The sequence below is a fragment of the Salinigranum rubrum genome, from assembly GCF_002906575.1.
GTDB lineage: Archaea > Halobacteriota > Halobacteria > Halobacteriales > Haloferacaceae > Salinigranum > Salinigranum rubrum.
Genome location: NZ_CP026309.1, coordinates 1017721 through 1926917, shown reverse-complemented (window position 1 = coordinate 1926917; position 909197 = coordinate 1017721). Strand labels below are relative to the sequence as shown.

General features: G+C 66.9%; 894 protein-coding genes, 7 tRNA genes, 1 other RNA gene and 63 pseudogenes (2 of these 965 only partly in view). 492 read left to right on the top strand and 473 right to left on the bottom strand.

The window, feature by feature from the left end; genetic code table 11:
- A protein-coding gene (locus C2R22_RS09520; RefSeq protein WP_103425544.1) for a DedA family protein crosses the window boundary here: on the top strand, positions 1-298 show its 3' end. It extends 320 nt beyond the left edge of the window; the window shows 298 of its 618 coding nt (coding positions 321-618); the start codon falls outside the window, past its left edge; the stop codon is at positions 296-298.
- A gap of 30 nt (positions 299-328) precedes the next feature.
- On the opposite strand, the pseudogene C2R22_RS09515 reads toward C2R22_RS09520, so the two are convergent.
- Together C2R22_RS09515 and C2R22_RS09510 are read right to left on the bottom strand one after the other, a co-directional pair.
- Positions 329-975 (bottom strand): annotated as a pseudogene (locus tag C2R22_RS09515) (metalloprotease).
- Complete coding sequence (locus tag C2R22_RS09510) at positions 972-2645, bottom strand: TraB/GumN family protein (RefSeq protein WP_103425543.1); 1674 nt, start codon at positions 2643-2645, stop codon at positions 972-974. Before C2R22_RS09510 ends, C2R22_RS09515 begins: the two are co-directional and overlap by 4 nt.
- Positions 2646-2717: 72 nt before the next feature.
- On the opposite strand from C2R22_RS09510, the pseudogene C2R22_RS09505 reads away from it, so the two are divergent.
- The 5 genes and pseudogenes from C2R22_RS09505 (at position 2718) to C2R22_RS09485 (ending at position 6619) form a co-directional block, all read left to right on the top strand.
- Positions 2718-4057, top strand: a pseudogene (locus C2R22_RS09505) (glycerate kinase type-2 family protein).
- A gap of 60 nt (positions 4058-4117) precedes the next feature.
- Positions 4118-4729 carry an ArsR/SmtB family transcription factor gene (locus tag C2R22_RS09500; protein ID WP_103425542.1) on the top strand — a complete coding sequence of 204 codons (612 nt, stop codon included), beginning with the start codon at positions 4118-4120 and terminating at the stop codon, positions 4727-4729.
- A 315-nt stretch (positions 4730-5044) separates the two neighbouring features.
- Positions 5045-5503 carry a bifunctional nuclease family protein gene (locus C2R22_RS09495; protein ID WP_103425541.1) on the top strand — a complete coding sequence of 153 codons (459 nt, stop codon included), beginning with the start codon at positions 5045-5047 and terminating at the stop codon, positions 5501-5503.
- A 50-nt stretch (positions 5504-5553) separates the two neighbouring features.
- Positions 5554-6108 (top strand): NUDIX domain-containing protein, encoded by a 555-nt coding sequence (locus C2R22_RS09490; protein ID WP_103425540.1) that lies wholly within the window; start codon positions 5554-5556, stop codon positions 6106-6108.
- Between the two features lie 25 nt (positions 6109-6133).
- A complete protein-coding gene (locus tag C2R22_RS09485; RefSeq protein WP_103425539.1) occupies positions 6134-6619 on the top strand; it encodes an acyl-CoA thioesterase in 486 nt (161 codons plus the stop codon).
- Here the strand turns inward: C2R22_RS09485 and C2R22_RS09480 are convergent, their stop codons facing one another.
- A complete protein-coding gene (locus tag C2R22_RS09480) occupies positions 6620-7765 on the bottom strand; it encodes a S1C family serine protease (RefSeq protein WP_103425538.1) in 1146 nt (381 codons plus the stop codon).
- 384 nt (positions 7766-8149) lie between these two features.
- Here C2R22_RS09480 and C2R22_RS09475 point away from each other — a divergent pair, with 384 nt between their 5' ends.
- The 10 genes and pseudogenes from C2R22_RS09475 (at position 8150) to dhaM (ending at position 18322) form a co-directional block, all read left to right on the top strand.
- Entirely contained in the window at positions 8150-8602 is a 453-nt protein-coding gene (locus C2R22_RS09475) for a hypothetical protein (protein ID WP_103425537.1), read from the top strand.
- Positions 8603-8688: 86 nt separating this feature from the next.
- Positions 8689-8949, top strand: a complete 261-nt coding sequence (locus C2R22_RS09470; protein ID WP_103425536.1) for an MTH865 family protein — start codon at positions 8689-8691, stop codon at positions 8947-8949.
- A gap of 61 nt (positions 8950-9010) precedes the next feature.
- Positions 9011-9616, top strand: coding sequence for a hypothetical protein (locus C2R22_RS09465; protein ID WP_103425535.1), 606 nt, complete (start codon positions 9011-9013; stop codon positions 9614-9616).
- 153 nt (positions 9617-9769) lie between these two features.
- Positions 9770-11236 carry a DUF4397 domain-containing protein gene (locus C2R22_RS09460; protein WP_103425534.1) on the top strand — a complete coding sequence of 489 codons (1467 nt, stop codon included), beginning with the start codon at positions 9770-9772 and terminating at the stop codon, positions 11234-11236.
- Between the two features lie 7 nt (positions 11237-11243).
- Entirely contained in the window at positions 11244-11576 is a 333-nt protein-coding gene (locus tag C2R22_RS09455) for an ArsR/SmtB family transcription factor (protein WP_103425533.1), read from the top strand.
- Positions 11577-11623: 47 nt separating this feature from the next.
- Entirely contained in the window at positions 11624-12859 is a 1236-nt protein-coding gene (locus C2R22_RS09450; RefSeq protein ID WP_103425532.1) for a hypothetical protein, read from the top strand.
- Between the two features lie 60 nt (positions 12860-12919).
- Positions 12920-16080: pseudogene (gene ileS, locus C2R22_RS09445) on the top strand (isoleucine--tRNA ligase).
- Positions 16081-16176: 96 nt separating this feature from the next.
- Entirely contained in the window at positions 16177-17178 is a 1002-nt protein-coding gene (dhaK, locus tag C2R22_RS09440; RefSeq protein ID WP_103425531.1) for a dihydroxyacetone kinase subunit DhaK, read from the top strand.
- Positions 17179-17222: 44 nt separating this feature from the next.
- Positions 17223-17938 (top strand): annotated as a pseudogene (gene dhaL, locus C2R22_RS09435) (dihydroxyacetone kinase subunit DhaL).
- Complete coding sequence (gene dhaM / locus C2R22_RS09430; RefSeq protein ID WP_103425530.1) at positions 17939-18322, top strand: dihydroxyacetone kinase phosphoryl donor subunit DhaM; 384 nt, start codon at positions 17939-17941, stop codon at positions 18320-18322.
- 20 nt (positions 18323-18342) lie between these two features.
- Here dhaM and ptsH1 read toward each other — a convergent pair whose 3' ends face one another.
- Positions 18343-18609, bottom strand: coding sequence for a phosphocarrier protein HPr (gene ptsH1, locus C2R22_RS09425; RefSeq protein ID WP_103425529.1), 267 nt, complete (start codon positions 18607-18609; stop codon positions 18343-18345).
- Positions 18610-18821: 212 nt separating this feature from the next.
- Between ptsH1 and C2R22_RS09420 the strand changes: the two genes are divergently transcribed.
- Together C2R22_RS09420 and C2R22_RS09415 are read left to right on the top strand one after the other, a co-directional pair.
- Positions 18822-20066, top strand: a complete 1245-nt coding sequence (locus C2R22_RS09420; RefSeq protein WP_103425528.1) for an FAD-dependent oxidoreductase — start codon at positions 18822-18824, stop codon at positions 20064-20066.
- Between the two features lie 90 nt (positions 20067-20156).
- The gene (locus tag C2R22_RS09415) at positions 20157-20384 is read left to right on the top strand and encodes a HalOD1 output domain-containing protein (protein WP_103425527.1); all 228 of its coding nucleotides are present in this window, start codon (positions 20157-20159) and stop codon (positions 20382-20384) included.
- A 34-nt stretch (positions 20385-20418) separates the two neighbouring features.
- Here the strand turns inward: C2R22_RS09415 and C2R22_RS09410 are convergent, their stop codons facing one another.
- From C2R22_RS09410 to glpA, 3 genes are read right to left on the bottom strand one after another with little or no spacing between them, the layout of a single operon-like run.
- A complete protein-coding gene (locus C2R22_RS09410) occupies positions 20419-21714 on the bottom strand; it encodes an anaerobic glycerol-3-phosphate dehydrogenase subunit C (RefSeq protein ID WP_103425526.1) in 1296 nt (431 codons plus the stop codon).
- Positions 21711-22976, bottom strand: a complete 1266-nt coding sequence (glpB, locus tag C2R22_RS09405) for a glycerol-3-phosphate dehydrogenase subunit GlpB (protein WP_103427631.1) — start codon at positions 22974-22976, stop codon at positions 21711-21713. The genes C2R22_RS09410 and glpB overlap by 4 nt, the downstream gene beginning before the upstream one ends.
- Positions 22966-24699, bottom strand: coding sequence for an anaerobic glycerol-3-phosphate dehydrogenase subunit GlpA (glpA, locus tag C2R22_RS09400; RefSeq protein ID WP_103425525.1), 1734 nt, complete (start codon positions 24697-24699; stop codon positions 22966-22968). Before glpA ends, glpB begins: the two co-directional genes overlap by 11 nt.
- A gap of 381 nt (positions 24700-25080) precedes the next feature.
- Between glpA and glpK the strand changes: the two genes are divergently transcribed.
- The 6 genes from glpK to C2R22_RS09375 all read left to right on the top strand — a co-directional run bounded on the left by glpK (position 25081) and on the right by C2R22_RS09375 (position 30927).
- Positions 25081-26619 carry a glycerol kinase GlpK gene (gene glpK, locus C2R22_RS09395; protein ID WP_103425524.1) on the top strand — a complete coding sequence of 513 codons (1539 nt, stop codon included), beginning with the start codon at positions 25081-25083 and terminating at the stop codon, positions 26617-26619.
- A gap of 3 nt (positions 26620-26622) precedes the next feature.
- Positions 26623-27714: a hypothetical protein gene (locus C2R22_RS09390; protein ID WP_103425523.1), complete on the top strand. Its 1092-nt coding sequence runs from the start codon at positions 26623-26625 to the stop codon at positions 27712-27714.
- 130 nt (positions 27715-27844) lie between these two features.
- The gene (locus C2R22_RS09385) at positions 27845-29035 is read left to right on the top strand and encodes a Cdc6/Cdc18 family protein (protein WP_103425522.1); all 1191 of its coding nucleotides are present in this window, start codon (positions 27845-27847) and stop codon (positions 29033-29035) included.
- A 134-nt stretch (positions 29036-29169) separates the two neighbouring features.
- Positions 29170-29319 (top strand): hypothetical protein, encoded by a 150-nt coding sequence (locus C2R22_RS25000; protein WP_162562439.1) that lies wholly within the window; start codon positions 29170-29172, stop codon positions 29317-29319.
- Positions 29320-29461: 142 nt separating this feature from the next.
- Positions 29462-30130 (top strand): helix-turn-helix domain-containing protein, encoded by a 669-nt coding sequence (locus C2R22_RS09380; RefSeq protein WP_103425521.1) that lies wholly within the window; start codon positions 29462-29464, stop codon positions 30128-30130.
- Between the two features lie 128 nt (positions 30131-30258).
- Positions 30259-30927 carry a phosphoglycolate phosphatase gene (locus C2R22_RS09375; protein ID WP_103425520.1) on the top strand — a complete coding sequence of 223 codons (669 nt, stop codon included), beginning with the start codon at positions 30259-30261 and terminating at the stop codon, positions 30925-30927.
- A gap of 8 nt (positions 30928-30935) precedes the next feature.
- Here the strand turns inward: C2R22_RS09375 and cutA are convergent, their stop codons facing one another.
- Positions 30936-31268 carry a divalent-cation tolerance protein CutA gene (gene cutA / locus C2R22_RS09370; protein ID WP_103425519.1) on the bottom strand — a complete coding sequence of 111 codons (333 nt, stop codon included), beginning with the start codon at positions 31266-31268 and terminating at the stop codon, positions 30936-30938.
- Positions 31268-31453 (bottom strand): HEWD family protein, encoded by a 186-nt coding sequence (locus C2R22_RS09365; protein WP_103425518.1) that lies wholly within the window; start codon positions 31451-31453, stop codon positions 31268-31270. The genes cutA and C2R22_RS09365 overlap by 1 nt, the downstream gene beginning before the upstream one ends.
- Before the next feature lie 82 nt (positions 31454-31535).
- Here C2R22_RS09365 and C2R22_RS09360 point away from each other — a divergent pair, with 82 nt between their 5' ends.
- Both C2R22_RS09360 and C2R22_RS09355 read left to right on the top strand, forming a co-directional pair.
- Positions 31536-32096 carry a class I SAM-dependent methyltransferase gene (locus C2R22_RS09360; RefSeq protein ID WP_103425517.1) on the top strand — a complete coding sequence of 187 codons (561 nt, stop codon included), beginning with the start codon at positions 31536-31538 and terminating at the stop codon, positions 32094-32096.
- A 163-nt stretch (positions 32097-32259) separates the two neighbouring features.
- Positions 32260-32415, top strand: a complete 156-nt coding sequence (locus C2R22_RS09355; RefSeq protein ID WP_103425516.1) for a rubrerythrin-like domain-containing protein — start codon at positions 32260-32262, stop codon at positions 32413-32415.
- A 116-nt stretch (positions 32416-32531) separates the two neighbouring features.
- Here C2R22_RS09355 and C2R22_RS09350 read toward each other — a convergent pair whose 3' ends face one another.
- The 3 genes from C2R22_RS09350 to aglM form a co-directional block, all read right to left on the bottom strand.
- Positions 32532-33509: a DUF368 domain-containing protein gene (locus tag C2R22_RS09350; protein ID WP_103425515.1), complete on the bottom strand. Its 978-nt coding sequence runs from the start codon at positions 33507-33509 to the stop codon at positions 32532-32534.
- Positions 33510-33513: 4 nt separating this feature from the next.
- Positions 33514-36759, bottom strand: a complete 3246-nt coding sequence (locus C2R22_RS09345) for an oligosaccharyl transferase, archaeosortase A system-associated (RefSeq protein WP_103425514.1) — start codon at positions 36757-36759, stop codon at positions 33514-33516.
- A gap of 147 nt (positions 36760-36906) precedes the next feature.
- Positions 36907-38211 (bottom strand): UDP-glucose 6-dehydrogenase AglM, encoded by a 1305-nt coding sequence (gene aglM / locus C2R22_RS09340; RefSeq protein ID WP_103425513.1) that lies wholly within the window; start codon positions 38209-38211, stop codon positions 36907-36909.
- A gap of 118 nt (positions 38212-38329) precedes the next feature.
- On the opposite strand from aglM, the gene aglG reads away from it, so the two are divergent.
- From aglG to C2R22_RS09315, 5 genes are all read left to right on the top strand, one after another.
- Positions 38330-39253 (top strand): glucosyl-dolichyl phosphate glucuronosyltransferase, encoded by a 924-nt coding sequence (gene aglG, locus C2R22_RS09335; RefSeq protein ID WP_103425512.1) that lies wholly within the window; start codon positions 38330-38332, stop codon positions 39251-39253.
- Between the two features lie 50 nt (positions 39254-39303).
- Positions 39304-40434 (top strand): glycosyltransferase, encoded by a 1131-nt coding sequence (locus C2R22_RS09330; RefSeq protein ID WP_103425511.1) that lies wholly within the window; start codon positions 39304-39306, stop codon positions 40432-40434.
- A 66-nt stretch (positions 40435-40500) separates the two neighbouring features.
- The gene (locus C2R22_RS09325; protein WP_103425510.1) at positions 40501-41892 is read left to right on the top strand and encodes a glycosyltransferase family protein; all 1392 of its coding nucleotides are present in this window, start codon (positions 40501-40503) and stop codon (positions 41890-41892) included.
- A gap of 187 nt (positions 41893-42079) precedes the next feature.
- Entirely contained in the window at positions 42080-42625 is a 546-nt protein-coding gene (locus C2R22_RS09320; protein WP_103425509.1) for an acyltransferase, read from the top strand.
- Between the two features lie 77 nt (positions 42626-42702).
- Complete coding sequence (locus tag C2R22_RS09315) at positions 42703-43680, top strand: alkaline phosphatase family protein (protein WP_103425508.1); 978 nt, start codon at positions 42703-42705, stop codon at positions 43678-43680.
- 58 nt (positions 43681-43738) lie between these two features.
- Here C2R22_RS09315 and C2R22_RS09310 read toward each other — a convergent pair whose 3' ends face one another.
- Positions 43739-44749, bottom strand: coding sequence for a glycosyltransferase (locus tag C2R22_RS09310; protein WP_281259277.1), 1011 nt, complete (start codon positions 44747-44749; stop codon positions 43739-43741).
- Between the two features lie 182 nt (positions 44750-44931).
- Here C2R22_RS09310 and C2R22_RS09305 point away from each other — a divergent pair, with 182 nt between their 5' ends.
- The 6 genes from C2R22_RS09305 (at position 44932) to C2R22_RS09280 (ending at position 51405) form a co-directional block, all read left to right on the top strand.
- Positions 44932-46347 carry an oligosaccharide flippase family protein gene (locus C2R22_RS09305; RefSeq protein ID WP_103425506.1) on the top strand — a complete coding sequence of 472 codons (1416 nt, stop codon included), beginning with the start codon at positions 44932-44934 and terminating at the stop codon, positions 46345-46347.
- A gap of 81 nt (positions 46348-46428) precedes the next feature.
- Positions 46429-47412: a GDP-mannose 4,6-dehydratase gene (locus tag C2R22_RS09300; RefSeq protein ID WP_103425505.1), complete on the top strand. Its 984-nt coding sequence runs from the start codon at positions 46429-46431 to the stop codon at positions 47410-47412.
- A gap of 80 nt (positions 47413-47492) precedes the next feature.
- A complete protein-coding gene (locus C2R22_RS09295) occupies positions 47493-48368 on the top strand; it encodes an SDR family oxidoreductase (protein WP_162562437.1) in 876 nt (291 codons plus the stop codon).
- Positions 48368-49057, top strand: coding sequence for a glycosyltransferase family 2 protein (locus C2R22_RS09290; RefSeq protein ID WP_103425504.1), 690 nt, complete (start codon positions 48368-48370; stop codon positions 49055-49057). Before C2R22_RS09295 ends, C2R22_RS09290 begins: the two co-directional genes overlap by 1 nt.
- A 162-nt stretch (positions 49058-49219) precedes the next feature.
- On the top strand, positions 49220-50572 hold the full coding sequence (locus C2R22_RS09285; protein ID WP_103425503.1) for a DUF4910 domain-containing protein: 1353 nt from the start codon (positions 49220-49222) through the stop codon (positions 50570-50572).
- Positions 50569-51405, top strand: coding sequence for a methionyl-tRNA formyltransferase (locus C2R22_RS09280; protein WP_103425502.1), 837 nt, complete (start codon positions 50569-50571; stop codon positions 51403-51405). Before C2R22_RS09285 ends, C2R22_RS09280 begins: the two co-directional genes overlap by 4 nt.
- 161 nt (positions 51406-51566) lie before the next feature.
- Here C2R22_RS09280 and C2R22_RS09275 read toward each other — a convergent pair whose 3' ends face one another.
- Positions 51567-52217, bottom strand: a complete 651-nt coding sequence (locus C2R22_RS09275; protein WP_103425501.1) for a pseudaminic acid biosynthesis-associated methylase — start codon at positions 52215-52217, stop codon at positions 51567-51569.
- A 186-nt stretch (positions 52218-52403) separates the two neighbouring features.
- On the opposite strand from C2R22_RS09275, the gene C2R22_RS09270 reads away from it, so the two are divergent.
- From C2R22_RS09270 to C2R22_RS27425, 4 genes are all read left to right on the top strand, one after another.
- Positions 52404-52727 (top strand): cytidylyltransferase domain-containing protein, encoded by a 324-nt coding sequence (locus C2R22_RS09270; protein WP_103425500.1) that lies wholly within the window; start codon positions 52404-52406, stop codon positions 52725-52727.
- Positions 52728-52738: 11 nt separating this feature from the next.
- Positions 52739-53149, top strand: a complete 411-nt coding sequence (locus C2R22_RS09265; RefSeq protein ID WP_103425499.1) for a glycosyltransferase family protein — start codon at positions 52739-52741, stop codon at positions 53147-53149.
- A 193-nt stretch (positions 53150-53342) separates the two neighbouring features.
- Complete coding sequence (locus C2R22_RS09260; protein WP_103425498.1) at positions 53343-54314, top strand: N-acetylneuraminate synthase family protein; 972 nt, start codon at positions 53343-53345, stop codon at positions 54312-54314.
- A 17-nt stretch (positions 54315-54331) separates the two neighbouring features.
- A complete protein-coding gene (locus tag C2R22_RS27425) occupies positions 54332-54400 on the top strand; it encodes an SAF domain-containing protein (protein ID WP_394342390.1) in 69 nt (22 codons plus the stop codon).
- Positions 54401-54558: 158 nt separating this feature from the next.
- Here C2R22_RS27425 and C2R22_RS09255 read toward each other — a convergent pair whose 3' ends face one another.
- The 4 genes from C2R22_RS09255 to glmU form a co-directional block, all read right to left on the bottom strand.
- Positions 54559-55500: a dTDP-glucose 4,6-dehydratase gene (locus tag C2R22_RS09255; protein ID WP_103425497.1), complete on the bottom strand. Its 942-nt coding sequence runs from the start codon at positions 55498-55500 to the stop codon at positions 54559-54561.
- Complete coding sequence (locus C2R22_RS09250; RefSeq protein WP_103425496.1) at positions 55497-56525, bottom strand: SDR family NAD(P)-dependent oxidoreductase; 1029 nt, start codon at positions 56523-56525, stop codon at positions 55497-55499. Before C2R22_RS09250 ends, C2R22_RS09255 begins: the two co-directional genes overlap by 4 nt.
- Positions 56526-56594: 69 nt before the next feature.
- Positions 56595-58397: a glutamine--fructose-6-phosphate transaminase (isomerizing) gene (gene glmS, locus C2R22_RS09245; RefSeq protein ID WP_103425495.1), complete on the bottom strand. Its 1803-nt coding sequence runs from the start codon at positions 58395-58397 to the stop codon at positions 56595-56597.
- Between the two features lie 2 nt (positions 58398-58399).
- Complete coding sequence (glmU, locus tag C2R22_RS09240; protein ID WP_103425494.1) at positions 58400-59557, bottom strand: bifunctional sugar-1-phosphate nucleotidylyltransferase/acetyltransferase; 1158 nt, start codon at positions 59555-59557, stop codon at positions 58400-58402.
- 147 nt (positions 59558-59704) lie between these two features.
- Here glmU and aglJ point away from each other — a divergent pair, with 147 nt between their 5' ends.
- A complete protein-coding gene (gene aglJ / locus C2R22_RS09235) occupies positions 59705-60634 on the top strand; it encodes an S-layer glycoprotein N-glycosyltransferase AglJ (RefSeq protein WP_103425493.1) in 930 nt (309 codons plus the stop codon).
- A 62-nt stretch (positions 60635-60696) separates the two neighbouring features.
- Here the strand turns inward: aglJ and C2R22_RS09230 are convergent, their stop codons facing one another.
- Positions 60697-61020, bottom strand: coding sequence for a DUF5789 family protein (locus tag C2R22_RS09230; RefSeq protein ID WP_103427629.1), 324 nt, complete (start codon positions 61018-61020; stop codon positions 60697-60699).
- 226 nt (positions 61021-61246) lie between these two features.
- Between C2R22_RS09230 and C2R22_RS09225 the strand changes: the two genes are divergently transcribed.
- A complete protein-coding gene (locus tag C2R22_RS09225) occupies positions 61247-61456 on the top strand; it encodes a ribbon-helix-helix domain-containing protein (RefSeq protein WP_103425492.1) in 210 nt (69 codons plus the stop codon).
- 21 nt (positions 61457-61477) lie between these two features.
- Here C2R22_RS09225 and C2R22_RS09220 read toward each other — a convergent pair whose 3' ends face one another.
- Entirely contained in the window at positions 61478-61951 is a 474-nt protein-coding gene (locus C2R22_RS09220) for a hypothetical protein (RefSeq protein WP_394342389.1), read from the bottom strand.
- Between the two features lie 85 nt (positions 61952-62036).
- Positions 62037-62762: a hypothetical protein gene (locus tag C2R22_RS09215; protein WP_103425491.1), complete on the bottom strand. Its 726-nt coding sequence runs from the start codon at positions 62760-62762 to the stop codon at positions 62037-62039.
- Between the two features lie 138 nt (positions 62763-62900).
- On the opposite strand from C2R22_RS09215, the gene C2R22_RS09210 reads away from it, so the two are divergent.
- Positions 62901-63587, top strand: coding sequence for a VOC family protein (locus C2R22_RS09210; RefSeq protein WP_103427627.1), 687 nt, complete (start codon positions 62901-62903; stop codon positions 63585-63587).
- 48 nt (positions 63588-63635) lie between these two features.
- Positions 63636-64118 (top strand): cupin domain-containing protein, encoded by a 483-nt coding sequence (locus tag C2R22_RS09205; protein ID WP_103425490.1) that lies wholly within the window; start codon positions 63636-63638, stop codon positions 64116-64118.
- A 240-nt stretch (positions 64119-64358) separates the two neighbouring features.
- Here the strand turns inward: C2R22_RS09205 and C2R22_RS09200 are convergent.
- A pseudogene (locus C2R22_RS09200) lies at positions 64359-64648 on the bottom strand (DUF5779 family protein).
- 360 nt (positions 64649-65008) lie between these two features.
- Between C2R22_RS09200 and C2R22_RS09195 the strand changes: the two are divergent.
- From C2R22_RS09195 to C2R22_RS09160, 8 genes are all read left to right on the top strand, one after another.
- Complete coding sequence (locus tag C2R22_RS09195) at positions 65009-66268, top strand: LeuA family protein (protein WP_103427626.1); 1260 nt, start codon at positions 65009-65011, stop codon at positions 66266-66268.
- Positions 66269-66601: 333 nt separating this feature from the next.
- Entirely contained in the window at positions 66602-68419 is a 1818-nt protein-coding gene (gene ilvB, locus C2R22_RS09190; RefSeq protein WP_103425489.1) for a biosynthetic-type acetolactate synthase large subunit, read from the top strand.
- Positions 68420-68421: 2 nt separating this feature from the next.
- On the top strand, positions 68422-69081 hold the full coding sequence (ilvN, locus tag C2R22_RS09185; RefSeq protein ID WP_103425488.1) for an acetolactate synthase small subunit: 660 nt from the start codon (positions 68422-68424) through the stop codon (positions 69079-69081).
- 50 nt (positions 69082-69131) lie between these two features.
- Positions 69132-70202, top strand: coding sequence for a ketol-acid reductoisomerase (gene ilvC / locus C2R22_RS09180; RefSeq protein ID WP_103425487.1), 1071 nt, complete (start codon positions 69132-69134; stop codon positions 70200-70202).
- Between the two features lies 1 nt (position 70203).
- Positions 70204-70494, top strand: a complete 291-nt coding sequence (locus C2R22_RS26255; protein WP_245902953.1) for a hypothetical protein — start codon at positions 70204-70206, stop codon at positions 70492-70494.
- A complete protein-coding gene (gene leuC, locus C2R22_RS09170) occupies positions 70487-71908 on the top strand; it encodes a 3-isopropylmalate dehydratase large subunit (RefSeq protein ID WP_103425486.1) in 1422 nt (473 codons plus the stop codon). Before C2R22_RS26255 ends, leuC begins: the two co-directional genes overlap by 8 nt.
- Entirely contained in the window at positions 71905-72522 is a 618-nt protein-coding gene (leuD, locus tag C2R22_RS09165) for a 3-isopropylmalate dehydratase small subunit (RefSeq protein ID WP_103425485.1), read from the top strand. Before leuC ends, leuD begins: the two co-directional genes overlap by 4 nt.
- A gap of 518 nt (positions 72523-73040) precedes the next feature.
- Positions 73041-73805: a helix-turn-helix domain-containing protein gene (locus C2R22_RS09160; protein ID WP_103425484.1), complete on the top strand. Its 765-nt coding sequence runs from the start codon at positions 73041-73043 to the stop codon at positions 73803-73805.
- Positions 73806-73839: 34 nt separating this feature from the next.
- Here C2R22_RS09160 and C2R22_RS09155 read toward each other — a convergent pair whose 3' ends face one another.
- Positions 73840-74913 (bottom strand): transcription initiation factor IIB, encoded by a 1074-nt coding sequence (locus C2R22_RS09155; protein ID WP_103425483.1) that lies wholly within the window; start codon positions 74911-74913, stop codon positions 73840-73842.
- Positions 74914-75069: 156 nt separating this feature from the next.
- Between C2R22_RS09155 and yciH the strand changes: the two genes are divergently transcribed.
- Entirely contained in the window at positions 75070-75369 is a 300-nt protein-coding gene (gene yciH / locus C2R22_RS09150; RefSeq protein ID WP_103425482.1) for a stress response translation initiation inhibitor YciH, read from the top strand.
- A 52-nt stretch (positions 75370-75421) separates the two neighbouring features.
- Here yciH and C2R22_RS09145 read toward each other — a convergent pair whose 3' ends face one another.
- Entirely contained in the window at positions 75422-75766 is a 345-nt protein-coding gene (locus C2R22_RS09145) for a hypothetical protein (RefSeq protein WP_103425481.1), read from the bottom strand.
- Between the two features lie 169 nt (positions 75767-75935).
- Here C2R22_RS09145 and C2R22_RS09140 point away from each other — a divergent pair, with 169 nt between their 5' ends.
- From C2R22_RS09140 to C2R22_RS25595, 7 genes and pseudogenes are all read left to right on the top strand, one after another.
- A complete protein-coding gene (locus C2R22_RS09140; RefSeq protein WP_103425480.1) occupies positions 75936-76916 on the top strand; it encodes an isocitrate/isopropylmalate family dehydrogenase in 981 nt (326 codons plus the stop codon).
- Between the two features lie 120 nt (positions 76917-77036).
- Positions 77037-77798: an HTH-type transcriptional regulator GlpR gene (glpR, locus tag C2R22_RS09135; RefSeq protein WP_103425479.1), complete on the top strand. Its 762-nt coding sequence runs from the start codon at positions 77037-77039 to the stop codon at positions 77796-77798.
- Between the two features lie 286 nt (positions 77799-78084).
- Positions 78085-79215, top strand: coding sequence for a PTS fructose transporter subunit IIC (locus C2R22_RS09130; protein ID WP_103425478.1), 1131 nt, complete (start codon positions 78085-78087; stop codon positions 79213-79215).
- A 102-nt stretch (positions 79216-79317) separates the two neighbouring features.
- Positions 79318-79791, top strand: a complete 474-nt coding sequence (locus C2R22_RS09125) for a PTS sugar transporter subunit IIA (RefSeq protein WP_281259274.1) — start codon at positions 79318-79320, stop codon at positions 79789-79791.
- Positions 79788-81505 (top strand): annotated as a pseudogene (ptsP, locus tag C2R22_RS09120) (phosphoenolpyruvate--protein phosphotransferase). Before C2R22_RS09125 ends, ptsP begins: the two are co-directional and overlap by 4 nt.
- Positions 81502-81960, top strand: a complete 459-nt coding sequence (locus C2R22_RS09115; protein ID WP_103425477.1) for a PTS fructose transporter subunit IIB — start codon at positions 81502-81504, stop codon at positions 81958-81960. Before ptsP ends, C2R22_RS09115 begins: the two are co-directional and overlap by 4 nt.
- A gap of 91 nt (positions 81961-82051) precedes the next feature.
- The gene (locus C2R22_RS25595; RefSeq protein ID WP_173862789.1) at positions 82052-82201 is read left to right on the top strand and encodes a DUF7557 family protein; all 150 of its coding nucleotides are present in this window, start codon (positions 82052-82054) and stop codon (positions 82199-82201) included.
- Here the strand turns inward: C2R22_RS25595 and C2R22_RS09110 are convergent.
- A complete protein-coding gene (locus C2R22_RS09110; protein ID WP_103425476.1) occupies positions 82198-82638 on the bottom strand; it encodes a DUF5799 family protein in 441 nt (146 codons plus the stop codon). The two genes, C2R22_RS25595 and C2R22_RS09110, sit on opposite strands and share 4 nt — an antisense overlap.
- A gap of 104 nt (positions 82639-82742) precedes the next feature.
- Between C2R22_RS09110 and C2R22_RS09105 the strand changes: the two genes are divergently transcribed.
- The 3 genes from C2R22_RS09105 to C2R22_RS09095 all read left to right on the top strand — a co-directional run bounded on the left by C2R22_RS09105 (position 82743) and on the right by C2R22_RS09095 (position 85841).
- Positions 82743-83984, top strand: coding sequence for an HAD family hydrolase (locus C2R22_RS09105; protein ID WP_103425475.1), 1242 nt, complete (start codon positions 82743-82745; stop codon positions 83982-83984).
- Positions 83985-84047: 63 nt separating this feature from the next.
- On the top strand, positions 84048-84449 hold the full coding sequence (locus C2R22_RS09100) for a luciferase domain-containing protein (protein WP_103425474.1): 402 nt from the start codon (positions 84048-84050) through the stop codon (positions 84447-84449).
- Between the two features lie 153 nt (positions 84450-84602).
- Positions 84603-85841: a mandelate racemase/muconate lactonizing enzyme family protein gene (locus C2R22_RS09095; RefSeq protein ID WP_103425473.1), complete on the top strand. Its 1239-nt coding sequence runs from the start codon at positions 84603-84605 to the stop codon at positions 85839-85841.
- A gap of 248 nt (positions 85842-86089) precedes the next feature.
- Here the strand turns inward: C2R22_RS09095 and C2R22_RS09090 are convergent, their stop codons facing one another.
- The 8 genes and pseudogenes from C2R22_RS09090 to C2R22_RS09060 form a co-directional block, all read right to left on the bottom strand.
- Positions 86090-88081, bottom strand: coding sequence for a KAP family P-loop NTPase fold protein (locus C2R22_RS09090; protein WP_162562436.1), 1992 nt, complete (start codon positions 88079-88081; stop codon positions 86090-86092).
- A gap of 72 nt (positions 88082-88153) precedes the next feature.
- On the bottom strand, positions 88154-89329 hold the full coding sequence (gene galK / locus C2R22_RS09085) for a galactokinase (RefSeq protein WP_103425471.1): 1176 nt from the start codon (positions 89327-89329) through the stop codon (positions 88154-88156).
- A 51-nt stretch (positions 89330-89380) separates the two neighbouring features.
- Positions 89381-89986 carry a hypothetical protein gene (locus C2R22_RS09080; RefSeq protein ID WP_103425470.1) on the bottom strand — a complete coding sequence of 202 codons (606 nt, stop codon included), beginning with the start codon at positions 89984-89986 and terminating at the stop codon, positions 89381-89383.
- Positions 89986-90456 carry a DUF3179 domain-containing (seleno)protein gene (locus tag C2R22_RS27420; RefSeq protein ID WP_394342388.1) on the bottom strand — a complete coding sequence of 157 codons (471 nt, stop codon included), beginning with the start codon at positions 90454-90456 and terminating at the stop codon, positions 89986-89988. Before C2R22_RS27420 ends, C2R22_RS09080 begins: the two co-directional genes overlap by 1 nt.
- Positions 90450-91160 (bottom strand): annotated as a pseudogene (locus C2R22_RS27415) (DUF3179 domain-containing (seleno)protein); the annotation flags it as partial. The gene C2R22_RS27420 and the pseudogene C2R22_RS27415, both read right to left, overlap by 7 nt.
- Before the next feature lie 69 nt (positions 91161-91229).
- Entirely contained in the window at positions 91230-91763 is a 534-nt protein-coding gene (locus C2R22_RS09070) for an MOSC domain-containing protein (RefSeq protein ID WP_103425469.1), read from the bottom strand.
- Positions 91764-91843: 80 nt separating this feature from the next.
- Positions 91844-93526: a histidine kinase N-terminal 7TM domain-containing protein gene (locus C2R22_RS09065; RefSeq protein WP_103425468.1), complete on the bottom strand. Its 1683-nt coding sequence runs from the start codon at positions 93524-93526 to the stop codon at positions 91844-91846.
- Between the two features lie 96 nt (positions 93527-93622).
- On the bottom strand, positions 93623-94255 hold the full coding sequence (locus C2R22_RS09060) for a rubrerythrin family protein (protein WP_103425467.1): 633 nt from the start codon (positions 94253-94255) through the stop codon (positions 93623-93625).
- Between the two features lie 130 nt (positions 94256-94385).
- Here C2R22_RS09060 and C2R22_RS09055 point away from each other — a divergent pair, with 130 nt between their 5' ends.
- A complete protein-coding gene (locus C2R22_RS09055) occupies positions 94386-95561 on the top strand; it encodes an MBL fold metallo-hydrolase (RefSeq protein WP_103425466.1) in 1176 nt (391 codons plus the stop codon).
- A gap of 57 nt (positions 95562-95618) precedes the next feature.
- On the opposite strand, the gene C2R22_RS09050 is transcribed toward C2R22_RS09055, so the two are convergent.
- A complete protein-coding gene (locus tag C2R22_RS09050; protein ID WP_103425465.1) occupies positions 95619-95948 on the bottom strand; it encodes a 2Fe-2S iron-sulfur cluster-binding protein in 330 nt (109 codons plus the stop codon).
- 33 nt (positions 95949-95981) lie between these two features.
- Positions 95982-96461: a universal stress protein gene (locus C2R22_RS09045; protein WP_103425464.1), complete on the bottom strand. Its 480-nt coding sequence runs from the start codon at positions 96459-96461 to the stop codon at positions 95982-95984.
- Between the two features lie 116 nt (positions 96462-96577).
- Between C2R22_RS09045 and C2R22_RS09040 the strand changes: the two genes are divergently transcribed.
- The gene (locus tag C2R22_RS09040) at positions 96578-98164 is read left to right on the top strand and encodes a flippase activity-associated protein Agl23 (RefSeq protein ID WP_103425463.1); all 1587 of its coding nucleotides are present in this window, start codon (positions 96578-96580) and stop codon (positions 98162-98164) included.
- Positions 98165-98185: 21 nt separating this feature from the next.
- Here C2R22_RS09040 and C2R22_RS09035 read toward each other — a convergent pair whose 3' ends face one another.
- Positions 98186-99139: a transcription initiation factor IIB gene (locus C2R22_RS09035; protein WP_103425462.1), complete on the bottom strand. Its 954-nt coding sequence runs from the start codon at positions 99137-99139 to the stop codon at positions 98186-98188.
- A 443-nt stretch (positions 99140-99582) separates the two neighbouring features.
- Between C2R22_RS09035 and C2R22_RS09030 the strand changes: the two genes are divergently transcribed.
- Positions 99583-100221, top strand: coding sequence for an METTL5 family protein (locus C2R22_RS09030; protein ID WP_103425461.1), 639 nt, complete (start codon positions 99583-99585; stop codon positions 100219-100221).
- Here the strand turns inward: C2R22_RS09030 and C2R22_RS09025 are convergent.
- The 3 genes from C2R22_RS09025 to C2R22_RS09015 all read right to left on the bottom strand — a co-directional run bounded on the left by C2R22_RS09025 (position 100218) and on the right by C2R22_RS09015 (position 102595).
- Positions 100218-101888 (bottom strand): rhomboid family intramembrane serine protease, encoded by a 1671-nt coding sequence (locus C2R22_RS09025; RefSeq protein ID WP_103425460.1) that lies wholly within the window; start codon positions 101886-101888, stop codon positions 100218-100220. The two genes, C2R22_RS09030 and C2R22_RS09025, sit on opposite strands and share 4 nt — an antisense overlap.
- A 72-nt stretch (positions 101889-101960) precedes the next feature.
- A complete protein-coding gene (locus tag C2R22_RS09020) occupies positions 101961-102239 on the bottom strand; it encodes a UPF0058 family protein (protein ID WP_103425459.1) in 279 nt (92 codons plus the stop codon).
- Positions 102240-102385: 146 nt separating this feature from the next.
- A complete protein-coding gene (locus tag C2R22_RS09015; RefSeq protein WP_103425458.1) occupies positions 102386-102595 on the bottom strand; it encodes a ribbon-helix-helix domain-containing protein in 210 nt (69 codons plus the stop codon).
- Between the two features lie 138 nt (positions 102596-102733).
- On the opposite strand from C2R22_RS09015, the gene C2R22_RS09010 reads away from it, so the two are divergent.
- Together C2R22_RS09010 and C2R22_RS09005 are read left to right on the top strand one after the other, a co-directional pair.
- The gene (locus tag C2R22_RS09010) at positions 102734-103324 is read left to right on the top strand and encodes a sulfite oxidase-like oxidoreductase (protein ID WP_103425457.1); all 591 of its coding nucleotides are present in this window, start codon (positions 102734-102736) and stop codon (positions 103322-103324) included.
- A gap of 59 nt (positions 103325-103383) precedes the next feature.
- Positions 103384-104718, top strand: a complete 1335-nt coding sequence (locus tag C2R22_RS09005) for an isochorismate synthase (protein WP_103425456.1) — start codon at positions 103384-103386, stop codon at positions 104716-104718.
- Positions 104719-104837: 119 nt separating this feature from the next.
- Here C2R22_RS09005 and C2R22_RS09000 read toward each other — a convergent pair whose 3' ends face one another.
- A complete protein-coding gene (locus tag C2R22_RS09000; RefSeq protein WP_103425455.1) occupies positions 104838-105347 on the bottom strand; it encodes an HTH domain-containing protein in 510 nt (169 codons plus the stop codon).
- 134 nt (positions 105348-105481) lie between these two features.
- Here C2R22_RS09000 and menD point away from each other — a divergent pair, with 134 nt between their 5' ends.
- Positions 105482-107239 (top strand): 2-succinyl-5-enolpyruvyl-6-hydroxy-3-cyclohexene-1-carboxylic-acid synthase, encoded by a 1758-nt coding sequence (gene menD, locus C2R22_RS08995; protein WP_103425454.1) that lies wholly within the window; start codon positions 105482-105484, stop codon positions 107237-107239.
- A gap of 343 nt (positions 107240-107582) precedes the next feature.
- Here the strand turns inward: menD and C2R22_RS25860 are convergent, their stop codons facing one another.
- Positions 107583-107834: a cupin domain-containing protein gene (locus tag C2R22_RS25860; protein ID WP_216824816.1), complete on the bottom strand. Its 252-nt coding sequence runs from the start codon at positions 107832-107834 to the stop codon at positions 107583-107585.
- Between the two features lie 174 nt (positions 107835-108008).
- Entirely contained in the window at positions 108009-108962 is a 954-nt protein-coding gene (locus tag C2R22_RS08985; protein ID WP_103427624.1) for a nucleoside hydrolase, read from the bottom strand.
- Positions 108963-109095: 133 nt separating this feature from the next.
- On the opposite strand from C2R22_RS08985, the gene C2R22_RS08980 reads away from it, so the two are divergent.
- A complete protein-coding gene (locus tag C2R22_RS08980) occupies positions 109096-110025 on the top strand; it encodes a PfkB family carbohydrate kinase (RefSeq protein WP_103425453.1) in 930 nt (309 codons plus the stop codon).
- A gap of 173 nt (positions 110026-110198) precedes the next feature.
- Here C2R22_RS08980 and C2R22_RS08975 read toward each other — a convergent pair whose 3' ends face one another.
- Positions 110199-111047, bottom strand: a complete 849-nt coding sequence (locus C2R22_RS08975; RefSeq protein WP_103425452.1) for a hypothetical protein — start codon at positions 111045-111047, stop codon at positions 110199-110201.
- Between the two features lie 492 nt (positions 111048-111539).
- On the opposite strand from C2R22_RS08975, the gene C2R22_RS08970 reads away from it, so the two are divergent.
- Positions 111540-112889, top strand: a complete 1350-nt coding sequence (locus tag C2R22_RS08970; RefSeq protein ID WP_162562435.1) for an ATP-binding protein — start codon at positions 111540-111542, stop codon at positions 112887-112889.
- A 39-nt stretch (positions 112890-112928) separates the two neighbouring features.
- Here C2R22_RS08970 and pyrI read toward each other — a convergent pair whose 3' ends face one another.
- Both pyrI and pyrB read right to left on the bottom strand, forming a co-directional pair.
- Positions 112929-113399, bottom strand: a complete 471-nt coding sequence (gene pyrI, locus C2R22_RS08965; protein ID WP_103425450.1) for an aspartate carbamoyltransferase regulatory subunit — start codon at positions 113397-113399, stop codon at positions 112929-112931.
- The gene (gene pyrB / locus C2R22_RS08960) at positions 113396-114316 is read right to left on the bottom strand and encodes an aspartate carbamoyltransferase (RefSeq protein ID WP_103425449.1); all 921 of its coding nucleotides are present in this window, start codon (positions 114314-114316) and stop codon (positions 113396-113398) included. Before pyrB ends, pyrI begins: the two co-directional genes overlap by 4 nt.
- 154 nt (positions 114317-114470) lie before the next feature.
- Here pyrB and C2R22_RS25590 point away from each other — a divergent pair, with 154 nt between their 5' ends.
- Entirely contained in the window at positions 114471-115355 is an 885-nt protein-coding gene (locus tag C2R22_RS25590; protein ID WP_173862758.1) for a hypothetical protein, read from the top strand.
- A 249-nt stretch (positions 115356-115604) separates the two neighbouring features.
- A complete protein-coding gene (locus tag C2R22_RS08950; RefSeq protein ID WP_162562434.1) occupies positions 115605-115763 on the top strand; it encodes a hypothetical protein in 159 nt (52 codons plus the stop codon).
- Positions 115764-115826: 63 nt separating this feature from the next.
- Here the strand turns inward: C2R22_RS08950 and C2R22_RS08945 are convergent, their stop codons facing one another.
- Together C2R22_RS08945 and C2R22_RS08940 are read right to left on the bottom strand one after the other, a co-directional pair.
- Positions 115827-117083, bottom strand: a complete 1257-nt coding sequence (locus C2R22_RS08945) for a Glu/Leu/Phe/Val family dehydrogenase (protein ID WP_103425446.1) — start codon at positions 117081-117083, stop codon at positions 115827-115829.
- Positions 117084-117198: 115 nt separating this feature from the next.
- Positions 117199-118059 carry an HpcH/HpaI aldolase/citrate lyase family protein gene (locus C2R22_RS08940; RefSeq protein ID WP_103425445.1) on the bottom strand — a complete coding sequence of 287 codons (861 nt, stop codon included), beginning with the start codon at positions 118057-118059 and terminating at the stop codon, positions 117199-117201.
- Positions 118060-118137: 78 nt separating this feature from the next.
- Between C2R22_RS08940 and C2R22_RS08935 the strand changes: the two genes are divergently transcribed.
- On the top strand, positions 118138-118605 hold the full coding sequence (locus C2R22_RS08935; RefSeq protein WP_103425444.1) for a MaoC family dehydratase: 468 nt from the start codon (positions 118138-118140) through the stop codon (positions 118603-118605).
- Here the strand turns inward: C2R22_RS08935 and C2R22_RS08930 are convergent.
- The 6 genes and pseudogenes from C2R22_RS08930 to C2R22_RS08910 form a co-directional block, all read right to left on the bottom strand.
- Positions 118602-118961: a DUF5658 family protein gene (locus C2R22_RS08930; RefSeq protein WP_103425443.1), complete on the bottom strand. Its 360-nt coding sequence runs from the start codon at positions 118959-118961 to the stop codon at positions 118602-118604. The two genes, C2R22_RS08935 and C2R22_RS08930, sit on opposite strands and share 4 nt — an antisense overlap.
- Positions 118962-119207: 246 nt before the next feature.
- Positions 119208-120946: pseudogene (locus C2R22_RS08925) on the bottom strand (acyl-CoA carboxylase subunit beta).
- Between the two features lie 160 nt (positions 120947-121106).
- On the bottom strand, positions 121107-121238 hold the full coding sequence (locus C2R22_RS26910) for a hypothetical protein (RefSeq protein WP_281259273.1): 132 nt from the start codon (positions 121236-121238) through the stop codon (positions 121107-121109).
- The gene (locus tag C2R22_RS08920; RefSeq protein WP_245902950.1) at positions 121235-121690 is read right to left on the bottom strand and encodes an AAA family ATPase; all 456 of its coding nucleotides are present in this window, start codon (positions 121688-121690) and stop codon (positions 121235-121237) included. Before C2R22_RS08920 ends, C2R22_RS26910 begins: the two co-directional genes overlap by 4 nt.
- Complete coding sequence (locus tag C2R22_RS08915) at positions 121690-121974, bottom strand: DUF5789 family protein (protein ID WP_103425442.1); 285 nt, start codon at positions 121972-121974, stop codon at positions 121690-121692. Before C2R22_RS08915 ends, C2R22_RS08920 begins: the two co-directional genes overlap by 1 nt.
- Before the next feature lie 389 nt (positions 121975-122363).
- Positions 122364-123248, bottom strand: coding sequence for a class 1 fructose-bisphosphatase (locus tag C2R22_RS08910; RefSeq protein ID WP_103425441.1), 885 nt, complete (start codon positions 123246-123248; stop codon positions 122364-122366).
- A 356-nt stretch (positions 123249-123604) separates the two neighbouring features.
- Here C2R22_RS08910 and C2R22_RS08905 point away from each other — a divergent pair, with 356 nt between their 5' ends.
- The 5 genes from C2R22_RS08905 (at position 123605) to C2R22_RS08885 (ending at position 128843) form a co-directional block, all read left to right on the top strand.
- Positions 123605-125803: an AAA family ATPase gene (locus C2R22_RS08905; RefSeq protein WP_103425440.1), complete on the top strand. Its 2199-nt coding sequence runs from the start codon at positions 123605-123607 to the stop codon at positions 125801-125803.
- Positions 125804-125912: 109 nt separating this feature from the next.
- Positions 125913-126218: a hypothetical protein gene (locus C2R22_RS08900; protein ID WP_103425439.1), complete on the top strand. Its 306-nt coding sequence runs from the start codon at positions 125913-125915 to the stop codon at positions 126216-126218.
- A gap of 217 nt (positions 126219-126435) precedes the next feature.
- Positions 126436-126843, top strand: a complete 408-nt coding sequence (locus C2R22_RS08895) for a DUF7522 family protein (RefSeq protein ID WP_103425438.1) — start codon at positions 126436-126438, stop codon at positions 126841-126843.
- 270 nt (positions 126844-127113) lie between these two features.
- Positions 127114-128091, top strand: a complete 978-nt coding sequence (locus C2R22_RS08890; RefSeq protein WP_103425437.1) for a histidine kinase N-terminal 7TM domain-containing protein — start codon at positions 127114-127116, stop codon at positions 128089-128091.
- On the top strand, positions 128088-128843 hold the full coding sequence (locus C2R22_RS08885; RefSeq protein WP_173862757.1) for a sensor histidine kinase: 756 nt from the start codon (positions 128088-128090) through the stop codon (positions 128841-128843). Before C2R22_RS08890 ends, C2R22_RS08885 begins: the two co-directional genes overlap by 4 nt.
- A gap of 94 nt (positions 128844-128937) precedes the next feature.
- On the opposite strand, the pseudogene C2R22_RS08880 reads toward C2R22_RS08885, so the two are convergent.
- Positions 128938-131786, bottom strand: a pseudogene (locus C2R22_RS08880) (DEAD/DEAH box helicase).
- 205 nt (positions 131787-131991) lie between these two features.
- Between C2R22_RS08880 and C2R22_RS24990 the strand changes: the two are divergent.
- On the top strand, positions 131992-132168 hold the full coding sequence (locus tag C2R22_RS24990; protein WP_162562433.1) for a hypothetical protein: 177 nt from the start codon (positions 131992-131994) through the stop codon (positions 132166-132168).
- A 690-nt stretch (positions 132169-132858) separates the two neighbouring features.
- On the opposite strand, the gene C2R22_RS08870 is transcribed toward C2R22_RS24990, so the two are convergent.
- Genes C2R22_RS08870 through C2R22_RS08855 form a run of 4 tightly spaced genes read right to left on the bottom strand, consistent with a single transcriptional unit; the run spans position 132859 to position 137497 of the window.
- On the bottom strand, positions 132859-133638 hold the full coding sequence (locus tag C2R22_RS08870; protein ID WP_103425434.1) for a metallophosphoesterase: 780 nt from the start codon (positions 133636-133638) through the stop codon (positions 132859-132861).
- Positions 133639-135597 (bottom strand): hypothetical protein, encoded by a 1959-nt coding sequence (locus tag C2R22_RS08865; RefSeq protein WP_245902949.1) that lies wholly within the window; start codon positions 135595-135597, stop codon positions 133639-133641.
- Positions 135594-136889: a Single-stranded DNA binding protein gene (locus tag C2R22_RS08860; protein ID WP_103425433.1), complete on the bottom strand. Its 1296-nt coding sequence runs from the start codon at positions 136887-136889 to the stop codon at positions 135594-135596. The genes C2R22_RS08865 and C2R22_RS08860 overlap by 4 nt, the downstream gene beginning before the upstream one ends.
- Before the next feature lie 59 nt (positions 136890-136948).
- Positions 136949-137497 carry a hypothetical protein gene (locus C2R22_RS08855; protein ID WP_103425432.1) on the bottom strand — a complete coding sequence of 183 codons (549 nt, stop codon included), beginning with the start codon at positions 137495-137497 and terminating at the stop codon, positions 136949-136951.
- Between the two features lie 176 nt (positions 137498-137673).
- Here C2R22_RS08855 and C2R22_RS08850 point away from each other — a divergent pair, with 176 nt between their 5' ends.
- Positions 137674-138063: a DUF7510 family protein gene (locus C2R22_RS08850; RefSeq protein ID WP_103425431.1), complete on the top strand. Its 390-nt coding sequence runs from the start codon at positions 137674-137676 to the stop codon at positions 138061-138063.
- 41 nt (positions 138064-138104) lie between these two features.
- Here the strand turns inward: C2R22_RS08850 and C2R22_RS08845 are convergent, their stop codons facing one another.
- Entirely contained in the window at positions 138105-139148 is a 1044-nt protein-coding gene (locus C2R22_RS08845; protein WP_103425430.1) for a glycosyltransferase family 4 protein, read from the bottom strand.
- A 611-nt stretch (positions 139149-139759) separates the two neighbouring features.
- On the opposite strand from C2R22_RS08845, the gene C2R22_RS08840 reads away from it, so the two are divergent.
- Positions 139760-140437, top strand: a complete 678-nt coding sequence (locus C2R22_RS08840; RefSeq protein WP_103425429.1) for a 2,5-diamino-6-(ribosylamino)-4(3H)-pyrimidinone 5'-phosphate reductase — start codon at positions 139760-139762, stop codon at positions 140435-140437.
- A gap of 104 nt (positions 140438-140541) precedes the next feature.
- Positions 140542-140874 carry a thioredoxin gene (gene trxA, locus C2R22_RS08835; RefSeq protein WP_103425428.1) on the top strand — a complete coding sequence of 111 codons (333 nt, stop codon included), beginning with the start codon at positions 140542-140544 and terminating at the stop codon, positions 140872-140874.
- A 45-nt stretch (positions 140875-140919) separates the two neighbouring features.
- Here the strand turns inward: trxA (C2R22_RS08835) and C2R22_RS24985 are convergent, their stop codons facing one another.
- The gene (locus tag C2R22_RS24985) at positions 140920-141069 is read right to left on the bottom strand and encodes a hypothetical protein (protein ID WP_162562432.1); all 150 of its coding nucleotides are present in this window, start codon (positions 141067-141069) and stop codon (positions 140920-140922) included.
- A gap of 92 nt (positions 141070-141161) precedes the next feature.
- Positions 141162-141473: a NifU family protein gene (locus tag C2R22_RS08830; RefSeq protein WP_103425427.1), complete on the bottom strand. Its 312-nt coding sequence runs from the start codon at positions 141471-141473 to the stop codon at positions 141162-141164.
- Positions 141474-142039: 566 nt separating this feature from the next.
- Here C2R22_RS08830 and C2R22_RS08825 point away from each other — a divergent pair.
- Entirely contained in the window at positions 142040-142765 is a 726-nt protein-coding gene (locus tag C2R22_RS08825) for a ribosome assembly factor SBDS (RefSeq protein WP_103425426.1), read from the top strand.
- A gap of 34 nt (positions 142766-142799) precedes the next feature.
- Positions 142800-143003: a hypothetical protein gene (locus tag C2R22_RS08820; RefSeq protein WP_103425425.1), complete on the top strand. Its 204-nt coding sequence runs from the start codon at positions 142800-142802 to the stop codon at positions 143001-143003.
- A gap of 67 nt (positions 143004-143070) precedes the next feature.
- Here the strand turns inward: C2R22_RS08820 and C2R22_RS08815 are convergent, their stop codons facing one another.
- Complete coding sequence (locus tag C2R22_RS08815; RefSeq protein ID WP_103425424.1) at positions 143071-143388, bottom strand: FUN14 domain-containing protein; 318 nt, start codon at positions 143386-143388, stop codon at positions 143071-143073.
- A 225-nt stretch (positions 143389-143613) separates the two neighbouring features.
- On the opposite strand from C2R22_RS08815, the gene hflX reads away from it, so the two are divergent.
- A complete protein-coding gene (gene hflX, locus C2R22_RS08810; protein ID WP_103425423.1) occupies positions 143614-144915 on the top strand; it encodes a GTPase HflX in 1302 nt (433 codons plus the stop codon).
- Between the two features lie 28 nt (positions 144916-144943).
- Here hflX and C2R22_RS08805 read toward each other — a convergent pair whose 3' ends face one another.
- The 3 genes from C2R22_RS08805 to C2R22_RS08795 are packed head-to-tail and all read right to left on the bottom strand — an operon-like array spanning position 144944 to position 148142.
- Complete coding sequence (locus C2R22_RS08805; RefSeq protein ID WP_103425422.1) at positions 144944-146137, bottom strand: outer membrane protein assembly factor BamB family protein; 1194 nt, start codon at positions 146135-146137, stop codon at positions 144944-144946.
- A 39-nt stretch (positions 146138-146176) separates the two neighbouring features.
- Positions 146177-146707, bottom strand: a complete 531-nt coding sequence (gene moaC / locus C2R22_RS08800; RefSeq protein WP_103427622.1) for a cyclic pyranopterin monophosphate synthase MoaC — start codon at positions 146705-146707, stop codon at positions 146177-146179.
- The gene (locus C2R22_RS08795) at positions 146700-148142 is read right to left on the bottom strand and encodes an NAD(P)H-hydrate dehydratase (RefSeq protein ID WP_103425421.1); all 1443 of its coding nucleotides are present in this window, start codon (positions 148140-148142) and stop codon (positions 146700-146702) included. The genes moaC and C2R22_RS08795 overlap by 8 nt, the downstream gene beginning before the upstream one ends.
- 121 nt (positions 148143-148263) lie before the next feature.
- Here C2R22_RS08795 and C2R22_RS08790 point away from each other — a divergent pair, with 121 nt between their 5' ends.
- From C2R22_RS08790 to C2R22_RS08780, 3 genes and pseudogenes are all read left to right on the top strand, one after another.
- The gene (locus tag C2R22_RS08790; RefSeq protein ID WP_103425420.1) at positions 148264-149454 is read left to right on the top strand and encodes an MFS transporter; all 1191 of its coding nucleotides are present in this window, start codon (positions 148264-148266) and stop codon (positions 149452-149454) included.
- A 103-nt stretch (positions 149455-149557) separates the two neighbouring features.
- On the top strand, positions 149558-149944 hold the full coding sequence (locus C2R22_RS08785; protein ID WP_103425419.1) for a hypothetical protein: 387 nt from the start codon (positions 149558-149560) through the stop codon (positions 149942-149944).
- A 96-nt stretch (positions 149945-150040) separates the two neighbouring features.
- A pseudogene (locus C2R22_RS08780) lies at positions 150041-152379 on the top strand (ATP-dependent DNA helicase).
- Between the two features lie 50 nt (positions 152380-152429).
- On the opposite strand, the gene C2R22_RS08775 reads toward C2R22_RS08780, so the two are convergent.
- A complete protein-coding gene (locus C2R22_RS08775; protein WP_103425418.1) occupies positions 152430-152624 on the bottom strand; it encodes a DUF7576 family protein in 195 nt (64 codons plus the stop codon).
- 207 nt (positions 152625-152831) lie between these two features.
- Between C2R22_RS08775 and C2R22_RS08770 the strand changes: the two genes are divergently transcribed.
- Positions 152832-153023, top strand: coding sequence for a DUF7511 domain-containing protein (locus tag C2R22_RS08770; protein WP_103425417.1), 192 nt, complete (start codon positions 152832-152834; stop codon positions 153021-153023).
- On the opposite strand, the gene C2R22_RS27410 is transcribed toward C2R22_RS08770, so the two are convergent.
- The 13 genes from C2R22_RS27410 to mce form a co-directional block, all read right to left on the bottom strand.
- A complete protein-coding gene (locus C2R22_RS27410; protein WP_103425416.1) occupies positions 152954-153208 on the bottom strand; it encodes a DUF1059 domain-containing protein in 255 nt (84 codons plus the stop codon). The genes C2R22_RS08770 and C2R22_RS27410 overlap by 70 nt on opposite strands.
- Before the next feature lie 119 nt (positions 153209-153327).
- Entirely contained in the window at positions 153328-155052 is a 1725-nt protein-coding gene (locus tag C2R22_RS08760) for a MutS-related protein (protein ID WP_103425415.1), read from the bottom strand.
- A 122-nt stretch (positions 155053-155174) separates the two neighbouring features.
- Positions 155175-155420 (bottom strand): UPF0058 family protein, encoded by a 246-nt coding sequence (locus tag C2R22_RS08755; protein WP_103425414.1) that lies wholly within the window; start codon positions 155418-155420, stop codon positions 155175-155177.
- A gap of 76 nt (positions 155421-155496) precedes the next feature.
- Positions 155497-155895: a helix-turn-helix domain-containing protein gene (locus C2R22_RS08750; RefSeq protein WP_103425413.1), complete on the bottom strand. Its 399-nt coding sequence runs from the start codon at positions 155893-155895 to the stop codon at positions 155497-155499.
- A gap of 70 nt (positions 155896-155965) precedes the next feature.
- Positions 155966-156775, bottom strand: coding sequence for an N-acyl homoserine lactonase family protein (locus C2R22_RS08745; RefSeq protein WP_103425412.1), 810 nt, complete (start codon positions 156773-156775; stop codon positions 155966-155968).
- Between the two features lie 416 nt (positions 156776-157191).
- Entirely contained in the window at positions 157192-158085 is an 894-nt protein-coding gene (locus C2R22_RS08740) for a dihydrodipicolinate synthase family protein (RefSeq protein WP_103425411.1), read from the bottom strand.
- 62 nt (positions 158086-158147) lie between these two features.
- The gene (locus C2R22_RS08735; protein ID WP_103425410.1) at positions 158148-158960 is read right to left on the bottom strand and encodes an SDR family NAD(P)-dependent oxidoreductase; all 813 of its coding nucleotides are present in this window, start codon (positions 158958-158960) and stop codon (positions 158148-158150) included.
- A gap of 37 nt (positions 158961-158997) precedes the next feature.
- Positions 158998-160239, bottom strand: coding sequence for an MFS transporter (locus tag C2R22_RS08730; RefSeq protein WP_103425409.1), 1242 nt, complete (start codon positions 160237-160239; stop codon positions 158998-159000).
- Between the two features lie 64 nt (positions 160240-160303).
- Positions 160304-161452 carry an acyl-CoA dehydrogenase family protein gene (locus tag C2R22_RS08725; RefSeq protein WP_103425408.1) on the bottom strand — a complete coding sequence of 383 codons (1149 nt, stop codon included), beginning with the start codon at positions 161450-161452 and terminating at the stop codon, positions 160304-160306.
- Positions 161453-161650: 198 nt separating this feature from the next.
- Positions 161651-161950, bottom strand: a complete 300-nt coding sequence (locus C2R22_RS08720) for a hypothetical protein (RefSeq protein WP_103425407.1) — start codon at positions 161948-161950, stop codon at positions 161651-161653.
- Positions 161951-162210: 260 nt separating this feature from the next.
- A complete protein-coding gene (locus C2R22_RS08715; RefSeq protein ID WP_103425406.1) occupies positions 162211-163863 on the bottom strand; it encodes a long-chain fatty acid--CoA ligase in 1653 nt (550 codons plus the stop codon).
- A 65-nt stretch (positions 163864-163928) separates the two neighbouring features.
- A complete protein-coding gene (menE, locus tag C2R22_RS08710; RefSeq protein ID WP_103425405.1) occupies positions 163929-166013 on the bottom strand; it encodes an o-succinylbenzoate--CoA ligase in 2085 nt (694 codons plus the stop codon).
- A gap of 179 nt (positions 166014-166192) precedes the next feature.
- Positions 166193-166576, bottom strand: a complete 384-nt coding sequence (gene mce / locus C2R22_RS08705) for a methylmalonyl-CoA epimerase (protein WP_103425404.1) — start codon at positions 166574-166576, stop codon at positions 166193-166195.
- Positions 166577-166689: 113 nt separating this feature from the next.
- On the opposite strand from mce, the gene C2R22_RS24980 reads away from it, so the two are divergent.
- Positions 166690-166875, top strand: coding sequence for a hypothetical protein (locus tag C2R22_RS24980; protein WP_162562430.1), 186 nt, complete (start codon positions 166690-166692; stop codon positions 166873-166875).
- A 72-nt stretch (positions 166876-166947) separates the two neighbouring features.
- On the opposite strand, the gene C2R22_RS08700 is transcribed toward C2R22_RS24980, so the two are convergent.
- The gene (locus tag C2R22_RS08700; protein WP_103425403.1) at positions 166948-168627 is read right to left on the bottom strand and encodes an acyl-CoA mutase large subunit family protein; all 1680 of its coding nucleotides are present in this window, start codon (positions 168625-168627) and stop codon (positions 166948-166950) included.
- A 130-nt stretch (positions 168628-168757) separates the two neighbouring features.
- On the bottom strand, positions 168758-168886 hold the full coding sequence (locus C2R22_RS26905) for a hypothetical protein (RefSeq protein WP_281259272.1): 129 nt from the start codon (positions 168884-168886) through the stop codon (positions 168758-168760).
- A gap of 176 nt (positions 168887-169062) precedes the next feature.
- Between C2R22_RS26905 and C2R22_RS08695 the strand changes: the two genes are divergently transcribed.
- The 5 genes from C2R22_RS08695 to C2R22_RS08675 all read left to right on the top strand — a co-directional run bounded on the left by C2R22_RS08695 (position 169063) and on the right by C2R22_RS08675 (position 172428).
- Positions 169063-169737: an O-methyltransferase gene (locus C2R22_RS08695; protein WP_245902947.1), complete on the top strand. Its 675-nt coding sequence runs from the start codon at positions 169063-169065 to the stop codon at positions 169735-169737.
- Positions 169738-169789: 52 nt separating this feature from the next.
- Complete coding sequence (locus tag C2R22_RS08690) at positions 169790-170563, top strand: creatininase family protein (protein ID WP_103425402.1); 774 nt, start codon at positions 169790-169792, stop codon at positions 170561-170563.
- A gap of 57 nt (positions 170564-170620) precedes the next feature.
- The gene (locus tag C2R22_RS08685; protein ID WP_103425401.1) at positions 170621-171007 is read left to right on the top strand and encodes a nascent polypeptide-associated complex protein; all 387 of its coding nucleotides are present in this window, start codon (positions 170621-170623) and stop codon (positions 171005-171007) included.
- An 11-nt stretch (positions 171008-171018) separates the two neighbouring features.
- On the top strand, positions 171019-171750 hold the full coding sequence (locus C2R22_RS08680) for a methyltransferase domain-containing protein (RefSeq protein WP_103427620.1): 732 nt from the start codon (positions 171019-171021) through the stop codon (positions 171748-171750).
- 120 nt (positions 171751-171870) lie between these two features.
- Positions 171871-172428, top strand: coding sequence for a DM13 domain-containing protein (locus C2R22_RS08675; RefSeq protein WP_103425400.1), 558 nt, complete (start codon positions 171871-171873; stop codon positions 172426-172428).
- A gap of 269 nt (positions 172429-172697) precedes the next feature.
- Here C2R22_RS08675 and C2R22_RS08670 read toward each other — a convergent pair whose 3' ends face one another.
- From C2R22_RS08670 to C2R22_RS08645, 8 genes and pseudogenes are all read right to left on the bottom strand, one after another.
- Positions 172698-173939: an alkaline phosphatase D family protein gene (locus tag C2R22_RS08670; RefSeq protein WP_281259271.1), complete on the bottom strand. Its 1242-nt coding sequence runs from the start codon at positions 173937-173939 to the stop codon at positions 172698-172700.
- A pseudogene (locus tag C2R22_RS26900) lies at positions 173882-174178 on the bottom strand (PhoD-like phosphatase N-terminal domain-containing protein); the annotation flags it as partial. The gene C2R22_RS08670 and the pseudogene C2R22_RS26900, both read right to left, overlap by 58 nt.
- On the bottom strand, positions 174124-174453 hold the full coding sequence (locus C2R22_RS26250; RefSeq protein WP_245902946.1) for a hypothetical protein: 330 nt from the start codon (positions 174451-174453) through the stop codon (positions 174124-174126). The gene C2R22_RS26250 and the pseudogene C2R22_RS26900, both read right to left, overlap by 55 nt.
- 51 nt (positions 174454-174504) lie before the next feature.
- Positions 174505-175092, bottom strand: a complete 588-nt coding sequence (locus C2R22_RS08665) for a DUF6517 family protein (RefSeq protein WP_103425399.1) — start codon at positions 175090-175092, stop codon at positions 174505-174507.
- Positions 175089-175679, bottom strand: coding sequence for a hypothetical protein (locus C2R22_RS08660; RefSeq protein ID WP_103425398.1), 591 nt, complete (start codon positions 175677-175679; stop codon positions 175089-175091). The genes C2R22_RS08665 and C2R22_RS08660 overlap by 4 nt, the downstream gene beginning before the upstream one ends.
- A gap of 1 nt (position 175680) precedes the next feature.
- The gene (locus C2R22_RS08655) at positions 175681-176007 is read right to left on the bottom strand and encodes an RPA12/RPB9/RPC11 RNA polymerase family protein (RefSeq protein WP_103425397.1); all 327 of its coding nucleotides are present in this window, start codon (positions 176005-176007) and stop codon (positions 175681-175683) included.
- 146 nt (positions 176008-176153) lie between these two features.
- Positions 176154-176378, bottom strand: a complete 225-nt coding sequence (locus tag C2R22_RS08650) for a DUF5789 family protein (protein WP_103425396.1) — start codon at positions 176376-176378, stop codon at positions 176154-176156.
- 94 nt (positions 176379-176472) lie between these two features.
- Complete coding sequence (locus C2R22_RS08645) at positions 176473-176736, bottom strand: DUF5789 family protein (protein WP_103425395.1); 264 nt, start codon at positions 176734-176736, stop codon at positions 176473-176475.
- A 126-nt stretch (positions 176737-176862) separates the two neighbouring features.
- Between C2R22_RS08645 and C2R22_RS08640 the strand changes: the two genes are divergently transcribed.
- On the top strand, positions 176863-178128 hold the full coding sequence (locus C2R22_RS08640) for an MFS transporter (RefSeq protein ID WP_103425394.1): 1266 nt from the start codon (positions 176863-176865) through the stop codon (positions 178126-178128).
- Between the two features lie 74 nt (positions 178129-178202).
- On the opposite strand, the gene C2R22_RS08635 is transcribed toward C2R22_RS08640, so the two are convergent.
- Complete coding sequence (locus C2R22_RS08635; protein WP_103425393.1) at positions 178203-178988, bottom strand: enoyl-CoA hydratase/isomerase family protein; 786 nt, start codon at positions 178986-178988, stop codon at positions 178203-178205.
- A 492-nt stretch (positions 178989-179480) separates the two neighbouring features.
- Here C2R22_RS08635 and C2R22_RS08630 point away from each other — a divergent pair, with 492 nt between their 5' ends.
- Positions 179481-180014 carry a DUF5797 family protein gene (locus C2R22_RS08630; protein WP_103425392.1) on the top strand — a complete coding sequence of 178 codons (534 nt, stop codon included), beginning with the start codon at positions 179481-179483 and terminating at the stop codon, positions 180012-180014.
- Here the strand turns inward: C2R22_RS08630 and C2R22_RS08625 are convergent, their stop codons facing one another.
- Positions 180015-180992: a DUF5787 family protein gene (locus C2R22_RS08625; protein ID WP_103425391.1), complete on the bottom strand. Its 978-nt coding sequence runs from the start codon at positions 180990-180992 to the stop codon at positions 180015-180017.
- Between the two features lie 3 nt (positions 180993-180995).
- Positions 180996-181451 carry a bis(5'-nucleosyl)-tetraphosphatase gene (locus C2R22_RS08620; protein ID WP_103425390.1) on the bottom strand — a complete coding sequence of 152 codons (456 nt, stop codon included), beginning with the start codon at positions 181449-181451 and terminating at the stop codon, positions 180996-180998.
- Positions 181452-181697: 246 nt separating this feature from the next.
- Between C2R22_RS08620 and C2R22_RS08615 the strand changes: the two genes are divergently transcribed.
- Positions 181698-182030, top strand: a complete 333-nt coding sequence (locus tag C2R22_RS08615) for an uS10/mL48 family ribosomal protein (protein ID WP_103425389.1) — start codon at positions 181698-181700, stop codon at positions 182028-182030.
- A 107-nt stretch (positions 182031-182137) separates the two neighbouring features.
- Here the strand turns inward: C2R22_RS08615 and C2R22_RS08610 are convergent, their stop codons facing one another.
- The 3 genes from C2R22_RS08610 to C2R22_RS24975 all read right to left on the bottom strand — a co-directional run bounded on the left by C2R22_RS08610 (position 182138) and on the right by C2R22_RS24975 (position 184739).
- Positions 182138-182398, bottom strand: coding sequence for a DUF7513 family protein (locus tag C2R22_RS08610; RefSeq protein ID WP_103425388.1), 261 nt, complete (start codon positions 182396-182398; stop codon positions 182138-182140).
- Between the two features lie 7 nt (positions 182399-182405).
- Positions 182406-183935: a Na+/H+ antiporter NhaC family protein gene (locus C2R22_RS08605; protein WP_103425387.1), complete on the bottom strand. Its 1530-nt coding sequence runs from the start codon at positions 183933-183935 to the stop codon at positions 182406-182408.
- A gap of 123 nt (positions 183936-184058) precedes the next feature.
- Complete coding sequence (locus tag C2R22_RS24975; RefSeq protein ID WP_162562429.1) at positions 184059-184739, bottom strand: helix-hairpin-helix domain-containing protein; 681 nt, start codon at positions 184737-184739, stop codon at positions 184059-184061.
- 85 nt (positions 184740-184824) lie between these two features.
- On the opposite strand from C2R22_RS24975, the gene C2R22_RS08595 reads away from it, so the two are divergent.
- A complete protein-coding gene (locus tag C2R22_RS08595; RefSeq protein ID WP_103425386.1) occupies positions 184825-186090 on the top strand; it encodes an amidohydrolase in 1266 nt (421 codons plus the stop codon).
- Positions 186091-186133: 43 nt separating this feature from the next.
- Here the strand turns inward: C2R22_RS08595 and C2R22_RS08590 are convergent, their stop codons facing one another.
- The 7 genes and pseudogenes from C2R22_RS08590 to C2R22_RS08560 form a co-directional block, all read right to left on the bottom strand.
- Entirely contained in the window at positions 186134-187243 is a 1110-nt protein-coding gene (locus C2R22_RS08590) for a sodium:phosphate symporter (RefSeq protein ID WP_103425385.1), read from the bottom strand.
- Between the two features lie 57 nt (positions 187244-187300).
- Positions 187301-188667: pseudogene (locus tag C2R22_RS08585) on the bottom strand (geranylgeranyl reductase family protein).
- Between the two features lie 521 nt (positions 188668-189188).
- Positions 189189-190261 (bottom strand): annotated as a pseudogene (locus C2R22_RS26245) (ABC transporter permease).
- Positions 190254-191500: pseudogene (locus tag C2R22_RS25850) on the bottom strand (ABC transporter permease). Before C2R22_RS25850 ends, C2R22_RS26245 begins: the two co-directional pseudogenes overlap by 8 nt.
- Positions 191497-193091 (bottom strand): annotated as a pseudogene (locus C2R22_RS08570) (ABC transporter ATP-binding protein). Before C2R22_RS08570 ends, C2R22_RS25850 begins: the two co-directional pseudogenes overlap by 4 nt.
- A gap of 735 nt (positions 193092-193826) precedes the next feature.
- Positions 193827-195026 carry a BMP family lipoprotein gene (locus tag C2R22_RS08565; protein ID WP_173862788.1) on the bottom strand — a complete coding sequence of 400 codons (1200 nt, stop codon included), beginning with the start codon at positions 195024-195026 and terminating at the stop codon, positions 193827-193829.
- A gap of 65 nt (positions 195027-195091) precedes the next feature.
- Entirely contained in the window at positions 195092-196456 is a 1365-nt protein-coding gene (locus C2R22_RS08560) for a phosphopentomutase/phosphoglucosamine mutase (protein ID WP_103425384.1), read from the bottom strand.
- 197 nt (positions 196457-196653) lie between these two features.
- Here C2R22_RS08560 and C2R22_RS08555 point away from each other — a divergent pair, with 197 nt between their 5' ends.
- Positions 196654-196947 carry an acylphosphatase gene (locus tag C2R22_RS08555; RefSeq protein WP_103425383.1) on the top strand — a complete coding sequence of 98 codons (294 nt, stop codon included), beginning with the start codon at positions 196654-196656 and terminating at the stop codon, positions 196945-196947.
- A 4-nt stretch (positions 196948-196951) separates the two neighbouring features.
- Here C2R22_RS08555 and C2R22_RS08550 read toward each other — a convergent pair whose 3' ends face one another.
- From C2R22_RS08550 to C2R22_RS08540, 3 genes are all read right to left on the bottom strand, one after another.
- The gene (locus C2R22_RS08550; RefSeq protein WP_162562428.1) at positions 196952-197626 is read right to left on the bottom strand and encodes a DICT sensory domain-containing protein; all 675 of its coding nucleotides are present in this window, start codon (positions 197624-197626) and stop codon (positions 196952-196954) included.
- A 57-nt stretch (positions 197627-197683) separates the two neighbouring features.
- Positions 197684-198142, bottom strand: coding sequence for a hypothetical protein (locus C2R22_RS08545; RefSeq protein WP_103425381.1), 459 nt, complete (start codon positions 198140-198142; stop codon positions 197684-197686).
- A gap of 241 nt (positions 198143-198383) precedes the next feature.
- Complete coding sequence (locus C2R22_RS08540) at positions 198384-199130, bottom strand: DUF429 domain-containing protein (RefSeq protein WP_245902945.1); 747 nt, start codon at positions 199128-199130, stop codon at positions 198384-198386.
- Positions 199131-199269: 139 nt separating this feature from the next.
- Here C2R22_RS08540 and C2R22_RS08535 point away from each other — a divergent pair, with 139 nt between their 5' ends.
- Positions 199270-200082, top strand: coding sequence for a BtpA/SgcQ family protein (locus C2R22_RS08535; RefSeq protein ID WP_162562427.1), 813 nt, complete (start codon positions 199270-199272; stop codon positions 200080-200082).
- Between the two features lie 280 nt (positions 200083-200362).
- Here C2R22_RS08535 and C2R22_RS08530 read toward each other — a convergent pair.
- The 3 genes and pseudogenes from C2R22_RS08530 to C2R22_RS26895 all read right to left on the bottom strand — a co-directional run.
- Positions 200363-201493: pseudogene (locus tag C2R22_RS08530) on the bottom strand (NAD(P)/FAD-dependent oxidoreductase); the annotation flags it as partial.
- A 130-nt stretch (positions 201494-201623) separates the two neighbouring features.
- The gene (mvaD, locus tag C2R22_RS08525) at positions 201624-202595 is read right to left on the bottom strand and encodes a phosphomevalonate decarboxylase MvaD (RefSeq protein ID WP_103427615.1); all 972 of its coding nucleotides are present in this window, start codon (positions 202593-202595) and stop codon (positions 201624-201626) included.
- Positions 202596-202720: 125 nt separating this feature from the next.
- Positions 202721-202855 carry a hypothetical protein gene (locus C2R22_RS26895; RefSeq protein ID WP_281259270.1) on the bottom strand — a complete coding sequence of 45 codons (135 nt, stop codon included), beginning with the start codon at positions 202853-202855 and terminating at the stop codon, positions 202721-202723.
- Between the two features lie 63 nt (positions 202856-202918).
- Here C2R22_RS26895 and C2R22_RS08520 point away from each other — a divergent pair, with 63 nt between their 5' ends.
- Positions 202919-203365 (top strand): SRPBCC family protein, encoded by a 447-nt coding sequence (locus C2R22_RS08520; RefSeq protein WP_103425379.1) that lies wholly within the window; start codon positions 202919-202921, stop codon positions 203363-203365.
- Between the two features lies 1 nt (position 203366).
- On the opposite strand, the gene C2R22_RS08515 is transcribed toward C2R22_RS08520, so the two are convergent.
- The 3 genes from C2R22_RS08515 to C2R22_RS08505 all read right to left on the bottom strand — a co-directional run bounded on the left by C2R22_RS08515 (position 203367) and on the right by C2R22_RS08505 (position 205688).
- Entirely contained in the window at positions 203367-203951 is a 585-nt protein-coding gene (locus C2R22_RS08515; RefSeq protein WP_103425378.1) for a flavin reductase family protein, read from the bottom strand.
- A gap of 132 nt (positions 203952-204083) precedes the next feature.
- Entirely contained in the window at positions 204084-204563 is a 480-nt protein-coding gene (locus tag C2R22_RS08510; RefSeq protein WP_103425377.1) for a DoxX family protein, read from the bottom strand.
- 102 nt (positions 204564-204665) lie between these two features.
- A complete protein-coding gene (locus C2R22_RS08505) occupies positions 204666-205688 on the bottom strand; it encodes a hypothetical protein (RefSeq protein WP_103425376.1) in 1023 nt (340 codons plus the stop codon).
- Positions 205689-205914: 226 nt separating this feature from the next.
- On the opposite strand from C2R22_RS08505, the gene C2R22_RS26240 reads away from it, so the two are divergent.
- Both C2R22_RS26240 and C2R22_RS08495 read left to right on the top strand, forming a co-directional pair.
- Positions 205915-206568 (top strand): winged helix-turn-helix domain-containing protein, encoded by a 654-nt coding sequence (locus C2R22_RS26240; protein ID WP_245902944.1) that lies wholly within the window; start codon positions 205915-205917, stop codon positions 206566-206568.
- A gap of 298 nt (positions 206569-206866) precedes the next feature.
- A complete protein-coding gene (locus C2R22_RS08495) occupies positions 206867-207472 on the top strand; it encodes a VOC family protein (RefSeq protein ID WP_103425375.1) in 606 nt (201 codons plus the stop codon).
- Positions 207473-207929: 457 nt separating this feature from the next.
- Here the strand turns inward: C2R22_RS08495 and C2R22_RS08490 are convergent, their stop codons facing one another.
- Complete coding sequence (locus C2R22_RS08490; protein WP_103425374.1) at positions 207930-208472, bottom strand: response regulator; 543 nt, start codon at positions 208470-208472, stop codon at positions 207930-207932.
- Between the two features lie 196 nt (positions 208473-208668).
- The gene (locus C2R22_RS08485) at positions 208669-211743 is read right to left on the bottom strand and encodes a PAS domain S-box protein (protein WP_162562426.1); all 3075 of its coding nucleotides are present in this window, start codon (positions 211741-211743) and stop codon (positions 208669-208671) included.
- Positions 211744-211886: 143 nt separating this feature from the next.
- Here C2R22_RS08485 and C2R22_RS08480 point away from each other — a divergent pair, with 143 nt between their 5' ends.
- On the top strand, positions 211887-212132 hold the full coding sequence (locus tag C2R22_RS08480) for a hypothetical protein (RefSeq protein WP_216824813.1): 246 nt from the start codon (positions 211887-211889) through the stop codon (positions 212130-212132).
- Between the two features lie 248 nt (positions 212133-212380).
- Here the strand turns inward: C2R22_RS08480 and C2R22_RS08475 are convergent.
- Positions 212381-212455, bottom strand: a tRNA-Arg gene (locus C2R22_RS08475).
- A 320-nt stretch (positions 212456-212775) separates the two neighbouring features.
- Here C2R22_RS08475 and C2R22_RS08470 point away from each other — a divergent pair.
- Positions 212776-213381: an RAD55 family ATPase gene (locus C2R22_RS08470; RefSeq protein WP_103425372.1), complete on the top strand. Its 606-nt coding sequence runs from the start codon at positions 212776-212778 to the stop codon at positions 213379-213381.
- Positions 213382-213452: 71 nt separating this feature from the next.
- Entirely contained in the window at positions 213453-213875 is a 423-nt protein-coding gene (locus C2R22_RS08465) for a CoA-binding protein (RefSeq protein ID WP_103425371.1), read from the top strand.
- A 129-nt stretch (positions 213876-214004) separates the two neighbouring features.
- On the opposite strand, the pseudogene C2R22_RS27155 reads toward C2R22_RS08465, so the two are convergent.
- The 4 genes and pseudogenes from C2R22_RS27155 to C2R22_RS08445 form a co-directional block, all read right to left on the bottom strand.
- A pseudogene (locus tag C2R22_RS27155) lies at positions 214005-214325 on the bottom strand (DUF5798 family protein); the annotation flags it as partial.
- Between the two features lie 50 nt (positions 214326-214375).
- Positions 214376-215433: pseudogene (locus tag C2R22_RS08455) on the bottom strand (ABC transporter permease).
- Positions 215426-217230: pseudogene (locus C2R22_RS08450) on the bottom strand (PrsW family intramembrane metalloprotease). The pseudogenes C2R22_RS08455 and C2R22_RS08450 overlap by 8 nt, the downstream one beginning before the upstream one ends.
- The gene (locus tag C2R22_RS08445; protein WP_103425369.1) at positions 217227-218126 is read right to left on the bottom strand and encodes an ABC transporter ATP-binding protein; all 900 of its coding nucleotides are present in this window, start codon (positions 218124-218126) and stop codon (positions 217227-217229) included. Before C2R22_RS08445 ends, C2R22_RS08450 begins: the two are co-directional and overlap by 4 nt.
- 150 nt (positions 218127-218276) lie before the next feature.
- Between C2R22_RS08445 and C2R22_RS24970 the strand changes: the two genes are divergently transcribed.
- The gene (locus C2R22_RS24970) at positions 218277-218432 is read left to right on the top strand and encodes a hypothetical protein (protein ID WP_162562425.1); all 156 of its coding nucleotides are present in this window, start codon (positions 218277-218279) and stop codon (positions 218430-218432) included.
- Positions 218433-218508: 76 nt separating this feature from the next.
- Here C2R22_RS24970 and fba read toward each other — a convergent pair whose 3' ends face one another.
- From fba to C2R22_RS08430, 3 genes are all read right to left on the bottom strand, one after another.
- Complete coding sequence (gene fba / locus C2R22_RS08440) at positions 218509-219501, bottom strand: class II fructose-bisphosphate aldolase (RefSeq protein WP_103425368.1); 993 nt, start codon at positions 219499-219501, stop codon at positions 218509-218511.
- A 235-nt stretch (positions 219502-219736) separates the two neighbouring features.
- Complete coding sequence (locus C2R22_RS08435) at positions 219737-220162, bottom strand: CBS domain-containing protein (protein WP_216824812.1); 426 nt, start codon at positions 220160-220162, stop codon at positions 219737-219739.
- Between the two features lie 167 nt (positions 220163-220329).
- Entirely contained in the window at positions 220330-221190 is an 861-nt protein-coding gene (locus C2R22_RS08430) for a 3-hydroxyacyl-CoA dehydrogenase family protein (protein ID WP_103425366.1), read from the bottom strand.
- A gap of 205 nt (positions 221191-221395) precedes the next feature.
- Here C2R22_RS08430 and C2R22_RS26890 point away from each other — a divergent pair, with 205 nt between their 5' ends.
- Positions 221396-221530 (top strand): DUF7128 family protein, encoded by a 135-nt coding sequence (locus C2R22_RS26890; RefSeq protein WP_268951685.1) that lies wholly within the window; start codon positions 221396-221398, stop codon positions 221528-221530.
- A gap of 57 nt (positions 221531-221587) precedes the next feature.
- On the opposite strand, the gene C2R22_RS08425 is transcribed toward C2R22_RS26890, so the two are convergent.
- Both C2R22_RS08425 and C2R22_RS08420 read right to left on the bottom strand, forming a co-directional pair.
- A complete protein-coding gene (locus tag C2R22_RS08425; protein ID WP_103425365.1) occupies positions 221588-221821 on the bottom strand; it encodes a DUF7508 domain-containing protein in 234 nt (77 codons plus the stop codon).
- Entirely contained in the window at positions 221818-222300 is a 483-nt protein-coding gene (locus C2R22_RS08420) for a DUF5796 family protein (protein ID WP_103425364.1), read from the bottom strand. The genes C2R22_RS08425 and C2R22_RS08420 overlap by 4 nt, the downstream gene beginning before the upstream one ends.
- Positions 222301-222407: 107 nt before the next feature.
- Here C2R22_RS08420 and C2R22_RS08415 point away from each other — a divergent pair, with 107 nt between their 5' ends.
- Genes C2R22_RS08415 through C2R22_RS08405 form a run of 3 tightly spaced genes read left to right on the top strand, consistent with a single transcriptional unit; the run spans position 222408 to position 224293 of the window.
- Entirely contained in the window at positions 222408-223283 is an 876-nt protein-coding gene (locus C2R22_RS08415) for a shikimate kinase (RefSeq protein ID WP_103425363.1), read from the top strand.
- A gap of 37 nt (positions 223284-223320) precedes the next feature.
- Positions 223321-223611: a chorismate mutase gene (locus C2R22_RS08410; protein WP_103425362.1), complete on the top strand. Its 291-nt coding sequence runs from the start codon at positions 223321-223323 to the stop codon at positions 223609-223611.
- A gap of 49 nt (positions 223612-223660) precedes the next feature.
- On the top strand, positions 223661-224293 hold the full coding sequence (locus tag C2R22_RS08405; protein ID WP_103425361.1) for a LysE family translocator: 633 nt from the start codon (positions 223661-223663) through the stop codon (positions 224291-224293).
- 148 nt (positions 224294-224441) lie between these two features.
- Here C2R22_RS08405 and C2R22_RS08400 read toward each other — a convergent pair whose 3' ends face one another.
- Complete coding sequence (locus tag C2R22_RS08400) at positions 224442-224837, bottom strand: CopG family ribbon-helix-helix protein (protein WP_103425360.1); 396 nt, start codon at positions 224835-224837, stop codon at positions 224442-224444.
- A 106-nt stretch (positions 224838-224943) separates the two neighbouring features.
- Here C2R22_RS08400 and C2R22_RS08395 point away from each other — a divergent pair, with 106 nt between their 5' ends.
- The 3 genes from C2R22_RS08395 to C2R22_RS08385 all read left to right on the top strand — a co-directional run bounded on the left by C2R22_RS08395 (position 224944) and on the right by C2R22_RS08385 (position 227864).
- A complete protein-coding gene (locus C2R22_RS08395; RefSeq protein WP_103425359.1) occupies positions 224944-225837 on the top strand; it encodes a hypothetical protein in 894 nt (297 codons plus the stop codon).
- A 321-nt stretch (positions 225838-226158) separates the two neighbouring features.
- On the top strand, positions 226159-227259 hold the full coding sequence (locus C2R22_RS08390) for a CNNM domain-containing protein (protein ID WP_103425358.1): 1101 nt from the start codon (positions 226159-226161) through the stop codon (positions 227257-227259).
- Between the two features lie 47 nt (positions 227260-227306).
- Entirely contained in the window at positions 227307-227864 is a 558-nt protein-coding gene (locus C2R22_RS08385) for a sugar O-acetyltransferase (protein ID WP_103425357.1), read from the top strand.
- A 48-nt stretch (positions 227865-227912) separates the two neighbouring features.
- On the opposite strand, the gene C2R22_RS08380 is transcribed toward C2R22_RS08385, so the two are convergent.
- From C2R22_RS08380 to C2R22_RS08355, 6 genes are all read right to left on the bottom strand, one after another.
- Positions 227913-228503: an arsinothricin resistance N-acetyltransferase ArsN1 family B gene (locus C2R22_RS08380; RefSeq protein ID WP_103425356.1), complete on the bottom strand. Its 591-nt coding sequence runs from the start codon at positions 228501-228503 to the stop codon at positions 227913-227915.
- A gap of 1 nt (position 228504) precedes the next feature.
- Positions 228505-229281 carry a 5'/3'-nucleotidase SurE gene (gene surE, locus C2R22_RS08375; RefSeq protein ID WP_103425355.1) on the bottom strand — a complete coding sequence of 259 codons (777 nt, stop codon included), beginning with the start codon at positions 229279-229281 and terminating at the stop codon, positions 228505-228507.
- 59 nt (positions 229282-229340) lie between these two features.
- Complete coding sequence (locus C2R22_RS08370; protein ID WP_103425354.1) at positions 229341-230360, bottom strand: hypothetical protein; 1020 nt, start codon at positions 230358-230360, stop codon at positions 229341-229343.
- 146 nt (positions 230361-230506) lie between these two features.
- Entirely contained in the window at positions 230507-231922 is a 1416-nt protein-coding gene (locus tag C2R22_RS08365; RefSeq protein WP_103425353.1) for a small ribosomal subunit Rsm22 family protein, read from the bottom strand.
- Complete coding sequence (locus C2R22_RS08360; RefSeq protein WP_103425352.1) at positions 231919-232716, bottom strand: prephenate dehydrogenase/arogenate dehydrogenase family protein; 798 nt, start codon at positions 232714-232716, stop codon at positions 231919-231921. The genes C2R22_RS08365 and C2R22_RS08360 overlap by 4 nt, the downstream gene beginning before the upstream one ends.
- Before the next feature lie 97 nt (positions 232717-232813).
- The gene (locus C2R22_RS08355) at positions 232814-233335 is read right to left on the bottom strand and encodes a hypothetical protein (RefSeq protein WP_162562424.1); all 522 of its coding nucleotides are present in this window, start codon (positions 233333-233335) and stop codon (positions 232814-232816) included.
- 194 nt (positions 233336-233529) lie between these two features.
- On the opposite strand from C2R22_RS08355, the gene C2R22_RS08350 reads away from it, so the two are divergent.
- Positions 233530-234027, top strand: coding sequence for a hypothetical protein (locus C2R22_RS08350; RefSeq protein WP_103425350.1), 498 nt, complete (start codon positions 233530-233532; stop codon positions 234025-234027).
- On the opposite strand, the gene C2R22_RS08345 is transcribed toward C2R22_RS08350, so the two are convergent.
- A complete protein-coding gene (locus C2R22_RS08345) occupies positions 234003-235178 on the bottom strand; it encodes a M24 family metallopeptidase (protein WP_103425349.1) in 1176 nt (391 codons plus the stop codon). The genes C2R22_RS08350 and C2R22_RS08345 overlap by 25 nt on opposite strands.
- Positions 235179-235220: 42 nt before the next feature.
- The gene (locus C2R22_RS08340; protein ID WP_103425348.1) at positions 235221-235646 is read right to left on the bottom strand and encodes a CBS domain-containing protein; all 426 of its coding nucleotides are present in this window, start codon (positions 235644-235646) and stop codon (positions 235221-235223) included.
- A gap of 127 nt (positions 235647-235773) precedes the next feature.
- On the opposite strand from C2R22_RS08340, the gene aroA reads away from it, so the two are divergent.
- The gene (gene aroA, locus C2R22_RS08335; RefSeq protein WP_103425347.1) at positions 235774-237060 is read left to right on the top strand and encodes a 3-phosphoshikimate 1-carboxyvinyltransferase; all 1287 of its coding nucleotides are present in this window, start codon (positions 235774-235776) and stop codon (positions 237058-237060) included.
- A 545-nt stretch (positions 237061-237605) separates the two neighbouring features.
- Here the strand turns inward: aroA and C2R22_RS08330 are convergent.
- The gene (locus C2R22_RS08330) at positions 237606-238088 is read right to left on the bottom strand and encodes a DUF6653 family protein (protein ID WP_103425346.1); all 483 of its coding nucleotides are present in this window, start codon (positions 238086-238088) and stop codon (positions 237606-237608) included.
- A 105-nt stretch (positions 238089-238193) separates the two neighbouring features.
- Between C2R22_RS08330 and aroC the strand changes: the two genes are divergently transcribed.
- The 6 genes from aroC (at position 238194) to C2R22_RS08300 (ending at position 246374) form a co-directional block, all read left to right on the top strand.
- Positions 238194-239345: a chorismate synthase gene (gene aroC / locus C2R22_RS08325; RefSeq protein WP_103425345.1), complete on the top strand. Its 1152-nt coding sequence runs from the start codon at positions 238194-238196 to the stop codon at positions 239343-239345.
- Positions 239346-239649: 304 nt separating this feature from the next.
- A complete protein-coding gene (locus tag C2R22_RS08320; RefSeq protein ID WP_103425344.1) occupies positions 239650-241542 on the top strand; it encodes a 2-oxoacid:acceptor oxidoreductase subunit alpha in 1893 nt (630 codons plus the stop codon).
- Between the two features lie 2 nt (positions 241543-241544).
- Positions 241545-242483, top strand: a complete 939-nt coding sequence (locus tag C2R22_RS08315) for a thiamine pyrophosphate-dependent enzyme (protein ID WP_103425343.1) — start codon at positions 241545-241547, stop codon at positions 242481-242483.
- 155 nt (positions 242484-242638) lie between these two features.
- Complete coding sequence (gene lrpA1, locus C2R22_RS08310; RefSeq protein WP_103425342.1) at positions 242639-243067, top strand: HTH-type transcriptional regulator LrpA1; 429 nt, start codon at positions 242639-242641, stop codon at positions 243065-243067.
- Positions 243068-243166: 99 nt separating this feature from the next.
- Positions 243167-244447: a DNA polymerase IV gene (gene dinB / locus C2R22_RS08305; RefSeq protein WP_103425341.1), complete on the top strand. Its 1281-nt coding sequence runs from the start codon at positions 243167-243169 to the stop codon at positions 244445-244447.
- A 73-nt stretch (positions 244448-244520) separates the two neighbouring features.
- Entirely contained in the window at positions 244521-246374 is a 1854-nt protein-coding gene (locus tag C2R22_RS08300) for an ATP-binding protein (protein ID WP_103425340.1), read from the top strand.
- A 102-nt stretch (positions 246375-246476) separates the two neighbouring features.
- Here the strand turns inward: C2R22_RS08300 and tpiA are convergent, their stop codons facing one another.
- The 7 genes and pseudogenes from tpiA to hisC all read right to left on the bottom strand — a co-directional run bounded on the left by tpiA (position 246477) and on the right by hisC (position 251679).
- A complete protein-coding gene (gene tpiA, locus C2R22_RS08295) occupies positions 246477-247121 on the bottom strand; it encodes a triose-phosphate isomerase (RefSeq protein ID WP_103425339.1) in 645 nt (214 codons plus the stop codon).
- Positions 247122-247299: 178 nt separating this feature from the next.
- The gene (locus C2R22_RS24965) at positions 247300-247443 is read right to left on the bottom strand and encodes a hypothetical protein (RefSeq protein WP_162562423.1); all 144 of its coding nucleotides are present in this window, start codon (positions 247441-247443) and stop codon (positions 247300-247302) included.
- 48 nt (positions 247444-247491) lie between these two features.
- Positions 247492-248550: a carbon-nitrogen hydrolase family protein gene (locus tag C2R22_RS08290; protein WP_216824811.1), complete on the bottom strand. Its 1059-nt coding sequence runs from the start codon at positions 248548-248550 to the stop codon at positions 247492-247494.
- 71 nt (positions 248551-248621) lie between these two features.
- On the bottom strand, positions 248622-249158 hold the full coding sequence (locus C2R22_RS08285; RefSeq protein ID WP_103425338.1) for a multiprotein bridging factor aMBF1: 537 nt from the start codon (positions 249156-249158) through the stop codon (positions 248622-248624).
- 320 nt (positions 249159-249478) lie between these two features.
- Positions 249479-250083: pseudogene (locus C2R22_RS08280) on the bottom strand (CDP-alcohol phosphatidyltransferase family protein).
- The gene (locus tag C2R22_RS08275; RefSeq protein WP_103425337.1) at positions 250080-250598 is read right to left on the bottom strand and encodes an adenylate kinase family protein; all 519 of its coding nucleotides are present in this window, start codon (positions 250596-250598) and stop codon (positions 250080-250082) included. The pseudogene C2R22_RS08280 and the gene C2R22_RS08275 overlap by 4 nt, the downstream one beginning before the upstream one ends.
- Positions 250595-251679, bottom strand: a pseudogene (gene hisC, locus C2R22_RS08270) (histidinol-phosphate transaminase). Before hisC ends, C2R22_RS08275 begins: the two are co-directional and overlap by 4 nt.
- Positions 251680-252160: 481 nt before the next feature.
- Here hisC and C2R22_RS08265 point away from each other — a divergent pair.
- Complete coding sequence (locus tag C2R22_RS08265; RefSeq protein ID WP_103425336.1) at positions 252161-252841, top strand: helix-turn-helix domain-containing protein; 681 nt, start codon at positions 252161-252163, stop codon at positions 252839-252841.
- 21 nt (positions 252842-252862) lie between these two features.
- On the opposite strand, the gene C2R22_RS08260 is transcribed toward C2R22_RS08265, so the two are convergent.
- From C2R22_RS08260 to C2R22_RS08235, 5 genes are all read right to left on the bottom strand, one after another.
- The gene (locus C2R22_RS08260; RefSeq protein WP_103425335.1) at positions 252863-254443 is read right to left on the bottom strand and encodes a GMC family oxidoreductase; all 1581 of its coding nucleotides are present in this window, start codon (positions 254441-254443) and stop codon (positions 252863-252865) included.
- On the bottom strand, positions 254436-255011 hold the full coding sequence (locus C2R22_RS08255) for a gluconate 2-dehydrogenase subunit 3 family protein (RefSeq protein WP_103425334.1): 576 nt from the start codon (positions 255009-255011) through the stop codon (positions 254436-254438). Before C2R22_RS08255 ends, C2R22_RS08260 begins: the two co-directional genes overlap by 8 nt.
- Positions 255012-255046: 35 nt before the next feature.
- On the bottom strand, positions 255047-256234 hold the full coding sequence (locus C2R22_RS08250) for a GNAT family N-acetyltransferase (protein ID WP_103425333.1): 1188 nt from the start codon (positions 256232-256234) through the stop codon (positions 255047-255049).
- A gap of 534 nt (positions 256235-256768) precedes the next feature.
- Positions 256769-257611, bottom strand: a complete 843-nt coding sequence (locus C2R22_RS08240; RefSeq protein ID WP_103425331.1) for a GNAT family N-acetyltransferase — start codon at positions 257609-257611, stop codon at positions 256769-256771.
- Positions 257608-257892, bottom strand: coding sequence for a hypothetical protein (locus C2R22_RS08235; protein WP_162562422.1), 285 nt, complete (start codon positions 257890-257892; stop codon positions 257608-257610). The genes C2R22_RS08240 and C2R22_RS08235 overlap by 4 nt, the downstream gene beginning before the upstream one ends.
- A 547-nt stretch (positions 257893-258439) precedes the next feature.
- On the opposite strand from C2R22_RS08235, the gene C2R22_RS24675 reads away from it, so the two are divergent.
- From C2R22_RS24675 to C2R22_RS08200, 9 genes and pseudogenes are all read left to right on the top strand, one after another.
- A complete protein-coding gene (locus C2R22_RS24675) occupies positions 258440-258535 on the top strand; it encodes a lasso RiPP family leader peptide-containing protein (protein WP_109745693.1) in 96 nt (31 codons plus the stop codon).
- Between the two features lie 212 nt (positions 258536-258747).
- Positions 258748-258843 (top strand): lasso RiPP family leader peptide-containing protein, encoded by a 96-nt coding sequence (locus C2R22_RS25845; protein WP_216824810.1) that lies wholly within the window; start codon positions 258748-258750, stop codon positions 258841-258843.
- A gap of 1546 nt (positions 258844-260389) precedes the next feature.
- On the top strand, positions 260390-261325 hold the full coding sequence (locus tag C2R22_RS08230; protein WP_103425329.1) for an HPr kinase/phosphorylase: 936 nt from the start codon (positions 260390-260392) through the stop codon (positions 261323-261325).
- Complete coding sequence (locus C2R22_RS08225; RefSeq protein WP_103425328.1) at positions 261322-262626, top strand: nucleotidyltransferase domain-containing protein; 1305 nt, start codon at positions 261322-261324, stop codon at positions 262624-262626. Before C2R22_RS08230 ends, C2R22_RS08225 begins: the two co-directional genes overlap by 4 nt.
- On the top strand, positions 262623-264491 hold the full coding sequence (locus C2R22_RS08220) for an ABC transporter ATP-binding protein (RefSeq protein ID WP_245902943.1): 1869 nt from the start codon (positions 262623-262625) through the stop codon (positions 264489-264491). Before C2R22_RS08225 ends, C2R22_RS08220 begins: the two co-directional genes overlap by 4 nt.
- A 79-nt stretch (positions 264492-264570) precedes the next feature.
- On the top strand, positions 264571-264861 hold the full coding sequence (locus tag C2R22_RS08215) for a PqqD family protein (protein ID WP_103425327.1): 291 nt from the start codon (positions 264571-264573) through the stop codon (positions 264859-264861).
- Between the two features lie 22 nt (positions 264862-264883).
- Positions 264884-265363, top strand: coding sequence for a lasso peptide biosynthesis B2 protein (locus C2R22_RS08210; RefSeq protein WP_162562421.1), 480 nt, complete (start codon positions 264884-264886; stop codon positions 265361-265363).
- Positions 265364-265422: 59 nt separating this feature from the next.
- Positions 265423-266276: pseudogene (locus C2R22_RS08205) on the top strand (3-keto-5-aminohexanoate cleavage protein).
- A 130-nt stretch (positions 266277-266406) separates the two neighbouring features.
- On the top strand, positions 266407-266733 hold the full coding sequence (locus C2R22_RS08200) for a hypothetical protein (protein ID WP_103425325.1): 327 nt from the start codon (positions 266407-266409) through the stop codon (positions 266731-266733).
- Between the two features lie 104 nt (positions 266734-266837).
- Here the strand turns inward: C2R22_RS08200 and C2R22_RS08195 are convergent, their stop codons facing one another.
- The gene (locus C2R22_RS08195; protein ID WP_103425324.1) at positions 266838-267335 is read right to left on the bottom strand and encodes a Zn-ribbon domain-containing OB-fold protein; all 498 of its coding nucleotides are present in this window, start codon (positions 267333-267335) and stop codon (positions 266838-266840) included.
- Complete coding sequence (locus C2R22_RS08190) at positions 267332-268510, bottom strand: thiolase C-terminal domain-containing protein (RefSeq protein ID WP_103425323.1); 1179 nt, start codon at positions 268508-268510, stop codon at positions 267332-267334. Before C2R22_RS08190 ends, C2R22_RS08195 begins: the two co-directional genes overlap by 4 nt.
- 129 nt (positions 268511-268639) lie before the next feature.
- Between C2R22_RS08190 and C2R22_RS08185 the strand changes: the two are divergent.
- From C2R22_RS08185 to C2R22_RS08175, 3 genes and pseudogenes are all read left to right on the top strand, one after another.
- A pseudogene (locus C2R22_RS08185) lies at positions 268640-269361 on the top strand (metal-dependent hydrolase).
- Between the two features lie 130 nt (positions 269362-269491).
- Positions 269492-269881 (top strand): annotated as a pseudogene (locus tag C2R22_RS08180) (SRPBCC family protein); the annotation flags it as partial.
- 109 nt (positions 269882-269990) lie between these two features.
- Positions 269991-271691, top strand: a complete 1701-nt coding sequence (locus C2R22_RS08175; protein ID WP_103425321.1) for a sensor histidine kinase — start codon at positions 269991-269993, stop codon at positions 271689-271691.
- A 181-nt stretch (positions 271692-271872) separates the two neighbouring features.
- Here the strand turns inward: C2R22_RS08175 and C2R22_RS08170 are convergent, their stop codons facing one another.
- Positions 271873-276228, bottom strand: a complete 4356-nt coding sequence (locus tag C2R22_RS08170; protein ID WP_162562420.1) for a PKD domain-containing protein — start codon at positions 276226-276228, stop codon at positions 271873-271875.
- Positions 276229-276518: 290 nt separating this feature from the next.
- Between C2R22_RS08170 and C2R22_RS08165 the strand changes: the two genes are divergently transcribed.
- Positions 276519-276938, top strand: coding sequence for an OsmC family protein (locus tag C2R22_RS08165; RefSeq protein ID WP_103425319.1), 420 nt, complete (start codon positions 276519-276521; stop codon positions 276936-276938).
- A 104-nt stretch (positions 276939-277042) separates the two neighbouring features.
- Entirely contained in the window at positions 277043-277450 is a 408-nt protein-coding gene (locus tag C2R22_RS08160; RefSeq protein WP_103425318.1) for an OsmC family protein, read from the top strand.
- A 105-nt stretch (positions 277451-277555) separates the two neighbouring features.
- Here C2R22_RS08160 and C2R22_RS25585 read toward each other — a convergent pair whose 3' ends face one another.
- Together C2R22_RS25585 and C2R22_RS08155 are read right to left on the bottom strand one after the other, a co-directional pair.
- Positions 277556-277696: a hypothetical protein gene (locus C2R22_RS25585; RefSeq protein ID WP_173862787.1), complete on the bottom strand. Its 141-nt coding sequence runs from the start codon at positions 277694-277696 to the stop codon at positions 277556-277558.
- A gap of 257 nt (positions 277697-277953) precedes the next feature.
- Positions 277954-278739, bottom strand: a complete 786-nt coding sequence (locus C2R22_RS08155) for an HAD-IIA family hydrolase (protein WP_103425317.1) — start codon at positions 278737-278739, stop codon at positions 277954-277956.
- 118 nt (positions 278740-278857) lie between these two features.
- Between C2R22_RS08155 and C2R22_RS08150 the strand changes: the two genes are divergently transcribed.
- Positions 278858-279145: a hypothetical protein gene (locus C2R22_RS08150; protein WP_103425316.1), complete on the top strand. Its 288-nt coding sequence runs from the start codon at positions 278858-278860 to the stop codon at positions 279143-279145.
- Between the two features lie 71 nt (positions 279146-279216).
- Entirely contained in the window at positions 279217-280008 is a 792-nt protein-coding gene (locus C2R22_RS08145) for a GTP cyclohydrolase III (RefSeq protein ID WP_103425315.1), read from the top strand.
- 44 nt (positions 280009-280052) lie between these two features.
- Here the strand turns inward: C2R22_RS08145 and C2R22_RS08140 are convergent, their stop codons facing one another.
- Positions 280053-281426, bottom strand: coding sequence for a right-handed parallel beta-helix repeat-containing protein (locus tag C2R22_RS08140; protein WP_103425314.1), 1374 nt, complete (start codon positions 281424-281426; stop codon positions 280053-280055).
- Positions 281427-281782: 356 nt separating this feature from the next.
- Positions 281783-282265: a hypothetical protein gene (locus C2R22_RS08135; RefSeq protein WP_103425313.1), complete on the bottom strand. Its 483-nt coding sequence runs from the start codon at positions 282263-282265 to the stop codon at positions 281783-281785.
- Positions 282266-282758: 493 nt separating this feature from the next.
- Between C2R22_RS08135 and C2R22_RS08130 the strand changes: the two genes are divergently transcribed.
- Positions 282759-283775 (top strand): tyrosine-type recombinase/integrase, encoded by a 1017-nt coding sequence (locus C2R22_RS08130; protein ID WP_103425312.1) that lies wholly within the window; start codon positions 282759-282761, stop codon positions 283773-283775.
- Between the two features lie 856 nt (positions 283776-284631).
- Here the strand turns inward: C2R22_RS08130 and C2R22_RS08125 are convergent.
- The 4 genes from C2R22_RS08125 to C2R22_RS08110 form a co-directional block, all read right to left on the bottom strand.
- A tRNA-Trp gene (locus C2R22_RS08125) sits at positions 284632-284808 on the bottom strand.
- Positions 284809-284854: 46 nt separating this feature from the next.
- Positions 284855-285079, bottom strand: a complete 225-nt coding sequence (locus C2R22_RS08120) for a DUF5795 family protein (RefSeq protein WP_103425311.1) — start codon at positions 285077-285079, stop codon at positions 284855-284857.
- A gap of 89 nt (positions 285080-285168) precedes the next feature.
- Entirely contained in the window at positions 285169-285561 is a 393-nt protein-coding gene (locus C2R22_RS08115) for a secondary thiamine-phosphate synthase enzyme YjbQ (RefSeq protein ID WP_103425310.1), read from the bottom strand.
- 472 nt (positions 285562-286033) lie between these two features.
- On the bottom strand, positions 286034-286960 hold the full coding sequence (locus C2R22_RS08110) for a DUF5794 domain-containing protein (RefSeq protein WP_103425309.1): 927 nt from the start codon (positions 286958-286960) through the stop codon (positions 286034-286036).
- 546 nt (positions 286961-287506) lie between these two features.
- Here C2R22_RS08110 and guaB point away from each other — a divergent pair.
- From guaB to C2R22_RS08090, 3 genes and pseudogenes are all read left to right on the top strand, one after another.
- Positions 287507-288997: an IMP dehydrogenase gene (gene guaB, locus C2R22_RS08100; RefSeq protein WP_103425307.1), complete on the top strand. Its 1491-nt coding sequence runs from the start codon at positions 287507-287509 to the stop codon at positions 288995-288997.
- Positions 288998-289088: 91 nt separating this feature from the next.
- Positions 289089-290169: pseudogene (locus tag C2R22_RS08095) on the top strand (TrmB family transcriptional regulator).
- Between the two features lie 198 nt (positions 290170-290367).
- The gene (locus C2R22_RS08090) at positions 290368-290973 is read left to right on the top strand and encodes a HalX domain-containing protein (RefSeq protein ID WP_103425306.1); all 606 of its coding nucleotides are present in this window, start codon (positions 290368-290370) and stop codon (positions 290971-290973) included.
- A gap of 49 nt (positions 290974-291022) precedes the next feature.
- On the opposite strand, the gene C2R22_RS08085 is transcribed toward C2R22_RS08090, so the two are convergent.
- Together C2R22_RS08085 and C2R22_RS08080 are read right to left on the bottom strand one after the other, a co-directional pair.
- Positions 291023-292174 carry a pyridoxal phosphate-dependent aminotransferase gene (locus C2R22_RS08085; protein ID WP_103425305.1) on the bottom strand — a complete coding sequence of 384 codons (1152 nt, stop codon included), beginning with the start codon at positions 292172-292174 and terminating at the stop codon, positions 291023-291025.
- Positions 292171-292659, bottom strand: coding sequence for an Lrp/AsnC family transcriptional regulator (locus C2R22_RS08080; protein ID WP_103425304.1), 489 nt, complete (start codon positions 292657-292659; stop codon positions 292171-292173). Before C2R22_RS08080 ends, C2R22_RS08085 begins: the two co-directional genes overlap by 4 nt.
- 144 nt (positions 292660-292803) lie before the next feature.
- Between C2R22_RS08080 and C2R22_RS08075 the strand changes: the two genes are divergently transcribed.
- The gene (locus C2R22_RS08075) at positions 292804-293448 is read left to right on the top strand and encodes a TVP38/TMEM64 family protein (RefSeq protein ID WP_103425303.1); all 645 of its coding nucleotides are present in this window, start codon (positions 292804-292806) and stop codon (positions 293446-293448) included.
- Positions 293449-293541: 93 nt separating this feature from the next.
- Here C2R22_RS08075 and C2R22_RS08070 read toward each other — a convergent pair whose 3' ends face one another.
- From C2R22_RS08070 to C2R22_RS08045, 6 genes are read right to left on the bottom strand one after another with little or no spacing between them, the layout of a single operon-like run.
- The gene (locus C2R22_RS08070) at positions 293542-295476 is read right to left on the bottom strand and encodes a DUF2079 domain-containing protein (RefSeq protein WP_103425302.1); all 1935 of its coding nucleotides are present in this window, start codon (positions 295474-295476) and stop codon (positions 293542-293544) included.
- A gap of 54 nt (positions 295477-295530) precedes the next feature.
- The gene (locus C2R22_RS08065) at positions 295531-296907 is read right to left on the bottom strand and encodes a sulfatase (protein WP_103425301.1); all 1377 of its coding nucleotides are present in this window, start codon (positions 296905-296907) and stop codon (positions 295531-295533) included.
- Positions 296904-298847, bottom strand: a complete 1944-nt coding sequence (locus C2R22_RS08060) for a DUF2079 domain-containing protein (protein ID WP_245903005.1) — start codon at positions 298845-298847, stop codon at positions 296904-296906. The genes C2R22_RS08065 and C2R22_RS08060 overlap by 4 nt, the downstream gene beginning before the upstream one ends.
- Entirely contained in the window at positions 298793-299974 is a 1182-nt protein-coding gene (locus C2R22_RS08055) for a GtrA family protein (RefSeq protein WP_103425299.1), read from the bottom strand. The genes C2R22_RS08060 and C2R22_RS08055 overlap by 55 nt, the downstream gene beginning before the upstream one ends.
- Positions 299971-301134, bottom strand: coding sequence for a glycosyltransferase family 4 protein (locus tag C2R22_RS08050; protein WP_103425298.1), 1164 nt, complete (start codon positions 301132-301134; stop codon positions 299971-299973). The genes C2R22_RS08055 and C2R22_RS08050 overlap by 4 nt, the downstream gene beginning before the upstream one ends.
- A complete protein-coding gene (locus C2R22_RS08045) occupies positions 301131-301922 on the bottom strand; it encodes a polyprenol monophosphomannose synthase (protein ID WP_103425297.1) in 792 nt (263 codons plus the stop codon). Before C2R22_RS08045 ends, C2R22_RS08050 begins: the two co-directional genes overlap by 4 nt.
- 210 nt (positions 301923-302132) lie before the next feature.
- Here C2R22_RS08045 and C2R22_RS08040 point away from each other — a divergent pair, with 210 nt between their 5' ends.
- Genes C2R22_RS08040 through C2R22_RS08015 form a run of 6 tightly spaced genes read left to right on the top strand, consistent with a single transcriptional unit; the run spans position 302133 to position 309855 of the window.
- On the top strand, positions 302133-303935 hold the full coding sequence (locus tag C2R22_RS08040) for a vWA domain-containing protein (protein ID WP_103425296.1): 1803 nt from the start codon (positions 302133-302135) through the stop codon (positions 303933-303935).
- A complete protein-coding gene (locus C2R22_RS08035; protein WP_103425295.1) occupies positions 303935-306310 on the top strand; it encodes a VWA domain-containing protein in 2376 nt (791 codons plus the stop codon). The genes C2R22_RS08040 and C2R22_RS08035 overlap by 1 nt, the downstream gene beginning before the upstream one ends.
- Positions 306307-306942: a uroporphyrinogen-III C-methyltransferase gene (locus tag C2R22_RS08030; RefSeq protein WP_103425294.1), complete on the top strand. Its 636-nt coding sequence runs from the start codon at positions 306307-306309 to the stop codon at positions 306940-306942. The genes C2R22_RS08035 and C2R22_RS08030 overlap by 4 nt, the downstream gene beginning before the upstream one ends.
- Positions 306942-308024, top strand: coding sequence for a DUF7502 family protein (locus C2R22_RS08025; protein WP_103425293.1), 1083 nt, complete (start codon positions 306942-306944; stop codon positions 308022-308024). Before C2R22_RS08030 ends, C2R22_RS08025 begins: the two co-directional genes overlap by 1 nt.
- A 1-nt stretch (position 308025) precedes the next feature.
- Positions 308026-308967, top strand: coding sequence for an AAA family ATPase (locus C2R22_RS08020; RefSeq protein WP_103425292.1), 942 nt, complete (start codon positions 308026-308028; stop codon positions 308965-308967).
- A 27-nt stretch (positions 308968-308994) separates the two neighbouring features.
- Positions 308995-309855 (top strand): DUF58 domain-containing protein, encoded by an 861-nt coding sequence (locus tag C2R22_RS08015; RefSeq protein ID WP_103425291.1) that lies wholly within the window; start codon positions 308995-308997, stop codon positions 309853-309855.
- Between the two features lie 653 nt (positions 309856-310508).
- On the opposite strand, the gene C2R22_RS08010 is transcribed toward C2R22_RS08015, so the two are convergent.
- From C2R22_RS08010 to C2R22_RS08000, 3 genes are all read right to left on the bottom strand, one after another.
- Entirely contained in the window at positions 310509-311939 is a 1431-nt protein-coding gene (locus C2R22_RS08010) for a dihydroorotase (RefSeq protein ID WP_103425290.1), read from the bottom strand.
- A 197-nt stretch (positions 311940-312136) separates the two neighbouring features.
- A complete protein-coding gene (locus tag C2R22_RS08005) occupies positions 312137-312580 on the bottom strand; it encodes a hypothetical protein (protein ID WP_103425289.1) in 444 nt (147 codons plus the stop codon).
- A 95-nt stretch (positions 312581-312675) separates the two neighbouring features.
- Positions 312676-314214, bottom strand: a complete 1539-nt coding sequence (locus C2R22_RS08000; protein ID WP_173862785.1) for a uracil-xanthine permease family protein — start codon at positions 314212-314214, stop codon at positions 312676-312678.
- Between the two features lie 223 nt (positions 314215-314437).
- Between C2R22_RS08000 and C2R22_RS07995 the strand changes: the two genes are divergently transcribed.
- The gene (locus tag C2R22_RS07995; protein ID WP_103425288.1) at positions 314438-316411 is read left to right on the top strand and encodes a CocE/NonD family hydrolase; all 1974 of its coding nucleotides are present in this window, start codon (positions 314438-314440) and stop codon (positions 316409-316411) included.
- 229 nt (positions 316412-316640) lie between these two features.
- Here the strand turns inward: C2R22_RS07995 and C2R22_RS26230 are convergent, their stop codons facing one another.
- The 7 genes from C2R22_RS26230 to C2R22_RS07965 form a co-directional block, all read right to left on the bottom strand.
- On the bottom strand, positions 316641-316946 hold the full coding sequence (locus C2R22_RS26230) for an FAD binding domain-containing protein (RefSeq protein WP_245902938.1): 306 nt from the start codon (positions 316944-316946) through the stop codon (positions 316641-316643).
- Positions 316943-317536 (bottom strand): FAD binding domain-containing protein, encoded by a 594-nt coding sequence (locus C2R22_RS07990; protein WP_245902936.1) that lies wholly within the window; start codon positions 317534-317536, stop codon positions 316943-316945. The genes C2R22_RS26230 and C2R22_RS07990 overlap by 4 nt, the downstream gene beginning before the upstream one ends.
- On the bottom strand, positions 317533-320004 hold the full coding sequence (locus C2R22_RS07985) for a xanthine dehydrogenase family protein molybdopterin-binding subunit (RefSeq protein ID WP_103425287.1): 2472 nt from the start codon (positions 320002-320004) through the stop codon (positions 317533-317535). Before C2R22_RS07985 ends, C2R22_RS07990 begins: the two co-directional genes overlap by 4 nt.
- Complete coding sequence (locus C2R22_RS07980; RefSeq protein ID WP_103425286.1) at positions 320004-320528, bottom strand: (2Fe-2S)-binding protein; 525 nt, start codon at positions 320526-320528, stop codon at positions 320004-320006. The genes C2R22_RS07985 and C2R22_RS07980 overlap by 1 nt, the downstream gene beginning before the upstream one ends.
- Positions 320529-320631: 103 nt before the next feature.
- Positions 320632-321849 carry a CaiB/BaiF CoA transferase family protein gene (locus tag C2R22_RS07975; protein WP_103425285.1) on the bottom strand — a complete coding sequence of 406 codons (1218 nt, stop codon included), beginning with the start codon at positions 321847-321849 and terminating at the stop codon, positions 320632-320634.
- Positions 321850-321925: 76 nt separating this feature from the next.
- A complete protein-coding gene (locus tag C2R22_RS07970) occupies positions 321926-323068 on the bottom strand; it encodes an MFS transporter (protein WP_245902935.1) in 1143 nt (380 codons plus the stop codon).
- An 8-nt stretch (positions 323069-323076) separates the two neighbouring features.
- Positions 323077-324120, bottom strand: a complete 1044-nt coding sequence (locus tag C2R22_RS07965) for an alcohol dehydrogenase catalytic domain-containing protein (protein WP_103425283.1) — start codon at positions 324118-324120, stop codon at positions 323077-323079.
- An 82-nt stretch (positions 324121-324202) separates the two neighbouring features.
- On the opposite strand from C2R22_RS07965, the pseudogene C2R22_RS07960 reads away from it, so the two are divergent.
- Positions 324203-325578: pseudogene (locus C2R22_RS07960) on the top strand (uracil-xanthine permease family protein).
- Positions 325579-325633: 55 nt separating this feature from the next.
- Here the strand turns inward: C2R22_RS07960 and codB are convergent.
- Positions 325634-327025, bottom strand: a complete 1392-nt coding sequence (gene codB, locus C2R22_RS07955) for a cytosine permease (RefSeq protein ID WP_103425282.1) — start codon at positions 327023-327025, stop codon at positions 325634-325636.
- A gap of 154 nt (positions 327026-327179) precedes the next feature.
- On the opposite strand from codB, the gene C2R22_RS07950 reads away from it, so the two are divergent.
- Positions 327180-328460: a cytosine deaminase gene (locus C2R22_RS07950; protein WP_103425281.1), complete on the top strand. Its 1281-nt coding sequence runs from the start codon at positions 327180-327182 to the stop codon at positions 328458-328460.
- A gap of 29 nt (positions 328461-328489) precedes the next feature.
- Here the strand turns inward: C2R22_RS07950 and C2R22_RS07945 are convergent, their stop codons facing one another.
- Positions 328490-329254, bottom strand: a complete 765-nt coding sequence (locus C2R22_RS07945; RefSeq protein WP_103425280.1) for a cyclase family protein — start codon at positions 329252-329254, stop codon at positions 328490-328492.
- Between the two features lie 370 nt (positions 329255-329624).
- Here C2R22_RS07945 and C2R22_RS07940 point away from each other — a divergent pair, with 370 nt between their 5' ends.
- A complete protein-coding gene (locus C2R22_RS07940; protein WP_103425279.1) occupies positions 329625-330395 on the top strand; it encodes an IclR family transcriptional regulator in 771 nt (256 codons plus the stop codon).
- Between the two features lie 308 nt (positions 330396-330703).
- Here the strand turns inward: C2R22_RS07940 and C2R22_RS07935 are convergent, their stop codons facing one another.
- Both C2R22_RS07935 and C2R22_RS07930 read right to left on the bottom strand, forming a co-directional pair.
- Positions 330704-331483, bottom strand: coding sequence for a metal-sulfur cluster assembly factor (locus C2R22_RS07935; protein WP_103425278.1), 780 nt, complete (start codon positions 331481-331483; stop codon positions 330704-330706).
- Positions 331483-332540: pseudogene (locus C2R22_RS07930) on the bottom strand (amidohydrolase family protein). Before C2R22_RS07930 ends, C2R22_RS07935 begins: the two are co-directional and overlap by 1 nt.
- A gap of 180 nt (positions 332541-332720) precedes the next feature.
- Between C2R22_RS07930 and C2R22_RS07925 the strand changes: the two are divergent.
- From C2R22_RS07925 to C2R22_RS07910, 4 genes are all read left to right on the top strand, one after another.
- Positions 332721-333764 carry an NAD(P)-dependent alcohol dehydrogenase gene (locus tag C2R22_RS07925; protein ID WP_103425277.1) on the top strand — a complete coding sequence of 348 codons (1044 nt, stop codon included), beginning with the start codon at positions 332721-332723 and terminating at the stop codon, positions 333762-333764.
- A gap of 50 nt (positions 333765-333814) precedes the next feature.
- Complete coding sequence (locus C2R22_RS07920; protein WP_103425276.1) at positions 333815-334372, top strand: thioredoxin family protein; 558 nt, start codon at positions 333815-333817, stop codon at positions 334370-334372.
- A 61-nt stretch (positions 334373-334433) separates the two neighbouring features.
- The gene (locus tag C2R22_RS07915; RefSeq protein WP_103425275.1) at positions 334434-334928 is read left to right on the top strand and encodes a metal-dependent hydrolase; all 495 of its coding nucleotides are present in this window, start codon (positions 334434-334436) and stop codon (positions 334926-334928) included.
- A 639-nt stretch (positions 334929-335567) separates the two neighbouring features.
- On the top strand, positions 335568-336146 hold the full coding sequence (locus tag C2R22_RS07910) for a peroxidase-related enzyme (protein ID WP_173862829.1): 579 nt from the start codon (positions 335568-335570) through the stop codon (positions 336144-336146).
- Between the two features lie 27 nt (positions 336147-336173).
- Here C2R22_RS07910 and C2R22_RS07905 read toward each other — a convergent pair.
- Positions 336174-337677, bottom strand: a pseudogene (locus tag C2R22_RS07905) (cryptochrome/photolyase family protein).
- A gap of 137 nt (positions 337678-337814) precedes the next feature.
- On the opposite strand from C2R22_RS07905, the gene C2R22_RS07900 reads away from it, so the two are divergent.
- Together C2R22_RS07900 and C2R22_RS07895 are read left to right on the top strand one after the other, a co-directional pair.
- A complete protein-coding gene (locus C2R22_RS07900; RefSeq protein ID WP_103425273.1) occupies positions 337815-338417 on the top strand; it encodes a response regulator transcription factor in 603 nt (200 codons plus the stop codon).
- A gap of 48 nt (positions 338418-338465) precedes the next feature.
- Entirely contained in the window at positions 338466-338819 is a 354-nt protein-coding gene (locus tag C2R22_RS07895; protein ID WP_103425272.1) for a hypothetical protein, read from the top strand.
- Here C2R22_RS07895 and C2R22_RS27260 read toward each other — a convergent pair.
- The 3 genes and pseudogenes from C2R22_RS27260 to C2R22_RS07885 form a co-directional block, all read right to left on the bottom strand.
- Positions 338816-339334 (bottom strand): AMP-binding enzyme, encoded by a 519-nt coding sequence (locus tag C2R22_RS27260; protein WP_343125784.1) that lies wholly within the window; start codon positions 339332-339334, stop codon positions 338816-338818. The two genes, C2R22_RS07895 and C2R22_RS27260, sit on opposite strands and share 4 nt — an antisense overlap.
- Positions 339311-340437, bottom strand: a pseudogene (locus C2R22_RS07890) (AMP-binding protein); the annotation flags it as partial. The pseudogene C2R22_RS07890 and the gene C2R22_RS27260, both read right to left, overlap by 24 nt.
- An 87-nt stretch (positions 340438-340524) precedes the next feature.
- Positions 340525-341625 (bottom strand): bactofilin family protein, encoded by a 1101-nt coding sequence (locus C2R22_RS07885; protein ID WP_245902927.1) that lies wholly within the window; start codon positions 341623-341625, stop codon positions 340525-340527.
- Between the two features lie 199 nt (positions 341626-341824).
- Between C2R22_RS07885 and C2R22_RS07880 the strand changes: the two genes are divergently transcribed.
- Positions 341825-342799, top strand: a complete 975-nt coding sequence (locus tag C2R22_RS07880; RefSeq protein WP_103425270.1) for an aldo/keto reductase — start codon at positions 341825-341827, stop codon at positions 342797-342799.
- A 24-nt stretch (positions 342800-342823) separates the two neighbouring features.
- Here C2R22_RS07880 and C2R22_RS07875 read toward each other — a convergent pair.
- From C2R22_RS07875 to C2R22_RS07860, 4 genes and pseudogenes are all read right to left on the bottom strand, one after another.
- A pseudogene (locus tag C2R22_RS07875) lies at positions 342824-343539 on the bottom strand (class I SAM-dependent methyltransferase).
- A gap of 72 nt (positions 343540-343611) precedes the next feature.
- A pseudogene (locus C2R22_RS07870) lies at positions 343612-344804 on the bottom strand (MFS transporter).
- 47 nt (positions 344805-344851) lie between these two features.
- Positions 344852-345910, bottom strand: coding sequence for an iron transporter (locus C2R22_RS07865; protein WP_103427613.1), 1059 nt, complete (start codon positions 345908-345910; stop codon positions 344852-344854).
- 5 nt (positions 345911-345915) lie between these two features.
- Positions 345916-346593, bottom strand: coding sequence for an SCO family protein (locus tag C2R22_RS07860; RefSeq protein WP_103425269.1), 678 nt, complete (start codon positions 346591-346593; stop codon positions 345916-345918).
- 98 nt (positions 346594-346691) lie between these two features.
- On the opposite strand from C2R22_RS07860, the gene C2R22_RS07855 reads away from it, so the two are divergent.
- Both C2R22_RS07855 and C2R22_RS07850 read left to right on the top strand, forming a co-directional pair.
- A complete protein-coding gene (locus C2R22_RS07855) occupies positions 346692-347963 on the top strand; it encodes a DUF7405 family protein (protein ID WP_103425268.1) in 1272 nt (423 codons plus the stop codon).
- Between the two features lie 106 nt (positions 347964-348069).
- On the top strand, positions 348070-348294 hold the full coding sequence (locus tag C2R22_RS07850; protein ID WP_103425267.1) for a hypothetical protein: 225 nt from the start codon (positions 348070-348072) through the stop codon (positions 348292-348294).
- Between the two features lie 11 nt (positions 348295-348305).
- On the opposite strand, the gene C2R22_RS07845 is transcribed toward C2R22_RS07850, so the two are convergent.
- The 3 genes from C2R22_RS07845 to C2R22_RS07835 form a co-directional block, all read right to left on the bottom strand.
- Positions 348306-349493, bottom strand: a complete 1188-nt coding sequence (locus tag C2R22_RS07845; RefSeq protein ID WP_245902926.1) for a mechanosensitive ion channel family protein — start codon at positions 349491-349493, stop codon at positions 348306-348308.
- Between the two features lie 250 nt (positions 349494-349743).
- Complete coding sequence (locus C2R22_RS07840; RefSeq protein ID WP_103425266.1) at positions 349744-350196, bottom strand: RNA-binding protein; 453 nt, start codon at positions 350194-350196, stop codon at positions 349744-349746.
- A 2-nt stretch (positions 350197-350198) separates the two neighbouring features.
- Positions 350199-350393 (bottom strand): DUF1918 domain-containing protein, encoded by a 195-nt coding sequence (locus C2R22_RS07835; protein WP_103425265.1) that lies wholly within the window; start codon positions 350391-350393, stop codon positions 350199-350201.
- Positions 350394-350491: 98 nt separating this feature from the next.
- Between C2R22_RS07835 and C2R22_RS07830 the strand changes: the two genes are divergently transcribed.
- The gene (locus C2R22_RS07830) at positions 350492-350977 is read left to right on the top strand and encodes a dihydrofolate reductase (RefSeq protein ID WP_103425264.1); all 486 of its coding nucleotides are present in this window, start codon (positions 350492-350494) and stop codon (positions 350975-350977) included.
- A 13-nt stretch (positions 350978-350990) separates the two neighbouring features.
- On the opposite strand, the gene C2R22_RS07825 is transcribed toward C2R22_RS07830, so the two are convergent.
- The gene (locus C2R22_RS07825; protein ID WP_103425263.1) at positions 350991-351329 is read right to left on the bottom strand and encodes a 2Fe-2S iron-sulfur cluster-binding protein; all 339 of its coding nucleotides are present in this window, start codon (positions 351327-351329) and stop codon (positions 350991-350993) included.
- Positions 351330-351412: 83 nt separating this feature from the next.
- Here C2R22_RS07825 and C2R22_RS07820 point away from each other — a divergent pair, with 83 nt between their 5' ends.
- The 6 genes from C2R22_RS07820 to C2R22_RS07795 all read left to right on the top strand — a co-directional run bounded on the left by C2R22_RS07820 (position 351413) and on the right by C2R22_RS07795 (position 356840).
- A complete protein-coding gene (locus C2R22_RS07820) occupies positions 351413-352057 on the top strand; it encodes a DsbA family protein (protein WP_103425262.1) in 645 nt (214 codons plus the stop codon).
- Between the two features lie 112 nt (positions 352058-352169).
- Entirely contained in the window at positions 352170-352682 is a 513-nt protein-coding gene (locus C2R22_RS07815; protein ID WP_103425261.1) for a TlpA family protein disulfide reductase, read from the top strand.
- A complete protein-coding gene (locus C2R22_RS07810; protein ID WP_103425260.1) occupies positions 352682-353362 on the top strand; it encodes a cytochrome c biogenesis CcdA family protein in 681 nt (226 codons plus the stop codon). Before C2R22_RS07815 ends, C2R22_RS07810 begins: the two co-directional genes overlap by 1 nt.
- A 238-nt stretch (positions 353363-353600) precedes the next feature.
- Positions 353601-354923: an outer membrane protein assembly factor BamB family protein gene (locus tag C2R22_RS07805; protein ID WP_245902925.1), complete on the top strand. Its 1323-nt coding sequence runs from the start codon at positions 353601-353603 to the stop codon at positions 354921-354923.
- 373 nt (positions 354924-355296) lie between these two features.
- Positions 355297-355539, top strand: a complete 243-nt coding sequence (locus tag C2R22_RS07800) for a hypothetical protein (RefSeq protein ID WP_162562419.1) — start codon at positions 355297-355299, stop codon at positions 355537-355539.
- Positions 355512-356840, top strand: coding sequence for a hypothetical protein (locus C2R22_RS07795; protein ID WP_103425258.1), 1329 nt, complete (start codon positions 355512-355514; stop codon positions 356838-356840). Before C2R22_RS07800 ends, C2R22_RS07795 begins: the two co-directional genes overlap by 28 nt.
- Before the next feature lie 36 nt (positions 356841-356876).
- Here C2R22_RS07795 and C2R22_RS07790 read toward each other — a convergent pair whose 3' ends face one another.
- Positions 356877-357356, bottom strand: coding sequence for a chemotaxis protein CheW (locus C2R22_RS07790; protein WP_103425257.1), 480 nt, complete (start codon positions 357354-357356; stop codon positions 356877-356879).
- A gap of 212 nt (positions 357357-357568) precedes the next feature.
- Here C2R22_RS07790 and cheB point away from each other — a divergent pair, with 212 nt between their 5' ends.
- From cheB to C2R22_RS07770, 4 genes are read left to right on the top strand one after another with little or no spacing between them, the layout of a single operon-like run.
- A complete protein-coding gene (cheB, locus tag C2R22_RS07785) occupies positions 357569-358648 on the top strand; it encodes a chemotaxis-specific protein-glutamate methyltransferase CheB (protein ID WP_103425256.1) in 1080 nt (359 codons plus the stop codon).
- 1 nt (position 358649) lies between these two features.
- Positions 358650-360860: a chemotaxis protein CheA gene (locus C2R22_RS07780; protein WP_103425255.1), complete on the top strand. Its 2211-nt coding sequence runs from the start codon at positions 358650-358652 to the stop codon at positions 360858-360860.
- A complete protein-coding gene (locus C2R22_RS07775; protein WP_103425254.1) occupies positions 360860-361669 on the top strand; it encodes a CheR family methyltransferase in 810 nt (269 codons plus the stop codon). Before C2R22_RS07780 ends, C2R22_RS07775 begins: the two co-directional genes overlap by 1 nt.
- 1 nt (position 361670) lies before the next feature.
- Positions 361671-362534 carry a CheF family chemotaxis protein gene (locus tag C2R22_RS07770; RefSeq protein ID WP_103425253.1) on the top strand — a complete coding sequence of 288 codons (864 nt, stop codon included), beginning with the start codon at positions 361671-361673 and terminating at the stop codon, positions 362532-362534.
- Between the two features lie 64 nt (positions 362535-362598).
- Here the strand turns inward: C2R22_RS07770 and C2R22_RS07765 are convergent, their stop codons facing one another.
- The 8 genes and pseudogenes from C2R22_RS07765 to C2R22_RS07730 form a co-directional block, all read right to left on the bottom strand.
- Entirely contained in the window at positions 362599-363912 is a 1314-nt protein-coding gene (locus C2R22_RS07765) for a hydroxyacid-oxoacid transhydrogenase (protein WP_103425252.1), read from the bottom strand.
- A gap of 269 nt (positions 363913-364181) precedes the next feature.
- A complete protein-coding gene (locus C2R22_RS07760; RefSeq protein WP_103425251.1) occupies positions 364182-365222 on the bottom strand; it encodes a CheF family chemotaxis protein in 1041 nt (346 codons plus the stop codon).
- A complete protein-coding gene (flaJ, locus tag C2R22_RS07755) occupies positions 365219-366880 on the bottom strand; it encodes an archaellar assembly protein FlaJ (RefSeq protein WP_394342387.1) in 1662 nt (553 codons plus the stop codon). Before flaJ ends, C2R22_RS07760 begins: the two co-directional genes overlap by 4 nt.
- A gap of 84 nt (positions 366881-366964) precedes the next feature.
- Entirely contained in the window at positions 366965-368647 is a 1683-nt protein-coding gene (locus tag C2R22_RS07750) for a type II/IV secretion system ATPase subunit (RefSeq protein ID WP_103425249.1), read from the bottom strand.
- Positions 368647-369392 (bottom strand): annotated as a pseudogene (locus tag C2R22_RS07745) (ATPase domain-containing protein). The gene C2R22_RS07750 and the pseudogene C2R22_RS07745 overlap by 1 nt, the downstream one beginning before the upstream one ends.
- Before the next feature lies 1 nt (position 369393).
- Positions 369394-369843 (bottom strand): flagellar protein G, encoded by a 450-nt coding sequence (locus tag C2R22_RS07740; protein ID WP_103425248.1) that lies wholly within the window; start codon positions 369841-369843, stop codon positions 369394-369396.
- Position 369844: 1 nt separating this feature from the next.
- Positions 369845-370279, bottom strand: a complete 435-nt coding sequence (locus tag C2R22_RS07735; protein ID WP_103427610.1) for a fla cluster protein FlaF — start codon at positions 370277-370279, stop codon at positions 369845-369847.
- The gene (locus tag C2R22_RS07730) at positions 370263-372200 is read right to left on the bottom strand and encodes a FlaD/FlaE family flagellar protein (RefSeq protein ID WP_245902924.1); all 1938 of its coding nucleotides are present in this window, start codon (positions 372198-372200) and stop codon (positions 370263-370265) included. The genes C2R22_RS07735 and C2R22_RS07730 overlap by 17 nt, the downstream gene beginning before the upstream one ends.
- A gap of 59 nt (positions 372201-372259) precedes the next feature.
- On the opposite strand from C2R22_RS07730, the gene C2R22_RS07725 reads away from it, so the two are divergent.
- The gene (locus C2R22_RS07725; protein WP_103425247.1) at positions 372260-373009 is read left to right on the top strand and encodes an RAD55 family ATPase; all 750 of its coding nucleotides are present in this window, start codon (positions 372260-372262) and stop codon (positions 373007-373009) included.
- A 304-nt stretch (positions 373010-373313) separates the two neighbouring features.
- Here the strand turns inward: C2R22_RS07725 and C2R22_RS07720 are convergent, their stop codons facing one another.
- The 3 genes from C2R22_RS07720 to C2R22_RS07710 all read right to left on the bottom strand — a co-directional run bounded on the left by C2R22_RS07720 (position 373314) and on the right by C2R22_RS07710 (position 375128).
- Positions 373314-373901: an archaellin/type IV pilin N-terminal domain-containing protein gene (locus C2R22_RS07720; protein WP_103425246.1), complete on the bottom strand. Its 588-nt coding sequence runs from the start codon at positions 373899-373901 to the stop codon at positions 373314-373316.
- Positions 373902-373907: 6 nt separating this feature from the next.
- The gene (locus C2R22_RS07715; protein ID WP_103425245.1) at positions 373908-374471 is read right to left on the bottom strand and encodes an archaellin/type IV pilin N-terminal domain-containing protein; all 564 of its coding nucleotides are present in this window, start codon (positions 374469-374471) and stop codon (positions 373908-373910) included.
- 315 nt (positions 374472-374786) lie between these two features.
- Entirely contained in the window at positions 374787-375128 is a 342-nt protein-coding gene (locus C2R22_RS07710) for an ArsR/SmtB family transcription factor (protein ID WP_103425244.1), read from the bottom strand.
- A gap of 154 nt (positions 375129-375282) precedes the next feature.
- Between C2R22_RS07710 and C2R22_RS07705 the strand changes: the two genes are divergently transcribed.
- The 7 genes from C2R22_RS07705 (at position 375283) to C2R22_RS07670 (ending at position 380637) form a co-directional block, all read left to right on the top strand.
- Positions 375283-375834 carry a DUF7500 family protein gene (locus tag C2R22_RS07705; RefSeq protein ID WP_103425243.1) on the top strand — a complete coding sequence of 184 codons (552 nt, stop codon included), beginning with the start codon at positions 375283-375285 and terminating at the stop codon, positions 375832-375834.
- A gap of 77 nt (positions 375835-375911) precedes the next feature.
- Entirely contained in the window at positions 375912-376280 is a 369-nt protein-coding gene (cheY, locus tag C2R22_RS07700; RefSeq protein ID WP_103425242.1) for a chemotaxis protein CheY, read from the top strand.
- Positions 376277-377461 (top strand): chemotaxis protein CheC, encoded by a 1185-nt coding sequence (locus C2R22_RS07695; protein WP_103425241.1) that lies wholly within the window; start codon positions 376277-376279, stop codon positions 377459-377461. The genes cheY and C2R22_RS07695 overlap by 4 nt, the downstream gene beginning before the upstream one ends.
- Positions 377461-377967: a chemotaxis protein CheD gene (locus tag C2R22_RS07690; RefSeq protein WP_103425240.1), complete on the top strand. Its 507-nt coding sequence runs from the start codon at positions 377461-377463 to the stop codon at positions 377965-377967. The genes C2R22_RS07695 and C2R22_RS07690 overlap by 1 nt, the downstream gene beginning before the upstream one ends.
- A gap of 425 nt (positions 377968-378392) precedes the next feature.
- The gene (locus C2R22_RS27405; RefSeq protein WP_103425238.1) at positions 378393-378686 is read left to right on the top strand and encodes a FlaD/FlaE family flagellar protein; all 294 of its coding nucleotides are present in this window, start codon (positions 378393-378395) and stop codon (positions 378684-378686) included.
- A 25-nt stretch (positions 378687-378711) separates the two neighbouring features.
- A complete protein-coding gene (locus C2R22_RS07675; protein ID WP_103425237.1) occupies positions 378712-379836 on the top strand; it encodes a cell division FtsA domain-containing protein in 1125 nt (374 codons plus the stop codon).
- Between the two features lie 12 nt (positions 379837-379848).
- On the top strand, positions 379849-380637 hold the full coding sequence (locus C2R22_RS07670; RefSeq protein WP_103425236.1) for a hypothetical protein: 789 nt from the start codon (positions 379849-379851) through the stop codon (positions 380635-380637).
- A gap of 10 nt (positions 380638-380647) precedes the next feature.
- Here the strand turns inward: C2R22_RS07670 and C2R22_RS07665 are convergent, their stop codons facing one another.
- A complete protein-coding gene (locus C2R22_RS07665) occupies positions 380648-381616 on the bottom strand; it encodes a carbohydrate kinase family protein (RefSeq protein ID WP_103425235.1) in 969 nt (322 codons plus the stop codon).
- 103 nt (positions 381617-381719) lie between these two features.
- On the opposite strand from C2R22_RS07665, the gene C2R22_RS07660 reads away from it, so the two are divergent.
- On the top strand, positions 381720-382091 hold the full coding sequence (locus C2R22_RS07660) for a hypothetical protein (protein WP_103425234.1): 372 nt from the start codon (positions 381720-381722) through the stop codon (positions 382089-382091).
- Between the two features lie 17 nt (positions 382092-382108).
- Here C2R22_RS07660 and C2R22_RS07655 read toward each other — a convergent pair whose 3' ends face one another.
- Both C2R22_RS07655 and C2R22_RS07650 read right to left on the bottom strand, forming a co-directional pair.
- Complete coding sequence (locus tag C2R22_RS07655) at positions 382109-384217, bottom strand: histidine kinase N-terminal 7TM domain-containing protein (RefSeq protein ID WP_103425233.1); 2109 nt, start codon at positions 384215-384217, stop codon at positions 382109-382111.
- A 192-nt stretch (positions 384218-384409) separates the two neighbouring features.
- Positions 384410-385549 (bottom strand): acyl-CoA dehydrogenase family protein, encoded by a 1140-nt coding sequence (locus tag C2R22_RS07650; protein WP_103425232.1) that lies wholly within the window; start codon positions 385547-385549, stop codon positions 384410-384412.
- Between the two features lie 445 nt (positions 385550-385994).
- On the opposite strand from C2R22_RS07650, the gene C2R22_RS07645 reads away from it, so the two are divergent.
- Complete coding sequence (locus C2R22_RS07645) at positions 385995-386792, top strand: RIO1 family regulatory kinase/ATPase domain-containing protein (protein ID WP_103425231.1); 798 nt, start codon at positions 385995-385997, stop codon at positions 386790-386792.
- A gap of 15 nt (positions 386793-386807) precedes the next feature.
- Here C2R22_RS07645 and C2R22_RS07640 read toward each other — a convergent pair whose 3' ends face one another.
- Positions 386808-387590, bottom strand: coding sequence for a beta-ketoacyl-ACP reductase (locus tag C2R22_RS07640; RefSeq protein ID WP_103425230.1), 783 nt, complete (start codon positions 387588-387590; stop codon positions 386808-386810).
- A 72-nt stretch (positions 387591-387662) separates the two neighbouring features.
- Between C2R22_RS07640 and C2R22_RS07635 the strand changes: the two genes are divergently transcribed.
- A complete protein-coding gene (locus tag C2R22_RS07635; protein ID WP_245902923.1) occupies positions 387663-388643 on the top strand; it encodes a hypothetical protein in 981 nt (326 codons plus the stop codon).
- Positions 388644-388667: 24 nt separating this feature from the next.
- A pseudogene (locus C2R22_RS26205) lies at positions 388668-388811 on the top strand (Hsp20 family protein); the annotation flags it as partial.
- Between the two features lie 111 nt (positions 388812-388922).
- On the opposite strand, the gene C2R22_RS07625 reads toward C2R22_RS26205, so the two are convergent.
- Positions 388923-389273, bottom strand: coding sequence for a DUF4112 domain-containing protein (locus C2R22_RS07625; protein WP_103425229.1), 351 nt, complete (start codon positions 389271-389273; stop codon positions 388923-388925).
- Positions 389274-389430: 157 nt separating this feature from the next.
- Here C2R22_RS07625 and C2R22_RS07620 point away from each other — a divergent pair, with 157 nt between their 5' ends.
- Positions 389431-389922, top strand: a complete 492-nt coding sequence (locus C2R22_RS07620) for a molybdopterin-dependent oxidoreductase (RefSeq protein WP_103425228.1) — start codon at positions 389431-389433, stop codon at positions 389920-389922.
- Between the two features lie 42 nt (positions 389923-389964).
- Here the strand turns inward: C2R22_RS07620 and C2R22_RS07615 are convergent, their stop codons facing one another.
- The 5 genes and pseudogenes from C2R22_RS07615 to C2R22_RS07595 all read right to left on the bottom strand — a co-directional run bounded on the left by C2R22_RS07615 (position 389965) and on the right by C2R22_RS07595 (position 394973).
- On the bottom strand, positions 389965-390675 hold the full coding sequence (locus C2R22_RS07615) for an ABC transporter ATP-binding protein (RefSeq protein ID WP_173862784.1): 711 nt from the start codon (positions 390673-390675) through the stop codon (positions 389965-389967).
- The gene (locus tag C2R22_RS07610) at positions 390672-391490 is read right to left on the bottom strand and encodes an ABC transporter ATP-binding protein (RefSeq protein WP_103425226.1); all 819 of its coding nucleotides are present in this window, start codon (positions 391488-391490) and stop codon (positions 390672-390674) included. Before C2R22_RS07610 ends, C2R22_RS07615 begins: the two co-directional genes overlap by 4 nt.
- A 2-nt stretch (positions 391491-391492) precedes the next feature.
- A pseudogene (locus tag C2R22_RS07605) lies at positions 391493-392574 on the bottom strand (branched-chain amino acid ABC transporter permease).
- Positions 392571-393521 carry a branched-chain amino acid ABC transporter permease gene (locus tag C2R22_RS07600; protein WP_103425224.1) on the bottom strand — a complete coding sequence of 317 codons (951 nt, stop codon included), beginning with the start codon at positions 393519-393521 and terminating at the stop codon, positions 392571-392573. Before C2R22_RS07600 ends, C2R22_RS07605 begins: the two are co-directional and overlap by 4 nt.
- 78 nt (positions 393522-393599) lie before the next feature.
- A complete protein-coding gene (locus C2R22_RS07595) occupies positions 393600-394973 on the bottom strand; it encodes an ABC transporter substrate-binding protein (RefSeq protein ID WP_103425223.1) in 1374 nt (457 codons plus the stop codon).
- A 188-nt stretch (positions 394974-395161) separates the two neighbouring features.
- Here C2R22_RS07595 and C2R22_RS07590 point away from each other — a divergent pair, with 188 nt between their 5' ends.
- Complete coding sequence (locus C2R22_RS07590) at positions 395162-395998, top strand: proline dehydrogenase family protein (protein WP_103425222.1); 837 nt, start codon at positions 395162-395164, stop codon at positions 395996-395998.
- A gap of 127 nt (positions 395999-396125) precedes the next feature.
- Here C2R22_RS07590 and katG read toward each other — a convergent pair whose 3' ends face one another.
- Positions 396126-398270, bottom strand: a complete 2145-nt coding sequence (katG, locus tag C2R22_RS07585) for a catalase/peroxidase HPI (protein WP_103425221.1) — start codon at positions 398268-398270, stop codon at positions 396126-396128.
- A gap of 290 nt (positions 398271-398560) precedes the next feature.
- Positions 398561-399277: a helix-turn-helix domain-containing protein gene (locus C2R22_RS07580; protein WP_103425220.1), complete on the bottom strand. Its 717-nt coding sequence runs from the start codon at positions 399275-399277 to the stop codon at positions 398561-398563.
- A 119-nt stretch (positions 399278-399396) separates the two neighbouring features.
- Here C2R22_RS07580 and C2R22_RS07575 point away from each other — a divergent pair, with 119 nt between their 5' ends.
- A complete protein-coding gene (locus C2R22_RS07575) occupies positions 399397-400923 on the top strand; it encodes an aldehyde dehydrogenase family protein (RefSeq protein WP_103425219.1) in 1527 nt (508 codons plus the stop codon).
- A 599-nt stretch (positions 400924-401522) separates the two neighbouring features.
- Here C2R22_RS07575 and C2R22_RS07570 read toward each other — a convergent pair.
- The 4 genes from C2R22_RS07570 to C2R22_RS07555 form a co-directional block, all read right to left on the bottom strand.
- Positions 401523-402332 (bottom strand): nitrilase-related carbon-nitrogen hydrolase, encoded by an 810-nt coding sequence (locus C2R22_RS07570; protein WP_103425218.1) that lies wholly within the window; start codon positions 402330-402332, stop codon positions 401523-401525.
- A gap of 1 nt (position 402333) precedes the next feature.
- On the bottom strand, positions 402334-402768 hold the full coding sequence (locus C2R22_RS07565) for an SRPBCC family protein (RefSeq protein WP_103425217.1): 435 nt from the start codon (positions 402766-402768) through the stop codon (positions 402334-402336).
- A gap of 196 nt (positions 402769-402964) precedes the next feature.
- Positions 402965-403189: a DUF7123 family protein gene (locus C2R22_RS07560; RefSeq protein WP_103425216.1), complete on the bottom strand. Its 225-nt coding sequence runs from the start codon at positions 403187-403189 to the stop codon at positions 402965-402967.
- A gap of 67 nt (positions 403190-403256) precedes the next feature.
- Complete coding sequence (locus C2R22_RS07555) at positions 403257-403436, bottom strand: DUF7525 family protein (protein ID WP_103425215.1); 180 nt, start codon at positions 403434-403436, stop codon at positions 403257-403259.
- 101 nt (positions 403437-403537) lie between these two features.
- On the opposite strand from C2R22_RS07555, the gene C2R22_RS07550 reads away from it, so the two are divergent.
- Both C2R22_RS07550 and C2R22_RS07545 read left to right on the top strand, forming a co-directional pair.
- Complete coding sequence (locus tag C2R22_RS07550) at positions 403538-404809, top strand: LEA type 2 family protein (protein WP_103425214.1); 1272 nt, start codon at positions 403538-403540, stop codon at positions 404807-404809.
- Between the two features lie 70 nt (positions 404810-404879).
- Positions 404880-405461 carry a hypothetical protein gene (locus tag C2R22_RS07545; RefSeq protein WP_103425213.1) on the top strand — a complete coding sequence of 194 codons (582 nt, stop codon included), beginning with the start codon at positions 404880-404882 and terminating at the stop codon, positions 405459-405461.
- Positions 405462-405500: 39 nt separating this feature from the next.
- Here C2R22_RS07545 and C2R22_RS07540 read toward each other — a convergent pair whose 3' ends face one another.
- Both C2R22_RS07540 and C2R22_RS07535 read right to left on the bottom strand, forming a co-directional pair.
- Complete coding sequence (locus tag C2R22_RS07540; RefSeq protein WP_103425212.1) at positions 405501-406532, bottom strand: phosphate signaling complex PhoU family protein; 1032 nt, start codon at positions 406530-406532, stop codon at positions 405501-405503.
- A gap of 157 nt (positions 406533-406689) precedes the next feature.
- Positions 406690-407757, bottom strand: a complete 1068-nt coding sequence (locus C2R22_RS07535; RefSeq protein ID WP_103425211.1) for an ATP-NAD kinase family protein — start codon at positions 407755-407757, stop codon at positions 406690-406692.
- Between the two features lie 110 nt (positions 407758-407867).
- On the opposite strand from C2R22_RS07535, the gene C2R22_RS26885 reads away from it, so the two are divergent.
- Positions 407868-407990, top strand: a complete 123-nt coding sequence (locus C2R22_RS26885) for a hypothetical protein (RefSeq protein ID WP_281259269.1) — start codon at positions 407868-407870, stop codon at positions 407988-407990.
- Here C2R22_RS26885 and C2R22_RS07530 read toward each other — a convergent pair whose 3' ends face one another.
- From C2R22_RS07530 to C2R22_RS07475, 10 genes are all read right to left on the bottom strand, one after another.
- Positions 407991-408698, bottom strand: coding sequence for a competence/damage-inducible protein A (locus tag C2R22_RS07530; protein WP_103425210.1), 708 nt, complete (start codon positions 408696-408698; stop codon positions 407991-407993).
- 82 nt (positions 408699-408780) lie between these two features.
- Positions 408781-409128 carry a TrmB family transcriptional regulator gene (locus C2R22_RS07525; RefSeq protein ID WP_103425209.1) on the bottom strand — a complete coding sequence of 116 codons (348 nt, stop codon included), beginning with the start codon at positions 409126-409128 and terminating at the stop codon, positions 408781-408783.
- Positions 409129-409524: 396 nt separating this feature from the next.
- Positions 409525-410301, bottom strand: a complete 777-nt coding sequence (locus tag C2R22_RS07520) for a DUF5803 family protein (RefSeq protein ID WP_103425208.1) — start codon at positions 410299-410301, stop codon at positions 409525-409527.
- A gap of 15 nt (positions 410302-410316) precedes the next feature.
- A complete protein-coding gene (locus C2R22_RS07515) occupies positions 410317-410988 on the bottom strand; it encodes a DUF2110 family protein (protein WP_103425207.1) in 672 nt (223 codons plus the stop codon).
- The gene (locus C2R22_RS07510) at positions 410988-411512 is read right to left on the bottom strand and encodes a transcription factor (protein ID WP_103425206.1); all 525 of its coding nucleotides are present in this window, start codon (positions 411510-411512) and stop codon (positions 410988-410990) included. Before C2R22_RS07510 ends, C2R22_RS07515 begins: the two co-directional genes overlap by 1 nt.
- A gap of 68 nt (positions 411513-411580) precedes the next feature.
- A complete protein-coding gene (locus tag C2R22_RS07505) occupies positions 411581-412102 on the bottom strand; it encodes a hypothetical protein (RefSeq protein ID WP_103425205.1) in 522 nt (173 codons plus the stop codon).
- A gap of 165 nt (positions 412103-412267) precedes the next feature.
- The gene (locus C2R22_RS07500) at positions 412268-414064 is read right to left on the bottom strand and encodes a cation:proton antiporter (protein ID WP_103425204.1); all 1797 of its coding nucleotides are present in this window, start codon (positions 414062-414064) and stop codon (positions 412268-412270) included.
- Between the two features lie 221 nt (positions 414065-414285).
- Entirely contained in the window at positions 414286-415542 is a 1257-nt protein-coding gene (locus tag C2R22_RS07495; protein ID WP_103425203.1) for an ABC transporter substrate-binding protein, read from the bottom strand.
- 648 nt (positions 415543-416190) lie between these two features.
- Positions 416191-416763: a tRNA (cytidine(56)-2'-O)-methyltransferase gene (locus tag C2R22_RS07480; RefSeq protein WP_103425201.1), complete on the bottom strand. Its 573-nt coding sequence runs from the start codon at positions 416761-416763 to the stop codon at positions 416191-416193.
- Between the two features lie 23 nt (positions 416764-416786).
- Entirely contained in the window at positions 416787-417533 is a 747-nt protein-coding gene (locus C2R22_RS07475; RefSeq protein WP_162562417.1) for a DICT sensory domain-containing protein, read from the bottom strand.
- Positions 417534-417631: 98 nt separating this feature from the next.
- Between C2R22_RS07475 and C2R22_RS07470 the strand changes: the two genes are divergently transcribed.
- The 3 genes from C2R22_RS07470 (at position 417632) to C2R22_RS07460 (ending at position 419729) form a co-directional block, all read left to right on the top strand.
- Entirely contained in the window at positions 417632-418579 is a 948-nt protein-coding gene (locus tag C2R22_RS07470; RefSeq protein WP_103425199.1) for an NAD-dependent epimerase/dehydratase family protein, read from the top strand.
- Positions 418580-418634: 55 nt separating this feature from the next.
- Complete coding sequence (locus C2R22_RS07465; protein WP_103425198.1) at positions 418635-419447, top strand: DUF2797 domain-containing protein; 813 nt, start codon at positions 418635-418637, stop codon at positions 419445-419447.
- A gap of 87 nt (positions 419448-419534) precedes the next feature.
- On the top strand, positions 419535-419729 hold the full coding sequence (locus tag C2R22_RS07460) for a DUF5786 family protein (RefSeq protein WP_103425197.1): 195 nt from the start codon (positions 419535-419537) through the stop codon (positions 419727-419729).
- A 58-nt stretch (positions 419730-419787) separates the two neighbouring features.
- Here the strand turns inward: C2R22_RS07460 and C2R22_RS07455 are convergent, their stop codons facing one another.
- The 11 genes from C2R22_RS07455 to C2R22_RS07405 form a co-directional block, all read right to left on the bottom strand.
- The gene (locus C2R22_RS07455; RefSeq protein WP_245902922.1) at positions 419788-421479 is read right to left on the bottom strand and encodes a DUF7289 family protein; all 1692 of its coding nucleotides are present in this window, start codon (positions 421477-421479) and stop codon (positions 419788-419790) included.
- A gap of 3 nt (positions 421480-421482) precedes the next feature.
- Positions 421483-422232: a DUF7289 family protein gene (locus tag C2R22_RS07450; protein ID WP_103425196.1), complete on the bottom strand. Its 750-nt coding sequence runs from the start codon at positions 422230-422232 to the stop codon at positions 421483-421485.
- Complete coding sequence (locus tag C2R22_RS07445; protein ID WP_103425195.1) at positions 422232-422777, bottom strand: DUF7266 family protein; 546 nt, start codon at positions 422775-422777, stop codon at positions 422232-422234. The genes C2R22_RS07450 and C2R22_RS07445 overlap by 1 nt, the downstream gene beginning before the upstream one ends.
- Positions 422774-423871, bottom strand: a complete 1098-nt coding sequence (locus C2R22_RS07440) for a DUF7261 family protein (RefSeq protein ID WP_162562415.1) — start codon at positions 423869-423871, stop codon at positions 422774-422776. Before C2R22_RS07440 ends, C2R22_RS07445 begins: the two co-directional genes overlap by 4 nt.
- Positions 423859-424491, bottom strand: a complete 633-nt coding sequence (locus C2R22_RS07435) for a DUF7288 family protein (RefSeq protein ID WP_103425193.1) — start codon at positions 424489-424491, stop codon at positions 423859-423861. Before C2R22_RS07435 ends, C2R22_RS07440 begins: the two co-directional genes overlap by 13 nt.
- Before the next feature lie 3 nt (positions 424492-424494).
- The gene (locus C2R22_RS07430; RefSeq protein WP_103425192.1) at positions 424495-424971 is read right to left on the bottom strand and encodes a DUF7287 family protein; all 477 of its coding nucleotides are present in this window, start codon (positions 424969-424971) and stop codon (positions 424495-424497) included.
- Positions 424972-425018: 47 nt separating this feature from the next.
- On the bottom strand, positions 425019-427046 hold the full coding sequence (locus tag C2R22_RS07425; protein ID WP_103425191.1) for a type II secretion system F family protein: 2028 nt from the start codon (positions 427044-427046) through the stop codon (positions 425019-425021).
- Positions 427043-429772 (bottom strand): type II/IV secretion system ATPase subunit, encoded by a 2730-nt coding sequence (locus tag C2R22_RS07420; protein WP_103425190.1) that lies wholly within the window; start codon positions 429770-429772, stop codon positions 427043-427045. Before C2R22_RS07420 ends, C2R22_RS07425 begins: the two co-directional genes overlap by 4 nt.
- Before the next feature lie 807 nt (positions 429773-430579).
- A tRNA-Arg gene (locus C2R22_RS07415) sits at positions 430580-430652 on the bottom strand.
- Between the two features lie 78 nt (positions 430653-430730).
- On the bottom strand, positions 430731-431030 hold the full coding sequence (locus C2R22_RS07410; RefSeq protein WP_103425189.1) for a Sec-independent protein translocase subunit TatA/TatB: 300 nt from the start codon (positions 431028-431030) through the stop codon (positions 430731-430733).
- A gap of 148 nt (positions 431031-431178) precedes the next feature.
- The gene (locus C2R22_RS07405) at positions 431179-432348 is read right to left on the bottom strand and encodes a sensor histidine kinase (RefSeq protein ID WP_245902921.1); all 1170 of its coding nucleotides are present in this window, start codon (positions 432346-432348) and stop codon (positions 431179-431181) included.
- 260 nt (positions 432349-432608) lie between these two features.
- On the opposite strand from C2R22_RS07405, the gene C2R22_RS07400 reads away from it, so the two are divergent.
- Entirely contained in the window at positions 432609-433088 is a 480-nt protein-coding gene (locus tag C2R22_RS07400) for a redoxin domain-containing protein (protein ID WP_103425187.1), read from the top strand.
- A 76-nt stretch (positions 433089-433164) separates the two neighbouring features.
- On the top strand, positions 433165-433968 hold the full coding sequence (locus tag C2R22_RS07395; RefSeq protein ID WP_103425186.1) for an HD domain-containing protein: 804 nt from the start codon (positions 433165-433167) through the stop codon (positions 433966-433968).
- 107 nt (positions 433969-434075) lie between these two features.
- Here the strand turns inward: C2R22_RS07395 and C2R22_RS07390 are convergent, their stop codons facing one another.
- From C2R22_RS07390 to C2R22_RS07380, 3 genes and pseudogenes are all read right to left on the bottom strand, one after another.
- Complete coding sequence (locus tag C2R22_RS07390; RefSeq protein ID WP_103425185.1) at positions 434076-434981, bottom strand: mechanosensitive ion channel family protein; 906 nt, start codon at positions 434979-434981, stop codon at positions 434076-434078.
- Positions 434978-435225, bottom strand: a pseudogene (locus C2R22_RS07385) (YhbY family RNA-binding protein). Before C2R22_RS07385 ends, C2R22_RS07390 begins: the two are co-directional and overlap by 4 nt.
- A 107-nt stretch (positions 435226-435332) precedes the next feature.
- Positions 435333-435608: a ribonuclease P protein component 4 gene (locus C2R22_RS07380; protein ID WP_103425184.1), complete on the bottom strand. Its 276-nt coding sequence runs from the start codon at positions 435606-435608 to the stop codon at positions 435333-435335.
- A gap of 104 nt (positions 435609-435712) precedes the next feature.
- Here C2R22_RS07380 and C2R22_RS07375 point away from each other — a divergent pair, with 104 nt between their 5' ends.
- Both C2R22_RS07375 and C2R22_RS07370 read left to right on the top strand, forming a co-directional pair.
- Positions 435713-436771, top strand: coding sequence for a glycosyltransferase family 4 protein (locus C2R22_RS07375; RefSeq protein ID WP_103425183.1), 1059 nt, complete (start codon positions 435713-435715; stop codon positions 436769-436771).
- Positions 436772-436851: 80 nt separating this feature from the next.
- Complete coding sequence (locus C2R22_RS07370; RefSeq protein WP_103425182.1) at positions 436852-437985, top strand: glycosyltransferase; 1134 nt, start codon at positions 436852-436854, stop codon at positions 437983-437985.
- A 60-nt stretch (positions 437986-438045) separates the two neighbouring features.
- On the opposite strand, the gene C2R22_RS07365 is transcribed toward C2R22_RS07370, so the two are convergent.
- Positions 438046-438540, bottom strand: a complete 495-nt coding sequence (locus C2R22_RS07365) for a hypothetical protein (protein ID WP_103425181.1) — start codon at positions 438538-438540, stop codon at positions 438046-438048.
- 91 nt (positions 438541-438631) lie between these two features.
- Between C2R22_RS07365 and C2R22_RS07360 the strand changes: the two genes are divergently transcribed.
- Positions 438632-439615 (top strand): hypothetical protein, encoded by a 984-nt coding sequence (locus C2R22_RS07360; protein ID WP_103425180.1) that lies wholly within the window; start codon positions 438632-438634, stop codon positions 439613-439615.
- 89 nt (positions 439616-439704) lie between these two features.
- Here the strand turns inward: C2R22_RS07360 and C2R22_RS07355 are convergent, their stop codons facing one another.
- The gene (locus C2R22_RS07355; protein WP_103425179.1) at positions 439705-440343 is read right to left on the bottom strand and encodes an NAD(P)-dependent oxidoreductase; all 639 of its coding nucleotides are present in this window, start codon (positions 440341-440343) and stop codon (positions 439705-439707) included.
- A gap of 121 nt (positions 440344-440464) precedes the next feature.
- On the opposite strand from C2R22_RS07355, the gene C2R22_RS07350 reads away from it, so the two are divergent.
- Positions 440465-440797 (top strand): winged helix-turn-helix transcriptional regulator, encoded by a 333-nt coding sequence (locus C2R22_RS07350; RefSeq protein WP_103425178.1) that lies wholly within the window; start codon positions 440465-440467, stop codon positions 440795-440797.
- A 164-nt stretch (positions 440798-440961) separates the two neighbouring features.
- Positions 440962-441357 (top strand): hypothetical protein, encoded by a 396-nt coding sequence (locus C2R22_RS07345; RefSeq protein ID WP_162562414.1) that lies wholly within the window; start codon positions 440962-440964, stop codon positions 441355-441357.
- Between the two features lie 187 nt (positions 441358-441544).
- On the opposite strand, the gene C2R22_RS07340 is transcribed toward C2R22_RS07345, so the two are convergent.
- Together C2R22_RS07340 and C2R22_RS07335 are read right to left on the bottom strand one after the other, a co-directional pair.
- A tRNA-Ala gene (locus C2R22_RS07340) sits at positions 441545-441616 on the bottom strand.
- A gap of 84 nt (positions 441617-441700) precedes the next feature.
- Positions 441701-441985 (bottom strand): hypothetical protein, encoded by a 285-nt coding sequence (locus C2R22_RS07335; protein WP_103425176.1) that lies wholly within the window; start codon positions 441983-441985, stop codon positions 441701-441703.
- Positions 441986-442204: 219 nt separating this feature from the next.
- Here C2R22_RS07335 and C2R22_RS07330 point away from each other — a divergent pair, with 219 nt between their 5' ends.
- The 4 genes from C2R22_RS07330 to C2R22_RS07315 are packed head-to-tail and all read left to right on the top strand — an operon-like array spanning position 442205 to position 444865.
- Positions 442205-442669 (top strand): 30S ribosomal protein S15, encoded by a 465-nt coding sequence (locus tag C2R22_RS07330; protein ID WP_103425175.1) that lies wholly within the window; start codon positions 442205-442207, stop codon positions 442667-442669.
- Positions 442670-443863 (top strand): exonuclease RecJ, encoded by a 1194-nt coding sequence (locus tag C2R22_RS07325; RefSeq protein WP_103425174.1) that lies wholly within the window; start codon positions 442670-442672, stop codon positions 443861-443863.
- The gene (locus tag C2R22_RS07320; RefSeq protein ID WP_103425173.1) at positions 443860-444222 is read left to right on the top strand and encodes a KEOPS complex subunit Pcc1; all 363 of its coding nucleotides are present in this window, start codon (positions 443860-443862) and stop codon (positions 444220-444222) included. The genes C2R22_RS07325 and C2R22_RS07320 overlap by 4 nt, the downstream gene beginning before the upstream one ends.
- Positions 444215-444865: a 30S ribosomal protein S3ae gene (locus C2R22_RS07315; protein ID WP_103425172.1), complete on the top strand. Its 651-nt coding sequence runs from the start codon at positions 444215-444217 to the stop codon at positions 444863-444865. The genes C2R22_RS07320 and C2R22_RS07315 overlap by 8 nt, the downstream gene beginning before the upstream one ends.
- Positions 444866-445285: 420 nt before the next feature.
- Here C2R22_RS07315 and C2R22_RS07310 read toward each other — a convergent pair whose 3' ends face one another.
- Positions 445286-445726: a plastocyanin/azurin family copper-binding protein gene (locus C2R22_RS07310; protein ID WP_103425171.1), complete on the bottom strand. Its 441-nt coding sequence runs from the start codon at positions 445724-445726 to the stop codon at positions 445286-445288.
- 121 nt (positions 445727-445847) lie between these two features.
- Here C2R22_RS07310 and C2R22_RS07305 point away from each other — a divergent pair, with 121 nt between their 5' ends.
- A complete protein-coding gene (locus C2R22_RS07305) occupies positions 445848-446528 on the top strand; it encodes a protein sorting system archaetidylserine synthase (protein WP_103425170.1) in 681 nt (226 codons plus the stop codon).
- Between the two features lie 15 nt (positions 446529-446543).
- On the opposite strand, the gene C2R22_RS07300 is transcribed toward C2R22_RS07305, so the two are convergent.
- Both C2R22_RS07300 and C2R22_RS07295 read right to left on the bottom strand, forming a co-directional pair.
- Positions 446544-446819 carry a DUF7111 family protein gene (locus C2R22_RS07300; protein WP_103425169.1) on the bottom strand — a complete coding sequence of 92 codons (276 nt, stop codon included), beginning with the start codon at positions 446817-446819 and terminating at the stop codon, positions 446544-446546.
- Positions 446820-446876: 57 nt separating this feature from the next.
- The gene (locus tag C2R22_RS07295; protein WP_103425168.1) at positions 446877-448022 is read right to left on the bottom strand and encodes an acyl-CoA dehydrogenase; all 1146 of its coding nucleotides are present in this window, start codon (positions 448020-448022) and stop codon (positions 446877-446879) included.
- 175 nt (positions 448023-448197) lie between these two features.
- Here C2R22_RS07295 and C2R22_RS07290 point away from each other — a divergent pair, with 175 nt between their 5' ends.
- Positions 448198-449274 carry a phytoene/squalene synthase family protein gene (locus tag C2R22_RS07290; RefSeq protein WP_103425167.1) on the top strand — a complete coding sequence of 359 codons (1077 nt, stop codon included), beginning with the start codon at positions 448198-448200 and terminating at the stop codon, positions 449272-449274.
- A 124-nt stretch (positions 449275-449398) separates the two neighbouring features.
- Complete coding sequence (locus tag C2R22_RS07285) at positions 449399-449752, top strand: hypothetical protein (protein ID WP_103427606.1); 354 nt, start codon at positions 449399-449401, stop codon at positions 449750-449752.
- A 97-nt stretch (positions 449753-449849) separates the two neighbouring features.
- Here C2R22_RS07285 and C2R22_RS07280 read toward each other — a convergent pair whose 3' ends face one another.
- Together C2R22_RS07280 and C2R22_RS07275 are read right to left on the bottom strand one after the other, a co-directional pair.
- A complete protein-coding gene (locus tag C2R22_RS07280) occupies positions 449850-450191 on the bottom strand; it encodes a DUF7410 domain-containing protein (protein ID WP_216824809.1) in 342 nt (113 codons plus the stop codon).
- Positions 450192-450208: 17 nt separating this feature from the next.
- Positions 450209-451528: a hypothetical protein gene (locus C2R22_RS07275; protein WP_103427604.1), complete on the bottom strand. Its 1320-nt coding sequence runs from the start codon at positions 451526-451528 to the stop codon at positions 450209-450211.
- Positions 451529-451718: 190 nt separating this feature from the next.
- Between C2R22_RS07275 and C2R22_RS07270 the strand changes: the two genes are divergently transcribed.
- Complete coding sequence (locus C2R22_RS07270; RefSeq protein ID WP_103425166.1) at positions 451719-452576, top strand: cytochrome c oxidase subunit 3; 858 nt, start codon at positions 451719-451721, stop codon at positions 452574-452576.
- 208 nt (positions 452577-452784) lie between these two features.
- Here the strand turns inward: C2R22_RS07270 and C2R22_RS07265 are convergent, their stop codons facing one another.
- Both C2R22_RS07265 and C2R22_RS07260 read right to left on the bottom strand, forming a co-directional pair.
- A complete protein-coding gene (locus tag C2R22_RS07265) occupies positions 452785-453939 on the bottom strand; it encodes a sensor histidine kinase (RefSeq protein WP_103425165.1) in 1155 nt (384 codons plus the stop codon).
- 146 nt (positions 453940-454085) lie between these two features.
- Positions 454086-454304, bottom strand: coding sequence for a hypothetical protein (locus C2R22_RS07260; protein WP_103425164.1), 219 nt, complete (start codon positions 454302-454304; stop codon positions 454086-454088).
- Positions 454305-454499: 195 nt separating this feature from the next.
- Between C2R22_RS07260 and C2R22_RS07255 the strand changes: the two genes are divergently transcribed.
- The 3 genes from C2R22_RS07255 (at position 454500) to C2R22_RS07245 (ending at position 457872) form a co-directional block, all read left to right on the top strand.
- Entirely contained in the window at positions 454500-454859 is a 360-nt protein-coding gene (locus tag C2R22_RS07255) for a hypothetical protein (protein WP_103425163.1), read from the top strand.
- A gap of 24 nt (positions 454860-454883) precedes the next feature.
- A complete protein-coding gene (locus C2R22_RS07250) occupies positions 454884-455132 on the top strand; it encodes a CDGSH iron-sulfur domain-containing protein (protein WP_103425162.1) in 249 nt (82 codons plus the stop codon).
- Positions 455133-455259: 127 nt separating this feature from the next.
- Positions 455260-457872, top strand: a complete 2613-nt coding sequence (locus C2R22_RS07245; RefSeq protein WP_103425161.1) for a DUF7527 domain-containing protein — start codon at positions 455260-455262, stop codon at positions 457870-457872.
- Between the two features lie 61 nt (positions 457873-457933).
- Here C2R22_RS07245 and C2R22_RS07240 read toward each other — a convergent pair whose 3' ends face one another.
- Positions 457934-458239, bottom strand: a complete 306-nt coding sequence (locus C2R22_RS07240; protein WP_103425160.1) for a hypothetical protein — start codon at positions 458237-458239, stop codon at positions 457934-457936.
- Positions 458240-458469: 230 nt separating this feature from the next.
- Between C2R22_RS07240 and C2R22_RS07235 the strand changes: the two genes are divergently transcribed.
- A complete protein-coding gene (locus C2R22_RS07235) occupies positions 458470-459801 on the top strand; it encodes an adenylosuccinate synthase (protein ID WP_103425159.1) in 1332 nt (443 codons plus the stop codon).
- A 12-nt stretch (positions 459802-459813) separates the two neighbouring features.
- Here C2R22_RS07235 and C2R22_RS07230 read toward each other — a convergent pair whose 3' ends face one another.
- Positions 459814-460203, bottom strand: a complete 390-nt coding sequence (locus C2R22_RS07230; RefSeq protein ID WP_103425158.1) for a group I truncated hemoglobin — start codon at positions 460201-460203, stop codon at positions 459814-459816.
- A gap of 100 nt (positions 460204-460303) precedes the next feature.
- Between C2R22_RS07230 and C2R22_RS07225 the strand changes: the two genes are divergently transcribed.
- Both C2R22_RS07225 and C2R22_RS07220 read left to right on the top strand, forming a co-directional pair.
- Complete coding sequence (locus tag C2R22_RS07225) at positions 460304-460489, top strand: methytransferase partner Trm112 (protein WP_103425157.1); 186 nt, start codon at positions 460304-460306, stop codon at positions 460487-460489.
- Between the two features lie 135 nt (positions 460490-460624).
- Complete coding sequence (locus C2R22_RS07220) at positions 460625-461206, top strand: DUF7524 family protein (RefSeq protein ID WP_103425156.1); 582 nt, start codon at positions 460625-460627, stop codon at positions 461204-461206.
- A gap of 6 nt (positions 461207-461212) precedes the next feature.
- Here C2R22_RS07220 and C2R22_RS07215 read toward each other — a convergent pair whose 3' ends face one another.
- Positions 461213-462310, bottom strand: coding sequence for a DR2241 family protein (locus tag C2R22_RS07215; RefSeq protein WP_103427603.1), 1098 nt, complete (start codon positions 462308-462310; stop codon positions 461213-461215).
- 508 nt (positions 462311-462818) lie between these two features.
- Here C2R22_RS07215 and C2R22_RS07210 point away from each other — a divergent pair.
- From C2R22_RS07210 to C2R22_RS07200, 3 genes and pseudogenes are all read left to right on the top strand, one after another.
- On the top strand, positions 462819-464018 hold the full coding sequence (locus C2R22_RS07210; RefSeq protein ID WP_103425155.1) for an outer membrane lipoprotein-sorting protein: 1200 nt from the start codon (positions 462819-462821) through the stop codon (positions 464016-464018).
- Between the two features lie 63 nt (positions 464019-464081).
- A pseudogene (locus C2R22_RS07205) lies at positions 464082-464452 on the top strand (ArsR/SmtB family transcription factor).
- A 1-nt stretch (position 464453) separates the two neighbouring features.
- Positions 464454-464764 (top strand): annotated as a pseudogene (locus C2R22_RS07200) (DUF7521 family protein).
- 28 nt (positions 464765-464792) lie between these two features.
- On the opposite strand, the pseudogene C2R22_RS07195 reads toward C2R22_RS07200, so the two are convergent.
- Positions 464793-465670: pseudogene (locus tag C2R22_RS07195) on the bottom strand (CbiX/SirB N-terminal domain-containing protein).
- Positions 465671-465791: 121 nt separating this feature from the next.
- Between C2R22_RS07195 and C2R22_RS07190 the strand changes: the two are divergent.
- From C2R22_RS07190 to cysS, 4 genes are all read left to right on the top strand, one after another.
- Positions 465792-466298, top strand: a complete 507-nt coding sequence (locus tag C2R22_RS07190; RefSeq protein ID WP_103425154.1) for a DUF7523 family protein — start codon at positions 465792-465794, stop codon at positions 466296-466298.
- Positions 466299-466375: 77 nt separating this feature from the next.
- Entirely contained in the window at positions 466376-466936 is a 561-nt protein-coding gene (locus C2R22_RS26200; protein WP_245902919.1) for a protoglobin domain-containing protein, read from the top strand.
- Complete coding sequence (locus C2R22_RS07185) at positions 466915-468117, top strand: methyl-accepting chemotaxis protein (protein WP_245902917.1); 1203 nt, start codon at positions 466915-466917, stop codon at positions 468115-468117. Before C2R22_RS26200 ends, C2R22_RS07185 begins: the two co-directional genes overlap by 22 nt.
- A gap of 491 nt (positions 468118-468608) precedes the next feature.
- Positions 468609-470087: a cysteine--tRNA ligase gene (cysS, locus tag C2R22_RS07180; RefSeq protein ID WP_103425153.1), complete on the top strand. Its 1479-nt coding sequence runs from the start codon at positions 468609-468611 to the stop codon at positions 470085-470087.
- A 67-nt stretch (positions 470088-470154) separates the two neighbouring features.
- Here cysS and C2R22_RS07175 read toward each other — a convergent pair whose 3' ends face one another.
- The 3 genes from C2R22_RS07175 to C2R22_RS07165 form a co-directional block, all read right to left on the bottom strand.
- On the bottom strand, positions 470155-470466 hold the full coding sequence (locus tag C2R22_RS07175; RefSeq protein WP_103425152.1) for a hypothetical protein: 312 nt from the start codon (positions 470464-470466) through the stop codon (positions 470155-470157).
- A 100-nt stretch (positions 470467-470566) separates the two neighbouring features.
- Complete coding sequence (locus C2R22_RS07170) at positions 470567-470842, bottom strand: ArsR/SmtB family transcription factor (RefSeq protein WP_103425151.1); 276 nt, start codon at positions 470840-470842, stop codon at positions 470567-470569.
- Between the two features lie 84 nt (positions 470843-470926).
- The gene (locus tag C2R22_RS07165) at positions 470927-471208 is read right to left on the bottom strand and encodes a DUF357 domain-containing protein (protein ID WP_103425150.1); all 282 of its coding nucleotides are present in this window, start codon (positions 471206-471208) and stop codon (positions 470927-470929) included.
- A gap of 207 nt (positions 471209-471415) precedes the next feature.
- Between C2R22_RS07165 and C2R22_RS07160 the strand changes: the two genes are divergently transcribed.
- Together C2R22_RS07160 and C2R22_RS07155 are read left to right on the top strand one after the other, a co-directional pair.
- Entirely contained in the window at positions 471416-472495 is a 1080-nt protein-coding gene (locus tag C2R22_RS07160) for an NAD(P)/FAD-dependent oxidoreductase (RefSeq protein ID WP_103425149.1), read from the top strand.
- A gap of 624 nt (positions 472496-473119) precedes the next feature.
- Positions 473120-473404: a DUF7545 family protein gene (locus C2R22_RS07155; protein ID WP_103425148.1), complete on the top strand. Its 285-nt coding sequence runs from the start codon at positions 473120-473122 to the stop codon at positions 473402-473404.
- A gap of 236 nt (positions 473405-473640) precedes the next feature.
- Here the strand turns inward: C2R22_RS07155 and C2R22_RS24955 are convergent, their stop codons facing one another.
- Positions 473641-473799: a hypothetical protein gene (locus tag C2R22_RS24955; protein WP_162562413.1), complete on the bottom strand. Its 159-nt coding sequence runs from the start codon at positions 473797-473799 to the stop codon at positions 473641-473643.
- Positions 473800-473960: 161 nt separating this feature from the next.
- Between C2R22_RS24955 and C2R22_RS07150 the strand changes: the two genes are divergently transcribed.
- Positions 473961-474950 (top strand): ring-cleaving dioxygenase, encoded by a 990-nt coding sequence (locus tag C2R22_RS07150; RefSeq protein WP_103425147.1) that lies wholly within the window; start codon positions 473961-473963, stop codon positions 474948-474950.
- Positions 474951-474981: 31 nt separating this feature from the next.
- Here C2R22_RS07150 and C2R22_RS07145 read toward each other — a convergent pair whose 3' ends face one another.
- The gene (locus tag C2R22_RS07145) at positions 474982-475824 is read right to left on the bottom strand and encodes a ZIP family metal transporter (protein WP_103425146.1); all 843 of its coding nucleotides are present in this window, start codon (positions 475822-475824) and stop codon (positions 474982-474984) included.
- A gap of 95 nt (positions 475825-475919) precedes the next feature.
- Positions 475920-477080 (bottom strand): tubulin/FtsZ family protein, encoded by a 1161-nt coding sequence (locus C2R22_RS07140; protein WP_103425145.1) that lies wholly within the window; start codon positions 477078-477080, stop codon positions 475920-475922.
- Between the two features lie 129 nt (positions 477081-477209).
- Here C2R22_RS07140 and C2R22_RS07135 point away from each other — a divergent pair, with 129 nt between their 5' ends.
- Complete coding sequence (locus C2R22_RS07135; RefSeq protein ID WP_103425144.1) at positions 477210-477491, top strand: hypothetical protein; 282 nt, start codon at positions 477210-477212, stop codon at positions 477489-477491.
- On the opposite strand, the gene C2R22_RS07130 is transcribed toward C2R22_RS07135, so the two are convergent.
- Both C2R22_RS07130 and btuC read right to left on the bottom strand, forming a co-directional pair.
- Positions 477455-478801, bottom strand: a complete 1347-nt coding sequence (locus C2R22_RS07130; RefSeq protein WP_103425143.1) for a heme ABC transporter ATP-binding protein — start codon at positions 478799-478801, stop codon at positions 477455-477457. The genes C2R22_RS07135 and C2R22_RS07130 overlap by 37 nt on opposite strands.
- On the bottom strand, positions 478798-479817 hold the full coding sequence (gene btuC, locus C2R22_RS07125) for a vitamin B12 ABC transporter permease BtuC (protein WP_103427602.1): 1020 nt from the start codon (positions 479815-479817) through the stop codon (positions 478798-478800). The genes C2R22_RS07130 and btuC overlap by 4 nt, the downstream gene beginning before the upstream one ends.
- Positions 479818-479963: 146 nt before the next feature.
- On the opposite strand from btuC, the gene srp19 reads away from it, so the two are divergent.
- From srp19 to C2R22_RS07110, 3 genes are read left to right on the top strand one after another with little or no spacing between them, the layout of a single operon-like run.
- Positions 479964-480242 carry a signal recognition particle subunit SRP19 gene (gene srp19, locus C2R22_RS07120; protein ID WP_103425142.1) on the top strand — a complete coding sequence of 93 codons (279 nt, stop codon included), beginning with the start codon at positions 479964-479966 and terminating at the stop codon, positions 480240-480242.
- A gap of 19 nt (positions 480243-480261) precedes the next feature.
- Positions 480262-480486 carry an H/ACA ribonucleoprotein complex subunit GAR1 gene (locus C2R22_RS07115; RefSeq protein WP_103425141.1) on the top strand — a complete coding sequence of 75 codons (225 nt, stop codon included), beginning with the start codon at positions 480262-480264 and terminating at the stop codon, positions 480484-480486.
- A 55-nt stretch (positions 480487-480541) separates the two neighbouring features.
- Positions 480542-481570 (top strand): presenilin family intramembrane aspartyl protease PSH, encoded by a 1029-nt coding sequence (locus C2R22_RS07110; protein WP_103425140.1) that lies wholly within the window; start codon positions 480542-480544, stop codon positions 481568-481570.
- Positions 481571-481730: 160 nt separating this feature from the next.
- Here C2R22_RS07110 and C2R22_RS07105 read toward each other — a convergent pair whose 3' ends face one another.
- The gene (locus C2R22_RS07105) at positions 481731-482213 is read right to left on the bottom strand and encodes a PUA domain-containing protein (protein WP_103425139.1); all 483 of its coding nucleotides are present in this window, start codon (positions 482211-482213) and stop codon (positions 481731-481733) included.
- A 118-nt stretch (positions 482214-482331) separates the two neighbouring features.
- Between C2R22_RS07105 and C2R22_RS25580 the strand changes: the two genes are divergently transcribed.
- Positions 482332-482502, top strand: a complete 171-nt coding sequence (locus C2R22_RS25580; protein ID WP_173862783.1) for a hypothetical protein — start codon at positions 482332-482334, stop codon at positions 482500-482502.
- Between the two features lie 94 nt (positions 482503-482596).
- Here the strand turns inward: C2R22_RS25580 and C2R22_RS07100 are convergent, their stop codons facing one another.
- Entirely contained in the window at positions 482597-483094 is a 498-nt protein-coding gene (locus C2R22_RS07100) for a LabA-like NYN domain-containing protein (protein WP_103425138.1), read from the bottom strand.
- A gap of 844 nt (positions 483095-483938) precedes the next feature.
- Here C2R22_RS07100 and dapA point away from each other — a divergent pair.
- The 10 genes from dapA to psmA all read left to right on the top strand — a co-directional run bounded on the left by dapA (position 483939) and on the right by psmA (position 492528).
- Complete coding sequence (gene dapA, locus C2R22_RS07095; RefSeq protein WP_103425137.1) at positions 483939-484853, top strand: 4-hydroxy-tetrahydrodipicolinate synthase; 915 nt, start codon at positions 483939-483941, stop codon at positions 484851-484853.
- A complete protein-coding gene (gene dapB, locus C2R22_RS07090; protein ID WP_103425136.1) occupies positions 484850-485689 on the top strand; it encodes a 4-hydroxy-tetrahydrodipicolinate reductase in 840 nt (279 codons plus the stop codon). Before dapA ends, dapB begins: the two co-directional genes overlap by 4 nt.
- 9 nt (positions 485690-485698) lie before the next feature.
- The gene (locus tag C2R22_RS07085) at positions 485699-486541 is read left to right on the top strand and encodes a 2,3,4,5-tetrahydropyridine-2,6-dicarboxylate N-succinyltransferase (protein ID WP_103425135.1); all 843 of its coding nucleotides are present in this window, start codon (positions 485699-485701) and stop codon (positions 486539-486541) included.
- A complete protein-coding gene (lysA, locus tag C2R22_RS07080; protein ID WP_103425134.1) occupies positions 486538-487818 on the top strand; it encodes a diaminopimelate decarboxylase in 1281 nt (426 codons plus the stop codon). Before C2R22_RS07085 ends, lysA begins: the two co-directional genes overlap by 4 nt.
- The gene (gene dapF / locus C2R22_RS07075; protein WP_103425133.1) at positions 487815-488681 is read left to right on the top strand and encodes a diaminopimelate epimerase; all 867 of its coding nucleotides are present in this window, start codon (positions 487815-487817) and stop codon (positions 488679-488681) included. The genes lysA and dapF overlap by 4 nt, the downstream gene beginning before the upstream one ends.
- The gene (locus C2R22_RS07070; RefSeq protein ID WP_103425132.1) at positions 488678-489787 is read left to right on the top strand and encodes a M20 family metallopeptidase; all 1110 of its coding nucleotides are present in this window, start codon (positions 488678-488680) and stop codon (positions 489785-489787) included. Before dapF ends, C2R22_RS07070 begins: the two co-directional genes overlap by 4 nt.
- A gap of 127 nt (positions 489788-489914) precedes the next feature.
- The gene (locus tag C2R22_RS07065) at positions 489915-490634 is read left to right on the top strand and encodes an RNase P subunit p30 family protein (protein WP_103425131.1); all 720 of its coding nucleotides are present in this window, start codon (positions 489915-489917) and stop codon (positions 490632-490634) included.
- Positions 490618-491238 (top strand): class I SAM-dependent methyltransferase, encoded by a 621-nt coding sequence (locus C2R22_RS07060; RefSeq protein ID WP_103425130.1) that lies wholly within the window; start codon positions 490618-490620, stop codon positions 491236-491238. The genes C2R22_RS07065 and C2R22_RS07060 overlap by 17 nt, the downstream gene beginning before the upstream one ends.
- A 21-nt stretch (positions 491239-491259) precedes the next feature.
- Complete coding sequence (locus C2R22_RS07055) at positions 491260-491739, top strand: Rpp14/Pop5 family protein (RefSeq protein WP_103425129.1); 480 nt, start codon at positions 491260-491262, stop codon at positions 491737-491739.
- 27 nt (positions 491740-491766) lie between these two features.
- Positions 491767-492528: an archaeal proteasome endopeptidase complex subunit alpha gene (gene psmA, locus C2R22_RS07050; protein WP_103425128.1), complete on the top strand. Its 762-nt coding sequence runs from the start codon at positions 491767-491769 to the stop codon at positions 492526-492528.
- Positions 492529-492731: 203 nt separating this feature from the next.
- Here psmA and C2R22_RS07045 read toward each other — a convergent pair whose 3' ends face one another.
- From C2R22_RS07045 to purH, 6 genes and pseudogenes are all read right to left on the bottom strand, one after another.
- Positions 492732-493091 carry a helix-turn-helix transcriptional regulator gene (locus C2R22_RS07045; protein WP_103425127.1) on the bottom strand — a complete coding sequence of 120 codons (360 nt, stop codon included), beginning with the start codon at positions 493089-493091 and terminating at the stop codon, positions 492732-492734.
- A 25-nt stretch (positions 493092-493116) separates the two neighbouring features.
- Positions 493117-493904 (bottom strand): annotated as a pseudogene (locus tag C2R22_RS07040) (NRDE family protein).
- Between the two features lie 193 nt (positions 493905-494097).
- Positions 494098-496611 (bottom strand): dihydropteroate synthase, encoded by a 2514-nt coding sequence (gene folP, locus C2R22_RS07035; protein ID WP_103425126.1) that lies wholly within the window; start codon positions 496609-496611, stop codon positions 494098-494100.
- A gap of 100 nt (positions 496612-496711) precedes the next feature.
- Positions 496712-497149: a universal stress protein gene (locus C2R22_RS07030; protein ID WP_103425125.1), complete on the bottom strand. Its 438-nt coding sequence runs from the start codon at positions 497147-497149 to the stop codon at positions 496712-496714.
- 127 nt (positions 497150-497276) lie between these two features.
- The gene (locus C2R22_RS07025) at positions 497277-497822 is read right to left on the bottom strand and encodes a universal stress protein (RefSeq protein WP_103425124.1); all 546 of its coding nucleotides are present in this window, start codon (positions 497820-497822) and stop codon (positions 497277-497279) included.
- Positions 497823-498110: 288 nt separating this feature from the next.
- Positions 498111-499685, bottom strand: a complete 1575-nt coding sequence (gene purH, locus C2R22_RS07020) for a bifunctional phosphoribosylaminoimidazolecarboxamide formyltransferase/IMP cyclohydrolase (protein WP_103425123.1) — start codon at positions 499683-499685, stop codon at positions 498111-498113.
- 168 nt (positions 499686-499853) lie between these two features.
- On the opposite strand from purH, the gene purB reads away from it, so the two are divergent.
- The 5 genes and pseudogenes from purB to C2R22_RS06995 all read left to right on the top strand — a co-directional run bounded on the left by purB (position 499854) and on the right by C2R22_RS06995 (position 504474).
- Positions 499854-501308, top strand: coding sequence for an adenylosuccinate lyase (gene purB / locus C2R22_RS07015; protein WP_103425122.1), 1455 nt, complete (start codon positions 499854-499856; stop codon positions 501306-501308).
- A gap of 264 nt (positions 501309-501572) precedes the next feature.
- Positions 501573-502642: pseudogene (locus tag C2R22_RS07010) on the top strand (glucose 1-dehydrogenase).
- Positions 502629-503279 (top strand): transcriptional regulator GfcR, encoded by a 651-nt coding sequence (gene gfcR / locus C2R22_RS07005; protein ID WP_103425121.1) that lies wholly within the window; start codon positions 502629-502631, stop codon positions 503277-503279. The pseudogene C2R22_RS07010 and the gene gfcR overlap by 14 nt, the downstream one beginning before the upstream one ends.
- A gap of 118 nt (positions 503280-503397) precedes the next feature.
- Positions 503398-503739, top strand: coding sequence for a glutaredoxin family protein (locus tag C2R22_RS07000; RefSeq protein WP_103425120.1), 342 nt, complete (start codon positions 503398-503400; stop codon positions 503737-503739).
- Positions 503740-503910: 171 nt separating this feature from the next.
- Positions 503911-504474: a DUF7110 family protein gene (locus tag C2R22_RS06995; protein ID WP_103425119.1), complete on the top strand. Its 564-nt coding sequence runs from the start codon at positions 503911-503913 to the stop codon at positions 504472-504474.
- Between the two features lie 767 nt (positions 504475-505241).
- On the opposite strand, the gene C2R22_RS06990 is transcribed toward C2R22_RS06995, so the two are convergent.
- The 3 genes from C2R22_RS06990 to C2R22_RS06980 are packed head-to-tail and all read right to left on the bottom strand — an operon-like array spanning position 505242 to position 508067.
- Complete coding sequence (locus C2R22_RS06990; protein ID WP_103425118.1) at positions 505242-506918, bottom strand: GMC family oxidoreductase; 1677 nt, start codon at positions 506916-506918, stop codon at positions 505242-505244.
- The gene (locus C2R22_RS06985; protein WP_103425117.1) at positions 506915-507523 is read right to left on the bottom strand and encodes a gluconate 2-dehydrogenase subunit 3 family protein; all 609 of its coding nucleotides are present in this window, start codon (positions 507521-507523) and stop codon (positions 506915-506917) included. Before C2R22_RS06985 ends, C2R22_RS06990 begins: the two co-directional genes overlap by 4 nt.
- Entirely contained in the window at positions 507516-508067 is a 552-nt protein-coding gene (locus tag C2R22_RS06980; RefSeq protein WP_162562412.1) for a hypothetical protein, read from the bottom strand. The genes C2R22_RS06985 and C2R22_RS06980 overlap by 8 nt, the downstream gene beginning before the upstream one ends.
- A gap of 200 nt (positions 508068-508267) precedes the next feature.
- Here C2R22_RS06980 and C2R22_RS06970 point away from each other — a divergent pair, with 200 nt between their 5' ends.
- The 5 genes from C2R22_RS06970 (at position 508268) to C2R22_RS06955 (ending at position 512254) form a co-directional block, all read left to right on the top strand.
- Complete coding sequence (locus tag C2R22_RS06970) at positions 508268-508486, top strand: hypothetical protein (RefSeq protein ID WP_103425114.1); 219 nt, start codon at positions 508268-508270, stop codon at positions 508484-508486.
- 551 nt (positions 508487-509037) lie between these two features.
- The gene (locus C2R22_RS06965; protein ID WP_103425113.1) at positions 509038-510003 is read left to right on the top strand and encodes a phosphoadenosine phosphosulfate reductase family protein; all 966 of its coding nucleotides are present in this window, start codon (positions 509038-509040) and stop codon (positions 510001-510003) included.
- Between the two features lie 270 nt (positions 510004-510273).
- Entirely contained in the window at positions 510274-511221 is a 948-nt protein-coding gene (locus C2R22_RS06960; RefSeq protein ID WP_103425112.1) for a phosphoadenosine phosphosulfate reductase family protein, read from the top strand.
- Positions 511222-511338: 117 nt separating this feature from the next.
- A complete protein-coding gene (locus tag C2R22_RS24950) occupies positions 511339-511488 on the top strand; it encodes a hypothetical protein (RefSeq protein ID WP_162562411.1) in 150 nt (49 codons plus the stop codon).
- A 49-nt stretch (positions 511489-511537) separates the two neighbouring features.
- The gene (locus C2R22_RS06955) at positions 511538-512254 is read left to right on the top strand and encodes a diphthine--ammonia ligase (protein WP_103425111.1); all 717 of its coding nucleotides are present in this window, start codon (positions 511538-511540) and stop codon (positions 512252-512254) included.
- Positions 512255-512999: 745 nt separating this feature from the next.
- Here C2R22_RS06955 and coxB (C2R22_RS27400) read toward each other — a convergent pair.
- Positions 513000-513736: pseudogene (gene coxB / locus C2R22_RS27400) on the bottom strand (cytochrome c oxidase subunit II).
- 179 nt (positions 513737-513915) lie between these two features.
- On the opposite strand from coxB (C2R22_RS27400), the pseudogene C2R22_RS06945 reads away from it, so the two are divergent.
- Positions 513916-516191 (top strand): annotated as a pseudogene (locus C2R22_RS06945) (DUF6789 family protein).
- 2 nt (positions 516192-516193) lie between these two features.
- Positions 516194-516772 (top strand): hypothetical protein, encoded by a 579-nt coding sequence (locus C2R22_RS06940; protein ID WP_216824805.1) that lies wholly within the window; start codon positions 516194-516196, stop codon positions 516770-516772.
- Between the two features lies 1 nt (position 516773).
- Here C2R22_RS06940 and C2R22_RS06935 read toward each other — a convergent pair whose 3' ends face one another.
- From C2R22_RS06935 to C2R22_RS06920, 4 genes are all read right to left on the bottom strand, one after another.
- Entirely contained in the window at positions 516774-517595 is an 822-nt protein-coding gene (locus C2R22_RS06935; RefSeq protein ID WP_103425110.1) for a cytochrome c oxidase subunit 3, read from the bottom strand.
- A 58-nt stretch (positions 517596-517653) separates the two neighbouring features.
- Positions 517654-517893 carry a DUF7123 family protein gene (locus tag C2R22_RS06930; RefSeq protein ID WP_103425109.1) on the bottom strand — a complete coding sequence of 80 codons (240 nt, stop codon included), beginning with the start codon at positions 517891-517893 and terminating at the stop codon, positions 517654-517656.
- Positions 517890-518156 (bottom strand): hypothetical protein, encoded by a 267-nt coding sequence (locus C2R22_RS06925; protein ID WP_103425108.1) that lies wholly within the window; start codon positions 518154-518156, stop codon positions 517890-517892. Before C2R22_RS06925 ends, C2R22_RS06930 begins: the two co-directional genes overlap by 4 nt.
- A gap of 216 nt (positions 518157-518372) precedes the next feature.
- The gene (locus C2R22_RS06920; RefSeq protein ID WP_103425107.1) at positions 518373-519338 is read right to left on the bottom strand and encodes a sugar phosphate nucleotidyltransferase; all 966 of its coding nucleotides are present in this window, start codon (positions 519336-519338) and stop codon (positions 518373-518375) included.
- A gap of 201 nt (positions 519339-519539) precedes the next feature.
- On the opposite strand from C2R22_RS06920, the gene C2R22_RS06915 reads away from it, so the two are divergent.
- The 9 genes and pseudogenes from C2R22_RS06915 to C2R22_RS06875 all read left to right on the top strand — a co-directional run bounded on the left by C2R22_RS06915 (position 519540) and on the right by C2R22_RS06875 (position 529417).
- Positions 519540-519827, top strand: a complete 288-nt coding sequence (locus C2R22_RS06915) for a transcriptional regulator (protein WP_103425106.1) — start codon at positions 519540-519542, stop codon at positions 519825-519827.
- Between the two features lie 444 nt (positions 519828-520271).
- Positions 520272-520838 (top strand): hypoxanthine/guanine phosphoribosyltransferase, encoded by a 567-nt coding sequence (gene hpt / locus C2R22_RS06910; protein WP_103425105.1) that lies wholly within the window; start codon positions 520272-520274, stop codon positions 520836-520838.
- A gap of 149 nt (positions 520839-520987) precedes the next feature.
- Positions 520988-522910 (top strand): ABC transporter substrate-binding protein, encoded by a 1923-nt coding sequence (locus C2R22_RS06905; protein ID WP_103425104.1) that lies wholly within the window; start codon positions 520988-520990, stop codon positions 522908-522910.
- Between the two features lie 25 nt (positions 522911-522935).
- Positions 522936-523909 (top strand): annotated as a pseudogene (locus tag C2R22_RS06900) (ABC transporter permease).
- Positions 523909-525144: an ABC transporter permease gene (locus C2R22_RS06895; RefSeq protein WP_103425103.1), complete on the top strand. Its 1236-nt coding sequence runs from the start codon at positions 523909-523911 to the stop codon at positions 525142-525144. Before C2R22_RS06900 ends, C2R22_RS06895 begins: the two are co-directional and overlap by 1 nt.
- The gene (locus C2R22_RS06890) at positions 525141-526214 is read left to right on the top strand and encodes an ABC transporter ATP-binding protein (protein ID WP_103425102.1); all 1074 of its coding nucleotides are present in this window, start codon (positions 525141-525143) and stop codon (positions 526212-526214) included. Before C2R22_RS06895 ends, C2R22_RS06890 begins: the two co-directional genes overlap by 4 nt.
- Positions 526214-527521, top strand: coding sequence for an ABC transporter ATP-binding protein (locus C2R22_RS06885; protein WP_103425101.1), 1308 nt, complete (start codon positions 526214-526216; stop codon positions 527519-527521). Before C2R22_RS06890 ends, C2R22_RS06885 begins: the two co-directional genes overlap by 1 nt.
- Positions 527522-527657: 136 nt before the next feature.
- The gene (locus C2R22_RS06880; RefSeq protein WP_103425100.1) at positions 527658-528401 is read left to right on the top strand and encodes a DUF4396 domain-containing protein; all 744 of its coding nucleotides are present in this window, start codon (positions 527658-527660) and stop codon (positions 528399-528401) included.
- Between the two features lie 323 nt (positions 528402-528724).
- Positions 528725-529417, top strand: coding sequence for a type 1 glutamine amidotransferase domain-containing protein (locus C2R22_RS06875; protein WP_103425099.1), 693 nt, complete (start codon positions 528725-528727; stop codon positions 529415-529417).
- Positions 529418-529434: 17 nt separating this feature from the next.
- Here C2R22_RS06875 and C2R22_RS06870 read toward each other — a convergent pair whose 3' ends face one another.
- Entirely contained in the window at positions 529435-529689 is a 255-nt protein-coding gene (locus C2R22_RS06870) for a hypothetical protein (RefSeq protein WP_103425098.1), read from the bottom strand.
- Positions 529690-529848: 159 nt separating this feature from the next.
- Between C2R22_RS06870 and mbhE the strand changes: the two are divergent.
- The 7 genes and pseudogenes from mbhE (at position 529849) to mnhG (ending at position 536135) form a co-directional block, all read left to right on the top strand.
- A pseudogene (gene mbhE / locus C2R22_RS27140) lies at positions 529849-532237 on the top strand (hydrogen gas-evolving membrane-bound hydrogenase subunit E).
- Between the two features lie 68 nt (positions 532238-532305).
- On the top strand, positions 532306-532782 hold the full coding sequence (locus C2R22_RS06860) for an MnhB domain-containing protein (protein WP_103427601.1): 477 nt from the start codon (positions 532306-532308) through the stop codon (positions 532780-532782).
- Entirely contained in the window at positions 532779-533165 is a 387-nt protein-coding gene (locus tag C2R22_RS06855; RefSeq protein WP_103425097.1) for a sodium:proton antiporter, read from the top strand. The genes C2R22_RS06860 and C2R22_RS06855 overlap by 4 nt, the downstream gene beginning before the upstream one ends.
- A pseudogene (locus C2R22_RS06850) lies at positions 533162-534852 on the top strand (complex I subunit 5 family protein). Before C2R22_RS06855 ends, C2R22_RS06850 begins: the two are co-directional and overlap by 4 nt.
- Positions 534849-535436, top strand: a complete 588-nt coding sequence (locus C2R22_RS06845) for a Na+/H+ antiporter subunit E (protein WP_103425096.1) — start codon at positions 534849-534851, stop codon at positions 535434-535436. Before C2R22_RS06850 ends, C2R22_RS06845 begins: the two are co-directional and overlap by 4 nt.
- Positions 535426-535716 (top strand): monovalent cation/H+ antiporter complex subunit F, encoded by a 291-nt coding sequence (locus tag C2R22_RS06840; RefSeq protein WP_103425095.1) that lies wholly within the window; start codon positions 535426-535428, stop codon positions 535714-535716. The genes C2R22_RS06845 and C2R22_RS06840 overlap by 11 nt, the downstream gene beginning before the upstream one ends.
- Entirely contained in the window at positions 535713-536135 is a 423-nt protein-coding gene (gene mnhG / locus C2R22_RS06835; RefSeq protein ID WP_103425094.1) for a monovalent cation/H(+) antiporter subunit G, read from the top strand. The genes C2R22_RS06840 and mnhG overlap by 4 nt, the downstream gene beginning before the upstream one ends.
- 374 nt (positions 536136-536509) lie before the next feature.
- Here the strand turns inward: mnhG and C2R22_RS06830 are convergent, their stop codons facing one another.
- Together C2R22_RS06830 and C2R22_RS06825 are read right to left on the bottom strand one after the other, a co-directional pair.
- Positions 536510-537472 (bottom strand): NADP-dependent oxidoreductase, encoded by a 963-nt coding sequence (locus C2R22_RS06830; RefSeq protein WP_103425093.1) that lies wholly within the window; start codon positions 537470-537472, stop codon positions 536510-536512.
- Positions 537469-538083, bottom strand: a complete 615-nt coding sequence (locus C2R22_RS06825) for an NADPH-dependent FMN reductase (protein WP_103425092.1) — start codon at positions 538081-538083, stop codon at positions 537469-537471. Before C2R22_RS06825 ends, C2R22_RS06830 begins: the two co-directional genes overlap by 4 nt.
- A 170-nt stretch (positions 538084-538253) precedes the next feature.
- Between C2R22_RS06825 and C2R22_RS06820 the strand changes: the two genes are divergently transcribed.
- The 3 genes from C2R22_RS06820 (at position 538254) to C2R22_RS06810 (ending at position 541363) form a co-directional block, all read left to right on the top strand.
- A complete protein-coding gene (locus C2R22_RS06820; RefSeq protein WP_103425091.1) occupies positions 538254-539177 on the top strand; it encodes a DUF7351 domain-containing protein in 924 nt (307 codons plus the stop codon).
- Between the two features lie 124 nt (positions 539178-539301).
- Positions 539302-540306 (top strand): NAD(P)H-dependent flavin oxidoreductase, encoded by a 1005-nt coding sequence (locus C2R22_RS06815; protein WP_103425090.1) that lies wholly within the window; start codon positions 539302-539304, stop codon positions 540304-540306.
- A 250-nt stretch (positions 540307-540556) separates the two neighbouring features.
- Positions 540557-541363, top strand: a complete 807-nt coding sequence (locus C2R22_RS06810) for an FkbM family methyltransferase (RefSeq protein ID WP_103425089.1) — start codon at positions 540557-540559, stop codon at positions 541361-541363.
- A 277-nt stretch (positions 541364-541640) separates the two neighbouring features.
- Here C2R22_RS06810 and coaBC read toward each other — a convergent pair whose 3' ends face one another.
- Positions 541641-542810: a bifunctional phosphopantothenoylcysteine decarboxylase/phosphopantothenate--cysteine ligase CoaBC gene (gene coaBC / locus C2R22_RS06805; RefSeq protein ID WP_103425088.1), complete on the bottom strand. Its 1170-nt coding sequence runs from the start codon at positions 542808-542810 to the stop codon at positions 541641-541643.
- A 108-nt stretch (positions 542811-542918) separates the two neighbouring features.
- Here coaBC and C2R22_RS24945 point away from each other — a divergent pair, with 108 nt between their 5' ends.
- The gene (locus C2R22_RS24945; protein WP_162562410.1) at positions 542919-543413 is read left to right on the top strand and encodes a hypothetical protein; all 495 of its coding nucleotides are present in this window, start codon (positions 542919-542921) and stop codon (positions 543411-543413) included.
- A complete protein-coding gene (locus C2R22_RS06800; protein WP_162562409.1) occupies positions 543410-544123 on the top strand; it encodes an outer membrane protein assembly factor BamB family protein in 714 nt (237 codons plus the stop codon). Before C2R22_RS24945 ends, C2R22_RS06800 begins: the two co-directional genes overlap by 4 nt.
- Positions 544124-544152: 29 nt before the next feature.
- Here C2R22_RS06800 and C2R22_RS06795 read toward each other — a convergent pair whose 3' ends face one another.
- The gene (locus C2R22_RS06795; RefSeq protein ID WP_103425086.1) at positions 544153-544941 is read right to left on the bottom strand and encodes an FAD-binding protein; all 789 of its coding nucleotides are present in this window, start codon (positions 544939-544941) and stop codon (positions 544153-544155) included.
- A gap of 504 nt (positions 544942-545445) precedes the next feature.
- On the opposite strand from C2R22_RS06795, the gene C2R22_RS06790 reads away from it, so the two are divergent.
- Both C2R22_RS06790 and trkA read left to right on the top strand, forming a co-directional pair.
- Entirely contained in the window at positions 545446-545979 is a 534-nt protein-coding gene (locus C2R22_RS06790; protein ID WP_103425085.1) for a type II toxin-antitoxin system RatA family toxin, read from the top strand.
- Between the two features lie 120 nt (positions 545980-546099).
- Positions 546100-547436 (top strand): annotated as a pseudogene (gene trkA, locus C2R22_RS06785) (Trk system potassium transporter TrkA).
- A 68-nt stretch (positions 547437-547504) separates the two neighbouring features.
- Here the strand turns inward: trkA and C2R22_RS06780 are convergent.
- Positions 547505-548821 carry a globin-coupled sensor protein gene (locus C2R22_RS06780; protein ID WP_245902996.1) on the bottom strand — a complete coding sequence of 439 codons (1317 nt, stop codon included), beginning with the start codon at positions 548819-548821 and terminating at the stop codon, positions 547505-547507.
- A gap of 389 nt (positions 548822-549210) precedes the next feature.
- Between C2R22_RS06780 and C2R22_RS06775 the strand changes: the two genes are divergently transcribed.
- The 4 genes and pseudogenes from C2R22_RS06775 (at position 549211) to C2R22_RS06760 (ending at position 554846) form a co-directional block, all read left to right on the top strand.
- Positions 549211-549837 (top strand): helix-turn-helix domain-containing protein, encoded by a 627-nt coding sequence (locus C2R22_RS06775; protein ID WP_162562408.1) that lies wholly within the window; start codon positions 549211-549213, stop codon positions 549835-549837.
- A gap of 95 nt (positions 549838-549932) precedes the next feature.
- A pseudogene (locus C2R22_RS06770) lies at positions 549933-551536 on the top strand (TrkH family potassium uptake protein).
- A 228-nt stretch (positions 551537-551764) separates the two neighbouring features.
- Positions 551765-554179, top strand: coding sequence for a PKD domain-containing protein (locus C2R22_RS06765; RefSeq protein WP_162562407.1), 2415 nt, complete (start codon positions 551765-551767; stop codon positions 554177-554179).
- A 226-nt stretch (positions 554180-554405) separates the two neighbouring features.
- Positions 554406-554846 carry a hypothetical protein gene (locus C2R22_RS06760; protein ID WP_103425081.1) on the top strand — a complete coding sequence of 147 codons (441 nt, stop codon included), beginning with the start codon at positions 554406-554408 and terminating at the stop codon, positions 554844-554846.
- Between the two features lie 99 nt (positions 554847-554945).
- On the opposite strand, the pseudogene C2R22_RS06755 reads toward C2R22_RS06760, so the two are convergent.
- A pseudogene (locus C2R22_RS06755) lies at positions 554946-556489 on the bottom strand (TrkH family potassium uptake protein).
- Positions 556490-556673: 184 nt separating this feature from the next.
- Between C2R22_RS06755 and C2R22_RS06750 the strand changes: the two are divergent.
- From C2R22_RS06750 to C2R22_RS24940, 3 genes are all read left to right on the top strand, one after another.
- Positions 556674-558065: an APC family permease gene (locus C2R22_RS06750; RefSeq protein ID WP_103425080.1), complete on the top strand. Its 1392-nt coding sequence runs from the start codon at positions 556674-556676 to the stop codon at positions 558063-558065.
- Between the two features lie 13 nt (positions 558066-558078).
- Positions 558079-558765: a potassium channel family protein gene (locus C2R22_RS06745; protein ID WP_103425079.1), complete on the top strand. Its 687-nt coding sequence runs from the start codon at positions 558079-558081 to the stop codon at positions 558763-558765.
- Between the two features lie 151 nt (positions 558766-558916).
- Positions 558917-559090, top strand: a complete 174-nt coding sequence (locus tag C2R22_RS24940; protein ID WP_162562406.1) for a hypothetical protein — start codon at positions 558917-558919, stop codon at positions 559088-559090.
- A gap of 43 nt (positions 559091-559133) precedes the next feature.
- Here C2R22_RS24940 and arsN2 read toward each other — a convergent pair whose 3' ends face one another.
- Together arsN2 and C2R22_RS06735 are read right to left on the bottom strand one after the other, a co-directional pair.
- Complete coding sequence (gene arsN2, locus C2R22_RS06740) at positions 559134-559589, bottom strand: arsenic resistance N-acetyltransferase ArsN2 (protein WP_173862782.1); 456 nt, start codon at positions 559587-559589, stop codon at positions 559134-559136.
- Positions 559590-559621: 32 nt separating this feature from the next.
- The gene (locus C2R22_RS06735; RefSeq protein WP_103427599.1) at positions 559622-560641 is read right to left on the bottom strand and encodes an alcohol dehydrogenase catalytic domain-containing protein; all 1020 of its coding nucleotides are present in this window, start codon (positions 560639-560641) and stop codon (positions 559622-559624) included.
- Between the two features lie 163 nt (positions 560642-560804).
- Between C2R22_RS06735 and C2R22_RS06730 the strand changes: the two genes are divergently transcribed.
- Positions 560805-561269 (top strand): pyridoxamine 5'-phosphate oxidase family protein, encoded by a 465-nt coding sequence (locus C2R22_RS06730; protein ID WP_103425078.1) that lies wholly within the window; start codon positions 560805-560807, stop codon positions 561267-561269.
- Positions 561270-561328: 59 nt separating this feature from the next.
- Here the strand turns inward: C2R22_RS06730 and gatA are convergent, their stop codons facing one another.
- The 4 genes and pseudogenes from gatA to C2R22_RS06710 all read right to left on the bottom strand — a co-directional run bounded on the left by gatA (position 561329) and on the right by C2R22_RS06710 (position 564751).
- Positions 561329-562597, bottom strand: coding sequence for an Asp-tRNA(Asn)/Glu-tRNA(Gln) amidotransferase subunit GatA (gatA, locus tag C2R22_RS06725; protein ID WP_103425077.1), 1269 nt, complete (start codon positions 562595-562597; stop codon positions 561329-561331).
- Positions 562598-562876 (bottom strand): Asp-tRNA(Asn)/Glu-tRNA(Gln) amidotransferase subunit GatC, encoded by a 279-nt coding sequence (gene gatC, locus C2R22_RS06720; RefSeq protein ID WP_103425076.1) that lies wholly within the window; start codon positions 562874-562876, stop codon positions 562598-562600.
- Between the two features lie 217 nt (positions 562877-563093).
- Positions 563094-563780 (bottom strand): annotated as a pseudogene (locus C2R22_RS27395) (HpcH/HpaI aldolase family protein); the annotation flags it as partial.
- A complete protein-coding gene (locus tag C2R22_RS06710) occupies positions 563777-564751 on the bottom strand; it encodes a hydroxyacid dehydrogenase (RefSeq protein WP_103425075.1) in 975 nt (324 codons plus the stop codon). The pseudogene C2R22_RS27395 and the gene C2R22_RS06710, both read right to left, overlap by 4 nt.
- Positions 564752-565049: 298 nt before the next feature.
- On the opposite strand from C2R22_RS06710, the gene C2R22_RS06705 reads away from it, so the two are divergent.
- Positions 565050-566051 (top strand): transcription initiation factor IIB, encoded by a 1002-nt coding sequence (locus tag C2R22_RS06705; protein WP_103425074.1) that lies wholly within the window; start codon positions 565050-565052, stop codon positions 566049-566051.
- Here C2R22_RS06705 and C2R22_RS06700 read toward each other — a convergent pair.
- Positions 566048-566872 carry a DUF429 domain-containing protein gene (locus C2R22_RS06700; protein ID WP_103425073.1) on the bottom strand — a complete coding sequence of 275 codons (825 nt, stop codon included), beginning with the start codon at positions 566870-566872 and terminating at the stop codon, positions 566048-566050. The genes C2R22_RS06705 and C2R22_RS06700 overlap by 4 nt on opposite strands.
- A gap of 78 nt (positions 566873-566950) precedes the next feature.
- Between C2R22_RS06700 and C2R22_RS06695 the strand changes: the two genes are divergently transcribed.
- On the top strand, positions 566951-567142 hold the full coding sequence (locus tag C2R22_RS06695) for an SPW repeat domain-containing protein (RefSeq protein WP_103425072.1): 192 nt from the start codon (positions 566951-566953) through the stop codon (positions 567140-567142).
- Positions 567143-567182: 40 nt separating this feature from the next.
- Positions 567183-567656: an NUDIX hydrolase gene (locus tag C2R22_RS06690; RefSeq protein ID WP_103425071.1), complete on the top strand. Its 474-nt coding sequence runs from the start codon at positions 567183-567185 to the stop codon at positions 567654-567656.
- A gap of 8 nt (positions 567657-567664) precedes the next feature.
- On the opposite strand, the gene C2R22_RS06685 is transcribed toward C2R22_RS06690, so the two are convergent.
- From C2R22_RS06685 to C2R22_RS06670, 4 genes are read right to left on the bottom strand one after another with little or no spacing between them, the layout of a single operon-like run.
- Entirely contained in the window at positions 567665-568483 is an 819-nt protein-coding gene (locus tag C2R22_RS06685) for an energy-coupling factor ABC transporter ATP-binding protein (protein ID WP_103425070.1), read from the bottom strand.
- The gene (gene cbiQ, locus C2R22_RS06680) at positions 568480-569301 is read right to left on the bottom strand and encodes a cobalt ECF transporter T component CbiQ (protein ID WP_162562405.1); all 822 of its coding nucleotides are present in this window, start codon (positions 569299-569301) and stop codon (positions 568480-568482) included. Before cbiQ ends, C2R22_RS06685 begins: the two co-directional genes overlap by 4 nt.
- Positions 569285-569602: a PDGLE domain-containing protein gene (locus tag C2R22_RS06675; protein ID WP_103425068.1), complete on the bottom strand. Its 318-nt coding sequence runs from the start codon at positions 569600-569602 to the stop codon at positions 569285-569287. The genes cbiQ and C2R22_RS06675 overlap by 17 nt, the downstream gene beginning before the upstream one ends.
- Positions 569599-570264 (bottom strand): energy-coupling factor ABC transporter permease, encoded by a 666-nt coding sequence (locus C2R22_RS06670; RefSeq protein ID WP_103425067.1) that lies wholly within the window; start codon positions 570262-570264, stop codon positions 569599-569601. The genes C2R22_RS06675 and C2R22_RS06670 overlap by 4 nt, the downstream gene beginning before the upstream one ends.
- A gap of 209 nt (positions 570265-570473) precedes the next feature.
- Here C2R22_RS06670 and nikR point away from each other — a divergent pair, with 209 nt between their 5' ends.
- Entirely contained in the window at positions 570474-570980 is a 507-nt protein-coding gene (nikR, locus tag C2R22_RS06665; protein ID WP_103425066.1) for a nickel-responsive transcriptional regulator NikR, read from the top strand.
- Positions 570981-571004: 24 nt separating this feature from the next.
- Here nikR and C2R22_RS06660 read toward each other — a convergent pair.
- From C2R22_RS06660 to C2R22_RS06650, 3 genes and pseudogenes are all read right to left on the bottom strand, one after another.
- Positions 571005-572155: pseudogene (locus C2R22_RS06660) on the bottom strand (asparagine synthase-related protein).
- A gap of 38 nt (positions 572156-572193) precedes the next feature.
- On the bottom strand, positions 572194-572877 hold the full coding sequence (locus C2R22_RS06655) for a PHP domain-containing protein (protein ID WP_103425065.1): 684 nt from the start codon (positions 572875-572877) through the stop codon (positions 572194-572196).
- Positions 572878-572985: 108 nt separating this feature from the next.
- Positions 572986-573186, bottom strand: a complete 201-nt coding sequence (locus tag C2R22_RS06650) for a hypothetical protein (protein ID WP_103425064.1) — start codon at positions 573184-573186, stop codon at positions 572986-572988.
- A gap of 416 nt (positions 573187-573602) precedes the next feature.
- Here C2R22_RS06650 and C2R22_RS06645 point away from each other — a divergent pair, with 416 nt between their 5' ends.
- Positions 573603-574685 (top strand): LeuA family protein, encoded by a 1083-nt coding sequence (locus C2R22_RS06645; RefSeq protein WP_103425063.1) that lies wholly within the window; start codon positions 573603-573605, stop codon positions 574683-574685.
- A gap of 35 nt (positions 574686-574720) precedes the next feature.
- Here the strand turns inward: C2R22_RS06645 and C2R22_RS06640 are convergent, their stop codons facing one another.
- Complete coding sequence (locus C2R22_RS06640) at positions 574721-575596, bottom strand: halocarboxylic acid dehydrogenase DehI family protein (protein WP_245902910.1); 876 nt, start codon at positions 575594-575596, stop codon at positions 574721-574723.
- A 167-nt stretch (positions 575597-575763) separates the two neighbouring features.
- On the opposite strand from C2R22_RS06640, the gene purL reads away from it, so the two are divergent.
- Positions 575764-577878, top strand: a complete 2115-nt coding sequence (gene purL, locus C2R22_RS06635; RefSeq protein ID WP_103425062.1) for a phosphoribosylformylglycinamidine synthase subunit PurL — start codon at positions 575764-575766, stop codon at positions 577876-577878.
- A 200-nt stretch (positions 577879-578078) separates the two neighbouring features.
- Here the strand turns inward: purL and C2R22_RS06630 are convergent, their stop codons facing one another.
- Entirely contained in the window at positions 578079-578309 is a 231-nt protein-coding gene (locus tag C2R22_RS06630; RefSeq protein ID WP_103425061.1) for a DUF7550 family protein, read from the bottom strand.
- Positions 578310-578531: 222 nt separating this feature from the next.
- On the opposite strand from C2R22_RS06630, the gene C2R22_RS06625 reads away from it, so the two are divergent.
- The 3 genes from C2R22_RS06625 (at position 578532) to hisF (ending at position 583505) form a co-directional block, all read left to right on the top strand.
- Entirely contained in the window at positions 578532-580307 is a 1776-nt protein-coding gene (locus tag C2R22_RS06625; RefSeq protein WP_103425060.1) for a glycoside hydrolase family 13 protein, read from the top strand.
- 90 nt (positions 580308-580397) lie between these two features.
- Positions 580398-582170, top strand: coding sequence for an alpha-glucosidase (locus C2R22_RS06620; RefSeq protein WP_103425059.1), 1773 nt, complete (start codon positions 580398-580400; stop codon positions 582168-582170).
- 516 nt (positions 582171-582686) lie between these two features.
- Positions 582687-583505, top strand: coding sequence for an imidazole glycerol phosphate synthase subunit HisF (gene hisF, locus C2R22_RS06615; protein WP_103425058.1), 819 nt, complete (start codon positions 582687-582689; stop codon positions 583503-583505).
- Positions 583506-583523: 18 nt separating this feature from the next.
- Here hisF and C2R22_RS06610 read toward each other — a convergent pair whose 3' ends face one another.
- The 5 genes from C2R22_RS06610 to C2R22_RS06590 all read right to left on the bottom strand — a co-directional run bounded on the left by C2R22_RS06610 (position 583524) and on the right by C2R22_RS06590 (position 587850).
- Positions 583524-584594: a lysylphosphatidylglycerol synthase transmembrane domain-containing protein gene (locus C2R22_RS06610; protein ID WP_103425057.1), complete on the bottom strand. Its 1071-nt coding sequence runs from the start codon at positions 584592-584594 to the stop codon at positions 583524-583526.
- Between the two features lie 163 nt (positions 584595-584757).
- Positions 584758-585042, bottom strand: coding sequence for a DNA-directed RNA polymerase subunit L (locus C2R22_RS06605; protein WP_103427597.1), 285 nt, complete (start codon positions 585040-585042; stop codon positions 584758-584760).
- Between the two features lie 94 nt (positions 585043-585136).
- Positions 585137-586150, bottom strand: coding sequence for an MBL fold metallo-hydrolase (locus C2R22_RS06600; protein ID WP_103425056.1), 1014 nt, complete (start codon positions 586148-586150; stop codon positions 585137-585139).
- Between the two features lie 448 nt (positions 586151-586598).
- Complete coding sequence (locus tag C2R22_RS06595) at positions 586599-587228, bottom strand: uracil-DNA glycosylase family protein (RefSeq protein ID WP_245902909.1); 630 nt, start codon at positions 587226-587228, stop codon at positions 586599-586601.
- 130 nt (positions 587229-587358) lie between these two features.
- Positions 587359-587850, bottom strand: a complete 492-nt coding sequence (locus C2R22_RS06590) for a DUF5793 family protein (protein WP_103425055.1) — start codon at positions 587848-587850, stop codon at positions 587359-587361.
- A gap of 86 nt (positions 587851-587936) precedes the next feature.
- Here C2R22_RS06590 and C2R22_RS06585 point away from each other — a divergent pair, with 86 nt between their 5' ends.
- From C2R22_RS06585 to C2R22_RS06550, 8 genes are all read left to right on the top strand, one after another.
- Positions 587937-588440 carry a DUF7549 family protein gene (locus tag C2R22_RS06585; protein ID WP_103425054.1) on the top strand — a complete coding sequence of 168 codons (504 nt, stop codon included), beginning with the start codon at positions 587937-587939 and terminating at the stop codon, positions 588438-588440.
- An 86-nt stretch (positions 588441-588526) separates the two neighbouring features.
- Positions 588527-590188 carry a type II/IV secretion system ATPase subunit gene (locus C2R22_RS06580; RefSeq protein ID WP_103427595.1) on the top strand — a complete coding sequence of 554 codons (1662 nt, stop codon included), beginning with the start codon at positions 588527-588529 and terminating at the stop codon, positions 590186-590188.
- A gap of 2 nt (positions 590189-590190) precedes the next feature.
- Entirely contained in the window at positions 590191-592338 is a 2148-nt protein-coding gene (locus C2R22_RS06575) for a type II secretion system F family protein (protein WP_103425053.1), read from the top strand.
- Between the two features lie 58 nt (positions 592339-592396).
- Positions 592397-593071, top strand: coding sequence for a class I SAM-dependent methyltransferase (locus tag C2R22_RS06570; RefSeq protein WP_103425052.1), 675 nt, complete (start codon positions 592397-592399; stop codon positions 593069-593071).
- A gap of 146 nt (positions 593072-593217) precedes the next feature.
- Positions 593218-594234, top strand: coding sequence for an NAD(P)/FAD-dependent oxidoreductase (locus tag C2R22_RS06565; protein ID WP_103425051.1), 1017 nt, complete (start codon positions 593218-593220; stop codon positions 594232-594234).
- A 410-nt stretch (positions 594235-594644) separates the two neighbouring features.
- Positions 594645-594715: transfer RNA gene (locus C2R22_RS06560), tRNA-Gly, on the top strand.
- Between the two features lie 218 nt (positions 594716-594933).
- Entirely contained in the window at positions 594934-595389 is a 456-nt protein-coding gene (locus C2R22_RS06555) for a hypothetical protein (protein ID WP_103425050.1), read from the top strand.
- A 51-nt stretch (positions 595390-595440) separates the two neighbouring features.
- Positions 595441-596124 (top strand): carbonic anhydrase, encoded by a 684-nt coding sequence (locus C2R22_RS06550; RefSeq protein WP_103425049.1) that lies wholly within the window; start codon positions 595441-595443, stop codon positions 596122-596124.
- A gap of 47 nt (positions 596125-596171) precedes the next feature.
- On the opposite strand, the gene C2R22_RS06545 is transcribed toward C2R22_RS06550, so the two are convergent.
- The gene (locus C2R22_RS06545) at positions 596172-596825 is read right to left on the bottom strand and encodes a bifunctional 4-hydroxy-2-oxoglutarate aldolase/2-dehydro-3-deoxy-phosphogluconate aldolase (protein WP_103425048.1); all 654 of its coding nucleotides are present in this window, start codon (positions 596823-596825) and stop codon (positions 596172-596174) included.
- A 599-nt stretch (positions 596826-597424) separates the two neighbouring features.
- Between C2R22_RS06545 and C2R22_RS06540 the strand changes: the two genes are divergently transcribed.
- Positions 597425-598462: a S1C family serine protease gene (locus C2R22_RS06540; protein WP_103425047.1), complete on the top strand. Its 1038-nt coding sequence runs from the start codon at positions 597425-597427 to the stop codon at positions 598460-598462.
- Between the two features lie 93 nt (positions 598463-598555).
- The gene (locus C2R22_RS06535) at positions 598556-599932 is read left to right on the top strand and encodes a hypothetical protein (RefSeq protein ID WP_103425046.1); all 1377 of its coding nucleotides are present in this window, start codon (positions 598556-598558) and stop codon (positions 599930-599932) included.
- A gap of 10 nt (positions 599933-599942) precedes the next feature.
- On the opposite strand, the gene C2R22_RS06530 is transcribed toward C2R22_RS06535, so the two are convergent.
- The 5 genes from C2R22_RS06530 to C2R22_RS06510 form a co-directional block, all read right to left on the bottom strand.
- Positions 599943-600698, bottom strand: coding sequence for an ABC transporter permease (locus C2R22_RS06530; protein WP_103425045.1), 756 nt, complete (start codon positions 600696-600698; stop codon positions 599943-599945).
- Positions 600695-601726 carry an ABC transporter ATP-binding protein gene (locus C2R22_RS06525; protein WP_103425044.1) on the bottom strand — a complete coding sequence of 344 codons (1032 nt, stop codon included), beginning with the start codon at positions 601724-601726 and terminating at the stop codon, positions 600695-600697. The genes C2R22_RS06530 and C2R22_RS06525 overlap by 4 nt, the downstream gene beginning before the upstream one ends.
- Before the next feature lie 204 nt (positions 601727-601930).
- The gene (locus C2R22_RS06520) at positions 601931-602917 is read right to left on the bottom strand and encodes a phosphatase PAP2 family protein (RefSeq protein ID WP_103425043.1); all 987 of its coding nucleotides are present in this window, start codon (positions 602915-602917) and stop codon (positions 601931-601933) included.
- Between the two features lie 210 nt (positions 602918-603127).
- Positions 603128-603715 carry a methyltransferase family protein gene (locus tag C2R22_RS06515; protein WP_103425042.1) on the bottom strand — a complete coding sequence of 196 codons (588 nt, stop codon included), beginning with the start codon at positions 603713-603715 and terminating at the stop codon, positions 603128-603130.
- A 117-nt stretch (positions 603716-603832) separates the two neighbouring features.
- On the bottom strand, positions 603833-604864 hold the full coding sequence (locus C2R22_RS06510) for a Gfo/Idh/MocA family protein (RefSeq protein ID WP_103425041.1): 1032 nt from the start codon (positions 604862-604864) through the stop codon (positions 603833-603835).
- Between the two features lie 112 nt (positions 604865-604976).
- On the opposite strand from C2R22_RS06510, the gene C2R22_RS06505 reads away from it, so the two are divergent.
- The gene (locus C2R22_RS06505) at positions 604977-606005 is read left to right on the top strand and encodes an aldo/keto reductase (protein ID WP_216824803.1); all 1029 of its coding nucleotides are present in this window, start codon (positions 604977-604979) and stop codon (positions 606003-606005) included.
- A 246-nt stretch (positions 606006-606251) separates the two neighbouring features.
- Here C2R22_RS06505 and C2R22_RS06500 read toward each other — a convergent pair whose 3' ends face one another.
- The 5 genes from C2R22_RS06500 to C2R22_RS06480 all read right to left on the bottom strand — a co-directional run bounded on the left by C2R22_RS06500 (position 606252) and on the right by C2R22_RS06480 (position 609871).
- Positions 606252-606743: a hypothetical protein gene (locus C2R22_RS06500; RefSeq protein WP_245902907.1), complete on the bottom strand. Its 492-nt coding sequence runs from the start codon at positions 606741-606743 to the stop codon at positions 606252-606254.
- Positions 606744-606826: 83 nt separating this feature from the next.
- Complete coding sequence (locus tag C2R22_RS06495) at positions 606827-607057, bottom strand: SelT/SelW/SelH family protein (protein WP_103425040.1); 231 nt, start codon at positions 607055-607057, stop codon at positions 606827-606829.
- 55 nt (positions 607058-607112) lie between these two features.
- Positions 607113-607595 carry a DUF6789 family protein gene (locus tag C2R22_RS06490; RefSeq protein WP_103425039.1) on the bottom strand — a complete coding sequence of 161 codons (483 nt, stop codon included), beginning with the start codon at positions 607593-607595 and terminating at the stop codon, positions 607113-607115.
- Positions 607596-607697: 102 nt separating this feature from the next.
- Complete coding sequence (locus C2R22_RS06485) at positions 607698-608402, bottom strand: DUF7546 family protein (RefSeq protein ID WP_103425038.1); 705 nt, start codon at positions 608400-608402, stop codon at positions 607698-607700.
- 23 nt (positions 608403-608425) lie between these two features.
- Positions 608426-609871 (bottom strand): heme o synthase, encoded by a 1446-nt coding sequence (locus tag C2R22_RS06480; RefSeq protein ID WP_245902906.1) that lies wholly within the window; start codon positions 609869-609871, stop codon positions 608426-608428.
- A gap of 173 nt (positions 609872-610044) precedes the next feature.
- Here C2R22_RS06480 and coxB (C2R22_RS06475) point away from each other — a divergent pair, with 173 nt between their 5' ends.
- A complete protein-coding gene (gene coxB, locus C2R22_RS06475) occupies positions 610045-610941 on the top strand; it encodes a cytochrome c oxidase subunit II (RefSeq protein WP_103425037.1) in 897 nt (298 codons plus the stop codon).
- Positions 610942-611081: 140 nt separating this feature from the next.
- Here coxB (C2R22_RS06475) and C2R22_RS06470 read toward each other — a convergent pair whose 3' ends face one another.
- Both C2R22_RS06470 and C2R22_RS06465 read right to left on the bottom strand, forming a co-directional pair.
- Positions 611082-611519 (bottom strand): adenylyltransferase/cytidyltransferase family protein, encoded by a 438-nt coding sequence (locus C2R22_RS06470; protein WP_103425036.1) that lies wholly within the window; start codon positions 611517-611519, stop codon positions 611082-611084.
- Positions 611516-611986, bottom strand: a complete 471-nt coding sequence (locus C2R22_RS06465) for a Mov34/MPN/PAD-1 family protein (RefSeq protein WP_103425035.1) — start codon at positions 611984-611986, stop codon at positions 611516-611518. Before C2R22_RS06465 ends, C2R22_RS06470 begins: the two co-directional genes overlap by 4 nt.
- Before the next feature lie 137 nt (positions 611987-612123).
- Here C2R22_RS06465 and C2R22_RS06460 point away from each other — a divergent pair, with 137 nt between their 5' ends.
- Positions 612124-614037 (top strand): DHH family phosphoesterase, encoded by a 1914-nt coding sequence (locus C2R22_RS06460; RefSeq protein ID WP_103425034.1) that lies wholly within the window; start codon positions 612124-612126, stop codon positions 614035-614037.
- A gap of 233 nt (positions 614038-614270) precedes the next feature.
- On the opposite strand, the gene C2R22_RS06455 is transcribed toward C2R22_RS06460, so the two are convergent.
- Entirely contained in the window at positions 614271-616091 is a 1821-nt protein-coding gene (locus C2R22_RS06455) for a phospholipase D-like domain-containing protein (RefSeq protein ID WP_245902904.1), read from the bottom strand.
- Between the two features lie 69 nt (positions 616092-616160).
- Complete coding sequence (locus C2R22_RS06450; protein ID WP_103425033.1) at positions 616161-617678, bottom strand: HEAT repeat domain-containing protein; 1518 nt, start codon at positions 617676-617678, stop codon at positions 616161-616163.
- 395 nt (positions 617679-618073) lie between these two features.
- Between C2R22_RS06450 and C2R22_RS26870 the strand changes: the two genes are divergently transcribed.
- Both C2R22_RS26870 and dpsA read left to right on the top strand, forming a co-directional pair.
- A complete protein-coding gene (locus tag C2R22_RS26870) occupies positions 618074-618208 on the top strand; it encodes a hypothetical protein (RefSeq protein WP_281259265.1) in 135 nt (44 codons plus the stop codon).
- 428 nt (positions 618209-618636) lie between these two features.
- Positions 618637-619185, top strand: coding sequence for a DNA starvation/stationary phase protection protein DpsA (gene dpsA / locus C2R22_RS06445; protein WP_103425032.1), 549 nt, complete (start codon positions 618637-618639; stop codon positions 619183-619185).
- Between the two features lie 94 nt (positions 619186-619279).
- Here dpsA and C2R22_RS06440 read toward each other — a convergent pair whose 3' ends face one another.
- Complete coding sequence (locus tag C2R22_RS06440; RefSeq protein WP_103425031.1) at positions 619280-619459, bottom strand: hypothetical protein; 180 nt, start codon at positions 619457-619459, stop codon at positions 619280-619282.
- Between the two features lie 93 nt (positions 619460-619552).
- On the opposite strand from C2R22_RS06440, the gene C2R22_RS06435 reads away from it, so the two are divergent.
- Positions 619553-620638 carry an NADH:flavin oxidoreductase/NADH oxidase gene (locus C2R22_RS06435; RefSeq protein WP_103425030.1) on the top strand — a complete coding sequence of 362 codons (1086 nt, stop codon included), beginning with the start codon at positions 619553-619555 and terminating at the stop codon, positions 620636-620638.
- A 179-nt stretch (positions 620639-620817) separates the two neighbouring features.
- Entirely contained in the window at positions 620818-621573 is a 756-nt protein-coding gene (locus C2R22_RS06430; RefSeq protein ID WP_216824802.1) for a DUF7547 family protein, read from the top strand.
- 85 nt (positions 621574-621658) lie between these two features.
- On the opposite strand, the gene C2R22_RS06425 is transcribed toward C2R22_RS06430, so the two are convergent.
- The 6 genes from C2R22_RS06425 to C2R22_RS06400 form a co-directional block, all read right to left on the bottom strand.
- A complete protein-coding gene (locus tag C2R22_RS06425) occupies positions 621659-621898 on the bottom strand; it encodes a helix-turn-helix domain-containing protein (protein WP_103425029.1) in 240 nt (79 codons plus the stop codon).
- Between the two features lie 148 nt (positions 621899-622046).
- Positions 622047-622790 carry a beta-ketoacyl-ACP reductase gene (locus tag C2R22_RS06420; RefSeq protein ID WP_103427592.1) on the bottom strand — a complete coding sequence of 248 codons (744 nt, stop codon included), beginning with the start codon at positions 622788-622790 and terminating at the stop codon, positions 622047-622049.
- A 199-nt stretch (positions 622791-622989) separates the two neighbouring features.
- Complete coding sequence (gene phaC / locus C2R22_RS06415) at positions 622990-624420, bottom strand: class III poly(R)-hydroxyalkanoic acid synthase subunit PhaC (protein WP_103425028.1); 1431 nt, start codon at positions 624418-624420, stop codon at positions 622990-622992.
- On the bottom strand, positions 624417-624965 hold the full coding sequence (locus C2R22_RS06410) for a poly(R)-hydroxyalkanoic acid synthase subunit (protein WP_103425027.1): 549 nt from the start codon (positions 624963-624965) through the stop codon (positions 624417-624419). Before C2R22_RS06410 ends, phaC begins: the two co-directional genes overlap by 4 nt.
- 43 nt (positions 624966-625008) lie before the next feature.
- Complete coding sequence (locus C2R22_RS06405; RefSeq protein ID WP_103425026.1) at positions 625009-625461, bottom strand: hypothetical protein; 453 nt, start codon at positions 625459-625461, stop codon at positions 625009-625011.
- A gap of 6 nt (positions 625462-625467) precedes the next feature.
- On the bottom strand, positions 625468-625776 hold the full coding sequence (locus C2R22_RS06400) for an AbrB/MazE/SpoVT family DNA-binding domain-containing protein (protein WP_103425025.1): 309 nt from the start codon (positions 625774-625776) through the stop codon (positions 625468-625470).
- Positions 625777-626028: 252 nt separating this feature from the next.
- Here C2R22_RS06400 and C2R22_RS06395 point away from each other — a divergent pair, with 252 nt between their 5' ends.
- Positions 626029-626571 carry a MaoC family dehydratase gene (locus tag C2R22_RS06395; protein ID WP_245902902.1) on the top strand — a complete coding sequence of 181 codons (543 nt, stop codon included), beginning with the start codon at positions 626029-626031 and terminating at the stop codon, positions 626569-626571.
- Positions 626572-626804: 233 nt separating this feature from the next.
- The gene (locus tag C2R22_RS06390; protein ID WP_103425023.1) at positions 626805-627215 is read left to right on the top strand and encodes an HTH domain-containing protein; all 411 of its coding nucleotides are present in this window, start codon (positions 626805-626807) and stop codon (positions 627213-627215) included.
- Positions 627216-627288: 73 nt separating this feature from the next.
- Here C2R22_RS06390 and C2R22_RS26865 read toward each other — a convergent pair whose 3' ends face one another.
- Together C2R22_RS26865 and C2R22_RS06380 are read right to left on the bottom strand one after the other, a co-directional pair.
- Positions 627289-627648, bottom strand: a complete 360-nt coding sequence (locus C2R22_RS26865; protein WP_216824835.1) for an OB-fold domain-containing protein — start codon at positions 627646-627648, stop codon at positions 627289-627291.
- 31 nt (positions 627649-627679) lie between these two features.
- Positions 627680-628830 (bottom strand): annotated as a pseudogene (locus tag C2R22_RS06380) (thiolase family protein).
- Between the two features lie 116 nt (positions 628831-628946).
- Here C2R22_RS06380 and C2R22_RS06375 point away from each other — a divergent pair.
- Together C2R22_RS06375 and ffs are read left to right on the top strand one after the other, a co-directional pair.
- Positions 628947-629354: a DUF7548 family protein gene (locus C2R22_RS06375; RefSeq protein WP_103425021.1), complete on the top strand. Its 408-nt coding sequence runs from the start codon at positions 628947-628949 to the stop codon at positions 629352-629354.
- A gap of 62 nt (positions 629355-629416) precedes the next feature.
- Positions 629417-629727: signal recognition particle sRNA (gene ffs / locus C2R22_RS06370), an RNA gene on the top strand.
- 477 nt (positions 629728-630204) lie between these two features.
- Here ffs and C2R22_RS27390 read toward each other — a convergent pair.
- Both C2R22_RS27390 and C2R22_RS06360 read right to left on the bottom strand, forming a co-directional pair.
- Positions 630205-632550 carry a PH domain-containing protein gene (locus tag C2R22_RS27390; protein ID WP_394342384.1) on the bottom strand — a complete coding sequence of 782 codons (2346 nt, stop codon included), beginning with the start codon at positions 632548-632550 and terminating at the stop codon, positions 630205-630207.
- 2 nt (positions 632551-632552) lie between these two features.
- A complete protein-coding gene (locus tag C2R22_RS06360; RefSeq protein WP_173862781.1) occupies positions 632553-633017 on the bottom strand; it encodes a PH domain-containing protein in 465 nt (154 codons plus the stop codon).
- A gap of 405 nt (positions 633018-633422) precedes the next feature.
- Between C2R22_RS06360 and C2R22_RS06355 the strand changes: the two genes are divergently transcribed.
- On the top strand, positions 633423-633899 hold the full coding sequence (locus tag C2R22_RS06355) for a YbaK/EbsC family protein (protein WP_103425020.1): 477 nt from the start codon (positions 633423-633425) through the stop codon (positions 633897-633899).
- A gap of 526 nt (positions 633900-634425) precedes the next feature.
- Here C2R22_RS06355 and C2R22_RS06350 read toward each other — a convergent pair.
- Positions 634426-634830, bottom strand: coding sequence for a hypothetical protein (locus C2R22_RS06350; RefSeq protein ID WP_103425019.1), 405 nt, complete (start codon positions 634828-634830; stop codon positions 634426-634428).
- Between the two features lie 45 nt (positions 634831-634875).
- Here C2R22_RS06350 and C2R22_RS06345 point away from each other — a divergent pair, with 45 nt between their 5' ends.
- The 4 genes from C2R22_RS06345 to C2R22_RS06330 all read left to right on the top strand — a co-directional run bounded on the left by C2R22_RS06345 (position 634876) and on the right by C2R22_RS06330 (position 638977).
- Entirely contained in the window at positions 634876-635289 is a 414-nt protein-coding gene (locus tag C2R22_RS06345) for a hypothetical protein (protein WP_103425018.1), read from the top strand.
- Between the two features lie 41 nt (positions 635290-635330).
- Positions 635331-635678, top strand: coding sequence for a hypothetical protein (locus tag C2R22_RS06340; protein WP_245902900.1), 348 nt, complete (start codon positions 635331-635333; stop codon positions 635676-635678).
- 66 nt (positions 635679-635744) lie between these two features.
- A complete protein-coding gene (locus C2R22_RS06335; RefSeq protein ID WP_103425017.1) occupies positions 635745-637883 on the top strand; it encodes an acetate--CoA ligase family protein in 2139 nt (712 codons plus the stop codon).
- Complete coding sequence (locus C2R22_RS06330; RefSeq protein ID WP_103425016.1) at positions 637880-638977, top strand: phosphotransacetylase family protein; 1098 nt, start codon at positions 637880-637882, stop codon at positions 638975-638977. The genes C2R22_RS06335 and C2R22_RS06330 overlap by 4 nt, the downstream gene beginning before the upstream one ends.
- 7 nt (positions 638978-638984) lie before the next feature.
- Here the strand turns inward: C2R22_RS06330 and C2R22_RS06325 are convergent, their stop codons facing one another.
- Positions 638985-640109: a serine hydrolase domain-containing protein gene (locus C2R22_RS06325; RefSeq protein WP_103425015.1), complete on the bottom strand. Its 1125-nt coding sequence runs from the start codon at positions 640107-640109 to the stop codon at positions 638985-638987.
- Positions 640110-640285: 176 nt separating this feature from the next.
- Between C2R22_RS06325 and C2R22_RS24935 the strand changes: the two genes are divergently transcribed.
- Both C2R22_RS24935 and C2R22_RS06320 read left to right on the top strand, forming a co-directional pair.
- Positions 640286-640426, top strand: coding sequence for a hypothetical protein (locus C2R22_RS24935; RefSeq protein ID WP_162562404.1), 141 nt, complete (start codon positions 640286-640288; stop codon positions 640424-640426).
- A 242-nt stretch (positions 640427-640668) separates the two neighbouring features.
- Positions 640669-642015 carry an MFS transporter gene (locus C2R22_RS06320; protein WP_103425014.1) on the top strand — a complete coding sequence of 449 codons (1347 nt, stop codon included), beginning with the start codon at positions 640669-640671 and terminating at the stop codon, positions 642013-642015.
- On the opposite strand, the gene C2R22_RS06315 is transcribed toward C2R22_RS06320, so the two are convergent.
- Positions 642016-643128 carry a M24 family metallopeptidase gene (locus C2R22_RS06315; protein WP_394342382.1) on the bottom strand — a complete coding sequence of 371 codons (1113 nt, stop codon included), beginning with the start codon at positions 643126-643128 and terminating at the stop codon, positions 642016-642018. It lies immediately after the preceding gene.
- A 186-nt stretch (positions 643129-643314) separates the two neighbouring features.
- Here C2R22_RS06315 and C2R22_RS06310 point away from each other — a divergent pair, with 186 nt between their 5' ends.
- Positions 643315-644295, top strand: coding sequence for a DUF7544 domain-containing protein (locus tag C2R22_RS06310; RefSeq protein ID WP_103425013.1), 981 nt, complete (start codon positions 643315-643317; stop codon positions 644293-644295).
- 19 nt (positions 644296-644314) lie between these two features.
- Here the strand turns inward: C2R22_RS06310 and C2R22_RS06305 are convergent, their stop codons facing one another.
- Positions 644315-644806: an MOSC domain-containing protein gene (locus C2R22_RS06305; RefSeq protein WP_103425012.1), complete on the bottom strand. Its 492-nt coding sequence runs from the start codon at positions 644804-644806 to the stop codon at positions 644315-644317.
- A 252-nt stretch (positions 644807-645058) separates the two neighbouring features.
- On the opposite strand from C2R22_RS06305, the gene C2R22_RS25575 reads away from it, so the two are divergent.
- On the top strand, positions 645059-645196 hold the full coding sequence (locus C2R22_RS25575) for a hypothetical protein (RefSeq protein WP_173862780.1): 138 nt from the start codon (positions 645059-645061) through the stop codon (positions 645194-645196).
- Positions 645197-645255: 59 nt separating this feature from the next.
- Positions 645256-645492 (top strand): DUF7543 family protein, encoded by a 237-nt coding sequence (locus tag C2R22_RS06300; protein WP_103425011.1) that lies wholly within the window; start codon positions 645256-645258, stop codon positions 645490-645492.
- A 7-nt stretch (positions 645493-645499) separates the two neighbouring features.
- On the opposite strand, the gene C2R22_RS06295 is transcribed toward C2R22_RS06300, so the two are convergent.
- The 18 genes and pseudogenes from C2R22_RS06295 to C2R22_RS06210 form a co-directional block, all read right to left on the bottom strand.
- Positions 645500-646282, bottom strand: a complete 783-nt coding sequence (locus C2R22_RS06295; RefSeq protein ID WP_103425010.1) for a CBS pair associated ParBc domain-containing protein — start codon at positions 646280-646282, stop codon at positions 645500-645502.
- 57 nt (positions 646283-646339) lie between these two features.
- A complete protein-coding gene (locus tag C2R22_RS06290; protein ID WP_103427588.1) occupies positions 646340-647806 on the bottom strand; it encodes a DHH family phosphoesterase in 1467 nt (488 codons plus the stop codon).
- A 192-nt stretch (positions 647807-647998) separates the two neighbouring features.
- Entirely contained in the window at positions 647999-648427 is a 429-nt protein-coding gene (locus tag C2R22_RS06285; protein WP_162562403.1) for an ester cyclase, read from the bottom strand.
- Positions 648428-648531: 104 nt separating this feature from the next.
- Positions 648532-648777 (bottom strand): hypothetical protein, encoded by a 246-nt coding sequence (locus C2R22_RS24930; RefSeq protein ID WP_162562402.1) that lies wholly within the window; start codon positions 648775-648777, stop codon positions 648532-648534.
- 217 nt (positions 648778-648994) lie between these two features.
- Positions 648995-650524, bottom strand: coding sequence for an NADH-quinone oxidoreductase subunit N (locus C2R22_RS06275; protein WP_103425007.1), 1530 nt, complete (start codon positions 650522-650524; stop codon positions 648995-648997).
- Positions 650525-652048: a complex I subunit 4 family protein gene (locus tag C2R22_RS06270; protein WP_103425006.1), complete on the bottom strand. Its 1524-nt coding sequence runs from the start codon at positions 652046-652048 to the stop codon at positions 650525-650527.
- On the bottom strand, positions 652045-654066 hold the full coding sequence (gene nuoL / locus C2R22_RS06265; RefSeq protein WP_103425005.1) for an NADH-quinone oxidoreductase subunit L: 2022 nt from the start codon (positions 654064-654066) through the stop codon (positions 652045-652047). The genes C2R22_RS06270 and nuoL overlap by 4 nt, the downstream gene beginning before the upstream one ends.
- Before the next feature lies 1 nt (position 654067).
- Positions 654068-654369 (bottom strand): annotated as a pseudogene (gene nuoK / locus C2R22_RS06260) (NADH-quinone oxidoreductase subunit NuoK).
- Positions 654369-654791 (bottom strand): NADH-quinone oxidoreductase subunit J family protein, encoded by a 423-nt coding sequence (locus C2R22_RS06255; protein WP_103425004.1) that lies wholly within the window; start codon positions 654789-654791, stop codon positions 654369-654371. Before C2R22_RS06255 ends, nuoK begins: the two are co-directional and overlap by 1 nt.
- The gene (locus C2R22_RS06250; RefSeq protein ID WP_103425003.1) at positions 654788-655072 is read right to left on the bottom strand and encodes an NADH-quinone oxidoreductase subunit J; all 285 of its coding nucleotides are present in this window, start codon (positions 655070-655072) and stop codon (positions 654788-654790) included. The genes C2R22_RS06255 and C2R22_RS06250 overlap by 4 nt, the downstream gene beginning before the upstream one ends.
- Positions 655073-655125: 53 nt before the next feature.
- Positions 655126-655587 (bottom strand): NuoI/complex I 23 kDa subunit family protein, encoded by a 462-nt coding sequence (locus C2R22_RS06245; protein ID WP_103425002.1) that lies wholly within the window; start codon positions 655585-655587, stop codon positions 655126-655128.
- 1 nt (position 655588) lies between these two features.
- Complete coding sequence (locus tag C2R22_RS06240) at positions 655589-656608, bottom strand: complex I subunit 1/NuoH family protein (protein ID WP_216824834.1); 1020 nt, start codon at positions 656606-656608, stop codon at positions 655589-655591.
- 148 nt (positions 656609-656756) lie between these two features.
- Positions 656757-658432, bottom strand: a pseudogene (locus C2R22_RS06235) (NADH-quinone oxidoreductase subunit D).
- Positions 658429-659130 (bottom strand): NADH-quinone oxidoreductase subunit B, encoded by a 702-nt coding sequence (locus C2R22_RS06230; RefSeq protein WP_103425000.1) that lies wholly within the window; start codon positions 659128-659130, stop codon positions 658429-658431. The pseudogene C2R22_RS06235 and the gene C2R22_RS06230 overlap by 4 nt, the downstream one beginning before the upstream one ends.
- On the bottom strand, positions 659127-659543 hold the full coding sequence (locus tag C2R22_RS06225; RefSeq protein ID WP_103424999.1) for an NADH-quinone oxidoreductase subunit A: 417 nt from the start codon (positions 659541-659543) through the stop codon (positions 659127-659129). The genes C2R22_RS06230 and C2R22_RS06225 overlap by 4 nt, the downstream gene beginning before the upstream one ends.
- Positions 659544-659715: 172 nt before the next feature.
- A complete protein-coding gene (gene purE / locus C2R22_RS06220; protein ID WP_103424998.1) occupies positions 659716-660339 on the bottom strand; it encodes a 5-(carboxyamino)imidazole ribonucleotide mutase in 624 nt (207 codons plus the stop codon).
- Positions 660340-660400: 61 nt separating this feature from the next.
- Positions 660401-661573 (bottom strand): 5-(carboxyamino)imidazole ribonucleotide synthase, encoded by a 1173-nt coding sequence (locus tag C2R22_RS06215; protein WP_109745692.1) that lies wholly within the window; start codon positions 661571-661573, stop codon positions 660401-660403.
- An 86-nt stretch (positions 661574-661659) separates the two neighbouring features.
- Positions 661660-663414 (bottom strand): flippase activity-associated protein Agl23, encoded by a 1755-nt coding sequence (locus tag C2R22_RS06210; RefSeq protein ID WP_103424997.1) that lies wholly within the window; start codon positions 663412-663414, stop codon positions 661660-661662.
- A 156-nt stretch (positions 663415-663570) separates the two neighbouring features.
- Here C2R22_RS06210 and C2R22_RS06205 point away from each other — a divergent pair, with 156 nt between their 5' ends.
- The 3 genes from C2R22_RS06205 to C2R22_RS06195 all read left to right on the top strand — a co-directional run bounded on the left by C2R22_RS06205 (position 663571) and on the right by C2R22_RS06195 (position 666351).
- A complete protein-coding gene (locus C2R22_RS06205) occupies positions 663571-664647 on the top strand; it encodes a 2,3-butanediol dehydrogenase (protein ID WP_103424996.1) in 1077 nt (358 codons plus the stop codon).
- 124 nt (positions 664648-664771) lie between these two features.
- Positions 664772-665176, top strand: a complete 405-nt coding sequence (ribH, locus tag C2R22_RS06200) for a 6,7-dimethyl-8-ribityllumazine synthase (RefSeq protein ID WP_103424995.1) — start codon at positions 664772-664774, stop codon at positions 665174-665176.
- Complete coding sequence (locus tag C2R22_RS06195) at positions 665173-666351, top strand: pyridoxal phosphate-dependent aminotransferase (protein WP_103424994.1); 1179 nt, start codon at positions 665173-665175, stop codon at positions 666349-666351. The genes ribH and C2R22_RS06195 overlap by 4 nt, the downstream gene beginning before the upstream one ends.
- 511 nt (positions 666352-666862) lie before the next feature.
- On the opposite strand, the gene C2R22_RS06190 is transcribed toward C2R22_RS06195, so the two are convergent.
- On the bottom strand, positions 666863-668128 hold the full coding sequence (locus tag C2R22_RS06190) for a hypothetical protein (protein WP_103424993.1): 1266 nt from the start codon (positions 668126-668128) through the stop codon (positions 666863-666865).
- A gap of 119 nt (positions 668129-668247) precedes the next feature.
- Between C2R22_RS06190 and C2R22_RS06185 the strand changes: the two genes are divergently transcribed.
- Complete coding sequence (locus tag C2R22_RS06185; RefSeq protein ID WP_103424992.1) at positions 668248-670248, top strand: DEAD/DEAH box helicase; 2001 nt, start codon at positions 668248-668250, stop codon at positions 670246-670248.
- Positions 670249-670281: 33 nt separating this feature from the next.
- Positions 670282-671202: a sodium:calcium antiporter gene (locus C2R22_RS06180; protein WP_103424991.1), complete on the top strand. Its 921-nt coding sequence runs from the start codon at positions 670282-670284 to the stop codon at positions 671200-671202.
- 324 nt (positions 671203-671526) lie between these two features.
- On the opposite strand, the gene C2R22_RS06175 is transcribed toward C2R22_RS06180, so the two are convergent.
- The 9 genes from C2R22_RS06175 to C2R22_RS06135 all read right to left on the bottom strand — a co-directional run bounded on the left by C2R22_RS06175 (position 671527) and on the right by C2R22_RS06135 (position 678343).
- Positions 671527-672474: a ribose 1,5-bisphosphate isomerase gene (locus C2R22_RS06175; RefSeq protein WP_394342381.1), complete on the bottom strand. Its 948-nt coding sequence runs from the start codon at positions 672472-672474 to the stop codon at positions 671527-671529.
- Between the two features lie 41 nt (positions 672475-672515).
- Positions 672516-673994, bottom strand: a complete 1479-nt coding sequence (locus tag C2R22_RS06170; protein WP_103424990.1) for an AMP phosphorylase — start codon at positions 673992-673994, stop codon at positions 672516-672518.
- A 70-nt stretch (positions 673995-674064) separates the two neighbouring features.
- Complete coding sequence (gene trxA / locus C2R22_RS06165) at positions 674065-674490, bottom strand: thioredoxin (protein ID WP_103424989.1); 426 nt, start codon at positions 674488-674490, stop codon at positions 674065-674067.
- Positions 674491-674564: 74 nt separating this feature from the next.
- A complete protein-coding gene (locus tag C2R22_RS06160; RefSeq protein WP_103424988.1) occupies positions 674565-674858 on the bottom strand; it encodes a DUF7521 family protein in 294 nt (97 codons plus the stop codon).
- Positions 674859-675233, bottom strand: a complete 375-nt coding sequence (locus C2R22_RS06155) for a winged helix-turn-helix domain-containing protein (RefSeq protein WP_103424987.1) — start codon at positions 675231-675233, stop codon at positions 674859-674861.
- A gap of 62 nt (positions 675234-675295) precedes the next feature.
- Entirely contained in the window at positions 675296-676621 is a 1326-nt protein-coding gene (locus C2R22_RS06150; protein ID WP_103424986.1) for an oxidoreductase, read from the bottom strand.
- 212 nt (positions 676622-676833) lie between these two features.
- Positions 676834-677442 (bottom strand): beta-class carbonic anhydrase, encoded by a 609-nt coding sequence (locus C2R22_RS06145; protein WP_103424985.1) that lies wholly within the window; start codon positions 677440-677442, stop codon positions 676834-676836.
- A 77-nt stretch (positions 677443-677519) separates the two neighbouring features.
- The gene (locus C2R22_RS06140; protein ID WP_103424984.1) at positions 677520-677798 is read right to left on the bottom strand and encodes a hypothetical protein; all 279 of its coding nucleotides are present in this window, start codon (positions 677796-677798) and stop codon (positions 677520-677522) included.
- Positions 677799-677830: 32 nt separating this feature from the next.
- Positions 677831-678343, bottom strand: a complete 513-nt coding sequence (locus C2R22_RS06135; protein WP_103424983.1) for a macro domain-containing protein — start codon at positions 678341-678343, stop codon at positions 677831-677833.
- A gap of 255 nt (positions 678344-678598) precedes the next feature.
- Here C2R22_RS06135 and C2R22_RS06130 point away from each other — a divergent pair, with 255 nt between their 5' ends.
- The 6 genes and pseudogenes from C2R22_RS06130 to C2R22_RS06110 form a co-directional block, all read left to right on the top strand.
- Positions 678599-679303 carry a YqjF family protein gene (locus tag C2R22_RS06130; protein WP_103424982.1) on the top strand — a complete coding sequence of 235 codons (705 nt, stop codon included), beginning with the start codon at positions 678599-678601 and terminating at the stop codon, positions 679301-679303.
- Positions 679304-679363: 60 nt separating this feature from the next.
- A complete protein-coding gene (locus C2R22_RS06125; RefSeq protein ID WP_103424981.1) occupies positions 679364-679810 on the top strand; it encodes a transporter in 447 nt (148 codons plus the stop codon).
- Positions 679811-679925: 115 nt separating this feature from the next.
- A complete protein-coding gene (locus C2R22_RS26860) occupies positions 679926-680048 on the top strand; it encodes a hypothetical protein (RefSeq protein WP_281259262.1) in 123 nt (40 codons plus the stop codon).
- Entirely contained in the window at positions 680045-681028 is a 984-nt protein-coding gene (locus C2R22_RS06120) for a metallophosphoesterase family protein (RefSeq protein WP_103424980.1), read from the top strand. Before C2R22_RS26860 ends, C2R22_RS06120 begins: the two co-directional genes overlap by 4 nt.
- Positions 681019-681801, top strand: coding sequence for a DUF7260 family protein (locus tag C2R22_RS06115; protein ID WP_103424979.1), 783 nt, complete (start codon positions 681019-681021; stop codon positions 681799-681801). The genes C2R22_RS06120 and C2R22_RS06115 overlap by 10 nt, the downstream gene beginning before the upstream one ends.
- 72 nt (positions 681802-681873) lie before the next feature.
- Positions 681874-682248 (top strand): annotated as a pseudogene (locus C2R22_RS06110) (TrkA C-terminal domain-containing protein); the annotation flags it as partial.
- Between the two features lie 6 nt (positions 682249-682254).
- On the opposite strand, the gene C2R22_RS06105 reads toward C2R22_RS06110, so the two are convergent.
- Positions 682255-682686 carry a universal stress protein gene (locus C2R22_RS06105; protein ID WP_103424977.1) on the bottom strand — a complete coding sequence of 144 codons (432 nt, stop codon included), beginning with the start codon at positions 682684-682686 and terminating at the stop codon, positions 682255-682257.
- 149 nt (positions 682687-682835) lie between these two features.
- Here C2R22_RS06105 and C2R22_RS06100 point away from each other — a divergent pair, with 149 nt between their 5' ends.
- Positions 682836-683381 (top strand): universal stress protein, encoded by a 546-nt coding sequence (locus tag C2R22_RS06100; RefSeq protein ID WP_103424976.1) that lies wholly within the window; start codon positions 682836-682838, stop codon positions 683379-683381.
- 27 nt (positions 683382-683408) lie between these two features.
- Complete coding sequence (locus C2R22_RS06095; protein WP_103424975.1) at positions 683409-683849, top strand: pyridoxamine 5'-phosphate oxidase family protein; 441 nt, start codon at positions 683409-683411, stop codon at positions 683847-683849.
- Here C2R22_RS06095 and fdhF read toward each other — a convergent pair.
- Together fdhF and C2R22_RS06085 are read right to left on the bottom strand one after the other, a co-directional pair.
- The gene (gene fdhF, locus C2R22_RS06090; protein WP_103424974.1) at positions 683846-685912 is read right to left on the bottom strand and encodes a formate dehydrogenase subunit alpha; all 2067 of its coding nucleotides are present in this window, start codon (positions 685910-685912) and stop codon (positions 683846-683848) included. The two genes, C2R22_RS06095 and fdhF, sit on opposite strands and share 4 nt — an antisense overlap.
- Positions 685913-686011: 99 nt before the next feature.
- Entirely contained in the window at positions 686012-686716 is a 705-nt protein-coding gene (locus tag C2R22_RS06085) for a TVP38/TMEM64 family protein (protein WP_103424973.1), read from the bottom strand.
- A 180-nt stretch (positions 686717-686896) separates the two neighbouring features.
- On the opposite strand from C2R22_RS06085, the pseudogene C2R22_RS27385 reads away from it, so the two are divergent.
- From C2R22_RS27385 to C2R22_RS06005, 17 genes and pseudogenes are all read left to right on the top strand, one after another.
- Positions 686897-687034 (top strand): annotated as a pseudogene (locus tag C2R22_RS27385) (hypothetical protein); the annotation flags it as partial.
- A gap of 86 nt (positions 687035-687120) precedes the next feature.
- Positions 687121-688116 carry a class I SAM-dependent methyltransferase gene (locus C2R22_RS06080; RefSeq protein ID WP_103424972.1) on the top strand — a complete coding sequence of 332 codons (996 nt, stop codon included), beginning with the start codon at positions 687121-687123 and terminating at the stop codon, positions 688114-688116.
- Positions 688117-688172: 56 nt separating this feature from the next.
- A tRNA-Thr gene (locus C2R22_RS06075) sits at positions 688173-688245 on the top strand.
- Positions 688246-688368: 123 nt separating this feature from the next.
- Positions 688369-688587, top strand: a complete 219-nt coding sequence (locus C2R22_RS06070; RefSeq protein WP_162562305.1) for a hypothetical protein — start codon at positions 688369-688371, stop codon at positions 688585-688587.
- Entirely contained in the window at positions 688584-688946 is a 363-nt protein-coding gene (locus tag C2R22_RS06065; RefSeq protein ID WP_103424970.1) for a hypothetical protein, read from the top strand. The genes C2R22_RS06070 and C2R22_RS06065 overlap by 4 nt, the downstream gene beginning before the upstream one ends.
- Positions 688943-692524, top strand: a complete 3582-nt coding sequence (locus C2R22_RS06060) for a hypothetical protein (protein ID WP_216824801.1) — start codon at positions 688943-688945, stop codon at positions 692522-692524. The genes C2R22_RS06065 and C2R22_RS06060 overlap by 4 nt, the downstream gene beginning before the upstream one ends.
- Positions 692521-692793 (top strand): hypothetical protein, encoded by a 273-nt coding sequence (locus tag C2R22_RS06055; RefSeq protein WP_103424969.1) that lies wholly within the window; start codon positions 692521-692523, stop codon positions 692791-692793. The genes C2R22_RS06060 and C2R22_RS06055 overlap by 4 nt, the downstream gene beginning before the upstream one ends.
- An 89-nt stretch (positions 692794-692882) precedes the next feature.
- Positions 692883-693563: a hypothetical protein gene (locus tag C2R22_RS06050; RefSeq protein WP_103424968.1), complete on the top strand. Its 681-nt coding sequence runs from the start codon at positions 692883-692885 to the stop codon at positions 693561-693563.
- A gap of 395 nt (positions 693564-693958) precedes the next feature.
- A complete protein-coding gene (locus C2R22_RS06045) occupies positions 693959-694222 on the top strand; it encodes a hypothetical protein (RefSeq protein ID WP_103424967.1) in 264 nt (87 codons plus the stop codon).
- 2 nt (positions 694223-694224) lie between these two features.
- Positions 694225-694452: a hypothetical protein gene (locus C2R22_RS06040; protein ID WP_103424966.1), complete on the top strand. Its 228-nt coding sequence runs from the start codon at positions 694225-694227 to the stop codon at positions 694450-694452.
- 3 nt (positions 694453-694455) lie between these two features.
- Positions 694456-694986, top strand: coding sequence for a C2H2-type zinc finger protein (locus C2R22_RS06035; protein WP_103424965.1), 531 nt, complete (start codon positions 694456-694458; stop codon positions 694984-694986).
- The gene (locus C2R22_RS06030; RefSeq protein ID WP_103424964.1) at positions 694983-695201 is read left to right on the top strand and encodes a hypothetical protein; all 219 of its coding nucleotides are present in this window, start codon (positions 694983-694985) and stop codon (positions 695199-695201) included. Before C2R22_RS06035 ends, C2R22_RS06030 begins: the two co-directional genes overlap by 4 nt.
- A gap of 12 nt (positions 695202-695213) precedes the next feature.
- Positions 695214-695468: a hypothetical protein gene (locus C2R22_RS06025; RefSeq protein WP_103424963.1), complete on the top strand. Its 255-nt coding sequence runs from the start codon at positions 695214-695216 to the stop codon at positions 695466-695468.
- Positions 695458-695817 carry a hypothetical protein gene (locus C2R22_RS06020; protein WP_103424962.1) on the top strand — a complete coding sequence of 120 codons (360 nt, stop codon included), beginning with the start codon at positions 695458-695460 and terminating at the stop codon, positions 695815-695817. Before C2R22_RS06025 ends, C2R22_RS06020 begins: the two co-directional genes overlap by 11 nt.
- On the top strand, positions 695814-696911 hold the full coding sequence (locus C2R22_RS06015) for a hypothetical protein (protein ID WP_103424961.1): 1098 nt from the start codon (positions 695814-695816) through the stop codon (positions 696909-696911). The genes C2R22_RS06020 and C2R22_RS06015 overlap by 4 nt, the downstream gene beginning before the upstream one ends.
- A 106-nt stretch (positions 696912-697017) precedes the next feature.
- Positions 697018-697356, top strand: a complete 339-nt coding sequence (locus C2R22_RS06010) for a hypothetical protein (RefSeq protein ID WP_103424960.1) — start codon at positions 697018-697020, stop codon at positions 697354-697356.
- Complete coding sequence (locus C2R22_RS06005; protein WP_103424959.1) at positions 697353-697967, top strand: hypothetical protein; 615 nt, start codon at positions 697353-697355, stop codon at positions 697965-697967. The genes C2R22_RS06010 and C2R22_RS06005 overlap by 4 nt, the downstream gene beginning before the upstream one ends.
- A gap of 21 nt (positions 697968-697988) precedes the next feature.
- Here C2R22_RS06005 and C2R22_RS06000 read toward each other — a convergent pair whose 3' ends face one another.
- Together C2R22_RS06000 and C2R22_RS05995 are read right to left on the bottom strand one after the other, a co-directional pair.
- Positions 697989-698786, bottom strand: coding sequence for a hypothetical protein (locus tag C2R22_RS06000; RefSeq protein WP_162562401.1), 798 nt, complete (start codon positions 698784-698786; stop codon positions 697989-697991).
- Positions 698783-699121 (bottom strand): hypothetical protein, encoded by a 339-nt coding sequence (locus C2R22_RS05995; RefSeq protein WP_103424957.1) that lies wholly within the window; start codon positions 699119-699121, stop codon positions 698783-698785. Before C2R22_RS05995 ends, C2R22_RS06000 begins: the two co-directional genes overlap by 4 nt.
- Before the next feature lie 177 nt (positions 699122-699298).
- Between C2R22_RS05995 and C2R22_RS05990 the strand changes: the two genes are divergently transcribed.
- From C2R22_RS05990 to C2R22_RS05860, 27 genes are all read left to right on the top strand, one after another.
- Positions 699299-700831 carry an AAA family ATPase gene (locus tag C2R22_RS05990; RefSeq protein WP_103424956.1) on the top strand — a complete coding sequence of 511 codons (1533 nt, stop codon included), beginning with the start codon at positions 699299-699301 and terminating at the stop codon, positions 700829-700831.
- Complete coding sequence (locus C2R22_RS05985) at positions 700828-702417, top strand: hypothetical protein (RefSeq protein ID WP_103424955.1); 1590 nt, start codon at positions 700828-700830, stop codon at positions 702415-702417. The genes C2R22_RS05990 and C2R22_RS05985 overlap by 4 nt, the downstream gene beginning before the upstream one ends.
- Before the next feature lie 159 nt (positions 702418-702576).
- Positions 702577-703395, top strand: a complete 819-nt coding sequence (locus C2R22_RS05980; RefSeq protein WP_103424954.1) for a hypothetical protein — start codon at positions 702577-702579, stop codon at positions 703393-703395.
- 108 nt (positions 703396-703503) lie between these two features.
- On the top strand, positions 703504-704352 hold the full coding sequence (locus C2R22_RS05975) for a structural protein (protein WP_103424953.1): 849 nt from the start codon (positions 703504-703506) through the stop codon (positions 704350-704352).
- A gap of 9 nt (positions 704353-704361) precedes the next feature.
- Positions 704362-705909, top strand: coding sequence for a hypothetical protein (locus C2R22_RS05970; protein WP_162562400.1), 1548 nt, complete (start codon positions 704362-704364; stop codon positions 705907-705909).
- Positions 705909-706367: a hypothetical protein gene (locus C2R22_RS05965; RefSeq protein ID WP_103424951.1), complete on the top strand. Its 459-nt coding sequence runs from the start codon at positions 705909-705911 to the stop codon at positions 706365-706367. Before C2R22_RS05970 ends, C2R22_RS05965 begins: the two co-directional genes overlap by 1 nt.
- A 30-nt stretch (positions 706368-706397) precedes the next feature.
- Complete coding sequence (locus C2R22_RS05960; protein ID WP_103424950.1) at positions 706398-707531, top strand: hypothetical protein; 1134 nt, start codon at positions 706398-706400, stop codon at positions 707529-707531.
- Complete coding sequence (locus C2R22_RS05955; protein ID WP_162562399.1) at positions 707456-707887, top strand: hypothetical protein; 432 nt, start codon at positions 707456-707458, stop codon at positions 707885-707887. Before C2R22_RS05960 ends, C2R22_RS05955 begins: the two co-directional genes overlap by 76 nt.
- An 18-nt stretch (positions 707888-707905) precedes the next feature.
- On the top strand, positions 707906-708280 hold the full coding sequence (locus C2R22_RS05950; protein WP_103424948.1) for a hypothetical protein: 375 nt from the start codon (positions 707906-707908) through the stop codon (positions 708278-708280).
- A complete protein-coding gene (locus C2R22_RS05945) occupies positions 708280-708672 on the top strand; it encodes a hypothetical protein (RefSeq protein WP_103424947.1) in 393 nt (130 codons plus the stop codon). Before C2R22_RS05950 ends, C2R22_RS05945 begins: the two co-directional genes overlap by 1 nt.
- A 3-nt stretch (positions 708673-708675) precedes the next feature.
- A complete protein-coding gene (locus C2R22_RS05940) occupies positions 708676-709377 on the top strand; it encodes a BppU family phage baseplate upper protein (protein WP_103424946.1) in 702 nt (233 codons plus the stop codon).
- 2 nt (positions 709378-709379) lie between these two features.
- Positions 709380-709562 (top strand): hypothetical protein, encoded by a 183-nt coding sequence (locus tag C2R22_RS05935; RefSeq protein ID WP_103424945.1) that lies wholly within the window; start codon positions 709380-709382, stop codon positions 709560-709562.
- Positions 709563-709955 carry a hypothetical protein gene (locus C2R22_RS05930; RefSeq protein WP_103424944.1) on the top strand — a complete coding sequence of 131 codons (393 nt, stop codon included), beginning with the start codon at positions 709563-709565 and terminating at the stop codon, positions 709953-709955.
- Positions 709956-709961: 6 nt separating this feature from the next.
- The gene (locus C2R22_RS05925) at positions 709962-710429 is read left to right on the top strand and encodes an HK97-gp10 family putative phage morphogenesis protein (RefSeq protein ID WP_103424943.1); all 468 of its coding nucleotides are present in this window, start codon (positions 709962-709964) and stop codon (positions 710427-710429) included.
- Entirely contained in the window at positions 710429-710902 is a 474-nt protein-coding gene (locus C2R22_RS05920) for a hypothetical protein (protein WP_103424942.1), read from the top strand. Before C2R22_RS05925 ends, C2R22_RS05920 begins: the two co-directional genes overlap by 1 nt.
- Before the next feature lie 67 nt (positions 710903-710969).
- Positions 710970-711461, top strand: a complete 492-nt coding sequence (locus C2R22_RS05915) for a hypothetical protein (protein WP_103424941.1) — start codon at positions 710970-710972, stop codon at positions 711459-711461.
- A 3-nt stretch (positions 711462-711464) separates the two neighbouring features.
- Positions 711465-711956 carry a hypothetical protein gene (locus C2R22_RS24925; protein WP_162562398.1) on the top strand — a complete coding sequence of 164 codons (492 nt, stop codon included), beginning with the start codon at positions 711465-711467 and terminating at the stop codon, positions 711954-711956.
- A 157-nt stretch (positions 711957-712113) separates the two neighbouring features.
- On the top strand, positions 712114-714735 hold the full coding sequence (locus C2R22_RS05905; RefSeq protein WP_103424939.1) for a hypothetical protein: 2622 nt from the start codon (positions 712114-712116) through the stop codon (positions 714733-714735).
- Positions 714699-715298: a hypothetical protein gene (locus C2R22_RS05900; protein WP_103424938.1), complete on the top strand. Its 600-nt coding sequence runs from the start codon at positions 714699-714701 to the stop codon at positions 715296-715298. The genes C2R22_RS05905 and C2R22_RS05900 overlap by 37 nt, the downstream gene beginning before the upstream one ends.
- A 12-nt stretch (positions 715299-715310) precedes the next feature.
- Positions 715311-715913 carry a hypothetical protein gene (locus C2R22_RS05895; protein WP_103424937.1) on the top strand — a complete coding sequence of 201 codons (603 nt, stop codon included), beginning with the start codon at positions 715311-715313 and terminating at the stop codon, positions 715911-715913.
- Between the two features lie 8 nt (positions 715914-715921).
- A complete protein-coding gene (locus C2R22_RS05890) occupies positions 715922-716770 on the top strand; it encodes a hypothetical protein (RefSeq protein ID WP_103424936.1) in 849 nt (282 codons plus the stop codon).
- Positions 716770-717999 carry a hypothetical protein gene (locus C2R22_RS05885; RefSeq protein WP_103424935.1) on the top strand — a complete coding sequence of 410 codons (1230 nt, stop codon included), beginning with the start codon at positions 716770-716772 and terminating at the stop codon, positions 717997-717999. The genes C2R22_RS05890 and C2R22_RS05885 overlap by 1 nt, the downstream gene beginning before the upstream one ends.
- The gene (locus C2R22_RS05880) at positions 718000-719097 is read left to right on the top strand and encodes a hypothetical protein (protein ID WP_103424934.1); all 1098 of its coding nucleotides are present in this window, start codon (positions 718000-718002) and stop codon (positions 719095-719097) included.
- Positions 719097-719735: a hypothetical protein gene (locus C2R22_RS05875; protein WP_103424933.1), complete on the top strand. Its 639-nt coding sequence runs from the start codon at positions 719097-719099 to the stop codon at positions 719733-719735. The genes C2R22_RS05880 and C2R22_RS05875 overlap by 1 nt, the downstream gene beginning before the upstream one ends.
- 5 nt (positions 719736-719740) lie before the next feature.
- A complete protein-coding gene (locus C2R22_RS05870; protein WP_103424932.1) occupies positions 719741-720052 on the top strand; it encodes a hypothetical protein in 312 nt (103 codons plus the stop codon).
- Between the two features lie 75 nt (positions 720053-720127).
- Positions 720128-722137, top strand: a complete 2010-nt coding sequence (locus tag C2R22_RS05865; RefSeq protein ID WP_103424931.1) for a hypothetical protein — start codon at positions 720128-720130, stop codon at positions 722135-722137.
- A gap of 654 nt (positions 722138-722791) precedes the next feature.
- Positions 722792-723001: a hypothetical protein gene (locus C2R22_RS05860; protein WP_103424930.1), complete on the top strand. Its 210-nt coding sequence runs from the start codon at positions 722792-722794 to the stop codon at positions 722999-723001.
- Positions 723002-723184: 183 nt separating this feature from the next.
- Here C2R22_RS05860 and C2R22_RS05855 read toward each other — a convergent pair whose 3' ends face one another.
- Positions 723185-723418: a hypothetical protein gene (locus C2R22_RS05855; RefSeq protein ID WP_103424929.1), complete on the bottom strand. Its 234-nt coding sequence runs from the start codon at positions 723416-723418 to the stop codon at positions 723185-723187.
- 275 nt (positions 723419-723693) lie between these two features.
- On the opposite strand from C2R22_RS05855, the gene C2R22_RS05850 reads away from it, so the two are divergent.
- A complete protein-coding gene (locus tag C2R22_RS05850; protein ID WP_162562397.1) occupies positions 723694-724383 on the top strand; it encodes a hypothetical protein in 690 nt (229 codons plus the stop codon).
- Between the two features lie 277 nt (positions 724384-724660).
- On the opposite strand, the gene C2R22_RS24920 is transcribed toward C2R22_RS05850, so the two are convergent.
- Both C2R22_RS24920 and C2R22_RS05845 read right to left on the bottom strand, forming a co-directional pair.
- Positions 724661-724834, bottom strand: a complete 174-nt coding sequence (locus C2R22_RS24920) for a hypothetical protein (RefSeq protein WP_162562396.1) — start codon at positions 724832-724834, stop codon at positions 724661-724663.
- A 1-nt stretch (position 724835) separates the two neighbouring features.
- Positions 724836-725171 (bottom strand): hypothetical protein, encoded by a 336-nt coding sequence (locus C2R22_RS05845; protein WP_103424927.1) that lies wholly within the window; start codon positions 725169-725171, stop codon positions 724836-724838.
- A gap of 225 nt (positions 725172-725396) precedes the next feature.
- Between C2R22_RS05845 and C2R22_RS24915 the strand changes: the two genes are divergently transcribed.
- On the top strand, positions 725397-726143 hold the full coding sequence (locus C2R22_RS24915) for a hypothetical protein (RefSeq protein ID WP_162562395.1): 747 nt from the start codon (positions 725397-725399) through the stop codon (positions 726141-726143).
- Between the two features lie 12 nt (positions 726144-726155).
- Here the strand turns inward: C2R22_RS24915 and C2R22_RS05840 are convergent, their stop codons facing one another.
- The 4 genes from C2R22_RS05840 to C2R22_RS26165 form a co-directional block, all read right to left on the bottom strand.
- Complete coding sequence (locus tag C2R22_RS05840) at positions 726156-727964, bottom strand: hypothetical protein (RefSeq protein ID WP_103424926.1); 1809 nt, start codon at positions 727962-727964, stop codon at positions 726156-726158.
- 190 nt (positions 727965-728154) lie between these two features.
- On the bottom strand, positions 728155-728400 hold the full coding sequence (locus tag C2R22_RS05835; protein WP_103424925.1) for a hypothetical protein: 246 nt from the start codon (positions 728398-728400) through the stop codon (positions 728155-728157).
- Positions 728401-728565: 165 nt separating this feature from the next.
- Positions 728566-728910, bottom strand: a complete 345-nt coding sequence (locus C2R22_RS05830; RefSeq protein WP_103424924.1) for a hypothetical protein — start codon at positions 728908-728910, stop codon at positions 728566-728568.
- Between the two features lie 319 nt (positions 728911-729229).
- Positions 729230-729439, bottom strand: a complete 210-nt coding sequence (locus tag C2R22_RS26165; RefSeq protein WP_103424923.1) for a hypothetical protein — start codon at positions 729437-729439, stop codon at positions 729230-729232.
- Between the two features lie 213 nt (positions 729440-729652).
- On the opposite strand from C2R22_RS26165, the gene C2R22_RS05820 reads away from it, so the two are divergent.
- From C2R22_RS05820 to C2R22_RS05790, 7 genes are all read left to right on the top strand, one after another.
- Complete coding sequence (locus C2R22_RS05820) at positions 729653-729931, top strand: hypothetical protein (protein ID WP_103424922.1); 279 nt, start codon at positions 729653-729655, stop codon at positions 729929-729931.
- Positions 729928-730245 carry a hypothetical protein gene (locus C2R22_RS05815; protein WP_103424921.1) on the top strand — a complete coding sequence of 106 codons (318 nt, stop codon included), beginning with the start codon at positions 729928-729930 and terminating at the stop codon, positions 730243-730245. Before C2R22_RS05820 ends, C2R22_RS05815 begins: the two co-directional genes overlap by 4 nt.
- A 163-nt stretch (positions 730246-730408) precedes the next feature.
- Positions 730409-730699 (top strand): hypothetical protein, encoded by a 291-nt coding sequence (locus C2R22_RS05810; RefSeq protein WP_103424920.1) that lies wholly within the window; start codon positions 730409-730411, stop codon positions 730697-730699.
- Positions 730692-731153 (top strand): hypothetical protein, encoded by a 462-nt coding sequence (locus C2R22_RS05805; RefSeq protein WP_162562394.1) that lies wholly within the window; start codon positions 730692-730694, stop codon positions 731151-731153. The genes C2R22_RS05810 and C2R22_RS05805 overlap by 8 nt, the downstream gene beginning before the upstream one ends.
- The gene (locus tag C2R22_RS05800) at positions 731146-731343 is read left to right on the top strand and encodes a hypothetical protein (RefSeq protein ID WP_103424918.1); all 198 of its coding nucleotides are present in this window, start codon (positions 731146-731148) and stop codon (positions 731341-731343) included. The genes C2R22_RS05805 and C2R22_RS05800 overlap by 8 nt, the downstream gene beginning before the upstream one ends.
- Positions 731340-731828 (top strand): hypothetical protein, encoded by a 489-nt coding sequence (locus C2R22_RS05795; RefSeq protein ID WP_103424917.1) that lies wholly within the window; start codon positions 731340-731342, stop codon positions 731826-731828. Before C2R22_RS05800 ends, C2R22_RS05795 begins: the two co-directional genes overlap by 4 nt.
- A 59-nt stretch (positions 731829-731887) precedes the next feature.
- Positions 731888-732322, top strand: a complete 435-nt coding sequence (locus tag C2R22_RS05790) for a PH domain-containing protein (protein WP_103424916.1) — start codon at positions 731888-731890, stop codon at positions 732320-732322.
- Positions 732323-732336: 14 nt separating this feature from the next.
- Here C2R22_RS05790 and C2R22_RS05785 read toward each other — a convergent pair whose 3' ends face one another.
- Complete coding sequence (locus C2R22_RS05785; protein WP_103424915.1) at positions 732337-733134, bottom strand: FxLYD domain-containing protein; 798 nt, start codon at positions 733132-733134, stop codon at positions 732337-732339.
- Positions 733135-733307: 173 nt separating this feature from the next.
- Between C2R22_RS05785 and C2R22_RS05780 the strand changes: the two genes are divergently transcribed.
- Positions 733308-733568: a hypothetical protein gene (locus C2R22_RS05780; RefSeq protein ID WP_216824800.1), complete on the top strand. Its 261-nt coding sequence runs from the start codon at positions 733308-733310 to the stop codon at positions 733566-733568.
- 1 nt (position 733569) lies between these two features.
- Here C2R22_RS05780 and C2R22_RS05775 read toward each other — a convergent pair whose 3' ends face one another.
- Positions 733570-733755: a ribbon-helix-helix protein, CopG family gene (locus C2R22_RS05775; RefSeq protein WP_103424914.1), complete on the bottom strand. Its 186-nt coding sequence runs from the start codon at positions 733753-733755 to the stop codon at positions 733570-733572.
- Between the two features lie 160 nt (positions 733756-733915).
- Between C2R22_RS05775 and C2R22_RS05770 the strand changes: the two genes are divergently transcribed.
- The 9 genes from C2R22_RS05770 to C2R22_RS25825 all read left to right on the top strand — a co-directional run bounded on the left by C2R22_RS05770 (position 733916) and on the right by C2R22_RS25825 (position 738687).
- Positions 733916-734113 (top strand): ribbon-helix-helix domain-containing protein, encoded by a 198-nt coding sequence (locus C2R22_RS05770; protein ID WP_103424913.1) that lies wholly within the window; start codon positions 733916-733918, stop codon positions 734111-734113.
- A 73-nt stretch (positions 734114-734186) separates the two neighbouring features.
- Positions 734187-735467, top strand: coding sequence for a PadR family transcriptional regulator (locus C2R22_RS27380; protein ID WP_394342380.1), 1281 nt, complete (start codon positions 734187-734189; stop codon positions 735465-735467).
- Entirely contained in the window at positions 735467-735646 is a 180-nt protein-coding gene (locus C2R22_RS05760; protein WP_103424912.1) for a hypothetical protein, read from the top strand. Before C2R22_RS27380 ends, C2R22_RS05760 begins: the two co-directional genes overlap by 1 nt.
- Positions 735643-736167 carry a hypothetical protein gene (locus C2R22_RS25830; protein WP_216824799.1) on the top strand — a complete coding sequence of 175 codons (525 nt, stop codon included), beginning with the start codon at positions 735643-735645 and terminating at the stop codon, positions 736165-736167. The genes C2R22_RS05760 and C2R22_RS25830 overlap by 4 nt, the downstream gene beginning before the upstream one ends.
- 97 nt (positions 736168-736264) lie before the next feature.
- The gene (locus C2R22_RS24910; protein WP_162562393.1) at positions 736265-736435 is read left to right on the top strand and encodes a hypothetical protein; all 171 of its coding nucleotides are present in this window, start codon (positions 736265-736267) and stop codon (positions 736433-736435) included.
- A complete protein-coding gene (locus C2R22_RS05750; RefSeq protein WP_103424911.1) occupies positions 736436-736615 on the top strand; it encodes a hypothetical protein in 180 nt (59 codons plus the stop codon). It abuts the gene before it with no gap.
- The gene (locus tag C2R22_RS24905) at positions 736615-736791 is read left to right on the top strand and encodes a hypothetical protein (protein WP_162562392.1); all 177 of its coding nucleotides are present in this window, start codon (positions 736615-736617) and stop codon (positions 736789-736791) included. Before C2R22_RS05750 ends, C2R22_RS24905 begins: the two co-directional genes overlap by 1 nt.
- Before the next feature lie 168 nt (positions 736792-736959).
- A complete protein-coding gene (locus tag C2R22_RS05745; RefSeq protein ID WP_103424910.1) occupies positions 736960-737187 on the top strand; it encodes a hypothetical protein in 228 nt (75 codons plus the stop codon).
- The gene (locus C2R22_RS25825) at positions 737188-738687 is read left to right on the top strand and encodes a ParB/RepB/Spo0J family partition protein (RefSeq protein WP_216824798.1); all 1500 of its coding nucleotides are present in this window, start codon (positions 737188-737190) and stop codon (positions 738685-738687) included.
- 130 nt (positions 738688-738817) lie between these two features.
- Here the strand turns inward: C2R22_RS25825 and C2R22_RS05730 are convergent, their stop codons facing one another.
- Positions 738818-740119 (bottom strand): tyrosine-type recombinase/integrase, encoded by a 1302-nt coding sequence (locus tag C2R22_RS05730; RefSeq protein ID WP_103424908.1) that lies wholly within the window; start codon positions 740117-740119, stop codon positions 738818-738820.
- A 133-nt stretch (positions 740120-740252) separates the two neighbouring features.
- Between C2R22_RS05730 and C2R22_RS27660 the strand changes: the two genes are divergently transcribed.
- From C2R22_RS27660 to C2R22_RS05685, 8 genes are all read left to right on the top strand, one after another.
- A complete protein-coding gene (locus tag C2R22_RS27660; protein ID WP_103427582.1) occupies positions 740253-740474 on the top strand; it encodes a DUF7563 family protein in 222 nt (73 codons plus the stop codon).
- A 130-nt stretch (positions 740475-740604) separates the two neighbouring features.
- Positions 740605-741177 (top strand): DUF488 family protein, N3 subclade, encoded by a 573-nt coding sequence (locus tag C2R22_RS05720; protein WP_103424907.1) that lies wholly within the window; start codon positions 740605-740607, stop codon positions 741175-741177.
- A 426-nt stretch (positions 741178-741603) separates the two neighbouring features.
- Positions 741604-743286 carry a DUF7845 domain-containing protein gene (locus C2R22_RS05715; RefSeq protein ID WP_103424906.1) on the top strand — a complete coding sequence of 561 codons (1683 nt, stop codon included), beginning with the start codon at positions 741604-741606 and terminating at the stop codon, positions 743284-743286.
- A 555-nt stretch (positions 743287-743841) separates the two neighbouring features.
- Complete coding sequence (locus tag C2R22_RS25820) at positions 743842-744162, top strand: hypothetical protein (RefSeq protein WP_216824797.1); 321 nt, start codon at positions 743842-743844, stop codon at positions 744160-744162.
- Between the two features lie 274 nt (positions 744163-744436).
- Positions 744437-745243, top strand: a complete 807-nt coding sequence (locus C2R22_RS24900; RefSeq protein ID WP_162562391.1) for a hypothetical protein — start codon at positions 744437-744439, stop codon at positions 745241-745243.
- Positions 745244-745861: 618 nt separating this feature from the next.
- Positions 745862-746518 (top strand): TrmB family transcriptional regulator, encoded by a 657-nt coding sequence (locus C2R22_RS05695; protein WP_162562390.1) that lies wholly within the window; start codon positions 745862-745864, stop codon positions 746516-746518.
- A gap of 113 nt (positions 746519-746631) precedes the next feature.
- Entirely contained in the window at positions 746632-746901 is a 270-nt protein-coding gene (locus C2R22_RS05690) for a type II toxin-antitoxin system HicB family antitoxin (RefSeq protein ID WP_103424902.1), read from the top strand.
- Between the two features lie 3 nt (positions 746902-746904).
- A complete protein-coding gene (locus C2R22_RS05685) occupies positions 746905-747156 on the top strand; it encodes a type II toxin-antitoxin system HicA family toxin (protein WP_103424901.1) in 252 nt (83 codons plus the stop codon).
- A gap of 147 nt (positions 747157-747303) precedes the next feature.
- On the opposite strand, the gene C2R22_RS24895 is transcribed toward C2R22_RS05685, so the two are convergent.
- Positions 747304-747636, bottom strand: coding sequence for a hypothetical protein (locus C2R22_RS24895; protein WP_162562389.1), 333 nt, complete (start codon positions 747634-747636; stop codon positions 747304-747306).
- A 218-nt stretch (positions 747637-747854) separates the two neighbouring features.
- Here C2R22_RS24895 and C2R22_RS05680 point away from each other — a divergent pair, with 218 nt between their 5' ends.
- Positions 747855-748532 (top strand): hypothetical protein, encoded by a 678-nt coding sequence (locus tag C2R22_RS05680; RefSeq protein ID WP_103424900.1) that lies wholly within the window; start codon positions 747855-747857, stop codon positions 748530-748532.
- A 47-nt stretch (positions 748533-748579) separates the two neighbouring features.
- On the opposite strand, the gene C2R22_RS05675 is transcribed toward C2R22_RS05680, so the two are convergent.
- Positions 748580-749398 carry a DUF429 domain-containing protein gene (locus tag C2R22_RS05675; RefSeq protein ID WP_103424899.1) on the bottom strand — a complete coding sequence of 273 codons (819 nt, stop codon included), beginning with the start codon at positions 749396-749398 and terminating at the stop codon, positions 748580-748582.
- A gap of 75 nt (positions 749399-749473) precedes the next feature.
- Here C2R22_RS05675 and C2R22_RS05670 point away from each other — a divergent pair, with 75 nt between their 5' ends.
- Entirely contained in the window at positions 749474-750256 is a 783-nt protein-coding gene (locus C2R22_RS05670; RefSeq protein ID WP_103424898.1) for a hypothetical protein, read from the top strand.
- Between the two features lie 2 nt (positions 750257-750258).
- On the opposite strand, the gene C2R22_RS24890 is transcribed toward C2R22_RS05670, so the two are convergent.
- A complete protein-coding gene (locus tag C2R22_RS24890) occupies positions 750259-750912 on the bottom strand; it encodes a hypothetical protein (protein WP_162562388.1) in 654 nt (217 codons plus the stop codon).
- Positions 750909-751172, bottom strand: a complete 264-nt coding sequence (locus C2R22_RS27375) for a winged helix-turn-helix domain-containing protein (RefSeq protein WP_103424897.1) — start codon at positions 751170-751172, stop codon at positions 750909-750911. Before C2R22_RS27375 ends, C2R22_RS24890 begins: the two co-directional genes overlap by 4 nt.
- Before the next feature lie 663 nt (positions 751173-751835).
- Here C2R22_RS27375 and C2R22_RS05655 point away from each other — a divergent pair.
- Complete coding sequence (locus C2R22_RS05655) at positions 751836-752036, top strand: hypothetical protein (RefSeq protein WP_103424895.1); 201 nt, start codon at positions 751836-751838, stop codon at positions 752034-752036.
- Between the two features lie 11 nt (positions 752037-752047).
- Here the strand turns inward: C2R22_RS05655 and C2R22_RS05650 are convergent, their stop codons facing one another.
- Positions 752048-753346 carry a site-specific integrase gene (locus C2R22_RS05650; RefSeq protein ID WP_245902897.1) on the bottom strand — a complete coding sequence of 433 codons (1299 nt, stop codon included), beginning with the start codon at positions 753344-753346 and terminating at the stop codon, positions 752048-752050.
- A 341-nt stretch (positions 753347-753687) separates the two neighbouring features.
- On the opposite strand from C2R22_RS05650, the gene C2R22_RS05645 reads away from it, so the two are divergent.
- From C2R22_RS05645 to C2R22_RS05630, 4 genes are all read left to right on the top strand, one after another.
- Complete coding sequence (locus C2R22_RS05645) at positions 753688-754059, top strand: hypothetical protein (protein ID WP_103424893.1); 372 nt, start codon at positions 753688-753690, stop codon at positions 754057-754059.
- Positions 754060-754337: 278 nt separating this feature from the next.
- Complete coding sequence (locus C2R22_RS05640) at positions 754338-754745, top strand: CBS domain-containing protein (RefSeq protein ID WP_103424892.1); 408 nt, start codon at positions 754338-754340, stop codon at positions 754743-754745.
- Between the two features lie 92 nt (positions 754746-754837).
- Positions 754838-755638 (top strand): diphthine synthase, encoded by an 801-nt coding sequence (dph5, locus tag C2R22_RS05635; RefSeq protein ID WP_103424891.1) that lies wholly within the window; start codon positions 754838-754840, stop codon positions 755636-755638.
- Positions 755639-755824: 186 nt separating this feature from the next.
- Positions 755825-756235: an EamA family transporter gene (locus tag C2R22_RS05630; protein ID WP_103424890.1), complete on the top strand. Its 411-nt coding sequence runs from the start codon at positions 755825-755827 to the stop codon at positions 756233-756235.
- A 15-nt stretch (positions 756236-756250) separates the two neighbouring features.
- Here the strand turns inward: C2R22_RS05630 and artA are convergent, their stop codons facing one another.
- The 7 genes and pseudogenes from artA to C2R22_RS05595 all read right to left on the bottom strand — a co-directional run bounded on the left by artA (position 756251) and on the right by C2R22_RS05595 (position 761286).
- Positions 756251-757195 carry an archaeosortase A gene (gene artA, locus C2R22_RS05625; RefSeq protein ID WP_103424889.1) on the bottom strand — a complete coding sequence of 315 codons (945 nt, stop codon included), beginning with the start codon at positions 757193-757195 and terminating at the stop codon, positions 756251-756253.
- Between the two features lie 180 nt (positions 757196-757375).
- Complete coding sequence (locus tag C2R22_RS05620) at positions 757376-758167, bottom strand: VOC family protein (protein WP_103424888.1); 792 nt, start codon at positions 758165-758167, stop codon at positions 757376-757378.
- Positions 758168-758298: 131 nt separating this feature from the next.
- Positions 758299-758781, bottom strand: a complete 483-nt coding sequence (locus C2R22_RS26155; protein WP_245902895.1) for a DUF5816 domain-containing protein — start codon at positions 758779-758781, stop codon at positions 758299-758301.
- Positions 758782-758801: 20 nt separating this feature from the next.
- Positions 758802-759047, bottom strand: a pseudogene (locus C2R22_RS27370) (GNAT family N-acetyltransferase); the annotation flags it as partial.
- 78 nt (positions 759048-759125) lie between these two features.
- On the bottom strand, positions 759126-759515 hold the full coding sequence (locus tag C2R22_RS05605) for a DUF7130 family rubredoxin-like protein (protein ID WP_103424885.1): 390 nt from the start codon (positions 759513-759515) through the stop codon (positions 759126-759128).
- Positions 759516-759612: 97 nt separating this feature from the next.
- Complete coding sequence (locus C2R22_RS05600; protein ID WP_103424884.1) at positions 759613-760068, bottom strand: TIGR04206 family protein; 456 nt, start codon at positions 760066-760068, stop codon at positions 759613-759615.
- A gap of 105 nt (positions 760069-760173) precedes the next feature.
- Positions 760174-761286 carry an OBG GTPase family GTP-binding protein gene (locus C2R22_RS05595; RefSeq protein ID WP_103424883.1) on the bottom strand — a complete coding sequence of 371 codons (1113 nt, stop codon included), beginning with the start codon at positions 761284-761286 and terminating at the stop codon, positions 760174-760176.
- Positions 761287-761803: 517 nt separating this feature from the next.
- Between C2R22_RS05595 and C2R22_RS05590 the strand changes: the two genes are divergently transcribed.
- The 6 genes and pseudogenes from C2R22_RS05590 to C2R22_RS05565 all read left to right on the top strand — a co-directional run bounded on the left by C2R22_RS05590 (position 761804) and on the right by C2R22_RS05565 (position 766490).
- A complete protein-coding gene (locus C2R22_RS05590; protein ID WP_103424882.1) occupies positions 761804-762169 on the top strand; it encodes a DUF7541 family protein in 366 nt (121 codons plus the stop codon).
- Between the two features lie 77 nt (positions 762170-762246).
- Positions 762247-762609, top strand: a complete 363-nt coding sequence (locus C2R22_RS05585; protein ID WP_103424881.1) for a DUF6684 family protein — start codon at positions 762247-762249, stop codon at positions 762607-762609.
- Positions 762610-762908: 299 nt separating this feature from the next.
- A pseudogene (ctaD, locus tag C2R22_RS05580) lies at positions 762909-764650 on the top strand (cytochrome c oxidase subunit I).
- Positions 764651-764805: 155 nt separating this feature from the next.
- The gene (locus C2R22_RS05575) at positions 764806-765453 is read left to right on the top strand and encodes a hypothetical protein (protein ID WP_216824796.1); all 648 of its coding nucleotides are present in this window, start codon (positions 764806-764808) and stop codon (positions 765451-765453) included.
- Positions 765454-765654: 201 nt separating this feature from the next.
- On the top strand, positions 765655-766062 hold the full coding sequence (locus C2R22_RS05570) for a DUF7520 family protein (RefSeq protein WP_216824795.1): 408 nt from the start codon (positions 765655-765657) through the stop codon (positions 766060-766062).
- Positions 766063-766088: 26 nt separating this feature from the next.
- Positions 766089-766490 (top strand): universal stress protein, encoded by a 402-nt coding sequence (locus C2R22_RS05565; RefSeq protein WP_103424880.1) that lies wholly within the window; start codon positions 766089-766091, stop codon positions 766488-766490.
- Between the two features lie 139 nt (positions 766491-766629).
- Here the strand turns inward: C2R22_RS05565 and C2R22_RS05560 are convergent, their stop codons facing one another.
- The 7 genes from C2R22_RS05560 to C2R22_RS05530 all read right to left on the bottom strand — a co-directional run bounded on the left by C2R22_RS05560 (position 766630) and on the right by C2R22_RS05530 (position 773472).
- Positions 766630-767469, bottom strand: coding sequence for a thioredoxin family protein (locus C2R22_RS05560; protein WP_103424879.1), 840 nt, complete (start codon positions 767467-767469; stop codon positions 766630-766632).
- Positions 767470-767471: 2 nt separating this feature from the next.
- A complete protein-coding gene (locus C2R22_RS05555) occupies positions 767472-768227 on the bottom strand; it encodes an ABC transporter ATP-binding protein (protein ID WP_245902893.1) in 756 nt (251 codons plus the stop codon).
- Complete coding sequence (locus C2R22_RS05550) at positions 768224-768982, bottom strand: ABC transporter ATP-binding protein (protein ID WP_103424878.1); 759 nt, start codon at positions 768980-768982, stop codon at positions 768224-768226. The genes C2R22_RS05555 and C2R22_RS05550 overlap by 4 nt, the downstream gene beginning before the upstream one ends.
- On the bottom strand, positions 768979-770145 hold the full coding sequence (locus tag C2R22_RS05545; protein ID WP_103424877.1) for a branched-chain amino acid ABC transporter permease: 1167 nt from the start codon (positions 770143-770145) through the stop codon (positions 768979-768981). Before C2R22_RS05545 ends, C2R22_RS05550 begins: the two co-directional genes overlap by 4 nt.
- On the bottom strand, positions 770142-771095 hold the full coding sequence (locus tag C2R22_RS05540) for a branched-chain amino acid ABC transporter permease (RefSeq protein ID WP_103424876.1): 954 nt from the start codon (positions 771093-771095) through the stop codon (positions 770142-770144). Before C2R22_RS05540 ends, C2R22_RS05545 begins: the two co-directional genes overlap by 4 nt.
- A gap of 108 nt (positions 771096-771203) precedes the next feature.
- Complete coding sequence (locus tag C2R22_RS05535; protein ID WP_103424875.1) at positions 771204-772655, bottom strand: substrate-binding protein; 1452 nt, start codon at positions 772653-772655, stop codon at positions 771204-771206.
- A 130-nt stretch (positions 772656-772785) separates the two neighbouring features.
- Positions 772786-773472, bottom strand: a complete 687-nt coding sequence (locus tag C2R22_RS05530) for a haloacid dehalogenase type II (protein WP_103424874.1) — start codon at positions 773470-773472, stop codon at positions 772786-772788.
- Between the two features lie 121 nt (positions 773473-773593).
- Between C2R22_RS05530 and C2R22_RS05525 the strand changes: the two genes are divergently transcribed.
- The 3 genes from C2R22_RS05525 to C2R22_RS05515 all read left to right on the top strand — a co-directional run bounded on the left by C2R22_RS05525 (position 773594) and on the right by C2R22_RS05515 (position 777500).
- The gene (locus C2R22_RS05525) at positions 773594-774343 is read left to right on the top strand and encodes a GNAT family N-acetyltransferase (RefSeq protein WP_103424873.1); all 750 of its coding nucleotides are present in this window, start codon (positions 773594-773596) and stop codon (positions 774341-774343) included.
- A gap of 115 nt (positions 774344-774458) precedes the next feature.
- The gene (locus tag C2R22_RS05520; protein WP_103424872.1) at positions 774459-775880 is read left to right on the top strand and encodes a P-loop NTPase; all 1422 of its coding nucleotides are present in this window, start codon (positions 774459-774461) and stop codon (positions 775878-775880) included.
- 162 nt (positions 775881-776042) lie between these two features.
- Positions 776043-777500: an AAA family ATPase gene (locus C2R22_RS05515; protein WP_162562387.1), complete on the top strand. Its 1458-nt coding sequence runs from the start codon at positions 776043-776045 to the stop codon at positions 777498-777500.
- Positions 777501-777795: 295 nt separating this feature from the next.
- Here the strand turns inward: C2R22_RS05515 and C2R22_RS05510 are convergent, their stop codons facing one another.
- Positions 777796-779406 carry a long-chain-fatty-acid--CoA ligase gene (locus C2R22_RS05510; RefSeq protein ID WP_103424870.1) on the bottom strand — a complete coding sequence of 537 codons (1611 nt, stop codon included), beginning with the start codon at positions 779404-779406 and terminating at the stop codon, positions 777796-777798.
- 71 nt (positions 779407-779477) lie between these two features.
- A complete protein-coding gene (locus C2R22_RS05505) occupies positions 779478-779786 on the bottom strand; it encodes a HalOD1 output domain-containing protein (RefSeq protein ID WP_103424869.1) in 309 nt (102 codons plus the stop codon).
- A gap of 260 nt (positions 779787-780046) precedes the next feature.
- Between C2R22_RS05505 and C2R22_RS05500 the strand changes: the two genes are divergently transcribed.
- Positions 780047-780298 carry a hypothetical protein gene (locus C2R22_RS05500; RefSeq protein ID WP_103424868.1) on the top strand — a complete coding sequence of 84 codons (252 nt, stop codon included), beginning with the start codon at positions 780047-780049 and terminating at the stop codon, positions 780296-780298.
- Between the two features lie 128 nt (positions 780299-780426).
- On the opposite strand, the gene acs is transcribed toward C2R22_RS05500, so the two are convergent.
- Together acs and C2R22_RS05490 are read right to left on the bottom strand one after the other, a co-directional pair.
- A complete protein-coding gene (gene acs, locus C2R22_RS05495; protein ID WP_103424867.1) occupies positions 780427-782421 on the bottom strand; it encodes an acetate--CoA ligase in 1995 nt (664 codons plus the stop codon).
- Between the two features lie 150 nt (positions 782422-782571).
- Positions 782572-784272, bottom strand: a complete 1701-nt coding sequence (locus C2R22_RS05490) for an acyl-CoA mutase large subunit family protein (RefSeq protein ID WP_103424866.1) — start codon at positions 784270-784272, stop codon at positions 782572-782574.
- Positions 784273-784293: 21 nt separating this feature from the next.
- Between C2R22_RS05490 and C2R22_RS05485 the strand changes: the two genes are divergently transcribed.
- The gene (locus C2R22_RS05485; protein ID WP_103424865.1) at positions 784294-784599 is read left to right on the top strand and encodes a hypothetical protein; all 306 of its coding nucleotides are present in this window, start codon (positions 784294-784296) and stop codon (positions 784597-784599) included.
- A gap of 157 nt (positions 784600-784756) precedes the next feature.
- On the opposite strand, the gene C2R22_RS05480 is transcribed toward C2R22_RS05485, so the two are convergent.
- The gene (locus C2R22_RS05480; RefSeq protein ID WP_103424864.1) at positions 784757-785407 is read right to left on the bottom strand and encodes an FAD-dependent oxidoreductase; all 651 of its coding nucleotides are present in this window, start codon (positions 785405-785407) and stop codon (positions 784757-784759) included.
- Positions 785408-785597: 190 nt separating this feature from the next.
- Here C2R22_RS05480 and C2R22_RS05475 point away from each other — a divergent pair, with 190 nt between their 5' ends.
- Positions 785598-787361, top strand: a complete 1764-nt coding sequence (locus C2R22_RS05475; protein ID WP_103424863.1) for a 2-oxoacid:acceptor oxidoreductase subunit alpha — start codon at positions 785598-785600, stop codon at positions 787359-787361.
- Positions 787358-788219: pseudogene (locus tag C2R22_RS05470) on the top strand (2-oxoacid:ferredoxin oxidoreductase subunit beta). The gene C2R22_RS05475 and the pseudogene C2R22_RS05470 overlap by 4 nt, the downstream one beginning before the upstream one ends.
- A 97-nt stretch (positions 788220-788316) precedes the next feature.
- Here C2R22_RS05470 and C2R22_RS05465 read toward each other — a convergent pair.
- The 3 genes from C2R22_RS05465 to C2R22_RS05455 all read right to left on the bottom strand — a co-directional run bounded on the left by C2R22_RS05465 (position 788317) and on the right by C2R22_RS05455 (position 790724).
- Positions 788317-789066, bottom strand: coding sequence for a DUF6517 family protein (locus C2R22_RS05465; RefSeq protein ID WP_103424862.1), 750 nt, complete (start codon positions 789064-789066; stop codon positions 788317-788319).
- A gap of 109 nt (positions 789067-789175) precedes the next feature.
- The gene (locus C2R22_RS05460) at positions 789176-789361 is read right to left on the bottom strand and encodes a hypothetical protein (protein ID WP_103424861.1); all 186 of its coding nucleotides are present in this window, start codon (positions 789359-789361) and stop codon (positions 789176-789178) included.
- A 130-nt stretch (positions 789362-789491) separates the two neighbouring features.
- The gene (locus C2R22_RS05455) at positions 789492-790724 is read right to left on the bottom strand and encodes a digeranylgeranylglycerophospholipid reductase (RefSeq protein WP_103424860.1); all 1233 of its coding nucleotides are present in this window, start codon (positions 790722-790724) and stop codon (positions 789492-789494) included.
- Between the two features lie 194 nt (positions 790725-790918).
- Here C2R22_RS05455 and C2R22_RS05450 point away from each other — a divergent pair, with 194 nt between their 5' ends.
- Positions 790919-791704 carry an aldo/keto reductase gene (locus C2R22_RS05450; RefSeq protein ID WP_103427580.1) on the top strand — a complete coding sequence of 262 codons (786 nt, stop codon included), beginning with the start codon at positions 790919-790921 and terminating at the stop codon, positions 791702-791704.
- A 52-nt stretch (positions 791705-791756) separates the two neighbouring features.
- A complete protein-coding gene (locus C2R22_RS05445) occupies positions 791757-791954 on the top strand; it encodes a DUF7333 family protein (RefSeq protein WP_103424859.1) in 198 nt (65 codons plus the stop codon).
- Positions 791955-791974: 20 nt separating this feature from the next.
- Here C2R22_RS05445 and C2R22_RS05440 read toward each other — a convergent pair whose 3' ends face one another.
- Complete coding sequence (locus C2R22_RS05440; RefSeq protein ID WP_103424858.1) at positions 791975-793108, bottom strand: DUF373 family protein; 1134 nt, start codon at positions 793106-793108, stop codon at positions 791975-791977.
- A gap of 212 nt (positions 793109-793320) precedes the next feature.
- Positions 793321-794057: pseudogene (locus C2R22_RS05435) on the bottom strand (ThuA domain-containing protein).
- 102 nt (positions 794058-794159) lie between these two features.
- On the opposite strand from C2R22_RS05435, the gene C2R22_RS05430 reads away from it, so the two are divergent.
- Both C2R22_RS05430 and C2R22_RS05425 read left to right on the top strand, forming a co-directional pair.
- The gene (locus C2R22_RS05430; protein WP_103424857.1) at positions 794160-794519 is read left to right on the top strand and encodes a hypothetical protein; all 360 of its coding nucleotides are present in this window, start codon (positions 794160-794162) and stop codon (positions 794517-794519) included.
- A 49-nt stretch (positions 794520-794568) separates the two neighbouring features.
- Entirely contained in the window at positions 794569-795081 is a 513-nt protein-coding gene (locus C2R22_RS05425; protein WP_103424856.1) for a halocyanin domain-containing protein, read from the top strand.
- A gap of 14 nt (positions 795082-795095) precedes the next feature.
- Here C2R22_RS05425 and C2R22_RS05420 read toward each other — a convergent pair whose 3' ends face one another.
- From C2R22_RS05420 to C2R22_RS05405, 5 genes are all read right to left on the bottom strand, one after another.
- Positions 795096-796145: a mandelate racemase/muconate lactonizing enzyme family protein gene (locus tag C2R22_RS05420; protein ID WP_103424855.1), complete on the bottom strand. Its 1050-nt coding sequence runs from the start codon at positions 796143-796145 to the stop codon at positions 795096-795098.
- A gap of 4 nt (positions 796146-796149) precedes the next feature.
- Positions 796150-797091 (bottom strand): 1,4-dihydroxy-2-naphthoate polyprenyltransferase, encoded by a 942-nt coding sequence (locus C2R22_RS05415; RefSeq protein WP_103424854.1) that lies wholly within the window; start codon positions 797089-797091, stop codon positions 796150-796152.
- A 49-nt stretch (positions 797092-797140) separates the two neighbouring features.
- Positions 797141-797287: a DUF7563 family protein gene (locus C2R22_RS25570; RefSeq protein WP_173862779.1), complete on the bottom strand. Its 147-nt coding sequence runs from the start codon at positions 797285-797287 to the stop codon at positions 797141-797143.
- A gap of 418 nt (positions 797288-797705) precedes the next feature.
- Positions 797706-798608, bottom strand: coding sequence for a 1,4-dihydroxy-2-naphthoyl-CoA synthase (locus C2R22_RS05410; RefSeq protein ID WP_103424853.1), 903 nt, complete (start codon positions 798606-798608; stop codon positions 797706-797708).
- A gap of 56 nt (positions 798609-798664) precedes the next feature.
- Entirely contained in the window at positions 798665-799129 is a 465-nt protein-coding gene (locus C2R22_RS05405) for a hypothetical protein (protein WP_103424852.1), read from the bottom strand.
- 294 nt (positions 799130-799423) lie between these two features.
- On the opposite strand from C2R22_RS05405, the gene C2R22_RS05400 reads away from it, so the two are divergent.
- On the top strand, positions 799424-799843 hold the full coding sequence (locus C2R22_RS05400; protein WP_103424851.1) for a RidA family protein: 420 nt from the start codon (positions 799424-799426) through the stop codon (positions 799841-799843).
- A gap of 4 nt (positions 799844-799847) precedes the next feature.
- On the opposite strand, the gene sppA is transcribed toward C2R22_RS05400, so the two are convergent.
- Together sppA and C2R22_RS05390 are read right to left on the bottom strand one after the other, a co-directional pair.
- Positions 799848-800855 carry a signal peptide peptidase SppA gene (gene sppA, locus C2R22_RS05395; RefSeq protein ID WP_103424850.1) on the bottom strand — a complete coding sequence of 336 codons (1008 nt, stop codon included), beginning with the start codon at positions 800853-800855 and terminating at the stop codon, positions 799848-799850.
- A 63-nt stretch (positions 800856-800918) separates the two neighbouring features.
- Positions 800919-801842, bottom strand: coding sequence for a coiled-coil protein (locus tag C2R22_RS05390; RefSeq protein WP_103424849.1), 924 nt, complete (start codon positions 801840-801842; stop codon positions 800919-800921).
- A gap of 355 nt (positions 801843-802197) precedes the next feature.
- Here C2R22_RS05390 and C2R22_RS05385 point away from each other — a divergent pair, with 355 nt between their 5' ends.
- Complete coding sequence (locus C2R22_RS05385; protein WP_103424848.1) at positions 802198-802626, top strand: DUF371 domain-containing protein; 429 nt, start codon at positions 802198-802200, stop codon at positions 802624-802626.
- A gap of 10 nt (positions 802627-802636) precedes the next feature.
- Here C2R22_RS05385 and C2R22_RS05380 read toward each other — a convergent pair whose 3' ends face one another.
- A complete protein-coding gene (locus tag C2R22_RS05380; RefSeq protein WP_103424847.1) occupies positions 802637-803950 on the bottom strand; it encodes a cytochrome P450 in 1314 nt (437 codons plus the stop codon).
- 89 nt (positions 803951-804039) lie between these two features.
- Between C2R22_RS05380 and C2R22_RS05375 the strand changes: the two genes are divergently transcribed.
- Both C2R22_RS05375 and C2R22_RS05370 read left to right on the top strand, forming a co-directional pair.
- Positions 804040-804519: an FKBP-type peptidyl-prolyl cis-trans isomerase gene (locus tag C2R22_RS05375; RefSeq protein WP_103424846.1), complete on the top strand. Its 480-nt coding sequence runs from the start codon at positions 804040-804042 to the stop codon at positions 804517-804519.
- A 57-nt stretch (positions 804520-804576) separates the two neighbouring features.
- A complete protein-coding gene (locus tag C2R22_RS05370) occupies positions 804577-804945 on the top strand; it encodes a 4a-hydroxytetrahydrobiopterin dehydratase (protein WP_103424845.1) in 369 nt (122 codons plus the stop codon).
- Between the two features lie 5 nt (positions 804946-804950).
- On the opposite strand, the gene C2R22_RS05365 is transcribed toward C2R22_RS05370, so the two are convergent.
- The 5 genes from C2R22_RS05365 to pyk all read right to left on the bottom strand — a co-directional run bounded on the left by C2R22_RS05365 (position 804951) and on the right by pyk (position 809835).
- A complete protein-coding gene (locus C2R22_RS05365) occupies positions 804951-805565 on the bottom strand; it encodes an NfeD family protein (RefSeq protein WP_103424844.1) in 615 nt (204 codons plus the stop codon).
- A 63-nt stretch (positions 805566-805628) separates the two neighbouring features.
- On the bottom strand, positions 805629-806960 hold the full coding sequence (locus C2R22_RS05360) for a hypothetical protein (RefSeq protein WP_103424843.1): 1332 nt from the start codon (positions 806958-806960) through the stop codon (positions 805629-805631).
- A complete protein-coding gene (locus C2R22_RS05355) occupies positions 806957-807601 on the bottom strand; it encodes a hypothetical protein (protein ID WP_216824794.1) in 645 nt (214 codons plus the stop codon). Before C2R22_RS05355 ends, C2R22_RS05360 begins: the two co-directional genes overlap by 4 nt.
- Positions 807602-807704: 103 nt before the next feature.
- Positions 807705-807977 carry a DUF7312 domain-containing protein gene (locus C2R22_RS05350; RefSeq protein ID WP_245902891.1) on the bottom strand — a complete coding sequence of 91 codons (273 nt, stop codon included), beginning with the start codon at positions 807975-807977 and terminating at the stop codon, positions 807705-807707.
- Between the two features lie 76 nt (positions 807978-808053).
- Positions 808054-809835, bottom strand: a complete 1782-nt coding sequence (gene pyk / locus C2R22_RS05345; protein ID WP_103424841.1) for a pyruvate kinase — start codon at positions 809833-809835, stop codon at positions 808054-808056.
- Between the two features lie 138 nt (positions 809836-809973).
- On the opposite strand from pyk, the gene C2R22_RS05340 reads away from it, so the two are divergent.
- A complete protein-coding gene (locus C2R22_RS05340) occupies positions 809974-810750 on the top strand; it encodes a cytochrome b family protein (protein ID WP_103424840.1) in 777 nt (258 codons plus the stop codon).
- Between the two features lie 12 nt (positions 810751-810762).
- Here the strand turns inward: C2R22_RS05340 and metG are convergent, their stop codons facing one another.
- The 3 genes from metG to C2R22_RS05325 all read right to left on the bottom strand — a co-directional run bounded on the left by metG (position 810763) and on the right by C2R22_RS05325 (position 815057).
- Entirely contained in the window at positions 810763-812829 is a 2067-nt protein-coding gene (gene metG / locus C2R22_RS05335; RefSeq protein WP_103424839.1) for a methionine--tRNA ligase, read from the bottom strand.
- A gap of 59 nt (positions 812830-812888) precedes the next feature.
- Positions 812889-814418: an ATP-binding response regulator gene (locus C2R22_RS05330; protein ID WP_103424838.1), complete on the bottom strand. Its 1530-nt coding sequence runs from the start codon at positions 814416-814418 to the stop codon at positions 812889-812891.
- 66 nt (positions 814419-814484) lie between these two features.
- Positions 814485-815057: a YqaA family protein gene (locus C2R22_RS05325; protein WP_103424837.1), complete on the bottom strand. Its 573-nt coding sequence runs from the start codon at positions 815055-815057 to the stop codon at positions 814485-814487.
- Positions 815058-815298: 241 nt separating this feature from the next.
- Between C2R22_RS05325 and C2R22_RS05320 the strand changes: the two genes are divergently transcribed.
- Positions 815299-816654 (top strand): ATP-binding protein, encoded by a 1356-nt coding sequence (locus C2R22_RS05320; RefSeq protein WP_103424836.1) that lies wholly within the window; start codon positions 815299-815301, stop codon positions 816652-816654.
- 157 nt (positions 816655-816811) lie between these two features.
- Here the strand turns inward: C2R22_RS05320 and ppsA are convergent, their stop codons facing one another.
- Together ppsA and C2R22_RS05310 are read right to left on the bottom strand one after the other, a co-directional pair.
- Positions 816812-819124 (bottom strand): phosphoenolpyruvate synthase, encoded by a 2313-nt coding sequence (ppsA, locus tag C2R22_RS05315; protein WP_103424835.1) that lies wholly within the window; start codon positions 819122-819124, stop codon positions 816812-816814.
- A gap of 81 nt (positions 819125-819205) precedes the next feature.
- Complete coding sequence (locus tag C2R22_RS05310) at positions 819206-819457, bottom strand: hypothetical protein (RefSeq protein WP_103427578.1); 252 nt, start codon at positions 819455-819457, stop codon at positions 819206-819208.
- 187 nt (positions 819458-819644) lie between these two features.
- On the opposite strand from C2R22_RS05310, the gene C2R22_RS05305 reads away from it, so the two are divergent.
- Entirely contained in the window at positions 819645-820268 is a 624-nt protein-coding gene (locus C2R22_RS05305) for a J domain-containing protein (RefSeq protein ID WP_103424834.1), read from the top strand.
- 139 nt (positions 820269-820407) lie between these two features.
- Here C2R22_RS05305 and C2R22_RS05300 read toward each other — a convergent pair whose 3' ends face one another.
- The gene (locus C2R22_RS05300) at positions 820408-821202 is read right to left on the bottom strand and encodes a DUF7839 domain-containing protein (RefSeq protein ID WP_103424833.1); all 795 of its coding nucleotides are present in this window, start codon (positions 821200-821202) and stop codon (positions 820408-820410) included.
- A 90-nt stretch (positions 821203-821292) separates the two neighbouring features.
- Here C2R22_RS05300 and C2R22_RS05295 point away from each other — a divergent pair, with 90 nt between their 5' ends.
- The 3 genes from C2R22_RS05295 to pdhA all read left to right on the top strand — a co-directional run bounded on the left by C2R22_RS05295 (position 821293) and on the right by pdhA (position 823862).
- Entirely contained in the window at positions 821293-822009 is a 717-nt protein-coding gene (locus tag C2R22_RS05295; protein WP_245902890.1) for a metallophosphoesterase, read from the top strand.
- A gap of 188 nt (positions 822010-822197) precedes the next feature.
- A complete protein-coding gene (locus tag C2R22_RS05290) occupies positions 822198-822698 on the top strand; it encodes a GNAT family N-acetyltransferase (protein ID WP_103424832.1) in 501 nt (166 codons plus the stop codon).
- A 78-nt stretch (positions 822699-822776) separates the two neighbouring features.
- Positions 822777-823862, top strand: coding sequence for a pyruvate dehydrogenase (acetyl-transferring) E1 component subunit alpha (gene pdhA, locus C2R22_RS05285; protein WP_103424831.1), 1086 nt, complete (start codon positions 822777-822779; stop codon positions 823860-823862).
- A gap of 43 nt (positions 823863-823905) precedes the next feature.
- Here the strand turns inward: pdhA and C2R22_RS05280 are convergent, their stop codons facing one another.
- Positions 823906-825183 carry an NAD(P)/FAD-dependent oxidoreductase gene (locus tag C2R22_RS05280; RefSeq protein WP_103424830.1) on the bottom strand — a complete coding sequence of 426 codons (1278 nt, stop codon included), beginning with the start codon at positions 825181-825183 and terminating at the stop codon, positions 823906-823908.
- 116 nt (positions 825184-825299) lie between these two features.
- A complete protein-coding gene (locus C2R22_RS05275) occupies positions 825300-825494 on the bottom strand; it encodes a cold-shock protein (protein ID WP_103424829.1) in 195 nt (64 codons plus the stop codon).
- A gap of 195 nt (positions 825495-825689) precedes the next feature.
- On the opposite strand from C2R22_RS05275, the gene C2R22_RS05270 reads away from it, so the two are divergent.
- The 7 genes from C2R22_RS05270 (at position 825690) to C2R22_RS05240 (ending at position 832607) form a co-directional block, all read left to right on the top strand.
- Complete coding sequence (locus C2R22_RS05270; protein WP_103424828.1) at positions 825690-826850, top strand: threonine synthase; 1161 nt, start codon at positions 825690-825692, stop codon at positions 826848-826850.
- A gap of 99 nt (positions 826851-826949) precedes the next feature.
- Entirely contained in the window at positions 826950-827651 is a 702-nt protein-coding gene (locus C2R22_RS05265) for a metal-dependent transcriptional regulator (RefSeq protein WP_103427576.1), read from the top strand.
- A complete protein-coding gene (locus C2R22_RS05260; RefSeq protein ID WP_103424827.1) occupies positions 827651-828376 on the top strand; it encodes a TMEM165/GDT1 family protein in 726 nt (241 codons plus the stop codon). Before C2R22_RS05265 ends, C2R22_RS05260 begins: the two co-directional genes overlap by 1 nt.
- Before the next feature lie 97 nt (positions 828377-828473).
- Positions 828474-829130, top strand: coding sequence for a LysE family translocator (locus tag C2R22_RS05255; protein WP_103427575.1), 657 nt, complete (start codon positions 828474-828476; stop codon positions 829128-829130).
- 84 nt (positions 829131-829214) lie between these two features.
- Positions 829215-830270: an NAD(P)-dependent glycerol-1-phosphate dehydrogenase gene (locus C2R22_RS05250; protein ID WP_103424826.1), complete on the top strand. Its 1056-nt coding sequence runs from the start codon at positions 829215-829217 to the stop codon at positions 830268-830270.
- Positions 830271-830532: 262 nt separating this feature from the next.
- Complete coding sequence (locus C2R22_RS05245; RefSeq protein WP_103424825.1) at positions 830533-831150, top strand: DUF420 domain-containing protein; 618 nt, start codon at positions 830533-830535, stop codon at positions 831148-831150.
- A gap of 389 nt (positions 831151-831539) precedes the next feature.
- Positions 831540-832607: a glycosyltransferase gene (locus tag C2R22_RS05240; protein WP_103424824.1), complete on the top strand. Its 1068-nt coding sequence runs from the start codon at positions 831540-831542 to the stop codon at positions 832605-832607.
- Positions 832608-832643: 36 nt separating this feature from the next.
- Here C2R22_RS05240 and C2R22_RS05235 read toward each other — a convergent pair whose 3' ends face one another.
- Both C2R22_RS05235 and C2R22_RS05230 read right to left on the bottom strand, forming a co-directional pair.
- The gene (locus C2R22_RS05235; RefSeq protein ID WP_394342386.1) at positions 832644-833255 is read right to left on the bottom strand and encodes a halocyanin domain-containing protein; all 612 of its coding nucleotides are present in this window, start codon (positions 833253-833255) and stop codon (positions 832644-832646) included.
- A 107-nt stretch (positions 833256-833362) separates the two neighbouring features.
- The gene (locus tag C2R22_RS05230; RefSeq protein WP_103424822.1) at positions 833363-834421 is read right to left on the bottom strand and encodes a M42 family metallopeptidase; all 1059 of its coding nucleotides are present in this window, start codon (positions 834419-834421) and stop codon (positions 833363-833365) included.
- A gap of 231 nt (positions 834422-834652) precedes the next feature.
- On the opposite strand from C2R22_RS05230, the gene C2R22_RS05225 reads away from it, so the two are divergent.
- From C2R22_RS05225 to C2R22_RS05210, 4 genes and pseudogenes are all read left to right on the top strand, one after another.
- The gene (locus C2R22_RS05225) at positions 834653-835543 is read left to right on the top strand and encodes a GAF domain-containing protein (protein ID WP_162562385.1); all 891 of its coding nucleotides are present in this window, start codon (positions 834653-834655) and stop codon (positions 835541-835543) included.
- The gene (locus C2R22_RS05220) at positions 835540-836226 is read left to right on the top strand and encodes a DUF7504 family protein (RefSeq protein ID WP_103424820.1); all 687 of its coding nucleotides are present in this window, start codon (positions 835540-835542) and stop codon (positions 836224-836226) included. The genes C2R22_RS05225 and C2R22_RS05220 overlap by 4 nt, the downstream gene beginning before the upstream one ends.
- 51 nt (positions 836227-836277) lie before the next feature.
- Entirely contained in the window at positions 836278-836535 is a 258-nt protein-coding gene (locus tag C2R22_RS05215) for an MTH865 family protein (RefSeq protein ID WP_103424819.1), read from the top strand.
- A 425-nt stretch (positions 836536-836960) separates the two neighbouring features.
- Positions 836961-838828, top strand: a pseudogene (locus C2R22_RS05210) (S9 family peptidase).
- A 129-nt stretch (positions 838829-838957) separates the two neighbouring features.
- On the opposite strand, the gene C2R22_RS05205 reads toward C2R22_RS05210, so the two are convergent.
- Positions 838958-839662 carry a DUF4013 domain-containing protein gene (locus tag C2R22_RS05205; RefSeq protein WP_103424818.1) on the bottom strand — a complete coding sequence of 235 codons (705 nt, stop codon included), beginning with the start codon at positions 839660-839662 and terminating at the stop codon, positions 838958-838960.
- A gap of 63 nt (positions 839663-839725) precedes the next feature.
- A complete protein-coding gene (locus tag C2R22_RS05200) occupies positions 839726-840154 on the bottom strand; it encodes an RDD family protein (protein WP_216824793.1) in 429 nt (142 codons plus the stop codon).
- 115 nt (positions 840155-840269) lie between these two features.
- Between C2R22_RS05200 and C2R22_RS05195 the strand changes: the two genes are divergently transcribed.
- Together C2R22_RS05195 and meaB are read left to right on the top strand one after the other, a co-directional pair.
- Positions 840270-840686, top strand: a complete 417-nt coding sequence (locus C2R22_RS05195; protein ID WP_103424817.1) for a cobalamin B12-binding domain-containing protein — start codon at positions 840270-840272, stop codon at positions 840684-840686.
- A gap of 2 nt (positions 840687-840688) precedes the next feature.
- The gene (gene meaB, locus C2R22_RS05190; RefSeq protein WP_103424816.1) at positions 840689-841750 is read left to right on the top strand and encodes a methylmalonyl Co-A mutase-associated GTPase MeaB; all 1062 of its coding nucleotides are present in this window, start codon (positions 840689-840691) and stop codon (positions 841748-841750) included.
- A 28-nt stretch (positions 841751-841778) separates the two neighbouring features.
- Here the strand turns inward: meaB and C2R22_RS05185 are convergent, their stop codons facing one another.
- From C2R22_RS05185 to C2R22_RS05170, 4 genes are all read right to left on the bottom strand, one after another.
- Positions 841779-842429, bottom strand: coding sequence for a hypothetical protein (locus C2R22_RS05185; RefSeq protein ID WP_103424815.1), 651 nt, complete (start codon positions 842427-842429; stop codon positions 841779-841781).
- 75 nt (positions 842430-842504) lie between these two features.
- Positions 842505-844232: a b(o/a)3-type cytochrome-c oxidase subunit 1 gene (locus tag C2R22_RS05180; protein ID WP_103424814.1), complete on the bottom strand. Its 1728-nt coding sequence runs from the start codon at positions 844230-844232 to the stop codon at positions 842505-842507.
- A complete protein-coding gene (locus C2R22_RS05175; protein WP_103424813.1) occupies positions 844232-844807 on the bottom strand; it encodes a cytochrome c oxidase subunit II in 576 nt (191 codons plus the stop codon). The genes C2R22_RS05180 and C2R22_RS05175 overlap by 1 nt, the downstream gene beginning before the upstream one ends.
- 1 nt (position 844808) lies before the next feature.
- The gene (locus C2R22_RS05170; RefSeq protein WP_103424812.1) at positions 844809-845996 is read right to left on the bottom strand and encodes a halocyanin domain-containing protein; all 1188 of its coding nucleotides are present in this window, start codon (positions 845994-845996) and stop codon (positions 844809-844811) included.
- 223 nt (positions 845997-846219) lie between these two features.
- Here C2R22_RS05170 and C2R22_RS05165 point away from each other — a divergent pair, with 223 nt between their 5' ends.
- The 5 genes from C2R22_RS05165 (at position 846220) to C2R22_RS05145 (ending at position 851395) form a co-directional block, all read left to right on the top strand.
- Positions 846220-846417 (top strand): hypothetical protein, encoded by a 198-nt coding sequence (locus C2R22_RS05165; protein ID WP_103424811.1) that lies wholly within the window; start codon positions 846220-846222, stop codon positions 846415-846417.
- A gap of 6 nt (positions 846418-846423) precedes the next feature.
- The gene (locus C2R22_RS05160; protein WP_103424810.1) at positions 846424-847230 is read left to right on the top strand and encodes a sulfite exporter TauE/SafE family protein; all 807 of its coding nucleotides are present in this window, start codon (positions 846424-846426) and stop codon (positions 847228-847230) included.
- A 3-nt stretch (positions 847231-847233) separates the two neighbouring features.
- The gene (locus C2R22_RS05155) at positions 847234-849672 is read left to right on the top strand and encodes a heavy metal translocating P-type ATPase (protein ID WP_103424809.1); all 2439 of its coding nucleotides are present in this window, start codon (positions 847234-847236) and stop codon (positions 849670-849672) included.
- The gene (locus tag C2R22_RS05150; protein ID WP_103424808.1) at positions 849669-850361 is read left to right on the top strand and encodes a DUF7546 family protein; all 693 of its coding nucleotides are present in this window, start codon (positions 849669-849671) and stop codon (positions 850359-850361) included. The genes C2R22_RS05155 and C2R22_RS05150 overlap by 4 nt, the downstream gene beginning before the upstream one ends.
- 83 nt (positions 850362-850444) lie before the next feature.
- Positions 850445-851395 (top strand): alpha/beta fold hydrolase, encoded by a 951-nt coding sequence (locus tag C2R22_RS05145; RefSeq protein ID WP_103427573.1) that lies wholly within the window; start codon positions 850445-850447, stop codon positions 851393-851395.
- 33 nt (positions 851396-851428) lie between these two features.
- Here C2R22_RS05145 and C2R22_RS05140 read toward each other — a convergent pair whose 3' ends face one another.
- A complete protein-coding gene (locus C2R22_RS05140) occupies positions 851429-851812 on the bottom strand; it encodes a Zn-ribbon domain-containing OB-fold protein (RefSeq protein WP_103424807.1) in 384 nt (127 codons plus the stop codon).
- On the bottom strand, positions 851809-852972 hold the full coding sequence (locus C2R22_RS05135; RefSeq protein ID WP_103424806.1) for a thiolase C-terminal domain-containing protein: 1164 nt from the start codon (positions 852970-852972) through the stop codon (positions 851809-851811). The genes C2R22_RS05140 and C2R22_RS05135 overlap by 4 nt, the downstream gene beginning before the upstream one ends.
- Before the next feature lie 280 nt (positions 852973-853252).
- Between C2R22_RS05135 and C2R22_RS05130 the strand changes: the two genes are divergently transcribed.
- The 3 genes from C2R22_RS05130 to C2R22_RS05120 all read left to right on the top strand — a co-directional run bounded on the left by C2R22_RS05130 (position 853253) and on the right by C2R22_RS05120 (position 855953).
- Positions 853253-854548 carry a M28 family peptidase gene (locus C2R22_RS05130; protein WP_103424805.1) on the top strand — a complete coding sequence of 432 codons (1296 nt, stop codon included), beginning with the start codon at positions 853253-853255 and terminating at the stop codon, positions 854546-854548.
- Positions 854549-854759: 211 nt separating this feature from the next.
- Complete coding sequence (locus tag C2R22_RS05125; protein ID WP_103427572.1) at positions 854760-855482, top strand: NAD(+)/NADH kinase; 723 nt, start codon at positions 854760-854762, stop codon at positions 855480-855482.
- A gap of 24 nt (positions 855483-855506) precedes the next feature.
- A complete protein-coding gene (locus tag C2R22_RS05120; protein ID WP_103424804.1) occupies positions 855507-855953 on the top strand; it encodes a DUF7313 family protein in 447 nt (148 codons plus the stop codon).
- 555 nt (positions 855954-856508) lie between these two features.
- Here C2R22_RS05120 and C2R22_RS05115 read toward each other — a convergent pair.
- The 7 genes and pseudogenes from C2R22_RS05115 to C2R22_RS05085 form a co-directional block, all read right to left on the bottom strand.
- Positions 856509-856784 carry a DUF7314 family protein gene (locus C2R22_RS05115; protein ID WP_103424803.1) on the bottom strand — a complete coding sequence of 92 codons (276 nt, stop codon included), beginning with the start codon at positions 856782-856784 and terminating at the stop codon, positions 856509-856511.
- On the bottom strand, positions 856777-857202 hold the full coding sequence (locus tag C2R22_RS05110; protein ID WP_103424802.1) for a DUF7315 family membrane protein: 426 nt from the start codon (positions 857200-857202) through the stop codon (positions 856777-856779). Before C2R22_RS05110 ends, C2R22_RS05115 begins: the two co-directional genes overlap by 8 nt.
- An 81-nt stretch (positions 857203-857283) precedes the next feature.
- A pseudogene (locus C2R22_RS05105) lies at positions 857284-858062 on the bottom strand (cytochrome bc complex cytochrome b subunit).
- Positions 858063-858071: 9 nt separating this feature from the next.
- A complete protein-coding gene (locus C2R22_RS05100) occupies positions 858072-858869 on the bottom strand; it encodes a cytochrome b (RefSeq protein WP_103424801.1) in 798 nt (265 codons plus the stop codon).
- A 2-nt stretch (positions 858870-858871) separates the two neighbouring features.
- Positions 858872-859258, bottom strand: coding sequence for a DUF7318 family protein (locus tag C2R22_RS05095; protein ID WP_103424800.1), 387 nt, complete (start codon positions 859256-859258; stop codon positions 858872-858874).
- Positions 859258-859911 carry a halocyanin domain-containing protein gene (locus C2R22_RS05090; protein ID WP_103424799.1) on the bottom strand — a complete coding sequence of 218 codons (654 nt, stop codon included), beginning with the start codon at positions 859909-859911 and terminating at the stop codon, positions 859258-859260. Before C2R22_RS05090 ends, C2R22_RS05095 begins: the two co-directional genes overlap by 1 nt.
- 73 nt (positions 859912-859984) lie before the next feature.
- Positions 859985-860941 carry a DUF7319 domain-containing protein gene (locus C2R22_RS05085; protein WP_245902889.1) on the bottom strand — a complete coding sequence of 319 codons (957 nt, stop codon included), beginning with the start codon at positions 860939-860941 and terminating at the stop codon, positions 859985-859987.
- Between the two features lie 115 nt (positions 860942-861056).
- On the opposite strand from C2R22_RS05085, the gene C2R22_RS05080 reads away from it, so the two are divergent.
- The 8 genes and pseudogenes from C2R22_RS05080 to C2R22_RS26145 all read left to right on the top strand — a co-directional run bounded on the left by C2R22_RS05080 (position 861057) and on the right by C2R22_RS26145 (position 867936).
- Positions 861057-861398 (top strand): hypothetical protein, encoded by a 342-nt coding sequence (locus tag C2R22_RS05080; RefSeq protein ID WP_103424798.1) that lies wholly within the window; start codon positions 861057-861059, stop codon positions 861396-861398.
- A 253-nt stretch (positions 861399-861651) separates the two neighbouring features.
- Positions 861652-862215 (top strand): ABC transporter ATP-binding protein, encoded by a 564-nt coding sequence (locus C2R22_RS24885; RefSeq protein WP_103424797.1) that lies wholly within the window; start codon positions 861652-861654, stop codon positions 862213-862215.
- Positions 862188-863459: an ABC transporter ATP-binding protein gene (locus C2R22_RS05070; protein ID WP_103424796.1), complete on the top strand. Its 1272-nt coding sequence runs from the start codon at positions 862188-862190 to the stop codon at positions 863457-863459. Before C2R22_RS24885 ends, C2R22_RS05070 begins: the two co-directional genes overlap by 28 nt.
- 156 nt (positions 863460-863615) lie before the next feature.
- Positions 863616-863894, top strand: a complete 279-nt coding sequence (locus C2R22_RS05065) for a PqqD family protein (protein ID WP_103424795.1) — start codon at positions 863616-863618, stop codon at positions 863892-863894.
- Positions 863891-864373, top strand: coding sequence for a lasso peptide biosynthesis B2 protein (locus C2R22_RS05060; protein WP_103424794.1), 483 nt, complete (start codon positions 863891-863893; stop codon positions 864371-864373). Before C2R22_RS05065 ends, C2R22_RS05060 begins: the two co-directional genes overlap by 4 nt.
- An 822-nt stretch (positions 864374-865195) precedes the next feature.
- Positions 865196-866167: a serine/threonine protein kinase gene (locus C2R22_RS05055; protein ID WP_162562384.1), complete on the top strand. Its 972-nt coding sequence runs from the start codon at positions 865196-865198 to the stop codon at positions 866165-866167.
- Positions 866167-867021, top strand: a pseudogene (locus C2R22_RS26150) (nucleotidyltransferase domain-containing protein); the annotation flags it as partial. The gene C2R22_RS05055 and the pseudogene C2R22_RS26150, both read left to right, overlap by 1 nt.
- Before the next feature lie 423 nt (positions 867022-867444).
- Entirely contained in the window at positions 867445-867936 is a 492-nt protein-coding gene (locus C2R22_RS26145) for a DUF7321 family protein (protein WP_245902985.1), read from the top strand.
- 513 nt (positions 867937-868449) lie between these two features.
- On the opposite strand, the gene nth is transcribed toward C2R22_RS26145, so the two are convergent.
- Positions 868450-869133 (bottom strand): endonuclease III, encoded by a 684-nt coding sequence (nth, locus tag C2R22_RS05045; RefSeq protein WP_103424791.1) that lies wholly within the window; start codon positions 869131-869133, stop codon positions 868450-868452.
- Positions 869134-869216: 83 nt separating this feature from the next.
- Here nth and C2R22_RS25565 point away from each other — a divergent pair, with 83 nt between their 5' ends.
- Positions 869217-869363, top strand: a complete 147-nt coding sequence (locus C2R22_RS25565) for a hypothetical protein (protein WP_173862778.1) — start codon at positions 869217-869219, stop codon at positions 869361-869363.
- Between the two features lie 227 nt (positions 869364-869590).
- Here the strand turns inward: C2R22_RS25565 and C2R22_RS05040 are convergent, their stop codons facing one another.
- The gene (locus C2R22_RS05040; protein WP_103424790.1) at positions 869591-870190 is read right to left on the bottom strand and encodes a DJ-1/PfpI family protein; all 600 of its coding nucleotides are present in this window, start codon (positions 870188-870190) and stop codon (positions 869591-869593) included.
- A gap of 65 nt (positions 870191-870255) precedes the next feature.
- On the opposite strand from C2R22_RS05040, the gene C2R22_RS05035 reads away from it, so the two are divergent.
- Positions 870256-870492: a hypothetical protein gene (locus tag C2R22_RS05035; protein ID WP_103424789.1), complete on the top strand. Its 237-nt coding sequence runs from the start codon at positions 870256-870258 to the stop codon at positions 870490-870492.
- 190 nt (positions 870493-870682) lie between these two features.
- Here the strand turns inward: C2R22_RS05035 and pan1 are convergent, their stop codons facing one another.
- Complete coding sequence (gene pan1, locus C2R22_RS05030) at positions 870683-871900, bottom strand: proteasome-activating nucleotidase Pan1 (RefSeq protein ID WP_103424788.1); 1218 nt, start codon at positions 871898-871900, stop codon at positions 870683-870685.
- Positions 871901-872096: 196 nt separating this feature from the next.
- On the opposite strand from pan1, the gene C2R22_RS05025 reads away from it, so the two are divergent.
- From C2R22_RS05025 to rad50, 4 genes are all read left to right on the top strand, one after another.
- Positions 872097-872360 carry a MarR family transcriptional regulator gene (locus tag C2R22_RS05025; RefSeq protein ID WP_103424787.1) on the top strand — a complete coding sequence of 88 codons (264 nt, stop codon included), beginning with the start codon at positions 872097-872099 and terminating at the stop codon, positions 872358-872360.
- A 134-nt stretch (positions 872361-872494) separates the two neighbouring features.
- Positions 872495-872815 carry a hypothetical protein gene (locus C2R22_RS05020; RefSeq protein WP_103424786.1) on the top strand — a complete coding sequence of 107 codons (321 nt, stop codon included), beginning with the start codon at positions 872495-872497 and terminating at the stop codon, positions 872813-872815.
- Positions 872816-872924: 109 nt separating this feature from the next.
- The gene (gene mre11 / locus C2R22_RS05015) at positions 872925-874349 is read left to right on the top strand and encodes a DNA double-strand break repair protein Mre11 (protein WP_103424785.1); all 1425 of its coding nucleotides are present in this window, start codon (positions 872925-872927) and stop codon (positions 874347-874349) included.
- Positions 874346-877021, top strand: a complete 2676-nt coding sequence (rad50, locus tag C2R22_RS05010) for a DNA double-strand break repair ATPase Rad50 (RefSeq protein ID WP_103424784.1) — start codon at positions 874346-874348, stop codon at positions 877019-877021. Before mre11 ends, rad50 begins: the two co-directional genes overlap by 4 nt.
- 7 nt (positions 877022-877028) lie before the next feature.
- Here rad50 and C2R22_RS05005 read toward each other — a convergent pair whose 3' ends face one another.
- The 3 genes and pseudogenes from C2R22_RS05005 to C2R22_RS27655 all read right to left on the bottom strand — a co-directional run.
- Positions 877029-877451 carry a DUF7346 family protein gene (locus C2R22_RS05005; RefSeq protein WP_103424783.1) on the bottom strand — a complete coding sequence of 141 codons (423 nt, stop codon included), beginning with the start codon at positions 877449-877451 and terminating at the stop codon, positions 877029-877031.
- Positions 877452-877476: 25 nt separating this feature from the next.
- On the bottom strand, positions 877477-877953 hold the full coding sequence (locus C2R22_RS05000; RefSeq protein ID WP_216824792.1) for a DUF7322 domain-containing protein: 477 nt from the start codon (positions 877951-877953) through the stop codon (positions 877477-877479).
- A gap of 78 nt (positions 877954-878031) precedes the next feature.
- Positions 878032-878103: pseudogene (locus C2R22_RS27655) on the bottom strand (DUF7331 family protein); the annotation flags it as partial.
- Between the two features lie 174 nt (positions 878104-878277).
- On the opposite strand from C2R22_RS27655, the gene C2R22_RS04995 reads away from it, so the two are divergent.
- Positions 878278-879315 (top strand): tyrosine-type recombinase/integrase, encoded by a 1038-nt coding sequence (locus C2R22_RS04995; RefSeq protein ID WP_162562383.1) that lies wholly within the window; start codon positions 878278-878280, stop codon positions 879313-879315.
- Positions 879316-879469: 154 nt separating this feature from the next.
- Here C2R22_RS04995 and C2R22_RS04990 read toward each other — a convergent pair whose 3' ends face one another.
- Together C2R22_RS04990 and C2R22_RS04985 are read right to left on the bottom strand one after the other, a co-directional pair.
- A complete protein-coding gene (locus C2R22_RS04990; RefSeq protein WP_103424781.1) occupies positions 879470-880459 on the bottom strand; it encodes a hypothetical protein in 990 nt (329 codons plus the stop codon).
- Positions 880460-881960: 1501 nt separating this feature from the next.
- Positions 881961-882266, bottom strand: a complete 306-nt coding sequence (locus C2R22_RS04985; protein WP_103424780.1) for a hypothetical protein — start codon at positions 882264-882266, stop codon at positions 881961-881963.
- A gap of 706 nt (positions 882267-882972) precedes the next feature.
- Between C2R22_RS04985 and C2R22_RS04980 the strand changes: the two genes are divergently transcribed.
- A complete protein-coding gene (locus C2R22_RS04980; RefSeq protein ID WP_103424779.1) occupies positions 882973-884562 on the top strand; it encodes a DUF4209 domain-containing protein in 1590 nt (529 codons plus the stop codon).
- A gap of 241 nt (positions 884563-884803) precedes the next feature.
- Here C2R22_RS04980 and C2R22_RS27365 read toward each other — a convergent pair whose 3' ends face one another.
- A complete protein-coding gene (locus C2R22_RS27365; RefSeq protein WP_109745689.1) occupies positions 884804-885673 on the bottom strand; it encodes a VRR-NUC domain-containing protein in 870 nt (289 codons plus the stop codon).
- Positions 885674-886326: 653 nt separating this feature from the next.
- On the bottom strand, positions 886327-887367 hold the full coding sequence (locus C2R22_RS24880) for a hypothetical protein (protein ID WP_162562382.1): 1041 nt from the start codon (positions 887365-887367) through the stop codon (positions 886327-886329).
- 710 nt (positions 887368-888077) lie between these two features.
- On the opposite strand from C2R22_RS24880, the gene C2R22_RS24875 reads away from it, so the two are divergent.
- The gene (locus C2R22_RS24875) at positions 888078-888806 is read left to right on the top strand and encodes a hypothetical protein (protein ID WP_162562381.1); all 729 of its coding nucleotides are present in this window, start codon (positions 888078-888080) and stop codon (positions 888804-888806) included.
- Between the two features lie 79 nt (positions 888807-888885).
- A complete protein-coding gene (locus C2R22_RS24870; RefSeq protein WP_162562380.1) occupies positions 888886-890220 on the top strand; it encodes a hypothetical protein in 1335 nt (444 codons plus the stop codon).
- Positions 890221-891127: 907 nt separating this feature from the next.
- Here C2R22_RS24870 and C2R22_RS24865 read toward each other — a convergent pair.
- Positions 891128-891295 (bottom strand): DUF7331 family protein, encoded by a 168-nt coding sequence (locus C2R22_RS24865; protein ID WP_162562304.1) that lies wholly within the window; start codon positions 891293-891295, stop codon positions 891128-891130.
- Between the two features lie 135 nt (positions 891296-891430).
- Here C2R22_RS24865 and C2R22_RS04955 point away from each other — a divergent pair, with 135 nt between their 5' ends.
- The 4 genes from C2R22_RS04955 to sufD all read left to right on the top strand — a co-directional run bounded on the left by C2R22_RS04955 (position 891431) and on the right by sufD (position 897930).
- A complete protein-coding gene (locus tag C2R22_RS04955; protein WP_103424774.1) occupies positions 891431-894142 on the top strand; it encodes a DNA-directed DNA polymerase in 2712 nt (903 codons plus the stop codon).
- A gap of 218 nt (positions 894143-894360) precedes the next feature.
- Positions 894361-895269, top strand: coding sequence for an ABC transporter ATP-binding protein (locus C2R22_RS04950; protein ID WP_103424773.1), 909 nt, complete (start codon positions 894361-894363; stop codon positions 895267-895269).
- A gap of 14 nt (positions 895270-895283) precedes the next feature.
- Complete coding sequence (gene sufB, locus C2R22_RS04945) at positions 895284-896714, top strand: Fe-S cluster assembly protein SufB (RefSeq protein ID WP_103424772.1); 1431 nt, start codon at positions 895284-895286, stop codon at positions 896712-896714.
- A 1-nt stretch (position 896715) separates the two neighbouring features.
- On the top strand, positions 896716-897930 hold the full coding sequence (gene sufD / locus C2R22_RS04940; RefSeq protein ID WP_103424771.1) for a Fe-S cluster assembly protein SufD: 1215 nt from the start codon (positions 896716-896718) through the stop codon (positions 897928-897930).
- Between the two features lie 90 nt (positions 897931-898020).
- On the opposite strand, the gene C2R22_RS26140 is transcribed toward sufD, so the two are convergent.
- The 3 genes from C2R22_RS26140 to C2R22_RS04930 form a co-directional block, all read right to left on the bottom strand.
- On the bottom strand, positions 898021-898455 hold the full coding sequence (locus tag C2R22_RS26140) for a PAS domain-containing protein (RefSeq protein ID WP_245902888.1): 435 nt from the start codon (positions 898453-898455) through the stop codon (positions 898021-898023).
- A complete protein-coding gene (locus tag C2R22_RS26135) occupies positions 898452-898799 on the bottom strand; it encodes a response regulator (RefSeq protein ID WP_245902887.1) in 348 nt (115 codons plus the stop codon). The genes C2R22_RS26140 and C2R22_RS26135 overlap by 4 nt, the downstream gene beginning before the upstream one ends.
- A 311-nt stretch (positions 898800-899110) precedes the next feature.
- On the bottom strand, positions 899111-899485 hold the full coding sequence (locus C2R22_RS04930) for a DUF7344 domain-containing protein (protein WP_103424770.1): 375 nt from the start codon (positions 899483-899485) through the stop codon (positions 899111-899113).
- Positions 899486-899731: 246 nt separating this feature from the next.
- Between C2R22_RS04930 and C2R22_RS04925 the strand changes: the two genes are divergently transcribed.
- Positions 899732-900208, top strand: a complete 477-nt coding sequence (locus C2R22_RS04925) for an Lrp/AsnC family transcriptional regulator (RefSeq protein ID WP_103424769.1) — start codon at positions 899732-899734, stop codon at positions 900206-900208.
- A gap of 31 nt (positions 900209-900239) precedes the next feature.
- On the opposite strand, the gene C2R22_RS04920 is transcribed toward C2R22_RS04925, so the two are convergent.
- From C2R22_RS04920 to C2R22_RS04905, 4 genes are all read right to left on the bottom strand, one after another.
- On the bottom strand, positions 900240-901913 hold the full coding sequence (locus C2R22_RS04920) for an alpha-amylase family protein (protein ID WP_103424768.1): 1674 nt from the start codon (positions 901911-901913) through the stop codon (positions 900240-900242).
- A gap of 96 nt (positions 901914-902009) precedes the next feature.
- Positions 902010-902264: a hypothetical protein gene (locus tag C2R22_RS04915; protein ID WP_103424767.1), complete on the bottom strand. Its 255-nt coding sequence runs from the start codon at positions 902262-902264 to the stop codon at positions 902010-902012.
- Between the two features lie 284 nt (positions 902265-902548).
- The gene (locus C2R22_RS04910) at positions 902549-902878 is read right to left on the bottom strand and encodes a DUF3006 domain-containing protein (protein ID WP_103424766.1); all 330 of its coding nucleotides are present in this window, start codon (positions 902876-902878) and stop codon (positions 902549-902551) included.
- Positions 902878-904290, bottom strand: coding sequence for a lamin tail domain-containing protein (locus C2R22_RS04905; protein ID WP_103424765.1), 1413 nt, complete (start codon positions 904288-904290; stop codon positions 902878-902880). Before C2R22_RS04905 ends, C2R22_RS04910 begins: the two co-directional genes overlap by 1 nt.
- A 168-nt stretch (positions 904291-904458) precedes the next feature.
- On the opposite strand from C2R22_RS04905, the gene C2R22_RS04900 reads away from it, so the two are divergent.
- The 3 genes from C2R22_RS04900 (at position 904459) to C2R22_RS04890 (ending at position 905673) form a co-directional block, all read left to right on the top strand.
- Positions 904459-904944, top strand: coding sequence for a rubrerythrin (locus tag C2R22_RS04900; RefSeq protein WP_103424764.1), 486 nt, complete (start codon positions 904459-904461; stop codon positions 904942-904944).
- Positions 904945-905041: 97 nt separating this feature from the next.
- Complete coding sequence (locus C2R22_RS04895) at positions 905042-905476, top strand: metal-dependent transcriptional regulator (RefSeq protein WP_103424763.1); 435 nt, start codon at positions 905042-905044, stop codon at positions 905474-905476.
- A 124-nt stretch (positions 905477-905600) separates the two neighbouring features.
- Positions 905601-905673: transfer RNA gene (locus C2R22_RS04890), tRNA-Gln, on the top strand.
- Between the two features lie 199 nt (positions 905674-905872).
- On the opposite strand, the gene C2R22_RS04885 is transcribed toward C2R22_RS04890, so the two are convergent.
- The 4 genes from C2R22_RS04885 to C2R22_RS04870 all read right to left on the bottom strand — a co-directional run.
- Positions 905873-906739: a type II CAAX endopeptidase family protein gene (locus C2R22_RS04885; RefSeq protein ID WP_245902886.1), complete on the bottom strand. Its 867-nt coding sequence runs from the start codon at positions 906737-906739 to the stop codon at positions 905873-905875.
- Between the two features lie 212 nt (positions 906740-906951).
- The gene (locus C2R22_RS04880; protein ID WP_103424762.1) at positions 906952-907977 is read right to left on the bottom strand and encodes a DHH family phosphoesterase; all 1026 of its coding nucleotides are present in this window, start codon (positions 907975-907977) and stop codon (positions 906952-906954) included.
- A gap of 159 nt (positions 907978-908136) precedes the next feature.
- Positions 908137-908448 (bottom strand): non-histone chromosomal MC1 family protein, encoded by a 312-nt coding sequence (locus tag C2R22_RS04875; RefSeq protein ID WP_103424761.1) that lies wholly within the window; start codon positions 908446-908448, stop codon positions 908137-908139.
- Between the two features lie 122 nt (positions 908449-908570).
- A protein-coding gene (locus tag C2R22_RS04870) for an alanyl-tRNA editing protein (protein ID WP_103424760.1) crosses the window boundary here: on the bottom strand, positions 908571-909197 show its 3' portion. Its footprint extends 102 nt past the window's final position; 627 of the gene's 729 nt are visible here — the last part of the coding sequence; the start codon falls outside the window, past its right edge — the gene reads right to left on this strand; it ends in the stop codon at positions 908571-908573.

Here is a 909197-nt window from a genome sequence, read left to right as displayed (position 1 = left end):
GTGGGGTCAATCGTCGGTGCTGTGGGGGCGATTCTTCCCCGTGCTCCGCTCCGTCATCTCGATACCGGCCGGGTTCGCTGGGATGAGCCCGGCGCGATTCGGCGTCTTCACCGCGGTCGGAACGGTCGGCTTCTACGCGGCGACCGGCGGACTGGTCTACTACGGCCGACAGGAGTCGTTCTTCGCGACGGCCCTCGCGTTCGCGGGTGACAGGCCGGGCCTCACCGTCGTCGGGTTCCTCGTGGCGCTTGGCGCCGGAGTGCTCGCCGAGCGGTGGCGTCGGACGCGACGGGAATGACGGCGAACACGTCACCCCCACTGCGACGGGTCAGCCGCCGAAGCCCACGCCGAACACGAACACGACGAGGACGGTGACGAGCACGCTCGGCACGAACACGGCGACGAACACGACCGTACTCCAGTCCAGCACGGTCCGGCCGTCGAGCGCGCCGAACGGCAGCATGTTGAACGCCGCGAGGAAGAGGTTTATCGCCACGCCCCTGGAGCCGACGAGTTCGAGGAAGCCGCTGCCGGCGAGGGCTCCGGCGAGGAAGACGGGGACGAACACGACGGCGAGCGCGAGGTTCACCGCGGGACCGGCCAGCGCGATGAGGCCGTGTTCTTTGTCTGATAAGACGCCGCGGTGGTAGACGGCGCCGGGTGCGGCGAAGATGAAGCCGGCGAGCGCGCTCACGACGGCGAGAAAGAGCATGCCGTAGTCGGCGCGGAACTCCGCGACCTGACCGAAGCGGACGGCGACCACCTTGTGAGCGAGTTCGTGGAGGAGGAATCCCAGTCCCGCAGTCAGGAGGCTCACGACGACGGCGGCGGCGAAGCCCCCCGAGAGAGCAGCGCCACGAGGCCGCCACCGCCCCCGGCGAAGAAGACGGCGAACGCCACGCCGAGTGCGACCCACGCGAGCGCGAGGTCACGGAGTTCGCGGTCCGAGAAGGTCAGGGCGTCTCCCACGCTCACGAGACGGCCCTCCAGAGGAGGTCGGCGCTGTTAGCCGCCCCGTCGAGCATCAGTCGGGTGACGGCGTCGACACCTCCCAGGTCGGCCGCGAACAGCGGCAGGACGTACGCGACGAACAGGAGGCTCGCGACGATGCTGCCGATGTTCGTCAGGGCGACGATCATGATGAGTCGGAACAGCGGGACGTCGAACATGTCGGAGACTATCTCCCGAATCGAACGCGTCTCGTCCGCGAGGAGTTCGTTGAGTCGGCCGATGTCGGCCACGTTCACGGGAGCGTGTCGCAGTTCCATGTACCCCGTGAACCATCCCGGCGCGAGTAACGGGTTGACGGAGGTGAGCCACGCGACCGCACCGCCGACGGCCGCCGAAAGCCACCGCGCGCCAGCCAGTTTGGCCCCCGCGGCGGCGAAGAGGCCGTTGATGAGGAACCACGCGGCGAACACCCGGAGGAGGAAGCCGTTGCGCACCCCGGCCATCGCCAGGAGGACGAAGAAGCCGACGAAGACGACCGAGAGGCCGACGCCGACAATCTTGCCCCACGGGATTCCCCGCTTCTGCGGCACGCCGACGAGCGACTCCATCGGCGGGAGCGTCTCCGGGCGTTCGAGATACGACTCGATGCCGGCGCGGTGGCCCGCGCCGACGACGGCGACGACGTGTGCGCCGTTCTGCCGGAGCGCCACCAACTGGTGGGCGATGTACGCGTCGCGCTCGTCGATGAGCGCCTCCGCGCCGCCCGGCGAGAAGGCGCGGAACTCCTCCATCATCACGCTCACCACGTCGGCGTCGGTGAGGTCTTCGACGTCGAACTCCTCGACGTCCTCGTACGTGCCGAGGCCGAGACGGTACGCGACGAGTCCACAGAGGCCGCCAGCGGTGACGCCGACGGCGATGCCGATGGCGAGGCTCCCGACGGCGCTGACGAGGAAGGGGCTCAGGCGGTCGACCAGCGGGGCCGCCAGGCCGAGGCCGACGCCGCCGACGAGGCCGACGGCGAGGCCCCCACCGAGTCCGACGACCAGCGCGTCGTCGCCGTCGGTAAAGCCCTCCGCGAGCGTCTGGAGCGCCAGTCCAGCGGCGACGGCGAGGATCACCCCGCCGGTCACGCGACCGAGTACGAACGGGGTGATACCGAGCGAGCCCCCGAAGAGGCCGACGAGCGGTCCGACGAGCACCCCGGCCAGGAGACCGACCACGACGCCGACGGCGCGGGCGTCGGAGACGCCGAAGGCGAGGCCGCCGGCCATGCGGAACTTCTCGACGACGGACATCCGCGCCCAGAAGCGCTGGATGGTGGTCTGGATGTCTCGGTCGACCAGGGCGACGTCGATTCCCTCCTCCTCCGCGGTGTCGACTGCGGCGAGCATGTCGGCGCCCGGCGAGATGTCGAACTTCTCGCCCAACTGGGCCTGAACATATGAGAGCATCCAGTAGGCGATGAACTGAAACACGGTGTTGCCCGAGAGGAGGTCGCTCGGCTCGATGTCGTCCGGGGTACCACCTCTCATCTGCCGATAGCGCCCCTCGTCGAGTTCGACGGCGACGACGTCCGGACGCTCGGCCCGAATCGTCTCTTCGACCTCGGCCACGCTCTCTTTTGAGACGTGGGCGGTCCCGACGACCTGCACCCGTCCGTTCTGCGGAGAGGGGGCCGCGTCCTGACTCATTGCCCGCTTTTTCCGTCGGCGACTCATACGCTTGTCGGTACTTTATTATCGACTGGGAGTGGCCCGCATAGCATGAACCTCACAGCGCACGCCCCGACCGAGCGCCACGAGGTGGCACTCGCCTGTCTCCGGGCCGGTATCGAGGCCGCCCACCCCGAACGCGTCCTGGAGTCCTCGCTCCGTCTCGACGGGGACGCTCTCGCCGTCGGGGAGGCCGTCTACGACCTCTCGGGGTTCGAGCGGTGCGTCGTGGTCGGTGGCGGGAAGGCCGCCGCGGGCGTCGCCGAGGCCCTCGAACGGGTCCTCGGCGACCGCATCGACGCGGGGCGGTCGTCACCTACGACCCCGGGGCGGGGAAGAGAATCGAACACCTCCCCGGCGACCACCCGGTCCCCTCCCAACGGGGCGTCGAGAGCACCCGGCGGGTCGTCGACCTGCTCGAAGACGCCGACGAGGAGACGCTCGTGCTCTGCGTCGTCACCGGCGGCGCGAGCGCGCTCTTACCCGCGCCGGCGGAGGGAATCACGCTCTCGGCCCTGCAGGAGACGACCGAGCGACTGCTGGAGAGCGGCGCCGACATCGGCGAGATGAACGCCGTCCGCAAGCACCTCTCGACGCTCAAAGGGGGTGGGCTGGCCCGCCTCGCCGCCCCCGCCGCCGTGGTGTCGCTCGTCTTCTCCGACGTGGTCGGTAACGACCTGAGCGTCATCGCCTCCGGCCCGACGGTCCCCGACGGGACGACGTACGACGACGCGCTCGCCGTGCTCGAGCGCTACGACATTTCGGCCCCCGAGTCGGTGCGGGAACGACTCGAACGGGGGAGAAACGGAGAGATAGCGGAGACGCCGAAGCCGGGCGACCCGGTCTTCGACCGCGTCGACGACCACGTCCTGGCCGACGGCTTCACGGCGCTCTCCGCCGCCCGCGAGGAGGCCGAGACCCAGGGGTTCGAGTCGCTCGTCCTCTCCTCGCGGGTTCGCGGCGAGGCCCGGGAGGCGGCGAAGACCCACGTCGCCGTCGGCGAGGAGGTGCTGGCGACCGGAGAACCGCTCGACCCGCCCGCCGTCGTCCTCTCCGGTGGCGAGACCACCGTGACGGTTCGGGGCGACGGCGAGGGGGGCCCGAACCTGGAGTACGCCCTCTCGGCGGCGGTGGAACTCTCCGAGAGTGACCTGGGACACGCCGTCCTCGCGGCTGTCGACACCGACGGCAAGGACGGCGGGACGGAGGTTGCGGGCGCCATCGTCGACGAACGGACCCTCGAAGCGAGAGCGGACAGAGAGGCGGCCCGCGACGCGCTCGGCCGGAACGACGCCCTGCCGGCGCTCGACGACCGCGACTGCGTCATCCGGACGGGACCGACGGGGACGAACGTCAACGACCTGCGGGTGCTCGTCCTCGAACGGGAGTGACCCGACCACGACGGGCGCGCTGACCAACAAGATTGTGTCCTCCGCGGTAGTACGGGGGGTATGGCCCGCCTCCTGCCCTCCCTCTCCTCGTCGGCATCCGACGACGCCTCGCCGCGCGTCATCGGCCTCGACTCGGCCGACGCCGACGACCTCATCGGTGCGCTCTCCTCGCGGACCGCCCGTCGAATCCTCGCCGCGCTCCACGAGGAACCCGCGTCCGCCTCCGAAATCGCCGCCCAGGTCGACAGTTCGCTCCAGAACGTCCAGTACCACCTCGGCCGGATGGAAGAGGCCGGCCTCGTCGAGGTCCTCGAAACGGTGTACTCCGAGAAGGGCCGGGAGATGAAGGTGTACACGCCGAGCGACAAGCCGCTCGTCGTCGTGGCGGCGCGCGAATCGGAGACCAGCGGCCTCCGCGACGCCCTGACGCGCCTTCTGGGCGCGGTCGGGGTGCTCGGCCTCGTCAGCCTGCTCGTCCAGTTCCTCCTCGGGAGGGAATCCGCAGGGGGCGCGGCGATGAGCGCCGACAGCGCCGAGGGCGCCCGAATCGCGGCCGAGACCACCACCGCGGCCGCCGCGACCGGCCTCCCGCCGGGGCTGCTCTTCTTCCTCGGCGGACTGGTCGTCATCCTCGGGACGTTCGTCGTCTGGTGGATCCGAACGCGACGGTGAGAGGGTATCCGCGCGCCGAGCGAACGACTCGTTGCGTCGTGGTCGAAGCACTGCCGGGGCCACCGGAGCGAACAGCGCGGGACGCGTCGCGTCTCGCTGTCCATGTGCCGCGGGCGTGGCCGCGCCGCAGACGAAACGAGTGAGCGAGTCGGGTGGGGAGTGAGGCTTCGTCACCGCGCCCGTGTCCCGTACTGTCGTCCCGGACCCTCACAACTCCTCTCGTCCGCCACGATCACGACTGCGACGTCCGCCCGTCGAACGACCCACATCGGGCGCGGGAGTAGCTATTCATACCTACACGCCAAAGGGACCGCTATGAATCACGAGGCCGAGGTCAAGGGTATCGGCGTCGGCATGAGCGACGACGGGTCGAACGTGCCCGCGGTTATCCTCTCGGCGCGCGACGAGTTCCTTCCGATCGTCATCACGGCGGACCAGGCACAGGCAATCCAGCTCGCGCTCTCGGGCGAACCGTTCGAGCGACCGCTCACACACGACCTGCTGGTCGACATGATCACCGAGTTCGGCGGCGCCATCGACTCCGTCCGCATCGACGACCTCGCGGACGGCACGTTCTACGCGAAGGTCGACGCCGAGCGGTACGAGGACGGCGAGCCACGCAAGTTCGTCTTCGACGCCCGCCCCTCCGACGCCATCGCGCTCTCGGTGCGAGTCGACTGCCCCATCATGGTCTCCGACAGCGTCCTCGACGCGGCCGGCCAGCCCCCCTCGCAGTTCGACATCGAGGACGACGAGGACGACTTCGCCCGCTGAACTCCCGTCGAGACCGAACCCGAACCCGAACCCGAACCCGAACCCGAACCGTGACCGCCGTCGACCCCTCCTTCTGCCCGGCCTGTGGAATCACCCTCGAAACGCGTCCGGTCGAGGGACGCGACCGAGCGTACTGTCCGACCTGTGCGGAGGTCGTCTGGCGAAACCCCGTCCCCACCGCCGCCGCGGCCGTCGTCGACGAGAGTCAGAACCCACCGGCGGTGCTTCTCGTTCGTCGAGCACAGCCGCCCGACGCGGGCGAGTGGGGTCTCCCGGCCGGCTTCGTCGAGCACGGCGAACACCCGCGCGATGCCGCCGCGCGCGAACTCCGCGAGGAGACGGGCCTCCGAGTCGACCCCGGCACGCTCGCGCTGTTCGACGTCGACGACCTCGTCCACCCGAGCGACCGCCACCTCGTGAGCATCGCCTACGCCGTCTCCCGAGACGGGACGACCGGCGACCCGGTCGCCGGCAGCGACGCGCGCGATGCCCGGTTCTGGACGCTCGACGCCCTCGCCACGGCCGGGGAGACGCTCCGAGCGTTCGACCGCGAGCGCGTCCGAGGGGCGATGGACGCCGTATCCTGCCCCGAAGGTCACGTTTGAGTACCGGCCGCCCAACGCCCCATCCATGAGCGACGAGACCGCGACGCTGGCGGAGTCTCACACCGAGATGACCGAGTACCTCCTCCCGAACGACACGAACGACCTCGGTCGGGCGCTGGGCGGGGCGGTCCTCCACTGGATGGACATCTGCGGCGCCATCGCAGCGATGCGTTTCTCGAACAGACAGGTGGTGACGGCGTCGATGGACCACGTCGACTTCATCTCGCCCATCGACCTCGGCGAGGTGGCCGTCATCGAGGGCTACGTGTTCGACGTCGGCCGGACGAGCATCGACGTGAAGGTCGACGTCCGCGCGGAGAACCCCCGCAGCGACGACACCCGGAAGACGACAACCTCGTTTTTCACGTTCGTCGCTCTCGACGAGGAGGGGACGCCGACCCAGGTCCCCCGTCTCGACTGCCCGACGGAGGCCGAGACGGAACTCCGCGAGGACGCGCGTTCCGAACGGCGGGCACAACTGGAGGCCGTCATCGAGCGGATGGAGGAGTGATTACTCGGGGGCCGGACGCGCGCCGAGTTCGAACGAGACCGTCCGCTCTTCCCCATCGCGCAGAACTCGGACGTCGAGCGTGTCACCTGGCTCGGTCCGAATAGCGAGGTGAGTGGCCAGCGCGCCCTGACTCGGCGTCGGGCGACCGTCGAGCGCGAGGACCACGTCGCCGCCGACGGGGACGCGCTGGCCGAGCGCGGTCGCCTCCCGCTGGCTTCCCTGCAGGACTCCGGCAGCGGGTCCGTCGGGGAGCACGCTCGCGACGAGGACGCCCTGAACCCGGTCGAGGTCGTTCGCCTGCGCGACCGACGGAACGACGTCGAGCAGGCGGACGCCCATGTACGCGTGTTCGTACGCGCCGCGCTCGATCAGCGCGGGGACCACCCGCCGGGTCAGCGCCGCGCTGACGCCGAAGTTGACGTTCTCTCCCTGGCCGGAGTTGATGACGGCGACGACCTCCCCGCCCAGCGAGACGAGCGGCCCGCCGGAGTTGCCGGGGTTCACCGCCGCGTCGGTCTGGACGGCGTCGGGGATGCTGAAGCCGCTCTGGCTCGGAAGCGAGCGGTCGACGCCGCTTACGACCCCCGCCGACACCGACCCGCCGAGGCTGAAGGGCGCGCCGAGCGCGACCACCTGCGTCCCGATGGGTGGCTCCTCGTCGACGAGCGCGAGCGGCGGAGCCGTCTCCGGCGCGTCGACGCGGAGGACCGCGAGGTCGCTGTAGACGTCCGTGCCCCTGAGTTCGGCTTCGGCCCAGGTGCCGTCGTGAAACCGCACGCGAACGGTCCGGCCCCCGTCGACGACGTGCTGGTTCGTGACGACGTGAGAGCCGTCGGGAAAAACGAAGCCCGAGCCCTGTCCCAGCGGACCACCGGGGCCGTAGACGCGGACGAGCACCACGGAGGGGATGGTCTCCTCGTAGACGGCGGTGTAGGTGTCCTCGGCGACCGGTGCGCGCTGGGCGGCGCTCGCGGGGGTCGGGGACGGCGCGGGCGTACCGGGCGCGTCGGTCTCGGACCCCCCGGGCGTCGTGGTCTCGGTCGTTCGACTCGGTGCCGAGCAGCCCGCGAGGCTCGCGCCCCCGGCGGCGACGAGTGCGAGCAGTTCTCGGCGGGAGGCAGAGGGACCGGGCGGGTCGGAGGCCATCTCCTTCGAGGGGAAGGGGTCGTCGGCGATGAGCCTTGGGTTGTGATGCGGCTGGTGGGTCGTGCAGTGAGTATCCACCTCGGGAGCTACGAGCGGAGTCGTCGGTATCGCGATGAGTGGAGTCGTCGGTACGGGTGCGGTGAGAACAGAGACGACCGCACGACACGCGGACGCGGCGGACCACAGCCTCTTGCCCCCCCAACCGGTGCGGCCGGGACGGAGACCGGCCGCGGCCACCGGAGCGAACAGTCGCTCCGAGCCTTCGTGCTGTAGACGTCACTCGTCACGACCACACAGGGATCCACAGTTCGTGAATCGCTCATCCCCACGTTGTCCTCTCCCACGAGAGACACCCTTTACTCCCGCCACCACTCACGTCCAGCCATGCTCGACGTACCCACGCCGGAGCCACCGACGCTCAGACAGGTCGACCCGAACGAGTACGAGGACGCCGAGGTCGGCGGCGACGACTACCACCGCGACGACCTCGAACGGTTCCTCCACGAGGGCGCGTGGGAGGAGGCGTTCGAGGAGTGGGCCGCCACCGCTGATCTGTCGGAAGACGAGTGGGCCATCGCCGAGGACCTCGATCTGGTCTCCCGATTCGACTTCTTCTGGGACTCGTTCGCGGACAGGGTGGGGTACCACGCGCCCGGTCTCCCAGAGGACTGGAAGGAGCGGGAACTCCACCCCGAACTGACATCGTGGGGCCAGGTGTCGGGTATCAACGCCGGCCTGACCGAACTGGGACAGGTCGTCTGCGACGTCCTGAAAGACGAGTACGTCGATTGGGAGTCCGAGTACGAGGCGCCCGACGACCTCCCCGACTTCTCGTAACGAGTCGTCTGACGGGCGCAAGACGGATATCGAGCCTGACAATTCGAGCGTCGTGTTTATCCGCTCGTTCGCTGCACCGACGGGTGATGACCGACACAGCCTCGACAACCCCCCTCCGAGCGCAACTCTTCGAGACCTTCGACCCCGCGACGTTCCCCGTGCAACGACCGGTGGAACTCCTCCCCGTTATGGTGGACGGACGGGACGTGTTCGTGGCCGACGACCGCGAGTTCGCCGCGCTCGAACTCGCGCTCACCGTCGGCGAATACCTCCAGTTCCCCTACGAGGCCGCGGACGACCTCGTCGACGACATCGTCACCGCGCTCGGGCGGCCGATGCGGGGATAGTCGCCCGGCGCGAGGCCGTCCACCGCCAGCGTTTTCCCTCGGTTCGTCGAACCTCGGGTCGATGCGCCGCCGTGCCCTCCTCTCCAGCGCCGCCCTCGGTCTCGCCGCGACTACCGGCTGTCTCGGAGACGTCCGTCACACCGTCTCGGGGGACATCCGCCACGAACACGCCCGCCTCACCGTCCACCCGGCCAGCACACGCTTCGTCCGCGGTGGGCTCACCGCCGGCTCCGACGACCGGTTCCGCGCGTGGCTGTTCCCCGAAGCACCGCCCGACGACCAGACCGTCTTCACCGACGCCCGCGGGGCCGAAGAACAGCGCGAGTGGGACGACGAGGTCCACAGCGAGAACTACGACGCGGGCTTTACCCTCCTCATGCAGTCGCGGAGCCCCCGCGCGAACCCACACCAGGCCGAGCCGACCTTCCCGGACGACCCGGCGTGGACTGGCTGGCGTCGAGCACAGTTCCCGTTCGAGTTCGTGACGCGGGACCTCGACCCCGACATCGTGCCCGACGCCGACCGGGTCGTGAGCACCTACCTCGGCTACTTCACCGCCGGGACCACTCCCACGACGGGGACCGTCGCCGTCCACGAAGAGGTCGACGGGGTGGGGATGGGCACGCTCATCGAGGAGGTCGAGACGCGCCGGTGGCATCCACCGTAGCGGCTCCGAACCTCGGAGTTCGGGACACTCTTTGAAGAGCGACTGTAGTGCACAGAGAACCACGTGACGTCAGCGGGCTGCAATGGTGGTCAGAGGTGGGTGGAATTTGGGAAAAGCCTCTTTATTACATCATCCTCCGACGCGGATGTGGTTATGACAGACAAGTCACGCAGAGACGTGCTTCGCACGCTCGGGGGAGTTGCAGTCGTCGGCGGGCTCGCGGGATGCTCGTCGAATCAGAGTGGTTCCGGAGGCTCAGCGGGCGGGGAGTCGACGGCGACCGGGACACCGATGTCGACGGCGACCGAGATGGACACCGAGGCCGAGACGGAAACCGCGACGGAGGAGTCGGCGACGGCGATGCTCCGCGTGGCGCACCTCTCGCCCGACGCGCCGAACGTCGACGTCTCCGTGGACGGCTCCGTCGTCCTAGAGGACGTCGCGTTCGGTGCCGTCAGTAGCTATCTCGACGTACCCGTCGGCACCCGGACGGTAACCATCACCGCGGCGGGCGACCCCTCGACCGTCGCGTTCGAGGGCGACCTCGACGTCACGGAGGGGGCGTTCACGGTCGCCGCCGTCGGCGAACTCACCGAAGAGACGTTCCAGCCGCTCGTCCTCTCGGACGAGAACACGGTCCCGGCCGACGACACCGCGCGCGTCCGCGTCGTCCACGCCTCGCCGGACGCGCCCGCGGTCGACATCACGGCCGGCGGGAACGCCCTGTTCGACGGCGTCTCCTTCCAGGGGTCGGGCTACACCGAAGTCCCCGCGGGGACGTACACGCTGAACGTCCGCGGCGACACGGAGTCGAACGACGGCGACGCGGTGGCGTCGTTCGACGTCGAACTCAACGGGGGGACGGTGTACACCGTCTTCGCCGCCGGCTACCTCTCGCCGGACGACGAACCCGCCGACACGGCCTTCCAGCCCATCGCGACGGTCGACGCCGGGGCGGGCGGCGGCGGCATCGTCCAGGGAATGGGTGACGGCGGCATGAGCAGCGACGTCTCGCTGCGCGTGGCGCACCTCTCGCCCGACGCGCCGAACGTCGACGTTCTCGTCGACGGCTCGGCCGTCTTGGAGGACGTCCCCTTCGGAGCCGTCAGCGACTATCTGTCGCTCTCGGCGGGGTCGTACCAGGTGACGATTCAGGCCGCGGGCGATTCGAGCACCGTCGTGTTCGACCAGTCGCTCGACCTCGAACCGGGAGCGTACACCGCCGCAGCGCTCGGAGAACTGGAAGCGGACGCGGAGAACGGCTTCATGGTCCAGCTGTTCTCCGACGGCACCTCCGCGCCCGGGTCGGACATGTCCCGCATCACGCTGGTCCACGCCTCGCCGGACGCGCCCGCGGTCGACGTCACGGTCGAGTCCTCCGGCGACGTTCTCGTCGACGGGGCGGCGTTCGGCGACGCCGCGACGGTCGAGGTGCCCGCGGGGTCGTACACGCTCGAAGTGCGCGGCGACACGGAGTCGAACGACGGCGACGTGGTCACGACGTTCGACGTGACCGTCGAGGGCGGGACGGCGTACACCGCGTTCGCCCAGGGCTACCTCACGCCCGACGACGAGCCCACGTCCGCGAGCTTCGACCTGGGCGTCGTCGCCAACAACTGACCTGACCATGTCACAACCGACACACGCGGTCCGCGTTCGAGCCACCCCTGATCAGGCGAGAGAGCGACTTCGAACCGCTCTCGCGGGGGCGCGTGGTGGAGACAACCGTCGGCGAATCGTCCGCGCGCTCGCCGAACGGCCGCGGAACGCGAACCGCCTCGCCGGCGACCTGAGCCTCGACTACAAGACCGTCCGACACCACCTCTCGGTCCTGAAAGAGGCGGATGCGGTGACCAAAGGCGGGGACCGCTACGGGGCCGTGTACCTCCTGACGCCGCGGCTGCGACAGCACTGGGACGTCGTCGAGGCGACCGGTGACGGCGACGGCGCCGAGGGCTGACGGCGACTGCGGTGCAGGGTTAAGTCCTCTGCACGCCTTCATAGGGCGTGTCGCGTGGTGTCGCGTCCCGTGCGGTTCGCGCATTGACACTCGTTCTCGTAGCGGCGCTGCTCGTCAGCGGCCTGTCCAGTGCCGCGCCCGGGGCGGAATCGGCCGTCCAACCGGCCGCTCAGTGCGGTTTCGCCGACGGGGGGTCGGACCCGACCGTCACGACCCACCGCCACGACTTCGGCGAAGTCGTCGTCGGCCGCACGGGGACGAAAACGGTGGCCGCGGGCGGCGTGAACGCCGGTGGCTCGAACGCGGACTCGGTCGTCACCGTCGGCGGCCCGGACGCCGGACAGTTCCGTGCGCGTACGGCGACCGAGACGGCCACGGGCGAGGACGAGACGCTCCGAGTCTCGTTCGCCCCCACAGCGCCCGGTCCGAAGCGCGCGTGGGTGGTCGTCACGGGCGACGCGACGACCGTCCACTGTCTCGTCGGCACGGCAGTCGTCGCCGGGGCGAGCAAGGGCGGGAGCGAGAGCGACGGCGCGGGAGACGGGAGAGGAGCGGACGGACGCGAAGCGGGCGGCGCGGCCGTCGGCTCTGCGGGTTCCGGTGGCGGGAAATTGACCGACGCGGTACGGGGGTTCGGCCGGGAGTTCGTCGGTTCCGTCACCCGCGGCGTCGTGAGCGTCGTCACCCTGGAGTTCGCCCGCGACGCCGCTGTGGGGGCGGGCGCCGCGTGGGCCGCGGGCGATGGCGTGTTGGGGAAGGCGCTGGGCGTCGCCGGCTACACCCTCTCCGGCATCGACCCGACGTCGGGGCTCCGAAACGGCCTTCCCGCCGCACTCGCGGCGTGGCGCGCGGGCGACTTCGAGGGGGCGGGCAGAGCGCTGTTCGGCGTCGTCGAGAGCGTCGTCTTCACCGGCGCGGCCGCCGCGGGCGCGTGGGAAGGCTCGAAGCGGGCCCGGAAGTTCGCGCACGACCGTCGCGGAGCGGCGACGGAAGTCGACGGGGTGGGAGCGCCCTCGACTGCGGAGTACCGGGCGTTCACCGGAGGTATCGACGCCGTGTTGGCGGCGGGGTTCGGGGGCCACGCACGCGAGGACGCCGGTGAGGCGTCAGTGGGAGACGACCCGACCGTCGGCGGCGACGGAGCGGCGGGGCGGGCCTCGTCGAGCGAAGAGCCGATGTCGGGGGGTGGGTCGTCGCCGGCGAACCGCCCGGGCGCGCCGGACGGAGAGGGACCTGATACCGCGGACGGTGTCGACCGCGACGACCGCCGCGAACTCGCCTGAGCCCCCACGTGAGAACACCACCGTTTTGATATACGTCCACGGGTAGGAACGAGTATGAGTATGGACACGGACGAGGTCTCCGACCAGTACACGCCCGCCGACGTCGAGAGCGGAGTCGAGGCGTACTGGGACGCCAACGACGCGTACGAGGCGACGAAGGAGGCACACGCCGACGACCCGGCCTTCTTCTTCGTCGACGGCCCGCCGTACACCTCCGGGCAGATGCACCTCGGGACGGCGTGGAACAAGACCCTCAAGGACGCCGTCATCCGCCGCAAGCGCATGGAGGGTTTCGCTGTCACCGACCGGCCGGGCTACGACATGCACGGCCTGCCCATCGAGGTGAAGGTCGAGGAGGAACTCGGCTTCGAGTCGAAGAAGGACATCGAAGAGTACGGGATGGAGGCGTTCATCGAGGAGTGCAAGTCCTTCGCCGAGCGCAACCGGGAGAACATGGACGAGGACTTCCAGTCCATCGGGACGTGGATGGACTGGTCGGACCCGTACAAAACCATCTCGCCGGAGTACATGGAGGCGGCGTGGTGGGCGTTCTCGAACGTCCACGAGAACGGCCTCGTCGAGCGGGGCAAGCGCGCCATCAACCAGTGCCCCCGGTGTGAGACGGCCATCGCCGACAACGAGGTCGAGTACCACGAGATCGAATCCCCCTCTATCTACGTGAAGTTCCCGCTGAAGGGGAGAGAGGGTAGCCTCGTCATCTGGACGACGACGCCGTGGACCATCCCCGCGAACACGTTCGTGGCCGTGGACGCGGAGATGACGTATCAAGCAGTGCGCGCCGAGAAAGGCGGAGAAAGCGAGGTGCTGTATCTCGCCGAACCCTGCGTCGAGGAGGTGCTGAAGAAGGGCCGCTACGAGGAGTACGAAGTCGTCGAGGAACTCACCGGCGAGGAGATGGTCGGCTGGGCGTACGACCACCCGCTCGCGGAGGAGGTGCCGGACCACGCGACCTTCGAGGGCGCAGGGGAGGTGTACACGGCCGAGTACGTCGAGGCCGACAGAACTGGACTGGTTCACTCGGCGCCCGGACACGGTCAGGAGGACTTCGAACGCGGACGCGAACTCGGCTTGGAGATATTCTCGCCCGTCCGAGGGAACGGTACGTTCACCGACGCCGGCGGGGCGTACGCGGGGACGTTCGTCCGCGACGCCAACGACGACATCATCGCGGACCTCGACGCTCACTCGCTCCTCCTCCACTCGGGGACGCACCACCACCGCTACGGCCAGTGCTGGCGGTGTGACACGGACATCATCTTCCTCGCGACCGACCAGTGGTTCATCACGGTCACCGACGTCAAAGAGGAGTTACTGGAGAACATCGAAGCGTCGGAGTGGTTCCCCGACTGGGCCCGCGACAACCGCTTCCGGAACTTCGTCGCCGACGCCCCCGACTGGAACGTCTCCCGGCAGCGCTACTGGGGGATTCCCCTCCCCATCTGGGTCCCGAAGGACCAGGAGTACTCGACGGAGGACATCCTCGTCGTCGGGACGCGCGAAGAACTGGCGAAACGAGTCGACCAGGAGGTCGACCCCGACGACATCGACCTCCACCGCCCCTCGGTCGACCCGCTGACCATCACCGAAGAGGGCACGACGTACGAGCGCGTCCCGGACGTCTTCGACGTCTGGATCGACTCCTCGGTGGCGACGTGGGGAACCCTCGGGTACCCCTCCTCGACCGAAGAGTTCGACGACCTCTGGCCCGCCGACCTCATCATCGAGGCCCACGACCAGACGCGCGGGTGGTTCTGGTCCCAGTTAGGGATGGGAACGGCCGCCGTCGGCGAGGTTCCGTACGAGCAGGTGTTGATGCACGGCTTCGCCAACGACAGCGAGGGTCGCAAGATGTCGAAGTCGCTCGGCAACATCGTCACACCCGAGGAGGCCATCGAGCGGTTCGGCCGCGACCCGCTCCGCGCGTACCTGCTCTCGCACAACCAGCACGGCGAGGACCTCGCGTTCGAGTGGGACGGCCTCGGGGAGATGCAGTCGAAGCTCAACATCTTCTGGAACGTCTTCCGCTTCCCGCTGTCGTACATGGAACTCGACGGCTACGACCCCGCCGAAGCGAGCCTCGCTGACGGCGAACTCACCGTCGTCGACGAGTGGGTGCTCTCGCGGCTCCAGAGCGTGAAAGCGGACGTGGAGGACGCCTGGGCCGAGTACCGCGTCCACGACGCGCTCAATTCGGTGTTGGAGTTCGTCACCGCGGACGTCTCGCGTTTTTACGTGAAGGCCATCCGCGAGCGCATGTGGGAGGACGAGGACTCCGATTCCAAACGTGGAGCGTACGCCACGCTCTCGGTCGTCCTCGACGAGGTGGTCAGGCTCCTCGCGCCCTTTACGCCGTACATCACCGAGCGGATGTACCAGCGACTCGACGGCTCCGAGACGAGCGTCCACGCCCTCGCCGCGCCCGAGGTCGACGAGACGCTCCACCGGCCGGAACTGGAGGCGGAGATGGCCGTCCTCAGGCGAGTCGAGGAGGCGGCGGCGAACGCCCGCCAGCAAGGGGGACGAAAGCTCCGGTGGCCCGTCCCGCGGGTCGTCGTCGAATCCGAGGACGAGGAGGTTCGCGCGGCGGTCGAGTCGCTCTCTGACCTCCTCTCCGAACGGGTGAACGCCCGCACCATCGAGGTGTGTGAGACGTTCGACGAACTCGTCGAGTACGCCGAACCGCAGATGGGTCTCATCGGCCCCGAGTTCGGTGCCGACGCCCAGAAGGTGATGAACGCCGTCGAGGGTGCCAGCCGCGACGAACTCGCCGGCGACACCCTCTCGGTGATGGTCGACGGCGACGAGTACGAACTCACCGCGGAGATGGTCGAGTGGCGCGCGGATCCCCCGAACACGTCTCGGGAGCCGACTTCGAGTCGGGCACGGTGTACGTCGACACCAGCCTCACCGAGGAAATCGAGGCCGAGGGGTACGCCCGCGACGTCGTTCGGCGGATCCAGGAGATGCGAAAGCGCCTCGACCTGGCCGTCGAAGAGGAGATTCACACGGCAGTGGATGTCGCGGACGACCGCGTCGCCGACCTCGTCGACCGCCACCGCGACCTCATCGCCGAGGAGACGCGGACCGAAACGTTCGTCGACTCGGCCGAAGGGATGGACCTCGTCGAGGAGTGGGACGTCGAGGGCGTCGCCGTCACCATCGGAATCGACCGACTCGAAGCGACCGAGACGGCCGCGTAAGCCGGAGCCGTACCTGTCGTTCGTCGAGAGGGTCGTCCCGACTCATTATTCACGACAAACACTTTTCACCTCGTTCTCCGTCTGGTAGCACGCGCCATGAAGAAACTCATCAACGAACCGGCGGACGTGGTGGACGAGATGCTCGACGGGATGGTCGCGGCGTACCCCGACCAGGTACGGCGGCTCGACGGAATCGAAGTCCTCGTGAGAGAGGACGCCCCCGTCGACGGGAAGGTGGGCATCGTCTCGGGCGGGGGGTCGGGACACGAGCCGACACACGCGGGCTACCTCGGCGAGGGGATGCTCGATGGGGCCGCGGCGGGCGAGGTGTTCACCTCCCCGACGGCGGACCAGCTCCAGGAGATGATCCAGGCGTGTGACGGCGGCGAGGGCGTCCTCTGCGTGGTGAAGAACTACGAGGGCGACGTGATGAACTTCGACACCGCCGCCGAACTCGCGGAGATGGAAGGCGTCGACGTCGCACAGGTCGTCGTGAACGACGACGTCGCCGTCGAGGACTCGCTGTACACCTCCGGTCGGCGCGGCGTCTGCGGGACCATCCTCGTCCACAAGGCCGCCGGCGCGAAGGCGGCACAGGGCGGGAGCCTGGAGGAAGTACAGGCGGTCGCCGAGAAGGTCATCGACAACGTCGGGACGATGGGGATGGCGCTCACCTCCTGTGTCACCCCCGAGAAGGGCGAACCGACGTTCGACCTGGGCGAGGACGAGATCGAACTCGGTATCGGCATCCACGGCGAACCCGGAACCGAGCGCACGGACGTGATGAGCGCCGACGAGGTCACCGAACACCTCACCGAGCGCGTGCTGGAGGACCTCGCTCTCGACGAGGGACAGGAGGTCGTCACCATCGTCAACGGGATGGGCGGGACGCCGCTGTCGGAACTGTTCATCGTCAACCGCAAGCTGCAGGAGGTTCTCGGCGAGCACGGCCTGGAGACGTGGGACGCGTGGGTCGGCGACTACATGACGTCGCTCGACATGATGGGCTGCTCGATTACGGTCTGTGCCGTCGACGACGAGTTAAAAGAACTCATCGGAGCACCGTGTGACACGCCGGCCCTGACCGTTCGAGAGTAGGTCGCGGCCCGTATCCTTATTTTCCTGCCGGCTGATTCGGTGGCATGGCAGACACGGACGTCCAGGTGGCGGCGTTGCACGCGGCACTCGAGAACATCGCCGAGCGACTCGCCGAGGAGAAGAAGTACCTCACGGACCTCGACTCGGCCATCGGCGACGCCGACCACGGGGCGAACATGAACCGCGGGTTCCAGACGGTCTTAGAGAAGACCGAGGGGATGGACGGCGAGCCCGCGGAGGTCGTCAAAACCGTCGGGATGGCCATCGTGAGCGAAGTCGGCGGTGCCGCCGGTCCTCTCTACGGCGGTTCCATCATGACCGCGAGCCAGGAACTGGAGGGGGAATCACCGCGGAGACGAGCGTCGCCTTCGCCGAGGCCTACCTCGAAAAACTTCAGGACCGCGGCGGCGCCCAGTTGGGTCAGAAGACGATGGTCGACGCCGTCACGCCCGCCGTCCACACGTACAAGAAGTCCATCGAGGAGGACGGCCTCTCGCCCCTCGAAGCGCTGGCGAAGGCCGTCGACGCCGCCGAGCGCGGGGTGAACTACACCGTCCCGCTGCGGGCGACGAAGGGTCGGGCCTCGTATCTGGGGTGGCGCTCCGTCGGTCACCAGGACCCCGGCGCGACGTCGACGCTGTTCATCCTCGAAGAGTTGCTCGAAACGGCGACGGAGTACCTCGACGGCGACGTCGAACAGGACGCCACGTCGCCGACGGTTCCGGACGACGGTGCCGGCGAGGGCGAGGAGGCGTCGTAGATGGTCGGCCTCGTCGTCGTCTCACACTCGGCGAAGGCGGCCGAGGGAATCTGTGAGGTGGCGGCACAGATGGCGTCGGGCGCGAGTATCGAACCGGCGGGCGGCGGGAAAGACGGCAGTCTCGGCACGTCCGTCGACCGCATTCAGGAGGCCATCGAAGCGGCCGACGACGGCGACGGCGTCGTCCTCCTCGTCGACCTCGGGAGCGCGGTGATGAACGCCGAACTCGCGGTGGAGATGTCGGAGAGCGAGGTTCGCATCGCCGACGCGCCCGTCCTCGAAGCGGCCGTCAACGCCGCCGTCGAGGCGACGAGCAAGAAGGCGACGCTCGAATCCGTCCTGGCGTCGGCCGAGGAAGCCCGCGACTACCGGAAGCTGAACTGACCCGAACGAACGGAGCTGAACTACCCTTCGACCTCTTCGGTCGAGAGCACCGCTTCCAGCGCGTCCAGCGCGGCCTCGCTGTCTTCGCCTTCGGCGACGAGTCGCACCGTCTCGCCCGACTTCACGCCGAGACCCGTCACGGCGAGCATGCTCCGAGCGGGGGCGAGGTCGCCGTCCTTGGGGCCGATCTGGATGTCGCAGTCGTACTCGTTCGCGGTCTCGACGAACTTCGACGCGGGACGGGCGTGCAGGCCAGCCTCCGGGACGACGGTGACGAGTCGTTCCATACCCTCCTCTGTTCGGACCGAGGGTGTTAGCCGCTTCGGTCCCGCCTCCGGCCCCGGTCGCCGGTCCTCACACTCGCCGGGTCGAGTCCCCGCCGTCCTGCGGGTGAAGCCGACGACGAACGCCGTCCTTCCAGTGCCGCTCTGTCTCGTCGCGCACGTCCCCGAGGGCGGACCGGGCGAAGAGTCAAGTCTTCACAGACCAATGACGTTTGATGACACACCGAACGGACGTGCTGGTGGTCGGCGGTGGCGCAACCGGTGCGGGTGTCGCCCGCGACCTCGCCCTCCGCGGGGTCGACGTGACGCTCGCAGAGAGGGGGGGACTCTCCTCGGGGACGACGGGGCGGTCACACGGCCTCCTCCACAGCGGCGCCCGGTACGCCGAGGCCGACGAGGTCGGCGCCCGCGAGTGCATCGCGGAGAACCGCATCCTCCGCGACATCGCCGGGCACTGCGTCGGCGACACCGGCGGGCTCTTCCTCCAACTCGCGGCGGACGACCCCGACTACTTCGACGCGAAGCTCGCGGCCTGTCGCGAGTACGGCATCGACGCCGAGGTTATCTCGGACGAGGAGGCACGCGAGCGCGTCCCGGACCTCGCCCCCGAGGTCGAACGGGCGATGATCGTCCCTGACGCCGTCGTCTACCCCTCGCGGCTCGTCGCGGCCAACGCGGCCGACGTCGAGCAACGCGGCGGAACCGTCCTGCGGGACGCCCCGCTGGAGTCGTTTACCGTCGAAGACGGCCGCATCGTGGGGACGCGACTCGGGGGGAGCGCGAACGTCGACGTCGCGGCGACGTACGTGGTGAACTCGACGGGCGCGTGGGCGGGGCAGGTCGCCGAGAAGGCCGGCGTCGACGTCGAGATGCGCCCCACGAGCGGCGTGATGGTCTCGGTCGACTACGCCGACCTGGGACCGGTCCTCAACCGGTGTCGCGAACCGGACGACGGCGACATCGTCATCCCGCACGACGACCAGGTCGTCCTGGGGACGACGAGCAACGTCGTCGACGACCCCGACGACTACCCCCAGGACGAGGGGGAAATCCAGAAGATGTTCGACGAGTGCGGCGACATGCTCCCCGCCGTCCGCGACTGTGAGACCCTCCGGGCGTGGTGGGGCGTCCGGCCGCTGTACGCGCCCGACGAGGACTCCCGGAGGAGCCAAAGCGGCGGGCGGGGGGCGAACCGCGGTATCTCCCGCGGGTTCTTCGTCCTCGACCACGCCGAGGAGGTAGAGAACTTCGCGAGCGTCGTCGGCGGGAAGCTGACCTCCTACCGGCTGATGGCCGAGCAGACGGCGGACCTCGTCGCCGACCGTCTCGACGTCGACGAGCCGTGTCGAACCGCCGAAGAGCCCCTCCCCGGCGCGGACGACCCCACGACGCTGAACGAGTTCGTCTCGGCGTACGACGCGCGTTCCCCGACCGACGAGGACGTCGTCGCGGACGACTGAGCTTCAGACGCCGACGAGTCGTCGACGACTCGTCGACGTCTGCCGTGAGTCTGACGGGGAATTATTCGATTCCGCGACTATCGTGCGGTGATGAGTGACGCCGGTTCGAACGAGACCGACCTCAGCGTTCGCGTCGCGAACGAAGTCGCCGCCGCCAAGGGCGTCGACCCGACCGACCTCGACCCGCTCACGGCGTTCGTCGATCTGGAGTCCGTCGACACGCTGGTCGCGAACAGCACCGAGCGGATCCGCATCGAGTGGTCGCACGACGGGCTTCACGTCGAAATCGACTCCGACGACGGCGTGCGCGTGTGGTGAGCGTCGGATTCGCGACTCGCCCCGCTCACCCCGCTCAGACGACCGCTTCTTCGAGCAACTGGAGGGGGTGACGGATCTCGTAGCCGCTGCCGTGGGCCATCTGCATCGAGCAGGTGGGACACTCCGTCATCCCGACGGTGCCCTTGGCGTGGCGCATGTGGTCGAACATGTCCTCGCCGATCTTCATCGACTTCTCGTACTTCTCGGACTTCCAGCCGTAGGTCCCCGAGATGCCGGAGCAGGAGGAACCGACGTCCTCTATCTCGAAGCCGTCGACTTCCCGAAAGAGTTCCACCGCCTGTCGGTCGAGCCCCTGGTTACGGGCGTGACACGGCGCGTGGTACGCCAGGTCCGGGTAGTCGACCGTCCTGCCCTCCAGGGCACCCTCGACGTCCTCGTAGATGCGGAGGTACTCCAGCGCCTCGTACGTGTGGTTCGACACCTCGTCTATCCCCGATATCTGGAACAGTTCGGGGTACTCCTGCTTCAGCGACATCGAACAGGAGGTACAGGAGGCGATGACGTCGTACCCCTCGTCGATGAGGTCCTTGAACTCGGGGACGTTCACCTTCGCGGCGCGCTCGGCGTCGTCCAGCATCCCGTTGGCGAACATCGGCGTGCCCGAACAGCGCTGGCGGGGGACCGCGACCTCGTAGCCGAACTCCTCGAACACGCGAACGAGCGCCTTCCCGACCTCCGGCGTGTTGTAGTTCGAGTAACACCCGTGGAAGTACGCGATGCGCTTCTCGTCGCTCTCTATCTGCGCGCCGCCGCGCTCGGCCCACCACTCGCGGAACGTCTGGGAGGCGAACTCGGGGAACTCTCGCTCGGACGTGATGCCGAGCGTCTTCTCGTTGATCTTCTGGACGAGAGAGTTACCCATCACGAAGTTGGTGAGCCGCGGAACCTTGCTCCCCAGTTCGGCGAGCGTCCGGTAGTTCGAGAGGATCCTGTTTCTGATGTACTCTCGCGAGCGGTGGTCCATCTGGTTCTCGACGTACTCTCCCCTCGCTTCGTTGTGCATCTGGCTCAGGGGCACGCTGGAGGGACAGGCGTTGTCACAGCGCATGCAGTTCGAACAGGACATGATGGAGTCGTCGATTTCGACGTCCTCCTTGCGCTTGAGCCGCCACTGCTCGGGCCCCTGGAACTTCGGTCCCGGGAACTCGTCGTCGACCTCGGCGACCGGACACGACGTATCACACGCCGTGCACTTGTAGCAGTTGTCCGCGCCGGGGCGGAGGTCCATACCGTCGTCGAACACCTCGACGGGTTCGTACTCGTCAACGGGTTCGAAGTCGAAGTCTGCGGGGGATTGTGCGTCACTCATGCGGATTCACCAGCCTCGCGGCCCGCGACCACACCGGTCGCGAGGGAGACGCCGCTGGCCGATTTCTCGGCCGCGACGTTCGCGCCGCCGACGACACCGCCGGCGGCGAAGAGGTTCTCGAACTCTGCGTGTCCGTCCGCACGGGTGGGACGGAGTCGGTCGTCGGGCACCACGCCGAACGAAGTAAAGGGGTGGTCGCCGAAGGCGTCGTCGACGAACCAGTCGTAGCGGTCGTCGGGGTGGGGGACGTAACAGTCGAACAGCGGTTCGCGGACGCCCTCCCGGGAGGAGGCGATTCCCTTCCCCACGAGGCCCCCCGTCGCGAGGACGACCGCGCTGGCGTGGTAGGGAATCTCTCGGCCCTTTCGGTCGACCACGACGGCCGACACCTCGCCGTCGTCGGTCTCGTAGCCGACCGCCTTGTTCCCCGAGGAGATGCGAACCCCGGCCGCGTCGAGCGCGGCGAAGAGGAGGTCTTCGAGGCGGAGGCCGGGCAGCGAGGGCGGTCCCATCGGGACCTCGAACACCTCCGCGTCCAGGTACGCTTCGAGGTCGGCGCGCACCTCGTGGCGGCGGTCGTCGCCGAGGAGAGAGGGAAACCCGACGCGCTCCGCACCGTCCAGGTGGGGCTCGACCGTCGCCGCGAGCGCCTCTCTCGTCCCCCGTCCGCCGACGTCCTCGTCGGTGTCGAGCGCCTTCGCGAACCGGGTGACCTTCGCGTCCGCCCGGAAGTTCCGCGGGAACGCGACCGTGACGCCCGACGCCTCGAAGGGGACGCCGGCCGCGTCGAGGTGAGCGGCCGCCAGCGACGCCTCGAAGTCGGTCATCGACTCGAACCCCACCAGCAGCATGTCGCGGTCGTCCGAGGCGATTCCCGCGGCGGCCGCCCTCGGATACCGCGCCGTCGGCTTCACCGCGCCGCCGTGGGTCGGGACGAGCGCGTTCGCGTCCGTGTGCCCGCCGAGGTACTCGTCGCCGACGACCTCGTCGAACGTCGCGAGCCCCTCGCGGATGGCCTCCTCGCCGACGACGCGATAGGGGTGGCCCTCGGGCAGGTCGCCGAGTCCCTCGAACGGGTCGACGAGCGGCCCGTCGCCGTCGGACGTGTACCCGAGCACGTCGACGAGACCGCTCGCGTGCCGGAGCGTGCTCTTCTTGTGGGTGACGAGGCGGACGCTCGCGCCCGTCTCGGCGGCGGAGAGCGCGGCCACGGAGCCGGCGATTCCGCCGCCGACGACGACGACGTCCTCGCTAATCGGCATCCCGCCGTCCTCCGTCCGCCGCGGCGCGCGTGGCCCCCGAGTCGTCACCGACCGCCGGACCGCCGTCGAACGCGCCGAAGTCGATCTCGTTCCCGCGACGAACGGGGTCGCGGTCGCGGTTCATCGTCGTCGCGTGCAGCAGGTGCTTCAGCATCGCCTGTGAGAGCTGTTCGCCCCACAGCGCGTGCTTCTCACCCTTCCAGCGCTCCTGGTACAGTTCGTCGAGCGCCTCGCGGGCGACGGGTTCGGGGTACTCCACGGCGAGCGCGTTCGCCATCCGGTGACAGCAGAAGGCGCCCTGACAGTTCCCCATCGAGGCCCTGGTGCGAAGTCGGACGGCGTTGAGGTCGGAGCCCGCCTTGTCGATGGCGTCTCTGACCTCGGCGCGGGTGACGCCCTCACACTCACAGACCGTGGGGTTCGGTCCGTCCGTCTTCAGCACCTCGTCCGCGCGGGAGCCCAGTCGCTGGACGGAGCGGCGGCCGATGGGCGAGCGGAGGCCGAACTCGTCCATGTAGTCGCGCAGGACCGAGAAGTCCTCGCTGCCCGGGAGCGGCACGTCGGCGGTCCGACAGTCGGTCCGGTCGCCGAACTTCTCGCAGACGTGGTCGGATATCTTCTCCGCCATCATGCGGTAGGTGGTGAACTTCCCGCCGACGATGCTCGTCATCCCCGGGAGGTCGTCGCGGTCGCCGTGATCGAGCAAGAAGAAGTCGCGCGTGATGTCCGTCGGGTCCGTCGTCCCGGTCCCCGGCGGTTCGTACAGCGGGCGAACGCCCCAGAACGAGCGGATGGTCCGCGCCTCCTTCAGCATGGGAACGAGCTTCGAGAGCTCGGAGATCATCAGGTCGACCTCCCACTGCTCCTCGGGGTAGTCCTCGGGGTCTTCGACCTCCTCGTCGGTGGTGCCGAGAATGGCCGTCGTCTCGTGCGGGACGATGATGTCGGCGTTCCCTTTGGGCTGGCAGCGGTTGATGACCGTGTCGACCTGCCGGACGTTCATGATGGTCATGACGCCCTTCGAGGGACGGACCTCGATGTCGACGCCGGCCATGTCTCCCACCCGACCGGCCCACGCGCCCGTCGCATTCACCACGTAGTCCGCGTAGATCTTCTCGCGACCGCCGGCCCGTCCGTGGACGCGTTTCCCCTCGCCCGAGGCGTGTTCGACCTCGACGCCGACGACCTCGCCCGCCTCGACGAGGACGTCGACGACCTTCGAGTGCGTCTCGATGCGCGCGCCGTGTTCCTCGGCGCTGGCGGCGTTGGCGACGCAGAGTCGGAACGGGTCGATGGCCCCGTCGGGTACCCGGATCGCCTTGTCGATGTCCTTCGCGAGGTACGGCTCTAGTTGCCGGGCCTCCTCGTTCGACAGCACCTCCGTCGGGATGTCACACTCCTTACAGCCCTTGAGCTTCTTCTCGAAGTACTCCTCGGTGTCCTCGGGCCGTTTGACGAACAGTCCGCCGGTCATCTCGACGCAGTGGCTCGCAATCTCTCGCAGCACCCGGTTCTCCTCGATACACTCCTTGGCGCTCGGCTGGTCCGTGACCGCGTACCGCCCGCCGCTGTGGAGCAGACCGTGCATCCGGCCCGTCGTCCCGTGCGTCAGGTTCCCCTGTTCGACCAGCGTGGCGTCCATCCCACGCATCGCCAGGTCCCGCACGATCCCTGTCCCGGTCGATCCCCCACCGATGACCAGGATCTCTGGTGTGTCTGTCATTAATCTTTGTAACGCTGAGGACCGTATCCACTTTACTTTACCCCTCCTCGGGACTCGTTAGATACGTCACTCGGTACCGTATCGCGTTCGCCCTCACTGACGGTGTCTGCGTCGGGACCGCGCGTGAGCGGTGTCCGGACTTTTCACCCCGTAAAATCGCCGTGAAACGCACTCGTGCGGGTGATTGTCGGGGAGACGCACCAGTCGTGGGACTGTACGCGTGTGCGTGTGCAAAGACCATGAAGAACCATCGGAGACGTGTCTACCTCTCAACGGATTAGCAAAGTTTATCACGCTCTTTCACACTGTTTACTGGTACCGCCGGACCGACGATAAAGAACGGACGTCCGGCAGCGGCTGGCCCACAAAGGAGCTACACACATGAGTCAGGACACATTCGTCGGTGCGATCGACCAGGGGACGACAGGAACGCGCTTCATGGTGTTCGACCACGCGGGCGAAGTGGTCGCGAACGCCTACGAGAAGCACGAACAGATCTACCCGGAGCCGGGGTGGGTAGAACACGACGCGAACGAAATCTGGCGGAACACGAAGCACGTCATCAACACGGCGCTCGACGAGGCCGGACTGAGTTCCGACCAGTTGGAGGCCATCGGCATCACGAACCAGCGCGAGACGACCGTCGTGTGGGACGCCGAGACCGGCAAGCCCATCCACAACGCGCTCGTCTGGCAGGACCGTCGCACGACCGATCGAGTCGAGGAGATTCAGGCCGAGGACAAGGTCGAGTGGATCCGCGAGAAGACCGGGCTGGAGTGTGACGCGTACTTCTCCGCGACGAAGGCCGAGTGGATACTCGACAACGCGGACCCCATCAAGCTCTCCCGGTCGCGGCCCGAGGACGTCCGTGACCGCGCCGAGAGCGGCGAACTGATGATGGGCACCATCGACTCGTGGCTCATCTACAAGCTCACGGGCAACCACATCACGGACGTCACCAACGCGTCGCGGACGATGCTGTACAACATCCACGACAACGAGTGGGACGACGAACTCTTAGAGGAGTTCAACGTTCCGGCCGCGATGCTGCCGGAGGTCCGACCCTCCTCGGACGACGAGTTCTACGGGACCACCTCCGACGTCGGCTTCCTCGACGCCGACATCCCCGTCGCCGGCGCGCTCGGCGACCAGCAGGCCGCGCTGTTCGGGCAGACCTGTTTCGACGAGGGCGACGCGAAGAACACCTACGGCACCGGCTCGTTCATGCTGATGAACACCGGCGAAGAGGCCGTCGCCTCCGAGCACGGTCTCCTGACCACCATCGGCTTCCAGCGCTCGGGCGAACCGGTCCAGTACGCCCTCGAAGGGGCCATCTTCATCACCGGCGCGGCGATCGAGTGGCTCGAAGACATGACGCTCATCGAGAACGCCGCGGAGACCGAGGAACTGGCTCGGTCGGTCGACTCCACCGACGACGTCTACGTCGTCCCGGCCTTTACCGGGCTGGGCGCCCCCCACTGGGACGGCCGCGCCCGCGGCACCATCGTCGGCATGACGCGCGGCACGCGGCGCGAACACGTCGTCCGCGCGACGCTCGAATCCATCGCGTACCAGACGCGTGACGTCGCCGAGGCGATGGAGGCCGACTCCGGCATCGACATGGGCGCGCTCCGTGTCGACGGCGGGGCCGTGAAGAACAACTTCCTCTGCCAACTGCAGGCAGACATCATAGACACCGACATCGTCCGCCCGGTCGTCGACGAGACCACCGCGCTCGGTTCGGCCTACGCGGCGGGCCTCGCCGTCGGTTACTGGGAGACGCTCGACGAACTCCGCGACAACTGGCAGGTCGACCGCGAGTTCGAGGTCGACCCCGACGCGGACTACGAATCCAACTACGGTCGCTGGAAGGAGGCGGTCGCCCGCGCCGAAGACTGGGCTCGCGACGGTGGTGACTGACCGATGAGCGTCCTCCTGCAAGTGTCGGCGATCATCGACGCCATCGCGAACCCCGGGCTACTGCTCGCGGCGTTCGCGGGCGGGGCGTTCGGCGCCGCGCTCGGGGCGCTGCCGGCGTTCTGTTTCACCGGCTTCATGGTCATCGCAGGCGAGGCGGCGAACCTCGCGGTCAACTCCGTCGGCGTCGCCGAGGCGGTCGAGGCGGCCGCTCTCGGCGCTCCCGGCATCACCGGCTCCATCGCGTTCGGAACCGTCTTCGGTCCGCACGTCTCCTTCGCGGGCGGTGCGGCCGCCGCGGCCTACGCCGCGAAGAAGGGGTACATGGACTTCGGCTTCGATTACCACGAGGCGAAGAACATTCCGGCGGCGTTGGGAACGCAGCCTGACGTCCTCGTCGTCGGGGGTCTCTTCGGCATCCTCGGCTTCATCATCACGGCCATCTCCGCGAACCTGGGTGCGCCGTGGGACCCCATCGCCATCGCGGTCGTGCTCTCGGCACTGGCGCACCGACTCGTGTTCGGCTACGACGTCATCGGCGACATCCGTGGCGGCGGCATCCTCGACATGACGCCGTTCGAGCGCGAGGAGATGCGCCCCGCACAGAGCGACGCCGGGGCGATGACCGACGGCGGCGAGACCAAGCAGCGCCTCGCGACCGAGCCGTGGCTCCCCCACCAGTACGAGTGGGGCAACGTTGCGATGATCGGTCTCGTGGCGGGGCTCATCGGCGGCGTCACCGCGCTGACGACCGGAAGCGCCTTCCTGGCGTTCGGTATCAGCGCCGCGTCGCTGACGTTCCTCAACCTCGGCGTCGAGCGCATCCCGGTGACCCACCACATGACCCTCCCCGCGTCGACGGCCGCACTGGCCGTCACCGGTGGGAGCGCGGAGGTCACCACCGTGGCGATGGTCGTCGCGGGCGTCTTCGGCGTCAGCGGTGCGCTCACCGGTGAGGTCGTCCAGCGTGTCTTCTACGCGCACGCCGACACGCACTGGGACCCGCCGGCATCGGCCATCGTGGTGAACACGTTCTTCATCGCGGTGCTCGCCATCGTCGGCGTCTTCAGCACGAGCGTCTGGATCCCGCTCCCGTAGTCGGGACCACCTCCCTCGTGGCACCGTTCTCCGGTCGTCCACTCGACGTGACGTCCCGAGCAACACGTGTCGCCCACACCACCGACACGAGACAGAGAACCGTCACGTGACTCCTCACGCCAGACCCAGCATGGACCTCGACGAACGAATCGAACGACGTCGGCGCGGCGAGAGCGAACGCGCACTCGTCCGCGACTTCGACGTGCTGAGCCCCGTGACACATCTGACCGAGCCAAACGGACGAGGGCCCGTCCTCGAACGCCTGCTCGACGTGCTCGACCCGACGTTCGGCGGTGACCTCCCGGACGACGCGTACGTCTGGGGGCCGAAAGGAACCGGAAAATCCGCCGTCGTCAGCGCGCTGTTCGGCCACCTCTCCGAGCGAAACGCCCGGCGGCAGTCGACCATCCTCACGACGACGCGTGCGGTCGCGCCGCCGGCGACGCTGTTCGTCTACGTGGACGCGCGGGACGCCTCCAGCGAGTTCGCGCTGTATCACGACATCCTCGACAGCGTCGTCGACGAATCCGTTCCCGAAGGCGGCGTCGGGACCGACGACCTTCGGGACCGTCTCGGCGAGGAACTGAGCGGTACGACCCAGGCGGTCGTCGCCGTCGACCACGTCAACGAGTCGAACGCCCTCACCACACCACAGATCGACTCGCTGCTCGACATGCCCTCGATGGCGTACCTCGTCGTCGGCCGCGATCCGCCGGACGCCGACGTGCCCGGGAGCGACGAGTCGGTCGCGGCGCGGGTCGACGAGACCATCGAGGTCCCGCACTACGAGCGCCACGCGCTGGTCGACATCCTCACCCAGCGGGCGTCGCTCGGCCTCGCGCGCAACGCGGTCTCCCACACAGACATCCGCGAGGTGGCATCGTGGGCCGACGGCGACGCTCACGACGCGCTCGCGGTTGTCTTCGGCGCCGCCGACCACGCGCTCGAACGCGGCGATGACCGGATCACGACCGACGACATCGAGGTCGGGATGGACGCGGTCCCGTGGCCCTCCGTGTCGCTCGGGCGGGTCCTCGCGCTCCCGGAGAACCGCCGGCGCATCCTCCGGCGACTCCTCGAACTCGACGCGAGCGCCGTCTCGTCGGTGACCGCCGCCACCGACGCGCTCACCGCCGACCCGCACATCGACCTCTCGGCGACCACCATCAAGCGCGTGCTCTACGAACTCGCCGAGGCGGGCGTGGTCAAGCGCATCGAAACCGACGACGACGACGACCGGGGGCTAGGCCGGCCGCCGAGCCGACTCGAACCGCAGTTTCCGACCCGCGTGTTCCGGCGGCTGGTCGACATCGACGACTAGCCGCCGAAGCACCGAGGCACGGAGACAGCGACAAACGCCTCTGTCGAAACCGCTGTGGCTGAGAGAGTACGGTATAAATGGATTATACCGTTAAGCTACAAACCAATGCGGTCACGGGTCTTCTGTTCGACCGTATGCCACAGCGAATCCGTGCCGACGACCGAGTCAGAGCCACCGAATCGAAGTTCTACCTTCCCGCCGGGGCCACGACGTCGCTCGTAGCCGGTCGGTTGGAGCGCGTCTGGAAGACGCTGTTCAACCACGGCATCGAGACGACGAGATAGCCGCGAACCAACGCGTTGAAACGGTCTACCCGTCGGGAGACCGTATCGATATCTGATCGGACCGCCCCGGTCCAGCACCACGTATCTCGAACGGCAGTTGATTGCAAAGTTTGAACACTGAAAACTACTACTCTACAGAGTAATGGCCGACATCAAAGCGGTCGTCCGAGTCAAACATCCCGACATCGTGCTCACAAAGACGGTCGCTCACGACCGGGGTTCGAGAGTCAAATCGGTGTCGGAAGCGGGAACCGACCCGACGTCGGGGAAGTTCTTCTATCACATCGAGTCGTCCGATTTCTCCCGGTTCGAAGACGGGTTACGGAAGGACAACACCGTTGGCGAATTCGAGCGAGTCATCGAAACCAGAGACGAGAAGGCGATCTACAGCTTTGAGTACACGGACCAAGCGAAAATCCTCTCTCCCGTCATTTCGACCGCGAACGGTGTCATACTCGACATGGAGAACGAAGGAAGCGCTTGGATCATCACGGTCTGGATGCCCGAGCGAACGGATCTGGCCCATCTCTGGGACTATGCAGAACAGAACGGCATCGATATCGAGTTACTGCGCGTGAACGAATACGCTAGCCTGGGTAGTACGGACGCCGGGTTGACGGACAGTCAACGAGAAGCGCTCCTCGTCGCGTTCGAGACGGGATACTTCGAGGAACCACGGAACGCAACGCTCAGCGAAGTCGCCGCCGATTTGGGTATCTCTCAGCCTGCAGCCAGCGGTCTCCTTCGACGGGGAATCAAGCGACTCATCGTCTCGTCCATGATGGAAGGCGATGAGAGTACAGACGAATGAACGCTAATACACACGTGTTCGCCACGCACGATGCCTGAAACCGGTCACCGCCTGAGTGGTCGGATAACGCCCGCCGAGCGGAACCGCGGAAACGACGGCTCTTTGTTCGCCCTCCTTCGACTCCCTCCATGTCCCCTCCGCTCGCGCTCGACATCGACGGTACGCTGACCACGCCGGACGGTAGTCTCGACCCGCGACTGTTCGACGCGCTCGCCGCGTGGGACGCGCCGGTCGTCGTCGCCACGGGCAAGTCGTTCCCGTATCCGGTCGCGCTCTGTCACTTCGCCGGCCTCCCCGAACGTGTCGTCGCGGAGAACGGCGGCGTCGTCTGCACCCCCGACACCGTCCGGTTCGCCGGCGACCGCGAGCGCGCCACGCGGGTGATCGAGACGTTCGAATCGAGGGGCGGCAACGTCGGCTGGAGCGACGCCGACCTCGTGAACCGCTGGCGGGAGACCGAACTCGCCGTCTCGATGGACGCGAACGAGACGCTCCTCAGAGAAGTCGCCGCCGAGTTCGACATGGAGGTGGTCGACACCGGTTACGCGTACCACGTGAAGACGCCGGGCGTCGAGAAGGGCGAGGGGCTGGAACTCGTCGCCGAAGAACTCGGGTACGACCCCGACGAGTTCGTCGCCGTCGGCGACAGCGAGAACGACGCCTCCACGTTCGCCGTCGCCGGCCGATCGTTCGCCGTGGCCAACGCCGACGACATCGCGAAGGCCGCGGCCGACGTCGTCCTGGCGGAGGGGTACATGGACGGAACGCTCGCGGCGCTCGACGCGGTGCGGGACTGATCGTCTCGTCAGTCGGCGTCGGCGTCCGTCGGCCCGTCGTCGGCGTCCGTCGACTCGGCGACCCACGCGCCGAACTCGTCCTCGTACTCGACGTCGAATCGTTCGATGCACGGCACGTCGTACGGGTGCTCCTCGACGAGTCGTGCCACGGCGGCGTCGCACCGTTCCTCGGTCGTCTTGACGAGCAGTATCTCCTCGCTGTCCTCGACCACCTCTCCCTCCCAGCGGTAGGTCGAGGTGCAGGGGACCCGGTTGACGCAGGCCGCGAGGCGTTCCTCGACGAGGGTCCGGGCGAGGTCCTCGGCCACCTCAGGTGGTGCAGTGACGTACAGCGTCGGCATTACGAGTCGAAGGGGGCGAACCGACCGTTGATGTCCCATTCGTGGACGCAGTAGGGGTTCCCGACCCGGCGCTCGCCGTCGACGACGACGATGCGCCAGCTCTCGACGTCCACGTCCCACGTCTCCTCTCGGCTGCATCGCTCGCACGTCCGCTCGGTCGGCCGTCGAAGTTCGCCGCTAGTCATACGTGCAGTGGCGACGGCGAGGGATTTAACCCTTCCCTGCCCGTTCCGGTGGGGTTAGGTTCTCCACGTCCCTCCTCTCCGCATGGCCTTCCACACGTTCGACGTCGACCGCGCCGACGAACTGGAGAAGCCGGACCGGTACCGCTTCCTGTCGCGCGAGGAACTCCTCGACCTGCTCGACCCCTCTCCCGGTGACGTCGTCGCCGACCTCGGCAGCGGGACCGGCTTCTACACCGACGAGGTGGCCCCGTTCGTCGACACGCTGTACGCCGTCGACGTCCAGAGCGAGATGCACGACCTGTATCGAGAGAAGGGCCTCCCCCCGAACGTCGAACCCGTGACCGCCGAGGTCGGCGACCTCCCCTTCGACGACGACGCGCTCGACGCCGCGTTCTCGACGATGACCTACCACGAGTTCGCGACGCCCGAGTCGCTGGCGGAACTCGCCCGCGTGGTCCGCCCCGGCGGCCACGTCGTCACCGTCGACTGGTCGGCGCGCGGCGACGCGGCGGACGGGCCACCAGTGGACGAGCGCTACGACCTGGGCGAGGCGGTCACGGCGTTCGCCGACGCCGGCTTCGCCACCGTCCACGCCGCGGAGCGCCGGGAGACGTTCGTCTCCGTCGTCCGGCGTGACCCCTGACCTACGAGAGAAATGGACAATCAAAGAATTAAATGCTCCAATAAACGCTATTTTCTCCACTGTTAATCCACAGTTCCGAGAATATTGAGGTGGACTAGGGGATTATATGGTTAAATGATGTATGAGGAGAACCGTTAAACGCGGCGTTGTGCGACGGTGACACATGGTTGTACACAACGCCGCTATCGACCCACACCGAAGCGAACACGGCTACTACGAGTGTCTCTCGTGCGGCGCCCGGGCGACGAGCGAGGACCGCCTCGGTTGCTGTGCCGACTGCGGCGGCGACGTCCGCAACATCAGCATCGCCCGCGAGTGAGCAGGGTACGCCGGCGAACCGGCGAACTGAACCGTTCTATCCGCTCGACCGTTCGCCGCCGCGGAGCGCGCCGTCCGCGTCGACCCCCGTCCAGCGTGACCGCGTCTCGACCGATCTCAAACCGACCCGGTGCTGCCGACGTCCCCCAGCGACGACCCCCGTTCGAGGACGAGGACGACTGCGCCGCCGACGACCGCCGCCGCGAGGAAGCTTCCGACGACCTCCGGCGTCCAGCCCTGATTCGCCTCGGCGAGGCGACGGCTGACGTCGGCGACGGGCGCGCGGAGCGCGCCGACGATGAGGCTGACGAGGAACGCGAGCGTCGCCTCCCGACGCCGGCTGAGCGCCCACTGGACGACGTGTGAGGTCGTAAACAGCCCCACGACCGCGCCGGAGACGAACGTCACGACGGTCACGACCGAGGGGGTGAGACCGGGAACGCTTCCCCCGAGTACGGCGGCGAGGAGGTCGTCGACCGTCTCCCTGAGCGTCCCGATCATGAACTCGTACTGTCCGAGGAGGATGAGGATGAGCGAGCCGGAGATGCCCGGGAGGACGAGCGCGCTGACGGCGATGAGCCCGGCGAAGAAGACGACGACGGTCTGGTGGCCGAGCGCCGCCCCGGCCTGTCCGGAGACGACGAACGCGAAGACGAACCCCGCGATGGCCGCGGCCACGCGCCCCCGGGTGTCGAGGTGGACGTCGTCCCACAGCACCACCGCGGAGGCGGCGATGAGCCCGAAGAAGAACCCGAACGTGAGGACCGGCACGACTTCGATGGCCGTGTCGACGAGTCGCGTCACGGTGATGATGGCGGTCACGACGCCCGTGCCCAGTACCACGAGGAACGCGAGGTCCATCTCGGCGGCCACCCGCCAGGCCTCGTGACGGTCCTCACCGGGGACGACGAAGCCCAGGAGCGACCGGAGCCGACCCGGCGAGACCGCCGTGATCGCGCCGATGAGCCGCTCGTAGATGCCGGTGATGAGCGCGATAGTGCCGCCGGAGACGCCGGGGACCGCGTCGGCGGTTCCCATACAGACGCCTTTCGCGTAGATGATGAGCCAGCCCACCGCGGCGGTTCGTCGATCCATCTGGTCAGCTCACGCCCACGCGGGCGACGCCATTGTCCGCCGCTGTCGAGTCGAGGCGGGACGACCGGACCGCGACGTCGGCCGACCCGTCCGTCGAGGCGGTGTCGTCCGACGCCGAGTCGTCTGCCGACGAGGACGCCGACGCCGAGTCGCCCGACGCGGAGGCATCCGTCGGCGCGTCCTCGCTGTCGGTGTCGCTGAACGTTAGCTCGGAGGTCTGCCGTTCGAGCGTGACCTCGATGGGACCCGACTGGTCGCCGTTGACCCGTCCCTCGGAGACGTCGGCGGTCGTGCGGTACTCCTCGACGCCCGCCGAGCCGTTTATCTCGACGAGCGTCCCGCCGGTCGAGATGTTGTACGGCCCCATCGCGCGGACGCTCACGTTCGTGTAGCCGTTCTCGGGACCGTACTGGTCGTAACCGGTCGTCGAGTACGGCAGGGTCATCGTGAACTCGCCGTCGGCGTTCGTCCGTGCCTGCTGGCGGTAGGTGAACGTGTAGTTCCCGTTCGGGGCGCGCATGTCCACCTCGGCGGTCACCGTCGTGTTCGGCGGGGCGCCGCTGCCCTCGACGCGCGCACCGGGGACCCGCTCGAACGTCTTCAGCCACGAGGGGTTCGTGACGAACATCTGGGTCGCCGGGAAGCCCGTCAACTGCTGGGCGATGAGGAACTCGCGCTGGTACGACGAAACGCTGAACGCCGAGCTACTACTCGTCCGCACCAGCCGGTAATGTTCGAGGGCGGGCACCCGTTCCTCGGGGATGGCGCCGACGCCACCGATCTGTGCGGAGCCGTCCTGCTCGACGTACGCCCGCGCCGTACTCATGTTCTGGAACTCACGGACCGCGTTCGTCCGGTTGCTCGGGAACGTTCGGACGCTGACCGTCTCGCCGCCCGTGGTCTGTGCCTGCCGGTTCTCCCAGTCGACGACGACCGGCCGCGGTTCGACGGCGCTCCCGTGATAGTGGTACAGCCGGACCATCTGACTCTCGTAGTACCGCTGGTCACGGACGGTGACGCTCGCCTGGAAGTTGCTCGTGTACATCGGCTCGAAGAAGTCCCCGCGGGAGACGTTGCTGTCGTCGTAGAAGACGATCGGCGCACCGAACTTCGAGTTCGGCGAGGCCATCTGCCAGTCGACCATCACGAACCGCGTCTCGTTGCCCTCCTCGCTCTGTCGGGCGAGCACTTCCTCGGCCTGCTCCTCGCTCGGCGCGAGCAGGTAGTTCGCCGCCTCCGTGGCGCCCTCCTGGAACGGGTTGGCGTTCGGGATGCGCTCGGAGCGGAGCGTGATCCAGTGGCCGTAGTCCCACCACGACTGGACCCCGTAGCTCCCCTCGGGGTAGGAGAAGTCGTCGGTTCGCTCGTACGTCCCGTAGTAGTCCATCTCGTTGGACGCGCCGCCGAACGTCCCTTCGGCGGGCGTCTCGCGCTCCATCCACTGGAGGCTGCCGTCCCACTGGACGACGTTTCCGGGGCCGTTCGACTGCGCGGCCTGCCAGGCCGTATCGCTGCTGTCGAACGACGGGTTCCCCGTGTTTCGCACGTTCAGCGGGACGACGAGCACCGGTGCGAGCACCAGCATGACGACGACGATGACGGTGAGGACCTGCCACGACTTGACGTCCGACAACGAGTCGGGAACCGACCGAAGGTCGATGTACCGCAGGAGTTCCCCGACCAGGAAGGCGTTCATCACCGCGACGACAACGGCGAGGTAGTAGTTGAAGCGAATCTGGGTGAACGCGGCGGCCGTGATGAACGCGGCCCAGATGACGATGAACGTGCGTTCGGAGTCGTAGTCGGCCAGCAGCGCCGCGCCGACGATGAGCGCCGACACGACGAGGAGGCTCGTGACCTGTTCGTTCAGCCCGACGACGCCGCCGATGGCGCCGAAGAGGTTCGGAACGAGGAAGACCAGCGCGACGACGACGAGCGACCCGCCGAGGAACGCGAGTTCGCGCGTCTCGCCCTCGTCGACCAGCGGTTTCGCGAGCAGCCAGACCGTGGCCACGACGGCCGTAAAGAGGGTGAAGCCGTACTCGATGAGGATGCGGCCGGTCGCGTCGACGCCCTGTTGCTGGAGGAGGTTCGGGCTCAAGAACGGCTGTGCCTCGCCGATGGTTCGGGCCGTCGCACCCTGTGAGAACCCGACGATACGGAGGAGTTGCGTCTGGACGAAGCCGAGCACGGACGGAGCCACCACCGCGGCGACACCGACGCCGACGACGACGATGCCGAGGACGGCGACGGGGTACAGCGACAGGTCGAGGTCACGGTGCTCCCACTGTCGGGCCAAGAACGCGAGGAACACGGCGGCGAGAGCGACGCTGAACGCCGCGAGCGGCTGGAGCAGCGAGAACTGCGTGGTCGCCAGTCCACCGGTGTCGAGCTGAAGAAGCATCAACACGCCCGCCACGGCGCCGACGACGGCCACCGCGAACGCGACCGGGTCGGGCGTCTTCCCCGCGACGACGGTGCTCGTCAGTTTGACCAGCGTGAACAGGCCGAGGACCCCGACGAGCAGGACGCCCGGCGGCCACACCCACATGTAGACGGCGAGCGCGACGCCACCCAGGGCGGCGTACAGCGTCGGGCGTCGGAGCGCGTCCCAGTCGCGGGTCGTCACGAGTTCCCAGACGGGCATCTCGCGCTCGGCGACCGCGAGGGCGACGACGATGCCGAGCACCGCGAGCGCCTGGAAGAACGGCTCGGCACCGTTGTGGTCGGCGAAGCCGACGAGCGTCCGCTGGAGGAACGTCCCGGGGAGGAGCGCGAGGACAACCACGCCGAAGAGCCCGCCGATGCGGCCGCCGAGGCGCTCGCCGAGATAGTAGGTGGGGACGACCGCGAGGGCGCCGAACACCGCCGGCGCGACGAGGAGGGTCATCGAGACGACCGACTCGCTCGGCGCGCCGAGGCCGACGACGAGCGCGGCCGTCGCGACGAGTTGGTCGTACAGCGTCCCGAACTGCCCGACGCTCGTCCCGTACGGGAAGTTCGTCCAGGGGTCGAACGGCATCGTCGTCGGCCAGTGACGGACCGTGTAGTTCACCTCGCGGAGGTGATACCATGCGTCGTTACCGGAGAAGTAGACCGTTCCATCGCGTGTGAACGAGTCGAGTTCCTGGAGGCGAATCGCCACCATGAGAACCATCACCACCAGGAGCGCGGGGACGTGGAACCAGTCTTCGAAGATGTCGAGGACGGACTGCCCGTCGTCCTCGGCACGCTCGCTACGCTGACTCATTGTTCGTGTGGACCGCCATGGCGCGCATAAGCCTTGTGAAACGAAGCCCGAGGGGTGTGAGAAGCCTCACACCCCGTGCCGTCCGACGAGCCGGGTCACCGCCTCCCCCGCTCGCCTCGGCCCCCAGTCCCGGCCGCGGAGGCTCGCCTACCAGGTCAGCCCCTCGTAGACGATGCCCTCGCGCGGCTCGATGCAGTGTCTCCCGTCGAGGACGAGCGGGTTCGCCATCGCGTCGAACTCCTCGTCCAGGTCCGAGTACTCGGGCCAGTCGGTCGCGACGAGACACGCGTGCGCGCCGTCGAGCGCTTCTTCGGGCGAGTCGGCGACCGCAAAGGAGAGGTCGGGGAACGCCTTCCGCATCGTCTCGACGGCCGCGGGGTCGTGGGCGACGACCTCCGCACCGCGCTCGGCGAGGCCGCGCAGGAGCGGTGCCGAGCGCGTCTCCCGGACGTCGTCGGTGCCGGGCTTGAACGCCAACCCCAGGAGAGCCACGCGCTTGCCGCCGACGTCGACGTGCTCGTCCAGGAGCGAGAGGAGGCGCTCGGGCATCATGTCGTTCACCTCGACGGCCGCGGTCAGCATCGGCGGTTCGTACCCGTGCTCGCGGGCGGCGGCGATGATGGCGGCGACGTCCTTCGGGAAGCACGACCCGCCCCACCCCAACCCGGAGTCGAGGAACGACCGCTGGATGCGGTCGTCGAGCCCCATCGCGTCGGCGATTTCGTAGGTGTCGACTCCCAACTCCTTGCAGATGTTCCCGAGGTCGTTGACGAGCGACACCTTCGCGGCGAGAAAGGCGTTGTTCGCGTACTTCATCATCTCCGCCTCCCTCGTGCCGGTTTCGACGACGTTCGTGTCGTATCGCTCGGTCAGGGGGTCGTAGATGCGACGCTGGACGGCCAGCGTCCGGTCGTCGTCCGCGCCCAACACCACCTTGTCCGGTTCGAGGAAGTCCTGTACGGCAGTCCCTTCGCGGAGGAACTCGGGGTTCATCCCGACGCCGACCTCGTCGCCGAGGGCCTTCCCGCTCGTCTCCGCGACGAGGGGCGCGATGAGGTCCGCGGTCGTACCGGGGACGACCGTACTCTTGACGACGACGGTGTGCCACTCGTCTTTCTCGGCCAGGGTCTCGCCCAGTTGCTCCGCGCCGGCCTCCATGATAGAGAGGTCGATGCTCCCGTCGTCGCGGGAGGGGGTCGGCAGCGCGACGAACGTCGCCTCGGTCTCCAAGACGGCGGCGTAGTCCGTCGTCGCGCGCAGGCGCTCCGTCTCCAGGACGTGTCGCGAGACGAGGTCCGGGAGGCGTTCCTCGTGAATGGGGGGCTCGCCCCGATTGAGCGTCGCGACGATCTCCTCGTTGATGTCGACGTTCACCACGTCGTGTCCCAACTCCGCGAGACAGGCCGCGAGCGTCGTACCGACGTAGCCGCTCCCGATGACGCTGATATCCATGACTGTCTGAATGTCGGGCGGCGGCAAAAAGACGGTGTGAGGAATGCCACCACGGTCTGTCCCGCTCGACGACTCCGAGACGAGAAGACCTATTTCCCCGGGTCGAATACCCCCGCCGGTGAAGGTAAGCGTCGTCATCTGCGCGTACTCGCCCGACGTCTTCGACCACCTCGTCGACGCCGTCAACAGCGTCCTCGCGGGGACGTACGACGACGTCGAGGTCGTCGTCGTCGTCGACGGCGACGAGTCGCTCTGCGAGCGGATCCGCGACCGCTACGAGAGCCACGACGACGTCGTGCTCCACTGCAACGACGAGAACCTGGGACTGTCGGCGAGCCGAAACGAGGGGATAGAGCGCGCCGCCGGCGACGTCGTCGCCTTCCTCGACGACGACGCCGTCGCCCATCCCGAGTGGGTCGAACGGCTCGTCTCTCTCTATCGACGACACGACGCTGTCGCCGCCGGCGGCCGGATGACCGGACGGTGGGTCGCGGGGAAGCCCACGTTCCTCCCCGAGGAGTTCTACTGGCTGGTGGGCGTCACGCACAGAGGGTTCCCGACCGAGGAGTGCGAGGTCCGAAACACGTTCGGGTCGAACATCTCCTTTCGAAGAGAGGTGTTCGAGGAACTGGGCGGGTTCGAGCCGAACCTGGGTCGCTTCGGCGAGAAGCACCTCCAGGGCGAGGAGACGGAGTTCGCCGCGCGGGTGCGCCAGCGCTACGGCGAGGGCGTGTGGTACGACCCCGACGCGGTGGTCGAGCACAAGGTGTTCGACTACCGGACGAAACCAGGGTGGTTGGTAAAACGCGCGTTCTGGCAGGGGTACTCGAAGCGGGTGATGGCGGACGTGTTGCCTGAGGAGGACGGGGGCGAGGAAGGGGACTTCCTGAAGCAGTTGCTGGTCGAGTTCGTCCCCGACCGAGTCGGGGACGTGGTCCGTGAACGTCGCTCGACGGACGCCGTACAACTGCTGTCCCTGGGCCTGCTCACCGCAGTCGTCGGCCTCGGCTACGTGTACGGGGTCGTCACTCGACGGTTGTGAGCGACGAGGCGAACGGACAGGCTGAAATCCGGGCCACCTGAACTCGGCGTATGGACACGGCGGACGGGATCTGTGTCGTCACGCACCCGCTCGCGGGCGCGGGTGAGAACGCGACGCGGACGCTCCTCGACATCCTCTCTGCGATTGCACCGGTCTGTCTCGTCACCGCGGACCTCCCCGCGGACTCGACGGTCCGTGACGACCACGAGGTCGTCGAACTCACCGACAAAGGGGCGGGGGCGAGCATCCTCGTCGCCGCGGTCAGGTTCGTCATAAACCAACTCCGGATGTGTCGAGTGCTCGCCGAGCGGGACGAGGAGGTGGTGCTCTTCTTCGGCGCGACCTCGTATCTCCTCCCCGTGTGCTTCGCCCGACTGCTCGGGAAGAGGGTGCTCGTCGAACCGCGCGGCGACGTCCCGCTCACGCTCCGACTCCACTGGGAACAACGCGTGCCCGCCTCGCTGGCGCGGGCGCTCGCCGGCACCGTGTGGCTGCTCGAACGCACCTGCTTCGCTCTCGCCGACGGCGTCGTCACCTACACCCCGAACATGGCCCGACAACTGGGACTCGACCCCGACGCGCCCGACGTCTATCCGGACGGTGCCCGGTACGTCGACACCGAGCGGTTCTCGGTCGAGATACCGTACGACGAACGCGAGATGGTGGTGGGGTTCCTCGGACGACTGGACGAGGAGAAGGGGATTCGGACGCTCGCCGAGGTGGCGAAACGCCTACCCGACGACGTGACGTTCCGCTTTATCGGCGACGGCGACCTGTTCGACTGGCTCGAACGCGAGTTGGCGGACGAGGTCCGGGCGGGACGGGTCGAACTGACGGGGTGGGTCGACCACGGCGACGTGCCTCGCGAGCTGAACGAGCTTCGCCTCCTCGTGATGCCCTCGCAACCGACCGAGGGGCTGCCGACGACGATTCTGGAGGCGATGGCGTGTGGGACGCCGGTGTACGCGACGCCGGTGTCGGGGGTTCCGGACGTGGTTCGGGAGGGGGAGACAGGGTTCTTGATGCAGGAGATGAGCGCCGGGTCCGTGACCGAGGACGTCGTCCGATTACTGGGTCGGGACGACCTCGCGGCGTCCGCCGAACAGGCACGTGAGCTGATACTAGCGGAGTACACGAGGGAGGCGGCGGTCGAACGATATCGTGAGATCCTCCGGGCGTAGTTCTCGGGCACCACCCCCACGTCAACAAGATATTAGTACGGAGGTCCTGTCTCCTCACGTACCCCGATGGATTCCGCCGAGTACGAGCGGCTTTCGGAGTTGTTCGAGAGAGACGAGATACTGTACGTAGGCTTTCGAATAATCTACAACGCCAACGAGGACAGGCCCGTGTCCGGTGCCGAGCGGGATGAGATTCCGTTCTACGACAGCCGCTTGTTCCCGGTCTTCTTGCTCTCGTATCTCGCGTTGCGGCGGATATGGTATCTCGTCCAGAGTCGACTCGGGTCGGCGATCGAACCGTTTCCCGCCGACAGTCACCTCTTCACCCTGTCGACCGATCAGGGCTACAGGACGTACTCTTTCAGGCAGGTGGGCCAGCAGCTACGAGAGCAGGGAACCGACATCGTCTATCTCACGTCCCCCTCGGTGAGCGACGTCGGGGCGGAACTGTCCGCGGACGGCTTCCGTGTCGTCTCGCATCGGGAACTGTTCGGACTCGTGCCGCTCGGGGCGCTTCCGCGGCTCTTTCTGCGGACCAGAGCGCGGATGAAGACACTGGAGACAGAGCTATCCGGCTCGTTCGAGGTCTCTCGACCCCAGTCGACGGTCGCACGGAACGTTCTGCTCACCGAGGCGGTGAAGACGACGTACCTCGGGCGAGTCGCCGACGAGCACTGCACCGTCCACACGTACTCGCCGATGCCGTACCTCACCAACACGAGAGCCGAAGAGCGCGTGCTCGTCTACCAGCACGGAATGCTCCTCCCGGACCAGTGGGAGTTGGCGTGGGCCATCCCGTTCTTTCGACCGCTGACGTACCTCGTCTGGGGGCCCGCGTGGAAGACGTCCTACGAAGCGTACGCACACCCCGAGGCGCCGATCGAAGCGGTCGGCAGCCCGTGGCTGGATCACCTAGCAGAGCGGTCGGCCGACAGCGCCGAACCGGAGTACGACGTGTTGCTGGTCAGCAACGCGCGTCGGTGCGCAACTCCCGAAGACCACGACCTGTACGAGCGGTTCGTGCGCCACGTCGTCGAAACGTGCGAGGCCAACGGGTGGTCCCTCGCGGTGAAGCTCCACCCGGACGAAGCGACCGAGTGGTACGATTCGCGGGGGTGGGGTTCGTTCGTCGTTCCCTTCGAAGACATCACCGACGGCATCCTGGCGAGCAAGCTAACGGTGACGAACGGGTCGTCCGCGTTCATCGAGAGCTGTGCCCTCGGGCGACCGGTCGTCGTCACCGACCTGTTCGGCGTCGGACTGGGTCACTTGCAGGACCGATCCGGACTCCACGTTTCCGCACTGGAAGATATCCCCGCGGACCTCCGGACGGCGATGGAGACGGACTCTCCTCGCGCACACATCGACGGTCTGGTCGACCTCGGCGGATCGACGGAGCGTATCGTAGAGTACGTCCGCGACCGGGACGTATCGGATCGTCGGATGAAGTTCGCGTAGTCGCGGTCGAATCGATCGCAGCGAACCGTCGTCGACTGCGAGTCGCCCGGTCGACGACGCTCCACTGGTACGAGAGACGGACGTTACCGTCCGAGTGAACACACGGCTAAGACCGGTGCGACCGTTACGCCGTCGTAACTCCGTACCACCGACACAGTCAACTGCTACGCGCGAGTCGGGGACGGAGATGTGGTCGAAAATTCAGCGGGCGATACGGTATCCGTCCCTCGTCGGCCTCCTGTTCGACTCGTCTCTCGGGCGTGCACGGGCGAGATACGAGTTCGGCGTCGACGGACGCGTCTCGCCACGCTCGAAGGTCACAGAGCCCGAGCGGACGGTGTTCGGAGCGCACACTCGCATCTCCCCCCACACCGTGCTGAAGGCGATGGAGCCACACGGTATCCAGTTCGGCAGCCACTGCACGCTCCACGAGTTCGGTTTCCTCGCCGGTAACATCACCATCGGGGACGGTGTTCGAATCGCGCAGAAGGTGAGTATGCACTCGTTCAACCACCGAACCGATCCGAGCCGACCGATACGTTCACAGGAACTCGACCACGGCGAGATCGTCATCCACGACGACGTCTGGATCGGCTGTGACGTATCGATCCTCAAGGACGTCGAGATCGGGGAGGGTGCGGTCGTCGGCGCAGGGGCAGTCGTCGTGGAGGACGTCGACCCCTACAGCGTCGTCGCCGGGAACCCCGCACGGCAGGTCGGGTCGCGGCAGTAGCCCGAGGGGCGCCGTTTCGGTGGATGGCCCCTCCACGAACAGAACTGTTTATCCGAGCGGATGGCATCCTCAGCATCATGACGCTCGTGGTCCTCGGTATAGACGCGCTCGACCCCGACCTCGTCGACGTGTCCACACACCCCTCACTCACCCTCTCGTCGCATCGCGCTATCGAGACTATCGTGAGTTCGAGCGGTGAGCCAAGCACACACGAGCTCTGGCCCACGATCATCACGGGGCTCAGACCGGAAGAACACGGAATCGTCCTCGACGACGGTGTCGCGTGGGAGAACCCGTTGCTCAGCGTCGGGAGCCGAATCGCGAACGTCGTCCTCCCCGAGACGGTTCGGACGCGACTCGGGGCGTGGCTCCTGACGAACACGGACGCCGACGCCTTCCGAAAACCGGCATCGTACTACGCCGCGAACGGGATTTCGACGGTGTTCGACGGGAGGAAGGCGGCTGCGATCGGTATCCCGAACTACGTCGTCGACGAGGAGATTCCCGACCGGGAGCACCAACTCCGAAAACACATGGGTTCGCTCTTCGAACGAGACGCGAGCGAACCCGGCGGACACTCCTCGTCGGACCCGGTCGAGTTCTACGAGCGCTGTCTGGAGATGTCGATGATCCGAATCGCCCGGGTCCGCCGTGCCCTTCGGGGCCGGCGGAACGAACTCGTCTTCGGCTACACGAGCGGCCTCGACCTCATCGGCCACGTGAGCTACGACCGACCCGAACTCCGACAGCGGGCGTACGCGGAACTCGACGAGTTCGTCGGCGAACTCGTCGACGACCTCGGCGACGACGACGAACTGCTCCTCGTCAGCGACCACGGGTTGCAGGACGGCTTACACACCGAGGAGGCGATGGTGGCTGCGACCAGCGAGGAGTTGATCGACGACATCGAGAGCGTACTCGACGTTCGAGCGGCCATCGAGCGCGAACTCGAAACGGGAGCACACGACGTCGTCGAGTCCACAGCGGACACGACCACCGACGGAGAACAGTCCGACCGCGTCCGCGAGCAGTTAGAAGACCTGGGATACATGTGAACCGGACCGGGGCGGCCACGGGAAGCGCCGACACCCGCCCCGGTCGGCGTTCGACCGGTTATCGTCGGACGGCCTCGTCGAACCCCTGGTAGTTCCACGTCTCGTCCCCGCCGACGCGTTTCAGGTTCTGGAGCACGCTCAACCCCAGGGCGAAGAACACGAGGAACGACGAGAGCTCACCCCGCCGCGGCAGGAGCGACGACCGCTTCCGTGGGCCCTTGTAGTACGTGAACGCGGCGGCGGACGCGAGCGGGAGTCCGAGCAGGAACACGAGCGAGAGGGGTGCGACCAGGAGACCGAACGGTACGACGGCGAGTGAGACGACGGCGACCAGTGACAGGAGGTCCGCGGCGACGTGGAGCGGATAGAACCGCAGGTACCACGGCCCGTACTTGCGAAGGTAGGTGACCGAACTGGGGTCGTGGTACACCTTCTTTCGGAACCACGTCATCGTGTTCGAGGCGAGGTCCTGCCCGAACGGCGTGGCGGCGATCTCGTGTTTCGCCCACGACTTCACGCCCGCGGTCCACAGCCTGATCCGGAGGTCCCAGTCCTCGCCCCGCTGCATCCACGGGTCCCACCCGCCGGTCGCGTCGAGCGCCTCTCGCTTCAGCGAGCAGTTACTCTGTCCGAAGAAGTGCGACTGAAGCGGGTCGTCGACCGGCCCGTCGAACCCGGGGTGGCCGGAGTTCGAGAGGATTCCGTACCCCGGGTTGGACTGATGGAACTCCTCGTGAATCTCCAGCCAGTCGGCGTCGACGGCGTGTTCGGTGTCGAGACACGCGAGGACGTCCTCGTCGAAGCGGTCGTAGATGTCAGCACGCGCGGCACCGACCCCTCGGCCCCTGTCTGACTGCTCGTAGAGGTCGACCTCGAACTCGACGTCGTCTCCGACCTCGGTGACGATGTCGGGCGTCGCATCGGTGCTGTTGTCGACGACGATGACCCGGTCGGGGGGACGCGTCTGCTCGTCGAGTTGTCGCAGCATCCGCTCGATGGAATCCTCGTTGTTCATCGTTGGGATTCCGACAGAGATACGCAACGGTCGAGTGGTCCCCTGGTCTGCCATCGGCATCGACTCCGGCGCTCAATATGAAGAGTGTTGTGCAGTCGCCGACGGTTGTGTGATGTGAACCGGCCGACGTCGTATCCGAACAGTGGCTCTCTTCGAGCGACATGCCGAGAGACGTTCTCCGGGACGGTCTCGGTTCCAGTAGACACTAATAACGTCCCCGACCAACCCGTCGTCGAATGAGGCCGGCGAAGTCCAGCGTCGTCCACTTTCTCTCCCGCGTCGGCGTCTCTGTGGTCGGGTTCTTCGGGACGCTCTATCTGACCCGGACGCTCGGAGCGGAGCAATACGGCACGTACATCGTCGTCCTGTCGCTGGTGTACTGGCTGTCGATTCCGTCGAACGCGATCTCGGGAGGGATCACGAAGCGTCTCAGCGAGTCCGACCAGAAGGGGTCGTACCTCGGGGCGGGACTGTTGCTGACCGGTGGTGCCATCGCCGTCGTGACGGTTGGTCTCGCCCTGTTTCACGAACAGATCGTTCGGTACACGGGGGTGTCCGAACTGACGCTCATCGTCTTCGTGGCCGTGGTGCATCTGGCGGTTCCCGCCGTGACGGGGGGACTCAGCGGGCAGTTCAAGGTCAGCTACGCCGGACTGCTCGTCTTCGTCGAACACGCGCTCCGCGTCGGACTGCAGGTCGTGCTCTTGACCCTCGGATGGGGGCTGGCGGGTGCGTTGTTCGGCTACGGTGCCGCGTCGGTTCTCGTCGTCGTCCTCGGGTTCGCCCTGTACGACGTTGTCCCACGGATGCCCACGAGGGCGGAGATTCGGAACATCGTCGACTACGTGCGCTACTCGTGGCTCGGGAGCATCAAGGCACAGGTCGCTGGCTCGGCGGTCGACGTCATCCTGCTCAAGTTCTTCGTCGGCACGTCGCTCATCGCGATTTATCAGGTCTCCTGGAACCTCGCCGGCATCCTGGTGATGGTCGCGGGATCGATTCAGGCCGCCATCTTCCCCGAGGTGAGCCAACTCGCCGAGCGCGGGGAGTTCGACCAGGTCAGAGAGATGCTCGAAGACGGCCTCGTGTTCTCCGGGCTGTTCGCGTTTCCCGGGCTGCTCGGTGCCGCGCTGATCGGAGAGCGGGTGCTTCGGATCTACGGCGGCGAGTTCGACACGGGGGTGGGAATCCTCCTCATCCTCATCGTCGCTCGGGTAATCTCGTCGTTCGGGTCGCAGTTCGTGGGCGTCATCAACGGAGTCGACCGACCGGACGTCGCCTTCCGTATCAACCTCGTCCTCATCGTCTCGAACATCGGGCTGAACGCACTCCTCATCCCGCTCATCGGCTGGTTCGGTGCGGCGATCGGAACTGCAGTCGCGGCCGCGACCACGCTGGTCCTCGGATACTACTACCTGACCGACCTCGTCGGGAGGGTTCAGCTCCCCTACGGGGAGTTCGGGAGACAGCTCGTCGCGAGCGGTGTCATGGCGGTGACCGTCTTCGCGGTCCGGTCCGTTGTCCCGCCGTACAGCCATTACGCGACCGCCGCGCTCGTCTTCGTCGGGGCGGCCGTCTACTCGGCGGTGGTACTCCTGTTGTCGACCCGCGTTCGGGACAAGATGCGCGTCGTCATCCCGGTCGGACTCTGACCGGCCGGTGGTCGTCTCAACTCGCTGGGGATTTGATACGAACAGATTAAAACGGTCGTTAGTCGAAAGACGGTCGTACTAATGAGCGTCCTCGTAACCGGCGGCGCCGGCTTCATCGGCTCGCACATCACGGAAGGCCTCCTCGAGGAAGGCCACGACGTCGTCGTCTTCGACAACCTCGAACCGTACTACGACGTCGGCATCAAGCAGCACAACGTCGAGACTTGCCGCGAACTCGGCGGCGACGACTACACCTTCGTCGACGGCACCATCCTCGACGAGGAGCGGGTCGAATCGCTGTTCGAGGAGTACGACGTCGAGTTCGTCTACCACCAGGCGGCACAGGCGGGCGTCCGCGCGAGCGTCGAGGAGCCCAAGCGGGTCCACGCGGTCAACACCACCGGTCTCTTGAACCTCCTCGAAGCGGCGGCCGACTCGGGGGTCGAGCGGTTCGTCCACGCCTCGTCTTCCTCCGTGTACGGACGAGACGAGTACCTCCCGTACGACGAGGACCACCCGAACAAGCCGCGCTCCCCCTACGGCGTCACGAAGCTCACGGCGGAACACTACTGCAACGTCTGGACCGACCTCTTCGACCTCCCGTGTGTGAACCTCCGGTACTTCACCGTGTACGGACCGAGAATGCGACCGAACATGGCCATCTCGAACTTCGTCTCGCGGTGTCTGAACGGCGAACCGCCGGTCATCTACGGCGACGGGAAACAGACGCGGGACTTCACCTACGTCGACGACATCGTCGAGGCGAACCTGCGGCTCTTGGACACCGACGCCGCGGACGGCGAGACGATGAACATCGGATCGACGGGCAACATCACCATCACCGACCTCGCACAGTACGTCGTCGACGAGACCGGCGCCGACGTGGAAATCGTCTACGAGGAGGCGCTGGAGGCCGACGCGAGACACACCCACTCGGACGTCTCCAAGGCGAACGAACTCATCGGCTACGAGCCCTCGACGTCGATCCGGGAGGGTGTCGCGAAGTTCATCGACTGGTACCGCGCGAACCGCGAGTGGTACGAACCGCTCGTGAGACGCTCGTAACGACTCGTGACTCCTCGCCGCGAGTCGCACGAGACGTGCCTGGAAAGGATTATAACGCCCTCCGGACTCACACACCACTCGTGAACAGGATTCTCCTCACCGGGTGCAGTGGGTTTCTCGGGCGCTACGTCGGCACACGTCTGGCCGACACCTACGACGTACTCGGAACGTACCTCACTGCGGACGTCTCATCGCTCGACTTCGAGACGGTCAAGGTTGACCTCCTGAATCCGCCCTTTCCCCGCCTCCTCGAGTACGACCCGGACGCCCTCGTTCACTGTGCGGCACTCACAGACGTCGACGAGTGTGAGCGGAATCCGGGCCGCGCCGTCCGGCTGAACGTCGACGCGACCGAGCACGTCGCGTCGCTGGCAGCAGAGACCGGCGCTCGTCTGCTGTACGTCTCGACCGATTCGGTCTTCGACGGGAGCAGGGGTTGGTGGGCCGAGACGGACTCTCCCGACCCTGTCAACGTGTACGGGGAGACGAAGCTCGACGGGGAGCGGACCGCGGCCCGCCTCAACGACGACACGGTGGTCGCCAGAACGAACTTCTTCGGGTGGAACGGGGCGGGTCGGGGCAGTCTGGCGGAGTGGATGATCGAGACGTTAGCATCCGGTGACCGGCTACCGGGCTTCGAGGACGCGTTCTTCACGCCGCTGTTTGCAGGTGATCTGGCTACCTCTCTGGAAGCCCTGCTCGTACGGGACGACACCGGGGTCGTGCATCTCGGCAGCCGCGACCGGATGAGCAAGTACGAGTTCGCCCGAGAGGTCGCCGAGGTGTTCGAACTCGATTCGTCGTCGGTCGCTCCGGTCGAGATGTCGTCAGTCGACCTCGATGCCCCCCGAGGAAACGACCTCTCGCTCGACACGGCACGAGCGGAGACCGTCCTCGGGAGACGAATGCCGGACATCCGAACCGGACTCGAACGAATGAGACGGGAACGCCAGTGATGTCGGAGACACCGAGCGATCGGACGGTATCAGTAGTCATCCCGGCGTACAACGAGGCGAACACGATCGGAGGAGTCGTCTCCGACGTGGCGGCGGTCGCCGACGAGGTGGTCGTGGTCGACGACGGTTCGGCGGACGACACCGGTGAGCTAGCCAGCGCCGCCGGGGCGACGGTGCTCGTTCACGAGGTGAACAAGGGGTACGACCGATCGCTGAGCGACGGGGTCGCCTACGCAGCGGAACACGGTGCGGACGTCATCGTGACCTTCGACGGCGACGGACAGCACGACCCGGCGGATATCGAACGGATAGTCGAGCCGGTGCTGGCCGGCAGGGCGGCCATCGTCGTCGGGTGCCGTCCGGAGTACGCACGAGTGGCGGAGCGGTTGTTCGCGCTGTACGCGAAGTGGCGGCTGGGGGTGACAGACCCGCTGTCGGGATTCAAGGCGTACGACGTTGCCGTGTACGACGACATCGGGTCCTTCGACACGTACAATTCGGTCGGAACGTATCTCCTGTTGGTCGCCGAGCGACGTGGATACGCCGTCGAGCAACTCGGAATCACAATCGAGCAACGCGAAGACGACTCCCGGTTCGGTAGCTTACGAGGGAATCTCGTGATTCTCCGGGCACTCTGGCGCACGATCCTCTTCGACATCAGGTCGACGTTCGAACGTCTCCGCGAGTGAGGCGCACGTGGCGAGTCCCGATCAGCCGGCACCGAACCGGCTGTCGCCCCAGACGCCGACCGCTTCGTTCGGTCGTGAGACGGCCGATATCTGCCGGTTTACGTTCGGGTCCACCCCACCACCGACGGAAGATACTTGTATCAGGTATAGTAAGTGGCGCGCATGACTTATTTGAATGAGGACTCTGTGAATTCACTCTTGCGAGAGTTGTATCCGATAACACGGAGCGTGACCGGCAACGGCGTCCGGAGAACGCTCGAGCGGCTTTCGGAGATCACGCCGCTAGACGTCCAGTCCGTTCCGTCCGGCACTCAGGTCTACGACTGGGAAGTCCCGCCGGAGTGGAACATCGAGGACGCGTACATCGAAAACAGCGACGGGGAGCGGATCGTCGACATCGCAGAGAACAACTTACACGTCGTCAGCTACAGTGTGCCGGTCGAGACGACGCTCACGTTCGACGAGTTGAAAGACCATCTGCACACGCTACCGAGCATGCCCGACGCAATCCCCTACAGAACGACCTACTACGATCGAGATTGGGGGTTCTGCATGCGCCACGACACGCTCGAATCGATGGACGAAGACGACACGTACGAGGTGTTCATCGACAGTACTCTGGACCCCGAGGGAGAACTCACCTACGCCGACGCGAGAATCGAGGGGGAAAGCGACGAGGAGTACATCCTCTCGACGTACTGTTGCCATCCATCGCTCGCAAACGACAACCTCTCCGGCGTCGTCCTGGCAACGCTGCTGTTCGAGCAACTCCGACAACGCGACACCTACCACTCGTACCGGTTGATCATCGTCCCGGAAACTATCGGCTCCATCAGTTACCTCAGTACGCACGAAGCGCCGATGAAGAACGTGAACGGGGGGTACGTGATAACGACCGTTGCGGGGCCGGGAACGTTCGACTACAAGGCGTCTTTCGAGCACGACCACCCAGTCGACCAAGCCGCTCGCTGGGCACTCTCCGACGACGAGTACGACGAGTACGAGTTCGTCCCGACCGGCAGCGACGAGCGACAGTACAGTTCACCCGGGTTTCGCATCCCCACGGGGACCATCGCGAAGGACAAATACTACGAGTACAAGGAGTATCACACCTCGAAGGACGACCTCTCGTTTATCTCCGCTGAAGCGCTCCTCGAAACCCTGCAACGGTACCTGTGGGCCATCGGCCTCCTGGAGATGAACCGCGTGTACGAGCGGGTCGACCCACACTGCGAGTTCAAACTCGACAGACACGACCTGTATCCGACGACGGGCGGAAAACAGCAACAACCCGGGTATCTCGACGAGACGGACCACAAGGAGTTCGAGTACCAGTTGGCTGACGAGGGGGCGAAATCCGGTGACGTGTTCGACGCGATCAACTGGTTGATGTTCTCGTGTGACGGCAGCACCTCGCTGTTTCGAATCGCGAAACGGTCCGGCGTGTCGGTTCGAACGCTCCACCGCGCAGCGAGCGAACTCGTCGACGCAGAACTGCTGGAGGCTTCTGCATGAAACTGATTCTGTTCTCGGGAAGCCACGCGCGCCACGTCTACGTACATCAGCAGGTTATCGACTCCGACGTACTGGAGGTCGGAGGTGTCGTCTCGATGCGACGAGAGGACACCCTCCCGGACCCACCCTCCGGATGGCCGGAGCACGACAGGGAACTGTTCACTCACCACTTCGAGCGACGCGAGACGGTCGAACGGGCCACGTACGGCGACAGGTCCCCGACGGCGTACGAGGACGTTGCCCCGACGCTGTTCGTCGACAGGGACGAACTCAACTCGGAGCGCGTTGCGGAGTTCGTGCGGGACGTCGATGCTGACGCCTGCCTCATCTTCGGCACCGGACTCGTCTTAGAGCCCGTCCTATCCGAACTTCCGGACTGGCGCCTCAACTTCCACCTCGGACTGTCGCCGTGGTACAAGGGCTCGGCGACGCTGTTCTGGCCGTTCTACAATCTCCAGCCACAGTTCGCGGGCGGAACGCTCCATCAGATCATCCCGGAACCGGATGCCGGGGGGATCATCCATCACTCGGTGCCGGAACTGAAACGGGGCCGAGGTGTCCACGAGACGGCGGCGGATGTCGTTGTCCGGTTCGCCGAAGAGACGGTGACGATTCTGGAGTACTTGGCCGAACAGGGGACGCTCCCGGTCGAGGAGCAAACGAGAACTGGAAAACTCTTCCTGTCCAGCGACTTCGAGCCACACCACCTCCGTGTGATCTACGACCTGTACGACAACGACATCGTCGACGAGTACCTCGACGGCAACCTGGGGGACAAACAGCCGAGCCTGACCGACGTATTCGAAAAAATCGACGCGAGCAACCCCCGATAACTCACGGACGACTTGGCTCCGTCGTGAGGACGACGTCGCTGCTCGCTCGGTACCTGCGACGCCGAGTCACGGTCTTACCGAGCGCACGGACCGCTCACTCGCAGGGCGACTTCGTCGCGGTCGAACTAGCGTGTGAATAGTTCCGGACTTCTCGCCCGACGTCACGCCTCTGGCGTTCTGAGGAGGAACTCGACGTCGACGGTGTCGTTGTCGTACTCGTCGGTCTGATACTCGAAGAACTCCTTCTCGACCAGTTCGAGGTCGAACCGTTCCAGATACAGGGAGGGGAAATCCGTCTTCCAGAGCAGTTCGTCGTGACCGCGGTACTGGACCTCGGTGTACTCCTCGGCGAAGTACTCGTACCCGTACACCCACTCCGACGTACAACGGACGACCTCGTCGAGTACGGTCTCGATTCGTTCGGGCGGGATGTGTATGAGGACGACAGAGGTAAACACCAGATCGAAGAAGTCGTCTTTGAACGGAATGTCGTCGGCACTCCCCTCGATGATGTTCAGTTCGGGCCTGGTTCGATGAGCCTTCTGAACGGCGTTCTTCTGTATGTCTATCCCGTACAGGTTCTCGAATCCGATCGATTCGAGACATTTGAGCTGCGTTCCGATGTTCGTGCCCACCTCCAGGATCCTGGCGTCTCGGTCGACGCTGCCGAGAAAACGCTCCATCCGCTCCGTTCGACTCACGCCGAACCGCTGTTCGGATATCTCGTTGGCCTCTTGGACGGAGAGGTCGTTTCGCTCGGTGTACTCCTCCCCGAACTCACCGTCCCACAGGTCCTCTGGGTCGCGTTCCATAGGTCATCAGCTAAGGCGTGCACAATATAAATGTCGGTCTCGTGGGTGAGCGGTCCGTCCACGAAACACCACCGGATTCGCTTCGTTTGCTGTGAGCGAAGCCGGGGGAAACGACGGGCGCGCCCACGACCCACTCGAAACCGTGAACGACAACCGTTAGGAGCAGTCGAACGGTAATGTCGCTGTATGAACGTCGTCGCAGTAATTCAGGCCCGGATGGGTTCGAGCCGGCTTCCCGGTAAAGTGATGTTACCGCTGGATGGACGACACGTCCTGGAACACGTCGTCCGACGGACCGCCGCGGCTACGTCTATCGACGAAGTCGTCGTCGCGACGTCGGAGAACGGCGCCGACGACATCATCGCGCGGTACGCCGAGCGGGCTGGCGCGACTGTGTTCCGGGGGAGCGAGACGGACGTACTCGACAGGATGTACCACGCAGCGAAGGGTGCCGAAGCCGATGTCGTCGTGCGCATCACGGCGGACTGCCCGCTCATCCCCCGGAGGTAATCGATTCGGCGGTGGCTCGGCTCGTCGAGAGCGGTGGAGACTACTGTGCGAACAAGTTCGAGCGAACGTTTCCGCGTGGCTTCGACGTCGAGGTGTTCACCATGGAGAGCTTCGAGCGGGTGTATCAGGAATCGACCGAACCACATCACCGAGAGCACGTGACACCGTACTATCGGGAGAACCCACAGGAGTTCGAGACCGTCTCCCTGACGGCAGACCAGGTCTTCGACGAGCCGTACATGCGAGACCGGGGAGAGCTCCGGATCACCCTCGACGAAGCGGACGACTACGAACTCTTTCGGCGGATATACGCACAGGTCGAGTACGACGACATCCTTCCGGTTGACGCGGCGATCAAACTGATAGACGACGAAGACCTCCAGCGACTCAACGCCCACGTCAAACAGAAGAACGTGAAGTAGACCGGCTCAGCCTGCTGTGAATCGGTCTTCGCCGAGAAGTCGTCTCGTCGAGGGACGGGCCCGTACTGCGGTCGGGCGGGGTGAGCGTCCGCACTCGTCACGCGCGAGGAACCGTCGACATACGCCGGGTGGGCCCCTCGTTCGCGGGGTTCTACTCGGTGGTTTTATCGAGTTGAGCAGTACAGCAACACGTATGGACGAACGAGAATCAGTCCGTATCGGCGACCGGGAACTCGGCCATCGGGACGATACGTACGTGATCGCCGAGATCGGAGCGAACTTCGATGGCTCGAAGCGACGGGCGAAGAAACTCATCGAACTGGCCGCCGAGTGCGGCGCCGACGCGGCCAAGTTCCAGGCGTTCAAAGCGGACAAGATCCTCTCCAAACAGGGGTTCGACGGGCTGAAGGAGGGATTTCAACAGGAGTGGGACAAACCGGTGTACGAGGTGTACCGGGACGCCGAACTCCCCCGGGAGTGGATACCCGAACTGGCGGACCACTGTGAGAACGCCGACATCGATTTTCTCTGCACCCCATACGACAAGGAAGCCGTCGACGTTCTCGACGAGTTCGTCTCCGTGTACAAGATCGGCTCCGGCGACATAACCTGGCTCGACTACCTCGAATACACGGCCGAGAAGGGCAAGCCGATCATCCTCTCGACGGGCGCGAGCACGCTCGGAGAGATCGAAGAGGCCGTCAGAGCCGTTCGGTCGACGGGAAACTCCGAGATCATCATCCTACAGTGTGTGACCAACTACCCCTCGAAAGCCGAGTCGTCGCACATCCGTGCGATGGAAGGGCTGAGAGACTCGTTCGGCGTCCCCGTGGGATACTCGGATCACACGCCGGGACTGGGTGTCTCTCTGGGCGCGGTCAGCCGTGGGGGGTGCGTCATCGAGAAACACTTCACTGACGACAGCACCAGGGACGGACCGGACCATCCGCACTCACTCACTCCCGACGAGTTCGGCACCCTGGTCACCGAGGTCAGACGGATCAACGACGCGTTGGGCGAGACGACGAAGCGGGTGTACGAAGAGGAAGAGACGCCCGCAGTGCTTCAGCGTCGGTCACTCAGGGCCGCCGCGGATATCGAGGCCGGCGAGGAGATCACGGAACGAAAACTGACCGCCCTCCGCCCCGCCCCGAGGACGCGCTGACACCGCGTTACAAGGACGTGGTCGTCGGCCGGGAAGCGAGACGCGATATCGAACGGGGCCACGCGATCACGTGGGAAGACGTCTGAGACGGACGTCCCCGTGAGAGCCCTACGAGTAGTCACACCGGTCGCTCGGAGCCGACACGAAGACGGCCAGGCCAGGGCGCACGCGAGTTCTCGCTCGAAGGTGACGTGTCCACTGCGACGGCCACCCTGCCGTCCGGGGTGCGTCGCGGTGGCGTCGATCACGACTGCAGCCACTCGCGGAGTTCCCCGATACCCTCTTCGAGCGACACCTCGGGGGTCCACCCGAGGAGTTCCTCCGCTTTCGTCGGGTCACACAGGAGTTTCTGGACCTCGCTTTGGGGGTGGTGGTGCTCGACGTTCCGGATCTCGGTCCCCGGCGAGGCGACGACCCGGGCCAGGTCGTTGATGCTGATATCGCGGCCCGTTCCCGCGTTGATGACCTCACCGACTGCCGCGTCCGAGAAGGTCGCCTCGACGATGAACCGGGCACAGTCGGTCACGTACAGCAAGTCGCGGGTCTGCGTGCCGTCGCCGAACACCTTCAGATCCTCGCCGGCGAGGTCGCGGCTCGTGAAGATGGAGACGACCCCGCCGGCCATTCCCGTCTTCTGGAAGGGGCCGTACGTGTTGAACGGGCGAAGGATCGTCACGGGGAGGTCGTACCCGTGATAGTACGACTCGGCGAGGTTCTCCGCGGCGAGCTTCGAGCCTGCGTACGGCGAGGCCGGCTTCACCGGGTGCTCTTCGTCGATTCCCTCGCTCGTATCCGCCATGTCGTACACCATGCAGGTGCCCACGAGGCCGAGGCGGACGTCGTCAGCACGGCACGCTTCGAGCACCACCTGTGTCCCCCTGACGTTCGTTTCGAAGTGCGACTGTGGGTCGTCGAGGCTCTCTTGAACGTCGATTTCGGCCGCGAGGTGGATACAGGCGTCGACGTCGGCGTCGAAGAGCGCGTCGACGTCCCCCCGCTCCCGGACGCTCCCCACGAGCAGTTCGAAGTCCGGGTCGTCGACGAAGGCGGCGACGTTCTCCCGTGACCCGTTGGAGAGGTCGTCCAGTCCTCGTACCACGTGGCCTCGGTCGAGGAGTTCAGCGACGACCCAACGCCCGATGAAGCCCCCGGCGCCGGTCACGGCGACCGTCTTCGGATCGCTCATTCGTCCACCTCTAGCACGCCGGTCTGTTCGAGGAACGAAGCGATCTCCCCGGGCGAGAGGACCGCTGCCTCCTCCGTCGACTGGACGACGTCAGTGGCCTCGGTGAACCCCGCGAGCCCGTCGTGTTCGAGGTACCCGTCCTGGTCCGTCGTTTCGGGGAGAACGGCGTAGAGCGACTCCGTCTCGACGGTTCGTTGCTTCTCGCGTCCGGTCATCATCTCCTCGTGAAACGTCTCACCGAGCCGCGGACCGGTGAGTTCGACTTCGACAGCACCGGGGTCGTGTCCGAACCTCGGGGCGAGTTCGTCGATGAGGACCCTCGCCAGGTCCTCGATACGGATCGCTGGCATCTTCTTCATGAATATCTCGCCGCCCTCCGTGTGGGTCATCGCGGCGGTCACGAGGTCGTACACGTCGTCGAAGGTGAGAAAGAACCGCCGCATCCGGCGGTCGGTGAGCGTCACGGGTCCTCCCTCGCGGATCTGCTCACGGAAGTGGGGGATGACGGAGCCGGAGGAGTCGACGACGTTTCCGAACCGCACCGAGGCGAGGCGGAGATCGGACCGCCCAGCGTGCTTGTTGCCGGCCGTGATGAGCTTCTCGCCGAGGAGCTTCGTGGTCCCCATCGTGTTGGCCGGGTTGACCGCCTTGTCGCTGCTCGTGAACACCATCCGCTCGACTGTCGTGTCGATGGCGGCGTCGATGACGTTCTGTATCCCCAGGACGTTCGTCTTGATCGCCTCGAACGGGTTGTACTCGCAGACGTCGACGTGTTTCATCGCTGCAGTGTGGACGACGACGTCGATGTCTTCGAGGGCGCGGTCGAGGCGGTCGCGGTCTCGGATGTCTCCCGAGAGGAACCGACACCGGTCGTCGTCGAGGGTCGAGGCGAGACGAGAGAGGTTGGGTTCGTTGTTGTCGAGTATCCGAAGGACGTTCAGATCAGAGTCGAGCAGGCGTACGGAGAGCTCCCGACCGACGGAGCCGCCACCGCCGGTCAACAACACGTTCTTGTCCGAGAGCATCGTGGGCCGACTACGCCGATACGACAGTTGAAGTTGGCGGTTGTGAGAGTGTGGTTGCGAGCCGTTCGCTCACTCCACCGTCACGCTCTTCGCGAGGTTTCGCGGCTTGTCGATCGACCGTCCCTTCAGCTTCGCCACGTGGTACGCGAACAACTGGAAGCAGACGTTCGCGATGAGCGGCGAGAGGGCGCCCAGTTCGGGCATGTCGAAGGTGACGTCGAGGAACTTCTCGGCGTCGCGGAGGGAGGTACATCCGAGGACGGGCGCGCCGCGCGATTCGACCTCCTTCACGTTGTTGAGCGTCGCCTCGGGGCTCGACCCCTGCGTGAGGACCGCGAGTACCGGTGACTTGGGTGTGACGAGCGCGAGCGGGCCGTGCTTCAACTCGCCCGCGGCGAAGCCCTCGGCGTGGACGTACGCGATCTCCTTCAGTTTGAGCGCGCCCTCCAGCGCGACCGGGTAGCCCAGCTTTCGACCGATGAAGAAGAACGCCTCGCCGTCGGCGTACTCGGTCGCGGCCTCCTTGAACGCCGCCTCCTCGTCGAGCACCTTCTGGACCGCGCCCGGAAGCTGCCGGACGTGTCCGAGGAACTCGATGGCGTCCGTCGTCGACAGCTCACCGCGGGCGCGGGCGAACGCGACCGAGAGGAGCGCGAGCGTCGCGACCTGCGAGACGAACGTCTTCGTGGCCGCGACGCCGATTTCGGGGCCGGCGCGGATGAACACCGTCTCGTCGGCCTCGCGGGTCACGGTGCTGCCGAGCGTGTTCGTCACGGCGAGGCTCCGCGCGCCGGCCCGTTTCGCCCGGCGGAGCGCCGAGAGGGTGTCGGCGGTCTCGCCGCTCTGGGTCACCGGGACGACGAGCGTCCGCCAGGGGTCACGCCCGCCGTCGAACTCGTACTCGCTGGCGATTTCGGCGGAGGCGCGGACGTCGGCCAGTGACTCGACGAGCTGTGCGGCGTACAGCCCCGCGTGGTAGGAGGTCCCGCAGGCGACGAACGTCACCTCCTCCAGCGAGTTGAGGTACTCCTTCGGGAGGTCGATGTCGAGGTCGACCTCTCCGTTGAGTTCGTCGATCCGCCCCGAGAGGGTCTGGCGGAGGGCCGTGGGCTGCTCGTGGATCTCCTTGAGCATGTAGTGTTCGTAGCCGCTCTTCTCGGCGGCCTCGGCCTCCCACTCGACGTGCTCGCGGGGGCGCTCGACGACCTCGCCGCCGTTGCGGATTTCGACGCCGCCGTTCGAGAGGACGGCGACGTCGCCGTCTTCGACGTACGTCACCTCGCGGGTGTGTTCGAGGAAGGCGGTGACGTCGCTGGCGATGAACGCGCCCCGCTCCCCGTGGCCGATGACGAGCGGGCTGTCCTGCCGCGCGGCGACGATGCCGTCGAACTCGGTGCTGACGATGCCGAGCGCGAACGTCCCCTCGAGTCGTTCGAGGGTCCGGTCGACGGCCGTCGGCAGGTCGTCACCCTCCGCGAGGTACTCCTCGATGAGGTGCGGGACGACCTCCGTGTCCGTCTCCGAGGTGAACGGGTGGTCAGAGAGCTCCTCGCGGAGGCTGTCGTAGTTCTCGATGATGCCGTTGTGGACGACCGCAACGGTGCCCGTACAGTCGGTGTGTGGGTGCGCGTTCGCGTCCGTCGGTTCGCCGTGCGTGCTCCAGCGCGTGTGGCCGATGCCGACGACCGAGTCGTCGTCCTCGGGGAGCGAGAGGTCCTTGATGCGCCCCGCCTGCTTGAACAGGCGGAGCCCCTCGTGACCGCGGAGTGCGACCCCGACGGAGTCGTAGCCGCGGTACTCGAGGTTCTCCAGTCCGGTCCGGAGAACCGGCAGTGCCCGGTCCTCGCCCGCGTATCCGATGATTCCACACATGATTATCCCCTCCTGATGGTCGCGCCGTCCTCGACGTGGCCGTCGAGGGTCGTTCCCTCGTGGACGGTCGCGTCGTTGCCGATGATGGTACCCGGAGCCAGGGTGACGCCGCCGCCGATGTCGACGTTGTCACCGATGAGCGCGCCCAGGCGGGCCGATTCGTACAGTTCGCCGGCGAGGGCGACGGTGGCGTCCCCGCCGGAGGCGGTAGCGTTCGCGCCGACGACGCTGTTGGAGCCGACGATGCAGTCGTGCAACACCGCGCCGGCCTCGACGGTTGCGTCCGGGAGAACGACCGTGTTCGAGATGACGGCGTTGGCACCGATTTCGGCGTTCGCGCCGAGACTCGTCCCCGCGAGGAGCGTCGCGTTCGGGTGAACGTGGACGTCCTCGTCGATGTCGACCGGTCCGGCGATGGTGGCGGAGCCGTGGACGACGGCGGCGGTGTCGACGTGACTGCCCGTCTCGTCGAGGACGCTGCTGTTCACCGAGAGGAGGTTCCACGGGACCGAGACGTCGAGCCAGCGGCCGCCGTACCGGACGGCCTGGACCGAGCCCTCCGCGGCGAGGGTGTCGAGCGCGGCCGTGATGGGGGACTCGCCGACGGTATCGGTCTCCCTGATGGCGTCGAAGACGCTCGGCGTGAACTTGTAGACGCCCGCGTTGATGAGGTCGCTCGTCAGTGTCCGGCCCGTGGGCTTTTCGTCGACCGAGACGACCCGGTCGCCGTCGAGGCTGACGACGCCGTACGCGCTCGGCGTCTCCGAACGCCTGATGGCGACGGCGGGTGCCGGCGTCGCGTCGTCGGCGATGTGCGAGACGAGCGAGCTGTCGATGATGCGGTCGCCGTTCAGAACGATGAACTCGCCGTCGATGTACGGCTCGGCCTGGGCGACCGCGTGGCCGGTACCGAGCTGTTTCTCCTGGACGGCGTAGGTGATGTCGACCTCCCAGTCGTTGCCGTCGCCGAAGTGGCTCTGTATCCGCTCGCGTTTGTATCCAACGACGAGGATCACGTCTTCGATCCCCGCGTCGGCGACCGCTTCGAGGACGTACTCGAGGAGCGGTCGGTTGGCAATGGGGACCATTGGTTTCGGTCTCGTGCGGGTGAGGGGTCTGAGACGCATCCCCTCCCCAGCAGCGAGAATGACTGCATACATACTCTCTTCCAGATGGGTCTGACGTCCTTGTATATTCTCCGCCTACCACAACATCGACCAGTTAACCGACTGTTTATCGGCCACAGCGGCGGCCCGGAAGCGGCGAGAACGGAAGTGTTATTTAAACCATCCCCGTTAGCGCCGATGATGCCACAGCGTGACGACGTCTGCGTCCTCGTGCCGACGCTCGACGAGGCAGAGACCATCGGCGATGTCGTCCGTGGCTACCGCGAGGAGGGGTTCGAGACCGTCCTCGTCGTCGACGGCGGCTCGACGGACCGGACCGAAGAAGTCGCCACCGAGGCGGGCGCACGCGTCGTCACGCAGTCGGGAACCGGCAAAGGACAGGCCGTCCGGGAAGCCGTCTCAGAACACATCTCGGCTCCGTACGTCCTCATGGTCGACGGCGACGGGACGTACCTGCCGTCGGACGCCGAGGCGATGCTCCGCCCTCTCGACGAGGGGTACGAACACGTCATCGGCGACCGCTTCGCCGACATGCACGACGGGGCGATGACGCGGCTCAACCGCGTCGGGAACCGGCTGTTCAACCGCGCCTTCGCGTTCATCCACGGGACCGACTTCGGCGACATCCTCTCGGGGTACCGGGCCTTCTCGCGCGCGTCGTTCGAGCGGATGACGCTCGCCGCGCAGGGGTTCGGCATCGAGACGGAGATGGCCGTCGAGTGCGCGAAACACCGGATCGACACCGCTGTCGTCCCCATCACCTACCTCCCGCGCCCGTCGGGGTCGAACACGAACCTCAGCCCGCTCCGCGACGGGAGCATCATCCTCCTCGAACTGTACCGCCGGGCGAAGACGAACAACCCCCTCTTTTACTTCGGCAGCGTCGGCTTCGTCTCGACCGCCATCGGCCTCGGCATCGCCATCTGGGTCGGCGTCGAGTGGGTCACCCGAAGTATCTCCCACGAGGTGATGGCGGTCGTCGCCGCCTCGGGCATTCTCTTCGGCGTCCAGTTGCTGATGTTCGGCGTGCTCTCGGACCTCATCTTCTCGCTTCACAGGGAACAGATGCGGCGGCTCGACCGGCTCGAAGACGAGCGCGCGAACGAGTGAGGGTGAGCGAGCGACCCGGTGGGACGCACACGACGCCGCGCGAACACACCGCCGAAGCGGGATCAGAACGGGAGGAGGCCGCGGAGTCTGCCGACGAGGCTGTTCGACGCGGCGGCGCGGTACTCTTCGAACACCGGGTGGAGCGCGTCGAGCAGGTCGCGCTTCGACTCGAACCGTCGTTTGGGGGTCTTCTCGAGGACCTCGGACAGCGCGACGGTACCGCCCGAAGCGTCGTACGACACCTGCACGTCACCGACCGCCTGGACGACCTCCTCGGCGGTGGCGGGGTAGTCGATTCGGTCGTCGAGGTGGGGTTCGAGCGCCGCGATGCCGAACTCGATGTGGTCGGCGTCGGACCCGTCCTGCTGTGGTGGCCTGACTCCCATTGTCGTCGAGTACGAGGTCATCGGTTGAAAAACTCCCGAAGGCGCTCGAACCGTCCGGGATTCCGGACGATTCGACGGCGGGACGGACCGCTTCTGGACGCTTACGGAGCGTCAGAGCGACTCACCCGTCCGCGCTCGCCGTTCGGCTGCTGTCGCTGCGCACCGGGGAACGACCGCCGCGTCGAAGTCCACAAGGTGTAACTCGCGTCGACCCGTCCCCCCGACGATGACGGACTACACGACGGTTTCGATCCCGAAGGACCTCGCCGAGCGCGTCGAAGAGACCATCGAGGGGACGAGCTTCTCGTCGACGAGCGACCTCGTGCGGTTCCTGCTCCGGAGCATCGTCATCCAGCACCAGCGGACCGGGGAACTGACCGAGGCCGAGTTCGAGGAGATCACCGACCAGCTCGCCGACCTCGGATATCTCGAGTAGGCGTTCTCCTCGCTCGCGCTCTCACAGTGAGGCGTCGCCGAGCGACTCCTCCGGCGGTTCGGCGTCCACCTCTTCGAGCGCGAGGCGGGACCCGGAGCGGTCGTAGGCCCGGACCTCCGTGCGGTCCCACGGCGGGACGGCGACGATGACCGCCGCCGCGAAGTCGTCGCGTTTCGTCGGTTCGCGCGGTCCCTGGGGGTGGGCGTGAAAGCGTGCACGGCCGCGCCCCGCAGGCGTCGAGAGGTCGAGGCCGAACACCGCGGTGACAGAGCGGCCCGCGTCGGGGAGGTAAAAGTGCGTCAGGACGGGCGTGTCGGCGTCGAGACCGAGGTCCGCGTCGAACGCGCCGGCCCGCGTCGGCGCCAGGACGACGCTGAGCGCGTCGGGTTCGGCGTCCGCGCTCATGTCGAGGAGGACATCGAGGAGCGCACTCGTGACGTACAGCGGCTGGCGGTCGTCGCCGTGTCTCGTGGCCTCGGTCGAGTGCTGACCCACGTCGTTCACGTGCGCTGTAGGCGCTCTGACGCGAAAAAGTGTGTCGAACCCCGAGAGACGGCGACTGAACGTCGACGCGCCGAAATCAGAGGAGATTCCGGAACGCCTTGGCGTAGGCGGCCGGCAGACGTGCCCGGGCGTTGTCGAGCGCGTCGAGGAGGGCCGTGCTGGCGTCGTCGAACACACCGGCCCCGTGGCCGACGAGCACCCGCTCCGGTTCGAGCCCACGGAACGCTCGCTTCGGTGGCGACGGCCGGAGCATCGGGTGGACGCCGAGTCGCTCGCCCGGCGCACAGAAGTACTCGGCCGTGCCGACCGCCTCCGGGACGACGAGCGTCCCCGAGTCGTCGTGGTAGAGCGCCGCTTCCTGCCAGGAGGGAAACGACCGGTCGACGACTTTCAGCACGCGGTAGCCGGTGTCGGCCAGTTCGCGGCCGACGCGTTCGACCGGGGCGTCGAGGTCCGACGCGACCCCGCTCATCCAGTCGGGGACGTACACCGGGGCGTCGTGCCGACGGGCGATTGCGGCCGCATCGCGTTTGTGCCGGTCGAGACAGACGACGACGCCAGCGACGTCTCCGACGCTCGCGATGAGGTCGTCGACCCCGGGCGCGTCCACCGGGTCGACGACCCACGCCTCGACGTCTCCGGACTGCGTTCGGTTGTCCGCGGAGCTTCGCTCCGCGCTGCCAGCCGCCAGGACGTGGCTGGCCCGCTGCATCCCCTCGTCGGGGTGCGCGAGCCAGCCGACGCCACCGTCCCACCGGTCGATCTCCTGCAGTCGCGGCGTTCCGCTACCCTTCATCGGCATAGTCGTGGTCAAGGGTCGGACGCGTTTAAAAAGCCCGGCCGCAGTCGGGGACGGCGCCGCGGTCGGATGCACGCGGAGCGGTCGGTGGGCGACGGGTACGACCGACAGTATAACCCGCCGGGTCACGAACACCACCCGATGCTCTCTGCGCTCACGCACCTCGCGCTCGAAGTGAAGTACCTCGACCGGGCTCGCGACTTCTACACCGAGCATCTCGACCTGGAACCGGTCGCGGAAGGAGAGCGCGAGGTCGTCCTCGAAGTCGGCGAGACGGCGCTCGTCCTCCGACGGCCGGACGGTGTTCCGCGCGGCGGCCTCCACGTCCACTACGCGTTCGCGACGGGCGCTGACGCCTACGAGACGTGGGAGGCGCGGCTCTCGTCGCTGCCGACGGTCGCGTTCGACTTCGGTGGGTCGCGGTCGCTGTACGTCGACGACCCCGACGACCACTGCGTGGAGGTCGGGACGGTCGCGGAGGCGGACACGGACGACCTCGTCGGCGTCTTCGAACTCGTGCTCGAAGTCGAGTCGCTCGGCGACGCCGTCGCTCGGTATCGGGCGCTCGGGTTCGAGGTCGTCGACCGCGGCGACGACCGGCGGCGGGTGCGACTCCGCGGGCCGATGGACCTCGAACTCTGGGAGCCACAGCTGGGGATCGCCGACGCGCGCGGCGGCGTCCACGTCGACGCCGGATTCGCCACGACGGACCCCGCCGCCGCTGCCGAGGCGGTCGCTCCCGACGCTCCGGTCGAACAGGTCGACGGCGGAGTCAGAGTGAGAGAGGCCGACGGACACGTCCTGACGTTCGTCGAGGAGTCACGCTGATCGCCCGTCGCGAGGAAAGCGTAACTCCGTCGCGCGAGTAGGGCGTGTATGACTTACCGCACTGTCCGCGTCGACGACCTAGACGACGCACCGAGCCCCGCCAGCGAGAAGAAGGAACTCGACGAGGCACTCGGCGTCGAGGCGTTCGGCCTCAACGTCTACACGGTCGAATCGGGCGAGCGCGTCCCGTGGGGGTTTCACCGCCACCCGCGACACGAGGAGGTGTTCTACGTGCTCGAAGGGGAACTGACGGTCGATACGGCCGACGAGCCGTTGACTATCGAGGCGGGCGAGGCGCTCTTCGTCCCACCCGAACACCCGAACCGCGCGCACAACACCGGGGAGGAGGCGGTCCGTCTCGTCGCGGTGGGCGCACCGAAGGGAACCGACGAGGCCGTCATCGAGGAGCACTGTCCGGCGTGTGGGGAGGAGACAGAGCGCCGCGGCGAGCGGGTCGACGGCGGGGATACGGTTGTGCTCTTCTGCACCGAGTGTGGTGTCGAGACCGACCGGTTCGGACGTGAGTCCTGAAGGGGCGAACGGACGACACGAGAGGCGGAAAGACGACGGGAGGCGAACGACGGACGGCGTGTCGTCACGTCGCGACCCGTCCGTCGGCGGGAGTCAGCGCACAGAGGCGGTGGCCGCGCTCTCGTACAAGAAGTTCGGGCTGACACGACACCGGGAGCGCGAGCGGGTGAGTGAGTGAGGAGGGGGAGAGTCGAGAGGCGCCGGGAGCGAGGGAGGCTAAGTCGTCGAGGAACGCCGGACTCAGGAGAGGCGGTCGGTGTCGATCCGGACACCCGGCGGGGCGACGACGAGGAACTTCCGGAAGTGCATCAGTTCGCCGCCCATGTCCCGGATGTCGCGGGCGAACCCCGCGGCGAGGCGGTTGAGGTCTCCCTCGATGGCGAGAAAGAGCACGCTCCCGCTCTCGACGGCGGCGATCCACTCCTCGGGGGCGTCGACCCGTCGAGGACTCCCAGAACCACGTTCCCCTCGATGTCGTCCGTGTCGAGGTACTCCTCGGCGCCGCGGAGGTCGAGGTCGAAGTCGGCCATATCCGTCGGTTGCGGCCGCACGAGAAAAACGTTCTGTCGGCGTCTGACGAGGTCCGTCGTCGCCGTGTCCCGGTCGTGCGCTCGGCGCTCGCCGCCCGACCCGCTCGAATAGACGAACGTCCAGTCGGCCGGCGCGCGCGAGCACTCGAGAATAAATTACAGAATATTATAGTGAAAAATTACGCTTCCAGCGGTTTCGTCCGACTGTCTCCTCTCCCCCTGGAGATTGTATCATATTAAGCTCTGAGTCGTGTACTAGGCCGTTTACGTCGTGTGGTTCGACGGATCCGACGGTCGACAGCGGCGGGGTGGTAGCGCCGAAACGGGAGGGCCGGAGAGACACCTTTATATGTGGGCGAGATATGTACACGACTACAATGTCCAACAACATGGACGTGGAGGACACTTCGTCGGGATCCCCGGCGGGTCGAGTTCTTCCAGGGCACACTGGAAACCACATCTGAGATCGAGACGGTACGGATTTTCGACACGACGCTCCGCGACGGTGAGCAGTCGCCACGCACTTCGTTCTCGTACGACGAGAAACGCGAGATAGCGGCGCTGCTCGACGCGATGGGGACGCACGTCATCGAGGCGGGCTTCCCCGTGAACTCGGACGCCGAGTTCGAGGCAGTCAGAGACATCGCGGACGCCTCGCGGACGACGACGTGTGGGTTGGCCCGCGTCGTCGACAAGGACGTCGAGGCGGCACTGGACTCCGGTGTCGACATGGTGCACGTGTTCGTGTCCACCAGCGACGTCCAGTTGCAGGACTCGATGCACGCCTCCCGCGAGGAGGCCGTCGAGCGCGCCGTCAAGAGCGTCCGACGCGTCAAAGACGCCGGCGTGGAGTGCATGTTCTCGCCGATGGACGCCACCCGGACGGAGAAGGCGTTCCTCTTCGAGGTCATCGAGGCCGTGTCGCAAGAAGACGTCGACTGGATCAACATCCCCGACACCTGTGGGGTCTGTACGCCGACCCGGATGGCGAACCTCATCGGCGAGATCGTCGAGGTCACCGACGCTAGCATCGACGTGCACGCGCACGACGACTTCGGCCTCGCCACCGCGAACGCGATGGCCGGGTTCGAAGCCGGCGCGACGCAGGCGCAGGTGTCGGTGAACGGCATCGGCGAGCGCGCGGGCAACGCCGCGTACGAGGAGGTCGTCATGTCCGCGGAGTCCCTCTATGGAGTGGACACCGGCATCGAGACCCAGCGCATCACGGAACTGTCCAGAGTCGTCGAGGCGGCCAGCGACATCCCGGTGCCGCAGAACAAGCCCGTCGTCGGACGCAACGCCTTCTCCCACGAGAGCGGCATCCACGCCGCGGGCGTGCTGGAGAACGCGAGCACGTTCGAGCCGGGCGTGATGACCCCCGAGATGGTCGGCGCCTCCCGGGAGTTCGTCCTCGGCAAGCACACGGGCACCCACTCCGTCCGCAAGCGCCTCTCGGACGCGGGCTACGAGCCGACGGACGCCCAGGTGAGAGAGATCACCCGGCGCGTCAAAGACTACGGCGCGGAGAAACAGCGCGTCACGATGACCGAGTTGGAGCGGTTCGCCGACGAAGTCGGCGTCGACCACGTCGACGAGGAAGAAGAGGAGGTCAGAGCGTAGGATGACCGCCTCCCGTTCGCGCAGCATCGCGAGCGGCAGGTCCGTCACGGCGGACCGACGCGGACTCGCGAGAGAGCGACACCGAGCCCCTGACCGCCCGGTCGCGGGTGGGACGCCGGGACGCTCACGAAAGGGTTTTATGAGACGAGCGTATCTCACCCGGTACGATGAGACGCTGTCCCACCCGCTGCGACGCCCCCCGGTCGGGCACGGACAGTGTCGCCGCCGTCCGGTCGATTGTAGGGGCTGTCTAGCCCCTCACCCCTCATTCTCCGCGTCGACCGTCCAGTCCCGAACCGACCACCGAGTGCAGCGACCCCCACTACCACACACATGAGCGAACGTGCGACACCGACACCCGAAGCGGACGACTCCACGTCGGAGTCGGCCGAGGCGGGAGAACAGCCACGAACGGACGAACAGCGAACCGAAGCCGAGGTCGAAGAGCGACCGGTCACGACCGGCGCGTCGTCGGTCGTCCGCGCTCTCGAGAACGCGGGCGTCGAGGCGGCGTTCGGCGTGCAGGGCGGCGCCATCATGCCCGTCTACGACGCGCTGTACGACTCGTCGATCAGGCACGTGATGATGGCTCACGAGCAGGGCGCGTCGCACGCGGCGGACGCGTACGGCGTCGTCAAGGGCGAACCGGGCGTCTGCCTCGCCACGTCGGGGCCGGGCGCGACCAACCTCGTCACCGGCCTCGCGGACGCGAACATGGACTCCGACGCCGTCCTCGCGCTCACCGGCCAGGTGCCGAGCGACATGGTCGGCTCCGACGCGTTCCAGGAGACCGACACCATCGGCGTCACCTCGCCGGTGACGAAGCACAACTACTTCGCCGGCGACGCCGACACCGTCGGCGACACCGTCGGCGAGGCGTTCGCCCTCGCCGGTATGGGTCGGCCGGGGCCGACGCTCGTCGACCTCCCGAAGGACATCACGCAGGCCGAGACGGGCCGCGACCCCGGCCCGGCGCGTCCGCCGAAGACGTACAACCCGCAGATGGAGGCGGACACCCAGGACGTGAAGGTCGCGGCGCGCGCCATCGAGAACGCCGAGAAGCCCGTCCTGCTGTTCGGCGGCGGCGTCATCAAGGCCAACGCGACCGAGACCGCCCGAAAGTTCGCCATCGACCACGGCATCCCCGTGGTGACGACGATGCCCGGTATCGGGAGCTTCCCCGAGGACCACGACCTCTGTCTGTCGTGGGCCGGGATGCACGGGACCGGCTACGCGAACATGGCCATCACCCACACCGACCTCCTCATCGCGGTCGGGACGCGGTTCGACGACCGTCTCACCGGTGGCGTCGACACGTTCGCGCCCGAGGCGGAAGTCGTCCACATCGACATCGACCCCGCCGAGATATCGAAGAACGTCCACGCGGACTACCCGCTCGTCGGCGACGCCGGTCGCGTCATCGACCAGGTCGACGCGCGCATGGAGCACTCGCCCGACGCCCGCGAGTGGCGCGAGCAGTGCATCCAGTGGAAAGAGGAGTACCCGATGGACTACGCGGCGCCGTCGGACGAACCCGTCAAGCCGCAGTTCGTCGTCGAGGCGTTCGACGAGGCCACCCCGGACGACACCATCGTCACCACGGGCGTGGGCCAGCACCAGATGTGGGCCTCCCAGTACTGGACCTACCGCGAGCCGCGGACGTGGGTCTCCTCGCACGGGCTGGGGACGATGGGCTACGGCCTCCCGGCCGCCATCGGCGCCCGCCTCGCCGCGGACCAGATGGGCGACGAGGACCGGACCGTGATCTGCTTCGACGGCGACGGCTCGTTCCTGATGACGATGCAGGAGCTCTCCGTGGCCGTGCGCGAGAACATGGACATCACCGTCGCCGTGTTGAACAACGAGTACATCGGGATGGTCCGCCAGTGGCAGGACGCCTTCTACGAGGGGCGCCGCATGGCCGCCGAGTACAACTGGTGTCCCGAGTTCGACCGGCTGGCCGAGGCCTTCGGGGCACGCGGCTGGCGAGTCGACGACTACGACCAGGTCGCAGAGGCCATCGAGGAGGCGCTGGCGTACGACGGGCCGAGCGTGATCGACTTCCACATCGACCCCGCGGAGAACGTCTACCCGATGGTCGCCTCGGGCGCGCCCAACGGGCTGTTCGCACTCTCGGAGGACCAGCTGTAACCATGAGTTCCGAACACACACCCGAGAACCAGGCGTCGAGAGCGGAGGACACGCACCGGCGCGGCCTGAAGGGGCCGTCGCCCGAGGAGCGCCCCCACCCCGAGGGACGGCGCAACTCCCAGGGCATCCGCATCGACCCCGAAGTCGAGGCCGAGCCCGAGGTGCGCGAGGCGGTGCTCTCCGCACTGGTGCTCAACGAGCCGGGCGTCCTCGCCCGCGCGTCCGGGCTCTTCGCCCGCCGCCAGTTCAACATCGAGTCGCTCACCGTCGGGACCACCCAGAACGAGGAGTACTCGCGCATCACGCTGGTGGTCAAAGAGCCCGAGCCGGGCATCGAACAGGCGAAGAAACAGCTGGAGAAGCTCGTGCCGGTCATCTCGGTGACCGAACTCACCGAGGACGCGGTTCGACGGGAGCTAGCGCTCATCAAGGTCGACGGCGACCACCCCGACCAGATCGCCGCCGTCGCGGACATGTACGACGGAACGGTCGTCGACGCGAGCGCCGAGGCCATCACCGTCGAGGTGACGGGCACCAACAAGACCATCGAGAACGCGCTGGACACGTTCGAGCGCTTCGGCGTCCGCGAAATCGTCCGCACGGGGACGGCCGCGCTCGAAGCGGGCGCGAACGCGACGGCGAAGCACTGGCCGGACGACTGACCCGCGGACGTACCGAAACGTAAAAACCACAGTTACCCACCTATCCATCCATGTCAGACGCAAACGCAGACACCGAGTTCACCATCGACGTCTACTACGACGACGACGCGGATCGCTCACAGATCGACGACAAGACGGTCGCCGTCCTCGGCTACGGCAGCCAGGGTCACGCCCACGCGCAGAACCTCGCCGACTCCGGGGTCGACGTGGTCGTCGGCCTCCGCGAGGACTCCTCGTCCCGAGACGCCGCCGAGTCGGACGGCCTCCGGGTCGCGACGCCGGTCGAGGCCGCCGCACAGGCGGACATCGTCTCCGTGCTCGTACCCGACACCGTCCAGCCGTCGGTGTTCGAGGACATCAAAGGGGAACTGGAGCCCGGAAACACCCTCCAGTTCGCCCACGGCTTCAACATCCACTACAACCAGATTCAGCCGCCAGAAGACGTCGACGTGACGATGATCGCGCCGAAGTCGCCGGGGCACCTCGTCCGCCGGAACTACGAGAACGGCGAGGGGACGCCCGGCCTGCTGGCGGTGTACCAGGACGCGACCGGCACGGCGAAGCAGGAGGCACTGGCGTACGCTCACGCCATCGGCTGCACCCGTGCGGGCGTCGTCGAAACGACGTTCAGAGAGGAGACCGAGACGGACCTCTTCGGCGAGCAGGCCGTCCTCTGTGGCGGCATCGCCTCGCTCATCAAGCAGGGCTACGAGACGCTCGTGGACGCGGGCTACTCGAAGGAGATGGCGTACTTCGAGTGCCTCAACGAGATGAAGCTCATCGTCGACCTGATGTACGAGGGCGGTCTCGGCGCGATGTGGGGTTCGGTCTCCGACACGGCCGAGTTCGGCGGCCTCACCCGCGGCGACCGCATCATCGACGAGCACGCCCGCGCGAACATGGAGGCGGTCCTCGAAGAGGTTCAGTCCGGGGAGTTCGCCCAGGAGTGGATCACGGAGAACCAGGCCAACCGGCCGAAGTACTGGCAACTCCGCGCCCAGGAGGAGAACCACGAAATCGAGGAGGTCGGCGCGCGCCTCCGCGGCCTGTTCGCGTGGGCCGAAGAGGACGAGGAGACCGAAGACGAGTCCGAGGACGAGCGGATCACACTGAGCGAGTAAGATGACACGGGAGATAAAAGACATCGAACACACGAACCCCCACACCGGGGAGGCCTTCGGCGCGAACGGGGGCGTCTTCACGCGGGGTCCCGCGGCCGCCGACGGCGGCACCGAGGGTGACGAGATGCGAAACGTCGAACACGAAGCGCCGGACGGCGACGGGGCGAACGAGGTCTGGGAACGCGGTCCCGAGACCGACGACGCGAGCACGGCCGCGGCCGACGGCGAGACCGACGAAGCCAAATCGCCCGGCGAAGTAAGCGTAGCGGAGGACACACCCGCAGATGAGTGAGGGAACACTGTACGACAAGGTCTGGGACCGGCACACGGTCACGACACTCCCGACGGGACAGACGCAACTGTTCGTCGGACTGCACCTCATCCACGAGGTGACGAGCCCCCAGGCGTTCGGGATGCTCCGCGAGCGCGGGCTCGACGTGGCGTACCCCGAACTGACGCACGCGACGGTCGACCACATCGTCCCCACGGCGGACCAGTCTCGCCCCTACGGCGACAGCGCCGCCGAGGAGATGATGGCCGAACTCGAAGAGAACGTCCGCGACGCGGGCATCGAGTTCGACGACCCCACGACGGGCGACCAGGGCATCGTTCACGTCATCGGTCCGGAGCAGGGCATCACCCAGCCCGGCAAGACCATCGTCTGCGGTGACAGCCACACCTCGACACACGGCGCGTTCGGCGCGCTCGCGTTCGGAATCGGCACCTCGCAGATCCGCGACGTGCTGGCGACGGGCTGTATCGCCATGGAGAAACAGAAGGTCCGAAAAATCGAGGTCACCGGCGAACTCGGCGACGGCGTCGAAGCGAAGGACGTCATCCTCGAGATCATCCGTCGGCTCGGCACCGAAGGCGGTGTCGGCTACGTCTACGAGTACGCCGGCGAGGCCATCGAGTCGCTGGACATGGAGGGTCGGATGAGCATCTGCAACATGTCCATCGAAGGCGGTGCCCGCGCGGGCTACGTCAACCCCGACGAGAAGACCTACGAGTGGCTGCGAAACACCGACGAGTTCGCGGACGACCCCGAGAAGTTCGAGCGGTTGAAGCCCTACTGGGAGTCGGTCCGCTCGGACGAGGACGCAGAGTACGACGACGTCGTCGTCATCGACGGTAACGAACTCGAACCCGTGGTCACCTGGGGGACGACGCCCGGACAGGGCATCGGCATCTCCGAGCCCATCCCGGATCCCGACGACCTCCCGAAGGCGAAGCAGGAGACCGCCCGTCGTGCGCAGGAGCACATGCGCGTCTCTCCGGGAGAGACGATGGAAGGGTACAAGATCGACGTGGCCTTCCTCGGCTCGTGTACGAACTCCCGGCTCGCAGACCTTCGCCGCGCCGCGAAAATCGTCGAGGGACGGCAGGTCCACCCCGACGTCCGGGCGATGGTCGTCCCCGGCAGCCAGCGCGTCCAGCGCGCCGCCGAGGAGGAGGGCCTGAAGGACATCTTCACCGAGGCCGGCTTCGACTGGCGCAACGCGGGCTGTTCGATGTGTCTCGGGATGAACGAGGACCAGCTACAGGGTGACGAGGCCTGTGCCTCGTCTTCGAACCGGAACTTCATCGGCCGGCAGGGCTCGAAGGACGGCCGGACGATCCTGATGAACCCCCGGATGGTCGTCGCCGCGGCCATCAAAGGGGAAGTGACCGACGTGCGCGAGCTACGGGAGGTGGCCACCGCATGAGCGACGCCGAGATCCCACAGATCGACTACGCGTCCGGGACGGGAATCCCCATCCGCGGGAACGACATCGACACCGACCAGATCATCCCGGCGCGCTTCATGAAGGTCGTCACCTTCGACGGCCTCGGCGAGTTCGCCTTCTTCGACCAGCGGTTCGAAGACGACGACACGCCGAAGGAGCACCCCTTCAACGAGGAGAAGTTCCAGAACGCGTCTGTCCTCGTGGTCAACGCGAACTTCGGCTGTGGCTCCTCGCGCGAGCACGCCCCGCAGGCGCTCATGCGCTGGGGCATCGACGCCATCATCGGCGAGTCCTTCGCCGAAATCTTCGCCGGCAACTGCCTCGCGCTCGGTATCCCGACCGTGACGGCGGATTCGGAGACGGTCGAGGCGATTCAGGACTTCGTCGACGAACACCCGGACGCCGAAATCGAGGTCGACGTCGAGGCCGAAACCGTCACCTACGGCGACACCACGGTCGAGGCGACTGTCGACGACGCCCAGCGCAAGGCGCTCGTCGACGGCGAGTGGGACACGACGGCGCTGATGCGTTCGAACCAGAACGCCGTTCGAGAGTTGGCCGCGTCGCTCCCGTACGTCGATCTCGACGCCTGAATCGGGTCACCCTCTTTTGCCGACGCTGCCGACTCGCGCCTCAGCGGAGCGGCCGAGCCCGCTCCGCATGGCCAGCGGGACGCTCCGCGTCCCGCGCTGCTCCCGCCGGTCGCTCACTCGCCCCTCGCGCGTCGGGTCGCAGCACGGAGGCCGCGACCGTCACGCGCCGACGACCTGTCTTCGTGAGTATCGGCGCGCGGAAGTGAGCGAGTCTGCGAGCGAACGGCGCGCGAGGGTCGGCTCGCGCTTCATGCGCGAGCCACCGGCTGGAGGGGTCTTCGCGAGGGAACCGAGTGAACGGCTCGAAGCAACGAAGTCGCTCCGGTGGGTGAGGCCATCACACCGCGCCCGTGTATCGCGCGGCTTTCTCCGCTCACTGCGACCGCATCGACGCCCCGGGTGCACCAGCGTACCGTACCTCACCCGTACTGAACGACCGGTGATGGTTTCGACAGCGTCGTTCTTCGGCGTGCCACGTACTGGACAGCGTTAATCCCGTGGCAACCGAAGACTCCCCTGTGCGCGAGTTCGTCTTCACCGTCGAGTACGAGCGGGGCGCGGACGACCTGATGGACCTGTTCATCGAGTTTCCGGACCTCCACGCCCGGACGCCCTCGATACACGCGACGGCCGACGCGGTGTGGAAGCTCACCCGGGTGACCGGCCCCGACGAGGCGCTCGCGGCCTTCGACGACCGTCTCCCGGAGGTGTCGCGCTGTGTCGACGTGGTCGGCATGTGCGGCTGTCCGGTCGTCGAGTGGGAGTACGAGGTCCTGTCGTCGACGCCCGGGAGCCGCATCGTCTACTCCTGCCAACGGGAGTCCGGCGACGCGCGTTCCATCCCGTACGTCGCCGCGAAACACGTCGGCGACGGGCTCTTGATGCAGGCGGAGCGCCGGGGGAACCGGTACCGGTGGCGACTGCTCATCGGCGACGACGACACCGTCAGTGCGATCTACGAGGAACTGCGCGAGGGGCTCCGGGCGGGCCTCTCGATCAGCGTCGACCGCCTCGGCGACGCCAGCGGCTGGGTCGACGACGGGGTCGAGACCGACGACCTCGTACCGGAACAGCAGGCGGCGCTCGAAGCCGCCGTCGCCTCCGGCTACTACGAGACACCTCGCCGGATGTCGGTCCAAGAGATCGCCGAGGCGCTCGACGTGCCGACCTCGACCTTCCAGTACCGGTTGACGCGCGCGGAAGCGTGGCTCGCCACCCGGTTCGTCTCGCGCGCGCTCGGCGGGAGAACGAGCGTGGAGGTCGACGCCGAGACCGGCGTCTGACCTCGGTTCAGTCGGGTCCTCGATTCGGTCCCGCTCAGGCGGCAACTGCCGTCCGTCGCTCCGCCAGTTCGAGCAGTTCCCGGTAGCGGTTCCGGATGGTGACCTCGCTGACGCCGGTCACGTCCGACACCCGCTCTTGGGTGTACTGCTCGTTCGTCAGAAGCCCGGCCGCGTAGAGCGCGGCGGCGGCGAGGCCGACGGGGTTCTTGCCGCTGTGGAGTCCCTCCTCTTTCGCGTCGCGGAGGAGTTCGTGCGCTCGCTCGACCAGTTCGTCGCTCGCGTCGAGTTCCGAGGCGTACTTCCCGAGGTAGTTCTCGGGGTCCGGCGGGGCTATCTGGAGGGAGAGTTCGCGGACGACGTAGCGGTAGGTCCGGGTGAACTCGGTTTCGTCGACGCGGCTGACCGCCGCCACGTCACCGATGGTTCGGGGGAGGTTCGCCTGTCTGGCGGCCGCGTAGACGGCGCTCGTGGCGACACCCTCGATAGAGCGACCGGGGAGCAAGCCGTCGTCGAGCGCTCGGCGGTAGATGACCGAGGCCGTCTCGCGGACCGTCCGCGGCAGGCCGAGCGCCGACCCCATCCGCTCTATCTCGCCGAGCGCGTGTTTGAGCGCGCGCTCCTTGTGGTCCTTCGTCCGATAGCGCTCGTCCCACGTGCGGAGACGCTGCATCTGTCGGCGCTGTCGGGACGAGAGGGCGTTCCCGTACGCGTCCCTGTCCTGCCAGCCGATAGTGGTCGAGAGCCCCTTGTCGTGGAGCAGGTTCGTCGTGGGCGCACCGACGCGAGCCTTCTCGTCGCGCTCGGTCGAGTCGAACGCGCGCCACTCGGGGCCGTGGTCGATTTCCGCCTCGTCGACGACGAGACCGCACCGCTCACAGACCGTCTCGCCGTGTTCGGCGTCGTGGACGAGCGTTCCGCCACACTCCGGACAGGTGACGCGTTCGCCGACCGCTCGGGCCGTCGATGTCGATTCCGCCTCCGCCGTCGATTCCGCAGTACTGACCGCGTCAGCGCGTGCTCGCGAGCGAGACTCGCCGACCGCGGTACGAAGCTTGTGGGTGGTAACTGTCGTGACCGGGCACGCGGACGTGCCGGGTCGGAAGCGCAGTCAACGCTTCGTGTCTAGAGAGGTGCTCCCCGCGTATGGCTTCGCGGTTGGTACATACCAAATCACTCGCGCTCGCTCGTCGACCGTACGGGGGAGGCGAGTTTGGTATGTACCAAACGAACGGTTTCGTCCGTGCCGCATTTAGGGAGGGACGTAGTGAGTAACGACCTCAACAGCATCGCCGGTCTTCCCGACGACCTCGGCATCGGGGACGACCTGGCACGAGCGGAGCAACGACTCTCGATCGGCGTCGACCGACGACGGTACGGCAAGCCGGTGACGGTCGTCGAGGGGTTCGAACCGGGTGCGGTCGACCTGGAGGAACTCGCGTCGACGCTGAAGCGCAGGCTCGCCGTCGGCGGGACCGTGACGGAGGGGCGCATCGAGTTGCAGGGCGCACACGACGACCGGCTTCGAGCGGCGCTCGAAGCCGAAGGGTTCAGCGTCGACGCCTGATCCGCTCGTCGGGCTCGACCGTGTTTCCGCTGTTCGTGCGCCTTCTGTTCGGCTACGTCGCTTCGTCTTCTGTCCCCTCGTCGCCCACGAGTTCGTCGAACCGCGCGGGGTCTTCGGTCAACTCCTGGAACGTCGCCGCGGCCAGAAAACGCGTCGGCGCGACTACCCACTCCGTCGTCGCGTCGTCGTACGGGTCGGGGGCGTCGGCGTCGAACCACCACGCGACGTACCGACCGTCGTCAAGCCGCGCCGTCGGGAGGAGTCGGTCCTGAACCATCGTGTCGACCCGGGTCGCCGGGTCGAGCCCCGGTGAACCGTCGGGCGACGGCGGTTCGATGATCTCGATGGAGACGTGCCGGTTCGGTTTCGGGTTCGCGTCGGGGCCTGCGTCGCTCATGCGCTGTGTACCGACGTCCCTCCTGATAAGTCTCAGTCGGCCGCGCGTCAGACACCCCGCTCTGTGACCCGCGGAGTCGACGACTGCCGGACTCTCCGCGCCTGGAGTTCGAACCGGACGACGGGCGTGGACCGACCCATTCATGGGGGGGCCGCTCGCCTCCCTAGTCATGACCGAGGAAATCGTCGTCATTCCCGGTGACGGTATCGGACAGGAAGTGGTGCCGGCCGCGCGCGAGGTGCTGGAGACCGTCGGCGACTTCGACTTCGTCGAGGCCCGCGCGGGCGACCACGTCCTCGAATCCGAGGGAGCGGCACTCCCCGACGAGACGTTCGACCTCGCGGCCTCCGCGGACGCGACGCTGTTCGGCGCGGCCGGCGAGAGCGCCGCCGACGTCATCATCCCGCTCCGACGCGCGGTCGACTCGTTCGTCAACGTCCGCCCGGCGAAGGCGTACCCCGGCGTCGACGCGCTCCGACCCGAGACCGACCTCGTGTTCCTCCGCGAGAACACCGAGGGCGTCTACGGCGGCCACGAGCAGCGTCTCACGGAGGACCTCTCGACGCTCACGCGGGTCATCACCGACTCGGCCTCGCGTCGACTCGCGCGCTTCGCCTGCGAGTACGTCGAAGAGGGCGAGTGGGACGGGTTCACCGTCGCGCACAAGGCGAACGTGATGCGCGAGACCGACGGGCGCTTCAAGACGGCGGTCGAGGACGTCGCCGGGAAGCGGAGTGTCGAGACGGACGACGCCCTGATGGACGCGCTGGCGATGAACCTCTGTCTGTTCCCCGAGGAGTACGGCGTCATCGTCTGTCCGAACCTCGCGGGCGACATGCTGTCGGACCTGGCCGCCGGCCTCGTAGGAGGACTCGGCCTCCTCCCGTCGGCGAACCTCGGCCCGGACCGCGGCCTCTTCGAACCCGTCCACGGCACCGCGCCGGACATCGCGGGCCAGGGCATCGCGAACCCCTCCGCGACCATCCTCTCCGCGGCGATGCTTCTGGACTCCCTCGGGTACGGCGAGGAGTCCCAGGCCGTCCACGCCGCCGTCGAGGGCGTCCTCGCCGACGGGCCACACACCCCGGACCTCGGCGGCGACGCCGCCACCGACGAGGTGACAGCGGCGGTCATCGACCGCCTCGACTGACGCCGAGTGGCCCGTCTCTGATTCGGTTCACCTCTCGTGGCTCGAAACGAACACGAATAGTCAACGAGCCGGTGACAAACAGTCAAGTTCAGGGCAGTTCTACAGGACCTCAGCCTATCGATGTTACCCGCAGAGCGCAAACGGCAGATCGTCGAGAGAGTGACCGAAGAGGGTGGCCAGTCGGTCGACGAACTCGCCACCTCCCTCGACGTCTCGAAGGCGACCATCCGACGCGACCTCCGCGACCTCGAAGACCGCGGCCTCGTCGAGCGGTCCCACGGCGGGGCGGTCCCCGTCATGTCCGTCGGCGGTGAGCAGACGTACGACCAGAAGGAGGTACAGAACCTCGACGCCAAACGCGCTATCGCCGCCCGCGCGGTCGAGGAAATCGTCAAGGGCTCGGTCGTCTTCTTCGACTCGGGAACCACCACGATGGAGGTCGCCCGCGCCGCGCCCAAGGACGGGTCGTTCCTCGCCGTGACGAACTCCCCTCGACTGGCGGTCGAACTCGGGAAGGAGGAGAACGAGGTGAAACTGACGGGCGGGACCCTCCGACGGCGGACGCGCGCGCTCGTCGGCCCCACCGCGGAGTCGTTCATGGGACGGATGAACTTCGATCTGCTCTTTCTCGGGACGAACGCCGTCCACGAGGACGGCAGTCTGACGACGCCGAACGAGGACGAGGCTCGGATGAAGGAACTGATGGTCCAGCGGTCGAAGCGCGTCGTCCTCGTCTCGGACGCGTCGAAACTCTCCCGCCAGAGCTTCGTCCAGTTCGCCCACCTCGACGACGTCGACCTGTTCATCACCGACCGACCCATCCCCGACCACCGAGAACGGTTCGACGCGGCCGACGTGCGCGTCGTCGTCGCCGACGGCTGAGACGGACGGCTGTCACGGTGTCCTGAGCACCCGAACGGGACCGCGGCCGATTCGACTCCGACCGACAGGAGTCCGAGTCCACCGACCCCGACGCCCGTCCGTGTTCGTCTCGTCCGCCGTGACTGTTCGTGCACTCGTTGCCGCTCTCGACCCAGGCGTGTCCCGGTTCTTTCGCCCGAAACACGTCCACCGTTGTTCCGTTCACAGTTCATATCTGACAAAACAATCAGAAATAATCGTATCCGAAAACACTTTTGCATAGCCTGTAGAACAATCGTGATGTACCATGTCATCCGCAGATCGGGCGGAGAGCGCGCTGCGTTCGCACGTCACCTCCGTCAAGGAGGACCTCATGACCGGCGTCTCGTTCATGATCCCGTTCGTCACCATCGGCGGGATCTTCCTCGCACTCGGCTTCGCCGCCGGCGACACCGTCGAAGTGTTCAACAACACCGGCAGCGTCGGCTGGTACCTCGCCCAGATCGGCGTCGCCGGCCTCACCCTCATGGTTCCCGTTCTCGGAGCCTACATCGCCTATGCCATTGCGGACCGACCCGGCCTCGCACCCGGGTTCGTCCTCACCTGGATCATCCAACAGGGCACCATCGTCACCGAGGCTGGCAAGGTGTTAGGGTTCAACGCCGACGGCGCCACCGCGGGCTACCTCGGCGCTCTCGTGGTTGGACTCGTCGCCGGCTACGTCGCCCGCTGGTTCAAAAACCGCGACGTCCCCAGCGCCATCCAGCCCATGATGCCCGTCCTGTTGATCCCCGTCGCCACCGTCGCCGTCTTAGCGCCCATCGTCCTGTTCGTCATCGGCGCGCCCGTCGCGCTCGCCAACCAGGCACTCACCGCCTTCTTAGAGGGCATGCGCGGCAGCCAGGCGCTCTTCGTCGGTGCGATTTTGGGCGCCATGATGGCCTTCGACATGGGCGGGCCCGTCAACAAAGTCGCGTACGTCTTCTCGGTCGGGTTAGTCAGCGAGGGCATCTACGAGCCCATGGCCGCGGTAATGATCGCGGGGATGATCCCCCCTATCGGCCTCGCGCTGTCGAACTTCATCGCCCCGCACAAGTACGCCGAGGAGATGTACCAGAACGCCAAAAACGGCATCATCCTCGGCTTCTCGTTCATCACCGAGGGCGCGATTCCGTACGCCGCCGCCGACCCCCTGCGCGTGATTCCCTCGATCGTCGCCGGGTCGGCAGTCGGCGGCGCGCTCTCGATGGCGCTGGGCGTCGGCATGCGCGCCCCCCACGGCGGCATCTTCGTCATCCCCCTCTCGAACCAACCGCTGATGTTCCTCGGCTGTATCGTCCTCGGTTCGCTCGTCACCGCCGCCATCGCCACCCTCCTGAAAGGCGACTTCGAGGAAGAGGCCGGCACCACCAGCCCCAGCGCACAGGCGGGTGACTGAGTACCGCAAGCGCCCCTGTCGAGGACCGACCGTTTGTCGTCTCACCAACGAGTACAGCACCGAGCGCTCGAACAGCCCACACCCACCCCACCACACCGCACCATGACAATCGACCCCACCGACATCGACCGACTGACACCGCCCGAACTGGTAACGCTCGAACAGCCACCCGCGTCGAAACGAGAGTGCATCGAGTTCCTGCTCGACGTGGCGGTCGAAGCGGGCCGCGTCGACGACCGCGAGCAGGCTCTCTCGGACCTGCTCCAGCGCGAGGAGGAGGCGACGACCGGCGTGGGCTTCGGCATCGGCATCCCCCACGCGAAAACGTCGGCGGTGACCCGACCGTCGGTGGTGTTCGCCCGGTCCGAGGAGGGAATCGACTTCGACGCGATGGACGACAAGCCCGCACACCTGCTGTTCATGCTCATCGTCCCCGAAGAAGGCGGCGAGGAGCACCTCGAAATCCTCAGTTCGCTCTCGCGCGCACTCATGCACGAAGAGGTCCGCGAGTCGCTCCGCGAGGCCGAGACCGTCGAGGCCGTCCGCGACACCCTCAAGGAGGCGGTCTCCGGATGAGCGACGCCGTTTCCGAACGCCGCCTGCAGGGCGAGGGCGCGACGCCGCTCGCCGGTGTCGGGACCGTCGTGTGGTACCGCCCCGACGACTCGGTCGACCTGGACGAACCCCCCGAAAGTATCGACGCCGAGGCGGAACTCGCGCGGTTCGAGGAGGCGACCGAAACCGCCCGCGCGGAACTCGAACGCGAGCGCGAGGAGACCCGCGAGCGCGTCGGCGAGGAGGAGGCCGAGGTGTTCGGCGCGCACCTGCAGTTCCTCTCGGACCCGATGATCGAAGACGGGGTGGAGTCGGCCATCGAGGACGAGGGCCTCCCCGCGCCACATGCGGTCAGAGAGGCGTTCGCCGGTCCCATCGAGCAGTTCGAGGGGATGGAGGGACGGATGAAAGAGCGCGCGGACGACCTCCGCGACGTCCGCGACCGGTTGCTCCGAATCCTGACCGGAAGTGAGCGAATCGACCTCCGCTCGCTCCCCGAGGGGAGCGTCGTCTTCGCCGAACGGCTCACGCCTTCCGACACGGCGCAGTTAGACCCCGACGTCGTCGCCGGCTTCGTCACCGCGACGGGCGGGCGGACCTCGCACGCGGCCATCTTCGCCCGCTCGCTCGCGCTCCCCGCCGTCGTCGGCGTCGGCGAGGAACTGTACGAGGTCGAAGAGGGTGCGGAAGTCGTCGTCGACGGTGACACCGGTGCGGTGGTCCTGAACCCGACCGAGGAGACGAAGGAAAGTGCGGCGGGCGGACTCGACGCGCCGGTCCGCGAGGAACCGGTCGAGACGACGGACGGAAAGGAGGTCGAGGTCGCCGCGAACGTCGGCCGACCCGCCGAAATCGAGGCGGCGGTCGAACGCGGCGCCGACGGCGTGGGGCTCTACCGCTCGGAGTTCCTCTTCGTCGACCGCGAAGCCCCACCCGAGGAGGAAGAGCAGTACGAGGCGTACCGCGACGCGCTCGACGCCTTCCCCGAGGGGCGGGTCGTCGTCCGCACGCTCGACATCGGCGGCGACAAGCCCGTGCCGTATCTGGACCTCCCCGAGGAGGAGAACCCGTTTCTCGGCGACAGAGGCATCAGACGGTCGCTCGGCGACGACGCCGACCTGTTCGAGACGCAGGTTCGGGCGCTTCTCAGGGCCGCTGACGACGGCGCTGGCGACCTCGCGGTGATGCTCCCGCTCGTCTCGACCGTCGAGGAGGTCCGGGCGGCCCGCGCTCGTCTCGAAGGGGTCGCGGCCGACCTCGACGCGGAGGACGTCGCCCACGCGACGCCGGAGTTCGGCGTGATGATCGAGACGCCCGCGGCGGTGTTCATGGGGCCCGACCTGGCGCGGGAAGTGGACTTCTTCAGCATCGGGACGAACGACCTCGCACAGTACGTGATGGCCGCCGCGCGGGGAACGAGCGCGTCTCCGAACTCAGGGACTTCCGTCAGCCGGCGGTCCTTCGCGCTATCCGCGAGACCGTCCGCGCGGCCTCGGACGAGGAGTGCTGGGTCGGGATGTGCGGCGAGATGGCCGGCGACCCGGGCCTGACGGAGCTACTCCTGGGACTGGGCCTCGACGAGTTGTCGATGAGCGCCGTGACCGTCCCCGCCGTGAAACAGCGCGTCACCGAGGTCGACACCGCCGCTGCGCGCGACCTCGCGACCGAAATCGCGGGTGCAAGCACCAAAGACCAAGTAGTCAGCCGACTGAACTCACAGGAGGATTCGTCATGAAAATCGTCGCAGTCACCGCATGTCCGACGGGAATCGCACACAGCCAGATGGCCGCCGAGAACCTCGAAACCACGGCCGAGGAGATGGGCCACGACATCAAGGTCGAGGTCCAGGGGTCGATGGGCGCACAGAACGAACTCACGTCCGAGGACATCGCCGAGGCCGACGTGGTCATCATCACGGCCGACACGTCCGTCCAGCGCGACCGCTTCGAGGGCAAGCCGCTGGTGAAGAAGACGGTGAAAGACGGCGTCAACGACGCCAAGGGCGTCATCCAGGAGGCCGAACGACTCGTCGAAGGCGAGGGAAGCGAGGCCGACGCGGGGTCGGAGTCGGAGCCGATGGCCGACACGGGGGCGGAGTCCACGGGCACGACCGAGGAGCAGGAGCCGACCAGACGCGGCGGCGACCGCGAGAAAGGGTTGTTCGCGCGCCTGAAGCGGCTGTTCTCCTGAGGCTGCCCCTCCCCGAGACTTCCCGTCGGATCATCCGGCCCGACCGACGCCCGCTGGTGGATTTAAGACCGCGGGGCGTTTTTCCCCATACATGCCACAGATCGATGTCGAAGAGGAGACCCTCGACCGACTCGACGGACTCCGCGTCGAGGACGAGGAGTACGACGAGATCATCAACGAACTCATCAACATCTACAAGGCCAGCGAGATGACGCTGTTCCACGCGGGCGACGAGTACTAGTCGCCGTACGAGCGTCGGACCTGCTCCCACTTCCCGTTCGATTCGAGGTGAGACTGGAGTTCGTCGGCGTACTCCTGGACGAGTCGTTCGGCGGCGGCCAGTTTGGCGTCGTGGTCTTCCCTCCCGTTTCCGAGACCGAGGGCGCCTTTGACCGTATCGATGATGCTGCCGCCGCCGTCGTTTTTCCCGCCGCCGCCGGCCATCGACTGCTGGCGCTTGCCGGCTTCCTCGATGTGAGGCATCATCCCCTCCAGTTTGTCCGTGTTCGCCACGATCCGTGCGTTGTCGGGGTCGTCGGCGTTCTCGATCTCGAACTCCGTCGCCGTCATGATGAGACTCCACTCCTGACTCTGAAACTCGGAGGCTGCGACGCGGTCGTTGAACTCCCTGTCGACCGTCATCCGGTCGCCGACGATACGGTCTGTCCAGTCTGCCATGCGCAGGGATATGGCGAGGCGCCGTATGAGGGTTTCCCTGCCGATTCTCGCCGACTCTCGACGAGTACTCGGTTTTTAGTAGTTCCTCGGCCCGTATTCGAGATATGGAACGATACGACCTCCTCTACCGGCTCTACGAGGACTTCGACACGGACGCCATCCGTGACCTCCAGACGTTCGTCGACGTCTTCCCGGCCGTGGACTCGCGGGCCGCACTCGGCTACTGGCAGGACGCCCGTGACGAACTCGACGCGCGGAAGGCGGAGGTGCGTGACTCCTTTGCCGCCGGTGACACGCTCGTCGAAGTCGCCGCGACGGCCGACCGCGACCACGCCTTCACCGGCCTCGACTTACACTCGAAGTACGGCCGCGCGGTGAACGTCCTCGTCCTCGACGTCGACGAGACGCTCCGTTCTGCGGGCGGGACGGACAACGAGATTCCCCGCGAGACGCTCCACGCCCTCACGGAGTTCCACGAGGCGGGCGTCCCCATCGTCATCTGCACGGGCCAGACTCTCGAGAACGTCAAGGGCTTTCTCATCCAGGGGCTCGGGAACGAACTCGTTCACTCGGGAGCGGTGAGCATCGTCTACGAGACCGGGACGGGCGTGTTCACCCCGGGCCACGGGTCGCAGACGAAGCGGCTCCTCTACGACGAACTCGACGAGGAGATGATCCGCGTCTTCGACGAGGTGCGCTCGCGCGTCCTCCCGGAGGCACCCGACGACGTCGCCCACGGCATCCACCTCCAGGGGAACGAGTTCAACGTCACGCTCAAGCCGAACTTCGACGTCGGGTCGCCCGAGGCCGAACGCGTCATCGACCGCGGCCTGGTCTACCTCGTCGACCTGCTGGGCGAGGCGGTCGCGACCGAGACCGACGAGGTGACCACGCGCGGTCCCGACTGGGCGCGAGCGTACTTCGCCGACGACGACCCCGAAGTCGAGGCGGTGCTCGAAAGCGAGGGCGCGACGGTCGACCTCGGGATCGACGACGTGCCCGACGAGGTGGCGTCCGTCTTCGAGCGGGTCGACGTCGCCTACTACCACGCCGACGCCGCCGAGGTGGGTTCGCTGGAACTCAACAAGCCCCGAGGGGTGCAGGCCGCGCTGGACGTCCTCGGACTCGACGATCCCTTCCTGGCCGTGATGGGCGACTCGAAGTCGGACCTCCGGGTGATGGAGTGGGCCGCCGAGAACGACTGCGGCATCGCCGCGGCGCCCGAACATTCCTCGGCGGCGGTGCTCGACCACGTCCGGTCGACGGACGGTCTCGTCTTCGACCGCGGGGGCGCGGCCCCGATGCTCCGGACGATCTACGTGCTGAACCTGCTCGCCGAACTCTAGCTCTTCGAGCGGACGAAGCTTATCCCGCCGCGACGCGTACAGTCGTCTTCAGAGAGACGACGCATGAACGCGACACTCACGCCCATCACAGGCCGCGTCTCCCACTGGCCAGGCGTCGAGACCGACGCGACCCGCGAGGGGGTGACCTTCCGCGTCGGGACCCGCGAGTTCGCTCACCTCTCCTCGCGCGGTGACCTCACCGTTCCGACGAGTCCAGCCCTCCGCGACCAGTTGCTGACCGACGGGTTCGCCGACGGCGTCCCCCGGACACCCGACCGCGTTCGCTACCGTGTCCGGTCCGCGGCGGACGTCACCGGCGCGATTCGCCTCGTCCGGGTGGCGTATCTCCAGCACGGCGGTGTGCCCGGCGAGAGACTCGACGACGACCACCTCCGACGACTGGGGGCGAGCCCCGAACTCGCCGCGCTGCTCGTCGGATCGCCCGCCTCCGACGCGCCCGTCTGAGACGGAGCGACGGAGATTCTCGCAGCGCGCCCCGGGGTCGGCGGCGACCGGTGTACCGGTCAAACAGACCCTCTGAGCGTGTGTCGCCGTGTCCGAGCGAACGGGCGCTCAGAATCTCCAAAGATTTACCACTCGTCCAGTAAACCCACGACCATGGGAATCGACTACTCGGATCTGCACGATCCGAACGCGGAGTACACGATGCGGGAGCTCTCGAAGGAGACGATGGGCGTCACGGCGAAGCGCGGCGGCGGCCGCGACGTCGAAATCACGGACGTCCAGACGACGATGGTCGACGGCAACTTCCCGTGGACGCTGGTCAGGGTGTACACGGACGCCGGCATCGTCGGCACCGGCGAGGCGTACTGGGGCGCCGGCGCGCCGGAACTCATCGAGCGGATGGCTCCCTTCATAATCGGCGAGAACCCCCTCGACATCGACCGCCTCTACGAGCATCTCGTCCAGAAGATGTCCGGGGAGGGCAGCGTCGAGGGCGTCACGATCACCGCCATCGCGGGCATCGAAATCGCTCTCCACGACCTCGCGGGCAAGATACTCGACGTTCCCGCCTACCAGCTTCTGGGCGGGAAGTACCGCGACCGGGTGCGCGTCTACTGTGACTGTCACACGGAAGACGAGGCCGACCCCGACGCCTGCGCCGACGAGGCCGAACGCGTCGTCGAGGACCTGGGCTACGACGCGCTGAAGTTCGACCTCGACGTCCCCTCCGGACTGGAGAAGGACCGCGCGAACCGCCACCTCCGACCGGGCGAAATCCGCCACAAGGCCGAGATCGTCGAGAAGGTCACAGAGCGCGTGAAGGACCGCGCGGACGTCGCCTTCGACTGCCACTGGACGTTCTCGGGCGGGTCGGCCAAGCGCCTCGCCGCCGCCATCGAGGAGTACGACGTCTGGTGGCTCGAAGACCCCGTCCCGCCGGAGAACCTCGACGTCCAGGAGGAGGTCACGAAGTCCACGACGACGCCCATCACCGTGGGCGAGAACCGGTACAGAGTCACCGAGGAACGCCGCCTCATCGAGAACCAGGCGGTCGACATCATCGCGCCCGACCTGCCCAAGGTCGGCGGCATGAGAGAGACGCGGAAGATAGCCGACGTCGCCAACCAGTACTACATCCCGGTCGCGATGCACAACGTCTCCTCCCCCGTGGCGACGATGGCCTCCGCACAGGTCGGTGCGGCCATCCCGAACTCGCTGGCCGTGGAGTACCACTCGTACGAACTCGGCTGGTGGGGTGACCTCGTCGAGGAGACGGTCATCGAGGACGGCTACATCACCATCCCCGAGAAGCCGGGACTGGGTGTGACTCTCGACATGGACGCCGTCGCAGAGCACATGGTGAAGGGCGAGGAACTGTTCGACGAGGAGTGACACGACTCGGCGAGTACGCTGGGCTCTGCTCGGCGGTGTTCGACGAAGAGTAGCGAAGTCGAACGACCGCCCGTCCGGCGTTCGCTTCGTTCGAGGACTGAAGCGACGGAGTCGCTTCAAGCCCCACACCGTCCCCTCGTAAGACCTCGCGCGTGCATCGCTTGTCACGGGAGGAGAGTACGTCCTCTGCTCCGCGGCGGTGGCTCTGAAGACTAGCGACGGGTTCGGCGCGCAGACCAGTCTCTCAGTCAGTCCTCGGGGACGCTTCCTCCCGTTCCGCCGTCACGCTCGTCGAGGAACTCGGAGAACGCGCTCGAATCGCGCTGTGCGGACTGCGCGTACGGGGCGTACTTCGCGGACTGCGCGTACGGTGCCTCTTCGAGCGTCTCCGTCGGGACGTCCGCACGCGGCGAAATCTGGAGCAGGGATTCGACGTCGACGTGGGCGAGGCTGGCGTCGACGTTCGCGTCCGTCTCCCAGAGCAGTTCGTCGAGCGAGCGGCCCTCGAAGAACTCGTCGAGCCCGTCAGTCGTGAGCTCCGGGTACGTGACGAGCAGTTCGGAGCCGAACTCCGCGGTCGACAGCGACTCGTCGTACAGCCCCGCGAGCAGGAGGTCGGCGAAGAGCCCCCAGTCGCGTTCGGACCGAATCACGACGGGGAGTTCGTCCGTGCCGGCCGTCCGCGACTCGGACGTGTCGCTATCGGGTGTCGCGTCGTCGGTCCGGTCCGCCGCCGCACCGGCGGGGTCGGGGGCAGCGACCGCGGGTGCGACGGGCGGGGCGGACTCCGAGCACGCCTCGCGGAACCGGTCGCGCAGGGCGACGGCGGTGAGCCGAGCGAACAGGTCGTGGTCGCGGTTGAGTTCGGGGAGGAGCCGCGGCCACCGGAGGCTGATGGTGACGAACTTCCCGAGTTGGTCGAGCGTCAGGTCCGTCCGCTCGAACACCTCGACTTCCTGCGCTAAGAGCGCCCGGAGCCGGTAGAGGTTGATGAACTTCTTTATCTGCCGTGGGTTGTACGCGAGCGCGGGCGCGGCCCAGGCGACCGCCGTTCTGAGCTGGTCGTCCGTCCAGTCCCGTGCCCACAGCGTGTACGGCTCGGCGGGCTCAGGTGGGTTTTGCGGGGAGAGCTGTGGGTACTCGGCCGCTCGCAGTGCGATGAACTCGTCGGGGCTGAACGAGTCGCCGTGCTCGCGCTGAAACGCCATCAGTTCGGTCACGAACCGGTCCACGTCGTCGGGCGAGGGCCGCGGGATGAGGAACGGAATCTGCACGAATTTCTCGATGAACGCGTAGCCGTAGTCGAGACCGAACGACGGACGCGACTCGACGTTGAGGTGGTCGAGGAGCTCTTCGTGCTTGGCCGCGAGGCCGGCGGCGACCTTCTCTCGGTCCATCCCGAGGAGGAACACGAGCCGAGGGTCGTCCGAGAGCATGAGGTTGATCGACTGCATCAACTCGGCGGCCCGGGGCACCTCACACCGGTCGAGGTCGTCGATGAACACGAACACGCGGTGGTCGCCGACGTACGCGTCGAGGACGCGACCCAAGTCCTCGTGGAAGTTCTCGAGGAAGGAGACGTGGCCCTCGTACTCGGGGTCGCGGACGTACGCCTCCAGTTCGCGCTCGGTCCGCTCGACGACGTTCCGCCGGGTCCACAGCCACACGCCCACGAAGGACGTGACGCCGCCGCCGAGCCCGAACGTCGCAGCGACTGCCGTGCTGTCGGCGCCCCCGAGGAAACTCGATCCGGCGGCTGACGCGACGACCGCCGTGGCGACCACGACGAGGACGGCGGCCAGCGTCGTCCCCACCGTCCGTGCGACGGCAGCGCGACCACGGCGTCTGTCGAAACGGTCGAGAACGAGCCTGAGACGGGCCCGGCGTCTGTCCCGCGGCACGAGTTTCTTCGAGAGGCCGTCCAGCACGGCCAGCATGAACGCCGCCCACAGCGCGTCCTCTCCCTCGTGTCGCCAGGGGTTGAACCGAACCGTGAAGTGACCCTCGCTGCGGAGTTCATGTTCGAGCTGTGACATGAACGACGACTTGCCGGCGCCCCACGTCCCCTCGACGGAAACCGCGAGCGGCGGTGTCGTCTCCCGTTGTCTGAGGAACGTCGCGAGCGCCTCGACGTACGGCTCGAACCCGAGCGCGTCGTCCGCGGTCGGTCTGTCGCCGAACGCGGCGCCCACCGGCGTTCGAGCGCTTGGTTCCTCCTCCCACCCAGATTGCTCTGCCATACCATAGCATACTCCGCACGACAGCATCAGCTTGTCGTACATCCGACACGAGGGTCGACGAGAGGGGCGTCCTCACTCCAGTCGAACGCCCTCCGCCGGCGAACAGACGAACGTCCGGGGTTCGACGTCGACGCCCGCGCGTTCTGTGTACTCCGTATCGACGTGAGCGCGGAAGTCCTCGACCGCATCGCTCCGGACCAGGGCGACGACGCTTCCCCCGAAGCCGCCGCCGGTCATCCGCGCGCCGACGACGCCCGCAGTTTCCCACGCGAGTTCCACGACCGTATCGAGTTCCACACAGGACACCTCGTAGTCGTCGCGGAGACTCGCGTGCGACTCGAACATGCAGTCGCCGACGGCACCCACGTCCTCGGCTTCGAGGGCGTCGACGGCCGCACGCACGCGCTCGTTCTCGGTGACGACGTGGCGCGTCCGTCGGCGGAGGACGCCCGGGAGGGAGGCGGCGTGTGCGACGAGCGCGTCCCGGTCGACGTCCCGGAGCGACTCGACGCCTCCGAGCAGGGCGTCGAACTGCTCGACCGCCTCGGCGCACTCGCGCACCCGGTCGTTGTACGCCGACGAGGCGAGTTCGTGTTCGACGCGCGTGTCGACGACGACGACCCTGTACTCCCTGTCGCCGAACCGGACCCCACGCGTCTCGCGGGAGCGGCAGTCGAGGAAGAGTACCTCGCCAGTCCGACAGCAGGCGCTCGCGTACTGGTCCATAATCCCGCAGTCGAGGCCGACGAAGCCCGTCTCGGCGCGCCAGGCCGCCTCGGCCAGGGCGCGTCTCGGTAGCTCGTGCGTGGGGGAGTCGACGGCGTACGCCGCGGCCGCCGTCGCCACTTCGAGCGCCGCCGACGAGGAGAGGCCGGCCCCGCGCGGAACGTCTCCCGCGACGAGGAGGTCGAGTCCCCGCGACTCGAAGAGGCCCTCCCTGGCGAGTTCGACGAGGACGCCGAGCGGGTAGTTCGCCCACGCCTCGTCTTCGCTCCCGAGCGGTTCGTCGGGGAGGCCGTCGACGACGACCCTGCCCTCGACGTCGGTCGACCGCAGCCTGAATCGGTCATCGTCGCGCGGCGCGGCGGCCACAGCGGTTCGGCGGTCGATGGCCATCGGGAGGACGAGCCCCCCGTTGTAGTCGGTATGGCCCCCGACGAGGTTCACCCTCCCCGGCGCACTCGCCACCGCCGTCGGTTCCCGGTCGTACGCCGCCTCGAACGCCTGCCGTGCCTCCCCTGCCGTCATGCGTTGGAGGGAATGTTCGAGGAGAGGGCTTCAAACCAGTGGGTCGACGGCTCAGGCCGGCGACTGCACGACCCCCGGGTCGACCGAGCGGCCGACGTAGACGAGGCTCCCGACGAGGAGGAGCGCGGCCGCCGGAATCAACAGGTCGAACGAGGCGAGGAGGACGCCCGACGCCTGAACCCCGAGTGCGACGAGGACGACCGGACCACAGCAGGCCGACCCCGAGAGGAGCGCGGGCAGGCCGGCGAGGAGGCCCGAGCCTTTCGCACCGCCGCCGACGCCGCAGGCGACGGGGTGACGCCACGCCAGGTACGAGACGGCGAGGTTGACGCCGACGAGGAGCGCGAGGGCGCCACCGATGGCGACGTTGACCGGCGCGACGAGCAGTTCGACCGGACCGACGACGAGGCCCGCGACGGGCTCGAACGACAGCGTCCCCGTCGACCGAAACATCCGCGACAGGGGGTCTGAAACGGCGACGTAGTCGAATCCGTCGCCAGTGAATCGGAGGTGGCCGAGGGCGTAGAGGTACAGGCCGAGATAGAGGAACGAGACGCCGACGAGGACGGCGCGGGCGTCGCGGCGGACCACCGTGGCCCGAACGGCGGCGAGGGTGTTCGAGACGGCGTCGCGCCCGCGCTCGACGCGACCCCGCATCAGGCGACCACCACCGTCCCGGGGTAGAACCCGGCCCACGCGAACCACATCGCGTCGAGGTCGAGCACCCGGTCGAGCGGGACGGCGTCGGGCGCGACGGCCTCACCGTCGACGGTCACCTGACCCTCCCGGTACGAGAGGTCGCTGCCGTCGCCGCGGTAGACGTGCGCCGTGTCGAGTGTCGGATCGTACGCCGCGTGGAACGTCGCCCCGCCGACCTCCTGGGTGAGAAGACCGTCCCGCCGGAGCGACTCCTTGCGGAACGCGATAGCGCCTTCGGGAGGACGCGCCCCGACGAACACCTCCTTCTCCGTGTAGCGCGAGTCGCGCGAGAGCGGCGCGAAGAGCGTGTTCGCGTTGCTGTAGTACCCCGCGGCGGGTTGTACTGGCCGTAGGGGTCGCGCTCGTAGTTGCGGACGTAGCCCGTCTCCTCCGAGAGCACGACGGTGTCGGGGTGTGTCTCCTTCCACTCTCCCCACGAGGTCCACGTGACGGGGAACTCGGTGAGCGACTGTCCCTCGAAGGGGCCCGACATCGCCGTTCCGAGGACTTGAGGCCACCGCGAGTCGGTCTCGCGGTCGTACATCACGAGGTTCGAGTTGACGAGCTTTCCCGAGACGCCGAAGGTGGTCTCCCCGCGGAAGAATCCCATCGCGGTCCCGGTCAACGGACAGTACGTGACCGACACCGGTTCGCCGTCGATACTGTCGTTCGTGATCTCGTGCCAGACGAGAATCCGCTGGGGGTACGCCTTCACCTCTTCTTCGCCGGCGACGCCGAAGACGACATCGCCCGGCGCGAGGAACTCGTCGGCTTCGGCGACCGACCAGAAGGAGGGCTCGTCTACCGATGGAATACCGTCCTTCGGCGGCCCGCCGCTCCGCGTCCGGTCGCGAAGCTGTGAGTAGGGCCACTCGACCGGGAGGGGAGTCTCGCGCGTCGACAACACGCTCGTGTCCTCGGAGTACGTTTCGGCGGCCGCCTTCGTCCGTGTCTCGGTACCTGTCTCGGTGTCCGTCTCCGTCTCGGTGGTGTTCCCGGCCGCATCGGTCGACGAACCGCCGGCGGAACCGTCGGACGACCCGCTGCCGAGACACCCCGTGAGACCGGCTATCCCTGCGACTCCGATACCCGACGCCGCGAGGAACCTCCGTCGGGTGGGAACAGGTGACATGGTCGTGATTCGGTCTCGGCCGGAATAACCGTATAGCGCGATTGCGTCCGGCGAGTCACAGCGCGGTGTTCACTCCCGCTCTCGTTCCCCCGACCGGCCGCCACGAAGCCGTGCGGCGATGTCGCGGCCGACGTCACGCGGCGACGCCTCCACGACGGTGATGTCGTCGCCCACCCGGACCGTCCCCGGTTCGACGACGTCCGCGCAGACGCCGCCGCGACCCTCCTTCAGCGCGCGAGCGACCCCCGCTTCGCCGGCGACGCGTTCGACGTGCGCACACGGCGGCCGCGGACGAGTGCCGCGAAAGACCGCGTTGCCGACGCGGAACGTCGTTTCGAGGAGGTCGTGGACGTCGACGCCGCGCGTGACGACGTTCCGCCGGTGTCGGCCGTCGGTGAGGTCGATGTCGAGCGTCTCTCGAATCTCGTCGAGCGCCTCCCCCGAGACGAACGTCACCTCACAGACGTCGAACGGGGCGTAGTGACCGGTCCCGAGGAGGTAGCGGTCACCGTCGATTCCGCCGTCGACGACGTCGACGGCCTCGTGTGACTGCATCGGCTCGCCGTCCGCCGGTGCGGTGAAGAGCGCTTCGACGTGTCCCATGGGTAGTCGAGGCGGCGCGTGGAGAAATCGGTTCGGGAACGGGTGAGCGGGCAGGACGAAAGAGAAAGAGAGAGAGAGAGTCAGGCGACCTGTCGTTCGGCGTCCGATCCGTCCGCCGACAGTCGGACGTCGACGCCCGAGACGACGATGCGGATGCCCTCGGTGTAGGCGGTGTCGATGGTCGCCTCCCAGCCGTGGGTGCGCGCGAGCGTCCGGAGGTTCGGGAGCAACATCCCGGAGGCGGCGTCCGGGACGGAGACGCCGTAGGCGAAGAAGTCCTCGGGGTCCGCGTCCCCGATGGGCTTGCCGTCGTCGGTGATAGTGAAGCCGTCCTCGCGGAGGGTGACGTCGACGACGGTCGCGCCGTTGTGCCGAGCGAACGCGAACGCGCTCTCGAAGAGGCCGTGGGTCCGACCGGCGTCGGCGTCGATGCTCCCCTCGGTACGGAGCGTCAGCGAGAGGCCGTCGGTCTCGACCCCGTCCCACGCCCCCTGTGCGACGGTACTCACGTCGACGCAGTCCGTGCTGTCGAGCGTCTGTCCCTGTCTGGCGAGTCTCGCGAGGTCGTCGACGATGCCCGACATGCGGTCGGCCGTCTTCGAGGCCGTCCGGAGCGACTCGCGGGCGGTCCGCACGTCGCCGTCTTGGAGCGCCTCGCCGGCGATGGTCACGCGCCCGCTGACGATCTGGAGCGTGTTGAGCAGTTCGTGTCTGATGGCCGCGGCGAACCCCTCTAGCTGTTCGTTCTGCCGGTCGAGTTCGCGCCGCTGGCGCTCCGTCCGGGTCACGTCGGTGAACACGACGATGCGGCCGATGTCGGTCTGTCCCAGCGTGAACGAGGTGTCGCTCACGAGGTAGTGTCGTTGCTCGCCCCCGTGCGTCACGTCGAGCACGTTCTCCTCCGAGTCGAGCCGCCCGGCGACGTCCGGGAGGGTCGTCGAGAGCGCCGTGCCGACCGACCCCGAGAGGGCGGGGAACAGTGCGCGTGCCCGCTCGTTGAACTGGCGGATTCGGCCCTCGCTGTCGAGGTAGACGACCGGGTCGTCGACGCCGTCGGTAAGCTGGACGGCCAGGAACTGCTCTTCGAAGACGTAGAGCACGCCGACGGCGAAGACGGCCACGCCGAGCGGTTCGTAGTTCATGTCGAGGAGGGCCGGGGTCGTGAATCCCAGAATATCGAACAGCACCGGGAGGCCCGTGAGCCCCGCGACGACGCCCAGCGACCGCGTGTCGTAGTCGGCTTCGAGGAACAGTTCGTAGAGCATGAAGAAGCCGACGGAGACGAGCGCGTACGAGAGCCCCGTGATGACCCAGTGGAACGTCCCGTGCATGACCGTCAGGTGCGGGAACGGCCGGGTCACGAACGCCGTCGTGAAGTACAGACCGTGAATCGGGTTCGTCACCTTCACCGCGACGATAGCGAGGTAGACGGCGACGGCGACACGTCGGTAGGTCGGGTTCGTGTGGAACGACCGTCCGGTGTACGCGGAGCAGAAGTAGAGCCACGCGCCGACGGTAGTGAGGCCGACGACGAGACTGGCGAGGTAGCTGGCGTACTTGAGACCGGGCGTCGGCGCGACGAGGAAGCCCAGTTCCCAGGCGGCCCAACCGCCGCTGCCGACGAAGAGCGCGACGAGTCCGCGACGCGTCTCGGCGTCTTCGACCTGCCGCGCCCGCACCAGCGCCGCCCCGCAGACGAGCGTCGCCGTCGCGTACGCGAGGACGTACCCCAAGAACAGCACCGAAACGCCGAAGAGTTCCATTATGTTCGGCGAAAGCGAGAGTCGTATTTAATTATGTCTCCCCAGACTTTACGTTTGAGAATCGGGCAGAGGCTCGTGGTTCGACCGGACAACGGCTCAGCAGATGTCCTTGACGCCCAGCCCCATCTCCGTCAGGGAGTCGGCGTAGTCGTCGTACGCCACCTGTATCACGTACTCGGCGACCATCTCGGCGCGCTCCCAGTCGTCTTCGTCCTCGCACAGTTCGTCGAGGAGAGCGACCCCGTCGTCGATCACCGCGGTGGTCTCGGCTTTCAGGTCGCGGAAGAGGTCGGCGCCCGCCTCCTCGGCCTCGTTGACGAAGAAGCCGATGATCTGGTTGTGCGCGCGGACGCTGACCAGCGGCCGGCCGACCATCCCGCTCGCGACCCGCTCGACGGTGTCCTCGCGGCCGCGGAGATACGCGTGCATCGGACCGCCGTCGGCGAGGTCGACCGCCTCGTCGAGGGCGGCGAGCACGCGGTCGAGGTGGGTGTCCTCCTGCTCGGCGACGGCCTCGAACGCCTCCCGTGCGGCCGGGTTGGACTCGTCGGCCGCCCAGGCTCGGAACGTCTCCCGCGCGGCGTGTTCGGAGTGCGCGGCGACTTCGAGGACGCGGGACCGCTCGATCCGTGCGCCCGTCAGCGCGATGAGCAACTTCGAAGAGCCGAGTCGGTCGAGTTCCGTCCGCTTCGATTCTGCCACCGACTCGCGGAACGTGTCGCCGTCCATACCGGTGTATGGGCGGCTACCCGGTTCAACGTTTTCGGCCCGAAGGCCGACTCCGTCCTCGTCCCGCCGTCTCCTCGTCCCACACCTTCCCGTCCGCCCTCTTTTGTCGCTCGCCCACCTACTCGGAGGTATGAGCGAGTACCCACAGGCGTCGGACGACGCCGACGTCGAGGCGGTCTCACCCGCCGAACTGGCCGCCCGCCTCCGCGCGGGCGACGCCGTCTCCGTCCTCGACGTGCGGAACCGCGCCGAGGCCGACGAGTGGCCGCTGTCGGGCGAGACGATCACCACGTTTCACGTTCCGTACTATCGGTTCGTCGAGGCGAGCGTGAACGACTCGGTCGCCGAACTCGCCGAGGAGGTCCGCGACGCGCTCGACGAACCGGTGCTCGTCATCTGCGGCCGCGGCGAGGCCAGCGCGTTCGTCGCCGAACAACTCGTCGCGGCGGGGGTCGAGGCCGCGAACCTCGCGGAGGGGATGCGCGGGTGGGCCCGCGTCTACCACGCCGTCGACCTCGAACCCGTCGACGGCGTGACGGTCCGACAGTACCAGCGCCCCTCCTCCGGTTGTCTGGCCTATCTGGTGGTCTCGGGGGAGGAGGCGCTCGTCGTCGACCCGCTCCGGGCGTTCGCCGACCGCTACGTCGAGGACGCCCGCGAACTCGGCGCCGAACTGGTCGCCGCCGTCGACACGCACGTCCACGCCGACCACGTCAGCGGCGTTCGTACCCTCCGCGACCGGGTCGGAGCCGAGGTGCTGCTCCCGGCGGGCGCGACGGAGCGCGGTCTCGACTTCGACGCGTCGCTCCTGCGCGCCGGCGACACCCTCTCCGTGGGCGAGGCGACCCTCGACGCCGTCGCGCTCCCCGGCCACACGACCGAACAACTCGGCCTCCGGCTCGACGAGATGCTGATGGGCGGGGACACCGTCTTCCTGGAGAGCGTCGCCCGCCCGGACCTCGAACACGGCGACGAGGGCGCGCCCGAGGCGGCACGGCGACTCTTCGACACCCTCTCGTCGGTCGACGACGGCACGCTCGTCGCTCCCGCGCACTTCTCGACCGCGCGACCGGACGACTCCGGCGCGTACGCGGCGCGGATGGGCGACCTCCGCGAGCGATTGGGAGCGCTCTCTCTCGACCGCGAGACGTTCGTCGAGTACGTCCTCGACGAGATGCCGCCGCGTCCCGCCAACTACGAGGAGATAATCGCCGTCAACCTCGGCCTCGACGCGGTGGGCGACGAGGAGTCGTTCGAACTGGAACTGGGTCCCAACAACTGTGCGGCGACGGTCGACGCGGACTGAACGTCGGTGCGATAGCTCCCGCGCGAGGAAACGTCCGGCGGGAAGCCCCGTCGAGGCTCAGTCGTCGGCGACGGCGTCAGTGTCGGCCGCCGTCCCGTCGATTTCGATGCTCGGCGGGTACGAGCCGCGGTCGAGTTTGAGATCCGACTGGGGACGGGCCATGCAGGTGAGCGCGTACGACTCGCGCTCCTCGTCGGTGAGCGCGTGCGCCGCGGGCTGTGTCACCTCGCCCTCGAGAACCTCGGCCGAACAGGCGAGACACATGCCGACCCGGCAGGAGTACTCCTGTGCGATGCCGGCGTCGATGCAGGCGCGGAGGATGGTCTGTTTGTCGGAGACGGTGATGGTCTCACCGGTCCCGACGAACTCGACGGTGTACTCGGTCATACCGCCGGCTTCGCGTGACCGGCGCAAAACTCTTTATACACTCGCGTCGGCCTCCTCTTCACCATCGTCCGCGTCCTCTCTTTCGTCGTCGGCCGCGCGAACCGTGAGCACGGGGACCTGCGAGGTGCGGACGGTCCGCTCCGTCACGCTGCCGAGGAGGAAGCGCTCGATGCCCTGTCTCCCGTGGGTGCCCATCACCACGAGGTCGATGTCGTTCTCGTCGACGTAGCTGCGGATGCTGCGGTGGACGGTCCCGACGACGACTGCCGTCTGTACGTCGATTCCCGCGCCCGCGCACCGGTCGGCGACGTCGTCGACCGCCGCCTGGCCCTCCGACTCCAGCGCCGTGATGACCGCGTCGACGCCAGCCTCGAGCGAGGAGTACAGCGCGGCGTCGATGACGTACAGCGCGTGGACGGTCGCGTCGAACGCCGTCGCGAGTTCGATGGCGTGTTCGACTGCCCGGTCGCCCGCATCGCTGCCGTCGGTCGGAACGAGGATGGCGTCGTACATACGCGACGTATCAACCCGTCCGGACTTATCTGTGGTGCCCGCTCCCGGCAGGTGGGAACGACCGCGACGCGGCCGGAATCGAAACGTTTCTGCCACCCGCGTCGGCACCGAGAGCCATGTCGCGCGCCGACTCCCGCCTCGTCGCCGCCGTCGTCGCGTGTTCGCTTGTCGGTCTCGCCCTCCGACTCGTCGCGCTCGGCGAGCGGCCGTTCCACTGGGACGAGGCCCGCGTCGGCGTCTGGGCCCTCCGTTTCGCCCGGACGGGCGCGTTCGAGTACCGCCCGGTCGCCGGCGGGCCGCTCCCGTACCACCTCGCCCGCGCCTCGCTCGCGCTCTTCTCCCCGAGCGACCTGAGCGCGCGCCTCCCCGTCGCGCTCGTCGGCGGCCTCCTCCCCCTCTCGGCGCTCGGCCTGCGGACGCGCCTCTCGGACCGCGAAACCGCGCTGCTCGCGGCGTTCCTCGCGCTCTCGCCGCCGCTCGTCTACTACGGGCGCGTCCTTCGCGGCGACCTGCTGCTGGCGGCCGCGGCGTTCGTCGCCTGCGTCTCCGTCGTCCGCGTGGTCGATACGAACGGACCGGCGAGACGACGGTTCGCGTACGTCGCCGTCCTCGCAGCGGCGGCCGCCCTCGCCGCCTCGGGATTCGTCGTCGCCACCGTCGCCTGCGTCGTCGCCGCGGGGAGCGTCGTCCTCGACGCCCGCCGACTCTCGTTCGACGCGCTCGTCTCGACTCCGGCGCGACTTCGTGCCCGGTCGACGCTCCTCGCCCGCCTGTTCCTCGTCGGCGTCGCCGCAGTGGTCTTCCTCTTCGCCCCGCGCGGGGGGAGCGTGAGCCTCTGGAACCCCCTCTCGCTCCCCGGGGTACTGGGGTTCGTCTTCGTCGAAGCGCCCGGTCGGTTCTTCGCCGTCCGTGTCGCCTCCCGTTCCGCCGACGGCGTGGGCCACGCGCTGCTCCCGTTCGTCGTCTCCCTCGGACGGACACTCCTCGCGGCGGCACCGGTAACGCTCCTCTGTGGGCTCGTCGGGTTCTTCCACGAGCGCTACGCGGGGTCGGACCGCCCGGCCGTCGCGCTCTTCGCCGTGTGGGCCGGGGCTGGATTGCTCCTGTTTCCGGCCGTCGCCGAAGTCGACGCGCCTTGGACGGCCGTCCACGTCGTCGTGCCGCTGGCGGTTCCCGCCGCCGTCGGCCTCGCCCGCGGCGTCGACGTCGTGCAGGCTGCCGTCGCGCGAGAGGACGCCGCCGTCGTCGCCAGCGCGCTCCTCGTCGCCAGCGCGGGCGTCGCCGGCGTCGGTGCCGTCTTCGCCGACGACGTGTACGGGTCGCCGACGCCCGAGAGCGCCCTCGCGGGATACGCCCAGCCAGCCGACGGCCTCGACCCGTTCGCGGCGAACCTGTCGGGAGGAAAGACGGTGCTGTACTACGGTGACCGCGTTCACACCCGCGACTGGAACGAGGCCGACGGCCCGCCCGTTCCCGAGTCGTGGGGGACGCGCCTCCCGCTCCCGTGGTACGTCGCGCGCGAGGGCGCGTCGTCGACGAGTCTCCCGTCGGGTGCGCCGCTCCCCGCGGAGCCACCGGCGGTCGTCGTGACGGTGCCCGAGGAGAGAGAGCGACTCGGCTCCGAACTCACGGGATACGAAGCGAGCGGCTACCGACTCGCGCTGTGGAACCGAGAAGTCGTGGTGTTCGTCAGGCGGTCGTGAGCAGGTGGGGACGACCGACGTTCAGCGGAAGCCCATCGCTTCGATCTGTTCTTGATACCGGTTCCGAATCGTGACCTCCGTCACCTGCGCGACGTCGGCGACCTCCCGCTGGGTCTTCTTCTCGTTGCAGAGCAGCGAGGCGGCGTAGATGGCCGCCGCCGCGAATCCGGTGGGGGATTTCCCCGAGAGCAGGCCCTGTTCCGCGGAAACGTCGATGATCTCGGTGGCTTTCGCCTGCACTTCTTCCGACAGGTTCAGCGCGCTCGCGAAGCGCGGGACGAACTGCTTGGGGTCGACCGGCTTGAGTTCGAGGCCGAGTTCCTGCGAGATGTACCGATAGGTCCGACCGATCTCCTTCTGGGGGACCCGCGACACCTCGGCGACCTCGTCGAGGGAGCGTGGAATGCCCTCCTGTCGGCACGCCGCGTACAGCGCGCTGGTGGCGACGCCTTCGATACTTCGCCCGCGAATGAGGTCCTCGTTGAGCGCGCGTCGATAGATCACCGAAGCGACCTCGCGTACCGAGCGCGGAACGCCCAACGCGGAGGCCATCCGGTCGATCTCGCTCAGCGCGAACTGGAGGTTGCGCTCGCCGGCGTCCTTCGTCCGAATCCGTTCCTGCCACTTTCGAAGACGGTGCATCTGCGAGCGCTTCTCGGAGGAGAGCGACCGACCGTACGCGTCCTTGTCCTTCCAGTCGATGGTGGTGGTCAGTCCCCGGTCGTGCATCGTCTCGGTGATGGGTGCACCGACGCGTGACTTCGACTGGCGTTCGGAGTGATTGAACGCCCGCCACTCGGGCCCGCGGTCGATCTGCCTCTCGTCCAGAACGAGCCCACAGTCATCACAGACCAACTCGCCCTGGTCGGCGTCCGTGATGATGTTCTCCGAGTCACACTCAGGGCAGACGACTTCCCCGTCTGACTCCTTTTCCGATGCCTGCTCGCGCTGACGCTGCCGACTCGGACGTTCCATTATAAGGTTTGTGGTGAGGGGTAAATTTAAACCTTTGTAACAGATTCCTGATATAGTTCCAGAAGGTTTCCAGAATTCGAGACCCTGCGCGGGCGTGTCGGCGGCGGCGTCGCTGTCGGAAGTGACGCTCCGAGCGGAGTTCGTTCGGCCGTGCCGGACGCGTTATCGGTCGGCGTGCGGGGACGAGCGGGAAGGTGGGGTGGGGACCCCCGACCCCCGGTCGAGGCTCGGTGCGGGACGTGTCTCACCGTTGAGCGGTCCGGCGTCGCCGGGACACGACCGTCCCGGAACCGAGATTACCTCGGCACATACGAGAGATTTTTACCATAACTCGAAGATATTGCACCTATGACGCGGCCCCCGCACCCGACAGGTAGACGCACCGGTCACGAACAGGCCGCTCGGGACGCCCGTCGACCGCCAAATCGGAGGGCGCTCTAGCCGTGGCGACGAAAGCCGCACTCGAAACCCAGCTCGCCGTCGTCGCGGGGTTCGAGAACCCGCGGGTGAGCCTCGAACAGTACCCGACGCCGCCGGAACTCGCGGCGCACGTCGTCCACGTCGCGGACCTCAACGGCGACATCGAGGGGCGGACGGTCCTCGACCTCGGCACGGGGACGGGAATGCTCGCGCTCGGGGCGGCCCTCCGCGGCGCGGCGCGCGTCGTCGGCGTCGACGTCGACCGTGCCGCGCTGTCGACGGCGCGGCAGAACCGGATCCGGGTGGGGACGACCACGCCGGTCCACTGGGTTCAGGCGGACGCGACGCGCTCGCCCATCACCACGACGGAACGGACGACGGTCGTGATGAACCCGCCGTTCGGCGCACAGCGCGGGCACGAACACGCCGACCGAGCCTTTCTGGCGACGGCCGCCGGCGTCGCCGACGTGTCGTACTCCATCCACAACGCCGGGAGCCAGGAGTTCGTCGAGGCGTTCGCCGCCGACAACGGGGGCGAGGTAACCCACGCGTTCGAGGCGACGTTCGACCTCGAACGGCAGTTCGCGTTCCACGAGGAAGAACGAAAGGAACTCCAGACCGAGGTGTACCGAATCGTCTGGAACGCGGGGCGAGAGTCCTAGTCCCGCTGCGCCTGCTGTCCGCGGTAGGTCTCGGGCCTCGCCACCTGGACCCTGGTACCCTCGTAGACGGCCAGGAGTCCCTTCTCCGTCCGCCGGAACTGGACGCCGTCGAGCGTCACCGACTCGTTCACCGGGGGGATGGGCGCGCGGGCCGTCTCGTTCCCCCGGGAGACGCCGACGAGGAACTCGCTCCCCTCGACGGCGACCGAGACGTTCCGGCCGCCGATCACCGGCGAAGCCTCCGCGGGCGGCGCGCGGTAGGCAGTCCGCGTCTCCCCGTCGTACGTCAGGTTGACCAGGTACGTGACGTTGCCACCGGAGACGGTCCACCCACGACGCTCGACGACGACCGTCTCGCGCCAGCCGACGCCGCCGACGCGGACGGCCGTCCGCCCCTCGAACGCGAGCCGTCCCTTGCTCACCGCAGTCGTCCAGATGCCGCGCTCGGGGCTGCGGACGATGACGCCCGAGGTGTTCACGGCGGTGGTCTCGCCGAACGCACTGACGTTCACGGCGGCGACCATCCCGTCGGTGACGTCCTCGGCGTAGGTCACCTGGTAGTCGCGGATCTCGACCGGGTCACCGGGAAGCGGGTCGTCGGAGGTGGTGAAGAGGTTCACCGGGACGGCGGGACCGGCGAGCGCCGAGGCCACGAGCACCATGACGACGACGCCCCACTGCCAGCGGGGGAGCGAGAGGATGCTCGGGTCGCCGCCGTCGCTCACCGCCCGCCGGAACAGCGGCCGGTCCGACCCCGTGACGGTGAGGGCGACGAGCGTCGCGAGCGCGAAGACGAGGACGACGCCCAGCGCGCGGAACAGGACGTACGTCTCGCCCCCGCGGAACCAGTAGACGGCCCAGAGCGACTGCGACACCGCGAAGAGGAGGACGCCGGCCCAGGTTCGGGCGGCCGGCGGACGCTCGTCGCCGCGCCGTCGGAGGAGCCACACCCCGAGCAGGACGCCGACGAGCAGGCCGATAGCGTGACCCTGGATGGCGATTTCGGCCCACCAGGGGGTCGAGAACGTCGGCTGGGCCTTCGCCTCCAGCGTGGGGCTCTGGAGGGTGGCCCGGAGCAGGCCGAGCACCCGACCGGCGACGAGCGCGACGATTGTCACCAGCGGGTAGCGGACGAGCGCGAAGCCGGCGAAGGCGAACACGACGCCCGAGAAGCCGATGACGGGACCGATGGCGAAGACGGATGTGAGAACCGTCACGGCGAACACGACGCCGGGAAACAGCACGAAGGCCCGGACGTACGGGTTGGTCCGCCACGACGAGAACGAGGCGGAACCACGCCTGGTCGGGAAGTGCCCCCACACGTACTCGGCGATGGGAGCGAAGACGATGGTGCCGACCAGGTTCCCGAGGAGGTGGTTCGGCCCGCCGTGGGCGAAGCCGGACGCGAGTATGCCGAGCGGATAGAAGTACGACCACGCCCGGAACGGGATGACGATGGGGGAGTACCAGTAGTCGAGGCCGGCCTGGACGAACAGGTAGAAGCCGAGGACGACGCTCACGACGACGAGCGTCCCCCAGGGAACCCCGGCGACGAACCGCCGTCTCAGGAGCGTCCCCCACCGCCCGTCGGGCCGTTCGACGTACCAGACCGCGGCGAGCGAGACGACGACGGCGACGACGACGACGAACTGTTCGAGGGGAGCCACGGGGGAACGGTGGGCGGTGCGAACTGCACGGCTATGTGTGAGGACTCACGGGAGCAACCGGGTCAGACACGTTCAGAGCTTCGATTCCGCGTCCTCGGCGAGCTCCTCCATCCGCTTGCCGACGCGGCCGGCGCTGGAGAACTCGTCGTCGGACATCGAGGCGGCGAGCGCGCTCCCGAGGACGAAGACGGCGTGTTTGTGCTCCGACTTCGACTTGTGGACGTGAGAGGGCTCGACGCCGAGGTTCTCGTACTCGTCGAAGAGGCCGTCGGGCACCTCCTCGCGCGTCTTGAAGTGGTCCTTGATGATCACGAGTTGCTCGTGGAGTTCGAGCAGTTCGTCCTTGTGCATACCCCGTGATACGGGCGAGTCCCGTTTAAGGATTGTTGGGAACCGTTTGACACGGCCGTAGCCGTGGCTCGCCGCGTCGGCGCCGCGCTCATCTGGTACTGGTGCTACTGCTCCGGCCAGGCCACCGCGCCGCCGGCACTCGCCGCTCAGAACACGTACTCGTCTTCGTGACCCATCATCCCGTCGTCCTGGAACTCCTGGTCGTCCTCCATCGGGCCGCTCGTCTTGTACGCGCGAAGCCCCGTCGAGAGCAACTCCTCGATAGCCTCCTCGCGGTTGACGAACTCGCCCTGCTCGACCATCTGGGCGATCTGCATCTCCAGGTGTTCGGGGACGGTTATCTCTACGTTCGGCATCTGACTGTGCGGGGGTTTGAAGGGACCTTATTTAACTCTGGCGGGGGGTGGCGGACGACGGCGGCGGCGGCCGCCCCGTCGGTCCCCTCACACGGGACGAGTCGGTACGAATAGGTAGCTCACGACCGAGGGGAGGATATGAACGACCTCACCGAACTCTACCGCGAGTACGGCGACGACCGCCTCCCGCCGGGCCAGCGCGAGACGAGCCGATTCCCCGTGCTCTCGAAGTCGGGCACGCCCTCTTGGGACCGCGAGTCGTGGCGCTTCGAGGTGTGGGGCGCCGTCGACGACCCGCTCGACCTCTCGTGGGAGGAGTTCACGGCCCTCCCGACGGAGACACAGGTACAGGACTTCCACTGCGTCACCGGCTGGAGCAAGTTCGACTGCGAGTTCACCGGCGTTCCCTTCTCGACGCTCGCCGAGGAGGCGGGTGTGGACGACGACGCCGTCCACGTCATGTTCCACGCGATGGACGACTACACGACCAACCTCCCTCTCGACGACTGCCTCCGGGAGGGCGTGCTGTTCGTGGTCGAGTACGACGGCGAGCCGTTGCCCCCAGAACACGGCGGGCCGCTCCGGGTCGTCACGCCGCACAAGTACGCGTACAAGGGAGCGAAGTGGGTCTCCGGCGTGGAGTTCCTGACCGCCCCTGAGAGGGGGTACTGGGAGAAACGCGGCTACTCGAACACGGCGAATCCCTGGGAGGAAGAGCGGTACGCCTGAGGTGTGGACAGGGGGTCCGATAGTCAGGTACAAGAGCACGTGGTCCTGAGAGGGGGGCAATGGAACAGCTAGGGACTGGCGAGGTCGAACACCTCGTCAGCCGGACGGTTCGAATCCGAGAGCCGCCGTTCCGGGCCGTCCTCGAGACGGCGACGCGTCCGCGGACGGTCTGGAGCGCTCCGGACGACGCGACCGTCGTCGGAAGCGGTGCCGCGGCGACCGTCACGGCGAACGGGCCCGAGCGGTTCACTCGCGTCCGGGAGGCGGCCGAGGCGCTGTTCGAGACCGGCGACGTCCACGCCGGTACCGAGGCCGCCCGCCCCCGCCTGTTCGGCGGCTTCGCCTTTCACGACGAGGGCGCCGAACGCAGCCCCTGGGAGGCGTTCCCCGACGCCCGGTTCGTCTTCCCTCGCGTTCAGGTGACGTACGCCGACAACGGGACGTGGCTCACGGTCAACGCCGTCGGTCCGGACGCCACCCCCGAAGCCGTCGAGACCCGACTCGACGACGAGCGCGAGCGACTGCGGGGGTTGGCCGACGACCCGATGGGCCCGCGGCCGGGCATCCGCGAGCGAACCCGGACGACCGCGCTCGACGACTGGCGCGAGGGGGTCGAGGCCGCCGTCTCACGCATCCGCGCGGGCGACCTCCGGAAAGTCGTCCTCGCGCAGGCGCTCGAAGTCGACCTCGACGCGCCGCTGTCCCTCTCCGACACGCTCGTCCGACTGGGCGAGAAGTACCCCGACTGTCACCGCTTTCTCGTCGAGCCCGCGGCGGGGGAGGCGACCTTCTTCGGGGCGACGCCCGAGCGACTGGTCTCCGTCCGCGGCCGCACCGTCGAGACGGGCGCGCTCGCGGGGACGACCGGTCGCGGCGAGACGCCCACGGAGGACGAGTGGCTCGCCCGCGAGCTGATGGGGTCGGACAAGAACGTCCACGAACACGACCTGGTCGCCGAAACCATCCGTGACCAGCTCGCCCCCTTCGCCGCGTCGGTCGCGATGGGCGAGCGGGGCGTCCGCAGGCTGGCGACGGTCCAGCACCTCTGGACGCCGATCACCGCCGAACTCGACCGGGATTACCACGTCCTCGACCTGGTCGAGGCGCTCCACCCGACGCCCGCGGTGGGCGGGCTCCCGCCCGAGGACGCGCTGGCGACGATTCGAGAGACGGAGCCGTTCGACCGGGGGTGGTACGCCGCACCCGTCGGCTGGATCGACGCCGCCGGCTACGGCTCGTTCGCCGTCGCGCTCCGGTCGGCCGTCGCCTCACAGTCGAAGGTGACGCTGTTCGCCGGCGTGGGAATCGTCGCCGACTCCGACCCCGACCGCGAGTGGGACGAGGTGCAGTTGAAGTACCGACCCATCCTCGACGAACTCGAAGCGGACGAGTGAGACGGCCCGCCGTCAGTCGGTGCCGGTCGCCGTCCCCGAGGACGGCGACGACCGGAACACAGTGACGACGGGCGTATGGGAGAGCGGACGACCGGCGTATCGAAGAACGGACGACCGGGCTACGGGCTGACCGGTTCGACGCCGGTCGGAGCGTCGGTCTCCCGGTCGCCGTCGGCTCGGCGCTCGAACGCGTCGAGACAGTCGCCGATGGTCACCGTGTTCCCTCCCTCCTGGTGGGGGAACACGCCGACGAGTTCGTCCCCCGACGAGACCGTGAGACACATCATCGGGAGCGTGAGTATCTCGCGGCGGTTCCCGACGAGCGACGAGACGGTCCGGACGTCGAACGCCGGGCGGACGCTCGCGCCCCGCTCGTCGGCCCACCCTTCGAGGCGCTCGAAGGTTCGAATGGCCCCGTCGGGCGCCGCAGCGTCCGAGAGCACTACCTCGCCGGGCCAGGTCTGCACCTCGAACTCGGCGATTGCACCGGTGGCTCGGAGCGAGCCCAGTCGGTCGATGACCGTCGTCCGCGCGCCACACACCGGCGTCCGCGTCCGGAGCGTCATCGACGCGTCGTCGAGTCGCGCTACCGCGTCCAGAACGTCCACGTCCTCGCCCGTTCTCTCCATGGTTCGTGTTATCAATACGCGCATCGATGCAAAAGTGTTAGCTAGTAGACGAAATATGTGTATTATGAACACTAGGGGCGTCGGGGTCGCCGCGAACCCACAGGTGTATTGATTCGCTCTCCCAAGGGACGACGATGACCGCGCCGAACCGGAACACGCTCTGGGCCGAGGCGTTCGTCGACGAACTCGCACGGGGCGGCGTCTCCGCCGTCTGCATCACGCCGGGGAGTCGCTCGACCCCCCTCACGGTCGCGTTCGACCGTCACGAGGACGTCCACGTCTTCTCACACCTCGACGAGCGCTCCTCGGCGTTCTTCGCGCTCGGCCGCGCCCGTCGAACCGGTGAGGTGACGCCGCTCGTCTGTACCTCGGGCACCGCGGCGGCCAACTTCCACCCCGCCGTCATCGAGGCGTCGCAGGCTCGCGTCCCGCTCTTGCTCCTGACCGCGGACCGCCCGCCGGAGATCAGAGACTCGGGCGCGAACCAGACGGTCGACCAGGAGAAACTGTTCGGCTCGTCGACCAGGTGGTACCGCGACGTCGCCGAACCCGAGTCGACGGACCGAAAGCTCCGGTCGCTTCGGACTACTGCTGCTCGCGCCGTGGCGAAGGCGACGGGCGCGCCCGCGGGACCGGTCCACCTCAACTTCCCGTTCCGCAAACCGCTGGAGCCGACACCCGTCGAGGGCGACGTGCCCGACTCGCTCTCGGCGCTCGCGCGCGAGGGGCGCGACGACGACACGCCGTTCGTCCGCACCTCGCCCGGCGTCAGCGAGATAGACGAGACGGAACTCCGGACGCTTTCGAGCGCGCTCGACACCGAACGGGGGCTCATCGTCGCCGGCCCCGCGGACGCCCCGGGCGTCGACGGCGAGTCGGTCGCCGCACTCGCGCACGCGACGAACTTTCCGGTGCTGGCGGACCCGCTCTCGGGACTCCGGTACGGCGGACACGTCCGGACGACGCCCGTGATCGGCGGCTACGACGGCTTCCTCGACGACTCGCTGACGGGCGCGTGGCCCGACCCCGACGTCGTCTTTCGAATCGGGGCGTCGCCCACGTCGAAGCCGCTCCGGAAGTACCTCGCCCGCACGTCGGCGCGGCAGTTCCTCGTCGACCCCGCGGCGGGGTGGCGCGAGGCGGAGTTCGCGGCGTCGGACCTCGTCGTCGCCGACCCCTCGACGCTCGCGTGGCGCCTCGCGCGAACCCTCGGCCGCGGGTCCGGAAGCGAAGAGTGGAAGCAGCGGTGGCTCGACGCCGACGAAGCGCACTTCGAGGCGTTCGACTCCTCCCCCTCGTTCTGCGAGGGCCGACTGCTCGCGACGGTCGCCGCGGAGACGCCGGACCCTTCCACCGTGTTCGTCTCGAACTCGATGCCCGTCCGCGACCTGGACCGATTCGGCGTCCCCCGCCCGAAGTCGCTCACCGCGCTCGGGAACCGCGGCGCGTCGGGTATCGACGGCGTCGTCTCGACGGCGCTCGGTGCGGGCAGTGCGACGACGGACCCGCTCACCCTGGTGACCGGTGACCTCGCGTACTACCACGACATGAACGGTCTGCTCGCGCTGGGGCGGTGCGACGTCGACGCGACCATCGTCGTCGTGAACAACGACGGCGGCGGCATCTTCCACATGCTTCCCATCGCCGACTTCGACCCCCCGTTCACCGAGCAGTTCCTCACGCCGCACGGCCTGGACTTCGCCGCCACCGAGGACGTCTACGACCTCTCCTTTGCCCGGGTCGACGAGGACGGCTTCCGCGACGCCTACGTCGAGTCCGTGGGGAGCGAGGGGACGCAGGTCGTCGAGGTGGTGACCGACGCCGAGGCGAGCCACCGGGTGCGTGACCGCCTGAAAGAGCGCGTCATCGACCGACTTCTCGACGAGGCCTGAAAAGCCCGTTCGCCTCGTGAGAACGACCAAGCCGACACAGACTGCGTGCTGGATGCAGCGGGTGTGTTCAGAGTGGAGTCGGTAACGGTTGCTCGGAACGGGCCACTACATCCGGAGGCCGTGTTCCTCACAGAGCCGTGGGACGCTGTCGAAGTCGACTTCGAACCCATAGCGGTCGTTGATCGCCTGGTATCCCGCCATCTTCTCCTCGTCGGTCGGGTCCAGGGGAAGAGCTCTGCGACCTCCGCGAACAGACCCGCGAAGTTCCCCGGAGCGATTATCTCGACGAACCGGAGCGGTTCGTCACCGGCGTTCCAGAACGTGTGCCAACTGTCCCGACCTTTCACCGCGTACTCCCCGCGGAGACCGTCGAGGTCTCACCGTCGGCGAGGACGGTCATCTCGCCCTCCAGCACGTGGGAAATCTCGTCCTCGCGGCTGTGGCGGTGCAGCGGCGCGGCGAGAGAGTGAGGGGCGAGCGTGTGCTCGACCACCGCGACGTTAGCCTCGTTTTCGTCCGCCGAGACTTCGAGCCTTGCGCCAAGCGGACCGAGTTCGACGTCGTACTTCTCCGTGGGTGTGGTTTGTGAACTCATCACACGATAGACGACGAGAACGCATATTAAATAGAACCCCTGACGCGGGAAGAAGACGCTCTCGGGACGAATTCGGGATCGAACGGACTAGGCTGTCCACGCCTAGAGACACGTCTGTCTAGAGCGGAAGTGACCGGTACGCGAGGGGGTCGAACGGCGTCCGCGTCCCCTGCACTAGAGCGCCGACTCGGGCGCGTCGCCGGCGAGCGTCGCGTGGACCATCTCCCCGAACAGCGTCGAGTCGACCGACTCGACGACCGTCGCGTTCGGTTCTTTGTCCAAGACCCCGTTGACGTCGACGAGGCTGTACCCCCGGGTCATGCCCTCGCGCTCGTCCACGTCGACGTAGTAGCGCGACTCCTCCTCGACGATTTCGGGGGCGACGAGGCGGGCCGCGGCCAGCGAGTCGGGGAGGGTGACGCGGTCGACCCCGCTGCGCTCCTTCGAGAACTCCCGGTGGTGTTCGGTGATGGTCTCGAAGAACTCGCTCGTGGGCGTGTCGAGCGCCGAGACGCGTTCGAAGTCCGCGGGGCCGAAGAACCCGTCCCTGAGGGTGAGGCCCCAGTCGACGAGCGTCACGTCGAGGTCACGAACGACCCGCTTGGCGGCGTCGGGGTCGACCCAGAAGTTGTACTCCGCAGCGGGCGTGTCGTTGCCGAGCGTTCCGACCGCCCCGCCCATGACGACCACCTCGTCGAGAAGCGCGGGAAGTTCGGGTTCGCGCGCGAGCGCGAGCGCGACGTTCGTGAGCGGGCCGATACAGAGGAGCGACACCTCGCCGGGTGCGTCCCGGGCGCGCTCGACGATGACGTCGGCGGCGTGTCCCTCCGCGGACTCGATGCCCGTGTCGGGGAAGAGTTCGCCGCCGAGGCCGCCCTCGCCGTGGACCTGGTCGGCGTGCTCCCAGTCTTTGAGGAGCGGCGACTGTGCGCCCTCGTAGATCGGAACGTCGGTCCGGTCGAGGAGGTCGAGCGTGTACTTCGCGTTCTCGACCTCGTACTCGAACTCCACGTTGCCCGCGACGACCGTCACGGCGTCGACCGTCACGCGCTCGGAGAGGAGCGAGAACACGAGCGCCTGGGTGTCGTCGCCCGCGGTGTCCGTGTCGACGATGACTCGTCGGCTCATACCCTCCATCGCTGGCGAGGAGTGAAAGTGTCTGCGAACGGTTCCCGGCCCTCCCCGCGACCGAATGTCAGCACAGTTGTATTTCTGGCCCGGATTCCCAACTGGCTTTTATTCGAGCTACAGAGAGGTCGCTATGCACGAGGTGGTGAGTCTCGGAAGCGTCAACGTCGATCACGTCGGGTATCTCTCCGACGACGCGGTCGCGGCGCTCGAAGGACGGTACGACTGGCTGCCGGAACCGGGCGAGACGGTTGCCGTCGACGCGGTCCCGGGAGACCTCCGCGACCGACTGACGGAGGTTTCGCTGGGCGGCAAGGGCGCGAACCAGGCCGTCGCGGCCGCGCTCGCGGGCGTCGAGACGGCGTTTCTCGGGTGCGTCGGCGACGACGAGGCCGACTACGGCGTCTGCCGCGGCATCAGTGACCGGGGCGTCGACGTCTCCGAAGTCGCCCGCGTCGACGGCCCGACCGGGTCGGCGTACATCGTCGTCGACGAGTCCGCAGAGAACCGCATCACCATCCTCGCCGGCGCGAACGCCGCGGTCGACCGCGCCTACGTCGAGTCCCGACTGGACGTCGTCGAGAACGCGTCGGTGCTCCTCCTCCAGAACGAGATACCCACTGCGGGCACCCTCTGGCTCCTCGACCGACTCGTCGACGCACCCGACGCCCCGACCGTCGTCGTCGACCCCGCACCGGCGGCGGGCGCCGAGCCGCTCGTCACCCACGAGGCGGTCGACGTGGTCGTCCCGAACGCGACCGAGTTCGCCCACCTCGAACCCGAACTCGCGGCGTTCGCGGGGACGCTCGTCGTCACGCACGGCGGCGACCTCGTCAGCGTCAGCGGACCGGAGTCGTTCGAGGTGGCGCCGCCGGCGGTCGACCCCGTCGACACCACCGGGGCGGGCGACATCTTCACGGGCTACCTCGCGGCCACGCTGTCCACCGGCGGCGATCTCAGAGCCGCGGTCGAGCGCGCGTCGACGGCCGCGGCGCTTTCGACCGAGTCCGAGGGCGTTCAGCCGGCCGTTCCCGACGCGGAGACGGTCGACGCGCGGTGTTGAACGGACCGCGACGAGAGGCCCGTCGCGGGTGTGACAGGCGGTGCGCCTAAGCCGCTCGCCCACCAGGCACCGATATGGCAGAAGCCACCAAGGGACAGAAGCGACTGATGATGGGGCTGTTCGCGTTCGCGGTCGTCATGACGCTTCTCGGTATCGCGGTCATCTGGTTCCTCTCAGGACTGTGAGTCGCCGGGCCTGAACGTCCGCCCCTCCTCGGCGTCGGCGCGCATCCGCCGGAGCGCCGCGGCCGCGTTGCTCGCGTCGTAGCCGAACAGGACGTCCTTCGCGTACGCCTCGGCGACCTCCGTCGCGTGGATGAGGTCGTCGACGTCGACGTTGACGGCGTACAGTTCGACCGAGAGGTCGACGTCGAGGTCTCTCAGTCTCGTTCGAAACCCCTTGGCGATTGTCTCCAGCCAGTAGGTCGTCCCGTAGTGGGTGTCGTAGAGCGGGACGACGAACTCGTCGACGTGGGGCGAGAGGGCGTCGAGGTCGAGGCCGGCCCGCTCGTACAGGTGACCGGGGTAGGGGTCGGGGTAGAGCGTCAGGTACGTCCGCCCGGGAATCCTGGCCGACGCGTCGGAGACGAAGTCGGTGATGACCGACGCGCGCCAGTCGAACCAGTCGTCGTGGTCGCTCTGTTCGAAGAGTCGCTCACACCGCTCACAGTGACAGAACTCCGCGCGCGGGAAGCCGACGTCGTCGAGGCGGACGTCGCTGTTCTCGGCGACGCAGTCGTCGACGATCTCCAGGAGGCCCTCGCGGTAGCGTTCGTTCGTCGGGCAGACGTACGCCCAGTCGAAGTACGTTCTGTCCCTGGTGGCGAGGTTCCCCTCGTCGTCGACGGGGACGAGGTCGGGGTTCTCGTCCGCGGCGGCGTTGTCGCCGAAACAGGAGACCATGTTCACCGCGTTCGGGAGCGGCGCGGCGGCCCGTCCCGTCACGTCTTTGACCTCGTAGAAGCCGAGGTCGAAGTCGTCCCACTCGACCTCCTCCGCGTTCCGCGTCACGACGCCGTACATGGGTCGAGAAGGAGTCGCCGACGGGTAACGGTTTTCGTTCGACCGGCGGGCGACCCGAGGCTCGTCGGGCGGCAAGCGCGAGACTGACGCGTCGCTCCCGGAAGGCGACCCTGAAGAACGGAGGGTGGTCGGCGCGCGGTGCGTTGAGTTCCGGTAATCCGCTCGCGTTACTCGGTCGGGACCTCGACCGTGTCTCCGCCCGAGGAGACGACGAGGTAGACGACTGCGACGAGCGCGACGACGAGGACGAGTTTTGCTTTTCCGGACATGTGTCTACGTTGACGCAGGGGTTACAAAGTGGTTTCGGCGACGGACCGAAACAGAATCACCGTTGATAGCCGTGACACAACGATTATCGCCGCGCTCGGCATACCCCGAACTGACCGACGGCACCAGCCGTCGTGGCCCGCCATGTTCCCCGTCGAATCCCGGTCGTTCGGCCCGCCCACAGAAGAGCGTACGGTCGTTGTCGTCGAATCGAGCGGACGTGATGTGGCCGAACGCGACGACTTCGTCGCGGCGTTGACCGAGGCCGGTGACGGTCTCCCCGACGCCTCCGTCCGGGTGGTCGAGGTCGAAACCGTGGCCGAGGCGCGGACCGCGCTCCAGGGGGAAGACGCGGGCCGCGTCGTGGTCGTCGGCCCCGACGCGGAGACCCTCGCGGCGGCGTTCGAGAGCGCGACGAACGGCCGTCAGTCGGTCGTCGCGGTGCCGGTCAGCGACGACTGGCACGACGCGCTCTCGCAGTGTCTGCACGCGGTCGTCGATGGATGGCAGACCGCACAGCTCCTCCGGAGCGAACAGGACCGACTCACCGACGCCCTCGACGCCCTCGACGACGTCTTCTACATCTACGACGCCGATGGCCGGCTGGTGCGGTGGAACAGCCGGCTCAACGACGTCTTCGGTCTCGACGACGTCGAACTCGCGGGGCTCCGCGCCGACGCGTTCTTCGTCGACACCTCCCGCGAGCGGGTCCGGAACGCGGCCAGGGAGGCGCTGGCCGGCAACGACGTCGTCGTCGAAGCCGACGCCGAGACGGAGTTGGGGACGGTCCGGTTCGAACTCACCGGCCGTCCACTCATCGACGACGACGGACAGGTCGTCGGCTTCAGCGGCGTCGCACGCGACGTCACGCAGTCGCGGCGGACGAGAGAGCGACTCGCCCAGGAGAACGAGGACCTCGACGCCTTCGGGCGCGTGCTGACACACGACCTGCGGAACCCGCTCGGCGTCGCCACCGGGTACCTCGAACAGCACCGGGAGTCGGACGATAGCCCCGAACTTCGCCGCGTCGCCCGCGCCTTAGAGCGGATGGACGACCTCATCGACGAGGTTCGGAGTTCGTCACGCGACGCTCACCTCTCCCGGTCGACCGTCGCGCTGGCCGACGTCGTCCAGCAGGCGTGGGACGCGGTCGAGACGCGCGACGCGCTCCTCGTCGTGGACACATGGGCCAGCGTCGAAGCGAACCCGAGACGCCTCCAGCGCCTCCTCGAGAACCTCTTCCGGAACTGCGTCGAACACGCGGGCGCGGCGCCAACCGTCCGCGTGGGTGACTTCGACGGCGGCTTCTTCGTCGCCGACGACGGCCCCGGCGTCCCGGACGAACTCCGCGAGGACGTCTTCCGGACCGGCTTCACCACCGCGAGCGGCGGAACGGGCTACGGGCTCAGCATCGTCCGCGAACTGGCGGGGATGCACGGGTGGCGCGTCGACGTGACGACCGATCCCTCCGGCGGTGCACGCTTTGCGGTCCACGGCGTCGACATCGACCGCGCGAACGCCGACGCGGACCGGGGTGTGAGTGAGCGCGCCGACGGCCGCGACCGCGCCTCCTGATCCGGACTCTGACCCGAACTCCCGACGCGCGCTCGCCGTTCAAGCGCTTCGGGAACCGTCGATGTGCCCGGCGAACGACTCGCGGATGAACGTCCCGCAGTACTCACACCGGAGGCCGTCGGGGAGGACGGTGAACTTCGACGCGACGGGTTCGTCGCCGTTCGTGATGCAGTTGTGGTTCGGACAGGAGAGGACGCCGACGACGCGCTCGGGGCGCTCGACGCGGTTCTTTTCGACGACCTCGTAGTCGCGGACGATGTTGATCGTCGCCTCGGGCGCGATGAGCGAGAGCACGTCGACCTCGGAGGGACTCAGTTCGCGGTCCTCGACCTTCACGATGTCCTTGCGGCCGAGCCTCCCGGAGGGAACGTTCATCCCGACGGAGACCGACTCGCCGCCGGAGCCGTCGATACCGAGGATGGTGAGGACGTTCAGCGCCTGTCCCGCGGCGACGTGGTCGATGACGGTCCCGTTTCGGATCTTCGAGACGCGGAGTTCGTGGTCGCTCATCGGCGCTCACCCCCGCTGAGAAGCGCGTCCAACAGTGCCATCCGCACGGGGACGCCGTTGTGGGCCTGCTCGAAGTACTGCGCGTGCGGCGTCTCGTCGACCGCGGGATCGATCTCGTCGACTCTCGGGAGCGGGTGCATCACCGTCAGCGACTCCTTCGCCTCGTCGAGCGTTTCGGGGTCGATCTGGTATTCGCCGGCGACTTCCCGGTACTCGCGCTCGTCGGGGAAGCGTTCACGCTGGATACGAGTCACGTAGAGCACGTCGAGTTCGGGGAGGATCCCCGCCAGTTCCTCGTGTTCGCGGACCTGTGCGCCGGCCTCGTGGAGGTCGTACCGGACGCTCCGGGGGAGGCGCAGGGACTCGGGTGAGACGAAATGCTGACGTACGTCGAAGTTCGTCAGCGCCATCGACAGCGAGTGAACCGTCCGTCCGTACTTGAGGTCCCCCATGATCCCGACGGTGATGTCGTCGAGGCCGGCGTTCTCGCGGATCGTATAGAGGTCGAGCAGCGTCTGAGAGGGGTGCTGACCCGCGCCGTCGCCCGCGTTGACGAGCGGGACACCGACGAACTCCGAGGCCATCTTCGCCGACCCCTCCGACGGGTGACGGAGGACCATGGCGTCGGCGTACCCCTCGATGACGCGGACGGTGTCGGCCAGGCTCTCGCCCTTCTTCACCGAGGAGGACTCGACCGAGCCCATGTCGATGGTCTCCCCGCCGAGCCGTTTCATCGCCGTGTCGAAGCTCATCTTCGTCCGCGTGCTCGGCTCGAAGAAGCAGAGTGCGAGCACCGTGCCCGCGTGGCGTTCGCGGACGGTCGCCGGGTCGTCGTCGATCTCGGCGGCGCGGTCCAACACCGCCTCGATGTCGGCCCGGGACAGTTGCGCGGCAGAGATGAGGTGGTCGTGACGCATCAGTGTATCCCGAACAGGGCAGATGCTTGAATCCCCCGGAGCAAACATCCACGATCAGGATACAGTCTTCTATACTGACTAATATGACAGATAAGTATCATCACAGATAATTCGGGGGCGGACCTTATTAGGGGCGTCTCGGAATCACGGTGTAATGGCACGCGAAACAGCGGCGGAGGACCAGCGAACGCCCGACACTGACGGGTTTCGACGACGAACGTTCCTGAAACTGACCGGGTCGACCATCGTCGCCGGCGGGGCGCTGGCTGGCTGCACTGGAACCACATCTGAGACTCGCTCGCACGAGTTCGGCTACGGCGGGGCGCCGATGCGACGCGGACAGGTAGCGCTCCCGAGCGCCCTGGTCGGCTCGTCGTTCGCGGCGGCCGCAGCGGTCGTCCAAGAGTCCGAACCGAACGGATCGCAGGCGAGTGCCGACGCCGTCTCGCTGGGCTCCTCGGTGAGAGGGACGCTCGCCGCAGGCGACAACGACTGGTACGCGGTCGAACTGAGTGCGGAGGGGTCGCTCGACCTGACGCTCGTGCGGGATGGCAACCGGGCGAAAGCGCGCTTCGGACTGTACGGTCCCGACGGGACGCAACTCGAAGAGGTGCAGGTCCCGAACAAGAAACCCGTGTCCATCGGTCTCGACCCCGTCCCGAGGACCGGGACGTACTTCGTCCACCTCACCAGCGACAACCCGACTGGGGGGTACGAACTCTCTGTGTCCGGAACAGGGCCGGCGACGCCGACTCCGACTCCCACTTCCACTCCGGAACCGACCGCGACGCCGACTCCTACCCCAACCCCCACGCCGGAACCGACTCCGGAACCGACCCCCACGCCCACCCCAACCCCGAAACCCACAGCGACGCCCACGCCGGAACCGACCGCGACGCCGACTCCTACCCCAACCCCCACGCCGGAACCGACTGCGACGCCCACGCCGACTCCCACTCCCACGCCGACGCCCGTCTCCGACGACGACTACGGCGAACAGGGGTACGGCGAGTTCGGATACGGCGGAACGCCGGAGTAGTTCGGTCGTCTCCCCCTGACGGCCGTCTCGCGTGGAGGAAAGGCGGACGCAGCAGGCCGACGTAACCGAGTCGGTCGAACATCGAGTACACGCCGACCACCCCGGGTGACGTCCGCGCGACCGTGACGTTGTTTCAGTGATACTTCAGTTGTAGTTACGGATCCGTGATTGAAAGGAACTATTAACCCGGTGGTTAGTCGATGAATAATGACGCGTGATCCGTCAGAGTCGTCGAAACGAGATGAATCGATGTCGACCTTCGGTCGGCAGTGCCGGCGGACGTTTCTGCGGACGGCCGGAACCGTAGTCGCACTGGGAGGGTCGTCGACTGTCGCGGCGGGATCGGACACTGGCAAGGGGTTCGACCAGCGGTACGGCCAGTTCGGGTACGGTAAAACGCAGAACTGACACCTCCTCGCTTCGAAGCGAGGACAGTGACCGGGGACGACCCGGCCGGCGCGGAGGACGCGGCTACGGCCAGCTCCCGGCACCGCCGAACGCGTCGGCGACCCGCTGGATGGCGACGACGTACGCGGCCGTCCGGAAGTTCGGCAGGTCGTTGCTCTCGTACGCGTCGACGAGGCGGTCGAAGGCGTCGACGATGACCCGTTCGAGTTCGTCGTTGACGCGCTCTTCTGTCCAGGCGAATCGCTGTCGGTTCTGGACCCACTCGAAGTACGAGACGGTGACGCCGCCGGCGTTCGCGAGGATGTCCGGCACGACCGTCACCTCCTTGCCAGTGAGGATGTCGTCCCCGTCGGGTGTGACGGGTCCGTTCGCCGCCTCGACGACGACGTCGGCCTCCAGGTGGGAGGCGATTTCGGCGTCGATGGCGTTTTCGAGCGCCGCGGGAACGAGGAGGTCGACGTCCAGCGTGAGCAGGTCCTCGTTCGAGAACTCCTCCTCGGCGTCGGCGTAGCCGGTGACGGAGCCCGTCTCTCGTTTGAACTCCTTGACCGCGCGGGCGTCGAGGCCGTCGGGGTCGAACACCGCACCCGAGGAGTCGGAGACGGCGACGACGCTCGCCCCCTGATCTTCGAGGAGTTTCGCGGCGACGGAGCCCGCGTTCCCGTACCCCTGGACCGCGACAGTCGCGCCCGAGAGGTCCCGGTCGAGATACGAGAACGCCTCCCGGGCGGCGAGCATCACCGACCGGCCCGTCGCCTCGACGCGTCCCGCGCTCCCGCCGTTGTCGATGGACTTGCCCGTGATGACGCCCGGTGCCGTGGTGTTCTCCAGTTTCTCGTACGTGTCCTTGATCCAGTTCATCTCCCGCTGGCCGGTGTTGACGTCGGGGGCCGGGATGTCCTTGTCCGGGCCGATGAACGGCCGGAGTTCCGTCGCGAACGCTCTCGTGACGCGTTCGAGTTCCGACTCCGAGTACTCGCGGGGGTCGATGACGATGCCGCCCTTCCCGCCGCCGTAGGGGATATCCACCACGGCACACTTGTACACCATCCACCCCGAGAGCGCCTTCACCTCGTCCCGGGAGACGTTCGGGTGGTAGCGGATACCGCCCTTGTACGGGCCACGGTCGCCGTTGAACTGTGAGCGAAAGCCCCGAAACCCTTCGAGCCGTCCGTCGTCCATCTCGACCGTCAGCGTCACCTCCAGGACGCGTTCGGGTGACTTCAGCCGCGTCACGACGTCCGCGGGCACGTCGAGGAAGGCCGCGGCGTCGTCGATCTGTTCCTGGAGACTCTCGAACGGGTTCGCCTCGTCAGGCATGGTCGAATCACCGAGGGGGGCGAGAATAAGTGTGACGACGTATATATCATACCCGACACCTAAAGGGAATCAGTACACGCCGCCGAGTACTCCCGTCGGGCGGTTTTCGCGAGCGTCACACCTCGAACCCGGCCGCGCGCGCCCGTTCGAGCGTCCGCTCCGCCTGCGCGACGAGCGGCGCGTCGATCATCTCGCCGTCGACGCTGAACACGCCCCGCCCCTCGGCATCGGCTGCCTCCTTCGCCTCCAGCACGCGACGCGCCCACGCGATTCGGTCCTCGGCGGGCGTGAGCGCCTCGTTGATGATCGTGACCTGCCGGGGGTGGATGGCGAGTTTCCCGTCGTAGCCCAACTGGACGGTCGTCGCCGTGTCCGTCCGGAGTCCCTCGTCGTCCTCGTAGTCGGTGTGGAGGGTGTCGATGGCGTCGATTCCGGCGGCGCGGGCGGCGACGAGGACGCGCTGTCGGGCGTACGACACCTCGTCTCCCGCCGGAGTGCGGGTCGCCCCCACCGAGGCGGCGAAGTCCTCCGCGCCGAAGACGAGCGCGTCCACCGCGTCGACCCGGGCGACGGCGGGGGCGTCCAGCACGCCGCCGGCCGTCTCGACGAGCGCGATAAGGGGCAAGGACGCACCGCGTGCGGTGACGGCCTCAGCGACCCGGCGAACATCGGCGGGTGACTCGACCTTCGGGACCACGAGGGCGTCGAGACGGAGGTCGGGTGAGTCGTCGTCCCCGGCACCGAAGAGCACGTCGAGGTCCGCGTCGAGCGCGCCGACGCGGACCGCTACTTCACAGTCGGGGTCGAACCCGGGGTCCACGAGCACCTCGCGGACGGCCGTCCGTGCCTCCGCCTTCCGCGGGGGCGCGACGGCGTCTTCGAGGTCGAAGACGACGGTGTCCGCGTCGGTCGTGGCCGCCTTGCGGAGCAGTTCGGGTCGGTCGCCGGGCGAGAAGAGGACGCTTCGCCGGGTCATAGCGGATGGAGACGCGAGGGCTGCAAGAAGGTTGTCCCGCCCCGTGGTGTTTTTGTCGCTCTCGGCCGTGGACCGGCCATGACCGGGCGATACTACGAGGAGTTCGCCGAAGGCGACCGCATCGAACACGAGAAACGCCGGACCGTCTCGGAGGCGGACAACCAGCGCTTCTGTGACATGACGATGAACCAACAGCCACTCCACCTCGACGCCGCGTTCGCGTCCGACACGCAGTTCGGCGAGCGCATCGTCAACGGCCTCTACACGATGAGCCTCGGTGTCGGCCTCACCATCCCCGAGACGACGGACGGCACCATCGTCGCGAACCTCGCGTACGACGACGTCTCCCACCCGAAACCGGTGTTCCACGGCGACACCCTCCGCGCGGTTTCGACGGTGACAGAGAAGCGGGAAACCTCGGACGGGGAACGCGGCGTCGTGACGATGCACGTCGAGGTGTTCAACCAGTCCGACGAAGTGGTCTGCTCGTTCGACCGGACGGTCCTCTCGTTGAAACGGCCTGGGGGCGAGGGCGGGGAGGATTAAAGCTGGAGGATGAGGCTCGCGTTGATGATACCGGCGACGAACCACGGGAGAGCGATGCCGAGCGGCACGACGGGCTGGTACTTCTCGGGGACGGAGACGTACGCGACGAGCGCGACGGCGATGACGATGCCCTTCATCATCAGCATCGACTCGACGACGCCGTACATCGAGAAGAGGGCCCGGGCGAGGGGGTTCCCCTCTTCGAGACCGGCGGCGAGACCGTAGTACGTCAACACGACGTCGAGGACCAGCGCGACCACGACGAACGCCCAGAGCCACGCGTCCGTCGAGTGCAGGCGGGAAGACTGCGCCGACTGCTCATGCGCACCCGCCGACGTGAACTGGTCGTTGGACATCTGTCTCTACTGGCGTACGACGTACGATGTGTACTTCAGTAGCCACCACTTACGGGGCTGAAAGGTGCCACTAAATACCCCCACGACGCGGAAACACCTCACTAAACACGCTTACGACGTCACTAAAAGGGGCACTCAGGTGTCACGTACGTCGACCGGGGCGTCGTCGGGCCCGGTGGGCGTCACCACTGGCTGTCGCTGCTCCCCGCGACAGCGACGACCGGGGTGCGGTCACGACAGACCGTCTCAGAGGACGGTCCCGTGTTTCTTCTCCGGGAGGGACTTCTCGACGTCCTCGTAGAAGGCAAAGCGCGCGGCGAGTTCGGTTCTGAGGTCCGACGGCGGAATCACGTCGTCGACGACGACTTCGCTCGCCATGCGGTGGACGGCGATGTCGCGACGGTACTCCTCCCGCAACTCGGCCTCGCGCTGTGCCCGCTCTTCGTCGTCTTCGATGGCGTCGAGTTTGTTCCGGTAGACGGCGTTGATGGCCGCTTCGGGGCCCATGATGCCCACCTCGCCCGAGGGGAGACCGATGACGCTCTCGGGGTCGTACGCCGGCCCGCCCATCGCGTAGATGCCCGCGCCGTACGCCTTCCGGATCACGACCGTCTGCTTCGGGACCGTCGCCGACGAGGTGGCGTAGATGAACTTCTTCCCCTGTTCGAGGATGCCCTCCTTCTCCACCGCGGACCCGGCCATGAAGCCCGGCGTGTCACACAGGTAGAGGAGGGGAATCTCGTAGGCGTCGCAGGTCCAGATGAACTCCGCTGCCTTCGAGGCCGAGTCGGGGAAGATGGCTCCCGACCGCTGGGTGGGTTGGTTGGCGACGACGCCCACGGGCCGGCCGTCGATGCGAGCGAGCGCGGTGACGATTTCGGGGCCGTAGTCGGGACGGAGTTCGAGCACCGATTCGGCGTCGACGACCCTGTCCAGGAGGTCGTGAACGTCGTACGGGCGGTTGGGTGATTCGGGGATGAGTTCGTCGATGCCTTCGGGCGAGTACTTCGGCGGCATCGACTCGCTCCGGGGCGGCTTCTCCCCGGCGTGGTCCGGGAGGTACGTGATCAACTGCGAGACGAGTTCGCGGGCGTGTTCCTCGTCGCGGGCGACGAGGTCCGCACTGCCGGAGTGGCGGGCGTGGACCGCCGGACCACCCAACTCGTCCATCGATATCTCCTCGCCGGTGACCATCTCGACCATCCGCGGCGAGGCGATGGCCATCGCCGACATCCCCTCGACCATCACGGTGAAGTCGGCGAACACCGGCGTGTAGGCCGCGCCCGCGATGCAGGGTCCGTAGAGCACGCAGATCTGCGGGACTCTCCCCGAGAGCATCGAGTGGTTGTAGTAGTACTTGCCGATGCCCTCCCGGTTGGCGAAGAAGCCCGTCTGCTCGTCGATACGCCCCCCCGAGGAGTCCATGAGGTAGAGGACCGGCTTCCCGCTCTTGAGCGCGCGCTGTTGCATCCGGAGGAACTTCTCGACGCCGCGTCGGGCCATCGACCCCGCCTTCACCGTGAAGTCGTTGGCCATGAAGTGGACGTCCCGGCCCTCGAACTCGGCCGCCCCCGTGAGGAGACCGTCCGCGGGCAGGCGGGCGTTCGGGTCCTCCTCGTCGACGTCGGGCGCGTTCGGGTGCCACGAGTCGAAGTTGGCGAACCGGCCGTCCTCGAATGTGAGGTCGCCGAACCAGAGGTCCAGTCGGTCGCGGACGAACAGCTTTCCCTGGTCGCCGAGGCGCTCGCGGTATTTCTCGGGCCGCCCTCGTAGATGTCCTCGAGTTCCTCGCGGAGGCGCTTCTCGCGCTCGGTGGGACCGAGGTCGTCGTCGAGCGGGTACTCCCGCTCCGGCGGGTCGGCGCTGGCGACGACTTCCTCCCCGCCGGCGACCACCTCCACCGAGTCGTCGAGATGCTCCGCGAGCGCGGCCGCGATGGCGTGGGCCTCCTCCGCCGTGGCACCCTGCCCGATGCGGACCTTCATGGCCGACTCTGCACCGGGGAGCGAAAAAGGTCTTGCCCCCCGACCTTTTTCCGGACGCGAGGGTCGCCTTCGGCGACGGCTCGCGTCAGAAAAAGCTCCAAAAAGCGATGGTGGTCCGTGGAGAGGACGTCGAGAGCGGACCGTCTGCGGTGACGACAGCTCAGCGGGTCGCGGCCCGCTGAATCTCGTGGGCCAGTTGGACGGCGGCGGACTCGACGTCCTCGGTGTTCTCGACGAGTCCGACGGGGGCACCGACGGCGCTCGAGTAGGTGAACGCCGCCGTCCGGCTCATCGACTGCTGGAACTCGATGCCGAGGCGGTCTCCCACCCGATAGGAGCGGTAGTCGCTGTCGCTCCGGCGCTCCTGGATGAGGTCCGGATTCGCCTCGACGAGGACGAACGCGTCGGGGTCCAGTTCTCGAAGCACCTCGGGGGGAGTCCCGGGACGAACCCGGCGGACGTGCTGACCACGAGGTGGGTGTTGAGGACGACGTGGGTGTCGGGGTCGGTGGCGACGGCGGCGACGTACTCGCCCATTCGCCGCTGAAGGCGTCGGAGTTCCGTGGGGGAGAGGCCCGAGAGGTCGTCGCGGCCCTCGACGTCCCGGCCGCTCCCGAGCGCCTCTTCGAGCATCACGTCGCCCGAGTTCAGGAGTTCGAACCGCTCGTCGAGGCTGGCGACGGCCGCCTCGGTCACCCGGGAACTACCCACCCCGGGCACCCCCGAGACGACGGTGACGCTCATCAGAAGTGCACCTCCTCGGTCTCGATGCCGCCCTGTGCGCCGCGGTCGTCGTAGTGCTTGCGGCCGATGTACTGCTCGCCCACGTTCGCCAGCACCGTGTCGAACAGTTCGTCCGCGCTCTCGAACGACGACTCGTCGGTCCGCTCGAGCACCGTCCGGATGGTCTCGGGGTCGCCGTACGGGGCTTCGAGGGTGGTGTCACCGACCGCCGCGAGCACCGTCTCGCGGTCGGCGGGGAACGTCAGTTGCCGGGCGAACGCGTTCCGTGTCTCGGCGAGGCGCATACGTGTCAATCCGAATTATACATTGTTAAACGTGTGGAATGCGTCAGCAACCGCCCCGAACGTGCCCCTCGAACGTCCGTCTCTCGGTGGACGACCGGCCACAGCCACGCGCGTCCTCGGGTGCGGGTCCTCCTCCGCGGTGCGCACGGGCCAGTCGGCACAGCGTTCACCGACGCCTCGGTCACGCGTACGAGTTCAGGCCGTTCGGCCGCCGTCTCCGGTCGAGGAGCGTTCGGCGGCAGCGACAACGAGCGACGGCGGTTCGACGTCGACCGCACCCAACGGTGTCGACCGCACTCAACGATGTCGGTCCCACCCGCGACGTCGTGGGGGACGGCCCACCGGACGACCGGAGCGTGGACCGAACCGCCGGTAGAAGAGAGGGTCGGTCAGGCGGGGGAGTCGACCGACTCGTCCAGCATCGATTCGAGCTTCTCGATGAGGCTCTCGTTGCCGACGTGGACCGGCACCCGCGCGTGGATGTCGTCGGTCTTCACCACGTCGAGGATGGACTGGGTGCCGTCCGAGGAGGCGCCGCCGGCCGTCTCCATGATGTACGCGACGGGGTAGCCCTCGTACTGGAGTCGGAGCTTCCCCTCTCGCGCGTTCGTGAAGGCGGGGTACGAGAAGATGCCGCCGTACGTCAGCACCTGATTGACGTCCCCGATCATCGCACCCCCGTATCGCAGTTTCATCGACGGGTCGCTGGCGACTTCGTCGGCGAACGCGCTGAAATCGTCGAACCACTCCGGGACGCGGCCGCCGAACCCGTAGACGGAGGGCTCGTCGGGGAGCGCGACGTCCTCGGTGACGAGGTTTCGGACGCCGTTGTCGACGAGGTACTCGTCGACCTGCCCGTCGACGGCACACATCATCGTCGAGACGGGGCCGAAGAGGACGTACGCGGCGCCGACGAGGTCCTCGCCCGTCGCCGGGAGGGGGGCGTCGTAGATGCCGACCACCGTCCCCATCGTGTTGTTCGGCTTGAGGTTCGACGAGCCGTCGAGCGGGTCGACCGTCACCGAGAAGCCCTCGCCGACGTCGTCGACCTCGGCGCGCTCCTCGCTCGCGTACTGGCCGACGCCGTCGAGGTTCCCGAGCCGTGCCTGCAGGAGGTCGTCCGCGAACACGTCCGCGGCCATCTGCTTCTCCCCGCTGGGGTTCTCAGAGCCGCTCTTCAGCCGTCTGCTCGGGAGCCCCGCGCGGATTTCGGGGGAGGCCTCGGCGACCGTCTCGAATATCTCCTCGACGGTCGCGCGGGTCTTGCCGTCCATCTCAGTTCACCCCCCCGTGAGGCGTCCTCGCGTCGGTATTCGGGTCGAACTCACAGCCGACTCCCAGCGATGCCTCCAGTCCGTCCGCGAGCCCTGCCATCGCATCCATGGATTGTCAGTGTGACAACGGCCCATATAGTTCTGTGGGGGCGTTCGACACGGGGGATGCCTGCAGTGGTGGCCCAGTGTGGTTCCACGACGCCGCGTATCCGCTCGACAGGACGGTCACACGGTACCCGGCGCGCGGTGGACCGTCGCCCCGCGCTCCCCGGTCGCTCGCGACAGGGACGTCCACGCGGTGACCACCGCTCGGGACGGCGCGGAAAGCTAAGTACCGTGCGCGCCCAAGCCCGTCCATGACCGACGACGCGGCGGTCGAACTGACCGTCCGCGGTGCGGAGAAACGCGACGCCGGCCGTGGTATCGCCCGCCTCCCCGAGGAGGCCCGCAAACGCCTCGGCGTCCTGAGCGGCGACAACGTCCTCGTCGAAGGCGAGCGGACGACGGTCGCTCGGGTGTGGCCCGCACGCGGCGTGCTCTCGCCCGACGGCATCCAGATCGACGCCGACACGCGGACCAACGCCGGCGTCAAGATCGGCGAGACCGTCCGCGTCTCCGCCGTCGACATCGACGACGCCGACGCCGTCACCGTCATCGCACCCGGTCGCGTCACCGACGAGGACGCCCTCGAACGCCACGTCAAGCGCGGGCTCAGGGGACGGCCCGTGAGCGAGGGTGACCGGGTCCACCTCGAACATCTGAGCGACGCCCCGTTCGTCGTCCACGCGACGAAGCCCGACGGGACGGTCCACGTCACCGACGACACGAAGGTGTTCATCCGGGTGCGCGAGGGCGAGAGCGGGTCGAGTGAGCGCTCCGCCGACACCCCGGAGTCTCGAACGTCGCGTCCGCGCTCCACTGACGAGCGGCGGACGGAAGCGACGGTCAGCCCGCCGACGCCCTCGACGCCGGACACGAACGTCACCTACGAGGACATCGGCGGACTCGACCGCGAACTCGAACTCGTCCGGGAGATGATCGAACTCCCGCTCTCCGAACCGGAGGTGTTCGCTCACCTCGGCATCGACCCGCCGAAGGGCGTCCTCCTCCACGGCCCGCCGGGAACGGGTAAGACGCTCATCGCCAAGGCGGTGGCGAACGAGGTCGACGCCTCCTTCCTCACCGTGTCGGGCCCGGAGATCATGTCGAAGTACAAGGGCGACTCCGAGGAGAACCTCCGCGAGAAGTTCCAGCAGGCCCGCGACCAGGCGCCCTCTATCGTCTTCTTCGACGAAATCGACTCCATCGCCTCGCGGCGCGACGACGACTCCGACGTCGAGAACCGCGTCGTCGGCCAACTCCTCTCGCTGATGGACGGCCTCGATGCCCGCGGCGAGGTGGTCGTCATCGGCGCGACCAATCGCGTGGACGCCATCGACCCCGCCCTTCGGAGGGGAGGTCGGTTCGACCGCGAGATAGAGATCGGCGTCCCGAACGAGGAGGGACGGCGCGAGGTCCTCGAGGTGCACACCCGTCGGATGCCGCTGGCGGACGACGTCGACCTCGACGCGCTCGCGGCGCGGACGCACGGCTTCGTCGGCGCCGACCTCGAATCGCTCGCGACCGAGGCGGCGATGGTCGCGCTGCGTCGCCGCGAGTCGGGAAGCGCGCTCGCCGACGTGAAAGTCACCCGCGCGGACTTCGAGCGGGCGATGGCGAGCGTCGAACCCTCCGCGATGAGGGAGTACGTCGCGGAGAAACCCACGGAGGGGTTCGACGCCGTCGGCGGCCTCCAGGAGGTGAAGGACGCGCTGGAGCGGGCGGTCTCGTGGCCGCTCACGTACACTCCGCTGTTCGAGGCGGCCGACGCCGCGCCGCCCTCGGGGGTGTTGCTCCACGGCCCGCCGGGGACCGGAAAGACGCTCCTCGCCCGCGCTATCGCCGCGGAGTCGGGCGTGAACTTCATCCACGTCGCGGGGCCCGAACTCCTCGATAGATACGTCGGCGAGAGCGAGAAGTCCGTCCGCGAGGTGTTCGAGCGCGCCCGCCAGACTGCCCCGGCCATCGTCTTCTTCGACGAGGTCGACGCCATCGCCGCCAAGCGCGGCGGGGGCGGCGACACCGAGGTGACGGAGCGGGTCGTCTCCCAACTGTTGACCGAACTCGACCGCGCGGCGGAGAACCCGTCGCTCGTCGTGCTTGCGGCGACCAACAGGAGAGACGTGTTGGACCCTGCCCTCTTGCGTCCCGGTCGGTTCGAACAGCACATCCACGTCCCCGAACCCGACGAGGCCGCCCGGCGGGCCATCCTCGCGGTCCACACGCGCGAGAAGCCGCTCGGCGAGGACGTCGACCTCGACGCGCTCGCGGCGCGGACCGAGGGCTTCTCCGGTGCCGACCTGGAGGCGCTCTGCCGGGAAGCGGCCGTTCGAGCCGTGATCGAGGTCACCGAACGGTACGAGGGCGAGGCGGCGAACGACCACGCCGACGAACTGGTCGTCGGAAGCGACGAGTTCGAGTCGGCGTTCGAGTCGGTGTCGCCCGGGACCGACTGACTCGCGTCGTCAGGCTCCCGTCGTCTCACCGAGCGAACCGTTATCGTCATCGCCGCCGTGAGAGTCGTATGCAACTGAGATTCGGTGTCGAGACGGGAGAGGAGACGGCGTGAGGACGCCGTGGCCGACCAAGGTCCGCCGGGAGTGGGCGGCGCTCACCGGCGGGCCGGTGTCGTTCTCGTGGTGGCTGCTCCGGGCGCTGTTCCGGACGGCGTTCACGGTCGCCGTCTTCGGACTGATGGGGTTCCTCTACTTCGACCCCCCGGTCCTCCAGGCCGTCGCGGACGGGGCGGCGTCGCCGCTGTCGCTGCTCGTGGTCGTGTTCACCACACCCGCGTTCGCGGGGTTCCTCGCGCTCGTCGCCGTCTTGGCGTTCGTCATGCCGTTCCTCCCGGACCGCGACCCGCACGCGTGAGAACGGTCGGCGAGTCGATGAAACGTTGACCGGTCGGTGAGGCTGTGCTCTCGCCGCGCTGTCCGCCACACGGCTCCGGTGTCCGCGGCGACGACCCCGTTCCCGCACCGAGACGACGGCCCGGCGTCCCTGCCGGTTCGGACCTTCACGGAACCGAACCCGCCCGTACATCACCGCCGTCCCTACCTTCTTGTACCCGGGGGACGGTCACTCGGCCATGAGCGACGACACCCCGGCGGACGTGGAACTGCTCCCCGAGGAGGCACAGCAGCACCTCACGACGACCTGTCGGACCGCCGCGGGCGACAGCGTCCGTTCCGTCGTCTACTTCTCCCGTACCGACTACCAGCAGCTCTACCTCCGGGGTGACCTCGAACGCGACGCCGACCTCGACACGTTCGTCGGCAGCGAGTGGCAGGACTTCAACATCACGCAGAACGCGTACCAGGGGTCGGAACTCGGCGACTACCGCTACACCATCCGGGTGTTCGAGAACGGCTTCCTGGTCAGAATAACGACTCACAACCACGGCGTCATCGTCACCACCGACAACGTCACCCTCCGCGACTTCGAGGAGTTGGCGACCGCCGTCGGGCATCTGTTCGACGAGTGGAACCTCGACTGACGCTCGGCCCTGCTCGACACGTCGATACCGTCGCTCGCTCGCGGACGACAGCGGTCGCGCGACCGGAGCCCGGAATACGACCGAACCACACCGAGTTCTGGCGGGACCGAACGCCGCTCTCGTCCCCGGCGTAGTCGCGGTTCAATCCGTGATAACCGAAAGACAACACTGAAACTATCCCGGGGTGATGCACAGCCATACGAACGCGAACACGACGACCACGTGAGGCCATGATATCGATAGCCCCGGTCCGAGCGGAGCCTCCCTCGCATGAATAGCGTACAGTGGATGGTCTCCCCGTACGTCGTCCCCTTCCTCGTGTCCGCGGCCATCTCGCTCCTGCTCGCGGTCTACGTCGTTCGGCATCCGCGGACGGAACTGACGGACCGAACGACGGCGACCATCGTCGTGCTGCTGGTTCTGGCGGCTCAGTGGTCGGTCGCGTACCTGTTCCGGTTGGTCAGCGTGGGGGTGGAGGCCAAACTGACGTGGGTACTGATCGAGTACGCCGGCTCCGGGCTCATGGCCGTCGGGTGGCTCGTGCTGGCCGCGGAGTACGCCGGATACGGCTCCCGACTCACCCCGCGCCGGATCGGTCTGCTCACCGTCGAACCGCTCGTCGCGTTCCTCCTGGTCGCGACGAACCCCGTCCACCACCTCATGTGGTCGGACGTGCAGGTCGTCGACGCCGGCTCTGTCAGCGTCCTCGAACGGGCGTTCGGTCCGTGGTTCTACGTCCACATCGCGTACTCGTACGTGCTGGTACTGATCGGCTGTTACCTCCTCGTCAGGGCGTACGTCACGTCCGAGAACCCGTACCGCGGACAGGTCGCCGCGCTCGCCGGAGCCGTCGTCGCGCCGTTCGTCGGCAACGTCGGCTTCGTGTTCGACCTCGGGTTCTTCTCGCAGGTCGAGTTCACGTCCGCGGGGTTCGCCCTCGCCAACGTGCTCCTCGTCTTCGGCATCTTCCGCTACCGGCTCCTCGACCTCACGCCGATCAGCCACGCGATCACGGTCAACAACATGCAGGACGCCTACCTCGTCGTCGACCGGAACCGCCGGGTCGTCCACGCCAACCCCGCCGCGTGCGACCTGTTCGGCATCGATCCCACGTCGCTCGGCGGCTCCGTCGAACGAATTCTCCCGGACGGGACGGGCCTGTTCGTCGACGGGGAGGAGTCCCAGCCCGTCCGTCACGAGGTCGCCATCGAGCGCGAGGGGAGAGCCGGTATCTCGACGCGGTCGTGACCCCGATCGCCAACTCCCGGTTGCTCGGCTGGTCGGTGGTCTTCCGAGACATCACGGCGCACAAGCGACACCAGCGGGAGCTTCAGCGACAGAACGGGCGGCTCGACGAGTTCGCGAGCGTCGTCGCCCACGACCTGCGAAACCCGTTGAGCGTCGCTCAGGGGCGAGTGACGCTGGCCCGCCGCGAGTCCGACAGCGAACACCTGGAGAGCGCCACCAGGTCGCTCGACCGTATCGAGACCATCGTCGACGACACGCTGACGCTGGCGCGACAGGGGAAGTCGGTCGGGCAGATGGACCCCGTCGACCTACGGGCGGTCGTCGAGGGGTGCTGGCGGACGGTCTCCACCGACGATGCGAGGCTCGACGTTGCCGCCGACGCCACCGTTCGGGCGGACCCGGACCGCCTGCGACACATCGTGGAGAACCTGGTGCGGAACAGCGTCGAGCACGGCGGGCCCGACGTGGCCATCGGCGTCGGACCGATCGGCGACGAGGGCTTTTACGTCGAAGACAACGGCCCGGGCATCCCGGAGGAGACCCGTCAGACGATATTCGACCCCGCGTACACCACCGACAGGAACGGCGTCGGCCTCGGCCTCACCATCGTCAAACGGATCGCTGAGGCGCACGGGTGGACGGTCACAGTCACGGAGGGCAGCATGGGGGGCGCCCGGTTCGAGTTCCGCGGCGTCGAGGTGGTTTCGGAGCCCGCGTCGGCCCCGGATTCGGCTGGCGACGAGGAGACGTGACGGAGTCTGCAGTTCAGACGGTCTGTCGTAACTGTTCACCGGCAGTTCGTCGGCCGCTCCGCCGAACACCGGGAGCGGCTCACGACGGACCGTCTCAGTCCCAGAACGACTGCGTCCTGGCGTACTGCCGCTCCTGTTCGAGGATGTCCCGATAGAAGTCGTCCTCGTCCTCCCGAAGCTTGGAGATGATGCGCGCCGCGTTGTGCGGGCCGACGCCGCGGGCAGCCATCGCCACCACCGCCTTCTTGCCGTGCGCCTGCACGAGACTCGCCGACCGATACGCCCGCTCGGTCAGACGCTCCTGCTCGTCGTCTTTCTCCGGGGCGCGGACGGCCTTCACCGCCTCCTCGTCCCACGGGTTCAGCGCGGCGATTCGCGTCGCGCCGCACTCGGGACACTCGGGCCGGTCGCGCACTCTCCTGACTTTGGTCTTCCGCCGCCACTCCTGACAGTGTAAGCAAAAGAGGATGACCCGGTCGTTCTGGATGCGCTCGCGCACCGCGTCGATGACGCTCGCGTCCGCGTTTTCGGGAACGAGCAACTCCCGCCCCGACGACTGCCCGCCCGTCCCGAGCGGCGTTCGCTCGCGAGCGACCTCGATTTCCGTCCCCCCCTCGCGGAGTCCACGGAGGAGGTCGGCCGTCGCCTCCACAGCCAGGTCGCGGTGGAACACCTCCCGAACGGCTTCGTCGAACACGGGGTATCCGCCAGCGCCGCGAGGAGGCGGTCGCCGCCGAACCGCCCCCGCCCCTGGTACCGCTTGAGGGTCCCGAACTTCGCGGCGACCTGCGCCAGGGTGAACTTGAGCGTGTCGGAGTTCTTCAGCGCGAGTTCGCAGATGGCCTCGACGTGGGCGGGGTCCGTCTCGTTCAGGGTAGACACGAACGCCGAGGCGCGCGTCTTCGCCGGCACCTCGAACTCTATTCGATAGGGATCGACCTCCATCCCGACCGACGACCCGGTCCGCTGGCCGACGAGCGCCGCGAGCAGTCTCCCGAGCGTCTCGTTCACCTGGTGGCCGTTGGTGGAGTTCAACACGACCTGTCGGGCGCTCGATTCGACCACGAGTCGAGCGTCGGTCGGCAGCGGGTGGCCGGCCTCGACGTGGCGGGCGACCGGTTCGAGCGCGTGCTTCAGCGTCTCGACGTCGGCCGGGTACCGAACACAGAGGTCGCGAGCGACCGCATCGAGGTCGGCCCCCCGTTCCAACTGGGACCCGGCGACGCCCCGGAGTTCGCCCACTTCCCGCGCGACGGCCTGCGGGACGGGAATCTCCTGGCCGACCCACGAGGGAATCTCGCCCGTGGGGTCGGCGATGGGGCTGACGTTTACTCTCCCGTCCTCGTCGTCGATCTCGTCGATGCGCCACATCTCCCCGCGCTGGATGAACGACGCGCCGGGTTCGGCGAAGTTGACGACGAACCGCTCGTCGAGGGTACCGACCTGCGTTCGCGAGGAAAGGTCGTACACCTCGTACGTCTCCTCGTCGGGGATCATCGAGAGGTTCGCGTAGAAGTACTGCCACGTCCCGCCCGACCTCTCCAGCCGATCAGCGTCCTCGTCGAGCCAGACGAGGCGGTTCTTCGACAGCTCTCGCACGACCGATTTGAACTGCTCCTCCGAGAGAGCCCGGAACGGATACGCGCGGGTGAGGAGTTCGTACGCGTCGGGGGCGCGGACCTCCCCGACGTCCATCAGTAAGCCGACGAGCTGATTGGCGACCACGTCGAGGCTCCCGTGGTGGATGGCCGCGGGCTCGACCTCTCCTTCTCGACCCCGTCGGGCGATGACGAGCGCCTCCAGCGCGTCGTCCGGGTGGCCGACGACGACGGTTCCCTCCGAGACGAGGTCCTGTCGGTGCCCCGCCCGCCCGACGCGCTGGAGCAGTCGAGCCACCTCGCGCGGGCTACCGTACTGGACGACGTGGTCCACCCGCCCCACGTCGATGCCGAGTTCCATCGACGACGTGCAGACGAGGCCGTCGATCCCGCCCGATTTGAACCGGTCTTCGACCTCGACGCGCGCCTCCCGCGAGAGCGACCCGTGGTGGACGCCGATGGGTTCGTCCAGTTTCGTGAAGAGCGCACCGAGCGCCTCGGCGGTCTGGCGGGTGTTGACGAAGATCAGCGTCGACTCGTTCTCGCGGACGAGGTCGCGGATGAACCGGACGTGAGTAGCCATCTCCTCGTCGCAGGCGAGTTCCCCCGACAGCAGGCGGTCTCCCTCCTCCGGCTCGGGCCAGTGAACGTCGAACTCGACACGGTTGCCCACGTCGACTTCGACGATGGTGAAGTCGCGGTCGCCGGTGAGGAACCGGCCCACCTCCTCGGGCGAGCCGACCGTCGCCGAGAGGCCGATACGCTGGAACTCGTGCGAGAGCAGACGGAGCCGTTCGAGCCCCACCGACAACTGTGCGCCCCGCTTCGACGAGGCGAGTTCGTGCACCTCGTCGACGACGACGTGTGACACGTCCGAGAGCGCCCGCCGGAGCTTCTCCCCGGTGAGCATCGCCTGGAGCGTCTCGGGCGTCGTCACCAGCACGTCGGGCGGGTCGTTCGCCTGCTTCGTCCGCTGGTACTGCGTGGTGTCGCCGTGGCGGACGTCGACCTCGATGTCCAGTTTCTCCCCCCACCACTCCAGCCGGTCGCGCATGTCGCGGTTCAGCGCCCGCAGGGGCGTGATGTACAGCGCCGAGATGCCCTCGCGCTCTTCCTCACGCATCCCACAGATGTCCGAGAACACCGGCAGCATCGCCGTCTCCGTCTTTCCCGTTCCCGTCGGCGCGATGACGAGCGCGTTCCGGCCCGACGCCAGGGGCGGAATCGCCCGTCGCTGTGGCTCCGTCGGCGTCGAGAACCCCCGCTCGGAGAGTGCGCCCCGCACCCGCTCGTGGAGGTGCGTGAACGCGTCGAGCCCCTCGCTCTCGGTCGGGGGACCGGTCATAGCCGGGGTAACGACGCGAGCGGATTAAGCGACTCGTTTCGAACCCCCCGGAGACGACTCGGCTCAGACGGTGAGCTCTTGGCGCTCGCCGCCGACGTGTCGCTATGGCAGACATCGAGGTCGACTACCCACGGCTGTACTGGCTCTCCTTCGCCGTCGCCGGACTCGTCACGCTCCTCCGGGCCGTCGTCGTGGGGCTCTCGGGGTGACGCTCCAGACGCTCGTCCTCCTCGTCGTCGGGATGGTCGTCCTCGGTACCGCGGTGCGGGGGTTGAAGGACCCCGCCGCGTCCGGCGCGCCGACCGAGCCGACACCGCTGCTCGTCGTCGCCGTCCTCGCCGCGATTGTTTATTCGGCGTTCACGCTGGCGGCCATCGTCTGAGTCGGCGGCGCTGGGTTCGATTCTCGGACCGTCGGCTGACGGGAGGGATGCGCTGAATACAGCCGGGGTATCGAGCGGTGGGTGGTGCAGGTTCAGCGACGAGAGCGCTCAGATCAACAGGGACGCCGCGTGGCACACGGGCGCGATGGACCGCTGTCTTACGCCTCCCCAGCCGGTGTCTCCGTGAGAGACCGGAGGGAACGAACGGAGGGCTTGGCTGACTCGTCCGCCAGTAGCTCGCGCACGGAGGCGCTCGCGGCCCACCGAAGCGACTGGGTTCGCTTCGAGCCGTTCGTTCGGCTCCCCTACGAAGACCTCCCACGCCGCTCGTTCGCTTCGTTCACTCGCTCCCGCGCGCCGACCGTAATCGGGGCGCGGTGGCGCGTGACGGTCGCGGCTCCGTCCGCGTTCCCGTGAGCCGCGCGGAACCGACGGTTCCGCTGGAAGCCGGCGCACAACGCCGGCGACGAAACGAACGGGAAGCAGCGAGACCACAGGTCTCGCCAACCCGACACCGCGCGAGGGGCGAGTGAACGAGTCGGTTAGGGTGGGTGTGGTCACACCGTGGCCGTGTACCGTTCGGTCTTTACGTTCTCAGACGCTCTCTCGGGTCAGTACGGCCGTCCAAACACGAGGAGTCTATCACCCGTACGTCCCGAGCCCTCCCCCTCCTCCGTCACCTCGACGAACTCACACCCGCCGGTAGTGACCCAGCCGCGTCCCGTCGAGGAGGTACAGTTCGCCGTCGGGGAGCGCGTCGGGGAGGAACGGCGAGAGGAACGTCTGACCGTCGACGTTGACCCACGTCCCCCCGGAGCGGTCGTTGAACGCCGGGACGACGACGAGTTCCGTTTCGGTCACTCTCTCATTCCTGGCCCCCTCGACGTGTCCCTCGAACGCCGAGCGGTCCAGTCGGCCGCGGAGCCACGCGCGCTCGACGCGACTCCCGCCCACCTCGTCCGCTAGCTTCACCGTGGGGTGTTCGTGTCCCATGCAGACGACCTCTGCACGAAGAACGTCGCTCGCCGGCCAGGTGTGCCCGTGGACGAACCCGACCGGACCGAACCGAATCCCCCCGGAGTCGACGACGGCGAGGTCGACGGCGCGCTCGGCCACCGCGTCGGCGACGCCGCCGTCGTGGTTGCCGGGGACGAGCGTCATCGGCACCCGGTCGGTCACGCGGTCGACGACCCGAACGAGTTCGTCGACTTCGTCGCCGTCAGGGGGACCGATTCGATGGACGAGGTCGCCCAGGACGAGCAGCCTGTCGGGACCCGTCCGGTCGAGCAGGCGCTCCAGGCGGGCGAGACGGACGTCCGCCGCGCTCTCCAGTTCGACGCCGCGTTCGTACCGGAGGCCGGCCTCGATACCCGCGTGGTAGTCGGCGACGACGAGGACGCGCTCGCTGTCGGTTCGAGCGACCGCCGCGGGTTCGCCGGGGACCGGTTCGACGCGCGCCCGCCGGGACATTCAGATGGCCTTCAGCGAGTCCTCGGTCGGTTCGTAGCACTGCCCGCTCATCAGCGCGCTCTGGATGGCGTCCTCGACGGCCTCGGGGTCGACCCCGTACTCGTCGACGACGCGGGCCACGACCGCCTCGCGGGAGGCCCCGTCACCGTCGTCGAGGTCGTCCATCGCCTCGACTGCGACGGCTTCGAGGTCGACGTCTTCGGGTGCCTCGTCCGCTCCCGCGTCGTCGGCCGTCTCCGACTCGTCTGTCGCTTCCGTTGCGTCAGCCGCCCCCTCCGGTTCGTTCGCAGCCTCAGAGGTGGCGTCTGCCGTCGCTGTGGTCCCGTCGGGCGTCGCGGCCGCGGCCGACTCGTCGGCCTCGTTCTCCGCACCGGCCTCCTCGTCGAGTTCCTCTTCGAGTTCGTCGACAGAGGGCACGTCGATGTCCGCCTCGCCCGCCGGCGCGACCTCGCTCCCCGTCGAGAACTCCGTGCCGAACTCCTCTTCGATCTGTGCGCGCTCCTCGGCGTCGAGTTCGTACATCCCCTCCTCGGCGTCGTCCTCCGTGTCGACCGCCGTCGGGTCGTCTGCCGTCTCCGCGTCGGCCGCCTCTACGTCGGCCCCGGACGTGTCGGGCGTGTCGGGTTCGGGTGCGGTCGCCTCACCGGTCGTCGCGTCCGTCTCGTTGCTCGGTGTCGACGCCGCGTCCTCTGCGTCGTCCGCGTCGAAGTCACCGAGTTCCCCCTCCGAGGTGGTGTCGCTGTCGAAGTCGCCGAGTTCGTCTCCTGCCGACGCCTCCACCGGTTCGGTCGGCGTCGACTCTCCGGTCTCTGTCGGTTCCGTGGTCTCTGTCGACTCCGCGCTCTCGGGCGCCGACGGGGCGTCGGCGGGTGTCGCCGCACCCGTGTCCTCGCTCTCCTCGCCACCGATGTCCGACTCGCCGGACTCCGTCGTGGTCGACGTCGACTCCGACGACGGGGCGTCGGCTTCAGTCGCGGTCGTCTCGGGAGCCGATTCCGCCGGTGACGTCGACGTCTCGGCTGTGGGCTCGGGGGCCGTTCCGTCGAACTCCGGGACCGACTCCGTGTCGTCCGTGCTGATGGCTTCCGTCGATTCGGTCGCCTCGGTGGCCGTGTCGGTCGACGGAGCAGTCGCCTCCTCGGCACGCGCCTCCGCCGCGTCGCGTCCCTCCGGTGCGGAGAGGTCGAGGTCGGCCGCCAGGGAGTCGAGGTCGACGCCCTCGCTCGCCTCCCCGGGTTCGCGGTCGAACGGACGGACGCTGTCGCGGTCGTTCGCGACGACCCCGAGCGCGTCGAGGGCGAGACGACGAAGGGCGGCGAGGTACCCCGGTGTGGTCCCGTAGTGGTCGATAGCGAGCGGAATCCCCTTCGCGAGCGGTTCGTCCACGTCCGCATCGCGGAGGGCGTCGCTGAGTGCTCCGCCTCGAAGCCCCGACCGGAGCGCGGCGGCCATCACGCCGACCCGATCCAGGGTCGCCTCGGCGGTCGAGACGGTCCAGCGGTCGCGGGTGTCGGCGTCGACGCGGCTCATCGACTCCGGTCGGACCGAGGTGAACACGCGGTCGGAGTCCTCGGGCTGGAACGTCCGCGCCTTCCCCGAGAGCGCGACGAACGCCGGCGGCGACGCGCGGTCGAGGAAGGCCATCTCGTCGGGCTGGTACTGCCCGGCGTAGCTGACGAACGCGCCCGTCGGGTCGACGATTCGTCCCCGGAGAACGTCGTCGTTGACCTGCTCCACCTCGGTCAGGACGCCGACGGCGAACAGACGGTTCACCCGCGCGCCGGTCGGCGTCACGACGTAGTTCGGCGCGCGCTCCTCGTCCGATTCGGAGTACGAGAAGGAGGCGTCGTCGAACTCGGCGGCGAACAGCCGGTAGGCGACCTCCCGGCTCGGTCGGGCCTCCTCGGCACCGTTCGCGTTCGCGTTCGAACTCGAACTCGAACTCGAACTCGAACTCATGCGGACACCTCCCTGTCCTCGATTCGGTCGAGGACCTCGCGCGCCCTCGTCGTCGGGTCGTCGTCCGATTCGGCGAACTCGTCGGCGTCGAGGTTCGCGCCGTAGTCGTCGACCGAGAGGTTCCCTCGCACCCGGTACTCTCTCCCCACGACCCGCTCGCGGATGTGGTCGGCGACGACCTCCTTGTCCATCGCTTCGCGTGCCTGCTCGCGCGCCTCGGCCATCGTGCCGCCGTACACCTCTTCTGTGAGGTCGCGGTCCAATACCACGGTGACGGTACCGCTCCCGTCGTCGAGGATGGCCTTCACGCGCATGTCGTCCTCGCCGTCGACGTCGCCGTGGGTGCGACACTGGCCGTTCTGGACGACCCGCCCGCACTCGGGGCAGCGCTCGATGAGTCCCGAACCGTCCCGAACCTCCAGCACGTTGCCGACGATCTCGACGTCGAACATGCCACCGGACGAGACGGCCTCACGGATCGACAACTGCGGTGCGGATTCGCGGACCGGTACGGCTTCGGAGAGCGGCGTGACGGTCGTGAACTCCGAGAGGTTGACGGAAGGGACACCCCGGAACTCGCGGACGTAGACGCCCTCCATCCGGAGGCTCGCCCCCTCCGTTATCCCCTCGCGCGGCTCCCAGTCGGTGAACGGCAATCGCCCCGACGCGTCGCCGAGGACGCCCGAGAGGATGTCGGTCTCGCCGCTGCGGCCGTTGATCGTCCGCTCTTCGACCTCGACGACGCGGGCCTCGACCGTCCGGCCGCGGTCGCCGGGTTCGAGGGCAGCGAGTTCCGCCTCGCCGCCGATTTCGTCGTCGTAGGGCGTTTCCACGGTCCCGCTCGCCATCGCCACCGTCGTCGAACTCCCGAGGTTGAGTTCGGGCGCGCCGTCCCACTCGCGGACGCCCGCGTTACCGATGGTGACGGAGTCGCCCGCCTCGAAGCCGAAGTCCTCCCACGACGTGTACGATATCGTCCCCGTCTCGTCGGCGAGTTCGCCCTCGCGGATGACCTGTTCGTCGCCCTGGTACTGAATCGAGCGCGTGCCGACCGTGAGCACCCGGACGGTGACGGTCACGTTCCCGTCCTCGGTCGTGATGGTGCCGACGTCCTTCGCCGACGGGGCCGACCGAGAACTCCCCGAGTCGCCGCCGTGCTTGCGTCGGACGCTCTGTTTCGCTTCCTCGATGGGGACGCTGTACTGAAGCAGGTTCTCCAGGTCCGCTTTGACCTCCGCTTTGTCTACGCCGAGGGCGGAGGCGAGCTCCTCGGCATGATCGTCGATGTCCATCGGGAAGAGATATGGGCGGGCTGCATTAAAAGCGTTCCACGCGTGCATACGGCGAGGTATCAACAGGTCGGGTGAGGGTCGATCGTCTGCCGCATCGTCCGTATCTCCGTCTCGCCGTCCTCACCGACGTACACCTGCAGGTACTCGATGCTGTCGCAGTTGGACACTCGCCACTCGCGTTCGGCGCGTCGCTCGTCGTCGACGGTTGCGACGACCTCGTACACGCCCTGCGTCTCGATGGGGTTCTCCACGTCCGCGGCGGCGCCCGGCGACAGGTCGCGCGTCTCGTCGAGAATCACCCGGGCCTCGCGGCTGACGGTGAGGGTGACCCGGTGTGGCTCGTCGTCGTCGTTCCAGAGGACGAACCAGCCGAGATGCGACGCGGGGGCGGCCGTCGGCGGGTCCGTGGGGGACGAGTCCGTCGGGGGTGCGTCGCCCGCCACCGTCGGCGACTCCGTCGGGGTCGCCGGCGCTTCGCTCGGCGTCGACGACGGTGAAGTTGACGTGGTGGAGTCGGACTCGGTTTCGGACGGTTCTGGAGGGCGGTTCGCACAGCCGGGGAGGGCGGCGATTCCGGCACACAGGGCGAGATACCGGCGCCTGTTCATGCATCCTGACGGCTGCGTTCCCCAGCAGTAAATGTGTGCTGCCGACCGTGCTCCGGTGTACCGCCGACTCCCCCCGCGTCGGGTGAGGCCCTCCGCGACTCGGCCGCCGACCCGCGGTTTCGCGAGGGAACGGCCGCGGCCCGACAGTTAAGTACCCGCCCGACACATCGTCTCGCATGGCCGACGAAGACGTCGAGTTCACGATGGAGATCGTCGACGGCGAGACGCTGATCGAGATGGCGGGCGACCGCGACACGGCCGTCGTCGTCCGCTCGGCGTCGGGCGAGCGTATCTACCTCCCGCCCGAGGACTTCGAGCGCCCGCCGCAGACGAGCGACAGCCCCTACCAGTCGGCACGCAGCGACAGCCCGTATCAGTCCGCCGCCCGGAACGACAGCCCGTATCAATCGGCACGCAACGACAGCCCGTATCAGTCCGCCGCCCGGAACGACAGCCCCTACCAGTCCGCCCGACAGCAGTTCCCCGAAGAGGGCATGCGGTCGACCCGCGACGGCTACGCCATCCGGCACCCCGAACCCGTCACCGACGTTCGGGTCCTGCGGTAACGGGGAAACGACTCTCCGCGCGCTCTCTCGTTCGCTCGCGCTCAGGCGATTCGTTCGTAGAAGTCGAGGTGTTCGTCGACGACGGTGTCCCACGTCCGCGGTTCGTACTCGAGCGGCCCTTCGAGCGACAGGCCGTGTTCGATGGCGTCCGCGAGCGACCCGGAGTCGACCTCGGCGGGCACGACGCAGGACTCGGGGATGACCTCGGCGGCCCCGCACTCGGTGGCGACGACGCGCGTGCCAACCGAGAGCGCCTCGGTGATGGTGATGCCGAACGGCTCCGACAGCGAGGGGGAGACGAAGAGGTCCGCCGAACTGTAGTAGTCGCCGAGGTACTTCTCCTCGACGAAGCCGACCCACTCGATACTGTCCTCGACGCCGAGGAGTTCGGCGAACTTCTTCAGTTGGTCCGTGAGGTGGCCGCTCCCGCCCATCACGAGCGTCACGTCGTCGCGGCGGAGCTTCTCCAGGGCGTAGATGAGGTGTGAGATGCCCTTCTGGTCGGTGTGTCGTCCCACGTAAAAGAGCATCTTGCCGTCGATTCCTAGCTCGGCTTTGATGTCGCGGCCGGTCGGCTCGACGGTCGAGAAACCGTTGTGGATGACCTCCGACTCCCCGCCGTACTCCTCGTTCACCTTGCGGGCGGTGATGTGGCTCACCGCGATGAGTTCGTCACAGCGCTCGACGACGCGCCGTTCGGTCTCGATTTCGCGCTGTGGGGGGTCGATGTTCCTGTCCGAGGAGAGCGAGTGGAACGTCGTCACCCACTTCGCGTCGGTGTTGTTCATCGCCCGCGAGCCCGGCCCGTAGCCGAACCAGTCGTGAGTGTGGACGATGTCCTTCCCCTCCGCGCGGTTCGCGAACTCCGCGGAGAGGCGACCGATGCGGGTGATGATGTCACCGTCGCCCGTCGGAACGCCGACGATGTTGTCGCGTCCCTCGGGTGCGTACTCCGCCGGGAGGACGAGTTCGATATCGACGTCCCGGTCGAGGAAACGTTCGAACATCTCGCCGACGAACGTGTCGAGGCCACCGGTCACGTTCGGTGGGTATCCCCAGCCGAGCCAGAGCACTTCGAGTGACATGATTGCCCCAACCTTCCGGGAGCCACTATATAATTCATGACGGTACTCGGAGTCGTGGTCCGCGTATGTACCTGGGTGCCTCGGTCGACGGAGACGGGCCGGGTCGACGAGGGAGTTCGAGAACCAGTGAGGTGGGGGCGAGTGTCCGTGAGGCTGGTGTGAGAGTCAGGGCCGGTGAGGCAGTGTGAGTACACGAGAGCCGCCTGCGGTACACGGGCGCGGTGAGACCACGTCCTCCCCGGCCGATTCGCGCCTTCGCTCGCTCGGCCGCATCACCCCTCGCGCGGCGGTCCGACCGAAGTCGGACCGGCCGCGCCACCGCCCCGCACTGTTGCGGTTGCGGTCGGCGCGCGATGAACGAGCGACGAAGGAGCGAGTGAACGCGCGGGGGGTCGCTCGCGGCTCCGTCCGCGAGCGACCGGTTGGGGTGGCGTGAGGCTGCGGTTCACCGTGTCCGTACACTCTGCGGTCGTCACGGCGTCACTGTCCGGCGTCGAACACGTCCGACCGAACCGTCAGATACCTAACGACACACCCGCTGTCCTCGTCGTCGCGTCCCCGTCACCGACATCGACGAAAGGTAGTTCACGCCGCCCACACACTCAGACGGTATGGACGTCGTCGTCAACGCCGCGATGAGCGTCGACGGGAAGCTCTCGACCCGGCGGCGCGAACAGTTGAAGATCAGTGGCGAGGCGGACTTCGACCGCGTCGACCGCCTCCGCGCCGCGGCCGACGCGGTCATGGTCGGCGTCGGGACCGTCCTCGCGGACGACCCGCACCTCACGCTCGACGACGACGACCGCCGCGTCCACCGTCTCCGGAACGGGCGTCCCGGCAACCCCGCCCGCGTCGTGGCTGACTCCCGCGCTCGGACGCCCGCCGACGCCCGCATCCTCGACGACGCGGCCGAGACACACCTGCTCGTGACCGACGCCGCCACGGAGAGTCGCCGCGAGGCGCTCGCAGGCGCGGGAGAGCACGTGCACGTCCATCCCGTCGACACCGACGACTCGGGACACGTCGACCTCACAGCCGGTCTCGCGGCGCTCGAATCGGCCGGCATCGACCGACTCATGGTCGAGGGCGGCGGAGAACTCCTCTCGTCGCTCTTTCGAGCCGGGCTGGTCGACGAACTCTCCGTCTACGTCGGGTCGCTCGTGGTCGGCGGTCGGGACGCGCCGACGCTCGTCGACGGCGACGGCTTCGTCGAGGGGTTCCCGCGGCTCGACCTCCGCGACGTCGAACGGCTCGACGACGGCGTGGTGCTGTGGTACGACGCGGTGTGAACGCGCCGACGACCTCGCGTCTCGACGCTTCCCCTCTTTCGCGGCTGTGCGGGTGGCCGACAACGGGTCTCAATCCTTAAGAAGGTCGCGCCGCAAGTGAGGTTATGAGCACCGTACAGCCCGGAGAGCCCATCCACGTGAAGAGCAAGGCACACCTCGACGAACTCGTCGCCGAACACGACGTCGTCCTCGCCGACTTCTACGCCGACTGGTGCGGCCCGTGCAAGATGCTCGAACCCACGGTCAAGGAGATCGCCGCGGAGACCGAGGCCGCTGTCGTGAAGATCGACATCGACGAACTGCAGGACCTCGCCCGCGACGCCGGGGTGCGGAGCGTCCCGACGCTCCAGTTCTACGCGAACGGGGAGGAGGCGAAGCGACTCATCGGCGTGCAGGACAAGGACGACCTCCTCGACGTCATCGCAGAACTGTCGTAGACGGTCGGTTTTCGGCGCGGTTCTTCACCGATTCAGCGACGGCGTTCACTGTATCTTCGCGTATCTGGTCTGGTGGTTCCGCTCCGCACGGTGGGCGTCGGCCAACTGGCTGGCCTCCGCCTCCGATTCGGTGAGCGACTCGAACGAGCAGTCGTGGCAGACGACGTGGAAGGTCTGGCGTCCCTGTGTGAGCATATCGATAACGAGACACGGCCAGCAATTAAGTACGCGGAGCGTGTGCGAGTCTAAACCACCGCATTCATCGACTTAACCGCCCACTAAACGGGCTAGAAGGGGACGTCGGAGAGGTCCGGTCGCTCCTCTTCGTCGTCGTACCCGTAGGCGTCCCCGGTCGAGGCGTGGACCTCACGCACCTCGTCGAACTCCATCACCATCCGCGACTTCAGCGCCTGAATCGTCATCGGCGAGATGCCGCACCCCGAGCACGCCCCGGCGAGCGTTATCCACACTTCGCCCGTCTCCTCGTCGATGGCGTCGATACCGGCGGTGCCGCCGTGCATCGAGATTTGCGGGAAGTTCCGGTGCATGAACCGTTTGAGCCGTCGTTCGAGGGGGTCCGTTTCGGTAGCGGTGTCCATGAGACCTACGGGCGGGCAACGGATATAGCGCTTACTCGCCGTGGATGGGACGCGGAGTCGGGGCGCTGATGACGTCGGTGTTCTGTACGAGGGCGGACTGCGCGATGGCGACGTGGTTCTACGGCTGTCGGGAGACTGACCGAAAAGAGCGAGATAGCGATTGCGCAGTACACGGACGCGACGAAGCCACGTCCTCCCCAGCCGACTGCGGTGCTCAGTCGCTCACTCTGTTCGCTCCTTCCGCTCCTCATCCCTCGCGCGTGAGTCGCGCGGAGGGACCGCGCGACTCACGCGCCACTGCACCGCACAGCCTGTCGCGGTCGGCGCGCGGAAGAGTGAGCCTGCGAGCGAACGGCGCGCGAGGGCCCGCTCGCGCCTCCGTGCGCGAGCGACCGGTTGGGGAGGAGCGAGGCTGCGGTCCACCGCGCCCGTGTACTGCGCAGCGTTCTCGCTGCAGCCACCGGTTCCGTTGACGGGTCCACGTCCGCTCTCGGAGGTGTGCGCACCTCCTCCGAACCTCCACAGGGCTGCGAGGGCTTTTAAATTCGGAGGTGGTAGCCTGCGGTATGATTTCACTCGACGAAGCGGTCACGGCCCGTCTGGAATCCCACGGCGCGCGCTTCGAGGTCCTCATCGACCCCGACGCCGCCCTCGCCATCAAGCGCGGGGAGTTCGACGGCGACCTAGAGGACGTCATCGCCGCCGAGGACGTCTTCGAGGACGCCTCTCGGGGGGACCGTCCCGCCGAATCCGATCTGAAAGAGGTGTTCGAGACGACGGACCCGATGACGATCATCCCCGAGGTGGTCAAACGCGGGGAGATACAGATCACGGCGGATCAGCGACGCGAGATGCAAGAGCAGAAGCGGCGACAGCTCATCGACCGCATCGCGCGCAACGCGGTCAACCCCCAGATGGACGACGCCCCGCATCCCCCGGACAGAATCGAGCGAGCGCTCGAAGAGGCCGGCTTCCGCGTCGACCCGATGGAACCCGTCGAGACGCAGGTCGACGACGCCCTGGAGGCACTGAGACCGGTCATCCCCATCCGCTTTTCCGAGGTGACCATCGCCGTCCAGGTTCCGGCGGACAGGGCCGGCAGCGCGCAGTCGCGCATCCGTCAGTTCGGTGACCTCGAACGCGAGGAGTGGCAGAACGACGGGTCGTGGGTCGGCGTCCTCACCTTCCCGGCGGGGATGCAGAACGACTTCTACGACCTCGTGAACGACGTCACGAGCGGCGAGGCGGAGACGCGGATCATCAAGGACAAGGACGACCTGAACGTGCGGTAACCGCTCGACGTCGGGTGGGACAGAACGTACACCCATGGAACTCGTCGGAGCCACGGAAGACGACGTGGACACGCTCGTCGTCCTCCACGTCGTCGACCTGTTCGTCGACGAGGCGTACCGGAATCGCGGCCACGGATGCGGGGCGGTTCTACGAGGACTGCGGGTTCGAGGAGAAACAGGTCCAGTACACGCGCCGCCTGAAGGGGGGTTCGCCGTCGTGACCCACCGCGTGGCGTGAGTCGTCCGGTCGAAGTGGAGAGTTCCGTTCGCGCCGCGAACCCGAGACCGGAGTCGTGATCGAGGCGCTATCCCTTCTTGAATCCGAGCAGGAACCCGCCGGTGAACCCGGCCGACACAGACAGCGTCGACAGGATGGTCATCGCCCAGTCCGGGGGCGCTCCCGACGCCGCGGCCTCCCCCGTCTCGATCATCCCCGCGGTCAGCCGTTCCCAGTCGACGATGAGGATCTGCCGCGACTCGAGGAACTTGAACAGGGCGAGTTCGAGCCCGATGATGATGGCGATGATCTTCGCGACCTTCTTGGCCGCGAAGCCGATGATCCCGCCGACGACTGCCCCGCTCCCGAGTTCGAGCCCGAGTTGCTGGAGGTTGATGTCGACCATAGCGCCACATCGCGTGGGTCGACATAAGTCGTTTGTGGGGGTCTCGTCGGCGAAACGACAGCTTTCGCCCGGTCGGAGTCGTGCCACGAGGTAACATACAATACCAGGGAGGCTGTACACGGGGGTATGGAGGTGTGAGATCACCATCACGAACGCCCGCCCGTTTAAGCCGCTCGACGGCCAACCTCCGACAACAGTGCTGGAACACACCGCGGAGGGAACGCGATGAGTCGGGACGCCATCGTCGCCAAACGCGTCGACAGCGGGTCGGCCGACCTCACGGAGATCAGTGACCTCGCCCGGGCGGCCGGGTACGACGTCGTCGGCGAACTCACCCAGTCGCGCGAGGAGGACGGGGCGTACATGTTCGGCGAGGGCAAGGTCGAGGAACTGGCCGCGCTCGTCGTCGAGACGGGCGCGGACGTCGTCATCGTCGACAACCGCGTCGGGCCCTACCAGCTGTTCAACATCGGCTCGAAGCTCCCCGACGAGGTCGAGGTGATCGATCGCTTTACGCTCATCCTCGACATCTTCGGACAGCGCGCCCACACGAAGAAGGCGCAGCTACAGGTCGAACTCGCCGAACTCCGGTACGAGTTGCCGAGGGCGGAGGCGAAAGCCTCCCTCGCCAAGCGCGACGAGCGCCCCGGGTTCATGGGGCTCGGCGAGTACGACGAGAGCCGCGAACAGGACATCAAAGCCCAAATCGCCCGCATCAAGCGGGAACTCGACGCCATCGCCGAGAAGGAGGAGACCCGACGGGAAGAGCGCCGCGAATCGGGGTTCGACCTCGTCGCGCTCGCGGGGTACACCAACGCCGGGAAGTCGACGCTCATGCGTCAACTCGCCGCGGACCTCTCCGTCGACGAGAACGACGAACTCCACCCCGACCTGGACCCCACGGCCGAGTCGGAGGACCGCCTGTTCACCACGCTCGGGACGACCACCCGCCGGGCCGACACGGGGACCAGAAACGTCCTCCTGACCGACACGGTCGGCTTCATCTCGGACCTCCCCCACTGGCTGGTGGAGTCGTTCAAGTCCACGCTCGATTCGGTGTATCGCGCCGACCTCGTGCTCCTCGTCGTCGACGCGTCCGAGTCCACCGAGGAGATGCGCGAGAAACTCGTCACCTGCCACGACACGCTGTACGAGCGCAACGAGGCGCCCATCGTCACCGTGTTGAACAAGGTCGACAAGGTCGACGAGAGCGAACTGGCCGAAAAGAAGCGCGCCCTGTCGGCGCTCGCGCCGAACCCCGTCGTCGTCTCGGGGTTGACGGGCGAAAACGTCGAAGAGTTGACCGCGCGCATCGAAGCCGAACTCCCCGACTGGCAGCGCGAACGACTCCTCTTGCCGATGACCGACGACACGATGAGCCTCGTCTCGTGGGTCCACGACCACGGCCACGTCGAGCGCGAGGAGTACGGCGAGGACTCCGTCACCCTGGAGTTCGAGGCGCGCCCCGCCGTCGTCGAGAAGGCACGGTCGAAGGCCGCGGACCTCGCCGCCGTCGAGTCGGCCTGATTCGGCCCCTCTCTCGCCTTCCTCCACGTCACTCCGACAGCCCGACGACCCTCCCGCTGCCCGTCACCGCCCACACCCAGTCACCGCCGAAGACGACGTCGACGACGCTCGTCTCCGTCTCGAAGAGCCACGCCGACTCGCCGTCGGTCGTGAACTGCTGGACGCCCGGCCGTTCGCCCTCGATACCGACGGCGAATCGGTCGTTCCTGACAGGCGTCAGTGCCACCGCATCGCCCGTGAGCTGGTGCCGCCAGAGTCGTTCGCCGTCGGATGTCAGCGCCAGGACGTAGCCACCCTCTCCGGTGCGGGTCCCCGCGAGGAACCACCGCGCGCTCGCCGTCGGTGTCGGCGATTCGGCTCGCTTCGATGTCGACGGCCCGGCGGCTGTCGACGCGATTCCGGTCGTCCAGTTGTTCCCGGTGTCGTGATGCCATTCGACCTCGACTCCGCCGTCGCCGTCGCGGACGCTGTGGACCCGACGACGGCCGAGGAGGACCGACGAACCGGTCGAGGAAAGAGCACTCGCGACGTGGTCGGTCCGCCACCGCTCCTCCCCTGTCCGAGCGTCGAAGGCGACGACGACACCGTCACGCGACCCCGCGTAGACGACGCCGTCGCCGGCCGCGAGCGCGTCGACGCGTGCCGCCCCCGACTCGGTCAGGCGAGTCTCCCAGAGACGGTCGCCGTCGTCGGCGTCGACGAGGCCGCTGTCGTCGCCGTTGACGCCGGTGACGTGTCCGTCCTCGGTGCCGGCGACGACGACGTTGTTCTCGGGGACCACCGCGAGCGCGCTGGCGACGCCCGAGAGCGGGGTTCGCCAGCGTTCTATCGCGCCGTCGACGCTGACGACGTCCTCGCCGGCGACGTACAGTTCGCCGTCGTGACCGACCGGCGGTACCTGGAGTTCGTCGACGGCGTCCGTCTCCCACTGGGCCTCGCCGTCACCGCGGTCCATCCCGACCACCTGACCGTCCCTCCCGGCGGCGACGAGCCAGACACCCGCCGTGGTGAGGCCCACCGGTGGTGACTCGACGGCCAGCGTCCGGAAGTGGACGTCGACCTCCGAGAACAGGTTTCGCGTGCTACACCCGGCGACGGCGGTGGTGAGGCCGGTGCCGACGGTCGCGGCGGCGGTGCGGAGGAACCGTCGACGTGAGCGGGACGGTGGGGAGGGCGGAGCGGGCATCTCAATCTCGGTCTCGACCGCCGGTCGTCGGTCCACCGTGATGAACGTTCTCCTCTTACTGACCGTTCTCCTGGCTCACTCCTCGCGTACTCGCTTCTCCTTCTGCACCACGTGGACGTCCGTGATTCGCGTGTCGGGGTACTGCCCGCTCTCGTCCTTCTCGGCGGCTTTCACCATGTCCCAGACGACGTTCAATCCCGTCGTCACCCCCTCCAGCGCCTCCATCTCACAGCCGGTCTTTCCGGTCGTCTCGACCGCGACGGTGAGGACGATACGGTCGTCTCTCACCTGAAAGTCGGTGTCGACGTTCGTGATCGGAATCTGGTGACACATCGGGATGGTCTCCCAGGTGTGTTTCACCGCCTGTACCGCGCCCACCCGGGCCGTCGCGAGCACGTCCCCCTTCCCGATGTCGTCGGCGCGGACGGCGTCGACCGTCGACGGCTGGAGGTGGATGGTTCCGCGGGCGACCGCCCGCCGGTCCGAGTCCGGTTTCGCGCCGACGTCGACCATCTGGACGTTCCCCTCCCTGTCGGTGTGGGTGAGTTCCCCACCCCTCTCGGTCTCTCTGGGGTCCTCGCCGGTCGGCGTCTCGGAATCAGTCATCGCGCTCACCCCACAGGGCCTCGGGGACTCGTTCGAGGAGGTCCGTCGCCACCAGGCCGAAACCGCGCTCGTCGACAACGATGTCACCCGCCCGGCCGTTCGCGTACGCGCCGATGGCCGCGGCGTCGAGCGGGTCCTGCGTGCTGAGCAGCGCGCCCGTGACGCCCGCGAGGACGTCGCCGGTCCCGCCGACGGTCATGCCCGGGTTGCCCGTGCGGTTGACTCTGGTCTCGGAGCCGTCGCTCACGACGTCGTACGCGCCCTTCACGAGCAACGTGTGCCCGAGGTCGCCCGCGAACTCCGAAACCAGGCTCCGCCGCTCGCGCCACGCTTCGGCGGTGGTGCCGCCCATCTTCTCCAACTCGCCCTGGTGCGGCGTGCAGACGAGCGTCGCCTCGGTCTCCACGTCGGGGACGACCTGGAGAGCGTCGGCGTCGACGACCGCTCTCCCGTCGTACCGCGCGAGGAACTCCTCGACGGCGTCGAGCGTCTCGTCGGCGGAGCCGAGACCGGGTCCGAAGACGACGACGTCGTGGTCGTTCGCCCGCCCGAGCAGGTCGTCGACGTGGTCCGGCGCGAACCTGCTCCCCTCGAACGGGACCAGGATGAAGTTCTCGCTGTACCCCTGAATCTCGCGGGCCACCGGTTCGGGACAGGCGACGCGGACGAGGTCCGCCCCCGCGCGGAGCGCCGACCCCGCGGCCAGGGCCGGCGCGCCGGTGTACGGCCCGCCGCCCACCACGAGCACTTCGCCGTGGTCACCCTTGTGCGACTGGGGGTCGCGCGTGAGCGAGCGGAGGTCGCCGGGGCCGGTGAACGTCTCGGCGGCGGCGGGGATGCCGATGTCCGCGACGTGCACTTTCGAGTCGAGGCTCGACAGGCCAGGCTTCTCGTCGTGGAACGTGACGACGTGGTCCGCTTCGACCGCGACCCCCTCGGACTCGCCGGTGTCCGCGTCGACGCCGGAGGGAACGTCGACGGCGACGACGGTGGCGTCGAGCGCGTTTATCCGCTCGGCGACCGAGGCTTCGGGTTCCCGAAGCGCGCCCGTCACGCCCGTTCCGAGCATGGCGTCGACGACCACGTCCGGGTCGCCGAGGCCGAACTCGCGGGAGTCGGTCACGGTCTCGACGTCGTACTCGGCCTCGACGAGCGCGTCGTAGTTCTCGCGGGCGATGTCCGTCGAGACGCTCTCGGGGCGGCCCAGGAGGTACGTTCGGGTGTCGAACCCGTCGAGGAAGCGCGCGGCGACGAACGCGTCGCCGCCGTTGTTGCCGCGACCGGCGACGATGGCTATCTCCGCTCCCTCGCCCCCCGCGACGTCGCGGACGACGCGGGCGACCGCGTTCCCGCTCGACTCCATCAGTTGCTTGCGCGGGACGCCGAGGGCGGCCGCGTTGGCGTCGACGGCGGCCATCCGTCTTGCGGTTATCATGCTTCGGGCTTCGGTCGGGGAGCACCTAAATGGCGTGTCCTCCCCGCAGGCTGGCGACGGACGACACGGTGTGCGGCGACCGGAACGCAACGCTTTACCGCGAACCGGAATCACTGCCCCTGTGACCCGCCGACTCTTCGGTTCGCTCCTCGGGTTAGTCTTCCTCGTCAACTTCGGACGGACCGCGTTCGCGCCCCTCCTCCCCGAACTCCAGACGGCGTTCGGCGTCGGCCCCGCGGCCGTGGGCGTCGTCGCCTCGCTGGTCTGGATCGGGACCGGAGTCGTGCGGTTCCCCGTCGGCTACCTCCTCACGCGGACGCCGAGACAGCGCGTCGTCGTCGCCGCGGGCCTCGTCCTCGCCGTCGCCGCCGGCTTCACCGCGACGGCGCCCACCGTCGGTATCCTCCAGTTCGGCTCACTCTTGGTTGGACTGGCCTCCGGCGCGTACTTCGCCGCCGCCGTCCCCCTCATCAGCGACCTCTTCCCCGAGCGGGTCGGGCGGGCCGTCGGTATCCACGGTACCGCCGCGCAGTTGGCCGCCGTCGTCGCGCCGACGGCCGTCGTCGTCGTCCTCGGAGTGGCCTCCTGGCGCGCGGTGTTCTGGGGGCTCGCCGCCGCCTGTCTCCTCGTGACCGGTGCCCTCGTCGTCGCCACTCGAAACGAGTCCGCCCCGAGCGAATCGATGGACCGCTCGTTCCGCGCCGCGCTCGGGAACTGGCGCGTCATGGGGACCGGCATCCTGATGATAGCCACGGCGGGCTTCGTCTGGCAGGGGCTGTTCAACTTCTACGTGGGCTACCTCACGACCGCCCGAAGCCTCGACGCGACCACGGCGAGCACGCTCCTGACGCTCACCTTCGCGGCGGGCGTACCCGCCTTCTGGATCAGCGGTCGACTCGCCGACCGCCTCCCGCATCTCCCGTACATCGTCGGCCTGCTCTGTGCGTTCACTCTGTGCGTCTTCGCGTTCACCGTCGCCCGCGGGTTCGGCAGCCTTCTCGCCGTCTCTGTCCTCCTCGGCTACGCCATCCACAGCCTCTTCCCGGCGCTCGACGCGTACGTCCTCGGCGCGCTCCCGGCGGGGACGCGCGGGAGCACGTACGCCGTCTTCAGCGGCCTCTCGCTCCTCGTCGAGGCCACCGGAAGCGGCGTCGTCGGCGTGCTCCTCGAAGCCGGCTACGCCTTCGACGCCGTGTTCCGCGTCTTCGCCGCGGGAATGGTCGTCGTCGTCGCCGCGCTCGTCGCGCTCTCGCTCGCTGGACGGCTTCCGAACGCGGCGGGCGGAGGCCACACCGACGCGTCCGGCGACTGACTTCGCGCCCGCTTCGACTGCCTCGCCCGCCATGGACGCTGTTCGTGTTCTTCGAACCTACAATCACAAAAATTGATATGTGGTGCGGCCGAACCCGAGGACGATGACCGTCCCCCGCACGCGCCCCCGTGCCCGCCACGAGGAGTACTGGGACTGGCTCACCGTCGCGCTCTTCCTCCTCGTCACCGTCGACCTCCTGACGACGCTCGGTGCCGCCGCCCGATTCGGTGTCGGCACCGAGGCGAACCCGCTCGTCGCCTCCCTGCTCTCGGGGCCGCTGTGGGCGCTCGTCGTCACGAACCTCGTCGCCGTCGTCGCCGCCGTGGGTGGGTTCGCGGCTGTCCTCCGACTGCTCCGGGAGACGTCACCGCGACTCCGCGCGGGCTTCGCGCTGACCGTCGAACTGTGGCTCGGCCTGCTCGTCGCCGGCGGTCTCCTCGTCTTCGCGAACAACCTCGCCGTCGTGGTCCACGGGGTGAGCCTGCTCTGAGTTCGAGGGTCGAAGTTCAAATACGAGGCCGGCACAGTCCATCCCGTGACAAGCGAGGGCGACACCGCTTTGTGTGCCGGGGAGCGAGAAGCGAGCGTGCAGTGGGAGGAGGTGTTCGGCCACGACTCGCCGTACCCCGAGCAGGTCGACGGTATCGAGACGGCCATCGAGGTCGGCCTCAACGGGGGTTCACCGTGGTCGAGGGCGCCTGTGGAACGGGCAAGACGATGCTGGCGCTCACCGCCGGCATCGACCTCGTCCGCGACCCCGACACCGAGTACGAGCGCGTGCTGGTGTTGACGAGCGTCAAACAGCAACTCCGGCAGTTCGAAGAGGACGTCCGAACCATCAACGCCAACCTCCCCGAGGAGTGGCGGCCAGTCTCGGCGCTCACGCTCGTCGGCAAGGCCGACGTCTGTCCCTACGCCCGCGAACGGCGGGGACGAATCGACACGGCGAACGTCTACGAGCGCTGTGAGGGACTTCGAGAGCGGACGCGGAACCTCTCGACGGAGGACGGGCCGACGACCGCCGGCGCGCTCGCACGGGAGGCGCGGCAGGCGCAGACGGGGCTCGCCGATTCGGGGTCGGGAGGGGTCCGGTACCTCGAAACCGCCGGGGAGCCGACGCCGTACCTCCCCGAGACCCCCGAGTACGACGGGACGGAGTTCTGTCCGTTCTACGCGCAGTACCTCGACGACCTCCCCGACGACGGCGAACCCGCCGAAGCGATTCCCTTCGCGTTCGACGACCGCGGCCTCATCGACACCGAGGCGCTCGTGGGACTGGCCGCCTCCCACGGGAGTTGTCCGCACTCGGTGATGGGCGCGCTCCTCTCGGAGGTCGAAGTCGTCGTCGGCAACTACTACCACGCGTTCGACCCGACGACGGCAGCGACGTTTACGGGCGCACTCTTGGACGAGTCGACGTTCGTCGTCTGCGACGAGGCGCACATGCTCGAACCGAGGGTGCGAAACCTCGTGAGCGACGGCGTCGGCGACGCGACGCTCAGGGACGCCCTGGGCGAACTGAACCGCATCGTCACGCCGCTGGAGTTCGACGACGCCGGCCTCGAGAGCAGCGGAGGGGGTCGCGGGACCGACGACGCGAGGCTCGTCCGCGAGGAGTTCGACGACGCCGACGTGACGCTGGCGGAGGTCCGGTCGGTCCGCGACGCCGTCAGCGCGCTACGGGAGGAACTCGACCGTCGCGTCGAAGCGTATCTCGACCGCGAGCGCCCCGACTGGCGTGCGTCCCTCGACGACGTGCCCGAGACGTTCGACGACCACGAACTGCCGCTTCGGGACCCGGCGTCGACCGACGAGGACGAACTCACGCGATGGGCACGCGAGGCGGGTCACCTCGACGCGTGGACGCGCGCCGAAGCCGTCGGGAGCGTCGTCGCCCGCGTGCTGAACGAACTCGACGACGAGGACCGCACGCGGGCGGTGACAACCGTGGGACGAGCGCTCACGGCGTGGCGCTCGCTCGATCACGGGAACTACTTCCGGGAGATCGAACTCGAACGGACCCACGACGAGGCGGCCACCGGGTGGCGCCGCGGTTACAACGCCCGTCTCGCGCTTCACAACTGTCTCCCGGGAGAGGCCATCGCCGACCGACTCTCGACGTTCGGCGGCGGCGTGCTGATGAGCGCGACGCTCGAACCGATGGCCGTCTTCCGACAGGTCACGGGCCTCGACGACCTCGCCGAACGAGGCCGTCCGGTGGTCGAACGGACGTACGGACTGGGGTTTCCGGACGAGAACCGCGAGAGCTTCGCCGTCGACGCGCCCAAGTACACCTACGAGAACCGCGGATCGGTCGGGTCGGAGACGGAGACGCGGGAGGTGTACGTCGACGCCGTCACCGAGGTGGCCCGCTCGCCGGGCAACGTCCTCGTCGGGATGCCGAGCTACGCGGAGGCGCGATGGATGGCCGAACGGCTCGGAGAACGAGTCGAGAAGAGTGTCCTCGTCGACGAGTCATCGGGCGACGCCGAGACGGAGTCGCTGAAGGGCGAGTTCTTCGCCGGCCCCGGGAAGGTACTGGTGACGAGCCTCCGCGGGACGCTGACCGAAGGAGTCGACTACCGTGGCGACCGCCTCTCGGCGGCCGTCGTCTGCGGCGTCCCCATCGTGGATACGTCGAGTCCGCGGACCGCGGCCCTCCGGGCCGCGTACGACCGCACGTTCGGCGACGGCTTTCGAACCGCACTGCTCGTCCCCGCGGTGAGGAAAGCCCGCCAGGCGCTCGGGCGCGTCATCCGCGGGGCCGACGAGCGCGGCGTTCGCGTCCTCGTCGACGAACGCTACGCCCGCGACTCGTGGGACAGCGTTCGCGGCTTCCTCCCCGAAACGGAGCGCGAGGAGTTCCGGCCCGTCAGCGCCGACATGCTCTCGTACGGGCTCGACCGCTTCTGGGCGCGCGAGTGAGGCGGAGCGTGAGAACGCGAGAAGAAGCGGGAGAACGCGAGACGCGACCGTCAGGGGCGTTCGTCGTCGTCCCACGCGTCTCGGCACTCGGGACTGCAGAAGTGTCGGACCTGGATCTGTCCGTCGTCGATCCAGGTGACGACGTGGTGGTTCGGGTCGCGGATGAGCGTCGTCTCACAGACGGCACAGGTCGGTGCGTTGCTCTCGTCGACGTCCTCGTCGAGGTCGGAGGTCGGGTCAACCATCTCACGAAAGGAGGCCCGTCCGGGTACTTCAAACTGCCACTTTCGTCGCGAACGGGGGCGAGAACGCCGATCCGTCGTCCCGATTCGCGCTGGCGGCCGCTCGCCGTCCGACACCGTCTCTCGATACCATGGCTCACAATATCCGTGGCGTCGTCTATATACGCGACTTAGCAGCGTTCATGCGGGACGGCGGCGAGACGTCGAGTGATGGCCGTCCACTCCGACACGACCGACACCCCGAGGAACCGCTCGTTCGACCTCCACAGCGTCGTCGTCAGCTACGAGCACCGGGCGGACCGCTGTACGATCTATCCACGGGACCGTTCGCACTACGAACGGCTCGAGACGTGGCTCTCCGCGGACAGGGACGCGTTCGTCTCCCTGTGTGAGATGCGGTGAGTCGGCCGGACCATCTCGCGGACGTCGAGCGGGTCGACCGGGAGGCGGTGTTCCTCCCACATGTGTGCCGTCATCGTCTCGACGAGCGTTCTTTCGTCTCGCGCTTCGGCCTCGTAGTCACAGTCTGGAACACAACTCACGTAGAATGGAGGGCTCGATTTCACAATATCTCTCAATAGACCCATGTACTAAAAACTTCGTAAAGTAAAACGGACGTGTATAGACTATATCCGAGAATAGTGTTACTAATATCTAATACAATTCGTCTGAGAGGTCAAAGCTCATCCATGATGTGATAAATCTGTTAATTCGTCCAGCGGGCATCGGACAGCGTCTGCTGGACGGCCTCCTCGCCCACCGCGGCCGCCAGCGCCTCGAACCCCTGTCGTTCGGTGCGGTCGCGCGCGTTCGCCACCAGGCGTGAGACGATGAACTCCGGCGTGGAGGTCCCAATCTCGCCGAAACGAGGTTGGTAGTCGACTTCGAGTTCGAGGTCGGGCGTGAGCCCTTCCGCGAAGATGCCGTCGATCCGCGCCTCGTCGGGGAGCGGCGAGAGGTCGTCCGCGAGATGAGTGACGTACACGCCGAGCGCGTCGCGGTCGACCGTGAGAGAGACGAGACCGTTGAGGAGGTCCGCCGCTCGGCCGGGTTCGGTGATCGCCTCGAACTCGTCGACGAGCATCAGCGTCCGCCCCTCCCGCGAGAGCGGCGGAACGATGGTCTTCAGCGTCGACTCCAGAACGCCGGCGTTGAACGAGGCGTGTCGGCGGTGGAAGACGACTGCGTCGAACCGTCCCACTTCGGCACGCTCGGCTGGGACGGGAAGCCCCATCGAGGCGAGGAGTACGACCTGACAGAGCGTCTCCAAGAGCGTCGTCTTCCCTCCGCTGTTGGCGCCGGTGAGCACTGCGACCCGGTCCGAGGACGGCGCCGACAGCGAGTGGCTCCCGACGCCGTAGGTGACGGGTTGGGGATTCGAGACGGTGAGGTTCCGCGCCCGGTCGACCGCGAGGCCGTTCTCGACGAGCGTCGGTCTGGTGAGGTCGTTGGCGTCGGCGAACCGCCCGAGCGAGAGCGCGACGGCGATGTCGTCGACGGCCGCCACCGCCCGGTCGACGTCGTCCCGGACGGCGTCGACGGTCCCTTCCAACTCGGCTCTGACCGTCTCTTCGCGCTCGTCGACCTGCGCGCGCAGGTCGGCGACCAGCGCCCGAAGCGAGGTGGAGACGAAGTCCGCGGCGTCGACGGCGTCGTCGGCCGTCGCCGCCGTCACCGTCCCGCGGGTCAGGTCGGTCTCCTCCGCGACGTGTTCGACGAACGCGTTCTGGAAGTCCGAGAGGTCACGGACGCCCCGCTCGCGGATGCGGTCGATGAGGTCGAAGGCGCTTCCCTCCAGTTCCTCGGCGGCCGCCAGTTGCGTCCGAAGCCGGTCGAGTTCGGCGTCCGCTCCCGTGGCGACCCCCTCGCCCGTTTCGAGCGCCTCCAGCGCGTCGGCCGCGTCGGCGAGTCGGTCCTCGTCGACGTCGTCGAGCGCCGCGAACGTCTCGCCGTCGAGTCCCGCCTCGCGGAGCGCGAGCGCGGCGCGAACGGCCGCGGGTTTCGTCGCCGTCGCGTCGTCGTAGGCCTCGAACGCGTCGACGACGCGCTCTCGTCCGTCGTCGTCGAGAGCGCGCCACGCGTCGCGGGCGGTCAGAACCTCGTCCAACCGGGCTTCCTGTTCTTCCCGGTCGGTCAGCGGGGTGAGGACGCGGATTCTGTCGGCCGCGTGGGCTGTGACCGCGTGGCTGGCGGCCCGTGTGACCAGGTCGTCGTACACCTTCCGAACGTCACGCGTCGCCAGCAGATCCATCCCTGCCTGTCCCTGTGCCCGCCTGAGGATGCGAGTCGCCCGCCCGCGCGTCACACCCGCCTCGACGAGCCGTCGAACGTCCGCCGCCTCGATAGCGTCGACCGCCTGAGCCTCGCCGAGCGAGTCGCGCAGTCGCTCGGCAGTCTTCGGTCCGACGCCCCAGAAGTCCTCCAGTCGCATACCCGTGGCTACGCCGGGTGGAACTTATAAGGACTGTTGTGACTACCCACCGGTCGTCGCTGCCGCCGCGGCGGCGGGAACCGGGGCCGACTCACAGCAGTATGCAGTTGAATCGGTACCGGTCAGCGTGCCGTAGCGTCTTCGAGCGTCTGTTCGGTCCGTGGTGCGTCCGACAGTCCGGCGAGCGTCCGTGCGAGGACGAGTGTCGCGGTCTCGTGATCGGCGCGTGACCGCCGGAGCGACATCGGGGTCGTCCCGAGCGCGTGGTACGCCGAGAAGTCGCCGCGGGCTGCGACGTCCCACTCGACGTACTCCTCGGCCACCCGGACCAGGAGGGCGTGGAGGTGGACGAGTTCGTTCTTGTTCACAACGTAGTACGTAGGCGCTCAGAACGGGTAAGTGGACCGGTAAGGTGGGTGATAACGAGTGTCTCGGGGTCGTCGGTCAGTCGGCGGTAGCCGGTTCCAGTTCGTCGTCGTACTTGTCACGGAACTCCTGGATGAGCTGTCCCATCTTGGCGTACCAGTCGTTGAGCATCCGCTGCATGTCGTCCGTGACCTCTTCGGCGCTCACCGGTCGGTAGACGTGGTAGTAGCCGCCCTGTTCGTAGTTGACCTGTTCCTTCTGGACGAGCCCTGCCTGGAGCAGTCGCTGGACGCTCCGATAGGCGGTCGAGCGCTCACGGTCGACGCGTTCGGCGATCTCGTCGACGGTCAACCGTTGGTCGACGTCGACGAGCGACTGGAAGACCTCCCGGTCGAGCTCCTTGAGCCCGTGGAAGCACTCGAGGAGACCCTCACACTCCATATCCGCTCGCAGGTACTCGGCCATCGAACTCGGCATTGATTCGAGAGTACGGGTCCTGCACCTAAAAGGATTTGTTCTCTTTGCACACGACTGACCATCCCGGTGGTCAGCGGTTCCAGCCGCCGTCGAACGACTGGAACCGCTCCAGATCGTGTCCGTAGAGGACATCGACTGGCCGGTCGGTTCGCCGGACCTCCTCTTTCAGCAGGTGGAGGCTGTCGAGCCAGTCGCGCTCGCTCCAGAGGAGCCCCGGGCCCAGCGGAGCCTCCTCGGTGAAGTTGGCGTCGACGTAGCACTCGTCGCCGGCGACGAGGACCGTCTCCTCGGGGAGGTCGATGCGGGCTCCGAGGACGCCCGGCGTGTGCCCCGGCAGGTGGACGAGTTCGAAGTCCGAGGCGAGCGTGTGTCGGTCGCGGTGGACGACCTCCCAGGCGAGGTCGTGGTCGAAGTCCGCGGCGAGGTACGCGATGGAACCCTCGGTCGTCTTCGCCGAGTAGTACGCGAACTTGAGTTCCTCCTCGTGAACGTACACAGGGGTGTCAGTCCCCGCGAAGGCCGCGAGGCCGCCGGCGTGGTCGAGGTGGAGGTGACTCATCACGACGGCGTCGATGTCGGCGAGGTCGAAGCCGGCGCGGTCGAGGTCCGACTCCAGGTGGTGCTCGTCGGCGTCGACGTGCTGGAACGCGGCGTACAGCGGTTCGGGCCAGTAGCCGTCACCCGCCTCCGGGTGTGAACCGGTGTCCCACAGCACGGTACAGTCGGGGTGGTCGACGACGGCGTTCCACACCACGAACTCCGCGATGTCGTGGTCGGGGTTCGGTTCGTCCGCCGTGCCCATGGTGTAGCCGTCGACGACGAAACCGCGGTCGGCGCGGACGCGACCACGGTCGAGGAGGTGGACGGATGCGTCTACCATGGCCAGAAGTAGGGTCGAGCGCGGATAAGCGTTCAGCCCGATGTCAGGAGACCGCGTCGCTCGGAGCGAAGGGGCGAACAGGCGACACGAGTCGATGACACGGAGACGGTGTGCCGCACGGCCGCAGAGCGTCCCGTGGTTGCGCTCAGACCATACGGCGGGTGGCCGCGGAATCGGATATGAACGTTCGGACCCGTTCTGGCTGTTCGGACCGTGGTGACGGCGTGCCCGAAGAGTCACCGGGGCCGCGGCCCGTCTCCCCGTTATTGTCGTCCCCACGCCAGCACCCGCTCCTCTTCGGACGGCATCCGGGCCGTTCGAGGCGGTACGCCGGCGTTCTCGGGACTGGCTTCCGTCGACTGCGAGGGACGGTGTCGGACTGGGGCGGGACTGCGGAGTGATTCGTCGCCCGCCTCTCAACTCGTGTCCACGACGGTCAAGGCGTCCTCGACGGCGGCGGCAACGTCCTCCTGTGCTCCGTCGTCGAGGTCGACGAGCGGCGGCCGGACGGCCGTCGAGTCGATGAACCCGCGGGCGGCCGCCCCGGCCTTCGTCGCCGGCGCGAACCCGTGGGTCGAACACTGTTCGAACAGCGGCGCGATGGCCGCCTGTGAGAGGCGGACGGCCCGCTCGACGTCTCCGTCGGCCAGCGCCGACGTCGTCACGTCGAACACCTCGGGAACGACGTTCGCGAGGGCGTTGATGCCGCCGGTTATCCCGCCCGTGAGCGCCGGGACGAGGACGCTGTCGTACCCGCAGAACACCTCGAACTCCGGCGGGGTGGCGCGAACGAGCGTGAGGAGGTACTCGACGTCGCCGCTGGAGTCTTTGATGCCGTCGATGACTCTGTCTTCGGCGAGCGAGCGCACGGTGGCCGGTTCGAGACGGACGCCGACGTACGCCGGAAGGTTGTAGAGGTACACCGGCACGGGCGCGTCGGCGACGGCCTCCCGGAGGAACGCCTCGGTCCCGCCGGTCGCGTTCTCGGTGTGGAAGTACGGCCCCGTCAGCAACACGGCGTCACAGCCCGCATCGGTCGCGAGAGCGACCTTCGAGCGGACGCCCGCAACGCTCGTGTCGGAGACGCCGGTCACGACGGTTCCGGAGGCGGCGTCGACCGTCGCCTCGACGACGCGCCCGTACTCCTCGTCTGCGAGGCTGGCGAACTCGCCCGTGGTTCCGCAGGGGACGACGCCGTCGACGCCGCGGGATTCGACGCTGTCGACGAGCGATGCGAGGGCGTCGACGTCGACGGTGTCCGCGGGAGTGAACGGCGTGACGAGCGGCGCATACACGGGATACTCTGACATCGTTGAGAACTCCGAGTGCCGGGGGAAAAGCGTTGTGTGGGCGGGCGCGTTCGGGACGCGGCTCAGATGACGTTCTGGGTGATGCCGCCGTCGACCTTGACCGCCTCGCCGGTGACGTTGCGGTTCGTCGCGAAGAAGACGGCCAACCGACCCATGTCTTCGGGCGTCTGGTCGCGTCCGAGCGGCATCACGTCCTCGATGATGTCCCCGTAATCGCCCCCCATCGCCGGCGTGAGCACCTTCGACCACATCGGCGTGTTCACGATGCCCGGGCAGATGGCGTTGACCGTCACGTCGTCCGGGGCGAGTTCCAGCGCGAGGCACTTCGTCAGCCCCATGACGGCGTGCTTCGAGGCGACGTAGTGGCCCAATCCGGCCGCGCCGATTTCACCCGCGATGGAGGCGGTGTTGATAATCGTCCCCTTGCTCCGCTTGAGTTCGGGAATCGCCGCCTTCGCACAGAGGAACACCCCCTTCGCGTTGACGTCCATGACCGAGTCCCACTCCGCTTCCGCCAACTCTTCGACCGTCGAGAGCGTGATGATCCCGGCGTTGTTACACATGACGTCGAGGCCGCCGAACTCCTCGACGGTCGCGTCTATCATCGCCTCGACCTGCGCTGCCTTCGTCACGTCGCACTCGACGACGATGGCGCGCCGACCCATCGACTCGATGTCGTCGGCGAGTTTGTGTGCCGTCTCCGCCCCGTGGACCTCCTCGCTCCCCTGCTGGTTGTACGCGGTGTCGAGAACGTCCACGTCCGCGAGGACGACGTCACAGCCCGCTTTCGCCAACTCGCGGGCGATACCGCCACCGATCTGTCCACCCGCACCAGTCACCACCGCCGTCTTGCCATCGAGTTCTGCTGTCGACATAGCGCGTACTCATCGTCGCATGATAGCAAATACCATTCTAAACTGGTTCGTGACTGTCTCGTTTGCCAGAGCGCCCCCCCGACGGCTCCGGAGCCCACCACGCCACCACGATACCGGCTGCAGCGACGACGCCGGCGAGCAGGAACGTCGACCGGTAGCCCACGCGCTCGATGAGCGCGCCGGCGACCACGGGGGCGATGCCCGCGCCGGCGAGGCCGGCCGCAGTCAGGAGCGACACGGCCGTCGTCCGGACCTCGCTTGCGACGACCTCCGTCACGTACGAGAACAGCAGTCCGATGGCGAGCTGAATCCCGAGACCCGCGGTGACGACGAGACCCACGACGCTCCCGACGTCCGTCGTCACCGCGAGACCGAGGACGCCCGGCGTCGCGACGGCGAACGCGAGGACGGCGACCGGCCGCCGACGGCCGTCGAACAGTCGGTCCGAAATCCCGCCGCTTGCGGCCCGCGCGACGATACCGACGGCCGGAAACAGCGCCGTCAGGAGACCGCTCAGCGCCAGGTCGACGCCGAGTCCCTCCGCCAAGTAGCTCGGCAGCCAACTGTTCAGAACGAGGTAGAGGTCGTACGCGACGAAACAGAGGAGACAGAGCGTCCACATCCCACGGTTGGTGAAGAGCGCGACGAACGCCGCCCGGTCGGGCGTCTCGGTCGTCACCGAAAGCTCCTGGCCACGGGTGGCGGCGAGGAAGACACCCACTCCGACGACGGCGAGCCCCGCGAACGTGGGCAGGACGGCCGGCCAGCCCGCGCGTGCGGCGACCTGCGGCCCGCCGAACTGTCCGAGGGCGAACCCGAGCGGGGCGCTCGCGGTGAAGACGCCGACGGCGGTCGCGCGGTTCTCGGGCGTAACGGTCTCGCCGACGAGGTTGGCGCCGGCGTTCCAGAGGACGACGTACGCCAACCCGCCGAGGACGCGCGAGGCGACCAGCCACCAGTACGCCCCGGCGACGGCGGCGGCGTACCCCCACGCACCGGCGACGAGCAGCGCGACGCCGGCCGCCACGACCGCCCGGGTGACCCCGACGCGGTCGAGCGCGACCCCGACGGGGACGCTCACGACGACGGACGTCGCGTACATGACGGTCACGAGCAGTCCGGCGGCCGCCGCGCCGATACCCAGCGACTCGCGGACGAGCGGCGTCACGCTCGCCGGGACGATTTCGTACGCCGCGGCGGCCGCCGAGAGCACGCAAAGCCCGGCGACGACACCCGCGGTCCGAACCCGCGCACGGCTCGGTACGGTCCGCCCGCTCATCGGGGTCGGTCCTCGAATGCCGGCGACGCTCCGTGAGACGCTTGCGGCCGGTCGACGTCGCCGTTCATCCCGACTGGCGGTAGACGAGGTCCCGCTGAATCTCGTTCGCTCCTTCGTAGATGACGGGGATGCGAACGTCCCGGTAGACGCGGGAGATGCGGTTCTCGGCCAGGATAGAGCGGCCACCGTGTAGTTGCATCCCGCGCTCGGCGCAGTCGGTTGCGACCTCCGTCGCCTTCAATTTCGCCATCGCGGCCCACAGCCCCGGCTCCTCGCCGTGAGAGACCTTCTCCGCCGCGCGCCAGGTGAGCGCCCGGGCGGCCTCGAACTCCGTCCGCATGTCGGCCAGCGTGTGCTGGACGGCCTGGAACTCGGCGATGGAGCGGTCGAACGCCTCCCGGTCGTGGACGAACGACCACGCCTCCTCGATGGCCGCCGCCGCGAGGCCGATGCCGTGCCCGCCGACGATCACCCGCCCCTTGTTGAAGAAGTCCGCGAGCATCCGAAAGCCCGCACCCCGTTCGCCGACGAGGTTCGACTCGGGGACGACACAGTCGTCGAGGACGATGTGGCCCTGTTTCGACGCCCGCATGCCGATCTTCTCCGGGATGTGCTCGGCGTGATACCCCTCGGCGTCTGTCGGTACGACGAACAGCGAGTAGTTTCCGTGGGCCTTCTCGCCGTCGTCGGTCTTCGCGTAGAGGGTGAGCCAGTCGGCCTCGACGGCGTTGCCGACCCAGTACTTCTCGCCGTTCAGCACCCACCCCTCGTCGGTTTCCTCCGCAGAGGTGGTCATCCCCGCCATGTCGCTCCCGGTGTCGGGTTCGGAGACCGCCAGCCCCGAAATCTGGTCGTGAGCGGCGACCGGTTCGAGCCACGTCTCACCCTGGCTCTCGCTCCCGTACCGCTCGACGATGTCGCAGCCGAAACTCGCCAACTGGAGGGTGAGCGCGATGCCCGCGTCGGCGCGGTACAACTCCTCCGCGACGGCCAACTGTTCGAGGAGGTCGTACCCGCTCCCGCCCCACTGCTCGCCGATGTCTCCTGCGACGAGGCCGGCGTCCATCCCCGCTTCGAGCACCTCCCACGGGTACTCGCCGGAGGCGTGGTACTCGGCGGCGACGGGTTCGATGTGGTCGGCGGCGAACGCCCGCGCTCGCTCCTTCACCGAGCGGGCACGTTCGGGGACGACGGAGTCGTCGAGGAGGTTCATATAGCGGGGTTCGAGCGGACCGTGAAAATAGTTCGTGAACGTCTCGGCGTGACGCTGGGTCGTCCCTGAGTGGCTCTGTCGAGAGTCTCGAAGAGCGAGCGGTTTCAGACGTTCTGCTGCATACAGAGCGCAAGTCGGTCGTTCCACAACTCGGAGTGACAGACTACTATCGCGGACCAAGTGGGACCAATGACCGAATCAAGGTGTCCCCACGAACCGGTGTCGCTGGATAAGGTAGACGCCAGCTATGAGGACGTTTAGCAGTGGGATGAACACGAACAGGTAGAGGAGAGTTGGCGTCCATCCAGACCGCTCACTGACGTACTTCCGGTCGTGGTAGAGCGCAAACGGCGCAAAGAGAGAAACCGCATAACTCAGGAAGATGGGCACAGAGGCAATCTCTGTAAGATACCCAGAGAACTGTACGCCGAGGTACGGGGCTAAAAGAGTGTTCGACAGTGCCATTGCGAACCAGAGAAGGAACAGCACAGGAATCATCAGAACTGGAATCCACCACCTTCCAGAGAACATCATTTGACGAGTTTGTGTCGTGGGCATGAGTTCAGATCATTGACACCAATTACGTGCAATCGGATATACTTCTTCTGCTGCATGCACCCTCTGTACTCAGCGCGTCGCTCTTGACAGCGTTCGGTGAGGTCACTGTGGTCGTGCTGGGTCGTCCCGCTCGAACAAACAGTGACCACGACCACGCTGGCCACTCGAACGACGCCTCACCGAATCTCCTCACTGACTGCTCACTCCTCGTCCGGCGCGGCTTCCTCGGGGGCCTCCACCGCGTGATTCGAGTACTCCTCTCTCAGAACCTTCTTGTCGAACTTTCCAGTTGCGGTCTTCGGCACCGACTCGATGTAGACGACGTCGTCGGGGAGCCACCACTTCGGGTACTCCGTCGAGAGGAGGTCCATGAGGTCGCTCGCCAGCGGACCCTTCCCGACGCCCTCGCGCGGGACGACGAACGCCACCGGCCGCTCCTGCCACTTCTCGTGGGGAACGCCGATGACCGTCGCCTCGCTCACGTCGTCGTGGGCCATGATGGCGTTCTCCAGTTCCTGGCTCGAAATCCACTCCCCGCCCGACTTGATGACGTCCTTCGCGCGGTCGACGATCTGGATGTAGCCTTCAGAATCGACGCGGACGACGTCGCCGGTCTTCAGCCAACCGTCCTCGAAGTCGGTTTCGTTCGCCTCCGGTCGCTGGAAGTACTCCGTCGTCACCCACGGCCCGCGAATCCACAGTTCGCCGAAGTCCTCGTCGTTCCACGGCACCTCGCCGTCTTCGCCCATCACCTTGAACTCCAGCCCGGGGAGGACGAGCCCCTGCTTGACCCGCTTTTCGTCTCTCTTCTCGGCGGGCCACTCCTCCATGCCCGGCTTGAGGTGCGCCGCGGCGGCCACCGGCGACGTCTCCGTCATCCCCCACGCGTGTAACACCTGCACGCCGTGTTCCTCCTCGTACGTCCTGATGAGAGATTTCGGCGCCGCCGCGCCGCCGATGGCGATGCGTTCGAGCGACGAGAGGTCGGCGTCGTTCTCCTCCAGATACTCCAGAAGGCCGAGCCACACCGTCGGCACGCCCGCCGTGAACGTCACCTCCTCCTCCTCGATGAGTCGAGCGATGTCGGCGGGGTCCGGGGCCGGCCCCGGGTAGACGTGTTTGCCTCCGGCCGCGGTCACCGCGTGGGGGAGCCCCCAGGCCATCACGTGGAACATCGGGACGACGGGCATCACCACGTCGTCGGCGCCGAGGTCGAGACCGGCCTCCGGGAGGATGCCCATCGTGTGCGCCCACATCATGCTCTGGGTGTACTCGACGCCCTTCGGTTTCCCAGTGGTACCCGACGTGTAACACATCCCCGCCGGCGTCTCCTCGTCGAGGTCGGGCCAGTCGTACGTCTCGTCGTGTCCCTCGACGAAGGACTCGTAGTCCGTCACGGGCGCGAGCGACGTGTCGGGGACCTCACCGCCCATCACGACGAACCGTTCGACGGTGTCGAACGCGCCGTTCGAGTCAGCGTAGCAGCTCTCCAGTTTCTCGACGAGCGACGGGTCGACGAACACCAGCCTGTCCTCGGCGTTCTCGACGATGTACTGGATGTGGTGGTCGGGCAACAGCGGGTTGATGGTGTGGAGCTGTGACCCGCGACACGGCACGCCGAAGTACGTCTCGAAGTGCCGGGTGTGGTTCCAGCAGACGGTCGCGATTCGCTCGTCGCGACCGACACCGGCGTCGTCGAGCGCGTTCGCCAACTGCGCGACGCGTCGCTCGTAGGCGGCGTACGTCGTCCGTTCGATACCCTCGTGGGTCCGCGAGACGATCTCGCGCTCGGGGTAGAGCCTCGCCGCTCGCCACAGGAACGGCCGTAACGTCTGTGCTGTGGTCCCTGCCATACTCCGTGCTGACGCGGAACCGTAATGATTGTTCCTCCGAAACGGCGGTGGAGAACGAAACGCGGTCAGTTCGCCCGGTCGTTGCCCGTGTCGCTCGTGTCGTCTCCCTCGTCAACGTCGGTGTCGTCCCGTCCGTCGGCCGCTCCGTCCGCTTCGGCCGCTTCGTCGGAGTCGTCCCGTTCATCGTCGACGCGCTCGTCGGACGCTTCGGGTTCGTCGTCCGGGAGGACCTCCCGGACGAAGTCGGGGGTTTCGGGCTCTTCTACCGGGTCGTCTTCGGTCCTCCCGACCTCCTCCGGTTCGTCCGCCCGGTCGGGGAGAGCGTGCTCACCCGGGCTCCAGTCGGACCCGCCGATGAGGAACGTCTCGGCGACTTCGTGCGGTTCGGTGTCGTCGTCGTGCGCCGCCACGTCGTCGTGTTCGTCGCGCTCGTCGCGCTCGTCGCGCGCTCCGTCCCCAACCGTAGCCGACGCGCTCGACTCAGTCGGGCCCCCTGCCTCGCGCACCTCCGGAGCGTCTTCCGACTGGCTCTCGGCCGTACGGCTGCCCTCCCGTTCGTCCGTGTCGGTGTTCGTCTGCGCCGCCCCGTCGTTCGTCTCGCTCTCCGCCGCGAGAGCGTCCTCCCCGTCGGCGTCTATCGCGACGTCCAGTCCGCGCTCGGTCCCCGACCCGGCCATGCCCTCGATCAGTCGCGTTCGCGCGGCCTCCCGCTCGACGGTTCCCGAGGCGGTCCGCGGGAGTTCCTCGACGAACGAGACGACGCGCGGGAGTTTGAACCCCGCGAGCCGCTCGCGGCAGTACGCTTCGATGTCGCCGACCGTCAGGTCGTCGTCGGCCGGGACGACGAGCGCCCCGACCAGTTCGCCCCACTCGTCGTCCGGGACGCCCACGACGACGGCGTCGCCTATCATCGGGTGCGAGCGGAGGACGTCGGTGATCTCCCGGGGATGGACGTTCTCCCCGCCGGTGATGATCTGGTCGTCGATCCGACCCAGAACGAACAGCCGGTCCTCGTCGTCCAGATAGCCCACGTCGCCCGTCCGCAGACCGTGCGGGCCGAACGCGGCCTCGGTCGCGTCGGGGTTGCCGTAGTAGCCCGGGGAAACCGTCGGGCCGTCGACGACGAGTTCGCCCGGCTCCCCCTGTGGGACCGGTCTGTCCCCGTCGCGGACCGTAACCGAAGTCCAAAAGAGTGGTCGGCCGACCGTCCCGAGTTCGTCGAACGCCTCCCTGGGCGTGGCGGTCGCCACCTGCGAAGCGGTTTCGGTCATCCCGTACGTGGGATAGACGGGGACGGAGAAGTCCCGACAGCGTCGAAGGAGGTCCTCCGGGGCGGGCGCACCACCGAGCAGGACCACCCGAAGCGAATCCGCCAGCGTTCCCCGGAGGTCGAGCATGCGCTTCAGCATCGTCGGCACGAGCGAGACGCAGGTGACGTCGTAGCTCCCGACGTTATCGGCCGTCCGGCCGGGGTCGAACGACTCCTCCAAGACGACCGTCGTGCCGTACAGCGGCATGCGGAGGACGGGTGAGAGCCCGCCCATGTGGTGCAAGGAGAGACAGACCAGCCAGCGGTCGTCGCCGTGGAGTCCGAGGCGGAACGCCGAGGAGACCGCGCTCCACAGGAGGTTCCCCTCCGTGAGCCGGACGGCCTTCGGCTCGCCGGTGGTCCCGGACGTGAAGAGCAGCAGACGCGTGTCGCCGAGGTTCCACTCGGCCGGCACGACGCGCTCGGGCGCCGTCTCCGCGAGCGACGCTACGGTATCGTGTGCCGGGTCGTCGACCGAGCAGACCGGCCCCGCGAACGCCTCACAGGCCGTCGCCTCCGTCTCTTCGGAGCAGACGAGCGTCGTGACGTCGGCTGCGTCGAGCTGGTCGGCGAGTTCGACCGCGGTGAGGCCGTCGCCGAGCGGCACGAGGACCGCACCGAGGCGTTCGGCGGCGTGGACGGTACAGACCGCGGCCAGTCGGGTCTCCATCACCATCCCGAGGTGGTCGCCCCGCTTGACCCCGAGCGCCGCGAGACGACCGGCGAGGTCGTCGACCATCGCGTCGAGGTTCGCGAAGTCGAGGGTCTCGCCGGTCGATGCGCGCACGAGCGCGGTCCGGTTCGGTGTCGCCCGTACGCGGTGAGAGAGCCAGTCCTGCATCCGTAGCGTCCCCCTCTCCGCGCGCCCACTACTGTCTTTTCTTTCTCTCGACCCGTGCCGGTCGCCTCACCGGCTTTCGTTCATCCGACTACCGCGGTGCGTCTCGTACGGTCTGTTGGCACCGTATCCCGGTCGTCGCAGCCGAGGACGGCGATAGCCGGGACCGACAAGAGGCCGTGTCAGTGCTCGACGAACTCGACCAGGACGCCGCCGGTCGACTTCGGGTGCAAGAACGCCACCGTGTGATCCCACGCGCCGGGACGGGGTTCCTCGTCGACGAGGCTGACGCCGAGGTCGCGGGCGCGGTCGAGCGCGGCGTCGACGTCCTCGGTCACGAACGCGACGTGGTGCATCCCCGGCCCGTTCCGTTCGAGGTACCGCGCGATGGTGCCTCCCTCCTGCGGTTCGAGCAACTCGAAGTAGCCGTCGTCCATCGCGAGGAAGACGACGTGCATCCCGTCGAACACCTCCTCGTGGACGACGCTCGTCCCCAGAAGGTCGGCGTACAGTCCGGCCAGCGCGGAGGCGTCGTCGGTGGCGACACCGATGTGGTCGAGTTCCATACCCGCGACACTCGTCCCCGAGGCATAAACGGTACCCCCGCCCCGACGTATCGGGTGAAGGACACGTCACCGACACCTATTTGAGGTCGGTGTTCAATATATCATTAACGACCATGAAGAATACCACGCGCTGCCCGATGTGCGCACAGGGCTTCGCCGACCGGACCGACCTGCGGGTCCACCTGATGTGTGACCACCGCAAGAGTTCGCTCACCGAGGAACTGCTCGAGACCATCGAGGCGAGAGACGACTCCCGGGCGCGCCGTGAGCGCCCGGCCGTCCCCGTCGGCGACTCGTAAGCCCGTCAGCGACTCGTAAGCCGTCTCCGCTTCTCACGTTCGCCGGTCGGGGACGTTAGTGAGGGAGGGAGTTCAGAGCGCGCTGCCCGGCTGGTACTCGCCGAACTCCTCGCGCAGCACGTTACAGACCTCGCCGACGGTCACGCGCGCCTTCACCGCGTCGATGATGTACGGCACGAGGTTGTCGTCGCCGCGGGCGGCCTCGCGGAGCGCATCGGTCGCCTCCTCGGCGGCGCTCTCCTCCCGCTCCTCTCGGACCGATTCGAGCTGTTCGACCTGTCGCGCCTCGTCCTCCTCGGACACCTCCTCGATGTCGACCGCTGGCTCCTCGTCGACGCGGTACTCGTTGACGCCGACGATGACGCGCTCGCCCGTTTCGATCTCGCGCTGGCGCTCGAAGGCGACGTCCTGTATCTGCTTCTGCACCCACTGGTTCTTGACGCAGTCCAGCATCCCGCCGCGTTCGTCCACCTCATCCAGTATCTCGAACGCCTCCTCTTCGACCTCGTCGGTGAGCGATTCGACGTAGTACGACCCCGCGAGCGGGTCGATAGTGTCGGCCGCGCCCGACTCGTGGGCGAGTATCTGCTGTGTGCGGAGCGCGGTCCGAACGGACTTCTCGGTGGGAAGCGACAGCGCCTCGTCCTTCCCGTTGGTGTGGAGCGACTGGGTCCCGCCGAGGACGGCCGCGAGCGCCTGATACGACACCCGGACGATGTTGTTCTCGACCTGCTGTGCGGTCAACGTCGAGCCGCCCGTCTGGGTGTGGAACTTCAGTTGCTTCGACTTCGGATTCTCCGCACCGAAGCGCTCCTCCATGATGGTCGCCCACATCCGCCGCGCCGCGCGGAACTTCGCCACCTCTTCGAGGATGTTGTTGTGCGCGTTGAAGAAGAACGACAACTGCGGGGCGAACGAGTCGACGTCCAACCCGGCATCCACGGCCGCCTGGACGTACTCGATGCCGTTGCCGAGGGTGAAGGCGACCTCCTGTGCGGCGGTGGAACCGGCCTCGCGGATGTGGTAGCCGGAGATGGAGATGGTGTTGAACTTGGGGGTCTCGGCCGCGCAGAACTCGAAGATGTCCGTGATCAGCCTCATCGACGGCTCCGGCGGGTAGATGTAGAGGTTCCGCGCGACGTACTCCTTCATGATGTCGTTCTGGATGGTCCCTCGAAGCTTCTCGCGGTCGACGCCCTGCTCGTCGCCGACGGCGATGTACATCGCCAACAGGACGGCCGCGGGCGCGTTGATCGTCATCGAGGTCGACACCTCGTCGAGCGGGATGCCCTCGAACACCGTCCGCATGTCGTCGATGGTGTCGATGGCCACTCCCGATTTCCCGACCTCGCCGGCGGCCATCGCCGCGTCGGAGTCGTACCCCATCTGCGTCGGCAGGTCGAACGCCAGAGAGAGCCCCGACGACCCGTTGTCGATGAGGTAGCGGAAGCGCTCGTTCGTCTCCCGGGCGGTCCCGAAGCCGGCGTACTGCCGCATCGTCCACAGCCGACCGCGGTGCATCGTCGGGTACACGCCTCTCGTGTAGGGCTCCTGTCCCGGGAAGCCGAGGTCCTCTCGGTAGTCGGTCTCGGCGTCCGCGGGCGTGTACAGTCGGTCGACCACCTGCCCGCCGGTGTCGGTCGTGAACTGCTCCTCGCGCTCGCCGAACCGTTCCAGGGTGGGTTCGAGCGTCTCCGCTTCCCACTCGGCTTTCGCCTCGCGGATGCGCTCGAGTTCGTCGGCGTCGTACATTGACTACCGTGATGGCCGGATGCGACTTAACGGTGGTCGTTACCGGGGTGAGAAAACCGTGAACGGGGGGCGACGACGGTTCCGACGGAGGAGAACGGCGACTGTTCGATTGGCGATACCAGCCCTGAGCCTACGCGCGACCCGCCGTCCGCGACCGCTCCTCGTCGCCGTTCAGGATGCGGTCGAGGATCTCGTTGAAGTCGGGCAGGTACGGCTCTGGCTCGGGGTCGTCGTCGGGGTCGTACGGCGCGATTGGCATCTCTCGTGTTCTCCCTTCAGGTCCCGACAACTCCCCGTCAGGTCATAACAGTTGTTCTTCGAAGACCTGTTTATCATCAATTCGTGAATGTATCTACGGAGGGACTTCAGCCGCGCCTCTGCACCGGCGTACGAGGAGAGTCACAGTTATCCGCTCCCCCGAGTGACCCTGGAGACGTGAACGACCCGCTCGACGCCCTCGTCCACGCGGTCGGCCCCGAACACGACCACTGCCAGTCGGCGATGCTCGAACACGCCGCCGCCGCGGGCTTTCCGACCGTCGGCCGCGACGCAGGCGGGGTGCTTCGGCTCCTGGCCCGCCTGGTCGACGCGCGCGACGTCTTCGAGTTCGGCTCCGGCTTCGGCTACTCCGCCTCGTGGTTCGCCCGCGGAATGGGGACGGGCCGAGTCGTCCTCACCGAGTACGACGACGAGGAACTCGCCCTCGCGCGCGACTTCCTCGACGGGACGTACGACGTCGAGTTCGCGTTCGAGTCCGGCGACGCGATGGCGGCCTTCGAGCGGTACGACGGCCCGTTCGACGTCGTCCTCTTGGACCACGAGGGTGCGCGCTACGCCCCGGCGCTCGCGCGCGTTCGCTCGAAGCTCAGGCCCGGCGGCGTCGTGGTGGCCGACAACGTCGCGACCGGTCCCGTCGACACCGAGACGCTCGTCGCGATGCTGTCCGAGGACGACTACGCCGACCCGCCCACCCGTGACGCGTCGTGGGACGTCGACACGACGACGGAGGGGATCGGAGTGTATCTCGACCTCGTCCGCTCGGACCCCGGGTTCGAGACGACGCTCCTGCCCGTCGGTGAGGGGCTCGCCGTGAGCGTCCGCGTCGAGTGACTCGACCGCCGCCGACCCAAGCTATACTTACCCGACGACGGATATCCACTCGATGTATCTCGCAGACGAGGCGTGGCCCGACCTCGAGACCTACTTCGACGAGGAGTCCCTGGCACTCGTCCCGCTCGGCTCGACCGAACAGCACGGCCCCCACCTTCCAGAGGGAACCGACCACCTCATCGCCGAGGCGTTCGCCCGTGAGGCCGCCGAACGCACCGACTACCTCTGTACGCCCACCGTCACGGTCGGCGTCAGCCCTCACCACCGGCAGTTCCACGGCACGATGTGGGCCGACGCCCCCGCGTTCAGAGACTACGTCGAGTCGCTCACCCGTAACCTCACCTACCACGGCATCGACCGCGTGGTCTACGTCAACGCCCACGGCGGCAACGTCGAACACCTGCGGGAGGTCGGCCGTCGCCTCCGCGACTCCGGAGACGCCTACGCCATCGAGTGGATGTGGAACGACTCCATCCCCGACCTCGTAGAGGAGGTGTTCTCCCAGCCCGGACCGCACGGCGGGCCGAAGGAGACGTCGCTCATCCAGTATCTCCACCCCGACCTCGTCCACGACGACCGGCTCGAAGCCGCGAGAGACGGCGGGCTCGTCGACTGGGAGAACCACCCCGGTGCGCTCCAGAACGGCGCGCGGACGTTCTACGACGCCATCGACAACACACCGAACGGAGTGCTGGGCGACCAGACCGACGCGACCGCAGAGAAGGGCGGACGGCTGTTCGAGGCCGCCACCGACCAACTCGTCCAACTGTGTGAGTGGCTCTCGGGCCAACCGTTCGAGGCGCTCGTGCCGAAAGAACACGTCTGAGTCCGCATCCGCCGAGCGTTCGCCACGCTTTTGCCGACCCGTACCTTCTCGCCGAGTATGTTCGGAGGCGGCGGCATGAACCCGCGGAAGATGCAGCAGATGATGAAGCAGATGGGCATCGACGTCACCGATATCGATGCCGAAGAGGTGATCATCCGGACCGCCGACGAGGAACTCGTCTTCTCGGACGCGCAGGTCACCCGGATGGACGCCCAGGGCACCCAGACCTACCAGGTCGTCGGCGAACCCGAGACGCGCGAGCGGGGGGCGAGCCAGGCGGACGCCGGAGACGCCGAAGACGACAGCGCAGGGGCGGCCGAGGCGATTCCCGACGAGGACGTCCAGCTGGTCGTCGAGCGCGCCGGCGTCACCCCCGACGAGGCCCGCGAGGCGCTCGCCATGGAGGACGGCGACCTCGCTGCGGCCATCTCGCGGTTGGAGTGAGCGCCCACGACGTGCGGCTCCTCTTCGTCCACGACGACCGCGAGTACCTGCTAGCACCCGGCGAGGAGTTCGGCACCGACCTCGGCGTCATCGAGGTGCCCGAAGACGTCGCGCCCGGCGACACCGTCGAGACGCATCTCGGCACCGAGTTCGTCGCCCGCGAGCCCCGCGGCCCCGACCTGTTCGACCACTTCGAACGGACCGGCGCGCCGATGATGCCGCGCGACATCGGACTCGTCGTGGGCCACACCGGTGCCTCCCGCGGCGACCGGGTCCTCGACGCCGGCACCGGAACCGGCGTCCTCGCCGCCTACCTGGGTCGAGTCGGCTGTGCGGTGACGACGTACGAGCGCGACCCCGACTTCGCCGACGTCGCCCGCGAGAACATGGCGCTCGCGGGGGTCGAACCGACGGTGGAGGTGCGGACGGGTGACCTCACCGACGACCTCGACTCGCTCGTCGCGGACGACGACGGATTCGACCTCCTCACCCTCGACACCGAGGACGCGCCCGCGGCCGTGAGACGCGCGCCCGACCTCCTCGTCTCCGGCGGCTTCGTCGCGGTGTACTCGCCGTTCGTCGAGGGGACCCGCGCCGCACACGAGGCCGCACGGGAGGCAGGGCTCGGTGAGGTCGAGACGTTCGAGACCATCCAGCGCCGGATGGACTTCGGCGAGCGCGGCTCTCGTCCCTCGACGGCTGGGGTCGGCCACACGGGCTATCTGACCTTCGCGCGGAACTGACCCGCCGCCCCGCCACTACCCTGCCACCGCTCCCGATTGTGGGGAGATTTGGAAGTCGGTGGGGACAGTGTGGGAGAGAGTTGGAAAAGCGCTTTTCTCCGTATCCGACGTCTCGAGGGTATGAAACGGCGAACAGTGCTCGGGGCGGTCGGCGGGCTTGCGGTGCTCGGTGGCGGCGGCTACGTCGGGTGGGAACTGTTCGCCCCCGAGCGGGCGACGCGCGTGAACGAAGAGCGTGCGATGGCGAGCGTGGCGAGCGGTGCTGGGGGTGAATCTGGGACCGAAACCGGAAACGGGGACACGGGTGGAGTACAACTCCTGAAGACCGGCGAGTTCGTCGGCAAGGACAACCACCGCTGTTCGGGCACGGTCGAACTCGCCCGCGACGACGCCGGACCCTTCCTCCAGTTCCGCGACTACGACCAGACGCAGGGACCGGACGTGTTCTGTTACCTCACGCCCGACGCGGACCCGGACACGACGGCGGCCATCGACGCCGGCGTGAAGGTCCTCGTCGACGGCGGAGCCGACGGGGGCGAGATGACGAAGACCGGAACGTTCGTCCAACCGCTCTCGAACGATACCGACGTCGAGAGGATGAACGGCGTCGGCATCTGGTGTGACCGATTTTCGGTGCCGTTCGGCGCGGCGACGCTGTCGGCTCCCCCAGACCGCTGAACGAGTATTGCGGACCCGTCGACCACGAGAGCAGTGTCGAACCGCTCAGCAGGGTGGATTTGCTCGGCATCGAGTGGAGGGAATGCTGTCGGCGAACCGGTCAGTGAGAACAGGCGGATAGCACGGCACACGGGCGCGACGTGGCCACGCCCTCGTCCTCGCGCGTGACGTCCACGCAGTCACCCCGTTCTCGGCAACACCAGAAACGTCGAACCGTCTCCCGGTGGCCGCGACGTCCGATCACCCACGGCGGGTCTCACCAGCGTCTCTTACGTCGCGTACTCGTCGGTCACGTCCTGCAGTTCGACCCGTCCCTCGGGGACGCGGTAGGCGGTGACGACCTCCCGTTCGGCGTCCGGGCTGTTCACCGTCTTGTCGACGGCGTAGCCGACGTACGTGCAGTCCTCGCGGGTGAACTCCACGACGGAGTAGCCCCAGTTGTGGCTGTCGAAGAACTCGATGTGTGGGTTCATCAGCGGAATCAGCCACGAGAGCAGCGGTTCCGTCACCCGCTTGCGTCGTCCCCGGGTGAGGTGCAGCGCCTCGGCGACGTTCAGCGAGGTGATGGCGGGCGTCATGAACTCCACGCCCATCCGCTCTCCCTGTGCGACCCCCTCCCCTCCCGACACCCGACCCGGATAGGAGGTCTGCTGGTAGGCGGCGATGTAACAGTGCATGTCGCCCGTGAGCGTGACGAAGTTGTCGACGCCCGCCTCGGCGACCTGTTCGGTGATGCGCATTCGCTCCCTCGTGTAGCCGTCCCACCCACCCTGCACCGGGTAGAGCGACAGCGGGCCGGAGCCGAGCCTGAAGGGGACCGTCAGCACCTCGTCGGCCCAGACGGTCCACGTCGTCCCCGACTCGGTGAGCGTCTCGACGAGCCACTCGCGCTGGTCGGTGCCGAGCATCGTCCGCCCGGGCGGTTCGTACTGCGGGCCGACGTTGTCCGCGGTGGGAATCGCCTCCCGCGGCGGGTCGCGGAAGAGGCGCTCGTCGGTCATCGCGAGCGTCACGAGGTCCCCGAACGAGAAGTCACGCCAGAGGCGGAACCGCTCCTGCAACGAGTCGCCGTTCGGGTCGTACTCCACCCGCGCGGGCATGAACTCCCACCAGGCGTGCATCGCGTCGGCGACGAGTTCGGTCATGAAGTGCGGGTCGTCTCCCATCGGGTGGTCGCCGGCCGGCGCGTCGGTCTGGCGGTCCCAGTAGACGTCGTTGACCATCTCGTGGTCGTCCCAGCCAGCGATGAGCGTGTGTCGCTCCATCGCCTCCTGGAGGAAGCGGTCGCTCCGGTAGAGGCGGTAGAGGTACCGGTAGTCGTCGAGGTTCCAGACGCGGCCGTTGCCGCTCGGCAGCGCCTTCTCCCGGCCGGGTAGTCGTACGAGCCGAGCCCTTTGAAGTCGCCCGCGCTCGACTCGTAGACGAAATCGCCGACGTGGACGAGGAAGTCGACGTCCTCTTCGGCGACGTAGTGGTACGCCGGGTAGTAGCCGTTGAGGTAGTTCTGACACGCGAGCAGGCCGATACGGAGCGACTCCGGCGACGAATCGGGGGCCGGAAGCGTCCGACACCGGCCCGTGTTCGAGGCGGTGTTCCGGTAGACGAACCGGTAGTAGTACTGACTGTCGGACGAGAGCAACCCGTCCAGGTCGACCTTGACGGTGTAGTCGTGCGCCCGAACGCGCTCCGTGTCGGTCACGACCCCCTCGTAACAGACGTCGGTGAACGCCTCGTCGTGTGCGACCTGCACCCGAGCGGTTCGTCGGCGTCGAACGCGTCGGGGGCGATGCGCGTCCAGAGGATGACGCCTTCGGGCGTCGGGCCGCCGCTCGCGACGGACTGGGGGAAGACGGTATCTGCGGGTTCGGACGCCCCGAGTGCGAAGTCGAAGCCGTCGTCGTCCGGGGCCACGGGGTCGGTCGCCACCGCGAGGTCGTGTGAGTCGAGCGCGGAGAGGAGTTCGGCGTGGTCGTCGGGTCCGCGCGCGGGTTCGTCCCGCCCGTCGAGACCAGCGTCGTCTGCCATCGACGCCCGTTCGGCGTGGTGTCACTTGCCCGTTACGGCTGGGGACCGGCCTCAGTTGATCTCTCGGATGATCGAGAACAGGTCGTCCCGGTAGCGGCCGGGTTCGAGCGTCTCGTTCCCCCCTTCGACTCCACCGCCGTCGAGGACGCGCGTGGGATACGCGCCGCCCGCGACGACGTAGTCGCCGTCGTCGCGAGGCCAGACGGCGACCCAGCCGTCGACGGCGAGGCGCGTCCCCTCGACGGTACACTCGGCGTCGTAGCCGACGAGCGTCGCGTCTTGATCCCTCACGCGGAAGCGCCTCGACTCCCGCTCCTCGACGCCGTCCATCCCGCGCTCGCGCAGGCGGTCGGCGAAGCCCGCCTTCGCCCGCGACCTGACCAGTTTGGTCAGCGGCTTCGACGGCTTCGTCGTCGGCCGGAGTCGAAGACGGCTGGCGAAGACGAACCGGCGGAACGACTTGGTCTCGGCTTCGCCTCCGTCGTCGCCGCCCTCGCGAAGCCGCTCGTCCTCGTAGACGACCGTCGTGGCGGTGACGGTCACCTTGCTCACCGAGAAGACGCGCTCCGTGGTGGTCTCTGTCGCCACCCAGCCGTCGGGCACGTCGACGCGCGGGGCCGGCGGGTCCTCGTCGGTCATCTCGTTCCCCTCACGAGGTCGAGGAGTTCGTTCCGGAAGGCGTTCGGGTCGGTCTCCGGCGCATCCGAGAGCGTGACCGCGAGCGACTGGTCCGGGTACCACCCCCCGGCGAGTCGGAAGTCGCCGTCGTGCGTCCAGACGCCGAGGACGCCCGCCACGGGGACGTCGACACCCGCCCGTTCGAGCCGATACCGCCCCCGGTAGCGCGTCAGCGAGACGCGGTCGCCCGTCTCGGTTCTCGTTCGGTCGGTCCGTCCACGCTCGATGCGGTCGACGCCGCGCGCGCGGAGGTCGTCGACGAACGCCTCACGCGCCTCCGACCGGACCGTGCCGTACACGGAGGCGTTCCCCGTCAGCGGCGGCAACGGCGGGTCGAACGCGAGCCGCGTCGCGAAGAAGAAGCGCCAGGTGTGGTCGACGCCGGTCGCCTCCCGAACTCGCATGCGAAGCGCCCGGTCCTCGTAGACGAGCGTGTGCGCGAGCACCCGCATCGTCGGGAGTTCGAAGCGGACCTCCCGCCGCTCGTCCGTTCGCTCCCACCCCCGCTCGTCGAGCGACGGGACCGACGGAGCGGGGGGATGGGCCATCTCAGTGGTCGTCCTCGCGCCACTTCTGGCCGCACTCGGTACAGGTGAAAAAGCGGGTCTCGGACTCGTCGGCCGAGCGGATCTGTTTCATCTCGTAGCGGGCGCGGTCGTTGTCGCAGTCGGGGTTGGCACACTTGACCCTCGTGGTGGGGCCGATCTCGGCGTCGTCGACGTCGGACATGTCGACCGCGCTGCTGTGTTCTTGGCCCTGCGTCGTCTTCATCGTCGCCTCCTTCGCGCGGTCACGCAGCTTCTCGTGACCTTCCGGACAGACCCACTTGTCTCCGTCCGTCTTCATCATCGAGCCGCACTCGTCACAGAACTCCATGGTACTGGACTCAATCGGTTGGCACACTTAAGCTCCCCGGAGTGATAAGCGCTGTCGTCCCCTGTTACCGGCACTCCGTCGACCGTTCCGGCGACGCCCGACTGCGACCGACGAGGGACCCCTCCCGTCGCGGCGAACGGCTCGTCTCAGAGCGGCTCTCCCACCGCCGCTTCGAGTTCGGCGTACAGCTCCTCCGGGTTCGCGAAGGAGTCGCGCTCCGACTCGGAGACGACGACCCCGAGGTTGGTCTCATCCCCGTTCGCATCGACGGTCACGTCCGAGAACGCGGCCGCGGCGTCGGCCCGCATCACCGGGTACTCCAGCCGCTCACACCGCTCTTCGACGCCGCCTCCCCCGCTCGGGTCGTTCATACTTCCCCAAGCGATGCCAGCGACTTGGCTGTATGGGCCGTGGTGACTGTCTTCTCGGATCGACTGTATCGAAAACGCGGAAACGTGCGGGGTGTCAGGCGTCGCCGTCGGACTGCCCCGGTTCGCCGACGGCTTCGATGGGCAGGACGGTCTGGAGTTCGACGAACAGGTCCTCCGGGGAGTCGAACGTGGGCGTCCGCGTCCGTTCGATGAGCGCCCCGAGGTTCGTCTGGCCGTCGGCCATCAACAGCGTCGACTGCTCGAACGACTCGGCCGCCGTCTCGCGGTTGAGGGGGTACTCCAGGGTCTCGAACTGCTCGTAGAGGGTGTTCAGCTTGAGTTCTGATTCCACATACATTATTAATCGTTATCGTATTTAACCGCGCCGGTCGTGTCACTTGAACACATACGAACGCGCCCGGGAACGACCACGTCCGGACGCGACTCGGAACGCTCTTTCCGCCGGCGTCGTAGGAGCAAGCAGATGGTCCTCGGAACCGACCGTCGGGTGCTCGCGCTCGGCTTCGCCCGCATGGCAGACGCGCTCGGTAACTCGTTTCTCATCATCGTCCTCCCGCTGTTCATCGCGAGCGGCCGCGTCTCGCTGGCGGGCATCGCCGGCGTTCGCCTCTCTCTCGGACCGGTCTCGTTGCTCGTCACCGAGTCGCTGCTCATCGGCATCGTCCTCTCGCTGTTCGGCTTCCTGAACTCGTTCTGTCAGCCCCTCACGGGGCGGCTCTCGGACCGGACCGGCAGACGTCGGGTCTACATCCTCTTCGGCCTCGCACTCTTGGGCGTCGCCAGCGCCGCGTACCTCGTGGTCTCGTCGTACTGGCTGGTGCTCGTCCTCCGCGCCCTGCAGGGCATCGCCGCCGGCTTCACCATCCCCGCAACGGTCGCGCTGGTGAACGAACTCGCGACTTCGGGGGACAGGGGCGGCAACTTCGGCGTCTTCAACACGCTCAGACTCGTGGGCTTCGGCTTCGGCCCCATCGTCGCCGGCGTCGTCGTCGAGACGGTCAGCATCGACGCCGCCTTCGCCGTCGCCGTCGTCGGCGCGTTCGTCTCGCTGCTCCTCGTCGTCGTCCTGGTCGAGGACCCCCAGCGGACGGACACGACGGCGGCCGACGACCTCTCGGTCTCCATGCGCGGCACCGACTCCCTCCTCGACCCCGTGTTCGCTCTCGGCGTCGGGACGTTCTGCATGGCAATCGGCATCGCCCTGTTCGCCACGCTCGAAGGGCAGGTCAACGACCGTCTCTCGCAGGGGACGCTGCTGTTCGGCGTGCAGTTCGGCGCCGTCGTCATCGCCAACGTCCTCTTTCAGATTCCCGTCGGCCGCGCCTCGGACCGAATCGGTCGCCGACCGTTCCTGCTGGTGGGCTTTCTCCTCTTGGTCCCCTCCGTCCTCGCACAGGGGTTCGTCACCGACTCGCTGCTCATGGTCGGCGCGCGCTTCGTTCAGGGCGTGGCCGTCGCGATGGTGTTCGCCCCGTCGCTCGCGCTGGCGGGTGACCTCGCCGGCGAGGGACAGTCGGGGACCACGCTGTCGGTGCTGACGATGGCGTTCGGCCTCGGCGTCGCCTTCGGTCCACTCGTCTCCGGGTATCTGGAACGGTTCGGCTTCGCCGTCCCGTTCGTCTTCGGGGCCGCCCTCGCGGTGGTCGCGCTCGTCGTCACCTACAGCCAGGTCGAAGAAACCGTTTCGGACCCCGCCGGACTGAGCGGGGTGACGCCGCAGGACGACTGACTCACCTACACGTACACGCACTCGAACTCGAACGCGAACGCCATCCACCCGAACGCCGCCCGCCAGAGCGCGACTTACTCGAAGTCGGCGTCGCGCTTCTCGACGAACGCCTCCATCCCCTCGCGCTGGTCGTGCGTCCCGAAGAGGCCGGACCAGGTGCGCCGCTCGAAGTCCAGCGCCGCGTCCCGGGGCGCCTCGTGGTGCTTGTTCAGCGCCTCCTTCGCCGCCCGGAGCGCGAACTTCGGCTTCGCGGCGAGTTCGGCTGCCATCTCAGCGACGTGTTCGTCTAGCTGGTCGTGGGCGACCACCTCCCCGACGAGGCCGTACTCGTAGGCGTCCTGCGCGTCGATGCGGTCGCCGAAGAAGACGAGTCGGCGTGCCACCTCGTCGCCGACGAGCGCGGGGAGCCGCTGGGTGCCGCCCCAGCCGGGGATGATGCCCAGGTCGATTTCGGTCTGACCGAGGACGGCGCGCTCCGAGGCGACGCGGAGGTCACACGCGAGCGCCATCTCGCAGCCGCCGCCGAAGGCGTAGCCGTTGACGGCGGCGATGGTCGGGGCGGGAAGCCGTTCGAGCGTCCGGCAGATGTCGTGGCCCTGCGCGGCGTACTCCTCTGCCTCCTCGGTGGAGAGCGACTGCATGTACGAGATGTCCGCACCCGCGATGAACGCCTTGTCGCCCGCACCCGTGAGGACGAGCGCGCGGACATCGGCGTCCTCGGCGGCCGCGAGCGCCTCCTCCAGGGCGTCCATCGTCTCCGTGTTGAGCGCGTTGAGGCTGTCGGGGCGGTCCACGGTCAGGGTGGCGACGTCGTCAGCGATGTCGAGCGAGACTGTCTCCCAGTCCGTATCTGTCGTCATGGGCGGGGCCACGTGGCCGTCGGGTTTAACCGTTGGCTCCGCGGCCAATCGTCGCAGTGGGTGTTGTGCGAGACGGGCCCGTCGGTGACTCGCAGGACTCGCTCACTCCCGTCCGCCGACCGGCCCTGCGGTGGCGCGGCCGGTCCGACTCCGGTCGGACCGCCGCGCGAGGGATGACTGAGCGACCGAACGAACGAAGTGAGTGACTGAGCGAAGGAATCGGCTGGGGAGGGTGTGGCATCACCGCCCTGGCGACTGCCTTCGTGCGCTTGACTGCTGTTCGGTAGTCACCGTGACCGCGTTTCGGCTGAGGCTTCTCGGAGTAGCCAGCAGGTTTCGTTCGCCGAGGGGAGTACCCCGATATCTGAAACGGGCGACGGACTGCACGCGTTAGCGTCGAGTCCGTTCAGCGCAACCAAAAGCGCGGTAGCGACGAGGGTTCTAACCGCAGAACAGAACACCCATGTACGAAGCCGACCCACGCACCGACAGATGACGCTCTCCGAGGAGGCCACGGAGCGACTGGCCGACATCGTCCGCCTCCAGCCCACGAAGAACAAAGAACTCCAGAAACGCTGGGGTCTCGACAGCGGGAGCGAGGTCCACCAGTACCTCGAAAACGACCTGAAGGAGTACTACTACCGCGACGACAACAGCCTCATCCGCGCGACGGCCGAGGCGGCCGAACTGGTCGACGTCGACCCCGGCGTCGAGGCCGACGACGAGGGCGGCGTCCCGTCGGTCATCCGCGTCCCCGAACTCGAAGCGCGGGTGTTCGAGGCCGTCGCCGGCCCCGACGAGCGGTCGATGAGCGTCGTGAGCGTGCTCCACCGGCTTCGCGAGACGACGGCGCTCGACCCCGACGTCGACGCGGTCCGGCAGGCGCTGCAGAGCCTCCGACGCAAGGGGGTCGTCGAAGTCGAGTACCGCGCGGTTCCGACGTTTCGACGGGCCGTCGCGGCCGACGCCGTCACCGTCGAGGCCGTCGAGAGCGCGTCGAACGACGAGAGCGCCACCGGCGACTGACTACTCCTCCTCTCGCTCCCGGCCGCGAACGCGCTCGCGCCGACGTTCGAGCAGCGACCTGATCCCCTTCCCCGGTCCCCCCTCGATCGGCCAGCCTCGCGTCCGCCACCCCGGCGGCTCCGGTTCGAACGAGCGACAGGAACCGGCACACTCCGCGTTCGTCTGACACCGCCCCTTCGCCGCACAGTGCGGGACGAACGCGCCGCCGACCTCGGTGAGTTCGAAGTGTCGACAGTCGGGTCGCATCGTGTCGACGTACGACCGCCAGCCCCGCCCGTAGGCGCGTTCGGCGATGACGGTTCGGCGGTCTTCGCTCTCGTCGTCGGGGGAGAGCCGCGAGGGGTGCCACAGCACCTCCGCCGTACCGGAGAGAGGATCGACCGCGAGGACGCCCGCCTCGACGGGGAACTCCTCTAAGAGGACGGCGGGCACGGACTCGTCGGTCGCTCGCGTGGCGACCCACACCTCGTCGAGGAGGCCGCAGTCCACGTCGTATCTGATCTGAGACGCGAGCGCGCGGGCGGCGCTCGCGTCGAGGTCGGGCTTGTTCTCGATGGCGACGACTCTCGAAATCCAGTCCGGGTACGGCGCGACCCGCCGGAGTTCGATGCGATTCCCGCGGCGGCGCGTCTCGACCGCGTCCCGGGCGGCCGCGCGGTGAATCGCCTCGCGGACGTACCGCCAGGGGTAGCCCGGGTGCGGGAGGGCGTCGCGGTACCACGCCCACTCCGCCGGGGCGTGCCGGACGACGTGCAGGAGATCCGAGTCGAGTTCGTCCGGACCCAGGAGGTCACGACCTCTGAGCCCGGCCGGGTCCGCCTCGACGACGAGCGTGTCCCACCGGCGCTTCCGCGTGCCGACCTGTCGTGCGACGAGGACGGCGTCGGCTCTCGGCCCGTCCGGCGGCCACTCGCGCTCGGCCCACCGGCAGGCGACGAGTTCGAACGTGAACTCCGAATCCACCGCCAGGTCCGTCACGCGCTACGCGAGGTACGTCCGCCCCTCCTCGGTCTTCTCCGCGAGTTCGTCCAGGTATCGGTGGGCGCGCCTGAATATCTCGCGCGGGCCGTCCTGGGTGATGGTGTTGATGGCCTGCTCGTAGTCGCGCCACTGCAGGTCGCGGTGTTCGCGGGAGAGTTCGGCGCTGGCCTCGAACGACCGCGCGATGAACAGGTGAACCGTCTTGTGGATGGTCGTCCCGTTCGCTTCGAACACGTAGCTGTAATCCTCGCGGAAGCCGTCGACGAGGCGGAAATCCTCGACACCGGCTTCCTCTCTGACTTCTCTGATCGCCGTCTGCTGGAGTTCCTCGTCGCCTTCGACCCCGCCCTTGGGGAACTCCCAGTCCCCCGGTCGGCTCTTCAGGAGCAAGTACTCCCGGTGGCCACGGGTGTCGCGGAAGAGGATCGCTCCAGCGCTAACCGCTTCCACTGCCATTACCTCTGATAACCATGCCAACGTTTAAGAGGGTGTCGGAGCCAGGAACCGTCGGCTCCGCCGACGGACCGCGGCGCAGTTCGTGTCAATCGGTTTGTAAACGCCGGGAGACGGCGGTGGGTGGACACGGCCCACCGCCCCTCCCCAGACAGCGAGGCGTCCCGACGAGTCCTGACGAGCGACACCACCGATGGGCGAGCCGTGTTCAGATGCGCTTTTGAACCCAGCGAATAGAAGGGAGTAGTAATGACCTTCGTCACGAAACTCTCGCTCGAGAGCGGCGACCGGGCCGTCCTCGAGGAGACCGTTACCGACATCAAGCAGTTCCTCGAGCGGAAGGGCGCGGAGTGTCGCGGCCCGTTCAACGACCCGCCGCAGCACCTCTCGGTGCCGCAGTACCGCAACCTCTCCCCCGGCGACCGGTTCTCCCCGTGGGACTATCCGGTGTACTCGCGCCGTCTCGAAATCCACGGGAACGACCACATCGCTCGTCAGATCGGCCACCGCGACTTCCCGCCCAGCCTCCACGTCGAAATCGAGGTCGAACACCGAAAACCGGCCGGCCACCGCCGCTCCTGAGGCCGAGTCCTGCCCCCGAGAGCCGACGCGACTATCACTTCTGACGGCGCAGCGTCCGCACGCTCCTGGGCCGTCACCCCCTGCCGACCTATCGCGTTTCGGTCGGTTCAGTCCGCCCCGACGACCGAGAGGAGTTCGGCCTCTCCCTCGTGTGACGCCGAATCGAACGACCGAACCCTGAGCCGAACCTGCTCGTCGAGCAGCGCGTGGTCGGCGTCGCGGATGTGAAGCTTCGAGTCGCCGATGCGGACGACGACGCCGGACTCGTTCGTCCCCGTGACGTAGGCGGTGAACTCCTCGCCCGGTTCGAAGCCGGGCGTCGCCGTCCGGAAGGTGACGGCCGAACGTATCGTCTCCAGGAGGCTCATACGCGGCTCACCTCCCCGAGCGGCGGTCGCTGACGTACTCCCGACCGTAGCCGGTCCACGCGGCGAGGAGGAACACGCCGACGAGGAACCAGCCGTGGAAGACGAACGGCCAAACCGACGCCGGGTTGACCAGCATCGCCGACGTGAACCACTCGTACTCGCCGGGCAGTCCCTGCATGGCGGTGAAGCCCGCGAGCACGCCGCCGCCCCACGGGAAGATGTACCCCAGCGCCGAGGTGTTGGCGTCGAGGATGTTCGCCCGTCGGTAGCCGTTGATGTTGAACCGGGTCCCGATACGGGAGATGTACGGCGCGATGGCGATCTCCGCCGCGGTGTTGATGGTGATGGCGGCGTTGACCGTCGCGGTCCCGAGCACCATCGTCGTCTCCGCTCTTCGAACACTGGTCGCCACCCGTTCGAGCAGGAACGACTGGACGGCGTCGAAGCCGCCGCCCCGCTGCATCACCTCCGCGCCGGCGACGATGAGGAGGACGAGGACGATGAGCGGGAAGAACCCCGCCGCGCCCGAGTACAGCGAGCCACCGACACCCGACTCGGTCGTGGGAACGAGCGTGATGACGCTCCCCACGAGGGGGACCGCGTCGAGCGACCGGGCGACCCCCGCCGACTCGGGCGCGCGGAACACCAACATCCCGGCGGCCGGCGCGAGGTCGAGCACGAGGTTGAGCGCGATGCTGAGAAGCAACCCCCACGAGACGGCCTCGACGATGTGCCGCCCGCTGATGGCCGTCCCGATGACCACACCGATGGAGAGGAGGTGGACGAGGCCGAGCGGGCGGGCCGCCTCGGTGATGCCCGCCGCACCCTCCAGTGGCGTCCCGGCCATCGCCGGCCCGGCGACGAGGTACCCGACGAACGCGAGGACGGCGGCAACGATGGCGTACTTGAACCGCGAGGCGACGACGCCGCCGATGTCGGCGTCCTGCGTGACCGCCGAGACGATGGTCGTGTCGGAGACGGGCGCGAGGTTGTCGCCGAACACCGCCCCCGAGAGGATGGCGCCGAACAGCAGCACCGGCGAGGCGCCCAGAAGGACGCCCGCCGGGAAGACGAGCGCCGTGAAGGCGATGGCCGTCCCGTAGCCCGTCCCGATGCCGGTCGCGAGCAGCGCCGCGAGGAGGAAGGTGACCGCGGGGAACAGCGCCGCGCCCACGTCGACGACGGACGCGGCCCAGACGAGGCCGTCGACGAACCCGCCCGTCTGGATGGTGGCGGCGAACATCCCCGCCCAGAGCCACGCGACGATGGCCGTCGCCGCCACCCGTTTCGTCATGCCGTCGAACACCACGTCGGCGTACTCCTTCCAGTCGCCGCGGACGAAGAAGAGGCCGACGATGAGGCCGAGGAGCATCCCCACGACGAGGCCGGTGGTGTCGCCGATTCCGAGCAGGCCGCTCTGGACCACCGCCCACACGACGAAGAACGCCACCGGCACCGCACTCGCCGCGGGACCGCCGCGGAACGTCAGACGCGTCCCTTCGTCGGTTCCGTCGACTCCGCTGGGTTGGTCGCTCATTTGTCGGTAGCGGGGCGAGGTGACTGATAAAACCGCACGGACTATCGCTTCCGTGACCCGTGGTGACGTGTGACGTCCGCCTGCGACGGTCGCGACTCCGTCCGGGGCCCGTCTCGTCGACCGCTACTCCTCGGCGTCTTCGTCGTCGTTCCCTCTTTCGCTTTCGTCTCCTCCCGCGCCGTCTTCGGATGCTCCCTCGTCCTTGTTCTCGTCGTCGCCGTCGTCACTGTCGCCGTCGCTGGCTTCGTCAGCCGCGTCGCTGTCAACCTCGCTCTCCCCGTCGTCGGACTGTCCCTCCCCGGAGACCGCCCGCCTCGCGGCGTTGACCCACCGGCGACCCCTGCCCGGGGCGACGGACGCGGCCTCGGCGACGGTGACCGGGTCGGCCGCGGCGAGGTCCGCGAGCGTCTCGTACCCGGCCGTCTGCAACCGCTCGGCGTAGGTCGAACCGAGTCCGCCGAGTCGTCGCAGGTCGCTTTCTTCCTCGGGCATCTCGAACTCCGTGACATCCCCGGCGCTCTCGACCGGCTGTGCGGAACTCGCCGGCGGGCCGACTGTCAGGTCACCGGTCTCGGGAACGGCCCCGTCCGGCGCGCCGGTTCCGACACCACCCCGCTGGCCCTCGGCCGACGAGGGCGTCTCCACCGGTTCGAGGTCCTCCGGAACGACGTACCGGAGCTGGTGGATCGGCACGAACCCGATGACCTTCTTGCGCTTCTTGTCTTTCGTGAGCAACACGCCCGATTCGAGCGCCTTGAAGTTCTCACAGGAGAACTCCGTTCCATCCGTCAGGACGACTCGCATACCCTCGTTTCGACGGCGAGACACATCAACTCTCTTCGGCTTGCACGTCGGAACCACTTAGACAGGTGGGAGTCTTCTCCCGGGTATGAGCATCGAGGACCTCCGGAACCTCCGTCGCGACCTCCACCGTCATCCCGAACCCGCCTGGCGCGAGTTCTACACCACCGCCCGCATCGTCGACGAACTCGAAACCCGCCCGCTCGACGCCCTCTACGTCGGACCGGAGGTGCTCGGCGAGGACCGGAACGCCGTTCCCGACGACGACGAACTCGACTCGTGGATGGCCCGTGCCCGCGAGGCGGGGGCGCGCGAGGACATCGTCGAGCGTCTCGCCGGTGGCTACACCGGGGCACTGGCCGTCCTCGAACGGGGAGAGGGTCCGACGGTCGGCCTCCGCGTCGACATCGACGGCCTCCCCATCCTGGAGGCCGACGACGACCACCGTCCGTTCGAAGAAGGGTTCCGCTCGGAGAACGAGGGGTTCATGCACGCCTGCGGACACGACGCCCACGCGACCATCGGCATCGGCGTCATCGATGCGATTCTCGACAGCGACTTCCAGGGGACGCTCAAGGTGGTGTTCCAGCCCGCCGAGGAGGTCATCGGCGGCGGCGAACCCGTCGTCGCGGGCGGCCACCTCGACGACGTCGACTACCTGCTCGCCGTGCACGTCGGCCTCGACCACCCCAGCGGCGAAGTCGTCGCCGGTATCGACGGCTTCCTCGCCGTCCACCACCTCTCGGTCGCCTTCACTGGTGAATCGTCGCACGCCGGTGCGCGCCCCGAACAGGGCCGGAACGCGAACCTCGCGCTCGCCACAGCAGTACAGAACCTCCACGCCATCCCCCGTCACGCCGACGGGGCGACGCGAGTGAACGCCGGCGTCATCGAGGGCGGCACGGCGTCGAACATCGTCGCCGAGGCGAGCGAGATGGAGGTCGAGGTCCGCGGCGAGACGACTGACCTGATGGAGTACATGGGCGAGCACGCCGAGCGTATCGTCCGCGCCGCGGGGGAGATGCACGCCTGCGAGGTCGAAATCGAGAGCGTCGCCCGCGCGCCCTCCGCGGTGAGCGACCCCGAACTCGCGGACGTCGTCGGCGCGGTCGCATCGGGGGTGGAGGGCGTCGAGCGCGTCCTCCCGTCGGACGCGCTCGGCGGGAGCGAGGACGCGACGTACCTCATGCAGCACGTCCAGGAGCGGGGAGGGAAGGCCGCCTACGTCGGCATCGGCACCGACCACCCGACCGGCCACCACACCCCGCGGTTCGACGTCGACGAGGAGTCGATCCGAATCGGTATCGAGACGCTCTCGGGTGCCATCGAGCGGATCGCCGTCGAACGGCCCTGAGCGTCGTCTCTCGAACGGTCGCCCGAAAACCCACTCTGCTCCATCACCCGAACACCACGAACCCCGCGGGGACGGCGAGAAAGCCCGCGAGCGCCGCGACGGTGTGCCACGGCGACCGGCGGACGGTGTCGAGTCCGACCGAGACGGCGCGGACGACCGGGTCGAGCGCGAGGAGGACGACGAGCGTGATCGCGCTCGCGACGACACCCACGGCCACCACGGCCACGACGCCCCCGCCGTCGCCGAGCAGCATCGCCACGACGAGGGTGTCCGCGAGCGTCCCGACGTTCGCCCCGAGCACGTACGGCGCCGTCTCGCGGCGGTCGAGGTAGCCGCGGCTGTACAGCGGGACGACAATCCCGAGCGAGAAGGCGACGCTCGTCGTGAGCGCGGTGACGACGAACCCGACCGCCCCCGCTCGCCAGCGGTTGTCGAGCCCCGTCGTGACCCACGCGCGGACCCGGTCGCCGTCGACCGAGTCGAGGACGCGGTCCGCCACGTCGAGCGAGACGAACAGCAAGACGACGGCCCCGGCCGCGGCGAGGGGCGCGCCGACCCATTCGATCACCGACGCGGCGACCGGTTCGAAGACCGTGGGAACCGTCACGCCGTGGCCGGCGACTCCCCGCCCGAGCGCCGCCGTCACCCCGTCGAGGGAGTCGACCCGGAGCCACCGGAGCAGGAGGTAGCCGCCGACGGCCGTCGGGAGGTAGACGACCGCGGTGAGCCCGCTCGCGAGCAACCCGAGTTCGAGCGAACTCCCGACGCCGACGGTCGTCCCCGCCGCGACGGCACGGCCCCGGAGCGCGTCGAGCGCGCCGACGACGAGAACGATGCCCGTCGCGCCGAGGCGCGACCCGACGACGAGCAGCAACAGCTGTGACGCCGTGAGGAGGCCCGAGGCGTGCAGCGAGAGGGAGACGGCGGCGACGACCGTCTCGTTCCCGAGGAGGGTCGCCACGAGCCACCCCGTCCCCAGCGCGGGCAGGGCCGAGACGTGGTTCGCCGCGACGAACCGCTGGAGCGTCGGCGTCAGCGCGCCGGTCGCCGTGCCGAGGAGGCGGACGGCGAACAGGAAGCAGAGAACGGTCGCGACGACGCCGGCCCACGTCGGCAAGGCGGCGATGCGGGCCCGCACGTCCTTTCGGTCCATCGTCTGCAGACCCGCAAGCCGAACGGATAAACGGCCCGGGCGGTCCGACTCGGAGCGTCAGTACTTCGGGTCGGCGCCGGTCGTCTCGTAGACGCGGTCCATGATCTCGTCGCGGGTGGCCTGCCAGCCGCCGAGCGCACCCGGCCGGGAGGGGTACCGCTGGTAGTGGCTCAGCAGGTCGTCCGCGACGCGCTTCGTCTCGAAGAAGTTCCAGATCTGCCTCCAGTGGCCGTAGCTCTCCTTGAGCGTCTGTGCGATCAAGAACGGAGACATCGAGGTCGACCCGTCGTACAGCGCCTCGGCGATTTTCTCGCCCGGGAGCGACGCGAGCAGACCCATGAGGCTGTCGACGTCGACGGCCGTCGAGAGGACGTTGTACACGTCGAGGGCGGCGTAGCGCGCGCCGAAGTGGTCCATCACGCGCTCGTTGTAGCGCCAGAGCGTCTCCTCGCTCACGTCGCCCTCGCTCACGGCTTCGACGACCTGCTCGGCCGCGTACTTCCCCGAGTAAGCGGCGCCGGCGATGCCGCCCCCCGTCGTCGGGTTGACGAGGCCGGCCGCGTCACCCGCCGCGATGAAGCCCGGCGCGGTCGCCGAGTCGTACGGTCGTCTCGTGGGGAGGGCCGCGCCGAGTTTGTCCGTCACCCGGGCGTTCCGGAACTCGGGTCGGTCGCGCAGGTCACGCCGGAGGTCCTCGACGAGTTTCATCGGCTCCTCGTTCATCTGGAAGCCGAGGCCGACGTTGATTTCGGTGCCCGTCCGGGGGAAGTACCAGAGGTAGCCCGCGGCGCGCTGGGTGGGCTTGAACACCAGCGCGTCCTTCCAGGGGACTTCCTCTTCGACCTCGACGATTTCGCGGTAGGCCGAGGAGAACTGCGAGTACGAGACGTTGGTGTCGAACGTCGCCCCGAGAGGTCGGCCTTGTCCTGCAGGATGGAGAGCGAACCCGCCCCGTCGAGGGTAACCGCGGCCTCGTAGGTGACGACCTCCCCCTTCCGCTTCGCGCGGACGCCCGTCACCCGTCCGTCCTCCTGGGTGACGTCCTGCACGACGGTGTCGTAGTGGAACTCCGCGCCGGCCTCGGAGGCTCCCTCGATGATGCGGCGGCCGTACTCCCAGCGGTCGATGACGGCCAACTCGCCGGGGACCGGGATTTCGAGGACGGTGTCCTCCTGGGGAATCTCGAAGCGGCCGTGGTCGACGCCCGTGTTGGTGAACGCGGGCGCCAGTTGGGACTTGGGGATGGCGTCGGGGAAGTTGTCCGCGCCCTTCAGGGCGTCGCCGCAGGCGATGTGGCCCGCTTCCTCCCGCGTCTTGCGCTCGACGACGACGACGTCGAGACCCTCTCGGGCCGCCGTCGCCGCGGCGTAGCACCCGGCGGTGCCCGCGCCGACGACGACGAGGTCGTACTCGTGGGTAGTCATTGGTAGGTCTTCCCGAGTCGGAGGTGAAAACTCTTCGTTCCCGAGTCGGTCGTCTCGTTCGTCGCTCGTGTGGCTACACGTGGTGACCGGAGTTGGCGCGAGATACGACCAGTGTTCTCGACTGGGGAGCGACCGGGCACGAGAGAGACACTGTGACAGGGGAAAACAACCGCGTACGAGGGATAGAGGATGTCTGCGGCGCGGGAGAGCAACCGCATACGAGAGACACTGTGACACGAGAGAGCGACCGTGCGGGACACGGGCGCGGTGGACCGCAGCCACGCCCTCCCCAGCCGATTGCGGTCCTCGCCGCTCACTGCGTTCGCGGCTCCGGCCCTCATCCCTCGCGCGTGCGTCACGCGGCAAGCCCGCGTGCCGTCACGCGCCACCGCCACCACACCGCGTCCGGGTGTCGCTCGACGTCTCTGTCCGACGTGGCTCCCCCGTCGACGAACCCACACTCAACCACGGAACGCGTACAGACCGCGCGAAACGTCGAACGCGGAGCACAGTCCACGCACTCACCGACTGTCGTCGCCCGACTCGTAGTGCTCGCCCGCCGCCTCGGGGATGCGAGTCCGCCCCACGAGCGCGAGCACGACGATGACCATCACGAACGGGAGGACGCGCACCAACTGGTTCGGAATCCCGATGTTCTGTAGCTGCAGCGCCGTCTGCATCGCGTCGAGCCCCGCGAAGAGGAGCGTCGAGAGGAACGCCCCGACCGGGTTGTAGTTACCGAACAGGTAGGCGACGATGGCGATGAACCCCTTGCCGTTGACCATCGTCGGACCGTTGCCGGTGAACTGCCCGAGGTCCAGCGAGAGGGAGGCACCGCCCATGCCGGCGAGGAGGCCCGAGAGGAGGACGGCCGCGTACCGTACTCTCGAAACGCTCACGCCGGCGGTGTCGAGCGCCTTCGGGTTCTCGCCGGAGGCGCGGACCCACCTGCCGAAGCGGGTGCGGTTGAGGACGTACCACGAGACGCCGACGGCGAGGAACATCAAGTACACCGTGGGCGAGGCGTCGAACAGGGCGCGGAAGGGACCGAGCACCGACAGTTCCGACAGCACCGGGACCGTGACCGTGCCGGGCGTCGAGACGCTCGGGAGTTCGGCCGGCCGTAGATGACCTGCGAGGCGAACGGCGCGAGGCCGAGCGCGATGAGCCACACGGCCAGTCCCGCGATGATCTGGTCGGCACGGAACTCGATGACGACGACGGCGAAGAGCAACGAGAGGAGCATCGAGGCGACGACGCCGCCCGCGAACCCGACCCAGACGCCGCCCGTGACGTCCGCGACGTAGATGGCGGCGAACGCCGAGATGATGAGCAGGCCTTCGAGCCCGATGTTGATGACGCCGGACTTCTCGGAGAAGATGCCCCCGAGCGCGGCCAGCGCGATGGGGACCGAGAGCCGGAGCGCCGAGGAGAGCGTCCCCTCCCGGGCGAGGATGTCGACCAGCGTCCCGGCGAGGGAGTCGGGGGCGGCGAGGCCGGCGGCCACGACGAGGACGAGCGCGGCGAGCGTCACGACGGTCGCGACCGCCCGCGTGGGCAGGTCACGCACCTGCGAGACGGTCGACTCACTCATCGCCGGCACCTCCCGACTCGACGCCGCCGTCGGTCGCGGCCGGCTTCGACCCGCGCTCCCGACGGAGCCGAGGCGCTTGCCGATGAGCCGGAAGAACTCCGGCATCGCCACGAAGAGGATGATGAGCCCGCGGAGCACGCCCACCAGTTGGGGCGGGACGTCCGTCGCGAACTGCACCACCGTCGTACCGCTCTTCAGCACGCCGAACAGCAGGGCCGCGAAGCCGACGCCCAGGGGGTTGTTCCCGGCGAGGATGGAGACGGTGATGCCGTCGAAGCCGTAGGCCGGAACGCCGGTCTGGAACTTCCCGAGGATCATCAGCACGTACATCGCGCCGCCGATTCCTCCGAGCGCGCCGGAGAGCATCATGCTCGCCACGATGGTCTTCTTCGAGTCGACGCCGCCGTACTCGGCGGCCTCCGGCTGGAGCCCGGAGGTCCGAACGTCGTAGCCGAACGTCGTCCGGTTGATGAGGTACGCGAGGGCGACGAGCGCGACCACGCCGAAGAGAAGGGCGAGAAGCGAGAAGTCCGTCGCCCCTCCGAACAAAATCGAGGGGAACGTCGCGTAGTCGGGGAGAGGAACGGTCTGATTCGCCTGGCTGTTGGGGTCTTTGAACACGTCCGAGACGAGATACAGCGTGACGCCGGTCGCGATGAGGTTGAGCATGATGGTCGTGATGACCTCGTTCGCGTCGGCGTACGCCTTCAGGACGCCGGGGATGGCACCGTAGAGCGCGCCGAACGCCGCGCCGATGGCCAGGCCGAGCGGGATCAAGAGGAGGGTTCCGACGACGCCCGAGACGAACGGCGACGCCCACAGCACTCCTAATCCGGTCGCGAGCGCGCCGACGACGAGTTGGCCCTGGGTCCCGATGTTGAAGATGCCGGCCCGGAACGCGATGGCCACCGAGAGGCCCGTGAAGATGAGAACCGTCGTCTCGCGGAGCGTCACGGCGAGTTGGCTGTTGAGCGGCGACCACCCGCCTCTGAGCGGGTCGCCGAGCGCGCCGAGGAACAGCCGGTCGTACACGGTGATGGGGTCGTAACAGAAGCCGATACCGAAGTAGTACGCCGCGTCGGCGGGCGAGCAGGTGGTCATCCGGCCCGAGACGAGGATGATGACGGTCCCGACGAGTATCGCCAACACGAGCGAGGCGACGGAGATGAGCGCCCGTTCCGCGGTGGACGCGCCGACGAGGCGCTCCAGCACGCCGCGAGCGCGGTCGAGCGCACTCATCGGCCATCACCGTCCGCTCTGACGCCCGCGTCGGCGTCGGTGCCGGCGTCCGCCTCCGTCGCCTCTTCGTCCCAGTCGTCGGGGTACTCCCCGCCCATCAGCAGCCCGATCTCCTCTTCTGTCACTCCCTCGGGGTCGACCGTGTCCATGAACCGTCCGTCGTGCATCACGGCGAGGCGGTCCGACAGTCCCTGGACCTCCTCTAACTTCGAGGAGATGAGGAGCACGGCGACACCCTGGTCGCGGAGGTCCAGCAGGCGCTCGTGGATGAACTCGATGGAGCCGACGTCGACACCCCTGGTCGGGTGGGCGGCGACGACGAGTGTCGGGTCGCGCTCGAACTCGCGGCCGACGATGAACTTCTGCTGGTTCCCGCCGGACAGCGACTCGGCCGTCGAATCGGGGTTCGGCGGGCGGACGTCGTACTCGTCGATGACCGACTCCGTGTGTCCGCGCGCCGTGGACCAGTCGAGGCGGCCCCCCTTCGCGAACGGTTCGCGGTGTTGGCTCCCCAGCATTCCGTTCCCGACGAGGTCGAAGTCCATCACGAGCCCGCGCTCCTGGCGGTCCTCGGGAATGTACGCCATCCCACGGTCGATGCGCTCGCGGCGCGAGTGGTCGGTGATGTCCGTCCCCTCGAAGGAGATGCGCCCCGCCGTGGGGTCGCGGAGGCCGGTGATGGCCTCGACGAGTTCGGACTGGCCGTTGCCGTCGACGCCGGCGATGCCGAACACCTCTCCCTCTCGTACCTCGAAGGAGACGTCGTCGACGGCGCGGACGCCGCGCTCGTCCTCGGCGACGCACCCCTCGACGCCGAGGGTCGACTCGCCGACCGTCGCCGGCCGCTTCTCGACGTCGAGGATGACCTCCCTCCCGACCATCAGTTCGGCGAGTTCCTCCCGGGTGGTCTCGTCGGCGACGACGGTGCCGACGTTCTCCCCGTCCCGCAGGACGGTGATCTCGTCCGCGGCCTCCATCGCCTCGCTCAGCTTGTGGCTGATGAAGATGATGGTCTTGCCCTGTGCGGTGAGTTCCTCGAAGACGGCGAACAGTTCCTCGACCTCCTGGGGCGTCAGTACCGCGGTGGGCTCGTCGAGGATGAGGATGTCGGCCCCCGGTAGAGGGCTTTCAGTATCTCGACGCGCTGCTGGACGCCCACCGAGACGTCTTCGATGCGCGCGTCGGGGTCGACGTCGAAGCCGAATCGGTTCGAGAGTTCGACGACTTCGCTCCTCGCGTGCTCGCGGTCGACGGCGAGGCCGCCCCACTTGCGCGGTTCGTTCCCGAGGGTGATGTTCTCGGCGACGGTCATCGGGTCGACCAGCATGAAGTGCTGGTGGATCATGCCGACGCCGGCGTCGATGGCGTCCCGCGGCGAGTCGAAGTCCCGCTCCTCGCCGTCGAGGACGACGCGCCCCTCCGTGGGCTGGTAGAGCCCGTAGAGGACGTTCATCAGCGTCGTCTTCCCGGCCCCGTTCTCGCCGAGGAGGGCGTGGACGGAGCCCTGTTCGACCCGGAGCGTGACGTCGTCGTTGGCGACCACGCCGGGGAAGCGCTTCGTGATGCCGTCGAGGTGGACGGCTGGAGTCATTGGCTCTTTCGTCGGACAGGAGTCGTTTAAAGCCGAGGATTCGTGATGGGGCGTGGGTGTGATGGCAGGTGCGGGCGGAGGTCGAGTACGGAGTGGGGTGGATGGCGAGTCCCGATGAGTAGCGGGGACAGAGTCGCGTGTGGGTCGGTGTGGAGTCCTTGATGAGACGGCTGGAACCGGCGAGAGAACCGCGCGACACACGGGCACGGTGGACCGTGGCCTCGTGCCTCCCCAACCGGTCCGGCCGGGACAGAGCCCGGCCGTGACCCTCGTGTGCGGTTCGCTCAGTCCCCTTCGTCGTCGGCGCTATGCGCCGGCTTCCGACGGAACCGGAGGTTCCGCGCGGGTCACTCGCTCACTTCCGCGCGCCGACCGCCAGATTGCGGGGCGGTGCGGTGGCGCGTGAGGTCTTCGTGAGGAAACCGAACGAGCGGCTCGAAGCGGCATCGTCGCTTCGGTACTCGTGGTGTCACTGCCCTGGCGCTCGCACGGGCTTCGTGTCCACGGATACGCCACCTACATCTGCAGGCTACGGAGTCGACTAATCAATCAGCCGTGTGGCTCAGCCCGCTACCGAGCACAGTCCGTCACTCGGTCACAGAGTCAGCCCACAGGAGTCCATCACTCGGTCACAGAGTCAGCCCACAGGAGTCCATCACTCGTCTGGACTCCCGCTCGTCACGAACCACTCGAAAGAACTGAAGGACGACGCGTTCGCCGACCAGTACGACGGCCTCAGACGTTGCTCGGGTCGCTCGGCACCGATATGTCGCCCGCGATGATGGACTCCCGGGAGGAGGCGACGGCGTCCTTGACGTCCTGCGGAATCTCGCTTTCCAACTCGGAGCCGTAGACGGCCGCGACGCCGTTCTCTTCGAGTCCGAGCGTGACGACGTTGCCGCCCTGGAAGTTGTCGTTGACGACGGACTCGATGGCGTCGTAGACGGCGGTGTCGACGCGCTTGACCATGCTGGCGAGGATGACGTCCGCGAACGACTCCTTCGTCACCGACTGGTCGCGGTCGACGCCGATGGCGAACGCGCCCTGTTCCTGGGCGGCCTGGAAGACGCCCGTCCCGGTGTTACCCGAGGCGTGGTAGACGATGTCCGCGCCGGAGTTGTACATCGCGAGCGCGGCCTCTTTCCCGGCGGCGGGGTCGTTGAAGCTCCCCGTGTAGTTCGTGAGGACCTCGATGTTCTCGTCGGCTGCCTTCACGCCGGCGGTGTAGCCGGCCTCGAACTTCCGAATGAGGTCGGACTCGACGCCGCCGACGAAGCCGACGGTCGTCGAGTCGCCCGCGGTCGACCCCGCCCCGGCGGAGAAGTCCTGCGTCGTGAGGAGTCCCGCCATCTGCCCGACGAGGTACGACCCCTCGTGCTCGGCGAACACGTAGTTAGCGACGTTGTCGGCCTCGACCACCGAGTCGACGAGCATGAAGTTCTGGTCGGGGTAGTCCTGTGCGGTCTGGCTCAGCGCGTCCGTCTGGAGGAAGCCGATACAGCAGACGAGGTCGTACGCCGGGTCGGTCGACTGGGCGAACTGCTGCTGGAACGTGCTGAACTGTGCGACCTCCTCGGGCTGGGCCTCGCCGATCTGGACGTCGAACTCGTCGCGCGCCTGGAAGGCGCCCTGCTGAGCCTGGTCGTTGAACGAGCCGTCACCCAGCCCGCCAGTGGCGTACACCATCCCGACGTTGATCGACTCGGAGCCCCCGCTCTCGCCGGGCTCGGTCTCCGTCTCCTCCATCCCGTCGGACTCGGTCGACTCGCCGGAGTCGCCGCCGGACGACGTCTCGGTCGCGGTGCTCTCCGAGCCACCGGACGACTCGCCGGACGACCCACCCGACGGACCGCCTGAACAGCCTGCCAATCCCGCGAGACCGGCGACACTGGTTCCTTTGATGAACGTCCGTCTATCGATGTCTTCGAATCTCATGCCAGAAACGACGCGGCGTGGCGTCAATAAAGCCGTCGTTCCGTTGATGACTCCGACCCTCGGGCTTAAGATCCGTCGACGGCCGCCTCGACCACCGCCCGGGCTTCCTCGGCCAGCGCGTCGACGTCGTCGCTCTCGGCGTAGAGTCTGACGTACGGCTCGGTGCCGGAGGGACGGACGAGCAGCCACGAGGCGTCGGGGAACTCCAGCCTGACGCCGTGTTCGGTGTCCACCTCGCCCCCCGGGAACGCCTCGGGGAGCGACGTCTCAAGCGCCGCCATCGCCGCACGTTTCGACCCGTCGGGACAGGGGACCGACACCTTCCGGTACGGTCGCTCCGTGATGGGCTCGCGGAGACCGTCGAGTCCTCCAGCCTGTCCGGCGACCAACCGACAGAGGACCGCCGCCGAGCAGACGCCGTCGATCCAGCCGCCGAACGCGGGGTGGATATGCTTCCACGGCTCGGCGGCGAAGACGACGTCGCCACCCGCCTTCCGCGCCGTCGAGATGCCTTCGTGGAGCGCACCGAGTCGGACGCGCTCGACCCGGCCGCCGAGAGCGGTCACCCGCTCGTCGATGCGCGCGGAGGCGTTCGGCGTCGTCACGACGACCGGGTCCGCGACCGACGAGGACCGGACGTACGCCGCCGCGTACATCGCGAGCACGGTGTCCTCGTGGACCACCTCCCCCGCCGAGTCCAGCACCACCAGTCGGTCGGCGTCGCCGTCGTGTGCGAGGCCGAGGTCGAAGTCGCCGTCGGCGACGAAGTCGCGAATACCCGTGAGCGACTCCGGTGTCGGCTTCGACTCGCGCCCCGGGAAGTGTCCGTCCACGTTGTCGTTGAGGCCGACGACGTGCGCGCCGAGTTCGTGGAGTACCCACGGCGTCGCCACGGAGCCGACGCCGTTGCCGCAGTCGACCGCAACCGAGAGGCCGTCGAGGTCGCTTCCGACCCCCTCCGCGTACGAGACGACCGCCCGCCGGTAGCGAGAGAGCGGCGTCACCGACTCGGTCGACCCCCAGCGGTCCCACGAGACGGGCGGGGACTCGTCGTCGACGCGTCGCTCGACGGTCCGCTCCTGTGCTCGGTCGTACTCGACGCCGTCGACGAACAGCTTCAGGCCGTTGTCCGTGGGCGGGTTGTGGCTCGCGGTGAGCATCACCCCGCGTCGCCCGCGCGAGGCGAACGCCAGCGCCGGCGTCGGGAGGACGCCCGCGCGGCGGACCGTCGCCCCCGCCGAGAGCAGACCCGCCTCGACGGCCGACGCGAGCGCCTCGCCCGTCGTTCGACCGTCGCGACCGACCACGAACTCCGCGTCCTCGGCCTCGACCGCGGCGAGGCCCGCAGCGCGCCCGACGGCGAGCGCCAGTTCGGGCGTCACTCGTTCCGCCGTGTCGCCGCGGATTCCCGCGGTACCGAACAGCTCCATACCCGCCCGTCACGGGGGACCGTCCTTATACTGTCGGTCATCAGTCGTGACCGGTGGACGGCGGGCCATTGTCGACCGTCCGTCGAGGGCTGGGGCTCCCGGCGAACGTACGAACTCACGTCTCCCCCGTTCGTGCGCGGTCCCCGCCGCGTTCGGGGACACGAGGCTTCTTTATCTTGCATGCACGCACGTAACGTATGACAGAGCGCGACGGGGACGACGAGGTTCACGCGCACGTGTACGTCTCCGGCCGCGTCCAGGGGGTCGCCTACCGAGCCAACACCCGCGAGGCAGTCCGCGACTACGACATCGAAGGGTGGGTCCGGAACCTCGACGACGGCCGGGTCGAAGCCGTCTTCGAGGGCCCCCGGCCGGACGTCGAGGAGATGGTCGAGTGGTGTGAGACGGGGAGTCCCGCGGCGCGGGTCGACGACGTCGAGGTCGAGTTCTCCGAGCCGAAGGGCGCGTCGGGCTTCCGCGTCCGGTGGTGAGCAGCTAGTAGGTCGCCGCGATGTAGTCGTCGACTTCGTCGACGAGGCTCGGCGCGTAGGTCAGAAAGCCCGAGAACCGCCTCGGCCCGCGCTCCTCGGCGACGAGCGCACACTTGTGCGCCGCGCGGCCGTCGCCGTCGTAGACGACGAACCACGAGCGCTCGATCTCGGGGGCGGGTTCGAGGTGGACGACCGTCTCGCCCATGTCCGGCGGCGAGCCGTCGGGGACGGCGTACGCGTGGACGTCGAGCGCCGTCGACAACTGCGCGTAAACCGCCGCCTGCTCGGCGAGCGCGCCGACCCGCTGAAAACCCGCCCGAAGCCGGCCGCTCCCGACACGCCACGCACGGTCTTCGATCTCGCGGGTCGTCGCGAACATCCCGCTCAGGTCGTAGGAGACGAACGTCGTCCGGTCGAGCGTCGACAGCGCGTCCGTCAGCGCCTCGGTCGCCGCCTCGAACGACGCGGCGTCGTCGCCGAGCGGGACGGCGGTGACGACGTCGCCGCCGTCGCGGACCAGCGCCGAAGGACGGTCGGCCCCGTCCTCGACGTCGACGCTCACGCCCTGTGGACCGAAGGTCCGCCGAACGGCGCTCACGACGGCCCGTGACGGGGGGGACTGGAGGGTCACCCGCCGCTCGTGGCGTTCGACCCGGTCGATTATTCGCCCGAGTGACATGAATTCCCGTACGTCTATCGAGGTCATAACTGTTCGCTCGGTAGACGTGAAAAAATCCTACGCGCGGTCGGGCGTCGGGAGTCCGCGACCGTCGGGGACGCCGAGTTCCTGCAGCGCGAGGACGACGACGCGCGCCTGGACGGCCGCCACCGGTTCCGCGTCGGGGTCGGCGAGGGCTTCCCGGCTCCGTTCGAGCGCGCGGGCTTCGAGTTCGGTCTGGTCGGGTTCCTCTCGCGTCGCGTTCAACAGCGCCTCGAAGTCCTCGCGGAACGACATGGAGGCGCGGGCGACGTTGCACCGCGAGAGGGGGAGCATCCCCATGTCGAGAACGAGTTCCCTGACGAGTTCCCAGTCGCTCTCGCAGAAGTGAACCGAGACTTCACCGACGATGTCCCGCCACGCGATGGGGTCGGCGTTCCGCATCAACGTCACCGTCCGCGGCGGGAGGTCGAGCCGCGCGACCGTCTCCTCCTCACCACAGAGACAGCACGGCTGCTCGGTCTGACCAGTGTACATGCTGGCTCTGAGGAGTCGACGGGTTAGTGACTTTCGCGAGAAGAGGGCGATAGTGGCAGGGTGGTGTCGCCCCCGTATTCACTCGGGACTACGGTGGCGCGACGAGGTGGCTGGTACTGAGACACACATGGCAGGGTGGGATGTCGTTCGCGCCAACTACTACTGTGAGAGTTGTACATAAAAGCCTTCTGTTCATCACAATGTGTGTCGTATATATCATATATACTGTTATATCGGGCAACTATTCTACCCAATCCTCTTCGAACGAACCATTTTCGGGGTAGCGAATCTCCATCGGCAGACCGACCGGGTCCCTGGGGACTGTCCCGTCGGGAACGGGGGGAACACGGGCCAGCGGGCGGGACGCCGCGAGCGCGAGAGCGAGCGCGTCGAGGACGTCGTCGCGCTGTACGTCCCTCCGGAGGTAGGCGTCGAGACACGACTCGTACACCTCGTCCGCGTCGACCCACGGTCGCAACCGGTCGAGTCGTTCGTCTCTCCCCGCCGGCGTCGACTTCGACGCCGCGACGGGGCCGTCACCCAGCGCGGCGAAGCAGAGTTCGGGGTGCGCCTCCGACACCGTCTCCCGCAGTGCGGACGAGGAGCGGAGGACCGCGTCCACCTCCCGTATCTTCGGGACGAGGTGCCACGCCTGGATGGAGAGCCCGTACCCCGTTCGCTCCCGGTTCACCGCCGAGGCCGTCTCGTGGTCCGCGGCCCCGAGGACGGCCCGACACGGCGCGAAGAAGACCGTCGACGCGCGCGACCCGAGGCGCTCTCTGGCTTCCTCGTCGCACCGACGGCGGCCGGTCTCGGGGAGGCCGATGGGAATGTCGACGAGCAGTCGGTCCGTATCGGAACGGACGTGCGTGTCGACGACGGCCCCGAACGTCTCGTACAGGCCGTGGTCGAGGGGTCCCTCGTCGGGGTCGTACGCCACCGCGAACCACCCGCCCGAGCAGCCGTCGACGCCGATGTACCTGGACACGCTGAGAGGGGATGCGCGAGGACGAAAGAGGCTTCGGCCGTCGGTCGGTCCGACCGCGCCATCCAGTCGCATCGTGCTCCTTCGTCGGGTCGTTCGGACAGACCGAACGGGCTTTCCCGGTCGCCCGAGACGCTCGCGTATGCCCCCCTTCGACCCGCCGACCGTCGTCGGCATGGTCCATCTCCCACCGCTCCCGGGCGCACCCGACTACGACGAGGACGCTGGCCGCGACCGAATCCGGTCGCGTGCGGTTTCGGACGCCCGCGCGCTCGCGAGCGGCGGATGCGACGCCGTCATGGTCGAGAACTTCGGCGACGTTCCCTTCTACCCCGACTCGGTACCCAAACACGTCGTCGCGTCGATGACGGACGTGGTCGGTCGAATCGGGGAGGAGGTCGACTGTCCCGTCGGGGTGAACGTCCTCCGCAACGACGCCGAGGCCGCCCTCTCGGTGGCGAGCGCGACGGGCGCGTCGTTCGTCCGCGTCAACGTGCACGCGGGCGCTCGCGTGACCGACCAGGGCGTCGTCGAGGGCCGCGCCCACGAGACGATTCGGCTCCGCTCCCGCCTCGCGAGCGACGTCGCCGTCCTCGCCGACGTCGGCGTCAAACACTCCGCCCCGCTGGGAGAGCGGCGGTCGCTCGACGAGTCGGTCGACGACGTGGTGACACGCGGCCTCGCCGACGGGGTGGTCGTCTCCGGACGCGGGACGGGACACGCCGTCGACGAGGACCGACTCGCCCGCGCCGCACGGGCTTGTGACCGTCACGACGCGCCGCTGTTCGTCGGGAGCGGCGTCACCGCCGACACGGTGAACGAGTGCCTCGCGCACGCCGACGGCGTCGTCGTCGGCACCGCGCTCAAGGTCGACGGCGAGACGACCAACCGGGTCGACGAGGCGCGCGTCCGCGCCGTCGTCGAGGCCGCGCGGGCGTCGGAATCGGAAACGTAGGACCGGACGAGAACCGTCGGCTCTACTCCTCTTCCCCGTCCGCCTGTCCTGTCCCGTCGTCGCCAGGGCTCTCGTCGTCGGCGTCCTCGTCCTCGACGGGAATCTCGATTTCGACCGGCTCCGTGGACGACGCGGCCCCCGTCCCGAGCCGAACGGGGTCGTCGAGCCCCTCACCCTCGATGCCGTCGACGACGTCTGCCGGGTCGGGGAGGTCGTCGCCGTCGACGGATATCTGCAGCGCCTCCTCGACCTCGTCGAGCGCCGCGTCGTCCACGGAGGGCGCGCCGAGTTCGGACTCGACGAGTTCGGTCGCCTGCTGGAGCGCGCCGACGCTCGACAGGTGTCCCGCGCCGACGGTCGCCTTCATCGCCCGCGCGGCCGCACCCCTGAGCACCGTGGGACCCACCTGTGCGACGGCCCCCTCGCCGACGGAGACGATCCAGCCCGGCACCTCGAAGCGGTACTGTTTGAGCCTGGGCGCGAAGTCGTCGGGGTCGGCCTCGAACTCGTGTTCGACGAGCGTCCGCAGGTTGTCGGCGACGGTGCGGGCCTCGCGGAGTGCGGCCGACGCGGAGGCGGGGACGGCCTCGCCGTCGGCGTCGACGATGCGCCCCGCGTCGCCGACGACGAACGTCCGTGTGTCGAGTCGCAGGTCGCTCCGGACCGGCGGGCGCTCGCCCTCGAGCGCCTCGGGCCCGCGGATGCCGCCCGTCCAGACCAGCGTTCCGTACTCGATGTCCCCACCGTCGGTCTCGACGGCGTCTGCAGTCGCCCGCTCGACGGTCGTCCCCGTCCGCACGTCGACGCCCCGGCCGTCGAGTTCGTCGCGGACGGCCCGCTGGAAGTTCTCGGGGAACGACGGCGCGACGGCGTCGAACTGTTCGAGCAGCACCACGTCGACGTCTCGCGCACCCTCTTGGTCCCGCAGCGCCGCGAGTTCGCCCGCGACCTGGACGCCCGAGAGTCCCGCCCCGCCGACGACGGCCGTCCCACCCTGCCGGCAGGTTTCGAGGAACGACTCGCGGATGGCGCGGGCGTCCTCGACCCGCTTGAGCGGGATGGCGTGGTCTTCGAGCCCCGGGAGGTCGTAGAAGGCGGTCTCCGCGCCGAGACAGACCGCGCAGTAGTCGTAGTCGAGAGTCCCGTCGGAGAGGTGAACGCGGCGGTTCTCCCGGTCGACGGACTCGACGCGGGCCGTGCGGACCTCGGCGCGGTCGAACAGGTCGTCGAGCGGGACCTGGATGACGTCTTCGAGGTCCGGATGTCGAACCAGCCGGTGGAGTTCGTGCTGGACCAGATGTGTCGGACGCTCGTCGACGACGACGAGTTCGACATCGGACGGGAGACTGGCGTCGAGACGACGCGCGACGGTCACGCCGGCGTAGCCTGCGCCGAGAACGGCGATGCGCATAGATGGGGACAGGGACGCGAGGGCAAAGAGCGTTTCACGATGGGGACGTCCCCGACTGACCGTCTCGACGAGCGGTCGACGCGGGTGGCCTCGGCGTCGCGTGCCCCGCTCGGCCATAGAACTCGCTCGTTTAGAACAGCGCCTCCGACTCGTCCAGCACGCGCGCCGGGCCGCCCACTTCCCACACTTCGGTGTCGACCCCACACTCCGAAACCGCCGCCTCGACCCGTTCGACGTACTCCTCACGGGTGTTGACGTACACCGACGCGCCCGTGTCGGTCGAGAAGTACACCGGGACGCCCTCCGTCCGGAGTTCGCGGACGGCGTTGAAGATGGCGATGGTGCGCGGCTGCCAGTAGACCCATCCCGCCGGGCCGGTCATCGTCGTCGCCGCCAGCGAGAGCGAGTCGTGCTCTGCGAGTTCGAAGACGCGGTCGAACTGGGCGTTTCGAAGGCCGTCGCGCATCTCGGCAATCTGCCCGTGGATGTGGGCCATCCGGGCCTGGAACATGTGCGAGTCCGCCGCCTCCTCGTGGGCCTGTTCGGTCTCCTTGTACGCGGGGACGAGCCCCGTGACGATTCTGAGTTCGGATTCGAGGTCCGATTCGATGCGTTCGGAGCGGCAGTCCTCGTCGTTCAGTCCGGTGTACAACTGCGAGAACGCGCCCGTGACCGCTCGGGCCGCCGAGGAGGAGCCACGGCGGGCCACCGTCGATATCTCGGGGCGCGTCATCTCCAGCCCGGCGGCCTCACACGCCGCCATCGCCAGGGCGGCGAAGCCCGACGAGGAGGAACCGAAGCCGACGTTCGAGGGGAAGGAGTTCTCCGACTCCACCCGAACGCGATGGTCGAACCCCGCGAGGTCGCGGACGTGGTCGACGACGTGTGCGATGCGTTCGGCCCCGCGGCCCTCGACGACGTCGCCGTCGATGCGGTAGACGTCCGAGTCGCGGTCCGTGTCGAACGCGACGGTCGTCCGCGTGTGTGAGGGGGCCGTACAGACGCTGATGCTGTCGTGGTACGGGAGTCGGAGGTCGGGGTCGCGCATCCCGTGGTACTTCACGAGTCCCTGGATGGGGTGAGCCTTCGCGGTGGCTTTCATCGACATACACGAAGGGCGCGTGACTCGGGGTTAAACGTCCCGGAACGGTCGGTCGGAGCGGCCGCTCGTCGTCGGAGATGGCGAGGCCGAAGAACCGAGACCGGGTCGGAACCGGCGGGACCGGCTCAGTCGTCGGCCGGTGCGGATGTCTCGCCCGTCTCCGTCTTCGCACGGCCTCGCTGCCAGACGTTCGTGACGGAGTCTCCCTCGGGCGGTGTGTGGCTGACCTCTTTCATCAGCGGTGTGTCACTAGATGTCATTGCACTGCGGAGGCAGCGTTGCGTATTAACCCTTTCCCGGGTACCATATTAGGTGTACGTGTCATGCCTAGGAATATATATTCGCACGCGACCGGGGTCGAGCGTCGGGACGGCCGGCGGCGTCTCGTGGTTTCACGGGTCGTCGACGCGCCTCCGAACGCTGTGTGGGACCTCCTCACCGACACGACCCGGTGGCCCGAGTGGGGACCGAGCGTGACCGCCGTCGACTCTCCCACCCGGTACATCGAGGCGGGGACGACCGGCCGGGTTCGCGTCGCTGGCGCGGGAATCTGGGTCCCGTTCGCGGTCGATTCGTACGTCGATGGAGAAGACGAGAAGCGGTGGACGTGGACCGTCGCCCGCGTGCCGGCGACGGGCCACCGCGTCGACCCGGTCGGCGTCGACGGGCAGTGTCGGGTGGCGTTCGAGGTGCCTCTGCTCGCAGCGGGCTACGTCCCCGTCTGTCGGCGGGCGCTCGCCCGGATCGCTCGAACCGTCGAGCGCGAGTGAGTCAGGGGGGCCGTTCGAGGTGATAGCGGTCCGACGTCGAGGCGTAGTAGCCGCCGGCGAGGCGGCCGACCGCGTCGAGTTTCGTCACGTCTAGCTTGTGGCCGTCGACGAGCAGGTCGTCGTCGACGTGGGCGTGGACGACCTCGCCGAAGAGCAGCGTCGACCCGCCCATCTCCATCGACTCCGCGAGGGTACACTCGAGGGCGACGTGAGCCTCCTCGACGCGCGGCGCGTCGACGGCCGTGGCCTCGACCGCCGTCACGTCCGCGCGCTCGAACTCGCTCTCGCCGGCGTCGAGCGTGGCCGCCGTCTCGTTCATCGCCCCGACGAGGTCGGCGGTGACGACGTTGACCACGAACGCCTCCGTCTCGAGGACGTTCTCGGGCGTGTCCTTGCGCTCGTCGCCGACGCCGACGGGGGCGACCATCAGGATGGGCGGGTCGATGGCGGCGACGTTGAAGAAGCTGAACGGCGCGAGGTTCTCGCCGCGCGGGCCGCGCGAAGAGACCCACGCGATGGGCCGGGGGACGACCGCCGCCGACACCAGCCGATACGGGGAGCCGAACTCCTCGGGTCGACCCTCCATCAGTTTCGACCTCCTCCGTGGGGGCGGTACTCGTCGCTCTGTGCGTACTGTCGGTAAACCATCAGGAACGTCTCGGGCATGTGTGTGGTATGGAGCACGGGATGAAAAGCGGGATGAAAACGTTGGGTGCGGTTACAGGCCGACGCCGACGGCGAGGGGCCACGGCGTCTGGCTGACGACGAGGAAGCCGAGCGCCGTGCCCAGGAGGGCGACGTTCTTGAGGAACTGCGTCATCTCGGTCATCTGCTCCTCCGCGGGCGCCGCCCAGAAGTCGTGCATCGTGGGCGTCGCGACGAGCAGGAAGACGGCGATAGCACCCGCGGCGAGCGTCGGGAAGACGCCGAGCACGATTCCGAGGCCGCCGAAGAGGAGCAGTCCCCCGGAGAACGGAACGGCCAGGTTCGGGGCGGGAATCCCCTTCGCCCCCGCGTACCCGACCATCGTTTCGGCGTTGAGGAAGTGGTTCAGCCCGGTGAAGGCGATGACCGCCCCGAACAGGACGCGTGCGAGGAGGAACACGACGTCGGCGCCGGCGGAGTCGAACAGCGACGCGTTCTGGAGGACGAGTTCGGCGCTCAGACGGGTAATATCGGTGATGTCGGATGGGTACATCGTACGTCGCTGTATGCGACCCCCAAATATATCATTTTCCTGACGTTGATGTCACCGGGTAACGTCGGTGCCACCAGCGAACGTCGACGACCGCAGTCGAGATCAGGAGTTGTCTTCGACGATTTCGCGCGCGTCGTCGGCCTTCTCCGCCGCGATTCGCGCGAGGTCGGCCGCGAGTTCTTCGAGCGAGGCGCCCGCCTCCGAGAGCCCGTCGACGAACGCCTGCAGGTCCGACGCGAGCGCGTCGAACGCGTCGGCGGCCGCCTGCCCGTCCTCGCGCGCCCGCGGTTCGCGCTCTGCCCGGTCGAACCGCTCGGCGTCGTTCAGGTCGGCGACGGCCGTGAGGAATCGGTCGAAGAAGTCGGCGAGCGAGCCGAAGCCGTCGACCTCCGTACCGAACTGAGCGACCTTCGCCCCGTACTCGCTCTCGGATATCTCGGGGACGACAGAGACGCCCGACGCGTCGGTCTCGGACTCGATACGGTCGAGCGGCTCTTCGGCGTCGTCGCGCTCCTCTCGGAGGTCCTGTGTCGCGGTTTCGAGTGTCGACTCCTGTTGTTCCACGACGGCGTCTCGTGCGGTCTCCGTCGCCCCGAACGCCGCGATGAGGCGAGGCTGGACGTCGATGCTCAGGCGGAGGAACCGTCTGGCCGACTCGACGGCGGCGAGCCGCGGTTGCTGGCGACCGCTCACCAGCCGTCGGGCGTTCTCGATGTTGTCGTCCGCGTCGGTCAGTTCGGTGAGGACGGCCGCCCGCGAGAACCCCTGACTCGCGGCGGAGACGGTGACGAGCGAATCGCTCGCGTTCCCCGTGTACGCCGCGACCGCCTGCGAGAGGTCGCTGATCGCCCGGTCGAGTTCCTGCGCCGCACGCTCCTCGCGTTCGCTCAGTTCCGGCGTCTCCGTCTCAGTCGGCGTCTCGGTCGGTTCCTCGGTCTCGGTCGCCGTCGCAGTCGGCTCCTCGGTCGCCGTCGCCGTCGGCTCCTCGGTGGGCGTTGCGGTCGACGAGGGTGCCTGCGTCGCTGTTCCCGTCCCCGCCGTCGGCGTCGACGTGTCGGGGGAGGGCGACTGGCCGCAGCCGGCGAACAACGCTACCGCCGCGGCGAGAACAGAACGTCGGTCCATACCCTCATCTCCTGTCGGATTGAAATAAGTATACCGCTGGGTACACTCTCGTCCGTCGGTTTTCTGCCTCCGGTCGCACGTAGGCTTCGACGGGCCGGAGGCCCTCACGGCGGGCGGTCCTCTCACCCGTCGGACGATGTCGAATTCTGGAATTTACTGCCGCGACGAACACAAAAATAATATACCGCATTGGCGAGAAATGAACGCACGGAGGGGACGTTAAAAAATGAGCAACACTTGGGACGCGGCTGGGTTCGTGGCTAGTTCCCGCTATCGGCTTGCTGTCTGTGAGTATCTCTCTGACCACGGGCCGGGGCTTCCGTCCGAAATTTCGACGGAGACCGACCTCGCACAGCCCCACGTCTCTCGGGCGCTCTCGGAACTCCGAGACCGAGACGTCGTCGAACTCCTCGTTCCGGAGTCGCAGCAGAAGGGGCGACTCTACGACCTCACGGAGGCGGGACGGGTCGCCCTCAACCGGCTCGCACACGGTCGGAACGCGGTCGACATCGAGGTCGTGACCCGCGAAGAGTTCCCGCACGACGACCTCGTCAAACACCTCGAAACGGCGTACTCGGGGGTCATGCAGGCGGTCGCGGCGTACGACGGCGACGCCGCGAGCGTCCACTTCTTCGCGAGCGAACCGGCGGACAGCAGGGAGTCACCCATCGTTCGGCTGTGGACGACGTCGGGCCCGAACGGCGAACTGACCTCCGGAGCGACGGGCCGTCACGAGTTCACCGTCTACGGGCTCGAAAACGTCACGCTCGTCGACCTCTGCGTCGACGAGACGCGGCGTCTCGGTATCTCGCTCGACGACGAGGCGGACGTCCCCGTGCGGAGCTTCGTCGATGAGATAGAGGAGTACCTCCGGAACTGAGCGCCGGTCGGCCGTCCACGGTGGTGAGCGCGCTCGTCCACGACGACCCCTCCGAGTACCCCGTGGGGCGACGTGTGTCGCGCCGTCACCGTGTCGAGAACGACGAGCAGGACGCAAGCGGTGCGCGTGTCCCGACTCGGCGTCGAAAGCTCCGCTACCCCGAGGACTCGGCGATACTGAACGTCGGTCTATCGGTAGCCGTCCAGTCGCTGCAGAGCGAGCGGCCGGTAACCCCGCCGTCACCGGCTGACACGGACGTTGCCGAGAGTACATTAGCGCCGAACTCCTATTGGTTCCCATGTCAGATCACGACGTCTCCGCCGAACGACCCGACAGCCTCGCGCACGTCGCCGGGTGGGACCACGTCACCCTCGTCGGCAGCAACGCCGAGGACACGGTCGCCTTCTACCGCGACGTCCTCGGCCTCCCGTTGGTCATCCGCCAGCCGAACCTCGACCGCGAGGAGGTCGAACACCTCTTCTTCGACGCCGGCGACGGCCGCCTCGTCACGTTCTTCGTCGACGAGTCCCGCGAGTCGGTCGAGCGTCAAGACCCCGGCGTCGGTGCCGTCCACCACCTCGCGTTCCGCATCGAACCCGAGGAACTCCCCGCGATTCGCGACCGACTCGACGAGGCGGGCCACCGCGTGAGCGAGTACGACCGCGGGGCCTTCCACTCGCTGTACACCCGCGACCACAACGGCCTCGTCATCGAACTCGCCGCGGACAAGTACGCCATTCCCGACGACCGACGGGCCGAGGTGCTCGCCCGCGCACAGGCCGCCCGCGTCGCCGCTGGCGCCGACTACATCGACTCCGACCACCTCGAAACCGCGCTCGCGGACCTCGGTCTCCCGGTCGAGCCGAACGACCTGCCGGACGCCCCCACCGGACGCGACTTCTGAGCCGTTCTACGTCCGCTCGCGACACCTGCGTCGGGCTCTACGTGACCTGATCCGGTGCTACCCCGAACCGTGCACGAGGTGGGTCGGTTCGCCGGGCGATCTCTGTCTGTCCCGAGCGGCCGCTGCGACGAGTACGACCGCCAGGGGTCGGACGAATCACGACCGAGAAACCCCACGGTCGGTTCTCCGAACCTCGTGGGATAAACGCGGGAGAAGTTGTCAGACGTTCAAATATATTGATAGTCGAACACGACCATGATCTGGTACAGGAGCCGTCCACCACTGACTCCACCGGCCCCCCGCTGGCCCTCCGAACGGTGGACTCCTGTTCGAGGCATCCCCGACCCCGCTCGACTCACACTCCGGTCGGAACCCGTCACCTTCGACGGTCGCGGCGACCGGACTACTCCCCGCTATCGCGAGGTTTCGGCGACCGTGACGCTCCCGGAGCGACGCTTCAGGCCCGCCTGCGAGCGTCCGATATCGGCCTCGACTGGTCGAGCGTCTCGATCCGTTCGACGAGTTCGCAGTACGCGTCGTTCTCTCTCAGTTCCCCCGCCGATTTCGCCGTCTGCAGCGCCGACTGCTTGGCGCGCAGCGAGTGCAGTTCGGCCGTCACCGGGTCATGGCGCGCGCGGCGCAGGAGTTCGCCGACGACGTCGAGCAGTTCGCACTGCGAGATGGGCTTCGTGAGGTAGTCGTCGACGTCCATCCCGACGATGTCGAAGTCCGGGGAGACGGCGGTCACCATCGCCGTCCGACAGGTGAGTCCCCGCTCCGCGAGCCGCTGCACCAGGTCGTCGCCCGAGAGAGGAGGCATGTGCCGGTCGGTCACGACGACGTCGACGGTTTCGTCGACGCGTTCGAGTGCCTCTTCGCCGCCGTAGGCCGTCCGGACCGTGTACTCCGTTTCCGTCTTCAGCCAGACGGTGTAGAGGTCGGCGAGTCCGGGCTCGTCGTCCACGACGAGGACGACGGAGTCGCGGTCCCGTTCGGTCATACTCGCCGTCCTCCTCGTCTCGGGTCGACCACTTCGAGCCGGTGGCTCCGGTCGGGCCGAACGTGCCGGACGTCACAGGGACGAGCGCCAGTCCGTCGGATCGATGTCGGAGTCTTCGGCTTCATCGGTCTCTCGGACGGTCACCGGAGGCATATCGGTACGCCACACTCACGACGTACCGGGGTGTCGGGGCACTCTAGCCGGCTAGAGGGTCGGGTAATTCACTGGATTCCAACACCGAGCGCACGACGGTCTGTTCCGCCGCCCGGAGGTGGTACTGGTACGTCGACGAGGCGACGCCCATCATCTCCGCGAGCGCGGCGCTGTTCGTCTCGCGGGGCCACTCGTAGAACCCGCTGTAGAACGCGGTCCGAAGCGCCTCCTGCTGCCGCTCGGTGAGGTCGTCGAGTATCCGGTCCCGGAACGTCTCGCGCGTCTCGATCGGGTCGGTGTTCCGGCGGCGAGCGAGCAGTTCCGTCTCCGAATACGCGCTCTGTATCTCGTCGACGACCGACCGGACGCTTCCGCTCCCCCGGAGGACGCCCACGAGCGTCGTCGTCCCGCCGCCGGCCGCGAGGCTCCGGATCCGGACGCCGTTTCGCTGCAGGATACGGACCAGGGGGGGCGTCGAAACGGTGAGCTGGTAGAGCCCCTGTTCGCCCTCGACCGACAGGGGCTGTACCGCGGTCACCTGCTCCAGTGGCTCCAACAGGCGCTCCACCTCGGTCTCGGTCACGCCGTCGAATCTGAGGAACAGCCGCAGGCTGTCGGTCTCGGTCGTGACCGCTCCGACGAACTCGACGTGGGCGTCCGACTCGGCCGTGATCCGGTTGGTCAACAGCCGTCTGTCGTGGACCGCGAGTTCGATCTCCATGCGCTCGTCCGACTGGATGGCCTCGGCCCGGTCGACGTTGCGGAGCGCGTAGCCCATCGTCTCTCCCAGTTCCGCCAGAACGGTCTGCTCCCGCTCGTCGAAGATGTCGGCGTCTTCGGCGTAGATCACGAGCACGTCGTCGACGGAGTCACCTCTCACGATGGGGACGACGGCGACCGAGCGGTAGCCGTAGTTCAGTATCTCGCTCCGGTGATCGTCCCAGTCAGGGTCGTCGAGGACGTTCGGGGCCACCTGGACCGCGCCGTCGCGGAGCGCAGCGGCGATCAGGCGGGACAGCGGCGTCTGCGCGTCCGTGGCCCTGATGTGGTCGACGTACTCGGGGTCCGTCCCGCTCCAGTATTCGGGCTCGACGCAGTCGTCGACCGGAGTTCGTGCCCCGGTCCAGGCGAACGAGTACTGGTCGCCGGCCGATATCCGTTCGCAGACGCTCTCCATGATCTCCGACCGCGTCGCGGACCGGACGAGGGTCTGGTTGATATCCCTGATGACGGCGTTCAATCGGTTCAGTTGTTCGAGGGCCTGGTTCTGCCGTTCGAGTCGGCGGTCCCGTTCGCGGAGACTGCGTTCCCGCTCGGCGCGGTCGAACGCGGCGTTCATGTTCTCCCTGACGAGGTGAAGCACCTCGCGCCGGGTGGTGGTGAACGAGGCCGCCCCTTCGGCGACGATCACGAGGAGACCGTGATTACTCAGCGGGAGAACCATCGCCGACGTCGGGGAATCCGCTCCCGGTCCCGGCCGCAGTCCGGTCTCCTCCAGGTCGACGATCCGCTCCTCGCCGTCGACGAACGCCTCCCACAGCGGCCCGTCGCCCCGCGTCACCGCCCGAATCCCCTCCCCGTCGAAGTCGTCGGACCACCCGAGCGGGACGAGTCGGTCGCTGTCGTCGAACGCGTAGACGACGCTGTCGGTGTCGAGGAGTTCGTCCGTGGTGTCGATACCGATTTCGGCGATCCGTTCGCCGTCCGTGGCGTGGATCATCTCGCGGGTCCGCTCGTGTAACCCGGTCAGCATCTCCTCGTACCGACGCTGGTGGGTGACGTCGTTGACGACGGTCAGGACCGCCGGTTCGTCCTCGTAGGCGATCGGTCGAGCGGTGACCTCGACGTGCCGCTCCCGCCCGTCGAGAGTGACGACCCGGTGGCGTCGGTCGGTCGGCAACCGCTCTCCGCGCTGGGTCAGGACCGCGGTCTGGCCGACGTCCTCGCGGTCGGCCGGATGGAAGAACTCGGCGAGGGACGTCCCGGTGAGTTCTTCCTTCGTGTCCCCGTCGACGAGGTCGACGAACGCGTCGTTCGCGTAGACGACCCGTCCGTCGCTGTGGACGAGTATCGAGTACGGCGACATCTCGACGAGCGTCCGGTATCGCTGTTCGTTCTCGCGGAGTTCCCGTTCCATCTGCGTTCGGTCGGTGATGTCCCTCCCGATTCCGACGACCTGCTCGGCCCCGTCGTCGTCCGTCAGTCGTGACCCCTTGAACTCGTAGTGGCGCCGCTTCCCATCCCTCGTCGCCAGGTCGGCTTCGACGAACCCCTCTCCGCGTTCGAGGGCGGCCACCACCGATCCGTCGCCGGGTGGGTCCTCCCGCGGCACGAAGAGCGTCGCCGCGTCCATCCTCGTGAGCTCCTCGTCGGTGTACCCCGTCACCTCGGTCAGCCGCGCGTTCCAGCGCCTCAGCTTACCCGCGTGGTCGAAGACGTAGAAGACGTCACTGAGTTCGTCGAGCGCGTTCCGAATGAAGTCCCGTTCCGATCGGAGCGTCTCCTCCACGTTCCGGAGTTCGGTGACGTCGACGACGACGGCCTGACCGACCCACTCGCCCTGAAACCACCCGGGAGCCGCCGAGACTCGGGTGTGCCGCGTTTCCCGACCTTCGCCTCGAAGCCGTATCTGCACCGGGCCGACGGCCTCGCTCCGCTCGGTCACGCGGAACCGGACGCGCTCGCACAGGTCGTGGTCGTCCGGATGGACGAACGCCGAGAGCGGCCGTCCGACCAGCGTCTCGGTCTCTTCGGCTCCGAGCAGTTCGCGGGCCGCGTCGTTCCCCCACACCATCTCACCCTTTCCGTCGAACAGGATGATCGGCGCCGGCGAACTGGTGGTGAGGTTGTGATAGCGCCGCTCGGACTGCTGGTACTGCCGTTGCATCCTCGCACTGAGGACGTAGATGATCCCGCCTGTGAGAAGCACCTCGACGGCGCCCTTGACGCCCTGGACGCGCGCCAACACGGCGGAGTCGGCGATCAGGATCACGAACAGGACGTCCGAGACGAACAGCAACAGCCCCCCGAACGCCACGTAGATCACCGTCACTCGGAACGGCGTCAATCGGCTGAACCCCAAATACTCGCCGGGACGGGTGGAAACGTAGGATGACATTCGGTAGCTCACTCCGCCGTCGGAGGGCGTACGGACGCTACCGACATAACGACAATGATAGATAATTATGTTCGGTGTGACGGGCGCCGAGTGCCATCGGCGAGTTCAGAGAGTTACCTTCGGGTAGCGTCTCCCTTCGTCCTGTGACCCTCACCACGGAGTTCGTTATCCGGTCGCCCTCTCTTCCGTTCGTTCGTCTCGCGGAGTCGCTCCCGTCGAACCGTGTCGAGTGCGTGCACGGGTTCTGTCACGAGGAGAACGCTCGGGTGTTCGTCGTCTCCCTCGAACCCAGCGACGACGTCTCCGGGGATGACCTTTCGGCTCTCGACGAGGTCGGAGAGACCGGCCCGCTCGGACGCGCGAGCGGGAAGGACGTTAGAATCGCATGACGACGAGGGGCCGCGAGTTGCGACGACGTTGTACTGTTTGAGAGGAGATTCCGAAGAACGTCGAAAACTCCGAAAACGGCCGAGTAAGACGCTCTACTCGCTAATAGAGATTGTAACCGAACTGCGTTGTAAGTAGATGGGCGCTGCAGGATTGTGAACGACGCCGTCGGCTCGCGTTCGCTCGCCGCCGTCTAGTTCAAATCCCTTGCGGTACACTCGTCACTGCTCACTAGCGTTCGCAGGACGAGTGGGCGCTGCAGGATTTGAACCCGCGACAACTTGGTCCGAAGCCAAGCACTCTGTCCAAACTGAGCTAAGCGCCCGTACTCGAACGTACCGAGACACGCCGTGTTAAACCTCGTGGTTTCGCACGTCCTCACGAGGTGTGGCCGACCGTCGTCGACGCCGGGGAGACGGTCGCTCGGTTCCATCGCTCGGAGCGCAGAATCACCGGATAGCGACGCCTCAGCCGACCGGTCAGTATCGAGAGAAACCCCGGCACGACGTGTCCATGACTGGTAATGGAATCAAAAAGAATATTACCGGCACACTGTATCTTGCTATCACCTAATGACTCCCGGAGAGTCGGCCCGTCGCACAAGCGTCTCTCTACCTACGGGACTGACTACCCGGGAGCTCTCTCATGTATGACCTCTCGCCTGCACTCGACGCCACAGTGCAACCGGGGACGAACATCCTGTTGGCGGGACCGCCACTGACCGGCAAGCGAGCGCTCGGGTTCGACGTCATCGCCGGTGGAATCGACGCGGGCGAGGGGGCCGTCGTCGTCAGCACCAAGGACAGCGCCCAGCGCGTGCTGAACGAGTTCGAGTCCCGGTTCGATATCGACGACGAGCCCCTCACCGTCATCGACTGTGTCACCCGCCAGCAGGGTATCAGCGACGTCACCGAGAGCGACCACGTCAAGTACGCCTCCTCGCCCGTCGACATGACCGGTATCGGGATCAAGTTCTCCGAGGTGCTGGAGGAGTACTACCAGGTCCGAGGGCTCGAACGGAACCGCGTCATGCTCCACTCGCTGTCGACGCTGTTGATGTACTCGGACCTCCAGACAGTCTTCCGGTTCCTCCACGTCTTCACGGGGAGGGTCCAGAGCATCGACGGTCTCGGGCTGTTCTCCATCGACTCGACGGCCCACGACGACCAGACGATGAACACGCTCAAACAGCTGTTCGACGGCATCATCACGACCCACGAGGACGGCGAACCGACGGTTCGCCTGCCGTAGCCCGGGACGCTCGGACCCGCCCGGCACCGGACGGCCGTTCGTTTTTATCCTCGGCTCCTCTCTATCCCCCTATGCCTGTCACCAGCGACGATGGCCTGCGCCGACTCCTCGACCTGACGCCGGTCGCCGTCATCGGCTGTTCGAGCACGCCCGGGAAGGCCGCACACGAGATTCCGAAGTACCTCCAGCGACACGGCTACCGCGTCGTCCCGGTGAACCCGACGACCGACGAGATTCTCGGCGAACCGGCCTACGACAGCCTCGCGGAGGTCCCCGACGACGTCGAACTCGTCGACGTGTTCCGCCCGAGTGCGGAGGTGAGCGGCATCGTCGACCAGGTCATCGAACGCCACGACGAACGCGGCGACGTCGAGGCCATCTGGCTCCAACTCGGCATCCGCGACGACGACGCGGCCGCGCGCGCCGAAGAGGCGGGGCTCGACGTCGTCCAGGACAAGTGCATGAAGGTCGAACACGGCCGCCTCCTCGGCTGAGTCGGCCTCCACCCGTTACCGCTACTTCGAGTCGCGCGTCGACTCCGCGTCGGCGGTCGACTCCGAGTCCGACTCCGAGGGCTCGTCCGTCGCGACGTCGGCGTCCGTCGCTCCGACACTCGCGTCGTCCGCGGCCTGTGTTTCCGTGTCGGCGTCGACATCGGGGGCGGCCTCGCCGCCGGCGTCTGCCGTCACTCCGCTCTCGGCCTCCGAGATGTGCGCCTCGGCGATCAGCGCGTCGACGTCGATGCCCTCGCGTTCGGCGAGCGCCTGGAGGATGGCGCGCTGCTCGGCCGCTTCCTTTTCGAGCCGGTCGACCCGATTGTGCGTCGCGGTGACGGTCTCGCGCATCTCCGCGACCTGCGCCCGGAGGTCGTTGATCCGTTTGTACAGCTCTTCGCCCATCTCCGCGACTTTCTGGAGCTTCTTCGCGGTTCCGCCGATTCCCATACCAGAGCGTGTGACCCCCGCCCTTGTGTGCGTTCCGCTTACTCCCGGGCTCACGAGAGGGTCGCGGGGTCGACCCGTCGCGTCAGCCACCGGAGTCCGAGGTACGCCCCGGCGCCGACGACGGCGACCGTCCCGACGGCGGCAGCGCTCGTCGGGTCGGCGCTGTCGATGGCGAGTCGCGCGGCGACGTTCGCGGGGTTCACCGGGAGGACCGTGCTCCGCCGAACACGAGGAGGACGGCGACGGAGTACAGCAGTTGCGCGGTTCGCCGGTCGGAGGCGACGATGGCGAGCGCGAGCGCGAGAGACACCACGAGGACGGCGAGCGAGGCGACGAACGCGACCAGGAGCAACGGGTGCGAGACGCTCGTGCCGTTCAGTCGAAGGAGGGCGATCCAGAGCGCGGCCTGCGTCGGTGCCAGTCCCGCCGCGGCCAGCAGTTTCCCGTCGACGATGTCGCCGAAGGAGACGGGAGCCACTCTGAGCAGTTCGAGCGTCCCCCGGTCGCGTTCCTCGGTGAGCGAGTCGACGGCGAGCGACCCGCTGATGAACACCGGGAGGAACAACAACAGGGGAACGAGGACCGTGTAGGTGAAGCCGAAGTATGGACTCGACGTCCCCTCCGGCGGGAGGTCGAGCGGGACCCGCCGGAGCGAACTCGCCCGCTCGGATCGCTCGGCACGCTCGAACGAGCGGAGCACCTCCCGCACCTGGACCACCGTCACGGTCGTCTCGATGTTCGAGTCGGGGACCGTCGCGCGGACGAACGTCCGACCGTCGCGTCGCTGTGCCACGAGGACGGCTTCGACGTCGCCCTCTTCGAACGCGGCGAGGGCGGCCTCCTCGGTGGCGTACGGAATCGGTCGCACGCCGGGCTGGCTGTTCGCGACGGCGAGCAGTTCGCTCGCCTCCGCCTCGGGGCCGCTGAGCGCGACGTCGACCTGGTAGCCCTGGACGCTCCCGGGGTCGTACAGCGAGACGAGGCCGACGACGAGAAACGACGAGAAGGCGGCGATGAACACCTGGATGAGCAGCGCGAGGACGATGGTCTTCTCGGCCTTCAGCACCTGCAACTCCCGGCGGGCGACGGTGAGCGAGCCGTCAGCCAAGGAGCGTCACCACCGTGAGGTTGTACACCGTGTGGACGCAGACGGCCGTCCCGAGGCCCAGGAGATACCACTGGAACCCCCGTCGCGCGCCGAGCGCCGACAGCGACGCCGTCACGACGTGGAGCACGAGCGGGGCCGCCAGGAGGGCGAGCGCGAGCGGGAGCGCCTCCACGCCGACGGTCCCGGCCGGCGCGAACGCCGCCCGGCCGACCGCGAGTTCGGGCAGGCCGACCAGTTGGACGACGGCCGTCACCTTCTCGCCGGCGAAGAAGCCCACGCCGGAGGCCGCGCCGACGGTGAGTGCGCTCCGGAGAGAGGGGGAAAACCGGCCCTTCTCGAAGCCGGCCAGTACGTGGAGGCTCTTCGCGATTTCCTCGACGAGCGCGACGACGACGAGGATGACCGGAATCGAGACCGAGACGGGCAGCGCGAAGAGGACGGCGACGCCGAGCAGTTCGGCGACGAAGACGAACGGGATGGAGAGCGCGGAGACGAGCGCGACGGACCCCGTTCCCGACAGCCGTGCGTCGAGCGCGTCGAGGAACTTGAGGGGAACCGGTCGCTGGGTGAACATGTCCTCCTCGCGGTAGACGCCGATGCCGAGGAGGAACAGGACCATCGAGGAGAGGTAGATGGGACCCGTCGAGAACAGGTACGAGGCCAGGTCGACGCCCGTTCCCTGGAGGTCCCTGACGACGAGCGAGAGCGGCGAGATGAGCGCGATGGGCGTCACGTTCGTGAAGATGGCCGGGACGAACGCGTAGGAGGTGAGAAAGACGCTCACCGTCACGGTGACGAACGTGAGTTCCTTGAACGACCGCGCGAACATCGCGCCGACGAACGTCGCCGCCAGGAAGAGGAGGGCGAGCGGGACGACGGCGGCGACGGAGACGACGCCACCGCCGACCAGGAGTGCGATGAGCGTCGTCACCGCGACCATCGCGGTCAGGTACGGCAGCGTCTTCCCGGCGACGATGTCTCCGGGAGTGACGGGCGCGACGAGGAGGAGTTCGCCCCGTCGGTTGACCCGCTCGTTGAGCACGGTCGAACCGTACGCCTGAATAACGAAGTTCATCGGCACGAGGAAGGCGAACGCGAGGACGAGCGACCCGAACGGGAACGGCGGGTCGATGTCCGCGGGCGACCCGGTCGAGTCCTGTGCGAAGACGCTGGTGCCGATACCCGGAATCGCCAGCGGTCCGTCCCGATTCGCCGTCCGCACGTCGGCGTCGCCCGTGCCGCCGGAACCGGCCACGCTCTGCCCGCCCGCAGCGTCGGCCTCGTCGCCGCCGCGTTCCGTCCCGTCGCCACCGCCCGTCGTCTCCGCGACCACGACATCCTCGCGCGTCGCGTAGGTGAGCGAGACCACGACGGGGAACGCCGCCGACTGGTTCGGTTCGGCGCGCATCAGCCCGGCGTTGTGTCGCTCGACGCTCGCGCGGAACGCCGCGAGCGCGGCCTCCCCTTGGGCGTCTCGGGGGCGACGACGCCCCGATTCGTGACGAGCAGGTCGAGGTCGCCCGCGACGAACGCGGATTCGCTGGGCGGACGCGCCACGAGCGACGTGCTCGATGCGACAGGGTCGTAGTAGGGACTCGATTCGGCGACGCCGACGCGGTAGAGGTCGCGGTCGAGGGCGACCCCGTTGGTGAGGACGCCGGCCCCGAGAACGCTCCCGACGACGACCAGCGCGACGAGGCCCATGAGGACGGTCCGTCGGTCGACGACGGCGGCCGACCGGCTCACCTCCCAGCGCGCGATTCGCGCGACGGCACGCGGTTTCAGCCGCGGCGTCACTGAGTCGCCTCCGCCCGCGGGTCCGACTCCAGTTCGCGGCCCGCGATGTCGAGGAAGAGGTCCTCCAGACTGGGCTCTTCGGTCCGGATGTCGACCACGCGCCCGCCCGCGTCTCCGGTCGCCTCGCGGACCGCCTCGACCGCGTCCATGTCGTCGACGACGGTCACGTACTCCTCGCCGGCAGGGTCGCTGTCGGGGAGAGAGACGGTCGTGAACACGCGGTACGTCGTCGACCCGTGTTCGTCTCTGATCTCGGGGACGGTGCCGCGGGCGACGATCTGTCCGCGGTTCATGATGACGACGCGGTCGCAGACGCTCTCGACGTGGTAGAGGTTGTGCGCCGAGAAGACCACCGTCTTCCCCCGCTCGGCGAGTTCGCGCGTGAACTCCAGGACGTAGTTGGTCGTGAGCGGGTCGAGTCCGGACGCGGGTTCGTCGTAGATGAGCAGGTCCGGGTCGTTCACGAGCGAGCGCGCGATGGCGACCTTCCGCTTCATCCCCTTCGACATGTCTCCCAGCCGTCGCTCGCGGTGTTCGAGTTCGAGGCGGTCGAGCGTCTCCTCGGTGCGCTCGCGAGCGACGTCACGGGGCACGTCGTAGAGGTCGGCGAAGAACCGCAGATACGACCGCGGCGTCATGTCCTCGTACAGCGGTGATTCCTCGGGGAGGAACCCCAGGGAGCGGCGCATCTCGGGGTCGCCGGCGTCGTACGTCCCGACCGTCGCCGTCCCGGCCGACGGTTCGACGAGTCCGGCGAGCATCTTCAACGTCGTCGTCTTCCCCGCGCCGTTGGGACCGACGATGCCGAAAATCTCCCCCCGGTCGACCGCGAAGTCGCTGCCGACCACCGCGGGAAACTCGCCGTAGGTCTTGCGGAGGCCGTTGACGCGTATCATACGCGTGGCACCGCCTCCTCACTGTTTAAGCTCACCCGCCGACTCTCAGTCGTGAGAACGTCCGAGGGCGTGACTGGTCTTCACCCCTCACACCGGTGGTACACACGAGACGGCGGTACACACAAGACGATAGCCAGTGTACTGACACGTATGAGCGAGATCACGCTCATCCGCGCCGACGACACCTGGCACCGCACGGATATCCTCGGTTGCTCGTACGCCGACGTCGCCGTTGTCGACGAGGAGCGGACCGTCGACCGCGACGCGCTGTCGGGGTTCGACCGCTGTGGGACGTGTACGTGGTGAGGAGGGGACGGAAAACGACCGGCGTCGTCGGGGACGCCACCGGAGACGCCGACGTCGATACTGAGCGACCGACGGCTTACGCGTACTTGCTCTTCCCGGCGCTGCCCGCGATTTCGGCGAGGTCCTGGTGGACCTCGGCGATGCGCTCGCGGACGTCGCGGCCGCCGACGCGCGGGTCGAACACGTCCTTGTTCGGCGACCAGTCGACCGCGTTGTAGAAGCCGTCGCGGTCGTCTTCGATGCCCTCGGGTGGCACGAGTTCGTCGGTGTGTGCGCGGTAGAGGTCGAACAGCGTCCGGGTGTACTCGTACTGGTAGCGGGTGTCCTTGTTCACCTTGCAGATGCCGTACTCGAGCATCTGCTGGAGCTGTTCGGGGAGAATACCCGACGAGCCGTGCAGGACCAGCGGCGTGTCGAGGCCGTGGTCGCGGAGTTCCTGGCGGATGTCCTGGGCGATGTCGGGTCGCAGTTCGAGGTTCTTCCCCTTCGCGACGCCGTGTTGGGTCCCCACGGAGATGGCGAGCAGGTCACAGCCCGTCCGGTCGACGAACTCCACTGCCTCCTCGGGGTCGGTGTAGAACGCCTCGTCGGAGACGATTTCGTCCTCGACGCCCTTGATCCGTCCCAGTTCGGCTTCGACGAGGATGTCACGGCCGGCGTCCTCGATCATCTCGACGACCTGTCTGGACTCCTCGATGTTCCCCTCGAACGGCTCGTGGGAGGCGTCGATCATGATCGAGGAGGGGATGTCGAGTTCGATCTGTTTCTCGATGAACTCCATGTCCGTCTGGTGGTCCATGTTGAGGAAGACGCCGATGTCGTACCGCTCGGCGATGACCTCGATGTAGTTCCCCATCGCCTTCAGCCCCGCGACGGGGTCGCCGTCGCCGGCGAACTTGCAGGCACCCCCGCTCAACTGGAGGAGCAGGTCGGAGTTCGCCTGTGAGGCCCCCTCCATGAGCCCCATCATCACGTTCGGTTCGGCGATGTTGCTCGCGACGAGCCCGAATCCCTCGTCGAGCGCGTCGTCGTACACTGCGTCGAGTTCGGCCCCACTGTAGAATGGCATGTGTAGTCCTCGCTTCCCCCATGAGATGACAGCGTAATAATTCATGCGGGCGAGGACCGTACGCGAGACAGCGTCGGACGAGAACGGAAGAGGGGAACAGGATTCGGAACGCTCTCCGTGAAACGCTCGAACGGTAGATGGGTTTTGGCCGCCAGACGGAACACAGGGCGCGTACACCGCACACCCCCGAGGCTCAGCAGTCGTCGGATCGAAGCCGAGTAGTACGGTCCACCGTTCACCGCTCGGTCTCGTTTCGGGACCGAAGGATGGTGTCCCGCAGGCGCGGTATGTAATGGACGAGGTCCGTCGTCGTTAACATCCCGACGAGGCGGTCGTCATCGACGACGGGGAGCCGTCGAATCGAGCGGTCTCTCATCAGCGTGGCTGCGGTGTCGATGGAGTCGGTGCTGTTGATGGTAATCACGGGAGTGGTCATGAACGAACCGACTGGAACCGCGGTGACATCAGCACCGGTCGCGACCTGGTGCATGATATCTGATTCGGTGACGATTCCGATCAGATCGTCCGTCTCCGGGTCGACGACGACCGCCGAGCCGATACCGTTCTCCGCGAAGAGCCTGGCAACCGCACTCGCTGTCGTCTCCTCGGTGATCGTCCGGGCCGAGCGCTTCATCACATCTGCAACCGACTGATCGATCATGCTGCTCACTGGCTACGAAGGCGGTTAAGTGGTACTGAGGCGGGGGGCGGTTTACACTGTGAGCTTCGACCAAACAAGGGGGAACTCCCTGTATTCAACACGCTGTCTGTCTCACCTCCCGTTATTTCGACGAGGTGACCGGAACGAAAACTGGAACGCGAGACGGCCTATTCGTAGTCGTAGAAGCCGCTGCCGCTCTTTTTACCCAACTCGCCCGCTTCGACCTTCCGCTTCAAGAGATAGGCGGGCTTGTAGCGGTCGCCGAGTTCGTCGTAGAGCGTCTCGGAGGCGTGCAGGCAGACGTCGAGGCCGATGTGGTCTGCCAGGGTGAGCGGTCCCATCGGGACGTTCGTACCGAGGGTCATTCCCTTGTCGATGTCCTCCTTCGAGGCGACGCCCTCGTCGTACGCCCGAATCCCTTCGTTGAGCCACGGCATCAGAATCCGATTGGTGACGAAGCCCGGCTTGTCGTCGGACTCCCACGTCTCCTTTTCGAGGGATTCGGCGAAGCCGTGTGCGAGGTCGACGACGGCTTCGTTCGTGAGTTCGCCGCGGACCACCTCGACACCCTTCATCACGGGGACGGGGTTCATGAAGTGGAGGCCGACGACGTGCTCGGGTCGTTCGGTGGCGGCCGCGATGGAGGTGATCGAGAGCGTCGAGGTGTTCGTCGCCAGCACGACGTCCTCGGCGAGGAGGTCGTCGAGGTCACCGAAGATGTCCTTTTTTACACTCATGTTCTCGACGGCCGCCTCGACGACGAGGTCCGCCTCGGCGAGGTCGTCGAACTCCGTCGTTCCCGTGATGCGGTCGCGCGCGGCGTCGGCCTCCGCTTCCGAGAGTTTCTCCTTCTCGACGAACCGCGAGAGCGAGCTGTCGATGCTGTCGAAGCCGCGCTCGACGAACTCGGTCTCGATGTCGCGCATGACGACGTCGTAGCCGGCCGTCGCGGCGACCTGTGCGATGCCGTTGCCCATCGTTCCCGCGCCGACGATACCGACCGTCTCGACGTCTTCGAGCGTTCGCATACCTCCCACCAGACCCGGGGGTGTTGTAAGGCTGGCGTCGGGGGCAGTCGGTGCCGTTCGGTCGTCGTTCGCTCCCCCATCGGTCCCGCCGACGCGACCGCATGCCGTCGCCGGTCGATCCGTGGTCGGTCCGTTCGCGAGACTGAACACGACGACGTCGAATCCCGGAGAAACCATTTTGACAACTGACATCATACCTCACGGCATGGTCACGACGACCCGCCGCGAGGACGGGACGTGGTACGAGTGCGAGGACTGCGGGATGCTGTTCGAGTCGGAGGGCGACGCGAAGGCCCACGAGGGACACTGCGACACGGACTCGCCGTCGTATCTGCAGTAGCACGGACGAGAACGAGACGTCGAAGGGCGAGCGGTGGCGAGCGGCGACAGTGACGGCTCAGCGGTGGTCTTCGAGCATCGACTCCGCGTGTTCGCGGGAGGTGGCGACCTGCCAGCGAACCTGTGCGCCGTCGCCGTACGCCAGCGCCTCCTTGAGGTCGTCCTGTAACGGGCCGGCGTCGACACCCAGGGAGTTGCCGTCGCCGTCGCCGAGTTCGTACACGCCGTATCGATCCGGAACGCTCCTCACGACCGCTTTCGTGAGCGGCTTCCAGGGTTTGCGGAGGCTCATTCGACGCTCTCCCTCCCGGCGTCGTCCGTCTCGCCCCCGCTCTCACCGTCGTCTGCGACGAACTCGTAGGAGTCCTCGCCCCAGTCGTCCTCGACGAACGCGAACACGCGGCCCCGGGCCACGTCGGGGTCGGCGTCGACCGCGAACCGGAGTTCGCCGATGCGACGGACGACTACCCCCGGGAAGAGTTCCTCCTCTTCCTCCTGGTCGAGCATAACGCGGCCGACGCCCGTGGATTCGAGGATGTCGTCGTGGGTCTTGAGGTCGTTGACGTACACCAAAACGCCCTCCGAGTCGGTCGGGTCGGTGACGAGGACGTGGAGGTCGCGGCCGGGCTTCGTCGTGAGGGTGGAAACCTTCTCGGGAACGCCGCGGTAGAAGGTCGTCCGTCCGTCGATGTACTCCACCTCGACGCCCTCCTCGAGCAACGATATCGAGAGCGTGCTCGGAGCGACGTCGTTCCGGTGAGGCGCGCTCATACGAGGGTGGTAGTCTCCGGGTGGTAAAGAGGGGCTGGGTTCCGTCTCCCGCTCTCGGGTCGCGCGAACCGTCACACCTAAACGAGGCGTTCACACACGAGGGGAGTATGAAGGGTCGCGCAGTCGCGCTGGGTGCCGGCACCGTGTTGAACGCGCTCGCCATCGAAATCGGGTCCGCGTTCGCGCTCGACGCCGAGACGACGGCGGCGGTCGAACTCGACGACACCGAGGGCGTCACCGGCGCAATCGCGGACGCACCCGACGCCGACACGCGACTCATCGAACGCTGCGTCGAACTGACCGTCGAGCGCTACGGCGACGGAGAGCGGGGCGGGCACGTCCGAACCGAGAGCGAGGTGCCGATGGCCGCCGGGTTGAAATCGTCGAGCGCGGCGGCGAACGCGACGGTGCTGGCGACGCTGTCGGCGCTCGGCGTCGAGGTGAACGACGAGCAGAACGACGGAGGCGTGACCCGTCTCGACGCGTGTCGCCTCGGCGTCGAGGCCGCTCGTGACGTGGGCGTGACGGCGACGGGCGCGTTCGACGACGCCTCCGCGTCGATGCTCGGCGGCGTCACGCTCACCGACAACACGAGCGACGAACTGTTATCGAGAGACGAACGCGACTGGGACGTCCTCGTCTGGACGCCGCCCGAGCGCGCGTTCACCGCCGACGCCGACGTCTCTCGATGTAGGCGCGTCGCACCCATGGCGCGTCTCGTCGCCGACCTCGCCTCTGATGGGAGATACGCCGAAGGCATGACCGTCAACGGCCTCGCGTTCTCGGCGGCGCTCGGCTTCCCGACCGACCCGGCGGTCGAGGCGATGCCCCACGCCGAGGGCGTCTCCCTCTCCGGGACGGGGCCGAGCGTCGTCGCCGTCGGCGCCCAGTCCGAGTTGGAAACCGTCGCCGCTATGTGGGACCAGCGTGACGGGACGACCAGACTGACGACGACGCGAACCGACGGCGCGCGCGTCCTCTGACCTCACCCACGCTCCACCGACTCACACCCGACACACCATGACAGAGACCACCCCCGAGGACATGGACCTGGACGAACTGCGCACCGAAATCGAGGACATCGACCGCGAAATCGTCGAACTCGTCGCGCGCCGGACCTACGTGGCCGACACCATCGCCGACGTGAAGGCCGAGCGCGACCTCCCGACGACGGACGAGTCACAGGAAGAGCGCGTGATGGAGCGCGCCGCCAAGAACGCCGAGCGGTTCGAGGTCGACGCCAACCTCGTCAAAGCGGTGTTCCGACTCCTCATCGAACTGAACAAGGCCGAACAGCGGCGGAGTCGGTAGCACGTCCCAAATCGTCTGGTTTAATACACCCATGCGTGATCGGTAGTGGATGATAGACCCGAGCGCTGTCCTCGCGTTCATTCCCGTCGCACTCGTGCTCATCATCTCACCCGGACCGGATAGCATCTACACGCTAACTCGGAGTATCAGTGACGGGCGTACCGCCGGTGTGACGGCCGCGTTAGGGTCTTCGACGGGAAGTATCGTACACACGTCCGCAGCGGTACTCGGACTGTCGGCAATCCTCAAAACGTCCGCGCTGGCGTTCACCGTAATCAAACTCGTCGGTGCGGCGTATCTCGTGTATCTCGGTGTGCAGACGTTCTTGAACACCGAGGAGTTCGAGATTTCATCAGACGACCTCGGCTACACACCGAGCGAGTCGTTTCGAAACGCTCTGATGATCAACGTCTTGAATCCGAAGGTGGCCGTATTTTTCCTCGCCTTCCTTCCGCAGTTCGTCCAGACGGGGGGTTCTACTGCCCTTCAAATATTCACGTTCGGCGTGCTGTTTGCGAGTCTTGGGTTCGTCTACCAAGCGACACTTGCGGTTTTCTCCGCGCGGGCGAGACGAGTGATTACCGAGCGTGAACTCGTGAGAGATTCCCTTCGTGTCGTCAGCGGAAGCGTCCTCGTCGGGTTCGGGCTTAAGTTGGCGCTCGAACGAAGAACTTCGGCGTAGGGTCACGAGAAACGTTCGCGGTACCAACTGCCGTTCTCGACTGTGATGAAGAACGCGGCGACTCAGACGAACTTTGAAAGTCAGTCCGAGACCTGAACAAGGCCGAACAGCGTCGAAGTCGTGGGCGCCACTCGTTCGGGGACGGGAGTCACACGTTTCCGTCGCGGATGACCATCACCTTCACGCGACGCACGGCGTCGAAGTCACGGAGTCGGTACGTCAGTTCGCGGACCCGCTCGGCGGGGCCTCGACAGAAGAGCGATTCGAGACACCACTCCCCTTGATGGGTGTGGCTCGTGTTCAGAATGACGTCCTGATGCTCGTGCTGGACCGCGTGGAGTTCCCGTATCACCTCGTCGTGGCGGTAATCGAAGGCGACGAGCGCGACGATCTCTCCGGTCGTCTCTTCGAGACGAGAGTGTGACTCGATGTACTCCAACATCGCCTCTCTGACCGCCCGGGACCGGTTTTCGAGTTCCTGCTCTTTCCAGACCTGATCGAACTCTTCGACCACCTCGTCGGGGATGTTGAAACTCGTTCGCATAGCTGAGGGATCGTCGCGGCGTCACAAGAGTGCCCCTGTATGACGATTCACCCGTTTCGGTAGTAACAACCGTTATCGACGCTCTCGGCGGATACCCAGCCAGTAGATGTTACACGGTGAAGCGCTCGGACTTCTCCTCGGGGCGGTCGCACTCGGGGCCGTCCACGGTATCGAGCCGGGCCACGGGTGGCCCGTCGCCGCGTCGTACGCGCTCGATCAGGCGAACAAGTGGGTGTACGGCTTCGCGGCGAGTTTCATCCTCGGTGTCGGCCACCTCATCAGCAGTATTGCGATGGTCGGTGCGTTCTTTTACGCGAAAGAGTACTTCGATCTCACACAGATCAACGAACCGATTACGATACTCGGCGGCGTCCGGATCGGCGGGCAGGTGAGTCTCGTGGCCGGTGTCTTGCTCATCGCGCTCGGAATCCGCGAGTACTTCCACGGACACTCTCACGGAACTCACGACCGCGGCGACCACGGCCACGGGAACGACCATCACGACCACCACGAACACCCGGAAGGGGAGGGGTTCGAGTACGCCTTCGTCGGGGTGGGTAACGGCGACAGCGGACACTCACACGACTACAGCCACTCACACGACCACGGTCGTACTCACCACCACGCGGGCGGTGGGCTGTTCTCTCGTCTGAAGGGGTTCGTTCCCTTCGTCGGGGGACACGCCCACTCACACGGTGACCTCGACGAAGCCGCCGACCGTGGCCTCCTCGGTATCGCGTGGTTCGCGTTCGTTCTCGGGTTCGCCCACGAAGAGGAGTTCGAGATAATCGCGCTCTGTGCCGGGTCGAACCACTGTCTGGAACTGATGAGCGCGTACGCCATCACCGTCGTCGTCGGTATCGTCGGACTGACGATGCTGTTGATCGCGGGGTACCAGCACTACGAGGAGCGGGTCGAACGGTACACGCCGTATCTCCCGGTGTTCTCGGCGTTCGTCCTCGTCCTCATGGGGGTCGGATTCATCACGGGGCTGTTCTGAGTTCGAAGCGTCCCAGGAAGCGTCGGGCAGTCGGCGATCCACGGCCGTATTTATAATATCATTGATATACAACGTCCGACTGACCACTCGATGGCGAACGAGCGGTCGGCGAACTCGAACGGAGATGGCTCTCAGCTGAGAACCGGATTCGACGCCGTCGACCGAGCGGGGTCCGGAACCGAGAACCGTCGACGTCTCGGCGAGTCAGCGTCCACGGACACGCTCGACCGAGGAGGGGGTGCGTCACCGCGACGACCGCCGTGTGCCCGTTCTCCGAGAGAGCGGTTTTATCACCGTCGCATGACTCGGACGACATGGTAAATGGTCACCACAGCTACACTCGTCCGCCTCGTCGCGGGGCTCGTCCTCCTCCTCGGGAACGGCTACTTCGTCACCATCGAGTTCGCGATGACACGCGTCCGGCAGTTCACCGAAGACGAGTTCCAGGGGTCCGCAGGGCTCGAACGGGCCTGGGACATGACGGAACGCCTGGAGATATACCTCTCGGGCTGTCAACTGGGGATCACCATCTGCAGCGTCGGCCTCGGTGTCGCGGCCGAACCGGCGCTCACGGCCGTCCTCGACCCCGCGCTCACGGCACTCGGCGTCGACGGCCTGCTCGGGGGTGGCGGAGAGGGCGGTCACTCCGCGCTCGCGGCGGTCGCCTCCCTCGCGGTCATCAACCTCCTCCACCTCACCATCGGCGAGCAGGCGCCGACGTACCTCGGCATCGAGCGGACGAAGACCATCGCGAAGTACGGCGCGCCCATCCTCTACTGGTGGACGCGGATCCTCTCGCCGGTCATCCGACTGGCCGACTGGACGGCGAAGGCGCTGCTGTCGCTGCTCGGCGTCGAGATTACCCGGTCGTGGGCCGAGGAGGAACTCGAAGAAGGGGGAGAGGCGGCGACGCGCGGTGAACTCCTGAGTCAGATGGGGAGCGTGCTGACGACGCTCGACGTCCCGCCGGAGCGCCGTCGTGAGGTGATGAACGCCCTCGCCATCGACCAGATCCAGACGGCGGACATCATGGTCCCCGCCGAGGAGATGGTGACCATCTCCACCACCCGATCCACCAGCGAGAACTTCGAGTTGATCCGGGAGACGCCACACACCCGGTTCCCGCTCGTGGGCGAGAGTATCGACGAGGTGGTCGGCACCGTCTACGTCCCGTCGCTGATGACGCACCTCGACGACCTCGAACGCGGCGAGCAGGCGTTCGCGGACATCGCAGCGCCGCCGATGACCGTTTCGCCGGACCTCCCGGTGAGCGACCTCATCGACCGGTTTCAGGAGGAACAGCAGGAACTCGCCGTCGTCGTCGACGAGGGGGAGACGGTGGGGCTGGTCACGGCGACCGACGCGTTCGAGGAGATCACCGGCGAACTGGAGGACCCCCTCGACGAAACGGAGGAGTCGTAACCGACGCCGACAACGGGCTTTTATCCGGCGGACGCGACGCCAAAAGCGTGCAGAGCGAGAAGGAGAAGATGCTCGCCGGCGAGTTGTACGACGCGTCCGACCCGGAACTCGTCGCCGACCGCGAGGCGGCCCGCGCGCTCACCCAGTGGTACAACGACACCGACCCCGACCAACACGAGCGGCGCGAGGCGCTCCTCGGCGAACTGTTCGGGACCGTCGGCGAGAACGTCGCGGTCGAGCCACCCGTCCGCTGTGACTACGGCTACAACGTCCACGTCGACGACGGCTTCTACGCGAACTTCGACTGCGTCTTCCTCGACGTCTGCCGCATCGACGTGGGACGGAACTGTCTCCTCGGACCGGGCGTCCACGTCTACACCGCGACGCATCCGCTCGACGCTGCGGCCCGAATCGAGGGGCCGGAGTACGGGAAGGCGGTCGAAGTCGGCGACGACGTCTGGATCGGCGGCCGGGCCGTGCTCAACCCTGGGGTGACGGTCGGCGACCGCGCCGTCGTCGCCTCGGGCGCCGTCGTCACGAACGACGTCCCGGACGACGTGGTCGTGCAGGGAAACCCCGCGACGGTCGTGAAGGAACTCGACTGATTCGCGACGCCGTCGACGACTCCCTGTCCTCGGCCGTCTCCCGACAGACTACCCGGAGTACCGGACGAGCGCGTCCGCGACGTCCTCGTCGGGAAGGGCCGAGAACGGCACCGGCGGGTCCGGTGCGGCCGGTTCCGGGAGGCGGCGCCGCCACCAGCCGACGTCGTGCCACGCGCCGTGTTTGTAGCCGACGTCGTCGAACAGGCCGACGCGCTCGAAACCGAGCGACTCGTGGAGGGCGACGCTCGCCGGGTTCGGGAGCGTGACGACGCCGTAGGCGCTGGCGTACCCCTGTCGTTCGAGGAACGCGAGGAGCGCCTCGTACAGCCGCCGGCCGAGGCCCTCTCTCTGGGCCGTCTCTGCGACGTAGACGGAGAGTTCGGCGGTCCACTGATACGCGTCGCGCTCCCGAAGCGCCCCGGCGTACGCGTAGCCGACGACCCCGTCCTCCCGCTCGCTCTCTCGCTCGGCCACGAGCCACGGGTACTGCGAGCGCGTCTTCTCGACTTTCGTTTCGAGGTCTTCCACCGAGGGCGGCGCGGTGGCGAACGAAACCGCCGTCTCCTCGACGTACGGCGCGTAGATGCGCCGGATTGCCGCGGCGTCGGCCGGTCGTGCCGGTCGGAGTGTGGCGTCCATCTCAGTCCCGGTACGTCGCCGCGAGGCCGTCGAGCGCCTCGTGGTGTCTGGTGGGGTGCGGAGCGAGGAGCGGCGAGACGCTCACGTGACCCTCGACGACGGCGCGGCGGTCGGTCCCCTCGGGGTCGGGTAGGTCGTCCGCGCGCATGCGCTCCCACACCCGGTCGTGGAGGGTGAAGCGGTCGTCGCCGTTCGGTCGCGCGGTCATGTCGTACATCGTCGACGGCTCGGTGACCCGCATCTCGGCGTCCGCGTCGGCACCGAGCGGAGCGTTGAGGTTCAGGTACTCGGCCCGTTCGAAGACGCCCGCGTCGAGAGCGTGCTCGACCAGATACGTCGCAGGGTCGGTCGCCGGGCGGAAGTCCTCGGGGTCGGTCGCGACTTCTGCCCACGGCTCGTCGCTGTCAGGGACGTACAGCGAGACGGCGATGGCGGGCACGTCGAAGAAGGCCGCCTCGACCGCCGCGGAGACGGTCCCGGAGCGACCGAGGACGTACGCGCCGAGGTTCGCGCCCTTGTTACAGCCCGCGACGACCATGTCGACGTCGGGACAGAGCGACTCCAGCCCGACGATCGTACAGTCCGCGGGCGTCCCGTGGACGGCGTACCCGAGCGGGCGCTCCTCGACGAGTACGTCCGCCGACAGCTGTCGACCGATGGCGCTTTTGTCCTCGGCGGGAGCGACCGCGGTCACGTCCGCGACCGGCGACAGCGCGTCGTACAGCGCACGGAAGCCGACGCTGTCGATGCCGTCGTCGTTCGTCAGGAGAACCTTCATACCCCACACATCGATGGACCGAGCAAAAACACACCGTTTGCGACAGTTCGAGGTTCAGGTTAACGCTCGATGTCCCGGTAGAACGCCCGTGCCTCGTCGCGCTTGTCGTCGGCAGCCGTCCGGAGCGCCGCCACGACCCCGCCGAAGCCCTGCGCCCGCGCGGGGATCCGACTTCCCACGTCCCTGAGCGCCTTGGCACCGCGCGAAAAGGCCGTCTCGGCGTCCCTGCCGAGTTCGGCGGCGACGTACGGCGAGCCACTCTGGCGACGGCCTCGCGCCCGTGCGAAGAGTCGGACGCCCTCGACCACCGACGAGAGGCCCTCGTCGACGTCCGCCAGGACGTCCGCCTCGGCTCTAAGCTGGTCCCGTTTGGCCAGGTACGCCTCGGACGAGAGCGCGTCGACGACGGTCACCGACCGTTCGTACCGGACGTTCGAGAGATCGCTGACGGTCCCCTCTGTCCGTTCCTGACGAGTGCCGGCCCGGTCGGTGAGCGAGCGGGCGCTCTCGGGGTCGACGAACTCGATGGCGGTGACGACCCCTTCGAGGTCGTTGTGCGCCTCGATGAGCAGGACCTGCGCGTCGATGCTGAGCCGGAGGAACTCCTCGACGCGCCCGAGTTGTGAGATTTCGTCTTCGATCTCGGCCGACAGCCCCTGCCGGTCGGCCGCCTCGTACGCCCGACGAGCGCGGTACAGGTGGTCGACGACGGGGTCGGGGTCGAACGTGTCGGTCGCGGCCGTGACGTCGGTGAGCGAACCGTCCCGACCGGTACCGCTGTACGCCTCGACGGCACGCGAGAGTTGCTCGCGCGACAGCGCGAGGAGGTCCGGCACGCTCATCCTGCGAAGCTCGCCGGCGGTGGGTGTGGGCTCTCCGGCCGGGGTGCCCGCCGACTCGGCGTCCGACGAGCCCTCGGATTCGGGGACCGGGGTCTCGGACGAACCGCCACCGGAGGTGGAGCCGCCGGAGCCCTCCGAGCCGCCCGTCGGCTCGGAAGCGCCTCCGAGCGGATTCCCGACGAGACCGGTGCAACCGGAGAGTCCGGCGACGGCAACGAGGAACGCGCGCCGGTGCATACTCCGGTCTTTCGCCGGGTGTGGTTAACCCTATCGGCGAATTTATCCATGTTGATAACCCACTCCGTCGAACTGAACCGCCCTGTCGTCGTGTGGGAGCAGTTCAGTATCCGAGTCGCAAGTTCGAGAACAGGGAGTGTCGACGCTCACCCGAGGAAATCGACGATAGTCGCGTCGTCGACGACGAGGTTGTACGCCCCCTCGTCGTCGTTCCAGAGCGCGAGGGCCTGCTCGAATCGGAGGACGGAGCCGTAAGGAGCGGTTTCGAGCGCCTCGTTGAGCGACGTCCGGCGAGTGAGGACGCCGAAGACGCCCGTGTCCTCGCTGCCGTCACCGAGTTTGAACAGCGGGTTGGCGTCGGCGTCGTCGGTCAGGTCGTGGCTCAGTTTGACCGCGAGGAGGTCGATGCGCTCGGTGACATGACGGTCGAGGTCGGCCATCTTCGCGTGGCGCGTCGGGTTCGCCCGGACGTCGCTCCGGCGCACCCCGTCCGGACGCAACACGGCGTAGGCGAACTGGACCGTCGTGTTGACGAACGCCTCCCCGTCGTCGGCGTCGGCCGCGAGTCGCGACTGGAACGGCGGTCTCTCGATGTCCGACCGCACGTCGAACGACCAGCCGCGGTCGGTCGGTTCGGCGTCGGGCCACAGCCGAAGCGTCGGCGCGTACACCGTCGCGCCCGTCCGGGCGACGACCGCACGTTCCACCTCTCGAAGCGTCGTCGCCGTGTTGAGGTCCGCGGGTTCGAGTGCGACGACCGCGCCGTCGTCTGCGAGCGTCGACAGGGACGACTCGACCACCCCACTCGGGTCGTCCAGTTCGCTGAGGACGTTCGAGAACAGGAGGAGGTCGAACGGCTTGCCCTCGTCCCCGGCGAGCGCGTCGAGGTCCAGGTCCTCGATTCGCGACCGGTGGACGGTCGGGTGGAAGTTCCGGCCCGTCTCCGCGAGGAGGTGGTCGAGAACCGCGGCGGAGGCGCTCGGCTCGACGGCGTGGTAGTCGACCAGCGCCTCCGCGGGGAGGAAGTCGTGGAGGCCGAGCGCCGGCCCTCCCGTCCCCGCGCCGACGTCGAGGACGCGAAGGGGTGTCGTCAGCAGGTCGCGCTCGGTCAGCGTGTCCAGAACGTAGCCGACGCTCGCGTAGTAGTCGGGGAGGTGGTAGAGGCCGTACGCGAGCGCGACCACCTCGTCGTACTCGACGGGGTGCTGGCGGTAGTAGCGCTCCTTCAGCCGACGAACGGTCTCGCGCAGCCGTGCGCCCGACTCGCCCTCGTGCCAGCCGAGGCCGTATCGCTCGATCAGCAGGTCCTCGAAGGCGTTCGCGTAGCGGTCGGGGAAGGCCTCGGGACTCCAGCCGCCGGTGACGACCCGTTCGGGGGCGGGGACGAACGTGCCGTCCTCCCGCTCGACGAGGCCGAGACCGACCGCCTCCTCTCGGAGAATCCGCCTGACGACGGCGGGGTGGGGCGTCCCCTCGACGTACTCGTGAATCTCGTCGGGGTCGATGGGGCGGACGTTCCGGAGGTACTTCGCGTTCGAACGGATGCCCTCGCGGTCGGTCACGGCGTCTCCTCCCCCACGTCCCTCTCTTCGACCTCGTCCTCACCCGACAGCCCCGCGCTCGCCTCGCGGTACAGGTCGTCGAACTCCGCACCCTCGGCCGCGGCGAGACGGGCGGCCGCCTCCGCGACGCGGTCGGCCCCGTCGAACGTCTCCTGTATCTCGCGGTAGACGCGCGGGGTGCCCCCCGTGACCATCTCGACGGCCTCGGCGAGGGCGGCCGACACCGGCGTGTGGAACTCCGGGCGGACCTCGTTCGCGGCGAGCGCGTACGCGAGAACGGCCGCGTGGGCGCTGGACTGGACCGTCTCCATCGCCCGGTCGTGCTCTGCTGCGGTGGTATCGAACACGGTGTTCCCCGCCGCTTCGAGAGCGGCCTGTATCCGGTCGGTCGTCGGCCCCGCGGCGTCGACGACGCTCGCGACGGTGCCGGGCGCGTTCGACGGGGCGAACAGCGGGTGGAGGCTGACCCGTTCGCCGTCGGGTAACGCGCGTCGCATCGCCGCGACCGGCGGGGTCATCACCCCCGAGACGTCGACGATGCCGTCCCGCGCGCGCCGCGCCTGTTCGGCGATGCTCGTCTCCACGGCCGAGATGGGGACGGCGACGCAGACGACGTCGAAGCGCTCGTCGCCGTCGACCGGGACGTCCCGGACGTCGAGCGACGCTGCCGCCGCCGCCGCGGCCGACGGGTCCGCGTCGGCGAACGCGACGTCGACGTCTCCGGGGACGTGCGCCCCGACGGTGTCGGCGAACCACCGACCCATCGACCCCGCGCCGACGACGAGCAGTCTCATCGCTCCACCGTAACCCGGGCCGTCGCAAAAGGCTTCGGAAGCGTTCGCCGCTGAGACCGTCGGCTGCCCCGCGCGGCGACAGTCGGCAGTACGGGACTCACTCCACGGGCGTGAGCCGGACCCGCGACCACGGGACGGGCTCCTCGTCGTGACCGGTGAGCGTTCCGTCGACGGAGACCGTCTCGGTGTCGACCGGTTCCGCGAACCGAACGGTAAACAGCGGCGTCGCTTCGATTTCCGCTCCTCGCCCGTCGACGTCGACCGCCCGCGCACGGACGACACCCCGCCCCTCGTCGAACGTCTCGAAGAGCCGCGTCAGGAGGCCGGGGTCGACTGACTCGACGGGCGCGTCGGCTCGAACGGTGAGTTCGTACCGTCGGACGCCCGCGGGCGGAGCCTGGACGACGACGGCGACCGCTCGGGAGCGAGTCGCGGTCGATGCGCCGCCCTCGCTCCCGCCGTCGCCGCGGTACGCGTCGGCCGGATCAGTCGAGCCGGTCGAGTCGGTCGGGCCAGTCGAATCGGTCGAATCGGGTTGGTCGGTCACGTCGGCCGCGTGTCGGTCGTGAACACCGTCCGCTGCGGCCGGTTCGCGGAACAGTCGGGCGAGTCGTTCCACCAGGGACACGTCCGGGTCGAGGGCCGGGAGCGAGAAGAGGATACCGACCGGCGTTTCGAACCGTCAGTTCGTCTCCAGATGACGATACATTCATATTACTCGGCTCTGCCGTCAGACGGATGGCAGACGATGAAAATCTATCCTGATAATAAGAGGCGATGAGTTATACCCGTTGACGCGGAGAGTGTGGGACAATGAAGTTCCCACGGGTCTCCGGTTCGAACCTCGAAGGAGACCACCTCCCGCTCCCCGGGTGGTTCGAGGGCGACCCGACGTTGCTCGTCATCTCTTTCCAGTGGCAACAACGGTCTCTCGTCGATCCGTGGTCCTCCGTCGCCGAGCAACTCGCGGCGCGCTACGACGACTTCGAGTACTACGAACTGCTCGTCGTCGACTGGCGGAGCCGGATGCTCATCGGCCGGACGCGCCGGGCGGACCTGCTCACGTCCGACCAGCACGACCGGATGATCGTCCTCCGGGTGAACAAGCGTCAGTTCCGTCAGTCGCTCGGCCTCCTCGGCGAGGACACCGTCTACGCGCTGTTGCTCGACGACGACTACGTGGTTCGGCAGGCGGCGGGTTTCCCCGTCTCCTCGACTATCGAGGGGCTGCGGACGCTGCTCGAAGACTGGGAGGACGCCCGTCCACCGACAGAGGTCGAGGCCGGTCAGAGGACGAACTCGACGGGGTAGTCGGTCAGGTTCTCGTACCCCGACTCGGTGACGACGACGAGGTCCTCGATTCGAACGCCCCCCACCGACGGGTCGTACAGCCCGGGTTCGATAGTGACGACGTGGCCCGGACGGAGTTCCTCGCCGTCGGGGCTCACACGCGGGCGCTCGTGAACGTCGAGACCGACGCCGTGGCCCGTCGAGTGGATGAAGCCGACCTCGGTCTCCGGGTCCGACCGGAGCGTCGGATAGCCGGCGTCCTCGTAAACGTCACAGACCGCGTCGTGGACGTCGGCGCCGGTCACGCCGGGTTCGAGCGCCGCGAGCGCGGCCTCGCGGGCCTCGTCGGTCACGTCGAAGCGTCGTCGCATCTCCGCGGAGGGGTTGCCCTTGCAGAACGTCCGGGTCATGTCCGCGTGGTACTTCGTCGCCTTCGAACGCGGGAAGATGTCGACGATGACCGCTTCGTCGGCGCTCAGGGGCCCGCTCCCCCGGTCGTGAGGGTCGGCGGCGTCGGCGCCGCAGGCGACGATGGTCTCGTCGAGCCCACAGCCGTGGCGCAGCAGCGTCACCTCGATCTCCTCTTTGACCCGTTCCGACGTCAGGACCGCCCCGTCGTGGTGGAGCACCCCCGCTTCGACCGTCGCCTCCCGCATCAGTTCCTCGGCGGCGGCCATCGCCGCCTCGTTCGCCCGCTGTGCCTCGCGGACGTGCTCGACCTCCTCCGCCGATTTCGTCGCCCGAACGCCCGTGACGACGTCCGTGCGGTCGGCCGTCACGTCGACGCCCGTCTCGCGGAGCGCGTCGGCCACGCCGAGCGGGAAGTCCGCCGGGACGGCGGCGCTCCCGACGGCGTGGTCGGCCAGGAACGTCGCGACCGTCCGGGCGCGGCCCGCGACCGACCCGTGCTCCGTGACGTTGTCGCGGTGGTCGTAGTCGACGAGGCGGGCGACCGACGCGACGCCGTCGACCTTCGTCGCGCGACCGTATTCGAGGCTCGACACGAGGAGGTGAATCCCCTCGCCGGGAACGTAGAGCGTGACGAACGGGTCCGGGGCGTCGAACCCCGACAGGTACCGCTGGTTCGAGTCGGTCCCGTCGGCGTCGACGAGGTAGCCGTCGGCGTCGACCGCGGCGAGACAGTCGTCGAGGGCGCTCAGGTCGCGGGTCATGGCTCCCGGTTGGCGAGCGAGGGCAAAACGGTTGTCCCCCGCTCACGCCCGGTCGGGGAACTCCCCGCGCACCACCGACACGAGACAGTCGAGTTCCTCGACGAGGTGGACGAGCAGGTCGTCGAGCGTCACGATGCCGACGAGGTCGCCGTCGCGCATGACTGGCACGCGTCGGACGCCCTGTTCGCGCATTCGCCGGACGACGTCGACGACGTCGGTGTCGGGTGCCACGGAGAAGACGTTCGTCGAGAGGATGTCGTTGGCGAGACACTCGTCGGGGCGGCGACCCTCCGCGAGCCCCGAGACGACGAGGTCACGGTCGGTGAGCAGACCGGCGACGGTCCCCTTGCCGTCGACGACGACCACGCTCCCCACCCGTTCGCTCCGCATGACGTGCGCGACGTCGGTGAGCGTCGCCTCCAGGTCGACCGTGACGACGTCGCGACGTGCGATGTCACCGATACCCATACCCCGAAGTACGCGGACAGGTGATAAAGCGTTGGGGCCACCTGCGGTCGGTCCCCGAACGGCCGCCCAGCACCTCGCGACTCGCCGACTCCGGTAGCCTTTCGTCGTCGCTCCTCGACGCCCGCGTATGGACGTCTCTATCGCGCCCTCGGCCGTCGCGGGCGACGCGCGCGCCCCACCGTCGAAGAGCTACACGCACCGGGCCATCCTCGCGGCGGGCTACAGCGAGGCGGCCACCGTCGCCGACGCGCTCGTCAGCGCGGACACGCGCGCGACGATGCGGTCCGTCGAGGCCTTCGGCGGGGCGGTCGACCGCGCGGGTTCGACCATCGAGGTACGGGGGTTCGACGGCCGGCCCGAGATACCGAACGACGTCATCGACTGCGCCAACTCGGGGACGACGATGCGCCTGGTCACGGGGTGTGCGTCCCTGGGAGCGGGTCTCACCGTACTGACGGGTGACGACTCCCTCCGCTCGCGACCACACGGTCCGCTCCTCGACGCTATCGCCCAGTTGGACGGCCGAGCGGAGAGCACGCGCGGCAACGGGCAGGCGCCGCTCGTCGTCGGCGGGAACGTCCAGGGGGGCGAGGTCTCCATCCCCGGCGACGTCTCCTCGCAGTTCATCACCGCCCTGTTGATGGCCGGCGCCGTCACCGAGTCGGGAATCGACATCGACCTCGAAACCGAACTCAAGTCCGCGCCGTACGTCGACATCACCGTCGAGGTGCTCGCGGACTTCGGGGTCGAAGTCGAGCGGACCGACGCGGGCTTCGCCGTCCCGGGCGGGCAGTCCTACCGGGCCGAGGGCGGGACGTACCACGTCCCGGGCGACTTCTCGTCGATGTCGTACCTCCTCGCCGCGGGCGCCGTCGCGGGCGACGAGGGCGTCACCGTCCACGGTGCGCGCCCGAGCGCACAGGGCGACTCGGCCATCGTCTCCATCCTCGAACGGATGGGCGCGGACGTCGAGTGGAATCAGGCGGAGGGAACCATCGACGTCTCTCGAACCGCGCTCTCGGGCGTCGAGGTGGACGTCGGCGACACGCCGGACCTCCTGCCCACCGTCGCCACGCTCGGCGCTATCGCCGACGGGGACACACGCATCGTCAACTGCGAGCACGTCCGCTACAAGGAGACCGACCGGGTGAGCGCGATGGCCGAGGAACTCGGCAAGATGGGTGCCTCGGTCACAGAGGAGCACGACACCCTCACTATCCACGGGTCGGAGACGGACCTCGTCGGTGCCGACGTGGACGGGAGACACGACCACCGCATCGTGATGTCGCTGGCCGTCGCCGGCCTCGTCGCGGAGGGACGGACGACGATAAAAGGCGGAGAGCACGTCGACGTCTCCTTCCCCGGGTTCTTCGACGTCCTCGATGGACTGGGCGCGACGGTCGAACGGTCGTAGTCTTCCGCGGGCGGATGACCTACACGCACACCGGCGAGTTCGGCGGTATCGCGCCGACGTGCCCGAGTTGGGGTAGTTCCGTGAGTGGGACGTGAGCGTACGGAGACCGCTCGACGCGACCTCCTCGACTGCGATATCGGCATCGTCGTCGGGATGCGGGAGTAACGGCGTCATCGGGATGCGAGATAGGACCGGCGGCGTCATCGGGATGTGAGACGACCGGAGACCGCACGACACACGGACGCGGTGGACCGCCGTCACGCGCCACCGCCCCGGCCAGTGCGGTTGCGGTCGGCGCGCGAGAGTGAGCGAGCGGAGCGAACGAACGCACGAAGTCGTCGTGAGGGAACCGAACGAACGACTCGAAGCGACGCAGTCGCTTCGGTGGACCGCTCGCGCCTCCGTGCGCGAGTCACCGGGCGGGGATGGTTGAGGCGTACACCGCGCCCGTGCCCCGTACGACCCCGCTCTGTACCTCTCTCACGTAACACCCGTTCTGCGCGCTCCTGCGTTCGAGAGCCCGTTCACGCCGAACGGGACGCAGTTCAATGTGACTCCCGTTCCAGCGTCTCCGGCCACCGTCCCGTGCGCCCGGCCTCGGTCCGGCGAGCGATGGCGTCGACCCACCACACCTTGAGGCCCATCGCGACGACACAGGAGAGGACGGTTGCGACCGTCTTCTGCTTCCAGGCGGTCCACAGCGCCAGGAGCGTTGCCGGCCCGTTGAGGAGATTGAGGACGTTCGGGTAGCCGAGGCCCATCGTTCCCTTCCCCTCCCCGAGCCACTCGCGCTCGGCGAGGACGATACGGGAGAGCCACGAGTCCGTCGTCTCGGGCTTCGGGAAGACGACGGGGTTGACGACGGCGAAACCCAGTGTGGCGAGGAGGAGTCGCCGGTCGCGGGTGTATATCGCGTACAGGAGCGCGGGCATCGTCAGGAAGCGCGTGCCGGCGCTCCAGGGGTTGGCGTGGCGTTCCCAGAACGTGGCTCTCAGTCTCGTCGGGAGGGAGGGCTGGTCGGAGACCACGTCCCGACGTCAGCGCCTCGTCGCAAGGGCGTTCCGGTCCCCCTCGACTGGCACGGCGGACACGTTCCGCACCGTTGAAATGCCCACCCTTCCCACACCCAGGTAATGAACGGGAACCGATTCGGTCGTCTCTTTCAGGTGACGACCTACGGCGAGTCCCACGGGGAGGCGATGGGCGTCACCGTCTCGGGCTGCCCGGCGGGGCTGGAACTCTCCGAGGAGGACATCCAGCGCGAACTGGACAGACGAAAGCCGGGGCAGTCGATGATCACCACCTCGCGCGGCGAACCCGACGAGGTCGTCATCAACTCCGGACTCCAGGACGGTTACACGACCGGGACCCCTATCGGGATGGTCATCCAGAACAAGGACGCCCGCTCGGGCAAGTACGAACCCTACGTGACGGCACCGCGGCCGAGCCACGGCGACTTCACGTACTCCGCGAAATTCGGAACCAGAAACTGGGGCGGCGGCGGCCGCTCCTCGGCCAGGGAGACGGTCAACTGGGTCGCCGCGGGTGCCATCGCGGGGAAGATTCTCGACCAGCACGGCATCCAGGTGAAGGCGCACGTCAACCAGATCGGCGACATCGAAGCGCCTCCCGTCTCCTTCGAGGAGATGCTCGAACACACAGAAGAGAACGAGGTGCGGTGTGCGCATCCCCCCACGGCGGAGAAGATGCGCGAGCGCATCGACCAGTACCAACAGGAGGGCGACTCCATCGGCGGCTCAATCTACTTCGAGGCGCGCGGCGTTCCGAGAGGACTGGGAGCGCCGCGGTTCGACTCGTTCCCCGCGCGACTGGGGCAGGCGATGTTCTCCATCCCCGCGACGACGAGCGTCGAGTACGGTCTGGGGAAGGAGGCCCGCGAGTGGACGGGAAAGGACAGAAACGAGGACTGGGAGTTCGATGCGGAAGGTGACCCGATTCCGGAAGGAAACAAACACGGCGGCCTCCAGGGCGGCATCACGACGGGTCAGCCCATCTACGGCGAGGCGACGTGGCACGCGCCGACCTCCATCCCCAAGCAACAGAAGACGGTCGACTGGGAGACCGGCGAGGAGAAGGAGATTCAGGTCGTCGGCCGGCACGACCCGGTTCTGCCGCCGCGGGCCGTGCCTGTGGTCGAGGCGATGCTGTCGCTCACCATCCTCGACTTCATGCTTCTAGGTGGAAGAATCAACCCCGACCGCCTGGATGGAACGGCCGGCGAGTACGACACGGAGTATCACCCGTCGTCGCCCGACAACGAGTAACTCGACGGCCGGCCCGCACCGTCGCCCCCGCCGAGCGGCCGGGACGACCACCGCTTTCACCTCGGTTGTGAGCGACGGGTAGGGGCGAACCTCCCCGATACTCGACACTCGTCTCCGGCCGCCGCTCCGAACCGCCCTCTGGCTTCGAAAACAAGAGCTTCGAGCGTCGATGTTCAGCACTTCTCACGGATTCCATCATACAATATTAGGTCTATCATCATCTTTCCTTGTCAATCCATAGCAAAGTCTTTAATCAGTACCTCGCCAAGTTTGTCGATAGGGCCCACGGGGCCGTGACCACAATATGACTGACGACGAACTCATCTGGCGAATCGCAGGGGGGTCCGGAGACGGAATCGCCTCGACGAGCCAGAACTTCGCGAAGGCGCTGATGCGCTCGGGGCTGCACGTATTCACACACCGCCACTACCCGTCGCGCATCCGTGGCGGTCACACGTACACGGAGATACGCGCCTCGGCCGACGAGGTCGAGTCGCGCGGCGACGGCTACAACTTCCTCCTGACGTTGGGGGACTCGTTCGCCCGCAACCCGTCGGAGAACGCGTACTACGGCGACGAGGAGCAGAAGCCGCTGTACGAGAACCTCGACGAACTCCGCGAGGGAGGGGTCATGGTCATCGACTCCGGCCTCGTCGACACCGAGGTCGTCGAGGACTTCGACGAGCGGGTCGAGGAGAACGACTGGCACGTCTACGAGTTCGACCTGCGCTCGCTCGCACGCGAGCACGGTCGTGAGGTCATGCGCAACACCGCCGGCGTCGGCGTGACGTGTGCGTTGGCCGGTATCGAACGCTCGTGGATCAAAGAGCTGATGGAGGAGGCGATGCCGGAGAAGATCCTCGAACCGAACCTCGAGATCCTCGACGAGGCCTACGAGATGGCGATGGACGTCGAGCACACCCACGACGTCCAGGTTCCGGAGGGCGAGCACGACGAGGAGCAGGTGCTGCTCTCGGGGTCGGACGCCATCGCCTACGGCGCCATCGACGAGGGCTGCCGCTTCATCGCGGGCTACCCGATGACGCCGTGGACCGAGGTGTTCACCATCATGTCGCAGAACCTGCCCGAACTCGGCGGCATCTCCGAGCAGGTCGAAGACGAAATCGCCGCGGCCGCGCTCGCGCTCGGTGCCTCCCACGCGGGCGTCAAGGCCATGTCCGGTTCCTCGGGCGGCGGGTTCGCCCTGATGTCCGAACCGCTCGGCCTCGCCGAGATGACGGAGACGCCGGTCGTCTTCGTCGAGGCGATGCGCGCCGGTCCCTCGACGGGGATGCCGACGAAACCCGAGCAGGGCGACCTCGAACACGTCCTCTACACGTCGCAGGGCGACTCCAACCGCGTGGTGTTCGCGCCGTCGACGGTGTCGGAGGCGTACACCCAAACGCGAAAAGCGTTCGAACTCGCCTACGAGTACCAGATCCCCGCCATCGTCATCTACGACCAGAAGCTCGGCGGCGAACTGGTGAACGTGCCCGCGAGTCACTTCGACGAGGAGCCCAACGCGGACCTCGGGTCGACGCTCACCGAGGCGGAGATCGCGGACGCGCCTCACGACGCGTCGGGCAAGTTCAACCGCTTCCGGTACGACGGCGAGAAGGGCGTCAGCCCGCGCTCCGTCCCCGGCCAGAAGGGCGGTCGCTTCCTCGCGACGGGGAACGAGCACATGCCCGCCGGCCACATCAGCGAGGACCCCGAGAACCGGGTCTTCCAGATGGACCGCCGGATGGAGCGCGTCGAGAACATCCGGGCGGACCTCGACGGGATGGGCACGAGTCACCAGACGCCCCACGGTGTCAGCGACGCCGAGTACGGCATCCTCACCTGGGGCTCGAACCAGGGAACCGTCTTCGAGGCGGTCGACCGCCTCAACGACGACGGCTACGCGGTGAAGGCCCTCTCGGTGTCGGACATGATGCCCTACCCGACCGAGGAGGTCCAGGCGTTCATCGAGAGCGTCGACGAGGTGCTCGTCGTCGAGATGAACGCCTCCGCGCAGTTCCGCGGCCTCACACAGAAGGAACTGGGCCGGTACGGCGAGAAGCTCTCGTCGCTCCTCAAGTACAACGGCAACCCGTTCGAACCCGCCGAGATCGTCGAGGGGTTCGTGACCAGTATCGTCGAGAACGACACACTTCCGGGGACCGAGACGAAGTTCGTCCCCGCCGCAGGTGATTAAACATGAGTGCATTCAGCGCAATCGGTGAGGAGACGGACAAAGACCAGAACGAGTTCACGCCCGGACTCGAACCCCAGCCCACGTGGTGTCCCGGTTGCGGCGACTTCGGCGTCCTGAAGGCGCTGAAGGGTGCGGCCGCGGAACTGGGGCTGAGCCCCGACGAGATGCTCCTCTGTACGGGCATCGGCTGCTCGGGGAAGCTCAACAGCTACTTCGAGAGCTACGGCTTCCACACCATCCACGGCCGCTCGCTGCCCATCGCCCGCGCCGCCAAACTCGCCAACCCCGGCCTGACCGTCGTCGCCGCGGGTGGCGACGGCGACGGCTACGGCATCGGCGGGAACCACTTCATGCACTCGGCCCGGGAGAACCACGACATGACGTACATCGTGTTCAACAACGAGATCTTCGGGCTGACGAAGGGGCAGACCTCGCCCACCTCGCCGAAGGGCCACAAGTCGAAGACCCAACCGCACGGTTCCGCGAAGGAGCCGCTTCGGCCGCTCTCGCTGTCGCTCACGTCGGGTGCGTCGTACATCGCCCGGACCGCCGCGGTGAACCCGAACCAGGCGAAGGAGATCATCGTCGAGGCCATCGAACACGACGGCTTCTCGCACATCGACTTCCTCACCCAGTGTCCGACCTGGAACAAGGACGCCCGGCAGTACGTCCCGTACATCGACATCCAGGACTCCGACGACTACGACTTCGACAACACCGACCGGCGTGAGGCGTCGGAGATGATGGCCGAGACCGAGGACGCCCTCCACGAGGGGACGGTCCTCACCGGCCGATACTACGTCGACTCCGAGCGCCCCTCCTACGGCCAGGAGAAGCGTACGATCGGCGAGATGCCCGAGGAACCCCTCGCGGAGCGCTACTTCGACGACGACTACGAGTGGGAGCGCTCCTACGACATGTTCCTCGACAAGCATCGCTGAGGTCACGTCGCGGTCCCCCGCAGTCTTCGGATTTCGTCCCCTCGCGCAGCGGTCTGTTACCCGTGAATCACCCGCCGACCGACGGGTGTTGTGACGGATCGAGAGTCGTTTACCGATTCGCAACATATTTTTCCAACGGAGAAAAAATCCACGGTATGGACGTTACTTCCACGGAGGGGCGGATACTTCGGGCGCTCGAAGAGGACGCGCAAGCGTCGTACGCCGACATCGCCGAGCGGGCGGAGGTCTCGAAGCCCACGGTGCGCAAGTACATCAAGAAGCTCGAAGAGGACGGCGTCATCGTGGGCTACTCCGCCGACGTCGACCCGAAGAAGCTCTCGGGCCAGTCGATCGCGATGGTGGGGATCGACGTCGCCTCCGAACGCTACGTCGAGGCGACGCGGGCGCTGAAGTCTCTCGACGCGGTCGAGTCGCTGTACACCTCGTCGGGCGACCACATGCTGATGGCGGAGGTCCGCGCCGCCGACGGCAACGCGCTCGGGGACATCATCGCCGAGGAGATCCTCTCCATCGACGGCGTCACCGCCGCACATCCCTCGTTCCTGCAGGAGCGGCTGAAGTAACTGTAATCGAGAGTCGCCGACCGCGCTCGAACCCGTCCGGACTCTACTTTCACTCCGCTTTGGGAACGCTCAGTAGCTTCGAGTCGCTACGTTCTCTCGATGTCCGACTCGGAGGCTCCGTTCACCGGTCCCCCCGTCGAAGAGGCCGACGCCCGCGTCGTTCTCCACGTCGACATGGACTGTTTCTACGCCTCCTGCGAGCGCCGGCGACACCCAGACCTCGCCGGTGAACCGGTGGTCGTCGGGATGGGGTTCGAACCCGGTGAGAGCCACGGCGCGGTGGCGACGGCGAGTTACGAGGCACGCGCGTTCGGCGTCGACAGCGCCCAGCCCATCTCGCAGGCGCTCGGCGCGCTCCCCCGGGTCGAGGAGGGCGGCGAGGGCCACTACCTGCCGGTCGACCTCGAGTACTACCGGGAGGTGGCCGACGAGGTGAAAGGGGTGCTTCACGACTGCGCCGACGTCGTCCGGGAGGTGAGCATCGACGAGGCGTATCTGGACGTGACGGAGCGGACGTCGTGGGCGCGCGTCGACGACACGGGCGACGGCGAGACCGACCGGACGCTCGCCGAGGGATACGCGCGGTACGTCAAACAGCGAATCGACCGGGAAGTGGGCGTACCGGCGAGCGTCGGTGTCGCGCCGAACATGTCCACGGCGAAGGTCGCCTCCGACCACGACAAGCCCGACGGACTCGTCGCCGTCCCGCCCGAGCGCGTGACGGCGTTTCTCGCTCCACTGCCCGTCGAGGAAATCCACGGCGTCGGCCCGGTTACGGCGCGCGAGCTCCGCGAGATTGGTGTCGAGACGGCCGGCGGCCTCGGCGAGGCGGACCCGACGGTCCTCCGCGAGCGGTTCGGCGAGCGCGGCGTGACGCTGCACCGCCGCGCGCGCGGCGACGACGACAGGGCCGTCGAGCCGACGGGTCGCCCGAAGAGCCTCTCGCGGGAGTCGGCGTTCACCGAGGCCACCGACGACCCCGAGCGCGTCCGGGAGAAGGTCCGCGCGCTCGCGGGCGACGTCGCCACGCGGGCGACCGACCGGGGCGCGACCTACCGAACTATCGGCGTGAAGGTGGTCCGTCCGCCGTTCGACGTGAACACGCGCGAACGCTCGTTGTCGGGGCCGGTCGACGACCCGGACCTCGTCGAACGGGTCGCGCTCGACCTCCTCGGCGAGTTCGCGGGGGAGCAGGTTCGAAAGGTCGGCGTGCGCGTCTCGAACCTCACGTTCGGGGCCGGCGAGCAGGTCAGACTCGACGGGTACGAAGCGGACGCGGAGTCAGAGGGAGACGGTGAACCGCGCGACGAGTCGTCCCGACGGCGACCACGGGCCGGACAGGTGTCGCTCACGGAGTTCGACGCCGACGAGGGAGGATGAACCGGCCGTCGGTGTCAGTCGCTCGTCTGACGTACCTCTTTGTGGGCGGGCGGCCACCTCTCTGCAAGACCGCATGACCGAACGGGAGACAATCACAGTTGCAGACGTAAGCGCCGGCCCGGCCGGTGACGGCACTGACCCGGGAACGACCGTCACGCTCCCGGCCGTCGAAATCCTCACGGGGAGGGGGTTCATCACGGGGAAGTCCGGGTCGGGCAAGTCGAACACGGCCTCGGTCGTCGTCGAGAAACTGCTCTCGGCGAACTTTCCGGTGCTCGTGGTCGACACCGACGGCGAGTACTACGGACTGAAAGAGCAGTTCGAGATCCTCCACGTCGGCGCGGACGAGGAGTGCGACATCCAGGTCAGCCCCGAACACGCCGAGAAGATCGCGTCCCTGGCCCTGGAACAGAACGTCCCCATCATCCTCGACGTCTCCGGCTACCTCGACGAGAGCGAGGCCAAGTCCCTCCTCCTCCAGACCACGCGACACCTGTTCGCGAAGGAGAAGAAGCTGAAGAAGCCGTTCCTGATGCTCGTCGAGGAGTGCCACGAGTACATTCCGGAGGGAGGGGGGATGGACGAGACGGGGAAGATGCTCATCAAGGTCGGCAAACGGGGACGGAAACACGGCCTCGGCATCGTCGGCATCTCCCAGCGGCCGGCGGACGTCAAGAAGGACTTCATCACCCAGTGTGACTGGCTCGTCTGGCACCGGCTCACCTGGCGGAACGACACCAAGGTCGTGAAGCGAATCCTCGGGAAGGAGTACTCCGAGGCCATCGAGGACATGGGCGACGGCGAGGGCTTTCTGGTCACCGACTGGTCGGAGTCGATTCGGAGGGTGCAGTTCCGACGGAAGACGACGTTCGACGCCGGCGCAACGCCTGGATTAGAAGACTTCGAGCGGCCCGACCTCAAGTCGGTGAGCGGCGACCTCGTCGACGAACTCCGGACGATCAGCGACGAGAAGGAACGCCGAGCGTCGGAGCTCGCTGACCTCAGACAGGAACTGGAGAAGAAGGAACACCGAATCGCGGAACTCGAACGCGAGTTGGAAGAAGCCCGCGACCTGCGGCGGTTCGCCGACCAGATGGCTCAGGCGATGTTCCAGAAGGCCGAAGCCCCGTATCGCGGGGGCGAAGGGAGGAACCTCAACCGCCCGGACGAGCGTCAGCGCGCGCTGAGAGAGTACGAAGAAGGCGAACCCGAGGCGGAGGCAGCTGCCGAGGCGACCGCCGCGGCCGACGGACAGCGACCCGATCAGGACGAGCAGGACGGGCGAGCCGAGGGAGCGGCCGACGCGAGCGAGGAGGCCGTGATCAACGCCGCGGCCAGCGCCGACCCCGACGCGGACGTCCCGTTCCCGCTCGCGACCGATCCGGAGATGACCGATGGAGAGGTGGACGCGACGAACGGCGAGTCGGTCGGAACGGCCGAACTCGTGTCGGTCACGTCTGCTGTCGACGACCCCGACACGTCGACGGAACGTTTCGACATCGCGTCGCCGCCGCTCCCCGACGGCGAAGTGGGGGTCGTCGCTCGCGACCTCAGAGAACAGCTCGCCGAGTTCGAGGCGGTGACCCGTCGGATGCTCGCCCACTACCGGTCGCAGGGCATCGCGGACCCGGTCACCGCACAGGTCGCCGCGGGCGGGCCGGGCGACCACAAGGTCGCGTACGCCAGAAACCGGACGCTACGGAAGGCCGGATTCGTCCGACACGCTGGCCGTGGGAAGTACGCGTACGCGCTTCCGGACCACGTGCGGACCGAGTACGCTCATCGGTTGCACCCAGACGCGTTCGACGAGGCGGTCGAGGCGGTCGAAGCCGTGTTCGTCGAGGACGGCCCCCGTCGTGACACGACCGAGGACGACTCGTCGGACAGCGTGGAGACCGTCGACGACGTGGAGACTGCCGCCGACTGAGACGACCAGAAGCCCATCGCTGTCGGAGCGGGGGCGCGCCGCGAACGGGAGAACGAAGGCGGGGAAGGGCGGGAAAGAATCGGGAGTCGCGTCTCGTCGTCGCTACAGGCCCGCGACGAGGTCCTTCAGCGCCGCACGCGGGTCCGCGGCCTTGGCGACGCCCGACGCGAGAAGGATACCCGTCGCGCCGAGGTCCTGCGCGGCGAGGACGTCGTCGCCGGTCGAGACACCGGCCCCGCAGTAGACGTCGACGCTCTCGTCGACGGCACCGGCAGCGTCGACGGCGTCGACGACGATGTCTGGGTCGGCGGTCGAGACCGACACGTCACCGCCGATGAGTTCCGGCGGTTCGACGGCGACCGAGTCCGGACCGAGCGCGGCGACGGCACCGATCTGCTCGGGGTTGTTGCCGCAGACGCACGTTTCGAGGCCGGCGCGCTCGGCCGCATCGAGCGAGGCGTCGATGTCGGCGAGCTTCAGACGGTTCTCGGAGTGGTTCAGGAGCGTCCCTTCCGCGCCGGCGTCTGCGACCGCCTCGGCGAGCGTGCTTCCCGTGTACGAGCCGTGGTCGTTCGGCGAGACGTGCTGGGCCCACGTCTCCACTCCCGTCTCGGCGACGCGTTCGATGTGTGCGGCCTGGGGAGAGACTGCGATCCGTACACCGGACTCCTCGGCGACGTCGCGGGCGGCCTCCGCGACCTCGACGGGGTCGCAGGGGTACGCCTTGAGGTTCACCAGAATGAACATGCAGGTGAGTCTTCACTCTGGCTCGGATAAATAGTTTCACGTCTCGGCCCGGAACCGCGGGTGAGGGAGTCGTCGACAGGGGCTGACAGCCGGGCACCGTCTCACGAGGTCCGTCGTCGCTGTGGCCCGGTCGTCGCCCGGAGGCGGCGACAGCCGGGACGACCGACAACAGGCCGCTTCACGCGGCGTCTGCCCGGACACCCGCTGCCCGCCGCGCGTCGGTCACTACGTCACGTGGCGGGATGGAGCCGGCATCGTACTTGAACGCCCGCATCGTGCCGACGGGACTGCTCGTCCGCCGCGCGCCGTTCGCGTCCCTCACGCGCTCGCCGTCACTCCCGCAACGCGTCCGCGACGGCCTCGACCGCTTCTATCGGCACGTCGTACTCCGTCGCGAGTTCTTCGGCGCGGTGGGCCGATAACCGGGGTTGCGGCGGGAGGTCGTCACGGGGCGAATCGGGTCGAGCGTCTCGTTCGAGACCTGAAGCGAGACGGCGTCCCACCGCGCGTAGTGTCCCATCGCGTCGAAGTACGCCTTCGTCGCCCGCCGCTCGTCGCGGTGGAAGTCCGCCGTGAGAAGCGCCTCCTCGCCGACGACGGGGCCGGCTTTGACGATACCCGCGGGATTGACGAGCATGCTCCCGCCGTTGCCGACACCGAATCCGAGTTCGTCGGGGTCGAACTGCTCGGGAATCTGGTCGTCCATGTACGCCGAGCAGGAGGCGACGAACGACTGCGTCTCGAAGGCGTACTCGCGGACGGCGGGGTAGATATCGCAGGTGTCTTTCGCGGCTTCCGAGTCGGCCCCGCTTTTGTCGCCCGGGTGGCCGTGTTGCTCCCAGAACCCGGGCCACGCCGCGGCGTGAATCTCCTCGCCCATCGCACACAGCGCCGCCTTCGACAGCGTCATGTGGTTCTCGTAGCAGATGAGCCCGCCCACCCGACCGACGTCGGTGTCGTGGGTCGCGAGGCTCGATGGATCGCCGCGGCCCCAGATGGTCCGCTCGTCGTGGGTCGGCATCAGTTTGCGGTGACGACGGACCAGGGTACCAGAACGGTCGAAGAAGAACAGCGAGTTGTACAGCGTCTCACTCCCGACCCGGTCGCTCCGTTCGTTCGTCCCGAGGACGAGGTGGAGGTCCGCGTCGTCGACGGCTTCGCCGATGAGTTCGACGGCGTCGCTGTCGACCGAAAGCGAGTGCTTCGAGAGGTCGACGACGAGGTCCGTCCAGCGGGAGATGGAGGTACTCCGCCGCCAGTACGGGTACCCCGGGAAGTACGTCTCGGGGAAGACGAGCAGGTCGACGTCCTCCCGACCGGCGCGTTCGATCCACTCGACGGTCCGGTCGAGCGTCCCCTCCTTGTCGTGGTACACGGGCGCGACCTGTGCGGCGCCGAGCGTGAACTCCTCGTTCGGGCTTCGTGCCATGGCTCACCGAGCAGAGGAGAGGAGAAAAGTCTTCGTCGCGGGCGATTCGGAACCCGTCCCGACGAGCGCGCTCAGTCCTTCCGCTTGACCACGTCACCGAGCGTGGTGGTCGTCGACGACCCGGAGGACCACTCGCTCTCGTCGTCGTCGTCGCTCGGGCCCTCCGTGAGCGACACGTCGAGTTTCCGTTCGAGCTTCTTGCGGACGTCGTCGCTCGGGAGGACGTCGCCGCGCTCGATTTTCCGGATGAGGCTGGTCTTCTCGTTGAGTTCGCCCGCGAGGTCCTGCTGGCTCAGCCCGCGGCTCTCACGGGCCTCTCGGACCCGCTGGTCGTAGTCGGTCGCGAGTTCCTCCATGTCGTCGAACATGTCGCGTCGCCGCCGTTTCGACGAGCCTCCCGAGGCGGAAGACGACGACGAGGAGGAGGACGACGACGACTTCCCCGACGAGGACGACGTCGAGTACTTCGTCGACCCCGAGGAGGACGACTCAGTGCGGACCTCGGTGCCGAAGTCCTTGCACTCGTCGCAGAGGTCCAGTTTGGCACCTTCGACCTTGACGGTGGTGAGCGACGACTTCGTGGCGCCGCACATCTCGCACTGGGGCATACCCCCATTAGCAGAGCCCGGTGTATAAAAGGTGCGCCAGAGACGTCGGCAGCGGTCCGTGTACCTCGCGTTCAGTACAGGGCGTGTGCGTGCGTCTCAGTGGGGGAATGTGGACTCGTCAGGGTGGGTGCGGTGACGGTCGGAATCATCGTGGGTGGAGTGACAGCCGCGACGACCGCACGACACCCGTGCAGTCTACCGCTTCCGTCGAGTGGCGACCCGTATCCAAACCTGCTCGGCACATCGGCGAACGCGACGACACACGGTCGATACGAGAACGAGAAGACGACGAAAACCACAACCCGAGCGAGTACACCGGATCACGTCAAGTCGGACCACGCACCCCAAAAGCGCTGCAGCGCCGTGAGGTGGCCGACGACGGCGAAGAAGGCGAGCAGCAGCCCCACGGCCGAGAGCCCCGAAACCAGCGGCCCCGGGAGGAAGACGGCGACGGCGGCGGTGAGTCCCATGAGCGCGAGGCGGTCCGCCCGACCCACGAGGCCGCCGTACGCCCGACCGAGACCCACCGCCTGAATCTGCGTCCCGAGATACGACGTCATGACGACGCCGGTGACGGCGGCGAACCCCAGGCCGTACCGTCCGACGCCGGCGGCGAGACCGGCGATGATGACGATGTCGGCGTACCTGTCGAGGACGTGGTCGAGGAAGTCCCCGGCGTCGCTCGCGACGCCCTGTTCGCGGGCGAGTGCGCCGTCGACGAGGTCGAGCCAGCCGTTGAGAAAGACACAGACCGCGCCGACGGCGTAGGTGAGCGAGGTCGCCAGGTAGAACGCGCCGCCCGCGAGGACGGCGACGCCGAAGGCGATGACGCTCACGCCGTTCGGGTCAGCCCCACGGCGTCGGCGGCGCTGACGAACGGCCCGAGCGCGCGGGCGGCGACCGGCCGGAGCCTGTCGAGCGTCATGGGTGGAGGTAGTCGGTGAAGTCGACCGTCCCCGCCGAGGGCTCGCGGTCGCCGTCGACGACCGCCTCGATTTCGGCCGCGACGTCCTCGGGCGTGCGCTCTGTCGTGTCTATCTCGTACACCCGCTCTTCTCCGTGCCGCTGAACCGATTCGGAGAGGACGACGTCGAGCGCCTCGCTCTCCGAATTTTCGGCCGCTTTGGCGTCGCTCTCGCCGCGCTCTCGCAGCCGCGATTCGAGCACGTCCGGGCGACACCGGAGGACGACGACGCGGTCGGCGTCGAGGAGGTGTGCGAGGTGTGATTCGAGGACGACCGTCTCCCCCGCTTCGACGTGGTCGTCGACCCACGCGGCGAGGGCGTCGACGTCGACGACGAGCGAGTCGCGGTCGGTGTCCTCCTCGGTCCAGAGGTCGTGTTCGCGGACGGCGTCGTTGAGGTGGAGTGTGGGGTAGGGAAGCCGCTCGGACGCCGTGGTCTTGCCCGTCCCGGGCGTCCCGGTCAGGGCGACCCTCACGCCTCCGTCACCTCATGAGCGACCCGGTTCAGTACCTCGACGGCGCGTTTCGTCTCCTCGCGGGTGCCGGTCGAGACGCGGATGCACGCGGGCAACCCGAACGAAGAGCAGTCGCGGACGATGACGCCCGCCCGCTGGCTCGCCTCGGAGACGGCGGTGGCGTCACCGACCTCCGCGAGGACGAAGTTGCCGGCGCTCTCCCAGGTGTGGGCGTCCAGGTTCTCGGTCAAGAACTCCCGGGCCCAGCGGGCGGTCTCGACGGTCTCTTCGAGGTGCGCGTCGTCGTCGAGCGCCGCGCGGGCGGCCCGGCAGGCGAGTTCGTTCGCCGCGAACGGCGTGTTCACGCGGGCGTACGTGTCGGCCCACTCGCGGGGACGAGCGCGTAGCCGATGCGGAGCCCCGCCAGGCCGTACGCCTTCGAGAACGTCCGGGTGACGGCGAGGTTCTCGAACGCTCCCAGCAGCGTCGCGGCGCTGTCGCGCTCGGCGTACTCGCCGTACGCCTCGTCGACGACGACGAGCGTGTGGTCGTCGACGGAGTCGAGGAGAGCAACGAGTTCGTCGTGGGCCATCTCGCTGCCGGTCGGGTTGTGCGGCGTCGTCACGTAGACGATCCGCTCGCCGTCGTACGCCTCCAGGACGCCGTCGGCGGTCTGGGCGAAGTCGTCCCCCTTCGAGAGCCGGTAGGAGGCGACCGTCCCGTGGTGGTAGCGGGCGGTCATCCCGTAGTAGGAGAAGCCGGGTTCGGGGACGAGAACGCGGTCGCCGGGGTCGAGCATGGCACGCGAGAGGTAGTCGAGCGAGCCGTCGGCGCCGGCGGAGACCCACACCTGCGTCGGGTCCACGCCCCACTCGGTCGCGAGCCGTTCGGTGAGATCGGTGTGTGAGGCCTTCGGGTAGACGTGGACCTGCGATGCGTACTCACGAAGCACCTCGACGGCTTTCGGACTCGGACCGTGAGGGTTCTCGTTCGAGGAGAGCTTCGTCAGCTCCGCGGGGTCCATGCCGAGGTCGCGGGCGACCTCCTCGACGCCCCGTCCAGGGACGTACGGGGAGTGCGCGGAGAGGTCCCGTGGTTGCATATAGGGGGAAAATGCGGTGCCCGGTCCTTAAGAATGCCCATGCGTCGTCCGGCGGTTCTCGCGTCGTTCTCACGGAGGAGAACGACCGTCGGTCGAGAGAGCGCTCGTCGGCATGAATATCCACCGGTACACACTAAGTGAGTGGATTTTGATATTTTTGGTGCCGGTCGGCACGAGGGGGGAGAACTAGGGACAACGACCGACACGACGGCAACCGCGACGGAGACGATAGCCGGAACTCGACCCGGGGTCACTGGCTGGAGGGGGACGTCCGGTCCGCCGTTCGACCGACCGGTCGGACCCGCTCACGTGCTGTCCCGGCCCTCGACGGCGAGCGACGTGCTGTCCCGCCCCACGACGGCGAACGACGCGCGCGCTCGTCGTATCCCCGGTGTCAGAGCGCTCAAGTCGGTCGGTGTTGTAGAGGGACCACCGACCGACTCGCGCGACACCGTCCGGAGTCGTCGGCGACGTCACAGCCATGATCGTAGAATTCGACATCGACACGGACGTCCTCTCACACGCGCTTCAGCGCACACCGGAGATGTCCGTCGTCGTCGACACGCTGGACGCATCGGACGCGATTCCACTGCGGAACCTCTTCTGGGCGTCGGGGGGCGATTTCGACCGGTTCGAGGCCGCGCTCGCGGAGGACCCGACCATCGCGACGTTCGAGTTGCTCGCCGAGGAGAACGACGCCCGCCTCTACCGCGTCCAGTACGCCGGGGGGGTCCCGGAGGTCGAAGCCTACCGGGCGCTGGTCGACCTCGACGGCGCCGTCCTTCACGCGGAGAACGACGGGCAGGGCTGGTTCGTCCGGATGCGCTTTCCGAACCGCGAGGCCATCGCCTCGTTTCGCGAACGCTGCTGGGAGGCCGACTTCGACATTCACATCCGCGCGGTGTACGACCGGGAGCAGGAAGCGCCCGAACACCGGTTCGGCCTCACCGCCGCCCAGTACGAGACGCTCCTCACCGCGCTGCGGAGCGGCTACTTCTCCATCCCGCGCGGAGCCTCGCTTCAGGACGTCGCGGACGAACTCGACATCTCGAGTCAGGCCGCCTCGGAACGACTCCGCCGCGGCATGAAGGGACTCGTCAACACGACGCTCGCCGACGCCCGGGACCGAAACCGCGCCGAGACGCTCGAAACCGACCGTTGAGCCGTCTTCCCGGCTGATCGGTCAGAGCCCCTCCGCGAGCGCCGCTGCGGCCCGGAGGGCGAGTGCCGCGATGGTGAGCGTCGGGTTCATCGCGCCGCCCGTGGGGAAGACGCTCGACCCGACGAGCCAGAGGTTCGAGAGGTCGTGTGTCCGAAGCGAAGGGTCGACGACGCTCTCCGCGGGGTCGGTCCCCATTCGCGTCGTCCCCATGTGGTGGAAGGCCGGCCCGGTGTTGTCGGGGCCGACGCGCCACTCGATGTCGACGCCGAGTTCGGAAAGGACCCGCTCCTGTAGCTCGTTCGCCCGTCGGAGCGCCGCCTTCGTCTCCGCGTCGAGCGACCACTGGACGTCGGGAACGGGGTTGCCGTGGTCGTCCCTGGTGCTCGGATCGAGCGTCACCCGGTTCTCGGCTCGTGGGAGTTGCTCGACGAGCGCGCCCATTCCGATCTGGGTGCCGTACACCTCCCGCACCTCGTCGCGGAGTTCGTCGCCCCACGCGTCCGAGGAGAGCGCCGCGCCCGCGACGGTCGGGCCGGCGTAGTTGAGAAACTCCAGCTTCAGGCCGTTCACGGGGTCGGTGTCGTCGTAGAACTGGTGAGACTCGCTGGTGTTGAAGCCGACGTGGTGCTGGCGGGTGTCGGCGTCGAGCCTGCCGCCCATCCCCGCGAACAGGTGGTCCATGAAGTACCGCCCGACGAGCCCCGAGGAGTTGGCGAGACCGTCCGGATACGTCTCCGAGTCGGAGAGCAGCAGGAGTCGCGGCGTCTCGACGCCGCCGGCGGCGACGACGAACCGACGGGCCTCCTGCTCGTACACCCCCTCGGGCGTGGCGTACACCGCGCGCTCGACTCGCTCCCCCGACGGGTCGTGTTCGAGTCGCTGCGCCGGCGCGCGGTCGATGACGCGCGCGCCCGCCTCGACGGCGCGGGTGACGTGGGTCTCGGCGGTGTACTTCGCCCCGGAGGGGCAGACGGGCTTGCAGGTCCCGTAGCCGACGCAGGCGCTTCGCCCCCCGTACGGCTCGGAGTTGCGCGCGTTCGGGACCGAGTGCATGTCGATGCCGAGTGTCTCACAGGCAGGGGCGAACAGCGAGTCGGAGTACGACGGTGGGAACGCGGGGAGGGGGAACGGCTCCTCGCGCGGCGGGGCGTAGGGGTTGTCGAGCGCGCCCGCGACGCCCAGTTCGCGCTCGGCCTCGCGGTAGCGAGGGCGGAGGTCCTCGTACGAGAAGGGCCAGTCGGCGCCGACGCCGTGTCGGGAGCGAAGCTCGAAGTCCCGCTCGTGTAAGCGCATCACCATCCCGTGCCAGTGCAGCGACGACCCGCCGACGCCCTTGACCCGCGCGGCGTTGAGCGGGTAGTGTTTCTCACCCGAGGAGGCGTACGCGTCGCGGGGGCCGCCCATCTCCCAGGGGTTGTCCATATCGGGCCGGAGATGCGTCTCCATCCGGCTCTCTCGGTTCCCGTCGAACCGCGGCCCGGCCTCCAAGATTACGACGTCGTGACCCGCCTCCGCGAGCCGACACGCCACGAGCGCGCCGGCCGGTCCCGACCCGACGACGCAGACGTCCGCCGGCGGCGACGGCGCTCTCCCCTCAGCCATCGTCGACCGCCCCCGGGCCGTGCTGGTACGATTCGAGTCCGCCGGGGTAGCCCGTCGGGTTCTCCGTCCCGACCAGTTCGCCCCCGGTCGGCGACGTGTAAAAGGCGTACAGCAGGTCGTTCACGACGAAGAAACGGAGCCTGTCCGAGACGTTCCCTGCGGGGTCGGGGTCGGCGACGTCGACGCCCAGGTCGCGGAGGAGGCGGTCGCGCGTCTCCGGAGCGAGCGTTGCGAACGCGGTGTCGTGCCAGTCGCGGGCGACGGCGTCGAGTTCTCTCGCCGCGGAGACGACGCCCGCGTAGTGGTCCGGGTCGGTCCGGCGACGCCCGGCGACGTACGTCTCGACGAACGCCCGGTGACCGTCGACGTCTGACGGATAGAGTACCTCCGCGGCCGCGACGAGAACCGAGAGAGCGTCCTCGTCCTCGCGTTCGTCCTCCCCGTCCACCGGACGACCGTCACCGGCGACCGGCGCGTCGTGCGTCCCGATAACGCCCAGAGCCGCACCCCCGCCTGCGGCACCGAGCCCTGCGAGGACGGCGAGCGCGTCGCGTCGGGACAGCCTCATCGCCCGGGTTTTGGTGAGCCTAAACTTAGGGGTTGTCATCCGCAGTCGGAGCGACGAGGCCGACTCGTTCGTCGGACGTGCGACGCGGCCGCGTCACCAGACGACCGTCCAGAGGTAGTCGCTGAGGACCGGCTCTCCGCCCAGGGTCCAGCCGGCGTCTCCGAGTGGCCGACAGCCGAGTCGGAGCCGTGGCGGTTCCAGGAGCGACATCGGTGGGTGTCGATCCGAGAGGAACCCGTGCGCGGCGAGCACCGACTCGGGGAAGGGAACGGCAACGCGGTAGGCGTCGACCGCCGGCGCGTCGCGGATAGCACGGCACAGGAGGGCCGAGAGCGCTCCTCGCCAGCGGTCGCCGCCGGCGAGCGGCGCGACGTGAACGACAGAGAGCCAATCCGTCCCGTGGTGCCGGCGTGGATGAACGGCGAGAGCCGCGACGACCTCGCCGCGCTCGCGGGCGACGTACGTCGCGAGTCGCGCGAACTCCGGGTTTCCGAGGACGTACCGGAGCGTCTCGGCGTCGAACGCTGGGAGACGGCCGCTGGACGGCCCGACGGCCGCGTGTGGAGGTCGACGAGGATGTCGACCGCCAGGCCGTCGGTTCGCGTCACCTCGACCCTGCAAGCATCGCGGTGGCGGCGGTCTCGGGCGACGACGTAGGCGTCGAGGGCGGCGCCCGGAAGGGGCGCGGCGAAGCGTCTCCGCGGTCCGAGCCGATGCGCGACGAACGCCGTTGCGTCCCGTACCCGGTAGTGTGTCTTCCGGGGCGGTCCGTACGTCCAGCCCAGTCTCTCGTTGGCCGCACGGGACTCGACGACCGAGGGAGCGACGACGAACGCCGCGGGGTGGTCGGCGTAGCATGCGAGGGCGTACTCCAACGCTGCCGTGTACAGCCCCCGGCGCCGGTGGTCGGGATGGACGACGACGTCACGGCTCAACAGCGCGAGGGCGGTCTCTTCACGCTCGTCGCTCCCACCGCGGATCGGGAGTGGACCGAACGGACACAGCCCGACCACCGTGTCGCCGGTTTCGACGACGACCACCGGGACGTGGTCGAGGTGCGGGACGGCCTCGTAGGTCGCGTCGAACCACTCCGCATCGAGACGGAGGTCGGTGACCGTCGCGTACACGTCGAGGAAACCGTCCCGGTCACCGTCCTCGTACGGTCGGACGACGTAGTCGACCCCCTTCCGTTCGAAGCGTTCGACCGGGCCTGTGAGCGACATGGTCTCCCGACGCGGGCGGGCGGCTTGGTTATGCGGCCCACCGCGCGTCGGCGCCGGAGCCGTCCCGTCGCGTGCGCGCACTCGCCCGTTGTTCGGCCTCGTCACCTCTCCCGCCTCTTCGCCCGTGAAGCGGGGGTGACGCGAGAGAGCGTGTCTATCGGCGCGTTAACGACCGTTCGAGAGTGCGGGTCACAGCATAACTAACACGACCGATAGCATCCGGAGGCGCACGGGGTACCCCCCCGAACATCACACATGACGTACGAGAAACCCACCCTCGAAACGTACGGCCGCGTCGAATCGCTCACACGGGTCAAGATCATCGGCAGCGAACCGTTCTAGGGGCTGTCGGCCGTCCGAAAACCTCCGCGAATCCTTCGGAGACAGAACACAGACCAGCGGACGGCCTCCGTGCTGGTCGAGACGTCCGCACGGCCGCCCACGAGTCCGTCGAGTGACTCGACCGGGACAACGGCTCCGTGGTGATTCCAGTCGGCGCGTTCGAGGTGGCCGTTCACGTCGCGGCGGGAAGCGTTACCCGCTGAGCGTCCAGAGCGGTTCGGCATCGAGCAACGACGCGCCGCCGAGCGACCAGTTCCCGTCGAGCGGGCGGATACCGAGTTTCAACCGCGGCGGTTCCAGGAGCGACATCGGCGGGTGGCGGTCGGAGAGGAACCCGTGCGAGGCGAGCACCGACTCCGGGAAGGGGATGGCGACGCGGTAGGCGTCGACGTCGGGGGCGTCGGCGATTGCGTGACCGAGGAGCGTCGACAGCGCCCCCTCCCAGCGGTCGCCGCCGGCGAGCGGCGCGACGTGGGCGACGGAGAGCCAGTTCGTCCCGTGGAACCGCCGGTGGCAGACGACGAGCGCGGCGACGACTTCGCCGTGCGCCCGGGCGACGTACGTCCGTGGCCGTGCGAACTCCGGGCTCCCGAGGAAGTACCGAAGCGTCGCCTCGTCGAAGACGGGGTGGACGCCGTCCGGACGGCCCGACGGCCGGTCGTGAAGGGAGGCGAGGGTATCGATGGTCACGCCGTCGGTGGCCGACACCTCGAACTCCTCGCCGGTGCGCCGGAGACGGTCGCGGGCGGCGACGTAGAGGTCGGTGGCGACACCCGGAAGCGGCGACGCGAACCGCTTGTCCCGGCCGAGTCGATGAGCGACGAACGCGGTCGTGTCCCGGGGCCGGTAGCGGGTCACCTGCCACGCGGCGTACTGCCACCCCATCTTCCGGTAGCCGGGGCGGGAGTTGGCGTTCGAGTGCGAGAAGACGAACGCGACGTCGCTGTCGGCGTACTGGTCGAGCGAGTACTCCGTCGAGGCGGTGAACAGACCTCGGCGGCGGTGGTCGGGGTGGACGATGGTGTCGCGGCTCAACAGCGCGAGCGCCGTCTCGTCCCCCCGCGGACGAGGAACGGGGTGTACGGACGGATGCCGACGAGCTCACCCTCGCGTTCGTCCTCGACGACGACCACCGGAACGTGGTCGAGGTGCGGCACGTTCCCGTAGAGCGCGTCGAACCACTCCGACCCGAGGTGGGTTCCGCTCGACGACGCGACCACGTCGAGAAATCCCTCCCGGTCGCCGTCCTCGTACGGCCGGACGACGTAGTCGACCCCTTTCCGCTCGAACCGCTCCACAGGACGTGCGAGAGACATGCGCTCTCGACGCGAGCGAGCGACTTGGTTATGCGCTCACAGAACGAGCAGTCATCCACATCGCGTGTCGCTCCGTCGTCGCGTCGGATTAACGGACCATTGTGAAACGGAAACGGGGCCGAACGTGTCCGTGCCAACGCATAACTAATCAAATGGATATTATACGACCCACTCACGGGGAACCTCCCCGACAACAGATGACCTACGAGAAACCCACCCTCGAAACGTACGGTCGCGTCGAATCGCTCACCCAGCTAGAGAAGTACAGCGAACCGCTGTAAGGGGACCGAACGACGACCTACCGCCGCGATTTGGTTTTCGTGTGAGCACCTGCGGGGGCGACACACGGCTGCCTCCGACGGTCACGAGCGGGTCCCGAGCGACGGAACGACCCTGACTGGTTCCTGAGTCGTTACGACGGGTATTCACGAACACGGGAGACTCACGGGGTAAAACAGGATTAAGACCGTCGTCTCGGCCAGTGTCGACGCATAACTAACCCGTTCACCGGACTCTGGAGCAACCACGGGGATTCCCCCGACAACAGATGACCTACGAGAAACCCACCCTCGAAACGTACGGTCGCGTCGAATCGCTCACCCAGGGAGGAGACTACAACGGGAGCGAACCGACCTACTTCTAGGGACGGCACCGATACCTTTCAGGATCCGAATACGTTCTGGTGGACAGCCGCCGGTTCGGAAGCCGTCCCCGGCCGCCGGCGTAACCGACGCGGTAACGCAACGACGGAACTGATAGTCCGACTCGCGGTCCAACCAACGCATAACTATCTCGATGGGTCCCGTCCGGAACCAACACGGGAACTGCCGCCGGAACGGACGTTCTCGCCTGAAAATGACCTACGAAAAACCCACCCTCGAAACGTACGGACACGTCGAATCGCTCACCCAGGTATACGACAACGGAAGCTACCCGGTCAAAGTCGAATAGCGGCGGCGGTCGGTCACCGCTCTATCTTCGATATTTCGAACGATTCACCGCTCTTCTCCGCCCAGCACGTCACCGACCACGAGGATCACGAAAAACTCGACACCAGCGCCGCGACCACCACGGCTCCGCCACCGTCGAATCGGCGTTCGTCACTGGGCCGGGACGGCGGTTCTGCCACTGCCGTGACCGGGGCAGTGAACGTGACGGTCGACAGTCCTCACCGAACCGACGCACGACCAACGCCGCAGGTGGCGACCGGAGAAGGGACGCGGACCGCCACCGATGCGGGCGTTCCCGACTGCGGCTGTCCTCCGCGCAACCCACCGTCGAAACGGACGGCCGCGTCGAACCGCTCGCCCGGGAATCGTACAACGGAAGCACACCGCTCAAAGAGCCCGAACAACGACGACAACGCCGCTCGGCTACGTTTCGCGGGACACCCCCCGCGGCGAGTCCACACCATCGCGACCACGGACCACGGTGACTCTGGTCGCGAACGAGCCCGATTAGTTCGAGAGTACTGGTCCACGTCAACACATAACTATGGTGTTCCCTCGTCTCCAGACTCGTCACGGGGACTCCCCCCGGCAACTGATGACCTACGAGCAACCCACCCTCGAAACGTACGGCCGCATCGAATCACTCACTCAGGAAGCGACCGGGAGCGAACCAGTCTACGACATCACATAGAACCGACACCTCACCTTCCCTGAAACACATCACACCTCTGTTCGGCGCGGAGGGTTCGCGTTTTCCCATCTCGTGTTCGCGTTCGATGTCACGGGGCGGACTGTGCCACGACATAACTAACGGGATCACCCGTCTTCAGAGGCGTCACGGGGGCTCGTCCCCGGCAACTGCGGACCTGCGAGCAACCCACCCTCGAAACGTACGGGCACGTCGAATCACTCACCCAAGGAGGCGACAACGGCAGCACACCGTTGAAGCGGCGATAGCGACGGAAGTCGCGTCGGTTTTCATCGTTTCGACGGACGAATCACACACATCAGTCGCGCGCAGTCGACGACCACCGACGCGGCAATCGTCGTGGACGCAGACGCTGTCGTCTCTGTTCTGTGTGTACGCGCGGCGTGACCTGCGTCCGACACCGCAGACCTGCCGGACGTCGTTCGGTTCGCGATTCGTCGGTTTAATCCGCCCATTCGCTCCCTGCGAGCACGCTAACTCGCCCCGTGTCGAATCATAACTAACTCGATACGTTCCGTTCGCGGCTGATACGGGGACTCCCCCCGAACACAGATGGAGTACGAGCAACCAACCCTCGAAACGTACGGCCGCATCGAATCACTCACACAGGGCGAGTACTACGGGAGTGAACCGACGTACTAGCGTCAGACGATCACTTCCTTCCCCTCGTTTTCAGCGAACGCGAACGTGCCGTGAGGTGTCGAGAGACGTGCACCCTCGAAGAGCGGTCGTCACGGCGTCCTCCGAACGACCATCGGCTCTCGCAACTGGTGTTAACGACTCGCCAAGACCGGTAATGCGACCTATACTTACCACCGTGTCCGTCCCTTGAGTGGGCATGACAGCCAGCGGCTCCCCCTCTCGGTACACGGCGTTCGGCCTCAGCGTCGCTTCGGCGCTCCCGCTGCCAGAACTCCCGCCCGGGCCGTCCGACACGGAACCGGACGTGACCGTCGAACTCGGGACGGTGCCGGGCGAACTCGGAGAGGACGGGAGACCGCGACTCGTCTTCGACGACCCCAGGGAGTTCACGCTCGTCTACCCCGCCTGTCGGGTCCGCGTCAGCGACGGCGTCTCCATCGTCGTCGACCCCGCCGAGGGAGCCAGAGAGCGGGACGTCCGTTGGATCGTCCTCGGTTCGGCGTTCAACTTCCTGCTCCACCAGCGGGGGCACCTCGTCCTCCACGGAAGTACCGTCGGCGTCGACGGCGTCGCCGTCGCGTTCGTCGGGGCCTCGGGCGCGGGCAAGTCGACGCTGGCCGCGGCGTTCGTCGACGCCGGCCACCGCGCCCTCGCCGACGACATCGTCGCGGTCCGGGTGACGGAGACGGGGCCGCTCGTCCGCCCGGGGTTCGCGTCGCTGAAACTCGACGACGACGCCGCGGCATATCTCGCTGACGGCCTCGCGCCCGTCGCGGACGGCGGGACGGCGGCTCACACCGAGCAGCGACCGACGAACACGGAGCGGTTCTACCGGGCGAGAGACGGAGACAGCGCCGAACTCCCGCTGGGGGCGGTCTACCGCGTGCTCGACGGCGACGAACTATCCATCACGCCGCTACCGCCCGCGGCGGCGGCCATCGAACTCGCGCGCAACGCCTACACCATCGGGACGCACGGTCGCCGCGAAGAGGCGTCGCTCGCCCTGGACCGGTCAGTGGCCGTCGCAAGCGCTGTCCCCGTCGCTCGACTCGAACGCCCTCGCGAGTTCGAATCGCTCGGAGACGTGGTCCGGGCCGTCGAGGACGAACTGGGCCGGGAGCGCGGACAGTGACCCGATCCGACCCGGGAGTCGTCGACGCGGCGGCGACGCGGTCCGACGCCCCCGCGACTGCGATGTCGACCCCCGCAGCGACCGACGGAACCGACATCCCGGACGCCCACGGACGCGCCGCCGTCGACCTCGTCCGGTGTCTGGCGCGTCCGACACCGAGCGGCGACGAGCGAGCGGACGCGGTGGCGCTCGCACGCGAGTCCGACCCGAAGGAGGTGCTCGCCGCGGCGTCCGCCCTCGGCGTCGGGCCGCTCGTTTGCACCCACGTCGAGAACGGGGGCGAAGCGTTCCCCGCTGCGCTTCGAGACCAGACGGGGGAGTACCGCCGGCGGATGATGGCGCGGAGCCTCCACCTCCTCACCGCGCTGCACGCGATACTCGACGCGTTCGGGGCCAGCGGCGTCCGCGCACTCGCCTACAAGGGGCCGGTCCTGGCGACGGTCGCCTACGGCGACGTCGGCGGCCGCGCCTTCTCCGACCTGGACCTGTTCGTGCCGCGGGAGGACCTGCCGGCCGCGGCGACAGCGCTCGCCGACCTCGGCTTCGCACTCGACCCCGAGGACCCAACCCGGTTCTCGCCCGCCGACGTCGCCCGCGGCGGCCACGTCGTCAGACCGCCTGCGGAGTTCCGCTTTGTGAGACACGACGGCGTCGTGGTCGAACTCCGCTGGCGACTCGGCTCCCGCGTCCGCCCGTTCCCGCTCACGTTCGACGACTGCTGGAATCGCCGGGTCGACGTCGTCGTCGGGGGGCGGTCCGTCCCCACGTTCGGTCACGAGGACCGCTTGCTGGTGCTGGCCCGCCACGGGGCCAAACACCACTGGAACCGCCTCGGCTGGGCCGTCGACGTCGCCGCCCTGCTGACCCGCGTCGACGTGGACTGGCCGGTCGTCGAAGCTCGCGCGGACGCGCTGGGTGCTCGGCGCGTCCTCGCGGCCTGCGTCCTGCTCGCGGCCGAGACGGCCGACGCCCCGGTCCCCCCGCTCGTGCTCGCGCGGGCGCGGGCCGACCCGAGGGTCCGAACCGTCGTCGCCGACGCGGTGACCGACTACGACACCGAGCCCCTGACGGCCGCCTTCGGCGTCGACGGCCCCCGTGCCCGCATCGTCGACGCCCTCCTCTGTGACTCGCGCCGTGCGTGGCTGCTGTACCGGCTCCGTCTCGGCTTCGAGCCCCAGGAGGTCGACGCCGAGACCGTTCCGCTCCCGCGTGCGCTGCACCGTCTCTACCACGTCGTCCGACCCCTGCGGCTCGCCAGCGCGCTCTGGCGGCCGGATACGGAAGGACGTGAGAGGCGGTGAGTGCGAGCCAGCGTCGGCGCGAACGGCTCGACGCGCTGGCGACCGTCGCCCGCTACGACCCGGTACGGTTCGTCGCCGTCGTCGTCCTCAGCCTCCTGACCGCGGTGTTCGAGGGGCTGGGGCTGAGCTTCCTCCTCCCGGTGGTCGAGCGCGCCACCGCCGAGAGCCTCGCGACGCCCGCGACGGACGGCGCGGTCGGGCTGTTCGCCGACGCGTACGCCGCCGTCGGCGTCCCGTTCACACTCGGCACCGTCCTCGCCGGCGCGGGGGTCGCCGTCGGCCTCCGGTTCGGAACGGCCATCCTCGTCCGCTACCTCCGGGTGCGACTCGTCACCGACTACGTCCGCGACCTGAAGACCGACGTCTTCGAGGCCGTCCTCGACGCCGACCTCGCGTATCTCGACGACCGGGGCTCCGACGACCTCCTGAACACGCTCGTCACGCAGTCGAGCTACCCGGCCCGCGTGCTGGGGAGCGTCCTGAAGACCGTCGAGCAGACGCTGCTGGCGGCGGTGTACGTCTCCCTCGCGCTCGTGGTCGAGCCGATTTTGACGCTCGTGGCGTTCGTCGTTCTCGGCGGCGTCACGCTGGGGATTCGGTCGGCTGTCGGCGCCGCCTACGACGTCGGGGGCCGAATCGCGGACGCCAACCGGTCGATGCAGTCGCACGCGCAGTCGGGCGTTCAGGGGCTCCGCGAGGTCCGTCTGTTCGGCCTCGAACCGACCGTCGCCGACCGGTACGCCGAGGCGGTCGACGACTACGCCGACGCGACCGTCGGCCTCGCGGTGCGGCAGGCGCTGGTGACGAATCTCCACAAGTTCGCGGCCGCCGTCGTGGTCATCGGGCTGATGTACGCCGCGCTCGTCTGGTCCGCGCTCTCTTTGGGCGCGGTCGGGCTGTTCTTCTTCACGATGCTCAGGCTCGCGCCGACGGTGTCGTCCATCCACGGCGGGGTCTACTACATCGACGGCGAACTCCCGCACCTGGTCGACACGCTCCGCGACCTGCACGAACTGCGCGAGCGCCCCGCCGTCACGGGCGGGGACGCGCCCGTCCCCGAGCCGGTGACCTCGGTTGCACTCGACCGCGTCACCTTCCGGTACGGCGACGACGAGAGCGGGCTGACGGACGCGACGCTCCACGCGAGGCGGGGCGAGTTCGTCGCCGTCGTCGGCGAGTCCGGCGCGGGCAAGTCGACGGTCGTCTCGCTCCTCGCGCGACTGTACGACCCCGACGCGGGCGCGGTCCGTGTCGACGGCGTCGACCTCCGGACGGTCGACGCCCCCGCGTGGCGCGAGCGCGTCGCCGTCGTCAGACAGAACCCGTACGTCTTCGACGACACGCTCCGGAACAACGTCCTCGTCGGGCGGCCGGACGCGGACGACGCGGCCGTCGAGCGGGCCTGTCGAGCCGCGGGCGTCGACGCGTTCGCCCGCGCGCTCCCGGCGGGGTACGACACCCGCCTCGGCGAGGACGCGGTCCGCCTCTCGGGGGGGCAGCGCCAGCGCGTCGCCATCGCGCGGGCGCTGCTCCGGTCGCCCGCGGTACTCTTGCTCGACGAGGCGACGAGCAACCTCGACGCGACGACCGAACGGGAGGTGCTCGCGGCCGTTCGCGAGGCGTCGGCCGACGCCGTCGTCGTCGCCGTCACCCACCGACTCGCGAGCGTCGCCGACGCCGACCGCATCTACACCGTCGCCGAGGGCCGCGTCGTCGAATCCGGCCGACACGCGGACCTGGTGCGCGCGGGCGGCCCCTACGCCGACCTCTTCTCCGCGCGCGAACTGGCGGTGCGTCCCGACGGCGGGGGTGGCGAGGACGGCGGCGATGTCACGAACGACGGTTCTCGAGGGGACGCCCCGTAGTCGTCCGAGCGCCCCTTAGGAGCCGTCTAACCCGTCGAGCCGGACGATAACTATGTCTCATGGTCGCGTCTCGGAGACCATGACAGCACTCGATGCGGACACGACGGTGGTCGCGACGTCCGACTCGGTCTCGGCGGACGTCGGCGGGGAGCGCGTCCTCCTGAACGTCGCCGCGGGAACGTACCACGGGATGAACGCGGTCGGGTCGCGGGTGTTCGACCTCGTCGACGAGCCACGGCCCGTCCGGGCGGTCGTCGAATCGGTCCGCGAGGAGTTCGACGTCGACGCCGCGACGGCCGACGACGACGTCCGCGCGTTCCTCTCGGAGTTGGTCGAGGCGGGACTGGTCGCCGTCGTCGACCCGGCGTGAGACGCCGGTGTCCAGCGTCGCGGTGTCCAGAGTAGCTCGGTTCCGCGCGTTCCCGCCGAGCGACCGGGTCGCGCTCGTCCAAGCGGCGGCGTTGCTCGTTCTCTCCCGGGCGCTCCTCGTCACCCGCCGGGTCTCGGTGCGCCGCGTCGCCGCGACGGTCGACCGCGTCTGCTCGTGGCTTCCGGTCCCCTCGACGGAGGCGCCGACGGTCGACCGACTCGTCTGGGCGGTCGACGTCGCGAGTCGGACCGTCCCGGTCGAGACGACCTGTCTCCCCCGCGCACTGACCGGCAGCGCGTTGCTCGCGCGGTACGGCTACGCCTCGACGCTTCGGATCGGCGTCCGCCGGGAGGGTGGTGAGTTCGCGGCGCACGCGTGGGTCGAACGCGACGGGCGGGTCGTCCTCGGCGACCTCCCGGACCTCGAAATGTTCGTCCCGCTCCCGCTCGACGAACTCCCGGGGGCGTGGTCGGACGACCGGGGCGCGAACCGGTCGCGTTAGGAGGCGGTGAGGACCGGAAGTCACTGCATAGCAATGACTCTCACACCCGTCTCTCGGACATGAGCTACGCCGACTACCGCGCCGGGAAGCCGGTCGTCATCACGGCCGCCCTGACCGGCGGCGTCCACGGCAAGGACAAACACCCGAACCTCCCCGAACAGCCGGCCGAAATCGCCGCCCAGGCGGCCGACGCCGTCGACGCGGGCGCCGCCGTCCTCCACCTCCACGCCCGCGACTCCGATGGCGCACACGACCTCTCGCGCCTCCAGGAGGTCACGGAGGCGGTCAGGGCCGCCTGCGGCGACGTGATTATCCAGCACTCGACGGGGGGGTGCGGCCCGCTCGACGACCGCGTCCACGGCCTCCGGACGGACCCGCTCCCCGAGATGGCCTCGCTCGACCTCGGGCCGTTCAACCGGGGGTACGAGCAGATCACCCAGCACTCGCGGGCGAACATCGACGCCCTCGCCCGCGAGATGCGCGAGAAGGGGGTCGTCCCCGAACTGGAGGTGTTCAACGGCGCGCAGCTCTCGGAGGTCGACCGCCTCCGGGAGGCGGGCCTCGTCGGCGAGCGCCCCTATGTCAACCTCATCTTCGGCCCGGGCTTTACCCCGGCCCGCCCGGAGAACGTCGTCAACCTCGTCTCGAACCTCCCGAGGGCGCGGAGTTCAGCGTGCTCGCGACGGGCCCCCACCAGCTTCCGCTGACGACCCTCTCGGTCGTCCTCGGCGGCCACGTCCGGGTGGGAATGGAGGACAACCTCTACTACCGCCGCGGCGAACCCGCCCGCGACAACGCCCAGTTGGTCGAGCGCGCGGTCCGCATCGTCGAGGAACTCGAACGGCCCGTCGCGACGCCCCGCGAGGCGCGGGCGCTCCTCGGGGTCAGCCCGTCGGCGCGTCAGGTCGTCTGAAGCGGGCGATGTCGCCGGGGTCGAACGGCACCTGCGAGGTCGCGGACCCGAGACGGCGAAGTCGAGGCGCGCACGCTGCTTGCGTTCGCCAGCAGCAGTCACTGGTCACGGGCGGGCGAAACGGACGTTCGTGATCGTCCACGTCCACCAGTACCGCGACGGCGACGCGAAGACGACGGTCGAACAGGGCGACGAGGTCGTCAGCCAGGACACCCAGGAGTACTTCGACAAGGACGAACTCGGCCCCGACGAGGGGTGGACCCAGTTCGAGTACGGCGACCGGGTCATCCAGCGCCGCGGCGTCACCTACGACGACGTCACGAGCGTCTCCCTCCCCGAGGAACTGGGCGAAGAGGGCGGCGATTTGCCCGGCACGGACGTCCAGTTCATCGTCGAGGGCGGGAACGAGTTCGTCGAGAACGTCCGCATCGTCGAAATCACCGAGGACCCGGTCTGAGCCGTTCCGAGGACGCGACGGTCGAAGAGAACGACGGGACCCTCCCCGGCTCGTCGCCGTGAATCAGTCGGCGAGAGCCCTCGCCGCCTGGCCCCGCCTGGCCGTCACTCCAGCGGCTCGAAGACGTGAATCGGCCAGTCGGCCTCGTACGAGAGGACCGCCTCGGCGTCGAAGTCCGGTTCTCGGGTCGCCATCTCGACCGGCGTCCCGATGTCGAGGTCCTCGTACGCGGCGTCGACACGGCCAGTGAGTCGGCCGCCGGAGTCTAACTCGACGACGGCGAGGGTGAGCGGCGCGAGGTCTTCGAACGCCGTCGGCGGGCGGCTGATCTCCGTGTAGGAGTAGACGGTCCCCGTCTTCGACTGCTCCGAGAGGGACACGCGGCGACTCCCGCACTCGTAGCAGGCGGGGCGCGGCGGCACCAACACGGCGTCGCAGTCGCGGCACTCGGCGGCGAGCAGGCGGTCGTCGGCGAGCGCGTCGAAGAAGCCCGGGAGCGTGAACGGACTGTCGGCGGCGACGTCCTCGCGCGCGAGCGGACGGGCGGCGTCGGTTTCGGCGTCGTCCGCAGCGCCGCGGTCGCTGTCGTAGCCGTCGGTCATCGCGACACCCCCCCGGGCCCGACGAGGACGTGCGCGGCCGTCACCGCGTCGGCGACGCCGCCCTCGTTGAGCAGGAGCGCCACCTCCGATTCGCGCTGGCGGTCGCCGGCGCGTCCGGTCAACTGTTCGTACGCCTCGGCGGCCTGGGCGACGCCGGTCGCGCCGATGGGGTGGCCGCGGGCCTTCAGGCCGCCGCTGGTGTTGACGTGGACGTCGGTCCAGCCCTCGCTGCGTTCGGCGGGGGAAAGCGCGGACTCCACCCCTCGGCCGCGGGGCGCGAAGCCGACGGCCTCCGAGAGCATCGCCTCGCAGACGGTGAAGGCGTCGTGGACCTCCGCGATGTCGACGGCGGCGGCGTCGACGCCGGCCTGCTCGTAGGCGTCGCTCGCGGCGCGGTGTGCGCCCTCGACGAACGTCATGTCCCGCTCGGCGACGGCGATGTTGTTCGCGGTGACGGCCGATCCGGCGACGCGGACCTGGTCGTCCCGGTCGACCAGGTCGTCGGCGAGGTCGGCGCTCGTCACGAGTGCGACGGCGGCCCCGTCGGTGACGGGCGCGCAGTCGTACAGCTTCAGCGGTCGGGCCACCGGCGCCGATTCGAGGACCGTGTCGACGTCGATCTCCCGCTGGAACATGGCGTTCGGGTTACGCGCGCCGTTGCGGTGGTTCTTGACGGCGATGCGGGCGAGGTCGGTCTCGGTCGCCTCGGTGTCGTGGAGGTACCGCTGGGCGAGCAGCGCGTACTGCGCCGGCGCGGTCACCCCCGACCGCTGTTCGAGCGCGCGGTCGAACGCCGCCGCCAGCGCGTTCGTCGCGCCCTCGGTCCCGCCCGCGGTCATCTTCTCGACGCCGCAGGCGAGAACCGCGTCGTGGACGCCCGCGCGGACGTCCCGGACGGCGTTCTTCAGCGCGAGCGCGCCCGCGGCGGCACAGCCCTCGACGCGCTCGGCCGGGACGTACCGGAGGCCGGCCCACTCGGCCATCAGCGTCCCCTGCATGATCTGGTTCTCGTACTGTTCGGACTGGTTGCCCAGGTAGAGCGCGTCGACGACCTCCGCGGGGTCCGGGAGGCCCTCGAACGCGTCGGCGAGCGCGGCCGAGAACAGGTCCCGGCCGGGCAGGTCTGTCCGACCGAGGTCGGACAGACCGACGGTGACGAGTCGTGGCTCGGACATCGTCTCCCATCGTGTGGCACGGGTGATAAACGCTGTCAAGCCTCCCGGTCGCGGCGCGCCCGTCGCTTCCGGGACGTCCTGCCGCCGCGGCATCATTTATGTAGCTCTCGGCACAACTTCCGCGTGGATATGGAACTCACCTGGCACGGACACTCCTGCTGGCACGTACAGGTCGACGACACCTCGCTACTCATCGACCCGTTCTTCGACAACCCACACACCTCGCTGGAACCGGCTGACGTCGACACGCCGGACTTCGTGTTGCTCACACACGGGCACGCGGATCACATCGCCCACGCGGGCGAGTTCTCGGAGGCGACGCTCGTCGCGACGCCCGAGTTGGTCGAGTACGCGAAAGAGGAGATGGGATTCGAGGAAGCCGTCGGCGGCATGGGGATGAACATCGGCGGGACCGTCGAGTGCGGCGACGCCTACGTGACGATGCATCGCGCCGACCACACCAACGGCATCATGACGGGCTACGCGAACGACGCCGGGATGCCCGGCGGGTACGTCGTCTCGGACACGAAGCCCACGCAGGTCTCCGACGAGGAGTCGACGACGTTCTACCACGCGGGTGACACCGGCCTGATGTCGGAGATGCGCGACGTCATCGGCCCGTACCTCGAACCCGACGCCGCCGCCGTCCCCATCGGCGACCACTTCACGATGGGACCGATGCAGGCGGCCATCGCCGTCGACTGGCTGGACGTCGACCACGCGTTCCCGATGCACTACGGCACGTTCCCCCCATCGAGGTCGACACCGACGACTTCGTGAACGAGGTGGCCGGCACCGGCAACGACGCCGAGGTCCACGTCCTCGCGGGCGACGAGACGTTCGAACTCTGAGCCTCGAACGCCGAACCGGGTCGTCCGGAGCGCCCACCGGCCCACGTCGAGTCACTGTTTTTTCCGTCGGCACCGTACGACCGACGATGGTGACCGTCTCCGCGACCGAACGGGTTCCCGCACCCCCGAGGACGTGTTCGCGTTCCTCGACACGCCGTCGAACCACGAGCGCATCTCGCCGAGTATCTCGTCGGTCCACGAGGTCGAACCCCTCCCGGACGGGGGTCATCGCGCGGGCTACACCTACCGGCTGTTCGGCCTCCCGCTCCGGGGGTCGGTCGAAGCAGTCGCACACGACCCGCCACATCGGCTCCGATTCGAGCTTCGGGGAGGGATCGACGGCGAGATGGACTGGCGGCTCCGACCCGATGGAGACGGGACGCTCGTCACCTGCGAAGCGACGTTCACCGTTCCGGGCGGTCCGCTGGCTCGGCTGTTCGATCCGGTGGTCCGGGCGTACAACGAGCGGGAACTCGACGAGACGCTCTCTCGACTCCGCCGGTCCGTCGAGTCGAACTGACGAACGCCTGATTTTCGCGCGCGATACTCGCGCCAGCGTACTTTAGAGGGGGCGCGCGCTCTGCTCGGACAGTGTACGGCGTCCGTGTCCCACGAGCGCCCGAGGAGAGATGAAACTCAGAACCACGTTCGTCGTCCTGCTCATCGTCGTGACGCTCGTGCTGTCGAGCCTCACCTACGGCGGGCTCGAACTGTACAAGCAGGAGACGCTCCAGCGAAACCAGGCGAGCGTCGACGAGTCGGCGGCGCTGGCGGCCGACCAGATCGCTACCCGGGTCCGTGAGCGCCGCGACTACATCGGCTACGTCGCCTCGCAGCCGGCGACGGCGAACGTCTCGAAGAGCGGGACGACCATCGGAGGCGTGGTCAACAACAGCCGCTTCTTCGCCGCGCAGGTCGTCGCCGCCAACGGCACCGTCGTGGCGTTCGGCGGACAGATCGACGAGTCGGTCCGGCGCGAAACCATCGGGAGCGACGTCTCCGACGAGGCGTACTTCGTGGAGGCGACGCGGCGGAGTTCGTACGTCTCCGCGCCCGAGGCGGTGCCCGGCAGGGACCGGTATCTCGTCGTCGTCAGCGCGCCGATCATCACCGACGACGGCCTCCAGGGCGTGTTCGCCGCGTCGATGTACGTCTCGACCGACACCCTGCTCGGCCCGGTCGCCACGCTCGACACGCGGCGACAGCGCGTGACCGTCACGGCCAGCGACACGGTCCTGTTCGACAGCGACGAGCGGTTCGAGCAGGTGCTGACCGGGACGGCCCGCGTCGACGGCGTCGGGTGGCAACTCACCGTCGAGCGCGACCGCTCACAGCTGAACGCTCAGCTCCAGACGCTGGCGGTCGCACAGGGGGTCGGCCTCCTCCTCGTACTGCTCTCGGTCGTCAGCTTCTGGGTGTGGGAATCGCGCATGAACCTCCGACAGACCGACCGCCTGCTGGAGGGCTTCTCGTCGCTCCTCGACGGCCAGCACGGTCACTCGCTGGACCTCTCCGCCAGCGAGGAGTGGATACAGATCGGGGAGGGGTTCAACGAACTCTCGGCGGGGCTGGCCGCACGGGAGGCCGCGGTCCACGAGCGCGAGGAGCGGCTCTCCGTTCTGAACCGCATCCTCAGGCACAACCTCCGCAACGACATGAACGTCATCCTCGGGTACGCCGACCTCATCGAGGAGCGCGCCGACGGGGAACTGGTCGCGTCCGCGGCCGCGACCATCCAGACGACGGGAGGGGACCTGGTCGACCTCGGGGAGAAAGCGCGGTGGATCGACGAGGGACTGGACGACACCGCGACCGAGCGCGGGGAACTCGACGTCGCTTCGCTCGTCGAGCGCGTCGTCGCCGACGTCGGGGCGTCGTACCCCGAGACGACGGTCACGACCGACCTCCCGCCAGGGTCGGCGGCGACGGCGTTCGCCGCGCCGGCGGTCGAGGAGGCGGTCCGGAACCTCGTCGAGAACGCCTGCGAACACAACGACACGGCCGCTCCCTGCGTCGAGGTGTCGGTCTCGGCGAGGACGGCGGGCGAGACGGACGGAGGGGACGCGCCGCTGGACACCGACGGTCCCGACAGCCGTGTGAGCGGCGAGGTTCGCATCGTGGTGCGGGACAACGGCCCCGGCATCTCCGACTACGAACTGGAGGCCGTGACCGAGGGCCACGAGACGGCGCTCGAACACGGGAGCGGGGTCGGACTGTGGCTCTCGCGGTGGCTCGTCGAACACTCCGGCGGGCGGCTCGACTTCGCCGACAACGAGCCGCGGGGGACGGTCGTCACCGTGTCGCTCCCGCGGGCGGCCGACGGTTCGTAGCCTCGACGAGGGGGAGAGGCGGAACGAGAGACAGGCCGAGGAGAGCGGGAAGACAGCGGTGGGGATACAGCCGAGGAGAGCGGAATACAGCGGTGGGGATACAGCCGAGGAGAGCGGGAAGACAGACGATAGGAACCGAGTAAAGGCGGAGAGAACGGAACAGAGCGCGAAGCGCGACCGTTCAGGACTCCCGTCGGTAGTAGCCGACCAGTCCGAGGAGGACGAGCACGCCGACGCCGACCACGCCGAGCGTTCCGGCGTCGGGACCCGACGTCGCGGGTTCGCCTCCCTGGGTTTCGGTTCCCAAGTCCGTGTCGGTGCTCGACGCTGACGAGGACGCGGACGAGGCGGTGGCGTCGCCGTCGCCGCTCGTGACGATGACCTCGCCGGCGAGCGCGTCGTTCACCTGGACGGTGTACGAACCGACCGCGCCGATGGGTCGGGCGAACCGGACCTGTCGGCGGCCGCCGGCGGCGATGGTCAGTTCACGGTTCTCGACCACCTCGCCGTCGATGACGAGGTTCGCGACGAACGAGCCGTCGGCCCCGCCGTCGTTGGTGATGCGGACGAACACCTGGATGTCGTCGCCGACCCGGATCTCCTCGACGGCGACCCGGACGGTCTGGAGGGCGAAGTTGGGCTGTTTCGCACCGACCGCGAACTCGGAGAGCCCCGGAGAGGACGCGCGGAAGGCGTACGCGTCGGCGGTCTCGCCGACGACTGTCGTCGGAAGCTCTGCCCAGGTTCCCTCCTGGTGTCGGTAGAGCGCGACGTCCTCGGCGGGGACGCCGAGGCCCGCGAGTCGGTCCTTCGAGACGCGGAAGCCGATTTCGACGTCCGAGACGTCGGCGTTGTCGATGGAGTGGTCGACCCGGACGTTCGAGAGGAGTTCGGTGTTGTCGTCGCGGTCGAACGCGGGTGAGCCGTCGAGGTTCTGCGCCGAGGTGACCTGGAGCGAGACCTCCTCGCTCACCGCGGGCGTGAACCCGATGTCCGTGACGCCGACCGGCGGGGCAGTCGCGGCGTCACCGTCCGTGGAGAGGTCGACGGACGTCGGTTCGTCGGCGCTGACGGTCGTCTCCGCCGTCTGAACCGTCGGCTCGGACGCCGCGTCGGACTCGTCGGGACTCGTCGGCGCTGCGGTCGACGGGGCGGTCACACCACCGCTCCCGACCCCACTGCCACCGCCGTCACCACCCCCGCTCCCGCCGCCACCCGAGCTTTCGTTCGGCTCGTCTTCGACGGTGACGAGGACCGTCTCGGACGCGCGGTTCCCGGCCGCGTCGCGGACCGTGAGCGTCGCCGAGTAGGTCCCGCTCGTCTCGAACGTCCGGGTCGTGGTCGCGGCGGTTACGTCGGTTTCGTCGGCGAACGACCAGCGATACGCGGCGACGCCGACGTCGTCCGTCGACCCGCTCGCGTCGAACGCGACCGACTCGCCGACCGAGACGGTCCGGTCGCCGCCGGTGTCGGGGGTGGGAGCGACCGTGTCCGAGACGTACACCGTCGCAGTCGTCGTGTTACCGTTGCCTGCCGCGTCCGTCGCCGTGTACGTCACGGTGTACGTTCCCGGCGTCTCGTAGGCGTGTGTGGGGGTCGCGCCGGTCGCGGTCGACCCGTCGCCGAAGCCCCACGAGTACGAGTCGACCCCGACGCCGTCCGTCGACCCGCTCGCGTCGAACGCGACCGACTCGTCGACCGAAACGGTCCGGTCGTCGAGACCGTCGACGGCCGGGGCGGTCACGTCGCGGACCGTGACGACGCGCGTGTCGGCCGCCGTCTCGCCCGCGCCGTCGGTCACGGTGAGCGTCGCGGCGTACGTCCCGGGTGTGGCGTAGGTGTGACTCGGTTGCGGGCCGGTCGAACTGTTCCCGTCGCCGAAGGTCCACGAGTACGAGTCGATGCCGACGTTGTCCGTCGACCCGCTCCCGTCGAAGGAGAGCGGGGAGCCCTCGTCGACCGTCGCGTCGGAGCCCGCGTCGGCGGTCGGGTTCGTCACGTCCCGAACGGTGACGCGCGTCTCGTTCGACGCGACGTTCCCGCCCCCGTCCTCGACGGTGAGCGTGACGGTGTAGTTGCCGGGGTCGCTGAACGTGTACGATGGGCTGACACCGGTGGCAGTGTCGCCGGTGTCGAAGTCCCAGTCGTACGAGACGATTGCGGTGTCGTCGGTCGAGGCCGAGCCGTCGAAAGCCACGCTCGAATCCTCGTCGACCGTGCGGTCCCCGCCGGGCAGCGCGAGCGGCGACGTCGTGTCGACGACCTCGACGGTGATGTCGTCGGTGCCGGTGTTCCCGGCAGCGTCGGTCACGTCGAGTTGGACCTGGTAGGTGCCGGTCGAGCCGTAGGTGTGCGTCGGGGTTTCCCCGTTGGTCCCGCTGCTGTCGCCGAAGTCCCACGAGTACGAGTCGACCCCGACGTTGTCAGTCGACCCGCCCGCGTCGAACGACACCGCGGTGTTGACGTGGACCGTCCGGTTCGACCCGGCGTCGGCGACGGGTGCCGTCACGTCCTGAACGGTGACGGTGCGCGTCGCCGTGTCGGTGTTCCCGACGAGGTCTGTCACGGTGAGGTCCGCGCTGTAAGTCCCGGGCGTCTCGTAGGTGTGGGTCGGCGTCTGGCCGGTCGCCGTCGCGCCGTCGCCGAACGCCCACGAGTACGAGACGATACCGACGTTGTCCGTCGACCCCGACCCGTCGAACGAGACGGACGTGTCCTCGTCGACCGTCGTATCGGCCAGGGTACTCGCGGTCGGGTCCGTGCTGTCCGTGACCGCCGCCGTGAGCGCGGTGTCGGTGTCGTACGCGTCGGCCGAGGCGTCCGCCGTGAGCGTCGCCGACAGGCTGCCGGTCGTCGTCGGCGAGAGCGTCACCTCGACGGTCGTCGTCGCGCCCGTCGACAGGGTGACGGGCGCGGGGTCGGTCGAAACCGAGAACGAGGAGGCGTCGCCCGAGAGGTCGAACGAGTCGACCGTCACGTCGCTCCCGACGCGACTCTCGACCGTGAACGACCGCGTCGCCGTCGACCCGAACGCGACGGTGCCGAAGTCGGCGGAGGCGGGAGTCACGGCGAACGCCGCGGTCACGTCGGTGAGCGGGAGTTCGTCGGTGGTGCCGCTCGCGACGGCGTACGGCGTGTCGAGGAAGCCGTCGCCGTCGGCGTCGTCGTACAGTTGGCTCGGTCCGTTCCCGTCGGGGGCGGCCCAGTAGTTGCCGCCGACGAGCGACCCGCCGATGACGTTCGTCTTGGTCCGCCGCGAGACGCTCCAGTCGGTTTGGGGGACGCTCCCGTCGAACACGACGTTCGCGGAGTTGTTGAGGTAGTTGTCGTAGAGGAGGTTGTTCTCGGGCTTGTCGTCGGGGAAGTAGATGCCGGCGGTGGTGCTCGCGTTGATCCGACTCCCCCGGACGACGTTGTCGTCGGGTTCGTCGAGGTAGACGCCGTAGGTGTTCGACGTGAGGGTGACGTTCTCGACGGTGTGGACGTGTTTCGTCAGTCGAACGCCCTCGTCGTTCGAGGCGAGCGTGCTGTCGTTCAGCGTCGTGGTCGCCGAGGAGAGGTGAACGCCGTGGGCGTTGTCGGCGGCGGCGACGTTCCGGACGAGGGTGCGGTCGCTGTGGTGGACTCTGATGCCGGCGTCGGCGTTCGCGTCCGCCGTCGAGTCGACGACGACCGAGTCGGTGCTGTCTTCGAGAGCGATGCCGTGGCGGGTGTTCCCGGTCGCGGTCACGTTTCGTACGGTGCTGCGGTCGCTGTGGTGGACGTGGACGCCGTCTTCGCCGTTCGTGTCCGCCGTCGAGTCGACGATGACCGAGTCGGGGCTCCCGTCGAGGGCGATTCCGTGGCGGGTGTTTCCGGTCGCGGTGGCGCGCTGGACCGTCCCTCCGGATACGTCTTTCAGGTAGACCCCGTGCTCGGTGTTCGAGTCGGCGACGACATCGGTGACCGTCACCTCGTACGCGTCCACGAACAGTCCGGACCGCCCGTTGTTCGTCGCCGTGCTGTCCGTGACCGTCGTGTCCGTTCCGCCCTTCACGTAGACCCCGTACTCCGTGTTCTCGGAGGCCGAGACGTTGTCGACCGTCGAGGAGACTGTCGCGTCGAACTCGACGGCGTGCTTGTTCGAGCGCCCGACGACGTCGCGGACCGTGGCGTCCGTCACGTCTTTGACGAAAATCCCGCGGTCCCAGTTCTCGACGACGAGGTTCCGGACCGTGACGTTCGAGTACGAGCCGTCGACGTGGACCGCGTTGTTGTTCCCGCCACCGTCGAGCGTGTGGCCCCCGCCGTCGAGGACGACGTCGCTCGCCTCGATTCGGATGTAGTCCCCGTCCTCGTGTTCCTCGACGCCGCCGCCGATGACGTAACACCCCGGGGAGGTGATAGTCGTCGACTCCGAGATGGTCGTACAACCGGCCCCCTGGACGACGCCGACGAATCCCACGAGACCAGCCGAGGGGGCCGATCCGAGGAGGACGGCGATGACGACGGCGACGAGGGTGACCCTTCGAGACCTATCGAACGTCAGTCGGTGCACGCGGTTCTCCGGTTCGAGGTCTCCCACATGATTGTCCTGAGAACGGTACGAACGAGCGGTTACAAAAATCCCGCCACTAGAATATCAAATGTGAAATTTTGTGGCAGGTGATGGGTTTTTATCGATCGGTGCCGACCGCCAACGGTCGTCGGTCATCCCCTCGTTCGCTCCTCGGGACTCGTCGCGCCTAACTCTCGTCGCTGGACGAGGGGGATTGGCACGCGTGGACTCCGACGCCGGTGTGGGTTCGCGAAAGCGTTTATGCCGTTTCGCCGCGTCCTGTTACCCGTATGCCAACTCGAAGCTCGGACGCGACGTGGGAAGGCGACCTGAAGGACGGAGAGGGGCACCTGTCGCTCGGGAGCGGCGCCTTCGAGGGGTCGTACTCGTTCGTCTCGCGGTTCGAAGACGGTGAGGGGACCAACCCGGAGGAACTCATCGGAGCCGCACACGCGGGGTGTTTCTCGATGGCGCTTGCGAACGAACTCGCCTCCGACGGGCACGAGCCTGAACGCGTCCACACGACGGCGAACGTCCACCTCGACACGGAGAGCGGCACCATCGACACCATCGAACTCGTCGTCGAGGCGTCGGTACCCGGCATCGACGCCGAGACGTTCATGGAGTACGCGGAGGGGGCGAAGGAGAACTGCCCCGTCTCACGGGTGCTCGCGGGCGCGGAAATCTCGCTCGACGCGACGCTCGTCTGAGGCCGCTCGACGCGACGCAGGCCCGGGACGGTCCGGGGGGTCGTGCACAGCGACGACCCGAGTCATCAGTTTTTATGCCCGTCCGGTCCGGTGTGTACGATGTCATGGCGGATATCCAGACGCACACACTCAGCACGGACGGCTTCGCCTCGAAGAGTCAGGTCGGCGACTTCACCCTCGACGTCGACGCCCTCGGCGACGACGGCCCGACACCGAACCAGGTGCTCGTCGCGGACTACGCCTCCTGTTTCCTCCCGGCGTTCCGCGTCGGCGGGCAACAGACGGGCAACGACGACCTCGGCAAGATACAGATCGACGCGGAGGCCGACCTCGACGACGACGACGACCTCTCGGCGATCCGGTTCGACATCTACGTCGAGGCCGACCTCGACGACGAGACGCTCGCCGACATCACGGAACGCGCGGAGGGCATCTGCCACGTCCACGCCGCGCTCCGTGAGGGCCTCCACGCGGACATCACGGTCCACGGCGGCGCGGACATCCAGGGCTAAGCGGACCGACCGTCGTTCGATTTTCCCCGATTTTTCGCTGCGAACACCGTGAGCCGTCGCTGTGGTCGTCACTCCTCACGTGAGCGGGACGCGCGAGAGAAGGGGCTACCGCCGGTACATCCGATAGCTCATCGCCCGCCCGTCGACGATGACGACTTCCCGTTCCTCGGGGTCGTGTGACGCGGGTGACTCGCGCTCCTCGCGGAACACGTACGGGCTGTTCGGTGCTTCGACCGGTTCGTCCATGAACATTGGTAGCACACGGCAAGTATTTAACTCTTCGTCAGACGCTCACGACCGGGGCGCGCCGTTCGCCGCGACGGACCTGTCCTCGTCGAAGAAGTGCCGGACGGCGTCGAGCACCTGGGGATCGGTCGTCTCGGAGTCCTCACCGAAGTCGCCGCAGATTGCGAGTACCTTCGCCAGGGGTGCGTCCGAGAAACGCGAGCGACAGTAACGGCTGTGCAGGAGGGGGGAACGAGGGCAGTCACGGGGGCGCCGCGTCAGCCCAGTCCGTCGACTTCGTAGAGGTCGGCGAGTGAGTCGAGGACGTAGTCGGGTTCGATGTCGGAGGCGGCGAGGTCGGCGTCGTCGGTCACGCCGGTTCGGACGAGCGCGGTCGTCATCCCCGCCGCGACACCGAAGGCGATGTCGGTGTCGAGGCGGTCGCCGACGACCAGACACTCGCGAGGGTCGAGGCCGAGCGTCGAGACGACGAGGTCGCGAGCGGGTTCGGAGGGCTTGCCGAGGACGATGTCGGGGTCGCGGCCGACGACGCCCGCGATGGCGTGGATGACCGCGCCCGACCCGGGGATGTCGCCCGCGGCGGTCGGGATGACCATGTCGGGGTCGGTGCCGACGAACGCCACCGACTCCTCGGCGAGGACGCGCATCGCCGTACAGAGCGTGTCGTAGTCGAACGCGCGGTCGATGGACGCGACGAGGACCGTCGCCTCCGCGGGGTCGGCGGTGAGCGAGAGACCCGCCTCCGACAGGAGCGTCCGGAGGCCCGCTTCGCCGACGACGAAGTGGGCCTCTTCGGGGTAGTGCTGGTCGAGGTACGAGGAGGTGACGGTCGCGGCGGTGACTATCTCCTCGGAGGAGACGTCGAAGCCCGCGCGGGCGAAGCGCGCCTCGTAGGCGACTGCTGGTTTCGTCGGGTTGTTCGAGACGAACAGGCGGCGCAGACCGCTGTCGGCGATGAGGTCCAGGCCTGCGCGCGCGCCCGGCAACGCCTCGTCGCCGCGGACGACGGTGCCGTCGACGTCGAGGATGACCCCGTTGAGCATATCTGCACCGGAGGAGGCAGGGGAGTTCAGGCTGTCGGCTCTCCACCCGAATCGCTTCTGGATGGTTCGCCCCGCGACGTGAGGAATCGTTAAGTTGAGTGGCGTGTTACCATTGCTCATGAACTGGGGGAAACAGAGACGCTGTCCGGTCGAGGGGTGGACGCCGGTGGGACGGTTCGGACAGGCGACCTGTGGGGTGGTGAGCCTGGCGGTGGCCGTCGTCGCGCTCGCCGTCGGCTACTCGGTCGTGGTCGCCGTCGTGAGCGTCCTTCCGCTGCTGTCGACGACGGCTATCGTGTTCGTCTGGGCGTTCGTCTGGCTCGTCACGTGGCTCGCGCTCCTCGTCGGCATCACGGCCGTCCGGTCACGGGTCGGCGGCGGGTGGGGGACGACGGCGAGTCGGTGAGTCGGCTGAACCGTCGATCCGTGGGGCGGTGAACCAAAGGAGGGATATTCTCCCCCTCCTACACCCCGAGTGTGACGAACACGCAGCTCACTCTCGTCCAGATCGACAACTACGGGCCGTGGACGGTCACCCCCGAACCGCGCCGTGAGATGGACCTCCAGACCATGCAGTCGCGGCTCTTCGCCGACCTCGCGAACTTCATCGGAGCGCGGGACGGCTACGTCTTCTTCACCCGGTTCGACAACATGGTCGCGGTCACGAACGGCCTGGACGGGGAGGACCACGCCCTCCTCCAGGAGTCGATCGGCAACCGCTACCCGGTGACGGTGAGCCTCGGCATCGGCGTCGACGAACGGCCCGCCGTCGCGCTCGAACACGCGACCGAGAGGCTCCAGCAGGTCGGTAGCGCCCAGGACAGCACCCGTCGACAGGTGCTGCGAGGGACACCCCTCTCCGACGAGCACCGAACGGAGACGGACGTCCACATCGCCCACTTCGACGTCAACGACGCCACCGGCAAGTACACCGACCAGCTCAACGAGTTCGACTCGTTCATCCAGATCGAGCAGGGGTACGCCGCCGTGATGCGCTACATGCGCGAGGAACACGACGCGCTTTCCTTTTTCGTCGGCGGCGACAACATCATCGCGGTCTGTCCGGCGCTCTCTGCGACGCAGTACCACGACGCCATCGCCCACGTCGAAGAGAGCGTCGGTGTCGAACTGAAAGTCGGCGTCGGCGCCGGGACGAACGCCCACGACGCGGGCTTCGCGGCGAAGCACGCGCTGGAGGTCTGTCGACACGACGGGACGACAGTCGAGTTCGGGAGCGGCGCCGAACCGGCGGAGGCCGAGTCCGACTGACGACCGACTGTCGGCCGCCGCCGACCGACGGCTGAAGACGGCGTTCAGGTCTGGAACTCGAACGCGCCGAGGTCCGGCGCCGCGCCGACGTACGACACGCCGACGTCGACGCCAGCGTCGATGCACGGGGAGTCCGCGGTGAGGTGGAGGAACGCCTCCTCGTCCCTGACGACGCTGGCGAAGTCCGGGTCGTCGATTTCGAGGTTCCAGGTGTTGGCCTCCGACTGGGCGTTGTAGAGGAGGTTCGCCGGCCCGTCGCTGTTCTCGAACGCGATGCAGTTGCGGACGACGTGGTCCGGGTCGGTGTCGCCGGTGAACTCGAAGCCGTACGTGCCGTTGTCGTAGGCGGTGCAGTTGTCGAACGTGTTCGCGGCGCTCGCGCCGTTGCAGTCGAAGCCGATGGCATCGTTGCCGAACGACCGGGCGCGGACGACGTGGTTGCCGCCGGTGCGCCACCCGCCGCCCATCTTGAAGCCGTTGCCGTCGCCGGTCGCCCCCTCGCCGTCGCGGCCGTTACCGAAGGCGACGCAGTCGACGAGGCTACTCGGGCGCTCGGGGTCACACCGGAAGAAGTCGAAGCCGTCGTCGGCGTTGCGGTACGCGACGCAGCGCTCGAAGCGGTGGCCGCCGCTGAACCGGCGGTTCTGCCCGCCGATGTAGAACCCGTCGGAGTTGTCGTCGACGGCACCGTGGTGGCAGACGACGTCGCGGACGACGTGGTCGTACGAGTCGCGGTAGAAACCGATACCGTTCCCCTCGGTGCTGTCTCCCTGTCCGTAGTGGTGGACGAGGAGGTCCTCGAAGACGCAGCCGATGGCCTGCTGGCTCCCGTTCGCCGCACCGGGGACCTGGATGCCGTCGCTCCCGGCGTTTTTTAGCTCGAAGCCGCGGAGCGTCATGTACTGCGCGCCCTCCAGCCGAATCGCGGAGCCCTCGACCCCGTTCGCGTCGAGGACCGGCCGGCCGTCGCCGTACGGCTCGATGACGATGGGGTTCTCGGCCGTCGCCTTCTGGAGGTAGAAGTCGACGTTGTCCTCGATGACGATGGGCGCCGTCGCGCGGAGCTTGATGACGTCTCCCGGTTCGAGGTCGACCCGGCCGTTCGTGGTCAGCGGCTGCAGGCTCGCGAAGGCGGTGTCGGGGCTGCTGCCGGCGAACTCGTTGTCGCCGTTGACGGGGTCGACGAAGTACGTACCTTCGAGTCCGGTCGGTGCCGGCGTCGGCGTCTCGGTCGGCGTCGGTTCCGGGGTCGGAGTCGACTCCGGCGTCGATTGCGTCTGGCTGCTCGCTGGGTCGCCGCTCCGACCGCCACACCCGGCCAACAGCCCCGCGACGGCGGTCGCACCCGTTGCCGTGAGGAACTGCCGACGTGAGCGCCACGGTGAGGAGGGGCGTCCGCTCCGTCGGGGACGTGTCATACGTTACGTTGTGGCGGCGAAGCGATATAAATCACGCGAGAGTGAATGTTCGTTCGTGACGAACGCGGGGTGACCGGGGGCGAACGAGGAGAAGCATGAGAGAGCGACGAGCGAGTACGGACGAGAACCGTTGTTCACCACGGTCTCGGGCCGTATCACTAGACAGTGTGCCTGACAAGGTTCGCTCGGTTCGGCGCGGCCCGATTACGTACCTCATCGATCAATGGATGACCGACGGAGACGATATCCGAACGGGTGGATGTATCAGTCGAGCCGCTGAACAAGCACTACGACGCTCCGAAGAAGGATCAGGAACGGCAGGGTAGGAAGGAGTACCTCGACTTGTTATGAAACGGTTAGATGAGGTTGCCCACTATCTGAAGAAGAAACCCGGTGGCAAGCAATAAGAAGCCGAATCCTCTCACGCCAGCCTGCCACGTGTCTATCTTTTGTTGAATCGTCTCGCGGGCGACCCTATAATCGACTGGCAGTCCTAACTCCTTGCCGAGCGCCTTCTGTTCATCTTCATCCTCGGGGTCCACAAACAAGTAAACTGACTCGAATCCGTATCGTGACATGGTGTAGAAGCCTACTCTCACGGCCCACACCTCATCGGGAAAGTCCAGTCGATAAATATTCTCCAACTCATCTTTGATTTCGCTGTAACCCGTCTCTCCTTCTCTCAGTCCGTTACTTTCCATGTCGCTCAACCCCCGCCTGACACGTGCAGACCAGAGAACTAAGTTCGCTCTCGGAATGTCGGGAAGAGCGATAATCGCCGCACCGATAACGTCCAGCCCTAATCCGCCAACCGTCAGTAGAGTCTGAACAGGCGCCATGGTATTTGCTCGGCATCCATACATATCTGAGATCCAATTAACCCACCTCTTCAACTCCTGTTCGGAATCTGATTGTTAGTGCCGAGCAGGGCGAGAACATGCCGCCCCGTTCTCAACAAGACTCCAGCTGAGACTTGAATCCCTTAGGGGTTCATGTCTCCCGATGAAATCTGCTGGGTCTCGACGGAAACTGGCAGTAGGAGCATTATACTGTCCGTTCTGGGAAAATTGAGCGCGAAGTGGGGTCGGAGGGATTCTGAACCACGAGGACCTCGCTTCGCTCGTCCTCTGGGTTCAAATCCTCCTCGTCAACGTCACATGGAACTCACGCGGTCCGCGAGCGACGGAGCGCTCGCTCGGAGGTGAGTTCCGAGAGAAGTGGGGTCGGAGGGATTATCACCCCCGCCGCTCGCTCCGCTCGCGGACCGCAAACCGAACTACTGCACGGCCTCCGGACCCGTCCGTCTGTGATACTCAACAACAGACCAAAGTCATGTCCGATATACCAAAGCTGAGTGTCGAACGGGCGGTCGAAGACTTCCTCACTGACCGAAAAGGGATGGTGTCAGAATCGACGTGGCGGAACTACCGCTACCCGCTTAAGCAGTTCATCGAGTTCTGCGAGAATGAAGGCGTCCAGTATACGGAGCAAATCACGCCCTACCACATCAAGCAGTTCAAGTTGGAGCGTAAGTCCGAGGAAATCGCGTACGCCACGCTTCGGAACAATCTGAGCGCCCTTCGGGTGTTCATCCGGTGGTGCGAGCAGGGCGGAATAGTCGAGGGGGGGCTGGCGGACAAAATCGACGTGCCGCCAAAGAACCACCCGAAGATGGTATCCGACACTGTAATCGAGGAGGACGAGATGAAAGCGGTTCTCGACTTCCTTCGCAAGTTCGAGTACGCGACTCGGCTACACGCCATCACGCAACTCATCTGGCACACCGGATTCCGAATCGGGACCGTTCTCGCGCTCGACCTCGAAGATTACGACCGAGAGCAGGGACTCATCAACGTGGTACACCGACCGGATACCGGGACTCCGCTCAAGAACAAACTCGACGGTCAACGTCAGGTCCGAATTGACGACGAGACGCAATCGGTACTGAACGACTACATCGGCCACAAGCGCGTAGATATACTGGAAGACGCCGACGACCGACGACCGCTATTCACCACCTACCAACAGCGAGTCACGGCGAACACGTACCGGAAGAACCTCTACGCGGTCACTCGTCCGTGTATCTACGCTGGTGAGTGTCCGCACGACAAAGAACAGGCGACGTGCGAGTGGGCCGTAAAGAAGCGGGAAGCGTCCGGCTGTCCATCGTCCGTGAGTCCACACCCGCTCCGCCGAGCGGCCATCACCTACGCGCTGAATCAGAACTATCCAAAGGAACACCTCGCGGAACGAGCGAACGTCGGCGTAGACGTTCTGGACGCGCACTACGACGCGGCAAAAGAGGAGGAGAAGCGGAAGCGACGAGACAGGTTCTTCGACCTGCTGTAAGGTTCTATATTTATATAGAACTTAGCCTTCTTTATTAGGATACCCAACTCGTCGGAAGACTTTATTCGTTAGTGTGATTTGACATCTACATGACTAAACGGTTGTTAGTCTTCTGTGTCGTCCTTACATTGGTCGCTGGTTGCGGAATGAGTCCGAACGAACCCCCAACACGGGAGCAGTTAGTCTCATCTGAGACTCCAATAAGTGAACAGAACACACCCGGAGGAGCCAGTTCAACTGAAACGAACTCACGGCAGGATACGGCCAATCAATCCGTATTCAATGTTACTAGCGTGAATTTCTCTGTATCTATCGGTGGGGCTGACGGTCCGCTTCCACCGACGCTCAATCATTCCGCGTCTGTCAACTTCACCGACGACGATACAATCCGAATTCAGGGGGAATTCCCAAGTGGTGGGCGGTCTTGTCGTTCAACTGAACTTGAGCAGGTGTATTTCAATCCGCAATCTGATGGCTTGTCAGTGGTCGTTTTCGACAATTATCATCCCCCAACGCTGGAGCGACCATGCACACTTGAGGAAACACTGCTGAGATACACGGTTACAATCTCGTACACGGGACCGACTCCAGACCACGTTTTCGTTGACCACACGTCTGAGGAGATGGTGTTTGAGGGGCGTCATGATAAAGAGGACACCGACTGAGCGGGTTGATTGTCTGCTTGATTTCAGGGAGCGATATATCACTCTCGGGGTTCAACTCCCACACTGCTGGTATCCCCTGCACGGCTCCGGGGCCGACCCCTCATCGGGTGTTGTCGAATCAAGTGGAGGAAGCCCCTGAATCAAGAGCAGTATTGCGATTCGGGGTCCTGAGGGAGCGTGAAAAGTGATAGTGGGGTCGGAGGGATTTGAACCCCCGATCGACTGATATCTCCGGTCGCGCCTCGGTTCTCCAGAGGGTCGTCAACACGACCGATGATCAGTCGGTCGCTCGGTATATCAGTCTGGAGTGTCGTCACCGGGCGGTAGCCTCTGGAGTCAGTCGCCATGCCGGGCTTGGCCACGACCCCTGCACTCTCTCGTTTGGCGATTCGATTAAAAGGGCTTTCGATTCGCCTACTCGCGGTCGGTCTCCTTCCAGTCGCACTCTTGGCACTTGTACCCCGTGACGAACTCGGTCACGGAGGGCATGTAGCCCACCGAGATGACGTTGCCGCCGCAGTCGGGACAGTCGCGGTCGGCGTCCTCGATGGCGTCGGTCTCCATCGGTCGGGAGCCCTCGATGAGTTCGGCGAGTTTGTCGGGCGTTACCATCCGGCCCTGCACGACGCGGTTGCTCATACGCCAGGGTGGAGAGCGAGGCACGTAAGGATTCGTCATCGGCACAGTCGCGCTGGCGCGTTGTCGAGCGAGTCCGTCGAGGACGCGGGTCAGACGACGACGCGCACCGTCCGCTGGCGCGGTCCGTCGCACTCGACGAGCAGCACCGACTGCCACGTTCCGAGGGCGAGTTCGCCGTCGACCACGGGGACCTGGACGCTGTTTCCCAAGAGGAGCGTCCGGAGGTGCGCGTCCGCGTTGCCGTCGATTTCGTCGTGGTCCCACTGCTCGTCGGGAACGACCTGAGACAGGTACGCCTCCATGTCGCCGAGCAGGCGCGACTCGGCCTCGTTGACGACGACGCCGGCCGTAGTGTGTTCGACGAAGACGGTGCAGACTCGCTCGCCCGCCCCGGAAGGGTCGTCGGCGACGACGTCGCGGACGCTGTCGGTGATGTCGACGACGGACAGGCGAGCGTCGGTCGAGACGGTGAATCGGGGCATACTCCGTGGAGGAGTGGGTCGGATCGGTAATAGGAGTTCGTCCCGTTCGTGCCGACGAGTGGAGGGGAGAGGCGTCTCCGTGCGCGTGCAGGCGTTCGTCGTCGGATTTAGGATACCCAGCAGGGAGGCCCCGCGATACGCGGACGCGGTGTTCTCGCAGCCGCACCCTCCCCGACCGATGTGGTGGCGCGTGACGTCACGCGGGCTTGCCGCGTTCTCACGAGTGAAAGCGAGTGGGAAGCAGCGAAACCGCGGATATCGCCCGCTCTCACGCGAGAGAGACGAGTGCACGACCGAACGGAGTGCCGGAGTGCTCGAATCGGCTGGGGAGGACGTAGTCTCGTCGCGTCCGTGTGCTGTGCGGCCGCGGCGTCCGCGCCAGCCTCACCGACTCTCACTCCCTCCGTGAGCGCCAGGACGTCCACGTCCACGAACACACGCCGAACGCCCGGACGAAGAACCGAGAAACGAGTCAGAGCCAGGGGAGCCGCGAATCCTCGCTCCGGGGGTAGCGGTAGGCGTCGCCGTCGGCGTCGTCGCCGCCGTCGGCCACCGTCGGAACGCCCGAGTCCGACGCGGGCGCTGCGGGTTCGGGCGCCGGGTCGTCGTCGGACGCTGCGACAACTGGGTCATCGTCGTCCGCGCTGTCGTCCTCGCTCCCCGTCGACGACCCGTCGGGGTCGAACGAGAACACCGCCGTCACGACGAGGACGCCGAGGGCGACAGGCGCCTCCGTCGGCATGAGCTGGAGGACCGAGAGCGCGAGCATGCCGAGCGCCACCGAGGAGCCGAAGCGGAAGCGGTCGATGTCGACCGCGCCTCTGAGCTGCGGCCCCGCGAGGGCGACGGCGAGCGCGAACGCGACGCCGACGCCGGCCGTCGCGGCGGCCTTCGCGATGAGGACCGGGTCGGTGGAGACCGCGACGTCGAGCCCCCCCGGCTGGAAGCTGGCGACGAGGCCGAGGCCGATGATCACCGCCGGACGCGGGAGGTACTCGCCGACCCGCGCGCTCGCCGTCTTGGCGGCGACGGCGACGATGACGAGGCCCGCGAAGCGCTGGAACGTCGGCATGTCGAGCATGCTCTCGATGGTCGGTGCGAGCGCGGCCTCCATCGCCGCGACGGGGATCAAGACGAGCCCCAAGACGAGGATCGAGGGGACGATTTCGCGCGGGGAGCCGTCCATCTCCGCGAGGATCACGGCGACGGTTGCGGAGCCGCCGAACACCAGGAGGCCCGTCTCGATGATGCCGAACGGGTAGGTGAGGGCACCGGCGAGCACGAGGGCGGGGAAGATGCCGTCGATGAGCGGCAGCGCCATCACCGTCGCGAGCAGGCGGGTCGACTTGCCCACCTGTCGCTCGATGCTGAGCGCGATCGGATGCCGAGAGACGCTCATCTCACGTCAGCGGCCGTCACCATCGGCCGAACGGCGATACGGGCGCAACCCCGACCTGGACTCGCACCGGACGTTCGAGTGAACGTCGTCGCCGTTGGACGGTTTAAATGTGCGTGCCATCGCTGTAAAGAATCGGCTGCCGGAGGAACGAATCGACTGACCGGCACTGCGGGTCGCGATGGGACGCTCGGAGTCCATGTTCGAAGCATGCCGGAGTAGGATATTAAAGATTGTGTGGGACTCGTCCGCACGTCACAGAAGAACAGTCGGTACGAGCGCGATTGACTGACGAATATTCGACGACAGGCGCGTACAGGTGAGTATTTCTCGACTCGGCACGGACTTCGTGCAAGTATTGCGTCGACAGGTGTACTCATACGTTCCGACAGCCGCGACGCCGTTCCGGCGGACGCTCGGCCCGCTCCCGTGACAGGTGATATCGCACACAGTACACGAACGTGGATATCTTCTCGTGAACGGGTGCCAGCACCACCCACACACGTGCGTTCTCGCAACGCTTTTGTCGCCCGCTCGTTGACGGCTTATATGGCGAAGGACGCTGACCCTGGCCCCTTTTCGGAGAAACTCCGCGTGCCGGAGGCGCTGACGTTCGACGACGTGCTCCTCCGGCCGATGGAGTCGCGCGTCGAGCCGGACGACGCCGACGTGTCGACGCGCGTCTCGAGGAACGTCACGATCAACATCCCGGTGCTCTCGGCGGCGATGGACACCGTCACGGAGGCGGGAATGGCCGCCGGGATGGCCCGCAACGGCGGCCTCGGCGTACTCCACCGCAACATGACCGTCGAGGAGACGGTCGCGGAGGTCGAGGCCGTCAAGCGCGCCGACGAACTGTTCATCCGCCGCGAGGACGTCGTCACCGCCTCGCCGACGCAGACCGTCCGCGAGGTCGACGAGATGATGGAGCGCGCGGGCGTCTCCGGCGCGCCCGTCGTCGACGACGACGACAGGGTGCTGGGCATCATCTCGGGAACCGACATCCGGCCGTTCCTCGAAGTCGGCGAGTCGGACCAGGTCTCGGAGGCCATGACGGACGAGGTCATCACCGCGACGAAGGACGTCACCGCCCGCGACGCGCTCGAACTCATGTACGACCACAAAATCGAGCGCGTCCCCCTCGTCGACGAGGGACGGCTGGTCGGACTCGTGACGATGCAGGGCATCCTTCAGCGGCGCGAACACGAGGACGCCGCCCGCGACGACGAGGGGCGCCTCAGAGTCGGGGTCGCGGTCGGCCCCTTCGAGGAGGAGCGCGCCGTCGCCGCCGACGAGGCCGATGCGGACGTGCTCTTCATCGACTGCGCACACGCACACAACATGAACGTCCTCGACTCCGCCCGCGCGATCAAGGAGGAGGTCGACGCGGACGTCGTCGTCGGCAACATCGGCACGCGGGAGGCCGCCGAGGCCTGCGTCGACTTCGCCGACGGGCTGAAAGTCGGTATCGGCCCCGGCTCCATCTGTACGACGCGCGTCGTCACCGGCGCGGGGATGCCCCAGATCACGGCCGTCGCGGAGGTCGCCGACGTCGCCACGCCGGCGGGCGTGCCGGTCATCGCCGACGGCGGCATCCGGTACTCGGGCGACGCCATCAAGGCCATCGCCGCCGGCGCCGACGCCGTCATGCTCGGGTCGTACTTCGCCGGGACCGACGAGGCTCCCGGGCGCGTCATCACGATGAACGGCAAGAAGTACAAACAGTACCGGGGCATGGGCTCGGTCGGCGCGATGCGCTCGGGAGGAGGAGACCGCTACCTGAAGGACGCGGACGAGGACGAGGGGTTCGTCCCCGAGGGCGTGGAGGCCGCCACGCCGTACAAGGGGACGCTCGCCTCCGAACTCCACCAGCTGGTGGGCGGAATGAAGTCCGGAATGGGCTACGTCGGCGCCGAGACGCTACCGGGGTTCAAAGAGCGCTCCCGGCTGGTCCGCATCTCCGCGGCCGGCCAGACCGAGGGGCACCCCCACGACGTGATGATCACGGACGAGGCACCGAACTACAGCCCCGACCAGTAGCTGGCGGCTCGACACCGACTCGGTCCCGCGATTTCCTCGCCGTGTGAGTGACGAAGGTTATTACGCCGGGGAGCGTTCTGACACACAATCGATGAATACGGCCGAACTCCGCGCCGCACTGGAAGAGGCTGGGCTCTCGCAGTATCAGGCCGAGGCGTACAACACGCTGTTGCAGCTCGGCGCGGCGAGCGCGACCGAGATAGCCGACGCCTGCACCGTCCCGACGGCCCGCATCTACGACGTGCTCCGCGATCTCGAGGGGAAGGGGTACATCGAGACGTACGAACAGGACAGCCTCCACGCCCGCGCACGCGACCCGAACGAGGTGCTCGCCGACCTCCGCGAGCGCGCGACCATGCTGACGGAGGCCGCCGAGGAGATCGAAGAACGCTGGCAGGAGCCGGCGGTCGACACGCACAAGGTGAGTATCGTCAAGCGGTTCGACACCGTCTTCGACCGGGCGAAGGCACTCATCAGCGAGGCGGAGAACGAGGTCCAACTCGCGGTGACGCCCCCCCAGTTCGAGAAGCTCCGCCCGGCGCTCCGACGGGCGTTCGACAGCGGCGCCATCATCAAGCTCTCCATCCACACCGACGAGGAGAGCGGTGCGGCCATCCCGGGAATCGCGCGGTTCGACGGGGTCGTCACCGAGGTCAGGAACCGCACGCTCCCGACGCCGTTCGTCGCCATCGTCGACCGGACGAACACGTGTTTCGCGCCGCACGCTCACTCGCTGAACCAGTACGGCGTCCTCGTCGACGACTACACGCTCACGTACGTCTTCCACTGGTACTTCCTCACCTGCCTGTGGGAGGTGTGGGACACGGTGTACTCCTCGCGGTCGGCGTCGCTCCCCTCGACTACGCCGACATCCGCCAGTGCGTCCGCGAGATCGAACCGATGCTGAACGACGGGGCGCGCATCCGCGTCGCCGTCGACGGCTTCGACACCGAGACGGGCGAGGCGATGTCGTTCGTCGGTCACGTCACCGACGTCCACTACTCCGGGGGACCGCCTCGGGCGGCTCGCCCGCGCTCTCACAGCTTGCGGGGCAGGTGAGCCTGACCGTCATCTCCGACGGCAAGGCGTACTCGGTCGGCGGCTGGGGGGCGGTCCTCGAAGACGTCGAAGCGACGCGCATTACCGTTCGTGAGATGACGGAAGCGCGATGAACGGTCACCCGGCTCGTGCCGGCAACCCGACGAGTGCAGGAATAATTATATGTGGTCCGCCCCACGTTGCGATACAGCCATGCGAACCCCGCCGCTGGGCGCTGACACGACGACCACCCCGTTCGGGCGTGGGGTACGTTCATATACTCTCACACCATCTGCCCGAGTGAGTGTCCGAGAGACACCCTTTCCCCACCAATGAGTGACGAGAAGCCCGTCGTTCTCATCGTTGAAGACGAGCCGGATCTCGCGGACCTGTACGCGACCTGGCTCGACGACGAGTACGACGTCCGGGTCGCATACGGCGGTCGCGAGGCACTGGAGAAGCTCGACGAAAGCGTCTCGGTCGTCCTCTTGGACCGCCGGATGCCGGACCTCTCAGGTGACGAGGCCCTCGCCGAGATCCGCTCGCGCGGCTTCGACTGCCGGGTGGCGATGGTGACGGCCGTCGAACCCGACTTCGACATCGTCGCGATGGGGTTCGACGACTACCTCGTCAAGCCGGTCTCGAAGGACGCCCTCCACGAGACGACCTCGAACCTCCTCCTGCGGAGCGCGTACGACACCGGCGTGCAAGAGCTGTTCTCCTTGGCCTCGAAGAAGGCACTGCTGGAGTCCGAAAAAGGCCCGACCGCGCTCGCGGAGAGCGAGGAGTACCAGCAGCTCGACGAGCAGCTCACCGACCTCCGGGACGAACTGGACGAGACGCTCGGACAGTTCGAGGAGGGCGACGACCTCTCCGCGCTGTATCACGACCTCGGCCGAGGCGTCGAGTTCGACGACGACGAAGACGAGACGGAGTGAACGGAACACCTCACCGCGCTGGTGGAACGGTCGAGAGCGGAGCGAACCCCTACGCGACCGTCCACTGCTCGGCGACGAACGTCTCGATTCGGTCGAGCGCCTCTCGTAGCTCACCCATCCCCGTCGCGTACGAGACGCGGAGGTGGCCCTCGCCTCCCGAGCCGAAGACGCGTCCGGGCACGAGCGCGACGTTCTGCTCTCGCAACAGCCGTTCGGCGAACTGCTCGTCGTCGCCACCGCAGAAGGGGAACGCGTAGAACGCGCCCTTCGCCTCGAAGCACTCTAACCCCATCTCGTTGAACCGCGAGATGACGAACCGACGACGGCGGTCGAACTGGGTGCGCATCTCCTCGACCGCGTCGTCACAGCTGCGGAGCGCTTCGATGGCGGCGTGCTGGGCGGTCGTCGGCGACGACAACATCGTGTACTGGTGGACGCGGTTCATCGCCGTGATGGCGTCGGCGGGGCCGAGCGCGAAGCCCAGTCTGAGCCCGGTCATCGCGTGCGTCTTCGAGAAGCCGTTGAACACGACCGTCCGTTCGCGCATTCCGGGGAGAGAGGCGATAGAGGTGTGCTCGTCGTCGTAGCGGAGGCCGGCGTATATCTCGTCGGAGAGGACGACGAGGTCGTGCTCGCGGCAGAAGGCGGCGACGTCTTCGAGTTCCGATTCGGTCATCACCGCCCCGGTCGGGTTGTTCGGGTAACAGAGCATGAGCGCGTCGGCCTCGTCGGCACCCGCCTCGGCCAGGGCGTCGGCCGTGAGCACGAAGTCGTCCTCGTGGGAGGTCGGCACGCCGAGGGTCTCGCCGCCGGCGAACGTCACCGTCGGGACGTACGAGATGTACGACGGCTGTGGGACAGCGACGGTGTCGCCGGGGTCGACCACCGAGCGGACCGCGAGGTCGACAGCCTCCGACGCGCCCGTCGTCACCAGTATCTCCTCGTCGGGGTCGTAGTCGAGGTCCCACCGACGGACGTACGTCGAAATCTCCTCGCGGAGTTCGCGCATCCCCCGGTTGGCGGTGTAGGAGGTCTTCCCCCGTTCGAGGGAGTCGATCGCCGCGGTTCGCGCGGCCCAGGGCGTGCTGAAGTCGGGTTCGCCCACCCCGAGCGAGATGACGTCGTCCATCTCCTCGGCGATTTCGAAGAACCGCCGGATACCCGACGGCGGGATGGCCTCGACTCGGTCGGCGCGCTTCATGGTGAGAAGTTCAGCCGGTCGTCGTCGGTGTGGTCGCCGAACTCGATGCCGCGCTCCTTGTACGTGTCCATCACGAAGTGCGTCACCGTCTGGGTCACCTCGGGGATGGGCGCGATGCGCTCGGAGACGAACATCGACACGTCGTGCATCGAGTCGCCGACGACCTCGACGGCGAAGTCGTAGTCGCCGGAGACGAGTTTGAGGTCCGAGACCTCGGGGAACTTCGCGATGCGGGCGGAGATGTCGGTGTACTTCGTCTCGCGGTCGAGTTCCACGTTGAGTTCGACCATCGCCGTGACCCGCTCGCCCTCGACGGTGCCCCAGTCGATGACGGCCTGGTAGCCCCGGATGACGCCCTCGTCTTCGAGTTCCGCGATGAGCGTTTCGACCGCTGCCTCCTCCATGCCGAGCTGCCGAGCGATGTCGGCGGTGCTCTCTCGCGCACTGTCCTGCAGCAGGTCGAGCAGTTCCCGCTTCTCGTCCATACGAACTCGCGTGCCCGCATGCAGTAAAGCGTTTGCGAACCGTCGGGACGACGAGACAGGTGGACCCCGTCGCGGTTCTGACGGCCGCGGGAGGGTCGGGGGAAAACCGTCACGCTTGAACCGTTTCCCGCCGTAGCCCGCGGCGTGAACGGGCGACGCCGTCGACTCGCCGGACTCGGGCTGTTGGCGCTCGCTGCGGTCGTCGGCACCGTCGTCGTCTCCCCTCGGGACCTCTTCGTCCGCCTCGCCACCGTCGACGTGTGGCTGTTCGCGCTCGTGTTCGTTCCGCTCCTTCTCGTCCGCGCGTTCGTGCTCGTCCCGGTGACGCTCGTGACCGTGTTCGTCGGCTACCGGTTCGGCCTCGTCGTCGGCATCCCCGTCGCGCTCGCCGCGACGGTCGTCACCTGCCTGCCGCCGTACCTCGTCGCCCGCCACGCGCCCGACAGCGGGTGGTTCGGGACGCTCGGTGACTGGGGGACGCACACGGTCGACCACGTCGGCGGGTTCCGGGGGACGACCGCCGCGCGCCTCTCGCCGACGCCGGCCGACGTCGTCTCGTACGCGGCGGGCGTCTCCGGCGTCCCGCTTCGGGCGTTCGTCGTCGGAACGCTCCTCGGCGAACTCCCCTGGGCGGTCGGCTACGTCCTCGTCGGGAGCGCGCTCGGCCGGGCCGTGTACGACGTCGACATCGACGTCCGTTACCTCGTCGTTGCCGGCGTGGTCGCCGTCCTGCTCGTCGCCCGTCCGCTCTACCGACTCGCCCGGGCGTCCGTCGGCGAAGCTGACTGAGCGGGGCCGTCCCGTGGAGCGCCGCACTCGGCGTCGGATGTGACTCCCCGGCGTCTTAGTACGGGTGCGAGAACGGGTCGACGGGGCCGGGGCTCAGCACTGACCGGGCTGTTGCTGGGTGATGCCTTCGACCGGTCCGTCGTACCCGTGGCGATAGACGGCGACGCCGTCCTCACACCGCAGGAGCCCGTACTCCTCTTCGAGTCGCTCGCCGAGCGCCTCCTCAACGGGGGTGGACCAGTCGTTCTGACGGGCGACGAGTCCTCCGTCGACGAGGACGTACGTCGGCGTTACGGGTCCGTGCGCCTCCTGGTACATCCGGAACATGTCCGGTCGACCGACGTACGTCGCCTGGGGTCTGGTCGCGACGTGCGGGTAGAGGTCGTTCTGCGTCAGGAGCGACGCCTCCTCTGGAATCCCCTCGATGGCGGCTTCGACCACCTGGTTGTGTTCGGGGTTCGTCTGGACCGGGAAGACGTTGTGGTCGGCGCCGACGGCGAAGCCGGCGAAGAGGTTGACGAGGATGACGGTGACGAGCAGCCGTCTGAGGAGCGCCCGCGACGGCGTCGGAATCTCGACCCGACTGAGCACCCGGATGGCGCCCACGTAGATGAACGGGAGGAGGTAGAAGGGGTAGTGCGCGCCGAACATGTGGTATATCTCGCGTCCGGCGATGAACCACGCGAATCCCAGGTAGGGGACCATCGCGCCCGCGGAGAGTTCGTCGCTCAGCGAGAGGAACAACACGGGCGCGAACAGCGCGATGAAGAAGAGCAGCTTCTGGGTGAGTTGGACCGAGAACGACTCCGCGAGGAGCATCGGCTCCGCGAGGACGACGCGGAGCACCTGTCCGATGCCCGTCCGGGTCCCCAGATACGGCTTGATCGGTTCGGCGAACGAGGCGTAGGGAATCCCGGCGTCGACGCTGAACCGGGTCGTGACCACGGCACCGAGCGCGAACACGGCGAGGGCGGCGAGCGCGGTCACGACGAGCGTCGGCGCGCGCTCGCGGAGTTCGCCCGCGCGCGCGACGGCGACCGTCAGGCCGGCGAGTCCACCGGCGAAGATGACGACCGCGAACTCGTTCGTCAGAAACGCCAGCGTCGCCAGCACGACGAACACGCCCCGCCGGTCGCGGTGGTACGCCCAGAACGCACCGAACACCAAGAGTGGGAGGAGCGCCTGCTCCTGGAAGTCGAACACCCACGCCGACCAGAGGAACGGGTTCAGCGCGTACGAGACGGTGAGCAACCCGGCGATGGTGTCGTCGCCGATCAGGTCGCGCGCGAACGCCCAGACGAGCGGGATGCTCGCCGCGACGACGGCCGACTTCGCCACGAGCAGCGTGAGCGGCGAGGGGACGAGCGCGAACAGCGGGAGGAACGCCAACAGCGTGAGCGTGAAGTGCCCGCCCCAGTACGACCCCTGCGGCTGGCTCACGCGGTACTTGCCGTGGAGCAGGAGTCCCTCGCCGTCGAGCGTCGTCGAGAACATGTGGACGTACGCGCCGAAGTCCGAACCGCCCATCCAGTAGGCCGCGTAGAGCCACGCGGTGTACAGCGAGAAGGCGGCGAACAGCGTGGCCGCGAGGCCGATGACGTACCACGTCGGGCGGTCGATGCGCTCGACGGCGGTGCGGGCCGCGACGGGCGTCACCGGCAGGTCGATGGCGCTCCGAACGCCGAGACCGCCGAGCCACGCGAAGCCACACACCACGGCCACCACGGGGAGGAGCGCCGGCCTGACGCCGGCGTCGAGCGCGACGAGCAGCGCGGCCGCGAACGCCCCGCTCGTCACGGCGACGGCCGCGAGGAGACGACGGGTGCCGATGTCCCGAAGCGACCGAGCCCCGACGTGCGCGGCGAGGAACCCGCCGATGCCGCCGGCGACGGTGGCGACGACGTACGGCACGCCGCGCGGTTCCGTCACCACGGCCAGGAGGGCCCCGAGGACGGCGACGGCGACGACCGTCGTCAGGGGGGTGAGTTCCCCCGGGCGGGCGTAGCGCCGACTCGACTCGTCAGACACCGTCCGTGCCCTCCGTCGGTCGGGAATCGCGCTGGACCGCTCGGACCATCGGGCTCACTCCAGATACCCGAGGTCGCGAAGTCGTTGCTCCGTCTCGTCGTCACGTTCGACCGCCGCGCTCTCGCCGACTTCGATCTCGTCGAGCCGCGCCGACAACGCATCGCGCAGGCGCGTCCAGTCGCCGCCCGTCGGGTCGGTCACCGGATCGGTCTCGCCGGCGTCGGCCACGAGGTCGAACCCGAGGACCGTCCCGTCGGTGGTGGCGACGACCTTCCGCTCCGGCGTCCGGACGGCGACCTGGAGCGCGTCGGGGTCGAGTTGGCCGGGCGTCGTCGCCGTCGAGGCGACCTCCGAGACGGCCAGTTCCTCGCCGACCTCCTCGCCCTCGATGGCGGGGCGGAGCGACCGGCCCACCCACCCGTCCGGCACGTCGACGCCGGCGTAGTCGAGGATGGTCGGTCCGATGTCGACGTGTCTGACCTGCGTGTCGACCTGCGAGGCTTCGACGGGGTGGCCGGCGGGCGGGCGGACGACGAGCGGGACGCGGACGAGTTCGTCGTACAGCGCCGGTTCGTGGCCGACCTGCCCGTGCTCGAAGAGCGCCTCGCCGTGGTCGGCGGAGACGACGACGAGCGTGTCGTCGTCGGCCGCGTCGAGTATCCGCGCCACCTCGGCGTCGGCCTGCCGGACGGACGCGGCGTACAGTCGCCTGACCGCCGCCCGCTCGGGGGGCGAGAGCGAGTCGGGGTCGTGCTGGGCGCGGGTCGACAGCGACATCGCGCTTCCCTTGAAGTTCGGGACGCCCATCGCCTCGCGGTACTCCTTCTCGGGCGTGTACGGCGCGTGCGGCGTGAGCAGGTGGACCCAGACGAACGAGTCGTCGGGGGCCGACTGCAGCGCCTCGCGCGCCGTCGCTATCTCGTCGTTCCCGCCGCCGCCGAGCGACGAGAGCGGCTTCTGCACGTAGCGGTAGGCGTACTGCGCCGCGCGGTAGACGGGGTGGTCGAGACCGAAGCGGCCGATGAGTTCCTCGCGGATGTCGTCGAGGAAGGGGAGCGAGAACTCCCCGACGTCACTGTACTCGGCGTAGCCGCGCGCGTAGCCGTAGCGTTCACCGAGCCACGGGTTGGCGTGGACGCCGACGCAGTGGTAGCCCCCACGAGAGAGGGCCTCGCTGGTGAGCGTCCGCGACTCGTCGATACGCTCGTAGCCGCCGTGTGAGAGCGGCAGCGACGAGGTGTGAAGCGCCGGGAACGCGTAGGGGGTCGCCGGGCCGTGGCTGACCGCCTGCGTGAAGGCGGTCCCCGACTCGGCGAGCGACGCGATGTTCGGCGTGTACGGGACCGGTGGCTCGTCTCCCCCGGCGGTCGGGGCAGCGAACGAGGTGTGGGAAGCGCGCCAGGCGTCGACGGTAACGAGGAGAGTCTTCATCGGAGTGGCTCCGTTGCAGTGGTGAGTGAGTCGGTGGTCAGTCGGGGGCTGTGCGTCTGCGTCTGTCGGTCGAGCGGCGTCTGGTCGACTGCGGCGGCGACGGCGCCATGGTCAGCGGCGACAGCGCCGTTCTCGACGGCGACGGCGCCGTGGTCGGCGGCGACGCTCGCGCTGGTCGAGGCCGCCGCGGTCGAATCGCCGTCCGTCAGGGTCGCGTCGGTGTCCGACGAGGCCGCATCGGCGTCCGACGAGGCCGCAGCGTCCTGTCTCTCGACGGTGACGCCGCCGAAGGCGACCGTTCCGCCGGGGGCGGCGTGCGCGCCGCGGAACTCGACCTTGCTGGTCGGGCGGTCGAGCGTGAACGCGACGGTGACCTCCTGGACGCCGGGTTCGGAGGCGACCTGCTCGGTGGCGACGACGCGGTGGTTCTCGCCGACGGCGACGTCGACTGTCGCGGCCGGACGGTCACCGGTGCCCGTCGCGTACACCTGGAAGGTCGCCGTGTAGGTGCCGGGTGCGAACACGGCGTACGGACCGTACCAGATGCGCTCGCCGGCGTCACCGTTCTGGCTGACGAGGAAGTCGCTGACTTCCGTCGTGGACTCCGTCGTGAACACGCCCGGTTCGAACGTGTGGTCGTCGGTCACCCAGGTGAGTTCTCGGTCGGTGGTGAGGGCGGTCGGGGTCCCCTCGTAGCCGCGCTTGAACACCCAGAAGCCGTCCTCGTACCGGTAGAGCTGGTACTCGGTGCCGACGCGCGAGTCGAACGAGTCGAGCACCTGGTCGACCCAGAAGCCGCGGAGTTCGGTGTCGTAGACGATGTACTCCGGCGTGATCGGGCCGATTTCGCGTTCGTACCGGTCGAACTCGTACGGCGTCACGATGAACGAGGAGTCGGGCCGGCGGGCCATGTGCGGGTAGAGGTCGTTCTGGGTGACGACCGAAGCGTCTTGTGGAACGGCGGCCAGCCCCGCCTGGATGACCTCGTGGTGGTCGGTCTTCGAGTCGACCGGCTTCATGTTCCCGCCGCCGATGACGACGAACGCCCCGGCGTTGACGAGGAGGATGGCGACGGCCAGTTTCGCGGCCGTCGTCCAGGGGAGTTCGACCGCGGAGAGCGTCGACGGTCGGGGGAGGAGGTGTTCCCACCGTGCGAGCGCCCGGACCGCGCCGATGTAGACGAACGGAAGCAGGTAGAGCGGGTAGTGCGCCCGGAACGTGACGTACGACCCGCGGTTCGAGACGAGCCAGGCGAAGCCGACAAAGGGTGCGAGCGAGCCGAGCGTCACCTCGTCGGCGTACGCGACGAACAGCAGGGGCAACGAGAAGGCGATGAGGTAGATCACCTTCCGCTGGATGTCGACCGTGAGCGCCCGGAACGCGACGTCGGGGTTCATGATGGCGATGGGGATCAGCTGTCCGAGCGAGACGCGCGACCCCTCGACCAGCGGCTGGAACGGCGGGGCGAGGACGCGGACCGGGACGCCGCTGACCGTGCTGAACTGGCCCATGACGAAGCCCGCGACGACGTGGGCGAAGACGGCCAGTCCGATTCCCGCGGCCACCGTCTGGAGGGCGCGGCGGTCGAGCGCGCCGTCCCGCAGGCTGCTCACGGCGAGGCCGAGGAGGAAGCCGAGCGAGACGGGGACGACGAACTCGTTCGTGAACATCGCGAGCAGGAGGAAGACGAGGAAGCCGACCCGGCGGCCGCGGGCGTACAGCAGGTAGCCGACGAACACCAACAGCGGCAACAGGGACTGCTCCTGGAAGTCGAACGCCCACGCCGACCAGAGGAACGGGTTGAACGCGTACGAGAGGACGACCAGGCCGGCGAGCCGTTTGCTCTCGATGTGCTCGCGCGCGACGAACCACAGGAGGGGGACGCTCACCGCGAGCACGAACGACTTCGCCACGAGGAGCGCGTACGGCGACTGCCAGATGGCGAAGAACGGGAGGTACGCGAGCAGCGTGAGCGAGAAGTGTGCCCCCAGTAGACGCCGCTCGGGTGGCCGGCGCGGAACTTCCCCTGCTGGAGGAAGCCGTGGCCGTTGACGGTCGTCCAGAACATGTGGAGGTACGACCCGAAGTCCGCCCCGGTGAGCTGGTACCCCCGGTACAGGAGCGAGGTGTACACGGTGAAGGCGACGAAGAGGCCGCCGGCGAGCGCGAACACGGCGATCGTGGCGCGGTCCATGCCGACGAGACGCTCGCGGAGTTCGTACCGGTCGAGGGTCGGGACGTGGCGCTGGACCTGTCCGCCGTCGACCGCCGGTGCGCCCTGGTCGGGAGTCGCCGTCCGAGCGCGGCCGAGGCGGTCGGCGAACCGGTTGAGCAGGGCACCGAGTCGGTCGAGCCCCCGTCGCACCGGCGGGACGACCACGCGGTCGAGTCGGTCGAGCCCCCGTCGCACCGCCGGAGTGACCGAGCGACTAGTCCGCTCGGCGAGGCGGTCGAACCGGTCCCCGATCCGGCCGAGACGCCGTCGTACGATCGAGACGGTCGACGAATCACGGACCCGACGGTCGCCGAGACGCTCGCTCTTCGTCCGACGGTCGGCGGGGTCGGAGTCGTCCTGACCGGCCAGCCGCGCCTGCAGCCGTCCGAGGAGGCGACCGAGGCGCGTCGGGGCCGCGTCGTCGGAGCGCCAGACCCAGCGTTCGCTCGCCCCGAACCCCCACGCGATGCCCACGCCGACGGCGAGGACGTTCGCGACGAGGTAGTGAAGGCTGAGGAGTTCGACGAACAGGACGAGCGCCCCGAGGCCGATGCCGATGCCGACGATTCGCGTGAGCACGTATTTGAAGCCGCGGACGACGTACTCCCGGGGGCCGGGGTCGCCGCGCCCGCCCCAGGTCCACGCGTCGTTGACCGCGTAGTTCACCAGCACGCTGAGGACGCGGCTCAGGGTGCCGCCGATGACGTACGAGAGGCCGGCGACGCCCGTGGCGAGAAAGAGGACGCCCTGGTTGACGCCGAGACCGAGCGCACCGACGAGGACGTACTGCAGGAGGCGTCGGTTCCGCGACCCGGGGGCGAGATACTCCTCGACGAGGTGAGTGCCGCTCATTGGGTCGTGGTGCCCTCGTGGCTCGTCTGCCCGTCACCGTTTCCGAGCGCGTGCGTCGGCGTGTCGGGCGCTGCGTCTCCCGTGTCTGTGGTGACGCCGGTCACCGTCGTCGGTTCCGTCGGGTCGGTCGCGTCCGCGGAATCGGGAATCCAGTCGGGGAACAGGAGTCGGCGGAGTCGCCGGTAGACGAGTTCCGCGTCCCGGTTGCGCCCGTGCTGGCGTGCCAGCGCACACCGCGCGTCGTAGCGCGCGCGGTCGGTGCGGAACTCCTCGGCGAGGTCGGTGATGCGGTCGACGATCTCCGACGCCGAGTTGGCGTGCATCGCGGCCTCGTCTGTCCGGACGTGCGTCGGCAGCGGCGACGAGATGACGGGCGTCCCCGAGGCGAGCGCCTCGTTGATCACCATGCTGTCTGTGTCCACTCGGGTCGGGTGGAGAACGAGGTGCGCCGCCGCGTACGCGTCGGCGAGTTCGTCCTCGTCGAGGAAGCCGAGCGCGTCGATGTGCGGGTGGGAGCACTCGCCGGTCGTGGCGAGTCGGACGTCCGCGGGGAGGCGGTCCGCGACCTGCTGGACGACGTCCCACCCCTTCTCGCGGATGTGTGCGGCGGTGACCAGGACGGTGAACTCCTCGTGCAGGGGGGCGCGGCCCGGCCGGAAGCGGGTCGTGTCGACGAAGTTCGGGACGTACGTCGTCTCGGGGTGCGGCGAGTCGAACACCCGCGAGACCGCGTGGACGACGTCGTACCGGCGGAGTTCGTTCGCTCCCACGAGCCGGTAACAGAGCTTCGCGGCGGTCGGCGCCACGCCGTAGTGGGACTCGAACAGTTTGTCGGTGATGAACGCCCACGAGTGGATGCCGGCGATGGTCCGCGTGCCGGACGAGATGGAGAAGCACAGCCCCATTCCCGGCGTGTACATCACGTAGGCCGTGTCGTACCCCGAGACGTCGTGTCGCCACCCCTCGGTGTAGCCGACGCCGTCGTCGAGCACGTCCCGGGCGTCGACGCGGCGCTCGCCGCCGGGGGCGTACGGTAACGCGTAGACGTCGACGTCGACGCCGTCGGCGGCGAGTCGGTTCGCGACGTCGGCGACCCACTTCTCGCCGCCGCGGAAGTGCTCGACCGAGAAGTGGGTACACAGGGCGACCCGCCGACTCATGCTCGACTCCGCAGCGTCATGAGGTGCTCGACGAACGCTCGACAGGAGTCCGTCGTGAGCTTCGACTGGCCGAAGCGCCGCTCGTCGAACTGGTACGGCACCTCGACGACGTGGCCGTACTCACACTCGACGAGCACCTCTAAGAGGATCTTGTAGCCCATCGGGTCGAGGTCGGCGTCGTCGATGACGGACCGGCGGACGAGAAAGAAGCCGCTGAGGGGGTCGTTGAGCCCCCGCGTCTCCGCGAGACAGAGCTTCGTGAGCGCGATGGCGCCGCGGCTGATGAGCTGGCGACTGAGCGGCCAGTTCACCACGCGCCCGCCCTTACGGTATCGGCTTCCGATGACGACGTCGACGTACTCGGTGACGTGGTTCGCCAGTTCGGGGATGAGTTCAGGGGGGTGCTGGAGGTCGGCGTCGATGACGACGCAGAAGTCCTTCGTCGCCCGTTCGAACCCGTGAACGACCGCCGTACCGAGTCCACGCTCCGACTGCCGCCTGAACACGCGGACCTCGTCGATGTCCTCGCTCGCCGTCTCGGCGACGCGCCAGGTGCCGTCGGGCGAGTCGTCGTCGACGATGAGGAGTTCGTAATCCCGCCCGTCCATCGCCTGTCGACACCGCGCGATGACGCGTTCGACGTTCTCCGCCTCGTTGAACGTCGGGACGACTATCGAGACCGACCGCGGCACTACCTCGTCGGTCGACTCCCGAGAGAGATCAGCAACGCTGTCCGTCTCCGGAGCGGGTTCGCTCCGGGCTGTGGACGAACTGGAGGGAGGTTCCATTGGTGTGGACTGTCGTCTGACTTGGGTATATATCTTGTTTGAAAAAAAGGAGGAATATAACCCTCGGTTGACCTTGTTATCAGTGTGATGGATAGTGGCCGAAGAAAGTATGTCACGGACGATAACGCTGTTCGACGCCGCGAGCCGTCGGGTGGATATCGACGACACACAGCATAAAACCAATACGTACCCGGCTCATTCCCCCTGCCAATGGTCCTCTCCGACGTCTTTCTCACGCCGCTCGGGCTTCTGGCCCTCCTGACGGTGCCGCCACTGGTGGTGCTGTACCTCATCAAGCCCGAGCCCGAACGCGTCGAACTGCCCACGCTCCAGTTCCTCACGGAGCAGCTCGGGCAGTCGGCGTCGAGTCCGATCCTCGAACGACTGCTCCGGAGCCTGCTGTTGCTCATCCAGGTGGTCGCGCTGGTGTTGTTGGCGACGTCGCTCGCGACGCCGTACGTCTCGGTTTCGGAGGAGACCACGGTCGAAGAGACGGTGCTCGTCGTCGACGGGAGCGGGTCGATGACGACCACAGACGGCGGGGCGAGCCGCTTCGGACAGGCCGTCGCCGCCGCTCGCGAGGAGGTGACGGGGACGACGAGCGTCGTCCTCGCGGCGGACGAACCGCGCGTCCTCGCCCGCGCGGTGCCGCCCGACGAGGCGACGACGGCCCTCGACGACCTCGAAGTGACCGCGACGAACGGCGACCTCCGCGCGGCCCTCTCGACGGCGTCGGCTATCGCCGGCGAGAACGCGCAGATCGTCGTGCTGAGCGACTTCGCCGACGAGTCCGACTGGCCGGACGCCGTCCAGGCCGCGCGGGCGCAGGGCCTCCGCGTCGAACTCCGCCAGTTCGCGGGCGGCGGCGCGGACAACGTCGGCATCATCGGCGCCAGCTTCACCGGCCGCGAGGTGACCGTCTCCGTGAAGAACTACGGGGACGAGGACGTCCGCCGTGCACTGACGGTCGGGAACCAGCGCGCGGAACTCTCGCTGGCGTCCGGCGACGTCGCGACGGCGACGTTCACCGTCCCCGCCGGTGGCGCACGGCTGCAGATGAGCCCGGGCGACTCGTTCGCCCTCGACGACACGCTTTATCTCGCCGCGCCCGAGGACGCGACCATCGACGTGTTGCTCTTGACGAACGACCGGAACCGCTACCTCGCGACGGCACTGTCGGTGATTCCGGAGGTCGAACTGACCGTCGACGAGCCGCCGACGACCGTCGACAGCAGTTCGTACGACGTCATCGTCTACAGCAACCTCGACCCCTCCCGGCTCCTCCAGGGGAACGTCGAGGCCGGCCGCGACGTGCTCGAAAGCGGCGGCGGCGTCGCCATCCAGGCGCAGGCGAACCTCCCCGGACGGTACGGAGACCTCCTGCTCGTCGAGCCGACCGGGACCGGTCAGAGCCCCGCCATCCGGCGGACGGCGTCGGAGTCGCTGACCCGCGACATCACGTTCTCGCCCCCCGAGACGTACATCGCCGGGCCCCTCCGCGAGGGACGGTCGCTCGTCGAACTGGGCGACGGCTCGCCGCTCATCGCCACCGCCGACCGCGGCTCCGGTCGGGTGCTGTACTACGGCTACATCGAGGAGTCGTCGTCGTTCAAGTTCAACTTCCAGTACCCGGTGTTCTGGAAGCGGGCGGTGTTCTACCTCGCGGGGAGGGACACCCTGCCCGAACTCAATCGGCCGGCCGGCGACCGGCTGCAGTTCGAGAGCGAGACGCGTATCCAGACGCCGAGCGGGGTGGTGACCCAGACTGGCGTCGTCCTCGACGAGACCGGCTACTACCAGGTCGGCGGGCGCCGCATCGGCGTCTCGCTTTTGAGCGAACCCGAGTCGGACGTTCGGGCGACGCCGCTCGAAGAACGGTCCGACAGCGCGGGGGCGGTCGTCCGCGAGGAGACGCGGCTCGTCCCACGGTCGGTGACCGAGTTCGCCGCGGGGGCGGCGCTCCTCGTCACGCTGCTCGAACTGGCCTACCTGCGGCGACGGGGTGACCTCTGATGTCGGGGCTCTCGCTCCTGCTACAGACGGAGGCGACGCTCGGTGACCTCGTCGTGGGGCTCGAACGCCCGCTGGCGCTCGTCGCGATTCCGGTCGTGCTCGCCGCGTTGTGGTGGCTCGTCCTGCGCGGGGAGGGGACCGCCTCGACGCGGAGCCGCCGACTCGTGTTCGCCTCGCGCGTGCTGGTCGCCGTGCTCCTCGTCACAGCCGCCGCGGGCCCCTACACCGTGGTGACGCGCGAAACGACCGGCGACCCGCGGGTGACGCTGCTCGCCGACCGCTCCGACAGCATGCAGGTGAATCAGAACGTCACCGACCGCCTCGCCACGAACATCGAAGAACAGGGCGTGCCCGTGACCGTCGCGACCATCGCCGACGGGACCCAGTCACCAATCGGCGACGGGGTCGCCGCGAACCTCCAGGAGAACGGGAGCGTCGTCCTCGTCTCCGACGGGCAGGTGACGCAGGGACGGAGCCTCGGCTCGGCCGCGGACCTCGCGAGTTCGCTGAACGCGTCGGTCAGCACCGTCGACCTCGAAACCCGGGAGCCGGAGCGGTACGTCACGGTGTCGGGGCCGGCGAAGGCGGCCGCGGGCGTCGAGAGCACGTTCCTCGTCCGCGTCGACGGGACGGAACTGGACGAGAACTCCCAGCTGACCGTCACCGCCGACGGTGAGGAGGTTCTGAGCCGGGAGGTAAACGGAAGCGGCTCGGTCGACTTCTCGTACACCTTCCAGTCGGTCGGCTCCCATCGGATAACGGCGACGGTGAGCGGGCCGGACACGTTCGAGCAGAACAACGTCTACCGGAAGACCGTCCGCGTGGTGCAGCGACCGAAGATACTGTACGTCTCGCGCGGAAGCTACCCCCTCCGGAACTACCTCTCGTCGCTGTACGACGTCGAGCAGGCCCAGACCATCCCCGAGAACCTCGACGAGTACTACGCGGTCGTCATCCAGGACCAGGCCGCACAGGACATCGGAAACGTGGACACGCTCCAGCGGTTCGTCATCGACGGGAACGGGCTCGTGGTCGTCGGCGGCGACAACTCGTTCGAGAACGGTGGGTACGAGGGCTCCTCCATCGCCTCGATGCTCCCGGTCACGTTCGGCGAAGCCTCCGCGGGGAGCGCGACGGTCGTCCTCGCCATCGACATCTCCGGGAGCGCCGAGTCCGGCATGCGCTTGCAGAAGTCCATCGCGCTGGACGCGCTGAACCAGCTCGGCGACGAGAACACGGTCGGCATCGTCGCGTTCAACTACCAGGCGTACTCCGTGGCCGAGCCACAGCCGCTCGCGGAGAACCGCGGCTTCCTGGAGGACCGCATTCGAAGGCTGGAGAGCGGCGGGGCGACGAGCATCTCCGCCGGGCTCAGGGGAGCGGAGGAGATGCTCGGCGGCGAGCAGGGGACCGTCATCCTGCTCTCGGACGGCCAGGACAGCGTGGGCGAGGCGGCGACCGCCGCGAACCAACTCGGCTCGCGCGGGACGCGCGTCATCACCATCGGTGCCGGCCGCTCGGTCGACGAGCGGACCCTCCAGCGCATCGCCTCCCAGTCGGGGGGGACGTACTTCCGCGCCACCGAGACCGACCGGCTCCGCCTCTTCTTCGGGGGGAGTTCGCGGCGGTTCGAGGGCGAGGGGCTCACCATCGTCGACCCGAACTCCTTCATCACGAGCGGCGTCACGCTGGAGTCCAGTCCGTCGAGCGCGAACGACGTCGCCATCCGGCGCGGTGCGGACTTCCTCGTCGCCACGAGCGACGGGACGCCCGCGGTCGCCTCCTGGCGCTACGGGCTGGGTCGCGTCGCCACGATCACGGCGTACGGCTCCGACGGGACGCTCGACGGGCTCCTCGAACAGCCGGACTCGCTGCTCGTCACGAAGACGGTGAACTACGCCATCGGCGACCCCGAGCGGAAGAGCGAGGGCGTCACGGACGTCTCCGACACGAGGGTGGGCGAGTCGACGACGGTCGTCTTCCGCGGGCGGGAGCGGCCACAGAGCGACGCGGTCGACTTCAGACAGACGTCGACCGGGGTCTACCAGGCGACGCTCACCCCGAACGAGACGGGGTTCAACCAGGTGCTCGACGCCACGTACGCGGTCAACTACCAGAGCGAGTACGGCTCGTTCGGGCAGACGGGCGAGCTACGCTCGGTGGTACAGACGACCGGCGGGCGGCAGTTCGAGCCGAGCCAGGCGGCCGAAATCGCCGAGTTCGCCCGCCAGGAGTCCACCCGCGTCCGGACGCTGGAGCAGTCGTGGACGTGGCTCGCACTCCTGCTCGCGTTACTCCTGTACTTCGGCGAAATCGTGCTCCGTCGTCTTCAAGTGTACCGGGGGCGAAGCCGCAGTGAGAGTGGTCTGACATGAGTGCCCTCGGCTCCTCCATCAACCTCGCCCTCGTCCTCCTCATCGTCACGTCCGTCGTCGGGACGGCGGGAGCGACCATGTACTACCAACACTCGGTCGAGCAGCTCGACACGCAGAACGCGGAACTCCGCGAGCGGAACGGGGAGTTACGAAGCGAACTGCAGTCGACGCAGGAACGGCTCGACGCGACGCAGACGCAGTTGCGCGAGCTGAACCAGAGCCTGCAGACGACGCGCGGCGACGTCTCACAGGTCTCACAGAACCTCGACGACACCGAAGAGCAGCTGCAGTCGACCCAGAGCGAACTCTCCGAGACCTCCTCGAGCCTCCAGGAGACGAGACAGGACCTCTCCGAGGCGCGCAACCGCGTCGATTCGCTGCAGTCGCAGGTCCGGTCGCTGGAGGACGACCGGGCGGAACTCGAAGAGTCGATCGACGAACTCGAAGCGGAGAACAACGACCTCGTCGAGGAGAACGAGAACCTCGAAGACACCATCAGCTCGCTCCGGTCGGAGGTCTCCAGCCTGGAGAGCGAGATCGACTCGCTCAACTCGCAGATCGACGACCTCCGGAGCCGGATCAACACCATCTGTAATCAGGCCGCAGAGCCGAAGCCGGGTGCGTGTAGCTGATGGATGGGAACGACACCCGCCGAGAGGCGGGGAACGACGTGCCTCGGGAGGACGGGGGCGAGAGCCAGGGGTGGTTCGAGCGGCGGCGACAGCGCAGACGCGCCGACGCCGAGCGGAAGCAGGCGGAGCGACGCGAACGCCAGCAAGCCGCCGAGGACGAGCAGTACCGGGAGGACCTCGAGCGACAGCGGTCGGACACGGAGGCGGGGAAGTCCCCGGACGCGCGGATGCGACGCGCGTTGAAGCAGGTCCGCCGCGAGGGGTACAAGGTCGCCCTGATTTACGCGGCCGTGGACGCCGCCCTCGCGGTGCTCGTGGTGAACATCCTCCTCCAGGTCCTGAGACCCCAGGAGATTCCGACGACGCTCCCGTGGCCGCGCGCCCTCTTCGACGCCATCGTGGGCTACACCGGCGCGCCGCCCGCGCCGCTGCAGACGTCTATCGTCGCCGGGCTCGCCGCCGGCGTTCTGGTCTTCCTCGCCGAGTTCGTCGCCCGGACGCGTCGCCCGTTCGTCGAACAGTTCGAGGGGGCGAACCCGGGAGTTCGGGAGGCGCTCCGGACGGCTCGCGACACCGTCGAGTCGGGACGCGACTCCCGAATGGCGCTCGCGCTCTACGAGGACGTGCTCGCCCGCCTGCGGCGGACGTCGAGCATCGGTCTCGTGAACCTCAAACGGGTCTTTCTGACCGTCGTCATCGTCACGGCGATAAGCCTCGCCAGCATCCAGGTCGCCGTGGTCGACCTCAACGTCCGCGACCTCGGTCCCGAGGACGACGCCGGCGGGGACGATCAGAGCTCCGAGTACGAGGGTCTCCAGGACGCCAGCGGCGTCCTCGGCGAGCCCGAGGACGTGACCGCGGGCGAGGAGACGCTGAACACGACGCTCTCGACGCAGGGCGGCGGTGACGACGGGAGCGACAGCGCCCCGGCCGCCTACGACTCCAGCGGGTTCGCCGGGAGCGGCGACGTCGAGGGACAGGAGGCGGGCTTCGCCGAGAGCGAACAGCTCGAGGACGCGGAGCTCATCCGGGAGTACAACTTACGGATACGCGAAACGGACGACAGCGACAGCGACACCTGATATGAGTGATATCGAACATCTCCAGTCGAAGTTGAGTCGGGTCCGCGACGAGGTCGGCAAGCGAATCGTCGGCCAGACGGACGTCATCGAACAAATTTTGGTCTGCATCCTCGCCGACGGCAACGCGCTCCTCGAATCGAACCCCGGACTCGGGAAGACGTCGATGATTCGAACCCTGTCGGCGGTGACGGACCTGCAGTTCTCCCGCATCCAGAACACGCCGGACCTGATGCCCTCCGACATCACGGGCACCGAGATCATCCGCGAGACCGAGGGGAACCGTGAGTTCGTCTTCGAGAAGGGGCCGGTGTTCGCGAACATCGTCCTCGCCGACGAGATCAACCGCGCGACGCCGAAGACGCAGGCGGCGCTCTTAGAAGCGATGCAGGAGAAGCAGGTGACCGCGGCGGGCGAGACGTACGACCTCCCCCGACCGTTTTTCATCCTCGCCACGCAGAACCCCATCGACCAGGGCGGGACGTACGCGCTGCCCGAGGCCCAGACCGACAGGTTCCTCCTGAAAATCCTCGTCGACTACCCCTCGTTCGAGGAGGAACGACAGATCGTCCGCCTCTACACCGAGGGCGGGCGCGTGCCGGACGTCGAGCGCGTGCTCACACGCGAGGAGATACAGGAGATCCAGCAACTCGTCAGGGAGGTCCCCATCGCGGACGACCTCCGCGACCGCGCGGTGAACCTCGCGCGGGCGACCCGCGAGCACGAACAGATCGAGTACGGCGCGAGTCCCCGCGCGAGCATGGCGCTCGTCCTGACGGCGAAGGCCCGAGCCTTCCTCAGAGGACGAACACACGTCAAGTGGGAAGACATCGAGGCGATGGCCCCGCCCGTGTTGAGACACCGCATCATCATCGATTTCCGCGCGGAACGCGAGGGGCTGGACGCCGACGACGTCGTCTCCGCCATCGTCGCCGAGTCGAAATGACCGACGCGAGAACGGAGAGCGCGTGAGATGACCATCGACCCGGACTTCCTCGACGAACTCGACCGCTTCGACTCGTCGCTGAAGCGCGAGACCACGTCCCAGCACCAGGGCGAACAGGAGTCGCCCGACGTCGGCGAGGGGCTCACGTTCTCCGACTACCGGAGATACGCGCCCGGCGACGACACCCGCCTCATCGACTGGAAGCTCTACGCGAGAACCGAGGAGTACTACATCAAACAGTACGAGGAGGAGCGCAACCTCACCGTCCACGTCCTCGTCGACTCCTCGGAGTCGATGGACTTCGGCGAGGGTGAACGACACAAGTTCGAGTACGCCGCCAAACTCGGCCTCGGCTTCTGTTATCTCACCGCCGAGGAGAACAACGACTTCCGCTTCTCGACGTTCGGCGACGACTTCGAGCGCCTCGACACCGGCCGTTCGAACCGCGGGGAACTCCTCCGCGTCATCGACCTCCTGAACGAACACGAACTCGGGGGCAGGACCGACTTCCGCGCCGCCTTAGAGAGCTACGCCGCGAGCATCTCCAGTCGGTCGCTCGTCGTCGTCCTCTCCGATTTCCTGGGCGAACTCGACGACATCGAGGAGGGGCTGGCGGCGCTCGCGCGGAACGAACTCGTCACGGCGCAGGTGCTCTCGCCCGACGAACTCGACCCCGAGGTGATGGGCGATACGGTCTTCGAGGAGCCCGAGACCGACCGGGAACTCCGCACGTACTTCGGCGGGCGACTCGCCCAGCAGTACCAGACGCGCCTCCAGCAGTTCACGGGCGAGGTGGCCGAGCGCGCGAGCGACCTCCGGGCGACCCACGCGCTCGTCGACACCGGCGACGATTTCTTCGACTCGTTCGCGTCGCTGTGGGTGGGCTGAGGGGACTCGGACACGGTCACTCTGATACAAGTATTTATCTCTGATTGGATGCTGTTCGCTGACTACGACGGGACGCATATCGGGAGGGAACGTGTGGAGCTGACAGCGAGAGAGCGTGCAAGGCGACAGCGACCGCACGGTGCACGGGCGCGGTGAGACCGCAGCCACACCACCGAAGCGGCTTCGCCGCTTCGAGCCGTTCGTTCACTCGTTTCACTCGTTCACGAAGACCTCCCCAGCCGATTCCTTCGCTCGGTCACTCACTCCGTTCGTTCCGTCGCTCGGTCATCCCTCGCGCGTGAGGCGCGCGACGGGAGCGCGCACCGTCACGCGCCACCGCCTCGTTTTGTGACGGTCGGCGCGCGAAAGTGAGCGAGGAACGCGAGCGAACGGCGCGCGAGGGACCGCTCGTGCCTCCGTGCACGAGCGACCGGTTGGGGAGGCGTGAGGCATACACCGCTCTGGCGACCGCGCGGCGCAGTCTTCCTGTTGGACCGACTAGCTTCGTGGACGAGTGTCTCTCCGACTACCGCTAAAGACGTTCTCTGTACTGATCAATATCGCCCTCCGTCACACCCACCTCACTCGTGACCGACAGCCGCTGTGTGATCCACACAGCACAAAAATAGATGGACTAAATTACCGCATAGATCTTAGCTACTCGGCACGCCCTCGTCGTACCGGGGCAGGTAGTCGCGGCCGCCCTTCTCGACGAGGAGTTCGCCGTCCTCGACGACCACTTCGCCGCCGACGATGGTGTGGGTCGGGAGACCCGTCAGTTCCTGGCCGTGGAACGTCGAGTACCCGGGTTCCATCGTGTGGTAGAAGTCGTCGTCGACCACTGCGGACTTGTCGAGGTCGACGATGACCATGTCGGCGTCGGATCCCTCGGCGAGGGCGCCCTTTCGCGGGTAGAGGCCCCACCGCTTGGCGTTGTTCGTCGAGCACACCTCCACGCAGCGCTCCATCGAGATGCGGTTCTTGTTCACCCCTTCGGACATCATCACCGGCAGGAGGTACTCGATACCGTTGTTGTCGCCGGGGATGGCGTCCCACATGTCGCCGTGTTTCCCTTCCCCCTTCTCCTTGAACTCGACCTTGTGCGGGCAGTGGTCGGTGCCGACGTAGTCGACCACGCCGGTTCGAATCCCCTCCCAGAGGCGCTTCTTCGACGCCTCTCCCCTGAGCGGCGGCGAAATCTTCCCCCACGTTCCGAGTTCGGTGTCGTGTTTCGTGTGCGAGAGGAAGGCGGGCAGCGTCTCGGCGTGGACGTTGACACCCTTCTCCTGGTAGCGCTCGCAGATATCGACGCCCTCGCCCGTGCTCATGTGGACGATGTACGACCGCGAGTCGGTGAACTCCGTGAGCATGGCGATCTGTTCGATCTGCATCGCCTCGGCCACGTTGGGCGAGGCCTCGGTCCACGCTTCGAGGTCGTTGCGACCCTCCTCCATCAGGTCCTGGCGGAGTTCGTACGCGAGGTCCTCGTTCTCGGCGTGGAACATCACGATGCCGTGGGGCATCTCGGACACTTTGTCGAGCACCCGATAGGTTCGCCCGGCGTCGGAGTGGTCGATTCCTAACTCGGGAGAGGCGTGTTTGTACCAGTTGAAGAACACCTTGAACGAGCGGATACCCTCCTCGGCGAGTTCCTCGATCTCTTCGACGTGGTGGTCCTGGTGGACGATGGCGTGGTACGCGAAGTCGATGTAGGAGTTTTCGGCCCCGACGGACCGGAAGAAGTCCATGTCGGGGAGATAAGGGTCGGGTTGGAGCAGGAAGTTCACGACCGACGTGACGCCGCCGTGGACAGCGCCCCGTGTTTCGGTCTCGAAGTCGTGGGCGAGGCCCTCGTGGTAGTCGAACTCGTACCGGGAGAGTCCCCAGTGGACGTGGGGGTCGATGAAGCCCGGCACGAGGTAGTTCCCCTCGGCGTCGATCTCCTCCTCCGCGTCGGGGAGGTTCGCCTCCGTCCCGACCGCGACGATCTTCCCGTCCTTGGCGGCGACGCCGCCGTCGATGGTTCCGCTCGGGGTGACGACCCGCGCGTTCGTGACTCGTAAGTCCGCAGCCTCGGCTGTCATGACATGCGGATTTCAGCGGTCTAGTATAAATAATTGCGTGTGGAGGGGGTTCTCGGTCGGGGTGTAGAAGCGTAACGAGCGACGAGGCGACGGTGGTGGCTGTTCGAGTACAGATGCGAGCGCCGTGGAGACCGACCGGCCCCGCCGTCGACACCTCACACAGTCACCGAATCACACGCTCACCGTCCGAATCGGGCTCACGTCGCCTCCACCCGACCCTCACCCTCGTCGCCCTCCGACCGAATCAACTCACCGATGGTCCGGTGGCACTCCTTCGGGTGCGTCGGGTGGACCGAGACGGGCTTCGGTTGGTCGTCGACGTACAACACCAGTTCGTAGCGGTTCGAGTAGGTCCGGTAGACGCTCCAGACGCCGACGGCGAGGAAGCCGACGCCGACGAGGGGGTTCCGGGTGAACCCCACGTAGCCGCCGATGCCCACGAGGAGGAGGCTCATGACGACGAGGTCCCACTCGACGGGGTTGAGGGTGATGCGGGCGATGTCCGCGCGGGCGATTTTGTACCCCTGTTCCTCGTCGGGCTGGACGAACACGCTCTCCTCGTCGTAGCCGATCCACCCGCCCGACCGGAGGCCCATCCGCGTGATGGTCGTCTCGGCCGGTCCCGCCGCGTCGTCGTTCATACTCGATGCTCGTGGAGGACGCACTTTGCAGTTGTGAGACGGCGCGGGGGAGAAACGCCGGGAAACGACGTCGTCGTCGCTCGACTCGACTCAGGTCAGTCGCCGGCGATGTCTCTCTCGGTCGTGTCGTCGCCGAGGAGTCGCTCGTGGAACGGGACGAACGCGTCGTCGTCCTCGGTGATCTCCTCCCAGGCGGTCAGGCCGCGCTCGTCACGGGTCCCCGGAATAGTGTTGTCGAGGATGAACGCCGCGATACCGCCGACGGCGATGGGCGTCCCCATGATGATGCCGATGGTCTGAGCGACCTCCGGGATACCGAGGACAGCACCGAGGACGGGCACCGACGAGAACCCGGCTTCGAGCGTCATCTCGGAGCTCTGGACGTTCGAGATGTACTGCGGGATGGAGAGGCCGGCGAACAGCCCGAAGCCGAGGACGAACACGTTGCGGTTCTGGTTGAGGTCCACGTGCTGGAGCTGTGAGAGGCCGACGCCGACGATCTGTGCGAACATCGCCAGGAACAGGCCGCCGACGATGGGGTTCGGGATGGTCGTCACGAGCGCGCCGAACGCGCCGACGTAGCCGACGACGATCATCACGACGGCACCGACCTGGACGACGTATCGGGAGGCGACGCCGGTGATGCCGATGGCACCGATGTTCTCGGTGTACGAGGTGGAGCCGTTACCGGTTCCCATGATGCCCGCGAACATGTTTCCGAGACCCTCCATGCCGAGGCCGTGGTTGACCCGGCGGGAGTTGGGCGCGCCCGCACCGGCCATCCGGGCGACGGAGTGGTAGTCGCCGAAGCTCTCGATGGCCGAGGCGAGCATGCCGGCGAACATGCCGACGACGAACGAGCCGGTGAACAGCGGCATCCCCCACTGGAAGGGAACGATGGGCCGGACGAGCGGCGCGTTCGCGACCACGCTCAGGTCGACGAGGTTGGCGACGCCCGCCACCGAGAGAGCGACCGCCAGGAGATACGCGCCGCCGAGACCCAACAGCACGGGGAAGAGCTTGAACACCCGCGAGTAGCTGTCGAGGTACTGTGAGAACAGGACGATGAGCACGAGCGTGAGCCCGGCGAGGTACCAGTTCTGCGAGGCGCTGATGATCTGTGGGACGCTGATGAGCGCGAGGCCGATGAGTGCGATGACGACGGCGATGACGATCGGGCCGATGAACCGCTTCAGCCGCCCGAAGATGCCGAGATAACCGATGAACACCTCGGCGACCCCGGCGACGATTATCGCCCCCTGGAGTTCACGCATCATCACCGTCGGTGAGGCGTTGCTCGCCGCGAGGACGCCGATGATGGCGAGCGCGGGGCCGAGCATCGAGAACGTCCCGCCCTGGACGATGGGATAGCGGTTTCCGATGGTCGACTGCGCCAGCGTCGCGATGCCGGAGACGACGAAGAACGTCCCGACGAGTTGGGCCGTGTTCGCGGGGTCGAAGCCGACTGCCCCCGCGAGTACGAGCGGGATGGCGATGGTCGACCCGACCATCGTCAGCCAGTGCTGGACGCCGAGGAGGACCGACTGTCCGAGCGGGGGCTTGTCGTCGATGCCGTACTCGACCATGCTCGAACTGCTGCTCCCGTGCGCTCCTTCGCCGGCCGCGTCGCTCATGGTGCTGCCTCGCCGTGTCGATGGGTTTGACTGTGGTGCGACATATGTTAAACGTCGACAGTACGTTACCCTGATATTCCTGATAAAACTATTGGTGCTCGGGACTGCTTACGCCGCGAACGGACGTTTATTCAGCGCATCTCACATCAGTATCCAGATAAGAACCGGTCCACAGGTAGCGCCGGTCACAAGTTACTTGACCGTTACCCTGGTCGGTGTCACCATGGTCTCACAACCGGAGTACGAGGTCCACGCCGACCTCGACGTGATGATCGAGACGCGTGACGGGACGCGACTCGCGACGGACATCTATCGGCCTGCGGACCCCGACACCCGAGAGCCAGTCGACGAACCGTTCCCCGTCCTCTTGGACCGGACCCCCTACGGCAAGCGCGGCGCACAGAGCCGCCACGGCGAGTGGTACGCCTCTCGGGGGTACGTCGTCGCCATCCAGGACGTACGTGGGAGATTCGACAGCGAGGGGGAGTTCTACATCTGCGCGACGGAGGCCGAAGACGGCGCGGACACGGTCGAGTGGCTCGCCGACCAGGCGTTCTGCGACGGGCAGGTCGCCACTCTCGGCACCTCCTACGGCGCCTGGGTTCAGAACGCCCTCGCCACGCAGGACCCCGACGGTCTGAGCGGGATGTTCGTCAACATGGGCGCGGCCAACGCCCGCAAGGCGACGTTCCGCCACAACGGCGCCTTCGAACTCCGGTGGCTCTGCTGGGCGTTCACCCTGGGCGCGGGCTTCGCTCACGAGTCGCTCGCGGACCCCGAGGTGCAGCAGACGTTCGCCGACGTGGACGTCCGGGACGTGCTGGAAGACTGGCCGCCCCGCCGCGGTGAGACGGCGCTTGCCGAACTCCCCGACTACGACGAGTGGGCGTTCGACATCATGGAGACGGGGAGCGCGAGCGACGACCTCTGGCAGAACCCCGGCGTCAACTTCGAGCGCTACTACGACGAGTCGGCGGACGTTCCGACGGTCTACTCGGGCGGCTGGTACGACTCGTACACGAAGGCGACCTGCGACAACTTCGTCGGGTTGAGCGAGCGGAAAGACGCGGACCACTACCTCGTCGTCGGCCCGTGGACCCACCTCGCGCGCCTCCCCGGCGGCCACGACCACTCCGACACCCTGCTGTACCCGCCGCTGACGTGGGAGGTTCCGACCGCCGGCGACCTGGCGTTCGGCGAGCAGGCGGTGAAGAAGTACCGCGAGACCCGCCTCCGCTTCTTCGACCAGTACCTCAAGGGCGAGGACGCCTTCGCCGACGAACCGACCGTCCAGTACTTCCTGATGGGGACGGGCGACGGGCGGAAGACCGATGAGGGCCTGCTCTTTCACGGCGGCGAGTGGCGTTCCGCCGAGGAGTGGCCGCCCGCGGAGACGGAGTTCACGCGCTACTACGCCCACGCGGACGGAACGCTCGCGCCCGAGGAGCCTGATCGAAAAGAGTCGTCGACGAGCTACGAGTTCGACCCCCTCGACCCCGTTCCCTCCGTGGGCGGGAACTCCTCGTCGTACCTCACGTACGAACCGCGCGACGAGTCGGTGCGCGCGTATCCGCTCGGGGACCGGAAACTCATCGACTTCGTCGGCAGGGGCCCGTTCGACCAGCGCGAGCACGACTGGGTGTGGGGCAGCGAGGAACGGAGTTCCTCGGAAAATGGGGCGGAGCCGCACGAAGAGGGCAGTGGCGAACCCTTAGAGGAACGCGACGACGTGCTCACCTTCCGGACACCGCCCCTCGAAGAGGACGTCGTTATCGCCGGCCCCATCCGCGTGCGCGTCTACGGCGAAACCGACGCGAAGGACACCGACTTCACCGCGAAGCTCATCGACGAGTACCCCGCGAGCGAGGACTACCCCGACGGCTACGCGCTGAACCTCTGTGACTCCATCTGCCGCGGGCGGTATCGCGGCTACCGCGACGAGGCCGATTTCATCACTCCCGGCGAGGTGTACGAGTACTACATGGAGCCGTACCCGACGGCGAACGTGTTCGAGGAGGGACACCGCATCCGACTCGACGTCTCCTCGTCGAACTTCCCGCGCTACGACGTCAACCACAACACCGGGGAGGCGCTGTACGGTGGCGCGGACGACTCGGAGCCGGTGGTGGCGACGAACACCGTCCACCACAGCGCCGAGTATCCAACACACGTCGAACTGCCGCTCCAGCCGCGCTAGTCGGAGTTGGGGAAGCAGCCTTTTCGGATGACGACGTGAGAGCCCTGTAAGCAGCACCAGATGACCACTCACCCACGAACGGGAGCGGTCGCCAGGGCGGTGTATGCCTCACGCCTCCCCAGCCGGGTCGCTCGCGCACGGAAGCGCGAGCAGGCCCACTCGCGCGCCAGACCGCACGGTCCTCTCGAAGAATCCGTCGACGTGAAGAGAGCGACGAAGGGACGACCCGTCAGTTCCCGCCCGCACAGGCCCGCTCGTACGACGTTCGGAGGGAACGGACGGCGTACTCGCCGGCCATCTCCGTCTTGTACTCGGGGTCGGCGTGCATCTCGTCGGTCGGGTCGGCGTCGGCGCGGACCGTCTCTGCCACTGATTCGAGCGCGTCGTCGGAGAGGGGTTCACCCACCAGTTCGTCGAGCGCGTCGTCGATGCGAAGGGGGATGCCGGCCGCGTTGCCGACGGCGAGGCGCGCCGTCTCGACGAGCGGCTCGTCGGCGGAGGGGTCGTCGACGCGAACCGCGGAGGCGGCGCTCACGGTCGGCCACGTCTGCGCCCCGCGCTTGAGTTCGACGAACGCACTTCCGCTCCTCCCGACGGGAAACGGTTCGCGGGGAAGGAGACGCTCGTGATGAGTTCGTTCTCCTCTAAGTCGGTGAACATGTACCCGATGAAGTAGTCGTCGGCGGGGATGGTCCGCTCGCCTTCGACGGAGGCGACGTGGAGTTCGCCACCGAGCGCCGACAGCACGGTCGGGTAGTTGCCGGCGGGGTCCGCCTCCGCGACGCTCCCGCCCATCGTCCCCCGGTTCCGCACGGCCGGGCCGGCGATCTGTTCTGCGGCCTCGGGGAGCACTTCGAGGACCGCCCGGAGGTCGTCGTGTCGTTCGAGGGTGCGGTGGCGCGTCATCGCGCCGATTTCGACCTCGTCCTCGCCGATGTCGACGAACGCGAGGTCGTCGAGGCGGTTGATGTCGACGAGTCGCTCGGGCGAGGCGAAGCGGTTCGCCATGATGATGCCGAGCGACTGGTTGCCGGCGAGGAGTTCGGCGTCGAGGTGTTCCTCTAAGAGTTCGAGCGCCTCGTCCATCGATTCGGGACGGTCGTACTCGAACTGGGTCGGCTTCATCGGCTCACCCCCGACTCGACGCCGGCCTCGCGGAGCCAGCGGCGGACCCGGTGACCCGTCGCGGGAATCTGGTCGACCACGATGTCGAACTCCGCGAGCGCGGCGTTGAGCGAGGAGGCGATGGCGGCGGGGCCGTCTATCATCCCGCCCTCGCCCGTCCCCTTCGCGCCGGTGGCCGTGTACGGCGACGGCGTCTCCTGGTGGTACAGTTCGAGGTCTGGCATGTTCTTCACCGAGGGGAGGAGGTAGTCGAACAGCGTGATGGCCTGTGGCTGGCCGTCGTCGGCGTAGCCGAACTCCTCGTACAGCGCGGCGCCGATGCCCTGGGCGAGCCCGCCCATCGCCTGCCCGTCGACGATCATCGGGTTCAGTCTGGTCCCGCAGTCGCGTAAGGTGTAGAACTTCAGGATTTCGACCTGTCCGGTTCGGGTGTCCACCTCGATGACGGGCGCGTTCGCCGCGAACGCCGCGGTCGGGTAGACCGGGAGCTTTCCAGTGAGGGCCTCGTCGAACTCCTCGCGCACCGAGGCGGGGTGCTGGTAGTCGTACGCGACGGCGGTGTACTCGCGCTCGGAGTCGCGGGCGACCAGGTCCGCGAGGTCGAGTCGCTCGCGCGTCTCGACGTGTTCGACCGCCCCGTCGCGGTAGACGACGTCTTCCACTGCGCAGTCGAACTCGCGCGCGCCGAGTTCGCGGAGGTTCGTCTTCAGCAACTCGCCCAGGCCCTCCGACGCGCCCGAGAGCATCACGGCCATCCGCGAGGCGGCCGTTCCGTACTCCGTCGGAGCCTCGACGCTGTCGAGGTACGACACCTCGACGTCGTCGGGAGTGAGTTCGAGGGCGTCGGCCAGAAGTTGCGCCACGAGGGTCCGGTGGCCCTGTCCCTGCGAGTCGGTGGCGATGAACGCCTCGACGCTCCCGTCGTCGCTGACCCTCCCTCTGAGGTGCTCCGGAAGTTCGGCCACGTCGTCGCGGTCACGGTCGTCGAGCGTCGAACGGTCGGTGCGCTGGCGGTCGGTCCAGTCCGACCCCGACACGCCGGGTTCGACGTGAATCGATGGGGAAACCGCGCGGATGTACCCCTCCTCGCGGCGCTCGTTGACGACCTCGGGGTCGAGCAGTCCGCCCTCGACGCGCTCCTCCTCGTCGACGATGTCGACGATGCGGTCGAAGGCGGCGGGGAAGTCACCCGAGTCGTAGATGTTCTTCGAGGGCAGGACGTACGGCATCTCCTCCGGCCCGATGAGGTTCTGCCGCTTGAACTCGACGGGGTCCATTCCCAACTCCCGGGCCGCCTCGTCGACGAGCATCTCCAGAGCGTAGAGATGAGACGGCACGCCGAACCCCCTGTAGGCCGTCTGGCACGTCTTGTTCGTCAGCGCGAGTTCGTACTCGTAGGCCACGTCCTCGATGTGGTAGGCGTTCGTCAGCGCGGCGAGCGGTTTGAGGACCTGGTTCACCGGGTAGCGTGGGTAGGCGCCGAAGTCATCGATGAACCAGACGTCCAGTCCCCGAATCGTACCGTCGTCGTCGACGGCTAACTTCACCCGGTAGTCGCGCTCCGAGGAGTGCATGTCGCCCCCCTGGAGGTTCTCGACGCGGTCCTCGACGAACTTTATCGGCTTTCCATCCAGGTACTGCGACGCCATCGCCGCCAGACAGCAGTAGCGGTGGATGGCGATCTTCGTCCCGTAGCTCCCGCCCACGTCGGCCGGAACGTTCAGCCGGACCTTCTCGGGCGGATAGCCGAGCGTGTCGTAGACGGTGTCGTCGACGAGCGTGTGTAGCTGGATGTTGCAGTCGATGTCGAACGCGTCCTTCTCCGGGTCGTACTCCGCGACGACGCCCGCCGTCTCCAGGGGGACGCCCGAGATACGTCCCCACGAGTACTCGCCCTCGACGACGTGGTCGGCCTCCTCGAACGCTTGGGCAGGAGAGCCGAACTCGAACCGCTCCGCGTCGGGGACGTTCGTGCCGATGTCCTCGTGGATGACGTTCTCGTCCCGTCGCGCGTCCATCGCGTCCGCGACGGCGTCGAGTTTCTCGTAGTCGATCACGACGCGGTCGGCGATGTCCTCGGCGGCGTACCTGTCGGAGGCGACGACGGCGGCGACGGGTTCGCCCGCGTACCGCACCTTGTCCGTGGGGAGCGACCACTCCTCGAACCCTTCGAGGCCGGCGGGCATCGGGTTGTAGTCTCGTTTCACGTCCTCGCCGGTGATGACGAGTTCGCAGTCGGGGTGGTCCAGCGCCCGCGAGACGTCGACCTCTTCGATGCGGGCGTGGGGGTGGACGCTGCGGACGAGCGCCATGTGGAGGCAGTCGGGGGGCGTGATGTCGTGGATGTACTCCGCGCGTCCCGTGAGGATGTCGTAGTCCTCCACGCGCTTGACCGACTGGCCGGTGTACGACTCGCGTTCGCTCTTCGGACTCGTGTCGCCCGCGGACTCGGTCTCGGCGCGGGACATTACGAACGCTCCTCGCTGTCGACCGCGAGTTCGGCGGCCGCGCGCTCGACGGCGCTGTAGATGTTGTGATAGCCCGTACAGCGGCAGATGTTGTCCGAGAGGGCCGTCTTCACCTCGTCGCGGGAGGGGTCGGAGTTCTCTTCGAGGAGTTCGAAGGCGGACATGACGAACCCGCTCGTACAGAACCCACACTGGAGGGCGTGTTCCTCGTGGAACGCCGACTGGAGCGGGTGGAGTTCGCCGTCGTCGGCGAGATTCTCGACGGTTTCGATTTCGAGTCCCTCGGCCTGCACCGCGTAGGTGAGACACGACTTCACCGTCGCGCCGTCCATCATCACGGTGCACGCCCCGCAGACGCCGTGTTCGCATCCGACGCGGACGCCGCGGAGCCCACACTCGGTGCGCAGGAAGTCGGAGAGCTTCAGCCGAGGTTCGACCTCGCGGGTGACCTCCTCACCGTTGACAGTCAGGGTGACGGTCTCGGTCGGGCGAGCCTCATCACCCTCTGTGGTACCGGTGCTCATGTCCGTTCATTTCTGTGCCGCGTGTGATAATCCTTGCGTCGAGACGGGGAGGAGGGTGTCGACCCCCGTCGCTCGGTTCGAACGACGACGCCCGCCGACGGCCCTACTCCCTGTCGCCGAACGCGCCCGCCGCCGCCAGTTCGTCCAGTCGCTCCTCGGAGTAGCCCAGGTCCGCGAACACCTCGCGGGTGTGCTCGCCCAGTTTCGGCGGCGGCGAGCGGAAGCCGCTCTCGGCGTGGGCGAAGTTCAGGGGGTGTTCGATGGTCGGCACCGTCCGGTCGCCGTCCTCGCTCGACACCTCGCTCACGACGCCGCGCGCCTCGGTCTGTTCGTTGTAGAGCGCCTCCTCCACCGACTGCACCGGTCCGGCGGGGACGCCGGCGTCGACGAGGACGTCCATCCACTCGTCCGTCGTTTTCTTCCCGAGGGCGTCCTCGATTTCGGCCTCCAGTTCGCTCATGTGTTCGACTCGGTCGGCGTTCGTCTCGAACCGGTCGTCCTCGACGAGGCCCGGGCGGTCGATGGCGGCACAGAAGTCACGCCACAGCTTCTGGTTCAGACAGGCGACGTTGAGGTGGCCGTCCTCCGTCGCGTACGTCTGGTACGGCGCGAGCACGGGGTCTTTCGTCCCCATTCTGGTCGGTTCTTCGCCGGCGAACACCTTCCCGGCCTGCTTCGTCAGCCAGGGGAGCGTCGCGTCGAGCATGCCGAGTTCGACCCGGTCGCCCTCGCCCGTCAGTTCGCGCTTGTAGAGGCCGTTCATGACGCCGAAGGCGGCCCACATCCCCGTGATGAGGTCGGTCTGGGGGAGGCCCACCTTGACCGGGCGTCCCTCGGGGTCCGGTTCGCCCGTGACGCTCATGATGCCGCTCATCCCCTGCACGAGGAGGTCGTAGCCGGGCCGTTGGCTCCACGGACCCGTGTCGCCGAACGCGGAGATGGAGCAGTAGACGAGGCCCTCGTTGAGGTCCGAAAGCGTGTCGTAGTCGACGCCGAGGCGGTCGGCGACGCCGGGTCTGAAGTTCTGGACGAAGACGTCCGCCTCTGCCACCAGGTCGTACAGCGCCTCCTTCCCGCTCTCCGTCTTCAGGTCCAGTTCGACGCTCCGCTTGTCGTAGTTGAGCGTCCAGTAGTAGGGGGACTCGCCGTCGACGAACGGGGGGCCGGAGTGTCTGATGTCGTCGCCGGTGCCGGGACGTTCGACCTTGATGACGTCCGCGCCCTGGTTCGCCAGCATGAGCGAGCAGAACCCCCCGGTGACGAACGTCGAGAGGTCGACCACCGTCACTCCGTCGAGGATTCGTGTGCCGTTCGTGTTCATGCGTCGTAGCCTCGCGGGCGGAGCAAAAGTGTTGTCGGTACTGCGCGGTGTCGGGAGGCGCGCGGTCCGAGTCGCGTCATCCGGTCTCGGTCCCGACCGCCGCCATCCACAGGACGGAGACGCCGAACACGGTGGCGGCCATCGCGACGAAGCCGAGCGCGAAGGAGTTCGTGTCCAACAGCGTCCGACCGAGGAGCCACGGATAGACGACGGCGCCGACGTTCCCGACCAGGAGCATCGCCACGAGCGTGACGCCGGCGTCGTCCGCCAGTTCCGAGAAGGCCAGGGCGAACAGCGGCCCGAACGGGACGCCGAACCCGAGCCCGGTCCCCACGACGGCGGCGACGAGGAGCCACGGGGCCTCCGTTCGAAGGGCGAGCGCCAGAAGCGAGAGCACGACGGCGGTGCCGACGAACGAGACGAGGACGGTCCGGCGGTCGCCCACGCGTTCGGAGAGGTGGCCGCCGACGGCCCGGCCGACGACCGTCGAGAGCGAGAAGCCGACGAGCGTCGCCGTCACCGGCACGCCGGCCCCCCGGAGCACGTCCGGGTACCAGGTGCCGGCGACCATCAGGAAGCCGAACGTGGCCATGTTCCCCAGGCCGAGCGCGAGTCCGGTCGGGGAGCGGAGCGGCGCGAGGTACGCCGCGACGGGGAGGGGCGGTTCGGTTCGGACGCCCGAAAGCGTCGCGGTGCCGACGGCGCCCACACCGATGAGCGCGGCGGCACCGACGGCGGGGACGACCGGGTTCCACCGGACGAGCGCGGGTGCGGCGGCGAGACCGGCGGCGAATCCGAGGGTGAACAGCGCGCCCAGGAGCCCCTGAGCGGCCGCCGTTCGGTCGGGGACGCGCCGACCGACGTACTTCATCGCCGCGACGAACGCCACGCCCTGGCCGACGCCGAGGAGTGTTCGGGAGGCGAGTGCGGCCGGGAGCGTCGCCCAGCCCCCGACGAGCGCGGCCAGTGTCGCCAGGACGAACCCGAGCACACACGTCCGGGGGACGGACATCACGCGCGTGAGGCGGTCCGCGGGGAGGGCGGCGAGCCCCTGCGTGAGGAGGAACAGCGTCATGCCGAACCCCGCCGCGTCGGGCGCGACCCCGCGGTCGATGAGGAGCGAGACGACGGCGCCGTAGGAGCCGACGGCGACGCCGAGACCGAACAGGCCGGTTCCGAGCGTCGACAGCGCCCGCCGCGGAAGTTGTGAGGTCGACACCGTCGAACTCAGGGTTCGAGGACGGTCGTCCCGAACGTCTCACCGGCTCGAAGCTCCTCGTGAACCGCGGGTACCTCGTCGAGTCCGACCCGTCGTCGAACGACCGGGTCGACCCGGCCGTCGGCGAACAGTCTGGCTGCGCGGACCACCTGGTCCTTCGTCGCGTAGCGCGACCCGAGGAAGGAAGCCTCCTTGACGACGTACTCCTTCATCGGGACGTCGAAGGTGCGGTCGTGGTGGGTGGTGAGCGAGACGACCTGTCCGCCCATCGCCATCGCCTCCCAGGCGTCACCGAGCGTGTCGGTGTCGCCGACGGTGTCGACGACGACGGTGGGACCCGCTCCCCGGGGCGTCGCGTCTCGAACCCGGGAGGCGAACTCTCCACCGGAGGCGTCGACGGGAACGACCGTGTCCGGGGTCAGGTCGTCGACGTGGGCGAGGCGCTCGGGGTCGATGTCGGCGGCGACGACGTGCGCGCCGCGGCTGGCGGCCAGTTGCGAGAGGTGGACGCCGATACGGCCGGCGGCCCCGACAACGAGTACTGAATCGGTGTCGTCGACGCCGGTTCGTTCACAGACGTGCAGCGGCGTCGCGAGGCCGTCCGCGGCGATGGCGCCGGCGGCGAACCCCGTTTCCTCCGGGAGGGGAAGCGCGTTCGCGGCCGGGAGGACGGCGGACTCGGCGTAGGCGCCGTCGCAGTTCACGCCGTACCAGCCTCGGAAGCGAAGACAGCGGTTAGCCTCACCGCGGCGGCAGTGGTCACACGTCCCGCAGGTGAGGTAGAAGTACGCGAGGACGCGGTCCCCGACGGAGAGGTCGACGCCCGCTCCCACCTCGCTGACGACGCCGGCGAACTCGTGGCCCGGAACCCGCGGCGTGAGCGCGGGGTCGTCGGAGAGCCCGCCCTGAACGGCGTTCTCGATGGTCCGGGTGACGGCGCAGGCGCGCACGTCGACGCGGACCTCGCCGGAACCGGGGTCGGGTCTGTCCACCTGTCGAACGGTGAGGTCGCCGCCCCACTCGTCGAGGACGACGGCGTTCATCGAGGTCATGCGCCGAGGTGCGCCCCAGCGTCTGATAAACCTTGTCGTGGACCGAACAGTTATGCTCATGGGTTATCCATACACACGCGCCATGTCAACTAGTGACAGCCACGATTCGACAGCGGAGTCGTCGACGACCAGCATCGTCGAGTACGACATCGAGGACAAACCCCCGGCGGGCGAGGCGATCCCGCTGGGCATCCAGCATCTGCTCGCGATGTTCCTCTCGACGGTCGCGCTCCCCATCGTCATCGCGGGCGCCATCGGGGTCGGACAGGCGGACACGACGTTCCTCCTCCAGATGGCGCTGCTCGTCGCCGGGGTCGCGACCATCGTCCAGGCGTATCCGGTCGGGCCGGTCGGCGCCAGACTCCCCATCGTGATGGGCACGAGCGCCATCTTCGTCGCGCCGCTCATCGACGTGGGGAACCAGTTCGGTCTCGCCGCCATCTTCGGGGCGGTCATCCTCGCCGCGCCGGTCGAGATAATCATCGGCTACTTCATCGACGACATCCGGGGGCTGTTCCCCCGCTCGTGACGGGCGTCGTGGTGATGCTCGTCGGCCTCACGCTCGTCCCGGTGGCGATGGACTACGCCGCCGGCGGGCCGGGCGCGCCGACGTACGGGAACGCCGCGAACGTCGGCCTCGCGGCGCTCGTCTTCCTCATCGCCGTCGGCGTCAACCAGTTCTTCGACGGCTTCCTCCGGATGACGAGCGTGCTCCTCGCCGTCGTCGTCGGCTACGTCGCCGCCATCCCGCTCGGACTGCTCGACCTGAGCGGCGTCGCGACGGCGGGATGGTTCGCGTTCCCCATCCCCCTCCGCTACGGCGTCGAGTTCCACCCGAGCGCCGTCCTCGTCGTCGCCTTCGCGTACATCATCACGGCAATCGAGACCATCGGTGACGTCTCCGGGACCACGGAAGCGGTCGGGCGCGACCCCGAAGGCGACGAACTGAAAGGCGCCCTCGTCGCCGACGGCGCCATGAGCGGCATCGCCGGCGTCTTCGGGGCGTTCCCGAACACCTCCTTCTCGCAGAACGTCGGTCTCATCAGCTTCACGGGGGTGGCGAGTCGGTACGTCGTCGCCATCTGCGGCGGCTTCCTCGTCGTCCTCGGTTTCGTCCCGAAGGTCGCGGCGGTCGTCGCCGCGATGCCGAATCCGGTGCTCGGCGGGGCCGCCATCGTCCTCTTCGGGATGATCTTCTCCGTCGGCGTCCGCATCCTCACCCGCGCGCGACTCACCCAGCGGAACCTCACCATCGTCGCCACCTCAATCGTGCTCGGTCTGGGCGTCGAAGTGCGCCCGGACGTGCTGTCGAGCCTCCCGGAGGACCTCCGCCTGCTCGCCGGGTCGGGGCTCATCGCCGGCGGCGTGACGGCGCTCGTGTTGAACCTCGTCCTGCCGTCCGACGGTGAACCGGCCCCCGAAGCCGCTGGCGTCGCTCCGGAGGGCACGGACGACTGAGGCGAACCGCCCCGAGCACCGAAAGAGAGAGAACAGCGCGACTCGAACCGCTTTTTTACACGTAGTCGGCGTCGGTGGCGACGGTGTGGCCCGGGAGGACGCCGGAGCGTTCGAGCGCGTAGTAGCCGACGACGTGGAGGACGCCGGCGGCGACGATGCCGTTGAGCGAGGCGATGCCGGGAATCAACTGGGGTGCCGCGACGCCGGGGATCACCGACCCGGCGGTGAGGACGGCGACGAGACAGCCGCCGGCGTACGCCAGGACGGACACCCACCGCACGCCCGCGAAGGAGACGTCGTCCATCCGGGGGATGCGGGTCAGCCCCCACACGACCAGGAAGTCCGCGATGAGGACGCCGCCGATGGGCGGGACGTACTGGCCGAGCGTCGAGAGCCAGGGGATGAGGAGACTGTCGACGCCGGCCAGCGCGAGGAGGATGCCGACCGCGCCGCCGACGAGGACGAACGGTCGCTTGCGGTCGAAGTCGAACGCCTCGCTCCCGGCGACGCCGAACGCGTAGGCGGCGTTGTCGTTGGTCGTCCAGATGTTGAACATCAGCCCGACGAGGCCGATGAACGCCAGCCCCTGTGCGGTCAGGACGGCGTAGAGGTCGCCCGCGGGCGACACGTCGTACACCGATCCGCCGACCGCACCCGAGATGAAGAGGAAGCCGTTGCCGACGAGGAAGGCGACGAGGCCCGCCCAGAACCCGACGCGCTTGCTCGACGCGAACCGCGCCCAGTTGGGCGCCTGCGTCCCGCCGCTGATGAACGTCCCGACGACGATGGTCACGGCGGCACCGAACGCCATCTCGCTGCCGCCGGTCGCCGCGAGGAGGCCGCCGACGCCGCCGACGTCGGAGACGGCGATACCGATAGAGAGCAGGCCGACGATGACCAGCGCCGGCACCGCGACGTACGACAGGCGCTCCATGCCGTCGTAGCCGAAGTACGCCGTCGCGAGGTGCAACACGCCCCAGACGACGATGAGCACAGAGACGAACATCGGCGTATCGAGACCCAGAAACGTCGCCATCGGGATGGCGATCATTGGAATGGTGACGCCGAACCACCCGACCTGCGTCCCGCCCAGGAGGAGGTCGGCCCACTTCGCGCCCAGTCGCCCGAACGTGTACCGTGCGAGCAGCACCGTCGTGAGACCGGCCTTGGCGGCGATGGCACAGAGCGCCGCGACGTAGACGCCGAGGATGGCGTAGCCGACCCCCATCGCGGCCAGCATCGGACCGAAGCCCATCGCGGCACCGACCTCCGCACCCGCCCACATCGTGCCCGCGAAGAACACGAAGCCGAGGAGGACCGCCGAGATACTCACCAGCCCTTTCCGTTCCGACTTCGGGACGTGGTCGACCGGCCAGTCGGGGTCCGGGAGGTCCTCGTCACCGAAGACGACTGTCCGCCAATCGAAGTCTGTGTCTTGTGTTGCCATGACACACTATGTTCGAATGTCCTATTTATATCTTGTCATAATACGCTACCGAACCTCGGAAAACACCACTACAGTCCTTCGATTCCTTAGCCCCGTACCGATATTTTCTCCACAGCCACCGAACAGTTATGCCCTTCCTCCCACCTCTGCCCGTATGGATTACGTCGTCACCGACGCAACGACACTCGACGGGGACCGAGTCGACATCGAGATTCGCGCGGGGCGTCTCGACCGAATCGTTCCGGCGGGCGAGGGCGACCCCGAGGCGTTCGACGCCGATCGCCGGTACGACGCCGACGGGAGACTGGTCACGCCACCGCTCGTCGAACCGCACTTGCATCTCGACGCGACACTGACCGCGGGCGACCCGCGCTGGAACGACCCCGGAACCCTGGCGGAGGGGATTCGAATCTGGGCCGACCACAAGGAGTCGCTCCGGAAAGAGGACGTGAAGGCGCGGGCGACGCAGGCCGTCGAGTGGATGGCGGCCAACGGCATCACGAGGGTTCGGACGCACGCCGACACCACCGAGGAGACGCTGGCGGGCGTCGAGGCGCTGCTCGAACTCCGCGAGGAGGTGTCCGACCTCGTGGACCTCCAGGTGGTCGCCTTTCCCCAAGACGGCGTCTTCACCCGACCGCGTCACGAGGACCTCCTGCGCGAGGCGATGGAGATGGGCTGTGACCTCGTGGGTGGAATCCCGCACAACGAACACACCCGTGAGGACGGCGTCGCCTCGGTCGAGATGGCGATGGACCTGGCCGAACAGTACGGAACTCCGGTCGACCTCCACATCGACGAGACGGACGACCCGGGGTCGCGCTTCACCGAGGTGCTGGCGAGCGAGGCGCTGAAGCGGGGGCTCGGGGAGAGAACGACCGCGAGCCACACGACGGCGATGCACTCGTACTCGAACGCGTACGCCGACAAACTGATCTCTTTGGTAACGGAGAGCGGCGTGAGCGTCGTCACGAACCCGCCGGACAACAGCGTCCTGCAGGGGCGGTACGACGACTACCCCAGACGGCGAGGGCACACCAGAATCGACCAGTTACACGACGCGGGCGTGACGGTCGCGCTCGGCCACGACTCCGTGATGGACCCGTGGTACCACTACGGGACGGGCGATCAACTCGACGCCGCGTTCGTCCTCTTGCACTACGCGCACATGAGCGGTCGCGGCGACGTCGAGACGCTCTGGCGGATGCTCACCGAATCGAACGCGGCGGTCTTCGGGGCGACGGAGTACGGACTCGAAGCGGGCAACGAGGGCTCACTCGTCGTCTACGACAGCCCGGACCCGTTCAACGCCCTTCGAACGAGAGCCGCGCGGACAGTCGTCCTGAGGGAGGGCCGCGTCGTCGCGGAGACCGAACCGCGGGAGACCGTCGTCCGTCGACCCGACGGAGAGCGTCGGGTGGACTTTCACCGCTGAGGGACTCGTCAGAGAGGGCCGAGGCGCGTCTACGCCTCTTTGAACGCCACGCACCGGCTGACCGACGACTCGCCGCCGCGGAACCGCCACGGGAAGGTGCCGATCTGGACGCGCTCGTTCAGCAGTTCCTCGGGGACCTGCGCGTTCTCGACGTGGACGATACCGTGGGGGAACAGCTCCGTGTGCATGAGCTGGTAGCCCTCGGGCGGGAAGATTTCGTCGAGGTCGTCGACGCCGAGGTGGTCACAGGCCTCCGCCGCCAGTTCGGGCCGGACGTCGCGGACGACCGTGTTCATCGGGTGGTCGGCGCTCCCGCAGTCGAGGAGGAGGTAGTTGAGGTCCATCTCGCGGCACCACTCGGCGAACTCCATGTTCGGGCCGGGGTGCTTGCAGAAGAAGGCGTGCGGGTCGGCCTCCTCGCGGTGCCAGGCGTACTTCTGGAAGCCGGTGTGGATGAAGAGGATGTCGCCCTCGCGGACGTCGCAGACGTCCTCGATCATCTCGGAAGTGTAGACGTCGTACTCGCCGACCTTGTCCGAGATGTCGGCGACGACGGCGTCGCCAACGAGTTCGTCGAGCGACATCTGCTCGATGTCGCGGCCGTGGGCGACGAAGTGCTTCTCGCCGTCGAGGTGCGTCCCCGTGTGGTTCATGAACTCGATCTTCTGGCCGTTGACCTTCTCCGTGTCGAGGGACTTCTCGTACCAGATCTTCGGGTTGTCGTACGTCGGCCACGCAGGGGTGTCCTGACACCACGGCTGCGTGAGATCGTACATTTCGTATCCGTCGAGCATACACGTGCACGTCCCGCAGGAGTGTGATAAGTGTTGTTCCACACATCCGACGGTGTGGCCGGAGGGACGCCCCCTCGAACGCGGTTCTCCGTTCAGCCGTGCGGAACAGAGGGGCTGGGATCACCGACGGCTTACGGGTGTTTATTTCATCCCGTTATGGAGATAATTTCTCGATTGACAGTGGTTCTGGGGCGGGGTTCGCTCACACCGTCGCCCGTGGACCGATCGGCGGTTCATCAGAGAAACGGCTGTTCAGTAGGATCGAACACTTGTCGAGTGTGTACAAGTGACAACCGGTCGCTGTAACGACAGTGTTCAGCACTGCAGAACAGATGTTTTTTGTATCTGCACACATGTGGTACCAGTACTCATGGACACCGACGACGACTCCGGCGGCCTCATCCGTGCGGTCGACACGACCCTCCGCATCGTGGAGACCCTCAACGACCTGGGGACGGCCGGCGTGACCGAACTGGCCCGCCGACTCGACGAACCGAAGAGTACGGTGTACAACCACCTCGACACGCTCAACCGACGGGGGTACGTCGTCAAGGACGACGACGCGTACCGACTCGCCTGTCGGTTCCTCGAACTGGGGTCGATGACCCGGGAGCGGTACCTCGTCTACCGCATCGCCCGCGACGAGGTGACCGCGCTCGCGGAGGAGACGGGCGAACTCGCGGGGTTAGTCGTCGAAGAGCACGGTTACGGGGTGTTCCTCCACCGGGCGAAGGGGAACCAGGCGGTCCACGTCGACACGCACGTCGGCAAGCGCATCCACCTCCACGGGGCCGCACTCGGGAAGGCGATGCTCGCGTTTTCGTCGGCCGAACACGTCCACGAAGTCATCGACCGCCGGGGCCTGCCGGCGCTGACCGACCACACGCTCACCGACGAGGACGCCCTGTTCGACGAACTCGAACGGATTCGTGAGGAGGAGGTCGCCTTCGACGACGAGGAGCGCATCAACGGCCTGCGGAGCGTCGCCGTTCCGCTCCGGACCGACGAGGGGGACGTGCTCGGTGCAATCAGCGTCGCCGGCCCCACGAGTCGACTGCGCGGCGACCGGTTCCGGTCGGAACTCCCCGACAGACTGCGGAGCGCCGCGAACGTCATCGAACTCAACATCACGTACCTCTGAATCCGGACACCCGCGTCCAGTGTTACACACATATTGGTGTAATTTTCTCGCCGTTCGTCGGCACCGAAGGCACTCTCGACCCGGTCGCCTCCGCCTGGGCTACGATGGCGTCTAGACGTTACCGATTAGAATCCCTGAAAATCGGAGAGATAATTCGCCAACTAGTACTGTGAACATAACGTATCTACGTCACGTTTTTCGAGAGATATGACGGTGAGGAGCGTATCTCTGTGAGAAGCGGTTCTCACGAGTGTCCACCGACCGACACACAGTCTAACTAATTATATAATTCAAACGGAGGAGGGAATTCAGTCGGCGTCGACGACGGTCGGTCCGTCGCGGTCCAATTTCCGCCGACGGCTCTCGTTGAGCGCGTCGCAGACGCCGCCCTGTCCGGTCATGTTCGTCTGTGCGAGTCGGCCGCGTCGGTGGACGAGTTCGAACGACTCGGGGTCGATGGGGTCGCCCTCGGGCGTCCGGAACAGTCGGTCGTCCTCGCCCTCGACGATGCCGACCTCCCGTGCCTTACAGAGATAGCGGTCGAGCGGTCGCGCGTCGACGGTGACGGCGAACGCGCCCTCGGCGAGGTAGACCGAGGCGCGGGCACCCTCCCGACGCGGGTCGTCGTCGATAGCGACGCCGGCGGGTGTCAGTTCACAGATCTGCTCGGACGAGACGCCGGCGTCGAGGAGCGTCTCGACGGCCGCGTACTGCCGGGAGAGGCGGGCCTTGTCGTCGAGCGTGGCGCGTACCGAGGCGACCTCGCCGTCGGCGTCGGGGAAGGACGCCTCGAACGACTGCCGCGCGTTGACCCCCTCGTTGATCTCCGCTTGATGCATGTGGTCGCGCAGATATATCTCCGCGCGGTCGACCCCGTCGATGGATTCGAGTTCGTCGCGCGCGTCGGTCGCCATCATCCAAGCGAACGCGGGCGAACACCACGCCGTCGGGAGCGTGAAGCGGACCGTCACCGACGTCTCGTCGATGGCGATGCGGTCGACGTAGTCGAGGTCGACGATGGACTCGTCTAGTTCGGGGTCCGTCACGCGGTCGAGTCGCGCGCGGACGTCTGCGGGCGTCGCGGGCATCAGTCGTCCGCCGAGGCCGGCGCTCCGTACGACTCTTCGAGGCCGAACTCCCGACTGATGGCGTCGTCTCTGAACTGCTTCTTCCGTTCCTCGATGTCGATGTCGTATAGGTCGGCGATGTTCTCGCCCATCACCTTCTTCTTCGTCTCGAGGTCGAACTCGACGCCGAACTCCTCGACCGTCTCCTCGGAGAACTCCATGTCCATGATGGCCTCGATGAGCCAGTCGGGGTCCCAGATGCCGTAGTCGGAACCGAACGTGATGCGGTCCTCGCCGAGCCAGAACAGCAGTTCGGCCATGATCTCCTCGAACTTCTTCGGGCGGCCGAGCGCCATCGGCGCCGCGACGGCGATGCCGCCGTAGACGTTCGGTTCCTGGGTGGCGATCCAGCAGAAGTCGTCTAATCTGGGGAGGCCCACGTGCTCGACGATGAAGTTCAGTTCGGGGAAGTTCGTCGCGGCGTCGTCGACGTCGGCGACGTCGAACGCGTCGCGGTTCAGCGGCCGGATGGTCGGCCCCTTGTGCGGGTGGATGTTCTCGATGCCGAGGTCGACGCACTTCTCCAGGAACTCGTAGGCCTCCTCGCTGTCGAGGCGCCACCCCTTCGAGTCCCCCTTCCACTCCGCCGTGTAGACCTTCGCACCCATCACGTCGTACTCCTCCTTCTGGCGTTCGAGTTCCTTCAGGCCCGCCTCGCCGTCGCGGGGGTCCCACCGCCCGTTGAGCACGAACCGCTCGGGTGGTCCTGATACAGCGTCTGCCCGAGGTCGTCGACCGTGTTGAACCCCTCCGAGTAGAACTCGTGGAGGTGCGTCGGCTGATAGACCGCCATGTCGACGTAGTTGGTGAACAGGTCCTCCTTCACCTCCTCGGGGGTGAACTTCCGGTAGTCGTCGATGTCGCGGACCCTGTCCTCGGGCGTGAACCCGGTGTGGTAGTCGTAGAAGCACTGGATGAACTGCTCGCCGCCCTCGTGCTTGATGTTCTCCTCCGTCGCGTCCCACATGTGCGTGTGTCCGTCGATGACGAACACGTCCTCGCCCTGGTGCTGGTACATACGGATGGGCCTCAGGACACACAGCATAAATAATTTACATAATTATTCATCATACGGAGCGCGAATATTTTGTCTCGACAGCTACTCGCAGGGGAGTAGTGATCTGACGCGTCGGCAGTGGCGTCACGCCTCTCCGCAAGACGAGAGCTTTTGCGATAGGAACAATCATGATTAATCGGTATGCAAGCCGCTCGATTACACGAGTACACCGACGACATGAGCGAGGCGCTGTCGATCGACGAGGTCGACCGTCCGACCGTCGACACCTCCGACGGCGTCATCGTCGAGGTAGAGGGGGCGGGATGGTGCCAGACGGACAACCACATCATCGAGGGGATGTGGACCGAGTACGTCCCGCAGGACCTCCCGCTCACGCTCGGCCACGAGAACGCCGGCATCGTGAGCGAAGTCGGCGAGGAGGTAACGGCTGTGGAGGCCGGCGACCCCGTCATCTGCCACCCGGTCCAGACCTGCGGGACCTGCCGGTCGTGTCGGCTGGGCGAGGACATGTACTGCGACAACTCGAAGTTCAACGGCCTCACCCACGACGGCGGGTTCGCCGAGTACCTCCACACCTCGGAGCGGGCGGTCATCCCGCTTCCCGACGGCGTGGACCCGACGGACATCGCCCCGCACGCCGACGCGGGTATCACGGCCTACCACGCCGCGAAGAAGGCCGTCGACGAACTCAACCCTGGCGACGCGGCCGTCGTCATCGGCGTCGGCGGCCTCGGCCACATCGGCCTGCAGTGTCTCCGCGCGATGTCCGCCGCCGACATCGTCGCCGTCGACCTCAAGCAGTCCGCGCGCGACCTCGCCTCGGAGTTGGGAGCCGACGACACCGTCGACCCCGAAACGGAAGACGTCGCGAGCGCGGTCGAGGAGTTCTCGGGCGGCGTCGGCGCGCAGCAGGTGCTCGACTTCGTCGGCCGCGACGAGACGACGGCGCTCGCGCCCGACATCACGGCCGCCGGCGGCGACCACCACATCATCGGCTACGGCGGGCACGTCCACGAACCCGCGCAGGCGCTCGTCAACGGCGAGTTCGCCTTCCGCGGAACGCTCGTCGGCCGCTACACCGAACTGCAGGAACTCGTCGCGCTCGTCGACCGCGGTGCCGTCGAACTCCACACCGAGCGCTACGACCTGGACGACGTGAACACCGTCGCCGAACGGCTCGAACACGGCGAGATCGACGGCCGCGCCGTCATCACGCCGCCCTGAGTGGAGGCGAGACACACAACGTCTTTTTCCGTCGCGGTCCAAGCGGGTGTATGGTTCTGAAAGAGTCCGAGGACGACCTCACGCCCGGCGACAAAGCGCCCGACTTCTCGCTCGAAGGCACCGACGGCGAGACGTACTCGCTCGACTCGTTCGACGACTACGACGCGCTGCTCGTCGTCTTCACCTGCAACCACTGCCCGTACGCGCAGGCGAAGTTCGACGAACTGAACTATCTCACCCGGGAGTACGACGACCTCGCGGTCGTCGGCATCAACCCGAACGACGCCGAGGAGTACCCCGAAGACTCCTTCGAGAAGATGCGCGAGTACGTCGACGACGGCCGCGTGGGGTACACCGCGTACCTCCGCGACGAGTCTCAGGAGGTCGCCGCGGCGTACGGCGCGACGTGTACGCCCGACCCGTTCCTCTTTGCGAACGAGGACGACACGTTCGTCCTGAAGTACCACGGCCGCATCGACGACGCGATGAGCCCCGACGAGGAGGCCGAAGAGTACGTCATGCGCGAGGCCGTCGAGAGCGTCCTCGCCGGCGAGGACGTCGACGTCGAAGTCGTCCCCTCCCGCGGCTGCAGCATCAAGTGGTACTGAGTCGAGCGGGTCCCGGCCCGCGAGTCGTCAGTTTCTCCTTCGCCCGCTGCCTGCCTCCGCTGTGTATCGCAACGGCCACTACGGCGTCGCGTTGCTCGCGTTCGCACCGGTCGGCGTCGCCCTCGTAACGGCCGGTCTGGTCGAGTTCGCGTTCGTCGTGGGCGCGGGAGCGCTCTGGCTGGCGATGCTCCCCGACGTCGACCACCGGATTCCCGGAATCGCCCACCGGGGAATCACCCACACGATATGGTTCGCCCTGCTCGTCGGGGCGGCGCTTGGCGCAGTGGGCTTCGCGGTCGGTCAGGTCGGATTCGGCGCGCCGTACGGCCCCGAGACGCTGGCGCTGGTCGGCGCGGCGACCGGATTCCTGAGCGTCGGCGCGCACCTTATAGCCGATGCGCTGACGCCGATGGGGATCAGACCCCTCTGGCCGCTGTCGGGGCGGAAGTTCACCCTCTCTGTCGTCACCGCCGACAGCCGGGTCGGCAACTACGGCCTCCTCTCGCTCGGCGTGTTCGTGACCGCGGCGTGGGTCGGCGTGTTGTTCGTGGGCTAGCGGGGGGTAGTGTTGGTTCGCGCGAGTACTCCACCGGATGCATCAGTCTCGACTGGTACAGCTCATACGCGACGGAGCACGGGCGCGGTGTAAGCCTCATCCCTCCCCAGCCAGTGCGACCGGGACGGAGTCCGGCCGCCGGTCCCTCACACGCTCGTCGCTGGCGGACGGAGCCGCGAAAGCGCGCGCCTGAGGACCAGGGCGGTTAGCGCGTGGCGTCGCGCCGGTTCATCGGTGCGACCCGCGCGCGAGGGGCGACTGAGCGTATGAGCGAACGGAGTGAGTGAAGGAGCGAAGGAGTCGGCTGGGGAGGGGTGAGGCTGCGGTCCACCGCGCCCGTGTATCGCGCGGTCACTGTACCAATCGACCTCTCGACCACCACGAATCCACCGACTAACCTCTCGACCACCACGAATCCATCGACTCGCCGCGCGACCACCACAGATCCACCGCCCCACCTCGGGACCACCACAAATCCACCGCCCCACCGCGCGACCACAATCGAATCGTCCACCGCACATCGACACCCGGCCAACCGGAAGTCCAGACCATCGCCCCCGTCGCCGCTGCACCTTTCACCCCTCCCGCCGAACGCCGGCCATGACCGATTCCGACCCCGACTCCCACGACGACATCGAACTGGACGACGACGCGATGCGGCGCTTCCCGGTCCCGGACTTCGAGGACCTCCCCGACGACCTCCAGGAGCGAATCGCCGCGGAGACCGAGCGCGCGGGCTTCACGCCCAACGTCTTCTCGGCGTTCGGCTACAAGCCCTCGCACTTCCACGCCTTTTTCGCGTACCACGACGCGCTCGTCGACGACTCCGCGCTGGACAGAGCGGAGGTGGAGATGATCGTCGTCGCCGTCTCGGGCGTCAACCACTGTTACTACTGCAACGTCGCCCACGGTGCCCTGGCCCGAATCTACGCGAAGAACCCGCAGTTGGCCGACCAACTGGTCGCGAACTACCGGACCGCCGACGTCTCGGACCAGCGAATGGCGATGCTCGACGTCGCCGTGAAACTCACCGAATCACCCGCCGAAGTCGGCGAAGAAGACATCGCCCTCTTAGAGGAGGCGGGCTACTCCGAGGAGGCCATCTGGGATATCGCCGCCGTGACTGCCTTCTTCAACCTCTCGAATCGGATGGCGATGTTCGCCGACATGCGGCCGAACGACGAGTTCCACACGCTCGGGCGCGAGAAACGGGAGTAGAGACGCCGGGACGAGCCATCCACCCTCTTACAACTCGCCCACCCGCGCCATCTCCCGCACCGCCTCGGCCCGCTCCCGAATCGCCTCCCACTCCTCCTCGTTCTTCTTGTCGACGTGCGAGTACATCAGCCCCATCCGTCCCGTTCCTCGCAACGTCTCCTCGCTTTCCTTCAGGAAGTCCCAGTACAGCGCGTTGAACGGACAGGCACCCTCGCCAGTGGTCCGCGACACGGTGTAGGGACAGCCCGAACAGAAGTCGCTCATCCTGTTGATGTAGTTCCCCGAAGAGGCGTACGGCTTCGACGAGAGCGCGTCCGTCGCAAACGAGCCCATCCCGACGACGTTCGGCGTCGTCACCCAGTGGTACGCGTCGACGAAGCCGAGGTGGAACCACCGGTTGAGTTCGTGGGGGTCTACCCCATACACGAGCGCGAAGTTCGACAGCACCATCAGCCGCTCGATGTGGTGGGCGTAACCGCGCTCCCACACGTGCGACACCGCCTCCGACAGACACGTCATCCCTGTCTCGCCGTCCCAGTACAGCGGCGGCAACTCCCGCTCCTGACCCAACTGATTGGCCTCGCCCATGTCGGGCATCGACCGCCGGTAGACGTGACGCACGAACTCCCGCCAGCCGATGACCTGCCGGACGAACCCCTCGACGGCGTTCAGCGGTGCTTCACCCTGGTGATAGGCTTCGACGGCGGCGTCGACGGCCTCCCGCGGGTCGAGGAGGCCGAGGTTCAGCGAGGTGGACAGGAGCGAGTGTGCGAGCGCCCACTCGCCCTCGACGAGCGCGTCCTGGTAGTCGCCGAACTCGGGAGGCGCGTCGAGACGAAGTGCTCCAGCGCCGACAGCGCCTCCGCCCGGGTGACGGGCCACACCACCGCCTCCAGCGAGGGGTTCCCCCAGTGGTCGTCGTACCGTTCTGTCACCCACGCGTGAACCTCCCGCGTGAGCGAATCGGGCTCGAACGTCGGGGTCTCGGGGGGTGTCCACTCCGGAGGAGGGGTTTCCCGGTTCCGGTCGTCGTAGTTCCACTCCCCTCCCTCGGGAGCGTCACCGTCCATCAGGACGTCGAACTCCCGGCGGACGTACCGGTACCACCGCTCCTGTCTGAACCCGTTCTCACTTCTTTCGGCCCACTCGTCGAACAGGTCGGGGGAGGTGAGAAAGCGGTCGTTCTCGACGACGGAGAGGCTGCCGCCGCGCGCGTCGACCATCTCGGAGAAGCGCGCCGCCGCACCGTGGCTCGGCGGGTCCATCAGGACGAGCGAGTCGCCGGGAGCGGAGGCGAAGTACTCGTCCAGTCCGCCGCCGAACGTCTCCGCTTCGAGGTACGTCACCTCGTACCCCCGGTCGCGGAGTTCGTCGCGGCAGTGACGCATCGCCGAGAACAGGAGGGTGAGCTTCGCCGGGTGGTACGGGAGGCGGTCGGCGAAGCCGTGCGCCTCGATCATGAGCACGCGGTCCGCGGTTTCGAGCGGCATCGCGTCGGGGATAGCTGGTCGCCGAGGAGCCAGACGGTCATCGTCCGTCCCCGGCAGTCGGCACAGTCGGTCTCACGGCCGGAGTAGGGACCCTCCCGGGTAATCCGTTGTGGCCGCCCGTCCCGAATGGGGTCGTCACCATGATATACAAGGAGCGAGACGGTAGTATCGAAAACAGATGGCAGGCACCGACAGTGAGGGTCGCCCGGTCGTCCTGGTCGCCGACGACGAGGCCGAACTCGCCGAGTTGTACGCCCACTGGCTCGCGGACGACTACGACGTCCGCGTCGCCACCGGCGGCGAGGAGGCGCTCGAACAGGCGACCGAGGCCGTCGACGTCGCGCTGCTCGACCGACGGATGCCGATGATGACCGGCGACGAGGTCCTCGCAGCGCTTCGCGAGCGCGGGCTCAACTGTCGCGTGGCGATGATCACGGCGGTCGAACCCGACGTCGACATCGTCGACATGCCGTTCGACGACTACCTCGTCAAGCCCGTCACTCGCGAGGAACTCCACTCGGTCGTGACGGTGCTGCTCTCCCGCGCGGAGTTCGACAGCCGCACCCAGGAGTTCTTCGCGCTCGCCTCGAAGAAGGCCACCCTCGAGAGCGCGCAGAAGGACGACGCGAGCGAGGAGTACGAACGGCTCACCGAACGGATGGAGGAACTCCGCGGAGAACTCGACGAGACGCTGACGGAGTATTCGAGCGACGACTTCGCGGCGGCCTTCCGGGAACTGCCCAGCGAGGACACGCTCAAACCGCCGGAGTCCACCGAGTGAGCGTCGTCCGGTCCGAGAGTTTTTGCCCGTGACCGGTGTCTGTCGACCATGCGCCAGCCCTCCATCTGGCTGTTCTCGCTCGCGGTCGCCCTGCTCGCTACGTTCGTCCTCCAGTCCGACCCGGCGTCGTTCGGGCCGTTCGTCGACCTCGGCCGGTTCCTCGCACGAACCGCCGTCGTCGGCGTCGTCGCGCTCTTGGCGTGGCACGCCGTGACGGTCGGCCGCGACTGGCTGGGAGAGGTCGACCACGGACGACGCGCGACGGGCGTACTCGTCGCGTTGGGTGGCCTCGTCGTGGCCGGCGTTCTACTCGGGTTCTTCGGCTACGGCAACGTCCTCGCGGGTGTGGTCGTCGCCCTCGTCGGCGTCACGGGGGCGGCGTCCGTCGCCGCCGGGGATTAAGACCCGAACTGCTGCTTCTCGCTCTGTCGCAGCTCGATGCGGCGGATCTTCCCCGAGGAGGTCTTCGGGAGGTCGTCGACGAACTCGATGCGTCGGGGGTACTTGTACGGCGCCGTCTCCTCCTTCATGAACTCCTGGATCTCCCGCGCGAGTTCGTCGCTTCCCTCCCGTCCCTCCGCGAGCACGATGTACGCCTTGACGACGTGCCCGCGCTCGTCGTGCGGTGACGCCACCGCGGCGGCCTCCGTGACCGCGGGGTGTGAGACGAGCGCGTCCTCGACCTCGAACGGGCCGATGCGGTAGCCGGCGGAGATGATGATGTCGTCGGCGCGGCCCTCGAAGAAGAAGTAGCCGTCGTCGTCTCTCGACGCCAGGTCGCCGGTCCGGTAGTACTCGCCGGAGAACGTCTCCGCGTCGAGGTCGGGCTTCTCGTAGTAGCTGTCGAAGATACCGGGGCAGTCCACCGGGACCGCGACCTCGCCGATTTCGCCGTCTTCGACCGGTTCCTCCTCCATCGTGTCGATGATGGTCGTCCCCATGCCCGGCGTGGGCTTGCCCATCGACCCCTCCTTGACGTCGATGCCGGGATAGTTCGTCACCAGCGCGACCGTCTCGGTCTGTCCGTAGCCGTCGCGCGGGTCACGCCCGCACCCTCCTGGAACGCCTCGATGGGTTCGCGGTTGAGCGGTTCGCCCGCCGAGAGCGCGTCGGTGAGCGAGAGGTCCCACTCGCTCAGCGCTTCCTGTGCGAACAGGCGGTACTGGGTCGGGACGGCACACAGCTTCGTGACGCCCTCCTCGGCCATGATGTCGAGGAACGTCTCGGGGCCGAAGTCGCCGTCGTAGATGAGTTGCGTCGCGCCCGTCGTGAGGCCCACGCCCACCGGACTCCAGAACCACTTGGCCCAGCCCGTTCCGGTCGTGGCCCACATCAACTCGTCGGAGAGGTCCTCGTCGCCCGAGAGCCCCCACCAGTACGGTCCGTTGACCAGTTCGAAACAGCGCATCCAGCGGTGCTTGTGGAGGACCGGCTTCGGCTGGCCCGTCGTCCCCGAGGTGTAGTTGATAGACATCGGGTCCGACGCGCCCACGTCGGGCCCGTCGTGGTCGGTCGGCTGGTCCGCGGTGAGCGCCTCGAAGGAGTCCCACCCGTCGGGGTCGCCGTCGAGGGCGACGAGGTTCGAAAGCGGCGTCTCGTCGAGGACGGGGTCGACCATGTCGGTGAGCGACGCGTGGGCGACAATCGTCGACGCCTCGCAGTCCGAGGCCCGAAAGGAGATGTCCTTCGGCTTCAACATCGACGAGCACGGGACCAGGAGGGCTCCGCGTTTCAGCGCGCCGAGTTGGACCGCGAACGCGTCGGGGTGGCGTGGGAAGAGGTGCATCACCCGGTCGCCCTTCCCGACGCCGAGGGCGGCGAGGGCGTTCGCGAAGCGGTTCATCCCCGCTCGGAGGTCCGCGTACGTCCGCTCGACCCGAGCACCGTCCTCGCTCAGGAAGCGGACCGCCACCCGGTCGCCGAAGGCGTCGGCGTGCGATTCGATCACGCCGGGGAGGGTGTACCCCTCGGGGATGTCCCACTCGAACGACTCGCATGCGGCGTCGTAGTCCAGTGCCATGGCTCACACATCGAAAACGCGATGAATAATGATTTGGGTCGACGGTCGGCCCTGACTTCGGTTTTCGAACCGATACCGGTTCGACGCTCACGCCGCCGTCGACTCGTCCGCCGAGTCGTCGCGGGGCGCGCCGAAGACGAAGCCACCCTCCTCGCCGCTGCGAACGCCCCCCACCGCGAGGACGAACGCCCCGAGGCCCACGAGCAGCACGAGGAACTCGACGACGCCCCCGACGAACGGCACGAGGCCGACGAGCGTGACGGCGACGAGGCCGACACCGAGCGCGAGCCAGCGACCCTCCCTCTCGACGAGCGAGAGGAGCCACGTCCCGGTGACGAGGGTCCCGTAGACGAACGCGACCCACAGCAGGAGCGCGAACGCGACGATGCCGGCGAGCGACAGCGGGATGCCGACGATGGTCAGCGCGACGAGGACGAGCGCGACGGGCACGCCGACGAGGGCGAGCAGGCCGACGCCGCCGCTCCGGAGCGTCTTCTGAGCCCCGACGGACGTCACGACGCCCGTGAAGCGCGGGACGGCGAGCAGCAGCGCCGCCCCGAGCAGGAGGTTCGCCAGGAGGCCGTAGACGGCGCCGACGCCGCGCGGAATCGCCGGCGGCGCCACGGTGGGTTCGTCGGTGATGATCCCCTCTTCGGCGCGCACCGCGCCGGCGACGCTCGCCTCGGGTGACGCCGTGAACGTCTCGGCGTCGTACAGGAGGTTGCCGCCGACGGCGGCGGTCGGACCGACGGTGACCGTCTCGCCAGCGAGACGGGCGTCACCCGCGACCTGCCCGTCGAGTCTGACGGACCCGGCCGCGGCTTCGAGCGTGCCGCCGACACGCGCACCGTCACGGACGTACACCGACCCTCCGAACGCCTCCGCGTCGCCCCCGACAGTCCCCTCGACGAGAACCGACCCGCCGATGGCGGCCAGGTTCCCCTCGACGACGCCCGTCGGAGCGACGACGACCGACCCGCCGGTCGCCTCGACGTCGCCGGTCACAGTCCCGGCGACCACTATCGTTCCACCGACGGCGCTGAGGTCGCCGGTGACCGTCTCCCCGTCGGCGACTTCGACGAGGCCACCGACCCGTTCAATCCCGCTCGCCTGCGCCGCCGCGACGCCGGGGACGACCCCGACGACGACAATCAGCGCGAGGACGAGTGCGAGTACGTTCTTGTTCATTGAAACCACTGACGGAGACATCGCTCGCGTCGTCTAACCATAGGTGATATGACACGATAAACCGCGCTCGTGGGTCCCGTCGGCTGGGAATCGATCACTCGCACACACCGTCTCGGTCGGGAGCAGATCGACCCGGACTCCGCCGCGAAAACCCACCGACGCCCCGGCTACTTTTGTCCCCTCGCCGAGAGCAGGGAGCATGGAGTACACCACCCTCGGTGACACCGGCATGGAGGTCTCCCGCATCTGTCTCGGCTGCATGAGTTTCGGCACCTCGGAGTGGCGCGACTGGGTGCTCGACGAGGAGGAGGGGCTCGAACTCGTCGACCGCGCCCTGGAGTTGGGCATCAACTTCTTCGACACCGCCAACATGTACTCGAAAGGCGAGTCAGAGCGCGTACTGGGGAAGGCCCTCGAAGGCAGACGCGAGGAGAGCGTCGTCGCCACCAAGGTGTTCTTCCAGATGGACGAGTCGAACCCCAACTCCGGGGGGCTCTCCCGAAAGGCCATCGAACAGGAGGTCGACAACTCCCTCTCGCGACTCGGGATGGACACCGTCGACCTCCTCCAGACGCATCGTTTCGACGACGACACGCCGCTGGAAACCACGCTCGGTGCGCTCGACGACGTGGTCCGCCGGGGACAGGCGCGGTACCTGGGAGCGTCGTCGATGTGGGCCCACCAGTTCGCCGAGGCGCTCCACCTCTCGGACTCGCTCGGACTCGAACGCTTTCTGACGATGCAGAACCACTACAACCTCCTCTACCGCGAGGAGGAACGCGAGATGCTCCCGCTGTGTGCGAAGGAGAACGTCGGAGTCATCCCGTGGTCGCCGCTCGCGCGCGGATATCTCGCCCGTCCCCACGAGGAGTTCGACGCGACGGTGCGGGGCGAGAGCGACGACTACGCCCGCGAGCACCCCTACTTCGAGGGCGGGGGCAGAGAGGTGAACGAGCGGGTGCAGGAGTTGGCGGACGAGAAGGACGTGAAGATGGCACAGATCGCCCTGTCGTGGCTCCTCCACAAGGAGTGGGTCGACGCGCCAATCGTCGGCACGACGAGCGTCGAACACCTCGAAGACGCGGTCGAGGCGGTCGACATTTCGCTCTCGGATTCGGACGTCGAGTGGCTCGAAGCGCCCTACGAACCGGTGAGAGTGTCGGGCCACGAGTGAGACGGCCTCACCTCGCCTGACCGCTCACTCCTTTCTCAGCGCCGCACGGTAGTACGACGTGCTCTCGTCGCCCCGTCGCACCTCCTCGACGACCCACCCGGTCCCGACCGTCGCCTCGCGGAGTCGGTCGGGCCGAACAGCCTGAAGTGGAGCGTCGCGCTCATCTCGCCCTCGTACGCGAAGTGGAAGACGCGGTGGGCGAGTCCGCTGGTCGGGTCCGGACGGTAGCCGAGCAGGTCGTCGCTCGCCTCGTGGGCCGGGTCGTAGCCGTCGACGACGGCCGTCGCGTCGGCGTCGGTCACGAACGCGAGGTCGCCGAGCCACCGCCGGAGCCCCTGCATCGACCCCGCCAACCCGACCTGAGTCCCGACGGCGAGCGCCGATCCGAACCGGTCGCGGTCGAACGTCTCGCGGAGCGCGAACATGTCGACCACGCGGGCGTCTCGGACGCCGCGGTCGGCCATCACCTCGACCAGCGCGTCGCTCACGTCGACGGCGACCGTTTCCATCTCCTCCTGATAGACGAGCGCGTGCCGCCCGGCGCCCGCGCCGACGTCGAGGAGCGGCCCACGGACCCACGACGACAGCCAGCGACCGGCCTGAGTCTTCGAATCGAACGGCTCGAAGTAGAACGACTCGATGGGGTGCTCGCGAGTCGCGTCGCCGTCGCGCACGAGGAGCGGGGCCGTCCGTCGGTCGTGGTAGTGGTCGGCGACGGCGCGACCGAAGAGGTCGGTCATCGGGTCGTTCGACCCGCGGCGTGGACAAAAGCGTTCGCCAGCCGTCCAGAGACGCGAGTCACGGGGCGGCCGCTAGTCGTCCACCGCCCCCCGCTCGCGCTCGAACGGTTTCAGCGCCCGGACGGCCCGGAGCGCGACGATGGCGATACCGACCTCCATCCCGCCGACGATGAGAAAGGCAGGGAGGAAGCCGAGCGACTCGGCGGAGAGGCCGCCGACGAGAAAGCCCGTGAGGAAGCCCAAGGAGCCGGCGACGTTGAAGCCGCCGAGAGCGACGCCGCGTTCGTCGTCCGGGACGACGTCCGTCGCCAGCGCCATCGTCGCGGGAGCGACGAGCGCGCCGAAGACGCCGACGACGACCATCAGCCCCGCGGCCGAGACGAGCGACGGCGCGAGGCCGACGCCGACGATGGCGACGCCGTAGGCGACGGAGCCGACGACGACGGGATAGAAACGACCGATCCGGTCGGAGACGACGCCGAGCGGGTACTGCAGGAGGGCGAAGGGGAGGAAGAAGAGCGCGAGCACCACGCCGGCGCCGGCGGCGTCGAGGCCGAACCGGGTCCGGAAGTAGAAGACGCCGACGAGCGCGAAGAAGCCGGCGGTGAGGCGGTCGACGAAGCCGAACGCGTAGGGGACGGCGAGCGCCGGTCGGGCGCGGAGGCCGCGAACGATGGCGCCGACGCCGAGTTTCCGCCCTCTGGGCGCGCGGTCGGTCACCGTCAGGGAGAGGAGGGCGACGACGAGGAGCAGTCCCGCGGCGGCGACGACGGGGGCGAGGGGTCCACGGTGGAAAGCCGCCCGCCGACGACGGCGCCGAGCGCGGCACCGAGGCCGATGGCGAGACCCGCCGCGCCCATGTTCCGGCCGTTTCCGCCCCCCAGGTCGGCGAGCGTCGTCACGGCCAGCGAGAACGCCCCGATGGTGAACGCGCCGCCGACGACGCGGACGACGAGCGCGCCCCCGAAGCCGACACCGAGCGCGGGGAGAGAGGCGAGGAGGAGATACGAGGCGGCCCCGCCGACCGCCCCGACGACGACCCATCGAATCCGGTGGCCGGTCGCGTCCGAGAGCGCGCCCCAGACCGAGGCGCATGCGACGAACGCCGCCACCTCGGCGACGAGGAAGGCGGTGGCCGCGTCGAGACCCGTTCCCCCGAGGACGGGTACGAGGTCCGCCAGTCCCGGGTAGAGGAGCACCTGCGAGACGAGGACGCTCCAGACCACGAGGGCGAGGACGACCCGGTCGCGGCGTTCGGAACCCATTGGGGGAGGAAAGTCGGCGGACGGACGAAAGGGTTGTCGTCCGTCCGTTAGGCCGAGAGTGTCACCGTGCCGGTTTCGAGGAAGGCCGTCTCGTACCCCTCGTGTCGGGCGACCTGGGGTGGAATCTCGACGGTGAGTTCGACCGCGTCGACGCCGCCGGAGACGGAGACGGGCGCGCCGTAGTGGAAGCCGAGGTCGGGGTCGAGCGCGGGGTCGAGGCCCCCCGAGAACGCCGCGCGGCCGTCGCCGGGGACGCGAGCCGAGAGCGCCATTCCCGGGACGACGAGGTCGTTGTACGGCGTCGCGGCGGTGACTACGAGGTACGGGTCGTCGCCGAACCGCTCCGCGTCGACGACGTGACCGCGGAGGACGAGGTCGCCGACGGTCGCCTCGCCGAGCGCGGTTCCCGGGACCGAGTCGGGGACCCGTCCGACCGGCATCATCTCCATCGACATCGGGGCGACGGCGTCGCGCTGGCCCCGACGGGACTCCTCGAACACGGTGTACTCGATCTCGTTGCGGGCACCCTCGCGGTAGTCGAAGGAGACGGTCGCGGTCGCCGGTTGGGTGAAGCGATTCGCGAGCGATCCGAACCGCTCCACGCTGGGCGCGCCGACGCTGACGGTGACGTCGTAGACGTCGTTTCCGTCCAGGGGAAAGTTCGCGCCGTAGTGAAAGCCCATCTGCTGGGAGAGCATGGGGTAGACGACCTCCTGGCTCACGAGGCCAGCGTCGGTGCGGATTTCCATCGACAGCCCCGTGTTCGGGAGGACGACGCCGGTCTCGGGGTCCCACACGCTCGCCATCAGGTGGACCGCGTCGTCGTCGGCGATGTCGACCCGCTGGGTCGTGAACTCCTGCCCGTTCTGTTCGACGGTCCAGAACCGGTGCGGATAGCTGTAGGTGACGGCCACCCGCGCGTCGCCCGCCATGCCCATCCCGACCATCTCCATCCCCTCGATGTGTGACGGTACGTAGACGCCGTCGGGCGGGTTCTCGACCAGCGGCGGTTCGGAACTGTACGTCGTGGTCGAAAAGCCCGCACAGCCCGCGAGGCCGGCGACGCCCGCGGCACCGACGGCGCCGAGGAAGCGGCGGCGGTTCATCCCGCTCATGCGTTCCGCACCTTCCGGAGGTCCGCGATGACCTGCCCTTCGTCCGTCTGCTGACCGCGGTACGCGCGCTCGACGTAGCCGTCGGCGTTTACGAGGATGATCAGGCTGAGGTGGACGAACATGTACGGTCCGTCTTCGACCTCCTCTTTCTGGAAGGTGACGCCGAACTGGTCGGTGATTACCTCCTTCGCTCTCTCTTCGGTTTCGGGGCGGAGGAACTGCCAGTTCTCCACTGAAGAATCGACGTTGAACTGTTCGAGTTCGGCACGGAGCGCCTCGGCGTCGTCCCGCGCGGGGTCGAACGTCATCGGGTAGAAGGCCACCTCGTCGGCGTACCCCTCCTGAACCGAGTGGACCTGCACTTCCCGGAGCGTCGAGAGCAACACCGGGCAGGCCGTCATGCAGTTCGTGAAGACGAACGTCGTCAGGAAGGGGCGGTCGACGCCGCGGAACGAGACGTCCTGCCCCGAGAGCGGGGCGGGGAGGGTCACGTCGGGGACGCGCTGGCCCCAGGCGGGGTACGGGAGGTCCTCGCTCGACACGTCGGCGGTTCGGTCGGGCGCGCCGAGCGCGACGTTCGGGTTCGAGTCGCCGAACCCGACGGCTCCCAGACAGCCAGCCGTCGCAACCGCGCCGAGCGCGGTGCCGCTCGCGAGAAACGAACGTCTGTTCATCGGCCGTGGTTACGAGCCACCGAGTAAAGACGCTTGTCTCCTCCTCGGGGCGTGAAAATCGGCGACAACGGTTTATCCTGCCCTTCCCAACTGTCCGCGTGTTCGACCGCGACCTGTCCCGGCGGGACGCGCTGAAACTCGCGGTGGCGACGGGCGGGGCGACGGCGCTCTCGGCCTGCCTCAGCGAGGCCGAAGAGCCCGTGCCCCGCGGGAGCCCGTCCGCGGAATTGCCCGAGGGACAGCACCGCTGGAACGACTTCCTGAACACCGACGATGCCGGCAACCACGAACTCCCGCCACACCACGTGTTCCTCTCGCTCGCGCTCGACGGCGACGGCCCCCCGACCGAGGACGACCGCGCGGCCGTCGAGTCGGCGATGGGGACGCTCGACCGCGCCTACCAGTGGAGCCACGCCGGCCTCCTCTCCTCGCTCGCGTACACCCCCGCGTACTTCGGACGGTTCGACGCCGACCTGGCGTATCCGTTGCCCGACCCGCGCCGACTCTCCTCGTTCGAGACGCCGGAGTTCGACACACAGGACGCCCTCCTGCACCTGGCGTCGGACCGCCCGGACGCCCTGCTCGAAGCCGAGCAGGCGCTCCTCGGCGAACGAGAGGAGATGAACGGTCTCGAGGTCGAGACGTCGCTTTCGGCGGTGTTCTCGGTCACCCTGCGACGGACGGGGTTCATCGGTGCGGGGATGCCCGCCGAACGGCAGGGCGAGGTGAAGGGCATCCCGAGCGGGGGTCCCGTTCCGGAGGAGTCACCGCTGTTCATGGGGTTCAAGGCCGGATTCCGGGGAAACCAGGCGACCGAATCGGCGGTGAACATCCAGGAGGGACCGTTCGCCGGCGGGACGACCAAACATCTCGCGACCATCCGCCAGCGACTCGACGACTGGTACGGCGAGCAGGACTTCGAAGAACGGGTGATGGAGATGTTCTCGCCGCTGCACGCCGAGCGGGGACTCGTCGAGGGCGTCGGGAACGACCTCGGCGACTTCAGCGGCGTCGACGAAGAGGTGGTCGAGACCATCCGCGAGCAGGCGCGGAACTTCGGCCGCGTGGGCCACGCCCAGAAGGCCGCACGGGCCAACCGGGACGCCGACGGAGAGCCGCTGCTCCTCAGACGCCACGTCGAGTCGACCGACGACGGCGAGGCGAGCCTGCACTTCCCCTCCCTCCAACGAAACATCGAGTCGTTCGAGGCGGTCCGCGAGGCGATGAACGGCGCCGACCTCACCGACATCCCCACGATTCGCCAGCGCGTCAACAACGGAATTCTGGAGTACATCTTCGTGACCCGGCGGGGGAACTACCTCGTCCCGCCGCGGTCGCTGCGGGCGTTGCCGACGCCGACGGGGACGTAGAGGACGTGCGGTAACCGGGGGGACACACCCGCCTCGAAACGTGACCCGGTCGTCCCGAGCGGAGTCCAAACGAACTAAGTCCGCGAAGCGGACAGTCACGAGCGAGATGGACGAAGCACTCGAAGCCGCCGAACTCGTCGCCGAATCGGAACTCGAGGGCGTCGTCGTCTGGCTCCTCCGCGTCGTCGGCCTCCTCGCTATCGCCGCGGGTCTCGGGCTCTGGCTGTTCACCGAGACGGGACTGCTGGTGCTCCCCGCACTCTTGATCGTCGTAGGGGTGGTGCTCGTGGCCGCGCCCAGCGTCCTCCTCGCGCTCGCCGAACTCGCCTGACCGTTCTCCGGTTACCGGTGGTGCTCGTGACCGCCGTCGGTTTCGCTCGGTACGCCGTCGGTCTCGTTCGGCACGCCTTCGACGGCCTCACCGCTCTCCTCGCGACCGAGCGGTGACGACGGCCCTGCCGGGGTGTCCGCCTCCCCGGGAACGTTGGTTACCGTGAGGTCCCGCTTCGGGTACGGGATTTCGATACCCCGGGCGGCGAGTGCCGTGTAGATGGTCCGGTTGAGTTCGTGCGTCGCGCGGGCGCGGCGGGTCGGACTCGCGACCCAGCAGAGGAGTTCGTACTCCAGCGCCGAGTCGCCGAACCGCCGGAAGCGCATCCGCGGCTTCGGCGAGTCGAGGACGAGCGACTCCTCTTCGGCGATTCCGACGACGAGTTCTTCGAACTCGTCGAGGTCGGTGCCGTAGGCGACGCCGATGGGGACGCGGATACGTCGACGGCGCTGTGGGGCGGACTCGTTGACGATTTTCGCGGCGTTCAGCGCCGAGTTGGGGACCGTCACGAGCACCTCGTCGCGCGTCATGAGCGTGGTCGAGCGGATGCCCACCTCGACGACGGTGCCGGCCTCCCCCGAGTCGAGGACGATGTAGTCGCCGAGCTTGTACGTGTCGTCGAAATAGAGGGCGATGCCCCCGAAGAAGTTGGCGACGGTGTCCTTCGCGGCGAACCCGACGGCGATGCCGGCGACGCCGGCCGCGCCGAGCAGGGGCGTGATGTCGATGTTGTACAGCCGCAGGAGGGCGGCGACGGTGCCGACGGCGACGACGAGCGTCCAGACGTTCGAGAAGACGGGCGCGAAGTCGAACCGGCTTCCCCGCTCTTTCACCTCCTCGACCGCCTCCGTGACGAGGTTGTTGAGCGCCCACGCCCACGTGACGATGATGACGACGAGCGACGGTCGCCCGAAGAAGGTGTCCAACTGCTCGGCGGTGATGAGCGTACTCTCGACGACGGCGGGGGTTCGCGTCAGCACGTAGATGCCAACGAGACCCACGGAGACGACGACCGGCCACCGGATGTTCCGGACGACGATGTTGTCGAACTGGGTGTCCGTCCGCCGCACGAGGCGGGAGGCCCCGCGGATGACGACCATCTCGGCGATGAGCGCCCCGCCGAGCGAGAGTGCGAGGACGACGAGCGTCGCTTGCCACGCCGACAGTCCGTCGAGGAGTCCGATCACCGCGTCTATCACGAAACCTATCATGAACGCGGACGAACTAACCGTTTTCGCCTCGTCCGTCCCTCTACCTTCCGTGAACCGGCGTGTCATCTCGTCCGGACGCAGCGGCGGAGGCGGCGAAGATTGATATCCCGGAACGTGGCCACCCCGCCTCGTGACCTGATTCGGTTCGCGGGGCGCTCCGCGGTAGCGTGACACACCGCCTCGTGGCTCTCGTTAGTGTCACCTGTTCGCCAGAACCCACCCCACCGACGCGCCGGCTTCAGTCGCGGCCGTGCTCGGTTTCGTCGCGGACAGCGTCGAGCGCGTCGCGGGCGTTCTCCAGCGCCGCCTCACGCTTGGCGGGGTACGCCTCGACCTTCGCACGGAAGGTGATGCCGCTTCCGAGGCTGACCTCGCCGCGGAACGCCGCCTGCTTGTCGAAGCGGAGGAACAGTTCGCAGTTGTCGGTGATCCGATCGTCGAGTTCGTCGAAGATGCGGTCGTAGTCGGGGGCGGCCGCGACCTGTGCGAGGACGTGCCGGACGTCGTCGGCCCGTTCGACGCGCGCCGAGCGGACGACGATACGGTCGCCGTGATGCCCACGGCTCTCTGCCCGCTCCACCTCGAACTCCTCGGGGAGGAACGTCCGAAGCGCCGCCTCGACCCGCGCCTCGTCCTCCGTCTCGTAGGAGAACGCCCGCAGGTCGACGTAGTGGAACGGGACGCGAGCCACGGTTACTCTTCGTCTTCGTCGTCGGCCGCTTCGAGCTGGTCCTCGGGGACGCCCGTCTCCTGGCCGTCGTCGAAGCTCACCGTGTACGTCGCGTCGCCGAACATCGTCTCCATGACCTGCGTCACCGTCCCGACCTCGCCGTCGAACTCGCTGTGTTTGTCGTGCAGGACGACGGTGTCGTCTTTCTCGAAGCTCATACTCCACCCTCTGCGTGGCCCGGATAAAAACTCGGTGATACGGATACAGGGCGAGTCGAGAGCGAAGGGCTTTGGCCCGACCAGCGGCTATCTCCGGTATGGAACTCGTCTCCGTCGCCGCGCTCACCGACGACCACGTCATCGGCAAGGATGGCGAACTGCCGTGGCCGAGCATCCCCGCCGACAAAGAGCAGTACCGCGCACGCATCTCCGGGTCTCCGGTCATCCTCGGTCGGCGGACGTTCGAGTCGATGCTCGACGACCTCCCCGGCGCGACACAGGTCGTCCTCAGCCGCTCGGCCCGGTCGTTCGACGTCGACAGCGCCGTCCACGCGGCCGACGTCGACGAGGCCATCGACATCGCCGCCGCCGAAGGTGCGGACGCCGCGTACGTCATCGGCGGGGCCGGCATCTACGACCTGTTCCAGCCGCATCTGGACCGGATGTTCCTGAGCCGCGTCCACGGGGAGTACGAGGGAGACAGCTACTATCCGCAGTTCGACGAATCCGAGTGGACGCTCGTCTCCGAGACCGAGTACGAGCGGTTCACGCTCGAAGAGTGGCGTCGGGCGGACGGCGACTGAGCACGCCGCACTCTCACGGCTGACCGTCGCGCCCCTCGGCACCGTGCTGGCCCCAGAACCCCTCGCGTTTCTCGACCGTGACGTCACCGTGGACCCGCGTTTGACAGGCGAGTCGGAGGCCCGAGTCGGGGTCGTGCGGCGGGACGCGCAGTCGCAGTCGCTCCCGGCGCGTCCGGTCGGAAACCGGGCCCGACACCTCGACCGCACACGTGCCACAGGAGCCGAGGCCGCGGCAGTTTACGACTCCCGACGCGCCGTTGTGCGGCGATTCGTCGCCAGCGAGGAGGACGTCTCGGAGAACGGCGCCGTGGGCACACTCGAACGCACGGCCGCGGAAACGGACGGTCGGCATGTCTCCCGGGAGGGTCGGTGCGTACAAATCGGTGTTGGCCCCCTACCACGCCGCCTAAGTATCCCTGCTGCTTCATGTCGGGTATGCACACGACCCGACGTGCCCTCCTGGCCGGCACCGGCGCGACACTCGTCGCGACGGCCGGCTGTCTCGGCTCCGTCACCGGTTCCGGCGGCGGCGACTCGAACTGCGACCTCTCCGCACGCTCGCCCGTCGAATCGCTCCCGGCGCCCTCGCTCGGTCCCGACGACGCCGGCGTGACGGTCATGTCGTTCGAGGACTTCTCCTGTCCGCACTGTCAGACGTACCACTTAGAGGAGTTCCCCTCGATTGAGAGCGAACTCGTCGGGGGCGACGTCCGCTACGAGCACCACGACCTCCCGATTCCGGTGAGCCAGCAGTGGTCGTGGGCGGCCGCGAGCGCCGCCCGCGCCGTACAGGATTCGACCGACGACGAGACGTTCTTCGCGTACGCGAAGTCGCTCTTCGAGAACCAGGGGTCGTACTCGATGTCGCTCGTCGAGTCGCTGGCGAACGACGTGGGCGCGGACGGCTGTGACGTCCGCGCGGCCGCGGAGAACGGCCGGTATCGGCCGGTCCTCGAAGCCGACCGCCAGCGCGGCCTCGATATGGGGGTACAGGGCACCCCGACGGTGTTCGTGAACGGCCAGGAGGTGACCGCGACGTTCGACGCGGTGCGGGCGGCCGTCGAGCGCGCCCAGTCCTGATCCGGATTCGCCCCCTCGGTGCGCAGACGGAACACACAACACCGCACGGACGTTATCACGAGAGTAAGGAGCTACGAACGATGGGTTTCACCGCTGACGGGGGGACGAGTCGATGAAGCGCCGACAGGCTATCGCCGCGGTCGGCGGCCTCGCGCTGACTGGCGGCGCGGGTTACGTCGCGTTCAACGGCCTCGGCGAGAGGGGTGATGCGGTCACCGTCGACACCGTCGACGCCCGCGGGTCGACCGCCGGCCGGCAGCGCGTTCCGGTCCCCGACCGACCGACGCTCGTCGATCTCTTCGCGACGTGGTGTGTCCCGTGTGAAGCGCAGATGCGGAGCCTCGTCCCCGCCTACGAGTCGTTCGGCGACCGCGTCGCGTTCGTCTCGGTGACGAACGAGCGCATCGGCGGGGGGCTCACGATGGACGACATCCGCCGGTGGTGGGCCGACCACGACGGCCGCTGGACGGTCGGACACGACCCCGAAAGTCGACTCATGAGCGAACTCGGGGCGGGCGGCCTCCCCTATCTCGCCCTCGCCGACCGCTCGGGTAAAATCGTCTGGACCCACAGAGGCGTCGCCAGCGAGTCGCAACTCCGCGAGGAACTCGCGGCCGTCGTCTGATGCCGTTGCTCCAGGCGACCCCGGCCTCGGCGTTCTCCGGAACCGTCGTCTTCGCGCTCAGCGCGGGGCTAGCGACGTTCTTTGCGCCGTGTGCGTACCCACTCTTACCGGGGTACGTCGGCTACTACCTGAGCCGGGAAGAGGCCGATATCGGCGGCGCGGTCGTCCGCGGTACCGCCGCGACGGTCGGTGCGCTCGCCGTTCTCGGCCTCGTCGGTGGCGCGCTCGTGGCGTTCGGCACGCGCGTCGTCTCGAACCTCGCGTTCCTCGAACCGGTGGTCGGCGTCGCCCTCATCGTCTTCGGACTCGCGCTCCTGAGCGGCCGGGCACCCAGCGTCCACCTGCTGCTCCCCGAGCGCCGCGCGTCGGCGTCCGGGTTCGTCCTCTTCGGCGGCGTGTACGCCGTCGCCGCGGCCGGCTGTGTGCTCCCCGTCGTCTTCGGCGTCGCCGCTCAGGCGCTCACGCTCCCGACGGAGCAGGCGGTCGCCGTCGTCGGCGTCTACGCCGTCTCGGTCGCGCTCCCGCTCCTCGGCGTGACGCTCCTCTCGGCCGTCGGAAGCGACGCGCTCGGGAGCGTCTCACGACACACCGACACCGTCCAGCGCGTCGCCGCGCTCGTCATGGTCGTCGCCGGCGTCGCACAGGTCGGCGTGTCGCTGTCGTACCTCGGCTGGATCTGAGCCCGAATCGACCCCGTTTTACCGCCTCTTCCCCACTCACCGCTATGGACTGGGGTCGAGCGTCGACGACAGCGAGGCGACTCGCCGGTGTGCTGCTGGTCGTCGTCATCGCACTGAGCGCCGTCGCGCACCCCGCAGTCGCACACGGCGGCGTCTCACAGGGCACCTCGCCGCTCGTCGACGTTCCCCCTGGGTCGGCGTCGCGGTCGGCCTCGCGCTCGTGGGAGTCGGCGTCCTCGTGGCCGGTCGTGTCTTCGGGGCGTCGGAGACGACCCGCACGGTCGGGGCGGTGGCGGTCGCCCTCCTCGCCGGGAGCCTCCTCGTCGCCGTCGTCGGCGCGACCGGACTCGGCGTCCCCGACGGGTCGGCGACGGAGACGCCGCTGTGGGTGAGCGACACGGGTCGAGAGATCGGCGGAAACCACCACGCTCCGGCGGTCGCCGGCGGCCGGGTGTACGCCCCGCTGAGCGGCCCGGGAACGACCGAGGGCTGTGAACTGGTCGCGCTCCACAGTACGGACGGCGGGGTGGTGTGGCGCGCGCCCGTCGACGAGTGTACCATCCACGCTGTCGCCGACCCCACCGTGGCCGACGCGAACGACGACGGGGAGCAGGAGGTGCTCGTCGCCACCACCGAGGATGACCTCCGCGTCTACAGCCGCGACGGGGACTTGCTCCGACGAAGCGCGCTCGACGACTACGGCTACACCCGTCCCGTGGTCGCCGACCTCGGCGGGAGCGACGCGCCCGAGACGGTCGTCGTCGACGTCCGCGGGACCGTGACGGCGTTCGGCGCGAGCGGCGAGCGACAGTGGCAGCACGCGCTCGACGACTACGTCTGGGCACGCCCGGTCGTCGCCGACGTCGACGGCGACGGGGGGCGCGAGGTGTTCGTCGCCCAGCGCGACGGGACGCTCACCCTCCTCTCGCCCGGGACGGGAAGCGACGGTGCGACAGACGACGCGGCATCGCCCGTCTCCGTCGCGTGGACGACCGGCGTCGGCGACGACCCCGGTATCTCGTGGGCCGCGGCGGGACAGGCGGACGACGACCCGGCGCTGGAACTCTGGGTCGCGACGGTCGACGGCGGCGTCTACGCGGTCGACGGCGCCAGTGGTGAGATAGCGTGGTCCCGCGACGTCGGGTCGCTCGCTGCCGTCGGCGGGTTCGGCGACGGCGACGGGGACGGCGACAGCGAGGTGTACGTCACCGACAACAGCGGGACCGTCCGCGCGCTCGACGCCGCGACCGGCGAGGAGGAGTGGTCGACGCGCGTCACGGACGGGGCGGTGCAGATGATGCCGCCGCCGTCGCTCGGCGACACCGACGGCGACGGGTCGGCCGACCTCGTCGTCCCCGCCCACGACGGCAGCGTCTCGAAACTCGATCCGTCGGACGGCAGCGTGGTGGCGCGGTACGAGCGCTCGGTGAGCACCGAGGCGAGCGACTCCGGCTTCGACCGCCTCTTCGGACGGGCGACCCTCGGCGACGTGGACGGCGACGGCGACGACGACGCCGTCGTCGTCTACGCCGACGGGACCGTCGTCGCACTGGACTTCTGAGTGCCAGTCGTCGCGTGGTGTGCATTGGTGTGGCCGAACCGACTGGTACGGGCCGACCGCGGCGTGTGAGTCTGCGACGGGCGGGGACGCGCGCCAGCGACGAGACGGAAGACCTGTTAGCCGCGCCCGCACACCACGGGTATGGTCGTCGACACGCTCGTCTCGACGTTCGGGCCGTTCCTCATCCCCGCCGCGCTGTTCGGACTCGGCCTCGTCGGCTACCTCCTGCTCGTCGCCGCGAGGCGATACCGTGGGGGATGAGAAACGGTAGCATACTCATATCGATATCGGTGACTTTCCGCTATATAGTAAACAAGTTTGATAGATCCCCGCCGAATCGCGTTAGTCGATGGAGCACGGTTCCGGCCGAGTAGTGACCTCGACGCGCGGACTGGGGCTCGCCGTCCTCGCCGTGAGCGCACTCCTCGCACGCGTGCCGTGGGGTGACGTCGGTCTCCCCCTCGGAACCCTCCCCGGCGTGAGACTGGCGCCGGAGTGGGTCGTCGCGGCGGGACCGTTCCCGGGATGGGTCGGGGTCGGGCTCGAGTCCCTCCTCGTCTGGCTGCTCGTCTGCCTCGCGCTCCCGAGTTGTACCCCGAGCGGGCGCGCGCACTGACGTCGGCCGTCCCGTACCGGTTCGGCGTCGCCAGCCTCACGACGGTAGCTGCGGCGCTCGTCGTCCTCGCCGTCTCGGGGACCGTGTCGCCGGCCGCCTTCGGGGGTCTGGTCGTGGCGACGCTCGTCGTCACCGTGGCGACCACGTCGTGGACGAACAACTGGGAGTTCACGACGCCGTACGTCAGCCCCACGTTCGCGGTGCTGTCGTCGTTCGTCCCGACCGACCGGCTCCCCGACGTCGCCGCGCTGTTCCAGAGGGCCAGGGTCGACCCGCGCACGCGGGCGGGTTTCCAGGCGCTGTTCGGGCTCCTCACCGCCGGGTTCGTCCTCGTGACGGGCGTCCTCGCCGCACTCCCGACGCTCGCGTTCCCTGCGCTCGAACTGCTCGTTCTGGGGTGGCTCGGCGTCGTCGCCGGTCGTCGACTGTTCACGCTCCTCCCGACCACCTGGCGGCTCCGGTGGCGGCGGTCGACGAGGCGCGTCGAGCGGGGGGTGTGGCTCGTCCGAAACCTCCTCACCTCGCTCCGGGGGATGGCGGCGACGCTGCTCGTCACCTCGGGCTTTCTCCTCGGTGTCAGCGTCACCGTCCTCGCCGTCGCAGTCGCCGCCTCCGCCGTTCGGCGGGCGGCGTCCTTCGGGGCGACGCTCTCGCTGTCGCCGTCGGGCGTCCTCACCGAGTGGTTCGTCGTCGTCGCCCTGTTGGTGTACGCGGCGACAGTCGGGCGGTTCTGGACGCGGGCGGCGCGGTGGCTCCCGTCGTTCGTCGCGCCGCGCCGACGGGGGAAGACGCCGCGACTCGACGCGTGCCTCGACCGACCGCCGGGCGTCCTCGTCCCGCAGGCGCTGGCGCTCGTGGCCGCGATGTTCGTCCTCTACCCCCACTCGGCACCCGGGTCGAACCCGCTCCCCGTTCTGGCGATAGTCGCGACGGCGGCGCTGACGGCGCTATCGGTCGCCCCGCGTCGACTCCTCGAAACGACGCCGTTCGACGGGGTCGCGGCCCGCCTCCCTCGCGTGCCGGACCGCCTGGCGCTCCCGACGGCGTTCGCCGTCCAGTGGCTCGGGACGTCGGTCGCACTCGTCGTACTGCCCGGAACGGGACTCGCGTCGGTCGCGCCGACGACGGTGTTCGTCCTCGTGGTCGCACTCGGTGGCTACTTCGCAACCGCCGTCCGCGCGAGGCTCGCCCGGCACCGCCGGAGCGACGTCAACCTCGCGTATCTCGTCGTCCTCGCCGCGGCGGCCGCGCTCCTCGTGTGGGTCACGGAACAGTCGATACGGGTCGTGTTGTTCGGCTGATAGGGACGTCGTGTTGTTCAGAGGATAGGAAAACGGTCAGCCGAGCGCCGCCACGGGGGAGATCCAGATGACCAGTTCGTCGTCGCGTTTGATGATCCCCTCGATGGAGGGGTCGTTGTCGAGCGGCGGCTTCTCCACGTCGTTCATCGAGACCCGGACGACCTGGTACACCTCGTCGACGACCCAGCCGATGGCGGCGTCGTCGTCGAACCCCCCGGAGTCGAAGATGATGATACGCTTGGCCTCGGTTTCCTCGCGGATGTTCAGGAGGCTCTTCGGGTTGACGATGGAGGTGGTCCGACCACGGAGGTCCATCACGCCGTCGACGTAGTGGGGTGCGTTCGGAACCGTGGTGAGCGACCCCTTGTCGACGATCTCGGAGACGTAGTCGATATCGACGCAGTACGTCTCGGAGCCGAGTTTGAACTCGAGCACCTGAATCTCGGTCGCGCTCTCTGACTCCTCGTGGTCCGGCGTCGCGGGCTGGGGGTTGGCTGAGGTCTTCTGCGAGTGCATGGTGTGCCTGTCGGACGCGCTGGCGCGTCTGTTATCGGTCAGTCGGTGAATCGATATGTAAACCTACCTCCCGTGTTATCACAACTGATTGTTACCGAGGTGCGTTTATGTAGAGTATGATCGAAGGAGGTGACAGAGATGCGAATCGGACCACCACGCCGGGGCCCTGCGGGCGGCGACCGGCACACTGTGCATGCGACTGGGAGGTGGCGATGAGCGCGGCGGGCGGAACGCGGGCCGTGGTCGTCGACGACTCGCGGTTCATGCGGACGCTCATCACGAAACTCCTCGAGGAGGGCGGCGTCGACGTCGTCGCCGACGCGAGCGACGGGGAGGCGGCGGTCGAAGTCGTCGCCGAACACGCTCCCGACGTGGTGACGATGGACATCGAGATGCCGCGAAAGAACGGCATCGAGGCGGTCGAAGAGATCATGGCGAGGTGTCCGACGCCCGTGCTGATGCTGTCGGCACACGCCGACGAGAACGCCGACATCACCTTCGAGGCGCTCGACCGCGGCGCGGTCGACTTCGTCACGAAGCCGGGCGGCGAGGTGACCTCGGAGATGCCCCGCGTGAAGCGCGAACTGGTCGACAAGGTCCGGTCGGCCGCCGCCGTCGACCTCAACGCGAGGGGGCGGAGCGTCACACGGACGCCGACGGCACAGGCGTCCGCTCCGGCCGGGACCGCGGGGACCCGCCGCCCGGGACCCCTCCCCGAAGGGGGAACCGTCATCATCGGCGCGTCGACGGGCGGACCGAACGTGGTCGAGGAGGTGGTCGCCGCGCTCCCGCGCGAGGCCGACCTCCGAATCCTCGTCGTTCAGCACATGCCGGAGGGGTTCACCGGACGGTTCGCGAAACGACTCGACAGTCGCTGTGGCTACGAGGTCCGCGAGGCGCGCGACGGCGAACGGGTCGGCCCGGGACAGGTCCGGGTCGCACCCGGCGGCTCTCACCTGTTCGTCGACGACGACAGGGCCGACCGACTCCGGCTTCGACTCCGCGGCGGCGACCGACTCCACGGCGTCAAACCGGCCATCGACCACACCATGACGTCGGCCGCCGAAGTCGTTCGCGGCCCGCTCACGACGGTTCTCCTCACCGGGATGGGTCGTGACGGCGTCGACGGCATGGGCGCGGTCAAGCGCGCGGGCGGGTCGACCATCGCACAGGACGAGCGGACATCGGCGATATTCGGCATGCCGAAGCGGGCTATCGAAGCGGGCCACACCGACGAGGTCCTCCCCGCACACGGCATCGCCGAGGGCATCTTGAACACACTGAGGAACTAACATGGACGAAGAACTCTACCAGGCGTTTATCACTGAAAGCGAAGAGAGCATCACGCAACTCAACAACTCGTTGCTCACCTTGGAGTCGAACCCCGAGGACCACGAGGCCATCGACGACATCTTCCGGCGCGCACACACCTTGAAGGGGAACTTCGGCGCGATGGGATTCGACGCCGCGGCGACGGTCGCGCACGCCATCGAGGACCTGCTCGACGAGGTCAGGCAGGGCGGGCTCGACGTCACGCCCGAACGGATGGACCTCGTTTTCGAGGGCGTCGACCTCATCGTCGACATCCTCCACGACATCGAGCAGAACGGCGAGACGAGCATCGACACCGAGGAGACGGTCACGGCCCTCCGGGTGGCGGCCGAAGGCGACGGTGACACGGCCGAAGACGACAGCGCGGACGCGGCTGAAGGCGGCGCTGACGACGGAGCCGAGGGGGACGACGAGGACGGCGTGGAAGACGTGGGTGACATGAGCGACCTGGTCGACGGTGGGGACGACAGCGACGCGGACGGCGACGACGGGGAGGACCGTCCCGCCGAGCGGGCCCAGCACATCGACGCGGCGAGAGAGACCATCGCAGCGGAGGAGCTTTCGGGCTACGACGCCCTCCACCACGTCGACGTCACGCTCGCGACCGGCGATATGAAGAGCGTCGATGCGGGCCTGTTCCTCGACGGCATCCCCGACGACGTGACCGTCGCCGGCGCCGTCCCCTCGCTCGAAGAGGTCGGAGAGGGCGCGTTCGACGACCACGTCCAACTGTTCGTCGCGGACGCCGACGACACCGACACGGTCGCGGAGACGTTCGGCGGCCTCTGGGCCGTCTCCGACTGCACCGTCACGGACGTGTCGACGGCCATCACCCGCGCCGGCGGCTCGCTCGGCGACGGCGGCGACGGAGTACGCGAGGGTGCTGCGGCGGCGACCGACGGCGACGCCGACGCAGATGGCGAGAGCGAGACGGCGGGCTCGAAGGACAGCGGACCGGAACGGAGCATCGCCGAGGTGAAGTCCGTCCGCGTCGACGTCGACCAGCTCGACGAACTGCACGAACTCGTCGAACAGCTCGTCACCTCCCGCATCAAGCTCCGGCAGGCCATCGGCGAGGAGGGGGCGAGCGGCGTCGACACGCTCGACGAACTGGACAAGATATCCTCGAACCTCCAGAACACGGTGATGGACATGCGGCTCATCCCGCTGAAGAAGGTGTTCGACAAGTTCCCGCGGCTCGTGCGCGACCTCGCGCGCGCGGAGGACAAGCGCGTCGACTTCCGCGTCGAGGGGCAGGACATCGAACTCGACCGGACCATCCTCGACGAAATCTCCGACCCCCTGATGCACGTCCTCCGGAACGCCGTCGACCACGGCATCGAACCGCCCGAGGAACGGGTGGAAGCCGGGAAGCCCGAGCAGGGGACCGTCACGCTCTCGGCCCGCCGGGAACACGACACCGTCGTCATCGAGGTGTCGGACGACGGCGGCGGCCTCGACCTCGACCGCATCCGCGAGAAGGCCGTCTCGAAGGGGCTCACCTCGAAGGAGGCCATCTCCGCGCTGCCCGACGAGGAGGTGTTCGACTACATCTTCCACCCGGGCTTTTCGACCAACGACCAGATCACCGACGTCTCCGGCCGCGGCGTCGGTATGGACGTGGTGAAGACGACCGTCGAGGCGCTCGACGGGTCGGTGTCGGTCGACTCGACGCTCGGCGACGGGACGACGTTCAAGATCCGTCTCCCGGTGTCGGTCGCCATCATCAAGGTGCTGTTCGTGCTGGTCGGCGACCGGCAGTTCGGCGTCCCCATCAAGTACATCGACGAGGTGGCCCGCCAGGAACGCGTCGACACGATAAACGGCGACGAAGTCGTCGTCCACGACGACCGGGTGTACCCGCTCATCCGCCTGCGGGACGCGCTCGGTATCGTCGAGCAGCCGCCGGAGGCGGGGATGGTCGTCCGCATCCGCCCGGAGGACCGCCAGGTCGCGCTGTGGTGTGACGGCGTTACCCGGCAGGAGGAGGTCGTCGTGACACCGCTTCAGGGCCCGCTCTCGAACTCGGAAGGGCTCTCGGGGACGGCCGTCATCGGCGACGGCAACGTCATTCCCATCATCGACATCGGCACGCTGTCGGGCTCCGACACGGGCGGCACCTCGCGGATGTACAACGAAGTGGCGGCGACCGACGGCGGGAGGATAGACTGATGTCCGCGGCGAGAGGCCGGGGCTTCGACCGACTCCTCGCGTACATCGAGGAGTCGATGGGCTTCGCCACGTCGATGTACAACGACGCGTACCTCGACCGACGCATCTCGGCGCGGATGCGCCGGAACGACACCGACGGCTACCGCGCGTACCAGCGCCTTCTGGAGGCCGACGACGGCGAACAGCAGGAACTGCTCGACACGCTGAGCGTCAACGTCACCTCCTTCTTCCGCAACCCCGACGTGTGGGAGGCGCTCCGGCCGGTGCTCCGGGAACTCACGGCTACGGGTCGGACGAAGGTGTGGAGTGCGGCCTGTTCGGACGGCCGCGAGGCGTACTCGCTGGCGATGCTCGCGCACGACGACCCCCAGGTGCGGGAGGACCGGATCCGCATCACCGGGACGGACATCAAACGGGAGATACTCCGGAAGGCCACCCGCGGCGAGTACCACGCCTCCGAGACGAACGACCTGGAAGAACAGCTGGCGCCGATCGGCGACTACGGGCGCTACATCGAACGGGACGAGAACTCCTACCGCGTCGTCCCGTCGCTGCGGCGAATGGTCACCTTCCAGCGGCGCGACCTCATCAGGGAGTCGCCACCCGACGAGTTCGACCTGATCCTCTGTCGGAACCTGTTCATCTACATCGACTCGAACGCCAAGCGCGCCGTGTTCGAGACGCTCGGCACCGGACTCCGCCCGGACGGATACCTCACGATCGGGATGACAGAGACCGTCCCCGCGAACTGCCGGTCGTGGTTCGAGCCGGTCGAGAAACGACTCCGCATCTACCGCAACGTCCGCTAACATGAAACGGGGGGAGTACAAGCTGTCCGACAGTCACGGTCGGTTCCTCCGGGCCGAGAAGAACGGCCGGGAGATACAGGACGCGGCGTGGGCGAGCGGACGCATCCTCCTGTCGAACAGACGGCTCATCCTCGCGGGGAACAGCGGCAAACAGACCATCCCGCTGTCGGCCATCCAGGGGGTCGAAGACCGGTACGACGTCAATCAGGACGTCGCGAGCGTCGCGGACTACATCGCGCTGCGCGTCCCGAAGGGCGTCATCCTCATCGCCCCGAAGGAGTTCGAGGAGTTCGAACAGGAGTTCTACGGCGCGGTGTTGAACGAGGGGACGTTCCTCGCCCGGCACCCGGCCGTCGAGGGGGGCGTCGTCCAGAACACCGAGTGGGAGCGCGCCCGACTGAAAGTCGAGGAGGAGGCGGTGAGCATGGCGACCGTCAGCGGGACGTTCGTCGAGATACGCCTCGACGACATCGGCGACATCACGACGGGGCGGCGAACCATCATCGACGACAGCCGCCTCGTCGTCGAGGTCGAACACTCCGACGAGGAGACCAGCGTCCAGACGTACATCGCCGGGTCGGACCGGCAGATGTCCTTTCTCGAGTCGCTCCTCCGCAAGGGCGAAGAGCAGTCGGAGGTGTCGCTCGAACTCTCCGACACGGACAAGCAGGTGCTCACGGCGCTGTACTCGGGTGTGTCGCCGTTCGACATCCCCTCGTTCCTCGGCGTCGACGTCGACGAGGTCGAGGAACTGTACGTCCGACTCATCGACCACAACGTCCTCAACGAGGTGCGGATCAGACACGAGGTGACGCTCAACGCCCGCGGACGGAGCATCGCCAGCGACGTCATCTCCGACCAGTGAACCCCGTCTCCCACGTCACGCCCGTCTTCGACCCCGAGACCGATACCGGAGACGACGGGTCGGGCTACGCCTCCCAGTTGGAGAGCGCGTCGAGGAACACCTCGCGGACGTCCGCTTCGGTCACGGGTCGCGGGTTGCAGCGGAGGAGTCGCTCCTGGGAGTCGACCGTCCGCGCGGCCAGCCAGTCGACGTCGTCGGCCGTGATACCGGCGAGTTCCGCGAGTCCGCTCGGAAGGACCCCGAGGTCCCGCTGTAGTTGGATATACTCCGCTTTGAGCGCGTCCGCGGCCTCGCGGTCGGTGAGACCGGTCGTCTCGACGCCGAACAGTTCCGCGACTTCGGCGAAGCGACCGGGGTCGCTCGCGGCGTTGTAGTCGATGGTGCTCGCGGGAGTCAAGGCCGCGATGGTCTCGCCGTGCGTGGTGTGATACCTGTTGCCGACCGGATACGCCATCGCGTGACAGAGGCTCGCGCCCGCCGTGAGCCCCGAAATCGCGCCGAACAGCGCGCCCAGAAGCATGTTCTCGCGAGCGTCGAGGTTGTCGCCGTTGTGGACGGCGGGGCGAACGTGTTCGGAGAGGAGTCGAATAGCCTTCCGCGAGAACATCTCCGTCAGCGGGGTTCGGCCGGCGTAGACCGGACGCGCGCCGGGGTCGGTCGCACGCAGCAGGGAGTCGTACGCGTGCGTGGTGTACCCCTCGATGGCGTGTCCGAGCGCGTCCATGGCCGTCTGCGCGGTGAGTTCCGGCGGGAGCGTCGTCGTCAGCGTCGGGTCGAGGACGGCCGCGTCCGCCCGGAGGTGGTGGCTCGAAATGCCCTCCTTCGTCTCCTCGGCGGGCACGGAGAGGATGGCGACCGGAGATATCTCCGCACCCGTCCCCGCCGTCGTCGGGACGAGTATCAGCGGCGGGCCGGACTCGGTCAACGGCTCGCCGGAGCCGGTCGGTTCGGCGACGTAGTCGAGCGGTTCGCCGCCGTTCGCGACGACCGCCCGGGTGGTCTTCGCCGTGTCCATACAGCTCCCGCCGCCGAGGCCGACGTAGAAGTCGTAGCCGTCGTCGGTCTCGTCTCGGACGAACGCGATGCAGTCTTCGACTGCGGCGACGGACGGTTCGCGCTGACTGTCGTCGTACACGTCGACGTCGAACCCCTCCTCGGCGAGGTGACTGCTCAGGCGGTCGGCGTGGCCGGCCGCGACGAGGCCGTCGTCGGTGACGACGAGGCCCCGGGAGTCGCTGTCGACACCGAGCCCTCGAAACTGGAACGCGAGTTCGTCGACCGCGTGCCTGCCGAATCGGACCTCCGGGATGTCGATGTGCCAGACGCTCTCGGCGCTGAGGTCGTGTGGGTCCGCCGAGACCGAGCGGTCGAAAGGCACTCAGGACCACTCCCACGCGCCGAGGTGGGTCGCTCGACCGGGGTCGTCGCGCGAGCGGGATGTCTCGACGGAGGAGTCGACGGTGCTCCTTGCCCAGCGGGGTCGGTGCGGTCGGCGGTGACTGCGGCCCTGCATGGGTGGTACTGACGAGGAACGGTCATAAACGCCCCGGCGTCTCGACTCCCGTTACGCCCGCCTCACGGAGTGTGGGGCCCGGAGCGGCGGTGGGCGACGAGGAGGGAGCACGGAGGCGTCAGCGGCCGACGAAGTCAGAAGTTGACGTCTTCGAACCGCTCGTTGATGAGGAACTGTGCCTGTGGCGTGAGTTCGTACGGCGGTTCGACGCTCTCGATGAGGCCGTCCTCGTGCAGCGAGTCGAGGTGTACGTCGAGTTCCGCCTCTTCGAGCCCGAGCATCGGCGCGAGGTCGATTTCGTCGCCCATCCCGGCCATCGAGTACATGCCGACGAGGACCTCGAGTTCGTCGTCGTCGACGTCGAGGTTCCGAACGTCGGAGGCGAGGTAGTGGTACATCTGCCGGAGGTACCGCCCGAGGATGTTCATCTTCCGGCGCGACCCCATCGACACCTCGGTCGTGACGGTCTGCTCCTGCGTGACGTGCTGAACGGAGAGGACGAGCCGTTTCTCCTCCAGCACCGTCCGTTCGAGCACCTCGAAGAAGACGATGTTCCCGAGGTCGATGCTGAACACCTCGTCGCTGAGCGTCAGGTCTTCCGTGCCGGGGAAGGAGACCTGGTCGGTGTCGAGCCGTAGCCCCACCTCGCGGACGGGGTCGTCCTGGAGCCGTCCGCCGACCTTCGCGGGGTGTTTGAGCGCGACCGTCGACCCCCGGAGTGTCGCTCGGTACAGGAGGACGGAGAACTTCTCGATGGTCTCGCGGTCGCCGCCGACCACCGTCGTCCGCTGGATACCGTTGACGACGTAGCCGACCATCACCGTGTGGTCGAAGAACTCCTCGACCTCCGCCGGGACCTGGCCGACGGCGACGTCGAACACCGAGGTGAGCGGGACGACGGTCTTCGAGTCGGACGTCGCGAGGATGAGCCGCCGGTCGCTCATCAGCACGCGCCCCTTGAGCGGTTCGAACGTCCCCGAGCCACCGGCGACGAAGTTGGCGACGAAGTCGACGACGATGGTCTCGCCGGACTTGGTCTGCTTCAGCTTCCGGCGAGCCTGTTTCTCCCGCCGGGCGGCTTCCGTCGCAGCCTGGTTCTTCCGTTCGCTCTCGGTCGTCTCGGTGCTCGTGTTCGGGTCCGTACTCGTGTTCGAGGTCTGTGGGGCGTCGCTCATACAGATATCAGTGCTCCCGCGAGATGTGAGGTCACGACGGCGAGGACGCTGCCGATCCACGCCAGCACGACGAAGTGGAGGTAGGAGTTCGCCTTGTGACCGCCGTCGACGACGCGGATCATCAGCGAGGACAACAGCGCGTTGAACAGGATGATGAGCGTCAGGAGGTACTCGATGGTGGGCACGTCGTACACGCCCGCGTGGATGATGGTCCCGACGTTGGTCCCGGTGAGGTCCATCTGCGCGGAGATGTCGACGAGGATTTCGACGACCTCCAGGCCGATGAAGAACGCGAACGCCGCAGAGGCGGTGATGCCGTAGAGGACGCCGATGAGCGTCACGGTCGCCTGCTGGCGCTGGCGGCGAAGCTGGAGCACCTCGTTCATGTTCCGGCTGATGAGTTCGCCGAGCTGCTTCGGGCTGCCACCCATCTGCCGCCCGACGAGGTACATCTCGGAGAACTTCTGGATGAGATACGACCCGCTCTCGGCGGTGAAGTAGAACCACGCTCTCGTCGGCTCGATGCGCATCTTCAACCGGGTGTACAGCCGGTCGACGTCGGGCGAGAGGGTGCCGAAGTCCTTCTTCCGGAGCGTCTGCAACACCGCGGAAGTCGTCGCCTGCTTCGCGCTCTCCGAGGAGCCGAGCGCGCGGATGAATCCGGGGAACTCGCTGTCCCGTCCCTTGATCGAGTTCTCCTGGCGGCGTGCGAGGATACCCGGAATCGCGAGGGGCGTCAGCGGCGCCGACATCAGGATGGGAATCGGCACGCCGATGAGGACGCCGCGCATCGCGCGCCCGACGGGCGTGAGGCCGAGCGTCCCCAGCGCGAGCGCGAGGATGAGGAGGAGCGACAGCCCGACCGCGCCGTAGAGGCTGATGTCGACCTGGCGGACGGGTTTCGTCCGGTACTCCTCTTGGAGGTACCAGACCGGGTCGTACGGCGACATCGTCCGCATGACGATGTAGAAGCCGAGCTGAACGAAGACGAACATGACGATGACCGCGAGAACGGTCATCGTGGCGTCCATTCCCGTGAGGATGGGGAGGACGATGGCGTTGATGAGCGCGAACGTCATCGAGAGGATCATCGAGAGGTAGAGGTCCTTCATCACCTCGATGTTCTCCAGTGCGCCCTCGTAGACGGTGATGTACGACTGGATCATCGCCTCCTGCTCGCCGAGAAGGAAGTCGTCGATGCCCTGGCCGGCGTTCAGCGAGTACGCGAGCCGGTCGAGGAAGTCAGCCATCGGTTTCGATGGCACCTCCCGGGCACGCCGCTTGCACGCGTCGTCGAGCGACTGGTTCCACGTATCGACGAGCTGAACGATGCGGTTCATCTCCGTCGCCAGTTCGCCGTACTCCTGCTCGCGTGCGAGCGCGCGGAACACCTCGACGCGGTCGATGTTCGTCGTCGACAGCACCGTCATGTGGGTGATGAGCAGGTGAATCTGGTTCTCGAGCCCGCGTCGCTGTTGCTCGACGAGGAGTCGGGGGTAGAGGACGGCCGTCGCCACGATCAGCGTGCCGAGGAAGAAGATCGGAAGCCGGACCAGGAGGGGGAGCGGGAGCACGACCGACGCGAACGTCAACAGCAGGAAGAACAGCACGGCCGGCGAGATCACCAAGAGGAGATACCGCTCTATCTGCATCGGCATCCGCTGGTAGGAGTCCCAGACGGAGTCGGTGAACTCCTTGAGCCGGGCGGTTCCTGTCGCGACGTTCGTACTCTGTCCCATCTGTCATCGTCTCACGGAGGCCATGTCGAACGGGAGGCCCTCGACCCCATCGCGCTGGAAGTCACGGATGACCTCGTTCACGTCGTGGTAGCCGAGGATGTTCTCCTGAATGGAGCGGCGGATGATCTCCGCGCGGAACTCGATGTCCTCGTAGATCTTTCGCGTGTCGGAGTAGCCGAGCAGCGATGCGACCTTCTCCTCCATGATGTAGGAGTTGTTCATCCCCTGGAAGACGATCTCGTCCTCGACGGGGTCCCAGTAGAACACCTCGCGGGTGACGACCCCGCCCATCTCCTTGGAGTACCCTTCGATCTCGACGACGCTCGTCACGCGACGGAGGATGTCGTCGCCCCTCCGGACCCGGTTCTGAAAGAGCGCGATGTCGGCGTTGTCCATGAACGTCTCGGGGATGTTGATCGGGTCGCCGGTAAAGCGCTGGATCATCGAGACGATGTCGCTCGCGTGGAAGGTGAGGATGACCGGGTGACCCGTCTGCGCCGCCTGGAACGCCATCCGCCCCTCCTCACCGCGAACCTCACCCACGATGATGTAGTCCGGACGGGAGCGAAGCGCCGCGGCGACGAGGTCGAACATGTCCACCTCGGAGTCGGCGCCGCGTCCCTCCCGGGTGAGAAGTTGCTGCCACGTGTTGTGCGGCGGCAGCACCTCGGCGGTGTCTTCCGCCGTGTAGATCTTCGAGTCCTGCGGGATGAACGACAGCATCGCGTTCAGCGTCGTCGTCTTCCCCGACGCCGTCTCGCCGACGACGAACACCGTCCGCTCGTTCTCCAGAGCGACCCACAGGTACGCCGCGAGCTGCGGCGACAGCGTCGCCCACTTCGTGATCTGGAAGATCGACAGCGGGACGCCCTCGCTCTGTCGAATCGTGAGCGAGGAGCCTTTCAGCGAGATGTCGTCCGAGTAGATGATGTTGATACGCGACCCGTCGGGGAGCGTCGAGTCGACGATGGGGTGGGCGTCGGAGACGGGGTCGCCGATCCGTTCGCCCATGTTCCGGAGCCAGTTGTCGAACGATTCGAACGAGTCCCACTCGACGGTCGTCTCCAAGAGACCGAAGGTCCCGTGGTCGACGTCGACCTGGGTGGGCCCGATGACGTGAATGTCCTCGTTCTCCGGGTCGCTCATGATGGGTTCGAGCGGGCCCAACCCCACGATGTCGCGGACGAGCCGGTAGCGCATCTTCTCGTACGTCGTCTCCGAGACGGTGATGCGGCCCAGGTTGAGCCGCGACTTCAGCTGCTGGAGCGACGTCTGTTCTTCCTCCGGAATCGGCTCGCTGACGGTCACGACCTCGTCGAGGAGCGACTCGATGCGCTCCTCGTAGTCGGTGTCAGACTCCGGCGCCGGCTGGTGGACGCTGTACTCTAGGATCTTGTCCTTGACGTCTTCGAAGACCTGCCGTTCCTCCTCGTCGAGTTCCGGTTCGATAGTGTAGTACTTGGTGTCCTCGCCGATGTTCCCGTAGATCTGGACGTAAACGGGTCCGCCGAGGTGATAGAGCACGTTCGGACGCCGCGACTCGTAGTCGCCGGGTTCGTCCACGAGCAACGGATACTCGCCCGTGATCTTCTTGAACCGTTTGAGGTGGTCCCGGAGGTGGTCCCACCGTGCGGCGTGTCGCTTGAGTTCTTCCGAGAGACGCGCCGAGCCGTGCTCCGTCGCCATCAGGCCACGCTCCTCGATTCGATGACGATACCGATACCGGACCGGACCGAGAAGCCGATGCGGTCACCGACCTGTTCGCCCATCCCCGCGAACCGCTTGACGAAGATGTTTCGTCGGACGTCGTTGCCGACCTCGACCATCTCGAGCTGGATGAAGACGTCCGCGATGGAGCGGAACGGCCCCATCGTCTCGTCGTCGACGGTCGTCGGGTCGACGGTGAGGATGATCGTCTTGCCGCGGGAGGTGATCTCGCGGAAGAACGAGATGATCTCCAGGGCGGCCTGCCGTTCCTCGTTCTTCCTGACGAGCGCCTCGAACTGCGGGTCGTTTCGGAGGATGGCGTCGAACGTGTCGATGATGATGACGTCGCCGTTCCACACCGCTTCCGCCTCCATCAGTCGACGGAGCAGTTCCTTCCGTTCGCGTTCCTGTCCGCTGAGGACGCCGCCGGAGTCCAACTCCGCGTGGATGTAGAGGACCTGTTCGTTCAACAGCGGCTTGACCATCGGGTACTCCAGCGAGTGCATCTGGTCGAGGAAGCCCCGAACGCTGAGTTCGGTCGAGATGAACGTCACCGTGACGTCCTCGTCGGTGAAGCCGTAGCTGAGCCGCTGTGAGAGGACGCTCTTGCCCGCGCCGTAGTCCCCCTCCATGAGAACGATAGCGCCACGGGGGATGCCACCCCGAGTTCCTCTCTGAGGCGGTCGTGTCCGTCGAGTCCGATGGGAAATTGAGTGTCAGTCATATCATGAAGTCCTGAAGTCGAACGTCTCTTCGTCGGTGTCGACGACGAGTTTCACGCGATGGTCGCCGGGCGACAGCGAGACGCCGGTGGCGTCGATTCGCACCACCGCGTTCGGCGTCCACTCGCTACCGCTGACGACGGACAGAGTCAGAGACGTCTGGTACCGACCGTCGACGAAGAGGTCGACGGTGGCGCTGTCGACCGGGAGGGTTCGCACCCCCGTGTTCTTCACGTAGAGGGTGAGCGTGTCGTTCACGTCGTCGTACACGCCGGCCTCCGGGTCCGAGATGATCTCCGCGTCCGTCTTGATAGAGCGGGAGACGTCGCCACCGCGGTCGTCGACCGCGTTCGAGATGCCGCTGACCGTATCGATGAGCACGCCAGCGACGCCCGCCGCGATGACGATACTCGCGATGAACAGGATGAGCGTGGGGACAGATATCTCCGCCATGTTATGTCACCGTAACGTCACTCGCGTCAGCGACACCTCGCTCCGTGACGATTTTGACACGCGATGGCTCGGTCATCGTGAGGTTCAACGTCATCGTCTCGCCCGGTTCCCAGAGGTCGGTTGCGGCGAGTCCGTCGACCCGTGCCGTCGCCGTCGACACGTACTGGTTGTCGACGAGGAGCGTCGTGCCGTTCACCGAAAGCGTCGTCGACCCCTCGTTCGAAACCGAGAGGTTCAGCGTGCCCGAAGTGGTGTTGTATCGGGCCGTCTCGACGGCGATTTCGGTGTTCCGACGGTCGAGCAGTCGCTCCTGGCGCTCGTCGTGCGCCTCGTCGACCTCCTCGAACGTGGTCGAGGTCGTCGTGACCAGCGTTCCCGCGGCGATGAACAGTCCGAGGAAGATGATCGCCGTCGCCCCGCTAACGCCGAATCCCATGGTGACCCCCTCCATCGGCGACGAGCGCGTCGAGCGCGCTCGCCTCGGGCGTTCGGTCGCCGAGTTTGCTCACGTACGAGAGGCTCGTCTCGTGGTGGCCCGCGGTGAGCGATCCGTTCTGTGCGTCGTCCCTGGGGCTCGCGACGGACCGGACGTAGGTGTCCAGCCTCGTCCGAACCGACGGGGAGATCCAGCCGAAGTCCTCGTAGAGGCGGAGGGCGCGGGACGCTCCGAGCGGCCCGCCGGCGGAGACGAGGAACTGCATCCACTCCATCGCGACCGACTCGGCCACGTACGTCGTCGGGAGCGCAGAGAGATACGGCTCGGACGCACCCGCAGGCTCCGCACCCAGTCCCGCGAGTCCCACGGCGTCGGCGTCGGTGTCGGCGGTGGTCGACGCCGGCGAGTCGTCATCGACCGCCGGGCCGTCCGAACCGGCCGGTTCGACCGAGTCGTCGAGGAACATCTCGTCGTCGGTCACCGCTTCCGCCGGTTCGACGCTCACCTCGCCGCGTGCGGTGTGACCGGGCGTCGTCGCCTCCGGGTCGAGGGCGTCGTCCGAGTCCGTGCTGGCGTCGGCGTCGAGGTCGGGCTCAGCGTCCGTCGGCATCTCGTCGGCAGCGGCGTCCGGCTCGTCACTCTCGTCGTCACCGTCCAACTCAACGTCCACGGTCACGTCGTCGATGGCTTCGTCCGCGTCGTCGAGGTCGACCTCTGTCTGGTCGGTTTCGACCTCTGTCTCGTCGATCTCGTCGGCCTCGTCGAGTTCAGCGGTCGCCTCAGCGTCTTCCTCGTGTTCGAGTTCGTCGACGTCCGTCTCCGGGTCGGACTCTCCGTCGAGGTCGTCTTGATCGTCGGGACCGTCGGCCTCCTCGTCCCAGCCGGCGTTCTCGTCGTACTCCGCTTTGAGGTCGTCGAACGAGACACCACCACCACCGCCGGAGTCGGCGGTCGCGTCGGCAGCGTCGTCCGCGTCCGGGGGTTCCTCGTCGAGGAGTTCGGACTGGTCGGTCTCCGCCCCGGAGAGTTCGTCCTCCGCGGCCTCTTCGGCCTGGGCCTCTGCCTCCTCGGGGTCGAGGTCGCCGAAGTCCTCGTCGAAGAAGCTCTCGGCGTCGGCGTTCACGACATCGGGGTCGAGGTCGGCCTCGTCCTCCTCCTCGGAGTCGAAGAGACCGAACGCGCCGTCGCCGTGTTCGAGCCCGCCCATCTCCCGGGCGTCGTCGACGAACGGGTTGATGCCTCGCGTCACCATCTCGTAGATGTCGAGGAGTTTCCGGATGGTGTCGTCGAGCTCGTCCACCGTCTCCCCGATCTGTTTGTTCTCCTCGCGGACGGTGTTCATCGTCGACGAGAGGCCGCCGAGTTCGGTCTCGAGTTCGCCGATTCGGTCCTCGAAGTCGGCGAGCGTGTCGGAGACGTCTCCGCTCACCTCACCGCCGGATTCGTCAGCGTTTCCGTCACCGAACTCGTCGTCGAAGTCGTCGTCGAACTCGCCGCCGAACTCGTCGAACTCGTCGCCACCCTCGTCGGTGGCGTCTCCGTCGTCGTCGAAGTCGTCGAAGTCGTCGTCGAACTCATCGAAGTCGTCGTCGAAGTCGTCCATGTCGTCCATATCGTCTCCTCCAGTAGCGTCGTCAGCGTCTCCGTCGCCGTCCTCGTCGTTGACCCAGTCCATCATTCCCATGTCGGTCGCCTCCGGTGGGCGCGATGGAGAGCCACTCCGTCGGTGGACGGAGCCGATGTCATCCGGGTGACACCGGCCCCGCCGGGCACCTGTTCCGATGGCGGGGGAAGAGCACGCATTGATATTCACGTAGAGATGAACGATACATGAAGGTTCCCACCCAGATATCGGGCGTGATAATGCACGCCGGCAAGCGATTTTTGCCGCCTTTCGACACGGGTTCGAGAGCCCTCTCATCGGTGAGAAGAGTTATTTGGACTGGTCACGAGGATGCATCCAGTCCGAGGATATCTCAAATGCCTGAACTCGTCGAAACCGGAATCGAAGGACTCGATTCCATCCTCAACGGTGGCATCGTAAAGAACGCCGCAGTGCTCATCAGTGGCAACCCGGGGACCGGAAAGAGTATCCTCGGGATGCAGTACCTGTACAACGGCGTGAAAGACCACGGAGACGGTGGGATCTATCTGACGTTCGAGGAGTCTCAAGCCGACATCGAGGAGGCGGCGCTCTCGATCGGATTCGAGCAGTGGCCCGAGTTCGTCGAGAACGGCGACATCAAGGTGTACGACAAGCGGACCCTCCTGCGCGATGGCGACTTCTCGGGAACGCTGGACAGGATCCTCGACGACCTCCAGTCGACCGACTACGACCGACTCGTCCTCGACTCGCTGACGATGTTCCAGCTCTTCTTCGAGGACGAGAAGGAGCAACGCCACTACCTCCTGAAGTTCATCGACATCCTCAAGGACTCGGGGCTGACCTCCCTCCTGACGACGGAGCAGTCGGCGATCTTCCCCGAGACCGAGATCGGCCTCGAGAACTTCCTCACCGACGGGAACATCTACCTGGTGCAGTCGCCCGCCGGTTCCACTTCGAACCGGTACGTCTGGGTGGCGAAGATGCGCAAGCAGTCGATCAAGAACTCGATGTTCCCGATGGAGATCACCCAGGGCGGCCTGAAGATCTACGAGCAGGCGGCCGGATTCTCGATGGTCGGCGAGAGCGCGCCGTTCTTCGGCGGCGGCGAACAGCCCGAGCGCTGAGCGGATACGCGGCCCTTCCCTTTCGAGTGCGACACGACGCGCTCACCGACGAGTACGGAACGCCGGACGAGAGGCGGGTCGACGTCGGACCGACGGACAGAACGGAGAGCGACTGTGAGGCGTCGGCGACCCCAGAACCGGCCGTAGTCTCGGCCGGAGAGGTGGCTCCCGACGCGCTGACGGAGAGACGAATCACGAGAAGAAGCCGGCGGTGCCGTCGGTTCGAAACGCCGGGCGTAGCGCTGGTGGGTTCGAGTCCGATAAAAGGTGGTTCGCGTGCCGATACAGCGGGTTCAGGACGGTCTCAGAGGAAGATGGTGTCGTCCTGGACGTTCTCGGGGATCGTCACCTCGACGCGGGTAGTCGCACCCGACGGCGTCGTGATGAGGAGCGTGCCCTCGTCACCGTTGTTCAGGTTCGCCCCGTTGAAGTTCGAGCCATCGAACGTGACCGACAGGACGTACTTGCTGCTGTCGTTGATGACAGTCGGGCCGGCGAGAGCCGTCGAGGTGTCGGACGCGGCGTACACCTCGACCGGGCTGGCGGTACCGTCACCGACCGTGGATCGGCTCTGTCCAGTGTCGCTGATCCACTGGACCGTCGACGACGTCAGGTTGACGTTGCCGGAGCCGGAGGCCTTCCGGACCGTGATGTTAACCATACTCGCCGAACCGCTCGTCACCTCGGTGTAGGCGTTGACCACGTCGAGTCGGTCGCTGACCTCACCCTGTGCTTCCTGTCCGGTCTGTTCTGCGCTTTCCTGCAAGAACCCGGCCGTGTTGACCAGGACCCCGGCCGCGATCGCGGCGACCAGTACCATCGCGATGAACACGATGAGCGTGCCGATGCCGACCTGACCGCGATTCTCGTCGTTGAAGATGTTGAATTCCATTGTTCCTCAGACCTCCACCACGCCGCCGCTCTCGGCGCTTTCAGGGATGCGGCCCTCGATGTAGGTCGATGCACCGGTCGACGTCGTCAGCTGGATCTGGAACTCGGAGCCCGTGGTGAGTTCGCCGGTGGCACCGATGCCGCCGTCGATGCTGAGCTGGAGTTCGACGCGGTCGGACTCGTCACGGAGGTAGTCCGCGTTACCCGAGATTGCTTCGCGAGCGACGTTACTGTTGTCGAGCGTCCCCGTCGTCGTCGTGCTGGGGCCGAGGTACGTGAACGTCACGTCCGAGATGTTGATGTCGTCAGAGCCCGACGCCTTGCGGACGGTCACGTTGACGCGGTCGTAGTCGCCGTCATCGTCCGTGTCCATGGCGTACGAGCTCACGACGTCGAGTCGGTCGCTGACCTCGCCCTGTGCTTCCTGTCCGGTCTGTTCTGCGCTTTCCTGCAAGAACCCGGCCGTGTTGACCAGGACCCCGGCCGCGATCGCGGCCACTAGTACCATCGCGATGAACACGATGAGGGTCCCGATTCCGACCTGACCCCTGTTGTCTGTGTCTTCGAACATGTTGGGTATTCTCGGCCGAATCCCCCGAAGGGGTCCGTGCCTTACTCGCTCGGAGCGGCAGCGGATACATAACCATACTCCCCTGATTATCACGAGAGAAAACCAATCAGCGATGCGAACACTCAGTATGATGCACGCGTCCGCGTACGGGTAATGGAACCAGTGAGAGCCCGAGCGAGAACAGTTCCACCGCTGATAAGCGGAGCAGTCGTCCGGACGCTCGCGAAACCGAGCCGAAAAGCCACGCAGTCCATCGAGCGGGGAGAGGAGTGCAGTCGCTCGGGACGACGGATGTGACGGATGAAGGAGACGGGTTTAGCTGTCCTGAGCGATACGGCGCCAGACGTCGTCGAGTTTGGTCTTGACCTCGGGACGCTCCGTGACGTTGAGGACGAGTTCGTCGTCGTCGAACCGGACGTTGATCTCGTCGACCTCACGGCGGTAGACGTTCGTCCGTCGGTGCTCGTCGGAGAGGACCCGGTCGTGGAGCGTCAGCAGTCCCGCCTCGGAGAGTTCTTCGATGCGCCGATAGCACGTGGCGATGGGGATGTCCAGCATGTCGCTGAACTCCTGCGCCGAGTGTGGCTGGTACGCGGACCGAAGGATGTCCGGATTGTAGTCGTTCCCGAGTGCCGCGAGAGTCTGATCGGGATCCATGAGTGTTTTCATCCATGATACCGATATATGTCAATGTATTGGTTGTGGCGCTGACGTGTACGGGTTCGTCGCCCTCCCAGCGGGGGTCAGAAGGCCCACTCAGAGAGAGTCGGGGCCCCGATGCGCTTATTATCGTCTCAGGCGAACGTGAACTATGCCACCGCACGGGTCGCGCGACGAGGAGGGTGTGATCGACCCGGAAGACCTCGACATCACGAAGAACGAACAGGTCAAGCAGTTGCGGGAGGGTCAGTACATCATCGCCACGGACGGCACGGCCGACGACGTCGCCGACCTCCGGGAGGACATCAAGGCCGAACTGGAGGCGGAGTCGACGCCGGCCTCCGACCCCCGGTCGGCCCTCGTCGACCACCTGGAATCGCTCTCGACAGCTAACGGCTTCGTCGTCGCGGGCCGGTTCGACGGTGACGTCCACGTCACAGAGAGCGCGTCGGACGACCCCGGCGCCGTCTTCCGTGACCTCCTCACGTGGTACGCGACACACGTTGACGAGGGCACCCCGTCGCCGGAGGTGCTCGGCATCCTCTGTCTCGCCGGGGAGGTACAGGTCCGCTACCCGGTCCGAACGCTCGTGGACCTCCTCGCCGCACACGACCTCTCGCCCGACGACTCCATCCGTGACCTCCTCGCCGCGGTCCGCGACGACGGCCTCGTGCTCCCGCCGGACGACGACGCGTCCGGGTGAGCAACAGCCACCATCTAAAATCATCTCTGATATCCGGCGGCGAGTCTTTATCAATCGCATTCCGATATCCAGACTGTATGGCTAGCACAGTACTGGTCGTCGACGACTCCGCGTTCATGCGGAACCTCTTGAAACAGCTTCTCGACGGCGAGCACGAGGTCATCGGTGAGGCGGAGAACGGCGTCGAAGCGGTCGAGATGTACCGCGAACTCGACCCGGACGTGGTAACGATGGACGTCGTGATGCCTATCAGAAACGGTATCGAAGCGACGTCGGAGATCAAAGAGCTCGACCCCGGCTCGTCGGTCATCATGTGTACGAGCGTCGGGCAGGAGGAGAAGATGCGCGAGGCGGTCGAGGCGGGCGCGGACGGCTACATCACGAAGCCGTTCCAGAAGCCGAACGTCCTGCAAGCGATCGACGACGTCGCGAAGGCGAAGGTATGAACCTCGACGTCCACGCGCTCCGGACGTTCAGTCAGCTGGCGCACTCGGGTGCCGAGACGGCCGCGTGGTCGTTGTCGGAGTTAACCGGCATCGAGACGCACGTCAACGTCACGAAAGTCGAACTCGAGACGGCTTCGGACGTCGAGTGCGAGTTCCGTGAACAGGACTTCGTCAGCATCCGCATCGGGTTCAGCGGCGGACTCGACGGCCGGACCATCCTCGCGTTCGACCGCGAGAGTGCGATGAACGTCGTCGAGGCCATCCTTCCGGGCGCGAGCGCGGGCGACGAACTCGCGACGTCTGGACTCAAAGAGATCGGGAACATCATGCTCGGTGGGTTCATCGACGGGTGGGCGAACCACCTCGGGACGACCATCGACATCACGACCCCGACGTACCTCGACGTCGACAGCGACGGACCGCTCGACGACTTCACCGTCGGGGACGAGGGATACGGCGGCGAGAGCGATCACATCATCGTCTTCCGAAACCAGCTCGAGACGGTCTCGGACCCGGTGACGTTCTACCTGTACATGGTCCCGACGGCGGATTCGGTCGAGACCATCGTCGACACCGCGACCAACGCCGAGGAGGCGCTTCCCATCGAGACGTTCACGGCGTTCAGCGACATGATCGCCGACGGCGCCGAGCAGGCGTCGACGGACATCTCGGCGATGACGGGGACGGAGACCACCGTCGACGTCTCGCGGCTGAGCTTCGTCCCCATCGAGGGCGTTCCGATGCAACTCGACGACACGACGCGCACCGGCGTCGTTCTGGAGTTCGAAGGCGTCCCCAGCGGGTACATCGCCATCCTCTTCGACGAGCCCTCCTCGGAGCGTATCGCCTCGGCACTCCTCCCCGGAGTCGACGCCGGTGCGGAGATGCGACAGAGCGCGATCCAGGAGATCGGGAACATCATCACGTCGGGGTTCATCGACGGGTGGGCCAATCGACTGGAGACGACCATCGAGATCTCGCCGCCACAGTTCGTCCACGACCTCGGACCGGCGATCATCGACCCGCTGGCGACGGAACTCGCCCAACAACAGGACTACGCGTTCCTCATCGACTCGACGATCCGGACCAACGACCACGAGTTCACCTGTGACATCTACGCTCTCCCGAACGAGAAGGAACTGCACGACGCCTTGGACCAGTTGACTGCACGACCAGCCTGATGGAAGTCTACTCGAGGAAGCCGCCGGCCCGACGAACGACCGACCGAATCAAGGTCGGCATCGCCGACTTCGCGGTCGGAGACAGCGAGAGTACGCTCTCGACGAGCGGGCTCGGCTCGTGCGTCGGGGTCGCGCTGTACGACTCACGCGCCGGTATCGTCGGCCTCGCACACGCGATGCTCCCCGCGGGGGAGGGGAAGACCGACGTCGCGAAGTACGTCGACACCGCCATCGACGCGCTCGTCGACGCGATGAGCGACGAGGGTGCGTCGCAGGGGCGACTGGTCGCGAAACTCGCCGGCGGGAGCACGATGTTCGAGTTCAAATCGACGGACGAGAGCGTCGGCGACCGCAACGTCGACGCGGCACGGGCGACACTCGCAGCGCTCCGCATCCCCATCGAGGCGGAAGACGTCGGCGGCGACCACGGCCGCTCGCTCGAACTCGACGGGGCGACGGGAGCGCTCCACGTCCGCTCGGCGGCCGCCGGTCGACAGACGCTCTGAGACGTTCGATATCACATCGGATAATGCGAGACGTAGCTTTATGTCTGACACACTACTCACTCACACTAACAGTCAGGCTCTCGTGAATACAACATGAACGTCAACCCCGAAGATTACGACCCCGAAGAGTTGCGTCGGATGGCAGCGGACCGACGGGAGTTCGACTACCCGAGAGTCGCACCGACGGACCGGAGGCCGAAGACCACGGCGAGGACGCACAGGCACGGTGGAGCGGGAACGGCCGCGCGGACGAACCCCAGTCGGGGTTCGAGCGTCAGAACGGCCGCCGCGACCGATACGACGAGCCGACCGACCGTGGTCGTGCCCGTTCGACGGCCCGTGGAAACCCGACGCCGAACCGGGGAGTCGCCGCGGACGCGCTCCGCTCGAACCAACTCGAACAGCTCTTCTTACACCAGTCGGCGATGGTCGCAGAGGAGATGACGAAGCCGTACCTCGGCTCGCTGCCACAGAAGTACGCCGCCGAACGGGTCATCTTCGACTGGCTCGAGTTCCTGGTGCTGAAGGGCGGGTTCAAACGGACGATGGACGCGCTCCGGTACTACCGGACCATCGAGTGGATCACGCCCGACGTCGAGGACGCGCTCCAAGACTACCTCGTGGGGTTCACGGAGGACGGACAGGGCGGTCACGACCTCGACGTCGACGACCACCAGCTCAGTCTGCTGTACGTCGCCCGCCTCGCCTCGATGACTTAAGTGGGTAGACGCCGAGCGGCCTATCATGGCAGACGAGGACGAGCCACAACCGGACGACGAGAGCGAGACAGACGCCGATGATTCTGCGGACGCCGACGAAGAGACGACCGTCCGCACACGCGCCGACGGACCGGTACCTGTCGGCGTGAAACTCGGCAGCACGCGGACGGTCATCTACGTCCCCGACGGGGACGGCTCGCTCCGAACCGTCCGAACGCTCACCTGTCTCGCGACGTACGAGGACGCCCTCACCGGCGACGAGCGCGTCATCTACGGCGAACAGGCCGCGAGGGAGTACCCCGACCGGGTCCGCTACATGCTCCGCTCGGGGCTCCCCGAGGACGACGAGAACGCCGACCTGGCGAAGCAGTTCTTCTCCGAACTCGTCCGCTCACAGGACATCCCGGCGGACAGCGCCGTCGTCTACGCGATTCCGACCATCGAGAACGAGGAGGGGCTCGCGAACCTCTCGGCGGTCATCGAGGAGAGCGGCGTCGGGGACGCGCTCGTCCGGTCGTTCCCCGAGTCGCTCTGTGGCTCCATCCCGGCGCTCGGTGACGACCTCGAGGCCGTCGACGAGATATTCATCGCCGTCAACATGGGGTCGACGAACCTCGAAGCGTGTGCGTACCGCCACGGAGAGCAACTCGCCCCGTTCTCGACGGGTTCGGTGACCGGGAACGAGGTCGACCGCCGCATCGCGAACGCCGTCGAGGAGGAGACGCAGGGCCGCGTCAACATCGACCGAACGACGGCCCGGGAGTACAAGGAGGAACACGGCGATTTCGTCGACTTCGAGCCCTTCACCGACGTCATCCAGCAGCCCGGCGGCGGCAGCCACGAGTTCACCATCGAGCGCTCCGTCATGGACCCCCTCGACGACTACGTCGACGAGGTCGTCGACGAGATCGCGAACAACTTCCTCTCCGAACTGGCGAACAGTCACATCAAGCCCTACCAGATCGCCCTCTCACGACCCATCGCGGTGACGGGCGGCATGGCCTGCATCCCCGGCATCGTCGAGGAGTTCGAGGAGCGCCTCGGCGAGGAACTGAACCGCGAGGTCGAAGCGACCGCTCCCGACCGACCGGACCTCGCGGCCGCACAGGGCGCACAACGCATCGCCGGCCGGCTCACAGAGCGACTCTAATCTCGAACATCGATGGCACCCGACGGCACCGACGACACGGTCGACCGGGGCGGTGACGTCGGAGCCGTCGACGACGAGTCCGAGGGAGTCGACAGCGACGCGACCGAGCCGTCACCGTTCGTCTGGGAGGCGGACCTCGACGACGCGAACGACGGGGACGAGCGAACCGAACCGACGCCGTCCGACGGCGCGTGGGCCGCCGACCCGTCTCCCCGACGAACGCTCGACCCCGACCGGTACCTCTTCGCGGGGGAGACGGCGAGAGAACGTGTCGACGTGGGGTGTGGCTGGGTCGTCGCGACGAGCCACCGGCTCCTCGTGTTCGACCCCGACTCGTCGGGCAAGCGGTTCGTGACGGTCGACCGGCCGAACGTCGTCGGTGTCGGGATGCGAGGGAGGGGACACACCCAGGTCCGGTCGTACGCCCTCCGGGCCGGCCTCTACGCCGCCGTCCTCCTCGTGGGAGGACTCGCGGCGCGCTCGCTGGGCGTGCAGTCGCTGTTCGCCGCGAGTCCCGACGTTGGGAACACGCCCGGCGTCGGCGGCCTGGTCTCGCTACTCTCGCTCGTGGGAACGCTCGTCGGCCTCCTCGTCGACCTCCTCGTCTTCGGCGGACTCGCGCTCGGCCTGGTCGCGGTCGGCCTCGGCGGGTGGTATCTCCGGGGGCGACAGCCGACGCTCGTCGTCGAGCGCGCCGGCGAGGACGACATCGAACTCGGACTCCCGTCGCACGCGGTCGGCCGACGCGCCGTCGAGGGCCTCGAACGGGCCCTCGCCGAGGAACTCGCGGTCGGGGACTAGACGGGGCCGGTCAGGACTGTCCGGCGCGGAACGCGGTTACCTCCTCGCGGGTCGGGAGCGCCGTCATCGCGCCCGGAGCGGTCGTGGTCACCGCGGCGACGGCGTTGGCGAACCCGAGCGCCTCGCCGAGGTCAACGCCGTCGACGAGCGCGGCGATGGCGCCCGCGGTGAAGGCGTCGCCCGCACCGGTCGTGTCGACCGGGTCGACCGCGTAGCCGTCGTGGAACGCCGTTTCTGTCCCCGACGCCCACGGCGCGTCGGCGGTCGACGCGGCGAACGACCCCTCGCCGCCGAGCGTCAGGAACACCGTGTGGGGGCCGCGCTCCAGCAGTCGGTCGGCCGTCGCTTCGGGACCGTCGTACTCGATGTTGGCCGCTGCGAGGTCGTCCGGCGACGCCTTCAGCACGTCCACCTGCGGGAGGAGGTCGTCGATGGTCTCGACGAACGAGAACTCCTCGTCCGCCCACAGTTCCGGGCGGGCGTTGGGGTCGAACGAGACCGTCGCTCCGCGCTCTCGAGCGCGCTCGACGAGGTCGAGCGTCGCCGTCCGGGCGGGGTCGTCCGCGAGCGTGACGCCGCCGACGTGGACCCAGTCCAGTCCGGAGAGCGCCTCGTCGTCGATGGTTCCGGGCTGGAGCCGGGTGTCGGCGCTCTCGTGACGGTGAAAGGAGAACTCGCGCTCGGCTTCCTCGCCCAGGCTGACGAAGGCGAGGCCGGTCTTCGCGGCCGGGTCGACCTCGATGTATCTGTCGTCGAGTCCGGCGTCGGCGAGCGTCTCGCGGAGGTAGTCTCCGAACGCGTCGTCGCCGACGCGCGTCCAGAACAGGGGCTGGGCGTCGAGGTGTGCGAGGCCGACGGCGACGTTCGCGGGTGCGCCACCCGCGCGGCGCGAGAACGACTCGACGGCCGCGAGCGGGCCGGTCTGTTCGGGGATGAAGTCGATGAGCGTCTCGCCGGCGACGAGGACGGATCGTGTCATGCAACGGGGTTCAGGTGGTAGGCAGTTGAAACCCGTCGGTCGTCGCTCGACGGGAGCGGCGCGGTCCGTGGTCGTTATGTCGGCTCGCATCCCCTTGCCAGATATGACGCGCGACCCGCTCGCCCCGTTCGACGACCGGGTGTTCGACGCCGTCGCCGAGGAGTACGACGCCTCGACGACGACGCTCCGTGACCTCGTCCGGCGGCAGCAGGAACTGGTGCGACGGCTGCCGGGCGTCGACGACATCGTCTACGAGTGGCGCAGGGGGTTCCCGAACGACCCGGTGGTCGAACGGCGCGAAGAGGCGTACTACCTGTCGGTCGCGGACACGGTCTGGCCGGAGTTCGCGACGGCGCTCTCGCTCGACGACAGGGAAGCGACGCTGTTGCGGGCGGTTCATCGGCGTCAACTGGAGGCGAGCGTCGGCGGCCGGCCGACAGGAGAACGCGGAGCCATGGTCCTCACGCGGGAGTGAGGAGAGGGCCACGGCCCTCAGTCCGTCGACGCCGCCTGTGACTCGGGACCTTCGGTGGACATCGGAGTGGTCTCGCGGAGTCGGATCCGGACGACCGTGCCACGCGGTTCGTTCTCCTCGAAGTAGAGGTGGCCGTTCGACCGTGTGACGATCCACTCGACGAGCCAGAGGCCGAGTCCGCTCCCGTGGCTCAGCGGCGTCTCGGTCCCCTCGGTGAAGACCCGCCGTTCCGACTCGGGGATGCCCGGGCCGTTGTCCGCGACGGCGACCTCGACGTAGTCGACGCCGTCGTCCGTGACGGGGTCGATCGTGACGGAGATCTGTGGGGCGACGCGGTCGTTGTGCTCGATGGCGTTGTCGATGAGGTTCATCATGGCCGAGTCGATGAGGTCGTCGGCGAGCACCCACTGCTCGTCGGGGAGGTCGGCGACGACGATGGCCCCCGGGAACTCCTCTTGGATGCTGTCGAGACGGTCGCGGATGGACTCGGTGATTTCGAGCGGTTTCTCCACCCCGTCGGTGCTGTGGAGCGTGTAGTCGATCTTGCGCGTCTGCTCGCCGAGTTCGACGAGCGTCTCGGCCTTCTTTCGGATGACGCGGGCGTGCTCTTTCGCCTCGGCGGTGACGTTGCGTTCGAGGAGGAGGTCCGCGTGGCCCTGAATGACGTTGACCTCGTTCCGGAGGTCGTGTCGGAGAACGCGGTTGAGTACTCGCAGGCGCTGTTCGTAGCGGCGACGAGCGGTCACGTCGCGGGCGTTCACCACGACGCCCTGGACGGTCGGGTCGTCGACGAGGTTCACGCCGACGGCCTCGAACGTCCGCCACGACCCGTCGGCGTGACGAACGCGGTACTCCGCGCGCTCCTGGGTGCCCTGTTCGTCCGCGAGGAGTCGTTCGAACAGGCGTCGGATCTCGTCTCGGTCGTCGGGATGAAGCAGTTCGAAGGCCTCCCGACCGATCATCTCCTCGGGGTCGTGCCCGAGCGTCCGCTCGAACGAGGGAGCGCAGTACACGCGCGTCCCGTCCGGGGCGACGACCGTGATGAGGTCGCGCGAGTTCTCGATGAGTGCGCGGAACTCCTCCTCGGTGCGTCGCCGTTCGGTCACGTCGCGGAGCATGATGAGGTGGCCGCGTTCGTGCGCTCCCTGGCCGTCGAACCGACTCGCGGTCGCCTCGAAGAACCGGTCGCCGTCGGACGCGTCGACGACGAACTCCTCGCGGGCCATCGGGTCGTCGACGATGCGCTGGAGCGTCGGGCCGTAGTCGGGAACGTCGGCGAGGCGCCGACCGAGGAGGCTGTCCTCCTCGGTGTCGAATATCTGTCTGGCGCGGGGGTTCGTCTCGACGACCCGGCCACGGTCGTCGACGACGACCGCGCCGTCGCGGAGTTCGCCGACCACGACGTCGCGAGCGATGGGGGACAGGTCGAACAGTTGGTAACGGTAGAAGCCGACGAGGATCGCAACCGAGGAGAGGCCGAACGCGACGGGCGTGACGTCGAGACCCGCCGCCGAACCAGGGGCGTCCGCCGACAGGAGCGACGCGACGACCGGCACCACCGAGGCGGCGAGGACGACCGACACCTGTCGCCGGTAGAGCCGACGCGACCGCCGGTACTGCACCACCAGACAGCCGAGTCCGGCGAGGACGAGCACGCCCGTGTACACCCCGTGGAAGAGAAGGAGCGGCCCGGCGGCCGTCGAGACCGTCGGGAGGACCCCGAAGGCGGTGGCCTCGGAGCCGGCAAGGAGGAAGTCGTGTCGACCGGCAGTCACCACGATGCCGATGACGACCAGGGGCTCGACGGCCAACAGCGTGGCCGTCCACGAGGTGAGCAGCCCCTCGTACCGCGTGTACGAGAGGGCGAAGGCGAACCAGAACGTCGCGAGGGAGGCCGCACCAAACCAGAGGACCTGAAGCCAGAGGGCACGGCCGGCGGGGGTCGTCGAGAGGAGCGAGAAGCCGTAGGCGGTGGCCCACACGGCGGCCGAGAGGGCGGTCGCCGCGAACATGAGCGGGACCCGCTGGGTGTACGAACGGACGCGCCCGAGAACGACGATGGCCGTCACGGCGGACACGACGCCGGCAGCGAAGAGCGCCCCAGCGTAGACTATCTCCGTCAGCATCGTCTGCTTACACTCCCGCTACGGCTACCTTGTCTCAACAGTCGCGGTCACCTAACTGTCCGTCCGATTCGGTGTCGTGTAGTTAAAGTGTGACTCCCGAGTATCTGTTCTGATACTTTTAGCCGTTGTCGTCCCCGCTCACGGGTTCTCGAAGTGTCAGAAACGGTCGTCACTCACGACGACGGTCGGCGCTCAAAGTCCCAGTTGTCGACCGAGGACGAGGTGCTGGATCTCGGAGGTCCCCTCGCCGATCTCCATCAGTTTCGCGTCGCGATAGAAGCGCTGTGGGGCGAAGTCGGTCGTGTAGCCGTAGCCGCCGAGAACCTGAACGGCGTCCTCTGCGACCTCACGGGCGGCCTCGCTGGCGTCGAGTTTCGCCAGCGACGACTCGGTGGTGACGCGCTCGCCCGCGTCGTAGCGGACCGCGGCCTTGTGGGTCAGGAGGCGCGCTCGCTCCGTCTTGCGGTACATCTCGACGAGCATGTCGCGGACGGCGTCGAACTTCGAGATTGGCTGGCCGAACTGCTCGCGCTCCAGTGCGTACGCGCGCGCCGCGTCGTACGCCCCCTGCGCGAGACCCACGGAGAGCGCGGCGATGGAGATACGTCCGCCGTCGAGCGTCTTCATCGTCTGTGTCCACCCCTCCCCTTCGGCGCCGAGGAGTCGGTCGGCGGGGAGGCGACAGTCGTCGAACTTGATCTCACACGTGGGCGAGCAGTTCAGCCCCATCTTCTCCCAGACGGTCGTCACCTCGAAGCCGTCGTCGTCGGGGGAAACGATGAACGTCGAGATGCCGTCGTACCCCTTCTCCGGGTCCGTGACTGCCTTCACCAGAACCGAGTTGGCGACGTTCGCGTTCGTGATGAACTGCTTCGTCCCGTTCAGCACCCACTCGTCGCCGTCTCGCTCGGCGGTGGTGTCCATGTCGCTCGCGTCCGACCCGCTTTCGGGTTCGGTGAGCGCCCACGCGCCCATCTCCGTTCCCTCGGCGAGCGGCCGGAGCCACCGCTCCTTCTGTTCGTCCGTCCCGAACAGGTCGATGGGCTTCGAACCGAGCGAGACGTGCGCCGCGTACGAGAGTCCGATGCCCCCCGAGACCCGTCCCAGTTCTTCGGTGACCAGGGCGTACATCAGCTGATCGCCGCCGAGGCCGCCGTACTCCTCGGAGACCGGGATGCCCATCACGTCCAGGTCTCCCAGTTCCTCGAAGACCTCCCGCGGGAAGCGGTGTTCCTCCTCGACCTCCTGGGCGATGGGGGCGATCTCCGCCTCGCAGAACTCCCGGACCTGGTCGCGGACCATCCGGTGTTCCGCGCCTACCTCGAAATCCATGGGCAAACCTTGCCAGAGCGCGAGCATAAAATCAGCGCCGGTGCGCTCGCTCAGTGCCCCCGAGCGGGTTCGTTTCGGGAGCGGATTTCGCTCGAATCAGCGTTGAATCGGTGTTCGGGTGGATTTCCACTCGGACCGGGCACGATGAGCGACACACGAGCGCGGTGAACCGCAGCCTCGAACTTCCCCAGCCAGTGGCTCGCGGACGAAGCCGCGAGCCTGACCCTCGCGCACTGTTCGCTGGCGGACGGAACCGCGAAAGCGTGCGCCGGAACGTCCGTGAGGGTGACGCGCGAGGGATGAGCGGAGCGAGACGCTTCGCCGGCCGGCCGGGCCGGTTAGCTGAACCGCGACGACGTGCGTGGCACACAGCCCACTCACGAACGGGCTCTATTCACCACGCGCGCCCGCGAACTTATCACCCTCCACCCCGAACGGAGAGAGCGTGGAACTGCGCCGCCTCGTCCGTGGTCGACTCGGCTGGGCTCAGCTCGAACGAGTCGTCCGAACCCTCCAGGACCGCTACGACCGCCAGCAGGCGCACATCCGGTTTCTCGACGCGGACAACTGGCTCTCGACGCCGATGGTGCTGGACGAGGAGCTGTTCGTCAAGGTCATCTCGCGGCAGAACTCGCTCGTCCACGCCCTCATCACCACCGGCCGGAACCTCGGCGCGTTCTCCTCGGGAACCGAGGGCTTCTTCGAGCACTTCGGGACGCCCTACGAGATGGCGAAACACGAACTCGAAGCGACGCGACGCATCCGGGAACTCGGGTTAAACGCCCCCGAACCCATCGAGGCCCTCGAAGTCGACGACCTCGGCGTCGTCGTCCTCGAATATCTCCCCGAGTTCCGCCCGCTCGACCAACTCGACCGCGAGGCCGAGGCGGCGCTCGCACCGGACCTGTTCGCGGCGCTGCACACGATGCACGAGAACAACCTCGCTCACGGCGACCTCCGCGCGGAGAACGTGCTCATCCTCGACGACGAACTGTACTTCATCGACGCGACCCGGGTGCGAGAGGACGCCGCCGCGGACGCGAAGTCGTACGACCTCGCCTGCGCGCTCGCCGCGCTGGAACCGCTCATCGGCGCGCGAGCGACCGTCGAGGCCGCGCTCACTGCCTACTCCATCGACGACCTCGTCGCCGCCCTGGAGTTCCTCGACTTCGTCAACATCCGCCCCGACCACGACTTCGACGCCGCCCGGCTGAAGGGCGAGATCGAAAAGTGTGCGACCTGACTCCCCCGTCGACGCTCACCACTCCATCCCGCCGTTGATGCCGAGCACCTGCCCGGTCATGTAGCTCGCCTCGTCGCTCGCGAGGTAGCGGACCATCCCGACGACGTCCTTCGGGTCGGCAAAGCGGTCCAGCGGAATCCGGGCACGGATCTTCTCTCGGACCCGCTCGGGCACCTGTTCGAGCATGTCCGTCTCGGTAAAGCCCGGCGCGACGCAGTTGGCCGTCGAGTCGTGACGCGCGAGTTCGAGCGCGATGGTCCGAGTGAACGCGATGAGGCCGCCCTTCGAGGTGGCGTAGTTCGCCTGACCGTAGTTGCCCTGCTGGCCGACCACACTCGAAATGTTGATGAGTCGGCCCGCATCGGCGGACTTGATGTCCTCGAAGAACACCTTCGTGCAGTTGAACGTGCCTCCCAGATTCGTGTCGATAACCCGGTTCCACTCGTCGTACGTCATGTCCTCGAACTTCCGGTCGGCGGTGATGCCCGCGTTGTTGACGAGGACGTCGATCGGGCCGAGTCGGTCGTGGACGTCGCGCGCCATCCGTTCGACCTGCGTCGGGTCGGAGACGTCCGCCCCGACCGTGATCGCCGTCTCGCCGTCCGCCTCGATGACTTCCTTGACGGCCTCGGCCGCGGCGTCCGACTGGTGGTAGTTCACGACGATGTCCGCCCCGCATCGGGCGAATTCGAGGGCGATTTCGCGACCGATGCCGCGCGACGATCCCGTGACGAGACAGGTCCGTCCCGCGAGCGGGTGTGGGTCCAGTGGCTCTAAACGCTGTGTTGTCTCGGACATCCCGTGACAACTGGGGATGTGACGTGTTAACTGTTGGTATAGTCACCCCGAGAACCGCTGACCAGAACGCGTTTGTGCCTCGCCCAACTCCTCGAACTCGATGCCCTCCACCCATCGTTCGTCGCGTCCGCCCTGTCGTTCATCCCCTCCCCGCCCGGTCCAGACCGCACACGCGGCGTCGACCCGCGACTGATGCCGGCGTTCACGACGCGGTTGGCCGACGGCTGGCAGCGCGCGCTCGACGCCCTCCCACTCGCACTCGTTCCGCTCGTGCTCGGACTCGCCGACGTGGAGAAGATACGGTCGGTCGTCGCGTTCGACGGCTTCCACGTCGGGTTCAGACTGGGGCTTCCCGTCTCGGTGGTCACGCTCTGGCAGTTCGTGAGCGTCCCGCAGTCGGGGGTGAACGTCGATGCCGGCGTGCCGCTCGACGCCCTTCCCGTCGCCGTCGCCACCGTCCCTCTCTTCCTCGTCGTACAGGCGGGGCTCGCCGCGGGCTACTTCGGAGCCGTCGCGGACCACCTCCAGAGCGGAGAGTACCGGTTCGTCGACAGCGTGCGCGAGCATTTCGTCCCGTTCCTCGTGTTGACCGTCCTCCCCGTCCTCGTCTTGCTCCCCGTCGCGCTCGGGGTGTTCGGACTCGGCGCGGCGGGCGGACGGTCGATGGCGCTCTTGCCGGTCGTCGTCCTCGGCGTGCCGGCGTTCGTCCTCGTCAGCTACCTGTTCTACGCCACGCCGTACCTCGTCGTCCTCCGCGAGACGGGCGTGCTCGACGCCGCCCGCGGGTCGTACGCGCTCGCCGTCGCCGGCGGGCCGTATCTCGCGTACGCGGCCGGCGTCGCCCTCTTCGTTCTGGTCGTCTCCCCGCTGATGACTGTTCTCGTCGTGGGCGTTCCCTTCCTCGGCCTGCCGGTCGGCCTCCTCGGCGGGAGCGTGCTCGGCCTCGCGTTGAACGTCGCGACGATGCGGTTCGTGGCCGACATCGACGAGGACTCTCCGGCGCTCGGCGCGTGGGACGACGCTCCCACGCCCGATGCCGACCGCGACCCGTGAGCGTCCGCCGTTCGCCCTCGGAAGACGTACCACCGCCGGTCTCGCGTCCCCAAGACGGTCGACGACGACGGGATTACGGCGTCGTACACGAACGGCGTCGTCGAAGTCCGACTGCCGGTCGAGACGGAAGCGACGGTCACTGGCAGGCGCATCGAGATGGAGTCGTAACGAGCGCCATTCCGCGCGACACCGCGTGACTTTTCCGCCGCCGAGGTCGGGTAGCGACGGTTCCGGCCCCGGCGTCGGCCCCGGCCCCAGCGGTCGGAGACGACGGCCGGTTCAGGCGTCGTCGACGCCGACGGCACGCTCGAACAGCGTCACGTTTCTCCGGTTGGCCTTCCAGACGACGTCGAAGAGGTCGCCGACGACGGGCACCGACCCGACGGCGGCGTCGACAGCGATGTTCAAGAGCATTCGGGCGACGACCGAGCGGGGGACGCCGCTGCGGACCGCCTCGAAGACGATGTACAGCGAGAGGACGGCGGCCGCGAGGTCACCGGAGAGGGGGAGCAAGCCGACGAGTGCGTCGAGGCCGACCTTCACGTTCACGACAGGAATCGTAACGGCGTCGTCGAGCAGCGTCGCGACGTGACGGGCGCGGCGGAGTCCCGGAGGGACGGTATCTGTCATACACACACCACGACAGCCCCGGATAAGGGTCTGGCGACCGTCGTCGCCCGCGACGGCACTCGGTGGCTCGACCCACGCGGCACGTCGCCACCGGCTCTGACGTCCCCGACGTCCGTTCGGGGCGGGCTATTTGTCCTCGCGACCGGTACTGTCGGACATGAGCGGGCTGGAGACACACGAAGTCCCCGAGGCGGTCGAGACGGACGGGTGGCGGCTGACGGTCGACGGCTGCGTCGACCGGCGTCTCTCGCTGTCCCACGACGACCTCCGGGCGATGGAACTGGCGAGCGCGACGGGCGACTTCTCCTGCGTCGAGGGCTGGACCGCGACCGACCTGTCCTGGCGAGGCGTGCGCGTGGTCGACCTGCTCAGGTGCGCCGGCCCCGACGAGGAGGCGGCGTTCGCGCTGGTCCACGCGATGGACGGCGAGTACGCCTGCGGCTACTCGCTGGACGACTTCGGCGGCGCGCTGCTCGCGCTCGAACTCGACGGCGAACCGCTCCCGGTCGAGCACGGCGGGCCGGCGCGGTTGGTGCCGGCGGGCGACAGCGACTGCTGGGAGAGCGTCAAGTGGGTGTCTCGGATCGAACTCCACGCGACCGAACCCGCCGACACGGCCCGGGAGCTAGCGCTCTCGCGATTGCGGTAGCCAGACGGCAGAATGGGCGGCGCTCACCGCCCTCCGAGCGACTCAGCCCCCGAGGTAGAGTCGGGAAACCTCGGGGTTGTCGAGCAGTTCGTCGGCCGCGTCCTCGTACGCGACGGTCCCCTGGTCGAGGACGTATCCTCTATCGGAGATACCGAGTCCCTCGCGGGCGTTCTGTTCGACCATCAGGATCGCCGTACCGAGTTCGTTCACCGTCTTCACGTCCTCGAACACCTCGTCGACGATGTTCGGCGCGAGTCCCGCCGAGGGTTCGTCGATGAGCAGCACGTCGGGGTCCATCACGAGCGCCCGGGCGAACGCCAGCACCTGCCGCTGACCGCCGGAGAGCGTCCGCGCCTTCGCCGACCGCTTCTCCTCGAGGATGGGGAACCGGTCGTACAGTTCCCGGATGGTCTCCTCCAGGCCGGAGCCCTTGGCGACGCCGCCCATCCGGAGGTTCTCCTCGATGGAGAGCGAGCCGAAGACGTTGTCCACCTGCGGCACGTACCCCACCCCCTCGCGGACGAGGTCCTCGGGGGCCATCCCGGTGATGTCGCGCTCGCCGAGGTGGACCTGCCCGGCCCACGGGTCGAGGAGGCCGAAGACGGTCTTCAGCACGGTGGACTTGCCGGCCCCGTTCGGCCCGATGATGCAGACGATTTCCCCCTCGTCGAGGTGCAACGAGAGGTCGTCGAGCACCTGCGCCTCGCCGTAGCCGGAGTCGACGCCCTCGACGCTGAGTGCGCGAGCCATCACTCCGCACCCCCGAGGTACGCGTCGATGACGCGCGGGTCGTTTCTGACCTGTCTGGGAGAGCCCTCCATCAGGACGCGCCCCTGGTCGAGGACGATGACCGGGTCGGCGAGGTCCATGATGAACGGCATGTCGTGCTCGATGATGAGGAAGGTCTGCCCCTCCTCGTTCAACTCCCGGATGAACCGCTTGATGTCGTTCGCCAGCGTCGGGTTGACGCCCGCGACGGGTTCGTCCAGGAGGAGGATGTCCGGGTCCGTCGTGATCGCTCGGGCGAGTTCGACGAGTTTCAGCTGTCCGCCCGAGAGGTCCGTCGACGGCTGGTCGATGAGGTGGTCGATCTCGAACCGCTCCAGCAGTTCCTCGGCGCGTTCGAGGTTCCGTCGCTCCTCCCGTTCGACCTCGCTCGGCGAGACGAAGAGGGAAACGATGGACTCGCCCGTCTGCGGCTGTGGCCCGACGAGCATCGCCTCGCGGACGGTCATTCCCTCCAGCCGGCGGGGCGTCTGGAACGTCCGAATCAACCCTTGTCGAGCGCGGTCGTGCGGCTCCGAGTCGGTCACGTCGACGTCGTTGACGAGCACGCTCCCCTCGTCCTCGTCGTAGAAGCCCGAGATGAGATTGAACAGCGTCGACTTGCCGGCGCCGTTCGGACCGATCATCCCGGTGATGGTCCCGCGCTCGATTTCGAGGGAGACGTCGTCGGTGGCGACGAGGCCGCCGAACGCCTTCTTCAGCCCCTCGACGCGGAGCACCGCGTCGTCCTTGTCGAGGTCCGCACCCTCGTAGGTGAGCGAGTCGCTGTCGCCGCGCGTCATGCTCACCGTCCGTCACCTCCCTCGGAGCCGCCGTCGGTCGCCGGAGAGCCACGCGCCGACGAGCGGGCGCTCGGCCAGATGAGTTCGTCCTTCGGGGGGAGGAGGCCGTCCTCGCGGAACCGGATGACGAGGATGATGAGCAGGCCCACGAACAGCAGTCGCAGGGGCGCGACGTCGATGCCGCCGAAAATCGCGAAGTCGTTGAGAAAGCGGGTGCCCTCGCGGATGGCGATGACGGTCAGCGCGCCGAGGACGGCTCCCCGGTTTGAGCCGGTGCCGCCGAGGATGACGGCGACCCAGATGTAGAACGTCGTCAGCGGAACGAGGTCGCCGGGGCCGATGAAGAGGTTCATGTGGACGTAGAAGGCCCCCGCGATGGCCATGATGACCGAGCCGATGACGAACGCCTGCATCTTGAACGCGAAGGTGTTCTTCCCCAGGGCCTCGGCGAGGTCCTCGTCCGAGCGGATGGTCCGCATCACCCGCCCCCACGGCGAGCGGTGGACGCGCCGGAGGAAGAGGTAGACGACGCCGATGAGGACGGCGACGATGGCGACGTTGGTCGCGTTCTGCGTGAGCGGAAGCGGTTCCAACAGTCGGGGTATGCCGGTGAGGCCCTGACTTCCTGCGGTGAGGTCGCGCTGGTTGAGGATGAACAGACGGATGACCTCCGCCAGGCCGAGCGACGCGATGGCGAGGTAGTCCTCTCTGAGCCTGAGCGTCGGAATCCCGATGAGGACGGCGACGACTGCCGAGAGGACGATGGCCGCGACGAACCCCGCGATGGGGTGAAGTTCGAGACCGAGCGGCGACGAGGGAGCGGTGAGAAGCGCCGCCGAGTACGCGCCGATGCCCCAGAAGGCCGCGACGGAGAAGTTCAACAGCCCCGCGTAGCCCCAGTGGACGTTCAGCCCGAGCGTGAGCAGGACGTACATCCCCCCAGCGCCAGGAGCGAGAGGAGGAACGGGAGTTTGACGACGCCCAGCAGAACGCCCACGAGGAGCAGGCCAGCGGCGACGGCGACGCCACCGACGACCGACCGTTCCGAGCGGCTCTCGCCGAGGAGTCGCTCGACCGCGCTCATACCGTCTCACCCATGATGCCGCGGGGCCGCACGAGCAGGATGACGACCATGATGAGAAACGCGACGGCGGGGGCGTACTCGGTGCCGATGGGGACGCCGACGAGCCGCAGAATCGGAGTGAGTTCGTGGACCATCCCGATGACGAACGAGCCGAGCATCGCCCCGTAGACCGAGCCGATGCCGCCGAGGATGACCGCGGCGAACACGACCAGGAGAATGTCGAAGCCCATCCGGGGGCGGACGAGCGTCTCCAGCCCGAGGAACACCCCGCCCGCAGCCGCGAGCGCCCCGCCGATGATCCACATCGCGAGGATCACCTCGGAGGTGCGAATCCCGCTCACCCGTGCGAGGTTCGGGTTGTCGGCCGTCGCGCGCATCTTCCGCCCGAGGGTCGTGTACTGTAAGAGGAAGTGCAGACCGACGACGAACGCCACCGCGAGAACGATGATAGCGAGCTTTCGCGGCGTGACGGCGACGCCGAGTGCGTCCTGGACGGCGGGAATCGGCCCGGATCGCTCGACGCCGTACCGCTGGGCGTCGGGGCCGAACCCGATGAACACCAGCGCGCGGTACGCGAGCGCGACGCCGATGCTCGTGATGAGCAGTTCGACCGAACCGGCGTCGAGCGGCTTGTAGACGATTCGGTTCGTCAACACGGCCACGAGAGCCGCGGCGGCCATCCCGACGACGAGGGCGACGAACACCCACAGCGGGAGGCTGAAAACCGAGCCGGGAACCGTCGACTGCAGGACGCCCGCGGAGGCGAGCGCGCCGAACGCGCCGACGGTCATCAGGTCGCCGTGGGCGAAGTTGGCGAAGTCGGCGATGCTGTACACCAGCGAGAGACCGATGGCCGCGAGCACGATGATGCTGCTGAAGACGAGGCCGTTGACCACGAACTGCAGGGCGCTCACCTGCAGCAGGGGGAGCGCGACGCCCGTCGTCATGGGGAGACGCCTCTCTCGTTGCCCCCTCGCGGTGGCGGGGACGACGGGCCGGTCGTGCAGCGAGACACGGCGAGCATCTTAGCTGGAGATGTACTCGATGGTGGTGTACGCGTGGTCTTCGACGCCGTACACGCGGTAGAAGCCCGGCGGGTCGCCGTTCTCGTCGAGGTCGACCGGACCGGAGACGCCCTGGTAGTTGATCTCCGAGGCCGACGCGCCCTCGTTGAGCATGTCGAGCGCGTCCTGCGGCGTGGTGACCTCCGTCCCCTCGGGTCGGGTGACGTCGCGGACGACCTCCATCAGCGCCTCCTCGGTGAACTCGTCGGCCGCGGCGGCGGCGAGCGCGGAGACGACGACGGCGTCGTAGGCGTACGCCGACCACACCGTGGGTGAGGCGTCGTACTCGCTCTCGAACTGCGAGACGAAGGTCTGGTAGTTGTCCTGTTCTTCGGGGGCGCTCTCGGTCACGCCCTTCATGCCGTTGAACGCGCCCTCCTGGGTGTTGCCGAGGATTTCGTCGGCGATGGTCGACTCGGCGCCGTAGTACTGCACCTGCTCGTTGTACCCCTGGTCGAACGCCTCGTTGGCCATCACGATGAACTCGTTGGCGTAGGTGATGAACAGCCACGCGGAGGCGTCCGTGGAGGCCATGCTCGTGAGCGTCCCCGAGTACGAGGACTGCCCCTGGTCGTGCGGTTCGTTGTAGACGACCTCGCCGTCGAACTCCTCCGGGAAGACGTCGTTGAACCCCGCCCCGTAGTCGTTGTTGAGCCACGTCGCCGCGACGGTGTCGTGGCCGTCCTCGCTCACGAGGTTCGCGAGCGCGGTCCACTTCTCCGTCCCCGCGGGCGACATCCGGTTCAGTTCCGGCTTCTCCGTGAGTCGCGGCGAGGTGGAGTTCTGCGATATCTGCACCACGCCGTTCGGGTTCGTCACCGAGTCGTGGATGGCGATGGAGACGCCCGAACTGACCGCCCCGATGAGCAGCGGAACGCCGTCCTGGTTGACGAGTTTCTGCGCCGCGCTGATACCCGCCTGATTCGCGGACTCGCTGTCCTCGACGACGACCTCCAGTTGACCGCCGTCGCCGATGCCGGCCTCGTTGATGGCCGCGAGCGCGAGGTCCTTCCCCCGCTGATTCCGCTGGCCGTACGGGGCGAGCGAGCCGGTGAGCGCGTCGACCATCCCGATGGTGTAGGTGTCCATCCCGCCCGAGTCACCGCCGGAGTCGGACTCCGTCGAGGTGTCCTCACCGTCGGAGCCGCCCGAGTCGTCCGAACCGCCGGAGTCCCCGGAGCCCCCCGAGTCACCCGAACCGCCGGAGCCACCCGAGTCGCCCGAGCCGCCCGAATCGCCCGAGTCTTCCAGACAGCCGGCCAGTCCGACGAGGCCGAGGCCGGAGAGTTTGACGAGGTCCCTACGTGTCCAGTTCTGCATGCGAGTCGGTTTCATGGCGAACTATCACGTGGTATCGAGAGACCAGGCTTATAGATGAAACCGCCCATGGTAGGGGCCGCGAGACAGTGTCTCGCTCCCGGGCAGCGTCACGTTCTCGCCGGTCGTTGTTTGATTCACGCGGGGGGCGGCTGGATTGTATGGTAGGGTCCACCCTTTAGAGGGAACGCCCGGTAAGACGTGGTATGATACCGCCCATTGCGAGCAACTTCGTCGCGGGGGAAGACCCGGAGACGGCGCTCGAACACGTCCGGGAACTGAACGAACGCGGCGTCAAGGGCATCCTCAACCTCCTCGGCGAACACTACCACGACCGACCGCCGGCCGACGAGGACGCCGACGCCTACGTCGCCCTCGTCGACGCCATCGACGAGTCGGGCGTCGACGCGTGTGTCTCCGTGAAACCCTCGCAGATCGGCCTCGACGTGGGTGGCGAGGTGTTCGAGGAGAACCTCGCGCGCATCGTCGACCGCGCGTCGAACCGAGGGGTGTTCGTCTGGGTCGACATGGAAGACCACACGACGACGGACGTGACGCTCGACGCCTACGAGCGCCTCGCCCGCGAGACCGACGGGATGGTCGGTGTGTGTACGCAGGCGAACCTCAAGCGGACGGGCGAGGACCTGAAACGGTTGGCACCGCTCCCCGGCAAGGTCCGACTCGTCAAGGGCGCGTACGACGAGCCAAGGGAAATCGCGTACAAGAAGAAGAGCGAGGTCGACCGCGTCTACAAGGAGTACCTCGAACTCATGTTCCGCGAGTTCGAGGGCGGCGTCGCCGTCGGGAGTCACGACCCCGCCATGATCGACTACGCGCGTGACCTCCACACCGAGTACGGCACCGACTTCGAGGTGCAGATGCTGATGGGCGTCCGCGAGAGCGCGCAGTTCGAACTCGCCGACGAGTACGAGGTCTGGCAGTACATCCCCTACGGGTCGAAGTGGTTCTCGTACTTCTATCGGCGGATCAGAGAGCGAAAGGAGAACGCCCTGTTCGCGCTTCGAGCGGTGGTCGGGAACTGACTCGCCTGACACCCCACGCCCGCCGCGTTCGAAGCGGCGTCACGGTACGGATGCGCGGCCGACGGGGAACCCTGACCGCGCGCCACCGAGACGCTGTCCGCAGTCGGGGGACGGCCCGTGGCTCAGATCACTCGAGGTCGAAGCGGTCGAGCGTCATCACCTTCTCCCACGCCTCCGCGAAGTCGTGCACGAACTCCTCTTCGGCGTCGTCGCAGCCGTAGAACTCCGCGACGGCGCGGAGCCGGGCGTTCGAGCCGAAGACGAGGTCGACGCGGCTCGCCTTCCACTGGCGCTCGCCCGTCTCGCGGTCGTACCCCTCGAACACGTCCTCGGAGTCTGAGGCCGGTTCCCACTCGGTGTCCTGGCCGAGCAGGTTCACGAAGAAGTCGTTGGTCAGCGTCCCCGGCCGGTCGGTGAAGACGCCCAGGTCCGAGCCCTGGTAGTTCGCACCCAGCGCGCGCATGCCGCCGACGAGTACCGTCATCTCGGGGACCGTCAGGTTCAGCAGTTCGGACTTGTCCACCAGTATCTCCTCGGCGGGGCGCTCGGCCTCGTCGCCGTAGTAGTTGCGGAAGCCGTCCGCCTCCGGTTCGAGCACCTCGAACGACTCGACGTCGGTCTGTTCCGGCGTGGCGTCCGTCCGACCCGGCTCGAACGGAATCTCCACGTCGTAGCCGGCCTCGGCCGCCGCCTGCTCGACGGCCGCGGTGCCGCCCAGGACGATGAGGTCGGCGAGGGAAACCCGCGTGTCGTCGGACCGCGAACCGTTGAACTCCTCTTGGACGTCCCTGAAGGTGTCCAGCACAGTCGCCAGCTCCGCGGGCTCGTTCACTTCCCAGTCGCGCTGCGGTCGGAGGCGGAGTCGCGCCCCGTTCGCGCCGCCGCGCTTGTCGCTGTCGCGGTACGTCGACGCCGACGCCCAGGCGGTCTTGACCAACTGGGAGCGGGACAGGTCCGACGCGAGGAGTTCCTCCTTGAGTTCGGCGGCCTCCTCGTCGCCGATCAGGTCGTAGTCGGCGTCGGGGAGGGGGTCCTGCCAGAGCATCTCCTCGTCCGGAACCTCGGGGCCGAGGAACCGAGACGGCGGGCCCATGTCGCGGTGGATCAGCTTGTACCACGCCTTCGCGAAGGCGTCCTGGAACTCCTTGGGGTTGTCCTGGAAGCGCTCGATGATCTCGCGGTACTCGGGGTCCCGCTTCAGCGCGACGTCCGTCGTCAGCATCATCGGCGTCTGCTTCTCCGACGGGTCGTGGGCGTCCGGCACCGTGTCTTCGAGTTCCTCGTCCACCGGCCGCCACTGCCACGCACCGCCGGGGCCCTTGTGGGGCTCCCACTCGTGGTCGAGCAGGTTGTCGAGATAGCCCATGTCCCACGAGATGGGGGCCTCGGTCCAGGGACCCTCGATGCCGCTGGTGATCGTATCGGGGCCCTTGCCGGTGCCGTGTTCGTTCTCCCAGCCGAGGCCCTGCTTCTCGATGGGGGCCGCCTCGGGTTCGGGGCCGAGGTTCTCACCGGAGTCGGCGCCGTGGACCTTCCCGAACGTGTGTCCGCCGGCGATGAGCGCGGCCGTCTCCTCGTCGTTCATCGCCATCTCGCCGAACGACTCCCGGATGTTCTTCGCGGAGCCTTCGAGGTCCGGTTCGCCGTTCGGGCCCTCCGGGTTCACGTAGATGAGGCCCATCACGGTGTTTGCGAGCCCCTCCATGAGTTCGCCCTGCTCGTCGAACCGCTCTTCGCTCGTCACTTCCCACTCGTCTTCCGGGCCCCAGTTGACGGCGTCGTCGCCCTTCCAGGCGTCCTCGCGCCCGCCGGCGAACCCGAACGTCTCGAACCCCATCGACTCCATGGCGACGTTCCCGGTCAGGACCAGCAGGTCGGCCCACGAGAGGTTGCGGCCGTACTTCTGTTTGACCGGCCAGAGCAGTCGGCGCGCCTTGTCGAGATTCACGTTGTCGGGCCAACTGCTGAGGGGCGGGAAACGCTGTCGCCCGCCCGCTGCGCCGCCGCGACCGTCGCTGGTGCGGTACGTGCCGGCGCTGTGCCACGCCATCCGGATGAAGAGCGGCCCGTAGTGGCCGTAGTCGGCCGGCCACCAGTCCTTCGAGTCCGTCATCACCGCCTCGATGTCGGCTTTTACCTCGTCGAAGTCGAGCGATTCGAACGCCTCGGCGTAGTCGAACTCCTCGTCCGTCGGCCCGACGTCGCGGGCGTTCTCGTCCAGAATCTCCAGATTCAGCTGATTCGGCCACCAGTCTTGGTTGGACCCGTTCATCGTCCAAAAAGCGTTGCCTTTGCGTGTTAAGATTTTCTAATTCGGTAACGAATTTTTGCGGCAAGACAAGCAATGTATCGTGGAGACCGAGATTCGTCGGAGGAGCGCTCCGCGCGACGGGTTCGCCAGCGCCGCCGAAAATCCGTTCCTGAGTGCGGTTTCGGGACGGTCGTCGGACGGCGCGCGACCGTGACGGTCGTCGGGTGACGCGGCAGCGACCCCTGCTGACCGTGGCAATCGCTCGACACGCGCCGTCGCCGACGGCACGCCCGTCGAACGGCGGTGCTCGGCTACGGATCCAGCAGCTTCGCTTCCGCCTTTCGCAGGTGCTCCAACAGCGTCGTCTTCGAGACGCCGAGTTCGTCGGCCAGTTCGCGGGTGGAGACCCCCCGGGGCCACTCGTAGTAGCCCTGCTCCCGGGCGAGGTCGAACACCTCGCGCTGGCTCGGCGTGAGCGTGTCGAGGCGGCGGGCGCGCTCGGAACTGGCCGACCCCGACGAGGCGATGCGGGCGACGTCGATGTCGGCGTCTTCCTCCTCGCGGATGACGTCGAGCCCGGGCTCGATGCGCTCGCGTTCGCCCGCGTAGACCACCTGCCAGAACTCGCGACCGTCCTCGATACGACACGGGGCGCTGTGAACGAACCCCTGGCGGACGAGCTTCGGACAGATCATGTCGCTCGGATCGTACTCCAAGAAGAACTCCCGGGCCGCGTTCCCGGGCGAGATGTCCCGACCGGGCTGGCCGAAGCGCGCTTTGAGTTCCTGGACGCCGCCGGTGAGCCGTGAGTCGCGGATGTGGTCCAGGAGCGTCTCGACTTCGGTCTCCGAGTCACCGTAGGCGGTGAACAGCCCGTTGACCGTCTCGCCGGCGGCCGTCGGTGCGTCGTAGATGGCGTGGGCGAGGATGCCGCCGGGACACTCCGACGTCGCCTCCAGTGCCCAGCAGTTCGGATGCCAGAGGTCCAGCGTCAGCCGCGTCCCCCCTGAGACCGTCTCGCTGCTCATACCGGCCGTTGTCGCTCGCGTGTGATGAGGTTTACCATAGATTCGTTGCCGGGGCGTGGGGACCGGACCCTTCCATGGACGGCTACAGCTATTAGTGTTGGATACGTGTCTCTCGAACCATGTCAGGAGACGACGTCTACGCGCACTACATCGACGGCGAGTGGACCCAGGGCTCGGGGACGGAGACGTTCGAGAGCGAGAACCCCGCGACGGGCGAGACGCTCGCGACGTTCAGACAGGGAACCGAGGCCGACGTCGACGCGGCGCTCGCAACCGCCGAGGAGACGTTCGAGGAGTGGCGCGGACTCTCCCACATCGACCGCGCCGAGTACCTCTGGGAGATATACCACGAACTCCGCGAGCGCACCGACGAACTCGCCGAAATCGTCACGAAGGAGTGCGGCAAGGAGATATCGGAGGGCCGGGCGGACGTCGTCGAGGCGTACCACATGGTCGAGTGGGCCGCCGCCGACGCCCGTCACCCCAAGGGTGACGTGGTCCCGAGCGAAATCCCGTCGAAGGACGCCTACATGCGCCGCAAGCCCCGCGGCGTCGTCGGCTGTATCACCCCCTGGAACTTCCCGGTCGCCATCCCCTTCTGGCACATGGCCGTCGCGCTCGTCGAGGGGAACACGGTGGTGTGGAAGCCCGCCGAGCAGACGCCGTGGTGTGCGCAGATCATCGCCGAGATGTTCGACGACACGGGGATGCCGGACGGCGTGTTCAACATGGTGCAGGGCTTCGGCGACGCCGGCGCGGCAATCGTCGACGACTCCCGGGTCGACACGGTGCTCTTCACCGGTTCGGCGGAGGTGGGCCACGAGGTGGCCTCGAAGGTCGGCGGCGAACCCGGCAAACTCGCGGCGTGTGAGATGGGCGGCAAGAACGGCATCGTCGTCACCGAGCAGGCCGACCTCGACGTGGCCGTCCACTCCGCGGTGATGAGTTCGTTCAAGACGACGGGCCAGCGCTGTGTCTCCTCGGAACGCCTGATCGTCCACGAGGAGGTGTACGACGAGTTCAAGGAGCGCTTCGTCGACATCGCCGCCGACGTCGCCGTCGGCGACCCGCTGGACGAGAACACGTTCATGGGGCCGCTCATCGAGGCGGCCCACGTCGAGAAGGTCACCAAGTACAACGACCTCGCGAAGCGAGAGGACGTGAACGTCCTCGTCGACCGGACGGAACTGGACGAGGACGAGATTCCCGACGGCCACGAGGCGGGACACTGGGTCGGCCCGTTCGTCTACGAGGCCGACGCGTACGAGGACCTCCGCTGCACCCACGAGGAGGTGTTCGGCCCGCACGTCGCCCTCCTGAAGTACTCGGGCGACATCGAGGAGGCCGTCGAAATCCACAACGACACCGACTACGGCCTCGCCGGCGCCGTCATCTCCGAGGACTACCGCCAGATCAACTACTACCGCGACCACGCCGAGGTCGGACTGGCGTACGGGAACCTCCCCTGTATCGGCGCGGAGGTCCAGTTGCCGTTCGGCGGCGTGAAGAAGTCCGGCAACGGCTATCCCAGTGCGAGAGAAGTCATCGAGGCCGTCACCGAGCGCACGGCGTGGACGCTCAACAACTCGAAGGACATCCAGATGGCACAGGGGCTGTCGGCGGACATCAAGACGAAAGAGGACTGACCGGGCTGGTTCGGCCGGTTCCGACTCGCGCGTTTTTCGGCGTCAGTGCGCGGAGAGACTGCGAGTCGAGCGAGGCTCGTGCAGGAGGTGAAGGTGCGGTCGGCACGCGAGGAACAGAGCGAGACGGCGAAGCCGTCTCGCCAGCCGTGCGGGACGCGCTCGGGCGTTCCGCAGACGAGCGACCGGTTGGGGTGGTCCGAGGTTTCTCACCGCGCGTACGCCGCAGTCGCCGTGTCCACGGCGGCCGATTCGGCGGCGGCTCGGACGGTCGCCGAGGGGGAGACGGTTCGGGTCGCGTTACACCGTCCAGAGACCCTGCTCGCGACCTGTGGAACGAGTCAAAACGGAAACGGGAGGCGCGGTGGAGTGATGAACCGGAGGCGAGGCCGTTCCCTGCCGGGCTCAGGGGGTGGCCGAGCGGTCCGGGTTCGAGTGCCACAGCAGACCCCGATACTGTGGCGGTGGCGCGGCGGATTTGTTGAGTGCCAACTTCGACGAGAAAAGCGTCGTCCGTTGGCAATCATCGCTAAGAAGAGCAACGAGTTAAACCCACCGACAGCGGCGGACGCTGTGGGCATAATATCGTGTGAGCGAGTGACTCACCGCCGCCGGTCTTCCCAGGCTGGGAAGTCGTCTCTGACTTCGTTGACGCGCTCGGGCGTCACCTCCGCGGAGACGAGCGCGGGGTCGTCGCCGGCGCTCGCGAGCGGCGTCCCCCACGGGTCGTAGACGGTCGACCGCCCCAGGAGCGTCCCCTCGTCGAACGTCGCGGAGCCGTTGATCGTCGCCAGGTACGTGAGGTTCTCGATGGCCCGGGCGCGCGCGAGGGTCTGCCAGTGTTCCACCCGCGGGTAGGGCCACGCGCTCGGGACGAGGACGAGCGTCGCGCCCATCTCCGTGAGGTCGCGGTAGAGTTCGGGGAAGCGTAGGTCGTAACACGTGGTGAAACCGAGGGTGAAGCCCTCGAACTCCACCGTGGGGAGGCGTTCGCCGGGCGTGAGCAGCCGCGTCTCCGCGGAGCCGTAGCCGAAGAGGTGGTGTTTGCGGTAGACGCCCCGTCTCCTCCCCTCGCGGTCGAAGAAGACGGTGGTGTTCGCGAGGCCCTCCTCGGCGGGCACGTCGACCCCGCTGTCGGCCGACGCGGCGAGGTCCTCGACGATACTCCCCGCGAGCAAAGCGACGTCGTGACGGTCGGCGAGGGCGCTCAACTCCGTGAGGGTCGGCCCCTCGATGCCCTCCGCCTCGCGGGCGTACGAGTCGAAGGCGAAGTACCCGACGTTCCACAGTTCCGGGAGGGCGACGAGGTCGGCACCCCGTGCGGCCGCCCGCTCGATGGCGTCGGCCGCGCGCGCTCGGTTCCCGTCGACGTCCCCGGCGCGCTGTTCGAGTTGGACGAGTGTGAGCTGCATCTCACGCCGTGAGTTCGAGGTCGCGACGGAGCGCCTGTTCGAGGTTGCGGAGTTCGCGGTCGAGGTTCTTCTTGAAGAACCGTTCGACCCCCGGGAGTCGCCCGTCGACGACGAACTCGTTGCGGAGGCGACACTGGTCGTCGCCGACGTTCTCGATGGTGTGTTCGCCCGTGACGCGCATCACCGACGACTTGCCGACGAACTTGACGTACCGCGGCGGCTCGACGACGACGTCTCGTGTCTCCACCTCGGCCGTCTGATTGATCACGGGGATGGGCAGGGAGATGTGCCAGGTCGCTCGCTTGCCGTCGTCGTGGACGTCGAACCGTTCGACGACGCTGATCGCCTCGGCGCGTTTCCCAGGGTCGGAGATGAACTCCCAGACGCGCTCGCCCGGAGCGTCGAACTCGAAGGTCCGCTGGACACGGACTGTCATACATGAGTATCCGTGGGCGTCGATAAAAAAGCGCGGTTCGGCGGGCGGATCACCGCCGAACCGACTGTCTCCGATGTGGGACGACTACCGACGCGAACGCCGGCGCTCGACGACAGCGTATCGGGCAGAAGAGGAGAGCACACGCACGTATCCGCAGCCCAGAGACCGGGTCGACGGGGGAGAGAGAACCGTTCCGTCAGGAGGGGGTGACGCGCCAGGTCGTCGACCGTGCGCGGCCCCACTTTTCGATCTCGACCTCGTCGGACTTCTCGGCGAGCGCGGGCAGGCGGGCCCCAACCTGCTTCGCCGAGAGGCCGATCGCCTCGGCGATGTTCTTCGCGCGGAAGTATCGCTCCCCGCACGAGACGCTCTCTCGCAGGTAAGCGACGATCCGCTTCTCTTCCTCGGTGTATTCGGTCATCGTTGAAGGTTAGGCTGGGACGTTCTTAACGGTTACCTGTCCGCTACCAGTCGAGAGAATCGGATGGTTACCAGTACAGCTGCGTGAAGACGACGGCGAGCATCGCGGCGACCATCGCCAGCGCGAAGCCCCACGCTTTCGCCAGTTGGCCCGGCCCGGCGAGCATCACCGCGCCGCCGACGAGCGTCAGGAGCGACAGCATCACCGCGAACCCGATCCCCTTGTCCGAACCGACAGACGCTTCCATACCACGGGGAAGCGCGAGTGTCTACTTAGTTCATTCGACACCGCGGACGCCGACCCGTCTGTATTCGAGAGTTTTTTGCACTCTGAAACGAATTCGGGAGTATGGACGTTCGCTCGACACTGTTCGGCTCCCGCGTCCGTATCGCGGCCGTCCTCGTCCTCGTCGTCCTCGTCGCGACCGGCGCGGCGTTCGCCGCGGGCGTCCTCGGAACCCCGTCGGTGACGGGCGTCGAGAACCGGTTCGGCGGCGTCAACGAGACGACGACCGCCATCGAATCGAATCTGACCGTCTCGAACCCGAACCCCTTCGGCGCCTCCCTCAGCGGCCTCACCGTCGACTACGCCGTCGAGATGAACGGGGTTCGGATGGCGGAGGGCACCAAAACGGGCGTCTCGGTCCCGCGAGGCACGTCGACCCTGCCCTTCACCACGCGGATGGCCAACGAGCGCATCCCCGCGTGGTGGGTGAGCCACGTCCGCAACGGCGAACAGACCACGCTGACGGTCGACGCCGACGTCCACTCCTCGACGGCCGGCGCGACGTTCGGCGCGCCGCAGGTCACCCGTTCTATCGACACCGACCTCCTGTCGCAGTTCAACTCCTCTCGCCCGCAACCGGTGAACGCCAGCGCACCGCTCGTCTCCGATCCCGTCCTCTACATCAACGAGACGAACGCGACGTGGGGTGAGGTGACGAACGAGACCACCGAACTCCGCGTCGCGTTCGTCGTCTACAACCCCAAGTCGTACCCCGTCGGCACCACCGAACTCGGCTACGACCTCTCGATGAACGGCGTCACGCTGGGGGAGGGTGCGACCGAGAGCGGCGTCGTCGTCCCGCCGGGCGAGACGCGCACCATCGAGACGACCACGCGGATTCGAAACGAGAACCTCGACGGATGGTGGGTGACGCACATCGAGCGGAACCAGGTCTCGGAGTTAGAAATCGACTTCTCGGCCCGCCTCGACCTCCGCGCCACGACGGTCGAGGTACCGCTGACCGCGCTCGACTACACGAAGACCGTCGAGACCGACATCTTCGGGACCAAACCCGACGCCGGAGCCTCCGGGGGAGCGGAATCGGCCGGCGACGGCGAGGGCGAACGGACCGAGAGGGAGACGGCGAGCACGGGCGTGGCACCGACGTCGACACCAGCACCAGCGCCGACATCCACGCCGACCACGACGGCGACACCGAGCGACGACGGTGGCCTGCTCGGAGGCGGCGAGAGCGACGGGAGCGTCACCCCGACCGCGGAACCCGCGACGGCGACCCCGTCCTCCACGGCGACACACACACCCACGCCTACGCCCACACCCACATCCACGGACGACGGCGGCCTCCTCGGGTCGTACCACGCACGGATTCGCTGACTCGCGCGCGTCGGTTCTCCCGACACCCACCGGTCACGCTTTCCGTCGCCGCTTCGAGAGAACGACCACGATGAGACGCTGGACCGTGCGGGTGCTCCACGCGAGTGCGGTGCTCGTCTCGTTCCTGCTCGTCCTCGAAGGGCCCGACCTGCTGCTCCTGAGTGTGCGCGACGCTCGCGTCTGGTTGCTCGTCGGCCTCACGAGCGGTCTCCTCACGCTGCCGGTGCTGTGGTCGACCGGAATCGGGTTCGCGCCGCCGTGGACGCTGCCGTCCTTCTCCGCCGAGACCCCGCTTCGGCGCGTCGTCGTCTACCACCTGACCTGCTGCGTCCTCGGGGCGTGGCTCTGGACGGCCCCGACGCGCCGTGTCGTCGCGTGGACCCACGGGCGACGCGGCGCGGGCGTCGCCCCCGGAACGGTCCCCACGGACGTCGTCTCCGTCGCCGCCGGACTGGTGCTCGCAGGGCTCTTGTTCCTCCTCCCGGCGTCGGTCCTCTTCGTCCGACTCTCGGCGTTCCGTACCCCGGTCGACCTGCGCGGGGCGCGAGCGCGTGACCTGCTCCGTCCGGCACTCCTCGCAGTCGGGAGCTATCTCCTCGCGGGAATCGTCGCCACGGTGGTGCTCCTCGTCGTGACGACGGCAGGGTCGTAGAGTAGCAGCGGCCCGAGTGAGACCGTAGCGGCGCGATACTCAGATGAGCGTGACGTGCTCGGACTCCTCGTTGAGCGCGAGGTTCGCCGCGATTTCGGCGTTTCGCATCGCGTACTGCGCGGTCTGCTGGAGGCTGACGAGCACCTCACGGATCTGCAGGAGCTTCTGGTTCTCCATCTCGGGGAGGTCGTCGAGGATCTCGCGCTCGCGGTCTTTGAGGTCGCGGAACATGTCGCGGACCTCGATGGTGAGGTCGTAGTCGCGGTCGACGACGGCGCGGACGGCCGTCGCGGTGATGTCGTCGACCTGGTCGGTGAACTCGCGGATGCGACGCATCGTCGCCGAGTCGACGTCAAGGGTGTGGTCCTCCGCGTTCAAGCAGATGTTCGCGATGTCCTCGGCGTTGTCCGCGGTGAGTTCGAGGTTCTTCGCGACGGAGCGGTAACCGATGAGCGGGAACCCCTCCTCCAAGCCGACCGCACGGGCGAGGCTCGGGTTCTGATACGCCGTGAAGATGAGTCGGAGGAGGAGGACGAAGATCTTGTTCGCCTGCCGCTCGCGGTTCAGGGCGCGCTGGGCGAGGTCCGGGTTGCCGTGTGCGAGCGCCTTGATGGCCTCGCCGCGCATCGTGCTCCCCGTGTTCTCCAGCCGTTCGAGCAGGTTGTCGAGGGTGAAGTCCTCGGGGTCGACCGAACACCGGATGGCGATCCGTTCGGGCGTCTCCTCGATGACGCCGAGGCCCATCAACTGGGTCTCGGCCTTGTACACCGCGTTGATGTGCTCGGAGTCGAGCGCCCCCTCGGACTTCTCGATGTGAATGATGCGCCGTCCGAGCACGTACTGGGCGACGATAGCGCGTTCGAGCGCGTTCGCGTTCAGTTTGTCCGCGCGAATAACCGCCTTCGAGTCCTCCGTGTTCGCAGATTCGGGCAGGACCGTCAGCGTCCCCTTGCCGCCCATCCGCAACGACACCTCGTCACCCTTCTCGACACCGTGTTCCTTCGCCCACTCCGCCGGGAGCGTCATCGCAAGCGTCGACGGACCGAGTCGCTGGACCTTCCGCGTCTCCATATGTCCACCCATTCCCCTTCAACAACCTTAATCTTCACTGTATAGCAATAATACAACACTAGCTTCGAGGAGGAATCCGAACGAGAGGATATCACATGGTCGGAACGGGGAGGCAACTAGAGGCGGGGGAGGAGAAGGGGGAGAAACCCGCCACGAATCAGACGATTTCCATCATCCGCTGTTCGACGCGGCCGACGCGGACCCGCGTCCAGCCCCTGAGGGCGGCATCGAGGTCGGGGTCGTCGGTGTCGACGCGGAGGACGCCGATGTCGTCGAGTTTCGCCCGCGAGGCGACGATCTGGAGGTCACAGCGGCGGACGACGGCCGGGGAGAGTTGTGGATTGCCGCGGCCGAAGACGAACCCCTGCCCGCCGATGGGCGAGACGACGACCACGTTCTCCTCGCCCAGCGCCGCGAGGATATCCGCCTCGCTCCCGTCGCGGACGAGCACCTCGCCGTCGCGCCACACGTCCACGCCGAGCGGGGACCCCTCGAAGCCGAGCGCGCGCTTGACCGCGCCGACGGTGCTTCCCGGGCCGAGAACGTAGGTGACGCCCCCCCGGACGCCGTGTGCGACGCCCTCGGCGAGCGCCTCCACCGAACCGCCGCCGGTCTGTTTCGACGACTGGAGGTCCTCCGCGACGGGGACCCACGCGACGGCGCGGAGTTCGGGATGCACCTCCCCCTCCCTGTACTCGTCCTCGTCGATGTCCATCACCTCGCGTTCCTCGACACGGGTGAACGTGGCCGCGATGACCGCGGCGTCTTCGGGGGAGACGGCGAACACCGACGAGTACACCTTGACGCCCGCGGGAACGCCCAGCATCGGTGTCGCGTTCGAGTCCAGGTCCGAAAGCGCCTCGGCCACGTCCGCGGCGGTGCCGTCGCCGCCGACGAACAACACGAGGTCGACGTCGTGGTCGAGGAAGGCCTCGACGGCGCGCCGCGTGTCCGTCGCCGTCGTCTCCTCACCCTCGGGCGCGCCGAGGACGGTCGGTTCGAACCCCGCCGCTCGGACCGCGTCGGCACCCATCGACCCACCCCACGCGAGGAGCGTCGCGTCCGGTGCGCGCGCGGCGAGTTCGTCGAGCGCCCGTCGCGCACGGTCGGGGGCGCGCGGTTCCGCGCCGCGTGCGCGCGCCTCCTCGACCTTCCCGTCGGTTCCCTTCAGCCCTACCCGTCCGCCCAACCCCGCGATGGGGTTGACGACGACGCCGATGCGCATACCGACTGTAGAGGGAGGACGGACAAAAGGCCGCGGTGTCGAAGCGCGGGACGGTGGTTTCACTCACCGGAACCGCCACGGTTATGCGGGGTGGGCAGGTCCGTTCGAGTATGGATCCGCTCGTGCTTCAGGAGACCGCGGAGATGGCGTTACCCATCGGGGCGACGGGGACGGTCGTGCTCGTCGCGAGCCTGCTCGTGACCGTCGCGTGGATGCTGTATCTCGGCCGGTAATCACTCCTCCTCCGAATCCGAATCCATCGGGGTGACCCGCTCGCGGAGCCACGCGGCCGCGGCGTCGACCTCCCGTTCCTCCCGACCGGAGAGCTTCAGGCGGACGGAGTCGCCGGGGTACGACCCGACCGTGACCGTGAACTCCGACTGCACCTCGCTCATCACCGGGATGAGCGACGACTCGGGGTCGGGCGTCTCGACGACGGCCGTGTAGGTCAACTCGCCGGAGAACTCCTCCGCGATGGACTCGAACATCGCCTTCATCTCGGTCGGAACTCCCGGGAGGACGTACACCGACTCGACGACCGCACCCGGGGCGACGCCTTCGGTGTTCGGAAGCATCTGCGCCCCGCTCGGGAGGTGCGTCGTCCCCTCGACGAGGTCGCCCGCCTGGTAGCCTCCGTGGGTCGTGAGCCACTCCAGCGCCTCGTCGTGTGGCTCGACGGACCGCCCGACAGCGGCGGCGACCCCCTCCATCGTCACGTCGTCGTGGGTGGGGCCGAGGCCGCCGGTGACCACGACGGCGTCGTACTCCGCGCGGTACTCGTTGACGACGCGGGCGATGTCGGCCACGCGGTCGGGGACCGTGGTGACGCGTTCGACCCCGACGCCCCGCTCGGTCAGGCGCTCACAGAGCCACGTCGCGTTCGTGTTCACCGTGTCACCGGCGAGGAGTTCGTCCCCGACGGTCACGACTGCTACGCGCATACCCGGCGTAGGAACCCGACGGTAAAAAGGACGAGGCGACGGAAGCGGTGCCGAAGCGTCCGGCGAATCCGCGACCCGTGGGTCAGGACCGGTCGTGTTCCCCCTCGACCGTCGAGAGGGCCGCGCGCAACGTCTCCACTCGGCTCTCGTACCGTTCGAGGAGCAGGTCGGCCGCCTCGTCGCCACCGACCGGCGTGAACCGCTTCGGCGTCGACTCCTCGATGGCGACGAGTCCCGCCTCGGACAGTTCCTCGACGGCGTCGTACACCCGGGTCCGCGGAACGTCGGTCGTTCGGCTCACCTCGACGGCGGTGCCCCTCGAGAGGACGGTGAGCCCGACAAACGTGCGAGCAGCGTACAGCCCGAGCCCCAGTTCGGTGAGCTGCTCGATGGCCTCTTCGCGCGCCCTGTTATCGGCTTCGCCCGTCATGACTGGCGGGAGGGACCGAACGTTTCGGGAATGGTGTGCCCGTGTTCCTCATGATACGCTATTTCAAACACGGTGGCAAAACAGTTTGTGAGTGTTCCGGTGACAGCGGGTTCGTACTGCCGTGTGCGAAACGCGACCACCCCGACGAACCGGTCGGTTCCGCGACCGGACCGCACGTCGTGGGTGTCACGCGGACAATCACAAAGTTTTACACGATGCGGTGGCCCACCGGCAGAGTGGGACGAGTCGCGGTCGACGATCGCTCTCCCCCTTCCCCTGCGTCGTCGGAACCTGCGGGGACGTTTCTCCCCCTCGCACTCGCGTCTCTCCCGTTCTCTCCGGACCGTCCTGTCGGCGAGCGACGGCCGGTCGTCACACGTCGACCGTCTCGCCGAGTCAGCGCATCCCCGGCGGCGGCCCGTCGTCCTTCTCTTCGACCTCGACGTCGAGCCCCATCTCCTCGCGCATCTCGCGGAGTCGGTCGATCTGTCGCTTGTAGTAGTAGGCGCCGCCGAAGCCGATGACCATCGAGACGGCGGCGATAGCGCCGAAGATGGGGATGTCACGCTGGAGGTAGTACTGGACGGTGATGCCCCGGGAGGTGACCTCCTCCCACCGGATGTGCGTCTGCCCGTCGATGACTTCCCGGGAGGACCCGCGCGGCGAGACGGTCCCGAAGACCGGGAGGTCGACCCGGCGGTTCGGCGGGAGCACCACCTCGTAAGAGCCCTCGACGAACACCGGGAGGCTGAACCGTTTCGGGGTCGCCCCGGCGGTGAAGGCGAGTTGTCCCGTCTCGGTTCCGTTGGGGAAGGCGACCGTCACCACCTCCCGCGTCCGGTCGACGCCGCCGCCACGGGCCTCCAGTTCGGAGCCGGTGAGGACCGTTCCGTTCGGGTACCGGTAGCGGACGGCGCGGACGTTCAGGGGGTTGCGGCCGCCGAAGCCGTCGCGTCTGAACAGTTCGATGCTCTCCCCCGAGACGTTGTAGACCGCGCGGAACGACGAGTCGGTCTGGACGGCGATGTGGACGTCGCGCTCGGTGTCCCACGCGTACGGCTCCGCGGGTTCCTGGTCGAGTTGGTCACCGGAGATGGCGCCGGGACCGAAACACCCGGCGGTGAGAGAGAGACAGGCGAGGCCGACGAGTGCGAGGAGGTGGCGGCGGTTCATCGGGTCTTCCCGCTTTTAGGGGATGACACACTTCAATTCCGCGGGAAGGTGCCGGCCGATGCTGGCGAGGAGTCCGGGCGGGTCGGTCCCCTCCGCACAGACGATGCTCTGTTCGAGGAGGCCGAGCCGTTCGACCGTCACGATGTCTTGTGCGTGTCCCGCGCGATTGACCGTCGCGCGCGCCTCGCCCCTCGTGGTGGAGTTGACGTTGACACGACCCTGCCCGCGCGACCACTCGAAGAGGCGGTCGCGCTCGGCGTCCGACAGCCTGGATGGCTCGCCGTAGACGAACTCCAGGGGGAGGTGCTGGACGAGGCCGAAGCGGTCGCGGACCTGCGACGCCGACCCCCGCCCGAGGCCGAGTTCCGCCGTCGGGATTCGCACACGGGCCCCGGCGTCGAGGACGAAGCCGTCCTCGTCCCACGATTCGAGGGTTCCGGTGTAGGTCTCACCGTCGACGAGGCGGCCGTCCGAGGGCACCTCGCCCCACCGCTCGCGGAGGAGGTTGCGGGCGACCGTCTCGTCGTCGCCCTCGACGGTCACCGAGACGAAGTCGTCGTCGCGGACGCCGACGGTCCACTCGACGTCGAGGTCGCCGAGGTCGTCGCGGAGCATGGCGTCCATTCCGTCGAGTGCACGCGACCGGGCGTCGCCGGCGACGTAACACTTCGTTGCGAGGACGACCATCAGCCGGTGACGTCCACGTTGAGTTCGTCCCGCAACTCCTCGATGCGACGGTTCATCGCCTCGACCAGGCGAGCGTTCTCCATCGACTCCAGGGGAGAGCCACACTCGGGGCACTCGAACCCGAAGTCCATCGCCTCGCCGAACTCGAAGCGGAGCGAGCAGACCTCACAGAGGTAGAACTCGTGGGTCCGCTCGTACTCCTCTCTGTCTTCGAGCGCGTCGAGGAGGCGGTACATCTCCTCTTCGAGGTTCTCGGGGATGTTCTCGTACTTGAACGTCCAGAGGTAGGTGAGCCACCCCGAGTCCTCGTCGCGGACCCGACGGTACGAGGCGAGGTCGTTCTCGTAGAGGATGAACAGCGCACGACGTACGTCGTTGAGTTCGAGCCCCAGTTCCTCCGACAGTTCCTCGTCCGTCACCTCCCCGTCCGGCGGTGCAGCGGCGACCGGCATCCCCGTCGGTCCCACCAGTTCGTGGAGGTACTTCTGGATGACCGGGTCGTTCAGCAGCTCCTCAAAAGCCATTGGACTCACATCCGCCGTTCAGTCGTTTCAAAGTTCCGGATGCGCGGTGAGCGGTCGGGCGGAGTAATTCAGACGAGAGCGGAGAGTACCTGGCTAGCGAGATATGAAATCGACACTACCCGAAAAACCACGGCAAGGCCGAGGTAGTACAACAGGACCAAACGGTCCTTATCGGACGAACTACCGGGGTTACTGGTCGTACTGGGCGACTCGTTCGGAGAGACCGGTATCCCCTGTACGCGATGTTGGTCGCCCAGAACGTCAGCCCACGCGTGGTCAGCGTCTCCGAACTCGTGTTCGTTCATCAGAATCCGCTCCACCGTCGCCTTGCGCCGGTTCGACTCGGTGCGGTCCTCCATCACCTGCACGTTCCAGAACAGTAATCCGAGGGATACGAATATGGAGAACGCCAAGACGACTAAGGTTACGACCGGAGAGTCGGGCAGTGGTGTGATTGTGGCCACCACCGCACCGACATAGACGAGACTCAGATAGAACGAGTTGTGTATCGTCCGGTCGTAGCTCTGCAACCGCTGTTCGATCTGTCCGTACCGCTGGAGGAGCAGAGCCTCGTCTGAACTGTCTAACATGGGAGAGAGTAAACACAGCTAACAAAAAGTGTGGTGTAGCCTGGCACCCTGTAACGCTCTGCCCGGGCACAGAGACGGGAATACAGACTAGAAGACAGAGTGATGAGCAGCCTCACCCTCCCCAACCGTGTGGCTCGCGGACGGCGCCGCGAGGCGTGGTCGGCCTCACTCCGCCGTGTCGGTCCGGTCGCCGTCGTCGGCGTCACCGACGTCGAGTCCGAACTCGCGGGCGCGTTCGCGCCAGAACTCGGTGTAGCCCTCTTCGACTTCCTTGACCGTGCTCTCCCCGCTCCGGACGCTGTCGAGCTTCAGGTCGACTTCCTCGGTGAGTCGGTCGCCGACGTCGCTCGCGATGAGCCCCGAGCGAACGGCGTCGATGAGCGCGCTCTTCTCCTGCTGGAGCACCCGCCGTTCGCCCATCAGGAGCTGTTCGGTGCGCAGTTCCGGGTGGCGCTCGAACAGCCGCGCGATGGCCCCCGAGAGGTCCTCCTGTTCGTTCCCGTACTCGGCCTCGAAGTCCTCGTACACGCCCCGGGGTATCTCGCCGTCTCGATACAGCGCCTCGGCGGCGTCGAGCGCCTCCTGAACCGCGCGCCGCCGGCCGACGAGCAGTTCGTACAGTTCCTCGGCCTCCGAGCGGGTGACGACGCCGAGCCGGTCGAGGAGCCGGCCCATCGTCAGCCCCTGGACGACGAGCGAGAACGCGGCGACCCCGAACACCATCGATTCGAGGGTCTGGGTCAGTTCGGGCGTGAGCAGGCCGCCCGACCGGGGCAGTCCGAGCACGAGCGCGATGGGAATCGAGGCGTGGAGGCCGCCCCAGACCATGACGTGCTGGTAGTTCCGGGGGAGGTCGACCGACCGAGCGCGGTTGAGCAGGAAGGCCGACGGATAGACGATGGCCGCCCGTGCGGCGAGTACGAGGACGATGGCGCCGACGATGAGATGCCAGTTCGAGATCAGTCGGAGGATGGGCGTCCGGACGCCGATAGCGATGAAGATGAACGTGTTGACGAGGAACGCCGCGGTCTCCCACGTGTTGAACACCGATATCTTGGTCCGAGGACTCATCGCGTACTCCGCACCGCGGTTGCCGATGAAGAGCCCGGCGACCACCGTGGCGATGACGCCGCTGACGTGCAGGTAGTGTTCCGCGAGGAGGAAGCTCCCGTACGCCAAGACGAGCGTCAGAACGATTTCGGTCATCTGCTCGTCGAGCGTGACCATCACGCTGTAGACCGCGTACCCGGCGATCAGGCCGACGACCGCGCCGCCGAGCGAGACGACGACCAGTTCGCCGAGAACGAGCGACAGTTCCGTCGGGTCGAACAGGACGTCGGGGTTCGCACCGTCGACCACCAGCACGTAGAGCGTGCTGAAGACGACGACGCCGACCCCGTCGTTGATGAGGCTCTCGCCCTCGACCAGCACGGAGAGCCGTTCGGGCGCGCCCATCTCCTCGAACAGCGCGAGCACCGACACCGGGTCGGTCGGGAGGATCATCGCCGCGAACAGCAGCGAGATGAGCAGGGAGAACTGTGCGGCGACGGCGCCGGACGCGAGCGCGGGGAAGACGACGAGGCCGACGCCGCCGAGCAGGACGACGGAGACGAGCAGCCCGGGGACGGCGAGCGTCAGTATCGGGACGGCGTTGGCCCTGAGCCGTTCGAGGTCGGTCGTCGCCGCCCCCTCGAACAGCAACGGCGGGAGGATGACGAGGAGGATGAGGTCGTGCGACAGCGCGAGGTTCTCGACGACGATGTCGCGGAACTGGCCGACCGCACCGACGCTGGCGTAAACACTGACGATCACGGAGACCGCGAGGCCCGCGAGCAGCAGCGCGATGGTGTACGGGACGTCTCCGATCTTTGCGACGAGCGTCCCGACGCCCCCGGCGATGATGAACACCGTCAGGAGGACGATGAGGCTGTCGACGATGCCGGAACCCGCTTCGGCGGCCATCGTCAGCGGACCCGGGCACGCGGTCGCTGTCCGACGGCCGACGGCCGGTCGCGCACCGGGGGCCGTGAGCGAGACGAAACGAGACCGTCGAAATCGAGTGCAGATCCGCCGGGGCGGACGCGACGTGTCAGTCCGGGCACGTTCTCCCGTCGAAGCGGCGAAGCAAAAAACGCCGCACTTGCAGTGGCAGTCGTGTCGAATATCGGTCTAGTCGTTCGCGCTCAGAACTCCCCCGCGACGATGTTCGTGACTCGCTCGCGGTCGAACAGTCGCTCGTCAGCGGGGACGTCCGGATACGCGTTTCCGTCGCCGTAGCCCGGCCACTCGCCGAACCGGTCGGGGTACAGTTGCTTGGCGGTCATCTCCAGATTGAACAGGTTCATGATCGGCCCCTGCATGCCGTGGCCCGACGGGTAGTACCGCTCGTCGCGGAGGGCCGGAACCTCGCTGGCGAGCGAGTGGTCGAGGACGGACTCGCGGCCGTCGACGAACGTCCGGCCGAGCGCGGTGCCCCAGTACCGGAGCATCACGTCCGGCTGGGCTTCGACCAGCCCCTCGAAGTCGTAGGAGCCGTCGGCGCTCGGCCCGCCCTCGACGGTCTCGAACGCGTTTCTCACACCCATCGGGCGGACGTGGGCCCAGAGGTAGCCGTCGTGGGTGAAGTCGTACGGCCAGAACGTTCCGTTGCTGTAGGCGACGATGGCGACCGTCGGCCGCTCGGACTCGGGTGGCAGGTCGGCTGCGATGCGCGCGAGGAGGTCGTCGTGCATCGACTCGAACGCCCGGTAGCGCTCTCGCTCTCGGAAGACGGCGGCGATCTTTCCGATGTACTCCCAGAGGTCGTAGTAGGCGTAGTCGTCGCGGTACGGCTCCGGTGGCTGTGCGTTCGTGCGGCTGTAGTAGTTACCGAACCACGGCCCGACGTTCGACGCGATTCGCTCGACGTCCCGCTCGCTCCAGCCGAACGCGCCGCTCCGGAGCAGCGCCGGGTCGAGGAAGTGAACGTCGCTGTCGAGTTCGTAGAACGCCTCCTCGTCGAGCGTGTTCGGGTTGTCGCTCGGCGTGACGCGACCCAGTTTCTCCCAGTCGAAGGAGACCGAATCGAGGCTGTCGTAGTAGTAGTCGACGGTGTCGCCGAACAGCTGTTTGTCGTACCCGATGGCGGTGATCGAATCGCCGTGACCGAGCGCGACGGCCGTCCCGGCGGAGATGGGGTAGTAGGTCAGGACGCTCGTGGGCACCCGCTCGAACGTCACCTCGCCGACGGGCGACATCGACACCGTGTAGGAGTCGTCCTCGGGCGTGTCCGTCGTCGGTGCCGTCGTGGTCTCGGTCGCCGTTCCGGTTGTCGTCCGCGTCGCTTCCGACTCGCCGTCGCCGGAGCATCCCGCGAGCAACCCTCCGCCGACGACCGCCCCGCCGTACTTCACGTACTCGCGCCGCGTCGGCCCCGTGTGCTGTGTCGGGTCGTCACTCATGCGATTTAGGCTAGCCTAAAAACACAAACCTGTTTCGGTTTTTAGGCCAACCAAAATCCAGTCGGTACGGCGCGCCGCAGCGCGGGCACATCGGCGGCCCGCTCTCGGGGAGTGCCAGCCCGCAGGGGCGGCACTCGCGGTCCTCGCTCGGTGCGGTTATCGCCGCGACGGCGTCGCCGGTGGTGACCCGAACCCCGTCGACGGTTCCGGGTTCGCCGGCCCGTTCGTCCCGACGCGCGTCGACACCGAGCGCGAAACGGGTCCGCCTCGGCGACGGCGACGAGCAGTTTCGCGGTCGTCAGGCGGACCGACCGCTCCCCGTCGGTGAGACACGGCGTGAGTGCCGAGACGACACAGGCGAACGCGGTCGGACGGTCGTCCGCGAGGCTCCGAGCGCCTGAAGCGTCCGTTTCCGGCTCGACGCGGCTTCGGTCTCGGTCCGTTCGAGACACGCCGCTGCCGCCTCGTGGTCACCGCCGTCGAAGTGGTCGACGAGGCGCGCGCTCGACGGGTCAGTCCGTGAGTCGTCCATCGACGTTCTCGATGGCCGGTCGTATCCGCGGTCGGTAGACAATACCCGGCACTCGTGAGAGACGATTACTCCCGCGAATCGTATACCGGCATGCGCTTTACTCTGTCCCGAGCGCCTCACTCCTCGACCGTCTCGGACGCCGCGTCGACGACTCTCTTCCCCGTCTCCATCGGAACCACCCGCTTGTCGGCGTCGTCCCACTCCCGGCTCAGTTCTCGGCCCTCGAACAGGCGGTCGAGGAACACCGCCAGGCCGGCCACCTCCGAGTGGGGCTGGTTCGTCACGGCCACGTTCCAGTCGGCGGCGTCGTACACCTCGAACGGGACCTTCTGGGAGCCGACGACGACGAGGAGCGGGTCCTCGCTGTCGACGACGGACGCGCGAATCTCGCGCTCGACGTCCTGCACCCGTTCGCCGTACATCGTCAGGTGGACCACGTTCCCCTCCCACTCGCGGACGAGGGGCCGCCACTCGTCGACGGCCTCGACCACGAAGGGGCCGCCGAACCGGTCGGTGATGTCCCGGACCGTGTCGCGCGCCCCCGTCGTGTCGCCGACGAGCAGCGCACGCTCCGCGCCGAGCGCGCGGGCCGTGAGCGCGACGTGGGTCGTCATCCGGTCGTCCCGGCCCGGCCGGTGTCCGAGTCGGAGGACGGTGACGTGGCCGGAAAGCGGGGCGTTCTCGTGCATACCGCCGAGTCGACCGCCCGAGGTTATGGGAGTTCCCTTTCGGGGCTGACCGGGAAGCGGGCCGCGGAGGCGAAGATGCGCGCGACCGTCTCGGGGTCGTAGGTCCAGAAGCCCTCGAACGACCCGGGCGACCGCTCGACCGCGACCAGCCCGCACGCCTGTCCCGGGTCGGCGTCGCCGTCGTACGCCATGAACCAGACCTCGCCCAGTTCGTCGCCGTCGGTGTGGACGGTCACGCCGTCGAAGAAGTGCGGCCGCCAGTCGGGTGCACCGTACAGGTGGACGTCGAGTCCGCGGTCGACGAGCGCCTCGTAGACGTCGGTCTGCGCCCGGAGTTTCGAGAGCGCCTGGAAGCCGACGTCGAGCCGCCCGTCGCCGATCCGCCACGCGCGGTCTTCGATCTCTCGGGAGGTCGCGAGCAGTTGCCGGCGGTCGAGCGACGAGAAGACGGTGTCGGGCAGTAGCGACGTGAGCTTCCGGTAGGCCGCCTCGACGAACTCCGGCGAGCCGATTTCGTGTATCTTCGGGTGGCCGAAGTCGTACACGGCTGGGAGGTCGAGGCTGCCGACGTACTGGTCACCGTCGACGACAGTGAGGAACGGTTCGCCGCCGCCCCGCGGGAGGAACTCGTGTTCGAGGCAGACGTGCCGCGTGTCGAACAGACGTTCGAGGGCGTCGGGAACCGCGGGCGCGTATATCGTCACCGTTCGGCGGCGCTCGTCGACGCTTTCGAGCAGTTCCTCGAACGACGGCGGCGATGACGACGACACGGGTACTGTCTGTATTGTGTCGTTCACCCACATTACAGTTCCGTCCCTCCCCCCGCTATCAGAACGCACTTATCCGTTCGCTCGGACGTGTGGCTCATATGGACCTCTCCGACAAACGCGTCGTCGTCACGGGCGGGGCGGGACTCGTGGGCTCACACCTGGCGAAGAAACTCGCCGCGGACAACGACGTCGTCGTCGCGGACGACCTCTCGAAGGGTACCCGAGAGCGCGTCCCCGACGGCGTCGAGTTCGTCCAGGCCGATATGACCGACCCCGCCGACGTTTCCGAGGCGATCACCGCGGACGTCGACGTCGTCTTCCACCTCGCGGCCTACACCGACACGAACTACAGCGACCCGAGACGGCTGTTCGAGGAGAACACCGAGATGACGTACAACGTCCTCGAACGGATGGACGACGTCGGCGTCGACCACGTCGCCTTCACCTCGTCGTCGACGGTGTACGGGGAGGCGCCGATGCCGACGCCGGAGGACTACGCGCCGCTCGAACCCATCTCTATCTACGGCGCATCGAAACTCGCCGACGAGGGCCTCGTCTCGACGTACGGCCACTCGTACGGGATGACCGCGTACGTCTTCCGCTTCGCGAACATCGTCGGCCCGAAGCAACGAGGAAACGTCATCCCCGACTTCATCGAGAAACTGCTCCGGAGTCCGGAAACCCTCGAAATCCTCGGCGACGGCCGCCAGGAGAAGTCGTACCTCCACGTCGACGACTGCGTCGACGCCATCTGCCACGTCGTCGAACACGCCTCGAAACCGGTCAACACGTACAACCTGGGCACCCGCACGACCACCTCGGTGAACCGCATCGCCGACATCGTCGCCGACGTGATGGACCTCGACCCCACCTACGAGTACACCGGCGGCGAGCGCGGCTGGACCGGCGACGTCCCCCGGATGCGCCTCTCTATCGAGAAGGTGTCGGCGCTCGGGTGGGACCCCTCGACGCCCTCGGACCAGGCCGTCCGCAACGCGGCCGAACAGCTGTACGAAGAGCTGAAGGCCGAGCACGAGCAGGCGTGAGGAACGAATAGCCGCGAGCGAGACACCTTTCACCGTCTCGCTCCTTTCACTCACTGTGCAGGTCGTCGGCTACGACACCGTCTCGGGAACGCTCCTCGTGAGCCGTGGCTCCGGCTCCGACTCCCGCTCGGATGCCGCAGCGGAACCGGGTGGGGACGGGTCCGAGAACGAGGTCGACGCCGTCTCGCTCGACCCCGGGACGACGCTCTCGTGGACGCTCGGCGACCGCCACTGCGCCGGAACCGTCTACGGGCGGGACTCGCGCGCCCACGTCGCCTGCGGCGAACCCGAGGCGCCGTACTGCGCCAGCCACCGCTCGACGTGGGTCTGTGCGCGCTGTACCGGGACGTGTCTCAAAGACGAGATGGACTGTTACGACGACCACGCGGTCTACCTCGCCGCCTTCTCCCCCGACTCGTTCAAGGTGGGCGTGACGAAGCTGTGGCGGCTCGAAACCCGACTGAGAGAGCAGGGTGCCGACCGGGCCGCACACCTCTACACCGTCTCGAACGGTCGCATCGCCCGAGAACTCGAAGCGGAGATCGCGACGGAGCTCTCGGACTTCGTCCGCGTCGACACGAAGATGGACGGCCTCGGCGAGCGCGTCGACGAGGCCGCCTGGGAGGCGGTGCTGGACGGGTTCGACGTCCTCGACCGGTTCGCGTTCGACTACGGCCTCGACCTCACCGAACGGCCCGTGGGAGAGACCATCGCGACCGGGACCGTGCGGGGAACGAAAGGGCGAATCCTGGTGCTCGACCACGCCGGCAGCACCTACGCGGTCGACCTCCGCGACCTCGTCGGGTACGAACTCCGCGAGGGAGCGGTCGAGCGCGACCTGCAGTCGAGTCTGGGCGCGTTCGGGTAGACGGAACACGAGCCCCCACGAGCTATTCACTCACACGGCGCTTGCGAGGTGTGTGGTTTTTTACCGCCGCGTCGACGACAGAAACGTATGGGCTTCGGCAGCTACGACGAATCCGAGCAGGAGCGTCAGCAACAGGACACGAGCGACGGCGAGGACGACGGCGTCAGCGTCCACGAGCACGACCACGACGGCCAGGTCAGCGTCGAGTCCGACGTCTCGACGGACGACCTCGTGGGACGGCTCGACGAGATGCGCGACGAGGACGACGAAGACGACGAGTAAGACGCGAAATCTCCGGGTTCTTTTCGCGGGGCGCGGCAGAGAAGACCACAGCGGCGGCTCAGCCGTTCAGTTCGACCCGCACCTCGTTCTCGGTGATGTGGAGGAACTGGATGAACTCCTCGCCGTCGATGGTGTCGTACATGAGGACGCCGGTGGAGGCCTCCTCGCTGACGCGGTTCTGGCTCCCACCGGGGCCGGCGTCGACGGTGAGCTGGAAGTCCGGCCCGAGCCGGGAGAAGTAGTGGTTGACGAGGAAGCCGAGTTCCTCGCTGTCGCTCCCCTCGTCGTAGTCGTCGCCGGGGTCGTCGGCGTGTTGGTCGAAGGTCAGTTCGTCGGGCACGTCCTGGTCTTTGATCTCGTTGCCGAAGTGCCACTTGTTGTCGCTCCCCTGGATGTCGATGTCGGTGTACTCCATGTCGAACGAGGAGGTGAGGTCGGCGTCGAGTCGCGGCGCGCCGGTGCTGCAGTCGACGTGGACCGGGCGGGTCTGAACGTGGGGGTCCGAGAGGACGCGCTCCCACTCTTCGGAGGGCGCGGAGCTGTTGTGCCGGTAGTAGACGGAGACGCTGAGCTCGGTGCTCCCCTTGGTGAACCCGTCGGCCGTCGCCGAGTCACACCGTCCCTGCCCGGCGAAATGAATCTCGAACTGTTGGCCGTCGGTTCCCTGGTAGTACATCGACCAGTGGAGCTGATTGAACGCGTTCGCGTTCGAGGAATCCGGCGCGAGCTGCAGCTCGAACTGCGAGACGTTGTGCTGTCTGGCGACGCTCGGCGTCTCCAACGACTCGCCCACCAGTGGCATGTCGAACGCCCCCGGCGCGCCCGCGAGCGTTCGGAGTTCGATGGAAGCCGTCCGGTTCGCGTGGTCGACCGAGAGGAAGCCGTCGGTGCGTTCCGTGAAGTACGTCGCCCACCCGCGGTAGTGCTCGCTGTGGACGGTGACGACGACGGTGCCGTTCGTCACGGGGTTGTCGTAGCTGGTGTCGCCGGCGTCGTCGTAGGGCGCACCGGGCCCGTCGGCCGTGCTCGCAGTCTCGTTCGGGAAGATTCTCTGGACGTCCGTTCCGGTGGCGAGCGGCGTCACCTCGGCGGTGACCCGCCCGGACGCGCTCCCCGAGCCGTCGACACGGACGAGCGGCATCGTCAGCGTCTGGTCGCGGTAGTGGAACTCGGGGGGTGAGATCATCACGGTCCCGTTGTCCTGCGTGCGCCAGACGCCGCCGCCCTGGTAGGCGACGACGGCGTCGTCCCGGGTGTACCGGACCTCCCCGAGGGACCGGTTGAAGATGACCTCCTCGGAGGGGGTCGGGTCGGTGAAGTTCTTGTGGACGACGCGGATCCAGCCCGAATCGGAGGCGACCCGATAGGACCCGTCGCCGCTCCCGCTGAGCGTGACCTCCTGGCTCTCGGACTCGCCGAGCGCGGCCATCGCCCCGCGGGAGTCGAGCAGCGTCATCGCGTGTTCGGTCCGCTGGATGTCGACGGACGTCTGTGAGTCGGTCAGCGCCGTCCCGCCGAGGGCGACGACGGCCGTGACCCCGATGGCGGCGATGGCGAGCATGAGTGCGACGCCGATGGTCGTCGACTGGCCGCTCCGGTCGCGCACCAGTCGATACAGCCACGGCGGGCGCGGCGGACCGGACGCGTCGCTCGCGGGCGTTCGTCCTCGTCGCCGCGCGCGACGTCGGCTGCGGTCGTCCGATTCGGGCTGTCGGTTCGGTCGTCGCTCGCGGTGGGTGTCGTCTGTCATAGTTCACTCGAACGTGATGCCGATCAGCGTCTCCTGGACGTACACGCGCTCGGGGTTCGAGACGGTACAGGAGACGGTGTTTCCGTCGATGTCGCAGTCGGCGTCGTCGTACCGGCTGAGTTCGCGCTCCCAGACCGCCGGACGCGGACTCGTGACGTTCACCATGACCTCCGACTGGGGCTCGGTGCGGGCGATATCGAACCCGAAACTCTGCCGCTGGCCGTCGGGGCTCGTCGCACGGACCAGAACGGTCGTCGTCCCGCCGATGGACTCCGTCCCGCCTCCCCCGCGGGTGTTCACCACGGGGAGCAGCACCCGCTCCTGTCGGAGGACGAACTCCGCGTGGCGGATCACGACGGCTCCGCCGGGGTCCTCGCGGAAGACCGCACCGTTCGAGTAGACGATGCGGCCGCCGCCGGCCTCGTAGACAACCGGCTGGATGTCGTACTGGACGTTCTGTTTCACGCCCGAGGTGTTCGTGACGGTGACGTTCACCGTCGTCGCGTCCTCGAGTCCCAACTGCGCATCCGCGACCTTCACCTCCGTCGCGCGGCTCGGCGCGCCGCGGCGGACGATGTCGTCGAAGTTGTCGCCCATCACGTCGAACGCGCGTTCGGCGTTGTTGAGCCGCTCGAAGTCGCGCGTGTCCTTGAGGCCGCTGTAGCCGAACGTGAAGGTGAGCCCGACCGTCGACAGCACCAGCGCGAAGACGAACACGAAGCCGAGGGTGTCGCTGACGCCGCGGCTGTCCATCACGCTCGCTGCACCTCCAGTGCGGGCGGGGAGTCGGCAGCGTCGTAGACGATGACGAGTTCGCCCCCCTCGACGGTCCCCTCCGCGACGGGGGTGTTCGTCACCAGTCGGAGGGCGACCGAGATGTCCACCGACGCCGCGGTCATGGTGACCTCGGTGACGCCGCCGCCCTGGTCGGTCAGCGTGATGGTGTACGCCGAACTCCCGACGCGGCGGGGCAGCGACGACCGCACGCTGACGGTCCCGTCGATGGTCGACGCCAGGCGGTCGGCCCCCTCGACGTCCGCGACGAGCGTCTGGCCCACCACCACCAACTCGGAGCGGATGACCTGCTCGCGCTCGCTCTCGACGAAGCCGCTGCCGGCGAACATCAACCCGGAGATGAGGAGGCTCGCGATGCCGAGCGAGAGGACGTACGCGAGCGTCGTCGAGACCGCACGGTCGTCCCGAGCGAACGGAAGCGCGCGTCGCCTCTGCCCCCCGCGACCGCGACCAGGCCGGCCGCGAGGACCGCGAGTGCAACCACGGGGACGCGGCGGACTCATCGTATCTCCTCCGGGGCGATGCGGACCGTCGTCCGATAGGAGACGTCGGTGCTCTCGTAGGTGATGGTGACGTCGGCATCGTAGATGATCGCCGTGGCGAACGCCGCGCCGTCGTCGTCGGCCTCGTTGTCGTAGACGTTGCCGCTGATGTCCGCCCCCTCGGCGACCTTGATGTCGTATGTCCCGGTCGCCTGGTCGCCGTTCTCGAAGCGCAGTCGGATGTCCTCGTCGTCGACGGCGTCGTCGGGGAGGTCGAGCAGGGCGAACGCCGAGCACGCGCTCCCGTTGATGCTCCCGTTGGAGAGGTCGACGTGTGCGGCTGGTCCGACGTGGGTACACTCCTGTTCGGTTGTGCCGTCGTCGACGAGGACGGTCACGTCGTCGCCGCCGGTGTCGCTGTCGTCGTAGACGTACACGTGCCAGGTGTTGCCGCCGTCGGTGTCGTCGAACGCCACGGCGTAGGGGTCGTCGAACCCGAGCGTGAGTCCGAGGACGTTCGAGCGGTTCGTTTCGGGAAGCGAGTCCGCGTTGATCGTGAGACTGGCGTCTCGGACGGCAGAGGGGTTGTTGCCGAGGGTCCAGTCCGCGGCGTAGTTCCGGTTCGTGAGGTTGCGCGAGGCGTTGGTCTGCTGGAACCGCGTCCCGTTCGTCGAGTCGACGGCGACCGACGCGACCCGGGCGCGTCGCGCGGCGTGGAGACCGGCGCTGTCGCTCCACGCCTCGACGCTCGATTCGTACCACTGCGTGTTCTCGTCCCACGTGGGGTCCGTCCCGTTGCGATTCTCCCGGATCATGAGCTCCCGCGCGGCGTCCTCGGCAGCCGCCCGGTAGCTGATGGAGGGGTCGGTCCCCGGGTCGGTGTTCCGGGTCGCGAGGTTCTCGGTGTAGATGGCGGTGTTCAAAAGCAGCGCGAAACCGACGAACAGAACGGCGAGCGAGAGCGCCCCGACGAGGAACAACTGGCCGCGGTCGTCGTCGAAGTCGGAGTTGCGTCCGCGTCCGCGTCTTCGGCTGCGACCGCCGGTGCCGTCGCTGCCGTCGCTGCTCGCGCGCTGTCGCCGGGGGCGCGTCGGCGGCCGCCTCACATCCGCCACACGACCACCTCCACTTCGAGGACGTTGTACAGCGTCCCCGGCGAGATGTCCGACGCGTAGAACGTCGTCGAGTTCGCGAGCGTGTGGGTCGTCGGGGTGTTGTCCGCGGCGTACAGCACGTCGTCGTCGTACAGCGTCACCCGCCACCGCGCGGAGATGGCGTTGTCGCTCGGCCCGCCCATCCGAACGACCGTCTTCCGGCGGACCGTCCGGTCGCTCGTCCGGTGGTGGACGTAGAGGTTGAACGCGATGCCCCGGTCGAGGAACGTCTCGTTGAGCGTCTCGCCCAATGGGGTCGGCGGTCCGCCGGAGACGTACTGCCCCTCGAACGTGTTGCCGTGGAAGTTCCCGGACGAGTTGTTCACGTAGAGGACGGTCGGCTTGAGCGTGCCGTTCTCCGCGGCGGAGGCGAGGACGCCGGTGGCGACGGCCTCCTGCTGGTTCTCGATGTGCTGGCTCGACGTCGACGCGGTGAGCGGCGTCACGGCCGTCACCTGCAGGGCGAAGACGATGCTCGCGAGCAGGATCGTCGCCGCGGCGAACGCCTCCAGCGTGTGGGCCTGGCCGCGGCTGCTCGTCCGGAGTCGTGGTCGTCGCGTGCGTTGCCTCGGTTCCCACATCGTTCACCACACCCTGACGAACAGGTCGTACGACTGGCCGTCGTACAGCACCCGCCGCTGTGCCGTGATGACGTCGCGGGCGTTCGTCCGGTCCGCGCCCGCGCCGAACGCGACGGACCCGGCGGAGTCGACGACGGTCACGTTGATCCTCGTCTCGGCGTCGACGCCGAGCGCCAGGTTCGGGTGGTCGCTGGCCGTGTCGTACGCGTACGAACAGCCCGACGGCGGCGCGCTGTTCGCGAAGAACGCCGTCGTACACGTCGCGTTGAGGACGTACGGGTTCGCGGGGGTGCCGAGGACGTCGGTCGCCAGGCGGTTGGCGACGCGGTCGGCGACGAGCGGGTCGGACTGACTGGTCGCGAAGGGCTCGAACATCACGGGGACGAACACGAAGACGAACGCCATCGTGAGGAGGAACAGCGTCGCCCCGACGGCGAAGTCGATGGTCGTCTGTCCCCGGTCACGGTCACGGCGACTCACAGCCGGCGTCGCTCTCTGTCCCGCTGACGGCGGCCGCAGGGGTGCCATCAGCCCACCACCGTCCACGTGGCGAGCGCGACCGTCATCAGGACGAGGGTGAACTTGAGCCCCGACCGGACGTCCGCCGTCCGGATGTAGCCGCTGATGAGCCCCGAGATCATCGCCTGGATGGTGACGCCGTGGAAGAACAGAAGCGAGAGCTGGTTCGGGTCGATACCGCCGCTGAACTGGCTCCCGCCGCCGCCCCCGCCGCTGCTGGCCTGCTCCGTGAGCCCGGCCATCACGTCGAGGAACTGCGTCTTCAGGATGGCCATGACGGCCAAGAGTGTGAAGTAGGTCATGAGGATGATGGCGACCTGCATCATGGTCCGCGAGCGGCGCTCGCGCTCGATGTCGTCCTGGTTCTCCGACGCCTGCGCGGCCGTCGAGAGCACGTCCGTGATCTGCGAGGACGCCTCCTGCGCCTTCGAGATGAGTTTGATGGTCCGCGCGAGTCGGGGGATGTGGTACTTGTTGTTGAACTCGATGAGCGCCTCACGGAGGCTCGTCCCGTAGTTGACCTTCGCGTAGATGACGTCGAACTCGTCGGCGAGCTTCCCCGAGGAGGTCGACGACACCGTCCGGACCGATTCGAGCAGCGTCTGGCCCGTGTCGTTCGCGGAGGAGAGCTTCCGGAGGTTCTCCGAGAGCTTTCCGGTGATGGAGTTGCGCCGCCGGACGTTCCACTCGTAGAACACGGCGAGCGGGAGGACGACGATGTACATCGGCAGGTAGACCCAGACGAACGTCCCCCAGACGGGGCGGGCGACCAGCGCGTCCCAACTGGTCGGAGCGACTCCCAGCGCGACCGGGACGACGAGCGACACGAGCGCCAGCGGGACCGTCAGCGCGAGCGTGTACATCGGGTTGTCGCGGAAGAAGATGTGCGGGGCCGCGAGGATGCCGCGCACGTTGTGGAGCAGTTCGCGGTTCTTGACGTGCGAGAACAGCGCGAACTCCCCGACGAAGCCGTTGATGAGCCCGAGCTTCAGCGCCCCGTCCCGGCCGCTCTGGGTGACGGGGTCCGGGTCGTCCGAGAGCTGGAGGTAGCCGTCGCCGGGTTCGTCCTGTTTCACCGTGGAGACGAGGACGAGGAAGCCGAAGCCGATGAGCGGCGTCAGGAGGTAGATGGTCCCGAACAGCAGCATGTCCTGGGCCTCGCCCAGCATCGACATGATGACGAGGATGATGATGAGGAGGAGGGGGAACAGCGAGAGCGTCATGTACATCTCGCCGAACAGCTCCAGCGTCTCGAGCGTCATCTCCTGTTCCTGCTTCGACGTGCGGAGGTGTTTCTCCTTCTTGTCCGCGAGGAACCGTTGCATGTCACCGCCGGAGTTGACGATGGAGAGCATGTCGGTGAGGAACTGCGAGAGGTCGTCGCTGGGGGTGACGATCGCCTGCTGGCGGATCGCGTTTCGATAGTCGGTCCCGAAGTACTCCGTCTCCTGGACGATGCTCTGGAACTCCCGAGCGACCTCGCCGTAGGTGTCCTCGGCCCTGGCCATCGCCTCGAGGATTTCGAGCTGGTTCAGCCCCCCGACGGAGAGGGCGTACATGAACGACACCGAGTCCGCGAGCAGCATGTTTATCTCGCGTTTCCGGGCCGACGCGCGGGAGTAGGGGATGGCGACGAGCGTGCCGAAGCCGATGCCGAAGCCGATGCTCCCGAAGACGACGCCCATGATCCCGACGGCGACGGGGACGGCGATGGCCGAGAGCGTCGCGGCGGTCTCCTCGTCGGGAACCGGGATACCGAGGCTGACGACCTCCTCGGTCAGGACGCCGAACTGGACCAGGCCGAAGCCGATGAGCGTCCCGAGGATCCACAGAGTCCCGCCGAGCAGCACGCCGATTGCGAGCGCGCGGGAGATGTACAACTCGACGTTCTCGCCCATCCGCGCCTGTTCGAGGCGCTCTTCGACGTCACCCACGAAGTCGCTGTTCTCGTCGAACAGGAACTGGTACACCGGGTAGAACGCGTCACCCAGCGCGTCGGTGCTGCCGTCGAGGCCGTTCTGTGATTCGAGACTCATCTGTCACGCTCCGTCGGACTCGTCCGACTCGTCGAAGCCGAAGCCGAAACCGCCGGTCTCCTCGGCCGCGTCCGGGCGCTCGCCCCCGGCGTCGCTTCCGACGCCGCCCCCGTTGCCAGTCCCGCCGTCGCTATCGCCCGTCCCCCCGTGGCGTCCTCCAGCGCCTCGGTGAACGCGTCGCCGCCGTCCGCACCGACGGCCGTCGGTCCCGTCTCGTCGCGACCGACGGTCACGTCGGTCGCCGGCTCGATGCTCGCGAGCGCCGCCACGACGTCCGCCGCCTCGTTCCCCCGGTACTCGGGGAGCAGCGACTCCTCCGCACGACCGAGGATACCTTCGGCGAGCGCGGCGGTCTCCGTGTCCGGCGAGGGGCGCGGCACCATCGCCTCCTTCTCGGGTTCGATGTTGATGTGGACCGACTCCATCTCGCGGAGGTCCTCGAGCGACTGTTCGAGGCGGTCGTCGGCGATGAGCGAGAGGATGGTCTCCTGGTCGTTGATGAACGCCTGGAACGTCGCCGCGACCTGCGCGTACGAGTTCAGTTCGCGGTCGATGAGGTACGCGAGGACGAGTTGGCGTTTGAACAGCTCCCGGTCGAGCTTCTCCGCGGTCCACCCGCGGTCGAACATGATCTCCTCTAAGGTGTTGGAGTTGCCCATCTTGAGGAACTCGTCCGTCTCCGCCTGCCACTGGTAGACGTCCTGGACGTTGATCTCGTCGTTCTCCGCGTCGTAGTGGTTGATCTCCGTGAGGGACTTGTTCCGGCGGACCTTGTTGCCGCCGACTCTGGTGGAGGTCTGGATGGAGACGAGGTCCAGGGCGGTGAACATCGTCTTCGAGACGTTGATCGGCTCGGTCGTAAAGCGCTTGAGGACCTCCCCCACCGAGTCGGCGTGGAACGTCGTGTACGTCGTGTGGCCCGTCGACATGACCTGGAAGAGCGTGCGCCCCTCCTCGCCACGAATCTCGCCCATGACGATGTAGTCGGGCCGCTGTCGGAGCGCCGCTTCCAGCAGGGCGAACTCGTCGACGTCGCCGCCGTCGTCCTCGGCGAACGACGGCCGAGTGACCGAGGCGATCCAGTTGCGCTGGGGCAGTTCCACCTCGCGGGTGTCCTCGATGGAGACGATCTTCGAGTTCGAGGGGATAAACAGCGACACCGCGTTCAGCGAAGTGGTTTTCCCCGACGCGGTCCCGCCGGCGAAGATGAGCGACTTGTGGTTCTCGATACAGAGCCAGAGAAAGGCCATCTCGTCGAGCGAGAACGTGTTCCAGCAGATGAGGTCGATGGGGGTGAACGGGACGTCCTTGAACTGCCGGATGGTGTAGTTCGTCCCGTGGTCCGACACCTCCTGGCCGAGCGTCAACTGGGCGCGCGAGCCGTCGGGGAGCGTCGCGTCGACCTGCGGGCTCCGCTTGGAGATGCCCTTCCCCGAGCGCTGGGCGAGCTTCACGACGAAGTCGTCGAGTTCCGCCTTCCCGTGGTAGACGTTGGAGATGATCTGCTCGTAGTCGGAGTGGTAGACGAAGACGGGCGAGTTGTACCCGTCACACGAGATGTCCTCGACGTTGATGTCGTGTTTGATGCCGTCGATGCGCTCGTAGCCGATGAAGTCACGGCGGAGGTAGTACAGTAGCTTCTCGACCTGGTACTCGTTGAGTTGCTTCGCGTCCTCCTCGAGCACGGCCGATTCGGGTCGGGCCGCGATGCCGTCGAGTTGGCCGACGCCGAGCGCGGTCGCCGCCGACGGCTCGGGTTCGTCGTCGCCGCCGAGGCCGAAGAGGTCCGCGAGCGCGCCGAGCGGGCCGCTCCGGAGGAAGCCAGCCGCCCCATCGTCGGACGCACCGATCCCGGCGTCCGGCGCCGAGAAGAGCCCGTAGCGGTCGAGGAGGTTGAGCGTCTCGGCCTCGATGATGCGTCCTCTGTCCTCGGTGCCGGCCGCGATAACGTCGTCGTCGGAGTACTTGATCGCCGTCCGAAGCTTCCCCGTGAGGTAGTCCACGAGGTCGTCTTCGATCCGGTTCATGTACGGCTGGACCACGTAGTACTTCTTCTCGTTCTCCTTGGTCGAGTGGAAGATGATGACGAACGAGTACGGTTCGTTCACCCAGTAGCGCTCGATCTCGCGGAAGTGCCCCTTCTTCGCGAGCGGAACGGTCTTCTCGAGGTCGTACCGCGTCACGACGGTCGAGTGTCCCTCGTCGGTCCGGAAGAACGCGTCCTCGTCGAAGTCCTCCTGGACCGAGACGGTTCGCTGGTCGACCACGTCCGAGAGTTCCTCGGCCAGGCCCCCCGCGTGTGAGAGGACGCCCTCGACCTCCTCGGCGTCGAAGCCGAGCGCGTCGTCGAGGGTCGTCTCCGGGTGGTCGGACTCGAAATGTTCCGCGGCGTACCAGTCCTTCGCGACCGGTGGGTCCGAGAGGTCGGTGGTCGGTTCGATCCCGTCGTCGACACGGGCGGCCGCCGCCGCTGCCGCGGCCAGTTGGTCCTCGATTTCGGTGGGGTGGACGCCCAGGTCGGCGACCGCCCGATCCTCAGCCGTGATAGCGTCCCAGTCGATGTCGCCGGAACGTCGCATCGTCGCAGCGGCGTCGGCGTCCCCGGAGTCGCCGTACTCGCGGAGGTACTGCTCCCAGGTGTACTCGCCGACAGTCGCTCCGGCCGACTGCGACGGCGCTGACTCCGACTGAGTCGCGCCGGCAGGGTCAGCGTCGTCGATAGCCATTGTCCCTCATCAGGTGAGTCCCCATCAAAAAGGCTTCTGCGGGTGCCCGGACCGATATAACATATTCACTTGATAATAGAATCGATCGAAGTAGTCGACTTGATCACTAAAATATATTAATTCTGATAATATATTCGAGCGAACGACCGAAATTTGGATATCACATATGATATCATAAAGAGGTGTTCCCTTATATACGCCGTTCAAGTACCCTTTATATACACGCGCGAAACGTCGTCCCGACTTCAGTACGGATCGGTGCCATCGGGTCCCGAGGCTGGAAAGCCGGCTGTCTCAACACTCCGCACTGACGGGTCGCGCGGTGTGGAGAAGTGGGTCCGAACCGCCGGAACGTCGCTCCCTCCGCGGCCGTCCCCGCTCCGATTCGAATCACTGTGCCGTGCTCGCAATTCACTGGTGGTCGTCCGAAAAGCGGGCGTAACGGGGTCGAACTGGAGCAGGAGGCTTCGGGTTGCCCGCTTCGCGGCGCTTCGGGTCGCTGCTAGCGGCTCGAATCCCACACGGTGTACGCTTGGTCTCGGTCGCTCGGTCGCTGCGGCTGGCGTGGTTCGACCTCCAGTCGTCCTTCGGGGGTGGCTGTTTCCCACCCACTACGGGCGTGACGGGACTCCCGCGAGCGAAGCGAGTGGGAGTACGTCACGCTCGCGAGGGAACGAAGTGACCGAGCGGGCGTGACGGGATTCGAACCGGAGCCAGACGGTCGGCCTCGCTTCGGTCGGCCGCTGCGACTGACAGGGTTCGAATCGCCGGTCGCCCGTTCGCTCCTCACGTACGTTCGTCGCAGAACGGGCGTGACGGGATTCGAACCCGCGATCGAGAGGTTAGGAACCTCTCGCCCTGTCCACTAGGCCACACGCCCTGACCGGTGTATCGAAGCCGCCGACTAAAAGGTGACTCTGTCGGTTCGAACGGCAGGAGCTGAAAAGGGACGTGCTGTTCAGCTGCTGGACGTGGACGTGGATTCGGACTCGGACTCAGACTCGGTCTCCTCGAGTTCGCGCTCCTTCTCGCGCTTGCGCGCCTCGAACTCCTCGTCGTCCTCGTCAGGCTGTTTCTCCATCTGTTTCAGTTCCTCTTCGATCTCCTGCCGGCCCCGCTGGAACTCACCCATCGCCTGCCCGGTCGAGCGGGCGAGTTTGGGGATCTTGTTGGCCCCGAACAGCAGGACGAGCACGAACAGCACGATGAGCAGCTCCGGCCCGCCCGGCAGCCCCGGGAACAGTATGATATCGAACATCGCTATCTCAGCTTAACCAAGTAGCAATTATAGGCTTTTTGGACCGGATATCACCCCGAGGAACCGGGTCGACTCGACGCGAAACTGACGACGGGGTGCCGCTGGAGACGCCAACGGCCGCCGGTATCGTCCGCGCCGGTCGAATCGGTCAGGGGCCGCCGGACACGAGTCGGCCCGTCCCGACGGTGCCCACGACGAGGGGCTGTGCCATGGCCCGCTCGCCCGAGTGCCCCGCCGGGGTGTCCCGGACGCGGGGGAGTTCGACGACGAACTCGCTCCCCGTCGGTCCCGTCTCGCGGAGGTCGACCCTCCCGCCGTACCGCTCGGACAGCGTCCGGACGAGGTAGAGCCCGAGGCCGTGGTTGCTCGTGCGGGTGTCCTGCTCGAACAGCGTCTCCTGCTTGGCCGCGGAGACGCCCGAACCGTTGTCGGCGATGGAGACGACGGCGGTCTCGTCGGTCACCTCGACGGAGACGCTCACGCGGGGCGTGGCGCTGTCGTTGTGTTCGACGGCGTTGTTCAGGAGGTTCGAGAACACCCGCGGGAGGAGAGCATCGGCCATCACGAACACGGTCCCGGGGATCGTCGTCTCGACCTCGACCTCCTCGTACGTCGTCCGCAGGTCGATCAATCGGTCGGTCAGAACCTCCGTGAGGTTCACGGCCTCGAACTCGTCGGCCTCCTCGGTGGCTTCGATCAGAACCCGGACGTCGTTGATGATCCCGGACATGTTCCGACTGTGTCGGCGGATGGTTTCGAGGCGTTCGGACGAGGGGTCGTCCCCGTACTCGTCCATGAGTAGCTCTGCGTTCCCCTCGATGATGTTCACCGTGTTCAGCACCTCGTGGCGAAGCAGACTGTTCATGTACCCGAGCCACCGACGCTGGTTCTCTACGTGTTCGGCCCGGGCCGCCTCGCGTTCGGCGACGCGTGCGCGGTGGACGGCGCGCCCTTCGATCACGCCGATGACGAGACCGCCGCCCGCCCCGTAGATCGCCGTCCCGCGAGCCCAGCCGAGGTTGTTTACGAACGTCTCGGCCGGCCAGAGCGCGATCATCACGAGATTGATCGCGAGGAACACCGCCAGTCCACCGAAACACCACCTGGCGATGCGCCGGTGTTGGTCGGTCTCGACGGGACTGCGGTCGAGCCAGTAGCCGCCGTAGGCGATTCCGAGCGCGGGGACACCGTTGAGCGTGAAAGTGAACACGTAGTGTGCCGTCAGGCTCTGCGACGGCCGCAACAGGTCCAGCGCGATCCACTCGACGACGATGAGGAGCACGAACGCGGTGCCGAGACCGACGAGTACCAGCGGCACGCGATCCTGCCCACCCTCCGTGGATTTCCTCCGTTGCATAGTGTCGGCTCACGTGACCCGATCTGGAGACTGCGGCCGCCGGTGGATCCGGCTGGACTGTCTTCGATACCGTGTCACGACGTGCTGTACCCGGATATGCAACAGCCTTATTAAATGATTGCGACGGGATTCTCGAAAGCGAGAGCGCGGCAGGGCGAGCCGTGTCGCCCGTCTCTGCCGCGAGCACAAGCGTCAAACGGCCCACCTCCTACGAGCCCAGTGTGATCAACGTCGGCGACACCGCTCCCGAGTTCACCGCACCGATGGCCACCGGCGAGGTCGAATCGTTCGCCCTCTCGGACCACCTCGACGAGGCACCGCTCGTCCTCGCGTTCTTCCCCGCGGCGTTCACCACCACGTGCATGACGGAACTCTCGACGTTCCAAGAGCGCCTCGGAGCGTTCGAGGCCAGCGGTGCGAGCATCTACGGAATCAGCATCGACACCCCGTTCACGCTCAACGAACTCCGTGAGCAGCACGGCATCGAGTATCCGCTCATCAGCGACACCAACCGCGAACTCGTCGACCTGTACGACATCTCGATGGACTTCGAGGCGAGCGGCGTCTACGAACTCGCCAAGCGCTCGGTGTTCGTCGTCGACGGGGACGGGACGGTCACCTACGCCTGGGTGTCCGACGACCCGGCCGTCGAACCCGACTACGACGCCGTCGAGGACGCCGTCGTCGCCGCCGCGGAGTGACCCCGACGGCACCGATAGCGCTCCCCGGCTGCACGTATCCGTCGGATTTTTTTCGACGCCTCGCGTCGATGAGACGATGAGCGAAACAACCGGTGGTCCCGCGTACGACCCCGATGCCGACCACGCGTTCCCCGACGAGAAGCTCAACGAGGTCCTCCCCCATCTACTGGACGACCCCGAGGTGACGACGCTGCTGGAGGCGCAGAACGTCAACGCCGTCACGCGCAAGGGGTACAACGACCACGGCCCGAAGCACATCTCCATCGTCCGCAACCGCGCGCTGCGACTGTACGAACTGCTGAAGGCCGGGGGCTGTGAGTTCAACGGCGCGAAGGACCAGGGTCTCGACGAGGTCGACGAGCCCGTCATCGTCGCGTTCGCGGCGACGCTGCACGACATCGGCCACGTCGTCCACCGCGACGAACACGCGTACTACTCCATCCCGCTGGCGTCGGACATCCTCGACCGCATCCTCCCGAACTTCTACGACACCCCCTCCGCGGTTCGAGTGAAAGCCGAGGTGCTTCACGCCATCCTCTGTCACCACACCGAGGAGACGCCGCTGACGAAGGAGGCGGGCGTCATCCGCGTGGCCGACGCCCTAGACATGGAGCGCGGCCGCTCGCGCATCCCCTACGAGAAGGGCGGCCGCGGCATCAACACGCTCTCCTCGCAGGCCATCACGAACGTCCTCCTCCGGCGTGGCGACGGCGTCCCCGTCCAGGTCGAAATCGAGATGGTCAACGCCGCCGGCGTCTACCAGGTCGACAACCTGCTGAAAGCGAAGCTGAGGGACTCGATGCTCGAAGACGAAATCCGCATCGTCGCGGTCAACACGAAGTCCGACGACTCACAACTGGTCGAACGGATCGAACTCTGAGACTGCCGGCTGTGCGTCGGTGACGAGTTCAGTACGAGGCGCGAGAAAGCGAAACGGGGGACGGCGTGACTGCGGGACCGGAGAGGGCGGGGCGCGAGGGTCGGGGGTCAGTCGTCCGCCGACGTGGCGACCGACTCGATACCTTCGACCTGCAGCGCGCCGTGGAGGGTGCGGTTCGGGTAGGGGATGTTGATGTCCTCGGCGTCGAAGCGGTCCTTCACGCTCGTGACGTACTCACCGCGCGTCTTGACGAAGTCGGCGCGGCTGGGCTCGGAGATCCACACGCGCGACTTGAGGACGACCGAGGAGTCGCCGAGGTCGGTCAGGCGGACCGTCGGGGCCGGGTCGTCCATGATGCCCTCGTGTTTGTCGGCTTCGTCGATGATGATCTCGGTCGCCCTCGGGATGTCGTCGTCGTAGCCGATGCCGAACGGGATCTGCAGGCGGAGTTTGTCCTTCGCCACCGGGTTCTTGACGACACCGTCCGTCAACTGGGAGTTCGGCACTGTCAGCAGTTCGTTGTCGAACGTCCGGACGCGGGTGACGCGAAAGGAGATGTCCTCGACGATGCCGGAGTTGCCGTCCCACTCGATCCAGTCACCGATTTTGAACGGGCGGTCGGTGAAGATGAACACGCCCGCGACGAAGTTCTGGATGACGTCCTGCATCGCGAAGCCGATAGCGAGCGTCGCCGCCGCCGCGATGGTCGCCAGCGACGTGAGGAAGTTGCCGTAGCCGGCGAAGCCGAACGCGACGGCGATGGCGACGAACACCACGAGCACGCCGGCGACCTTCTTCAGCGGCCTGATGGCGTGCGTTTCGAGTCCTCGCGCCTCGAAGACGCGGTCGAGGATGGGGAAGAGAATCGCCCGCCCGACGATGTAGACGATGATGAACGCGACGATGAACGAGATGACGCCGCCGATGGACTCGGCGTAGGGCACGCCGTTCTGTGCGAGAAAACGCCCGATGAAGCCGCCACTGCCGGCCTGAAGCGCGAGGCCGGCGCTCATCGGAGCATCACCGCAGTGTGTCCACGCGTCTCGAAGAGGTCAGCGTCCACCCGGTCGGCGAGTTCCTCTGCGAGTTCCTCCGTGGTCGTCCCCCGCGTGCCGCCCGGAGGAACTTCACCTTCACCAGGTCACGGTCGTCCAACTGCCCCGCGAGTTCGTCGACGACCGACTCGATTCCGGCCTTCCCGACCCAGACGGTCACGTCCAGGTCGTGTGCCCGTTTTCGCAGCTCCTGTGCGCACATGCCATCGGCGGGTTTGCGCGCGTTTTATTTGTATTTTGGCTTTAATGACGGCGTTCAGCCTGAATATTCATACCCATCTCGCCCGCGACAGGGCGTCGTCGAGCGCGTTACTCGTACGGATAGCGGGCGAGTTCGCCGCAGTCACAGGCGACGACGACCTTCCCGGACTGGAGTCGGACGCGCGCGTTGACGCCCGGGCGAAGGTACGCGTCGCAGCGGTCGCAGGTGAACCGACGGAACCGACGCGGAAGTCGGAGCCGGTGGCGTTCGGCGAGGCGGCGGGCGAGGCGGACGTACTCCCGGGCGCGGTCGTCCTCGCCGGCGCGGACGGCCTCGCGCGCGAGCGCTTCGAGCCGTTCGATGCGCTCTTCCGGGATGCCCATGCTCTCGATGGGTCCGCCGGCCGATAAATGCGTTCCGGAGCGGAGAGAGAAGGGAGGAGAGACGAAGCGACAGCGTCAAACCGCTGACCGGCGAGCGCCTCACCGTGCGGGTCCTCAACTACCTCGAACTCGCGTCACACCTCGACCGGAGCGGCATCGGGACGGCCGCCGACCAGCAGCGGGCCGCGCTCCGGACGACCGACGTCGAGGTCCTCACGACCCCGTGGAAGGGCGACTCGCCCGTCGCCGCCGCCGAGTACGCGCTCCGGGGACGCGGCGCGTTCAGGGAGTACGACGTCGCCCACTGCAACCTCATCGGGCCGGGGACGCTCGCCGTCGCCCGGCACGCCCGGCGGAAGAGGGTTCCGCTGGTGCTTCACGCACACGTCACGCGAGAGGACTTCGCCGAGTCGTTCCGCGGGTCGACGTACGTCGCCCGTCCGCTGGGGCGGTACCTCCGGTGGTTCTACTCGCAGGCTGACCTCGTCCTCTGCCCGAGCGAGTACACGCGACGGATCCTGGAGTCGTACCCCGTCGAGGCACCCATCCGTCCGATGACGAACGGCGTCGACCTCGATTCGCTGACCGGGTTCGAGAGCCTCCGCGACGAGTACCGCGAGCGGTTCGATCTGGAGGGCATGGTCGTCTTCGCCGTCGGCAACGTCTTCGAGCGGAAGGGCCTGTCGACGTTCTGCGAACTCGCCGAAGAGACAGAGTACGACTTCGCGTGGTTCGGCCCGTACGACACGGGGCCGCACGCGTCCTCGACGGTGAGATACTGGGTCGAGAACAGCGAGCGCGTCACCTTCACCGGGTGGGTCGACGACAAACGCGGCGCGTTCGCCGCCGGCGACGTCTACTTGTTCCCGACGAAGAACGAGAACCAGGGCATCGCCGTGCTGGAGGCGATGGCCTGCGGGAAGGCCTGTGTGCTTCGGGACATCCCCGTCTTCGAGGAGTTCTACACCCACGGGGAGGACTGCCTGAAGTGCGAGACGCACGAGGAGTTCCGCGCGGCGCTCCGTCGACTGAACGCCGACCCCGAGTTGCGGGAGCGGTTGGGTGAGAACGCCCGAGAGACGGCGAGCGAGCACTCGTTAGACCGCGTCGGCGAGCGACTCGTCGAGGCGTACGAGGACGTACTGGACGGGGACGCCGGCTGACCGGCGCGAGGCGTCGCCGAGGCCGGAGCAGCGTCGTCGAGTCGGAAGCGATTAACCCCGTGCTGTGAAGGACCGTCGACATGGACGGAGCGTCGGTCGTCGCCTTCACCGACACCTACCTGCCGACGGTCAACGGCGTCACCTACACCATCAAGACGTGGCGCGAGCGCTGGGAGCGCCGCGGCGGCCGGATGGACGTGGTGTACCCCGAGGCGACCGGCCACGAGCCAGAGTCCGGCGAGTACCCGGTCCGGTCGGTGGCCTTTCCCTTCTACGACGGCTTCCGCGTCGCCGCTCCGCGCGTTCCCCGCCGGGTCCGCCGCGGCGACGTCGACGTCGTCCACTCACACACGCCCTTCAGCCTCGGCCTCGCGGGGCTCAGACTCGCCTCGCGTCGGGAACTCCCGTTCGTCGCCTCCTACCACACCCCGACGGCGGAGTACGCCGACTACCTGACGTCGAACGCGCGGGTGGAACGCGGCATCGAGTCGATGAGCACCCGCTACGAGCGGTGGTTCCTCTCGCACGCCGACGCCGTCGTCGTCCCGAGCGCGGAGACCCGCGACCGACTCGCGGCGCTCGGCGTCGAGGCCGACCTCCGCGTCGTGCAGAACGGCGTCGACATCGACCGGTTCGCCCCCGTCGACGCGACGGCGTTCCGCGAGCGCCACGGGTTGGACGGCGAGACGCTCGTCGGCTACACCGGTCGGCACGGCTTCGAGAAGCGACTCACCGACATCGTCCGCGCCGCCGACGGACTCGACGACGTCACCGTCGTCTTCGGCGGCGACGGCCCCGCGCGGGAGTCGGTCGAACGCCTGGTGAAAGAACGTGGCGTCGACGCCCGCTTCTTCGGCTTCCTCCCGCGCGAGGAACTGCCGGCGTTCTACAGCGCGCTCGACGCGTTCGCGTTCCCCAGCCCCGTCGAGACGCAGGGACTGGTCGCGCTGGAGGCCATCGCCTGCGGGACACCCGTCGTCGGCGTCCGCGAGGGGGCGCTCCGGGACACCATCGACGACGGCGTCACCGGCTATCACTACGAACCGGGCGACATCGACGGGTTCCGCGACGGCATCCGGCGGGCGCTCGACGAGTACGACTCGCTCAGAGAGAACTGCCTCGCCCGCCGCGAACCGATCAGCGTCGAGCGGGCCGTCGACGACCTCACCGCCGTCTACGACCGCGTTCGGCAGGCCACACCACGCCGCGTCTGAGCGGCGGGCCGCTATCGGTTCGCCCTGGCTGACGGAGACTCCTGACGCGCGGTTCGCGGCTCAGTCGTCTTCGAGCGCGTCGCCGATGCGCTGGAGTTGGCGCGTGATGTCGCGGACCTCGTCGCGGAGTTGGCGGACCTCGCGGACGAGTTCCTCGTTACCGACGCTCTCCTCGCCGCCGCGCTCGCGGCCGCCCATGCCCGGCGGGCCGCCACCCATGCCGCCGGGGCCGCCGCCACCGCCGCCCATCATGCCGGACATCATCTGCGCGAACGGGTTGCCGCCGCCCATACCGCCGGGGCCGCCGGGACCACCCTCGCCGCCCATCATCCCCTCGGGGCCGGGGCGTTCACCCTCCTCGCGCTCCTTCTCGCGTCGCTCGCGGATCTCTTCGACTCGCTCGCGGAACGACTTCTCCTCGCCCTCGCCGGCGTCCTCGTCGGCGCTCGCGGCCGCCTCGGCGTCGGTTTCCCGCGCCTCACCCGGAGTCGGGGCGTCCGCGTCGCTCGCTCCTTGCACGTCCTCGGTCTCGTCTGCCGCGTCGTCGTCTGCCATACGCGCCGGTTCGCCGTCACGCCCGAAAGGGTTGTTGGTCTCGTGGCCCGTACTTCCCAACAGTTATTCCGACGACACGATATCGCACAGTGTGAATCGACGATACGCCCTCACGCTCCTGGTCGGTGTCGTCGCCGGCTGTTCGTCCCAGTCGTCGGAGCCGACGACGACGCCGGAGCAGACACCACCCTCCGAGACGGCGACCGAGACGGCCACAGCCACCGCCACCGCAGCGGGAACGGACTCCGCGGAACCGACGGAGACGGCGGTGAGTGCCGACGCCATCGCGGCCTCCCTGAACGAGGTGTACGCGGCGCTGGAACCGGCGCTGGAGACGCTCGAAGTAAGCGACCTCGACACGGACGCGCTCGCCGAGCGCCTCACGCGGATCCGAGCGGACATCGAGAGCGCGCGCGAGGCCGGAGAAGACGAAGACCGGCTCGGGTCGCTGTCGGACACGCGCTGGATATTCGACCGCATCGTCCGGACGTTCGTCCGGTTCGACGAGGCGTACACCGTGCACGACCGGCTCCGGGAGGCGTACGCGGCGAGCGAGACGAGCGAGGAGACGACGGCCGCGCTCGAACGGTTAAAGACTCTCGCGACGGAGGCGGCCAGTTCCGCGGGGACCGCCACCTCGCGGTACGACTCGATGGACGCGTTCGACCCTGCGCTCGACGTCTCCTACGAGGCGTTCGAAGACCATGTGTTCCGGGTCAGCGACACGGCCAACGCGCTCACCCCCTTCGCCCGCGGCCTCGAACGCGCGATTTCGGCCCGCGCGCGGTACCAGGAGGCCGTCGCGAGCTACGAGAACGAGTCGTACCGCGACGCACAGAGCGCGTTCGCCGACCTCCTCAACGCGTTCACCGAGGTCCGCGACCGGTTCGAGGACGCCGAGGGGCTGTCGGGACCGCTGGCCTCCCCGCTGGAGACGTACCGGTGTGAGGCGAGGGCGGGTCGGCTGGCGTGTGTCGAGTATCGCGCCGCCTGCCGCGAGCAACTCGACGACAACCCCGACCGGGCCGAGCGGCGGCGGACTCAGGCCGAACAGCGGTACACCGAGTGTGACTGAGGGTCGGGGTCGACGTCGTCACTCCGTCTCTCCACCGCCCGCCCGGAGTCGCCGTGAGCGGGGTCGAGACGGGCGGCCCGCTCTGCGAGTCAGTAGCCGACGCCGAGTGCGGCGTGAACCGCGTCGCCCTGTTCGAGTTCGTCGACGAACGCGACGGCGAAGTCCTCCATCGAGATGTAGCTGTCCCCCGCGTCGTCGGTCACGAGTTCGCCCCGCGCGGTCCGGTACTCGCCGGTCCGCTCGCCGGGTTCGATGAGCGCCGCGGGGGCGAGATACGTCCACCGGAGGTCGTCGGCCGCTTCGAGTCGGTCGTACGCGTCGATGGCCGCGCTGGCGACGGGGACCCACTCGTCGGGAAACTCCTCGGTCTCGATGAGCCGCGTGTCGGGTCCGACGCTCAGGATGCCGGCCCCGCCGGTCCAGACGAGGCGGTCGACCGACGCGCGACGCATCCCCTCGACGACGGCCTCCATCATCGCCACGAGGACGTCCGGCGAGGCGTCGGCGGCCGGGCCGAGCGCGGACCCGACCGCGTCGTGGCCTGTCGCGAGCCGTGCGACGTCGTCGGGGTCGGTCGCGTCGCCCGCGACGGCAGTGAACGCCGCGTCGTCGAACCCGTCGATTTCCCCGCTCCGGGACACGCCGGTCACGTCGTGCCCGCGGTCGAGGAGTTCCGTTACCACTCGTCGTCCGATTCGTCCGCTTGCGCCGAGCAGGAGTACGTCCATGGTGTGTGAGGTTCGGTCTCGTGGTGAACTGGGACGTCCGAGCCAGTCACACGATCACACCAGATGTTAGAAGGTAACCGAAATATAGTTCAGCGGACGGCGGTGTGACCAGGTCACACCCGTGTCATCGGACGCCGACCTCGACGGGACGTGCCGAGAGTGCCCGGTCGTCAGGACGCTCGAACAGATCGGGTCGCGGTGGCGGATGACCGTCATCCGCGTGCTCCGGGAGGGCGAACTCCGGTTCAACGAACTGAAGCGCGCGGCGGACGCGAACTCCCAGACGCTGTCGCGGGTGCTCGACGACCTCGAAGAGAAGGGGTACGTCCGCCGGCGGGTGGAAGAAGAGAGTCCGGTCGCGGTCTACTACTCGCTGACGCAGAAGGGCGCGGAACTCCACGCGGCGTTCGACGAGATTCACGAGTGGGGGCTGAAGTGGATGGACGAGGACTGATTCCCGAGTCCGCTCGGCCGAGTGTGCGAAACGGGCGAATCGACGTCGAGGGCGGGTCGAGCGACATCGTGTATCGAGACGACGAACGAAGTGGACCCGGTGAGACTACTGGCGACACGGGACGCAGGCCGAGCACTGATGTGTCCCGAGTGGTGAACCTCGCCATGACCGGACCCATCGACCGTCGTCAATTTTTGGCAGTGGTCGGCACAGCGATAACCGCGGGCTGCACGAGCAGCGCCGAAAACGGCTCCGAACAGCGTTCGGTCCAAACGTCGGACCCGCTCGAACGGGGCGGATTCGAACTGGCCGACGTGCAGCCCCAACAGTTGGAGTCGTACGTCGGCATCACTGCGGTCGTGTACAACGGAAACTCCGAGAGCGGGACCGTAACGGTCCGTTTTATCGCGTACGACGCGTCCGGCAATCGGTTGCACGAGGGGACCGATTCGGTGACCGTGGATGCGAAAACACAGGCACCGATATCCATGTACTGGGAAAAGGAGGACGGAAATCCACCGTTCCAGGGTTGGGACGCGATGGTCGACTCGACGGGATAGTCGCCTCTCGAAGAGGGTATCGAACCGAGCCCACGTGAACCCCGGACCAGTCGAGGGGCAAGGACTTGAACCGGAGTCAGACGTGCTCGCTTCGCTCACCAGTAACATCAGTCGAATATCAAGGACTCGCCGGGAGTCCCGCGAGCGAAGCGAGTGGGGCTACGGCGAGGGAACGAACGGATGTGAGTGGACTCGCCGGGATTTGAACCCGGGGCCTCTCCCATGCCAAGGGAGTGATCTACCCCTGATCTACGAGCCCTCGAACGCATCCAACCGTATCCGGGTGGCGGTATTAAGGGCTTCGACTCGGCGAGATAGCGACAGTCGCTCGCACGCGCAGTCGTCAATCCTTCTTCGCGGACCGGAGTCGCTCGCGAACTGACTCCAGGTGTGCGGTGGTCTCCTCGCCAGCCTCGTCGACGAGTCGGTCGATGTCGTCGAGGAGGCCGTCGACGGTGGCTCGGGTCTCCGCGCTCATCTCCTCGGTTTCCTCCTCCAGGTCACCGATGAGTTCGTCGAGCCGTCGCGAGACGTCCTCGACCCCGGACTGGACGTCTTCCCCGGCGCTGTCGAGGGATTTCAACAGGTCGTCGTACGCGGCCATGAGTTCGTCTCGGAACGAAGCCATACGTTCGTCGTCTCGCTCGGGCGGCATAAACCTTGGTCGAGTGACAGTACGTCGGGGCGACGATGTCGTAACCGTTTAGTTCGGCGCGGCGGGGAGTAGAGGTAGGGAACCAGCACGGCCGCAAATCTGACTCGCCCGAGGGTTTTCGGGCTTCGAGATTGCGGAAGTGCGTCGGTAGATTCGACGCTCTCCTGCGGTCTGTGGGTTCCAACCAAACCAATGGCACGAATGCACACCCGCCGCCGAGGCTCGTCCAGTTCGGACAAGCCGGTGGCAGACGAACCGCCGGAGTGGAGCGACGTCGACGCCGACGACGTCGAAGCACGCATCGTCGAACTCGCAGAACAGGGGTACGAGCCCTCCCAGATCGGGATGAAGCTCCGCGACGAGGGCGTCAAGGGGACGCCGGTCCCGAACGTCAAACTCGCGACGGGGAAGAAGGTCACCACCATCCTCGAAGAGAACGACGCCGAGTCGGAACTCCCCGAGGACCTCCGGAGCCTGATGGAGCGGGCCATCCGCCTGCGCGAGCACATGGAGGAGAACCCCCAGGACGCCCAGAACAAGCGCGCCCTGCAGAACACCGAGTCGAAGATCCGCCGCCTGGTGAAGTACTACCGCGGCGGAAAGCTCGACGAGGAGTTCACCTACAGCTACGACGTCGCCGTCGAACTGCTGGAGTAGATGTCCACCACCGCCGTCATGGAATCGCCATCCGCCGACGCGCCGACGCCGAGCCCCGAAGAACTCGCCGCTCGGCTCGCCGACGCCCCGTTCGTCCGGGTCGTCGTCGCGCCGACCGGGAGTGCGCTCGCGGCCAGCGGCGTCATCGCTCGCGCCCTGCGCGAGCGTGGCGTCCCGTTCCAAGTGCGCGTCCGCCGCGCCTCCGCGTACGCGGTGGCCGACGACGCGCTCACCCTCCGGGTCGGTTCGGCCGGTCCGGCGGACCTGACGCTCGGCGACCCGGAGCGAGCACCGGCGATGGCGTTCGAGGTCGCTCGGGCCTTAGAAACCGGACCCGATCCGACCCTGGCGCTCGCCGGCATCGCGGCCGGGGAGGCGGACCCGGCGACGTCGACGCTCGCCGACAGGGCGGGCCTCGACCGCTCGCCCGGCGTCGGCCTCCCGGTTTCGGACCTCGCAGACGGCCTCGGACACACGACGCTCCTGCACGGACCCGTCTCCGGCGATGCCGACGCCGCGGGTGCGACGCTCGCGGAGTGGGACCTCCCCGCCGAACTCGACGCGGACGCGTGGCGAAGAGTCGCCTCGCTCGTCGCGGTCGACACGACGACCGCGTCGGGGGCGACGCCGCGCGCGGCCGAGGTCGTCTCCCGCGCGCTCAACCCGCTCCGACTCGGCGACGGCGCGCCGTTCGCGACGGTCGAGGGCTACGGTGACGTGCTCTCGGCGGTCGCCCGTGAGGAGCCCGGAACGGGTGTCGCTCTCGCGCTGGGGTACGACGCGCGGACGGCCGCGCTGGGAGCGTGGCGCACGCACGCGAAGCACGCCCACGCGACCCTTCGGGACGCGGAGACGGCACGGTACGGCGGCGTCTTCGTCGTCCGGGTGCTCGCCGCGGCTGACCCCGGAGACGACACGGCGAACGCGGACGACGCCGCGCGGCGACGCGCGGCCGGTCGCCTCCGGACCGTCGCCCGGTTGGCGCGCGATTTCCGCTCGCCCGAGCCGACAGTGCTCGTCGTCTCCGAGGGGGTCGCCGCGGCGGCGACCCACGACGACGGAGTCGACGTGGCGCGCGCGCTCTCGACCGCCGTCGAGACTGGCAGTGCCGACGGGACGGCCCGCGAGGCCGACGTCGCGTTCGACGGCGAGCGGGAGACGTTCGAAACCGCAGCCAGGGGGTCGCTGTCGTGAGACGAGCGACCGTCCGGACGACGCACGCCACTCCCGAGAGTGCCGCACTCGTCGCCGGCGCCGTCGAACCGGACAACACCGACTCGATGGCGACCCGAGTCGACGGCCGCGTCGTCGAGACGACCATCGAGCGCGGGACCACCGGCGGTCTCCACTCGTCGGTCGACGACTACGTGGTGAACCTCACGGTGGCGGACCGACTCGTCGGCGCCGACCGGGACGCGACGGGGACGGAGACGACGGCAGCGACGACGACGGCGGAGACGGACACGACGACAGCGGACACGACGACGGAGACGGACGAACCGACCGAACAGACAGCGGACCACACGGACACGACACACCACAACCATGAGTGAACGATCAGTTTCGAGACAGAAGCGCGGCAAGCGCTGGTACACCATCCTCGCCCCCGAGCAGTTCGACCGCGAGGAACTGGGGACCACGTTCGCCGACGAACCGGAGAAAGTAGAGGGCCGAACCATCGACGTGACGCTCGGCGAGATCACCGGCGACGCCGGTGCCAACAACACCAAGCTCACGTTCAAGATCACGGAGGTGGCCTCCGATACGGCCTACACCGAGTTCATCAAGCACGAACTCACCCGTGACTACCTGCGGAGCCTCGTGCGCCGCGGCGCGTCGAAGGTCGACGCCAGCATCACGGTCCTGACGACGGACGACTACCGCGTCCAGCTACAGCCGGCCGCCTTCACGACGAAGAAGGCCGACCGCAGCCAGGAGAAGGCCATCCGCCGCGTCATGATCGACATCGTCGAGGAGGCCGCCCGCGAGCGGACCTACGAGCAACTCGTCGACAGCGTCGTCGAGGGCCGTCTCTCCTCGGCCATCTACGGCGAGGCGAAGACCATCTACCCGCTTCGGCGGGTGGAGGTCCAGAAGCTCACCCTCGAAGCCCGACCCGAAGAGGTCGAGGCCGAAGAGGAGGCCGCCGTCGACGTCGACGCCGACGAGGTGGCCGTCGACGCCGACGAGGCCTGAAGACGCCGTTTCGGTCGACACGGACACGACTTCCGCGTTTTTCGGTGGACCACGTCGGAGAGCAACAGCGACGGCCGGAGAGGGCCGGTGACGAGTACAGCAGGGGCCGCGTACCCGTGAGGCGTGTGTCGCGCAGTTCCGGTGTGACGCCCGAGAGCGCGAAGACCGCGCGAGCGCCAGGGCGGTGGGCCGCCCCACCCGGGTGCTCGCGGACGGAGCCCCGAGCGGCCCCTCGCGCGTTCGCTCGCATCGTCGCCGGGGCTGTGCGCCGGCTTCCAGCGGAACCGGAGGTGCCGCGCAGTCTCGCGTTCCGTCCCTGCTCGGTCGACGCGCTCCGCGGGTTCACAGCCAGCAACGAGTACCGCACCTCGTGAGACCGGCGACGATTCAGGGGGCGCCCGCAGCCTACCGCAGAACCGACTACTCGACGATGACCGCGCCGATCATCCCGCCCGGTTCGTGCGGGAGGCAGACGTAGTCGTATCTCCCCGGGACCTCGAACGTGTGGCGGAACGACTCACCCGAGTCGATTTTGCCGCCCAACCGGTCCTGCCACGCCTCGCGAGCCGCCGACTCGCTCTCGAACCCGCCGCTGGCGAAGTAGTCGGCCGCCTCGGGGATGGCGTTCTCGTACGCCGTGACCGTGTGGCCGCGGGCGCTGGTGTTGTGCCAGACGACCTCCTCGCCCACCTGTACCGTGATCTGGGGTGGGTTGAACGCGGCCGCGGTCATGCCGACGTCGAAGTCCCCGCCGCCCCCGCCGGTGACGAGTGCGGTACAGCCGGCGAGCGAAGAGACGCCAACGGCGCCGAGAGCGCCGAGCAGCCGTCGCCGCGACGTCGCGTCGGTGAAACGGCTCATACCCGAGAGTGAGGACCGCGCGCGTAAATGTCGCGTGGTTCGTCTCAGACGGCGAAAAACAGCGACGGCGCAGCGAGAGCGGATGTAAAGACGTAAAACCGCCCTCGTTCACGCGAGAGGTATGAAGCCGCGGTTCGTCGGTCGACTCGGCCTCGCGGACGCCGTGACCGTCGGGAACGCCGGGCTGGGCTTCCTCGCGGCGGTCGCGGCGACGGTCGACGTGACCATCGCGGCACGGCTCATCCTGCTCGCGGCCATCGCCGACGCGCTCGACGGCGTCGTCGCCCGCAAGGTCGGATCGACGCCCGCCGGTCCGTACCTCGACTCGCTGGCCGACGTCGCCTCGTTCGGCGTCGCCCCGGCGCTCCTCGTCGCCCTCGTCGTCCGGGGGGCGTGGAGCGGGACGCCGCTCCGGGTCGGCGTCGGCCTCGCGGCGACCGCCGGGTTCGTCGTGATGGCTGTCGTTCGGCTCGGCCTCTACACGGCGTACGACACCGACGTGAGCGAAACCCAGGGCGTCCAGACCACGCTCGCGGCGACCCTCATCGCCGCGAGCGTGCTCGCGGGGTTCGCCTCCCCGACGACGCTGGTCCCGCTCACGTTCGTGCTGGCCGCGCTGATGGTCACTACCGTCACCTACCCCGACCTCCACGCACAGGACGCGCTCGTGATGGGAGTCGTCCAGTTCGCCGCCATCGTCGCCCCGGGGTGGTACGGCCGGGGGTTCGCCTACGCCCTGCTCTTCTTGGCGCTCAGCTATCTCCTCTTGGGACCGGTCCTGTACTGGCGCGACGGGCTCTGATGACGTCGTGAACCCTCACATTCCCATGTCCGCGGCGTCGTCGGGCACCGGGAGCGAACGGGGGTCCACGCCCAGGAGTTCGCCGGCGTGGTCCAGCGCCATGTCGAAGCCGTAGTAGCGTTCGAGTTCGTCGCCGTCGGCGGTCGGACGTACCTTCAACATCGCGTAGCCCTCGCGGTTCTGCGCGATAGCGGCCGTTCGGCCGTCGCGGTCGAACTCCAGCACGCGCTCGGTGTTCGTCTCGTAGTACCGGGCGGTCACGCCGTTTTCCTCCGCACGGGCGCTACTCATGCCCGTGGCTTGGCCTCGCTGCACCCAAGCCTGTCGGTTCACCGGGAGCGGGACGACTCAGGAGTCCAGCACCTGGTCGCCGATCGTGTTCCGGAGGATTTCGGACGTCCCCTCGTAGATTTCGTTGAGCTTCGCGTCGCGGTAAAAACGCTCGACCGGGAAGTCCTTCGTGTAGCCGTAGCCGCCGTGTATCTGGATGGCCTCGTTCGCCACCTCTCTCGAAACCTCTGAGGAGTAGAGCTTCGCCTGGGCGGCCTCCTTGATGTAGGATTCGCCGCGTATCTTCCGGTCCGCGGCCTTGTGCATCAGGAGCTTCGCCGCCTGCACCTTCGTGTCCATGTCCGCCAGCTTGTGTTTGATGGACTGGAACTCGCCGATGGGCTGCCCGAACTGCTCGCGGTCGTTCGCGTACCGTTTCGCCTCGTCCAGTGCCGCGCGGGCGATGCCGACACCGCGTGCGGCGATGGTGATGCGGCCGCCGTTGAGCGTCTTCAGCGCCTGGACGAACCCTCGTCCCTCCTCGCCGATGAGGCGGTCCGCGGGGAGGCGCATCTCGTCGAACCGCAACTCTGCGGTGGGACAGCCCTTGTCGCCGAGTTTGTGTTCGGTGCCCTCGACGTGGAAGCCGTCGTCCTCGTCGGGGCGGACGACGAACGAGGAGATGCCCCTGTTGCCGGCCTCCTCGTCGGTCTTGGCGAACAGCGTGACCGTGTCGGCGACCGATCCGTTGGATATCCACAGCTTCGACCCGTCGACGACGTACTCGTCGCCCTCGCGCTTCGCGACCGTCTCCATCGCGGGCACGTCCGAGCCGGCACCGGCCTCCGAGAGCGCGAACGCGCCGATGTCGGTGCCGATGTTCAGCGGTTCGAGGTACTCGGTCTTCTGGGCCTCGCTCCCGAACTCGTAGAGCATGTTCCCCGCGAGCGAGGTGTGAGCGGCGACGATAGTGCCGAGGCCGCCGCTCCCCCGCGATATCTCTTCGAGGCCGATGGCGTACGAGTGGTAGTCGAGGCCCGCTCCGCCGTACTCCTCCGGGAAGGGCATCCCCATCAGACCGAGGTCGGCCATCTCGTCGATGAGGTCGTGGGGGAACTCGTCGGTCTCGTCGATCTCCGCGGCGCGCGGCACGATCTCCTCGTCGACGAACTCCGCGACCATGTCCCTGATCTGTCGCTGCTCCGTGGTGAGAGCGAAGTCCATACCCGCGCTTCGAAGCTCTGTGGCTTGAATGTTGGCGCGGAGCGAGCCGAACCCGACGGTGACGCCGTGTCGACGCCGTCTTCTAGCGACTCAGCCGCTGAAACACCGGAACGCGAAAACTGGCCGAGGTCCCACGAGCTTTTTATGCTCCTGTCCCTACATCCCGCTATCTCGAATGTCTAGACACGTAGACCGTCCGCCGGGAGTCGACGCCGACTTGGAGTGGTGTCACGAAGCGGTACAGGGCGTCTCACGCACCTTTGCCCTGACCGTGGACGTGCTCGAAGAGCCCATGTCGTCGTACATCTGTGTCGGCTATCTCGTCTGCCGCATCGCCGATACCGTGGAGGACGCCGACGACATCCCACCCGAAGAACAGGCGCGCCTCCTCCGTCTCTACGACGCGGCGCTCGACCCCGAGGACGAGACCACCATCGAGGCGTTCGTCGAGAACGTCGAGCCGTACCTCCCTCCCGAGGAGGAGCGCTCGGACGACTGGAGCGTCGTCGCCCACTCCCCGCGCGTGGTCCGCACCTTCGAGGGCCTTCCCCACGACGTCCGCGAGGCGGTCACGCCGCCCGCGCGTGAACTGGTCCAGGGCATGGCGATGTTCGTCGAGCGCTACGCCGAGAAGGGTGGACTCCGCATTCAGTCCCGCGAGGAACTGGAGGAGTACTGCTACTACGCCGCCGGCACCGTGGGCAACCTCATCACGAACCTCCTCACCCGCGGCGACGTCGCCTCCGAGCGCCGCGCGAAACTGTACGAGACCGCGGAGGAGTTCGGCCTCCTCCTCCAGTTGGTGAACATCGCGAAGGACGTCCGCGACGACTACGAGGAGGAGAACAACGTCTACCTCCCGGCGGAGTGGCTCGCCGAGGAGGGTATCACCCAAGACGACGTCCTCGAACCGGACAACGCGTCGGGCACCGCTGCTGTCGTCGAGCGCACCGCCGACCACGCCACGGGCTACCTCGACGACGCCCAGACGTACCTCGAGACGGTCCCGCTCACCGACGGCAACACGCTCGCCGCGTGGGCCATCCCGTTCCTCCTCGCCGTCGGCACCCTCCGGGAACTGCTCGCCCGTCCCGAGGACGCCGTCTCGTCGAAGGGCGTGAAGATATCCCGACAGGAGGTGTTCGCCGTCGTCGGCGCGATGACGAGCAACGCCGGCCGGGAGTCGCTCGCGGAGCTGAAAGAACTCATCTACCGCCAGCCGTACCACGTCGCGCGGACGAGCGCGGACTGAAATCCGAACGTCGTATCGACCACGGGTCGAGCCTCTCCTCGACCAGGTGGGTTCTCTCGTCGTGGGAGCCACGAACGGGGGTTATCCCTCCGGGCAACGACGGTACTAGATGGGAGGAGAGAAGATGACACACGCCGACAGCGGTCCGGCGGGCGGAGAAGACAGGCGAGACGCGGCCCTCGACGCGATTCCACCGATCGAACGGGTCGTTTCAGATGGGCGTCTCCGTATCACACGGCGGTTCCACGGGCTGACGCTCGAACAGGCCGTCCGGTATCTCGAACACCTCGGCGGTGAGCGACGCGACGAACGGACCGTCGAGGGAGCGGGGTGGCGGGCACGCCTCACCACGAGCAAGGCCGCCGTCGGACCGTCGTACAGGCTCACGGAAGTGACCGTGACGTGGACCGGCGAGGAGGCGGTCGTCGACCCGCTCGTTCGGCGGTTCCAGCGCAAGGCGTTCCGGGCGCCGGGATAGTCGTCGAGCACGCGGCGTCGCTCGCCGAATACTCGAGGCGTGGCTGGAACTCGTTACGGCCGGAGTCGCGTCTCGAACGTGCTGTCCCGCGTCCCGCTCACGTCACCACGGCGAAGACGAACAGGAAGCCGAAGTACAGGAGCACGAGGAGGCCGAGCGCGATGATCCGAAACCGTCGGAGCGACGCGTTCTCGTCCTCGTAGGCCGCCTCGAACGCCTCGCGCCCTTCGTCGGTCAGAACGCCCTCGTGGGCGAGTCCGTGGTGGAGCGTGCGGTACGACTCGGTGGCGAACGGCCGGCCGCAGTAGTCACACCGATAGACGGGAGCCTCCGCAGGCACGGCCGTCTCGACGTCGGTTCGCTGGGCGACGCTGATCGCGTCGCTCGGGTCGGCGGGCGAGTCCGGTTCGGTCGAAGGGGATGGCGTGTTCGTGGACATGTGTCTCGGTGTGTCGATCAGGACGACAGGAACGGCGGGGTGACGAACGGTTCGGCGACGACCCAGAGGCTCACCATCGTGTACGCGATCATGACCGCCGTGACGCCGTACTGGCTACGGACGGCCTGGAGCCGACTCGGGAAGAGGTCGTACGCGGTCGCGTGGGCGACCCAGACGGCGACCAGGTGTCCCAAGAGGACGAACGCGAGGTCGAGCGCGGTGAACCAGCCGGGGACGACCAGCACGGTCGGGTTCACCGGCGGCGACAGCGGCGCGGCGAGCACCTGTAGGAACGTCGGCGCGAGCGTGAGGACGGTGCCGAGGTTGTGCGCGAGGTGGTAGCCGGCGGCGATGGGCAAGAGCGCCGGCGCGAACCGCCGGGCGAGTTCCGTCGGGGTGAGGTAGGTGTCGCAGGTCCGCCGTGCGACGGCCGTCGCGAGGCGGTACGCGAGAAGGAACAGGCCGAACCCGCCGAGGTACGCGCCGAGGTAGACGCCGGTGGGAGGGACGCCGACGCCGACGACCGTTCGGGCCAGCCCCGCCCAGAGGCCGGTGCTGACGAAGCCGTCGTAGGTCGTCACGAACAGGACGGCGACGACGAACGCCACCTCGTCGGGGCCGGTGACGAGTCGCGTCTCCGAGAGCGCCGACCCCGGAAGCCGAAGCCGGAACCCGTTCTCGGTCCGTTCGACGGGCGCGACGCGCCCGTAGTACGCGAGCGCCCGCGAGACGGGGTCGACCGTCGAGAACCACCGCTCGGGGGTGAAGACGACACAGCCCGCGAGGGTGACGACCGTGTAGGCGACGATCACCCATGCCAGCAACCGGGGGTCCTCCGCGAGCGGGGAGGTGACTTCGAGCCACACCAGCCCCAGGAGACCGAGAACGCTCGGCCACGCGCCGAGGTGCTCGGGGTACGAACGATCGAGCGACGGGAGGAGGGAGGCGAGCGTCCGAAACGGGTTGACGCTCGGCCAGGAGTTCCCGACGAGATACGTCGAGGCGAGGTACGCGCCCCACCAGCCGACCCAGACGACGAGGATGGCGAGGTTGCGGGTGGGCGTGTCCGGGCCGACGAAGCCGAGGACGACCACCGCGACGAGGGCGGCGACGCCGACGACCTGACCGACGCGAGCGAGGAGACGAGAGGGTGCCGGCAGCGCGCGGCGCCACGCGTGGATGCCGGCGATGAACACCCGGTCGGTGACGAAACTCGCCAGCAGGAAGGACGCGCCGACGACGCCGCCGCCGGTGAGCAGAAAGAGCCAGGTCGGGACGGCGAGCGACTCGCGGGCGGCCCCGCGGACCGCACCGCCGTGGGCGGCCGCGACGCCCATCGCCGCGACGAAGGCGACGAGCGAGACGCATGCGACGAGCGCGGACGCGACGAGCCGACGTGGGGGCGAACCGCCGGACGCGACGCGCGAGGGACGCTCCATACGCGCGGTTGGGGGTGGGGGCAAGAGTAGGTTGCGACTCGGCGGGCGTTTGGGTGGATTTTTACCAGTCGAATCGTAACTGCCGGCTATGAGTCTGGAAGAACACGACGACCACGGCCACGGTGGCCACCACCTCCCGGCGGTCGAGGACTGGCCGCGGGGGTTCGGTGAGGCTAGCTGGTGGCCCTTCGTCACCGCGCTCGGCGGCGCGGGCATCTACATCGGTGCCGCGCTGTACATCATGGCACAGGGAGAGAGCGCCATCGTCGGCCCGATGGTCGGCCCCGGCGTCGCCGTCGGCTCCATCGGCCTGTTCCTCGTCGGCATCTACGGCTGGCTCTACCACGCCTTCGTCGTCCACTTCTGGGACCGCGGCATCGACCACCACTCCGAGACCAAACTGCGGTGGGGCATGATCGCCTTCTTGGGCTCCGAACTCGCTACGTTCGGCGCCGTGTTCACGTACTACTTCTTCATCCGTGCGGGGACGTGGCCGCCCCAGGAGTTGCCACACCTGACGAGTTCGCTCGTCATCGCCAACACCGCGCTGCTGGTGGCGTCTTCGTTCACGCTCCACTGGGCGCACGTCGCCATCCGCAACGAGAACCGCCGCAACTTCATCCTCGGCCTCGCCGTGACGCTGCTCCTCGGAATCGTCTTCATCGGCGGGCAGGTGCTGGAGTACTACGAGTTCATCGTGCGCGAGGGGTTCACGATTACCTCGGGCATCTACTCGTCGGCCTTCTTCGGCCTGACGGGCCTGCACGGTCTCCACGTCTCGCTCGGCGCGGTCATCCTCGGTATCGTCTTCGTTCGTGCCCTCTTCGGGCAGTACTCGGCGGACCGGCACGTCTCCGTGTCGACCGCCTCGATGTACTGGCACTTCGTCGACGTCGTCTGGATCTTCCTCGTCGTCGTGCTCTACGTCGGCGCGGAAGTCGCATAACGAGTCCTCGTCGGTTCGATTCGGTTCGATTCAGTTCGATTCGGTTCGATTCGGTTCACTCGCCGAACACTCGACCGCCTCGACCAGTGACGGACTCGGGAAGCCGCGCCGAACGGAGCGTGGGGTCCCCGACGTGATCTCGTTGGTATCCGCATCGGGAACTCGGCAAGCGGTGGGTGACGCGCGACCCGTCTCGACAGGGCGAACCCTATCCCGTACTCGCGCCCGTCACCTCGAACCGGGCGCCACCGCTGTCCCCCGCCGTGATCGTGAGCGTCCAGTCGTGGGCGTCGACGATCTGACGAACGATGCTGAGACCGAACCCGGTGCCGTCCGGGGTCGTCGAGTATCCGGGGGAGAGCACCAACTCGCGCTCGTCGGGGGGAATCCCCGGACCGTCGTCTTCGACGTAGAACCCGTCGGCGAGTGTGCCGACGCGGACCGTCGCCGCGGAACTACCGTGGTGGATAGCGTTGTGGAACAGGTTCTCGAACAGGCGAGTGAGACGGCTCGGGTCGCCGCTGACCGTGGCTCCGTCCAGTTCGACCGCCAGCGTCGCCTCTTCGGTCTGTACCATCTCCCATGCCGCCGACACGCACGTCCGGAGGTCGACACACTCGGGGGCGGTGACCGGTTCGTCGAGGCGGGCGAGGAGGTTCAGATCGTCGATGATGTGCTCCATTCGCGCGTGAGCCGCGTCGATGCGGTCGACCGCGTCTTGGACTCCCTCCTGCAGCAAGGCGAGTTGGCTACTGGCGACGCTCAGTGGGTTCCGGAGGTCGTGGGCGGCCAGTTCGGCCACGTTGCGGAGCTGTTCGGGTCGGTCTGCCGACCGGGTCGGTCGCTCCCGTGTGACGAGTTCGTAACTCACCCACTGTGCGAACATGTCGACGAGCAGCGCCTCCCGGTCGGCGATCGGCTCGTCACGGGGATTCGAACTCGCGAAACAGAGGGTGCCGTAGATCCCGTCGGTCGTTTCGACGGTCGAACCGACGTAACTGCCGAGTTCGAACACCTCGTACGCCGGGTCGTCCCCCCATCCGTCCGAGAGTGCCTCGTTCACACGGAGCCTCCCGTCGGCCTGCGCGATGGTCTTCCGGCAGTAGGACTTCGAGAGGGGGCACGTCTGGCCGGGCTGGAGCAGTTCGTGGCTCCCGTGTGCCCTGACGATCTCCTGTGTGTCCTCCGCCGCGTCGACGTGGGTGAAGAACCCGTAGGGAAGGTCGAATCGGTCGCTCTCGGACGTCAGCAGTCGATCGAGCTTCCGCTCGAACTCGACGGACGGATCCAGACACCGTGTCCACAGCTCGTGGACGTAGTCGAAGCTGTCGGTGGCCCCTCCCTCGGTGACCGGATGTGTCATGATGTGCAGTCCTCACTGGGACGATAACATGTTCGAGAGGTAATAATTCTGGAGGTGCACAGCGTCACGGCCGCGTCGACTCGTGTGCGAGACGCCGGGGTGTGCGCTCGACTCGCCCGTCGCGTGGAGTCCGACCGCGCGCGCTCTCACCCGACGCGTTCGTTGAACCGGTTGACGTCGCGGTCGGGAACCGCGACGACGAGCGTGTCGCCGCGGGGCGTGAACTCGCAGATGACGACGTGGTCCGTGAGCGCCGTCGACGTGGGCGGCGCGGTGCGAAGCGACTCCTCGACGAGCGGGATCAGAAAGAGCGGGAGCGTCGTGAAGATGAGCGCCACGCCGGTGCACTGCATGACCATCATCATCAGGACGAACAGGCCGTCCGTCGACCAGCGAGAGGCGCCCCCGCCGTAGCCGGTGGTGGTGAACGGCTCGACGACGACGCCGAGATAGACGAGGACGCGCCGACGCGCCTCGGTGAGGGCTCCGTCGGCGCGGCCTGCGACGTGTCCCGGCCTTCGACCCCAGGAGAATAAAAGCGCACCGTCCCATCGGGGAGCATGACCGACAGCGGGAGTGCGAAGCGGGACGCCGCGCTGACGGGCGTCGTCCTCGTCGTCGTCGCGGGCGCGGCGTGGGCCGTCGAGGCACCGGTCACGCCGGCGGCGCTCGTGGTCGGGGCCGGCGCGACGGTCCTCGCCGAACTCCTCCTGTCGCTTCGTGCGGAGTGGGTCCGCGCCGTCTGGCGTCGGCGAGAGGTGCAGGCGGCGGCGGTCCTCGTCGCCATCGCCGGCGGGGTCGGACTCGCGCTTCTCGTCGGCTCGTGGGTGCTCGCGGCGCTCGTCGCCGCGCTGCTCACCTACCTCGGGTTCCTCGCCGCGAGCGCGGCGTGGTCGACGGCGAAGGGCGGAAACGACTAACCCGCTGGTGGTCCACGTGCGTCTGTGTCACGAGAGGTCACCCACGACGCTGACGGACCGTACCGGCTCACCCCCGAGGACATCGACGAGAAGTACGGCGACGTCGCCGTCTGTCAGTGTGGGCTCAGCGAGACCCGCCCGTTCTGTGACGGCTCGCACAACAGAGTCGAAGGCGAAGAAGAGGGCGTCCGGTACAAGTACGTCGACGGGGAGCGACGCGTGGTCGAACTGACCTACGTCGACGACGAGAACGACGACTCCGGCGAGGGGTGAGTCCGACGAGAACGACGAGTCCGACCGCACCACACAGACGCGGGGCGAGCCACAACGGTGGGTGTGGTTATCACGGTCGAGAGGCCGGGGGAAAGTATTTCACGCGTTTACCGCGATACTGTGCCAAATGGACGAAGAAATCGTCGACAGAGTGACCGGGTGGGAGCCGGTCACGGGGGCGGCGGCCGCCGACCTCCAGTCGCTCGCCCGCGGCGGGTTCTCCGGTGCGGCGACCGCGGGTCTCGCGTGGGCGTTCCTCCTCAACGGCCGTGTCGTCGGACTCTTCGACGGCGGCCTCGACGACTTCGAGGGGGGCGACCTCACCGCCTACAGAGCGCCCGACCCCGCGCTCCCGCTGCTCTTCGCGATGCAGGAGACCGGCGGCGAGACGCGCGGGAAGTACTACTCCGAGGAGACGTCGCTCCGCGAGGTCGACCGGACGCTCTCGTCGGGCAAGTTCACCGGTTACGTCGAACTCTCGGAGAACGTGCTCTCGGGCGACTACTACGTCGTCTACCACGGCGGGCGGTCGATGAGCGTCGCCTTCGTCGGCACGAGCGGACGGCTCGTCACCGGTGACGAGGCGTTCGACCTCGCCGACGACGAGGTGGGTATCTTCGCCGTCAACGCGGTCGAGGTCACCGTCACCGACCTCCCAGAGGCCGAATCGGACGCTGTCGCGGCGGGAAGCGTCGCTGACGACGGTGACGAGAACGAGGACGCGGACGCCGACACCGACGAGGACGCGGGACCGTCGGATACCGGACAGGAGAGCGTGACGTTCGGCGCGAGCGATGCGGCGGACGGCTCTCCGGAAGCCGCCGCCGGCGCGTCCGACCCCGACGCGCCCGACCCCGACTCCGACCGCTACGACGGGCTCACGGGGGACATGGGAATCGGGCTCGGCAGCGGTTCGGACGACACGAAGGAATCGACCGCCGACGCCGACGTTGACGACGCCGACGTCGAGTCGGCGAGCGCCGTCGAGAGAGAGAGCGTCGTCGCGGAAGACGACGGAACGGACGCGGGTGGCGTCGAGGTCGACGTCGATGCAGCCGACGTCGACGAGAACGAGGACACCGACACGAGCGGCACTGACGCGAGCGGCATCGACGCGGACGAAGAGCCCGGAGCGGTCGATGCCGACGTCGAGGCCGATGAGGACGACGGCGTCGGAGCGGACAGCGAGCCGACGGCGGTCGGCGCACCGACCTCGACGGAGGCCGGCGCTGAATCACCGCCGGAAGACCACCGCGACGGAGCACTGGACGAGGACCGCACGGACGTCCAGGACGGGGACGAGCCGAACATCGAGCCGGAAGGACCCGAGCGTACCCCCGCGACGAACGGGGAGTCACCCGACGGACCCGGGGAGGAAGCGTCGGCAGCCGACGCGGAGACGACCCCCGCGGCGACGAGCGAGTCGGAGGCGGACGAAGTGGGCGGGAGCGGCGACGACGGTGCCGACACGGACGACGGTGCCGACACCGACAGCGTCGGCGACAGCGACACCGGCGACTCCTGGTCGGTCGTCGGTCGGGGCGAGGGCGGCGTCTTCTCCGCGGAGCGGCAGTGGCAGCAGACGAAGCGCATCCCGGCGCTCTCCCCGGAGGACTCCCTCGGGCGCGAGGAGGGGACGGCGACGGTCGGCGGGGTCGACGTCGAGACACACGACCGGCAGGCCGCGGAACGTGCGGAGCCGAGCGAGGCGTCGACGTCGGCCGACGGCGACGGTCCGGCCGCGGACACCCCCGACGAGGACACGACGGCCGAAACGACTGCCCGAACGGAGGAGGTGACCGACCAGCAGGCACGAATCGAACGGGTTCGGGCCGAGCGGGACGAACTCGCGTCGGCGGTCGAGTCGCTCGAATCGGAGGTGACGGGGCTGGAGTCGGAGCTCGAATCCGTCACACGCGAGCGCGACCGTCTCAGAGCGCAGGTGGCCGACCTCGAATCGGAGCTGGCGAGCCTCCGCGAGGCGGCCGAGCAGGAGGAACGCGACGCGCAGCGGCTGTCGCCCGCCGCGGCACGCGAGGGGACGAACCTCTTCGTCCGCTACCGGAGTAAGGGGAAGCCGACGTTGAAGAAGGCGCAGGCCGGCGAGGCCAAGCAGAAGGAAGTGGTCGAGAACCTCCGACTCGAGTACCACACGACGTTCGACAGCGAGCGCGCGACCGTCGACGGCGAGCCGTACGAGACGTTCCTCCGCGGCACGACGGAGTGGGGGTTCACGGAGTGGGTCGTCGAGGAACTCCTCTACGAGATCGGTCGGTCGGGACACCGCGTCGACCTCGCGCCGCTGTTCGATGCGATCCCCGAGATCGACCGCATCGAGTTCGACGGCACCGTCCCGGTGACGGTCGACGACGAGGAGGGCGGAGAGAGCCACGAGAGCCGGGCGTTCGACCTCGTCTTCCGGGACTCGATGGGCGACCCGCTGTTCGTCGTCGATGTCGACACGACCCGGGACGCGACCACGCAGGGGATGGTCGGATCGCTCATCGAGGGGGCGCGGGCGGTCGGCGGAACGAAGGACACCCTCGGCGGCGCCTTCTACGTCTCGACGTCATTTTTCGAGCCCGGCGCGCTCGACGCGGTCGGGGAGGCGACGAAGAGCGGCCTCCTGAGCCGGAGTTCGAAGAAGAGCTTCGTGAAGCTCTCGCGGAAGCAGGGCTATCACCTCTGCTTAGTCGAGGCTCGCGACGGCGAGTTCCACCTGACCGTCCCGGAGCTATGACGGAGCGGTGGCTCCGCTGAGCGGACATCGAGCGAACCAGAGAACCAGTGTCGAAGGTGCGTTAGGACTCGATTTCGGCGGCGTCCTCGATCTTCATCGACTGGAGTTTCTGGACGATGTCGTCGAGCTTCTCGTCGAGTTCGTCGACGAACTCTTCGGTGCGTTCTGTCGTGATGGCACCCTGACTGGAGGGCTCGATGAGGTTCTCCTCTTCGAGGACACGCAGGGAGTACCGGACCTTGTGGTGCGGATAGCCGGTCTCGTTGGACATCTTGACGATGCCGATGGGTTCGTTGTCGATGACCATCTTCAACACCTGCAGATGCCGCTCCAACATGTCCACTTCCTTCTCGAGTCGATCTATCATGCCATTTGTTAACTTGTCTTTCGAGGTTTTAAACGTTGCCCTCGTCCCCGGAGGAAAACAGGTCAGTTGCACTCACACGGCACACCATGTTAACACTTCCGACGTGTGGTAACACGTCAGACGGCCGCCTTCTCAGCCGAACAGGGAGGCCGGGCGAGCGCGCCCGGCCGCCACCCCGGTCACGTGAACGGACCGTAACCGGTTTGACCCATCGAGGTAAAGCCGCGTCTATGACCGTCACGATTGTCGGCTCTCAGTTGGGCGACGAGGGCAAAGGCGCCCTCGTCGACCTGTGGGGCGGCGCAGCGGACGTCGTCGTCCGATACCAGGGCGGCGACAACGCCGGCCACACCGTCGTCGAGGGGGGCGACGAGTACAAACTCTCGCTCGTCCCGAGCGGCGCCGTCCGCGACAAGATCGGCGTCCTCGGCAACGGCTGTGTCGTCAACCCCCGCACCCTGTTCGACGAGATAGACACCCTCCGCGAGCGCGGCCTCGACCCGGACGTTCGGGTCGCCGAGCGCGCACACGTGATCATGCCGTATCACCGCCGACTGGACGGCATCGAGGAGGAAGTGAAGTCCGAGTCGGGCGACGAAGTCGGCACCACCGGGAGAGGCATCGGCCCGACGTACGAGGACAAGGCCGGTCGCCGCGGGATTCGTATCGGTGACCTGCTCGACCCGGACGTGCTCCGACGACGCCTCGAATACGTCGTCCCGCAGAAGCGCGCGCTGGTCGAAGGGGTGTTCGGCCTCGACGCCGACGAGGAGTTCGACGTGGAGGCGCTGTACGAGGAGTACCGCGAGGTCGGCGAGCGTCTCGCCCGGGAGGGGATGACGGTGAACTGTTCGAGGTTCCTCTACGAACGCCAGCAGGCCGGCGACGCGGTCATGTTCGAGGGGGCACAGGGAACCCTCATCGACATCGACCACGGGGGCTACCCGTACGTCACCTCGTCGAACCCGACCGCCGGCGGCGCCGCCACCGGGTCGGGTGTCGGCCCGACCGTCACCGGGCGCGGCGAGGTCGTCGGCATCGTCAAGGCGTACCTCTCGCGGGTCGGCAAGGGACCGATGCCGACGGAACTCGACGGCGACGAACACGAGGAGTCGCTCGCCGACCACATCCGCGAGAAGGGCGGCGAGTTCGGGACCGTCACCGGACGCCCCCGGCGCATCGGGTGGCTCGACATCCCGATGCTCAGACACGCCTCGCGGGTGAACGGTTTCACCGGCATCGCCGTCAATCACGTCGACGTGCTCGCCGGCCTCGACGAGGTGCGGGTCGGCCACGCGTACGAACTCGACGGCGAGGAGAGAGAGACCGTGCCGACGACGACCGAGCAGTGGGCGCGGTGTGAACCCGTCCTGAAGGAGTTCGAGCCGTGGCCCGAGGTCGACTGGACGGCCGTCGCCGAGGAGGGGTACGAGGCTCTCCCCGACGGCGCGCGCGAGTACCTCGACTACGTCTCACGGGAGGTCGGTGCGCCGGTCTACGCGGTCGGTGTCGGCCCGGACCGCGCGGAGACTATCGAACGCGCCGATCCCTTCGAACAGTAGAGAGCCGGCCGCTTACCGGTTCAGCACCGCCGGCTTGAGCGACGTTACCTCCCGGAGAACGGCCGCGCGGTCCGCGTCGCTCACGCCGTGGGCCGCGAGCGCCTCGTCGAGGTGGCCGGCGACCGCATCGAAGTCCGATTCGTCGAGGTTGAGGGTGGCGTGCGCCGCGCGCATCTCTCGCCCGCTGTAGTCCTCGGGACCGCCGGCGACGGCGGAGAGGAACGCGGTCTGGTGCGCTCGGAGGTCGTCCATCTCCATCCCCTCGAAGTAGTCGTGCAACCGTTCGTCCGCGAGCACGCGGTCGTAGAACGTCTCGACGACGGCCGCGATGCCGTCGCGTCCACCGAGTCGGTCGTACAGCGGCTCCGTCTCGTCGTCGCGCGTCGGTTCGTCCGAACCCATCGTCGGATGACGCGAGGCCGGCGACAAGTAGCTTGTCCCGAGCGCTCGTGAGTGAACCGAAGCCGCACGCTTTTTGTCGACACCCGCCAACGGGGAAACGATGAAAGAGTCACTCGTGGACATCCTCTGCGACCCGCTCGACAAGAGCGACCTCGAACTCCACGTCACGAAGCGGGAGGGAGACGAGATCATCGAGGGGAAGTTCGTCGGCACCGTCACGGGCGAGGAGTACCCCATCGAAGACGGCATTCCGGACCTCCGACCGCCGGACATGCGCGACGAGTGAGCCGACCTCGGACCGGAACGAGCCGAATCGGCGGGTTCGAGCGGGGAGGCGGGGCCGAGAACCGGCGACGGCACGGGCGGTCCGGGGGGAGTCCCGAGCCTGAACCTTTTTGCCCCCCCGAGCAGAGACACAGGTGTGCCAGCGTCGTTACCCGTCGAACTCAACCGCGGCCGTCTCCACGCCATCGAGGCACCCGTCGAGTTCACGAGCGACGGCTCCTTCTACGTCGACCTGTCGAACCACGGCGAGGGCGTCCACGTCCACCTCCACCTGGACGACGCGCTCTCGCGTGTCGCGCGGCTCGAAGAGAGCAACGTCTTCGTCGCCGGCGACACCACCTCGCGGGTCGACATCGTCGTCGACGACCGGCCCTCGGCACCCGTCACGGGACGGCTGCAGATGTCGACCGGGTACGGCGCCGAAACCACGAACGTCGACGTGACCGTCGAACCGACAGAAGAGCAGACGCGGACGGTCGCGGTCGACGAGTCGCTCTCGAAACCGAAGCCGAAGGAACCACAGCAGTCGGGAGTCGCGAGGACGCTCTCGTCGCTTCCCGGCCCGGACGCGCTCCCCTTCCTCGTCTTCGTCCTGCTCGCCGTCGCCATCGCGGTCGCTGCCGTCGTCTTCGTCGGCGGGGACAGCCCCGCGGTGCTCATCGGCCTCGGCGTCGTCCTCGGCGGAGCGGTCGCGGCGCTCGTCTACAGCATCAGGTGACCGGCTCTACTCCTCACGCTCGGTCGGCGTCCCCGCGAGGTTCCCCTCCTCGTCGAACAGTTTCGCGCGGAGGAACCGCGCCCGGAAGCGGTTCGCCCCGTCGGAGACGTCCGCCTCGCGAATCTCGTCGACCCGGCCGTCGGCCACCGCGTCGATTATCTCTTCGACCTGCTGCTTCTCCGACGGGGTGAGTTCGAACTCGTACGTCCGCGGCTCCTCGGATTCGAGTTTGGTCCACTTCCGCGCCGCGCTCACGACGACCGAACAGGGCTCGCGGCAGGGGAAGTGGCCGTCGCCGCCGTCGACGTCGAGATCAGTCGTAGAATCGTACTGCCACTCCCGCCGCTTGAGACACTGCGAGTCGTCGCAGGTCGCCTCCGCGACCCAGTCGACGTGCTCGTGTCCCTCGCCGCGGTCCCACGTCTTGACGACGCCGTACATTCCGGTCTGGCGCTCCATCGTCTCGCGCCAGTGGGTGACGTCCAGGTCGCCCTCGCGCTCGCGGTGCCAGTTCGGGACCGACGCGGGGTAGAACGCCTCGACCGTCTCGACGAGTGCCCTCGGGTCCAGGCCGGCGAACCGCCACCCGGTCTGCAGCGTGGGAGCGGCCTTCAGCGGGCGGTACCGGCCGCGGTCGTCGTGGGTGGCGAGGTCGCGCGCGTCGAGCGGGTCGTCGTAGGCGTCGAGAGTTAGGTCGTCCTTCGAGGTGTCGTCGACGTGGCGGACCTCGTACGCGCGCTCCCCGTCGTCTTCGAGAGCCGTCGTGATCGACAGTTGGCCCCACTCGGTCGTCACCCCGTCCGAGAGCGCGTCGTACCGCTCATTGACGCCGGCCGACGACCCCTCGGCGTCGGCGCCTTCGAGCCATCGGAGGAACGTCCACCGGGACGCCTTCTGCGGGGCGACCGCGTGCCAGACGTACCAGTTCGACACGTGGTTCGAGCCCAGGGCGACCTCGCGGAGGCCGGCCTCGTCGAGTCCGGCGCGTGCCTCGTCGGGAGTCTCGAAGGTGTAGCCGTCGGCGGTCGACTCGACGCGGAGGCCGTCGAACGAGATGCCGTCGGGAGCGGTGGCCACCAGCGCGTCCACGTGTTCGGCGCTCATGTTCGAGGGCAGGGGGTCGAACGGAAAAAGTCGGCCGGTTCGCCCCTGTCGAACGCGTTGCACCCGCCCGAAGGCCGCCGCCGTCGACGCGGCGAACACCGACGCCGCCCCCCGTTTTCTGAGCCGGAAACTCGGTTCCGGGATATATACGGTCGGCGTCCGTCCGATGAACCGCAGCGAGCCGTACGGTCTGGTGTGGCCGTGGGCCGGCCGTCGTCGCACGTCGGCGACAGTGACGGTCGGTCCTGACTCACGACGGACCGCATCGATCCCCGCTGGCGCTTCGCTGCACCCCCACCCCACCTCAGCCCTCCTCGTTCGTCACCCACGCCGGGAGCATCGGCGGTTCGTCACACGAGACCCGCCCCGGTGTCACGTCCTGTGACCGGTCCCGATGTCAGTCCCGCGACTGGACACCCCCGAGCGTGCGTCGCGCTTATGTGCGTTGCATCCCCACCACGTGTCGAGACGGGTCCACCCGGCCCGCCGACGGTGGAACACAGACGCCATGACTCAGTCAGGTTCGGCGACGCAGCGGGCGACCGTCTGCCTCGCACTGGTGCTCGTCGTCTCGCTGTCCGGCTGTGCGGGACTGACCGGTCCCGCGGAGCCACAGCCGGCGCTTCCGGGACCCGACGCGGCCGAGGAGCGCGCGGCGTCGCTCGAAACGATCAGCGCGACCGTGCGGACGGTCCAGTACACCGACGAGGGGACGGTCACGACCGTCAGCAGGGTGAAACACCGTGTCGACCCGCCGGGATACCGCAGCCGAACCCGCTCGGTGACGTCGAACACGAGCGACCGAGTGTTCGCCACGGAAGGACACCTGACGATATCGAACGCGACGACGTCGATCCTGTATCGGCCCGACGAGGAGACCGTCTCGTACATCGTCGACCCCGACAGAGAGACGGAGTCACCGTCCCTCGACATGCTCGCTGCGGCCCGCGAAAACGAGACGATTCCGCAGCCGACGCCGGGCATCCCGGCGCTTCCGCGGGCTCCGCAGGGGGACGACGCGGAAGGGAACGGGTCGACGTCGTACCGCGACCAGCTGGTCCGGGTCCGGTACAACGGAACCGAGACGGTCGACGGTCGCCGGACCTACCGGCTGGAGGTCGACCCCGTCTCGCAGAACGCGTCGCTCAAGGACCAGACGCTGTGGCTCGACGTGGAGCACCTCTACCCGCTCAAGCGCCACGTCGAGTTCGTCGCGTACGGCGACCGGTACGAGTACCACACGACGTACCGAAACGTGACGTTCAACGCCGAGTTCTCCCCGGGGACGTTCCGACTCGACCGTGACCGCCTCCCGGCGGACGTCGAAGAGACGTGGTTCCGGTCGTATGCCACGCGGGACGCCCTGGCCGAGAACGTCTCGATGCCGGTGCCCGACCCGTTCGTGCCCGAGGGATACGAACTCGACCGTACGAGCCATCGGTCCGGCGACGAGCCCACCGCGGTCTCGCTGGTGTACGAGCGGGAGGGGGACGAACGGTCGCTCCGAGTCTCGGTCGACGACGACGAGCGGTTCGTCTCGACCGACGGGGAGGCCGTCGAGGTCGGACCCCACACGGCGCGGCTGAACCGCCACGACGGCATCAACCGGATCGACTGGCGGGCGGACGGGTACGCCTACGCGGTCCAGGGACCGGTCGACAACGAGACGCTCGTCCGCATCGCCCGTTCGGTCGCGGCGACGAGTTAGGGTGGCTTCTGGCCGGGAAACTCGGAGACGCCATTTATTGTCGCCCCGCCCGGCAACCGAGTCGTGAGCGAAGACCCGGTGCTGGGCGACCTACTGGAGTTGCTCAGCGACGAGTACGCCCGGGAAATCCTCGCGGCAACGAGCGTGAAACCCATGTCCGCAAACCAGATCGCCGACCAGTGCGGGATGTCCCTCCCCACGGTCTACCGACGGGTCGGCCGGCTGAAGGAGTTCGACCTGATCGAAGAACAGACTCGCGTCGAACCGGGCGGAAACGACTACAGCGAGTTCACCGCGACGTTCGAGGAGGTGTCCGTCTCACTCGACGAGGGGGCGTTCGAGGCGGTCGTCGAGCGGACGTCGGCGGAGTCGTTCCCGGGGCGGACGAGGCGGACGCCGCCGACCGGTTCCTGAAGATGTGGGAGGAACTCTGAGATGGTGGCGCTCACCCTCGTCGTCGAGTGGCTCATCCTCGCGCTGGCGTTCGGGTCGACCGTCGTGGGGAGCTACGTCGGCTACCAGGCGTACCGGGCTACCGACGCCACGACAATCGAAGCATGCGGGCGCTCTCCGTCGGCCTATTCTGTCTCACCGCCGTCGCCTTCGTCGTCGCGTTCGTGGGGTCGGTCCTGCTCAGACAGGGGCTGTTGCCGCTCTCGTTCCAGCAACCGCTGACGCTCGTCACTCGCGGGTTCCAGTTCGTCGGCGTCCTCCTCATCGCGTACTCGTTGCACGTCCGGTCGTAGCCGGATCGAAAGCGCGGTCGCTCTGCCCTCAGTCGTCCGCTACGACGCCCGCCTGCCGCGTCTCTTCTCGAACCCGCTCGATGGCGTCTCGCACGTCCGCACCCGCGTCGGCGGCGCGTTCGAGAACGACGTCGGCCATCAGGGGCTCGGTACCGACTGCTCCGGCGTACCAGATGCGGTGGCCGTCGACCTCGGCAGGGTGTCCCACCCCGTCCGGTAGTCGTCGGTGAGGCCCATGTCCTCGGGGATGTCCTCCTGGGTGTGGAAGCCGTCGGCGACGAACAGCGGGACGACGACGACGTCGTCGGCCTCGAAGTACTCCGTGACGTCGTCGATTTCGGGCTCCTCGTCCATGAACAGCGCCCGGACCTCGTCGAATCGGTCCATCTCCTCGACTCGCCGGGCGTGGTACTCGATGGCCTTCGCGGAGTTCTCGTTGCGCTTGGTGCCGTGACCGACGACGCAGAGGCCGAACCCCTCCCCGACGTTCGAGTCGCCGGTGACGGACTCGGCCCGGCGGACGATGACGTCCGTCATCGAGTCGTGGGTCCCCACGGGGCCGCAGTAGTGGACGGCCTGTCCCGTGTCCTCGGCCGTGAGCGTCACGTGCGTGGCGCTCGTCCCGTCGGAGTCCCACGACTCGGGGTCCCACTCTTTCAACCGCAGTTCGCGGGGGATGACCTGCTCGGTGAAGTACCCCTCGGAGACGAACAGCGGGACGACGTACACCTCCTCGGCGTCCACGGTTCGGAGGACCTCCCGGAAGGACGGTTCCTCCTTCCAGAAGCCGGTTCGGACCTCGTCGAACGCCCCCGCGGCGCGGATGGTGTCCGCGTGGTCGTACGTGGGCGTCGAGGAGTCGGGGTTCAGGTGCGACCCGTGTGCGACGATGACCAGCGCGCTCATGTTCGAGAGAGGGGACGGCGCGTCCTTATGGACTTCGGCTCCCGGTTCGTCGCGGGGCGTGCCGGGTCGACGAAGAGGGTGCCGTCGGCGGGCTTTTGCCGCTCGACGGCGAGGTCCGGGCATGTCCCTCGCAAGCGAGGCCCGCGACGCCGTCCGCAAGCGACCGATCCTCTACGACGCGCTCCGCACCGGCGTCGTCAACTACCGCGCCGCCGCCGACCGCCTCGACCTCGACGGCGACCCCGAGGCGGTGGCGACGGCGCTCCGACGCTTCGCGGCGGAACTCGACCCGCTAACGACCCGGTCGGTCGAGACGCCGGTCCGGATGCAGAGCGGCGTCAGCCTCGTCGAGGAAGAAGCGGTCGACATCGACCCGGACGACCTCGTGGTGGCCGTCGGGGGGAAACGCGTGGTCCGCGGCGGTGAGATGACCGCCATCCGCGCGTCCGGCGGCGTCGACGCGAGCGCCTGCAGGCACGTCCTCGCGTGCTTGGAGACGGCGTCGGTCGTCGTCGACTCTGTCGGTGCCGTCGCCGGCGACCTCGTCGTCGTGGTCCCGCGTCGACAGGGGGCGACGGCGCTCCGCGTCGTCGAGGACGCGCTCTCGTCGGTCCCGACCGCCGAGTGACCCGCCGGCGACGCCTGGGTTATCCGTATTGATACTACGGAACGTATCTTTATGCATCAACTGTCGCACCGAATCCTATGGCATCGCGAAACGCGATCGGGGACGGCGACCTCGGCGTCTCCGGCAGGGACCTCCTCGACGAACTCGGTATCGATCGGACGGAACTCCAGTGGCGAAAGGAGTTCATCGACTTCGACGCCGAAGACGAGCGACGGCTGGCCTCGCTGTCTCCCGTCGTCGACGAGAACCTCGACGCGCTGGTCGGGGCGTTCAACGACTACCTGTACGGCTACGACGAGACGCGGGCGATCCTCGACCGGTCCGACAACGCGGCGCTCGACGACCGCGAGTACATGAACCGGGTCGTCGGCGGCTACTTCAAATCGTTCGCCGGCGGGACGTACGACCTCGACTACTACGCCGCCCGGACGCGCATCGGTCGCCTCCACGACACGGTCGGCATGCCGCTGCACTTCTTCGGCGGGATGTTCGCCAACACGACCGGCATCGTCTTCGACGCGCTGAACCAGGCGGGGACGGACGCGGCGACGGAGGGGCTCAACCCGAGGCGGCCGCGCAGGTCGACGCGGCGTTCGACGAGGCGTTCGCGAACGCGATGGCCGTCGTGCGGGGGCTGAACCTCGACATGCAGGTCATCAACGACACCTACCTCAACTCCTTCGCCGAGGAGATGAAAGCCGAAATCGAGGAGTCCCGGGAACTGCGCTCGAACGTCGACGAGACCGTCGAGACCCTCCAGTCGGAGACGAACCAGACGGCGAAGGGCATCGCCGAGGTCGAGAAACTCGCCGCGAAGCAGGCGTCGAACACCGATCAGATCGCCAGCGAGGTCTCCCAACTCAGTGCAACCGTCGAAGAGGTCGCGGCGACGGCCGACGAGGTCGCCCGACAGACCGACGACGCGCGGAAGCAGGCGGCGAACGGCCGCGAGTTCGCCGAGGAGGCCATCGACGCGATGGACGCGCTCTCGGACTCGCGCGACGAGATCACGGACAAGGTGGATACGCTCGTCGCCACCATCGACGAGATCGACGGTATCGTCGAGATGATAAACAGCATCGCCGAGCAGACGAACCTGCTCGCGCTCAACGCGAGTATCGAGGCCGCCCGCGCGGGCGATGCGGGGTCGGGCTTCGCGGTCGTCGCCGACGAGGTGAAGGCGCTGGCGAACGAGTCGAAAGAGCAGGCCAGCCGCGTCGAGGGGATGATCGGCGACGTGACAGAACAGATCGAGGGGACGGCCGTGAACCTCGAAGACGCCGACGAGCACATCGACACCGGCGTCAACCGCGTCGAGGAGGTCACGGAGCGCCTCGACGACATCACCACCTCGGTCACGGAGGTGACAGACGGCATCGAGGAGGTCGCCCGCGCCACCGAGGAACAGGCGGAGATGTCCTCGGAAATCGCCCGGTACGTCGACACCGCGGCCGAGCAGGCCGAGGAGGTGTCGAGTCGGCTCGACGAGATGAACGACAGCGTCGCCGAGCAGGCCGAACGCGCCGTCGAGATGGACGACGCGGTCGAGAACATCCAGACCGAGGCCGACCTCGACTCGCTGGACCGGACGCGCGACGCGGCCGCAAACGGGGGGCGAACTCGTCCGCGTTCCGACGGCGGTGTCGACGTTTCCGCACCCACCGAACGAGAGCCCCGCGCCGAAACCGAAACCGGGTCGCGGTACGACACGCCCGACGGCCTCCCGGAGGGGATGCCCGACTTTGTGAAGGAGATGCTCGACGAGGAGACGAAGGCGAAGATCCGTCGCGGGGAACTCGACAGGCCCGACGGTCTCTAAGTCGGAGACTTCGGGCAGACCGTTTCGGTGCGACGGTGTAGTCGGTGGTGAGAAACAGGTGCGCGAAGGCTGATCGAGCGGGCGGAGAGAGCGACCGCGTGGCACACGGGCGCGGTGAGGCCACAGTCCTCCCCAGCCGATTCGCTCGTTCGCTCCGCTCACTCGCTCAACCCTCGCGCGTGAGGCGCGCTCCAGAGCGCGCGCCGTCACGCGCCACCGCTCCGGCTACTGCGGGCGGTCGGCACGTGAGAACGAGCGAATCGAGTGGACGCGCGAGGTTTTCGTGAGGGAACCGAACGAACGGCTCGGAGCAACGAGGTCGCTCCGGCGGGTGAGGGTGCGGTCCGCCGCGCCCGTGTGTCGCGCGGCCCGTCTGCTCCTCGCTGACTCGACAACATCCCCTCCGACACGCTTCGATACGCGGCTCACCCGACTGAACGGCCACACGCGTTCCGACGAGTTCAAAAAAGCCGCGCGTCAATCCCCGTCCGATGTCCGACCTCTCCGTGACCAACACCCTCACAGGGGCACAGGAACCGTTCGAACCAGTCGGCGACGAGGTCCTCCTGTACGTCTGTGGGCTGACGGTCTCGGACGACGCCCACCTCGGCCACGCCCGCGTGTGGACCCACGCGGACGTCATCCACCGCTGGCTGGAACACGAGGGCTACTCGGTCGAGCACGTCGAGAACTTCACCGACGTCAACGAGAAAATCGTCGCCAGAGTGGGCGAGGACGACCTCGGCGACTCCGAATCGGAGGTGGCGCGGGGCTTCACCGCCGGGGTCATCGACGACATGCGCGGGCTCAACCTCCGACGGGCGGCGGTGTACCCCCGCGTCTCCGAGCACGTCCCCGAGATCATCGACCTCGTCGAGACGCTCGTCGAGAAGGGGTACGCCTACGAGGCGAACGGTTCGGTGTACTTCGACGTCACCACCTTCGACGACTACGGGAAACTCTCGAACCAGCGGGTCGACGAGTTGGAAGCGCAGGGCGTCGAAGAGGAGGGAGAAAAGCGACACCCGGCCGACTTCGCGCTCTGGAAGGCCGGCGGCGTCACGCCCGACGAGGTGGCCGAACACCGCGACGAGGACCTCCCGCCCCTCGAAGGCGAGCAGGGACAGACCTGGGAGTCGCCGTGGGGCCAAGGGCGGCCCGGGTGGCACATCGAGTGCTCGGCGATGTCGATGACGCACCTCGATTCGACCATCGACATCCACATCGGCGGGCACGACCTCGTCTTCCCGCACCACGAGAACGAAATCGCCCAGTCCGAAGCCGCCACGGGAGAACAGTTCGCGAAGTACTGGCTCCACACCGGCTTGCTGGAAACGGAGGGCGAGAAGATGTCGTCGTCGCTCGGCAACTACTTTTACGTGAGCGACGCGCTCGACCGCTGGGGTGTGAACGTCCTCCGAACGTTCTATCTCGGCACGCAGTACGGGACGAAACAGACGTTCTCGGAGGCCGCCATGCGCGAGGCCGAGGAGCGCTGGGAGCGTCTCGAACGTACCTACGAGGACGCCGTCGCCGCCTGCGATAGCGTCGACGCGCGGACGAAGGTCGAGGACAGCGCGCTCCGGGAGGCGGTCGAGGACACGCACGAAGAGTTCCGCGCGGCGATGAACGACGATTTCAACGTCCGCGAGGCGATGGCGGCGCTGCTCGAACTCACCCGCGTCGTGAACAACCACCTCTCGGGTGACGAGTACGACTACCGGGGGCTGAAAGCCGCCGTCGAGACGCTCGAAGCACTGGGCGGGGACGTGTTCGGCCTGCGACTCGGAGCGAGCGAAGCGAGCGACGTCGGGGTCGCCGAGGACCTCGTCGAACTCGTGTTGGAGGTGCGCGAGGAGGAGCGGGAGGCGGGCAACTACGACCGCGCGGACGCCCTCCGCGACGAACTCGAAGCGCTCGGTGTCGAGGTCGGAGACTCCCCCGAGGGTCCGACCTACCGATTGCCGTAAGCGTTCGAACGGAGGACGTGTGGAGCGGGTCGCGTCGACCTGGACCCGGACTCGGCCCCGCTCTCGCTCAGTCCATCGTGATCCACACGAGGAAGCCGATGCCGACCGTCTCGAGGACGTGCAGGAACATCATGCCGCGCCAGGCGATGTCGGGGACGTTGTTGGGGTTGGAGAACCACACCGAGAGCTGCGGGTCGATCATGAAGATGTAGAGGCCGGAGAGGTTCTCCAGGAGGAGGAAGACGGCGAACACCATGAGTCCCAGCGCGTGCTTCGAGCGGAAGTCGAGGTAGTTCCGCCCCCAGACGAACAGGAGGACGGCGAGCAGCAGGACGTTGATGCCTGCCGCCACTCGCACCACGTCGAACCAGAGACTCATCTGACTCCTCCTAGCAATCGGGAAGGGAAATACACTTTCCCAAATCTCTCCATAGTCGGGGGACGACTCGACGCGGACGGACGCACGGTTGCGCTCACGGTTACGTCACCTGCTCCATAATCTGCTCGATTGTCTCCCAGTGGTGGCGGGCACGGTCGGAAGGGAGATACACCGCCCCGTAGCCGTCGCCGCTCTTCTGGACGACGTCGTTTTCGGTGAGGACGTCGAGGTGATGCCGCACCGTCTTGTAGTCCAGGTCGAGTGCCTCGGCCAACTGGTTGGCGTTCCGCGGTCGCTCATCGACCGTCTTGAGGATACGGAGGCGGTTCTTCCCACCTCGCGTCCCGGTGAACACGTACCAGAGGACCGCCTCCATCACCCCTCCCGACACACCCCCGATACGTAAGGTCATCGACAGAGGACGGTCAGGACCGAGCGCCGACAGAGGGGGTGTCGACCCTCACACCGTGAACAGGTGTGAGTCGTCGGGGACCGCGAACAGTCCCATGCGGACGCCCGCGTCGAGCCAGCCGTAGCCGTACGAGAACGAGGAGAGGGCGTTCACGAGGTCACCGTTCTCGCGGAAGTGACGGCCGTCTTCGAGATACGAGCGGGCCATCTCCTCACACTCCGTGGCGGCCGCGCCGAGCGGCGTCTCGGCCGGAACGGTCACTGTCGCCTCCGAGAGCGCGTCGGCGAGCATCCGCTCGTACCGGTCGGTTTTCTCCTGTATGTCGGCCATGTGCGACACATCTCGTGTGGGTCAAAGAGCGCTTCGGCGCGCGGGAAGCGCGTCGGCGCGGCGGAGCGAGGGCAGGAGCGGGGACACCAGCGAAGACGGGAACGGGGACGCCACACCATCCACGTCCGGTGGTATCACGAGGCGGGCGGACACAACTCGCCGCACGACAGCACAAGCGTAATAGCCCGTCACGAGTAACCTGAAGTCATGACAGAGACGTCGCAGGACACCGACGTGGTCGAGCACCGTCGGCTCGTCATCGCCGGCTCCGGTATCGCCGGGCTCACCGCGGCCATCTACGCCGCACGGTCGAACAACGACCCGCTCGTCTTCGAGGGCGACGAGCCGGGAGGACAGTTGACGCTCACGACCGAGGTGGACAACTACCCCGGGTTCGCCGAGGGCATCTCCGGCCCCGAACTGGTGACCAACATGAAAGAGCAGGCGAAGCGCTTCGGCGCCGAGGTGAAACACGGCATCATCACCTCGGTGGACGACTCGGACCGCCCCTTCAGAATCGAACTGAAGAACGGCGACGTCTACACCGCGGACGCGTTCATCGCCGCCTCGGGCGCGTCGGCACGGACTCTCGGCATCCCGGGCGAAGACGACCTGATGGGGTACGGACTCTCGACGTGTGCGACCTGTGACGGGGCGTTCTTCCGCGACGAGAAGATCATGGTCGTCGGCGGCGGCGACGCCGCGATGGAGGAGGCGAACTTCCTCACCAAGTTCGCCTCGAAGGTGTACCTCGTCCACCGCCGCGAGGAGTTCCGCGCCGAGGACTACTGGATCGACCGGACGATGGAGAAGGTCGACGAGGGGAAAATCGAGATTATGCGCAACACCGAGGTGACCGAACTCCACGGCACCCCCGAGGAGGGCGTCGACCACGTCACGCTCGTGCGCCACCCCGAGGGCCACCCGACGGAGAAACTCGCAGACCCCGAGTTCGCGGGGGAGGTCGAGGAGTTCGACTTCGACGTCGGCGCGGTCTTTTACGCCATCGGACACACGCCGAACACGGCGTACCTCGAAGGCACGGGCGTTCGGATGGACGACGAGGGGTACATCCGGACCGAGGGCGGTTCCGGCGGCGGTCAGACCGCGACGGACGTCGAGGGACTGTTCGGCGCCGGCGACGTCGTCGACTACCACTACCAGCAGGCGGTCACGGCCGGTGGGATGGGTAGCAAGGCCGCCATCGACGCCGACGACTACCTCGAAGAACTCGAACGGAAGACGGCGAAGCAAGCCGAACCCGCCGCGGCCGAGTCCGACGACTGAGCGCGGTTCACCAGCGGGCTACATCTCCAATCTCCCGACTCGGGTGTCGGGTCGTTCGACGGTGTGTTTTTCGAATATCAGTTTCTGCCGCTCGCCGAACCGAGAAGAAGGTGCCGACCGAGCGACGGCGGACAGCAAGCGAGCAGTTGCCGGGCATAACGAGGCCACGGCCCTCCCCGACCGACTCGGACACGAGCGGAGTGAGTGTCCGCATCCCTCGCGCGAGTGTCCGCGGCCGAACGAGAACCGCAGGCCTCGCTGCTTCCCGCTCACGTCCGTCGCCGGTGCGTAGCACCGGCTTCCAGCGGAACCGCCGGTTCCGCGCGGTTCGCGGGAACGACACGGAGGCCGCGCTGACCGCGCGCCACCGCCTCACCCTGTTGCAGTCGGTGCGGGGGAAGACAGCAGCGTACGACCGAGAGGAGTCCGGATCGGAGGTCACCGCCGTGCCCACGTGCCGTCGGTCGTGGTCACGTTCACCGAAGCGACAGCGACGCCGGGTTCACAGCCGTCGGTTCGTGGAGCGTCGGTCTCTCGGCCCCGCTCCAGCGAGGCGCGGTGTCGTGTCGGTCCGCGAACGTCCGAATCCCACAGACCCATTAGGCGTGACCCCCCAGAGGGGGTATGGTCGAAACCGAGACGTACACCATCGAAGGGCCCGGCGGCGACGTCGAAGAGGTCGAACTGCCGAGCGGCCTCGTCGACGTCTTCGCCGAGCAGGGCGAGGAACCGACCGACGTCGTCGGCGACATCGTCGTCCAGGCGTTCGCACAGCAGGCACACGTCGTCGTCCACCACGCCGAGGGGGAGGTCCCCGGCGATCTCGAAGCACTGAACGACGAGATGGAGCGCATCTTCGAGGAGCGCTTCGGCGTCTCGCTCGCCGACGCGATGGGCCACTCGCACTGAACCACCGTTTCGTGTAGTGCGACACGCGGCTTCGCCGCGGTCGTACCCGAGAAAGCTGGACCAAACAGTGCGGTGGACACGCGGTTTCATCGCGCTCTCAGCCAAAAAAACAAGACGGAAAACCGCGGTAGACGCGCGGCTTCGCGGCGTTTTGACGGGGGGTTCGATCGACGAGGAGCGTGCACTGACCGCCGCGGTCCACGCGCGTCGGGAGTGAACCCCCCGTCAGTCCCGCCTCACTCCTCGTCGCCGCCGTCGGTCAGGAGGTCGACGTCCGTCGCCGGTTCCTCGTCGAGGAACGTCGGCTGCTCCGCCTCTTCGCGCTCCCCCTCGTCCACTTCTTCGGCCTCGGCGGTCCGTTCGTCCCACGGTCGCGGGTCGAAATGGTGGCACATGGTACACTAGCACACACGGACTCGACGCACGACAACCTTTCGGCAGGACGACGTCACCGGCGACCGGGCGTGTCTCCCGCGACGTCACCGATATCCCCGTCGTGACCCGGTAACACTCGCGTCAGCGTGAACTCAAGTCCCTCCGGCCCCTACTCCGAGACATGGCCGAACCCACGCCGACACCCGGCATTCACCACGTCACGTGTATCGCGGGCGACCCCCAGCGCAACCTCGACTTCTGGGTCGAGACGCTGGGGCTCCGACTCGTCAAGCGCTCTATCAACCAGGACGACCCGGGCACGTACCACTTCTTCTTCGCCGACGCGGAGGGGACGCCCGGGACGAGCATGACGTTCTTCCCGTGGGAGGACCTGCCCCGAGGAAAGGTCGGCTCCGGACAGGTCTCCCGGACCGCCTTCCGGGTCCCGGAGGGAAGCCTCGACTACTGGGAGGAGCGGTTCGACGAGTACGGCGTCGAGTACCAGGAACGAATCGAACGGTTCGGCGAGACCGTTCTGCCCCTCTCGGACCCCGACGGCCTCCCGGTCGAACTGGTCGAAGTCGAGGTCCCTGACGACGACCCAACCGTCCCGTGGACCGAGTTCGTCCCCGAATCCGTCGCCATCCGCGGCTTCCACTCGGTGACGCTGTGGGAGGCCGACCCCGAGCCCACGAAGGACCTGCTGCGGACGATGGGCTTCGAGGAAGTCGGGACGGAGGAGGCACAGGGCGACACCCCCGGCGACGAGAGGACGCGCTTCGCCGCCAACGGTCCCGTTGGAAAGTACGTCGACGTCCTCCCTACCATCGAGGGCGGCCGGCAGGGTCACGGCACGGTCCACCACGTCGCCTTCCAGACGCCGACCGACGAGGACCAGGAGTCGATGCGCGCTGCGGTCAGAGCGAAGGGACTGAACCCCACGAACCAGATCAACCGCCACTGGTTCCGCTCGGTGTACTTCCGCGAGTTCGGCGGCGTGCTCTTCGAACTCGCCACGAACGGCCCGGGCTACGACAGCGACGAACCGCTCGACGAACTCGGCGAACGCCTCGTCCTCCCCGGACAGTTCGAGTCCCGACGCGAACAGATCGAGGCCAACCTCGCCGACGTGACGGTTCCACGGGCAGAGACGGTCGAAGCCGACGACTGACGCCGGGTCGGTCCGTCTCCCACGAAGCGAGTCAGACGAACGCCAGCGGCACCATCACCGCGAAGCCGGCGACGAGACCGGCGAGGAGTTCGCGCCTTCCCCCGCCGGGCAGTCCGCGGCCGAGTTCGAGCGCCTCGGGGATGAACTCGGTGAGGACGAGGTAGATCATCGCCCCCGCGGCGAAGCCGAAGCCGAACGGGAGGAACTCGCGGGCGATGCGGACGAAGTAGAAGGCGATGACCGCGCCCACGGGCTGGGGAAGCGACGAGAAGACGGCCCACCAGACCATCCGGAGTTCGGAGACGCCCATCGCCCGCAGCGGGATGGAGATGGCGAGGCCCTCGGGGACGTTGTGGATGGAGATGGCGACCGTCATGAAGATTCCCAACACCGGAACGACGAACCCGAACAGGGTCGGACCCGAGAAGCCGAGGTCCGCGAACGCGACGCCGACGGCGACGCCCTCGGGGAAGGAGTGGACGGTGAGGATGCCGAGGATGAGCAGTAGTTTCTTGAAGTCCGCCTCTTCGTATCGTTTCGGTGATACTTCGTAGTCGTCGATCACCCGGTGGGCGACGACGACGAGGACGATACCCGTCAGGAGACCCACCGCGAGGAGGCCGACGAGGCGGGGCGGGACCCGCCCGACGGAGAGCCCGTCGAGCGAGAGCGTCACGGCCGGCCCGAACGCTTCGAGGACGAGCCCGAACACCGACGCCGAGAGCATGATGCCGGAGGCGACGCCCCACAGCGCCACGTTCCAGCGGTCACCGACGTCGTCGACGAAGAAGAACGGGAACGCGCCCACGCCCGTCGCGAGCGCGGTGACGAGCCCCGCGAGGAAGACGAACGTGAGGTTCGCGAGTTCGACCATCGGAGGGGGCTACTCCCAGGGCGTCGATAAGTATTATCATTTCCCCGATAGGTTTTGGGGGGCCTAAACCACGGCCGGCGTTCGAGTCGAAACGGTCAGAACAACGCGTCGAGTTCGTCGTCGGTGTCGAGGAGGGAGGCGAGGTTGTCGGCGCTCGTCGCGTCGCGTTCCTGTCCCTCGCGCTGGGCCTCGATAGCGACGGCCTGCAGTTCCTTGATTCGCGGGACCGACGTCACGCCCGAGAGGAGGACGACGACGGCGACGAAGTCGGAGTCGACCGGGGCGTCGCCGCCGCGGATCTCCATCGTCCCGGTCTCCTCTTCGAGCCACGTCCTCCCGCGCTCGATGCCGCGGCGCGAGAGCGTCTCGGGGGGCCCGCTGACGACCACCAGCGCGCGTTCGGTTCCCGAGACGTCACAGGGGAGGGTGAGTCGGCCGAGCGTCGCTCTCCGAATCAGACTCGACACGCGGTTCATCGCACCGCCGTCGTCGACGTCGGACGACGAAGAGCGGAACCGAGAGAGGAAACCGCCGCCTCTACGCTCCAGTCGTGCGGACGCGTAGCCAACGGTGGAGACGCCGCCGCTGGCGAGCGTGTTGATGATCTCCGAGGAGTCGACGACGCTCTCTGCGACCTGTCCGTCGGTCACCTCGCCGGCGGAGAAGAGAACCCCGAGCCGTCGGGCGAGTTCCTCGTTGAGACTGGCGTAGCCCTGCTTGACCGACTCGCCCGTGTGTCGCCAGGCGTCGTTGTCGAAGACGATGAGGTTGTCCACCTCTCGGACGAAGGTCTGGAACGACCGTGCGGCGTTGAGGGTGTAGATTCCCCCCTCGTCGCGGCCGGGGAGGATGCCGATGCCGTAGACCGGTTCGGTGTAGAGCCGCTTCAGTTCGTGGGCGAGGACGGGCGCGCCACCGGAGCCGGTTCCGCCGCCGAGGCCGGCGACGACGAGGAACGCGTCGACCTCTGTCGAGGAGACGTCGTCGAGGGCGGCCAGCACCTCGTCGACGTCCTCGGCCATCACCTCGGCACCGAGTTCGTTGTCGGCGCCGACGCCGTGGCCCTTGACCCGCGCCTGGCCGACGAGGACGCGCTTGTCCGGTGGGATCAGTTCGAGCCCGGCGAGGTCAGCCCGGGCGGTGTTCACGGCGAGGGCCGCGGTGACGAAGCTCGACCGGGCCGAGCGGTCGTATCGGAGGAGGGCATCGACCACTTTGCCGCCGGCCTGGCCGATTCCGATGAGTGCGAGTTTCATGAAATATGTCGTACGGATTACGGTTCGCACCGTAATGAACGCAGCGGTGCCACCGAACACGGCACCGTTACTGAACGCAGCGGTACCGAGAACGGGGTCGTTTAGCCCCTCCGCGCCGAACAGTACGCCGTGACCGACTCGTTTCCGCGGCCACGGCCCGGACCCTCCCGCGACCGCCTCGTCGTCCGCCTCGGCTGTACGGCGGTCGCGGCGCTCCTGTCGGTGGTCGTCTTCCGCGACGTCGTGACCGACGCGCTCCCGCTCCTGTGGCCGCCGACCACGCCGTTCTCGCGGTGGTTCGGGCTCGTGACGGTGCTCCTCGTCTCCTTTCTCGTCCTCCCCGGGGTCGTCGGGACGCTCGTCGGCGACCGCCTCTACGACTCGCTCGACGGTGACGGCGACGAGGAGTGAGGGAACGACGGGACGGAGTGGGTGTCACGCCCGTCGTGGTCGTCCGGTCGTTCGGCCACGTCGCGTGGCTCGCGCCCGTCGAGCGCCGCCCCCACCGCGCTGACTACGTCGCGTGCCCCGACGACAGTCGCCTCCCGTCTGAGCCGTTCGTACGCCGTCGTCCCCGCCTCGCCCGCGAAGTTGCGCTCGGGAAACGGACGCTCCTCGACGAGGACGACCCGGTCGGCCCCCATCGCAACTTCGAGGTTCGGGAGGTTCCCCTCGCCGACCTCGACGTCGGTGACGACGACGACGTCCGCGGCCGCGACCCGCTCCTCGACCGCCTCGCGCGCGGCCTCGTCGACGCTCGAATAGGGAGGGACGGTGACGAGGTCGACGCCGAGGTGACGGGCCGTCTCAGCGTCGGTGTCACCCTCGTTGAGTGCGCCGGCCGTCACGGTGTAGCCGGCCGCCGAGAGCAGGTAGAGGACGCGCGCGGCGCTGCCGCCGCCCCCGACGACGTGAACTCGTCCGGCCGCCTCTCCGCCGGGACCGACGCCCACGTCGGGGAGCGCCGTCACGTACACCGAACCGGTCACCGGGTGTCTGGAGACGACGGCGTTGGTGTCGAACGCCTCGCGGAGGTGTGCCTCGGTCAGCACGGCCTCCGGGGGACCGGCGGCGAGCACCCGGCGGTTCGAGAGCAGCACCAGTCGGTCGCAGTAGTGCGCCGCGAGGTTGAGGTCGTGGATCGCCGCGAGCGCCGTCTTCCCCTCCTCGACGAGGTCGCGGACGAGTTCGAGCGTCCGGACCTGGTGGTTGATGTCGAGGCTCGCCGTCGGTTCGTCGAGTAGCATCACCGGAGTGGTCTGTGCGAGCGCCCGCGCGATGAGGACGCGCTGGCGTTCGCCGCCGGAGATGTCCGTCACCGGCCGGTCCGCGAGGTCCGCCACGGCGGTTCGCGCCAGCGCGCTGTCGACCGCCTCCGTGTCGTCCTCGGTCCAGGTGCCGAACCGCGACCGGTGCGGCGTCCGCCCCATCTCGACGGCCTCCCGGACGGTGAACTCGAAGGAGAGCTGCGTCGTCTGCGGCACCGTCGATACGAGCCTGCTCGCCGCCCGCGAAGAGAGCCGGTGGACGTTCTCGCCGTCGATTTCGACGAGTCCCTCTCGTGGGGAGAGCGCCCCGTTTATCGCCCGTAGGAGCGTCGTCTTGCCGGCGCCGTTCGGCCCGATGAGGCCGACGAAGTCGCCCGCCTCGACCGAGAGCGAGACGCCGTCGAGCACCCGCTCGTCCCCGAGGGCGACCACGAGGTCCTCGACGGTGATCACAGCCGGCGCACCTCCCGTGTGCGAAGCAGGTAGATGAAGAAGGGTGCGCCGACGGCCGCGGTGACGATACCCACGGGGAGTTCGGCGGAGCCCGAACGGGCGACGGTGTCGGTGAGGACGAGAAAGGCTGCGCCGCCGAACGCCGAGGCCGGCAGGAGGACGCGGTGATCCGGACCGACCACGAGCCGCATCATGTGGGGGACGACCAGACCGACGAAGCCGATGACGCCCGAGACAGCGACGGCCGCGGCCGTGACGAGGCTCGCCAGGGCGAGGAGGACGCGTTTCGTCCGCTCTACCTCGATGCCGAGCGAGTGGGCGTCCTCCTCTCCCAGGAGGAGGACGTTGAGGTCCTGCGCGTACACGAGCAGGACGAGGAACGTCGGCGGTAAGACGAGGAGCGTCGCCCGTACGTCACCCCAGGAAGCGTCGTGGAGGTGGCCCATGAGCCAGAACACCGCGCGGTTGAGGCTCTCGTCGGTCTGGAGGAGGAGAAACGAGATGATCGCGCCGAGGAACGTCTGGACCGCCACGCCCGCGAGCAGGAGGGTCGCGACGGGCGTCCGTCCGCCTTCGGTCGCGATGAGGTAGACGCCGAAGGCGGCGATGACCGCGCCGACGAACGCGGCGGCCTGCAGGCCGATTCCGAAGGGGAGCGCCGGGAGCGCGATGGAGGCGACGGCACCGACCGCTGCCCCCGAGGAGACGCCGACGATAGAGGGGTCGGCCATCGGATTCCTGAAAAACCCCTGCATGACCACGCCGGCGGTTGCGAGCGCGAACCCGACGACGGCGGCGAGCGCGATGCGCGGCATTCGGACCTGCTGGACGATGACTGTCGCCTGGTGCGGCACCTCGAAGGCGAGCCACGGGAGCGCGTCGAGGACGATCTGCGCGACGGTCATCGGGGCGATGCGGACGGGACCGATACCGGCGCTGAGAACCATCACGACGGCACAGACCGCCGCGAGGCTGGCTGACCAGCCTACTGCCCGGACACGCACGTCTCGCGCCATGTTCGTGAACACAACCGGAGTTGCAGTACATAAATACGTGTTGTACTACGGGACGGCCGACTCCGGAACCGAGAGACAGACGGCGACCGGTGCGATGGGACGCGCGGACCACAACCGTATTACGGCGGGGTCTCTCTCACTCCGGTATGGTCGAGAACGTCATCTGGCCCGCGTACTTCGACGCGGACCGCACCCGGTCGGAGGGACGGCGGGTCCCGCTGGACCAGGCGGTCACCGAACCGACCGTCGACGAACTCGCGAAGGCCGTCCAGCAGGTCGGCTACGACGCGGTCATCGAGCGGGACAAGACGTACGCCCGGGAGTACGAACAGCGCGGACGGGTCCTGGTGCAGGGAGCCGACGACGCCTCGAAGAACGACCTCGTTCAGGCCGTCGCCGCCTACGTCAACATCCTCCGCGACTGATGGTGAGCAGGAGAAACGGATGAAGCGCGTCGGAACCGTCTCACGAACCGCCCAGGGAGTCGCTATCGTTCGTCTCGACGACGACCCGCCGGAAATCGGCACCGTCGTCGTCGACGACTCGCTGTCGAAGGTCGGTCGTATCGTCGACGTCTTCGGTCCGGTCGACCGCCCGTACGTCGCGGTCTCGCCCACGGAAGGAACGTCGCCGGCGTCGCTCGTGGGATCGAAACTGTACGCGCGGTAGCGGTATCGAGTCGGGAACGAAAAGGCCCAAGCCCTCCCCGTCGAAACGTCGGAGCATGAAGCCACGCGTCTACGGCGGCGTCGCGTTCGCTGCCCTCCTCTTTCTCCTCGTCCAGTTGGGAGCGCTGGCGCTCGTTCCTACCTTCTACGCCGAGGGGTATCAGCAGGTCGAAGACCCCACCGATCCGACGAACAGCCTCCTGTACATCGGCGCCATCCTCGTCGCCACGGCGCTGATGCTCGCCGCGTTCAAGTACGACTTCGACTGGGCCGTGCGGGGCGTGGTCGTCCTCACGTCCGGCCTCCTCTCGTGGTACGTCTTCGGCGCCGTCCTCACCGGTGTGCTCCCCGTCGTCCTCGCGGCCGCGGTAGCTCTCGCGCTCCTCGCGTACCCCGAGTGGTACGTCATCGACGCCGCGGGCGTTCTGATGGGCGCGGGTGCGGCCGCGCTCTTCGGCATCAGCTTCGGCGTCCTCCCCGCCGTGGTGCTCCTCCTCGTCCTCGCCGTCTACGACGCCATCTCCGTCTACGGCACGGAACACATGCTTGATCTCGCCGAGGGCGTGATGGACCTCCGCATCCCCGTGGTGCTCGTGGTCCCGACCACGCTGTCGTACTCGCTCCTCGACACCGATTTCGCGGGCGCGAACGACGTACACGAGGGAGACGAGGGCGAAGTGACTGCGGACGGGGGAGACGTAGCCGACGCCGAGGGGACGTCAGAAGTCACGGAGGAGAGTACGAACGACCGTGGAGACGAGACCGGAGAGGAGTCGGTCCGGGACGCCTTCTTCATCGGTCTGGGCGACGCCGTCATGCCGACGGTGATGGTCGCCAGCGCGGCGTTCTTCTCGCCGGCCGCCTCGCTCGGTGTGTCGGCACTCCCGTCGCTGAACGTCCCCGCGTTGACGGCGATGGTCGGGACGTTCATCGGCTTCTTCGTCCTCATGTGGGCGGTGATGAAGGGCCGGGCACACGCGGGGCTCCCGCTCCTCAACGGCGGCGCTGTCGGCGGCTACCTGCTCGGCTCGCTCGTCGCGGGCGTCCCGCTCGTGGAGGCGCTCGGGCTCGCCCCGTATCTGTAAGAGTCGGCGTGGCGAACAGACGGCACGCTCGGCGAAAGAACGGGACGGCGTGCCGTACACCCGCTGACGCCCCGTCGCTGTGGTTACAGCGTCACGGACGCGGATGGCCGCGGCCTGGGATAAAAACTCTCGGACGGTCGAACCTCGGAGGCCGCCCCCGTCAGGCCGGGCCAGCGTGACCCGACCGGACCTTTACCGCCATACCCGTCCCGAAGTCCGCCATCGCGTCGGCGGAGAGTTCGGCACGGCCGACAGCGAGCAGCGCGTCCGACTCGTCCACGACGACGACCTCGTCGCCGGGTCGAATCCTCGGGTCGACGTCGCGGACGAACTTCGCGAAGGCGTTCTTGCCGTCGCGGACGAACGGTTCGGACTCCTCGCCGACGACCACGCGGTACGCGGGTGGGTCGAGCGCAGCGAGCAGCCGTCGCCCACCCTCGACGCCGAGGGTGAATCGTCCGTCGACGGCGTAGGTGACCACCCGTCCGGCGTCGGCGTGGACCTGGCTGGGCCGTCCGCTCGACGTCCGGTCGATGCGGAGCGCCTCCGCCTCGGGAAAGAGCGCGGCACCCGCACCGCGGCCGAACTGGTAGTCGGCGACCGTCCGGAGTTGGCGGCGGTCGCGCTCGTCCGCGTCTGTCATGTCCCCGTCTCGCCGGGGTGCGGACAAAACCCTTCGGCTTCGGTTCGCTCGTCTGTCCCGTGCTGGCACGCCTGGTCGAGACAGAAACCCATATATGACGACTCACCCTTGGTCGGACGTGAACCTCAGACTCGCCCTCGCCGGCGTCTGTCTCCTGCTGGCGAGCAGCGGCCTCTTCGCCGCGAGCAGTGCTCCCCAAAGTCTCCCCGCTCTCCTCGCCACCGCCGCCGCCGTCGGTGCGACCGCTGCCGTCGCGCGGTTCGGCATCGGCCGCGACGCCACCCGGTAGTCGGACACCTCCGCTCCCACCCCGTTCGGTCCGTTCTTCTCGTCCCTGAGGTAGTCGTGCGCGTCGAGAGCGTCGAACGCACCGAGACGCGTCGTTACAGGAGGAAGGTGTCCTGCCGCTCCGAGAGGTCCAAGAACGCGTCGGTCGCCTCGACGAGTTCGTCGGCGGTCGACTCCTTGAACGCCATCACCTCGACGCGGACGCCCTCGTGGCGGAGGTGCGAACAGAGCCGCGAGAAGTCGCCGTCGCCGGTACAGAGAACCATGGTGTCGACGTGGGAGGCGAGCGTGACCGCGTCGAGGCTCATCCCGACGTCCCAGTCGGCCTTCTTCGACCCGTCGCCGAACGTCTTGATGTCCTTGATCTTCGTCTCGAAGCCGATGTCGACGAGCGCGTCGAAGAATCGCTCCTCGTCGGGCGAGTCCGCGCGGATGACGTAGGAGATGGCGCGAACCAGTTCCCGTCCGGAGACGGCCTTGTCGAGGAGGCTGGAGTAGTCGATGTTCCGCGAGTAGAGGCTGTGAGCGGAGTGATAGAGGTTCTGTGCGTCGACCAGCACCGCGACCCGCTGGTGTGGGTGAATCTCGGTCATTGCCCAACGACGCGGCCCCCACAGACTAACGGTTGTCGGTCCGAGTAGCACGTGAGGGGTCGGTGTATGCGGGTGGGTGCGGTTCTCCGAGAGGGCGAGCGGTCGGGGCAATCGGTGTCTCGGCCGATGGTGCGTGAGGTAGTGCCGTCGAGAAGGGTGGTGAATCGAGAAGACCGGGACGGTACACGAACGCGGTGGGCCGCGGCCTCACCCTCCCCAGCCGATTCGCTCCTTCCCTCCGGTCAGTCACTCATCCCTCGCGCGTGAGTCACGCGGCAAGCCCGCGTGACGTCACGCGCCACCGCCCCGACTCGTACTGTGGCGGCCGGTGCGTGAGCATGAACGACTGAAGGGGCGGAACGAACGCGCGAGGGTCACGGCCGGACTCCGTCCCGGCCGAATTGGTTGGTCTTCGTGAACGAGCAGAGTGAGTGAACGAACGGCTCGGAGCAACTCCGTTGCTCCGGTGGGCGAGGCTGCGGTCCATCGCGCCCGTGTACTGTGCGAATACTGTCCCCTCTCGCTTCCCTCGATGAGTACAGTCTCCGCCCATCGCGTCCGTCAGCACCCGGTCCCAATCTCGTCCACCCGATAGTTTCGTCAATCGTTCCCGCAAGCTATAACAGGGGGAACGCGCGTGTATGGTAGTGTGAACCGACCTGCGTCCGACGCGACTGGCCCCTCGGTAGTGCCGGGAGCCCCGCGTGGGTCGACGCCGCCGAAACCGAAAAAACGCGTTTTCTGACGCTCGTGGCGGGAGTGGCGACCCGTTTCGGGCGATTTTCGAGAGGTTAGCAGTGACAGGTTCGAGACCATCCGACACGACCACCACCAATCCACAACCATGACGATAGACGAATTCCGCGGCGTGTACCCGGCGATGTGCACGCCGTTCCACGAGGACGACAGCATCGACTTCGAGACCCTTCGCGCGGACGCCCGACGACTCGTCGACGCCGGCGTCGACGGCCTCGTCCCGGTCGGCTCCACGGGCGAGTCCGCGACACTCAGCCACGACGAACACATCGAGGTCGTCGAATGCGTCGTCGGAGAGGTCGGCGACGAGGTGCCGATTATCGCGGGCTCCGGTTCGAACAACACCCGCGAGGCGCTCGACCTCTCGCAGCGCTCCGCCGACGCGGGCGCGGACGGCCTGCTCCTCATCTCGCCGTACTACAACAAGCCCGAACCGGCCGGGTTCGTCGAGCACTACCGGACGATTGCGGACGCGGTCGACCTCCCGCAGATCGTCTACAACGTCCCCTCGCGGACGGGGCGGAACATCCTACCCGACACGGCCGTCGAACTCGCGTCCCACCCGAACATCCAGGGGTACAAGGCCGCCAGCGGCGACCTCAACCAGATCTCCGAGGTCGTCGAGCGCACGCGCGACGAGGACTTCCAGGTCCTCTCGGGCGACGACGGTCTCACCCTCCCCGTCATCTCGGTCGGCGGGACGGGCACCATCAGCGTCGCGGCCAACATCGAGCCCGCGCAGACGGTGGCGATGGTCCACGCCGCGCTCAACGGCGACTACGAGCGGGCGCGTGAACTCCACCACCGCCTCGCGCCGCTGTTCCGTCAGCTGTTCGTCGAGACCAACCCCATCCCGGTGAAGGAGGCGATGGGCATCCGCGGGTACAGCGAACCGCACCTCCGTCTGCCGCTGACGCGGCTCTCGGAGGAGCACGTGGCGGACCTCGAACGGGTCCTCGACGACCTCGAACAGGAGCGGGTCGCCGCGGAGGCCGACCAGTGAGCGAGGTCCCTCGAGTCGCGGTGACGGGCGCGACCGGTCGGATGGGGGGCGAACTGCTCGCGCTCGCGTCGGCCCGCGAGGACCTCGACCTCGTGCTCGCAGTGAGTCGCTCGGCGGGGGACGAGAACGAGGATACGGAGGAAATCGAGGGCGTCCCTATCGGCGACGCCGACGCGCTGGGACGGCTACTCGTCGAGAACGACGTCGACGTCCTCGTCGACTTCACCGCGCCGGGGTCCAGCGCCGAGTACGTCGCCGCCTGCGCCGACGCCGAGGTGGCCGCCGTCGTCGGTACGACGGGCTTCTCGGAGGACGAGGAGGCGACGCTCCACCGGGCCAGCGAGTCGGTCCCCGTCCTGAAGGCGTCGAACTTCTCGCGCGGCATCGCGGCCCTCCGCCGGGCGGTCCGCGAGGCCGTCGCGGCGCTCCCCGGCTTCGACGTCGAAGTCACCGAGACGCACCACAACGGCAAGCGCGACGCCCCGTCGGGGACGGCGAACACGATTCTGGACGACATCGACGAACTCCGTTCGTCGGTCCACCAGACGTCGTCGGGTGACATCGACGAGGGACGCGGCGACCACCCGCGCGTCCACGGCCGCGAGGGCGACCAGCCCCGCGAAGCGGGCGAAATCGGCGTTCACGCCCGCCGCGCCGGTGGCATCCCCGGCGAGCACGACGTGCTCCTGGGCGGGGACCACGAGTACCTCTCGCTGTCCCATACGGCGCTCGACCGGGGCGTGTTCGCCGACGGCGCGCTCGACGCGGCTGTCTGGCTCTCTGGGAGAGAGGCAGGATGGTACGACTTCGGTGCCGTAATCAACGATGAGGAGTGAGTGAGACGCATGACACTCCAGACCGAGGTCGAATCCCTCTGGGAACGGTACGCCGCGGACGAGGTCGACGCGGAGTCGACCACCGCGTCGGAGATCGAGACGCTCGACGCGTTCCTCGCTGCCCTCGAATCGGGGGAGGCGCGCGCCGCCGAGAAGACCGGGTCCGACGTCGAAAGCTGGGAGGCGAACGCGTGGGTCAAGCAGGGTATCCTCCTCAACTTCGGCCTGCGCGAGACCCACCCCCGCGAGTACGGCGACGTGACGTACCACGACGTCCTCCCCCTCCGGGAGACGGACGACCTCGCCGACAAGGGGACGCGAAACACGCCCGACGGGACCGTCATCCGGCGCGGGGCCTTTTTAGGCCAGGACTGCATCATGATGTCGCCCTCGTTCGTCAACATCGGTGCGTACGTCGGCGACGGCACGCTCGTCGACTCCTGTGACACCGTCGGCTCCTGCGCGCAGATCGGCGAGGACGTCAAACTCGGCGCGAACACGCTCATCGGCGGCGTCCTCGAACCGGTCGAGGACGCGCCGGTCGTCCTCGAAGACGGCGTCTCGCTGGGTGCGGGCTGTCGAGTCACCTCCGGGTTCCGCGTGGGAGAGAACACCATCGTCGGCGAGAACACGCTTCTCACGCCGCGCATTCCGGTGTACGACCTCGTCGATGAGGAGGTCATCTACGGCCACCTCCCCTCGGAGCGCCGGGCGTTCACCCGGATGGTCGAGTCCTCCATCGGCGACCACGACCTCTTCGCCGGGAGCGCGTACAAACCCGCCGTCGTCGCTCTCGACATCGAGGACGACACGCGCGACGCCACGAGACGGGAGGAGGCTCTGCGGGAATGAGCACGGGGACGGGCGAGGGAGAAACGGCCCCCGATGGTGAGAGCGAGAGCGAGAACCCGCCGGTCCGACGGCTGTCGGCGTGGGACGCCGCCGACCTGGAGGAACTGGCCGCCACCTACGAGACGCCGCTGTACGTGATGGACCTCGGACGCGTTCGCGAGAACTGCCGCCGCCTCCGGGAAGCGTTCCCCGACGCGGACGTCCGGTACGCCGCGAAGGCGCACACCGGCCGGGCGGTCTTCGAAGCCGTCCGCCAGGAAGGCCTCGGCATCGAGTGCGCCTCCGCGGGCGAGGTCGAGCGCGCGTTCGCCGCCGGGGCGAGCGGGTCGGAGGTGCAGTACACCGCGGTCAACCCGCCGGACGGGGACCTCGACCTCGTCGTCCAGCGGTGGGAAGACGACCCAGACCTGACGGTCACGGTCGGCGCGCGCGACACCGTCGAGCGCCTCCGCGAGCGGGGGTTCGACGGACGGCTCTGCGTCCGCGTCAACCCCGGCGTCGGCGCGGGCCACCACGCGAAGGTGACGACCGGCGGCCACGCCAAGTTCGGCGTCCCGTACTCCGAGGCCGAGTCGGTGGTGCTCGACGCGCGCGACGACTTCGACGTCGTCGGCATCCACGCCCACGCGGGGTCGGGAATCTCGGGCGACGACCTCTCGGCGCACCGAGAAGTCGTCCGACGGATGGGTGACCTCGCTCGGGCCGTCGAGGAGGAAACCGACCTGGAGTTCGTCGACGTCGGCGGGGGCTTCGGCGTCCCCTACCGGGAGGACGAACCCGCCCTGGACCTCCCCGCCGTCGCCGAGGCGACCCGCGAAGCGCTCGGCGACGTGGACGCCCAACTCGCCGTCGAACCGGGACGGTACGTCGTCGCCGACGCGGGCGTGCTGCTGGCGACGGTGAACACCGTGAAAGAGTCCGAAGAGTACGAGACGGTCGTCGGCATCGACGCCGGCATGACGACCCTGCTCCGCCCGGCGATGTACGACGCGTACCACGCCATCCGGAACCTGTCAGCAGGCGAGGATAGAAACGCAACGTCCGTCACGGTCGCTGGACCTATATGCGAGACGAGCGACGTGCTATGTGAGCACAGACCGCTCGCCGCTCCCGCGCGAGGCGACGTCCTCGCGGTCGGGAACGCGGGCGCGTACGGCTACGAGATGGCGTCGACGTACAACTCCCGGCCGCGGCCCGCAGAGGTCGTCCTCGACCCGGAGCCCCGTCTCGCCCGCCGACGCGAATCGCTCGCGGCACTGACCGAGCTAGAACAATGACGCACCACCGCCAAACCGTCCCATTCGAGAAGTACCACGGGACCGGCAACGACTTCGTCGTCGTCGACGCCGACTATCCCGTTCCGAACCGACCGGTCTTCGCGACCACGTACTGCGACCGAACCACCGGCGTCGTCGATTCGAGTTCAGAGACCGTCGGCGCCGACGGCGTCCTCTTCCTCGCGTTGGAGTCGAGCTACGACCCGCCGCGGGTGGTCATGACGCTCGTCCAGCCGGACGGCTCCGTCGCCGCCATGTGCGGCAACGGCGCCCGCTGTGCGGCCGCGTGGGCGCGGAACCGAACCGGCGCCGACGTCGTCATGATCGACACGCCCGCGGGGACCCGCCGGGCCGTCCTCGACGGCGACGAGGTCACCGTCGAGATGGGCGTCCCCTCGTTCGAACCGCGCGACGTTCCACTCGCGCGGGACGAACCGCTCGTCGAGGAGCGGGTCGAGGGCCTCACCGTCACCGCGGTGGACACGGGCGTCCCCCACGCCGTCGCGTTCGTCGAGAGCGTCGACGACGTCGACCTCGAATCGGTCGCGCCGCCGATCAGACACGCCGACCTGTTCCCGCGGGGGACGAACGTCACCGTCGCCTCGGAGACCGAGGACGGCTTCCGCCAGCGGACGTTCGAGCGGGGCGTCGAGGGCGAGACGCGCTCCTGCGGGACGGGTGCGGTCGCCGTCGTCGCCGTCGCGAAACGGCTCGGGCTAGTGGGTGACGAAGAGGTCCGGGTCTCACCGCCCGGCGGCGACCTGATGATTCGCGTTCCGGACCGGGAGGAGGCGACGCTCCGAGGGCCCGTGGTACGGGACTTCGAGGGCGAACTCGAAACGGTCCCGACGCCCGAGCCGTGACCGCGGCCGGGTTCGACCCCGTCGACTTCCTCACGAGCGCGGTCCGGATCGACTCCACCGACGAGGACGTCGCGGAGATGCGCTCCTTCCTCGTGGAGACGCTCGAATCCAGAGACGTCAAGGTGACCGTCGACGACGCCGGCAACACCCTCGCCTCGAAGGGGTCCCCGTCCGAGGACTGCACGCGACACGTCGTCCTCAACACGCACATCGACACCGTCCCCCCGCACGTGCCGTTCGAGCGCGACGGCGACGTCGTTCGCGGGAGAGGTTCGTGTGACGCGAAGGGGCCGCTCGCGGCGCTTCTCTCCGCGTTTCTGGCCGTGGACCCCGGCGACGCCCGCCTCACCCTCGCGGTCACCCCCGACGAGGAGGTGCTGTCGACGGGCGCGGCCGCGCTCGACCTCGACGGCGACCTGTACGTCGTCGGCGAACCGACCGACCTCGACGTCTGCACCGCGGCGAAGGGTCGGTTTCAGGGGACGCTCTCGCTCGCGGGGAGCGCGGCCCACGCGGCCGAACCCGACTCGGGCGTGAACGCCGTCGCCGCGCTCGAATCGGTCCTGAAAGTCGTCCGCGAGTTCGACGCCCACCGCGAGGCCCATCCCGAGTTGGGGTCGGCGACGCTCACCCCGACGGTGGTCGACGGCGGCGCGGCGACGAACCAGGTGCCCGCCGAGTGCGCGCTCGTCGTGGACCGGCGGAGCGTCCCGCCCGAGACGGCCGAGGGGTTCCGAAGCGCGTTCGAGGCGGCGGTGCGGGAGGCCGTTCCCGCGGAGGTCGGTGTCGCGTTCGCGCTCACGGACCGCCCGACACCCTTCCTGGAGGCGTTCGCGACCGACCCCGACCACGAACTCGTCCGGACGCTGTCGGCGGCGGCGAGAGATGCCGGGGGGCGCGGAGGGGTGCGACCGTTCACCGCCGCGACGGAGGCGTCGTACTTCGCCCCCGCGCCGACGGTCGTCTTCGGTCCCGGCGTGCTGGCGGACGACGAGGGTGCGGTGGCGCACGCCGACCGGGAGTACGTCTCTCTGAGAGACGTCCGCCGGGCGGCCGAGGCGCTGACCGACGCGCTCTCGTCGCTCGTCGCCGAGGGCGAGGACTGACCGACGCGCGGCGTCGCGCGTCTGATCCATCGGCGCGCATCCGAGCCATCGGCGCGACGTGAGTCGGAGTCCGAGCCGTCAGCGAAAAAGCGTAAGTCCGATACCGGCGGGCGGTCTCTCTCTCCGCATGTACGAAGCCGTCTACGCCACACCCGGCGGTGAGACGACCGTCGCGCGGTACGCCCACGCGGCCGCCCGGTACGGCTACGACGGCGTCGTCGTCCGCGCCACGAGCGCGCCAGACGAGGGGTATCGGGAGGCGTACCGGCGCGTCCGCGAACGGTTCGGAACCGACGTCGTCGACGGCGTCGAAGTCGTCGCCGACACCCCGGAGTCGGCGGCGGGGGCCGTCGGCTCACAGCGCGGGTCGCGGACGCTGCTCCTCGTTCGGGGTGGGACGAACAGACTCAACCGGTTCGCCGTGGAGCAAGCGCGGGTCGACGTGCTCACCCGCCCGTTCGACGGGAACGACGGGGACGGCGACGTGAACCACGTCCTCGTGAAGGCCGCCCGCGACAACGGCGTCCGAATCGAGTTCGGCCTGGGGCCGGTCCTCCGGCTCGACGGGGGCCGGCGGGTCAAAGCACTCAGAAAGCTCAGAAAGCTCCGCGAACTCGTCGAGGCGTACGACGCTCCGTACGTCGTCAGCGCGACGCCTCGCTCACACCTCCAGTTGCGTGCGCCGCGCGAACTCGACGCCCTCGGCGAGGTTCTCGGCTTCGAAGCCGGAGCGATGAAAGAGGGGCTCCGCGAGTGGGGTCGGCTCACCGAGCGAAACCGTCACCGACTGTCCGAGTCGTTCATTGCCCCGGGCGTCGAACGTGGTCGGTATGAAGAAGACGCTTGAGGAACACGCCGCGCGCTTCTCGGATCTGGCGACGGAGTACGACGACAACTCGTCCGAAGAGTACCTCGCCTGCTGTGACCTCGTCGTCGAACACGCCGCGCCCGGGCCCGACGACGTCGTCCTCGACCTGGGGACCGGGACGGGCGCCATCGCGCTCGCGCTCTCCGCGCGGGCCGGGCGCGTGGTCGGACGCGACATCAGCGAGGGGATGCTCGACCAGGCGCGGGAGAAAGCCCGCGAACGAGGTATCGAGAACGTCGAGTTCGGCTACGGCGAGTTCCGCGACCCGCGCTTCGAAGGAGACGTCGACGTCGTCACCTCGAACTTCGCGCTGCACCACCTCTCGGACGAGGAGAAACGCGAGGCGGTGGAGGTCATCGCCGGCCTCGGCCCGCGTCGACTGGTACTCGGCGACGTGATGTTCTTCGACGAGGCCGACCCCGACGACCCCTTTTACTCCCCCGAGGTGGACGACCCCGCGACGGTCGGGACGTTGGCCGACATCTTCACCGACTCCGGCTTCGCGCTGACCGCCGTCGAGCGCGTCCACGACCAGGTGGGCGTGCTGGTCGGCGAACGGGCCGGCGAACGAGCGGACGAGTGAGGGAGAGGGAGCGATGACCCGATGAAACACCTCCCGAAGCACCTCCGCCCGCGGTGGCGGTACCTCGCCGTCGAACTGGAGGGGTGGCCGGACGCCTCCCTCTCCCGGGGCGCGTTCCAGCGCGAGGTGTGGTACGCCGCGCAGAACCTCGTCGGCGACGTCGCGAGCGCCGACGCGGACCTCACCGTCCTCGGCTTCGAGTTCCACCAGGGAAGGGGCGAGACGCTGGTTCGGGCCCGCCGGGACGAGGTCGGCGTCGCGCGTGCGGTACTCGCGTGCGTCGATTCGGTGGACGGTCACCCTCTCGGGATTCGCGTCCGCGGGGTGTCGGGGACGGTCCGTGCCGCTGAGGAAAGGTATTTAAATCGCCGACCCGGAAATCCCGAGGAGAGAACCGTCGTAGCCGATGGAGACGCTCGGTCGGCCGTGGCCCGTCCACCCGTCGTCGACGTGGCCGACCCGGGCGGCTTCACGGGTACGACCGAACTCGATTTCGAGTGACACGGTACTAACACGCAACACGACACTATGCAGGGACAAGCCCAACAGCAGGCGTACGACCGCGGAATCACGATCTTCTCACCTGACGGCCGTCTGTATCAGGTCGAGTACGCCCGTGAAGCCGTCAAGCGGGGGACAGCGAGCATCGGCATCCGGACACCGGAGGGGGTCGTCCTCGCCGCCGACAAGCGTTCGCGCTCCCCGCTGATGGAACCGACGAGCGTCGAGAAGATTCACAAGGCCGACGACCACATCGGCATCGCATCGGCCGGTCACGTCGCGGACGCGCGCCAGCTCATCGACTTCGCGCGCAGACAGGCACAGATAAACCAGCTCCGGTACGGGGAGCCCATCGGCATCGAGACGCTCACCAAGGAGATAACCGACCACATCCAGCAGTACACGCAGGTCGGCGGCGCCCGCCCGTTCGGGGTTGCCCTCCTCATCGCGGGCGTCGAGAGCGGCACGCCCCGGCTGTACGAGACCGACCCATCGGGGACGCCGTACGAGTGGAAGGCCGTCTCCATCGGCGCCAACCGCGGCGACCTCCAGGAGTACCTCGAAGAGTCGTACACGGACGAACTCTCGCTCGACGAGGGCGTCGAACTCGCGCTGAAAGCCATCGCCTCGACGAACGACGACGAACTCGCCCCCGAGGGCGTCGACGTCGCGAAGGTCCCCGTCGAGGAGCCCGTCTTCGAGGAGCTCTCGAACGACCACGTCGAGAGCCACCTCGCCGAACTCGACCTCCTCCCGAGCGAGGACGAAGAGGGAGACGAGGCCGCCTGACGCGGCGGGCCGACATTCTCTCGGGCAGAAAAGCCGACCGAACTCCGATTCCGGTCGATTCGGCGATTCGACGACGGTCTTCTTCAGCGGTCGTCCGAAGTAGCCGCTCGCCTCTGACCGGCGCTCGTGAGGTCAGTCCCGAGTCGATTCCGACTGTCGCCGCCCCGGAAGCGACGACCGGGGCACGGACACGACGGCCCGCCTCAGAGGTCGTACTCCTCGTACGCGAGGTTCATCAGCCACTGTGAGAACGCGTCGCTGTTCGAGTTGACCTCCTCCTCACCGATGAACGGGGAGAGCAGGTCGCCCGCCATCAGGAGGGAGAACTCGAGGTCGCGCGGGGCGGGTTCGAGGTAGTACGTGTTGTGCCCGTCGTAGACGGTGCTGGATCGCTGAATGAGCCCGAACCCTTCGAGCTTCTCCGCGATTCGACTCCCCTTGCGCGAGGAGATGTCCAGCGCCTTCCAGAAGTCGCTCTGGTGGATCCCACCCTCCTCGCGGATGAGTTCGAGTGCCCGACGCTCGTCGTCAGCGAGTTCCGCCTCGGCTTCGGCCGCGCTCATACAGAGTGGACGGCTCGCGCACGGTTTAAACTTGACCTTCGTCCGTCTCGACGGCTCCGCCCCCGTCCGTGTCGACCGGCTCGTAGGCGGCCTCACACGGTGGACCAGGGGCGAACTGGTAGCCGACGCGACCGTCGTCGAACACCGTCACCAGCGACGACGACCGGGTCCCGAAGTTCCCCTCGGGACCCTCGCTGTGGACGCAGACGCCGTAGTCGTGGTCGGCGAGGACCGCCTTCGCGCGGTCGAGCCAGTCGTCGTGTCCCTCGTCGGGCCCCGGCCAGAGTGCTTCTTGGACCCGCGCGGCGTTGTCGCCCTGTTCGGGACCCATCTCGGGACGGCGTTCCGGCTCGAAGAACTCGCCGTCCGCGCCGACGTTGACGACGACGTGCACTCCCGGTGAGAGGTTCCGAACGCGGAGTCGGCCGTCCCACTCGAGGAGGATAGCCGCGCTCGAATCGGCGAGGACGAGGTTGAAGCCGTCGTACCGGTGTTCACGGACCGCGCGCTCGACGAGTCGGGCTGCCTCCTCGGCGGAGTTCGTCCCCAGCGCGTCGCGGACGAGCAGCCCCCGGGAGCGCTCGCCGCCCCCGTCGACCTCGACCCATCGGTTCGTGATGCCGACGAAGACGCCGGCGTCGTTCACGCCGATCCACGTCCCCCGGCCTCCACGTCGAGCGGGGCGACGAAGCTCGGCGAGCCGTGTCGACGGGTCGGCGGTTCGGACGGTCGGTCCAGCGCCTCGTCACGGTTCGCCGCAACGACCACCGGGGCGTCGTCGAACGCCTGCCACGCGAGGGTAAGGGTACACACGCGACGGCGTAGGGGGGCGGTACGCATAAGCCTCCGCTCCGAGCCGAAGGGCCGGACCCGGATTCAAGTACGATGCCGCGGCCACCGACGAGGGTGACGTAGGAGGAGCGGGTGGGCGCTCAGCGAAACGGCGACACGCCGCCCACCCGAGCGGTCGTGTCGTCTGTTCGCCCCTTTCGCCGATGAGCCGCCGCTACGGCAACTCGTCGCCCGCGTTCCGCATCGTGTGGGCGACGCGGACGGCGGCGACGTTCTCGGGGACGTCGTGGACACGGACGATGTCGGCGCCACGGTCGGCGGCGAGTGCGGTCGCGGCGACCGTCGCGGGTCCACGTTCGCCGCTGTCCCGGTCGACGAGCCCGTACATCGATTTGTGGGAGTGCCCGACGAGGACCGGGCAGCCGAGCGCGTGGAACTCGTCGACGCGGTCGAGGAGTTCGAAGCTCTCCGCGGCGCGCTTCCCGAAGCCGATGCCGGGGTCGACGATGACGTTCTCCCGTGGGATGCCGGCCGACTCCGCGCGGAGCACCGTCTCGGTGAGTTCCGCGATGACGTCGCCGACGACGTCGTCGTACTCGACGACGTTGTCCGGGTCGACGGGTGCGTCGATGGAGTGCATCACGACGACCGGCACGTCGCGCTCGGCGACGAGAAAGCGCATCTCGGGGTCGTCCAGCCCGGTCACGTCGTTGATGATGTCGGCACCCGCGTCGAGCGCCGCCTCGGCCACGGCCGCCTTCCGGGTGTCGACGGAGACGAGCGCATCGAGCGAGGTGATCGCCTCGAGAACGGGAACGATCCGATCGATCTCCTCCTCGACCGACACCGGCTCCGCCCCCGGTCGGGTCGACTCGCCGCCGACGTCGATGATGTCGACGCCGGCGGCGACCATCTCCCGTGCCCGTTCGACCGCGTCGTCTGGGTCGTGGTGTTCGCCGCCGTCGTGGAACGAGTCCGGGGTGACGTTGAGGATACCCATGACCGCCGTCCCCTGCGACCAGGGGTAGTCGACGGACGACGCGGCGTGCCCGCCCGAGGGTCCGTCGACGTACAGATCGAGCTGTGTCCGCAGGCGCTTTCTCACGTCGTCGAGACCGTACGGTACCGGGTCGAGTGCGTCGACGAGCGCCGTGAACTGCGAGCACGTCCCCATGAGGACGACCGAGGAGAGTTCGCCGTCGCTCTCGTGGCCGGAGACGACGCAGTTACCGCCCACCCGAATCATCTCGCGCTGGAGGGCCGCTGCTTGGCGCTGTTCGACTCTGGTCTCGACCACCCGGTGAACCGCATCCGAACGCGCTTCGGCTGCCGACCCGGTCGGAACGGACGCGTGGTCGAACACCGAGGCCGCGTCCTCGAGGTCCCGAACGCGCTTCTCGACGACGTGCCGCGTCCACGTCGTCCGGGCCTCACCGACACAGAAGAGCGACCCGGTGACGAGGACGCAGTCGTCCGGGTTCGCGCGGCGCTGTGCGACTTCGACCGCCGACGCCACCGTGTCACCGGCGGTGACGTCGTCGACGCCGACCGACTCGAAGACACGAGCGAGTATCTCCGGCGTCTCCGCCCGGTCGATGTTCGGTCGGCAGGTGACGACGCTGTCGGGGGTCGGGAGCGCCGTCACCATTCCCCTGTGGTCCTTGTCGTGCATCGCAGCGAACACCAGGTGCAGGCGGTCGTAGTCGAACTCCCGGAGGACCGACGCGACCTGCTCGCACGCGCCCGGGTTGTGCGCGCCGTCGAGTACGACGAGCGGTTCGCGCGACATCACCTCGAACCGGCCCGGCCAGTGCGCCCCTCTGAGGCCGCGAACGACCATCTGTTCGGTGAGGTCGACGTCGAGTCGGTCGGCCACCTGCCGCGCGAGAACGACGGCGACGCCGGCGTTCTGTGCCTGGTGTGCGCCCACGAGTGCGAGCGGCGACTCGACACGCCAGCCGTCGCCCTCGACCGTCACGCGCGCTTCGAGCGTCGATCCCTGCCCCTGCCCGTGCCCGTGATACGCCGTCGTCACGTCAGGTGCGTCGTCCGGGGGCGTTCCGTCGACCACGCTGGCGTCGCCGACACGGACGATATTAGGGGCTTGCTCGCGGATAGTCGCCAGCGCGGTCCCGGTCGCCGCAGTCACGAGTGGGCCGTCAGCCGGGGCGACGGCCGCCTTCGTCGCCGCAATCTCCTCGACGGTGTCTCCCAATACCTGGGTGTGTTCCAGCGTCACGTTGGTGACCGCCGAGGCGACCGGGTCGACGACGCTCGTCGCGTCGAGTTCCCCACCCATGCCGACTTCGAGGACGGCGACGTCGACCTCGACGCGGCCGAACTGCCAGAGCGCGAGCGCGGTCACGGTCTCGAAGAACGTGAGCGGCTCGCCCGCAGCGGCACGGTCGACGAGATACGGCTTCGCCTCCTCGACGAACGCACGGACGGCGCGTTTCGGGATTCGGCGACCGTCGACGGTGACGCGCTCGCGGAGACTATCGAGGTGCGGAGAGGTGTACAGACCGACAGAACAGTCAGACTCCCGGAGCAGAGACGCGACCATTCGGGCAGTGCTTCCCTTCCCGTTCGACCCGGCGATCTGGACGAACGCGACGTCCTCGTGAGGGTCGCCCAGATGTTCGAGGAGGCCCCGGACCGCTTCGGTTCCGGGTTTCATCCGGAACCGACGCAGGTCGAAGAGGAAGTTCACCGCCTCGTGGTACTCCATATCCCGGCCACGCGGTGCCCCTCTGTTAATGCTTCCCCTTCGGTCGGTTCCGATGAAGAGCACGGAGCGGCCGGGTGGTCGACGACTCCTGTCGGGCCGGTCAGTCGTCGCCGATTTGGACGACGAGGACGGGCTGGGAGGCGTTTTCGACGACCCGCTCCGTGACGCTTCCCATGTTGACGAGTTTGTCCCGTCCCGTCCGTCCGTGCGTGCCGATGACGATGAGGTCGATCCCCTCCTCGTCGGCGTACCGAAGGATCTCCGAGTGTGGGACGCCGTCGCGGACCACCGTCGTCGTCTCAACGTCCTCCTCGGCGGCCCGCGTTTCGACGGTTTCGACCGCCGTTTCGGCGCTCTCGGTCAGGGTCGCGAGGATGTCGTCCTGCTGGTCGTGGTCCGCAGAGAGGTAGACGCGCCGGTCGACAACCGACAGGGCGTGCAGGCGCGCTCCTCGGTGCTTCGCGATGTCGAGCGCGTGGGCCAGCGTGTCGTTCGTGCCAGCACTTCCGTCGGTCGGAACGAGGATGTCGTCGTACATCTCGTCCGGGACTCTCGTCCGCGGCGGTTATAAGCTGAGGTGTCGCCGACGCCCCCAGGGAAATCGTGCGCACGGCGGTCGACAGCGAAACGCCGAAGAGAAACGGAGAGACCGAATATCCGGGTCGTTACTCGGCCACCAGCGGCTGTTCGTCCGCCGAGCCATCCGACGTCGATACGCTCGGACTCGACGCCGACTCCTCGGTCACCGGTTCGGCAGTCGCCCGGTCCGGCGGCAGTTCCTCGCTGGATCGCTCAACGAGGACCGCACAGTCCGCCCGGTCGACGACGCGGCTGGTCACCTGACCCGCGCAGACGGCACCGCCGGTCGTCTCGCGGCCGGAGGGCCCGAGGAGAACGAGGTCGGCACCGACGCGTCGGGCCTCGCCGACGATCTCAGCGTGCGGAACGCCGCGTCGGACGGTCCCGTCCGCATCGACGCCGGCCCGGTGCGCTCGCTCGGCGGCGCGCATCGACGCCCGTTTGGCCCGTTCGCGCGCCCCGCTCACCCGGTCGCTTCGATCGGTTGCCTCCGCCGACAACGCGGTCGGACCGTCCACGATGCCGAGCACCCGGAGGTTCGCATCCCACGTGTCGGCGAGTTCGATGGCGCGCTCTGTGAGTCGTGTCGTCTCCGCGGTGTCGTCGACGGGCACGAGGACAGTGTCGTACATACCTCGTTGTTACCGTCCAGGTACTTCAACCCCAAAACGGGATTCACGCCCGTCGAGCCTTGATTCAGCCGCGGAGCCCGATAAAAACCAGTTTGGAAAGATACCATAATATAAAAATGCGAGGGAGTCCCACGCGTGGGCGCCCGGTCGAGCGCCGTGCCAATCGGGGTGGTCTCGCCTCACGCGTCGCGCCTCGATACGACTCTCGACGATCTGGAGACACTAATCGTGGCGGAAACACCGTGTCGGCTCTGCCGACACGAACTTCACGCACGCCTCCGCTAACGCTCAGTCGTGGCGGAAACACCGCCTCCCGGTGAACGCCATCGCCATCCCGTGTTCGTCGGCGGCGGCGATAACGTCCTCGTCGTTGACGCTCCCGCCCGGCTGGATGACGGCCTCGATACCCGACTCGGCGGCCTCCTCGATGCCGTCGGGGAACGGGAAGAACGCGTCGCTCGCCATCACGGCACCGTCGGCGGACTTGCCCTCGGCGTGTTCGTCGGCTTTCATCGCCGCGAGTCTCACCGCGTCGACGCGGGAGACCTGCCCCATCCCGACCCCGACCGTCTCGGTACCCGAAGTCAGGACGATGCCGTTGGACTTGACGTGCTTGAGGACGCGCCAGGCGAACAGCATCGACTCGACTTCCTCGTCGATGGGTTCGCGTTCGGTGACGACCGTCAGGTCCTCTCGGTAAGGCGCCCACGTGTCGCGCTCCTGGACGAGTCGGCCGCCGACGAGTCGCTTCTCCGTGAGGTGGTCCGTCACCTCCCCGAGGGGACCGACGTCGAGGACGCGGAGGTTCTTCTTCTCGGTGAGGACGTCCAGCGCGGCGTCGGAGTACGCCGGGGCGACGACGACCTCTTTGAACGACTCCGTGATGGCTTCGGCGGTGGCGACGTCGCACTCGCGGTTCAGGGCGACGATGCCGCCGAAGGCACTCATCGCGTCGGTCGACAGGGCGCGGTCGTACGCCGCGGCCAGGGACTCGGCGGTGGCACACCCCGCCGGGTTGGTGTGTTTGATGACCGCCGCCGCGGGCTCGTCGAACTCTTTTACCAGAGAGAGCGCGGCGTCGGCGTCGTTGTAGTTGTTGTACGACAGCGCCTTCGCGCCCTCGTTCAACTGCGTCGCGTGGACGACGTTCGCCTCCGAACAGGAGTCGTCGGCGTACACCGCGGCCTCCTGGTGGGGGTTCTCGCCGTATCTGAGTCCCGACACGCGGTCGTCGGAGGCGAGTCGTCGGTCGGGGAAGTCACCACCCTCGTCGCCGTCGACCGCCACGTCGTCGGCGGTCACCTCGACACGACCTTCGGCGAACCACCGCACGGCCCGGGGATAGGCCGTGAACTCCGCCTCGCGGAGGACGCGCGATTTCAGACTCGTCGCGTCGTCGTCCTCGTAGACGGGAACCGCCTCCTGGGTGACGATGGGGCCGGCGTCGACCTCTTCGGTGACCACGTGGACCGTACAGCCAGTCATGCGTACCCCCGCATCGAGCACCTGCTCGTGGGCGTCCGTGCCGGGGAACGACGGGAGGAGGGAGGGATGGACGTTCAGCGTCGTCGGCATCGCGTCGAGGAACTCGCTCGTGAGGACGCGCATGTAGCCGTCGAGACAGACGACGTCGAAGTCGTACCCCGACAGCCGCGAGGTGACCCGACGCTCGTGTTCCTCCCGGGAATCGTCACCGCGCTCGACGACCTCTGTGGGGATGCCGCGTTCGGAGGCCTCTTCGAGGACCGGGGCCCCCTCGCGGTTCGTCAGGACGACAGAGAGTTCGGCGCCGCCGGGTGCCCGGTCGGCGATGTGCAGGAGGTTTCGACCGCGATTGCTCGCCAGGCCAGCGATCTTGAGCATGTCTGTGAAACCTCGTGCAGACGGAAAAACAATTGCGGTCCCGGTCCGAAGAGTGTACACGAAAATGGATATTGACTGCGATGTCGCCCCGAGATACGGCCGTGAGTATGCACGAACCTGCTTCTCGGCATCGACACCCTTTTGCCGGCCCCACGGGCAGTTCCCGCCATGACCGAGCCCGAGTCCGCCGGACTGCCGCGAACGGACCCGCTGGCAGCGGTGTCACCGCTGGACGGCCGGTACGCCTCGCGCACGGAACCGCTCGTCCCGTACGCGAGCGAGTCCGCACTCATGCGCGCGCGCGTCGAAGTAGAGGTCGAGTACCTGATTGCCCTCGCCGACCTCGACGCGACCGACGTCACGCTCGACGAGTCGACGCGCGAGGTCCTCCGCGCTCTGTACGCGGCGTTCGACGCCGACGACGCCCGGTTGGTGAAGCAAATCGAGCGCGACGGGACGGCCGAGTACGCGGCGACCAACCACGACGTGAAGGCGGTCGAGTACTTCCTGCGCGTCCGACTCGCCGAACGCCTCTCCGACGCCGAGCACCTGTTCCCGTGGATTCACTTCGGCCTCACCAGCGAGGACGTCAACAACCTCGCCCAGCGCCTGCTCGTGAAGGGCGCGAGCGAGGAGGTGTTGCTCCCCGCGCTCGGGGAAGTCAGAGACGCCCTCGTCGAGATGGCCCACGAGCACCGCGCCCTCCCGATGCTCGCCCGCACCCACGGTCAGCCCGCGACGCCGACGACCTTCGGCAAGGAGATGGCCGTCTACGCCGCTCGGCTCGGCCGCGCGACGGGGCGAATCCGGCGCGCGACCGACAGCCTCGCCGGAAAACTCGCGGGCGCGTCGGGCGTGTACGCGGCTCACGTCGCGGCGTACCCCGACGTCGACTGGCGCGCCTTCTCGAAGTCGTTCGTCGAAAGGTTCGGCTTCGAACACCAGTCGCTCTCGACGCAGGTCAACCCGTGTGACGACCTCGCGGAACTGTTCGACGCCCTCAGGGGAGCCAACAACGCGCTCCTCGACCTCGACCGCGACATGTGGCTGTACGTTTCAGACAGGTACCTCGGCCAGGAGACGGTCGAGGGCGAGACCGGGTCGTCGACGATGCCCCACAAGGTCAACCCCATCGACTTCGAGAACAGCGAGGGGAACCTCTCGAAGGCCAACTCGGACCTGACGTTCCTGGCTGACTACGTCACCACCTCGCGGCTCCAGCGAGACCTCTCGGACTCGACGGTGAAGCGAAACGTCGGCGCGGCGTTCGCCCACAGCCTCATCGGGTACGGAAAGACCGAGACGGGGCTGTCGAAGGTCGTCCCGAACGAGCAGGTGATGCGCGAGGAACTGGAGTCGACGCCGGAGATTCTCGGCGAGGCCGTCCAGACCATCCTCCGGCGCGAGGGAGACACCGACGCGTACGAGCGGGTGAAAGCGCTCACCCGAGGACGGCGCGTGACGCTGTCGGACCTCCACGACCTGTTCGCGGAACTCGACGTGTCGGAGGCGGTCCGGGACGAACTCACGGCGCTCACGCCGAGCGGATACGTCGGCGTGGCGGCGGCGCTGGCCGACGACGTCGACACCGACCTCAACATCGACGTCGACGAGATGGAGTAGCGGCGTCGGTCGAAACCGGACGGTCAGCCGTCGGCCAACAGAATCATCGATCAGCACAGAACCGTCGGTCGGAACAGGTCACAACACTCGGAGTGGCACGGATCGGTGAGCGCCGACTGGCATGGCTGGGCTGGACTGGGTTGGGCTGGAATCCACCTGACGTGGCGCGTCTGGGCTGGGTGACGCGGCCGGCGACTCACCTACTGATAGTGTTTACTCGGCATAGAATAAATGTTTTGGTGCTCCGGGTCGAACGGTGAGAGTATGAAAGCCATCGCAGTCCGACGGGGGACCACCGAACCCGTCGTCATCGAAAAACCACGACCCGAACCCGAGTCGGGTGAGGCCCTCGTCCGAACGCTCCGCGTGGGGGTGGACGGAACCGACCACGAGGTCATCGCGGGCGGTCACGGTGGCTTCCCCGAAGGGGAGGACCACCTCGTCCTCGGTCACGAGGCGGTCGGGGTCGTCGAGGACTCGAACGGGACCGCGTTCGAGGAGGGCGACGTGGTCGTCCCCACCGTCCGTCGGCCGCCGAACGGGACCAACGCGTTCTTCGAGCGGGGCGAAGCCGACATGGCCCCGAAGGCGAGTACCACGAGCGCGGTATCGTCGGCGCACACGGCTACATGGCGGAGTACTTCACCTCTCCGGCGGAACACCTCGTCTCTATCCCCGAACACCAAGCGTCGCTCGGTTTCCTCATCGAACCCATCTCCATCACGGAGAAAGCGCTCGAACTCGCGTACGCCTCGCGCTCGTCGTTCGAGTGGGACCCGGAGTCGGCGCTCGTCCTCGGCAACGGATCGCTGGGACTGCTCACGCTGGGGATGCTCGACCAGGTGTACGACCGGGTCTACTGTCTCGGCCGCCGCGACCGCCCGGATCCGACCATCGACATCATGGACGAACTCGGCGCGACGTACGTCGACTCCAGGGAGACCCCGGTCGACGAGGTGAGCGACGCGTTCGAGCCGATGGACTTCATCTTCGAGGCGACGGGCTACGCGCCCCACGCGGTCCAGTCGGTCCACGCGCTCGCGCCCAACGGCGTGGTCGCGCTGCTGGGCGTGCCCGGCTCCACCGAGTACGAGTTCGACGTCGGCGCGCTGCACGGCGAACTCGTCCTGCACAACAAGGCGATGGTCGGCAGCGTCAACTCCAACGTGGGACACTTCGAGGCCGCGACGGACAGCCTCGACGCCCTCCCGGAGTGGCTTCTGGACGACCTCGTCACCGGCATCTACGGCGTCGACGAGTTCCGGAAAGCGTTCGTGGACGACAACACCGTTATAAAAACAGCCGTCGAATTCAGCGCGTATGAAGAACGTTAACGACCTCATCGAGAGCGCCGAGGAGCTCGCGAAGCGCGGCCTCTCGAAGGGCGAGATCGCCGACGAACTCAACGTCTCGCGGGAGACGGCCTCGTGGCTCGTCGAGAAGAGCGGCGCGAAGAGCGAGAGCGACGCGGGTTCGACGTCGGAGTCCCGCGACAACGGCGGGCCGCACGACATCCACGTCGACTGGAGCGCGTTCGGCCGCGACAGCGCGCGCCTCACCTACGCGGGGCAGGCGATGGCGGACCTGCTGTCGAAGGAGGGCGAGGAGGTCGACCTGACCATCGGCATCGAGAAGGCCGGCGTCCCCCTCGCAACGGTCGTCTCGCGCGAACTCGACACCGACCTCGGGTCGTACGCGCCCGCGAAGCACCAGTGGGAGGAGGGCGACATCGAGGACCTCGGCGGGTCGTTCTCGCGCAACTTCGCCACCATCCGCGGGCGGGACTGCTACATCGTCGACGACACCATCACCTCCGGGACGACGATGAAAGAGACCATCGAGGCCATCCGAGAGGAGGGCGGCAACCCCGTCGGCTGCGTCGTCCTCGTCGACAAACAGGGCGTCGAGCAGGTCTCCGACGTCCCCGTCTACTCGCTCATCAACGTCGTCCGCGTCGGCGAAGAGAGCTGAGACGACTCGACCGCCGTGTGCCGGTCGGTTGCGTGAGGCACGCGGAGACGACGGACCGCGGATGGAGTGTGAGGCCCAGGGCGCAACGTCTTTGAACGCGGCTCGCTTTAGCTCAGACATGACGTTCAGTCCCGAGTCTGATCTTTCCGCCGAGGAAGTCCAGACCCGCGTCGACGAGGCCATCGAGAACAACGACGTCGTCGTGTTCATGAAAGGCAACCGGCTCATGCCGCAGTGTGGCTACTCGAAGCGCGCGGTCGAACTCGTCGGCAAGTACGTCGACGAGTTCGAAACCGTCGACGTCCTCCCCGCGCTGCCGGAGTTCCGCGCGGCGCTCGAATCGCACTCGGGCTGGGAGACCACCCCACAGACGTTCGTCGACGGCGAGTTCATCGGCGGCTCCGACATCCTCGCCGAACTCGACGAGCGCGGCGAACTCGAAGCGACGCTCACCGCCTGAGGGCGCTCGCGGGGACCGTCCAACGGGTGACGCCCCCCGTTTCCAGCCGCTGGACCCTCTTCGATTGGGACCCACACGCAAAGGACAGTCCATATAAACCCACGCAACCTACTAGGAACCGAGTACGACTGCAGTGCGCCTCGGCCGCTGTCACCCCCTCATCGTCAAACAATGTCAGGCCGCGTATTCCGACTTCACTCGACACTGGAACTGCCGCTCGAAACAGTCACTGACTACTTCGAGAACGACCCGGAGCTTCCCCCGGAAATCGAGGATATCGACATCACCCGACGGAACAACACACTCATCATCAAGGCCGTCGCCAAGGACGAGTCGCTCAGCAAGTACACCCCGACCGCACAGCTGAAAGCGAGCGTCACCGAGAACCGCGTCTACGAGGAGGAACCGCCGCGCGCCGGCGCGCCCCGCTGGGGCGAGGAGGAAGAGGAAATCCCCTCCGAACTCGTCGAGTTCGCCTGCTTCAAGGGCGACCGCGAGACCGTCCTCCAGAACACGGCGCTGCAGTACCCGATGTTCCTCGTCCTGCGTGACCTCGCCCGTCTCGCCGAGAAGGGGACGCTGACTGCCGTGACCGAGGAGGACGGCGACCTGCACGCGACCCGCATCGTCGAAGGCGAGGAGCGCGCGGCGTCCGTGGAGGTCGTCGAGAACCCTCAACAGAACAACGGCGGCGGGAACACGGTGAACTGGCGCGACAACAAGTTCATTAGCTAGAGAGGAACTCCGTATTCTCCCGGGACCTACTCGGTAGGATCTACTCTGTAGCCCGCCCGCAGATGCCCCCACGAAGTCGATGTGTCAGACGTCCTGAACGTGTGGGGGCAACGCTGGCGGATACGAGATAGTTCGATCCCGATTCGAGAGTGGGTGACTCGGCGCTGGTGCGACGGACGGGTTTGCTGCGTTCCCTCAGGCTCTTCTCCCCTCCAGATGGCCACTGAAGGTTTTTCTCGCTCTTCGTCGTCTACTCGGGTATGGTCGGTTTGAAGCGATGTTCCCTCTGCGGCGAACCGTTGGGTCGGAGTGACGACATGGTGAAGTGCGAACACTGCCACATCTGGTGTCATCGAGTGTGTCTGGCGGAACGTGAGGACGATTACTGTCCGCGCTGTGCCGACGAGGCGTGGATCAGCGTCGGCGGGTTCTGACGCGACGGTTCTGTCCGTTGTACCGCGGGTGACCGCGAAGAGTCACGACCTCCGTCCGGCCCGGTCGCACACTTGGGGTCGGAGGTCGACATGGGATCTGTCGGACACTGCGAGTCCGACGTGCCCCGACGAGACCCCCCATGACCTCGGTAGCATCGTACAACAGTTCTATATTCGGACGTGACGCGCGAGTTCCTCGCGTGACTTTCGCAGTGGAGGTACCTGACGTCCGAGTACAGCGATGGGCGTTCGTCCGCTCTCGACTCGGCGTCGATACCGTCGCGACCAGTCGTGTGAACGGTTCGTTCCGGCCGAGGGCCGAGCCCCCCGTGGTCAGAGTCTGTCGTCGATGTGGTCGGCCGTCTTGAGTGCGAGGGCGGCGATGGTCAGCGTCGGATTGTTCGCGCCACCGGTAGTGAACACGCTCGACGACGAGATCCAGAGGTTCTCAAGGTCGTGCGTGCGGCACTCCTCGTTCACGACGCTCTCCGCTGGGTCGGTGCCCATCCTCGTCGTTCCCATGTGGTGTGAGCCCATGTCGCGGTCCGCGAGCGTCGACACGCCGGTGATGTCTGCTCCGAGCGTTTGCATGATTGACTCCTGAACTTCGAGACAGTGCTCCATCGTCTGCTGGGCGTGTGCGCCGTCGGAGAGCTGAATCGATGGAACCGGTCGTCCGAAACTGTCCGTCTTCGAGCGGTCGAGAGTCACCCGGTTTCCGGCGCGAGGGAGCATCTCGCCCGCACCGCGGACCGAAAGCGGGTACGGCGGCCCGTCAGTCGTCGGAAACGCGAGGTCGTCACCGAGTTTCGTCTCGTCGAGCGGGTCGCCGAGCCACTCGATGAACGCAGAGGGTGTCATGGACCCGAGCGTTTTGAGGAGGTTCGCGGTGGCCGTCTGCTTCGCCTGCGCGCCACCCCAGGTCTGCTTGGCGGTGTTGCTGAAAGTGAGGTGGAAGCTCCCGGGGGACGGCTCGTCGTGGTCGTAGAACTGGTCACTCCGGCTGGAGACCCAGCCGATGTTGTTCTGCCGCGTCGGCTCGTCGAGCTGTGCCTCCGTCGAGACGTTCGGGTGGTCCATCAGATACCGACCGACGGCACCGCTGGAGTTGGCCAGTCCGTCCGGGTACTCCGAGGAGTCGGAGAGGAGCAACAGCCGCGGCGTCTCGATGCCGCCGCAGGCGATGACGAAGTGGTCCGCTTCCTGGCGGTACTCGGTGCCGTCTGGAGTCACGTAGACGACCGATTCGACGGCCTCCCCGTCACGGTCGTGTTCGACGGACAACACCTGCACCTGGTCGATGACCCGCGCTCCCTCTGATTCGGCCTTCCGGACGTGGACGTCGGCGCTGTACTTCGCACCGGACGGACAGGCGTTGCAGACACCGTACCCGATACAGCCGGATCGGTCGTCGTACGATTCGGAGTTGATCGCTTTCGGCTGGGTCGCCATCGAAATGCCGAGTTCGTCGCAGGCGTCGGCGAAGAGCGAGTCCGAGTAACTCGGTGGGAAGCCCTCCATCGGATACGACTCCGCTCGTGGTGGCCCGTGGGGGTTGTCGTCGATCCCCGAGACGCCCATCTCCCGTTCGGCGCGGGCGTAGTAGGGCCGAAGGTCGTCGTAGCTAATGGGCCAGTCGCGCGCCAGCCCGTACCGGGTGTTCATCTCGAAGTCCTTCTCGTGGAGCCGAGGCGTGTTCCCGTCCCAGTGTAGGGACGTACCGCCGACCGCCTTCACGCGGACCAGGTTCAGTCGCGCGTAGATGTCTCCGGTGGAGGTGTACGCGTCCCGTGCCCTGTCGAACCAGAACTCGTTGCGCTCGAACACCGGACGCAGCCACATCTCCATCCGGCGATGGTGGTCTTCGGCGTTCAGACGCTCCCCGGCTTCGAGGACGACGACGTCGTGTCCCCTGCTGGCAAGCGAGTGAGCGACGAAGGCACCGGCCGGACCCGCCCCGACGACACAGACGTCGGCTTCCGACGGCGTCCGGTCGACGGCAGCCGTCATCGGTCAGCACCCCCCGGTGGGCGCTGGTACGCCTCGCGTCCGCCGGGATACCCAGGTGGGTTGTCGACACCCGTCCGTTCGCTGCTCTTCGGAGACGTGAAGAGCGCGAACAGCAGGTCGTTCACGAGGTAGTACCGGACTCGCTCGGCCGTCGTGCCGTCGGCGGTCGGATGGACCGCCGTCACACCCATCGACTGCAGCGCCTGGCGACGGGCAGCCGGGGAGAGCGCGGGGACCCGACTCCCGAACCGTGTTCTTGCGTACCTATCGACCACCTCGATAGTGTCGAGCAGTTCGTCGAAGTGTCCCGGAGTGGGTTCGACCCGCCCGAACACGCGTCGCTCGACGAACGACTCGTCGACGGAAATCGAAGGGGGGTACACCGCGTCCGCGACGGCCGTTGCCACCCGGACGTGGTACTGTGAGGACGGGGCCTCTGTCCATCGGGACCGCTCGGCGACGACTGGTCCCGCCGTCGATTGCCCCCCGTCCCCAGCGCTCGCAACCGCGATCCCGATTCCACCGAGTGCGGTGAGGAACTGTCGTCTCGTCGGAGCGGCTGACTCGTCCTGAGGTTCGTCCGCTCGGCGCGGGCGTTCAGTCATCGGATATCTTCCACTGGACCGTGTCGAGTCTCCGAGACATTGGCCCGAAGAGCCGTCCCTCGCGACCGTATAGGAACCACACCACGACGGCCACGACCGGGGCGGAGAGACGCACCGCTAGCTCACCGTACCGGTAGATGCCGACGAGGCCGGCCGTCACGACGGTCGCAAGCGACGAGTCGCCGAAGGTTCCCCCGACGTACTGCCGAAGCTGGGCGACGGTTTCGAACCGGACCATGTCGTGTGCGAGCACGTCGAGGACTGCTGCACAGCCGAGCCACACGACGCCGAGCGCGAACAGTCCCAGAAGGGCCCGAAGCGTCGGGCCACCCGGGCGAGCGGAGCCTCGTGTTTCCGGATCGGTCCCACGAATCGAGAACGTGAGTGTGTGACCGCGCCCGACCGGGAGGTCGATTCGTCTACTGGGTCGGCCGGAGGCGAGGAGCAGAACCGGGAGCCCGATCCCGACGGCGAACACGGCCCCGAGAAGCAACCCGGAGACGGCCGTGTAGAACCGCTGCCCCCCAGGACGAACGTGAGCCACGCCGCCAGTGCCGTCGCGTACGTACAGGCGACGACGGCGACGACGACGTACCGGAAAACTGCGCGGCGAACCGCGTTCGGTGACTCCGTGTCGCGTTCGGAGGGCAGGTCGGGAGCGAGCCAGGTGACGACCCCGACGAACACGAGTATCCAGACGGCAGCGACCGGAGTCCAGTAGCCGACCGACCCGAGGAGCAGGTCGTGGACAAGCAGTCCGGCGGCACCACCGACCGCTGCAACAGGTCCGACGAGGAGAGACAGGGCGACGAGGGCGCCACCCACGGCAGCCACCGTGAGCGGTGTCTCCGACGCGAGGGCTACGAGCAGAGCCCCCACGACGGTAGTGAGGAGGACGTTGCCGGAGGCCACCGCTGTGGACGCTCGCGCGTCTCCGGCGTTCGTTCGACGTTTCATGTCTGATACATCAAAGTGTATGACACAATAAATGTATTTCTAATTCACATCACAGACGATTAATAAATTAACGTATTATATATAAGTTAAATATCATCGAGAGCGGTTGGACAGCCGTCGTTATCGAGAACGGCACCTGTGGAGCACGTCCAGTCGGTTCGTCCGACCTGTTCATCTGCAGAATATTCTCTGTCGAACGACGGTGTTCACGTGACGAAAGCACCGGGAACACATCGCAGGACAGCGACCCGAACACGGTCGGCGGACGCGACGACGAAGCCTTCGAGGGCGACTGTCGGTCCGACGACCAGTCGCCCCACGAGGGCATCCTCGCCGTGAAGAACCCGGTGTCCTGCGCTCTCGCGTGTTCGCGCAGACACACACCGAGGATGTCCACCGCGTCTCGCCCTCGCGTATCGAGGCGATGAACACCGTGTCTCACTGTCGTCGGGGTGCTGGCCGGACCACGACCGAACGACCAGGGGTTGTGACATCCCACCACACACCAGCTATCAGTCACAAGGCCTTTCACCCCCGTAATTACATGTCATTATACGATGTCAGCGTTCCCCGACTACCTCGACGTCGACTACAGCGACGGCGAGGGTGAAGAACCGGAGGACTACCCGAGCATCGAGCACAAGATCGAGAAGGCCATCGAGGTCACCAAGACGGGACTCGAGCAGTACGAGAACCCCGTCGTGATGTGGACCGGTGGCAAGGACTCGACGCTGACGCTGTACTTCGTCAAGGAGGTCGCCGAGCAGCACGACCTCGACGTCCCGCCGGTCGTGTTCATCGACCACTACCAGCACTTCGACGAACTCATCGACTTCTGTAAGCACTGGGCCGACGAGTGGGACCTCGACGTCATCTGGGCGCGCAACACCGACGTCGGCGAGTACGTCGACGAGAACGGTCTCACCCCGGGCGACGACATCCCGGTCGAGGCGCTGTCGGAGCACAACCAGCACCACATCCGCAACCTGCTGGAGTACGAGGAGGACACCTTCCCGTTCCTGCTCGACACGTACGTCGGCAACCACCTGCTGAAGACCGTCGCGCTGAACGACGCCCTCGAAGAGTACGACGTCGACGGCGTCATCTCCGGTGTGCGGTGGGACGAACAGGAAGCCCGCGCCGACGAGACGTTCTTCTCGCCGCGGCACGACCCCGACATATACCCGCCGCACGACCGCATCCAACCCATCCTCCAGTTCGCCGAACCGGACGTCTGGGACGCGTTCTGGAACTTCGTCGTGCCCGAAACCGTCGAGGGCTACCCGGCGGGGCACGTCCCCCAGAACGACGAGGACCTGCCCGAGGGCCTGACGATGGCCGACATCCCCGTCTCGCCCAAGTACTTCGCTGGCTTCCGTTCGCTGGGCAGCGAGGTGTCGACGGACAAGTCCGCCGACGAACCCGCCTGGCTGCAGGACATGGAGAACACCACCGAGCGCGCCGGCCGCGCCCAGGACAAGGAGGACCTCATGGAGCGCCTCCGCGACCTGGGTTACATGTGACGACGGGTCACGCTACTCACCGCACCCGCGTGCGGCGACCGCTCGGCTGATCGACCGACCGCTCTTTCGCGGCCCGTCGCGTCGTCTCGGATTTTCGACTCGGAACGACCGGACGCACACGAATCCACACGGATGCCGCCAGGGACGTCGCGGTAAGCAGTTCCTACCGGCCCAAACTGCACCCGTCGGTCGGGCGTAGGCCGGACCTACTTCGGGGAAAGAAGAGATAGTCCAGCCATAGCTATCTCCTCGGACCGCCTCCCTCCGCCGATGACCTCCCTGGACCACGTCGCTGTGGACTACGCGCTCGGCGCCGGCCAGACCGCCGGCGACTACCCGACCCTCGAAGAGAAACTCGAACGGGCCGCCGACGTCACCCGTACGGCGCTCGAACAGTACGAGACGCCCGCCGTCATGTGGACCGGCGGCAAGGACTCGACGCTCGTCCTCTACGTCGTCCGCGAGGTGTGTGCGGACATGGGCGTCCCCGTGCCTCCCGTGGTGTACATCGAGCATTTCGAGGGCCTCGACGACGTCCGCGTCTTCGTCGACCACTGGGTCGACGAGTGGGACCTCGACCTCGTCGTCGCCCGCAACGAGGACTTCTTCGACCACGGCTGGGAGTTCGGCGACGAGGTCCGAGTCGAGGACCTGAACGAGCAGAACCGACGCGAACTCGAACGCATCGAACACGAGGGGGAGACGATGGTCGTCGACCCCGACACGTTCGAGGGCAACCACCTGCTGAAGACCGTCGCGCTCAACAACGCCATCGTCGAGTACGGCTTCGACGGCGTCTTCTCGGGGGTGCGGTGGGACGAGCAGGCTTCGAGAGCCGAGGAGACGTTCTTCTCCCCCCGACACGACGCCGAGAAGTACCCGCCCCACGACAGGGTCAACCCCATCCTCCAGTTCACGGAGGCCGATCTCTGGGAGGCGTTCTGGCAGTTCGTCGTGCCCGACTCCGTCGAGGGGTACCCCGCCGGCCACGTCCCGCAGTCGCGCGCCGACCTCCCCGAGGGTGTCGCCATCGAGGACATCCCGGTCCCCGAGAAGTACTTCGAGGGCTTCCGTTCGCTGGGAACCGAGACGGGTTCCGAGAAGTCCGACGACCGGCCCGCGTGGATTCAAGACCTCGAAAACACCACCGAGCGCGCCGGCCGCGCCCAGGACAAGGAGAACCTCATGGAGCGTCTCCGCGACCTCGGCTACATGTAATCGCCCGAGCGACGACCGAACGCCTCGAACGACGGTTTCAGCACCTCCGCCGCTCGTCTCCTCCCGTGTCACTTACCGACACGGTTTTGTACTACGACGGTTTAGGTACACCTAAACATGTCGCGCCTCACCAATCTCCTCTCGCGGGTCGGACTGCGGACCGTCCCGCGCCGCTGTCGTGCGAACGCGTGGGCCTCGGTGTACGCCGAGCTACACGCGGTCGAACCGCGGGCGGACGGCGGCGAAGAGCCGCGAACCGACGAGTAGTCGAGGGGGAACCGACGAGCGTTTACCCCTCTCGCGTCTATCACGCCCGATGACGGACGACTGGGTCAGTCTCTTCTCCGGCGGCAAGGACTCCTCGTGGGCGCTCTACCGGGCGCTCGAAGAGGGGTTGAACGTCACGCGACTCCTGACCGTGCACCCGGGCGACGACTCGGGGTCGTACATGTACCACGTGCCCGAGACCGGACTGGCGAGCCTGGCGGCCGAGAGCATCGGCATCGACCTCGTGGAGGTCGACCCCGGCGACCTCGCGGCGACGACGGCGAGCGATTCGGCGGAACAGGGCGACCGGGAGGTCGAACCGCTGGAGGCGGCCCTCCGGGAACTCCACGGGGAACTGGACCTCGTCGGCGTCACCGCCGGGGCCATCGAGAGCGAGTTCCAGACCTCGCGCATCCGAGCGATGTGTGAGCGGCTGGGAATCGACCTGTTCGCCCCCCTCTGGCAGCGCGACCCCGACGAACTGGCCGAGGAGATGCTGGCGGCGGGTTTCGAGATTACTATCGTTCAGGTCGCCGCCCACGGCCTCGACGAGTCGTGGCTCGGCCGCACCCTCGATGAGACGGCGCTCGACGAACTCCGGGAGTTGAACGACGAGTACGGCGTCCACCTCCTGGGCGAGGGCGGCGAGTTCGAGACGCTCGTCACTGACGGCCCGCACATGTCCCGTCCCATCGAACTGGAGTACGACACCGAGTGGAACGGGACGCGCGGGCGGATTCGCGTGACCGACGCGTGGTTGGGCTGAGTGAGCGATCCGCGAGCGGCTCTTTTGCTCCAGGTGTTGCGGGAGCGAGCGCAGCGAGCGACCGGAAAAGCTGGGAGTGTAGCGGGGCGCGCGGGCGGATTCGCGTGACCGACGCGTGGCTGGAGTGAGTCGGGGTCGTCCCGTCGGCGTTCTGCTCTCGGGACGGCTGTATCTGAGTACAGGTGAGCGACGTACTGGTGGGGCGTGATTCGTGCGGTGCCGTGAGAGCGAGCAGGACACGAAGACCGCACGGGACACGGGCGCGGTGACCCGCAGCCTCGCCCACCGGAGCAACAGAGTTGCTCCGAGCCTGCACTCGTTTCACTCGTGCAGACACCGAAGCGATGCAGTCGCTTCGGGCCGTTCGTTCGGTTCCCTCACGAAGACCTCGTGCGCTCACTCGCTTCGTCGCCGGCGCTGTGCGCCGACTTCCAGCGGAACCGGAGGTTCCGCCCGGCTCGCTCATCGCGCGCCGACCGCAACAGCGCGGTGCAGTGGCACGTGACGGCGCGCGCACAGTGAGCGTGTTCCCGTAGGAGCGGGTGGGCAGGACTGTGGCTGCGGTCCACCGCCCCATGCACCGTGCGGTCACCGTGCTGTCGATACCCATCTGTGCAGCGACATCTCTCACCGGGGGTAGTACACCCACGGACGAAACGCGACCAACCGTCGTTCACGACACAAATTCGACCCGGACCAGAGACCGAACACGACCGCCACCCGTCGAACTCACGTCCGCCTCGTCTCACTCACCCGAACGCTGCTCGTCGAGCCAGTCCTGATACTCCTCCTCCGAGAGCACGACGACCGTCCCGTGCATCCGGGTGTGGCCGACGCCGCACAGTTCCGCGCAGTACAGCGTGTACTCGCCGGTCTGCGTCGCGCGCGTCCGCGCCTCCGTCGTCTGCCCGGGGATGATGTCCTGTTTCAGGCCCAACTCGGGGACGTAAAACGAGTGGATGACGTCGCGCGTCGTGAGCGAGAAGGAGACGTCGCGCTCGGCGGGGAGGACGAGCCGTTTCTGTGTGGTGACGTTCTCACCCTGGTAGCGGAACTCCCAGCCCCACTGGTACGCGACGACGTCTATCTCGACCGGGTCGCTCGCCACGTCCCCCCAGCCGGCCCCCCGGCGGCGGCGGCCGGCGAGATGTAGGGGTTCGCGAGCACGAAGAACGCCGAGATCCCCACGAACACCAGAATGACGCCGGTCGCGGCCGTCCAGGTGATTTCGAGCGCGGGGTCCTTCGTCGTCGGCTGGGGGTCGTCGTTGTTCCGGAACCGGTAGAGGGCGTAGACGAGCGTGACCTCGACGAAGAGGACGAGCGGGAGCGCGACGTAGAGCAGTTGCTCGTTGAGGTCGTCGATGGCGTTCCGGTTGACTGACTGGGCGGCGGCCGGGCTCGTGAGGGTCCCGACGAGGAGAGCGACCCCGAGGGCGACGACGAGGAACTGTGCGACCCGCGTGACACGAACACGGCCCATCGTCAGCCGGTTTGGACCGACCCGTGTTATAGGTTCGCCCGAAAGCACCTCGGAAACCGGAATGTCTCGACAGGCATACCCCGGCGCCGACGCAGGGTTTTATCAGCTTTCGATTGTCAGGTCGTGTCAATGAAGGTAGACAGTTCGGCGCTGATCACCCTCCCGGTACACGTGGGAACATGAATCGGGCTGTCGTCGAGGTAGCGGCCCTCTCGCTGCTTCTCGCCGGGGTACTCGTCGTCTGGTGGCGGACGCGCGGCCGCGGCCTCGTGAGCGACGGCGGGACCGTCCAGCGCGACGCCATCCTCACGGAGGTCGGTCGACTCCAGGACGAGGCCGTCCGGTGGCTCACCACGACAGATCACAAGGACATCGGACTGCTGTACATCGCGTTCGGCACCGTCGCGGGACTGTGGGGCGGCGTCGACGCCATGATGATGCGGACGGAGCTTTTGACGCCCGCGGCGGACATCTGGACGCCGGAGACGTACAACGCGCTCTTCACGACCCACGGGTTGACGATGCTCATCTTCTTCGTCGCCCCCGTCTTCTTCGGCATCGGCAACTACTTCCTCCCGCTCTTGCTCGGCGCCGACGATATGGCGTTCCCGCGCGTCAACGCCATCGGCTTCTGGCTCCTCCCCCCGGCGCTTCTGTTCGCCCGCGCAGGGCTTTTTATCCAGGTCGGCGGGCAGGTACTGAACACGTTCGTCCAGGCCGACGCCATCCGTTTTCTCCTCACCGTCCGGGAGGTCGGCGTCGGGTGGACGCTGTACGCGCCCCTCTCGATTCAGTCCCCGAACCCACAGCTTGACCTGTTGCTCTTGGGGCTGCACCTGAGCGGCATCGCCACTACCGTCGGTGCCATCAACTTCATCGCGACCGTCTTCTACGAGCGAGGCGAGGGCGTCACCTGGGCCGAACTCGACATCTTCTCGTGGAACATGCTCGTGACGAGCGGCCTGGCGCTCTTCGCCTTCCCGCTCCTGGGCAGTGCCATCATCATGCTCCTCCTGGACCGCAACTTCGGCACCACCTTCTTCACCGCGGACGGCGGCGGTGCCATCCTCTGGCAGCACCTCTTCTGGTTCTGGGGCCACCCCGAGGTGTACATCCTCTTCCTCCCGGCGACGGGGCTGTTGAGCCTCGTCCTCCCCAAGTTCGTCGGGCGGAAGCTGTTCGGCTTCCGCGCCGTCGTCTACTCGACGCTCGGACTCGCTGTCCTCTCGTTCGGCGTCTGGGCGCACCACATGTTCACCACCGGCGTCGACCCCGAATCAAGGCGTCGTTCATGGCGGTCTCCATCGCCATCGCCGTGCCGAGTGCGATCAAGGTGTTCAACTGGCTCACGACGATGTGGGACGGCGACATCCGGATGACCGCGCCGCTCATCCTCTGTGCCGGCAGCATCGGGACGTTCATCATCGGCGGCGTCACCGGCGTCTTCCTCGCCGTCATCCCCATCGACATCCTCTACCACGGCACCTACTACGTCGTCGGTCACTTCCACCTCATCGTCGTCGGCATCATCCCGTTCATGATGATCGCCGCGAGCTACTACTGGTATCCGCTCATCACCGGGCGGTGGTACGACCGTCGACTGGCGCGGTTCCAGGCGGTCCTCATCGTCTTCGGTGGCACGGTCACGTTCATGACACTCCTCGTCATCGGCGGCCTCGGGCTCCCCCGCCGCCAGGCCATCTACCCAGCGGAGTACCAGCTCGCCCAGCAGGTCGCGACCGTCGGCTCGTACGTCGTCGGCATCAGCGCGCTGCTGTGGCTCTACAACATGCTCGCGTCCTACTGGACCGGCGACCGGGTGGAGACGACCGACCCCTGGAACCTCAAGCGGACGAACCAGTTCACCAACGAGTGGCGGTGGTTCGAGCGGCGCATGGTCGAGAAGTACGACATGACGCCGCACGAACCCGAGACGACGCGAGCCTCGTACGCGCCCGAGGCGGAGGCGGCCAGTTCGCTCACCGCGGGGGCCGTGGGCTCCACGTGGCGCGTGGTCGCGTCGAACGCCTCGTTCGCGGCCATCGGGGGCTTCGTCGGCACCGTCCTGATGGCCGGCGGCCTCGGCACCGCGGCGCTCGTCGGCGTCTTCGACCTCGTCTCGCTCATCGAACTCGCCGAACTCGTCGGCCTCCCGCGGAACCCGCTCCTGGGCGCGGCGCTCTTTCTCGCCGGTGGGACCATCACGTGGCCGCTCCTGTTCCTCGCCTTCTCCGACTACCTGCCCGGACGGCTCCTGTTCGAGACGGGGCTGGTGTTCGCGACCATCATCTCGTCGGGCTTCCTCGTCGCCTTCTACTCGGGCCAGTCGGGGCTGGCGTTCGTCGGCTACGTCGGGTTCGTCCTCGTCGCCCACTGGGCGTACGGCATCGGCCTGGCCGTGACGTTCCGCTACCTCCAGGCGAAGCGACGTGACCGGTTCTGGGGCGGGGTGTGAGGATGGCCGACGACACCGAAGAGACCTCGCTCCTGTTCACGTACGTGGCGCCGTTCGTCGGCGTGCTGCTCATCGCCATCGGCATCGGTGGGGCGGTCCCGGGCGGGTACGCGCTCATCCAGGACGAACTCCGCGACTGCGACTCGCCGACCATCGTGGTCGAGTCGTCCGAGCGGGCCGACGAACTCGTCGGCGAGGACGGCGTCCAGCTAGAACGACTCGATTTCGAGGAGCTTACCGACGCCGAACGGGAGGCGTTCCGCGAAGCGCTCGACGCCCCCCGTCGGGAGGCGCACATCTACGGGGCGTTCGACAATCGAGAGGCGTTCGAGTCTGGCGTCGTCGTCACCTACCAGGGCGAACGGTACTACTCGACCATCGTCGCCGAGAACACCTGCTACCGCGTTCCGGCGCTCGCGTTCCCGCTCGGGGTGTTCGCTATCGGTCTCGGGACGGTCGCCGTCCTCGTCCCCCGGCGTACCGGAAACTGGTGGAGTTGGAAGAACGCGCCGACGAACGGCGCAAGTAGCGTCACGCCGCGCGACGCCCGACAGTCGGAGGCGGGCGCGTTCGGCGTTTAGCTCACCCGACGACGGCCCCGACGTAGAGCACGACGACGAGGAAGAGCCAGACGACGTCGACGAAGTGCCAGTAGAGCGCGACCGTTCGAACCCCCGCGTCCCTCCCTTCGGTGTACTGTCCCCGCAGCGCCCGAACCAGAACGGACGCGAGCAGGACGACGCCGAGCGAGACGTGGAGGCCGTGTAGTCCCGTGAGCCCGTAGAACGCGGACGCGAAGACGCCGCCCGAGAGCGTGAACGACTCGTGCGTGACGAACTCGTAGTACTCGTACACCTGCCCGCCGACGAACACCACGCCAAGCGCGACGGTCACGGCGAGCCACCGGATGAATCGCTTGCGGTTCCCTTTCTCGAGTGCGCCGTGGCTGAGATGGACCGTCCCGCTGCTCACGACGAGGATGAGCGTGTTCACGAGGACGAGCGAACCGAGGAGCGGCGGGAGTTCGCTCGGCGGCCACGGCCCGACGCGGATGAAGGCGTAGTAGACGAACCCCGCCGCGAACGTCGCCACGTCGGAGACGAGAAAGAGGATCATTCCGCCGACGTACAGCTGTGAGCGGTCGACGCGCTCGGTCCAGTAGTCGGCCACGAACGCCTCGTACGTCCAGCCGACGAGGCCGACGACCAAGAGCACCCCGCCGACGACGGCGAGGCCGCCGAACGGAAGTCGAGGGACGAGCGACCCGCCGGCGAGCAACAGGCCGACCCCGCCGTACAGCGCGGCGGCCCCGACGGCGGCGACGATGGGCCAGCGACTCCGATGCTCGTGGTGTCCGTCGCTCGAACCGTGGTCGGCCTGGGTGGCCACGTCGGTGCCGTCCATACCCGTCCGTTCGTCGCGCGTGACAAATAGCCATCGCGCCGCAGACGAGCACAGCGCGTCAGTCGCCCGTCGGGACGACCCGCCACGTCGTTGCGTTCGCGTACCCCCACTCTTCGAGGTCGAACGCCGTCGCCGACCGCCGGAGGTCGGGGAGGAGCGCGCCGATCTCCTTCGTCGAGAGGCCGACCTCGTCGGCGATGTACTTGCTCTTGAAGTAGAACTCGCCCTCGGCGGCCCGGCGGCGGAGGTACCGTTCGAGCCGGTCACGCTTCCGTGCGGTCGTCGACCCCGCGCTCATCGGCGGGCGCCTCCCTCGGTCGCGTCGGCGGCCTCCGTTTCCGGGGAGTGCTGCCGGCCGAGGACGAAGGCAGCGAGGTTCGTGAGCCACAGTGCGAGGAGGACCGGCGTCGTCGACGGGGAAAAGCCCGCAGCCAACAGGAGCGGAACGTGGACCAGCGGGAGACAGATGGCGCTCCAGAACCCACCCCACCGGAGGAGGGCGATACCCCGACCCAGCGAGCGTGCCACGGCTGGGGACGTGAGACTGTCGTGTTCGTACATGCGTATCGCTCCCTTCGAAGGACGTCCACCAAAACCTGTTCAAGGCTCAACACGCTCTTTGTGTGAACCGGTCACACGGACGTGAGAGGGAGACGGGACCGGCAGGGTCGAGAACAGGGAGGTCGGTCCGCGAACGTGGGGGCGGAGTCGCCGAACCGAAGAGGCAGGACCGAGAAAGGGAGGCGGAGTCGTGAACGAAGACGCGGGGCTGGGCTGTCACTCGGGCTTCAGTCTCGAGTGAGAGCCGACGAGCGACTCGGTCAGGTCGAGGTGTTCGATGGAGGCTTCCTCGTCGACGATGGAGTCCGAGAGGTCCGAACTGCGGATGGTCGCGTTCGGGAAGACGACACACCGGTCGAGGGTCGCGTTCTCGACGTGGGCGCCGGCCATCACGTGGACGTTCTCGCCGAGGTCGGAGTTCTCGATGACCGCGTCGTCGTTGATGTAGTTGTCGCCTTCGAGGTAGCCCTCGACGGCTTCGAGATACGACTCGGGCGTCCCGATGTCGTACCAGGCGGTGTCGAACGTGAAGGCGTAGACGTCCTCGCGTGCTTGGAGCCACTGGACGAACCAGCCGGGCTCGTCGGGGTTGTTGTCGTTCGAGAGGTACTCGTCGAACAGCGGGAGCGTCTCCTGGGGGTAGACGTAACACGCGATGGAGACGAGCGTACTCGCGGGGTCCTCGGGCTTCTCCTGGAAATTGACGACGCGGTCACCGTCGAGTTCGACCAGTCCGTAGGACTTGGCCTTCTCGCGCGACCCGACGTCGTACGCCACGAGCGCGGGCGACTGCTTCTCCTCGAAGTAGTCGATGAAGTTCGACAGCCCGAAGCTGATGAGGTTGTCGCCGGCGACGATGAGCAGGTCGTCGTCGACCTCCTCGCGGTCGATGAGTTGGGCCATCGCGCCGACGACGCCGAACTTCTCGTCTTCTTCCACCGTCTCCTCGACCGAGAGGGTGGGTTTCTCGTAGTCGCTCTCTTCTAAGAAAGCCTCGAACTCGTCGGCGAAGTACTCGTTCGTGCTGACGAACACCTCGTCGACGCGGTCGTCCGCTTCTAACTCCTCGAAGATGGTGTCGATGACCGTCCCGTCACCGATGGGGAGGAACATCTTCGGTCGATGCCGCGTGATCGGCCAGAGTCGTGTCGCGTACCCGCCTGCCAGGACAACTGCCTTCATAGTACACCCCCTATTTCAACACAGGGTCATTTCGTCTTTGCTATGTCGGGTCGGTAGCTCTCCCGAACGAAGCGACAGCGGACCGGCGAGCCGGAACCGAAGAACGGCAGTTCGGATGCAGGGAGGGGACAGTTCGGAGCCACCGGTCGGCGTGCCGTCCCGAGAACAAGACGCATTACCCTCCGGGTCGGTATCGGGAGTATGACCGAGACGACGCGACAGCGCATCGCCGAGGAACTCCGGTCGGAGCCGGCGACGGCGAGCGAACTGTCGACCCGCGTCGGCGTCCCCGCGTCGACGGTGTACGACCACCTCCAGCACGTCGCCCGCTCGCTCGACGGCGAGGACGAGCAGTTCCTCGTCGCCCCGCCCGAGTGTCGCAACTGCGGGTTCAGCGCCTTCGACGACCCCGTCAACTATCCATCCAGATGCCCGCAGTGTCGGAGCGAGGGGATCGAGGAGGCGGTGTTCAAGATCGAGGAGGTGTAGTGGGACGCGCTGCGTCCCGCGCTGCTCACGAAGACCTCGCACGCGGCGCGTCGCCTGGCCTCGCTGACTCCCGTTCGGTTCACTCACGGGGACGGCCACGGAGGCCGCGACAGCGTGCGCCGGATGAACCGGGCGGTGGCGCGTGCCGGCGCGACGTCGGTCGCGCCGGAGTCGCGCGAGGGGCGAGCGAACGGAGTGAGCGAGCCGGTTGGGGAGGAGGAGGCAACACCGCCCTGGCGACTCCGTGGTGGTCACTCTCTCGAACCGCTCCCGTTCGCCGAACCCGATACCGGCATCGACGGATCACGTGCCGGTGCACCGGAATTCGATTCGAACACGAACGGAGGGACACCCCCTCGAATCGAATCTCGTCAGCACAGACACACCCTCACACACGAGCGGGTGAACCGCCACGTTTTATTCCTTACCCCCGGAACCGACGCCATGGACCTGCTGCGGCGGTCGCTCCTCGACGCACCGATCATCGAGAAGGGTGATTACGAGTACTTCGTCCACCCCATCAGCGACGGCGTCCCGATGCTGAAGCCGGCGCTGCTCCGCGAGATCGTCATCCGCATCATCCGGAAGGCCGAGATCGAGGACGTCGACAAGATCGTCACGCCGGCGGCCATGGGCATCCACATCTCGACGGCGGTCTCGCTCATGACCGACATCCCGCTCGTCGTCATCCGGAAGCGCCAGTACGGCCTCGACGGCGAGGTGTCGCTCCACCAGACCACGGGCTACTCCGACTCGGAGATGTACATCAACGACGTGTACGAGGGCGACACGGTGCTCGTCCTCGACGACGTGCTCTCCACGGGGGGAACGATGAAGTCCATCCTCGACGCGCTGAGCCACATCGGTGCCGACGTCGTCGACGTGGTCGCCGTCATCAAGAAGGCGGGGCCGAACCAGCTCGACGACACCGACTACTCGGTCAAGACCCTCATCAACGTCACCGTCGAGGACGGTGAAGTCGTCATCGTCGACGAACACGGCGACGACTGAGACGGCCCGTCACGGGTCGGACCCGGCCGCTTCTCGACCCCCCACATCCCGTCGCCGTTCGCACGCGAAACGGACGGAAATCGGACGATAGCGCACGAATACCACCCCCCATCGATGGATATTTACTTTGGTGGCTGTTTTCACACACCATGCCATCCGGTTACGGAGGCGACGGCGACCCGGACGCGCTCTATCGTCCGGGTCGTAGAGACCTTCTGAAGTTGTTGGGCGTTGGGGGCGCGGCGGCTCTCGCGGGATGTTCGAGCGGTCGGGACGGCGGATCGGGCGGCCAGAGCGGCGGAGCGACCACGGGGACGGAGAGCACGGAGGGGACCGGCGGCACCGGGTCGTCGGGCGACGGCACCCGGAGCGTCGGGGGCGACTACATCAGCGCCTCGTCGGTCGACGCCTCCTCGCTCAACTGGATCTCTATCGCCGACACCACCTCGGGAGGGTACATCGGCCTCACGATGGACGCGACGTGGGTCATCACCCCCGACCAGGAGATATTCCCCCTCTGGGCGGACATCAGTTCCGACGACGGCCGCGTCTACGAGGTTCAACTGAGAGACAACCTCCAGTGGGGTGCCGGCTACGGACAGATGACCGCCGAAGACTGGGTGTACATGATCACGAACGTCTTCCAGGCGGAGGGGAACTGGTCCGGCTTCCCCAACGCGGACGAGTGGTTCCGCGGCGGCGAACCCATCCCGGTGGAGCAGACCGGTGACCTCTCCTTCGAGCTTCGGTTACCCGAGATCGACCCCTCGTTCCCGTTCAAACCCGTCCTCTGGGGGCAGAACTGTATGCCGAAGGGCATCCTGGAGAAGTACGTCCCCGACCAGGACACCGAGGGGCTCCAGCAGGACGAGGAGGTGAACACGCTGGCGTACACCGGCAACCTCGGCCCGTACACGTACGAAGAGTGGGAGCGGGAGTCGCAGTTCGTCGTCACCCGCAACGAGGACTACTACCTCCGCGACGTCGCGGCGAACGAGGGGTTCGAGGGGTACGACGACGCGTTCGCGGCGGAGTTCGAGCAAGCCCCGTACTTCGACCGGTACGTCGTCCGGGTCATCAAAGAGGAGAGCGCGCGACTCGGCGCGCTCCGCGGCGGCGAGGTCACCAGCGCGGGCGTCCCGCCGAACAAGGCGAACCAGTTCCAGGACGTCGAGAGCGTCTACCTCAACGTCACCCCACAGCCGTTCGTCTCCGTGCTCACGTACAACATGCGGGCCAACGGCTGGGAGCCGTTCCGCCGTAAAGCCGTCCGACAGGCGCTGGCGCACGCCGTCGACAAACAGGCCATCGCCGAGAGCATCTACCGCGGCTACGCGCAGGTCGCCCAGACGATGCAGCCGAGGTGGACCCGGTGGTACGTCGACGACCGCATCACGAACTACGGGGTCGGCGAGAACTACGGCCCCGAGGTCACGAGGGAGGCGCTCGCGGAGGCGCTTTCGGACACGGAGTACAGCTACGACGGCGACACCCTCGAAAACGGGAACGGCGAGCAGGTCACGCTGACGCTGTTCTTCGACCAGGGTCAGAACACCGAACAGACCACCGCCGAGTTCATCGCACAGGAGTTCGGAAACAACGCCGGCATCGACGTCCAACTCAAGGCCACGTCGTCGTTCATCGAGAACTACGCCTCGAACGCGCCGCCGGAGGGCGAGGAGGTGCCGTGGAGCGCCGGACGGTTCAACGGCGGGCCGCGCGACGTCTCGGTGGGGCAGGAGCCGTGGGACATGTCCGTCAACCTCGGCTTCAACACTTACCCGTACACCCCGGCGTCGTCGAAGGGGTTCTTCGAGGAGCGTGGCGGCATCAACTACTACGGGTACGTCCCCGAGGCGGACATCGCGAGCCTCTACGAACAGGCCTCCCAGACCGACGACGAGGCGGAACGGAGAGAGCTGTTCGGTCGGGCGTTCGGCCTCATCAACGACGAACAGCCGTTCGGCTTCGTGACGATGACGTCGTCCATCTCGGGATACCAGTCGCGGGTCCAGGGTCCAATCGAGGACTTCGCGAGCGGGTGGGACTCCCAGCGGTGGTACTTCGAGTGACTCCCTCCGGAGGAGCGCCCCGTCGATGAGCCTGCGCTGGTACGTCGTCCGCAGACTGCTGTGGACCGTCGTCGCGACGTTCATCATCCTCTCGGTGACGTGGGGACTTCTCGCCGTCACGCCGAACCAGCAGGCCGCCGAGTTGGGGTTCCAGGCCGCACAGGCGGGGGGGAGCGCCGAGGCCGCCGAGGAGGCCTTCAGACGGTCACGCGGGCTCGACCGTCCCCTGTGGGAGCGCTACGCCACGTACATGACGAACATGGTGACGCTCAACTGGGGGTGGTCCGACAGCCGCTCCCAGCCAGTCATCGAGGCCATCTGGGCCGCCCTGCCGTACACGGCAATCTACTCCGTGCCGACGACCATCCTCTCCATCCTCCTCGGGCTCTCTATCGGGCTGTACTCCGCGACCCACCAGTACACCAAAGCCGACTACGCGGCGACGTTCTTCGCCTTCTTCGGGTTCGCTATCCCGAACTTCTGGTTCGGCATCATTCTCCTGCTGGTGTTCGGCGTCCAACTGGGCTGGTTCCCCGTCGTCTTCGACCCCGACGCGCCCTTCCTCTCGTTGCAGATGGCCCGCCAACTCGTCCTGCCGGTCGTGGTTCTCACGACGGGGACCATCGCCGGTCTGATGCGCTACTCGCGGGCGCGCACCCTCGAATTCGTCCAGGCCGACTTCGTCAAGACGGCGCGGGCGAAGGGCGCGAGCGAGTGGCGCGTCCTCACCCGCCACATCCTCAGGCCTGCCTCGCCCCCCTCGTAACCATCCTCATCTCCGACCTTCTGGGGATATTCATCGCGGCCTCCTATCTCGTCGAGGTGGTCTTCGGGATTCCCGGACTCGGCCAGTTGTCGTTCCGCGCCATCATCGCACAGGACACCGCCTTAGTGCTTGGAACCGTACTCATCGGCGTCTTCATCGCCATCGTCGGCAACCTGTTCCAGGACCTCGCGTACACGGTTCTCGACCCGCGCATCGACTACGGTGACCGCTGATGGCGACCGAGACCGACTCCAGAACGGGGTACGGCGGCGACGGCGCACAGCACGAGACGTTCGAGGACATCGACTGGAGCGACGAGGGCGGGCGGACGGTCCTCTCCCGGCGTGACCTCGGCGTGCTCGGGGTCCTCGCCGTCCTCGCGGCCGCGTTCGTCTACGACTACGTCGTCGTCCCGACGGACACGGCCACGTTCGAGTTCGACCTCCCCCCGTCGGTGCCGCTGTTCGGCGAGGAGTTCGTCTGGGACGTCACCCAACTCGACTGGCTCTTCATCCTGACGCTCGTCGTGATGGTCTTTTACGTCGTGGTCCCGCTGTACGACAACCGTCGGCTCACCGCGTATTACTGGCGACAGTTCCGAAAGAACCGCCTCGCCGTCGTCAGCCTCGGCTACCTGATCGTCGTCTTCTTCGTCGGCACGGTCGGTCCGATTTTCATCCCCACCCCCGAAATCGCCCTGACCCAGCAGTACCAGCCCCCGATGTTCACGACCGTGGACTCCTCGGTTCCCCTCCAGTGCGTCGGCGAGGTGACCGGCGACGTCTGTCACGGCTCGCTCGCGCATCCGCTCGGGACCACCTCTGATGGAAAGGACATCCTCGTGCTCGTCATCTACGGGATGCAGGTGAGCATGAAACTCGGCCTCATCACCACCCTGCTCGTCATCTCCATCGGGACCGCCGTCGGGACCGTCGCGGCGTACTCGGGCGGGACGGTCGACGAGGTGCTGATGCGCTACGTCGACATCCAACTCACCTTCCCGACCTTTCTGCTCTACCTCCTCTTGGTGTTCCTCTTCGGCGGCTCGCTGTTCATGTTCATCGTCCTCTTCGGGCTCACCTCCTGGGGCGGCATCTCCCGGCTCGTCCGCTCGGAGGCGCTCCAACTCAGAGAGGAGGAGTACGTCCTCGCGGCCAAGAGCGCCGGGGCGAACGCCGCCTACGTCATCCGCCGCCACCTCGTCCCGAACGTCTCGTCGACCGTGATCACCGCCGCGACGCTCGCCATTCCGGGGTACATCCTCGCGGAGGCGGCGCTGTCGTTCCTCCAACTGGGCGACCCGACCATTCCCTCGTGGGGGCAGGTCATCGCCGCCGGGCGCTCGGACCTCGACTCCGCGTGGTGGATATCGACGTTCCCCGGCTTCTTCCTCTTCTTCACCATCCTCGCGTTCAACTTCATGGGTGACGCGCTCAGAGACGCGCTCGACCCGAGGGCTGACAAATGAGCCGGGAGCGAGAACCGCTGCTGGAGGTCGACGACCTCCGGACCCGCTTTACCACCGACGAGGGCGTCGTCCGCGCCGTCGACGGCGTCTCCTTTTCGGTCGAGCGGGGAGAGACGGTCTGTCTCGTCGGCGAGTCGGGGTCGGGCAAGACCGTCGCCTCCGAGTCCATCACGCGACTCATTCGAACGCCACCCGGCGAAATCGAGGGGACCATCCGGTTCGAGGGGCGGGACCTCGCGACGCTGTCGAAAGACGAACTCACCGAAGTCCGGGGACGCGACATCGCCCACGTCTTCCAGAACCCGCAGGGGGCGCTCAATCCGGTGTATACGGTCGGTTGGCAGCTCATCGAGGCGGTCCGGCTCCACGACGACGTCTCGAAGCAGGCGGCGAGAGAACGGGCGCTCGAACTTCTCGACCGGGTGGGCATCCCCGACGCCACCTCGCGGTTCGACGACTACCCACACGAGTTCTCCGGCGGGATGAAACAGCGGGTCGTCATCGCGATGGCGCTCGCGTCCAACCCCAAGCTGCTCATCGCCGACGAGCCGACGACGGCGCTTGACGTGACCATCCAGGCGCAGATACTCAGGCTCCTCGTCGAGCTACAGGAGGAGTTCGAGATGAGCATCCTCCTCATCACCCACGATTTGGGGGTCGTCGCCGAAGTCGCCGACCGGGTGGTCGTCCTCTACGCGGGGAAGGTGATGGAGACGGCGGGCGTGTACGACCTCTTCGACCGGCCGTCCCACCCGTACACCCGCGCGCTGCTCGGCTGTCTGCCCGGTCGCGGCGGGCGGATGCGCTCTATCGGCGGGACGCTCCCCGACCCGACGGACCCGCCGCCGGGCTGTCGGTTCGCCGCGCGCTGCCCCCACGCGGTCGACGCCTGCACCGAGGGCGAGCAACCGCCGGGGTACGCCGTGAACGAGAGCGACGTCGCACACACGGTCTCCTGCGTCCACTTCGGGCCCGGCGGCGACCCGGACGTCGTCCTCGGCGAACAGGGGAACGAGCCGTCGGGTGCGGGCGAAGCGGGGACCGAGACGGGGACGGAGGGTGACGACTGATGCCGCTCCTGGAGGTTCGGAACCTCGAGAAACACTACCCGATCACCGAGGGGCTGTTGAAGAACGAGGTGGGTCACGTTCGGGCGGTCGACGGCGTCTCCTTCACCGTCGAGCGCGGCGAGACGCTCGGTATCGTCGGCGAGTCCGGCTGTGGGAAGTCGACGGCGGCCACCTCGCTCCTCAGGCTGGAGGAGCCCACGGGCGGACAGGTACTGTTCGACGGCGAGGACATCACCACCTACACGCCGAAGGAGTTGAAGCGGTTCCGCCGCCGGGCGCAGATGATCTTTCAGGACCCGACGTCGAGTTTCGACCCGCGGATGTCGGTCGGTGAAGCGGTGGCGGAACCGCTCGTCATCCACGGCATCAAAGAGCGCGAGCGCCGCCGCCGCATCGTCGTCGACCTCCTCGAACGCGTCGGCCTCTCGGGCGAGGACATCGACCGCTACCCCCACGAGTTCTCCGGGGGACAGCGCCAGCGCATCGCCCTCGCGCGGGCGCTCGTCGTCAACCCCGACCTCATCGTCGCCGACGAGCCGACGAGCGCGCTCGACGTGAGCGTCCAGGCCGAAATCCTGACGCTCATCGAACGCGTCCAGGCGGAGTTCGGCCTCGCAATCGTCTTCATCAGCCACGACATGGGTGTCGTCCGCGAGGTGTGCGACCGGGTCGCCGTGATGTACCTCGGCGAGATCGTCGAACTCGGGCCGACGGCGCGGGTGTTCGAAGAGCCCCAGCACCCCTACACGCGGGCGCTCCTCTCGTCGATTCCGGAGCCCGACCCGTGGTCGCGCGGCCTCGGAACGGTCCTCACCGGGGACGTCCCGAGCCCGTCGAACCCCCCGTCGGGCTGTCGCTTTCACACCCGCTGTCCCGAACTCGTCCCGCCCGACGGCTACGACTTCACGAGGGGGGAGTGGCGCGCGGTGATGAACCTCCGCGTCCGCCTGCGGGAGGAGGGTATCGACGTCGACGCCGTCCGCGAGTTCGTCGCAGGCGAGCGTGAAGGCGTGGCGGAGACGGTCGACGACGACCGGGTCGCGGAGGCGGTGCGCGCGGAGTTCGACATCCCCGACACGCTGTCGGACCCGAGCGCCGAGCGGGTCGTCCGTGAGGCGCTCACCGACATCGTCGCCGGGGAAGGCGACGCAGCGCGTGACCGCCTCGCCGAGGCGTTCCCGACGGTCTGCGCCCGCGAGCGGCCGCCCCTCGACCCCGTTGCGACAGGGCACGAGGTGGCCTGTCACCTCCACCGAGGGTACGACAGCGCTCCGGCAGAGGAGACGGCACCCGGTGCCGACGAGTGACCGATGCGCGGTGTGGGGGACGGGGGCGACCGTAGTGTCTGGTACTGCAAGCACAGCACTATTGACTTCGGGAGCGCGACCGTGAACCGTCCCCGTCGCTGAGTTGTCGAGTCATCTCGTGACTCACTCGTCATCCATGCCACTCCAACAGTTCCTCAAAGGGATCGAACACGCGCTCGCACCGGTACGACACGTGATGAAACCCGTCCTGTCGGACCCGCTGGTGATGGCCGTCTGGGCGCTCCTCGTCGGAGCCTCTGTGGGTGTACTCTGGTGGGACATCCGCAAGCGCAACCGGGCCCTGCCGTCGATGATGAAGGGAGTCTGGACGCTCGTCGTTCTCTACTCGGGGCCGTTCGGACTCGCCATCTACTGGTACTCCGGGCGGACGCAGATCAGCCACGACTCGCTGTGGCGGCGCGGCCTCCGCTCGACGGCGCACTGTTACTCGGGCTGTGGGGCGGGCGAAGTCCTCGGGTTCGTGCTCCTCGCGGGCCTGCTCGCCCTCCAGAGTACGCTCCTCGTCACGGCGGGGACGTTCGCGCTCGCGTACACGTTTGGCTACGCCCTCACCGTCGGTCCGCTCATGCAGGAAGGAGTCGGCTTCGGCGAGGCGATGCTCGACGCGCTTTACAGCGAGACGCCCAGCATCACCGTCATGGAGATCACCGCCATCGGCACCGATCTGCTGATCGCGAGCCAGGCGAACATCGGCGACGTGCTGTTCTGGGGCGCGCTCGTCTTCTCGCTGTCCGTCGGGTTCGTCTTCGCGTTCCCGATCAACGCCGCGCTCGTCCGCTTCGGCGTCAAAGAGGGGATGAAGAACCCCGCCGAGATGGGAACCGAGCACCAGCGGAACCGGGCAGCGTCGACGGACTGACCCGCGAGGCAGGTGTCGCGGATCCGAGTCGACGTACGGTGAGAAGAATCGCGGGAGATGGAGTAGACGTACGCGCCGTCGGACGCACAGGGCGGTGAACGAAGCGGTCGGTGACAGCCAGAAGACACACGCCACACGGGCGCCGTGAATCGCAGTCTCATCCCCCGGCGACCCGTTCGGTCTCGGTCACACCGACACTCACGGACGTACCACCAGCCACGTCGCACGTCGTAAACGACGCCACAGTCCGAAACGCCTGCCAACTGGCGACGACACTTTCCGCGGCCCGGCCGCTTTTGCGCGTGGCCGCTCAATCATCGACGATGACACGCGCACTGTTCGTCGTCACCGAGGAGGGGTACTGGGGAGAAGAGTGCATCGAGCCGCTACAGACGCTCTCGGACGCGGGCGTCGACTGCACGATTGCGACGCCGTCCGGCAACCCACCCGTGGTCGACGAGCGCTCCGTCGACCCCGACGAGGTGGGCGAGGAGATGGCTCGGCGCGTCGCAGAGTGCGACGCGAACGACGAACGGTTGAACGACCCCGAACCGCTCGCGGCGGTGGACGCGGGCGAGTACGACGCCGTCGTCTTCCCCGGGGGACACGGCACCGAGTGGGACATCAACCAGGACCGTCACGCCCGCACCGCCCTGCGTGAGGCCGTCGAAGGCGACGGAAAGGCGCTCGTGGTGTGTCACGCCGTCGGCATCCTCGCGTTCACCCGCGATTCGGCGGGCGACTTCCTCGCCACCGGTCGCGACGTGACCGGCTTCCCGAACGCCTGGGAGGAAGGCATCGTCGACGACCACGACCTGATGCCCGACGGGCGAAAACTGCCGTACTGGGTCGAGGACGAGGTCAAAGCCGTCGGGGCGAACTGGGACGCCGAACTCGACGCGGACACCTCCGTGACCGTCGACGGCGACCTCGTGACCGCGCGCGGCCCGCCCTCGTCGCACGAAGCGGCGCTGACGCTCCTCGAAGAGCTAGGAATCGAAGCGCCGAGCGCCTGAGGACGGTGGCTGCGGCGTCAGGCGTCGCCGAGCGACCGCCTGAACGCCGTGAACTTCGGATAGAACTTGTCGGTGAAGAGCAGGTACGCGAAGTACAGCGCCATCGCGCCCATCACGGCGGCCCAGGCACCGAGTTCGGGCTGACCGCTCGCCACCGTGGCGAACGCGAACCGCTCGATGTACGCACCGACGACGGAGAGGACGACGCCGCCGACGCTGAACAGGAGCAGTTCGACGAGTTCCGGCAGGAGTTCCAGCAGTGATGTCTTCATGCCCGCTGGATGTCGGGGGAGGAGTGAATCCCTTTCGGTCCGCCCGAACGACCCCGACGACCCGACAGTCCGGCGACCGGTCGAACGTTCCGTGAACCGTCGTCGGCTTCACCGCATCGTTTGACAACACCTAAGTCGAATCTCCCCCGACTCGGGCACGTGCAACCGACACCCGAAGTCGTCCTCGCCGTGGTGTTCCTCCCGTTCCTCGGGGCGGCCGCGACGCCGCTCGTCTATCGGCTTCTGGGCGAGCGGACGGCGTACTTCGCTGCCGCCGTGGCGCTCGCCTGTTTCGGGCTCGTCTCCTCGCTCTACGTGAACGGGGCTCACGGAACCGCGTCCTTCGAGTGGATTCCCTCGCTCGGCGTCTCGCTCGCCTTTTACGTCGACGGACTCGCGCTCCTCATCTCGTTCCTCGCGAGCGGCGTGGGGGTGCTCATCCTCACGTACTCGGGAGGATACATGCACGGCGAACCGGGTCAGGCGAAGTACTACGCGACGCTGTTGGCCTTCATGGGCTCGATGCTCGGCGTCGCGCTCGCGGGCGACCTCCTCGCGCTGTTCGTCTTCTGGGAACTCACCTCCCTCTCCTCGTTCATCCTCATCGGCCACTACACCGACGAACCCGACTCCCAGTACGCCGCCCGCAAGTCGATGCTCATCACCGTGTCGGGGGGCTGTTCATGCTCGTCGGCTTTCTCCTCTTGGTGTGGGTCTCGGGCAACGTGGGTGAGGGGACCTACTCGCTCACGGTGATGCTGGAGAACAGCGAGGCCATCAGGGAGGGGATGCGAGAGAGCGGCCTCCTCGTCCCCGTCCTCCTGCTCCTCGGGATGGGCGCGGCGACGAAGTCCGCGCAGGTCCCGTTTCACGTCTGGCTCCCGAACGCGATGGAGGCACCGACGCCCGTGTCGGCGTTCCTCCACTCCGCGACGATGGTGAAAGCCGGCGTCTACCTCGTCGGCCGCTTCCGACCGCTCTTTCTGGGGAGGAAGCGCTCGCGCTCGGCGAGTGGACGCTTCTGTTCGCCGTGCTCGGGCTACTGACGATGACCGTCGCCGCCATCCTCGCGGTGGGGGCGACCGACATCAAGGAGCTCTTAGCCTACTCGACCGCCTCCCACCTCGGACTCATCACCGCCGCGTTCGGCTTCGCGAACACCTACGGCGCGGAGGCCGGCGCCTTCCACATCCTCAACCACGCGAGCTTCAAGGCCGCGCTGTTCCTCGTGGCGGGCATCATCGCCCACGAGGCCGGCACCCGAAAGATAGAGCGACTCGGCGGCCTCCGCAAACACCTCCCCGTCACGGCCGTCATCGCCACCGTCGCGTCGCTGTCGATGGCCGGTCTCCCGCCGTTCAACGGCTTCTACTCGAAGGAACTGCTGTTCGAGGCGGCCTACTACGCCGCGGTCGACATCGGCGGCGCGGCGTGGCTCTTCCCCGTCGTCGCCGTCTTCGGCAGCGTCTTCACCTTCCTCTACTCGATCAAGTTCGCGTCGCTGTTCTTCGGGACAGAGCCCGACGAGTTGGGACACGTCCACCGGCCGCCGCTCGCGATGCTCGTCCCGCCCGCGCTCCTCTGCGTGCTCGTCCTCGCCATCTCCGTCCAGCCGAACCGCTTCATCTCCGCGCTCGTCGGCGACGTGTTCGGCAGCGTCGTGTCCGGCGAGGCACACTCGTTCTCGGTCGGTATCCCGACCGAACTGAGCCCGTACTTCGTCATGAGCCTCGTCACCATCGCCGTCGGCGCGGTGTCGTTCCCGTTCTACGACCGCCTCCACGACGGAGTGAACGCGGTCCTGCGAGGACCGGTCCGGGCGAACTGGTGGTACGACAACGGCGTCGAGGGGCTCGACGCCCTCTCGGCGACGTTGATTCCCCGCGTCCAGACGGGCCTCCTCCGAACGTACGCGACGTGGGCGTTCGCCACCGTCGCCGCGCTCGCGCTCGGTGGGTACGCCGCGACGACCCCCGGGCTTCCCGGACTGGCTCCGGATCTCGGGCTGGCGCTGGTGCTCGTCGTCGCCGTGGCGGCCGTCGCCGCCGTCGCCATCCTCGCCGCGCCGTCGCACATCGCGGGCGTCCTCACCCTCTCCATCGTGGGCTTCATGGTCGCCATCTTCTACATCCTCGCCAGCGCGCCCGACCTGGCGCTCACGCAACTCGTGGTCGAGACGCTCGTCCTCGTCATCTTCCTGCTCGTGCTGGATCGGCTCCCCGCGTACTACGGCTCCGTCGAGCGCCGACTCGCCGTCCGCGACGCGGTCGTCGCGAGCGCGGTCGGCGTGACGGTGTTCCTCACCGTGCTGCTCTCCACGTCGGCCTCGCCCGACCCCTCGCTCCGGCGGTTCCTCACCGAGCGGGCGGGCGTGCCGGCCGAGCACGGCCCCTTCTTCACCGACTACGGTGGAGGCGGCAACATCGTCAACGTCATCCTCGTCGACTTCCGTGCCCTCGATACGATGGGTGAGATCAGCGTCGTCGCGATGGCCGCGCTCGCCATCCTGACGCTCGTCCGGATGCGCACGCGAGGTGAGACACAGTGAGCACCGACACGGGCGGGAACGAACGGAACGAGGGGGGGAGCGGCGGAGGCAAGGAGCCGACGACGCTCATCGCCGACCCCTACGACCGGCGGACGACGGTCATCTCGCGGACCGTCACGCGGGTGGTGGTGCCGATCATCCTCGTCACCTCCATCGCGCTCCTCCTGCAGGGACACAACCTCCCCGGCGGCGGGTTCATCGGCGCGGTGCTGACGGCGACGGCGTTCGTCCTCGTCTACGTGGTCTTCGGGATGGATTTCCTCCAGAGCCGCGTGCTGGACGTCTCGGCCGACGAGGACGAGTACCACGACCTCGTCTCCGGCTACCGCTGGGTGTTCGGCGCTGGCCTCGCGCTCGCCGTCGCGTCGGGGCTCGTCCCCACCGTCCTCGGCGCGCCCTTCCTCACGCAAGGAGTGTTGTTCCTCGAACACCTCCCCCTCTACGGTGAACTGGAGGTGGCCTCGGCGCTGGCGTTCGACCTCGGCGTCTACTTCACTGTCGTCGGTGGCCTGCTCACCATCCTCGGGGAGGTGGGCAACGAATGACCGAGGTGGTGCTGGCGGCCGTCCTCGGTCTGCTGTTCGCGCTGGGGACGTTCCTCGTCCTGCGCCAGGACGTCGTCCGCGTGGTCTGGGGGGTGAGCATCATCTCCCAGTCCGCGAACGTCTACCTCGTGACGATGGGCGGCATCGACGGGGTGGCGCCCGTCGCACCGGGGGACGCGACGCCGACCGACCCGCTGGTGCAGGCGCTCGTCCTCACGGCCATCGTCATCGGCTTCGCGACGACGGCGCTGGCGCTCGTGCTCACCTACCGCGTCTACGAGGAGCACGGCACCATCGACGTCTACGAACTCGGCCGGAGCGGCGCCCCCGGTTCGACGAAATCGAAGTCGGGGACGCACGCGAACGGAGGTGACGGCGAGTGACCGAACAGATCGTCGTCGCGCCCCTGCTCGTGGCGCTCGTCACGGCGGTGTTGACGCTGCTCACCCGGACGAACGACACGCTCCAGCGCGTCACCAGCATCCTCGGGAGCGTCGCCTACCTCGTGGCGGTCGGCGTGCTGTTCAGCCGCGTCGTCCTCCCCTTCGGCTCCGAGCCGCGGACCATCGTGTACTACGTCTCCGACTGGGCCGCCCCGTTCGGCATCACGCTCGTCGCCGACGCGCTCTCGGTGTTCATGCTGTCGATTGCCGCGCTGGTGTCGCTCGTCGCCCTGGTCTACTCGGTCGTCTCCGTCGACGGGTTCGGCCAGCGGCTCTCGTATCACCCCCTCTACCACTTCATGGTCGTCGGCGTCTCGGGGTCGTTCCTCACCGCCGACGTGTTCAACCTCTTCGTCTGGTTCGAGGTGATGCTCATGTCCTCGTACATCCTCGTCCTCTTCTACTCGGGACCGGAGCACACCCGCGCCGCGCTCACCTACGTCGTGTTGAACCTCATCGGCTCCGCCGTGATGTTGGTCGCCATCGGCGGACTCTACGCGACAGTCGGCACGCTGAACATGGCCGACATGGCCCGGCGACTGGCCGCACCGGGCGAGTTCGGCGTCGCGGTGCTCCCCGTGCTGGGCCTGTCTGCCGTGCTGTTCTCGGTGTTCGCGCTGAAAGCCGGCCTCGCGCCGTTCCAGTTCTGGGTGCCCGCCGCCTACCGGGCCGCACCGGCACCGGTCACGGCGATGCTCGCCGGCGTCGTCAAGAAGGTCGGCGTCTACGCCATCGTCCGCCTGTACTTCACGGTGTTCGCCGCGGCGTCGGTGCCGGTCTCCCTGCCCGGAATCGCGGGCGACTCGTTCCTCGCCTTCTTCGGTCCCGTCTTCTTCGTGATGGCGACCGTGAGTATCGTCCTCGGCGGGGTCGGCGCGGTCGGCCGCCCGGACCTCGACGGATTGCTCGCACACTCGTCGATTTCGCAGGTCGGCTTCATCGTCTTACCGCTGGCGCTGGCGGCGACCGCACCCACCGAGTCCGTGCGCGTCGTCGCCGTCACCGCCGCGCTCGTCTACTCGTTCAACCACGGCCTCGCGAAGAGCCTCCTCTTTCTCGTCTCGGGGACGCTCAAGGAGACGGTCGGTACCGACGAGTTCGCACGGCTCGGGGGGCTGGCGAACCGAACCCCGGTGCTCGCAGGGGCGTTCCTCCTCGGGCGCTTACCCTCATCGGCGTCCCGCCGCTCTCGGGCTTCTTCGGAAAGCTGCTGGTCTTCCAGGCCGGCGCGGACGCGTTCGCCGCCGGTGCGGCGGGCGCGGGAGTCTTCCTCGGAGTCGCGCTTCTCGGCGCGATTCTCACCATCGCGTACTACACCCGTGCGTGGAACGCCGCGTTCTGGGGCCAACCCTCGGAACTGGTTACCGCCGCCATCCCCAGCCGATGGGTCCGCGGCGCTGCCGGTGGCGAGACCGAGGGCGAGGGTGAAGGCCTCGCCGCCGACGGCGGCCTCACCGAACTGACGCTGACCACGGAAGTCACGATGGTCGTCGTCCTCGCCGTCACGCTCGTCGCGTTCGGCGTCGGCTTCGAGGCAGTGTACGCGACGGCGGAAGCGGCCGCCCGCGCGGCGCTCGACACGGGGACGTACGTCGATAGCGTGAAGCCGGAGGTGTTCACCGAGTGACCCGCCGCTGGCCTCTCTCGGGCGTCGCCCTCGCGGTGCTGTGGCTGTTCGTCCGCGGCGTCGAACTCACGCCCGTTCGGCTGGCGGAGGAGTTCATCATCGGCCTCCTCGTCGGCCTCCCGGTCGCGTACGTGTTCCGCCGCTTCTACGCGCCGTCGACGCCGCTCTCGCGGACCATCCGGGTGGTTCCCTACGCGATGCTGTACCTCGCCGCGTTCCTGAAGGAACTGCTCACGGCGAACGTCGACGTGGCCTACCGCGTCCTCTCGCCGTCGATGCCCATCCACCCGGCGGTCGTCAAGGTGCCGCTGCGCGTCCAGTCGGACGTCGCCATCACGACCATCGCCAACTCCATCACGCTCACCCCCGGCACGCTCACCATGGATTACGACAGCGACTCGAACACGCTCTACGTGCACAGCATCGACGGGAGCAACCCCGAGGAAGTCCTCGAACCCATCCGGACGTGGGAGGACTACGCGCTCGTCATCTTCGACGAGGAACTGAAGCCGGGCGACCCGGTCTCGCAGGGCCAGGCCGACCCCGCCAGGGACGGAAAGGGGGAGGTGGCCGATGGCGACTGAACTCCCCGGCTTCGTCGAACTGAGCCTGCAGGCCGCGCTCGTGGCGGCGGCCGCGCTGACGCTTCTGGTCTCGTACCGCGTCATCCAGGGGCCGACCGTCCCCGACCGCGTGGTGGGGCTGGACACCATCGGGACGAACGTCGTCGCCATCGCCGCCCTCTGGGCGATGCTCTCGACGCAGAGCTTCTTCGTCACGGTGAGCCTCGTCCTCGCCATCATCGGGTTCATCTCGACGATTACCGTGGCTCGCTACGTCACGGAGGGGGACATCATCGAATGACCGCCGAAGCCGCCAGCGCCGTCTCCATCGGCCCGGTGCGCGGCGCACTGATCGTCCTCTTGGTCGCCGTCGGCGTCGCCTTCCTCGTCGTCGGGACGGTCGGCCTCCTCAGACTGCCCGACGTCTACAACCGGATGCACGCGACGTCGAAGGCGACGACGCTCGGAGCGGCCTCTATCGCGCTCGCCGCGTTCGTCTTTTATGGACCCGGCGGCGACGGCCTCATCGGACTCGTCACCGTCGTCTTCCTCTTCGTCACCGCGCCGACGGGCGCGCACATGATTTCGCAGGCCGCCCACCGCATGGGCGTCGGCTTTTACGGCGGGGTGGAGTGGCCCGGCGAGGGCGGGGGCGAGCGCGCCGAGGAGGTCGGACAGGACGGTTCGGAGACGGGCAGCGCGTCGCCCGGCGACGACTGAGTCGTTTCTGACGACGTCTGTATGTCTCTATTATTGACACGACGTGCGTGCTGAAGAGAGAGGCTGACTTCAGCAGCCGATATCCAATAGTCACCGTCACGCCACTCGTGTGTATCCGGTAACCCCGACAACGAGGTGGGGGATAGCACTATGTCGAAACCTGTCCTTAGTTTGAGGCGGACCGTTTGAAGAGGGCCAGCAGCGCGTCACCGCCATCGCTGGATATCATGAGCGGATAGGCACTCAGATTCGCCCACCGTTCGAACCCCTCGACGATCTCAAGTCCAAGCGCCTCGTTGTATCAGTCTGCCGCCTCGTAGCGGTCAAGCACTGACAGTGCAACGTGGTCAGTACCTCCGACCTGAAATCCGTTATCAGTCATCGGCGTCCGCCGTGAGGTCGACGACAAGCTTGCCACGGACGTGACCGTCTGCGCTCCGCTCGAGTGCATCCTGTACCTCGGACAGTGGATACGTGCCACTGATCCGCGGTGCAACGACTTCGGAATCAGCGTGGGCCGCGACCCGTCGAAGCGTCGCCGGGTCCGAATCCAGAATGGCGTCGAAAAAGCTGACGTCGACACCGTGCTCGTTGTATCGTTCGACAACTCTCTCTGAGGGAGGCTCCGGAAGCGTGACGACGATGCCCCCTGGTTGGACGATCTCGACCGACCGTTCGAGGACGTCACCGCCAACGGCATCGAGGACGACGTCGACGTCGTCTACCACGTCTTCGAATCGCTTGTGACGGTAGTTGACGAACTTGTCGACCCCGAGTTCGCGGAGGAACGCCTCGTTGCGTCCAGAGGCGGTTCCGATCACGTGAGCGCCCGTATTCGCCGCGAACTGGGCGGCCATATGACCAACGCCACCAGCGGCTGCATGGATGAGAACGCGCTGTCCGGCACCAAGATTACCTTCCTCGTAGAGTGCGTGGAACGCAGTCTGCCCCGCCATCGGAACGCCCGCAGCTTCCAGATGAGAGAGTGACTGCGGCTTGTCAGTGAGTTCGTCGCTCCTCATCGTGATGTATTCGGCAAATGCCCCTCCCCCACCGGGAAGGCGTGCCATTCCGCAGACCGTATCGCCCGGGTTGAACCCGGTTACGTTGGCTCCGACGGCTTCGATAACACCTGACACGTCCCAGCCGGGCGTCCACGGGACCTCTCTGTCGAGCAGGTGTGAGAGGTCACCGCGACACATGAGCCAGTCGATGGGATTGATTCCGGCAGCGTGAACCTGAACGCGGAGTTCGTGCCGATCCGGTTCGGGACGGGGAACATCGTCGTAGGTCAGTGTCTCGATACCCTCGGGCTTCTGGAGTTGAATCGCTTTCATTTGTGCATGTGTGAGTCGGTGGCCCTACTGTCGATACCGGCAGAAGCAATCCGTTTGGTCTGCTCTGGGTAGTCCGACATACCGGCGTAGAACGTGAGTTCTTGCCCGAGTCGGTGTATCCGCTCGGCAATGTCCGAATCTGTGATCCGACGCTCGTCTACGACCGAGGGCGAATCCGGAATCGCGACTTCGGTGGGTAGCGTCCACGCGCGCAACGACCGGCTTACTGCTCGGAGATGAATGAGGGCCGACCCTGGGAAGTCTCCGGCAGCCACCTCGAGAAGACCGACCGTCGTTCCCGTGAACTGGTCGCGACCACAGTAGTCGAGTGCGTTCTTCAACGCTCCCGAATAGGACCCGTGATAATTTGGAGTGCCGAGCAGGACGCTATCGGCCCGATTTACGGTCTTTCGTAGCGTGTTGGCGCCTGGGACGTCCCTGTTCACGGCGTTCAGACTCGGCAACTCGTGGTCCCGTAGATCGATGAGTTCTGTCGTCGCACCAGCCTCTTCGGACGCTGTTAGTGCTTCACCGAGTGCGACCCGTGTCCGACTGTTGTCGCGCAGACTGCCACAGATTGCGACGACCCGTGGTTCGGTTTTATCTGACATACCTGTAGATACACCCAGGCATCACAAAAATGCTCTCTACACTGACATTTTGCAGGGATACTTACAAAAATTCGTTTTGGCAGAGAGCGGGATTACGGGGCGACACATCAGTTGTATTTCAAAAACCTGGTTGAGAGAGGCTTTTTGCCGATCTAGACGTGATGATGAGTATGAACAGGCTGGAGGCGATGGAACTCGCCCAGAAATCGGAGCACTGCCTCAGGCCTGCCGAGGCGTTTTCACTGATCGGTAACGAGATTCGGGTGACGATTCTGGAGGCCCTTTGGCACGCCGATGAGCCCCCGGTTGGTTTCACGACCCTCTACGAGCACGCCGGGGCGGATAACACCGCCCAATTCAACTACCATCTGGGCCAACTGACGGGCCACTTCGTTCGTAAAACAGACGATGGGTACGAACTCCGGACAGCCGGAGAGAGCGTCGTCCAGGCGGCCGTGGAAGGCTCGTTCAATGCCCACCCTGATCTTGATCCGATCGACACTGGCGACGACTGCACACAGTGTGAGGCGACGTTGGTTGCAACGTACAGTGACGAAAAGCTCGCCATCGGGTGTCCGACGTGTGGCCGCACGCACGGCCAGTATTCGTTTCCACCGGGTGGGTTGATCGGTCGTACCGAGGCCGAGACGCTCTCAGCGTTCAACCAGCGCGTTCGGCATCTCCACAGCCTCGCTAGGGATGGGGTCTGTCCGGAGTGCAGCGGCCAGATGCGGACCGAAATCGTCCGCGGTGAGAACTGCTGTCTCGATGCCGACCTCCGGACCGAATACACGTGTCTCCAGTGTCGTCATATCCTGTGCTCAACGATCGGTCTGGCGTTGCTCGACCAGCCACCAGTCGTTTCATTCTATCGGGACCACGGGCTCGACCTCCAGACGATGTCCTACTGGCAACTGAACTGGTGTGTGAGTGATGACTGCACAACCGTGGAGTCGGCGGATCCGTGGCGAATCGAGGTATCGATCACCGAAAACGGCGACACACTCACCGCCTCTCTCGATGAGGGCCTCTCGATCGTTACAACGTACGTATCGGAGGGTGACGCATCCAATCAGAATTTCAAAAAAGCGTGAAACACTAGTTCGTGCTTGTGTCCTATTTCCCCAACTCTCTCGCGAAACTACCGCGGACGCAGAGCAGTATCATAACCGCATTCATCACCAGAGTCAAGAACCAATATCTCATATCTGATCCGCTATGCCCCAGCTGACGACACCTCTTACCGATGCTCTCGGTCTTGACGTTCCCATCGTTCAAGCACCGATCGGAAGTGCGACTTGTCCTGCTTTGGCAGCCAGCGTTGCTAACGCTGGCGCACTTGGAATGCTGGCCGTTACATGGCGGGATGAAACGGTGACTCGTGAGGCGATCACTGAAACGAAACAGCAGACAGAGGGCGTCTTCGGTGTCAATATTGTTGCGGATTCTGACGCGAAGAGCGTCCCGACAGAAACCCACGTGGAGGTCTGTCTCGACGAAGGTATTGATATCATCTCCTTCTCGTTCGGAGATGCCGCGCCATACATCGAGCAGATCCATTCACGTGGTGGGGTCGTTCTCCAGTCAGTAGGGAGTGCTGCAGAGGCGAAGGATGCTGTCGATGCTGGTGTAGATATCATCGTTGCGCAGGGATGGGAAGCAGGCGGCCACGTTCAGAGCGAAGTCGCAACACTCCCCCTGGTTCCCCGTGTCGTTGATGCCGTACCTGACACACCAGTCATTGCCGCTGGGGGAATCGCAGATGGACGTGGAATCGCCGCAGTACTCACACTCGGCGCAACTGGTGCGTGGCTCGGTACGCGGTTCCTCCTAACGGAGGAAGCCTATGTCCATCGGCTGTATCGACGACGGGTGATCGAAGCGGAAGAGACTGATACAGTTTACTCGACGCTTTTCGACGAAGGGTGGCCAGACGTGCCGCATCGGGTAATCGAAAACGGGACTGTCGCAGAATGGAAGGCAGCAGAACAGCCTTCGACGGAACGACCGGGAGAAGGCGACGTTGTTGCGGAAACAGGTGATGGTAATCCGGTTCGGCGGTATGAGGATTCACTTGCAGTCCCCGAGATGAGTGGGGACGTAGAGGCATTACCGCTCTATGCAGGCCAGAGTGTCGGGTTAACCCAAGAACTGCAACCAGCAGATGAGCTCGTGGCGGGTCTCGCTGAAGAAGCACTAGCGGCACTGGAACGAGCCGACTGATAGATACGCGCTCTGTATGCAGTACGACCACTGAGACCTCACCGAACACTGTCAGAAGCGACGTGCTGAGTACAGGGAGGCGTATTCAGCACTGCGGTGCCTACAGACGAGTTCATATAATATTTCTTGCTATTTGGAGAGTATTGAAATCACCACGTGTAACATGCTTCTATTATTTAAACCGACTCATATAATATGCCTCTATTATTTAAATCGACGCATATAACAGACTTCTATATTACTGGCTGGTATGGGCGCCGGCCGCCAACTCGTGAAAACACTTGGACCTGATCCGATAATCGATCCTCTGTACCGGCTGGAACGGCAACTTCGCTACCGGTTGGCGGGTGAAACCTACGCCGTTGAGGCTTCGGGTGCTCGGGCGCGGTTCCGGATTCCGACACAAAACGAATGGTCTGACTTCGTGTCGATTGCAGAACGGCCGATCCTCGAAGACCTCGCTTCGAGCATCCGGAGGGACGATGTGTTCTACGATATCGGGGCGAACACCGGGCTGTATTCCTGTTTGATGGCGAACCTGGTAGAGCAACCCGTGATTGCGCTCGAGCCGCATCCCCAAAACGCCAGACGGTTGGAAGAGAACGCCGAACTCAACGGAGCAGACGTCTCCGTGTTCGAGTACGCGCTCGCCGATTCGGCGGGGGACTCGGAGCTGTCGATCGTGTTAGACAAAATCGGATCGGCCGGCCATTCGCTAGTAAGTGACGAAGGGCCCAATACGATCACGGTTCCAAAGATTCGGGGAGACGACTTCATCGCCGACGAAGACCTCCCTGCTCCGACGGTGCTCAAGATTGACGTCGAGGGCGCCGAATACCAAGTTCTCAGGGGGTTGGAGTCGGCGTTATCGCGCTCCGACTGTCGGATGGTCTACTGTGAAACGCACGCGGATCGACTCCGGGCACAGGGGGTATCGGTGTCGGACGTCCGGGATGAACTCGTGTCCCACGGGTTCTCTGTCACGGAGGTTACTGTCCGGCAGGGGAAGGGAGAGACGTTTCTCGTAGGAAAGGCCGACGGTTCAAGCGGCGGGTAGGTCAAGGGAGAGCGACCGCGGCGAACCGGGGCTCGCCGACGTCGAAGAAATCGAGAGCGGTGGGGATGATCAAGAGACGGTTGACGAAGGGACGGAATATCAGATCGGATGGCGTAACCCAGTCGACACCGTATACGCGAGCACGCGGACACCCACGGTCAGCGCGCTACCAATCGCTCGGCGAAGAGCGGGACAGCGTGGTAGATGTACGCGCGGTATGCAACACGCCCACCGAGACTCGTCGGCTACCGAGAGAGTCGACAGCGCCGTCTTCGTCTTACTGGAGAACCCCGACCAGTTCGTCGGCGATTCGCTCGCCGAGCGCCAGTTTCGACCCGGCGAACGGTTCGGACTCCTCCCCGACGAGAAGCGCCCGCGTCTCCTCTGCCCCCATCACGCTCGCGTCGTTGGCGACGACGAACGCGAGGCCCGCACGGTCCATGACGCGTCGTGCTTCCTCGACCATGGCCTCGTCGTCGCCGCTGGTCTCCGTTTTGAACCCGACGATGGGGAGGTCGGGGGACGCCTCCCGAACCGAGTCGATGAGCTTCGGCGCGGGGAGGAGTTCGAGCGTCCGTGCCTCGCCCGACCGGATCTTCTCCTCTTCTCTCGAAACCGTGAAGTCGGAGATGGCCGCCGCCGACGCGAGCGCGTCCGCGTCGTCGCAGGCGTCGAGCGTCGCGTCGAGCATCTCCGCGCCGGACTCGACCCACTCGACGTCCGCGTAGTGGGCGTCGATGTCTGGTCTGGAACTCCCGGTGCCGTGAACGAGCGTCACGGTCGCGCCCCGGACGTGACAGGCGCGCGCGAGCGCCCGACCCATCTTTCCCGAGGAGCGGTTCGTCAGCAGGCGGACGGGGTCGACGGGTTCGGCAGTCGCGCCCGCGGTGACGACGACGTGTCTCCCGTCGAGGGGTTTCTCCGAGAGCGCGCGGGCGACGCCCGTGACGATGGCCGCCTCGGTGGCAATCTTCGCCTTCCCCTCCTCGATGCGAGGGTCGACGAACTCGACGCCCCACGCCTCCAACCCGCCGAGCGCGTCGAGGACGCCCGGGTGGTCGTACATCGGTTCGTGCATCGCCGGCGCGCAGACGACTGGGACGCCGGCACCCAGCGCCGTCGTCGCACAGGTCGTCACGGGCGTGTCGTCGACGGCGCTGGCGACCTTTCCGACGGTGTTGGCGGTCGCCGGCGCCAGGAGGAGGACGTCTGCCCAGCCCTCGCGCCCGCAGAGTTCGACGTGCTCGACGCGCCCCGTGATCTCGGTGACGACGTCGCGCTCGGTGGCGAACTCCAGCGCCCAGGGGTGGATGATTCCTCGCGCGGCGGGAGTCATCACCCCACGGACCGACGCGCCGTGTCGCCGGAGTTCGTGTGCGAGTTCGACGCACTTCACGGCCGCGATAGAGCCCGAGACACCGAGGGCGACGTTGACTCCTTCGAGCATTCACCTCCGAATGCACCCGTGGAAAGTAAAAGCCGTCCGGTCAGTCGGGGGTGAGGAGAGACAAAGGGAGGACAAGGCACATGCCGACGGGTCCGCTCTCTCGACCCGATGCCCTCTCGCCGCACGCTCCTTCGGGCCGGTGGCCTCGCCGGTCTCACTACCCTCGCCGGCTGTCTCTCCTCTCCGGCGTTCAGCGCCCAGGACCCCGCGGCCGGCGAGTGGCCGACAACCCGACGCGGACCGACGAACACCGCGTGTGCACCCGAGGCGACCCCGACCCGTGAGTCGCCCAGCGTCGCGTGGCGCGCCACGGATCGGGGACCGGTCGACGACGTCCTCGTCGTCGGCGAGACCGTCTACGCGACCCGTCCCACCGAGACGGTCGCACTCGACGCCGCCACCGGCACCCGTCGCTGGACGACCGCGGGGGACGACCAGTCGATGGTCCCGGCCAGCCGACGGCTCGCGTGCCGCTCGGCGGAGGCGCTCTACACGGTCGACAGCGAACGGCTTCGGGCGTTCGACGTCGAGGGGGACGCCAGTGGTCACGAGCCGTCGCGGACGAACTCGGCGACCCCGTCAGGGGATACGGGCTGCAGGTGACGGATTCGGCGCTCGTTCTGGGCTACCACGGCGGGCTCGCGGGGTTCGGGAGGGACGAGGGTGCACACCGCTGGACGCGCTCGCCCGGCGGCCTCGGCTGGGTGTATCCCGCCGTCGCACACGGGCGGCTGTACGTCGGCAGTCCCGGGCCGCTGTACGCGTACGAACGGCGGTCGAGCGTGAACCGAGTCGTAGACCCCACACCACGCGTGGCGTGGGAAGGGCGGGGGCCGGTGTTCTGCTCGTGGCCCGCCGTCGCCGGAGACAGACTCGTCGTCGCCGACCGCGAACCGTCCTTCGACGAGGGGACAACGACCCTGTGGGCCTTCGAGCGGGACGGAACGCCCGCCTGGCGGCAGCGCGTCCCGGGGACCGGACGCGCGCTCGCGGTGACGCCCGGGGGAACGGTCGTCGTCTCGGCGGGCGAGGAGCCCTCGACAGTTCTCGCATGCGACGTCGCCGACGGCGCGGTCAAGTGGAGACGGGAGTTCGACCAGTACGTCCGCGAACCGGTCGTCGCCGGCGACGTCGTCCTCGTCGCGGGGTCGCCGGCGGAACTGGCGCGGAACGAGGTGGTGCGGGCGCTCGACGTCGACACCGGCGAGGGGTTGTGGCAGTGGGAGGTCGAGGGGAGGGCTGAGCGACTCGCGGCGGCCGGGGGTCGAGTCTACGTCGGCACCGATTCCGGGCGCGTCGTCGCGCTGGCGTGAATCGCTCAGTTGAACGCTCCTGCGGGATCTCAGTCGTCTCCGACCTCCCACGACTCGTCGACTCTCCCCCGTTCGTCGTCGACGAGCGAGGGGTGGGTCCGCTGGGTCTGGGGGTGGGGGTTGGCGAAGCGGTCGCGCATCAGTTCCCGCGACTCGGCCTGCCGCCGCGCCTGCTCGGCGGCGTCTATCTCCTCACACCCCGGCGGTACCTCCCTGCCTCGCTCGGTGAAGTAGCCGTCGGGCGTGACCCAGTCGTTGTAGAACGGGGTTCCGGAGTCGTGGAGGAGCGTGATTCCCACCGCCGCCCCGTGGCCCGCGGCGACGACCGCCTGGTGGTACTGCTCGCTCAGCCGGCCGGCGGCGTAGAGGCCGGCGACCGAGATCCGACCGACGCCGTCCTCGTCGACGTACGTCTTCGAGCCGGCAGTTCGACAGGAGACGTCGTCGGGGAGGTACGAGGCGTCGCTCCACGAGGCGGCGACGACGTACCGTGCCTCGTACGCGTCGCCCGCGGCGGTCGTCACCACGAACCCCGAGTCGCGGGGGTCGACGCGGACGACTCTTCCCGGCGCGACGGCGACGCCGTTCCGCGCGGCCTGCTCTTCGAGGAGGCCGGCGAACAGCCTCGGGTTGACCCCGGCGGGGCAGCCGGGGACGTTCTCCAGGTGGGCGTTTCTGCGGAGGATGGACTCGCCGCCGTTCAGCACGAGCGTGTCGAGACCGGCGCGGGCGGTGAACGTCGCCGCGGTGAGGCCGGCGACGCCGCCGCCGACGACGAGGACGTCCCGGGCGCCGGAGTCCGAGTCGGAAGCGTTCATGCGACTGCTTGACGGGGGTGGGTGATTTGTGTGTCGCCCGTGATCGGCGGTACCCGTGAGACGGTGAGCGGTTGGACGCGGCTCTCGGAGTCTCGTCAGCGAGGTCGGTGTGCGTGTCGTCAGCCAGGTCGGCGCGAGCAGGGTGGCGCGCGGTACACGGGCGCGGTGAACCGCAGCCTCAGTCCTCCCCAGCCGGGTGCTCGCGCATCCGTGCGCGAGCGTCCCACCGAAGCGGCAGAGCCGCTTCGAGCCGTTCGTTCGGCTCGGAAACGCTGTCGCTCCGGTGGATGAGGAACGGGGCGAGCGAACGCGAGCGAGTACCGCAATCGGCTGGGGAGGGAGTGGCTTCAGCGCCCTGGCGGCCGCGCGGTTTCCGTGCTGTCGGGTTCGCTCGCCGCAACCCCTACGTCCCAGTCGAGTCACACATCGCTCCCTGCCATACATCCACACCAACCGACGAACCGAGGCCCACAGGGTTTTGTGCTCCGCCACCCACCGACGAACGTGGACCAGATCGTCGTCAGCACCGTGGTCTACCTCCCGCCTGACGAGGTGTACGATTTCCTCGCCGACTTCTCGCGCTACCCGAAGTACTCCGAGTACCTCAAGAACGTTCACCAGCGCGGCGACGGCGGCGCGGGAACCCGCTACGACATGCGCTTCGCGTGGTGGAAGCTCACCTACACCCTCAGGTCGGAGGTGACCGACGTCGACCCGCCGTGGCGCATCGACTGGCGCATCGTGAAGGACCTCGACGCCCACGGCGACTGGCAGGTCGAAGAACTCGACGAACTGCCCGACGACGCCCCGGCGGACGCCGAGACGGCCTGTCGGGTGACGCTCGACGTGTCGTTCGACCCCCAGACCGCCCGGGACGGAACCGTGGACCTCCCGCGGTTCGTCTCGTTCGACTTCGTCGTCGACAAGATCAAGCCCGTGCTGGTGAAGGAGGCCCAGAAGGTGGTCGAGCGCATCGTCGCCGACATCGAGGGCCGTCACAGACCGGTCGAACTCGTGGTCGAGCGGCGGCCCTCCTGAGAGCGGGACGGCATCGAGTGCCGCGCTCGGACGAGCAGACGGCTCGAATCCGGTCGGGAGAGCCGAACAGAAATACTGATACACAGCCCGTTCGGAAGAACGGGACATGGGTGGCAGACGGTGCGCGTAGTCATCATCGGAGCCGGACAGGTCGGTTCGTCCATCGCGGCTGACCTCGACAGCACTCACGAGGTCGTCGTGATCGAGTGCGATCCGGGCCGTGTCGAGGAGCTGAACTACTCGCTGGACGTGCTGGCGATCAAGGGCGACGGGACCGCGGTGTCGACGCTCGAAGAGGCCGGCATCGACGACGCCGACATGGTCATCGCCTCGACCGACAACGACGAGACCAACATCGTCGCCTGCTCGACGGTGAAGGCCATCTCCGACGCGTTCACCATCGCCCGCGTGAAGAACACCGAGTACCTCTGGACGTGGCGCCGGTCGGAGAAGGCGTTCGGCATCGACTTCATGGTGTGTACGAACCTGCTCACCGCCGAGGCCATCGTCCGCGTGGTCGGCCTCCCCGCGGCGCGCGACGTCGACCCCTTCGCGGGCGGGCGCGTCCAGATGGCCGAGTTCGAGGTCAGCGAGGGCAGCCCCCTCGTCGAGGAGACCGTCGCGGAGGCGGACCGCTTCGACGCGCTCACCTTCGCGGCCATCCTCAGAAACGGGAACGTCGATATCCCCCGCGGCGAGACGATCATCAAGGCGGGCGACCGCGTCGTCGTCATCGGCTCCCCGAAATCCGTCCAGGAGTTCGCCGCGACGGTCGCGCCCGAGGAGTCGCCGGGGACGGCCGAAGAGGTCGTCATCGTCGGCGGTTCGGAGATCGGGTTCCACGTCTCGCGCCTCCTCGAAGAGCGGGGGTTCAGTCCCCGACTCATCGAACAGGACGCCGACCGCGCGCGCGAACTCGCCGAGGACCTCCCGGCCACGGTGGTGATGGAGTCGGACGCGACGAACCTCGACTTCCTCGAACGCGAGCACATCGGCGACGCGGACATGCTCATCGCCACGCTCGACTCCGACGAGAAGAACCTCCTCGTCTCCCTCCTGGCCCAGCGACTGGGCGTCGAGCGCACCGTGGCCGTCATCGACACCACGGCCTACGTCGAACTGTTCGAGGCCGTCGGCATCGACGTCGGCGTCTCCCCCGCGAGGTCGTCGCCGAGGAGATCACCCGGTTCACCCGCGAGGGCGGCGCCGAGAACGTCGCGCTCATCGAGTCGGACAAGGCCGAGGTGCTCGAAATCGAGGTCGACGCCGACAGCGTCCTCGTCGACAAGCCGATCCGGGAGTCCGTCGGGTCGCTGCCGGAGGGCGTCGTCATCGGCGCGATCACCCGCGACCGCGAGTTCATCGTCCCCCGGGGGAACACGCGCATCCAGCACGGCGACCACGTCGTCGTCTTCGTCGACACGGCCGTCAGCGACGAAGTGTCGAAACTGCTGTAACGTAACGGGCGTCCTCAGTCACCCACCGCGCCGTCCTGCTGGCGACGCTTTTCCTGTGGGCTCGTGGGCTACGCCGAATCGTCGTCCGACGCCGTGAGCCGCGCGGTCGCCGCGCGGACGTCCTCGATCATCGTCGCCTGCTCGTCGGTCGCCGTGGCGATGTCGCCGACGCCGGTCGAAACCTCCGCCGCCGTCTCGGCGACGTCGTCGGCCATGCTCGCGACCGACTCGGTACTCGACGCCTGTTCGTCGGTCGCCGCGGCGACGCTCCTGATCCCCTCTGCGGTCTCGCGGACCGCCTCCGCGATGTCCGCGAGGTCCGACTGTGCGTCGTCGACCTGCTCGATTCCCGCCGCCACGCGTTCCGTGACGTGGTCGAGGCTCGACGCCGTCTCGGCCGTGTCGGCCTGAATCTCCGCGACGGTCGTCTCTATCTGCCGCGCCTGCGCCTGGGCGTCCCCGGCGAGGGACTTCACCTCGTCGGCGACGACGGCGAACCCGTCGCCCGCCTCGCCGGCGCGGGCGGCCTCGATGCTCGCGTTGAGCGCGAGGATGTTCGTCTGGTCCGCGATGGAGTCGATGACCTCGACGATGTCGTCGATGTGGTCGACGCGGGTTTCGAGCGCCTCCACGTCGGCGGCGACCTCGGCCGACGCCGTGTTCACGTCGGCCATCGCTCGCGCCGCGGCGGCGGCGGAATCGTGTCCACGCTCCGCGAGTCGCTCGGCCTCCGCGCTCTTCGTCTCGACCTCGTCGGCCGTCGCGGCGATCTCCTCGACCGTCGCACTCAGGTTCGAGACCTCCGCCGTGACCGTCCCCGCGCGCTCGGTGAGCGCGGTCGCGTGCTCGTCGATCCTCCCGGAGCGCTCGGCGACGCGCTCGGCGGTCTCCTGAAGCGACTCGACGGGGGCTTCGACGTCGCGTTCGACGTCGCTCGCGAGCCGTTCGTGTCGTTCCAGGGCACGCTCTAACCGCGAGGCGTACGACTCGATGTACGTCTCCATCGCGACGGCCTGGTCGAACGAGATGACCTTCGACAGGGAGGTGACGCGCTCGACCACCTCGTCGACGGCGGCGTCGACCGCGTCCTCGTCTTCGCCGTCGCCGTGTCGGGCGACCGCGTCGTCGCCGATGGCGCGGACGAGTCCCTCGTAGTAGACGCCGTACGCGCCGAGGTACAGGTCCGGACCGAGACCGAGCATGTCGTGGACCTTGCCCACTCTCGCCCGACGGGCCACGTAGTCGAGGTCGTACGTCCCGGCGACGAGGCCGCGGAGGTACGTCTCCTGGGACCGCTGCAGCGCCTCGAGCGGGAGCGACGACCGGTCGAGGACGGCCGACGCCTCGCGGTCGCTGTGTAGCCGGTCGTAGAACGCGTCGACCAGTTCGGGGCGGCGTCGTCGACGACGTCGGTCATCCCCGCGAGCCGTTCGGCGTCGCGTTCGCCCAGTCCCAAAAACGCCTTCCGTCGGTCCAGTTCCGCGCCGTCGATGCCGATTTCGGCCGCCAGCGCCTGCCCGTCCAGCCCTCGTCTGTCGGTGTCGGTGACACCCCGCCTGTCTGTGTCTGCGACGTCTGTCCGTCCCGCCGATGTGAAAGTGCTGTGTGACACGGTAGAGTTCCGTAGGGTCGACCGAGGACCCCTTCGATGGGTATCAGTTACTCTCGCCCCGGTTCACCGCCCGCCCGCACCACCACGGGGCTTTATATATCCAGTATCAACCGTGATACGGGGCGGGCAACCCTGATGTCGTCGAGACGGGTTCTCACCGGTATGTCAGACAGTCTCCGTGTCGAACTCGCCATCTCGTGTCGATCACACTGTCCAGTCGCCGAGGCATCCGTGACCGTCGACGGAGAAATCGGCGACGTCTCGCAGGCGGTGGTCGGCGGGGAACGACTCGACGAGTATCGGGTCCCCCGGGAGACGACGGGCGCGGTCGGAACGCCGGTGTTCGAGACGAGCGAGGAAGTGGTGTACCGCACCTCCCGGCCGTGTGGGACCGGGTGTCCCTGCGAGCGAATCGAGGCGGCGGGGTGTCCCACGACCAGCGTCCGCGCGGTCGACGGCCGACTCGTCGTCTCCTTTCACGCGCCCGACCGGGCGACGGTTCGGCAGGCGGTGGAGGCGCTCCAGGGGGACTTCGACGTGGAACTCCGACGGCTCGTCGCCAGCGGGGGCAGCGAGGCGGAGAGCGACACGAGGGTCGTCGACCGGGCGCGCCTCACCGACCGCCAGCGTGAGGTCATCGAGGCCGCCCACCGACTGGGGTACTTCGAGTACCCGCGACGGACCACGGCCGAGGCCGTCGCGGGGACGCTCGGCGTCTCACCCTCCGCGTTCGCCGAGACGCTCCGCGCCGCAGAGCGGGCGGTCCTCGACGAGTTCTTCCCAGCATAGGAGTCGACGCGAAAGACCCGCCGTGGGACGTTTCGGTAACGTAAAGGACCACTCCGTACACGTCCGGGTGTGCATCGGAGAGAGGGTGAGCGACGGTGAAGCTCCGCGTCGACTACCGGGCGAGCCTCAGCCTCGTCGGCACGGTGCTGAAGTACCTCGCGGTTCCGCTTCTCATCCCGCTGGCGACCGCGCTCGCGTACGGCGAGACGGTCCTCCCGTTCGTCGTGACCATGGTCGTGACCGTCGCTCTCGGCGTGAGCCTCGAACGGCTCGAACCGGACCCGGACCTCCTCGCCCGCGAGGGGTTCCTGATGGTCGGAGTGACGTGGCTCGCCGTCACCGTCGTCGGGGCCGTCCCGTACTTCGTCGAGGCGCACGGCCTCCCCCCGGTCGCGGCCCCGGTCCACCCGACGTCGACGCTCGGTAACCCCGCGAACGCGTTGTTCGAGTCGATGTCGGGCTTTACGACCACCGGGGCGACCGTCCTCGGCGACATCTCGTTCGGGACCCACACCCGCGGCATCATGCTGTGGCGACAGCTGACCCAGTGGCTCGGCGGAATGGGAATCGTCGTCCTCGCGGTCGCCATCCTCCCCGAACTCTCGGTCGGCGGCGCGCAGTTGATGGACGCGGAAGCGCCGGGGCCCGGTATCGAGAAGCTCACGCCGCGTATCGCCGAGACGGCGCGGGCGCTCTGGGGGCGTACCTCGGCTTCACCGTCCTCGAGATGGCGCTCCTCTACGGACTGCACGTCGGCGGGTTGGCGCCGAACATGGGCGCGTACAACGCCGTCGCGCACGCGCTCACGACCATGCCGACCGGTGGGTTCTCGCCGGAGGCCCGCAGCATCGAGGCGTTCTCGGCGGCCGCTCAGTGGGTCATCATCCCGTTCATGGTCGCGGCGGGGACGAACTTCGCGCTCTTCTGGCACGCGCTCACCGGCGACCCGAGGCGACTCGTTCGCGACGCGGAGTTCCGCTTCTACGTCGGCGCGCTGGCGGTCATCACGGCCATCGGTGCCGGCCTCCTCTTCACCGGGGCGGGCTTCGTCACGAGCGTCCCGCCGGGCGAGACGTACGACGCGGGGTACCTGGAGACGTTTACCGGGCTCATCGTCGGGCAGGTCGAACCGGCGCTCCGGCACGCGGCGTTTCAGGCAGTCTCTATCGTCACGACGACCGGATACGCCAGCATGGACTTCAACGCCTGGTCGGCGCCCGCGCAGTACCTCCTGCTGTTCGCGATGTTCATCGGCGGCTCCGCCGGTTCGACGGGCGGGAGCATCAAGGTCATCCGGTGGTACGTCGTCCTGAAGTCGCTCCGCCGGGAACTGTTCACCACGGCACACCCCGACGCGGTCCGTCCCGTTCGGCTCGGCGGCCGCACAATCGACGAGCGCGCCATCCGCGGCATCTACGCGTTCACGCTCCTCTACCTCGTCATGTTCTTCGTGGCGACGGTCCTGCTCGTCCTCGATGCGGCCCGCATCGGCCAGTCGCTCTCGGTCCTCGAAGCGATGAGCGCCGTCGCCGCAACCCTCGGCAACGTCGGTCCGGGCTTCGGGACGGTCGGCCCGATGGGGTCGTACCTCGCCTTTTCCGATTCGAGCAAGGTGTTCATGACCCTCCTGATGTGGGCCGGTCGGCTGGAGGTCATCCCGGTGCTCGTCCTCTTTACCCCCGAGTACTGGCAGCGGTGAGCGGCCCGTTCGCGGCGACGTCCGTCTCCGCCGAGACGACGCCGTCGCGTCGTCTCGCGTGCCGGTGGTGGGGTTCCTCTCGTCGGCGGTCGGCGGACCCGTCTCTTCGACTATCGGCCCGGCCCGACGGTCGTTCGGCCCGATAAAACGGCGATTAACCGCGATGCTCGACGGTAAACTGCCACTTAGCAATTAGTCCGTATAACTGAATATATCTCGAAGGAGAAAATGACACGAACTGTCACGGCTGTGGTCGTCATCGCGGTCATCATCGCGACAGTCGGGGCCGGTCTCGGTGTGGTGCCGCCCTCGACGGCAGCGACCGACTCGGCGAACAGTCCGCCGACGGCCGACGCCGGCGACGACCGGACCGTCGACGAGGGGACGACGGTTCGACTCGACGCGAGCGGGTCGACGGACCCCGACGGCGACGTCGTCACGCACACCTGGACACAGGCCGGCGGACCGCCGGTCACCCTCTCGAACCGCTACGCGACGTCGCCGAACGTCACCGCTCCCACGGTCGAATCGAAGACCACGCTGACGTTCGAGGTGACTGCACGAGACGGTGACGGAGGGAGCGACACCGCCACCGTCACCATCACCGTGGTCCCGACGAACGACCCGCCGACGGCCGACGCCGGGAGCGACAGGCGCGTCGAGGCGGCGGCGAGCGTCGAACTCGACGCGGGCGGGTCGACCGACCCGAACGGCGACACGCTCTCGTACACCTGGCGACAGGTCGGCGGTGCGAGCGTCGCGCTCGTCGGAGCCGACACGGACACCGCGTCGTTCACCGCACCGTCCGTCGACTCACCCGTCCGCCTCACCTTCGAGGTGACGGCCACTGACCCCGGTGGTGCGAGCGCGACCGATACGGTCGGCGTCACCGTGACGCCCGCCGACGCCCCGACGTACACGCGCGACGAGGTCGCCCAGGCGACGTACGGCTACGACTTCGATACCCTCAGCACCGAGTCGGCGCGGGAAATCGAGGAACTGTACCTCCGTCAGCCGTACCCCACCGCGACCGCGCCCGACGAGTTGCGGACCCGCGAGGAACTCTCACGGGAGCGGCACGCCCAGTCGTTCGACGGGCTGAACCGCTCCGAGACCGTCGGCGTGCAGTCGGCGTACGACGCGCAGTTCGGGGAGGACGGGGACGCCCCGTACACGCGCGACGACATCGCGCAGGCGAAGTACGGCCTGAACGCGACCGAGTTGAGCACGGAGACGGCCGGACAGGTCGAGGAACTGTACGACCGCCAGCCGTTCGCGGGCCTGCGACCGGATGCGGTCCGCACCCGCGAGGAACTGTCGCGTGCGGCGTACGGGGTGGACTACGCCGTCCTTAGCCGCGACAGCCGGCTGACGATCGAACGGCGGTACGACGCGCAGTTCGGCACGGCCGGTTCGCCGGCGAACTTCTCGGTGGCGGCGCTGTCGGCGTCGGCTGCGGCGTCCAAGCCCGAGGCCGTCCGGGTCACTGCCCGGGTCACGAACCACGGCTCGACAGCGGGGACGCAGACTGCCGACCTCAGACTCGACCGGGACGGTGACGGAAGGCTGGAGGACGACGCGTTCGAGAACGAGTCGCTCACCCTCGACCCCGGGACGACGACGCGGGTGAACTTCACGGTCCCCGTCGACGCGTTCGGAGCGGGCACGCCGCGCTACGGCGTGGACACCGCGAACGACAGCCGACGCGCCTCGCTCACCGACGAGACGCTGGCGTCCGTCGCGACGGGTGACGAGGCGGACGAGGGCGGAAACGACGGCGAGAGCGTCACCGACGTCACGGACGGGGGCACCGACGCCGACGGTTCCGTCTCCACCCCCCAGATGCGCGACGGTGACGCGGTCGTCGGCCTGTCGGAACTGCGCGCGAACCACCGGTACGAGGTCGACTTCGGCGACGGGGTGTCGGCCAGCGGTGTCACCGTGACGGGGCAGGAACTGATGCTCGTCCGGGGCGACGAGCGGGCGTCCCTCCGGGTCGCCGCGTCGGAGGCGACGACGGACGACGCGCCGGAACTCACCGGGACGTTCGCGTACCTCCGCGTCGAGGCCGAGGGACTCGCGGACGAGGACATCCGGGAGGTCGACTTCCGCTTCCGCGTCTCGCAGTCGCGACTCGACGCGGCGGACGCCGACCCGAACGACGTCAGACTCTACCGGTACCACGACGGGGAGTGGGTGTCGTACGAGACCGTCTACCGCGGCGACGGGCGGTTCGAGTCCGGCGACGTACCGGGCTTCTCCGTGTTCGCGGTCGCCCCGTCGGACGCGTCCGCGACGACGCCGACCGAGACGGAGACACCGACTGCGACGACGCCGCCGACTGAGACGGAGACACCGACTGCGACGCCGACTGAGACGGAGACACCGACTGCGACGACGCCGCCGACTGAGACGGAGACACCGGCTGCGACGCCGACGCCGACCGCCGAACGGTCGACCACCGGGAACGAGACGACGACGGAGTCGTCCGCGGAGGCCGAGTCGGCGGCGACGGAAACCGAACCGTCGACCACGCCCCGGCCGACGACGTCCACGCGGTTCCCCGGGTTCACGCCGGTGACCGTGCTGGCGGCGCTTGTCGTCGTCGCATCTCTCGTGCGTCGACTGCACGGCCGGCGCTGACCGGTCGACGGCGAGCGACCGCAGTCGAACCGGCCGTCACGCTCCGCGCGCTCGCGCCGCGGGCGTCTCGCGGGGCGGTCCACCGACCAGGGCGCCGCTGGTACAACGGGCACGCCGTACCGCGGTGGACTGGACGAGTTCACAAAGGATTTAACGTGACGTCTCGTCGTCACGAATAACGTCCAGCGGCCTCCTCTCCCCGACTCACGCCGGACGGTCCCCCTCCATGTCGTCACGATACGCAACCACTGATTCGCCCTCTCTCGGCATCGTTACGGTCGCGCTCGTCGCGTACTCGCTCGTCGTCTGTGCGCTGCACTTCGGCGGCCTCGCCCACGAGGTGTACACCGCCATCTGGTGGTGGGACATCCTGACCCACTCGCTGTCGGGCTTCGGCGTCGCCGCCTGGCTCGCACTCGTCCGGTTCGTTCCCCTCGACGCCCGGCAGGTCGTCGTCCTCCCGCTCGTCGTCGTCGCCATCGGCGCCGGCTTCGAGGTGTACGAGTACCTCTTCAAGGACTTCTACGTCGAGTGGACGCTGGCGTACTACGCCACCGACACGGTCATCGACCTCGTCGTCGACGGCCTCGGTGCCGCCGCCTTCGCCGTGTGGGCGCGCACCCGGCTGACGGACGAGGACCACGACGCCTCGCTTCCGACCGAGTGAGAGCGAGCGCCTCGAAGCCGACCGCGCTCTCCTCGTGTCACCGACTCGGTCACAGTCACCGCCCGGGAGTGCGAACCGGGTCCGGTCGCGGGGTGTCAGTCAGCGCCGCCAGTACGCCGGCGTGAAGATGATGAGGACCGACAGTATCTCCAGGCGACCGATCCACATCAGGAGGACCATGTACAGCTTCGTCGCGTCCGAGAACGGCAGGAAGTTGTTCATCGGTCCGACGACGCCGACGCCGGGACCGATGTTTCCGAGCGTCGCGATGGCGGCGCTGACGGCCTCGATACCCGTCAGTTCGAGCCCGACTCGCAGGCTGTCGAGGTAGATGAGAACCGTCGAGACGGCGAAGATGGCGAGGAAGGTCATGGTGAAGACGAACAGCCCGCGAATCGTCGACTCGTCGATGACCTCGTCCGCGAGGCGGACCGGACGAACCGCCTCGGGGTGGACCGAGGTGAACAGTTCGCGGACGGCCGCCTTCTGGATGAGATACCAGCGGATGATCTTCACCGACCCGGCGGCCGATCCGGCCGACCCGCCGAGGAACATCGCCAACAGCAGAACGACCTGCGCCGACTGGTCCCACGTGTTGAAGTCCATGCTGGCGTACCCCGTCGTGGTGACGACGGCGGCGGTCTGGAACGCCGCCTGGCGAAGCGCGTGTTCGAGGTCACCCGGGATGGGGTCGAGACCGGACGGAACGGCGTCGAGTCCGACGCCGGTAAAGAGGAGGGCGGCGAGCAGCGCGCCGACGACCCCCATCGCGAACAGGTAGGTGCGGAACTCGGCGTTGTTCGTCAGTCGCGTCGGTTCGCCGTCGAGGACGTACCAGAAGAGCGCGAAGTTCGTTCCGGCGACGACCATGAAGAACGTGATCGCCCACTGAACCGCCGGCGAGAAGGCTTCGACGCTCCGTGCTTCAGGAGAGAACCCGCCGGTCGGCATGGTCGTGAGCGCGTGCGCGACGGCGTTGTACGCGCCCATGTTCGGCGCCACCCCGCGAGGTGGAGCCCGTAGTACACGACCATCGCGGCGACGGTGAACCCGATGTAGATGCGCCAGAGGATCCGTGCGGTGTCGCGAATTCGCGGCGTCAACTTCTCGATAGAGAGCCCGGGGGCTTCCTGGTCGACGACCTGTGCGCCGCCGACCGAGAGTTCGGGGAGGATGGCGACCATGAGGACGATGATACCCATCCCGCCGAGCCACTGGGTCAGCTGTCGCCACAGCAGAATCGACCGCGAGTGTTGCTCGAAGGATATCTCGCCGAGGACGGTCGCCCCGGTGGTCGTAAAGCCCGACATCGACTCGAACAGCGCGTTCACCGGGTCGGCGACGGTCCCCTGTCCGGCGACGAGATACGGGATGGTTCCCACGAGCGGAACGGCGAGCCACGTCAGACTCACCAGTAAGAACGCCTCGCGGTGACCGAGGTCGGGGTCGGTTCGGAGCCGTTCGAGCCCTCCGCCGACGACCGCCATCACGCCGATCGCCACGACGAACGGCAGCGGGCTCTCGCCGTAGTAGACGGCGACGGCGAGCGGCAGCAGCGGCGCGATCGCCATGTACTTGATCACCGACCCGACGAAGCCGAGGCTCGTCCGATAGTCGACGGGCGGGTCGAACTCGGCGTTCATTCGCGTCGTCCCGCGGGAGCGGTCGCAGTCATCTGCGTCCACACGCCGCTGGACGCAGTCGGCGCTGGCTAGTCGCGCTCGTCCACGAGATATCCCGACCAGACATTTATCGTGGTACATTGAGAGGTACGACCTACATGGGCGCTTCGGTCCGACGATCGGACGTCGCCACGGGGGACACACCGTGAGCCACTCTGGACGGCGGGAACCGACGGCCAGCCTGAGCTTACTCGACGCGACGATGGTCGGTATCGGCGCGATGATCGGCGCGGGCATCTTCGTCCTCACGGGACTGGCGGTGGACATCTCGGGACCGGCGGCCATCGTCGCGTTCGCCCTCAACGGCGGCGTGACGACGTTCACGGCGCTCTCGTACGCGGAACTCGCCGCCGCCATCCCGCGGAACGGCGGCGGGTACGCCTACGTCCGCGAGGTGTTCTCGGCGCCCGTCTCGTTCGTCATGGGGTGGACGCGGTGGTTCACCTACATGATCGCCGGGTCGCTGTACGCGCTCGGGTTCGCGTCGAACTTCATCGAGTGGGGCCACCTCTACGGCATCGAACTGCCGGGTCCGGCCGTCGGCTACGCGCTCTTCGCCGTCGCCGCGCTGGTGACGCTGAACGCCCTCTCGACGGAGGCCTCCGGCAAGGGCGAGACGGTCATCACCCTCGTCAAGATCGCCATCCTCGGCGTGTTCGTCGCGTTCGGCCTCACGGCAGCGCGAACGGGTGAGTTCCGGCCGCTGTTCTCGAAGGGCGCGCTCTCGGTCCTGCCGGCGATGGGGCTGACGTTCATCGCGTTCCAGGGCTACGACCTCATCGCCACCGTGACCGAAGAGGTGGAGAACCCCCGCGTGAACATCCCGCGGGCCATCATCCTCTCGGTCGTGGTGACGGTCATCGTCTACCTCCTCGTCGTGTTCGTCGCCATCGGCACCCTCGGCGCGGAGGCGCTGGGCGGTGCGGGCGAGACCGCCATCGCGCAGGCGGCCGAGGGCTTCATGCCCCGGTTCCCCGTCATCGGGACCGGCGCGTCGCTCATCGCCTTCGGCGCCGTCTTCTCGACGATTTCGGCCCTCAACGCCGTCGTCATCGGCTCCTCGCGCGTGGCGTTCGCGATGGGGCGCGAGGGGCAGTTGCCGGCGCGACTCGGCCGCTTTCACCACCGGTACGGCACGCCGCTCGCCGCCATCGCCGCGAGCGCGGTGTTGATGCTCGTCGCCGTCGTCGTCGTTCCCATTCGGGTCGTCGGCAACCTGGCCAGCCTCTTCTCACTGCTGGGCTTCGTCGTCGTGAACCTCGCGCTCATCCGCCTCCGGAGCCAGCAACCGGACCTCCAGCGGCCGTTCGAGGTCCCGTTCTACCCCGTGACGCCGATTCTCGGCATCGTCTGTAACCTCCTCCTCGGCCTCTTTATCGACCCGTTCACCTGGGCGCTCGCGCTCGGGTGGCTGGCGTTCGGTGGCGTCGTCTACCTGGTCTGGTCGCGGCGCCGCGAGCGCCCGCGCGACGAGGCCGAGGCGGCCGAGATACAGGCACCCGAACCCATCGCCTCCGCCGAGGAGGGCGACGACTGAACCCATCCGTACCATGAACTCGACTCCCGACACCGACACCGACACCGACGTACAGGACCTCCGGGTCATCCTCGCCGGCGGCGGCGAGATGGGCGTCCGAACGGCGGAACTCCTCACCGACCGCGGACACGACGTGGTCATCGTCGAAGCCGACGCGGAGCGCTGTCGCGAACTGACCGACGCGTACCTCGCGACGGTCATCGAGGGCGACGCCGCCCGACCGGAGACGCTTCGGCAGGCCCAGCCGAGGAGGAGCGACGTCGTCGCGGCGCTCACCGACGACGAGACGACCAACTTCGCCGTCTGCATGGCCGCCCAGCGCATGGCGCCCGAGGTGCGGACCGTGATGCGCGTCACCGCCACCCCGGACGAACTGTACGAGGAGTACGTCGACGGCCTCGTCTTCCCCGAACGGCTCGGCGCGCGCGCGGCGACGAACGAAATCGCCGGCGGGGGCGTCCGGACGATAGAGGACGTCGCCGGCGACGTCGAAATCGTCGAAATCGAAATCACGGAGGCCGCGCCCGTGGCCGGCAAGCGCCTCGACGAGGTCCGCCTCCCCCGGGGAACGCTCATCATCGTCGACTACCAGGGCAACCGACTGGGAGGGCCCGATACGGTGCTCGAAGTGGGCCACCGCTACGTCGTCGCCGTCGAGTCCGACGTCGCCGACGAGGTGATGAACCTGATGCGGGGCTGACGGGCGCGTTCGGTTCGCCGTCCCCGGACGCAGTGTGGGGCTGTCCCGTCGTTCTCTCAGGGTCGTGCCGGTGGTGCGGTCCGTCGGCGCCGATTCTCGGGGACGGAGAACGAGGCGTGGTGTTGACGCTGTCGCGTCGGCATTCACCGGTATGAACACCTGGAACCACCGCGAGGCTCGTGCCCTCGTCGACGCGTTCCGCCGGTCGGGACAGATCAGCGCCGACACCGCAACGCGAGCCTACGAACTCATCGACGGCGATCAGCCCGTTCGCGCGCTCGTGCTGGTCCGAACGGCGGTCCCGTACGTGTCGGCCGTCGGGTGAGGGCAACGGTCGCTCGACCCGGGACCCCGGCCGCAGCGGCGCGCTACGGCGACAGCCGTTTCCGCATGACCGTGGCGGTATCGGGACACAGCGACTCGAACTGGCTCGTCCCCCGAATCGACGCGGGCGCGTCCGCACGGTCGACCCGCTCGTAGCCGCGGGCGGCGAAGAAGTCGGCCGCCGTCGTCGTCAGCAGGTAGAGCGTGTCGACTCCGTCGCTCGCCGCCTCGTGTTCCAATCGGTCACAGAGGGCGGCACCCGCGCCGCGGCCTCGCATCGACTCCTCGACGACGACCGACCGGAGGAGCCCGTCGGGCGGGAATCGTTCGATACCGCCGACACCGACCTTCTGCTCCCCTTCGAACGCGACGAAGAAGTAGCCGGGGTTCGCGCGAACGTCCGCCGTGGGGAGGTCGTTCCGCGCCAGGAGGCGCTCGACGTAGTCGAGGGAGTCGGAGGCGTCTGCGTCGACCGCCCGGAGCGACACCGTCTGCGTCACGGGCGTCCTTCATCGTCCGGGGGCATAAGTCCTCAGTCGGTCGTGACGACGAGTTTGCCGACGCTCTCGCGCTCTTTCATCGCCGCGAACGCCGCGCCCGTCTCGGCGAGCGGGTACGTCGCCTCGACGGCCGGGTCGAGGTCGCCGGCCGCGACGAGGTCGACCAGTCGCTGGAGGTCTCCCTGCGTGCCCATCGTGCTCCCCTCGACGCGCTTGTGTCCGAGGAACAGGTCCGGGACGTCGAACTCCGACACGCCGCCGGCGGTGCGACCGCAGACGAGCATCCGCCCGCCGCGGCGCATGACGTCGAGGCCGAGTCGGGTGTAGGGGCCGCCGAGGTGGTTGACGACGGCGTCGGGCGCACCGACGTCCTCGACGGCCGGGCGGATCTCGTCGGGGTCGGTCGACTCGACGGCGTGGTCGAGTCCCAGCGATTCGACCTGGTCGAGTTTCGTCGCCGACGAGGAGGTGCCGACGGTCCGAACTCCCGAGAGAGCCGCGAGTTGGACCGTCGCGACGCCGACGCCGCCTGTCGCGCCCGGGACGAACAGGAGGTCGCCGGGACCGAGGTTGGCCCGTCGGAGCATGTGGTACGCCGTCATGTACGCGGTGGGGAGGGCGGCCGCGGTTGTCGCGTCGACCGAGTCGGGGAGCGCGAGGAGGCGGTCGGCAGAGACGAGCGCCTGCTCGGCGAGGCCGCCGTGGTACAGCGAGAACTCCGCACAGCGGTTCTCCGGACCCTCCCGACAGAAGCGACAGGTCCCGCAGGTCTCGTTCGGACAGAGGACGACCCGGTCGCCGGGTTCCACGTCGACGCCCGCACCGTCGCCGACGGAGCGGACGACGCCGGCCACGTCGAGGCCGCTGACGAACGGGAGCCGTGAGGCGTCGACCATCGCGGAGTCGCCTTCGAGTATCCAGAGGTCGTGACGGTTGATCGCGCAGGCGTCGACGTCGACGACGGCCTCCCCTCGTCCGGGTTCGGGGTCGGGACGCTCGACGAGTTCGACGCCGCTCGGTCCGGTCAGGTCGGTGAAGGCAGCGGCACGCATCGAGCCACCTTCGGCCGAGGGACGGATAGGCGTGTTGCCCGCCACGGCGCGGTGGCCGATTCGACGCACGGCCGTCCCAGTCGGAAGCGTATAGCCCGACGGTCGTTCCCACCTCCTGAGACGAGTCGCTGAATTGACGTGTGGGAGCGTCGTACACGACAACATGCCCAGCGATCCGCACGGGCCGTGGACGGGAACGCCGATGGGCGAGTCGGCGGTCGACGACCTGCTCGATTCGAAGGGGTGGGGCGTCCTCTCGCTCGCGGCCGACGACGAACCGTACAGCCTCCCCATCTCGTTCGGGTACGACGGCGACGCCGTCTACTTCGGGTTCCTCCGGACGGGCGAGGAGAGCCGCAAATCCGCGTTCGTCACGGATGGGGCGACAGCGCGCCTCCTCGTAACGGACGTGCGAGCGCGGTTCGACTGGCGGTCCGTGGCCGTGACCGGTCCCCTGACGGCCGTCGACTTACCGGACGACGACTGGGAGACGCTGCGGTCGCTGCTCAACGCGAACCCGTGGTCCTCCACGCAGTTCGCGAACGTCGACCTCGTCGAGGGGCTTCGCGGCTGGCGACTCGACCCCGAGAGCGTCCACGGGCGTGCGGTCCGGCCGGACCGCGGGTGAGCCGACAGCGAAGACAGGGAGCGTCCGCGGGCGGCCGAGACGGAGAGAGCCGAGGCGCGTCACTCGACGGCGCTGGCCGCCCGAATCATCGTCGACTCGTCGAACTTCGGCGCTACGAGTTGCAGACCGACCGGAAGCCCGTCGGCCTCGCCCGCCGGCACCGAGATGGCGGGGAGGTTCGCGAGGTTCACGGGAACGGTGTTCGCGTCCATCAGGTAGAGTTGGAGGGGGTCGTCGAGGCTCTCGCCGAGTTCGGGGGGGAGGACGGGCATCGTCGGCGACGCCACGAGGTCCACGTCGTCGAACACCCCTTCGAAGTCCCGACGCACCCAGGCGCGGGCGTCCTGTGCCTTCTTGTAGTACTTGTCGTGGTAGCCCGCCGACAGCGCGTACGTCCCGAGGAGGATGCGCCGCTTGACCTCGGCGCCGAAGCCCTCCTCCCTGGCTCGCGCGAACGACTCGTTCCAGTTGCCCTCTCCACCGGAGAGGCCGTAACGGACGCCGTCGAACCGCGCGAGGTTCGAGGACGCCTCGGACGTGGCGATGACGTAGTACGCCGCCAGCGCGTGCTCGATGGATTCGAGCGAGACCTCCTCGTAGGTGGCCCCCTGCGCCTCTAACTCGGAAATCGAGTCCCAGAACGTCTCGACGACGCCCTCGTCGGCTCCCTCGATGAGTTCGGTCGGGACGCCGAGCGTGAGGCCGTCGACGTCGCCGCCGGCGGCCGCGGCGTAGTCGGAGTCGTCGCCCTCGGCGACGGTGGTGGAGTCGTTCGCGTCCTCCCCCGAGATGACGTCGAGCAGCGACGCCGCCTCGGAGACGGAGGGAGCGATGGGACCGATCTGTTCGAGCGAGTTGGCGTAGGCGACGAGGCCGTACCGGGAGACGAGACCGTACGTCGGCTTGATGCCGACGACGCCGCAGAACGCGGCGGGGCAGCGAATCGAGCCACCGGTGTCGGACCCGAGCGCGAGGTCAGCCTCGCCCGCCGTGACGGCCGCGGCCGACCCGCCGGAGGAGCCTCCCGGAACGCGGTCGGTGTCGACCGGGTTCCGAGTCGGGCCGAACGCCGACGTCTCCGTGGTGGTTCCCATCCCGAACTCGTCCATGTTCGACTTGCCGACGATGGTCGCGCCGGCGTCCTTCAGTCGGGAGACGACCGTCGCGTCGTACGGCGCGACGTAGTCGTCGAGCATCGCCGACCCGCAGGTCGTTCGCACGCCCTCGGTGGAGATGTTGTCCTTGACGGCGACCGTCTTCCCCGCGAGGGGGCCGTCGGCGTCGCTCTCGATGCGCTCCTCGGTGATGAAGGCGTTCAGCGAGGCCATCTACGACACCCGCGGTCCCTTGAAGTAGCCCGCTTCGGTCTCCGTGGCGTTCGAGAGCGCCTCCTCCTGGGAGAGGCCCTCGCGGACCTCGTCGGGACGCATCACGTTCACGAGGTCCTCGTCGGCCTCGATTTCGGGCACCTCGTCCAGCGCGTCGAAGTACGCGAGGATGTCGGCGAACTGCGCGGCGAACTCCTCGACCTCCTCGTCGGCCAGGTCGACGCGCGCCAACTCCGCGACGTGACGCACCTCCTCGCTGTCGACGGGCGAATCGCTCATGGATGACCGAAACCGTGGCCGGGGAGTAAGGGTTTCGATGCCCGACCGTGCCGGGAGCCGTCACCGCGAAAACCGGCCCCAGAGGACCGTCGGCGCAGAGACTAGCCACCAGAGGGGCGTCAGCGACCGAGTTCCGAGAGCCGCGTCCCAGCGTGGTCCGCATCGACTCGACGTCGCCGCCGATGCGGACGAGCTGATACCCCTCCTCACGCGCCGCCTGCGCCGCGCTCACGTCGTTTCTGATTCGCCCGACCGGAACGCCCGCGTCGAGGCAGGCGTCGCGCGTGCGGTCGATGGCGGTCCGAACGGCCTCGGTGCTCTTCTCTAACGGGTCGCCGCCCGACATCGACATCGCGAGGTCCGCCGGACCGACGAAGGCGAAGCCCAGTCGGGGAACGGCGAGCAGTTCCTCGATGTTGTCGACGGCGCGTTCGTTCTCGACCATCGTCCCCACGAGCACCTCGTCGTCCTCGCCGCCGACGTAGCTGTCGGTGTAACCCGCCCACCGCCCCGTCCGGCCGATGCCGACCCCCCGGTCGCCGAGGTCGCCGTCGTACGAGAAGTACGCCGCCTTCACCCCCCGGCGGAGTTCCGCGGCCGTCTCGATTCGCGGGAGGAGAATCGTTCGGACGCCCGCATCGAGCACCTTCCGAATGAGAGGTGGCTCCGGTGCGGGAAGTCGGACGAGGAGTTCGATGTCTCCCGCCTCGGCCGCACGGGTGAGTGCCTCGAAGGCGGTGCTGTCGTACGGACTCGGCCCGCCGTGTTCGAAGTCCAGCCAGACGAAGTCGAGGCCGATGTCGCCGAGCGTCTCGACGACCGTCGGCGAGAACGTGTCTGCGCTCGCTCCGAACAGGGTCTGGCCGTCCTCTAACGCCCGCCGGATGCCGTTTTCGGTCCTCATCGGCCCGCCTCCTCGAGTGCCTCTCGGTTCACCGTCGACTCGGGGAGTCCCCCTTCGTAGACGGTGCGGACGTTCGCGGCCGCCTGCCGGCTCATCCGTTCCAGCGCCTCCGCGGTCACCCCGCCGACGTGTGGCGTCAGGAGGACGTCGTCGCGTGCGTAGAGGGGGTGTCCCTCGCCCGGCGGTTCCTCGGCGAACGTGTCGAGGCCGGCACCGCCGAGTCGGCCCCCGGAGAGGGCTTCGACGAGGGCCGCCTCGTCGACGACCTCCCCTCGTGCCGTGTTGACGAGGAGGCCATCGGGGCCGAGCGCGTGCAACTCCTCGTCCGAGACGACGCCCCGGGTCTCGGAGGTGAGCGGCGCGTGAACGCTCACCGCATCGGCACGCTCGAAGAGCGCGAGGCGGTCCGCGACGCGTTCGACTCCCGCGGGGACGTCCTCGTCCGCGACGTAGGGGTCGTAGGTGCAGACGCGCTGGCCCATCCCCCGCGCGAGGTCGGCGACTTCGCGGGCGATAGCACCGAAGCCGAACAGACCGAGCACGTCGCCAGTCAGTTCGTGACCCGCGAACGTCGAGCGGTTCCACGCTCCGCTGCGGACGTGTCGGTCCGCCGTCCGGAGGTTCCGGCGGACGCCGAACAGGAGCGCCATCGCGTGTTCGGCGACGGAGCGCGCGTTGGCACCGGGAGTGTTACAGACGACGATGCCGCGACGTGACGCCGCGTCGACGTCGACGTTGTCGAGGCCCGCGCCGTGTTTCGAGATGACCTGCAACCGACGTGCCCGCTCGACGACGTCCGCGTCGAGTTCAGTCGTTCTGACGATGACTGCGTCGTACCGCCCGATGTCTCCGAGCGCGTCGGCGACGTCCGCGTACTCGTCCATCCCGGTACACCGAGCGAAGTCGTCGATCGACGCCGGCCCCGACGGGTCGATGTGTGCCGGGAGGAGAACCTCCCACTGGGTCGACATGCCGGAGGATTCACACGGACCGGCAAAAGCGTGTGCGTGTGTACGGGTGTCACTCGGCGACACCGGTCAGTTTCGAGTGAGTCCCCCGTAGCACAACATTCATGTTGTCGAACGCGTTCACCAAGCGTAATCGAACACCGTGTGCGAATCGTGTCGCTCGTGCGCCGTCTAAACCGCACTGTGTGTTATTTTTCATCTTTTTGCACGAGAGACTAATTAGGCAGATTTAAGTATCTCAATCCCGTATCAATATATCGACAAAGACTGCCCCGCAGTCACTTCTCCCCCACCCCAACCAATGACTGAATCCGTCCGAAGCTACGACCCGGAGCAGGCCCGCGCACGCGCGCGCACAGGCGAGGCCGAAGAGACCGAAGACGAATCCGCGACGGCAGACGAGTCCGTCGAGTGTCCCGAGTGCGGCGGTCCCCTCGCGACCGACACCGAACACGGCGAGACGGTGTGTGAACACTGCGGTCTCGTCGTCGAGGAGGACGAGATCGACCACGGTCCCGAGTGGCGTGCGTTCGACGCCAACGAGAAGGACCAGAAATCGCGAGTCGGCGCCCCGACGACGAACATGATGCACGACAAGGGGCTCTCGACGAACATCGGCTGGCAGAACAAGGACGCGTACGGTAACTCGCTCTCGTCGCGCCAGCGCGAGAAGATGCAGCGCCTCCGCACCTGGAACGAGCGCTTCCGCACCCGCGACTCGAAGGAGCGAAACCTCAAGCAGGCGCTCGGCGAGATCGACCGCATGGCATCGGCGCTGGGGCTTCCCGACAGCGTCCGCGAGACCGCGTCGGTCATCTACCGCCGCGCGCTCCAGGACGACCTCCTTCCAGGGAGGAGCATCGAGGGTGTCGCCACCGCGTCGCTGTACGCCGCCGCCCGCCAGGCCGGAACGCCCCGCTCGCTCGACGAGATTACCGCCGTCTCCCGCGTCGAGAAGGACGAAATCGCCCGGACGTACCGGTACGTCGTCCGCGAACTCAAACTCGAAATCAAGCCCGCGGACCCCGAGCAGTACGTCCCCCGGTTCGCCTCGGATCTCGACCTCTCCGACGAGTCCGAGCGGCGCGCCCGTCAGCTCCTGCAGAACGCCAAGGAGGCGGGCATCCACTCGGGCAAGTCCCCCGTGGGGCTGGCCGCGGCCGCGGTGTACGCCGCCTCCCTCCTCACCAACGAGAAGGTCACCCAGTCGGAAGTGAGCGAGGTCGCGAACATCTCCGAAGTGACGATCCGAAACCGGTACCACGAACTGCTCGAAGCCGAAGAGCAGGTCCAGGTGCCCTAGACCGCGTCGAGCTTGGTTTTGTCTCCGTCGTCAAAGACACCCGGCGGAGCATACGCCATAGCCATCGGCCACTCTATCTCACAGTCTGACTCGGGCGAGGGCGGGAGTGTTGCAGTGTCCTGGCGAGCAGTGAGCGCGAGCACGAATGCGTCAAGGACGTCGTCGAACGTCACTTCAGGGGTGTGCTCGTCGGACTCGGCCTCAACGTTCCGGCACTGACAGAGCGCTTCCCACAGCGTGGTCGCCGTGTCACCTTCGAACTCGTCGTCGAGAACATCGTACCGGTCGGCGAGTCCTGCATCCGAGTGTCGGGTTGCCTTCGAACGAGAGAGCGGTCTGCCGCCGTTCAGCGCGGTGAAACAAAGCTCCGGGTGACTCTCAGCGAGTCTGTTCGAGACGTCGTCCACATCAGAACACTCACCGACGAACGTGTCGACCTCGGCGATCTTGTCCAGTAGCGAAAGCGCCTGGCTCGTGAGTCCACGACCCGTCACCTCCCGCTGTGCCTCTCGCGCAGCGTCACGTTTTCGGGCGTCTTCGGCATGTTTCCACGCATCGACCGCTTCTCGGATGGGAACCTGAAAGACGCTCGATGGGGAAGCGATCCGTTTCCGGGCAGCGGTATCACAGGCGCGTATGTACTCGCTTGACTTGCTGCCCGAAACGAGACCGACAGGAACGTCGACCAGCACCGAGTCACACGTGTTACACTCGTCCCAGACCGCACTGAACGACTCTTCGACGACAGTAGTGGCGTCCGTTCCCTCGAGTACTATCGCGACCCACCCGTCATAGCAACCATCGACACCAGCGACGCTCATAGGGTGATGTTAATAGTCTCGATAATGAAATTTTCTCTGATCCGAATTGTTTTGCATCTGCTATCCAATCCTGTGCGTATGAGCACCGAATCCGACACCGACCCGATCCCCGAATACGCCGCGTGGCTCCTCGTCCTCGTCGGCCTGTGGACGCTGGCCTCGCCGTTCGTCTACCCCGTCGACGGCGCGGCGTTCAACAACACCATCGGCATCGGCGTCGTGACGACGGCGCTCGCGCTCGTCATCGCGGTCGGTCTCCGCAACGAGTAGGAACGGAAACGCCCAAACCCGCCCGGGCGGACCCTCGGACATGGAGACGACACGGCACTTCACCGCGACGGTCTATCTCGTCCACGACGGCGCGACAGCCCTCCACGAGCACCCCCGACTCGACATCCGCCTGCCGCCCGGCGGCCACATCGACCGCGACGAACTCCCTCACGAGGCCGCCCTCCGCGAGGCGCGCGAGGAAACGGGGCTCGAACCCACTCTCCTGACCGACCACGCCGAAGTCGCCTCCGAGACGTCGCGGGCCATTCCCCGGCCGCGCCACCTGATGCTCGCCGACGTCAACCGCTACGGCGACCAGGTCGGCCACCAGCACATCGACCACGTGTTCTTCGCGACGGTCGACTCCCGGGCGCTGACCCCCGACGACGACGAGGAACCGGCGAGCGCGTGGGACTGGTACACGACCAGAGAACTTCGTGCGGCGGACGTCGACAACGACGTCCGCGAGTTGGGAGCCGAGGCGGTCGCGGCGGCCGCCGAGTACTCCGGGTGAGGCCGGCGTCACCGGCGCGCGAGACCCTTCGCTTCGAGCCGGTCGAGGGCGTCGTCCACGTCGACCGGCGGGTCGTCCCAGCCGAGCCGGTCGAAGAGACGGACAGTGGCGGGCGGCTCTAATCCCGCGGTCGCCAGCGTCTCGGGGTCCGTGAGGACGTCCGCGACCGGGCCGTCCGCGACGAGTTCGCCCGCGGGACCCACGACGACGACCCGGTCGGCCACTCTCGGGATGAGTTCGACGTCGGGCGTGACGGTCACGAGAGTCGTCCCCGCTCGGTGGCGGCGGTCGAGGATGTCGAGGACGTCGGCTGTCCGCGGGGCGTCGACGGCGCTCGTCGGCTCGTCGAGGAGGAGCACGCACGGTTCGAACGAGAGGACGCACGCGAGCGCCGCTCGTTTCTTCTCGCCGCCGCTCAGACGGTGCGGCGGCTTGTCGAGGAGGCCGTCGAGGTCGAGCGCATCGGCCAGGACGCGCACACGCCGATCCGCCTCCTCGCGTGGGACGCCCAGCTGTGCGGGGCCGTACTCGATGTCGGCTCGGACCGTCGTGTTGAACAGGGAGTCGTCGGGGTCCTGCAGGACCACCCCGAGACGCTCGCGGACCGTCTCGGCGGTCGTCGTCTCGCCGAAGTACTCGACGTGGCCTCCAGAAGGCTCGACGAGCCCGCCGAGGACCTGGAGGAGCGTGCTCTTGCCGGAACCGTTCGGCCCGGTGACGGCGACACGCTCGCCCGCCGCGACGTCGAGGTCGATCCCGGAGAGCGCGACAGTCCCGTCCGGATACGCGTAGTGGAGGTCGCGGGCACGGAGGACGGGCGTAGTCACGCCAGGACCACCAGCGCGAGCGCGCCGAGAACGACCGTGGCGAAGACGCCGTCACGGACGCCGAGCGGGCGTGGCCGACGATACGGCGACGCCGGACGGGCACCGCCGCGGGCACGCATCGCCCGTTCGACGCGCTCACCGCGTTCGACCGTCCGGAGGAGGAAGCTCCCCGACAGCGTGCCGAGTTCCCGCCACTCGGCGACGAACCCACGCGGGCGGAGTTGTCGGCTCTCGCGGGCGAGCAGCGCCCGGTGGAGTTCGGCGAAGCACAGGAACAGGTAGCGGTACGTGAGCGCGAGCAGCGTCGTCAGCGTCGTCGGCGCGCCGAGGCTCCGGAGGGTCGACACGACCGTGCCGAACGGCGTCGTCAGCGAGAGGACGGTCACGAGCGCGACGCTCGCGACGACGCGCGTCTCGAACAGTGCGACGTACGCGAGCCCCGACTCGGTGACGGCGACGCCACCGACAGTGAAGAGCGCCGTGCCGGGCGTGAGGACGAGTTGTGGGAGGACGACGACGCCCGAGAGCGCTGCGAGCGTCAGCGTCCGTGCGAGGAACGGTCCGAGCGGGACGCGCGAGGCGACCGCAAGCACGAACGCGAACCCCAGGAGTCCGGCGAGCGCCGCGAGGTCCGACGAGAGGGCGGCCGCGACGAGGAGCGCGGTGATACCGAGGAGTCTGACGGTCGGGTGGAGACGCTGGACGAACCCGTCGGTCGCGGCCGTCTCCTCGGTCACGAGCGCGGTTCGGACGACGTTCGCGAGGTCCGTCGAGACGTGCAGGACGGCTCCGGCCATCGCGTTAGAGTCCGAGGTCACGGCCGAGCAGTCGACCGGCGCCGACCGCGACGGCGAGAGTGATGGCAGTCCCGAGCAGTCCGGAGACGAGCGTGCCGACGACCGTTCCCGTGCCCGGGACGGAGTAGTCGGGGAACGGGCTAGACAGGAGCGTCCGTTCGTGCTCGGTCGCCCCGGTCGCCTCGGCGACGTTCTCCAGTGGCTCGGCATACCCTACCGCACCGGCGGCGAGCGCGAACACCGGCGCGAGGACGACGAGGACGACGAGGACGACGAGCGAACGGCGGAACCAAGTGGGAGTGTCCGTCCAGCGGCCGTTCATACTGCCGCCTCCTCGACCGCGTCGGTAGAGGTGTTCGACCCGGCGACCCCGAGAACCAGGTCCGGGCGGACGTCGAGGAGATACCGGACCACGAGGACGGTGATGAGTCCCTCGACGAGGCCCAAAACGGCGTGGCCCACGGTCATCACGGTGAGGGTCGTCCCGAGGTCGTACGCGAACGTCGACGAGAGGCCGGCCTGAAGACCGACGGCGGCCGCCGAGACCGTAATCGCACCCCAACCGGCGACGAACGCGGCGAGCGTCTCGTCGACCCCGACGAGCGCACGGAAGAGGGCGTAGCCGACGAACACGTCGATGACTGCCATGTTCAGGAGGTTCGCGCCGAGCGCGAGGACGCCACCGTCGCCGAAGACGAACGCCTGGACGACGACGACCGACGCCATCGCGAGACAGCCCAGGTACGGACCGAGCAGGATGGCGGCGAACGCGCCACCGACGAAGTGTGCGCTCGTCCCGCCGGGGATGGGCCAGTTGAGCATCTGCGCGGCGAAGATGCCCGCCGAGACGACGCCGAGTAACGGGACGCGCGTGCCCTCAAGGCCACCGTTCAGTTTCCACGACGAGAAGGCGATGGCGGCCCCCGCGAGCAGGAAACAGCCCGCGAGAACCCAGGGGTCGAGAAAGCCGTCAGGGATGTGCATGCTGTGTTCGCTCGGACTGTTTCGCCAGCCCCCGATAATACTTTCTACTTGGTTCGTAATACTGACCGTTCGGCGACGAATGACGAAACATATCGGGTTAGATTCTCCCTCGTCGCAGCTATTCGTCCACCGAACGTGGGTTAGACCCGAAAGACTGACGCGACCGACGGAGAGAAAGTTTCATCGCGTCGGGGCCAGCACCCCGAGGCATGTCCGAGCGCCTCGAACGTGTGAGCCTTACCGTCCCGACCGATCTGCTCGCGGAGGTCGACGGCGTCGTCGCTGACGCCGACTACGACAGCCGTTCGGAGGCCGTCAGGGACGCGCTCCGGGGCTTCGTCTCTTCGTACCGATGGCGCGACGACCTCGACGGCAGACACCAGGGCTCCGTCGTCGTCCTCTACGATCACGACGTGACGGGCGTGACGGACGCCCTGCTCGACCTTCAGCACGACCTCCACGAGACGATCATCTCGACTCAGCACGTTCACCTCTCGGCGGACCGCTGTCTGGAGACGCTGGTCGTCGACGGCCCGGCGGCGGACATCCGCGAACTCGTCCGTCGGATCCAATCGCTCCGAGGGATCCACCAGGTCCAGTTGGCCGTCGTCGGGGCCGACGACGAGGTCGCCTCCGTCCACGATGGGGGCCGCGACCACAGTCACGGTCGGGGACACGGACACGAGCGCGCGGACGAGACGGGAGACGACCACTGACCGAGTCGCCGTCCCCCGACCGACTCACCCATCCGCGTCGGCATCTACCAGCGACCGGATGTACCGCCCGACGTGGTCGTCCATCCGGCGCTTGTAGCCCGCCCGACGGGCGAGTCGGTCGAGTTCGCGCGAGACGAGGCTCCCGTACTGGACTGCCTTCTTCGGAGTGGCGACGACGCCGGGGGGGAGCACGCCTCCGGCGGCGCGTCTGAGCGCGATCTTTCGCTCGTCCTCGGTCGCGAGCAGGTCGTCGGGAGCGCGAGGGCGGCCGCTACCACCCGGTCGTGGAGGAGCGGTGCGACGGGTTCGACGCCGGACGCGCGGAGCGCGAGGACGTCCCGTGCTAACTGCTGTGGAAGCGTCTCTATCGTCTCGCGGCGCGCCCCGCGGACGGTGTCGGCGTCGACGCGGGTGTCCTCGGCGGGGGAGACGACCTTCGCGTAGCCGCCGAACAGTTCGTCCGCGCCCTGTCCGACGGCTAGTCGGGAGAACCCCTCGGCCTGAACGCGTTCTGCGACGAGGAAGAGCGGGAGCGCGATCTGAACGTCCATCGGATTCGTCCGTCCCGTGGCGCGAACGATGTCAGGAACGGCACGGACGAGGTCGCCGTGTGAGAGGTCGACGACGCGGAGGTCGCGGTCCATCGCGGTCGCGGCCTCGCGGGCGGCCGCCACGTCGTGCGAGTCGGGGAAGCCCGCGACGTAACAGGGCGCGTCGACGCCGCTGGCGACGAGCGCCGAGTCGACTCCTCCGGAAAACGCGACGGCCAGCGAGTCGGCGTCGACGTCGCGGACGGACCGGAAGACGGCATCGCGGACAGCCTCGATGGCGGCCTCGCGGTCGGTTTCGGGAGCGGGGTCGGGAAGCGTCCACACGCGCGTCTCCTCGTTCGACCGGAGGTCGACGAGACGGCCGGCGTCGACGAGTCGCGGGTCGTCGAGGCGTCGAGGCTCGAAGCTCCAGCGCGCGCGTTCGCCGTCGACGAAGACCGGTTCCCTCCCGAGGACGTCGCGGACGACACGGCCGCCGCGCCCCCCGACCACGGCGTCTCCTTCGACAGTCACGTCCGTGTCGAGCGCGCCGGCGAACCCGCCGGTCCCGGGGAGCGGGTTCCGTTCCGAGAGCGCGGTTCGAACGAGGTCGGAGGACGCGCCGCGGAGGGCGTCGCGGGTCATGTCCCGGTTCCGTTCGCGTCCGTCACCATCTGTGACCCTCAGAAGACGTCGAGAACGGTGTGTTTCACGCGACGGGGGACGCCCGAGAGCGCCTGCTGGATGGAGACGCGCCAGGGGGTTCTCCGTCCCACGACGCTCGTCCGTCCCGCGCAGATGGCGTCGAGGATCGCCTCCGGAGTGCGTTCGTCCGTGTCGACCTCCGTGACTGCGCGGCCGACCATCTCGGCGATGTGGGCGTCGCTGCCGGCGGTCATCGGGAGGCCGTGTTCCTCGGCGAACCGCTCGGCCTTCCGGTTCGCGAGGCCCGTCAGGAGCCGGGAGTTGTACACCTCGATGGCGTCCGCCGTCGCGAGTTGTTCCCGAGTGATGTGCCGGGCGACGCCGTGTCGGGAGGTCTGGAACGGGTGCGGGACGATGGCGATGCCCCCCAGGTCGCGGATACGATCGAGCGTCTCGTCGAAGGGGAGCCCCGCGGGCACGAGGTCGGAGATGCCGAAGGCGAGGACGTGTCCGGCGGCCGACGAGATTTCCATCGCCGGGATACCGACGAGGCCGTAGTCGGGCGCGATAGAGGCCGCGTCGAGGCTCGCGTCTATCTCGTCGTGGTCCGTGACGGCGATGGCGTCGAGGTCGGCCGCCTGCGCGCGTTCGAGGAGGTCCTCGACGGGGTCACGCCCGTCGTACGACAGCGCGGAGTGTGCGTGCAACTCGACCGATAACACGGGAGGAGATTGCGGCGGTCAGTAAAAAAGCGCCTCGGTCCGTCTCGGTCAGACCGTCGACTGTGCGTCCGTGGGGACGACCCGAGGTGCCGAATCCCCGCAGACAGGTCACTCGCCGGCCATACTCGGCGCGATGATGACGACGGTCACGAGGACGGCGAGTGCGACGCCGACGACGTAGAAGACGATCGGTTCTCCGACGTGTCCCTCGCTGAGGGCCGTGAGGAACTCGTGGTCGAGTGCGATCACCGCGAGGCCCGCGACGGCGAGCAGGATGCCGAGGGAGCCCCAGACACGTGACTCATCCATTACTCGTGGGGTGGTTCGTGACTCGATATAGGAGTGTCGAAATCCCTCGTCGAACGCGGGCAGCAAGCGGCGTCACCGCGCACCGAAAACGTCGTGCCAGCCCCTGTCGGAGCGGTCGGACAGCGCCGGGACCCCGGCGTTCTCACCACTCGAACGGGCGCTGTCCCCGAACGGGTTCGAGACGTCAGAAGCCGCCGTCGAAGACCGCTTCGAGTCGCCTGGCCGCGTCGGGGCGGTACGTCCAGTTTCCCATCCACTCGTTGTCGTAGAACGTGTCGATTGTCGCACTCATATCCAGTGGGACAGCCCGGATAACATGACGATGTTCGTGAAAATGCCAGCCGTGAGAGTCAGTCGGCTGCCGAGGGACGTCCGCAGGACAAACCGTTTCACCCGGGTGGTCGTACGTGGACCGGATGCAGTTACAGGACGTGACCGTTCGGGAGGGCGGACAGATGCCCGGTCGGTCGTACGGGGCTCAAGCACGGGTCGACGCGGCACGGGCGCTGGACCGACTCGGCATCGAGTACGTCCAGGTCGGCTTCGCCGCCGCGGGCGACCCCGACGCGGCCGCCATCGAGCGTGTCGCCGACGAGTGCGACGCGGCCGTCGTCTCCATCGCCCGCGCCCTCCCCCGGGACGTCGAGGCGGCGCTCGACGCCGGTGCCGACGTCGTCGAGGTGTTCGGACCGCTTTCGGACCTCCACCTCGAACACACGGTCGGGAAGACACGGGACGAGATGCTGACCGCGATGCGGGCGGCCGTCGACGCGGTCCACGACGGCGGGGCGACGCCCACGCTGACGTTCGTCGACGCGTTCCGCACGCCGCCCGACGTCGTCGCCGGGGCGACCGCGCGATTCGACGACGCCCGGTTCGTGAGCCTCGCCGACACGGTCGGAACCGCCACCCCGCGTTCGGTACGAGCGTTTCTCGACTCGGTGGGCGAGTCGGTCGACCTCTCGCGGGTGGGCGTCCACCTCCACGACGACCTCGGCTGTGCGACGGCCAACGCGCTCGTCGCCGCCGACCGCGGCGTGGGCCGGGCGGACGTCTCCGTCGCCTCGCTCGGCGAGCGGGCGGGAAACACGGCGCTCGAAGAACTGGTCGTCGCGGCCGCCCTCGACGATGGGGAGGGGTTCGGCCTCGACTCTCGACAACTGGTTCCGGTGTGCCGCGACGTCCTCGACGCGCTGGACGAGTCGGTCGACCCCCGGAAGGCCGTTCTGGGCGAGGCGGTCCACGAACACGAGTCGCCCATCCACGTCGCCGCGATGCTCGAAGAGCCGAGTTCGATGGAACCGTACGAACCGGCGCGGTTCGGCGGGCGTCGGACGCTAGTGTTCGGCGCGAACACCGGACGCGGCGGCGCACGCCGACTGCTCGAACGCGCCGGGCGGGACCCGAGCGACGAGCGCGTCGAACGCCTGCGCTCCGCCCTCGCCGACGAGGGTCCGATGGGCCTCGATTCGGCGCTCGACCTGGCACGACGGGTGTGAGCCCGGAGAGTCGGGGCAGACCAGGTCAGGTCAGGTCAGGGCCCGTCGAATCCGGCACCGACGGTCGGGGCGACGAGGACGACGGCCGGGAGGACGGTCTCGACCGGTCCGCGGGCGAAGTCGTCGAAGAGGTCACGGAGCGCAGTGACGGTGTCGGCTTCGAACCCCGCGCGTTCGAGGGCGTCGGGCGAGAGTTGGGGAACGTACGGCGTCGACTCGACGAGGTCGACGGTGACCTCCCGGGCCGCCGCACACGCCGTCCCGAACGCCGACGAGTCGAGGTGCGGTTCGAGGTCGGTCCACATCCGAGCGAAGGCGTCGGGCCACTGCACCAAGCAGCGATAGATCGAGGGCAGTCCCTCGTCGAAGCCGTGGAACGCCTGGACCGACCGGACCGTCTCCTCGACCGCCGGGTCGAAGTCGTCGAACGCGCCCATCGTCGGCGCCAGTCCGCGGTCGCCCTCCAGCCACTCCGGCAGCGGCGCGGTCGCCGCCTCGTCCGTCCGCGGGTCGACGCCGACCGGTTCGTCGTGGAGCGACCGGTAGACGAACTCGAAGGTGACGGCGAGGCGGGGAGCGACCGTGTCGAACGTCCGGAGTTGGCCGTGGAGTTCGCGCCAGGCCCACGGGTCGAGTCCTAACTCCCGGGCCCGGTACCGGGGGAGGTCGTCGAACGGCTCACGAAGCGCCGTGCGGTACGCGACGCAGGCCTCGCCGCACAGTCGCGTCTCGAACACGGGCTTGAGTTGCGCCCAGAGGTACCGGGTGAACGCGGGTTCGTTCGCGGTGAGCGTCCGGAAGATCCAGTTGACGACGGGCGCGCGGAACGTCGCCTGGATGTCGTCGTAGAGGCCGCGCTGCCACCCCGTCGCAGCGGAGTCGTACAGTTGCACGCTGGTGTCGATAGCCATGCCCGAGCGACGACGGGGAGCGTCATAGTTCCTCCTCGTTCGGGGAGTGAGGCGGGCGAGCGGTCCGCATCGATGTCCACGGCTGGACGGACGACCGCGACGCCCGTACTATCCACGAACGTGGATAGGGAAACGCATTAATGGGGACGGGATAGACAGGGAAGTGAATGAGCCTTCGCGATTCGGACCGCGCTATCGTCGAGCGCGAACTCGGCCGGGAACCCACGGGAGCCGAGGCCGCGCTCTTCGAGAACCTCTGGAGCGAACACTGCGCCTATCGGTCGTCCCGGCCCCTCCTCACCGCGTTCGACAGCGGGGGTGAGCAGGTGGTCGTCGGTCCCGGCGACGACGCCGCCGTCGTCGCGCTGCCGGGGAAGGAGGACGTCTACATCACCCTCGGCATCGAGAGCCACAACCACCCCTCGTACGTCGACCCGTTCGACGGCGCCGCGACGGGCGTCGGCGGCATCGTCCGCGACACGCTGTCGATGGGGGCGTACCCCATCGCCCTGACCGACTCGCTGTACTTCGGCCCCTTCGAGAACGAGCACTCGCGGTACCTCCTGGAGGGCGTCGTCGAGGGTATCAGCCACTACGGGAACTGCATCGGTGTTCCGACGGTCGGAGGAAGCGTCTGTTTCCACCCCGACTACGAGGGGAACCCGCTGGTGAACGTCGCGTGCGTGGGGTTGCTCTCCCCGGAGCGACTGGTCACCGCCGAAGCTCAGTCGCCCGGCAACGAACTCGTCCTCGTCGGGAACGCGACCGGGAGAGACGGTCTCGGCGGCGCTTCCTTCGCCAGCGAGGACCTGAGCGAGGACGCCGAGACGGAGGACCGGCCCGCGGTGCAGGTGGGCGACCCCTACGCCGAGAAACTCCTCATCGAGTGTAACGAGGCGCTCATCGACGAGGGACTCGTGCTGGCCGCGCGGGACCTCGGGGCCGCGGGGCTGGGCGGGGCCTCCTCCGAACTCGTCGCCAAGGGTGACCTCGGCGCGCGCATCGAACTCGACCGCGTCCACCAGCGCGAACCGGACATGAACGCGCTCGAAATCCTGCTGGCGGAGTCCCAAGAGCGGATGTGCTACGAAGTCGCCCCCGAGAACGTCGAGCGCGTCCGCGAACTCGCAGAACGGTTCGACCTCGGCTGTTCGGTCATCGGCGAGGTGACCGATGGCAACTACGTCTGCACCTTCGAGGGGGAGACAGTCGTCGACGTCCCCGCCGAGTTCCTCGCGGACGGCGCGCCGATGAACGACCTCGACTCGGTCGAACCGGCGGAAGCCGAGGTCGACCGCCCGGACGTCGCTCCGGCGGAGGCGTTCGAGTCGGTCGTGAGAAGCCCGAACACGGCGTCGAAGCGGTGGGTCTACCGCCAGTACGACCACGAGGTCGGCAACCGAACCTCCGTCCGCCCGGGCGACGACGCCGCGCTCGTGGCCATCAGAGAGGCCGGAAAGGGTCTCGCCATCTCGGCCGGAGCGGACCCCAACTGGACGAGCGCCGCCCCGTACGAGGGGGCTCGCGCCGTCGCGTTCGAGAACGCGACGAATCTCGCGGCGAAAGGGGCGCGGCCCCTCGCCGCCGTCGACTGTCTGAACGGCGGCAACCCGGAGAAGCCGGACGTGTACGGCGGCTTCAGGGGCATCGTCGACGGCCTCGCCGATATGTGCCGGACGCTTTCGGTACCAGTCGTCGGCGGAAACGTCTCGCTGTACAACGACTCCGTCTCCGGCCCCATTCCGCCGACGCCCACGCTGGCGATGGTCGGCGTCTCCGACACGTACGACGCGCCTCCCGCCAGCGTCGCCGGGGAGGGAACGCTCCTCGTCGTCGGGGCGAGCGGGGATGCCCTCGGCGGGTCGGAGTTCCTCGCGCAGTTCGGCGGCAGCGACCGGTTCCCGACGCTCCCCGAAGAGCCCACGGCGGTCGTCGACGCCCTCGCCGACGTCGCGGGGCAGGAGTCGACGCTCGCGGTCCACGACGTGAGCCACGGCGGCCTCGCGGTGACGCTCGCGGAGATGGTCGGACGTGACGGGGGCGTCGACGCCGCCGTCGACTCGGTGGGCGACTGCTTCGAGGAGACGCCCGGCCGCGCGGTGGTCGAGACGACCGCCCCCGAACACGTGCGGGAACGCTTCGACGACGTCGCACCGGTCGCCGAAGTGGGCGAGGCGACCGGTGACGGAACGCTGACGCTCGACGTCGTCGGCGAGACGCTCACGTACGGCTACGAGGAGATTCAGGAGTTACGGGACGTGCTCACGAGGGAACTGGAGTAAGAGCGGGGAGCCGTCTCCCGGGGGAGAACCGAACACGCCCCGCCGTCGCAGCGTGGTCTCAGAGGGAAGGCAGGTCGGCGCTCGAACCGACACCGTCCGAGACGGGGCGAATCGGGCTGAACACGACGCCGACGTTTCTGAGCCCCACGTCCGCGAGCGGGCCACCGAACAGTCCCGCGAGGCTGAGAGAGAGTGATATCTCAGGCTGCGAGCAGCGGAATCCCGAACACGACGACGAGGCCGACGACGAGGACGGCGAGGCCGATGCCGACCTGCGAGGTGCTGAACGCCTGCATCGGCGAGGTGGTCCGGTGGTCCTCGTTGGCGCCGTGGAAGTCGCCGTGGCCGACGTCTTCGCCCTCGCTCTGCCCCCGGTGGTCCTCGTGGCCTTCGCCCGCGTGATGGTCGTCTCCGTGAGCGTGGTCGTCCATACGCGGGGATACGCGGCAGGATACAAAAACTGCGGGGAATCGCCGACGACTGTTCTCGTTCGTCGCTCGCGACGGGAACGGATCGACCACCAGTGACTCACCGCCGACACGCCGAGGCTGAGAACCCCAACGTCTCACGGCGCCACACCGCGAACGACGGACGTGTCAGGAGCGGGGGACGAATCGACGGAACCAAACCGTCTCATCGTGCGCTTTCGAACCATGAGCGAACGCGACATCGAGCGGCGGTGGTGGAAGGAGGCGGTCGTCTACCAGATATACCCACGGAGCTTCAACGACTCGGACGGGGACGGCATCGGCGATATTCCAGGCATCGTCGAGAAGGTCGAGTACCTCGACGACCTCGGCGTCGACGTCGTCTGGCTCTGCCCCGTGTACGACTCGCCCAACGCGGACAACGGGTACGACATCCGCGACTACCGGGCCATCATGGACGAGTTCGGGACGATGGCCGACTGGGAAACGTTGCTCGACGAACTCCACGCCCGTGACATCAAACTCATCATGGACCTCGTGGTGAACCACACCTCCGACGAACACGAGTGGTTCGTCAGGTCGCGCGTCGAAGAGGAGGGGTACGAGGACTTCTACTGGTGGCGCGAGGGCCGCGACGCCGACGAGGTGTCGTGGTCGGCGAAGGAGGGACCCGAGGGAGAGGCCCCACCGAACGCCTGGAAGTCGTTCTTCGGCGGCCCCGCGTGGGCGTACGACGACGGGCGGGAGGAGTGGTATCTCCACCTCTTCGACGTCAAGCAGCCGGACCTCAACTGGGAGAACCCTCGGGTCAGAGACGAAGTGTTCGACATGATGGAGTGGTGGTTCGACAAGGGTATCGACGGCTTCCGGATGGACGTCATCAACCTCGTCTCCAAGCCCGACGGGTTGCCGAACGACCCCGAGGATCCGTTCGGCGGTGCGATGTCGCAATCGACGAACGGCCCGCGAATCCACGAGTTCCTCTCGGAGATGAGCGAGCGCGTCCTCGACGACGAGTATCTCACGGTGGGGGAGATGCTCGGGCCGGAGATGCCGATGGCGCACGCGCGTCGCTACCTCGACCCGGACGAGGACGGCCTCTCGATGCTCTTTCACTTCGAGCACATGCTGCTCGACCGGGGCGACGCCATCTGGGAGCGCGGCGAGTGGGCGCTCTCGGATCTCAAGGCGGTGTTCAACCGCTGGGACGAAGGTCTAGAGGAGGTGGGGTGGAACTCGCTGTACCTCAACAACCACGACCAGCCGCGGATGGTGTCGCGGTTCGGGAACGACGGCGAGTACCGCCGGGAGTCGGCGAAGCTCCTCGGGACGCTCCTGCACACGCTTCGGGGGACGCCGTACATCTACCAGGGAGAGGAGCTGGGGATGACGAACTACCCGTTCGACTCCCTCGACGAGTTCCGCGACGTGGACACGCTCAACCCCCTTCGAAACGCCATCGCGGACGGCGACGTGGAGTCGTTCGACGCGGTGAAGGAGGTGGTCCGCGCGAACAGCCGCGACAACGCGCGGACGCCGGTGCAGTGGTCGTCCGATCCGAACGCGGGGTTCACCGACGGCGAGCCGTGGATTCCGGTCAACCCCAATTACGAGGAGGTGAACATCGAGTCCGAACGGCGCGACGACGACTCCGTCTGGCACTACTACCGCGACCTCATCAGCCTCCGCAGTGAGTACGACGTCGTCGTCTACGGCGAGTACGACCCGCTGTTCCCCGACGACGACACGGTGTGGGTGTACACCCGGACGCTCACGGGTGAGGAGAGCGACGAACAGCTTCTGGTCGCCCTGAACTTCTCCGACGACGAGGTCGCCGTCGGTCTCTCGGAGGTGGTCACGAGCGACCACGCCACGCTCCTCATCGGGAACTACGGAGACGGCGGCGACGGTGACGCGGGCGCCGACGCCGAGGGGGAACTCGCAGCGGGCGACCTCCACCTCCGACCGTGGGAGGCGCGAGTCTACCACCACGAGCGCTGATCGACTCACAACGCAGACGAGGCGTGCACACGAACCTCACACGCCGCGTGGACCGATGGAGAAAAGGATACTCGTTATCGAGTTTATTCAATGACTGTCCCTGACGACGACCGAGCGTGGTGGAAGGAATCCGTCGTCTACCAGATCTACCCTCGGAGCTTCAACGACAGCAACGGCGACGGTATCGGCGACCTGCAGGGAGTCGTCGAGAAACTCGACTACCTCGACGCACTGGGCGTCGACGTCGTCTGGCTCTGCCCCGTCTACGAGTCTCCCAACGTCGACAACGGCTACGACGTCTCCGACTACCGGGCGATTCTCGACACGTTCGGGACGATGGCCGACTGGGAGGCGTTGCTGGAGGGACTGCACGACCGTGGAATACGGCTCATCATGGACCTCGTGGTGAACCACACCTCCGACGAACACGCGTGGTTCCGGCGGTCGCGGGCCGAAGAGGAAGGGTACGAGGACTTCTACTTCTGGCGCGACGGCGAACCCGTTTCCGAGGCCGAGTACGAGGAGGGTCGCTACGACCCCGCCGAGTACGGTCTGCCGCGAGACGTCCGCGAGCGCCCACCGAACGATTGGGAGTCGTTCTTCGGCGGGTCGGCGTGGACGTTCGACGAGGAACGCGGGCAGTGGTACCTTCACGTGTTCGACGAGCGACAGCCGGACCTAAACTGGGCGAACCCCCGGGTGCGAGAGGAGGTGTTCGACATGATGGAGTTCTGGTTCGACAGGGGCATCGACGGCTTTCGGATGGACGTCATCAACCTCATCTCCAAGCCCGAGGAACTCCCGGACGGCGAGGACGAGACGGCCATCGTCCGCGGCGCGGACGAGTTCGTCAACGGCCCGCGCGTCCACGAGTACGTCCGACAGATCCACGACGAAGCCGTCCCCGACGACGCGATGACCGTCGGCGAGATGGTCGAGATGGACGTCGACGAGGCGAGACAGTTCCTCGGCGAGGACGGCGACGGCATGAGCATGGCGTTCAACTTCGACCACATGCGCCTCGACTTCGGCCCCGACGGGAGCCGCTGGTCGAAGGCCGACTGGAGCGTCCGAGAGCTGAAAGCGACCATCACGCGCTGGCAGGAGGGGCTCGACGGCGAGGGGTGGAACTCGCTGTACCTCAACAACCACGACGAACCGCGGATGGTCTCGCGCTTCGGCAGCGAGCGCTACCGGCGGGAGTCGGCGATGTTACTCGCGACGCTTCTGTACACGCTACAGGGCACGCCGTTCATCTACCAGGGCGAGGAAATCGGGATGACGAACTACCCCTTCACCTCGCTCGGAGAGGTCCGCGACGTCGACACGCTCAGGAACGTCGAGACGCTCGAACGGAGGGGACGCTTCGCCAGCGACGACGAACTCCTCGACCTCGTCCGGTATCGGTCCAGGGACAACGCGCGGACGCCGATGCAGTGGGATTCGAGCCTCAGCGCGGGATTCACCGACGGCGAGCCGTGGATTCCGGTCAACCCCAATCACGAGGAGGTGAACGTCGAGAGCGAGCGAGCGGACCCCGACTCCGTCTGGCACTACTACCGCGACCTCATCTCGCTGCGTCACGAGGAGGACGTCCTCGTGTACGGTTCGTACGACCTCCTTCTCCCCGAGCACGACCGCCTGTGGGTCTACACGCGGACGGTGACAGACGAGGACGGAACGATCGAGGAGCAGACGCTGACGGTGCTGAACTTCGGGGACACCGAGACGGAGTTCGAGCCGCCCGCGAGCGTCGCCGGAGACGCAGAGGAGGTCATCGTCTCGAACTACGACGTCGACTCGACGCGCGTCGAACGAGAGACGCTGCGGCCGTGGGAGGCGCGGGTGTACCGGCTAGCGTAGCTGGACGAGGGGACAGTAGGGCGGACACGGCGGCCTCGGTTTCGTTCCCGTTCGGGGTCACGACGCGGTGGACCGCACTCCGCGTGTCGCGCCGTGGTCGTCGGTCAGGTCATCGTCTCTCGTGGTGAGCGGCGTTGGTCCCGGGCTGGTATTTGAACGTTCGCGTCGGGGTGGATGTGCGAGTCGGTTCGATCCTACTGGCATCTGTGAGGGTGGACCTGCGGCCGTCCGTGAGCGTGGAGCGGGCCGCTGGGCGTTCGTGAGAGCGGATTCGAGACGGCGAGCACGAAAACCGCGCGGCCGCCAGGGCGGTGAAGCCACGGTCCTCCCCAGCCGATTCGGACCTCGCTCCCGCCGCTCGCTCGGTCCTCATCCCTCGCGCGACGGGGCGGCCGGAGTCGCCCCGGCCGCGCCACCGCAGTGCCCTGCTGGCGCACGGCGTCCCCTCGCGCGTCTGTCCGAAGACTCACCGCAGACGAAACGGTGAAACCCGGTCCCGGCGAGTTTCCGGTAGGAATGCTCACGAAGCGAATCATCCCCTGTATCGACGTCGACCTCGACGACGAGGGGAACGCGGCCGTCTACACGGGCGTCAACTTCGAGGACCTCAAGTACACCGGCGACCCCGTCGAGATGGCGAAGCGGTACAACGAGGCGGGCGCCGACGAGTTCGTCTTCCTCGACATCACCGCCTCGGCGGAGGGCAGAGAGACGATGCTCGACACGGTGTCGCAGGTCGCCGACGAGGTGTTCATCCCGCTCACGGTCGGCGGCGGCATCCGAACCAGAGAGGACATCAAAGAGACGCTCCGGGCGGGCGCGGACAAGGTGTCGATCAACACCGCCGCCCTCGAAAACCCCGACCTCATCGACGAGGGCGCGCGCGCGTTCGGCTCGCAGTGTATCGTCATCTCCGTCGACGCACGCCGCCGATACGACGAATCCGGCGAGTTCTACGAGGAGGTCGACGGCGAGTCGTGCTGGTTCGAGTGCACCGTGAAGGGCGGTCGCGAGGGAACCGGCGTCGACGTCGTCGAGTGGGCGAAGGAGGCCGAGTCGAGAGGTGCGGGCGAACTGTTCGTCAACAGCATCGACACCGACGGCACGAAGGACGGCTACGACATCCCGCTCACCCGAGCCGTCTGCGACACCGTCTCGACGCCCGTCATCGCCTCGTCGGGCTGTGGCGGTCCCGAACACGCCTACGAGGTGTTCACCGAGGCGAACGCCGACGCGGCGCTCGCGGCCTCGATCTTCCACTTCGACGAGTACACCATCCGCGAGGTCAAGGAGTACCTCGCCGAGCGCGACGTCCCGGTCCGTCTTCCGGAGTAGGGACGGGGGGACCGACAATCAGTGGGTGTAGACCTCGTACAGCGCCGCGAGGCCGGCCACGGCCACGACGAACCAGTAGCTCGCGATGCGGTAGAGGAGTGCGACGGCGGCGGCCGCCGAGGGTGCCGTCGGCGTGAGCGCGACGAGGAGGGCGACGACGGCCGCCTCGATGCCGCCGAGACCGCCCGGCGTCGGCGTCACGCCGGCGAGTGTACTCGCCGGGACGATGAACAATACCAACAACGGGTCCAGCGGGACGCCCAGCGACCGGCCGGCGAGGTACAGCGGCGCGGCGAAGAACACCCAGCCGGTGTACGCGAAGACGAGCGTGTACGCGAGGGTCCGCGGGTGTTCGGCGATGACGTCGAGGCGGCGGTAGAAGTCGACGACGCGGTGGCGGGCCGAGTCGACCGAGACGCGGTCGGTCCGGGCGGCGATGGGCGAGACGATTCGGACGACGGTCCGCCGGACGAGCGCCTCCTTCCGCCAACTCAAAAAGAGCAGTCCCGGCAGCACGAACGCCAGGACGGCGAGCCCGAGGACGAGCGCGTCGGCGCGCGACGGGAGAGAGCCGGTGGCCGTCAGCGCGACGAAGCCCACCCCCGCGAACGTGAAGAACGGGAGGAGGTTGAGCAGGTCGGCCGTGACGACGCCCGCGAGGCTCTCCTGATAGGAGGCGCGGTCGTCCGTCGAGAGCACGTACGCGATGAACGGGCCGCCGCCGGCCTTCCCGAACGGGGTGACGTAGTCGGCGAACGTCGCGGCGAAGTAGATCGGGACGAGCGAGCGAAACGGGATGTCGACGCCGAGAACGCCGAGGATGACGTCCCACGACTTCGTCCAGACCACCAGGCAGACCAGCGAGGAGAGACACGCCGGGACGACCCACCAGAGGTTCGCCTCGCCGAGGGCCGACGTGATCTCGCCCCACCCGATGACCCTCCCGAAGAGGTAGATGAGGACCAGAGCGGCGACGAGTCCGACGCCGACTTTCGCCAGCGTCCGCCGGTCGACGGAGGCGTTCGGTTCGCTCGCGGCCTCCGACGTGGACGTGGACGCGGACGGGGACGCTGATTTCGTGTCCGACATGGTGGACCAGAGAACGAGGACCGAAGACGCGGTCTCGCTGCTGACGAATCAGGATTCAGTGCCACCACGGTTAAACCGACGGCCTGCGAGCGCGAGTCAGTCGTCTCTCGGATGTCGAGCCGAACTCAGCGAACCGGGCTGAATTGAGTGAATCGAACCGAACTCAGAGCGCCGCCTCGAACGCGTCGCGGAACGCGGTCGTCATCTCCTGGACGCGCCCGGCCGCGTCGGCGAGCGCGTCGAGCGGGTCGACGCCCGATTCGGTCTTCAGCGTGAGGATCGGTTCGGTCTGTCCGCCGGACTGCTCGGGGTTGACGTCGTACGTCGCCGCGGCGACGCCCGGCGTCTCCAGGAGGCTTCCCTTGAGGACGTTCATGAACGTGTGGTCCTCGCCGGCGATCTCGAGGCGGAGTTGCTCGTCCGTCTTGTCGATGACCCGCAGTTCCATACCCTCTCGTTTTCCGGTGACGCGTTTCAACGTTTCGTGTCCGGTCGCGCCGCTCACGGCGCCGCGCGACTCGGTCCACGGTGGACCTGCCCGCTCACAGGGTGGGGAACAGCGACGCGACGTCCACCGCGGGGTCGACGAGACGGTACCCGTGGCCGTCACGCTCGACGGCGCCGGCGTGTGCGAGGTGGTCGAGGTGTGCCCACGCCTCGCCGGGACCGTGCAGGATGTGGATCTCCCTTAAGTCGCCGAAGAGGTGCGCCGAGACGGTCCAGACGTCGCACGGGCCGTGGTCGTCGAGCACGCCGACGACGCGGCGCGTCCGCTCGCGGTGGTGTTCGAGAATCGTCCGGGCTCGGTCGGTCGGCGCGTCGATGGGGTCGCGGTGACCGGGCCACGCGCGGCGCCATCCGGCGTCGACGACCCGTCCGAGGCTCTCGACGTACTGCTGGAGCGGGGCGTCGACGCGGAGGTCCGCGCCGCCGACGTTCGGCGTGTACTTCGGGAGGACGGCGTCGCCGACGAACGCCTCTTTCGCACCCTCGCGCTCGAACGCGAACCCACACAGGCCGGCCGCGTGTCCCGGCAGGTGGACGGCCGTGAGGTCGACGCCGCCGACGCGCAGGCGGTCGCCGTCCTCGATGGGAGAGACGTCGACCGGTTCGCCGCGGCCGTCGGAGTGCGTGTCGATGAACGAACGGAGCGCCTCGCGTGACTCGGCCGGGAGCCGCCACTCCTCGAAGCGTCGTTCCTCGCGGGCGCGGTAGTCCTCCCACGCCGACGCCGACCCCGAGACGAGGTCGGCGTCGGCGGCGTGGACGTGGACCGTCGCGCCGCTCTCGGCCTGGATCTCTCCGGCGAGACCCGCGTGGTCGGCGTGCCAGTGAGTGAGAACGACGTCGCCGACGTCGTCGAGGGCACAGCCGAGGTCACGCAGCCCCGATTCGAGTTCCGCTCTGGTCTCCGGGAGGGCAACGCCCGCGTCGACGAGTGCGAGTTCGTCCCCCTCGTGGAGCACGTAGACGTCGTTCTTTCCCTCGAAGACGGTGTTCCCAAGCTGGATACGTCGAACGTCCGTCCCCGGCGACGGACTCGAGTTCGTAGACATACCGTCCCCTCACGAGGGCGACGTAATGAGTGTTTCCGGGCGTAGACCACACGGTACCGGAGCGTGTGACCGACGAGAACGAGGACGTGATGCCGGTGAACGAAGGCAAACGGGGACCGCGGCTGAGGCGGGCCCCGGACTGACCAAGCCACTGCAAGGAGCACCAGTCCTGCAGGTGCCTGACGCGCCCGGCGGCATGTGACACCACGCGCGTCATTCCCCTATTGCAGAGATGTGCTGAAAAAGGTGGTGTTCCCGCCAATTACAACCATTGTTTCAGTACTGAGTATCATGTTGTTCGTTCGAGTAGGGAGATAACTGGATAATGTTAGATGACAACGTATCCCACACGGTCGTTCGTGTACGTTCCGGTCGAACGACGGTGTCGACTCCCGACGGCCGTGACGTCGGCTAACTGGGTCGAGAACGGACGCCGACTCGACCGCTGTCACCGGACGTGATACGGCTGGTCCCCGGCGAGGAACCGCCCGAGGTCGACCTCGCGGCGGTAGTCTGTCCGCTGGAGTTCGCGGAGGCCGTCGACGAGTCGGTCATGCTCCGCGTCGGTCCACTCCGCCGGGTCGAGGACGGGGACCACGAGAAAGCCCGACCCCAGAACCTCGGTGCCGTGCAGGGCGTGCAGGTCGAGTCCGTCGTCGGCCGGCCGCGCCGTGTGGTTCCTGAGGACGTACGCCGTCGCGCGCGCGCCGACCGGGAGCAGGACGTGCGCCGCGATGGCGCGGAGTTCGGCGTCGAGGTAGCGTTCGAGTTCCGTGTAGTCGGCCTCCGTCGGGGCGTCGCCGTCGGGGACGCACATGTGGAGGTACGAGAGGTAGGTTCGGTCGACCGTCGGTTCGTCGCCCGTGGTTTCGAGGAGTCCTGCCTCGGCGAGTGCGGCCTGGAGTCGGTGGCCAGCCTCGTTCGTGAACGGGACGCCGGTGTCGGCACCGCCGTGGACGCCGGGGTGGTCGCCGATGACGTGAAAGTGCGCGTTTGCGTCGCCGTAGCCGGGAACGAAGCGGGCACAGTCCGGTCGCATCCCGAAGGGGTTGCTCGTCCGGTCCGTGACGTTCTTCACGAGGCCGGATACGAACGGCGGTGGTTAAATCGCCGCGGTTTCGTGTCGGAATCGGCGGGAGACACCGGTCACGGGCGCGTGAGAACGGCGAGCGGAGAACGGAGGAGAACCGGCGACGGCTCAGGGACAGTTACAGTTCGACGCCCGAGGGGATGAGGCTCTCCGAGCGGAGGAGGTGGCCGTCGGCGTCGTAGACGAGGAACGTCTGTTTCTCGTAGACGGCGAGGTCGTCGCCGTCGAGCGTTATCTCGACCCGGTAGCGCCCGTCGTCCGCGTCGGCGTGCCGTCCGTACTCGCGTGCGGCCTTGATGAACCGGAAGACGTTCTCGGCGGACTCGTTGAGTTCGAGGATGAAGTCGCCGGTCAGCCGGTTCGTGACGCCGACCACGCCGCTCGGCTCGTCGGTGTCGCCGTCCTCGCCGTCGTCGAGCGTGTCGACGAGTCGGAACGCGACGTCAGTCTCGGCCGCGGAGAGGAGGTCACCGTCGGCGGTAGAGAGGCGCTCTGTGAGTGAGTCGTGCGGTCCGTGGAAATCGATTCGTACCAGCGGCTGCTGGGGAGTTCCGCCTTCGTCGACCCAATCGACGTCGTGGACGTCCAACGTGAAGTAATCGCGCCTCATTCGACGTGCGGGGGTAAGGTACGCCCCCGTATGAACGTAACGCCCGCTCCCGACAGCTTTTTTCGCTCTCGACGTGGCCTCCGGGTATGGTCTGGGTCCGCTCGGAGTACGCCGGGGAACTCGCCGTCCTGTCGACGTGGCTGTCGGCGTTCATCCCCTGGAACGTGATGCTCTCCTCGGTGGCGGGCGGGAGCGTGCTGTTCGTTCGCTTTCCCTTCCTCCAGATCAGGTACGCCTACGGCGTGCCGTTCGCCGAGGGGACCCTGATACTGGACCCGCTGTCGGCCATCTCGTTTCAGGCCGGCAACTCCATCGCCGTCGCCTACCAGGCGTGGGCCGTCGGCGCGGCCGTCTTCGCCGTCGCGTTCGTCTTCTCGATACTCTACTACCTCGCCGAAGCGCGCGTCGAGGCGCTCCCGGTCGACCCCGTCAGAGTCGTCGGCGCGCTCCTCGGACTGACGGGCGTCGTCCTCGCCGCCGCGACGTACCTGCTTCTCACCCGCGGCTTTCCCGGCATCCCCATCCCCCTCGGCGTGGTGTTCCTCCTCGTCTTCGGCGGGGTGCTCCTCACCATCGACCGGACCGACTGAGACGCTCTCAGTCTCACCCCTGAGAAGGCCGGACGAACGTTTTTATGCTCGGTCCGCTCACCTCCCGTCAGTATCAGGAGTCCGTAATGTCTCGGCAAACTACAGAGAAAGACGGGGAGGACCCGGTGTCGCCGACGGAGGAGGTCACGGGACCGCTCAGCGGACTGCGACGCGGCGTGCGGCGGGCACTCGGGATGGTCGGTATCGGCGGGTTCGAGTATCGCCCGTTGCAGCCGTCGGTGGACGGGCCACTGAGCGAGTTCTCGCTTCCGCCCGGTCACGATGAGGTCGAACGCTACTGGGTGAACGCGCCGTACACGTACGTCGTCGTCACCTACGACGAGGAGGCGAGCGAGCACCGGTACAACGTGGTCGAACCCGACCTCGACGCGTTCGGGAGGACGCTCCTCGAACGGGTCCGACGCGACATCCGCGACCCGCTCCTGTACCGGGACGGAACCGACGTACTGGACGCGATTGCACTCAGGGAAGAACTCGAATCGCTCCTCAACGAGTACGGCGTCGACATCGACGTCGGGACGTTCCACGCGCTGTGGTACTACCTCGTCCGTGACTTCCTCGGGTACGACCGGGTCACGCCGCTGATGAACGACCCCCACATCGAAGACATCTCGTGTGACGGCTACGACCTGCCCATCTTCGTCTACCACAGCGGCTACACCGACATCGAGACGAGCGTCACGTTCGACCAGGAGAAACTCGACAACTACGTCGTCCGACTCGCCCAGCGGTCGGGGCGACACGTCAGCGTCGGCGACCCCGTCGTCGGCACGACGCTCCCGAACGGGTCGCGCGCGGAGTTGGCTCTGGGCGAGGAGGTCACCCCCCGGGGGTCGGCCTTCACCCTCCGGATGTACGCCGACGAGCCCTTCACGCCAATCGACCTCATCGACTACGGGACGTTCTCGGTCGAGCAGATGGCGTACCTGTGGCTCTGTATCGAGAACAACCGCTCGCTCATCTTCGCCGGCGGGACGGCGTCGGGGAAGACGACGTCGATGAACGCCGTGTCGATGTTCATTCCGCCGCGGTCGAAAGTGCTGACCATCGAGGACACCCGCGAACTGACGCTGTATCACGACAACTGGCTCTCTTCTGTCACGCGAACCCGACTCCACGAGGGGGCGGACATCGACATGTACGACCTCCTCCGGTCGGCGCTCAGACACCGGCCCGAGTTCATCATCGTCGGCGAGGTGCGCGGCGAGGAGGCCGTGACGCTGTTCCAGGCGATGAACACCGGGCACACGACGTTCTCGACCATGCACGCCGACAGCGTCGAGACGGTGATCAACCGACTGGAGAACGAGCCCATCAACGTCCCGCGGGCCATGGTGCAGTCGCTGGACCTGCTGTGCGTGCAGACGCTCACGCGGTTCGACGGCGAGCGCGTTCGCCGCTCGAAGGGCATCGGCGAAATCGGCAGCATCGACCAGCGGACGGGCGAACTCGACTACTCGAACGCCTTCGCGTGGAACGCGGAGACGGACAGCTTCGACCGCTTCGACAGCACGCTCCTCGACGACATCCGCGACGACCGCGGCTGGACGCAGACGGAACTCCGCCGGGAGATGCGGAACCGCGAGCGCTTCCTCCGGTTCCTCGCGGAGCGCGGGGTGAACGACTACCGGACGTTCACCGCGCTCGTCAACGAGTACTACGTCCACCCCGACCGCGTCATGCAGCGCGTCGAGGAGGCCCGCGAGGCGGAGGTCCCCGCGGAGTAGTCATGGTGCTTCTCCTCGTCCCGCTCGTCCTCGTCGCTCTCCTCGGGGCGTTCGTCGCCCTCACGTTCCTCGACGACCGCCTCGACCGGCTTCTCACCCGGATGAGCCTCAGACTGTTCGGTTCGCTCCTCGACCGCGACGGGTCGCGCCGGAGGCGGGAGGTCGAACGGATGCGCGCCGCACACGTCGACCAGACCTACGGCCGGTTCGCCTCGCGTACCCTGTTCGTCTCGACCGCCCTCGGCGTCGTCGGCGCGGTCGGAGTCGTCTACGTCGGTGGACTCCTGCTCGTCCTCCTCGACGTGCGCCCGACGGCGCTCGCCAGTGCCGCCGGGCTGTCCGGACCGGCGGTCGGCGTGTTCTTCGCGGGGGACAGCGTCGCGCAGGTGACGGTCCTCGGACTGCTCGGCTCGCTTGTCGTCGCCGTCCTGGCCCTCGGGCTCCCGGCAGCGGTCGTCGGCTACTGGGGACGCTGGCTCTACCTCGACCAAGTGGCGAGCGCGCGGGCGAACCGCATCGACACGACGCTCCCGCGGACCGTCGCGTTCATCTACGCGCTGTCGCGCTCGGGGATGCCGTTCCCGAAGGTGCTGGAGACGCTCGCGGCGAACCGCGAGGTGTACGGCGAGGCCGCCGAGGAGTTCGCCGTCGCCGTCCGCGACACGAACACGTTCGGGACCGACATCATCACCGCGCTCGAAGACACCGCGAGGCGGACGCCGAGCGACGGACTCGAGGAGTTCGCCGAGAACCTCGCGAGCGTCCTCGGCTCCGGTCGGGCGCTCTCGTCGTTCCTCCACGAGCAGTACGAGCGCTACCAGGACGAAATCGCCGCCCAGCAGCAGACGTACCTCGAACTGCTCGAGACGTTCGCGGAGATATACGTCACCGTCCTCGTCGCGGGGCCGCTCTTTTTCATCACGGTCCTCGTCGTCATCGGCCTCGTCATCTCCGACACCCTGCCCCTGATTCAGGTCGTCACCTACCTCGGCATCCCGCTCGCGAGTGTCGCGTTCATCGTCTACATCGACAGCATCACCGACTCGCTCCGGGCGTCGAGTTGGCAGAGCGACCTCGACATCGAGAGCGAGGCGACGGGGGAGGGCCTGCCCGGACACGCGGCGGCACGCACGGCGGCGACCGACGGCGGAACCGCCGACGCCGACGCGGCGCGCGACGCCCGGAACTACGCGCAACTGCGCGCGTACGACCGGGCCGCACCCATCCGCGCGTGGCTCGACGACCCGAAGGGGAAACTGCTGCAGGACCCGATCGTCACGCTGTATCTCACGATACCCGTCGCGCTCGTGTGGGTCGCGCTCACCTTCGACCGAACGGTCGTCTTCACGACCGGCGTCCCGACCATGCAGGGGTTGCAGGCGTACCGGCTGGTCGACGTCGTCGACAAGCCGCTGGTCGAGGCGCTGTTGCTCGTCATGGGCCTGTTGTCGCTCGTCTACGAGCTTCGAAAGCGGACCTACCGCGACATCGAGAACGCGACGCCCGACTTCCTCGACCGGATGGCGAGCGTCAACGAGGCGGGGCTGACAGTCGTCTCGAGTATCAAGCGCGTCTCCCAGACCGACCTCGGGGCGCTCGGCACTGAACTCCGGCGGGCACACCGTGACATCGAGTACGGCGCGGACGTCGCGAGCGCACTCCAGCGCATGGCCAACCGGACGCGAGCACCGATGCTCACGCGGTCGGTCGCGCTCGTCACCAACGCGATGGGTGCCAGCGGCGACATCTCCCCGGTCCTGCGCATCGCCGCCAACGAGACCGAGGACACGCGGTCGCTCCGGGAGGAACGCCGCCAGCAGATGCTGACCTACCTCGTCGTCATCTACGTTTCCTTCTTCGTCTTCCTCGGCATCATCGTCGCGCTCACCGTCTCGTTCGTCCCCGCCATCGAGTCGGCGAGCCAGAGCGCCGCGTTCTCGGGTGACTCGGTCGCCTCGTCCAGCGTCTTCTCGGGCCTCGGGGAGGTCAACACCGACGCGTACTCGCTCCTGTTCTTCCACGTCACGCTCGTCCAGGGGGTCTTCTCGGGACTCATCGCGGGCCAACTCGGCGAGGGGAGCGTCGCCGACGGTCTCAAACACGCGACGCTCCTGGTGTTCGTCACCTACGTCGTGTTCCAGATCGTCTGAGTTCGTGGTCCGCGACGCGAGTGACGGACTTTTTGTCGACGCTCCTCGGAGTCCACGCATGGACGGCGACGCCGCAGAGGGGGGCAACGTGGTCAACACGATGCGGACGTACGACCGGATCGCGACGCACTTCGCCGCCACGCGCGAGTACGCCTGGCCCGAGGTCGAGACGTTCCTCGCCGAACGCCGCGGTGCGCTGGCGCTCGACGTCGGCTGTGGGAACGGACGCCACACCGAACTCCTGGCCGACCACGCCGAACGGGTCGTCGGTCTCGACGTCAGCCGGGGACTGCTCGGGGAGGCGCGCGCGCGAGCCACGGACCGGGGGTTCGACGCGGCGTTCCTGCAGGGTGACGCCGCCGCGCTTCCCCTCCAGACAGAGACGGTCGACCTCGCGGTGTACGTCGCCGCCGTACACCACCTCACCCCGCGTGCGCGCCGCGTCGCGAGCCTCGACGAACTCGCGCGGGTTCTCACACGCGGAGGACGGGGACTGGTGAGCGCGTGGTCGACGACCCACGACCGGTTCGCAGAGCAAGAGAGTGACAGGGGGTTCGACACCACCGTCGACTGGACGCTGCCCGGCGGCGAGACCGTCCCGCGATTTTACCACATCTACGCGCCCGCGGAGTTCGAGGCGGACCTCGACGCCTCGGCGCTCGTCGTCCACGACGTGTTCGTCTCCAGCGGTAACTGCTACGCCGTCGTCGGAACGGACGGACATCGGGGCTGACCCTCTGCCCGCGCGTCACGCGGAGGCGGCCGTCCGGAGCGGGTCCGCTCGTACCGAGATCGTGTGCGTTGTCAACACGGACCGGCTGGATTCGATCGACGCACGAACGTCCGGCGTTTATCTTTCCGCAGTCCAAGGGGAGAGTGATGACTGATTCCTCTTCCGCAGCGGAGTTCGAGGTGATCGTCGTCGGCGGGGGCCCCGCCGGCCTGACCTCGGCGCTGTACACCACGCGACTGGGACACGACACCGCGCTCGTCGACCGAGGTGGCGGGCGCGCCGCGATGATGCTCGACACCCACAACGTCATCGGCGTGCCCGAGTCGGTGTCGGGCAACGAGTTCCTCCAGACCGCCCGCGACCAGCTAGAGGAGTACGGCACCTCTCTGATCCGGGACTTCGTCACCGACGTCGAGCGGACCGACGACGGCCGGTTCCGTCTCGCCGGGAACGAGGGAGAGTACGTCGCCGAGCGCGTCGTCCTCGCGACGGGCTTCAACGACGAGCGCCCGGACCCGCCGCTCCCGCGGACGGGTCGTGGCCTCCACTACTGTCTGCACTGTGACGCGTACATGTTCGTCGACGAGTCGGTGTACGTGATGGGTCACTCCGACTCCGCGGCGTACGTGGCGATGATCATGCTCAACTTCACCGACGAGGTCGACCTGCTCCTCCGGGGAGACGAGCCGACGTGGAGCGACGACACCGACACACTCGTCCGCGCACACCCGGTCGATATCGTCGAGGAGGACGTCGTCGGCCTCACGAAGGACGACGACGGCTGGCTGGAGAGCTTCGAGTTCGAGGACGGGACTGTGAGAGAGTACAAGGGCGGCTTCGCCATGTACGGCTCGAACTACAACACCGACCTCGCCGAGCAACTCGGCGTCGGCCTGAACGACGACGGCACCATCGACGCGGACGACCACGGCCGCACGTCGGTGGATGGAGTGTACGCCGTCGGCGACATCGTCCCCGGCCACAACCAGATTCCGGTGGCGATGGGGATGGGCGCGAAGGCGGGCATCGCCATCCACATGGAGCTTCGGGAGTTCCCCAAGTCGCTGGAGGAGATCGAGGCGGAGGGACCGGTCGACGCGGAGACGGTTCCCTCGATTTCGGACGAGTTGCGGGAGACGGCGCGGACACACGGCGACGATTAGCTGGACTCAGAGACAGCCCGTCGTCTTCAGGTGGTGTCGCGGGTTCGGAGGCGAGACGAGACGGTGTCGCCCGTGAACACAGCGTCCCGGAGAAGCGACTCGCTAGGGTGGTGATGCCTCGTCCACCGAAGCGGCAGAGCCGCTTCGAGCCGTTCGCTCGTTGCACTCGCGAAGACCCCCCAGCCGATTGCGCTCCTCGCGCCTGCGGCGCTTCGGTGCTCATCCCTCGCGCGTGAGGCGCGGCCACGGAGCCCGCGCCGTCACACGCCACGCTGTCGAGTAACGTAAGGTCCTTATTCCGGGGTCGGATACGAGAGAACGACGCTGGCTTCCACTCGTGTGAGCGCCGGTGTCTCCACCGAACGAAAGGAGGTGGAGGCTCGGCGCGCGAGTGAGCGCAGCGAACGAGCGCGCCGGTGGTCTAGTGGTAGGACCTGAGCCTTCCAAGCTCATGGCCCGGGTTCGAATCCCGGCCGGCGCATACCGACTCGAACGTAGTGAGAGGCGTGTATGCGCCTCGACGGGATTCTGAACCCTGCCAGTCGCGCGCAGCGAGGCACGAGCGAGCACGTCTGGCTTCGGTTCGATATCCCGGCCGGCGCATTCTGCGAACCCGACTCCCGAGCGGCGCGTCTCGACCGTTTTCACCGACTCGCAGCCACCATCGCAACTTTTCATATTGGAGAACCAACACGAACCATGGCATCCAGACTCCTCACGCTCGCCGGACTGATCGAGGCGCTGTTTCCCGGCCGCATCGTCGCCGTCGCCGAGCGACTCGCGTTCGACGACCGCGGCGAGGCGGAACTCCGCTCGTGGATTCGCCCTGCGACTCGAATCGAGGGGGTACTCTGGGTACTGCTCTCCCGACGCAGTACGTCGTCACTGCTCCGAGTGCCGGTCGGGCTACTGGGCGTTCTCATCGCCGTCGCGCCGCGGCGGGCCGCTGACCTGGGCTTGAAGCTGGCGTACGAGCGAAGCGAGACCATCGAACTGGCCTCGTGGGTCGTTCCGGCGGCGCGTGTCATCGGGCTCGCGTACGTCCTCATCGGCCTTCGGACCGTCCTCGGGAGGGGTACGTCGGCCGAGACAGCGGACGAGTCGGGAGCGTCGGCCGGCGGAGCGTCCACGGCCGACACGGGCGCACAGGAGTGAGCCACGACCGATTTCCAAGGGAATTTGTCGGTCGGCGCTATCGTCTCCGATATGAGCCACGACCACTCCGACAGTCCCGAACAGATCCTCACCGACCTCCTCGCTGGAAACGACCGCCACGTCGCCCAGCACGACGAATCGGAGTTCGACGCCGTCCGCGACGCCCAGTCTCCGCCGGTGGTCTCCGTCTGCTGTTCGGACTCGCGCGTCTCCCAGGAGGGGATGTGGGACGTCTCCGAGCCGGGACAGCTCTTCACCGTCGCGAACATCGGCAACCGCTCCACGGTGGAGGTCGACGGCGAGCGCGTCCTCGACGGGGGCGTCGCGTATCCGGTGACGTTCACCGACACGGGCGTGGTCGCGGTCGTCGGCCACACGGGCTGTGGGGCCGTCACCGCCGCCTACGAGGTCGTCACGGGTGAGACCGAACTGGAGAGTCTCCCGCCGGGCGTCCAGCAGGACCTCGACTCGCTCATTACGATGGTCGAGGAGGCCCCCGTCGACCTCGGCGGCGAGAAGAGCGCCGTCGTCGACCGCCTCGTCGAGTACAACGTCCGCGAGCAGTGCGAGTTCGTCTCGGGGGAGACGGACGCCGCCGTCTACGGCTTCGTCTACGACTTCCACCACCGCTACGGCGACCAGGACGGACGGACCTACCTCGTAGCGGCGGGCGACGGCGACCCGGCCGACCTGGTGGGGAAGGAGCACCGTGACGCCGTTCGGTCGCTGCTCTGAGCGTTCGACTCGCCGGGCGACGCACTCATCGGACGACGCGTTCCTCGCTACGCCGACCGCGCCGCCTCGACGGCCTCGGTGAACGCGCGGGCGTTCTCGGTGATGGTCTCGAAGTCGCCGGACTCGACTGCGTCGCCGGGAACCAGGGCACTGCCCGCACCCACCACCTCGGCACCGGCGCGAATGAAGTCGCCCGCGTTGTCGGCGTCGACGCCGCCCGTGGGCATGAGCGGAATCTGCGGCAGCGGGCCCTTGATGCCGCCCAGGTGCCCAGGCCCTCCTGAAGACGCGGGGAATATCTTCACGAAATCCGCGCCGGCCTCGTAGGCGGTGAGCGCTTCAGTTGGAGTAAACGCCCCCGGCGCGACGAGCGTCCCGTACCGGTTGCAGACGTCGACGACGTCCTCCTCGACGGTGGGGCCGACGACGAACTCCGCGCCCGCGCGGATGGTGTCGAGCGCCGTCGAGCCGTCGAGGACGGTCCCGGCGCCGACGATGACCTCGTCGTCGAAGCTCCCGACGACCGACTCGATCATCGCCAGCGCGTCGGGGTTGTCCGCGGTGATCTCGATGGCAGTGACGCCGCCCTCCCGGAGGGCGTCGACCGTCTTGACGAGGGTGTCGGCGTCCGCGCCGCGCATCACCGCGACGGTCCCGCTCTCGGAGAGGCGCTGCATCGCGTCGTGCTTGTCGAGGCTCATACCCGTGGCTGTGCCCGACTCGATATTAAAGCCCGGCGAGTGAGCGGTTAACGTGGGAGGATCCGGTACGAGGATGCGCCGAGCGGTCAGCAGTGCCGTGCGGGTTCACGGGAGGGGGGTTCCATGGGAGGCAGGTTCACCAGATGTGCCGGAGAGCACGGAGACCGCATGACGTCACGCGCCACCGCACCGTGTCATGGCGGTCGGCGCGTGAGAGCGAGTGACTGCAAGGAGCGAGCGAACGCGCGAGGTCTTCGTGGAGGAACTGAACGAAGGCTCGGAGCGGCACAGTCGCTCCGGGGGCCGCGGTCGGGTCCCGTTCCGACCGCACCGGGTGGGGAGAGGTGAGGCCTGCGGTCACGCCGCGTCCGTGTACTGCGCGGCCTTCTGGACCGTGTCGGTCGGTGCATCGGCGAGTCCACACCCGCCTATCGAACCATTACAGGAGACGAGACGACCGAACCACGTCGGTCCACGCTGATTCGCGCCCCGTGTTACCGCACGACACCGTCATATACGCTCGGCACTTACCTGAGGTAAGCGCCCACGCCGTGTGCGGGCCAAAACCCGGCCACAGCGGCGGCGGGCGCGCGTACCACATGCACGCCGACATCGACTACGAACGGTTGTACCGCGACACCATCCCCTCGGTGGTGTCGGTGTACGTCGGACGCGGTGCCCCCGCACGGGGCGCCGGCTCCGGATTCGTCTACGGCTTCGCGGACGAAGCGACGAGCGAGAGCGGGGAGCAAGACGGCTACGTCGTGACGAACGACCACGTCGTCACCGACGCGACTGACGTCGAGGTCCGGTTCGCCGACGGCCAATGGCGGACCGGGCGCGTCGTCGGACGCGACTCCTACACCGACCTCGCCGTCGTCCGGGTGCCGGACCTGCCGACGACGGCGCGGCCCCTCCCGGTCGCCACGGAGAACCCACAACCGGGCCGGCCCGTCGCCGCGCTCGGCAATCCGCTCGGTCTCGACGGCTCCATCTCCGCGGGCATCGTCAGCGGGTCGAACCGCTCGATGCGGACGTCGAGCGGCTTCGCCATCCCCGACGTCGTCCAGACGGACGCGCCCATCAATCCGGGCAACTCGGGCGGGCCGCTCGTCGCGCTCGTCGTCGGAGCGGAGGACGACGCCCTCGAACCGGCCTACGAAGTCGTCGGCGTCAACCGCGCGCGGCAGGGCGACAACATCGGCTTCGCCGTCTCGCCGGTCATCGTCTCGCGCGTCGTCCCGTCGCTCGTCGAGGAGGGACGGTACCGCCACTCGTACCTCCGGACCCGGACGCTCGACGTGACGCCGACCATCGCGGCGGCGAACGACCTCGACGAGCCCCGGGGCGTCCTCGTCGTCGACGTCGCCACGGGGCCGACGGCGGGCGACAGGCTCCGGCGGTCGACCGAGACCCGGACGCTCCACGGCCAGCGCGTCCCCGTCGGCGGCGACGTCATCGTCGGCATCAACGGCCACGAGATACACACCCACGAGGAGCTGATGCGGTATCTCATCACTGAGACGCGGCCGCACGAGCCGGTCGGCGTCGACATCGTCCGCGGCGGGACACCGCAGACGCTCGAAGTCGTCCTCGGCGAGCGACCCGACCCCGACGGACGGATCCCCGTGAACTGATCCCGCACTTCGGAGAGAACGCGGAGGTTCTGAGACTCAAGACTGATATCCCGACGCGAACGCTCAAGAACTCGGCCCCGGAACGGGCCCTACATGGACCACTCCCGACGACGGGTGCTCGCTCTCACGTCGTCGCTCTCGTTCCCGCTGCTGGCGGGATGTACCGGAATGCTCGGATCGGGCGGCGGCAGCGACGACGACGGTGCCAGCGAGAGCGGCGGCGGCGACAGCGAGGGTGGCGGAGACTCGAACGAGGCGACGGAGACGCCGACCCCGACGGAGACGCCGACGCCCACGCCCGAACCCGAATCCGAGTTCCTCGTTCGGACCCGAAACGTGATGGACGAGATCCGCTGGTTCGGAACCGAGTACCAGCGCGCGAGGCGTCGCTATCTGCTCGCGGTCAAACCGGTCGCCGAAACCGTCGCGAAGCTCAAAGAGGTGAACACCCTCACGATGGGCGACGTGGAGGAACTCCGCTCGAAGACGACCGAACTCGCAGAGTTCGTGACGGAGGACCTCGCGCCGCACTTCGAACTCGACGCGGCCCTTCGACGCGGGAACAACGTCTACGTCCGCAACTTCGAGGCGGCGGTCGAGCAGGACGACACGGCGGCCCAAGAGGACGCGCTGAACCGACTCGACGTGTTCTACACCCGCGTGACGAACGAGTCGTACCTCGACCAGAACCTCTCGGCACACCCCATCGAAGACCCGCTCCACAGCCTCCTCATGTCGGGCGGCGGCGAGCAGGCGATCTTCGGCGTGAGCTACCCACCGGGGGACAACTTCACGACACAGACGTTCTCCGACGAGTACAGCGACCGCGCGAGCGACTCGGTTCGTCCGCACGCACACGAGTTCGCGACCGGGCAGCGCGTCTACGCACACGCACACGTCTACGACGCCGGTCACGACATCTACGACCACGAGAACGAGCGCCCGAACGGGTACATCTACGCGTTCTCCGACGGGGCGGTCGACATCCTCGAAGACACGCAGGCGTGGCGCGAACGCGTCGGCGACTACGAACCGGCGTACACGAACGTGTTCGACGCGACGGTCGCCCGCGAGGGGCGGGTCGACCACGCGTACGTCGTGGCGAACAGGCTCGTCACCGGCACCGACAACGACGAGCAGTTCGCGGGCGTCCCCGTCTTCCTCCAGCGGTTCGAGAACGAGGAGGCGGCCGCGGCGGCGGTGGAGACGCTCCTCTCGACGACGCTCGGTGAGGACGGAACGACGAGCATGGCCAACCGGGAGTGGACGCGCGTGTACTACGACTACGACGGGCCGAACCTCTACGCGAACCTCCACCAGGTCGGCGAGTTCGTCATCGCGACGGGCGTCTCACCGCGGCCACACCGCGACCGGAGCCAGGACCAGCAGTGGCCCGGGCAACTCAAGCTCTCGTGGCTCGGCATCGAGGAACCCGCGACGGCGACGCCGACGCCGCAGGGTGACGGCTGACGCTCTTTTCCTATTCGGTCCACGGCACCGCGACGGCGCCCACGGCGAAGACGACGACTGCGAGGAGCGCGAGCATCCCGAGGGGACCCGCCCAGTCGCCACCGGAGAACGTGAGCGCACGCACCCCGCGTGCGAAGTACGTCAGCGGCGACAGTGCGGTCACCGGCCGGAACCACGCCGGGAGGAGGTCGGTCGTGACGAACGTCTCCGAGAGGAACAAAAGCGGGAGGGCGACGGCGTTGCTCGCGGCGATGACGCCGTCTTGGGAACTCGAGAGCCGCCCGATGATGGAGCCGAGTCCGCAGAACAGCGCCACCCCGAGGGCGACGAACGGGACGAGCGCGAGGCTCGCGGGCGCGAGCGGAACCGACGCCCCGGTCAGGAGAACCACGAGCACGAGGAGCACGAGCGCCGCGAGGCCGATGACGACCACGTTCACGAGGGTGTGTGCGAGGAGCCACTCTCCGCGCGACAGCGGCGTCGTCGCCAGCTTCTGGAAGCGGTTTCCCTCCCGATGCCGTGCGACGGTCGAGCCGACGCGCGACAGCGGCGTGAACAGCACGACGACGGCCAGGTAGCCGGGGACGTAGTAGCCGGGAGGCTCCGCGAACAGGCCGCCGCCGGTGGGCTGGGTCTGCACCAGCACGCCGAAGATGAGGACGATGATGACCGGGAAGAAGAACGTGAAGAACACCGCGGTCCGACGGCGGAGGAAGGAGTACCAGGCGGCGGTGAACTCGGCGGAGACGCGACCGAAGCGGCTCATCGTCCCTCCTCCGGCCCCGCACTCGTCTCCGTGCCCGCACTCGCACCCGTACCAGCACCAGCACCGTCACCGACGGCGACCGACCCGTCGTCGCTCTCGCCCGCGGACGCCGGCGGCGTGACGCCTCGCTCCTGCCCCTCGAACGACTCGCCGGTGAGCGACAGGTAGACGTCTTCGAGCGACGGCTCCGACCACGCCAACGAGCCGTAGTCGACGCCTGCCTCGTCGAGCGTCGTCGCCACGTCGCCGATGTCGCGCGGGTCGACCCCGCTGACGACGAGTCCGTCGGAGACGACCGAGACCGCGTAGTTCCCGTCGAGCGCGTCGGTCGCCTCCCGTGCCGACTCGGTCTCGACGGCGAGCGTGCTCTCCCCGCCGTGTTCGCGTATCAGTTCGTCGGGGGAGCCGACCGCGACGAGTTCGCCGCCGCGGACGAGTCCGACGCGGTCGGCGAGGCGAGCCACCTCCTGCATCGAGTGGCTGGTCAGAAAGACCGTCGTCCCGCCGGCCGTGAGGCGGTCGACGAGCCGCCAGACCGCGCGCCGGCCGGCCGGGTCGATTCCGGTCGTTGGCTCGTCGAGGAAGAGCACGTCCGGGTCGTTCACGAGGGCGGCACCGACGCACGTCCGGCGCTGTTGGCCGCCCGAGAGGTGCTCGTACCAGGTGTCGGCCGTATCGGCGAGTCCGACCTCGTCGAGGACGACGTCGGGGTCGCGCGCCGCGTCGTAGAGGCCGGCGTAGTGCGAGAGCAGTTCCCGGGGCGTGAGCCGTGCCGCGGGGGAAAAAGACTGCGGCAGGAGGCCGAGCCGGTTCGCGTCGACGGCTTCGGGTGGCTTTCCGAGGACGCGGACCGTCCCTTCCACGCTCGTCGTGCCGGTGAGCCCCCGGACGAGCGTGGTCTTGCCCGCCCCGTTCGGGCCGATGAGACCGAACACCTCGCCGGCCCCGACGGAGAGGGAAACCCCACGAAGCGCCTGAACGTCGCCGTAGGACTTTCTGACGTTCTCAGCGACCAGTACCTCGTCCATACCGTACGCTGACAGCGGTTCGGGGGTAAGCGTTGGCTTTTCTGTCGCTCCCCGCGGGCGCGGTGAGCACGGGACCGACGACAGCGACCGGGTGGAACCGGTCGGCTGATGTGCGGGCGGTCGCGTCTCCGAGACGACGCCTCGACTCGACGTGGTTCGACAGAGCGACGCGTTCGGGTCCCGAACCCCCGTCCGACGTCCGTCTCAGATCGGCCTCGGGAACGTCGAACCCGAGTTGATCAGTGTCGGGGCGGCGACCGTCACGCCCGCTGCGACCGCCGTCGCAAGGACTGTCACGACGAGCGGGGGCGACGTCAGGTAGATGGTGATCCAGGCGACCGCGATCGGGACGCCCGCGACGACGGCCTCCTGAAACGTGAGCATAGACGTCGGGCGGAGTCGATGCCACGCGACTCCGGCACCCAGTGAGGCCCCGAGCCACTGACCGGCCTTCCAGACGACTTCGGGAGAGCCCATGCTCGCCAACACGGCCAGGACGCCGAGACCGACGCCGAGGGCGAAGACGCGGGAGGGTCGTCGACTTCCGACGGTCGTCGCGACCGCGAACAGGCACAGACCGGCGACACAGCCGACGAGGATGTCGACGAGAAAGTGTACGCCGAGGACGACTCGCGACCCGGCGACGAGGACCACGCCGAGTCCCGCGACCGCCCATCGGACCCGTCGCTCGCCGAGGTCGAGTTTGTACGCGATGGCGGCGAAGACAGCGGTCGTCCCGAGCGCGTGACCGCTCGGGAACGCGTAGCCGGACCCGGTCGTGATGCTCTGAAAGACTCCTCCCAGGGCGGTCGGGAGCCACATCGGAATCTCGACGGTCCCCGCGCCGGGGGGTCGGGGACCGACGAAGACGTTCTTGAGGAGGTCGATGAAGGAGAACGCCGCGAACGTGACGCCGAGAACGAACGCTCCGTCACGGGAGTCCCGAACGCCCGTCCGTTCGCTCTCGGCCAGGTAGATGAACGCCGCGACGAGCAGCAGGAACCACGGGTCGCCGAACTGCGTGACGATTCCGGCGACGAGGAGGACGATTCCGGCCTGTGGGGACAGGGGCTCGAAGTACTCGGTGCTTCGGTCGGCGAGGGAGATGTCGGGGCCCAGAACCGAAAGGACGGCGAGGAGAAGCACGACTGCGGTAGAGGCCGCGACCGCAGCCCAGTTCCGTCTGTTCATCCCCCGGAGATAGGGGCTGGGCGAAAAACAACCTTGTGGAGTCAGCCTCGCCAGTCAGTCCGAACACGCGTGCATTCAGGGGCGGATACCTGTTCGGCGTGAGGTGGTCGTGCTCCTCTGACTGTCGTCGTCACTCTCTGACTGTCGTCGTCACTCTCTGACCGTCGTCTGCTCGCGGAAGAGCTTCGAACGAGGACGGACGCCCCCGACTCAGGCGTCGCTCGACACCACTCGTCGAACGGTGCGGAGACCGACGAACCGCGGGACCCGTGCCGCGTACCGGTCGTACGCCTCGCCGAACTCCGCCCGCAGGTGCGGTTCTTCGGCACGGGGCAAGAGCAGGACCCACCCGACGTGGACGGCCGCGAGCGCCATCACGAGCGACGAATCGGCGAGCAGGGCGAACCCGGGCACGCCGACGGTCATCCCGAGGTACTGTGGGTTTCGGGTGTAGGCGTACGGACCGTCGGTGTAGAGGTCACCGGTCACGCCCATCGTCTCGTCCGAACGCATCGTCCGTGCGCCCCACGCGAACAGGGCGGTGCCGAGAAGCGTGAGGGTTGCTCCGCCCACGAGCGTCACCGGACGAGCCAGTCCCCACGCGCCCCAGTCGAGGACGGCGGTAGCCACGAGGGCCACGTCGAAGAGCGCGACGAGCGTCCAGTGCCAGTAGTACGCGGGCGTCCTGTCGCCGGGCGGCCACCAGTCGTAGTCGGCCGACAGCGTTCCCAGAACCAGCACGTACACGCCGGCGGCCGACAGCAGGCCGACCCCGAACGCCAGTCGTGTCGGTGTCATGTGAGCGTGTGTTGGGCGTCGAAACGGGAGCCGATACTGCCTCACGTGCGAGGTGGTTATTTAAGCAACCGAGCGGGTTCGGCGGAGAGACACCGCCCGGGAGGGCTCGCCGTCACGTCACTTTTCGGGCCCCGGCACCGACACGCGCTCGCCACGCTCGGCCGCCTCGTAGGCCGCCTCGGTGAGGGCGACGACGCGTCGGCCGTCGGTCGCCGGAATCTCCAGTTCGGCCTCGCCGTCGATGGCGTCGACGACGTTCCCGAGTTTGCGGCGGGTGAGTTCCTCGAAATCGGGGACGGACGGAGTGGTCTCGTAGGTCATCCCCGCCTCGCGCACGGTGATGGTGTCGCCGTCGAACGAAATCGTCCCATCGGTTCCCCAGATGCGCAGCGATTCGCCGGGGTCGGGGACGGAGGTGCCGTCGCCGGAGACGCCGACGCTCGCGGTGATGGAGGCCGGGTTCGGCTGCCGCGTCCGGACGGCCGACTCGCGGCGTTCGAGGGTCATCGTGAGCGCGCTGTTGACGTCGACGTCGTGCCCGCGGCGGTCGACCGTCGCCGTGACCGTGGTGGGTTCCGCCCGAAGCGTCCAGCAGAGGACGTCGAGCAGGTGCGACCCCGAGTCGTACAGTTGGCCCCCGCCGGACAGGTCGGGGGTCGACCGCCACTGGTGTTGCGTCCAGCGAATCCACTCCTGTTCGAGGTGGCCGACGACCATGTGCGGTCGCCCGATGCGTCCGTCGTCGACGAGGCGTCGAATCTCCCGGAAGCGCGGGTCGAAGTGGCGCTGGTAACCGACCGCGAGGACGAGGCCGTGCGCGTCGGCCCGCGCGATGAGGTCGTCCGCGTGAGAGCGCTCCGTCACCATCGGCTTCTCGATGTGGACGTGGACGTCGCGGGAGAGACACTCGCGGGCCTGGTCGTAGTGGAGGGTGTGCGGCGTGACGATGGTGACGAGGTCGACGTCCTCGGACGTGAGCAGGTCGTCGAGCGTCTCGTACGCGGGGCGGTGAAGTTCGCTCTCGAACCGGTCGCGAGCGTCGGGGGAGGGGTCGGCTCCGCCGACGAGGCGAACTCCGTCGAGCGAATCGAGGACACGTGCTTCGAGACGGCCGAGGTCGCCGAGGCCGAGACAGGCGGCGTGGTGCATACCGGGGTGCGAGCGGGAAGCCCGATAAGCGCGTGGGTCGGGGCAGTCTGCCACTCCGGCCGTGACAGCCGCAACCCCGAGGGTTTTGTGGACTCTCGGACAACCGACACGTATGAGCATGGACTACAGACGGCTCGGCTCTACTGGCACGAAGGTGTCGGAGCTCTGCTTCGGGACGTGGCGGTTCGGCCGCGACTCGCCCGACGGCCCGGAGACGACGCGCGACGAGGCACACGAACTCCTCGACCGGTTCGCCGAACACGGCGGGACGTTCATCGACACCGCGAACGTCTACGGCGACCCCAACGGAACGAGCGAAACGTGGATCGGCGACTGGCTCGCCGGCCGCGACCGCGAGCAGTACGTCCTCGCGTCGAAGGTGTACTTCGGCTTCGACGGGTCGAACCCCAACGGCTCGGGGCTGTCGCGGACGCACATCCGACGACAGATCGAGGGGACGCTGGAACGGCTCGGCACCGACTACCTCGACGTCTACTACATCCACCGCTGGGACGACGAGACGCCAATCGACGAGACGCTCGCCACCCTGACGCGCCTCGTCGACGAGGGGAAGGTGAACTACCTCGGCGCGTCGACGATGGCCGGCTGGAAGCTGATGAAAGCCCTCGGGAGGAGCACCCAGCACGACTGGGAGCGCTTCGAGGTCACCCAACCGCTGTTTCACGCGGCCTACCGCGACGACGTCGCGGACTACCTCGACGTCTGCGCCGACCAGGACCTCGCCGTCTGCCCGTACTCGCCGCTCGCCGGCGGGTTCCTGACGGGGAAGTACGAGCGCGCGGACCCCGACGACCCCACGAAGGTGGAGGCGCCCGACGGCTCGCGGGCCACGATTTACGAGTCGTTCTCGGACTACTACCTCTCCGAGCGCGGCTGGCACGTCCTCGACGCGATTCGAGAGGTCGCTGACGACCTCGATGCGACCCCTGCCCAGGTCGCACTCCGGTGGCTCATGGAACAGGAGGCGTTCACCTGCGTCCCGATTGTGGGCGCGCGGACCGTCGACCAACTGGACGAGAACGTCGGCGCGTGCGACATCTCGCTTTCGACGACTCAGTTCGAGCGAATCGAAAACGCCCGGTACGAGGACCCCGAATCGAAGCGGCGCTGGGGACACTGAGTCGGTACGCTCGAAACGTCTGCGCGGCCGTCGTGCGGGGGCGCGACGGTCGCGGCTCCGGCCGCGACTGCACGCGAGGTCTTCACGAGAGAAACGAGTGAAGGCTCGAAGCGACGCAGTCGCTTCGGTGGGTGAGTATCTCTCCCGTTATCGACACCGGACCACAGAACCCGGCCGCAAACGTCACCTGGTCACCGAACCCTCTTATCCGAAGCCGCGGCCACCCTGCCCCGAACGGTGACCTGACTACGGACGTGCGGCGGGCAGCGGTTGTCCGGGGCGACGCCGCACGAAGGGAACTGTCCCGGCTGTTAGCCAACGACGCTCACGCCAACTCGGCGTCGCGGACGAGGTCCGCGACCACGTGGACGTAGAGGAGCACGGCGACGAGGAAAGCCACTCGTCCGTCGACCCAGAAAGAGAGTGCGACGAGCACGCCCCGACGACCAGATGCGAGAGGAGACGGTACTGTCGGAGGCGCGGTTCGTCGACGTCGGCGAACACCCGTTCCTGGTCGACAAGTCCCACCCGTGGGTTCGTGACCGCCCGGCGGAGGTTCGACCAGTCCCCGCGCATGACGCGCGCGATGAGGAAGTGGTCGAGGTCGACGAACACGGAGAGGAACACGCCCGCGACCCAGAGGGCGGCCTGCGCCGGAAGCGACTCGCCACCGAAGAGCAGGGCGACGGCGACAACGCCGACGAGCGCGCCGATGGTCGCGTGTTCGGCCGACTTCATCTCATCTCATCTTCTCTCGTCGTCTCCTCGTTCTCGTCTCGTGTTCGGCCTGGTCGAGGGAGCATCTCGTCTGCGTCGTCGGCTCAGACGTACTCGCGGAGACGTCGAGTTATCTCGTCGACGTCGTAGGGGTCGTCGGCCTTGTCCCACACGACGTCGCCGTCGACGCGAACCTGGAGGACGCCGTGGTCGCCGGTGACGAGCGCGACCCTGTCGAGTCGCTCACCGAACTGCTGGAGGAGCGCGCGCTGGATGTCCTGTGCGCGGTCGAGGAAGCCACAGGGGACGCAGTACTCGATTTCGACGGCGGTCATGTACGGGAGTTCGGTGGCGAGAACAAAAGCGGTCCGGGACCGGCCCGGGCCCGACTCAGAGGAGTCTGCGCAGCACCGGATACGTCGCGCCGAGGACTAGCCCGTAGACCCCGTGACCCACGAAGGCCATCAGCGAGAGGTTCGGCAGGGGCGGGGCGTTCGGGAATCCGACGGCCGAGAGCCACAGCGGCATGGCGATACCCGCAGTCGGGATGGTGAGGATCAGGCCGTAGACGAGGCCGAGAACCGCACTCGAACCGACGCCTTCGGCGTACGACCGGGTCGGCGAACGGGTCGCGAGCAGGGCGAACCCGAGGCCCAGGACGGCCCCGTGGAAGAGGTGAATCGCCCAGCCGACCGCGAGGTTCGGGCCCGAGATACCGTAGAGCGCGGGAATCGCGACTGCGATGACGCCCGTCGCGCCCATCAGCATCTGTACCGCGCCGAACACCACGGTGCCCGCGATACCGGCGATGCCAGCGCTCAGCCAGGCGTTCGATACCGATTCGGTCGTCTCCGAAGTGACTACGGAACCCATACCGAGTCGTGTCGCTCGTGTAGGATTTAACGGTGCTCCGGTGCAGCGCCGTCGACGCACTTCCGCCGGGAGGGGCGTCTCTGTCGGCGGGGAGGACACTGGTCACCGTGCCAGGGGACGCCACGTCAACAGCGCGACTGTCGCGAGGAACGCCGCCGTCGAGATGTCGTAAGGCCAGGTGGTCGCCGCGGCGACGACGACAGAACCCGACCCGAACAGGGTAGTGACGAGCGAGCCGACGACGGGCCAGGTACACGAGACGCACGAGAGCAGACCGAGCGACCCCGAGAGCGCGGTCCCGGCGGCGTCGATGACGGTTGCGTAGACGAGATACGCGAGCGAGAGGTAGCCGATCACCTTGTACGGCATGAGGATGACCATGAGCCACGACCCCTGGTAGACGAGCGCCGGCCCCCATCCCGGGGGGAGCAGTCGGAGGTCGAACGACGACGACGCCGAGCCGTGACTGTGGAGGTGTCCGTCGGTGAGGAGCGAGGCGAGCGGGCTGGTGTGGCTCGGTCCGACGACGCCACCGGCGACGGCGAGCACGAGGAAGTAGCCGCCGGCGACGAGCATCGCGACGCGCTTCGTTGATCTGCTCGCGTCGGCGGGCCGCGTCTTCGCGACGGCGTACAGCCCCGCGTTGATCCAGAGAAACGCGTAGACGATGAACCGCCACGAATCGACGGTGACCGGCTGAGCGGCGAGGTAGAGGAGGACCGCGAGAACCTCGGCGTTGACGACGACGGCACCGACGAGCAGGTCGGTCTTCGTGGGACGCCAGTCGAGGCGGGTGACGGTTGACATGTGGATGCGGTTCGAGCGGAGCCTCAGAGGACGAGCGTGTCGACGACGATGGCCAGCAGCAGCGCCCCGAGGTAGGCGTTCGAGGCGTGGAACGCGCGGAACGCCGCCCCCTCGCTCTGTTCGTAGTGGAGGCGGACGACCGCCCAGAGGAACACCCCGCCGAAGAGGACGCTCGTGAGGACGTAGACGGAGCCGAGGGCGGTCATCGTCCCCAGCGCCCCGGCGGCGACGAGCGTCGCGCCGAGGTACCAGAGGATGTGTTTTCGCGTCACCGTCTCCCCGCGAACGACCGGCATCATCGGGAAGCCGCCGCGCTCGTAGTCGTCCTTGTACGCGAGGGCGAGGTTGTAGAAGTGTGCGGGCGTCCAGAGGAAGATGACCGTCGCGAGGAGGAGCCCACCCCAGCCGACCGACCCCGTGACGGCGACCCAGCCGATGAGCGCGGGGAGCGCACCCGCCGCGCCGCCGATGACGGTGTTCTGGACGGTGTTCGGCTTCAGCAAGAGGGTGTAGACGACCGAGTAGAAGGCGATGGCCCCGAGGCCCAAGACCGCAGCCAGGAGATTGACGGAGGCGAACAGCGCGACCGAGGCGACTCCGAGGGCGGCCGCGAACGCGAGCGCGTTCCGAACGGGAACGACGTCGGTCGCCAGCGGTCTGTCGGAGGTGCGTTGCATCTTCCGGTCGATGTCACGTTCGAAGACGTGGTTCAGCGTGCCCGCCGAGCCGATAGAGAGGACGCCGCCCCCGAGCGTCGCGAGCATCACCTCCGGGGTGAGCCCCGGGTGGACCGAGCCGGCGAGCGCCATCGCGGCGCTAGCGACGAGACAGAGCAACCACATCAACCGAGGCTTCGTCAGCCGGAAGTACGCGGATGCGACCGTCTTCACCCGCGCGAGCGGCGCGTCCGGAACCGACGGTCGGTCGCGTCCGCCGTCGACCGGTTCCTCGGGACGGTTCGGTTCGACGTCGCCGGTTCCGGTCGTCGGCGCGTCGTTCGATCCGGTCCGCGTTTCGAGCGTCCACGCCAGTGCGACGACGAGGCCGGCGAAGATGCCCATCCCGACGACGAGGTGGGCCGCCCGGAGGAGTTCACCGGCGGTGGTCGCGACGAGCGCGCCCAGTCCGGCCTGCAGCGGGTAGAGGAGGGCCGAGACGGTCGTCGCCGCGCGAACCCGTCGCGACTCGCCGCCCCACCAAGCCGCGACGAGCACTGCGGCGACGAGGAGGCCGACGAACACCGCCGCGATCCGGTGACCGAGCGCGACGTAGCCGTCCGTCGTCGAGGGGAGAGCGAGGCCGTCGCCGCACGCCGGCCACGCCGCACACGCCGACGCCGCGTCCGTCAGCGCGGTCGTCGCACCGACGAGCAACAGGAGGTAGACCGCCATGGCCGCGGCCGCGAGGAGGCCGGGGAACCGTCCTCGGCTTCCTTCCCACGCCCGCGACTCGCGTACGTCGCGCGACATATCTATCGTGGCTTGGGAGCCGTCCTACTTAGACACCCCGCTTCGGTCGCCGCTCGCACGTGTTCGGAACCGCACATCGTGGCCCACCGACGGGCCCCGAACCCCCGGACGACGCGCCGGTGACGGCCGAGTCAGTAGGTATTTACGTAACAGTTCCCAAGCCCCGCTTAGCAATGAGACGGACGCGACTCGGGCTCGTCACACTCCTCTCTGCGGTCGTCCTCGCACTGGCCGCTGACCCCGTCGCCGCACAGGCGTCCGCGACGTCGGGCCTGATAAACGAGCTCAACGGAAAGCTGCTGTACGTTGCCATTCCCATCACCGTCATCACCGAGGCCATCCTCATCTACACGGTGATCCGGTTCCGGCGCAGCGACGACGCGAAGCCGACGAAGGAGAACCGCCGCCTCGAGATCACGTGGACGGTCGCGACCGCCGCCGTCCTCCTGTTCGTCGGCGTCGCCTCCTACGGCGTGCTCGCGAACCCGAACGTCACCTACATGCCGTCGATGGACCAGGGTCCCGGTCAGGACGACGTCGTCGTCGAGGCCGAGGCGTACCAGTGGGGCTGGAACATGCGCTACCCCGAGGAAGGTAACATCAGCGCTCCCAGCGCCGAGGGAGGCCCCCAGATCGTCATCCCGAAGGACACCGACGTCTACTTCGAGATAACCTCGACCGACGTGATACACGGCTTCGCCGTCCCCGAACTCGGGTTGAAGCAGGACGCGATGCCCGGCGCGACGAACACCATCAAGACCGTCGCCTACGAGGAAGGAACCTACCAGGGCTACTGCACGGAGTACTGCGGCGTCGCTCACTCGCAGATGTACTTCACCGTCAAGGTCGTCTCTCAGGAGGAGTACCAGCAGTTCCTCGAAGAACAGCAGTCCACCCCGACCCCGACCGCCACGCCGAGCGGCAACTCGACGGCGACGGCAACGGCCACGCCGAGCGGCACGTCGACCACCACCGGCACGTCGACTGCCACCCCGAGCGGCACGTCGACCGCCACCCCGACGTCCGCGCCGACCGCGACCGGGACGGCCACGGCGACGCCGAGTAACTGAGGACCGACGCGGCAGCCTCGCCCACCACCACTGTTTTGCGCTGTCGACCGACAGACACGCTCCGGACCCGCTGAACGCTCCGCTCTCGTCTCGGTTCTCGGTTCGCTGACTGGCTCGAACGAGTCGTGAGCGGGCCGGGTTCAGTCGCCGCGCTCTGAGAGGATCCGGTCGATGATGCGGCCCGTCGAGAGGAGTTCATCCTCGTAGACGGGTTCGCGCGCGGAGGCGCGGGCCACCTCGCAATCGAGGCCGCGCGCGGCGAGCGCGTCACCGAGCGCCTCCTCGTCGTGGTGCTGGTCGTGACCGAGGACGATGACCGCGGGGTCGATTTCGCGGATCGGAACGAAGATGTCGTCCGGGTGGCCGAGGCGGGCGTGGTCGACGACGGCCAGGGCGGCGACCATGTCGCGGCGCTGGCGGTCGTCGAGGACGGGCGGGGCCTTGTGGGTGACGTTCCCGCGGCGGGCGACGATGACGTGGAGTTCGTCGCCCATCGCCCGGGCCTCTTCGAGGTAGTGGAGGTGTCCGGGATGGAGCAGGTCGAACGTCCCCTGTGCGACCACTCGTCGCTCGGTCACAGGAGGTCCTCCTCGGTGAAGTCGAAGAAGTCGCCCGGGTCCGGGAGGTCGACCTTCAGGACCGGCAGGCGCGTCGGCTTCCCCTGGGAGTCGAACGCGCGCCAGTCGTCCGGTTGGTACGGCGCGCCGAGGATGAGGTGGACGGCCCCCGATCCGAACGTCGCGAGGTCGGCGTCGCTGGGTCGAAGGACGCCGTTGGGATGAGAGTGGACCGAACCGACGGCGGAGAAGTCGTTCGGCACGAGTTCGGATCGGACCGTCGCGCTCACCTCGTTCGATGTCGTTCCGGGGATGACGAGCACGTCGGTGATGACCGTCCCGTCGCGGTCGAGGTCGAGCGCGCGCGCGGCCTCGCCGCGGAGAAAACCCATGTACTCGTTGGGGTGGGTCTCACGGGAGGCTTCGAGCGCGAACCGGAGCGCGTCGGCCGCGATTCCGACGACCTCGCTCGACCGGAACAGAGGCATACGCCACCCTCGGGTGCGTCCGCATCTAAGCGTTCCGGTACCCCGGAGTTGGCAGTCGATTTCGCGGAGAGAGGGGGCCAAAACGGGGCCGAACACATCATGAAACGCTTATCACTGGCCGACCGCCACTTTGACGTATGACTACTGAGGACGCCGGGGATTCCGGCGCGGACGCGGGTCCGAGTTCGGACTCGCGGCCGACGGTCTACGATCTCGCTCCGAACTGTACGCTCGACGAGGTAGAAGAGGGCAACTACTACCACGCGGTCGTCAACGGCGTCGTCGACTACGGCGTGTTCGTCGACGTCTCCGACGTCGTCTCCGGGCTCATCCACGAGTCGAACCTCGACACCTCGTACAGCGTCGGCGACCGCCTCGTCGTCCGTCTCGACGAGATTCGCGACAACGGCGACGTCTCCTTCGCCACCGCCGGGGTCGACAGCTACCGCACGGAGACCGTCGACCACGTCCCGACCATCACCGGCATCGCCGACATCGAGACCGGGGCCGAGGTGACCATCGAGGGCACCGTCTCACAGATCAAACAGACCGGCGGCCCCACCGTGTTCCGAATCGTCGACCACTCGGGCATCGTCGCCTGCGCCGCGTTCGCCGAGGCCGGCGTCCGCGCCTACCCCGATGTCGAACTCGACGACGTCGTGCGCGTCGTAGGCACCGTCGAGGAGCACGACGGCGCCGCGCAGGTCGAAGTCGACGACGTCACCCGTCTCGACGGCGAGGCCGCGTCGGAGGCCCGCGACCGCATCGAGTCGGCGCTGACCGAGCGCGCCGCTCCACACGCGGTCGACACGTTCGTCGAGTGGCCCGCGTTCGAGGCCATCCACGAGGACTTAAAAGAGGTCGCCCGCCTGCTCCGACGGACCGTACTCGAAGGCCGGCCGATCCGCGTCCGCCACCACGCCGACGGCGACGGGATGTGCGCGGCGCTCCCGGTCCAGTTGGCGCTCGAGCGGTTCATCGAGCGGACCCACGACGACGACGACGCCTCGCGGCACCTCTGCAAGCGCCTCCCCTCGAAGGCCCCCTTCTACGAGATGGAGGACGTCACGCGCGACCTCAACTTCGCGCTCGAAGGGCGCTCCCGGCACGGCCAGAAGCTCCCCCTCCTCCTGATGCTCGACAACGGCTCCACCGAGGAGGACGTCCCCGCCTACCGGAACCTCGCACACTACGACGTCCCCATCGCCGTCGTCGACCACCACCACCCCGACCCCGAGGCCGTCGACCCGCTGCTCGACGCGCACGTCAACCCCTACCTCCACGGCGAGGACTACCGCATTACGACGGGGATGATGTGCGTCGAACTCGCGCGGATGATCGACCCCTCTGTGACCGAGGAACTCCGCCACGTTCCCGCCGTCGCGGGGCTGTCGGACCGCTCGAAGGCCGAAGTGATGAACGACTACATCGACCTCGCCGAGCAGGAGGGCTACCCGCGGGAGAAACTCGAAGCCATCGGCGAGGCGCTCGACTACGCCGCCCACTGGCTCCGCTACTCGGACGGACAGTCGCTCGTCAACGACGTGCTCGACGTCGGCTGTGACGACGACGAACGCCACGAGGAACTGGTGTCGTTCCTCTCCGAGCGCGCCGAGCGCGACGTGGAACGCCAACTCGACGCCGCCGAACCGCACGTCGAACACGAACGGCTCGACAACGACGCTCACCTGTACCGCATCGACCTCGACCGCTTCGCCCACCGCTTTACCTACCCCGCGCCCGGGAAGACGACGGGACAGCTCCACGACCGGAAGGTTCAGGAGACGGGCGACCCGGTCATCACCATCGGCTACGGCCCGGACTTCGCCGTGTTGCGGTCCGATGGCGTTCGACTCGACATCCCGCAGATGGTCGCCGAACTCAACGAGGAAGTCGTCGGCGGTGGCGTGTCCGGCGGCGGGCACCTCGTCGTCGGCTCCATCAAGTTCGTCAAGGGGATGCGCCGGGAGGTCATCGAGTCGCTCGTAGAGAAGATGGCCGACGCCGCCATCGACGACGACCTCTCCTCGACGGCCGTGCTGGACGACTGATTCCTGAGCTCCGGCCCTCGGCCTCGACTCCGATTCGGTACGGTTCACCTGTCGACCAGCGTTCCGTCCGACACGATAGTCGGAGAGAGGGGACGTCCGAGATACGCTTATGTGTGTTCCGTGCTAACGTACATCGTTATGTCGACGGGAGAACTCGTCTACGAGGGGCCGGGCGGGGAACCAACGACGCTGGAACTCGGAGACGACCACGTCTGGTACGACGCCGAGATCGATCACTGGGTGGTCGCGAGGAAGTGGTCCGACCGGGGGGCAATACGCCCGTCACGTACGTTCCCGTGGGCCGCGTCCTCTCTGTCACGGTCACGTACAACGTCATGGAGGGAGAGCGCGTCCCTAACCCGCCGGAGGACGTGACGTCCGACGAGTGACTGGCTCCGGGATACGCTCGCGCTCGCACCGAGTGCGTCACCCGTACGTATCGAACCGCAGTCTTCGCCACGCCAACACGACCCCCGCCACCCCCGCGACGACAGCAACCCACACCAACCCACCGGCCCCCGACCGCCCTTCCAGTCCGCCGCGAACACCTCACGATAGTAGTTCGACACGGCCTCGCCCTCCAGCGCGACGACCACCTCGCGGTTCTCTCGACTCGAATGTGAGTTCCAGTTCAGACTCCCCACCAGCACGGTGTCGTCGGCGACGACACCTTTCGCGTGTATCTTCTCGAATCGCTCTCCGGGCGCGGCGAGTTTCGCGGTGAGCGGCAGGTCCTCCCGCTCGGCCCGGCGGTTCAGCCACTCGACCGTCGCCTCGTTCTCCTCGCGGACGTACCACGCTCCGGAGAGGAGAATGCGGACCTCGACGCCTCGACGGGCGGCGTCGAACGCGGCACGAGTGAAGGAGTGGTCGCGTTCGACGGAGACCTGCACGACATCGAGGCGCTCCTCCGAGTCGTCGATGACCCTCACGACTTCGCGCTCGGCGTTGCCGGGGGCGGTCAGCAGTCGGAGCGAATCGACGCGAACGCGGGCGGATTCGTGACGGGTTTCGAAGGTCTGTTCGGAGAGCGGGTCGCTCTCGGTGAACGCCCGCCCCCGGCGGAAGCGGGTCCACGAGGTGACGTCTCTCCCCGCGATATCCGAGGCGAAGAGCGCGGCGAGGTCGGACGCGAGCGCGGGCGAGTCGATGCGGACGCCCCACCCTCGACTCGACCGCCCACCGACGCCCGCGGGCTTCCAGTTCTCCGTGAGGACCAGCGCCGTGTGGTCGACGACGGCGTACTTTGGATGATGGAAGGAGAAACGAGCGGCCTCGCCGCCGATGACCCGGACCTCGACCCCGGCGTGAGCGAGTCGGTCGAGCATCCGCGCCTCACGGGTCGTGAGGCCGCCGACGGGTGCGTCGTCGACGAGGACGCGAACGTGGACCCCCCGGTCGGAGGCGTTCACGAGCGCGCGCGTGACCCGCGGGGAGGTGAACGTGTAGCCCGCGAGGAGAACTCGGTCGTCCGCGGCACGAAGCGTGTCGAGCGCGACGTCGGGGGAGTCGGGGAGAACGAACGCCGTCGCCTGCGCCCCCTCGTAGCGCGAGACGGGTCGTGGCTCGTAGCCGAGCGGACGCCACTCGCGCTCCGTCCGTTCTCCGTCCGCGTCGAGGAGGAGTCGCTCGCCGGCGGGGGCAGACTCGTAGACGACGGTGTCGACGACGGTCCCCTCGCGTTCAAGCACGAGTCGCTCGCCGCCGTTAGCGAGTTCGAGCCCCGGCACCCCGACGACCGGGTGGTCCGTGAGCGCCCGTGCGGCGGTCGGGTCGGCGGAGAGCGCGACGGTCCCCCCGGGCAGGGAGACGTCGACCGCCCGCTCGCCGTCGGAGAGGGTGAGGCTCTGTGGGGTCGAAGAGGAGACGGCGACGAACTCACCGACGTCGCCGTCGGCGAGGGGGTTCGGGTACACCGAGACGATCCGTGGACCGGTCGCCGTTCCCGTCGCTGACACGGCCGGAGACGTTCCAGCGACGACCGAGAGGACGACGAGCGCGACGAGCGCGACGTGGACGGCACACGAACGGGGTGAGCGGTGAGAGCGAGACACGCCACGCGGTGGCCGCCTCTTCGGATAAGAACGCTCGGACGGGGAGGGACAGAAAAGAGAGGAGAGACGTTACGCCGTGGGGGCTTCGGCGTCCGATCCCGACGTGGAGAGGGTTTCGGCGGCGCGTTCTGCCTCGTGTTGGACGACGAACGCGGAGTCGTCGGTGGCGTCGGCGGCGGCCTCCAGCGCGCGTTCGGTGCCGATCTGTCGGAGCGCCCACGCGGCGGCGGCGCGGACCTTGTCGTTCTCGTCGTCGGTCAGCGCGTCGGTCAGGGGGTCCACCGCGCGGGTGTCGCCGATGAGGCCGAGCGCCCGGGCCGCGTGCGGGCGGACGTTGTCGTTGTCCATGACGAGTTTGTCGGCGAGCGCCTGGGTGGCCTCCTCGGAGCCGATTTCGGCGAGAGCCTTGAACGTCACCTTCTGCAGGGCGGGGTCCGAGTCGGCGTCGACGTACTCGACGAGGGTCTCGACGGCCTCTTCGGCGTCGGCACCCATCTTCCCGAGCGCCTTGATGGCGGGCTTGCCGCGCTTCTGGGCGCGGGCGTGCATCTCCTCGAACGCGCCGGGGTCGCCCATGCGAGTGATGGCTTCGAGGCAGTTTTCCTCCATGAAGCCCGAGTCGCCGAGTTTGTCGAGCGCGAGAAGCACCATCTCGACGTTGCCGCGCTTCTCCCACTCCTTCACCGCGGACCACTCGGGCGGGAAGTCCTTGTAGTGGCCGAGGCAGTCGTAGAAGCCGAGCGCCTCTAACTGCTCGTTCACGAGAAGGTCGTCCCACTCTTCGGCCTCTTCGAGCCCCGTCGAGAGCGCGTCGGTCGCCTCCAGGAGGGCGGCGATCTCTTCGGCGTCCTCGTCGGCGTCGAAGTCGGCCTCGGTGACGGCGTCGGCGACCGAATCGAGCGCGGCCACGAGGTCCTCGGAGTCATCGCTCTCGGGCGTGAAGTCGCCGTCGAGCGTCTCCGAGACGGTGTCGGTGAAGCTCCTGACCGCCTCGGCGACTTCGTCCTCGCCCTGGTCGGTCCAGCGGGTTTCTTCGATCTTCGTCTTCGCCGCCTCGATCTCGGACACCACGTCCTCGCCGTAGGGCCCGCGGGCCTCCTCCAGTTCGCCGCGGAGTTCTTCGATCCTCGATTCGAGGTCGGCACGCGGATCCTCGGCGTCCTCGTCGTCCTCGTCGGGTTCCGGCAGGTCCGCGTCTTCGAGGTCGCTCTCGATGTCGTCGAGGGTGGCTTCGACCTCGTCGAGGTCCGACTCCGTCTCGGCGGCGTCCAGTTCCTCCTCGACGGCGGTGAGGCGTTCGTCGAGGCTCTCTGCGGTGTGTTCCTCGTCGGTCTCTTCGGTTTCGTCCGCGGCGGATTCCTCGTTGGCCTCGTCGGTCTCGGCCGCGGTGGACTCTTCGTCGGTCTCGTCGGCCTCGTCCGCGGTGGATTCCTCGTCGACCTCTTCGGCCTCGTCCGCGGTGGATTCCTCGTCGGTCTCGTCGGATTCGGGTGATTCGTCGGGCCCCTCGTCTACCCCGGATGACTCGTCGGCCTCGGGTGACTCGTCCGCGCTGGGTGTCTCGTCGGCGTCGTCCCCGTCACTCATACGTCGGAACTCCGGCCGTCTGTGAAAAGAGCGTTTCCATATCGGTCCAAGTGAAACGGAGTCCAGACACCCGTCGACGATACCCGGTGGTGAAACCGCAGTGGAGAGGAGTGAGTGAGGCGGACCGACACGGAGCGGATGCGGGTTCGGCGAACCCACACGTCACGTCGCCGCGTTGTCCACCTCACTCTGCTGTTACAGACGCCCAAGATAAACCCCCGTAGCGGAGTCTCACGGTTGAGAAAGTGTCGGAGTTGAAAAATATCCGAGCGTTGCTCCGCCTACAGATGGGGACGTTATTGCTGGCTCTCCTCGACGGTCTTCCGGAGGGCCGCCTCGACCGTTTCGACTGAGCGGTCAGAAAACACTTACAGGCCCATCGGCATGGGTCGGACATGGCACAGTACGATCCCACCGACGAACTCTGTCCACGCTGCGAGGAGACCCTCCTCGTGAGCACGCCCGGCGAGGAGGAGCCGTGGTGTCCGTACTGCGACGACTGGCGGCGGAAGTCCGGCGGAACTGCGTAAGCGCGACACCGCCGGGTCACTCGGTTTTGAAGTCAGAGACCCCGAGATAGAAGGAACTCTCAGCGACGCGTCCGTAGCGGTCTCGTTCGACGTCGCACCTCCACGGGAAGACACCGAATCGAGCACAGCACCGAATAGGGAGTCTCCGTTCGTCGCTGGCGTCGGTACCGAAGAACGGGGACGAAGCGGGTGGCGACCGCGGTCCTACCCTGTGGGGGAACCATGACAGAACCCACGTCGTTCGCGGCCGCCTGCTGGTCTCGTACGACCAGCGGACCTATTACGTGTTCGACACGTATGTGTGTGTCTCTGCTCGGGTCGTCACCGCCAGAGGGTGTGTCGGAGCTGAGGATAACTTTTCGCGTCGCCAAAAATATTTTTTACAAAACCCAAGCATAAAGTGACCTGCCTCCTAACGTAAGGACGCAATGAGCACTCAGCGAACTGTCAAGCAGGATGCAGATACCGTCGAAGGGAGCGAAGCGCTCCGCATCGACGCCGACCGCGCGGAACAACTCGTCGATGCACTCAACACCGACCTCGCGGCGACGTACGTCCTCTACCACCAGCTGAAGAAGCACCACTGGGTCGTCGAAGGCGCGGAGTTCCGCGACCTCCACCTCTTCTTAGGCGAGGCCGCCGAGGAGGCCGAGGAGTTCGCCGACGAACTCGCAGAGCGGGCACAGGCGCTCGGCGGCGTCCCGCTCTCCGGCGGGGCGACCTACGAGGAACACGCTCCCGTCTCCCACGAGGGCCAGGACGTCTACGACATCCGAACGTCCCTGGAGAACGACATGGAGATGTACGGTGACATCATCGAGACGCTCCGCGAGCACGTCGAACTCGCGGAGAACCTCGGCGACCCGGCGACGGCTCACCTGCTCCGCGAGAACCTCATCGAAGTCGAAGACGCCGCCCACCACATCGAACACTACCTCGAAGACGACACGCTCGTGCTCGAGGAAGCGACCCACTGAGGCGGACTGCCGTCGCTGTGTACCGGTCGACCCGGTCGTGGCTGACAGCGACCCGTACGAGGTAAAGGCCGCAGGGAGCACACGCCGCTCGATTCTATCGTATTTCGTCGAGTCCGACAGTGGCGTCGCTCGCCAGCCACCCGTCGGTGTTACCGTCTTCGGTGAGAACGAGCCGATTCGGCGACGCGTGCAACGCCGACACCGTCGGTGCGGGCGCATCAAGGTCGGTCGCTTCGGAGGTGTCGGACGCCGGGGCGACGTCAGGTTCGCTCATACCTTCGCGTGAGTGCCTGCCACGGATAAGGTTTTGGCTCGCCTAAAACGAGGAGAACACAACGTATAACGTTCCCAGGACTAACTCCCTGTAATGAGTTCGTCGCTGTTCTCGCCGTACACGCTGCGCGAGACGACGCTGCCGAACCGAGTCGGAGTCTCCCCGATGTGTCAGTACTCCGCGGTCGAGGGGGTCGCGACCGACTGGCATCTCGTCCACCTCGGGAGCCGAGCGGTGGGCGGTGCCGGCCTCGTGATGACGGAGGCGACCGCCGTCTCGCCCGAGGGACGCATCTCGCCGGAGGACCTCGGCATCTGGACCGACGAGCAGGCGGACGCGCTCGAACGCGTCGCCTCGTTCGTCCGCGACCAGGGTGCGGTTCCCGGCATCCAGCTCGCACACGCGGGCCGGAAGGCGAGCACGCGCCGTCCCTGGGAGGGACGGGGGCCGATTTCGCCGGCCGACGGCGGCTGGGAGGTACTCGCGCCCAGCGACGTCCCGTGGCCGTACGAGGACGCCGACTCGCCGCCGGTCCACGCCCTCACCGAGGCGGAGATAGAACGCGTCGTCGAGGAGTTCGTCGCGGCGGCCGAGCGCGCACGCGAGGCCGGCTTCCTCGTCGCCGAGGTTCACGCGGCTCACGGCTACCTCCTCCACCAGTTCCTCTCGCCGGTCACCAACCGCCGAACGGACGGGTACGGCGGCGACTTCGCGGGGCGGACCAGGCTCGTTCGGGAAGTCGTCGAGGCGGTCCGGGGGGTGTGGCCCGACGGGCAGCCGCTTTTCCTCCGCGTCTCCGCGACCGACTGGCTCCCGCAGCGGGAGTCGTGGACCGTCGACGACACCGTCCGGCTCGCCGGCGACCTCGCCGACCTCGCAGACCTCGTCGACGTCAGCAGCGGCGGCGTCCACCCCGACCAGCAGCTCCCGGACACCGGACCGGGCTATCAGGTGCCGTACGCCGAGCGGGTTCGCACGGAGGCCGACGTCCCCGTCGCAGCCGTCGGCGCTATCACGACCCCCGAACACGCGGACGCGCTGGTTCGCAACGGGCGGGCCGACGTCGTGCTCCTCGGGCGCGAACACCTCCGTGACCCGTACTTCACACACCGCGCGGCGCACGAACTCGGCGCCGAGGAGCAGTGGCCGCCGCAGTACCGGCGCGCGTCGCGGCGGTAGCTCCGTCGTTGTTCGGTGGACGCATCGTGTCCTGCCGAGCGAAGGGCCTCGTCTGTCGAGCCGCGGTTTTCACGCGCACCAGCGACACCGACCCGTCTCCAGGCACCGAGACACACGTTCGCTCTCTCCGCCACGACACGAGCGCGGACGTTTTTGCCCGCGCCGCCCCAACGGAGGGTATGAGCCGCGACCCCGACCGCAACCGTGAGGACCTCGCTGCCCTCCTTTCGGACCTCCGAACGACGCTCGACGAACTCGAACGGACGCTCGACACCGACGACGCGACTCGTCGGCCGACCCGCCGCGACCCGCCCCGCGGGCGCGACGTCGTCCGGTTCACCGAGGAGTACACCATCCCGACCGTCATCTCGATCCTCGAAACGACGGTCCAGTCGCTCGAACTGCTCCGCGGCGTCCTCCGACTGGCAGACCCGGAGCGGGGTCTGCAGGGGGCGCGGGGGGACCTCGACGGCGTCGACCGACGAATGGTCGAGGGGACCGAGCGCGCGCTCGACGACCTCCGTCGCGCGCTCACGGGGACCGAGGAGCCGACCGACCCGGTTGCCCGGGACGTGTTCCGGGAGGCCCGCGACCTCTCCGCCGAAATCGAGTCCCGCCTCGCCGAGGCTCGGGGTGCGGAGCGGGACTCACGGTCGCGGGCGGAGCGCTCGGCGGGTCGGAGCGGGGGCGTCGTCATCCCGGTCGACGACGAGGAAGGTGACGCGAGCGACGAATCAGCCGCGAGTGAGGAGGGCGGTGAGGAACCGACCGACGAACCGGACTCGTCGGTGGCGATAGACGTGGATGCGGAACTGGAGTCGATCAGAGAAGAGGTGCGCGACGAGTCGGCAGTGACCGACGGAGACGACGACCGGCACGAGGACGAAAGCGACCGAGGCGAGGACGAAAGCGACCGGGACGAGAACGAACGCTGAACGGGACCGCTGTCAGTCGGTCCGGCAGCGATCGCACGCGGTCGTGCGGCCGAAGCGGGACACAGCGACGGTAGCCCCGGCGGACCTAGGAGGCGAGGTGGTACGTCTCGCCCTCGCCCTCGACGAGGCCCTTCTTCGAGAGGCTCTTCAGCAGCGGGTACAGCGAAATCTTCTGCATGTCCAGCGACGCCTGGAGTTCGTCGATGGTGCACGAACCGGACGCGCGGAGGTACAGGTAGACCAGTTTCGACGAGGTGGAGTCGAGTTCGGTCGGGATTTCGGGCTTCGTCTCGTTCGCAGCGCGGGTGAGGAGTTGCTGGCTCATTGTCTACTCAACGAATTGAACCGATTCCACTTAAGCTTACCTTGTATGGATGAATATACACTGTATATGATTAATATTGGGTATTATGTCCTTGGTCAAGCTTCACACAGGACGATCAGGTGCCACACCGTGCCGGTCCCGAGCGGGACTAGAGGTCCATCGCCCCGTTGACGTCGATGACCTCCCCGGTGATGTAGGAAGCCTCCTCACTGGCGAGGAACTTGACGACGTGGGAGATGTCCTCGACCTCGGCGAACCGGCCCATCGGAATCTCTTCGAGGATGCGCTCTTGGATGTCCTCGCGGACCTCGTCGAGCATGTCCGTCCGGGTGAAGCCCGGCGCGACGGAGTTGACCGTCGCCCCCGAGGGAGCGAGTTCGAGCGCGAGCGTACGAGTGAAGCCGAAGATACCCGACTTCGCCGTGGCGTAGTTGGCCTGCCCGAAGTTCCCCTGCTTGCCGACGATGGAGGAGATGTTGATGAGTCGCCCCTGGTCGGACTCCTTGATGTCCTCGAAGAACACCTTCGACGCGTTGAACGTCCCGTTGAGGTTGACGTCGATGACCGTCTTCCACTCTTCGGGGCTCATCCGGGCGAACGTGGTGTCCTTCGTGATGCCGGCGTTGTTGATGAGGATGTCCACGGGGCCGAACGCGTCGTGGACCTCGTCGCGCATCTCCCCGACGGCCTCGTAGTCCGTGACGTCGGCCTGCGACGCGATGGTGTCCCCGCCGGCCTCGCGGATGGTCTCGACGACGTCCCGAGCCTCCTCCTTCGAGGAGCGGTAGTTGACGACGACGTTCGCGCCCTCGCCAGCCATCTCCTCCGCGATACCGCGGCCGATCCCCCTCGATGCACCCGTGATGACACAGGTTCTGTCTTCGAGTTTCATGTTCGAAGTGAGCGCCACGAGACGGACTGCCTGTCGACTCGATGACGTTGACTCACGGTTGATGACACTCGGAACCGAGGTATAATAGTTCAGGTCTCGAAGCCAGCGCGAGAAGGGGTGTCATCCGTGAGAAACGGTGACGTCCGGAGCGCGGGTTCGCGTCAGGCCGGCCGAGGAGTGGTCAGTCCGGGGAGTCGGCTCAGGACGTGAGTTCGGTCGCGTGGTCGACCCAGTCGGCGACCCGCGACGTCGAGACGTCGATTCGCTCCGCGAGCGTCTCGGGGTCGGCCGCCGCGAGTTCGGAGACGGTGCCGACGCCCGCCTCGCGGAGTCGGTCGGCGTAGGCCGGGCCGACGCCGCGAACCTGGTCGAGGTCCGTGTCGTCGAACGCCTCGGCTCCGCTCTCGTCGTCTTCGTCCTCCTCGCCGGCGTCGTCCTCGACGTGGACGGTCCCGTTCTCGGCGTCGACGGCCTCGTCGTCTCCGGCCTCGGGTCCGTCGACATCGATGTCGACCGCCTCGTCCGAGTCGTCGAGTCGGGAGCGCTCGGCGTACCACTCGGCGACGTTGGGCCAGAGGTTCGCGTGTGACTTGCTCGACACGGACAGTCCGATGTGGCCGGTCGACTCCTCCATCAGGGTCGCGTCGTCGGACGGGATGGCGTCGTTGAACGGCCGGGACGCCTCCGGCGGGATGAGGTGGTCGTACTGGCCGACGATTTGGAGGACGGGCATCGTGATCTCCCCGAGGTCGACGTGTTTGCCGTCCAGTTCGAGTTCGTTCTCGTACAGTTTGTTCCCCTGGTAGACGTCCTCGAGGAACTGGACGTACGTCGACCCGGCGAGGTCGATGCCGTCCGACAGCCAGCGCTCCATCCGGGCGAAGTTCTCCACGAAGTCCTCGTTCCCGAGGTTGTCGTACAGCGTGGTGTACTTCGAGACGTAGTTGTTGACCGGGTCCATGAGCGCGAAGCCGACGTCGAGGAACTCCGCGGGGACGTTCCCGAACGCACCCGTGACGTCGCGCGGCGAGTAGTACTCGTCGTCGCCCCACTCTTCGAGGATGCCCCCGGTGCCGGCGAAGCAGAGGCCCGCCGCCATCAGACCGAGGTTTCGGACCTTCTCGGGGTGCAGCGCCGCGTACATGACGCTCATCGTCCCGCCCATGCAGTAGCCTAAGAGGTTGATGGCGTCGACGCCCGCACGCTCGGCGACTTCGTCGACGCAGTTGTCGATGTAGCGGTTGACGTAGTCGTCGAGCGTCAGCGACTGGTCCAAGAGCGAGGGCTCGCCCCAGTCGATGAGGTAGACGTCGAACCCCGCCTCCAAGAGCCGTCGCACGACGGAACGGTCGGGCTGGAGGTCGAGGATGTACGGCCGGTTGATGAGCGCGTAGACGATGAGGATGGGGACGTCGTGGGTCTCCTCGGGCTCGATACCCGCGGCCTCGGCGTCGTATCGGAGGAGTTTGAGCTTGTTCTCCTCGTAGACGACCTCGCTCGGCGTCTCACCTACCTCGACCGAAGCCATCGTCTCGAGGCCCTCGGGCGCGGCCTCGGCCGTCTCGACGGCGTCGGTCCACGATTCGAGCATCTTCCGCTGTGCCTCGAACGGTGCGGTGAAGGGGTTCATTCTTCTTGCTCCAGGAGCTTGTCGAGCTTCTCCTCGATGGCGTGCTGGCGACGCTCGATCTCGACGAGGCGCTCGCCGACCTCGCGGACGTCGCCGGTCGTCGCGAAGCCCATCCCGTGGAGGGTGTCCTGGGCGGCCTCGTTCATCTGCGCCTGGAGGTCGAGGACGTCCTCGACGTTCTGGCCCGTCGCGGCGGCGAACGCCGTCGTCGACATCGACTCTTTGAACGCCCTGTTGGCGGCGTTGAACCAGATGTCGCGGAACTCCTCGGGATCGACGTCCTCGCCCTCGAGGGCGTCGCCGACGCGCTCGAAGGAGGACTCCGCGGCGTCCATCCACGCCTCGTAGGCGCGGACGGCACCCTCGGAGGCGTCGTCGAGACGCTCCTCGGACATGGCTTCCTCCATCGATTCCATCCACTGGTCGGCGAAGGCCGCCTGGGCGTCCAGGTTGCGCTTGAACGCCTCCGAGTACGTCTCTGAGAGCTGTTCGAAGAACGACTCCATGTTCGTTGCGTCGGTCATGTCGGATATGTCGTTAGCCATTGTCTGGTCTCAAATACGAAGAGCGGGTGGAAAAGCCGTCGGATTACTGCTCGACCGCGTCGGCGGCCTCTTCGGCGACTTCGGCGGCCTCGGCGTTGACCTGCAGGAGCGACTCGTACAGTTCGTCGACCATCTCGGCCTGCGCCTCGGTCAGTTCGTCGTAGGAGTCGACGGCGTCCTCGGCGGAGCGCTCGAACGCCTCCCAGGCGTCGTCGTGTGCCTCGTCGAGCGCCTCGTACTGCTCGTCGACCGCCGCGCGCAGGTCGGCGACGACGTCGGCGGGGAGCGTCTCCTCGACGGCGTCGAGGTTGGCGAGCGTCGCGCGCTTCGTCAGGTCGACGCCGCGCTTCTGGAGCGACTTCGTCGAATCGAAGCTCCCGAGGAAGGCGTCGGACGCGACCTGCTGGAGCTTCAGGGAGCTCTCGAACGCGGACTGGCTGGCTTCGATGTACGTGCGCTGCATGTCGAACATAGTGCTGAATGGGTTAGCGGACATGGTGGATCACCGGTTTCGTTTGACGGGGATGACGATAGCCTGGACGATGTCCCCTTCCTCGATATCGAGCGCCTCGCGCTCGGCGTCGGGAATGGAGATGCGGCCGCCGCTCTGGACGCGCGTCTTGAACATCGCGCTGCCCATACTCATCGCGTTTAGCTGCGAGAAACCGTCCATGCCACCGGAAGACGCCTGCATGAACTGCTTGAACAGCTCCTGCTGGCTCTTGGTGGCTTGCTGGGACGCCTCCTGCATCTGCTTCGCGAACGCGGCGGGCGACCACATGGGCGTTTCATCGTCCGGGTCGTCTGTCATCTCGTTCACTCCTTGTCCCCGTGAGTGGATAAAGTTTACTATTCTAACCATCTAATACCATTCAATGCCACCAGATGGTTCAGATGGGACGGCGCCGGACCGAACGGAAACGAATTTTCACAACTGTTATCAGTGTCGTAGACGTTCACACGGAGCATGGAATATAGCGCTATGGACGTGACGGCGCCAGTCCGCGGAATGACGTCCGCGTGGCTCAAGTCGTCCAGGCACGTCTCGAGGAGCTTCGTCCACATGTACTCGAGTGTCGCCGAGGCCAATCGAGCCATGCTGGCCCGTCAAAACGGCGCTAGCGGGGTACGCGAGCCCGAAGTCGATTCCGTCGCGTACACGGAGGAGTCGTGGTCGATGGAGCGGAGCGTCGACTCCGACGAGGAACTGGGCGTCGGCGACGTCGTCCGGTTCACGAAGCAAATCACCGAGGAGGACGTCCTGGCGTTCGCGGGCATCAGCGGCGACACCAACCGCCTCCACCTCGACGAGGAGTTCGCCGAGGAGACCCGGTTCGGCCGCCGAATCGTCCACGGCACCCTCGCGTCCGGTCTCATCAGTTCCGCCCTCGCGCGCCTGCCCGGGATGACGGTCTATCTCTCACAGGACCTCCGCTTCCTGAAGCCGGTCGACATCGGCTCGGAACTCACGGCGGTCGTCGAAATCGTCGAGGACCTCGGCGACCGCCGGTACCGACTCGACACCGTCGTGCAGACGGCGGACGAGACGACGGTCATCGACGGCGAGGCGGTCGTACTCATCGACCCCGCACCCGAGTCGGAGTAGCCGCGAACGGCGGCGCTGACGCCCGTGTCAGGCAATCTCTAGACGGCGAGTCGCGGACAGGGTCCGCCTCCGTCGGCGTGTTTAATGAACATTTAACACACTTCTCGCATCAGTAGAGAATCAGGGTAACGCTTTCATAGGTCGCCTCGCATTCACTGACTAGGGGACACCATCATGAACGCTATACACGGCGAGAGCGAGGCGCCTCGCGTCACGCTCTACGTCCGGGGGACATGTTCGGAGCCAACGACCAGCAGAACGCGGTCGTGGCTCGACTCCGCGAACTGGAGGACTCGGGTCGCATCGAGACGTACGACGTCTTCGTGTGGGACGGGCGCGTCCGACTGAACGGGGGCGAGGGTCGGACCCCGGCCGCCGTCACCGCGTACGAGGAGTTCGACTCGTGGGCCGACGCGACGGGCGTCGACATCGACCCGTTCTTCACCGTCCGCGAGCGCGAATCGTTCGTCGATGGCCTCGCGCGCGAACTCGTGTTGCCGGTGATGTGTCTGGAGGTGCGCGACGACGACGGAATCGAGACCGTCGCGCCAAATTTCGACGGTTCCGAGATAACGACCGTCCAGGACTGTCTCGACGAACTCGAAACGCTCGACGCCTCGCCGGAGTTGGTGGCGGCCGAGTGACCGACGGCACTGAACCACACCACCGCGACTCGTCTTTCGTCGTCGACGACTGTTCGTGAGCGAACCGCACCGCTCACTCGGTCGCCACGAACCTGAACCCGTCCCACTCTTGGCTGTCGGGATGCCGGATACCGGCGCCGGGTTCGCGGAGTTCCTCGCAGTACACCGCCTCGACTTCGTCGCCAATGTCGAGTTCCGACCCCTCCTCGACCTGACCGATGGCCCGGACGGGTTCGCCGTCGACGTCGAACTCGACGATAGCGATGGTGTTCGGCTGACGGACGCCCGGGGGCGTCGCCATCGACGTCGTCCACGTGACGACGGTCGCCGTGTACTGGCTCAGGTCGACCGTCCCTTCCGGCTCCGAACCGTCGGGGCCGACCGGGTGGCCGGGGTAGGTGATGCTCCCGTCGGAGTAGCGGTACGCCTCCATCTCGTGTGCGTTCGAGTTCGAATCGGACATCTCACTGACCCTCCAGAATCGTGGTGATGACGCAGTTCCCGAAGCCGCCGACGTTGCACGCGAGGCCGACGTCCGCGTCCAACTGCTGGGTGTCGGCGTCGCCGATGACCTGCTTGTAAATCTCGTACACCTGTGCGACCCCCGACGCGCCGAGGGGTGTCCCTTCGACTTCAGGCCGCCCGAGGGGTTGACCGGAATCTCGCCGTCGAGTTCGGTCTTCCCCTCCTCGATGGCCTTCCACCCCTCGCCCTTCTCGAAGAAGCCGAGGTCCTCCGACTGGAGGAACTCGAGGATGGTGAACATGTCGTGCAACTCGGCCACGTCGACGTCCTCTGGACCCATGTCTGCCATCTCGTAGGCGATGTCGGACGACTCGACGACGCCGCGCATCGTCGTCGGGTCCGCTCGCTCGTGGACGACGTGGGTGTCGGTAGCGCCGCCGACGCCGGCAACCACCGCGTACTCGTCGGTGTACTCCTCGGCGACCGACTCGGGGCAGAACAACAGCGCGGCGCTCCCATCGGTGATGGGACAGAAGTCGTACAGGCGGAGCGGGTCGGCGACGATGGGCGACTCCAGCACCGTTTCGAGCGAGACCTCCTTCTGGAACTGTGCGTGGGGGTTGTGGACGCCGTTCTTGTGGTTCTTGACGGCGACCTTCGCGAGCGACTCGCGGGGCGCGTCGTACTGGTCGAGATACAAGCGCGCCGTGAGCCCCGCGAACGACGGGAGCGTGAGCCCGTGTTTGTACTCGGCGGGGTGGGTGATAGAGGCGATGACGTCTGTGGCTTCGGCCGTCGAACAGTGGGTCATCTTCTCGCCGCCGACGAGCAGCGTCATATCGCTCGACCCCGACGCGACGGACTGGTACGCGGCGTAGACGCCGGCTCCTCCCGACGAGGAGGTCTGGTCGATCCGCTGGGTGTACGACGGCATCGCCGCGAGGTCGTGTGCCAGGTAGTTCATCGACCCCGTCTGCCCCTCGAACTCGCCGCTCGCCATGTTCGAGAGGTAGAGGTGGTCCACCTCGTCGGCTGAGACGCCCGCGTCCTCGAGACAGGCCTGCCCCGCCTCGGCGAGGAGTTCCTGCAGCCAGGCCTCCCGTTGCCCGAACTGGGTCATCGATGCGCCGATGATTGCAACGCGTTCCATACAGGACGACGAGTACAGTCCCGCTTACCTTTTTCCACTTCTCGCCTGAGTAACACTCCCACCCGGCCACGACGTTTTCAGACCTGTTAAGGCCACGGCGTCCCCGAGTCTCGGATATGGAGGTCGAAGACGTCGCGCCCCTCGTCGGCAGTGTCGCCTGTGGCGCCGTCGTCGCTGCGCTCGTCGCACCGTTCGTGCTCCTCTCGGACGTCGGAACCGAACTCGGGCTGTACTACGCCGCCGGCCCGGCCGGGGTGACCGCGCTCGGGTTCCTCGCACCCGTCGCCGTCGTCGTCTTCCTCGCGGGGCGGCGGGGACGGACGGACCCGGTGACCGCCGCCGGCCTGACGCTCGTTCTCGGCTTGGGCATGCTCGGTCTCGCCGCCTCGTGGGCGCTCGCCGTCGACCCGCAACTCGTGTTCAACTTCTCGGCCGCGTGGATGGGTAACCACCGGTGGGTCGTCCTCGGTGTCACCGCGCTCGTCCCGCTCAGTGCGGCCGCGTACGCCCGTGCCGTCCTCTGATTTGGGGGTTCCGAAACCGAGACGCAAGCCGAAAGGCCCTTATGTGGCACCGGGATAGGATGTGGTGGACTAGGCCGGGCAGTTAGGCCCTGCTCGTCACCCGTGAAATAGGTCTTCAGCGGGGGCCGAACCCGGAGGCGTCCGGTCAGACCGACACGGGCCCCGGGAGCCGACGTGGAAGCCTCGTCCGTCGGGGGCAGCGGCCCACGGGCCCCATCCGCAGGGGTGGTCGTCCGTGGTTCGTCGGTGAAATCGGGTCAGGCACGGAAGTGAGCAGCCCATCACCGGACGTGCGCCGCTCGACGGGGTGCGGGGTGGAGGAGGCAACCGGGACTACCCGTGTCGGAACGCCGGGCAATCCCGTCGTCCACCACTCATACTTCATCCTTCGACTTCGGACCCGACAGCCGTCGCTCAGAGCCTTCACTCGGTTCCCTCACCCCTCGCGCGAGTCGCTCGTTCGTTGCACTCACACGCCGACCGCAACAGGGCAGTGGCGCGTGACGGTGCGGCCTCCGTGCCGCATTCCCACGAGCAGAGCGAGTGGGAAGCCGCGAGGCCGGGGGTTTCGCCAGCCCTCACGCGCGAGGGATGAGGGCCACAGGGTACGAACGGCGTGAGTACCCGAGGACCGCAGTCAGCTGAGGGGCCTTCGTGAGGGAACCGAGCGAACGGCTCGGGGCAACGAAGTTGCTCCGGTGGGCGTGGCTGCGGGTCACCGCGCCCGTGTGTCGTGCGGTCTTCTCACCGTCGTCGGCCACGTCGTTCACACCGCCCCGTGTACCCGACGAGACACACAGTCACGGACCTACTCGATGACCGACTCACACCACTGCCTGTCCGACTCGACCTACGTCGTATCCAGGAGCCGCTGGACGTAGCCCGCCGCGTCGGGGTTCTGCCCGTACTCCTCGACCAGTTCGACGCGCGCCGACGCCGAGAGATGTCGCCGCAGGAGCGTCCTGAAGCGCTCGTCGTCGCGGAGCCGTCGGAGAAACAGCGTCTCGTCGTCGCGCAGCGCGTCTTCGACGACCGTGTCGAGGTCGGCGACGGTGACGCCCGACGCGTGCGGGAACGACGACGGCCGCCGCTCCGAGTAGATCAGGACGAGTTCCTGGTCACCACCGCGGCCGACGTCGACCCGGTGCGGCGTGTACGCCTGGATGGGGTCGACCTCAGCGGGGGACACGCCGTCGAGGACGAGCAGCGCGGACGTTCCCGTCCACGCGAGCGACGCACGCGTCTCCGCGTCGATGTCGTCCCAGTCGGTGGTGGTCGTCTCGTAGACGCGCACAGGGGTACATCGGCTCCCACACCGTATAGCTCTGTGCCCGTGCGGTCGGGCGTATCGGGGGAACCTGGGCGCCCCGAGGGCGGTCGGGGTGTCAGCTCGTGTGGTCACGGTTCGCGTTCTCGGACGACTCCGTGCTCGCGGCCGACTCACTCCCGTTCCCGTCGCTGTCTCTCTCTTCGCCCTGCCTCCTGTTCCCCCACCGGTCCGCTCCTCTGTCGTCGGCGCAGTCGGTGACTCGTCTCCGCTCGTGTCGGCTCTCTCCTCGTCGAACCCCTCGCCCCAGACGAACCCCTCGGCTTCGCCGTCCGGTGCGTGGTCGTGGTCGTGGTCGTCGTCGCCGTCGTGTGCTCGACCGCGGTCCGGTTCCCGCCCGGTCGCGTCACCCGTGGCGTCGGCGTTGGCGTGGGCCGACCGGTTGCGCCGCAGTCGTCGCGCTCGCCGGCGCTCGGCGAGCGCCTCCCGCAGTCGTTCGTCGAGTTCGGCGCGCAGGTCGTCGGCGACGGCGTCGTCGACGTCGACCGCCGCGGCGTCGCCGCCGGTGATGGAGAGCGACCCGGCCGTGTCGACCGTCACCGTCGCGAGGTTCCACCGCCGCTGGAACAGCGTGCGAGTGTCGATGACCGTCTGGATCCGGTCGTAGGGAACGACCTTCGTCTGTCGTTTCAACACGCCGTTGCGGGTGACGACGTGCTCGTCACCGAGCCAGTAGCCCCGGTGGGCCCACTTGAGGTGCGCCGCGGGCGGGATGACGAGGACGAGCGCCAGCGGGACGTACCACGGGAACGGGAGCGAACCGACGCCGACCGTGGGGGCGACCACGGCGTCGACGCCGAACAGGAGCCCCGTGAGCGCCCCGACGACGAGGAGGTAGCGGACGACGTAGCGGCGGCGAACCCGTTTCGGCGGGCGTTCGAGAGCGGGGTCGCCGAACTCGTCGATGGCGTTGGCGAGTTCGAAGACGCGGTCGCGTTCGGCCAGCGGGACCGCGGCCTCGGAGCCGCGACCCCGCCCGACGACTGACCGGGCGCGTAGCCCGCCGTCTCGATGAGCAGCGTCGCGTACCCGAACGCTCGTTTGAGGGGGGTCCTCGACGGTGAGCGTCTGGACCTTGTCGAAGGGGATGGAGCCGTCGTACCGCTGGAGCAACCCGCGCTCGTACTGGAGTTCGTCGCCCGCGCGCACGAGGTGGAAGTCGTAGTAGTTGACGACGGCGGCGACGGCGCCGGCGGCCCACGAGAAGAGGAAGACGCCGACGACGAGCAACGCGAGGAACGCCGCGATGGGCAGCGGTCCGGGCCGGGGGAGCATGGAGGAGACGACCGGGACCGACCCCGACAGCAGCAGCGCGAGCACGCCCGGAACTCTGAAATCGAACGAGAGAAGGCCGACGAGCGTGAGTTCGCGCTCCGAGAGCGCGAACAGTTCGGTCGACGGTTCCGGTTCGGCGGGCTCTTCTTCGGTGCCGCGTTTCATCCGGGGGACCTCCCGCTGGAGCCGTTTCGCCTCCTCGAACGAGACGAACCGCAGCGAGGCTTCGGTCTCGCTGCCGCCGGCGGTCTCGAAGTCGACCGCGGCGATGCCGAGGACGCGCTGGACGACGTTGCGCGAGATGTCGACGTTCTGTATCCGCCGGAGAGGAATCTCGCGGTCGCGCCGGGCGAACACCCCCGAGTGGATGTCGAACGTATCGGCGGTGAGTTCGTACTCGTACCGCTGGTAGTACGCCACCTCGTAGCCGACGAGGAGCAGGACACCGACGCCGAGCAACGCGAACAGCGACAGCGGTCCGGCCAGTCCGTCGAGCATCGACCCGCCCGAGAAGACGATGAACGCCGCCGCGACGAGGAGGCTCCCACCGCGTTCGAGCACGCGGTACGGAACCGAGAGCGGGGAGAGCTTCATGGCTAGACCGCGTCGTCGCCCTCCGCGCGGATGGCGAGGCGTTTCAGCCGTTCGCGCAGGTCGTCGGCGGCCGTCGGGGTGAGCCCGGGCACCGTGACGTCCGCGCCGCGCGACCCGGCGGTGTAGACGACGACCCGCCCCAGTCCGACGGCGCGCTCGACGGGGCTGCGCGAGGAGTCGACGTGCTGGATGCGGACGAATGGGACCACGGTTCGAACGCGCGTGAGGACGCCGCGTTCGAGGTAGATGGAGTCGTCGCGCACCTCGTAGCGCCACGAGCGGTAGCGGAGGAGGGCGTGGACGACCCCGAGGAGGAGGACGACGCCCGCGAGCGCGACGACCTCGCGGGGGACGAACGGGAGAAAGCGCGCGGCGAGCGCGAGAATCGTCCCGAGGACGGCGGCGCTGACGACGGAGCGGGCGGCCCAGACGAGTCGGACGCGCGGATTGAGGCGGTTCATGGACATCGGTCTGAAGAGAGGGACGGATACGTGGACGGAAAGAGAGAGGGCGCTCGCTGACGGACCGGTCTCATGTCCACCCCTCCGAGGTGGCGAGGTAAGAAGGTGCGGTCTCTCGATGTAATCGCGTGTGGATCGGTGAGGTGGTGATTGCTGAGAACAGGGTGGCCGCGCGGGACACGGACGCGGTGGACCGCAGCCTCACCCACCGGAGCAACAGAGTTGCTCCGCGCCGTTCGCTCGTGACACTCGCTCTCACGCCCAACCACACAGGAGAAGTGATGGCGTGTGACGGTGCGGCCGTCGCGCCGCTGTCGCTGCTCGCGAACGACATCCGGACGGATGCGTCCGCGAACCGAACACGGTATCGGACCACCGGACGTTTTGTACCCCCTCCGCTATCCCCGAAATATGCATCCACGCGCGGCCGAGTTCACGGAGCAAGCGAGAGAGCAGTACGGTGTCGACCTCGCCGTCGAGGAGTTCCCCGAGGGAACCAAAACAGCCGCCGACGCCGCCGCGGCCGTCGGCTGTGACGTCGCACAGATCGCCAGCAGCCTCGCGTTCAGGGCGGGCTCTGAACTCGTCGTGGTCGTCACCAGCGGCGCGAACCGCGTGAGCGAGGCGCGACTCGCCGACCACCTCGGCGTCGAGAGCGGCGAAGTCGAGATGGCCGACCCCGACCGCATCTCGGAGAGCCTTGGGTGGTCCATCGGCGGCGTCCCGCCCTTCTGTCACGCGTCCGACGTCACCGTCCTGTTCGACGAGACGCTCCTCTCCTTCGAGACGGTGTGGGCCGCCGCGGGCACGCCCGCGGCCGTCTTCCCGATGGCACCCGACGAGATCAGACGGCTCGCGGACGCCCGGGTCGTCGACGTGACCGGCTGAAATCCGGTAACCCGGGTGCGAAGACCAGAAAACACATCCCCCGCCTGTGACAATCGCGGGACGTGTCCCCCCGCCTGCCCCCTCCGTCCACCTCCAGCGCCACCTCCAGACGAGGGTTTCTCGCACTGGCGACCGCGGCGCTCGCCGGCACGAGCGGCTGCGCGTCGGTGCCGAACGGCCCGCTCCCCTCCGTCGCGGTCCGCGTCCGAACCCGCTCCCTGTCGACCCCGACTGTCGAGACAAGCGTCCCGGTGTTCGAGAGCCACGTCGACGCGTACCGCGCGCGACTCGAACGGGCCGTCCCCGCCGCCGAACGGCGATGGGACGACATCGACCCCGCCGACCTGCCCGACTTCCCCGCCTACACCCACGACGACGTCGAGGACGCGAGCGACTTCCTCCGGAGGCTGGACTCGAAGCCGCGGAACTCCGACACGGTCGAGGAGGCGATGTGGCGCGTCGACGACGCCGTCGGCGCGCTCGCGTACGCGACGGCGCTCGACGGGTCGTTCGACGTCAGCGCGCTCTACCGGGAGGCGCGTGCAACGCTCGACGAGTTCGCGTCGCTCGCCGTCGACCACGCCTGCGTCGACCCCGCGCGGTACCTCCCGTACGCCCGCCGAATCGACCACCAGCGCTGGTGGGGCGAGCGTGACGCCGACGCGGTCGTTCCCGGCGGCGAGGTTCGGTCGGGGCGGACCGCTCGACGGTCGGTGGAAAAGCGTCGCTGGCCGGCCAGCACGCGAAGGCGCGCGCTCGCCTCCTCGACGTCCGCCAGTACCGCGCCATTGCCCGGAAACAGCCGCTCGGAGACGGCGACGTCGAGGGAGAGCGCCGACCGTTCGCCGAGACCCTCGTCGGAAACGTCGAGGAACTCGTCTCGCGCCTGGACCCGCTCGTCGACCGGTTCGAGACGTTCGAGGAGGAACACGAGTCGTACCCCGAGGCGTTCGCCAACGGCGTCTGGGGCCGGGGGATGCGCGGACGCAACGAGACGCGCGAGGGTGCGTACCGCGCCGCGAACGGCTACCCCGCGTTCGGCGCGGCGAAGGCTTCGGAAGGGTTCGTCCACGCCCACGCCTTCGTCGACGCGCTGGAGACGCTCGACCCCCAGTCGCCCCCCGACGCCGACGCGGTGTTCGGGGAGAAGCGCGCGGCGCGGGCGGCGGTGCGCGAGCGACTCGACGCGACTCCGTCTCCGTTCGTCCGCGACCACCTCCGACACGCGCTCGCGGCCGTCGAGAGCGGCGACATCACCCTGGAGTACTTTGGCCGGCACGACGACGTCGACCCCGCCCGGGCGTACACCGAGGCGTGGGTCGACTACCACGCGGCGCGGGTCTCGGCCGCCCGCGCGAACGAGGTGGCGGCCGTTCTCACCCGGCGGTAACCACGGCCGGACTTTTGCGCACTGGGGGTCAACGGAAGCGTATGAACACGAGCGCGAACGGCGGGCCGGAGTCGGTCGAGGGCGACAGCGACGACACGAGCGGGGGCGAGTACAGGGACGAGGAGACCCTCCGCCTGTGGCTCGTCGAACGGACGTACTCGGACGACGAGCAGAACATCATCATCCTGGTGTACGCGACGCCCGACGGGGAGCGGTACTTCCGGAAGGAGCGCGCGCTGGTGAGTTTCTCCGATCACCGCGACACCACGGCCGCTATCGACGTCGCTCCCGACGCGGTTGGACGCGTCGACGACCCGGAGACGCGCGAGCGCTACGCGGCCGAGGCGAAACGCGTCCGAGCGGCGAACGACCCGGGCGACCTCGTGTGAGCCGCGGCTCTCAGCGAGCGAGAAGACGCGGCGGTTTTAATTCCGTCCCGAGTGACCTCTGAAGCGATGGGAGAGCTAGCTGCACTGTTTGCCCCCGAACGCGTCGCCGTCGTCGGCGCCACGGACCGCGAGGGGTCGGTCGGCCGCGCCATCACGGAGAACCTCCTCGCCGACTTCGAGGGGACGGTCGTTCCCGTGAACCCGAAGCGCGACGAGGTGCTCGGCCGCCCCTGCGTCGCCTCGATGAAAGAGGCCGACGCCGACCTCGCCGTGGTCGTCGTCCCTCCGTCCGTCGCCGTCGAAGTCGTCCGCGAGGCGGGCGAGAGCGGCGTCCAGCACGTCGTCGTCATCACCGCCGGATTCGGCGAGACGGGCAGCGACGGCGCCGCGCGCGAAGAGGAACTGCGAAGCGTCGCCGAGGAGTACGACCTGAACCTCGTCGGTCCGAACTCCCTCGGCGTGCTGTCCACACGACGCGGGATGAACGCGACGTTCGGCCCGGACAACGCCCTGCCGGGCCGGATGTCGTTCATGTCCCAGTCGGGCGCGTTCATCACGGCCGTCCTCGACTGGGCCAACGACCAGGGTATCGGCTTCAAAGACGTCGTCTCCTTGGGAAACAAGGCGGTCCTCGACGAGGCGGACTTCGTGAGCGAGTGGGGTGACGACCCCGAGACGGACGTGATAATCGGGTACCTCGAAGGCATCGAAGAGGGGAGGAAGTTCATCGACACCGCCCGCGAGGTGACACAGGAGACGCCCGTGGTGCTCGTCAAATCGGGGCGGACCGACGCGGGCGCGCAGGCCGCCTCCTCGCACACCGGGACGCTCGCCGGCAGCGAGCAGGCGTACGAGACCGGACTGGACCAGGCGGGCGTCATCCGCGCCGACTCGGTCCAGGAACTGTTCGACGCCGCGCGCGTCCTCGAATCACAGCCGCTCCCCGAGAACGACGAGGTGGCCATCATCACGAACGCCGGCGGCCCCGGCGTCATGTCGACGGACGCCGTCGGCGATTCGCGGCTGGGAATGGCCTCCTTCTCCGAGGAAACGCTCGACGCCTTCTCGGAGTCGCTCCCCGAGGAGGGGAACATCTACAACCCCGTCGACATCGTCGGCGACGCCGACAACGCGAGATTCGAAGAGGCGCTCGACGTCGCGCTGGGGGACGAGAACGTCGGCTGCGTGCTCGTCCTCTCGTGTCCGACGGCGGTGCTGGACTACGAACAACTCGCCCGCGACACCGTCTCGCTGCAGGAGGAGCACGGAAAGCCCGTCGCCGCCTGTTTCATGGGCGGGGCCCGCGTCGAGGCGGCTGCCGACGTCCTCGAGGAGGCGGGTATCCCCAACTACTTCGACCCGGCCCGCGCCGTCGAGGGCCTCGACGCGCTCGTCCGGTTCAAGGAGATTTCGCGCCGCGAGTACGACGACCCCACGACGTTCGACGTCGACCGCGAGGTGGCCCGGGAGATTCTCGGGCGGGCCGTCGAGCGCGACGAGCCCCGGATGGGCGTCGAGGCGATGGACCTCCTCGACGCGTACGGGATTCCCATTCCGGAGGGCGGCATCGCGACCGACCCGACGGAGGCGCTGAGCCTCGCCGAACCCATCGACGGCGACGTCGTGATGAAAATCGTCTCGCCCGACATCCTCCACAAGTCCGACATCGGCGGCGTCCGCGTCGGCGTCCCGAACGAGGAGGTGTACGACGCCTACGAGGACCTCGTCACGAGAGCGCGGAACTACCAGCCCGACGCCGAGATACTCGGCGTACAGGTCCAGGAGATGGTCGACCTCGATTCCGGGGTGGAGACCATCGTCGGCATGAACCGCGACCCGCAGTTCGGCCCGCTCATGATGTTCGGCCTCGGCGGCATCTTCGTCGAGGTGCTGGAGGACACGACGTTCCGCGTCGCACCAGTGACAGAAACGGAAGCCGACGAGATGACCGGCGAGATAAACGCCGCGCCGCTCCTCAGAGGCGCCCGCGGACGGGACCCCGTCGACGTCGACGCCGTCGCCGAAACGATCCAGCGCCTCTCACAGCTGGTGACCGACTTCCCCGCCATCCTCGAACTCGACATCAACCCGCTCGTGGCGATGCCCGGCGGGGCACAGGCGGTCGACGTTCGGCTCACCGTCGACCTCGACGAACTCGACGTCGAAGAACCGAAAGAGAAGACCCTCACGGAGCCCGACCAATGACCCAGACACTACTCGTCACCTCGACCGGAGAGAGCACAGGCAAGACGGCCATCACCCTCGCGCTCGGCCTCCTCGCGAAGGAGCGCGGCCACGACGTCGGTTACATGAAGCCGAAGGGGACGCGCCTGCAGTCGAACGTCGGCAAGACGCTCGACCGCGACCCGATGCTCGCGCGCGACCTCCTCGACCTCGACTCGGAGATGCACCAGATGGAGCCCATCGTCTACTCGCCGACGTTCGTCCAGGGCGCCATCCGCGGCCAGGAGGAACCAGAGGCCCTCGCCGACAACGTCCGCGAGCAGTACGACGCCATCGCCGAGGGGAAGGACCTCGTCCTCGTCGAGGGCGGCGGTCACTACACCGTCGGCGGCATCGTGGACCTCACCGACCCGCAGGTCGCCGACCTCCTCGACGCACGGGTGCTTCTCGTCGCCGACTACGCCGACCCGGGTGACCTCGACAGCGTCCTCGCGGCCGCGGACGACATCGGCGCTCGCCTGGAGGGCGTCCTGTTCAACCGCGTCGGCGACTCGGCGTACGACGAACTCGAAAACGACGTCGTCCCGTTCCTCGAATCGCGCGGCGTTCCCGTCGTCGGTATCGTGCCGCGCGTGCAGGACCTGGCGGGCGTCACCGTCGCCGACCTCGCCTCGGAACTCGGAGCCGAAATCGTCAACGACGCCCCGACCGACGCGTTCGTCGAGCGCTTCCTCGTCGGGGCGATGGGCGGCGACGAGGCGCTCCGCTACTTCCGGCGGACGAAGGACGCCGCGGTCATCACCGGCGGCGACCGCGCGGAGATTCACACGGCCGCGCTGGAGGCGCCGGGCGTGAAGTGCCTGCTCCTCACCGGCGCACACCGCCCGCCGGGTGCGGTCATCGGCAAGGCCGAACAGAAAGGCGTGCCCGTCCTGATGGTCAGCGGCGACACGCTGTCGGTCGTCGAGCGCTGTGAGGACGTCGTCCACAGCGGGCGGACCCGCGACGCGGAGACGGTCGAGCGGATGCGCACGCTCCTGTTCGAGCACGCCGACGTCGACTCGCTCGTCGGAGACGAGGGCGGCGGCAAGGGCGAGGGAGAAGGCGAGGCGTAACCGGGCGTCAGTCGAGCAGTAGTCGCACCGCGTCCGAGAGCCCCGCCACCCGCGCCGCGTGCTCCCACGACTCCTCGCGGATGCCGTTCGTGACGTACGCGAAGCCGACGTTCGAATCGAGGTCGGCCCAGCCGAAGACGCTCCCGAGCCCCGCGTGGCCGACCATCCGTTCGTGGCTGGCCGAGCCGAACATGTCGTTCGCGAGGCCGCCCGTCCAGAAGCCGAGCGCGTACCGCGCCGGCCGCGAGAGCGTCCCGTCGCTGTCCGTCTCGGCGTGCGTCCGCGTCGCCTCCGCGACCGTTTCGTCTTCGAGGAGCCGTGTCCCCTCCAACGCGCCACCGTTCGCGATACAGGCGTAGAAACGCGCCATGTCGCGGGCGGTCCCGACGCCGTTCGCGGCCGGGATGACGGCGCGGTGGACCGCCTCCTCGTTGAACGCCGCCGCGGATTCCGACGCCGGGATGCCGAGTCCCTCGCCGGGGTCGCGGCAGCGGTCGAAGACTTCGAACCCCGAGAGCAGCGCGACGTCGTCCTCCTCGCCCTCGCGCAGGCCGATGGCGGTCCGGTCCATGTCCAGCGGGTCGAACACGTGCTCCTGAACGTACTCGTCGACGGGTTGGCCGCTCGCCCTTCGAATCAACTCGCCGACGAGCCAGCCGTAGGTGAACGTGTGGTACGCGGGCTGCTCGCCCGGCGAAAACTGCGGCTCGACGGCCTCCATCGCCTCGACGACCGCGTCCCAGTCGCCCCACTTTGCGGGCTGCTGATCGAGGTCGCTCGCCGGAACCCCCGCCGTGTGGCTCAGCACCTGCCGAACGGTTATCTCGGCCTTCTCGCCGCCGTCGGCGAACTCGGGCCAGTGGTCGACGACCCGGTCGTCGTAGTCGAGTTCGCCGGCTTCGACGAGTTGGTGGAGACCGACGCCCGCGTAGGGCTTCGTACACGAGAAGACGAGGTGTCGCGTGTCCGGGGTGGTGTCGTTCCCACGGCCGTCGGTGCCGCCTGCGACGTCGACGGCGAGTTCCCCGTCGACGTAGACGGCCAACTGCGCCCCCTCGTGGAGGCCGACGTCGAGTTGTCTGTCGAACGCCGCACGGAGTCGCTCGCGGTCTTCGGAACTGAGTCGAGCCATGCCCTCAGACACACACGCCGAGACGCCGAGAGTGTTTGGGCGGGGTCACATCGCGGTTCGAGGCCCCGGGGGCGTCACGGCTCTCCGCACTGATAGCCCGGACGGCAGGTTAAACCCCCTCGGTATCGCGGTCGACAACCTCATCGAGAACGCCGTCGCTCTCGCCGACCATCGAGGTGACCGTTCGCCGCGACGAACGGGAGGAGCGGATCGAAGTCGTCGCCGACAACGGGCCGGGCATCCCACGACAGGAGCGGGACGTGCTGGTCGACGGGCGGGAGACGCCGCTCGAACACGGCAGCGGCAGCGGCTTCTGACGCGTCAACTGGATCGTCTCCGAGTCGATGGGGACCGTCTCGCTCGGCGAGCGCGACCCGACCGGCAGCGTCGTCACCCTCCGCCTCCCGCTCGCCGAGTCAGTCGAGTGAGAACCGCCCGGGGCCGTCGCCGAAGCGACGAGCCCGAACGCGTCGTCGGGTGGGTCGGCGAGCCCGACGCGTTATATCGCCGCGGCGCGTAGCGTCGCCGTGACGACGGACTCGACCGAGAGGGGAACGGTGTGAGCGCGGGAAGGGACCGGTCCGACCGTCTCGTCGTCTTCGTCCTCTGGTTGCTCGTGTTCGCGACGGGGACGCAGGCGCTCATCGTCGCCCCCATCATCCCCCGCATCGCGACGCAACTCGGAACCGACGAGGCGCTTCTCGGCACCCTCATCACCGCCTACTCGGTGAGCGTCGGCGTCTTCGCGCTCGTCGCCGGCCCCGTCTCGGACCGCGTCGGCCGCCACCGGGTCCTCCTCGTCGGTTCGGCCGCCATGACGGTCGCGCTCGCGCTCCACTGGTTCGTCTGGGACTTCGCCTCGCTCGTCGCCGTTCGGGCGCTCGCCGGCGTCGCCGGGGGCGTGCTCAACGGGGCGGCGGTCGCGTACGTCGGCGATTACTTCGCACCACAGCGGCGAGGCTGGGCGAACGGCTGGGTGTTCAGCGGCTTCGCCGCCGGACAGATCGCCGGCATCCCGCTTGGGTCGTTGCTCGCGACGGGGTTCGGCTTCCGCACGCCGTTCATCGCCTTCGCCGCCCTCCTCGCCTGTGGGGTCGCCCTCGTTCGGGTGGTGCTCCCGGTGCCGACCGTGACGCTCTCGACCGACCGCCTCACCGTCCGGAGCGCGGTCTCGGGCTACGCGAGCCTCCTCCGCCGACCCGAAATCGCCGCCGCGACGCTCGTCTTTGTCGTGATGTTCGGCGGCAACGCGCTGTACACGACGTACCTCCCGACGTGGCTCGAATCGTCGGTCGGACTGACCGCCGGTGCCGTCGCCGGGATGTTCCTCGTCGGCGGCGTGGCGAACGTGCTCGCGGGGCCGCGGGCGGGCGTCCTCTCCGACAGAGTGGGCAGAAAGCGCGTCATCGTCGCGGCGAGCGTCGGCGTCGCGGTCGTCATGGCCGCCACCCCGTTCGTCGTGGGCGGGACGGTCGCCGCCTACGTCACCTTCTTCCTCGCGATGGGTCTGTTCGCCTCGCGGGCGACGCCGTTCCAGACGCTCCTCACGGAACTCGTCTCCGGCGACCGCCGCGGGTCGCTGATGAGCCTCACGGTCGGCGTCGGACAGGTCGGCTCCGGCGTCGGCGGGGCGGTCGCCGGGGTCGCGTTCGTCTCGGTCGGCTACGCCGGCAGCGCGGCCGCGGCCGCCGTCGCGATGGTCCTCATCGGCGCGCTCATCTGGGTGTACCTCCCCGAGACGACCCACTCCGGCGAGGGGAACCAAGGGCCCGGAGGGGGTGAAGCGGGCGAACCGGCCGCGACGCCGCCGCAGTCTCCCGTCGTCGCCGCGCGGCGGACGATCGGTCCCGGCGAGAGCATCTGCGGGCCGACCGCCGAGTGCGGCTACTGCGCCGACGACGACTGATCAGACCCGCCAGCCGCGCGGTGCGTCGTTCAGCCGCTCGCAGCCGTCGTCGGTGACGACGACGAGGTCCTCGATGCGGACGCCGAACCGCTCTTCCAGATAGACCCCGGGTTCGACGCTGAAGGTCATCCCCGGTTCGAGGGTCGTCGTCGATTCGGTTGTTAGGTACGGCTCCTCGTGTATCTCCAGGCCGACGCCGTGGCCGGTGCGGTGGACGAACGCCTCGCCGTACCCGGCCGCCTCGATGACGTCGCGGGCGGCCCGGTCGACCGCGCGTGCCTCGACACCGGGTTCGACCGCCTCCACGGCGGCTGTCTGTGCCTCCAGAACCACCTCGTGAACCGTCTCGAACTCCGCGGGCGGGTCCCCCCCGAAGACGACCGTCCGGGTGATGTCGCTCGGGTAGCCGTCGACGCGAGTCCCGAAGTCGAGGACGACCGGGTCGCCGGCCTCGACCGCTCGGGAGCCGTGGTGGTGGTGCGGCTTCGCCCCGTTCGGCCCGGCGGCGACGATGGGCTCGAAGGAGACGCCCTCACCGCCGGCGTCTGCGAGTCGTCGCTCCACCTCGCGGGCGAGCGCCGCCTCCGACTCGCCGACGAGCGAATCCGCGTCGGCGAAGAGCCCCGCCATCACCTCGTCGGCGACGGCTCCGGCGCGGGCCAGCGCGTCGAGTTCCGCCTCGTCCTTCCGGGCGCGGAGCGGCCCGAGCACCTCTTCGGCCAGGCCGAACGACCGGTCGGGGAGGGCCGACTGGACGGCGAGAGCGTGCCGCGCCCACATGGTCCCGTCGAGGAGTATTCGACCGGACTCGGGGACACGGTCGGCCAGTGCGTCTTCGAGCGTCGCGGTCGGTCCCTCGCTGTCGGCCCAGGTCCGGACGCCCGAGGCCCAGGTCGCGTCACGGACCTGCGCCCCCGAGAGGTCGGGGACGACGAAGACGGGGTCGCCATCTGCGGGCAGGAGACAACAGAACAGCCGTTCGGAGGGCGTCTCGGCCACGTCGGTCAGGTACCGGAGGTTCGCCCCGGGCGCGAGGACGGCGACGGCCGCCCCCTCCTCTCGGAGGCGTTCCTGGCAGGCGCGGGTTCGCCGCTCGTGTGCAGTCGCGATCACGCGACCCCGTTTTCCCCGTGTGGGCAAGTAGCTGTCCCCCGAGCACACGGCAGACGGTCGAAGCCGTGGGAACGTCACGGATGCTGTCGGTCGTCCCAGTCTCACGGGGTTCGGCGTCCGAACCCGGCGTTCGTTACGGACGCACGGCCGACAGTATTAGTAGCCCGCGGGCGTCGCAGGAGACGAATGTCGTGGGACGCGGTGGACTCGCTGGACGACGCCCGAGAGGCGACGGAGTCGCTCCTCTTTCCCCTCTCGTGGCGGACGTGGCTCCGACTCGTCGTCGTGACGTTCTTCGTCGGCGGGGTCGGTGGCGGCGGCGGTGCCGGACAGGCCGCACAGGGTGCCGTCTCGTCCCCGTCACCGCCGGGGGCGACTCTCGATGGGGCCACGCTCCCCACGATTCCGACGCCCTCGCTCGGCGACGTCGGAACGGTGCTCCTCGCGGTGGTCGTCGTCGCCGTCGTCCTCGCGCTGGGGTACGCCGTCGTCGGGGCGGTCATGGAGTTCGTCCTCGTCGAGTCGCTCCGGAGACGACGGGTCGAACTCCGGCGACCGTTCCGACAGTTCCTCGTCCCGGGCCTCCGCCTGTTCGCCTTCCGGGCGCTCGTGCTCGCGGGACTGTTCGCCAGCGCCGCCGTCCCCCTCCTCCTCTTCGTCGGCGTCCTCCCCGTCTCGGGGAGCAGAGTCGTCCTCCTCCCGCTTCTCGTCGCCGTCGCCGGCCTCGTCTGGTTCGCGGGCGTCCTCGTCCTCCGACTCACGACCGACTTCGTCGTCCCGACGATGGTCGGCGAGGGGCGAACGGTCCTCTCGGCGTGGCGTCGGTTCGCCCCGCTCTGTCGCGCCGCGTGGCGCGAGGTCGTACTCTACCTCGTGGTTCGACTGGTACTCGGTGCCGCCGCCGCACTCGTCGTCGGTCTCGCGGTCGGCCTCGGGGCGCTCGTCGTCGCGCTCCCCTTCGTCCTCGTCGGCGGCGCCGTCGTCGCCACCGTCGGTCTCCAGGGCGTCGGCCTGGTCGTCCTCGTCGCGCTCGGGGCCGCGTTCTCCCTCTCGGTCCTCCTCCTGAGCGTCGTCGTGCAGGTCCCGGTGGTGACGTACTTCCGGTACTACGGACTCCTCCTGCTCGGCCGACTGGACGGCCGACTCGACCTCGTCCGGGCGTCGTGACCGTCGAGACGAGGGAGAGTTACCCGAGCGGTTCGACGACGTCGCCGGGTCGAATCACGCCGCCGTCAACGATATCCGCTCGGAGTCCCCCTCGGTGGACGAGGGCGTCCAAGACCCCGTCTCGCGTGAGACGCTGGAGGTGATGACACGGTTCACACAGTCTGTCCCCTCGACACACGACCTCGCCGACGCGAAAGCGGTGTCCGACGAGGTGATTGAGCGCGACGTCGCGCGTCTCGACGTTCCGCCGGTGTTCGCCCGGGGCGAGTTCGATCCCCGCCTCGCGCTCTATCGCTGCGACGGCCTCCAGTTCGATCAGCGTGATGTCGTACCCGTCGTCGCGTTCCTCGCCTGGCTCCCACCCCACGAACGTTCCCGTCTCTCTCTCGTCGAAGTACCGGTCGCCCCGGAGACCACCACCGGCGACCGCTTCGACGTCGGCCCGTTCTTCCATCTCGGCTTCGGCCGCGGGGGCGACGAAAACTCGTTCGACGGTTCCGTTCCCGTTCATGGCCGCGACTCGATGGAGACGCTATTCAACCTTCCCGTCCGGCGTCGGGAAGCGTCGACCGGCGGACGGTCGAGAGGTACATTGAGAGGAGACACGGACAGAGGCCCACACGGCCGACCAGCGGCGACACGGCGGTCGAGGCGGGTTGCGATTCCAGGGAGGGGATAAACCGGTCGTTAAGCCGGGGCGCCCGCCGTGTGCGCGACACGAACTCCGTTCATAACTACGTACCAGAGTGTCATTCGTTCACGTATGTCGTTCGAGTGGGTCTCGGTGTACGAGTGTTTCAGTTGCGGGACGTCCGAGTGTGCGACGAGCGTCCAGTACGACCGCCTCGGGTTCCCCGTCTGTGACCGCTGTCGGACGCGGGGACCGCCGAGCCGTAACTGATTCGTGCGGACGGGACGAGGCGGAGAAAGCTACAGGGGCGTCCGGGTCTACGACCCGGTATGGGCTGGACGGAGACGGACCCCGACGACCCCGAGGTGGTGGCCGAGTGGAGCCGCGAGGACGCCTGGGCGACGCTCCGGGTCAGACGGCGGCGCGACGACGGATGGGTCGTACGGCTCGACCGACTCACGCAGGCGCCCGAGGGTTCGCTCTACCTCGAAGAGCGCGTCGAGACGCGGGACGAGGCCGACGCGGTCGTCGCGGCGTGGCGCGAGGCGTACGACGTCGAGGAGTAGGTGAGCGTCACTGGAGGCGCCGGGTCGTCTCCACGAGCGGGTGACGGGCGTAGTCGACCACCTCGATGTCCTGGATGGAGTCGAGCCCCTCCTTTCGGGCGGTGCGCTGCATCCCCAGTTCGACGGGGTCGTCGACGACGATGACGTAGGCGTCCATCTCCTCGACGCCGAGGCGGTCGGCGGCCATCACGCGGTGGTGGCCGTCGGCGAGTAAGTGCGTCCCCGCGTTGTCGATGACGACGAGCGGTTCGGCGAGGCCGTTCTCGAGTTCGTACTGTCGGCCTTCGAGTTCGTCGGCGTAGACGCGCGCCTGCGTCGGGATGAGGTCGTCGAGGTCGACGGAGTCGCGCTCCTCGTGGACCTTGATGCCGTGGATCTGTTCGAGCGTCCGCATCAGCTTGCCCACTTTTTCGGGCGTGGCGCGTTCGATCTGTGAGCGGATGACGTCCGTGTTGGAGATGATGCCGACGAGGTTGCCCGCGTCGTCGACGACCGGGAGCTTTCGGATGCCGGAGCGGAGGATGACGCGCGCGGCGTCGTTGATGTCCATGTCCGGGTGGGCGACGATGAGGTCCTCCGTCATCACGGTGAAGATGAGCGCGTCGTCGTCCGCGAGGAGGAGGTCACTCGCGGTGACGAACCCCTCGACCTTGCGCGACTCACAGACGGGGAAACCGTTGTGTCCGTCGCTCTCGACGATGCGCTGTGCGACCGCGGCGACGGTGTCGGTCGGAGAGACCGTCGCGACGTCGCGCGTCATGTACTCCTTGACGGTCGCCTTCCCGGGCATGGAGCGTGGTACGGCGAGGAGGGGGAAAACCTTAGCCCCGGCCCGGAGTCCCACCGCTCACCCCTCGAACGGGTACTCGAAGCCGAGTTCGCCGGCGCCGCCGAGCAGCGATGCGGGGGCGGTTTCGAGCGTCTCGAAGAACCGGGCGCTGATGACCTCCGTGACGAGGTCCTCGAACTGCTCCGCGCCTTCGACGTACGCTTCCTTCCAGACGCCGAGGTCGATCTGCGCCCCGGCCATGTCGGCGTGACCGCCGGCGCTCCCGATGGAGCCGAACGCGTCGCGCAGCGTCTCGCCGAGGTCGACGTCGGTCCCTCGGGCGCGGCCGGAGGCGTAGACGGTGTCGTCGCGGTAGCCGTAGACGAGCGTGAGGCGGACGCCCTCCATGTCGAGGAGGCGGTCCGCCGCCTGCGCGAGCGCGTCGCGGTCGGATATCTCCCCGACGTTCGTCGCCAGCGCGTCGCCCCGAACCGCGCGGTTGCGGATGGCTCGCGCGAGCAGGTCGAGCACCTCCGGCCCCATGCTCGGCTCCTCGATGCGGTCGAGCGCCGAGTGGTCGACGTGCGGACAGAGGAACGCGGCCGCCTCGAAGTCCGCGTCGGACACCTCCCGGGAGAAGTCGTTCGTGTCGACGCGGATACCGAACAACAGGGCCGTCGCGAGCGTCCGGTCGGGGTCGATTCGGAGCCGTCGGAGGTACTCGGTCAGGAGCGTGCTCGTCGCGCCGACCCCGCTTCGCAAGTCGAGACAGCGCGCTTCGACCGGCGCGCGCGGCGGGTGGTGGTCGATGGCGACGTCGACGCGCGTGTCCGAGGGGAGACCGTCGTTGACGCCCGGGCGCGAGTGGTCGACGAGCGCGATACCGCCGTACTCGTCCATCGTCGTCCCCGGTTCGAGGTTCGTGAGAGAGAGGTCGAGCAGGTTGATGAGCGCCCGGTTCTCCTGATGGGAGACCTCGCCGAAGTAACAGGGGACGGCGTCGACGCCGACGGCGTCGGCGATGCGGACGAGCGCGAGCGCCGAGGCGATGGCGTCGGGGTCGGGGTTGTCGTGCATCACGACGGCCAGCGTCCCATCGATTCCACGGAGGACGCGCAGGAGGCGGGTGACGCGCGTCACCGTCGCGCCCGTCGCCGTGTCGAGAAACGCCCCTGCGGCCGACTCGTGAGGGTCGACGACGCGGTCGGCGACTTCTCCGAGCGCCGCGAGGGTCTCGTCGCTCGGATTGCTCCCGGCGTACGCGACGACGAGCGCGTCCGGGAACCGCTCGCGGGCGACCCGGGCGGCGTCGAGGTTCTGGTCGCTGTCGGCACCGGCGACGACGACCGTCGTCACGTCACTGGGGTACGTCTCGGGGTCGGTCGGGTCGCCCATCGTCGCGTCGACGCCCTCGTCGCGCAGAGACTCGACGCGGCTGCGAGCCTCAGCGACGACGGAGAGCGTCCCCCGACGCGACCGGACGGACCGGACGACCGCGCGGGCGACGGGGCTCCACCCGAGCACCAACCGACTGGGCCGCGACATCATCCGGGGGTTGCCAGTACTCGTGGAAAACCCTGCCGGCATCGCCTCGGCGCGCGCCCACTCCCTGCGGCGTCGCAACCGCGAACGGCGACGACATGTCAACCGCGGGACCGACTACGACCGGCGGACGCGAGCGTGCCAGCGGAAACCGAACGAACGGAACACGGACCGACCGCTAAAACGAGCGGTTCTCTACGCGGGAAGGTCGACGAGTCCCAGCTGGGTCATCATCGCCATCCGGTCGGTGTAGCGCCAGATTTCGGCGAACTTGCCGTCCTCGATTCGGGCCATGCTGATGCCGTCGACCGAGAAGGACGACCCGTTCGACTCCATCCCTCTGAACGTCCCCTCCCACGTGCCGCTGTACGTGAACCGGGCGACGGTCAGGTCGCCGTCCAGCACAGTCTCGTGGACCGCGACGTGGCAGTCGGGGAACGCCTCGCGGAACTCGGAGGCGTGTGTCCGGTAGCCGTCCATGTCGAGGTCACCGTCCGGGCCGTGGTAGACGAAATCGTCCGTGTAGTACTCGTCGAGTACGTCCGTGTTCCCCTCGCTCCACAGCTCTTCCGCTTCGATGTTCACGTGCAGTTCAGTGTTGTCCTCGAACGCGATTGCGACCATGTTTTCCTCAGTTGCGCCGCTCGGCGGCTCCATCACCCGACGGTCCGCGCGTCAGCGCAGTCGATACACTACGCTGCGTGAGAGCATGAAGCTGTATCAACACGCTACGGAACGTGAACGTCGGGTGGGGGAGTCGCCTGAAGTCCTGGAGTCGTCACCGGAGCGCGGTGGCACTGCCCGACGACGTGTCGTGCGAGTTCGAGAGCGGCGAACGAGTGTGGGGCCGGGGGGAGCGGGTGGGCGTGGAGGTGCAGTACGATTGGACCGACCGAGCGGACGACGACCCGGCGGTACACGAGGGTGGTGCCGCGCCACCGAAGCGGTTCCGCCGCTTCGAGCCGTTCGCTCACGGAGAGACCCGTGGGGGACCGAGGCTGCGGTCCACCGCGCCCATGCACCGGTGCGGGTTTCGCGCGCTCCGCTGCGCTCACAGAACGCACGAGCGGTGCTCGACCGCGACGGACAGCACCCCGGCGGACGGGAACGCGGTTCAAAAACCGACACGGGGGTGACAGCAGCGACCGAACAGTGGGAACAACCGAAAATCGAGGAAAGCCGCGAACCGCCCTAGAACAGCGCCGCCGCCGAAGCCTGCGCCGTCTCGACGACGGGCGCGAACGCCGGCAGCAGCAGGACGGTTCCGAGCGCCGCGGCCATGATGGCGACGTACAGCCCCATGGGCCGCGACTCGATTTCGAACTCGCTCACGGGGTCTTCGATCCACATCGCCTTCACGACGCGCGAGTAGTAGAACAGCGACAGGGCGCTGTTGATCGCGCCGACGGCCGCGAGCCACCAGAAGCCGCCCTCGATGGCCGAGTAGAAGAGGGCGTACTTCGAGAGGAAGCCGCCGAACGGTGGGAGCCCGGCCAGGGAGAACATGAAGACGGTCATGGCGAGACAGGCCATCGGTGCCTGCGTCGAGAGGCCGTTGAGGTCCTCGAACGTCCGGCCGAGGTCCCAGTACTCGGTCATGGCGATGAAGATGAACGCGCCGGTGTTCATGAAGCCGTAGACCATGAGGTGTGCCATCGCCGCACCGATGACGTCACCGTTCGGCCCGCCGCCGGAGACGGCGGCGAGGCCGATGAGCGCGTAGCCCGCGTGCCCGATGGAGGAGTACGCCAGCATGCGCTTGACGTTCTCCTGGGTCGCCGCGGCGAAGTTGCCGAGCGTCATCGTCACGACGGCGAGGACGGCGAAGGCGAGCGGCCAGTCGACGCCCATCGGGACCAACTCGCTCACGGGGAACGCCACCGTGAACACGCGGAACGCGACGGCGAACCCGGCGGCCTTCGACGCCGAGGAGAGGAAGCCCGAGATGGGCGCGGGCGCGCCTTCGTACGCCTCCGGCGCCCAGAAGTGGAACGGGACGGAGGCGGTCTTGAACGCGAAGCCGCCGATGATCATGAAGACGCCGACGCCGACGACGCCGACGAGACCGCTCGACTCCGCGATACCGCTCGCGACGTCGCCGAGGACGAGCGTCCCGGTCGCCGCGTAGACGAGCGAGATACCGAACGCCAGAACGGCCGAGGAGACGGCCCCGATGAGGAAGTACTTGAGGCTCGCCTCGACGCTGCCCCGATTGCGCTTGAGGAACGCGACGAGCGCGTACGAGGGGAGCGAGGCGAGTTCGAGCGAGACGAACACGGTCGCCAGCGAGTTCGAGGCCGCCATGAGCGCCATCCCCGTGGCCGCGAAGAGGACGAGCGAGTAGAACTCGCCCTGGTAGTCCTCGCCCTTGAGGTAGTCGTAGGAGGCGACGACCACGAGCGCCGTGACCGAGGCGAAGATGAGCTGGAAGAACAGCGCCATCCCGTCGATCACGAGGGAGGAACCGTACAGTTCGATGGGACCGCCCGTCGACGGCTGGCCGGTGCCGGCGACGAGGTACCAGGCGGCGATACCGAACGACACGAGCGAGCCGACGACCGCGATGCTCGCGAGCAGCGTGCTGTTGGACGTGTCGGGGTCGACCGTGTCGGCGAGCAGCAGGACGAGCGACGCCACGGCGAGCGCCAGAATGGGCGCCGTTGCGGCCCAGTCTGGCAGCGTCGACGACTGGAGCGCGACGCGTGTGAGGTCAGCGAACATCTACGAGACACCTCCCAGGATGGGGTTGACGGCGTCTTGGATCATCCCGAAGAACAGGTCCGGGGCGACGCCGAGCACGATGATGAGCGCCAACAGGACGGCCAGGGGAGCCACGTCGTGGACGGGCGCCTCCGTGATGGTGTACTCGCCGTCGAACCGGAACGGACCGAACAGCGTGCGCTGCATCGCGAAGAGCAGGTAACCTGCGACGATGACGATGCCGAACATCGCCGCCGCCGTGAAGAGCGGCATGCCGGAGAACGTCGTCGACTCGAACGAGCCCTTGAAGATGAAGAACTCGCCGGCGAAGCCGGCCATCAGCGGCAGGCCCATGTAGGCGAACGCGCCGGCGACGAAGATGCCCGCGGTGACGGGCATCCGATCCGCGATGCCGGACATGTCGCCGACCATCCGGGTGTGGGTCGTGTTGTAGACGACGCCGACGGTCATGAACATCAGCCCCGAGATGAGGCCGTGGGCGACCATCTGGAACGTCGCGCCGCCGACGCCGTACGTCGTGTAGGCGATGAGGCCGAGGATGACGTACCCCATCGACGAGACGGACGAGTACGCGACGATGCGCTTGAGGTCCTCCTGGGCCAGAGCGAGCAGCGCGCCGTAGATGACGCTCACGACGGCGAGGATGGCGATGGGCACCGCGAGGTCGACGGCCACCTCCGGAAGCATCGTGAAGTTGAATCGCAGCAGGGCGTAGGTCCCCATCTTCAGGAGGACGCCCGCCAGCATCACCGACACGGGCGTGGGTGCCTCGACGTGGGCGTCGGGCAGCCACGTGTGCAGCGGGGCGACGGGCACCTTCACCGCGAAGCCGACGAACATCGCCACGAACGCGGCCGCGGCGAGCGTCGGTGCCTGGATGCCGAACAGCGAGCCGAGTTCGCCCGCACGGAGCGCCATCGCCACCTCCGGCAGGCGCAGCGACCCGATGGAGTCGCCCAGTCCGAACACCAAGGCGATGAAGCCGATGAACATCACCAGCGAGGCGATGTTCGTGTAGACGAAGAACTTGATCGCGGCGTACTTCCGACGGGGGCCGCCCCAGACGCCGACGAGGAAGTACATCGGGACGAGGACGGCCTCCCAGAAGACGAACCAGACGAAGAAGTCCAGCGCCGTAAAGACGCCCAGGAGGTTGGCCTCCATGAACAGCATCAGGCCGTAGAACTGGCTCTGCCGCTCGGAGATGGGAGTCCACGCCGAGACGATGGCGAGCGACGACAGGATAGTCGTCAGGACGACGAGCGGCAGCGAGATGCCGTCGACGCCGACGAACCAGTGGAGGTCCAGTCCTCCGAGAGTGAACCAGACGATGTCTGTCTCGAACGCGATGGTCCCGTCCATCAGGGCGTTCCCGCTCGCGTCGAACTGTGACCACATCCAGAGCGCCCCGGCGACCGGGGGCAGACTGAGCACGAACGCCAGCCGACCGGCGTACTCGTCGGGGGCGACGAGGACGGCGAGGGCGGCGACGAACGTGAAGGCGATGAGTGCTTCGATGATCATGCGAACCAACCTCCCATCAGACCGAACACGACCAGGAGCGCGGTCAGCCCGAGCGTCAAGAGGACGGCGTAGTTGGAGACGACGCCCGTCTGGACGCGGCGAATCCGCGAGCCGCTCATGAGGCTGACCGAGGAGACGCCGTTGACGACGCCGTCGACGACGCCCTGATCGAACTTGTCGGCGACCCGGGCGATGGGCCGGACGACGTCTTCGGCGAGCCAGACCTGGTACTCGTCCTGGTAGTAGTTGTTGTACAGCACCGTCTTGATGCTCCCGAGCCGGTCGGTGTGTTCCTCGGGTTCGGGGACGTTGTACAGCACGTGTGCGAGAGCCGCACCGCCGAGCGCAAGCGCGAGCGAGACGGCCGCACCGATGGCCACCGTCGCCGCCTCACCGCCGATGTACGCCGACGAGTAGGGAAGCACGTCGCCGTAGTGGTGGGCGGTGAGCGACTCGAAGCCGCCGTCGAGCCACTGGTGGAGGAAGTCGATGCCGCCGATGCCGAGGAGCTTCTCGACCGGGACCATGTTGACGACCCCCGTGACGGCCGCGAGGACGCCGAGGACCGCGAGCGGTCCCTTCACGTTCCAGCGCACGCCGTGTGGGTCCCGCGCGATGTCCGAGCGCGGCTCACCGTGGAAGGTGAGGAACACCATCCGGAAGGTGTAGAAGCCGGTGAAGAAGACGGCGAGGAGCCCCATCGCGTACGCGGCCAGCAGGAGCGGTGACCCGCCCAGGCCGTGGATGAGCGTCTCGTAGAGCACCTCGTCCTTCGACCAGAAGCCCGAGAACGGGAAGATGCCCGCGAGCGCGAGCGACCCCGAGAGGAACGCGTAGTAGGTCACGGGCATCTTCTCCTTCAGACCGCCCATGTCCCACATGTTCTCGTTGTGGTGCATCGCGATGATGACCGACCCCGCGCCCAAGAACAGGAGCGCCTTGAAGAACGCGTGGGTCATCAGGTGGAACGTCGCGGCGACGTACCCACCCGCGCCCAGTCCGAGCATGATGTAGCCGTACTGAGAGATTGTCGAGTACGCCAGCACCTGCTTGATCTCGCGCTTGACGACGCCCATCGTCGCCGCGAAGAGCGCCGTGAACCCGCCGACGAGCGCGATGATGGCCAGTGCGGTGGGGGAGACGGCGTAGAAGCCGTACATGCGCGCGACGAGGTAGACGCCCGCGGCGACCATCGTCGCGGCGTGGATGAGCGCCGACACCGGGGTGGGACCCTCCATGGCGTCGGGCAGCCACGTGTGCAGCGGGAACTGTGCGGACTTGCCCACGACGCCGCCGAGGACGAGCAGGCCGACGACCGTGAACCACGTCTGCGGCGCGAAGCCGAACGTGTTCACGCCCTCGGCCGCACCCGCGACGGCCTCTTCGGCGAGGACGGGGAACGACCCCTCACCCGCGAACGCCGCGGTGCCGAACGTCGCGAAGACGGCGACGACGCCGACGAGGAAGAAGTAGTCACCGAACCGGGTGACCAGGAACGCTTTCTTGGCTGCCGAGGGCGGGCCGGCCTCGCGGAACCAGAAGCCGATGAGGAGATACGAACACAACCCCACCAGCTCGAAGAACATGAACGCCATCAGCAGATTGTCGCTGACGACGAACCCGAGCATCGAGGCGGTGAACAGCCCCAGGGCGGCGTAGTATCTCGGTAGCCCCGTCTCGCCCTCGTCGTTCATGTAGCCGAGCGAGAAGACGTGGACGAGGAACGCGACGAGCGAGACGATGACGAGCATCATCGCCGCGAGCGGGTCGATGAGGAGGCCGAACGTGAGGTCGACCGCCTCCAGCCCCTCGGCCCACGTGTAGATGGTCTGGTTGTACGTCCCGCCACCGGCGACCTGTAAGGTCACGCCGATGGAGAGGAGGAGCGATCCGCCCGTCGCCGCGATGCCCGCCAGCGCCCCGCCCTTCGGCATGTATCGCCCGGCGAAGAGGGCGATCACGAACGAGAAGAACGGGAAGAGAACGATGGCCGGCGCGAAGTCGAATATCCCTGCCATCTTACCACCTCATCGTCGTCGCGCTTGTGACGTCGACGTCGTTGAAGTTGCGGTACAGTACGAGGATGATGCCGATTCCGACCGCCACCTCGGCGGCGGCCAGCGCCATGGTGAACAGTCCGAACGTCTGCCCCGTGACGTTCCCCAGAACTGCGAGAACGCGACGAGGTTGATGTTCGCGGCGTTCAGCATGAGCTCGACCGACATCAAGAACAAGAGCGCGTTACGCTTCGTCAGGATGCCGAACAGGCCGATGCAGAACACCGCACCCGAGAGCAGGAGGTACCACTCCGGCGGAACCATCAGCGGTCACCCCCCGCGTCGGCGCCAACGTCGGTGCCGGCGTCGGCGTCGGTACCCTCGTCTCCGTCCTCGCCGAGGAGGGTCCGTTTCAGTTCTCGCCCGCCGTCGGTCAGAAGCGAGACGTTCCGTCCCTCGTTCTCGCGGCGCGCGAGTAAGACCGCGCCCACGAGCGCCGCCACGAGCACGAGGTCGATGATCTCGAACGCGACGAGGAGCGACTCCGAGGGGACGCCGCCGAAGTCGAGGTTGAACATCGCGTAGCCGATGCTCGCGGTGATGCTCGCGTCGGCCGGGAAACCCTGCGGTTCGGGGAACTGTGCGTTGAGGAACGCGACGGCCATGACCGCGAACAGCACGACTGCCGCGAGCCCCGGCACGAGATGCGAGCCCAGGTCGAGTTCGGGTCTGGTGGTTGGTTTCATGTGCGACTCACTTCCGGTTCGTCCGCGTCTGTCGGTTCCGTCCGCGTCAGCATCACGGCGAACGTGATGAGGACGAGAACCCCGCCCACGTAGACGAGGATCTGCATGGCGGCGAGGAACTCCGCCTGCAACATCACGTAGTGCACCGCGACGCTCAACAGCGCGCCCCCGAGGAACAGTGCGGAGTGCCAGACGTCCCGCACGAGGACGACGCCGAGGCTGCTCCCGATCGTCACGAGCGCGAACAGCAAGAACGCGGCCAGTTCATAAACGGTAGCCATTGTGTGTGTCTCCTTGTGGATGCCCTTTGAAGATTTCGAGAACGCTCGGACGATTACTGGTAGTCGACCTCGCCGTCGCTTTCGCCGACCCACGCGTTGCGGTCGGGGTTGCGCTCGTTGAGCGGGTCCAGCCCCTTGTACCAGGGGACGTTCTTGAGCTGTTCTTTGTTGTAGACGAACTCGTTCTTCGTGTCCGCCGTGAACTCGAAGTTCTGGGTGAGCAGGATGGCGTCGACGGGGCAGACCTCCTCACAGAGCCGGCAGTAGATGCACTGCCCGATGTGGAGGTTGTACTGCTCGCCGTTGCGCTTGTCGTCCGTGACGATCTGGATGGTGTCGTTCGGACAGACGTTCTCACACTGGCGGCACCAGATACACCGCTCCTGTGAGAACTTGTGAACCCCTCTGAACCGCGGGCTCACTTCGGGTTCTGCTTCGGGATACTCGACGGTGAACGTCTGCCCGTCGAGCGCGTGCTTCATCGTCACTGCCATACCTTTGAGTAGTCCGATCATGTTACGCGATCACCCCCACGATGATGGCCGTGAGCACCAGGTTCGCAAACGAAAGGACGAGCATGCCCTTCCAGCCTATCTCGATGAGTTGGTCGATGCGGACGCGCGGCACCGCCGAACGGCACCACTGTGTGAACAGGAAGAACGCCCACATCTTGATGATCATCCACACGAACCCCGGCAGGATCGGTCCCGCGGGGCCACCGAGGAACAGCACGGCGACGAGCGCGCCGCCGAGGAAGATGTGGATGAACTCGCCGAGGTAGAACAGCACGAAGTAGACCGAGGAGTACTCCGTCTGGTAGCCGGCGACGATTTCGGTCGGCGCCTCCGGGATGTCGAACGGATTGCGACCGATCTCGGCCATGTTCGCCGCGAGGAACAGCACGAACGCGAACGGGTTGACGAACGCGAACCACTGCGGAATCGACACCCCCGCGACGGTGACGAGCGGCTCCGCTTGAACAGCGACGATTTCGCTCATCTGGAGCGTTCCGGTGAAGATGACGACCGACGCCGCGGTGACGACGAGCGGAATCTCGTACGCGATGTTCTGCGCGATAGAGCGCAGCCCACCGAGGAGCGAGTACTTGTTGTTCGACGCGTAGCCCGCCATCACCAGCCCGAGCGAGGCGATAGACGCCGCCGCGAAGGCGAACGCCAGCCCCGTCTCGGGGTCGGCGAGTTGAATTCCCGAGCCGAGCGGGATGACGGCGAAGCCCAGGAGTGCCGAGAACGGGAGGACGATGGGCGCGAGGTCCCACGCCGGCCGGTCGACCCCTTCGGGGACGATGAGCTCCTTCGACAGGAGTCGGACGGCGTCGGCGACGATGATGAGCAGGCCGAACGGGCCGATGCGGTTGACCGCGATGCGGTCGGTGAACGCGGCGGTGATCTTCCGCTTCGCCCACGGTCCCGCGACGGCCGTCATCGTCAGCATCAGGTTCGCGATGATGAACGCGCCGATGAGTCCACCGACGACCGCGCCGGCGACGCCGTCGAGACCGAGCAGACCGGCGATGGCATCGGGGAGCGGTGCGCCGCCGACCCCACCCGTTCCGGCCGCGGTGGCGTTCGCGGTTCCGTTCGCCGTCGCGGTGGCGGTTCCGTTCGCTGTCGGGTCGCGGTCGCTGTCCCGTTCCCGGACTGGAGCAGCACCGGCCCTGGCATTACCGGTCCACCTCACCGAGCACGATGTCGAGGCTGCCGAGCGACGCGATCATGTCGGGGATGTACTCGCCCTCGGACATCTCGGGCAACGTCTGAAGGTTCGAGAAGCAGGGCGAGCGGATCTTGAAGCGCGCGGGCTTGTCCGTCCCGTCCGCGCGCATGTAGATGCCGAGTTCACCCTTCGCACCCTCGACCGCGCGGTAGATTTCGGTGTCGTCCTCGGGGCGCAGCGTCCGGGGAACGTTCGCCTGGATGTTCCGCTCGTCCTCGGGCCAGTCCTCCAGGAGGTCGACGCACTGTTCGATGATCTTCGCCGACTCTTCGACCTCGCGGAGTCGGACCAGGAGGCGCGAGTAGTTGTCGCAGCCGTCCTCGGTGACGACGTTCCAGTCGAGTTCGTCGTAGTAGCCGTACGGGTCGTCACGACGGAGGTCGTAGTCGACGCCCGACCCGCGCGCAACGGGGCCGGTCGCGCCGTACGATTTGGCGACTTCGGGGGGAGGACGCCCGTTCCGACGGTCCGGACCTGGAGGATCTCGTTCGCGGAGATCATGTCGTGGTACTCCTCGAGCGCCTCGGGGAGTTCGTCGATGAACGTCCGGATCTTGTCGAAGAAGTCCTCGCGCGGTTCGGGGAGGTCCCAGACGACGCCTCCCAATCGGAAGTAGTTGAACATCAGCCGCTGACCGGTGAGGTCCTCGAGGATGTTCTGTGCCTTCTCGCGGTCGCGGACGGCGTACATGAAGATGGCCGTGAAATCGCCGTAGACGTCCAGCGCGAACGTCCCCACGGCGAGCATGTGCGAGGCGATGCGGCACACCTCCGCCCCGAGGGTCCGGATGATCTGTGCGTACTCGGGGACTTCGATGTCGGCCATGTCCTCGGCCACGCGCGCGTACGCCCACTCGTTCAGCAGCCCCGCCGAGATGTAGTCCCAGCGGTCCGGGTAGGGCATGATCTGGTAGCGGTACGTGCCCTGCTGACAGATCTGCTCCTCACACCGGTGGAGGTAGCCGATGTCCGATTCGAGGTCGGCGATCTGTTCGCCGTCGAGCGTCGTCTTCACGTGGAGGACGCCGTGGGTCGCGGGGTGGTGGGGGCCGATGTTGACGAACATCGTGTTGCCCTCGTCGTCCTTGTGGTCCTCCTGCAGCGGGTTGGCGTGCTCTTTGAGCGTGACGATCTGTGGGCGGTCCTGGTCGTAGTCGAGCGAGAGGGGGTGACCCTGCCACGTCTCGGGGAGTAAGATGCGGCGCAGGTCGGGGTGACCCTCGTACTCGATGCCCACCAGGTCGTACGCTTCCCGCTCGTGCCAGTCCGCCGTCCGGAACACCGGTTCGGCCGTCTGGCTCTTCGGCGCGTCTTTCGCGGTGGGGACGACGACGCTCACTTCGCGCGTGCGGTCGTCGTACGAGGTGAGATGGTAGATGGATTCGTAGCGGTCCTCGTACTCCTGGGCCGTGACGCACGAGAGGTGGTCGAAGCCGGCTTCTTCCCTGAGCGTCGAGAGGACGTCCTGGACGGCGTCGGGGCGGATTTCGAAGCCCGGTGCGTTGAGGTGGTCGTCGCGCTTGAGGACGCGATCACCGAGCAGTTCTTCGAGCGCCTCGCCGGTGGTCGGAAGCGACTCCTCGACGAGTTCGGGCGTCGAGTCGCTCGGCTCTTCGAGGCTCATGGCGAGTCACCCCAGTTGTACCGCATGACGAGGTCGTCGGTGTCGATATCCTCGGCGAGTTGGTCGACGATTTCGTCGCGTTCGAGGTCGCCGAACTGTTCGAGTTCGTAGGGTTTCACGGTGACCGGCGCGGACTCGCCGTTGGCGATGCGCTCTTGCAGTTTGGCGACGCCGTAGACGAGCGCCTCCGGTCTGGGCGGACAGCCGGGGACGTGGATGTCGACCGGGATGACCTCCTCGGCGCCCTTGATGACGTTGTACCCCTCCTGGAACGGGCCGCCCGAGATAGTGCACGAGCCCATGCCGATGACGAACTTCGGCTCGGGCATCTGGTCGTAGACGCGCTTCATCCGCGGGGCGAACTTCGAGACGATGGTCCCGGGGACGATGATGACGTCCGCCTGTCGGGGGCTGGCCCGCGGCACACCGGCGCCGAAGCGGTCGAGGTCGTGCTTGACGGCGTAGGTGTGCATCATCTCGATGCTGCAGCAGGCGATGCCGAACTGCAGCATGAACATCGACGACCCGCGGACCCAGTTCATGAACTGGTCGAACTTCGTGAGGATGAACGGCGAGGAGCCGAACGCCTCTCTCAGCGTGGAGTTGAACCGGTCGTCGGCACCGGACATTCGAGCGTCCCGGGTCGCGGTCTGTACCTGTGCGTCGTCGGTTACGAACGGTTTGTTGTCGCTGCTCATGCGTCTTGTCTCTCTGTCTTCTGGCGGCTCGCACGCGGGCTCTTGACCCACCTGACGGCGCCGTTGCGCCACGCCCACACGAGGCCGACGACCAGCACGCCGATGAACACCAACATCGGCAGTAACACGGTCGCCAGGCTCGCGCCCTGCTCGAGCGCGGACCGGTAGATAACGGTCCACGGGAGGATGAGAACAGTCTCGATGTCGAAGATGACGAACAGCAGCGCGACCATGTAGTACTGAATGTTGAACTGGACGCGCGCCGTCCCCGTCGGCACCTCACCGCTCTCGTAGGTGGCGCTCTTGCCTTGTTCCGGCACTGTCGGGCGCAGTATCGCCGAGACGGCCATCATCCCCAGCGGGATGCCGACACCGACGAGGCCCAACGCGCCGATTGCTATCCAATCGTTCATACGGAAGTCTCCTATCGTCCGTCGGTTAGAACACCACCGTTATAAGCGTTGATTTGTGCTCTTGGGAGCGACCCAACACCGCTCCGTCGGTTAACTTCCCGGACCGACGTGACGCGCAGAAAGTCGTGCAGTGTGATACCACACGACGGTGTCGCCGTCGCCCGGTTTTCGGCTATTCGCCGTCGGCGTGCCGCTCGCGGAAGCCCGCGAGTCCCAGGTCGTGGAGGTCGCGGGAGACGTCCGCGACGCCCGCCTTCTGGTCCTCGTGGAACGCGACGAGGCGCTCGCGCACCTCGCTGTGCTCGCGCGCGAGGGTCTGTGCGGCCGACAGGGCGGCGTTGAACGACTTGCCCGCGTCGACCGCCGTGATCGGTGCGCCCGTCGGCATACCGATCACCGAATCGACGGACTTCTCCTGGACGGGGACGCCCACGACGGGAACGGGAAAGGCGATGGAGGCGGTCATGTTCGGGAGGTCCGCACTCTTGCCACCCGCGCCCGCGACGATGACGTCGATGCCGCGCGCCTCGGCGGTGTCGGCGTACGCGTACATCAGGTCCGGGGTTCGGTGCGCGGAGACGACGTAGCTCTCGAAGGTGAACCGCTCGTCGGGGGGGTTCGAGAAGTCGGTCTGCTCTGCGAACCCGAGTTCGAAGAACGCCTCGTACGCGCCCTCCATCACGGGGAGGTCCGAGTCCGAGCCCATGATGATGCCCACGTCGGGCGTCGCCTCGGGGTCGATGTCCTGTGCGGCTTCGTCGCGGAGTCGGTCGATGAGTTCGGATTCGTCGGTCATTGGCGGTGGTCTCGTGTGTGTCGTGCGGGCTGTCGGCCGGTGGAACGAGTGGACTCGTCGGTCAGCGGAACGTGAGACCGTCCCGTGTCTCTCTCGCGCGTGCGAGGAGCGAGTCCGTGTCCACGTCCGCCTCGCTCTCGCCAGCGTCGCCCACGAGCGTCACGTGGCCCATCTTCCGCAGCGGGCGGACCTCGTGTTTCCCGTACCAGTGCAGCGCTGCCCCGGGTTCCGAGAGGACGGCGTCGACGTCACCGAGACGGGCTTCACGGGGAGCCTCGACCGTTCCGAGGACGTTCGCCGACACGGTCGGCGCGCGCAACCGGGTCGACCCGAGCGGCCACCCGAGGACGGCCCGGATGTGCTGTTCGAACTGCGACGTGACGGCCCCCTCGATGGTCCAGTGGCCGGAGTTGTGCGGTCGCGGGGCCACCTCGTTGACGAGGATTTCGCCGTCGACCTCGAACAGTTCGATGCCGTAGACGCCGCGGCCGTCGAGGACAGAGAGGACGTCGCGGGCGACCGCTTCTGCCCGTGCGGTCACCTCGTCGGTCGTCCGCGCGGGGACGACCGTCTCCCTGAGAATCTCCTCCTCGTGGACGTTCTCGCCGACGGGGAACGTGCTGGTCTCCGCTTCGCCCACACAGCCGATGACCGAGAGTTCGCGGTCGAAGTCGACGAACGCCTCGGCCATCGCCTTCCCGTCGAGTTCGGCGAGCGCGTCGGCCGCCTCGTCGGGAGAGCGGACGGGGACGTTACCGCGGCCGTCGTAGCCGCCGCGGCGCGCCTTCAGCATGACGCCGTCGAACCGTTCCACGCTGGATTCGAGGTCGGCCACCGAGTCCACGCGCTCGAACGGCGGGACGGGAATCCCCCTGTCCTCGAACGCCGCCTTCTGTTCGAGTTTGTCCTCGATGAGTCGGAGCGTGTCGGGCGAGGGATGGACCGGCACGTTCGCCTCCCGACTCACCTCGTCAAGGAGGTCGGGGTCGGCGAGTTCGATTTCGTACGTGAGGACGTCACAGCGAGCCGCGAGTTCGGCGACTCCCTCCGGGTCGTCGAAGGAGCCGACGACCTGGTCGGCGGCGACCGACGCGGGGCAGTCGGGAGTCGGGTCGAGCACGACTACGCTGACGCCGAGCGGGGCCGCGGCCTCGGCCATCATCCGGCCGAGTTGCCCCCCGCCGACGACGCCGAGCGTCGGGCCGGGGATGGTGAAGTCGGAGTCGAGCGTCACACGCGGTACTGCTGTACGTCAGTGCATAAGAGTTGCCACCTCGGGTCGTGAGATGACCACGAACGTGGAACGTTCGCCGTGCCCGCTCAGAGGCTCGGGTCACGCTGTTCGGCCCGCTGGAGGGCGTCCTCGTCGACGAAGACGACGATGTGCTCGCCCCAGAGCTTGAAGGCGTGCTCGCGGACCGTGTAGCCCTCCAGGTGCGGTTCTATCTCGTCGCGGTCCCAGTCGTGGGCGATGACGACCGGCGGCGCGTCCGCGAGCGCCTCCTCGGGGGGCGTGTCGGGTGCGGTCGAGGTCACCTCGGCGTCGGACAGTTCGAGATACCACGGGAGCGGGAGCCGCGAGTGCCAGGCGGGGCCGCCCGGCGGGGGCGTGTCCGCCGACGACTCGTTGGAGACGTACAACTCAACGGAGTCACCGCCGGGCGTCGTCGTGCCGTAGAAGAGGACGTCGGTCCCGTCGTTGGTCTCCGCGACCGCCCGGACGTCGACGATGGACTCGCGGAGGTCGTTGCTGGGCTGGGCCCACTGGAGGACCTGCTTGTCCGCCTCCTCGGTCGAGTTCCAGTAGGCGACGTTCGCGCCGAGCGTGCCGCCGATGGCGGCAAGAAGGACCAGTGCGGCGAGGCCGGTCGAGACGCGGTCGTCGTCGTGCAGCGAGTCGACGCCGGTGCGGACGACGAACGCTAGCCCGACCGAGGCGGGGATGGCGAAGGCGACGACGGCGTGGATGACCGCCCACGGCGCTTCGATGTCGGTCGCCAGCGGGTAGCCGACGACGCTGGCGAGCCCCCAGTAGACCGCGAAGGCGACCAGGGGGCGAAAGCCCGGGTTCGCGGGCGAGTAGCGGTCCAACAGCGCGCCGACGAGGCCGAACGCGAGAACGACCGGCGCGCCGTAGACGAACGTCTCCAGGTAGCCGTACAGGAACGTGAGGTAGTCGTTGTCCTGGTGGCCGCCGTCGATCCAGGTACCGTAGAGGCGCTCTGCGGGGGCGACCGTGCCTGCCTCGACGACGCCCGGGAGCGCGGCCGGGTTCGCGAGCGCGGACCACAGGTCCGGGCGCGGGGCGTAGAAGAACACGACGACGAGGAAGAACGCCGCGAGCGCGCCGAGGGAGTAGACGCCGACCCGGGCGAGGCCGCGCTCGAACGTCTCCTCGTCGTCTCTCACCCACCGGTAGACGGCGGTGGGCCACGTCTCGGCGAGGACGTCGCTCAGGCGGGTGCCCGCCCGCGTCTCGCGGACGAGTCGGTGGTCCAAGAGGAGGACGCCGGCACCCAGAAAGCACGCCACGTAGAGCAGCGCGTTCTCCTTCGTCGTGAACGCCAGCCCCATGGACGCGCCGGCACCGACCAGATAGCCGAGGCGACGGGTCACCAGCAGGCGGACGAGGAGACCGAACGCCACGACCGAGAAGACGGCGACGAGGACGTCGTTGCGCATGAACCGCGAGTAGTAGACGAGGAGGGGGTTGAGCGCGAACAGTGCGCCGAGTGCGACCACCTCGTCGTCGTCGAGATGGTCGCGGAAGAGCCACGCCGCGAGCGGGAAGAGACCGCCGACGACGGCGACGGGGAGGCGGGCGGCGAAGTCCGACGCGGGGAGGAGCGCGAACAGGTAGTCGTTGACGATGGGGAGGAACGGGCCGTGGACGATGGGACGGTACGAGTGAACTCCAGTCTCCCCGTATCTGAGAATCCAGTAGCCGACCCGCCCCTCGTCCCAGTGCATCACGCGACCGCCGAGCGAGACGACGCGGAAGAGGAGGGCGAGAAGCGAGAGTCCACAGAGGGCGAGGAACGTCTTCGAGGCGAGCGGCCCCTCGTCGGTACGCATGGGTGGTAGTCGGGTATCCGGGGATTACAACTCTTGTGTTCCGCATCGAACGCCCGTCCCGAGAGGGGTCCGAGCCGTGTTCGTTCCGGTCTCGACGTTCGTGTTACATAGCATATGTGATGATTTATCATTTTATGGGTGTTCCCTACTGACGCAATGCGCGCAGCAGTGTACTACGGTCAGAAGGACGTACGCATCGAAGACGTCGAACCCGGGACGGTCGGTCGGGGGCAGGTGCGGGTCGACGTCGAGACCTGTGGCATCTGCGGGACGGACCTCCACGAGTACGCCGCCGGGCCGATTTTTATTCCGGGCGAGGAGCCACACCCCATCTCCGGAGAGAAGCTTCCCGTCACGATGGGCCACGAGTTCAGCGGCGTCGTGAGCGAGGTGGGCGACGGCGTCGACTCGCTCGAAACCGGCGATGCGGTCGCCATCAATCCCATCCTCTCGTGCGGCGAGTGTCGGCAGTGCAGGGAGGGCAACTACCACATCTGTAGCTCCATCGGGTTCGTGGGCCTCTCCGGGGGAGGGGGCGGGTTCTCCGAGAGCGTCGTCGTGAGCGAACACCAGGCCGTCCCGCTCGTCGACGGCGTCCCCATCGAACACGGCGCGCTGGTCGAACCGCTCGCCGTCGGCTTACACGCCGTCCGCCGCGCCGGGGTCCAGGCGGGCGACGTCACCGCCGTGTTCGGCAGCGGTCCCATCGGCCTGTCGGTCATCCAGTCGCTGCGCGCCGCCGGGGCGGGCGAAATCATCGTCTCCGAGCCCCGCAAGGCCCGCCGGGACCTGGCGGAACAGTCCGGCGCGACGACGCTCATCGACCCCTCAGACATCGACGCGGTCGAGGAGATTCGCGACCTGACGGACGGCGGCGTCGACCAGACGTTCGAGGTCGCGGGCATCGAGGCGACGTACAAGCAGGCCATCCAAGCGACGCGCCCGCACGGGACGACGACCATCGTCAGCATCTTCGAGGAGGAGGCGAGTTCCCACCCCATCGACCTCGTGCTCGGCGAACGGACCATCACGGGGACGCTCGCGTACCTGGGCGGGCCGCGCGCGGACGAGGAGTACGGGATGGTCATCGACATGCTCGCCGATGGAACCCTCGACGTCGACCCGCTCATCACGGCGCGCATCGGCCTCGACGACATCGTCGACGGCGGCTTCGAGTCGCTCCTCGACCCCGAGAGCAACCAGGTAAAGATCCTGGTCGACCCCAACTCCTGAGCCACGGTCGAGGTCGGGGAATCGGGTCGGGGCGACCGTCGCTCCTCCAGCGACGGTGCCGCCGCCACACCGGACGCTGGACGCCGGACGACACCTCTTTTACCCCACCGGCGGACCCACGGGTATGACCCGACTGGGACTGGTCGTCGCGAGCTTCAACGAGTCGGTGACGGGACCGATGGCAGAACGCGCACGGGAGGCCGCCGCCGAACACGACGCGGAGGTCGTCGAGACGCTCTCGGTGCCGGGGAGTTACGACACCCCGCTCGCGGCGGACCGACTCGCCCGCCGCGACGACGTCGACGCCGTGGTCGTCGTCGGCGCCATCGTCACCGGCGACACCGACCACGACCGCGTCATCGCCGACGCGGCCGCGCAGGGGTTGACGCAGGTGAGCCTCGACCGCGACACGCCGGTGCTGTTCGGCGTCTCCGGCCCGGGGATGAGCGGCGCCGAGGCGCGCGAGCGCCTCGACAAAGGAGCGGAAGCGGTATACGCCGCGGTCGAAATGGTGGACTCACTAGCATGAGCGAACACGGACACGCACACGAGTTCGACTTCGCGGCGCGGGTCGAACGGGTGGAGCCGAGCGCGACCCTCGCCATCTCGAACCTCGCCTCGGAACTCGAAGCGGAGGGGAAAGACGTCATCGACCTTTCGGTGGGCGAACCCGACTTCCCCACCCCCGAAAACGTCGTCCAGGCCGGCAAGGACGCGATGGACGCCGGCCACACGGGGTACACCTCCTCGAACGGCATCCCCGAACTCCGCGAGGCAATCGCGGAGAAGCTCCAGGGTAACGGCATCGCCTGCACGTCGGACAACGTCGTCGTCACCCCCGGCGGCAAGCAGGGCCTCTTCGAGGTCATCCAGACCGTCGTCGACGACGGGGACGAGGTGGTGCTCCTGGACCCGGCGTGGGTCTCCTACGAGGCGATGGTGAAGCTCGCCGGCGGCTCCCTCTCCCGCGTCGACCTCTCGCCGTACGGTTTCCAGCTCGAACCCGCCCTCGACGACCTCGCCGAGGCGGTCAGCGACGACACCGAACTCCTCGTCGTCAACTCCCCGTCGAACCCGACCGGGTCGGTCTTCACCGACGCGGCGCTCGAAGGCGTCCGCGACCTCGCGGTCGAACACGACGTCGCCGTCATCTCCGACGAGATATACGAGCGCATCGCCTACGACGTCGAACCCACGTCGCTCGCCTCCCTGGACGGGATGGAAGACAGAACCATCACCCTCAACGGCTTCTCGAAGGCGTTCTCCATGACCGGGTGGCGGCTCGGCTACTACTGCGCGCCGGAGGAACTCGTCTCGCAGGCCGGAAAGGTCCACTCGCACTCGGTCTCCTGCGCGGTGAACTTCGTCCAGCACGCCGGCGTCGAGGCCCTCTCGTCCCGGACGGACGACACGGTCGTCGAGATGCGCGAGGCGTTCCGCGAGCGCCGGGACATGCTCGTCGACCTCTTCGACGAACACGACGTCGAGGTTCCCCATCCCGACGGCGCGTTCTACATGATGCCGAAGTTCGCCCCTGACGGGGACGACCAGCAGTGGTGTGAGGACGCCCTCGAACAGGCGCAGGTCGCGACCGTGCCCGGCAGCGCGTTCGGCGCGCCCGGCTACGCCCGTATCTCCTACGCCGCGAGCGAGGACCGACTCCGCGAGGCGGTCGACCGTCTCGCCGAGGCCGACCTCATCTGAGGCCGGGAGACGGGGATTTTTTCGAGAGTCGCGCATCCGCCCACGTCGTGAGACGACGTCTCCGACCGAGACGTGACTCTGTGCGAGGGATGAGGCGATACTGAGCGGCAGGACGGTATCGAGGACGGCTCACAGCGGGGAGACCGCAGCGTCGCCAGGACGGTGTACGCCTCCCCCTCCCCAGCCGGTTGCTCGCGCATGGAGCGCGAGCCGACCCTCGCGCGTTCGCTCACTCCGTTCGCTCTCACGCGCCACCCGCAACCGCACAGAGCGGTGGCGCGTGCTGGCACGACTTCGTGTCGTGCCGGCATCGCGCGAGGTTTTCGCGAGTGAAACGAGCGAATCGGCTGGGGAGGGCGTGGCTTCACTGCCCGAGTGCCTGCGTTCGACCTGCTCTCAATGACACCACCACCAACGAAGCCACTCGTGTCCACCGCTGTACACCGGAACGGCACTGAGCGAGTCGACACTGCTCTCGTGATCGCTACTCCCTCCCCTCGCGTTCGTGTGGTTACGTCGGCCACACCCTGAGCGTCTGGTCGAAGCCGGCCGCGACGACGACACCCCTCTCCCCCGACACGGCACACAGGTTCGTCGTCAGCCGCCCACCGAGCGGGAGTCGCCAGGGCTCCTCGACGCCTCCCTCATCGACCCGCCGTAGCCCCGCGAGTTCGCGCCACGAGTCGTCGGGGACGAGCAACTCGACCCGACCGTCGCCGTCGAGGTCACCTGCGACCGCCCCGTCGAGGTTGCGCGAGCCGATGGCGTGCGTCGAGTAGCCGCGGCGCTCGGCCACGAGACGCAGCGCGTCGCCGTCGGCGCGGTAGAACTCCGCCGTCCCGCCGACGTGTGGCGTCTTCACCGCCGCTATCTCGACGTCTCCATCGGGGCCGAACGGCGCGACGGCCAACTGGTGTCGCCACCGGAAACCCGACCCGACGGGCGGCCCCGCCAGCGTCTCACCAGATTCCGAGAGCGCGACGAGCCGCGCACCCCGCTCGGCGTCGCTCACGGTCACGACCACCTCGCGCTCGCCGTCGTCGTCGACGTCGGCGACAATGGGCGCGATGCCCTCGATGACGCCCGAGGGGGGCTCCAGCGTCGTCTCGACGCCGCCGGCGGGGTCCAGCACGGCAACGGAACGGGCTTCGAGTTCGTCGCCGAGGACGCCGTGGGCGTACGCGTTCGTTCGACCGGCGAGGACGTACAGCCGCCCCGCCGCGCTCACGATACGCGCGTCGGGGAGCGCGTCCACGTCGGCGTTCGTCCCGCCGGGGAGTCGGACCCTGCCTTCGGTAGTCACGGACGCCCACCCGCCGGTCGTCGGAACCGGATGCGTCGTCGGGGACCCGAGAGCCGGAGCGAATCGCGGGTCCGACCCGCCGACGAGCAGCGGTGGCCCTCGGGCCGGACCGAGGTCGACGTCGGCCGTCTCGGCCTCTCGTCCCCCGACCGAAACCGCCTCGGCGTCCTCGCTCGTGACGACGCCGAGCAGGACGCCCTCCTCACGAGGAACGCCGACGACCCACTCGGGCCGCGCGTCGAGCGCGACGTCGACCGGGTCGGTTTCGGGGAGGGACCCGAAACTGTCGACGAATCGGTTGCCGTCGGGGCGTAGATGAGTGTAGCCGAGCGGGACGCTGGCCGGCGGAGCGGGCGGTGGCGAGTCGACGTCGCGGCGTTTCTCCCGCTCGCGGGCGTCAGGGGCGAGTGGGGCGGCACAGCCGGCCAGCGCGCCCGCACAGCCGAGCGCGGCGAGGAGCGTCCGTCGGTTCACGGCTGTGCATCGGCAGGGAGTCGCTAATACCCACCGCGGGAGAGTGCGGGGTGCGTTCGAGCGAGCGACGTCGTCACGCGCGGAGGCTTTTATACCCGGACGCCCCCACGGACGAACGAATGCGTGTCCGTGACCTGCCGCTCGCCGACGACCTCGTCGCCCACTACGAGTCGGCGGGCATCGTCGAACTCTACCCCCCGCAGGCGGCGGCCGTCGACGCGGGCGTCACCCGCGGCGAGAACGTCGTCGTCGCCGTGCCCACGGCGAGCGGGAAGACGTTCATCGCCGAACTCGCGATGCTCACGTCCGAGGGGCCGGCGCTGTACATCGTCCCGCTCCGCGCGCTCGCCCGCGAGAAGTACGAGACGTTCTCGGAACTCCCGGGCGTCGAGGTCGGCATCTCGACGGGTGACCTCGACTCCGCGGAGGAACTCGGGTCGTACGACATCGTCGTCGCCACCGCCGAGAAGGTCGATTCGGCGATTCGAAGCGGGGCGTCGTGGGTCGACGATCTCGCCTGCGTCGTCGTCGACGAGGTCCACCTCCTCGGATCGAAGGGACGCGGGCCCACGCTGGAAGTGACGATAGCGACGCTCGGCCGCCGCGCGCCCGACGTGCAGGTCGTGGCGCTGTCGGCGACGGTCGACAACCCCGACGAAATCGCCGACTGGCTCGGGGCCGAACTCGTCCGAAGCCGGTGGCGACCCGTCGACCTCCGGACCGGGGTGTACGCCGAGGGCCGGGTCGACTTCGACGACGGCTCGACGCTCGCGGTGGCGGTCGACGAGGACGAGGAGAACGCCGACACGGCGGCGACGGTCGAACTCGTCCGCGGCGCCATCGACGACGGGGGACAGTGTCTCGCGTTCGTCCGGTCGCGGCGGGAGGCGGAGGCGTTGGCGACACGGCTGTCCGGGGAGGGAATCGGTACGACGGACGCGCTCGCCGAGGAGATACGCGAGGCGGGACAGGCCGACACCGGCCGACGTCTCGCCGAGTGCGTCGAGGGGGGCGTCGCCTTCCACCACGCGGGACTCCGGGCGGAGCACCGCGCGCTCGTCGAGAACGCCTTTCGCGGTCGGGAGTTGAAATGCATCTGTGCGACGCCGACGCTCGCCGCGGGCGTGAACGTCCCCGCGCGCCGGGTCGTCATCCGTGACCAGAAACGCTACACCGGGTCGGGGATGGAGTGGCTTCCGGTGCTGGAGGTCCACCAGATGTGCGGGCGGGCGGGTCGGCCCCACCTCGACCCCTACGGCGAGGCGGTGCTGGTCGCCGGCGACGAGGCCGGGCGGGAGGAGTTACGGGAGCGGTACGTCGGCGCCGAACCGGAGGCCGTCGAGTCACAGTTGGCCGACCGCGAGGCGCTCCGGACGCACGTCCTCGCCATCGTCGCCTCGGGTTTCGCCGACTCTCAGAGAGGAGTGCTCGACCTGCTCGACGCGACGTTCTACGCGCACGACCGCCCCGAGGAGAGCCTCGCGGGCCTCGTCGAGAGCGTGGTGGCGGACCTGGTCGAGTGGGAGATGCTCACGGCGGAGACAGGGGAGAACGAGGCGAGCGAGGGTGAGACGGAAGGCGGGACGAACGACGGTGAGGCCGAGGGAGGGAACGAGAGCGGAGGAACGCTGGCGGCGACGGCGCTCGGCGAGGCCGTCTCCCGACAGTACATCGCGCCGCAGACCGGCGCGCGCATCGTGGGCGGTATCGAGACGATGCGGGGCATGGAGTCCGTGACGGGACTGACCGCGCTCGAAGTCGTCTGCGACACGCCGGACATGCACGGCACCTACCTGGGCAACCGCGAACGGGCGACGATGTACCAGTACGCCCGGCGTCACGCGGCCGAACTCACGACGGACATGGGCGCGACCGACCGATTCGAGCGGTGGCTCGAATCGGTGAAGACGGCCAGAATCCTGCTGGAGTGGGCCGAGGGCGCCTCGACCGAGGAACTGGTCGACGAGTACCGAATCGGTCCGGGCGACCTCGAATCGCGCGTCGAGCGGGCGCAGTGGCTCCTGGGCGCGGCGGCCGCCGTCGCGGACGTGGTCGGCGGTGACGGCACCGCGTTCCGGGAGGTGCGGGAGCGACTCGTCCCCGATCTGTCGGACGAGTAAGAGCTTTGCCGACGAGCGCCGTCTCGGCGGACGATGCTGGTCGAACTCGCGCTGTTCGTCGTCGGCCTCGTGGCGCTCGTCGTCGGGTCGGACCGCGCCGTGACGGCCGCGGCCGAGGTCGCTCGCTTCTACGGCGTCTCGTCCTTCTTCGTCGGCGTCACGCTCATCTCCGTCGGAACCTCCATCCCGGAGATGGTGACCTCGGTGTACGGCGCGTGGTACGGCGCGGGCGACATCGTCGTCGGGAACATCGTGGGCTCGGAGACGGCACAGATAACGCTCGCCATCGGCATCGTCGCGCTCGTCTCGCCCATCGTCGCCGAGCGACGGAACGTGATGATCTACGGCGGGGCGATGACGCTCGCGATGGTCGTGATGCTCCTGACGCTCGACGACGGTGTGATCCAGCGGTCGGAGGGGCTCCTGATGATGCTCGCGTACGTGAACTTCGTCTACACACTGTACACCAACGAGGGTGGGAGCGAGGTCGCCCAGGAGGTCGTCGAGGAGGCCGAACCACCCGAGCGCGCGCTGCCGTGGATCGTCGGCGGACTCGTACTGGTCGTCGTCGGGGGACAGTTGCTCGTGACGAACGGCATCGCCATCGCTCGTCTCCTCGGGGTGTCGGAGTTCCTCGTCGGCGTGCTCACCGGTCTCGGGACGACCACGCCCGAGATATTCGTCGCGGGGTTGGCCGCCCACCGGGGCGTCTCGGGCATCTCCGTCGGCGCCATCCTCGGGAGCAACATCACCGACCCCGTCTTCTCGCTGGGCGTCGGCGCGCTCGTCGCCGACGTCGTCGTGACGGACCTCGCGTCGGTCCGGGCGGCGGCGGCGTACATGCTCGTCGTCTCGCTCGTCGTGCTGGGGCTGTTCTACTGGCGTCGCGGCATCGGCCGCCGGGCGGCGCTGGTCTGTCTCGCGCTGTACCTCCCGTCGTTCCTGTTCGTGTGAGCGCGACGGCCGGTCGGTGACCCCGGTTTTTGCTCGAGCCTCTCCGAAATCGTCGTCGGAGTGGGTGAGTGGACGGATGCGTGGGCCGGTCGAGACAGACTAGCAGCGGAGCGCGGAGCGGAGTCGCCAGGGCGCTGAAGCCACGCCCTCCCCAGCCGATTCGCTCACTCACTTCGTTCGTTCGCTCATCCCTCGCACGAGCGTCCCCGCCTGGGCGAGACCTCCGGTCTCGCTGCTTCCCGCTCACGTCCGCTCGCGGGAGCGGCACGGAGGCTGCGGGGCCGCGCGTCACCGAAACGCCCGAGACGAATCCGAACGTCGGTCTCACGCCCCTTCCCACGGCCGCGTCGTCCCCTCACCGAACAGTTCCCGCATCAGCGTGACGACGCTCTCGGGCGGGTACTGCCCCCGCTCGGTGACGATGGCGTCGACGTATCGCGGGGGCGTGACGTCGAACGCCGGGTTCGCCACGTCCGGGTCGCCGATGGCCGTCCGGGTCTCCCTGTCGACGACTTCCGAGACGTCGCGGGTCTCGATGTCGACGGTGTGGCCGGTGAGCGTCGCCGGGTGGAGCTTCAGGGTCTGGGCGGCGACCATCACCGGTGTTCCTCTGTCCCGGGCGTTGACTGCGAGGCCGGAGGTGCCGATCTTGTTGATGACGCTCCCGTCGGCGGCGATGGAGTCCGCCCCGACGAGGACGTGGTCGACGTCGTTGAGGTAGTGCCGGGCCGCGCTGTCGACGATGAGCGTCACGGGGACGCCCAGTTCCGACAGTTCCTCCGCCGTGATGTGCCCCTGGTTCCGCGGGCGCGTCTCCTTGACGATGGCCGCCAGTTCCTTGCCCTGGTCGACAGCGACCTCGATGCACGCGAGCGCGTCCGTCGAGTGACAGTGCGTCATGACGACGTCGCCGTCGCGGAGACGGTTCGCGCCCACCTCGCCGAGGTCGGCCTGCGCGTGGTCCAGTCGGACGCAGAACTCCGCGACTGTCGCTTCGACCGACTCGCGCAGTGCCGCGACGGTCGCCCCCTCGATGCCGTGGAGCACGTAGCGGAGCGCGTTCGGGAGGCTCACCGCCGTCGGGCGCGTCTCGAACAGAGTCCGCGCGGCGGCTCGCAGTTCTCCACGGAAGGCCTCGGGGGAGTCGGCGTCGCTCGCTCGCGCCTGTGCCCGGAGCGCCCGGGCGGCCGCGTCCGCGATGGCCGCCGCTCCTCGAATCTCCATGGTGTCGATGGCCTCGGCCGTCTCGCGGACCTCCCTGTGCACGCCCATGCGAATAGATGGCACACGGACGGTGAAAAGTGAGTCGGGCGTCAGACGCGTTCGACGAGCGTCTCCCGCGCGCCCCTGACGCGGATCATCTCGGTCCGGTCGACGAGCGACGACGCGTCCTCGAGCTTGGCGCTCACCTCTGCGTGGACGGTACAGAGCGGTTCGCCGGTCTCGACCGTGTCACCGACGCGGCAGTGGAGGTCGATGCCGGCGCCGTGGTCCCTCGGTGCGCCCGCCCGCCGCGCGACGTCGTTCACGAGGCGGTTGTCGATGTGTGTGACGATGCCGGCGCGGTCGGCGTGGACGACCCGCGTGTGTCTCCCCACTTCGAGGTCGCCGGGCGAGACCTCCGGGTCACCACCCTGCGCGTCGACGATGCGCCTGAACCGCTCGCGGGCCGCGCCGGAGTCGAGGAGGGCGGCCGCGTCCGCGTCGACACCACAGCACTCGAACAGCACGTCCGCGAGGCGGATGCTCTTCAGCCGAAGGTCGGCCGGCCCCGCGCCGTCGAGCGTTTCGAGGACGTCGCGCGCCTCCAGCGTCGGCCCCACACCGCTGCCGATAGGCTGTGACCCGAGCGTGATCGCACACTCGACGGTCAGCCCGATGTGTTCCCCGACGCGACGGACGTCGACCGCGAACTCCCGGGCCTCGGCGAGACTCTCCATCTTGGCGCCCTCGCCGTACGGAATGTCCACGACGACGTGCGTCGACCCCGCGCTCTTCTTCTTCGAGAGGACCGACGCGATGAGTTGCCCGGGCGGGTCCAACGAGAGCGGCGTCTCCGCGCGGATTATCTTGTCGTCGACGGGCGAGAGATTCACCGCACCGCCCCAGACGATGCACGCGCCGGCCTCGTCGACGATGCGTTCGACCTCCGCGCGCGAGAAGGAGACGTCGCAGAACACCTCCATCGTGTCGGCGGTGCCCGCCGCCGAGGTCACCGCACGCGACGACGTCTTCGGCATCGTGAGTCCCGCGCTGGCGACGAGCGGAACCAGGACGGGGGTGACGCGGTTGCCGGGTACCCCGCCGATGGAGTGTTTGTCGGCGACGACGCTGGGGTCCCAGGAGATGACCTCGCCGGCCGCGGTCATCTCCTCGGTGAGCGAGAGCGTCTCCTGCAGCGAGAGGCCGTTCGTGTAGACGCCGGCGACGTACGCGCCCAGTTCGACGTCCGCGAGTCGGTCGTCGGTGATGTCGTCGACGATGCGTTCGAACTCGTGGCGCTCGAGTTCGATGTCGTCGAGCTTCTTGCGGATGTACCGCACCGACGCCGGCGTCGGGGCCAGCGAGACGTCGACCGGGCCGGAGATGGTGTCGAGTCGTCGGGTCGTTCCGACGACGCCCGGCGGGACGAGCTGGTCCGTGAGTTCGACGATGCCGACGGTCGTCCCGCCCGCGTGGTCGAGATGGACGCGGTCGAGCGGGTGCACGCCGAGGTCGGCCGCGTCGCTCTCGTTCAACAGGACGGTCGGCGACCGGGAGGCGATGTCGACCGGTTCGACGGCGAACTGCATACCCGATGCACACGTGTCTCTCGCATAACTCTAGTCACGGCCGGGAGTCACAGGCGACGGGTCGAAGCCCTCAGGCGGCGTACTCCGAGACGAGCGAGGCGAGCGTCCCGTAGTCGCGGACGCCGACGACGCGCTCGACGGGCGCGCCACCCGAGAACAACAGGAGGGTCGGGACGCCGCGGACCTGGTACTGCGAGGCGAGCCCCTGGAGGCTGTCGATGTCGACCTTCGCGACCGCAGCGGGCGTCTCGCGGGCGACCCTCTCGACGGTCGGTTCGAGCATCTTGCACGGGCCACACCAGTCGGCGTAGAAGTCGACGAGAACGACTCGGTTCGAGGCGACGAACTCGTCGAGATGGTTCGCGCTCTCGATGTGCTGTGGTGTCGACGGCGCCTCCGGCGACTCGCTCGACTCGGATTCGCCGTCCTGAAGCCGGCGTTCGAGTTCCTCCCGCTTCCGTCGTCTGATGTCGGCCAGTTCCTCCGAATCGGACATACCAGCCCTACTCGGGGAGGGAGCTTAACGGTTTTGCGCGTTCGGAACAACACTCTCGCGGCGGCCCCGGAGAGTCAGTCGGAGTACAGCGAGTAGGTGATGACGGCGAATCCGAGTAGCGTCAGGGCCGCGTCGACGAGGACGCCGACGGCGAACGAAACACCCAGAATGGCGTCGAGGATGCCCGCGACGAGAGCGCCGAACGTGATGATACCGAACCCGACACCCAGGGCGCGGAGCGAGCGGTCGCCCGTCCGGCGGTAGGCCTTGAGGCTGAAGTAGGTGATGAGCCCACCCAGGACGAGAATGCCGGTTTTCACCGCGATGATGAGCGATACGACCGTCTGTGAGGCTGTCGTGTGAACCATTTACGTTTCCCTCCGGACCTTCGACCAGATGTCTGCGAGGCGCTCGTCTGGACCCTGTTCGCCGCCTTCGATCTCGACCTCGAACTCCCTGCCCTCGGTGAGCAGGACGCGGACGGCCTCGAACGAAACCTCGTACGTGGTCGCGTGGTGCCCGTCGGCCCGGATGGCCGTCCCCTCCTTGAGGAGTGACGCGTCCGTCAGGAGGTCGAGCTTCCGGTACGTCGTCGAGAGTGGGATGTCACAGCGCTCGGAGATCTCGCTCGCGGTCATCGGCTGTTCGAGCCCGCGAACGATGGCTCTCGCGTCCGCGTCGTCGAGCGCGTCGAGGACGGACTGCAACTCGTCTGGTTCCTCCTCCGAGCGGTTGCGAGCCATTACCCTGCGGTCTGTGTCGGGCGGTAATAACCTTCGGGGATTTCCGCCCGACGTGGCGGCCCTCACTCTCGGCTCGGCGGCGATCCCTCGCACTCATCCGGCCGCTCGTACGCGCCGTCCCGTCGCAGCCGACCGGCCTTCCGGAGAACGTCGGGCGTCCGACACACCCCGCCGACACCGGTCACCTGCGGGACGGTACAGTTGTTACAGCTCGCACAGACGACGCTCGTCTCGGGCGTCGAGCCGAGGAGTCGCGCGGGGAGGCGCGGCTCGGCGTAGAACGGGCGGCCCATCCCGACCATGTCACACGAGTGGCCGAGCAGACGGTCTATCTCCCCGCGCGTCCGGATGCCTCCCTCCGCGAGGACCGGCACGTCGACCGTGCGACGCACGGCACGGCAGATGCCCGCGTTCCAGGCGGGCTCGAAGTCGTAGACGAACGACTCCAGCCAGTTCCCGAGGACGACGAGCGCCGCCCGAAGCCGCCCGCCGAACGCCTCGACGTAGCCGTCGTGGAATCGGTCGTCGCGCCAGGCCTGTTCGGGGAACGCCCCTCGAACGATGCTCGCGTCCCAGAACACGGAGCCGGTGACGGGGACGAGCGCGTCGTAACCGTAGTCGGCGAGCCGGCGGCAGACGTGAACCGTTTCCCGGCTAGTGAGACGGGGGACGCCCGGCGGTGCCTCCGTCTCCGCGGGCACCTTGGTCAGGAGCGGGACGTCGCCGGCGCGGTCACGAATCTCGTCGTGAACGACTTCGAGGAACCGCACGCCGTCGGCGAACTCGTCCTTGCGGCGGTTGTAGAAGGGCGAGAGGAACTGGTGGACGATGCCCATGTTCGCGCCGGCGACGTGGACGGCGTCGTACCCGGCGTCGACAGCGTAGCCGGCTGCTCGGCCGAAGTCCGCGGCGAGGTCGTACACCTCCTCCGTAGACATGACGACCGGGTCGTACGAAAGGATGCCGAGCCGGTCGGCGAGGCTGAGCAGGGGCGGAAGCGGGGAGACGGCCAACTGCTGGTAGTCGGGATGTTCGGCACGGTACCCGGCGTGCCACGTCTCCATGCTCCGGAGGCCGCCGTGTTCCAGTTGAATAGCGATGGTCGACCCGTGGTCGTGGACGGTCTCCGTGAGTTCCGAGAGCCGCGAGACGAAGTCCGGATCGTCGACGTACGTCATGTTGGGGGCGGCACAGCCGCCCGGCCCGCGGACGATAGTTGCACCCTGACAGAGCAGGCCCGCGCCCGCGGCCGCCGCGGGTTCGAGGTGTGAGACGAGCGCGTCGACGGCCCCGGCCCCGTTTCCCGCACACTCTAGGAGCGGAGCGCGGTAGAGGCGGTTCGGGACGGTGAGGCCGCCGATGTCGAGCGGGTCCTCCAGTCGGACCATGCTAGCGGGACGTGCCCGAACGGCAAAACCTCGGGGGCCGTTCTGGTCCTCGGAGTCGAAAGAGCGAACGGACGGCACGACTCGCTCGTGAGACGGGGTGCCGCCGCGTCGCGAACCGTCCCACGACCCTCGTCAGGTCACGCGACGGGGTGGCCGCGTCCCCGGATAAGAACTCTCGGCTGCTCGCAGGGGACACCGCGAGCACTGGGGCGCTACACCCGTCGCTCGCTGATCTCCTCGGCGATACGCTCGCCCGGTCGGCGGAGTTCGCCGGACTCGACCTCGTACACGTAGCCCGTGACCGTGACGTCGTCCGGGACGAGGTCGTGGTCCTCCAGATACGCGACCTGCGCGGCACAGGCTTCGTCGATGTCGTCTGTCATGCGAACCCACTCGTCGACCCCGGCGTCGCCGATGTTCAACTCGGGGAGGGAGGGGTCGAGGTCCACGTCGTCGAGGTCGCCCGCCTGCGCTTCGAGGCCGGCAACGACGTCCTCGTCGCTCGCGCTCATCATCCCGCAGTCGGTGTGGTTGACGACGATGATCTCCTCCGTCTCGAAGAAGTTCGTCGTCAGCGCGGCGCTGCGGATGACGTCGTCGGTCACCTTCCCGCCGGCGTTACGGTATATCTGTGCGTCCCCGAGTTCGAGCCCCAGCGCGGATTCGACGGGGATGCGCTCGTCCATGCAGGCGACGACGAGGAGGTTCTCGTCGGTCGGAATGCCCTTGCGACGGCGGCGCGCCCAGTCGTCGCGGTCGTCGACCCGCTCGTCGACGTGCTCGTGTACGTGGTCGTGGTCGTGATCGGATTCGTTGAGCATCGTTCGGACGGTAGCACGCAACACACCACAGCGTTCGTGTACGGGAAACACGGGCCGAGGAACCGAGATTTGAGAAACTATTGCCGCTTTTCGTCCGACACGCCGTCCGAGGCGCGTTTCGAGGTGACAGCGGCGTCGTCGGCCGGTCTCGCCTGGCCGGCGCCGACCTGTTCGTGGGTGTGGTGATAAAAGCGGACGGACGCGGTCCCGTCGGCGGAGACGGGGTCGAAGCAGACGCGCCGGTAGCGAGCGTTGTCGAGGAGGTTCACCATGAGGCCCGCGTCGTGCTGCGAGACCGAGTCGTAGTCGGTCGCACAGACGGGACAGACGGCGGGCGCGTCCTCGGGCACGTCCATCGACTGGCTCGGAGGACCGACGAGGTAAAAGGCTACTCCCGGTCCCGAACCGCCCGGGCGACCTCCTCGATGGTCTCGTACTCCTCGTCGCTGTAGGCGATGACCCGCACGTCCGAGAGCGAGTTCGGGTCGGAGGCGTCGACGACCTCGCAGATGATGCGGGCGCCCTCCCTGAGGTCGAAGCCCGCGACCCCACAGCCGAGCGCGGGGACGACGAGCGATTCACAGCCGCGCTCGTCGGCGGCGGCGAGCGCGTTCCGCGTCGCATCGCGGATACTCTCGGCCGTCGCCTGTCCGTCGCCGTAGTGTGGCATCGCGGCCGCGTGGACGACGTAGTCGGCGTCGAGGTCGTACGCGTCGGTGACGGCCACCGCACCGAGGTCGACCGGTCCCTTCGCGACGGCCGCCTCGTTGAGTTCACGACCCCCCGCCCGGCGGAGCGCGCCGGCGACGCCCGACCCCATCTGGAGGCTGGTGCCGGCCGCGTTGACGAGCGCGTCGGCGGACTGTGCGGCGATGTCTCCCTGGACGACAGTGAACTGCATACGTCGAGGTTCGGTCGCGGGTCCGAAGAATCCAGCGCGTGGCCGACCCGCCGACCGTCGCAGCGTACGGCCGAGCCACCGCTCGACGGGCGAGTTTCGTGAGAAGGGGACGGGCCCGTGCAGGAGTGGGTATGGCGTGCACGGATCGGCACGACGCCGCGCCGTCCCCGTCACACCGTCTCTCGAAACGGACTATATCTCTTGTGTTCGCGTCCGTCGAGGAATCCAGAAGTACGTCCGGTGCTTGCGACCGATATGCGCACGCACCTGCTCTCGGTGCGGGTGCGCGACGGGCGGTTCGCACACTGGCCCGCCGACCCGGCCGTCGTGGACGCTCACCTGCCGGCGGGCGTCGGTGTCGCCACGTACGACGAGCGGGCGTGGCTCGGCGTCGTCGCGTTCGTGATGGAGGACATCCGGCCGCGTGGCTCGCGCGTCGGACGGACGTTTCCCGAAGTCAACCTCCGGACCTACGTCACGCGGGGCGAGGAGTCGGGCGTCTACTTCTTCAGTCTCGACGCGGACGACCGCCTGTCGGTCTCGGCGGCACGGTCCGCTGTACGCGCTCCCGTACTACCGCGCGCGGATGGCCGTCGGCCGCGAGGACGACCGCCTCAGACTGCGGAGCGAACGCGACCACCCGGGCGAGCCCCGCGCACGCCTGAACGCCTCTATGGGCGCGACGACGACTCGTTCGTCCCCGAACCGGGGTCGCTCCCCGCCTTTCTCACCGAGAACGACCGGTTTTACGCCCGCGGTACCTGCAGCACCCGCAGCACCCGCCTCTACCGCGACGACATCGCGCACGAGCCGTGGCGACTCGTGCCCGCCGACGCGACTGTCCACGAGGAGTCGCTGTTCCGCGCGGCGGGGTTCGAGTCGCCGACCGGGGAACCGCTCGTCCACGTCGCCGAACCGCTCGACGTGACCGCAGGGTCGCTCGCCACGGCGGAGGAGTGAGCGGCCTCGGACCGGACCGAGACGAGTACGCTCAAGACGGGCGACACCGTGGCTCGCGGTATGGCTCTCGTCGATACGGCGCTCGCGACGGTTCACCTCCTCGTCGGAGCGCTCTGGGTCGGAAGCGTCGTCTTCTTCGCCGGTGTCGTCCTCCCCGCCGCCCGGGCCGGGGAGTTGAACGCCGGTCCGCTGGAATCGATAGGCCGCTCGTTAACGCGCGGGTCGCGGCTCGCTGCCCTGGTGATGTTCCTCACCGGCGGACACCTCACCGGGACCAGATACACCGTCGCGCGACTCACCGGGACCACGAACGGCAATCTCGTCGTGGCGATGCTCCTCCTCTGGCTCGTGCTCACGGCGCTGGTCGAAGTCGGGAGCAGCCGCCTCCGCGACGGCGTCAGTCAGCGGAAGGTCCGCGAACCGGCCGCGAACGCCCTCGGGTTCTTCCGCGGCGCCGCCGCCGTCGGCGTGCTCCTGTTCCTGACCGCGGGCGCTCTCGTCGCCTGATCGCTCGCCGACAGCCGCTCTTCTATATAGTGTCCCGACCCGCCTATCCAGATACGTACCACAATATATAATATATCCGATACTTTTACGTGGGGAACGGGAGGAGTGTCGGGCGATGACCGGTGACGACGAGCGAGAAGGGCCCCACCTCCGCATCGACCTCTGTGCCGAGACGGGAGGCATCCGGCTGCACCGCTCGACGCCGCTCGGGACGTACACGGAGACCATCAACCGATGAGGACGGCCGCCGGTTCCGCCGTCGGTCCGGTGTTCGCGCGGTTGGCATCCCCGCGCCCGGACACGCCGACGCGGCTGTTCGTCGCCGCCGACGCACACGTGTCGCCGACGGCGTCGGGAACGTGGAAGGTGTTCCACCGGTCCGAGACCCGCCTCCGAACCGCCGTCGACGTCGCCAATGACCTCGCGGTCGACGCATGCGTGTTCGTGGGCGACCTGACCCGCGACGGCCACGAGCGCGAGTACGCGGCGGCCGACGCCGTGCTCTCCGAGCTTTCGGTTCCGTTCGTCGCCGTCCCGGGCAACCACGACGTGCCGAAGAGATGGGACGACTACGTCGCCCCGAGCGCGGCGGCGTTCGGCGAGCGCTACGGGTTCGGCCAGTACCCGTTCCACGTGACGGTCGGCGGCCTCGACCTCCTCTGTCTCGACACGGCGAGCGCCGGCGGCCGCCTCACCGAGACGCACGAGGGGGAGGTGAGCGCCGCGACGCTCGACTGGCTCCGCCGACGGGTCGACGAGGCCGACCATCCCGTCGTGGCGATGCACCACATGCTCTTTCACCCCCGCGACCACGTCGGTTCCTTCCCCGACGGCGACTTCTACCGACTCCGGAACCACGCCCCTCTCCGCGAGGCCCTCACTGACCGCGGCGACGTGCTGACGCTCTCGGGTCACATCCATCTCCCCTCGACGACCGCACGCGACGGGGTCCGCGAACTCGTCGCGCCGTCGACCTGTTCGTTCCCTCCGTCCGGACTGCTCCTCGAATCGGGGCCGCAGGGGACGACGGTGCGCCTCGTTCCGCTCGCGGGAGGGCAGGGAATGACGGAGGCGTACATCCGCGCCGACGCCGGCAACGCCCACGGCCAGGGGATCGCTGCCCACGCCGACGACGGACTGTTCACGGTCCTCCCGCAGGTCGACGAGCGCGTCGACGTCGTCGGGGCGGACGTCCCCGGAGCGCTCCGATGGCGCTGACCCTCACCGAGGCGCGGGAGGTCGTCGAAGCCGAACGACGTGAGTGCGTCGCCGAGCGCGACGCGTTCGAACGGTTCCGGACGGCGGTCACCCGCGCCGACGCCGGGGGCGGGGCTTCGATGACGGGGACGAGTACGTTCGGCGTCGGCGCGGGGCCGACCGCCGCGCGCGGGGTCCCCGGCGTCGAGACGTCGGCCCGTGGGGTCACCGGGACGTCGCTCCGTCGAAGCTACCGGCGGCACGTGATGGCGGCCGGAGGGGGGACGGACGAGTCGCTCTCGGATCACGTCGCGGCCGAACTCGGGCCGGACCTCGCGGCGGTCGTCTGTCGGGGGACGCTGACGCCCGCGACCCGGCGAGGGCTGCTCGACCGGGTCGATATCGCCGTCGACGCCCGCGAGTCGTTCGTCGCCCTGCTCGACCGCGAGCGCGCGTCGCTGGACGCGGTCGAGGCGGTCTGCCGGCGCGTTCGTTCGGAGGGTCGCCGTACCCGCACGTGGGAGTCGACGTCGAGGGGCGCCGACGCGCCACTCGGGGCCGCGTTGACCGCGTGGGACCGCCTCGACGACCTCGCCGCCGCCCTCGACGAGGGTGCCCGCGACCGCCAGGAGACGCTCGCTCGACACCGTCGGTCGTTCGCCGTCGTCGACGACGACGTCACCGGATACCTGTACGGCTGTCGGCCGGGCCTCGCGGCCATCGCGTCGGTCGGGGAGGACCTCTCGGCGGCGCGCCGTGCGGTCGTGCGGGCGGTCGGCGGCGGGGCGCGCTGACGGGGGATGAACGCCGGAGACGGTCGCGGACGAGGACTGAACAGTCAGCGGCGCAATACATCTACACATTAACTCGCACCGGGCGTCCGGACCGTCTGTCGCATCGACCGGGCGGCGGGCCGGTCGTACACCCGGTTCGTCGACAGGGTGCTCTTTCCCGAGCGCGCCGGCGCACGCGTCGCGGCCAACGAGAGACTCGGCAGCGACGTCCGGACGCTCGCCGACGTCACGGGGACGCTCGACATCGTGCAGAGCCGCGTCCGGGAGGGCGCGCCGGCGGCCGGGCGGACGCTGAAGGAGGTCCGGTTCCCCGCCGGGACGCTCGTCGTCTCGGACGATAACGGCGAGCGCATCGCCCGACCGGAGACGACGCTCGAACCCGACAAACAGTACGTCGTCGCCGTCGAACCGGACGTGGTCGACGAGGTGTTGAACCTCCTGCGGTGATAGCGGTCACGGACGGGGGGGAACGACCAGCACGGGGACCGGCGACCCGCGGACCACCCGGGCGGCGACGCTGCCGAGGAGTGCCCGCGAGAGCCCCCGACGCCCGTGGCTACCGACGACCACGAGGTCCGCGTCCACGTCGGCGGCGTAGCCGACGGTTTCGTGGTGAGGGACGCCGACGCGGACCGCGCGGACGGCGTCGACGCCCGCCTCCGCCGCGTGCTGGGCCGCGTCGGCCACGGCGTCCTCGGCAGCATCCCGGAGTACCCCGTCGACGGCGGCGAGGTCCGCGCTCGAAAAGAGGCCGAGGTCGCCCGCGTCGACGACAGAGAGCACGTGGAGCGTCGCCGCTTCCGCACGCGCGAGCGCCACTGCCCGGTCGAGCGCCTCGCGGGCCGGCGTGCTCCCGTCGGTCGCGAGGAGGACGATGTCGTACACACCCCCCGTCAGGACGCGAGCGGGCCTAACGGTTGTGCCGCGTCGAGGGGCCGGGCGCGTCGAGGGAGCAGGGCGCGTCGAGGGAGCAGGGCGCGTCGAAAGGGGGGCAGCGGGAGAACTATACGAGTGGTGTGCGAACTAGTCGCACCATGTACGCCCGCCTGCTCGTCCCGACCGATGGAAGCCGCGGGACCGACCGCGTCGTCGACCGGGCGCTCGGCCTGGCGACGCGGTTCGACGCCCACGTGGACGCGCTGTCCGTCGTCGACGAGACGTTCCCCGCCACCAGCGAGTACAACGTCGTGGTCGAAACGAGGGAGGACGAGGCCGAGGCGGCGCTCGAAGCGGTCGTCGAGGCGTGTGAGCGGGCGGGAGTCGGCGTGGAGCCACACCTGCGGCGCGGACGACCACACGAGGAGATCGTCGCGGCCGTCGACGCCTACGGGAGCGACCTGATCGTCATGGGGACTCACGGCCGGCGCGGCCTCGACCGCATCCGACACCTCGGGAGTGTCACCGAACGCGTCGTCCGGACCTCACCGGTTCCGGTGCTGACGACGCCGCTCACGGTCGAAGAGGGGGACGAGATGGACGACGAGGACGGAGCGGGTGTGAGCGACGGGGCTGGCGCGAACGACGAGGTCGGTTCGAACGTCGGGGCTGGCGCGAACGACGGGACGGGGGAGTACCGTTAACCGCTCGGGGACAGAATCGAGAGGACAGTGGAACACATCGAGTACGTGTACACGGTGGGGATGAACGAGGAGGACGTCGAGCGACACCTCTCCGACGCCGAGACGGGGGTGTTGTCGCTCGCCGACGGGAGCCGGGCGTACGGCGTTCCGGTCCACTGCAAGTACGAGGACGGCGTCCTCCTCTTCCGGCTGACCGACGACGACGACAGCGAGAAACTGGCGTTCCTCGACGCCACCACGGAGGCGTGTTTCGTCCTCTACGAGGCGACGAACGGCGACTCGTGGAGCGTCATGGCCCGCGGACCGGTCGCGCCCGTCGACGACCCCGCACAGTACGACGAGGCGGCCATCAACGAACGGTTCGGCCCCGCGCGGGTCTTCGACGAGGACATCGGCGACACCGACGTGCGGCTCTTCGAACTCGACGTGGAGTCGGTGACGGGCCGCCGGACGCCGCGGTTCGACTAGACCGAATCGGACGCGGCGGAGACCCGCACGTGAACGGCGCTGTGTTTGAACTCGGGAATCTTCGCGACCGGATCGAGCGCGTCACCGGTCAGTCGGTTCGCGAGCGGGTCGGCGTAGTGGAACGTCATGAACACCGTCCCGCGCCGGATGGCCGGCGTCACCTCGGCGGCCACCTCGACCCGTCCGCGGTCGTTCTCGACGACGACCCGCGCGCCGTCCTCGATGCCGCGCTCGTCGGCGTCGTCGGGGTGGACCTGGAGCACGTCCTCGCCCCGCATCCGCATCAACGTCCCCGACCGACGGGTGAGCGCCCCGCTGTTGAAATGCTGGATGACCCGACCGGTAGTGAGCACGAGCGCGTCCCCCTCCACGCTGTCGGCGGGGTCGACGTGCTCGACGACCCGGAACGGGGCCGTCTTCGACCCCGACTCGAACCGGTCGCGGTGGAGGACGGCGGTTCCCTTCCCCTCCTCGCGCTGGAACGGCCACCGCTGGCTGCCCGTTCCGATTCCGTCGTACGACATCCCGTCGTAGATGGGCGCGGCCCGCGTGAGTTCGTCGAAGACGGACTCGGGCCCGTCGTACGAGAAGTCGACGTCCGTGAGTCGGTCGGCGAGCGTACAGAGGACGTCGAGGTCCGTTCTCGCCTCTCCCGGCGGGTCGGCGTTCGCCCGCATCCGCATCACTTGTCGGTCGGTGTTCGTTACGGTGCCGCTCTTCTCGGCCCAGAGACACCCGGGGAGGACGACGTCGGCGAACTCGGCCGTCTCGGTGAGGAAGCCGTCGTGGACGACGAGACAGTCGAGCCGTTCGAGCGACTCACGAACCCGTCCCTGATTGGGCTCGGTGACCGCGGGGTTCTCCCCGAAGACGTAGGCGGCGTGGACGGTGTCGCCGGCGGCGTGGGTCAGTTCGACCTCGGTCCGGCCCGGAATCGCCGGGGGCTCGAATCCCCACACCCCTGCAACGTGAGCGCGGGCCTCGTCGTCGGTGACGGACTGATAGCCCGGAAGGACGTTCGGGAGGGCCCCCACGTCGCCCGCGCCCTGGACGTTGTTCTGCCCGCGGAGCGGGTTGACGCCGGTGCCGCGCCGGCCGACGTTGCCCGTGAGCAGCGCGAGGTTGATGAGCGCGTGGACGTTCTCCGTCCCGTAGTGGTGCTGGCTCATGCCCATGCCCGTGAAGGCGGCCACGCGGTCGGCCTCGCCGTACAGTCGGGCGACCTCGCGCAGGTCGGCGGGGTCGACGCCGGCCTGCTCGGCGGCCGCGTCGACGTCGACCGCCGCGAGGAACTCGCGGTAGGCGTCGAACCCCTCCGTCCGGTCGGCGACGAACGCCTCGTCCACCAGGCCCTCCTCGACGACGACCGCCGCGAGCGCGTTCAAAAGCGGGATGTCGTACCCCGGTCTGACCGGGAGGTGGATGTCCGCGGCCTTCGTGGTCGCGCTCGCCCGCGGGTCGACGTGGACGAGTTTCGTCCCCGCCTTGAGCGCGGGGAGGAGGTACGACCGGAAGATGATGGGGTGTTGGTCCGCGGGGTTCGCCCCGATGACGAAGAAGACGTCCGCTTCGCCGAGGTCATCGAGGGAGTTCGTCATCGCGCCCGCACCGAGTCTGTCCTGCATCGCCGCGACGGTCGAGGAGTGACACAGTCGCGCGCAGTTGTCGACGTTGTTCGTCCCCAGCGCGCGGGCGAGTTTCTGGAGGACGTAGTTCTCCTCGTTCGTGCAGTTCGACGAGGAGAAGAAGGCGAGCGCGTCGGGGCCGTGCTCGTCTCGGACGCGGGTGAACCCCTCGACGACCCGGTCGAGCGCCTCCTCCCACGGCGCCGTCACGAGCGCCCGTCCCTCGCGGACGAGCGGGACCGTCAGGCGGTCGGGGTGGTCGACGACGTCCCACGCGGCCGCGCCCTTCGGACAGATCTCCCCCTTCGTGTTGACCGGCCCCTTCCATCCGGCCGCCTTCCCCGCGCCGTTGTACTGGATACCGCACCCGACACCGCAGAACGGGCAGATGCTCTCGGCCGCCGAGAACTTCCGGCCCCCGCCCTCGCTGTCGCTCATCGGGTCTCACCGCCCGAACGTGTCGATAGTGCTACCATATCGGCTACTCGCCGGCAGGCGGTATAGCCGTTCGGGCGAGTGCGGACGGCATCCGTCCGCTCACGGCTCGTTCTCGCCGCCGAGCCACCGGGCGACCCGTTTCCGGAGGACGTAGCCGACGGCGGAGACGGCCGCGAGCACGACGAGGAGGGCGGTCGTCTCGGCGGTGCGGGCCTCCGCGAGTCGTGCGCCCGCGAGCGCGACGAGGAAGTAGCCGGGCAGGCGGCCGACGACCGACGCGAGGAGGAACGAGCGAGTGTCGATGTCGCCGACGCCCGCGAGGAAGCAGATGGCGTCGTCCGGGAGCCCCGGCACGAGGAAGATCAAGAAGAGGACGACGTTGCCGTGGCGAGACGAAAAGGAGTCGAACAGGTCGATGGCCTCGTCCTCGACGAGACGCTCGACGACCGGTCGACCGTACCGGCGGGCGAGCCAGAAGGCGACGTAGCCCCCGATGGTCGCCCCCGCGACGCTGAGAGCGGTCCCCCAGACGACGCCGAAGAGGTAGCCGGCGACGAAACCGAGAACCTGGCCCGGAATCGGGGCAACGAGCACCTGCAGCGCCTGGACGGCGAGGAAGACGACCGGCGCGAGCGCGCCCGTCGACCGGATCGTCGTCCGAACCGCGACGGGGTCGGTCAGCGCGGGGAACAGCCGAGGGAGCCCGAAGGTGGCGAAGACGGCGAGGAGCGCGTAGCCGACGAGAGCGACGACGACGCGACGTCGACTCCGGGCGGAGACGAACACGTTCGATGGACGGTTCACATGTGGGACACGTCGCCGACCGACAAAAACCGATTCCCGTGCCGTGGGAACCGCGTGCCACGTCTTTTCAACCAGCCGACCATTATTCGGCGGTGAGGGTAATGTCGACACACACTCGTCCCGGGGTCGAACTGTGGTACCGCACGCTCCGAACGGGCGCGGGGGAGGACCGCGCTCGCAGTCAGGCGCGACGGGCGACTCGATTGGGTCGCGCCCTGTGTCGAAGGCGGCGTGGAACGAACGGTGGCCGAGTGGGTCGAGGCGGCCGAGGCGGGAACGGGACCCCGTCGTGAGACGCGTCCCGCGCTCGTCGTCTGAGTCGTCCCCTCCGCTCGCACCCCCGTGGAGCCGTCACGCGTCGCGAAGCGTCAGGCTTACTCGCACCGCTCGTCTCCTCCGAGACGATGAGCGTCCCCTGCGTGTGCGTCCCCCGAGAGGCCGGCGAGGCGACCCGGCGCGACCTCGCCGCGGCGGGCCTCCTGGACAACGACCACGAGATCACCGTCGAGGACGGCTCCATCTACATTCCCGTCACCGATCCGACGGCTGCCGCTGAACACGTCGACGCCGAGGTGGTCGACAGGGACGCCCCCGAGCGCGACGCGCAGGTGACGCCCGCCGACCTCCTCGGCTTCGAACCGAGCTACGAGCGGCTGGGCGGCATCGCGATCCTCGACGAGGACGACGGCGGGCGGGCGCGGGAGAGCGCGGACGCCCTCGTCGAGTCGGACCTGCCCGTCGAGACGGTGGTGAACCGCGCGTCGAAGGTCAAGGGCGAACTCCGGGTGCGCGACTGGGACGTGCTGGTGGGAGAGGCGACCGAGACCGTCCACCGCGAGTACGGCCACGCGTTCGCGCTCGACATCGCGACGGTGTACTTCTCGCCCCGACTCGCCACCGAGCGCCACCGCGTCGCCTCCCAGGTAGAGGAGGGCGAACGCGTCGTCGACATGTTCGCCGGCGTCGGCCCGTTCGTGGTGCCGATGGCCGCCCGGGGAGCCGAGGTGGTCGGCGTCGACCTCAACCCCGACGCCGTCGCGTACCTTCGCGAGAACGCCCGGCGCAACGGCGTCGAAGACCGGGTGACGGCCGTCGAAGGCGACGTCCGCGACGTCGCGTCCGAGTACGAGGGGTGGGCGACGCGAATCGTGATGAACCTCCCGCACTCCGCCGGCGACTTTCTCGAAACCGCTGTCGCGCTGGCCGGCGAGGACTGTGTCCTCCACTACTACGACATCCAACACGAGGACGACCCGTTCGGGCCGGGGCTGGAAGCGATTCGGTCCGCGGCGGAACCGGCGGGGTACGAGGTCAGCGTGGAGACCGAACGCGTCGTCCGGTCGTACGCGCCCCACGAGGTGAACGTCTGTCTGGACGTGCGTCTCGTTCGCAGGGAGTAGGTCGATTCGGAAGCCTTATTTTCCTCTTGCAGGTAAGAAGAGGTGCACGACGGCGTGCCGGTGTAGCTCAGCTGGCAGAGCGATTCCTTCGTAAGGAATAGGCCGAGGGTTCAAATCCCTCCACCGGCTTCGATCAAATTCCTTACAATCCCACGAGATAAGCCAACCCAGTGACGGCTCTGCACTGGGAGCAGCTCGTGGTGGCTTTTGTAACAGACCAGACACGGGACCACTCCACAGGAGGTGCCCAGCGTGAGCCAGCGCTCATACCGCGGGCCAGCGCTGGACGGCACCTACCAGAGCATCGGTGAGGCCCCGCACTGGCAGGGTGACGGCGAGACGGTCGACGTCGTCGACGACACGCCCCTCGGAGAGGAGCGCACCGAAAACGTCCCCATCCCGACGTCGGACCCTGAGCGTCCCGAGCGCGAGGGCCAGACGACGCTCGACGAGTGGGGGTGGTCGCAGTGAGCGACCACGTCACGGTCGTCCGCGGATATGCGGACCTCGCGAGCGACGGGTCACTGAAGGGCGACGACCCGGACGTCATCGCTCGCGAACTCGGCGCCTGCGGTGGCGACAGCGCCACCGTGGTCGCTTGGTGTCCCGACTGGATCCTCGACGAGAAGGACATCGAGACGGCCGGCCGGAGTCACAACGTCGTCGCCGGGCGGGTCGGGTACGAAACCGAGAAGGCCCTGCTCGTCGCGACCAGCGCCGGCGAGGCGTGGCTCCCGAAGAGCGTCATCCGCGTCTTCGAGACCGCCGACGGCGCTGACCTCGACGTCCCACAGGTGGCGCTGTCGGACTGGGCAGGTGATGCACAGTGACCCGTCGCGAATGCTTCCGCTGCGGCGGGCCCGGCGAGGTCGCCGTCGGAGGGATCTGGGTCTGTGAGAACTGCGACACCACCCTCCTCGAGGGCGATGCCGACGACGACACTCAGGAGACAGCGGTTTCGTATAGCACCCCACAGTTCACGCAGTTCGCGGACGCCGACTTCACGACACCGAATCCAGGCGTCTGGCCGGCTGAACTGCTCGAACGCGAACAGTGGATGGGCCACGTCGAGAAGAAGCCGTTTGCACCGTGGGGCGACCGCGACCACCCCGACGCGGACACCGACGAGGACGCCCGCTGGAAGTGGGGACTGACCGAGAACTACGTCGACGGCGAGACCGTCGCGATGGCCGAGGTCGACCCCCGTCTCGACGGGCGGGCGTTCCTCCAGCAACCCGACGACCCGTTCGCGTACGTGGACGGCGACGACGTCCGCGACCCCGAGACCGGAGACGTCCATCCGGCCTTTGTCGCCATCCTCGAACACTTGGGACTGACCTACACCGACATCTCCCAGTCAGGGGCCGGCGTCCACGCCATCTACCGCGGGGCGCTCCCCGAGGGCGTGAAGCAGGCCAGCTGGCAGCTGGATACCGAGCCGTGGGGCGCGAACGAGGAACCCCCCTCTATCGAGATGTACCCGGGGAAGCGCGTGTGCGTCATGACCGGCGACCACGTCCCCGAGACACCGACCGAGGTTCGCGAGTGGTCCGCCGACGTCCTCGACGTGCTCCTGGAGGCGAACGACGAGGTCGCGACCGCCAGTCGTGAGCGAGCTCGCGAAGACGTCTCGACCGACCGGTCCGACTACGACCTCGCCGAGTACGAGCCGAGCGCGTCGACGTCGACGGAGACCACCGACGACATCCGAGACATCTTCGCTGCGCTCGACCGGCTCGACGCGCGCGACGTCGCCGAGCGGACCATCGTCGCCGCCTGGAACGACAGCGCCTCGACGAGCGACGGCTACCGTGCGTTCGCGCCGACCTGGGGGCCCAACGCCCGCGGGACGGCGAACATCGTCGACGACCGTATCTGGCAGGACACCGGCGACGAGGGGGGCTACGGCGGTCCGGTCGTCATGGCCCTCATCGACGCCGGCGAGATGTCCCACCGAAGCGCGTCCCCACGCGCCGCCCGCGGTCAGCTGTGGTGGCGCGGCATCGAGCGCCTTCGCGAACTCGGGTTCGATGTCCCGCAGTACGAATCCGGCGCGCGAGACGAGGATGGCGAGAACCGCGACGACGACACCCACCCGCTTCTCGACGCCGCCTTCCTGGAGGACGACGACGTCGACGGCCAGCCCACCAGCACGCTCCCGCTGGAGCACTTGGATGCCCTCCCGCACGCCGAACGCCGACGCGCGGCGAAGAAGCGTGGGCTGGAGTGGCCGACTACCCGTGAAGCCCGGGAGAAACTGTTCGCGACGATCTCAAACGCGATGCGACACGAGGACGAGACCGTCGTCGACGCGCCCACATCGCTCGGGAAGTCCCACACCATCGCGACGACCGCCTGGGATAGCCCCCAGTACGAGACCGTGACCGGCGAGCAGCCGGTCGTGCACCTTTCAGCGACTCGGGACGCTCGCGACGAGGCCATCGAAGCCGCCGACGAGGCCGGGGTCAACTACTTCGCGCTGCAGTCCAGGCACGAAGCGTGCCCGGTCGCGGCCGGTGATCACGACCCCCAGCACGTGGCTGAGGCAGCCGACGAGCGAATCGCGATCACCATGCGCGGCACGCCCGCGAGTCGCTGGCTCCAGCAGATGTGTGAGGGCCGCGGCATCGCCTTCTCGGCTGCGCACCGGTTCCTCGAAGAGCACAACGACCAGGGTGCGGAACTGCCCTGCTGTCGGTCGACGTCCACCACGTACGACGAGGACGCCGGTGACTTCGACGACGGAGACTCCGGAGTCTGCCCGGCGATCGCACAGTGGGACCGTCTCCGGTCGAAGCGTGAGAACGGGAATCTCGCGCTGGTCATCGCAACGCACCCGTTCGCCCACGTCCCCTCGCTACGGATGCGGACGAACCTCGTGATCGACGAGGAGCCCGATTTCACCGCGGACCTCGAGAAGGAGCGCATCGAGCGCGCCGTCACTGCCTTCCTCAAGGCGGCCGACGCCCCCGTGACCACCTGGGAGTCGTTCGTCCAGCTGTCGCTGTACGACGGCTGGGGCGACGACGCCGCGGCCGAACGGGAGCAACTGCAGCGCTGTCTGGAGTTCCAGCCCGACCGCGAGTGGTACTTCGAGCACCCCGACGCACATACCCTGGCGCCAGCGCTCGCGAGAGCCATCTTCCACGCCGAGGAGAGAGGCAACGGACGACGCGTCGGGAAAACACCCCATGAACCCCCGCGGCTCGACGCCGGCGTCGCGGACGACGACGCCTGGAATCGTGAGTGGGTGACCGTCACCCTCGACACCGAGAACGCCATCCGGACGGTGCGGACGGCACCGGATATGAGCCAGGCCCGCAGCGTGATCGGCTTGGACGCCCACCCCGCACAGCCCGTCTGGGCGGTCAACACCGTTCCCTACATCGACACCACCGAAGTGCTCGACCCCGAGGCACGTCAGCTGTGGCGGCGGTACGAGCGCGGGCTCCGTGTCGTCCAGGTCGGCGACGCGACCCGGCCGCTCGCGAGCGGCGAGTACTTCAAGCCCGACCAGGTGCGGACGCTCGTCGAGCACCTCCGAGAGACGTACGGCGAGGACTTCCAGACCGGCATCACCACCAGCGCTGTCGAGGAACAGTTCGCGACGATCCTCGACGAGGCCGGGGTCCGTCACCCGGCGACCATGCACTACGGCGAGGAGAAGTCCCGGAACGACTTCGCCAACGAGGCGGTCGGTCTCATCGAGGGGTGCATCGACCCCGGCGACGACTACGTCGTCGACCTGCTAGCGGAACTGGACCTCGAGGCCGAGCCCGAGACGATCGACGTCGACGGTGAGGCCGAGCGGGCCCACGGCCGGGGGTTCGTCGGCCCCGATGCCGACACCGCCGCGGCGATCCTCGCGAGCGTTCGCGAGAACCACACCGCCCAGGCTGCCGGCCGGTACGCGCGGAACCCCGACGACCCCGAGAGCCACGCCACGGTGTTCGTCCGGACGGACGCGATGCCCACGGACTTCGCCGACGTCCAGGTCGACGGCGTTCAGTGGACGTTCACCGACACGCAGCGCGCCATCGTCGAGGCGCTGCGGGCCGCGGGTGCCCGGCCGTCGACACGGGAGCTCGCCGACGAGGTCGGCTGTTCGAAAGAGCACGCCCGGCGGACGCTGCGTCGCCTAGAGGAGCTGGGCGCGGTCCAGGCATTCGAGGGCGTGGGGAGTCACGGGGCGACGCTGTACGCCGACAGCGGCCTGCCGAACAGTGGTGTCGTCGACCTGGAGACCGCCAACGCTCACGTATTGGAGTCCTATACGTGGTCGTTGGCGATTTCGGACCCACCACTCCCGACACGAGAGCCCACAACCGCCACTGCTGCTGACGAGGACCGACCGCCCACCATCTGGCCCCCATCGCAGACCGAATCCGAGGACGCTGCAGGGGGATGATCCCGGTGTCGGCCGAGCATCCGGACGCCGATCCGGAGCTCACCAACAGCGACCGCTGGGTCTACCACGTCATCGCCGAGCGCGAACCGGTCACCCGGCAGGCGCTCCTCCAGGACGACCGCGTCGACGTCGCCGAGCGCACCCTCGATCGGGCGCTCAGTCGCCTCGAAGAACGGGGGTATGTGGTTCTCCTCCGCGAATCCGGGGACCTCAGACAGATAGTCGCCAGCCTGGCGCATTCCCACACTTCTAACTCTCGCCAGCGCTGACGTTTCGGCAACCGGCACGCCGACCCAGCGGCCTCTGCCTGCCGTTCCGCCTGCGTCGTTGGCAGCGGCGTGGGTTCACAGCTCCGACTATGTCTCTTGCAAGCGATTCCGATGATACACCGACAGCTGCATCGACCGCGGATCTGCTGGCCCTGCGAGAGCGGCGGTCGGAGTCCAGTGACACCATCACGTGTGGATTCTGCGACGAGGAGACGGACGAGGAGACCGCGATCCGGGACTCGTTCTGTTCGTTCGAGTGTTTCCGTCGATACAAGGGCCGGAAGGCACTGAACGCCATCGAGAGCGACCACACCCTCTGTGCCACCTGCTTCCGCGTCGTGAAGACGGTGGAAAAACCGCCGTGGGGAACCGAACTGAAGGTCGAGGGCCCACGTGGACGCGGCGACGAGGACGTCAAGAAGGACTGCCTCATCGGCTACCAGTACCCGACCGAGCACATGGAGAAGGGCCTCCGTGACCTGAAGCGGGCCGTCGTCGACGACGACTCGGTCGACCGCCGGCAGGTCGTCGCCGTCCCGGCCGCGCTCCGGTGGGGGTGTGAGTGTGGGAACACCGATCCCAAGAATCGCGACGAGATCCTCGAAGCGGTCGACCTCGAGCAGACTATCGTCTCGCTGCTCGGCTGTCTGCGGACGCTCGCTGCCGAGGGAACGCTGAACAGCCCGCCCTCGTGGCCGCAGTTGCGAGACGCGCTTCGCGACCACGGGCGTGACTGGGAACTCGTGATCGGTACGGCGCTGTACGGGTAGGCAATCCTGTAGGAGGTCACCGGCCTGACTCGACTCCGGATATTCGCCTGGATCGCGTGCTCCCGTCGTCGAAGCGTGGCCGTCTGCACTACAGGCTCGCACGAGACCCGACGCAACCGCAGCCCCGATGACCGATGACGTGGCCTGGAAAGGCACGAGTGAGGGTTGTATCGTCGCACGAGCGGGCATCGTCAGACCGACGGACATCTCGGGTAGGTTGGTATCGGCCCACTACTCACGCTTCTGTTCCCTCGCTCAAGAGAGCGTACTCGCGTATCATCGGCCCGCCTTGCCGCTGGCTGGTTGCGCTGGAGAAAGACTAGGACTGCCGGGACAACCGGTAAGCGTTGGACTCCAGTCCCACTGTTCAAATCGTGGGCAGCGGCTTCTTTCGAATGGTATCACCCACTATCGTCGCGGCACTCATCGGTGCCTCGGTCACGCTCGTTCTCGCCGTCGGCGGGTGGGGCGTCCGAACCGTCACCCGAGAAATCCGCGAATCACGCGATGAACGGCGCGAAGAACATCAAGAGGTGTGGTCCGCGGTGGTCGTCAACTACAATCTGACCAAAGAGATCGCCGCGAAGGAAGGTATCGACGTCGAACTCCCGGAACATCCGCTCGAAAGTCGAGATTTCGACAACACCGACGAGGAGTAACCATGCCACGACCACGAATCCACTCCGACCGGTTCCGCTGTCCCGGATGCGGGAACAGAAACGAGTGTCGCATGTGCGTCCTCTCCCGGGACGCAGACGAACCCGCCCCGGAGCGCCGGATGCACTGTGCGGACTGTTCGCTGACGGCCCCCGCGTCGGAGTTCGCCGCCCCGGCGCTCAGCGTCTCGACAGCTGTCGACGGCGCGTGGTCGCCCACGGAGGCTCCGTGACGGATGCTCGACGGCACCGACGAAGTCGAGCCGTCACGCCGACGGGCCGACGGTGGAGACGCTGACGAGGGTCATCGCTGTGCGGAGTGCGGGAAGACGTTCGACACGCTGCCCTCGCTTCGCGGTCACGCTGGGGGGACGGGCCACGACATCCACGGTCGGACACGCCAGTCGCCGCGACGGTTCGCTCGCCGACTGAAGACGGCGCTGAACGGCCTCACACCGCGGGACCCCGACGACGACGGCGACTACGACGTCCCGCCGCAGGCGTGGGCGGGACTCATGGTCGGCATCATCGTCGGCCACACGCTCGCGCACGACCCCACGCTCCTCGAGGAGAACGCCGTCCGCATCCTCATCGGCCTCGCGACGGGCGCGGCCTCGTCGATCCCGCGGAAGAGCCCGGTCAAGCCCGAGTGGCTCATCGGTGCGACGATCCGGATGGCGCTGGTCGGAATCGCGTTCGGCATCCTCCTCGTGACCGTCCCGTTCGACCAGCTCGTCCATCAGTTCGGCGCCCACGCCCACGGATGACCAGACGCTCCGTCGGCCCCGATACCCATCGTCGCTACGGCGAGCTTCCGGCGTGTCGGCACTGCCCGGCGTGGGACTGGACGCTCCTGCGAGTGTTCGACGCCCCCGACGCCGACTTCGCCGTCTTCCGCTGTACAGGCTGCGACCACGTCGGCATCATCCGCGATCCTCACGACGACGTGGCGCGGGAGTACCGCGACGCGTTCGAGGTCTGACCACCCCCGACCATGAGTGATACGCCTGACCCCAGCGATCCAGCACCGGGCGATGAATACCAGTGGCGCGACGGCGAGCGCGAAGTCGTCGTCTGGGTCCGCGATGACGGCCTCGTCGCGACGGCGGTAGTCTATCCGTCGATCGAGGAGTTCGCGGCGACCATGCAGTTGGACGCCGTCGAGAGCGCGGGCGTCAACGAGGACGTCGCATCACTCCCTGACGCCGACTGGTTCGCGTCGCTGGACCTCCCGATAGATGACGCGTAGCGACCTCGACCCCCAGGCCGTCATCGATGCGTTGGAGCTCGGGGATGGAATCGCCCTCGAAATCTGGCGCGCACTCGACGAGCCGGGGTGTGCACAGGACTTCATCGACGAGGGCATGCCGCAAGCGACGGTCTACCGAGCACTGGACGAGCTGCATACGGCGTGTCTCATCGAGGAGACCGACAGTAAACTGCGGCCGGATACCCGGCGCCGGTGCCAGTACTACATCCGCCCCAACGACGCGCTGACACTCCGCGTCGTCGACGACGGGAGTCTCGTACTCACGACACACCTCCGCGTCGACCGAGAGATCCGCCGCGAAGTCGATTACTACCACGACCGCCGATGAGTCGCGACCGGCACCTCCTCGTCGGCCGGGAGCGCGACGGCTCCCTCGGCATCGCCGTCGCCCACGTTTCGGACCTCAGTACCGACGGTTCGCTGTGGGCGCTGTGGCCGACGCTCCGGGAGGCCGTCGACTCCGACGCGATCGCCCCGGGAGACCCCATCGGCTCCATCGTCGTCGATGACGGTGCCGTCGTCGCCTGGGACATCCGCGAGCCGTACCGCTCCGATCAGTACGCCGACCTACAGGATTCAGACACCATGCCCGAGACGTTCGACCTCCCGTTCGAGTACCGACTGTTCGACCAAGACGCGACACACAGCGCCATCGTCGTCGACGAGGACGCCGGAACTTACGAGACTCCTGCCGGGGACTCGCTTCGCGGCCAGGGGGTCGTGTTCACGTGGCCTGACGTCGGACCGGGCAACGCACCGCTTGACCTGGTCGACTCGTTCATGCCCGAGACGCTCGACGGGACGGCTCCGCCGCCTGAACGCGAGGCCTCTGGAGACGACTCCGATGGATCCGACGGCTCCGGCGACTCCGATGACGACACAACGGGGACGACCGAGGTACCCCAGCCTCCAGGTGAGAACTGCAACGGACGCAACGACGACGACGAGCTCTGTGGACTCTCTGCCGGCTGGGGCAGAGACGACGACGCGACGCAGAATCCCGGGCGCTGCAAGCACCACAAGGACCAGGCCATCCAGACCCAGAGCGACTCGGGGTCAGACTCGGACGCAGACGCTGACCAGTACGCCGACTGGAGACGATACGGGGAGGAAGAGTTCGGCACCGAATACCCAGGAGCAGAGCGCCACAGCATCGTCATCGAGGGAACCGCCGAGGAGAACGCGTCGACGTACGAACTGCAGGTCTCAACGACGCTCCGTCCCCATCCTGACATCGGGACGTTCGACGACACCGACGAGATTACAGCTGGCGGGAGGGGAGCCGCTGGCGAGGTCCAGGGCGGGACCGATGCGTTCCTGTTCGTGGGGGAACTCACCGCGCTGTCGGTCTCGAATCCGGACGTCGTAACCGTCAGCGTCGACGGCGAGCAGGTCGACCCCGTGACGTACGACGCGCCATGAGCGACCACCACGGCGACCCGTATCGGAAGTGCCAGCACGGAGTGTCCCGCCGACCGGGCGACCGAGTCGGACTGGCACTCCCCCACGACGCCTCTCATCAGCCCCAATGAGTCGAATCGCCGAAGCAGCGTTCATGCCCATCGTCGCCGGCGACCTCTCCGACCGGTTCGGCGACGACAACGTCTTCCGCGAGCCCGAGCTGCCCAGTGGGCGGATCCCGGACTTCATCGCCCACGGGCCCGCCGCAACGTGGGCAGTCGAGGTCGAGAACGACACCGACGACCTCGCCGAGGCAGTCGGCCAATCACAGCTGTACGCTGCCGAGTACGGCGCGGCACGCCACGCCGAACCGCTCGTGTACGTCCCCGACCCCGTCGAGGACTACGCGGAGTTGCAGACCGCCCGCGACGTCGTCCGGGTGCTGACCCTCTCACCTGATCCATGAGCAACGAGACCTGTGGTGACTACGGCGGGACGAACCGCGAGGGGGACCCCTGCGGGGCTCCGGCGGGTCGTGGGACGGACTTCGCTGACGGGAAGTGCAAGCACCACCGCGGGACCAACGCGGACGGCTCCTCACACGAAGAGAACCAGAACGCCACCACACACGGCCTGACAGCGAAGAAGGTCAACGCGTTCTATCAGAACGTCCTTGATGCGGACGTCCAGGCGCTCGTCGACGACATCTTCGACGACTACCTGGAGAAGTACAAGCGCCTCCACGGCGAGCCGACGACGGGCGACGCGGCCGAACTCTTCCGCATCGCCGTCTCGTACGGGAAGCACGTCCACGCCGAGCACTGGTCGATCGAGAAGCCCGACCCGCTGGATTCGGGGCATCCGATGGTCGACCGGGAGACGAAGGTCAGCGAGTCAGGGCGAGAGTACCACACGTACAAGGAGACGGTCGTCGCGAAGGGCCAGGCGCGGCTCTCTCGCGATCGGCGCGCGTGGCTGAAGGACCTCGGCCTCCTGGACGACCCGCAGTCGCAGACGGCCGACGTCCTCAGCAATATGAAAGAGGCGTGGATAAGTTCTGCAAAGAACAAGCAATGATTGCGAACAGGCCGTCTCCTATTAATACATCTTTTTGATTCCTACAACGAACGCAATCGCATAGACAATATTACCAATCACAGGAACGATGATATCGAGCGCTGAGAAACCAAGCTGAACACCTTGAATGGTCGATTCAACTCCGAGTATTCGGAAATTGTATAATTGTGCGCCGACGATGGCAAGAACCATTGCGTTCATCATTACGAACAGGACCCAGACACGCAGAGGCTGGGGTTCAAGTCCTTTCAATCGAGCCAGAGGAATTAGATAGATCTCGCGCAGTTTCCACATCAATCCAAACAGAGAGAGCGCGCCTACGATTATTGTCCAGACGAGCGCCAGTTGCAAAGCGGGTTGGCCCTCTCCAAAGCCTAGAATTATTGCATAAATGGCGGTCCATACGGCGAGAATGAGAAACAGCAATACTCCTGCTAATCGATAAGCACGTTTCTTGATGTATGACTTCACGGCATTATTGTTCCCACTCGAATCAGAGAAAAATGCAGAAATCTTTGCAACAAATTTTGTGGCTGCTATTCCTTCGATCCAGCGCCCAGCCATTAGTGCGCCAGTTACGAATATGAACGTGTGATTGAGGTATGTGTGCAGTCCAAGCATCAAGATTCCCGCACCCGTTATGAGGAATGCAGTCTTATATTCAAGAGTAGATGGTGTGCGGGTGTCGTCGCGCTCTGTTGATTTAACGGACATCCATATGAACCCAATTACCACTGTTCCAACCCCGATCAACAGCAGGGTTGGTCCCAGCCAGGCTGGGACGTAGTCCAGGATGAATCCGACCTGAAGGATGTTCATGCCCACTCCGTGAGGATCTGAGTGATCGCCCAGATAGTCATTACAAGACCAAAAACACCAAAGAATAATCCGAATCCGTAGGTCAATAATTCAAATATGGGGCCAGTAATGTCAAAGAAAATCTGGAAAACGGGGATGTCCTTAAACACACTTCCATTGATGTAGATAGTGTATGCCGCAACCGCGGTCAACACTGCTAACCCAAACCGTTTTGCAGCCGAATTGACCGGCTGCATGAACGGAACGCCTTGTCGGCGTTGGGTGATATTACCCATCCACAACATCCCAATGAGGGTTACCAATAACCCCACATCTGACAACCAACTGACTGGCATGCGAACGGTATATTTTCTGTATAAAGATAACATTTGCGGTCATTCAATTAATCTATACAATATGGAATCGACTAAGTTTGAAAGTGCCGCGGCACGTCCGATCTTTCAAAAATCGCCATATTTGTTTGGATCTGGAATTTGTTTATCGAGGTGTGACGGTGTTAAGTGGTGATTTGAGTGAACTCAGCAAGAACCCCATCGAAAATTCAGGAGCGCCTGCCAGCAAATTACACCGGACCTGAGCGCTACTGGCAGGCCGCCGAGGACTGGTTCGAGATCACACTCTCGCCCGAACAACGAGAGATTCTCGAACACGTCACGACGCATCAGTACACGCACATGGAGGGTGGCAACGGCTTCGGGAAGACGTTCGCGATCGTCGCGCTCGCGCTGGCGTTTCACAAACGACATTACCCCTCGTCGGTCGTCGTCACCTCCGGCACATACGGCAAGCTCAAGCGGACCTTCTGCGCCGACGCCGAGAACTTGCATCGGATCTCGCCGCTGTTCGGCGAGTGGAAGTGGTCCCCGAACCCTCACATCGACATCGCCGGCGAGCCGACGTGGCAGTTCGAAGTTCACTCGCCAAAGGATCCGGGCGAACTCGAGGGCGTCCACAACGACCACGTCCTCGTAATCGTCGACGAGGCCGACAAGGAGGACGTCACCGCCGAGACGCTCGACTCGATGGACTCGCTCATCTCGGACCAGAACGACCGGATGGTCATCGTCTCGAACCCACCAGAGGACGAGACGAACGTCGTCGCAGATCTCGACCAGATCGGTATCCCGGCGACGAAACTGCAGTTCTCGACGTTCGACAGCCACAACGTCCAGGTCGAGCGCGGCGCTCGCGACGGTGACCCCGTACCGGGGCTGACCGGGCTCCACAAACTGAAGAAGAAGTGGGAGGCGCTGAACGGCCAGGCGTGGCCCGGCTACGACGAGGCGCTCGCGATGTCGACGCGGACGTCCGAGCAGTTCCGCGAGGACCTCGACTCACGCTGGTACCGACGCTTCGCCGGAATCATGCCACCGGCCGGGGCAGCGAAGAACCGCCCTATCGACCTCGACCTCGTCAACGAGGCGTACGCTCCCGACATCGATCAACTGCAGGTCAGACACACTCACCCCCGACGCGGTACTGGCGTCGACGTCGCTCGCTCGGCTGATCGGACGGTTCAGATCGACGAGCGGCGTGGGTTCCTCGACGTCATCTACTCACAGCCAGGGACGGACCACACGGTCCAGTTCGAGAGCATCTGGGACAACCTCGACGAACATCCCGAGGCTCCGATCGACATCGACGCAGTCGGGGAGGGGTCAGGCAAAGCCGACGACACGGTCGCTCGGTACCCGGACGTCGAGCGCTTCAAGGCCGGCGAGAACGCCGCCCAACTGGACGAGTACAAGGACCGCTGGACGGAGGGGCTCTGCGAACTCGGGAAGTGGCTGGAACGCGGCGGACAGTTCACCGACACCCGCCTTCGCGAAGAGTTCCAGATCGCGGCGCGGACGCTGACGCTCGAGGAACGCTACTACAAAAGCCGCGACGAGCAGGTCTACCTCGCGGACCCGAAGTCGAAGGTTGAGGACCGCTTGGGACATTCGCCGGACCACCTCGACGCGGCGATCATGGCCGTGCTCGCAGCTGAGGACATCCGCCCGAAAGACGACACCCAAGACGGCTTCATCATCAGTAGTTCATGAGCTTCTTCGACCGACTCCTCCCGACCACCGACGCGGACAGTGACGACGATGCCGAGCAGCTCGGCCCCGACGACCCCGCTCCCCGCGGTGAGTCCCGGTCGACGGGCGACGAGGGCTTCCTCATCTCGTCGACGGGCGGGCTGTACCCCTACAACCGCGGTCGGACCCGGCCACCTGGCACCGAGATCGTCACGGAACGCTCGTCGCCACCGGACGACCTCGGCAGCAAGGACTACGACCGATACGCGAAGTATCCCATCGTCAGGGCCTCGCTACAGACGTTCTCCGACACGGTCCTCGAGCCGGGATGGCGCGTCGAGGCCACGCGCAACGGCGAGACAGACGAACAGATGACCGAGGCACTCTCGCTGTGGGGGTCAAACTGCGCCATCTACGCCGGCGAGACTGGGAAGGACCTTCGGTACATCCTCGACCGTGTCGTCCGCGGCCGTCGCGAGAAGGGGACCCTCTTCATGGAGTACGCGGGGACGCGTGCCGACCCCACCCTCATGGCCGCGCTCATCCTCCACAAGCCGGAGACGTTCAAGCAGTACCACCGCGCCGACACGGCCATCCTCGCCCAGCCGGACGACCCCGTCGACGAGGGACATCCGATGGTGGCGGGCGACCCAGAACGCGCAGCGGCGTACGTCCAGTACGACGACGACCTTTCTGGATGGACTGACGCCGACGAGATTCCGTTCACCATCAACCAGCTCGCGAAGTTCGTCTACGACGCCGACGAGGGTGAGATCTGGGGCGAGTCGATCTTCGTGTCGATCGGTGACCGTATCGATGCGCTCGACCACAAGCTTGACGACCGCGATATCGCCATCCGACAGACCGGTCACCCTCACCGGATCTACTCTTCCGAGACCTGGACACAGGAGCAAGCGGAAAACTACGCCGAGGCGCACGAGGACGGCGACGTCTCTAGCGGCTCGAACCTCGATGCCGACGACAAAGCGGAGACGTTCGCCGGCCGCGTCGACTTCGTCCCCGCGACGGTCGAGATCACGACCGAGACGGGGAGCGTGGCCGACATCGACGACGCGGTGATGGACGACCTCCAGCACATCTTCGCCGTCCTCCCGGTTTCGCGGTTCAAGGTCGCCTACGAGGAGGATATCAATCAGTTCGTCGTCGAGCCCCAGCAGGAGAAGGACGACCGCCTCGTCGACGACGAGCGTCGGTATCTCGAAGACGAGTTCGAGCCAGTGTTCGAGCGGAAGGCCGACGAACTGGTGTCGGGCGACGAGTACCCCGGCGAGGTCTCGTTCCGGGTTGAACCCGACCTCGACGAGAACCCACTCCGTCGCGAGGACTTCCCGACCGAGAACCTCGAAGCGCTCGGGGCTTTCATCAGAGACTACTACCAGTCGGGCGCAACGTCGGACTTCCCACCAGCGTTCGCGGCGATGCTCATGGGCGTCGACCTCGACGAAATGGGCGACCGTCTTGGCTTCGAGGCGGAGGCGCTCGCAGAGAGCCTGACTGCGTCGGAAGAGACCGAGGCTGGCCGCGATCAGCTGCGAGCGCTCAAAGAGGCGCCAGGTGTCGAGGAACTCAACGAGGACGAGAAGTAACTCTGTAAATTTCCTGTGAACTAGATACGACCGTCTAAATAATGCAGAAAATGCAGCTAACAAGTGGAAGTACCGATAGGGTATTCTTCAGGTGCGAGTATTGATGTTAACAGAGATACATTAATACTTTGATGGGACGTATCATCCGGACGATTTGCGATGCTCGACATCGATCGAGACCTGATTAATCAGCTGAAGAACCGAATGTCTGGCAGCTTAATTGCAATCGGGACAGTCGTCGGTGTCGCAGCCCCGATTGTTGAACCCAGTCTCATCACACCGCTAGTCGGTATTATTTATGTAGAAACAGTTCTCCTCATTCTCGTAGTCTCCAATCTTGGAGTACTTTTAGTGCGCGTTTCCGAGACTCGGAATCTCCGTGAGTGGACGCTTCCACTCCGACAAAACCCCGTGAATGTGGAGAGGAAGGAGATGGAAGTGACCCTCACAGAGGACGGCCCTGATCACGTGGAACACCACTACGAAGTCACACCAGCCTTTGATGATCCGGTGAGTATTTTCTATGCACTGATTGGGTCGGATCGAAATCTCACGTGGGACGAGCTAGACGTTCGAGTTACGGGTGGCAATATCAACCCGGCAACATACGAGCGGCGTGACTGGGGAGGCATGACTCGTTTCATTTTTCCAATCCGGTTCAGCGCCATCTCAGAGGGGGACTACAAGGAATTTTCATACGAATACGATGTCGACGCGTTCAACGTTGCGAAGGACTCTGCATATACGGTTATTAGGTCGCTCACGAAGCGGGCAAGAATCAAGATCAACTTCCCGCAAGGCTGGAAGCCTACTGAATACAACATTTACGAAGGAGTCGATAACGACGAACGCGTACTTGGCGGGGATGACCTTAACTTAGTCCACGAAGACGGAAAGTGGATTCTCATTTGGGAATGTACTAACCTCGCTCTTGAGGAGTACTTCAGACTGGAGTATATCGCTGCCCGAGACGAGTAGACATTCGTCTGAACCATCCGGCCCACCAGTTGGTGTCGTGAGCCGTTCGCCGTCATGAAGCAGAGACGTCAACCTCCGAAAAGTGGGCCGGCAAGGGAAGCTTCGAGGATGCGGGAGTACGCCCAGAAACTCCGCGGGCGCTTCGGAGCGATCAACGCCGAGCAACGTCGGGGTATCGTCGAGCACGGAATCTTCGACAGCGTTGACGGGACTGGTTCCGTACGGACAGAGCAACTCGCCTCGGACTGGCGAGCTGACGAACTCACAGCCGAGGAGTTCCAGTTCGACGACCCCGCCGCGGCGACCGAGCGGTTCATGGACTGGCTTGAGCGCCAGCATGAGGCGGGCGTCCTCGACGTCATCGAGCGGAACGATAACGTCTACATCCGGCGAGCGCTGTCGGACGGCGACCGGTGGGCGCTCACGAAGCTTCGGCAGGCTGGCGACCAGGTCGCTCGCACCGTCGAGCGCGTCCCACCTGGTGGGTATCAGATCAACGTCCAGGCAGACACCGCCCGCTTCGCACAGCCGTCGTTCAACGTCCCGCTCCGGGCGTCGACGGTTCGGCTGCTGTTCAACCGGAACTACCGTCTCTTGGAAGGGGTCACCGCGGACGTCGAGAAGGAGGTCCAGCGCGTGTTGTCGGAGGGCCTGGTCGCCGGCGAAAACCCGAATACGATCGCCAGATCGCTGTCGGGTGTCCTGAACGGCGAGGCGAAGAACCGTTCGACGCTGACGGCGCGGCACGAGATCATGTACGCGCACAACACCAGCGCGAAGGAACGGTTCAAATCTCACGGCGTCGCTGACGTCGTGGTTCTCGGCTCGGACCCCTGCCCGCAGTGTGAACCGTACGTCGGCGAGACCTACCCGATCGACGACCTCCCGCAGGGCGGCCCACCGTTTCACCCTCAGTGCGTGGGGACGATCGCGCCGGCGGCGGGCACGTTCACGTAACTCAGTACTATGCCACCTAATGAGAGACACGACCGTCTGAGCCCTGGCGTTGCTCGACTCGCCGGGACGGACGACACCGACGACGATAGCACCCCGGTCCGAATCGTGCCGATTCCCGAGGGCGAAACGACCACCGGGCTCTCGAACGAGCCCACCTACTGGGGGCGCGACGTCCTCAAGAACGCCGTTGAGTCGGGCGCGTTCGACGGGGCGAAGTTGCTGAAGAGCCCCGGTGGCGTCGGCCACAAGGAGATGGAGGCGCTGGCGGATCCCGACAACATCGTCGGGTCGGTCGAGGGCGCTCGCTACGAGGAGGGCGTCGGCCCCGTCCTCGACGGCGACCTCCTGGACGAACATCTCTCGACGCTCGTCGACAAGGGCCTCGTCGGCGTCTCGCCGGATCTGTACCGAACCCTCGGCGAGTTCGACGACGATCTGGAGGCCGCGCCGGCCGAAGAGATCCTGGACGTCCCCTACATCACGATTCTCGATCGGGGGGCGTCGGACGGGGCGACGATCGAGCCCGCCTCCGCGGAGGCGCTCGCCGCCTCGCCAGCGGGGCGCTTCCTCCAGGCAACCGGCTCCGACGCCGACCAGCTCGCTAGTTCGCACACGCTCCGCTTCGACGCGTACGGCGAGATGTTCGGCGACGAGTTCCTCGACGCCGCGGTGTCGAACCTCAACGCCATCGACGGCGTGTCGGCGATGCGGTCGAAGACGAACACCGACCCGACGCTGTTGGCGATGGTCTCGCCCGACGCGGTCGACACGCTCGACACGCTCAACGAGCGCATCATCACTGCGCTCGAGGACACGCCGTTCGAGGTCTACGAGGACTTCGACTGGCTGGACCGCGTGAGTGATCGGCTCGCAGCCGGCGATGACGATGAACAGGCATCTGACGAGGGGGCGGAATCCTCCACGGGATCGACTGACACTACCCCATCTATGGGAGACGAACCTACGAAAGAGGAGCTCCGCGAGCAGCTTGCGGAAGTGAAGGCGGAGCTCAACGAGAAGGACGAACAGATCGACGACCTCGAAAGCTCGAAGGAAGAGCTGGAGTCCGAAGTCGAATCGAAAGACGAGCGCATCGAGACGCTCGAAACGAACGACCGAGTTACGCGGGAACTACTCGCGACAAGGCTTGTAGAAGGATCGGCCGCCGATCCGGAACTCATCGTCAACTCAGACGAAGATACGGAGGTCCTCGCGGAGAAATTCGCGGAGGCTAACGACATCGAACTCGATGAAGACGACGACACGTCGCCGGTTGAGGCTGTCATGGAACAGCTGGCCGAGTCGCCCTCGCTTCGCGGCGGTGGAGATCCCTCGAAGAACGGTCCGGGCAGAGGCACCCTGTCCGAGGAAGACGAAGAGCGCGCCGAGCAGCTCGCGAACAGCGTGATGACGATGCGAGACGTCCAGAAGGCCTCCACCGAGCAACTCTCGCCCCGCGAGTACGTCAAGACACACAAGGGTGTCGACCCTGCCGATCATTCGACGGAAGCGTCCCTCAGAGCGGCGATGAAGAATGGTGACGGAGGCGAGAACTGATGTCTGACGGAGACCTCACGCTCTTCGAGCCGGGCCAGGACGTCACGGTCGAACTGGTTGCGGACTCGTCGGGGAATGTCGCAGGACTCGGAACACTCGTCGAGATCAGCGGTGAAACCAGCGAACACACGCAGGTCCAGCAGGTCGAGACCGCAGGCGCTGGCGTCGCCACCGTCGCTCGGCTCCCGCGTAACTACGACGACACCAAGTCGTACAGCAACGGCGAGGTCGTCGGCGAGGCGGCGGTCCTGTTGCGTCACGCCGTCGACTGGGTCGAAGAAACGACGCCTGGGAGCCTCTCGGCGGGCGATAAGGCGATCTCGGACGCGGGCGGTACCGTCGCAGCGTACGATCCGGGCGGTGGCGACACGGGCGACATGGTCCTCGGACCGGTCTGGACAACGCTCGCTCGCGGGCAGTACGTCGCAGACAAGGTCGCCGTCGTCAGACAGCGGTAACCACCATTCTACTCCCTTACACGATAGCACATGCCTCAAGTCACTTTCCAGAACACCGACGGCCTGACGGTCGAGGTGCTTCGGAACACGATGATCGAAACGGTCGATCAGATGGAACGGATCAATATCGGAACTGAAGACGGCTACGCATCCGCGTCGTCGATCTTCCCGATGGTAGACATGGACGCGCCTGAGGAGGCGTACTACACCTTCGGTGGGGTCCGCGGTGGGATGCCTGCAGCGCACCCCGATGCGGAGTCACCGATCGGCACGCTCACGCTGCCGAGCAAGCGGACCTTCGAGACGCACAGCTACAAGGAGAAGATCAACCCCAAGAAGGAAGTCGAAGTCGAGATGGACCGGACGCCCTTCTCGCTCTTCCAGTACGGGGCGTCGTATCTCAACATCGGGACGTGGCTCACCCGCGAACTGATCGCGTGGCGGGGCGACGAGTACATCGACGGCCTGATCGGGCAGTACGGCGACACGCCGCACCCTGATCTCGACCAGACCAACAACGTCGACACGCCGTCGACGGCGTGGTCTGACACGGCGAACGCGACGCCGTACGAAGACGTTGAGGCACTGGCCTACCAGGTCAAGGACAACGGCCGGCTGCTGAACAACTCGCCCCCACAGCCGGTCATCTGGATGCCGCCGAGTCTCCTCCGAGACATGCGGCTGAACCAGGACCTCCGGTCGAAGATTTCCGACAATCGAGACAAGACACTCGGGGTGTCGGACATCGAGAACCTACTGGCCGACGACATCAGCTCTGTCCAGCAGGTCATGGTCAACGTCCCGCGGACCAACGCCAACGGCGAGTTCATCGACGAGAGCGGCGATGTCGTCGACGACGCCGACGACGCGGTCCTCGATAACGTCCTCGAACCGTACGACCCGAACGCCGACGCTGTCAAGCGTCACGCTATCATCGGCCGCCCCGGCGCGAACTCGGCGTTCATGCCGTGGTTCCTGGACAAGCTGACGACGAAGGCCGACGAAGCGCCGATGACGTCGGACCTCTCGATCGACACTCAGCGTGGGTACTTCACGCAGATGTGGGCCGGCGACGACCCCATCTCGACGTGGATGAAGGCCGGTCAGGATATCGGATTCCACATCCGCCGTCCCGAGAACTGGGCGATTCTCTCGGATCTCTGACCATGCCCAAACTTACGTGGACACTGGATCGGCGTTTCTCAGACCACGCCCACGGCTTCGTCGCCGAGGGGCCAGGGACGTACGAGGTCCCCGAGGAACTCGTCGACGAGTACCTTGACCACCGGTCCGGTGGCTGGGAACGTCCGACTGAGAGCGATGTCGATAGCGAAGGTTCCGAGGACGTGTCTGCGAACGCGTTCGACGCCGCGGCGTTCATCGATCGCTCGTGGCAGAGCGTCACGAGTGACATCGAGGACGGCGCTGTCGACGAGCATCTCGATGCCGTCGAGGCTGCCGAAGAGAATCGAGACTCACCTCGGGACAGTGTCCTGAGCTCGATCTCCGACCGGCGGTGACGTCCCGTCCATCCAGCCATGAGTGACGCAACGACGACACTTCGGTACTCCGGCCCGGCGAACCGCTATCGGTTCCCAGCCGCGGACATCGATGTCACGCCCGGCGACGAGGTCGACGTCGACGCGCGCCGAGAGATCCTCACGCACGTCGACGACGAAGGCGAGGAACACCACAAGCGGCTCGTCGACCTGCTCGTCGACCGGCACGGGTTCGAGCGCGTCGAGTCGGACTATACGGCCATTCTCGACGAGTCGGTCGACGACCTTCGCGAGGCGCTCGCGACCGGAAAGTTCGACGCGCATCTGGACGCACTCGCCCACGCCGAACGCGAGGGTGAGAATCGCAAGACAGCGTACGAAGCCATCGAAGCCAGACGGTCGGAGGTCGAGTGATGCCGTTCCCGTTCGTCGAACGTGACGCACTGGAGCGTGAGCTACAGTACTCGGCCACCGACTTCCCCGGCACCACCAGCGAAAGCGAGTGGAACGGCCTGCTCGAGCACGCGCTCAAGGCCGCATCCGAACGTGTCGAGGGGTACGTCGACGACCAAGACTGGCGTGACGAGGATGCAACAGTCCCGTACGTCGTCCGCGGAGTCGTGATTCGGCTCGCCCGACAGCGTATCGCCGGGATCCGTGAAGACGGCATCTCTTCGGAAGACCTCGTCAGCGGTGCGGGCTACGACTACCGGCCACCGCAGGCAGTCCGTGACGAAGTGAAGGACACGCTCGAAGAGGCCGGGTACCGCACCGGCGACGAGGAGTTCTGGAGTGTCAGCCTCTAACCCATGACAGCCATCACCCACTACCGCAAACCAAACGACGACCACTCGAAGTGGAGCTACACGCTCCTCGGCCGGGACGGCACCGCCCTCGACGTCTCCTCGGTCACCGCCGTCGACCTCTACGTCGACGACGACCAGGGCAACGCCGAAGTCTCCGACCAGACCGTCACGGACGAGGACTTCGCGAACGGCGACATCAGCTACGTGTTCGGGAGTTCGGAACTCGACGCCGCCGGAACCTACACGGGCGAGGTCGTCATCGACCGCTCGGGCGTGTACGAGCACGTCCCGCACGACCGCAACCTCACGTTCGAGGTCGTCGAGGGCGTCCAGGGCTCGTCGCTCGGCGAGGCCGACTTGACCGCCGGGACGCCCGTCGTCCAAGAGCGCAAGCCCGGCGACGACGAGACACCCGTGACCAAGACGCTCCGTGGTCGCAACGGGCAGGCCATCGACGTCTCCTCCGTGACGGCGATCCGGATGCACGTCAACGCGCCCGATGGGTCCTCGGAGCTGTCGGGGGCGTCGCTGACGACGACGAACAGCGGGGCCGACGGAAAGGTCGAGTACGACGTCCAGTCGGGCGACTTCTCGGCGACGGGCGAGTACCCGGTCGACTTCGAAATCGAGTTCGGCGACGGCTCGACGCAGATTGTCCCCCACGACGGCGTCGAGAAGATCGTCGTCAACTCGCAGGTGAAGTGACCATGGGTAGTGTGCTTCTCGGCGCGTGCCTCGGCATCGCCGGGTGGTGCCTCATCCAGATGATCCTTTCAGCCATCTTCCTCGGCGAACAGACGACGTTCACGTGGGCGACTGTTGCGATGAACGCGGGACTCGTCCTCGTGGCACTATTCGTCGCAGTCCTGACCTTCGTCGGGGTACTGTAGATGAGCCACCGCCAGCGCGACACCCACACGGCGACGGTCACGCGCCCCTCGGATACGGACGGCGAGTCGGACTTCATGGGCGCGCCCGTCCAGGACGACAGTGTCGAGGTCGCCACCCTCTCCGTTCGCGTCCAGTCGCCTGCGGAGGCGGGCAACCTCGGGACCGACGCCGCGGGCGAGGTCGTCACCGCCGACAAGGTGGTCTGGACGTCGAATCCAGAGGCCGCACAGGTCCAGGTCGACGACCACCTGACGCTCGACCGGGTCGGCCCGACCGACCCCGACGGCGAAGACGTCTACCTCGTCCAGCAAGTCCGCGAACAGTTCGGCCGGCGCGTCAGCCAGCCCGAACTGTGGGTGTTCGACTGCGACCGCTACACGGGACAGAGGTGATCAGAGATGCCCACCGTCAGCGCTTCGTTCGAGTGGAAGTCAGGGGGTCCAGACCGGCTCAAGAAGAAGCTCCGGAAACTGGAGCAGGTCTTCCTCGACGAGGAACTCCCGAAAGCGATGGGCGACATCGCGCTCCACATCGAGCGCGAAGCCAAACAACGCGCTCCAGTTGAATCCGGGAACCTTCGGGCGTCCATCGCGTCGGTCGTCGAGACGATCGCAAACGGCTACCGCGCGGTCGTCGGCACGAACGTCGAGTACGCGCGTGAGGTTGAGTTCGGGACCGGGCCGCACACGATCACCGGCGACCCACTTCGGTTCACGGTCGACGGCGAGGTCGTCTTCGCGACCGAGGTCAACCACCCCGGAACACCTGCCCAGCCGTTCCTCGGCCCGGCCCTCCGCACGTCGGAGGACTACATCGAGCGCCGGCTCAAGGAAGCGTTCCAGACGGCCGTCGGGAGGGTCAGCTGATGCCTGTCGAGTTCGAGGGCTACGGCGCGTGGTTCCTCAAGCGCGTCCGTGACACGCTCCTCGACGACGACACGGTCATGGGCTACCTGAACGACGAGCCCCGTCGCATCTACCACCGCGAGTCGGACAACCCGCCGACGGGGCTGAGCGACGAGTACCCCATCGTCGGCCTGCAGTTAGTCAGTCCGTCCTCGGACTGGCTGGGGGCCGGCGCGGGCGTGCGCTCCTCGGTCTCGGTGCAGTTCTCCGTCGCCGCGTCGACCCGGTGGTACCAGACACACCCCGAAGAGCAGTTGATGAACGTCGCCGACGCCATCAGCCACCGTCTCTCCCAGGGCGCTGGTCCGAACGTCATCCCACTCGGGGTGACGTCGGGCGCGGAAACCCAGACCGGGAGCGACTCCGACGCCGGGCTGGCGGGCCACACGCACGTGGCTCGCCGCGCCCGCTTCCGCGTCCTCGGCGTGCAGTAGCATCGGCTTTCGACCGACCCGCAGTCCGCGATTCGATTCCTGACAACATCAGACACCAGACATCACCATGAGCGCAGCCAACAACAGCCAGCTTTCGGACGCCCTCAGCGGGGCGTTCGTCGAAATCGCACTCGTGACCGACCTCGGTCAGGCTGGCGAGAGCGAAAGTATCATCGGCTTCACCAAGGGCGAAACGACCGTCTCGAACGAATCGACCGACATGGAGGTCAACTTTCACGAGAGTGAGTGGACTCAGCGCAATCGCCAGCACAAGGCGATCACCATCGAGTTCATGACCCAGTTCGTGAAGGACATGCCGCAGCTCGAAACCATCGGTATCGTCGATTCGGATGGAGTCCCACAGACAGACACCGAACAGGACCTGCGGTTCTACATCTATCCGGAGGCTCCGAACAAGGCTCAGAGCGCCGACCAGGTCGTCGAACTCTATCGGACGGAGATCGACTGGGGCGAGGGGACACTCGCGGGAGATAACTCAGAGCTCCCGTTCACAGGGTACTGCAACGGCGGCTACAAGTTCGGAAAGACGACCGCGTAATCCATGAGTGACACATCAACTGAATCTGGCGACGCAGCGTCGCTAACGCCTGATGATGACGCAGGACACGCGGCCGTCGTAGAGACGGGGCAAGAGCAACGTCGCGAGCAACAGGAGCAGCTGCAGGAGCACCTTTCGGTCAAGGAGCAGCTCGAACAGCGCGCCGCCGAGCAGACCCACACCGTCGACGTGCTCGGGCTGGAGGTGGAGTTTACGCGCCTCCCCAGTGACGACGAACTCGATCTGATGGCCATCGGCCAGCGGTTCCAGAGTCTGGAGGGCGACGACGTCGCCGACCTCCGCGGCGAACTGCAGAGCATGCGCGACGAGGTCGCGCGGATCATCGCCGAGAACGCGGCTGACCCCGATCTCCGCGATGCGACATGGTGGACGGAGACGTTCTCGACCGTCGACCTCGTGAAGACTGGCTCGGCGGTCGCCGAACAGAACGACAGCGTCGACGCCGAAGACGCCGAAGGGTTTCGCAACGAGTAACCTCGGCCTCTGGTGGTTCTGGCTCCTGAAGGAGTTCGGGATGACACCTCGCGAGTGGGGCGATCTCCCACGGCCACAGAAGCGCTACCTCGAACGCGCGGCGTGGGAGTACGCCAGCGAGTACGGCATCGGATTCTGACAGACAGCTTCCTCAGCGATGGTTTTCGACGAACTTGAAGGAGCCCTATCACTGGACACCAGCGGGTATAGCCGCGGCACCGACCGGGCCGTCTCCGAGACGTCCGACCTCGACCGCGCCGCCACGCGGCTGGAGACGTCGGCCCAACGCGCGGCCGAGGGCTTGGACGACATCGGTGCAGAGGCCATCCAGACCGCGGCCGAAGCCAGCGCTGCGGAGTCCCAGACCGATGCACTCGGCGATGAGCTGACCCAGACAGCGACGGCGGCACAGGTCGCCGCCTCCCGTCTCGACGAGGTCGGCGACGAGATGACCGAGCAGGCCGCCTCGGCGACCGCTGCCTCTGGGGCGACGTCGGCCTATGCGTCTTCGGCGACGACCGCAGCGCTCGCCTCGGGCGGCCTCTCGACGGCCATGATGGGCTCGCTCGTCCCGGCCTTCGCCGCACTCTCATCCATCGCGGCCCCGCTCGTCGCGACGTTCGGCGCACTCGCGGCCGGGGCGACCTCGCTCGCGGGCGCGTTCGGTGCGGTCATCGGGACCGGTATCCTCGCGTGGGGTGATAAGCTCGCGAGCCAGAACAAGCAGCGGCTCCAGCAAATCAACCAGAAAATCCGCCGCCTGGAGGCACTGCAGGATACCGAAGAGGGACTGACCCAAGCACAGAGGCGGCAGTTGCAGTCGCTGCAGGAACAGGCGGACAAACTGGAGGACACGACGAGTGCCGCCGGGGCGCTCGAGCAGCGCTTCGGCGAGCTCAAGAACGAGATCGTCGCCATCCTCGTCCCGTTCGGCCAGCAGTTCATCCCGCTCATCGAGGACGCCGCCTCGGCGCTGCCGCAGCTTGTCCAGCGGATGGTCGACTCGGTCGGCGGGACCGAGATGTTCCGGCAGGAACTGCGGCGACTCGGAGCCATCGGGATGGACGTCATCCCGAACCTGACCGGGCTGATGTTCGACTTCGCCCGGGAAGCGCTCCCCGTCTTCCAGGACTTCGTGAACGTCGTCCGGCAGCGGGCGGGGCCGGCGATGGACTTCCTCGGGCGCGTCGTCGACGCGACGGCACCGACGTTCGGCGACTTACTCGACGCTGTGCTGCGGTTGATGCCGCCGTTCACGCGCCTCGGCGTGACCGTCACCAACGCAGTCGTCCCCGCGCTGACGGACCTCGTCGACATCGTGACTGATGCAATCGAGTGGTTCAACGACCTGCCCGACCCCATCAAGCGCGTCTCCATCGCCGCGGCGGCGCTCACGCCTGTCGTCACGGGCGTCGTCACAGCGCTCGCGGGGCTGTCTTCGGCGGCCACGGCGGTCGCGGGGGCGCTCGGGGGCGTGCTCCCGGCGCTGACGGCCTTGACCGGCCCCCTCGGGACGGTCGCCATCGCCGCCGCCACGCTCGGGACGGCGTTCGTCACCAACTTCGCCGGCATCCGCGACTCGGTGATGCGCGTCCTCGACACGCTCCGGTCGCAGTTCCGCCCGGCGATGCAGACGACGCGCTCGCTCGTCCAGGACGTCACGGCGACGATCCGGAACGTCTGGGACCAGCGGGGACAGGACATCATGCGACGCATCCGGAGCATCACCCTGCTCATCGAGGATTCGCTAAAAGACGCGATGCGGACACTCGCCCCGCTCGTCAACACGGTGTTGACGGGGATGTCCGAGTTCTGGAATAAGCACGGCGCAGCAATCACGAACGTCGTGTTCTCGACGATCATCGTTGCCCTCGACGCCATCAAGACTGCCATCCGGGGCGTCCGGACCGTAGTTTCGACGGTTCTCGGGACGATGGAGACGATCTGGAACGAACACGGCGAGCAACTCAAAACCATCATCCGGACGACGTGGTCGACCATCGACGGCGTCGTCTCGACCGGTCTGGAGAACATCAAGAACGCGCTCCGGGCCGCGGCGGCCATCCTCGAAGGCGACTGGAATGAGGCGTGGACGGCAATCAAGACCATCGTCAACCGGACCATCAACGGCATCCAGTCGTTCCTGCAGGGCGATGGGAAGTCGATGCTGTCGGCGGCGTTCAGTATCATCCAGACGGAGTTGGACGAGATTTGGACGACCACGATGAACGGCCTGAAAAATCTCATCCAGACGACGTGGAACGAAATCGTCGACTGGCTGCGCGGCATCGGCCGCGAGGACTTCATCGCCGCCGCGAAATTCATCGGCGAGAGTCTTGCGGAGACGTTCAAGACCTACTGGGGCATCAACAAAACTCTCGGGACGATCATCGTCGACGCCATCGGCGCGTTCGTCGACTATCTCCGAAACGACGCGTGGAACGACATGACCGCCGCAATCACGTTCGTTCTCGAAGGGATGCTCGACGCGTTTATCACATATCTAAAGGTACAGGGAAAACTCTGGACCGTTTTCACAGACTTCGTCGGGGGTTGGTCGAGTACATCAAGAACGACGCGGCAGGCGATATCGAGACTGCCATCGGTATCATGTGGGATGCCGCGATGGCGGCGACGCAAGCGTTCGTCAACGAGTTGTTCTACAACTCGCTTATCAAAGACACCTTCAACGACATGGCGGCGTGGATTCGGTCCACGGCCGCATCGTCGCTCAACAGCGCGATGTCACAGGTCGCCGACTCCATGCAGTCGGGGATAGAGACGCTTGACCTGAGTAGCGTCGAGGACGATCTGCAGGGCATCATCGACAAAGCAAGCGACGCCATCAACGAAATCGCTGAGATTCCCAACAACGTCACCACGACGGTCACGAGAGAAGTCGAATACCAGGAGAACCCGTCCGGACGGGACACGGGGGCGGAAGGCCCCGGCGACAGCGACGACGATGATGACCACGACACCGACGTGTCGCCGCCGACGAATTACGACCCGGGCGGTGACGATGACGACGGTCCTGCACGCGGTTCCGAAGACGACGGGTCGACTGGCTTCGTCGGCCTCGCCCGCGGAGGATACGTCACCGGCGCCACAGCGGCCTTCGTCGGCGAAGGAACCGACGACGAGTTCGTCACGCCACACTCGACCATGGAGCGGATCCTCCGAGACGTCGCTCGCGAAGCGATGAGTGCAGGCGGTGGGGGCGGTGACACCTACCACTTCGACATCGACGTCGACGGCAGCGACATGAGCGAGCGGGAACTCATCCAAGCAGTCAAGGACGAGTTCAAACAGGATCTCAAGCGGCAACTCGGGCGGCCCTGACAGCGCTTTTCCATGACCTTCAGATACGGCTACGTCAGACACGGGTACCACCGGTACGGCAAGGGCGACCCGGTGTACCGCGGGCACGATTCACCGTGGTACGTCACGCTCGCCCCGACGCTTGGCGCGAACGTCCGCGCGGACGGACTCAGCGCCGAGGGGAGTCCGTCACCCATCCGCCCAGGGCAGACGGTCACGTACACGCTCGCGTTCATGCCCCAGCGCGGCCGTGGCTTCGGCGCGAACGAACACGTCGACCGCTACCGCCGGGCGCGGTCGTTGCTGATCCGCGCGGACGACGTCGTCACCTACGGAGAGGTGCCCGGCGACGAGGTCCGCTATCGCGAGCAGCACGACGCGCCGGGCGGGACGCAGCTCGTCCGCATCGGGCCGCTCGATGCACAGTCGAACGCCAGCGCGCCAGCCGGCGCACCCCCACCCGGACGGGACTCCATCCACGAGCCACGATGGGCGGTCGTCACGGGCGGTGGGACGGAGACGAGTCGGCCGGAGAAGGGCGCGCTCCTGCAACTGCAGACGGTCACCATCGCCCCTGCCAGCGACTTCCCGAAGCGGTCGGCGCTGCGGGCGGCGCGTGAGGTCAATAGCATCTAACACAGATCATGGTCAGCTACACGATTGAAGACGCGGATGGTGGTGCCGCCCTCGACGAGAACATGCAGCAGTATCGCGGCGATGGCTACGGCGTCGTCGACCCAGAAGGCGGCGACTTGGAGGTGACAATCGATAGCGGCACCCTCGGCGGGGCGAGCACGCTGTCGGTCGCCGCAGGAGATGCGTACACCGCCGGGACGACGCATTCGGTCAGTAGCCAGTCGGTCAGCATCAGCGGCGCCAACCCGACCGACCCACGTCGGGACGTCGTCTACGTCGATTCGTCGGGCAACATCCAAGTCGAAGACGGGACGCCTGAGGCACGCGACCCGGAAGAGGGCTCGCTCTCTCGATTCGAGCACTTCCGTCCGGCCCCCGCAGACCTGGCGTCGACGCCCGCGGTCGTCCTCGCCGAGGTGTGGGTGCCCGCAGGGGTGGCCACAATCAGCGGCGCGGACCTCCGGGACCGCCGGACGCGTGCGCTCGACGTCGACAGCCTCGTCGACGACGTCGCCACCCAGTCGGACCTTCACACGAGGTACACCAACGAGGAGGCTCGCGACGCCGCGGGCGCGATGGCGACCGACGGCCTCGTCTACGACGACGCGAACGACGAACTCGGCTTGAACGTCGTCGCAAGCGGCCCCGAGACGCTGTCGAGCGGTGAGTTCCTCGTCGACCTCGGCGAACCAGTGACGAACGGGGCTGGATACAGCATCTTCTTCGGTGACTCCGACGGTGCGAAAGTGGCCGGCGAGAAGACCGAAACCGGTGGGAACCACGCCATCAACATCGTCGAGACGTCCACGAGCGTCGACAATCCAACCGTCGAGTTCTGGATCGTGAGGTTCGGCTGATGCCACAGCGACTCAACGCCGACGACGGGGCGGGGGCCCAACCCATCAACTCGCTGTTCCGCCTCGGTGAGGGGTACGGCTGGCTCGAGGGCGGCGGCGTCACCATCGCGAGCTCGAGCACGAGCATCGACGTTCGCGTCGACAGCGGGACCGTCCGCGTCGATGGGTCCCTCGTCGAGTTCAGCCAGGCGACGCTGACGCTGCCCGACGGGGCGCCGGACAACCCTCGTCGAGACCTCGTGTATGTCGACTACCGTGGCGACGTCGGGTTCATCCAGGGCGAGCCCGCCGCCACAGTGACGGAACTGTCGCCGACCGACCGGTTTCAGAACCCCGTCCCGGTCCCGCCCGCGGCGACAGCGCTCGACGGTGTCCCACTGGCGGAGGTGTGGATCCCGACCGGCGAGACGGCGAGCGACAATCTCACTCCTCGCGACGTCAACGACCTCCGCATCGCCGACGTCGGCGGCTTCGGCATCGTTCCTGTCCTCTCCGCAGACCCGCCCGAAGAGGACCTCACCCAGACGCGGCTGTGGCGCAACGACAGCGTCGGCGAGTTCCGCGCGTACGCGGCCGACGCAGACCAGATCGTCTCTTTCTCAACGACGGTCGAGACGAGCTTCTCGGGGCCGACGACACGGCTCATCGAGGACTTCGAGGACTCCATCAAGGGCAACTGGCGTGGTGGGGATTCGACGTACACCTACAACACGCCCGCGTTCGAGGGCAGCGCCGCGGCGTACTGGAGCGAGTCGTCTCGGGCGACGGAGTACTCGCTGCAGGGTGACGGCCTACCGTACTACCCCGAATCCGGGGACACGGTCGCGATGGCGATTTACGCCGAATCAGGGAACGACAACATCGACCTCGGCTTCGGGAAGGACGTCGATGACTACTCCGGCGACAATCGCATCCGCGTCGACGTCGGGAACGACTCGGTGCAGCTGCTCTCGACGGACGCCGACAACACCGAGCGCCAGCTCGGGTCGGCCAGTCCATCACTGTCGCTCGATACGTGGTACATCATCGAAGCCGACTACGACGGCGGCGGGACGGGCGTGCACCCGACGCGGATCTACTCGACCACGACTGGGAGCGACCCAGGGCAGCGGGACACCGAACTCGCCGCGATCAGCTCGCCGACGAGCGACGAGACGCACCAAGGCCGCGGGCTCGCCCTCGAGATTGTCGGCCCGGGGCGACTCGACTACCTCCACGCGCTGTCATAAATGCCCAACTCCGACCTGACGTTCACCTACGGCGGGACACGCCCGGCGACGTACGGCCGGACGCTCCCGGGCGCGTACGGGCCGTTTCCGACCGCGCAGTACCGGCTTCGACTGACGGCCCCGAACGGCCGTCGGATCTTCACGACGGCGCTGATCAGCATCGAGGCGACGCTGGAACATTCGGCCGTCTCGACGCTCACGGCCGAAGTGCCGCCGTTCGACGGTCTCTCGGACTTCCTGCTCGGCGACGCCGTGTTGGAGTTCCGTGGCGAGCGACTGTTCGGCGGGACCATCGTCATACTTCCCGGCCCCACGACCGCCGAGACCGGGACAGTCGATATCCACGGCCCAGCGCGGACGCTCACCCGCGGGGCCATCAGCGTCGGTCCGTTCGGCGGCGACGCGTACGAGGCGATTGCGAGCGTGTGGGGCGACTACACGCCGTTCGACGCGACGGTCATCACACCGAACTCACCGACGTCGCTCTCGGACTTCTCGACCGAGGGGACGCCGATGGAGGTCCTGCGCGAACTGCACGACCTCGCCGGGATGCGCTTCACCGTCCAGCACCAGCAGCAAGGTCCGCGTGTCGAGTCGTACGTCCCCAGCGAGAACACGAAACCCGCCCCGTGGACCGGCCTGACGTGGGACTCCGACCTCGACGCCACCGAGTACGGTAACGCGGTCGAAGTGTACGGCGGGACGAAAAGCGGTGGGGGCCGAGCGTTCGCACGGGCCGAAGACACAGCCGAGATCGACGACGTGGGCGAGGAGCCCATCCGCATCGACGATTCGTCGCTGACGACCGACGCGGACTGTCAGGCCCGCGCTGATGCCGCACTCGCGGACTACCTCGGTAACGACGAACTCTCCGGCCGCGTCGACGCCACGCCGGCCGTCGTGCTCCCGGGGTATCACTACGACATCCCCGAGTTCGAGATGGATGGGGCGGTCCCAACGCTCCCCGTCGAACAGACGACGCTCACCGAATCACAGGGCGACGCCCGGACGACGGTGAGCATCAACGACAGCGGACGCGGGGCGGTCGACATCCTCGCCGCGCTGCAGCGACAGGCGGCGCGACTCAACCAACCATAATGCTCTGGAATCCAGTCCGACAGACGCCGGTGACGACCGTCACCATCGACTCGTTCGAAGACCAGGACCTCGCCGAGTACACCAACGTCGACGGGGGTGACTGGACGTTCGTCACGTCGCCAGTGCGGAACGGAACGTTCGCCGCACAGATCGATGGTTTCAACGAGATCTACTCACTGCCCGGCGACGGACTGCCGGCCTACTACGGCCGTGGCAACGGGACGCTTCGCGTCTCCGTGCGCTCGGACGGGAACGCGTCACCGACCGCCATCCCGTGGTTTCGGTTCGGCGCAGCGGATAACGCCAACAGCTACTACGTTCGGCTGGACTTCTCGACCGGCGACGTCGGCTTGAACAAGGAGGTCACCGGTTCGACCTCAACCATCGCGAACACGTCGATCACGGTCTCGGATGGTGAATGGTACGAGTACGAAATCATCTGGGACGACGGCACACTCGGGGGCTCGGTGGGGGACCTCACGCTCACTGTGACGCGTGTCTCGGATGCGACCGAACTGACCACGCTGACCAGCAACGACACCGACGCCGCGCTCGAATCGAACGAGGGCATCGGCTTCGTCGGCCAGCAGTTTGCGTCTGGCGAGGCGGTCACGTGGGACGCCATCACCAAGGAGTGAGAGACATGCCAACAGAATGGATTCTGGTCCCGGTCGTCGGCACCGGGACAGGCGCGTCCGAAGCCTCGCCGGACGACCCACGTCGAGCGAAGTTCTCTGACGGGTCACCGTTGCGGTTCTGCGGCCACATCGTCACCACATCCGGTCCGACGGCGGACGTCTGGGTCGGGACCGTGACCGGCACACAGGCCGAGCTCGACGCCCTCACCGCGGAGGCGGCAGTCACCACGCTGGCGTCCACGGACGCGTTCGACCAGGTCCGCGACCTCTCGGACGTGTCGGACTCGGCGACGCTTGACTCGTTCCTGCCGCCGTAACGATCGCTCAACACACGATGACGCCCGTCGGGGCCGAGCGCCAGACCCGGCACTGACACCACACGTACCACAGCTATGGCTCCAGGCACAATCGTTCGCTACACCGGACAAGGCGGCGGGTTCAGATGGGATCTGTACGACATCGATGTCGACAGCGCCAGCCCGCTCGAAGTAGTCGCGCCGGACGTCGCCGACCTCGTCGACGGCGATCCATCCATCCCGCTTGAGAAGTACCCCGAAGGCGACGTCAACCTCGACCTCTCACCCGTCGACGGACTCGCGATCGCGCCCGAATCGGTCCACGCCGACGGCGACATCACGACCGACGGCTCGGTGGGGCCCCCGAATAACCCAATCGAGACAGCTGTCGAACGACTCTACACCCAAGCCCGAGGACCAACGGCTGTCGTCCATCAAGAGGAGGGGACGTGGTACGCGTCAGGTCCCAGTGACGAGATCGACTCGGGAGCAAACGCTGTTACAGTCGCACAATCCGCGTACGATCACCTTGCGAACAACTACAGCGCTGCACTACTCGCATTGCAGGGGACGCTTGATTTCGACAACCACCTCGATATGTGGCAGTCTCGGATCGGCGTCTGCCTCACTGGAGAGATCATTCCAAAGGAGTCTTACACGGGGTATCTCGTGCGGAGCCGTATGCGGGACGGGGCCACGATTGAAGGCCCTGACTCGCGTATCTTCAACCTCAACCTTTGGGGCAGTGGTACCATCGACGGGCAAAGACAGGCCAAAGGGGTCGAACTGAACGACCTCAACCTCTCACACATCGGTCCGCTGCACGTCCGCAAAACCGATGGGCCTGGGATGCGCGTTGCAGACGGCGTCATCGAGAGCCAATTCGAGCATATCCGCCTATCCGACGACTGCGGAAATGCCAGCGATCCCGCACTCCTCATCAAGCCCCGCAACGCGAGCCGCTCGGCCTATCCTGACTTCGACATTCCTGTCAACAATATTTCCTGGGACAACCTTCATATCCATTATCCGTGGGATGATGCGATAATTATCGACTCTGATCCAGTCACGGGAGGAACAGATGCTCGGCAGATGTTTTTCGACAGCATCTCGCTCCACGCAAAAGGCCCGCGGACGACGAAACCACTCGTCTCAATCCCACAAGCCATCAGTATCAAGTTCGACTCGGGCACCATTCGCGGCGGGGACGAAGACGGGAGAATATTCAAGCTCGGAGACTTGGGGAGTAATTCAACCGCTGGCGACATCAGATTCAGCGGGATAACGTTCGGAACTGACAACTTGAACGCTACAGCGATTCACATGGAAAATGTGAACCAGGACGAGATGATTGGCATCTCTAACTGCCAGTTCCGAGGCGTGCGTCCCGTTGACTGGGGGGCGCAGACGCAGAAAAAGGTCGGCTGGAGCGCCAACCATGTTGTTTCCCCGCCTACTCCCGTTTTCCTGGGGCAACCCCCACGCGCGGGTGGTCCTTATCCGCTTGAAGAGCCAGTGCGTCCGATTAAGGGCTATTTCGACAATTTCGACGGAGAGGTGCTTCACCCTCGCGTGTCGGGAACGGCGAGTGTCAAATCGGGAACCGATGATTCAAAAACGCTGGCGGCGAATCTCAATTGGTTCGAGGATAGCGGCTCTCCCTCTCTCGGTGGCGGCGCGTTGACTTTGCCTGCGGGTAACTCAACCCGCCAAGCGGTATTTCGCACCCATGCGATTCCCGCAGGCGGGTTTCGGTATCAGATTTCGGCACAGTCAACCCCGTCGAGTGGGTCGCTCTACCTCCGTTTTCTGGTCGAAACACGCGCCACGGACGACCTCTTTATGGAGCTCGACGCGGCGGGGGGCGCGTTTCTGAAAAAGACGGACGGGGGGTCTGAATCGACTCTCGTCTCAGGGGCTTGGGCGGCTGATACGGGGTCCTATTTCGTCCAGACCAATCGCAATCCAGGCGGGTCGTTTGATTTTCGGGTCGATTTCAGCGCGCAAGGCTCTGTGACAGATAGTTATCTCCCTGCGTTCGACCGTATGATTCTCGACAACACGATGGATGTTGCAGTCGATATTACGCAAGTTCAGTGTTGGTGAGTACCGCGCATTCGGGATAGGTACCGATTGCGCCCGCGATATTTTTTACATACATTACTACAGTAGTTCAGACACTGACCACTTCAGCAAGTCGATGATAGAAGATAGGTTTCTAATACTATACCTAAGATATGGAGCATTATCGATTAGAAATCCAAGAAGTTGAAACCCAAGAATTTGTTGCAGTTGTCTATCTCGTCTAGTGAGTATTTTATGCGCGATTATATTCAAATCGTTCTCAACTGAATGGATGCTGCCTTCTGTTTCATTTTTCAGGTGTGAAGCTATGCTATTGATTATTTTCGCTCTGTTTGTCTCCTCGTAGGAAATATCGACATTCCCAAACCCACTGAACCTCGCATCTTTAATCACCGGTGCGGCCCGGCCTCTGATTTCAAGAGCAGGATCACCAAAAAACTCACCTCCCTCAATAAGTGGCTCTGCCCGATCGGAAACACGTAATCCTGGACCCATAGTAATACATTTCGACATCTATCAATATGTTTTCTTTGCCCGTCGAGCGCCGCCCGGTTCGGTATCAAATTGGAGTCGACGAGAACCCGCTCGGTCTGGACGAACAACACCGGGCTTCCCTGAATTTCTCGACGCTACTGCGCTACTCTCGGAGGGAATGATGGACAATAATCAGCAACTATGCTCATTCATGATGAACTCATTGCGTTCGCTATGGACCCTCCGGGCGAGTGGGCACTGCATGAAATGCGTGAGGTAGTCCGTCTCTCACATGAGATCGGGCTGCTTACTGACGAGGGCGTCGGCGAGGCCTTGGCCGCTCTCGAGGCTGGCGATACAGACATCCCGTTGGCTCTCATCCGGGCAGGGAAAGCCCGCGACGACGGGTGATGGTGTCTATTCTCGCGGTGGCGTGAATGTCACATACAGAAACAGCTAAGATAGCGTCACACCTGTCTACAACTGACTGGTAGCGCGGTGCCCACCGTGGGCGACTTGTAGCCCCCCTCGCTTCGAGGGGATTTCAGAACACGTCCGAGCTGCGGTCTTCGGTTTCCAACAATCGGTCGAGCGTTACTGCACCTTGTGAAAGTCAGTATTCAGGCGCTTCATCAGTGATGGTTTTACGCGTTGGAAAATGGGGGCGAGGAGAAAAGCAGCAGCAACAGGAAGGAAGATCGCCAACAGTGTCCGGTCGCCAAACGAGGCGTTGAACAGCATGATATACGTGAGCATGCCTAACGCGGTGATGATGAGTAGCTCCAAGCCAGTCCCCAGGTACACCGCGAGCCCCCGGAATCGTGCCATATTGTGAGTGCCGTTGTAACCGCAGATACTTGGGCGTTACTTGTGTTATTTATAATTATGTATACGAGAGTTAAATTCTGATATCCGACTACTCATTACATGTCACCACATTACAAATTTCTGGCTTGACCCGCCCGCCATTTCAGTACGTTGCCGCCAAATTCACCGTCTATGAACTGATTAGTATCTTCTTCCCAGGGTGTATGTTTTTAATCGGCTTGGCCCCACTTTTGCCGAATACGATCCCTGTTGCGTCTACTGCACTAGTCGTATTTTTGCTCATCGCAGGGTTCGTCGTGGGGCAGGGGATCCACAGTGTCTCGAAAGCGATTGAAGAACTGTTTGGCATCCCAAACCACCGAGCCGTGGTGATCGGCGAACTCGCTTTTCCGACGATCATGCCGTTTGAGACTATCGAGCGTTTTTATGAGGAGTGCCACCTGCTATTCAAGGACCGCGGGCTGCCAGACCTGATCCGAGCGGTTGACCGAGAGGCCCAGTTCGAGACAGACACTGAATACCGGGAACTGATCGATTACAACGCCGCGAAAACGCTTGAGCACCTCTCTGACGATGAGTCAGCACGAATCGTCACTATGTACTCCTATGTCAGATCTCATCTGCACATGTATGGCTCCGGCCGCGCCAGGTCATTTCAGGCCATCTACGCGATGTGTCGAAGTATGTGGGTTGTGTCTGGGAGTCTCGCTGGTGTGTATTTCATGTATGGAATCTTTAAAGCGAACAACGTCTTCACCGACCGCGGCGTCTACCCGTCTCACCTCGGAGGTGTGTCTATCCCTCCGTCCATCATCGTGTTAGGGAGCGTCGTCGTTGCGCTCAGTTCGTATGTCGTTTTCCGCGAGGCAATGATGTCCTACAAACGGAACTTTGCACGGTACTTCATCATCGACTTTCTCACGCTCCGGAACGCGGAGGTCGATTTCGTTCTCGAGGAGTTCTGATTCGGTTCGTTCTATCAGTTCCTACGTGTGGGGTGGAGAATTGTTTCGTCGTCCCTACTCGTTGACGGCTCCTTTTCACTTCGATAGCGGCGTGTGGACGCGGTCTCGTCTACACAACCCCTACTCCTGACGCCCGACAGCCACGGGTCTAACGTGTCGGATAGGCTACCGTGCCGGAATGGGTCCGTGTGAGACAGAAATCGGAGGCCGTCAAGCGGGCCACAACGCCGCCCGTTCGTCGAGGGGTTGTGTGGCCAGAAGTCGTGGGGGCGCTGATCTATTCGACGACGATTCCGAACGCCCCCGCGATCGTGATCCAGAGGCCAGTCCCGACGGCGCCAAGCACGCTTTGGCCGAGGAACTGGCCCATGGATAACGACTCCATGGTCAGAAACGTCCAGATGACCGCGAAGGGACCCCAGGCGACCCACCAGAGTGGATTCTCGATCATCTTACCACTCCCAGAACCCCTCGTCACTGAGGTCGTCGAACTCGAACCCCCAGCCACGGTCGAGCGCTCCCGCGCGGAGATCTCGTGCTTGCTCGCGTGAGTGACGCGTCTCCGGATGGGTCTCCTTCTCGACGACCGTCCGCTGCCCAGTCAGCGTGTTCAGTCGAATCTCGTCGGGACGGCGGTCGTTGATCAGTGGTGGGTCTGGACGCAGATCGGTGTGATCCGCGTGGGTGATCTCCGTGAAGGGATCGAACTCCGCGGCGAGGATATCGTCCTCGATCGCGGCATCGTGGGAGCTGTTGTTTCCGCGGCCTCCCAACAGTCTGTCAAGCATTGCAATAAGTCATTTGTTCGTGAAGGTAATAAAGGTCTAGCTTATTTGCCACGAAGAAAGGGTTAGCCTCGATTACTCTTTCACCGGTTTCGGACTCTCGGACGCCACGCTCGTAGGCCCCGTCTCAACCGAGCCGCTGCTCACGCCACGGGGACGACCCAACCGCAGGTACCGCGACGCTGATTGGCCCTATAATATAAGTTAGTTGATGTACCAAACGGTGCCATGTCAGCGGCATATTCGGTGATACCTGTCCTGCGGACGCCATCGGTATCACCAGGTGATCAAGTCAGGATCGACATCTACGTCAGCGGTGTGGGGTCCGTTCAGATGGGTAAAATTTATATTCTACATCCACACGAAGGCATCACCAGTGGCGATATTGAATTAAAAGTGGGATACGATTTGGATTCAAAGGGCAGAAAAATCAAATCCCACAAAAATTTTCCAGAAGAACACATGCGTATGAAATATTCTGGTCCAAGTGCTTATTTCGTGTTCGAGGACTACTTTTATGCCCCCGAACCAAGCGAAATGCAAGGTATATACCAACAGTTCAATAACCCCGCTGCAGCAGACTTTGCTAGGCGGGCATGTGAGGTGGCATGGGGTGACTTACCTCCAGCAAGAATCACATTTGACGTTTCAGAGGATGCCAGCCCTGGCAACTACGAAGTGTTTGTGACACATGCGTATAATAACAATATTGGATATTTGACTGACAGAAAATCGGTCGAGTTCCATATAAAAACGCCAGTCGAGGAATGGCAACCAACCTCAACCTACCTACGTAATGCAGGGGCAGTGGCAGCGGTCCTTTCACTGATCGTCGTTGCTGCAGGGACTGTTCTGGAGCAGGTCGTCATCAGCCTGCCCGCAGCTGCGGTATTCGGCCTTCTTGTAGCTGTGAGCATATTGATTTCAGCGGACATGTACCTCGACAAGGACGATTATTGGGAGGTTGAGAACTGAAGCCGCTGCACGCTACAACGACTCCATCAGTTCCTCGGTCTTCTCACGCTCCGCCGCAGCACGACGCACCTCCTGAATCCCGTCGACGTTGAGGTCGACGTACATCCCGTCGTCGTGGCGGTCCTTCGTGATGATCTTCCGGCGCTCTAACTCCGAGGCGGCCTTCGAGACGTCCGTCGTCGTCGACACGCCGAGACGCTCGGCGATGGTCTCGTACGAGACGGCCCCGCCCTCGGCGATGATCGACGCGATGACGCCGCGGACGTACCGCGGTGACGCCGCACACTCGGCCTTCGCGGTCTGGATCTCTTGCCGAACAGCGTCCAGCGCGAGGAACTCGTCGTAGTCCCCCAGCGGGGCGAACGCCTCACCCTCGCGCTCGCGTTCGCGAAGGCGCTCGTTCTCTTGTTCCAGTTCGTCGACGCGCTCCTGGAGGCGTTCGACACGCTCGTCGCCGCCGGGCTCAACGTGGCCTGTCTCGACGGTGGTCCCGAACAACTCACCCAGCGCGGCGATGTGATCGCCGGCCTGCTCGAACGCCGTTCGGAGTTCCTGAATCTCTGCATCGAGGTCGGTCACCCGCTCTTCGAGGCGCTGGGTCTCCTCCTGGAGCGTGTCGCGCTCTTCGACGACGTCCTCGAGCTCGGCCTGGAGGTCGTCACGTTCGGCTTTCAGTTCGTCGACGCGGCCCTGCAGGTCAGCGACACCCTCGCCGACATCGCGAGCGGCGCCGCCGTTGGCCCCACCGAGGTTCTCCAGCGCCGACGCCAGCCGGTCGGTGTCGGCGAGTTCCTGTTCGAGGTCCGCCTTTTGCTCGCGGAGCCGTTCGTTCTGTTCACGAAGGCGTTCGAGTTCGTCGGCGCGCTCGTCGCGACGCTCCCGTTCGGCTTCGACCTCCGACTGAATGGCCGCCAGAACGTCGGAGAGTTTATCGGGCGTTTCGGGGAGCTCGAACGACTCCTCGCGCGGATCCGGCGACCGGCGCTTCCGGACGGTCGTCGGCCCGACGAGGTCGCCGTCGGTGATCGCGGTGCCCCGGGCGAGAATCTCGCCGGTCGACAGCGCTGCGAGGTCGTCCTCGCTGCACCGGAGCGCGTCAGCCGTCCGGCCGATGTCCTCGTCGCCGGGTTTGTGGGCGATGAAGTCCTGCGCCAGCTGGATGACGCCGTTGTGGAGGAACGCCCGGCGCTGGTAGCCGACCACGACCGAGATGCCCTTATTCCCGCCCTCGGTCGCGACCTTGATCAGCTGCCCGCGGCAGCGCTTGACGTGGTCGTCCAGTTCGGGCTCGGGAGCGCTGTCCTTTGGCGCCATGTAGTGCGCCTCGTCGACGACCAGGAGGCTCTTCGTCCGATCGCCAGCGCGGTATTTCTCGTGGGCGCGGTCGTTCAGACTCCGGACCGCTCGGGCCGCGGCCTCGTGGATCCGACTGCCCTCCTGCTCGTAGTCGGCGTACGTCGACACGTCCAAGAGGACTTTCATCCCGCGGTCGAGCACCCACGACCCGACCTGGTCGAGGTCCTCCAAGCCCACAGCGAGGTCGACGCCCTCCTCCTCGCGAGCTCCCACCACGACGATCGCCTCGTCCTCCAGGCGGACCGGCGACAGTGCGCCGAGGCGCTCGATGATCAACGTCGGAATCGCGACGTCGGCGAGGTCCTCCAGGATGACCGCCAGCGTGTTCGACTTCCCCGTGCCACTCGTCCCCTCGACGGAGAGCCGGAAGTCCTGCGTCCTGACGGGGTCAAACGCGACCTCTCCGAGCGTGACGGTGCTGTTCGGTTCCTCGGCCATGAGCGCCTGTTCCGTCTCGGTGCTCATGAGTTCGCCCTCCCCGATGAATCCACCCAGAAGTCACCTCGCGGCCACACGCGCCGGCCATATCGGGCCTGTGGTGAACCCCGTTTCCCCTCCGACCGACGCGTCCCGCGGGGCTCCCTCTCCACGGCGGACGTAGGAGCCCGTGTGAATATAGGACAATACTGTCGGATAAATTCTGGTGTGGGAACCCTCATGGGTTCGTTCCTCCTTGTTCACCGTTCCGCAGCACGCCCTGGGGCAGCGTCTCGGGGTCGCCACCGGCTTCGGTGACCGCGTCGCCGAGGTGGGCCGGACAGCGGTACGTTGAGACCCCGTCGTCGCCGTCCCAGACGTAGTACCGGGCGTCCGCGTCGCACTCGTTGCACTGTCGCGGCGCGTTCAGGTCCCCGAGTTCGAGGACGAGGTCGACGCCCGGCGTGTCGAGGCGTTCAACCATTGGCGTTCTCTGACATGATAGGCGGGCCGAGAGGTTCATATCTCACCTGCGTCTCTCTCGTCGTGCCGGGGGAGCGGGGGGCGCCCTGCCTTCGTCGTTCAGTGTGCTTGGTTCCTGAAACTCGGCCCTCCCGTCCCGGCATCCACCATGTTCTGGAGCGGGTCATCAGTCGACCCACTCCGCACCGGTCAGGTTGATGATCGGCTCGCCGTCGTCGCGCCACCCGAGGAGTATCACGCCCACTTCCGCGCCGATATGCGACGCTTCCGCGGTCCGGTGTTCGATTCGGGTACCGCTGTCGGTTGCTCTCGTCGCCTCGACGTGGATGTACTTCTCGTCGTCGACGATCTCGGGCTTGGTCCGGAGCGTACCAGGGGTTGTGTCGTCAGTCATGGGTTCTCTGTGGTCTGTCGAATCGGCGTTCGCCTGCGTGCGGATGACGCCGTAGTTGTTCTCGTCTCGTTGATCGTCGTCTGAGGTCGTGGAGATTCGGGTCTTGTCGTTAGTCATAGCGCGATAGTCCACCCACAGACAGGGCACTCCAGATACCGGTCTGTCTGCTCGACGTCGACAGGACCGTGCGGCGTCTCTTGGACGTACCACTTACCAGTGTGGTGCGTCACACGGCGCATTCCGCGTCCCATCGGGTCCGTGTCGGCACACCCCTGCGGGCACGTGGTGTCGGTCTCTTCGAACTCGTGGCGAGAGCCTGTCGACGTGCTACTCATCGTCGGTCTCCTCGAAGAAGTGGCTCGGTGGTTCGCTGATGAAGTGATGCTTCGCGTCCGCGCGGTCGTCGAACGTTTCGTCGCAGGCACGACATCGGAAGTCAGGCATCGTCGTCGTCCTCGCACACGACCTCCCGAAGCTCCGCGAGAAGGTCTGGGTGATGTTCTTTGAGAACCTCGACATCCCGAGTTAGTTCGTCCTCGATTCTGCGTCGGATGCGTGACGTCGCTTGGTAACGACGGTCGCGGCCGTGTTCGCCAGCGACCTGCTCGCGCTCCGTTTCGGTAAGGAGCGCGCGAGTTTTCGCCATACGGCGCGGTTTTGTCTGCGACATTATGGGATTTGCTAACCTCCACGGATATGTACTGAGCGCATTTACTAATAGTTAGCGTATATTAGAACCTTAGCACAAATGCTAACCTTTATGATGTTAGCAAATATACTAAGAAGTACGAAGGAAGCGGCGACGGTCGCAGAACGCGGCCCGGTGCTGGAACACCGATGCCGCTTGCTTCGCGCAACCATGCAACGAAGCATCCGACAGTCCGCGTCCGCGGACCATGAACCCACCGGCACGAGCCTCATCGGCATCGACGCCGAGGGGTCCGAGCACAGATTCGACCATCAACGCAACGCGGTCCTGGTCATTCGCCCCGGCGAGGCCGACAACAGCACGTACGGCTGTGAATCGGTCGACGCGTGGGCCGAGAAGGTCGCCGACGCCTGTGGTTGGGACGATCTCCGCTACGGCGAGTCGCTGACGACCACGATTGACCGTGCCTTTCGAGGAGACGACGCATGAGCACCCAGTCCCGTAGCTTCCCGACCGCCGAGGCGACCCGCCGCCGCGCCTTCTACGGCTCGTTCGCCGTCGCGTTCGTCGGCGCGGCCGAGTGGGAGGTCGAGTCCCGTGCCTCGGGGACCGAGTACCGCGTCATGCTCCGCGACGGCCGCTTCGAGTGTGACTGCCCCTCGTACAACTACGACGTGATCCACGGTCCGCGCGACCACTGCAAGCACTCCCGCTGTGTCGCCGCGGTCGTCAACGACGAGGTCTGCCCGCACTGTACGATGCCCCGCTGCCGGCCGTCCTGTCCAAACCGGAGTGACTCCTGATGAATCCATTCGACGACCGATACTACGAGCCAACGAGTACCGACCTTCCCGACGGCTGCGTGTACTGCACTTCATGCGGGACTGTCTACATCTGGACGAAAGGTCGCGACTGTCCCACCTGCGCTCTCGCTGAAGCCATCGAACAACTGCAGGAGGACTCCCGATGACACTATACAGAGTCAAGACCGTCAACCCGGGCGCGAACAGCAAACAGACGACGTGGGTCCGCGCGACTTCGCGACGCGATGCCGAGCAGTTCATCCGTGAGCAGTACTCGCGGCACTACGTCGAGAGCGCGACTCCGTTCGAGACCGCGCCCGAAGATGCGACCGTCCACACGACCACGGCCGCGAAGACTGAGGACAGACGCCCGGAGCGCTCGGAGCCGGCGGACTTCGGCGGTGGCGAGTCGACCGGCGTGCAGGACCTCCTCGGTGGTGATGACGATGAGTGACGTTGAGAACTCGTTCCAGATCGGTGACCCTGTGATGGACGCCGCACAGGGCCGGCCGATGGTCGTGCTCGACGCGCCCGACGAGACGGTCGCCGATTGGTCGGATGCGAACGGCTACAACCTCACCTCGAACTACGCCAACAGCAAGTTCGGCTGCACCGACGACGAGCCCGTCGTCGAGTGTGTCTACGTTTCCGACGTTCGGTCGGAGCCGAGCAAGACCTATACCTTCCCAGTCAGCCGTATTCGGCTCATCGACGTCCATCACGCCGACGACGGCCGGCGGGTTGGGGCGCGAGCGGTTCGGGCGTTCCTCGTCGAGGCGTTCGTCGTCGCGACGGCCGAGGAGCGCGAGGCGCTGAAAGCCATCTGCGAGGCCGCGGGCTGGGCGTCGGTCAAGGACGAGGCGCTGGAGTTCGCGAAGGCCGCCGGAGAGGTGCCCGAGTATGTCTAAAAACGCCTACACCGTCGAGTACACCGACGTTTCGGGCGACCGCCGTCGTGTGGAGTTCGAACCTCGCGCTGGTGACCTCGGTCACCTTCGCATCGAGTCGGTGTACGAGCGCGGCCGTGGCACGTGGCGAGAGGTCGGCCGCGAGATCGTCTGTGATGTCGCTATCGACGGGGCGCAGGTGGTTGCATGAAGGTCTACGGCGTTCCCATCCCCGACTCGCCTATCGACCGCCTCTTCGCCGCCGAGGCGGTCCCCGAGTTCGCCATCGAGACCGACGACGGGATGGGATTCTGGTGCTCGACGTGCGAGGTCCTCGACGAGACGAAGGCACAGCTGTACCACGAGGACGCGGGCTGTCAGCACTACGGCGACCACGGCCGGCGCGTCTACGGCGAGGACCCGCCGTGGGGTGACTGGACCCTGTCCCCCTCGGCACTCGAAGATTCCAACGCCGTGCTCGTCATCGAAGCGGCCGTGAAGCGCTGTCCTCGCGGAATCCGTAACGGTGGTCACATGGGGGCGATGTGCCAGTGCGGGAACCAGGACGAGGACCTCGCGGAGGTCATCCACGACGCACCCTGTCCGCTTGCGCACGCTGACCACGGCGCGACGACGCGGACGATGCCCGGCGTTGATCTCGACCCCGAACTCGCGACCGACGGCGGCGAGCGGTAGCCGCGAACAGTCTCATTTTCCCCCGTAGCTTTACTTGTCAGTCATGTATAGCGTCGCCCATGTCCGATTCTGAGGCAACGCTGACACAACAGGTCAGCGGGATTGATCTGTTCGAGGACGAAGAACTACTCCACGATCTTCGGCCGTCGTGGGCCAACTGGTGGAAGAGTCTTGTGCTGTATAGTGTGCTCTCGCTGTTCACGCTCGGACTCACACTACCGTTCTTTGCGATCCCCTACCTGCAGCGCAAGAACACTCGCTACATCGTCACAAACGAACGCGTGGTCAAGCGGTCGGGGTTGTTCTCCACTTCGACGAGTGAGTACCGAATCACCGACATCCGTGAAATCCACACCGCTGCGTCGTGGGGCGAACGGATGATGAACGTAGGGACGGTCAGACTCTCGACAGACCCGCGGGACTCAAACCTAACACTTGGCGGAATCTCGGATCACAACGACGTCGCGAGGTCAATTCGGTCAGCACAACGCTGAGGCGGCGACTCCTTTCACAACGCGTTCGTCGTCAAGAATACCTGATGAGACTGTGCGTTCCGGGGGTGCCACGACGTCCCGAGCCACTGGACCTCGAATCGCCACGATTCGCCACTCGGGAGATCGGTGATGTTCGTGTAGTTCGAACCGAGAACCACGTTCTCGGAAGCCATGAACAAGACGGTCGCTTCGAGGTAGCTCAGTGGCCCCGGTCGGTTGTTGGTCGCACTCCCCGTCACGAACGTCTCACGCTCGGTGATCTCCAGCTGCGACTCGTCGAGGCTGACGTCGTCGGGGTTCGTCTGTGGCCCCACCGCGTTGAACTCACCGAACACCTCCGTCCGAGCGACCTGCGAGGCGTCGCCAAGCACAGGTACCACGGCCTGCCATGTCGCCCCGCCCGGAAGCGCGGCCAGATATGCCCGTTCGGTCGTGACGACCTCGTCCGCGTCGTTGTAAAACCGTGCCCGAAGCTCGATCTGCCCGCTCATCGCGTCGGCTTCGTTGATGACGGTCGCTGCGGCGTAGGTCGTCGTCGAGAACTCACCCTCCTCGCGTTCGAGCGACTGCGCCGTGATCGTGATCTGGGCTTCGCCGGCCGGGGTCGGGGTCCCAGTCGGTGTTGGTTCCGGGGTTTCAGTGGCCGTCGGTTCTGGTGTCGCCGTCTGTGTCGACTGTGAGCCACCGCTGTTTTGGTTCGATCCCCCGTCAGCTGCGGGCTCTGGTGTCGCCTCCGTTTCGACGTCCTCGCTTGCCGAACACCCCGCCACACCCGTCGCCCCACACATGACGAGAAACTGTCGCCGGTTCATGACAACAAACGATGTTTTCGGTGTGACGTAAGTGTTCGGTCGAGGCTTAACCAACATCGCCGCCTTATCTACACGTCGTGTTGGTTAAGACCAAGGAACCCGGTCCACTTTCACTTTCACTTTCCTCACGAGGCTCCTGATTATACGCCGACACACCATCGGAACAATCCGCAATGCCAGACGGTGTGGAACCAACGATTGTCGTCGACCTTGATGATGAGACCCAACGACGGGCGTTCCGCTGTCCACGCGGCCACGCCAACTGGGAGCCCGTGAATCATCACTGGTGGTGTGAGTCCTGTGCCCGGCGCTGGAGCGTCGACGCCGAGTTCTCGCTCCTGGTCGACCACCGAGATCGGCAGCAGTACCGCAGAGAAGAGGTGTCGCTCGTCTACGGCGACGGCGAGCCGTACAAGGAGGCCGCCAGTGACTGAGTCAGTCAGCCGTCTGCGTCAGCGCGTTCGGATTTCCCTCTTCCGCCCCCTTACGTTCGTCAAGATATTCATGAATGAGTTCGCGGAGCAATTCAGACATATCCATATCCTGCTCAGCGGCAGCTACTCGAAAATCCCGTTTCACATCTTGGGTTACGCTTGTCTGAATCCTCTTGTCACGCTTCATGCTGGACTGTGGTGCATTGCATCACATAACGATTGCCCCAATGGGGTAACCAAATATGTCGTGATACCACCCAGCGGGGGTGTTCATATTTGCTGAAATGCCCCACTGCACCAGTACACCAACACTTATTGTGGTGCATTGCATCAGTGAGGTGTGATGCATGAAGTATGACGATCAGATTACCACGCGTGTCGACAGCGACACGACCGAACGCGTGGAGAAGTTAGCCAACGATTGCGGCGTGAAAAAGAGCGCCCTCATACGGCAATTGCTCCAGACAGGCCTAGAGGTGGCCGAAAAGCAGGGCGTTTCAGAACTGGCCGCAATCGATTCAGAACCAAAACAACCCGCTGACTAGCCGAAGCTCGGTCCCGGGGCCCTGAGCCTAACCAGTTCCCGGGAGCGAGTGGCTGGCTTCGCAAGATACACTAATGGAACCCAACGAAGCCGCCGGAGGAGAGAACCTCCGGCACGAAGAAGGCACCGAAGACGACGACTACGACGCGGAAAAGGCTATCCACACCGAGTGGACGCTGAACTGCCTCGACTGCGAGTTCACCGACGACATCACCGTCGAGGGCCACCCCCACGGGGGTCCCCCGAAGGAGGTCGAGCACGCCGTCGGGCGACACAAACACACGACGGACGTCTCGCACATCGTCCGCGTCGCCGGACGGCGCGTCAGCCGCGACGACACCATCGACCCGACGCTCGTCACTGACGGCGGCCAGTCCACCTGCCGCGGCTGCCACCAGCCGCTCGCCCGCGAGGATATGCGCCGCGTCGACGGCGAGTGGTTCCACCACGAGTGCACGCCCGACGACCGTGCGCACGACCTGGAGTTCCGGACCGACGGTGGCGTCACCCGTCCACGCCCCAGCGAGTGGCCGTACGAAGCGGTCGTTCACGGGGCCGACCTTCGGCGTGACTGTCTGGCGCTCACGGCGAACGGAAAGCCCTGTTCGTACCAGGCGTACTCGGGTGAACACCTCTGTAGCACGCACCAGAACGCGAGCGACCCCGACGTCGTCGCCGGCGCTCACCAGTGGGCCCGCGTCACCGATGACGGTCGCACGGTCGCCGTCTGCGTCAACTGCGAAGAGGTCTGGGAGGGTGGAGCGCCTGCCATCGCCGTCGAGTGTCCCATCTGCGGCCGGGGTGTCGGTGAGCGCTGTCGCATCGAGCGGTCGGGGTCGGCTGGGGCGAACGCGCCGATTCCGCCCCACCCGGAGCGCCGACGCCGGGGGTGCGAGGCCGTCGACGGGTACACGACGTGCAGAGCCGCCCCCGATGTCGATGTCGACGACGAGCAGAAGCAACTCGTCACCGACGGTGGGCAGGTCCCCCACGGCCAACTCCGCGAGGAGTTGACCGCGTTCCAGCGGGACACGCTGTACGTTCTCGCCCGCGACGGAGCTCAGTACGGTCTCGCCATCAAGCGGGCGCTCGAAGACCTCTACGGGCTCGACGGCACTGCGAACGACGAAGTCCATCACGGGCGACTCTACCCGAATCTGCGTGAACTCGAAGACCGCGGTCTTCTGGAGGTCGGGACGCTCGACAAGCGGACGAACGAGTACGACCTATCCGAGGCCGGGCAGCAGTTCGTCCGCGAACTCGCACAGACCTGGGTCGGCGCGACCGACCGCATCGACCGCACCGACCAGGACGTAATAGACCAGGCGGTCAGACACGCGGGAGGTGACCGGTGATGGCACTCCGGCCGGTCTTCGATACGCCCCTCTCGTACCAGGCCCGGTGTGGGGGCTGTGACGCCCTCATCGGGATGTCGAACAACTACTGCGGGCAGTGCGGTGTCGAGATCGACTGGCCCGTGGACGAGGAGACGGGCGACGTCCCGCGGCACCTGCTCACGGGAGGCGACCGATGACTGTCCACGAGTACAACGAGCCCGAGGTCACGGCCACCGACGGCCTCCGCGGGCCCAACGACGAGTACTACTACTGCGACATCTGCTCGACCGAGTTCGAGACGCTCGTCGCTCTCATCGAACACCCCTGTGCGGTCTACCAGGACACGCCCGCGGACCACTACGTCACCCAGGACGCCTACGAGAACGGGGCGCAGCTGGTGACCGACGGCGGGCGACCCGTCCACCGTGCGGACTGCCGCGACTGTGCGTGGTCCTACAGCGACACCGACCAAGTCGACGTCTCGGACGAACTGGAGCGTCACGCCCGGAAGGAACAACACGACGTCCGGTTTACGCGTGCCGTCGCGACCGACGGCGGAAGGGTCCGTCATCCCGGCGGCGGCATCGAGACGCTCGCCGGCGTCGGTGACCAACACCCTCCCGAATGCGTGGCCGGACGGCCGGACTGCCCGGGCGTCGGCGCACCGGGTGACGACCTGCCCTGTCTGCAGTGCCTAAGCGAGGGAGGTGAGCCGTGATGCCTGGGCCTCGGTGGTGGTGGGTCGAGCGCGGCGTCATCCTCCCCGGCGAGGGCGACGTGGTCGCTCGCGACGTCGACCGGCGAGGTGAGCGGCGATGAGTGAGTCCGACCACTCTGCGTGGGACGCCATCGTCGACCGCGCGATGCAGCAGGGCGACCGCGGGGAGGTCCGGTGGTCCCAGACCGTCGCGGGCACCCCCTGCCTCACCGACGACCACGGCTGGGTGTCCGCGCCGCACCCGCTCGACCTCGGGAGGTGGCGGTAGATGCGCCGGCTCGCCGTCGACGTCGTCCTCGCGGCCGTTGCGTCTGTCTACGGTGTGTGGGTCCTCCAGACGTCACACGCCGTGCCACCCTACGGGGCGAACGCGGGGGCGGCGCTGTTCGTTCTCCTTGGCCTCGTCGCCATCCACCAGGCGCGCGTCGTTCACGGAGGTGCCGAGTGATGCCGGCCTCGGAAGCCGACCGCGTCGACGCGGCCGTCGAGGACGCGCTCAAGTCCATCGAAGCCGGCGACCTCCGCCTCGTCGCGGTCAACTGGGCCGCTGAGAACCACGACGTCGAGCATCGTCGTGAGGACATCCACGAGCGAGTGCTGGAGGTGACTGACGATGATGAGTAAGCAGACGAACTGCACGGGAGGGTGCAGTTCGACGTGGGAGGTCCCCGCGAAACGGGGGGCGTCTGCGGGACCCCGACAGCTTACTCAGGGGGTTGAAGGGAAAACATTCCGCCTAATCGTTAAGGTACCCCGGACGCCCGGCCGTCCAGATGGCGGGGGTGTCGCGGCATGATCGGCCGGGGGCCCGACGGGAATATCCACACCTGGCGCTGTTCGGCGCGAGAGCACTACCGCCTCGGCGGGCGAGGGCTGTTGTGCTGGCTCCGCGCTGGCTGGGGAATCCTTCCACGACGATTGCGGGCGGTACTGGGCGCCTGCGCCCTCGTCATGCTAGCGTTCGGCCTCGGCGCACTCACGACCGTCCTCGTCTGGTGGCTGTACCAGGGGGTGGTCTGAGTGAGCAATCCGTTCCACGACTCGCTCGCCCAGTTCCGCGGGCGATACGTCCGGGCGGTCGGGACGAACGGCGAGGCCTACGAGGGCTGGGTCGAGCGCATCCACTACCACGACCGCCACGTCGTGCTTCGGGACGCCACACGGCTCGACGACGGGGCCGACGTCGGGCGAGTGATGGTCGCCCACGCCGACGAGCTCGTGGTCGTCGACCCCGAGACCTGGATCGAGCGTGTGGCGCTCGAGGCGATCGACCCGTCACCGTATCACGCTGCGGCGTTCGACGTCGCCCAGAACCGCGGGTACATCAACCAGGTCCGCGACCGCGGCTTCGTCGGCTCGTTCCCGGTCGTCCGGCCGCTCGCCGAGGGCGGGTACGAGGTCGTCGACGGGCACAAGCGCCTGTGGGTCGCTCGCGAGGCCGGCTTGGACAGTCATCCGGTCGAGGTCGTCGACGTCGACGACTGGACGGCCGCCGAGCGCTTCGTCGTCGATCACCTCCCGACCGCCGACCACTTGGCCGGCGGCATCCCGGATGGACTGTACGACCTCGAGACCGCCGCCGAGGCCGTCCGCCGGCTCCAGGACCGCTGGGGCTCTCGGGCGACGGGCCTCCCTCGCGTTGGTGCGGTCCTCGCCGAGACAGCTGACGGAGCGGGCGATGAAGGCGGGCCGCCTCGGGCAGCCCGGTTCGACGAGGCACAGCTCGACACAGCTGTCACGGAACGTCCAGGCACCGTCCGGCGGATGAAACAGCACTCCGCCGACGAAGCCGAGCCCCCGACACCGGCCGCCTTCGAGGACGTCGAGAGTGCTGTCGAGAAGGCACCGAACACCGTCCTTCCGGTGGGAGAGTCGCTGCACGTCTGCGGACACCAGGACTGTGACTTCGAGACCACGTCGAGACGAGGGTTATCGATCCATCAGGCTCGTTCGCACAGCGAAGCGGACGGTGACGACACCGAGCTGCCCCTCGAAGAACGGATCGGGGCTCTCCTCGAAGAACACGGCGAGCTCCCGGGTCGGGAGATCCAGGCTCGCCTGGAGGCATCAGGGTACTGCTGGAAGGTCATCTCGGCCATGCGGGACGACGGACGACTCGAAACCCGACCGGATCCTGAAGACGGCCGCCGCGACCTGTACCGCCTCGCGGACCAGAGCGAGGATCCCGTCCCGACGCCGGCGACGGTCACCGATGGCGGAGCGATCTCGGCGATCACTGAGGCACCCGACACGATCACGCCGGTCGCCCCCGCCGCACCCGACGGCCCTGGGCAGGCCGTCGAACAGCCGCCCCGACCGAGGCCGGAGTGGAGCGACTACTCCGCCGAGAGTGGGACGGGGCGGGTCTGCGGGAACTGCGGGCATCACCTGACGAAGGAGTTCATCAAGGTGTTCGAGAGCGACGAGAGCGCGGCTCGTTGCTGCCCGAACTGTGATGACCTGATTCGTGAGGGCGATGGCACCGTTCGCGAGAAGCGCTGGAAAGCGAGGGACGAGTAACGATGTCTACTGACAAGTTTGTTTCAGACGAACTGACGGATGAACTGACCCCCGATGAGCAGGCTCTGTTCGAGCGGATTCAGTCATACACTGACGACGAGCGGGTGCACCGACTCTGCGAAATCGTGCTTCAGTCTTCGACCGAGAGCGAGGAGGCGAACTCATGAAGCTCCTCCTGATCCATCGAGTTCGGCTTCTCTCGGAGCGTCCGACGGGCTCTGAGGAAGTCCCTGGCTTCGTCAGGATCGCCGGCTTCGGCCGCCTGGTCATCCAAGAGGAGACTGACGCGGTCGAGAAGTTCCTTCGTCTCCAGGTTGAGCGACTGGTTGCAGTGGATGCAGAAGTCACGCTTTCGCGGCGTGTCTTTCTCGCACCGCGGACAGGTGACCGGAGCGACTTCTTCGACCTGCTCCTCCGCGATGTCGAGACCGTGCATCGCCGCGTACTGTTTCTCCTGTGTCTCGCCGGAGAACTTCGCAACGTAGCGGGAGATGACGGGCGAGCCGCGGGCTCGGCCCTGGCGGTCTTCGATGAACGCTTGGGACTTTTCGCGTGTCGCGAGCCAGTAGGCGTTCGACTTCCGGAAGTTCGTCGGCGTCACGGGTTTTTCGACGCCGGCGCGTTCGGCGGGCTCCCGGAACGACTGGAGGAATCGCTGGTAGCTGTATCGATCAGGAGCAGTCAGCTTCGTCCAGAGGTAGTCGTCGCGACTGTCTCCGGGGTGCTCGGAGAGCCACTGCTGGATGAACGGCACAGCGACGATGAGGTGGACGTCGTGCTCGCCCCGCTTCCCGTCGACGCGTACTTTCAACGAGTGTTCACCGTCGGAGAGGTCGCGACGACGGAGGTCGTAGAGTTCACCGCCGCGAAGGCCGGCCTCGAACTGCAACGCGATGAGCGCCTTGTCCCGGGGGTTTCGAGCCTGCTCGATCATGGGCTCAACGTCAGCCTTCAGGTCGAGCATGTCCGCCTCGTCCGGCTCGGGGTCGTAGTCACGAGTGGTCTTCGTCGAGATCCAGTCGTGCGTGTCGGGGATCTCATCGTCACGCGTGACGTGCTTCGCGAAGAGTCGGAACGCGACGCGATAGTCGCGGTTCGTCTCCTGACTCCCCTCTTCGACGTCGTAGGTGTCGTGGATCCAGCGGACCACCAGCTTCGCGGCCTGCTCCGCCTGGTAGAACGTCTCCTCGTCATCGGGATCGCCCTCGAGCTCCGAGACCAGCGTCTCGTGGAGACAGGTGTCCGCGTGTTCGCTGATTCGGACGTTGTGGCGGAGGAGCTTCTCATGCCGATAGTGACCGTAGTCCTCGCGCCGGACTTTCAGTTCGTCGCTGAACTGCAGGAGGAGTTCCCGGTCCCGGTCGCACCCCCCACGGCCACCGTTTTGCAGCTTCCTACGGAGCGTATCGACGGACTGCTTGGGGGAGGTCACACGCTACCCACAGGTCGTGGGATGGTAAGGGTTTGGCTGAAAGCCCTCCACCGGCTTGGAAGTTCAGGTTCAAATCCCTTCTTATACCTTCAACTCCTCCAGAGACCTCTCTGTCTGAGGGGTGGTCGGCGTGATGTCGCTCGGTGTCGAGACACCGGACTCGCGGTGTCTCCACTGTGGTGCTCACGTCTCCCCTGCATTTGCACGAGTCCACGGTGACAACCAAGATCGAGCACACCGCTGTACACGGTGCGATTCGCACATCCGAATTGCGAAGGGAAGTGCGGCTGGGCTCGCTGTCACGGTTCCTGATCCCGAAATAGCCGAAGGCCGCCACGGTGGTGATTCCTCGTGAGCCACGCGTGGCTCTTCGAGGTTCGTTACTTAGGGGAAGAAGGAGCGTCCCGAGTCCGGTCCACCAAACCGGTGCGAACGCCCGAGTTCGCGTCAGGAGCACCCTCAGAGGAAAATGGGGGTGAACGGCCGTGAGCGTGAGAACCACGTATTTCGCCGCGCTGTCTCACGGGCACGTCGACCCTGCCTCCGATGCTCATGTTTTCGGGGTGGTTCGAAAGTCTACCGATTGGATAGACGAGATTGTAGACAGAAATGTTCCGGCCGTCGCGCCTCCCGAGGAACTCCTCAAATCGTTCAAGAAAGTCGAACGTGCCGCGGAGGAGAACGACGAAAGACACCCCCAGCGCGTCGCGTGGGAGTCCGTGGGGTTCGCTGAGCGGTATGAGTCGCATCTCGACACCCCCGGCGTCTCACAGGTGTTCAGCGCCCTCAGAGAGACCACCCAAGAGAATACCCTCTGGCTGGTCTGTTTCGAGCGCGATGAGCGCTGGTGTCACCGCCGTCTCTTGGCTGAGCGACTCCGCCTCGATTACGGAATCCCTCAGCGATCACATCTCGATGACGCGTGCGAGCCCGACGAGCACGATCTCGTCTCCCCTACGAACCGGCCCGCTCGCGTGTACTGTCGCTGTGGACTGAGCGCCCAAACCCTCGATACGTATCTCCGTCACCTCGGAGGAGACCTCAATGTCGGACGGTGAGGCCCCGTTCGAAATCCTCGACGAGGCAGACGCGGTCACCTCCACTGACCAGGACTCGATTACGAGTGGGGTAGATCAGTCGGAAGCCGACGCACTTCGACACGAGTCCAGAACGACTGGTGCGGACGTTCCAGACTCCGAGACGCAAGGAGAGACACCACGAACGACCTCGAAGTGGTCCGCACAGTGTCGGTACTGTCGACGAGAATTTGAGGCCACAGCTGACGCGCTTGCTCACAAGGGAGAGTGCGAATCAGAACCGATTGCTGCGTGTTGCTACTGCCAACACGTGCACGTCCGCCACCGGGACCCCACGAGCACCTGTACTCGTGCGAGCGGTTCCAGACCGCTCGCGAGCGGGAGCGCCGGAACACCCGCGCTCACGCGCATCGAGGGCACGACTCCGACCCGCTCTCCGGTCTGTTCGTGGATCCTCAGCCACACGAGTTCGCTGCGTACCTCAAGTGGGACCTTTCGGAGAAAATCGACAATCCGCTCCGGTCGTACTTCGGGCTGAACTCACTCCAGAAGGAACACGACTTCGAGCAGCACAGTCGTCTCAAAACGTCAATTTCGTTCGACGACTCGGAGTGGACTGTCGAATTCGGATTCAAAGAGTGCGGAATCGCACCACGGGACGATTCGGGATTCCGCCTCGAAGAAGTGCGTGAGTACCTGGTGTACGTCTACCCCGGTGCGTACGATTCGTGGTCTGATGCAGCTCAGGAAGCGAGACAGCGCGTCTACTATCGCATCTCTCCACGATGGCCCGATATCGAGACGAAGGAGGGAATCAAACCGATGTCGAATCCGTGTGGCATCGAGGGGTTCGACGTCGAAGTAGACGGGTCGAACTTCCACTTCTCTGAGTACCCTGAGGTACTCCAGGAAGCACTTGCTGCGCTCAGTGAGCGACAAGGCTTCCGGTTCACCTCCTATACGCCTATCTGTCCGGAGGATTTCGACCCAGAGTCGCTACACGAGTCCTCGAACATCGTTGACGCCGAGTACTACGTTCGAGTCGATAAGGACGAGACAGGGCAGGTATACGCGTATGACGGGACCCTCCACCGGATCTCGTTGTTACTCGCGTCTGACCGCGACGGGTACGCGAAGACCGTGCGCGACGACCGCGAGTGCGAGGGATATTACCACACGGCCACAATCGGATCCAAGCGCGCGGCCGCGCTGATCGGCGGTCACACGCTCGCGAAGGAGTTCAAGCACTACCACATGCGGAACCCGGATGCAGTGGAGGGCACGCCGCTGGAGAATCCCAAAGTCGCAGTCGCGTACCAGAACTCGAAGAACGACGACACACTGTACTGGTCGGACCTCTCCCGATTAGAGCGCGAACTCGATGAGGGATTGCTGAACCTCCTGGAGTGGTCGGGAATCCCAATCCGGCCGGATCATCAAGTGTTTGTCGCGGACGACTACTTCGAGCCGAGCGGTTCGCGTCGATGGCGGAAGATCCTTCGAGAGCAGCTACCGCGTATCCAAGATCGACAGGAAGAGTACGTTCTCGGAGCGACGATGAACGCGGCTCCGACCGACGCGGAGATTCTCGATCAGCTGCTCACCGATGGCGGGAGAGTGTCACCGCAGGACTTGATGGAATCTATCGGGTGCCACATCGATACGGTGTACACGGCGCTGAAGCGACTCTCTTCGATTGTTGAACACAACTACGGTGAGGTGAAACTCCGCTCGAAGTACATCGCTCAGGAAATCGTTGGGCGTATTGAGAGCGTCCGTGACGGACTCGCGACGGATTTCGAGGGAGCGCTGGGCGATCTCGTTCGGGCGGAGACGTACGAGGGTCGGGAAGACCCGTTCGTTGAATGGCTGAACGACTGGGGCGGACGCATCCAGGAGCGCGCGGACGAGCGTGACCTCCTCGACGTGGGGTTCGAGTTCGGGAGTCGGCGTTCTGCTATCGAGGTGCTCCGGTCGGGGGCGCTGAAGTGGGCTGAGGCGTCCGGTAAGAAACTCTACCGATTCGGGAACCAGTACGATGCGCGCTTCCGAGTGAAGGGAGAAGGCGCGAAGTACGTCGAATCGGTGGAGATGCTCCTCGGTGGGAAGGTGCATTTCGCCACCGCCTGAGCGGGTCCTGGAGAGAGGCATCACTATCAGTCGGTCGAGAAACCAGCGGGTTTCGCTGCTTTTTGGCAGGCGTTCACGTCCGCTCGGACGAGATCGAGACGCGGAGTTCCTCGAGCTGGGCAGCCCCGCGACTCCGAAGCCGGGGTGACCCCCCGACTTCTCCGTTAGATGTGTCCGTAAAGACGGACATGCGGAAAGGACGACTCGCGCCTTCGGCGCTCACCGATATGACCGCGACCGCACGGGGGTCGGCGCGCTTATTCGCGCGCCTCGATTGCTGGAGGTGATCGAACTCGCTGAGATGGGTGAATTTCCTCTCTCGAATCGGATATGTTGGCTTGCAGAAAAAGGTAGATTTGAAGGAGAATGGGGGGTCCCCCCTCACCTGACCTTACGTACGCGGGCGCGTGTACCGGTTCAGGATTTTTGACGAGTTCGAATGGTCACCGATTTGGTAGATAATCCGAACACCTCTATTGCTCGCCATCGAGATGCGTTCAGAGCGTATAGACGGGACCTATCTTTATCATGTACCGGGTGGGCGAGGGTAGTGAAATGGCAGAACTAGTGAAAATCAGGAAGCTTGGCGAGAACTCCCACGGTGCGAACGGCGGAATCACGCTGCCGAAGGACACGCTCCGGCTCGAAGGGTTGATCGGACCCGACGGAGATCTGGTTGAGCACCCTCACGTGCACGTGCGTTACGAGGGAAACGGCGAGTGGCACGTCGAGCGCGTGGACATGGACCGCTTCCCTGACCTGCAGAAGATGGACAACGGGGACATGAGCATCTTGGAGTCCGAACAGACCGGAGAGGAAAGTGATGAGCAGCTTGCTCGGCGCGAGAAGCTACGAGACCCGCCAACCCGTCTCTGAGCGTTGACTCATGGGGGGGACTCAAATATATTTACCGTCCTCGACTTATGCAGCAATGCTCTGTCCCGCCCTTTTCAGAGTACATGGGTTCCGATTACTCCGAATAAGACTTCCCTTCGATCACCGCAACGAACCACCCCAAGGCAATTTATCAGCATTCAATCTCTACGGTATCACGTGCTCGCATCGTTTGATGCATACTCTCACAGTTTTAGTATCAGTCTGATTATTAGAAGAGGAATACCTATTCCCAACTTGTACGATTGACCAAGAGATGCTCAAAGAGCACGTTCCAGATCGACATGCCAAGAACTATTTCGTGCTCAAATTCGTCAGCTTCCTCCTTTTCGGGGTTAGTATTGCGGCGTACATTCTTTTTCGATTCACCGGACTGGATGTCGCTGAAGTCCTTCAAGCAATCAGTATCGTCGTCAGTATCCTCTTGACAGGTGCCCTCATCGTTCTCTATCGAGACCTAAGTGTAATTCAGGGAGACCAAGTCAAGATAATGGAGGCCTCCTACACGCCTATAGTCGGAATTACGGGGTGGGAAATTGCACCAGATGTCCTGGAAGATGATCCTCCAGAACCCTTTGACCGTCTAAGATTAACTCTTTCCAACCAAGGGAATTCCCTGGCCTGTGATCTTCGAGTGATGTTCGCGATCGCCTATGATGCTGAAAAGCTACCATTCGAAGTCTGTTCCAAGGAAGTTCCGGTTAATCGCGTTAAAGATCAGTTCTGGTGGCATTCGGATATGGGCGGGGTTCTTCCAGAAGATACCACCGAAGTTGATTTCTATACCACACCGACTTTCTTGCTTTTGAATGAGGACGGTGAGGAGATGATTCGATTTGATGAGGTGGTAGAGAAACTTGCTAAAGCTGATGTTGAAGAGGCGCGACTTGCTCTCTCCCTTCGATATCAAAATGCCGCTGGCGACGAGGCTGAGATTGATTTTGCGACATTTAATGTAGATATTGAACGGTGTAAGGAGCGCGACAGCAGACTGAAATATGCGAAAAGGGGCGCTCTGTCTAGTGCTAGTGGAATCAGAGAGCAAGCTCGAACAGTAGAATAGGATACTTGGAAGGCTGACTCACCTCTACCCACTCTCGATATTGATCTGAGGGAACTCAAAGCGAGGGGTCGCACGTCGAGAAACGACGAAGCCCATCGTTGCACATCGATGTCTCAACCAGGTGTGCAACGAGCGACGAATTGACCCCCGACTAATCCAGTACTCTGCCTCGATCACCCGCTCACCTCACTCTTGTTTAAATATGTGCGAGATTTGAGTCACCGACAGAACCTAGGATCAGCGGAGGGTTGTGCAACCAGCGATGCGAATCCAGAAGACGGAAGCTCGCGAGCGTCGGTGGAAGCATCTCCGAAAGGCGACCGATAGAGGTCACACATCAACTGCCCTCGATGAAGCGGCGAACTACTACCTTCGGATGCGGGGTAACACTGGCGCGTATCCAGCAGGTCTACTCTCTGAACTCATTACTCGCGCTGAAGACGAAGGGTCACTGACTGCAGCAGAAATCGTCGAAATACTGGACTGCGACGAGCTACCGCTCAGTTATGAATCAAAATGGTCGGTGGGATAGATTGGAGTGCGACTGAGTATACGGGTGAATTCATCTTCTCGACAATCAACCGGAACAACTTTCTATAATTCTTGGAATGCTTCCATATGGACGGACTTGGGCGTGAAACAGTTGATTCGCTTGGAACAACGCTTGACGATTTGGTGGCTATTGGTCGACTTCTCGACTCACCCCGATTAGCACACATTTGGTTCACCCTCCACGTTGAGGGGAACATTGTAGTCGAAGAAACAGATAGTAATCGCTTCATGTGGAATGGACTCACCGTATCCGAACTTTCTGAGTATCTCGCAGGGGAGATCCCTCAGTCAACGCTCTACAGCGACATGAACGAACTTGAGGAAATTGGCGCAGTTTGGGTCGAAAGTGACGGTCAGCCCACGGGATATCGTGCGCGATTCTTCCAAGCCGAGGCAGAGAATATAGACAAAGTTGGTGAGAGCGGCCTCGTTGGTCCACAGATTATCGGTCTCATTGGAGAGGCATTCACCGACGATGCAGTTCAGAAGTTCGTTGAAACATACGGCCACAGTATGCTGAACGATGCACTCCAAGTCTACATCGGTTCCTTGCTTGGTGACCTGAATAGGAGCTTTGTCGAAATGTTCCCTGAGGTAGAGACGGATGATCTCGAAGCTATCGTCCCTGCAATAGAACGAATTCTCTTAGAAATGAGCCGTGATCCGCGATGGGGTATAGATTATCGGGACTCACTGTCGACGCCTGATGTGGTCGAAGAATAAACCTCATACTCAGAGAAATAGAGGATAAGCGTCCCTATCGATTGGACTCAATTCCTGTCCAATCCAGACCCGTGCCGAACGCTTATACCGCTCATCGCGTACAATAATGTACCATGGCCAGCTCAACGCGAGACGGAGACTCCCACGAAGAGGAAATCCGCCTCTGGCGTGAGGACGACTGGTGGATAGCCAGAGACGTCGAGACTGGTGTCACCACCCAGGGCCCGTCCCGAGAGACCGCACTCGCCAACCTCGACGAGGCGGTGGCTCTCCACAACGACGAGATCGGGCGAGAGCCGACTGATAAAGAACTCCGAGAGATGGGTATCGACCCCGCGGACAACACCACCGGTGATCAGGCCCCACCGGACGTTCTCGAGTAATCGATGGGGAGACGGACGTTCTCTGGCAAAGAGGTAGTGAAGGTACTGGTCAACGTCGGAGGGTTCGAGTGGCGACGAACGACCGGGGATCACGCCCAGTTGTACTACAAGCATCCGACCAATGAGGACGACCGCCGACGGGTTACCGTCCCACTACACGACGAACTTAGGACGGGAACCCTTCGGGGTATCGCTGAGAGCGCCGGAGCGCAGGATTTCGACGCATTCTGTGAGTGGGTCGATCGCAACGCGTAGCCTTCTGCAGTTTCGGCTCTGTTGAACTCCTTAGTGCTTGACAGAATTCGCGTGAGACATACAGAGGGATGAGTTCAGCAATCGGAGGCCATTCGTTTCACGCTATTCAGAGAGAAACAACCGGTAAACAGGGCGTGCGTATGTTGTTTACTCAGCTTCGCCTACAATCGCTACTTGACGAATTATCTCGAGTTCGTCACCTCGCAATTCGCCCCAGTAAATCTCTCCATCTTCGTTTTCGAACAACTCTGACCTCCCACTCCCCAGACCAGTTGTGAACTCAACAACTGCGAAGTATTCCCAACCTTCGTTCTGTAGTCCACGAACATCTTGGTAGTCAGCCGATCGAATGGGAGCAACTTCCGAGGCCTTCGCCTCCCAGAACGAGTTTTCTTCATCTTCGCCATCCCGGCGAATCTGGAATTCGATTTTACATTTGTCTCCACTAGCGTACGGCTCTAAATCGATTAGAGAGTCCACTCTTGGTTCTACTCACCAGCCATAATTAGTGCTTTCACTGTACGATGCAATTCAGCCACTGTGATTTGGAGAGTGTTCGTGTGACCGACTTGCGCCCTGTATTCAGCACGGCCTCAAATAAACTATCAGCGACTGAGGATTTTAACGGAGCCACAGTTTCACTTTCACCCTCCGCGCATGGCTTAGCACTATTTACAATTCGTCCAGAGTCCTTCTCGATGGAATCACCAGTTGCAATCCTGCCACTCGACAAGGCGAGTCTCGTCTATCAGCATCCGACAGACGAAATTTTCCTGATTCACACCGACGGCGAAATCGTCCGTATCCTTCGCAAAGAATCAGGCTACCACGTCCAGCGTCGGAACGAATACTCGGTCTCGTGGTCCGCAGGGCCGTGGTTCGAGCGGGCCGGAGATGCACTCGAAGCCGCGGCCGACATGCAAGCGTTCGGCTTCCGACGCGGTGGAGTCCCCTCGAACCTACTCGAACGGAGCGGGATGCTCGAAACGGCCCCAGTGGAGATCGAGCCGCTCGACCTCGGAGGAATCATCGTCGACTGGTCCGAGCAGCTGCCGGTGACGCTCCACATGACGACTGGCGAGTACTGGCGGTTCCGCCACGAGTACGACGCCGAGGCGTACCTCCTCGAACACCGAGCCGATGCTGCCGATTCGTGGGAAACCATCGACCAGCGTCACCGCGATTATGCTACCGGCGACGCGGCGGAGATGCTCGCTGAGCATGTCGGTGTAGAATTGGTGGCTCCGCCGATGAGTGAGAAGATTCGGGAGCATCTCGACGGTAGGGAGTTAGAGCTAGCGGAGATCGACAACCACAAACTCGACGATGCAGCTATGGAGCGATTTGGGATGCAGGGGGAGACGCTGGATTTCTAGTGTTTTTGAAGAGGTTAAGATACAATTGTCACCATGAAAGCGAGTACTCACACAAATATTTGCCCTTCAATGGCGGCTCCGTTGTTATCCTTCGGGAAATCATCCTGGAGGGCATTTAGTACTGCATAGGCGGCAAATAGACTGTCGTGAGCGTCATCCGATTTTCGACATATGTCGCGGATTGAATTGTTGATTTTGACACCTCTGTTCCGAAGTCCATCAACATTCGACTCCCGGCGCTCCTTCGACTTCGGTTGGTTCTTGTATCCTTGTCTATAGAATCCCAGTAAGCTCAACGTGGCCGCTGGATACACCTCTATCAACCAAGGACTTTTATTAACGCGAGTTTGGAGTGGTAGAGCTCTAGCACCGCCCTTCGTGATTAATGGAGCTAAGAGGTCACGTTGGCCATATAATGTCTGATATTGAATCTGCGGACTATACGGGCACTGCCCCCCGTACTTCCAGTCCGTTTCACGGCGAAGATATCGAGCTCCTGTAGCAGACTCAGCACGCCCAACACGGTTTTTACGAAACCGTTCGGCCGAATGATTGTCGAAGTAGTTTTGAAGTGTATCTAAATACTCGGGCCAAGTGTTATCGCCGATAACCGGTTCTGGCAAACTAAACGGAAAATCAAACCCAAAAACGGCAGATGGATGGGATCTAACTAAGTCTCTGAGTTCGTTGTAGACGGTATCACGACTCGGGTTGGAAGAGAGATTAAATCGGTCAATGGCCGAGCGACAAGACTCGATTTTAAACCCACCGGTATTATACCGTGCCTCCGTAATCCAAATGCTTCGCCCTGGAGTTTGAGAACCGCTAAAATCAACACCAAACATGTGGGTCCGTGTTAGGGACATACCACACTCGTTGAGGCCAATCTTATATATTTTGAGGGAATGTCTCTTTAGCAATCATCTCTAAGAAGCCAATCAGTGCGAAATCTCCGATCACTATCTATTGTCTTCGTAATCGCGGGAGTTCTCGCTCTCGTCCGTTTTACGCTACCAACAAACACGCAGGTTGCTCTCGCGTTCAACCACCAGAACCCCTCCCTCTACGCCCTCTGGACATCGGCACTCGTCCACGAGAGCAACGCCCACCTCTTCAACAACCTCAGAGGCTACCTGCTCACCGCTCTCCCGGCGTACGCCGCCTTCGCGCTCCTTGATCAGCGCCGAAAATTCTGGGTGACCACAGTCGCGTTCCTGGTGATTGTCCCGCCACTCGCCACAGGACTGAGCTTTCTCGTCTTCGACTACAAGGGAATCGAACTCATCTACAGCCGGGGATTCTCCGCAGTCGTCGGTGCGTACGCGGGACTCGCAATCATCGCCGGTCTTCAGCTCGTTGAGGAAGCTCCGAACACTGAGATAGGATACTATATTTGCGCCAACTACGGGCTTGTTCTCTTCGCTGTCTTCGCTCTCGAATTCCCCGATCTCCGGTTACTCTTCGGGATTCTGTTTTTCGTTTCGGTCTTAGTACTCATCTGGGGGTTCCGCAGGGAGATTGTGGCCGACCCGACGGAGGTGGGTACGTGGTTCAAGGAGAATACGGTCGTTGGAGCCGTAAGCGTGGTTGGGTTCTTGTCTGGGGTGCTTATCGTACTGGGATTATTCCCTAGTGAGGTGGCGCAAGGGGGGACCCTAGTGAACTTCGTTGGACATGGAGTAGGGATTATCTTTGGATTACTGGCTGGACTAAACGTACTCTAGTTTCATTCATCTGGTTTCTCATCTTCCTGAGACATCGAACGTCCGCAGTCGGGACAGTGATTCTCGTGACCGCTTAGTAGACTTCCACAGTCTGGGCACTGATCATACCTGAATCGCTTTGCACAGAGTACAAGACCGTATAGAGAACTCACGGTCATGATTGCGGGGGTAGCATACCATATGTCAAATAGTATCGCCCGAGTTTTGTCCCAAGTAGTTGCATTTTCCAAGTAGATAACCTGAATGGGTTGATATTGTAGTATCGAATCATCAAGTGAAAATGTCTGTTGCATTGAAAAATATATGATGCCACCCAGCACAGCGAATATAGCAAAAAATACTGTTAATTTGAATAGATTATCCACGTGGAATTCGTCAGAAAAGGTTTCCGAATGTGCATCAGTAAGTAAATTTTTTGATATCCCAATTATTTTTTGATAACCAATTTGAGCGACCCATGTCCCAGCTAATCCAATTATTGCAGTTGGGAGGATTCCAAGTGGACCTGTCGGGAAGATCGAGGCAATAACCGCTACATGTACAACGGCGATAACTGCATAAATTACGATGAGTAATGCAAGTGATGCCGTAACTAGACGAAGCAAAAGTATTTGTTGGTCGATTATTTGATTAATATTGGTGTCTTTGTTAATCATTCAATGTGGGATAATTCTTCGGCGTCGATCTCACCCTGCAGGTACTGCTCACCAGTGTTAGTTATTCGGTATACACCATTGCCAAGATGTTTCAACAACCCGTAACTGGCGAGCTTTCTGCAGCGCTCGCCGATGTACTGGCGAGTAAATCGAACAGATCCGCTATCCTCCATTTTTTTAGGCGTACTTGTTTCAGTACTCGATAAATATTCTAAGATTCGGTCATCCGCAATCGTCATCCAATCCGCCGAATATCGCATTAGAGCGAATCCCACCTACAAGACGATGGAGCCTTTGAATAGTATCTATAATTTCTAAAATAGTGTATATATTTTTAAGTAAACTATATCTTACTACTCGCGTGTTTGACCTGTACGGTAGCTACACGCGGACCTGACCATCGGTTGGGTCCACCTGAGAATGAAGCGGACCCAGTGCTGGGACACTGACCCGCTGTGGCTCCCGTATTCAGGTACGGAAGCATGAACGCGAACGCTACGCGGGGTATTGAAAGCCCCGCCCGACCGCACGCACCGACTACTGAGCAACCGTTTACTTTCACCGACAGAGTCACCGATTTCTCCGGGACCGTCCCCAGAATCGGCCCGTTTCACTTTCACTCACCGCGTTTGGGTTCCGCCTTTTAGGGGGAGTCCATCAGAACTGACCGCGATGAGTCGGCAGGTTATCGAACTAGACGATGAAGTTGACCGCTGGAAGTGGGTGTGCCCGAAGGGACACCGTTCGTGGGAACCGACGAACCACCACTTCTGGTGTGCGAAGTGTGCAAGCCATTACGAAGCGGACGGCGTTTTCCACCAGCTGCGGAATCTCGCGACGGGTGACCTCTACGAGCGCGACGAAGTGGAGCTACAGACACCCGCCGGTCCCTACAGCGATCGATTCGGACAGGAGGGATCGGCGTGAGCGACCTCGACGAAACGACCGACATAGACGAGTACGTTGAAAAGAATCGCGAGAGCCTCGTTCGAGTGCTTCGACACTCGAACGATACCTACGCCCGAGCGTGTGCTTGGGCGCTCCTCGACGCGGGCTCTGACCCACCGGACATCGAGCAACTCGAACGTGAACTCCAGACGCTCAAGCAGGAGGGGTCCGCGTGATAGACGCCACCTCAGAGCGAGTCGATGAATCGCTGAACCTGGGACTGCAGGTTGGGGTTGTCCTCCAGGACCGCGAGCACCTCTTCGCGTTCCTCGATCTCATCCAAGACGGTCGGGTCGTTCTGAGCGATTCGGAGGATAGCACGCTGGACCCGGCGCTCGTCGGTCCGAAGTCGTTCGACTGCAGCGGGTTCGAGCGCTTGCTCACACCACACGCAGAACTCCTTCTCGCGTGGGGTGTCTCGCCCGCACCGCGGACATTCGACCGGTCCGACCGGGTCAGGCTTGTCTTCTTCAGCGACCTCGATTCCGTGGATCCGCGCGAGTTCGTTCTCCGCGGCATCTCCGAAGACCGCGATATACCGGGCGGCGACCTGACTCCCGCGCTTCCATCCATGGTGCTCTTCGAGGTGTGCCTGACTCATACCTTGGCTGGCGAGATACGAGGCGGAGGATTTCCGGAAGTTCGTGAGGTTGACCGGCCGGGTCACCTCGGCGCGTTCCGCGGACTCTTCGAGCGCCTTCTTGAACATGTTGAACGAGAGGGAGTCGACGGAGTGGAGCTTCGACCAGAGCGGCGCGCTCGGGTCATCTCTGTCCGGGTGGTCGTGGAGCCACCGCTGCAGGTACGGAACGCTCGGGATGAGCGTCACGGTTCGCTGTCCCTGCTTGCCATCGACAGTCAGCCGGAGACCGTGGCGGTGATCGGTTACGTCCCGAATCTGCAGCTCTCGGAACTCACCCGACCGAAGACCAGAATCCCACGCGACGGCGATCATGGCTGCGTCGCGGTTGTTGTGCGTCTCCTCGATCATCGGAAGTACGTGCTCCTGCCAGTGGAGCATATCCCGCGGGTCGGGCTCGGGATTGTAGCTGGAGGAGGTAGTGGCCGATACCCAACTGATGCTCTCCGGCGGTTCTTGGCCGTCGGTGACGTGCTTCCCGAAGACGCGGAGGGCGACGCGGTAATCTCGGTTGGTCTCCTCGTTGTCGTACTCGCGGTTCACCCACCGGACGATCTCTTTGGTTGCATCCCGATCCTCGAGTGCATCGGCGAGTCCACCGACCTTCTCGGCGATAATCGTGCAGTGTCGCAGGAGTTTCTCGTGGCGGTGGTCGGAGTAGTCGCTCTTACGGAGGAACATTTCGTCACTGAAATCCAGGAGTACCTTCCGGTCCGACTCGGAGAGTTGGTCACTCTCCGGAATTCGCTCGCTACGGAGGATCTCCAGACTCCTCGTTGGGTCCATACTGAGAGAAAGTCCTCTTTTTATAAAATTCTTATTTGCGGATTTGAACTCCGAGTTCAAATCCCTCCACCGGCTCTTTCTGCCGAACGAAGTGAGGCTGAAGAGCCTCGCGTGGAGGGATTTGAATCAGGGAGTGAAGCGAGCGTCAGCGAGCGGAACGACCGTGGTTCGAATCCCGCAATCGGGTGACCCGACCGATAACTATCACTCGTCCTTGCGATTATACACAACAATACATAATGATTGATGCATTCATAGCGTAATATTTGTTCTAATCAGCATATTGTTCACGCCTCACGTTAACACACATCCATGAGACGACACGCAAATCGGACGCCGAACCCACGTCGGTCCCTCCCGTCACGCCGGCCCGACTCGACGCCGACCAACCCCACCCACTCATGAACGTCGACCGTATCACGCTCATCACGCTCATCACGCTCATCACGCCGAACGACGAACCGAACATCGACCTCGACCTCGCTCGCGACGAGGGGTACGTTCACGAGCGGGAGACGCACGTCTCCGTCTCGGTGCCGGCCGCGGCGGTCGGCACGGACGACGTCGAGGACTACCCGATCACCGTGTCGGGCGGTCGGCCCGCCGATGGAGCGCTCGGTCGTTCGAGTCGAACGTTCACGTACTCGGGCGAAATCGTCGAGGTCTCGACGAGACACTGTCACGTCGCCGGTGACCGCCTGCGGTTCAGGTGCGAGCCCGGCTCGCTGCGCAGCAGACACCCGAGGACCGCGCCACGGGGAACGCTGTCGTGAGCGACGGCTATCACCACGGCGTCGCCGCGCTCCCGAGCGAGTTCGTGAGCCTCGCCCTGTACGACGACGCAGCGCACACACGAGGAGTGAGTGGCTCGTCCGCAGGTCCGCTCACGCTTCAACTCGCCGCTTCCCCACGGTGCTGAATCGGGAGATGGAGACGACACCCACGAAGCGCGTCGACCGGCCACGAGTCACGACGACCTAAAGACAACTCGGCCGCGAATAAATATAATCCACCCGACAGGTATTAGCGGCTCTCACTCGTTCGTGGCGGTATGGACGAAGGTGCTCCGGTCACAGAGCTGATGTCGACGAACATCCGCACGGTCACCCCCGAGACGACTATCACGGGGGCGGCGGAGACACTGGTCAAGGAGGGAATCGGGTCGCTGGTCGTCGTCGACGACACGGACCACCCGGTGGGAATGTTCACGACGACCGACCTCGCACGGGCCGTCTCGGACGGCAACCCGGCGACGGAGACGACCGTCGGGGAGTACATGACCGAGGACTTCTACACGCTGAACGCGGGCAACGGCGCTCGCGACGCGGCCGCCAAGATGATCGGTAGGGGCGTCCACCACCTCCCGGTCGTCGACGACGACGGAGCCGTCATCGGGATGGTTTCGACGATGGACATCACGTCCTACCTCTCGTACCGGACCGCGACCGATATGACCTGACCGGAGAGCGAAAGTCGAACGGCGCGGTGACGCCGCAAGCGCCGTCGTCGCCACTCCACACCGCTTAACTGCCCCACTCGCCAGGGGAGAGTATGCTCACGTTCGTTGGTCTCGGGCTCTACGACGAGCGCTCGGTCACCGTCGAGGGCCGGGAGGCGCTCCGACGCGCCGACCGCGCCTACGCGGAGTTCTACACCAGCCGACTCGTCGGCACCACGGTGGAAGCGCTCGAAGCGTACCACGGCCAGGAAATCGAGGTCCGCGACCGCGCGGGGGTCGAACAGCACCCCGAAGAGATGCTCGACGCGGCCGCGGAGGAGAACGTCGTCTTCCTCACCGCGGGCGACACGATGATATCGACGACGCACGTCGACCTGCGGATGCGCGCCGAAGGGCGCGGCATCGACACCCGCGTCGTCCACGGTGTGACCGCCCAGTCCGCGGCGTCGGGGCTGACGGGACTCCAGAACTACCGCTTCGGCAAGGCCGTCACGCTCCCGTTCCCGTACGCTCACGGCGGGGAGGGCGTGCCACCGTCCGTGGTCGAGTCCATCGAGGCCAACCGCGAGCGCGGCCTGCACACGCTCGTCTACCTCGACATCAAGGTGGGGGACGTACCGGGCAAGGAGAGCGCCGAAGACGAGTTCATGACGGGCGACGTCGCCGCAGGGCTGCTGGCGGAGTGGGAAGACGCCCTCGGAGTCGTGGTCGCCCGCGCGGGGAGCCCGGCTCCGACCGTCGTCGCCGGCCGACTCTCCGCGCTCGCCGAGCGGGAGTTCGGCGGACCGCTCCACCTGCTCGTCCTCCCGGGGACGCTCCACCATCTCGAAGCCGACGCGCTGCTGGCGCTCTGTGGCGCACCGGAAGACGCGGTCGAGGCGCTGCTGGCGTAGACGGGGGGAGCGACCCGACAGCCCACTCGGTACTTGAACGGGTGACCTGGTCGGCACCGGGATTCAACAGCCGACGACGGATACGTCGTATCCGATGAAACCACGATTCAGAAGGGCCGGGGTTCGGTCGGGAACCGGCCGATCGACCGTGAGCAGCAGACGTCCCGTCCAGTGGGGTGTCCGGGCGTGAACTCGGCGATCGTCTTCGGCTTCGGGACCATGATCGCGTGGGGTTTTTGGATCACGTTCGGGGAAGTCGCATCGAACAGTATCGACCCCGTGACCGCCGCCGCGATCTCCTACGTCGCCGCGGCGGTCATCACGACCGCGTACGCGCTCTTCTCCGACGCCTCGCTCGCAGTGACGAACAGGGGACTCCTGTTCGCCACGGTTTCGGGAATCGCCGCCGCGGTCGGCGTCGTCTCGACGTTCATCGGCGTCTCCATCGGTTCGACCGCGGTCGTCTCGACCATCGGTGGGATGTACTTCGTGACGGCGACGATCATCGGTGTGATCGCGCTCGGCGACTCCCTCTCGATCACACAGGTCGCCGGTATCGGGCTGGTGATCGTCGCGCTCGTCCTCATCAACCTGTGAGAACGCCGACCGCGACTACTCCACGTCCTCGCCGCCGTCGGGCACCCGCGGGAGGTCCAGTTGGCGGGCGAGGTCGTACTCGTCGCCGGTCACCATGAAGAGGACGTCCTCGATGACGGTGAGGAGTTCGGGAAGCTCTCGGACCACGAGGTAGATGACCGCGACGAGCGCGAAGACGGCCCCGACCTGCGAGATGACGCGGTCCGAGAGGAAGAAGGACACGCGGTACGGGTCCGAGGACCCGAAGAGGAACAGTACCTCGTCGACGAACCACTGCATGTACTGGTTGCCGAAGACGATGCCGATGAACGTCACCCGGACGAGGTTGAGCGCGTAGATGATGGGGATCGAGATCGCGAACGCGCGGAGCTTCCTGTCGAGGGGTGCCCGGACGGCGGCGATGAGGCCGGCGAAGATGGCCATGCTGCCGAGGCCCGTACACGCGAGGACGACGGTGTACTCCAGCCGGTGGCCGTTCGGTTCGACGTAGCGGTAGGTGTTCATGTACCCTTCCGGTCCCGGAATGAGCGTCGGCGAGTACCCGAGCAGGTTGGTGAGGAAGCCGGTCTGGGCGGCGACCGTCTCGATGAGGACCTGTCGCGGCGCGGGGAGCGATAGCCCGGCGACGGCGATGGCGGGGATGGTCTCGAACGGGAGGTAGACGAGGCCCATCGCCGCGACGGCCCGCGAGAGCACGAACAGCGTGTCGCGGCCCGAGTAGACCAGGTAGCCGGCGTACAGACACGCGGGGACGGCCGCGAGCGAGAGAAAGCCCTCGACGTAGCTCTTGTGGCTGAAGGCGAACCAGGGGACGAGTTGGGCCCAGAAGACGGCGAAGCCGCCCCAGGCCGCCGTCGTCACGAGGCGCGCCTGGTCGCGGTCGCGGTCGACCAGCAGCGCGCCCGTGGTGAACAGGAAGATGACGGCCCACCCGAGCAGGTCAGAGAGCAATCCCGGCATACAGCCCTGAAATGTGCGTCTCGAACTAAAGTCCTTGTCGTTAGTGACGCTTCGTTTGCACGACTATCACGGTGTTGACACGGCTCGTGAGGCGTGTTCTCGCGGGACACGGGGTCGAGCGCCGGAGGGAACGGAGACGAAAAAGCAGCGCCGTGAGAGCGAGTACGCGGCCCGCGGGACTCAGAACGGGAACAGCGAGTCGGCGTCGGGGTCGCGCTCGATGAGTTCGATTTCGTGGCCGTCCTGGTCCTTGGTGAACGCGTACATGTCGTCGCAGTCGGCGGGGTCGCGGTAGTCGGGTGCCTCGCGCACCATGAGTTGGTCCCAGTCGTCGTGGAGGTCGTCGATGCGGACGCAGAGGTGGCCCCAGGCGTCGCCCATCGTGTACGAACGGCCGTCGTAGTTGTAGGTGAGTTCGACCGCCATCGCCTCTTCTGAACTCCCCTCGGGCTTCATGAAGTAGTTGGCGAAGGTGTCGGACTCCCAGCGCCCGGTGTGTTCGTACTCGAACTTCCGGGTCCAGTAGCCGAGCGCATCGTCGGCGTCCTCGACGCGGATCATCGTGTGGTCGATGCTCCACTTCGCGCCGTGGTCGCGCTTGACGATCTCGACCTCGTGGCCGTCGGGGTCCTTCACGAACGCGTAGCGGCCGCCACAGGACTCGGGGTCGCGGTAGTCCTCGACGCCCTCGTCCATCAACTGCTGGTAGGAGGACTCGAGTTCGTCCTCGGGGACCCGGACGGCGATGTGCCCCCACGCGTCACCCATCTCGAGGTCGGAGTCGTCGTGGTTGGCGGTGATTTCGAGCATCGCACCCTCCTCGTGCATCTCCTCGGGCCCGAGGTAGACGATGGTGAACCCGTCGCCCTCGTGGCGGTCCTTCTCCTCGTAGTCGAGGTGTGTCTGGTACCACTCCAGGGAGGCGTCGAGGTCCTCCGTCCGAATCATGACGTGATCGAGTACTCCGGACATCGTGTCAATCCACGTGCGCGTGCGCGAAAAAGGGTGTGGTACCGGACGAGACCGCTCTTTTTACACTGGGCGAGACCGCCCTGTCCGGGCCGTTCGCGCCGTGCGGTGGCGGTCGGCCTCGTCTCCGGGTGCTACAGGTACGACCCGTCGTACTCCTCGCCAGGAGTGTGCGTGTTGCCGCAGTTTTGACACTTGAGTCGTTCCATGCTGTCCATCGTGACGGCCGTCTCGCCGCAGTTCGCGCAGTAGTAGCCGTGTGCTTCCTGGCGGGACTCGTCGGCGTACGTCAGCACGAACGGGCCTTCGGTTCCCTGGAGGAGGTCCTCACCGAGGTGGACGGTTCCGTCGTTTTCGTCCGTCACCGTGTCGGGGAGGTCCGCGCTCTCGACCGCCGACGGGTCGTCCGTCTCGGACGCGTCGTCCGCCTCTGCGGCCCCCGTCGCTCCCGCCTCCGACTCCGACTCGGTCGCGGTGCGCTCGGCGTACTCGTACTGGACGGTCTCTCGGCCGCCGATGTCGACCGTCCGCTCGTCGACCTGCCGGAAATCGAACCGCTCGAAGAACGCCCCGGGGACGTGTTCGACGAGAGGACGATCGCCCGCACCTCGTCGCACCGGTCTTCGAGTTCCTCGACAGCGTGCTCGAAGAGCGTGGTTCCGACGCCGCGGCCCCGGCGCTCTGGGTCGACGTGGAGCCAGCGAACGACGCCGTACTCGTTCTCGACGCTCGTTTCGACGAAGCCCGCGACGACGCCGTCGACCTCACCGACGGCGATGTCGGCGTCCGGGTCCTCCGAGCGCGCGCGGAGCGTGTCGCCCGCGAACTCCTCGTCGTGGATTATCTCGATGTCGTTGGGGCTCAGCGCGTACGACGCGGTCATGGAACTCTCGGCGACCTCCACGACCCGTTCTGTATCCCGTGGCTCGAAGGGCCGGACGGACGGTCCGTCACTCATCGCTCAGTCCTCCCGCCACTTGTAGACCTCTTCGGAGCCACAGTCGGGGCACTCGGTCGGTAGTCCGTCGTCGAGTTCACCCATCTCCCCACACTCCTCGCAGCGCCACATGAGGTAGCCCTCGCCGAACTCGTGGCCCGGTTCGTGTTCCTGTTCGGACGAGTCGAGGTCGCTCTCGGCGGCGTCGACTCGCTGTGACTCCGTGTCGAGGCTGTCGACGTCGACGCGACCCTCGTCGTCGATGTCGCCGGTGTCGACGTCGACGTCGATGGCGACCTCGAACCCCTCGGCCGTCATCCCGGTGACGACGCCCAGGACGTGCTCTTCGTGGTCGAACACGACGGTCCCCTGTTCGATCGGTGTCGTCTCGTCAGTTGCTGCGGATTCGCTCATGTCTCGCCGTTACGGGGTGAGAGACATACCGTCCGTGCTTGCGAATCGACACCTCGACGGACCGGCCACAGAGCGATGCGAACACGGGGGGTGACGCTCACGACCACACGGCCTGGAACCGCCGCTTCGCCGCGGGCCAGTAGAGCCCCCAGGCGACGACGACGAACGCGAGCGTCCCGAGCGGCCACGCCGTTCGGTACGGCTGGACGGAGAAGCCGCGTGCGAGCGACAGTTGGGCCACACCCGCGACGACCAGCAGCCCACCCGTGACGCGGGGGTCCTCACGGCCGAAGGCCAGGCCAAAGAACCCGCTCACCACGGCCCCGACGTAGCAACAGACGCTGACCGGCCACGCGTAGATGTAGCCCGGCAGCCCCTGCGTGTAGCGGAAGAAGAAGTCCCAGATGTACGTCGCATGCGGGGGCTGGGTGTTGAACAGTCCCCACGCGAAGACGAACGTCGTCCCGCCGTTCGAGAACGTCTGGACCGACCACGGGAGCGCACAGAGGAGACAGAGGACGACGAACGAGGCGCGGTCGGTCCGGTCGGACATGTGGGGGAGTTGGCGTCGCCGGACAAAAGCGCTCCGCGGTGCGTGTGAGATGTGAGAGAGTGTGAGCGCCGAGTGTGAGATGAGAGGGAGCGTGAGCGCTGAAAGTCACTTCCGCGCGACGATGCGCATGACGTCCTCGTCGGCGAGTTCGTGTCCGCGTCCGACCTGCTGTTCGTCGTGTTTGGCGCTCGGCCCCGTCACCCGGGCGAAGCGGAACCGCTCGTCGAAGTTCCCACCCAGGTTGTGCAGGGCGTCCTCGACGGTGTTCTCACCCTTCTTGAGGACGAGCGGTTCCTCGTAGTCGACGCCGCGGCCCGGCTTGTCCATGTAGACGCGGATGAGCCCCAGAGAGTCCCACATCTTCTGTTTCAACGCGTCGAGGCCCTTCTCCTCCTCGGCGCTGATGAAGACGGCCTCCTCGGGGTCGATGCCACACTCACGGAGGTTCTCCTCCACCGTGGGGAGGTAGTCGCGGTCGATGAGGTCGGCCTTGTTCACCGCGACCATCGACGGCAAGTAGACGCGGTTGTCCATGATGCCGTCGATGAGTTCGTCGATGTCACAGTCGCCGCGGACGGTGACGTCTGCGTTGACGAAGCCGTGCTCGCGGAGCACGCCCTTGATGGTGTCCTCGTCGAGCGAAACCGAGTCGCTCTTGGTGACCCTGATTCCCCCTTTGGCGGTCTTGTTTATCGAGAGGCTCGGCGGAGAGGTGTCGAGTCTGACCTTGTTGTAGTACAGTTCCTCGCTGAGGCGTTCGTACTTCTCTATCTCGAACACCGAGAGCATGAACACGACGAGGTCGGCCGTTCGAACCACCGAGAGGACCTCCTTCCCGCCGCCGCGCCCGCCCGCCGCGCCCTCAATGAGCCCCGGAACGTCGAGGATCTGGATGTTTGCACCGTTGTACTTCAACATCCCCGGATTCACGTTGAGCGTGGTGAACTCGTACTCGCCGACCTCGCTGTCGGCGTTCGTCAGGGCGTTGATGAGCGTCGATTTGCCGACGGAGGGGAAGCCGACGAGCGCCACGGTGGCGTCGCCGGTCTTCTCGACGGCGTAGCCGTGGCCACCGCCCGCGGAGGATTGGTTCTCGAGTTTCTCCTTCTTCTCCGCGAGCTTCGCCTTCAGCCGGCCGATGTGCTGCTCGGTCGACTTGTTGTAGGGCGTGTTCGAGATCTCCTCGCGGAGTTCCTCGATCTCCTCCTCCAGTCCCATCGTCCGACGGTCGGTCACGCCCGTCGAAAAACCTGTTCATTACGACGCTGTTCGATGGGCGACGTTCCGGGCACGCATGGCAGTGCTGATCAGTGCGTGAACGTACGATCGTCGGGTTGGTGTTCGAGTCCTGACACGGACAGCGCGGTCGTCAGGGCGGTGAAGACACCGCCCTCTCTTGCAGCAGTCGGCGCGCGGAAGTGAGCGAGCATCGCGAGCGAACGGCGCGCGAGGTCTTCGTGAGGGAGCCGAACGAATGGCTCGGAGCGACGCAGTCGCTCCGGTGGGCCGGCTCGCGGCTCCGTCCGCGAGCAAACCGGCTGGGGAGGACCGAGGCTGCGGTCCACCGCGCCCGCGCCCTGCACGGTCTTCTCACGTAACCGGCCGACTCTTCGAACCTGAATCGACCCGACTCGTACCTGAATCGACACCCATTCACGAGATGACACACCGGCCCCACCGAACACCAGCGTACGAGGACCGAAGCGCTTCTTACCGTCCACTCCTCAGACGAGGTATGGACGAGCAACCGGGGCTCTCAGAACAGTACCGGATGGCCAGCCCGTGGCCGATCTTCATCGCGCTGGGGATTCCCATCGCCGAACTCGGTATTCTCTTCGACCTCTTTCCCCTCTCGGTCGGCGGGCTCGTCCTCTTCTGTGGCAGCGTCTCGGGCCTCCTCCAGGAGGCGGGCTACGTCGAATCTCCGTGGCGAGCGCTCGGCGTGCTCGCTGCCGTCCTCCTCGTCGTCGGCGTGGCGTTCGTCTTCACCGACCTGCGCCTCGTCACACGGGGGTACGCCATCATCGTCACCGGCGCTCTTCTAGTACTCGGGGCCGTCGCCGGCGAACTGTTCGTCCACGACGACGCCCCGGCGGTCTGAGTTCGCCCCCCGCACCGCGCGCCGACCGGTGAGCGAGAATCGACAACCTATTTGAGCGGGGGTCCTCACCCGAGAGTATGGCGAACGAGACGAACGAAATCTTCGACCGGGATACGATACTCGACCTGGTGGTGAACATCATCCCGCTGTTCATCATCTTCTTCTTCATCGTCGCGTTCATCGTGTTCAACCCGTTCGGCGTCGAGACGCTCGCGACCGGCATCCAGTTCGGTCTGCTCATCGCCCCGTTCATCCTGCTTGCCATCCTGACGTACATCTCCGGGAAGGCCATCTCGGGGGCCGAGAAGAACTACACCGTCTACCTGCCGGGGCAGGCGACCGTGTCGGGCGCGAAGCCCCTCCACGACCTCGAAGCCGAGGCGGAGGGCGACGAACCGCAGCTCGAAGCCGGCGACGAGCAGTCCGAGACCGAGTCGTAACCCGAACCCTCCTCGACGCGTCCGCGTCGCTCTCCCCGGTGGAGACGATTCCGCCCCGATGCAGCCGATACCGAGACGACGTCTCCGCCTCGTAACGGCACAGAGCGGGGTCGAGCGTCCGGAACGACACGACGGGCTCCGCGGGCGGGAGACCACCCTACGGCGTGCATCCCGAACCTTTCATTACCCTCCAATCCTCAGCCACACGTATGGACGTTAACGGACAGCTGGCGTCGGCTCTTCTCCAATCGTCGTCCGGCGGTTCGGGGATGAGTGGACAGCTAGCGTTGACGGTTCTCATGGGGGTGTTCCTCGTCGGCGTCGCCGTCTGGCTCGCACGGGTCGAGAACTGGCGCACGTACACACCGCTGGCCGGCGGTGGCTACGGCGGCGAGGGCTCCTACGTGTCGAGCGAGAAGCCCGCGGGGCTCATCCGCTGGCTCACCACCGTGGACCACAAGGACATCGGGATGCTCTACGGCGCGTACGCCGTCGTCGCGTTCGTGGTCGGCGGGCTGATGGTCACGCTGATGCGGGTCGAACTCGCCGACCCCGGCATGACGCTGCTCTCGAACACGTTCTACAACTCGCTGTTGACGAGCCACGGCATCACGATGCTGTTCCTGTTCGGGACGCCCATCATCGCGGCCTTCGCGAACTACCTCGTCCCGCTCATCATCGGCGCGGACGACATGGCGTTCCCGCGCATCAACGCCATCGCCTTCTGGCTCCTCCCCCGGCCGCGCTGCTCATCTGGGCCGGCTTCTTCCCCATCCCCGACCTCATCCCCGCCCAGACGGCGTGGACGATGTACACGCCGCTCTCCTCGGGCGTCGGCTCGGGCAATCAGGCGAACGCCGGCGTCGACCTGATGCTTCTCGGTCTGCACCTCTCGGGCGTCTCGGCGACGATGGGTGCCATCAACTTCATCGCGACCATCTTCACCGAGCGCGCCGAGGAGGTCACCTGGGCGAACCTCGACATCTTCTCGTGGACCATCCTCACCCAGTCGGGGCTCATCCTCTTCGCGTTCCCCCTCCTGGGCAGCGCCATCATCATGCTGCTCATGGACCGCAACTTCGGCACGACGTTCTTCTCGGTCGACGGCGGCTACATCCTCTGGCAGCACCTCTTCTGGTTCTTCGGCCACCCCGAGGTGTACATCCTCGTGCTCCCGCCGATGGGCATCGTCTCGTACGTCCTCCCGCGCTTCGCGGGGCGTCGCCTCTTCGGCTTCAAGTTCGTCGTCTACTCCACGCTCGCCATCGGCGTGCTTTCCTTCGGGGTGTGGGCGCACCACATGTTCGCGACGGGCATCGACCCCAGACTGAGAGCGTCGTTCATGGCGGTCTCACTGGCGATTGCGATACCCTCCGCGGTGAAGACGTTCAACTGGATCACGACGATGTGGAACGGCAAGATCAGATTGACGACGCCGATGCTGTTCTGTATCGGCTTCGTCTCTAACTTCATCATCGGCGGCGTCACGGGCGTCTTCCTCGCCTCGATCCCCGTCGACCTCGTGCTCCACGACACGTACTACGTCGTCGGGCACTTCCACTACATCGTCATGGGTGCCATCGCCTTCGCCGGCTTCGCGGGGCTGTACTACTGGTTCCCGCTCTACACCGGCCGGATGTACCAGAAGACGCTCGGCAAGGCGCACTTCTGGCTCTCGATGATCGGGACGAACGTCACGTTCCTCGCGATGATTCTCCTGGGATACGGCGGCATGCCCCGGCGCTACGCGACCTACCTGCCCGAGTTCGCCACGCTCCACCAGGTCGCCACCGTCGGCGCGCTCATCATCTTCGTCGGCCAGCTCATCTGGGTGTGGAACTTCGTCGACTCCTGGCTCGAAGGGCCCAAGGTCGAGGACGGCGACCCGTGGAACCTCGACGACTACGGCCTCAAGACCTCGGAGTGGCAGTGGTACGAGCGCAAGCTCGAAACGGCCATCGCCGACGGCGGTGAGGAGGAACTCGCGGCCGACGGCGGTCAGGTCGACGCCGACACCGAGACCGAAACCGACGACGCGTAAGCGCGTCACGGTCACGACTTCTCGACCCGTACAGCGGTTCTCGACGGTTCTCTCCATCCGCGTGTTCACACCCGAGAAGTCACGACTCCCGACCCGTGAGAACCACTCGCGGGCTACTTCGCGTCGGCTCGCGTCCGTACAGGTGGTGAGAACGCATGCGTACGACACCTTCAGACCGGTCCGTCGGGAAGTCGACGGCTCCGACCACGACCACCTCCGACCCCGAACCGTTCCGTCTCGACCGCTACCTCCCGACGTACGACGCCGTGAGCCGTCGCCACGTCGTCGTCGGCGCGCCGCCCGACGAGACGTACGCCGCGGCGCTGGCGGCCGACCTCACCCGACTCGGTCCCGTCGTCGGGTTGCTCGGCGCGTTGCGTGCGCTGCCGACGCGCGTGCTCGCGTGGCTCCGCGGCACCACCGCACCCGACCCGGAGTCGTTCACGTTCGGGGACCTCCCGACCAGCGGCACCTGGATCCGTCTCGACGGCGTCGCTGGCGAGGAGTTCGTGTTCGGCGCCGTCGGGACGGTCTGGCGACCGGACATCGAGTGGGTCGAACTCGCGGACGAGCAGTTCCGCGGGTTCGACCGCCCGGGCTACGCGAAAATCGTCGCCGGGCTCTCGTTTCACCCGTACGGCGAGGGGAGGACGTTGCTCACGTACGAGGTGCGGACGGCGGGGACCGACCCGGTCGCGGCGTGGCAGTTCGGGGTGTACTGGCGCCTCGTGCGTCCGTTCGTCGGGTACATCCTTGGTCGGGTGCTGAGACGAATCGAGCGTGACGCCGAGGCCACGGCGTGAGTCACCCGCGTCCGCGTTCGAACGCTCAGACCGCGAGGATGATCCCCGTCGCGAACATCAAGAGTGCGACCCCGCCGAGGACGAGCGCGAGGAGGTCCTTGTCCGACATACTTATAGGTTGGCTGCGGGGAGTAAAGGTCAATCGGTCCCGGGTGAGGACAGGTCGAAAGGGCTAATCGGCCGCCGTCCCGACCCACGCCTGTGACGACCGCCGAGTCGACTGCCGACGGCGGCCGCGGGTTCGGCGGCCGACGGTTCGTCGTCGTCCTCTACTGCCTCCTCGTGGGGATAGCGGCGCTCATGGGCGTGCTGTTCACCGTCGCCGTCGACGACCCCGCGCCGCCGGCGCTCTTCTTCCTCTTCGAACTCCCACCCACGGCGCTCGGGTTCGGGCTCTACGGCGGCGTGACCACCGCCGTCGTCCTCGGCGTCCCGCTGCTTTTCGTCGTCGCCGTCTCGACGTTCGTCGACGACGTCGACGCGGTGGGTCGGGACGACATCGAGTCGGACGACCGGGACGACATCGAGACGGACAACCGGGACGGCGGGACGGGCGAGGAGGCGAACGACGGCGAAACGGGGCTGTCGACCGATTCCCCAAAGGACTAAGCCGCCGCCGTCGGAGGTGTGAACGCATGTACCACGTCATTATCGGGATCGACGAGGACGAGGAGCACGCGAAGCTCTGCGCCGAGGAGGTGGCCGGGATGCCGGGCGAGGGGTCGGAGAAGCGCGTCACGCTCATCCACAGCTTCACCGACAACCCCAGTGGTGCCTCGGCGACGCAGTTGGCCCCCGTTCGAGCGGCCGGCGACGTCCTCGACGAGGCGGGCATCGAGTACGAGGTCACGGAATCGAGCGGCGACCCCGCCGAGGCCATCGTCGACGCCGGCGACGAGGCCGACGCGGACCTCATCGTCATCGGCGGACGCAAGCGCTCGCCGGCCGGGAAGGCCCTGTTCGGGAGCGTCACCCAGACGGTCATCCTCAACGCGGGCCGACCCGTGATGGTCACGGGCGTGCCCGAGAGCAACTGAACCCGGTCTCGACTGTTTCTGAACCCGGTCTCGGCTGTTTCCGGCCGAATCGCGTCGGAAGCCGCCGCTACGTGCGGTGTCGTCGACCGCCGACGAAGAGCCAAAGAGAGGTGAGAAGAAACGGAGGAGAAGAGGTCCGTTACTCGCCGCCCGCGTCGCCTCCGTCGCGTCCGTTAACGTCGTCTCCGTCACCGACGTCGTCCCCGGCGTCGGCGTCCGCGCCGAGCGCGAGGGCGTCGCCGTCGAGGTCGAGTTCATCCTCGACCGCGCTCACGGGGTCGACGTCGTCGACGCCGTACGCGACCGAGAAGAACCGTTCGAGTGCGACGGGCGACCGCTGACCCGTGAGCGACTCGACGAGTTCGCCCTCCCTGAACGCGAGGACGGCCGGCGCGGAGTCGACGCCGTACGCGAGTCGGAACGAAGGAACGGACTCGCCGTCGAGGCCGGCGACCGCGACGCCGTCGGGGACGCGTTCGATGATCGCATCGAGGTCCGCTTTCATCGCGTCACAGGGGTGACAGCCCGTCTTCCAGATCATCAACACGGCGTCGGGGTGCTCGGACAGGAACGCCTCGTAGCTCTCGTCGTCGAGTTCGTCGAGTTGGCCGGGGACCGGCGAACCCGGGTCGATTTCGACGGCGATGGCGGCCATCGCCGCGAGCGTTCCTCGGTTCGGCACCGGGTCGAGGAACGACTGCAGCGACAGGTATGCGACGAGGTCCTCGGGCCCCACGTCGTGTTCGTCGACGTACGCGGCGACCGTCTCGCGGTCGACGTCGAACATCTCCGAGAGCGCCCGCACGACCGTCTGCTCGTCCGCGGTGCCGTAGGTGTCGTGGTAGACGACGCGCGTCTGCTCGTACGCCTCCGTGGTCGTGAGCGTCCCGTCGTCGGCCTCTTCGACGACGCCCTCCTCGACGAGGCGGTCGAGCGCGGCCTCGGGGTCGACGTCGACGTTCGCGTTCGGTGCGCCCATCGTCACACCCCCAGGTACCGCTGTCGGGTCTCCTCGTCGTCGCGGAGTTCCTCGGCGGTCCCGTCGAAGACGACCTGGCCCTGATCGATGACGTACGCGCGGTCGGCGATGTTGATGGCGGCGACGGCGTTCTGCTCGACGAGGAGGATGGTCTTTCCGCTGTCGCGGATGCGCTCGATGGCGTTCTCGACGCTCTTGATGATCTGCGGGGCGAGCCCCTCGTAGGGCTCGTCGAGCATGAGGAGGTCCGCGCCCTGCTTGAGCGCGCGCGCGATGGCGAGCATCTGTTGCTCGCCGCCCGAGAGCGTCCCCGCCTTCTGCGTGCGGCGCTCGTCGAGACGGGGGAAGTCCTCGTAAATCTCCTCGTTCGTCAGGCCGCTCTCGGATATCTGGACGTTCCGGCCGAACGTGTTCGACCAGTTCCGCGCGACGTCCGGGAGGTGGAGGTTCTCCTCGACCGAGAGGTTCGGGAAGACGCGTCGCTCCTCGGGGACGAGCGCGATACCGCCCGAGGAGATGTTCTCCGTCGTCTCCCCGGTGACGTCCTTCCCCTCGAAGAGGACGCGACCGCTCCGGATGTCCGGGGGCCGCGCCCCGGCGATGGAGCGGAGCGTGGTGGTCTTACCCGCCCCGTTACGTCCCAGGAGCGCACAGATCTCGCCCTCGTTGACCTCCATCGAGATGTCGCGGAGGATGTGGCTCTGCCCGTAGTACGAGTCGACGTTCTCCAGGCGGAGGAGCGACCCATCGGCGCTCACAGTTCGACACCTCCCAGGTACGCCTCTTGGACGTCCTCGTTGTCACGCACCTCTTCGGGCGTGCCGTCGGCGATGACTCGTCCCCGGTTCAACACGAGGATGCGGTCCGCGATGCGGAAGATGATCTCCATGTCGTGTTCGACGATGAGAATCGTGAGCCCGAGGTCGTCTTGGAGTTCCTCGATGAGGTCGACCGTCGAGTTGGTCTCCTCGGGGGACATCCCCGCGGTCGGTTCGTCCATGAACAGCATCTCGGGCTCCGAGGCGAGCGCGATGGCGATTTCGAGCCGGCGCTTGTCCCCGTACGGGAGGCTTCCGGCGGTCTGGTCGCGGTGTTTGAGGAGACCGACCGCGTCGAGCATCCGCTCGGAGATGCGGTGGACCCCCTCGAACGAGCCCCGGTCACGGAAGAAGTTGAGCTGGAAGGAGCCGTGCTCGGCCGCCAGTGCGGCGATCTCGACGTTCTCCTTGACCGTCATGTTCGGGAAGATCGAAGCCGTCTGGAACGACTTCGAGATGCCCGTCTGGACCGCGACGTGGGGCTCCATCCCGGTGATGTCCTGGTCGTCGAAGTGGACCGACCCCGCCGTCGGCTTGAGCATCCCCGTGATGCAGTTGATGAGCGTCGACTTGCCGGCTCCGTTGGGGCCGATGACGGCGCGCGTCTCCCCGCGGTCGACCTGGAAGGTGACGTCGTCGACGGCGGTCAGGCCGCCGAACTGCTTCCGGAGGTCCCGGGTTTCGAGGAGGCTCATCGGTCCTCACCCCCGCTGCTGCTGCCGCCGCCGCCGAGGTTCGTCACCCACCGGATGCCGTCCCAGATGGCGCCCCAGACGCCCTGCGGGAACACCCAGACGACGGCGACGAACACCGCGCCGAGGACGATACGCCACAGCGAGCCGATGGAGCCGATGACGGGCAACGATACGCCCGAGATGACGTTCGAGACGTACTCGAAGATGAGTGCCCCGAACACCGGCCCGATGAGCGAGCCCGTGCCACCGAGAACGGTCATGATGACGAAGTCCCCGGAGGTGATCCAGAAGAGGCCGGTCGTCGGGTGGATGTACGTCTCGTGGATGACGAACAGCGCGCCCGCGGCGCCGGCGTAGCCCGCGGAGATGATGAAGGCCATGTGCTTGTACCGGAAGACGTTGAGCCCGACGAACGAGACGCGCTCCTCGTTCTCGCCGAGCGCCTTGAAGATGAGACCGTACGGCGAGTTGATGATGCGGTACCCGAACCAGAGCGCGAATATCGCACAGAGCGCGACGAACACGTACTGCCACGTGTACGCCTCGAACAGGTCGAGGCCGACGATAGCCTCGTCCAGTTCGAACACCGTCAGCAGGTGTCCGACCGAGATGTCGGAGTAGCCGTTGTCGCCGTTGGTGAGCCACGACCCGGGCCCGAGCGCGTAGAAGTACAGCATCTGCCCGAACGTCAGGGTGAGGACGGCGAAGTACACCCCGCTGCGGCGGATAGAGACGAAGCCGATGGGCCAGGCGATGACGATGGCGACGAGCGTGCCGACGCCGACCATCAGGATGGGGCTGTCGACGACGCCGCTGAACAGCGCCGCGGCGTAGGCGGCCGACCCGAAGAACGCGGCGTGGCCGAACGACAGCAGTTCGGTGTAGCCCAAGAGGAGGTTGAAGCCGATGACCGCGATGCCGAAGATGAGAACCAGGTCCGGTAAGCCGACGTACCCACCGATGCGCAGGTCGATGATGTCGCCGACGATGCCGAGGCCGTTCACCAAGAGGAGCGGGAAGACGAGAATCATCGCGGCGAAACCGACGAGCGACATCGTGTCGCTCTCGGACATCCGCTCGAGGAAGCCGTCCTCGGAGCGAGAGTCGGTCGTCTCGTCGACGACCGCTCCGCCGTCGCTCTCGGGGTCGGTCTCGCGGCTCATTCACCCACCTCCACGCCGCCGAAGAGGCCCTCGGGCTTGAACACCAGGACGAGCGCGACGAAGAGGTACATCATGATGAACGCCCACTGCGAGAACGTCTGCTGGAACGCGGCGACGATGAGGCCGAGCACCATCCCGCCCGCGATGGCGCCGACGACCGACCCCGCCCCGCCGACGACGATGGTGAGGAAGGCCGGGATGAGCGCCTGTTGGGTCCCGATCTGTGGGCTGATAGTCTGGATGGACGCGCCGACCAGGCCGGCGAAGGCCGCCAGCGAGGCCCCGACCGCGAACACGAGCGTGTACGACCGGTTGATCGGGATGCCGAGGAGTCGGACCATCTCGGAGTCACGCGTCCCCGCCTGCACGACCAGCCCGAAGTCCGTCCGCTCGATGATGAGGAACGTCAGGACGATCACGATGCCGGCCAGGAGCACGAGGTAGAGCCGCCACCGGGGGAAGCCGCCGACGATGGGGAGGGTCACCGGGCCCGACATCTGGATGCCGAAGATGGTCTGGGGCGGGATGGGCTGGAAGGTGTTCCCGCCGACGACCTGTTTGATGAGCTCTTCGACCACGAGCGCGAGCCCGAACGTCACGAGCAACTGATCGGTCTCGGGGCGGTCGTAGAACGGTTCCGCGACGAACCGCTCCATGAACGCGCCGACGGCCACGCCGATGATCGGGACGAGGATGAGCGCCGCGAGAAAGCCCAGCCCCACACCGTAGTTCGTGATACCGATGCTTTGCAACACCCCGTTGGTGAGTGTCGTCTCCCGGACGACGAACATTCCGATGTACGCCCCGACGAGGTAGAGCGCCCCGTGAGCGAGGTTGAGGAACCGCATCGTGCCCAGGATAATAGTCAGTCCGATCCCCAGCAACGCGAATATCGCGCCCTGCTGGAGTCCGTTGAGGAGTATCGTTACTGCTTGCGACAGGAGACTCATGATTGTTCGTACGGATTTCCGTTTCTATGGTACTCGTTAGTATTTGTCGGTGTTGACATTGACGTGCACGCTCCGTCTGTGGGACGACGAAGGAAGTCGGGGGATGGGTTACTCGTCGCCGTACTCGCCGAGTTCACACTCGGCCGCCGGACCCGCGTCACAGGCGTAGCCGAGCTGGTCCCGACCGGTCTGGTTGACGATTTCGAGCAGGCGGCTCTCGGTCTGGTCGCCCGGCGCGAGCCCGCGCATGACCAGCACGTCGCGCTGTGCCTGGTGGTCGCAGCCGCGCATCGTCTCCTCGCCGAGGCCGGCGCCGCTGAAGTCGTAGTCCTCCATGGCGCGGATGACCTCGGGCGGGTAGAACGTCCCCGCGCGCTCGCAGGCCGCGGCGTACTGCATCGTCTGAGTGTACGCCAGCCGGGCGGCGTACGACGGCACCTTGTCGTACTCGCTCTGGAACGCCTCGGTGAACGTCTGGGAGGCGCTGTCTTCGAGCTGCCACGACCAGTCGGCGGTCCCGAAGATGCCCTCGATGGAGTCGCTCGCGGCCTCGGCCATCAGGCGGTTGTACAGCGGGACGACGATCTCCATGTCCTCGGCGAGGCCCTGGTTGATGGCCTGCGGGAGGGAGTTCGCCGCGTCCAGCCCGTAGTGGTTCAGGACGAGCACGTCCGCGTCGCTCGGAACGTCCGAGAGGTACGACGAGTAGTCGGAGGTCCCGAGCGGCGTCGGGACGGATTCGATCTGTTCCCAGCCACCGACCTCGGTGAAGAACTGGTTCATCGACTCCTGCTGGGTCTGTCCCCACGAGTAGTCGGCGTACAGCTGGTAGAAGCTGAGGTTCTCGCCGTACTCCTCGGCGAGGACGGGCGCGAGCGCCTGCCCCGTCATGTAGGCGTTGAACATCTCACGGAAGCTGTAGCGGACACACTCCGGCCCCGTGGTGTCGTTCGAGTGCGTCAGACAGCACATGAACATGACCCGCTCTTCCTGACACAGCTTCTGCACCGCGATGGCGACGCCCGACGAGGAGCCGCCGGTCACCATGATAGCGTTGTCACGACTGATCATCCGCGAGGCGGACTGTCGGGCCGTGTCGGGGTCAGTCGCCGTGTCGCCCTCCACGGAGGTGACCGTCTTTCCGAGGACGCCGTCGCCCGAGAGGTCGTCCCACTCGTCGACCCAGCCCCCCCCGTTGTTCAGATGTGTGACCGCCAGGTTGTACGCCCGCAGTTCGTCCGCACCCTCCTGCGAGTACGAGCCCGACTGCGGGACGTTGAAGCCGAAGACGACCTCGTCGCCCTCGACCGGATAGTTCCCGAGTTCCGGATAGTCCTCTCCGGAGCCGCCGTCCCCACCGCCACCACCGGAGCCGCCGTCTCCACCGCCATCACCGGAGCCGCCGTCCCCACCGCCACCGCCGGAACCGCCGTCTCCACCGCCACCACCGGAGCTTCCGCCACCACTGCAGCCAGCCAGCCCGGCCAGTCCGGCCACACCGGCGGCACCAGCTGCTTTCAAGACGTCTCGGCGATTCGGCGAGGTGTTATCCCGTGCCATACTTACTCCCAGAAGGATTTGTTAATAATTGTTGTGGAAACACAGCGAGGTGTTCCAGCCGAAAAATATTAATGTGTATAACTGACAATCAGATGTTCTTGCCGCTACGAGGCCGGTTCGAGCGAACGATTCACTCGCTTGCGAGTACGTCAGGGAGCCGGGAGAGGGAGTCGACGACGGTCGTGGGGGTCGGTCCGATGGCCTCCGGGGGGTCACGCCGGCGGTTGACCCACGCGACACCCATCCCCGCGCTTCCCGCGCCGGCAGCGTCCCACGCGTTCGCCGAGACGAGTCGGCACGCTTCGATATCTGAACCCACGCGAGACGCGGCGTTCTCGTACACCACCGGGTCGGGCTTGAACGTCTTCACCTCGTCGGCGCTGATGATGTCGTCGAGGTAGGGTTCGAGCCCCGCGTTCGCGGCCAGCCGTTCGAGCATCGCCGGGTTGCCGTTCGAGAGGACGGTCACCGTGTACCCCGCGTCGCCGAGTTCCTCCAGCGTCGCCGCGGCGTCGGGGTACGGCGAGAGGTGGTCGTACGCCTCGACGACCCGCTGGCGCTCCCCGTCCGTCGGCTCGATGTCGTACTCCGCGAGCGCGTAGTCGAGCGCCTTCCCCGTAATCTCCCAGAACGGCTCGTACGCGTCCATCTGGGCCGCCTGATACGAGTACTGGAGCTGTTTTCGCCGCCACGTCTCGTCGACGGCGTCGGTGAGGACCCCGGAGAGGTCGAGTACCTCCCCGAGCCGTCGGGTGACGCTCGACGTGTCACACAGCGTCCCGTACATGTCGAAACACAGCGCCGTCGTCTCGGCCATGGCCGTGACCTCGCCCTCGGGCGTAATCAATCCACGTGGTGGGGGAGAGCCGCGGGGAGAGACGAGAACCGTGCGTGAGACGGGGTAACATTGTTAAGGCGTATCGAACAGAGTAGTAGATATGGACATCCGTCAGGCAACTCCCGACGACGTTGCAGAGATTCGACGTGTGGCACGCGAATCGCTCGCGGAATCGTACGGGCACGCGCTGGAAGCCGACCTCATCGACTCGGTCGTCGAACGCTGGTACGGCGCCGACGACCTCGCCGACGACCTCGCCGACAAAGACACGCACTTCGTCGTCGCCGTAGCCGAGGGCGACATCGTCGGCTTCGTCCAGAGCTACGTCGTCTCCCGTCGGGAAGTCATCGGCGAGATCGACTGGCTCCACGTCGCCCCCGACCACCGCGGGCAGGGGATCGGCGCGGCCCTGCTGGAGGCGCTCGAAGCCGAGCTCCTCGGCGCGAGCGTCGAGCGACTCGAAGGGACCGTACTCGTCGCCAACGAGATGGGGACGGGCTTCTACGACGACCACGGCTTCACCGCCGCGGGCGAACGGCCCATCAACATCGGCGGGAAGGAGTTCGCCGAACGGGTGTACGTGAAGTTCCCCGACCCGCGCGAGTACGACGCTGATCTCGAAGAGCGGACCGTCAACGGGCGGACGGTGTACGTCGCGTACGACGAGACCGTCCGCGGGTCGGGCGGCGTCTTCCACGCGATCTACTTAGACACCGACCGCGAGGAACGCTACGGCTGGGCCTGCTCCTGTGGGAACGTCGGCGTCGTGATGGACACGATGGAACGGCTCGAGTGTGGCCAGTGCGGCAACCGGAGCAAGGCGACCCGCTGGGACGCGGCGTACCTCTAAGCGCCCGCCGAGCCGCTACCCAACACGTCCGCTCACTGAACTCTCCTCTCGTCTGAACTATCAGTTTCGATAGCCGGAGAGAAACGTACAAATGTCTGAACGGTGACCGGAGTGCATGGCGGGGGGAACGGTACTCGCAATCGCAGGAGCCAAAGGGGGCGTCGGGAAGACCACGACCAGCATCAACCTCAGCGCGGTCTTGGCGACGCACGGGCGGAGCGTCGCTCTCGTCGAACTCGACCTGGCGATGGCGAACGTCTGTGACTTCCTCGACCTCGACGCACGCCTCGAACACGGTCGGGACCCGACCCTCCACGAGGTGTTGGCCGACGCCGCGAGCCTGGCCGACGCCACCTACGAGGCCCCGGGGGGATTCGACGTGGTCCCGAGCGGGACGACGCTGCAGGGCTTCGCGAACGCCGACCTCGACGCGACGGGCGACGTCGTGCGCGAACTCCGAGACGCCTACGACGTCGTGATTCTCGACACCGGCGGGGGGCTGGGAACCGAGACGATTCTTCCGCTCTCGCTCGCGGACGAGACGGTGCTCGTCTCCTCACCGCGCGTCGCGTCCGTTCGGGACACGAAGAAGACGCGCGATCTCGTCCGACACGTCGGGGGGACCGCCGCCGGCGTCGTCTTCGTCAAATCCGGGAGCGGGCGGTCACCCGGCGTCGACCGCATCGCGGACTTCCTCTCGGTCGAACTGCTCGGACACGTCCCCGAGGACAGCGCCGTCGCGAGCGCACAGGACACCGGGCGACCGGTCGTCGTCGCGAGGGAGGACAGCGACGCGGCGAAGGCATACCGGGCGCTCGGGTCGCGTGTGCACGAGCGCATCGGGACGATCAAGGCTACCCGTGCGCGCGACGAGGCGGAGAACCGAACGAGCGAGGAGACGGAGGACGAGACGGACGAGGACGTACGGCTCTCGACCGACGACGAGAGCGACGACGCGGGCGAGTTCAGTTTCGTCGAAGGGGGAGCCGAAGACGACCGGGACCCCGAACCGACCGAAGCGGGGGAGACCCCATCCGACGGGGCGACCGCGACAGCGACACCCACCGAGGCGGACACGGCCTCGGCCGGGAGAGACACGACGAAGGTCGCGTCCGAGGCAGAAGCGACGGAGACCGCAGCCGACCAGTCCACGGGAGAGTCGCGACGACACGAGGGCGACGACGACACGACTCCCGGGAGGCGGACGGTCGAGTACGTCGGGCGAGCGGGCACAGCCCGAACGCGAGCAGACGTAACCGACGACGCGGTCGGAGGGGGAGCGGGGGCGACCGACGACGAGATCGCGGCACGGCTCGAATCCATCGAGGGCGACGGCGCTCACGAACCGGAGCCAGAACCGGAGGAGACTGGGACGGAACCGGAGCAACCGGAGGAGCCGACCGACCAGCGGACGACCGAGACGACCGAGACGACAGAGTCGCAGTCGACGGCGGACGACTCGTGGCAGTCGAAGGGGTCGGCCACGAAGCAGTTCATCGACCGAGCGATCGACCTCGTCGACCGCCGAAGCGACTGACCGATCGCCGAGTGGGGGTCGGCGTTTCCGAGAAACGCGGAGACGACCGGGACACGAGCGACGACTGGGTCCGGCGAGCGCGACAGCCTGGAACCGGATATGAGAACCAATTCTGATATTTGGGAAGAAACATACACATCGTCAGGATATCCAGACATACGCATGCACATGAGCAACGGCGTGGTGTTCGCCGTCGCGGGGTCGAAGGGAGGTGTCGGAAAGACCACGACCAGCATCAACCTCAGCGCCGTCCTGGCGGAGGAGGGATACGACGTGGTGCTCGTCGAGGTGGACCTCGCGATGGCCAACGTCGGGGACTTCCTCGACATCGACGTCGGCCTCGAAGGGGAGGACCCGACGCTCCACGAGGCTCTCGCGGGGACCGCCACCGTGGTCGACGCCACGTACGACTCGCCCTGTGCCTTCGACGTCGTCCCGAGCGGCGCCTCGCTCCGGGGGTACGGAGACGCCGACGTCGGAGGGCTGTCAGAGATCCTCTCGACGCTCCGGTTCGCGTACGACGTCGTGGTCCTCGATACGGGCGCCGGGGTGACCGTCGAAACCGTCCTGCCGCTCGCGCTCGCGGACGAGACGATTCTGGTCTCGTCGCCGCGCGTCGCGTCCGTCCGGGACACGATGAAGACCCGCGACCTCACCCGCCAGGTGGGCGGCAGCGTCGCCGGCGTCGTCTTCGTCAGGTCCGGGACCGGCCGGTCGCCCGACGTCGACCACATCGCGGACTTCCTCTCGGTCGACCTGCTGGGGCACGTCCCCGAGGACAGCGCCGTCCCCAACGCACAGGACGTCGGACTGCCGGTCGTCGTCGCCGAGAGCGAGAGCAGGGCGGCGGCAGGATACCGCGACCTCGGCGCCCGTATCAGGGAGCGTATCGACGCCCTCGACGCGCCGAGCGCGGGCACTCTCTCCGCCGAAAGCTTCGACCGGGACGGAAGCGGCTTCGCGTTCGTCGACAGACCGACCGAGGGAGACGAGGACGAGGGCGGTGACGCGAACGAGCCACGGGACGACACGGACAGGTCGGACAGACGGGCCGCGAGTGTCGTCTCTCGGACGACGAACGGGCACGCGGGCGGACTGACGGAACCGACGCGAGACGGGACGGACAGAGCAGCGCGCGGGACGGACGAGGGTCCCTCGCTGACGCAGACGGGTCCGGGGTCGGACACGGGGGAGGCTTCGAGTGCGGAACCCGACGGCCGCACGGACGGGCCCACAGGGGTGGGACGCGACGAACCCGTCGACGACCCGAGAGACGGGACGGACGGCGAAGCCATCGGCGAGTCGGACACGGCCGGCGGCGTCGACACCGAAGGGAGGCCGGGCGGTGTCGAGGGGGGAGCGAAAGCGAAGCCACCGGCGATGTGGAGAGGCCGGCCGACGAGTCGGAGACGACCGGTCACGCCGACTTCGAACCCACCGAGGAGACCGAAACGGCGGACGGTACCGACGTCCCCGACGAGGAGCGCGCGAGTGACGCGACGGGGACGGCCGACGACACCGAGACCGCTGACGGTTCTGAATCCACGGACGAGTCCGAGACCGCTGGCGACACTGAAACCCCGGACGACTCCGACGGCGCCGAAGACGTCGAAGCCCTAGACGAGACCCAAACGACCGAAGCGACGGGCGTTTCTGACGACACCGAAGCCGTCGAGACCACCGGTGAGACAGAGGCCACCAACGACTCGGATGACCACGAAACGACCGACGACGGCCCCGACAGCGACGACGGAGAGTCGGCGAACGCTGCAGAAATCGTCGGCGACGACGAGAACGGGAAGGACGAAGACCCGGACCGGATGCGGAACGGCACCGCGGAGTCGACGCGTTCGGCCACGAAGCGGTTCATCGACCGGGCGAGAGAACTCGTCGACCGCCGGAACGAGTAGGTCGGCTACCCCTCGCCGACCATCCGCTCTTCGTCCTCCCACTCCTGCTCGCGGAGTTCGTACTTCTGTATCTTCCCCGTCGCCGTCTTCGGGAGCGACTTCACGAACTCGATCTCTTTCGGCACCTTGTACGTCGCGATGCGCTCGCGGCAGAACTCGATGAGTTCGGATTCCGAAGTACCGGGGTCGTTCGGGTCGCCGCCCTTCGGGACGACGAACGCCTTCGGGACCTCGCCCCACTCGTCGGAGGGGGCGGGAATGACCGCGACGTCATCCACCTCGGGATGGTCGAACAGGGTGTCTTCGAGTTCGATCGAGGAGATGTTCTCCCCGCCGGAGATGATGATGTCTTTCTTTCTGTCCTGGATGATGAGCATCCCGTGGTCGTCCATCGCGGCGAGGTCGCCCAGGTGGTAGTAGCCCTCGACGCGGTCGTTGAACGCCTCCTCGGTCTCTTCGGGCTTCTCCCAGTAGCCGTCCATCACCTGGTTGCCGCGGACGACGATCTCGCCGATGGTCGTGCCGTCCCTCGGAACGTCGTTGCCGTCCTCGTCGACGACGCGCACTTCGGTACCGAGGTAGCCGATGCCCTGCTTCTTCTTGATCGCGAACCGGGAGTCCGAGTCGGCGTCGAACAGGCGCTTCGTGTCGGAGGTGGTGATGAGCGGCCCCGTCTCCGTGGCACCGTAGACGTGTTTCAGGTACCAGCCGATGTCGTCTTCGATACCGCGGATGGTCGCCTCGGGCGGGGCCGCACCCGCCGTGGCGACGCGCACGGGGTTCGCACCGGTGGGCTGGGGGTCGTGCTCCTCGTAGTAGTCGATCAGTCGCTTCAGCACCGTCGGGGCGGCACAGAGGTACGAGACGTCCTCGTCTCGAACCGAGTCGAAGATGTGTTCGATATCGACCCCGCGGGTGCAGACGTGTCGCGCGCCCATCCCCGTGACGGCGTAGATGTGCCCCCAGCCGTTGACGTGGAACATCGGAAGCGTCCAGTAGTAGACGTCGGCGTCCGTGATCTCCTGGTGCAGACCGACGAGATACGCGTGGACCGTCTCGGTCCGGTGGGTGCGGCAGACGCCCTTGGGGTCGCCGGTCGTCCCCGAGGTGTAGTTGATGGTGACGACCTCGTCCTCGTGCATCTCGGGCCGCTCGTGTTCACCCTCCGCGGCGACGAGGTCGTCGAACGAGAGCCAGTCGCCGTCGACCTTCTCGGCGTCGTTCGTGACGAACAGTTCGGTGGGGATCTCGTCGCGGATCTGCTCGATCTTGTCCGCGTAGTCGTAGTCGGCGTAGATGGCCTTCACGCCGGCGTCGTTGAGGATGTACTCGAAGTCGCTCGGCACCAACCGGTAGTTCAGCGGCGTGTGGATGGCGCCGCACTCGAACGCGGCGTACGCCGCCTCCAGGTGGTAGTGCGTGTTCGGGTCCAAGACGGCCACCCGGTCACCCTTCTCGACGCCACGTGCCTGGAGCGCGGCGGCGAACCCGTCGACGCGCTCACCGAGTTCGGCGTAGGTGTACCGCTCGCCGGTCGTGGCCAACACCGCCTCCTGGTCGGCGTAGTGTCTCCGCGCCCGGTCCAGAAAATCGGTCACGAGGAGTGGTTTCTCCATACGAGGGTCGTTTACGGACGTTCATGAAATAGATTGCGGGAGACTCGTCGTCTCGTCGGGGCGTTCGGCCGTTAGTCCTCGAGCGGCGTGTCCGCCTCGTACACCTCGACGGCCCTCGCGGTGACGACGAACCAGAGGTCCCACGCGACGAAGGCGATGACGCGCGCGTCGTCGTCGTCGACTCGGCCACGGCGGTGCTCGAAGAGCGTATCGACCGCTTCGACGTCGACGATGGAAGAGAGCGGACGAACCGACGTGAAATCGTCGAGGAGTTCGTCGGCGGCACGCAACACGGCGTCACTCAGTGACTCCGTCTCCGACACCTCGTACCGCAGGAGAACATCCGAATCGGATGGCCGGACGTCGGGAGAAGACACCATCGGTATGCCACGTTCTACACAGGGAGAAATAAGCGTACTGGAGTCGAACACGTAAGGTAACCTATACTTCGTCGTCGTCGGGCCGACCGTGGAGTGGCCAGAGTCCGTCGCGTGGGACAGTTGTCCCGTCTCGGTATGAGGGGGAATGTCGCACCGGCGCTCTACGCCGCTCGCTATCCGTTGGACCTCTCACGTGACACAACGGGACAACCACAAACTACCCAGGAAAATGTCATATCAGCCGGTGCCGAAGAGAGGGCATGGCACTCTCAGATTACACCGGGTTGACACCCCAGGCGGAGCCCGGACTCGTCGTCGGCCGCGTCGCACAGCATCACCGCTGGACGATGGAGACGGACGAAACCGCGACCTGTCCGTACTGTGACACAGTACTGGACCTCCACGAGCGCCACCTCCTCGTGACGCTCTCCGAGGAGTCCGAGTACCTCCCCGCCGGAAAGCGCTACCTCTGTAACGAGACCTGTCTGCGCGGCTGGCTCGACGCGGAGTAGCGGTGAAACACCGTCGGGAGACGGACCGCCGAGCGGGAGCACTGTCGCGGTCGCGTCCGGCCGTCTGACGGACATCCGACGCGGGTCGGGAGAGTAATCAAAAACCGAAGTCTGTCGCCCCGAGTCGCTCAGTCGTCTTGGACCTGCTTCTGGATGTCCTCGACGATTTCGGGGTTGCGCAGCGTCGTCGTGTCGCCCAGTTCCTCCTCGTTGGCGATCTGTTCGAGGAGGCGACGCATGATCTTTCCGGACCTCGTTTTCGGGAGTTCGGGCGTGAAGACGACCTGTTCGGGCCGGGCGATGGGACCGATGGCGTCCTCGACGCCCTCGATGATCTCCTCGCGCATCTCGTCGCTGCCCTCGAAGCCGTCTTCGAGGATGACGTAGGCGTACACCGCCTCGCCCTTGATCTCGTGGTCGCCGCCGACGACGGCCGCCTCGGCGACGCCCTCGACACCGACGATGGCCGACTCGATCTCCATCGTTCCTAACCGGTGCCCGGAGACGTTGAGGACGTCGTCCACCCGCCCGAGGACCGTGATGTACCCCTCGTCGTCGATCTTCGCGCCGTCCTCGGGGAAGTAGACCCAGTCGTCGGGGTCGCTGGAGTCAGTGTCGGAGTACTCCTGCCAGTACTCCTCGATGAAGCGCTCGTCGTTCTTGTACAGGGTCCGCAGCATGCCCGGCCACGGCTTCTGCACCGTGAGGTAGCCGGCCCTCCCCGCCTCGACCTGTTCGCCCTTCGTGTCGACGATGCGAACGTCGAGGCCGGGGAGCGGCGGGCCGGCACTGCCGGGCTTCATCTTCTTGATTCCCGGCAGTCCAGTGATCATCATGCCGCCCGTCTCGGTCTGCCACCACGTGTCGACGACCGGACACGCCTCGTCGCCGATGTGCTGGTAGTACCACTTCCACGCGCGGGGGTTGATGGGCTCGCCGACCGTGCCCAGGAGTCGAAGGCTGGAGAGGTCGTGCCGGTCGGGGAACTCGCTGCCCCACTTCATGAACGCGCGGATCGCCGTCGGAGCGGTGTACAACTGCGTCGCCTCGTAGTCCTCGATGATCTGCCAGAGGCGGTCGCGCTCGGGGTAGTCGGGCGTGCCCTCGTACATCATCGTCGTCGTCCCGAGCGAGAGGGGGCCGTAGACGATGTACGAGTGGCCGGTGATCCAGCCGATGTCAGCCGAGCAGAAGTACGTGTCCTCGGGCTTGATGTCCAACACGGCCTGAGAGGTCCACGTCGCCCACGCGAGGTAGCCGGCGGTGGTGTGCTTCACGCCCTTGGGCTTGCCCGTCGTCCCCGAGGTGTACATGAGAAAGAGCATGTCCTCGGCGTCGCGCTCGACGGGGGCGACTTCGGCACCCTCCTGTTCGGCGACGAGGTCGGCGTAGGCGTGTTGGTTGTCGGCGTAGTCGTGACCGAACCCGTCGCCGTCCATCAGGCGCTCGGCGACCACGACGCCTTCGACGTCGTGCTCGACGCCCCCGAGGCCCTCGTTCGCCTTCTTCAGGTGGTCGAGCGGGTCGCCACGGCGGTAGTACCCGTCGCAGGTGATGAGGTACTCCGAGTCGGCGGAGTTCATCCGGGTGGCGAGCGCGTCGGCCGAGAACCCGGCGAACACCACCGAGTGCGGCGCACCGATGCGCGCACACGCCAGCATGGCGATGGGCAGTTCGGGAATCATCGGCATGTACATCGTGACGACGTCACCCTCGCCGACGCCCATCTCCTCGAGGGCCGCCGCACACTCGTTGACCTCGCGGTGCAGTTCCTCGTACGTGTAGGTGATGTTCTCCTCTTCGACCGGTTCGCCGACCCACTCGATGGCCGCCTCGTCGCCGCGCTCGTCGAGGTGGCGGTCCAGACAGTTGTGCGAGACGTTCAGCTTCCCGTCGGTGAACCACTTGTAGAAGGGGGGGTTCGAGTCGTCCAGCACCTGGTCGTAGCCCTCGTACCAGTCGAGGAGTTCGGCCGCCGCCTCCCAGCAGTCGGGCCACTCCGCTTCGAACTCGTCGTAGATGTCAGGGTCGGAGACGTTCGCCTGCTCGACGAACGATTCCGGCGGTTCGAACTCCTCCTGCTCAGCCAACCGTGCCTCGAGTTCCGCGTCACCTTCTGACATAGCTCGTTAGAGAGGTTCCGAATCATCCATGATAAACCATTTGTTTGCCGAACGGTTGAGATGTGTGAGAGATATTCTCGCAAGGACTTGACGGTCGGAAATCGAGCGACACCGGGCAGTGCAGCGGGGGGTGGCGCGACAGTCGCGCCCTCAGACCAGTCCGACCGTCTCGCGGTACTGGCCGTACTGCGCCTCGAACACCTGCATGATCTCGCCCATCGTCGCGTACGCCTTCACCGCGTCGACGAGCGCGGGCATCACGTTCTCCTCGGCCTCGACGGCCTCGCGGACGGCGTCGAGGGCTTCCTCGACGGCCTCGTCGTCGCGCTCGGCCTTGACCGAGTCGAGCCGCGAGAGCTGGCGTTCTTGGACCTCCTCGGAGACGTGCAGCAGGTCCGGCCGGGTGTCCTCGTCCATCGCGTACTTGTTGACGCCGACGACGACCTCCTCGCCCTGCTCGACGCGTTCTTGGTACTCGTAGGAGGCGTCCTGAATCTCGCGGTGGAAGTAGCCCTGCTGGATGCCCTCCAACACCCCGTCGCGGACGGAGCCGTCGCCCATCTCGCGGATCTCCTCGATGTAGGCCATCGTCTCCGCTTCGACCTCGTCGGTGAGCGACTCGACGAAGAACGACCCGCCGAGCGGGTCGATGACGTCCGCCGCGCCGCTCTCCTCGGCGATGATCTGCTGGGTGCGCAGCGCGACCCGGACGGCCTCCTCGCCGGGCAGCGCGAGCGCCTCGTCGTAGGAGTTGGTGTGGAGGCTCTGGGTGCCGCCGAGGACGCCCGCGAGCGCCTGGATGGTCACCCGGACGACGTTGTTCAGCGGCTGCTGGGCCGTGAGCGACTGCCCCGCCGTCTGGGTGTGGAACTTCATCCGCTTCGACTCCGGTCTCGACGCTCCGTACCACTCCTCCATCACCCGGGCGTAGATGCGCCGTCCCGCTCTGAACTTCGCCACCTCCTCGAAGATGGAGTTGTGCGAGTTGAAGAAAAACGAGAGTTGGGGCGCGAACTCGTCGACCTCGAGCCCCCGCTCCACCGCGTCCTCGACGTACGCGAAGCCGTCGGCGAGCGTGAACGCGAGTTCTTGAACCGCCGTCGACCCGGCCTCGCGGATGTGGTAGCCCGAGATGGAGATGGGGCTGAACTTCGGCGTCTCCTCGGCCGCGAACTCGACCGTGTCGGTGACGAGTTTCAGCGAGGGCTCCGGCGGGATGACCCACTCTTTCTGCGCGATGAACTCCTTCAGCATGTCGTTCTGGAGGGTGCCGTCTATCTCCTCGCGCGGGACCCCGCGCTGGTCCGCGAGCGCGACGTACATCGCGAAGATCACCGGCGCGGAGGGGTTGATGGTGAAGGAAGTCGTCACGTCGGCGATGTCGATGCCGTCGAAGAGGACCTCCATGTCGCGGAGGGTGTCGACGGCGACGCCTTCTTTCCCTACCTCCCCGTCCGAGAGCGGGTCGTCGGAGTCCTTCCCCATCAGCGAGGGCATGTCGAACGCCGTCGACAGGCCGGTCTGGCCGTGCTCGATGAGGTAGTGGAAGCGCTCGTTCGTCTCCTGTGCGGTCCCGAAGCCCGCGAACTGTCGCATCGTCCACGTCCGCCCGCGGTACATCGTCGCGTACGGTCCGCGCGTGTACGGGAACTCGCCGGGGAAGCCGAGGTCCTCGTCGTAGTCGATATCGGCGACATCGGCGGGGGTGTAGATGTCCTCGACCTCGTGGTTCGAGACGGTCGCGAAGCGCTCCTTCCGCTCGCCGAAGCGGTCGATGACGGGGTCGCGCGTCTCTGCTTCCCACGACTCGCGCGCCTCGCGGATCTCGTCGAGGTCCTCCTCGTCGTACATGCACGGAGTTACCGAGGGACGATGATTAAGGATTCGGGTCCGAAGGTGAGCGCCGCGGGGACGTCGTCGACCGGCGCGCTCGCCGTGACGTTCCTCGTCGGCATCGACGCGAGCGTCGTCGCGGGGCTGGCCGGCAGTCTCTCGCCGGACGTCCTCCCGCTGGCGGTCGTGCTCTCGTCGGTGAGCGCGTTCCGCGGCCTCGTCTTGGACCTGGTCATCGGCGCGGTGAGCGGGCGCGACACCGGGAGCACGCTCCACGGCCTCGTCGGCCTGGTCGGGTGGTTCTGCGGGTCGCTCCTCGCGGCCGTCGTGACCGTCTGGGACTGACCGGTCGAGTCTGATGGCTCACCGACGCGCGATGCAGACTACCGGTTCCGTCGGGGTCGAGAGCGGAGCGAGGTCGGGGCCGTACGCGCCGAGGCCGGCCGCGAGGAGGTCGAGGGAGAGAACAGGTGTGGAGGCGCGCTCGGTCAGTCGTGGCGGGTCAGCCGAAGTTCTCGACCTTCGGCTCGCCGTCGTACCCCAGTTCGTCGAGCGCCTCGGTCGCCCGGTCGACGAAGTCGGCGAAGCCGTAGACGAACACCTGTTCGTCCCCGCTCTCTGCCTCGTTCCCGAGGAGCGCGTCCCGGAGGTGGACCACGAGGTCGGCGTCGGCGTCGTCCATGATGACCGTCGCGCCCACGGCGGCGAGTTCCTCCAGGCGCGTCTCGTGGGCGGGGTCGTCGTCGAGGTAGACGACCGCAACGTCGTTACCGTCGGCGAGCGCGCGTTCGCCGATGCCCACGGCGGGGCCGACGCCGGGGCCGCCGGCGAGGACGACGACCCGCGACTCGCCCTCGTAGTGGTCGGAGCCGAACGGCCCCTGCATCTCCAGCGTGTCGCCCGGTTCGAGCGCGGCGAGGTAGTGCGAGAAGGGGCCGCCCTCCTCGCTGACGCCGACGGTGACCTCGAAGGTATCCTCGACGTCGGGCGAAGAGAGCGTGTAGAAGCGGGCGTACTCCTCGCCGTCGACCTCGCCGGCGAGTTTCACGAACTGACCGGGCATCGCCGCGAAGTCCGCGGGCGTCTCGAACTCGATGGCGACGGTGTCGGAGCCGACGTCGTGCACCGAGACGACGGTGGCGGTGGCGTCCATACGTCACGTGACACCGCACGAGGGAAAAGCGCCTCGTTCGGCGCCGTCGATGGCGGGAGTCGGTTAGAAATCGTGGTACGTCTAGACGTGCCATAGCGCGGCTGTGTCGCCCGTTTCGGAGATATTTCTCACATTTTTACATACCCCTTTCAGAAGCCTTTTGATGGGGCGAGGGGTACGGATTCCTAGCATGCCTGCGGACTTCAACTGGGCCATCGGCGGCGAGGCTGGCGATGGCATCGACTCCACGGGGAAGATTTTCGCCCAGGCACTCTCACGGGCTGGACGACACGTCTTCACCTCGAAAGATTTCGCGTCCCGTATCCGCGGAGGATACACGGCGTACAAGGTGCGGACGGGTGTCGATCCGGTTCAGAGTGTCGTCGACAGACTGGACGTTCTCATCGCGCTCACGCCGCGAACCATCGACGAGAACCTCGACGAACTGCACGAGGGCTCGGTGATCATCTACGACGGCGAGCGAACCACGATGCAGGACGTCGAAATCCCCGAGGGGATGATCGGGCTGAACGTCCCCCTCAAAGGACTCGCCGAGGAGGCCGGCGGCGCAATCATGCGCAACGTCGTCGCGCTGGGCGCCGCCTGTGCCGTCGCTGGCTTCCCCATCGAGAACCTCGACTCCGCGCTGCAGAAGCGCTTCGGCGGCAAGGGTCAGGCCATCGTCGACAACAACAAGCAGGCGGCACGGAAGGGTCAGTCGTACGTCGAGGACGAGTACGACCACGACTTCGACTACTCCCTGGAGACGACCGACAACGACTACGTCCTCTTGAACGGCGACGAGGCCATCGGCATGGGGGCCATCGCCGCCGGCTGCCGCTTCTACGCGGGCTATCCCATCACGCCCGCGACCGACGTCATGGAGTATCTCACCGGGCGCATCGAGCAGTTCGGCGGGCACGTCGTCCAGGCGGAGGACGAACTCTCCGCCATCAATATGGCGCTCGGCGCGGCGCGCGCGGGCACCCGCTCGATGACGGCCACCTCCGGCCCGGGTATCGACCTCATGGCCGAGACCTTCGGACTGATCGCCACGAGCGAGACGCCGCTCGTCATCTGTGACGTGATGCGCTCGGGTCCCTCGACCGGGATGCCGACGAAGCAGGAGCAGGGCGACCTCAACATGGCGCTGTTCGGCGGCCACGGCGAGATTCCCCGGTTCGTCCTCGCGCCCACCTCGGTCTCGGAGTGTTTCTGGAAGACGGTCGAGGCGTTCAACCTCGCCGAGAAGTACAACACGCCCGTGTATCTGCTCTCGGACCTGGCGCTCGCGGTCACCGAACAGACCTTTCCGCCGGACGCGTTCGACATGGACGCCGTCGAGATCGACCGCGGGAAACTCGTCGACGACGAGACCGTCGAGGAGTGGCAGAACGAGAAGGGCCAGTTCAAGGCCCACGCGCTCACCGACGACGGCGTCAGCCCCCGGGCGGCACCGGGGACCGCCGGAGGAGCCCACATGTCCACCGGGCTGGAGCACGACGAACTCGGTCGCCGGACGGAGGACACCGACATGCGCGTCGAGCAGGTCGACAAGCGGAACCGGAAGGTCGAGACCGCCCGGGCGAACGAGGACTGGAGCCCCCGGGAGTTCGGCGACTCCGACTCGAAGAACCTCGTCCTCTCGTGGGGCTCGAACGAGGGGGCGATGGAGGAGGCCATCGCTTTCCTGCGCGAAGAAGGAGTCGACGTGCGGTTCCTCTCGATTCCGTACATCTTCCCGCGGCCCGACTTATCCGAAGAGGTCGAGGCGGCCGACAACGTCGTCGTGGTCGAGTGTAACGCGACGGGGCAGTTCGCGGACCTCGTCGAACACGACACGCTGACGCGCGTCACCCGCGTGAACAAGTACAACGGCGTGCGATTCAAGGCGGACGAACTCGCAGAGGAAATCGAGGCGGCTCTCAAGACGGACCAGGAGGTCGAAGCATGAGCTCAGACGTCAGATTCACCGACTTCAAGTCGGACAAGCAGCCGACGTGGTGTCCCGGGTGCGGCGACTTCGGGACGATGAACGGCATGATGAAAGCACTCGCCGAGACCGGCAACCACCCCGACGACACGTTCATCGTCGCGGGCATCGGCTGCTCGGGCAAGATCGGGACGTACATGCACTCGTACGCCATCCACGGCGTCCACGGGCGCGCGTTGCCCGTCGGCACGGGCGTCAAACTCGCCAACCCCGACCTCGAAGTGATGGTCGCCGGCGGCGACGGTGACGGCTACTCCATCGGCGCGGGCCACTTCATCCACGCCGTCCGCCGGAACGTCGATATGTCGTACATCGTCATGGACAACCGCATCTACGGCCTCACGAAGGGGCAAGCCTCGCCCACCTCCCGGGAGGACTTCGAGACGGCGACCACGCCCGAGGGCCCTCAGCAGCCCCCGGTCAACCCGCTCGCCCTCTCGCTGGCGGCGGGGGAACGTTCATCGCCCAGTCCTTCTCGACGGACGCGAAGCGCCACGCCGAACTCGTCCGGCAGGCCATCGAACACGACGGCTTCGGCTTCGTCAACGTCTTCTCCCCGTGTGTGACGTTCAACGACGTCGACACCTACGACTACTTCCGCGACAACCTCGTCGACCTCGCCGACACCGACCACGACCCCAGGACCGAGACCAGGCGAAGGACAAGATACTGGACTCCTCGAAGGAGTACATGGGCATCCTCTACCAGGACGAGAACTCCGTTCCGTACGAGGAGAAACACGGCCTCTCCGGCGACATGGGCGACATCGGCGACGGCGCGCCCGAGGGCGCGATGGACCTCGTCCGCGAGTTCTACTGAACGGCGAAACCGGCCGACCGCCACCCGCTGTTCTCTCGTCTTCATATCCGCGGCCTTCGGGTCGAAGAGCCGCAGCCGTGACTGACGCGGCCGAGCGTTACGACTCCGCGAGAACTGCCTCGTGTTCGATGGCCTCCATCAGCGCCGCGATGGTCGCCGACTCGTCCATGTCGTCGCCGTGGACGCCCATGGCGAAGACGACGTCCTCGCCGTGCTCGACGGCCATCAGGTGGACGAGGAGCGTCCGGGTCGTTACGTTCTCGTCCGCGCTGTCGACCACGGGCGTGGCCGTCGACGTCCCCGCCCCCATCGCCGCCGCGGTGTCGACCTGGACCGTCGCGGCGTAGGTGACGACCTCCACGCGCTGTCCGAGGACGGTCCGGTTCTGAACGCCCTGTTCTTCGAGGCGGGCCACGTCCGTCACGTTGGCGCTCACGCCGTCGATGACGCCGCCCGTGGCGTTGTCCGCCTCGGCGACCACCTCGAACAGTTCCGAGACGACGCCGCGGTTCGAAAGCTGGGCGAAGGGGTTGACCGACTGGCCCTCCACCTTCCGGTTGGGCGAACTCACGACGAGCAGCGCGGCGGTGTCGTTCGCATCCGACTCGTCCGTGACGGTCCGCGAGTAGCCCGAGACCCAGACGTAGACGGTGACGTCGCGGGAGACCGGCCCCACCCCGACCGGGTAGGTGAGCGGCACCTCGGTGGTGTTCCCGTGGACGTACCCGACGGGCGTCAGCGCGGCATCGGGAATCGTCGCCGGGGCCGAGCGCACCTCGGCGAGCGTGCCCGTACAGCCGGCGACGACGACGAGGAGCGCGACGAGAGGGAGGAGACGACCACGCATAGCTCACACCAGTACGTCGCCCGAGAACATCATCGTTTCCGTCCAGTCGGGTCGCGCCCGACAGCCCGGCTGGCGGCGTGTCGGGCGCGGCGGTCGGGCCGTGGCCCGGTCACTCGACTGGTTCGACCCGGAGCCGATAACGGGTCCCGCAGTCGAGACACCGGGCGTCGTCGAAGTCGAGGAGCGCCGTGACGAGGACCTCCCCGAACTCACAGTTCGGACAGTCGTAGACGAGCGAGTCGCCCGCGATGCGGTGCGCGACGGCGTTGGTGTTGTGTGCGGAGAGTTCGACCATCTGAACCACCCGTGTTAGACGACACCACATACCACAATAGCTCTGTCGTTGCGGCGGGCTGGAGAGTGAGGGTCAGGTCACACCGGGTGTTACGCGGCCGTGACGCGTCCGGGTGGCTCGGACGGCCCGGTCAGTTCCGGAACCGCTCTTCGGCCAGCCGTTTCAGGATCGAGGCGTCCTTGACGTGCAGGAGCTTCAACAGCGACCGCAGATTCCCTCTGTTCGCCTCGTTCAGCGTCTCGGCCGGGGCCCGGTTCAGGTCGCGCATCAGCGTGTCGTAGCGCTCGTTTGGCGCGAGGTACAGCAGTTCCGTCATCAGGAGGCGCGTCCGCATCTTCGGGGCGACCTCCGTGTGCCAGAGGTGGTCGTACACTGCCATCTGCTCGGCCGAGGTGTCCTGCTCGTGGGGTGTGAGACAGCTGTCGACGGTGATCGCCGCCGCGCGCGCGGACTTCATCCCCTTGTGGATGCCCTCGCCCCACAGCGGGTCGATGGTCGGCACCGTGTCGCCGATGGCGATGAAGTTGTCCGTACTGAGCCCGGTGGGCATCTGGATGTGCGCCGAGCCACGGTGCTGTTTCCCCTCCAGCCGCGTCGCGTCGGCGAAGCGCGGGTCCGTCTCGATCCAGTAGTCGAGGTAGCCGTCGATGGTCATGCCGTCCTTGCCGTACTCGCGGTGACTCTCGTTCTGGATGTAACAGAGGCCGACCTTCGCGGTGTCGTCGCCGGTGTGGAAGATCCACGAGTAGCCGCCCGGAGCGAGGTCGTGGTCGAGCCGAAGCATCATCGCGTCGTGGAGGTCGGCGTAGTCGGGGTGGTCGAGGTCGACCCCCTCGAACTCGTACTCGACGCCGATGGCCTGCTTCTCGCGCTGGAGGTCGACGACGTCCAGCGCGCGGGCGAGCGGGGCCGCCGGGCCCGTCGCGTCGACGACGACGTCGGCGTACACCTCCTCGTCGCCGTTGTACCGCACCCCGACGACCTCGTCGTTCTCGACGACCGGCCCGGAGACGCGCGCGTCGAACCGGTACTGGGCACCCTTCTCTCGCCCGTCCCGGACGAGGAAGCGCTTGAAGTCGGCGAACTCCAAGACTGCGCCGGTCTGTGGTCGACTGTAGGAGCCGTTCGGCGACTCCAGCACGATGCTGTCGGTGAACTGCATCACGACGTCGTCCGGCACGTTGAACGCCGTCAGCATCGACGGGAACGTCCCTCCCGTCGACTTGTTGCTCTGTTTCGGGAACGCCGCCTCGGCTTCGGTCTCCAGAACGAGCACGTCGTACTCTCTCGTGGCAAGGTCTCGTGCACACTGTGCGCCCGCCGGCCCGGCGCCGGCGATTACCACGTCGAAACGCTCGTCCATACCCCACGCTGTTGCCTCCGAGTAATCAGTGTTCCTCTATCCGCTGTCGGGAGCGACATCGGCGTTGCTCGCTCGGCCCGACGGTCCGAACGCGGCACGACTGGGGGGTTTCGCAACCCGTTTCAGTGTACTCTTCTTTTCTCCGAGTGATGACACGAACGACTGGCAGCGACGCCGCCCCTCTCACGAACGGCATGCCCATGCTCGGTCTCGGCACCTGGCAGAACACCGACTCCGAGGAGTGTCGGACCGCCGTCCGGGAGGCGCTGGAGATGGGATACCGCCACGTCGACACCGCACAGGCGTACGACAACGAGAACGAGGTCGGCGACGGCATCGCCGCCGCCGACGTCCCCCGCGAGGACGTGTTCCTCGCGACGAAGGTGTGGGCGGACAACCTCGCGTACGACGACGTGCACTCCTCCACACAGGAGTCGCTCGACCGCCTCGGTGTCGACGCGGTCGACCTGCTGTACGTCCACTGGCCCTCCCACGAGTACGACCCCGAGTCGACGTTCGCGGCGTTCGACGAACTGTACGACGAGGGGAAAATCGACCGCGTCGGCGTCTCGAACTTCCAGCCGGAACAGGTCGAGGAGGCCATCGACGTCCTCGACGCGCCCGTCTTCGCCAACCAGGTAGAACTCCACCCGCTCCTCCCGCAGGAAGAACTCCGGGAGGCCTGCGCCGAACACGACGTCGAAGTCGTCGCGTACTCCCCCCTGGCGCGGGGGAAGGTGTTCGACGTTCCGCTCCTGCAGGAACTGGCCGACGACTACGACACCAGTCCGGCGGGCGTCTCGCTCGCGTGGCTCCGCGCGAAGGGCGTGACCGCCATCCCGAAGGCGACCTCCACGGAACACATCCGCGACAACTGGGAGTCGCTTGCCGTGTCTCTCGACGACGAGGACGTCGCGCGCATCGACGACCTCGACACCCGTGACCGCCGCGTCGACCCCGACTGGGCGCCCTGGAACTGAACCGCGTGGGAGAAGCCGTAACGGCTTAGTCTCACACGTCCCGAACCCCGGTATGGAGTTCGACCTCGGAAAGACCGTGCTGGTGTTCGCCGTCCTCATCGCCGTCGGGACGGGCGCGCTCGTCGCCGCACCCATGATGGCCCCGTCGACGGTGTTGATGATGGTGACGCCCTCGATGATCGTTTTCGGGGCTATCTGTCTCGCGCTCGGCGTGAAACACGGCGAGTACCGGAGCCGGGGAACGCGGTAGGGAACCGACCCGCGGCCGGGTCAGGCGTCCGCGTCCTCGCCGCCGCCCGCGTCGACAGCGTCGATACCGTCGTCCGTCACGCGGACGGCGACGCGGACGCCGACGAGCGAGACGACGATACCGACGACGATGAACAGCGCGAGCCGCTGCGTTGCGGTGAGGAGGACGCGGTCGAACAGCACGAGATTGGAGAGGACGCCTTCACGTTCGAGGAAGTAGCCCGAGAAGCCCCGGACGACGAGGCCGAGCGCGACCACCCCGAAGGGGAGGTTCAGGTACGGCGTCCGAACGCCTTCGGCGCTGATGAGTTCGTCGAGGAGTCGACCCGCGCTGGCGGTGAGCGCCGCGAGCGCGAGCCACGGCACGGCGGCGTAGGTGAACTGCATCGCCGGGAGGAGCGCCGTCTCCCCGACGGGGGCGTTCGACACCGACAGCGCGCCGAGGAACACCCCGACGAGCGTGAGCCCCGCGCTCACGACGTACGTCACGACCGACACCTGCCCGGAGTACATCGCCGCCCGAAGCCGGTCGGGGACGTCTTCGAGGAGTTCGTCGACCGCGAGGCCCTTGTACAACAGCGCCGCACCGAGGAGGGACGCCAGCCCCGCGAGTGCGATAGTCGGGGAGAACTGTGTCAGGAGGATCGGGAGCAAGAGGAGGCCGATTCCCGTCGGCACCAGGAGTGTCGTCCGGAGTTCCTCGTCGGCGAGGAACTGCTTCAGGAGGTAGTACGTCGATTCGAGGTCGTGCGCCTGCCGGACGACGACGCGGTCGACGGCGTCGACGGGCAGGCGGGACTCGACGACGGGGACCAGCCGCTCGTCCTGCACGCTGTCGATGACCACCACCGCGGAGTCGGGCGCGTACTCCTCGACGAGGCGGTCGAGTTGCGCGGCGACCGAGCGGTCCGCGCCGACGATGGAGTCGCCGCCGCCGGCGACGACGGCCACGACCGCCTCGTCGTCCTCGTCGCGGAGTTCGCGGGCGACGCGCAGCGTTTCGAGGAGGCAGTTGACGCTCGAATCCTCGGGGTCGGCGAGACCCACCTCCGTGACCAGCGACTGGACGGCTTCCCAGCCGACGACCGGCGTCGTGAGCCCCGTCTTCCGGCCGATGTCGTCGGTCCGGTCGACACAGAGGACGAGCGTCGTCACACGCGAGAGGACGCGTGGGGCGGGTAAAACAGTCCCGGTCACCTCGATGGAGATGTCGCACGAGGGTGTCGAGAGGGTGGGAGGGCGCGTCGGGAGAACGACCGACGAGAACGAGCGGGCGACCGCACGACACACGGGCGCGGTGAGCCCCCCGCGGTCTGCCGCACACCGGCTACGTCAACGGTCGGGGTCGAGACGAAACCGAGACGCTCTCACCCGATATCGACGTCCTCGGCCGGTTCGGACCGCTCGAACCGCGGCGTCGGCCCCGCTGTGGGGGCGGCCCACTCGACGGCGTTGGCGAGCACCCGTCTGATCTCCTCCTGGTAGTAGATGGGGTAGGTCTCGTGGCCCGGTCGGAAGTAGAATATCCGCCCCTTCCCGCGCGTGTAACAGCAGCCGCTTCTGAACACCTCGCCCCCTCGAACCACGAGGTGAAGACGAGGTCGTCGGGCGCGGGCACGTCGAACCGCTCGCCGTACATCTCCGCCCGCGGAACGACGAACGACTCGTCGAGGCCAGCGGCGATAGGGTGACCGGGTTCGATGGTCCAGACGCGCTCGCGTTCGCCCGCCTCGCGCCACTTCAGCGCGCAGGAGGTGCCCATGAGTCTCTTGAACGGCTTCGAGTAGTGGCCCGAGTGGAGGACGAGCAGTCCCATTCCGTCCCGTACTCGGTCGCAGACGCGCTCGACCACGTCGTCGCGCACCTCGTCGTGGGCGCGGTGGCCCCACCACGTGAGGACGTCCGTCTCCTCCAGAATCCCGGGCGTGAGGCCGTGGTCCGGGTCGTCGAGGGTCGCCGTCCGCGTCTCGAAACCCGCCTCGGAGAGACCGTCGGCGACGGCCGCGTGGATACCGTCGGGGTAGACTTCCCGAACCTCGTCGGAGTCGCGCTCGTGTCGGTACTCGTTCCAGACCGTGACTCTCGTGTCGCTCGCTCGCGTCATCGTGGTATCGAGGGCGTCGTCGCCGGGGGTGATGAACGTGTTGTGTGGGGCGTGGACGGTGAGGGGCGAACGATTCAACTCCGTCCGCGCCAACCCCCGCGTGTGTTCGATCCCGACCCCGTCCGTCACCCGGACGACGAACCCGACCGCGACGAGCGCGGGCCGTGGCTCGCCATCCTCTCCGCCTGTGCGGTCGGATGGGCGGTCCTCGCGCTCGTCGAGTGGCAACTCTTGGTGGACGGGACGTTCCTGTGGGCGACGGCGAAGAGCCTCTACACGCTCGTCCTCGCCCCGCTCGCGGCGACGGCACTCCTCCAAGACACCCGCGCGCTCGGCGTCGGCGGGGTCGAGGTCGGTCCGCTCAAGTGGGCGTACGCGGGTGTCGCACTGTTGTTCCCGCCCGTCGGCGGCCTCTACCTGTGTCACCGGCGCGTCGCCGTCGGCCGGGGACCGCCGTCGTGAGAGCGAGGCGAAACAGTTCGGATAAGACCACGGAGTCTAACGAACCGACATGACCGAACGAACGACGCCGGCGACCCGTCGGCGGGTCTTGCGCGCCGGAGCGCTCGCCTGTGCGGTGGGTGTCGCTGGCTGCTCCGGTGGCGGCGGTGACGGTAGTGGTAGTGGTGAGAGTGGTGGTAGTGGTGAGAGTAGTGGCAGTGGTGGCGGCTCGGGACCGGCCGCGTACGGCGACTGGCTCGACAACGCCCCGAACTACGACGGTTCGGCGGCCGACCGAACCGGCCAGGAGACGGTGACGGTCGCCGTCGGCGCGGGCAACGGCCTCCTCTTCGATCCGGTCGCCGTCGAAGTCTCGCCGGGAACCACCGTCGTCTGGGAGTGGACCGGCCGCGGCGGCCAGCACAACGTCAGGGAAGAGGGCGGCGCGTTCGAGTCGGAACTCGCGTCTTCGGAAGGGACGACCTACGAGCGGACGTTCGACGAGCCCGGTGTGGTCCGCTACTACTGCGTCCCCCACCAGGCGGTGGGAATGAAGGGCGCCGTCGACGTCGTCGAGGGCTAGACGCGCGCGAGAGGCTACCCGTCGAGGCCGAGCGCCGCGAACGCCTCGCCGGCGAGTCCCGGACCCTCGGGGACCCGCATCTCCCCGTCGATGACGGGGGTAGGGTCGGGCGCGAGGTCACGTTTCAGGAGGTCGCCGGTCGCGAGCCCACACGCCGGCGGGTCGACGAGCGCGGCGGCGACGTGCAGCGCCCCGACCCGAGCGACGGCGGCGTCGATGGTCGTCGTCACCACGCTTTCCACCCCTGCTTCCCGGGCCTGTTCTGCGACCGCGAGCGTCCGCCCCGGCCCGCCGAGCGCCATCGGCTTCACCACGAGAACGTCCGCGGCGTCGGCGGCGAGCACCTCGTCGACCGATTTTCGCCCCAGCGTCTCGTCGACGGCGACGTCGAACGGACACTCGGCTCGGAACGCCGCGTGCCCCTCGACGTCCTCGGGAGCGAGCGGCTGTTCGACGTACGCGAGGTCGACCCCGCGACCGGAGACGCCCTCGACGAACCGCGTCGCCTCCTCCGTGGTCCAGGCTCCGTTGGCGTCGACGCGCAACGTGGCCTCGGACGACGCGTCGCGGGCGGCGACGAGGCGCTCGACGTCCCGCTCGACCCCGCCGACGCCGACTTTCAGCTTCACGCAGTCGTAACCCGACGCGACAGCGTCCTCGACTGCGTCGGCCGTCTCGTCCTCGCTCGCGTCCCCCACCGTCGCGTTGACCGGGACCGCGTCGGAAACGCGCCCCTCGGGCCCGGCGAGAAAGCGCGCGAGCGACACCCCTTCGCCGCGCGCACGGGCGTCGAACAGCGCGAGCGAGACCGCGTGGCGGGCGGCGGGCGCGTCGTCGAGGACGGTCGAGGAGAGCGCCGCGCCGAGGTCGTCGACGATGTCGAGCGCGCGTCGGCAGTCGTCGTACGACTCGGTCCAGCCCGGAAGGGGCGTGGCCTCGCCGACGCCCGACTCGTCGCCGACGGACCCGCGAACGACGAACCCCCGTCGCGCCTCGATGTCGCCGCGGGCAGTCGACAGCGGACGGGCGAGCGGGAGTTCGAAGGGCGTCACGTCGACGCTCATGGCGTCAGAGCGCGAAGCCGACCGCCGCGAGGACGGCGTACAGCGCGAGCGTCTTGCCGTTCTGTTCGAGCGCGGGGTTCAGCGCGTCGCCGGACTCCTCCTGCAACACGGTCCGCGTGACGAGCGCGGCGAGCGGGAGCGACAGGAGCGGGAGCAGGACGGGAAGCCCGAACGCCGGCGTCGAGAACAGGTAGAGCGGGACGGCGTACGCGAGCGCGAAGAGCGCGACGTACTGCACGCGCCCGAACAGCGAACCGAAGCGCACGACGAGCGTCCGCTTCCCCGTGCGGGCGTCCTCTCTCCTGTCCCGGAGGTTGTTGACGACGAGGATGTTCGTCGAGATGGCGGCGATGGGGAGGGAGGCGACGACGGCCGCCGTCGTCAGGGTTCCGGGAGGAATCCACAGGGGGAACGCCCCGCTCAGGACGGAAGCGGCCTGTACGTAGTAGGTACCGACGACGGCGACGAAGCCGAAGAAGACGAAGACGAACACGTCGCCGAGGCCGTGGTAGCCGAGCGGGTAGGGGCCGCCGGTGTAGGCGATGCCCGAGAGCACCGAGAGGACGCCGACGACGAGGATGGGGACGCCGCCGACGTAGACCAGGTAGGTGCCGACGACGACGGCGACGAGGAACGTGAGGTACATCGCCCGTTTCACCTCGGGCGCGGAGATGAGCCCCGAGGCGGTCACGCGCGTGAACCCCTCCCTCTCCTCGGTGTCGGCGCCCTGGACGGCGTCGTAGTAGTCGTTCGCGAAGTTCGTGCCGACCTGGATGAGCGCCGCGCCGAGGAGCGCGAAGAGCGCCGGCAGGGCGGCGAACACGCCGTCGTGGACCGCCAGTCCCGTCCCGACGACGATGGGGGCGATGGCCGCGGGCAGCGTCTGCGGCCGGGCGGCCATCACCCACGCTTTCGTCCGGGAGACGTCGGTCGAAGTCGCGCTCATTTCCTCTCACTCGGGACGCGAGAAGCCTAAACCCCCCGTTTCTTCCGCTCTACCCCTGTGCGCGTCGTCTCGCGACCTCCGCGATGCCCTCGTTCGGGGCACACCCGGGGCAGGCGTGTATCTCGCCGAACGCGTCCGCGAAGACGCGGGCGAAGCGGTCCGAGACGTGTCGCCGGCAGTGGTCACAGGTGGGCATGGGTCTGCGTGGGGCGTGGCGGGGTGGCCGCCTCCTCTCCCCCGATGACAGGGAGGCGGCGTCGGTAAATGAGTGATTTCCAAGTTCTCACCCAAATTCGAACCGAATCGGTTGCTGTTCGCGGGAAGTAACGGGAAATCGGACGAGGAATGAGGCGGTTCTGTGTCGGCCGGTGCCGGGTTCGCGCGTCCCGGTGAAGTGCGGCGGAGACGGTCCGGTCCTGTCGGCGAGGTTGGCGTGTCGAATCCGAGTGGTTCAGTGAAGCACACCGGGGCCCGGACGCCAGGGCGCTGAAGCCACGAACCTCCCCGGCCGGTTCGCACCCTCACTCGCGTTCGCTCGCCTCGCGGGGGTTTTTGGCCGAGCTTTTCGCGAGGAGTGGTGCGCCTCCGGCGCACCCGGCAAGTAAAACGGTCGTTCAGTAGTGCCAGGGGAACTTCCGGAATTCGGGCTCGCGCTTCTCTAGGAAGGCGTCCCTCCCTTCCTCGGCCTCGTCGGTCATGTACGCCAGGCGCGTCGCCTCGCCCGCGAACACCTGCTGGCCGACCATTCCGTCGGTGTCGAGGTTGAACGCGTACTTGAGCATCCGGATCGCGGTCGGCGACTTCCGCGTGATCTCGTCGGCCCACTCCAGCGCCGTCGTCTCCAGTTTCTCGTGGTCGACGACTGCGTTCACCATACCCATCTCCGCGGCCTCCTCGGCGTCGTAGTTCCGCCCGAGGAAGAATATCTCCCGCGCCTTCTTCTGGCCGACCTGATGCGCGAGATAGGCGGAACCGAACCCGCCGTCGAAGGAGGCGACGTCGGCGTCGGTCTGTTTGAAGGTGGCGTGTTCTCCGGAGGCGAGCGTGAGGTCACAGACCACGTGCAGGGAGTGGCCGCCGCCCACGGCCCACCCCGGAACGACGGCGATGACGGGTTTGGGCATGAAGCGGATGAGCCGCTGGACTTCGAGGATGTGGAGGCGGCCGACGCGCGGGGCGGACTCCTCGCCCTCCTCGCCGTCGCCGTCGTACTCGTAGCCCGACTTCCCCCTGATGGCCTGGTCGCCACCGGACGAGAAGGCCCAGCCGCCATCCGTCTCCGAGGGACCGTTGCCGGTGAGGAGGACACACCCGATATCCGCGCGCTGTCGGGCGTCGTCGAGCGCGACGTACAGTTCGTCGACCGTCCGGGGTCGGAAGGCGTTTCGCACTTCGGGTCGGTCGAACGCGATTCGAACGGCGGGAGTGTCGACGGCCCGGTGGTAGGTGACGTCGGTGAACTCCGCCGCAACGTCGACGGGTTCCCAGCGGTCCGCGTCGAAAATCTCAGACACCATACGCCGAGGGTGGGTGGCGCGCGCAAAAAGATTCGCGTCCGCCGGGGAAGGTCGGATCAGTCGCCGCCGCGTCCGATGAGCGCGACGAGCGGCGGGAACAGCCCCGCGCCGACGAGGCCGACCACGAACGCCGTCGGGAGGACGAGTGCGGGGCCGGCGCCGGTCGCTGTCCCGACGAGACCGGGGAGGACGACGCCGACGACGACAACAGTGTTGAAGTACGCGAGGCGTGCGAGGCTGAGTCGCGTGCTCGTCTTCGGCCAGGGTGCGCCGACGGCGAGCGTCCGACGCTTGATGGCCGCCGCGACGAGGATGAAGCCCGTCGCGGTGACGATGGTCCGCCCGCTCAGGGTGGCGCTGTTGAACAGGACGACGAGGACGAACGCCGGGATGGCGAAGACGACGAGTTCGGAGGTGGCGTCGAACAGCCGTTCGAGCCAGGTGCCGACCGCGTCGTTCTCCGGGCGGAGGCGGATGCGACGCTCCTCTATCTCGGGCGTCGTGCCGCGGTGTTCGTCCATGCACGAGCGAACGACGAGGAGCCAATTAACGGTGTTGGGCCCCGACCGTTCTGAGGGGCTCCTGTCGGTCGATAGCGGTGCTCGCCCACCTCGTTCCGTCGGGACACTGGGCACTGGCGACCGTCCGCGTTCGGGGGAGACGCTCTGTAATCCGCACGCGAATCTCGGCCGGGGGGAGGTCTGTCACGTCTGAAGAGACGAGGAGTCCTACCACACTCTCTCAGGGCGAACCACCCCAGCGGTGAAAATCACGGAGAACAACAGTCACGTCGCTCGCGCACCACCTCACCGTCGATGAACCGCCGAACCGTCACGAGCGGCACCGAGTGGGAACCGCGCGTCGGCTACTCCCGGGCAGTGCGCGTCGGCGACCGAATCTGCGTCTCCGGGACGACGGCCACGGACGATGAGGGAAGCGTCGTCGCCGTCGGCGACCCTCACGGCCAGGCGAAGCGGGCGATGGAGAACGTCGTCTCGGCCGTCGAGGAAGCCGGTGGAGCGGTGGAAGACGTCGTGCGGACCCGCATGTACGTCGTCGACATCGACGACTGGGAGGCGGTGGGAGACGCACACGCCGAGGTGTTCGGCGACGTGCGTCCGGCCACGTCGATGGTGGAAGTGTCGCGGCTCATCGACCCCGATTTGCTCGTCGAAGTCGAAGCGGAAGCGGTCGTCGGGAGCGGCGACGAGAACGGAGCGGAGAGCGACGGGTGAGCGCTCAGAACCGGAGCTTCAGCGGCTCCTCGCCGTCGCCGACGACGCGCCCGGCGATACCGGCACCGAGCGCGTAGGCGACCGATTCCGCACCGCCGCGCAGGCGAGCCGCGAGCGACTGCTGGGGCGTGAACTCCTCGACGTCGACCTCGTCGCGTTCGAGGAGGCCGGCGAGGCGCTCTTCCACGTCGTCGCGCGCACCGATGTCGTCGACGAGGCCGCGCTCGTGGGCGTCCCGACCGACGAACACCCGAGCCTCGGTGTCGCGGATGGCCGCCTCGTCCATCTCGCGCCCCTCGGCGACCCGCTCGACGAAGTTGTCGTAGAAGTCGTCGATGATCCCTTGCAGATAGGCGCGCTCGTCGTCGTCCATCTCTTTCAGCGGGATACCGGCGTCCTTGTACCGTCCGGCGGCGAAGCGCTCGTAGGAGACGCCGAGGCGCTCGGCGAGGTCCGAGACGTTCACGCGCGAGCCGATGACGCCGATGCTGCCCACGATGGAGGCGTCGCGCGCCCACAGTTCGTCACAGCCGCTGGCGATCCAGTAGCCGCCGCTCGCGCAAGTGTCGGTCGCGTACGCGAGCGTCGGGCCGTCGAACCGGACGATAGCACGGCGGATGTCGTCGCTCGGAACCACCTCTCCCCCGGGGGTGTTCAGTTTGACGAGGAGGCCCTCGACCGCGTCGTCCTCGTCGGCGCGCTCGATCTGTTCGACGATGTCGTCGGCGGGGGTGCCGCGCGGACTCGTGGGGAGCGGACCGGGGCCGCCGTCACGGGAGATAGGACCGGTGACGGCGACTTCGGCCACGTCGTACGCGGGGTATCGGGCGCGCATCGCGCGCGCGACGAAGCGGAGCGCGAGCACGACGAGGCCAACAACCAGAACGACGCCGAGGAGGTCCGCGAGGTCGGCCGGGAACCGAACGAGGAGCGCCCAGCCGACGACGGCGGCGACGGCCGCGGCGACGAGGCCAACCACGAGGGTGACGACTGTCCGTGTGCGTTCGCTCATACCGACTCCGTGGGGACGCGCCGAATAAAAAGACCGTGAGAGAGAGTGAGACTCGACCGCGACTTAGAGCAGGCCGGCCTTCTGCAGCTTCATGAGGTCCTCGGTGTCCAGCGTCTCGCCCTCTTTGAACTGCTGGTAGATCTCCTCGGCCTCTTCTTTCGCCTTCTCGCGCTGTTCGGCGCGCTCGTCCTTGCGCTCTTCTTCCTCTTCCTTGTCCAGTTCGCGCAGGCGCTTCTGGACGCGGACGAAGTCCTCGTGGTGGCGGTCGGCGGCCTCCTGGGCCTCGACGAAGAGCTCGTGCATCTCGTCGGCCTTGTCGCGAATCTCGTCGGCCGCGCGGTAGGCCTCGATCATCTGGTTGTGGTGTTCCTGGGCCTCGTCGGCGAGTTCGGTCACCTTCTGGTGGTGCTGGGAGGCGTCGGAACGGACGGACTCGGCCTCGTCGATGAGTTCCTCGAGTTCGCCGGAGTCTTCGACCTTCTCCTTGCGCTGCTTGAGCTCCTTGCGCTTGTTCTCGATCTTCTCGATGAGTTCGCGCTCGTCCTCGGTCGAGAGGACCTCGGTCTGCTGGCGGAACTCGAGTTGCTCGATTTCCTCTTCGAGCTCCTCGATGTCCGTGCCGTCGTCGAGCTCCAGGTCGCTCTTCATCTGCTCGACCTGGTCGAACAGCTCGTTGGCCTTCGCGTTGAGCTCGTTGCGCTGCTGCTTGTGCTCTTGGACCTGTTCGTTGAGCTCGTCGCGCTTCTCGCGGTGTTTCTGGGCCTCGTCGACCTTCTCACGCGTCTTCGCGTTCAGGTCGTCGCGCTTGGAGGCGCGTTCGGAGGCCATCTGGTTCAGCTCGTTTCGTCGGTCTCGCAGCTGACCTGCGAGCTTGATAAGCTGACCTTTGGAACCGTTTTCGAGCTTCTCATCCGAGAGCTCGACGTTGTTTGCTGTTTCGAGTTCGCTAACGTCGAATTCTTCGAGGACTTCTTGTTTTGTTACCATGCGTAATCGAACCTCTGTACCATCACCCTGCCGAGCGCGGCGGCTGTGCGGTTGAGTGCGACCGGCCGTGTAAGAGAACTCCCGATCATTCTGCGTGCGGTGCCGCCGGAACGCCGGTGGCGTTCAGGTACCTACGACTACAGGCCAAGTATATATAAATACTTCGGTGGATGAACGTGTGAAAACCGCTGGCATACCGCTCGAAACGCCCGTGTGGGTCGTTCTCACATATTCCACTGAGTATATAAACAACTCGGGAGCGGAGTCGGCGGAAAGCGACGATACGGCGACAGGAACGGCCGACGCGGTGGTCGCGAACCGACGCCGACTTGTCCGTCGCCCCTCAGGCGCGGGTATGAGAGAGGTCATTCGCGCCGAGGGCCACGAGAACGTCCGAGCCGAGCACGCGAGCACGTTCGAGGTGACGACCGACGACTGGCTCACGCCCGCGGGCGACTGCATTCTCGGCATCGAGGCCGACCGGGCGCCCGCGGACTTCGACCCCGCGTTCGTCGAGGCGTGTCGGTCACACGACGCGCGCATCATCTGCGAGGTCAGAGTCGGTGAGCGCGTCCACGTCGTCGAGGGACGCGGACACCCCGACCTGACGTTCGAGAGCGACCGCTCGGCCGTCGCACGCACGAGCGACTACGTCGACGACCGGACGGTGCTGGTCGACGCCGACCACGCCGCCGCCGGTTTCGACCGGGAACTGGTCGCCGCGCTGCAGGACGGGGCCGACCTCGTCTTCACGCTCGTCGTCGAACCCGACGGAGGCGAGTGAGCGGCCGCACTCACCGACGGTGCACGCGCGCCGGAACCGGCTCCGTCGGCTGCATCGTGATGGCCGCGCGTCGCGGGAGGTCGTCGACGAGCACCTCGACGTCCCACTCCGCGAACACGGTTGCGAGGATGAGCTTCGCCTCGACGATGGCTAGCTGTCGGCCGATACACGCGCGCGGCCCCGCCCCGAACGGGAAGTACGCCGGCGTCTCGGCGGGCTTCGTTCCCCGCCAGCGGTCCGGGTCGAACGTTCGGGGAGCGTCCCAGTGTCTCCCCGAGCGATGGAGCGCCCACTGCGGGAGCATCATCGGCGCGCCCTCGGGGATTCGGTACTCGCCCAGTCGGGCGTCGACGAGCGGTTCGCGGAAGACCGCCCACACCGGCGGCAGGACGCGGAGCGTCTCGTGGACGACTCGCTCGGTGTAGTCGAGCGCGGCGAGGTCCGCCCACGTGGGCGCGCCGTCGACGACGTCGTCGACTTCGCGGTGGAGTTCCGCCCGCGCGTCGGGGTTCTCCGAGAGGAGAAACAGCGCGTACGTGAGAGTGAGCGCCGTCGTCTCGTGGCCGGCCAGCAGCATCGTCATCACCTGGTCGCGGAGTTCGTCGTCGGGGAAGCCGTCCGGGTCGGCGTCGACCGCGCGCCGGAGCAGCGAGAGGACGTCGTCCCCCTCCGGTTCGTGCATCGCGGTGACCCGCGCCGTCACGTCTTCGAGTTCGCGGATGGCCTGCCGGTACGTGCGTGGCGGCGGCGTCTGGAGCCACGGCGGCCGGACGACGTTGCCGGGCGAGAGCGCCAGCGTCTCTCCCACCTGCTCCATCGCCTCCGCGACGTCGACGGCGTCGGCCCGGGAGAGGTCGACGCCGAGGAGCAACCGGGCGATGATGCGGACGGTGAGCACGCCGAGTTCGCGGTGGACGTCGACCGTGCTCCCGTCGGCCCATCCGTCGGTCGTCGCGCGCGTGAAGTCGACGATAGTGTCGCCGAACCCCCGGAGACGGGAGGTGAAGAAGGCCGGCTGGAGCGTCGTCCGCTGGCGCTTCCACAGGTCGCCCTCGCTCGTCAACAACCCCTCGCCGATGAGCGGGTCGACGAGTTCCGGGCGGAGTTGTGGCTTCCGGTAGCGGGCGTGGTCGTCGACGAGGACCCGTTGGACGAGTGCGGGGTCAAGCACCACGTAGATGCCGGGACCGACCATCCCCGACAGATGGACGACGCCCTCGCGATACGAGGCCGCGAGCGTGTCGAGGACGTCGAACGGCGACCGGGCGAAGCGCATGGCGTTGCCGACGACGGGTTCTCCCGGGGGTGAGTGTGGCGCGCGCATAGGCGTTGGCTGGGGTCGCGTGCGTTAATCGTTGACGGCCGTGAGGCCGACGGAACGATTTATCCGCCCGCTCCACTCACCACCGTTCGATGACAGCGACCGTCGAGCCTGGAGATATCGTCACCGTGGACTACGTCGGACGGTTCGAGGGGGGTGAGGTGTTCGACACGTCTCGCTACGAAGTCGCGGAGGCGGCCGGTCTCGCCGAGGCGCAGGGCCGTGACCGAGACGAGTACACGCCCCTCTCGTTCACTGTCGGAACGGAGTCGGTCATCGAAGGTCTCGACGAGGGCGTCAGAGGGCTCGCCGTCGACGAGTCCGCGACCATCACGGTCCCGCCGGAGCGGGCGTACGGCGAGTTCCTCGACGAGCGCGTCCGCGAGTACGACCCCGAGACGTTCGAGGGGATGGTCGGGCAGGAGCCCGAAATCGGCCTGCACGTCCACGCCGAGAACGGCCTGCACGGTGACGTGACCGCCATCACCGACGCCGCCGTGGTCGTGGACTTCAACCACGAACTCGCGGGCAAGACGCTGGTGTTCGAAGTCGAGGTCCTCAGCGTCGGCTGAGGCGGGTGACGAGAGGAAACCACCGAACATAGGTGCCGGGAGCCCGTTGGGGCGTGTATGGCAGCGCAACTCGCGGACGAGCCGTGTGAGGCGTGCACCTCAGAGGACGAACCGTTGACCGAGGCGGAGTACGCGGAGTACCTCGCCGAAATCGACGGCGAGGTCTGGGAGGTCGTCGACGACCACCACCTCGAAGGCACCTACGCGTTCGACGACTTCCGCGACGCCCTCGAGTTCACCTACGAGATCGGCGAACTCGCCGAGGAGGAGTGGCACCACCCCGACCTCCACCTCGCGTGGGGCGAGGTGCGCGTCGAGATGTGGACGCACAAGATCGACGGCCTCCACAAGACCGACTTCGTGATGGCCGCCCGCATGGACCGCATCCACGAGCAGTACGCGCCCGACGCGACGTCGGAGTCGTAAACGGGCTAGTTGGTCTCGGTCTCGGTGTCCGTCTCGACGTCGGTGTCGGCGTCCGTCTCGGCGTCGTCGGCGAGGGACGAGTCCTGCGCCCGCCCGCGGGCGAGTTCGCGGTCGATCTCGTCCTCGTACTCGGAGGCGGCCGTGACGGTGACGACGTTCCCGCCGCCGGGGTCGATGACCATCACCTCGGTCCCCTCCGGGATGTCGCCGTCCATCGAGCGCGCGGAGTAGTAGGGGTTGAACCCCCCGCTGTCGAGCTTTATCTCGCCCGACGTCGGCGTGACGCGCTCCGTGACGCGCCCGAACTTGCCCGTCAGCGCGTCCGAGTCGCTCGTCTTCGCTGTTCCCTTCCCGCCGTAGAGGTCGAACTCCCTGTATCCGTACAGCGAGAGCGCCCCGAACAGGAGGACGAGGACGCCGAGGATCAGCGGCGACGCGAGCGGGCCGAGGAGAAAGCCCACGACGCCGGCGAGGAGGAGCGCGACCCCGAGAACGACGAAGTTCGCGCCGGGAGCGAGCGCCTCGGCGACCGAGAGCCCGAGCCCCGCGAGTACCAGGAGGAGCGGGAGCGTCTCGGGGCCGAGAAACTCGAACTGCAGGGGGAGCGGCGGTACCGGCATGAGTGGAGATTAGGGCGGACGCCGATTAAGGGTTGTTCACGAGCGGGGGTGGTCCGGTCCCGCTCATCGTGTGCTCGGCGTCGCGGCCGCGTCGAGCACGCCGGTCAACCGCGAGAGCGCCCCCGGCGTCGCCGCCGCTCGTGTCCGTCCCCACGCGTAGGCGGCGACCGCTCGTGCGACCTCGCTTACCTCGACCCCGTCGCGTTCGAGCGCACGGGAGAGCGTCCGGTCGCCGCGGTCGAGGTTCCCGAGAGCACCTCGCGTCCACCCGGACGCCAGCACCGTCGGCGTCGCCCGCTGTGCCGCCTCGACCGCTTCGAGCGCGGCGAGTTTCTCGCGGCGGGCCGCCTCCGCCGACCGGGGGACGCCGTACTCGCCGCGGTCGACGGCCGCCCGGACGCGGTCGAGCGCCCGGAGGTCGCGGTCGGCCCCCGCGGCCGTGAGAACCGCGCTCGCGACGCCCTCGCTGTCGCGGGCCTCGTTCGCGGTGCGACAGCGCCACGTCGCATCCGAGACGGCGTCCCGGAGCAGGTCGTGGGCGACGGTGTACGCGAGGTCGCGGTCGAATCGCGACTCCCACTCGTCCGTGGGCGGGTCGGGACACCGCGCGGTGACGTCCGCCACGAGCACGCGGGCGGCCCGGTCGAAGGCGTCCCCGAGCGGGCGCGGGTCGGCGAGCGAGTCGACGAAGCGGTCGTAGTAGTACGCCGCGTTCTCCGCCGCCGTCCGGGCGAGTTCGACCGTCCCGGCGGCCGACCCGACGCCGAGGACGCGACTCTCGTCCGACCCGCGGCGCTCGGCCGCCCGTTCGAGCGTTCCCTCGGCGTAGTCGACGCGCGATTCGACCGTCCCGTGGACGTCGACCGCGACCGCGAGGTCGTCGCCGACGTAGCGCCAGCGGTCGCGGAGTCGCGCCAGTCGCTCGCGGATCGACTCCCGGCGAGCGAGCACCTCCTCGCGGGTCAGGTCGTCCGCGAACGCGGCGTAGACGGCGCTGACGTCGGCCGCGAACCACCGGGCCGACTGGAGTGCGTCGAGGCGCTCGTACGGCGTCCGTGCCTCCCCGGCCCGCTCCAGCGCCTCGGCGGCCTGCTCGTACCGGTCGGCGTACTCGCGGGCCACGGCCTCGTTCGGAATATCCGGCGACTGGGGTGCCGACGACAGCAGCGACTGCGCGCGGTCGCGGTGAGCCGCGACGTGATCCGCCCCGATTTCGACGGGAAACCTCCGGGGAACCGTGGGCGTGCCGAGGCCGACGACCCGTCGGAGCGCACCGCTGTCGTACGACACGTCGGGGTCGTCCGGGCCGTCGTCGACGGCGAACAGGGGAACGAGCCCCACGCCCATCGCGCCGGCGAGGATGAGCGCCCGGCGCGTCGGATCGACGTCGCTCACGACGACCCCTCCGGTCGTCGCGGTCGTTCACAACTCCCGCCGCGGCCGAGGGTGTACGACCCGATATCGTCGGTCGCCATCGGGAACCGGACGAACGCGGCGACGACGTCGCGGTCGTCGAGGCTGCAGGCGACGTCGGCGGGGCGGAGCGGCGAGCAGAAGTCGAGGTCGAACGAGTCGCCGTCGACGGTCACGTAGTCGACCTCCAGCGTTCGGCACGCCCCGACCCGATGCTCGGAGACGTGGACGACGCTCCGCTCGAAGTCGGTCTCGCGCAGGAGCGCCCGCGCCTCCTCGACGCCCGCAACCTCGGTCCGAAAGGAGACCCGGTCGGCCTCGTCGGCCGTCACGAGCGTCCGCTGGAGGGGTTCGTCCGTCTCGTCTTCGAGCGAGTCCGCCGGGTCGTACCCGACGAACGGTTCGGCGGCGGGGTTCCGAACGATCACGGCGTCGTAGTCGAGCGTCGGCTGGACGGTCTCGGTCGGCGACGGCGTCTCGGGGCCGCCGCCCGTGACCGACTCGTTACAGCCGGCGACGCCGACGGCGGCGACGCCCACGGTGGCGCGGAGGAGCCGTCGTCTGGAGGTGGAGTGGGGGACCATCGCGTAGTTCGGCACAGACGACCCGAACACATCAAGCATCGGGTCGGCGCCCGCGTTCGGACGGCGTCCGCGGTCGCTCTGCGCTCGGGGGCGCACGCGGTCGCTCCGCGTTCGGGGGTGGGGTCGCCGGGGGACGAGGGGATCAGATGACCGTCGACAACAACAGGAGCGTGCCGACGACGCCGAGGAGGACGAAGACGGTGTTTTCGAGCGTCGGCTGGCCGGGTTCGAGCGGTTCCGGCTCGGACTCGACGACGCCGTCGGGACCCACCTCGTCGAGACCGAACTCCCACTCGTCGTCCTCGCCCTCGCCTTCGTGCTCGTTCACACGCTCGTCCTCGTGGTCGCGGCTGTCGGCCACCGCCTCGTCGTCGGTCGTCTCGACGGAGTCGCTGTCGGGACCGGACTGTACCATTACTCGTGCTTCGAGATGGAGCGGCAAAAGTCCTCCCGCCCGCGGACGTGTCGGAAGCGGAGCAGCCAGCGGCGGGTTACGACTCCCCGTTCGCGATGGCGTGACGGTCGCGCTCCTCGATGGCGCGGATGTCGCCCTCGTAGACGATACCGCGCTCGGCGTGGAGCGTGACGGTCGTGCCGCCTTCGACCGTGTCGAGGACGGGCGCGCCCGATATCATCGGGATGTCGAGTTCGCGCGCGACCATCGCGGGGTAGCCGGTGAGACCCGGACGGGCGTCGATGATGGCCGCGAGTTTCGCCGCGTCGCCGTCGAACTCCCCGTCGAAGTCCGCGCCGAGATACAGCACGGCACCCTCGGGAACGTCCGAGAGGTCTCCGTCCGTCGTCCGGTAGAGGGGGCCGGCCACGCGACCGCCGACGATCTTCCGGCCGTTGGCGATGGATTCGGCGACGACGTGTACCTTCAGCATGTTCGTCGTGTTGGTCTCTTCGAGTTCGGACATCATCCCCGAGAGGATGACGATGGTGTCGCCGCTCTCGGCGACGCCGGCGTCCAGCGCTGCGGAGACGGCGTCGTCCATCACCTCGGCGGCGCTCGTGCGGTAGTCGGAGTAGCGGGCGTCGATCCCCCACGAGAGGACGAGTTGGCGGCGGACGCGGTCGTTCGGCGTCGTCGCGACGATGGGGACGCCCGGGCGGAACTTCGCCGTCTTCCGTGCGGTGTACCCCGACTCGGAGGCGGCGACGATCGCGGAGGCACCGACGTCGCGGGCGAGATATCGCGCCGAGCGGGCCAGCGCCTCCGTCCGGGAGTCCCTGCTCGCGGTGGGAACGCGCTGCTCCTGGCTCTCGGCGTACTCCTCGGTCGATTCGACCTCGCGGACGATGCGGGCCATCGTCTCGACGACTCTCACCGGATGGTCGCCGACGGCCGTCTCGCCCGAGAGCATGACCGCGTCGGTGCCGTCGAGCACCGCGTTCGCCACGTCGGACGCCTCCGCGCGCGTCGGGCGGCGCGCGTGGACCATCGAGTCGAGCATCTCGGTCGCCGTGATGACCGGCACGCCCGCGGCCTGGCACTTCCGGATCACCCGCTTCTGGACCATCGGGACGTCCTCCAGCGGGCACTCGACCCCGAGGTCGCCGCGGGCGACCATCACGCCGTACGCGGCGTCGATGATCTCGTCGAGGTTCTCGACCGCACCCGCCCGTTCGATCTTCGCGATGACGGGGATGTCGCCGCCGTACTCCTCCAAGCGGTCGGAGATGGCGTAGATGTCGCCCGCCGTCCGGATGAAGGAGGCGGCGACGAAGTCGACCTCCTTCTCCGCGGCGAGTTCGAGGTTGCGGTCGTCGCTCTCGGTGATGAGGTCGATGTCGAGGCTGACGCCGGGGACGTTGACCCCTTTCCGCCCGCCCAGTTCGCCGCCGGAGTCGATGCGGGCGACGACGGCGTCGCCCTCCACCCGGCGGACGGTCGCCTCGATGCGCCCGTCGTCGAGGAGGACCGTGTCTCCTTCCCCGACCGCCGCGATGGAGTACGACAGGCCGATCTCCTCGGGCGTCGCCTCCTCCCCGCGGACGAAGCGGACCTCGCTCCCCGTCTCCAAGACGATAGGGTGGTCGAGCGGTGCGGTGCGTACCTCGGGGCCCTTGAGGTCGAGCATCGCCGCGAGCGGGGAGTCCGTCCCGCGGTCGACCGTGCGGATTCGGTCGATCATCTCCGAGCGGTGTTCGACCGATCCGTGACTCGCGTTGAGTCGGGCGACGGACATCCCGGCCCCGGCGAGCGCGCCGATCGTCTCCTTGTCGTCCGACGCCGGCCCCAGCGTACAGACGATCTTCGCGTTTCTCATGCGAAGTCGATACGCCCGAACGCGGTAAAAAGACCGGCGATGGAACTCCCGACCGAGTAAACGGCACACGGTACCGCTCGCGAGTCTATATATCCCGTCCGCGCGCGGCTTATCTCCGCCCGAGCCCTCCAGGTTGGTATGGATGTGGACGGTTCGTCCCCGGAGCCTCGGTCCGACGGCGGAAGCGTGGCGGGAGTCCCCGCGGTCCCACCCGGCGACTCGACTCCGACGTGGCGCGAACGGAAGGCGCGAACGACCGGACTCGCGCGTCTCACGTACGAGTACTTCGAGCGGGCACGCTACGAGGACCAGGTCCTCAGGAGCGAGTCGACGTACGTCGAGCGCGACGTGCTCGGCTTCCCGACGTGGCCCCACGAAACGGTCAGGAACGCCTCCATCGCGTCGTTCTTCGTCGGGATGATTCTGTTCCTCTCGGCGACGATGCCGCCGCACATCGGCCCGCCGGCCAACCCCTCTTCCACCCCGGCGGTCATCCTGCCCGACTGGTATCTGTACTGGTCGTTCGGCCTGCTCAAGCTCGACCCCCTCAATCCGGAACTCGCCATCCTCGGCGGACAGAAGATCATGGCCGACCGGACGTACGGCGTGCTCGCGAACCTCGTCGTCGTCGGGTTCATCGCCATCGTCCCGTTCCTGAACAAGGGGTCGGCGCGCCGTCCCGTCGAGCAACCGTTCTGGGCCGCCGTCGGTGTCGGCGGGGTGGTCTTCGCCTTCACCATCTCGCTGCTGTCGGTGAAGAACCTCGTCCCGATGAACGTCGACCTGCTGTTCGACCTGACGTTCCTCCTGCCCGTCGTCGCCGGCGTCGTCACCTACGCGGTGTTGAAGACGATGCGCGAGGGGTACACCTACGACCTCAACCGCCGGTACTACCGGCTGCGGCCCCCGCGGTAGAGACAGCGGAGCCTACCGAACCGTCTCGCCGGGTTCCGCGTCGCCCAGCGTCGTCAGGAGGTCCGCCTCCTCGCCCGCCGCGAGGAGCATCCCGTTCGACTCGACGCCGAACAGTTCGGCCTTCTCGAGGTTCGCGAGGATGATGACCTTCTCCCCGACGAGCGCGTCGAGGTCGTGTAACTGTTTGATGCCGGCGACGACCTGCCGCTCTTCGACGCCGATGTCCACGTCGAGGCGGGCGAGTTTGTCCGCGCCGTCGATTCCCTCCGCGCCGAGGATGCGCCCGACGCGGATGTCCAGTTCCTGAAAGTCCTCGAAGCTGATGCGCTCGTCGGCGAGCGGTTCGAGTTCGGCCGCGGCGTCCTCGTCCCCGTCGCCCGACTCGTCGTCCCCGTCGCGGTCCGCCTCGCTCTCTTCGACCCGCGCCCGGAGCTTCGCGTTCAGTTCCTCGACCCGCTCGTCGGGGATCTTCTCGAACAGTTCGGTGGGCTCGCCGAACTCCCGTTCGGGCGGTTCGAGCGCGGCCGCGACCTCGACGTCGTGGACCGACCCGCTCTCGCCCAGGCTCTCCCAGAGCCGTTCCGCCTTCTCGGGGGCGACCGGTTCGAACAGCACGCCGACCGCCTTGGCGATCTGGACGCAGTCGCGGATGACCTGTGCCTTCTGTGGGTCCTCGTCGTCCAGTTTCCACGGCTCGTTGCGCTGGATGTACTCGTTGCCGAACCCCGCGAGGCGGACGGCCGCGTCGCCCGCCTGTCGGATGGAGTAGTCGTTGACGCCCGCCCCGAAGGTCTCGATGGCCTCGTCGATGCGCTCGCGGACCTCGCTGGAGAGGTCCGCGTCGGGCGTGCCGCCGAACTCCCGGTACGCAAAGAGGAGCGACCGGTAGAGGAAGTTGCCCACGGTACCGACGAGTTCGTTGTTGACTCGCTCCCGAAAGCGCTCCCACGAGAAGTCGACGTCCTGCTGGAAGCCGCCGTTCGTCGCCAGGTAGTAGCGGAGGAGGTCGGGGTGGAAGCCCTCGTCGAGGTACTCGTCGGCCCACACGGCGCGGTCCCGGGAGGTCGAGAAGCCCTTGCCGTTGAGCGTGATGAACCCGCTCGCCATCACCGCACGCGGTTCGTCGAAGTCGGCCCCGCGGAGCATCGCCGGCCAGAAGACGGTGTGGTGCTGGATGATGTCCCGTCCGATGACGTGGACGATGTCGCCGTCGACCTTCCACGCCTCCTCCCAGTCGAACGCCTCGCTCCCGACGCGTTCGGTGTACTGCTTCGTCGAGGAGATGTACTCGATTGGCGCGTCGACCCAGACGTAGAGAACGAGGTCGGTCTCCTCCTCGGGGTAGTCGATGCCCCAGTCGAGGTCGCGGGTGATACACCAGTCCTGTAGCTCCCCTTCGATCCACTCGCGCGGCTGGTTGCGGGCGTTCGACGTGCCCTCCAATCGGGAGATGAACGACTGGAGGTACTCCTGGAAGTCCGAGACGCGGAAGAACTTGTGTTTCCGGTCGCGGTACTCGGCGGGGTTCCCCGTCAGGGTGGAGGTCGGCTCTTCGATCTCGCCGGGTTCGAGGTGCCGACCACAGCCCTCGTCGCACTCGTCGCCGCGGGCGTGTGCACCGCAGTACGGGCAGGTCCCCTCGACGTATCTATCCGGAAGGGGCTGTTCTTCGACCGGGTCGAACGCGACCTTGATCTCCTTCTCGTAGACGTGGCCGCCGTCGATGAGCCGGCTGACGATCTCGGTCGTCATCTCGGCGTTGGTCTCGTCGTGGGTGTGTCCGTAGTTGTCGAACGCGACGTTGAACTTCGGGAACGTCTCCTCGTACGTTTCGTGGTACGAGAGCGCGAACTCCTCGGGCGTGACGCCCTCCTTCTCGGCGTTGACGGCCACGGGGGTGCCGTGCATGTCCGACCCGGAGACGAAGGCGGTCTGCTGGCCGAGTTTCCTGAGGGCCCGTGCGTAGACGTCGCCCCCGACGTACGTCCGCAGGTGACCGATGTGGAGGTCGCCGTTGGCGTACGGCAGGCCACACGTCACCACCGCGGGACGGTCCGTGGGGAAGTCCTCGTGGCTCATGTGTGAACAGTCAGTCGCGTGGGCGTCTAAAGGCCGCTGGTTTCCTCGTCCGCGTCGCTCTACGCCGACTCGACCTGCACGCCCCTGACCTCGAAGCGTGCCCCGCCCCGCGACCCGTCGGTGACGGTGACGTCCCAGCCGTGCGTGTCGGCGATTTCGCGGACGATCATGAGCCCGAACCCCGTCCCACCGGACTTCGTCGAGTAACCGCCCTCGAACACCGTCTCGCGCGCGTCGGGCGGAATCCCCGGACCGTCGTCCTCGACGAAGAAGCCGTCGCCGCCGTCGAGCGCACCGACGCGGACGTGGACGCTCGCATCCGGTGCGGCGCTGCTGTCACCGGCCGTGTCGCCCCCGTCGCCCGTCGAGCCGTGTTCGACCGAATCGCCGGCCTGCGGCCGGCTGTTCGTGGAGCCATGCTCCACGCTATTCCGAAAGAGGTTCTCGAAGAACTGCCGGAGCCGCGACTCGTCCGCGTGGACGGCGAGTCCAGTGTCGGCGTCGAGGGTCGCCGCGTCGCTGCCGACGAACGTCCACGACTCCGTGGCGAGAGCGTCGATATCGACCACGGAGCGGTTCTCGGCGCGCGTTCCCTGTCGGGCGACGGTCAGGAGGTCGTCGATGAGCGTGTCCATCCGGTCGTGTGCCCGTTCGACCGCGTCGAGGCGCTCCTCGACCGCGTCGAAGTCGCCCTCGGCGCAGTCGAGACGCGCCAGGTCGAGGTTCCCGTGGGCGACGGAGAGCGGCGCGCGGAGGTCGTGCGAGACGACGCTGGAGAACGTGTCGAGCCGTTCGTTCTGTCGTTTCAGGGTCCGCTCGCGGGTGACCCGGTCGGTGATGTCACGGGAGATGACGACCGCACCGGCCGGACCGTCGTCCCCGTCGGTCCACAGCGGCGTCACCCGGAGGCCGGCGACCACCAGGCCACAGGGGAGGTCGAGTTCGAGTTCGAGTCGCTCGCTGTCCGTCTCCCCCGTGATGACGCGTTCGAGAGCGGCGACGAAGCGGTCGACCTGCGGCTCCTCGACGAGCATCTGCTCGCTCAGTGCTCGAATGGATCGTCCGACGACCGCCTCGCGCGGGACCTCGGCGTACGCCAGCGCGCGGTCGTTCGTGTAGGTGACGACGAGCGACTCGTCGACCGTGTAGACCACGTCGGTCATGCCCTCGACGATGGACTCGTACTGCCGGAGTCGCTGTCGCTCGCGTTCGTGACCGGTCGTCCGATGAGACTCGTCGAGCGCCTCCGCGACCCGGCGGGCGAGCGCCGTCGACCCGTCGGGGCCAGCGTCGGCGTCGACCCGAACGACGGTCGTCAGGTCGAAGTCGACGACTTCGACCGGAACCGTCGGCGCGGCAGTGAGCAAGAGACAGGGGACGTCGGGGTCGGTCCCCCGGACGTCCCGGAGGGCCCGGAGAGCCCACTCGCCGGGGGCAGAGCACGCCACGACGACGCAGTCGACCGGTTCAGTGCCGAGCCGGTCGACCGCCGCGTCCGTGTCCGTCGTGGACAAGACCTCGAACCCCTCCCGGTCGGCGAGTGTCGTTCCGAACCCCTCGAATGCGTCGTCGTCGTGGAGGTGTACCACGCGACGAGAGCACGTCATTCCACTGCAAAACGGTGACGAGCTTACATGTGTGTTTCGCCCACAGTATCAAAACAGATAGAAGAACGCCTCGACGCCGACGATGGTCACGACGAGTCGGCCCACGCTCCCGATGAACGTCGCCAGCGCGAACTTCGCGTAGTCCTCCTCCAGCACCGAGAACGCGTAGATGGAGAGCGTGTCGGGAAAGCCCGGGACACAGAGCGCGAGCGCGAGGCCGCCGTAGCCGTAGCGCTGGGCGAGTTGGACGGTCTTCTTCTCGGACCAGGCGACGACGTCGACCGGCGAGCGCCGGAGGGCGCGGATGACGGGCCCCGACTCCTTCGCCTCCTGTCCGATGTGGAAGGCGAAGACGCTCCCGGCGGCCTTGCCGAGGCCGGAGGTGAGGATGATGATCACGGTGTGCGCCCACCCGGGCAGGCCGAGGTTCAGCGGCGCGAGGAGGACGATCTCGCTCACGCCCGGGAGCGCGAAGGCGATGAGGAAGGAGTACCCGAAGATGATACCGAGTCCGGGCCATCCGGTCGCCGTCCGCACCAGCGAGGCGAACCACCCGCTCTCGGTGAACAGGAGGGCAAGGGGGACGTCGACGAGGACCGACACCGGACCCGCGAGTGACACGAGTGAAGGTGGGTGAGCCGATGACGTAAATCTTGAGATTCACCCCGGACGAGAGGCCGACGACGGAACCGGCGTCGTCGTAGAAGCCAGCGAACGAAGCCGAATCCACTGGATTCGGGGAATCCCATCGACGCTCGTCCGGCCCGAAAACGTGTATTCATAGAATACTGTCTTTATTTCGTGTTATTTCCGGCATCATTATGTCTGCGGGGGAAGTCAGTTACCGAGAGGCGATTCAGGTATGTTTCCGTCGACGCGCCAGGGCGTCTTGTTGTACGTCTCCGACCGGAACGGTCGGGCTACGGCGTTCGACGGTGGGGCCGCACGGGTCCTGACACGGTCGGCGGAGGCGCTCACGGCGGAGAACGTTCCCGTCGCGGACTGCGCTGTCATCGACGCCGCCGTCCTCGACCCCGACCCACCGACGTGGCTCGACGCCTTCCCAGGAGACGTCTACGTGCTCGCAGCATCGGATACCAAGTTCCCCGACTGGGTGACGAGCGCCGACCTGTCGGTGCTGGACCCCTCGCTGGTGACGCTTCTGACGGGGTCGGTCGGGGGCCGAAGCGGTACGCACCTCGACGACGAGGTGCGCACCGACACCTGGGACGGCGCGCAGTTCGACGGCGGCGACGCGGCGAGCGACTACGGAGAGACGGTGCGTGACGGCTCTGTCGGGCCGTCTCCGGCGACCGAGTCGGGCGGGGGTGAGGGCGACGCCGACGACTCGTTCGAACCGCTCTCAGTCATCCCGTTCCCGGTCGCCCTGCTCGACGGCGACGGGGTGATCCGGTTCGTCAATCGGGCATGGGTCGAGTTCGGCCGCGAGAACGGACGAAATCGCATCGAAAGCGACGTCGGAGTCAACTACTTCGAGGTGTGTGAAGGGCTCGACGACGCCTTCGCGTCCGCGGCGACGAAGGCGATAGAACGCGTGCTCGCCGGCGAGATCGACGGCGAACGGGTCGAGTACCCCTGTCACGGCGGGGGCGAGCGCCGGTGGTACTCGATGGCCGTCATCCCCGCGGGGGGTGACGGCCCCGTCGAGGTGGCGCTCGTCCATCAGGACATCTCCCAGTACCGACAACACATCAACGTCCTCGACCGGGTGCTCCGACACAACCTGCGGAACAAGGCCAACATCATCCTCGGCCACGCGGCCGCGCTGGCGAGCGACCGCGACGACGAGACGGCGACGGCGGCGACGACCATCGGCGCGGCCGCGCGCGAACTGCTCTCCCTGAGCGAGCAGGCCCGCCGCTACCGGGAGGTCAGCACCGACGACCGACCGACGACACCGATCGACGTCGTCTCGGTCGTCTCGGAGGTGGCAGAGCGGCTGAGTCGGAAGCACTCGCGGGCGGTCATCGAGACCTCCCTCCCCGTGGCGGCGGTCGTCCAGGCCACGCAGTCGCTCTCGCTCGTCGTCCACGAGGTGATCGAGAACGCCATCGTCCACAACGACCGCCCCCAGCCGTGGGTCCGTGTCGAGGTGGTCCGCGTCCACGAAGGTGGCGACGAACGGGTGTCGATCCGCGTCGCCGACGACGGCCCCGGCATCCCCCCGAGGACCGACGGCTCCTCACCGGCGGGCTAGAGGAACACCCCATCCGTCACGGGTCACAGCTCGGCGTCTGGGTCGTCAGCAGCCTCGTCACCTCTCTCAACGGGACCGTGGCGGTCGAACCCCGCACCCCGCGGGGGAGCGTGGTCACGATGACGTTCCCGAGCGCGACGCCCGAGTCCGACGGCGACTAGCGGACGGAGTCCAACAGCAGGCGCTGTTCGACGCGTTTGACCTCGTGTTGGACGTCGCGGACGGCGTCGATGTTCGCCGATATCGAGGAGACGCCCGACTCGACGAGGTACTGCACCATCTTGGGTTTCGAGCCCGCCTGCCCGCAGATGCTCGTCTTCACCCCGTGTTCGCGGCAGGTCTCGATGGTCGAGCCGATGAGTTCCAACACGGCGGGGTGGAGTTCGTCGTAGACGCTCGCGACGTTCTCGTTGTTCCGGTCGACCGCCAGCGTGTACTGCGTCAGGTCGTTGGTGCCGAACGACGCGAAGTCGATGCCGGCCTCCGCCATCGCCCCGACCTGCAGCGCGGAGGCGGGCGTCTCGATCATCACGCCCCACTCGCGCTTCTCGGGGTCGATGCCCGCCTCCTTCATGTGCTGGCGGGCGCGAATCACCTCTTCGGCGTCGTTGACGAGCGGGAACATCACTTCGAGGTTGTCGTAGCCCATGTCGTACAGCCGACGGAACGCTTCGAGTTCGAGCTTGAACACCGAGGGGTTCCCCAGCGAGCGCCGAATCCCCCGGTAGCCGAGCATCGGATTGTGTTCGCGGGGGACGTCCTCCCCACCCTGCAGCTGGCGGAACTCGTCGGAGGGCGCGTCGAGCGTTCGAACCCGCACCGGCCGGGGATAGAACTCGTCGGCGACGGTCCGAACCCCCTCGATGATCTCGTCGACGTACGCGCGCTCGCCGTTGTCGGAGATGAACCGCTCGGGCGTCTTGCCCAACGAGAGCACCATGTGCTCGATGCGCAGGAGGCCGACGCCGTCCGCGCCGGTCGCCGCGGCCCGTTCGGCCGCCTCGGGGATGGAGACGTTCACCTTGACCTCCGTCGCGGTCATCGGTTTTACCGGCGTTTTCGGGCGGGCGTCCTCGACGGGCTGACGCTGTTTCTCCTTCGATTCGACCCCCTCCCTGATGGTGCCCTTGTCGCCGTCGATGGTGATGGGCTGGCCGTCCTCTAACTGGCGGGTGGCCGACCCACAGCCGACGACGGCGGGCACGCCGAGTTCCCGGGAGACGATGGCCGCGTGGGAGGTCATCCCGCCTTCGTCGGTGACGATGCCGGCGGCGCGTTTCATCGCGGGCACCATGTCCGGCATCGTCATCTCGGTGACGATGATGTCGCCCTCGGCGACCTGGTCGAGGTGGTCGAGTTTCGTCACGACGCGGGCGGGACCGGAGGCGATGCCGGGGCTCGCACCCAACCCGCGGACGACGACCTCGCCGACCGCCGCCTGGCCGTTGCCGCTGCCCCCCTCGCCGTCCACCGCGGCGTCGCTCGTCCCCGACCCCGAGACGTTCTCGACGTTCGAGACGGCGGTGTCGGAGATGGTCGTGATCGGCCGCGACTGGAGCATGTACACCTCGCCGTCGTAGATGGCCCACTCGACGTCCTGTGGCTGGCCGTAGTGGCGTTCGACCTCCTCTCCGAGGTCGACGAGGCGGGCGATCTCCTCGTCGGAGAGCACGCGCTCCTCGCGGCGTTCGTCCGGTACCGCCCGTTCGACGGTCTCGCCCGTCTCGGCGTCCTTCACGTGCATCAGCTTCTTGTCCGCGACCGTGACGTCCTCCGTCCGCTGGGTCGCGCGGTTCACGACGTAGTTGTCCGGGGACACCGCACCGGAGACGACCGCCTCACCCAGTCCCCACGCGGCCTCGATGATGATTCGTGGCTCGCCCGTCGAAGGGTGGGAGGTGAACATCACGCCCGACTTCTCGGCGTCGACCATCCGCTGGACGACGACGGCGATGTCGACCTTGTCGTGGGCGAACCCCTTCTGGTTCCGGTAGTAGATGGCGCGCTGGGAGAACAGCGAGGCCCAGCACTCTTTGACGCGCTGGAGGAGGTCGTCCTCGCGGACGTTGAGGAACGTCTCCTGCTGGCCGGCGAAGGAGGCGTCGGGGAGGTCTTCCGCGGTCGCTGACGACCGAACGGCGACGAACGCCTCGCCGTCGTCGATAGAGCGGTACGCTTCGAGGATCTCTTGGGCGACGTCCTCGGGGAACGGCGTCTCCATGATGAGTTCGTGCGCCCGCTCGTGAGCGCCCGCGAGCGCCTTGGAGTCCTCCGAATCGACGTCGACCGCCTCGAACAGTTCCTCGTCGATTTCGGCCTCCTCGATGAAGGTCCGATAGGTCCCGGCGGTGACGACAAAGCCCGGCGGCACCGGGAGCCCCGCCGCCGTGAGTTCGCCCAGCGAGGCCGCTTTCCCCCCAACGGTCTCTAGATCGTCGGACCGAACCTCGTCCAACCAGAGCACTGCCATAGTGTCTTTTGCGTCCCGAGTATGCGTAAAGAAGGTTCCGGACCTGTCAAGGTTGATATGATATTCACTCGGGGGCGAGTACTACCCCTCGTCGCGGCGCGGCGCGCCGTGAGCCTCACAGTAGACGTCGCCGGCGTCGGTGTCGAGGAAGAACGTGTCGCCCGCCGCCAGGTCCCGACCGCAGTCCGCACAGCCGTCGTCGTGCCGTAACGCGTACTTGCCGACCGAGTGGCCGGTCTCCAGCCGTCCGGTCGCGCGGGCGACCCGGGTGAGTCCCTCGCCGATCTGGGTGTGGGTCGCCGTGTCCGCGGCCTCGAATCGGATGAGTGACATCGTCACGTGCTCGGGCGGGCGTTGGACGCGAGCGGACAAATCCGCTGTGGTCGCCGACTTCGTTACTCTCGCTCTCCTCTTCACGTACGAGGGGAGCGGTCGCCGGTGTCGGTGTCGGGACGCGACGCTGAGGCGGTCGGGTTGTCGACGCCGAGAAGTTCTTTAGCGTGCGCACCAAGCCTCAGGTGTGCTACCGGAGTGGCTGTCTCTGCTCCCGCCGTGGCTGCTGACCGGAGTTATCCTCGGGTCCGTCGCCTCGTGCTGCGTCGCCGTCGTCTTCTTCGTCGGCGACCGTCTGTTCCCGACGGCCCCGGTCGACCGGAGCCGCCACATCGACGGGACGGTCCGCCGGCGTCAGGAGATTCGGCAGTATCTCGTCGACATCGACGAACGCTTCCGTGAGGACTTCACCGTCCACGGCGAGACGGTCGCCTTCTACCTCCCCGAACGGGACGTCGCCATCACCTTCGACGCGAAGGCGTACTTCCGCATCGAGGAGGCGGGGACGTACACGGTGCTGTGTGAACACGAGATGCCGGGGCGTGGGCTGGGTCGACGCCTCCCGTTCGACGTGCCCGAACTCGAACCCGACCTCACCCCGGACCCCATCAGCACGGCCTTCGCGGCGCTCGAACTCGACCCGGCGGCCTCCCCGGACGAGGTGAAGTCGGCGTATCGCTCGAAGATCAAGGAGGCTCACCCCGACCACGGCGGCGACACCGAGGAGTTCCAGCGGCTCCAGGAGGCGTACGCGACGGCGCGAGACCACGCCGCGTACACAGAGGCCAAAGCCGACGTGGTGACCGCCTGAGAAGACCGCTCACTCGTTCGTTCGTCGGTTCGCTCGCCTTTTTGGTTCGTCTCTCGCCTTCCTCGTTCGCTCGTTCGCCCGTCCGTCACTCGCCGTTCGTTCGTCCCTCGTCGTCCGCCCGTTCGCTCGCCTTCTGTGTTCACTCGTCGTTCGTTCCGATGGGCGCCAGTTCGTACGTCACGTTCCGGTCGCGGAGCGTGTCGGCAACGCGGCCCGCCTCGTCGACGCTCGCGACGACGACGGCGTTCTGTCCCTTCGTCGCCGCTTCGGCCGCGACGGCCCCGCCCGCGAGACTCACCGCCGGTTCGCGGTCGAGACGGCGGAGCGCCGCGACGGCCTCGACGCCGACGGCGACGACCAGGTCGGCCGCGTCGAGGGCGGTGCAGAGCGCCTCGACGTCGACGGCGCGGCTCCCCCCGTTGCGGGCGCGCGGCACCTGACAGACGGTCACGGTCCCGGGAGACATGTCGATGACGCCCTCGAAGCCGGTGACTGAAACGTCCTGTCCGACCTCGGCCGTCGTGGTGGCGGTGCCCGTCGCCGGCCCCTCCTCGCCCGGCGTCGCGTGGAGGAGTCCCTCGCGCAACGAGAGCGACACCGTGTCGCCCGCCTCGATACGGTCCGTGGCCAACGCGGCGTCCTCCTGCACCGACTGGAGGACGTCCTCGGTGACGTGGTCGGTGAACTGCCGGATGGACTTGACCTCGCGGAAGAGCCAGTCGACCCCTTCCTTGGTCGTTCGGTACCGCGAGCGACCCTCCTTCTCGACGTAGCCGTCGGCGACGAGCTCTCTGATGTACTCGCTCACCGCCTGGGAGGTGACGCCGACGGCCTCGGCGATTTCGCCCTGGCTCACCGCCGGCTGGCGGTCGGCGATCTCGACGAGCACGCGGAGGCGCGTCGCGGTGCGCTTGTCCTCCAGAGCCCTGCTCATGAAGGGAGTGATGGACGGCGGCGATAAAACGGTGCCGTCGCGCGACGACGTCGTCGAGAGCGAGAACGAGAGAGTACCGCTTTTACCCTCGTGGCCGAACGAGAAGCCGTGTTCGACGCCGTCTTCGCCGACCGAGCGGTCTCGTTCGGGTCAAAGGCGCTCGTCGTCGCCGACCTCCACGTCGGGCGCGCCGAGGCCTCCGACGTCGAGGTCCCGCTGGGCGAGCGAGCGGACCTCACGGAGCGCTTGGGAGAGGCGGTCGACCGCCTCGCGCCCGAGACGGTCGTCGTCGCCGGCGACGTCCTCCACGAGTTCGGGCGGGTCTCTCATCGGGCAGCGGAGACGCTCGCTCTGCTCGACGAGGTGTGCCGCGAGGCGGGTGCCGAACTGGTGCTCGTGGCCGGGAATCACGACCGGATGTTAGAGAGCGTGTGGGACGGGGAGGTCCACGACCAGTATCGGGTCGACGCCGGCGACCGGGAGGTGCTCGTCTGTCACGGGCACGAGGAGCCCAGAGCGGAGGCGGACTGCTACGTCGTCGGCCACGACCACCCCACGATTACCATCGAGGGGCAGAAGCGACCCTGCTTTCTCGCCGGCGAAGGGGTGTACGACGGAGGCGACCTGCTGATGCTGCCCGCGTTCTCACGGGTGGCGAGCGGCGTCAGCGTCAACGGGATGCGCGCGCGGGACTTCCAGTCGCCGCTCGTTTCGGATGCGAACGCGCTCCGGCCAATCGTGTGGGACCGCGGGAGGGAGGAGGCGCTGACGTTCCCGCCACTGGGACGGTTTCGGAAGATGTTGTAAACCGTGCAGGGTCGGACGTGGCGGGAGTCGTCGATAGAGTCCGAGCGGAGAATCGTCGACGGACGAGCGAACGAGAGGACACGAAGAGCGGTCGCCAGGGCGTCCGTCTCTTCTTTCGGCTGAATACACGTCGCACCGAGGCGCGAGTAGTCACCCCGTTTTATCGAGGGTCACCCCCCATCGAGACCATGGACGTCCGCGACGCGGACCCGTCCGACGCCGAAGCCATCCGGGAGGTCCACGCTCGTTCGATCACCGAACTCGGGCGACAGGCGTACAGCCCAGAACAGGTCGACGCGTGGGTGCAGGGGTGTGAGTCGGCAGACTACGCGTCGGCAATCGAAAGCGACGACCTGACGTTCATCGTTGCAGAAAAAGAGGGTCAGATCGTGGGATTCGGATCACTGCGTTTCGAAACATCCGAAAGTGACTCCGACGCCGAAGTCACCGCCGTCTACGTCCACCCGTCTGTCGTTCGGCAGGGTGTCGGAACCGCGATACACGCCGAGCTAGAGAGGCGAGCACGAGCGCACGGAGCCCAGTCGCTCGGGCTCTCGTCGTCGCTCAACGCGGTCCCGTTCTACGAAGCGCGTGGGTACGAGCACTTCGGAGAGCGGTTCCACGAATTCTCCGCCCACGAGGAGACGGGCGTGACCGGGACGGTCGTCGAGATGCGAAAGCGACTCTGAATCCGTCTCGGCCCGTCCGCCAGCGGGAACATCGCCTGAGAGCCGAACGTTCAATACCCACGGCTCTCACTCACACACGTGCGCGTGGACCACTACGACGAGGCCGACTTCGTACGGACGCTCGACGCCGAGGGTAACGTGGTCGGCGACGTCCCCGACCTCTCCGACGACCGCCTGCTCGCCATCTACCGCGACATGAAGTTAACAAGGCACTTCGACGAGCGGATGGTGAGCCTCCAGCGACAGGGACGGGTGGGGACGTACGCCCCCGCCGTCGGACAGGAAGCCTCGCAGGTCGGGTCGACCCACGCGCTGGAGGACGAGGACTGGCTCGTCTACCAGTACCGCGAACACGGGACCGTCGCCGTCCGCGGCCTCTCGTCCGACTACCTCACCTACTGGATGGGCCACGAACACGGCAACGCGTCGCTCGTCGAACAGCACATCGCCCCGCTCAACATCACCATCGCGGACCAGATTCCCCACGCGGTCGGGATGGCGTGGGGCGCGAAGCTGAAGGGCGACGACACGGTCGTCGTCTGTCACTTCGGCGACGGCGCCACCTCCGAGGGCGACTTCCACGAGGCGGCCAACTTCGCCGGCGTGTTCGAGACGCCGTGTGTCCTCTTCTGCAACAACAACGGCTGGGCCATCTCCCACCCGGCCGAGCGGCAAACCGCCGCCGAAACGTTCGCCCAGAAGGCCGACGCCTACGGTTTTCCTGGCGTTCGAGTCGACGGGATGGACCCGCTGGCGACCTACCGAGTCACCCAGGAGGCTGTGGAGCGCGCCCGCCGCGGCGACGGACCGACGCTCGTGGAGGCCGTCCAGTACCGCTACGGCGCCCACACCACCGCGGACGACCCCACGGCCTATCGGGAAGAGGAGGAGGTCGAGCGGTGGCGCGAACGCGACCCCCTCGACCGGTACGAGGCGTTCCTGCGCGACCGAGACCTCGTCGACGACACGGTCGCCGAGGAGATCGAGGCCGAGGCGCGCGAGACGGTCGCGACCGTCATCGACGAGGCGGAGGCGTTCGAGCCCTCGCCCCCGGAGATGTTCGACCACGCGTTCGCCGAGTCCACGTCCGGAATCGAGGCACAGCGCGAATCGTTCGAGCGCGCGCTGGAGAAGCACGGCCGCGACTCGTTCCTTCGGGAGTGACAACTACGGAGTGAGGTTGCGGTGTGACGACGGAGACGGGGGCTCAGAAGTCGTCTCCGACCGCCTGCGCCGCGACGCGCCCGCTCTCCAGCGCGCCCTGGATCGACGACCACTGCGTGTAGTCGCCCGCGAGGTACACCCGTCCCGCGGGTGCTCGCACGTCGGGGAGGCTATCGTGGATACCCGGTGGCTGGTCGAACTGTGCGAACTCGATGCGGTCGGTCGCAATCGGTTCCAGCGCGCCGAACTGGCGCTCGGGATACCACGCCGCCAGCGCGTCGCGCGTCGCGTCCGCCAACGCCTCGTCGTCCATCGAGAGCGGTGTCTCCCCCAGAAACGTCGCGTTCAGCAGTTCGGCGTCGTCGGGGGCGTACTCGGGCGCGACTGCCGAGAGCGGGACGACGGCGTTCGGCGTCGCCGACTCGGCGTTGAGGAGGATACGCTTCTTCGTACCGAGGTCGGTTCCCTCGGGGAGCCGATAGTACTGTGTCGTCGACGGTCTGGCGCGGGTCGGAATCGCGTCGACGTCCGTCAACTCGGCGGCCGTGCGCGGGTCGGTGCCGACGACGACGGCGTCGGCTTCGACCGTCGCCCCGTCGACGTCGAGCGTCGCACCGTCTGCGTCCCCGGAAACCTCGTAGACCACCGAGTCGGTGTGGATGTCGACGCCGACGGCCTCGGCCCTGTCCGCTAGCTGGTCGGCGATGGCACCCATGCCGTCGGCGGGGACCGCCGTCCGCCCGTCGCTCAGCATCCGAAAGGTGTACTCGAAGACGCGCTTGGAGGTAGAGAGCGACCGGTCGAGGGTGATGCCCCCGTAGAAGGGCGCGACGAAGTTCTCGGCGAACCGCGATGAGAAGCCCCAGTCGGAGAGGTACTCCTCGATGGTCGTGTCCGGTCCCCTGAAGAGCGCGTCGAGCGGCTTGCTCGCGAGGTCCTGCCGCAGCGCCAGCGTGCGGAGTTTGTCGCTCGTCGTCACCTCGCGGTTGAACAGCGACTCGAAGACCGAGAACGGGTCTCTGAGCGGGTCCGAGAGGACCGAACGCTCCCCCTCGCGGGCGATGACTGCTCCCGGGGAGAAGGGTCGGAGGTCGAGCGCGTCGAGGTCGAGTTCCCGACGGACCGCCGGGTAGGCGGTGAACAGCACCTGGAAGCCACGGTCGAGCGTGAACCCCTCCCGCTCTCGTGACCGGACCCTGCCCCCGACGGTCTCGCGCTGTTCGTACACCGTGACGTCGGCGCCGGCGGCGGCGAGTCGTCGGGCGGCCACGAGTCCGGCCAGCCCCGCACCGCACACCACGACGGATCGCTCCTCGTTCATGGACGCGGCTTGGGGTGGCGGTTACAAAGAGACTGTGCGTTCGACGCGGCAGGGTCGGTGCGCGGACGCGTCGCTCGCCGGTGAAAGAATGTGAGAAACGCTGAAGAACGACCGCCTTAGAGGCGGACGAGGTTCGCCGCGCGGGGACCCTTCGGCGAGTCCTGAATCTCGAACTCGACCTCCTGGCCCTCTTCGAGGTCCGGCCCGCCGACGTCTTCCATGTGGAAGAAGACGTCGTCGTCAGCGTCGTCAGTCTCGATGAAACCGTAACCGCCCGTGTCGTTGAAGAAGTCGACCTTCCCTTTCGCCATTGTGCTCGAACACAGACGACACCGCCGGATAACGCTTGCGCGAGAGGTGATACCACGACTGGCGGGTACGGGTGCCACGCGTCACGCCCTCTCACGACCCGTCGTCTCGTGTCACGTCGCTGGCGACGCGGGGACACCAGCGGAACGTCACCACGGGACCGGAAGGGATACCCCCGTCGGGTCGTACCCTCGGGTATGAACCCGAGCGACGCGTTCTGTGCGTTGCGCTGTACGGCGACTGGCGAGGAACTCCCCGCCGACCCGACGCGGACCGGACCGAGCGAGGCCGGGGCGCCGGTCGACCCCGTCTACGACCTCGCCCACGTCGACTGGGACCACGCCGACCTCGCCGACGCCCGCTCGATGTGGGACTTCGCCGCCCTCCTCCCCTTCGAGTCGGGCGTGAGCGCCGACGAGGGTGGGACGCCGCTCGTCGACGCTCCGGCGCTCGCCGACGAACTCGGTGTCGACTCGCTCCACATCAAGGACGAGGGGCGGAACCCCACCGGGACGGTGCTCGACCGCGGCCTCTCGCTCGCGGTCACGGCCGCCAGCGCTGCCGACGCCGACCTCCTCGCGCACGCCTCACCGGGTAACAGCGGACAGTCGGGGGCGGCGTACGCCGGACGTGCCGACATTCGGTCGTACGCGTTCGTCCCCTCGCGGGCGCCGTTCCCCAACAAGGCGATGACCAACGTCCACGGTGGCGACATGCGGGTCGCTGGCGGCCGGTACCCCGACGCGGTCGAGGCGCTCCACACACAACTGAAATCGGAGTGGTTCACCCTCCAGGAGTTCGACAACCCCGTTCGCCACGAGGGGTACAAGACCGTCGCGTACGAACTCGTCGGACAAGCCGGAGTCCCGGACGCGGTGTTCGTCCCCGCGAGCACCGGCGAGGTCGTCTACGGCTTGACGAAGGGCTTCCGCGAACTCCACGAATTAGGACTCGTCGACGACCTGCCGCGAATAATCGCGGTCCAGCCGACCGGTTGTGCGCCTATCGCGACGGCGTTCGAATCCGGACGGGAGGTCGAAGCGTGGAACCAGCCGGACACCATCGTCGGCGAACTGGAGATTCCCGACCCGAGGGGCGGCGACCTCGTGAGAGAGGCGGTCGAGGGGACGGATGGGAGGGTCGTGACTGTCGACGACGACGCGATTCTCGGGAGTGCCGTCGCCGCCGCACAGACCACCGCGGTCGACGTCGGCGCGGCCGGAGGCGCCGCATTCGCCGCCGCCGACGGGTTACAGGACGAGTTCGACGACGACGCGAGGCTCGTCGTCGTCAACACGGAGGCGGGCGTGAAGACGGCGGACATCCTCCGGTCGCATCTGATGGGCCAGGGTATCTGAGTTCGGCCCCACGTTTCGAAGCGTACACATCGAAGTTTAGATACCCCAAACTTCTTTCTCGTCGGGACAGTATCCACCGATGAGATGGCGAAGTCCGACGTGCTCAGCGACGTGATGGAAGACTACTTGAAGGCCATCTACACGCTGCAGACGGAGCAGGGACCGCCGGTGTCGACGTCGGCTATCGCCGACGCGCTGGCGAAGACGCCGCCGACAGTGACGAGCATGCTCGGCAAGCTCGAAGAGCGCGGGCTCGTCGCGCGCGAGAAGTACAAGGGCGTCGAACTCACCCCCGAAGGAGAGACGGTCGCGCTCGAAGTCATCCGGCACCATCGACTCCTGGAGGCGTACCTCGCAGAACACCTCGACTACGACTGGAGCGAGGTCCACGACGAGGCCGACGCGCTCGAACACCACATCTCCGAGGAGTTCGAGCGTCGCGTCGCCGAGGCGCTCGGCGACCCGGAGGTCGACCCCCACGGCGACCCCATCCCGAGCGCCGACCTCACCCCGCTCGACGTCGACGACTCGACGCGGCTCGACGACCACGCCGTCGGCGAGCAGGTCGTCGTCACGCGCGTCTCTGACCGCGACGAGGAGGAACTGCAGTACCTCTCCGACGCGGGCATCACGCCCGGAACCCGTCTGGAAATCGTCGACGTCGCGCCGTTCGGGATGGTGACTGTCCGGGTGGGAGAGGGGGACCGTGAGCAGTCGCTCCCCGAAGCGGTCGCCCGCTCCATCCGGGTCGTCCCCGCCACCGAGGACGGTACCGAGTACGGAACGGAGGTCGAGGGCTGATGGTCGGGCTGGTCGAAGTCGCCGCGGTGGCGTTCGTCGCCCAGCTCGCCGTCCTCCCCGGAGAGAAGGTCCAGTTCATCATCGCCGGGCTCTCGACGCGGTACGACCCGAAGGTGGTCGTCGCGGCCGCCGGAACGGCGTTCGCCGGCTGGACCGCCCTCGAAATCTGGTTCGGGGCGGCGCTGAGGGGCGCCCTCCCCCCGGCGATTCTCGACGGCATCACCGCCGTCCTCTTCGCGCTCTTCGCCGTGTTGCTCGTCCGCGCGGCACCCGAACCGGGTGAAACGAGCGTCGGACCCGATGAGAGCGCGTCGATGGAAACCGACGGGGGGCTGACGCTCGACGTCGACGCCCCGTCGGTGTTCGAACGCGACTTCGGTCTCGACGTCGACCGGTTCGGGAGCTTCGTCCCCATCTTCGCGATGATGGCCGCCGGCGAGTTCGGCGACAAGACCCAACTCGTGACTATCGGCCTCGCCGTCCAGTACGGTGCCCACCCGGGTATCTGGGCCGGCGAGATGCTCGCCATCCTGCCGGTGAGCATCGCGAACGCGTACGTCTTCCACCGGTTCTCTCACCGCTTCGACGTGCGGAAGGCTCATCTCGCGGGCGCGGCGCTCTTCGCGTTCTTCGCCGCCGACACGGTCCTCGCACTCGTCACCGGCTTCTCGGTGTGGGAGACGGTCGTCTCGACGGTCTCCCAGGCGATTCTCGCGCTGATCTGAACGGGCCTCGGGGCGCAAGACAAGGGAGCGTTTTTATCTTCGGTGCCACTACGCAGGAGCGATGCAGGACGCGCTCGTCTCGCTCGGTGCCGGCGTGGTGTTCGGGCTCGCACTCGCCGCCCCGCCTGGCCCGATGAACGCCGTCATCGCAGAGGAGAGCGTCCTTCGCGGCTGGACGGCCGGGTTCCGGACCGGCCTCGGTGCGATGACGGCTGACGCGGTGTTCTTCGTCCTCTCCCTGCTGGGTGTCGTCGCGTTCGTCGACCGGTTCCCGACGGTTCGTGGGGCGATGATCGGCGCGGGCGGCCTGCTCATGCTGTACTTCGCGTACGGCGCCGCTCGGGAGATCGGCGAGTCGTTCACGCCGGCCGAGGAGGCGGCCGCCGACGGCGGGGAGACCGGCGCGGGCTTCCGGAAGGCGTTCCTCCTCGCCATCGCGAATCCCTACCAGATCCTCTTTTGGCTCACCATCGGCGTCGCCCTGCTCGAATCGGGGCAGTTCGACGTGCTCGCACAGACGCCGTACGTGGGTGGCGACCTCGCGGGGCTCCTCGTCGTCGAAAAGGGGAGCCCGGCGCTCATCGTCGGCTTCTTCGGCGGTATCCTCGTGTGGGTCACCGGGTTCCCGGCGGCGCTCGTCACTGCCGAACGGCGGGTCGAGGCGTTCGCCCCGGCGGTGACGGCGCTCTCGGCGCTCGTGCTCGTCGGATTCGGTCTGCTGTTCCTCGCGGACGCCGCCGGGACGTTCCTCTGAGCGACGGGCGCGCGGTCGTCGACCGCACTGGGGAGCGAAAACGCAGTGCGAAGCCATATGACCCGCCCCCGTCGATAGCTGAGCATGTTCGACAAGTCGACGTGGATCAGGCTCCCGCGAAACGTCGTCATCGGTCACGGCGTCCTCGGCCAGGTCGGGGCGGCCGTCGACGACCTCTACCTCTCGGGGCAGCCCCTGCTGGTGACGAGCCCGACGCCCGAGCGGCTGGCCGGCGATCGGCTCCGCGCGCAGTTCCCCGTCGAACCGCACACGGTGACCGTCGAGCGGGCGAGCTTCGCCTCCGTCGAGGCGGTCGCCGAAACCGCTCAGGCGGAGGGGACCGACTACATCATCGCCCTCGGCGGCGGGAAGGCCATCGACATCGCGAAGATGGCCGCCGAGCGAGTCGACTGCGGCTTCGTCTCCGTTCCGACAGTGGCGAGCCACGACGGCATCGTCTCGGGTCGGTCGTCCATCCCCGAGGGCGACACCCGTCACTCGGTCGCGGCGGACCCGCCGCTCGCGGTCGTTGCCGACACTGAACTCCTCGCGCAGGCGCCGTGGGAACTCACCACGGCCGGCTGTGCGGACATCATCTCGAACTACACCGCCGTCAAGGACTGGCAACTGGCCCATCGGCTCAAGAACGTCGAGTACTCCGAGTACGCCGGGGCGCTCTCGGAGATGACGGCCGAGATGCTCGTGGACAGCGCCGACTCGATCAAGCCTGGGCTGGAGGAGGCCGCCTGGATCGTCGTGAAGGCGCTCGTCTCCTCCGGGGTGGCGATGAGCATCGCCGGCTCCTCACGACCCGCGTCGGGGGCGGAACACCTCTTCTCGCATCAACTCGACCGACTCATCCCGAACACCGCACTGCACGGCCATCAGGTCGGCGTCGGCTCCATCATGACCGAGTACCTCCACAGCGGCGAGAAGGGCCGGTGGCGGAACATCCGCGACGCGCTCGAACGCATCGACGCACCGACGACCGCGCGGGAACTCGGCGTCGACGACGAGGTGGTGATCGAGGCGCTCACCACGGCACACACGATCCGCGACCGCTACACCATCCTGGGCGACGGGATGAGCGAGGACGCGGCGCGCGAAGTCGCACGGGTGACCGGCGTCATTGAGGGGTAACGGCGGGGAGTGGCGAACAGCCGGCACGACTCGTCCACACGGCGACGTGCCGGACACCCGCGGAACGCCGTGCGGTCTCGGTCAGCGCATCGGTCGCGCTGGCCGCGTCTTCGTACATGAACCCTTGTAGGGGGTGCCGACGGTGACATCCCCCGACGACGCCGTAGCCACCGTCGCGTGCGACACGGGGCTGAGGTACCTCGTGGGCGACCTCTATCGATAAACCCGAACACGGATATCCACCCGCTCCCAACGGACGAATATGGCAACAGCCAGCGTGCGTGGTCCACTCAAAGAACACCCGGCCGCCGTGACGGCCGTGCTCTCCGTGGTGGGGTACGCGCTCGTCATCGGGACCTTTCTGGGGTACGTCCCCGACTCGGTGTTCCCGGAACTCACGCTCTCGGAGGTCAACCGCATCGCCGATGCCATCGCCGTCATCAACACGGCAGCGACCCTCCTCCTCGTCGCCGGCTGGCGCTTCATCCGGCGCGGCGAGGTTCGCAGACACGCCGCGTCGATGGTCGGCGCGTTCGCCCTCATCCTCGTCTTCCTCGTGCTCTACCTGACGAAGATCGGCGGCGGTGGCACCAAGGAGTTCGTCGGCCCCACCCTCCCGTACTACGCGTACCTCGCGATGCTCGCGGTTCACATCGTCCTCTCCGTGGTCTCCGTCCCCGTCGTGTTGCACGCGCTCGTCCTCGGAATCACTCACACGCCCGAGGAACTCCGCGCCGGGGGGACCCACCGAAAGGTCGGGCGCGTCGCCGCCAGCGCGTGGATTCTCTCCCTGTCGCTCGGCGTCGTCGCCTACGTGCTCCTCAACCACGTCTACGACTGGCAGTTCGTCGAGGCGCTCCTCCTCCCGGTCGTCCCCTGACTCGTGGTCACCCTCCCCCGAATCCGGGGTCGACCCTCGCTCGCCACGCGATGAAACCAGAGAGCGCCGCGAGCGTCGCGACCATGCCCCCGCGTTCCACCAACTGAGCGCACCCGTCGCGTAGCCGTAGCCGGCGGCGACGACGATGACGACGGCGAGGGCGGCGTAGACGCGCAGATACCACGCCTCGTACCAGGCGACGAACCGTCGTCTGGTGTCGGCCTCCGTCGCGGCGCTCTCGGCGTCGGTGTCCATACCACCGTCTTCGAGTGCGCAGACATAACGCGTGTGGCCGTCCTCGGTCCCGCACACGGGGACGACCGACAGTACGAACCGCCCGCCTTCGGGCTCTAGCAGGATTTATTACGCCGGCCGCACGCTCCGCGAGCATGCACGTCGCGTTCGTCTCGATGCGGACGGCACAGCACCACGAGACCGGCGCGACCGAACGAACACGACGGGTCGCCGAGGCGCTCGCGGCCCGCGGTCACGAGGTGACGGTCTGCTGTGCGCGGTGGTGGGGCGGCACCCTCCCGGCGTTCGACCAGAACGACGTCACCTACCGCGCGGTCACCGACGAGCCGGCAGCGGGCTCGTTCGGTTCGAAGCTCCCGTTTCGCCTCCTGAAGACGAAACCCGACGTCGTTCAGGCGGTCAACAGCCCGCCGGGGCACGTCGTCGCGGCGAAGCGAGCCTGTCGGCTCCTCCGCGTCCCGCTCGTCGTCGACTGGTGGCAGGACGCTGGCGACGACTGGGTCGGGTACAAACGCGCCGCCCGGGCGGCGAATCGGGTCCTCGTCCCCTCGGAACTCGTCCGGACGCAGGTTCGCGAACACGGCGCGGCCGAGGAGCGAATCGAGACGGTCCCCGAGAGCATCGACGTCGACCTCGTCCGCGACGCTCCGGTCGACCGGCGGGCGGACATCGTCTACGCCAACGACCTCGACGAGGGCTGCAACGTGGAGTCGTTCCTCCTCGCGCTCGCCGAACTGCGGACGCAGACGTGGCGCGCGGCCGTCATCGGGGACGGGCCGCTGCGCGAGACGACAGAGGAAACCGCGGCGGACCTCCGTATCGACGACCGGGTCGCGTTCCTCGGCGACCTCCCTCCCGAGGAGTTCGTTCCGATCCTGAAGGGAGCGCGAGTGTTCGCTCAGACGGCCGAACACGAGCCGTTCGCGACGGAACTCCTCTGGGCGCTCGCGTGTGGCTGTATCGGCCTCGTCGAGTACCAGGCCGGGTCGAGCGCGCACGAACTCGTCACCGGTACGGGGCGGGGGCGGCGGGTCACCTCGCCGCAGGAACTGGCGACGGCCATCTCGGACGCCGCCGACGAACCGCCCCGCACCCGGAGCGAGAACTACGCGGCGTACGACCACGACGCCGTCCTCGACCGCTACCTCGACGTCTATCGGGAAGCCATCGACGAGCGCGGCTTCTCGCTCGGGCTGTTCTGAGCGGTCGACGCGAAAACGGAGGGTGAGACGCTGCCGCTACTCCTCGGGCGTCTCGTAGTCGCCGCCGTACTTCATGAAGAAGAACGCGAGGCCGAGCGTGGCGACCATCGCGAACGTGGTTGCGACGCCGAGCGTCTTGGCGCTCTCGGGGACCTGTGGCGCACTGCTCCCGCCGCCACCACCGCCGACTTCGACGGTGGGGATGTCGCTCCCGACGGCGACTGCGCCGAGCATCCCGAGTGCCTCGTGCGGGGCACAGTGGTACTTCGTGATTCCCACCTGATCTTCTCCGAACGTATGCTCGTACGTCGTGCCGGCCTCGGAGACGGGAGCGCCGCTGTCGAGCGACGCCGGTCCCTCGCTGGAGACGACGTTGTGACCGCCGCCCTCGCCGGTCCACTCCCACGTGACTGTCGTTCCGGGGTCGACCCAGATGCCCGCCGGGGCGAACGCGAGCGCGCCGCCGTTGCCCTCTGCACCGACCTCCACGGTCACTTCGCTCTGTCCGCGCATGTCCTGGTAACCGCCGTCGACGCCATCGAGGTGGCCGCCCCAGTCCGGCTCCGTCGTCTGTGCCGCGGCGTTCCCTGACCCGGCCGCGACGGCCGCCGTCCCACCCGCGGCTGTCAGGAACGCCCGCCGCGACATCTGCGTGTCGCTCATGCTCGCGCCTTGGGGGTCGCCTGTAGTGAATACTTTGGTTCGTGTCCGCCGGGTCGCCGTTTCGACGACGACTCTGCCCGTCCCTCAGCGGGCTACAGAGAGTAGTCGTGCTCGCCGGTTTCGCTCTCGACGAACGCCGAGAGCAGGTCGACCATCGCGGCCACGTCGGTGACGTGCGCGCACTCGGTCGGTGTGTGGAGGTACCGCGTCGGAACCGACAGCGCCCCGACCGGGACGGCACCGCCGGCACGCTGGAGGTTCGCCGTGTCCGTCCCGCCGGCGGGCAGGACCTCTAGCTGGTGAGAGATTCCCTCGGAATCGGCCACGTCGCGGAGGCGACGGTTCACCTTCGGCGTCGTGATGACGCTCGAATCCTTCAGCTTCACCGCGACGCCCTCGCCCAGTTCCGTCACGTGGTCGGCCGCGTCGAACCCCGGGACGTCGTTCGCGACGGTGACGTCGAGCGCCAGCGCGAGGTCCGGGTCGAGGTCGACGCCGACGGCCTGGGCACCGCGGAGGCCGACCTCCTCTTGGACCGTCGCGACGAAGTGAACCGTCACGGCGGGGTCGTCGAGTCTGTGTGCGGCTTCGAGCATCGCGAACAGGCAGACGCGGTCGTCGAGCGCCTTTCCGGTGACGAGGTCGCCCATCCGCACCGTCGTCTGCTGCATCGTCACGAGGTCGCCGACGTCGACCCGTTCCTCGACCGTCTCCGACGGGAGGCCGAGGTCGACGTGGACGTCGGAGACCTGCTGTTCTTTCTCTTTCTGTTCGTCGGTCAGTGTGTGCGGCGGGACGGAGCCGATGACACCCGTGAGCGACTCTTCCCGCGTGTGGATGCGGACCCGCTGAGCCCGCAGGATTCGCGGATCCCACCCGCCGAGCGCGTCCAGCCGAAGGAACCCCTCGTCGGTGACGTGCCGCACCATGAAGCCGATCTCGTCCATGTGCGCCGCGACGACGACTTCGTAGTCGCCTCCCTCGACGGTCCCGACGACGTTCCCCATCGCGTCCGTCCGTACCTCGTCCGTCGCCGCCGTCAGTTCGCGTCGAACCGCGGCACGGACGTCCTCCTCGTACCCGGGAACCCCGTCGGTCTCGGTGAGTTCGCGGAGGAGTTCGAAGTCGAATTCGAGATCAGAGTCGCCCATGTCCGTCGGATGGACCGCGCCGTGTATAACTCTCACTTCCTCCCGGAGCGCCCGGTTCGATGCGGCTACTGAGGTTTCGACGCTGATAGCGAGCACCGAACGTTTATCGGCTCGACCGCTCTCTCCTGAGCCGTACATGACCGAGCAGGGGCGATGGTGGGCGTCGGGCGGGCGAAGCGGTCCGCCGCTCGGCGACCGACGGTTCGGCGTCGAGAAACGGAGGGGGCCGACGTGACGGAGACGGCCGTGCTCTGTGTCGACGCCGACGAGAGGGAACGAGAGCGAACGACTGCGGCGCTCTCGGCCGTCGAAGGACTGGTCCCGACGCCGTGCGGTTCCGTCGAGGTGGCCGTCCGGTTGCTCGCCAGCGAACCGTTCGACTGTCTCGTCACGGACTACGCTCTCCCGGACGGGACCGGTCTCGACGTGGTCGCGGCGGCACGCGAGGTTCGTCCCGACATCGGCTGTGTCCTCTTCACCGACACGCCCTTCGCCGACATCGACACGGGTGAGACGCCACACGCCGTCGTCGACCATCTCACGAGAGAGAGCGAGGCCGACTACGAGTATCTGCCACGGCTCGTCCAACACGTGGCCACCGCGCGGACGCACGCGTCGTACCCCCTCCCGTCCAACGAGAGCGAGCGGGTGGCTGCGCTCGCCGCGTACGACCTCGACGGCCTCACCGCAATCGACTCGTTCGACCGCCTGACCGCGCTCGCGTCACGGCAGTTCGAAGTCTCGTTCGCCTTCGTCGGCCTCGTCGACGCCCACGAGGAGCGGTTCCTCGCCTGTTACGGCGCCGAGTGGGACGCCCTCTCTCGGGAGGACACCATCTGCACGTACGCCATCCTCGAAGACGACGTGACGGTGGTCGAGGACGTCGCGGACGACCCCCGGTTCGCCGCGAACGAGGTGCTCTCGTCGCGCGGCATCCGCTCGTACGCCGGAGCGACGCTCGAAACGCCGGCGGGCGAGCCGGTCGGGATGTTCTGCGTGCTCGACGACGAGCCGCGGAGCTACACCGAGGACGAGCGCGAGTCGCTCCGACTGTTCGCGGCGGAGGCGGCCGAACAGCTCGAACTCCGACGTCGACTCTCGGCCACGGGGGGCTGCACGTGAGCGTCGAACCTCACCCGGACGGCGGAGCGCCCGTCGACGGCTACGGGTTCGCACCGAACCTCCCGGTCAGTCCGGTCGCGCGTGGCACCTCGCTCGTCGTGCGGGGAAGCGCCGAAGCCGACCCGAGCGCGCTGGCGATGCGGCTCCTCGCACCGGTCACAGAGCGGGACGTCGGCGCGTTGCTCGTCGAGACGGACGACACACAGCGGGGCGTCACTGCCCGATGGGCCGCGGGGACGAACGTCCCCCGCTCGCGGCTGGCTGTCGTCGACTGTAACGGTGAGCGGCGCGATTCACCAGACGGCCTCGGAGGGGCCGGCTACGTCTCACGGCCGAGCGACCTGACCGGCATCGGGATCAAGTGCGCGGAGGTCGCGCGCTCGTTCGTCGACGGGCCGCGCGGTCGGCTGCGCGTCGGCCTCGACTCCGTCTCGACGCTCCTGCTGTACTGTGACGACGTCCAGGCCGTGTACCGCTTCCTCCACGCGTTCACCGGGCGTATCCGGACGAGCGGACGGCTCGGTGTCTTCGTGTTCAACCCCGAGGTGCACGACCCGCGCGTCGCGAGGGTCACCTCCCGACCGTTCGACGCGGCAGTCGACGTGCGAGTCGGGGAGCGCGGTCAGCGGGAGGTCCGTGTCGACGGGGTCCCCGGCCAAACGCCTGCGTGGACGCCGCTCTGAGCGAATAGCGGTTCCGGAACGCTTTTGCACTTCTTCGGGCTGTGTCAACCCATGACCGACGTTGAGGCCGAACTCCGCGCACAGTTCGAAGACGCGTTCGGCGCCGCCGATTTCCCCGTAGAGAACCAGATGGACCTCGTCCCCGCGCTGCCCAACGGCCCGGGGACGACGTTCGAGGCAGGCGACGTCTCCTTCTCGGCGATGGAGCTCGCGACGAAGCTCAGCGGCCACCAGGAGTTCCCCTACCACTCGCTCGACGAACTCGTCGACGACGTGATGGCCGCGCTGAAGAGCGAAGGGATGCTCTGAGCCGACCAGGCTGACCCCGGGGCGACGCGAACTGACGGTTCGACGCGGCCGATTCTGCGACACGTAACACTCGACGGCGGCAGCCGTGGCTCACGCACTGCGGACAGCCGGCACCGGCAACTCCTCGTCCGCGCGGCGTCGTGCCGGACACCCGCTCACGCCGCGCGGCGACGGTCACGTCACGGTCCGGGCTGGCCGCGTCTTCGCATTTCAACTCGGGTGTCCGGCTGTGGCGTCGTGTGTTTACGAAGCGTGTGCGTAGCGGTGGCTGGGATCCGACCCGTCGTCGTCAGCGTCGGCGTCGAGAAGAGGAGACCGCGGCGTCGCCAGGGCGGTGTGACCACTCCCACCGCGACGCACCTCCTCGCCGAACACCACTCCCTCCCGTGGAAAGGGGTATACCCCCACCGGGTCAACGGGGGATAATGACCGACCCCGACGGACAGACGTCTCCCGTCCCCGCGTTCGACATCGAACGGTACCTGAACATCCGGAGCGCGTACGGCGCCTCTCTCTCCGCCGACGGGACGCTCGCGTTCCTGATGGACACGACGGGCGTCCCACAGGTGTGGACGCTCGATTCTCCGGGTAGCTGGCCCGACCAACACACCTTCTACGACGAGCGCGTCACGTTCCTTTCGTGGTCGCCCGAACGGCCCGAACTCGTCTTCGGCATGGACGAAGGCGGCAACGAGCGCCAGCAACTGTTCTTGCTCACTCCCGGTACGGGTGAGATACGGGACCTGACGGCGATGCCCGACGCGAAACACCGCTGGGGCGGCTGGAGCCACGACGGCGAGCGCGTGGCGTTCACCTCTAATCGGAGGGACGAGTCGGTGTTCGACGTGTACGTCCAGGGGCGCGACGAACGGGGCGACGACGCCCGGATGGTCGTCGAGGGAGACGGCTGGCTCACCCTCGGGGGTGGTCGCCCGACGACTCTCGACTCCTGGTGAACGAGGCGTATTCGAACTTCGACCAGGACGTCTCCGTGCTCGACGTCGAGTCGGGGGAACTCCGACACCTCACCCCCCACGAGGGCACCGTCCGCTACCAGAGCGCCTCGTGGGGACCCGACGGTAAGAACGTCTACCTCGTCACCGACGCGGGCGACGCGGACACGCTGTATCTCGCGCGAATCGACCTCGCGACGGGCGACCTCGAACCCGTCGCGGTCGAGGGCGAGTCCGACACGCCGGAGAACCGCAACTCGCCCGACGGCGGCTGGGAGGTCGACGGGGTCGCGGTCGACCAGGAGTCGCGACGGCTGGTGTTCTCGCGCAACGTCGACGGCTACACCGAACTCACCGTGGGTGAACTCACCGCCCCCGGCCGGGTCGACCCGCTCACGACCCCCGACCTCCCTCGCGGGACGGCCGGCGGCGTGAGCTTCGACGACGACGGCGACCGCTTTGCCCTCTCGGCGTCCGCGGCCGCGGACAACACGAACGTCCACGTCGTCGACGTCAAGACGGGCGAGACGGAGCGGTGGACGAAAGCGGCGACGGCGGGTATCCCCCGCGACACGTTCGTCGCGCCCGAACTCGTCCACTACCCGACCTTCGACGGGAGGGAGATCCCCGCGTACTTCTCGGTGCCCGAAGTCGAGGGGGAAGTCCCCGTCATCGTCGACATCCACGGCGGCCCCGAGTCCCAGCGCCGCCCCTCCTTCTCGGCGACGAAGCAGTACTTCCTCAACCACGGCTACGCCGTCTTCGAGCCGAACGTCCGCGGGTCGTCGGGGTACGGCAAGGCCTACGGCCACCTCGACGACGTCGAGAACCGCATGGACTCGGTCCGAGATATCGAGGCCGCCGTCGACTGGCTCTGTGACCACCCCGCCGTCGACCCCGACCGGGTCGTCGCGATGGGCGGCTCCTACGGCGGGTTCATGGTGCTCGCCGCGCTCACGGAGTACCCCGACCGGTGGGCCGCCGGCGTCGACATCGTCGGCATCGCCAACTTCGTCACGTTCCTCGAAAACACGGGCGACTGGCGCCGGAAACTGAGGGAGGCGGAGTACGGTTCCTTAGAGGACGACCGCGACTTTCTCCAGTCCATCTCGCCCACCAACAACATCGAACGCATCGCGGCCCCGCTGTTCGTCCTCCACGGGGAGAACGACCCGCGCGTCCCGGTGAGCGAGGCCCACCAGATCGTCGAGGAGGCCCGCGAACAGGGCGTCCCCGTCCGCGAACTCGTCTTCGAGGACGAGGGCCACGGCTTCTCGAAGCTGGAGAACCGAATCGAAGCCTACCGCGCGATCGTGGAGTTCCTCGACGAGCACGTCTGAGTGCGTTCGTGGAGTGGGTCCGAGCGTCGCCGAACGTACCGAGGAACGCGTGACTCAGCGTGCGTGACGAACCGCCACGGCCACGGTCGCGGCCGCGGTCGAGGGCAGCGCGAACGTGGCGTGCAATCCCTACACGGCCACTGTCGCGCCCGTTTCCGGAGTGTCGCCCACGCCGGTGGCGGCCGAAAACCCCATGCCCCAGAGCTTGAACGCGCAGATCTGGGCGTAGAAGACCACGAACACCCCGACGATCGCACCCAGGACCGGGACGACGTTGAGGACGCTCGTCACGACCCCCGCGACGAAGACGAACCCGACGCCGTAGAGCCACGGGATCGCGTACTCCCGGCTGAGCGCGACGTCCTTGATGACGGCCACGTCGAAGGCCGAACCGAGCGTTCCCTCGTGGGCGAAGTTGGCGAGTCCCACGAGCCCGAAGTAACCGAAGACGAGCGCGAGCAGGCCCGAGATCATCATCCCGCCGAACAGACCGGCGAGACCGAGGCCCGCCCCGGCGCGCGACCCGGTCGCCATCGCCGCGATGGAGCCACCGACGGTCACCGCGAAGACGATGAGGGGAATCAACTGGTAGACGAAGATGACGACGAACGCCATGACGCCTTCGCGAAGGAGCGACCCCCACTCGTCGAAAACGGGTGGCTCGGGGCTGTCGCGCATCCCCGCTCGGAGGACGCGCACGAGGTAGCCGTAGACGAGGAGGAGCGGGACGAACAGGACCGCAAAGAGGGTCAGCACCCCCCCGATTCCGATGGTTTTTATCCAGTCGTCCGACGCGAGCGGGTACTTCGCTGTCGCCTCGATGTCGAGAGCCATGAGCGTTCGGACATCATGGCCACAAACAATAAATACACCGAGAGGTTCGACGGGCCTCTCGACTCAGGCGGCCTCGACCACGACGGTGTCGCCGACGAGGTCACCGACCCGCTGCTTCCGGTCCGATACCAGGTACATCACGGCGAATCCGACGATGTAGAGCGTGGGGAGGGCGTCGACGAGGCGGAGGACGTTTCGGATCGCGGAAGCCGTCATGTCGCACGCACCGCCGTCCTCGTCGACGACGACGATACCCACGAGGCGCTTGCCGAGCGTCTGCCCGTACGTCCCCTCCATGTAGATGAAGTAGACGACGCCGACGAGACTGAGAAGCGGCGTGAGTATCCCCCCCAGTCGCCCGAGTAGGGCCCCGAAGATCGCGCCGGCGATCCCGACGACGACCGCGAGCAGGACCACGTCGATGACGAACGCGAGCACCCGTTTGACGACGACACTGTTCTCCGTTCCCAACTGCGGCCGTGGACGTTCCATTGGTCTGTTTCGCATCACACCGGAGACCGGAATAAGCATACCGCCGGCCGCGCGTCTCTCACGGTCGTCCGTGAGAGTCGTTAGAGTCAAACGACCCCCAAGCAAAGAAGGGGGTATGAGCGCAGACGCAGAGCAGCGGACCATCCGGTGTCTCATCGCCAAGGTCGGTCTCGACGGCCACGACCGGGGCGCACACGTCATCGCCCGGGCGTTCCGCGACGCCGGTTTCGAGGTCATCTACTCGGGACTCCACCGCGCGCCGGCCGAAATCGTCCAGGCCGCCGTCCAGGAGGACGTCGACGTCATCGGCATCTCTATCCTCTCGGGAGCGCACAACACGCTGGTGCCGAAGATCGTCGACGGTCTGAAGGAGTACGACGCGTTCGAGGACACCCTCATCCTCGTGGGGGGTATCATCCCCGACGAGGACCGCGAGCAGTTGAAAGAGATGGGCGTCGCCGAGGTGTTCGGCCCGGGCACGCCGATGCAGGAGACCATCGACTTCGTCCGCGAGAACGCGCCCGAACGATAACGATGAGCCAGGCCGAACTCGACCTCGTCGAGGACCTCCTCGGCGGTTCACACCGCGCACTGGCGCGGGCCATCACGAAGATCGAGAACCGCTCGCCGGGCTACCGCGACATCGTCTCGGCGCTGCACGAACACGCCGGGAGCGCCGAGGTCATCGGTATCACGGGTAGCCCCGGCGCGGGGAAGTCGACGCTCGTCGACAAACTCGTGAAGCGGTACCGCGACCGCGGAGAGACGGTCGGCGTCATCGCCGTCGACCCCTCCTCGCCGTACACGGGCGGTGCCGTCCTCGGCGACCGCATCCGGATGGCGTCGAACGTCGGCGACATGGACGTGTTCTTCCGGTCGATGTCCGCCCGCGGTCGACTCGGCGGCCTCTCGACGGCCACCTCCGACGCGGTGACCGCCCTCGACGCCTTCGGCAAGGACAGGGTCGTCATCGAGACGGTCGGGGCGGGGCAGAACGAGATAGACATCGTCCGCACCGCCGACTCCGTCGTCGTCCTCGTCCAGCCGGGGTCGGGCGACGACGTCCAGATGCTCAAGGCGGGCATCCTCGAAATCGGCGACGTCTTCGTCGTCAACAAGGCCGACATGGACGGGACCGCCCGGACGGTCGCCGAACTGGAGGAGATGATCCACCTCCGCAGCAACCCGAGGAAGAACCTCGACACCGGCCACCACCGTGTCGACGAGGCGCAGGGCGCGTCGGTCGTGAACGGCGAGCAGGAGGAAGAAGCGGCGACCTGGACGCCCGAGGTCGTCGAGACGGTCGCCACCTCCGGCGACGGCATCGACGACCTCGCCGAGTCGCTCGCGGCCCACCGCACCTTCCTGGAGGAGTCGGGTCGCCTCCGCGAGAAGGCACAGACCCGCTACGCCGAGGAGATCCGCCGGCTCGTCCAGTCGGACCTCTCGGACCTCGTCGAGCGGGAGTTCGACGCCCGCGGCGGCGTCGATGCCTTTGCGGCCGCAGTCGCCGACCGCGAGACCGACCCCTACACCGTCGCTGACGAGGTGGTCGCCCCCGTGCGCGCCTGCCTCGAAGAGACGGACGACGGGTGAACGCGACGGCGCGTCGAGTCGAACGGTGTCACGGCCTGGTCCCCTCCAGCGGGATGCGGCCGAGGTCGACCTCGTGGTCGGTCGCGTCGGCGTCGCCGACCGCCGTCCGGACGACGACGCGGTCCGGACGGGTCCCGGGCTGAAGCTGCCAGGTGCCGGTGACCTGCCCCGTCTCGCCCGACGGGACCGTCACGGGTTGGTGCGCCCCCTCGACGCGCCGGCCCTCTCGGGAGCGGAGCGACGCGAACTGAACGGTGTACGGCTCCGACCCGGTGTTCTCGACTTCGGCGGCGAGCGTGAGCACCCACCGGTCGTCGCCAGCGCGGAACGACGCGACGGTCAGCGTCTCCCGCTGGGAGGTCTCGGGGAGGAGTTCGTCGCCGACGCCGACGCCCGTCTCGCCGGGCGCCGCCGTCCCGGAGCCACCGTCGGCCGACCCGTCCGCCGCCTCGCTGTCGCTCCCGTTTTCGTCACCGTCGCCGTCGTCGCCGCCGAGCAGCGACTGCTCGATGAGGCCGGCGAACGTCGCCAGTTCGATGAGGACGGGGATGCCGATGCCGAAACCGACGAGGAGTCGGATGATGGTCCGTCGACGGTGAGCCTCGGCCTCCTCGGTGGCGGCGCTGGTGTCGGTGGCGGCGTCGGCGTCGGTCGTCTCTGTGGTCACGTCGTCTGACACGGGTGAAGTCACGTCCGCACGGACACGTGCGGCGTCAGCGTCGTTCGGAAACGGTTCGTCAGGCCGGAGAGCACCTCAGACCGGTATCGGCGGGCTCCCCGGCGCGAAGAGGCCGTCAGCGACCATCGACCACAGCGGCGGGCCGTAGGCGATGGCGACGAGGACGATGGCGATGAGCGCCCAGATGCGCAGGTCGTCGAGGACGACCGGGCTGTGTTCGGGCCCCGACAGCGGCTTCGGGAGTTCGCTGTTGACCTCCAGTTTCGCGCTCCGCTCGCCGAACCACGTCGCGACGACGACGGCGAGGAACATCAGGAGGGCGATGAAGAGGATGGTCCCGCCGATGGCGATCTGGAGGCGCATCTCCGCGATACCGCCGATGACGTTCTCGAACTCGACGTTCGCGTACTGCGGTTCGGCGGTGCGCCGGGGGACGCCCGCGAGCCCCGCGCGGTGCATCGCGTTCGACATGAGCGTCATGCCGACGAACCAGGTGAACGGCTGGACCATCGCGACCGTCTTCAGTTTGAGGTTCTTGCCCGTCACCTGTGGGAGGAGCCAGTAGGTGATGGCCATGAACGTCAGCGCCGCGGCCGTCCCCACGGTGAGGTGGAAGTGGCCGGGCACCCACAGCGTGTTGTGGATGAGGTAATTGATGTTCATCCCGGCGTTGATCATCCCGGAGAAGCCGCCGGCGGCGAACATCAGCCCCGCGAGCGCACAGCCCGAAAACGCGGGGTTGTCCCACGGGAGCGCGCGGAGCCAGCCCAGCCGACCGGTCCCGCCGCGCTGTCTCGCGCCGTGTTCCATGGAGGCGACGACGGTGAACGCGGTCAGCAACGAGGGGAGAAGCAGGAACATCGTGTTCGTCATCGCGATGAACTTGAAGCCCTCGGCGATGCCGGGGTCGACGTACTGGTGGTGGAAGCCGACCGGCGTCGAGAGGATGACGAAGAGGATGAACACCACCCGCGCGAGCGGGTCCGAGAAGAGCCGCCCGCCCGAGAGTTTGGGGAGAATAGTGTACCACACCAGGTACGCGGGCATCAGCCAGAAGTACACGACCGGGTGGCCGAAGTACCAGAACAGCGTTCTCGTCAGGAGGGGGTCGACGGCGGGGATGAGCCCGAGCGACCACGGCAGGAGGAAGACGACCACCTCGATGGCCACCCCCAGGGTGGAGATGTACCACATGAGCATCGTGGACAGCACCATGAACGTCCGGAGCGGGATGCGCTCGTCGGGGTGTTCCGCGCGCCACCTGCGGTAGGCGAGGAACCAGTCGACCCCGGCGACCCACGAGCCGACGATGAGCAGCGCCGCCCCGAGGTAGAAAATCGGGCTCGCCGCCATCGGCGCGTAGAACGTGAAGAGGACGTCGGCGCTCACCGGCCCTCCCGTCAGTCCGCCGACGATGGCGAACCCGGCCAGGAGCGTGCCGACGAACATCGTGCCGAACCACAGTTTCGACAGCCGCTCGCTCAGTTTCTCGTCGAGGCTCGCGACGACCGCCCACGAGAAGATACCGGTGATGAAGAACGTCGTGAACACCAGCGCGAGCAGGACGCCGTGGCCCGTCAAGAGGGTGTAGTAGTCCGCCGACGAGACGAACCCGCGGTAGATGCCCGTCCGGTGGAGCGCCTGGATGAGGCCGAAGAGGCCACCGACGCCGAGCGCGCCGAACGCCACCGCGAGGTTCAGCCGGACGATGAACGCGTCGTGGGGGTACTGGTCGACGAACGCCTCTCTGTCTATCGGAATCGCTTCACCGGCCGTCTCTTTGTACTCGTCTGCGAAAGCCATTATTCGTCTTCCTCCTCGGTGTCCGCATCGTTCACGGGGGCGTCCCGGTCGGCGACCGCGGGGTTCTGCAGGTCGGCGCTGGAGAAGTCCGACGGCGGTACGACCTGGAGCTGTCCCTCCATCGTGTGGTGGGCCGCCCCGCAGTACTCGTGGCAGATGATCCCGTAGCTTCTCGACTCTTCGAACCGGACAGTGATCTGCGTCACCTGCCCGGGAATCACCATCGTGTTGATGTTCGTTCCGGCGACCTCGAAGCCGTGGATGACGTCGCTCGACGTGATGTGGAACGTCACCGTCGACCCCGCCGGCACGCGGATCGGCTCGTTCGTTCCGGGCTCGAAGAGGAACTGCCGGGCGACGACGTACACCTCGTACTCGTTCTCTCCCACCTGATACGTTCCGGGCTCGCCGAAGCGCGGGTGGTCGTTCAGCGCGTTGGCGTCGACGGTTCCGCCGCTCTCGTCGACCATCTTCACCCCGGCCCCGACGGCGCCGTACGTGACGGTGCCGATGAAGCCGACGATGAGCAGGAGTGCCAGTGCGACCCAGAGCTTCTCGAATCGGTGTATCTCCATCTTATCCCACCACCGTTGGACCGTTGCCGAGGAACTCCACGAAGTACATGAACACCCACATCAGGACGAGGATGGCGAAGTACCCCAGGATGACCGTGAACGTCCCGACGGGGTCGAAGTCGTCGTGTTCGAGTTCGACCTGTGGCTCCTCGAACGCCGCCTCCGCGACCGGTTCGCGGTCGGGAACGTCGGGTTCGGCCGTCGGGTACCGGTTCTGGTTGATGGCGACGTACGCGACCACGCCGAGGATGGCGAGGAAGACCACGCTGAGGAGGCCCTGCGTGATCTGCAGCAGCCGAATAGCGCCCGCTGAAGCCTCGCCCTCGCCCTCCGCGCCGCCGCCCGGGGCGGCACCGACGACGACAGCGCCCTTCATCCCGAGCGAGAGGTGCGGCTCGCAGTAGTAGGTGTAGACGCCGGGCGTCTCGAACGTGTGCTCGTACGTGAAGCCCGTGTTCTCGATGGGCGCGTGCCCCTCCCAGCCCCCGCCGTCGGGCTGTTGCTCGACGAGGACGTTGTGGGTGTTCGACGTCCAGTTGAACGTCACCGTCGTCCCCGGACTCACCCGCACCGCCGGCGGAGCGAACGCGAAGGTGCCGCCGTTGCCCTGTGCGCCCACCTCGACTTCGACCGACTCCTCGCCCGTGAGGTTCTCCGTCGTGCCGTCGAAGTTGTCGACGTCGGCGAACCAGTCGCCGTACTCGGCTTCGACCACGGGGCCGTCGGCGCTCTCTTCGACGACGACGACGCCCTTCATCCCGAGCGAGAGGTGTGGCTCGCAGTAGTACTTGTAGACGCCTTCGACCTCGAACGTGTGTTCGAGCGTGAAGCCCGTGTTCTCGATGGGCGCGTGCCCCTCCCAGCCGGACGCCTCGGGTTGCTCTTCGAGGAGGACGTTGTGGGTGTTCGACGTCCAGTTGAACGTCACCGTCGTCCCCGGACTCACCCGCACCGCCGGCGGAGCGAACGCGAAGGTGCCGCCGTTGCCCTGTGCGCCCACCTCGATTTCGACCGACTCCTGCCCCGTGAGGTCCTCCGTCGTCCCGTCGTAGTTGTCGACGTCGGAGAGCCAGCCGTCGTAGTCGCCTCCCTGTGCGGCCGCGGGAGTCGATGCGGCACCGGCTCCAAGCGCCGTCGCGCCCGCGGCGAGGCCGCCGCGGAGCACGTCGCGGCGCGTCTGTCCACTCATCGCTTGCCACCTCCCCGAAGGAACGGTCCCGACACATCGACAGCGTTCTGTGCCATAGTCGTGCAGTCCACAGACAATCCCCTAAAGTGTTTCCGGGGTTACCAACACCCTACAACCGACAAAGAGCTTAAGCGGGCTGCCGTCGTCGGAATTCCTCCACGATGCTCCCGAGCGCTGGGAATCGGAGCGGCTTTTATTAGCCCGTGGCGGGTTACCGACGGGTATGAGCCTCCCGACGAACTGGGACCTTCGCACCGCGGTCGTGCTCGCACTGCTCGCGCTGTTGCCCGTGGCCGTGTTCATTCTCCTCAACGACACGCTCGTCGTCGCGCTGTCGCTGGTGAGCGTCCTCATCATCGGCCTCGCGCTCTTCTTGATGTTCTCGCCCTCAGAGGACACCGTCCGCCCGTCACAGGGGTGACGCTCGGTGGTCGCGCTCGGTGGGAGCCTCGCCGGTGAGTTCGTCGCCGTGACTGGCGTCGCCGCCCCCGAACTGGTCATCTTCCTCCTCATCGGTCTGCTCGGCGGGGCGCACTGTCTCGGGATGTGCGGCCCGCTCGTCGGGCTGTACGCCGACCGGATGGACTCGTCGACGAAGAGGAGAGAGGTCCGCCAGCACGCGCTGTTCAACCTGGGCCGGACGGCCGGCTACGCCCTCGCGGGCTTCCTCCTCGGCGGCGTCGGGGTGGTCGTCTTCGACGCCGCCTCGTTCGCGCGCGTCGCCACCCCGGTCCGGGGCGTCGTCGGCGTCGCCGCCGGCGCGTTCATCCTCGTCACCGGCGCGACCTACGTCTCCGGACGCACCGGCCGGGGGCACACGCCCTCGATTCCCGGCCTCACCGGCGTCTTCTCCCACGTGTCGGCGGCGCTGACCGCCCGGGTCGACCGCTGGGTGGGCGGGCCGCGCATCGTCGGGCTCGGGATGGTCCACGCCCTCCTCCCCTGTCCCATCCTCTACCCCGTCTACCTGTACGCGCTCGCTCGGGGGTCGCCGGTCGCCGGTGCGGTCTCGCTCGGTCTGGTCGGCATCGGGACGTTCCCGACGCTGTTCGCCTCGGGACTCGCCGTGGGCGCGCTCGGCGACGTCGCGCCCGCGAACCGCGCGCGGCTCCACCGCGTGCTCGGCGTCGCGTTCATCCTGTTGGGCTACGTGCCGCTCGCACACGGACTGATGCTGCTCGGGGTCGACGTGCTCCCGCACGTCGAGATTCCCGTCTACCAGCCGCTCGGATGACCCATGACGGACCGCTGTACCCTCTGTGACCTGCCGACGCCCGACCCACCCGTCACCGGACCGGACGTCGACGGCGCGTTCTGCTGTCAGGGCTGTCTCGTCGTCGCCCGCACGCTCGACGACGCCGCGGCGGCCGACCTCGCCCCCGAGGAGGTCGACACAGCAATCGACGACGCCGACGGGGCGGGCGGCGACGAGCGAACGCCGTCGGACGCCGTCGAGTCGTACCTCGCCGTGGACGGGATGCACTGTGCCACCTGCGAGGCGTTCGTCGAATCGCGGCTCCGAGGCGGCGGCGTGTACGACGCCGACGCCAGTTACGCCTCGGGGCTGGTGAAGGTGACGCACGAACCGGGAGCGGACACGGACGACCTCGTCGAGCGAATCGACGGCCTCGGCTACCGCGCCCGGAACGTCGACGACGAGCGCGAGCGGGACAGCTCCGACCAGGTCGGTCGCCTCCTCGTCGGCGGCTTCTTCGGCATGATGACGATGCTGTGGTACGTCCTCTTCCTCTACCCGACCTACCTGGGCGTCGACGCCTCGCTCCTCCTGTTCGACGTCTCTTCCCCGGCGGGAGCGTACCTCGTCGCCAACGTCTGGGTGATGGCGACGATCGTGTTGGTCTACACGGGCTTTCCCATCCTTCGGGGTGCGTACGTCAGTCTCCGAGCGGCGTCGCCGAACATGGACCTCCTCGTCGCCACCGCGGCCACGACCGCCTACGTCTACTCGACGCTTCTCGCGCTCACCGGCGCGAACGAACTGTACTTCGACATCACCGTCGTGGTCGTGCTCGCCGTCTCCATCGGCGGCTACTACGAGGAGCGACTGCGCGAGGCCGCGGCGGGGAGCCTGGCGGACCTCTCCGAGCGCCGCGTTTCCGAAGCCCGGGTGCGGACGGCGACGGGAACCGAGACGGTGTCGCTCGACGGCATCGGAGAGGGCGACGAGGTGGTCGTCCGGGCGGGCGAGACCGTTCCGGTCGACGGCGTCGTCAGCGAGGGGTCGGGCGCGGTCGACGAGTCGCTCGTCACCGGCGAGTCTCGCCCCGTTCGCCGGGAGGTCGGTGACAGCGTCCTCGGGGGGTCGCGCCTCAGAGAGGGGGGACTGGTCGTCGCCGCGGACGCCGAGGCGACCCGGACGCTCGACCGTCTCGTCGAACTCCAGTGGAGCCTCCGGACTCGGTCGGGCGCACAGCGGCTCGCCGACCGGCTCGCGGGCGTGTTCGTCCCGCTGGTCTTCGCGCTCGCCGTCGTCGCCGCGGGCGCACACCTCGCGCTCGGGGCCACGCCCACGAACGCGCTTTTGACCGGCCTCACCGTCCTCGTCGTCTCCTGTCCCTGCGCGCTCGGGCTGGCGACGCCGATGGCCGTTGCCGGAGGGGTTCGAGAGGCGCTCTCGCGGGGCGTCGTCGTCCGCTCGGGCGAACTGTTCGAGCGGGCCGACGAGACCGAGACCGTCGCATTCGACAAGACGGGGACGCTGACGACCGGCCGGATGGCGGTCCACGCGGTCGAGGGCGACGACGGGACGCTCGCGGTGGCGGCGGCGCTCGAACGGTTCGCGGACCATCCCGTCGCGGACGCCATCGTCGCGCGGGCGGAGCGCGACGGACGAGCGAACCGGGCCGAACCCCCGAGCGAGCAGCAGGCGGCAACACCGGACGGCGGCCGGGGGACGGTCACCGACGTCGAGACCCACCCCGGGCGGGGCGTCTCGGGCACCGTCGGCGGACGCGAGGCGCTCGTCGGGAGCGCCGACCTCTTCGCGGCCCGGGGATGGGGCGTCCCCGAGGAACTCGGCCGACGAGCAACAGAGACACGCGAGGCGGGGGCGGTGCCGGCGCTCGTCGGCTGGGACGGGGACGCGCGGGGACTCGTCGTCGCGGGCGACGAGCCCAGACCCGAGTGGGAAGCCGTCGTCGACGCGCTCTCCCGCGACCACCGTGTCGTCGTCGTCACGGGCGACGGCGAGGCGGCGACGGCCCCGTTCGCGGCCCACGACGGGGTCAGCGAGGTGTTCGCGGACACCCGACCCGAGGCGAAGGTCGCGCTCGTCGAGCGCCTCCGAGATGAGGGAGGCGTGGTGTTCGTCGGCGACGGGAGCAACGACGCCCCGGCGCTCGCCGCCGCGGACCTCGGCATCGCCCTCGAATCGGGGACGCCGCTCGCCGTCGACGCCGCCGACGCCGTCGTCACGACCGACGACCTCCGCACCGTCGAAACCGTCTTCGACGTGACGCGGGCCACCCGGCGGCGCATCAGGGAGAACCTCGGCTGGGCGTTCCTCTACAACGTCGTCGCCGTCCCGCTCGCGGCGGTCGGCCTCCTGAATCCGCTGTTCGCCGCCGTCGCGATGGCCACGAGCAGTCTCGTCGTCGTCGTGAACTCCCGGCGGGCGTATGACTCGACCGAAGAAACGGGGGGCGAACCGGCGTGAGCGCGCCCTTCGCCCTCCTCGGCCGCGACAGCGACCTCGACGCGCGGCGACTGGTGCTCGTCGCCGGCGCGCTCGTCGCGTGCGAACTGCTCGTCCTCGGCGCGTACTTCTCGCGCTCGTCGTACAGCGTGGTGGCCCCGCGGTACGTCCTCTACCCGTTCGTCTGGGTGAACGTCGCTCTCCTCGCGCTGCTCGTCGTCGACCGTCCCCGCGTGACGGGCCGGCGTCGCCTCCTCGCGCTCGGGGTGGGCGTCGGCTACCTGCTCGTGTTGACGTGGCTCGACGGGACGCTCGGGGCGGGAACGGGGGCGGGAACGCTTCGCGTGCTCGACCTCCCGCCCGGGTGGGGCCCGGCGCTCCTATACGACGATACGGTGCGCGTGGTGCTGTTGCCGTTCAAGACCGTCGGCTACGCCGTCCTCGCGTACCTCGTCTACCGCCTCGTCGCCGACGTCGCGAGCGCGGGGGCTGGCGTCGTCGGCGGGGCCGTCGGCTTCTTCTCTTGCGTGTCGTGTACGCTACCCGTCGCCGCCGCCGCGCTCTCGGGGCTCCTCGGCGGGACGGTCGGGGCCGTCGGCGTGACGGCGGGCGCGTGGTCGTACGACCTCTCCACGCTGGCGTACGTCGTCTCGGTCGGCCTGCTGGTGTGGCGACCAGCGGTCGGGGCGGCCGCGCGCGGACGCGACTGAAGACCGGTTCGACCCCTCGGAACCGACAGCGGACCGAGCGTGCAGCCGTGGGGGTCAAGTCGGTCGCGTCCGCAGGAGGGTGTATGAACGCGCGAAGCCTCGCGAAGGCCGCCGGCGTCGGTCTCGCCGCCGTCGGAAGCCTCACGGCACTCAATCGACTCCTCGCCGGGTCCGCCGACTCGCTCGAACCGCCACTCTCCGGTGACCATCGGACGTATCGCTGGCGCGGGATGGACGTCGCTTACACCGAGGCCGGCCCGGAGGACGCCCCGACGGTCGTGCTCTTGCACGGTATCAACGCCGCGGGGTCGTCGGGTGAGTTCCGGACGGTGTTCGACGAACTCGCGGACGACTACCACGTCGTCGCCCCCGACCTCCCCGGGTTCGGCTGTTCGGACCGTCCGTCGCTGCAGTACTCCGCGGCGCTGTACGAGGATTTCGTCGCCGACTTCCTCGCGGAGTACGACCGGCCGTCAGTGGTGGTCTCCTCGCTCACCACGGCGTACGTGGCGGCGGCGCTGTCGGACCCGTACACCGACGTCTCCGTCTCCCGTCTCGTCGCCGTCTGTCCCACCGCCACGGGTGGCCCGGACCGGCTGACGTGGCTGCGTGAACTCGTTCGAGCGCCGGTCGTGGGGACGGCGCTGTTCAACCTCCTCGCCTCGAAGCCCTCCATCCGGTACTTCAACGCCGACCACGGCTACTACGACATGGGGTCGGTCTCCGAGGAGTGGATGGCGTACGAGTGGCGGACGGCCCACCAGCCGAACGCCCGGTTCGCCCCCGCGTCGTTCATCTCGGGGTTCTTGAACTCGGAGGTCGACCTCGGCGAGGCGCTCGCGGGGCTCGACGTCCCCGTCACCTTCATCTGGGGGCGGGAGGCCGACATCACGCCGCTCTCTGACGGACGGGAACTCGCGGAGGAGGCGGACGCACGGCTGGTCGTCATCGACGACGCGAAACTCCTGCCGCACGTCGAGCACCCGTCGGCGTTCCTCGGGACGGTTCGGGAGGCGCTTTCGGCCCCGGCCTAACGCGAACGGTCCCACCCGGCGCGCGCCGTGACGCTACCGCGGGTGGAACGTCAGCATCCGGTTGCCCGTCATCGTGTTCCGCCCGACGGCGAGGCCGACGCGCATCCCCACCTCGACGTCTTCGGCGTCGGCGCGGACGATGCCGGTCAGGCGGACGGGACCGAAGTCGACGACGGCGGTCGTGTACGGCGTCTTCGACGCGAACGACGGCGCGGCGACCTGTGTCGTGGTGTAGGTCTCGACGGTGCCCGAGTCGGGGAGCGACTCCTCCGAGAGGTCGACAGAGCCACAGTGCGGACAGGTCCGTCGCGGCGGGAGCGACCCGTGACCGTTCGCACACGCGAGGTAGTACGCCTCCCCCTCCTCGGCGGCGTCGAGGAGGTCGTCGTAGCCCTCGTCGCGGACCTTCGGGTTCACGCGTCCACCTCCAGGACGTGGACGACCGCACTCGCGACCGTCCCGCCGGCGTTGTGCGTCACGCCGACGCGGCCGTCGACGTACTCGCTGTTCGGGTGCTCGCCCGTGAGGAGGCGGTACATCTCGGTGATCTGCGAGGCGCCCGTCGCGCCGACGGGGTGGCCCTTCGCCTTCAGCCCCCCGGAGAGGTTTACGGGGAGCGAGCCGTGTTTCGTCGTCTCGCCGTCGCGGGCGGCCGTGACCGCCTCGCCGGGGTCGTAGAAGCCGAGCCCTTCGAGCGCGAGCACCTCGGCGACGGTGAAACAGTCGTGGACCTCGACGGCGGCCACGTCGTCGGGGGTGATTCCGGCGTCGGCGAACGCCTCGTCGGCCGCGCGCGCCGTCGCGGGCGTCCGGTTGAGGTGTGTTCGATCCTGGAGCGCGATGTTGTCCCCGCCCTGACCGGTCCCCGTGATGGCGACCGGGGCGTCGAGAGCGTGTTCGGCGGCGTACTCCTCGGACACGAGAATCACGGCCGCGGCGCCGTCGGTGATGGGACAGGAGTCGTACAGGCCGACCGGGTCGGAGATCATCGGCGCGTCGAGGTGGTCCTCGACCGAGATGGCGCTCCGGTACTGTGCGTACTCGTTCGGGAGCGCGTGGTCGTGGTTCTTCACGGCGATGTGCGCGAAGTCCTCGCGCTCGCCGCCGAACTCGTTCATGTAGGCGCGCTGCATCAGCGCGTACGCGCCGGGGAACGTCATGCCGGCGCGGACCTCGTACAGTTCGTCGGCGGCGATGGCGAGGAACTCCGTCGTGTTCTCCGTCTCCTGGTTCGTCATTCGCTCCATCCCGCCGGCGAGGACGACGTCGGCCCGTCCCGACCGAATCGCGGACACCCCGGCCCGGACCGCGACCCCCGCGGAGGCACAGGCGTCCTCGTATCTGGTCGCGGGGCAGTTCAGGCCCGCCGCCTCGGCCATGATGGGACCCTGGTGTCCCTGCCGCTCGGCGAGTTCACCCATGAAGTTGCCGTAGGCGACCTCGTCGATGTCGTCCCGTGGGACGCCGGCCTGCTCACGGGCGCCGAGCGCGGCCTCGGCGAACAGGTCGCGCCCCGTCCGGTCGGGGTGACTCCCGAAGTGAGTGAGTGTTGCGCCCGCGATGCGAACAGTTGTCATACACAAATATACATGGGGTTGTGAATAAAACCCTGTCGATGGCAGCAGACGACACAGGAAGTAATTTCAGACCATCGAAAGGATAATCAGGGATTCAAATGGTGAACTACTATGGTTCGTAAATCGAAGTCGTGTCGCCGTCGGACCGCCGGAACTCCGGGGGCCTCTCGCCCACCGAGCCCCGCTCAGTGGTGTTTCTTCGGACGAGTGACGCGCATGACACGACGGGCGGTCGGAAGGTGACCGAAACGGTTTCCGCATGGCCCCGCCACGTGGGGGCATGACCGCGTGGATCGGAGACACCTTCACGAGCGACGTCGGGTGGTCACACCTCGAACGGCTGGTCGACATCGGGAACCGGATGGCCGGCACGCCCGGCGAAGACGAGGCGCTGGCGGCGACCCGGGAGGCGCTCTCGGCGGTCGGCGCGCGCGACGCGACCGTCGACCCGTTCCCCATCCAGGGGTGGGTTCGCGGCGACAGCGCGGTCGACGCCGGCGAACGCACGCTCTCGTGCATCGCGCTCCCGCGGAGTCCGAGCGGGAGCGCGACGGGACGGCTCGTCGACGTAGGCGACGGACTCCCCGAGGCGTTCGACCGCGACCTCTCCGGGACGGTCGTCCTCGTCTCCTCGACCGTCCCCGACCACGTCGACCGTTTCATCCACCGTCGCGAGAAGTACTACCGGGCCGTCGAGGCGGGGGCCGCGGGCTTCGTCTTCCGCAACCACGTTCCGGGTCAGCTTCCACCGACGGGGAGTGTCGGCACCGAGGACGCACCGATCGGCGAGATTCCCGCGGTGGGTGTCTCGAAGGAGGTCGGCGCGCAACTGGCCCGACGGCACGTCGACGAGGACGTGACCGTCCGCACCCGATGTGAGACGCCCGACGCCGAGAGCGGAAACGTCCACGCCGACGTCGGCCCCGACACCGACGAGGCGGTCTACCTGACGAGCCACGTCGACGCTCACGACGTCGCCGAGGGCGCGCTCGACAACGGCGCGGGGACGGCGATGGTGGTCGAAGTCGCGCGCGTCCTCGCCGAGCGCGAAGACGAACTCGACACGCGGGTTCACCTCGCGTGTTTCGGCAGCGAGGAGGTCGGCCTCGTCGGGTCGGGGTATCACGCCGAACGCGCGGACGACGTTCGCGCCGTCTGCAACCTCGACGGGGTGTGCGGGGGCCGCACGCTCCAGACGCACGTGGGCGGCTTCGACGGCCTCGGGGACGCGTTCGAGCGCGTGGGCGAGCGGTACGACCACCCCATCACGGTCGTCCCCGAACACCTCCCGCACTCGGACCACTGGCCGTTCGTCGCCCGCGGCCTCCCGGGCTGTATGGTGTCGGCGGAGACCGGCGAACGCGGACGCGGCTGGGGCCACACCGAGGCGGACACGCTGGACAAACTCGAGATGCGGACGTTCCGCGAGCAGGCCGTGCTACTCGCCGAGGTGGTCGTCGAACTCGCGCGCGCGGACGCCGACCTCGAATCCCACCCCCGCGAGCGAATCGCCGACGCGCTCGAAGATCAGGGCGAGGCGGCGGGGATGCGAGCGACGGGCGACTGGCCGTTCTGACTCCGAGCGGTGACGCTGGTGTCGACGGGTGGACGCCGGCGAGCCACGACCGGACGACGAACCGACCGCCGGCGGGAGAACGAATCGACGAGGGGTCGACGGGCGGCCGGCACGCGTCCTCCGCGTCGTCCCAACCGGCGTGAACCGCGGGGACTTTTATCCGTGCAGGCGAAGCGGTGACCGTGATGCGTGTGACGCGGGAGGGACGCCGATGTCGGTGACGGTTGCCGTCCGCGCCCCGGGGGCGGCCGACCTCTCCGACGACGAACCCGACGTCACGCTGACCGACCGCGAGGGGGCGGCCGACCTCGTCCTCGCGGTTGGCGACGAGGCGCTCCGCTCGCTGGTCGACGACCCCGCCCCGGTGCCGGTGCTCCCCGTCGCGACGAGCGTCGGTCGACACGGCGTCGCGCGGGAGCAGGTCGACGAGGCGCTCACCGCCCTCAGCCCGACCGAACTCGACGCGCGGACCGTCCCGCACCCGGTCCTGTCGGTCGACGTCAGCGGACGCGAGGTGCGGGGCCTCCTCGACGTCGCGCTCGTGACGAGCGAACCCGCCCACATCTCCGAGTACACGGTCGCCGACGGGTCGGGCGTGCTGGGGTCGTTCCGCGCCGACGGCGTCGTCGTCGCCACCCCTGCCGGAAGCGCCGGCTACGGCCACGCCACCGGCGGTCCGCTCCTCGCCGCCGGGGCGGGACTCGCGGTCGTCCCCATCTCGCCGTACACGACGAAGCCGCGCACCTGGGTGGTCGATGCCCCGGTCGCCCTCGACGTCGAGCGCGACGAGTCGCCCGTCTCGCTCGTCGTCGACGGCCAAGTCAGACGACGGGTGACGGTCGACGACCCGGTCCGGTTGACCGTCGGCCGGACGGTCGACCTCCTCCGGCCTCCGACACCCGCCGACGGGGCGCGGAGATTGGAAAAACTCTAATGAGTACCTGCCCGAACGTCGGGTATGCAACCGCTTCAGTTCCTCGTCCCGCTCGACCCACTGGTCGCGGCGGCGTCGGTGATCCCGTTCGTCGTGCTGGTGCTGGTGCTGGCGAACATGGTGACGCGCCTCCTCGCGCACCGAAAGCACGTCGAGCAGGCGGAGGACGCTGAGGACGACGCCGAGATAGAACGGTACACCCCACACTCGGTCACGACGGTGCTCCTCGTCCTCGCGTCGTTCGCCTTCCTCGTCGTCGCGCCGCACGGCGGCATGGTCATGTCCGTCCTCGTCCTCGGGGTGTTCCTCGCGGACTTCTTCGAGTTCGAAGCCCGCAGGGTCGAAGCCCGCAACGAGATGCAGATGGAACGACCGAAGGCGGCCCTCACGGCGTCGCTCGTCGCGCTGCTGTACGCCGGCTTCCAGAGCCTCTTTTTCATCATCGAGCCCATCTGGACGGCCATCGTCTGAGACGGCTCGACGCGCGATTTCGCGGTCAGGGTTTGCTGACGCGAGAGCGTGGCGTGTTCGGCGTGGAATGGGTGTATTCGGCGAACCGAGGGGAGGGAAAGACGGGGAGGATACGAACAGCGACGGCGACCGCGTGGTGTACGGGCGTACTGCAGCGACCGTGTGGTGTACGGACGCGCTGAGACCACAAGCGCCCCTGGCCGATTCGTCTGCGTCTGCGGACCCCACGAGTCGCTCGCGTGGCCAGCGAGACACAGCGTGGCCCGCTCGCATCAGCGCCGGCGCGAGGCGCCGGCCGAGAGCGGACGAGACAACGGTCAGCCGCGTCCGTGCACCGCCGCTGTTCACGCCGACTCTCGCCGGCGACGAACTCGCGCCGGGAGACACTCGCAGTAGGTGCCGGGGATGCCGCAGACGGGTGAACTCGGACTCGTTCGGGAGAGACCGTGCCCGTTCACGAGAGACCGTGCGTCCGAGGCGTCACTCTTCGGTGCGCGAGAGGCGACAGACGGTCCGGTCCGAAGAGGAGAACGGGATGAAAAGAGCGCGGGCGAGCTACTCGGTGCGGCGGTTCTCGATAGCCTTACGCAGCTCTCGGGTCCCCGGGATGAGCACCCAGAACGTCAGCGCGCCGATGAGGGTGAACCAGAAGAAGACGTCCATCAGCACGATCCCGAGCGCGTTGAACAGGTTGTCCCCGGAGACGGTGATCGGCGCGACGAGCTGCTGGGTGCTCTCGAAGCCAGGGGTCCGGTACCAGCTCGCGAGGGTCAGCCAGGCGAGACCACCGCCCGTGAAGATGCCGAGCCCCTTGATGAATTCGTCAGCCATTGTCTGACTCTTCGTCGGCGCCCTCTTGAGACTTTCCCATCCCTTCCGCGCGGAACCGGGTGGAGACGGTGTAGACCCCGGCACCGAACGCGATGACGAGCAGCCCACAGACGGCGAGGACGGTGCTCAGCACACCCGTCGGGACCGCCAGCCCCACCGCACGCAGGACGCCCGCGATGATCGCCCTGAGGAAGCTCACCTGCAGCGTCGCGGCGTCGAGGAGGAAGAAGCCGGCGACGACCGTGACGACGGCGATGAGCGTCGAGAACACCGTGACGGTCTTGTACAGCCGCATCGGCACCTCGACGTCGCGCCGACCGCGCCGACCCGCCGACTGGGGCGAGGACTGGGCATCCGTCTGTGTGGCCGTCGTGGTGGCGTCACTGGTCGAGCGGGTGGTGTCTGTGTCTGTCGTCATCGTCGTGTGGTGAACGAGGCCGGTGAGAACGTGAACGGTTCGTGGAGTCGGTGACAGGCGGGACGGTGGGGCCGCGCGCAGTTACTTCGGCGGCCTGAGCCGGTAGTACCGGCGGTTGAGGTCGTAGGTGTACCCCTCGCGCATCGTCTTCAACACCGCGTAGGTGACGACGCCGGCGACGATGGGCAGGAGGAACGTCAGGTCGAACAGCAGGTCGACGTTCATCGGGATGAGGTTCTTCACCGACAGCAGCGAGATGGTGAAGGCGAAGACGATGCCGAGCACGCCGACGGCGGCCCAGAACGGCTGCTCGACGGGCCGACGCGCCGACCCCTTGTTCAGGAACGGGACGATGGCGATGAACCCGACGACGACGAGGTTCGCGAGCACGCCGTACGTCCGGTCGGCCATGATCTTCTGCCCGCCGAGGATGGCGAGCTCGGGTTCAGCGGGTTCAGCTTGAGCAGGCCGAACGACCAGTACAGATACCAGTCGGGCAGGATGACCGCCGGGGTGGAAGAGGGGTTGGCCGGCGGGCCGATGTGCGGCGGCATCGTCGCCGAGAGGAACAGGATCATCCCGGTGAAGAACGACGCGATAGAGAGGTTTCGAATCACTTCGTGGGGCCACGTCGGGAAGCCGAGCACGTCGCGCTCGACGTACGTCGACTCCTGGCGGAGGTCCTGGTCCTCACGCCGGGCGCGCTCGAAGTACTCGTAGGTGAGCCGCGAGAGGCCCGTCTTTCGGGCCTTGCGCTCGCCCCACGTGGGCGTCTCGTCGTCCGGCGGGACGGCGAGGCTGCCGGAGCCGTCCGTCATCGCGTCCTGTGCGTCCTCGTTCGTGGTGTCGTTGTCGCTCATTGTTCTGTATCAGTGTGGCTCCGCGATGCCCTGCACCCAGACGATGCCGATGTGGATGGCGATGAGGGTCGTCACGACGAAGGGTAACAGGAACACGTGGAGGATGTACATCCGCTGGAGCGTGGCCTGGCTCAGCGTGAAGCCGCCGAACAACAGCTGGGCGACCCACTCACCCGCGAGCGGGATGGACAGCGACATCTCGACGCCGATCTGACCGGCCCAGAACGCTAGCTGGTCCCACGGCAGCAGGTACCCGGTGTACCCGAACACCATCGTCAGGCTGATGAGGACGATGCCGAGGATCCAGTTGAGTTCGCGCGGCTCCTTGTACGCCCCGGTGAAGTACACGCGGAGCATGTGGAGGAAGACGGCCGCGACCATCACCTGTGCGGACCACCGGTGGATGGAACGGAGCATGAACCCGAACTGCAGGTCACGCATGATGAACGCGATGCTGTTGTACGCCGTCGAGGGGTCGCCCGTCGTCGCGGGGCTGTAGTAAAAGCCCAGGAGCGCCCCCGAGATGGCCGCGACGACGTACGCCAGCGTCGAGAACAGCCCCAGCGTGTAGAGGGGGTACCAGTACCAGAACTTGTTGTCGAGGTTGTACTGCTCGGTGTGGCTCTTCGGCATCTGGAGGTTGACCCGGTAGTACAGCGTCTCCATCAGCTCCAGGTAGTCGACGATTCGCAGCCGCTTGTCGACGTAGATGAGACCGAGCAGGAAGAACTGCTCGACCTTCGTGAGGTCCTCCTTGGACTTCAACCAGGCCTTGTGGTCGTACTCGTCTTTCTTTTCTAAACTCATGGTTATCGCTTGTAGTATGGGTAAATCGCGCGTTTCACCGTGTCCCAGGCGCCGTCACCGAGCGTCTCGCCCTCGACCTGGTCCTCGCGGATGTAGAGGTCCTCCCACTTGCGCCGGCGCTTCTTGACGATCATCACGTCCGGGAGGAACTCCTTCCGATAGAGCGCGAGGATGAACGCCAGGTCGATGAATATCACGGCCAAGACGCCGCCGAGGAACATGTTCCCCAGGTCGGTCAGGCCCCAACCGGAGACCAGCCCGTACGTGAAGAGGAACACGAACACCACCTCGATCACGGTGAGGAGGACGATGCCGATGGCGGCGGAGGTCGACTCCCGCGCGGACTCGTAGCGGTGGATGTCACCGTAGGTACTTCCCGACGAGGACATCACTCACCACCCCCCGTGTTGCCCGTGTTCGGCGACTCGCCGTACTTCAGGATGTAGAAGGTGTAGATGATGGTGACGATGATGCCGAGGATGGTCGCCGAGCCGACCCAGTGCGCCTGGATGGCGACACCGAGTTCCTCGAGTTCCTTCTCGCCACCGCCGCCCGTCGACACCGTCGCGACGTCGCCACCGACGGCGACGGCGCCGAGCATCCCGAGCGATTCGTGCGGGGCGCAGTGGTACTTCGTGATGCCGGTCTGGTCCTCGCCGAAGGTGTGTTCGTACGTCGCGCCCGCCTCGGCGACGGCGGCGCCACTGTCGAGCGACGCCGGGCCCTCGCTGGAGACAACGTTGTGGCCGCCGCCCTCGCCGGTCCACTCCCACGTGACTGTCGTTCCGGGGTCGACCCAGATGCCTGCCGGTGCGAACGCGAGCGCGCCGCCGTTGCCGCTGGCGCCGACCTCCACGGTCACCTCGCTGGAGCCACGGAGGTCCTGATAGCCGCCGTCGACGCCGTCGAGGTGACCGCCCCAGTCGGGGCGGACGTTCCCGCCACCACCACCGCCTTCTTCCTGCGCGGCGGCGGTGCCCGAAGCGGCTGTCGCGGCGACGGACGCACCCCCGGCCGTCCGGAGAAAGTCCCGCCTGTTCATACAGATTGGGCTCAGGATGGAACGCGCTTAAACCCACCGACTCACCCGCCTCGTGTCGGTTTATCCCCCGGACTCAGGCGCCCTGTGCGCCGGCCTCGCCGGGGTCTTCGCTCCCCGGTTCGGTCGCAGTCTCGCCCGTCTCCCCGTCCGGGTCGAGTTCGCCCTCGACCCCCCCACCGAGGAGTTCGGCGTCCTCGTCGAGCGGCGGGAGGAAGTCGGGGCGCTGGCCGTCCTCGATGCCGACCGCCCGGAGCCGGTTGCGGTACTCCTCGGAGCGGAACCGGTCCGAGAGCCGAGCGTTGGCGACGACGAAGAAGAGGAAGACGCCGATGAGCAGAAAGAACAGCGCTGCTACGGGCGCGACGATGGTGTTCAGGTCGGTGACGAGCCACGCCACGAGGAGCGCCAGTCCGCCGAGGACCTGGACGAACGCGACCACCTGCAGCATCAGGTTGCCGAACTCGCCCGAGCCCTCGGGAACCTCGTCCGGCGAGGGAAGGCCGACGTTCTGCGGCGGCTCTGCGACGTCGTAGTCGTCCATCGAACAGAGCGCGACGGTCGGGGTGACGTCGCGGAGGACCGTCCCCTCGCCCTCGACGCTCCCGTCGGCGTAGACGATGGCGTACCCCTCGTCGGAGTAGGCGACGAGCCGCGGTTCGCCCTCGCTCGTGTACCGCTCGACGATGGCGAACACCTCCCGCATCGCGACGCGGTTGTGCAGTTCCTTCTCCACCCTGTCGAGCAGTTCGGGACCGACGACCCACGAGTCGGGGTCGAACGCCGCTTCCCACTCCTCGACGGTCATCTCGGCCATGTCCTTCGGGCCGAAGTTCTCGAAGTCGTACTTCTCTTCGACCTCCTGCCGGAGGGCTTCGAGTTCCGCGTCCGCGGCGGTGTCGGCACCGTCCTCGGTTCCGCGCTCGGTCGCGGTCGTGGCCGCGTCGTCGGTGTCGCCGGCCGGGACCGACCCGTCAGCGGTCGGCGGTCCGGGCGGTTCCTCACCCACCTGCTCGTCCGAGGCGTCGGTCATCGTCGCAGATTAGGTCTCGGTCCCGTTAAGCGGTTCGCTCCGAAAACGAGCGGGTTCACGGCCCTGCGAATCAACAGCGTTACTTTCCCGGCACAGGACACATCGACCGGTCCCCATGTTCGAGTTCGAAGAGCCCTACCAGCGTGACCTCGCCCTGGTCGGTCTCGGAGTCCTCGTCGTCGTTCTCTGTGTGGGCGGCGCGTTGGCGTACCTCACACTGACGTCCCAGAGCGCGAAGTACCTCTCCGTCGAGGAGACGGACACCATCTACCCCCACGAGGAGGTGGTCGCGTTCGAGTCGATGACCCCGGCGCAACAGCGCGCGTTCGAGGCTGCCCTCGCGGACGAGGACAACCGGGCCGAGGTGACAGGAGTCAGCACCGAGGTGTGGACCGACCACCGCGCGGTCAGCTACCGGGGGGAACTGTACGAAGTCGGCGTCCTCTCGGTCAACTGACGGCTGGGGAGCCGTCGTCGCAGCGCCGATTCTTCCGGTCTTACGTGTGTGTACGTCGGCTGAAACTCGGAGGAGACAAACGCCGAACTAACCACGACCGGTTCGCCGACCGGGCGGTCGCCGTCGGTGGCACGCACTGTATAACTATACCCCGTTCTCGCCTCAGCCAAGGCGTCATGAGCCGCGTGAAGTCGACGCCCGTACGCCCGCGCGACGGGCAGACGAGCGCGCGGACCGGGAGGCGAGAGCGGTGATGGAGCCGACGGGGGCGCCGCTCTCGCCGCGGCGAAAACTCCGTCTCGTGTGGGCGGCCGTTCGGACGAACACGGCGCTGGCGACGGCCGTCCTCCTGCTCAGCCTGCTCGCCGCCGTGCTGGAGGGCATCGGACTGAGCTTCATGCTCCCGATCATCGAGATGGCGACGAGCGGCGGGGTGCCCCCGACCGACGGGGACCGGGTCCTCTCCGCGTTCGTCGCCGCCTCCGACCTGCTCGGCGTGCCCTTTACCCTCGGCACCGTTCTCGCCGGCATCACCCTCGTCGTCGGCGCGCGGTTCGGCGTGCAGTTCCTCGTCGCGTGGCTGCTCGCGGTCCTCGAGACGAGGTACGTGCGCGACCTCCGGACCCGGGTGTTCGACGCCGCGCTCGACGCCCGTGTCGAGCGGCTGGACGAACTCGGCTCGGACGAACTGCTGAACGCGATCATCACGCAGACGGAGTACCACTCCGCGGTCGTCGGGGGGCCGTCCAGTTCGCCCAGCGGCTGTTCCTCGGCTCGGTGTATCTCGCCGTGGCGCTGGTGCTCGCCCCCCAGTTGACCGTGGTGGCGGTCGTCGTGATGGGTGCGGTGACCGTCCTGCTCCACCGGGTAATCCAGCCGGCGTACGCCACCGGAGAGGCGGTCGCCGATGCGAACGCGCGCATCCAGGAGACGGCACAGTCGGGAATCATGGGCGCGCGCGACGTGCGCCTGTTCACGATGCGTCAGCGGATACGCGACCGGTTCGCCGACGCGGTCGACAGCCACGCGGACTCGTACGTTCGCCTCCAGCGGAACAACTCGCTTCTCGGCAACGCCTACCTGTTCGCGAGCGCCGTGACGGTGTTCGCGCTCGTCTACCTCTCCATCGAGGTGTACGCGCTCTCGGTCGGTTCGTTCGCGGTCTTCCTGTTCTCGATGTTCCGACTCGCACCGGTCGTGAGTTCGCTGAACAACGTGGCGTACGGGCTCGACGGCGAGCTACCGCACCTCGTCAACACCGAGCGAACGATCACCGCGCTCGAACGGGACAGAGAGCGCGTGGACGTCGACGTCCCCGCACCCCGTCGAGTCGACCGCGTCGACTTCGACCGCGTGACGTACGCGTACCCGGACGGGACGGTCGGCGTCCGCGACCTCTCGTTTTCGGTCGACCGCGGCGAGACCGTCGCGTTCGTCGGTCAGTCGGGGGCTGGGAAGTCGACCATCGTCTCCCTTCTGACCGGGCTGTTCGACCCGACCGAGGGGACGGTCCGCGCCGACGGCCGCGACGTGACGTCGTTCGACGTCGACTCGTGGCGCGCACGGGTCGCCGTCGTGCGGCAGGACCCCTTCCTGTTCAACGACACCCTGCGGTTCAACCTCACCGTCGGGAACCCCGACGTCGGGGAGAGAGAACTCGAACGCGCGTGCGAGGTGGCACAGATAACCGAGTTCCTGCCGCACCTCCCCAGCGGACTCGAAACGGTCCTGGGCGACGACGGCGTCCGCCTCTCGGGAGGCCAGCGACAGCGGGTCGCGCTGGCACGGGCGCTGCTCACGGACGCCGACGTGCTCGTGCTCGACGAGGCGACGAGCAATCTTGACGCGTCGCTCGAAGCGGCGGTGTACGACGCGCTCGCCGCCTCTGACCGCGACCGGGCGACCGTCGTCATCGCCCACCGGCTGTCGACAATCGCGGACGCGGACCGCATCCACGTGATGTCCCACGGGGAGGTCGTCGAATCGGGGACACACGGGGAACTCGTGAGGAACGAGGGGGCGTACGCCGCGCTGTTCGCGGCGCACGCGGCGACGGCCTGAACGCAGGGTTGGGTCGTCGTGGCGTGGGCGTCGTGGTGAGCAGTGTGTGCGTTTTCGAGAGTGACGCGAGCGGCGCGAACGCGGGGACGAACGGACCGGCGTGGGCCGATAGCGACTGAGTAACTATGTCGAACAGGGGCCTCCCTGACTATCGTCATGAGCATCACGGACCGTTCCGTCGTCGTGGCGACCCAGAACCACGTTTCGGCCGACGTCGGGGGCGAGCAGGTCGTCCTCCACCCCGAGACTGGCCAGTACCACGGGCTGTCGGACGTCGCGTACGCCATCTGGACCCACATCCAGGAACCGGCGTCGGTCGCCGAGATTCACAGACTGCTCCTCGAAGAGTACGACGTCGGCGCCGAGGAGTGTCGCCGGGACCTGGTCGCCTTCGTCGACGAACTGGTGACAGCACGGCTCGCGACGGTCGAATGATCGATTCGGTGCGGCGATTCGTCCGCTCGGTTCGACGGTTCGCCCGCCACTCGCGGACGAGACAGCGCCTGCTGGCGTCGGCGTACCTCCTCCTGCTCGTCACCCACGGCATGCTCGCCGTCCCGTTCGTTCCCGTCGGGAGCGTACAGAGCGCGGTCGGACGGGCGAGTCGGTTCCTGGCCGACCCCGACTCGACCGCGACCCGCGACGACGTCACGTGGTCGATCAACGTCCTGTCGCCGTACCTCCCCGCGTCGGTGACGTGTCTCAGACGCGCCATCGTGGCCCAGGCGATGCTCGCCTCCCACGGCTACCCCGCCCGCGTCCGCATCGGCGTCAGGAAGGCCGGGTCGGAGTTCCGGGCACACGCGTGGGTCGAACACGAGGGGCGCGTCCTGCTGGGCGACCTGGACGACCTCTCGCAGTACACGCCGCTCCCGACCGACGAGACGGGACTCCGGCGGCGAACGGTGCTGTGAAACGGGCCGTGAGGGGAGTCAGAACGCGAGCACCCGTCCGACCCCGCTCGGGGCGAAGACGCTCCCGGCGGAGCGAGAGGCCGCGGACGTCGGTGTCGGCCGCCCGAGTGGACGTCGAGACGGTGCATCGACGGGAGCGACCGAGTCGTGACGGAGTTTCGACACGACGGCGGACACATGCGATGCGTTGGGTGCGCATAACCGCCCGTCGTCGAACTGTTTCGGGTGGTGGCAGGAATATTCAGGGTTATGTGTCCTCACTAACGCGTCAGAGCTGACCTGGGTGGTGTGCATAACCGCCGGGCGTCGGATTTTCGGACGGGGTAACCTGACAGCGGCGGTCCGCACGTCCTCGCTAACCGGACGTACTCGGATACATAACTATGTACGAAACAGGCGTCGTCGGAGCCGAGCGACATGGCTCAGAAAAGCTACACACAACCGAAGCTGAACCACTACGGAACCGTCGCGGACGCCACCCAGTGGGGCCGTCGCCGCCGCTGGGGAGGGGGCTGGAAGTACAATCGCAGTTAACCACTCACACTACGACCGAAAACCCGTCTCTTTGACCTCGAACAGACGGATGAGAGACGTTTCCGAGTGAAGAGGGGTGGACGGGAGAACGCGACTACTGTCGGACGCTGTGAACTTTGCCACGCTGAGCGAGGAGAACACCCGACGGGCCCGACCCGAGTCGGCCGATGTTTCGACACGTCACGGCTCCGGTGGGCCGACGACCGGAAGGAGAGCCTCCGCCAGTCGGAGTAGCGGTCGAATTACTATGTGTCGAACTCGCGTCCGGTGGTCGTGGACGAGTCAGCTATGTCCAAATACATATCATCTCACGCCTCTCGGGGGCAGCGCGAAACGGCGGTCGGACCACGAGCGGAGCCGACGACGGGCGCCCACTGGTACGTCGCGTTCGGCCTGTCGGTTCGGTCCGACGTCGAACTCCCCGAGTTCCTCCCGGGAGAGCCGAGCGACGGGCCGGCGGACGTCACGATTCGCCGGGGAAGCGTCTCACATCCGGGGCCGACCGGAGACGACCACCGCGGGCTCGCCGTGGCGTCCCGGGAGGAGTTCTACCTGTCGCTGGAGGTCGGTGACGTCGTCGTTCGCAACGGATCGGAGGTCGTCTTCGACCGCGCACCCGACGTCGACGACGAACTGGTGCGGTGGTACCTGGTCGGCTCGGTGTTCAACCACCTCCTCTACCAGCGCGGCTTTCTGGTCCTCCACGCCAGTACGGTTCAGGTCGGCGACGGGGCGGTGTGTTTCCTCGGCGAGTCGACGGCGGGGAAGTCGACGACGGCACTGGCGCTTCTCGGGGCGGGCTACCGCGTCCTCGCGGACGACGTCGCGGCGATCACGTTCGACGGCGACAAGCCGCTCGTTCAGCCGGGCTTTCCCGCCCTGAAGCTCGACGCGGCGACGGTGTCCGGTCTGTCGGTTCCGCTGGAGCCGCTGCCGGCGCAGTCGCCGACGCTGGACAGACACTTCTACCGCGTGCCCGGCGAGTCGATGGAACCGCTGCCCATCAGCCGGTTGTACAGCCTCGCGACCGGTTCGCGGATCGAACTGGAGCCGTTACAGTCGGGCGAGGCGCTCATGATGCTCATCCGGGACACGTACACCGACCTGGAGATCGAAGGGGTCGACAGCGCGGGGGCCAACCTCGAACGGTGTGGCCGACTCGCCCAGTCGGTCCCCGTGAAGACGCTGCGACGACGACGCTGTCGGAGCGACCTCCCCGCAGTGGTGGACGCTGTCCTCGACGACGTGGCGGTGGACTGATGCTGCGGTCGGCCTCTCCCGAACTCCGGGTGGTCGCGGCCGCGGCCGGCACACACGCCCGGGAGCGGAGCGGGACAATCGAATCGCTCGTCGGTTCGGTCTCCGACTGGGAAGCACTCTGTGACATCGCGTGGACCCACTCGGTCGAGCCACACCTCCACCGACTGCTCGTGAGCGGCGACGACGTCTCGGTGCCGTCGTGGGTTCGGGACCGACTCGACGACGACCACCGGGCGGCGGTGAGAGAGCGGCTCTACCTCGCCACCGAACTGGCGCGAATCGTCGAGGCGTTCGAGCGCGCCGCGGTGCCGATCGTCCCGTTCAAGGGACCCGCCCTCGCGCAGATGGCCTACGGCGACGTCACCGCGCGGCAGTACGGCGACCTCGACTTCGTCGTTCGGCGGGCGGACCTCCCAGCGGTCGTCGAGACGTTTGAGACGATGGGGTACGCGCTGGAGCGGAACTGGTCGATGAGCGTCGAGGAGATCAGGGACGACACGTCGGTCATCCGGCCGCCCAGCGAGTTCTCCTTTCACCGGGCGTCGGACGGGACAAGCGTCGAGGTGCGCTGGCTGTTCGGGAGCAAGCACCGCCCCGTCGACTACGGCTTCGAGTCGCTCTGGGCACGGCGTCACCCGGTGTCGCTCTTCGGCGAGACGGTGCGGACGCTCTCGCCCGAGGACAGCCTCGTCGCCCTCGTGAGACACGGCGCGAAACACGCGTGGGGACGCCTCGGCTGGGTGTCGGACGTCGCCAGGCTCGTCCACTCCTGTGCAGTCGACTGGGGCGTCACCCTCGACCGGGCACGGGACGCCGGGGCAGAGCGTGACCTCCTGCTCGGACTGCGTCTCGTCGCCGAGTTGACCGACGTCGAGGTGCCGGCGTCGCTGCTCGGGCGGGCGCGGGCGAGCCGCCGAGTCGACTGGCTCTGCGGACGCATCGAGCGCCGTCTCGCGGCGAACCCGGCGATGCCGTGCTACGAGGTGTCGGTACACGAGCGGTTCCTGTTCGACCTCCTCCTGTGTACCGACGCGTCCACGCTGGCGCGGATGTCGCTCGGCCTCGCCTTCAGACCCACCGAGGGCGACTACGAGTGGCGACCGCTCCCCGACGACTCCACCCGCTGTACTACCTGTCCCGGACGGTCCGCGTCTCCGCCGACGTGGGACGCGAACTCGGCCGCGGGCCGAAGAACCGCCCGCAGGGGTGACGACGTCCTCCCCGACGGCGAAGTCGGGCCCTTTACACCCCTCCCCTCCCTAGCCCGCTCGATAGCAATGGTGAGCGAGTCGACGTACGCGACCGTCGCGGCCCTCCTCGTCACGTCGAGTCTGCCCTTCTACCTCTACGGGGCGAAGATCATGATCGACGCCGAGACGGTGACGTGGAACGTCCTCGTTCATCACCTCTCGTACATCTTCCCCGGTCTGGTTCTCAACACCGTCCCCGTCGTGACGTGGATGATACCCCGGTTGCTCCAACAGTTGAACGGCCTCTCGGCCTTACACGCCATCCTCGGCCTGCAGGCGTACGCGATGCTCGTCTTCGCGCTCACCGGCATCGTCCGCATCTTCCAGGCCAAACACCAGGCGAACCTCTACCGCGACCCCGACCCGGACGTCGACCTCGACGAACTCCACGAGAACATGAGCGCGTGGCGCGGGCGGCTGCGGGTCGGCGTCTTCGGCTACGTCCTGTTCTGGTTCGGTGCGTGGCTGCTGGGGCTGTACCGGTTCGCCACGGGGTACGTGCTCGGGTCGGGGCTCTAGCGGCGTTGATCTGCGTTGCCGAGTCCGACCGTAACTGCTCTGTGTGAGACAGAACAGTGGAGCGAGCGGTGAGAGGCGCAGGTGAGGCGCAGCTATGGGTCGATATGGAAAATGCGAGAGATAAGCTATGGGACGGTATGGGAAAACGCGAGAGACGAGAGGACACCGCACGACACACGGGCGCGATGACCCGCAACCACGCCCTCCCCAACCGACTGCGCTCCTCGCCGCTCACATCCGTTCGCGGCTCCGGGGCTCATCCCTCGCGCGTGTCGGTCACGGACGGAGCCGTGACCGTCACGCGCCACCGCCGAGTTGTGGGTGTGGGTACGGCCGGCGCGCGGGAGTGAACGACTCGGGCGAGGGATGAGGCTACGGCTCACCGCGTCCGTGTACCGCCCGGTCGCTCGCTCCGCTCACGTCCTCACAAGACACTCTCCGCTCACGCTCTGACCGGTCACCGCTCTCACCGTGGTGGATGCAAACTGGACCCGCAGCGAAGACGAACCGTCCTCACCACGCCTCGCCGCTCGCGAGGTCGACGTCGTGGTCGAGTTTCGACGACGGACAGACGTCCTCCAGCACACAGTCGTCGCAGGAGGGGTTGCGGGCGTCACACACCGCCCGGCCGTGGCTGATGAGCAGGTGGGTGAACTGCTGCCAGTCCGACTCGGGGACGACGCCCATGAGGTCGCGTTCGATCTTTTCGGGGGTCTCCTCGGCGGTGAGTCCGAGTCGGCGCGAGAGCCGCCTCACGTGGGTGTCGACGACGATGCCCTCGACGACGTCGTGGCCGTGCTGGAGGACGACGTTCGCCGTCTTGCGGCCGACCCCCGAGAGGTCGGTCAGGGCGGACATGGTGTCGGGCACCTCGCCGTCGTGTTCTTCGACCAGCGTCTCGCCCATCGACGTGAGGTAGCCCGCCTTGTTGTTGTGGAACGTGATGCCGTAGATGTCGTCGGCGAGTTCCGCCTCGTCGGCGTTCGCGTAGTCCTCGGCCGTCTGGTACTTCTCGAACAGTGTCTCCGTGACGTCGTTGACCCGCTCGTCCGTACACTGCGCGGAGAGGACGACGGCGACGAGCAGTTCGAGTCGATTCGAGAAGTTCAGCGAGATGGTCGTGTCGGGGTACGCCTCGTACAGACGGTCGAGGACGACCGTGACCTGTTCCTCCCTGGAGTCGCGTGGGGTGCCCATGGGGGAACGTTCGATGGCGGAGACATGAGTGGTGTGGTTCGGGTGAGGGATAGCGTTTTCTCGCCCGCCGCCGACGCACGCGTATGACCGAATCCGCGGAGGAGACGGAGGGCTTCGACCACGACGCCTGGCTGACGCTCGCGAGCACCGGCGTCGGCTACGGAATCGTCCTCGTTGCCATGTTCGTCGCGCTGTTCGTCCTCCCGTTCCTCGTCTTCCTGCTCCTCTGATCGGGGGACGCGCGAGGTGGCGTCGCTGTCAGGATCGCGAGCGCGGCCGCTAGCAGCCGCGAACGTGACATCCAGCGCCCGGCGATCGACTCCACGCCGGCGGTTCACCGTCGAGAGCGAACCGGCGGGGCCGGGTCCAAGCGGATCGCGGGAACTGTCGCGAGTCGCGGTGGGATCGGCCGCGTTCCGTCGGTCGACCGACCGGTGACGGGGTCCAACAGCCCCGATCAGTCGTCGGCCGTAATCGGCTCCTCGTGGCTGATCTCGGTCCCGAGCAGGTCGAGGAGTTCCGCGAGCCACTCCGAGAGGTCTTCCCAGGTCTGACCGGTGACGAGGTTGCCGTCGCGGGTCACCTCGTCGACCCAGGTACAGCCCGCACCGGCGTGTTCGACGTCCGTCCGGACGTCCGGAAGCGACGTCAGTTCGTACCCGTCAAGGACGCCCGCGGCCGCGAGGATCTGCGGACCGTGACAGATCGCGGCGACGGGTTTGTCCTCCTCGAAGAAGTGCCGGACCGTCTCAAGGACGACCTCGCGGGTGCGGAGGTATTCCGGCGCGCGCCCGCCGGGGAGGAGTAGGACGTCGTACTCGTTCGGGTCGACGTCGTTCAGCGAGGCGGTCAACTCGAAGTCGTGGCCCCGTGTCTCGATGTACGTCTGGTCGCCCCGGAAGTCGTGGATCGCGGTCTTGATCGTGTCACCGGCTTCCTTGTCTGGACACGCGACGTCGACGTCGTGGCCGACCATCTGCAACGCCTGGTAGGCGACCATCACTTCGTAGTCTTCGCTGAAATCGCCGACGATCACGAGAATGTCTTTTGCTGGCATAGCCGTGTCACCACATTGTACTATACAACCGTCCGTCAAAAACCCATCCGGCGATCGGGCCGAACGTGGCTCCCCGTCGGTGGCGTCGCGGTCGGTTCCACCGACAGTCGGGGCGCGGACAGTTATACGCCGCCGGCGACCCGGTCGTCGGCTACTGGACGACGTTCGCGGACCCGGTAGTCCCGGAACTCGTCGCCGGGACGGGCTTCGACTTCGTGGTCTGCGGCGTCGACGCGCTCGATCTGATCCGGGCCGTCGAGGAGTCGCTCGCAGGGCACGAGGCGGCACGAGGCGAACAGTAGTTGTTGGGGTGAGATACCTCGTACCGACCGCGAGCGAGCGCTGCGGCGCTCGTTCGCGGGGGTTTTTGTCCGAGCTTTTTGCGACGAGCGGTGCGCGAGCGAAGCGAGCGCACCCGAGGTCTCTGAAAATCGGAGATTTTCGGGATGCAGAGACGGCTTCGCCGTCTCTTAGCAAAGTAAAACGGCCGCGCTACGCGAACGCGCGGGAGACGTCGCTGTCCTCGTCGGACTCGGCCTGGACCTTCTCCCAGGCACCGATGAGGTCCTCCATGTAAATCTCCGTGCGGTCGTCGCGGATGGCGAACATGCCGGCCTCGGTGCAGACGGCTTTGATGTCCGCTCCGGAGGCGTCCTCGGAGAGTTCCGCGAGTTCCGCGAAGTCGACGTCGTCGGAGACGTTCATGTTGCGGGTATGGATCTTGAAGATGAGTTCCCGTCCCTCGACGTCGGGCTTCGGCACCTCGATGAGGCGGTCGAACCGCCCGGGGCGGAGGATGGCGGAGTCGAGCATGTCGAAGCGGTTGGTCGCGGCGATGATTCTGATCTCGCCGCGCTCGTCGAAGCCGTCCATTTCGGACAGAAGCTGCATCATCGTCCGCTGGACCTCCGCGTCTCCGGAGGTCTTCGAGTCGGTGCGCTTCGAGGCGATGGCGTCGATCTCGTCGATGAAGAGCACGGCGGGTTCGTTCTCGCGGGCGACCTCGAAGAGGTCACGCACCAGCTTCGCCCCCTCGCCGATGAACTTGTGGACGAGTTCGGAGCCGGCCATCTTGATGAACGTCGCGTCGGTCTGGTTGGCGACGGCCTTCGCGAGCATCGTCTTGCCGGTCCCCGGTGGCCCGTAGAGCAACACGCCCGACGGCGGGTCGATACCGACTTCCCGGAACATGTCGGGGCGTTCGAGCGGCATCTCGACGGTCTCGCGGACCTCCTGAAGCTGGGCGTCGAGGCCGCCGATGTCCTCGTAGGTGACGTCCGGGCTGTGTTCGACCTGCATCACGCGGGCGCGGACGTCCGTCTCGTTGTCCAGCCGCTTGACGATAGAGAGAGAGTTGTTGACGGCGACGCGGGCGTCGGGTTCGAGCTCCTCCCGCATCTCCTCCGTCACTTCGGTGAGCGCCTCCTGGTTGTTCCCGTGCTGTTTGATCACGACGCCGTCGTCGTTGATCTCCTGAACGGTGGCGACGAACAGCGGCGACTGCTTCAGCTTCTTGTTCTCGTGCGTGAGCCGTTCGAGCTTCTGCTGGTACTTGTTGTTCTCCGCGTTCGCGTCGAGGAGCTTGTCCCGCATCTCCTCGTTCTGCCGTTCGAGTACTTCGAGGCGTTCTTCGAGCGCCTCGATCATCTCCTGTTGCGACGCAGCCTCCTCGTCGTACGGGAGGTCGACGTCGTCGACCGTATCGGTCATCACACGGCATAAGGCGCAAGGCGTTAAGAGGCTTCGGGTTGGGTACATCTCGAACCCGGCAGACGGCCGATAGGACCGGTTTCGCGGGCGTTTTCCCCGGGTGAGACACGGCGTTCCTCCGGCACGCGAGATGCTTGTGGGTTATAGAATAGATTAACAAATATTATCACTCTGTATCTCCCTACGATAGATACGAATGAGTACGTCGAAGGCCGTCACGAAGCAGAGCACAGAGGCGGACCGCTGGGCGCCGGTCCGGGACCTCCCGCCCAGCGCGAAACTGGTCGCGAAGGTGCTCGACTACGAGGACTCGCTCACCCAGAAGGGAATCGCAGAGGAGACGCTCCTGCCCGCGCGGACCGTTCGGTACGCGCTGACGCGACTCGAAGAGGAAGGCGCCGTCACCTCGCGCTTCTCCTTCGCGGACGCGCGAAAGCGGATCTACCGGCTGACTATCTGAGCGTCGGTCTGCGATTCGGGCGATTCGGGCGATTCGGGCGTGTCGGGCAGTGGAGTCGTGTGCCCCTCGGTGATTGCTGAGAGAACCGTCTCCGGCACCTAGCTTCAAATACGGGACCGCGGCCACGTGGACTCATGAACACGCCACCGGCGCGGACGAAACGCACCCTCCGCGCGTTCGCGGACGGAACCCGGCGGAAAGACCCCGAACGGGTCGTCGAGGAGGCGGCCGCCACGCTCGACTCCGTCGAGTCGGCTACGCGGTTTCTCGCCGAGGGCGGCGAGGTTCGACTGACCGAGGCGGTCGTCCGGGCCGTCCGCGACGGCGAGTCCGAGAGCGTCCGTCGCGGACGACACGTCCTGGGGAGGCTCCGGGCGCTAGACGCGGCACTCGCGGGCGAATCCGTCGACGACGGTTCCGAAGGCGCGCGTGACTGCCCGCGCGGACAGTCGTGAACCGCCCGCGGTCCAGAGCGTCCCGTTCGCGTCTTCCACTTTCACCCCGCTCGCGGAACGGTTTTAGGCGGCGGTGGCAAACGTGGGTGCAGATGAGACGAGGTGACCGATGACCCGAGTCATCCACACAGGCGACACGCACCTCGGGTACCAGCAGTATCACTCGCCGACGCGTCGGCAGGACTTCCTCGACGCGTTCGAGCGCGTCGTCGACGACGCCATCGACGACGAGGTGAGCGCCGTCGTCCACGCCGGTGACCTCTTTCACGACCGTCGCCCGGCGCTTCCGGACCTCCTCGGGACGCTCTCGGTGCTCCGTCGGCTGGCGAGCGCCGAGATTCCGTTCCTCGCCGTCGTCGGCAACCACGAGTCGACCCGGGGCGGCCAGTGGCTCGACCTCTTCGAACAGTTGGGACTGGCCACCCGCTTGGGCGCCGACCCCGTCGTCGTCGACGACGTCGCCTTCTACGGCCTGGACCACGTGCCGACGTCGAAACGCGCGGACCTCGACTACGCGTTCGAGCCACACGACGCCGACTTCGCGGCGCTCGTCGCGCACGGCCTCTTCACGCCCTTCGCCCACGCCGACTGGGAGACAGAGACCGTGCTGGAGGAGGCGACGGTCGACTTCGACGTGGTCCTCCTCGGCGACAACCACGCCCCGGGGACCGAGCGCGTCGCCGACACGCCCGTGACGTACTGCGGGTCGACGGAGCGCGTCTCCGCCGCCGAACGCGACGGCCGCGGCTACAACCTCGTCTCCTTCGGGGCGGGGACGGTCGACATCCGTCGGCGCGCGGTCGAGACGCGCCCGTTCGTCTTCGTCGAGGTCACCCTCGCCGAGGACGAAGGCGAGGAGCGCGTCCGCGAGCAGGTGCGGCAGTACGACGTGGCGGAAGCGGTCGTCATCGTCGAAATCACCGGCGACGGCGACCCCGTCACCCCGGCGGCCATCGAGACGCTCGCCACCGAGAACGGTGCGCTCGTCGCGCGCGTCACCGACCGTCGGGAGTTCGAGGCCACGGAGGGTTCGGAGGCCAGCGTCGACTTCGCCGATCCCGACGCCGCGGTCCGCGAGCGGGTGAGCGAACTCGGCCTCTCGCCGGCGGCGCTCGATGTCGACGACGCGGTCAGGGGGGACGTCGCCGACGCGAACGTCCGCGAGACGGTGAAACGCCGGGTCCGCGAGCGTCTCGACGAGGACGTCTCCGGGTTCGAACCGGCAGACGGTGGCGCAGCGGCCACCACTGGAGGGAGTGATGAAAACGAGGCGTCCACGTCGACGCCGGAGGCCGAGACGGCCGAAGCGGTGGGCGCGACGGACGCCGCCGAAAGCGGAGTCGACGTCGCCACCGAACCGGACGACGAACCGGGCGAGACGGGCGAACCGGGCGAGACGGGCGAACCGGACGACGGGGCGAACGACGAATCGGACGAGATGGAGGACGAACCGACCACGGAGCCGACTCCGGACGAAACGGAGGTCGAACGGCGAAACGGCGACGGCCAGGTGTCGATGGAGGACTACCTGTGAGGTTCGACCGCATCCGGCTCACGAACTTCAAGCCGTACGCCGACGCCGACCTCGACCTCGACGACGGCGTGACGGTCATCCACGGGCTGAACGGGAGCGGGAAGTCGTCGCTGCTCGACGCGTGTTTCTTCGCGCTCTACGGCGCGCGGGCGCTCGACGAGACGCTCGACGACCTCGTCACGACGGGAGAGGACGAGGCCGAGATCGACCTGTGGTTCACCCACGACGACACCGCCTATCACGTCCACCGTCGCCTCCGCCGGTCGGGCGAGCGCATCCAGACCGCCGACTGCACGCTGGAGGGACCCGACGCGACGTACGACGGCGCGCGCGACGTACGCGACAGGATCACGCGGATGCTCCGGATGGACGCCGAGGCGTTCGTCAACTGCGCGTACGTCCGCCAGGGGGAGGTGAACAAGCTTATCAACGCCACCCCGACGGAGCGGCAGACGATGCTCGACGACCTCCTCCAACTGGGGAAGCTCGAGGAGTACCGCGAGCGTGCGGGACAGGCCCGCCTCGGCGTGGAGGACGTCAGGAGCGAGAAGCGCGGCGCGCTCGACCAACTCGAGTCCACCATCGAGGAGTACGAGTCGCGCGACCTCCACGCGACGTTGAACGCGCTCACGACCGAACGGGAGGAGCTCGACGCGAAAATCGAGCGGTACGAAGACCAGCGCGAGCGGGCGCGGGAGACGCTCGAAGAGGCGAGGACCGTCCTCGAAGAGTACGAGGAGACCCGCGAGGAACTGGAGCGGCTCGACGCCGAAATCGCCGACCTCGAATCGAAGGTCCGCGAGACGGAGGCCGAACGGGACGACCTCAGACGAGAACTCGGCGGCGAACGGGACCGAATCGAGGAACTCGACGAGGAGGTCGAGGCCCGACGGACGGAGACCGACCTCGACGAGGCGACCCCGGAAGCCATCGAAGAGCGGAAGCAGACGCTCTCGACGCGGGTCGAGGAGACGCGAGAGACGGCCGCGGACAAACGGACGAAGGCGAAGGCGCTGGAAACCCAGGCAGAGAACCTCCGGACGAAGGCCGAGGACCTCTCCTCACGCGCCGGCGAGAAACGAGAGGAGGCGTCGGAACTCGACGAGAAGGTCGAGGCGGCGACGGAGGAGCTCGAAGAGCGACGCGAGCGCGTCTCGGAGCTCGAATCGGAGGCCGAGACGCTCCGGGAGACGTTCGAGGACGCGCCGGTCGCGTTCGGTGACGCTGCCGAACGCGTCGAGACCCTGCGAGAGCGTCTCGACGAGGTCCGCGACCGCCACGGTGAGGTGGCCGGCGCGCTCGACGCCGCACGGAGCCGCGTCGAGGAGGCCGAGCGGCTCAGAGCGGAGGGGAAGTGCCCCGAGTGCGGTCAGCCCGTCGAGGGCTCCCCGCACGTCGAACGGCTCGCGGACGACCGAGAACGGGTCGAGGAGCTCGAATCGGAACTCGCCGACCTCGAAGCGGAACGCGAGGCGTACGGGGCGAAACTGGAGGAGGCGGAGGCGCTCGTCGAGCGCGAACAGCGCGTCGAGTCCGTCGAGGACCGGCTCGCGACGCTCACGCAACTGGTCGACGACCGCGCCGAGAGCGCCCGGGAGACGCGCGAACGGGCCGAGCGGCTCAGAGCGGAAGCCGCTGAACTCGACGACCAGGCCGAGTCGACCCGCGACGCGGCCGCGACGCAGGCCGACCGCGCGGAAACGGTCCGCGAGGAGGCGTCCGAGCGAGCGGATGAAGTGGAGGCGCTCGAAGCGCGTCTCGACCGGCTGGCGGCACTCGACGACAGGCTCGACGCGCGTGCGGACGCCGAGGCGACCGTCGAACGGCTCCAGGACCGACGCGAGCAGCTCGCCGAACTGAACGCGGAGCGGAACGACCGCCTGACGGAGAAGCGGGAGCGACGGCGCGAACTGGCCGACGCGGTCGACGAGGACCGAGTCGAGAAGGCGCGCGAGGACGAGGAGCGCGCCGCGGACTACCTCGAAAAAGTCGGCGACGCGCTCGACGACCTGACGACGGAGCGCGACGACCTCCAGAGCCGCATCGGGAGCGTCGAGGGCGACCTCGATCAACTCGAACGGCTCCGCGAAAAGCGCGACGCGCTCGTCGCACGGGTCGACGCGCTGGAGTCGCTTCACGACGAGACCGAGTCGCTGGAGACGATGTACGGCGACCTCCGGGCGGAACTTCGAAAGCAGAACGTCGAGACGCTCGGGCGGATGCTGAACGAGACGTTCGACCTCGTCTACGGCAACGACGCGTACTCGCACATCCGCCTCGACGGCGAGTACGAACTCACCGTGTTCCAGAAGGACGGGACGGCGCTCGCGCCCGACCAGCTATCCGGGGGTGAGCGCGCCCTGTTCAACCTCTCGCTACGGTGTGCCATCTACCGGCTGCTCGCGGAGGGCATCGACGGGGCCGCACCGATGCCGCCGCTCATCCTCGACGAGCCGACGGTGTTCCTCGACTCGGGACACGTCTCCCGCCTCGTGGACCTCGTCGACGAGATGCGCTCGCTCGGCGTCCGACAGATCGTCATCGTGAGCCACGACGACGAACTCGTCGGCGCGGCGGACGACCTCGTCAGGGTGGAAAAAGAGCCCACGTCGAACCGGTCGACGGTCGAGCGCGTCGACGACCCGACGCTCGCGGCGGTCTCCGGCGAGTAGGTCCGGGTTAAGAACGCAGGGCAGCGACGGCCTCGCGGGTCGTCTCGGTGGCGTCGTACCCCCGTTCGCCGGCCACGTCGCACTCGCGGACGAGTCCGGCCGCGCGGAACTCCGCGAGCAAGCCGTGCAGGTCGGACTCACAGAGGTCGTACGCCGAGAGGAGGTCACGGATGGGAAGCGGGCCGCGGTCGGTCAGTTCGACGAGGAGGCCGAGCGCGTCCTCGGTGTGGGCCGCCGTCACGACTCTCCGAACCGGGTCGGGAACGCCGCTCGCCGCCACCGCGAGCGCCGACAGCCCCTCGACTTCGGTGAGTTCGTCGTTCGGGAGGTACGTCTCCTCCCCGGTCTCGGGGTCGCGGACGAGCGTGGCGTCGCTCGACCGCTTCACGAGGAGGTATCGCGTCCCGTCTGTGTCGCGGACCGTGCGCATGAATAGGGGGAGTCCGGCGGCGTGTTTAGCCGTTCCGCTCGTCCGTGTCGGGAGCGGGTTCGTCTCCGTCGGCGAGGCCGTCCCCCGTCTCGGTCGTTTCCTCGGCCGCGGTGTCCGCGGGGGCGTCAGTGCCGGAGTCATCTCCGTCCGCTCCGTCGCGGGTATCCCCGTCCGCCCCGTCGTCTGCTGTCTCCTCCGAGTCTGTGCTCTTGAACGCGCGATACGAGGCGTACGTCCGGATGCCGGCGAGGACGCCGGCGAGACAGAGGACGCCGCCGAGGAGCGCCTGGCCGCGGAAGTACCACAGCATGGCGCCGAGGCTCACCCCGAAGACGGCGACGTTGGTGAAGACGACGCTGACCCAGAACGTCTTGAACGTGTGGGGGTCGACGTCGCTCTCGTCGGTCGACACCTCGGGGATCCGTGGCAGGTCACGCTCGGGATTGCCCCAGCGCGACTCCGCGTTGGGTTCGTCGGGTTCGTCGGGCCACGGCTCGAACACAGGTGTGAAAAGCGGGCCCGAGAGCAAAACAGTTCGGCATCGAGGCGGCGCGTCGTGACCGGTGTCGTGACCGGAGGGTCAGGCCACGTCGGTGAGTCGCACCGTACGCGTCGCCTCGACCCACGCTAAGGGGTTCTCGGCGTCGAAGAAGACGACGCGTCGGAGGCTTACGCCCCCGACTCCGCCATCAAGGAGTCAAACCGCGACTCCTTGAGATACCGCCGTAGACCCCGTATGTCTCGATATCGGTGGGCAGGCTGCGGTTGTCGTCACGCGTACGCCTGCCACCGCGTTCTGCCCAATCGTGGTGGTTCAGAGAAACCAATGAACGGGGAACAACACACCAAGGCTACATCGAGATCAGGCTTAGAAGCACTCACACCAGAGGATGCAGCACGACTCTGGGTGGAGAGCCGAATGGACGAATTGGCGGCAGCTACCCTCAAGCTGCAACGCTTCCACGTGGATCAGTTCACTACCTGGCTTGAAGAAGAGAACATAACAGACATGCGAGACGTGACTGCGAGAACGGTCCACAGTTTCCGTCTCCAAATTAAAGCCGACATCGCACAAAGTACACTTGCACAGCGTGTGAGCACAGTACGTCGCTTTCTCCAGTTCTGTGCGTCCATCGATGCAATTAATCCGTCTGTTCCAGAGAGAGTGGAACTCCCAAAACGAGATCCACAAGCACGGGAAGAGATACTGGAGACGGAGGCAGCTAACGAGGTTCTCAATTATCTTCGGAGATTCGCATACGCAAGCCGTGAACATGCGTTGCTATCGCTTACATGGCACGCTGGAATTCGTTCAGGTACGCTTCGTGGTTTGGATGTTGATGACGTTGAGATGACGAAGAATCGTCTCAGAATTAGACATCGTCCAGACGAAGGAACACCACTGAAAAATGGCGAATATGCAGAGCGATACATAGCACTTTCTGGCGAGGTGGTCGAAATTCTTCACGACTACATCAAACAGAACCGCACTAAGGTAAACGATGAATACGGACGAAAGCCTCTGTTTACAACCAAGAATGGGCGAGCACCTGTAAAGACACTCCGACGCTGGTTCCAGACCGCTACACGCCCATGTGCCTATGGAATTGAGTGTCCGCACAATCGTATTCCTGCAGAATGTGATGCGGCTCAGCGGTCAGTAGATGCAAGTGATTGTCCGAGTAGCGTCTCAGGTCATCCAGTGCGTCGTGGAGCAATCACACACCACCTCCGAAAAGATGTTCCAGAAAAGGTCGTCAGTGATCGTATGAACGTATCTCAAGACGTACTTTCAGAGCACTACGACCGACGTTCAGAGGACGAAAAGACAGAACAACGACGACAGTATCTTTCGAACATCTAACTCATCTGATGAGAATTATTTTACATAGTTGTATGTAGTAGTTGGGCGTGTTGCGGTCGTGGCTGCGTTTCGGTGGAGATGAGCGCGAAACGCTCATTCCACCTCAACGACCACTGACCGCTGAACACGTTCATATGAGTGAGTGTTTGAGGTATTAGCTAACCACATGGCGGACGTACCATTCACCAGACTCACCAACACCGAGAATCGCCTCTACTGTTTCACCCACGCTTTTCTGTAGGAGTATCGTTCGATCGTCCTCGGGAAGAAGATCTACTTCACACCACGTGTGTTCCTTCTTGTTCTCGGCCTCATGTACCATCAACTGGATTTCTCCCGTAGACTCGTCGTACTCGTGGACGACAGAACACATTCCCCCGTGTGTCGCAGTCTTGACGGCAACCTTACGCTCGATTCGATTCACATCAGTATAGTACAGATTGTCAACAGAACGTTTCATCTCCATGGCCCATTCAAACAGATGCCACAGCTCACGCTGCACCTCACGTGAATCTTCGTGAGGATAGAACTCATCCACTTCATCCACGCTGCTCCTGAGTTGAATGGCCATGTCGTCAACGGTGAAGGGAGTAAATTCGTACTCCAGTTTGTCTCGTATCTCATCATTAATTTCTCTTTGTTTTACACGGATGAAATCGTAGTCGTACTTCTCTGGGTCTACTAACGATGCATTCAGAGCATTGATCGTATCTGTAATCAGAACTTCCCTGCTGACTGTATCTGATTCGAGCCTGTGATACTGTTTAGCCTTCTCAGTAAGCCATTCCCGCCAGTCCACGGCAATCTCATACGCTTCCATCAGATGTCTGTTGTCTGGTCGATGGTCATAGCCGTGAGCCACTGACTGACGAGTTCGAGACAACTGATGGATGGCCCGACTGTAGTTTGAGGGTATGTCGTTGACCACCTCGACTGACGTCAGTCGTCTCTTTGCTACATTCCACTGTGGGCCGATGTTTTGATCCTGAAGATCCGTGTCGAAGTCCAGGTATTCCCCACCGACGTTAGAAAGTACACTCGTGTAGTAATCCTCCAAAGCATACGTTGCGAGGCGACTCTCGTAGAAATCCGTTAGATCGAACTGCTCGAACAGTCTGAGGCACTTTTCAGGTGAGCAGTCCATACCGACCCCACTGATTCCACGAGTTAGGACCTTACGGACAACTGACTGACTCTTCAAGAGAGAGTTTATATACACTCGTGACATTCTCACAACTACGAAGGATTAGCCACCCGAGACGTGATCTCGCAACGCCATGCTCTCGAAAACATGTACAGTGGCATGGTACCGCTTCAAGGCGGTTGGTTGTGTGACGTGCCTGATGGCACTCCCGCGATTGTGAGCAAGGGGATGGATCCCATGCACGTGGAATTAACCGCGTGCCGAGCACGGAGGTGGAAGTACCGTCTTCACGTATATCCACGTGAAGCGGCGCGAATAGACTAAGTGACGGTCACTTAGGTAGATTGAGAGGTGAGTATCTTTCATACAAGTGAATATACGTATGTGGCCTTCACGTGCTTGAATCACGTACTGGATCGGCACCCCTCGGAAGAGACTGGTACCTCAACACAGCCTGTGGATGAGAATCACGACTATCATGCACAGTCCTCTGAAGATGCCTCGGTCAACTGAAGTTCATCATAGTAACCAGACTCGTGATATATTCGAGTTTGACAACCCTGGCAGACTGGTATCCACTCATCTCGTTCCCGATTTATGTAGTGGCGGTTCACACGGTCGATGCCATCTCTCTCCGTACTTTTTCCACAGACACAGCATCGTTGACGGGCGTATTTCCACAGATGTGTCGGCATGAACCGACTGTTTAGTGGCAGTCAATACGAAGCTATTGCTCCATGTGAACCCTCAGTCATCACAGATTGGTCGTCACGTGGGTAGCCTCACACACCTTCACCATGTGTCGTCCTCATCCACGTGACAATCAGCGTGCTGCTTGGGCTGCCACCTGGAACACCTCTACACATCCTATAGTCCTCTGTTCGTCTTACAGATTCAGTGACGCTACAATACGTGCTATTGTGTGAACTCTCTCCTCAGACGGGAGATACCACTCATCAGTCTGTGGAGTTCGTAGGATGTAGTCACATGACCTACTGCTGGCCTCAGAATCGACTCTGGTGAATGACTATCGATTCCACCCGTCAAGATTAGAAACGAAGAGGAGCAGTCAGAGACACGGGGGAGGCCATCCGTCGACACCGAAGAAACGTGTCAAGTCGGGCTGCTACGTGGGTAGCGCCACACACGTTCACCGTGTGTCGTCCTCACCCACATGACCGTCGGTGTGCTGCTTGGATAGGGGTGTAGAACAGGTTCAAGAGATAGCCCATATGTTGTCTTGTCTGTCTCGTCATTCTAACACAGTTCGTCACGTGGCTGACGTCAGTGCGGGGCAGTAGAATCCAGCCACGTGGAGATCACCCGTGGGAATGATATGTGAGTTGAATACCAGTCAAGATGGTTGAACCGCCATGGGCTACGTACGAAGTGAGCGTTCTGAGACAGTCAAGGTGATACTGGGATCTGTCGAAACACTCAGAGCTTGATACGAACCGCGTGCTACAAACAGAGAGTGTATTCAGCACGACCGCAACTATGGCTACCGACCTACTTTGGATGACACCCTCTCGGCTACCTGTCCGAGTTTATCAGATAACACCAACGCTGAATCGACGTCGATTTTGACTAAGTGATCCTCGTTCTGTGATTCAACCGCCAGGGCGACGGCTTCTTTCTCATCACTCTCGGGTTCAAGCACACTCACACGCGCCGACGACTGAGAGTCCTCTTTCGTGTCGGTCAGAACCGTCACTGGAGTGTTTTGCTGTTCGTGCCACTCACCGTCGAGGGCTTGTTGGACATCGGATTCGTCTTCACTCTCGCGAGGAGGGTCATTTGAGGCCATGTGACAAAGTGGGCGTCTCACCTGTGCATAACGGACGAACAGATGGTGACATGTCCATTTGCGGCCATAATGTCTTGAACCCCCTGCTTGCAGTTTCAAGACTGTTGCTGCCTACGCGCTCTGTATTCAGTACAACTCCTGAAGTGTGTTAATAGCTGGTGGTGGAACGGCCCAACTCATGCTCGGTCAGAACCGTCTCACAGATTCCAAGGATGCCACCATACACACCACTGTGTGAAATCCTTGTTCAGACGATGGATACCACTACTCAGTCATCGGAGTTCGTAAGATGCAGTCACAGGGTTTACTGTTGGTCTCAGATTCCCTTCTGGTGAAGGACTATCGGTCCCCCCCGTCAAGATTAGAAGCGAAAAGGAACAATCAGAGACACAGGGGAGGTTATCTATCAACACCCAAGAAACGTGGTTGGGTCAGACGAGTAGTCGTTACGTGGCTAACGTCACACACGTTCACCGTGTGTTATCTTCATCCACTTGGCGGTCAGTGTACCGCTTAGATAGGGTAGCATAGTAGTTCAATAAACGAGGGTGCAGTGTAGCTTAGGACACTAAGCTGCTGAAGCATAGTTTTGTGTCCCCGATTGTTAAGCGAGTGATGTTCATCATGGGTTTCAGATGGTCATAATGTATGCTTCTCGGGGTTGGCGTAATCATGAATACGTAGCAATTTCTGTAGTGAATAACTGATGCGCCTCACGGAAGAACTTGAGTCGCTGATTGAAAACGGCCCTCAGAGTTCGAGATTCGATATTGAACTTTCGTCCGTACTTCGTGAGCTACGACAAGACTGGGGACGGTCACCAGAGCAAATTCGAGTCGAAATATGCGAGTCTGAGACGGAGCACCCATTGGTGAGTTTCCTTGTTGGACTATCCAGATGGATTGAGGATAGAGAGTATCACCACGGAGCTGAACCTGCACTTGATGATCTCAGAGAGGCTATCGATACTGTGATTGAAGAGGACTGGAGCAGTCTCTTCCCTATTCTGGTTATACAACGAATTGATCTACTGAGCGACCTCAATCATGAAAGTGAATTAAAAGCCGAGGTCAAACTGGCGCTCTTCTTTCTCGTTGAAAATAAGGAGTCGATAGCCATTGACTCAGTCTTTAGAATTCTTGAGACGATAGCAGCCAATCTGAATTCAGTTTCAGGTACACCCACAATTGGAATACTGATTGATTATCTTGAGGCTCATGCAGAGAGAGCCATCACTGCCGAGGACTACAGAAACCATAGGAAGCTATGGCGGCAGAACTTGGAGGTTCGTGATTCCGAAGGATTGGATACGGGACCTGCGATCGCCGCAATCATCAAATCCTACAATGACGAGCTTGAATCGCTGAAGACAAATGAAAAACATTCCATTCGGGCGACAATAGCTAAAGAAGCTATAACCGAATGTAATGAATGGATTGATGAATCTCAGCGTGTTGAGTGGGAACAGGAATTCATTGAAGGTAATAAATTAAGCATTGAACAGATGGCGGAGATTACACATGAGCCATCGGAGGAAGATATAAGTGAGCTTGATGATGCAGTGGAGGGCCTTGTCAAGAAATTCCGAGACTGGAAAAACGAACGAAACGCTATCTTCGCGATTAAATGGCTTCTCAATCATAATATATTCGCTCCCGATATCGAGGTGGCCAGAGACATATCCGAGGGTAGTATCATGGGCTTTGTCCAGCGAATAACGGTTTCACAAGCTGGTGAATCCTACTCACAGGACGAAAGTACGATAGAAGATTTACCACACAGCTACGGAGCAATGGTCCAATTTATTCAGAGCATTAGACAGTCTGTATACTATCGCCTGCAAAATCGAGGTCTTCTAACAGAAGGTGACCTGTTTGTTCTATTCAATACTTTGGATGTACTTTCAGCAGACACTCACGCTTATATTACAGATTTTGTAATTCACCTGTTTGAACACAATCACTCAGCGGCTGTTCACATCGGTATGACGCAACTTGAAGCTGTTATTCGAACGCTGGCAGCCGATAGCGGAAAGAGTGTTTTGAGCCAAAATGAAGAAACAGGCGAACTGAAACGAAGGTCAATGGCTGGCGTTTTATATCAAGTAGAGGAAGAGCTAAGCGAGTCTTGGGTTACGTATCTCCGATACAGGTACGGGGAGTTGTCTGGGCAGAATCTCCGAAATCAAATCGCCCACGGCTACTTGCCGTACCCACAGGCAAGCTGGGGGATGTCAATCACCCTTCTGTTTGACATTCTCCAGACTTTTTTAGAATTTGAAAAAGCATATGCATGAGATTCCGATGTTGTCCATATGAACTCGGGCGGTGTAGGTAGTGTCATCCACATTTCCTGATGTGGCCATCACCCCTGTAACTCAGCTATGGACCTGCTTCTGGAAAATAATTCCACTACGTAGCTGACGTCAATGCGAAGCAGTAGAACCAGCCACATAGAGGTCATTTACGTAGCGGGCTCTAACTAAAATGGTAAGCCGATTCCGATTCCGACCAATCAGGGTAACTCTTGCCAATGGACTATGAGTCGGTGATTAACTCCGCCCACCACAAGGACCGACAGTAAGGCCCGTTACCACAATACCAATCACCAGCCTCAGAAAGTACGTACGTATTACCGTTCCGTGATTGTACCTCTATTCCACTCACCTCTCTCTGATTGGTTGAACGCGTCGCATCTGTACTAACGACCGTGTAAGGAGATTGGCGCTCATTGAAGAGAATGCGGTCCCCAACTTCTACCTGTTCAATTACATCTCGGAGTTCACTGGGCGGTAGTTCGGGACGGTCAGGTGCTTCTTGTGCTACATTTTGTAGCAACTTCTCCACTGTGTATGAGCTGATGAATTGATCGCGTTGGTTCTGGCTTTCAAATACGCATGCCACACGGATATCCAAGAATGGAAATTGCTTGAACCACTCGATTTGGGTGGGCTCGAATGTCTCTGGCGGCATTTTCACCTCAACAAGCGTGCATTCATGTGGGGACTCCTTCGTGTATACAAGCAAGTCTGGGATTCCATCTCTTTCTACGAGATCAAGTGGATCGGCATCACCTACAGATGACGATTTCGATACAATCTCGTTCGTTAGATATTCTGGAACCCACTCAGGCGGATACGAAATGAAACTTCGTCGGGAATGGTTTAGTTTGAGTCCTAACGCGTTCTGAAGTGGATACTTTTGTTTGTGATCGATATTTCGGACACCATACCCAAGAGTAGTCTCGAATAATCGCTCTACTGCCCGTTCAGCATCACCTTGTATTGGATTACCATGCCACACCCACGAGTCGTCTATCGGGTCGTACGTGTCAACATCACCTGACTCAATTTCGTACACCGCAAAAGAAAGGTCACTTAGCGTTCTCGTGACAGAGTGATGGGTCATTGGTTATCTTAGTAAATAGAATGAGATTCAAATGTAATAAATCACTCTTACGTACAGTACGCAAAACGGTAACGCAATGATAATGAATCACTTCTAACGCTTCCCTCCAACTTCTTCACTCCGAAACACCTCTCTAAACGTAACGAAGCTTAACGAGACGAGAGACCATGACCACAGATCGAGACTCCACTCTCTCCCGCATAGAAGGAACTGTTGATAGCATGGACAAGCGCATCACCCGAATGGAGTCCAAGATGGGTCTACGATTCGACAAGGTGGATTGTCGATTCGATCAGCTCGAAGGGAAGATTGGTAGTCGATTCGACGAGATTGACAATCGATTCGACCAACTTGACGACAATATCGCCAGCCTTCGCACTGAGATGAACACCCGATTCACGAAGTGCGAACGTCGAGTACGACGAGACATGATGCTTCTGTTAATCGCATTCTCCGTCGTCGCTGCTCTCTTAGAGTATTTTGTCTAACGATACTTCCTTTGTGTCTTCACGTGGGTGAAACCACGCACCTCAGCGTGTGTATTGAACCAAGCCACGTAGACAGCACCTATCGTAGGCGAATTCCATACTTAACCTGACAATTGGCGATAGAAGATGTATGGAGGCTTCCGTCCAGATAAATTGAAATTATGTTTAGGAATCCACTTTCTTCAGAAGCTCCTTACCTTTATCTGTGATTTTGTAGGATTCGGGTCTGGATTGCTCCCCACGATGCGTAATTGTTGTCCCTCCCTTCCTGATTTCAAGTAGTTCTCGATACCTCAACGACTCACAAACTCGCCTTTCAACATTCTGGTCCTGAAAAATGCCGATTTTAGAAATTTCCAACCCGAAATCGCTTTTGTTTATTTTTCGGAGTATCTTTATTGCACTATCCTCCAGTCTTTTATTATCTATAATTGCCTCTACGGGCTCAATGGCTTTCATATCTACGTGAATGTCGCCAGGATCACTTACTCCTGCAGGTATCCCGTGGACCGAGCCCTCAAGTCGACCCATTGCCCCCACACTCACCCCACGTGGTTTCCCTGTAACAAAGACGGCATCGAGTTCGTCCAGTTGATTTCGATAGGTTACTTTGAGAGTGAATTTGATTTCGTCAATGCCAGCCTCTGATAACGGACGAACAGCAGCTCCCCAATTCCTGTAAGTCCGCACCTTGCCTACAGCGTCTTCAATTTTGAGCGCAGGTGTAGCTCTGAACTTGACGTAATCTGACTCAGGTGGTATCGAAGTCTCTCGTCGTATCTGGTTTTCCTCCCGCCGTCGTAAGGGAACAGGGCAGGATTCTACATGTATTGGTAATGCGGTAGGAGATGCGATTTCAAAGACTAATTCAAGATCAGTCGCGCTACCTTTGCCATAATTTGACAGCCAGATTTCAGCACTATCACCATCGAAGGAGTATCGAGAGAGTTCAACGATAGAACGCCTCTCAAGTTCCTGAATATTCTTTATTTGGCTATCCAAATGAAGAAGACCGAGATAAAACAGAAGTGTGACGAGGACCCCTGTCACCTCGACTGCCAGTAAAAATAATTCATCCGAGTCAAAGTCTGTGGAGTATATGTCCACGAGACCTAACACAACAGTGAAAGTAAGCACAGAAACGAATAAAAGGAGGATTAATTCCACTGCATAAAACACATATTTTTTCGTCTGTGGCCCAACCATGGGCTCATACTCCAGTGTCTTGGACAAATAGATTAGGACAAGAATGTCTTATCACGTTGTGTCTCCGATAGAAATTTGCGGAGACCCCACCCCCATCAAGATTACAACCCACGCGCTCCACTCATGTACCCTAGGGAAGTCATCCTAACCTCGCCAAAGACACGTGCAGAACGTGGATTGTAATAGAGACAGGTAGTAACCAACCGAAATGTGATCGTTACCCTCTTGATGATTTGCTCACCCGAAATTGGCCATGCAATAATGTCTGTCCGAATTTGAGGTATATAAGTTCTATCTGATTATTGAGTGACGATGCATAGCACATCACCTTTCAGATTCCTACATGCAACGTGATGGATGACCCCACTGCCACCCTTCAAATACAAACCATGCCATCATACACTGCAGTATTAGATACGAGGAGCGATTCTGGTAGGAACCTTAGACTGGTATCTGCGCAATAGCCTACTAGCGACCCAAACAAGTGAGATGCCAACTCCGTTGGCAAGGGGCGGGCGCGACGCGCGCGACCCGGCATGTATGTGGACGTCCATCCACGTAGTCAAGAAGTGGGGTGATTGTCACATACCTGAGACACACAACTAGCCCCCTTTCTTTTCATTATTTCAATTTTTTATACAATGAAAGATAGTCGAGTAAGGGGTATAATAGTCAGTCGTGCTTTCAGCATAGTATGGGAGTGTGAACCGATGGACATCCCCAGCACAGTAATCTCAACGCTTAGGTTGGCACAGTCGGTAATGTCCCCTCGACAGTCAGCCTCCGAAAAGCGCCAAGCACTCTACAATGCTATTGCGGGTCAGAAGATTTCGTTTACACCTGAACGTGGGGAGCGTATTGAGCTACATCTGCGCAACTGCGGTTACGATGAGGGAGAGAACGAAACCGTTCTGTCTGTATCAATCCATGATCCTCAACGACCAGAGGACTTCTTCAATCTTGAAACAGACTTCAGGTACCACTACACGATGATATTCTTCAATGACCCGAGAGAGGTCGGAAATCTTCTCGTGAGCGAATTGTACTTCAATGAAGTCGGTCCCGAGGACTTCCGAATTGAGCTATGCGTCAACAGTGCTGACCCACCAACTTTGCAGTTAGCCTTTGAGAGAGTCGAGACTGTTATGGCTCAGGTCCACTCGAAGTATCACTACTTCCTTCGGTCACAGTATAAGCAATACAGTGACGAGTTCGAAGTGTTGGAGTCGTTCAACGGAACGAAGACAGAATATGAAGTTGGGTCAAGCATTGATACGGAAGAGTTGATACCCCAACCCTTCTGCGGAGAAACATACGGGTGGTCTGATGACGATGTGGACCTCTTGGATAGAATTTCGATGTCCTACAGGGCGCGCGAATATATCGAATACGTGATGAAAGCTGAGGCTGGTGGAGACCAGTTCTTTGTATTGAATTGAATTTGAAACAAGGGTATCACCGTTCGACTGTTGGCCACCGAATCTATTTCAACTAATAGAGACAAACTGAACGAAGAGGATGGTGGATTATGATGCAGGTTCCCGCGAGTTGAGAAAAAACTTCGAAAGAGCGGTGGATTTTATCGGGGAAGAATGGCTGGAACAAGAACGATCCAAAGAATACACTGATGACTTTCGGGACCACAAGCACCAAGCCAGCCCCCATCCACTCGTGGTTAAGTACCATCGCGGGAGGGTTGAGTTGTTCGATGAAAAGATCGACGCACCCGAATTATTCACGGATGAACATTATTCTACAAACACACACCAATTGGTAGTCATAGGGGAACATCTACGACATATTTCTGGATCACAGGTAAGGAACCCCAGTGGAAAAATTGTTTCAGAGGAGGTACATCCATGTCTAAGACCGAGAATTCAAAACGTCGATGAGTGGCAAGAGACCCTCTTCGAAGTTGAGACAGCTGCAGCCTATGCCCGAGAGGGCTACCAAGTTGACTTCATTCAGGAAGGAAACACGAAGGCACCTGACCTTCTAATTTCTGACAAGTCAAAAATTTTTGTCGAGTGTAAGCGGTGTAACACCGTTTCTGGAAGACATCAAAAGCACGGGGGAAAGCAAGAGGTGATTCAGAAGGCAATCGAGTCGAAGTATGACGGCGATCTAATCATAACAGTGGACATATTTCGTGAGCCAAGCAGTAGCGAGGTTCATAGCTTCAGTGAGCATCTTCCTGACGAGTCAAAAATAGACGGCTTTCACACGGAAAGAATCATTTTTTGTGATGTGTCATTTATTCCCCTGAATAATCACGAAAATCAAATGTTTGTTGAAAGGACTCCTAATACGGTTGGTCAAGTCCCCCTGAAGTTCTATAATAAGTATGTCAGACCCGAGGTGAAAGAACATCTCGGTCAGGAGTTCGAACTGAGTAAGTTTAGTGGAAAGCACCTGCATACGAAAGTGCCTGGAAGTCAAGAGCAAACAGACAAGTTTCTGATTAATCACGCTCAGTTCATCGGAATCCTTGAGGAATTTGAGGTCGACCGAGTGAAACAGGTACTCCGACAGTTCAACCGAGCACGAGGGAAATATTCGGCGGACTCACCCAACATCTTGCACATAGGGGTACCATTCCTTTCAAATTTCACTTACGACGAGTTTGATAGTCTCTGCAACGGAATTAATGGAAAATTGAACCTGAGTAAGTCCATTTCGGGAGTGGTGATTAGTACGAGCGAGTATAAAGTGGAAAAAGATGCATCACTGTTGTTTGGGATGAATATTGGCTACGTAGAGAACTTGACACCACGGCATGAAGTTCCAAAATGGTTTGACTTCCCTGGAGATCCACTTCAGAGACTACCTGATAGGTTGAGCTTGCAGAGGTGACCTAATCGATCATCACTAACGCCAAGACTACATAATCGGTGCATCTTCTATAGTATGACACTCTTAACAAGTTTGACGCAAATCCACGTAACGAACCATCGTCCATGATTTTTTACGATCCAATTTTTAGTCTGTTCTGTTGGGTGGGGCTACGGCTACTCATCAGAAGAGAGACTGAAGTAAACAGTGAGCTGTGACGTTACTCTGACGAACTTCACAGACCGACGAGTAGTATCCCTCGTTTGAGGACGGAATTTACACAGTGGTGCGAATGTTGGTGTCATTGTTCGGTTGCGCAAGCACACTATGTGTTTGGCCGACCACCCTCTAAACTCAATCACATGACCACGTGTTCAGCGGTCAGTGGTCGTTGAGGTGGAGTGAGCGTCCCCGCGCTCACTCAACCGAACGCAGCCACGACCGCAACACGCTCCAACTAAGCCATACAGCTAATCAATCAGAACATGAAAGTGAATTTATATTCTTCAGTATTCGTCTTCTGGCGTCAGAGGGTGACTGGTCGTACCGTTGTATCGTGACCACGCTTCAATGACGCATCTGAGCGGCCACCGTTGAGAGAGAACTACTCTCTGCCATTGCGCCCCCAGGTGAGTCTCTGGTCGTACACCACTTCATGCTTCGTCAAGATCAAACCCACAACCTGTCATAACCATGCACGAGAGTAATCACATAAATGTGTCAGAGATTCTTTACTATCAGCTCGGTCTTCACACTGTAGAAGGACACGACACACCAGTGAATTGACTCTTCACTGAGTAAACACTCGATAGAAACACTTTCGAACGCTCACGTCCACTATACAAGTGAACCGCCACACAGCAGAGAAGCGAGCCTACTGCATGGGTTGTCTACAACGGTCAAAAAACCGATAAGCGCGATATCGGGCTTAAGCGACGTCGGTGAGTCGCACCGTACGCGTCGCCTCGACCCACGCTAAGGGGTTCTCGGCGTCGAAGAAGACGGTGCCGCCGTCGACCTCGTATGTCTCGACCTCGACAGCGGGGTCGTGGTCTGCGGCGCGATCCCGTCCATCGGATCGGGTGGAGTCCACCATATGTAGACACGGTATGACGTAGCATACCATAGGTCTTTCTTTCGTGACGGAATTTGTCTCATGCAGTGTCCGTCCCGTCCGCGTCGGGGCACCGGAAAGACGGGGTTTTTACCCCGCAGCGCTGAAGGAACGCTCATGACGCAGACGGGACTCGCGGACTTCTCTTCGCCGTCCAGCGGAGCCGAGGAGGGTGGTGGCGGCGACCCGGTCGACGAGGCAGCCATCGCCGAGGCAGTCGCCGGGAACGGCGGGCCGCAGGTGACGGAGGTGGTCGCGGACGACCACGCGGGGTATCCCGACGCCGACGGCGTCGTCGATCTGATGATCACGCAGGTCGACTACACCATCGAGGGACAGGGACGCGACGAGTACCCCGTCATCCACGTGTTCGGGCGCACCGCCGACAACACGCCCGAGCACGTCCGCGTCCTGGGCTTCGAGCCGTACTTCTACGCGCCGACGGAGAGCCTCTCCGACGCGGACCTCGACCGCGACGTCATCACGCGCACCGAGGAGGGTTACGAGAGCATCCGTGGGGAGGCGCTGACCAAAATCTGTGCTCGGACGCCGCGCGACGTCGGGCAGATCCGCGACGAGTTCGACCACTACGAGGCGGACATCCTCTTCCCGAACCGGTTGCTCATCGACAAGGACGTCGGCAACGGCATCCGCGTGCCCGAGCGGCGGCTCGAATCGGGAGCGATCCAGGTGCCGCACGAGGAGGTCCAGCCGAAAGACGTCGATGCCGACCTCCGCGTCAACACCTTCGACATCGAGGTCGACGACCGCAACGGGTTCCCCGAAGACGGCGAGGAACCCATCGTCTGTCTCACCAGCCACGACTCGTACGACGACGAGTACGTCGTCTGGCACGCCGTCGCCCCCGAGGGGAACGGGGCGTCGGTCGACGCGCTCTCGGGGTACGAACCGCTGCAGGAGGGGACAGACGTCCGGGTCCGGTCCTTCGAGACGGAGGCCGCGATGCTCGACGCCTTCCTCTCGTATCTCGAACGGACCGACCCCGACGTTCTGACCGGCTGGAACTTCGAGGACTTCGACGCGCCCTATCTCTTAGACCGCCTCGAAGTACTGAACCCTACTTGCGAGGAGGACCTCGCCATCGGACGGCTCTCGCGCGTGAACGAGGTGTGGCGCGGCGGGTGGGGCGGCCCCGACGTCAAGGGCAGAGTCGTGTTCGACCTGCTGTACGCGTACAAGCGGACGCAGTTCACCGAACTCGAATCCTACCGGCTCGACGCCGTCGGCGAACTCGAACTCGACATCGGGAAGGAGCGTTACTCGGGGGACATCGGCGACCTGTGGGAACAGGAACCGGAGCGGTTGCTTGAGTACAACCTCCGCGACGTGGAACTGTGCGTCGAAATCGACCGGAAGCAGGAGGTCATCGCCTTCTGGGACGAGGTGCGGTCGTTCGTCGGCTGTAAGCTGGAGGACGCGCCCACGCCGGGAGACACCGTCGACATCTACGTCCTGCACAAGGTCCACGGCGAGTTCGCCCTCCCCTCGAAGGGGACGGTCGAGAGCGAGGAGTACGAGGGCGGCGCAGTGTTCGAGCCCATCGTCGGCGTCAAGGAGAACGTCACCGTGCTCGACCTGAAGTCGCTGTACCCGATGTGTATGGTCACCATCAACGCCTCCCCGGAGACGAAAGTCGACCCCGAGACGTACGAGGGAGAGACCTACCGTGCGCCCAACGGGACCCACTTCAGACGGGAACCGGACGGCATCATCCGAGAGATGGTCGACGAACTGCTCGACGAGCGCGAGCAGAAGAAGTCGCTGAGAAACGACCACTCGCCGGGGTCGGAGGTGTACGAACAGTTCGACCGCCAGCAGCAGGCGGTGAAGGTCATCATGAACTCCCTCTACGGGGTGCTGGGCTGGGACCGCTTCCGCCTCTACGACAAGGAGATGGGCGCGGCCATCACCGCGACGGGAAGAGAAGTCATCCAGTTCACCGAGCGAGTGGCGAGTGGGCTGAACTACCAGGTCGCGTACGGAGATACTGACTCCGTCATGCTCGAACTCGGGCCTAGTGTTTCAAAAGAGGAGGCCATCGAGCAGTCGTTCGACCTGGAGGAGAAGATCAACGCCGCGTACGACGACTTCGCGCTGGAGGAGTTGGGTGCGGACGAGCACCGCTTCCAGATCGAGTTCGAGAAACTGTATCGGCGGTTCTTCCAGGCCGGCCGGAAGAAGCGGTACGCCGGCCACATCGTCTGGAAAGAGGGGAAAGACGTCGACGACATCGACATCACGGGCTTCGAGTACAAGCGTTCGGACATCGCGTCGGTGACGAAGGAGGTCCAGCGGAAGGTCATCGAGATGATCGTCACCGGCGAATCGACGGACGAGGTCAAGACGTACCTCCACGACATCATCGAGGAGTTCGCCGACGGCCACCTCTCGCTCGACGACATCGGCGTCCCCGGCGGCATCGGCAAGCGCCTGTCGACGTACGAGACCGCCTCGGCACACGTCCGGGGGGCGAAGTACGCCAACCTCCTTTTGGGGACGAACTTCGGGCGCGGGTCGAAGCCGAAACACGTCTACCTCGAGAAGGTCCACCCGAACTTCTGGCAGCGGGTCGAGTCCGAGCGGCCCGAGGTCACGGAGGACCCACTGTACATGGAGTTCAAACGCGACCCCGACGTCATCTGCTTCGAGTACGCCGACCAGGTGCCCGAGGAGTTCGCGGTCGACTGGGACAAGATGCTCGACAAGACGTTGAAGGGCCCCATCGCGCGCGTCATCGAGGCGCTCGGGATGTCGTGGGACGAGGTAAAGAGCGGCCAGGAGCAGACCGGCCTCGGCTCGTTCACGTGAGGCAGTCGACGGCCGGCCGATTCGTGGGTTCGGGTCCGAACCGTGGGCACACCGGCCGGGCGTGACTTCGGGCGGCCAAAATCCGGACGGTTGTCGATTTCGTCGCCGCCTTTTCACGTTTCCAAAAATATATTTCACGGCTGGAAAGCCGAGGATGGTAAATGCGTAACCATTATGGAGCCGACTCCCCCAGTTCCGGTAGAGGAACACACCCAACAATGGCCACACTCGAAATCAAGAACCTCCACGCCGAGGTTGCGGAAGAAGACGGCGAGACGATCCTCCGCGGCGTCGACCTGGAAGTACGCTCCGGGGAGATTCACGCGCTGATGGGTCCGAACGGCTCGGGCAAATCGACGACCGCGAAGATCATCGCCGGGCACCCCGCCTACGAGGTCACCGACGGGGAGATCCTCCTGCACCTCGAAGAGGGCGAGTTCGGCGACGAGATCGAGATCTCCGAGGAGATGCGGACGTGGAACCTCCTGGAACTGGAGCCGAACGAGCGCGCGGCGCTCGGCATCTTCCTCGGCTTCCAGTACCCCGCGGAGATCGAAGGCGTCACCATGACCAACTTCCTCCGACAGGCGCTCAACGCCAAACTCGAAGAGCGCGAGGAACTGTTCGAGGGCGACGAGGGCGAGGACGAAGAGGAAGAAGCCGGCTACGACACCTCGCCGATGGAGGGGCCGGCCGACGACGGCGAGATCGGCGTCGCGGAGTTCCAACAGCTCCTCAAGGAGAAGATGCAGCTTCTCGACATGGACGAGAAGTTCGCCCAGCGGTACCTCAACGCCGGCTTCTCCGGCGGCGAGAAGAAGCAGAACGAGGTGCTGCAGGCGGCCATTCTCGAACCCTCGATCGCCGTCCTCGACGAGATCGACTCCGGGCTGGACATCGACCGCCTGCAGGACGTCTCGAACGGCATCAACGCCCTCCGTGACGAGCAGGGTACCGGCATCCTTCAGATCACCCACTACCAGCGCATCCTCGACTACGTCGAACCCGACCACGTCCACATCATGCTCGACGGCAAGGTCGTCAAGAGCGGCGACGCCTCGCTGGCCGAAGAGCTCGAGGACAAAGGGTACGACTGGGTCCGTGAGGAAGTGTACGAGACAGCGTAACAGACCACGTAATCATGAGCTCCGAACAAGACCACCTGAAAGAGACAGACACCGAAGCCCGCTTCGAGTTCAAGAAGGAGCAGAAGTCCTCCTTCCAGGCCGACAAGGGCCTCACCGAGGAGACGATCCGCGTCATCTCGGAGGACAAGGACGAACCCGAGTGGATGCTGCAGCGCCGCCTCCGCGCGCTGGAGCAGTTCCAGAAGATGCCGATGCCGACCGACTGGCCCGGCCAGCCGGACCTCTCCGAAGTGGACGTCGACAAGATCGTCCCCTACATCCGGCCGGACGTCGAGGTCCGCGGCGGCGTCGACGACTGGACCGACCTCCCCGACGACATCAAGGACACGTTCGACAAGCTGGGCATCCCCGAGGCCGAGAAGAACGCGCTCTCGGGAGTCGGCGCCCAGTACGAGTCCGAGGTCGTCTACCAGAACATGCAGGAACGCTGGGAGGAGAAGGGCGTCGTCTTCTGCAACATGGACAAGGCCGTCCAAGAGCACGAGGACATCGTCCGCGAGTACTTCATGACGAAGTGCGTGCCCCCGAGCGACAACAAGTTCGCCGCGCTGCACGGCGCGGTGTGGTCCGGCGGCTCGTTCGTCTACGTCCCCGAGGACGTGACGGTCGAGATGCCCGTCCAGGCGTACTTCCGCATGAACTCGGAGGGGATGGGCCAGTTCGAACACACGCTCATCGTCGCCGAGAAGGGCTCGGAGGTCCACTACATCGAGGGCTGCTCGGCGCCGAAGTACTCGGCGTTTAACCTCCACTCCGGCGGCGTCGAGGTGTTCGTCGGCGAGGACGCTCACGTCCAGTACTCGACGGTGCAGAACTGGTCGAAGAACACGTACAACCTGAACACCAAGCGCGCCATCGTCGAGAAAAACGGGAGAATGGAGTGGATTTCGGGCTCGATGGGCTCGAAGGCCACCATGCTCTACCCGGCCTCCATCCTGAAAGGCCGCGGCGCGTCGGACAACCACATCACCATCGCGTTCGCCGGCAAGGGCCAGAACATCGACACCGGCGCGAAGGTGTACCACAACGCCCCCGAGACGAAATCGACCATCGAGTCGAAGTCCATCTCGAAGGACGGCGGCCGCACCAACTACAGGGGGCTGGTCCACATCGCCGACGGCGCGCACGACTCCTCGACCGCCGTGGAGTGTGACGCGCTGATGTTCGACAACGAGTCGACGTCGGACACGATGCCGTACATGGAGATCAACGAGTCGACGGTCGACGTCGCCCACGAGGCCACAGTCGGAAAAATCGGCGACGAGGACGTCTTCTACCTCCAGTCGCGGGGACTGGACGACGACGACGCCAAGCAGATGATCGTCTCGGGCTTCATCGAGCCCATCACGGAGGAACTGCCCATCGAGTACGCGGTCGAACTCAACCGTCTGGTGGAACTCGAGATGGAGGGGAGCCTCGGGTAACATGAGCACACAACTGCCAGCAAGCATCTCCGAAGAGACGGTACGGACGCTCTCCGACGAGCGCGACGAGCCCGAGTGGCTCCTCGAAACGCGATTGGAGGCGCTCGCGGCCCTTCCGGAGATCGACCTCCCGGACGTCATCCAGACGCCCGGGCGCCGGTGGACGAACCTCGAACAGCTCGATTTCGAGGAACTCGCAGAGCCGCTCGCCCAGCGTGAGGAACGCGACCTCGTCGTCCCCGATTCGGACGTAGAGGTCCTCCCGTTCGTCGACGCGCTCGACGAGTACGAGGACGTCGTCCGCGACTCCTTCGGCTCGAGTATCGACCCCAAGCGCGACTACCTGACCGCGCTCTCGGTGGCGCTCTTTTCATCGGGGACGCTCGTGTACGTCCCGGAGGGCGTCGACGCCGAGGACGTGAAGATCAGAACGAGGATGGAGGGACGCTCGCTGTTCAACCACACGCTCGTCGTCACCGAGGAGTCCTCGTCGGTGACGATCCTCGAACGGCAGTCCTCGGAGCCGTACGGCGGCGAGGGGATGCGCTACTACAGCGGCCTCGTCGAAATCGACGCCGGCGAGAACTCCTACGTCCAGTACGGCTCCCTTCAGGACCTCTCCGAGGAGACGTACAACTACACGCTGAAGCGCGGCATCACCGACGCGTACTCCACCGTCAACTTCATCGAGGGGAACCTCGGGTCGCGGCTGACGCGTTCGGACATCGAGACGGAACTCAACGGTGACTCCTCCGAAACCAAGATCGTCGGGGCGTTCTTCGGCCACAACGACCAGCACTTCGACGTCAACGCGCGCGTCTGGCACCAGGCCGAGCACACGACCGCCGACCTCGTGACGCGGGGGGTCCTCGACGACGAGGCCCGCTCCGTGTACGAGGGCGTCCAGGACGTCGGCCGCGATGCGTGGGACACCAACTCCTACCAGCGCGAGAACACGCTGATGCTCTCGGACGACTCCGAGGCGGACGCCTCGCCGAAGCTGATCATCCACAACCACGACACCGAGGCGAGCCACTCCGCGACGGTCGGGCAGGTCGACAAGGAGGACCTGTTCTACATGACCTCGCGCGGGATTCCGACGCTGACGGCGCGGAACATGCTCGTCGAGGGTTTCTTCGTGCCCGTCTTGGAGGAAATCGCGGTCGACGAACTCCGCGAGGACCTCCAGGAAGCGATCACCGCACGACTGCGGTAACCGCACGAATCCCGGCTTCGCGTGTCGGTTTCGGTTCTCTCTTTTCGACCCGACGCCGGCGGGGTCGGACGACACAGCGGACAGCGCCCGTCACGATTCGTCGGTCGGCGGGTCGTCCTGGCCGAGGGCCGTGATGAACCCCTCCAGGTATCCGTATTCGTCATCGGGGGCCGACACCTCGCGACCGCGCTCCCACACCCGCTTCGTCGTCCCGCCCCTCGTGACGATTCGGTAGGTCACCTCGAAGGAGTTATCCGCCGAGAGCCCCTGCGTGACGGCCCCCCACATCGCGTCGCGGTCGTCGGGGTGGAGGACGTCGTCGCCCCAGACGACGTCGCCGGCCTCGAGCATCGACGCCGGATACCCGGTGAGTTCCTCACACTCGCCGCCGACGAACTCCATCGGCCACTCCGGGGTGAGCCGACAGCGGTAGACGACGCCCGGGAGGTTACTGATGAGCGTCTCCAGCGTCTGGGTTCGTCGTTCGAGCGCTCGTCGCGACCGGTCGCCCTCGACCGCGTTCACGATACGGTTCGCCAGGATGGCGTACTGTTCTCTCCCCCTCGTTTCTGGAGGTAGTCCGTGACGCCCGCGGAGATGGCCTCGCTCGCGATTTCCTCGGAGCCCTTTCCGGTGAACAGGATGAACGGAAGGTTCGGGTAGTGCGCTCGAACGGCGGTGAGGAGTTCGATACCGTTCCGTTCGGGCATCTCGTAGTCCGAGACGACACAGTCGAAGTCGCCGTCGGCGAGTCGGTCGAGCACCTCGTTCGGCCGTGTCGCCGTCTCGACCGAGAGGGAGTCGTCTTGCCGTTCGAGGAACTCGACCACCAGTTCGCAGAGGTCCGGGTCGTCGTCGACGTGAAGCACACGAACGCGTGTCGAGTCGCCGGTCGGACCGCGGAGAGAGAACGATGAATGCACGGCGAGTCACCCTGAGCTACTGACGAAACGTTAGCGTAGACCGACAAAACTGTGCCGCACCGCCGGGCCCGAGACGACGAGACACAGCGGGCCGAGCGGAACGCGCTCGTCCGGACTCGTCGGTTATCTCCCGCCACCGGAACTCCCGCCTTCGAGGCTTCGGACGCGAGCACGGTGTGCCGACGGGAGGCACGCCTCACGGACCGTTCAGGCACGCCGTTTCGTCGCCGCGGGCGGTACGGTGACCGAAGAAAGAACTACTCGACCCCGACGGGGTTCGGGGGCGAGTCCACGAGCGACAGCGCGAGTTCGCATCGCCGGGTGTCTCGACGGGTGATCCAATCGGACTCCTGATCGTACGCGACGATCCCTGCGTCTTCGAGCTTCGGGACGTGCGTGTGGTACAAGGAGAGATACACCTCTCTGACGGTCCCTTCGTCGACCTCTCGGAGCGGAACGTCGGACTCTCGCTCGGCGACCCCGTCGGCGAGCGTCGCCAGGCTCAACGACCGGTGGTGTCCGAGGTAACGGATCGCCTGACGACGACGCGTGTTCGCGAGGGCGGAGAACGCCCGCGACAGCGACTCGGGTCCGAGGGAGGTGCCGGCGTCAGTGGGAGTGTGGTTGGTCATGTGGGCGGCACGTACATGGTAATCACGGCACCGGATATACTTTCGGATATCTATTCTATTCGAGTAAATAGATAGAATATCGAGTCTAAAGACGCATTTTACATAGTATTTCGAAATTGTCGGAGGAGATCCGGAATGGTCAATCGAATTTCGAGGAAGAGTCGGTATTTGATACGAATATCGAACATCTACCTATGCTCTCGTGAGAATGTCGATCTTTTTTACGCAGTACGGTGAAGAACAGCTATGGGTACGCGCCGTCTCGACGACATCGATAAACAGTTGCTCGCGTTGTTGCACGACAACGCGCGATACGCGGCGACGGACCTCGCCAGACGGATCGGCGTCTCGGACAACACGGTCCACAACCGGATGCGGCAACTGGAGGACGAGGGCGTCATCACCGGCTACCGCACGGTGTGCGACTACGACCAGATCGGGCTCACGCTCCACTACCTGATCATCGCGACCACGAGGATCGTCGACCGGGGAGAGGTCGCCACCCAGGCGCTCGAAATCCCGCAGGTCGTCGACGTCACCGAACTCATGACCGGCCAGGGGAACCTCCACATCAAGGCTATCGGAGTGAGCGACGAGGACATCACGCGGGTCGCCCAGCAACTGGACGAACTCCGCCTCGAAATCATCGACGAGCACCTCATCCGGACCGAACATCACAAGTCCTTCGACTACGGGCAGCTCGAGACGTTGCTCGACGAGTGAGCGGCGAGCGACGTGGGACGCGCGCTCGGTCTCAGAGCGAACCGAGCGGGACGCGCTCACCGCGTTTGTCGCCGCGGAGCCACACGTAGTCGGTCGCGTCGAGTTCGAACGTCACGCGACCGTCGGCGACCTCGGCGTCGCCGGGCCCGACGACCGTCGTCGTCGCGTCGGCGGGCGCGTCGAAGTCGACCGTCACCGTTCGCGGTTCGGCCGCGAGGTTGTGTGCGGTCAGCAACACGGTTCGACCCTGGTCGATGCGGTGGACCCACACCTCCTTCGGGTCGACGCCGACGATGGAGAACTCGCCCGTGGATATCTCGGTGCAGAGCGTCCGGGCGTCGATGAGGCGACTGATCCGGTTGAGGAGCGAGTCGGGGTCGGTCCGCTGGTCGGCGACGTTGATCTCTTCGTAGCTGTACTGTCCCTCGTCGATGACGGGGTGGTAGAGGTCCTCCTCGCTCGCGGTCGAGAAGCCGCCGTTCTCGTTGTCGGACCACTGCATCGGCGTCCGCACCGATTCGCGTTCCGGGAGGTCGAGGTCCGCACCCATGCCGATTTCGTCCCCGGAGAGGACGACGGGCGTGCCGGGCAGCGCGAACATGAGGCTGTGCGCGCAGGCGATGCGGTCGTGGTCTCCAACGTAGAGGTCGGCGAGGCGGAGGCGGTGGCCGCGGCCGAATATCCACGAGTCGCCCTCGTCGTCACCGAAGAACTCGCGCGCGTGCGCGAAGGCGTCCCACGGGAGTTTGAGGAGGTTCCACTCGTCGTGGTTCCGGAGGAAGTTGGCCCACTGGCCCACCTCGGAGACGTCGGGGAGCACCTCGAAGGTGCGGTAGAGCGGCCAGGTGTCCTTGACGCCGACGGCGTACGTCAGGTGGGCGTTGAGGACGAAGTTGAACATGAGGTCGAACCCCTCGCCGTCGGCGAAGTATCTGTCCAAGTGTTCGGGTTCCTCGTCGGCTTCGGCGATGAGGATGGCGTCGGATTTGGCCTCCTCGACCCACGAGCGCATCCGCCGGAAGAAGTCGATGCCCTCGTCGAGCGTCGTCGCGTTGTGACCCTTCGGCATCATCATCGGATGGGCGGCGTCGATGCGGAAGCCGTCGACGCCGAGGTCGAGCCAGAACTCGAGGACGTTTCTGATCTCCTGTTGGACCCGGGGGTTGGCGACGTTCAGGTCCGGTTGAAAGCCGTAGAACTGGTGGAAGTAGTGTTTCCCCGCCCGCTCGTCGTACGACCAGACGCCGTCTTCGTACTCGGGGAAGATGTTGCCGCGCTTGTGCGCCGAGTCGAGGTGGTTCGTCCAGAGGTAGTAGTCGTGGTACTTCGAGCCGGGGTCCTCACGGGCACGCTGGAACCAGCGGTGCTGGTCGGAGGTGTGGTTGAACACCATGTCGCAGAGGACGCGGATACCGCGGTCGTGGGCGGCCTCGACGAAGTCGACGAAGTCACCGAGCGTCCCCACCCGCGAATCGACGCCGTAGTAGTCGGCGACGTCGTAGCCGTTGTCCTGCAGCGGACTGGGAAAGAACGGACGGAGCCAGACGCAGTCGACGCCCAGCGTTTCGAGGTAGCCCAGTCGGTCGGCGAGGCCCTGGAAGTCGCCCCATCCGTCGCCGTCCCCGTCGTTGAACGTCTTCACGTCGAGCGAGTAGATGACGGCGTCCCGGTACCACTCGGGGTCGCCGTGTCGCGTGCGTGCCATGTTCGGTTCCACCGGCGGTGTGTCCATAAACCGGAGGGGTTCGAGACGGAGTTCGTCTCGTGGCCCCCGGTGTCGGCTGTACCGGCTGAGACCGGATCAGGTCCGGAAGCGGAACGACTCGGAGATCGAGACGGTCCGTCCGCGGAGTTCGAACGCGAGGTCGACGTCCAGGTCGAAGCGGAGAGCAGTCCGACCGTCGGCTTCGTCTCCGTCCTCGTCGTCCGGATGCGGACACGGCATCTCCTCGGGGTTCCACGGGTCCCGCCTGACGCAGAAACACTCGTGCAGATACCCCTCCTCCCCCTCGTGCCAGCCCCGTTCGTCGAACTCGTCGGGGGGACGCGTTCCCACCGTCTGTCCTCCGGGTCGACCGAGGTGTCACAGTGAAACAGTTCACAGCAGCACCAGACGTCGTCGGCGGTTGGACACCCCTCCTCGTCGGTCGTACACCGGTACACCCGGACACCGTTCGGCCGCTTGCCCGACTGCAGTTTGCAGTCTCGCGTGTAACACTTCTTCCAGCCCTCCTCGAACGGGATTCCCCTGTCGTTTCCGCGTTCGAGCAGTTCCCTGTTGTCGAGTTCGACGCCCCCGTGGCTCATGGTACCACGGTTCGTACGCTCGGAGGTGTCAAATCAGTAACTGTCCTGTTGCCGCGACCGCGACGTGGAGTCGCCGGCCTCGGTGTCGGGAGGACGCTGGGCGAGACGGTCGAATCGAACCTGTGCGTCCTCGGCACGTCGAGCGGTCTCCGCGTCGCGGAACACCAGTTCGAACCGGTCGTCGTCGACCACGAGGTCGAAGACGGCGTCGACCCGTCGGCCGTCGGCGGGGACGACGTCGACCGGGAGGTCCAGTTGCGAGACCGCCTCGCCGTCGCGTTCGACGACGAACACCGCCCACTCCCCGCCGGGTGCCTCTTCGATGCGGTCCAGCGTCGCAGTGTAGGTGCCTGGGTCGACCATCAGTAGCTCACCTCTGTCACGACCCCACCGTCGGGGCGGAGGAGGGTAACGGTGTCGCCGTCGTTGTTCCACACGGGGCGACCAGCGTCCCAGTAGCGGTCGGTCGCCGTGTCGGTTCCGTCGCCGGTTCGGACCGTGAGGGAGTCGCCGGGGGCGAGGACGGTGTTCGAGGGGAAGGTGTAGCGCGCGCCGCTCTCGTCGGTGAGTACCCATCCCGAGAGGTCGACAGGCTCCGAACCGCGGTTCGTCACCACGACGTACTCGTCGGCGAGGTTCTCGGCGTCGTCGCCGGCGGCGTCGGCGTGGATTTCGGAGACATCGATCCGCGCACCGGTCGGGACGGTCGTCCCTTCGACTCCCTCGCCGCGGTAGGCGGCGCGAACGACGACCGGACCGTCCGTGTCGGGAGCGACGGGCGCGTCCGCGCGCAGGTCGCGTGGCCGGGTGGTCGCGGCCGCCTGCGTCGCCACCTCGACGGCCGTCCCGTCGCTGGTGGCGACCACCGTTCCGTGCGTGGCGGTCCAGTACGTCGGAATCGAGCGGGAGGCGAGTCGCCCCAACACCTCCTCGTGGGGGTGGCCGTACCGCGAGTCGTACGCCGAGGAGACCACGACGGCTTTCGGCGTCGCGGCGTTCAAGAGTGCTGCACTCGTGCTCGAACTGCTCCCGTGGTGGCCCGCCTTCAAGAGTGTGACGTCGAGCGCCTCCTCGTGGTTGTCGACCAGATACGGCTCCTCGACGGGTCCGGCGTCTCCCGGGAGGAGGACGCTCGTCCGGCCGAACTCGACGCGGAGGACGATGCTGTTCTCGTTGCGCTCGCCGTCGGCGAGAGGCGTCTGTGGCGGACCGAGCACCGTCACCCGTGCGCCGTCGAGCGGGATGCGGTCACCCGCGAGCGTTCGGTACAGGGGAACGTCGTGCCGTTCGACGGCGTCGAGGTAGCGGTCGTACGTCGCGGTCGACGCCGCCACGCCGGGGTCGTACACCGCGCCGACGCCCTCGCCTTCGGTCTCGAAGTGCTCGATGACCGCGGCGTGCCCGCCGATGTGGTCGGCGTCGGCGTGCGTCGAGACGAGCGCGTCGATGCGGTCGATGCCCCGCGACTGGAGGTAGTCGACGACGTACGCGCCGTCGTCGCGGAAGTCGCCCGTGTCGACCAGGACCGTCTCGCCCGTCGGTCCGACGATGAGTGTGCTGTCACCCTGGCCGACGTTGATGAAGTGTACCTCCAGCGTTCCGTCGACGCTCGCGGCGGTCGCTGCGCGGTCGGTCCCGGTCGTCTCACTCGCGCCGACCCCGGTCGCCGTCGAGTCGAGCGGATCCGTCGGCGAACCCGGCCCGGCGGTACAGCCCGCTACGACGAGGAGGCCGACGACGACGAGAACCGAGACGCGGGGAGAACGGCGTCGCATTCTCCCAGAGACGAGCCGAGAGAACTTGAGGCTGTGGTGCCCCAGCAGTGGGCCGCTCTGAGACGGAGCAGGCCGGGTCGACACGGGCAGCGAGGGAACCGCTTAAGTCGGTCACACACCACCCCCGAGTATGACCGTCAGGGAACGCGTCACGGAGGGTCGTCTCCCGTGAGTGTCGGGAACCGCGTGACCTCGGACCACCAACTGGCGCGACTGCTCCAGATCGGCATCGTGCTGGAGGAAGTCGTCGAGTCCCGGGCACAACACCACACGGAGACGCTCGAATCGCCCGACGAGGAGGTGGAGTCGCTCTTGGCCGAGGCCGCCGAGGAGTCGGCGGTCCACCGCGAGCGACTCGAATCCATCGTCAACGAACTGGACGTCGAGACCATCCCGTTCGAGGAGATCAACGCGCTCGTCGAGGCCCAGTACGGCCAGACGAAACCCGAGGACTTCGACGGCGTGCTGTACGACCAGCTCTGTAACGAGGAGACGGCGTACAAGTTTTACGACGACCTCATCGGCGCCATCCGCGCCAGCGACGTCCCGTTCAGCATCGACCGCGACCGACTGCTCGACACGCTCGTCGCCATCCGCGAGGAGGAAGCGGAGGGCGTCGAAGCGGTGACGAAGATCATGGAGCGGCGCGAATGAGCGGAAGCCGGACGCGAATCCGCTCTCTGGGCGTATCGCTCGCAGAGGACCACGACGACGCTCGTGACCACGTCCCGAGACCGCAGGAGGAGACCAGATGAACACTGCAGACCAGTACGTCAAGGCGATTTACCTGCTCCAGGAGATGGAGGACGGCCCCGCATCGACCGGCGCGCTCGCCGACATGCTCAACGTGAGCCCCGCGAGCGCCAACGAGATGATCGGCAAACTCGAAGGACGCGGCCTCGCCGAACACGAGAAGTACAAGGGCGTCCGCCTCACCGACGAGGGCATCATCAACGCCCGTGAGGCGCTGAAGACGTACTGCATCATCGAGCGCTTTCTCGCCAACGTCCTCGACGTCGAGGAGTTCCGCGCCGAGGCGCGCGAACTCGAACCCGTCATCGACGAGACGGTGGCCGAGCGCCTCGACACCATCATCGAGCGGAACGCCGAATGTCCGGACTGTTTCGACCCCGAGACCGACGCCTGCGAGTTCCTCGAACTCCCCTCGGAGAACCTCGCGGACTGAGTGGGCGGTCGGGACCGCTACAAACTTAAGTTTCAGATTGGTACGTACGTTCGCGTTCGAAGTGAAGTCCCGTGGTGGTGAGCAATCCGCTAGGATTGCGAGGTACACGGGACGAGCAAAGCGAAGTCCCGTGGTGTAGTGGCCAATCATAATGGCCTTTGGAGCCATTGACGGCGGTTCGAATCCGCCCGGGACTATTCTGTGCGAACGAAGTGAGCACGAATAGTCATAACGGGGACCCGAGCCCAGAGGACGAGCGAAGCGAGTCCTCGTGGTTCGAATCCGTCCGGAAGAGTTCTGGCGGGACGAAACCACGAACAGCGCAGATCGTACGTAGCGTCCACGGAGACGACGAAACGGTCGGCTCAGAGCGTGGAGTACAGGCAGATAACGAACCTACGGTTCGGACGGGAGCGGAGGGTGAGGCACCTCGGAAGCCGCCGTCATCGTCTTCGCACCCCAGAGCGCGACGATCACCACGACGAGTACCCACCAGAGGGCGTAGTAGAGAGGGTCCGGCACCACGATGAGTTCGGCGGTGAAGTTCACCCAGCCGTGCAGGACGACGATGCCGAGAACGCTGCGCTGCGTGTTGTTGTAGACCCACGTGATCGCGACCGAGAGCGCGACGATGCCGATCATGAACAGCCAGAACCCTGTCGTCGCGAATCCGACCGCGTCGTGCTGGTACGTCCCCCCGATGAAGAACAGCGGGAGGTGCCAGAGCGCCCAGACGACACCCAGGATCAGGCTCGCGCTCAACGCCGACCACTTCAGTTGCAGTCGGTCCAGCGCGTATCCCCGCCACCCTAGCTCTTCGAGGATCGGGGGGAGGGTCGCGAAGAACAACGCCGGCAGGAGAGCGAGGGGGTTCAGTGCGAACTGGGTGACGCCCTCCCCCCACGACGGCCCGGATCCACCGAGGAGGAGATCAGCGATACCGGCGAGAACGCCGATGCCCAGGGGTACTAGCAGAATCACGACGAGCCAGCGGAGACCGACGCGCCGAGGCTCCGTGACGCGGTTCCAGAAATCCGCCTGCCCCCGTTCGTCGTAGACGAGATAGACGAATACGACACCGGACACGCCGGGGGCGGCGAGGCCGACGAGGAGCAACACGAGCCCCAGCGCGCTGTCGAACCGCACACCGAGTGCGATCGCCGCCAGCCAGAAGACCCAGGTCGCGCCCACCGCGACGGAGAGGTACACCCACCAACTACCGACGCTGCCCGCGGTCGTGTCGATTCGTTCATCGATTCGCACGTGTGGACTCGGTTCGTTCACGTGAATGGATACGACGGACGAGCTGGTAACCGTTCGAGATGGTTCTCGACGACTGGGATCCGCGACCCGCCCTCCCGGTACCCCGTGGGAGACGATTCTCGGCGGGCGTCCGTGACCGACACCCGCGCTCGGACGACACGACCGCAGAGGCACTCACCAGGGTCGAACGAACCGAAGGAGCCCGCCCGGTATCACTCCTTCCCCTCGTTCTCCCGCGTCGAGAGGTTCAACTGTCGCGTCAACCGCTTCGAGACGATGGTCTCGACCATCTCCACGAGGTCGTCGTCGTCCTCGTCGCCGGCGAGGTCGGCGAAGAGTCCGAGCGGGATCTGTCCGCCGGCCATCTGGCGGTGACCGCCGGCGCTGCCCACGTCGGAGAAGGCCGCGTCGAGGACCTGGCCGATGTGAACCCGCGAGTCGGTCGAGCGGGCGCTGAGTTCGACCGCGTCGTCGATGAGCCCGAAGACGATGCACGTCTCGACGCCCTCGACCTCCGAGAGGTAGTCCGCGGCCTGCGGGATGGCGTCGCGCTCGGTCGTCCACCCCGTGTGGCTGAGGAGCGTCGACCCGCGGACCGTCCGGTTGTCGATGGCGTCGCTGATGGCGTCGACGGTCGACTCGCTGATGGCGGGGTGTGCGAGGTTGCGGAGCAGGTCGGTGTCGAGGTGCGCGTGGAGCCGTTCGGCGGCCGCGAACTCGGCGTTGGTCGCCCCGCGGAGAAAGGTCAGCGTCTCGCGTCGGATGGCGAACATGAGCGCCGTCGCGAGCGACTCCGAACTCAGGAGGTCGAGGTCGGAGAGGTACTCGGTCATGATGGTCGCCGTCGCACCGATGTCGGCGCGGTGGTCGACGTAGGCGGCGTCGACACCCTCGGTCGAGTGGTGGTCGATGACGATGTCGACGGCCGTCCCCTCGGGCACCTCGTTGTTCGCCCCCGGCAGGGAGTGGTCGACGAACGCGACGAGGTCCGCCCCGTCGACGTTCTCGACCGAAAAGCGCGTCAGGTCGAGGTCGAGCAGGTTCACGAACGCGCGGTTCTGCTGGTGTGAGATGGTGCCGCTGTACAGCACGTCGACGTCGTCGATCTCGACGTCGCGGGCGATGAGTTCCAGCGCCATAGCGCTGGCGAGGCTGTCGGGGTCCGGGTTGTTGTGGCAGACGACCGCCATGGAGTCGTGACCCGCGAGGAACTCGGCGAGAGCAGGTCCACTGGGCATACGCGACGATACGGGGGAGACGGTCAAGGCTCTGTGGGCGGCCGACGGATCGAGACGGAAGAGAAGAGCGGCAAGCGAGCGAGTGAGCGTGCGCTCGCCTTCGCAGGCGGGACACTCGGTAGTGCAGGACCGCCAGGTGGCGGCGTTATCGAGCGCGTTTCACTCGTCGAGGTGTTCGATGCCCTGTTTGGAGACGTTCGCCTTGGTGATGACCTCGGGCATCCAGTCGGGTGCGTCGTCGGGTGCCTCCTCCTTCCAGGCCCAGCCGTGGTAGATGTGGACCTTGTCGGTTCCCCGCTCACGGAGTCGAAGGACCGCTTTGTCGTCGACGTCGCCCTCGCTCGCCGCGGGCGGGAGTCGGCGAGCCGCTTTCAGTGCCGCCTGTCGGGGCGTTCGGCCGCTGAACACGCTGTCTTCGGTGCCGTCGTCTTCGCGGAGCACGAAGTTCCGCTTGCCGTCTTCACGGACCATACACCCCATCACACCGGCAAGGTTAATAAAACCACCAGACGGAACCGACCTCATCGGCGCAGTCGTGCGGTTTGTGCGCGAGACGCGAAATCGACGGACTCGGGACGAATCGGCCGACGGCGTCACGAGAGGACGAACTCGACGCGCTCCTCGTTCGCTCCCTTCGTCTCGCGCCCGACGATTTCGACCGTACCGAGTTCGCCCGTCGACGCCACGTGGGTCCCCGCACACGCGGTTCGGTCGTACACCGTGCCGTCGGGTTCGGAGACCTCGACGATCCGGATTTCGGTGATGGAGTCGGGGAGCAGGTGGAGCCGCGTCCGCTCGGGGTCGAGCCGCGTGTCGGCCTCCTCGCGGTCGAGGACGTACCACTCGACGGGGTACTCGGCGGTGACGATGTCGTTCAGTCGGTCCTCGATATCCGCGAGGTCGGTCGCCGAGAACCGCGGATACGAACAGTCGAGGTGAGCGTGGTCGTCGTACAGTTGATTCCCGGTCGTCTCCGCGTCGAACCGTTCGAGCAGTACTGCAGAGAGGAGGTGTTGGGCCGTGTGATACCGCATGTGGGCGTACCGACGGTCCCAGTCGAGTTCACCCACGACGGTCGTGCCGACGGCCGGCGGGTCGGCGTCGACGGTGTCGAGCGTGTGGTAGACGGTGTCGCGTTTCTCGACGCGAGTGACGCGCCACGTTTCGCCGTCGGCTCGAAGCACGCCGGTGTCGTGTGGCTGGCCGCCACCGGTGGGATA

Coding starts and splice junctions, on each gene's coding strand:
- gatC (WP_103425076.1), bottom strand. CDS start 562,876: ATGAGCGATTCGCCCGTCGACAGCGAGGAGGTGCGTCACGTCGCGGAG.
- C2R22_RS09330 (WP_103425511.1), top strand. CDS start 39,304: ATGGACACGGCGGACGGGATCTGTGTCGTCACGCACCCGCTCGCGGGC.
- C2R22_RS07345 (WP_162562414.1), top strand. CDS start 440,962: ATGACCGGACCCATCGACCGTCGTCAATTTTTGGCAGTGGTCGGCACA.
- C2R22_RS06995 (WP_103425119.1), top strand. CDS start 503,911: ATGTCAGGCCGCGTATTCCGACTTCACTCGACACTGGAACTGCCGCTC.
- C2R22_RS08000 (WP_173862785.1), bottom strand. CDS start 314,214: ATGAGCGACGCGGCCGGCGAAGGAGCGCACGGGAGCAGCAGTTCGAGC.
- C2R22_RS06040 (WP_103424966.1), top strand. CDS start 694,225: ATGCCACGACCACGAATCCACTCCGACCGGTTCCGCTGTCCCGGATGC.
- C2R22_RS04880 (WP_103424762.1), bottom strand. CDS start 907,977: ATGCCCAGTGGACCTGCTCTCGCCGAGTTCCTCGCGGGTCACGACTCC.
- C2R22_RS05125 (WP_103427572.1), top strand. CDS start 854,760: ATGTCGGTGACGGTTGCCGTCCGCGCCCCGGGGGCGGCCGACCTCTCC.
- C2R22_RS05960 (WP_103424950.1), top strand. CDS start 706,398: ATGCCTCAAGTCACTTTCCAGAACACCGACGGCCTGACGGTCGAGGTG.
- C2R22_RS04995 (WP_162562383.1), top strand. CDS start 878,278: ATGAACGGGGAACAACACACCAAGGCTACATCGAGATCAGGCTTAGAA.
- C2R22_RS08730 (WP_103425409.1), bottom strand. CDS start 160,239: ATGAGCGGGCGGACCGTACCGAGCCGTGCGCGGGTTCGGACCGCGGGT.
- C2R22_RS07500 (WP_103425204.1), bottom strand. CDS start 414,064: ATGGCCGCCGAAGCGGGTTCCGGCATCGTCGACAGCCTCATCGTCCTC.
- C2R22_RS05600 (WP_103424884.1), bottom strand. CDS start 760,068: ATGTCCGACCGGACCGACCGCGCCTCGTTCGTCGTCCTCTGTCTCCTC.
- C2R22_RS07565 (WP_103425217.1), bottom strand. CDS start 402,768: ATGACAGTCCGTGTCCAGCGGACCTTCGAGTTCGACGCTCCGGGCGAG.
- codB (WP_103425282.1), bottom strand. CDS start 327,025: ATGGCAACACAAGACACAGACTTCGATTGGCGGACAGTCGTCTTCGGT.
- C2R22_RS08090 (WP_103425306.1), top strand. CDS start 290,368: ATGAGTGACGAGAAGCCCGTCGTTCTCATCGTTGAAGACGAGCCGGAT.
- coxB (WP_103425037.1), top strand. CDS start 610,045: ATGAGACGGACGCGACTCGGGCTCGTCACACTCCTCTCTGCGGTCGTC.
- btuC (WP_103427602.1), bottom strand. CDS start 479,817: ATGGCGCGAGACGTGCGTGTCCGGGCAGTAGGCTGGTCAGCCAGCCTC.
- meaB (WP_103424816.1), top strand. CDS start 840,689: ATGAGCCAGGCCGAACTCGACCTCGTCGAGGACCTCCTCGGCGGTTCA.
- C2R22_RS09230 (WP_103427629.1), bottom strand. CDS start 61,020: ATGGGAGTCAGGCCACCACAGCAGGACGGGTCCGACGCCGACCACATC.
- C2R22_RS09110 (WP_103425476.1), bottom strand. CDS start 82,638: ATGGCAGACTGGACAGACCGTATCGTCGGCGACCGGATGACGGTCGAC.
- C2R22_RS05930 (WP_103424944.1), top strand. CDS start 709,563: ATGAGCCACCGCCAGCGCGACACCCACACGGCGACGGTCACGCGCCCC.
- C2R22_RS06625 (WP_103425060.1), top strand. CDS start 578,532: ATGAGCGAACGCGACATCGAGCGGCGGTGGTGGAAGGAGGCGGTCGTC.
- C2R22_RS08195 (WP_103425324.1), bottom strand. CDS start 267,335: ATGACCGACGGCTACGACAGCGACCGCGGCGCTGCGGACGACGCCGAA.
- C2R22_RS06255 (WP_103425004.1), bottom strand. CDS start 654,791: ATGAAACCAACCACCAGACCCGAACTCGACCTGGGCTCGCATCTCGTG.
- C2R22_RS06210 (WP_103424997.1), bottom strand. CDS start 663,414: ATGCGTACCGACGAGGGGCCGCTCGCCTCGAAGACGTTCCTCGCCCTC.
- C2R22_RS06170 (WP_103424990.1), bottom strand. CDS start 673,994: ATGCAGTTCGCCGTCGAACCGGTCGACATCGCCTCCCGGTCGCCGACC.
- C2R22_RS08750 (WP_103425413.1), bottom strand. CDS start 155,895: ATGCCGAGTTCGATGGCCGAGTACCTGCGAGCGGATATGGAGTGTGAG.
- C2R22_RS08040 (WP_103425296.1), top strand. CDS start 302,133: ATGGTCCTCTCCGACGTCTTTCTCACGCCGCTCGGGCTTCTGGCCCTC.
- C2R22_RS06205 (WP_103424996.1), top strand. CDS start 663,571: ATGCGCGCAGCAGTGTACTACGGTCAGAAGGACGTACGCATCGAAGAC.
- C2R22_RS08745 (WP_103425412.1), bottom strand. CDS start 156,775: ATGGTAGACGCATCCGTCCACCTCCTCGACCGTGGTCGCGTCCGCGCC.
- acs (WP_103424867.1), bottom strand. CDS start 782,421: ATGTCAGAAGGTGACGCGGAACTCGAGGCACGGTTGGCTGAGCAGGAG.
- aroA (WP_103425347.1), top strand. CDS start 235,774: ATGGACGTCTCTATCGCGCCCTCGGCCGTCGCGGGCGACGCGCGCGCC.
- C2R22_RS06515 (WP_103425042.1), bottom strand. CDS start 603,715: ATGACACCGACACGACTGGCGTTCGGGGTCGGCCTGCTGTCGGCCGCC.
- C2R22_RS05025 (WP_103424787.1), top strand. CDS start 872,097: ATGAGTACGTCGAAGGCCGTCACGAAGCAGAGCACAGAGGCGGACCGC.
- hisF (WP_103425058.1), top strand. CDS start 582,687: ATGCTCACGAAGCGAATCATCCCCTGTATCGACGTCGACCTCGACGAC.
- C2R22_RS07060 (WP_103425130.1), top strand. CDS start 490,618: ATGAAGAAGACGCTTGAGGAACACGCCGCGCGCTTCTCGGATCTGGCG.
- C2R22_RS25820 (WP_216824797.1), top strand. CDS start 743,842: ATGGCAGAACTAGTGAAAATCAGGAAGCTTGGCGAGAACTCCCACGGT.
- C2R22_RS08055 (WP_103425299.1), bottom strand. CDS start 299,974: ATGAGCGGCACTCACCTCGTCGAGGAGTATCTCGCCCCCGGGTCGCGG.
- C2R22_RS07470 (WP_103425199.1), top strand. CDS start 417,632: ATGGACCTCTCCGACAAACGCGTCGTCGTCACGGGCGGGGCGGGACTC.
- C2R22_RS06395 (WP_245902902.1), top strand. CDS start 626,029: ATGTACTCGAGTGTCGCCGAGGCCAATCGAGCCATGCTGGCCCGTCAA.
- C2R22_RS06055 (WP_103424969.1), top strand. CDS start 692,521: ATGATCCCGGTGTCGGCCGAGCATCCGGACGCCGATCCGGAGCTCACC.
- trxA (WP_103424989.1), bottom strand. CDS start 674,490: ATGTCCGATTCGGAGGAACTGGCCGACATCAGACGACGGAAGCGGGAG.
- C2R22_RS07510 (WP_103425206.1), bottom strand. CDS start 411,512: ATGGCTTTTGAGGAGCTGCTGAACGACCCGGTCATCCAGAAGTACCTC.
- psmA (WP_103425128.1), top strand. CDS start 491,767: ATGCAGGGACAAGCCCAACAGCAGGCGTACGACCGCGGAATCACGATC.
- C2R22_RS08975 (WP_103425452.1), bottom strand. CDS start 111,047: ATGTACGGCGTCGTGACGCGGAACGCGGAGGAGGTCGAGTGGGACGAC.
- C2R22_RS05590 (WP_103424882.1), top strand. CDS start 761,804: ATGGACGAGCAACCGGGGCTCTCAGAACAGTACCGGATGGCCAGCCCG.
- C2R22_RS08415 (WP_103425363.1), top strand. CDS start 222,408: ATGAAGGGTCGCGCAGTCGCGCTGGGTGCCGGCACCGTGTTGAACGCG.
- ilvC (WP_103425487.1), top strand. CDS start 69,132: ATGTCAGACGCAAACGCAGACACCGAGTTCACCATCGACGTCTACTAC.
- C2R22_RS05290 (WP_103424832.1), top strand. CDS start 822,198: ATGGACGTCCGCGACGCGGACCCGTCCGACGCCGAAGCCATCCGGGAG.
- C2R22_RS24875 (WP_162562381.1), top strand. CDS start 888,078: ATGGACATCCCCAGCACAGTAATCTCAACGCTTAGGTTGGCACAGTCG.
- C2R22_RS05390 (WP_103424849.1), bottom strand. CDS start 801,842: ATGGTAACAAAACAAGAAGTCCTCGAAGAATTCGACGTTAGCGAACTC.
- nuoL (WP_103425005.1), bottom strand. CDS start 654,066: ATGGCAGGGATATTCGACTTCGCGCCGGCCATCGTTCTCTTCCCGTTC.
- C2R22_RS06305 (WP_103425012.1), bottom strand. CDS start 644,806: ATGAACGGGAACGGAACCGTCGAACGAGTTTTCGTCGCCCCCGCGGCC.
- C2R22_RS07640 (WP_103425230.1), bottom strand. CDS start 387,590: ATGTCCGAGACAACACAGCGTTTAGAGCCACTGGACCCACACCCGCTC.
- C2R22_RS05460 (WP_103424861.1), bottom strand. CDS start 789,361: ATGGTCGAACTCTCCGCACACAACACCAACGCCGTCGCGCACCGCATC.
- C2R22_RS06940 (WP_216824805.1), top strand. CDS start 516,194: ATGGCCGACGACACCGAAGAGACCTCGCTCCTGTTCACGTACGTGGCG.
- C2R22_RS08320 (WP_103425344.1), top strand. CDS start 239,650: ATGACTGACGACGAACTCATCTGGCGAATCGCAGGGGGGTCCGGAGAC.
- C2R22_RS05375 (WP_103424846.1), top strand. CDS start 804,040: ATGACAGCGACCGTCGAGCCTGGAGATATCGTCACCGTGGACTACGTC.
- C2R22_RS06330 (WP_103425016.1), top strand. CDS start 637,880: ATGACCCAGACACTACTCGTCACCTCGACCGGAGAGAGCACAGGCAAG.
- C2R22_RS09215 (WP_103425491.1), bottom strand. CDS start 62,762: ATGCCGATGAAGGGTAGCGGAACGCCGCGACTGCAGGAGATCGACCGG.
- C2R22_RS05925 (WP_103424943.1), top strand. CDS start 709,962: ATGCCCACCGTCAGCGCTTCGTTCGAGTGGAAGTCAGGGGGTCCAGAC.
- C2R22_RS05355 (WP_216824794.1), bottom strand. CDS start 807,601: ATGCTTGATGTGTTCGGGTCGTCTGTGCCGAACTACGCGATGGTCCCC.
- C2R22_RS05685 (WP_103424901.1), top strand. CDS start 746,905: ATGGGGAGACGGACGTTCTCTGGCAAAGAGGTAGTGAAGGTACTGGTC.
- C2R22_RS09390 (WP_103425523.1), top strand. CDS start 26,623: ATGAGCGTCCTCCTGCAAGTGTCGGCGATCATCGACGCCATCGCGAAC.
- C2R22_RS06895 (WP_103425103.1), top strand. CDS start 523,909: ATGGCGACCGAGACCGACTCCAGAACGGGGTACGGCGGCGACGGCGCA.
- C2R22_RS07900 (WP_103425273.1), top strand. CDS start 337,815: ATGGCAGGCACCGACAGTGAGGGTCGCCCGGTCGTCCTGGTCGCCGAC.
- lysA (WP_103425134.1), top strand. CDS start 486,538: ATGAGCACGGGGACGGGCGAGGGAGAAACGGCCCCCGATGGTGAGAGC.
- C2R22_RS05920 (WP_103424942.1), top strand. CDS start 710,429: ATGCCTGTCGAGTTCGAGGGCTACGGCGCGTGGTTCCTCAAGCGCGTC.
- C2R22_RS25570 (WP_173862779.1), bottom strand. CDS start 797,287: ATGCCCACCTGTGACCACTGCCGGCGACACGTCTCGGACCGCTTCGCC.
- C2R22_RS05890 (WP_103424936.1), top strand. CDS start 715,922: ATGGTCAGCTACACGATTGAAGACGCGGATGGTGGTGCCGCCCTCGAC.
- C2R22_RS25830 (WP_216824799.1), top strand. CDS start 735,643: ATGACTGTCCACGAGTACAACGAGCCCGAGGTCACGGCCACCGACGGC.
- C2R22_RS08175 (WP_103425321.1), top strand. CDS start 269,991: ATGAAACTCAGAACCACGTTCGTCGTCCTGCTCATCGTCGTGACGCTC.
- C2R22_RS06115 (WP_103424979.1), top strand. CDS start 681,019: ATGGCGCTGACCCTCACCGAGGCGCGGGAGGTCGTCGAAGCCGAACGA.
- C2R22_RS05215 (WP_103424819.1), top strand. CDS start 836,278: ATGACCGACGTTGAGGCCGAACTCCGCGCACAGTTCGAAGACGCGTTC.
- C2R22_RS05895 (WP_103424937.1), top strand. CDS start 715,311: ATGACCTTCAGATACGGCTACGTCAGACACGGGTACCACCGGTACGGC.
- C2R22_RS07330 (WP_103425175.1), top strand. CDS start 442,205: ATGGCACGAATGCACACCCGCCGCCGAGGCTCGTCCAGTTCGGACAAG.
- C2R22_RS07965 (WP_103425283.1), bottom strand. CDS start 324,120: ATGACCTCGATGAACGCCGTCGTCCTCGACGAGTGGGGCGGCGACCTC.
- C2R22_RS06390 (WP_103425023.1), top strand. CDS start 626,805: ATGTTCGGAGCCAACGACCAGCAGAACGCGGTCGTGGCTCGACTCCGC.
- C2R22_RS07395 (WP_103425186.1), top strand. CDS start 433,165: ATGAGCGAAACAACCGGTGGTCCCGCGTACGACCCCGATGCCGACCAC.
- C2R22_RS08950 (WP_162562434.1), top strand. CDS start 115,605: ATGTCGACCTTCGGTCGGCAGTGCCGGCGGACGTTTCTGCGGACGGCC.
- C2R22_RS07295 (WP_103425168.1), bottom strand. CDS start 448,022: ATGGACTTCGCTCTCACCACGGAGCAGCGACAGATCAGGGACATGGTC.
- C2R22_RS07025 (WP_103425124.1), bottom strand. CDS start 497,822: ATGTACGACACTGTCCTCGTGCCCGTCGACGACACCGCGGAGACGACA.
- C2R22_RS09350 (WP_103425515.1), bottom strand. CDS start 33,509: ATGGATCGACGAACCGCCGCGGTGGGCTGGCTCATCATCTACGCGAAA.
- C2R22_RS06050 (WP_103424968.1), top strand. CDS start 692,883: ATGTCTCTTGCAAGCGATTCCGATGATACACCGACAGCTGCATCGACC.
- C2R22_RS06695 (WP_103425072.1), top strand. CDS start 566,951: ATGAGCACCGAATCCGACACCGACCCGATCCCCGAATACGCCGCGTGG.
- C2R22_RS09040 (WP_103425463.1), top strand. CDS start 96,578: ATGTCGCGCGCCGACTCCCGCCTCGTCGCCGCCGTCGTCGCGTGTTCG.
- C2R22_RS04955 (WP_103424774.1), top strand. CDS start 891,431: ATGACGCAGACGGGACTCGCGGACTTCTCTTCGCCGTCCAGCGGAGCC.
- C2R22_RS07695 (WP_103425241.1), top strand. CDS start 376,277: ATGAACCTCGACGTCCACGCGCTCCGGACGTTCAGTCAGCTGGCGCAC.
- C2R22_RS07495 (WP_103425203.1), bottom strand. CDS start 415,542: ATGAGTGACGACCCGACACAGCACACGGGGCCGACGCGGCGCGAGTAC.
- C2R22_RS05480 (WP_103424864.1), bottom strand. CDS start 785,407: ATGGACGCCACCGCCACCGTCGTCTCGGTGCACGACGTCGGCTCCGAC.
- dapF (WP_103425133.1), top strand. CDS start 487,815: ATGACGCACCACCGCCAAACCGTCCCATTCGAGAAGTACCACGGGACC.
- C2R22_RS07790 (WP_103425257.1), bottom strand. CDS start 357,356: ATGCACTCGCAGAAGACCTCAGCCAACCCCCAGCCCGCGACGCCGGAC.
- C2R22_RS06690 (WP_103425071.1), top strand. CDS start 567,183: ATGGAGACGACACGGCACTTCACCGCGACGGTCTATCTCGTCCACGAC.
- C2R22_RS07650 (WP_103425232.1), bottom strand. CDS start 385,549: ATGGATTTCGAGGTAGGCGCGGAACACCGGATGGTCCGCGACCAGGTC.
- C2R22_RS08035 (WP_103425295.1), top strand. CDS start 303,935: ATGTCGGGGCTCTCGCTCCTGCTACAGACGGAGGCGACGCTCGGTGAC.
- C2R22_RS06880 (WP_103425100.1), top strand. CDS start 527,658: ATGCCACTCCAACAGTTCCTCAAAGGGATCGAACACGCGCTCGCACCG.
- C2R22_RS08120 (WP_103425311.1), bottom strand. CDS start 285,079: ATGAGCAACCGCGTCGTGCAGGGCCGGATGGTAACGCCCGACAAACTC.
- C2R22_RS07625 (WP_103425229.1), bottom strand. CDS start 389,273: ATGACAGATACCGTCCCTCCGGGACTCCGCCGCGCCCGTCACGTCGCG.
- C2R22_RS05510 (WP_103424870.1), bottom strand. CDS start 779,406: ATGGAGAAACCACTCCTCGTGACCGATTTTCTGGACCGGGCGCGGAGA.
- C2R22_RS06905 (WP_103425104.1), top strand. CDS start 520,988: ATGCCATCCGGTTACGGAGGCGACGGCGACCCGGACGCGCTCTATCGT.
- C2R22_RS08935 (WP_103425444.1), top strand. CDS start 118,138: ATGACCGGGCGATACTACGAGGAGTTCGCCGAAGGCGACCGCATCGAA.
- C2R22_RS06005 (WP_103424959.1), top strand. CDS start 697,353: ATGAGCAACGAGACCTGTGGTGACTACGGCGGGACGAACCGCGAGGGG.
- C2R22_RS08565 (WP_173862788.1), bottom strand. CDS start 195,026: ATGAGATTCGAAGACATCGATAGACGGACGTTCATCAAAGGAACCAGT.
- C2R22_RS06930 (WP_103425109.1), bottom strand. CDS start 517,893: ATGAGCGCGGGGTCGACGACCGCACGGAAGCGTGACCGGCTCGAACGG.
- C2R22_RS09270 (WP_103425500.1), top strand. CDS start 52,404: ATGAACGTCGTCGCAGTAATTCAGGCCCGGATGGGTTCGAGCCGGCTT.
- C2R22_RS09375 (WP_103425520.1), top strand. CDS start 30,259: ATGTCCCCTCCGCTCGCGCTCGACATCGACGGTACGCTGACCACGCCG.
- srp19 (WP_103425142.1), top strand. CDS start 479,964: ATGGTCGAGAACGTCATCTGGCCCGCGTACTTCGACGCGGACCGCACC.
- C2R22_RS06355 (WP_103425020.1), top strand. CDS start 633,423: ATGCATCCACGCGCGGCCGAGTTCACGGAGCAAGCGAGAGAGCAGTAC.
- C2R22_RS04930 (WP_103424770.1), bottom strand. CDS start 899,485: ATGACCAACCACACTCCCACTGACGCCGGCACCTCCCTCGGACCCGAG.
- C2R22_RS09055 (WP_103425466.1), top strand. CDS start 94,386: ATGAGCGAGTACCCACAGGCGTCGGACGACGCCGACGTCGAGGCGGTC.
- fba (WP_103425368.1), bottom strand. CDS start 219,501: ATGCCATTCTACAGTGGGGCCGAACTCGACGCAGTGTACGACGACGCG.
- C2R22_RS05490 (WP_103424866.1), bottom strand. CDS start 784,272: ATGTACGACGAGGAGGACCTCGACGAGATCCGCGAGGCGCGCGAGTCG.
- C2R22_RS05985 (WP_103424955.1), top strand. CDS start 700,828: ATGAGCTTCTTCGACCGACTCCTCCCGACCACCGACGCGGACAGTGAC.
- C2R22_RS25860 (WP_216824816.1), bottom strand. CDS start 107,834: ATGAGTTCACAAACCACACCCACGGAGAAGTACGACGTCGAACTCGGT.
- C2R22_RS06155 (WP_103424987.1), bottom strand. CDS start 675,233: ATGGCTCGCAACCGCTCGGAGGAGGAACCAGACGAGTTGCAGTCCGTC.
- C2R22_RS27260 (WP_343125784.1), bottom strand. CDS start 339,334: ATGGAGGAGGAACCGGTCGAAGACGGCGAAATCGGCGAGGTCGCGGTC.
- C2R22_RS08490 (WP_103425374.1), bottom strand. CDS start 208,472: ATGACCGAACGGGACCGCGACTCCGTCGTCCTCGTCGTGGACGACGAG.
- C2R22_RS08510 (WP_103425377.1), bottom strand. CDS start 204,563: ATGTACCCATCCGACATCACCGATATTACCCGTCTGAGCGCCGAACTC.
- C2R22_RS08715 (WP_103425406.1), bottom strand. CDS start 163,863: ATGGCAGGGACCACAGCACAGACGTTACGGCCGTTCCTGTGGCGAGCG.
- C2R22_RS05310 (WP_103427578.1), bottom strand. CDS start 819,457: ATGTCACTCATCCGATTCGAGGCCGCGGACACGGCGACCCACACCCAG.
- C2R22_RS07675 (WP_103425237.1), top strand. CDS start 378,712: ATGGCAGACGAGGACGAGCCACAACCGGACGACGAGAGCGAGACAGAC.
- C2R22_RS08050 (WP_103425298.1), bottom strand. CDS start 301,134: ATGAGTCGGCGGGTCGCCCTGTGTACCCACTTCTCGGTCGAGCACTTC.
- C2R22_RS26895 (WP_281259270.1), bottom strand. CDS start 202,855: ATGACATCTAGTGACACACCGCTGATGAAAGAGGTCAGCCACACACCG.
- C2R22_RS09290 (WP_103425504.1), top strand. CDS start 48,368: ATGTCGGAGACACCGAGCGATCGGACGGTATCAGTAGTCATCCCGGCG.
- C2R22_RS08350 (WP_103425350.1), top strand. CDS start 233,530: ATGAAGTTCCCACGGGTCTCCGGTTCGAACCTCGAAGGAGACCACCTC.
- C2R22_RS06520 (WP_103425043.1), bottom strand. CDS start 602,917: ATGAACAGACGGAACTGGGCTGCGGTCGCGGCCTCTACCGCAGTCGTG.
- C2R22_RS09275 (WP_103425501.1), bottom strand. CDS start 52,217: ATGGAACGCGACCCAGAGGACCTGTGGGACGGTGAGTTCGGGGAGGAG.
- C2R22_RS06810 (WP_103425089.1), top strand. CDS start 540,557: ATGGGCGCCGGCCGCCAACTCGTGAAAACACTTGGACCTGATCCGATA.
- C2R22_RS06675 (WP_103425068.1), bottom strand. CDS start 569,602: ATGAACGGCCGCTGGACGGACACTCCCACTTGGTTCCGCCGTTCGCTC.
- C2R22_RS05865 (WP_103424931.1), top strand. CDS start 720,128: ATGGCTCCAGGCACAATCGTTCGCTACACCGGACAAGGCGGCGGGTTC.
- C2R22_RS05770 (WP_103424913.1), top strand. CDS start 733,916: ATGAAGTATGACGATCAGATTACCACGCGTGTCGACAGCGACACGACC.
- C2R22_RS07980 (WP_103425286.1), bottom strand. CDS start 320,528: ATGAGCACCGGTACCACAGAGGGTGATGAGGCTCGCCCGACCGAGACC.
- C2R22_RS07425 (WP_103425191.1), bottom strand. CDS start 427,046: ATGAGTCTCGAATCACAGAACGGCCTCGACGGCAGCACCGACGCGCTG.
- nikR (WP_103425066.1), top strand. CDS start 570,474: ATGTCCGAGCGCCTCGAACGTGTGAGCCTTACCGTCCCGACCGATCTG.
- C2R22_RS07175 (WP_103425152.1), bottom strand. CDS start 470,466: ATGAGTCTCTGGTTCGACGTGGTGCGAGTGGCGGCAGGCATCAACGTC.
- C2R22_RS06180 (WP_103424991.1), top strand. CDS start 670,282: ATGCTGGTCGAACTCGCGCTGTTCGTCGTCGGCCTCGTGGCGCTCGTC.
- C2R22_RS08360 (WP_103425352.1), bottom strand. CDS start 232,716: ATGAGACTGCTCGTCGTCGGCGCGGGGTCGATGGGTCGGTGGTTCGCC.
- leuC (WP_103425486.1), top strand. CDS start 70,487: ATGAGTGAGGGAACACTGTACGACAAGGTCTGGGACCGGCACACGGTC.
- C2R22_RS05550 (WP_103424878.1), bottom strand. CDS start 768,982: ATGAGCCTCCTCGAAACCCGGGACCTCCGGAAGCAGTTCGGCGGCCTG.
- C2R22_RS07555 (WP_103425215.1), bottom strand. CDS start 403,436: ATGGAAGCGTCTGTCGGTTCGGACAAGGGGATCGGGTTCGCGGTGATG.
- C2R22_RS06670 (WP_103425067.1), bottom strand. CDS start 570,264: ATGCACATCCCTGACGGCTTTCTCGACCCCTGGGTTCTCGCGGGCTGT.
- hflX (WP_103425423.1), top strand. CDS start 143,614: ATGAGTCGGGACGCCATCGTCGCCAAACGCGTCGACAGCGGGTCGGCC.
- cheY (WP_103425242.1), top strand. CDS start 375,912: ATGGCTAGCACAGTACTGGTCGTCGACGACTCCGCGTTCATGCGGAAC.
- C2R22_RS07610 (WP_103425226.1), bottom strand. CDS start 391,490: ATGACGCGCGGCGACAGCGACTCGCTCACCTACGAGGGTGCGGACCTC.
- nth (WP_103424791.1), bottom strand. CDS start 869,133: ATGGGCACCCCACGCGACTCCAGGGAGGAACAGGTCACGGTCGTCCTC.
- C2R22_RS07270 (WP_103425166.1), top strand. CDS start 451,719: ATGAGTCTGGAAGAACACGACGACCACGGCCACGGTGGCCACCACCTC.
- C2R22_RS04925 (WP_103424769.1), top strand. CDS start 899,732: ATGGGTACGCGCCGTCTCGACGACATCGATAAACAGTTGCTCGCGTTG.
- C2R22_RS05155 (WP_103424809.1), top strand. CDS start 847,234: ATGACGGACCGCTGTACCCTCTGTGACCTGCCGACGCCCGACCCACCC.
- C2R22_RS07540 (WP_103425212.1), bottom strand. CDS start 406,532: ATGGAGACGCGGAAGGTCCAGCGACTCGGTCCGTCGACGCTTGCGATG.
- cheB (WP_103425256.1), top strand. CDS start 357,569: ATGAGCGCGGCGGGCGGAACGCGGGCCGTGGTCGTCGACGACTCGCGG.
- C2R22_RS08820 (WP_103425425.1), top strand. CDS start 142,800: ATGGAACTCGTCGGAGCCACGGAAGACGACGTGGACACGCTCGTCGTC.
- glpA (WP_103425525.1), bottom strand. CDS start 24,699: ATGACAGACACACCAGAGATCCTGGTCATCGGTGGGGGATCGACCGGG.
- C2R22_RS05055 (WP_162562384.1), top strand. CDS start 865,196: ATGTCCAAATACATATCATCTCACGCCTCTCGGGGGCAGCGCGAAACG.
- C2R22_RS09455 (WP_103425533.1), top strand. CDS start 11,244: ATGTCACAACCGACACACGCGGTCCGCGTTCGAGCCACCCCTGATCAG.
- C2R22_RS24905 (WP_162562392.1), top strand. CDS start 736,615: ATGCCGGCCTCGGAAGCCGACCGCGTCGACGCGGCCGTCGAGGACGCG.
- C2R22_RS08505 (WP_103425376.1), bottom strand. CDS start 205,688: ATGGACCGACGTTCTGTTCTCGCCGCGGCGGTAGCGTTGTTCGCCGGC.
- C2R22_RS06555 (WP_103425050.1), top strand. CDS start 594,934: ATGGCATCCAGACTCCTCACGCTCGCCGGACTGATCGAGGCGCTGTTT.
- C2R22_RS07045 (WP_103425127.1), bottom strand. CDS start 493,091: ATGAGCGCGGCCGAAGCCGAGGCGGAACTCGCTGACGACGAGCGTCGG.
- C2R22_RS04950 (WP_103424773.1), top strand. CDS start 894,361: ATGGCCACACTCGAAATCAAGAACCTCCACGCCGAGGTTGCGGAAGAA.
- C2R22_RS07860 (WP_103425269.1), bottom strand. CDS start 346,593: ATGAACAGACGTTCGTTTCTCGCGAGCGGCACCGCGCTCGGCGCGGTT.
- C2R22_RS07380 (WP_103425184.1), bottom strand. CDS start 435,608: ATGGGCATCCCGGAAGAGCGCATCGAACGGCTCGAAGCGCTCGCGCGC.
- C2R22_RS09035 (WP_103425462.1), bottom strand. CDS start 99,139: ATGGAACGTCCGAGTCGGCAGCGTCAGCGCGAGCAGGCATCGGAAAAG.
- C2R22_RS05980 (WP_103424954.1), top strand. CDS start 702,577: ATGCTCGACATCGATCGAGACCTGATTAATCAGCTGAAGAACCGAATG.
- C2R22_RS09315 (WP_103425508.1), top strand. CDS start 42,703: ATGACGCTCGTGGTCCTCGGTATAGACGCGCTCGACCCCGACCTCGTC.
- C2R22_RS06530 (WP_103425045.1), bottom strand. CDS start 600,698: ATGAGCCGCTTCGGTCGCGTCTCCGCCGAGTTCACCGCCGCCTGGTAC.
- C2R22_RS05340 (WP_103424840.1), top strand. CDS start 809,974: ATGGATGTGGACGGTTCGTCCCCGGAGCCTCGGTCCGACGGCGGAAGC.
- C2R22_RS05365 (WP_103424844.1), bottom strand. CDS start 805,565: ATGCCGGTACCGCCGCTCCCCCTGCAGTTCGAGTTTCTCGGCCCCGAG.
- C2R22_RS06710 (WP_103425075.1), bottom strand. CDS start 564,751: ATGTCGACCCAGTGGGAGGTTCTCCTCCCGGCACACATCGACCCGTCG.
- C2R22_RS05415 (WP_103424854.1), bottom strand. CDS start 797,091: ATGAGCGCGACTTCGACCGACGTCTCCCGGACGAAAGCGTGGGTGATG.
- C2R22_RS27390 (WP_394342384.1), bottom strand. CDS start 632,550: ATGAAGCTCTCCCCGCTCTCGGTTCCGTACCGCGTGCTCGAACGCGGT.
- C2R22_RS08380 (WP_103425356.1), bottom strand. CDS start 228,503: ATGGACGCCACACTCCGACCGGCACGACCGGCCGACGCCGCGGCAATC.
- C2R22_RS05165 (WP_103424811.1), top strand. CDS start 846,220: ATGAGCCTCCCGACGAACTGGGACCTTCGCACCGCGGTCGTGCTCGCA.
- C2R22_RS09410 (WP_103425526.1), bottom strand. CDS start 21,714: ATGAGTGACGCACAATCCCCCGCAGACTTCGACTTCGAACCCGTTGAC.
- C2R22_RS08080 (WP_103425304.1), bottom strand. CDS start 292,659: ATGGACGAGAAGCGGGAACTGCTCGACCTGCTGCAGGACAGTGCGCGA.
- cysS (WP_103425153.1), top strand. CDS start 468,609: ATGTCCGACCTCTCCGTGACCAACACCCTCACAGGGGCACAGGAACCG.
- C2R22_RS09080 (WP_103425470.1), bottom strand. CDS start 89,986: ATGCGGGGTCGCGTCGAGCGCGGGCGCGACGCCGTCTCGAACACCCTC.
- C2R22_RS09280 (WP_103425502.1), top strand. CDS start 50,569: ATGAAACTGATTCTGTTCTCGGGAAGCCACGCGCGCCACGTCTACGTA.
- C2R22_RS24955 (WP_162562413.1), bottom strand. CDS start 473,799: ATGTGCCACCATTTCGACCCGCGACCGTGGGACGAACGGACCGCCGAG.
- C2R22_RS08255 (WP_103425334.1), bottom strand. CDS start 255,011: ATGAGGCTGTCCCGACGCGACGCGCTCGCCGTCCTCGCAGGGCTCGGT.
- C2R22_RS05475 (WP_103424863.1), top strand. CDS start 785,598: ATGCCTGCGGACTTCAACTGGGCCATCGGCGGCGAGGCTGGCGATGGC.
- C2R22_RS06150 (WP_103424986.1), bottom strand. CDS start 676,621: ATGGTCCGACTGGAGGACCCGCTCGACATCGGCGGCCTCACCGTCCCG.
- aroC (WP_103425345.1), top strand. CDS start 238,194: ATGAACGGGAACCGATTCGGTCGTCTCTTTCAGGTGACGACCTACGGC.
- C2R22_RS08850 (WP_103425431.1), top strand. CDS start 137,674: ATGGCCGACGAAGACGTCGAGTTCACGATGGAGATCGTCGACGGCGAG.
- C2R22_RS05790 (WP_103424916.1), top strand. CDS start 731,888: ATGTCCGATTCTGAGGCAACGCTGACACAACAGGTCAGCGGGATTGAT.
- C2R22_RS07280 (WP_216824809.1), bottom strand. CDS start 450,191: ATGTCCACGAACACGCCATCCCCTTCGACCGAACCGGACTCGCCCGCC.
- C2R22_RS06410 (WP_103425027.1), bottom strand. CDS start 624,965: ATGGCTAACGACATATCCGACATGACCGACGCAACGAACATGGAGTCG.
- mvaD (WP_103427615.1), bottom strand. CDS start 202,595: ATGAAAGCCACCGCGAAGGCTCACCCCATCCAGGGACTCGTGAAGTAC.
- C2R22_RS08740 (WP_103425411.1), bottom strand. CDS start 158,085: ATGTCAGAGTATCCCGTGTATGCGCCGCTCGTCACGCCGTTCACTCCC.
- pyk (WP_103424841.1), bottom strand. CDS start 809,835: ATGAGAAACGCGAAGATCGTCTGTACGCTGGGGCCGGCGTCGGACGAC.
- C2R22_RS06295 (WP_103425010.1), bottom strand. CDS start 646,282: ATGCCCGGGAAGGCGACCGTCAAGGAGTACATGACGCGCGACGTCGCG.
- C2R22_RS24980 (WP_162562430.1), top strand. CDS start 166,690: ATGAAGAATACCACGCGCTGCCCGATGTGCGCACAGGGCTTCGCCGAC.
- C2R22_RS27660 (WP_103427582.1), top strand. CDS start 740,253: ATGTCGCTCGGTGTCGAGACACCGGACTCGCGGTGTCTCCACTGTGGT.
- C2R22_RS08135 (WP_103425313.1), bottom strand. CDS start 282,265: ATGGCGCCTGTTCAGACTCTACTGACGGTTGGCGGATTAGGGCTGGAC.
- C2R22_RS05780 (WP_216824800.1), top strand. CDS start 733,308: ATGCCAGACGGTGTGGAACCAACGATTGTCGTCGACCTTGATGATGAG.
- coaBC (WP_103425088.1), bottom strand. CDS start 542,810: ATGCTCGAAGGAGTCAACGTCGCCCTCGGTGTCTCGGGCTCTATCGCG.
- C2R22_RS06130 (WP_103424982.1), top strand. CDS start 678,599: ATGCGCACGCACCTGCTCTCGGTGCGGGTGCGCGACGGGCGGTTCGCA.
- C2R22_RS08855 (WP_103425432.1), bottom strand. CDS start 137,497: ATGAACAGGCGCCGGTATCTCGCCCTGTGTGCCGGAATCGCCGCCCTC.
- C2R22_RS05915 (WP_103424941.1), top strand. CDS start 710,970: ATGAGCGCAGCCAACAACAGCCAGCTTTCGGACGCCCTCAGCGGGGCG.
- C2R22_RS05505 (WP_103424869.1), bottom strand. CDS start 779,786: ATGGTGTCTTCTCCCGACGTCCGGCCATCCGATTCGGATGTTCTCCTG.
- C2R22_RS08340 (WP_103425348.1), bottom strand. CDS start 235,646: ATGGGTATCGGTGACATCGCACGTCGCGACGTCGTCACGGTCGACCTG.
- C2R22_RS05200 (WP_216824793.1), bottom strand. CDS start 840,154: ATGGAACGTCCACGGCCGCAGTTGGGAACGGAGAACAGTGTCGTCGTC.
- C2R22_RS08915 (WP_103425442.1), bottom strand. CDS start 121,974: ATGCGCCTCGCCGAGACACGGAACGCGTTCGCCCGGCAACTGACGTTC.
- C2R22_RS05270 (WP_103424828.1), top strand. CDS start 825,690: ATGAACCCGAGCGACGCGTTCTGTGCGTTGCGCTGTACGGCGACTGGC.
- C2R22_RS05645 (WP_103424893.1), top strand. CDS start 753,688: ATGAACGTCGACCGTATCACGCTCATCACGCTCATCACGCTCATCACG.
- C2R22_RS05250 (WP_103424826.1), top strand. CDS start 829,215: ATGTTCGACAAGTCGACGTGGATCAGGCTCCCGCGAAACGTCGTCATC.
- dhaM (WP_103425530.1), top strand. CDS start 17,939: ATGGTCGGCCTCGTCGTCGTCTCACACTCGGCGAAGGCGGCCGAGGGA.
- C2R22_RS09070 (WP_103425469.1), bottom strand. CDS start 91,763: ATGGGACACGTCGAAGCGCTCTTCACCGCACCGGCGGACGGCGAGCCG.
- C2R22_RS06230 (WP_103425000.1), bottom strand. CDS start 659,130: ATGAGCAGCGACAACAAACCGTTCGTAACCGACGACGCACAGGTACAG.
- C2R22_RS07110 (WP_103425140.1), top strand. CDS start 480,542: ATGAAGCCACGCGTCTACGGCGGCGTCGCGTTCGCTGCCCTCCTCTTT.
- C2R22_RS09465 (WP_103425535.1), top strand. CDS start 9,011: ATGCGCCGCCGTGCCCTCCTCTCCAGCGCCGCCCTCGGTCTCGCCGCG.
- C2R22_RS06590 (WP_103425055.1), bottom strand. CDS start 587,850: ATGAGGCGCGATTACTTCACGTTGGACGTCCACGACGTCGATTGGGTC.
- C2R22_RS05085 (WP_245902889.1), bottom strand. CDS start 860,941: ATGACCGACGCCTCGGACGAGCAGGTGGGTGAGGAACCGCCCGGACCG.
- C2R22_RS25845 (WP_216824810.1), top strand. CDS start 258,748: ATGACCTACGAAAAACCCACCCTCGAAACGTACGGACACGTCGAATCG.
- C2R22_RS07575 (WP_103425219.1), top strand. CDS start 399,397: ATGTCAGGAGACGACGTCTACGCGCACTACATCGACGGCGAGTGGACC.
- C2R22_RS08045 (WP_103425297.1), bottom strand. CDS start 301,922: ATGGAACCTCCCTCCAGTTCGTCCACAGCCCGGAGCGAACCCGCTCCG.
- C2R22_RS08130 (WP_103425312.1), top strand. CDS start 282,759: ATGTCCGATATACCAAAGCTGAGTGTCGAACGGGCGGTCGAAGACTTC.
- C2R22_RS08980 (WP_103425453.1), top strand. CDS start 109,096: ATGCACGAGGTGGTGAGTCTCGGAAGCGTCAACGTCGATCACGTCGGG.
- C2R22_RS08940 (WP_103425445.1), bottom strand. CDS start 118,059: ATGACCCGGCGAAGCGTCCTCTTCTCGCCCGGCGACCGACCCGAACTG.
- C2R22_RS06485 (WP_103425038.1), bottom strand. CDS start 608,402: ATGTCAACCGTCACCCGCCTCGACTGGCGTCCCACGAAGACCGACCTG.
- C2R22_RS07570 (WP_103425218.1), bottom strand. CDS start 402,332: ATGCAGCTCACACTCGTCCAACTCGAACAGCGCGCCGGGGACGTCGAC.
- C2R22_RS09095 (WP_103425473.1), top strand. CDS start 84,603: ATGGGAATCGACTACTCGGATCTGCACGATCCGAACGCGGAGTACACG.
- C2R22_RS07655 (WP_103425233.1), bottom strand. CDS start 384,217: ATGCTGACGGAGATAGTCTACGCTGGGGCGCTCTTCGCTGCCGGCGTC.
- C2R22_RS05350 (WP_245902891.1), bottom strand. CDS start 807,977: ATGGTACAGTCCGGTCCCGACAGCGACTCCGTCGAGACGACCGACGAC.
- C2R22_RS05450 (WP_103427580.1), top strand. CDS start 790,919: ATGCCCATGCTCGGTCTCGGCACCTGGCAGAACACCGACTCCGAGGAG.
- C2R22_RS06480 (WP_245902906.1), bottom strand. CDS start 609,871: ATGTCGCGCGACGTACGCGAGTCGCGGGCGTGGGAAGGAAGCCGAGGA.
- C2R22_RS05400 (WP_103424851.1), top strand. CDS start 799,424: ATGAACCGCCGAACCGTCACGAGCGGCACCGAGTGGGAACCGCGCGTC.
- C2R22_RS09090 (WP_162562436.1), bottom strand. CDS start 88,081: ATGGCAGAGCAATCTGGGTGGGAGGAGGAACCAAGCGCTCGAACGCCG.
- C2R22_RS07105 (WP_103425139.1), bottom strand. CDS start 482,213: ATGACAGACGCGGACGAGCGCGACCGCCGCCAACTCCGGACGGTCGCC.
- C2R22_RS07760 (WP_103425251.1), bottom strand. CDS start 365,222: ATGAGCGACGCCCCACAGACCTCGAACACGAGTACGGACCCGAACACG.
- C2R22_RS24900 (WP_162562391.1), top strand. CDS start 744,437: ATGCTCAAAGAGCACGTTCCAGATCGACATGCCAAGAACTATTTCGTG.
- C2R22_RS05405 (WP_103424852.1), bottom strand. CDS start 799,129: ATGGACGAACACCGCGGCACGACGCCCGAGATAGAGGAGCGTCGCATC.
- C2R22_RS05175 (WP_103424813.1), bottom strand. CDS start 844,807: ATGGAGATACACCGATTCGAGAAGCTCTGGGTCGCACTGGCACTCCTG.
- C2R22_RS07515 (WP_103425207.1), bottom strand. CDS start 410,988: ATGGTCGTCCTCGCAACGAAGTGTTACGTCGCCGGCGACGCCCGGTCG.
- C2R22_RS09495 (WP_103425541.1), top strand. CDS start 5,045: ATGAATCACGAGGCCGAGGTCAAGGGTATCGGCGTCGGCATGAGCGAC.
- C2R22_RS09485 (WP_103425539.1), top strand. CDS start 6,134: ATGAGCGACGAGACCGCGACGCTGGCGGAGTCTCACACCGAGATGACC.
- C2R22_RS08010 (WP_103425290.1), bottom strand. CDS start 311,939: ATGACAGCCGAGGCTGCGGACTTACGAGTCACGAACGCGCGGGTCGTC.
- C2R22_RS05145 (WP_103427573.1), top strand. CDS start 850,445: ATGAACGCGCGAAGCCTCGCGAAGGCCGCCGGCGTCGGTCTCGCCGCC.
- C2R22_RS09000 (WP_103425455.1), bottom strand. CDS start 105,347: ATGGAGAGAACGGGCGAGGACGTGGACGTTCTGGACGCGGTAGCGCGA.
- dinB (WP_103425341.1), top strand. CDS start 243,167: ATGTCCGACTCGGAGGCTCCGTTCACCGGTCCCCCCGTCGAAGAGGCC.
- C2R22_RS05170 (WP_103424812.1), bottom strand. CDS start 845,996: ATGAGTGGACAGACGCGCCGCGACGTGCTCCGCGGCGGCCTCGCCGCG.
- C2R22_RS05465 (WP_103424862.1), bottom strand. CDS start 789,066: ATGCGTGGTCGTCTCCTCCCTCTCGTCGCGCTCCTCGTCGTCGTCGCC.
- C2R22_RS07370 (WP_103425182.1), top strand. CDS start 436,852: ATGGACGGAGCGTCGGTCGTCGCCTTCACCGACACCTACCTGCCGACG.
- C2R22_RS07550 (WP_103425214.1), top strand. CDS start 403,538: ATGGACGTTCGCTCGACACTGTTCGGCTCCCGCGTCCGTATCGCGGCC.
- C2R22_RS06630 (WP_103425061.1), bottom strand. CDS start 578,309: ATGGACGACCACGCTCACGGAGACGACCATCACGCGGGCGAAGGCCAC.
- C2R22_RS05940 (WP_103424946.1), top strand. CDS start 708,676: ATGACAGCCATCACCCACTACCGCAAACCAAACGACGACCACTCGAAG.
- C2R22_RS06955 (WP_103425111.1), top strand. CDS start 511,538: ATGACGGACGACTGGGTCAGTCTCTTCTCCGGCGGCAAGGACTCCTCG.
- C2R22_RS07245 (WP_103425161.1), top strand. CDS start 455,260: ATGGACGAAGAAATCGTCGACAGAGTGACCGGGTGGGAGCCGGTCACG.
- C2R22_RS08025 (WP_103425293.1), top strand. CDS start 306,942: ATGGATGGGAACGACACCCGCCGAGAGGCGGGGAACGACGTGCCTCGG.
- C2R22_RS05970 (WP_162562400.1), top strand. CDS start 704,362: ATGCCACCTAATGAGAGACACGACCGTCTGAGCCCTGGCGTTGCTCGA.
- C2R22_RS07215 (WP_103427603.1), bottom strand. CDS start 462,310: ATGAGCGCCGAACACGTGGACGCGCTGGTGGCCACCGCTCCCGACGGC.
- C2R22_RS05565 (WP_103424880.1), top strand. CDS start 766,089: ATGTACCACGTCATTATCGGGATCGACGAGGACGAGGAGCACGCGAAG.
- C2R22_RS05195 (WP_103424817.1), top strand. CDS start 840,270: ATGAGCGCAGACGCAGAGCAGCGGACCATCCGGTGTCTCATCGCCAAG.
- C2R22_RS07940 (WP_103425279.1), top strand. CDS start 329,625: ATGGACACCGACGACGACTCCGGCGGCCTCATCCGTGCGGTCGACACG.
- C2R22_RS09380 (WP_103425521.1), top strand. CDS start 29,462: ATGGCCGACATCAAAGCGGTCGTCCGAGTCAAACATCCCGACATCGTG.
- C2R22_RS05455 (WP_103424860.1), bottom strand. CDS start 790,724: ATGGACGAGCGTTTCGACGTGGTAATCGCCGGCGCCGGGCCGGCGGGC.
- C2R22_RS05230 (WP_103424822.1), bottom strand. CDS start 834,421: ATGGGCGACTCTGATCTCGAATTCGACTTCGAACTCCTCCGCGAACTC.
- C2R22_RS08660 (WP_103425398.1), bottom strand. CDS start 175,679: ATGGCCCATCCCCCCGCTCCGTCGGTCCCGTCGCTCGACGAGCGGGGG.
- C2R22_RS08535 (WP_162562427.1), top strand. CDS start 199,270: ATGCCCCCCTTCGACCCGCCGACCGTCGTCGGCATGGTCCATCTCCCA.
- C2R22_RS06300 (WP_103425011.1), top strand. CDS start 645,256: ATGGGCTGGACGGAGACGGACCCCGACGACCCCGAGGTGGTGGCCGAG.
- C2R22_RS07990 (WP_245902936.1), bottom strand. CDS start 317,536: ATGAAGCCGACCCAGTTCGAGTACGACCGTCCCGAATCGATGGACGAG.
- C2R22_RS25565 (WP_173862778.1), top strand. CDS start 869,217: ATGACCGAATCCGCGGAGGAGACGGAGGGCTTCGACCACGACGCCTGG.
- C2R22_RS26200 (WP_245902919.1), top strand. CDS start 466,376: ATGGCATCGCGAAACGCGATCGGGGACGGCGACCTCGGCGTCTCCGGC.
- C2R22_RS07315 (WP_103425172.1), top strand. CDS start 444,215: ATGAGTGAACGATCAGTTTCGAGACAGAAGCGCGGCAAGCGCTGGTAC.
- C2R22_RS05840 (WP_103424926.1), bottom strand. CDS start 727,964: ATGAGCACCGAGACGGAACAGGCGCTCATGGCCGAGGAACCGAACAGC.
- C2R22_RS05690 (WP_103424902.1), top strand. CDS start 746,632: ATGGCCAGCTCAACGCGAGACGGAGACTCCCACGAAGAGGAAATCCGC.
- C2R22_RS07145 (WP_103425146.1), bottom strand. CDS start 475,824: ATGGTCGAACTCGCGAACCTCACGTTCGTCTTCCTCGCGGGGCTCGTC.
- C2R22_RS08470 (WP_103425372.1), top strand. CDS start 212,776: ATGTATGACCTCTCGCCTGCACTCGACGCCACAGTGCAACCGGGGACG.
- C2R22_RS08920 (WP_245902950.1), bottom strand. CDS start 121,690: ATGAGCGTCACCGTCGTCTCGGGGGTGCCCGGGGTGGGTAGTTCCCGG.
- C2R22_RS06125 (WP_103424981.1), top strand. CDS start 679,364: ATGGCTCTCGTCGATACGGCGCTCGCGACGGTTCACCTCCTCGTCGGA.
- C2R22_RS06025 (WP_103424963.1), top strand. CDS start 695,214: ATGAGTGATACGCCTGACCCCAGCGATCCAGCACCGGGCGATGAATAC.
- C2R22_RS09205 (WP_103425490.1), top strand. CDS start 63,636: ATGACTTACCGCACTGTCCGCGTCGACGACCTAGACGACGCACCGAGC.
- C2R22_RS06765 (WP_162562407.1), top strand. CDS start 551,765: ATGACACGAACTGTCACGGCTGTGGTCGTCATCGCGGTCATCATCGCG.
- C2R22_RS06345 (WP_103425018.1), top strand. CDS start 634,876: ATGCGCGGACGCAACGAGACGCGCGAGGGTGCGTACCGCGCCGCGAAC.
- C2R22_RS05515 (WP_162562387.1), top strand. CDS start 776,043: ATGCACATGAGCAACGGCGTGGTGTTCGCCGTCGCGGGGTCGAAGGGA.
- C2R22_RS06360 (WP_173862781.1), bottom strand. CDS start 633,017: ATGTCCATGAACCGCCTCAATCCGCGCGTCCGACTCGTCTGGGCCGCC.
- C2R22_RS07435 (WP_103425193.1), bottom strand. CDS start 424,491: ATGTGGGAACCGAGGCAACGCACGCGACGACCACGACTCCGGACGAGC.
- C2R22_RS08485 (WP_162562426.1), bottom strand. CDS start 211,743: ATGTCATCCTACGTTTCCACCCGTCCCGGCGAGTATTTGGGGTTCAGC.
- pyrI (WP_103425450.1), bottom strand. CDS start 113,399: ATGAGCGACCACGAACTCCGCGTCTCGAAGATCCGAAACGGGACCGTC.
- C2R22_RS08910 (WP_103425441.1), bottom strand. CDS start 123,248: ATGGACGGCAAGACCCGCGCGACCGTCGAGGAGATATTCGAGACGGTC.
- C2R22_RS06540 (WP_103425047.1), top strand. CDS start 597,425: ATGCACGCCGACATCGACTACGAACGGTTGTACCGCGACACCATCCCC.
- C2R22_RS05100 (WP_103424801.1), bottom strand. CDS start 858,869: ATGAGTTTAGAAAAGAAAGACGAGTACGACCACAAGGCCTGGTTGAAG.
- C2R22_RS24880 (WP_162562382.1), bottom strand. CDS start 887,367: ATGGTTGGGCCACAGACGAAAAAATATGTGTTTTATGCAGTGGAATTA.
- C2R22_RS08030 (WP_103425294.1), top strand. CDS start 306,307: ATGAGTGCCCTCGGCTCCTCCATCAACCTCGCCCTCGTCCTCCTCATC.
- C2R22_RS27410 (WP_103425416.1), bottom strand. CDS start 153,208: ATGGGTCTATTGAGAGATATTGTGAAATCGAGCCCTCCATTCTACGTG.
- C2R22_RS06920 (WP_103425107.1), bottom strand. CDS start 519,338: ATGAAGGCAGTTGTCCTGGCAGGCGGGTACGCGACACGACTCTGGCCG.
- C2R22_RS05745 (WP_103424910.1), top strand. CDS start 736,960: ATGATCGGCCGGGGGCCCGACGGGAATATCCACACCTGGCGCTGTTCG.
- C2R22_RS06510 (WP_103425041.1), bottom strand. CDS start 604,864: ATGCACCACGCCGCCTGTCTCGGCCTCGGCGACCTCGGCCGTCTCGAA.
- C2R22_RS07850 (WP_103425267.1), top strand. CDS start 348,070: ATGGACGAAGCACTCGAAGCCGCCGAACTCGTCGCCGAATCGGAACTC.
- C2R22_RS08865 (WP_245902949.1), bottom strand. CDS start 135,597: ATGAGTTCGAGTTCGAGTTCGAGTTCGAGTTCGAACGCGAACGCGAAC.
- C2R22_RS08405 (WP_103425361.1), top strand. CDS start 223,661: ATGATAGACCCGAGCGCTGTCCTCGCGTTCATTCCCGTCGCACTCGTG.
- C2R22_RS08640 (WP_103425394.1), top strand. CDS start 176,863: ATGGTCCTCGGAACCGACCGTCGGGTGCTCGCGCTCGGCTTCGCCCGC.
- C2R22_RS08250 (WP_103425333.1), bottom strand. CDS start 256,234: ATGTCGCTCACAGGCCCGGTCGAACGCTTCGAACGGAAGGGGGTCGAC.
- C2R22_RS09415 (WP_103425527.1), top strand. CDS start 20,157: ATGAGTGACGCCGGTTCGAACGAGACCGACCTCAGCGTTCGCGTCGCG.
- C2R22_RS08630 (WP_103425392.1), top strand. CDS start 179,481: ATGACGCTCTCCGAGGAGGCCACGGAGCGACTGGCCGACATCGTCCGC.
- C2R22_RS07140 (WP_103425145.1), bottom strand. CDS start 477,080: ATGAAACTCGCACTCATCGGAATCGGCCAGGCCGGCGGCAAAGTGGTC.
- C2R22_RS07255 (WP_103425163.1), top strand. CDS start 454,500: ATGACCGACAGCGGGAGTGCGAAGCGGGACGCCGCGCTGACGGGCGTC.
- C2R22_RS07620 (WP_103425228.1), top strand. CDS start 389,431: ATGAGCGGGCTGGAGACACACGAAGTCCCCGAGGCGGTCGAGACGGAC.
- C2R22_RS06965 (WP_103425113.1), top strand. CDS start 509,038: ATGTCAGCGTTCCCCGACTACCTCGACGTCGACTACAGCGACGGCGAG.
- C2R22_RS08700 (WP_103425403.1), bottom strand. CDS start 168,627: ATGTACGACGCCGACGAACTCGAGCGCATCCGCGAGGCGAAAGCCGAG.
- C2R22_RS08445 (WP_103425369.1), bottom strand. CDS start 218,126: ATGATACGCGTCAACGGCCTCCGCAAGACCTACGGCGAGTTTCCCGCG.
- C2R22_RS05525 (WP_103424873.1), top strand. CDS start 773,594: ATGGACATCCGTCAGGCAACTCCCGACGACGTTGCAGAGATTCGACGT.
- C2R22_RS05815 (WP_103424921.1), top strand. CDS start 729,928: ATGAGCACCCAGTCCCGTAGCTTCCCGACCGCCGAGGCGACCCGCCGC.
- C2R22_RS26905 (WP_281259272.1), bottom strand. CDS start 168,886: ATGCCAATCGCGCCGTACGACCCCGACGACGACCCCGAGCCAGAGCCG.
- C2R22_RS07445 (WP_103425195.1), bottom strand. CDS start 422,777: ATGAGTCCGCCGCGTCCCCGTGGTTGCACTCGCGGTCCTCGCGGCCGG.
- C2R22_RS07240 (WP_103425160.1), bottom strand. CDS start 458,239: ATGATAGATCGACTCGAGAAGGAAGTGGACATGTTGGAGCGGCATCTG.
- dapA (WP_103425137.1), top strand. CDS start 483,939: ATGACGATAGACGAATTCCGCGGCGTGTACCCGGCGATGTGCACGCCG.
- ptsH1 (WP_103425529.1), bottom strand. CDS start 18,609: ATGGAACGACTCGTCACCGTCGTCCCGGAGGCTGGCCTGCACGCCCGT.
- C2R22_RS05535 (WP_103424875.1), bottom strand. CDS start 772,655: ATGGCACGGGATAACACCTCGCCGAATCGCCGAGACGTCTTGAAAGCA.
- C2R22_RS06830 (WP_103425093.1), bottom strand. CDS start 537,472: ATGAAAGCGATTCAACTCCAGAAGCCCGAGGGTATCGAGACACTGACC.
- C2R22_RS06565 (WP_103425051.1), top strand. CDS start 593,218: ATGACTGATTCCTCTTCCGCAGCGGAGTTCGAGGTGATCGTCGTCGGC.
- C2R22_RS07720 (WP_103425246.1), bottom strand. CDS start 373,901: ATGGAATTCAACATCTTCAACGACGAGAATCGCGGTCAGGTCGGCATC.
- C2R22_RS08230 (WP_103425329.1), top strand. CDS start 260,390: ATGACAGCCAGCGGCTCCCCCTCTCGGTACACGGCGTTCGGCCTCAGC.
- C2R22_RS07660 (WP_103425234.1), top strand. CDS start 381,720: ATGACGCGCGACCCGCTCGCCCCGTTCGACGACCGGGTGTTCGACGCC.
- C2R22_RS06100 (WP_103424976.1), top strand. CDS start 682,836: ATGTACGCCCGCCTGCTCGTCCCGACCGATGGAAGCCGCGGGACCGAC.
- C2R22_RS06985 (WP_103425117.1), bottom strand. CDS start 507,523: ATGACTGAACGCCCGCGCCGAGCGGACGAACCTCAGGACGAGTCAGCC.
- C2R22_RS06815 (WP_103425090.1), top strand. CDS start 539,302: ATGCCCCAGCTGACGACACCTCTTACCGATGCTCTCGGTCTTGACGTT.
- C2R22_RS09105 (WP_103425475.1), top strand. CDS start 82,743: ATGGAACGATACGACCTCCTCTACCGGCTCTACGAGGACTTCGACACG.
- C2R22_RS26885 (WP_281259269.1), top strand. CDS start 407,868: ATGGATCCGCTCGTGCTTCAGGAGACCGCGGAGATGGCGTTACCCATC.
- C2R22_RS09460 (WP_103425534.1), top strand. CDS start 9,770: ATGACAGACAAGTCACGCAGAGACGTGCTTCGCACGCTCGGGGGAGTT.
- C2R22_RS05900 (WP_103424938.1), top strand. CDS start 714,699: ATGTCACAGGTCGCCGACTCCATGCAGTCGGGGATAGAGACGCTTGAC.
- C2R22_RS07300 (WP_103425169.1), bottom strand. CDS start 446,819: ATGAGTAGCGCCCGTGCGGAGGAAAACGGCGTGACCGCCCGGTACTAC.
- C2R22_RS25590 (WP_173862758.1), top strand. CDS start 114,471: ATGGCACGCGAAACAGCGGCGGAGGACCAGCGAACGCCCGACACTGAC.
- C2R22_RS07410 (WP_103425189.1), bottom strand. CDS start 431,030: ATGTTCGATATCATACTGTTCCCGGGGCTGCCGGGCGGGCCGGAGCTG.
- C2R22_RS06580 (WP_103427595.1), top strand. CDS start 588,527: ATGTCTCGGCAAACTACAGAGAAAGACGGGGAGGACCCGGTGTCGCCG.
- C2R22_RS08985 (WP_103427624.1), bottom strand. CDS start 108,962: ATGAGCCGACGAGTCATCGTCGACACGGACACCGCGGGCGACGACACC.
- C2R22_RS05760 (WP_103424912.1), top strand. CDS start 735,467: ATGGCACTCCGGCCGGTCTTCGATACGCCCCTCTCGTACCAGGCCCGG.
- menE (WP_103425405.1), bottom strand. CDS start 166,013: ATGCAGGACTGGCTCTCTCACCGCGTACGGGCGACACCGAACCGGACC.
- C2R22_RS07190 (WP_103425154.1), top strand. CDS start 465,792: ATGTCCCTCGCAAGCGAGGCCCGCGACGCCGTCCGCAAGCGACCGATC.
- C2R22_RS05180 (WP_103424814.1), bottom strand. CDS start 844,232: ATGGCTTTCGCAGACGAGTACAAAGAGACGGCCGGTGAAGCGATTCCG.
- C2R22_RS08595 (WP_103425386.1), top strand. CDS start 184,825: ATGAGCATCGAGGACCTCCGGAACCTCCGTCGCGACCTCCACCGTCAT.
- C2R22_RS06375 (WP_103425021.1), top strand. CDS start 628,947: ATGGAGGTCGAAGACGTCGCGCCCCTCGTCGGCAGTGTCGCCTGTGGC.
- C2R22_RS09310 (WP_281259277.1), bottom strand. CDS start 44,749: ATGGCAGACCAGGGGACCACTCGACCGTTGCGTATCTCTGTCGGAATC.
- C2R22_RS05110 (WP_103424802.1), bottom strand. CDS start 857,202: ATGACGACAGACACAGACACCACCCGCTCGACCAGTGACGCCACCACG.
- C2R22_RS05620 (WP_103424888.1), bottom strand. CDS start 758,167: ATGTCCGGAGTACTCGATCACGTCATGATTCGGACGGAGGACCTCGAC.
- C2R22_RS07730 (WP_245902924.1), bottom strand. CDS start 372,200: ATGAGAGGGCTCTCGAACCCGTGTCGAAAGGCGGCAAAAATCGCTTGC.
- C2R22_RS05005 (WP_103424783.1), bottom strand. CDS start 877,451: ATGCGCACGGTCCGCGACACAGACGGGACGCGATACCTCCTCGTGAAG.
- C2R22_RS07460 (WP_103425197.1), top strand. CDS start 419,535: ATGGGCTTCGGCAGCTACGACGAATCCGAGCAGGAGCGTCAGCAACAG.
- C2R22_RS08520 (WP_103425379.1), top strand. CDS start 202,919: ATGCCTAGGAATATATATTCGCACGCGACCGGGGTCGAGCGTCGGGAC.
- C2R22_RS24675 (WP_109745693.1), top strand. CDS start 258,440: ATGACCTACGAGAAACCCACCCTCGAAACGTACGGTCGCGTCGAATCG.
- C2R22_RS07150 (WP_103425147.1), top strand. CDS start 473,961: ATGGCCGAACCCACGCCGACACCCGGCATTCACCACGTCACGTGTATC.
- C2R22_RS25575 (WP_173862780.1), top strand. CDS start 645,059: ATGTCGTTCGAGTGGGTCTCGGTGTACGAGTGTTTCAGTTGCGGGACG.
- C2R22_RS06460 (WP_103425034.1), top strand. CDS start 612,124: ATGACTACTGAGGACGCCGGGGATTCCGGCGCGGACGCGGGTCCGAGT.
- moaC (WP_103427622.1), bottom strand. CDS start 146,707: ATGACTGATTCCGAGACGCCGACCGGCGAGGACCCCAGAGAGACCGAG.
- C2R22_RS08830 (WP_103425427.1), bottom strand. CDS start 141,473: ATGGACACCGCTACCGAAACGGACCCCCTCGAACGACGGCTCAAACGG.
- C2R22_RS04910 (WP_103424766.1), bottom strand. CDS start 902,878: ATGGTCGACCCAGGCACCTACACTGCGACGCTGGACCGCATCGAAGAG.
- C2R22_RS05500 (WP_103424868.1), top strand. CDS start 780,047: ATGGCACTCTCAGATTACACCGGGTTGACACCCCAGGCGGAGCCCGGA.
- C2R22_RS09500 (WP_103425542.1), top strand. CDS start 4,118: ATGGCCCGCCTCCTGCCCTCCCTCTCCTCGTCGGCATCCGACGACGCC.
- C2R22_RS06990 (WP_103425118.1), bottom strand. CDS start 506,918: ATGACGGCTGCCGTCGACCGGACGCCGTCGGAAGCCGACGTCTGTGTC.
- C2R22_RS08265 (WP_103425336.1), top strand. CDS start 252,161: ATGATCGTAGAATTCGACATCGACACGGACGTCCTCTCACACGCGCTT.
- C2R22_RS09475 (WP_103425537.1), top strand. CDS start 8,150: ATGCTCGACGTACCCACGCCGGAGCCACCGACGCTCAGACAGGTCGAC.
- C2R22_RS08930 (WP_103425443.1), bottom strand. CDS start 118,961: ATGTCCAACGACCAGTTCACGTCGGCGGGTGCGCATGAGCAGTCGGCG.
- C2R22_RS07835 (WP_103425265.1), bottom strand. CDS start 350,393: ATGAGCTTCGAGAAAGACGACACCGTCGTCCTGCACGACAAACACAGC.
- C2R22_RS07030 (WP_103425125.1), bottom strand. CDS start 497,149: ATGTACGACGACATCCTCGTTCCGACCGACGGAAGTGCTGGCACGAAC.
- C2R22_RS07115 (WP_103425141.1), top strand. CDS start 480,262: ATGAAGCGCGTCGGAACCGTCTCACGAACCGCCCAGGGAGTCGCTATC.
- glmU (WP_103425494.1), bottom strand. CDS start 59,557: ATGTATGCAGTCATTCTCGCTGCTGGGGAGGGGATGCGTCTCAGACCC.
- C2R22_RS07265 (WP_103425165.1), bottom strand. CDS start 453,939: ATGACACATCCGGTCACCGAGGGAGGGGCCACCGACAGCTTCGACTAC.
- C2R22_RS08370 (WP_103425354.1), bottom strand. CDS start 230,360: ATGCACCGGCGCGCGTTCCTCGTTGCCGTCGCCGGACTCTCCGGTTGC.
- C2R22_RS24885 (WP_103424797.1), top strand. CDS start 861,652: ATGGAGCCGACGGGGGCGCCGCTCTCGCCGCGGCGAAAACTCCGTCTC.
- C2R22_RS06700 (WP_103425073.1), bottom strand. CDS start 566,872: ATGAGCGTCGCTGGTGTCGATGGTTGCTATGACGGGTGGGTCGCGATA.
- trxA (WP_103425428.1), top strand. CDS start 140,542: ATGAGCACCGTACAGCCCGGAGAGCCCATCCACGTGAAGAGCAAGGCA.
- C2R22_RS08315 (WP_103425343.1), top strand. CDS start 241,545: ATGAGTGCATTCAGCGCAATCGGTGAGGAGACGGACAAAGACCAGAAC.
- C2R22_RS05995 (WP_103424957.1), bottom strand. CDS start 699,121: ATGCCAGTCAGTTGGTTGTCAGATGTGGGGTTATTGGTAACCCTCATT.
- C2R22_RS08015 (WP_103425291.1), top strand. CDS start 308,995: ATGACCATCGACCCGGACTTCCTCGACGAACTCGACCGCTTCGACTCG.
- C2R22_RS08465 (WP_103425371.1), top strand. CDS start 213,453: ATGCCTGTCACCAGCGACGATGGCCTGCGCCGACTCCTCGACCTGACG.
- C2R22_RS07450 (WP_103425196.1), bottom strand. CDS start 422,232: ATGGACAGCCGCGGCGTCAGCGACACCCTCGGCTTCGTGTTCGTCTTC.
- C2R22_RS07735 (WP_103427610.1), bottom strand. CDS start 370,279: ATGGGATTCGGCGTTAGCGGGGCGACGGCGATCATCTTCCTCGGACTG.
- C2R22_RS06650 (WP_103425064.1), bottom strand. CDS start 573,186: ATGGATGAGTCACGTGTCTGGGGCTCCCTCGGCATCCTGCTCGCCGTC.
- C2R22_RS05595 (WP_103424883.1), bottom strand. CDS start 761,286: ATGGGACTGGAGGAGGAGATCGAGGAACTCCGCGAGGAGATCTCGAAC.
- lrpA1 (WP_103425342.1), top strand. CDS start 242,639: ATGGACGTTACTTCCACGGAGGGGCGGATACTTCGGGCGCTCGAAGAG.
- C2R22_RS07160 (WP_103425149.1), top strand. CDS start 471,416: ATGACAGAGACGTCGCAGGACACCGACGTGGTCGAGCACCGTCGGCTC.
- C2R22_RS06825 (WP_103425092.1), bottom strand. CDS start 538,083: ATGTCAGATAAAACCGAACCACGGGTCGTCGCAATCTGTGGCAGTCTG.
- C2R22_RS07885 (WP_245902927.1), bottom strand. CDS start 341,625: ATGAACAAGAACGTACTCGCACTCGTCCTCGCGCTGATTGTCGTCGTC.
- C2R22_RS07725 (WP_103425247.1), top strand. CDS start 372,260: ATGCCTGAACTCGTCGAAACCGGAATCGAAGGACTCGATTCCATCCTC.
- C2R22_RS08555 (WP_103425383.1), top strand. CDS start 196,654: ATGACAGAGCGCGACGGGGACGACGAGGTTCACGCGCACGTGTACGTC.
- C2R22_RS05280 (WP_103424830.1), bottom strand. CDS start 825,183: ATGAACGAGGAGCGATCCGTCGTGGTGTGCGGTGCGGGGCTGGCCGGA.
- C2R22_RS09250 (WP_103425496.1), bottom strand. CDS start 56,525: ATGCTCTCGGACAAGAACGTGTTGTTGACCGGCGGTGGCGGCTCCGTC.
- C2R22_RS06705 (WP_103425074.1), top strand. CDS start 565,050: ATGACTGAATCCGTCCGAAGCTACGACCCGGAGCAGGCCCGCGCACGC.
- C2R22_RS06000 (WP_162562401.1), bottom strand. CDS start 698,786: ATGAACATCCTTCAGGTCGGATTCATCCTGGACTACGTCCCAGCCTGG.
- C2R22_RS07000 (WP_103425120.1), top strand. CDS start 503,398: ATGACGTTCAGTCCCGAGTCTGATCTTTCCGCCGAGGAAGTCCAGACC.
- C2R22_RS05855 (WP_103424929.1), bottom strand. CDS start 723,418: ATGGCACGATTCCGGGGGCTCGCGGTGTACCTGGGGACTGGCTTGGAG.
- C2R22_RS08895 (WP_103425438.1), top strand. CDS start 126,436: ATGAGCGACGACACCCCGGCGGACGTGGAACTGCTCCCCGAGGAGGCA.
- C2R22_RS07825 (WP_103425263.1), bottom strand. CDS start 351,329: ATGCCGACCGTCCGTTTCCGCGGCCGTGCGTTCGAGTGTGCCCACGGC.
- C2R22_RS05235 (WP_394342386.1), bottom strand. CDS start 833,255: ATGTCGCGGCGGGCGTTCCTGACAGCCGCGGGTGGGACGGCGGCCGTC.
- folP (WP_103425126.1), bottom strand. CDS start 496,611: ATGGAGTACCACGAGGCGGTGAACTTCCTCTTCGACCTGCGTCGGTTC.
- hpt (WP_103425105.1), top strand. CDS start 520,272: ATGGACCTGCTGCGGCGGTCGCTCCTCGACGCACCGATCATCGAGAAG.
- C2R22_RS06015 (WP_103424961.1), top strand. CDS start 695,814: ATGAGTCGCGACCGGCACCTCCTCGTCGGCCGGGAGCGCGACGGCTCC.
- C2R22_RS26865 (WP_216824835.1), bottom strand. CDS start 627,648: ATGGAGGCGTACCGCTACTCCGACGGGAGCATCACCTACCCCGGCCAC.
- C2R22_RS04990 (WP_103424781.1), bottom strand. CDS start 880,459: ATGGACTGCTCACCTGAAAAGTGCCTCAGACTGTTCGAGCAGTTCGAT.
- C2R22_RS07170 (WP_103425151.1), bottom strand. CDS start 470,842: ATGGAGGCGGTCCTCTGGTACGTGTTCACCGGGACGCGAGGTGGGAAG.
- C2R22_RS07055 (WP_103425129.1), top strand. CDS start 491,260: ATGAAACACCTCCCGAAGCACCTCCGCCCGCGGTGGCGGTACCTCGCC.
- C2R22_RS06145 (WP_103424985.1), bottom strand. CDS start 677,442: ATGCTCAACGAATCCGATCACGACCACGACCACGTACACGAGCACGTC.
- C2R22_RS09015 (WP_103425458.1), bottom strand. CDS start 102,595: ATGCCGAACGTAGAGATAACCGTCCCCGAACACCTGGAGATGCAGATC.
- C2R22_RS08235 (WP_162562422.1), bottom strand. CDS start 257,892: ATGTCTCTCGCACGTCCTGTGGAGCGGTTCGAGCGGAAAGGGGTCGAC.
- C2R22_RS06545 (WP_103425048.1), bottom strand. CDS start 596,825: ATGAGCCTCGACAAGCACGACGCGATGCAGCGCCTCTCCGAGAGCGGG.
- C2R22_RS08190 (WP_103425323.1), bottom strand. CDS start 268,510: ATGTCCGAGCCACGACTCGTCACCGTCGGTCTGTCCGACCTCGGTCGG.
- C2R22_RS07285 (WP_103427606.1), top strand. CDS start 449,399: ATGACACACGCCGACAGCGGTCCGGCGGGCGGAGAAGACAGGCGAGAC.
- C2R22_RS08655 (WP_103425397.1), bottom strand. CDS start 176,007: ATGGAGTTCTGTGACGAGTGCGGCTCGATGATGAAGACGGACGGAGAC.
- C2R22_RS06185 (WP_103424992.1), top strand. CDS start 668,248: ATGCGTGTCCGTGACCTGCCGCTCGCCGACGACCTCGTCGCCCACTAC.
- C2R22_RS04875 (WP_103424761.1), bottom strand. CDS start 908,448: ATGGTCCGTGAAGACGGCAAGCGGAACTTCGTGCTCCGCGAAGACGAC.
- C2R22_RS07865 (WP_103427613.1), bottom strand. CDS start 345,910: ATGAACCGCCGCCGCTTCCTCGGCGCCGTCGGTGCCGCGGGCGTCGCC.
- C2R22_RS08620 (WP_103425390.1), bottom strand. CDS start 181,451: ATGGCAGTGGAAGCGGTTAGCGCTGGAGCGATCCTCTTCCGCGACACC.
- C2R22_RS06160 (WP_103424988.1), bottom strand. CDS start 674,858: ATGGTTCACACGACAGCCTCACAGACGGTCGTATCGCTCATCATCGCG.
- C2R22_RS06225 (WP_103424999.1), bottom strand. CDS start 659,543: ATGAACGATTGGATAGCAATCGGCGCGTTGGGCCTCGTCGGTGTCGGC.
- C2R22_RS07810 (WP_103425260.1), top strand. CDS start 352,682: ATGCCGTTGCTCCAGGCGACCCCGGCCTCGGCGTTCTCCGGAACCGTC.
- C2R22_RS08260 (WP_103425335.1), bottom strand. CDS start 254,443: ATGGCTGAGGGGAGAGCGCCGTCGCCGCCGGCGGACGTCTGCGTCGTC.
- C2R22_RS06960 (WP_103425112.1), top strand. CDS start 510,274: ATGACCTCCCTGGACCACGTCGCTGTGGACTACGCGCTCGGCGCCGGC.
- C2R22_RS07185 (WP_245902917.1), top strand. CDS start 466,915: ATGGCCGTCGTGCGGGGGCTGAACCTCGACATGCAGGTCATCAACGAC.
- C2R22_RS09305 (WP_103425506.1), top strand. CDS start 44,932: ATGAGGCCGGCGAAGTCCAGCGTCGTCCACTTTCTCTCCCGCGTCGGC.
- C2R22_RS06760 (WP_103425081.1), top strand. CDS start 554,406: ATGTCGTCACGATACGCAACCACTGATTCGCCCTCTCTCGGCATCGTT.
- C2R22_RS07815 (WP_103425261.1), top strand. CDS start 352,170: ATGAAGCGCCGACAGGCTATCGCCGCGGTCGGCGGCCTCGCGCTGACT.
- C2R22_RS05040 (WP_103424790.1), bottom strand. CDS start 870,190: ATGCCAGCAAAAGACATTCTCGTGATCGTCGGCGATTTCAGCGAAGAC.
- C2R22_RS08560 (WP_103425384.1), bottom strand. CDS start 196,456: ATGGAGCTGTTCGGTACCGCGGGAATCCGCGGCGACACGGCGGAACGA.
- C2R22_RS07165 (WP_103425150.1), bottom strand. CDS start 471,208: ATGGCCGACATACAGGAGAAAACCGACCGGTACGAGCGGATGCTCGCC.
- C2R22_RS07710 (WP_103425244.1), bottom strand. CDS start 375,128: ATGGATCCCGATCAGACTCTCGCGGCACTCGGGAACGACTACAATCCG.
- C2R22_RS08690 (WP_103425402.1), top strand. CDS start 169,790: ATGTATCTCGCAGACGAGGCGTGGCCCGACCTCGAGACCTACTTCGAC.
- C2R22_RS08860 (WP_103425433.1), bottom strand. CDS start 136,889: ATGGACATCGACGATCATGCCGAGGAGCTCGCCTCCGCCCTCGGCGTA.
- C2R22_RS05135 (WP_103424806.1), bottom strand. CDS start 852,972: ATGACAACTGTTCGCATCGCGGGCGCAACACTCACTCACTTCGGGAGT.
- C2R22_RS05885 (WP_103424935.1), top strand. CDS start 716,770: ATGCCACAGCGACTCAACGCCGACGACGGGGCGGGGGCCCAACCCATC.
- C2R22_RS09480 (WP_103425538.1), bottom strand. CDS start 7,765: ATGGCCTCCGACCCGCCCGGTCCCTCTGCCTCCCGCCGAGAACTGCTC.
- C2R22_RS07985 (WP_103425287.1), bottom strand. CDS start 320,004: ATGTCCCGCGCCGAGACCGAGTCCGCGGGCGACACGAGTCCGAAGAGC.
- C2R22_RS06535 (WP_103425046.1), top strand. CDS start 598,556: ATGGACCACTCCCGACGACGGGTGCTCGCTCTCACGTCGTCGCTCTCG.
- C2R22_RS24865 (WP_162562304.1), bottom strand. CDS start 891,295: ATGGTGGACTCCACCCGATCCGATGGACGGGATCGCGCCGCAGACCAC.
- mnhG (WP_103425094.1), top strand. CDS start 535,713: ATGACCGCCGAAGCCGCCAGCGCCGTCTCCATCGGCCCGGTGCGCGGC.
- C2R22_RS08945 (WP_103425446.1), bottom strand. CDS start 117,083: ATGCCTGACGAGGCGAACCCGTTCGAGAGTCTCCAGGAACAGATCGAC.
- C2R22_RS09005 (WP_103425456.1), top strand. CDS start 103,384: ATGGAACAGCTAGGGACTGGCGAGGTCGAACACCTCGTCAGCCGGACG.
- C2R22_RS09345 (WP_103425514.1), bottom strand. CDS start 36,759: ATGAGTCAGCGTAGCGAGCGTGCCGAGGACGACGGGCAGTCCGTCCTC.
- cutA (WP_103425519.1), bottom strand. CDS start 31,268: ATGCCGACGCTGTACGTCACTGCACCACCTGAGGTGGCCGAGGACCTC.
- C2R22_RS09300 (WP_103425505.1), top strand. CDS start 46,429: ATGAGCGTCCTCGTAACCGGCGGCGCCGGCTTCATCGGCTCGCACATC.
- C2R22_RS06495 (WP_103425040.1), bottom strand. CDS start 607,057: ATGACCGCCGTCGAAATCGAGTACTGCGTCCCCTGTGGCTTCCTCGAC.
- C2R22_RS08550 (WP_162562428.1), bottom strand. CDS start 197,626: ATGTCACTCGGGCGAATAATCGACCGGGTCGAACGCCACGAGCGGCGG.
- C2R22_RS08870 (WP_103425434.1), bottom strand. CDS start 133,638: ATGTCCCGGCGGGCGCGCGTCGAACCGGTCCCCGGCGAACCCGCGGCG.
- C2R22_RS07590 (WP_103425222.1), top strand. CDS start 395,162: ATGATACCGCCCATTGCGAGCAACTTCGTCGCGGGGGAAGACCCGGAG.
- C2R22_RS08410 (WP_103425362.1), top strand. CDS start 223,321: ATGACAGAGACCACCCCCGAGGACATGGACCTGGACGAACTGCGCACC.
- C2R22_RS05950 (WP_103424948.1), top strand. CDS start 707,906: ATGAGTGACGCAACGACGACACTTCGGTACTCCGGCCCGGCGAACCGC.
- C2R22_RS08650 (WP_103425396.1), bottom strand. CDS start 176,378: ATGAACGACCCGAGCGGGGGAGGCGGCGTCGAAGAGCGGTGTGAGCGG.
- C2R22_RS26255 (WP_245902953.1), top strand. CDS start 70,204: ATGACACGGGAGATAAAAGACATCGAACACACGAACCCCCACACCGGG.
- C2R22_RS08005 (WP_103425289.1), bottom strand. CDS start 312,580: ATGAACGACGACGCGGCGGGACCGGCCGAGACGACCATCACGCGGATG.
- C2R22_RS08720 (WP_103425407.1), bottom strand. CDS start 161,950: ATGATTCCTGTGCTGTTCCTTCTCTGGTTCGCAATGGCACTGTCGAAC.
- C2R22_RS06820 (WP_103425091.1), top strand. CDS start 538,254: ATGAACAGGCTGGAGGCGATGGAACTCGCCCAGAAATCGGAGCACTGC.
- C2R22_RS05875 (WP_103424933.1), top strand. CDS start 719,097: ATGCTCTGGAATCCAGTCCGACAGACGCCGGTGACGACCGTCACCATC.
- C2R22_RS04980 (WP_103424779.1), top strand. CDS start 882,973: ATGCGCCTCACGGAAGAACTTGAGTCGCTGATTGAAAACGGCCCTCAG.
- C2R22_RS08345 (WP_103425349.1), bottom strand. CDS start 235,178: ATGACCCGCGACCTGAGCGCCCTCGACGACTGTCTCGCCGCGGTCGAC.
- C2R22_RS05260 (WP_103424827.1), top strand. CDS start 827,651: ATGGTCGGGCTGGTCGAAGTCGCCGCGGTGGCGTTCGTCGCCCAGCTC.
- C2R22_RS06140 (WP_103424984.1), bottom strand. CDS start 677,798: ATGGACGTGCCCGAGGACGCGCCCGCCGTCTGTCCCGTCTGTGCGACC.
- C2R22_RS07945 (WP_103425280.1), bottom strand. CDS start 329,254: ATGCTCGACGGATACGAAATGTACGATCTCACGCAGCCGTGGTGTCAG.
- C2R22_RS08390 (WP_103425358.1), top strand. CDS start 226,159: ATGGTCACCACAGCTACACTCGTCCGCCTCGTCGCGGGGCTCGTCCTC.
- C2R22_RS05905 (WP_103424939.1), top strand. CDS start 712,114: ATGGTTTTCGACGAACTTGAAGGAGCCCTATCACTGGACACCAGCGGG.
- C2R22_RS07210 (WP_103425155.1), top strand. CDS start 462,819: ATGACTCAGTCAGGTTCGGCGACGCAGCGGGCGACCGTCTGCCTCGCA.
- C2R22_RS05540 (WP_103424876.1), bottom strand. CDS start 771,095: ATGAGTCTCCTGTCGCAAGCAGTAACGATACTCCTCAACGGACTCCAG.
- surE (WP_103425355.1), bottom strand. CDS start 229,281: ATGAAGGTTCTCCTGACGAACGACGACGGCATCGACAGCGTCGGCTTC.
- C2R22_RS06570 (WP_103425052.1), top strand. CDS start 592,397: ATGGACGGCGACGCCGCAGAGGGGGGCAACGTGGTCAACACGATGCGG.
- C2R22_RS06285 (WP_162562403.1), bottom strand. CDS start 648,427: ATGGTCGCAATCGCGTTCGAGGACAACACTGAACTGCACGTGAACATC.
- phaC (WP_103425028.1), bottom strand. CDS start 624,420: ATGAACCCCTTCACCGCACCGTTCGAGGCACAGCGGAAGATGCTCGAA.
- C2R22_RS08845 (WP_103425430.1), bottom strand. CDS start 139,148: ATGTCACTCGAAGTGCTCTGGCTCGGCTGGGGATACCCACCGAACGTG.
- C2R22_RS09510 (WP_103425543.1), bottom strand. CDS start 2,645: ATGAGTCAGGACGCGGCCCCCTCTCCGCAGAACGGACGGGTGCAGGTC.
- ilvB (WP_103425489.1), top strand. CDS start 66,602: ATGAGCGAACGTGCGACACCGACACCCGAAGCGGACGACTCCACGTCG.
- C2R22_RS06400 (WP_103425025.1), bottom strand. CDS start 625,776: ATGACAGACGACCCGGACGATGAAACGCCCATGTGGTCGCCCGCCGCG.
- C2R22_RS07260 (WP_103425164.1), bottom strand. CDS start 454,304: ATGATGATGGTCATGCAGTGCACCGGCGTGGCGCTCATCTTCACGACG.
- C2R22_RS26165 (WP_103424923.1), bottom strand. CDS start 729,439: ATGGCGAAAACTCGCGCGCTCCTTACCGAAACGGAGCGCGAGCAGGTC.
- C2R22_RS08605 (WP_103425387.1), bottom strand. CDS start 183,935: ATGAGCGACCAACCCAGCGGAGTCGACGGAACCGACGAAGGGACGCGT.
- C2R22_RS08785 (WP_103425419.1), top strand. CDS start 149,558: ATGACCGTCCCCCGCACGCGCCCCCGTGCCCGCCACGAGGAGTACTGG.
- C2R22_RS08395 (WP_103425359.1), top strand. CDS start 224,944: ATGTTACACGGTGAAGCGCTCGGACTTCTCCTCGGGGCGGTCGCACTC.
- C2R22_RS05380 (WP_103424847.1), bottom strand. CDS start 803,950: ATGCGCGCGCCACACTCACCCCCGGGAGAACCCGTCGTCGGCAACGCC.
- C2R22_RS08155 (WP_103425317.1), bottom strand. CDS start 278,739: ATGCTCAACGGGGTCATCCTCGACGTCGACGGCACCGTCGTCCGCGGC.
- C2R22_RS08795 (WP_103425421.1), bottom strand. CDS start 148,142: ATGATAACCGCAAGACGGATGGCCGCCGTCGACGCCAACGCGGCCGCC.
- C2R22_RS27380 (WP_394342380.1), top strand. CDS start 734,187: ATGGAACCCAACGAAGCCGCCGGAGGAGAGAACCTCCGGCACGAAGAA.
- C2R22_RS05020 (WP_103424786.1), top strand. CDS start 872,495: ATGAACACGCCACCGGCGCGGACGAAACGCACCCTCCGCGCGTTCGCG.
- C2R22_RS06490 (WP_103425039.1), bottom strand. CDS start 607,595: ATGGGTTCCGTAGTCACTTCGGAGACGACCGAATCGGTATCGAACGCC.
- C2R22_RS09355 (WP_103425516.1), top strand. CDS start 32,260: ATGGTTGTACACAACGCCGCTATCGACCCACACCGAAGCGAACACGGC.
- glmS (WP_103425495.1), bottom strand. CDS start 58,397: ATGTGTGGAATCATCGGATACGCGGGCGAGGACCGGGCACTGCCGGTT.
- tpiA (WP_103425339.1), bottom strand. CDS start 247,121: ATGTTCATTCTGGTGAACCTCAAGGCGTACCCCTGCGACCCCGTCGAG.
- C2R22_RS05805 (WP_162562394.1), top strand. CDS start 730,692: ATGAGTGACGTTGAGAACTCGTTCCAGATCGGTGACCCTGTGATGGAC.
- C2R22_RS07290 (WP_103425167.1), top strand. CDS start 448,198: ATGTCTAGACACGTAGACCGTCCGCCGGGAGTCGACGCCGACTTGGAG.
- C2R22_RS07750 (WP_103425249.1), bottom strand. CDS start 368,647: ATGGCGACGGAGCACGGCTCGGCGCGTCTCTCGGAAGAACTCAAGCGA.
- C2R22_RS05115 (WP_103424803.1), bottom strand. CDS start 856,784: ATGGCTGACGAATTCATCAAGGGGCTCGGCATCTTCACGGGCGGTGGT.
- C2R22_RS06270 (WP_103425006.1), bottom strand. CDS start 652,048: ATGATCATCGAAGCACTCATCGCCTTCACGTTCGTCGCCGCCCTCGCC.
- C2R22_RS04985 (WP_103424780.1), bottom strand. CDS start 882,266: ATGGCCTCAAATGACCCTCCTCGCGAGAGTGAAGACGAATCCGATGTC.
- dhaK (WP_103425531.1), top strand. CDS start 16,177: ATGAAGAAACTCATCAACGAACCGGCGGACGTGGTGGACGAGATGCTC.
- C2R22_RS07600 (WP_103425224.1), bottom strand. CDS start 393,521: ATGACGACGGGCGTCGCGCTCCCCCTGCTGCAGGTGAGCGCCCTGCAG.
- C2R22_RS05810 (WP_103424920.1), top strand. CDS start 730,409: ATGACACTATACAGAGTCAAGACCGTCAACCCGGGCGCGAACAGCAAA.
- C2R22_RS06840 (WP_103425095.1), top strand. CDS start 535,426: ATGGCGACTGAACTCCCCGGCTTCGTCGAACTGAGCCTGCAGGCCGCG.
- C2R22_RS08665 (WP_103425399.1), bottom strand. CDS start 175,092: ATGACCGACGAGGACCCGCCGGCCCCGCGCGTCGACGTGCCCGACGGC.
- C2R22_RS08635 (WP_103425393.1), bottom strand. CDS start 178,988: ATGACGACAGATACGGACTGGGAGACAGTCTCGCTCGACATCGCTGAC.
- C2R22_RS05410 (WP_103424853.1), bottom strand. CDS start 798,608: ATGGTGTCTGAGATTTTCGACGCGGACCGCTGGGAACCCGTCGACGTT.
- C2R22_RS08890 (WP_103425437.1), top strand. CDS start 127,114: ATGAATAGCGTACAGTGGATGGTCTCCCCGTACGTCGTCCCCTTCCTC.
- C2R22_RS06325 (WP_103425015.1), bottom strand. CDS start 640,109: ATGGCTCGACTCAGTTCCGAAGACCGCGAGCGACTCCGTGCGGCGTTC.
- C2R22_RS24975 (WP_162562429.1), bottom strand. CDS start 184,739: ATGCGAGTCGTCCTGACGGATGGAACGGAGTTCTCCTGTGAGAACTTC.
- C2R22_RS09130 (WP_103425478.1), top strand. CDS start 78,085: ATGTCATCCGCAGATCGGGCGGAGAGCGCGCTGCGTTCGCACGTCACC.
- sufB (WP_103424772.1), top strand. CDS start 895,284: ATGAGCTCCGAACAAGACCACCTGAAAGAGACAGACACCGAAGCCCGC.
- C2R22_RS09145 (WP_103425481.1), bottom strand. CDS start 75,766: ATGAGCGACGCAGGCCCCGACGCGAACCCGAAACCGAACCGGCACGTC.
- C2R22_RS06250 (WP_103425003.1), bottom strand. CDS start 655,072: ATGGCTACCGTTTATGAACTGGCCGCGTTCTTGCTGTTCGCGCTCGTG.
- C2R22_RS06875 (WP_103425099.1), top strand. CDS start 528,725: ATGACACGCGCACTGTTCGTCGTCACCGAGGAGGGGTACTGGGGAGAA.
- C2R22_RS07525 (WP_103425209.1), bottom strand. CDS start 409,128: ATGACGGGCGAAGCCGATAACAGGGCGCGCGAAGAGGCCATCGAGCAG.
- C2R22_RS07740 (WP_103425248.1), bottom strand. CDS start 369,843: ATGGCGGAGATATCTGTCCCCACGCTCATCCTGTTCATCGCGAGTATC.
- C2R22_RS09260 (WP_103425498.1), top strand. CDS start 53,343: ATGGACGAACGAGAATCAGTCCGTATCGGCGACCGGGAACTCGGCCAT.
- C2R22_RS07715 (WP_103425245.1), bottom strand. CDS start 374,471: ATGTTCGAAGACACAGACAACAGGGGTCAGGTCGGAATCGGGACCCTC.
- C2R22_RS08110 (WP_103425309.1), bottom strand. CDS start 286,960: ATGAGCGTCTCTCGGCATCCGATCGCGCTCAGCATCGAGCGACAGGTG.
- C2R22_RS09060 (WP_103425467.1), bottom strand. CDS start 94,255: ATGGACGGCGACACGTTCCGCGAGTCGGTGGCAGAATCGAAGCGGACG.
- C2R22_RS05975 (WP_103424953.1), top strand. CDS start 703,504: ATGCGGGAGTACGCCCAGAAACTCCGCGGGCGCTTCGGAGCGATCAAC.
- C2R22_RS06080 (WP_103424972.1), top strand. CDS start 687,121: ATGAGCGTCCCCTGCGTGTGCGTCCCCCGAGAGGCCGGCGAGGCGACC.
- C2R22_RS06600 (WP_103425056.1), bottom strand. CDS start 586,150: ATGTCTACGAACTCGAGTCCGTCGCCGGGGACGGACGTTCGACGTATC.
- C2R22_RS05800 (WP_103424918.1), top strand. CDS start 731,146: ATGTCTAAAAACGCCTACACCGTCGAGTACACCGACGTTTCGGGCGAC.
- C2R22_RS06855 (WP_103425097.1), top strand. CDS start 532,779: ATGACCGAGGTGGTGCTGGCGGCCGTCCTCGGTCTGCTGTTCGCGCTG.
- C2R22_RS06175 (WP_394342381.1), bottom strand. CDS start 672,474: ATGGGCGTGCACAGGGAGGTCCGCGAGACGGCCGAGGCCATCGACACC.
- sppA (WP_103424850.1), bottom strand. CDS start 800,855: ATGAGCGAACGCACACGGACAGTCGTCACCCTCGTGGTTGGCCTCGTC.
- C2R22_RS09420 (WP_103425528.1), top strand. CDS start 18,822: ATGACACACCGAACGGACGTGCTGGTGGTCGGCGGTGGCGCAACCGGT.
- C2R22_RS06935 (WP_103425110.1), bottom strand. CDS start 517,595: ATGGACGGCACCGACGTGGCCACCCAGGCCGACCACGGTTCGAGCGAC.
- glpB (WP_103427631.1), bottom strand. CDS start 22,976: ATGCCGATTAGCGAGGACGTCGTCGTCGTCGGCGGCGGAATCGCCGGC.
- mre11 (WP_103424785.1), top strand. CDS start 872,925: ATGACCCGAGTCATCCACACAGGCGACACGCACCTCGGGTACCAGCAG.
- C2R22_RS05080 (WP_103424798.1), top strand. CDS start 861,057: ATGTTCGAGTTCGAAGAGCCCTACCAGCGTGACCTCGCCCTGGTCGGT.
- purH (WP_103425123.1), bottom strand. CDS start 499,685: ATGCTCAAGATCGCTGGCCTGGCGAGCAATCGCGGTCGAAACCTCCTG.
- purL (WP_103425062.1), top strand. CDS start 575,764: ATGAGCCTTCGCGATTCGGACCGCGCTATCGTCGAGCGCGAACTCGGC.
- C2R22_RS07820 (WP_103425262.1), top strand. CDS start 351,413: ATGCACACGACCCGACGTGCCCTCCTGGCCGGCACCGGCGCGACACTC.
- C2R22_RS09470 (WP_103425536.1), top strand. CDS start 8,689: ATGACCGACACAGCCTCGACAACCCCCCTCCGAGCGCAACTCTTCGAG.
- C2R22_RS07365 (WP_103425181.1), bottom strand. CDS start 438,540: ATGGCAGACGACGACGCGGCAGACGAGACCGAGGACGTGCAAGGAGCG.
- C2R22_RS05275 (WP_103424829.1), bottom strand. CDS start 825,494: ATGGCGAAAGGGAAGGTCGACTTCTTCAACGACACGGGCGGTTACGGT.
- C2R22_RS26860 (WP_281259262.1), top strand. CDS start 679,926: ATGACCGGTGACGACGAGCGAGAAGGGCCCCACCTCCGCATCGACCTC.
- C2R22_RS09115 (WP_103425477.1), top strand. CDS start 81,502: ATGAAAATCGTCGCAGTCACCGCATGTCCGACGGGAATCGCACACAGC.
- C2R22_RS09020 (WP_103425459.1), bottom strand. CDS start 102,239: ATGCACAAGGACGAACTGCTCGAACTCCACGAGCAACTCGTGATCATC.
- C2R22_RS08495 (WP_103425375.1), top strand. CDS start 206,867: ATGTCAGATCACGACGTCTCCGCCGAACGACCCGACAGCCTCGCGCAC.
- C2R22_RS07100 (WP_103425138.1), bottom strand. CDS start 483,094: ATGACCGAGATTCACCCACACCAGCGGGTCGCGGTGCTGGTCGACGCA.
- C2R22_RS05695 (WP_162562390.1), top strand. CDS start 745,862: ATGGACGGACTTGGGCGTGAAACAGTTGATTCGCTTGGAACAACGCTT.
- C2R22_RS24970 (WP_162562425.1), top strand. CDS start 218,277: ATGAGCGAGATCACGCTCATCCGCGCCGACGACACCTGGCACCGCACG.
- C2R22_RS08430 (WP_103425366.1), bottom strand. CDS start 221,190: ATGCGAACGCTCGAAGACGTCGAGACGGTCGGTATCGTCGGCGCGGGA.
- C2R22_RS09325 (WP_103425510.1), top strand. CDS start 40,501: ATGGATTCCGCCGAGTACGAGCGGCTTTCGGAGTTGTTCGAGAGAGAC.
- C2R22_RS05845 (WP_103424927.1), bottom strand. CDS start 725,171: ATGCTTGACAGACTGTTGGGAGGCCGCGGAAACAACAGCTCCCACGAT.
- C2R22_RS06890 (WP_103425102.1), top strand. CDS start 525,141: ATGAGCCGGGAGCGAGAACCGCTGCTGGAGGTCGACGACCTCCGGACC.
- C2R22_RS08400 (WP_103425360.1), bottom strand. CDS start 224,837: ATGCGAACGAGTTTCAACATCCCCGACGAGGTGGTCGAAGAGTTCGAT.
- C2R22_RS07455 (WP_245902922.1), bottom strand. CDS start 421,479: ATGACAGACGACACCCACCGCGAGCGACGACCGAACCGACAGCCCGAA.
- C2R22_RS08610 (WP_103425388.1), bottom strand. CDS start 182,398: ATGAGCCTCCTGGAGACGATACGTTCGGCCGTCACCTTCCGGACGGCG.
- artA (WP_103424889.1), bottom strand. CDS start 757,195: ATGCCGGGATTGCTCTCTGACCTGCTCGGGTGGGCCGTCATCTTCCTG.
- C2R22_RS06010 (WP_103424960.1), top strand. CDS start 697,018: ATGAGTCGAATCGCCGAAGCAGCGTTCATGCCCATCGTCGCCGGCGAC.
- C2R22_RS06290 (WP_103427588.1), bottom strand. CDS start 647,806: ATGTCGCGGCCCAGTCGGTTGGTGCTCGGGTGGAGCCCCGTCGCCCGC.
- C2R22_RS05830 (WP_103424924.1), bottom strand. CDS start 728,910: ATGACTAACGACAAGACCCGAATCTCCACGACCTCAGACGACGATCAA.
- C2R22_RS07580 (WP_103425220.1), bottom strand. CDS start 399,277: ATGAGCAGCGAGACGGTCTCAGGGGGGACGCGGCTGACGCTGGACCTC.
- C2R22_RS06335 (WP_103425017.1), top strand. CDS start 635,745: ATGGGAGAGCTAGCTGCACTGTTTGCCCCCGAACGCGTCGCCGTCGTC.
- C2R22_RS05320 (WP_103424836.1), top strand. CDS start 815,299: ATGTTTCCGTCGACGCGCCAGGGCGTCTTGTTGTACGTCTCCGACCGG.
- C2R22_RS09210 (WP_103427627.1), top strand. CDS start 62,901: ATGCTCTCTGCGCTCACGCACCTCGCGCTCGAAGTGAAGTACCTCGAC.
- C2R22_RS08115 (WP_103425310.1), bottom strand. CDS start 285,561: ATGCCCCGATTCACCGTCTCGACCGACGCTCGCCTGTCCGTCGTCGAC.
- C2R22_RS07690 (WP_103425240.1), top strand. CDS start 377,461: ATGGAAGTCTACTCGAGGAAGCCGCCGGCCCGACGAACGACCGACCGA.
- C2R22_RS07355 (WP_103425179.1), bottom strand. CDS start 440,343: ATGGACGTACTCCTGCTCGGCGCAAGCGGACGAATCGGACGACGAGTG.
- C2R22_RS24950 (WP_162562411.1), top strand. CDS start 511,339: ATGTCGCGCCTCACCAATCTCCTCTCGCGGGTCGGACTGCGGACCGTC.
- C2R22_RS09010 (WP_103425457.1), top strand. CDS start 102,734: ATGAACGACCTCACCGAACTCTACCGCGAGTACGGCGACGACCGCCTC.
- C2R22_RS26250 (WP_245902946.1), bottom strand. CDS start 174,453: ATGGCAGACGACGCTGGTCTCGACGGGCGGGACGAACCCGCGCGCGGA.
- C2R22_RS08420 (WP_103425364.1), bottom strand. CDS start 222,300: ATGAGCGCGCCTCACCGGAACGACGTCGCTCCGAGCACGCTCTCGATA.
- C2R22_RS09100 (WP_103425474.1), top strand. CDS start 84,048: ATGAACGCGACACTCACGCCCATCACAGGCCGCGTCTCCCACTGGCCA.
- C2R22_RS09125 (WP_281259274.1), top strand. CDS start 79,318: ATGACAATCGACCCCACCGACATCGACCGACTGACACCGCCCGAACTG.
- C2R22_RS05545 (WP_103424877.1), bottom strand. CDS start 770,145: ATGAGCCGCGAGACCGACCCCGAGAGCGACGGCGGAGCGGTCGTCGAC.
- C2R22_RS04920 (WP_103424768.1), bottom strand. CDS start 901,913: ATGGCACGCACGCGACACGGCGACCCCGAGTGGTACCGGGACGCCGTC.
- C2R22_RS08760 (WP_103425415.1), bottom strand. CDS start 155,052: ATGCGACTGGAGGACTTCTGGGGCGTCGGACCGAAGACTGCCGAGCGA.
- C2R22_RS06430 (WP_216824802.1), top strand. CDS start 620,818: ATGAGCCGCGACCCCGACCGCAACCGTGAGGACCTCGCTGCCCTCCTT.
- C2R22_RS24985 (WP_162562432.1), bottom strand. CDS start 141,069: ATGCTCACACAGGGACGCCAGACCTTCCACGTCGTCTGCCACGACTGC.
- C2R22_RS08815 (WP_103425424.1), bottom strand. CDS start 143,388: ATGGTCGACATCAACCTCCAGCAACTCGGGCTCGAACTCGGGAGCGGG.
- C2R22_RS08290 (WP_216824811.1), bottom strand. CDS start 248,550: ATGGCACGAAGCCCGAACGAGGAGTTCACGCTCGGCGCCGCACAGGTC.
- C2R22_RS06035 (WP_103424965.1), top strand. CDS start 694,456: ATGCTCGACGGCACCGACGAAGTCGAGCCGTCACGCCGACGGGCCGAC.
- C2R22_RS08085 (WP_103425305.1), bottom strand. CDS start 292,174: ATGAAGCGCGCCGACCGAGTCGAGGCCATCCCGCCGTCGGGTATCCGG.
- C2R22_RS09360 (WP_103425517.1), top strand. CDS start 31,536: ATGGCCTTCCACACGTTCGACGTCGACCGCGCCGACGAACTGGAGAAG.
- C2R22_RS06420 (WP_103427592.1), bottom strand. CDS start 622,790: ATGAAACTCGAAGACAGAACCTGTGTCATCACGGGTGCATCGAGGGGG.
- C2R22_RS06605 (WP_103427597.1), bottom strand. CDS start 585,042: ATGGAACTGCGGGTCATCGACAAGACGGACGAGCAACTCCGCCTCGAG.
- leuD (WP_103425485.1), top strand. CDS start 71,905: ATGAGCGACGCCGAGATCCCACAGATCGACTACGCGTCCGGGACGGGA.
- C2R22_RS08735 (WP_103425410.1), bottom strand. CDS start 158,960: ATGTCGACAGCAGAACTCGATGGCAAGACGGCGGTGGTGACTGGTGCG.
- C2R22_RS05245 (WP_103424825.1), top strand. CDS start 830,533: ATGGCAACAGCCAGCGTGCGTGGTCCACTCAAAGAACACCCGGCCGCC.
- C2R22_RS06450 (WP_103425033.1), bottom strand. CDS start 617,678: ATGAGTGACGGGGACGACGCCGACGAGACACCCAGCGCGGACGAGTCA.
- C2R22_RS07335 (WP_103425176.1), bottom strand. CDS start 441,985: ATGGCTTCGTTCCGAGACGAACTCATGGCCGCGTACGACGACCTGTTG.
- C2R22_RS05750 (WP_103424911.1), top strand. CDS start 736,436: ATGCGCCGGCTCGCCGTCGACGTCGTCCTCGCGGCCGTTGCGTCTGTC.
- C2R22_RS08775 (WP_103425418.1), bottom strand. CDS start 152,624: ATGGTTGACCCGACCTCCGACCTCGACGAGGACGTCGACGAGAGCAAC.
- C2R22_RS06425 (WP_103425029.1), bottom strand. CDS start 621,898: ATGAGCCAGCAACTCCTCACCCGCGCTGCGAACGAGACGAAGCCCGAA.
- C2R22_RS08615 (WP_103425389.1), top strand. CDS start 181,698: ATGACCTTCGTCACGAAACTCTCGCTCGAGAGCGGCGACCGGGCCGTC.
- C2R22_RS08685 (WP_103425401.1), top strand. CDS start 170,621: ATGTTCGGAGGCGGCGGCATGAACCCGCGGAAGATGCAGCAGATGATG.
- C2R22_RS08160 (WP_103425318.1), top strand. CDS start 277,043: ATGGCGGATATCCAGACGCACACACTCAGCACGGACGGCTTCGCCTCG.
- aglM (WP_103425513.1), bottom strand. CDS start 38,211: ATGGATATCAGCGTCATCGGGAGCGGCTACGTCGGTACGACGCTCGCG.
- C2R22_RS26240 (WP_245902944.1), top strand. CDS start 205,915: ATGAGCAACACTTGGGACGCGGCTGGGTTCGTGGCTAGTTCCCGCTAT.
- C2R22_RS08215 (WP_103425327.1), top strand. CDS start 264,571: ATGACAGCACTCGATGCGGACACGACGGTGGTCGCGACGTCCGACTCG.
- C2R22_RS07830 (WP_103425264.1), top strand. CDS start 350,492: ATGGAACTCGTCTCCGTCGCCGCGCTCACCGACGACCACGTCATCGGC.
- C2R22_RS07530 (WP_103425210.1), bottom strand. CDS start 408,698: ATGCGCGTAGCAGTCGTGACCGTCGGGGACGAACTCCTCGCCGGTGAC.
- C2R22_RS07390 (WP_103425185.1), bottom strand. CDS start 434,981: ATGAGCGCCGGCCTCGCGCTTCAGGCCGGCAGTGGCGGCTTCATCGGG.
- C2R22_RS09050 (WP_103425465.1), bottom strand. CDS start 95,948: ATGACCGAGTACACCGTCGAGTTCGTCGGGACCGGTGAGACCATCACC.
- C2R22_RS05120 (WP_103424804.1), top strand. CDS start 855,507: ATGCAACCGCTTCAGTTCCTCGTCCCGCTCGACCCACTGGTCGCGGCG.
- C2R22_RS07085 (WP_103425135.1), top strand. CDS start 485,699: ATGACACTCCAGACCGAGGTCGAATCCCTCTGGGAACGGTACGCCGCG.
- C2R22_RS05520 (WP_103424872.1), top strand. CDS start 774,459: ATGGCGGGGGGAACGGTACTCGCAATCGCAGGAGCCAAAGGGGGCGTC.
- C2R22_RS05935 (WP_103424945.1), top strand. CDS start 709,380: ATGGGTAGTGTGCTTCTCGGCGCGTGCCTCGGCATCGCCGGGTGGTGC.
- C2R22_RS06610 (WP_103425057.1), bottom strand. CDS start 584,594: ATGTCGGACACGAAATCAGCGTCCCCGTCCGCGTCCACGTCCACGTCG.
- C2R22_RS27365 (WP_109745689.1), bottom strand. CDS start 885,673: ATGACCCATCACTCTGTCACGAGAACGCTAAGTGACCTTTCTTTTGCG.
- C2R22_RS06925 (WP_103425108.1), bottom strand. CDS start 518,156: ATGTACGAACACGACAGTCTCACGTCCCCAGCCGTGGCACGCTCGCTG.
- C2R22_RS05065 (WP_103424795.1), top strand. CDS start 863,616: ATGAGCATCACGGACCGTTCCGTCGTCGTGGCGACCCAGAACCACGTT.
- C2R22_RS24920 (WP_162562396.1), bottom strand. CDS start 724,834: ATGATCGAGAATCCACTCTGGTGGGTCGCCTGGGGTCCCTTCGCGGTC.
- C2R22_RS25585 (WP_173862787.1), bottom strand. CDS start 277,696: ATGGACGAACCGGTCGAAGCACCGAACAGCCCGTACGTGTTCCGCGAG.
- fdhF (WP_103424974.1), bottom strand. CDS start 685,912: ATGAGCGACAGCGAGGGCGGGGGCCGGAAGTTCTCGGCGGCCGAGAGC.
- C2R22_RS07235 (WP_103425159.1), top strand. CDS start 458,470: ATGACCGTCACGATTGTCGGCTCTCAGTTGGGCGACGAGGGCAAAGGC.
- C2R22_RS09140 (WP_103425480.1), top strand. CDS start 75,936: ATGACCGAGGAAATCGTCGTCATTCCCGGTGACGGTATCGGACAGGAA.
- C2R22_RS08020 (WP_103425292.1), top strand. CDS start 308,026: ATGAGTGATATCGAACATCTCCAGTCGAAGTTGAGTCGGGTCCGCGAC.
- C2R22_RS08150 (WP_103425316.1), top strand. CDS start 278,858: ATGAACTGGGGGAAACAGAGACGCTGTCCGGTCGAGGGGTGGACGCCG.
- C2R22_RS04905 (WP_103424765.1), bottom strand. CDS start 904,290: ATGCGACGCCGTTCTCCCCGCGTCTCGGTTCTCGTCGTCGTCGGCCTC.
- C2R22_RS07505 (WP_103425205.1), bottom strand. CDS start 412,102: ATGTTAGACAGTTCAGACGAGGCTCTGCTCCTCCAGCGGTACGGACAG.
- C2R22_RS07880 (WP_103425270.1), top strand. CDS start 341,825: ATGGAGTACACCACCCTCGGTGACACCGGCATGGAGGTCTCCCGCATC.
- purB (WP_103425122.1), top strand. CDS start 499,854: ATGACCGAGCCCGAGTCCGCCGGACTGCCGCGAACGGACCCGCTGGCA.
- C2R22_RS25595 (WP_173862789.1), top strand. CDS start 82,052: ATGCCACAGATCGATGTCGAAGAGGAGACCCTCGACCGACTCGACGGA.
- C2R22_RS07705 (WP_103425243.1), top strand. CDS start 375,283: ATGCCACCGCACGGGTCGCGCGACGAGGAGGGTGTGATCGACCCGGAA.
- C2R22_RS08515 (WP_103425378.1), bottom strand. CDS start 203,951: ATGGAGGGTCGACCCGAGGAGTTCGGCTCCCCGTATCGGCTGGTGTCG.
- C2R22_RS06730 (WP_103425078.1), top strand. CDS start 560,805: ATGCCCAGCGATCCGCACGGGCCGTGGACGGGAACGCCGATGGGCGAG.
- C2R22_RS09225 (WP_103425492.1), top strand. CDS start 61,247: ATGACGGACTACACGACGGTTTCGATCCCGAAGGACCTCGCCGAGCGC.
- galK (WP_103425471.1), bottom strand. CDS start 89,329: ATGACGGCAGGGGAGGCACGGCAGGCGTTCGAGGCGGCGTACGACCGG.
- C2R22_RS06275 (WP_103425007.1), bottom strand. CDS start 650,524: ATGTTCGCTGACCTCACACGCGTCGCGCTCCAGTCGTCGACGCTGCCA.
- C2R22_RS05445 (WP_103424859.1), top strand. CDS start 791,757: ATGGAGTTCGACCTCGGAAAGACCGTGCTGGTGTTCGCCGTCCTCATC.
- C2R22_RS06585 (WP_103425054.1), top strand. CDS start 587,937: ATGGTCTGGGTCCGCTCGGAGTACGCCGGGGAACTCGCCGTCCTGTCG.
- C2R22_RS07325 (WP_103425174.1), top strand. CDS start 442,670: ATGTCCACCACCGCCGTCATGGAATCGCCATCCGCCGACGCGCCGACG.
- C2R22_RS05560 (WP_103424879.1), bottom strand. CDS start 767,469: ATGGGCGCACCGAACGCGAACGTCGACGTCGACCCCGAGGCCGCGCTC.
- C2R22_RS09045 (WP_103425464.1), bottom strand. CDS start 96,461: ATGTACGACGCCATCCTCGTTCCGACCGACGGCAGCGATGCGGGCGAC.
- dph5 (WP_103424891.1), top strand. CDS start 754,838: ATGCTCACGTTCGTTGGTCTCGGGCTCTACGACGAGCGCTCGGTCACC.
- C2R22_RS05640 (WP_103424892.1), top strand. CDS start 754,338: ATGGACGAAGGTGCTCCGGTCACAGAGCTGATGTCGACGAACATCCGC.
- C2R22_RS24940 (WP_162562406.1), top strand. CDS start 558,917: ATGAACACCTGGAACCACCGCGAGGCTCGTGCCCTCGTCGACGCGTTC.
- C2R22_RS06440 (WP_103425031.1), bottom strand. CDS start 619,459: ATGAGCGAACCTGACGTCGCCCCGGCGTCCGACACCTCCGAAGCGACC.
- C2R22_RS27375 (WP_103424897.1), bottom strand. CDS start 751,172: ATGCGATATTCGGCGGATTGGATGACGATTGCGGATGACCGAATCTTA.
- C2R22_RS06735 (WP_103427599.1), bottom strand. CDS start 560,641: ATGCGTGCCGCTGCCTTCACCGACCTGACCGGACCGAGCGGCGTCGAA.
- C2R22_RS09285 (WP_103425503.1), top strand. CDS start 49,220: ATGACTTATTTGAATGAGGACTCTGTGAATTCACTCTTGCGAGAGTTG.
- C2R22_RS06340 (WP_245902900.1), top strand. CDS start 635,331: ATGAACACGAGCGCGAACGGCGGGCCGGAGTCGGTCGAGGGCGACAGC.
- ppsA (WP_103424835.1), bottom strand. CDS start 819,124: ATGGCAGTGCTCTGGTTGGACGAGGTTCGGTCCGACGATCTAGAGACC.
- C2R22_RS06020 (WP_103424962.1), top strand. CDS start 695,458: ATGACGCGTAGCGACCTCGACCCCCAGGCCGTCATCGATGCGTTGGAG.
- C2R22_RS07925 (WP_103425277.1), top strand. CDS start 332,721: ATGCAAGCCGCTCGATTACACGAGTACACCGACGACATGAGCGAGGCG.
- C2R22_RS05095 (WP_103424800.1), bottom strand. CDS start 859,258: ATGTCCTCGTCGGGAAGTACCTACGGTGACATCCACCGCTACGAGTCC.
- C2R22_RS06620 (WP_103425059.1), top strand. CDS start 580,398: ATGACTGTCCCTGACGACGACCGAGCGTGGTGGAAGGAATCCGTCGTC.
- C2R22_RS06435 (WP_103425030.1), top strand. CDS start 619,553: ATGAGTTCGTCGCTGTTCTCGCCGTACACGCTGCGCGAGACGACGCTG.
- C2R22_RS05835 (WP_103424925.1), bottom strand. CDS start 728,400: ATGGTTGAACGCCTCGACACGCCGGGCGTCGACCTCGTCCTCGAACTC.
- glpR (WP_103425479.1), top strand. CDS start 77,037: ATGTTACCCGCAGAGCGCAAACGGCAGATCGTCGAGAGAGTGACCGAA.
- C2R22_RS05965 (WP_103424951.1), top strand. CDS start 705,909: ATGTCTGACGGAGACCTCACGCTCTTCGAGCCGGGCCAGGACGTCACG.
- C2R22_RS05785 (WP_103424915.1), bottom strand. CDS start 733,134: ATGAACCGGCGACAGTTTCTCGTCATGTGTGGGGCGACGGGTGTGGCG.
- C2R22_RS07670 (WP_103425236.1), top strand. CDS start 379,849: ATGGCACCCGACGGCACCGACGACACGGTCGACCGGGGCGGTGACGTC.
- C2R22_RS08425 (WP_103425365.1), bottom strand. CDS start 221,821: ATGAGCCTCCGCAAACCCTGGAAGCCGCTCACGAAAGCGGTCGTGAGG.
- C2R22_RS08590 (WP_103425385.1), bottom strand. CDS start 187,243: ATGGACCGAAAGGACGTGCGGGCCCGCATCGCCGCCTTGCCGACGTGG.
- C2R22_RS08545 (WP_103425381.1), bottom strand. CDS start 198,142: ATGTACACTGGTCAGACCGAGCAGCCGTGCTGTCTCTGTGGTGAGGAG.
- C2R22_RS06775 (WP_162562408.1), top strand. CDS start 549,211: ATGTCAGACAGTCTCCGTGTCGAACTCGCCATCTCGTGTCGATCACAC.
- C2R22_RS07665 (WP_103425235.1), bottom strand. CDS start 381,616: ATGACACGATCCGTCCTCGTCGCCGGCGAGACGCTCATCGACTTCATC.
- C2R22_RS07995 (WP_103425288.1), top strand. CDS start 314,438: ATGGTCTCACAACCGGAGTACGAGGTCCACGCCGACCTCGACGTGATG.
- C2R22_RS06870 (WP_103425098.1), bottom strand. CDS start 529,689: ATGAAGACATCACTGCTGGAACTCCTGCCGGAACTCGTCGAACTGCTC.
- C2R22_RS08905 (WP_103425440.1), top strand. CDS start 123,605: ATGACCGACGACGCGGCGGTCGAACTGACCGTCCGCGGTGCGGAGAAA.
- C2R22_RS07950 (WP_103425281.1), top strand. CDS start 327,180: ATGGATTACGTCGTCACCGACGCAACGACACTCGACGGGGACCGAGTC.
- pan1 (WP_103424788.1), bottom strand. CDS start 871,900: ATGACCGATACGGTCGACGACGTCGACCTCCCGTACGACGAGGAGGCT.
- C2R22_RS05385 (WP_103424848.1), top strand. CDS start 802,198: ATGAGAGAGGTCATTCGCGCCGAGGGCCACGAGAACGTCCGAGCCGAG.
- C2R22_RS24945 (WP_162562410.1), top strand. CDS start 542,919: ATGCCCTCTCGCCGCACGCTCCTTCGGGCCGGTGGCCTCGCCGGTCTC.
- C2R22_RS05585 (WP_103424881.1), top strand. CDS start 762,247: ATGGCGAACGAGACGAACGAAATCTTCGACCGGGATACGATACTCGAC.
- C2R22_RS07975 (WP_103425285.1), bottom strand. CDS start 321,849: ATGAACACGAACGGCACACGAATCCTCGACGGAGTGACGGTGGTCGAC.
- C2R22_RS25000 (WP_162562439.1), top strand. CDS start 29,170: ATGCCACAGCGAATCCGTGCCGACGACCGAGTCAGAGCCACCGAATCG.
- C2R22_RS06310 (WP_103425013.1), top strand. CDS start 643,315: ATGTCGTGGGACGCGGTGGACTCGCTGGACGACGCCCGAGAGGCGACG.
- C2R22_RS05060 (WP_103424794.1), top strand. CDS start 863,891: ATGATCGATTCGGTGCGGCGATTCGTCCGCTCGGTTCGACGGTTCGCC.
- C2R22_RS06795 (WP_103425086.1), bottom strand. CDS start 544,941: ATGAACGCTTCCGACTCGGACTCCGGCGCCCGGGACGTCCTCGTCGTC.
- C2R22_RS24870 (WP_162562380.1), top strand. CDS start 888,886: ATGGTGGATTATGATGCAGGTTCCCGCGAGTTGAGAAAAAACTTCGAA.
- C2R22_RS08675 (WP_103425400.1), top strand. CDS start 171,871: ATGAAACGGCGAACAGTGCTCGGGGCGGTCGGCGGGCTTGCGGTGCTC.
- C2R22_RS06500 (WP_245902907.1), bottom strand. CDS start 606,743: ATGAAGTCGGCCGAACACGCGACCATCGGCGCGCTCGTCGGCGTTGTC.
- C2R22_RS06915 (WP_103425106.1), top strand. CDS start 519,540: ATGACCGAGACGACGCGACAGCGCATCGCCGAGGAACTCCGGTCGGAG.
- C2R22_RS06640 (WP_245902910.1), bottom strand. CDS start 575,596: ATGGCTATCGACACCAGCGTGCAACTGTACGACTCCGCTGCGACGGGG.
- C2R22_RS05680 (WP_103424900.1), top strand. CDS start 747,855: ATGGAATCACCAGTTGCAATCCTGCCACTCGACAAGGCGAGTCTCGTC.
- C2R22_RS08140 (WP_103425314.1), bottom strand. CDS start 281,426: ATGACACGTCCCCGACGGAGCGGACGCCCCTCCTCACCGTGGCGCTCA.
- C2R22_RS07775 (WP_103425254.1), top strand. CDS start 360,860: ATGTCCGCGGCGAGAGGCCGGGGCTTCGACCGACTCCTCGCGTACATC.
- C2R22_RS08285 (WP_103425338.1), bottom strand. CDS start 249,158: ATGCCCCAGTGCGAGATGTGCGGCGCCACGAAGTCGTCGCTCACCACC.
- C2R22_RS05775 (WP_103424914.1), bottom strand. CDS start 733,755: ATGAAGCGTGACAAGAGGATTCAGACAAGCGTAACCCAAGATGTGAAA.
- glpK (WP_103425524.1), top strand. CDS start 25,081: ATGAGTCAGGACACATTCGTCGGTGCGATCGACCAGGGGACGACAGGA.
- C2R22_RS06120 (WP_103424980.1), top strand. CDS start 680,045: ATGAGGACGGCCGCCGGTTCCGCCGTCGGTCCGGTGTTCGCGCGGTTG.
- C2R22_RS06885 (WP_103425101.1), top strand. CDS start 526,214: ATGCCGCTCCTGGAGGTTCGGAACCTCGAGAAACACTACCCGATCACC.
- aglJ (WP_103425493.1), top strand. CDS start 59,705: ATGCCACAGCGTGACGACGTCTGCGTCCTCGTGCCGACGCTCGACGAG.
- C2R22_RS07920 (WP_103425276.1), top strand. CDS start 333,815: ATGGTTCTGAAAGAGTCCGAGGACGACCTCACGCCCGGCGACAAAGCG.
- ilvN (WP_103425488.1), top strand. CDS start 68,422: ATGAGTTCCGAACACACACCCGAGAACCAGGCGTCGAGAGCGGAGGAC.
- C2R22_RS05425 (WP_103424856.1), top strand. CDS start 794,569: ATGACCGAACGAACGACGCCGGCGACCCGTCGGCGGGTCTTGCGCGCC.
- C2R22_RS08645 (WP_103425395.1), bottom strand. CDS start 176,736: ATGTATGTGGAATCAGAACTCAAGCTGAACACCCTCTACGAGCAGTTC.
- C2R22_RS24925 (WP_162562398.1), top strand. CDS start 711,465: ATGAGTGACACATCAACTGAATCTGGCGACGCAGCGTCGCTAACGCCT.
- C2R22_RS26890 (WP_268951685.1), top strand. CDS start 221,396: ATGGTCACGACGACCCGCCGCGAGGACGGGACGTGGTACGAGTGCGAG.
- C2R22_RS07065 (WP_103425131.1), top strand. CDS start 489,915: ATGTACGAAGCCGTCTACGCCACACCCGGCGGTGAGACGACCGTCGCG.
- C2R22_RS05575 (WP_216824796.1), top strand. CDS start 764,806: ATGCGTACGACACCTTCAGACCGGTCCGTCGGGAAGTCGACGGCTCCG.
- sufD (WP_103424771.1), top strand. CDS start 896,716: ATGAGCACACAACTGCCAGCAAGCATCTCCGAAGAGACGGTACGGACG.
- C2R22_RS09065 (WP_103425468.1), bottom strand. CDS start 93,526: ATGGAACTCTTCGGCGTTTCGGTGCTGTTCTTGGGGTACGTCCTCGCG.
- C2R22_RS05675 (WP_103424899.1), bottom strand. CDS start 749,398: ATGTCCCTAACACGGACCCACATGTTTGGTGTTGATTTTAGCGGTTCT.
- C2R22_RS06195 (WP_103424994.1), top strand. CDS start 665,173: ATGAGCGAACACGGACACGCACACGAGTTCGACTTCGCGGCGCGGGTC.
- C2R22_RS06575 (WP_103425053.1), top strand. CDS start 590,191: ATGGTGCTTCTCCTCGTCCCGCTCGTCCTCGTCGCTCTCCTCGGGGCG.
- C2R22_RS08825 (WP_103425426.1), top strand. CDS start 142,040: ATGATTTCACTCGACGAAGCGGTCACGGCCCGTCTGGAATCCCACGGC.
- C2R22_RS08770 (WP_103425417.1), top strand. CDS start 152,832: ATGGCCGTCCACTCCGACACGACCGACACCCCGAGGAACCGCTCGTTC.
- C2R22_RS07545 (WP_103425213.1), top strand. CDS start 404,880: ATGAGACGCTGGACCGTGCGGGTGCTCCACGCGAGTGCGGTGCTCGTC.
- C2R22_RS06525 (WP_103425044.1), bottom strand. CDS start 601,726: ATGGACGAGGTACTGGTCGCTGAGAACGTCAGAAAGTCCTACGGCGAC.
- C2R22_RS05485 (WP_103424865.1), top strand. CDS start 784,294: ATGATTAAGGATTCGGGTCCGAAGGTGAGCGCCGCGGGGACGTCGTCG.
- C2R22_RS09320 (WP_103425509.1), top strand. CDS start 42,080: ATGTGGTCGAAAATTCAGCGGGCGATACGGTATCCGTCCCTCGTCGGC.
- C2R22_RS07520 (WP_103425208.1), bottom strand. CDS start 410,301: ATGAACCGCCGCCACCTCCTCGCACTCGTCGGCCTCGCCTGTCTCTCT.
- C2R22_RS08165 (WP_103425319.1), top strand. CDS start 276,519: ATGCCAACTCGAAGCTCGGACGCGACGTGGGAAGGCGACCTGAAGGAC.
- C2R22_RS09365 (WP_103425518.1), bottom strand. CDS start 31,453: ATGACTAGCGGCGAACTTCGACGGCCGACCGAGCGGACGTGCGAGCGA.
- C2R22_RS07560 (WP_103425216.1), bottom strand. CDS start 403,189: ATGACCGAATACACCGAGGAAGAGAAGCGGATCGTCGCTTACCTGCGA.
- C2R22_RS07420 (WP_103425190.1), bottom strand. CDS start 429,772: ATGGCTATCGACGACGCTGACCCTGCCGGCGCGACTCAGTCGGAGTCA.
- C2R22_RS05130 (WP_103424805.1), top strand. CDS start 853,253: ATGACCGCGTGGATCGGAGACACCTTCACGAGCGACGTCGGGTGGTCA.
- C2R22_RS07310 (WP_103425171.1), bottom strand. CDS start 445,726: ATGAGCCGTTTCACCGACGCGACGTCGCGGCGACGGCTGCTCGGCGCT.
- C2R22_RS07595 (WP_103425223.1), bottom strand. CDS start 394,973: ATGAAACCGACTCGCATGCAGAACTGGACACGTAGGGACCTCGTCAAA.
- C2R22_RS08435 (WP_216824812.1), bottom strand. CDS start 220,162: ATGATCGATCAGTCGGTTGCAGATGTGATGAAGCGCTCGGCCCGGACG.
- C2R22_RS08725 (WP_103425408.1), bottom strand. CDS start 161,452: ATGAACCTCCTCGACGACTCCGTCGTCCCCGAACGTGCCCGCTCGGTG.
- C2R22_RS07770 (WP_103425253.1), top strand. CDS start 361,671: ATGAAACGGGGGGAGTACAAGCTGTCCGACAGTCACGGTCGGTTCCTC.
- C2R22_RS06645 (WP_103425063.1), top strand. CDS start 573,603: ATGCAGTTACAGGACGTGACCGTTCGGGAGGGCGGACAGATGCCCGGT.
- C2R22_RS07225 (WP_103425157.1), top strand. CDS start 460,304: ATGAAAGAGTCACTCGTGGACATCCTCTGCGACCCGCTCGACAAGAGC.
- C2R22_RS05370 (WP_103424845.1), top strand. CDS start 804,577: ATGGCAGCGCAACTCGCGGACGAGCCGTGTGAGGCGTGCACCTCAGAG.
- ribH (WP_103424995.1), top strand. CDS start 664,772: ATGACCCGACTGGGACTGGTCGTCGCGAGCTTCAACGAGTCGGTGACG.
- metG (WP_103424839.1), bottom strand. CDS start 812,829: ATGAGCCACGAGGACTTCCCCACGGACCGTCCCGCGGTGGTGACGTGT.
- C2R22_RS08840 (WP_103425429.1), top strand. CDS start 139,760: ATGGACGTCGTCGTCAACGCCGCGATGAGCGTCGACGGGAAGCTCTCG.
- menD (WP_103425454.1), top strand. CDS start 105,482: ATGACCGCGCCGAACCGGAACACGCTCTGGGCCGAGGCGTTCGTCGAC.
- C2R22_RS05880 (WP_103424934.1), top strand. CDS start 718,000: ATGCCCAACTCCGACCTGACGTTCACCTACGGCGGGACACGCCCGGCG.
- C2R22_RS07480 (WP_103425201.1), bottom strand. CDS start 416,763: ATGCACGAGAACGCCCCGCTTTCCGGCCACGTCACCGTCCTCCGACTC.
- C2R22_RS07535 (WP_103425211.1), bottom strand. CDS start 407,757: ATGCGCATCGGCGTCGTCGTCAACCCCATCGCGGGGTTGGGCGGACGG.
- C2R22_RS05820 (WP_103424922.1), top strand. CDS start 729,653: ATGCAACGAAGCATCCGACAGTCCGCGTCCGCGGACCATGAACCCACC.
- C2R22_RS05870 (WP_103424932.1), top strand. CDS start 719,741: ATGCCAACAGAATGGATTCTGGTCCCGGTCGTCGGCACCGGGACAGGC.
- C2R22_RS05240 (WP_103424824.1), top strand. CDS start 831,540: ATGCACGTCGCGTTCGTCTCGATGCGGACGGCACAGCACCACGAGACC.
- C2R22_RS09255 (WP_103425497.1), bottom strand. CDS start 55,500: ATGAGCGATCCGAAGACGGTCGCCGTGACCGGCGCCGGGGGCTTCATC.
- C2R22_RS07780 (WP_103425255.1), top strand. CDS start 358,650: ATGGACGAAGAACTCTACCAGGCGTTTATCACTGAAAGCGAAGAGAGC.
- C2R22_RS07305 (WP_103425170.1), top strand. CDS start 445,848: ATGAAGCCGCGGTTCGTCGGTCGACTCGGCCTCGCGGACGCCGTGACC.
- C2R22_RS08065 (WP_103425301.1), bottom strand. CDS start 296,907: ATGAAGACTCTCCTCGTTACCGTCGACGCCTGGCGCGCTTCCCACACC.
- C2R22_RS05205 (WP_103424818.1), bottom strand. CDS start 839,662: ATGGCTCTCGACATCGAGGCGACAGCGAAGTACCCGCTCGCGTCGGAC.
- C2R22_RS05945 (WP_103424947.1), top strand. CDS start 708,280: ATGCCGTTCCCGTTCGTCGAACGTGACGCACTGGAGCGTGAGCTACAG.
- C2R22_RS06245 (WP_103425002.1), bottom strand. CDS start 655,587: ATGATCGGACTACTCAAAGGTATGGCAGTGACGATGAAGCACGCGCTC.
- C2R22_RS24910 (WP_162562393.1), top strand. CDS start 736,265: ATGAGTGAGTCCGACCACTCTGCGTGGGACGCCATCGTCGACCGCGCG.
- C2R22_RS24915 (WP_162562395.1), top strand. CDS start 725,397: ATGTCAGCGGCATATTCGGTGATACCTGTCCTGCGGACGCCATCGGTA.
- pyrB (WP_103425449.1), bottom strand. CDS start 114,316: ATGCGTCACGACCACCTCATCTCTGCCGCGCAACTGTCCCGGGCCGAC.
- C2R22_RS06030 (WP_103424964.1), top strand. CDS start 694,983: ATGACCAGACGCTCCGTCGGCCCCGATACCCATCGTCGCTACGGCGAG.
- C2R22_RS06505 (WP_216824803.1), top strand. CDS start 604,977: ATGAGCATGGACTACAGACGGCTCGGCTCTACTGGCACGAAGGTGTCG.
- C2R22_RS07230 (WP_103425158.1), bottom strand. CDS start 460,203: ATGGGTTCGGACGAACCGACGCGCGACGACGAGACGGAGCCGCTGTAC.
- C2R22_RS07155 (WP_103425148.1), top strand. CDS start 473,120: ATGGTCGAAACCGAGACGTACACCATCGAAGGGCCCGGCGGCGACGTC.
- C2R22_RS07275 (WP_103427604.1), bottom strand. CDS start 451,528: ATGGGCGTCGCGGCCGCCCACGGCGGTGCGGTCCGCGGGGCCGCCCGC.
- C2R22_RS06745 (WP_103425079.1), top strand. CDS start 558,079: ATGAACTCGACTCCCGACACCGACACCGACACCGACGTACAGGACCTC.
- C2R22_RS06405 (WP_103425026.1), bottom strand. CDS start 625,461: ATGTCCGCTAACCCATTCAGCACTATGTTCGACATGCAGCGCACGTAC.
- C2R22_RS04895 (WP_103424763.1), top strand. CDS start 905,042: ATGAACACTGCAGACCAGTACGTCAAGGCGATTTACCTGCTCCAGGAG.
- C2R22_RS05605 (WP_103424885.1), bottom strand. CDS start 759,515: ATGAGCGAATCCGCAGCAACTGACGAGACGACACCGATCGAACAGGGG.
- C2R22_RS05420 (WP_103424855.1), bottom strand. CDS start 796,145: ATGAGCGTCGACGTGACGCCCTTCGAACTCCCGCTCGCCCGTCCGCTG.
- C2R22_RS07895 (WP_103425272.1), top strand. CDS start 338,466: ATGCGCCAGCCCTCCATCTGGCTGTTCTCGCTCGCGGTCGCCCTGCTC.
- C2R22_RS26910 (WP_281259273.1), bottom strand. CDS start 121,238: ATGAGCCGGACGGCGGCGTTCACCTACTCGAGCGCCGTCGGTGCCCCC.
- C2R22_RS26870 (WP_281259265.1), top strand. CDS start 618,074: ATGGCACAGTACGATCCCACCGACGAACTCTGTCCACGCTGCGAGGAG.
- C2R22_RS26145 (WP_245902985.1), top strand. CDS start 867,445: ATGGTGAGCGAGTCGACGTACGCGACCGTCGCGGCCCTCCTCGTCACG.
- gfcR (WP_103425121.1), top strand. CDS start 502,629: ATGAAGAACGTTAACGACCTCATCGAGAGCGCCGAGGAGCTCGCGAAG.
- C2R22_RS24890 (WP_162562388.1), bottom strand. CDS start 750,912: ATGATTAACAAAGACACCAATATTAATCAAATAATCGACCAACAAATA.
- C2R22_RS05860 (WP_103424930.1), top strand. CDS start 722,792: ATGCTCATTCATGATGAACTCATTGCGTTCGCTATGGACCCTCCGGGC.
- C2R22_RS09385 (WP_103425522.1), top strand. CDS start 27,845: ATGGACCTCGACGAACGAATCGAACGACGTCGGCGCGGCGAGAGCGAA.
- C2R22_RS27405 (WP_103425238.1), top strand. CDS start 378,393: ATGGTCGCAGAGGAGATGACGAAGCCGTACCTCGGCTCGCTGCCACAG.
- dpsA (WP_103425032.1), top strand. CDS start 618,637: ATGAGCACTCAGCGAACTGTCAAGCAGGATGCAGATACCGTCGAAGGG.
- purE (WP_103424998.1), bottom strand. CDS start 660,339: ATGACCGACGAATCCGAACTCATCGACCGACTCCGCGACGAAGCCGCA.
- katG (WP_103425221.1), bottom strand. CDS start 398,270: ATGAACGGGTCCAACCAAGACTGGTGGCCGAATCAGCTGAATCTGGAG.
- guaB (WP_103425307.1), top strand. CDS start 287,507: ATGGCGAAGGACGCTGACCCTGGCCCCTTTTCGGAGAAACTCCGCGTG.
- mce (WP_103425404.1), bottom strand. CDS start 166,576: ATGGAACTCGACCACATCGGTGTCGCCACCGACGACGCCTCCGCGCTG.
- C2R22_RS06465 (WP_103425035.1), bottom strand. CDS start 611,986: ATGCCTCTGTTCCGGTCGAGCGAGGTCGTCGGAATCGCGGCCGACGCG.
- gatA (WP_103425077.1), bottom strand. CDS start 562,597: ATGGCCTCGCTGAACGCCTTCATCACCGAGGAGCGCATCGAGAGCGAC.
- C2R22_RS05300 (WP_103424833.1), bottom strand. CDS start 821,202: ATGAGCAGGGCTCTGGAGGACAAGCGCACCGCGACGCGCCTCCGCGTG.
- C2R22_RS05795 (WP_103424917.1), top strand. CDS start 731,340: ATGAAGGTCTACGGCGTTCCCATCCCCGACTCGCCTATCGACCGCCTC.
- C2R22_RS06550 (WP_103425049.1), top strand. CDS start 595,441: ATGAGCCACGACCACTCCGACAGTCCCGAACAGATCCTCACCGACCTC.
- C2R22_RS06135 (WP_103424983.1), bottom strand. CDS start 678,343: ATGCAGTTCACTGTCGTCCAGGGAGACATCGCCGCACAGTCCGCCGAC.
- C2R22_RS06045 (WP_103424967.1), top strand. CDS start 693,959: ATGGTATCACCCACTATCGTCGCGGCACTCATCGGTGCCTCGGTCACG.
- C2R22_RS05090 (WP_103424799.1), bottom strand. CDS start 859,911: ATGAACAGGCGGGACTTTCTCCGGACGGCCGGGGGTGCGTCCGTCGCC.
- C2R22_RS05530 (WP_103424874.1), bottom strand. CDS start 773,472: ATGGCCGAGACGACGGCGCTGTGTTTCGACATGTACGGGACGCTGTGT.
- C2R22_RS08300 (WP_103425340.1), top strand. CDS start 244,521: ATGACCGAACGGGAGACAATCACAGTTGCAGACGTAAGCGCCGGCCCG.
- flaJ (WP_394342387.1), bottom strand. CDS start 366,880: ATGCCGATGCAGATAGAGCGGTATCTCCTCTTGGTGATCTCGCCGGCC.
- C2R22_RS07935 (WP_103425278.1), bottom strand. CDS start 331,483: ATGCCCGCGACGCCCGCAGACGTCCGCGCGCGACTCGACCGCGTGACG.